Source organism: Tenacibaculum profundi (genome assembly GCF_052050075.1).
Classification (GTDB): Bacteria; Bacteroidota; Bacteroidia; order Flavobacteriales; family Flavobacteriaceae; genus Polaribacter.
On sequence record NZ_CP197225.1, the window covers coordinates 692,058 to 1,614,803 of the forward strand.

Here is a 922,746-nt window from a genome sequence, read left to right on the forward strand (position 1 = left end):
CAGATTTAGAGGCTGATGACTATAAAAACTTCTATAGAGAGCTTTATCCGATGCAATTTGAGGAGTCTTTATTTCATATTCATTTAAACGTTGATTATCCTTTTAATCTTACAGGTATTCTATTCTTTCCTAAACTAAGTCAGAACTTAGATATGCAAAAGGATAAAATTCAACTATATCAAAATCAGGTTTTTGTAACTGATAATGTTGAAGGAATTGTTCCTGATTTTTTACAAATGCTTAAAGGAGTTATTGACTCTCCTGATATTCCTTTAAATGTTTCGCGTTCTTATTTACAAGCTGATGGAGCCGTTAAAAAAATATCAGGTTATATAACCAAAAAAGTAGCAGATAAACTAAGTTCTTTATTCAAAAATGACCGAGAAGACTTTGAAAAGAAATGGAATGATATTAAAGTCATAATTGAATACGGAATGCTTTCAGAAGATAAATTCTTTGACAAAGCGAAAAAGTTCACCCTTTATCCAACAGTAAATGACACATATTTTACGTTTGATGAACTTATAGAAAAAACAAAAGATACTCAAGTTGATAAAGACGGTAATCATATTATTCTTTATGCAGCGAATAAAGATGCTCAACATGCTTACATAGAGTCAGCAAAGGCAAAAGGTTATCAAGTATTATTACTTGACTCGCCTATCGTTTCTCACCTAATGCAAAAGCTTGAAACATCTAGCGGTGATGCAAAAATTCAATTTACACGTGTGGACGCTGATCACATCGATAATCTAATCAAGAAGGATGAAACTTCAATATCAAAATTATCAGATGAGGAAAAAGATAAATTAAAACCTATTATTGAGAATGCTGTTCCAAAAGAGTCTTACACTGTTCAACTAGAATCAATGGACTCTGAAGCTACTCCTTTCTTAATTACGGTACCTGAATTTATGAGACGAATGAAGGAAATGAGTGCTACTGGTGGAGGTATGATGGGTATGGGTAATTTACCTGAAATGTATAACCTCGTAGTTAATACAAATCATAAATTAGTGAGTGATATTTTAAATTCTGATGAAACTAAGCAAAAGGAACTTATTTCTCAAGCATTTGATTTGGCCAAATTATCACAGAATTTATTACACGGAGAAGACTTAACCAACTTCATTAAAAGAAGTTATGAGTTAATTAAGTAAAATTTAATTTTAATATTTCTATAAAAAGCTTACCTTTAAGGGTGAGCTTTTTTTATATAACTTATCCGAAAAACCTTTTTTTCTAATAAAAAAATATTTTTTTATTTTTAATGAACTTAATGATCCCTTATTCATGAAAAATTTCGTTAAAGCTTTTCTCTTTTTTCTTTGTTGGGCTTCTGCCGCTCTTGTAATTCAGGGACCTGATTTTAAAAAAGACGTATCGAAAAGAAACACAAAAAACACTTCCATCAAAGAAAATAAAGAAACAACCCAAACTTTAAAAAGTATTTTAAAGAAAAATAATAAAAACACAGCTCATCTCAAGATAAAGCAAGAAATACATCCCTTAAAATTCAAGCATAAATTTGTTACAAATGCCTCTCATACAAGGGTTCTATTCCCTGAGCAGTTCTTTTATTTCAAAGACTCTATTTTTAACTTTTTAAATAACAATCCAAAAAAAGAAATTTTAATAGTTGGTCACTGTTTACCTGACGAACTACTGTCCAATAATACTAATTTTGGTCAAAAAAGAGCAGATTACATTAAAAACAAATTGATAAAACATGGAATAAATCCTGAAAAGCTTAACACTAAAGACTCAATTATCAGTTACAACTACGATCATGATGGGTTTTACGCGGAAGGAATTGATCTTTTTTACGTTGAACTCTCCAAAGAAAAAATGACTTCTTTATATAGTAAACTATCACCAAAGACTATACAAAATAGTTTTGTAAGAAATAATAAATTAATCCTCAACAATCAGTTACGAACATATGCTTTCGAATTAAAAGATTTTTTAACTTCAAATCCTAATAAAGTGGTTAATATTATTGGTCATTCAAATAAAAATAGTGACTCAGAAATAAGTAACTCAATTGGATTGGAACTCGCCCAACAATTTGCCTCGTTTCTTAAAGAAATAGGTATTGTGAAATCCAAACTAAAAATAATATCCAAAGGTGATATAGAAGCTTTTAAAAATAAAACAACAACAAATAAAAGAATTGAAATTATTATAAATTAATACTATAATCCCTTAAATATGACGCTTTTTTTAACAGAGAAATATCTACATTTATTCGGTTTTTTTTTCTGGATGTTTGGTTCTTTTATAATAGGATACATTTTTGCTTGGCTTCATTACAAAAACAATAAAGAAAGTAAAACAGAAGACACTATATACAATGCAATTCATATAGAAACAGAAACAGAAGCACCAACTACTATACGCGCCAAAAAAACTATTGAACGAGGAGGTATTGAAGTAAAGTATCCAAAAGAATTAAAATTTGACATTATTGGAATGGGAGATGAAAAGAACAAAGATGATCTTACTCAAATTAATGGTATTGGAGATTTTATTGAAAAAAAATTAAACAGTATTGGTGTTTATAATTACGAACAATTAAGTAAAATTTCAAAAGACGAAATTGAGGCTATTACAGAATTAATCGAATTTTTCCCTGGAAGAATTTTAAGAGATAACTGGAAAGATCAAGCTAAAGAACTTCTTAAAGATATCAAACAATAAAAACTGGACTTAACCAATTTCTATTTATTGTTCATATTGTTTCATTTCATCATCGTAGAATTTTCCTGCTAATTCTATTAAGCTTTCCAATTCGTTAGCCAAATCTTGCTCATTTTCACTTGATACATCTTCAAACCATTCAACATCATCGTCTTTTAAATTGATTAAAAATCTTGGATATTCAGTATGTAATACAAAAATATCTTCTGGTTGCTTACTATTATCAGCAAGTAAAAATTTAGGTAAATTCATGATGTTTTGTTTTAATCAATTTTAATGTTAAGTAATTAAAGCGCAAATATAATAGAATTGAAGCTGAAGTTAAACCTGCGAGCAATCCTAACCATATCCCAAAGCTTCCGTACATTTCTTTACTTCCAAAATAATAACTAACAGGAAACCCTATAAACCAATAAGAAATTAAAGTAATTATTGTAGGAATCACTACGTCTTGTAGCCCTCTTAAAGCACCTAGAACCATTACTTGTATACTATCACTAATTTGAAAAAATGCAGCTGCTATTAATAGTTGCGAGGCTATCTTTAAAACCTCCATGTTATCTTCATAGTTTTGCACGTCATTAAAATCTATATATAAATGTGGTAATGACTTATGAAATCCAAAAAATATAAGACAAAAGAAAACCGCTAAAATAGTACCCATTAAAAAAATAGATAATGCAATTCTTCTTAGTTCTTGGTAGTTATTTAACCCTTTTTGATTTCCTACGCGTATCATTGAAGCCACATTTAGCCCATTGAAAACCATGAAAGTCATTGATGATAAGTTTAATGCTATCTGATTGGCTGCTTGAGGATTTTTTCCTAGCAAACCACTCAACCAAATTGCGGAAGTAAATATAGCTACTTCAAAAAGCATTTGCATTGCACTTGGCGCTCCAAGACTAATTATTTTTTTAATAATTTTAAACTCTAAAATAAAGAATTTAATATTCGTAACTAGTTTTTTAGTACGCTCTTTTTTTGTTAGCACCCACCATAAAAATATAACCATTATTGTTCTTGAAATTAATGTACCATAGGCAGCTCCAACAATTCCTAAATTAGGAAAACCAAATTTACCAAAAATCAGTAAGTAATTAAAAACAACATTTAAAATATTAGCGATTAAAGCAGCATACATTGGGTACTTGGTAATAGACATTCCATCACTGAACTGTTTTAATCCTTGAAAAGTAATCATTGGGATTAATGAAAAAGCAACTAAATCTAAGTAAGGTAAAGATAATTTAACAACCTCTGGTGGTTGATCCATGTAATACATCATTGGTTTTGCGAAATAGACTCCTAAGAAAAGAGCCAACCCTAGACAAAAGCACAAAACAAGACCGTGTTTAAAGGTAGCTTTGGCTTGAAGAAAATTATCGGATGAACTGGCTTCTGCTATAAGCGGAGTAATCGCCGTTGAAAAGCCAATTCCTAATGACATTGCTATGAAAATAAAACTATTTCCCAAAGAAACAGCCGCTAGTTCAGCAGTGCCCAACTGTCCCACCATTATATTATCTATAAAACCAACAAACGTATGCCCTAACATTCCCAACATTACAGGAGCCGCCAACTTCCAATTGTAACGAAACTCCTTTGTATACAATCCTATCTTCAATTTTTTACTTACATAATTTAAGGCTACTAAGATACTTCTTTTGCTTCTGATTCTATTTCAGCTCATTCTTTTTTTTAAATTATTTAATTACCTTTGGTTTTTAATTTAAAAGAAAAAAAATGGCAACTATTAGCTTACAAGGAAATGCTGTCAAAACAATTGGCAACCTTCCTACTTTAAACGAAAAAGCTCCTGATTTTACACTAACAGCATCTGATCTTTCTGACAAAAAATTAAGTTCTTTTGCCGGTAATAAAATTGTACTAAACATTTTTCCAAGTGTTGATACTGGAACATGTGCAACCTCTGTAAGAGAATTCAATAAAAAAGCCGCTAGCCTTGACAATACAAAAGTTATTTGCATTTCTAAGGATTTACCTTTTGCCCAGGCAAGATTTTGCGGTGCTGAGGGAATTGAAAATGTTGTTATGCTTTCTGACTTTAAAGATGGTAATTTTGGTAAAACATACGGTCTTGAAATCATTGACGGCGCTTTAAAAGGTCTTCATTCACGATGTGTAGTTGTTATCAATGAAAATGGTAACATTGTTTACACAGAGCAGGTGGGAGAAATTGTTGATGAACCAAATTATGAAGAAGCATTAAAAGCACTTTAAAACTTATATGAATAAACATAAATTAGGATTTATAAGAGGCCGGTTACGTAGTGTTAAATTTGCTTTGAACGGAGTAAAACTACTTATTACTACAGAAGATAGTATAAAAACGCAAGTTTTCTTTGCTATTTTAATCACCATAATAGGTTTTTATTTCTCGATATCAATAAATGAGTGGATGTTTCAAATTATAGCAATTGCGCTTGTTTTAGTTGCTGAAGCCCTCAATACTGCTATCGAAAAATTAGCCGATTTTATACATCCAGATTATGACGAAAAAATAGGTTTTATTAAAGATATAGCTGCTGGAGCACCTGCTTTTGCAGCTTTATTTTCCATGATAATCGGAAGTATTATCTACTTACCTAAAATTATCACGCTTTTTTAACGTTTAAAATACTGGTTAACATTTATTTATGACTAAAAAGAAAACACCAAGCAAAAAATCAATAAAATCTTTTACTTTTCTATCAAAAATAATAGCCTTTTTTCGAAATAGACAAAATCAAACCATTTTTGGAGCTTTTTTAATATTGTTATCTATTTTTTTATCTGTAGCTTTTATTTCTTTTTTTTACACTTGGAAACAAGACCAAAGTACACTAAATCATTTTTTTGACAGAACTTTACCTACCAGTAACTTATTAGGTAAAATTGGTGCTATTCTTAGTGATCTTATTGTTTTCAAAGGCTTCGGACTTGGTGCATTTATTTTAAATGTTATTTTATTTTTTACGGGATCTAGAATTTTATTACAATCAAATCTAAAGGATATTATATCATCCTGGAATTGGGGACTTTTAGGCATGTTGTGGACTTCTATATCTCTTGGTTTTATAGATAAAAAATATGTTATTCTTTCTGGTATTATTGGCTTTGAACTAAATGAATACCTACAAACATTTATTGGTAAAACAGGTTTAATTATTCTGTTATTTTTCTTTGCAATTTCCTACCTAATTATTCGCTTTAGCATTGATCCAGACAAAATTGTTAAAAACTTAGAGGATAAGAAAAAGCTGAAGAAAAACGATCTTGAACAAAAATTAGCTGCAACGCAAAATGAAAATACTCAGAACAGTCAACAAAAAGAAGATACAACAACGGTAAAAAAATCAAATTTCGAATCATCTGTCGAAAATTTAACTCCCACTATAAAAAATCATTCAGGAGTTTCAGAAAAAGAAAAAAATGTAAAAGAAGAAATCACTCTTGAAATAACTCCAACAAAAACAATTTCAAAACCAGAGGTATCTGATGAAACTATAAAAGAAGTTGAAGTTGCCATTGAAAAAATAGCAGAGGAAAAAAGTTTAACAGAAAACTTATCAGATAAATTACTAAAAGATTTTGGAGAGTTTGATCCAAAATTAGAATTGAGTAATTACCGATTTCCAACTTTTAATCTATTAAAAGAATATAATGAAAGTATTTCAGTTGACCCAACAGAGTTAGAAGCCAACAAAAATCAAATTGTAGAAACTTTAAAAAATTATAAAATTGGTATTGAACAAATAAAGGCAACAGTAGGACCAACTATTACCTTATATGAAATTGTTCCTGAAGCGGGTGTCCGAATATCTAAAATTAAAAATTTAGAAGACGATATTGCTCTATCCCTTTCAGCTTTAGGAATTCGAATTATTGCTCCCATCCCTGGTAAAGGAACAATTGGTATTGAAGTACCCAATAAAAAAGCAACCATCGTTTCTATGCATTCTGTTATTTCTTCCAAGAAGTTTCAAGAATCGCCAATGGAACTGCCTATTGCTTTAGGAAAAACAATTTCAAATGAAACCTATGTGGTTGACTTAGCAAAAATGCCGCACTTATTAATGGCTGGTGCAACTGGTCAAGGTAAATCTGTAGGTTTAAATGCAATCTTAACTTCATTATTGTACAGAAAACACCCTGCAGAAGTTAAATTTGTTTTGGTCGATCCTAAAAAAGTAGAACTTACCTTATTTAATAAAATAGAACGTCATTACTTAGCTAAGTTACCAGACGAAGAAGAGGCTATTATAACAGATACCACTAAGGTAGTTAACACCTTAAACTCTCTGTGTATTGAAATGGATGCTCGTTATGACTTACTTAAAGATGCTATGGTAAGGAATATAAAAGAATACAATACAAAATTTAAAGCACGTAAACTAAACCCTGAAAATGGGCATCAATTTTTACCCTATATCGTTCTAGTAATCGATGAATTTGCTGATTTAATCATGACTGCAGGTAAAGAAGTGGAAACACCTATTGCCAGGTTAGCTCAACTAGCACGTGCCATAGGAATCCATTTAATTGTGGCTACACAAAGACCATCTGTGAATGTAATTACTGGTATTATAAAAGCAAACTTTCCCTCTCGTATCGCTTTTAGAGTAACTTCTAAAATAGATAGTCGCACAATACTAGATGCACCTGGAGCTGATCAATTAATTGGACGTGGAGACATGTTATATTCTGGCGGCAACGATTTAACACGAATTCAGTGTGCATTTGTCGACACTCCTGAAGTAGAAAAAATAACCGATTTTATTGGCTCACAGAGAGCCTATTCTGAAGCTCATTTACTCCCTGAGTATATAGGCGAAGAAGGTGGCACAAATGTTGATATAGATATCGCAGATCGTGATAAATTGTTTAAAGAAGCTGCTGAAGTTATTGTTACAGCACAACAAGGTTCAGCCTCTTTATTACAACGAAAACTAAAACTTGGTTACAATAGAGCAGGAAGGCTTATTGACCAGCTTGAAGCTGCTGGTATTGTTGGTCCTTTTGAAGGTAGTAAAGCAAGACAAGTTTTAGTTACTGATTTGATTGCTTTGGAACAATTATTAGAAAATGAAAAAAACAACTAGAATAAAATATATATGCGAACAGAAAATATAACAAGATTAAAATATGTAGGCTTAGTTTTCATAGCGGCTTTTTTGAGCGTTAATGTAGTAGCACAAAGTAATGATGCTAGAGCACAGACATTACTTAATGAAGTCTCTTCAAAACTTAAAAACTACAAAAATATGGTTATTAGTTTTAATTCAAACCTAACGAATAAAGAGGCGGGTATTATTAACGATCCTCCAATAAGAGGAAATATCATTATTGCTGAAGATAAATATAGTTTAGAATATCTTGGTAATAGTTTTTTGTTCGATGGTAAAGAACTCGCAGTTGTAAACCATGAAGATAAGGAAATTGTCATCTCGGTTGGAGATATTGAGGAAGAAGATGGCTTTGTTTCTCCTTCCAAATTGTTAACTTTTTACCAAAAAGGGTATACTTATAAAATGGGGAAACTAGAAAATCATAAAGGTCGAAAAATTCAATATGTCAATCTAACCCCGATTGATAGCAACTCAAATATAATTGAAGTAAAACTTGGCATTGACCCTAAAACAAAACACATTTATGAATTGATTCAAATTGGATCGAACGGTGCTGAAACTAAATTTACGATTACTAAATTTAAAAAAGACCAACCCATTTCAGAAAAATCGTTTTCACTCGATAGAAATAAATTTAAAAATTTAGGTTATATAATAGATTAATTTAATGTAAACCAGTTAATTTTGCGTCTTTGAAAACACTAGACCGATACATACTTAAAAGTTTTTTAGTTCCTTTTTTAACTACATTTTTAATTATACTATTTGTATTAATTATGCAAATGTTGTGGTTGGCTTTTGACAGTTTTGCTGGTAAAGGAATTAGTGTTATGATTATTCTTAAATTTCTGTGGTACTCTACTCTTATGGCAGCTCCGCAGGCACTTCCAATTGGTGTGCTATTATCTTCTATAATGACTCTAGGAAGTTTATCAGAGAATTATGAGTTTGCTGCCGCTAAATCGGCAGGAATTTCATTACCTAGAATGTTGAGATCCCTTTTATTTTTAGCCTTATTTCTTAGTGCTGTTAATTTCTTGTTTTTAAATTATATGTATCCTTATGCCGTACTAAAACAATTAAACCTAAGATACAATATAAAGAAAAAACAACCGGCACTGGCTTTAGTACCCGGTGGTTTTAATACCGAAATACCCGACTATCAAATTAAATTTGATGAAAAATACGGAGAAGAAGAAAACTTATTAAAAAAAGTATTGATTTATGATTTATCATCAAAAAAGGGAAATAATAAAATAATAACAGCCGAAAAAGGAAAAATTGTATCAGAATCTGGAAGCCGCTATATGACTTTAGAACTCTACAATGGCTATTATTTCGAACACCATTTTAAAAGAAGTGCAAGTTATAAAGAACGTTTAAAAATGCCAGCATCACATGCTGACTTTGATGAATATACTATTAATATTGATATCTCTGCACTCGATGGATCAGATTTAGAAAGTACCAAGTATACCAAGAATTTTAATATGCTTAGCTTGCAACAGCTTAAAGATACCATCCCCACGTTAAAGAAAAACTATGATGACTATATAACTAACCGTTCTAAAAACCTGTTTTTAACAATAGATACTGATGATTTACACCCGTATCCAGACTCCTTAAAAAATAAGGAACTTTCAAGTGATATTCTCTCAAATTTTGAGCTAAATCAGCAGAATGAAATCATGAGTACTGCACTTTCAAAATTAGAAAGAACACTCAACAACCATAAATCTTACAAAAGCAATTTAAAAGATAGAAGAAAATGGATGAACTTGCATGATATTGAATACTATAATAGAGTTGCTTTTTCCCTATCATGTTTACTGTTATTCTTTATTGGTGCTCCACTTGGATCAATCATAAGAAAAGGGGGAATGGGACTCCCTATGATTCTTGCAATTTCAATATATGTACTCTATTTCTTCACCAATACTTTTGGAAAAAACATGGCCGAAGAAAGTACTATATCTGCTTTTTCAGGTTCTTGGCTCGCCATTGTACTAATGACTCCTTTAGCCATTACTCTAACCATAAGAGCAACCAGAGATAAAGGCCTTTTTAACATAAACGGATTCTTCAATTCAAAACTAACCTTTTTTAAAAATATTTTCTCAAAAAAAAGAGATACAACAACAGACTATGACCACAACAACCTCCAGTAAAATTCATTTAAATTCAATTGAAGAAGCCATTGATGATATAAAAAACGGTAAAGTAATTATCGTTGTTGATGATGAAGATAGAGAAAATGAGGGAGATTTTCTTGCAGCTGCTGAATTAATTACACCCGAAATGGTTAATTTTATGGCAACTCATGGAAGAGGATTAATTTGTACTCCTCTGTCCGAGGATCGCTGTAAAGCTCTAGAACTAGGCATGATGGTTAGCAACAACACAGATCCGATGGAAACAGCCTTTACGGTTTCTGTTGACCTAAGGGGTAATGGTGTAACTACCGGAATTTCAGCCTCTGACAGGGCAAAAACAATAAAAGCGCTTGTAGACGAACAAACGAAACCTTTTGAACTTGCCAGACCTGGTCATATATTTCCTTTAAAAGCAAAAAATGGAGGGGTTTTAAGAAGAACAGGTCATACTGAGGCGGCTATTGATTTTGCTCGTTTAGCCGGATTAAAACCAGCTGGTGTTATTGTTGAAATTATGAATGAAGATGGTACCATGGCAAGGTTACCTGAACTTCTTGAAGTAGCCAAAAAATTCAATCTTAAAATCGTTTCTATTGAAGACTTGGTTGCTTATCGTATGGAGCACGATTCTTTGATAGAAAAAAAAGAAGATTTTAATATTAACACTCGTTTTGGAGATTTCCGTTTAAGAGCTTACAAACAAACTACTAACGATCAAATTCATATTGCTTTGACCAAAGGTAATTGGACAAAAGATGAACCTATTTTAACAAGAATAAATTCCACGCTAGTAAACAATGATATTTTAGGAACTTTAACCAACAATGCGGATAAAAAGTTGGATCAAATGTTTAAAGTAATTAATGACGAAGGGAAAGGCGCTATTTTATTTATAAATCAGCAGTCGCAATCTTTAAACTTACTTAACAGACTACGAAGTTTAAAAGAAAATCAACTCAAAGGAGAAATGAAAGCCCCAAGTGTTATATTAGATTATAAAGACTTTGGTATTGGCGCCCAAATATTACACGATTTACACATTCATAAATTACGTCTTGTTTCTAATACACAGCAGAAAAAACGTGTTGGAATGATTGGGTATGGACTAGAAATTGTCGATTACGTAACTTACTAAATCGTATGCAATATACGTTATAATATAAGAAGGGGGCATTCACCCCTTTTTCTTTTGAAAATAGCTAATCATCAATTTACTTATTACAAAAACAGTAACCATTCCTGTTACGACCAAAAATAATCTCAGAAAATTAATTTCTTGCGAAATCAATTTAGTTTGCTCCAACTCCAAAAAAGCGATACCTAAAAGCGGAACCCTAATTTTGTTCAATAACATTAGCCCTTTAGCATAACTATTAATAAAAAAACCTTTAGACTCTTTATTTATGAGATATGGATTGTTACTATTTAGTGTAAAAAAAAAGTTTTTATCCTTCTTTGTATTCCCTACCAATTCAATAAACAGTGTTTTGTTTTCTTTTTGAAACATCGTATATTTCGTTACCAAGGTGTGCCAAATTGCATTGCTTGCATCAGAAGTAGCACCTATTTGAGAATTATAGTTTAAAGTAATTATTACCCATAAAAACAGCAAAAATGACTTCATAAATAAAGCGTTTTTAATTCTTTTACTAATTTAACACTTTATTCCTTATATTGTAATATCTATTCTAGAATAAGTATTTTCAACTTATTCTCTATAAATAAACTATACTCATAGTATGTAACCAATAAAAAGGTAACCTAGCTATGTTTTGAGCGTCAACCAAAATTTATTTTAACAATTTTATGACACAGAAAACGCTGTTAATTCTTCTTTTACAGAATCAAATTCATCCATTATATCTTCGATAACCGCTTTTGCTGATTTTATTTCCTCAATTACCCCTGCTATTTGGCCAATTTCTAACTCTCCCTCTTCTAAATCTCCTTCAAACATTCCTTTTTTAGCTCTTGCTCTTCCTAAAAGGTTTTTAATCTCTTCAATACTCGGATTTTTTTGATAAAGTTCTTGAATCTGTTCATAAAACTTATTTTTAACCAACCTAACAGGTGCTAATTCCTTTAAAGTTAAATACGTTCCTCCGTCTTTTACTTCAACAATTGTTTTCTTAAAATTATCATGAGCAGAAGACTCCAAAGTAGCAGCAAACCTACTCCCTATTTGTACTCCATTAGCACCCAGCACCATCGCTGCAAGCATTCCTCTCCCAGTTCCAATACCACCTGCTGCAATAACAGGTATTTTTACCTTCTGTTTAACCATCGGTACTAACGTAAAAGTTGTTGTTTCTTCTCTACCATTATGCCCACCTGCTTCAAAACCTTCACAAACCACCGCATCAACACCAGCTGCTTCAGCTTTTAATGCAAATTTGACAGAGCTTACAACATGAACTACCTTGATTCCTTTATCTTTTAAGAATTGTGTCCATGTTTTGGGGTTTCCCGCAGAAGTAAATACTATTTTAACATTTTCTTCTACGATAATATCCATAATCTTTTCAATATCCGGATATAACATAGGTACGTTTACACCAAAAGGACGATCTGTTGCTTTTTTACACTTCTGAATATGTTCACGCAACACATCAGGGTACATTGATCCTGCTCCTATTAACCCTAAACCTCCTGCATTTGATACTGCTGAAGCTAATTTCCATCCTGAAACCCAAATCATCCCTCCTTGAATAATTGGATATTTAATATTAAAAAGTTCTGTTATTTTAGTCATTGTAATTCTTTATCAATTAGCTTTTCCGTAGGTTATCTTGTTCTGTTTTTACAAAATCTGCTACAGTTCTAACTAAATTGACACTCTAATGTTTTAGAAATTTTATTTTTTGAAAAAGTCCTTCTTTTTCTATTTGCAATATATACATTCCTCCTGATAAATCAGACATGTCAATGCTATTCGAAACAGTTTCTTTATCCTTTACAACAACGCCTATAGGATTGATAATAGATATTTTTAAATTAGGCTCATTATAATCAATAAACAACAAATCTTCAACTGGATTGGGGTATGTTTTCAATGTTGTTTTTTCGGTTAAATTAGCGGTACCTAATCCTTTAAAAGCCTGTTCAAAATCGGGTATTCCATATCCATAGTGATCCGTTGGATTTGCATATCTATGAGAAGATTTTCGTACAATTTCCATAACTTCAACAGGCTTTAAATTAGGAAATGCCTGCCAAAAACAAGCTACTGCACCTGCCATAACTGGGGATGAAAAAGAGGTTCCATTCGCGCGGCTAGGTTCGCCTGAATTATAATTGATTATATATACATTCTCTCCATGAGCTACAACATCTGGTTTTACTCTACCATCAGCAGTAGGTCCATAAGAACTAAATTGAGCCATATTTTCTGAAGCATTTACCGCTCCTACTGTAAAAACAGCGGCGGCATCTGCAGGGGCTGATAAGTATTTCCATGCACTACTACCGCTATTCCCTGCGGATGTTACGAGTAACATTCCTCTTGACGCTCCTATCTCTGCTCCTCTTGATATAAAGGTTGTTTTTCCGTCTAAATCATTATACGTATGACTATAATTTCTGTTATCAAATGTAGTATACCCTAGGGAGGTATTTATAACATCTACGCCCAAACTATCGGCTCTTTCGGCAGCTTCTACCCATAAGCTTTCTTCTAGTGGAGTTTCGTTTAAAATATCTTCTGTAATAAAAAGGTAAAATGATGCATCTGGAGCTGTTCCTACAAATTCATTCTCAATATAACCTGCGATATTTGATAATACATGAGTTCCATGACTGTGTGCGCTGTAAAAATTAGGACTTCTATTTACAAAGTCGTACCCTCCTAATATTTTGTTTTGATCTCTTAACCTTTGAAAAGCAGGAAGTGTTTCAACATTTAAAAAACCTCCGTCAATGACAGCTATATGCATGCCCTCACCTGTATATCCTTCTCGATGTAAATAATCTGCATTTAGCATTTTAATTTGCGTACTTGACACACCATAGTCAAATTCAGTTTGTAACGCCTTGAACTTATTTTGATGGTTATTGATGAGCTTATTTTTAGTACTGTTATCTATAGCAACTCTATTCAAACGTTTATCAGCATATTCAATACTTTCAATAAAGTCAAAAGCCGGTAACAAAGCAGCTATCGTTTCTTTCGTTCCTCTAATATGTAAGGCATTTAACCATTTTGAACGAGCCTTTACCGTAATACCGGTAGTAGCATTTATCTGATTGTAATAAGTTACATCAATTGGTACATCTTTTTCATCTAATGAAATTTGCAAGCGATTTCTTCTATCAATGGCACGTTGAGAAAGCATTGCTATGGGATTCGATAAATAAGTGTCTACCTCTGGTTTGTCTTTAAAAAAAATCCAGGCATCTTCTATTTGGGAATGCGTAAAATGGCTCCATAAGAAGGTTAATAAAAAAAGTACATTAGTTCTCATGTCAACTAATGTACTACTTTTTATTTAATTTTAAGGCTAACTAATTACACCAGAACCTATTAATTCTTCATTTTTATACCACGCAACAAACTGTCCTTCTTGAATTGCTGACTGAGCGTTTTTAAATTCTACATACAATCCTGTTTGTACGCTATACAAAGTTGCCTCCTCTAATGCCTGTCTGTATCTTATACGAGCTTCTACTTCCATGGTTTCTCCAGGATTTAAGGCAAGATCTTTTCGGATCCAATGCAATTCATCATTTGCTACAAACAATACATTCCTGTACAAACCTTTGTGATTTTTGCCCTCACCTGTGTAAATTATATTTTCATCTACATCCGTTTCAATCACAAATAAGGGTTCTTTAGTACCGCCTACGGCCAACCCTTTTCTTTGTCCTTTCGTAAAATAGTGTGCTCCTTGATGTTTTCCTACAACTTTTCCGTTTTCTTTTGCATAAACATATTTTTCAGCAAAAAAGGCTAGCTCTTCTTCTTTCGAATCAAAAGTAGGCACGCGTCTATTAAAAGACGCAAAACTATCAGGAATTTGAACAATTTCTCCCTCTTTAGGTTGCAGTTTTTGTTGTAAAAAATCAGGTAGCTTAACCTTTCCAATAAAACATAATCCCTGAGAATCTTTTTTGTCTGCTGTAATTAAATCCGCTTCCTTGGCAATAGCTCTCACTTCGGGCTTTGTAAGTTCACCTATAGGAAATAATGCTTTTGCTAACTGCGCTTGCGATAGCTGACATAAAAAATAAGACTGGTCTTTGTTAGCATCTTTGCCTGCTAATAATTTATACACTGGTTGCCCTTGTACTTGCGTCTCATCTTTTCTACAATAATGGCCTGTAGCTACATAATCTGCTCCTAAACTTAGGGCAATATCCATAAAAACATCAAACTTTATTTCACGGTTACAAAGCACATCTGGATTCGGCGTACGACCTCTCTCATATTCTGCAAACATATAATCTACAATACGTTTTTTATATTGCTGACTAAGATCAACCGTTTGGAAAGGAATATTTAGTTTTTCTGCTACAATCATAGCATCGTTACTATCATCTAACCAAGGACACTCATCAGAAATTGTAACAGAATCGTCATGCCAATTTTTCATAAACAATCCAATTACTTCATAGCCTTGCTCTTTTAAAAGATAAGCTGTTACACTACTATCAACGCCTCCTGAAAGACCTACTACTACTCGTTTCATGTATTTACTATAAATTTCTTTATCCTATTGCTTTGTTTTTACAACTTCAATAATTTTATTGCTGTTACTTAACAACATTTTTTAGTGGATATTTTTAGGAGGACAAATTTACAAATTTGTTTTCGTTTTTAATATTGTAAATATTGATACTCGTATAATTCAAAACAATAATTTGCATATGAATCTGAAAGCAAATACATTTGTAACCGCTAAGAGAAAAAGTACGACCATTATTGCTAATGTATTTCACCTATTTTCTTAGTAAAAAACCTTCCTAACCAAGAGGGTTATTTTAGTTAAAAATTATTGCTATACACCCAAATGCTAGGCAATATGTAGGAATGTTTGTAAATCTTACTTTGCTATGCTATCCATAGGGCTATTTGATAAGAATAAATAAAAAAATGAAAATTAAATAATTGCTAAAACTACAATTACACTTATGAAAAAAACTATTTTAAACAGCTTATTTCTGCTGTGCTTTATTTTAGGCTATGGGCAAGAATTGCCTAGCATAGTACCTCTTTCTCCAGGTGCAGCATCTCTGGCTAAATTTGTAGACACACCAATAAATTATACGAATGGAATTCCAGAAATAAAAATACCTTTTTATACGATAAAAACTAAATCTGGGCTCGAAATACCGATTGGAATAAGTTATCATGCATCTGGAATTAAGGTAAATGAACTTTCAACTCGAGTAGGGTTAGGGTGGAGATTACTTGTTGGAGGAAGTATAGCCGTAACTATTCATAACGGACAGGATGAGAATTTTAATAGAATGTATCCTAACCATAAAAATACACTTAAAGAGTCCTTATCACACTTTGACCTTCTCTCGGGAGAATCTTCACAATTATATTGTCATAGTGATGAAAATTTGAACGCTTCCTACAAGTATGCATTGGACGTAACGGGACTACTTGCTGGGACTTCTCCTAATAACAAAATGGGAGATTCAGAACCTGATATATATTATTACGAAACACCATCAAAGATGGGTAAGTTTGTTTTAGATTCTAAAGGGAAAGCGCATCCAATTCCATATGAACCTATTGCAATAAAGAGAAATGGCTTTACTAACAGGTTTAAAATCACAGATGAGTATGGTAACCAATTTGAATACCATAAAGAGGGGACCAAAACAATTACACCGAACTACTCGCAGTTTTTGAATCCTAACATAGAAGATGAGTTCAAACTTAAAAAAATAAAAACTTCATTAGGAGAGGAAATACTTTATAGTTATACTATTGAAAAATATGAATATAAAAATCTTGAAATTCCAACTGAGTATAAAAATTTAACACGTTGCGGTAATAAGAACTCCCTTAAGGGTCCTGAAAAGACCAATAAGATAGATAGACGTCTTAAAGAAATATCATTTAAAGAGGGATATATTAAGTTTTTTTACAGTGATGATAAAAATTATGAAATAGCCGGCTCTAATGAAAGAAAAGATTTAAAAGGAGCCAGCGCATTAAGAAGAGTAATTGTTTACAATAAGAATCATAATATTATTAAGGATTTTGAATTGGTATATAGTTATTTTGACTCTAATGACGGTGAGAACTCGGATCCAGATAGATATAGATTAAAACTAGATCGAGTTATTGAAAATAACAAACTACCATATGAGTTTATTTATAATAAAACGAAAGGGCCTCATCGCTTATCAAAAAGTCAAGATTATTGGGGATATTATGGTAATTCAAGTGAATTAATTCCTACCATGACTTATCAAGGAGAGTCTCTTGGAGGTGGAGACCGTAGTGTAGACGACGATAAAATTAAGGCGTATTCGTTAGAAAAGATAATTTACCCAACTGGTGGTAATAAACAATTTTATTTTAATGAAGTTTCTTATGAACATAATCAAACTGAAGAATATATTGAAAAAAAATATACTGAAGTTTTTTCAGGAAATGGTCGTCATAATTTCTTTCTTAAAGAGAGTAACGAAAACCTTTATAAAGTCATATTTAATACTGACTGCGTTGTTGAAGATGGGCGTCCGGTTTTTGAACGCTTTTGTCAAGTTGAGTTACAAGATCAATATGGTAATGTTAAATTTCGAACGAATAAGAAGGGCGCCTATCCAATAGAACTTCCAAGAAATGAAATAGGCAAAGAGTATCAATTCATAATTAGTACTTATGATTCCAATAATCCACCTTGTCTTTGCACTGTTGCTTTGGAAAGTACTGAAAAAAAGGAACGAATAGTTTTAAAAAAGACGCAGCTTCCAGGCCTTCGTTTAGATAGAGTTATTAAGGAATCAGAAGATGGTAAGCCTTTAGAAACAAAATTTGATTATCGCATTCCTGGATCAAATAGAATAAGTAATAATACAAAAATTCCAGGATTTTCATTCAGAGAAAAAAGTTTTACAACTAAAGGGAAAAATTTTGATCATATGATTTGGTGCGAATACCTTGTTAGACAAGGATCCCCCGTATGGGAGTATCGTTCAACATACGAATATATAAAAGAGTATGAGGAAGGTAACGGTTTCACGCAATACCATTTTTCTCCTTCTGTTACTACCTATAATAACAGTAATAATTTAAAATTACACACAGGGTTTTCGAGCTTGGGAGGAGGCAAACTTCTATCAAAGGAAGTTTATTCAGAAAAAGGCAAGAAAGTTTTTATAGAAGAATATGACTATTCAATCGATTACTCTGTTAATAAAAGATCCGCTGATTATCTTGAAGGAAACCCAAAGGCTGTCACCTTTGGAATCAGTTTTAACTCACCTGGAACTTGGCAAGAGACATGCTTTGGAATTATAGGTGTACCAACTTATCCAAAGGCTGCCTTCAAATATAATATTTATAATTTCATAGGAGGCTGGGTGAAAAATGATTCTATTCAAAAAACATATTTTTTTTATGATCAGCTAGGAAATCTTAAGGATAAAAAAAAGCAAACGATAAAATATACTTATAACAATAACAATCATTCACAAATAAATGAAATTGAAGCAAGTAACAGTGTGGGAGAAAAGAAAATTACTCAAATAAAATATGCTCACGAATTAAAGGATAGTGTATTAATTTCAGAACATCGAATTGCGATTCCTTTGGAAACTAAGACCTTTGTAAAAGATAAATTGGTGTCTTGGGAAAAAACAGTTTTTGATTATTATCCGAACAAAGAATATTACCTTCCTTGGAAGCTTCAAACTTCAAAAGATGGAGAAACATTGAAGGATCTTAAAGACCGAATCATATACCACAGTTACGATAAAAAAGGAAATCTAACTGAGGTAAGTAAAAAAAGCGGTACTCACATCGTTTATTTATGGGGTTACAATTACACACAACCCGTTGCCAAAATAGAAAATGCTACTTACGCTGAAGTGATGGATGTATTAGATAAAGAAACAAGCGACGATCTTTCGTATTTACAAAGTTTTACCGAAAGAGAAATACAAATTGAAATTCACAAAATAAGAGTTGGCTTAGACAAGGCTCAAGTGACCACTTATACCTACAAACCACTGGTTGGTGTAAGCACAATTACTGATTCTAGAGGAAAAACGGTTTACTATGAATACGATGATTTTAACAGGTTGCAGTTTATTAAAAATTCAGAAAATAAAATTTTAAAGGAGTACCAATACAACTATAAAAATTAACAGCTATGAAAAATATAATAATACTACTAATCACTGGGTTATTTTCGATAACATGTTTTGGTCAATTTGGAAACTCCTTTTTATTTTATGAAGATAAAGATGGTGACGGATACGGTGCTGGCACTGGTTACTTGATTCAGAAAAAGGGATACGTTTCAAACAACTTAGACTGTAATGACAATAACAGGACAGTTTACCCAAATGCCCCTGAAATAATGGATGGAAGGGATAATAACTGTGATGGAAAAAAAGATGAAGGCTTATTTGTTCCAATTCCTCCAGCTCCTACAATTATTCAAAATTGTGGTCAAACAAAGTTAATAAAAGGGGCATCTCCATCTGGAATAATATGGTACTGGCAAAAAACTTATTTAGGAACTGAAAGAGATCATTTTAAAAACCTTCCTTCTACGATTAGTTTAAATAGTGGGAATGAATATTATTTGAGAGCTTATAATACTTCTGCCAAAAAGTGGAGTTCTACTCGTATTGTTAAATATAATGTTAAATTAACGCCTAGTACACCAAGTTCTCCTAAAGTATTTGTTAATTGTGGTAATGCGAAATTAACAAGAGGAAACCCACCCAGTGGTGTTACCTGGTATTGGCAAAGTAGTGCCAATGGTACCAGTACAGCAAATGCTAGTAGTAGCATTACGCGTACTAGTGGTTCTGTATACTATTTACGAGCTAGAAACAATAGCTCTGGCTGTTGGAGTACCATACGAAAAGTAAACTACTCCATAAAGCCTTTACCAGCCATGCCTAGCACACCAACCATTGCAAATCTTTGCGGGAGCTCAAAATTAACCCGTAAAAATCCACCAAGTGGTATTACCTGGTATTGGCAAAGCAGTGCCAATGGCACCAGTACGGCCAATGCGAGCACTAGCATTACCCGTACCAGTGGCTCTGTATATTATTTACGAGCTAGAAATAACAGTACTCGCTGTTGGGGACCGGCAAGAAAAGTAAGTTACGCTATAAAAGCTGTACCCACTGTACCTACTGCCCCCAGTATTACCAGTAATTGTGGAAACACCAAATTAACCCGTAAAAATCCGCCAAGTGGCATTACATGGTATTGGCAAAGCAGTGCCAATGGCACCAGTACTTCCAATACAAGTAGTAGCATTACCCGTACCAGTGGTTCTGTATACTATTTACGAGCTAGAAACAATAGCTCTGGCTGTTGGAGTGCTATTCGTACAATAAACTATACCGTAAAAGCTGTACCTAGCATCCCCAATACACCAACCGTTGCAAATCTTTGTGGAGGCTCAAAACTAACTCGAGGCAACCCGCCTAGTGGCATTACTTGGTATTGGCAAGCTAGTACCAGTGGCACGAGCACAGCAAATGCAAGTAGCAGCATTACCTGTACCAGTGGCTCTGTATACTATTTACGAGCTAGAAATAACAGTTCTGGCTGCTGGAGTTCGGCAAAAAAGGTAAACTACAGCATCCCTCCTACGCCTACATGGTATGCTGACACAGATGGGGATGGTTTTGGAAACCCTAAGGCATCCAAAAAAGCATGCACAAAGCCTAGTGGCTATGTAGCAAATCAGCATGATTATGATGATAGCACTAAACTTATTACGAATATCATGCCTAAAAACTTTTATAGAGATACCGATGGGGATGGTTATGGTATTAGTACTAATAAAGTATACCGAAGTGTTCAACCGAGTGGTTATGTTACAAACGCTTCTGACTGTAACGATGGTAATGCGGTATACCATCCTAAAACTACATGGTATGCTGATACCGATGGTGACGGATTTGGTGATCCAAACAGTGCTAAAAAACAATGCAGTCAACCTCCGGGATACGTGCTAGATTCAAGCGATCAATGCCCTACAACATCAGGTACTCATTTTGGTTGTACAAAAGAAGCAACCTATGCATTACCAAATCTTAGTAATGAAAATTATGTGTTTACACGGGTATATCAAAAAGAAATGTCAACCCCTGTAAGCGCTTCAAATTACCAAAACGTAGCCTTGGGTGACGTGCTCGAAAGTGTTACGTATTTTGATGGTTTGGGAAGAACAAAGCAACAGATAGGAATACAACAAGGAACTGCACAAAGCGCTCCATTGGTAACCAATCTTTTAGCTACTGATTGGACCTTAGGTGCCGGAGGCACCCCTTTTTACAATCAAAACGGTAGTACTTCGGAAAATCAAAGAATCTTAGGAGCCAGTCCAAAAGGAACCAAAGAAATGTTATGGATGTGCGGAAATGATGCAGCAAGCAATGCAGATGGCGGCTGGAATACTGATTATATAAATGTAGATAAAACCAAAGTGTACCGTTATACCGTTTGGGTAAAACGTACCGGCAATCAAGAAGGAACTACCTACCATGGAACTCAAATTGTTAATAATTTAAACGGTACAGAAAATAAAAACCCATACTTCTGGCATGGTGATTTACCCCAATTAAATGAATGGTATTTGTTGGTCGGAATCATTCACCCTGCAGGTTACACTGGTGCTGACACAGGCGTAAGTGGTGTGTACGATCGTACTGGTAAAAAAGTACTAGATGGTGTTGAATTCGAATGGAGAACAAACACTACAAAATCAAGGTTTAGAAGCTATTTATACTACACTACCAATGTTGCAACCAACCAATACTTTTGGAATCCAGTAGTAGAAATTATTGATGGTTCTGAATTAAGCATTAACAGTATGGTAGGTGCACTAAATACTCCCCCTTCTGATATTGTAACACACGTAGGATATGACGAATTTGGAAGACAAGATAAAGAGTACCTTCCTTATGCAGCCGTTAGTAGCAATGGAAGCCTACATGCCAATGCTAAGGTAGCTACTCAAAAATATTATAAAGAACATTATGCTAACGATTTTTCTGGCATTACAGCACTTGATGAAATAAATGCTTTTTCGCAGAAAAACTTTGAGGCTTCCCCTTTAAACAGAGTATTACAACAAGCCGCTCCAGGAAAAGATTGGCAGTTAGGTAGCGGCCATGAAATAGCTTTTAATTATGAGACCAATACAAGTAATGAAGTAAAATTATTTAAAGTAAGCGTAACAGAACGTACAGCGCAAGGGGTAATAACCTACGTCCCTGCCCTAGCCAATGCGAACCGTAACTCATATGCAGCAGGCACTTTGTTTAAAACAATTACTAAAGATGAAAATCACGATGGAACAGCTAGTAAATTGCATACTACAGAAGAGTTTAAAAATAAGCAAGGTCAGGTAATTTTAAAGCGTACATATGCGAAGATAAATGGAGCCGAAGTAGCTCATGACACCTATTACGTATATGATGATTACGGAAATTTAACCTATGTACTGCCACCTAAGGTAACCACACAAGATGGAACGGTGTCTGCTACTGAGCTTTCAGACTTATGCTACCAGTATACCTATGACGATTCTAATAGATTGGTAGAAAAGAAACTACCAGGAAAACAAAAAGAATACATTGTTTATGACCTACTTGATCGGCCGATATTAACCCAAGACCCTAATTTGAAAAAAGCCAACAAATGGTTATTTACCAAATACGATGCTTTAGGAAGAGTTATTTATACTGGAACAAGTAATACAAATACCTCGAGAATCGACTTGCAGAAAAAGGCTAACGAAACACGTAATAGCTTATTTGAAAGTATACAGCAAGCTTCATTAACTATAGGTGCCACTGCCCTGTACTACAGTAACAATGCAGTGCCTCAAGAAGCTAGCGAAGTATACACTATTTCATATTACGATGCATATACCGATGTACCGGCAGGATTTAGACTTCCTCAAAAAACTACTTTCAATACGCCCATTACAACCAATGTAAAAGGCTTAACTACAGTAACCAAAGTAAAAGTACTGGGCACCAATCAATGGATACATACCGTAACTTGTTATGATGAAGAAGCACGACCTATTTACGTGTATAGTAAAAATGACTTTTTACAAACCATTGATATTGTTGAAAGTCAATTAGATTTTGTTGGAAAAGTAAGGCAAACAAAAACCACGCATAAAAAAGGAAGTGAAAATGCCATAGTTACCTTAGATACATTTACCTACGATCATGCAGGGCGAATGAAAAAGCAAACTCAAACTATAGGAAACCGAACAGAACAGGTAGTTGCAAACACCTATGATGCTTTAGGACAATTAACTGAAAAACAAGTAGGTGGAACCAACAGAAATCCGTTACAAAAAGTAGACTATGCTTACAATGTTAGAGGGTGGTTAAAAAATATCAATGCAGATGCTCATAATGACAATGATTTATTTAACTTTACCCTCAGGTATAATGATATTGATCAGGTGAACAAGCGTTTATATAACGGAAATATTGCACAAACAAACTGGGCTACTGCAAGTGTAAATGACACGCAGAACCCCGTTAGCAATTCTTATACCTATAGCTATGATGCGTTAAACAGAATTACCACAGCTTCAGGAAGTAACACCTCAAATTACAATGTTTCAGGAATTACGTATGATAAAAACGGAAATATTTTAACACTTAATAGAAATGGTTGGCAAAATAAAGAGAGTTTTGCTAATATGGACCGATTAAAATATACCTACAATGAAAATAATACAGGAAATAAACTTATTAAAGTAGAAGAACTTTCTGGAGGAAATAAAATTTTTGGTTTTAAAGAAGGTAGTAATTCAGGAAATGATTTTGTTTATGATGACAATGGTAACATGATTAAAGATTTAAACAAAGGGATATCTAATATTACTTACAATCACTTAAACTTACCAACAAGGGTAACTATTAACGGCAAGCACATTGATTATGTGTATGATGCCAGTGGTGTAAAGCTTAGAAAAAAAGTAGAAAATACCACCACAGATTACGCAGGTAATTATGTGTATAAAAACAATACTTTAGAGTTCTTTAACCACCCTGAAGGTTATGTAACCAAAGACAATACTGGCTTTAAGTATGTGTATCAATACAAAGATCATTTAGGAAACGTCCGATTGTCTTATACTGATAAAAATCAAAACAACAGTAATATTACTGATATAGAGATTATTGAGGAAAGTAATTACTATCCCTTTGGACTTAAACACAAAGGGTATAATAACAACATCTCATCCCTTGGAAATAGCACCGCGCAGAAGTTTGGGTATAATGGAAAAGAGCTTAATGAAGAGCTTGGTATACAATGGTACGACTTCGGTGCTAGAAATTATGATGCTGCTTTAGGTAGATGGATGAACCTTGACCCTTTAGCTAACAAATACTATAATTTGTCTCCATATAATTATACAGCAAATAACCCTATCTTATTCAAAGACCCTGATGGTAGATATATTGATATTTCAGGACTTAATGAAAACCATAAAGTAGCATTTAAGAAGTTTCTAGGAACTAAAGAAGGTCAAAGGTTTTTGATGTTATATGGAAGTGCTGGTCAGGATGTTCTTGGTTTTAAAGTTGAGAAAGATGGCAAATATTCAAGACATACTATTTGGTATCAATCTAAGAAAAGTCAATGGGGTACAAATAAAGGAGGGATGACTATTCCTTACTCTGTCTCTAAAACTGGAAGATCCACTAGGATGCCACTATCTAAAAATATGACTAGTAGATTGTCGTTCTTAGTTTTAATTGGTCCAGGAGAAAAAGACGATGAAGCTCTAGAAACCATTGCCCATGAAAGTTTTCTACATGTAGAGGAAAGAAGTAAGAAATTTGATTCTCTCATAGATAAATTTTTAAGTGGTGGTTACAAGGATACAGCCAAAAATAAAGGAACTAGTGAGGCATTCCAATTTACTTTAGATTTAACGGAGTTACTTAATAGTGATGAAGAAACTAAGGAAGAGCATAAGTTCTTTGTTAATGGAAAAAGTGTGTCTTATGAGAACTTCGTTAAAGAGTTAGGTTCATTGTTTAAGAAACATTCAGATAAAGAAAAAGAGAAAACCAAGAAAAATGAAAATAAATAAAACTTTTTTTAGTCTTTTAGTTGTATGCTTTTTATTAAAATCGTGTACTCCTAATCAAGATAATGATGAGCATAAGATTGATGTTTTAAAAAGCACTCACAAGAATGGTAAGTTGAAAGATGTATCTTGGGTGACTGCGGGAAATACCGAAGGTAAATCATATTTCTTTAAAGATAATGGAGAAATATATGCAGAATTTAATTTAAAAGGTGGTTTTAAAAATGGGAAAGCAATAACCTATGATAAAGGGTTAGTTTTAAGTGAGGAAAACTATCTTAATGATAAACTTAACGGTGATGCGAAATATTATGATAATGGAAAATTGGAGATAGATGGTTATTTTCGAGATGATTTAAAAGTTGGAATTTGGAACTATTTTTATAATACTAAATTAGTATTATCAGAACTTTACGAAAGAGGTAATTTACAACAGGTTATTTATAAAGATGTAAAACATTTTGAAAATATTAAAAATATTCCTCCTAAAGCCCCGCAAATTGAAATTTAGTGGTCAGCGTAATGGCAATTAGTTAAAGGAAATTTAAATAAAAAACGGTACTATAAAAACCATTTGCAATGGCGGGTAGTAAAGTTTAAAAATAATTAAAGATAAAGCCACAGCAGAAATGTTGTGGTTTTGTTGTTTTTTAGGAGTAGGCTTTTTTGGTTTTAGTATCTCTAATAAAGGCATCAATAATTTTAACTATTGTACTTTTATCATCGTTGTTAAGTCTTTGTATTTCTTTCATGCGATTAACCATAGTAACATCTACTACCTCTAAATTACCATCTTCTGATACCAAATAATCCAAAGAAACATTTAATACTTGTGCTATTTTTTTAGCATTTTCAACAGATGGAATTATATCATCCCTTTCATACTTAGAAATTGCATCACGAGAAACACCAACGAACTTGGCAACATCAATTTGAGATAACTTCTTCTCTTTTCTAATCTTGGTAATTTTCTGTCCTAAAGTCATAGAATAGTCTACTTATTATACTATAAACCGTATAAAACTATACGTTTTAGGCAAATATAATCAAATAAAGATAGTATTGTCTTGTTTTTATCAATAGTAATATCTAATATTGCAGAGTAAACAATACAAAAAATAGAATTATCGACATTTTGTATAAAATTATTTTCTATGACTTCGTTAGATACTTCCAACTCCAACAACTACCAGTACACCACAAAACACTTAGAAATCCACATTTTAGGAGGTATAAAAACCAATAAACTAGAGAGTTTACGAGTAACCGTATCTATACAAAAGCTGAAATCAGAAAAAATATTACGTCATAACATAGACTTATATAATGACAATCAGGTAGAAAAGTTTGTTAGAAAAGTAGCAGAACGATTAGAAATAGGAACAAGTATTGTTAGAAAAACATTACAAGAACTTACCAAAGAATTAGAGGCTTACCGTTTTTTACTACTTAAAAATGAAGAAGAACAGGCAATGCCTGTCTATAAACAATTAAACGCTAGTGAAGAGAAAGAAGCTATCGACTTTTTAAAAAAGGGAAAGTTGCTAACAAGGACAAATGAGTACATCGGCAAAAGTGGTGTTATAGGGGAAGACATTAACCGCTTGCTGATGTATCTCATTTTTACCAGTAGAAAAACTAACAATCCGTTACACTGTATTAGTTTAGGGAGTTCGGGAGCAGGAAAAACCCACTTACAAAGTAAGGTTGCAGAGCTAATACCCGAAGAAGACAAAGTAGAGATAACGGTATTATCTGCCAATGCTTTTTATTACTTCAATCGTACAGAATTACAACACAAATTAATATTAATAGAAGATTTAGACGGCGCAGAGTCTGTACTCTATCCACTTCGAGAATTACAAAGTAAAAAACGAATTACAAAAACGGTAGTTCATAAAGACAGCAAAGGAACTACCAAAACTATACACTTAACGGTTGAAGGTCCTGTATCTGTTGCAGGTTGTACCACGCAAGAAAGCATTTACGAAGATAATAGCAATCGTAGTTTTTTACTATACATTGATGAAAGCGAAGAGCAAGACAAACGTATTATGAATTACCAACGCGCCGTATCGGCGGGACAGGTAAACGAGGAAGAAGAATATTTAGCTTCGGAGCTTCTAAAAAATGTACAACGAGTATTACAACCAATACGTGTGATTAATCCTTTTGCTATGTACTTGGAATTACCACAATCCGTTTTTAAACCAAGACGTACAAACTCACATTATTTACAATTTATAGAAGCCATTACCTTTTACAAACAACACCAACGAGAAAAGCAATACGATAAAGAAACAGGCGAAGAGTTTATAGAAACTACCATCGAAGATATAGAAGAAGCTAATGAGTTGATAACAGAAGTACTACTTAGAAAAAGTGATACTATTACAGGTGCTTGCAGAAACCATTTAGAGAACTTAAAAAAGTACTTACAAGAAAAAGAGCAAACACAGTTTACTAATACAGAAATCAGAAGGAATTTAAGAGTAAAACAAACCACATTACAACGTTATCACAAACAACTATTACTAGAGGGTTATATTAAAAAAGTTAAAGGAAAGAAAGGACAAACCTATTACTATGAGATTATAGATGTAAACGAATACACATCACTTAAAGAGCAGATAAACAAAGCTTTAAAAGAGTGTTTGCAAGGCATCAACTTACCCACTTAACCACTACTTATCCACTTACAAAACGGTTAAGTTAAAGTGCTTATAATAAAACATTTATTAAGAGTTAACCGCAAAACTCCAAAAAAGGTCAAGCGATGAAAAAATTAAAACTAGAAAACGAAATCTATAGAACACTAGTTGCCAATTACAAAGAATGGTTAGATATATTGGGTTATGCAGAAAGCACGGTGTATTATTTACCCAATCATTTACAAGAGTTCTTTTATTATCTGGAGCAAAATCGAATTAAAACCATCAATCAAATTACTACTAAAACGGTAAAGGAATATTACAGACACCTACAAGAAAGAGGTAACGAGAGAAGAAACGGAGCATTAAGTAAAAGTTATTTAAACAAACATCAACAAGCCTTAAAGAAGTTTAAAGAATATTTACAAAACCACAATCACAAAGGCATTAACATACATCTAAAATCAGAACAAGAGCCTACGGAAGAAAAACTAAACATACTTACACAATCTGAAATCAAAGAATTATTTACAGCCACAAGTTATAGTCATGATACAGCGAAGATACGTATGCGGGATAAAGCCATGTTAGTAGTTTTATACAGTTGTGGACTGCGAAGAAATGAGGCTGTGTACTTAGATACTAGCGATATTTATTTTGATAAAGAACGCATTTTTGTTAGAAAAGGTAAAAACTATAAAGAACGTTTTGTTCCTATTAATCGAAAGAATGCAGAAATATTAGAAGACTATATCTACGAAGCTCGTCCGCAGTTTAAAGATAGTCATGTACATGAAGCTTTATTTATAAATAAGTTTGGTACGCGAATGCAAGGAACAAGCTTCTCTAATCGTTTACAAGCCATTATAAAAGCAAGTGAAAATAAAACCATTACAGAAAAACACATAACCCCACATAGTTTACGCCACTCTATTGCTACTCATTTACTGCAACAAAATGTAAAGCTAGAAAGTATAAAAACCTTTTTAGGACACAGTAGTCTAGAATCTACTCAATTGTACACTCACCTTTTAAAAACTATTGAAAATGAGGGATTATAAAGACTATTTAGAAAAACAAAAGTATAGCAGATCTACTATAAAAAGCTATATTACTGCCAAATCTCGATTTATCGAGTGGAGTAAACGAAACCATACAAGTCCAGAAAGTATAGACTATAAAACCTTCTTAAAATACATTAAGTATTTACAACAAAAAAAGAATACCAAGAAAACGGTAAAACATAAAATAGGAAGCTTAAAAATACACTTTAACTACCTACTATCAGAACATTACAGAACGGACAATCCAATAGAAAGCCTCACTATAAAAGGCGTAAAAAGAGTTGTTAATTACAATACTTTAGAAGCTGACGAATTAGAGGATTTATATTATAGTTACGAGACTGAAAACATAAAAGACCCTTATCATAGATTAACAGCAAAACGCAATAAAATAATCGTTGGTTTATTAGTGTATCAAGGCTTAAACACAACCGAATTAATACACTTAGAATTAGAAGATTTACAGCTTTACAAAGGAAAGATATACATAAAAAGCGGTACAAGAAGTAATGGCAGAACCTTAGAGTTAAAACCGTGGCAAGTCATAGAGTTTTTAGAATACATCAAAGAAATTAGAGAAGAAATCATTACAAGAAAAAGCATCGAAAGTAACCGAGTATTTATCCCGAATAATGCACGATTAGGAAACACTATACAAGGCATTATAAAAAAGCTAAAAAAGACGAATCACAAAGTAAAGAACATACATCAAATACGAGCCTCTGTAATAACCAATTGGTTAAAACACTATAATTTAAGGCAGGTACAAGTATTAGCAGGACATCGTTATATAAGTTCCACAGAAAGGTATGTACAAGACGATTTAGAAAGCCTACACGAAATCGTTAACAACTCCCATCCAATTAATTAACCAAGTGTCTCGCTAAGGCTCGGAATTTAATGTTTTTTATCTCCGTTCCACTCTAATAAAATACGGTTATAAGGTGTTCACTTCATCCCGCCTATTAAAAACATTTATTAAGTCAATCTTCCGTAAACTACAGTTGTCTTAAAAATCTTTTTGCCACCACTTCTATTACGTTCACTCGCAACTACTCTTATTTTTTTAAGATCATTATTTTATACAAAAATACCGCCATAAAAAAATAACCGTTGCTTCATTAGGGCTCGCCGCTGATGCCTCGGGCTACAAGTTTTTTAAAAAGAATTTATAATTGATTTTATAAGGATATTAAAAAACTTTGTGGCGGTTCTGCATGGCTCGTTCCTCACCAATCTGCATCCCCGTCACCCTCGGCGCTCGCTTAGGCTTCGCCCTTAGTTCTCGTTGCACTAAGCTTGGCTAAAGGCTTTATAACCTCTAAAACAAGCCATTCCACTAATGGTTGAAAACCCACGCACCGCCAACCTCTTTTTAAACCATTAGCGGAACGTTTTAAAGCTTGACGATTTAGAGGCTGTTGATGCGAGGAAAATCGACAAGTTTTAAAATGATTTACTTATTGATAATGTTTAATCAAAGCGTTGGAAGTTCGGGTGAAGGGAGTATTTAACATAGAATAGGTTATAACTACGGCTTTGGTGGGGCACGGATGAAATGGCAGTATTATAACCCATTTTATGTTACGTACCGAGGCAAAGGAAGCAGGTAAACCACAGAGGCTTTTTATCTGTCTTTGCAGTAAAAAACTGGGGTTTACCTGCGTGGCAGTTGTTAATTTTATATATTTACAGGGATTAATGTAGTAGGACGTTCTTTTTTAAAAAAAGTTGTGGTAAGGTGTGCGCGAAAAAAGGGCAACCGCTGAAAAAAAACGCGTAAATTACTATCCCTTTGGACTTAAACACAAAGGGTATAATAACAACATCTCATCCCTTGGAAATAGCACCGCGCAGAAGTTTGGGTATAATGGAAAAGAGCTTAATGAAGAGCTTGGTATACAATGGTACGACTTCGGTGCTAGAAATTATGATGCTGCTTTAGGTAGATGGATGAACCTTGACCCTTTAGCTAACAAATACTATAATTTGTCTCCATATAATTATACAGCAAATAACCCTATCTTATTCAAAGACCCTGATGGTAGATATATTGATATTTCAGGACTTAATGAAAACCATAAAGTAGCATTTAAGAAGTTTCTAGGAACTAAAGAAGGTCAAAGGTTTTTGATGTTATATGGAAGTGCTGGTCAGGATGTTCTTGGTTTTAAAGTTGAGAAAGATGGCAAATATTCAAGACATACTATTTGGTATCAATCTAAGAAAAGTCAATGGGGTACAAATAAAGGAGGGATGACTATTCCTTACTCTGTCTCTAAAACTGGAAGATCCACTAGGATGCCACTATCTAAAAATATGACTAGTAGATTGTCGTTCTTAGTTTTAATTGGTCCAGGAGAAAAAGACGATGAAGCTCTAGAAACCATTGCCCATGAAAGTTTTCTACATGTAGAGGAAAGAAGTAAGAAATTTGATTCTCTCATAGATAAATTTTTAAGTGGTGGTTACAAGGATACAGCCAAAAATAAAGGAACTAGTGAGGCATTCCAATTTACTTTAGATTTAACGGAGTTACTTAATAGTGATGAAGAAACTAAGGAAGAGCATAAGTTCTTTGTTAATGGAAAAAGTGTGTCTTATGAGAACTTCGTTAAAGAGTTAGGTTCATTGTTTAAGAAACATTCAGATAAAGAAAAAGAGAAAACCAAGAAAAATGAAAATAAATAAAACTTTTTTTAGTCTTTTAGTTGTATGCTTTTTATTAAAATCGTGTACTCCTAATCAAGATAATGATGAGCATAAGATTGATGTTTTAAAAAGCACTCACAAGAATGGTAAGTTGAAAGATGTATCTTGGGTGACTGCGGGAAATACCGAAGGTAAATCATATTTCTTTAAAGATAATGGAGAAATATATGCAGAATTTAATTTAAAAGGTGGTTTTAAAAATGGGAAAGCAATAACCTATGATAAAGGGTTAGTTTTAAGTGAGGAAAACTATCTTAATGATAAACTTAACGGTGATGCGAAATATTATGATAATGGAAAATTGGAGATAGATGGTTATTTTCGAGATGATTTAAAAGTTGGAATTTGGAACTATTTTTATAATACTAAATTAGTATTATCAGAACTTTACGAAAGAGGTAATTTACAACAGGTTATTTATAAAGATGTAAAACATTTTGAAAATATTAAAAATATTCCTCCTAAAGCCCCGCAAATTGAAATTTAGTGGTCAGCGTAATGGCAATTAGTTAAAGGAAATTTAAATAAAAAACGGTACTATAAAAACCATTTGCAATGGCGGGTAGTAAAGTTTAAAAATAATTAAAGATAAAGCCACAGCAGAAATGTTGTGGTTTTGTTGTTTTTTAGGAGTAGGCTTTTTTGGTTTTAGTATCTCTAATAAAGGCATCAATAATTTTAACTATTGTACTTTTATCATCGTTGTTAAGTCTTTGTATTTCTTTCATGCGATTAACCATAGTAACATCTACTACCTCTAAATTACCATCTTCTGATACCAAATAATCCAAAGAAACATTTAATACTTGTGCTATTTTTTTAGCATTTTCAACAGATGGAATTATATCATCCCTTTCATACTTAGAAATTGCATCACGAGAAACACCAACGAACTTGGCAACATCAATTTGAGATAACTTCTTCTCTTTTCTAATCTTGGTAATTTTCTGTCCTAAAGTCATAGAATAGTCTACTTATTATACTATAAACCGTATAAAACTATACGTTTTAGGCAAATATAATCAAATAAAGATAGTATTGTCTTGTTTTTATCAATAGTAATATCTAATATTGCAGAGTAAACAATACAAAAAATAGAATTATCGACATTTTGTATAAAATTATTTTCTATGACTTCGTTAGATACTTCCAACTCCAACAACTACCAGTACACCACAAAACACTTAGAAATCCACATTTTAGGAGGTATAAAAACCAATAAACTAGAGAGTTTACGAGTAACCGTATCTATACAAAAGCTGAAATCAGAAAAAATATTACGTCATAACATAGACTTATATAATGACAATCAGGTAGAAAAGTTTGTTAGAAAAGTAGCAGAACGATTAGAAATAGGAACAAGTATTGTTAGAAAAACATTACAAGAACTTACCAAAGAATTAGAGGCTTACCGTTTTTTACTACTTAAAAATGAAGAAGAACAGGCAATGCCTGTCTATAAACAATTAAACGCTAGTGAAGAGAAAGAAGCTATCGACTTTTTAAAAAAGGGAAAGTTGCTAACAAGGACAAATGAGTACATCGGCAAAAGTGGTGTTATAGGGGAAGACATTAACCGCTTGCTGATGTATCTCATTTTTACCAGTAGAAAAACTAACAATCCGTTACACTGTATTAGTTTAGGGAGTTCGGGAGCAGGAAAAACCCACTTACAAAGTAAGGTTGCAGAGCTAATACCCGAAGAAGACAAAGTAGAGATAACGGTATTATCTGCCAATGCTTTTTATTACTTCAATCGTACAGAATTACAACACAAATTAATATTAATAGAAGATTTAGACGGCGCAGAGTCTGTACTCTATCCACTTCGAGAATTACAAAGTAAAAAACGAATTACAAAAACGGTAGTTCATAAAGACAGCAAAGGAACTACCAAAACTATACACTTAACGGTTGAAGGTCCTGTATCTGTTGCAGGTTGTACCACGCAAGAAAGCATTTACGAAGATAATAGCAATCGTAGTTTTTTACTATACATTGATGAAAGCGAAGAGCAAGACAAACGTATTATGAATTACCAACGCGCCGTATCGGCGGGACAGGTAAACGAGGAAGAAGAATATTTAGCTTCGGAGCTTCTAAAAAATGTACAACGAGTATTACAACCAATACGTGTGATTAATCCTTTTGCTATGTACTTGGAATTACCACAATCCGTTTTTAAACCAAGACGTACAAACTCACATTATTTACAATTTATAGAAGCCATTACCTTTTACAAACAACACCAACGAGAAAAGCAATACGATAAAGAAACAGGCGAAGAGTTTATAGAAACTACCATCGAAGATATAGAAGAAGCTAATGAGTTGATAACAGAAGTACTACTTAGAAAAAGTGATACTATTACAGGTGCTTGCAGAAACCATTTAGAGAACTTAAAAAAGTACTTACAAGAAAAAGAGCAAACACAGTTTACTAATACAGAAATCAGAAGGAATTTAAGAGTAAAACAAACCACATTACAACGTTATCACAAACAACTATTACTAGAGGGTTATATTAAAAAAGTTAAAGGAAAGAAAGGACAAACCTATTACTATGAGATTATAGATGTAAACGAATACACATCACTTAAAGAGCAGATAAACAAAGCTTTAAAAGAGTGTTTGCAAGGCATCAACTTACCCACTTAACCACTACTTATCCACTTACAAAACGGTTAAGTTAAAGTGCTTATAATAAAACATTTATTAAGAGTTAACCGCAAAACTCCAAAAAAGGTCAAGCGATGAAAAAATTAAAACTAGAAAACGAAATCTATAGAACACTAGTTGCCAATTACAAAGAATGGTTAGATATATTGGGTTATGCAGAAAGCACGGTGTATTATTTACCCAATCATTTACAAGAGTTCTTTTATTATCTGGAGCAAAATCGAATTAAAACCATCAATCAAATTACTACTAAAACGGTAAAGGAATATTACAGACACCTACAAGAAAGAGGTAACGAGAGAAGAAACGGAGCATTAAGTAAAAGTTATTTAAACAAACATCAACAAGCCTTAAAGAAGTTTAAAGAATATTTACAAAACCACAATCACAAAGGCATTAACATACATCTAAAATCAGAACAAGAGCCTACGGAAGAAAAACTAAACATACTTACACAATCTGAAATCAAAGAATTATTTACAGCCACAAGTTATAGTCATGATACAGCGAAGATACGTATGCGGGATAAAGCCATGTTAGTAGTTTTATACAGTTGTGGACTGCGAAGAAATGAGGCTGTGTACTTAGATACTAGCGATATTTATTTTGATAAAGAACGCATTTTTGTTAGAAAAGGTAAAAACTATAAAGAACGTTTTGTTCCTATTAATCGAAAGAATGCAGAAATATTAGAAGACTATATCTACGAAGCTCGTCCGCAGTTTAAAGATAGTCATGTACATGAAGCTTTATTTATAAATAAGTTTGGTACGCGAATGCAAGGAACAAGCTTCTCTAATCGTTTACAAGCCATTATAAAAGCAAGTGAAAATAAAACCATTACAGAAAAACACATAACCCCACATAGTTTACGCCACTCTATTGCTACTCATTTACTGCAACAAAATGTAAAGCTAGAAAGTATAAAAACCTTTTTAGGACACAGTAGTCTAGAATCTACTCAATTGTACACTCACCTTTTAAAAACTATTGAAAATGAGGGATTATAAAGACTATTTAGAAAAACAAAAGTATAGCAGATCTACTATAAAAAGCTATATTACTGCCAAATCTCGATTTATCGAGTGGAGTAAACGAAACCATACAAGTCCAGAAAGTATAGACTATAAAACCTTCTTAAAATACATTAAGTATTTACAACAAAAAAAGAATACCAAGAAAACGGTAAAACATAAAATAGGAAGCTTAAAAATACACTTTAACTACCTACTATCAGAACATTACAGAACGGACAATCCAATAGAAAGCCTCACTATAAAAGGCGTAAAAAGAGTTGTTAATTACAATACTTTAGAAGCTGACGAATTAGAGGATTTATATTATAGTTACGAGACTGAAAACATAAAAGACCCTTATCATAGATTAACAGCAAAACGCAATAAAATAATCGTTGGTTTATTAGTGTATCAAGGCTTAAACACAACCGAATTAATACACTTAGAATTAGAAGATTTACAGCTTTACAAAGGAAAGATATACATAAAAAGCGGTACAAGAAGTAATGGCAGAACCTTAGAGTTAAAACCGTGGCAAGTCATAGAGTTTTTAGAATACATCAAAGAAATTAGAGAAGAAATCATTACAAGAAAAAGCATCGAAAGTAACCGAGTATTTATCCCGAATAATGCACGATTAGGAAACACTATACAAGGCATTATAAAAAAGCTAAAAAAGACGAATCACAAAGTAAAGAACATACATCAAATACGAGCCTCTGTAATAACCAATTGGTTAAAACACTATAATTTAAGGCAGGTACAAGTATTAGCAGGACATCGTTATATAAGTTCCACAGAAAGGTATGTACAAGACGATTTAGAAAGCCTACACGAAATCGTTAACAACTCCCATCCAATTAATTAACCAAGTGTCTCGCTAAGGCTCGGAATTTAATGTTTTTTATCTCCGTTCCACTCTAATAAAATACGGTTATAAGGTGTTCACTTCATCCCGCCTATTAAAAACATTTATTAAGTCAATCTTCCGTAAACTACAGTTGTCTTAAAAATCTTTTTGCCACCACTTCTATTACGTTCACTCGCAACTACTCTTATTTTTTTAAGATCATTATTTTATACAAAAATACCGCCATAAAAAAATAACCGTTGCTTCATTAGGGCTCGCCGCTGATGCCTCGGGCTACAAGTTTTTTAAAAAGAATTTATAATTGATTTTATAAGGATATTAAAAAACTTTGTGGCGGTTCTGCATGGCTCGTTCCTCACCAATCTGCATCCCCGTCACCCTCGGCGCTCGCTTAGGCTTCGCCCTTAGTTCTCGTTGCACTAAGCTTGGCTAAAGGCTTTATAACCTCTAAAACAAGCCATTCCACTAATGGTTGAAAACCCACGCACCGCCAACCTCTTTTTAAACCATTAGCGGAACGTTTTAAAGCTTGACGATTTAGAGGCTGTTGATGCGAGGAAAATCGACAAGTTTTAAAATGATTTACTTATTGATAATGTTTAATCAAAGCGTTGGAAGTTCGGGTGAAGGGAGTATTTAACATAGAATAGGTTATAACTACGGCTTTGGTGGGGCACGGATGAAATGGCAGTATTATAACCCATTTTATGTTACATACCGAGGCAAAGGAAGCAGGTAAACCACAGAGGCTTTTTATCTGTCTTTGCAGTAAAAAACTGGGGTTTACCTGCGTGGCAGTTGTTAATTTTATATATTTACAGGGATTAATGTAGTAGGACGTTCTTTTTTAAAAAAAGTTGTGGTAAGGTGTGCGCGAAAAAAGGGCAACCGCTGAAAAAAAACGCGTAAATTACTATCCCTTTGGACTTAAACATAAAGGTTACAACAACAACGTCTCATCCCTTGGAAACTCTACTGCGCAGAAGTTTGGGTATAATGGAATGGAACTTAACGAAGAGTTAGGTTTAGAGTGGATGGACTTCGGAGCTAGAAATTATGATGCTAGTTTAGGTAGATGGATGAACCTTGATCCATTAGCAGAAGAAATGAGAAGACACTCGCCTTACAATTACGCGTTTAATAATCCTTTAAGATTTATTGATCCAGATGGAATGAAACCTGAAGATATATATGCATATGATAAAGCGACTGGAAATATAACCCTACAAGAGGTTACTAATGATAAAACTGATACATTAGTAGACAAGGATAGCGGTTCAACCATTTCTTCAAATGTAGATAAAGGGCTTCTAAAAGATGGACAAAATATAAAGAAAAATGGTTTCCAAACAAGTAATGTTAGTGATGGAGGGAAATTGGTTGTAGATATTTCAATGAGCACTAATGAAGAAGTAGTTACAGTTGTTTATAAAAATGATGAAGGCGATAAATATCTAGAAGTAAGACCTTTTGACAATAATAGTGTCGATAGAAATCAAGCAGGTGAAGTCGTACAGATGAATTCGGGTACAAGTCAGGAAATTAAATCTACTTTTACGTCATCTGACGGTTCATTTACGGGAAAACCTATTTATTCAATTCATACACATCCTGGGCATCCTGGTGCACCATCATCAAGTAGTATTGGAGATCCTGATCCATCGGGGGATGATGTAAACATCGCAAAAATGAATAAAGAAATTAATAATGTAGATATTCCTTATTATATAATTGGCGCAAAGAAATCTAACGTATGGGGTAAAACTTCTAATAGAACAAAATATCGTGCTAATGGAAAGGTAACGACAGTCCCATCAAAAAAGTAAAAGTAAAATGAATATAAGATTTAATATAATTTTCACGTTTTTGTTTGTTTTAATGTGTTTTTCATGTAAAACAAGAAGTCAAGTAAGAAATATTGCAGAAAATAATTTTTCAGGTTTAGAAATAAAAAAAGTATTACAAATTGTAGAAAAAAATAATAGATTAGATTTTAGTGGTCGATATTATCATTTACGTCAAAGTAAAAAGTATAATGATAGTACGTATGCTTATAATTTGATAGTGAATTCTAAACTTCCATCCAAAGATGATTTTTTATCTGATTATATAAAATATAAGGACACATTTATTTTCATATATGATAGCAGTACGAAAATCAGTGCTGAGAAATCTGAATACTTAACAAAGAATAATTTATTTTCAAAGAGTAATGAATCACCATTATTTTTTTCTGATTCAAAGTTTATGAACTTAATGGTTGAGAAAGTAAATAATGAATTTATTGTAAACGAAATGAGGTTGTTTCTTCAAAAAGGAGAGGAAATCAAAGAGGATGAAACTACAGATTTTTAGTAATCTCCCTGCTAATTGACATTTAGCGATAGCGTAATGGCAATTATTTAAAGGAAATTTAAGTAGAAAACGGTACTATGAATGCCATTTATTCACGAGAATTCTATTTTTAAAATCGGAGTTCATCAATTCACTCTGTTCGGGTGCAATGGCGAGTAGTAAAGTTTAAAAATAATAAAGATAAAGCCACAGCAGCGATGTTGTGGTTTTGTTGTTTTTTAGGAGTATGCTTTTTTGGTTAATTAAAAGCGTTTTTGGAAAATTTTAAATTAAAGTAAAGATATCACCGCTAGCGCGGACTTGTAGTCCGTGCCGAGTATGAGTAAGCAATACAGAATTAAAATTTAAAAATAATAAAGATAAAGCCACAGCAGAGATGTTGTGGTTTTGTTGTTTTAAATTCGGTTTTAATTCGTACAAAAAACTGGGGTTTACCTGCGTGGCAGTTGTTAATTTTATATATTTACAGGGATTAATGAGGTAGGACGTTCTTTTTTAAAAAAAGTTGTGGTAAGGTGTGCGCGAAAAAAGGGCAACCGCTGAAAAAAAACGCGTAAATTACTATCCTTTTGGACTTAAACACAAAGGATATAACGGAAATTATAAACCCCTTGGAAACAGCACCGCGCAGAAGTTTGGGTATGTAGGTCAAGAATTGGAGGAGAGTTTAAATTTAAATCTATTAGAAATGGATTGGAGACAATATGCACCAGCAATAGGTAGATTTAACGGAATAGATGCTTTGGCTGATGATTATAGAAATACAACACCCTATTACTATTCTAATAATAATCCAATTTATTTTAGAGATCCAACAGGATTGTATTCACAGCTTCCCTATACTCCAGATTATGAACATAACGCATCAGTTGTTGTAAATGAAAAGGGAAAAGTTACTGATTATAGAGATGATGGAGATCCTAATATATATTTAAATCATAGAGGTGGTTTTATTGTAGGGCAGGAAGAAAAAGGAAAAGAATATAAAAAAGGCGATAAACTTTATGAGATAATAGGAGCAATTGATACATATTTTGAATTAGCTGTAGAAGCAGTTGAAAATCAAAGAAATATTGAGAATTATGCCAAGCTTAAGGGTACTTTTAATTCAAGGTTAAAAAAGATACTTGCTAAAATCAAGATGAACATCCCTCTAAGTAAGTCGGATTATGATTATATGATTAATGCAAATAACTTAGAAGAGACTTTTGGAAAAATTGCGGAGTTTTATGGTTTAAAAACCGGGGAATTAAAGAAAATGTTTAAAAAAATCAAATGGGATAAAACTATTGATGGTGCTACGAATTACGGGTTAAGAACTTTAATAAATGAGGTAACTGGGATAATACCATTTGCGGGGACCGTAGAAGACCCTAGAAATGGCGAAACTTTAGGAGATAAAGTAAAAAACAGATATACAAAAGCGAAAGTGCCAGAGTCTCAAAATCTACCTTATAACTTCCCTAATTATTTAAGAGAAAAGCATAGACACATACAGTTTAAATAGATGAATGTTTCATATAAAAAGATTTATTCTTATGAAGATAAAAGAGTTGATACCGATAAGTATCAACTCTTCTTTATATTTATTTTAAATATAATAATTGTTTTTTTTATCGGATACCTTTTAAATAAATGTTTTCCTCTGGAAAAAAGTTATATTATTGACACAAAGGTTAAAGAGCCAATTAATAAGGAAAATATTGTAGTAGTTTTATTGGTTTATTTATTGGGAGCCATAAAAGAAGAGTTAAAGTATCGATTATTTATAACGAAATTTAATTATGACTTTATATTATTTTCTTTCTCATTACTTTTAATTGATATTATATTTTTAAATCAAGATCTTTTAAAGGCTTCCTTTACAGGTAGTATTTACAGTAATTTACTATATTATTCTTTACTTTTTTTTCTGACTTACTGTATCTATTTTTTATTCAAAAAAACACTTAAGCAAACTTTTACACCTAAAATAAAATATTTTTTTAAGAAATATATTGGATTATTGATTGCTTTAAGTATAGTACTATTTGCACTATGGCATGTTTTCTTTACAAACCAAACAAGAAATTATAGTTCAGTAACTATATTTGGAATGCATTTAATTAATGCTTCATTTTTTACTTTTGTAAGAGTGAAATTTGGACTTGTATATTCTATTTTTTATCATCTATCGTATAATTTATTTTTATATTTTTTAGTGATGTGGATGGTATCAATATTGTGAAAGAATATATCTGAATATAAATACAGGCATTATGATGCTTCGATTGGGAGGTTTGTTGCAATTGATCCATTAGCGACTACTTATGTTTATAATTCTACTTATGCTTTTCAAGAGAATAAATTAGGTCTTGGTACTGAAGTTGAAGGGAAAGAAATGCAACTGCATATGTTGCGAAAGAGCTTGATAAAAAAATGGATGGAGTTGGAATGAAGAAAACAGAAAAATCTGTTGCTTCAAAGCATTTATATAAAATGTACCAGCTTCAAAAAAGTGATAATAAAGGGAAAGCCGAAAGATTTGCTAAAAAATCAGGTTTAGGAGGACTTCATAACGGTCCAGGTGATGCTTTTAGACATTCATTATTTAACGCTTTAAACACCCTCCGCTGATTGACATTTAGCTTAAGCGTAATGACAATTAGTTAAAGGAAGTTTAAATAAAAAACGACACAAAAGTATATAAGAAAAAATAATAGGTTAAAACGACTACTAAGTAGTATCATGCATATTTACTACACGTAGCGAAATTTTATTTTTTCAATCATTATGGCTTTTTTAAAAAGATTTAGACCAACATAATCTACTCATTACCTAAAATTATTAAAACCTAATCTGGTGTATTTTTAAACAAGCATTAAGCACACAAAAATAACGCGTAAATTATTTTACAATTCCATCATTTATATAAAATCAATTAAAAATAAAATATGCACGTTTGATCATTCATTTACGATGATTAAAGAAAATTATGTTTTTAAGTAATCCTTTCCAATTTAATTTTGTGCTAACGCTATAGAACATAAAAAATGGATCAAAAGTTAGAAAAAATAATTAGTGATATTTATGCTGATGCCAAAGTGTCTCCAAAAGAAGTTATAGAACTAAACAAATTTGCCAAAAGAGCTATTGAAGATCTTTTGAGTATTGAAGGCGATAACAGTGTTACCAGTGCTATGTGCAAATCATTTGAAATAACAAATCAACTTGTACAAACGACCTCAATAAAGATGCGAAAACAACAGGAAAGTCTATTAGTAAAAAATTTACTAAAAAGAGTAATCGAATCTCAAGTAGAATTGCTAGAGGCTAATATGAAGCTATTTACCTAAAACACTCCTGCGTACTTTTAAACTAACTTTTAATCAATTACACCTATTTGGTATAATTATAACAACACGTATTCGTAATTGTAAATTATTGTTTTAAAAACTTATTTTGATAGCATGTGTCATAAGCTTACGTTAGCGTGTTTTTACAAACTTTTTAGTTGCATATAACAAAGTAAATACTCGCTATTTATTTCATACCAGAACTTATTATTATCGCCTTATAGGTACAACTTTTTTTCATCTTAAAACACTTATAAAAAAGTGTATTCTTCTACCCAAAATAGAGCGTTATTAAAAGTAATTTTAACCACGTTCATTACATTTTTTATTTAGTATCTTTGGCAGCTCCTTCCACAGCTACCCAAACGCCAAACCCAATAATTAATAAAACATAAAAAATAGCAAATTATGGAATTATCAATCTTTACGGGATCTACGGAATTTATAGCAATCATAAGTATCTCTATTTTTATGGCCATTAGTCCAGGTCCTGACTTTTTTATGGTAACAAGAAATAGCATTGTGTATAATAGAACATCAGGAATCTACTCTGCAATTGGAGTAAGTCTTGCTATATGGCTCCATGTAGCCTATTCAATTGCTGGATTGGCTATTATAATATCGAAATCTATTTTTCTTTTTTCCATTATCAAGTACATTGGAGCAGCTTATTTGATATTTATTGGATTTAAAACAATTATTTCTAAATCAAATTTCAATAAAGAAGCTATTAACAAACAAAAAAACAAGGAGTTAAGCAAGTTCAATTCATTTAAAAATGGTTTTATTACCAATGCTTTAAACCCTAAAGCAACCATTTTTTTCTTAAGTATTTTTACGCAAATAGTAAATGTTGATACCCCTTTACTTATTCAAGTTATTTACGGGGCAATTATTTCTATTGTACATTTTATTTGGTTCTCGAGTGTTGCTTACTTCTTTTCGCATCCAGTAATTTTAAATAAGTTTCAACGATATCAAAAAAAGATTGAAATGTTTGTTGGAGCAGCGTTAATTCTCTTCGGAATAAAAGTAGCCTTTACAAAATCAAGTTAAATTTACAGGCAACAAACGTGATGATAAAAATTACATTTTTATAAAGGTTCTTTTTTGCACTAATGAAAACGAACTTTTAACAACGTTACAACCACTTTATATGTTTTAATAAGGTGGTTTTTTATAAAATAATGATTATTTTATAAATATAACTTCTTCTTTTTGTACTCAAGTTTATGGTTTCACGTTAAATTTAAACCTCCATTTATTTAACAACTAATGTTACTTAACAATTGGAAATCGTTAAAAACAACGGTACTCCATTTTCAATACATAGTAATTTAGCATCTTTTTTTTATGCAAAAAAAATGCCTTAGTTCATATATGAATCTAAAACATTTTTTGGGGAATAAATAATTTATACAAGGATTGTAAACATATAAAAAATAAATTTATTATCCAAATTAACTAGGTGAAAAAATCGCCACCCACCTATTTAAACCAGTGTAATACAACCCCATAAACCACTTAATAAAATACTCTCTTTATATGAATAAAAAAACACCCTGAATTCTTAATAGAGTACTCGGGGTGTTCGCTTTAAAGGACAAAAGTTTTTATGAGAAAACAACTATATTTTATAGCCGTTATTTTTTTGACACCATAATTTTAAGTAAGTCACCAAAAAAAATAAAAAATGTAAAACTATTTTAGTTCTCTTTATTTATTTAATTCTAAAAACACTTTAAAATAAAAAAACACCTTTGGAACTTATGGAAGGGAACTTTAGGTGTTTCTTTTAAGGGATTAAGGTTATTCGCGAAAACAACATATTATTATATATGCTTGTTACAGATAAGACACATAATTTTCTTGTAGGTCACAAAAAAATATAAAAAAAAAACAATATCCTAAAAAACGTTGCTAGCTACTACATAAAACCATAGCCTTAGAAAATAAAATAGTACCAATTATCGTATTCTGAGAAATATCATTTAGAGTATAATTAAGAAGAAGGAAAACAATATATTTTAAAGTATTTCATAAAAAAAACATCATAAGATCTAAAAAGAATCTAAGATGTTTTTGAAGGGAAATTTGGGAAAACAACTATTATTTATGGTTGCTATTTATTTGACACATTTTTTTGGGTTAAGTCACTTTAACTTCAAAAAATAAAAGCAATAGCCACAACTTATACTGTAAAGTGATTTTAAAAAAAGAGTAAAGCTTAGTTTTAAAACAATATGACTGATATTATGAAGTATATCACGGAAAGTGCTCCATAAACAAAAAAACATCATAAGATCTAAAAAGAATCTAAGATGTTTTTTAAGGGAAACTAATAATAACAACTACTATTTATGGTTGCTATTTATTTGACACATTTTTTTGGGTTAGGTCACTTTAAACTTCAAAAAATAAAAGCAATAGCAACAACTTATACTGTAAAGTGATTTTTAAAAAAAGAGTAAAGCTTAGTTTTAAAACAATATGACTGATATTATGAAGTATATCACGGAAAGTGCTCCATAAACAAAAAAACATCATAAGACCTAAACAGAATCTAAGATGTTTTTGAAGGGAAACTAATAATAACAACTACTATTTATGGTTGCTATTCATTTGACACATTTTTTTGGGTTAGGTCACTTTAAACTTCAAAAAATAAAAGCAATAGCCCCAACTTGTACTGTAAAGTGATTTTTAAAAAAAAGAGTAAAGCATTGTTTTAAAACAATATGACTGATATTATAAAGTGCATCACGGAAAGTGCTCCATAAACAAAAAAACATCATAAGATCTAAAAAGAATCTAAGATGTTTTTTAAGGGAAACTAATAATAACAACTACTATTTATGGTTGCTATTTATTTGACACATTTTTTTGGGTTAGGTCACTTTAAACTTCAAAAAATAAAAGCAATAGCCCCAACTTGTACTGTAAAGTGATTTTTAAAAAAAGAGTAAAGCATTGTTTTAAAACAATATGACTGATATTATAAAGTGCATCACGGAAAGTGCTCCATAAAGAAAAAAACATCATAAGATCTAAAAAGAACCTTAGATGTTTTTAAAGGGAAATTTGGGAAAACAACTATTATAATAATCGTTGCTGTTTATATGACACATTTTTTTGTATTAGGTCACCTAAACATTCCAAAGAAAATAAAAAATATTGATAGTTCACTACTATAAATTAATATTTTATTTTCATTTATTACAAAATCATAAAAAAAGCCCCTATAAATGGGGCTTTTTTTAATTTTTAAACTCTGATAGTTTTTCTTTTTTCTTTTTTGCCAATTGACCATCAATGTAAAATTCCCATTTACCAACACGCTTTCCATCTTTATACATCCCTTTTTCCTTGAGAGCTCCTTTTACATCAAAATATTTCGCTTCTCCATTAAGTTTGCCATTATCATAAATCAACGCCTCTAAAAGTGTTCCAGATTCTGTATATATTTTAGAAGTACCATGTTTCAATCCGTGCTGATAATAGGTTTCTTCCGTTAGCCTTCCGTTGGGGTAATAATTTTTTACAACACCATTGTATTCATTGTCAGTAAAATTTTCTTCGGACATCACATGGCCATCTAAAAAATAATAAAGCCACTTCCCTTCTCTTTTCTTACCTAACATTTTCCCTTCAGATTTCAGTTTTCCATGACGTGTGTAAAATTTAACATTTGCCAAACCATCTGCTCCAGAAAAATCTTTAACGATAGTAGGTTGTGATTTTGATCTTATAGAATAAAATTTAAAAACACCTACCTCTTTTCCATTTTCAAATTGTCCTTTATATCGAATATTACCATTTTTATACTTCTTTTTCCATACGCCCGTTCTTTTTCCATTTTCATCAAGCTGATTTATTTTTTGTGCAAAGGCAACGTTACTTACCAATAAACCTAAAATAATAGCTTTCAGAAATACACTATCTAACTTTATCATTCTAAATTAATCTTTAATCACCGACAAATTTACATAAACTATACCAAAATGAAATCTTAAAATAAAACTTCTCTCTTAATAATCAATTTAATATTAATAGGTTATATCGTTTAAAACCGAAAAATATTGTAACAAAAGCACAAAGTTTATAAACAAAAGAATCTCTAAAACTACTTTTAATGAACATTTGATTATAATTTATGTAAAAAAATGATGCATCTAAAGTAGATAGTTTCTTCAATTTTTAAAAAGGTAACAATGCTTTTGTAAAGGTGAAAGTTAGTACACCAAATGGGAAATGATTTTAAAAATCATTTTTAGTTTAACTTAGTAAGTGCATTTAAAAAAATTACTATTGTGGCAAGCGCTTTTTCAATTCCTCTATCATTCGATAAGTCGCTGGACAAACCTCCGTATTTTTAACAGTGATATTGGCTAATTGAATAAACTTTTTTCTATTCGTATGTGGGTATTCAGAACATGCTTTTGGACGCACATCATAAATAAAACAACTGTTATCATTTTCGTCTAAAAAAGGGCATGGCGCTGTTTTCAAAACATGAAAATCGTCTTCATCAATTTTTAAATATTGTGCTGTAAAGTCCGCTACTTTCATTTTTAAATGCTTCGCAATTCGCTCAATATCTTTATAGGTAAACATAGGACTGGTTGTTTTGCAACAATTAGCGCATGTTAAGCAATCTGTTCGTTCAAACTCATCATTGTGAATTTCTTGCATCACCAAATCCAAGCGTTTAGGCGTTCTTTTTTTTAACCTTTTAAAATACTTTATATTTTCTTGCTTAGCTTCTTTTGCTAATTGTGTTAAATTTTCTAGATCCTTATCAATCATCAAATACCGTTTTACCCATAAAAAACCTACAATCTACCTCTTTTCCTTTATGTTTGAGTATGCCTGTCTTTTAGACTACAAAAGTACCTATAAAAATGTTAGAATCAGTTTAAATATCATCCAAATAATTTACGTAATTTTGCACTTCAATTTATGATAGTTAATGAATATTCAAAACGTATTAGCAACTAAAGTAAAAGAGGTTTTTTTAGCCTTGTATGAGGTAGCAATCCCCTCGGTAGAGTTTCAAACAACTCGAAAAGATTTTGAAGGTGATATTACAGTGGTTATTTTTCCACTATTGCGATATAAAAAAGGAAATCCGGTTCAAATAGGTGAAGAAATAGGAACGTATTTGGTTGAACATGTTGAAGAGGTTACCAGTTATAACGTGGTAAAGGGGTTTCTTAACCTGGTAATTGCCGATAGCTTTTACATTAATTTTTTTAATACCATTGCTAAAAACAAAACTTATGGATATGCAAAAGCCAATAGTTTAGATGCCCGCATGGTAGAATACTCTTCTCCAAATACCAATAAGCCTTTGCATTTAGGACATGTAAGAAACGTACTACTTGGGTATGCTGTTTCGGAAATTTTAAAAGCAGCTGGGCATACGGTATATAAAACCCAAATTATCAACGATCGGGGTATCCATATTTGTAAGTCTATGTTAGCCTGGAAAGCGTTTGGTAATGGCGAAACACCTGAGTCAACTGGTTTAAAAGGAGATAAACTTGTTGGTAATTACTACGTAAAGTTTGATCAAGAGTATAAAAAAGAGGTTACTATACTTGTTGATAAAGGAACTTCCGAAGACGATGCTAAAAAACAAGCTCCACTATTTTTAGAAGCACAAGAAATGTTAAGAAAATGGGAAGCTGGTGACCAAGAAGTGGTTTCTCTTTGGGAAATGATGAATGGATGGGTATACAATGGTTTCGATGTTACTTACAAGAATATTGGTGTAGATTTTGATAAACTTTACTACGAAAGTAATACTTATCTGTTAGGTAAAGACGTTATTGAGAAAGGTCTTAAAGAGAACGTTTTCTTTAAAAAAGAAGATGGTTCTGTTTGGTGTGACTTAACAGCGGATGGACTTGATGAAAAGCTAGTACTTCGTTCTGATGGTACCGCCGTTTATATGACGCAAGATATTGGAACTGCCATTCAAAGATCAAAAGACTTTACGGATTTAAATGGTATGGTATATACCGTTGGAAATGAACAAGATTATCACTTCAAAGTATTATTTTTAATACTTAAAAAATTAGGTTATACTTGGTCTGACCAACTATATCATTTAAGTTATGGAATGGTTGATTTACCTTCTGGAAAAATGAAATCAAGAGAAGGAACCGTAGTAGATGCCGATGATTTAATGAATGAGATGGCCGATACTGCTAAAGAAATTTCTCAAGAACTTGGTAAGCTAGAAGGCTACTCTGTAGAAGAAAAAGAATCTTTATACAGAACTATTGGCTTAGGGGCTCTAAAATATTTTATTTTAAAGGTAGACCCTAAAAAAAGAATTTTATTTGACCCTAAAGCTTCTGTTGATTTTCAAGGAAACACAGGTCCTTTTGTGCAATATACCTATGCTAGAATTCAGTCTATTTTGAGAAAAGCTGAGTTTGATTACAGTAAAGAAATTGTGGGTATTAAATTACACGAAAAGGAAAAAGAATTAATTAAACATCTTGAATTTTTCCCCGATACTATTAGGCAAGCAGCAAAACAGTACTCTCCTGCTTTGATTGCTAACTATACTTATGATTTGGTAAAAGGATTCAATTCACTATATCAAAATGTATCAATTTTAGGAGAAGAAAATCAGGATAAAAAAATATTTAGAGTTCAGCTATCCGATAAAGTTGGACAAACCATAAATTTGGCATTCAAATTATTAGGAATTAAGGTTCCTGATAGAATGTAGTAAGTTCATTTAAAATTTTCGTTTTACTAATGAATTACGATGTTTCTTTATTGTTCGTGAATTATATAGATAATGCATGCATAGCAAATAATAGAAATGTCAAGAAAAGATCAACTTGGACTCAGAAATAAATTAAATTGATGAATCAAAAGTAAAGCAGCGGTTAGAAAATCTATGCTTTCCATAAAATTAAGTAAACAACTAAAACATGAAATACGACGTACTAGTAATTGGAAGTGGTCCTGGAGGTTACGTAACTGCCATTAGAGCATCACAATTAGGATTTAAAACGGCCATAGTTGAAAGAGAAAAATTAGGTGGTATCTGCCTAAACTGGGGATGTATTCCTACCAAAGCTTTATTAAAATCTGCACAAGTATATGATTATTTAAAGCATGTTGATGACTACGGCTTAAAAGCTGAGGCTATTGACAAGGATTTTGATGCGGTGGTAAAACGTAGTCGTAATGTTGCTGATGGAATGAGTAATGGGGTTAAATTCTTAATGAAAAAAAATAAAATTGATGTAATTAGTGGTGTTGCAAAACTAAAACCAGGTAAAAAAGTTGATGTTACTGCTACTGAAGATGGTAAAGTTACCGAATATTCAGCTGATCATATTGTAATTGCCACAGGTGCACGTTCTCGTGAATTGCCAAACTTACCTCAAGATGGTAAAAAAGTAATTGGTTACCGTGAAGCAATGACCTTACCTGAACAACCAAAGTCGATGATTGTTGTTGGGTCAGGTGCTATTGGTGTTGAGTTTGCTCATTTTTACAATTCTATGGGAACACAAGTAACGCTAGTTGAATTTATGCCAACTATTGTTCCTATTGAAGATAAAGATGTATCTAAACAAATGGAACGTTCTTTCAAAAAAGCTGGAATTAAAGTAATGACAAACTCTTCCGTAGAGTCTATTGATACTTCTGGCAATGGCGTAAAGGCTACTGTTAAAACGAAAAAAGGAGAGCAAGTATTAGAAGCTGATATTGTTTTATCGGCTGTAGGTATTAAAACAAATATTGAAAATGTAGGTTTAGAAGATGTTGGAATTATTACTGATAAGGATAAGATTTTAGTAAATGATTTCTACCAAACAAACATTCCTGGATATTATGCTATTGGTGATGTTACTCCTGGTCCTGCATTAGCGCACGTTGCTTCTGCTGAAGGTATTACTTGCGTTGAGAAAATTGCAGGTTTACACACAGAAACTATTGACTATGGAAACATTCCTGGATGTACTTATGCAACACCTGAAATTGCTTCTGTTGGTTTAACGGAAGACAAAGCAAAAGAGCAAGGATATGATATTAAAGTTGGTAAATTTCCATTCTCTGCTTCTGGTAAAGCGAAAGCGGCAGGTGCTTATGATGGCTTTGTAAAGGTAATTTTCGACGCTAAATATGGTGAATGGTTAGGTTGTCATATGATTGGTGCTGGTGTTACTGATATGATTGCGGAAGCAGTGGTTGCTCGTAAACTTGAAACAACGGGTCATGAAGTATTAAAGGCCATCCACCCTCACCCAACGATGAGTGAAGCGGTTATGGAAGCTGTGGCCGATGCTTATGACGAGGTAATTCACTTATAATTCTTTGTAAGATTAAAGATCACTGCTTGGTGAGTAGTGACATGATATAAAAAACCTCATCGAATTTAGATTCTATGAGGTTTTTCATTTTCTAAGGATAAAGTTTAAACGCTATTGGTTTTCTAACTTTTCTAATCTCTTATAAACTTCTAAAAGTTTTTGATTTAGCTGTTTTATTTCAATATTTTCTTTTTTCAATTGCTCAATTTCTTTTTGTTGCCCAATCGTATACAAAGTCAATTCTTCAATCTTTTGTAATAATTTCGCATCCATTGCGCCTAAATAAAATCCGTCTTTAGCTACTTCTTCTGCACTTGGGATATCTTTTAAATGCCCTTTTTCTTTAATATGGTTTTCTACTTCGGTAAGAGTTGGAAGGTTATAATTTTCATAAAAAACGAAGTCGGACCAGTTTGAAAAAGTTGCGACTTTCACCTCCTCTGCCACTATTTTACCTTTAACTCCTAGCTTAAATCCCTTGGTATTTGCAGTGCCTATACCTAAATTTCCATTTGCCAGTAATGTCATTCTCCTTTGTCCATGAGAATCCCAACCAAATAAAGGTCTATTTAAAGCGGGTTTTCCTTCAATTCTTGAATCAAAAGTCATTATAGGCTTATCCCCTTGATCATTACCTTCTTTTATCCATCCACTCAAATACAATGCCGCTCTATTATCAGATGTATGTCTACCAATAAGATTGGGTATAAATTGACCATTTGTACCTGTAGCGTTATTTATCATAAAAAAATCATCAGGAGCATCTTTTGTCTGTAGTTTAATGAATGATTCGTAACTACTTGGTCTTGTTAAAATATCTAATTTAGCTTCTGGACTTCTATTTCCAATTCCTATATTTCCATCATGTCTGAGCGTAAGTGTTTTATTACTTCCATAGCCAATATCTAAATTTGCATAGGGTCTATTATCTCTTGTTGTAAAAAACCAATCGGAACCACTGTGTGTAACAGGAGCAATAGATAGTCTTTTTTGTTCTATTTCTTTTTCTGGTCCTCCGGTGTGTTTACTATCTCCTATTTGTAAAGTTGCGTTGGGCGCTGTTGTTCCAACCCCTACATTTCCATTTTGATGTAAAACAAATTCTCCTGCTGCCGTTTTAAATAACAATCCATAATAACCTGCTAGTTGAACAGCCGCATAATTTGCATTTGGCATGGTTACATTACTTCTCCCTAAACCATACCATGGACTATTGTTATTTTTTTGTTGGTTGTATAACAAAATATTCACCTTGAGCTTTTGCTTTCATACCCATTCCTAAGAAAGCTAAAAATGTGATTTTTAATATTAATTTCATCTGAATTTATAATTTGATGTATGTTGATGTTTGGGGCAAGTAATTGCATACGGTTTTAACTTTTTAAGTTAGTACCAAACTGCATGCTCTTTGATATTATAATTGGCTTTGACTTAAATTTTTAAACTAAACCTCTTCTTCAATTTTTTTGAGATATAATTTTAATACTACATGCGCTTTACGAGTGCTGTAATTTTTCTTTTTTAGAAATGTATAGTTTTTAATTTCTGCTAATCCCTGTCGCTCCATGTAATTTAAAAAAGCGAGTAAATCATTAAAGTTTCCTTTTACCGTTAAGGGATACAACCTTACTTTTATTCCATTATCTTTTACCTTAATAGAATGCTCTACTCCAACAATATCAATAGCATTTGTTGTTTTAAAAGTATTGATTTTTTTGAGAAGTATTTGTTGGAAAGAATTCGTTATGGATATATTTTCCTTTGATAAAATAGAGTCTATATAAATTGCCTGTTTTTTTAAATTAAGTACTCTATTAGAAATCGTTTGTATTTCGTGTTTCTCTTGCTGGAGTTTACTTAACCTTTTTTTACTTTCAATAGTTTTTGAAATTGTAAAAAAATAAATACCTACCATCGCTATTATAAAAGCGACTAACAATGCCCAATTTTTCTTCTTATAATCCATTTATTTAATTTTTATTTTAAAGAAAAACTTGGCTATTTTTTTTCGTGCATCACTTTCAATCGAGAGACCATCTACTTTTTGCACCCATGATTTTTGCTCTACAATATCAATCCAATTACTTAACTCCCTGTTATTTTTAAATACACCCGAAACTTGCAGCATATTTTGCTCATTTTTTATCAACTTATTTTCTTTTATCGTCGTTATAAAAGGCTGATAGTTTACTTCCTCTAATAAAATAGAATGGGGTATTTCCTGAATAAGCTGATCTGTATATTTCGATAAGCTACTTGTTCCTGAATTTTGAATTTGTTGTAAAAGTTTCTTTTTTTTATCTACTTCCGAAGCTATTTTTTTTAAAGCTTCTTTCGTTTCACTATAAATATTTATTTCTGCTTGTAATTTTTCTATCTGACGGTAGTAGTTAGAAAAGAACATGAAGTTTACCAACAGTATTAAAAACATTAAAGCTAGTCCTGCTTTTAATCCTTTTGCAAAAATTGTTTGCTGTTTAAATGTTTCTAGCTCCTTTGTTGAATATTGAATTTGTTCATTGACATAGAAACTAACCATTGCTCCTAAACTTAATATTTCATAGTTTTTAAGTTCTAGTCCGTTTATTTGATATGATTCTTCTGAAAAAACATTATTGGTAATTGAAGTTACTTGTTGGTTTATAATGGATATTTGAGAATGTGTTGTTTGTATATGTTCAGTACCTGGTAAAACATCTAACAAGGCAAAAACTGGCAGGTTGCCTATAACGGTATCTAAAATAATAATTCCTGCTTCATTAAAAAGCGTCCATATATTTTCTGCATAACGTTTCCTAACGATTCCTATAAAAGATTTTTCATTACTATGCTTTACTTCAGTAATAAACTCTTTTTTATTGATGGTTGGAAAAGCAGCTACAACAGGATTTTTTGCATTCTTTTCTATAACTTTGAATAATACTTGTTGATTATTTATAATCAATATTGTATGCTGTTGTTTTTCCTGTTTTAAAAAGTTAATAAGATCTTCAACAGACTTGGTTATCGTTTTATTCTTAATATAAAGTTCTCCCTTTTTTTTAAGTAAGGTTAGCGCTGTAAATTGTTCCTTACCAAGTGCATCAATACCATATTCAATAGCACAATAAGTATTTCTATATAGCAGACTATCTTTTAGCATTATTTGATAATTGTCGGCTTAATTAATACTGATAATTTTGTTTTTGAATCAGTTCTAGTTTTTTTACTAAAAAACCACTTTATTATAGGAATTCTTGATAAGAAGGGAACACCTGATCCTGAATCGTTTTTTAATTTTTCTTCCAATCCACCCAAAATCACTACATCATTATTTTTAACTCGAATAATCGAATTAAACTCTCTTGAATTCATTCCAGGTGGCGCATCTTCTTCTACCCTTTTACCATTAAAGCTAGATTGAACAACATTGATACTCATGGTAATTTGATCATTTCCTGCCACCATTGGCTTTATTGCAATAGACAAATCAGCATCGATCGGCACGTAATTTTTAATTTCTGTTGTTTGAGGATTTTGAGCACCAATAATATCTCTTCTTGTAATGGCATAATACGAGCGTTCTCCGTTAGATAAAATCGCTTCATGACCATTTAATGTAGCTAATTTAGGGGTAGATCTAATTTTTATATTACCATTTGATTCCATTGCTTGTATTCGCGCGTAAAAATTTGGAACTACTTTACCTACATTTAAGGAACCAAATCCGTTAAATCCACCTATTATTTTATTAATAGTGGTTGCCCCTAGCGTTAAATCTCCTGAAGGAAAAATTTTACCTTGATCTGTTGAAGGCTTATCTCCTATTCCTAATTCAATACCCGAATTTATGGTTGCAGATTTACTTACCTCTAAAATCATTACCTCAATTAAAATAACCGGAATAGGCTTATCAATTTCTTTAATAAACTTTTTCAACCTGTTAATTTTCTGTGGATCTCCTGAAACTACAAAACTATTTCTTTCTCGATCTATTTTTATATCCAGCCCTTGACTTACGTACTCTGGAAACATCGCGTTAACTTGCCCTCCAACAGTAGTCGATTGAGTAGAGTTTCTTCTTTGCTGAAGGTTCCTTCTACTTGAATTGTCAAAACTATTTCTACTCGTATTTCTTCCAAATGATTGACTTTGTGTGAAACCATTATCATTTTGAAAATTTCCATTATTAAAACCAGCGTTTTGAAATCCCTGATTTCCTATACTTCCTTGTGTAATTGAATTAATTGCATTGGAAAAATTGGTATTTCTCGAACTAGTTAAAGTACTCATTGCTTCTATTGATCTATACATTAAAGGTATGATTTCAAATGTATTCAGCGAAACTTTATCGTTAGTACCGAAAATATATAAATTACCTTCTTTTTTAAATGTAAAGTTGGTGTCCTCTAACACTTTAAAAAGCAACCAATCATAAGTAATATTGTCACTTTTTATAGAGGCTTTCCCTATATTTTGTATGGGTGTACTTGTAAAAATATCTATTTTTAAATCATGTCCGATATCCTTAATAACCGATGCGATATCAACATTTTCAAAATCAACTTCAATAATTCTTCTCAAGGTATCTTTTACCTGATAATAAAAATTAGAATTACGATATCTCCTTGGTTTTCGACGCTCTTTTACATTATTCGTAGGCTTGTATTTATCGCTTTCAATATCTAAGCCCTGAAACAAATAATAATCATCATTAGTTTTTACAACTTCTAAATCATTAGAAAATGCCAATTTATCAAGTGCGCTTTTAAGAGATTTATTTTTTATATATCCTGATAACTTTTTATTTTCTAAACCTGAAGCGTATACCAAATTTTTACCTGTTACATCTGTAATTCTCTTGAATACTTTAGAAATAGAGTCTTTTTCTAATTCAATACTAAATTTATCCTCTTCAGGAACATATGATACTGGAATGATCTTTTCTTCTTTAAAAACAGGTGCTATTTGAGGTATATACCTTTTTAAAGTTAGAATATTCCCTACATTATCAAGCGTATAAATGTATTCTTTACATAAATGAAGGAGTACATTTTTCACTGTTGTTTTTGAAAAATTATACGATACTTTCTGGTTAAACAACTCTTGATCAACACTTATGTTTACTTGATGGGTATTTGCAATAGTATTGATGAAGATTGGCAAGTTTGCCTCTGTAATATTTATGTCAACGGTTTTTAATAGTCCTGGTATCGTGCCTGATAAGGCGTCTAACTTTACTCTAAGTTCCTCAATACGTTGCTCATTATCACCAATGTTTTGTGCTATTAAATTACTTACTAGAAACAAGGAAGTTAGCACTAATAGTATTTTCTTTTTCAATTTATTTATTTTATGTTTAACATCTCCTGTGCTTAAAATACGAATATTTCGCAAATCTCTTTTTCTTTTTTCTTTAAACTGGGCGTAAAGGTAAAAAATTATTTGGTTTTTTATACCTTTGAACTTTGATATGAACTCTTTAAATTATTTATGAAATTGAATTTTTCTAAAAAAGTAAACGCATACAACCTTCAAGAATTATTGGTTGTTCTTGTTATCATTGGAATTCTCATATTAATCGCCTTACCTACCTTAATGCCCCAAATAGCCAAGGCGAAAAGTATAGAAGCACAAAGTCAACTAAACCATATACATGGTTTACAAAAAACGTATTTTTATTTGCATTCTAAATACACTACAGATTTTAATGAACTCGATTTTATTCCACCAAAAAATTTAAATAACGGCGGTAAGGCTTATTACAGTTATGAGGTAATAGAAGCATCCAGCAATAACTACAAAGCTCGTGCTACGGCTGTAAGTGATTTTGATGGTGATGGTGTTTTTAATGTTTGGGAAATAGACCACGATAAAAACTTAAAAGAAGTTGTTAAAGACTAAATCCCTTTTTTTGAAAAATAAATCTACTAGGTAAACTTAACCAATAATAGTACTTAATTTAAACATAGGAATGTACATTGCTATTAAAATAGTAGCAACAACAATACCCAATATAAGTATAATTATAGGTTCTAAAACGGTACTTAGTGTTTTAGATTGATACTCTATATCCTTATTATATTGGTTTGTTAGGCGTTCAAAAATGATCTGGTTTTGATTTGTTTCTTCTGCCACTTTAATTAGTGATACCATCTTTGCATCAAAAATAGTGTGTTTTCGAATACTTTCTGAAAGCGTTTTACCTAACAAAACATCTTTTTCTACTGTTATTAATGCATTTTTTAAAGGATGGAAATCTATCATTTTTTGAGTCAACTGAATTCCATTTAATAACGGCACTTTTGCACTTATAAGTAAAGATATTGCTTGTGTAAACTGTGCTATTTTGATTTTTCTAATGAAATTACCCCAAAAAGGAATTTTCAAATAAAAACTTGTTATCCATTTTTGATACCATAACTTATTTTTATTCATTTTTTGAAATAAAATAACTACCAATAAAACGAGTAAATAAATCCAGTAATAGTCTTTAAAAAAGTTCGATAAACTAATTATTTTTTGGGTTATCCAGGGTAATTCTACATTGTTCTGCTTAAAAATATCTGCAAACATGGGAACCACAAAATTTAACATAAATAATACTGCCAAAAAAGCAGTACTTAAAATAATGATTGGATATGACAGCGCACTCATAATCATTCTTCGTTGTTCGTTTCTTTTTCTATAATACCCTCCTAACTCTTTTACTACATTCTCAATAGTTCCTGTTTTTTCTCCTATTTGAATAGAATAATATTCATAGGTAGTGAATTCTTTTTTTTCTTTAATTGTTTCGGAGAAATTCTTTCCTTCAATTAAATTTTTAACCAAAGAACGAATCAATTTTTTGTCTGTCTCTTTTTTTTGTTCCTTTTCAATCAAGTCTAGCGCATCTTTTAACTCTAATCCTGCTTGGAGAAGAACAAATAACTCGGTATAAAAAGCTTCCTTTTTTTTATTTGAAAAGGAATTGCCTCCAAAAGTTATTTCTTTCTTCAAAAAACTATCTAAATTTAAAGAAGCTACTTCTTTCTTTTCTTTTTTAATATGATCTACCTTAAATCCCATTGTTTAATAATTCAAATAAAAACTAGCATCTTTTTTACCAAAAACAAACAAATCGAAGGATGTATATGGATTCGAAAAATTAATTTTAATTGCATCAACACTCCCTTGTTTCTTAACTTCTTTATCTAAATAAAAAGTATAAGATAATGGTACTAAAAAAATACTATCCGCATCCCTTATAATAACATCATTATGAATACTATAAACAACGGAATCTATCGGGTTTTTGAACTGTAATCGATTTCCTTCAAGCTCCCCATACCCAAACTGATTAAAATCTTTCCAAATAACTCGCTCTAAACTTTGAATATTTTCTTTAATATCTATACTTTTTTTAATCACTTTTACCTGCTTTTGAACCATATTCAAAACTGTAAAAGCCAAAGATATAACTATCGTTGAGATAATCATCACTACAAGTATTTCTGAAAGTGTAAAAGCCTTTACTTTATTCATCTACTAGTATTTTTCGTTCTACAACTTTCTTATTTTTTTTATTTAAAATCCTTAACCGAATGGCAGGAATTTCATTGCTCTTTAATTTTATACACTGTATACTTAAATCCTCTGATTCTTCATGATAAGGTAACTTTAATTCTCCATTGCTATAACTATATATAAGTTCATTCATTTCTTTATCAATAATACCTTCTCTTTTATGGGCTATATTGATTAAAATATTGTTAAGAATAGCGACTGCAATAGCAAAAACAAGCACAATAATTACCGTTGCTATTATAACTTCGTTCAAAGAAGATGCCTTTATTTTTTTTAATATAACCATTTTGCTATACTACTTTTTGTTGCATCTACTGGTAATCCTACAAATTCCTTACTTAAAACATCGTTTAAAATCTGACCATTATAAAGGTGATTTATATAAGTACTTCCATATTGCTTGGTTATAAAGTTATTTGTAAAAACGGTTCCCCTAACAGTGCCAAGTAGCTCTGTATTGGCAGAACAATAAATATTTCCTGTAACAATCGAATTTTCAGATATCACTATCTGAGGTGTATAGAGATTTTCCATCGTATCATTATCTGAATCGTAAACAACACAACCTTTTACACTTGAGTTCCTTCCTATCGTTATGTTACTATCTTTATTCTCTTCTATGTTTAACACAATTAGAGCGGATGGATAATTCAAATTACACTCGTTTTCTACCTGTATCATTTTTCCTGCAAAACATTGAAAATTACCTGTTACTCCACTTTTTACAATAATTTCTGGAGCCATTAGTATAATATCCTTAAGTTTGGCAGACTTTTCTATAATAATTTTAGTATTTGAACGAATCATTATATTTCCTGTTAAGGATAGATTCTCTAATTTTAAAAGATTACTGTCACTATATACTAGTGTATTTTGATTAAATGAATTGACCAAATTTATCCCTTCATTTAATGATAATGCAATAGCTTCTTCTTGCCAAAAATTATGTTTAAAATAGTTACGTAATTGTACCTTATTTTTTATTGATGGTAATTGCGACTTACTACGATATTCTTTACCATAAAATAATGCTGAACCAGCAAATGAATTTCCGGCTATATTTCCTGTTTTTACTCCCTGCATTGGAATATAAACGTCTCCTTCAATCTTTGTTTTTCCAACAACTACCAAGGGTGTGTTATTTTCTTTTAAATACAGCGCTTTAGGTTTGTCCGTTACCCATCCCATTAAAGCCACCTTCATAAAAAACTCTTTTTTAACCTTAGAAGAAACAAAAGCAACATCAAAAACGCCCCAAGGTTTTCTTTTCAACACAGTTTCTTCATTAAAATTTTGAGAAAATTGACGGATTGTCTCTTTATTATGAGGTATTTCATGATGAGATTGATAGCTGAAACCGTTCATTACATTTGTAATAGACTCTTTGTATAGCTTATTTTTAAGCTTCACTTTTTGCTGTAGATTAATTAACATAATAAAGCCTAATAATACGATTGCTATGATAACAGAAATAATAAGTACATACTGTAATGCTCCAGCCTTTATTTTATTAAAAACAGCCATTTCTAGCGCATTTTTTTATATAATTTTCTTTTTCCCTTATAGCTCAATAAAACTTCACTTGCTGTTCCTTTTAATAGTTTTACCTCCTTAAATACCTGTCCAACTTTTACTATTTTTTGTTCACCATTAATAGTTAGTACAAATGTCTTTTTACGATTACTTTCTACAAGGCCATTAAATACAATAGTTGGAAAGTTTATAGGTTCCTTTTTTCTGATTACCTTCTTAATCTTTTTAGGTTGAATCAATAATTTTCCTAAAAAGGGATCTCTTCTATGCTTTTTAACAACATAAGTTTCCTTTGCTTGTTTAACAATAGGTTTAAAAGTAGCTACCGAAGGCTCTTTAAATATTTCTTCTTCTGGATTTAAGTATGAAAATATTTGAAATCCTATAATTCCCCATACAATAAGTACTGTAACAAGTAATAAAAGTATTTTTTTCTGCTTTAACATCGCCTTATGAGATTAATAATGAATACACTTCTTCAATAGAGGTAGTACCATTTCTGACTAGGTCTATAGCATTAGCTCTTAATGTTTTGATATTATTTTCTTCAAAATATTGATCTATCTCTAGCTTTTCATTTTTTATGGCTGATACGATTGCTTTCGTTACGGGAATAATTTCATAAATTGCTTTTCTACCTTTATACCCTGTGTGATAGCACTTATCACAACCAACAGCTTTATGATGTGTTGAAACAATAGATTTAAACTCTTGATACGTATCTTCTGTTTTAATTATAGTTTCTAATTTACAGTGTATGCATAATTTTCTAACCAATCGTTGTGCTACACTTACATTCAATGTGCTTGCTATTAAAAAAGAAGGAACTCCCATATCAATTAACCTGGAAATAGTACCCCAAGCTGAATTCGTATGAATTGTAGACAATACTAGATGGCCTGTTAATGCTGCTCTAATTGCCATATTTGCAGTAGCAACATCGCGTATTTCCCCCACCATTATCACATCTGGATCTTGTCTTAAAAAAGTTCGTAATGTACTTGCAAAGTCCAGCCCTATATTTTCTTTTAGTTGTACTTGATTTACTCCTTCTAAAGTATACTCAATAGGATCTTCAATAGTTAAAATATTAGTATCTTCTTTATTTAACTGTTTTAATGTAGCATACAACGTAGTAGTTTTCCCAGACCCTGTTGGTCCTGAAATTAATACAATTCCATTGGGTTTTTTTATTGCTTTATGATAGGAGTTCAATTCCTTTTCACTAAAACCTAAATGAGATAATTGTAAAGACAAATTGTTTTTAGAGAGAATTCGTAAAACAATTTTTTCTCCATGCAACGTGGGTAATGAAGATACCCTTATATCAAAATCTTCTTGTGCTGTTTGTATATTAATTCGTCCATCTTGGGGCAATCTTTTTTCAGAAATATCCATGCCTCCCATGATTTTTAAACGGTTTATAATTTTTGGATATTCTTCAAAGGAAATAACATACTTCTCTATTAATTTCCCATCAATTCTAAATCGAACTCTTTTTTGATTTTCAAAAGCTTCAAAATGGATATCACTACTGCCTATTTCTTTGGCTTCATGTATAATATTTAATAAAAAATCTTCTGAATACTGTAAAGAAGAAGTTTGTTTCTGTTTTCTTTTTCTGTAATTATTTAATAAGTAACTATTGAGTTCGTCCGTCTTTATTCCTTCTAACCTTATGCTCTTTCCCAAAAGAATACGAAGTTCGTTAGTCAAACTTTTTAAATCTTTGGTATCCGTATAAAAAAAATGCTCATCTTCAGTTATCTCAAAAGGCACCACTCTATAATTGTAGGCTAAATCTGAGGAGATAATTTGTATAACTTCTGTAGGAATATCGTATTTATTCTTTTCCATTAAACAGCATAAAGGTTTAGTAATTTGAATGTCAAATTTATAAATAATAAAATAAATAAAAATAATGCTTGAAACCCAGCTAATGGGACCGTCTGGTCTTTTAATTTTGATTTTAAAATCAAAAATAAAGCCAATGAAAAAACTAAAGAGAATGAAAATAATATTAAAAAAATAGGCATCGGAAAGCTAATTGCCATAAAAAAAAAGAAGAGTAAGTCTCCTATTCCTAATGCTTTAGTTAAGGGTAACTTCATTTTGTATTTACTGTATAACCATAGAATAGTACTTATAAAAATCAAACAACTAATATTGGTTACAATATGGAATACATACAAGCTTAATGTTGTTTGTTGATAAAATTGTAATCCTCCAAAAATAATCAACATTATAAAAATAAAAGCATAAACCTTTCTTTCTTTTAAGTCGGAATAAAATACAATGAGTAAAAGTAAAAGAGTACTATAAATCAACTTTTTTGATTACAAAATTACTACTTTTTAATTTATTGCGTAAAACAGTAATTGAAATGTCAACTATATTTATGAAACTGACTATTAAAACAGTCTTATCAAGATATAAATATGCTATTTTTTCTTACCGAAAACACTCTTAGAACCTTCATTTGTATTCTTTGATTGCTTATTATAAATCTTTGTAAAAAATTTCTTTTTCGTTTATAAGAGCCCCTAAAAAAATTAATCATCAACTCCCTCTCCTACCATTAAACTCTAAATGAACTTATAACTTCAAAAAAAGTTACTCAATACGTAACTCCCTTTTTAATATGTTTACACTTTACAATATTTTGAAATCGAATAACCTTTTTATACAAATCATTCAACGCTAAATTGAAATAATAAAGTGAAATCTATTTTTGTAAAATACTTTCGTAGGCAAACTACACGTCTAAACAATTGTAATAAAGAAACAACAAAGCAAAAAAATAACTTTATAATATGTTTTCAGTTACGAGTTATTTTTTCTGACTTATAATTTATATAATAAACAACTTATTTTAATAATAAAACACCTTAATTAAGATGCTTTGTGGTAATTGTATGTATTTATTTTAGGTTATTGGCCTTTTAAAAAACCGAAATTTTCAGTTTAAAACTTAACCTTATAAAAAACCTCACTCGATTCATCTCCTCTCCTAAACTTCTTCCTTTCGTAATTAAATTATTATTTAATGTTACTGTAGTTTTATCTAAATCTATTATTCCTCTTAGGAAATCATTTATTAGAAAACTGCCATAAAAATCAAAACCAAATTCTTTTGCTAATTACGAAGTTACTCCAGCAAATAGCATATGGTCTACAATAATAAAAAGGGAACCTTCTCTTTTTACCCATTTCTTTAAATTTTGAATTCTATTTTGAGAAAAGCGCTTCTTGTAGGTGTCATAATTGGACGAATCGTTTCGTTTGACAAAGCATTCGTAATAACTAAAATTTCAATATTTTTTAGTGTATTTATATCAAATTTAGTACTACTTTTTTAACCCTATAACCCTCAGATTTTAAAAGCCGAATACAATGAAAGGCACCTTCCATCTTTTGTATAGAAATTATTATGTTCTTCATCAATATGAATAATATTTCCATTTTTATTCGGATACATTTTTTTTCTTATTGTTACTTTGTATAGCACACCTACTATCTATTAAGAAAACAACATCCCACTACATAACACCATTATGATAGTAACTAATAAATATTTATATTTTTTTCATTTTATAATTATGCGTATTGTTTCGTTTACGAATAGTTGCATGGTTTAATACTTAACTTTGCAAGTAAAGTAAAATGAAAATTCTCGCGGGTTTGAAAAAATAAACGACAACAAACAATTACTTATAGTCATTAATTGTTATGATTTGGTTTTCATTGATTTAAATTCAATCTCATTTTAAGTAAATCTGGTTTAAAATTTCTTTTTTTATATGCATTTATAGCTATTTCATTTTTAGCGTAAACATCCAATTGTAGCTCTTCTAAATCTCTTTGTTTTGCCCAATCAGTTAGGCTGTCAATTATTTTTCCATTTATTCCTTTGCCTCTAAATTTAGGCGACACATACATAAAGCCTAAATAAGCATACTTTTCGGGTTTTTTATACGGTTCTGAGTTTTTTATAAGCGCATAACCTGATCCTATAATTTCTCCATTAGTTGTAGCAACTATTAAATGTGCATCTTTGCGCTCAATAAGATTTAATAAATCATAATATTGGATTGGGTCTTCCTTTAAATTTGGTGCAAATGGACGTTCATATTGAATAACGGATTGCTCAAATAACTCCAATGTATTTAAATCATCTATCTTTGCTTCTCTTATTTTAATTTCAGTTCTTTCCATTTTAGATTATAAAGTTTATTTAGTGCTATTTTTAAATTTTTAAAATCGATAATTCTTTCAAATATACCTCAAAAGGCTCGCATAAAAATAATTGCGGTTTTACAGGCGTTAATTTTTGGTTTAGCACTGGTATTAGTAATTCCGGTTTATTTGGACGTAGATGAATCTGTCATAAATATAATTATACCATTGTTGTCGACAGTATTTATTTTTCAATTTTATAGACTAATAATTCCTCTGCATCACTTGGAAGTTTTGTCTTTCCAGTAAATATAAATCCAAGTTTTTCTAAAAGTTTTTGGGAAGAAATATTATCTTTTGTCGTAATTGCGCTGATCTTTTTAATCTTAAATTCATTAAAAGCAATATCTCGTACTTTGCTAGACGCCTCAAAAGCATATCCTTTTTTCTCATACTTAGGAAGAAATGCAAACCCAATATCAACCCCTTCTAATCCTTCTCTATCATACAATCCACAAATTCCTATTTTTTCATTATTATCTTTTCTAATTAGAGTGTAATTAGATTAGCCAAGCCTTTCAAGTTGCGGAATCATTTTTTCCTTTATATAATCTTTGGCATGCTCTATTGTTTTAATACCTCTATCTCCAATATGCTTAATCCATTTAGGTGTATTTAAAAGCTCATAAATAAACCTAGCATCATTTTCTGTTGTTGGTATTATACACAGTCTTTCTGTTTCAAAAGTTTTAGATCTCATCTTTGTTTCAAATTGGTACAGATTTTATGGAAAAGGTAGTTTTAATACAGTTTAAGCGGTGTTATAAAAACGTTTTCTTTTACTTTCTATTCAATTGTTTCAGCCAATAAACGTATTTCTTTAGTAACTATTTCAGCATTTTCTTTTTTAGTAATGATAGAACCGTGATTTGCATCCACATAAAAATGTTTTCCATTTGTAGATAAATTTTTCAGTTCTTTTTGCATTTCGAACCACATTTCAGGATCGCCGTACTGTTTTTTTGCTGTAAAGACTAAAACAGGTAATGAATCTAATTCACTTGACTGACCTGCACGTAAAAGAATATCATTATTTATTATGTTTGCTTTTAAATACCTCCGATAGACATCTCCCGAATAAGAAATAAGTTTAAGTTTTCGGACTTGGCAATCTTTCGGTAAGTTGTCAATTTTAAGTTTTGTATTTGTTATTTCATTATAGACTCCTAATATTCCCATATCAGCAAGTATTGAAAGAGATTTTAGTAAGGTAATCTGTTTTTTTTCAAACAAACCGTTTTCTGCTAATCGTTCCCATTGTTCAGGATGACTCGAATCTAAAAACACAAGTGCTTTTACTTCATTTGGATATAGGTCTCTGAATATTCTATTATAAGCACCCCCCATAGAATGACCGACTAATATATAAGGTGGTTTTTCTCCATTGTTTTCAAGTAATTTATGTAATTGATGAGCATAATATTCTGATGTAATACTGTCTTTGCTTGATTCACTAAACCATTTACCCTCTCTGTCATACCGTATAACTCTCATATTTTTATTTAAACCTTCAGCAATCCAATGAAATGCATCTGTATCATTACCTGAACCTGCTTCAAAAATAACAGTAGGTAAATTATTTTTTATGCCTTCTGCTCTTATATGAAGTTTAATTCCGTCGACGTCCACTAATTTTCCTGACGGAATTGGTTTTGAACTAAACAATCGGAAACACAATCCAGATACTAATATTAGAATTATAATACTAGTAAATATTTTACCAATCCACTTTAGTGTTTTTAGAATGCGTTTTATTATCCTTTCTATTTCTTAACTTTATATATGGTCTTGAAATATTCACATACTATAATCATATTTTCATCAAACTTGTCTCCGTAAGGTTCCATTTCTCGTTTATAGTATGCCTCGTGAACTCTTTTCCAATACTCCAAAGATTTATCTCCTTCACCCTCCACTGCTGCAAATTCAGATGTAATTTGATTGTATGGAATCTGTTCTATTTTAATGGTTTCGATTACAGCCTTCGCATAACCGTTCCAATTTGTTACAACATACTGATCTCCAACTTTAGGAAGCGTTTCGTTATTCTTTTCAAACCACCATAAAGAAGTTGCTGTAGCCTGCTTTATTCCTTTAACAACTAATTCAGCACATTCATCAGCGTCTTTTTCATTATCGCAAAAATAGAATGATAATGGTGTGTTTTTTATTCTATTGTTTGGGTTCTCTTTTAAAAAAGCGCTCCACAAGCGTTCTACTGATTTATGATTCTTTTTTATTATTTCCATATGCTTATCATTACCTTCATAGGTGCAACCCCCAATAGTAAACGTAACAACTAAAATAATTATCTCAAAAATTCTTATTCTCACTATGATTTTGTTAATGCATTACAATTAGCGGATATTGGCAGTTGTGTGTATTTTCATTACAAATATAATGTTATTAAAAACAACCATAATATCAATAATTTATACAGTTTTAGAATATCATTTATCCGAATACAAACGTTTATTTCACTTACCTCAATTATGTCAAAAAATCTAATCTATCCCTTTTTTAACGGAATCTAAAAACCTACAATTCAAACAAATAACATAAAAGTGAAACATTCTGAATTTAAAAGAGTTTACGCTATTCATACATTCGTTTTCAATAATACTTTGACGTTCCTACACATAATCAACTGCAATTTTTTAATAAAAACACAATAATTAGTTCATTGGTTTTTACAGAGGTATTTAACTGTTTTATTACATCTACAAAAAGTCTCCAAAATACGATTGTACGCAACAAGCTCTTTTTATCCTGTATTGGCTACAGTTTATTGGGTATTATCTGATTTCAATAAAAGCTTATTTAAATTAAAACAAACCTAAGCTTATAGTAAATAATATATTGCCAAAAAATCTAAATACATAAAGTATAAAGCCAGTTATAAATAAGTGATTTAATAACTATTTAAGCCGTCTGTAAGAAAATTAAAAAACTTGAAAAAGTAAATAAAATAAAAGCATACACTTCTACCTACTATAAGTGTTTTTTTATCAATATTTTAGGTAAAATCAAAAAGTAAGAATCATTATTTATTAAAAAATATTTGTGAAATTTATGTAAAAACGTAATAAATTTATTTCAAATTGTTTAAATTCATTTTATGTCAAATAATTTTTTAGATACCTGTTATAATGTCATTAAAATGAATTTGATGAAAATAATTTTTAAAATCTACATCATAATTTAGGCTGAGCTTTTAACAAAGCTAGGTAGCTACTTTTAGATTTTTTAGTCTAAAAACCCAATAATATGTTTAATACATAAAGATTTGAAAGGATTTTAAAAATAATACAGGTCTTTGGCTTTTACGATAAACTTTTATTGCCAATTTGGTAAAGATATTAAAAGATTTAACAGAATCTAGTAAAAAAATAGATCTGGTACTATGATATCAAAACAATAAACCAAACATAAAAACTATAAAGATGAACAAACTAATTTTAAAATCATTTTTCCTTTTTCTAATAGGAATACTATCATTTAATGTAAATGCGCAAGTAGTTATATGGTCTTCCATGGTATGACAATCATCATACAAGCAAATACAAATAAATAGTATTATAATTCGGAGCTTTAATTGTAAACATATAATGAAGCATTAGCAGATTAAAAACTAACTAACGTTTAAATACCCCCAGTATATGAGACGGGCAGGATACTAACCAATACGAAGTTGTTTTCTGTTCTACTATTGATGGAGCTAGTTCCAACGTATCAGAGAGTGCGCTTTCAAATAATTTCACGAATCAAATTACTTTTAATTCAGGTGACATTTTTGTTTACATGTACAATAAGGGCACACTAACAGTATGGTATACAGTTATTCCGTTGAAAACAACTATTATCTCTGGGCTCGAAGTAACTTACTTTTCCTAGGTATCAATTATAATAAAATCATTAACTAAACATAAAAACTATAAAGATGAACAAACCAATTTTAAAATCATTTTTCCTTTTCCTAATAGGAATACTATCATTTAATTTAAATGCGCAGAAAATAAGAATAATTGATTCCGACAAGGCGATCCGCATACAAGCAGATTACGATAAAGAAGGTGACAATGAAGGGGTTCAATTGTTTTCATATGATCAAATGTTAGCTAATTTTACTCGAGAATATACAAGATTTTATAAGCCATTAGGCTGGGGGAATGTAGCTCCAAAAGAAGCAATCCATTTGGAAAGACATAATATCCGTGTAGATGGTGGACAATATATGAGTAATGGACACATACGGTTATATCCAGATGTTGATAAAACTGGTGATGATGTTATTTCTTTCAAAAACAGTGAGGATCAGGTAATGGCCTGGCTTCAAGATGGGGTTTTTAGATTAAACTCTAATGGTAGAATTGAATCTATAGGAGCGCTTAATATTTCCCCAGGTAAAGGTAGGGTTAATGAGGATGCTATTATTTTCAGAAATGGCCAATATGATGAAATGGCCAAGCTCAAAGATGGCGTATTTAGATTGAACTCCAATGGTAGAATAGAATCTATAGGAGCGCTTAATATTTCTCCGGGTAAAAGTAGGGTTAACGAGGATGCTATTATTTTCAGAAACGGCCAAAATAATGAAATGGCCAAGCTTAAAGATGGCGTATTAAGATTAAACTTCAATAGTGCTATTGAATCCTCAGGGAATCTTAGTATTTCTCCAGGTAAAGGAAATGCTAATCAAGATGCTATTTCTTTCAAAAATGGCCAAAATAAGGAAATGGCTAGGCTTCAAGATGGTGTACTATCTCTAAACCAAGTTCGGTTGAATATAACCTCTTTTCCAGATTATGTTTTTAATAGCAAATATACTTTAATGCCACTGAATGAATTAGCTTCTTTTATAAAGAAACATAAACATTTACCAAAAATACCTTCTGAAAAAGAGGTTGTTGAACAAGGGATGGATGTTGGTTTTATCAATACAATGTTAGTAGAAAAGGTAGAAGAATTAACACTGTATACGATTGCACAAGAAAAGCAAATAACCAAACAAAAAGAAGCTATCAAACTTTTAGCAGAACGTTTAACTCAAATAGAAAAGAGGTATGAAACTAACAAATAATTTTACAAATTGTTTTTGGACTACCTTAGTCTATTGCTTTTGCTGTTTTAATTCTTTTTTAGTTGCTCAAGAAACGAATCTTTACAGATTTATTTATGAAGGCCATAACGAAAAAATAAAAAAAGCTTTATGTCACAACACTAAAACAAATTTAGCTGAAATAAGTAAAGTATCTTCTAACGAGTTTAGCAGAGTAAAAGGCTATTTAGATGCCTTTATCTTGTATGGTGTACCAGATGAAAAAGGGCGCGTTTTTATAACTTCTGCAAAAGCACCGGAATTCTTTCTAAAGGCAAACTCCAAAACGAACGAAGTCACCTTTGATAAAATTACAAAGAATTCAAACCTGGAATCTTTTAAATGGGAGTTTGTTCTGAATCGAGAAACTGATGGTAGTATTATTACCCTTCAAACCATCGTCAAAAATAAATTTGCCATCAAAAAAGAGAATGAACGCGCTATTATTGCAAATAAGCTTGGTGCTAAAAATACTGAAAATCAAAAGTTTTCTTTTCGTTTAGAACAAATTGTTAATGTTTTTTAAAATAACTTATGAATATAACAAGAAATCTCACCGTAGTTTACATGGTTTATTGCTTGCTACTCATAACTGCAACTGCAGTAGCACAGTCAAGACCTCCAGTATTAGTTTTACATGGAAATAATAAGTATATAACCTATTTTAACACTCAAAATGATCTTACCGCTCACTTAATAAAACAAGGTATAGTAGATCAGGCAACCGTTGAATTCTGGGTTAAGAAACCTCTTAATAAATCTTTAGCTTCCCCAAAAAAAAGAGAAGGTAAATGGTTGTATTCAAATTTAAAAGAAGGCGAAAAGGAATTTTCGTTAGCAGGAGAAAAAGGAATACTACAGTTAAAAATGGGCAATATATTAAAATCCATTGTATTAAATCAAGATGAAAACTTTTGGGATGATCAATGGCATCATATTGCCATAAGTTTTAAAGCATCAAGTTTAAAATTATATGTTGATGGAAATAGAAAAGCTGAATTTCCTTTCTTAAATAGCTCTTTTCAATTAGGAAATATGTTTTTTACAGAAACTAATGATAACGAATTACACATAGCAGAATACAGAGGATGGAGCAAGCTTCGTACTGCTCAACAAATAAGAGAAAACAGGTTGTTGACATATTCTCAAAACCAAAATAATCTAGAGCGTTTGAATAGTAACGGTTTGGTAGTTGCTTATGCAGATAAAAATTATGTTGAAAAACAAGTGTTTATTTTACCAATTAAACAAATTACTTGGGATAATATGATTAAGTCTGCTATTAATACGAGCATACCAAAAGCTGCAAAAGTAACTAGTTCCATAAATATTGAGGGTGAAAAAAAATTGACGTTGGCTGAATTAAGAACCAATGTTGATCACCCAATCTATAGTTTAAAAGATGTATTACTTCAAGCGTCTGATGGGAGTGGGAAAAATGCTGCAGGGAAAGCAATTATAAAATTAAAATGGCCTCATATTTCAGGAGCTAAGAGTTATATTATAAGTCGTAGAAATCTATCAGATTCCTTTAGTAATTTTACTCATATAAAAACGCATAAACCAGCTTCTAACACAACCGTATCCTCTTACCTAAGTTTTGAAGATGGATCAATTTTACCAAACGAATTGTACCAGTACCAAGTTATTGCTGAAGGTGTTGAAGGTAGTAAACCAGGCTTGGATAATGGCTTTGTATTTGCAAACGGAGTGGTTAAAGGTAAAATTGGAACACCTAAAAATATTGCTTCTCAAAATGTTCTTGTAAAAGCGACCCCAGAAAAAGATTCTAAAATACCAGGAAATTCCTTACTCTTTACCAAAGAAAGTACACCGATAATATTTAATGAGGTTTCTTTATTCGAAGAATTAAATAACCAAGGAACTATCGAGTTTTGGTATAGAACTCCGAATACTAAATCGGCTACCAACACTATTTTTAAATTTAGCGAAATGGAAATTCGCATGACTGAAGAAGAAGTGCAGTTGTTTTCAAAAGATTCTAAAACAGATAATAAATCAACTCTTTTTATGTCTGCTCCTAGAACGAATGACACTAATTGGCATCATTATGCATTAACATTTGGCGCTGACGGTGGAGCTATCTTTATAGATGGAGGAAAGAAACTACCTGCTGGAGAAGAAAAGCCTTTTACTTGGCATGGGGCTTCTCAAACTTCTTTTGAAGTAAATTTAAATACAGTTTCTAGGTATTCTTTAAATAGCTTAATACAGAATCGTTATGAATTGGATGAGTTGAGAATATGGAAAGTAAAAAAGCCCGTTGAAGAAATTCATAAATATTGGAATATCATTTTAGGAGACAATGCACTTCCAAACTTAGAAGCTTATTATCGATTTGATATTGGAGATAAACATAACATCTATAACCAAGCAGCACAAACCTTAGGCAGGTATAAAGGAATTTCCTTTAAAGAAATTTCTTTTACAGAGAAACAACCTTTTACAAAGGAGATAAAAACAAATGTCTCTGTAAAAACACCTCTTACTTATGGTGTTTATACCAATACGGATGGAAGATATAGATTTAATAGTATCAATTCTGGTCGTCAAAATTCAGAACAAGCAAATAATTATTTAACCTATAGAATTACTCCCACAAAGCCTAATAATGAATTTACACCCGTATCAGATATACGAAACATACCAAGAACACTGGCATTAAAAGAGCCGGAACAGACTAATTTTACTAATATTTCTTCATACGAAATAACTGGTAAGGTACTTTACGTAATTAAAGATCCTGGAAAAACTGAAAATAAAATGTTTCCAACAGTACAGAATACAGCAATCTTATTAGACGGTAAAGAAGTTACCAGTACTGAAGTAGGATCGTTAGTTCGTACTAATAACGAAGGAATATTCGGTATTTCTGGTGACCCAGGAAGACACAGAATTTCAGTAGGCCAGCCTAAATTAGAAACGTCAAGTATAGCTATTGACCGCATAAGTTTGGATTTCAAATCGAAAGGGTATGCCGTTTCAAAAGCAAACATTGCCAATGCAGCCGATCAAGGGTTTACTTGGACTGGATTTATAAAACCAGACGTCGATATACCTACAGTTGATTCAAATGGAGAGAGTGCTATTCCAGCAAAGCAAACTATATTGCACTGGGGAGCTATTCAGCTAGAGCTCCGAAACAATAATGAGTTGGTACTGAAGTCAAAAGGTGCTGATTTACTATCGAAAACCATTGAAGGAAATTCTCAGTATAATTTCTTTGGAATCACAAAAGATGTTGAAAATAACGTAATTGGATTATGGGTTAATGACAATTATCAAACACATCCATACACAAGAGAAGCAATCGATAGTAAATTGTATTTGGGAGCAAGTTATGTAAGCCCAACAGAAATGAGTAATCACGCTATTGCAAATATTGATTTTATCGAGTATAGAAATAGCCATTATACGAGTCAAGAACTCAATGAAATCAAAAATGGTAATGTACTAGCAAAAGATAAAGAGAGCTTAAAGTTAACCTATAATTTTGAGCACACTCATGGAACGAGAGCTGTGAACTTAGCTACGGGTACCGGAACTACCAATAACTATCTAAGCTTGCACGAAGGGGCTTACTTTAACGATAAGTCAAATGCGAATTACATTCGAAAATTTGCTTTTGAATACAAAGCTTTTGAGTCAGGAGATGCGGTAGCATTGGTAAATCCGAAAAATACTAAGGAATACCTGTTTAATTTAACAGAGCCCACAGCAAATATCAATTTTGAGAACATTACACGTCGTTCTTTTGTAGGAAATATTGTAATTCCATGCAATAACAATGTAGGAAACTGGACAGGGAAAATTATTCGTACCGATGTGCAGTATCCAAAATATGAACGCACTATTAAAGCAAGTAATTTTAATGATGAGAATAACCTGTTTACAGTTCATGACTTATTACCAGGGCATTATCGTGTACATATTAAGAGAGAAGGAACTAACGACGAGGTACGTTCCTCTATTATTGACTTGCGTACAAGCAATAAAAGTTATGATTTTCAATACCGTAACGATTTAGAGATTGATTTAGCCTTGTACACCGTTACAAAAGAAGAACTGGAAACCCTTACTTCTATGGATGAGCTAGCAAATAAGCGCATAGATCCAACATGTGGTGCTGATCAGTCTATTTATAAACTAGAATCAGGAAAGAATATCCTTGCTATAGTTTCGGTATACGAAGACTACAACGGAAGTAAATGCCCTGTTGAAAATGCAACTGTACATCTTAGCGGAGATTTAATTATAGCACCGACCAATGGTAAAACTGAAGGTATTGGAAAAAAATCGTTTTTAACTTTTGTTGGAAGCCCAAATTTTGTGGGTGATTATTTACGTACTATGGCCATAGTAGTGAGTCATAACAACCGAACTAAAACAGTTACGAAAAAAGCTTATGTTACTGGTTCCCGCAGGGGTAATCAAGATTTTACCTTAAAAGATCCAACGGTAGGATTTATATTGTATGATCCGCCTGGAGATACGAGTTCAGCAACCTTGAGTCGAGGTGCAACCTATTCATTTAGTAAGTCTACAGGAGGTGGTTTAGATGTTAATACGGCCTCAGATATTAGTATAGGAACTGATGCCGAAACGTCGATGATAAGCATGGCAATTACAACGGCATTAGGAGTTGGTGCAGGACAGGGTATAATTTATACTACAGTAGATTCGGAGTCTAAATTTACCGGAAAGATAGATGCGAATTTTACCTATCGTCACACCGAGCAAAACAGTACCAGTGTTTCTCTAGAGCAATCAATAAGTACTTCTTCAGACGAGAATTATGTAGGAGCCGATGCCGATATATTTATCGGATCATCACGTGTATTAACCTTTGGTACAGGAAAGACTCTTCTCATAGATTCAAATTGTAAACCAGTAATTGATACAGATACAAAGATCATGACCGCGGATAAATTGACTCCGTTTGTATACACTCGTCAAGAAATTAATGACAATATTATCAGGGGTTTACAAGAGCAATTAATTAAAAGACACGATTTACTTATTCCGATAAAAGAAGAGGAAAAAGAAAAACGTAATTCTTTAGATCTCCAAGCTACAATTGATGGTTTCAAAATCGATACTAACAACCCAGAAACAGATAAAGCCTTAGTAGACTTTATTTTTCAAATTGAGCAATGGAAACGAATAATAAAACGTAAAACCAAAGAGGAACGATTGGCCTATATAAACGAGCAAACCAAAAAATTAGGAAATACAACGGCCGATTTAAAAGAAGTGGGTAGCGATTTAGGAAGCTCGATAACAAAGTTGGATTCAGAAATATCATTCAGTGCTCTGACTTCTACTACCTATACCTTAACTAGAGGAAGAGAATCTAGTACTCAGGATTCAGGAGGATCGACTTTTGGTGGAGGAACTAGTATTAATAATTCAACAAATCTGTTCGGAATATCTTTCAGTATTATAACGGATATCAAAACCTTAGGCGTTGTAGAATCCAGTGATACGAATACAAATACGAGTGGTCGTATTGATAGTTTTACCTTGTCAGACAATGATCCGGGAGATCACTTTAACGTACGAATTGGGCGTGATAAGATCTACGATACGCCTTTCTTTTATACAGTTGCAGGAAAAAGTATGTGTCCTTTTGAATCGGGAACAGTTCCAAGAGAAGGGGTAGAAATTACGGTAGATAGCGCTGTGAAATACGGTACAGGAGATGAAAGTATACTGTATAATTTGACATTACGGAATACCCAAATTGCGAATGATGCTACTCGTAAAAAGTACAAGGTAGGAATAAATGCAGCGTCAAACAGCAAAGGGGCCGAAGTGTTTTTAAACGCCTCTCCAATATTTGAGCCTACAACGGCTTCTGAAATTAACTTTGATTTAGATGGAAATTCACCAACAGGAGTAGTTCAAGAAATAAAGGCCGAACTGCGTATTAAAAGAGGTATGGATTCACCAGAAGAAATTTCCTATGAAAATATTGGAATTCAAATGTATTCTATATGTGAGCAAAAAGATGAAGAGTACAGAAGCTACCGTGTTGATGAGTACAACGAAGTAGGGGTAGTACCGTTCCATGAGATTTTTGTAACGGCACACTTTAAAGGAGCGTGTGTTAGTGAAATTGAACCTGAATTACCAACCAATAATTGGGTTGTCAACAATACGAATGAAAACAAATTGGAATTTCGTTTTAGAATACCTGAAGTGATAAATAAGCAAGTGGATGAGAAATTTTCTGTGGCCTTAGAATACGCTTTACCAGGGAATAATGAAGCTTTTGAATTGGAAAAAATGTCATTGACAGAACTCTATGAAAATATGGATAAAAACACCGGTTTCATTAGCTATACAGCGGATGTATCTAAATTGGCAGATGGAGAATATCGCTTTAGAATTGCTCCTGTTTGTGATGATGGGGGAGCAAATTTACCCCCCAGTAGAAAAAATCCAACACCTTACGTAGAAGGACGAATCGCGCGCTTGCCTCCTGAGATTATCAGTACCAATCCAGTAAATGGAGGAGTATTGTCTCAGGGATATATTACGGCTGAATTTAACAGAGCAATCAATTCAGCAACCGCTGTAAACACCAGTTTCTCTTTACGAGGAATCTTAGGTGGTGTTCCAGAAGATTTAATTTCTGCAGCGTTTGATAATGTAAATGACGAGGTAATCATTCCGCATAAACCTGTATTTAATTTGAAGAATAATACCCCCTTTACGATTGAAGCATGGATACAGCCGAGTTCACTACCTGATGGATTTACTACTGTTCCTATTTTAAGAAAAAGTACTAACTTTTCTATAGCCCTAAATAGCGCAGGGAAAATAGTGGTCAATGATGTGGTACAAAGTGAAAAATCTTTGTCTCCTTTTAACTGGACTCATGTAAGTATTGTATACGATGGCTTAAAAACAGTAACCATCTATTATAACGGTGATTATGTTGGTTCTGGACATCTTTCTAATTTGGTAATCAATGAGGATCCAATAGAAATAGCGAAGGCGGAAAATGGAAAATCTTTTACAGGGAAACTCGATGAGGTTCGTATTTGGACCACTCAGCGTAGTCCTTTAGAAATTGTATCTAAGATGGACAAACAATTAATAGGAAATGAATCAAATCTTGTTGCTTATTTTGTTTTTAATGATAATGCATTAGAAGGAACGAATGGTGCTCCAGATGAGGCTATTCGTGATTTCACAGGAAATGCCTCTGGAACCACTGCAAAGGGATTGAGTTTTGTTTCAGGAATTTCGGAAGCTGCCCCTCTTGATATTACTAAAATAGCAAAGGATCTGCAGTTTACGGTAATTACTTCAGCCAATAATACGAAGGTGCATTTAGTACCTGTATTTGGTGCTTCTTTTGTCGAAGGAGCACGATTAACAGCTATGGTATTGGATAAAAGATTAGAGGACCCTTCTCAAAACAAAATTGGAGGAAAGTCATGGTCTTTTGTGGTGAATCAAAATACCATTCATTGGAGCCAAAATAATTTGATTATCAATCAAGAACAAGGCAAAGAAACTAAAATTTCGTCTATCGATTTAAATAATTCTAAGGGAGGAACTGCTGTAAAATATCGATTTAAACAACTGCCATCGTGGCTTAAGGTATCTAAAAGAGGAGTTCCTATTGAGAAGGATAGTTATCAAAGTTTAGCAGCTGGATTTATAGAACGAGAGCTAGACTTTACGATAGCGCCCTATCTAAATCCTGGTATTCATAGTGCAAATGTTTATATTGAAGTTTTCCAAATAGGAGAGAATAAAGAAACGCCAATTGGTATAGAAGCTTTTCATTTAGAGGTAAATGTAACTTGCCCTGCTCCTAACTTTGCAGAAAATTTTAATATCAATGACTTTCTCGGTCAGATGACTATTACAGGAAACTTATTTTTTGATCAAAAACAATCTAAAGATACTCAAGATATTGTTGTAGCTTATTTTAATGGAGAGTATAGAGGTCAAGCTAATGTAGAGGCTAACGGTCTTGTAAATTTAAGTATTTCTGGTAACCCATCAGAATTTGGAGCACTTAGTTTTAGTGTTTGGGATGCATCAAAATGTATGGAATATAAACAGATCGAGGAAAAATATTCATATAGCTTAAGAAGTAATATAGGTTCGATAGCTAACCCTGTTCGGTTTACAGTAGGAAAACGAATTGCGAAAAGAATCGTACTGGTTAAGGGATATCAAGAGTTAAGTTTCAATGTTAGAGATAATGATTCAGGTATGAAACTATCGTTAAGCTCAATAAAAGGACTAGAGGCGGGAGATGAGATACGAGATATCGAAAATTTTAGTTTAGTTGCCCGTGTTGCACGAGATGGTTCATTTATAACTACTTCAGAAAAAATAAAATCCTTAGATATAAGAAAAGCATATATCCTAAAATCTTCTTCATCAAAATTGATGAGTGTTGAAGGGGTATTGGTACCTTTAAATACAAATATAAAAATAGAGGCCAATAAGACGGTTGGAATACCGTATTTCCCTAATAATCTCCGAACAATTCAAATAGCCTTAAATTCTTTAAATTCTACTACGGTAAGCATTGGAGATAAAATAAAAAGAAGAGGATTAAAGGCAGAATATTCAAAGAATGGATGGCAAGGGAGCCTAACTCATCTTACGCCTGGTCTAGGTTATTTGTATGAAGCAGCGAAAGAAGGAATACTAAATTATGCAGGCATTCCTAATATACCAATATTAATTACTGAAGAAGAACCATTAGATATTTCTGAAGATTATATAAAAGAAGCTTCCAAAATAAATTGGAAAGTTGATAGAAATGCTTATTTAAATTTTATGTACTTGACCGCAAAAATAGGGTCGGTTGATATTGATGTAAATAAAGAATACACCATCGGAGCTTTTGTTAATGGAGAAGTAAGAGGTATAGCAAAGCCATTGTTTATTGATGGAGAATACAAATATTTCATGGGTATTGGAGGCGATGAAGGAGAGGCTGTTAGTTTTAAATTATATGATGGTGAAAAGATAATTGATTTAGATAATCATTTATCATTCATTAAGGAAGAATCTTTAGGAAATATTGAATCACCCTATACTTTATTGTATTCAAATAAGCTTAGAGGATCTATACTTGAAGATAAAAACTACATTTTAGAACAAAATATATACAATCAAACAAAGGGCTATGGTACACTAGTTTTTCAGGTTCCAAATGATCAGTTTGTAGAGGTAAGTTTATACAATGTTGTTGGTCAAAAAATACAAACATTATTTTCTAAAAAAGTAAAAGGAAAAATAAAACATTCACTGAAGTTAAGAAAGGAAAACTTAAACCTCTCTTTGAGGTCTGGTGTTTATTTTTTCAGATTAAAAACAAAGGATAAAATTGTTACTAAACAAATGATTATTGAATAGAAAAAGGGGGAATTTCCCCCTTTTTTATTAAAACTTTTCGAAAACGCCAAGTCCAAATAATGCAAAATTAGATATTACAGGGTCATTTTTATCAAAATCTTTTAATACAGTATCTAGTTCAACTAGAGCTTTCCAGTCGTTTTGCTTACGATTTAAAATTCCTATTTTACGAACGGTATTACTAGAATACAATGGTAACAGCTAAAAAATCGGATATATTTTCACTTTCTTTTTTAGTAAATTAATTAGGTATTACATTGCTGCTCCCAAGAAAGGATGCTAACATAAGTACTGGAAAAAAATTGTTCATTAATTTATTCATTTCATTTTTAATTACTCACAATTATCGGACATACACAATTGTATATATTTCCTTTGAAAATACAGCATTAATTCAAACCTCCTATAACCATACAAAAATCAACAATAGAAATAATTTAAAGGTACTTTTTATCCAAATAAAAGCGCTTACAACAATTAAAACCAACTATATGCATTTATTTCACTTACCATAATTATGTTAGAATACCCTTCCCCTATTTTATTATAATCTGAAAACCTACAAATTAAATAATTCGCTTAAAGATAAGATCTTATATAGCTAAAAGAATTCAAATTATTAAAACATTCGTTTTCAATAACATTTTAATCATTCAACGCATAATCAGCTACAATTATTTAGTAAGAGCATAATAATTTTTATTTACACCTAAAACCTTTAATATCTAAAATTTAAGTTATAGCAATAATCCTGAATTACAAACAAAGATTATCGCCTGAAAAATTTTAGTTTGCTTTTTTGTAAATATTATAAAACCTGACTCCATCAACTTGTATTTTTAACGTTGACGGATTTAATATTGTAAGTTTAGAGTCATCGATTCTATATATAATGTTTTCTTTTCTTAACTTATATACCTGTGATGATTTATGTGACTCTTCAACGCATTCACCTTTAGAATTAGCTCCATAAGTAACTATATCAAAGCTTAAGTCTCCATAAACCGTTAGTTTATTTTTTTTCTTGCAACGATCAAAACCACTTGTAGAAATTGGGTCTACATATTTATGTAATTTCCAAACTCCAATTATTGGGTCATTTGACTGCATAGACTTTTGTTCACCATCTGAACATGCCGCTAAAATTATAATGGGGATAACTAAAAAAAAAGCTCGTTTTTTCATCTTGATTTAATATAAATTTTGGGGATAACTTATGTTTATAAAAGATTATTTTTCTTTTAATACATTTATATAAGATCTAGTTAATGAAATTTTTCTTTAACTAATTAAATTTTCAAAATTATAGCCGGCATGTCAAAATTAAAAAATAAATAGATAATTCTTTATTAATAGCGTTAAAAGTACTAATCCTTTTTGTATTCAATTCAAACACAAACCCACAAACCCACAAACCACTCAAAAATAAACATTATAACTACTATTTTAGTATGTAATTTGTCATTAAGTAAATAGTATTTAGAATACTTTTCTACAATCTTCTCTTTTTTATTATTTAAACTTTGATTTTTCTTTTGCACCTTTTAAAACTCTAAGAATAGTATGCGACTGTTGAGGTATATGATAGAACTTAAAAGTCATTATATTTAAGTTAAAATAAACTAGTAACACACTTAATATTTACAAAGACCCATACCATGTTATTTTCAAAATTTAAATTAATCTTTGCAGGAATACTTGGCCCAATTATTTACCCTCTTAATTTCAAATCTTTCATTACCTTATTAAATGTTTCAGAAGTTGGTGTCAAATACACTTCTTCATCAACAAATAATGTAGGGTATTTTATAACTCCCTCATATAACTCTTTGGTATGTTTGTTTGCATCATCATCATCATAAACATCTTTATAAGTAAATGATAATTCTGTTGATTTTAAAAAATTACGATAAGCAACTGAGTAAGCATGCCCCTTTTTTCCGTACAATGTTATCTTCATTTTATTCTTTTTGTACTTATAAAATTACAAAAACCTATTTATTTTAATTGGAGAATATTGTTTCAATAAAAAACATTTGATATTTCATAAAAATTTTGGAATTTTACTTATATTTGCATAAGTACTTATATAAATAATAATATATGGATACATTAAGAGGATTAGGAGAAATAGGAATAGCCTCAAGATTGAAGCGCGTAAGCGAATATTTAATGAGAGAAACTCAGTTTGTTTACAATACTTATAACATTAATTTCGACCCTTATTTATTTCCAACTTTTAAAATTATAAAAAACAAAGACGGTATTACGAATACAGAAATTAATAGCTGTCTTAGAACTACACAGCCTGCCACTACCCAAACCATTAATAAATTATTAAAAAAGAATTTAATAATTCTAAAACACGACAAAGTAGATAAAAGGAAAAAAAAAATTTATTTATCTGATGAAGGTAAACAATTGATTAAAAATGCAACTCCAATATGGGAAAGTATCGAATCTATTGTTAAAAAATACACCTCTTTTAATTCAAATTCACTTCTTGAGCATTTAAATATTTTAGAATCACAATTTGAAAGTAAGAGCTTTAGTAAAGCGATTATTGAACATATAAATATGAAAAATTTAGGAAATACCGTAAAAATAATTGATTTCAGCAGTGAATACCGAAGTAAATTCTACGAACTGAATGTTGAATGGATCAAAAAATTTTTTTATGTTGAACCTTTTGATGAGGAAGTATTGAGTAATCCCGAAAAATACATAATTGATAAAAATGGTTATATTTTTTTCGCAAAACTTAATAATACCATTGTAGGCACTGTAGCAATAATGCCTAAAAACGGCGTTTATGAGTTAACTAAAATGGGGGTATCACCAGAACATCGTGGACATAAAATTGGGCAAAAGCTGGTACAACATTGTATTGATTTTGCCAAAAAATTAGAACTTGAAAAGTTGATTCTTTATTCAAATACTATGCTAGAAAATGCTATTTATATTTACAGAAAGTATGGATTTGTCGAAATTCCAGTTGAAGAAAATTGTATTTACAAACGTAGTGATATAAAAATGGAATTACGATTAAATCCTCTTGAACAGTTTTGTAATTAAAACACTGTTTTAAAACAATTTAAAGAAAATTGTATTTACAAACGTAGTGATATAAAAATAAAATTACGGTTAACTCCTCTTGAGCAGTTTTGTAATTAAAACACTGTTTTAAAACAATCTATTACTAAAAATACATATAGAAGATTTTCATAAAAAAATTAAATTAAAAACGCAAAAAATTAATTAACAAACAAATAACGAATATTTTTTACAATACGATTTTTAATTAAATAGTTAAAATTAAAAAAAATAGTATTTTTATAATTGTTGATATTTTAATTATCACACAGTACAATTTTCTCAAAATTTACTGTTATTTTGAAAATACACTATTTTTATGAAAAGACTAATACTAGTAATTTATTTGATTTCTTCCTTAAACACTTTTAGTCAAAATTGTAATGGAGAAACATTAAATAATAGTGAAATTACTGGTACAGCTGCTTTCTGTTCAGATACAGGAATAACGTTTTGCAATTCTTTAGCAGACGGTAGTAACAGCCCTAGTAAAGAAGCTGCTCTTGGTCCAAGTTATGGTTGTCTTGAAAGTAGACCCTATCCTTCATGGTTTTTTATAAGAGTAAATAAAACAGGAATTTTAAACCTAACCATAGAACAAAAAAATTTATTGAATGACCCCATTGATGTTGACTTCATTATTTGGGGACCTTATACAGAAACTGAAATTGATAATATTAAAGGAGGTGACTATAGTCTATTAAAAGACAACAACATAAAAGACTGTAGTTATGCCATCGATTCCGTAGAATTTTTAAGTGTAGATGCTGTTCAAGATGGGGAATATTATGTAATACTAGTCACTAATTTTGAAGAGGAAGAGGGTACAATAAGTATGAATAGCACAAATCCTAATGACGTTAATAATGCTAAAACAGACTGTTCAATAATATCATCTACACTTGGACCTGATCGAAAAGTATGTGACGGGACAGAAATAACTCTAGACGGAACTCCTCCAAATAATTCAAATATAAATTATAAATGGTTTGTTAATACGGGATCAGGATACAGTGAAATTTCCGGTGAATCCAATGCAACTCTTACTATTAACAATAATATTTCTGGAACATATAAAGTTGAAATAACCGATGACTCAGGAGGTATGGGAAGTGATGAAGTAGAGATAAAATATTTTCCAAAACCAATTACCAATAATATAAATGACATATTTCATTGTGATACTGATGGTGATGGTTTTCATACTTTTAATTTACAAAATTTAATTACACCTGCCATATTAAATGGGCAGGATGCTAACCAATTCGAAGTTGTTTACTATTCCAATATTGATGACGCCAATGCCAATGTTTCAGGGAACGCACTTTCAAATAATTTCACAAATCAAATTGCCTTTAGTACAAGTAATATTTTTGCCCGAATTCACAATAAGAACGCTCCAACAGCTTGTTATGAAGTTACGCAGTTTAAAATAACTATTATTGCTGAACCTGTAGTAGCTCAACCTTCGGATTATATTGCCTGTGATGATATTTTAAGTGGTAGCGATACTGATGGAATATTTAGTAGTTTTGATTTAGCTTCAAAAGATGCTGAGATTTTAGGTTCTTTACCTTCAACTGAATTTTCAGTAACCTATCACACAACACTCTCTGGTGCTCAAACCAATGCAATTACAGATGTAATTGATAAAAATTCTCTTTTTGTAAACACCATTCCTAATAGTCAAAAAATATATGTTAGAGTTGAAAATAACGCTAATGTAAACTGCAATGTTATATCGGATCCAAATTCATCTAATTTCAAACCCTTTGACTTAATTATTAATAAACTACCGACAGTTACTCCGAATATTGATTTCAAACAGTGCGATACTGATACTGACCTAATAACAGCATTAAATTTGACAAAAATTGAAAAAATTATATCTCAAAACTGGGCCCAAGAGAATTTCAAATACTATTTGAATCAAAGTGATGCTGATAATGATACTAATCAGATTAGTACTCCAGAAAATTTTAATGCTGTAAATGGACAAACAATTTGGGTTAAAACTATTAATAGTTATCAATGTTATCGAATTTCTACAGTAAACATTATCATTAGTCATGCAAACAATGTGGTGTATAACAAACAATTCTATGAATGTGATGATTTTCTTACTGCAGATGGTGAGAATATAGCTAATAGTAATAATAATATGGATGGAATTACCAATTTCAATTTGAGTTCAGTGATCTCCGATGTAAAAGCTCTATTCCCAATTAATTTACAAACAAATCTTGATATTTTAATTTTTGAAAACATAGCTGATAGAAATATTCTTAAAAATCCTATTTTAAACTTATCTAATTATCGAAATAAGAATATTCCTGCACTATCTCCGCAACCTCTTTTTATAAAAATAATTAACTCCTCTAACAATGAATGTGTTGGTCTTGGTGAATTTTCTATTTTAACTGGTATACCAAATGTTAATGAAATAACCCCAATCATTCTTTGTGATGATCAAGATAGCGGGTCTAGCTCTGATGGTCAAAATATTGGAATTAATTTACGTTCAAAGATTAGTGAATTAGTGGGTTCTCAAAATGCCAATGATTTCGAAATTACTTTTCACATAAGTTTTAATGAAGCACTTACAGCTCAAAATCCAATAAATAACGATACTTCATTTAAAAACACAGTTTCTCCTAATTTTAGACCAGGAGAAGTAAGCGAGCAAACGGTCTATGTAGCTGTTAAAAATAAAGTTACAGGCTGCATAAATGCAAATACCAAATTAAAAATTAAAATCAATCCTGTACCTGAATTATTAACTTCAATAACTCCAATTGAGCTTTGCGATAGTGGTGTTAAAGATAATGACAAGAGAAATGGTCTTGAACAAAACATAAACTTAAGTCAAAAATATAATGAAATATTAAATGGGAGAAATAGCACTGATTTCAATATTTCTTTTCATAAAACTAAATTAGACTCTTATTCAGGAGATAATTCTCTATCCACTGTGTATGACATGGATGAAAACAACACCAATATTATTAATAACATTGGAGAAGAAATTTTATGGATTCGTATTCAAAATAAAATAACAGGATGTGCATCAGCAGGAACTCAGCTGATATTAAGAATATTTCCAGAAATCATACTCCCTACCAACATTACTGACTACATTGACTGCGATAACGACAACAATGGGACAACCAGTGATACAGATGGAGTTATTGAGAATATTAATTTAAACACAAAAATTAATGAAATATTATTGAATTATGATGTGTCTGACTTTTCTAATTTTAATGTTTCTTTTCATAACTCTCTTAATGAAGCAAATACAAATAGTAACCCTATCAATAATTCAACATATACGAACCTAAGAACACCACAAGATATATTTGTAAGGGTTGAAAACAAAAGATCTGGATGTTTTAATACCAATGTAAACTTTCAAATTATAATTAACCCACTTCCCTACTTCGAAGTTTCTTCCCCTCAAACCATTTGCATGAACAACCCGCTTCTAACTATTACTGCTGAAAGCCCATTGAATAATGATTATCAATATGAATGGATAAATGATCGAAACCCCAATATTATTCTTGGAAATAATCCTAGTATTGATATATCAAATGGCGGAAACTATATTGTCACTGCAAAAAATAGAAATACTAATTGCAAAAGATCTTTATTAATTCAAGTGAACGAATCTAATGAACCCTCAATTTTAACAAATGATATTATAGTTACTGACGATACTAATAATAATGGTAGCAATAAGTATTCAATTGCGATTAATAATAGTAATAATAATTTAGGAATAGGAGATTATGAGTTTGCTCTTGAAAACGAAGATGGTGAAACAATACCGTATCAAGATAAACCAGAATTTAAAGGGCTTCAGGGAGGTATTTACACTCTTTTTGTACAAGATAAGAATGGTTGTGGGATGGGAACTTTAGAAATTCCTTTAGTGGAATTTCCAAAATTCTTTACTCCAAATCAAGATGGTTTTAATGATAAATGGATGGTAAAAGGGGTTAACCAATCTTACTTTAGTGAAGCATTAATAACCATATATGATCGATTTGGAAAAATTATTATAAAGCAAGATATAAACAAAGATAATGGATGGGATGGAAATTACAACGGACAACTACAACCTTCAAATGACTATTGGTTTGAAGTAATATTAACAGATAACAAAAACAAAACCTATATTAATTCTGGTCATTTTTCATTAATCAGGAAGTAATAGAGAATAGAATACTTTGAATATAGAAAAAATAAAAGCAGTTATAGTTAGTTATAACTGCTTTTTTTACTTCAAAATATTACCTTTCTATCATAAAATAAATTTTATTTAAGGTATTTTTTCTTTTTCATCTATTTTAATTAATTAAGCTATTGCTGTTTCCTTTTTGGTAGTTTTCTTAATCACTTTTTTTACCTCAAACTGGTTTGAAGTGTTTTTAGATCCTCCAGCTTTTAAAGCATTATCACCAGCAAAAAAGGTTTTATGATCGTCACCTAAATCAGATCCAGCCATTCTTTGATGTTTTACACATGACACTCCTTTTCTTATTTCTTGTCTTTGTACTCCTTTTACATAAGCCAACATTCCCATTTCTCCAAAATAACCTTCTGTTAAATCATTCATATGAAGTGCTGTTGTATGATAGGTAGGTAACGTAATTAAGTGATGAAATACTCCTGCTTCTCTCGCCGCATCTAGTTGAAAAGACTTAATTTTTTCATCAGCTCTAAAACAAAGTTCTGACTCATCATATTCAGCATCCATTAAATTATTTCGATCATAAGCTGTCATATTTTCTCCTTCTGCTAACATTTCATCGTACACCTGATTTCTAAAATTTAAGGTCCAGTTAAACGACGGTGAGTTATTATATACTAATTTTGCATTGGGTATTACTTCTTTAACTCTATTTACCATACTAGCTATTTGCCCAACATGTGGAGTTGGTGTTTCAATCCATAATAAATCTGCACCATTTTGTAAACTTGTTATACAGTCTAACACTACCCTATCAATATTAGTTCCCTCTCTAAACTTATAGAGTCCATTTGCTAATCTTACTGGTCTAACCAGCTTCCCTTTTCTTTTTAAAAGTACTTCATTATCTGAAACATTTTCAATGCTTACCTCCTCACACTCTACAAAGTCTAAGTATTTTGAAGCTAAATCTCCTGGTTCTTTACTTACAGGCAATTTTTGAGTTAAACCCGCTCCTTCAGAATCCGTTCTGGCTACAATCACTCCATTATCAATGCCTAATTCCAAAAATGCATACCTAACGGCATTCAACTTTGCTATAAAATCTTCGTGAGGAACAGTTACTTTACCATCTTGATGACCGCATTGTTTAGCATCTGACACTTGATTTTCAATTTGAATAGCACAAGCCCCAGCCTGAATCATTTTTTTTGCTAATAAATATGTTGCCTCTTCATTACCAAAACCTGCATCAATATCAGCTATAATTGGTACAATATGTGTTTCGAAATTATCAATAGCAGCCTGAACATCTTCACCATTTTCAAGTCTCCTGTACAAATCATTCAATTCTATAGCGTCTGCTTGTCTTAAAAAGTTATAAATCTCTTCAATAAGCGCTGGTACAGCTATTTTTTCATGCATTGACTGGTCAGGCAGTGGCCCAAACTCAGAACGTAATGCAGCGACCATCCAACCTGATAAGTATAAATATTTCTTATTCGTTGTTTTGTAGTGCTTTTTTACTGCGATCATTTTCTGTTGAGCCACGAAACCATGCCAGCATCCTAGCGATTGTGTATAATTAGAAGGGTTTTTATCATAATCAGCCATATCTTTTCTAATAATATTAGCTGTATACTGTGCTATATCTAAACCTGTTTTAAATTGGTTTTGAGTAATCATTCTGGCTGCATTATGAGACTTAATAGCGCTCCATTTATCTCCATACTTTTCTTTTAGCTCAAGTACCGTTTCTAATGCCGATCTATAACTTGTTTTTTCTATATTTTTCATAATATTGTACTTTGAAATAAGTTTTAAATAATAATTCTTATGGCCCTGCAAATGTTGCCGCATTTGTGGGGTTTTTTTTATAAAATTTTGTATGCTGGTAAGGTTAAAAATTCAATAAAATCTTCCGTTAAAACAAGTTGATCAAACAATGCTATTGCCTCATTAAATCTACCCGAATTAAAGCTGTCTTCACTAACCAAATCTTTAATTTTCTTTATTTCTTCTTCTTTTAAGGAATGATACAAGCCTTCATCAAACAATTGACCACTGTCTAAAGAAACTTGGCTTCGAAGCCACTGCCAAATTTGAGTTCTAGATATTTCGGCGGTTGCGGCGTCTTCCATCAAATTATATAGAGCGGCCGCACCATTTCCGGTTAACCAACTTTCAATATATAAGATCCCTACATTGATATTATCTCTAATACCTTGCTCAGTTATTGTTCCTTTTGGCAATTCTACTAATGACTGCTCTGTAATTATTAAATCATCAATTCTTTTATCTATTTGATTTTTATTTGGCATATATTTATTAAATACATCCATTGCTATTTCTACCAGAGCCGGATGTGCCACCCATGTACCGTCATGCCCATTCTTCGCTTCTTGCTCTTTATCTTTTTTTACTTTTAAAAAAGCTTGATTGTTTGCTTCTTCATTATTTTTTACCGGAATTTGTGCAGCCATACCTCCCATTGCATGAACTCCACGTTTATGACACTTTTGAATTACTCGAAGTGAATATGCCTCCATAAATGGTGTTTGCATGGTTACTTGACTTCTATTCGGTACAATAAAATCTTTGTGCTTTCTAAATTTTTTAATGTAAGAGAATATATAATCCCATCGCCCACAATTCAAACCTGCCATATGATTTTTTAATTCATATATAATTTCATCAAGTTGAAAACTTGCCGTAATAGTCTCAATTAAAACTGTTGCCTTTATAGTTCCTTGAAGAATTTTTAAATAATCTTGAGCGAAAACAAACACTTCATTCCACCAACGTGCTTCCAGATAATGTTCTAATTTAGGTAAATAAAAATAGGTTGCAGAGTCCTTTTTTAATAATCTTTGAATGTTATGAAAAAAGTACAATCCAAAATCTACCAGAGAAGCACTAATCTCCTCGCCATTAATGATTATATGACGCTCATTCAAATGTAAACCTCTTGGTCTAACCAATAATACCGATGTAATTTCATTTAATTGGTAACTCTTACCTTTCCTCTCATCATACAAAGAGATTGTTCCATTTACAGCATCACGTAAATTTATCTGACCATCTAAAATATTTTCAATAGTTGGTGAATTACTATCTTCAAAATCAGCCATAAAAGTTTTAGAACCAGAATTTAAAGCATTTATAATCATTTTACGATCTACTGGACCTGTAATCTCCACCCTTCTATCTAATAAATCTTTTGGTAGCGGTGCACAAACCCAATCTGACTCTCGTATATCTTTAGTCTCTTCAGGAAAATTAGGAAAGTTACCAGCATCAAAATAAGCTTGATAGATTTTTCTATCTTCTAATAATGATAATCTTTTTTTGTTAAACTTCTCATGTAAAACGACTAAAAAATTTAACGCTTCCTCTGTTAACACCTCCTTGTAGCTATCTGTTTTAAAACCTGTTAATTTAATTTTTTCGGTAATTGCTTCTGTGTTCATGATTATCATTTTTTATTTGACACAACAATGATAGGAATTATTTTTGAACTCCACAAGCGAACGTTCGCTATTTTTTAAAAGTTTTCTAAATTTATTTATTCGCTATTTATTATTACCTTTGATTTTATGCATATAGAAGATGAATATATTCGACTCATTTTTGGGCTTAAACTCAAACAAATAAGAACAGAAAAAAAATTATCTCTTTTTGGTTTAGCAAAACTTACAGGATTATCTAAATCTTATTTAAACGAAATTGAAAAAGGTAAAAAATATCCAAAACCAGATAAAATTGCAATTTTCTCAGAACAGCTAGACGTTCCTTATGATCATTTAGTTTCTTTAAAACTAGACAAAAATTTAGCACCCATTGGTGAAATTTTAAAATCAAAAATTTTAAAAGAAATTCCACTAGAGCTATTTGGGATTCAAGAAAAAAACTTAATTGATATTGTTGCCAATGCCCCGGCTAAAGTAAATGCATTCATAAGTACGATTATTAAGATATCTCAGAATTACAACCTTACTAGAGAAAGCTTTTTTTTAGCCTCACTAAGGTCCTATCAAGAGGCTCATAATAACTATTTCGAGGAAATCGAAGAGCATGTTGAAAATTTTGCGAATTCTTATCATATCAATCTTGAAACTAAAATTTTTTCACAAGACTTGGAAGAAATTTTAATTGAAGAATTTGGTTATACCATAGACAATAAAGAACTCAACAAACACTCCAATTTACTTGAATTAAGAAATATATACATTCCCTCAAAAAAAACACTCCTTATCAGTAGCGATATCTCTGAAGCTCAAAAAACTTTTATTTACGCCAAAGAACTAGCGTACAACCATTTAAAAATAACACATAGACTAAACACATTTCCCTGGGTGAAATTTGATAACTTTGATCAAGTTTTAAATAATTTTATAGCTTCTTATTTTGCTGGCGCTTTAATTATTCCTAAAAAAACTTTGGTTGAACGATTAAATGTGTTTTTTAGTTTAAAAAACTGGGATAAAGAAGAATTTATAAAAATTATTGAGACCTATAATTGTTCAGAAGAAAGTTTTTACCAAAGGTTAACAAACATTCTTCCTAAATTTTTTCACATAAAGAATTTATTTTTCCTTCGTTTTACACACAAGTTGGGCTCACCAAAATTTAGACTTACCAAAGAACTACACATAACTCAACAGCAAACACCTCACGCAAATAGAAACAATGAGCACTATTGTAGGCGATGGGTTTCAATTCAGTCTATTAAAAAATTAGAAAAAACAAACACAAATTCTGCTTTTGGAATTCAAATATCATCCTACGAAAACCCAGAAAATAAATATTTAGTCTTGTCATCTGCAACACCTGATCCATTTCGAAAAGAATTAAATAGAAGTATCTCTATTGGCTTTCTTATTTCCTCTCATTTGAAAAAGAAACTTAAATTTATTGATAACAGTGAAATAGAAACTAAAGAAGTTGGCGTTACTTGTGAAACATGTTCGCTAAACGATTGCGATGTTCGTGTGGCAGAACCGTCCAGACTTGAAAGAGCTGTTGAATACAAAAATATTGAGAAAACGGTATCAGAAATACTTAATAATTATTCTTAAGGAATATTTTAAAACAAAAAGTCCTAATAAAATTTGATAGCTAATTGAAAGTCTACATTTTCACTTTGATGCTTATTCAGTAATTTATTATTTTAGCACTAACTTACAAACAACGATAATATCTTTATGAACCTTACCTTTAACAAAAACGAAGATCACAATAAGCTTTTATTATCAGATTTACGCAGACGCCTAGCCAAAGTAAAACTTGGCGGAGGTCAGAGTAGAATTGATAAACTCCATGAAAAAGGCAAAATGACTGCCAGAGAGCGTGTTGATTATTTATTGGATGATAACAGTAAATCTATTGAAATAGCCGCCTTTGCGGGAGAAGACATGTATAAAGAACATGGAGGCTGTCCCTCAGGAGGAGTTGTTGTTAAAATCGGATATATACAAGGAAAACAATGTATCGTTGTTGCCAATGATGCAACAGTAAAAGCCGGAGCTTGGTTCCCTATTACCGGGAAAAAAAATTTAAGAGCTCAGGAAATTGCTATTGAAAATAAATTGCCTATTATTTACTTAGTAGATTCAGCCGGGGTTTATTTACCTATGCAAGATGAAATCTTTCCAGATAAAGAACATTTCGGAAGAATTTTTAGAAACAACGCGGTAATGAGTAGTATGGGTATTACGCAAATTGCTGCAGTTATGGGTAGTTGTGTAGCGGGTGGAGCTTATCTACCAATTATGAGTGATGAAGCCCTAATTGTTGATAAAACAGGAAGTATTTTCTTAGCAGGAAGTTATTTAGTAAAAGCCGCTATTGGAGAAACTATTGATAATGAAACTTTAGGTGGAGCCTCAACACATTGTGAAATTTCAGGAGTAACCGATTATAAAGCAAAAGACGATAAAGACGCTTTAAATACTATAAAAAATATTATTGACAAAATTGGAAATTACGACAAGGCTGGGTTTAATAGAAAAGAAGCACTTCCTCCAAAAGAAAATGAAAATGAAATTTACGGGATTCTTCCAAAAGCTCGTCACGAGCAGTATGATATGCTCGAAATTATAAAACGTTTGGTGGATAATTCTGATTTTAAAGAATATAAGGAAGGCTATGGACAAAGTATCATAACGGGGTATGCCAGAATTGATGGTTGGTCAGTTGGAATCGTCGCAAATCAGCGTAAATTAGTCAAAACCAAAAAAGGAGAAATGCAATTTGGTGGTGTTATTTATAATGACTCTGCCGATAAGGCAACCCGTTTTATTGCTAATTGTAACCAGAAAAAAATACCATTGGTTTTTTTGCAAGACGTTACAGGATTTATGGTTGGAAGTAAATCGGAACATGGCGGAATTATTAAGGACGGTGCAAAAATGGTAAATGCTGTCAGCAACTCTGTGGTCCCTAAATTTACCATTATAATAGGAAACTCCTATGGAGCAGGAAATTACGCTATGTGTGGTAAAGCCTATGACCCTAGGTTAATTGCCGCTTGGCCGAGTGCTGAACTAGCTGTTATGAGTGGTGCTTCTGCAGCCAAAGTTTTATTACAAATTGAGACCGCTGCTTTAAAGAAAAAAGGAGAAGAAATCACTCCTGAAAAGGAGAAAGAATTATTTGAAAAGATCAAATCTCGTTATGATAATCAGATTTCTCCATATTACGCTGCCGCCAGAATTTGGACAGACGCAATTATTGATCCTTTGGATACTAGAAAGTGGGTTTCTATGGGAATAGAAGCCGCTAACCACGCTCCTATCCAAAAGCCATTCAACCTGGGCGTTATTCAAGTATAATATTTATGTAAAATCACAATTGAAACCCCATACAAATGAAAAAGAAGTTTATCATCAGCTGTTTTATTTTATTTGGAATCTTTATAACCTATCAAACCTATATTTTTGTTTCTCCAAATGAAGATAATATAAATCCGATTTATCTGATCCCTGACGATGCTGTATTTATTATTGATACTGAAAGACCTATTGATACTTGGGATGAAATAAGTAACAGTGTAATATGGGAACATCTCCAAAAAAATGATTACTTCAACAACATAGCAAAAAGTTTAAGCACGATAGACAAATCTTTTAAAGAACAAAAACACCTAATAGAATTTCTTGGTGAACGTGATTTCTTAATATCGCTCCATGTTTATAAACCTAAAAGTATTGGTCTATTCTATACTGTTGATATTGAAAAGCTATCGAAACTAGAGTTTTTAAAAAATTCAATTGCTAAACTTGCTGGAAATAATTTTGAAGTTACCAAACGCATATACAAAAATCAGGAAATTACAGAAATCTTCGATAAAAAAGAGAGGGAAACACTTTATGTTAGTTTTTTAAAAAATCAATTTATCGCCTCTTATACACATCTACTCGTAGAAAAATCAATTGATCAATATCAAATACCTGTAATCGGAAGAGATGTTAATTACATTGAAATTAATAAGGAAACTCCTGATGATGGTCTTTTTAAATTATTCATTCAGTATAAATACTTCAATAACTATTTAGCGTGTTTTTCTAATAAAATTGGAGCAAAAAATCAAAACGCCAAGGAAAAATCTTGGCTATATTCAGGATTTAATATTGGTCTTAAAGAGGGTACTACTATTCAAGCTGACGGGTTTACCAATTTTGATTTAACATCTCAAAGCTATTTAAAAGCTCTTCAAAAATCAGGAAAAGGAAAAAGGACTATAGCTAAGATTGCCCCTAAAAATACAGCTTTATACGTAAGCTTTGCTTTTGACAGTTTTAATGTTTTTTATGAAAATTTTGAAGCTCTCAAAGAAGAAAATCAAACACTATTTGATAATTACAATAAGCAATTAAGTGATGTTGAAAGTATGCTTGATATTGATGTAAAAGATGCAATATTTAGTTGGATTGGAAATGAAATTGCTTTATTACATATCAATGATGAAATTTCAAAAAAGAAGCAAAATATTGCCGTTGTTTTGGCTACGAAAGATATTGAACAAGCTAGAGAAAAACTAGAATTTATCCTGTCTAGAATAAAAGAAAAAACCCCTTTAAAATTCAAACATATCAACTACAAAGGCTATGATATTAATTTTTTAGATTTAAAAGGCTTTTTTAAAATGCTTGCGGGTAATTTATTTTCAAAAATGGAAAAACCCTACTTTACCATTATTGACAATTATATTGTTTTTAGTAACAGTCCGAATACTTTGAAAGAAATTATAAATACACAACTCATTGGATACACATTAGCTTCTAATCAAAACTATTTAGATTTTAACGATCAATTTGATGAAAAATCAAGCGTTTTCGCTTATGTAAATACTCCTTATATTTATGATGAACTATATTCTCTTGCTGATTCAAAAACAAAAAATAGTATTCGTAAAAATAAAGAATATATTATTTCTTTTTCTCAAATAGGATTACAATTGATATCTGAAGGAGATTTTTTTGAAAATTATCTAGTGATTGGCTACGAAAATCCACAAACTGTTTTACAACATCAAAAAGAAGATCAAAAATTACGAGATATACTTGTTCAAAAAATATCAAAAAATTTGGACACCATTATCACGCAAGAAACAATTTTCAAATTACCAGAAATATATCCTAACGATTTAAGCGCTTCAGAATATATAAAAAAATATGAAAATGGAAAAATTCATATTGAAGTTGAACTTAAAAATGGTTTAAAACATGGTTATTATAAAGAATATTACAGGAATGGTAACATAAAAATTTCTGGTAAATTTAAAAAAGGGGTTCAAGTTGGCACTTGGAAAAGCTATGACAAAAAAAATAAAGATATTTTATTCAAAAAAAGATTTTAATTGTAAATTTTTACTGCAATAATTACATTTGCATATACTAAACAATTTTTTAGAAATGGGAAGAGCATTTGAATTTAGGAAAGCAAGAAAAATGAAACGTTGGTCAGCTATGGCCAAGACCTTTACTCGTATTGGTAAAGACATCGTAATGGCTGTTAAAGAAGGTGGGCCTAATCCTGAATCGAATTCTCGTTTACGTGTCGTTATTCAAAATGCAAAGGCGGCAAACATGCCTAAAGATAATATTGCTCGTGCAATAAAAAAAGCGTCTGACAAAAATACAGAGAATTATAAAGAAGTTCTTTTTGAAGGGTACGCTCCACACGGTATCGCCGTATTAGTGGAAACAGCAACGAATAATAACAACAGAACTGTCGCAAATGTTCGTGCTGCTTTTAACAAATGTAATGGAAACTTAGGTACTTCTGGATCTGTTGCTTTTATGTTTGATCATACAGTAAACTTTAGAATAAATGAATCTTCTTTAGGAATGGATCTTGAAGAATTTGAACTTGAAATGATTGAGTTTGATGTGGAGGAAGTTTTTAAAGATGAAGATGGTATTCTTATATATGCTCCTTTTGAACAATTTGGGGCTATTCAAAAATATTTGGAAGAAAATAATTTAGAAATTCTCTCTTCTGAATTTGAAAGAATTCCAACGACTACAAGCGCTTTATCTGATGAACAAAAGGAAGAGGTTGAGAAACTCTTAGATAAACTTGAAGAAGACGATGATGTAAATCAGGTATATCATTCAATGGAAATTTAAATTATAAAAAAATAAAAAACCTTCTTTGTTAGTCAAAGAAGGTTTTTTATTTTAATTTTCTATCATTAAATAATTCCTTGTAATTTTCCCCTTTTTTGACTATTACAAACTAACCTTTCTGTATTACGAAAACACCCTTTTCCTACTTCAGTTAAGTATTTTTGTCTATTCTCAACATAGTTTAAATTACCCAAATTTATTTGATTTGCAATTTTTAATAAAAAGACACAAACAAATTTAATAGCTTTCTTTTTACATTTTATAACTTCAAACATTTTCAACCTACATTTAAGCATTAGCCCTGTGAAGCAAATAGGGTTATAAGGTATTGCGCAAAAATATTTTTATTTGTTGCAGTTTCAAAGATTACAAACACGAAAAAACACCATAATAGGTACTTTTCGGCACGTACATTTTAACGGTTTGGACATAGTTTACATTGGTTTTCAGTACGCTATGAAATGTATCTATTGTTGTATGATATTTTTATTCTATTCTCTTATTTCTTCTCTTAATGGCAATACGTTTTTTGGAATTTCTGTAATTGAACTTACTGTTTTAAACTCCGTTTCAAATGTTCCTTCATAGCCAAATAATTTTCCCCAAATTTTGTTACTAACCACAACAGAGATTTTAAATTTTTGCTCCTTGTCGTCATACCACTCGCAGACATTTGCTTCTCCTGAGAATAGCATTGGAAATTTAAAATTTAAAAAGCCTTCATAAAATCGTTGTTCTCCTGATCGAAGTTTTATACCACCGTTTTCAGCAACAGTCATTTCAATATCGACGGCAAGATGTTGATGTGTTCCTAAATAGTCTACAATTCTTTTTCTTTGCTCGCTGTAAATCATTGTTGCGTCAAATCGTCGAACACGTTTTGGAAATTGGTATTTACGAACCCATGTAACTGTTTCTCTTCCAAACTTGTCTTTGTAAGCGTAGTTTTCAATTGTAAAAGGAATATATTTTCCTTTCTGCGGAAACATGATATTTCTCCACGTTCCAATGTAAAGAAATGGCAATATAAATGGTTTACCATACCAAACACTTTGCATAACTCCTTTTCCAACCGAGGCAATTTTGTCAGTACTGTTAAAGCCAAATCGCTTTTGAATCTTTGGATGAAGTTTGTTAAAGTTTGAACCTAAAGCTTTTTGATATATTGATTTCATTATTTCTGTTTTGTAATACAATTAGAAGCCTTTGGCAAATAGCGGAAATTAAAAATTGCTATTACAGAAAGAGCTATCATTGATATGTTTAGGGAAAATGGATTAAATGGAAGTGTGAAAATAATCAAGTCGCTAAAAATTGCTCCTATCGAAAGAATGAGTAAGCTTAAGATGTTCAGGTATTGAAATGATTTTCTTTGAATTAAGATTAACGTAATTCCAAAAGAAATTTCTGCTATTCCGATAATGATCAAAATATTTTCTTCATACCCATTAAATAATCTCAATTGTCTTAATATTTCAATTTCTCCCGAGTCAGTAAAAAGTATTTTTGGAATTAGTCCCTGATAAATCCAAATGATTCCTAATGTTAAATTTACAAACAAAACAGATAATAGAGCATTTATAGATTGCTTTGGATGAAATCCTTTTTCAATCCAATTTTTCAAGCAGTCAAAACTCCAAGCAGTTGCCCAAATCATTAATGGTCTAAAAATTAATTTGTCAATTAATCTTCCTAGCCCTCCCCAACGTGTTTCATAGTCATAACCTGTAAAAAATTTTATTCCATCTGCTTTTGGAATATATTTCCAGTATCCTGAACCTTTTTTTATTATTGAGATTTGGCTATCTGAAGAAAATTTTAAAACTGATGTACTTTCTCCGTTTTCTTTGGTTTTGTTTGCAACACTTTCTCCAATTCCGTTTACCTTAATTCCGAGTCCAATTTTTGTTGAGTATAGAAACTCTTGTGGGGATTTTGGATCTTTTTGGGGTAAATATGAAATTTCGGAAAACCTCAAATCCCACTCTTGATGTAATGAAGGTTCTTGTGTTTTTGTCCACAGCTCGTCTAAGTCACATTTTATTTTGGTTTCAATATATAATGATTTTCTCTTCAAATGTTGGTTATTTTTTTAAATACCCTATAATTAATGCAGATACACAATTGTGTATATTTCCGCCACAAATATAAACGTTTACAGGCATTTACATAAAGTAACAAAAATTTTCAATTTTTGATCAACAGTTCTAATAAATTTAAGCAAAAAACACCTTAATAAAGGTGTTCTGTGGCAAGTATATTTTTGTGCGATTTTTTAGCAAACGTTATTCTCTTTTGTAAACTACTTTTCCTGAAATCCCAATCTCTTCATCCAATAATGCTTCAGAAAATCGTTCAATTATATTTTTATTAACAATATCAATTTCAATTGTTTCGTCAAAAGCATTTAATAATACTTTTGTTTGTGATGAATTTAGCTCCCAATTTATGAGAGTTTCTTTATATCCGACACATTCTAAAGTACCATTCTGTGCACTATGAATATTAGCTTTAAACAAGCCTGTCCCATTTGAATTTAAAGTTATATTTTGAATTAAACAAGGTAATTCTATTTTATAATCAGTACCCAAGATTCCATCATTATTAAAGTCATAAGGTTCATCAATTAAAAATTCAGTTCCTATCCATTCTCCGCTAAAATCTATTTCAGTTGAGTTAGTATTATCGTCATCGTTAGAACAATTAGTTAAGAATAAAGTAAATACTAATAAGAAAACTACATTAATTTTTGTCATTTTTATTAAAATGTTTAGTGATATTTGGGGTATCGTTTATTTCTGTATTTTTAAAATTGTTTTAATTTTTTTAGTAATTTAAAGTATAAAGTACATTTTAAAAAAGCCAAGTTTAATGAGTAAGTTCCATACCTCTTGTTATTTTATTATTACTACATTAAACCAAAGTAAATACAAATTATAGCGATGGTATTAAAAAAACCATGTACAGCAATATTAAACCACAAATCGTATTTACGAATATAAAATATCAAGGCTAAAAGCGCTCCGACTATTCCTGCAACAAGTTGCCCAGTAATTCCTTGATGACCATACATAAAGCCCAAAAAACAAGAAAGTAGAATAATATTAAACAAAATACTTACTTTGCTAGCTCCAAAAAACTTTGTGAATTGTCTCATAAAATAACCGCGAAAGATAATTTCTTCTCCAAATCCAGCAGTAGCCCAAACTAGTGCTAAAATAGTTAAACAAGCAGAAAAATTTCCTCTCAAATCTTCGAGGCTTGATAAATCAATAGGAACTCCTGTAAGTTTTGTAATTCTAGGAACTAATGCGAAAACATAGAAAATAAAGAGCCCTAAAGCAACTAATGGAGCTAGTATAAAAATATTTTTGAATGTAAATTTTTCATATCGAAACCCTAGTGCTGAAAAAGGTTTTCCTTTGTATTCTATATAATTTGCTGTAATAATAAGTATAGAAATAATAATATTCTCTACCTGATTCGAAATGAGCCAAACTAAAATGAGCATATAATGGCAAATGTGATTAATGGAATTACTATTTTTCGTAAATCTAATCTATTCATTGTTTTTTGATTTTTAAATACTAAGCGAAATAATGAACAAAATCTTTGTAAATTCCTTTTAATACTAATGTTTTTACTCAATGGTCAAAAATTATAACTGAATAGTAGGAATTTTTTTAGCATTTATCTATTGATACCAATCTATAAATGCTTTTCGTTTGTAACGACTGATATTGATTTCAGTAATTGTATCGTTTCCAATAGAAGCTTTTAACAGAATACGTAACTTACCATTTTCTACCTTTTGAATTACGTATATAGCATCTTTATGAATGATAATTTGTCGGTTGGCTCTAAAAAATAATTGATCATTTATTTTTTCTTCAAGTTCATTTAATGTAAAGTTGGTATTAAGTGTTGTACCATCATTCTGAATCGTATACACAATTTTATTTTCACTGTAAAAGACCGCAATATTCTCGTAGGTGAGTTTCGTCATTTTAGCACCACTTTCAATAGTAATTTCAGCTTTTTTTATAGATAACTGGTATAAATTATATATGTCCTGCGCATACAATAAGCATATAAAAATAGAACACGTTAATAAGCTAAGTAGTAAACCAATTAATAAATAATAGAATTCTGTTTGTCCATCTGCAATTATATCTATAATAATATTTGCAGGAATATACATGATTGCAATATATCCTAACGTAGACAGTATAAAGTTCACAATCGTGCCCATTTGTATCTTTTTATAAAAATACTTTTTCTTATAAAATTTTAAATTAAAGTCCGCTATGATCCCTACTAGAATAGTTAAAATAATGGTTGACAGAAACCCTTAAATAGGAAACCTATATGATTCACTATTAAAAAAACTATCACGATTTGCTAAATGATTAACTACTAAAGAAAAAGGGATTAATTTTAGTGCTTTTTGAATCCAACGCAATGTAAAATTACTTACAAATGTTTGCGATACTTTTTTTTTAGTCGGTTGTTTAGTAAGCATAAGTAGAAAATCTTTTTATCAAATTCAAAAGTAAAGAATACTTTCTTCAAAATTATATTTAATAATATTTATCAGATTTACTTCATAAAAATCAATTTTGTTTAATTTTTATATAATTAGTGTTTTTTTACAATGAACTTCAACGGTTTGCCTTATCTATACTTTAATGCAGTTTAGGTGGTCTTGGCATACGTTATTATTATTTAGTGAGTTTTAATTCAAAACTATAATTGTATTTTTCCAAATGTCTACTAATCGTTGATTTTTATCTGTTTTTTTATAGTGACAATTCCGATTAGTCTAAAAAAGAACATATCGATTAAGCTAAGTAAATTTCTTTTAAGAAACTCTCCAAAAGTTAGTTTCCTGTTAGCTCCGTTTTTTTGAATTGCAATAATCCTACGATTGAACTTCCTACATTGCTCCGAGACCAATTTCAATGTGAACAATCATTACGCCCCAAAAAAATATTGGAAGGCTTGTTTATAATCAGTTAACTAAATAGTCGCCTTCGTCATTTAGTAAACCAAAAGCATAGACGTAGGACAAAAAGAAGAGATAAATTATCAGATAGTCTATACACTACGTTTTAACGTATTTTAGATTTTGTTATCTACTTTTTTGTTAAATGAACTTCAATCAGAGATAAAATTAATTGTTTGTCCATTAGAGTTAAACTTAGAAATTAGTTTTTCAGTTAATTCAATTGTACCGAATAAATTTACATCAAATGTCTGTATTAAATATTTTAATTATTTTTTAAAACATTCCTGTTTTCTAATAAAACTCTTGCATTATAAATAAGAAAATCAATAAGCATTACCAATAATATTGGTAAACTAATTTATAGATTTATTTTAACACGGAGTTATGCAATGTTGCTTTTTAATTTTTTATCAAGCTTTTCTATATCGTTAAGAACCTTTTGTTTCGGTATTATAATTGCAGATATAGCTGTGTTATAGAGAAAATAATGAGTATCATTTTCTTCTAATTTTTTGATACCTTTCCATTTAATTTTTCGCTCTGATTCAGGCTCAACATGGATAATTTCTTCGTCATTCAATGTAATTTTATGCATGCCTAAAATTCCAGTATTATCACCTTCCTCAATTATTTTTTTTGTCTTAGCAAGGGCCGTTTTGTCCATTCTTTTAGGGTAAAATACAATCCACAATATGGATGCGACTCCAAATATTAGTATTCCTAAAGGATAAAACGTTCCTTTTATTAATTCAATAATTATAATCACACTAAAAATTAAAGGCATCATAGCTACCGCGATTATTTTTATTCGTCTAAATTGTTTAGAATTCTTCATGTAATTTTTATGAAATTCCATCAAATCATTCATTTCAAATTCAAATTCTATTTCCATTTTATTAGATTAATTTTGCTTAGCATTTAGTATAAGCTGTCATTTTAATATCGCTTATATTTTTTTGTTATTGCTAGATAGCTAGTTATTTTGTTTTTCCCACTCTTCTCTTAATACCCCATAGCTAACTGAATCAAAATACTTTCCATTTACAATTCTCGCTTTTCGATATTCAGCCTCTTTCTTCATACCTAGTTTTTCTGCTAACTTTATCATTCCTAAATTTCCCGACCAAGTTGAAATTCCAAGTCTCAACAGTTCTTTTTTTTCATTGAACACTTCGTTTATCCATAGTTTTAATGCTAAGTATCCAATTCCTTTACCCCAAAAATTTTCATTAAAAATTACAATTCCTATTTCTAACCAATTAGTCTCTTTTGATCTCCAATACCAGCTTACTTCTCCGATAATTTCATTTTTATTATTCGAAATGATTCTCTTGTTATCTAAAACATCTTCTCCTTTTAAAAATTCATTTTTTAAGCCTTGAATTATATTCTCAATTTCTTCTTTAGAATCTTTTTTAAAATAAGGTCCATTTAAGGAATGATAGCTATGTTCAGGTGACTTCCAGTACCCATAGGCTTTTAAATCATTAAGTTTTAACTTCCTTAATTTTATCATGATAATGGTTTGTTTTTAATTTTCTCTTTTAAAAAGCCGAATTAAAAATTTGGCAGAGTTTCTAAATATACATAAATTTTAGTTTAGCTCTTATTAGCTGTTTTATACACGTCTTAAATTAGTAAAAGTTAATTTTCGATTCCAAAGGTATTATTTTTTATATCTATCACAACAATGTTACCGTTGAATAGTTTATTTCCTGTCATATCAAATAAATTCAAGGGTTTAGTTCCAATTACATTCCAATTATTTTACACGACCTGAATATTTCATTTTCTCTCAAAGTGTAATCATTATCTTTTTTTAGGTCTGGCATAAAACTAATCAAATGATAATTGATTCCGACATTAAAGAAAATACTTATAATTTCATTCATTGAGTATTTTAATCGTCATGTTGAAGAGACATAGATATTTCCTAATGAAAAAATTATCTAGTTTAAAAGGTTTAATAACTTATTTTGTTTATAAGATTATCCAGAACTGGGTACCGTGGATAAAATACTAACTCTTTATAATTTAGAAATTGCAGTAATTTTATTGATTTTAGTCTAAATGAAAGGTTTTAAAAAAATAAAGAAATATTTTTTTAGGATTGTTAAAATAGGTTAATTGGACACGTCATGTAACTGGTAATAATAAATTAAAAAAATTCTCAGGTTCTAAAAATGTAAAATATACTGGTATATAATTTCGCATTGGTTTCAAAAAAATGCGGAGTTAGTTTTATGATAACCAAAACACGAAAAGACATGAAGTCGAACATAACGCATCTTTAGATAATTTTTGTAACCTTTCAAATGTATTTGTTAACACCAATTATTTAAACTTTATCAAAACTTTATTAAAAAAATCTATTTCCTTATACAATTTAAAGACATTATAGAAAGAAATTGCAAAAAATAACATTGTCTTTCTATTTCTAATTTTTTTTAAAAAATCATAAATGTAAATATTGTGAACCCTTTTTAAATAATCAATTGCTATTCATTGTGCATAAACTTTTGTTTTGCCAATAATTCTTCTTCTGTTTCTTCATTATCTTCATCGGGTACGCAACAATCTACAGGACAAACAGCTGCACATTGGGGTTCCTCATGGAAACCTTTACACTCCGTACATTTATCTGCTACGATATAATAAACTTCATCAGAAATTGGCTCTTGCTCTTCTTCTGCGTTGGCACTATGTCCATTTGGTAATACGATATTACCTTCTAAATCTGTACCATCAGCATAACGCCAATCATCAGCGCCTTCGTATATTGCAGTATTAGGACACTCTGGTTCGCAAGCACCACAATTTATACATTCATCTGTTATTATTATTGCCATAAAAAATCTCTTTCAGTTTTGTAACTTTGCTTTACAAAAGTAAATCCAATTTAATTTAGAAACAATATAAATGGACAAGATAAAACGTAGATTAATTGCTTTTAAAAAACTAGGTGATTTTTTAAGCCAATTTTCTTCAAAAGAAATTAAACAAGGTAAAGACATCCCTTATAATGAACTATTTTTTGATGGTTTTAAACATCAATTAAAACTAGCTCAAGAATCTAACACTTGGTTTACGCAAGAAAATTTACTGTTTGCAATTGAAAATTGGTCAAAAGCTTTAAGCAAAAAAAACCTAGAATCTTGGATTCTAAAGGAAAACTTAGGGCTAAGTGAAGAAAAAATAGTCGCCGTAATAATGGCTGGAAACATTCCTCTTGTTGGTTTTCACGACTTTTTATCTGTTCTTATTTCTGGACACTCTATTTTGATAAAACAATCTTCAAATGATCAACACTTATTACCTTTTTTGGCTAAATATCTTGAGTATGTTTTACCTGAACTAAAAGGAAAAATTACTTTCACAAAAGAAAAGCTCTCTGATTTTGATGCAGTAATAGCAACAGGAAGCAATAATACCGCCCGATATTTTGAGTATTATTTTCAAGGAAAACCAAATATTATAAGAAAAAGTAGAAATTCTATTGCTGTAATTACAGGTAATGAATCTGATAATGACCTATATAACTTAAGTGAAGATGTTTTTAGATACTTTGGTTTAGGCTGTCGTTCAGTATCAAAAGTTTTTGTTCCAAAAGGATATAATTTTGATAACTTTTTCAAAGGAATGTATCATCAAAACGAAATTATCAACAATACAAAATATGCCAACAATTATGATTATAACAAAGCCGTTTATTTGATGAGTGAATTTAATATACTAGAAAATGGTTTTTTAATGATCAAAGAAGACCAAAGCTATGCCTCTCCTATTGCTTCTGTTTTTTATGAATACTATGACGTTATTGACAATTTAAAAACAAAGTTAAATGAAGACAAAGAACAAATTCAATGTATTGTAGCTAATAATTTCACAAAAAAAGAAATTCCTTTTGGTCAAACTCAACACCCTAAACTTTGGGATTATGCTGACGGTGTAAATACTCTTAATTTTTTAGCTAACCTGTAAGATTATCGCTTTATTTATTCAGATATTTGCAACACATTAAAACAGGAATATTACATACAAAATCAAATTCAAAAAAACTCAAATTCACCTACAAAGAAATAGGCAATATTAATTAAGAGTTACAGAAAACTGTTAATAATTACTGAAGATAAAATCAAATGAAAAAACACAATTTTAGTGCCGGCCCATGTATACTGCCTGATGAGGTTTTAAAAAAAGCTTCAGATGCAATTATTAATTTTAATAACGACAATCTTTCTCTTATTGAAATTTCTCATAGGAGTAAACCTTTTGTTAATGTTATAGAAAATGCAAGAAATTTAGCTCTTGAGTTATTAGGTCTTGAAAATAAAGGTTATGATGCCCTGTTTCTTCAAGGAGGAGCTAGCTCTCAATTTCTAATGACGGCCTATAACCTACTTGATAAAAAAGCGGCTTACTTAAACACAGGTACTTGGAGTAGTAAAGCTATTAAAGAAGCTAGTTTATTTGGAGACCTTGTTGAGGTAGCGAGTTCAAAAAAAGAAAACTTCAGTTATATCCCAAAAAAATATGAAATTCCTTTAGATGCTGACTACTTTCATTGTACTAGCAATAATACAATTTATGGTACGCAAATGAAGAGCTTTCCTAAAACACAGGTACCTCTAGTTTGTGATATGAGTTCAGATATTTTTTCAAGGCAATTAAATTTTTCAGAATTTGATTTAATTTATGCTGGCGCTCAAAAAAATATGGGACCTGCTGGTACTACCTTGGTAGTCATTAAAAAAAATATACTTGGAAAAGTGAAAAGAAAAATACCTTCAATGTTAAACTATAAAACGCATATTGAAAAAGATAGTATGTTTAATACGCCTTCGGTTTTTGCTGTGTATGTTTCTATGTTAACACTTGAGTGGTTAAAAAAAATAGGCGGTATTTCATTTATAGAAAAAGTAAACCAAAAAAAATCAACGCTTTTATACAATGAAATTGATAGAAACCCTCTTTTTTCTGGAATAGTCAATGTAGAAGATAGGAGTCATATGAACGCGACATTCACTATAAAAAATGATAGTTTAGCAAAAAAGTTTGATGAACTATGGAAAGAAGCTGGCATTAATGGTCTGAATGGACATAGAAGTATCGGTGGTTATAGAGCAAGTATGTACAACGCACTCCCGTTATACAGTGTTCAGGTTTTAGTAGATGTTATGCAAGAATTAGAAAAAAAAGCTTAATAAATAAACAATAGATCAATTAAGATTTATAAAAATACAAGATGAAAATATTAGCAAATGATGGAATTTCTCAAAGTGGTATTTCTTCCCTAGAGGAAAATGGCTTTGAAGTTATGGATGTAAGAGTTTCTCAAAATCAGTTACCGAATTATATTAATGACAATGGGATTGATGTACTGCTGGTAGCAGATAAAACACAGGTAAGACAAGAACTTATTGAAGACTGCCCTAGTCTTAAATTAATAGGAAAAGCCGGAATTGATTTAGACAATATCGATGTTGATTTTGCTAGAGAGAATGGACTACATGTTATTAATACACCTTTGGCGATAGCTAGTGCCGTTGCTGAATTAATATTTGCCCATCTATTTGGTATCGCTCGGTTTTTACACCAATCGAATCGTGAAATGCCTTTAGAGGGTGAGACTAGGTTTAATAGTTTACGTAAACAGTTTGCTGACGGTATTGAACTAAAAGGAAAAACCATTGGTATTATTGGTGATAATGAAATAGCCGATGAAGTTGCTAAACTCGCCTTAGGAATTGGAATGCGTGTTATTTTTACAGGTGACTATTCTGAAGAAAAGATAATTACTTTAAGCTTTTTCAACGGACAAACTATCGATTTTACTGTTGAAAAAGAACCTTTTAAAGAAGTTTTGATGAAATCTGATTTCATTTCCATTCACGCTCCTTTACAAGATGATTATATCATCGCTTCAAAAGAGTTTGAGCATATGAAACAAGGTGTTGGAATCATAAATGCTTCTCATGGTAGACTTGTTGATGAAGTCGCTTTGGTTAATGCTATTAAAGACGGAATCGTTAAATACGCCGCCCTTGATGTTTTTGAAAATCAACCAAATCCAGAAATTCAACTTTTGATGAATCCTGAAATTTCTTTCACTCCTAATATTGGTTCTTTAACCAAGGAGTCCAAACTACGAACAGATAAAGAACTTGCTAAACAAATAAAGGAATTATTATCTGAATAATTTTATGGCAATCGTAAAACCATTTAAAGCTGTTAGAGCCACTAGAGATAAAGTTGGTCTGGTATCTACCGAATCGTATGAAGCCTATACTATTGATCAATTAAATGCGAAATTAGCATTCAATCCTTATACTTTTTTACATGTTGTAAATCCTGGATATAAATACCATAAAAAAGATGTAGCAGGTGCACAAAGATTCAAACTGGTACATAATAGATATCTTGAATTCAAAGAAGATGGTTATTTAAAAAAAGACGACATTTCAAGTTTTTATATTTATGAAAAAAAAACAGCTGCACATACTTTTTGTGGCGTTATTGCAGCTACTTCTGTTGAAGACTATGATAATGAAGTTATTAAAAAACATGAGAGTACTTTACATAAAAGAGAGTTATTATTTGAAGAATATTTAAAAAATACAGGGTTTAATGCTGAGCCTGTTTTACTAACGTACCCCGATAATAATACAATAGAAGATATTATTCAAAAATACAAATCAAACAGAGCTGAATATGAATTTTCATCTATTGATAAAAACCTTCATAAACTATGGGTTGTTACAGCCCCTGAAGACTTAAAGGCAATGATTAGTGCCTTTGAGAGTGTGAAAACTTTATATATTGCAGACGGTCACCATCGTTCTACTTCATCTTGTATTTTAGCCAAAAACTTAGCTAGCTCGAATAAAAACCATACTGGTGATGAGCCTTACAATTTTTTTATGAGTTATTTACTACCTGAGAGTCAATTATGTATTTATGAATTTAATAGATTTATAAAAGATTTAAATAATTTAACACCTGAAGAATTTCTTGTTGAATTAGATACTATTTTTAAAATTGAAAAAAAGGGAGATGAGCTTTTTCACCCGCAAGAAAAGCATACTTTTAGTATGTATTTAAATGGAAGTTTTTACTCTTTAGCACTAAGAAAATCAGCTTATGAATTTAACAGCCCTATAAGTGAATTAGATGCTCAAATTTTATTTACTAAAGTTTTAAAGCCTATTTTAGGAATCAATGATATAAGAAATAGTTCTAAAATAATTTATTCTCAAAATAAGTCAGGAGGTTTGGAGCTAAAAACGAAAGTAGATGAGGGACTCTTTAAAGTTTCTTTTGGGATGAGACCCACAACTATAGAAGAGATAAAAAACATAGTAGATTCTGATTTGATTATGCCACCTAAAACAACCTATATAGAACCTAAACTACCAAGCGCATTAACCATATACGAGATATGATACTCATTTGTTTTTTAAACATAGAAAAATGATAAAAGTTAATTTAACAGAAGTACAAAAAACAATTCCTAGTCACGTCAAACTTGTTGCTGTTTCAAAAACGAAACCTGTTTCAGATATACAAGAAGCTTATGACGCAGGACAGAAAGTTTTTGGTGAAAATAAGATACAAGAAATGGTTAGCAAATACGATGCTTTACCAAAAGATATTGAATGGCATATGATAGGACATCTTCAAAGAAATAAGGTAAAACATATGGCACATTTTGTATCGTTAATCCATGGTGTAGATAGTTTTAAAACCCTCATTGAAATTAATAAACAAGCCGAAAAACATTCAAGGGTAATCAATTGTCTTCTTCAAGCTAAAATAGCTAACGAGGATAGTAAATTTGGTTTATCATTCACTGAGATAGAAGCTATTTTAAATTCAAATGAACTAAAATCACTAAAAAATGTTCATGTCTCAGGGCTCATGGGAATGTCGACTTTTACTGACAGTAAATTACAAATCCTTAACGAATTTGAATCGCTACAATGTTTTTATTTAAAAATGCATAAAACACATCCCAACCTAAAAATACTATCAATGGGGATGAGCGGAGACTACCAATTAGCTATTGAAAAAGGTAGTAATATGGTTAGAATTGGTAGTTCTATATTTGGAGTTAGAAATTATAATGCTTAGCTTTACTTTTAGTGAGCTTATAAAGAACTAAAAAGAAGATAATTGTACGCAATTTTAGATATTGAAACAACTGGGGGTAAATTTAATGAAGAAGGGATTACAGAAATCGCGATCTATAAATACGATGGGCATGAGGTAATTGATCAATTTATCAGTCTTGTTAATCCTGAAAGAGAAATACAGGAATTTGTAGCCAAATTAACGGGTATAAATAATAAAATGTTAAAAAATGCTCCTAAGTTTTATGAAATAGCCAAAAGAATAATTGAAATTACACAAGACTGCATCTTAATCGCTCATAACGCCAGTTTCGATTATCGCATTTTAAAAACTGAATTTAATCGTTTGGGATACGATTATCTTAAAAACACAATTTGTACAGTAGCACTGAGCAAAAAATTAATAAAAGATGCTCCCTCATATAGTTTAGGTAAACTTTGTAGGCATTTAGGAATTCCTGTAACTGACAGGCATAGAGCTAATGGTGATGCCTATGCTACTGTTAAGCTATTTAAACTATTGATAGATAAAGACAATAAAAAAGAAATTATTACTCAGTCTATAAAATATTTTGACAACAGACATGAAAAGCTCAGGATTTTACGAATTATAGATAGTATTCCAGAGACACAAGGTGTTTTTTATATTCATAATCAAGAAGGTAAAATAATTTTTATCGGAAGAGGTAGAAATATGAAACTAGAGCTAAATAAGCAGTTCGTAAAAAAAACGAATAAAGCCGAGAAAGTATTAAAAAGAGTTTTTGAAGTTAGCTATGAAGAAACAGGCAATCCGTTACTCACAAGATTAAAATACCATTTAGAGCTAGACAAAATAAGGCCTAAATACAATATTATCAGAAAGCGTAAAAAAGTATCAAAAACTTTCAATAATCATAGTTTTCTTCTCTTTGACAAAGGAAGAAAGCCAGAAGAAAATGCTGTAATTCTAATTGAAAATAATGAAGTTATAGGATATGCTTTTACTAATTTAGCTTTTCAAGAAAATAAATTATCTATTTTGAGATCAATGTTAACAAAGATCGAAAATAAACAGCTTGCCAAAATCATTATTAAAAATTATTTGCTTAAAAATAAAGTTCAGAAACTAGTAAGAATCTCTGATGAAAATACAGATGTTCTTGTTTAAATCAAAAAACTCTATTTCTGAGTTCTTATAATTCTTTAATAATTTATTTTTCCTGATTTTTATGGCAAAATACAATTTGTAATAAAAAAAGGAAGCCTTTATAGGACTTCCTGTATATCTTTTTATTAATTTTAATAGATTCTAAACGATTGCTTTTGAAATCAATTGCCAAGATTTTTAATAGCTTTCCTATCCTATTAATTTCAATCCATTTTCAAGTGCTTTCAACAACATTAAAACCTGTCCTTCAGGAGGTAGACTTCGCTTTTTGTCTGCTGGTATCAAATGAGCTTTTAATAACTTTTCAGAAACATTTCCTGCATCTCTGTTTACTGATTTATGAACACCTTGACTTTTAAGTTCAGCTAAAAAACTTTCTTCCTTTAAAAATTGTGTTATTTTTTCAGTAATTGGCACTATTGCTTTATCCATTTCTTTTGAATAATTAAGTGTTGTCATACCAACTGATAATGCCGCTTCAATTCCATCAAATACAGCTGGTGGTAATCCCATTTTTTTTAATGCTACATTTAACAAAGCTCTTGCAGTACGACCATTTCCGTCTTTAAAAGGATGAATACTTATGAAACGAGAGAAAAAACATGCTGCACCTACTAATTGTTCGATAGGTTTTGTGCTGGTTATCGCTTTATTTAACTGATCGATCATATCTTTAGTTTCTATTGCTACATAGCCTATTGGAACAGTAAAACCACTTCCTATTCCCTGCATTTCATTGGCAGGAAAGTTAGCTAGTATACCAAATTTCCCATTCGGATCTTGTTTTTTTCCACTACCAAATAAGGCGTTTACAGCTAATATTTGTTCAACACTTAATGGTGCAGAGCTTTTCTCAAGATCAACTAGATATGCTTGAGTTACTTCAAAATCAGCTAACGCTTTTTTTTGTTTTTCTGATCCTTCATTTTCCTGAATACTGGATGATAATGATTTTTCTTTTTCAATAACTTCTTTATAATTTGGCGATTTTAAAAGACTATACGCCCCTTTTAATTTGTTTAGTCGATCATTAAGTTCAGCTTCTTGCCCAGGCAGGTGGTTGAAGTTTTGATAATATCTCACAAATGCTTTATTATCGATATATCTCTCGGCTAGTTCTTTGGCATCAAACATAATTTTTATTTTTTATTTTATTTTATTTATGATCAAAATCTATCACACCAATTAATGGGATACACAAAACATGTTTAATGAACTGTTTTTAATTGTTGTCAAAAACTCTTTCATTCTATATTCTGATTTTACCAAATAATCGTTTTTTTGTAAACTAACATCTATATTCTCTAAATTAATCTAAAATTAGAACCAATATATTATATCAATCTACAATTGATTATCTCAAAAAATTGGGGTATTTGCGAAATCTATGGTATACGCAAACTATTATTTTTCACTCAATAATAAAAGCTAACGATAAAGTTTTGCCTTTAGTGCCTTAGGAATTAGATTAATTTTTTATTTTTCATTTTAACATTAAAAAAGTTGGCTATTTTCACTTTACAAATTGAATATCATTCCATTCATTATTAGGAATAAATATGACAGAATGAAATTATTATTTTTAATTTTAACTGAGTTTTATTCTATTTTATTGAAGCTTTTCGTTTTTATGTTAAAAGACTAAAGTACCAAGATTAGTATTTTAATCTTGGTACTTTTGTAAGTATATTTAGTTTATTATTTATTTATGCTAACCCAATAAAGCTTTTAGAAAAAACGCATAAATTCTGATTTTTCTCGACCCAAATTAAAAGTCATAAGAATTTCGTGACTTCCAGAATTAAAATTACCTAAATTTGTAAAAGTATGGTCGTAGGCATATCCCATTCGTAATTGTTTAATTACATTTATACTAAAAATAGCTGATAAAGAATCATCATACCTATAAGAAAGTCCAAATTCAATATTTTCGTTAAACAAAATATTTGCAGAGTAATCTACTGTTATAGGGGCTCCTACTGCTGCCTTTACAAGAAAAGATGGTTTGAATTTTATATTATTCTCAAAACTAAAAACATATCCCCCGGTAAAGAAATAATGCATCTCTTCTAAGGCTTTTGATACAACCCCGTTACTTCTTTCAAAATGAACTGTTTTTAACAAATTTGGCAAAGCCAATCCCAAATAGTAATTATCAGAATAATAATAAATTCCGACACCAAAATTTGGTTTTACCTCATTCAGGTTATTTTGAAATGCTAAATCTCCTGCGTTAACAGTATTCAGAAAAGCTATAGGTGCAGATAAGAAAGTAGCTCCTGCCTTTAAACCAAAGGCAAATTTAGACTGATCATTTACTTTTAATGTATATGAAAAATCTGCATACGCATGCTCCTCTGACAAAGGTCCTATTTTGTCAGATAAAACTGAAAGCCCTAATCCAACATTTTTTCCTACAGGAGCTTGAGCATTAAAAGTAAGTGTTCTAGGAGAACCATTAATTCCTACCCATTGAGTGCGAGCTAAAAAACTTAAAGCTAAACCTCCTTGAGATCCTGCATAAGCTGGATTGATAATATTCATATTATACATATATTGTGTATAATGTGGATCTTGTTGCCCTTGAACAGAAAGGCTAACAAAAATGACTATAATTATAAATATATTTTTTCTCATTTCTTTTTTATTATCTATTTATATAAACCCAACCAGAATATTTTCTGTTATTAATATCATTTAACTCAATAACATAGAAATAAGTTCCGACAGGAACGGGATTATTTCCATAGAAAGTCAAACTCACATTAGCATATCCATTCCACCATAAAGGAAGTGCCCTATTATTATTATCATACTTATAGACCTTTCTACCGTATCTATTATAAACTTGCATTGTAAAACCTGGGTATTTTGATAATAAAGGGATAACAAATTCATCATTTACACCATCTCCATTAGGAGAAAAACCTTCTGGTATCATATTACAATCTGTAACATCTAAATAATCTAAAATTCCATCAAAATCGCAATCTCCCATACTTTCATCAATGGTCAAAACACCATCTCCATCATCATCTGGGTCTAAGTAATTTGGAATACCATCTCCATCTGTATCATCATTCTCTAATGAATCATCTCTATTTAAATCTTCCTCTGAAGTTAAAATACCATCTCCATCATCATCATCATCTCTGAAATTTGGCAAACCATCTGCATCTGAATCTATTAAACCTCGTAATTCTTGTGTATCAATTTTCCCATCATTATCAGTATCCGTTCCTCCTACTTCTTCTACATCATTAACACCATCATTATCACTATCTAGATCTCTAAAATCAGGAATACCATCATCATCAGTGTCTGGAATTCTACCTAAATCTCCTCCACTATCAGGATCTACAGAATCCATTATACCATCTCCATCACTATCCAATATGCTATCTAACATTCCATTATTATTTATATCTAGAGATAAATCATTACCTCCTTCTATTAGATCTGATATTCCATCTCCATCACTATCTAAATCTTGATAATCAGGTTTACCATCTCCATCACTATCTAGAACGTTAGTAAAAATACCTCCATCATCTAAATCAACGGCGTCAACGATACCATCTTCATCATTATCAGAATTATCGTCAATTATTCCATCATTATCCAGATCTAAACGAACATCAACTCCTGATTCAAATAAATCTGAAATTCCATCATTATCACTATCTAAATCCTGAAAATCGGGAAATAAATCATTATCGCTATTTGTTGGCACAGTGCTACTTCCAGCATTAATATCCGTATCATTAGAGTCTGCCTTATTTAAAAGGCCATCATTATCGGAATCAATTATACTATCAACAATACCATCATTATTCAAATCAACAATTGAGGCTATTTGTCCACTCTCTATTAAATCTAGAATTCCATCTCCATCACTATCTAAGTCCAAACGATCTAAAATTCCATCATTATCAGTATCTCTATTTGGATCACCTAACTCCTCAACACTATCTAAAATTCCATCATTATCATCATCTAAATCATAAATATCAGGAATCTTATCTTTATCAGTATCTAACAATGGGGCATCTTCTGAACTATTAGAAGGTGCTCCGTCTAGTACATCTGGAATACCATCTTTGTCAATATCTGTGGCATCATCTATTATCCCATCTCTGTCTAAATCTAAAACACCTGGGAGTCTTCTGTTATTAGGTTCTAGCACATCTGGAATACCATTTCCATCTTCATCAGGTAAATCTTCCTCTTGAATTAATTCATCTGTATCTATTTGACCATCGCCGCTGACATCAGTTCCTCCTGCTTCCTCAACATCGTTTAACCCATCATTATCACTATCTAAATCACGGTAATCTTCCATACCATCACCATCCGTATCTGGTGTATTTACGAATTCACCTCCCGCATCTGGATCTAGCGCATCAGAGATTCCATCTCCATCATTATCGTTAAGGTTATCTATAACTCCGTCGTTATTAGAATCCAAACTAACATCAACACCTCCTTCTAACAAATCAGAAACACCGTCACTATCACTGTCCAAATCTTGAAAATCAGGATCATCATTAAAGTCACTATCTTTTGGTTCCACAGTACCTCCCGCTGTAATATCTGAATCACTATTATCAGCTGTGTCCATTATTCCATCATTATCTGCATCTATGATGCTATCTAAAATTCCGTCACCATCAGAGTCTGCTGAAGACATACTCTGATCGCTTTCTTGTAAATCCAAAATACCATCTCCGTCACTATCCAAATCCAAGTGATCAAAAGTTCCGTCGGTATCAGTATCTCTATTTTCATTTCCTTTCTGTTCAATAACGTCTAAAACTCCATCATTATCATCATCTAGATCGTAGATATCTGGAATTAAATCTCCATCTGTATCTGAAAGAGGTGCATCTTTACTCCCATCTTCAGGGGCCCCATCCAATACATTTGGAATACCATCACCATCATTATCTGTATTATCATCTATAATTCCGTTACCATCCAAATCTAAAATTCCTGGTAATTTTGGATTATTTGGTTCCAATACATCTGGAATACCATTTCCATCACTATCCTGTAAACTTACTCCATCAACTAATTCGTTTTCATCATTTTGACCATCTCCGTCAGAATCACTTCCTCCTGACTCATCCACATCATTAAGTCCGTCATTATCACTATCTAAATCTTGATAATCAGGTAACCCATCGCTGTCACTGTCAGGAACAGTCACCGACGTTCCTCCATTATCTGGGTCGAAAGCATCTATAATTCCATCTTCATCAGTATCTGTTTGATTATCGGCCATTCCATTATTATCACTATCTAGAGTAGGTTCATTACCTCCCTCTACTAAATCAGAAATACCATCATTGTCACTATCAGTATCTTGAAAATCATAAATACCATCTCCATCACTATCTATAGGCACAGTACTTCCTCCTGCTTCTATATTAACATCATCAATATCAGCTGTATCAATTAAACCGTCATTATCTGCATCTATAATACTATCTAATACTCCATTTAGATCCTGATCAACGTCTGAGGTATTTTGTCCACTTTCTAAAAGGTCTAAAATACCATCATTATCACTATCTAAATCTAGGCGATCAAAAATTCCATCTCCATCAGTATCTCTATTAGGATTCCCTTGCTCTTCTACGCTATCTAAAATACCATCATTATCATCGTCTAAATCATAAATATCAGGTATTAAATCACCATCTGCATCTTCTAAAGGTTTATCTATTGAACCATCATCAGCAGCTCCATCTAATACATTCGGAATTCCATCTCCATCAGTATCAGAATTGTCATCTATAATTCCATTGCCATCTAAATCTAAAACTCCTGGCAATTTTCGATTATTCGGTTCTAAAACATCTACAATTCCATTTCCATCTTCATCTGGTAGGCTGGTTCCATCCACCAAATTATTCATGTCTATTTGACCATCTCCATTATTATCAGTTCCTCCTGACTCATCTACATCATTAAGTCCATCATTATCACTGTCTAAATCTTGATAATCTGGAATTCCATCTGCATCGGTGTCAGGCACTGATGCTTTTGTACCAGCATTATCAGTATCGAAAACATCTGCTATGCCATCTCCATCATTATCTGAGGTATCATCTATAGAGCCATCATTGTTACTATCAAGAGTTCCATCACTACCTCCCTCTACTAAATCTGAAATACCATCATTATCACTATCTAAATCTTGAAAATCTGAAATACCATCACTATCACTATCAATTGGCGATATAGTACCATTTGAAAATGGATCTGAATCATCATCATCTGCGGTATCCATAACACCATCATTATCTGAATCTACAGTACTATCTAGAATACCATTGCCATCCGCATCAACGGTAACGATAACTTGTCCACTCTCTTCCAAATCTAAAATACCATCGCCATCACTATCTAAATCTAAATGATCTAAAACTCCATCGCCATCTGTATCTCTATTTGCATTTCCTGACTGCTCAACTTCATCTAAAATACCATCATTATCATCATCTAAATCATGTTCATCCGGAATTCCGTCACCATCGTTATCAGGCATCTGTGAATCACCAAAATTCCCTTCGTTATCATCCATAAAATCAGGAATACCATCACCATCACTATCTGTATTATCATCTATAACTCCATCGTTATTTGTATCTAAATTTCCGGGCAGCTTAGGATTATTTGGTTCTAAGATATCTGGTACAGAATTATTATCAATATCCTTTAAATTTGAACCATCAACCAAATTATAAGAATCTATTTGGCCATCTCTATCAGCATCAGTAGCACCGACCTCATCTACATCATTTAAACCATCATTATCACTATCTAAGTCCTGGTAATCAGGCATCCCATCTCCATCAGTATCAGGAGTAGATGATGCCCCCCCTGAACTATCTATATCAAAAATATCTGCTATTCCATCATTATCACTATCGGTTTGATCATCCAATACTCCATTAGTATCTGAATCTAAGCTCGCTTCACTTCCACCTTCTACCAAGTCAGAAACTCCATCATTATCACTATCTAAATCCTGAAAATCTGTAGCTCCATCTCCGTCACTATCTGTTGGCACTGTACTTCCTGGTGATAATGGGTCAGAATCATCATTATCAGCTGTATCCATAACACCATCATTATCTGAATCTACAGTACTATCTAAAATTCCATTCTTATTAATATCTATAGAAACCATATCCTGACCACTTTCTGTAATATCTAAAATACCATCCCCATCACTGTCTAAATCTAAACGATCGGCAATTCCATCTCCATCAGTATCCCTATTTAAATCTCCAGATTCTTCAACACTGTCTAAAATCCCATCATTATCATCATCTAAATCATGTTGATCGGGTATGTAATCTCCATCGGTATCGATCATATGAGCATCTCCATACACTCCTATATTACCGTCCATTGAATCAGGAATACCATCGCTATCGCTGTCTGTATTATCATCTATAACTCCATTTAAATCACTATCTAAATTTCCTGGTAATTTTGGATTACTAGGTTGCAAGACATCGGGAACCCCGTTATTATCTGAATCTGGTAATGTAATACCGTTTATAAGGGAATTCATATCGTTTTGACCATTACCGTCATTATCTGTTCCTCCCGCTTCAACAATATCATTAATACCATCATTATCACTATCTAAGTCTAAATAATTTGGTGTACCATCTCCATCGGTATCAGGAACAGATGCTGGATTTCCTCCTGTATCACTATCTAAAATATCTGCAATACCATCCTCATCACTATCAGTTTGGTCATCTAAAATTCCGTTATTGTTCGCGTCTAAACTACTATCAGACCCTCCCTCTACTAAATCTGAAATACCATCTCTATCGCTATCTAAATCCAAATAATCTGAAATACCATCTCCGTCAGTATCAATCGGATCAACCGTTCCTATTGAATTTGGATCATTAGAATCTGCATCAACAATATCAACTATACCATCCATATCCAAATCTATCGAAGCATCTAAAACTCCATTTCCGTCGGAATCTACTGAGATAATATTTTGACCACTCTCATGAAGATCTAAAATTCCATCACCATCACTGTCTAAATCTTTTCTATCTACAATTCCATCACCATCACTATCTTTATCAGGATCTCCTGATTGCTCTATACTATCAAGAATACCATCATTATCATCATCTAAATCAGTCATATTCCATATTCCATCACCATCAGTGTCTTCGTCTGTTAGCACTAAAACTGAGGCTGTGTCACAATTAATGGGATTTGCATTATTCTCACATATTTTATATGTTACAGTGTAAAAACCAGGAGCCGCATCTGGGGTAATAGTAATGGTACCATCTCCATTTAAAATAAGTCCAAAAGGGACACTCATTGGTGTTAGACTAACCTCTCCTGGAGCTCCTCCTATTACTGCTGTAGTTTCATCTAGCATATCATTAAGGATAACCGATGGAGAATTTGAATTCATTGTTAGTGGAGTACTTATGAAATCATCATCTACTGCATCTAGAATATTAGAAACTAGTATGATAACTGTTTCTGTGTCACAATTAATTGGATTTGAATTATTTTCACATATTTTATAACTCAATGTATAGGTTCCTGATGGCGCAGGTGAATTAACAGTAACCGTTCCATCTGGATTCAATGTTAACTCATTTGGAACACTTATTGGGTCTATGCTAATCTCTCCTGGATTACTTCCTATAACTACAGTTGCTTCATCTAATGTATCATTATCAATCACAGAAATAGATGTATCTCCAACGGTTAAAGGGCTATTAGTAAAATCATCAGATACTGAATCTATAATATTAGATACAACAATAGTCACTGTTTCTGTATCGCAGTTTAAAGGACTTGAGTTATTCTCACATAATTTATAAGTTAATGTATAAGTGCCTGAAGGAGTTGCTGCGTTTACTATAACCGTACCATCTCCATTTAGTGTCAATTCATTTGGGACACTAATAGGAGATAGACTAACTTCTCCTGGATCTCCTCCTATGACAACAGGTTTATTATCTAATGTGTCATTAAGTATTACAGTTGGTGAAGAATCATTAATTGTCAGCGGTGTTCCACTAAAATCATCCCCCACTGAATCTAGCACATTAGAAACAACAATAATTACTGTCTCCGTATCGCAGTTTAAAGGACTTGAGTTATTCTCACATATTTGATAGGTTAAGGTATACGTTCCTGAAGGAGTCGCTTCATTTACGGTAATTGTACCATCTCCATTTAATGTTAATTCATTTGGAACACTTATTGGAGTCAGAGTAACTTCTCCTGGGTTTCCTCCTATTACTACAAGTTTATCATCTAATGTGTCGTTACCAATAATTGATGGAGAAGAGTCATCTATTGTTATTGGACTTCCACTAAAATCGTCAGATACAGAGTCTATAATGTTTGAGACGACAATAGTCACTGTCTCCGTATCACAATTTAAAGGACTTGAGCCATTCTCACATATTTGATAGGTTAAGGTATATGTTCCTGAAGGAGCTGATTCATTTACAGTAATTGTACCATCATTATTCAAAGTAAGCTCACTTGGTACACTTACTCCGCTAATACTCACCTCTCCTGGATTATTTCCAATAATTGCTAAAATACCGTCTAATGTATCATTAGTAATTACTGAAGGTGAACTATCCCCTATTGTTAATGGACTGCCGCTAAAATCATCGAGGACAGAATCAATAATATTTGCTACCACTAATGTAACATTAGCAGTACTGCAATTAGCTGGGCTAGCTCCATTTTCACATATTTGATATACTAGTGAATATGAATTTGAAGGAGCGCCAGGGTTAACTGTTATGGTACCGTCTGAGTTTAATGTCAATTCATTTGGCACGCTTACCCCGCTAACGCTGACTTCACCTGAATTACTTCCTACAATTACTCCAGAACCTCCTAATGTATCATTATTAGCCAAAGAAATAGAAGTATCTCCTATGGTTAATGGACTGCCAAAGAAAAAATCATCATTTGCTTGTATATTTTGTAAAACTTTGACCGACGCAGTAGCTGTTTGACAATTTGTCGATGCAGCATCATTCTCGCAGATCTGATATGTTAAATTAAATGTACCCGATGGGGCTCCTGGACTGACCGTGACAGTTCCATCAGGGTTTAGTGTTAGTTCATTTGGCACGCTGACTGCTGATAGCGTTAACTCTCCTGGATTATTTCCTAAAACAACTGGATTACCATTCATTGTATCGTTGCTTATTACAGAACCTGTTGAATCTCCAGGAGCTAAAATACTTCCCGTAAAATCATCTTGATTAGCAGCAATAACGCCTAAAGGACAGTCTGGTGCTGATACTGTTGTAGATGCTGTTTGGGGAAATGCAAACTCTGATGCGTCAAAAACACAGTCTCCCGGGTTATTAACTGTCACTGCTAAGGATACAGATGGGTTACTATTATCACAATCAATACCTAGACTTGATAATGGTGTATCCCAATACCCCCAATCATTATGTGCTCCAGATTTACTTGTGGTTACAATAATATTTACAGAAGTGCCTGACAAAACTGGGAGGGAACTTATTCCTGTATTATTAATTGGTCCCGTTGGGAGTACTCCAAAGGCTGTAACAGGTGGACCTCCATTTACAGAAACAGTTAAATCTATAGTGGCAGAAGCTGGAAAAGACCCCATATCACTATGCCAATGTTCTAAATATATTCTTAACTTTGTTCCTGTTGGATCAAAAGCCCATGCCACAGTTACTGTGTGTGCAAAAGTGTTGGTGATCCCAAAGACAAGAATAGTTAAAAAAAGTAGTAGTTTTCTTTTAAATTCTATTCTATACATACTTACAATTATTAAAAATGTTGGATAAACTTTGTTTATTATTCAAAAAATCTATGGATTTATTCGTTTTCATTAAATAAGATCAAAAAAAATAAAGCGTTGTTTTTAAGTGTTTTAATCGATTTTAACGAAACTACAGATAAAGGTCTCTTATGTTGAATTTATTTGTTAAAGTGCAGTAATATTTCTTTAAGAAGTCAATCTCTTTAGTTTATGATTTTATTCTTTTCATAATTTTAAAAATGAAATTTAGTAGACTTGATACATCAAAATAATTCAAACAAACATCATATTAGATAGTCATAAATTTATTCCTTGTACAAGAAATAAATGACAGAAAAATGAAAAGAGTTAGTTTCTTATTAAACTGGCAAGAGGTAATAATAGAGCTTGATATTTTTAGTAAAGCATCCTGTTAATAAAAAAATTTTATGTATTCCTTTAAAATATATAAGATTTATAATTCAACGTTTTTTATGGCGTAGTATTTAATAATTAATAAAAAGGATTAAAGTATACATTTCTATCTAAAAATTTAAATATTAAAAAATAATAAATCGTATTTATGTAGATATATAAACTTAATTGAAAAATATAATACAGATAATTTAACTTACTGATACAAAAAAAAAATAGCTCAAAATTATTTAAGTTAAAACCTAAATAATTTTAAGCTATTTCAAATAGTTAAATTATTGTTTTTTTAGTTTAGAAAGTACGCACAGATTTAGATTCTTTTAGTTGAAAATTAAATAACATCAAAACCTCATGGCTTCCCGAATTGTAATTTCCTAAATTGGTTAAAGTATGGTCATAAGCATATCACATTCGCAATTTTTCTGTAATATTCAAGCTAAATATAACAGAAACAGAATCATCATACCTTACTGATAATCCAAATTCAATATTATCTTGAAATAAAATATTCGCAGAATAATCAATAGAAATTGGAGCTCCTACAGCTACTTTTACTAGAAAGGAAGGTTTAAACTTTATCTCATTCTTCATATCAAAAACATAACCACCAGTAAAAAAATAGTGTATTTCTTCTACAGCCTTTGATATCACTCCACTTTTTCTTTCAAAATGAACTATTTTCAATAAATTTGGTAATGCAAAGCCTAAATAATAATTATCTGAATAATAATAAGTTTCAAACCCAAAATTTGGTGTAACTCTATTTAAATTATTTTGAAAAGCTATATCTCCAGAATTAACTGTATTCAAAAAAGCTAAAGGTGCTGATAAAAACGTCGCTCCAGCTTTTAAACCAAAAGCAAGATTCGTTTGGTCTCCTATTTTAATTGTATAAGAAAAATCTGCATAAAAATTTTCTTCTGGCACAGGTCCTACCCTATCAGCAATCACAGAAATCCCCAATCCTATTTTTTTTACAAGAGATTACGCACTAAATGTTAGTGTTCTTGGTGAATTTTTTAATCCTATTCACTGGGTTATTGCTAAAAAACTTAAAACTAAACCATCTTGTGCACCAATATAGACTAAATTAATGATGTTTATATTATACATATATTGTTATAATGCGGATCTTGTTATCCCTGAACAGAAAAACAAACAAAATTATAATTAAGTTAACTATTTTTTTTCTTTTTTTATTATCTGTTTAAATAAATCCGACCTTTGTATCCTTTTTTACTACCATCATTAAGCTTTATTATATAGTAGTAAGTTCCTACAGAAATTGGACCACTTCCGAAAACAATAAGATTAGTGTTTGCGTATCCGTTCCACCAAATAGGTTTTTTCCTACCATTGTTTATATAGTTGTATGCTCTTATTCCTAATTCATTGAAAATTTCTATTGAAAAATCAGGATATTTTGATAAAAAAGGAATTATAAACTCATCATTTACAGAATCGTTATTTGGAGAAAATTCCATAGGAACCGTATTACAATCTGTTACATTTCTTCCTGCTGAAATGCTTCTTGTATTCTTTTTTACATCTTTTCTTAGTTGTTGTGATTTATTTTTAGTTTTTACGGCTTCACCTAAAGCAGCGTCTTCCATGTTATTTGAAGAACAAGATAGTAGCAAACTTAGCATTATTATTTTAAAAAAATGATTCATGAAATGTGGTTTTAGTTTAATTTTAATAATCAAAAAAATTCTATTTATAAGTCTCTTTTTTGGTGAAACTTTGAATTATTTAAGTGATATAATTCTTGTTTTTAGCAGAAAAATATCTCGACAAATAAAGTCAAATTGTATTTGATTTATACTCAGGAATACTAATGAAATTGCTATAGGGGTTTAGCTTATGGGAGGCGGTGTATGTAAAATAAATATTAAACTTTTAACTTGTTGATAAAATTCTATCTAACTAAAAACATATTTCGCTAAATGCAATTAATTAAAAATAACACCAAAAAAAGTTAGGTTTCTATTTCTTTGAAATTTCAAAAATTTACTTTGTCGCAGACACTCCATAACTTTTGTTATCTGATACTTTCAATTCTATTAATTGTTCTCTACGGAAAAGCAGTCAATTTTAACTCACGAGAAACAAAACTAAAGAAAATTATTGTTGTTCATACTAGGAAAAAGTAAAGAGAAGCTTATCATTTAAATCTTCAATAAGCATAACGTTTTTTTCTCTTAACAAGGTTCTAAATACTTATTAAAACAAAAGAAAATTAATATATGTTTATATATTAATTTTCAAATTATTGGTATTTCTATTGAATTCAAACCTATTAATGTATTGAATTACTGTTATTGCTGTAATTTTACATGATATTCTATTTTTAAACCCTTCGAAAGATTTAGCATAATTTCTTCTAATAATAAATTGATCACAAAGTTGGGAAAACAATGTTTCTATTCGTTTTTTAGATTTTTTTAATATATAAGATTGTTCTATATAGTTATATTGGTTAACTAGCGCAATAGCCTTTCTAAGGCAAACTATAGTCTTACTCTTTACTATCTTTACTTCTAGAACTTCTCGATAGCTTGCACACCTCTAAAGGCATGCTATCAACAATATAACATTGCTTAGATTGCTTCAGATTGATAATCAAACATTAATGAAGTGACTCCCTGAAATAAGACAATCTACGTTTTTCTATATTATAGACACTCCCCTCTATTTTTGAGATAAATTAAAATTACATAAAAGTATTTTGAATACTTGATATTCACTATCAATACTCATATATTCTGAAGTTAAATCAATAGTTATTAATTCTTTATCTCTAAGTTTAGTTTTACGAATTTCATGTAAATAATACATATTAGAATCTGACTCTTTAAAAACCTTAAAATACTTTATCATAATTTGACTGAAAGTTGTGCATATAAATTAAAGTATCAAAACTTCAATTTACTGTCTTTTAGCAGTCTGCACAACTTTTTCTAAATGCACAATAGGTTAAAGTGCTTAATGTTAATAATTTTAAACTATTTCAAAAATTAAATTATTGTTTTTTTAGTTTAGAAAGTACGTACAGATTTAGATTCTTTTGGTTGAAAATTAAATAACATCAAAATCTCATGGCTTCCCGAATTGTAATTTCCTAAATTGGTTAAAGTATGGTCATAAGCATATCCCATTCGCAATTTTTCTGTAATATTCAAGCTAAATATAACAGAAACAGAATCATCATACCTTACTGATAATCCAAATTCAATATTATCTTGAAATAAAATATTCGCAGAATAATCAATAGAAATTGGAGCTCCTACAGCTGCTTTTACTAGAAAGGAAGGTTTAAACTTTATCTCATTCTTCATATCAAAAACATAACCACCAGTAAAAAAATAGTGCATTTCTTCTACAGCCTTTGATATCACTCCACTATTTCTTTCAAAATGAACTGTTTTCAATAAATTTGGTAATGCAAAGCCTAAATAATAATTATCTGAATAATAATAAGTTCCAAACCCAAAATTTGGTGTAACTCTATTTAAATTATTTTGAAAAGCTATATCTCCAGAATTAACTGTATTCAAAAAAGCTAAAGGTGCTGATAAAAACGTCGCTCCAGCTTTTAAACCAAAAGCAAGATTCGTTTGGTCTCCTATTTTAATTTTATAAGAAAAATCTGCATAAATGTTTTCTTCTGATAAAGGACCTATTCTATCAGCAATCAAAGAAACACCTAATCCTACATTTTTTCCAACAGGAGCTTGTGCACTTAGTGTTAATGTTCTTGGTGATTTTTTTAATCCAACCCATTGCGTTCTTGCCAAAAAACTCAAAACTAAACCATCTTGAGTACCAGCATAAGCCGGATTAATGATATTCATATTATACATATATTGTGTATAATGCGGATCTTGTTGCCCTTGAACATTAAGACAAACAAAAATTATAATCAATTTTAATATATTTTTTTTCATTTTTTTATTATCTATTTATATAAACCCAACCTTCATATTCTTTTTTACTACCATCATTAAGTTTTATAAGGTAATAGTAGGGCCCTACAGGTACAGGGTTACTTCCATAAAAAATAAGACTCGCATTTGCATATCCATTCCACCAAATAGGTTTCTCCCTACCATTATTTTCATATACATAAGTTTTTCTTCCAGATCTACTATAAATTTCTATTGAAAAGTCAGGATATTTTAGTAGAAAAGGGATTACAAATTCATCATTTACTTTATCATTATTTGGAGAAAAACCCTCTGGGGCTATATTACAATCGGTTATATCTAAATAATCTGGCAAACCATCAAAATCACAATCTCCTATGTTTTCATTGTTCGTCAAAACACCGTCCCCATCGTCATCTGGATCTAAATAATTGGGAATACCATCCTTATCAGTATCATCATTATTCAAAATGTTATCTCCATTTATATCTTCATCTAAAGTTAATATACCGTCTTCATCATCATCAATATCTTGAAAATTTGGTATATTATCATTATCGCTATCCAATAAGTTTTTTAATTCTTTTATGTCTATTCTTCCATCATTATCACTATCTATACCTCCAACTTCCTCAACATCATATGCTCCATCGTTATCACTATCTAAATCTTGAAAATCTGGTATATCGTCATTATCTGTATCTGGTAAAGAAACTACTATACCTCCTAGAACTGAGTCTACAAAATCTATAACACCATTATTGTTAGAATCAATCCGGTCATCAATCATACCATTATTATCTTCATCTAAATTTAGATCGATCCCCCCTTCAATAAGATCTGAAATCCCATCATTATCAGAATCTAGATCCTGAAAATCAGGAATATTATCATTATCTGATCCATCTGGTATTACAATACCCTTTGCACCAGTAAAACTATTAGTATAGTCTTCATCAACAACATCCAAAAGCCCATCAAAATCCTTATCTACAGTACTATCCAATATACCATCTCTATTACTATCTACTGATGCTGAATTTTGACCACTTTCAACAAGATCTAGAATTCCATCGCCATCACTATCAAGATCAAACCTATCTAGTATTCCATCTCTATCAGTGTCTCTATTTGAATCTTCATTATCCTCATTACTATCTAATATCCCATCATTATCGTCATCTAAGTCATAAAAATCAGGAACCCCATCCTTATCATTATCAATAATAAGTATGTTAATCATGGTTTGAACTTCCTCTGCTGTTGCAGGATTGCTAAACAAGTTAGGATTAGCATCTATATGATCTTGATAGAAAATCTCTTTAGAAGGATCAGTTCCTACGATAGTTGGTGATATTCTATTAATTTGATCTACCGTAATTACTGAGTTTATTCTATCTGGAGTATCTCCCTCTCTTCCTATCTGAGCAAGAACACTTTGTGAAGTATTTACTACATTTATCATAGACTGAACTTCGAATATCGTTGCTGGTGTACTAAATAAATTAGGATTAGTATCGATATAAGCTTGATAGTTTATTTCATAAGCTGTTTCAACTTCTGTAATTGCTGGATAAATTTTATTGATCTGACTTACTGTTACAGCTGAATTAATCCTATTTGGATTGTCCCCTTCATTTCCTATTTGCTTTAAAACACTTTGAGAGCTGTTAACAATATTTATCATAGATTGAACCTCTAATACTGTAGCTGGGCTACTAAACAAGTCAGGATTCAAATCAATATAATCTTGATAGAATTTTGAGTATTCTGAATTAGCTCCTATTACAGGTGGATTAATCTTATTTATCTGATCTACAGAAATTACGCAATTTACTATATCTGGAGAATCTCCTTCTTTCCCTATCTGAACTAAAGCACTTTGTGAAACATTAACAATATAGATCATGGACTGAACCTCAAATGCCGTGGCTGGTTCACCAAATAATTCAGGGTTTGCATCAATGTAATCTTGATAAAATTGTAAATTTTCTAAAGATGCTCCTATTATAGATGGGTTAATCATATTTATTTGAGCAACCGTTACTACTGAATTTACTGAATTTGGATTATCTCCTTCTTTTCCTATTTGTTCTAAGACACTCTGTGAGGTATTCACCACATCAATCATCGATTGGACTTCCGATACTGTAGCTGGACTACTAAATAAATCAGGATTCGAATCAACATAATCTTGGTATAAGGTTTCATAAGTAGGATTTGCTCCTGTAACTGCCGGACTGATCGTATTGATCTGAGCAACCGTTACTACTGAATTTACTGAATCTGGATTATCTCCCTCACTTCCAACCTGCTCTAAAACACTTTGTGAGGTATTCACCACATCGATCATCAATTGAACTTCCGCTACCGTAGCAGGACTACTAAATAAATCAGAATTCGCATCGATATAATTTTGGTATAAAGTTTCATAAGCAGGGTTCGCACCTATAACCACAGGACTAATCGTATTGATCTGAACAACCGTTACGACTGAATTTACTGAATTTGGACTGTCTCCCTCGTTTCCGATTTGCTCTAAAACACTTTGTGAGGTATTTACCACATCAATCATCGATTGGACTTCCGCTACCGTAGCAGGACTACTAAATAAATCAGGATTCGAATCAACATAATCTTGATATAAAGTTTCATAAGCAGAATTCGCACCTATAACCACAGGACTAATCGTATTAATCTGAGCAACCGTTACTACTGAATTTACTGAATCTGGATTATCTCCCTCATTTCCTATTTCCTCTAAAACACTTTGTGAGGTATTCACCACATCGATCATCGTCTGTACTTCGACTACCGTAGCAGGACTACTAAATAAATCAGGATTCGAATCAATATAGTCTTGGTATAAGGTTTTATATACAGTTTTCGCACCTGTAACTATTGGACTGATCGTATTGATCTGAATAACCGTTACTACTGAATTCACTGAATTTGGATTATCTCCCTCATTCCCTATTTGTTCTAAAACACTTTGTGAGGTATTCACCGAATCAATCATCCCCTGTACTTCTGATACCGTAGCAGGGCTACTAAATAAATCAGGATTCGAATCAATAAATTCTTGATATAAGGTTTCATGAGATGAATTCGTACCTGTAACTATAGGACTGATCGTTTTGATCTGAGCAACTGTTACGACTGAATTCACTGAATCTGGGTCGTCTCCCTCGTTTCCTATTTGCTCTAAAACACTTTGTGAGATATTCACCGAATCAATCATCCCCTGTACTTCTGATACCAAAGCGGAGCTACTAAATAAATCAGGATTTGCATCGATATAATCTTGATATAAGGTTTCATAAAATGGATTCGCACCTGTAACTACTGGACTAATCATATTGATCTGAGCAACTGTTACGACTGAATTCACTGAATCTGGATTATCTCCCTCGTTTCCGATTTGTTCTAAAACATTTTGTGAGGTATTCACCACATCGATCATCGATTGGACTTCCGCTACCGTAGCGGGGCTACTAAATAAATTAGGATTTACATCAATATAATCTTGGTATAAGGTTTCATAAAATGGATTCGCTCCTATAACTGCAGGATTGATCGTATTGATCTTAGCAACCGTTACTACTGAATTTACTGAATCTGGATTATCTCCCTCATTTCCTATTTCCTCTAAAACACTTTGTGAGATGTTTACGACATCAACCATCGCCTGAATTTCTCCTGCAGTTGCTGGGTCACTAAACAAATTTGGATTTAAATCGATATAATTCTGGTATAAAGTTTCATAAGCAGGGTTCGCACCTATTATAATAGGCCTGATAGTATTAATCTGAGCAACCGTTACGACTGAATTTACTATGTTTGGTTTATCAGCCTCACTTCCGATTTGCTCTAACACGCTTTGGGATGTATTAACCGAATCGATCATTGTTTGTACTTCAACTACAGTAGCAGGGTTGCTAAATAAATCAGGATTCGCATCGATATAATCCTGATATAAACCTTCATAGGATGGATTCACACCTATTACCATAGGCATGATAGTATTGATCTCAGCAACCGTTACGACTGAATTCACTATATCTGCATCGTCCCCTTCTTTTCCAATTTGCTCTAACACACTTTGGGATGTATTAACCAAATCAATCATCTTTTGTACTTCAACTACCGTAGCAGGGTTGCTAAATAAATCGGGGTTCGAATCAATAAATTCCTGGTATGAAGTTTCATAAGATGGATTCGCACCTATTACCATAGGCCTGATAGTATTGATCTGAGCAACCGTTACGACTGAATTTACTATGTTTGGTTTATCAGCCTCACTTCCTATCTGATTTAAAATATTCTGCGATTGATTAACTACATTCACCATATCTTGAACTTCAGATACTGTAGCTGGGTTGCTAAATAAATTAGGGTTCGAATCAATAAATTCTTGATACAAGTTTTCATTCGAAAATTTCACATTTGAAATAAACGGATCAATACTAGCAATTTGATTTACTGTAATATTTGACTTTATTAAATTAGGAATATCCGCTTCATTTCCTATTTGTTCTAAAATAATTTGTGTAAATGTAGAAACCTTAACAGTAACTTCAAATATTTCACTGGAGCATACTCCATCATATTGAATACCATAATACTTTTTACCATTAATTAAGATCGTTTTATCTTCTAACTCATTTAATCTACTACTTGCATCATCAGCTGATGCATACCATTCTGTTCCCCTTTGTACAGTATATAAAGACGATACCTTTGCATCTGTTAAATGGCTAACCAAAAACTCCTGTTTATCATTCCCCGTGGGTTTTGTTGGTTTTTCTTTCGTTGTGAAATTAACATTAGAAATAGGACTAAAAATATCAGATGACCCATCATTGAATTTTGTAACGGCATATACTGTATAAGGCGTATTTTCATTTAACGACCTAAAATTAAATGTATACTTTTCATTAGCTGTAGTAGCTATTTTACCCTTACTAATAATTTTAAATTCGTTATTATAATCTATTCCTTCCTCGATCTGTAATTCTGTAGGAGCAACAGCCGCACTTGGAATAACGAGATAGCTTGTTATTCCTGTCTTTTCAAATGAATAATCATAGCTGGCGCTTTCACATAATATGTTTTTTACCAATGCTGCCGCATTAGATACTTCCGATATTATATCATTAATCTTAGCTAAAGTTCCTGCGGCATAATAAAACTCTAGCTCATCACTTTGATTATTCTCTAAATCATTAAAGCGAACATAAAGAGCATAGGAACTATCTCTTCTATTTGTTACTACATTTGATGTTTTTGGATCTTGTTTTACAGCATTTAAAAAATAACAACAATTCCCAATAGATGTATGAGCTCTATCTGAATTACTATAAAACAAAACTGCCTCGTCATCAGTAGATATTTTTATCGCCTTAGCTTGATCTAAAGCACTTGTGTTTACAACAAAAGCTCCATTTACGATATTTCCCCGTTCTTTATTTGGGGAGTCAGATTTTCCTACAAAATCATCTTTCGTCCCAATCCACAAACGAATATTTGTTGCCTTCCGTCCACTTTTGTTTATTACTTTTATTTTTGCTTTAATATAAGCTGTATTTTCTTCTAGTGTGTAAGTATTTTCAATAAAAAAATTCTGATTATCAACAACTAAATATCCTGAGAATACTATTTTTCCATATCCTTGTCCTGTAGTACTATTTGTAATAACAAAATTATCATAATTGATATTATAATTCAATAATCCAGGGTTTTGTATTAATCGACCATTATAATTCCAATTATTAGTTCCATCATTTCCTACACCCCAAACAATATCTAAAGGATGTTTTCCATATGTTAATTGTCTCCAAGAACTAGTTTTTTCATTGTAATAGAAAGGCTGTTGCATATTCCCTATTGTATTAATAGAGTTCTCTGAACCTCTTCCTATTCTTATCTTTCCATTGTTTAAAACTTTATTTTGTCCTTTTACTGCTATACTTAAAAAAAAAGTAACTATCACTTTTATATAGCCTAATTTGCCAATTCCTATTGGACTCGAATCGAGAAACCCGAATACTTTTGTCCTTTTTCCCCTATCAAATTTTAACAGTGTTTTTACTATTCTTTTAACATTGTTTCCATAAGTGTTCTTTGAAAATAAAAATTTTGATATCAATAGTTTTTTAATAGCTTTTCTAATTTTAAAAAGAAAATTAGAAAATCGCTTCCAGTGTAAACTTTGACTGTGGTTTGTAATCCTCATATTTTAATTAAGTTGTATTGTGTACTGTCACAAATCTATTTTTACACTATATTAAAAACAATAGGGGTTAACACCAGTTAAAACACTAGTAAAACTACTACAAAAACAACCAAAAGTAAACTATCAAAACTATCCTTTTCTATTACTCTTAAACGAGATAATATGTTAATTAAATTTCTACAGTATTGTTTCTCTTTAACATTTTGTTAATATAACTAGTAGGTATACATTAAGTCAAAACACTTAAAAAAATAATAATCAAATAATTAGCTAAAAAAGAAAAGTATTTTAATGTATATTCACAAGATATAGCTTACATAGTTAAAAATCATTTAAATAATTTCCCCCATAAATTAGAGCAATACAATACAACGCGAGAAAATTCTTCAGATAAAAATACATTTAAAAGTTAATGCAATTACATACAAGTAAAAAAGCTTCCCGAAATATGAGAAGCTTTTTTAATTGTATAGATATATTCTTATTTACTCAAATACATTTTACGTCGAGAGTACAAATCGTAAAACTGATCATCTCTCAAACTATCAATAAATAAAATACTTTCTCCAGTACTTTTCATTTCTGGCCCTAAATTTTTATTAACATTAGGGAACTTATTAAATGAAAATACAGGCTGTTTAATAGCAAAACCGTCTAACTTTGGATTGAAATTAAAATCCGTTACTTTCTTCTCTCCTAACATAACTTTAGTTGCATAATTTACATAAGGCTCTTTATATGCCTTTGCTATGAAAGGTACTGTTCTTGATGCACGTGGATTAGCTTCAATAATATATACCTTATCGTCTTTGATAGCAAATTGAATATTTATCAATCCAACTGTGTCTAAAGCTAACGCTATAGTTTTCGTATACTCTCTAATTTGTTCAAGGACTAATTCTCCCAAATTAAAAGCTGGTAAAGTTGCATTTGAATCTCCAGAATGGATACCACATGGTTCAATATGTTCCATAATACCAATAATATAAACATTTTCACCATCACAAATTGCATCTGCCTCTGCTTCTATAGCACCTTCAAGATAATGATCGAGTAATAGTTTATTATTTGGTATTTTTCTTAATAAATCGACAACATGTTCTAATAATTCATCTTTATTAATTACAATTTTCATGCCCTGCCCCCCAAGAACATAAGAAGGACGTACTAAAATTGGGAAATCTAATTCATCAGCTAGCGCTAGTGCTTCATCTGCAGTTTCTGCAACACCAAATCTTGGATATGGAATATTATGATCCTTCAGTAGTGTTGAAAAACTACCTCTGTCTTCTGCTAAGTCTAATGCTTTAAAACTTGTCCCTATTATAGGTATTCCATAACGGTCTAGCTTTTCAGCTAGTTTAAGAGCTGTTTGTCCGCCCAATTGCACAATAACACCTTCTGGTTTTTCATGCTTGATGATGTCATAAATATGCTCCCAAAAAACGGGTTCGAAATATAATTTATCTGCAGTATCAAAATCCGTTGAAACAGTTTCAGGATTACAGTTAATCATAATTGTTTCATACCCACATTCTGCTGCTGCAAGTACACCATGAACACAGCAATAATCGAACTCGATTCCTTGACCTATTCTATTAGGTCCAGAACCTAACACAATGATTTTCTTCTTATCTGAAACAACACTTTCATTTGCATGCATTTTTATTCCTTCAGCAGTTTCAATTTCGTTTTCGAAAGTTGAATAATAATAAGGTGTTTTCGCTGTAAATTCAGCAGCACAAGTATCTACTAACTTATACACACGATTTACATTAAGTTCTTCTCGCTTTTTATAAACTTCACTTTCTAAACAACCTAACATATGCGCAATCTGACGGTCTCCATACCCTTTTTGCTTAGCTTCAAGTAATAAATCTCTTTGTAAGGTTTCAATAGTAAAAGAAGAAATTTCTTTTTCTATTTCGAAAAGCTCTTCATATTGCTTTAAAAACCACATATCGATCCTTGTGATTTCATGTATTTTACTGAGTGGCATTCCTATTTGAATAGCGTCATAAATAGCAAATACCCTATCCCATGAAGCAAACTTTAGTTTTTCTTTTATTTTATGATAATCTTTATATCCTTTTCCATCAGCCCCAATACCGTTTCTTTTAATTTCTAAAGATTGTGTGGCTTTATGTAATGCTTCTTGAAAAGAACGTCCGATCCCCATTACCTCTCCAACAGCCTTCATTTGTAGACCTAAAGTTCTATCAGAACCTTCAAACTTATCAAAATTCCAACGTGGAATTTTCACAATGACATAATCTAGTGTAGGTTCAAATAAAGCAGAAGTTGATTTTGTTATTTGGTTATCGAGTTCATCCAAAGTATATCCTGTAGCTAGTTTGGCTGCTATCTTTGCTATTGGATAACCTGTTGCCTTTGATGCCAATGCAGAAGAACGCGAAACTCTTGGATTAATTTCTATTGCAATAATATCTTCTTTTTCGTCAGGAGAAACGGCGAATTGAACATTACAACCTCCGGCAAATTCTCCTATTGATCGCATCATCTTAATAGCCATGTCTCGCATTTTCTGATATGTCTTATCAGAAAGTGTCATAGCAGGTGCTACTGTAATTGAATCTCCTGTATGAATTCCCATTGGATCCATATTTTCAATAGAACAGATAATAACAACATTATCATTGTCGTCTCTCAATAATTCCAATTCAAATTCTTTCCATCCCATCATAGCTTTATCAATCATCACCTCATGTATCGGAGATATTTCAAGACCTCTAGATAATGCTTGCTCAAATTCAGCTTCATCATAAACAATTGAGGCTCCAGCCCCTCCTAGCGTAAAAGAAGCTCTAATACATAAAGGGAAACCAAATTTCTGTGCAATTTCTTTTCCTTTCAAAAAAGATGTAGCTGTTGCCTGTGGAGCCATTGGAACTCCGATTTTTTCCATTAATAATCGAAACTTATCTCGATCTTCAGTAATATTAATAGCATCAATGTCAACACCTATGATTTCAACACCAAAATCTTCCCAAATCCCTTTTTCATCTGCTTCAATACAAAGATTCAAAGCAGTTTGCCCTCCCATGGTAGGTAATACTGCATCAATCTGTGGATGCTCTTTTAAAATTCGAATTATTGACTTTGTTGTTAATGGTAAAAGATAAACATGATCTGCCATTGACGGGTCTGTCATGATGGTAGCTGGGTTAGAATTGATTAAAATAGTCTCAATTCCATCCTCACGTAATGATCTTAATGCTTGTGATCCTGAATAATCAAATTCGCACGCTTGACCTATAACAATAGGTCCTGATCCAATAATTAAAATAGATTTAAGTTCTTGTCTTTTAGGCATTATTAGTTTGTTGTTGTTGAATGTATAAATTTGTTATGTATAAAAAAAGGTGTTACTCATAAAAAGTAACACCTCTATATAAATGATATAAATATCATTATTTCTTTGGTCTTGCTTCAGATGAAACAGACAATCTCTTTCTTCCTTTTGCTCTTCTCCTAGCTAAAACTTTACGTCCATTAGCAGAAGCCATTCTCTCTCTGAAACCGTGTTTGTTTCTTCTCTTGCGTTTTGATGGTTGATACGTTCTTTTACTCATTACAATATATCTTAAATATCTTCTTTAATTGATTTTGCTTTTGTGAAATTCCGTCTGCTAAAAGCGTTGGCAAATATACAATAGTTTTTTAGTCTAGCAAATCCTGAATTCTTTTTTTTTGAAAAAAATCACTTTCTATAAAATTACATCTTTTTACACATTTTTTTTGCCGTGTATTAGTAGAGTTCTTACTTTTGCGCAAACCTAACAATACCATGAACAACACAAAATACGTTTTTGTAACTGGAGGCGTAACTTCATCACTTGGAAAAGGAATTATAGCTGCTTCATTAGCCAAATTGTTACAAGAAAGAGGCTATTCTGTAACCATTCAAAAACTCGATCCCTACATTAATATTGATCCAGGAACTTTGAACCCTTATGAGCATGGAGAATGCTATGTAACAGATGATGGTGCTGAAACAGATTTAGATTTAGGGCATTATGAACGTTTTTTAAATATTCCTACTTCACAAGCCAATAATGTAACAACAGGTAGAATATACCAATCTGTTATAAATAAAGAACGTAAAGGTGAATTTTTAGGAAAAACAGTACAAGTAATACCTCACATTACTGATGAAATTAAAAATCGTATTCAAATATTAGGAAATACTGGTGATTATGATATTGTTATAACAGAAATCGGAGGTACTATTGGTGATATTGAGTCTTTACCATACGTTGAAGCAGTACGACAATTACAGTGGGAACTTGGAGAAGAAAATGCTATTGTTGTTCACCTAACTCTAATTCCTTATTTAGCTGCTGCTGGAGAGTTAAAAACAAAACCTACGCAACATTCGGTAAAAATGTTAATGCAAAGTGGCTTAAGTCCTAATGTACTGGTATGTCGTTCTGAACATGAAATTACAAGCACTATCAAAAGAAAGCTAGCTTTATTTTGCAATGTAAAAGAACAAGATGTTATCCAATCTCTTGATGCTGAAACGATTTATGACGTTCCTAAATTAATGTTTCATGAAGGCCTTGACTATGTAGTTTTAGACAAGTTACGTTTATCTACAAGAAAACAGCCTAAATTAAAAGCTTGGAATGCATTTTTAGAAAAACTCAAAAAACCAGTTTCTTCTGTCGAAATTGGACTAGTTGGAAAATATGTTGAATTGCACGATTCTTATAAATCCATCACAGAAGCATTTATTCATGCAGGAGCTCACAATAAAACAAAAGTAAATGTTCGTTGGATTCATTCAGAGGAATTGACTCCTGAAAATGCTGCTAGCAAACTTCAAGGACTGAATGGAGTTCTTGTAGCTCCAGGATTTGGTGACAGAGGTATCGAAGGAAAGATTGCTGCTGTTAAATTTGTTCGAGAAAATCAAATTCCTTTCTTAGGTATTTGTTTAGGAATGCAAATGGCTGTTATTGAATTTTCAAGAAATGTTCTTGGACTTAGCCAAGCTAATTCTACTGAAATGAATGAAAACACTAAAGATCCTGTAATTAATTTAATGGAAGAGCAAAAAGAAGTAACAGAAAAAGGAGGAACTATGCGCCTTGGTGCGTGGAACTGTCAATTGACGCGAGATTCTAAAGCTTTTAGTGTCTATAATGAAGAAGAATTGATTAGCGAAAGACACAGACACCGTTATGAATTCAATAACAAATATAAAGAAGATATTGAATCTAAAGGAATGAAAACTACAGGGATTAATCCTAAAACAGGACTTGTTGAAATTGTTGAAATTCCCTCCCATCCTTGGTTTATTGGTGTTCAATACCACCCTGAATATAAAAGTACTGTTTTAAACCCTCACCCTCTTTTTGTAAACTTTATAAAAGCTAGTTTAAAACAATCAAAGAAATAAATTTAAAAAGCTCCTGTCATAAATTTTATGGAAAGGAGTTTTTCAATTTTGGAATAACCTTTGCACTATTTAATGAATATAAATTAATTGTAGTAAAACCAATAATTTGAAGGTAGTTTTACTACATTTGTCGTGTTTTTTAACGAATTAAAAAACAGTAACTGACAGGTTGACACATACAAAACAGATCAATGGAACAAAAAAAATTTGATTTAAATTCCTTTATCGGAATGCTTTTATTAGGGGGAATTTTATTATGGTGGATGAACATTCAAAAACCGGAGGAAGCTACAAACCCCAACACTGAAACAAATACAGAAAAAACAGTAAGCCTTACTTCAAAAGATCAAAAAATTGTTGATAATAATTTTGAAAATGATTCTTTAAAGCAGGCTGCTTTTAAAAATAAGTTAGGTGCTTTTGCTTACAGCGGTTTAGCAGGTAAAGAAGGAGTCACTATCCTTGAAAATAATTTTCTAAAATTAACTATAAATAATAAAGGGGGACAAATTGTAGAAGCTTTATTAAAAGAGTACAAAACACATGACTCGCTTCCCCTCTATTTAATCAAAAATAATAATGCCTCTTTTAATGTTAATTTTGGAACAACAGATAATCGTATTTTAAATACTTCAGATTTATATTTCACTCCAAAACTATCTAAAAATGGAGATATAAATGTACTTTCTATGAAACTTAAAGTTTCAGAAACTAAGTTTTTAGAATATCGATATGAGATGAAACCTAATGACTATAGAGTAGGATTTTCTATTAAATCTCAAGGGTTAGGAGACATCATTAATAGTTCACAACAGATTAATCTAAACTGGAAATTAAGTTCCTTTAGTCAAGAAAAAAGCTTAAAAACTGAGAATACAATGTATTCATGGTATTATTACAAAGCTGATGGTGAAGTTGATTATTTACGACCTGGTAATTCAGAAGTTATTAACGATCTTAATTGGGTTTCATTTAAGCAACACTTTTTTTCATCAATATTGACTAGTAATAAAAAATTTAATAATGCAACACTTACCTCAACAGACTTAGCCAAAGATGATGATAAAGAACATGTTTATACGAAGTTATATGAATTAAATACTCCTTTAGCACTAACAAATGGAGAATTTAATTATGACATGCAATGGTTTTATGGCCCAACAGATTATAATTTATTAAAATCATTTAAGGGAACCGATTTAGACGAAACAGCAGATTTAGGTTGGGGGATATTTGGTACTTTAAACAGATACGTTTTTTACCCTGTATTTAATGTTCTTAAAGGCTTTGTTGGCAATTATGGGTTAATTATTATTTTAATGACTATCGTTGTTAGAATTTTATTATCTCCAGTACTATATAAATCATATCTATCAAGTGCTAAAATGAAAGTGATTCGTCCAGAAATGGAGGAAATTAACAAAAAATATCCAGGTAATGAAAATGCTATGAAACGTCAGCAGGAAATCATGGCTGTTCAACGAAAAGCAGGTGTAAGTATGATGTCAGGATGCATCCCTGCTCTACTGCAAATGCCCGTTTTCTTTGCTTTATTTAAGTTTTTCCCAACGAATATTGATTTTAGACAAAAAAGCTTTCTTTGGGCAAATGACTTATCTTCGTATGATATTATTTTCAAACTTCCCTTTAAAATTCCTTTTTATGGTGATCATGTAAGTTTATTTCCAATCTTAGCCTCTATTGCAATATTCTTTTATATGAAAATGAATCAGAGCCAACAGGCTAATATGCAAGCTCCTCCTCAGGAAGGAATGCCTGACATGAGTAAAATGATGAAGTATATGATATACTTTTCTCCAATAATGATGTTATTTTTCTTTAACAATTATGCAAGTGGTTTAAGTTTATATTATTTTATTTCAAACTTGTTAACAATAGCTATTATGTTAGTTATAAAAAACTTTGTTATTGATGAAGCTAAAATTCATGCACAAATCGAAGAGAATAAGAAAAAACCTGTTAAAAAAAGTAAATTTCGCGAGCGCTTAGATGCCGCTATGAAACAAGCTCAAGAACAACAAGCAGCTCAACAAAAAGCAAGAAGCAAGAAATAAAAATACATTTTTTAAAAAGACAAAAAAGCCATCAAAACATAATTGATGGCTTTTTTATTTTTACAGGACAATACATTTTATTCTAAAAAACTTTTGTTTACAAATTAGTATTCTGGATACTGATACGTATTGATAATACAGTGATTTTACTACTATCTGAAATTCTTATTAATTATTTCCATAAATAAAAATATCTCAAAATATTTTATAATAAAGATAACACCAAAACACTTTACTCATTGATTTAAAATACTTTACTATTTTTATAAAATCAATTTAAACTCTATAAAATGAAATTTAATTACCCTAAAAAGAATATAATAACGCTCATATACCTTATTATATTAAAATTTATAATGGTAGCTTGTACCGATAAGAAGTATATCAATTTAGACTCTAATAATTCTAGTATTTATAATAATATTACTCTTGAAAACTTTGAAACCATAATGAAAAATGATTATGGTTATGATGTTTTAAAAGATAAAGATTACCTAACCGTTAAAAAATTAATTGCAACAAAAAACGAACAGCCTACTCCGGCGAACAAGAATAATTTTACTTTAAAATCAAACTTTATAGGTACCGCTTTTAATATAAATAATCTTTCTAATAAGGCCTATTTACCTATCTTTAAAAATGAATTTTCAAGTGTTACTTTTGAAAACTCTTTAAAATTCGGCAATCTTTCTAAACATCCCGGGATATATAATTGGGAAAATACCGATAAAATGCTTTCTTTAGCCAAAACTCAAAAAAAAAGAGTTCATGGTCATGTTCTTGCTTGGGATAGAAGTGATTTCAAACCAAACCCCCAATGGTTATATAACTTTAAAGGAACTCCTATCCAATTTGATAGTATTTTAAAAAATCATATTTTCACCGTTTTATCTAAATATAAAAGAACAATAAAAAGCTGGGACGTGGTTAATGAGGCTTTTGATGAACATGGAGCTAATTATAGACCTGGTATTTGGTTTAATAATTTGGGTATTGAATGGGTAGAAAAGGCTTTTAAATATGCCGAGCAAGCTACTAATGGGGAAGTATCTCTTTTTTATAATGACTATCATTTACTAATCAACCCTATAAAACTTGAAAAGGTATTAAATTTATTAGATGATATCCGAAAAAAAGGTATCAAAGTTGACGGCATTGGACTACAAGGACACCTTTTCGCTTTCACTACTATCTCTCCTCTTATTCATCATAACTTAAGAAAAATTGTTAAACGAGGCTATAAAGTACATATTTCTGAGTTGGATATTTCTTTAAACCTTTTAAAAAACTTTAACCGTCGTTCATGGTGGTTAGATTTTTTTCAAAGAATAAAGTACTTCACTGTAGCAAATGCTTATCAGAAAATTGTTCCGAATCACCTAAAGCATGGTATTACTTTTTGGCAATTTAGTGATGCCGATAATTGGCTTACCCCTTATTTAGGAAAAGAAGATTGGCCCTGTATTTATGATAAAAACTACCATAGAAAACCCGCTCACACTGGATTTGAAGACGGATTAAATGGATTTTGGCGATGGTGGATTTTTCCATAACCTAAGAAAAATAAGTTTATTTAAATTATTTCTTTTATCCTAGAGAGTAATTAATTACATACAATAATTTCTATATTTCAAGTTAGCTCATTTATTGTTTTTTTATTACAATTTAAACTAAACTATTTTTATTTTTTGATTTAAAAACTGTTAGACGCTAAAAACAAAATTCAAGGGGAATATGAAACTTACTATCATTAAATGGACTAATAAAACTAAATCCTAAATTAACCTAATTTCTCTGTACTCTAAAATAAAATAGAAAACATATATAATTAATAAATAGTAGGTATGATATAATATCATTTTCACTGCTTTTTTTTCTTATATAATTATAATTTTTAATTATACAAATAAACTAAAAAATATAAATAATCTATTTAATTTTGATATATACGAAAATCATCTATCGTTATGATTTTTTTTGAAGGGGATAAAGACTGTCAATATTGACAGTCTTTTGTTTTTATCAAAAAAATATCTTTATTTATAATTCATTTACTTAAATTTTGATCATAAAAGCCATATTACTAAAAGAGATTAAGTAATAAGTTTATTTTTTAGTTACTTTATAAATATAACTTATCTTAGTAAAACTATATTTATAGATAAAATAAATACTTTTTTGATATTTTACTTTTTAAAAATCAATAAAACTTTTTATTTTGAAGCGTTTAAGTTTATCAAAACTATTGTTTCATAATACGGTAACGCTTACTTTGTTCAATTGAACTAGCCAGCTGTTTTTAGCTAAAAAATATTTACTTACTAAAGTTTTACCCGATTATTAAGTGTTGTTGTTGCTTCAAAAACTTACGTTATAATCAATTTTACACTTTTAATTATTAAGTGGTTTTTATAAATAAAATAATTAAAGAAATTATACAACCACTATGCACTAAACAATCTATATTTTCAATATTTTGATGAATAGATAGAAATTAAAAGTAGATTTAAAATTACACTTCGTTATAACCTAAAAATCAAATATTTAATTAATTTTGAACTCTCTTCTTGATTTCACCTTTTAATTATCCAACAAATAAATTCCTTTTTTGATCAAGTATTCCGGAACTCCAAGCAATCTCTTATTTAATAAAGCTACACTAGTTAAAATACATTTCCTTTCGATTTTTTTAAAATATGATTTCTGAAGGGCAACTGATTCGTTGGTTTTTGTTGCTATTTACCAAATTCTCTCTTTCAAAATTTATTCATAATTAACCCCAACTAATATTTAGTTAACAGTTACCTAGATCCTATACAGGAATAATTTCTTATTAAACTAACCTTTTTGTCTATATAAACTATTGAATTATGAAAAAAAAACACAAACTCTTCAGAATAACGTAAAAAACTTGTACGATTTTAAATGATCAAAGGACTTACTATTTGTACAATATTTCTCTTATTTTCGACATTTACTTTCTTTTATTAGTAAAACTAGTGTACACAAATACCTAATGCTCTTTTTATTGGAAAATCAATAATATACTTGTAATATAATTAAGAATAATAGATAAATTAAGTACGCCCTTAAATAACAGTTTTCATTATTATAATTAGTTTAATTTTAGCTGTCAGAACAAAAAACATCCCAAAAAAATAATTTCCCCTAAACATGTTCTGACAGCTTTTCATTTTTTTAGAAATGATAATTCTTTAAATAATTTTTTCACTCTATTCTTTATTTATAATTCGTCTAGTTAAATTTTGGACATAAAAAAACACCTCGTAAAAGGTGTTTTTCTTCAAAAAAGAAGTAATATATATCACTACATTTTAAAATTTTTACACAAAAAAGTAATTTTACATTAACATGTAGTTTTAAACTAAATACAAGCTCTTCTTTTAAGGCCTATCATTTGTAATGTTAACAGCTACCTTATAAACCGTGTTGTCTTTTAAGCTTTCCATTAGTCCTAATTTAACATAATTAAGTATTCCTGTTTCATTTTCTGCACCTGCTGAATAAGCATTACTATCTAAAATTATAGCGCAATAAGTGTATTGCTTATATTGAACTTGAATATTAGCATCTCCATTTTTAAGATAGCCCTGTAGATCAATCCTGAGATCACTATTCTTTCCACCAAATTTTACTTTGGTACCTTCATCGCCACTTAAATGTTGAAACTCTAGTTCATCAACAATCTCAGTTATATCATTTCTGAGACGTCTATTCTCCTGTGGTGCATTACCTTTGATTTTGTTTAATCTTTGCAATTCTACTTGAACTCCTCTTGAAGCCATACCATTACTATCAATTAGCTCCGTTTTATTTTCAATCTGAGGTAATTCAGAATCGTTATCTGAACAGCTTGTAAAAGTAAATACCCCTAGAAGGAGTAGTGATGCCAAAGCACCTTTTGTTAAATGTTTCATTTTATTTATTTTTTATTTCGGTTGCAATATTAAGTGTTTAATTTATATCACATTACCTAGCTGGGTACATTTAACATAAGTTTTTAATTTCACTTACGCTTTTTGGCTTTTATGTTAAAACCAACTTAATAAACAATATTCAAAATAATTTAAATAATACTAAAACTTAAAATGACGTATGACTTTAATCTTACCAAATAAATATTTCTCGAAGTTAATTTCTATTATTATATAAAGTATGCCCAATTATAAGTTAATAATTAAAGTACTTATTATAATTCGAGTATTTTAAACAAAAAAAATAGTTTTATAGCTATAATAATTAGATGTTTATCGATTACTTAAACTAAATAAGAAAATATCGAAAGTTTTACTTTGATTGACTTATTTTATGTCATGATAAGATTTCAACTATCTATAATATAAAAATTATGGTTTTCATAACAGTTAGTGATCTTAAATTTATTACACATCCCTTTGATCAAAAATAATGTTCAAAGGGGTGTGTAGTAATATTATCGGCCTCTCATATATAGGCCTTAATTTATTTTTGTTTTATTTGTTAGTTTTTTGTTGTATGAAACTTTTTTAACTCATAATTAAATTACTTGCATGCACTTCCTTATACTCCTCATATATTGCCTTCACAAAATCATTAAAACTAAAGTCAGAATCAGGAAAAAATTCACCAGTCTCATGTTTATTCGTATCTAACCAATCAAAATATTCATAATGAACATCACTATTTTCAGGATAGCCATAACATTGTATAGTGATACAAGCATCTACTGGATTATTATTTTTTAGTTGATGGATTTGATTAAGCCAAGGCGTTATATAAGTTACCTCATCTAACTTAAATTTACAAGTTTTAAAAAGCTCAGGTTTATAAGCTTCTTTCATTGCTTGCATTAAATTATTAGTACTCGGGGAAGCTTTTTTCAGAGTAGCGAATAAATCAACATCTATTTCGCCATGAAGCACCTTAATAACAGCCTCACTGCCACCATGATTGTGTATTGGAGAATATTTATTACTTGGCCATATTTCCATAACATATGGAATTCCTGGAGACTCCCCTTGATTTCCTCCCATAGTTATTCTTAAATAAACCATATTAGGATCTCCAAAGCCAGTCTCTACCTCTCTTTTCGCTTTTTCCTCAATGATATTATAACATATTTTACCTGGTGTATCAATACTATATTGAATGGCTTTTGCAAAATCAAAATTTTCATCCAAATTATAGTCTTTATTAACTGATTGAAGATTAAAATTTACACCACCCACATTTTCAAATAATTTTTGACAAACACTTGGTAAATTTGCAGGAACTGTTGCCATATTATTCGACACATCCCACATGGTAATTTGACTCATATCTTTAACTGCCATAGCCACATTTACAGTTATAGGATCTTTAAAAACAGCAAATAATTTTGAAGTATTCGTAAGTTGTATTTTACTCATTTCTTTTATCCATCTATATTCAGATATTGCTGGGTCATCTTCTTCAGTTGGATGTAAGTTTGGCTCCACATTTCCTTCTTTCAATTCTCCTTTAGAAAAATTAAAACTAAAGAGAACTAACTCTGCTCTTGGCTCTCCATACCCTCCTTTTAGTAATCTGTTTTCAAAATCTATACTTAACCAAAAGGGACCATTTGGATAGCTATCATAACCTTTATTTGTTGAAAAAAGTAGATCTTCAAGTTCAGGATATGTTTTTTTTGATGCAAAAAAATTACAATCAGACTCATTTATTTCAAAACAAAAATATTGATAAGTGTTGGAATACTTTTTTCTAATAGGATCTGAAAACTCTATTTTTGAAGATTTACTCTCTGGAGAAAATATAATTACCCCTTGCCCCGCCACAGGAAGCGTAACAATATCATCGTTAAATTCTGGTTTTTTAGGCTTTACGACTGAAAACCTATCATCATGATTTGACATAATATATATTAAATTTGGTTACAAATAATCTAAAACCAAACCGTACTCAGTACGATTCAGATTTATTTAGCATATTTTTTTGAATTCTTCATAACAAAGTAAGCTGTAACTATTTATTTAATTACATAGTTTTTAAACTAAAAATTATCTTTCTCTAGTTAAACATATAAAGTTATTCATGTAAAATATACTGAAATTGATATCTATCAATTTTTGATATCACCTTCTGAAGATAGCTTATTTTTATGGAGAATCAAACTGATCATCACATAATTTCAAATAGTCCATTTATTTAACACCTGCTTATTTTGTAAGCATAAATTTAAAACACAGCAACAAAAACACAATGATGATCAAAACATTAAAATAAAAAAATACTATTCAACTTTTTAAAAATACTTTTCTTGACAAGAATTTAAAGTATCTCTTTTTTAGCTGCATTATCTGTTGCATTATTTGCTTACTATCCAGGTACTATAAAACAGTCACACATTTTTAGTTATTTTTAGTTTTGAACGTAATATAATCAAAGGAAACTGATATCAGTTTTAACTTAAGTTTCATTTGAGCACAATAGACTGATTGTGTTTCCTACTCAACAATTAAACTTTGTCTCTCTACTAAAAAGTCAAACGTTAACTCAAACAAACCTTTACCATCTACCTTTGCATTCCAAGCTCCATGACCTGCAGGCTCACCATTAGGTAATAATAAAGTTACCAACTTATTATAAACTCCTAAAGAATCATAAACACTTTGTAATTCCAGTGCCTCTTCATAAGGAGTAACAGGATCTGTTGCTTCCCCGTGTCCCATAAATAGCTCAGGATCATCAACATCATATCTAGCGTATTGTTTTAAATTGTAAACTGCCTCGAATAAATCCAATTTTGCATTTGAACCCCAAAAATAAATCATACTTCTTACGCTATAGGTTTCGTTTAGGTGTGTTGTGGCAAGTGTAGGGTCATCGTTTATAGTAACTTCATCTCTAAAATCTTCCTGATTTGAAATTCCTAAAGCTATAGTCGTAATTGCACCTGCTGAGGCACCACCAACTGTTATAAAATCCTTATCAATGTTGTAGGTATCTGCCTTCGCCATAATCCAGCGAAGAGCTGCTTTAGCATCTCTTTGAGCCGCATACATTGCTATAGCTTGCTGAAATTGTTTAAGAGTTTCTGCTCCTTGTAAGGCGTGTTTTATCCATTCTTCTGGCGCAATTCCTTTGTAATAAGTAAGAACTTCGTCGGAACTCATTCCTTCCGCATCTCCTAATTCTTCCGTTGTTCTATAATCTATGGAAATAAAAACCCACCCCCTTGAAGCATAATAATTAGCCATTTCAACAATTTCAGGTTTGTGTTTTATTCCTCCAGTAAAACCTCCGCCATGAATAAACATAAAAACAGGTCTTTGGGTTTCAAAGTTGTTAGGGTAGTAAACATCCAAATATATGGGAATTGAAAAAGGAATAGAACTCAAACTATTATGACCAAGCCCATCTGCATATCTAATATTTTCATCTTTTAGAACTGTAAAAAACGATTCAGCCTTGACTACCGGTATTCCATTTTCTTCTAAACTTACCTGTTCTCTACTACAAGCAGTCAAGAATAAAACACTCAACATCAATAAATAAATTATTTTCCGCATACTACATTACTTTTTAATCTTATATAATTATAAGACTTATTTATTTTATAAAGGTTTAATTATCAGACACCTTTTTCTTTTTAATTTAAAGTTTCGCAGTTCTAATTTTTACTTTCCGAAGAGGAGAATTAGTAAAAAGATAAGAAATAATTTAATTCAAATCTGATATAAATTGATCTACAAATTCTTCCTTTGTTGCCCATGAAGTTACCAATCTAATTACCGAATTATTATCATCAATTTTTTTCCAGATATAAAAACCATATTTCTTGTCAAGTTTTTTAATTAATTTATTAGGCAGAATTGGAAAAATTTGATTTGAAACGGGTTCAGTAATAAACTCATAATCTAACTCGTTCATTGATTTTGCTAATTTCGAAGCCATTAAATTTGCATGTTTTGCCAAATCAAAATATAAATCGTCTTTAAATAATTCTAAAAATTGAACTCCAAAAATTCTTCCTTTGGCTAATAATGCTCCCTTTTGCTTCAAATGAAATCTAAAATCTTTTTTCATTTTTTCGTTATTGATAACAATAACCTCACCTATTAGTGCTCCATTTTTTGTTCCTCCAATGTAAAACACATCTACAAAACTTGCGAGCTCTGATAAAGTTAAATCATTTTTTTCTGACATTAAAGCTGAACCCAAACGTGCACCATCAACATATAAATACAAATTATTTTTTTTACAAAAATCTGAAAGCGCTTTGATTTCGTTTTTTGAATAAATACTTCCAATTTCAGTTGTATTTGAAATATAAACTAAACGGGGTTTTACCATATGCTCATCTTGGTGAGCATCAAGTACTAGTTGAATATCATGAACTCTTAATTTTCCATCTTTTGTTTCAACTGTATTTATTTTATGACCTGTTGCTTCTATTGCCCCTGTCTCATGTACTGAAATATGACCCGTTAATGGAGCGATAACAGATTCATATGGCTTTAATATTGAAGAAACTACAATTAAATTCGCTTGTGTTCCTGTAGATAAAAAGTGAATTTCTGATTTTCTATTACCTAGTTTTTCAAGAATTGCTTGTTTTGCCTCTTCACAAAAGCTATCTTCTCCATATCCTTCTTTTTGAATGTAATTTGTTTTATTTAATGCTGTCAAAATTCTTTCGTGCGTCCCCTCCCCATAATCATTTTTAAAACTGTATTTATTCATACTATTTGTTTTTTGATTTAAATTAATAAGATTACATTCCAGAATATCCATGAAGAATCATCTTTTACTTCTTAAAAAGCAAATAAAAGTCTATTTTTCCTATTACTAAAAGCAATTCTTAAAATAAGATTTTAATATATCTTATTTTTACAAACTAATATTTCAATAGGCTACCATTGACAAACCTCATATCGAATTTAATTAAGTGTATCACCCTTTTTTAAAAATATTTATGAGTATTTTTATATAATTAAAATGGTAATTTATCCAAATCAACATTGCCACCCGAAATAATAATCCCTATATTTTTATTTTTAAATTTCTCTTTTTCTCTTATTATAGCTGCTAAAGCAACCGCTGAAGATGGCTCACAAACTATTTTTAATCGCTCCCAAACTAAACGCATTGCACTAATTATTTCTTTTTCTGATACACGAATTATTTTCTCAATACCTCTTCGAATTATCGGAAAATTTATGCTTCCTAATTGTGTTTTTAAACCTTCGGCTACTGTATTTATTGATTTGTTAGACTCGATTTTCCCGCTTTGTAAAGAACGAAATGCATCATCCGCCTCAAAGGGCTCACCTCCAATTACTTTACAATCTTTAGCAAAGCATGTTGTTGCGATAATAGTTCCGGCTACTAAACCACCACCTCCTACTGGAGTAACAATATATTCTAAATTGACTTGATTTGCTAATAGTTCTCTTGTCGCTGTTCCATGACCTAAGACAACATTTAAATCATTTGATGGATGAATAAAAGTAGCGCCCTCTTTTTCTTGGATTTTCTTTACACTATTTTCTCTTGCTAGTAGGGTCGGTTCACATTCTATAATATTCCCATTGTATTCTCTTACAGCATTTTTCTTTACTTCAGATGTTGTTTTAGGCATCACAATATAAGCCTTGACTCCAAGAATTTTAGCTGCTAATGATAATGCTTGAGCAAAATTTCCAGACGAATGCGTTACTACTCCCCTGGCTTTCTCCTCTTTGGTTAATTGTATAATTGCATTGGCTGCACCTCGCATTTTAAATGCACCTGTTTTTTGAAAGTTTTCACACTTAAAATACAGCTTTGCCCCAACAATTTTATTAATCAGATTTGAACTTAAAACTGGTGTATTATGAATATAGGGTTTTATTCGTTGGTGTGCTTTTATTATATCCTCTTTATACATTTTTTACTGTTTTACAATTATCATAAACTTAACATCTACTAGTAAATCATGACAAAACGCTTATCATAGTAATACACCTTCAAAACTAGTGTATTTGAAAAAAACGAGCTTATTTTTTATATGCTTTATCATTAAAATTGAAATTCCTTAATTTTATAATGAATCTTGGCATTAAGAATAGCTTTTATTTTATAAAAATCTAAAATACTTTAAAAATTGAACTTATAAACGTTAAAAGATATATGGGCCATGCCTAGAGTAATAAAAAAAGCCTTAGTGTATACTAAGGCTTAAATTTTGGGTGGAAGATCGGTCTCGAACCGACGACCTCCGGAACCACAATCCGGCGCTCTAACCAACTGAGCTACAACCACCATTTGATTTGCGAGTGCAAATATATAAGGTTTATACTATCTAACCAAACATTTTATCAAATTAATTTACTCAAATTTTCAACTGCTATATAACGATCTGATATAAAACCCTCTGCAAATTCAACACCAATTAACCTTCCTAAATCATTGGCTCTATATTTTATGCTATCCGCGAAATTTTTACTTGTTATTGGCGTTTCAGGCTCTTTACTTTTCGGATCATAAAATTGAGATTGATAAGCCTTTACTGATGCTAACTTATGATCCATGTACCCCGTAACATCTACCACAAAATCTGGTTCTATATTTTTCCATTGTATATAATGAAATACTTGTTTTGGTCTCCATTTTTCTTGAGGAACCCCATTTATGTCTGTTTCTATTTTCAATAATCCGCTCAAAAAACAAGCATCAGCTACTAATTTACTTCCTTTTGGATGATCAATATGTCTATCATCTATGGCATTGCATAAAACAATTTCTGGTTTATACTTTCTAATCATCCTAATCACCGCTAATTGATGTGCCTTATCATTACTAAAAAAACCGTCAGCAAATTTTAAATTCTCTCGAACGGTGATATTTAAAATTTTTGCTGCGTTTGATGCTTCTTCATCTCGTAATTGAGCAGAGCCCCTTGTACCTAATTCTCCTCTGGTTAAATCTATAATGCCTACTTTTTTTCCTAAAGCAACTTCTTTAGCAATAGTTGCACCACAACCTAATTCAACATCATCAGGATGTGCACCAAACGCTAGTATATCTAATTTCATCAATTGATTTGTTTTTTATTCATTTTTATTTTAATCTGTAACCTAATTGATAAGCTAGTATTTGTTAGTATTTAAAACTAGACAATGTATTTCATAGGTTACTATATAGAATTATAAGTCAAAAATAAATAATTATATCAGTCGTTTCAATAAATCATGAAATAAATGACTGGTTATGTAATAATTCTCCATTCAAATAAAATCAAATTTGAGTTTAGCTGCTTTTAACCGATACAAATAAACCATCATTATTCATAATAGTACTTGGTAACAAATAATTAACATCATTGTTTTAATTACACTACTTTGTACATACATAATACAGGATAATTAAAAAGTAGTTTTCAATAAATTTATATAAATTCGCTACATGATTAGAGTTTCAATTATCGGAGGAGGAAAAGTTGCTAATCACCTAATTAATGCATTTTTAGGTGCCAGTAATATTCAATTAATTGAGGTTTTTGTCAGAAATACGAATAAACTGAAAGAACATAAAAGCCAAATTAATATTACTAGTAACCTCCAGAAATTAAAAGATGCTGATTTATATATTATCGCTGTATCTGATGACGCTATAGAAGAAGTTTCTTCAAAAATTTCAGTAGAAGGACTTATTGTACATACTTCCGGAACCGTATCGTTGAAAGCAATTAGAAATACAAATCGAAGAGGTGTTTTCTATTTATTACAAAGTTTTTCCAATAATAAAAAGGTTGATTTTAAAGAAGTTCCTTTTTGCTTAGAAACCGAAAAAAGCAAGGATTTAAAACTTCTAGAAGAAGTAGCTTTAGCCATTGGTCAAAAGATATATCATATTGATTCCAAACAAAGAAGTTATCTTCATGTCGCCGCTGTATTTGTAAATAATTTTACCAATCACTTGTATTCAGTAGGAAACGAAATTTGTAAAAAAAACAATATTCCCTTCGAAATTCTTTTCCCTTTAATAGAAGAAACTGCTGCAAAAGTTGCAATATTGTCTCCCGAAAAAGCTCAAACAGGTCCTGCTTTACGAAACGATATTAACACCATAAAAAAACATTTAAATGTTCTTGATGATAAACATCGAGAACTCTATAAAACAATAACAGAATCAATTATAAATGGAAAAAAGTTATAAAGAAATACTTCCTCAAATTGACACTTTAATATTTGATGTAGACGGAGTTTTAACCAATGGAATGATTACAATAATGCCAAATGGAGAGCTTGTTAGAAACATGAATGTAAAAGACGGATTTGCACTAAAAGTTGCTATTGATAACGGCTATAGAATATGTATTATTTCTGGAGGAACTAATGAAGGTGTAAGAATAAGACTTGCTAAATTAGGAATCAAAGATATTTATCTTGGTGCTCATCATAAAGTCGATCAATACAATGAATTGGTTAAAAAATACAATTTAAATCATGAAAATGTCCTTTACATGGGAGATGATTTACCAGACTTACCAGTAATGAAGTTAGTTGGTATGCCTTGTAGCCCAAACAATGGTGCCCGTGAAATAAAAAATGTTTCTAAATATATCTCTGATAAAAAAGGAGGAGAAGGTTGTGTTAGAGATGTTATTGAACAAGTAATGAGAGTTCAAGAAAAATGGGATGAAAATTTCGACGCAAAATATGATTAGTAATTTATAAAAAATAGGATTAGCCTCGCTTTATAGAATATGGAAATGAATAGTTCTTTTAAGTTTTCATAATTAATTACTCCCAAGCAAATGAAGCTCAAAGTTTTTTTTTCAAATTTTTACAAAATATTAATTTTTATTTATGTGTGCTAAAATAAATAATACCTCTAAAAAATTAATTCGTTTTGTTTAGATAAAATTGATTACTTGAGCTTTATTTTTAATAAGTGATAAAACTTAAAAAGCTATATTTAATTCAAATATTTTATCTCAAAGAAATAAGGAGGATTTGTTTATTCTACTAAACAAAAAATACTACGCGAAGATTGGAATAAAGAAACTCAAATGACATTACTCAAAAACGAATATTCAGACTTAAACTTAATTAAGAGAAGTTTGAATAAATATTCTGATTTATTTGACAAGACTATATCTAATTTTGACTTAAACAACGCTTCTATTCCTATTGCCAAAAAAATAAAAAAAAGATTTCGCTAAAGAATTTAATAAAGAAAAAACTGGTAAGGCTTTCATCTACTTTTTTGATTATCCTACTGACTTCGTTGAGAAAACACCTAATTATCATCAACAGAAAAACTAAAACCAAGTTTAGCAAAAAAACTATATCTAATTATTCTGTTACCTCACAAAAAATAATTGAATTTGAAAAATACAGGAATAAAAGAATTAGATTAGATTAGATTATATCAAATATAAAGAGACCTTTTTATTATTGGTGTATGAACAGAACTTCGCATAAGGGATTTTTTAAACTTACCAGAAATTAATTTAGCTGATAGATTTATTGAGAGATAGCCATAGAAGACAAAAAGTAGTGCAGGAAAAACAATAATGCCCCCAATTGATCCTCATATTAACAAATTATTAAAAAAGAGCTATCCCTATAAAAATAAACCAAAGTTTTTTCAATGAGAAAATTAAAATAATTTGTAATAGGGTTGGATTGACCGAAGTATTAAACGGAAAAGTATTTAAAAGTTTTACAGATGAACTAACGGGCAAAAAGTCTGTAAAAAAAGTTGACGGTAGTTATCCTAAATATCTTTTATTAGTTCACATACGTGTCTCAGGTCTTTTACTACAAAAAAAAATGAAATTCCTTCATATTTTTGTATTGTTAAATACATAAAGGTTACTCCTTCTGAACATAATGAAATAATTAAAAGCTTATGGAACATTTGCTATCAAAAAAATTAAGTTTAGTACCTATTATCACTTTCACTATGTTAATCATTCTATGATTGTTTTTTTAGAGACAACAACCGAGGCTTTACTGCTTCAAAAATTATCGTAAACCGCAAATGTAATTTTTAAAAAAATTCTGAGAGTTTACTTATTTAAATTTATCAGGGGTAATCAGTAAAACATATTTATCTATTTCAATATCCTTGTTTCTAAACAAGGCGTAAATTGTTGCTACTCTTACAAAGGAATGACTTATCAACTTCCTGCAATCATTTTCTTTTATCATTTTTCCAATGAAATCACTAAATTCGTACAAACTTGTTTTTCCTATACTGCTAAATCTATGAAAAGGTCCATCAAATGAAATGACATAATAATTATTTTTCAAAAGCTTCTTTATTATGTCTGTGAAATTACCTGCTTGACCTTCTCAACCGTAAATAAGAAAAATTTTCATCTTTTGAATTACCCCGTTTATATGTTTGAATATCGAATTCACCAAACTTAATCTTTCCCTTTTGTGTTTTATCCATAAACTCTAATTCATGCTCTCTTAATTTTTTTATTTGAGGATTAAAATTCTATATGTCAATTCAGTTAACACTGATGATGAAATAATGGATAATATTTTTACTATTTGTTTTTTCATGAATCGCCTTTTTTTACCTGCAACTAACCTTTGATATAAGAATATAAGTTAACTGTAGGGCTCAAAATTTGCTATGAAATTGAATCAGGCTACATTCCTTGATTTCACTAATATCTCGACTATTATAATTTATTACCTTTTGTTTTTACAAAAAATTATAACTTGATGTAATTATCCATTATATATTGCAATTCTGGGTCTTGCTCTTTCCTTAGGTACTCTTGATATTTTTTTATTGGAATAGTAATATCAGGTATAATTCCATGATTAGATTCTTTACCTTCTCCAAAATATAACTCCGTAATTGGAATTCTTACCGTAAGCTTTGTTTTTGGTAGTTTATAATTTAGGAAATACCCAGCGAAGGTATTGTTTTCATTACCTCCTGTTTCAATCCCAATAATTTTTCCTCTTTTATGATCTTTAAAAAGTTTGGCAAAAAATACTGAGGCAGAGAACGTTTTCCCCCCTACCATTAAATAAACATCACCATTAAAGCTATCCTTGTCTGGGGGAAAGTTCTCTAAAACTCCTTCTTTAAGTCTTTCATTTCCTATATAACGACCTTTTTCGTTTTTATTAAATCGTTGATATAAAAAATTTTCAAATCCTTCTATCTCATCATCACTTGCTGGATTACCATTATCACTTAATAAATTTTCCCTTGTTATCTTTATATTTTTCATTTTATAATTAAAACTGTTTTTGAAGTTAGAGTCAATTATAAAAGAGAAAAGAAGTGCCGCCATATTTGGATTTCCTCCTCCATTTATTCTTAGATCTATGATAACCGATTTATATTTTTCGCTATTAATTTTTTTGAAAAATGCACTCATTTCTTTGTAAGCACTAGATTCGTTAAAATAAAAAGTATTCACGGTAATTACTCCTGTTTTTCTACTCTTGTAATATCTAGAAACAATTGCTTTCTCTTGTTCTAAACGATTGGTTGGTTGTATTGCCAAAAGCTGTCTTCTATAAATTTCATAATAATCTACAGGATCTACTGTCAAATTGCCTGTTTTATTGCTTTCATAGGATAGGTATTCAATTTTGAATTTATTTACATTTGATTCAATGAAGTTTGCGTAATTAGCTGGGAAAAAATCTGAAAGGTTTGACTCTGTGGAGGTAATTGAATATCCATCTCCATGAATATGTTTGTTAAATATCCTTAATAAATCCTTTACAGACTTGTTTTGTATAGACAGAATCTCTGTTTGGTATTTTAATTCATACCCCTTTATGTTTACAAACATTCGTCCATCTCTTATTATAACAGGAAAAGGGAAATAGGTATATTTATCTATCATGTAATCCTTAAATTCATCCTTTGGAGTATATATGAGGTGTCCATCCCCAAAACGGTTTGTACATTTTATAAAATTTGAAAATGTTGGACTCTTTTTTAAGTTTTTAATAGCTTGGTTCCTAAAAATCAGTTGTTCATCTTTAGAAATAAATTTATAAGGATTGGGATGTTGCTTTTCTATTAAGCTGTCCAATATAGATAAGTCAAACAAATAATCATCAAATGTTAGTTCTTCGATTTTTATGTCTTGGGAAAAACATAGATTAGTAAACAATAATGTAAAAAGAAAAGAAATTGATTTTGTCATGTTTTTAATGTTTAATAAAGGTCAACATTTTGGCTAAAACCAGTTTTAATTGGTTTTAGTTTTTGTTAGCTAGTTTAATTTTAATCCTCTTTGATTTTCTATTGAATTGTGTTGTGAAGTTTTCTTTTTTCAAAAAATTATTTCCAAAAGAGTTGCTTAAATACACATTTAAGTTAATGCGTCCAATACTATTTGATTTAAACCATTCAATCATATTATCATACGATTTACTTCCATAGCCTTTTTTCTGTTACTACTCTTAACGTAAAAGTCATCAATCAAAGCATCTTTTACTAGATCAAAAATTGGATGATTTTTGTTAATGAAACCAACAATATACCCGACTGTTTCGCTATTATCATAGGTAATGAAAACCTCACAATCTCTGTCAGTAAGGCATTCTGTGGTATGGTTCTTAAAAAAATCCATTTTTAATGGCTTTTGTACTACCGATTCTGAACGATATTTTGCATTCTCCAACCTTAGTTTTAGTAAATAATCTAAATCTTGATCTGTGGCTTTTCTTTCACCCATTGTAACTACATCTAACCATCAAGTATTCAGATCCGTGTATATTTCCACTACAAATATAATATTAATTTAAATTGCCTTAAAAAAACAAAAGTTAATAATTTAAATACTTAAGGAACATTATTTATCCGAATGAAAACGTTTATTTAACTCACCACAATTATTTAAAAGAACTTTTCCGTTTTTAAGTCATTGGAGAACCTACTATTTATAAACTGGCTCAAAAGATACGATAGTATCAGATACTTTAACAGCTTCCTCTGGTGTTTGACAATTTAACCAAATAAAATGTTCCCCTGTATAAATGCAAAAACCTGAATTAATACCTGTATTACCATAAAGTAAACAAGGTACCTCATCCTCATGAATACTGTGCTCCTCAATAGTTTCGAGATCAATTAAATCCTTTTTAAAAATAAAAACAGCATCATTATTTTCCACAAACCCTTGACTTTTAAAACCCTATACTAAAACTTGTTTTTCCATTATATAAATTGTTTTTGCGTAGCGAAATAACTACAGGTTTAATATAGTTTAAATATTGTTATCATTACAAATAAATTTAGTTCTTTACAGTCACTTAAATCAACTATATCTTCAATTATTTTTAACAATCTCTTTTTAAACATTTTACACTACTGCTATTTGTAATTCGTTTATTAGACCTTGACCATAAAAAAACCATCTGTAAAAGAGGTTATGCGGTAAGTGTGTTTTTAAGTCCTAAAGTGCTTAGTTTTTATCTTTTAGTTAGTTCTGCACTAAAGCTTTTAGTTCAACAATTTCTTTCTGTTACTTTTCTTAAAGTAACATCTTTAAATATAGTTGATTAATTTAAAAACAGGTATAATAAGTAGATTTAAATGATCCTATTCACTGTTAACCACTTATAGAAACTACGTTGTTTTTCTTTTTAATTGTATTTAACTTTAATGGAAATTACAAGTATAAGAAAATAGAATTTTAAAATTTAATCTCTGTTAATTACAGGTATTTTACATAAAAATTAAACGAAAATCATTAAAAATGTCTATTTATCAAGTTCAAAACAAATGGGGAAGCTTTCCATCAAAACAATGTGGAATCTTTTTTTAGGTTCAAGAAATAATCAAGAATTAATGGATATAAATATCAATTCAACTGATGGTAGTAAAACTCTTACTGAAAATAAAACTAACAATTTATAAAGTTTTAAAATACCGTTTACATATAAAGAGATAAAGAAAATTTCTAATATCTCTTATACTAAAAAAATATTCGAGACTTTTTTAAACTCCAAAGCTTTTATTAAATCCAAAAATGCAAATAATTAATTTAAGGAATGTTTATCATTTACTTTTTTTGATAGCTTGTTTAATGAATTAGAAAGACTCTAAAAAATAAAAATTGACACCTATTGCGATACCCAAAAATAAAACACCTTACTAAATAATACACTTAGAATAAATTAAGGCCTATAGAAATAGAGTATATTACTTTCTATTTAGCTAAATGAATAAAAAAATAGTTGGCTTTACTTCCACTTTTTGTTTTTATTGTATTTAACCACTTTAAATTGTTAAAAACATCAAAAAAAATTCATTTTACTACAAAAAAACAATAATCGGCATATTTATTGATACTTATTTAGAATAAATAATTTTATTAAATTGCATCAGTTACTTAATTTCATGCCTTTTTACTAAAAGCGTTGATAAATATTTCGCTCTATTATCTGGGTAGTAAATTAAAATATTAGAAACTAAAAATAATTAATTTTTAAATACATATGAAACGACTAATTACCGTCTTACTCCTTTTAATTACCACACACATAAATTCGCAATCAATATTTGGTAAATGGGAAAACCGTGATGAAGAAACCAATGAAGTAGACAGTGTTATTGAAGTTTACGAGAAAAATGGTAAAGCATTTGCTAAAATTATAGAAATTAAGGATAAAAATAGACAAAACGCTTTATGTGAAAAATGTAGTGGAAAAAGAAAAAATAAGCCTATACTAGGAATGAATATTCTGTCTGGTCTTAAAAAAGAAGGAGATGAATGGAATGGCGGTAAAATACTAGATCCTAAAAATGGTAAAGAATATAAATGTTACATAAAACTTGAAAAAAATAATAAACTTAAGATAAGAGGTTATATTGGCTTTTCATTACTTGGTAGAACTGCCTATTGGCACAGAAAAACTAACTAACAAAATATATAATAACAGGTCGTCTATTTCTTTAAAGAATCGCTTCAAATCAAATTTTATTATACATTTATTGATTTTGAATTATTACACTTATTCTTTCGTCTGGTAAATTTTCAACTATATATTCACTTATTTTTGTACAAGCTCATAGAACCATTTTTTGATTACACCTCTCTCAATTCATTTAACCGTAAAATATAATAAAAGAATAACTAATATCTAAGCTAGTAACTAAACAACTAATTCTATTGAGTCAATGATTGTGTCCGTTTGATAAATTAAGTACTGAAAATAAATATTAAATTTTCATTTCAAAGTTTTCTGGCAGAAATAACTAGTAATTGTACCTATACTAAAACAATTAATACGGGTATAATTATTAGTAATAACACTTATTTTAAAATTCACTTTATTTCATTTTCTTTAAGGTCTCTTTTTAAAATTTCTGCGTGTTAACCAAACATTACAACTTCATACATTTCACTCTATAAAAGTTAATACGCAGTTTTAGTAAAATACAAGGGTAAGTTCTAGATGGAATTACTAATATATTTTAAAGAATATTAAAGTAACAAATACTTTGATTCTAAAATCTAATTTTTTGAATTTCGGTATTCCAATGGTGTTAACTTTGTTTTCCTTTTAAAAAGTTTACCGAAATATTGTGGGTATTCAAAACCAAGATTATAAGCTATTTCACTAATTGAATCATCAGAACTCAGTAGTAAGTTCTTAGCCTCCTCTATTAAATAGTAATGAATGTAACCTTGTGCATTCATACCTGTTTCTTTTTTGATTAAATCACTCATGTAATTTGGAGACATCGAAACCTGCTCTGATAATTCTTTAACAGTAAGTAATCCCTTTTCTCTAAACTTTTTTTCCTTATAATATGAATCTAAAAAATTCTCAATTTTTATTAGAGTATTATTATTAATTGACTTTCTAGTTATGAATTGTCTTCCATAATACCTAAGACAGTAATTAAGAAAAACTTCAAGTGATGAAATTATAATATTTTGACTGTATGAATCAATATTTTCTAAAAGTTCATTCTTTATATTTTTTGCACTTTCATTCAATATATTCTTTTCTTTTTCAGATAAATGAAGCGTTTCTGATACCTCATACAAGAAAAAACTATACTTCTTAAACTTATCCCATAAAGAAGTACCTTTAATAAGATCTGGATGAAAAAATAAAGCCCACCCAACATTATCTTGGTCAAAGTTTTGCTGTTCTTGAACAGTAAGCACCTGATTAGGGGCCAAACACATTAAATTCCCTTCTTGAAAATCTAACTTTTTCCTACCGTAAATAACTCCGTTAACACAATAATTTTTTAAGTAAACTTGATAAAAATCAGTCATAACCCTTGTTCCTGACTTAAAATCAAAATTAACTTTCGACAAATCAACAATTGATATAAGCGGATGATGCATTTCAAAACCTATATTTTTAGCTAGGTCGCCTATAGATGATATTTGTAAAATTGACTTCATTTTATATATTATTTTAGTTGTAAAAATATACCTGTTTATTTTTTTAAAAAAAAAGCTAAAAAATAATTTAGAAGAAGTTCTAAATTATTTTTTCTTTCTTAAGTTATTCTGATTCTTGTTATTATTCACAAAGATATACCTTATAATTTTATTATAGTAAATGGGCGATGAATAAAAAAATAGTTAAGAATTAATTAAAATATTCACTAATATTTATTCTGTTTTACTTATAGTCCATACTGAGATAACATATTTTTAGCAAAGGTTTCATCATCAAACTGCTTTCTATTTAACTCATGTAATTTAGCATCTTCACCTACAACATATCTTAATTTACCTGATTCATCTGTTACTGCTTCATAAATAGTCTCAGAAGCCAAATTAACAGGTGATGAATTACTTAGCATTTTTGGAAATAAATCAAGAGCAGACGTAACTAAGTTATTGTATTGGGTTAATTCTTCATTATGGGAAAAATCAAAGGATCTTGTTCCGAAATCTGTTGCAATAGAACCCGGTTCAATTATTTTAACTTTTCCTCCAAATTGTCCAACTTCATAATTTAATGACTCAGAAATACCTTCTACAGCAAACTTAGTTCCATGATATAAAGAACCTAAAGGAAATGTTATCCTTCCTCCTATCGAAGAAACATTAACAATTGTACCTGCCTCATTCTCTCTAAAGTGTGGTAATAAAGCTTTAGTAACATCTAAAAGACCTATAACATTTGTATGGAATTGCCTTATAATTTGTTCTTTTGAAAATGACTCTAATGTTCCGTATGCTCCATAACCTGCATTATTCACTAAAACATCAATTTTTCCAAATTTTGAAATAGCCTTTTTAACAGCATCTTGTATAGACTCCAAGTTCAAAACGTCTAATTTTGTTACGAATACGTTATCTAATTTTGTAAGCTCCTCCTCTTCTTCCGGTCTTCGCATCGTAGCAACTACATTCCAATTTTTAGATTGAAATAATTTGGCAGTCTCTTTGCCTATCCCACTACTTGAACCTGTAATAAATATTGTTTTCATATTTATATTTTTTAATAATTAGAATACAAATATCTGAATTACAACAAAATCAAAATAATACTAATTAAATGTTTTACAACACTTTTTACTGTTTTATACATGAACTAAGGACAACCTCCTAAAAAATATTTATTTAACTGATAAACTACTACTTATAGTTAGGTTACTAAATCTTTAGGCACATAAAACACCTTTTATTAGGTGTTTTATGACAAGTGTATCTCTAAAATTTAATATATAGTTAGTGGAGGCTTTAGAAACGTTTAACTTTCAATTCATAACACTTAATTATTACATGCTAAACCTTTTAATATCTGTACTAAATCGAAATTAATTTTATACCTTGTTTATGCCTCATTTGTATTTAATACAAATCTAAATCAGTGAGATTGATACCTAATGCTTTTGCAACTCCTTTTCCATATTTCGGATCTGCTTTAAAACAATTTTTAATATGTCTTTCTTGAATAAATTTTTCAGCTCCTCCAATTTGTCGTGCGGTATTGTCAAACAATATTTGTTGTTGTTCGGAAGACATTACATTAAATAAATTTCTAGGCTGCGTATAATAATCATCATCATCTCTGTGGTCATAATGAAAGGCATTACCTGCTAAAGATAATTCAGGCTCTACATGTTCTTTACTTTCAGCCCATTGCCCATAACTATTAGGCTCGTAATGAATGGTTGAGCCTTCATTTCCATCTACTCGCATTGCGCCATCTCTATGTGGATTATGAAAAGGACATTTTGGTTTGTTAACAGGAATTTGATAATGATTTACTCCAAGTCTATAACGTTGAGCATCTCCATATGAGAATAAACGAGCCTGTAACATTTTATCAGGTGAAAATCCAATTCCTGGAACTACATTGGCTGGGTTAAATGCTGCTTGCTCTACATCCGCAAAATAATTTTCTGGATTCTGGTTTAGCTCCATTATTCCAACATCTATCAATGGGTAATCAGAATGAGGCCATACTTTAGTTAAATCAAACGGATTGAAACGGTAATCTTTTGCTTTGGATTCTGGCATAATTTGTATTTTTAAATTCCACTTTGGAAAATCTCCATTTTCAATAGAATCGAATAAATCGCGTTGGTGACTTTCTCGATCTTTCCCTACTATTTTTTCTGCTTCAGCATCCGATAGATTCTGTATTCCCTGTACTGTTTTGAAATGGAATTTCACCCAAAATCGCTCATTATCTGAATTTAAAAAACTAAATGTATGACTACCGTAACCATTCATATGTCTATATGATTTTGGAATACCTCTTTCACTCATCGTCATCGTAATTTGATGTAAAGCTTCTGGTAAAAGCGTCCAAAAATCCCAATTATGATTGGCACTTCTGAGATTTGTTTTTGGATCGCGCTTTACAGCTTTGTTTAGATCGGGGAATTTATAAGGATCTTTCAAGAAAAAAATTGGTGTATTATTTCCTACCAAATCCCAATTGCCTTCTTCGGTATAAAATTTAATAGCAAAGCCTCTTATATCTCTTTCAGCATCTGCAGCACCTCTTTCTCCTGCTACTGTTGAAAAGCGGACAAAAAGTTTTGTTTTTTTTCCAATTTCAGAAAATATTTTAGCTTTAGTATATTTGGTAATATCATGGGTTACCGTAAATGTACCAAAGGCTCCCGAGCCTTTTGCGTGCATTCTTCTTTCAGGAATTACTTCTCTGTCAAAATGAGCAAGTTTTTCTAAAAACCAAAAGTCTTCTAAAAGCATAGGTCCTCTTTTACCTGCTGTTTTTACATTTTGATTCTCCGCAATCGGCCTACCTGATACTGATGTAAGTTTTTTCTTTTGTTCTTTCATTTTATTAAGTTTAAATATATTTTAAAAACCCTATTAGTTTTTTAATGAGATTCAATTAACAGACATATATAATTATATATGTCTACTGTAAATATATCTTAAATAACAATTTTCTGAAAAGCGCCAGAAAATCAATAATTTATATAGCTATCAATTATTTATATAGTTTAAGAATATATCTTATCTAAACACAATGTTTACAACTATTTACAAAAACTTAAAATATTTATTTTACTTATAATAAAAGTATATCAAAAATATCTCACCCTTTTTTTAAGTATCGGAGAGCCTAACCTTTAGGCTATAAATTCATTTGCTAAATATTAAACATAAAAAACATCTTAATTCATATTTTCTTTAGTAAGTGTATTTCTTACATTATTTATAATAAGATCGTTTTAATGCCTTTTATACTTTTTTAGCAATTGCGTTTGAGATCAAAATACTAAAGTAATTATACACAAAAATTAACTTCTGTAAAATGTAAGTTTTTACTACCTTAAAATAATTTTTTTTCGCTGTTCTTTTTATTTATAACAATGTCACTCGTAACAGTAATTTTGATTCTCGTATCATTTTTATATTTTTAAATTAACCGTACTAGATCTTCTAAATTTTGTTGAACAATAAAATTTATTCTCTTTTTTCAATTCTTTACCAATTACGAAATAATAATCAAATAAAGTTACATCAGTAAGTTTTAGTTAAACCGTTTTTTGCTTTTAGATAATAATAAAATTGAGTAATAAATCATCTTCTCAATGATTTTATTGTTGAATAAATGTTTACCAATTTACTTTTTCTAATAACACTCTTAATAAATTAACAAAACTCCAAAAAATAAAAGCTGACACCTCTGATGACACCTACAATAAAATACTTTTGTAAATCAAATACTTAAATCAAAATATTTACTATTAATTATATATATAGTAGCTTTAATTGATATCGTAATAAATAATTATTTTATTTCCCTGATAGTTCATGTATAAAAAAGAATTAAACTGATAAAAAATCTACAAAGTAGATAAATTAATATTTTAGAAATTAAAGAGGTATAAACCCTTTCTTTTAAAAATAATAAAACCAATATTAAATAAGAGGCTGTAGACATACATTGTAGTGAAATACTATTTAAGAAAAGTAGGTATGTAGAATACCAACAATTAACATCTCTCTCATATTGAATATGAAGTAAGTGATGCTATTGAATTAATATATCCGTACAAAAAAATATTCTGTAACTTTTGTCACCAACTTTATCTTTCTATTAACTCTACCTTTGTCAATAGTAAAACAAATATAAAATGAAAATATTAAACAAAACATTATTAATCACAACCCTAGTGTTATTTGTGATAGGTGCACATGCACAAAAACACAAACATGGTAAAAACACACATGAACATAAAGGAACTAACACTAATCCCTACATTCATAAAGGCTCACCAACGGTAGATATTTTATATGATGGTTATGTAAAACCAATTGAAGGAAAAACATTTTTACCAGGTGCTCAACCTGATGGAGCAAGAAAAGCAGCAAGCACAATTGCTTTAGTAAGAACAAAAGATATGATTATGGTAACCGATCCGGGTATGACAGCTAAAGGTGATTGGGATAATGTAATTCATACTATGAAAAACTTAGGGGTAAAAAAAGAGGATGTAACTCACATTTTTATAAGTCATCATCATCCCGATCATAATACTAGATTAGGAGTATTTCCTAATGCTACGATTGTTGACTTTTGGGCAACTTATAAAAATGATGATTGGAAAGATCATCCTGATAAATTTGAAATTAGTAAAGGGGTTAAAGTCATTAAAACTCCTGGACATACTCATGAAGATGCTAGCTTATTAGTTAACACAAAAGAAGGACTTTATTTACTAACTCACATGTGGTGGAATGATCAATTTGGTCCGAAAGTAGATCCTTTAGCTCAAGATCAAGCTGCTTTAGATAAAAATAGAGCGGAATGGATACACGAAGTAGATTGGATCGTACCTGGTCATGGAAAGATGTTTAAAAATCCAAAAAAAATCCAAAAAACAAAAGCCGAAAGAGAGGTGTTAAAAGCTAGCAATACATGGATTAAAAGATTTAATCAAGGTGATGTTGATTACTGCGTTAGCGCATATACTAAAAATGCTTCGATGACTGCAAAACCATTTGGAACTTTTATAGGAAGAGCTAAAATAGATAAATTCTGGAGACCTTTCGTAAAAAAAGGCGCTAGTTTCTTAGTTTATAGAAACACTATCGTTAAACAAATTAATCCCACAACTGTGCATTTATCATCAGATTGGAGCATGAATGTTGGTGAAGGAATTATTACAAAAGAAGAATGGGTAAAAGAAAAAGATGGCATATGGAGATTAAACGATGATCATTTTGAGGTTTTAAAACAGTATAAGCAATAAAAAAACAAAAATGAACTTAAAAGAACAACTTAATCGATGCGAAGAGGTTTTTGGGGAAATGGCTAAAAATGTTTTTAAATCAATTAAAGATATTAGTCCACGTACTATAAATAATATTCATGATTATTTGGCTAATAATTTATATGAAGATGACACCTTAGACCTTAAGGTACGAGAGCTTTGTGTAATTTCAATGATTGCTGCTCAAGGAGGGTTAGACAAAGCGTTAAAAGTTCATATCAAGACAGCTTTAAAGCACGGAGCTTCTGAAAATGAAATCATAGCAGTAATAGAAACTGTAGGAGCTTATGCTGGAATGCCGAAATCGATGCTTGCATTACTTGTTGCTAAAAGTGTATTTGAAGAAAAATAACTTTAATTTATTATCAAATAATTTTTTCACAAACATGTAAAATAATCAAAAAAGTGAAAAGGCGATATTATTCGCAAAATGTTGTTATATATTATTTTAAGGTGGTTTTAAAAAACCACCTTATTTTTTAATAAATATAAGGTTTGCAATACGTTGTTTAACTACTATAAATTTGAACACGTACGGACAAAAAATTTTATTAGCTCAAATTTCAATACTATTTTATAATTGATTTTAAGTATGTTTGCCAACTATGAAATCAATTTATAAATTTCTTAGTGTACTACTACTTTTTAAAACTCACAACTTTACTGCGCAAGAAAATGTACTTTTTAATATTAATGAAGCCCCTTCTTATAACTCTTACATAAATTACAAAGAAAAAGATGGAATTTTAAGTAATCAAATAACATGCATTACTCAAGATGAATTAGGTTATATTTGGTTTGGGTCAAATAAAGGACTAACTAGATTTGACGGAACAAATTTTGAGAACTTCACTAACGAAAACGGAAATTTAACTCAAAGAATTAATGTCTTGGTTAGTAATAAAAAAAATCTTTACATTGGAGGATTCAATTTTTTCGCATTAAGAAATAAGAATACTTTTAAACTTATTGAAAATAAAACTGTACGTTGCATAATTCCTACAGAAAATTCTTTAGTAATTGGTACAGAAAGAGGGATATACAAACTAACTAAAGATTTTTTAATCCCAATAAAAACAAATCTTGAAATAGACTTAAGTGAGGTTAACGATATTCAATATGATGGAGAAAACTATTATATAGCAACGAATAAAGCTCTTTGGAAATTAAAAAACTTAAGTACACCCAAATCAATTAAAAAAATTGAGATGGGTAATTTTACTTCTATTTTAATTCTCAAAAATAAAGTAATCTCAAGTACTTTAAATTCTGGACTCAGAATTATAAATAATTCCAAAATATCTGCTATTAATATATTTACGAAAAATGTTAAAGGAATTAGAAAGATCGGAACAAACTATTGGGTATTTTCATTAAGTAATGGTATTGAGATACTCAATAACGATTTTTCTTTTAAAAGAAAAATTAATAAATATAATTCATTTGAATCTAATGAGATTACAGATGTATTCGAAGATGCTCAAGCTAATATTTGGTTAACAACACTAAATCATGGAGTTTTCAGATTTAAAAGTCTATCCTATAATAGACTTTTTGTCCCTTCAATTTCTTTTGAAAATATTGAGGTTTTACATCAACCCATTGATTTTTTTATGCATGGTAAAGATAAAACAAAACTTAAATTAACTTCTCAAAAAAATCATCTTGCATTTTACTATAAATCAATTGACTTGAATAATCCTAAAAATGTTCTTTATCGATATAAAATTAATGGCAAATATAGTCCTTGGACTCACAAAACATCTGTTAATTTAGCAAATCTTCAATCAGGTGATTATACTTTTAGTGTGCAATCAAAATTAAAAAATGATCAAAAAAGTCTTCCTATAGACTTTAACTTCTATATAGATAAACCTTTTTATCATAAAATATGGTTTAAACTATCTATTATGAGTTTCATTTTCACCATTATTGGACTTATGATAAACCAATCAATAAGAAAAACTCAAACAAAAAATAAACTGAAGATAAATCAATTAGAATTAAAAAATCATTTATTGAATTTGGAACAAAAAGCTTTACAACTTCAAATGAATCCACATTTCATTTTCAATGTCCTTAATGGGGTTAAAGCACTGGGTAATAACGGTAAGCTAAATGATTTAAATAGTACTATTTCGAAATTTTCTAATCTTCTGAGGTCAATTCTTGAGGCTTCTCGAAAAGATTTTATAAGCTTAGCTGACGAAATAAAAACCTTAGAAAATTATATTGACCTTGAGCAACAAATGAGTATTTGTAAATTTACGTACAGAATTAATTATCAATTATCATTTGAAATAGAAGAAATTATGATTCCCCCAATGCTAATTCAACCTTTTATTGAAAATAGCATTAAGCATGGAATAAAATCAATTGAAAATGGAGAAATAATTATATACTTTTCCAATGATGCAAATTATATTCACTGCGAAATAATTGATAATGGAGTTGGATTTTTCACTACTCAAAAGAAAAAAAGAAATAAAAATCATGTTTCTATTGCTTTAAATGTAACAAAAGAAAGAATTAAAAGCATAGACTCAAAAACGTATGTTAAATTTATCGAGTTAAAAAAAAATGGTGAGGTTATAGGTACAAAAGCCTGTTTTAAAATTCCGCTAAAAACAGATTTTTAAAATTAAAATCTTAATATCAATTATCTGTTTTCAAAACTTACTACATTCGAAACCTAAATTATAACTATCAAAATGAAGAATTTAACGGCATTAATTGTGGATGACTATGAACCTGCTTTAAAAATGTTAGAAAATGATTTAAAAATAAATCATCCTGAGATTAGTAATATTTCTAAAGCTAAAAGCGTTGTAGAAGCTTCAAAATTGCTAAGACAAAAAGAACCTGATATTCTATTACTAGATGTCATGCTAGGAGATGGAACAGGATTTGATATTCTAGAAATTCATCCTGAATTGTGTTCTAAAATAATTTTTGTAACAGCAAGCGATGAGTTTGCTATTAAAGCTTTTAAATTTGCAGCCATAGATTATATTTTAAAACCGTATTCTTTAGATAGCTTATGTGGTGCTATTGAACGGGCTAAATCTCAAATATCACCTAATAAAGAGCAATTATCAGTGCTAAAAAACTCTATTTTTTATCCTGATCAACGACCAAAAAAAATATCATTAAACTCTTCTAACAAAATCATCGTTGTAAATTTAGATGATATTATGCATTGTAAATCGGATAATAATTATACCGAATTTTATTTAGTAGATGGACAGAAAATCCTTGTAGGAAAGACCTTAAAATATTTTTCAGATATTTTAAAAGAATATCATTTTCTTCGAGTGCATCAAAGTCATTTAATTAATATACAATTCATTAAAGAATTTATAAAGTCAGATGGAGGCTATATTATACTTCAAAACAAACAGACAATTCCTGTTTCTGTAAGAAAGAAGAATGAAGTGATTGAAATAATAAAAAATATATAAAAACACATATTGTTCTTTTTATGTTAAATTTTTATTAATTTTTACTTATATTGGTAACATAATTAAAACTCTTATGCCAGTTAGTATTCTTAAACCAGAAAAAGGAAGATTACTCATCGCAGAACCTTCTATTTTAAATGATCGCTCTTTTAAAAGAGCTATTGTATTACTGACAGAACACACACAGAATAGCTCTGTCGGTTTTATAATGAACAGACCTTTACATTATACTCTTAAAGATTTAGTTCCAGACATCGATTGTGATTTTACTGTTTATCAAGGTGGTCCTGTTGAGTCAGATAATCTCTATTTTATTCACAAAGTTCCTGAGCTTTTACCTAATAGCGTAGAAGTAAATAATGGTATTTATTGGGGAGGTAACTTTGAATCTTTAAAGAAGCATTTAAATAATAATGCTGTAAAGCCAAGTGATGTTCGATTTTTTCTAGGTTATTCGGGATGGGACACCAATCAATTAAATGATGAATTGAAAACAAATTCATGGTTTGTTTCACATAATATATACAGTAATATTTTTACTATTAATAATGAAACGATTTGGAAAAATCAATTATTGAAAAAAGGGGGAGAATACAAAATTTGGGCAAATGCACCAAGTGACATTCAAATGAACTAAATTTTTATACCCCTATAACACTCAACATCTGTAAACTATTTTTAAGTTTACATGTAATTTCAGTTGAAAATTTTTTCTTTCTGTAGTTAGTCACAGATTGTATTCCAGTAATTGCGTTGGTAATAAAAACCTCATTTGCCTTTTGTATTTCAAAAGGTGATATTGAGGTTTCCTCAATATCATAATCAGGGTTTTTGCTTACAATTTCTATTATTTTTTTTCTTATTACACCTTTAATACATCCCTCAGTCAAAGGAGGTGTTTTTATAGTGGTTCCCGTGACTATAAAAATATTTCCATTTGTTGCTTCAACAACCCTTTTGTTTTCGTTTAGAATAATACAACTATCTAAATCATTTTCATCAGCAAAAACAGATGCTAGAGTATTAATCATCCTATTTGTAGTTTTAACTGTAGATAAAAGCCCCGAGTAATTATAAAAATCTTTGTATAAATCTACTTTATATGTATTTTTTGATACGGAATTTACAGGAATTACATCAATTAAATAATCTACCTCATTAGTATTAGGTAAATATAAGCCACCATCTTTCCTGTATACCGTTAATCTGACTCTATAAATGGCACTTTCTTTAGTAATTTGTTTTACTGTTTTCAATATTTCTTCTTGAAGAAATTCTAAAGTAAAGCGCATTGGTATTTTCATCCTAAGCATCCTCATTGAAGCCATTAGTCTAAAATAATGGTCTTCGAAAAATATGATTTTATTATTTTGTATTTTAATAGTTTCAAAAATACCATCACCATACTTAAAAGCTCTATTTTCACTACCAAGTTTTACCTCTTTTGAAGGAATTATTGAACCATTTAAATTTACCATTATAAGATATTTTCTATCAACAAAATTACTAATTTTATAATATCTGAAAGAAAATTTAATGATTTGTTTTCTCTTAAAATTATACAGTCTATTGATTAATATTCCTAAAAAATACCCAGCAAATTTGCTGGGTATTTTTTATATTTTTTTTGTTTTTCCTGTTTATGCTCCAATAGTATGCTTTAATTCTTCTATTTGATTTTCCCAAAGCCGCTTTGCTTCTTCCGCATCTTCTTCATTATCAGCAAAATCAGTTACTATAACTACAACATCCTTAGTAAGAGGATCTACTTGTATTCTGAACTCAAAATAGCTTTCATCTCCATCACTTTCTACCCATTTAAATTTTATTCGTTCATCAGCCTTACTCGCTACAATTTTTGCTTCTTCTTCTGAATCATCCCACATAAAAATAATTTGCTTTCCTCTTGAATTTACTCTATCTGCAAACCATTCTTCCAAACCAGCAGGTGTTGCAAGATAAGTATATAACATACTTGGAGAGGCGTGAATTGGGAATTCTAATTCAAATTTAACTTTACTCATTTATATATACGTTTGAGAGCCAATATATAGATTTTTTCTTTAAAAAAAAATGATTTTTTTTTGTTCATAAGTCAAAAAAACATATATATTTGCACCCGCAATCAGGCGAGGTAGCTCAGGTGGTTAGAGCGCAGGATTCATAACCCTGAGGTCGGGGGTTCAACTCCCCCCTTCGCTACAAGTGTAAAAACATTGCATGTCAATAAAGATACGGTTTAAGTGTACCTTAAACCGTATTTTTTTTATGACAAAATTATCCTTACTTTTAACAAAAGTACACGATTCGGTACACTATTTAGAAAACATGAAGCCTAAGAAAAAATATTCCGAACCTAAACTTTACACGGGCGGTGTAGATGTAAAAAAATGGAATAAACTTTCTCAAAAAGAAAAACAGAAAGCATTAAGCAAACAATGGTATATAAGATGGTCTTATAGAAATCCAAATAATGGAAAGTTGGAAAGACAAAAAAATGTCAAAGCCGGAAATAGATATAAAACCAAAGATGAAAGATTAGAAATACTTGAGACAATGAGGAGAAACTTATCTCGACTTTTAAAAGAAGGTCAAATTAACCCCTATAACATTGAAATATCAAGTAATATTTATACAGTCGAAGATGCTTTCAACTTTGGTCTAAAGATGAAAGAAAAGACATTAGCTAAAACCTCTTACAATAATTTTGAAAACCGAATAAACCGTTTCAAGGATTATTTACTGGAAAACGGATTTAAAAATAGATTCATGACATCCGTTTCTAAAAAAGTAGTTAATGATTATCTAAATATGGTTTTGCAGAAAACAAGTGCAGGTAATAGAAATAATGATAGAGCGGATATTTCCTCGTTATTTACAGTTTTATCCGATCAAGAGATAATCCCAGTAAATTTTATAACTAAAATCCCAGTTTTAACCTCTAAACCTCAAAAAAATGTTGCTTTTACTGAAAAAGAAGTTCAAGACATATTTGAATACCTAAGAGACGATAAAGCCGATATTTGGTTATATTATTTTTGCGCTCATGTTTATTATGCTCTTTTTAGAAATGTAGAAGTTTGCAGAATAAAAGTTAAAGATGTAAAAATTGAGGAGAAATTGATTTACTCTAACACCAAAACAAACATCTATTTTAAACAAATACCTCAAGTACTTATTGATGAATTCTACAATAAAATAGATTTATCAGAATATGACAATAATTTCTTTGTTTTCACTAAGGATAATAAACCAAGTAAATGGTTAACACGTTTAAATAAAAAAACAGGGAATAGAACCGTAACTGAAGAGAAAAATAGACGTAGTTATTGGGGTAAAAGATTTAATCGTGTAGTAAAAAAGAAATTTAACTTTTCGGAATTACATACTATTTACTCTTTGCGACATGCCGCTATTGGTAAAATGTTTTTAGTAAAAGTAAAAGAGTATAGAAAAACAAAAGTGGCAAATTATGAAGAGAAAGCCCTTGATTATATTAGAACTATAACTAATCACCAAGACAATAATACCGTTAGAAACTACCTTCGTGAAATAGGTTATTATAAAATTGAAGATTGGTCTAGTCTTTTGAAATAACTACATCATAAGCATAGTATTTAGTTTTCATATAGTTATGTGATTTTTTTCTATTTAGACAGGTAAATTCTTCTATTTTTTCAGGACAAAAACCTAACATTTTTATTATTTGGTCATTTGTTAACTCATTTTCACTAATAATTATGCCTTTTTTATTTAGATTTTGGTGTTCTATAAATAATTCAGTCTCAAACACTTTTAATAGTTCACATTTAATTTTGGTTATGTCATCCTGTTGCAAAATAGGTTTTAATACTTTTTCTATGTATTTTAATCTAGCCTTTTTTAGCTTGATCTTTTTTACCATGATGTTTTTAGTTGTCTTCATTCTTTTGTAGTTTTTTTAGTAATACATCACTCTTTAAATACATTTCATTTACTGAATCCTGTAGCACACTTTTCCAAATATTAATATCATCAGACAAGTCGCTTTCAACACCATAAGCTTCAATATTTTCAATCTCATCAATAAGATTATAAACCTCTATCGTACACTCCTTAATACTGGTTTTAATCTTGTGTATTTTAGTTTTTAATGATTCTTTAGATAGGAGTGTTTTTGTTTTGAAAACCAATATCACAAGTATGCAGAAAATAACAATTAAAATAGCATAATATTCTACAAGTGATACTGGAAGTTGAGAAGGAGATAGATCCCAACTCGTTAATAAAAATGAAGTTGCTAGTGGTGATAATAAGCATATATAATAAATCTGTTTTCTATTCTTACTTGATAAATTATTAACTATAAAAAAAGTACCTATTACAAATAATGCTATACTTATATGATTCCCGGAAGCAAACCAAAAACCATACATGGTTTTAAAACCAAAATAACGCTCATTCAATTCACTCTGATCTGCAAACAAATAGATCAAAGGAAAAACTCCACTTAAAAAAGTAAGAGCTATACCGATAATAAAATTTTTCATATTTAACAATTAAGTGCTAAAACAACAAATTAAGATTTAAATTTCAAAAAATAAGTACTTTAATTTCTTAAGTTTTAAACTTAGACTTCTGGATGCTTAAACTAAAAAGCATATTTTCAACTATTTATAAAACCTAGAAATAAATTCTTTTTTAGACTTAACATTTGCTTTTTTGAAGATATTTGATGTGTGTGAGGTAACACCATTGTACGAAATGAAAAGTATTTCTGATATTTTCTTATAATCTTCTATGCCTGAAATAAGCATCTCTCCGATTTGTTTTTCTCGATTAGTAAATCCTAATTCATTAAATTGTTCAATAAGTTCTGACCTTTGAAATATGTCATTTTTATAAGCGTATAGTAAAGAATTATAATATGAAAGCATGATTACGAAATATCCAAAATTACAAACGGATTGTTCAACTACTTGAAAATCTCCGATCATAACAATTATCATCATAATAAATACCGAAAACAAACCAACATAAGCGGAATACATCCTATAAATGAAATGCTTTTCTTTATTTCGTCTTATAGAGATTGATATAAGTTCTTTAAACGCTCTAAAAACAAATAAAGCCATTAGAAATAGAGGTACAATTAAAAAAAGTGTCTTAGCTAATCTCAAATTACCCGTTAATAAATATGTAGTTAAAAACCCTAGTATAAAAGAAGTGCTTACAATTGGTATCATAAACCTAAGATTAAAGAATAATATAGGTGTAATACCAAATTCGTGATAGATATAAATAACAAAGTATACAGACATAATGGCTCCAATAGTGTAGGCAAGAACAAGTTGTATAGCAATTGGTATTGATAAAGTAGGATCAGGAAATAGTCCTGAAAACAAATTATATAGGATGAATATTACAGTAAGATATACAATATTACGCCTAGATTGATCTCTTTTTTTTAAGGTCAAATGAAGTATACAAGCAGGAAGGATTAAAACTTGTAAAAATGTAATAATAAATGTTACCCTATGAATCTCTGTACCAAACATATCGTAAATTAAGTACTATAAATATGTAAATCATACCCTTTTAGTGGTATAATACCTTTTTTTTCAAAACCGTTTCTTTCATAAAAATTAAAATTTCTTACAGTAGAAGTTTCTAGTAATATATGTTTGCCTTTATAGTGGCTTTTTATCCTATCTAGGAAACTTGACCCAATTCCTTTACCAGTTTTAGAATTTTCAACACCGATATACCATAAGTGTACATATCTTTCGTTTTTAGGATGGTAGGCTTTTATTTTTTTTTCTCTATTTAGGACTTTAAAAATATTTTGAAAACCAATTACATTAATAATTAACCCTATATCTCTTATAATTGATTTTAAAGTTGTTTTCTTTTTAAGAGGGTCAATAATTATTGCTGCTGCTGTATTTCCTTTATTTAAAAAAACATCTCCAAAATCTAAGCCTTCATAGAATGAATATTCTATTAGATATTTTAGTTTTTTGTTGAAATTTCCTTTTTCTCCGATTACAAAGCGAATACTTTTATTATCCTTAAAAGCTTCGGATATAATATTTACTATTTTCTCTTTACGTGAAATCTTTACTTTCTGCATTATTACTTTATTTTATCAAGCAGTATAAGAAAAAACTCAGAATTAACCAATTATAATTCCGAGTTAAAATTTTAGATTTAATTACAAGCTAATTGTTTCCTTGAGGCGGTTTAGTAGGTTCAACTTTATCCTTGTCAATTGCCACAGGATTAATTTCTGAATCTTCTGAAAGTTCTGGAGGAGTACATGAAACTCCTAAAAATAATAACATTAATAATGTAAAAAAAAATACTTTTTTCATAATGGAAATATTTAAAAAATTATACTTAATTTAAAGTAGTTAAAATATCTTTTTGTGGATTTTAACTCCATAACTAACATCTTTAGTTAGGAGGTCGTATTGAACTCCAAGTCCAAAACCAAAATCACCTTTATTTATGTAGTTTATTGAAGTCTCTATGCTTTGAATACCATTGATAGGATTTAAGTTTACTCCCGGAGATAAATAAAATCCAGAGCCATATTTTACCACTTTTTTCTCAATAGTATTAGTAATTGTTTTAACATCAACTTCAGCAGTTACTTTATTTTGATATACAGTTCCATCCGATAAAATTTCACTATAAATCTTTGCATTTTCTAATTGAGTCGTGTCTCTATATTTATTGAGGTTTTTTACTAAATCCTCATCGCCTTTAGGAATAGGAGTATCTTTATAAACAGGAACGACACGATCTTGATAAATTATAGTAGGCTGCTGCGTAGGCTGTTGCAGTTGTAATCTATTATTTATAGCCTCTTCAATTTCTTTTTTGATGTCAATAGTGGTGGTCTCTTTTTCAGTTACAACCTCACGCTCAGGCTTTAAAAAAAACTTATAGATTCCAAATAGTAAAAGAGCTATAATAAGAATATCTTTTATGTCGATACTAAATTTTCTGTTTATGTTTTTCATCATAATGATTTTAGCATTTTAATTAATTCCTCTTGAGGATGTATATCCGATTTATCAGGTCTAAAAGATACATGAGCCCATATCCCTTCCTCTCCACTTAAAGCTCTTTTATTATACTTAAACATAACCTCTCCTTTATAATTAAGGGGGATGTTGTAGTATTTACCCCAATACAATAAAAGTTCATATAGAGCCTTTATTTGGGCATCAGTGTACTTTTCAAAATAGTGGTATCCTCTAAACTCGTTTTTGTAATACACTACATTATCCTTATCGATTTCTCTTCCTGTGTATGAGTAGTATTTTCCGTTTCTTTTCACGAGACCGCCCCAACTATCTAACTCAACACCGATAAACTCTTTGTTCCTCTTCTTGTTTAAAGAGGGCAATCCAAAATATTTAAAATGAAACCTTTTAATACCTAAATGATGCGCCCAGTATTTAGATGAAAATAAGCGATGTATTTTACCATCTCTACCAATGATTACACAAGTAGCAACGTGTTGAGGATTGGATTTCCACCAATTAATATCCCCAGCCACAGAGTTTCCGGATACAGTATGATGGAGGACAATTCCCTTTTTTTTAGTTTCCTCCTTGTAATATTGGTTTGATGGAAAATAATGGTTAATCGTTTTCATCTAATTCACCGTATTTATCAACATATTTAACAAGTTTCTTTTTTACATCCTTTACGACCCCTTCTAAATAGTCATTGTACTTAATAAGTTTATTTACTTGATCTTCCATGTCAGCTAATAGTTTTTTCTCTATTTCTCTGACCTTTTCAATATTTTCTAACTCTGTTGTTTTTTCATTTAATCGTTTACTTTTTCGACCTCCGAAAAAAGCAACAATAGAGCCTATTATTCCTGTGATTAACTCCCAATTCTCTTTTAATAAAGTCAGCATTTTAATTTGGTATTTTTAATTGTTTGCTATACATAAAACCACCAATAAGGCGAATCACATAATGCGTTAAATAGTTTTTGATTTTCTTTTTTGGGGCTAATACTTTGCGCCACCTTAAACGTTCCTCATCAGCAAATTTTCTTGCATCATAAAAACTGTTATTGAAATGATTTACTTGACCAGCTTTATCAACCCAAAGAGCATCATGGATTAGATCACCTATAAATGCTTTGTCAATTGGTTTGAAAATTGACCATGCCCAACTGGGTACTGAAGATAAATCAGTTTTAAATCCTTTAGGTATATGAAGCTCGTATCCATCAGATAATATTACCGAAATATCTTGAGTAGTTTCAAATGTTCTTTCTCCTTTTCCTGTAGGTAAATATGCTAAAGAAATTGATACTGGGTTTTCTAAATATTTGATTTTTATTGCTTCCATTTTACACCGCTTATTTGTTCTACAATACCATCTAAAACTCTTTTTCCTGTTTCTGAATCTACAATAGCCTGAAGCATATAGTAAATTTGATTAGGTTGACCGTCTTTAACTTGTGGCTCATTATTCATTGCATCTAAAAACACTTGAGGATTTCCATTTTGCCAAATATTAATCTGATTATTATAATAAGCTAACAATGTAGAAGTGACAGCTCTTACTTGTGAACTAGGATGTTCCTCTGCTGTTTTTTGTAAGTGTACAAAAGCATTACGGTATCTACTCAACCGAAGTTTAATTCTATTTTTTATAGGCTCTAACCATGTTTTTTTATAAAACACTTCTCCATTATCGTATAATATTTTTAGTGTCTTTTCAATATCAGTTTCAATACCATTTTCATCTAATATATCTTCATTTTCAATAGTTACTGCTAATAATCCATCTTTTTCACTATAAAAATTATCACTAATTTTTCTACCTCCATAAGTATATTTAGGTATTGCTCCATAGCAACCTCTTTTTTTAAAATCACAACTTAACAACTCTTGTTCGTTTGCAAATTCAAAACCTTCAAATCCTTTTATTTTTTGTAATACAATTTCCATATTAATATACTTTTGAGTTAATGTTTGATAGTTTCGCAACCCTATATCCAGTAAAAGTCATATAGACATTTGTAAGATTTACAGTTCCATTATAGACACCTATTGAAACACCATTTTTAAAAACCTCATACTTATTAGGTTCTAAAACAATATCAATAACATCATCAACTGAAATTTGGGTGGTTCCTATATTTCCTCCATTTGGAGCATACACATAAAAAGTATTTCCGTTTTGAATGTAAACTCTTGGATTTCCTCCAGTAGAAACATTGTTTTGATTATTTGTTCTGATATAACAATATGCATTTGAAGCACCTTGTAGTCTTTCTACTTTAAATGAAAACTCTAACCTTGAAGAGCTAGTTAACCCTCCAAAATATGCATGCTCATTCCATCCGTTACCTCCTGAATTCTCAGCTTCATACCCCCCAGTAGTTAATATAGTATTGTTATTACTTCCTAATTTTACCCATAATTCAGGAGTTACTCCTGTTAAGGTTGGGATATAAATACTAATATTTTTAGCATCTACACTAATAGTATGTTGTTGATTACTTGGGCTTTTTAAGTTTATTATATAAGTCTGTAAATCCTCATTGGTTGTAAGTTCCAATATCAACTCATCAAAGGTTTTGGAAATAATGTTAACAGAAACTCCTGTTTGATTTGCAGTCGTTACATTAACACTGTTTATAAAATCTAAAAATGACCCTTTTATGATTACTTGAGATGTTTTGTTTATCTCTACTATTGAAGGTAAAAAGGTATCTATTACAAATTTTGGGTTATATGATGCGCCGCTTCCGCTCTCCGCCCCTCCTTTTTTAAAAGATCCTATAAATTCACATAGATAGTCATCAGGGTTAGAGACAGTTTTATCATTTTCATCTACTAATTCAGATTCAGCAAATGATTTTGATGTATTGTCAATTAAATTATGAATATGAATGTAACCCCTTTGTATTTCATAGTTTAAATAGCCTGAAGGAATTCTTTTTACAGTATTCCCATCATCAACAAATACTGTTACCCCTTTTAAATATACTTTAACTGCCATTATATCTGATTTAATTAATAATCAAATATATTTTCATAACTGAACATTGCAGTTTAAAAAGAACACTTAAAACACATTAAATCCTATGTATCTTATTTACTATCTTATCTGTGAATGTTAAATTTACTTGAGCTTTGCGAGTGTGACTACCATAAACAGGTTCTTGAATTTCTCCTATCGATACAGGAAAGTACTTATAACTATAACTGTGATTATTGAGGTTGTAATCATTAATCTTAATGTCATCTGCTAATAATAAGAAGTCAAATATTTCATTAGTTAAACAATCAGGAATCATATTAGTTTGGAACTTATACTCATTAGTTTGTTTAATAGATATTTGTCTTTTGACATAATTTCTATTTACAATATTATCTTCCTCTAATTTAGGATTACGTCTACCAAAAAAGCCAGGTATTCTTAATGTGGTTTCAAACCCTGATCCCTCAAATGTAATACCTAGATTTTCTAAATATCCATTCATAGCAACATCAATACGAGTTGTACCATTTGCAACTGAAGTAGAGTAATTTTGAAGATTATAAACTAAATATTCAATATCAATTGAAATGCCAACTAAATTACATCTCTTTACAATCTTGTATGACCCAGTACCTAAATCTTCTAATACTTTTTTCCATTCTATCTTGAATATTTTCAAATCAGGAATATCAGTTATTGTATTAAAGTTTTTTAATTCTCCATAGGTGTTATCATCTAAAGGATATTCTGTATCATCAGACATATCTATCATTATAAAATCACATGTTTCACTTGGTATTTGTCTTTTGTGATAAAAACTAGAGTAATCATTTTTGTAGCTTTCATTGTCAGTTAATGAAGCTAATACTTTATGATAATAACAACACTCTTTAAATATTTCGTCAGGTGTCTCTAACTGTTCAGGAATATCTACATACAATGCATAAGACAATGTGCGTTCTTTATGACCACAAGGATCATATCCATTAGCACAAGCAAAATCACTTGTGTCTACGTAAACTATATCTAATAAATTTTCTGTCATTATTGTGGGTTATTATTACATTGACTTGTACCTCTAACATTTACTGATTGATTAGACAGTGTAGTCAAATCATTTTCAAATAAAGTTAATGAAACTTGAACCTCATTAACTGAGCCTGTTTCATTTAAACAAGGTCTAGCACATAATTCTAACTGAACATTAGCTATCCCATTGCTACCTAAAACCATTACATCTTCTTGAACAAATCCTGAAGATATTGCCGAGAAGTTATTAGAATGACCTGTATCGCTTGTTACATGCCCCAATGCTCCATGTGAATTATTGACCATAAAAACAGTTTTTAATTGATACCTCACATTTTGATTTGGTTGCCCCGTTATCTTAAATTTTCTTAACTCACCCTCATTGCCACATGAAGCTATTCCTAGAGACAATGAGCCAATACTTGGCGATGTACTTTGAGTTATACATAGTGTTGCGTTAGAGACAATACCATTAACATCAATTTTAAAACTATAATTTAATATCGTTTGAAATGGATGAGATGTTACTCTCATTCTAAATGTATCATTACCACCATTAAAAGGAGTTGTTAAATCAATATCACTATAAACAATGTCGCCATTTGAAGGAACATAACTGTTAGGATTAGTATCATTAATAAAAACTGTATCCCATGAGCTAGGTGTTGTATTACAACCACCTTCACCAACTTCTACTTCTGAACCTTGAGTTGGCTGTGGACAAATACCAGTAACATTCCATGCTGTTCCTCCTAATGGTGCTAACACTGTAATTGTTGCTTGTGTTGGGAATGCTTGACTTTTATTAAATGTTAGCATTCCTGAACCTGTAGATGGACTTCCTGTGTTTATATCAGAAGGGCTTACTCCAGCTGCTATAAGTTGTGCATCGTATGAACTAGAACCTACAAATCCAGTATCAAAAGTTTGACCATTCCACTCAATAATAAATCTATCAGGCACACTATAGGCGTTATAATTTATGCCTGCTGTACCAATATTATCACCAAAATCTAATACATAACTAAAGTTTCCTACATTTCCTGAAGGACTAAATGTCTCATCACACGAAACTATAGTTTCATTGATCTCTACTCCAGTTAATCCTGATAAGAAGCCATTGACTAGCTGATCTACTTCTGATTGATCTTTTTGGTCAATATAATAATACTTCTTTTCACAAGTCAATGCATTCCATTCTATAAAGTACTTTCTAAAGTATGTAGGTCTAGTAAACACATTAGAATTATTTTGATTTACAATTACATTAAAAACAATTTTTAAAGATTTAGTATAATCAATATCAATAAAGAATGCACCTTTTTTAATATTTAGGTTTCCATTTAGTATTGCAGGTTTTAATAATCCAATTGATAGTATTCCTTGACCGTAATCACTGCCTGATGTAACCCCTGTTGATTTACCCCCATAAAAAGATGTTGCTGTATCAAAATCTAATCCGAACTCATCTACAAACGGATTAAAACTATTGGGTTGTGTGTTTTCTGAAATTCTATTATTACCATCTAAATCTGCTTTTGCAAATTTCCATTCAGTTAATGGATTACCTCCTACAGAATTATTTTCATTAAAAAACTCTGTGGTTAGCGTTTCATTATTATCAACCTTCCATTCTTCTAGTTGTATTCCTGATGATTGTGATGTTAGGCTATCTTCTAATAATTCATCAATAACAAAATATGATCGGACATTATCCTCACAAAAATTAAAATCAATAATGTTTAAGTCTTTTAAAAACACCTTATGCTGCCATCCTTCAGGAATTACAATTTTTAATGATATTGGTGTAGTTGGGGGATTTTCTAACTTGTAAGTTCGATCTAAAAAATACACATAATTGATACCATCATTTAACTCATCAAAAGTCACACAACTATCAAACAACATTTGACCACCACTCCATAATTGGAATAACACCTCCATATCTTCAGGACTTGATGTATCTGTTTTCTCAACTTCAAAATTACAGTTGATTCTAACTCTATTGTTAGAAGTGTCGATATTACCTATTTGTCTGATAAAACTTGTGGAATTGGAATCAGAATCAAGGGTTAGTTTATTATCAATAGTTTGTAATACATTTGAGGAATCGTGAAGCCAATTACCCTCATCATTTACAGAACTAAAGTCTAAACTTAATATCGTATTTAGGTTTTCGTTACACATCTATTACTCAAAATTGAAATTTTCAACAATTGGTTTTCCATCAAAATTAACAGTATTTAGCAACCATATTTTTGCTAATTCATTAGATGGTTGTATTTCAGGATTTTCAAATGTACCTCCATTAAAAAATGTTTTAGCTAATTCAACAGACGGTACACCATAATCTAAAATAATAACATCATCTAAATTACCATGTTCAAGAAAATATTCCTCTATAGGCATATTAGTATCTCCTGTATTTTCTGTGTCAGGAAGAACAACATACCCTGTACGTTGATTTTCTTCATTGATAATCAATTCAATATTCTCAACTTTTATTAATTCATCATCAATATTTTGAAAAACACCAAATAATAGAACTAGAGAATTGTTGAATCTATTATAATAAGTATTGATGTCATGTATTTCTAAATTGAGATATACACCATCCGTAATAGTGCTTTTTTTGTATACAGAATTTTTTGATATAATTTTCATTTTTTTAAAATTTAAAATGTGCCTTTAACGACACCAGTTATACTTGATTGTATTGATATAGGAAAAACACTTAATGCTCCAATTGAACTTGATCCTCCTGAAATTCCTGATAGTATTGCTTGAGTAATAAATAAAGTTGTTATATTTCTTCCTGTACTGCCATTATCTCCAATATAAATTCTAAAATCACTAGCACTTCCGTTATCCGTTAGAGTAATTGTTTCAGTAGCGTTTCCGCTTTGACTTATTTTTTTTACGTGTGTTTGTACCCAACCATTAGGATTATTTAGATAACCTGATACATGATATTCATCCAAACCATTCCCATGACGATATACAGCAAATTTTATTGAGAAGTTTGTACCACCATAAGGTATTTTGATTTCATAATACCCACTCCCATTTTGCTTAAAAGCATAAGGGCCGCCTAAATCAGGAACTACTTTTCTAACATTCCCACTAGTATCAATGCTTAAATATTGATCTGATGTTGAACCAGTTGGTACATTTAAAAGCTTTAAGGGTTTAAATATCTCTACAAGATTTGCAGTCATTCTTAATAATTGTTGACTTAAATAGTTCCAAAAAACCCACGCAAAATTTCCTTGCTGAAAAAAATTAAAACCTGGATTTTTTACATCATTACCACGAGCCTCAAGATTTATTGCACCATTTTGAGAAGGGTCAGATTTAATTGTAACACCCCATGAAGAATGCCTATTTCCTGCAAAAAACTTATCTTTTACAGTTGCTACTCCATCAACTTGTAAATTTCCTGTATTAGATACTCCATCTTTTTCAGGGTCAAAGTCACCTACATATACATCTGATAAACTATAAATAGAATCTTTGATGTCATTGGGGATTTCATCTGTCTTGATTTTCAACCAATCTTTATCACCCTCTTTTACTTCAGTCTTGTTGTAAAATTCAATTACACACACTTCTTTTTCATCTGTCTGATAAGTATAGTTAGTATTATCCACCTTCCCTTTTACAGTAATATTATAAATATCTCCATCTATAGTATCCTTACCTGATTTATGAGACAAATATTCTAAATAAACACTACGACCTACATAATCTTTAAAGTGAATTATTGATCCCTCAATCATAGTATCTAAAAGAATACCTATATCGTTTAAATCTGCTGTTTTTTTTGCTACTGTGATTTCAAATGAATTAGTATTGTTCATTGCATTGTTATTCCAAACTAGAACACCTACAGGAATAACACCATTATTTGATTCAGCTTGAGATAAATATGGCGCTCCAGTGTATTTACCTACTTTTTTAAGTAACTCTTTAAGAACATCATTATGATCTTGTGCTAGAATACCACCAAAGCCTGCATTTGGGTCAATAGCAGTATCAATATTTTGCTCTGTTATTTTTAAATTATCTGCCATATCGTATTTTTTTATTCGTATTTAGCTTCGTATTTAGTTTCATATTTGCCATCTTTAGGGTTGTTACCTCCTGTACCTTCAGCCCAGCAACCAATTCTTCCTGTTATTTTATATCGTAATGCATTTTCAAGTCTGTCAGGATTTACCAAACAAGTAGCCTTTACAATATTTGATGCTAATTGCTCAAATCTTAAATGTGTTTCTCCTGATAAAGGAATTAATGGATTATCAGGTTCACTCCCCCAAACACTTGATAGTTGTCTATGTTCAAACTCACCAGCACCTTTATCAATTTCTAAAGTGGTAACTGCATACATTTTATTTATATCAAAATCTTCAAATAAGTGTGTGTAAGTGATTTCAATTCTAGTAGGTTCATTATCTAGTAAAACACCTAAAGGCTTTCCAGTTTCAGGATCAGTACCGACATTAAGAAGTGTATCATCAGAATCTCTATAATAATGATGATCGGTTTCAATATTTAGATTTTCATCATAATCATTAAAGGTTAATTCAAAAGTGTTTTTATGTCTTTTAAATTCACCATCCTCAATAATTTCTGTAAAAACAAAAAAGTTGATTTTATAATCATCAATATTCCCTGATCTTAAATAATCTAACCAGTCATTATGATAACCGTCATTTAATAATGTGTTATCGTAATACTCTGTAGGAACAGCATCTCTTTGTAACCAATCCTCCCAACGTATCTTTGTTGCAAAAAAGACTTTATATCCTTTTTCTATTCCTGTATCATTATCTTCATCCCTGAAAATTTTCACCCAATTTTTATTGTTTCCTGATTCTAATTTAAAACCACGTATGTTATCATAATCTATTTGCTGAATATCATTAGAATCTTTTGGAAAAACTGATAAATTAACTGGTATCTCCTCTAGGATAAATGATGCTCCAGTATTTTGATTTACCACCTCATAACCAAAAATCATATTTCGTAATAAAATATCCTCAGTAGTATTAACCTTAAAAAATAATCTTGACAATATATCATCTTCGATAAAACCGAAATACTTTTCAACCCCTGCCACATTTTCACTTTGAGGGTGCTCAATAAATTGATTTGTCATATTTGGATAAGGGCCGGCTGGAGGAATCACCTTAACCATATCATTATAATCTGTCAATAATGATACTCGATCAGAAAAGTTTATTTGTAAATTATGATCTGCAACTGATACCCATAAAATATATTTACGGTCATTCTCGTTTTTACTTTCAAAGAGCTCTGTAAAAAAGGCATTAGGTATAAACTTCGCTTTTAAGATAATTTTATTAGACCCTGCCGAATTAAAAAGTATGTTTTCACTTGCTTGTAAATCAATCTTTGGCTCACCATAACTATAACCTGAATAATTGGTTGTTCCTGTATTTTCGCTTAAATTAAATGACCCTCCATCATTGAGAGTATAAGTTCTTTCCTTTCCTGTATTTACTAAAAGATTTTGATGGAAAGGTGTCATTTTGTTATGATAATCATCCTCATCTTGTGGTATCCAAGCAAAACCAATATTAAATTCAGAATTTAAAGACAGATTATTTATTCCTGAAACCTCAATCTCAACATTAACTGGGTTTGCATAATCCAATTGTGATAATGGATTCCCTGATTCATCATAATATGCAATACTATCAATAATAAAATTATTATCTAAACCGTTAAAATTCTCATTAAACCATCCTGTATTCCCAAGTCGTTCTGTATGATCTAAATTGTTTCTTATTACAGTGTTTGGATTATTCCATTCAGGATATACAACAAGTTCAAAATTATCAGTCAATGAGCCTGCATTAAATAAAATGCTTGGAGCAATCATTTCTTCTAAATTTGATACTTGTTCAAAGAAACTAGCAATCATAAAATTGCACACTACTGTGTAACTATAAACACCACTATTAGGAACATGTTTAATTACCCAACATTTATCTATTGCCATACCTGATTGAATACCGTCAGGATTCATTTCAATAGGAACATTAGTTATTAAATTATTTAATCCTGCAAATGAGAATTCAGCGACACTACCATCAATAAATGAGTTTAGATTATCAGATTGATAATTGTCATTTGTAAGGTGCGAGTATCTGAATTTTAACCCTTCAGGCTCTTTAGTGGATTCAAATTTGACATTGTAAATCTTTTCGTTTCCTCTATCTGTTGGTATTACACCTATGGATTGCAAGTGGTCAACTGTAAACAATGTATCATGTTCCATTGTATCTCCATAGAGATTTGTAATTGTTAAATTAGCGATATAAGATGTGGTGTCCGTATTTCCATTACCGTCTAATACATCTCTTTTGTATGTAAACTTTACTACATCTCCAATATCAAAACCATAGAAACTCCATGTTTTGCCATTGTTTAGTTTAATGGTTTTTTCAGGTACATAAATTGAAACCGTTTCCTGTGTTGATGCTTTAAAATCAATAGTAACTTCAAAAGTTACTCTTAATTGCTGCCAATCACCAACATTACCCAATAGCCAATCTGTCTCTTGAGAAGTAGGGTAGAATTGATTTCTATATGCTCTATTTATTACTTTTACGCCCATTTTGGTAATTTCTTATAATCTCTTGTGCTTCTTCGGCTTTACCTTGTTTTGCTAGACTTATAGCTTTTTGTGTTAATGCTTTTAATTTATCGATCTCATTTGCTTCATCTTGTGGTAAATTTTTAAGCAACTCACTAAAAGTTGTATCTAATATTTGAACTTGTAAGTTTATTTGAGAACTTGCTTTTTTTGACAAATTCAATAATTGCTGTATGTTTAAATCTTTATAACTCATTATTCCACATATTCAATTTTTAAATTGTTGGTGTATTTCTTTTTTACTCTATAATCGATAACTGCTGTTTGATCTTCAGGTCGCCAAACAAACTTTTCTATTTCAAATCGATTACCGTTAGTGTCAGTACCAATGTTATTAGATAACAAGTCATTAAAATCTTTTAATTTCATTGGTATCCTTTGCCCTTCAAATCTTTGATATTGATTGTGATAACCGTTTACCTCAGCGAAACTATTTATGTAATGGTATTTATCCCATAATGAACGTGCTGATAGTAAGGTGCGCTGGTCATTGGCTAGTTTACTTCCTGACATCATTACGATTTTAGGCACTGTTAAAAAATGTGAACTCAATAATAGTGACCCTAATCTATTTTGTATTTGGGAAGCAAAGTTTGTTCCTCCTCCAAAAATGCCAGTTATATTATCTACTATTCTACCTAAATCTTTTGCAATTTCTTCTACTCTTGTAAGCTCTGTTTTTGTTTTACCAATTGAAAAAGGAATTGATATTTGAGCCAAGTTTTTTATATTAACTAAATTTTGATTTTGAATTGTTACTGGAGTAGTAATTGCTTGAAATACTCTTCCTGTTTGGTCATCTAATGTATTTTGATCTTGAGTGTCGTATTGCCAAAAAATATTGTAATTAGATATGATCTCATTTGTATTAAATGAAATTCTATCCAAAAGACGTTCTTGGTCGCTAAAGAAGTTGGGTATTTGATAACTCGATACCACTTCAAAAGAATCTTTTCTTTCAAAATAAAAGACACCATTTTTTATTCTGTAATCAGCATTAAATTTTTCTTTAAACACTCTGATGCAATCCCCAAATGTGTAAATAGGATCAGAATTGATAGGATGACCTTTATCTCCTGATTCTCCCTTTCTGTCTTTAGAGGGAATATAAATCCAGTCACCAATTTCATTTAATAAATTACTTTGCAATTGTAGATTTAGATACTGACAAGCTCTCTCAAATAATGTTTTTACACGAATTCCTGAATGGTATCTTTTCTTTGGTAATAATTGCTCGAAAACCTCTTCAACTAGTTTTATTATGGCTATTGTAATTGCAATGATGTAGGCTATACGTGCAATAGTTTTTAAAACTACCAGTATAAAGTTACCTAAATCCCATGCAGTTACAGCTACAGCACCAAATCCTACACCTACACCTATGACTGGAGTAGCTGCATCAGTAACATCACCTATTGTATCTGCTAATCGCTGAACATTCTCAATCAGTTCCTTTGTCATCATATAGATTGACATAGACAATACAATAATTTGCATTCCATCAGGAACGTAATTAATTACATAAGGTACTTTTACATAGTCACCATTTGTAATAAATCCTTTATCTGCCAGGTATGCAAAACTAAACCCATCAGCAACATCATTTAACCAATCGTTACCCTGAACCTTTTTTAGAGAACAAACAACTTCTTCATTACCTATAAATGTGCTTTCATCTGCAAAATCTAAATAGCCATCAAAAGTAAATTCAGGTAATGAATTATCATTAACTTTTATTGTATATGGTTCACCCTCAAAAATACCAACACCTCCTGATGTACCGTTTAAAATTCTTTCTAATAGGTAATCTTTAGCCTCAAGAACAAACTCTAAATCAGTAATATTAATATTAGCTTCATCTTTTTTATTCAGCCAATCAACTGTGATTTCTAAATCCTGCCAGTTACGAGGTTCGCCATAATCCTGACCATTTATGTAGTGTCTAATACGTGTCATAGCTTTCTCTTTTTGATTTTAAACCTATTATAAACAGTCTTATTTGGAGTGCTCGTAGTAGATATAAGTTCTACAGCATTAGCTAATTTTACGACATCAAAATCTGTTACTGGTTTATTTACAATAGCCCTCTTAACCTCTTTTAATTCATACTCTAAATTTTTATTACTTGGAAATATTGGAACTGTTTTAGTGAAATCAGACCTCTGCTGTGCAAAGAAATTTGTGTTTAGCTTTCCTCGATTAGCTAATTCTTTAAGAGCATAGAAATTATCACGCCCCATATTATTCATTTCATTTACAGAAAAAATACCTTCTCGGCCCTCAACCATAATAGGAATACCTCCTTTATTGCCTTGATGAGATTGACCTCGAAAAACACCATTACTAGGTAATTTATCTTCCACGATACCACCATCACCGAAACTTTGTAAACTAGCTGTAATACCCTCAATAATTGCTATATCCCTTAAAGTTTTTACTATTGCTGTACCCGAATCTTGCCCCTCTTTTAAAGAACCTAAATTCGCATTATAAGTTCTCCAATAAGACTGTAGTTTTTGAATTCGATCTAATCGCTCTTGCTGTTTTAATACTCTAGCTTCTCGTTTTGCAAGTTCTTTTTGTTCAAATGCCAATGTATTGGTAAGCCCATTTTGTGCCCTTGATCTTTGGTCATCAACTGCATCTTGTTGTTTATCTAAATTATTTTCAGATGATTGTACAGCTTTTCTTTGTACCTCTTCCAGTCTTGTTAAAACCTCTGTAAACAACGCTTTTAATTCATTAGAAAATTCCTCCCATTTATTCCTTGTATCTTTGAGATTATCCTCAAGCCCCTTTTGTAACCTGTTAAACTGTTTGTCTGCTAATTCTTTTTCAATTTCTAATCGGTTAATACTTAGTTCTATTTGTCGTTCTGAAGACTCTTCTAGTAGTGTTATTCTTAAATCTTCTCTTTTTCTTATTAACTCTAATTGCTTTTCAGAACCCTCTTTTTCATTGGCAATTCTGTTATCTAAAACTCTGATTTCTAATTTTTTATTTTCCTTTATTGCTTCATTTTCAGCATCGATAGATTTTAATTTGTTTTTTAGTCTTTTTATTTCTGCTGTTTCTTGAATTTTCGTTTTTCTGTCTTCAAATTCTTTTAACTTTTTTAAAAAACTCTCCCTTTGTTTTTTAGTTAAATCAGAGGTATTAATGTTTTCAAGCTCTTTAAACTCATTATTCAATTTTTTTATAGCATTTAGCTCTTCTTTACTTACAATTCTTTCTCCTTTTAAGTCGTTTATTTTAGCGGCTATTCCTACTAATGATTTATCTATATCTCTAAAATCTCTTTTTGCAGTTTGAATCTCTTGAAGCCACTCTCTAAATCTATTGATTGTGATTTCATTTAACCCTGAACTTTGTAATTGCTCATTTAGTTCTATTATATTATCAATAGCAAGTTTTTGATTTCCTAAAAAAACATCAAAACTACCGTCTTCCTTAAAGTCGACATTAAACTCAACGTCTAATTCACTCGATTTTGCAAATTTGTTAAACTCATCCAACTCTTTTTGAGCATTAATTCTGAACTTGGTCAAAAATCTTTGAAATTCATTTAGCCTTGATTCGAAGCTCTTTGTAACATCGTTAACAAATTGCTCTGATAAATCCTTTTCTTTATCTATTAAATCTATCAACAAGTCAAGATTCTGCTCAAATATATCTCTTTCAATTTCACGTCTTTTTTTAGCGTTTTCAAGAATAACCAAACCTCTTTCTTTTTCTCCCTCAATCAGAGCCTGTAGAGCTTTCTGTTGTTCCTCTAATAAATTATCATCTAATGGATTTTTACCATCACGCTCACTTAAATCAATATTTAATTGCAATAATGCTTTAGCAAATTTTATTTCATCTTTTATTCCTGCTATTGCATTTGCTCTAGCGCCTATTGTAGTAGCATTTGCTTGTAGATCAGCTTTTGCCTTTGCATTGGTTATTGATAAGTTCAATTTTAGTATCTGATTCTCTTTTTCTAAAACCTCTAAATTCTTGACGAGTGCTAATCTAGTAGCTTCTAATTGAGTTCGTAAACTCAAAGTACTGTCATCACTTGTGATCTCTAATTCTCGTAATTCGGCTCTTAAATCGATTAGCTCCAGTGTAACTTTTCTTATTTGATCGCCTATCTCAAAAGCCCTAACAATTCCTTCAAAACTTGTATTAACACTATCTTTAGCATCTTTATATCTCTGTGAAAAGCCACCTATAGCATCCGATATTAAATCCCAACTTTCAGCATATTTTTCTCCATTTTCAATACCATTCTTTTCAATTTCTTTATTCAATTCTCTTATCTGATTTTCAACAGCTTCTATTTCAGGTTTCAGACTTTTTCCTATAGGATTAATATTTGCTATTTCTAAAAATACTTTCTTTATTTCGAGACCAAAGGATTTTATCCTTTTACCAAAATTTGAAAAACTACTAAATAGTGCAGAAAAGAATTTTAAAAACCCTTTGCCTAAATCAGCCAATGTTCCAATTAAAACTTTGACAGTAGCATTAAATACAGCCATAGCTTTTTGAGTTCTTATCACTCCTGATCTACCTTGTTTAAATATGCTAAATAAACTCGCTAGTAGTGTCAATAGTAATATTATACCAGTAGTTTTTAAAGCTGTTCCTAACGCTCTAAATCCTTTTCGTAAGCCACTTATTGATTTAGTATTCTTTTTGTTTGCTTCGGTATTTTTATCAGTAGATTTAGTTAATTTAGATATTCTACTTACTATTTTTTCGATAGCGGTATCCAAGAAAACAATATTTGTTTTAAATAAATCTGTTTCTTTTAGTGCCTCAACGATACTCTCTGTATAGCCACCAACATTTATTTTGTTTTGAATAAATTTATCTGAATTCTGTTTTAAAACCTCTGTTAACTCATCAATTTCTTTGTTATAATCTGCTATTTTTTGCCTTCCTTCTTCAGTTGTAATATTTGAGTTTTGTACTGCAATTCTTAAAGCAGAGATACGTTCTCTAACCTCCTTTAAGGTTTCTACACGCTCATTTTGAATTTTAATTAATGCTTCTTGTAACTTTATCTCATCTTTAGATAATTTATTAGACTGTATTACTTCTTTTTGCTCTTTATTTATGGCTTGAGTAACATCTTTAATTTGAACTTTTAACTCAGCTCTTTTCTTTGCAGCTTCTTTAGTATTGATGATACCTTGTTTTTCAAAGGCATTAGTTTTTTTTAGTTCAAGTCTATATTCGGTTAATTTTAATTCTAAATCTGTTAGACTTTTCCCCTGAAGATTATTCAGCTTTATTAATTGCTCATTAGTTTTCTTATAATCTTTTTGAGCATTATGAACGACTTTTAGTGTAGATTCGACACTCTTATAAGAACTTTTAAGAACATCAACAGCTTCTGCAAAATTATTTAATGCATCAATATCTTTAGGATTGAGTAATGATATTTGACCTTTTAAAGATTCTGCTTCTTTTTTTATAAATCGGCCAGTCTCTTTTAGATCAGATTTTAATTTCTCAAATCCGCCATCATCATCAATTAATTGACTATATTTTACTATTGCCTCTGCCATCAGGGTACTTTTCTTTTATATGGTCTATCAGTGCATAAAAATCAAATACACTTAAACATTCAACATCTTTATTAGTATGTTCAGAAACTGAAAACAAAAATTTCCTGAAATCTACTTCCATAAATACCTCCATATTATTTTCAATATTTATGTTCCATATATTTGTTGGAAATATTTCTAAGATTCTTTTTTCTATACTATTTAACTTTTCATCATTCTTTAATTTATTATCAATAATTCCATCCAGTTCAAGTGTTAGCTTACTTTTCAACTCAATTGAATACTGGATTAAATCTGAATTTCTAAAATGATGGGGATAATATTTCTCAAGTGTTAACTCGATTTTTTTTTTACTTGTGACAGTACATCATCCATCATTTCTTTTGTAAAACCAATTTCATCTAGTCTATTTTCAATTTCAGTTAATGTGTTTGAGTTTATGTTTGTAAACACCTTTTTATCAATGCTTTTAACTAAAATTGCTAACGCTTTGTTTCTTGGAGTATATTCATTCAGACAGTTAAATACATTTTGTCTGTTATTTTTAAGCTCTTTGATTGCTTCTGATTTCATATCACTTTCCAAAAAACGAATAGCCTTCTGCATTCTTCTGTCATAATCAGTAATTGAGCTACCTACCTCATTATCTATCATCAAATATTTATTAAATGATTGATACCTTTTTATAGATAAGTTTTCAGGGCTATCATAAAATTTTACAGTATGTTTTCCTACCTTAATTTCCATAGCTGAAAAGTAGAGTTATTAGTTTTTTTTGCTCTCTAAAAAGAACACACAAAACACATTTTGTATATTTGGAATAATTCTTAAACAAGAAACTTATGTATATTAGATATTTACTTTTTTTTATTTTACTTTTTTCAACAATAAGCTCCTATTCTCAAAAAAAAGAAAGAGTTAAATTAAAAGGAGTTGAAATGCAGAATGATTACCATAATAAAATATCATGGGTTTTATCAAAGAAGGTAGCGTTAAACAGCAGAGATTTCATCTATTTTGGAAGCCCTATTCAAAGTTATTTAAGGCTTTATTATGGGATCAAAGAAGTAGATGGAAAACCATACATCACGTCGCTTAAATTAGGAAATTCATTTTTTAGTGATGAGTGGGTGTTTTTTGATGAAATCAGCTATTTAATTGGGACTAGAAAAGAAATTAAAGAATGGAAAGGAGTTAATTTTAAAGTTACTGCATCAGGGGAAAAAGATTCAGGTGTTAGAATTTCCGAAGTATCAACCGTCAATGTTTATGGTGAAGCAGAAAAATTTATTAAGTATATTCTTGAAAATGAAGCTAAACCAATGTCTATCAGATATGATGATCTTGATAGTAATAAAAACGCACAAATAGATGTTCCCAAAAAAGTAGTTGGGAAATTAAAAAAACATTTTAAGGCTTTAATTGATAGTTACAATAAAATGAATGAAGTTTACAAATTAGATAATTCTTTTTAAAATGGCTGAATTCTGCAAGGACTGTGCAAATAGATTAGGTATGAGACCTGATAGTAAACCATTACTTTGTGAAGGATGTGGTAAATACTTTGAAAAAAAGTCTTTTTGGTCATTCCTTTTTAACAATAAAAAAGCCCTCAATGAAGAGGGCTCTAATCAAGTTATTCATTAGTGTATTAATCAAACGAACTGTACTTGATTTAATTCTTTAGCAAATTCATGCAATTTGCTTTCTATTTTTTTTGCTGTTTTTTCACTTGGTTTTCTATATCCTTGCACATATTGACTTAACTGACTTTGATTTACTCCAGTAATACGTTCCAATGCTGCATAACTAAACATTTTTGAATAATATTCTAAAAAAGAAGGTAAATCATATTTATACTGAAATTCTAAATCAGGAAACTCCTTTTTTTCGTCTTTAAACAACTCTTCCATATCCTCTTTAGAAACCATCATATCCTCTATAGCCTCATTTACTGTATCACCAGTTCCTAATAACATAAAATCTAATTTATCACTCGATACACGAGCATCGTAAGTTCCATCAACTCCTTTTTCTAATATAACTGTTACTTTCATAATTTAGTTTTTAAGGGGGTTATAATTTAACCCCCGATTGTTTGCTAATGTCTTTTAACGTGCCTTTTTTAACTTCTTGGCTTTCATGCCTACCAGTTGGAAATGTATTTCCTGTAATAGGACTAAACCATAAAGGGTGACGTTTACCCTCTCGTTTAACATAACAGCCAGCTTTTTTCAGCTTTCTGTGTAACTCCGAATATTTCATAATGAACGTTTGATTAATACACTACAAATATAATGCTATTAATATTAATAGCAAAATAAATTGATATGTATTTTTAAAAAAGACTATTTTTTAAGAATATTACTCATTGCAGCTACCATTATAGGAGTGAAAATATCAATCCAGGTTATCTGAAAAAATAGTATTGAAATTAGTACAGGGATTATCGCTAAATGATGTTCAAAACAAAATGCACATTCTGAAACCTCGTGTAAAAATCTTGATCGCCACTTCATAGACAAAACACCTATTTTTTCCTGAAGAGAGTATTTTATAGCAATAACTTTAAAGCCCCAAAAAACTAAAAATATAAAGATGTATTTTTCCATTAGTGATATACTTTAGAATTTGATATTTCTGATTCAATATGCCAACTGGTATCAATACCTTGACTTAACTCATAAGTGATATACCCTCCTGATTTAACTGTAATTGCTGTAACCACTCTTTTTAATTGATCCTCATCAGTTAATAAGAAAACTACTTCGCCTATCCTGTATTTATTATCAACTACCATCATTGTAATTTATTTAAGAGGTCAGTTTTTTGTTGATCGGACAATGCATTAAATATTGTGTCATTTGAAAAATCAAGAGTAGGAAGTAACAATTGCAGCACTTCATTTTGACTAATATTATTGACAATCGCATTATTTCTGTCAAGGTTGATAGGGCAATCTTCTTGTAACATTATTTTACAGTTAAATCGAAAACCACTATAGGGCGCCATTAAATAATTTTCAGTTTCCTCAAGACTAAATTCTCTGTAAATTTCCTGAAACTCTCTAACTACAGTATCTATCTTTAACTGATACCATACACCATTCATTTTTCTAGTTAGTACTTCTCTAACATCACGGATTAAGTGTTGGGTGAATTTTTCAGTCTCTAATAGTTTATCATTAATTTTTTGAAGATTTACCCAAAAGACAATTCCTAAATCATAACTCAAGTAGTTAAAATCATTTTGTGTAAAGTCATTATCTTCTTTACCTATTACAAAAAAGCACATCCCTTTTTTGTCATTGTCAGGAGTAACACGGTGATAGTCATATTTTTTAGCACCCTTTTTACCAATATACACTTCAGGGAAATATAAATACTTACCATCTTTACGCTCGATATGCCTGTATGATCTCGCATAGGCGTGTGATAACCAAGATAAATTGGTATCTAATTTGGCTTGAATGTCTTGAACAACAGCATCAATTTCTATTGGCTGTGTTTCAACTGGTATATTAGGATTTTGTAAAGTGACCATTTACTGCATTTTTTAGTTCCTCTATTAAATATTTATCTACGAAATCTTGTAAGTACTGTTTTTGAATCCCAAGCATTTCTTTACCATACCTTCTAATAACGTGTTCCCCATAATCAATATCTGAAGTGATTTTAAATTGACCATCCTCAGCTACAATTTGAATACTAGCGTGAAATTTACCAGTAAAGTGAGTATCTACATATTGTACTTGTAAACCCGCTTTTATACGTACTCTCTTGTACGGATTTGAATATCCTTTTTTTGGTAATTTATAATCTAGTTTTTTGCCTAAACTATTTTCACCTTTCTCATCTAACTGATTAACAATGTTGTAATTCTTGATAACGAAACCATATTTTGTAACAGCATTTTTTACTGTCTCATCAATTACTTTTGGTAATCGATCAATAATTTTTATTTCATCATCAAATACTCCCATTATGCTACTCCATATTTTACACGATTCTTTTTAGTGCATGGTAAACAAGTCTTTGATAGATTATCTGTGTCAATATTAACTGCTTTTACAGCTCTACTCAATTGAGTTACAATATTGACATAGTTGGTATCTTTATCACCCTCTAAATCTCTTATAATTAAGTGCTTTAAATTCTCCTCAATATGATTTATTTGCTGTGAGAACTTAATGTCACGTAGTATCAAATGTGTTACTTTTAATCCCAGTGCATTTTTTAAAAGCATTTTATTGTCGCATAAAAAACTAGTTAAATCACACTTTGCAGAAATATTGAGATTGATACCGAAATTATTGTCATAAACAGAAAAACTACTTTCTAAATCAAACATTTTTCTATCAGTGTCTAATGATGCGCTTGGAACATAAATAGGTTGTACACTTACATATTTTTTAATAGCATTCCATCTATGTAAATCAATACCACCATTACAAGAACCACAAAAACCAGTTCTCCAGTTTAATTTTTTATACTGGAGTGCTTGACCTGAAATATCATCTTGATAATACCCAACTATCCAATGACCTTCTGACATGTCATCATTCTCAAAACTCAAATCAATACTGTCATTAATCCAAGCCCACTGCATACCTTGAGTAGAGTTGAGTGTAATTGTTTTAACAGGATCTACTTTTGTGCTGTGATAGATATAGATTTTTAAATCATTTTGGACCTGTGTGAATTGAAAGCCTAAACGGTTTATTATTGCTTTAAACCCAATATCACTATTTGTTTTGATTTTTAAACCTACAAACCTACTTTCATTTAATATTACGTCATTAGCCCATCCGTGACCATTTATAATTGTACCATTTGCTAATAACTCTTTTGAGAATTCAGTTATTTTTTTTTCTGTAAAGATTTGATTACCTAATTGTGTAATACCTACTTTTATTTTTTCATTTAGATATTCATTGAGTTCTCTATTTTCAGGAAGTGATGTAGAAATTAAATCTAATCGTAATGCTGGATGATAATCTTGATAGAACTCACCACTTTCAGATTCATTTAATCCTGCATTTAGGGCCGGTATTTCATTTTCATCATAATGATTTTTCCAACCAAGAATATTTTTTAGGCAATTTTGAAGTTTAGTTGTATCAAACATAGTATAAAGGTTTAAAAAAAGCCCACGCTCGAACTACGATAGTGGACTTTTTAAGAATTAGCAATAAGGTAATTATGACAAGAACTCAAACTTTTTAATTCCTCCAGCTACATTAGCAGGGTCACTATTGTAAGGTGTCAATAAGCAAACATCTAATGATAATTGCCATCTCTCAACTTTTGTAGCTTGTAAATGCTCTAATCCTTGAACATTTGATACATCCTCACAAGTAGACTTGTATTGTACACCAACATCTAAACCTAAACGATTTAAACGCTCTACACTCCATTCAGTACCATCAGTAGTTGTATTTCCTGATCTTGCATCTGCATTAATTCTAGTTAATAGACCTAATGAACCGTGAGGCATAGCAAATCCAGTTGCTAAAACACCACCACCATCTACAACTCTGTTAGAGAATGTAAATGTTTTGTCATTAAACTGATAATTCAATGTCTCATCATTAGAATTACCTTGATTAATGTAGTGACGTACTGAAGGCATTAAATTTGTAGACCCTACAATTACATGCTCCATTAAATCAAAATCATCTGCAATTTGTACTGCATCTAAATCATTAAAAAATAATTCTTGTTGTGCAGCAGCTACTTGAACTGCATCACCAACTAAAGGATACTTTGATCCTATTAATGTTGAATTATAGATTGTAGATTTTTCAGTATCTAACTTTGAAAAGATGTTATTTTCAATAGATTTACCAAAAGAACGTTCAATACGTCTCAATTTTCTATCAAAATCCTCAAAATATGAGATTTCATTTTTTCTGTGCTGTTCTTTAATCATGTGTAAGTTAGCCACCATAGTAAGCCAAGTTACATCTACTAATTCAGATTCATTATCTAAATCTCCAATAGTACATGATCTAACTGCCGTAATGTTTACATCTCCTGTATCTTTCATTACAGGGATTTTAAATACTCTTCCTTCTGAATCGTTTGCTTTTGTCTCAACATCCTGAGAAACAATAGATTCAGGGTGATTGGTCATTGCTTGGATAGCTCTTAATAATCCAAGTTGTGTACCTCGCCACTCTTGATTGTCTAGGCGATTAGGGTACATTGCTCTTAATTCTTGCTTGTAAGTTGCAAATAAACTCATGTGTTTCGTTTTTTAAAAGTTATTGTAATGGTAATTTTGAAACATCATACTCAGCATAAGCACCATCTACAAGTTGATTCCAATCAGCAGAATTTCTTTCAATTCCTTGAGCTGTTAAAGCCTTTGCGGCTGTTTTATTGAACTCTAATTTTGTACTGAAGGCACTACTGTCTAGTACTAACTTCTTTTTGGCTTTGTCCCCTTCGCCAACAGTGACTATATTCCCCTTTTTTTCAGCAGGCGCACCACCACCACCTTGTTCAGGTTTTTTGATGACACTTGCTAATTTTGTTTCCCAGTATTCTTTTGCAGTCATGGGTTTATATTGAGAGTTAAGCATTGGATTTCCATCCTCATTATGCAAAACGACTTTTCCGTCTACTATTTTAGCATTCTTTATTACAGAATTGCTGTGTAATTGCTTCATAGCATCAACAGCCTCTTGTGGTATGCTAAATTCTAACCCTGTTAAACCTGAATTTAAAAAACCACTAACCTGGCTCTGTAATTGTTCAGTTTTTAACGTGTTAATTTGATTTTCAAACTCTGATCTTTCAGTATCCCATTTAGACACCGCTTCATTATGTGTCTTTTTCCAGTACTCATTTTGACCTCCTTCAGCTTTTAATGTCTCAATTTGCTTTTCAAGCTCCTTGATTTTGCCTTCTTTATCACCGCCTTTTGATTCTTTTAGCTTTTTCAACTCACTCATTTTTTGTTTAATGAACTCGTAAGTTTTAACATCATTAGGTCTACTTTCTCCTAACGAACCTAAAATATCATTATCTAAATCAGAATAGACTTTTGCTATTCTTGGCTTAATTTCTTGCTCAAAATGAGCGTTTGCATGATTCGTCAGTAACTCTTTACCTTCATCAGTTGTTTGAATGTGCGCTATAACCCCTGTTAACGCTCCTTTGTCTTTAGATATAAAATCTAGTACTTCTTGTAATATCATAATTCCCCTTTATGAGTTTTTAAATTATTTTTTATCAGCTTCGTTTGGCTTTTCTGTTGTTTTTGGAGGTTTAGCATCCTCTGTTTTTTTTGCATCAGTTTTTACAGGCTCTTTAGCTTTTAATTCAGCTTCTTTTTTAGCAATTTCAGCTTCACGTTTTTTTAGATCAGCTTCTTTTTGTGCTAATGTTTTTTCCTTTTTAGACAAATCATCATCTTTTTTAGGTGCTTTCTCTAAATCCTCAATTGTAGGATCGTGAATAATGTGAACATCTGTATATCCTAATTTTGCAAACTGAGCTTTACTAACCTCAAAACTTTTTTGATTGAATTTTTTATGCTGCACCTTGAATTCAAACTTCTTTTTTACATTGTCAGCTATTGATTTAACAATAACGACATGATAAAGATGTCTTTCAGATTCATTAATTTGTTTAGGAAATAAACTATTCGGTACTTCCTTCAGTTGCTTTTGAACTATCTCCAGTTTGTTTGGTTTTAATGTACTCATCGCTGTATTTATTTAAAATTTCTTTTATTTTTTGAAGTCTTTTATGTAACTCTAAATCTTTACCAAATTCTACTAATGGTGTGTTTTCAATCTCAAACCGATTAAGAAAACTAATTAACCTACCTTTTAAGAAAAACTCTTGTTCGGTAATTAATCCTAAATTCATTTTCTCTAATGCTTCAGATACTGATTCGTGTGGTAACGGATCAAGTAATTTTATCAGTTCAAGTTTGGTTATCTTACTAGGATTACCCTTGTATTTAGTGGCTATGAGTTGTTCATAAATCATATCTACTTCCTCTATTGGTAAACCTATTTTTTTAGCATTTTCATACTTTTCCTGTAATTCTAATTCTGATAACAAATAAAATTCTGTTCCAAAATTTGCGTTTACTTTAACATCAGTTTTTGCTCCTGATTGTAATTTTGCTACAGTTTGAACAATCCATTTATACAACTCATCAAAGTTTGATTTGATTTTTAAAAGCACATTTTCTCTACTTTCAAAACTCCCTTTAACTTGCATTTCATTGATTGCTTCCTTATTTAGAACACTATCAATACCAACTGTTTTTAATTTGATATTTTTCTCAAGATCATTCAAGTCAGTTTTGGTAAATTCTAAACTGGTAGTATCAGGTGAGATCATTCTAAATACACCAGCACTATCAGGATCATCTTTGGTTTGTTTAGCAGGAATGTCTATTACAACACCTGGCCCTAAAAGTTCTTTTTTAGAACATGCAGGACAATCAATGTATTTAGTTCCGTGTTTTTCTACATCACCCTCATAATAGGTGTGACTTTCTTCAATAACACCACTATGACACCCCTCTACATCACAAATATCTTCTACACGTTCAATTATTGGGAATGCGCCATAATGTTTTACATAGAAATTGTAAACATCAAATAATTGCCACTCTTTAATTTTACTTAAAGTACTAGTAAATGGAATCTTTCTATTAAACTCATCTTTAGAGTTGAATTTATCACTGATAAACATTCTAGCAGGACAAACACCTGCATTATGAGGTATGTTAATCTCCTCTTTATACTTACCATCATCAACAATAAAAACTCTGTAGGCCTGTTCATCATAAAAAGCCACTCGTTTTATTGTTTTTCCATCATCTAATATTTCTATAGAGTGAGTAAAAGCAATATAATTTAGCGTAGAATCAGTATTAATACTGCAATCAATAATTCTATCATTTTCAATAGATAATAAATATGGATTACCATCTTTATCTTTATCGATTACAACTACAGTATTTGGTTTATTCTTTAAAACTTCCTTTCCTTTTTCCTCAATCCATTTAACAGGATTAATTCTAGCAATAGAGGTTTTAAGTTTATCACCACCATTTGATTTAGTTAATTCAAAGTCAAAGAACGTATTTCGAGCATCAAAAACTTTATACAAGTCTGTTAGTATGCTCTCTGTTATATCTACTGATGAAAGTGGATAAGAAATATATTGCTTAATCCTTTTACTTCTTTCAGCAGAAAATATGTTGTCTAAAAAACTTGTTACCTCTTTCCAGCCAGCCTCATTCTTGAGGTCATCAAGATATTTTGGTTCTGTAAATACTCTTAAACGGCTTTCATATTTTTTACCTTCATTTATCTCCTTCTTGAGTTTCGGATTTTCGAGTATTTGTTTTATTTGTCTTTCTGATAATTTCATTGTCTTTTAGCTCATATTTGCCATCTGCGATTATCCAATCTTTACTGTTTCTGCGTAATAGAGCAAGTGCATGATCTTGTTTAAAATCAAACACTTTTTTATCTCTTACTCTTTTTAATTTTATAGTTTCCATTTTAATCAGCTAAAGAGAATGGATTGAAATCTTCAGGAGATACCAATACAATATCTTCACTCCATCTAGGGGCTAATGCAAATTGAATATCATTTGAATCCTTTGTGCCAAACCCTTCATTTCTTCTGTCTTTAATACCAAATGAATATGGTTGAATGTCTATTGGAAAATGATCGTCACCAATCTTTCTACACAATATTTTACCTTCATTAGTGATTCCGTAAAAACCTAAATTTGATTTACAAGTAATCTTCCTGATCGCTTTTTCTTGTTCAGGAGTTCCGCTTTTTAAAAGTGCTGTTACTGTAGAAGGATTTTGACCAGTAATTTCTTCAACTCCATTTAAAGTTGTGTTATCACCACCACCTTCAGTTATAAAATCTCCTGGCTCTATTTTAACATCTCGAAGATTTGGTGTTACTATTACTTTTGTTTTATCAGTAGCTGCAATCAAAACATCCCAATCTGCTTTTTTTGTTATATCTACTGTGCCATTTTTCCATTTGTAGGGAGTTTCCTGAAGAATAAGTCTTTGAAGTTGCTTTATATCCCAAGGGCAATTACTATTTGGGATAGCTCCTAAAATACCTACATCAGGACAATTACATAAATCCATATTTCTAAAGTTTTTAAATTCTACTTTTATTGAATTCAAACTTATAGAGATAATTGAACAGCTTATTTTAAAAAGAACATTTAAAACACATTTAGTATTGAGAGTATTTTGTTTTACGTTTTTTGGTAGTTAGTTTCTTAAAAGCGTATCTACCAGCATCAATTGTATGGTTGTAATCATCAATAGGAATTTTAGCTTTTTTATCTGACCAAACATAATTGTTAAACTCCTCTTTGATATTAGAACTTTCAGTAGTAACGATATGTTCATAATCTTGCATTGAGATTAATCCCTCTCTAACACCATTAGGAGGTGTTGAGTACGGTATCAGATTTAAACCTTTCTTTCTCAATTCAACACAAAGTCTATCTTCGTGACCATCAGCCATAATTAGATTCTTTCTGCCAGCTACTTCTAAATCGTGTTCGTATATTTTGTCTGTTGTGAGGTGTGGTTTGTATAAATACTCCTCCCAATACACTTTTTTACGTTTTGTGTCTACTGCAATTTTAACTAGAGTAGTAGGGTCATTGCTAAATCCGAAGTCCTGACCATAGCAATATGGTAAACTTGTATCGAAATCTCCTTCAGTATAGGTTAAAATAACACCTTCTGCCTGACTAGCCCATCTACCAATGATTTTATAAGCGTATTTTGATGAGTTAAATAGTTTTTTTCTTAATAGCTCTCTTTTTTTCGGATCTTTCTCATCTTTTGAACCATCATTAGCCCTTTTGATTGCTTTTTGTTTAAGTTCAGCGAGATCATTTAAAAAATCCCCATCAACATTATCTAAATTATCTAAATATGTAGTGTGAATATGCTCAACTTGTGGGTGTGTGCTAATCTGAACATCGACACCATCAACTTTTACAATTTTATGAGTGTCTTTTATGTATTTTTGATAAACCCAGTGATTAGCATCAGTTGGATTCATTATGATAACAATACGGTTTTTTACACCTTTGGTACGTATTGACAATCGGAGTTTGTCATAATCATCCTCATTTACCCATTCTTCGGCTTCATCAACTACAAATGTCGTAAGCCCTTGTATAGATTTTAGTTTTGCAGTTTGATTTCCTTGAGATGTTTTGATTCCTCTAAACATCAATTTACTACCTGAAGCACTATTGATAATGTCTTTTTTAGTAGATTTAAAATATTTTGATGTGCCTTCTAAATCAATTTTTTCCTGAAATTCAGGAATAATTGATAATTCAGCAGAATTCATTGTAAACCTTGTAAACAAGATTTTATGACCTTTCTCAAAAGTTAACCGTTGTAAAAATGTAGATGCATTAAATGATTTTGCACCACCGCGTCCTCCAGTAAGTAATATTATTCTCTTATCTGTAGTATAGAGTTTATCATAAACAGATTGTGTTTGTATCATACCACATACTCTAATTCAAATTTTTTACCCTTTTTAGTTAATTGGAATACGTGTACACCTACCTGATCTAATCCAAAACAATTTAAAAAATGATCTACTAAATCAACACTGGAGAACCTTAACAATTTGCAAGTAGACATTCTGTTAAGTTTGAAACTATCAATCTCATTATCTTTAACTACAAATGCCTTTCTAGTTTTATAGTTGAACGAAAACATTATACCGTCACCAGCCTGCACATCTAATAAATCACAAGTCATATAAGACAATGTGAAATTATTGTTTATTGTGTACATCTTGATTGTCGGCTTTTCTTTAACCCTATTTTTTCTATTCCGTCTCACTATTACTATTGACATCAGTTTTATTGTTATTGCTTATCCATTGTTCTATTGGTATGTTTACACTTCCCTCAAGTTCTACAGATTTCTTATCTGCTAAACCTAAATCACGCGCTATTATGTTAGGGTTTAAAAACCCTGATGCTGCACCCTCGAACTTTTGATTGTAAATTATTTGCCTTATACGTGTTGTGACTTGTAAAAAATCTTTATCCTTTGAGTAGTTATCAAAGGTTTTTACGCATATTTCTAAAAAATTACATAGTCCATGAATTGTAAAAGGTCTCATCTTACTTAAATGTGCAATTGAGTATGGATGAGTGATTTTCTTTTCAACTTTTTTAGGGTTTCCTTCTTCGTCTTTAATTTCAACCTCAATATATTCAGTCCAAGCCTTATTTACAATTTGCTCCTCTTTTAAAGGATTATTTTGACACCAGTTGAAATATCTATTAGCACCTCTCAACAAAGTTTCAGGCGTGTATTTTTTATCTCTACCGTCTTTACCTCTAATTTTCCAATGTTGATTTCCTTTTGATGCTCCCATGTCTATAGTATTATAATTAGTAGAAATATTAAAAATATTGCTGCTCCGATTAAACATGCTAGATTATCTCCTATTTCTATATAATGTTTGTGTTTTATCTTTTGCTTGTTTTTTGCCATTTTACTAATTATCAACCTCTAATTCTAATGGGTAATTTCTTGATGTTATTGTTACTACACTCATTGTTTAATTTCTTTAGCCCTACTATCTGATTAATTACTTTAGAAATACTGTTTCCAATATTTCTTGTGGATATGTTTTTACTCTTCCAAAACGAGGGACAGGAATCGATGATAACTCAATATTCCTTTCCCTACATATCTTGGAAGCCTCTTTACCTAATTTTTTAGCAAACTCTAAATTAATCTGCTTTCCTAATAATGATGCATAACCTACTATTGTAAAGAAGTTAGGATCTGTCTCGTTTTTCTCCTTAAGCACCTTTATTTCTTCTTTAATCTCTGATACATCTTGTTCAATTACTTCCTGCTTTTTCTTTAAATCAATACTGTTTTGAGCAATTTGGATTACTAATTCCATTGGGTCGGCAATTCTATTTGTAGAATTATATTTCTGTTCAACCTCTAAAAAATAATTCCTTGCTCTTTCTCCCTGTTCTGTTCTAGCTAACATTGATAGCTTCTTTGCAAAGTCAATAGATAGCGCAAAGTTTCTTGTTCTCCCACTTAGGGGGAGTTCTGTATAATCTTCTTTTTCAAAAGCAAAAGGATTTTTTAGAATATTCTTTTTATACCATTTCGACCAATGTTGTATTGCAAACCCTAAAAACTCGTAAAGTTCCCTTGCAGAAACAACTTGCTTTCCATTCTCGTTTTTTATTTCAATTAAGTTTTTCATTCTGAAAGTTTAAATATTGTTAATTGAAGGCTGTTTTATATACAGCAGTAAATCATTAACAGTCATCTTTTTAATAAATGCTGTTTTGTGTTCTGATGTTTTACCATTGAACTCAATTATTGATTTTCTACCTTGTATTTCTATTTTTAGATTACTCATATCTTGCAATCTGATTAAGCATATACTCTTTATCAAATTTTACATTGTTCCTCTCTAAAAAATGCATGTGCTTTCTAAAAAGCATTGATTTGAAGTGTTGTTTTTCGCCTAAATAATCGTGATCCTTACGGTTTAAAGCCATTAGATTTTCTATTCGATCTAATTTCTTACTTCCGCCCATACCACGCCTTTGAATATGGTGTATATCAACCACGCCTACAAAACCTGTAAGTTCACATTCTTGACGGTTTTCATAAGGGTCTAACCCTAGAGCATCAAAATAAATTTTAATATGTTGCTTCAAATCTCTCTACATTAGAGAAGGCTGTTGAAATCTGTTGAAGGCTGAAAAATTGTGATAGAATTATCACTGAAGTCTGAAGTGTAAATATACTAAAATTATTTACTTTTATACCTTTAATGTTATTGGTAATTGTATTGGTTTTTGAGTAGGATGTATTCTGTCAGGTTCATTTCTTTCCTTTACATTTGATCCGACCCAAGACTTGAAAAACTTCCTAACTGGTTTTTTAAATGAAGTCCATGCTAACTCAGCATCTGCAAAATCATTTTCTCCAGTACCTTTATCCCATATTAACCAACAACTAGTGTCGTATGGCATCCTGCTTATAAAATGATTAGCTCCCCAAACAACTTGATTTTTTGATACTCTGAACAATTCTGTGAAATATTCTATTCCAGGTGCTGAATTATCCCAATCATCTTTTCCTCTATAAACTTTACGTTTACCATTTCCTAACTGCATTTTATTAACTCCAATTCCATAAGGAGGATCAACTATTGCTAAATCGAAATATTTGTCAGGGTAATGTTTCAGGCTCTGAACACAATCCATATTGTAAACTTCACTTATTAGTGTACTCATTATATTGCTTTCTTTAAAGTTGAATTATTTTGGTTGAATGGTAGATATTTAAAAATGTGTTCAATTATGGGTAAAGTCCAGCCATCTCCTAATAAACTTGCTGCCTTGTTTCTTGATAATATATTTAAATAATCATCTGGAAACCCTTGTAATCGACATAACTCAATTTTTGTAAATGACCTTATCTCTTCTCCATTGAAAAGCCAATTATCTTTATCAACTAAAGTTATTGTGTTGCTTTTTTGTGTTTTATTAACTTCATACTGTTGAACATAATTTCCTCTACCATTCCCTCTTCCTCTTTGTGCAACACAGTAAACCACATTTCCAAAACCAGTAGTTTTATATCTTCTTAATAATTTTTTCATGTCAGTATTTAATCTACTTTCACTTTCTAAAATTGCCCTTGCTTTGTCTCTATCAACAAATCCGTTTTCAATAATATCTTTAAGAAAAATACCTCTATCTTTAGGTTGTGGTATATCTGTAACCAAATCAAACATTGTTTGTCTTGTTCGCATATTTGACCAATAATATCTATCTCTTTGTTGAGCTGTAACTAATTCAGAATTGATCCTACACGGATAAATACCCATTGCTCTACTCATTATTCCAATATCTTTTTTGGATGCACTCCCAACATTTTCCTGGAAGAAAATAATATTAGAATTAACCTTTTTAATGTGCTCAAGGATTTCGATAAACCTCCAAAATAAGCCACTATTATCTCCGTAAATTCCTTTTCGCTTTCCGGCACCACTTAAATCCTTACAAGGAGACCCACTTAAAAGTAAATCAATACTACTCCAATCTATATCCCATTCTTTCCAGTTATTTACATCTCCTAGTTGAATAGTTTTAGGGAAATGGTATTGTGTTAATTCAATAGCAAAAGATTTTATCTCACTTGAGTAATAATTACCTACAGGAATACCAATATTTACAAGTGCCTGATGCCCGGTACTCATTCCATTAAAAAGCGATAATACATTTATTGGCTTCATATTTCTTTTTTAAATCCGTTTGAGTAAAAACCAACTTGATATGCTTGAATCTTCCAACCTTTTGATTTGGCTTGTTTCATCATCTTTTTGTATTCTGCATAAGTGGTTTCTTTTCTCATTACTACTTCAATTATTGTTTGATCTGATAACATTACTTTTTCTTGCTAGCCTTTTCTTTTTTTAACAATTCCTTAAAATGGTCTATCAATGCCAACCTTTTGCATTCGTTTTCTATCTGAATTTTAGTAGGCTTTCTCATGCTTTTTCCTTTTAAGACATCAAGAGCACGGATAACATTATTCTGCTTTGGTTTTAAATTTTTAAGTGCTAACTCTTTTATTTTTGCTCTGTACTGATCTGTAGGCTTGATAATCCCTTTTTTAAATAAATAATCATACAAGTAGCTTACAGCTATAGGAATGGTTTTAGATTCTTTATACTCCTCATACATTCTTTGTACACCCTGTTCTAAAATTGTTTTCTTTTCCTCTTCAGTAAACTTTTTCTCTTCCAGTTTTTTTGCTGTAATTGGAATATTATTGTTGAATCTTGTTTTTTGTAACCAGTCTCTGTATTTATTTAAAATTGTACTGACATAATCTGCATCAAACAATTGAAAATGTTGAGTTTTATCATCATAAACACCATATCTCTCAAGTTTAAAAGCATAATCTATTTCCTCCAGTGATAACCCTTTAAATCTCATTAATATCATTTCGCCTATATCACTTTTGTTTATTTGGCTTATTGGCTCTTTTATACCTGCTAGATTTGAAATCTTTGTAAATAACATTGAAAACCCCTCACCAATAGATTTTTTATCTAAATCTCTAATCTTTACTAACTCAACAGATTTTCTAGCAAAGGCAACCTCACTCAACTTCCCAACCTTGGCTATTGCTAATGATAGTTTCTCTTGTTTGACGGTTAATTTTTGGTTCTCGCTCTGTTGACTGTGTGTTATTGCTTGATTGTTTTCCATTGCTTATAATTTCATCTTTCCAAGATTGGTTGTTTAAAAATGTTTCAGGGTTCTTTCTGTATTGTTTGTCAGGTTGTGCTTGTTTGTATTTTGGGATGTAGTCTAAAATCTCTTCTTTTGTTTTTTGAGAAAGTTTATTCCACTTCTTTTTTATTTTTTCTTTACTACCGACTTTTTTATCATACTCATTCCAAAAATCATCAAATGTTGGGTAGACATTTTCTTCGATTTTTGATTTTTCGATTTTACCTTTTTCTTTTTCCTCTACATCTTCTTCTACTTCTACTATTACTTTTACTTCTACTATGGGGCTAGTTAGCCCCTGATTTTCTTTTAGATATTTAATGAGGTTTGTGTCAATGTTTTTTATAATTTCTTTGTCTTTAGTTTTAGTTCCTTTGACAATTAAATTTTGTAAAAAAGGGTGTTTTTCAACAAATCTAAAATTCGTCTCAAACACTCTTAAAGCGTTTATATGATAGGAGTTGAAGGGATTTAAAGGGAGCATTTTTTGGTGCTTCAAAAAATTCTTTAAGTAAATTTTATCCCCATTTTGAATGTCTGAATCAGCCCCTAACAAGCCCCTACGTAGCCCCTTGATAGCCCCTAAAATTTCATCCTTACTAACACCTAAATGAAACTGAATGTGTCGTAGTGAAACTTCATAAAATCCTGCATTATCTACATGGTCAATCAGGTAATAAAAAAGTAATTTCTCTACTGCTTCTAAATCAACAAACCAAGAATCATTATATTTTTCAGTATTAGTTAATCTTTTAGCCATTGGTATTTTTAGTCTTTAATAAGTTATTATTGATGTATTCTAACTCTAGTTCTGTTAATTTGTGTGATCTAAAAAGTGTATTATCAACTATCTTTATTTCTACCTGAATACCATCCTCTCTAAAAATGAAAAAGGTATTAGGCTTCATAAAACTTGGCGATATGACAATACTTTGATCCATTTAAACGACCTTTTTTATATTTTCAAGTATGTTATTGTCAAATCTTTTTTTCTCACCATTACGCTCAATTTCATTCAATTCCATGATGTAATAAACCTCTACCTTGTCTTTAGGTTCTATACCCTCTAGGAGTGAATAAAACTCTCTACGTACTTGAAATCGACATGGTTTTTCACGATTTTCAGGTAATAAGATCAAGTCCATTCGTTCCGTATCAGGAAGCCCTTTCTTTTTTCTTGATACCTTAACTTTTTCTATTAGTAATACTGTTCCTTCTGTTGATGTCATTGCTAATTCTATGCTTTTTAAAGGGGGTTTTCTCCCCCTGATGATTATTGTATTATACCTCCAGTATTGCTATGTCAGGAGCTATTTCACGTATCTTATCTATTTGTTCATTTAATAATTGGCTCTTTACCTCATTTATTAAATCTTTAGCATCAGGAGATATAAGCGCACAAGCAAAGCTGTTACCGTTTATATTTATCTCTACTTTAAATGTTTGAGCTGGCTGTCCTTTGAAAATTGGAACAGTAATATCAAATGATTCAGGGATATTACTTTGTACTACTTGATCTTTTAAAAGGCGTGTATTTCCTCTATCATTATCTGATGCTTCAATCTGTTTATTAACCTTTGCTTTAAAGTTTTTTAATTCAGATACTAGTTTCATTGCAGTGTTTTTGTCACTGAAGAAAAAGCGATTCATCTTTATAAAGTCAGCTAACTCAAAAGTGTCTCTAGTAGAACCGTCATTAATACCAAAATTGATAAAGTCAGGGTTTGGTTTTAATTCTCCAGTAATAACATCTTGATAAGCATTCTTTTCATCGACAACTAGATTTAAAGCACCACTTGAATGATTTACAATAACATGACATTTCTTTTGCTCTACAACATCAATACGCTTTGTTAAATACTCATAAGGAGCATTAATAAGTCCTGCAATTTGTACTTTTTCAGGCTCTAATCTAGGTAATGCATCACCTTGAAGAATTTCTAGGGTTTCAGTACCCTCTTTTATGTGTACGTTTACTTCTTTCATAATTAATCGCTTGTTCCAGTTTGTGAATTATTACCTATTATTCTTAATTGCCTTTCATCTTGCATTAGCAATCTTTCATAGACAAGTACTCCTTGTGAATTGTAGTACCCCATTTTGCCCTCATCTTGTTCATCTAATAAGAATACTGTTTCGGTTACCTCCTCAATTCCTGATCTAATTTTAGAAATTTGAGTTTTCATTTCTTCTTTTACAGGCTTGGTTTCAGACTTGTGTATCTCTTTAGCCTCCTGTAATTTTTTGTCTGCTATTTCAACTGTAATAGCATGTTGTGTAAAATTGTGCTTTTCCAATTCTAACTCCTCATTTGAAAGCTGTTTTGGATAAGTAAAAGTTTCAGTTTTTACACATGTATCCTTGAGAATCTGAATTCGTTCTTTTGGATTATCTGTTTGTAAAATTTGTTGTTCCATTACTTTTGGATTATGTTATTAAATAGAAGGCTGTTTGTATTTTTATGCTAACTGAATTTTATCAAGAATTTTAGTTAATGAGTTTATTTGCTTATTAATTTTATCAAGTTGCTTTTTGATTAATTCTTTAGTTAAAATGCTTAAACCAGTGTTGTAATCATTAACTAGATTGTCTTTTTGCTCTCTTAACTGAACAAAATGAGCGTTGATTAAATCAATGCGTTCATCTATATTTTTGACAGCTCGATACAAGGTGTTATTCTTGTTAGTCCATCGGTTTTTTTTACTTCCTTGCTCCACGATCAGGAAACTTTTTTTAAGTCCTGTTACTCTACCAGTTATCTCATTAATAGGGATCAAATATTTTTCAGATATTTCACAAGAAGTACACGGTGCATTCTCCTTTATTAACTGGAATATTAATTGCTCTTTTTTTGAAAGGCTCTCAATGATTGATACATAAGCATCATTTCTGTTTTTTATTGATGTTTCCATTTTTACTCGTGTTTTACTTCTACGTCTATTTCAGGTACTGGTATAGTGTAATTAAACATGCTATAAGCTAATTGACGGCATGCCTCTTGGTAATTCTCTTGATCTACTGTTGTGTTTTCTGTTGTGCTTTTAGGTCTCGTTATAGGTCTACCAGTTTGCTTGTTAAAAAATATTTCTCCAGTTTCAGTATCTACATACTCTTCATAATTAAGGTTCGTTTTCAAAAACTCGTGCATTGTATCACTTGACCATATTTCACCCCATTCTGTTTTAATAATATTCATCCAATGTTCTATAATCACACCCCAGTAATACCTATTCTGTTTGTTAGTACGCTTCTTGTAAAACCTCTCAACTGTTACTTTAATTTGTTTTCCCTCAAATGATTGTATAGCATCATTTACAATTTGCCTGTGTTCAGATATTTTACCATTCAAAACAGATGTCTTTACTGATATTTTGCGTGGATTAGACATTGGTAATAGATTTTAATTGTTTGTCTCTATACTTAATAGCTTGTATTAAACGACCTTTTAATTTTTGAATATCTTCATCATTACGACTGATTTTAAGGACTTTTAATTGTTTATTGTCATCCTTATATCTTGGATCGTAACTAATGAAATACCAATATTTTCTATTAGTTACATACATTGAACCTTGAATTTGCCAGTAGTAGTTTTTACATTCTTTTTTAAACTGATCTTGATTTTTTAACTTTAAATATGAAAAGTGTGTTTTTGAATTCGGACATTTTGTTTCAATACCTCCATCTGTACTGATTAAACCATCAGGTGTACATCCTATGTTATCTCCTAATGTTTGAAATTCTTGATTTTCACCGTAATTATAGACTTCAACACCTATATCTTCCATGAATTTCTCAACAGCATCTTTTTCATTTAAGTTTCCCCAGTCCATAGAAGCATTAGTGTATGATTCCTCATCTCTTACTGTGAGTATTTCAATGGCTTTATCTATTGCGTAAGTTTCTGCACCTTTAGGAAATGTGTCTTTATCTTCATACCCCATTAATCTATGAAACTCTGAAGCTGTAAACTTTCCTCTACGACTTTCTAACCAAGCATTTATTTTCTCCTGGCTTTCTGATTTAAGATTGCTAAGGGATTCAAAATCCAACCCCTTAGCATCCTTTTCTATTTCTGCTAGAAAATCCATTACCCTAGAATTTCTGTGTCAAAAATCATTGTACTTCCTTCAGAACTTTTATTGTTCTTTTTACCTCTGTAGGTTATTTGTACTGGAGTTTTTATTGGTCTACTTTGAACAGCTTCAACTAAAGTCATTGAGCCATTTATAAAGCATTCTTTTTCAGTTACAAATACACCACATTTAACAAGCTCCCCTTTATCGTTAGGAATATCTTTTAACCCCATATAAAATGCTCTGATAGGTTTGTCTTTTAAAACCGCCCAATCATCAGCAGTTTTGTATTTTAAATTCAAACTGAATTTAGGTTCTAAACTTTTTAACTTTCCAAGACTTTCTGTGTCAGGAATCATAAAAGTCACTTCAGTACCACTTACTTCTTTAATGTCATTACTCATAATAATTGTATTTAATGTTTAACTTAATTTTGATAATTCTAATTCCATACTCTCTTTAAATAACCTTTGTGCTATAAGAGTTTGATTTAGCCAATCTTTTAGCTTTTCATCTTTTATATCAGGAGTTTCTAAAGTGAATTGTAATGATTCAATGAACTTTGATATTTTCTCTTTATCAGGCTTTATAGCTTCCAATCGTAATTGTTCTGCTTTTTCACGAGCCTTTTTTTCTTTCTCTAACTTTGCTTGGCGTTCTGCATCCTCTTTTGCATTTTTATCAGCTTGCTCTTTAGCAATTCTATCAGCCTCAATTTTAGCCAGTCTGTCTTTTTCGGCCTGTATTTCAGCTTTTTCTTTTGCTAATTTTTGCTCCTCCTCAAGTATTTTTTGTTTAGCCTCCTCATCACGTTTTTTTTGTAATTCCTCTTGACGTTTGCGTTCAGCTTCTAATCCCTCCCTTTCTTTACGTGCTTTTTCTTCAGCTGCTTTTTTCTCTTCCTCTAATTTTTTTCGCTCGGCATCTAATCGCTCACGCTCTTTGCGTTGTTCCTCTTTTTCATTTAAGTAGTTGATTTTTTCAGTTAGTTTACCTTTAAGCAACTGTACTTTTTCTTGGAAGTCTAACTCGTATTCGCCATACTTGTCAGTCTCTAGTGTAGACTTTTCAAATACATCTTTGACTAAATCAATTTGATTCAATTCAAGATTATCTATTTTGCTTTTCCAGTCAGAATAATAAGATGAGATACTTTGCTTTATTTTTTCAACACGTTCTTGCTCCAGTCGTTCCTTTTCAGCCTTTTCTTTTGCTTTGATCTCCTCAAATCTTTTAACCTCATTTTGTTGTTTTTCCTCATAAGGAAGGCTAATTGCAATAAGCTCTTTTGATAAATCACTAACCTTTGATCTGAAGTCTTTTATTTTAGATCCTATAAACTGATCTTGCTTTTGAATAGTAGTTCTACCAGTCACTAATGCAGTTCTACGCTTTTTAGCTTCATCATAAGATTTGTTGTCTGTGATTTTGATAAAAGGATTATCGGTAACAAGTTTTTGTTGTTTTTCCTTCCATCCTTGAAATTCAGGTAAGTTTCTAGGGTTAAGTTCTTCTAATTGTAACACTTGAACTTGTAAGGCTTCTGTATTTTCCATATTTTTGAATTATTAAATTTTAATCTTCGGTTTATTTGATTACCACTATTCGCAGTAGTGGTTTTCTTTTTTATCTTTTAGGATTTAATAGTCCTAATAAATATTCTGTTGCTTCAGCATCTGTAATAAGTGTTTTTTTTTTAGGTGTAATTTTTTCCTTTTTTGGAGTTTCAATACCTAACATTTTGTAAAGACGAGGAATCTCTTTTTTTGGTAGAGCCTGGATTACATGATATGCTGTTTCCGCAGTCATTTATTAGCTAGTGATTTTTGGTAGCATTGCTTCTAATTCTGACTTTGCTTTAGTGAAGTAAACTATTGCATCCTCTGATTTTTCAAATGCCTTGTTTATCATCTTGTAAATAGCTTCTTTGTTATCCTCTGTAATAGTTTGAGTTCTGTAATAGATACTTCTCACTGTAGAGTAACTAACATCAACTGTAGCAGAGATGTCAACTAAATCTTTAGTATCTAAAAGCCTATGCAATAATGACTTTTGTTCTTCTGTAATTGGTTTTCCTATTTCTACCATTTCAAATAGTTTTTAATAAATTCTGTAAAAGTTTGCGTTTATAAATGATTTTGTTTCTTCCAATGCTTTAGCATCTAATTCAGTTATTCGATCTTCCTGTTCTTTTTGCTCCTTTAATTTATATAGATTGTCAGCTTCTTTATTGATTATATTTTGTAGTGTTATAATCTGCGTTTCTGTAGGTTCTAATTGATACCACTTTTGATTTTTCATACATCCAAAATCCTCTACAATCACTTTATAATCATCCTCCTCACTTCCGTAGAAACTCATCTCATATATTCCGTTTTTAGATCGAAATCCGATAGTTTCTAAATCACTGCCAGTATCACACTCTACTTTCTGTTTAAGCCTGCTGAATACTCTTGTTTGCATAATTTCTACTATCTTTACTGTTATAAAAGTTTTACAGTTCAAATATAAGTGAAATAATTTCACTTTAAAAAATAAAAGTGTATTAATTTCATTTTTTCATTAAACGAAACTTTATACAACTAATTATGAATGCATCAGAAATTAAAAAAAGACGTAAAGAACTGGGTTTAACTCAAGAACAACTAGCTAAAAAGATTGGAATAACTAAAAGAACAATAATAAATTATGAAAAAGGTGAATTTATTCCAGAATCAAAAGTGAAATTATTACACTCTATATTGTCTAATAAAAATGAAGAGGCAATTCCATTAGACTTCTCAGAATTAAACGTGATGTTTGTCCCTTTGGTTAATCAATATGCCTACGCTGGTTATTTGTCAGGATATGGTGACGATGAATTTATAGAAGGCCTGTCTAAAATTCCTTTTATAGCTGATCAAGAACATAAAGATCAATACTTATGTTTTGAAGTAAAAGGTGATAGTATGGATGATGGTAGTTATGAAAGTTACTTAGAGGGGGATGTCCTATTATGCCTTAATATCCGGCAAGATTACTGGATGAGCAAGTTACACATTAACAAATGGGATTTTGTTGTCGTTCATAAAGAAAAAGGAGTATTAGTTAAAAGGATTACTGAGCATGATGTTGAAAACGGAATACTAACATTACACTCATTAAACGAGTATTATGATGACTTTCAAGTTCATTTGAAAGATGTAGCAAAAATATTTAATATAGTCGATGACAGACGTAAAAGAAACAGAAGATAAACAATAATAAAAGTACACTAAACGGTACACTTTTTTGACAAAAAACAGGGGTTTAAGATAAAAACAGCAAGGTATTTATTGGATTTACAAGCCATTTTTACTAGACTCCAAACTTCATAACCCTGAGGTCGGGGGTTCAAGTCCCCCCTTCGCTACAAGTGTAAAAACATTGCAAAAATGCGGTTTTAGTGTACCTAAAACCGCATTTTTTTATGAATAAAAAACACTTATTTTTGTCCAAAGTATACGATTCTGTATACGATTTTGAAAAAATGAAGTATAAAAAGAAATATTCTGAACCTAAAATTTACACTGGTGGTGTAGATGTAAAAAAATGGAGTAAGCTATCCGAAAGACAAAAAAAAATTGCTTTAAGCAAACAATGGTATGTTTATTTCTCCTTTAGAAACCCCGAAACAGGTTTACTGGAAAGACAAACCCCAATAAAAGGTAACGCAAATAGTCTTAAAACAAAAGAAGGAAGACTTGAAATATTAACAATTTTACGCAACAATTTATCTTTAGCATTGAAAGAAGGACTCTTCCCTACTACCAACGATAATAATCTATCTGACGAAGAAAACCTAACAATAGAAGAAGCCTTTAACTATGTTTTAAAAATTAAAAAAAATACACTTGCTGAAAGTTCTTTTAACAATTTTGAAAATAGGATAATTCGCTTCAAAAAATTCTTAATAGAAAAGGGCTTTCAAAATAAAAATATATCAGCAGTAACAAAAAAAGATGTTTCAAACTATTTGAATATAATTCTAGAAAAAACAAGCCCAAGCAATCGAAATAATAACAGGACAGACTTATCTTCTTTTTTCTCTGTACTTGTTAACGAGGATGTAATTACTCAAAACATTGTTTCTAAAATACCTGTATTAAAATCTAGTCCACAAAAAAATAAAGCTTTTACAGAAGATGAAGTTCAAAATATTTTTGAATATTTAAAAGAGAATGACCTATGGCTTTATTATTTCTGCGCACATATATATTACGGACTATTTAGAAATATTGAAGTCGTTAGAATACAAATCAAAGATGTTAAAATTAATGAGCAGTTAATTCATTCAAAAACAAAAACAGGAATCTATTATAAACAGATACCTAAGATTCTAATAAACGAATTTTACAACAAAATTGATCTTTCAGAATACAATAAGGATTATTTTTTATTTACTAAAGACAATGAACCCAGCCAATGGTTAACACCCGTCAACACAAAATCAGGTAAAAAAACTACAACAACAGAAACAAACAGAAGATCATACTGGGGAAAACGATTCAGCAAAATAGTTAAGAAAAAATTTAATTTTTCAAGCGACCATACAATCTATTCATTAAGACATTCGGCCATAGGTAAAATGTTTTTAGTTAAGCTAAATGACTATAAAAAAGATGATATACCTAACTTTGAAGAAAAAGCACTTGATTTTATTAGAACAATAACAAATCACAAAGACAATAAAACAGTAAAGAACTATTTACGCGAAATAGGTTACTATAAAATTGAAGATTGGTCAGATACATTGAAATAAGTAAATTAAGTTACTTTTTCCTATATATATAATAAGGTAGTCGATTTTCAAAATTATACCCCTTTACAATTATAATATCTAATGTTTTAAAATATTTTTTAAGAACTTCTTTAGTAATCTTAATCTTTGACACTATTATTTCAACATCATTTGTATTAGAGTAAATTATTTTTATTTTTTCAATAGGGGTATCGTAATGATTTAACTCAATCACTTTATCTTTTTGCATAATGAAGACTTAGTTTGGTTTTTTAGGGGGATTATTTTTTGACACTTAATTATTAAGTATCGCATTTTCAGTTTTTTAAAATTCAGAAATCTAGAATAGTTTTTTTGAATTAATCATTTGCTATTTCTTTAATTCTATTATAAACTTCATCTTGTTTTTCTGGTTTCGCATTCCTCAATGCTATTTTAGAGATTTCATACATTTGTTGCCTTGTTTTATTTATTCTCTCTTTATAATACTTCGTAGTTAATAAAACAGCATACGTAACTAAACAAGCAGAAGTTATTGTCATAAAATAATAGACTACATCATTAAAATCCTGAAATCGTTGGAAGATCCAAAAGAATGAGAAAAAACAAATTGAGAGTATATAAGTATGAAAAATTTTACTTCCTATGTTACCCCTTTCTCTCAAATATGACTTTATAAGGTTGTATAAAGCATAAATAAATATACATAACACAAAACCAAATCTTTCTAAAAAATGTCGTAAAGAAATAAAACCATAAACCCTTTTACTTTTATAAATTTTAAGGCATTCTTTATACGCTTTATTCTTTTTTTTATTTATCGCTAAATATTTATCGTATACAGGTGTGCCTTTAACTGAATTTTTAATTTCAGTTAAGGCATTTGTATTCTCTTTTTTTAAATCTTCAAACTTTTTCTTCGCTACAGAGTATTCTAAGTCATCTTTTAATCCAGGTACAAACTGGTGAGAATAAAATAAAATAGCACATAAAACTACTATAAAAATAGTTAATACCTCTCTAGTTTTCTTCGTTATTAGGCCAAGCGTCACCATCATCTTCTCTATGTATAGCATCTTCTTTTTCAATTGATTGTTGGGCTTTGAGTAATTCTTCATGTTCGCTTTGATTATCTGTACATGAAACTAAAAATAAACTGATTGCTAGTAATAATAAAAGTCTTTTTTTCATTTTTAATAAGTCTTATTGTGACCTGTAAAAATATGAAAACCCTTATAATAACTAGGTTTAGTTAGTTATAGTTTCACATTAAAAAATAGTTTGATTAATCCGATGTTGTTGTTTACATTATACTTTTCCTTCGCTCTAGCAATAGTTGTTTTTACAGTACTTAGACTCACTCCTTTTCTTTCAGCAATTTGATTAAAAGAATATTCTTCTAGAAGCGGTATGAACTCCTTCTCTCTTTCGGAAAGTATTATATCATTTTTACGTTCAACTAAATAAGAATCCTCATATTTCATAGGCTCAAAACGATTAACAAAATAAGTTTCTCCATTATTAATAAAATTCATAGCCTCTTGAAAATGAACATCACTAAAATAACATTTTGGTATAAATCCATTTAAACCTAATTTTTTCTGACACAATTCATAAAAAGACTCATCATAATGCTCTGACACCATAATGATATTGAAATTCAACTTATTTTCTTTGAAATACTTTAAAACATCAACACCATCACAATTTGGCATTCGAACATCAAGAAGAATAAAATCAATTTTACTTTTATTCTTTCTCGAATAGTCTATTAGTTCTTGACCGTCTTTAAATATCTTGGTAACCTGAACGTTCGGTATTAGGTTTAAAACCGCTAGATATCCTTCTACATAGCATTGAAAATCCTCCGCTATAACCACTTTAATTTTCTTCATGCAACAAAGCTAAAAAGTATATTTAAAAAAAAATGTAGACCTTTTAGGTATATTTTTATTGAAAATGTTAAAATATAACAATTTACATAGAACACTTGGTTAGATTACTAAAATCTAACCAGTACTACTAATAGCAGCTATAAAATTTTATAGAGGCTACTTTATACCTGAAAATAATAAACAAATTTAGCTAACACATATCTCAGTAAATAAAAAATTTTTATTTACATTGGCAATAAAAGTTATGGCTGAATTTTGTAAAAATTGCGCTCCTAAATATGGAATGAAACCAGACGAAGCTCCTTTATTATGCGAAGAATGCGGTAAAGACATTGAAAAAACATCTTTTTGGAATAAGATTATTAATAGAATAAATGGAAAAAATTTATTATTTCATCTTTAATTTTCTTTTACAGAATATAACCAAACAAACAATTTGGTAGACTTTCTAATAATACACAAACCTTTCGGTTTATCACTCATTAGCTATATTTTTATAGACCGCATTGCACAAAGTTAGTTTTGATTAGTAAATATATTTTTTCCAAACAGGATATTAAATTCAGAAACACTATCTTCTATTATACCTTTCAATTCAATTAACAAATCTTGAAAATTCTCAGATTTTAATCTGATTTTCAACGAATCAAAAACGATAACTTTAATTTCCTCAATACTAAAAAAAGTATTTTTTTCTTTTGAAAATCTCCTCTCAAAAGAGTTTGAGCCTATACAAATTAACATCGTGGCAAAATCAGAATATTTATCTAGTAGATGATTAAATTTTTCGGCTTTAATATTAGTAAGTTTTTCTTGACATTTAAATCTTCTAGAATTTATTGGTTCTGTATATGAAATCAAATCAGAGCTAATTTCATAAATTCTTTTTGCAAAACTTTTTTTATACCAAAGCATTAAATAGTGTTCTTGAAATTCAATGTAAGAAAACAATCTAATATTAGTATAATTTACACTTTCTAGAGCTCCTTTTTGAAATCCCTTTTTTGAAATTATATAACCTATATCTCCTCCAGTTGCATTCATAGTAGTAATGAAACTATGAATTACATGCTGAGGGATATTTTTATTCCAATTTTTGCATTCAATTATATATTTTATTTTATCAACGCTTTTTGGGTCAATTGCATATACATCAACTTCAAATTTTGAAGTTGGGGTTTTTAATTTAACCTCTGTATTAGAGTCTAAACCTATATCATTTAGAATTAAATTAACTTTGTTTTGTAAGTCTTTCCAATTTTTTGGTTCTTTAGTTATCATTAATGGATGAGATTGTCATATGGGAATTTATCAATCGATTCTTTTCGTTTTTTGAAAAACTGTTTACAACAGCTACGTGTAAAAATAGTTAATAAAAGCTACCGTTGGAAAATTCCGTAAGATTTTTCGAAGTAAGCACTTACCGAGCAATTGTTTTTAAACATTGTTACCCAACGTTTTTCTTTCTTGTATTAATTCCGAAGCTACCTTTCTTGCATTAGCCATATAGAGTTTTTCGTTTTCAACAATATATTCCAATTCCGATATGGATTTTTGCTTGTAAATTTCCCTTAATCGTTCTTTCCTTGTTTTGGTAACATACTGTCCCTTAATTCTTTTTAATTCAACAGCTTCTTTAGAATCCGATTTGTTAACATAGGTAAACATTCTAAAACGATATTTGGTGTTTTTAAAAAATGGTTGGTCATGAATAAAATCGTGTAATATACTCGTTAAGTAATATTTGTCTCCATTTTTAAATTCCAATTCCCAATATCCAAAATCAGAAATCATTATTGGAAGTCTTCCTGCTCTATCTATTGCATTTTTGTAATAAATTCCAAGATGATAAGTTGATTTTTCAATGTCTTCTTTTTCATAACTCTTTGTAATTCCGTTTTGATTTATTGAAACTTGCTTTGTCTTCCAGTCTAATGAAAAAGATATATTTCTATTCTCAAAGTAATAGTTTAAAAAAATAGCTATTGTTGGAACAGACATTACTAAAATAACACAACAAAATAATAGCACTGACTGTTGCTTAAAAACGAAATTCATTTCATGCTTTATTCTCCAATAGATTGGTAAAACAGCAATCATTAGAACAACCATAATCAAAAATTCGATTATGATTTTTTTCAAAAGCTTGTTAGATATTTCGTAGGTTTTTCTCAAATGTTGGATAACGTTCCGAGTAAAGTGCGTTGCCGTCCCGCAGGGCGGTTATGCAATTTACTCATTGTTGACAGCCGTATTTTCTATGTTTCTTTAAATATCTCTTTTATATCAATCTCTTTTTGATATTCAGGTTTAAGGACTTCCTTTAGATAATTCTCGAAAATTTCTTTTTTATTGGCCCATTTACCAAATAAAACTCCTTTGAAACTCCAAGCGTAAAATAATTTCTCACTACTTGGATTGAAGTCAAGGTATAGAAAGGTATCTTTAGTTTTAGCAATTTCTTTAACCCAAGACCATGCACGTTTCCATTTTATTTCAAATCGTTTATCTTTTTCTCCAATAACTAATTCAGTCAAAATTCTTTTTTCTTTCCAAGGTTTTGCAATGTTCACAATCCAAACTAATCGATTTCCGCTTAAGTTTTTGTAGAAAACATTTCGCTCGATTACATCATATCCATCCATTGAACTTTTTTGAATTTCTATGACATATTTATCTGTTTTTATATCTGCTCGATGTTCTCTATTCTCACCGCAAATGACTTCACAATTTGCGTCAAGGATAGGTTTTTTCCAAGATGCGTGCCATTCAGATTCAGGCTCATAACCTCTAGGGAACGGTGGTTTTTCACCAGAGTATTTCCAAAATTGTCTATACTTACCTACACATGCCTTTACTTCATATTCGGGAAACCAAATATCTCTTGCGATAGTTCCAGATTTCACCTCTTTTGCATGAGTTTTATTTCCGTTAAGTAATGCGTATTTCATATTTTATGGTTGCCAACGGTCTCGTGTATGATTTCGTTGCGTGTTTAAGCACCTAATTTAGCAAATACAAACCGAATAGAAAATCCGCGAGAATTTTCGTAAGCAAGCATTTACTAGCAATGAATTATACACATTGTTATATGCTGGCTTTTAAATTGTCAATTTTTTTATAGAATTCCTTTTTCAAATCAGTTAAATCTTTTTCTCTTTCGAGATAACCATTTAACCATTTAAGTTGTCTTATAATTTCATTTTTAACATATTCCTCGGACTTTGTATCCTCAAAAATCTCAAATCCATATTCAATAATGAATTTTATAACATCTTGTTTGACTTTTTTATCAATTTTTTTAGTCGATAAACTTCTTGCAATCATAAAAAATTCATCAATTTGCACTCCATTTAAGTTTTTCGAGTTATTCAATTTTTTTAAAAAGAATGAGATATCATACAGAGAGGAAAAAGCATATTTTTTATTGTTAATAATCCAATCTTCTAATTGAATATGTGAGTAGAATTCTATATTTCGATAAATATTATTCTCAATAGCAAAATCTATAATTCTTCTAGTTTTATAAGAATATTCTTGAAATATGTCATTTTCTTGTGATTCAGTTAAATGTTTTGAATTTGAAATTTCACTCAATAGTGTCTGTGTTTCCAAAAAGAAATAATCATATACATTTTTATTATTCTTCTCAATTGAATGTTCTAATGATTTAAAAAATAAATCAGGCAATTCGTTCTTCAAGTAAAACCAATAATTTAAAATTATCTTGTCTCTAGAATCAAAATCTTTTTGTTTAAAAAGATAGTCAGAAGTTGAAAGAATCTCATCTGAATAGTTTACTGAATCTATATGTGCTTTTATAACATGAGTTAATTTATTTAAGAGATAAGGCTGAAGATTGTAGTATGAGTTGTTTTCAATTAGTAATCTAATTAAATCTTGAATTGTTCCATCAATTGGATTATTTCGAATATCTCTAATCTCTTTCTTAGCTAGATGTATATGAGTTCTTAAAAGATTATTTAAAAGTACACCTGTTGTAATTTCATCAGATTCCTCAATCGCTACTTTTTTAAAGTGTCTCGCTAAAAAATTAAAGGCTGATAAATTAATTATTAAATCTTCTTTTTCCGAATCTTTGTCTAACGGTAGAACTAGTTTGTCATATAATCTGTTTATTATAGTTTGTGGTAAACCCCAATCATTTTCTTTAATCGCAGTTATACCAATGTCTTTAAGTTGAGTTAATTTATTCTTTTCTAAAATATCAATTATATTTTTCTCATTAATACTTTGAGGATTATGTAGATTTTTTAAATCCTCTTTATCAATGTTATCTATTAATTTTTTTATAATCTCATAAGAGTTAGAATGTTTAATACTTAATATTAATAGAGGAAATTGAATCAATAAGTTACTGAAAGCTAAAAAACTAGAAAGATACACTAGAGTAATTATTGTATTCTTATCAGAAATTTTTAAAGTTAGCAACACTAAAAAGATAAAAACCAAAGAACTACTAAAAAGGGAAAAAGTTATTTTAATCCAAGGATTATTTAATACAAAATCAAAAGAGTTTCTTTTTATTTTTTTTGAAAATGTATTGTAAGCTAAAAGTAGAATTGTTAATATAAAACTTGAAAACCCAATGACTATAGAAAGTAATCTTAAGATATAAGATTGAGGAGACTCAATTTCTCCAAGTTTTAAAAAATCAGGAATTACTTGTATTAATGGGATTCTGATGATTAAAAATATTGCTAAAAAAACTAATATTAACTTTCCACTATATAAGTTGGAAATTATTTTGAAAAAGTTCTTCATATTCTCATTTGTTCAGCTTGCATATAACGGTCTCGGCTATGAACAGTTGGGGATTTTACGCCCTAACTTTTCAGTTTAACACCGACCTTTATTTTTTGTTTATAGTTTCGTTTTATCACTTTCGCTCCAATTGTTTATAGCCATTGTTGTAGCCAGTGCTTTTTTCATTTTCCAAGTTTTAATATTCTTATCGCTCCTTGAATTACCAAAGCAAAAACGATTGTTCCGATTATCAAGTCAGGTTTGTTCGAGTTTAACCAATTGACTAAAACTCCTGCTGTTATCACTCCCAAATTTATTATCACGTCATTTGAAGTGAAAATCATACTTGCTTTCATATGAGCTTCTTCTTTGCTCTTTGATTTTTGTAGCAAATACAAACAAATTCCGTTAGCAATAAGTGCAAAAATAGAAACGATTATCATTGTCGAGAATTCGGGCAATTTTTCTGCTCCGAAAAATCTTCTCAAAACTTCAATAAATCCAATTACTGCAAGAGTTATTTGAAAATATCCAGCGAGTTTTGCAATTCGTTTTTTTCTTGTCAAAGTTCCGCCAACAGCAAACAAACTAATTCCATAAACAAAACTGTCGGCAAGCATATCCAAACTGTCCGCAACAAGTCCCATTGATTTTGAGATTATTCCTGTTGTCATTTCGATTAGAAAAAAAACAAAATTTATACCGAGTACAGTCCAAAGTAGTTTTCTTTGGTTTGTATTTTCTTTAAAATTGGTCTGGTCAGTTAGTTCGGTCGAGATTCTCTTTCCGCCCAAATTCAGTTCGATAAGTGACTTTTCGATTTGGTCAATTTGTCCGCTGTGAAAAATGGTCAATTTTCGGTTTGGAATGTCAAAGTCCAAATTCGCAATACTTGAAATTCCGTCCAGTTTCATTCGGATTAAATTTTCTTCCGAAGGACAGTCCATTTTTGTAATCTCAAATATCGTTTTGTTCATTCACAGTTTCTTTTTTCGCATTGGCTACAACGGTTTGTATAAACCCCGTTTTAATGGGGTTTATACGCTGTTATAAGCCGTTACGCTTAGTTTTTATCTCTTATTAATTTCTGAACTAAAGCTTTTAATTCTTTTATTTCAGAATTTTGTTTTTTCAGTTCTTCAATTTCTTCTTCTTGTTTTCTATTTTTAGCCTTTTCCTTTTTCAATTCTTTAATTTCTTTTTCTTGTGCAATAGTGTATAATGTCAGTTCTTCAATTTTTTGCAATAATTTAGCATCCATTTCTCCAAGATAAAATCCGTTCTTTTCTACTTCTTCAGCACTTGGAATATCCTTTAAATGTCCTTTTTCTTTGATATGGTTTTCAACTTCAGTTAAGGTTGGTAATTGGTAATCATCATAAAAAACAAAATCAGACCAGTCTGGAAATGCTTCTACCTTAATTTCTCTTGCTCCTATTGAGCCTTCAACTGCTAATTTGTGATTTCCAGTTGTAACTGTGCCTATCCCAACATTACCATCCTTCAAAATTGAAAAATAAATGTTTTGTCTTGCAGCAATATCCTCCGACTCTGTCGAAACTCTGTAGCCAATATCGAATCTATTACCCAATGACGCAGTTTTTTGATGTAAAGTCCAAGAAGAACTTTCATTTGTTAGAGAAATAGAAGAACCATTGCTACCTGCGTTACTTGACATTAATTGAAGTCTCGCATCCATACCTTCAATTATCGAAGTGACATAAAGGTCTTTAATACCGTTTGAATTACCAGTAAATAAATGTTGCTTAGCTTTAGGACTTGTTGTTCCAATTCCTACATTTCCATTTTGTTGAACCCAAAGACTATAAGTATTGTCATCTGTTCCAATATAAACACCTCCTTGATTCGCTGTTCCATAACCAATATGCCCCTTTTTAGACAATCCTTCTCTATGAAACTTTAAGAACTTGGTTTGTTTAGATTTTATTTCTAATTGAGAACTAGGATTTGTTGTTCCAATTCCCACATTACCATTAGGTTTTATTAAAAACCTTACACCTTTTGACCCTGATACACCTGTGTGATCCTCGTAAATAAATAAAGATCTGGTATAAGAAGGGTTACTAGCTTCATACATCCCAATACTCCAACGGTCTGTTTGATTTATTCCTAGTGTTACAAATGGTTGATTAGTCAAATCAGAGAAAATATTCAAGTTTCCTCTTGAATCAAATTGGGCGTTTACTTGCCATGATAATAAAACTACTGCAATTTTAATTGTTGTTTTAATCTGTTTCATTTTTATTGTTTTTTAATTGTCAGATTGAATCGCTTGGATAAGCATTCTATTTCCGAAGAAAAATTTCTCATAGCGATTTCATAATAATTTAAATTTATAATTGTTTTTAAGTTGTTTTCTTTTATGGCTTATAACGGTCTCGTATAACCGTCAGTTACGGGTTTTAAATTACTATTTTTCGATTAATTACTGACGCTCGCAATTCCGAGTGGATTCGGACATAGTCGAATCCGCCGTAATTGCGGTTATACATTGTTGTGCATAGTGTTTTATTCAATCTCTTCAGTTTTTTTAGGTTTCATTTTCCAAATAATCCAAGATACTAAAAAAGAAACTACAATAAGCAAAACTGAAATTCCGATATCTTTTAAGATACATTTTGGATTAGTAATATAATCTCTATGGAAATACCAGAAATAATTGAATACAATTTTATATGTTGTCCAAATTCCGTGAAAAATTGACAATCCGAAAGCTAACAGCCAAAATATTTTTCTATTTATAATAATTGGTAAAGTTAGAATAGCAGTAGGAATAATTATTGCGTAAAAAATATCGAAATAGAATGGGCTAGAGTCATATTTATATTTTACAAAATTCAGTCCGACAAATATCCATAAGAGTAAAATTCCGCCGTAAATCAAACGTTGAATTTTATCATTTTTTAAATATTCAATTATGGAAATTCCTTTTTTCAATTAAGTCGTTTTTTAAATTTTCGAGAATGTTGATCTACATTATGCACAACTAGCGTATATACACAATTGTGTATATTTCCGCTGCAAATATAACATTAATTCAGACCAATCAAAAACACTTAAAAATCAATAGATTAAATAGTTTAAAGACACTTATTATCCGAATACAAACGTTTACAACCGTTTACAAACGACTATAAACGTTTATTTCACCTACCATAATTCCCTCCGAGACCTTTTTCTTTTTAGACACATTACCCCCTATAAAAACTGTGATTCAATCATATAAAATAAAGCTTTTTAAATATTGCTAAAATCTGTAGCAAGGTTTGCAATAATTACAAGCTAAATTTGTAGTATGGGAAGTCCTTATAAATATATCGAGAGAATAAACGGAATAATCAGTGAGAAAGGTGTACCTAAACTCTCACCTAAAGAGTTGAAAAGGTTATTGAAAATCGTAGCACTAGAATATCACGAAAGAGCTTTAAGAGCTAAATACAAAGAAAATGTAAATCAGCACGAAATTTTTTTAATAGGAATGAAAATAACAGATTTAACAGGGAATATAAGCCCCGATAAACTCATTGAAGAAATGGTACGTTTATCAAGGCATCATCTTTAAATTAATTTTCCAACCAACGGTATACTCTTTTTTTCCTGCTATCAGATAATGAAGATATATCGACGCAATCATTTTCATTTATTGGCTTTGGTATGCACTCCGGAGAAAGAACAACGCTCAAATCTTGTGGCTTTTTTATTTTACGTATTGCTATTTCATTTTTTGTCGTTTCTTTATCAATCGCCTTGTGAATCGTTGACTTTACCAAAAGAAAACACACGATAAAACCACCAATAAAACCGACTAAAACCTTTATTACGGTTAATTTCCAAAATCTCATATTCTTTGTATTTCTAGTTCAAATTCTTTCGGCATAATAGCTAGTATTTTTTTCATTACTTTTTTACTTGAAGTAACATCCCGATAACCATCTCCATTGATATCCTTGTGAGCATTACCCGCCAGAAGAAATACTATAGAATAAGTCGATATAAACCAATATTGATATTTTTAAAATAGGAATAAAAAAGGTTCATCAGTTTTTTTAAACCTTAAAAAAAAGGAGTTTGAATATAATGCTTATAAAAAGCTACAGACTTACCCATTCTCTCTTTTTAGATAAAAACAGCTATTTTATTTTATTCTTCTCAAGGAAGTAGGCTACTAAAGATTTTCAATTGTTATCATTGTCTCGCTGAACTTGATTTTCTTTATCACTACCAATGAATATGTCGATATCTGCTGTAATGAGCCTTTGCTTAGTACGCAATCCCATTTCCTCTGATTGATCTTTTTACCAACCACCAGCTTCATGATTGATCCAAAACCTAAGTAATTTAGCATTTTCTTTGCCTACTAATTTAATATATTTCGGGATTACCAGTTCTTCTTTTGTTTTCATTCCTCCATACACGTACTGAGCTGTAATAGCTCCTTCTTGAAGCTTTTCTCTTAGTACTAATACTTTCCCTAATCTTATTAGAAAATGGTTTTCTGGAAGTGTTTTAATAAAAGTATTGACAGCGTCTTTTGTTTTTTGACTTAACGATGGTAACTTACTCACTCTCTTCGATCCTTTTTCTTTTGTCAAAAAGGACTTATATTCTTCTATATCATCATCTTTCAATTTTCTTACTATTTCTTTCTCTTCATCTGTTCATTTGAATTTTCCATACTCTCTAACTTTTTTATCGATCCAAGGATTATCTTTTATAAAATTCTCATTGAACTGTAAATAGAACTCTTTTACAAGCCTATAAATCCTTTTCTCAACCCATTCTCGTTCTTTTTATCCTAAATAATTAACCGTTGAACCATCTGATTATAATTCTAACTGTCTAGTTATTTGCAAAACAATGATCATTACTAATTTATAAATGATTTCTAGATTTTTACGATCTGTCGTATAAAAAAGTTCTATATCTCCTTTTCTTCAATACTTTTTTAATACTAAATTAAACGTAATTTAAACTTTACGTTAATTTCGAAACATTTAAACAATACAGCTTTTTGAATTTCAGAAAATATTTATCTTTCAATATTAGAATTATGGTACTAAAAACTTTTGATAATTAATAATATTAACTAAAATACGCTTTCTAATACTTTTTTTCTACCTAACTTTTCGGGTTTAACTTTACAAATCAACTCTTTACTAAATATTTTTTAAATACATATAACTTTTATTTTCACATATTAATAGCTATTTTTTTACCTCTTTGGCTTTTTTCCTAAAAAATAATTAGCTATTTCTGATTTAGAGTTATTTCTCAATAATCCAGTATCAGCTCTGCTAAATAACGATTGTATGATAAAATTTTTATCCTTTTCATCTACTAATTTATCTTTTATTAGAGCTAAATAAACATATGTCAATTGTTCTTTCTCCTCCGCATCACGTGCCAAATGAAATGAACTAAATGCTACTTTACTTAACACTCCAACTCCATATGCAGCAAAAGAAATAAAAATAACGAATATAATAGACCATTTGATTGCTTGGGCATTACCTTTAACAAAACTCAACAGCATTCCTTCTGATGTTAACCAAAGTAAGCCATAAAGATTAATGCAAGTAAATACAACCACAGCCACTAGCCAATCGATTGCCCTCCATCCTTCATTTTTTAATGTTCTAGCTCTAGATTTCCAATATTCAGCTGGTTTCTTGAGTTTTAATAATTCTTCGTATGTTTTTTCTAATAAACTAATTTTTGCTTTTGAATTTGAATCAAAATCAGAAAAATCTTTTTTTAATCCTTCAAACCATTCATCAAATGATGATTCCTCAGGCTCTTTTGGTTTTTCAGTTTTATTTACAAGATTTTCGAATTTAGTAATATCTTCTATTATTTCTATTTCATTTTTATCTATATATTTTTCTAGCTTCTTTATCAGCTTATTTTCGAATCCCATTTCTTTAGCCTCTTTATTAGGTGATTTTAAAAAATCTTTTACTTCAAAATCATACGCTAAAAATGCGCCTATGAGGCTACTTTTATTATTGATATTAATCGAATCTGAACCTATCATAAATTGATAAGCTCCTTCAAAAAAGTCGGGTCTTTCTTTATTGATTTTCAATAAAAACTTCACTTGTGGGCTATCATAACAAAAAAAGCTTTTACCTTTAAATTTATGAGCTATTGAACTAGTCCAATAACTACTAAGACTTTTTTCGTTACTTTCGTACTGGCACTCTTTAAAAAAATGTTCTGTTCCAGACTTAAGAGATTTAAATTCATTTTTGAGATCTAATAATTTCTTAGGAAGTGATTCATATTTTTCCCAGCCACTAATTTGCTGACTTAAAAATAAATGAATTGCATTTAGTCCTTTAAGCTCAATATTAAAATGAGGGACATTTATATTTACTTTAACTAAACTAAACCATTTTGGTAGTTTTGTTTCATTAATATTAATTTCTAACTCTTTTGTTATCATTTCTCAATTATTTTTTTAAAAAAACACTATAAACACATATAATCACACTTCCCAATATCCAATTATTTTTCATGTCTAAAATGAAGTTTACCACAATTAAAATGACGGAAAACAGCACCTGTCTTTTTTAAAAAATTTAGATAAATTAATGCTAAAAAACATTTCGAAAAATTACAGTAAATGATATTTAAATACACTTATGATACCGTTTGAAGAGATCTCTAGAATATAAAGTCATATTACATCTTCAGTTTTAGCATTACTTGCGTAAGGATGTTGATTTTAATCAATAAACTTGTTAAAAAAACAAATCAGTTTATATTCTCAAGAAATACATATAACTTAACCAAAGTAAGTTAGTTTCCTTTTAATCGTTTATAATATATCTACTTCAAACTTATGTTCTATTTTAAAATACTATTTCCAATATAATTAAAATGAGTAATAATAGTTCGATCAAAAAGTATGTGTTGTTTAATTTCAAAGTCTGATTCAATCGATACAAAGCTGCTCCTTTAAATATTACTCCCCTATCTAACAGTTGCTGTCTTTATGAATAGTACTATTATTCTCTATTTCGTAATCATTACGCTATGTTTGTATCTATTGTACTAATAAATTCTCTAAACCATCAATAACTCACCAAAGTTTAAAAACATTGTTTTTTAGGCTTCTATTTTTTTACACCTATCATAATTCGTAAAGTTCAATTGGTAAATTATCAGGATCAAAAAAGAATGTGAATTTCTTATTCGTATATTCGTCTATGCGAATGGGTTCAGTTATGACATTTCTTGATTGTAAAAATTGAATTTCATTTTCAATATTTTTTACACCAAAAGCGATATGCCTTAATCCTGTTGCTTCAGGTCTTGTTAATCTTTGAGGTGGATTTGGAAAAGAAAAAAGTTCAATCAAATAATGTCCATTAAAAGAAAGATCTAGTTTGTATGACTGTTTTTCTTGCCTATAAACTTCGTTTTCAATATTGAAACTCAAAATTTCTGTATAAAATTGTTTTGATTTTTGATAATCAGAACAGATTATGGCAATATGATGAATTTTTTCTATTTGCATTTGATTAATGTAATCATTTTATAAATGATTATACCAAACGTTTATGTTAAATACGTTTTTACACAGATTTTTTGTAGTTTTTAACCTTTTCACTTGTATTAATTCAATCATTTTCTCTTCAGCTAAAACAAGCAATTCCATAATACTAGAAAATATAAATTAAAATTTCGCACTGTACTAGAAATAACTTTTCTTATGACTTCTATTATTTAGATGTAATTTATTGCGTAAAAGGTGCGCGAGTTCTTTTAAGCTGAAATAAAAAAATTAGTAGGATTGAATTTTTATTGTTGCTTTAATCTGTCTCATATATACTGTTTTTTTAAGTATCAGATTCAATCGCCTAAACAAGAACTCTCTTCCCAAAGAAAATTTTTAATAGTGATTTTATCTTTATTAAATTTATAATTGTTTTTAACTTATTTACAAACGTTTAGTCATGACGTAAATTTAGTGTGCAAATATATTCTATTTTGAAACTATCGCTACCTTTATTTTAAGTTGATATTCTATAAGAGAAGTGTTTACCTATTTTCTTTATGTTAGCGATGTTTTTTAGTTTTTTTAGACACTAGTAATCCAATTTTTTTTTATAACTAAAACCCCTTTTTTAATAACTAAATCTCCACTTAATATCTTGATATTGCCTGAAATTACAAGTACGTATTAATAAAATTTCCCCTATATCTAATCCTTCTAGTTATTAATACGTATTTTTTTTACTGATCCCATTTTATATTTTAAATTACCACAATAAAAATTTCTTTACTCTATTTATTTCAGCATAATAAAAGGCATCAGTTTCAGTTGTAACTTACTTTTTTTCTTTATCTAAATAAAATTCTTTCTTTTTCTTTACTGTAATTTCAAATATTAAGTATAATTGTATGCTTAAACATTTAAAAAACACCTTAAAAGGTGTTTTTTAAAAAGAATTATTGCGTTTAAATCTTCTGCGAATAATAACTAACTTTCAATTTCTTGCAAAGTATTTCTACGAATTTGAGACCGAATTTCTTTCAAAGTTATGTCTTTCAATAATTTTCCATTTTTAAAAACTTCTTTCAATTCACCCTTTTTTTCTTCCTCCCAGCTTACCTGATCATGCAACTTGTACGCTCCATCTTCAAATGTTATTTTAAGAAGTCCTTTTGCTGATTTTTTTGTACCATCATCAGTTATTGGATCTTTAAATATTTCACGACCATTGCCATTTACCTCTCCATAAGTAGCTTTCATGGCAAACCCAAAAGTATCTCTTGTATTATATTGATAGGTAAAAGAACCTATTCCAAGAACTACATTAGTCGAAGCAAATCCTTTCTCTTTTAAGCGCTCGCAAATCTGTTTCGCTCTATCCAACGTAATACTATCGCCATAAATCGCTCCAATATGAGAAGTAAGTTCTTTATACCCCTTTTTATTAATGCTACCGCCAAAAGTTTCCCAAAGAAGCTCTACTACTCCTTTCGTTTCTTCTGAAGTTTTACCATGGGTATTTCCACAAATAATATCAACCGGATCTCCGCTATCGGGTCTAATAACCAATTTACCATCACGTGCCAAAACTTCTTCTTTCAAATTTGGTAAATATTCTGTGAGAACTTTCCATAAGTCCCAAGTATCTGAAACTACAGAAACCACTCCCTTTGGATACACTTCTGTAATTAAACGCTTAAATGTTTCTTCTTCTCCGCTATTGGTTCCCATACACATCACCGAATGTTCCGTAGCAGCTACAGACCCTCCGATAAGTTCTTTATCTGAATTCGCATTATAATACTCTTCAAAAAAATCTATTGATGGAATGGTATCTGTCCCTGTAAAGCTTAATAAGTGCCCTGCCGAACTCATCATAGCTGCCTCTAAACCAGCCATCCCTCTCATTGAGAAATCATGACCTTGCCAATCTACAAATTCAGGCATTGATGATGTTTCTTTTGCATATTGATCTAATATTTTTCGATATTCTTTAGCTACGGTTGCGGAATTACAAGGCATCCAAACGGTTGTAGACAATAATGTTTCAAAATAATTGGTTAACCAAAAAAAATCAGGTAACGTATTATACATCGTAAACATAGGCACTCTTATAGGTACTGAAGCCCCCTCTGGTAAAGCTTTTATAACCATAGGTATGTATCCTAAATCATGTAAAGCTTCTATATGCTTTACCCCAACAGCATTTTCGCCTAAATAATTATTTATTCTTCTACTATATTTTTTACAAACTTGCTCTTTTGGTTGATTGAAGAAATTGTTTTGAAAATCTTGAATAATATATTTTTTAATAAAGTATTGTAAGCCAAAAAATACAACTTTATCAATTCCACTAATTCTACTTTTTCTTGGTGTCCAATTTGAATATACTAAAGTAGTACCTTCAGGATACTGTCTTCTGTGATCTACTTTATAACCGTCGGTATATAATAAAGGGTTCATCGTTTATTGTTTTAATTCGTTTATTAATTTAGATAATTGATTATACACTTGTTTTAAACCAGCTCTATCATCTAGGTATGCATTGGCATATATTTTTCTACTATTTGATTTATAATAAGGAGGATTATCGTTAATGGTATCAAAAGGGATTTTATATTCGTTTAAATAATTTTCAACAAATGCTAAATTTTGTTGGCCTGTCCAACAGATCAAATAACAACCAATCGCTTTTAGTTCTCTTAAGAGTAAAATTACATGGTTATATTCCCTTCCTTTTTTATGAAAATCATAAACAGTATCATCAAAATCAAAAGCAATAGTTAAACTTTTATATTTAAAATATTCTTCTTTAAGTCGATTATAAGAGTGAGTATTATTAAGATAATAGTCCATTAGATAATTTTATTTGTGTGACCCTTGTTTCTCCATTGATCGTTTTAAAAGAATCTGTGGTATAAATACGGTCAAAATATTTTTCTAAAGAATCAAAACCTTTGCTGAAAATACCGTGACTTACAGCTAAATATAATTTTCCTGCGTTTTTTGCTTTTAACTCTTTAGCTAGCCCTAAAAATGTACCACCACCATCACAAATGTCATCTACAATTAAGCAATCTTTCCCTTCTAAATCATCAGAATACACTTTAAAACCGTCTAATTTTCCTGTTTTAACATCTCTAGATTTAGAACATTCAACAACCGCATACGATTTTAAATATGACGCTACTTTGTATATTTTCTTTAGTGCTCCTCCATCTGGTGAAATTAGTAATAAGTCATTTGAAAGCTCCTTTGTAATTTGCTCTATAAATTTGTGGTTGTCTATAACTTTGCAATTATTTAATAAAGCCGGAGTTACTTCCGAATGTGGGTCGTATATTTTTACTGTATTAAAATTTTGACTATTTAATAATGCTGCATACACCTTTACCGACAATGCTTCCCCTTCAACCATCAATCGATCTTGCCTAGCTCCTGGAAAATACGGTAAAAACAGGTTCATTTTCTCAATACCCATATTTTTTAAAGCATTTACCGCTAAAAATAACACTCCTAAGTCATTAAAGGATTGAATGCGATGGTTAATATTAACTTCTTTAACAGAAGAAAGGTTGGATGTAATTTTAATATGGGGCTCCCCTCCTGAAAATATAAAAAAGTCAAATTCAATTTCTTGCTGATGGGGATAAGGCTTAAAACCTGTATCTAAATTTAAAACCATATTGTGTATATTTTACACAAAGTTAGTTTTTTTTGTAATAACTAAAAAATGTTTTTAAGCAAATCTAATCTCAAAATGAAATCCTTTACTCTCAAACTCTTTATATTTTGCGTGATTGAATCTAAACATTTTAGCTGGACGTCCATTAGAAGGTTTATATATTTTTCCAGTATCTTCTAAAATTCCGAAACTCATTATTTTTTTTCTAAAATTTCTTCTATCTATTTTCTTATTTAACAAAGTTTGGTATAAATTTTCTATTTCCGAAAAAGGAAACTCTTTATTTAGCAACTCGAAACCAATAGGTTGGTAATTTATTTTATTCTGAAGTCGTGTCATCCCTGTTTTCACTATTTCATTATGATCAAATGCTAAATCTGGTATTGTATGTACATCAAACCACTTTGCATCTTTCGCATCTGTAGCAGCCTTTAAAATAACATTTTCTGGATTTATCAATGCTAAATAAGCTATTGAAATAACTCGTTCTCTTTTATCTCTATCAATTTCACCAAAGCTATATAATTGTTCAAGATAATTAACCTCTACTCCCGTTTCTTCTTTTAATTCTCTTATTACAGCTTGATCTAGCGTTTCATTATCTTTAACAAACCCTCCAGGAAGTGCCCATTTATTCTTTTCAATGCCAAACTTCTGCTGAATTAGTAGTATTTGTAGCTTATTATTAGAGTAACCGTACACTACAGCATCAACAGCTACTTTAATATTTTGAGTAAACTGCATATTCGTTTTATTCACAAATTTAACAATATTTAACCTCTTAGTAATACCCATCAATACTACTTTCTACGTAATGTATGATATGTATTCATATGCTATTTTACAACAGTAATTGATGTATCCGAATATTCTTCAAAAATTTTTGTGAGTATTTAACTAGCATTTATCTTTTTCTAAATAGGTAGTAAATACCTCCAATGCTTCAGAAAGTCCAGCTCTCCCAAACCCTATTCTAATATATTTCCCTTGGTACTCAAATGTTTCTGCTGGCAGTGTCATAATCCCAGTTTTCTTTACTAGTTGGTCACTAAATTCTAAAGCCGAGCAGGCAATATTTAAACGAACAAATGCTGTTGAACCAGCCTTTGGAGGTATAAAATTTGAAATTATACCTTGCTTTTTAGAAAACTCTTTAAAAATTGAAATATTATTTTTTATTTTTTTGATATTTTGATCTAAAAATAAATTGATGTTATTCAAAGCAATTATCGATAAAATTTCACTTGGTGCACTGCTGCAAATACTCAAGTAATCTTTAAACGCTAAAACCTTTTTAAGAAACTCATGGTCTTTACTGACCAACCAACCCGTTCTCAAACCTGCCAGTCCAAAAGTTTTAGAGGTACCCCAAAGGCTTATTCCTTTTTCATAACCATCACAAATCGGTGGTAGCTCCTCTGTAGCATCAATTATTAATTTATGATACATTTCGTCAGAAAAAATATATAAATCGTGCTTTCTAGCGATGGCTATAATAGTATCTAATTGCTTTTTTGTCAAATAACTCCCCGTAGGATTGTGTGGAAAGTTTAAAATAATAAGTTTGGTATTTTTACGAACTAATTTTTCTAATTCATTGGTGTCAAATATCCAGTCATCCTCGCTAGGTTTCCAAAAAGAAAGTTCACATCCAATTGAATTCGCAACTTCATACAATGATTGATAACAAGGATAAACAGTTATGGCATGATCTTTTGCATCCAACAATACATTCATACTCATAAAACTTAATTCACCCGGAGTTGCTACCACTACATTATTAATATTGTTCGTTTTATAGTGAGTAAGTATTACTTCCCTTAATATGGGGTTTCCTTGACTTTCGGTATAGCCTAGTTTTAAATTATTCCACATAGTTAAATCTTCTTCAGAAGCATTTTCTAGAAGATAGTTTAATTCATAGGCATCACAGTCAGAACTAGACAGCAAATACTTAGCTGTAAACTCATGTTGGGCAAAATAACGCTCTAAACCGAAATCTTTAATCTTCATAATATAAAACTTTTACTTGTTGCAAAATAAAAAAATTAATTTGAGTGTAAGATGCATTTTATTTTACGACCAAATAGTTTCTAGAACGAGTAATACATAGTTCTAGTTGAACCCACAAATGAAAAGACTGTCTTTATTGACAGTCTTTTCTATACCATTTTGTTTCTCCTATTTTCATAGACTCAAACGATGTAGTTTTACCTACTAGGTAGGCTATTTTAAATTTTCTAATCCAAATTGAGCCAACTTGTCAATAATTGGTAACGTTTTCAAACCTATTTTTGTTAAACTATACTCAACTTTTGGAGGGATTTCAGGATACGATTTTTTAGATACAAGTTTATTTTCTACCAACGATTTTAATGATTGAATTAACATTTTTTCGCTAATTCCTGGTATGCTTCTTTTTAATTCACCATACCGTATGTTTCGCTCGTTAATTTGAAACAATATTAGCAATGTCCATTTGCCATTGAGTATGCCTAAAGACTTTCTTACAGGACAATTTTCATCTGATTGCATAATTTTTTTTTGACTCATTTCCCTTTATAATCAACATTTTAAACAAAAAAGTAAGTACTACACAAAAAAGTAAGTACTTGTACAAAAGTAAGTAAAAACTTATCTTTGTACAAGATTTTAGAATAATAAATAAATTACATGCAAATAAAATCATTAATTGTTGGAGTCTTGTGCGTATTTACTGGACTAGCAGTTACACAAGCTCAACACAAAAATAATTTAAAAATTAAAAAAACAAATAGTAAAATGACACCAAAAGAAGTAGTTATAGCATACGCAGAAGCCCTTGGAAAAGGAGATATACCAACAGCTTTTTCATATTTTAGTAATGAAATTAAATGGCACCAACCAGGAAGCAATAAATTCTCAGGAACCAAAAATGGTCCCAATGGAGTTGGTGAAATGTTTTCTCAAATGATGGATATCTCCAAGGGTACATTTGCCTTAAAACCCAATGGTAATATAATGGAAAATAATGACTTAGTTGTTATGCCTGTTCGTTTTAGTGGAGAAATTGAAAACAGAAAAATTGATATGGCTGGTATTGACTTATTCAAAGTTGTTGATGGGAAAGTTACCGAAGTATGGCTATTCTCTGATGATCAAGTTGTTGAAGATAATTTCTGGGGTAAATAAACCCTATACGTTTCACAATTATTACATAAACAAAGGACACTTAGTATTAGGTTGTTCTTTGTTTTTTTATATTGCTAATTTTATATCACTCGTAACTTGCTTTCCATAGACAATAATGGGTAGTACTATCATGTAACGAGTTTATTTTTGATGAAAATACTTGTGAAAAGAAAAACCTGAAACTACCCAACTTTATTACTAAAAACGACCTTACAACCTAATGTAAAATAGCTTTTTTTAATTTATTGTTTTGCTTGCTCTTATTCACCACACGAAAGGATCTTCTATATAACGGAACTGGCAGTACGGTAGCCTCGTGCGAAGGGCTTTATTGCTAAACTTAAAATACAATCTATCTTATAAAGACAAAGAACTATTCTAAAAACCCAACTTCATCTATTTCTATAATAGTAATGTCATCTTGAAAATTTCTTGCACTGGAATATTTCCAATCTACTGCATTGGTTACAAAACCGCTTTCTATTGGATTATTATGAATATAATCTATTTTCTGTTTGATTACTTTTTCGCTCCATAACTCTATTGATTTGTTATGATGTTGCCAAAATTGATGTTTTGTAATATTTCCTTGTTTCTTTCCTGCTCGCTCAAACATCCATAACAACCATTCTTTTCTACTTTCTTGTGGGTTATTCTCAATAGCTTCTATAACTTTTTTTGATGTATGTCGTTTAAAACTTCTTAATAACTCCATAGGTTGTTCATTAACACTTCTGAATATAAAATGAACGTGACTAGGCATAAAGCAATAACAATACAATTCTAGTCCTTTTTCTTTTCTGCAATAACTAACGCTTTCTGTTAAAACATCAAAATACACCTGTCTTGTAAATACATCTATCCAATTTATCGTAGCAAAACTTACAAAATATAAACCTGCTTTGTTATGAAATTTATACTTTCTACTCATAAATCTAAAATACAAAAAACTACACTTTTATAGTATAGTTTCTTGTTATTATCGTTGACGGCACTCGTTACAAACGAGCGCTAGCAGGATGTAATTACATAAATATCTAAACCAATAATAAAAGAAATAATAAGGAGAGGTAAGTAAAACCAATCTTCGTTTTTACCTGATCTTTTTATATAAAGTTTTGAAATTGCTATAAAAATAACTTCTAAAATATTCATTATTCTATTTTAATATTTAGATTTTTATGATTTATTAAATGAACTCTAATACTATCTACCCAACTTTTAAGAAACACAACAATAATCTAATTATTTACTAAAGTTATAGGTAGTAAACCTCTTTCTCCTGAATAATCTACAGCACTACTATATACGTAATCTTCAGCTTTAAAAACCAATCCTGATACTACTGGATTTTGATGTATATAATACACCTTTTGTTTAATAACAGCATTCGAATATAAAATAATAGGATGGTTATCATTACGCCATAACTGATAGTTTTGCTGTTTACTGTTTTGTGCTGCTGCATTTTTCATAACTAGCAACAACCAGTCTCTTCTACTTTCCGAACTTTCTTTTATTTCTTTTACTATTCTTTTACTTGTAAACTTTTTCATATCTCTTAGTATAGCTGTCATTTTGTAACCTTCTTTTGCCCTTGCTACCAAATGAATATGATTACTCATTATTACCCAACTACATAATTCTAGTCCTTTTTCTTTTCTGCAATAACTTACGCTTTCTGCTAAAACATCAAAATACACCTGTCTTATAAATACATCTATCCAATTTATCGTGGCAAAACTTACAAAATATAAACCTTCTTTGTTATGAACTCGCTACAAACGAGCACTAGCGCGGGGACAAGTCCGTACTATCGAGTGCTTGGAGAGTCTTCAAAAAACTCATATAATCTTTTACCCCTTTTATATTTATTATATTTTCCTAAATTAATATCTGAATTTTTTGGATTTTTCTCGGAGTAAAAAACCTTCACCTTTTTACCTATACAAGATGTACTTCCATCGTCACATTTGAAAACCGCAACTCTCCTCTCACTTTCAAACCTCTTTTCTCCAACAAAAAAAATATACTTAATATAAAATTTACCTCCAGAATAATAACCATCAACAATTTCCCCCTCAGTAACAACACCGTTCTCTAATAAGTCTTTACTTTTTGTTACAGAATGATAGCCTATAAACCCAAACATAGCGATAACAAAAAATACTGCTGATATTCTCTCTATTTTCGATGATTCCATTTACACGTATTTTAATATTCAAAAAAACTATTTTTTAAAACTCCTGTAACTTGTTGTTCCTTTACTCATAACAAAACTAAAATACAAAAAAGTTCCATTATTGTACCTATTGATGCTTTTTGTTAACCATTGCAAATGGCTTTTATCTTTTCGTTTTTAATTATTTTTCTTAAAAAAACTTGCTATTAGGCTAACGCTAAATGTTAATGTATTGAGCTACCTTATAAATTAACAAAATTAAAATAGCTAAAACAATAGAAGTTATTACTCCTAAATTATGATTTGATGTTTTAATATATCTTAAATTCTTTCCATACTTTGTTTTTTTATATAACTCTTTATAATTTACAGTTCTTTTTAAAAAATACTTTATATATAGATATCTAATTGTTAAGCCGACATAATTAATTCCAAAGTCATCCATTTTTTTCTAATTCATTTTATCCATTGCTTGTTGCAGGTTACCATTTGAATTGGTAGCCATTTTTATTTTATTCTTATTTTTTTATTAACCAAAAAACTACCTCACAAAATAATGTAAAGTAGCTTTTTTATTTATGGTTTGCTTACTCTTACTCGGCACTCGTTACAAACGAGCGCTAACAGGGGATAATACCTTGCAGGATAAGTTGGCTTAATCTACAATAGTTTAAAAGTTGTAAAAAAGAAGTTAGCCGACTTTAAATATTTCGCAAAGTCTTTAGATTTTGCTGTGTATGTAATTAAATATGCTTTACTATTTTTTATTAAATATACCTGCTTTAATTTAAGTTCTAAAAAATTTCCCTTACTTATATCTTTTGGGATTGTGTAAATAAGCTCTTTGGCGTTAACACCTCCTATTGTAACATCTTTATCACTTGTAACTGTATTTTCTCCAAGAGCCTGTTGCATTTGCTGTAATGTAAGATTGTGGTAATCCTCTAAACTCATTAGGTTTTGAGATAAATCTTGAACAATTACATTTAAATTATTCCTAAAATTAGTCCCATCTTTTTCATCTCCTTTAGTTAAAAAAACAGAACGACTTCGTATTATTTTTTTCTCCCATGAGTCATCATATGAAAAAGAAAAGCCATCTTGAGTACTTTTATAATCTATTAACTTTTCCTGTGAACAACCTGTTAAATGTATTAACAAAAAAAACAGCACACTAAACTTATACATATTATTCCTATTTAAAAATATTCTCTTTTTTTTCAAAGCTATTAAAATACTCTTCATCTGTTTTTATAATCTTAAATTTATCATTTAGTAATATATCTGTTACAGCAGAATTATCTACTAAAAAAAACAATTCCCTATTTTGTTTAAAAGCTGAAACATTGATATAATCGTTTTCTATATTAAACTCTTTAGATTCTTTTATGTTAAAAGGAGCTCTTTTCTGTAAAATTTCACAAACTTTATCAAACCCATCTTCAGTATATGGTATCATAGCAATATCATAAAATTCTCTAATGCCAAAAATCGAAAAACCATTTTTTGCTAAATTTTGAAATAAAAAAACAAAGCCTTTTTTAAAAGGTAAAAATTTTGATTTCAACCTCTCTTTTAAAAAAACATGTATTTTTCTTCTTATTATTAAATTTTTAAACCACATAATCAATTAATAACCTGAATAACCTTGTTTTCTAGCAAAATTACTTCCTGCTTGCCCTCCATAATAACTTCCATAAGCACCCCCTACTATTCCTCCAACTACACTTCCTATTGCACTACCAACAACTGGACCAAAAAACGAACCTATAACAGCTCCCATTTTTACTCCTGCCAAAGCACCTGCATAACCACCTCCTAATGAACCTGCCCAACTAGAAGCTTCATGTACAGCTGCATGAGTTTTATTATTAGCATTATTTATATATTCATAAGATTGATATCCTCCATAGGCTAATCCAGCAACACCTAAAGCTCCTCCGACTCTAGCTGTTCTCATTACTCCCTTATTGGGTTTCCAAAAAGAACCATCAGGATTAACTTTGAAGTTTCCTTTTTTAACTTTAGAAAATGCTTTTAATTCTGGTGTAAGTTTATTTCTAGCAGCTTCAGTATAGGCATTTCTTTGCCTACTTGCAGCTGTTCGAGTTGCTCTATCTGCATAACGATACTGCTCTAATGCTCTTACATTTGGTCTATATTCAAAATCTCTAACAGCCCAAGCCCAAGTTAAAGACGCTGAAAAGTAATTTAAAGTTCCAAAATCAGCAATTCCACTAGGTTGTAACCCTCCTCCGCCTTTTCCTGTAATAACAACTTCATCTAACTCATAACATGGATCACCTTTCGTACAACCTCCATCAGGATCAACTTTATTATTCCAACTATTCCCCATTGACATATACGGAGAAGGATACTGTCCATAAGGGTCGACCGTTAACCATCTATTAATACGTTGGTCGTATAAACGTAATTGGAACGCAGGTTTTCCAGTCTCTGGATCAGTTTCTGCATATTCACCCTGATAACCATATCTGTATGGCTCACCATTTACGATTTTCCTGTTAGGCATCGCCATCCCGCCAGGATAGTAATCTGTTGTTGTTGTAGCAATTGCTTGATTTCCATTTTTTGCAATTACTGCTCGTACATTTCCTAAATGGTCGGTTAATTGATAAACACTGGTTCCTGATGCTTTGTTATACATTCCCAAACGTGAGGCTCCATAAATAGGTAGCTCTTTTAGTTGCTGATCTTCATATATTGCCATTACAGATCCTGAAGCATCTAAAACATAATCGGTTGTTTTATCCTTAGTCCCGTCATTTTTATAACTTAGTTTTTTGGTTCTAAAACCTTTGTCGTTATAATAAAAATGCACGCGTAATTTGTTGTTATAAAAAACTTTGGTAACCAAACCACTGGCATTGTATTCATACCTTACATGCTCATCAATATTATCAGTTAACTGTCCAATACTGTTATATTTATAGTTATCAGTTGTAGTTTGTGTTTTGATATCGTTCGCATGGGTATCCGTTACTACCCTATCTTCAACTCTTTTTAATTGATTGGGTTTGTCTGCCTTATAATGATAAATTAAGTTATCCATTAAATTGGAGTCTTGTTCGGTATTTTTATTCCTTTTTAAAGACTCGATATTTCCATTAGCATCATACCTCAAATTACTCACATCATAATCTTCTGATTGGTATTGCCCGTTTGCATTGTCAGCAACAATTTTTGCAGAAAAAGTAACTGATTTTGTACCTAATACATGAAAACCAGGTTTGAGTGTTATGGCGTTTGTAGCTTTTGCATGCTTTGTTACAAAAAGATCTTCAGCCAAAACGATAGTTGACGGATAACTTCTTTGCTCTGCATTAAGTCCATTAAAATTTGCTTTCTTTAAAAAATTACGCTCATCATACTCATATTCATACAATACAGGATCATGTTGCTCAGCTTTATTTTGCTTGCTATTCCATGTCATGGCTTTGATATTTCCTGAATATTGATTTTCCACAGTTAACTGATCATTGAACGTAAAGTTACTATTTCTTTTGTAATCTTGGTTGTAATAATCTAAAGTTAATCCAAACAAATCTCTTCCATGCGGATTAATATTGGGATCCTTTGCTAAACTCGGATGATTGATTGATTTTAGCTGTCCTGCCAAATTGTATACATAGTCTATCTCTTGAATGCCTCCTGCAATAGTCGTTCTTTTTAAAGCCCCTGTAGTATTGTAATAACTATACTCAGCATGTGTTGTATAATTTGAGTCGTTGGTAGAAGTTGCTACTTTTACCAAACTTTGATCGTCCGAATCATAAGTATATTGATGGATAAACTGGTCAGCTTTTCCTTTCTGGTAATATACTTTAGCTACCTGACTTGTTATAGGGTCGTACTCATAATCAATGGTTTTAACGCCTAAATCTTTTAAATTTTGAACAATCCACGTAACACGACCATGAACATCATAACTATAATACGTTTCTGATATATTGGTTCCAGAAGTATCTTTATTGTACGTTTTGGCTACATTCCCTGAAAGGAATGTTGGCGTTCTGTAAGCTGTACTGACTAAACCATTTAATTTATTTTGACTTACTGTACTTAAATAATCATATTCTGTAAAGTGTTGCTCTTCTCGTCTTGTCGTCGGAATATCGCCATCTTTTACCTCTAATACATTTTTAATCGTTGGTTTAAAAGGGTCTGTTTGCATATTTAGATTGTCCATACCTACAAACGATTTTAAATAAGCTAAAGCATTGTCTTTGTATACGCCACTTTCTTTCGGGCGTGCAAGATCATCGTATTGGGTAAATGACAATTCTTTTGCTTTCCATTGTTTGCTATTTACTGAAAAACGTATTTGCCCATCATTTCGATATACAAACCATGCATGGCCTTCATCAGGACTACTGGTATGTATTAACTGCCCAAGACTGTTGTATTTGAAATAACTTTTTAATTTTGAATTGTGATTTACAGTAGCATTTAATTGGTTAAAACTACTATTGTTAAAGCCTAGCGGTTGTAAAGTAGTCACTAGTTGTCCCGCATCATTATACTCGTTTAAACTAAAGCTATGATAATTTACTTGATAACGAATACCTGCAGCGGCATTTTTTACGGGTTGAATTTTTTTATCTCTAATGTCTATAAAAGTTAACTGATGCTCTTTTGAAAGTTTGGTTCTCCCAACATATTCTATACGGTAAAAACCACTTGATAAGGTATTTGGTGTAGGAGTTATTAATTTTTCCTCTTTTAAATCATACACTTCATAATTTACTGCCCCCCCTAAAAAGCGAGCTGTATTTTCGCAACCTACTGGTATATGAATGTCAATAAACTTCTGTTCTCCAATTAGTGATAGCACATTGTATGGTGTACCTCCTGATCGGGCTGCTCCTAAAGTTTTACCATCAGCATCGGTAAATACCACAGATTCTCTTGTTCCAGAAACATCTTGAACCACAGTTTTTGAAGCCTTTAACCAAGCAATTTTTTTGGAAGAATCATTAAGCGTAGCGCTGATTCCTGAATAAGTTGTTGCCACGGCTGGTTTTGAAGGAAAAGCATTATACCCAAGGGCATAATACATTTCTTGTGCTGCTGGCATTGTAAAACTATAACCTTGCTTCCATGTACCATTCATTTTATTCCCTCCTACAGTCTGCTTCACAGCTCCTGGGTTTAAAGTACTATATACTGATCTGGTATATGGGCGTTCAGTGTTATCTTGCAAAGTCTCTTCCGCATTGTTATAATAGTACTTTCCTAAACGAGAAGAACGTTGTATTTTAGGAGAATTTTCAATACTTAAACGTTCAAGATCGTTACTTGTTAAAACGGTTCCGTTTTCTTTTTTAATTAGTTTCTCAACAAACTTAAAACCCTCTGTTTGGTTTTTATCAGTTAAAGGCGCTCCCATAGTTTGTAAAGCTGGTCTTCCTTGCGAATCGTAAATTACATGAGAAGCAAAAATTCTTTTTTCTTTGGTATCATAATTTTGTGACTGCTCAAGCTTTCCTAAATCGTTAAAATATTTTTTAGAGCTTCCTATCAATTTACCCTTAATATCATACCCCTTTTCAGTTGTATAATTGCGTACTTCCTTCGTTTCCAAACAACCATTATTTCCTTTGCTAAATTCAGAAGGACATTTGTCTAAATTATTGGTTACTTTGCCTCGCACAGGACGATTGCTTATTTGTGGTTCTTCTTCACAGTCTCCAAAACCATCTCCATCACTGTCTTTAAAATAATACTGATAATTAGGACTTCCTTTTTGCTTAATAATAAAGGAATCAAACAATACGTAGGCTTCTGGTTTAGCATGATAATTTGATATTGAAAGACCATTTGCTCCTGATATAAAAACCTGAAAGGATCTTTCGGGTTTATTGACATTGTTTTCTAAAGTTAAAACTACTGTAGTTTTATAAATAACTTCTGAATTGCCTGGAAACGGGTTTGTTGAAAAAATATTAGGTTGATGAGGATCTTTTACATATTTATTAGTAGTAGAAGTATACGTGATACCCGCTACCCTCATTTCTTCATCAGTAAGTATTCCTGTCAATAGGTCTTCGTTATTAATATAGGCTTCTGTTGGGTCAGAAATAATTTCTGACCCGTTACAGTTTATTGTTACATGCCTTATTGTTATAGGCCTTAGAAATGGTTCACAATAACTTTCAATAGTAAACCTATATTCACTTTTCTCTTTCGGTAACTCTATGATTTCATTTTTTTCAACACTTGCCATAGTATTACACATCTTAATCCCTGGAGAAAAATTATGTTTGTTATTTACACGATTCGAAGGATCAAGCAAATTATTTATTTTAGATGATTCCGGTGATATTAACAAGCTATTTTCAAACTGTTGCTTTTTGATAGGAGTTACTTGAGCAACTCCCAACTTTACGATAAACAACAACAATACAATTAAAAGTTTTCCTAAAAAATTCATTTTTATCATAGCTTAGTTATTTCTTTTATAATTATACCCATGGGTAGTTACTCTTTTAAAACCTCCTTTAATGCCTGCTGCTGGATTATCAACAACCTCAACCCAGGTTTCTTTTAAACGGCCCGCATCATCATAAATATATTTGGTAGCCAACCCATTGGCTCCTATAATGTAACTAACTTCATCCCATTTATTATATACATAACTGGTCATGCTTGATACTGCCGGGTGCAACCTAAAATCATCCAATTGAACGATTCCATTCGTACTGGTTATAGCAACTGTATTGTTTACATTAGAAGTAGAAGGTAAAGTAATGTAACCTGTTAACATAACCCAGTTCCCCGCAATAACTTTTTCAGCCATCGTAAAGTTATGAGTGTCTGCATTGAGTTTAATTTTTACTCTATTTTCTTGACCTTTCTTTACCCAAACAGATACTTTAAAACGATTTTCAATCGGTTTACGCGTTGCTCTTGATGGAACTACCACCTCAAAAGCATGCTGCCCTCTATCTATTTGTACTATTCTGTCACCTGTATGCGCATCTGTTGTTGGCTTATGCCCTAATGATTTTATGCCTCCATCAAAATAATTTCCTTCAACATACTCTGCCCCACTGTAGTGCATTTCATTATAATTGGCGTTAGCAGTAGCGATGACCTTGCTATAATTATCTCCCATTTTACTAGACACATAACTTCCGTTCACATCCTTTGTTTCTAGGGGTTGTGAAAATTGATTGTACTTTGTTACTTCACTCGTTTTTTTCCATTTTGTATTGGATGCTTCTTTAGCAAAATTAAAGTCGGTAAAATTGGTGTACATTCCCTCGTCATCAACGCCTCCATTCCAAACATAGGTTTTGTGCTTACGCCAAACATCATTAGTACTAACAGGTTTTCTATCATTTAATTGGTACGCCCAGTCACTTTTCCATGTCGTGATACCTGCTCCAACTTCCTTCCATGTGTTATTTTTAAGTATATAAGAATACTCTCCAGCAGTTTGACTTAGCATATTCTTATTATTAATATTATCTACTTTGGAACCCATTTGAGAATATTTCATGTAGGCTTTTAATACTATTTTTCTCAATTTAACACCAGTACTTGAATATGAATATACTTCTCTAGCACTTCCCGTAATCGGATCTAAATCTTTAAATTCTGTAATAGTGCTTTGACCTTTTTTTTCTTCAGAAGAAGATTTTATTATACTTGGATATGTTATTCTTGTTGTTGTTATTCCCAACTTCTTAACATTATGCCCACTGGATATTTTCTTATATGTTTGAAAAGATTCTTGAGTTACCCCTATTTGATCTGGTATTGAATTTTTATCAAAATAAGTATTCTTTAAAATATTAAGTGTTTCATTTTTAAAACCAAATGTTTTAACTCCTAACAATTGACCTATGGAATTTAGGTTATCTTTAATTTTAAAACTATGTAATTGATTTAAAGAACTTGTATTACCATACTCTTGATTTGATATTAATTCATAAAAATTACCAAATTTTATTTTTCCCTCTTCCTTTTCTTTTAATACATTAAAAGAATATTCATTTTCTATACCAATATTCTTATAATTCTTACCATTAGAACTTATTTCTGTACTCGTTCTCACAAAGTCATACATAATTTGTGGAGGTGGTAACTCGGAACTATATGGCAATTCTTTAGCTAATTCTGGAGCATATGGCAGGTAAGTTATAAAACCAATACCATTTCCTTTCTCACCATAAGTGTATTTCATAGAATTATAACGTCCTGTTTCACTTACGGTAGAAATTCTTTTAACCCTAATGCCTCCTAAGGTTAGTGGATTTTTAACTATGTAATATAGATTAATTGTAGATATTGGTGTTGTCCCTGAAAATGCAGCTTTACACTTTATATCATCCTTTGCGCTTACTATTATCTCACGAGGATTGACCACTTGATCAACAACAACTTTTGTTTTTTTAGTGCACGTATTAAGCCTACCTACTCCATTTAGGGTTTCCCATTGTTTTTCCTCAATAGTTAATTCATCGCCCTTTCGAAAAGAAATATTGATTTCATCTAATTTAAAGTCTTCTTTCCTAGATGTAATTTTATACCTATTTCCTGTCAAATTTTGAATATCATAAAAAGAACTAGAATAAATCATAAACTCTGATTTTAACACCGGTTTAAATTTATGCGATTCATATTCAATTTTAATTTTTGATCCTTCAGGTGTTTCTATTTCATTCAAAGACCAAATTTTATTATTTTTTTTCTTGTAACCAAAATCGTCTTTATCATTAATATCAAAATTATCTTCTGAATTATAATACTTAAAATTGTAGCTAGGAAGAACTGTTTTTTCTTTTTTTCCTTTAAAACTAACTCCTCGAAGCGTAAGTCTTCCATTAACACTGCTATTTGGTGTTCCTTTTACTAAATCGTAATGATTGTTGTTTAATTCTATTGACTTAATTATTCTACTATTTGATAACGATATTTTATCATCTTTGTCAATAATATTTTTTAACAAATCAAATTTAGCTTTATCTCTTTTATATCCTCCATTTTTATAAAATAAACTAACTTCTTTTTCTGAATTATTTCCTGAGCTTTTATCCAAACGTAAATCTCCTTTAAATAGGACTATTTTATCAAGTTTTAATGGAGATTGTTCAGGTATTGTAAATGCATTTTCAACATATGTATTTTTATCATCTGCATATCCATAACTAAATACTTTTGACAGACCATCTTTTCTTTTAGACTTTATAAAAATTGCTGTATGCGTTCTTGTTTTGACTTTATCGAGATAGTACAGTTCTTTACGACCTTTTACCCATGACTTAACGCTTTTATCTTTTGGATTTTCAAAAAAATCTTTTCCGTAAGCTCCATTCCAAATAAAAGCTTCTGAATATTTTCCATATTCAAAATCGACCCAATAGCCAAAATCATTTTTATCTGGTATACCATTATTATTTACATCAATAAAATCATGACCTGTTATCGCAGTCAATAACCAATGCGTAGCATAAGGTGCCATTTGGTTTTTCTCGAAATATGCCTCTTTTTCTGGGCGAACTTGATTACTTTTAAAATACTTACTAATTCCATAAGTTCTATGAATAACTTCATGATTATAGACCGGTAATGAATAATGATACGTTTTTCCATCTATTGCAGTTATTTTAAAACCTCCAATACCACTAGCAATAGCTTTACTTCTATCAAATCCTGTAGCTTTTGTATTTATAAAGCCCTCGGACTTTAATCGAGCACTATCTTTTAATATTTCGTTATTCGTATAGTATTCAATATAACTAGCCATTTTTCTTCTTGGGAGACTTGTTGTATTAGATTTAACGTTATGACCTTTTAATATATTTACATCTAACTTAGGAACAGGAACTCTCAAATAACTAGAAATTTGACTTTCAAAATAAAAATTTGGTCTGCTTTTAAATTTAAACTTATTTGCAGATCCATTATCATCATTTACATGATAATCTAAAATTCTATTTTCAGTATCTTTATTTCCCGAAAAACCATAAAGTGCTCCATTTTCTAATATTCTTGGAGCTATAGCCCCAGAAAGTCCCTGTGCTTGAACACTATACTTATCATAATTAGGTAAATTTGGATTGGCTACAGTTAAATTTTCTTTTTCAGAAAAGTCTCCTTCAACAATAGGTAGTTCATAAATATCATGTACTGAATTATCCTTTACTCTTGATACTTTGCAGTCAGTTGAACATTTTTTGCAAAGCTCATTCGCTTCTGCTTGAGTATCTACTATCTTTGTCCATTCTTCTCTAATTTCTGAATTATTGATAACTAATCGAGGACAATGTGCTTTCCATTTATTTTGTGCTAACTTGTAAAAATTCAATGGACCGCTAACAAAATTATAATTATTTTCATCTCTATAGAACTTAAACTCTTGTTTTCCAAAAGAAAAACTCAAAAAACCAGCACCAAATGGGATCATAATTGGTATTCTCCAAGACTTCGACCTCATAGAATAATTGCCTATTTTACTTGATCTTTCAGATGAAAAGAAAGCTGCTCCTACAGATTTTCTTCCTGTAGAATTAGGAATATTTAGGTTTAAACCTACACCTGACGAAGACAATGTGACCCTAGGAGAATAAGAAGATTGTTTCATAAGTATTGAAACTCTTTGAGATGAAACTTTTAATCCTAAACTATTAGTATTATACTTTAGATTAAACTCCGGTTTTTCACCTGTCTCAAAACTAGCTCCTAATGTTAAACTACTAGATAGGTTACTCAAACCAAGTAAATCAAGATTCAGACCAACAGAAACTCCTTTCTCTCCCCCTAATTTAAAATCTAAAAGTTCAGTTATTCCTATATTTATATGTCCACCTAAACTTTTATGGCTACCCCATGAAAGATTTAAACCTATTGTAGAACCATCAAAAGATGACATCCCAATTGAAGCTTGATAAGATCTAATGGTTTGTTCCTTATCCCAATAATACTCGTTAAAAAGATCTGAGTCATAATCATCAGGAAAGCCATTTACATTTCTATTTATAGCTCCTGGATTTAAATTCCAGCCTAGTCCTATCCAAGATGCTTCTTGGTCCATTGCAATTCCAGCATGATAGCTTAAAGCTAACGGATAACCTCCTTCTGGACTGGGAACATTGAGTAGTGGCAAAACATAGCTAAAACTACCTGTCGATAAATTTACCATATCCGTAGCATCTACAGGCTCAAAAGATGCTGCTTCAGGAGCATTCGGCGTATTTGATTGTCCGAATATCGCATTATAAGGTACTACGCTACTCAAAAAATTGAGTAAAAAGAAAACAGCAATTGTTTTTCGGGTACGTTTGTTCTTTATCATAATGATTATCTTATACTTGTATGTTTTTGAGAAACTTCTCACAAACGTTCGAAATAACTCTTATTTATTTTATTTATTTTTCTTTTTTACCACTATACCGCTGTTGTGGTGTTTTAACTCTTATACGGTTATAAGTAAATTTTCTTTACTAAAACTGTATGGTTGGTTCATTTTTTATCAACTGGGTGGGTACTTTAAATTTTACCTCACCTGTATAAGTTCCTAAATCTCCAATGACAACCGTTAAGTAATCTTCTTTTAAAAACTTCTCATCCCTAGGATATACAAAAAGCATAGAAGTGCTATTGGTCATGCCATACATTCTTGGGTATACATAATCCAACAATTCCAATGTATCTTTCTGAGGCGATAATAAATGTACTTTTTCGCCCATTCCAAATGCCAATTGGTTGACCATAGCGCCAAACTCTTGCCTGTTTTTAGGTGTAACACTTAAAAGTTCTTTATTATTTTTCCCCATCGATAAGTTAAAGTACAAGTACTTTTGATACTTAGCCCGTAAAGTTGCTACTTGTTTTTTATCCTCAGTGTCTTGTAATTCTTGTGCTACCAATACATCTGTTGGCTTATAAATCAAAGTAAAATCATAACCATTAATATTTTTACTTTGCACATAGCCTTGATCTTCATCTTTAAGGAACTGCCACAGGGCTTCCTTTGAAGAAAATGATTTTGAATTACAACTAAGAAAAAATAGTATGGTTATGCCCCATAAAAAACGACTCATACAATAATATTTACTATTTTCATAGTATTAAGAAGCCTTTGTTCACACTCCTAATAATTAACATAGGTTTGTTCAACAGAATTTTTTAGTTTATAAAAACATTGCTTTTTTAAACCAGCTTTTTACAATGAAAATATATCCGACTTTATTATTTTTTTCCTTGATATTCGGCATTCAAGCCTTCTAAAACTTGCTCCGTTAAGTCAGCAGTTTTATCTGCATACATAATATTACCTCCCCCACTGGCACCAAAAATAATTTTATACCCTTGTTTCTTTCCAAATTCTTTTACATAATCATTGATATCATTCACAACGGTTTGAGTTGCCTTTTGATCTTCCGACTGAATTTGCTTTTGAATCGCCTGCTGGTAATTGTTTATTTGTTGTTGTTTATTACTAAGTAGTTCTTGTTTTAATTCTAATTCTTTTTTTGAAAATTTAGAACGCTCTTTTTCATATAATTTTAATTCCTTTTGCCAGTCCGTAACCAAACTATCTACATTTGATTTTAATACGTTGGCTTTTTTTTCAAATTCTCCACGAACTACTTTTGTTCGTTTGTATCCTTCAATTAGTTTATTAACATCTACGTAAACCAAATCTGAAGTGTTTTGAGAAAGAAATAAAGTTACTAAGGACAGTACAAAAGCTAAAATAGCTAACGGTGCTACAATTTTTTTCATTATTTATTTTTATAATTATCTTTTGATTCAATTTTTATCGGCGCGAATATATAATTTTTTAGATAAAAATTAAGCTTACTTTTTAAGTTTTTATTAACAGCTTTAAAAAAAACAATTCTCTTTCTGAAATTCCTTATTTTAGTACCTTTTCTCTTATTTTGGCATAGCATAAAATATAAGCATAACAAAAAACAACCAATGTAAAAGCGAACTTAAAGCCAATCATATCAGCCAATAAGCCATATAAAGGAGGAATAATTGCGCCACCTACAATCATGGTACACAAAATACCAGAAGCTTGTGGTTTTAAGTCTTCTAAACCATCAATTGCCAAGGTAAAAATGGTTGGAAACATGATAGAATTAAACAACCCTACCGCTAGAATAGACCACATTGCAACAAAACCATTGGTAGTTATTGATGTTATGATTAGTACCAAAGCGGCAATAGCAAATCGCATCAACACCTTATTAGGAGCCATAACTTTGGTTAAATACGCACCTGCAAATCGTCCTATCATAGACCCTGACCAATAAAACATCACAAATGCACCAACAATCGCTTTATTATCTACCTCAGCTAGATTTGTATTCAAAATAGCCTCTGCAATACTTCTCATGAAAGTATTGTTTTTTATGATACTAAAAAGTTCCATATCCATAAAATAACTTACTAGGTAACTACCAATAGCTACTTCTGCTCCTACATACAAAAACATACCTAAAGCACCTAGCATTAAAGGCTTATTAGTTAATAATTTTCTATGACCTCTTTTGGGCGCATTTTCAATTAAATGGGGTAGTTTTACAAAAACAAATAACATAGCTAACACTATAATTAATGCGGCAATACTTATAAAAGGAATTTGCACCGCTTCTGCTTCTGCTAAAAAATATTCTGTTTTTCCAATTTCAGATAAGTTAGCAATTTCTTCTTTTGACTTTACTTTGTCACTTAAAATTAACATTGCTCCAATTGCTGGTGCAATGGCTGCGCCCAATGCATTGAATGCTTGTGATAAATTTAAGCGGCTACTAGCCCCTTCTTCTGAACCCAAAGCGGCTACATATGGATTGGCTGCCACCTGAAGAATAGTCATTCCTCCGGCTAAAACAAAGTAAGCAAACATAAATACACCAAAAATACGATACGATGCTGCTGGAAAAAATAATAAACACCCTACCGCCATTGTATACAATCCTAAAATAATTCCTTTTTTGTATCCTATTTTTGCAAGAATGTGGCCCGCTGGAATGGATAGTAAAAAGTAGGCTCCAAAAAAAGCAAACTGTACAAGCCCCGCTTGAAAATAAGTAAGTTCAAAAAGATCACGAATTCTTGGAATTAAAGAGTCTACCAATACAGTTATAAACCCCCAAAGAAAAAATAAAGAAATAAGAAAAATAAATGCCCTTTTTTGGGACTTGTTATTTGATGTAATCATATAGTAGCTTATCTGAGTATTCGATAGTAGGAATACAGCTTAATTTGTAACTTTTTGAAACTGTCTATTAAGAATAATAATTGATTTTTTATCTAAAACGCTATATTTCCCGAGTGGTTACAGGTTTGGCTTGATCTTTTAATATTTTCATGTTATTCATTTATTGTCCTATTTTCAAATATAAAGGAAAAAGGAAAGGTCGAAAGCATATTTTTGTTTTTTTATGCCATTTTTACTGGGGAAAACCACTTTTTTATGCTAAAAGTAATACTTAAACCGATTAAAAAGTTTAGTAAACTTTTTTAAACGCCACTTTTGTCTTTGCTCTTCTCTGAAAGAATCATACTATTTAGTAAGTTTGTTTGTATTCAGCTAAGTTAACAAAGCTTTAACAGAAAGTAATTAAACTTGTAAAGATATACGAAGTCAAATGTACTTTAAAAATCAGTTTTCATGAAAAAAAAAACGCTGCTACTACTTCTTTTTAGTGTCACTTTATTTTCACAAAAGAGAAATGTAAACTTGGATTCCTCTACCGTTACTATTTCAGGAGTTATACTAGAAGCGACTCAAAAAATCCCTTTAGAATATGCTACGGTCCTACTTGAAGATGTTAACAATAAAATGATTTCTGGAGGAGTTACTAATAGTAAAGGAAAATTTACGATTCAGATTCCTAAAGGTTCTTATAAAATTAGTATTGAATATATTGGTTTTAAAATCAAACAATTTCCTAGCTCATCATACACTAAAAATTATAACCTTGGAACTATTTTACTTCGTGAAGATGCTGAACAACTTGATGAAGTTGAAATTATAGCAGAAAAATCAACTGTTGAAATTCGTTTGGATAAAAAAATATATAACGTTGGAAAAGACATGACCCTAAAAGGAGGTAATGCCTCTGATGTATTAGATAATGTTCCTTCTGTTACTGTTGATGTGGAAGGAAGCGTAAGTTTACGAGGTAATGATAATGTAAGAATTTTTATAGATGGAAAACCATCTTCCATAATCGGACTTAATGGAACAGATGCCTTAAGAAATCTTCCTGCAGATGCTATTGAAAAAGTAGAAGTAATTACCTCCCCCTCTGCACGATATGATGCTGAGGGAACAGCAGGAATTTTAAATATTATTTTAAGAAAAGGTAAAGTATTGGGTGTGAATGGTGCTATCAATGTAACAACAGGGTATCCTTCTTTGCTTCAAATTGGACCGAATATTAATTACAGAACCAAAAAAATAAATCTATTTTCTAATATGGGTTATTCGTACCGAAAAGGGCCTGGAAATTCATTTTCAGAATTTTTATATTATAATAAAGATGCCATTTTGGATAGTATTCGAACAGAGGATCGTCTTTTTGATAGAAAGAGTAATAACTTAAATGGAACTTTAGGACTGGAATATTACCTTAGCAAATATAGTACTATTACAGGATCTTTTTTTTACCGTAAATCAAAGGGAAACGATACCGCGAGTAACATAACAGAGCTATTAATTCCAGAACAACTATTAAAAAATAGAATTAAAAGAATCGAAAATGAGAATGAAAACAAAATAGATAAACAGTTTTCTTTGAATTACACCGAAAATTTTGATAAAAATGGCAAAAAATTAGTAGTGGATTTGCAATATAGCAATAGTAATGAAACAGAGTTAGCTCCCATCACAGAAAACGATGTTTTAATTGAACAAAATTCTCAAACTACCCAGTCTACAGATCAACTTGTACAAGTAGATTATATTCATTCTCTTAAAAAAAACAGTCAGTTTGAAACAGGTTACAAATCAACCTTTCAAGATTTACATTCTGATTTTAGGGTACGGAATGCAAATAATCTTCCTTTTTACTATGATCCATCTAACGCTATTAATTTTAAACAAAATATTCATGCACTTTACGCTCAATTCGGAAGTAAGATTTACTCATTTTCTTATTTGCTTGGCCTTAGAACTGAAATAACAGATATTGATTTAAGAGTACTGACAACCAATCAGTTTTCAAATAAAAATTACACTGAGTGGTTTCCCACTATTAATTTAGGATACGAGTTAAATGACACCAATAACCTAACAATAGGTTACAGTAGAAGGATACGAAGGCCTAGATTCTGGTTTTTAAATCCTTTTGAATCTAGAAGTTCTGCTACTAATATTTTTAAAGGTAACCCAGCTATTGACCCTATGTTTACAAATTCTTTAGATATAGGATTTACAACTAAAGTTAAAAAACTAAGTTTAAGCACTTCTATTTACTACCAATATTCTACAGATATTATTCAAATGGTTTCCGTAATTGAAAATCGAAATAATACGAGAGTTTTTATCAGGCAACCCACCAACTTAAATAGTGAAAAACGGTATGGTTTTGAAATTACTTCAAATTACAATGCTGCTAAATGGGCTAAGCTATCTACTTCCTTCAACTATTTTAAATTTAAAAGAGTAGCGTTTGATCATGTTTTTACTGGATCAAATGGTAATGAAATTATAACTCATCTTCTAGGTGTTTCAAGTGACAGTTGGCTTATGAGAATTAATTCACAAATTACACTGCCAACAAATGTTCAATGGCAAACAAAAATGGTGTACAGAGGAGCTCAGGAAGAGGCTCAATCAAATAGAAAAGGGATGTTTTCTGCGGACATGTCGTTTAGTAAAGACCTATTTAAAGAAAAAGCGTCCCTCGTTTTTAATATACGAGATCTCCTGAATAGTAGAAGAAGAGAGAATATAACCTACAATGGAGATAGAATGAGTCCATCGAGTATTGTAAATGGTGATTTTCAATGGAGAGAAAGACAAATATCTTTAAGTTTAACCTATAGATTTAATCAAAAAAAGAAACGAGAGCGACCTTCACGAAGCTATCAAGAAGACGGAGAAAAATATGGTGGTTGATTTTTAAATAAATATAGCTAAACTATAGTCAAATACATTTCATCTATTAAAAACAAACCACTTGTCGTTTGTAACTAGTACTTAAACTAAGAAAATAAAATAGTAATGTACTTGCCATTATTTTTAAACTATAGTTTTATTTTTAAATTATTGTTTAGTTAGTTTCAGAAAGAAGCATTTTTAATAAAAATGCTTCTTTTTTAATTTAATAGAATCGGTATATCATTTCAACAACTATTTTCGTTAACTCATATTATAAAATTCCTAAAAAATACTATTGGTATTTTTTTCAATACTTTAAAATTTCAATAGTAACTTTTAAAAATAGTTTACTAAAAAAACAATTCCTCTTTAGTTCTATTCACTTACATAAGTTACTCAATGTCATCCGTCTACATTTTATAGTATTTCGACTAACTTTATGGTATTATGCCATTAAATAAATTTATCTTTAATATGAAAAATAAGTTTTCCTTTATTTTTCTATGTTTAGTTTGTTTTAAAAAATAAGAAGTGTTTTAGGTAAAATGCTTCTTATCTTTTTTGATGCTTATCCCAAGTCATTACTTCTCAATAAGCATTCTAATCGACTGAAAAAAAGATAATTTTAAAGACCTGTTCTATTCCTTTTATTTTTTTTCTTCTAATACCATATCGTATTCGAAACTATTTTAGCGCTATTTTTTAACAAAAACCCTAGTGAGTTTACCATATCTATAATGGTTTACACCAATTTCCTTTTAGGGTTTTCCTCTATTTGTCTATTTATTTTTATTCTTCATTTTTGCCATCTCGTTTAAACATTCTACGTGTTAACCGATCAATATAACTTCATATATCATTCTATAAAGTTAGTGCGTAGTAGTTTAAATGAATTAAAAACATTATTATGAGTAATTTAAAAGCGATTAAATTTTAGAAGGGTTTTTTATTCGTTTTTTAAATCGAAAGGAGTTTTTAACTCCTTTCTCTTTTTCGTAATAGTGTTTTCTTTTTTGGACAATACAATAATTTTCATCTATTTTTCCTTTTTTTTACTACGTCATAATTACTACATATGTATACCCCTAACCTTTAACCCTCTATATTTGAGTCTATAAAACCCTTCTTTGGATAGCTCAAATAGCTTTCTATAACAGCTATCAAAACATAATTGTCAATAAACAATTTCCCCTTAATAATGTTTTGATAGCTTTTTTATGGGTATAAATTAAATACATATGAGACCCCTTTATTATTTTATTCTTTCACTCTTATTTACTGTAGCAGTAAATGGACAAAAAAAATCAAATTTTCAAAAATCTTCAAATCAAAAAAAACAATTAAGATCAAGGAATAATGACCTTAACAATGAATGGTCAGAATTAAAAATGGAAATTGATAGACATGATTGTTATTACACAGGTGAAAATGGAGTTATAAGTGCCATCGATGTTGACCCTAACAATCACAATATTGTATTCGCTGCAAGTTTGGCTGGAAACTTATGGAAATCAACAGACAAGGGGCTTTCATGGTCTGAAAGCTTAGTAAAAAACTTACCTTTAATTAATGTTTTTAATGACATTGAAATTGCCAAATCCGACAGTAACATTATATATGCTGCTACCGATGTTGGCGTTATAAAAAGTATTGATGGTGGAAATAATTTTTCTATGACCACTATTAACTATAGCGCTAATTTTCCAAATTTATCATTTGCTGGAGACGGCTATAAAAACGAATACCTTTTTTTAGATGTTGCTAATGATAATCCTAATAAAATTGTTGCTACAGACATAAATCCTAACGATTTGATTGGAAAAATCGCTGTTTCTCAAGATGGCGGGCAAAACTGGATTAAAACCTCATTTGGAAAGTACCATTTCCCTACCGATATTCTTTTTCATCCTACTCAATCCAACATCATTTATGCATTGGTGAGAAATTATACCACCAAGCATTATGAATTTTATAAATCTACTAATACAGGTAAAACTTTTTCATTAATCACCAATGGGTTGCCTGTAGAAAACAATCCAAAAGACTACGAAAATAAAGCTCGGCTAGCTGTATCATCAGCGCAGCCAGATCTTGTTGCAATATACTATCACGTTCAAGGACTTGGTTACGGTTTTTATAGATCAACAGACAAAGGATCTTCTTTTTCAAAAGTTTGCTGTGGTGGTTCTGGTATTAATAAATCTTCTAATACTCGAGATTTTTTTGGTGAAGGTATGGAGGCTGTACAAATTAGATGGGCTACAAAATTTGAAATTTCTGATACGGATGCTAACTTTGTAGTTGCAGCTACAAATTACTCTCCTAGATCTTCATACAACCAAATGCAAAGTTGGTATTGGTTTCCTGATAAATCAAATAATTACGGTGCCCCCAGAAATATAAAAAGTCCAGTATCTCGTTGTTCTACAACAATGCATGGCGATATTAAAGATATAGTAATCAGAGGTAATGATGTATGGGTTGCAAATGATGGTGGTTTGGTTTATTCAAGTAATAAAGGAAAAACCTATGTGGAAAGAGCTGATGGCTTACCACTTACAATGGTGCTAGGGTTTGATATGACCCAAGGTAAAAAAGATGTTATAGTTTCAGCTATGGATCACAATGGAGTTGTAGTAAAAGATGACGCGATATACAAAGGCAAATGGAAACCTTTAGGAGGCGGTGATGCTAGTAACGCATCTATAAATCCAATAGATGATTTTTGGCTATATACAAGACCTGCAACGAGGAGTATAATTCAAAAAAGACCTAATTACGGACCATCGCATAAACATCCAACAGAAAAAGGTTTAGAAGTTAATTTAGGTAATGGCTATTTAAAACAGTTCAATAATGTTCAATTTCACCCAAATGAATATTATAAATTATTTGCCATCGACTATATTGGTAAAAGAGTTGTTAAAAGTAATGATAACGGTACATCTTTTGAAACACTCCTTAAGCTAGACTTAAGTGATCATTATTCTTCTTATGCTGAAGTTAAAGTGAGTTTATCTAATCCAGATATACTGTATGTAGCAGAATCTTCTCCCAAAGTAAATAATGTGTTTTACTCTTCTGATAGAGGGACTACATGGAATAATATTTCTCCTAATATCCCTGGCAAATTTAGAAATATAGAGATTGACTCAAAAAACCCTAATATTGCATGGCTTTCACTAAATAACGGGAACACCCCAGAGGTATACAAAACAACAAATGGAGGAAAATCATGGAAGAAATATTCCTCAGGAATAAAAGGCTTTTACATTTATAGTATGATCCACCAAAAAGGTTCAAACGGTGGTGTTTACATAGGGACAAAGAATGGGGTTTATTATAGAGACGCTAATTTAAATAGCTGGCAAAAATATGGTAGTCTTCTTAGGTCTGGCGCTATTAGATTTCTAAAAATTAACTATGCCCATAATAAATTAAGAGCAGGAACTCATGCAGGTATATGGGAAAATCACTTGTATAACACCTATTCCCCTCTTGCTAATATTGCTGTAAATAAAAAGTCAGGCTTATGTGGAGAAACCATCTCATTTGCAGATCATTCAGCAGCAGGACTAGACGCTACCTATCAATGGTCATTTCCTGGAGGAACACCTTCTTCATCAACACTTGAAAGACCTTCTGTAACCTACAATAAGAGTGGTTTATATAATGTTACACTTACCGTAACAGATTCAAAAGGTGCTAATTCAATGACACTAAATGACATAAAAATTAATGGCAATAATTGTACAACGCAGATCTCTTGTAATGATGGTATATTGAATGGAACAGAGACTGAGATTGATTGTGGAAATTCTAAACAGTACATAAAAGCTTATTTAAGAGGTAAAACAATTGATGTAGCTATGCAAGGTAGCTATATTGGAGGTACTCCAATCATATCAAAAAAACTTTCTAATACTATATCTAGTGGAAATGAATTTTGGGTAGCAACCTATAATCAAGGATATACAAAGGCCGTAAAAATAAAAATCGAAAATGAAGCAGATGGTATTAAATTTACCCAAACTGAAGCGAAATATGTACTAGGTAACAAACCTAATTTTAACTTCGATAAAAAAGGAAGTACAACAAATATTGCCGTAAATGACTCGGATACTGGTTACGGTGTTAAAAGTATTAAAATTGATAATCAAATAATTATTTCAGAATATTTAGGTAACAATGGGAAAAAATGGAATCTAAAAAATACTATTTGCAGCAAATGCGATGTAGTTTCATCTAATACTTGTTCTGATGGTATATTGAATGGAACAGAGACTGAAATCGATTGTGGAAACTCTAAACAGTACATAAAAGCTTATTTAAGAGGTAAAACAATTGATGTAGCTATACAAGGTAGCTATATTGGAGGTACTCCAATTATATCAAAAAAACTTTCTAATACTATATCTAGTGGAAATGAATTTTGGGTAGCAACCTATAATCAAGGATATACAAAGGCCGTAAAAATAAAAATCGAAAATGAAGCAGATGGTATTAAATTTACCCAAACTGAAGCGAAATATGTACTAGGTAACAAACCTAATTTTAACTTCGATAAAAAAGGAAGTACAACAAATATTGCCGTAAATGACTCGGATACTGGTTACGGTGTTAAAAGTATTAAAATTGATAATCAAATAATTATTTCAGAATATTTAGGTAACAATGGGAAAAAATGGAATCTAAAAAATACTATTTGCAGCAAATGCGATGTAGTTTCATCTAATACTTGTTCTGATGGTATATTGAATGGAACAGAGACTGAAATCGATTGTGGAAACTCTAAACAGTACATAAAAGCTTATTTAAGAGGTAAAACAATTGATGTAGCTATACAAGGTAGCTATATTGGAGGTACTCCAATTATATCAAAAAAACTTTCTAATACTATATCTAGTGGAAATGAATTTTGGGTAGCAACCTATAATCAAGGATATACAAAAGCCGTAAAAATAAAAATCGAAAATGAAGCAGATGGTATTAAATTTACCCAAACTGAAGCGAAATATGTACTAGGTAACAAACCTAATTTTAATTTTGATACGGGAGGAAATCAAAATGCTGTTGCTACAAGTGATGCTTCTGGTGGCTATGGTGTTAAAAGTATTAAAATAAAAAATCAAATTATAACGTCTGATTATTTAGGTATCAAAGGACAAAAATGGAATCTAAAAAATACTATTTGCAACAAATGCGATGTAGTTTCATCTAATACTTGTTCTGATGGTATATTGAATGGAACAGAGACTGAAATCGATTGTGGAAACTCTAAACAGTACATAAAAGCTTATTTAAGAGGTAAAACAATTGATGTAGCTATGCAAGGTAGCTATATTGGAGGTACTCCAATCATATCAAAAAAACTTTCTAATACTATATCTAGTGGAAATGAATTTTGGGTAGCAACCTATAATCAAGGATATACAAAGGCCGTAAAAATAAAAATCGAAAATGAGGCTGATGGTATTAAATTTACCCAAACTGAAGCGAAATATATACTAGGTAACAAACCTAATTTTAATTTTGATACGGGAGGAAATCAAAATGCTATTGCTACAAGTGATGCTTCTGGTGGCTATGGTGTTAAAAGTATTAAAATAAAAAATCAAATCATAACGTCTGATTATTTAGGTATCAAAGGACAAAAATGGAATCTAAAAAATACTATTTGCAACAAATGCGATGTAGTTTCATCTAATACTTGTTCTGATGGTATATTGAATGGAACAGAGACTGAAATCGATTGTGGAAACTCTAAACAGTACATAAAAGCTTATTTAAGAGGTAAAACAATTGATGTAGCTATGCAAGGTAGCTATATTGGAGGTACTCCAATCATATCAAAAAAACTTTCTAATACTATATCTAGTGGAAATGAATTTTGGGTAGCAACCTATAATCAAGGATATACAAAAGCCGTAAAAATAAAAATCGAAAATGAGGCTGATGGTATTAAATTTACCCAAACTGAAGCGAAATATGTATTAGGTAACAAGCCTAATTTTAATTTTGATACGGGAGGAAATCAAAACGCTATCGCTACAAGTGATGCTTCTGTTGGCTATGGTGTTAAAAATATTAAATTAAAAAATCAAGTTATAAGCTCTAATTACATAGGAAACAAAGGAAAAATTTGGGATTTACAAAATATATCTTGTCATAAATGTAATACAAATAAACCTATAGTCTTTAGAAACGCTAGCACTAAAATTATAAATAATTCTATTAAAAATGATGATTATAGTTTAGTATTAAATGAATTTAATATATATCCAAATCCAACAAAAGACATATTATATATCACATCGCTAAATCCAATTTTAACTTACTCCATTGAAGATGAAAATAATGAAAAAATAGTTCCAAATACTAAAGTAACAAACAATAGCATTAACATAAGCCATTTATCAACAGGTTTATATATCCTCAAATTAATCGACAGTAAAAAGAATATAATAGTAACTAAAGTTATTAAAGAAGAGTAACTTGTTTAATTCATTCTTTTTCCCATTTTAACAAAAAAATGAAAACTATCGAAAGATAGTGTTACTTTATCTAAAGAAAGAAAAAGAAACACTTATAAATATTAATTTTAAATAAATTATTTAATGTTTCGTTTTTTGTTATTTTAATAGTCTGAAAAGAAGAAGCAATTTTAAAAAGTTGCTTCTTCTTTTATTTTTTGAAGCATTTGTTTTTAAACTTCCCTTTTTCATTTTTTTATTCTCTTTTTTAGGGCTTAATTTAATGTTAGTAATAAAACTAAAGTCAAACTGTAACACCAAATGCTGTGTACGTTAAATTACCCAATAATAAATATCCAAAATTCATGAATTTTACTTCTGAGAAAGTTAATATAAGCCTAATTAAACTCGTCTTAATAAAATTTATAGCATGAATTGAAGGGTAAAAGAATAAAAGAGGAAGACCAACATAAAAAAGAAAAATGGTTAAAGTTATTTCTACTAATATAAAGCCCTATACTCCCTGTTATTTCAATAACTCAATGAGATAAAATCAAAAATATTTAACCTAATAAAAACTATTATTCTTATGCAGAACAATAAAAAACTATTTTTCAAAGCTCATTTTTGGGAAATACTTTATTAAAATTTAAAAGTAACGCTAGCCAAACGAAACCAATGAGCAAAACCTATATTTTAATTATACACAAACTAGTTACCTGTAGTAAATATTCAATTACTTATTATAACGAATAAAGTAGTTTCAATAATAAAGGTAGGTTTTGATTTCAATGGTTCTTATTTTTAATATTGTAAAATACTGACAAACAATTGCAATCGTTTACACCAAAAATATAACTTTATTATTTACTTTTTTAAAGTAGTTCTTTTTGAACTTGTCACTGACAAAGTATATGAAGATAAAATTTTTCAAAAAATTAAATATTTATAAAGATTATTTTAACGAAAAAGCTTTCAATATACTATATTTTGATAAGGCACAATACTTGTGTTAACAAAACAAAATATATAAAGAGTAATATAATTATCAAGTCTTGTTAATCATAATGGCAGAGTGCTTTTTACACTGATGAAAATAAATTAATTATACCACACTCCACCATTATTCATACAAAGTATTTAAAATTTCAATTTACATCCTCAAAATTTATTTAATGGGTTATGCTAATAAAATAGCCAAACCTGTATCTTCATAAAATGCCCCCTCTTTATTCAATGCTTTAATACAATGATTTAAATCGGGAAAGTTTTGCCCCACGCTTGGATCCATAATAGTTTTATCCGATCGCTCCAAAACATAATGTAGGCTTTTTGCTGGAACCCATGTATCTGCAGCACCAACTCTTAAAATCTTTAGTAGAAATTGACCTTCTTTTAAAACTGGAGCTTGTTCTCTTTTTAACAACATTCCTTCTTTTTGCGCATCTAATTTCTCTGTATTATAAAAGTATAATAACAGGTTTCCTTTTAAAGTAGTTGGCACAAATGCGATAGAATGTATCCCCAACAATGCAGCAACCTTCCCTATTCTACTGGGCAAAGAATAACCACTTTTATCACTCGGTGCTCCTTCAGCTCCAGAAGTTATTGCATAAATCATTGCTTCTGATTGCTTATCACCATTAGGTTCTTTAATATCATGCGGAGTAATCCATAAAGGATGGATAGGATTCTCTGTATTACCTGGTATTTTTGTTTTTTTTAATTCAATGGCAGCACACATTAATGATGCTGCTCCACATGAGTTGTTAAATGTTTGTTTGTATTTAGCCATAATTTCAAATTATTTATTTTATATGATTTAATATTGTCTATTATTCAATAATTATTGTATTTCTTCTAAAGATCAGAATTGTTCAAACTACTTTATAATCTACAGCTAGCATTTCACACAAGGACTAACAGTATTTTCATAGATTTATTATTCGTTAATAACACTTTATAAACCTATTTTTACTTCTAAAAAACATTCAATGCTCTCTATACCCCCTCTATTTCATTAATTTTAACTCAAAAAATCTTATTCAAAAATCCAGTACTATAAAAATTAAACTGAACTCAATCTATATTTATTTGGAGTAACTTTTGTTTTCTTTTTAAACATTCTATTAAAATACTGAGGATATTCAAAACCTAATTCATATGCTATTGTATTTACGCTTTTGTCTGAATGCAAAAGTCTATTTTTAGCTATTTTAAGCACATAATTATGAATATGATCTTGAGCTCCTTGTCCAGTTTCTTTTCGTAATATATGGCTCAAATATTTAGAAGACACATTCATCAACTCTGCTAAATATTGAACTGTTGGCACTCCCTGATCTAACTGCCTATCCGTTTTATAATAATCTTCTAACAACTCTCTAAATTTATTAGCTTTACTATTTTTTCTATTGGTAAGTGTATAAAATTGTCGGTCGTAACAACGTAGACAATAATTAAGCAATAACTCTATATTTAATACTACTAAAACTTGAGTGTGTACATCCGTAAGTTTCCCGATTTCATTTTTTATATTTTCTACGATAGTTGAAATTGTTTGTCTCTCCTCTTTATAAATCATAAGATTTCCTTCAAAAGTACAAGAGAAAAAAGGATAACTATCAATCTTGTAGCTTAACTCTACTTTTCTTATTAAATCTGGATGAAAAAACAAGTACCATCCTTCATCTTGGTCTAATTTTTTTATTTCTTTTATCTTTCTGTTTACCATTTGAAAAGACATTATTCCTCCCTCTAAATCATCAAAAAAATCTCCGTATTTAGCAATGGTATTTAAATCAATATCCGTTAAGCTGATTTGATATAAATTTAAAGTATGAGGAATCTTTATTTTATCAAGGGCAGATTGAATAGCGCTCGATTTAACTAATGATATATAAGGATGTAAAGGTTTACCTAATTTTAAAAAATTATGTAGTTCTAAAATACTATTTATCTTAACTGATTCACTCATACTTTCTAATATAAAATCTAAAAATTATTATAACTTCTATGTAAAATTCTGATAATTAAGATTCTTTAGAAACTAGATTATACTGAACTATCGTAATCAGTATTTGAATTGTAAAATGATTCAATAAAAGCCATGGCTATTGTTAAAAACAAACTGTTGGCCTTATTTTGAAACTTTAATTAAAATTGTCAAAAAATTTATTTTGATAAATTTTTTTTTTAAGTATTTAATTTTCAGATAAGAACTATTAAAGAGTTTTACTAACGATTATTCTTTCCCTGTTTCCCTTGATCACTGACTAATATTATTAGTATATTTGCCTGATTTAATTTGTTACTGCGTGTTAACCAAACCTTCTACTATCTATACCCATAACTTCATGTAAGGAGTTAATGCGCAGTTTTACTCTTTTTCATAACTTTTACACATAAATTAATAATTGATTTTTCTCCAAAAAAAATAAATTTGAATATTATTTAATTTATGAATCGTTTTTTAACTAATCGTATTAATTATATGTAGTACTTAAAACGATTTTTTTACCTTCATTATTCACTTTCTCTTTAGAAATACGCTCCTTAGGGAGCTTTTCTAAAGTTATTAAACCATAAGAGAAATAAAATATATGTAATTTAAACATCATTTTATTTTGTATATCTTTTCTAAAAGCACTTGTATTTATAAAAATTAAAAACACCTATATATAATTTAAAAGCTCATAACATTTAGAATATTCAAATACTAATGAAAAGTTCGTTAAATTCAATTTATCCGTATAATATGAAATGCTTTGATCTTAGTGGTATGTTATAACGAATTTATTCTCTCATAAAGTTGATAGGAACACACCTAAAATTACAGAAAACTAAAATAGTTATTAAAGCTAGCTTAAAGTGAAGCTTTATGTCACTTTAAAATGGAGTTCAGACAAAATATAGTAGTCTACTTTTTAGGTTAAAAAAGTAGATCGTTTATTATTAGAATAAATAATGTTACAAATCAAAAGTTTATTAATCTTCTCCTTAACACTAGTTTATCTGAATCAATAACTTAAATAAAAAAGTCACCAGTTTAAAACTGATGACTTTTTTATATTTATAATTTTTTCTATTTGTTATGGCGTTTCTTTATTCAGTATATATGTATCGAATTTTATAGTACAAACATAGTTATCATCATCTTTCTGTACATAACCAAGTTTATTTGTATTTCTATTATTACGACCCTTTCCGATAGCGTTATTAGAATTATGTTCTAACCATTTATCTTGCTTAGCAACATATTCATACACTATATTTTTTGTTTCGTCTATACAAAAATCATCACACTCACCAAGCGTAGAAACAATTCTAAATCTTTTTCCTTCCTCCTTTGTTATATTAAAAACTAGGTCATTACCATTCGCATATTCATGATCTATACCATATGTAAAATGATCTCTTTTTATATTTAAATCATTATTAAATCCCCACCTAAGTCTATTACTAATAGGATTCCAATCTCCGGTTTCCACGTCTAATTCTTCTACTATAAAATCTCCATAAAATTCAGATCCACCAGTACCATGATCACCTCCATTATAATACAGTGTCGTTGGATCAATAACAATTTCTTGACACCTTCCTTTTTCTACAGAATTATATGTCGTGTTAATTGAATACACTGAATTATTACTAATCCTTTTTGTATGATAACCAATTATTTCACCTGGATTATTCTTACCTGGGTCTGAATGATTAGATAAAGCGTTTATAATTTTATCAATTTCTTTTGTATGAGCAAATAAAACTGTTTTGAATGCGTCTGAACTATTTCCTCCTATTTGCTTTACTGTAACCTCTGTATTATTAAGTGTACGTTGATACTTTGCTTTAAGAGATGCATCAGCTCCAGCGACCGCACCTTTATACGCATAATTTAAAGCTGCTTTTAAATCTGCTGCAGAACTACTTGATTGATATACTAATGAATAAAGACGTCCATAAGTTACTTTATTTACATAAACAGGATCTTTAGTGCCAGCATATTTCTTCATTAACCTCACCACTTCTTTTTTACCTAATTTATTTGAATACCAACCATCTTCTCCTATTAATCCTAACTTTGGAGTAACCGATACACTATAAAACTTTTGTTTTAATTTTACTGCTACAGCGGTTTTATCGCTTTTTAAATCAACACCTAGACTTGATGAAAACTTATTAACTGGACCAGAATAACCAATATCTAATGCTGCTTGTAATTGTTCTGTTCCATGTACTTCTTCGATTGAAACTTCAAATTCACCAGGTAAAGCTGAACCATCTTCATAAAATTTATGTAAAACTTCATTTACAGCATCACCTATTTTTGCTGGACCTGGGGCCGGGACTACACGTTCTGTTTTAAAGGGAACCCCACTTTGTCCATCTATCCTAACAGTAATTGAATTTCTTTTATTATCAAAAATTGGCACATCAGTTGGGTTACCTTCTTTAATAGATTCAGGATTAAGAATAGCACCTACATATATAGAATTCGGAGTGTCCTCAATTGAGAAAAAAGTATCGTAGTCTTTATCTTTTAGTACCGGTTTACCATCACAACCATTAATTTTATTTCTATTAGCACTTAACTCATTTAAAGCTGTCGCTTTTTCATTTTCAAATGAATTTTCTGATAAATCATTGCTACAAGAAGTAGCTACAAGTGATAGTACTACCAACGATTTTGTTGATAGCTCTCTAAATTTACTAATCATTTATTTTTTATTTTATTTTATGATGCAAAACTAGTACTTAATTTATTTTTTGTAGGCTCTAATCATCCATTTAACAAAGCTTTATGTATTTGTTAACTATTTTCAACTTCATTTTTAAATATTTATTTTTTAAAAAACCTAGTAAATATCACTACAGCCTACCGTTTTTATGGTTTAATAGTCAAAATGAGCATATCTTATATTTTTCATAAAAAAAATAGTATTATCAGTACTAAAATTTAAGAATTTGAACTATAATAACCATTTTTAAGCTCAAGAGTAAGATTGAAATTCATGTTAAACTTCTTTCTAACGAAACTAAAAACCATGAACTTTTTATCTAAAAATTATTTTTTATAAACTATTTTTATTTCACTGCCTTACTAATCTTTTTTTATTTAATTGGATAGAATATTTACTATTGCTTATCTCCTTTGAAAATTTTTAAAACATAATTTAAAGAGTTGTATAGGTATAAGGTTTAAACTATCCGGAATAACACAATTTTTCACTTAATCACAGCAAAAATTTTATTCTAGAAAGCTGCTCGGATAATCCTTATTGCAAGTAATCTCGAAAAGACAGTTGAAATAAAAGTGAAATCTGACTTATAAAATGATTTACCTACGATAATAAAAGATAAGTATCCTAAAGATTCACCTAATTTCATAGATAAAACTATTTATCACAACTTGAAATTAAAACTTATTTATTTAGAATAAAATATTTCTGCCTTTGAAATTATAATCTAATAATAAAAAGACTGTTTAATCAAAAACTAATATGACAAATCAGAGTAATTGAATCATCATCAATATTGTTGCAAAACCTAACTATACCATATATAATTCGAAGTAACTTTATTAATAAAATACACTATTAATTTCATGTAATTATTTATAGTATACTTAAAACAGTGTTTTTTCTTATTTTAAAATCAATTTTAATTATGTAAAATTTAATAAAAACATATTCCCTCCATGTATCTTTAGATCAAATAAATAATAAATATCTTTAGATTTTTTTAAGAAAATAAAGACTGTCTGTTTAGGCAGTCTTTAATTTCTTGGAGCCATATTTAATCGTTGTAAAATATAATTTATCTAAATTTTAGTTTAAAAAAATGTAGTTTATTAAACCTCTCCCGAATTTACTCTCCTTGTCTTAGTTCTTTTTAATAATCTAGATAAGTAGAAAAATACTATATGTTTTTTCTATTTAATTTAACAAAAATGCTGTTTTCTATAGTTAATAAGTTCGATAAGTCTTTTTCAAAACTTCATATTTTGATTATCTTTAATCTATATCCTATGGTAAATTACTTTATACTTACAACAAACCTATACATGCCTAATATTTTCCTTTATTATTATTTTTATATTCAAAATAATTGTTTTAATTTTACGTATATCATGTTATTTAACTGCGTGTTAACCAAACTTTCTACTATCTATAGCCCACAACTTCATGAAAGAAGTTAATGCGCAGTATTAACATAATTCAAAGATATTTACCCAATTCAATAAATATTTCTGTAATTAAAACCACTAAAAAAATATTACTATAAACTTATAGTTAATCGAAGTTTAATTCATTGTTTTTCAATTAACCTCATATTCAACACCTGTAAAGTTTTTTTCTTAACACAAAATATTAATATTTTATGTATGGCTTTCTGTAATTTTTCAAAGTATGAAATAAATATGTTTGAAAGTATAGATTAAAAGGTTAATATGTGTTCTAAAATACTTCATTTTAAAACTTTATTTTAGATATTATGAAAAATAACATTGAAAACTCATTTGTTTTATACCATAAAATTATAACTAAATTACTTGATTCAAAAACATATAATATGTAAAGTAAATTCTTTATATATTATTATTGTAACTAATTAGTTTAATGATTAAAATGCTGTTAAAGTCTGCCATGGAAATATAAGATTACAAACAATAAAGGTAATTTAATGTTTATTATTTATTGTATAAAATTATATAAAGCAATTAATAAAATAATAGGAAATTTAGATATTATCAGAATAAGTTGTAGGGTACAGATCATTTACAAAAGTAAATCTAATATGTACAATAAAATTATTGAAAACTTAAAAAATCATTTCCACCGAAGGTTCTTTTAAAAAACTTATCATTCAATAGTTTAATTTTTCAAATTTCATACAGAAACGGTCCATATCATAATATATACGAAGGAGAAATATTGGGATCCAATAAATTACTAATTATTATTCGTTAAAAGCACCAAATAATAATTTAAATAGTGTGTATTATAAGAATTAAAGGTCTCGTAAAAATCTCTTTAGCTGTCTAAAAGTCATAATTTGAGTAATTTCAAAGAATTATGAAAAAGAATCAACTAATTTAGCAAAGTGAAAAAATTCGAGTAAAATAGTTCAAAAGGCTTTTTTTCTTACAACTACTATCCTTTACGTCATAGAAAACAAGTCTCTAATGTAAGAAACTTGTTTTTATTTATCTATTCACAGTGCTGGTTTAAAATAATCGGAGTTAATTTTGTTTTTTAAATATCATAAACCAAGCTGGTGAAGGTTGTATTTTTAAAGTTGAATTATCTAACAAAATCATTTCTGCTCTTCTTCCTTCATATAGATTTGCATCTTTTTTATTTATATCACCTTTATTACTAGCTTTCTCAACACAATTACCCTGAGAGTCGGTTTCGTATGTTGTAAGATCAAATGTTAAATCATCGTGAACGATAAAAGTATTATTCTTAACACAATCAGGGGTAACATCAAAAGAAAAATCTCCTAGATACTTATCTAATTTCCAAACCCCTATAATAGGATCTTTAAAAGAGCGTAATTCATTATTATTTTTAGAACATGATATTAGCAGTGTATACAATATAACTATCAAGCCTTTTTTTATCATTTTGGCATAATTAAAATTAAAATATTTAGTGAAAAAGTCATTTTTTTCGAGTTTTAGTAGACCAGTTTAAAATACTTATTTAAGCAAACTGATCAATAAATTTGAATATAGCCGATATACCAAATTTAAAAAAATAAAAAGTTAATTGACCTATTTAAACCTTTTAAAATTGGGCTATTTTAATTGACATAGATCTGATAAAAAAATCTCTTAGACCAATATAGCTCTAAGAGATTTTCATAAAAATAAGTTTGGTTAGCTTTGTTTTTTAATGTCTTAATGCGTAACTCGCTCCTTTGCCAAATTCGGCTAAAATAAATGTTAAGCGACCCAAAAATAATTTTGTTTTTTTTATTAAAAATTTCCCCATAATAATAAACTTTATTTTTTGATTTGCATGTTAAAAAACAACATTGTAAAGATATCTGTTAAAAACGCCAAACAGTTAGGGATTACCGATAAGCACTCTGTATTTTTCCGCTTTTTTAAATTAAGTCATTATTTCTCAATAAGAACATCTTTAATGTTTTTTTAAAACTGAAATTAAAAATTGTATACACTCTATTTTTTTAGATTAGTTTTAGATTTTCTATCATTCCAAAAAGCAATTGTTAAAACCATAAAGAAAAAAACTAGCATAAAATTTAAATATTCTCAACTTATAACAATCTTTAAACTTCCTTATGCTTTTTACACATAAAATATTGCATTAAGAACTATATAGAAATAAAAAAGAATCAACCATATGGAAAATAAAATTTTTCTTTTCAAAATATGGTAAGAGCATAACATTGATTATAAAAAAAAGGAAAGATAGCTTACTTCCAAAGCTAAATATAATGCCTTATAGATATCTAAATTATCTTGAGTAATCAACTATCATTATATTACAATGGTTATTTTTTCATCATAAATAACTCTAGGAGTACAATTTACGACTTCTTTTTATTTTAATTCAACATCTTTAACGTCTAAAGACTTTGAAAATTATACCCACCACATAACGACTTTATCTAAACTAATATTAAAATTCAAGTAAAATATTTGATTAAACATTTATTACCCAATTCACACTAATTATCAGAAGATTACTCCCTTTTAAAATCAATTCACAATTTAAATATTGATTCATTTTTTTTATTTTTTATCATTTTATTTTTTTAGACAAGTCTAAAAAATTATTTTTGTAAATCTAAAAAACAAACATTACTAAATTGATCAAATATGTAATAATAGTATTCTGATAAAACATCACTTACTTAAATAGATAAACTAAAAAGACAAATAAAATTGTTAAAAACAAAAACATAAAATGAAAATTACACATACACTTCCAGAACTTCCATATGACAAAAAAGCACTAAATCCAATTATAACAGAGCAAACATTTGACTATCACTATAGTAAGCATCATGCCGCTTACGTAAACAACCTTCACAACCTAGTAAAAGATACTGAAATAGAAGAATTTAGCATTGAAAAAATTATACAAAAAGGATATATTGAAAAAAACGATAGTCTTTTTAATAATGCTGCGCAACATTGGAATCATTCTTTTTTCTGGCATTGTCTCTCGCCAAATGGTGGTAAAGAACCATCGGGAAAGATTAAAGAATTAATAATTCGTGATTTTGGTAATTTTCAGCAATTCAAAGAGCAATTTTCATCGACAGCCATTAAGTTATTTGGTGCAGGTTGGACTTGGTTGGCTCAAAATGAAAAAGGTAAACTTGAAATACTTGCTATGAAAGACGCCCATACTCCATTGACTGAACTCAAAAAACCAATTCTCACATTAGATGTCTGGGAACATGCTTATTACATAGATTATAAAAATGTAAGACCAAAATTCGTAGAAGGTTTTTGGGAAATTGTCAACTGGGATTTTGCTAATAAAAATATAGTATTGTAATGAGTGATACTTGTGTGAATCATATAGAAGAACACTGGAAGGCCTTAACTACTGAAAGTAATAACTTCTTTAAAAAAGGAAATTACAAAAAAGCGATATCAGGTTACAAAGATGCTCTTTACAGAGCTGAAGTATTGAATAATAATATTTCAGACTGTATTCGTTTAAAAACCGCCTTTGTACAAATTTATATTATTTCTTGCAACAACTTAGCTAACACTTTTGAAAAACTTAATAATAAAAAAGAAACTGAAAAACTTTTAAAAAGAGTCATTTACTATCTTTTACATTTAAAAACAAATAAGGATCTTAATATAGACAGCTTACAATCAGAGCTTAAAAGAGCTACACTGGCATATATTTACTTTAGAAAAAAGAATAATTTAGTTAAAAAAGAGGATGAAAAATTATTTACTGAAATAAAAAAACAACTCATAGAGAATAACGTCATAAATATTCCATAAAATTATTTATACAATTAAACTCTTTTTTTAAGAGTATTTTACTCATTTTAAAATAATCAAACATAATTTATTTTATAATGTTTAAACGTTTTATTTTATCTGTACAGCCTTAAATATATCCACCCTCCATATATGATTCTCTTTTTCCTGGATATATATCCCCCAACTGGACAGATAATTATAAAGCCTTACTTAAATAAGTAAGGCTTTTTTAATTTAGTAATAAATTTAAATACGTGATTTCACACTAAAATGAAACTATAAACATTAATCAATATTCATTCTATTAAACTAAGCATCACGTGTTTTTACAATAACATTATCAAGTTTTATACCCAGTTCAGCAAATTGATCTAAAACATACCTAAAACAAACATTTCCATCTGGTTTATAATGTCCCGAGCTATCATTAATTTCAATATAAAGTGTATTTAAAAAAATAAATGACGTTTTTCGTGTTAAATAAAATTCGCCTGCACATGTAACTGGAAGCCCTGCATTTAAATCGCTATGCCTCGTATAATCTCTTGAATCAAGAGCTAACTGAGAATTCCATTTATACAAAATTTTTCCACCAGGAACTAACACCCAAGAATAATGTCCTTCACTTTGAGCATACAACTTCAATTCCTCTGTTATTTGTCGTTTCAACTGATTTCCATATAATTTTCCATTAACCATGGGTAATAATACTCCTACTCCTTCAATACTTTCAGGATCATGGTATTTAAAAATTGGCCCTCCTTCTTTAACATAACGTTTCCAATCTGCAAGATAAGGCAACCATCCTACAGGGTAAGATGACTTAAAATTATCAGAAGGCCTTTGATTAGCTGCTAATGAAGGTAAGTTGAGTCTTGGTAAATTTTTAATTGTATATTCTGTGCTTGAAAGTAATTCTTGAATAAACCAATAATTAGTACTCTGATTTTGTGCAAAGAAATAAGATATATCACCTATTTCAAAAGAAAACTGTACACTGTAAGCATTATCCCAATGCCCTTGCATAACTTCTTCTCCCATTTTCCCTTCTTCCAATAGTTCTCTAACAAACCATCGTTTACTACTTTGGTCTTGACCATAGAAATATTGATGACCAAAAAGTTTTGTTGGATATAAAAATTGAACTCCATAAGCACTGTCCAAGTACCCATTTGAAGTCTCCTCTCCCATCAATCCTCCTGGTAGTAATTCTTGAATAAACCAATAATTAGTGCTCTGATTTTGGGCGTAAATATAATGACATTCATTGATACTAAATGGAAATTGTACTCCATAAGCGTTGTTCATAAAACCATTAGCAGTCTCCTCCCCCATCAATCCTCCTGGTAGCAACTCTTGAATAAACCAATAGTTGGTACTTTGATTTTGACCATAAAAAAAATGACGACCATCAATAGAAAATGGAAATTGTACTCCATAAGCGTTGTTCATAAAACCATTAGCAGTCTCCTCTCCCATCAATCCTCCTGGTAGTAACTCTTGAATAAACCAATAATTGGTACTTTGGTTTTGACCATAAAAAAAATGACGACCATCAATAGAAAATGGAAATTGTACGTCATAAGCATTGTTAAAAACACCTTCTGCTGTCTTTTCCCCCATCTTTCCTCCTGGCAAAATTTCTTGTATAAACCAGCCATAAGTACTTTGACTTTGACCATAAAAATATTGACGATCTTCAATAGAAAATGGAAATTGAACTTTATATGCATTATTTAAGTGTCCATTTGCCACTTCCGCTCCTAATTGAATATTAAGATTATCTAACATATTCGATAATTGTTTTTATATTTAATTTAAATCCTTTATTTAAAAGTCAAAAAAACTTTTAAAATCAAAAAATAATATTTATTCACAGCAAATAATTGAATTGTAAATACCGATAATTACGAGTATACATGCATTAGACTAAAAGCATGAAAACACCCATTAACAACTTATGTGTATTTTTAAAATAAGTTCATTTCTGAACAAAAAAATAATAATTAAGAGATCCCTGTATAACTGTTAATACGGGGCAAAACTAGCAATAATCAGCTTTAGACAACTACTAAATCTTAGTTAAAAAAAACTATTATCTTACTAATTTCTCTCAATAATCTTAGTACTAAAAACTTAAATAAATAAAATAAAAGCTTGCTTTTTTATTTTAATATGGTCTCGACAAAGATTTAGATAAGCTTAAAATTATAGGTGACTACAATTCATTAAATAAAAGAATTTTTAAGTTCAAAATTTAATCATAAATGCACTTTTATATACGTAACAAAGAATTTCATGAAAACAAAATCTATAAGAGCGGAAATAGTATTATGTATCTAAACGATAAAATCTTTTTTATTCAAATGATTAATGAAGCTGACATAAAAAAATATAGAGTACAAGAATACGATATACAACCTATTCGTACTAAAAGGATCTAGGACACTTTAGGCGTAAATAAATGTCCTCTTGTAGAGTTTGAAAGAACAAAAAAGGTATTTAAAAAGGTTTATTACACTTGTAGATACAATATAAACAGAAGAATCTATTAAGTTAAACCAATAAAAGTAATGTTTTTTATCTCCAAAAAAAGGAGCTAAAGAAAAATACTACCGTAGCATACACAGATACAAGCGGAGATTTTTCAAAAATCAGAACCATATCTAAAATTATAGAGGATGAAAACGGATTTACATTATACATCATTGAAAATTCGACAGGAACTAGGACAGTGGGTCAATTTAGATTTTAAAAAAAGAACTGACAATCAATAAAAAAGAAAGAACGCACTTAAAATTTCTATTAATCATATCTATTTTACTTTTTAAACTAGATAATACTATTTTTAAATCTATCCATATCTATAAACTGCTAATATTAATATAAAAAGAACAAGTGATTGTTAACTAGTTCTTAGCTCCTGTAAAAAGTATTATAGTTAATTGAATTTGTTTTATTTAAAACAGAGAGATGTTTTTGAACTTTGTATGGTAACTTTAAATGTATAAATTATGAAAAAAAAAGTCATGATAACTGGCAGTAGTAACGGTTTTGGTTTAAAAGCTGCAAAAGATTTTGCAGATAACGGATATAAAGTATTTGCTACTATGCGAAATACGGAGGGTAAAAATGCAGAAAAAAAAACTGAATTAGAAAACCATTCTTCCGATATTACAGTTGTAGAAATGGATGTAACTAGCGATACTTCTGTTAAAAATGCAGCAAATTTAATACTCAAGGATGCTATTAATATTGATATACTTATCAATAATGCAGGGATTATGTATGTTGGTATTACGGAAGCTTTCAGTGTTGAACAGGCGCACCAACAAATGAATACAAATTATTATGGTATTATAAGAGTTAGTCAAGCAATTTTACCATCTATGCGTAAAGCTGGTAAAGGACTAATTATTAACACTACTTCTGTAGCTGGACGTGTTGCGTGGCCTTTCTGTGGTACTTATAATGCTTCTAAATTTGCTGTGGAAGGTTATTCTCAAGCTTTAAAATATGAAGTTGCTGGGCAAGGTGTTGAAATAGTTTTAGTAGAACCTGGCCCTTTTGGTACTGGATTGTTTGGTTCTATTCAAGAGGAGGATCGCAAAGAAATACTTACTGATTATCCTCAATTGGATTCCATTAAGAACGGAATGATAGATCAGTTTGATCAATTTTTAAAATCACCTGAAGCACCTCAATCACAAGAAGTGGTAGATACTTATTTAAGTTTAGCTAGCATGCCTCATGGAAAAAGACCTACAAGAACCGTAGTTGGCATGGATTATGGAGCCCTAGAAATGAACAAAACTTACCAACCGCTTCAAGATGAAGTCTTGAAAACATTACAAGTAGAATTTATGAAAGAAACAAAAGTTTCCTGAGAAAAAATATACCAAAATCAATTTTGTTCATAAATAATAGAAGCACTAAAGCTTCTTTTATTTCTCAAATAAAAGAATCAAAAAAGCTATCCCCTTTATTAATAGTATATTTTGATTCTTTTTTTGATAAAAATATCGCAAATGATTTTTTTAACTAATACATAAATTATGTTTTTAAATCAATAGCGTCCAAAACGTTTTAAAGAAAGAGGAAAAAGTTAAGTATCTGAAAGTTATCTTTGATTTGCACAACTCCAACCGAATCCTTTTGTGGTAAAAAAATGAACGTTATTTTCTCTGATTATATCAAAATTACAAATGTTTCTGATACAAGTACAACTTTAAAAACAACTCTTTAAAAAACTATAAAAAACAAAACTTAAATAGTTTTAATATGTCATTTACATGAGAGTCATAAATAAAAAATACTAAAATTATTTTATTAATACTAAAGAAAATTCGATCTTATTTATACTTTTAAATTTATCTTATAAAAACATAATTAAAGAAATGTATTCACATTTACTTGTTTTACAACTTTTTTAAAGAATTAAAAGAGTTCTAAAAACAAAAGTTGATATATAGTGAATTCTAAAAAAAGAAATAAATAAAGAATTCAAGCAAAAAACACCTAATGATATAAGTTGACATACAAAAACAGTTCTTCATTTATAAATTAATTCAATATCTATTTATTATTATCTGTGAATTTTAAAAATTGCTTGCACTTAATTATTTTATAAAAAAGACCTGATCCAATAAAATCAGATCTTTTATCTTTTATGCTAGTCCAAAAATATTAATTAGAACAGCTGATACTAAAAGAAGCGTATTTGTCTTTTCTCCATTTACTACTCTTTGCTAATGCTACATCAGGAACCTTTATACAGGTTAAATTAGAATTCATATAACAATATACAGTTTGAATATTTAAATTTTTGGAAATATCTAAACTGGTTAGCTGGTTATTAAAGCAATACAATACTCTAAGGTTCAGATTCTTTGAAACATCTAAACTCAATAATTCATTACCTCCACAGTATAAAATATTGAGTTTTATATTTTTTGAAACATCCAAATTCAATAATTCATTATACGTTAAGTCTAACCATTTAAGCTCTGTACTTTTTGAAACATCCAAGCTTGAAAGTTGATTTCTACTACAATCTAAAGATATAAGATTAATATTTTTAGATACATCCAAACTAATTATTTGATTATCATAACAACTTAACTTGTGAAGTTTAATATTTTTGGAAATACCTAAACTAGTTAATCGATTATTACTACAGGCTAATATTTGCAGGTTATTATTTTTTGAAACATCTATATTCGTTAATTGATTATCACTGCAGGTTAAAACTTCAAGATTAGCATTTTTTGAAATATTTAAATTCGTTAATTGATTTCGATTACATCTTAAATCTAAAAGCTTTAGATTTTTAGAAACATCTAAAATAGCCAATTGATTGTTAAAACAATACAACTTCTCAAGGTTTACAAAGAATTCTACTTCTGTTATGGATTTCAAACCTTTATTCTCCACATACAAACGTTTTATCACTTTTGCTTCACCTTTTTGAATTTCTCCATCCTGATTTTTATCTACTCCATCAGAAACAAGAGCTTTTTTAAAATTAATATCTTCAAATTGAATAATTTCATCATCATCATTACAATTTGTATTCCAATAAGCACTCCTGTCCTTTCTCCACTTCCTATCTACTTTATTCATATCAGCTACCTGAATGCAAGTTAATTTATTACCTTGACATTTTACTCTAGAAAGAAATCTGTTTTCCGAAAGATCCAATGCTATTAGTTGATTTCGTTTACATAATAACTGTTCTAATTTTATATTTTTAGAAATATCTAAATTTACTAACTCATTCTCAGAACAATCTAGTTTTAAAAGGTTTGTAAAAAACTCTATTCCTTTTAAAGATTTAATTTTATAATCATCTACATATAATTCCGTAATAGCTTCTGCTTCGTTTTTTTGAATTTCTCCATCATCATTTTTATCTACGCTTTCATCAATTAAAGCTTTTTTAAACTCAGAATCTTCAAATCGTATAATATTAGATTCTCTTCTGCTCCTTAAGAATGTTGTTTTTTGCTCAGTTGCTATATCATATTTCATAAAAGAAGCCTCTTTTTCAGTTACTAAATCATCTTCTGAACAAGAAAATAAAGAGCAACTAATTAAAACTCCTAAAAGCAAATTACATTGTTTCATATTTTAGTTTTTATGAATTTCCAAGCCCGCAAAACTACTCTTATTTTCTAAGTTAACTACTTAAATATTGACAATAAAAAAAGTTATTAACTAAGATGCTATGTAATAATTTTTTACCTGTTCGAGTAAGTTTATTAGGAGGCTTGAATACTAGCTTAATCAATAATATTAAATTTTTAAGTAAGGATTTTTTTCTAAAAAAATCAATAAACAAAGTAAGCTATGAACTAATATAGCTTGTCATTTTTATTTCATTTTATATAGCTTATAAGTATATTTTATACATTGGAATTAACTATGAATCTGGTTTTTTTTCTTCAGTGTAAAGCAACTTTGTTTTTATCAAACAAGAATTGTGTTTCTCTAGATCGTTTAATTTATTGCAGGTTACAAGCTGAATAATAGTAATTTTCAAACCAGTTATTATTTTTTAATTATTCCATAAATATCTGAAAGACTTTTTATTTTTTTTTTAATTTACAAATAAAAAACTCCAAGGTGTAAAATAATCATTTACCTAAATTTTCTATAATTTAAAAAGCTTTCACACCTTTCTTACAGTATTATAAAACAAGTTTTTGTACATATTTAAATGGTATACTCCATTTTGAGAATACCCAATATTCTAATCTACTAAACTATCTAACTTCTCTATATTATCTTTGATTGCTCCTTTATAATCTCTAAAGAATTGGTAGCGATACTGATCTCTGAATCCTAATTTTTTTATTGAATTTTAAAGAACCGTTCTATCGATTAACTTTTTCCAAGTCATGAAATCTCCACTTTTTAGGTAAGCTATAGATTTTGACCAATAAGCATACTGAAAAGTTGGATCGATCTCAATTGATTCATCTAAAATATTTTGATATTCTTCACTAAACTAGTAATAAGGCTTAATTTCCATTGTCTTTAAACAAACTTTGTATTTTAGAGTATCTCTATAATATTTATGCGTTTTGCAATTTGGTTGTGCAAATGTGCTTAGAGATGGAAATTTGAATATTAAATACGTATAACAATCAACTACTAATTCATTTCTTTTAAGAACTCACCAGCTTTTTAATTCGTTTAATTATCTAATAAGTTGAGAAATTTTTAATTTATAAATCTCTCTTTTTTAGTAGTTCTGGTTTGATTGCAAAATTCAAAGCCTTCCTGCTTTTCCCTAGTAGTTTACAATAAACCGTATTCAATAAGTCCATTTTCTTTTTTGGAAGTAATTGGTTGGAAATTTGATTGAAAAGTGTTTAAAATTTTTAACTTTTTTTCGCTGTAAACTGATCCTAAATTAAAATATTGAAAGGCTTTATCATCTCCTTTACAAACTTTGAAATCTAATTCTTAAATCTGATCGTTTTTTCAATATTCCCTATATGCCTCAGATTTTTTTGTTTTTCACTTATTTTTTGTGAAGTTGGCAACTCTATAGAAAAGAAGAGACTAAAATAAGAGTTAAAAACGAGTTTTTATATCGCTTCATTCGTGTGTTATGAATCTAGATTGTAGTTTTTTGGGATATTTTATCTTTTCGTATTGACAATTAAAAAATACACAATGCTATGTATTTTACTTAAAAAAGCAATCTTTCTAAAATAATGCCTTGAGGTAATAAACACTAAATATTTATTAAAATTACAGGTATTTCAATACTTTTCTTATCTTTCTTGTCTCTATAATTATTAGAAATTACAATTTTTCCTTTTGTTGGTTCTTTTACATCAAATTGTAAAAAACAAGAATACATATCAGGCCCATTTTTTATCCACTTTTCGTCAGCCCATAATACTTCAACAGATAATAAATTTCCTTTATCATCAAATACTTCAACAGTTCCTAATTTTTCGTCAAATGAAGGCCAAACGCCTCTTGAATTAACTCGTACAACTGTTGAAGGTATTACCTGATAACCTTCTTTAATATTTATTGTGGGTAGTTTATATTTTTTATTAGAATATACATCTTCATCTATTTCTAGTAGTTTAAATTCTTTGCTACCATCATTAAATTCAGCTTTATATTGTCCCTCATGCCTTTTCCAGTACCAAACATAATTATCTTTTTTATATTCACCTGATTTAGCACCAGCACTAATAAGAGGAAGATTTAATTCATCAATTCCTTTTAGTTTCAATTTAACATATCTATCATTATTTTTTTTATAATATGTAACGCCGATTAATTCATTTTCTTCAGATAGATAGGCATGATCATAAACATCTAATATATTGGCTATCTTTTTATCTAAATTAAAATTATTTTTATTCTTCGACTTATTTTCTGTTTTACAAGAGGTAAAACAAAAAATATATAATATACTTAAGAGAACTATTTTAAGCTTTTGAGAATTTGTTAAAAAAATATGCAATGATTTTAGGTTTTTATTCTTCATCAATTTTTTAATTTAATTGAGATTTTACTTTGTCACTTTGCTGAAAGCCACAATTAAAAATATTTCAAAATAAAACTAATTTAATTTTTAACACTTCTTTGTTTTTTTAACCAAACTTTAACACAAAAATAAAAAGTATTAGATGTCTCTTGTAATTCCGATTGCTAAAATTATTTATTCCATAATATTACCGAAAACTAATTATTTTTGACTTTATACAAATATTCATTATAACAAGGACTTAAGTTTGAAATAACACCTTTATACCTAGTAACAAAAAAGTTAACCGTATCAAAAAAATTTATACTTCTGATATCGATAATTCTTTCTTCTTAATTTCAAGCAAAAAATAATTCACAATAGATCTAATAACCAATTTTAGAGGAAATAAGAAAAACAAAAATTAATGTTCTATATACCTTATCTATAAATTTCCATCAATATTACTCTTAAATGAACTCGTTAATTAACAAGTACAATATTCAATAATCATCTCAGAATAAACATATCTAATCATGAATACATCTGCCCTTAATTTCATAAAAATAATTAGTATTGTAATAAATACGTATCTTTTAATCTTTATTATTTATCATTTCTCCTTAAATATTTATTTATAATCTCACTTACCTTTCGTGAAGGTAAACCTGTTTTCTCCGCAATACTATCAACACAATTATTATCAGTAGTAAGATAGAGGTCTAGCACAATTGCTTTTTTTTCATTTTCTAATTCGATCATAACTTTACATATTTCTTTTTTTTTAAAAAATCTAAAATCACTATTACTACCCCAATGAGTAATATCAGACATTTTTAACTTTATACTTTCGTCATACTTCTGCTGTAACCTTAAATAATCTATGTTATCATGTTTTTTAACTTTAGGTTTAAAAACACATGATAATAATTAAGACGTAAGAAGAATTACTTTTCAATATTCTATTATCAACAAGAAAAGGTTGTTTAACCCTAAAAATTATTTTTTCAATTACATTAATATATTTGTTCATATTTATAATACATATACTAAAACATAGGTATAAAAAAACACCTTAAATTAAGGTGTTTTTTATACTATTCGAAACTAAAAAATAACTTACTTAAGCCTTAAGAGTATCTAAATATTCTAACGTCGTTGTTTTTTCTGTTTCATTAATTTTATATGTAAAAATCTGAATTTCTTTTAATGTTGAAGGAGTAAATCCAGGTAAATCATTTGTTGTGGTAATCTTTTTTACTACTTCTTGAAATTTAGGTTTAGCTTCGGCCCAATCTTTAAAACCTCCTGGTTTAAATAAAAGAGCTTTAACTGCATCTGTATTAAAACCAACAGTTTGTATTTCACTATTATCCAATCTTCCTTTGTAATCTTTTTGTTTTTGCAACAACGTATTACGTAACCCTTCCATTTGAGACTTAAATTGATCCGGTGAAAAAGTTTTTTCTTGCCCAGTCATAGTAGAGCTACTTGAGGCATCTGCTTCACTGAATTTCAAAAACCTATCATTTCCAATTGCATCTGGAGCAGCTAATAAACCTATACTTCTAAACTTTTTATCAAGCATCGCTTTTCCAGCAGGACCTTTAGCCTGAAGATCTTTTAGTTCCTCTTCTTCTTCAGCCGTGCTTACCATTTTATATGGGGCAGCAATAAGTCTATTATGAATCAAAGACCAATTTCGTTTTGGACCGTATCTTTTTTCTTTTACTCCTGAAAATTCAGAAGCCGGTGCTCCTGCATCTTGAAATTCTAAATGTGCATTGTTAAGTTGAGCGGTTCTAACTAATAAACCGCTATCATTAAATTTATTAATAATAGCTTGTGCTTCATTTGGTGTATTTGCCATAATATTTGTTTTACTTGTTATATTTGTTTTTTTGTAATTAAGACCTTTGTAGACTTATATTAAAATAGCAACTAGTATTTTACTTTGACAAAGTCTTTAACACAGATCTAAAAATTATTTGTTCAACAAAATTAAGCTTAAAGAAACTCAATAAAATTATTATTCTTCTCTACAATCGTATCAGACAATTCAATTATGCATATCTAACTTTAAATTGATTTTTATTGTATAATGACACAACGGAAATTAGTGTAATTTACATAAAAAATAAAATGATTATTGGCTTATTCAACTCTAAAGCTTAAATTTTGAAGCTTCAAAATTATATAAAAAACTCAATACTAAACAAATAAAAAACTAAGTAAATTAACTAAACATTAAAATCATTGTGAAATCACTGTGCTATCTCATTAGAAACATTTATCTGTTAAATGTATAATAAAGTTGTTTTTTATTTTTCTTAACCTTCTTTGGGATCTTTTTTTACATAAACTACTTAGTATATATATTTAAATTTCAACAACATAAGCAGTTTTGTAATCAAAATATTTTAAAGCTACTTTTAATATTCTTAGTAATTAACAAGATTATACACGCCTAATTTCATCTTAACGAATTTTTATAATTCCTTCCCCTCTCCTCTAATACTAAACAAATACCAATAAAACGATTCAAAAAATAAATTATCAATACGAAAAAAATAAAATAATACAATTATCAACAATTTGTTTTTTTTATTACAACATAACATATAACTATGATTAAATCTATGAAAATATTTAAAATCTATATAATTTTGTGTCAAGGGAATTAAAAGGGATGATTGTTTCAAAACAATCAGGGAATAAAGACTGTCATTAAGATAGTCTTTTTTTCGTTATGGGTATATTCTTTCAAAAAACTAATTTCTTTTTTATCAAAAAAATTACTACATTTGCTAAGTACTAGTTAACCGTCTTAATGGATAATTAGAGTTTTATATTGATTTAAATACTCTGCGTATTAACCAAACTTATAACTACAAAAGAATAGATTAATGCGCAGTTTTTAAATTAATTTTCTTGCCTTTACTATATCAATTACTTATTTAGAATAAATTTTATAATTAGTTACACAACAATTAATTAGAAAAGAATAGAATAGGTTTATTGTTATTTATATTTAATATAATTGTATTCAAGTTTCTCAATAAAGCCATCTTCTTTTAAAATTAGTATTTATATAAAAATTAATCTAACCTTTATAAAAGCATTAAATAAGTCAACATAACACTATTTTGTATTTAAAATCATAATTAAATAATATCTATGGTTACGTTTTTTTATATTCTCAAATAAAAAGAACCGCTTAATTTGGGTTATTTCAAACTTAAAATAGTGTTATTTAATTTAATTTTACAACAAACAATTAATTCATTAACTATGTTCTACCAATTTCTTTTCTAATAGTTCATTGAAAATATTATTGCGTTCATAAACTGTTTCTGAAATTAAAATACGCTGATAATATTTTTTTTCTAATTGGTTAAAATTTATATTACTAGACTTTTTAAAAGAATCTAGTAATGAATATATTTTTTTAAGAATTTCTACTTTTTGTTTAGTTATATCAGCTTTAATGCCACCAATCTTATTAGGCATTCCTAATTTATGTCTTTTATCTTGACCTGTTAATGTTCTTTTAGAAATTCCTCCAAAAATTTTTTTATTGATCGTTGCAAATACCTTGTGCGACCCTCCAAAAATATTATCCATGTTAGGAGCACTGGCTTCAAATGAAATTAGAATTTGAGCTCTTAATCCATCCTTACTCGATGCAAATCGATGAAAAACATGTCCTGTTTGATATTTTTTCTGTTTATCACCTAGTGTATTACTTCTTCGGTCGGCAAAAGAAACTCCTTGATATCCAGTAACAACAGGTCTTCCCTTAATATCGAATAAACTTTGACCGATACCTCCAATAGGAATATCAATTCCTGTAGCATCTACTCCTCCTAAAGCTCTATCTAACTCTATAATTTCTCCTCCATCAAAAGATTCAGAATGCGTCCCTATTCGTTTATAAGCTCCCATATAAGTTGTAGGTAAATTACCCCCAAATGTATTTTCATAACTTCTTAGTGTATCTAAATCATCGGTTCCCATTAAAAAAGTATTAAATTCATTAGCTGACCCATCTTTTGAACGATAATTAAATCGTCCCCCTATGGAAGCCAAAGTAGCGAGATTTGCTGAAACACCTTCTTGTTTAAAATTTTCAATAGGTTGATAATTTTCTTTTTTCTTTATTTTATTAAACTGTTCCCCACCTTGAACTCCCAAAACAGCCATTGCTAAAAAGTGCTTCTTTAACATTGCTTGCTGCTCAAGAAGAACTCTTTCTTGGTCAAAATTATAATTTTCATCACCTGGATTTAAACCTTTAGAAAACAAAGTATTATACCAAATTGATGCATTTGCTATATTTTGATTTAACAAATTAGCTTGTTTAGTCATCATAAAAAATTTAGCTTTTTCTTTGGACCATTGCTCATTCATCGAGTAAATATTATTAATCATTAATCTTACTATTTTGAAATTCCTTCTCTAAAAAGTTTTTTTAGAAATAACTTGCCTTTTTTTAAACAATCAATATTATTCAATTAGTAAAAAAATTTTAAAGAGGAATTGATGATTAACGAGGTTCCTTTAGCTTTTATTGCTAATAAATATTTACTTTATTATTTTTTTATGATTTAAAATTAATCACTACTTTTCCTTTAGTATGTCCTTTTTTAACATAAAGAAGTGCTTTTAAACTATCTTTTAATTCAAATACCCTATCGATTATTACTTTTATTTTTTCTGATTCAACTAAATCTTTAATTTCATTTAGTTCCGCCACTTTAGCTCTCATAAGCACTAAGCTGTAATAAGCTGATTTAATTTTAATTTGTTTAGTTATCTTTCTTCTTTTCCATGCTAAATATAATCGAATCAACATACCAAGTTTCATGTTTTTTGCTGTTTCTTTATCAACAGGACCAACAAGTGTTATTACTTTGCCTCCCACTTTGACCACATCAAAGGCTTCTTCTGTATATCTATTTCCAAGTGTATCTAAAACTACGTCAACGTCTTTCACTTTTTCTCTATAATTCTCTTTACGATAATCAATAACTATATCCGCTCCTAGTTCTTTTACCCATTTTATATTTTTTGTACTTGTAGTTGTATATACATAAGCTCCAAGCAATTTGGCATACTGAATTGCAAAAGATCCTACTCCTCCAGAACCAGCATGAATTAAAATCTTTTCTCCCTTTTTTAACTTTCCTTTTTTCAAAGACTGTATGGCTGTTAAACCAACCAAAGGTAAGCTCGCAGCTTCTTCAAATGTTATATTTTTAGGTTTCAACCCTACAATAGACTGTTTTACAGCAACAAATTCTGAAAAAGTCCCTTGTTTAATTACTTTTGAGTATACCTCGTCACCTACTTTAAAATCAATAACATTTTTTCCTTTCTCTATAATAACACCACTAACGTCATATCCTAAAGTTGAAGGTAATTTAAGCTTAATTAGGTCTTTCATAGTACCTTCCAAGACCTTTAAATCTAATGGATTTACACTTGAAGCATAAACTTCAATTAATACTTCATCTTCTTTAATAATAGGCTTATCTACTTCGTTAATAACAACACTTTTTGTTACTTCTCCATAAGTTTTAAATTGCACTGCTTTCATTATTAATTAATTTTATTTAATCCTTTCCAGGTTAACATTGCTAAAATTGCTCCTAATGTTGGTGCTGTAATATAAATCCAAATAGCACTCATATTTCCAGAAAAAAAGGCTGGCGCTAAACTTCTCGCTGGATTAAATGCCCCTCCTGAAATTGGCCCTGCCATTAGGATTATACCCGTAACTACTAAACCTATTATAAGCCCTGCAACACTAGAATATTCTTTTTTCGATGTTACTCCTAATATTGTTAACATCAAGAAAAATGTTAAAATAAACTCTAAAACAAATGATAAAAGTAAATCCCCTGATGGAATTGTAGCTCCTAATGTTGTATTCTTAGAGAATATACATGTTAACACACCGCTAGCTAAAAAGGCTCCTGTTAACTGGGCAATAATATAAAATAATGCTTTCTTTTTTGAAATTAATTTTCCTACGGCCAAAGCTATCGTTACAGAGGGATTTATATGTGCTCCCGAAAAACTTCCAAAAATATAAATCATAGCACAAACAATTAATCCAAAAGCTGAGGCAATCCCAAACAAACCTAAATTAGCTCCGTATTGCTCATTAACAATTATTGTTCCTGTACCACAAAAAACAAGCGCGAATGTTCCTATACATTCTGAAATATATTTATTCATTTTAATTTTCAATTTTTATATTACTACTACCACAATTAATCCTGTTCCTGCACTAGATGGTAAACTATTTCCAAATCTTAAATCTAGAGGTAAACCAATGACAATATCAAAACCGTTTCCTTTAAAAATATTTCTTAATAAAGAAAAACTTGCCCCATAACGTCCATTAATTTCAAATGCAGCTCTTATACCATAAGTAAAATACTCTGTATGAAATAAAATTCCAGGTAAGATTGCTAAATTGGTTAGTGAAGAGCCTTCTTTTTTGAAAGTAATGATAGGATCTAATTCAACTGAATAAGAAAATTTTTTAGACTTGTTTAAGTTAAGTCCAAAAGGAAACGCTAATGTAGTTGATTTATCAAAATTTGATAACAAACCATCGTTTGATAAGGATAGAATAGGAATTGCAGTACCTATAAAACCATTAATATTTGGATATTTTTTCTGATTTTTATCTTGAGAAAACAATGAAAACGTTATACTCAATGAAAATAATGTAATAAATATTGACTTCATTTTAATTACAAGAGAATAAAAGGTAACCTGAATTACCTTTTATTTTTTATCTTTTATTTTATTTTATTTTTTATCTTTTATTTTATTAAATCTTTGAAGCACCTGCTTCCGCAACAATATGATCATTTTCTACTGTACTTCCACTAACTCCAATGGCTCCAATTACCTCCCCTGACTCATTTTTTATCGGTAAACCTCCTGGGAATGTAATCAACCCATTGTTTGAATGCTCTATATTGAATAAAGGTCTACCTGGCTGAGATAACTCTCCTATTGTGCCTGTACTCATATCAAAAAACCGAGCTGTTTTAGCCTTTTTTATAGAAATATCTAGAGAACCTAACCAAGCTCCATCCATACGGCTAAAAGCTACAAGGTTTGCTCCAGAATCAACAATTGCTATATTCATTTTAGTGTTAATTTCTAGAGACTTTTCTTTTGCTGCTAAAATAATCTTCTCTGCATCTGCTAACGTAATATTCATAATTTCTGTTTTAAAATTGTTTTTTATTCACTACAAAAGTAAAACAGAGAAGCTCTTTTACAATTACTAAAACAGTTCAACAGCTTATGAAAAAAGGTCAAATAAAATAAGTCAAAAGACAGTGAATTTGACACTTAAATGAATTTTCTAATTATTAACTAGCTATTTTCATTTTTATTAATTATATTACATCGTGTATGTTTGTAGTCACTGCGTATTAACCAAATTTCTAACTACACTATGAAGTGAATTAATGCGCAGTTTTTGTCTCGCTACTTCTTAAATTAAAATGTCTAAATAAATTTCAAATTTACACTATCACTAAATTTAATATTCTATTATCAGTAAAAAAATAAAAGTCACTTTTGTATCGTGACTTCTAAAAATGATTTTTAATTTGAAATAATAGAATGAGTGCTCTTTTTGGCTTTCCAATTCAGAAAAAAGAAAATTTAACCACAGTAATACTTCAGTTTTAATCTATATCTTTATAAAAACATATCTGGTTTTACAATAATCTTGAATATTAAAATACTGAAATTATTTTATTTTTTTGTTCAAAACATTCTACATCAATTATTTTATTTACTTTTTTGGAACACTTACAAAAGTTTTTTTTATATTTTTTTCGTTAAGTTGCTCTGCCTTTTTTCCTTGAAGTTTTCGAGTCCAAAATTTACTTGAATCAATATTCTTTTCAACACCTACTCCATTTTTATATGCGTAACTGATGATTGCTTTTGCTTGAGGAACCTCATGCTCTGCTAAAACTTTCCATGTCTTGAATGTTGAAACAGAATCTCTTTGCACCCCTTCTAAATACATGCTTTTTAATTCAGTTAACTTTTCAGGAGCAAAATCATTACTAGATGCCATTTTAGGCGCTGGACTTCCCAAAATAATTCCATCTTTGTTTCTTTTATAATCGGGAAAAATTTGCATTCCTAAAAAACCCCAGGCTACTGAAGTTAACATTACAACAGAGCCTACCGTTTTCATCTGTGCTTTTACTCCCTTAACTTCGATTGAGCTTCCTTCTTCAGAAATACCTGCTCCGCTCATGTATAAATCTTTTCCTATTTTTAAAGCAAAAAAACCAGCTATAATACACAATAAGGCACCTATTCCGTATTCAATTATTATTAAAGTGTCATTTCCCATAATTAAATTATTAAATTATAATATTATTTATTTAATTACCCATAACATTCAAATATAAATACTTTATATAAACTTACCTTCAAAATTTAACTTTAAACGAAAAAAAATAACTATAAAACTACATGGTTTATTTAAAGAAAAATAAACATTACCCTATAGGATAGTAATTTATATTTCGTTAATATTATAGGTACTGAGTAAGTTCTGAATGATTATTTATCAATCTAAAAAATTATACTTTTATTAGGTTAAGTTAGTTTTTGAAAATTTTATCTTAGACAAATTAAAATTATTCAAAATGCCAAAATTAATTTTAGTATTAATTCTATTCTTATTGGTTAGCTGTACTAAAGATGAAGATCTTTGTAATTGTACTAATGTTCATACCAATCCGGAAAACTTATCAATTACTGATATTCAAACAACGACTTATCCATGTAATGAAGATCCTCCTTGCAATCAATAAATAGAAATTTTAATTGCTCTTTATTACATTTAAAAATATATTATAAAAGTTATTTTATCTAAACCTTTTAAAATTAAGAAACACCTTATTTAATGAAGGTGTTTCTTAATAACTATATATTTTAATGTTACTTATAAACATCAAAGAGGTATGGGCATTAATTTTTGTTTGAAAATTATCAGTGATAATTTATTAAATAATATAACGAACTAAAGAGTTCTAATTTTACCATTACTTTATTTGATCAAGTACTGGAGAAAAAGTGGTGCCAGATAATTCATACTCGACGGACTCAGGCTTTTCTAACTGAATTGTTTTAACTGTAGACCATATTTCAGGCAAAGGAAGAGTCATAATTTCAATACTTATCTTTATGTCTGATGCAAATGCTGGAACTGAAATTTCTTTATTTGCTAGCACAGGAAAATTTCCAGAAATTCCCTTTTCTAAGACGCCATTTACATTCCAAGTAACAGTAAATCTTGACACATATGCTCCTTTATTATTTACCTTAATTGATGTTTCTACTGGTTTAGAAATTTTTGGTGAAAACGGAATAACCTCACTGATCCAACCAATAATTTTAAGTGTATCATCAATTGTTTCTGAAATTTGAAAAGGTCCAAGATATAAAGGCTTTCCTAATTCTTTATAACCGTTAATAATCTCTTGATCCTCCTCTGCCCATGTTGCATTTACATTAATTCTTTTGGCAATAATCATACTAGTAGGGATCAAGGGAAAGACCCCTTTGTTATCTTGTAGCTCACCAGAAGAGCAGTACCCTTTTGATTCGTTTGAAAGATACCATCCATCCAATTGAAAAAGTAGTGGATTATACCAAGGCCTATCTAGTTCAACTTGCATATATTTCATCTCCACAGAGTTGATTTTTGAATCAGGGTGCATTTTTTTTCTTTGACCACCCTCTAGTATAAAATCTAAATCATGGGTACCAGGAACTGATTGAAATATAGTATTTGCGATGCTACTGGATGGGTCAATTATTAAACTTTTAAAACGATTATCATTAGCTGAGTGCCAATCTTCTGGAATAGCATATACAGGCCTCCATTGCCCTGGTGTTCCATCTCTATCAGAAAAAGCTTTTAGATTATAGTCTTCGCGAGACTCACTAATAACAGACCTCGCAAAATCGTTATTAGAAATTATTGTCGCACTTTTTAAAATATGACCGTATAATTTTTCTGATGAAGAAGTACTTGCTGCATAAGATTTACCTATTCTAGGAACCGGGTCAACTAATTGACTAAAATTAAATAAAGCACCTATATCACCCAAAGGTTTCGTATTGCTTCTGGCATTTTTATACAAATTTGCGTCAATTGTAACAGGAACAGAATTCAATTGAACAATTTGTTTCTCTGTATCAGCGTTCACTTTTAAGTCACTTCTGGAACCTATACTACTCCTTGATTTCAAATCACTTTTACCCAAAGCACTCGCAAAAGCCTCATGTATATTCATAATTTATTGTTTTGTAAAGTCATAAAAAATACTGTAGAAAATGTTTTTCTACAGTATTTAAATTTTACGTTTAACTAGCCTTCTTGCGGTGAAGCAGGAATAACCCTACTAACCCATCCAATAATCTGTAAACCAGGCACTCGTATTTCACCGTTTTGATAATCTGATGAAAAATTATCTTCTGTTGAACCAAATCCATAATTTCCTCCAACTGAAAAAGGTCCATATCCAACTGAAACACTTCCATTTACAGACTGTGAAATATGCTCTTCTTCCTCGTGTGAAAAATCTGCTTTTATAGAGATATCCTTGGCAACTATAAAGGATACTGGGTACATCGGTAAATAATTCCCTTTATTACTTGAATCAATTTGTCCATTAGAAATACCATGCTTTTCAACTAATTTCGTAGACCAGCTTCCAAGTCTAAACAATGACTCAGAGAACCATGGCCTTTTGATATCTACTTTAGCAAACTTAGCTGTAATCTCTAAACTGTCCTTATCTGTTGAACTATTTGAATTCTTAAACTCTCCTCCTACGCCTGTTTTTACATTCCACAATCCATAATTTACATTGACATCAAGACCAAATTTATGTTCTGTAGATTTAGAACGTATATTCGTATTACCGCCACTCAACTTAAACTCTGTAAAATTTAGCGCTCCTTCTTCATTCCAATTTGAAGGCGAAGGATAACTCAACAACCATTTATTATCAAACCCTAAAGAAGAACTAAATTTACGATCCTCTTGAATAGACTCCTTAGCAACACTTATAGCGGCACGAATACCATCATTTATAGTTGTGTTTAGAATATCTAGGGCTTGTTTAACAAACTTTGCGTTCCCTGATGACAATTTTCTAAAAGCTTTTTTTATTTCATTTTCAAGCATTGGTGCTTTTGCTTGCCAATCTCGATCTGCTTTTGAGCTAACTTCTTGGTCTTTTGACTCTAAGTCATCTAAATATAGATTATAGGCTCCACGATACATAGATATTGCAGAAACGTACTCTTCCATATTAGCCTCATAATCAACATAATCCTTAGAATCACTTCTTGATGTTATTTCTTCATCTGTAAAAGGGTTTTTTTCTGTTTTCTCTGGTCGTAAATAATCGTATGCTTTGTTATACATAGCTACTTGTTTCTCATCTTGCTCCGTTGTCACATTTGCTGAATTCACAATATTTGAGTAATTTTCAGAAAGTCTATCTCCTGAATTTTGCCACTCCAATGATAAAGGTGAAACTACGTCAACCATACGAGAAAACTCTTCGGAAGCTTTTAAGTCTCCTGTTGGATTTGAAGGAGTTCTTGGATTTAAAAAAGATTTTGGATTAACCGCTGAGTTTTTTGAAAAATGAATAAAAGTTTCAGTTTCTGTAAAAGGGTTTTCTCCTCCTGCGGGTTGATAAGTAATAACATCAAATATCCTATCGTAAAGTGCTTTAAGTACTTCCTTTTCTTCATCTTGTGTCATAAATATTTAGTTTTGAATTAATCCTTACTCGTTTGGTTTTTCAGGAATACACCCTGTTATTATAGTAGTTTATCAGCTCTACCTTTATTTATACTTTACCAGAGTCTATTAAGTCAAATAAGCAAGTATTATTAATACTTAGAATTTGATAAAAAAAATTATCTGATAAAATTATTTTTATATGATCCTAAAAAGAATACTCTCATTCAAACTTTTTATAACAAAAGCCTAAGAGAATGAAAAGTATATCCTTTAGAGTAACAAAATTTTGAAACTCGGAATTAATCATTAAAAAACTGTAAATAATTATATATACCCGACAAAATGGAATATAAGTATTTTCGTAGAAGCCAAATGTAATGTTTTTTTATTAAGAAAACACGTTAGGTTCTTTTTTTACCATTATTTATTAATATTTAATCATTAGTAAAAACCAAACATTGATAAAAAGTTCAAGCAGTTCAACAACATACAATATTATGAATATTTTCGGTTCAACTTCCAAAATTTTTAATACAGAAATCTCTTAACTATTTGAGAAAAAACTAGTATTTTAAAGTTAAATAGTCTACAACAAAAAAACTCTAATACAAAGTATTATCTAACAAAAGTATTTTAATTTTATATGCTATTTTTCCTAAAATGATTTGTTAATAGGTCAGAATAATTTTTGATATTCGTGAAAAGTAGTTGCGCCTTTTGGAAACTAAAAAAAGTTTTAACACTAGTAGACAACTAAGAATAATAATTGAAAAACTCGTTCCTTTTAGAGCTATATTTATTTGAATAAGTAATTACACGAGTGTATTAAGAATCTTAATGCAAACCTTTAGAAAAGAAATAACATAAATATTTAGAAAGGATTTGGTCTTCGATAATAAAAATAGAAAAACATATTATCAAAAGAAGTTTAAACTTCACTTAAAACCTGCTAAAATTATGTATTACGCTTATAATTATCAGTATAAAATACACTTTATACTAACGAATATTCACACTAACATAGATTAAGTAATACGACGCTAAATTTCATTTTTTGACATTAATTCAAAACCATTCTTTTTTTTCTATCAAAACTTTAACTAGTAAAAACACCGATATAACATTCAGTATTTCCCCTAAGTTATTTTTAAATTATTTTTATTTAAATTTATACTTTATTTAGATTCTGCGTATTGACCAAACTTTCTACTATCTATAGCCCACAACTTCATGAAAGAAGTTAATGCGCAGTTTTAATAATAGCCTCCTCTTTATTAATAAATTAAATCCATTAAAAAACATTTATTGTAATATTTAATTGAATAATTTTTACAACATTTCTTCCTTTTAAACTTATTCAAAAACTAAAAAAGCATCTTTCTTTCGAGAAGATACTTTTCTATTTTAGTTTAACTTATTGCTCTAAATTTGTTTCTACTACTTTCTTAAATAACTTAATACTGATTTATAATATGAATCAGCCACTTTTTTCAAATACTTAGAGGTTCTTTTTTTATTTTTTCTGTCAGGATTATGTAAATTTAAAGATCTTGAAACCTTTTTATTATCTTGATAAAGCGGTTCTCCATAAAGTATAGGAGAATTTACCAATCGTGTCATGGCTAAATTTCTTGAAAAAACACCTTTTTCTTCAGTTACAACACAAAATTTACTTAAGTAATCAGCATCATTAGCAGTTGCTATTGGAATACACGACATCTTGCGAAAAAAAGTGATAAACTCTTTTGATAATTGAATTGATTTTTTAATGTTATCTGTTGCCAATAGTTTCAAAAAATTGAGTTGATCTATCGGTTTTTTTAACTCGTTTGTCAAAAAAGAACCAGGGACAAAAGTCATCATAAAATTTTTATTAGTACTCTTTTTCCAGTCTTTATTCTTTTCATCTACATTGTAGTGTATTGCAATTGTCAAATCTGGATCAAATTCATTAATCATTTCTGCTCTCTTACGCAATTCGAATTTAGCATATAAGTATTTAAAAATTTGCTGATCTGTAGCCTCATTTTTAAACCATTCTGCTTGATTATCGTTAAGCTCACCTAGCTCAAGTTGCTCTTTTAAAGTTAGTTCAAACTTTTCTTTTTTCCATTTATCAAAACCTAAATTCCAAATATCAGGCTTTTTGTCTGATCTTGTTAAAAAAACATCAAACCCTTCTTTCAATAATTTATCTTTAAGAATTAGTGCTGTCCTCAAAGCTAAATCAGACTCATAAAACTTTATTTTACCGTTATCAAATTCAATATACTTTTCTTCATATTTAGCCTCCATAAAATTGGTCGCTAAATGTCCGGGGCTAATTGCTATTTTAATTCGTTTTCTTGAAATACTTTTATTAATGTTATTTTTTCCTAAGGAAACATATTTCTTATTTCTTATGAATGCGTTATAGACCGAATCATAAGGTTGATTTTCAATATCTTTTTTTAAATTCTTTAAATCTTTCCAAGAAATAAAATAATCAAAATTATTTTCTTGTTTATTTACAGAATCTTTAAAAAAGAATACCCCTTCTACTTTAAATTCAAGCTGATGATAATGATCTAAAGAATCTTTTAAAAGATATTTCTTCGCTTTTTTTAAATAAAATTCCCTAGATAATATTTCATCACTTGTGTTTTGCGCGTAAGCTTGTATTCCTATCAAACAAAAAATAATAATTTGTTTAATCCAATTTAGGTGTGTATTCATAATTCTTAGTCCAATATAATTTTCTTTGTTAACGGACAAAAGTAAGTAAACACCTTTCTATTTTTACTAATAAAAATAGAATACTTTTAGTTTAACGAATAGTCTTATTTCGATGCATAAATATTCTTAAATATTAAAGGATGCTATTACAATAATACCTCTTTACAAGTAAGAAGATTTAGACATTTTTTATTATTCTGAGAATTTTCTCTGGATCTAATCTTTCTGTGTAATCTTCAGGTATAAAACTATATACAACTTCTTTTTGTTTATTTATTATATAAGTAGCTGGCATTGGTAATTCATAGTCTTTATTTCCATTATGCATATCAACATATATATCGAACGAATGGTATAATTTTCTTAAATCTTCGGGCATTTGAAAAACCAACCCTAATAATTTAGCATATTTATTATCTACATCGCTTAAAACAGTAAATGACAATTCATTTTTTTCTGTCGTCGTTAAAGAGTTATCTGGTTTTTCAGGAGAAATAGCAATCAACTCAGTATTGTGCTTTTTTAATTCAGGTAGTATACTTTGGAGAGCTTTTAATTCCATATTACAGTATGGGCACCACCCTCCCCTATAAAAAGAAATCACTAAATACTCATATTTGAAATCACTAATTTTAACACATTTATTATTTATGTTAACAAGATTAAAGTCTGGAAATAAATCCCCTTTTTTGACAGCATTTTCACTTAGTTTAGCTTCTTTCAAAGAATTGGTGCTTTTTTCCATAATCTCCCATTTTTCATTGGAAATATTTTGTATTGTAGCCTGTTTTTTTTGTGCTAGTTTATCTGATAATTTCATATTATGAATAAATTAAATTATGAATACAAATATGAAATACTATTCATTTATAAAAAATGAAATAAAAAATGAAAAGATGGAATATATTCTTTTTTTAAAACTATTTATTTTGTGCGTTTTCTATATTGAGTCGGTGTCAAATCTGTACTTTTTTTAAAATATTTAATAAAATAATAAGGATCATTAAACCCCAAATAATAAGCAATCATTTTACTTGAGTCGTCTGTATTTAACAGTTTATATTTTGCTTTTTCAATTACTTTTTCTGTAATAAAATGACAGGGGGTTTTATTTTCACTTTTTCTCACCTCTTTGATCAATACTTTTAATGGAATTCCTAATATTTTTGAATAAGCCCCTGCACATAAATTTTGCTGGATATGCTGATCTATTAATTCAGAAAACTGTACTACAATTGATTTTTTTTCATTTCTAGAAAAAAAATCATCAAACAATTCATTCCATAAAATGTGTAAAAAGCTTTTCTTAAGTTTTGTGTTGTCTGATATTTTTAAGATTGAATGAAATAATCTTCTCTTGTTTTCAATATTTTTAATTTTTATAAAATCATGAATATACTCTATCTTCTTTGCTTGCTCTTTTAAATCCGAAAAATCCATTAAAAAATCGCTATCTATTTTTAATATAAAACCATCTACAAAAGGAGAACTTGCTATAATTTCAAAGCCTCTATTAAAAAAAAAGAAACTATTTGAACACATAACTATATTTTCTTTATGATTCTTAATGGTTATACTTCCACTTAAAAGAACACAAACATTTAAAATATCAGGGGTAATAATTGTATTATTTATAATAGGAAAAATCATTTAAATAAATTATTTGGAGTAAAAAAGATTAAGTAGTTTAAAACAGAATAACTATTTATAGACAATTTAATTTCATAAAAACTAATTTTTAATACGCCTATAGAAATATTCTTTTTTAATAATTACTAACTGTCTATATATTTTAGTTGCGAAATATAATTGATAAATACAGATTCTTAGCTTTTTAATTTAAACTTGAAATAGTCATATTCTGTTCTAATTTTCATAACAACGATTATTTATCAAAATATTTATACTTAGATTAAACATAAATATACTGCTGGTAATAAATTTGATCATTAATATTAACTTTAAATTTATTTTTTTACTAATCTAAAACAAAATTGAATATAATTTAAAGTTCTTAATGTTAAAATATGAAACACTTAATTTTTTAATAATTAAATACTGTATTTTTTTTTAAAGAAAAGAATAGTTTTTACAATTGTTTTAAGGAAATAATCTTGCTTAAGATATTATTAAATTAGTCTACTTAGTTTGGCTTTAAATAATACAGTTTTGATACTGAAAATAGATTAATATTTTTTTCTTGCTATAAGTTTAGGAGATTATTTAAATATTAATTTTTAACTATTTTATTTATTTTTTATTTCATTTTTTATAGCTTTGAAAAAGCTAATAGCTTGTCTCAGGGGACTATGCAGACAAGTTAAAGTTGGTATAAATATCACTGCGTGTTAACCAAACTTCTAACTACATTTTGAACAAGTTTAATGCGCAGTTTTTATTTACTCGTTATTCTGATACCGTTTAATAGTCTAGGTAAACTTCCCTTTGCATCATAAAGCATTTTTCTCCCGTTAACTATTCTAGTTAAATAAAAAAAATATATTTTAATTTAAAATTGACTAAAATTAAACACTCAATACTCCCTATTCATGATGTTTTTTATACAATCCGATTTAGGGATATTACCTATTTCATACTTAAATAAATTTTAAGAATTTTGAATAACTTAGAGAACGAACTAAGTTTTTTCTTATTAAATGCATTTTTTCTCGCTCATATTTTGAGCGGGATTTTTTTGAATACATTTTTTAACTATTATAACTAATTTAAGACTGGTTTATTAGTAGTAAAGCATCTAGTTATTTGATTTTTTCACCTACCTACCAACTACACATAACCATCTATTATTAAACAAAATAACAAATTAAAGTTAACTTATATTACTCCAGATTCCCATGTTTTTTCGAAGCCCTGAAATCACTTTATTTAAAATCTCATTTCTTGATTTTGCTAAAGCTGGATCATCATTAATTGTTTCAATAGCCATATGTCTAGCTTTATGAAGTATTTGAGAATCTTTTACAACATCCGCTATTTTTAAATTAAGAACACCACTTTGTTGTGTTCCCATAATATTACCAGGTCCACGCAGCTTTAAATCTACCTCAGCTATTTTAAATCCGTCAGATGTATCCACCATTGTTTTTAGCCTAGTTTTACCATCAGAAGATAATTTGTAGCTTGATAATAAAATACAATAGCTTTGCTCGGCACCTCGTCCCACTCTACCTCGCAACTGATGTAACTGACTTAAACCAAAACGCTCAGAACTTTCTATTACCATTACAGAAGCATTAGGAACATTAACTCCTACCTCAATAACAGTAGTTGCCACCATAATTTGAGTTTCTCCGTTTACGAAACGTTCCATTTCAAAATCTTTATCAACCGCTTTCATTTGTCCATGAACGATACTTATCTGATAATCAGGACTAGGAAATTCTCTTGCTATACTTTCATAGCCATCCATTAAGTCTTTATAGTCCATTGCTTCTGATTCTTGAATTAATGGATATACTACATATACTTGTCTTCCCTTTTTTATTTCATCTTTTAAAAATTTAAATACGCCTAGTCTATGGCTATCATACCTATGAACTGTTTTTATTTCTTTTCTTCCTGGAGGCAATTCATCTATTACTGAAACATCCAAGTCACCGTACACAGACATTGCTAAAGTTCTTGGAATTGGAGTTGCTGTCATCACTAATATGTGTGGAGGTACCAATGCTTTTCCGTCATCTTGTCTACCTTTTTTCCACAAACGAGATCGTTGTTCTACGCCAAATCGATGCTGTTCATCAATAATAGCTATTCCTAAATTATTAAATCGTACTTTATCCTCTAAAATAGCATGAGTACCAATAAGAATATGCAAACTTCCTTCCTCTAAACCTTTATGAATTTCTCTTCTCTTTTTTGTTTTAGTTGATCCTGTTAATAAGTCAACTTTAATACTTGTATTTTCGAGAAGTGTTGCTATTCCATTATAATGTTGTATGGCTAAAATTTCAGTAGGAGCCATTATTGTTGCTTGATATCCGTTATCAATTGCCAGCAGCATTGTAAGTAAAGCGACAATAGTTTTTCCTGAACCTACGTCTCCCTGTAATAATCTATTCATATGTGTTCCAGAGCCAATATCTTTTCTAATTTCCTTTAATACTCTCTTCTGAGCATTGGTTAAACTAAATGGTAAATGATTCTCGTAAAAATCCTTAAACTCATTACCAACTTCACCAAAAACAAACCCTTTTAATTTTGATTTCCGAATAAGCTTTTTTTGAAGTAATTGCAATTGAATAAAAAATAATTCCTCAAACTTCAAACGATATTGAGCTTTAGCTAGTAATTCTTGACTTTTAGGAAAGTGAATATTGAGAAGAGATTCCTTTTTTGCAATTAACTGATGTTCCTCTATTAAGTATTGAGGTAAACTCTCTTCAATAGTATTAAAAAACTGCTGAAAAAGATTCATTATTATTCCTCTAACAACTTTATTCGTAATCCCTTTATTAGTTAACTTTTCAGTTGAAGGATATACCGGTTGCATAGCCATTTGCACCTTATTTTTATATGCCTGTACTGTTTCCATCTCTGGATGAGGCATGCTCGCTTTTCCATTATACCAATTTAACTTTCCATAAATAACATACGGAACATTTACTTTTAAATTATCTTGAATCCACTTGGCTCCTTTAAACCAAATTAGCTCTATTGTTCCTGTTGCATCTGAAAAAACAGCTACCAACCTACTTCCTCGTTTTTGCTTAACCGTTTTAATTCCTGTAATTTTCCCTACTACCTGAACTTCTGAAGTGTTCTGCTGCAATTGATTAATTGTATAAAACTGCGTTTTATCTACGTAACGAAATGGAAAAAAATGTAATAAATCTCTGCACGATTTTATGCCCAATTCCGAATATAGTAATTCAGCTCTGGCCACACTTACTCCCTTTATGTAGGTAACTGGACTATTTAAGTTCATTTTAAGTTATATTCTATACTACTGTTTGTTAATTTATGGACTTCTTATCTAGCAAACATCCTTTTCAAATATAAATGTTTGTTTCATTATAATTTAAATTAAGATAAATAATCAACTCATCTCGCTAAAAAAATATTGGTCTGGGTAGGAGGTTTAGCTTTTTTGAAGAATTCAAAGTTAAGAGTATTAAAAAAATCTTGTTTATTTAAATCTTCAACATAAAATTATTAAAATTACTTATTAGTTAGTGATAAGTACTTTACTCTACTTTTTCTACTTCAATGAAGTCAGGTCCTCCATCAATTGGATATCCGTCAATCTTATACCCTACAACAGTTACATTTTGATTGATATAGTTATCTAAATTTACAGCATTGCTTCTTAAAGCATATCCGGATATAACATGCGTTCCATATTGATAAGTAGTTATAACCTGCTTTTGAATTATTCCTTTAATTTCAAAACTATCTGACTTACTGTTTTCTTTGTCGCATGAAACTGCAAAAAAACAAATAATTATAACAACAAATAGAGATTTGAATAATTTCATAGTTTTCTGTTTTTGCACCCCAATCATTATCATTGTACCTAATACTCTGTTTATGATTAGTCTTGCAGATTAAACAATAAAGTTAGTAAATAAATCATAGATCGGAAATATGGTCTAATTTCAGCAAATAAGAGTAGTTTTATTTGAAAGTTTATTTAGTAATTATGTAAAGAAAGAATATAAGAATTCTCAATAAAGCTTGAGCACGCCAGTGGATTATGTCTCAAAATGAATATGGTATTTATTGAAAGTAGACTTACAATTAGCCCCCTAACAAAAAATAAATTAGCAATCTTTTTAAAATTAAATATGGTTTTTTATATCTTACATAGATTCAAGCATATCAAATTACGCTGTAATTGAATTATAAATTATTGCCAATTGTGTTATTGATAATTAACTTTGACTTCCTTTGATTCTTCATAAAACTGTAAAAAAATTCTAGTTCTTAGAAGTATTTTAGTTCCTAAAATATATGTTTTCTCCCATAAATTCAATTTTTGAATAATAGGTAAAACATCTTTTTCAAAATCTATTTTAAATTTTCTGCTTTTAATATTTTTATACTTAGCTAAATTAAAAATAGAATCAATCATCTATGTATCTTAAACCATCATGAGCTACTGAGAAGTTAAGATTGAAATTGGAACGCTACTGCTTTTGAATTGTAACTTTTTTTGTAGTACTGTGTAATATCAAAAGTACAGTATAGGTCAAAATTACATTTTCTTCAAAAACTATAATCAACTAATTTTAATTCAATTACTGGTTTCGGTATATCGCAAGAACAAACATTTACTTTAAAAAGTGAGTGCGTTAAAACCATAAAAATATGTTTTTTTTCATACTGCTAGCAATATTTTATTTATGGTATATTGCAAATTTTCATCAGATGTAATTAAAGATTATTAGGTTGATTTTTAAAAATTCACTTTCCAAAGTAATTATTAATTACACTTGGTTTTAGACAACGGTTAAAATTATTAAACACAGCTCTTTTTTCTTTTTTATAAATACCATTTCTACCCAAAAAACAAAAACGCACTTATAAAAAGACTATAAATATTTGAAAAATTGAATTATCGGTAAGCAGATTAATCGCATATTTTCCTTTTTTTTCACTTTGGGTCGGATCATAGATCCTTTAAAAGTAAGACATGATAAACGGCTAAAATCAACTATCTTTGCAAATTAAATTAACTCGATGAGATTACATAGAAACTTAGTTTTCGCGGTTATTGACAGTTTACGCGATATTTTTAATGAACATGTTTATGCTGATAAAGCGGTAGAGTTGGCTTTAAAAAGAGATAAACGATGGGGAGCTAGAGATAGAAAGTTTGTAGCAGAAACGATCTATGATATTGTTCGTTGGAAACGTTTATATGCTGAAATAGCTAATGTAAAAGAGCCGTTTTCTAGGCCTGATTTATGGCGTATGTTTGCTGTTTGGTGTGTGTTGCGAGGTATACAGTTGCCAGATTGGAATCAAATAGAACCTACCCCTAATAGAAGAATCAAAGGTCGATTTGATGAGCTATCTAAAATTAGGAAATATCGTGAATCAATTCCTGATTGGATTGACGAAATCGGATTACAGGAATTAGGAGAAGATGTTTGGACGAAAGAGATTTCCGCTCTAAACAAACAAGCAGAAGTTATTTTAAGAACCAATACTCTTAATATTACCAAAGATAAACTTCAAAAGGTTCTAGCAACTGAAAATATCAATGCCGTTTCTATTAAAGGGTATGATGATGCTTTAAAATTAAAAGAACGTGCCAATGTTTTTAAAACGGAGGCTTTCAAAAAAGGATATTTCGAAGTTCAAGATGCTTCGTCTCAGCTAGTAGCAACCTACCTAGATGTTCAACCAGGTATGAAAGTTATTGATACTTGTGCTGGTGCTGGTGGAAAAACATTACATCTAGCTTCTTTAATGCAAAACAAGGGGCAAATTATAGCTATGGATATTTATGAGAGTAAGCTGAAAAAACTAAAAGTGCGTGCAAGAAGAAACGGTGTACATAATATAGATACAAAAGTCATTGATTCAACTAAGGTAATTAAGAAACTTTATGGCAAGGCTGACAGGGTGTTAATTGATGCTCCATGTTCAGGATTAGGTGTTATCCGAAGAAATCCTGATAGTAAATGGAAACTTGAACCTTCTTTTTTAGATCGTATTAGAGGTATACAACAAGAGGTATTAGTTAGCTATTCAAAAATGGTAAAGCAAGGAGGTAAACTTGTATATGCTACATGCTCTGTATTACCATCAGAAAACCAGCAACAAATTGAATTATTTTTAGCTTCAGATGAAGGAAAAGACTTTTCTTTTATTAGTGATAAAAAGGTTTTATCACACTTATCTGGATATGATGGATTTTATATGGCTTTACTTGAAAAAAACTAATGTTATATAGTTCTGTTTTTTTAAAGACACATCGTTATACAGTACAGTCTTAACTTTAAAATATCAAAAAGGCTTAAAAGAGTATTACTTTTAAGCCTTTTTTATCAACTACTAAAAACTATATAATTACTAACCTTTCATGTTAAGTAATCAATTTGTAAACGATTTAATTCTAATCTTGTTACAGTTTTTAATTTGTTTTTCACATCTATAACAACTATTTAAGTTTTTTTTATTGCTTATGTTAAAATAAAAATATTCTATTTAACATATGCTAAATAGAATATTTTTATAATATAAACTCAGGTTATTATTTAGTTTTTACAAATTTACCTGTATATTTCTGTTTATTGTAGTAAACAACACACACGTATGGTCCCTTTTTTAAAGAGCTAACATTACAGTTTATATTGTTATTATCAGCTTCAAAATTGAATTCAACAGGATTTCCTGCAGGATCATAAATATAAACCTCAGCATCTTGAACTTCAAGTCTAGACCTAGTACTAACATTCAAAACATTTAATAACGTTAATTGATTGGTTACAGGATTCTCCAAAATTGTCAATTTCTTCCCTGACACTAAAGATGATGAACATTGCTCTACTTTTGTCCAAGCATGCTGCCAATGCATTCCAACTCCTGGTTCATAAGCCCATGCAGATGATGACGAACACCACCCTGCTATTTTACAGTTATACTTTGTTCCTTTATTCTGAACTTCTTCTTTATTTCTATAAGTAGTACCTGCTACGTATTTAGTAATTCCAATACAATCATTTACTGTTGAATTAGATTTTACTACTACTTTCACATTCTTAGAAACCGTTGAAGCTCCTTTATTATCAGTAGCTTTAACTGTTAAAGAATACTCCCCTTCTAAAACGTTTACAAGATCATATGTGTAAGGCTCAGAGGCATCTTCTCCCAATTTATTTGTCCCGTTAAAAAATTCTACATTTACAACATTCCCATCAGTATCTGAGGCACTAGCTTTTATAGATATTGTTACTCCTTTAATTAAGTCTGTTCCTGCAATTGGTGAGTCTATTTGTACTTTTGGAGGCTTGTTTGTAGTATTAGCTCCACCTCCATCACATGGTCCTATTTTTTCCCAAACTTGCCACTGTCCAGAATTATTCGCTGGATTTTGATTTCTTGACCACCATTTACTTCTATAATGGATGTTATTATGCTTGACATCTGATTTTGCGGAGTATGGAACTTGAGATGACCACTCTGGATATTGGCTACATGAATCTGTTATATCTTTAACAACCTCTACTTCAACTGTTTTTGATGTAGTTGTTGCCCCTTCATTATCGGTTGCTTTTACTGTTAAAGTATAGTTTCCTACATTCAAATCGCTAACTGTAAATTTGTAAGGTAATTGCGTTACTTCACCTAATTTCTTACCATCCCGAAAAAACTCTACTTTTTCAATACTTCCATCAACATCTGATGCTTTGGCTTCAATTACCATTGTTGATCCTTCAACAAATGAATCTCCGCCATTTGGAGTTATTATTGATACCTCAGGTGCTGTATTTTGCCCCTCATCTTTAACTGTTACTTTTACTACCTTAGAAACAGTTGATAATCCTTTATTATCTGTCGCCTTTGCTGTTAAATTATAGTTTCCTGACTTTGCATTTGAAATAGTATATGAATATGGCTTACTAGTGTCTTCGCCCAACTTATTTTGACCGTTAAAAAACTCTACCTTTGCTATGGTTCCATCTCTATCGGATGCATTTACTTTAATTTCAATTTTCTTACCTGTTTCAAAAGTTGTATTATTTATGGGCTCTGTAATATTTACAGTTGGAGCCATATTACCTCCTCCGTTACCGTTTGCAAAAACCTCGTTTATTTTATTAACTAATGGAGATTTTACATTGGACCATTTTTTCAGTTTACTTCCGTATGATGTAACAGAACCTCCAAATTCTAGATCTCCGTATACTGTCCAGACAATTGTTCCTCCTAATGAATTATCATTAATGAATTGAGCTTTAATACCGATTGATTCTTCATCATCATAACTTAAAAAGAAATTGCCTTTTACTAAATAAGGTACTTTTGCTTCATCATCCCACTTTCTTGTCCATCCACTATTGGGCGTTAACGCTTTTTGTTTGATAAAAAAGTAATTCGGAGTTCCATCATACACCTCTTTCTTCCAATTTGTATAATCTGCTGATGTTGATATAGGCCCGTCTGGTTGAACTGTTTCTGAGCGTTTTACTGTTTTAGAATTTAACATTGCAGTTCCTTCCGTCACCACTCCTCTTCCGTAGAAAGGAGCTCCAAAACAAATTTTACTATTTGGAACCCCTAACTCGTTTAACTTTTTTAAGGTTGATTGCCAATTAAAAAATGGAACTTCTGCATCGGTATAACTATAAACAGGTGCATTGTGACCCGCTTTATTTGACCATCCTCCATTAAAATCGTAAGTCATCATGTTGAAATAGTCCATTGATTTTGATAGGCGATTCCAATTGAACCCTTCTAACTTTCTTGGATCAGCTGACATTGCCGAAGTTATTAGTTTATCTGGACCTATTGCGCTTCTAATATCATCAACAAGATTAACAAAATTCTGAAAATCAGCTTCTGTACCAGTAAAATTCATTCCAGAATAAGGTCCTGGGTATTCCCAATCAAGATCGATACCGTCAAAACCAGTCGCTATTAATTTTTTACAATCTTCAATGAATTTTTCTTTTTTAACAGGATCAGCAGCCATTTCTGGAAAATGTTTACACATACTCCATCCACCTATTGAAGCCATTACTTTAACTCCATTTTTATGTGCTAATTCCAGTAAACCTGGTGCACCAGTTTCTTTATGAAGAGGCAAAGGTAAGTTTCCAGATAATCCCCAAGTAGGTTGTTTCCATGATCTCCCATTAACCTCTACTTCAAACCCCTGTGCTTCGGCTCTTTTTTTAGCATCTTCGTTTATGTATTGCAAGGGCTCAATTTCTCCAAATAAAATATGAAGATCCCAACTACTATAAATATCTGTAAAAAAGATATCATTTGGTTCTTGAGAAACTCCTTTTTTATGGATGTTTTTGTTTCTATGATCTCCACTATGTAAGGATCCATCTTTTGCTACTCCAAAAAAAGAATAATTTAAAATTGTGTATTTCGAATAATCAATATTCAAATGAGTAAGAGCACCAGCTCCAGGCACACCTGCTTTATTATTTTTCCAAGCATCCCAATTTGTAATGTAACCAATAATTTGTTTCTGATGGTTAGCTTTAGTAGCATTTCCACCAGTATTCACCTGCGCATATGAACAGGTTATTAAGAAAAGAAGTGCAAAAAACACTTTTTTTCGTGTTTGTGATAAGGGTTTCATAATATATAATTAAATTTCTTGAAAATTCTTAATTATAAAATAACCTTTAAAAAAAAATCGACAAACAACACTATATAAACAACTTAAAACAAATTGAAAAGAATAAAATATCTACAAAAATAAATAAATCACTTTCTAAAGTAAGAGAATAAATCATCTTTAATCTTTGGTAATTCATACTTTTTGATGACTGCTACAGTTCGGATTATCATAATAACAAGGGCAGATATAATAAACTGAATATCATCATTTATATGAATTGTATCAAGCAAAAGATATATCAGCCCTCCTGATAAGCAAGCCGAAGCATAAATTTCCTTTTTAAAAATTAATGGAATTTTTCTTGTAAGCACATCTCTTATAACACCTCCAAAAACAGCTGAAACCATTCCCATCACAAGTGCTAAAAATGGATGTAAATTATGAGCTAATCCTTTTTCTAATCCTAATAAAGTAAAAACGCTAATTCCAATTGTATCAAATAAAAACATTGTTTTACGTAACGGTGAAATCTTTGATTTAAATAAAAACGTAAATATAACTGCTGAAAAGATAATCCAAATGTAATTTATATCTCCAATCCAATTTATAGGATGAGCATTTATCAGAACATCTCTTAACATACCACCTCCCACTGCAGTTACAAAAGCTATAATAATTACTCCAAAGACGTCAAACTCCTTTTTTATTGCAACCAGAGCTCCACTAATAGCAAAAGCGAATGTTCCACAAATGTCAAGGATGTAAATTACATTCATCTTAAATAGAAATTTCAGTAATTTTTATTTTTAGAGACCTTTCTAATTCTAGCAACCGTTCTTTTTCATTTTTAAGAACTAAAACCAAAGAAACCCCTATTTCTCCTGCTCTTGCTGTTCTTCCACTTCTGTGCGTGTAATACTCATTCTTCTCTGGCAACTGATGATGGATAACATAGCTTAAGTTTTTCACATCAATTCCCCTTGCTGCAACGTCTGTTGAAACCAAAACTTGTAGATTTTTATTCTTAAAGGATCTCATCACTTTATCCCTTTCTTTTTGTTGCATATTTCCTTCCAATGCTTCTACTGAAAATCCTTCTTCCCTCAATTCTTTGGCTAACTTTTGTGCGCCTGCTTTGGTTCTAGAAAATATTATCCCTCTACTAAAAGATTTTTTCTCTAAAAATCTCACTATTAATTTAACCTTTTCAGGAATCGTGGTTTCAATAAATTGATGTGTTATATTTTTATTCACATATAAATTCTTATTCACTTCAATTTGTTTAGTAGAAGCAGTCATATATTTCTTAACTATATTTCTAATCTCTGGAGGCATTGTAGCCGAAAATAACCATGTCTTTCTTTTTCCTGAAGTATACTTTAAAACACGATTTAATTCTTCTTTAAAGCCCATGCTTAACATTTCATCTGCTTCATCTAAAATTAAAGTCCCTATATCTTTTAAATTGACACTACCCCTTTCTATTAGATCGATAAGCCTACCTGGAGTGGCTACGACAATATGTGTAGTTCGCTTTAGATTTTTTATCTGACGTTCAATCTTTTCTCCACCATAAACAGCCTCTAAAAATATTTTATCATCTGCATATTTAGTAAACTTAAACAATTGTTTTTTTATTTGTTGAACTAATTCTCGTGTTGGAGACAAAATCAAAGCTTGAATAGTATCCTTTGAAGTATCTATCTTATGTAGCACAGGGATCCCATAAGCAGCTGTTTTTCCTGTCCCTGTTTCTGCCAAACCTATAAAATCAGAGTTATTGCCTAACAAATAAGGTATCGATTCTTTTTGAACCTGAGTTGGCTTTTTAATACCCAATTCATGTAATCCTTTTATGTAATCTTTTCTTACTCCTAGTTCTCTGAATGTCATCATCCCTTTTTATTTAAGTAAACAAAGATATTGCTTATTTTTCTCTCAAAAGTAATTTTGTCACTTCTTCAGTAATTCTTTTCGGTCTTCCTGTTTTGTTATCAACCAAACAGAAAATTGTTTGTGACCTCACAATCAACTTAGAGTTTATACTAATTTCAACATGGCGTACAGACTTCACCCCTTCTGTTTTACCTATCCAAGTTTTAATAATTACAACATCATTTAAAAGTGCCTGTGCTATATAATCTATTTCATGACGAACCACAAACCAAGCATAATCTAGCTCCTCTATTTCTTTTGTAAGCTCTTGCCAATGCTCATTAGCTATATCCTGAATCCATTGAACATATACTACATTATTAACGTGGTTATATTGATCTATCTCACTTTTTTGAACTACTTGAGTTTTTTCATAAACATTCATTTAACAAACTTAAAGAAACGATGTTAATTTATCCTTAAAAACCTTTCACAAAATATGACATATACCTGAATAAGTTGATATTAGCTATTTAATTGATAAAAATTAAATAGTGATCAGTAAATTCGGTGTAGATAAAATTAGCTTGCTAATACTAAGGCAAGCAATCCCTTCCTCTATTGGAATTTTAGCTATGTCACTAAATTTAATTATTGATACTATCTTTGTTGGACGTTGGGTTGATTTATTGGCTATTGGTGCACTTACTACAACATTGCCTATTGTTTTTTTCATCTCTTCTGCAGGGATGGGTATCGGTATTGGTGGAAGTTCTATAATTTCTCGTGCTCTTGGTAATAAAGACAAGTACAAAGTTAATAAAGTTTTTGAGAATCAATTATTTTTAACTTTTTGTATAGCTTTTCTATCTCTTTTCATTGGTGTTTTATTCCCTACTCCTTTACTCAAATTATTTGGGGCTAAAGAAGCTATAGAGGTTTTAGCCAAAGAATACTTCGGCATCGTTATTTATGGGGTGCCTTTCTTTACTTTTGCTATGATGGGAAACCCTATAATTAGGGCACTTGGTAAACCTAAATATGCTATGGCAGTAATCATTTTCCCGGTATTTATAAATATTATTTTAGACATTTTGTTCATTAAAATAGGAAACTTAGGTATGTTCGGTGCTGGATTGGCTACAACATGCTCCTTTTTAGTAAGTGGAATTCTTGTTTTTTACTTCTTTTTATCAAAAAAGCAACAAACAACTATTTATCTGAAAAAAATATCTATCGTTCCTTCCTTAATAAAAGAAATAATGTCCCTTGGTAGTGTTACATTTGTTAGACAAGGTACTATAAGTCTTCTTATTATAATTTTAAACTATAACTTACTAAAATATGGCTCCGCTATTTCAATATCCATATACGGTATAATTAATAGAGTAATGATGTTTGCTTTATTTCCTGTATTAGGTATAACACAAGGTTTTTTACCAGTTGCTGGCTATAATTACGGAGCTAAAGATTTAAAAAGAGTTAAAGAAACTATTCGAATATCATTAATATTTGGAACAGGTATTGCTTTAATTATTTTCATTTTGATTATGTTTTTCAATAATACTTTAATTGGAATATTTACGAACAATAAATGTATGATTAAAGTGACTTCAAAAGCGCTAACAACAACTTTTTTAGCAACACCTCTAATAACAATTCAGTTAATTGGATCAGCTTATTTTCAGGTAATAGGAGAAACCTTAAAAGCGCTATTATTAGCTCTTTTAAAACAAGGCTTCTTCCTTATACCGTTAATTTATATTTTACCAAAATTTTATGGAATCAACGGAATATGGGTCTCTTTTCCAATTGCAGATATTTTATCAACTATAATAACCTTGTTTGTCCTTAAACATGAGATTAAGACTAATCTTTAAAAGCAGTTTAAATAAATTGAATCCTATTTTTAGGATAATCAAATTTTTATATTATAGACTCTCCATTTAAATCGGTAGTTAAAACATCACTCATAAAATCAAAAAAAGGTCTCAATATTCTAAAAGTTTTATCAACTTCTGCAACAAAGTTATCCGATATTACCTCTTCATCTGAGAAATTTCTTATTGCAATAAAAGCCTTTTTTCTTATTAAATCTATTGAAGGATGTTTTTTATCAAATCCTTTTGGAGCTGTTTTCAATTCATCTCCTTCTAATTTCCCTCCAAAATAATTTTTAAACTTTTTATTGTTTAAAATATCTCTAATTTCGGAATCATCTAATTCAAATTCTTTCCTTATTCTTAATAAATCTTCTTTTTCAGGCTTAAAAAAACCACCTGCTGCAAAGCTTTCTCCCGGCCTAATTCTTAAATAATACCCTCCCCTTAAACGAGCTCCTTCTCGTGAAAAAGAGCCCGCAAAATGATGCTTGTATGGTGTTTTGTCCTTACTAAATCTTACATCTCTATAAATACGAAATAGTTTATCTTTTCCAATCTCATCATGTTCTTCTAGCTTTTCTTTAATAGACTCAAATAATTCTTTGGCATTACTTTGAGCTTCAATAAATATTGATTTATTTTCTGAAAACCAATCTCGGTTATTATTCTGTTTTAAGTCTTTCAAAAAAAACAAACTTTCTTTTTTAAATTTCATCAAAAATAAATTTAGATTAAATAAAAAACCCTATTGAAAAATTTCAATAGAGCTTAACATTTTCATTTTGTAACATCATCCTAAACATTAAATCTGAAATGCATTACATCTCCATCAGAAACAACGTATTCCTTACCTTCTACTCTCATTTTCCCTGCCTCTTTCACCTTAGATTCAGAACCAAAAGTAACATAATCATCATAACCAATCACCTCTGCTCTAATAAAACCTTTCTCAAAATCAGTATGGATAACGCCTGCTGCCTGAGGTGCTGTTGCTCCAATATCTATTGTCCAAGCTCTAACCTCTTTCACTCCAGCCGTAAAATAAGTTTGTAAATTAAGTAAATTGTATGCAGATCGTATTAATCTTGAAACTCCTGGCTCTTCAAGTCCTATATCTGACAAAAACATTTGACGTTCTTCGTAATCTTCTAATTCAGTAATATCAGCTTCAGTAGCCACTGCTAAAACAATAATCTCTGCCTCTTCATCATGAATATTTTCTCTAACCTTACTTACGTAATCATTCCCATCTTTCGCTGAACTCTCATCTACATTGCAAACATATAGAACTGGTTTAGATGTAATAAACTGCATTGATTTCACTAGCTCCTCTTCACTTTCTGAAAATTCAAGTGTCCTTACAGATTTTCCCTCTAAAAGTGTTTTTTGAATAGTTTCTAATATTTCTAGTTCCTTCTTAGCTTCTTTGTTACCCGTTTTAGCTGCCCTTTTAACTTTATCTAATCTTTTTTCAACGGTTTCAAGATCCTTTAACTGTAGCTCTATGTCAATAGTCTCTTTATCTCTTATTGGGTCTACTGATCCATCTACATGAACTATATTATCGTTATCAAAGCATCTTAGAACATGTATTATTGCATCTGTCTCTCTGATATTAGCTAAAAATTGATTTCCCAACCCTTCTCCCTTACTTGCACCTCTTACAAGCCCTGCAATATCAACTATTTCAACAGTCGCAGGAATAACTTTTTCCGGAGCTACTAACTCTTCTAATTTTTCTAAACGATTATCCGGTACATTTACAACTCCTAAATTCGGTTCTATTGTACAAAAAGGGAAATTTGCACTTTGTGCTTTAGCATTTGACAGGCAATTAAACAAAGTTGACTTTCCGACATTAGGCAATCCTACAATTCCAGCTTTCATTATATATTGTATTAGTTTAGCGCAACAAATATAGTACAATACTTTTTTTTAAAAGACATACAATTTTAAAACTATTTCACGGTGAGTTTTGCATAGGTTTAAAAAGTTATTTTTTTTTATTACATTTACAAGATACAACCGACCTAGAGAATGAGTGAATTAAGTGATGAAACTTTATGGAGATCCTTAAAAGAGGGAGATTTAAAATCTTTTTCAGTACTATTTAAGAAGTTCTATCCAATGCTTTTTAGTTACGGACTAAAAATATCCAACGATTCTGTTTTAACTGAAGACGCGCTTCAAGATTTTTTCGTTTACATATACGAGCACAAGGAAAATTTAAGTAACTTGGAAACAATAGCTCCTTATCTCTTTTCTTCATTTAGACGATTTATCATTAAACGTTTGAATAAAAATAAAAAATACTCAGTTGTTAGAAACATTGACGCCGACATTGTCGATATTAATTTCACCCAAGAGGAGTTCATGGCCAATCAAGAATCTGTAACTTTTCGTAATAAAAATCTTGCCAATCTTGTTAATAAACTTCCCAAAAGACAAAAAGAAGTTGTCTATCTAAAATTTCACTGTAATCTCAAACCTCAAGAAATATCTGATACTATGGGTATTAACTACCAGAGTGTCGTTAACACATTACATAAAGCTATTAAGAACCTAAGAGAAGAAGTCGCTATCTCTGAATTATTAAATTTATAAGAATGCGAATTTATATATTATTTAAGAGTATATTTGTCAAAATAATATCTTACTTAAGATGGCACCCCCTCATAAGTTTTCGTATGACACAAAAAGAGTACACCAACATTAACGATTTTATAAACGACTGTTCATTCAAAAATTGGGCACTCAATAATCAGCTTTCAGATGTATATTTTTGGGATTTCTGGCTAAAATGCAATCCTAGTAAGAAAGATATAGTCTATGAAGCAAGAGATATAATTATTGGAATCAATTTTAAAAAAGATGTAATTCCAGAAGAAAAAATCGATTTTGAATGGAGTAAACTTGAAAATAGATTAAAGAAAGTGAAGTCTCCAATAAAGAAAAAAAGACCTTTTCTAAATAAAAGGGATAAGTATCTTATATCTGGTATAGCTGCTAGTTTTCTTCTTTTAATCTCCGTAAGTTCATGGTATTTTTATAGTGACTTTATGAAGGTAACACATAAAACATCTTTTGGAGAAGTTTTAGAGTTAAAATTAAGTGATGGAACGTTAGTCACTTTGAATTCAAATTCAACTATTTCTTATAAAAAAAATAATGCTAGGGAAGTTTGGCTAAAGGGAGAAGCTTTCTTTAATGTTAGTAAAAAAAGAGCTTCAAATGCTAAATTTTGGGTAAACACCAAAGATTTAACTGTGGAAGTTTTTGGAACGCAATTCAATGTAAATACACAAAAAAATAAAACAAAAGTTTTTCTTGAAGAAGGTTCTGTTAAACTTAGTCTTAACAATGGTTTATCTAAAAATATGGTTCCTGGTAACTATATAGAATATTCATCTCACTCAAAAAAAATTATAGTTGATGATCATTTAAATTCAGGCTATGATCAAGTAGCCTGGAAGAACGGAAAACTTATTTTTATAAATTCTACTCTGTCGGATGCACTTGAAAAAGTTTCAGAGACCTATGGGGTTAACTTTGATTTTATTGATGAGAAAACTAAAAAAATTCTTATCACAGGAACTGTTCCTACAACAAATCTTGAAATTTGTTTAAACGCAGTAAAAAAAGCTGCAAATATTACCATTAAAGAGGATAATAAAAAACTAATTGTTTACAAAAATTATTAACTTCAAAGTACTTTAATGACACAAAAAAACATCATTTTATTTGTTATAATAATATGCTTTTTTAACGTGTCCTTATGCAGTCTTAATGCTCAAAATTCGAATTATATATCAGTCTCAGATCTACTTGTTTTTTTAAATGAAAACCATAATGTTTTTTTTACTTATAACCCAGAGGTCATAAAAAACAGGAATTTAAAAAAAATAGATTTTACAAAGCTATCTTTGAGAGAATCTATAGACATATTAAAAAATAATACTTCTTTAAAGGTTGAATCTCTTGGTAATAATTATTATGTAATCTTTGAAAAGGATTATCAAATTGAACAAATACTAGAAAAAGATAAAAACAATCCTATTAATAAAAAAATTATTGATTCTTTAAGAAACGAAAAAACATCTGAAAAGAAATTAATTTTGGTAAAAGGAACAGTTCTTGACCAATTTGATTACCCTGTTGAAAAAGCTAGTATTATCGAGAAGAAAACGCAACGAGGCACTGTAACTGATAAGAATGGGAATTTTGAATTAAAAATCATTCAGGGGGCTTCTATTGAAATATCTCATATTAGTCATAGTACAAAAATAGTGTATCCTTCCAAAAAAAAAATAACAATTCGTTTGCAATCTGGAGTTAAACTCGATGAAGTACTAGTTGTAGGCTCTAGAAATAATACTAGACAAAAAATTGACGCACCTGTTTCAACAGATGTGATTGATATAAAAAACGCTGAAAGTAAAAGTGAATTTATTCAAATAAATCAACTAATTCAAAATGAAATTCCTTCATTTAACGCCACTAAACAATCTGGGTCAGATGGATCAGATCATATAATTCCTGCTACATACAGAGGACTTGGCCCTGATCAAACTTTAGTTTTAATTAATGGTAAACGAAGACATCAAGCTTCCCTTATCAATCTCTATGGAACTAGGGGGAGAGGAAACTCTGGAACTGACTTAAATGCAATTCCAACATCTGCTATCAAAAGAATTGAAATATTAAAAGATGGTGCTTCGGCCCAATACGGTTCAGATGCCATTGCTGGCGTAATAAATATAGTCCTAAAAGATCAACCTGACAAAACATTAGTAAATACTACTTTTGGTTTCAATAATGCATCTAATAATACAAATAAAAATCGAAGAGGAATTGATGGGGTATTTTATAAAGCCGATATAAATTACAGTAAAAAAATAGGTAAACAAGGATTTTTTAATTTATCAACAGAGTTATTAAGTAAAAATCATACTTTTAGAAGAGGAACTGATATTAGAGAAAATTATGGAGACCCAGCGACTAAAACCAGTAGTCTTTTTTTTAATTCTGAAATTCCGTTAACAAAGAATGCAAAATTTTATACCAATGGGGGGTATAATTTTAAAGACACCCGTGCGTATGCATTTACAAGACCTGCGGAAAGCGAACGTAATATTACTGAAATTTATCCTACAGGATTCAATCCGATCATAACATCCAATATTTCAGACAAATCTCTTACCATAGGCTCAAAAGGCAATTTTTATAATTGGAATATCGATCTTAGCAATACAATTGGAATTAACCATTTTCAATACTTTATCAAAGAAACGCTTAATGCCTCACTATTAGATAAGTCTCCAAAGAAATTTAATGCTGGCGGACATAACTTGCTTCAAAATACTACTAATTTAGATATATCTAGACACTATAAGAACTTTTTAAATGGTTTAAATATTGCTGCTGGATTTGAAAATAGATTTGAAAATTATCAAATATTTTCTGGAGAAGAAGCTTCTTATGCACTATATGATATAAATGGAAATATTGCTACAGCTTCAACTCCCAATAACCTATTACATACACACAATGGAAAAATAAGACCTGGCGGGTCTCAAGGATTTCCAGGATATTCAATAGAAAATGAAGTAGATAAAATGCGAACAAGTGTTAGCTTATACTTCGATAGTGAAATTGACTTTACAAAAAGATGGTTGTTAGCAACTGCTATGCGTTATGAGAATTACAGTGATTTTGGAAGTTCTATAAACACCAAAATAGCTACTCGTTATAAAATTTCTCCAAAAGCAAAGCTACGCTTCTCATATAGTACTGGCTTTAGAGCTCCATCTTTAGCACAAATATATTACAACCTAAAATTCACTAATTTTATTGATAGTAAAGCCACAGAATCATTTTTAATCGCAAATGATAATCCTATAACTAAAAGATTTGGCATAAGTAGACTAACAGAAGAAAAAGCAGTCAATTACAGTCTTGGTTTTAATTATAACCTTTTTAAAAACTTTAATTTTTCTCTTGATTCTTATCATATACTCATAAAAGATAGAATCATTTTAAGTGGGAATTTTGATGCCTCACAAATAGACCCTAAAGTAACTAACGTACAATTTTTTGCTAACGGTGTAAATACATCAACAATAGGACTCGATTTTCGATTAGGATGGAAAAAATATTTCAACAATTCAAAATTGAATATCGATATCGTAGGTAACGTCAATAAAATGAAAATAACGAAAATAAACAATAAAACTCTTAGCGAAGATGCCTTTTTTGGACCTAGAGAACAATATTTTCTATTAGCTTCTGCCCCGAACCATAAACTAATATTTAACGCTATTTATTCACTGAAAAATTTTACCATAAGTACTACGCTTACGAGATTCAGCAGTGTTGAATTAATTGATTGGCAAATTTTTAAAGAGAACATTCCTTTTGAATCTTCTATTGACTATTATCAGGGTAAATATACTTCAGATATTCATTTAACCTTTAAATTATATAATAACTTCTCTATACATTCAGGAGTTAATAATCTTTTCAATACCTATCCTACTGAACAAGCTAGAAATACCGATAGTGGAGGACTATGGGACGCAATTCAAATGGGAACAAATGGAGCCTTTTACTACACTAAATTTTTAATAAAACTTTAACTATTTTGTATTTTTTTTAATAAAAAAGGGTATAATAATATAAACACCATCTTTATATTATTGTAGCGAATATGACAAAATTGAATCAACAACCTTTACATATTCTTAATTTTTTTAACTAAAATATTATTTATGAAAAAAATACTGACTTTTCTTTTTTCCATTTTTATCAGTTTTAGTGCATTAGCACAAACACGAATATCAGGAGTGGTAAAAGATGCAAATAATGAAACACTTCCAGGAGCTAACGTTTTAGAAAAAGGAACTCAAAACGGTACGACCACAGATTTTGATGGGAAATTTCAATTGAATGTAAATCAAGGAGCCGTTTTAGTTGTTAGTTATTCTGGTTTTGAAACACAAGAAATTGCTGTTAGTGGTAAAACCTCCTTCTCAATTACATTACAAGAAGGTCTTCAATTAGAGGAGGTTGTTATTACAGGTAGTAGGACACCAGCAAGGAGTAATACATCAAGTCCTCTTCCTGTAGATATTGTAGGAGTTAAAGAGCTTCAAGCTACAGGTCAACCTACTTTTGACAAGGCCTTACAATATAAAATACCATCATTTAATACAGTAAACACACCTGTAAATGATGCGACCTCTTTATTGGATCCTTATGAAATCAGAAATATGGGGCCCAGTAGGACTCTTATTCTTATCAATGGTAAACGTAAAAACCTAAGTGCTTTATTATACACGCAAACCTCTCCTGGAAGAGGAGAAACAGGAGCTGATATTTCTGGTATACCAACAGATGCAATAAAAACGATACAAATCTTACGTGACGGAGCTTCTGCTCAATATGGTTCTGATGCCATTGCTGGAGTAATGAACATTATTTTAAAAGATGATTATAAAAATGGTTCTGCTACTTTCAGGTCTGGAATTACAGGTGAAGGTGATGGTGAAATGTTAGGAATAAGTGTTAATAATGGTAGTAAAATAGGTGACGGAAAAGGCTTTATTAACTATACTGTAGACTTTTCTAAAACTGCTTTGGCTAATAGACCTGGAACAGTTGATGCTGATGGAGAATTTGCAGACTTTGTCGAAGTTAACCCAAATAGTTACAAAAGTTATGTTAACGATGACGGAACTTTAGGCGGTGTTGATATTTCAACTTTCGCTAATGAGCAAGACAAAGAAAATTATTTCAACAATACCTATATAGGTTCAGCTGACTACAACACAAAATTATCCGCAATTAATCAAGGTAACATAAATGGTCGAAACGCTGTAGACGATTTTCTTTCAAGAAACCCTGATGCAAACAATATCAACGGATCTCCTGGCACAACTGCCGCGAAGTTTTTGATAAACGGACTAGTAGATTTAAAAGAAGATAACGAGCTGTACTTTAATGCTGCATATGTTTATAAAAAAGTAAATAGTTTCGCTAACTATAGAACACCTTATTGGAGGCAACAAAATGACTTTTTTAATCCAAGAAATAGTAGTGGAACTCGAGCTATTTCAGGATGGAGAGAAAATGGAGATATGCCGTACCTAACAAACTTTTTCCCAGGAGCTAATGGATATGACGGTTACGTGCCAACATTTGAGGGTAATTTAAATGATTATAATGCTACACTTGGCTTTAAATCGAAAGTTAATGATTGGAACATTGATTCAAGTATAACATTTGGTGGAAACCAACAAACATATACTGTTAATAATTCTCATAATAGAAATGTTGTTCTCTCACCCTCGACTTGGATTGACTCTAATGGTAACGGAACTGTAGATTCAGGAGAAATCTCTCAAGGGACTCAATTATACAGAGAAAGTAGTCCTGTAAGCTTTGATCCAGGAGGTACAGCATTCAGCCATATTGTTGGTAACCTCGATATATCTAGAATATTGTCTGATAAAGTAGCTATTGCGTTTGGTGCTGAATTCAGAACTGAAAACTTTGAAATTATTGAAGGTGATTTAGCTTCTTATGACGGTGGTGGTGCAGACTCATTTGCGGGAAATAGACCAGAAGATTCTGGAAGCTTTAATCGTTATAATCTTGGTGCCTATGCGAGTCTTGATTGGGATATCAATAAAGACTTTTTGATAAGTGGTACTGCAAGAATAGAAAACTATTCTGACTTTGGAAGTACTTTCATCTGGAAAGCTAGTTCTAGATATAAATTTATTGATGACAAATATACATTGAGGGGTTCTGTTTCTACTGGATTTAGAGCGCCGACCTTACATCAAATCTATACTCAAAAAGCACAATATAGCTTTGTTCCAGGCCAAGGGATACAAGTGGGTGGATTAGTTAACAATGTTTCTCCACAGGCACGACTTTTAGGCATTCCAAAACTAACAGCAGAAGAATCTACGAACTTCACAGTAGGTATTGGTGGTAAGCCTTTTAAAAACTTTTCTTTCACTGTTGACTACTATAGTATAGCAGTGGATGATAGAATTGTACTAAGTACAGAATTAACACCACCAAGCACTTCTGTTTTCGAAGGTTTAAATGATGTTAGCTTTTTTGTAAATGCAATCGATACTAAAACATCAGGAATCGATTTTGTGGTAAGCTATAACAAATTACCAGTAGGTAAAGGTACGTTGGGCTTTAATTTATCAGGTAACTATACAATTCAAAATGAACGAGATGGTGCTGTAAAAAACCCTGAATTTGCTGCTAATTCTGGACAATCGGTTGTGAATGCTACACAAGAAGCATTATTTTTCACTTCAAGGCCTAGAACTAAATGGATATTAGGAAATACCTATAATATAGGGAAATTCGGATTTACCTTGAATAACACTTATTTTGGTAAAACCATATTTAAACAGCAAGGTCTTGACAACAACTTAAGAACAGAATTTACACCTAAAATAGTAACAGATCTGGGAATTAACTTCAATGTTAATAAAAACTGGACAGTTTCTTTTAATGCGAACAATATTTTAAATGTTTTACCTGAATGGAATTTTAAAGCAGAAAACGTAGCAGGTGTTAATGTATTAAATAATCCAGCGTTGTTAAAAGAACAATCTAACTTAATCACGTTTAATCAAAGATACTCTCAAATGACTTATGATGGTTATCATTTTAGTCAATTAGGTTCTATGTTTAACCTATCTGTAAATTACAAATTTTAAGAATTTAATTGTTTTCATTATATAATAGTAATTATACGTTTGAACCCCAGAGTAAAGAATTAAACTTTGGGGTTTTATTTTTTTTGTTAAAAAATATTAGCTTTTTAAACTATATTAAAATCATTACCTAAAACACCATTCAACCTCTATCTATTTTTATCAAATAATTCATTAAGAATAGTTCAGATATATAAAGCTTTCTTGTTTTATTTGTTTTCTTGTACTTTGTTATTTTAAAATAAAAATCTAAATGAGCTATTGAAGCTTACTAAACTCCTTATAAAAAAAAGAGTTTTCTGAGAAGAGTATAATATTTTTCTCTATTTTTTCAACTCATAAATAGTCGTAAGAAACAACAATTATCAAAACTTATAATTGAAATACACAATTTTTTAGAATTGACTAGGATTTGCTCCTTTTACGTCCTTATAAAAATCATGAAAAACTTTAAAGTCTTTTTCAATATCATCGGTAGGATAATATGGAGGTGATACTGCTACCTGCTTTTTACCGAAATCAAGAGTAAACATAACAATAGGAACACTTGCTCCTTTTGCTATATAATAAAATCCTGTTTTCCACTTATCTACTTTTTTTCTTGTTCCTTCAGGAGCTAAACCAAGCCTAAACTCTTCTTTTGAATCAAACAAATCAATAACAGATTCAACTAAATTATTATTTTTTGATCTATCTACTGGTGTACCGCCTAACCATTTAAATATAAATCCAAGTGGTGGTTTAAAAAGTGATTTCTTTCCGATAAAATTCACTTTTATTCCGAATGAATTCCTTGCTAAAATAGAAATTGGAAAGTCTTTCCAACTGGTATGGGGGGCTCCGATAATTACATATTTTTGAATATCAGAAGGAAAAGCTCCTACTAACTTCCACCCTAAAATTTTTGTATATATGAATTTAGATATCATTTCTCCGTAAATAATTTTCAATGATACGGTTTTCAACATTAAGAACAAATATTTTTCGAATAACTTACCATATATTTGTTTTGATTTTAATTTCAATAGATAAATGAACGCTACTTTACTTGTTATAATTGTTGCTTTAATTTGTATTACTTTGGGAACCATAATAGGAAACCTATTAGGAAAAATAAAAGCAAATAAATTTATTCACGATTTAGAAAAAAATAAAAATATATTACAAAGTAAATTAGACAACTTGGTAGTACAAAAAACTGAAATCGATAAATTTATAAGTAAACAAAAAGAAGAATTCACAAATCATTTGGATCAAAAAAACAATGAAATAAACGCACTTCGTCGCGAAAAAGATTTTTCATCTATAGAACTTGTAAAAAAAAATGAAGAGCTAAAAAATTTACATTTAAAATTAAAAGAAAATAAAGAGGAAATAGGACAATTACAGGAAAAATTCACGAAAGAGTTTGAGAATTTAGCAAATAAAATTCTTGATGAAAAATCAAATAAATTTACGATTCAAAACAAAGAAAATCTTCAAAATATATTAAACCCACTTCAAGAGAAAATTAAAACTTTTGAAAAAAAGGTAGAAGACACTCAAAAAGAAAGTATTTCAATGCATTCTGCTTTAAAAGAACAACTTTCTAATTTAAAAGAATTAAACTCTCAAATGAGTAAAGAAACCTTAAACTTAACGAAAGCATTAAAAGGAGATAGCAAAATCCAAGGTAATTGGGGGGAACTAGTCCTAGAAAGGGTGCTTGAAAAATCTGGCTTGGAAAAAAATCGTGAATACTTTGTTCAACAATCTTTCAGCAATGAAGAAGGCAAACGTATTATGCCTGATGTTGTTATTCACTTGCCTGATAATAAAAAAATGATCGTTGATTCGAAAGTATCTTTAAAAGCTTATGAACAATATACGAATACTGAAAATGAACAAGAAAAAGAACGTTGCCTTAAAGAACATCTTAATTCTCTAAAAAGACATATTGAGCAACTTTCTGAAAAAAAATACGAAGATATTTATAGAATTGAATCTCCTGACTTTGTGCTATTATTTATTCCAATAGAGCCTGCTTTTGCCGTTGCTTTAAATGAAGACAATACACTATACAATAAAGCTTTTGAAAAAAATATCGTTATTGTAACTCCCACTACTCTATTGGCAACATTACGAACTATAGATACTATGTGGAATAATGAAAAACAACAAAGAAATGCTCTTGAAATAGCACGTCAAGCTGGTGCTTTATATGATAAGTTTGACGGTTTATTAAAAGACCTTATTAATATTGGTAAAAAAATAGATGCGACAAAAACAGATTACAGTGCTGCGATGAATAAACTTGTTGAAGGTAGAGGAAACTTAATAACTAGTGTAGAAAAACTAAAAAAGATGGGCGCTAAGGCTAAAAAGGCCTTACCTGAAAAGATTATTGAAAGAGCTCAAGATAGCAACTAAACGTAACTTTTATAAAAAACAACCTAATATTAAATAAATAAAAGTAGAAATTTTGTGCTTTACTAACCTATTTCTCTTGTTTTAAACATAACTTGTCAATAAAAACTTTTGTGATGTTTTAATAATGAAAATTATTTCAATACTTTGAATTAATAAAAAAACCGAAGATTTTTTATCTCCGGTTTCAAAAATACTATTAAATTTAAAATTTATTACATTACAAATAATCTTTTGTGATGCATTAAGTCATAAACTTTGTCAGCTATTGTTTCTAATACTTCATCATTTTCAATATTCATTATGACTTCATCAATTAAATCTACAATCTTTGTCATGTCCTCCTCTATCAATCCTCTTGTTGTAATTGCTGATGTTCCTATTCGAATACCTGATGTTACAAACGGTGATTGAGTATCAAAAGGTACCATATTTTTATTTACTGTAATTTCTGCTTTCCCGAGAGCTAGCTCTGCATCTTTACCTGTTACCCCTTTATTCCTTAAATCTATTAACATCATATGATTATCCGTACCCCCAGAAATAATATGATACCCTTTAGTTATAAATGCTGTAGCCATAGCTCGTGCATTTTCTCTTACCTGAATTTGGTATTCTAAAAACTCATCTGTTAAAGCTTCTCCAAAGGCTACTGCTTTTGCTGCAATTACATGCTCTAATGGCCCTCCTTGATTTCCAGGAAATACAGAAGCATTTAAAAGTGTAGACATCTTTTTAAGTTTCCCGCTTTTAAGAGTCAAACCAAATGGATTTTCAAAATCTTTCCCCATCATGATCATTCCTCCTCTTGGCCCCCTTAGAGTTTTATGAGTAGTAGTTGTTACAATATGACAATAAGGTAAAGGATCTGACAATATTCCTTTAGCTATTAATCCCGCAGGGTGAGATATATCAGCTAATAAAAGAGCCCCTACGTTATCCGCTATTTTTCGAAATCTTTTAAAGTCTATATCTCTAGAATAAGCTGAGGCTCCCGCTATTATTAATTTCGGTTTATGCTTATTTGCTTGTTTTTCTAGGTCATCATAATCTATAAGCCCCGTTTCCTTAACAACACCATAAAATACTGGGTTGTATAATTTCCCTGAAAAATTTACAGGAGATCCATGAGTTAAATGCCCTCCATGAGATAAGTCAAAACCTAAGATAGTATCTCCTGGTTTCAAACACGTGGCAAAAACAGCTGTATTTGCCTGACTACCTGAGTGTGGCTGTACATTTACATACTCAGCTCCAAACAATTCTTTCGCTCTATCTATTGCTATTTGTTCCACAACATCAACTACTTCACACCCACCATAATATCGCTTTCCTGGGTAGCCTTCAGCGTATTTATTAGTTAAAACTGAACCCTGTGCCTCCATTACTTGTTCACTCACAAAGTTTTCAGAAGCAATTAACTCTAGACCATGTAACTGTCGATTATTTTCTTCGATGATTAGGTCAAAAATTTGATGATCTCTTTGCATTTTTATACTTTGTTAAATTCTAAAATCAAATGTAATCAATTTAAAGGTAATTAATACTTGTTAAATCGGAATTTCATCTATTTAAATCTATTCATCAAGCAACGAAATTACCATCTGTTATATTTTCTATATTTTACTATACATCACTGGTGTAAAATAAAAAAAATATGTAGGTTTGATGTCAAATAAAACAATTAATTTAATGGAAATAACTGCAAATAATCCAAACAGAAAATCATGGTTAACTGTTGATGTAGACTCAGATTTTCCAATTCAAAATATACCATTCGGTGTTTTCTTAACAAAAGACGATATAATTACAATTGGTACTAGAATCGGTAATTATGCTATTGATCTAGGAGCTTTACACCAATTAGGATACTTTGAAGGAATTCCTTTAACAGATGATATATTTTTACAAGATACACTAAACGATTTTATTGCAGATGGAAGAAAAACATGGCGTTTAGTTCGTAATAGAATTGCTGATATTTTTGATAGCAAAAATCACCAATTACGCGATAATGAAGGACATCGGGATAAAGTAATTTTCACTATGGAGGAAGTTGAAATGCAACTGCCTGTAAGTGTTGGAGATTATACTGACTTTTATGCAAGTAAAGAACATGCGACAAATGTTGGAAGTTTATTTAGAGATCCAGAAAATGCTTTGTTGCCAAACTGGTTACATATTCCTATTGGATACCATGGAAGAAGCTCTTCAATAATTCCTTCAGGAACACCAGTTCGTCGTCCTTTTGGACAATCAAAGCCTGCAGAGGGAACTAATAAGCCTGGTTTTGGTCCTTCAAAATTACTAGATTTTGAACTAGAAATGGCTTTCATTACAACGGTGGCTAATGATTTAGGTGAAAGAATTCCTATTGAAGAAGCAGAAGACTATATCTTTGGATTAGTACTTTTTAATGATTGGTCCGCAAGAGATATTCAAGCATGGGAATATGTTCCATTAGGTCCTTTTTTAGGTAAAAACTTTGCATCAACAATTTCTCCTTGGATTGTTACTTTAGATGCTTTAGAACCATTTAGAGTAGATAATCCAAAACAAGTTCATGAGCCATTACCTTATTTGAGAAAGGAAGGTAAAGACAGCTATGACATAAATTTACAAGTAGCCATTAAACCTGAAGATTCAGAAGAAACTGTAGTATGTAATTCGAACTTTAAATATATGTACTGGACAATGGTTCAACAATTAGCTCATCACACTATAAATGGTTGTCCTGTAAATGCAGGAGATATGATGGGGAGCGGCACCATCTCAGGCCCTACCAAAGACAGTTATGGTTCTATGTTAGAATTAAGTTGGAGAGGTCAAAATCCATTAAAAATGAACGATGGTTCTGAACGTAAATTTATTAATGATAATGATACTGTTATTCTAAGAGGGTATGCTAAAAATAATGATGTTCGAATAGGTTTTGGAGAATGTTCCGGTAAAGTACTCCCAGCTCAAGATTAACCATATACAGTTGGTCATGAGCTTAACTTCTTACAGAAAACTTGATGTAATTCATTTCTAAAAAAAGCTATCTATTTAAATTAATAGATAGCTTTTTTCATTCGACTTTTCTCTACTCTTCTTCTGGAGGAGGGTGTCCATGGATTTGTTCATATACCTCATCAAAATTATTTCTTATGTAGGTATTCAGTTTTTTTCTATAATCATCTTGTAACCAATCAATAAAATTATGAGTGCTTTTACAAATACATTTTGAATATCTAAAAATTCTATCGTCAATATCTCCTCCTAGTTTTTTAGCCAAGATGAGGGCATCAAATACATCTTCACTGTTTTCAACACACAATTTTGCATGATGCTCTATGCTTTTCTCTAAAACTTTTTTTGATGATTGACCTGATTGAATAGTTTGAACATAAACTTTCTTAACGTCAAAATAAAGATTTTTTGAATTGGCAAATTCTTTTTTTACATCTTCAGGAAGCTCATACCTAAAATCACTCTCAATTTCTTCATCACTTAATAAATTATCTAAATAGAAATTAGGAGCTCTAAACATTTTTTGCCAATCTAAGTCTGCTCCCCAAGGTCCAAATCTGTGAAAATTATTTCCTAGATCTATAACATTGAATCCAGACTTTCCTGGTAAAATACGAGACCCTCTACCAATCATTTGGTAATATAATGTAAGTGATTTTGTAGCTCTATTTAAAATAATTGAGCTAACTGAAGGTTCATCAAAACCAGTTGTCAATATACTTACAGAAGTAATAATAGCATTTGGTGTTTTGTTAAACCATTTCAATATAAAGTCACGTTCTTTTTTGGTATTTGTATTATCTAAATGAGCAATTGGATAACCTGCTCTTTTAAACGTGTCATAAACATGTAAAGAAGTGTTAATTCCGTTGTTAAATATTAATGTTTTTGTTCCTTTTGCTCTTTCTTCATATGCTTGTAAAAGTTTTGATAGCATGTCCGTATTTGTATACAGATCTTCCGATGACTTTACGGTATAATCACCATTGGCTCCAACCTCTAACGAAGTTAATCCAACGTTGTAAGAGTAAACACTAGCTTTAGCCAAGTATTCATTTTCTATTAGAGTTGCAATACTCTCTCCAACGATCAATTCGTCATAGTTGTTTTTCATTGGAAGTTTAATATTTGAGCTCAAAGGAGTTGCTGTGACCCCTAAAATGAATGATTTATCAAAAAATTTAAAAAGTTTTGTAAAAGAATTATAGTGTGCTTCATCAATAATAACCAATCCAACATCTGAAATATCAAGCATATCATCGTTCAATCGATTATTAAGCGTTTCTACCATCGCAACAAAACAATCATAATTACCTTGATCATCTAAACTAGCCTTACTATCAATTATTTTGTTATCAACACCAAATTCTCTTAACATTCTAGCTGTCTGCTTACAAAGCTCTATTCGATGCGTCATAATAAGTACCTTCTTCTTATAATGCTTTAAATACTGTCTTGTAATTTCAGAAAAAATAACTGTTTTTCCTCCTCCTGTTGGTAATTGGAAAAGTAAATGATAATTCTCAGGAGCATTTTCGTAACTCTTAAAGATATTGTGTATCGATTGCTTTTGATAATCGTATAAGTTCTTACCTACAATTTTCTTGGTAGTCGTTGCTTCTTTACTCAATTTTGTCCTATTTTGAAGACAACAAAAATACGATGAATTTGAAGAAATCTTCAAAAATTAAAAAGGAAATTTAAAAACTTTTTAAATCAATTTTTGTGATCTCATAATGAGACGCATGAGTTAGAACTTCTTTATTTTTAATTATAATCAACTGCGGTGATTGATGTATAACTTGAAATTTATACCCTACTTCATCAGAAACTTGTCTGTATTTTAAAAGATCTAAATAGTAAACTTTAAAGTCTTTTAGAGAACTATCAAATTTTTCAACAAAACTTTTTATAACCATACTACTTATTCCGCATCTGGTTGAATGCTTGAAAATAGCCACAGTTTCGTTCTCTGACAAAGCTTCAATTTCACTTAATTGATCGACACTATTTAAGTCAATCCAATTTACAAACGTTACTTTTTTGTTTTTATTTTCTTTAGATGAACCGAAAAAATTATTTAGTATCCCCATTATTATATTTTTTTATTTACCAATCAACCACAACAGACAAAAAGTCATTAAAAACCACTAAACACAAGACAAAATGTCAATATTAACTTTCTACAGTTTATTGGTACTGATTTTGAGTTATGGATCATAAAATAAAATGATTATGAATTTCAACAATTATACGATAAAATCACAAGAAACAATACAACAAGCTCAATTACTTGCTAATAAATACTCTCATAATCAAATTGAAAATGAGCATTTATTCAAGGCACTTCTTGTTGTTGATGAAAATATATTGCCTTTTATACTAAAAAAACTAAATGTTAATTTACAAGTTATCAAACAAGTTATCGACAAGCAACTTGAAAGTTTTAACAAGGTATCTGGTAGTGAAATAGTGTTATCAAGAGAGGCTAATAAAACGCTTACAGAAGCTACTAGTATTTCAAAAAAAATGAATGATGAATTTGTTTCAATTGAGCATTTAATTATTTCAATATTTAAATCCAAAAGTCAAATTGCCCAAATACTAAAAGACCAAGGTGTAACTGAAAAAAATTTAAACTCAGCCATTCAAGAGCTAAGAAAAGGTAATAATGTGACTTCTCAGAGTGCAGAAGAAAGCTATAACTCTTTAAACAAATATGCCAAAAATTTAAACCTTTTTGCACAAGACGGAAAACTTGACCCTGTTATCGGTAGAGATGAGGAAATTAGACGTTTGCTTCAAATATTATCACGAAGAACAAAGAATAACCCCATTTTAGTTGGAGAACCAGGAACAGGAAAAACGGCTATTGCTGAAGGATTGGCACATAGAATAATACGAGGCGATGTTCCTGAAAATTTAAAGAATAAAGAGATCTATTCTTTGGATATGGGAGCTTTAATCGCTGGGGCTAAATACAAAGGTGAATTTGAAGAGAGGTTAAAAAGCGTCGTAAAAGAAGTGACTAACTCTGATGGAGATATTCTTCTTTTTATAGATGAAATTCATACTTTAGTTGGTGCAGGTGGTGGTCAAGGAGCAATGGATGCAGCTAATATTTTAAAACCCGCACTAGCGCGAGGAGAGCTGAGAGCTATTGGAGCTACGACACTTGATGAATATCAAAAATATTTTGAAAAAGACAAAGCGCTTGAAAGAAGATTTCAAAAAGTTATCGTTGACGAACCTGATACTGAAAGCGCTATTTCAATTTTAAGAGGTATTAAAGACAAGTATGAAGCACACCATAAAGTAAGAATAAAAGATGAGTCTATTATAGGTGCTGTTGAACTTTCGCAAAGATATATAACCAATCGATTTTTACCAGATAAAGCTATTGACTTAATGGATGAAGCTGCATCTAAACTAAGGATGGAAATTAATTCCAAACCTGAAGAACTTGATGTACTAGATAGAAAAATAATGCAGATTGAGATTGAGATTGAAGCTATAAAACGTGAAAATGACGATATGAAGTTAAAGTCTCTAAATGCAGATATAGCTAACTTAAAGGAGGAACGAAATGAAATAAATGCAAAGTGGAAATCCGAGAAAAACGTTATTGATCAAATTCAACAATTAAAATCATCAATTGAAGAATTTAAACTAGAAGCTGATAAAGCTGAGAGAAATGGTGACTATGGTAAAGTTGCTGAATTAAGATATGGTAAAATTAAAGAAGCTCAAGAACAACTAGACAAACAGCAAATAATATTAGCAAATCAAAAGGAAAACTCGTTAATAAAAGAAGAAGTAACATACGATGATATTGCTGAAGTTATAGCTAAATGGACAGGAATTCCTGTTACTAAAATGTTGCAATCTGAACGCGAAAAACTATTAAGTCTTGAATTTGAATTACATAAACGTGTTGTAGGGCAAGAAGAAGCTATAGAAGCAGTTTCTGATGCTGTTAGACGTTCAAGAGCAGGACTACAAAATCCAAGTAAACCAATTGGTTCATTTTTATTTTTAGGAACAACAGGAGTGGGAAAAACAGAGCTTGCAAAAGCGTTAGCTGACTATCTTTTTGACAATGAAAACGCAATGACTCGTATCGATATGAGTGAATATCAAGAACGACATTCAGTTAGTAGATTGGTTGGCGCACCTCCAGGGTATGTTGGATATGATGAAGGAGGACAGTTAACAGAGGCTGTAAGAAGGAAGCCGTATTCAGTAGTATTGCTCGATGAAATCGAAAAAGCGCACCCTGATACATTTAATATCTTATTACAGGTACTTGATGAAGGTAGACTCACAGACAACAAAGGCAGAATTGCTGATTTCAAAAATACAATTATCATCATGACCTCAAACATGGGTAGTCATATTATTCAAGAAAAGTTTGAAAACATGAAACAAGATATATACTCTACTATGGAAATAGCAAAAACCGAAGTCTTAGGACTACTTAAACAAAGTGTACGTCCAGAATTTCTAAATAGAATCGATGATATTGTAATGTTTACGCCTTTATCTGAAAGAAATATTAAAAATATTGTAGAGCTTCAATTAAATGGAGTTAAAAAAATGATCGCCAAGAAAAACATTACTATCGATGCTACAGAAGAAGCCATTTTATACCTTGCTAAAAAAGGATATCAACCAGAATTCGGAGCACGCCCTGTTAAAAGAGTAATTCAAAAAGAAATATTAAACGCACTATCAAAAGAAATATTAGCAGGAAAAGTAGTTACAGATAGTATTGTTTTACTTGACGCATTTGATGATCAATTAGTTTTTAGAAATCAATCTAATTTAATTGAAAATAATTAACCTGCTAAAAGTTAAATTTATGTATAAAATATTGAGGGACTAATCCTTCAATATTTTATATACACACAATTATTATTTTAAATTTTAAAATGTTATTCTTTGTTTTATTTTAGCCCATCGATAGTCTCTTACAAACGCCCCTTCTTTCTTGTTGACTACCTTTGGAGTTTTATTAATATAAGCTTTTGTAAAAGCTTTCATAGTTTGAAAAAAAGTAGAAAGGCTTTTCTTTTTAAAAGAAGTTTTAGCTGTAGCAATAATCGCGAGCATAAATCCATAATTCATCTTATACATTGCCAAACCATGTTTGGAAGCGTGTGACTTACGATATCGAAAACCAGTTGGTTTAGCTAAAACTACTTTTAAATCCTTAATTATTTTAACTTTATAACCATAATACTGAGCTAAAATTTCATCAATGGTATCCCAACCAATAGTTTCTCTCATACCCCCTATAGCTTCAAAACAATTCTTTTGATATGATTTTATAGGTCCCCTAAGATGTTCCTTCGAAGAAATGGATTCGTAAACTAACTTTTCTTTTTTTTTAATATAAGCCAATCCTCCTACCATACCAATCATATTATCACTTTCATACAAGCTAATTACTTCTTGAAAATAATTCGATGGTAACCGGACATCTGCATCAATTTTAAAGACAACATCCCATTCATTCAATGTTGATAAACCTGCCTTAAAAGCTTGAACAATTTTAGCTCCAGGCTCAAAAGATGCCTGTTTATCTGTGTGAATAATCTTAAGAAGATTAGAATTCTCTTTTATTTCTTCAACTATAGCTACAGTTTTATCTATAGAACCATCATTTACAATAATTAAATTTGAAGGTAATAATGTTTGATTTAGAATTGATTGAATACAATCTCTAATATATTTTTCCTCATTGAAACAAGGAATAACTACAGAAAAATTAGATATACTACTCATTAAACTTTTAAAAAACCTACATAAATCCTTGATCTGCCATCCATTGATCTGAATAAATTTTATTCATATAGCGAGAACCGTGGTCAGGTAAAATTACAACAATAACACTATTTTTATCAAAATAGTTTTGATCTGCATACTGCTGTAAACCTTGTAAAACTGCTCCTGAGGTGTAACCCGCAAATATTCCTTCCGTTTTTACCAGTTCTCTTGCTTTTAATGCTGAATCTTTATCTGAAACTTTTTCATAAACATCTACTATATCAAAATCGGTAGATGTTGGGATTAAGTTTTTTCCTAATCCTTCAATTTTATATGGACTTATTTCATTTGAATCAAAAGCTCCTGTTTCATGGAATTTTTTAATAACCGATCCGATAGCATCTATTCCCAAAATCTTTATATTTGGATTTTGTTCCTTTAAAAAGCGTCCAGTTCCAGATATAGTCCCACCAGTACCACTAGCTACCACAACATGTGTTACCTTACCCTCCGTTTGCTCCCATATTTCAGGGCCTGTGCTTAAATAATGGGCTTCAATATTTAATTCATTAAAATACTGATTGATATAGATTGATCCGGGATTTTCTTTGTGTAATCTTTTAGCGACTTCATAATAAGATCGAGCGTCATCTGCAGGAACATTAGCTGGACAAATATGTACCTCTGCTCCCATTGCCTTTAACATATCAATTTTATCTTGTGAAGATTTATCACTCACAGCCAAAATACACCTATATCCTTTTACAATACTAATCATTGCTAAAGAAAAACCTGTATTACCAGATGTTGTCTCAACAATAATATCTCCTCTTTTCACTATTCCCTTTCTTTCAGCTGTTTCAATAATATGTAAAGCTATTCTATCTTTAGCTGAGTGACCAGGGTTAAAAGCCTCCAATTTGGCAAAACAGTTTCCTGGAACGTTTTTACTAATATTGTGCAATTTAACTAAAGGTGTTTCCCCTACTAAATCTAAAACTGAATTTGTAACTCCAGCATGTCTCATTCTCTCTAAAATCATAAAAAGGTATCATTATGAAAAGTAGAGTGCGTATTTTTCTGTTTTCATAATAACACCCTCTTACTCTTTCCTTGGGCAAAAATATAATTATTTTTCTAACTTATTCTCTAACATTAAAAAGAACGTATATTCTTCGGCTACTTCTTTAATGGCATCAAACCTGCCTGAAGCTCCACCATGGCCTGCCTCCATATTTGTATGTAAAAACAGGTAATTGTCATCTGTTTTCAATTCTCTTATTTTTGCTACCCATTTAGCTGGTTCCCAGTATTGAACCTGGCTATCATGTAAACCTGTTGTTACCAGCATATGTGGATAAGCTTTGGGCTCTACTTGATCATATGGAGAATAAGACTTAATATAATTATAATACTCTTTATCATTTGGATTTCCCCATTCATCATACTCTCCTGTAGTCAAAGGTATGCTATCATCCAACATTGTAGAAATAACATCTACAAATGGTACTTGTGCAATTATTCCATTATAAATTTCTGGATTCATGTTTATAACTGCTCCCATTAACAATCCCCCAGCTGATCCACCCATAGCATATAAATGTTTGGGAGAAGTATACCCTTTTTCAATTAAAAACTTTGAACAATCTATAAAATCTGTAAACGTATTCTTCTTTTTTAACATTTTACCTTCCTCATACCAGTCTCTTCCTAAATACTGCCCTCCTCTTATGTGGGCTAAAGCGAATATAAAACCTCTATCTAAAAGACTTAATCTGGTTGTAGAAAAACCATCAGATACAGTATGTCCATATGATCCATAAGCATACTGCAAAACAGGGGTATTTTCATCTAGCTTTGTATCTTTATGATAAACTATTGATAAAGCTATTTTCTTACCATCGCGCGAAGGAACCCACAAGCGCTTACTTATATAATTTGCTTTGTCAAACTTGCCTCCTAGTACTTCCTGTTCTTTTTTAACATCTTTAGTTTTTTCTTTCATATTGAAATCAATGACAGAACTTGGTGTTGTCATAGAGTTATATGAATACCGAATTATATCTGTATCAAAATCTGGATTTGAATAAACACCCGAAGAATAGGTTTCTTCTTCAAAAGGTAAATAATAATCTTCTTGACCATCCCAGCGCTTAATTCTAATTTTATTGAGCCCTTCACTTCTTTCCTCTAAAACCAAATAATCTTTAAATATTGAAAAATCTTCCATAAAAACATCTTCTCTATGAGGTATAACATCTACCCAATTTTCTTTAGATGTTTTGTCTAAAGAGGTTTTCATTAATTTAAAGTTCGTTGCTCCATCTTTATTAGTTCTTATGTAAAAAAAATCACCATAATGAGCAATATCGTACTCCAAATCCCTTTCCCGCTGTTGTATTATCTTAAATTCACCTGCTGGATTATCCGCGTCCAAAACTCTATACTCGTTAGATACAGTACTATAAGAACCTATAACAATATATCTTTTTGATTTTGATTTTGTAACGAATACACCAAATGTTTCATCTGTTTCCTCATATACTAACTCATCATCAGATGTATTTGATCCTAAAATATGTCTGTATACCTGAGAGCTTCTCAATGTAACTGGATCTTTTTTAGTGTAGTAAAAAGTTTTATTGTCATTAGACCAAACTGATCCTCCAGTTGTATTTTCAATTTTATCTTTAAGTATTTCTCCTGTTATAAGATTCTTGACCTGTAACGTATATTGTCTCCTGCTAATAGTGTCTACAGCAAAAGATGCTAATTTATTATTTGGACTTATACTTAATCCTCCAAGTTGGAAATAGTCATGTCCTTTTGCTTCTTCGTTAACATTAAAAATAATCTCCTCTTTGGCGTCTAATGTTTCTTTTTTTCTACTATAGATAGGATATTGATCTCCAACTTCAAATCTTGTGATATAAAAATATCCATTTTCTTTATAAGGAACGGATTCGTCATCTTCTTTTATCCTCCCTTTCATTTCTTCAAACAAGTCATTTTGAAATGCCTTTGTATGTGCTGTTTCTTTCTCAAAATACTCGTTCTCAGAATCCAGATAAGCATACACCTTTTTAGTCTGTTCATCCTTAACTTTGGCATTTTTTTGCTCATCAGTCAAGCGCATCCAAAAATAATTATCTATTCTTACATCTCCGTGCTTTTCTAACCTTGTTACTTGCTTTTCAGCTACTGGAATTTGTATATCTGTATTCATTCTTTCTTTTTTGCAGGAAACAAAAATAATGTTTAATGTTATTATTGTAACTATAATTTTTCTCATTTTTATTTTAGTTTTTTTTTCGAAGTTAAAATATTATTTTTGCAAAAGTTAAATATTAAATATAAAAAATGTTTGGAGACCTTTCTAACATGATGGGTAAATTAAAAGAAGCCCAAAATAAAGTTGAAGAAACAAAAAACAGACTAAATACTGTTCTTATAGATGAGTCATCTGCTAACGGAAATATCAAAGTTACAGTTACGGCAAATCGTGAAATCAAATCCATTTTTGTAGATGAATCCCTACTGCAGGACAAAGAAGAACTGGAAGACTATTTAATATTGACTCTTAATAAAGCGTTGAAAAAAGCTGGCGATATTAATGAACAAGAATTAGCTACTGCTGCCAAAAATGGTATTCCTAACATTCCTGGAATGGATATATTTAAATAAAAAACTTGGAACTTGAAAATTATTTGATACCTTGTTTAAATAAAAAACTATTTGGTATTGATTGTCCAGGTTGTGGATTTCAAAGGTCTTTAATATTACTTTTAGAAGGAAATTTTTTGGATGCGTTCAATATGTTCCCTGCGATTTACACAACTATTTTGTTTGTTGTATACTCAATTATTCATTTTTTCCTTAAAAAAAAAATCAGCTTAAATATTTTATTAATTTTGGGTATCATTAATGTAAGCATCATAATTTTGGCTTATATCATAAAAATAAACAAATTATTTAATTAACTTAACTAAAACAAAACACTGTCTTGAACGAACTTGAACAAAAACAATTACCAAATGCTACAGCAGTTTTAGTCTTAGGTATTATTTCAATAATCAGTTGCTGCTGTTATGGAATACCTGGAATTATACTGGGAATTACTGCTCTTATTTTATATAGACAAGATAAAGTAAAATATGATTTAAATCCAAGAGTATACTCAAACTTTCAAACTTTGAATACGGGTAAAATTCTAGCCATAATTGGAATTATCCTGAGCTTTTCTTACATGATCTTTATTATTAATCTTTTTACAACAATAGGGTGGGAAGCCTTACAAGATCCTGAAATTCTTCAAGACAGACTGAATGGCTGGTAAATAAAAATAATTTAAAATTAAAATAAGAAGCCCAAAGTATATACTTTGGGCTTCTTATTTTAATTTTAAAACACTACAATAAAATCTTTTCTAAAGAAAATAAATTACAGTATTTTCGCTCGCCATTCTATAAAATAATATTACTAAATTACAGAACTTTAATTGAAATGAATTCAGAAAAGAATTGGCTACTTTATTATAAACATAGTCTGTTTGATAGCGAAAATTTAGCTATTGATATTTCTAGAATAAAACATCTTTATCATCAAAATTCTTCTAATATTATCAATGCTTTAATAAGCACAAAAAATGCCTTTGAAATACTAGAACTAGAAGAAAAAAGAATAAACCGGTTAAAAGGAATTTCAAAAAAAGATAGTACTCGATGGCAAAAAATTAATGAAACTCAAATATTGATCTCTCCATTTCATCTAAAATATGAAACAGAAAACTCTCGTTTAAAACAGAAAACTATTCATCCCTTCTGGATTGCCGCTACTTTGGATAGATCTGGAAAACTATCAGCTCCAAAAGATTTATTTCCTCTAATAGTAAGAAACTACCTAACTCCAATAGCTGATATAAAAAATGATTTTATTTTCTCTAGTATTGAAAATGTGACTAATGCTCGTAATTTAGAACAACCGAAGGGAGATGAAAATGATAACCCCATAAACTGGAATGTTTATTGGGATTATATTAACCATATTTTCAACGAAGTTACATTTAACTCAATTTCTCATTACAGAGCTGAAAAATATACAACTCATCACAGCCTTACATATTTTGCGATTAGTTCAAAAATCTCTACTGCTAAAAGTATTTTATTTCTTTATGAAAATCTACTTGATCACTTAGATGAACTCCCCTTATTAAGTAAAATTGTAACTCCTGCAGACCGGTATAGAACCTCTCCGATTACCGATGAAGGTTATTTGCATTATAATCATTTGCACCTAGGACAGATGTCAAATGAGTTCCCTCTATCAATAAGTCAAAGAAAAACACTACTATCGTATCTTACTGCAGAGGAAAATCCTATAATAGCTGTAAACGGCCCTCCAGGAACAGGTAAAACAACGCTACTTCAAAGTATTGTTGCTACTGAGTTTGTAAAGGCTGCAATAGAAGGAGAAGAGGCTCCCTTAATCTTAGCTTGCTCAAATAATAACCAAGCAGTAACAAACATTATTGACAGTTTTATCAATTCAAGAAGTACAACAGAAGGGCTTTCAAAAAGATGGATACCTAATTTTCATGGATATGCAACCTACCTTCCTTCCAATTCAAAGAGCGAAAAAAAATTGAGTGAAATTAATTATCTTAAAGGTAATTTATTCGGTTACGAAGGAAGTCTATGTGAGCTTGAAAATAAAGAATATCTAATCAATGCAGAATATTATTTTCTCGAAAAATATAATACGTATTTTGGCTATAAAGAAACATCTCTAGAAGAGGCATGCTATCAATTACAGCAAGAATTAATAAATATTGAAACCAATCTAATTAATGCTACCCGGTTCTCAAATGATTATATATCATCAATGGAATTTATAAATAATGTATTATTAGATAGTAGTAATCATATATCTAATGAAAATATTAATATCACAAAACTTCATCAATGGCGCTCATTGTTAAATGAACTTAAAACGGAGTATAAAAAAGAGGAGTTTATAAATAAAATTAAGGTACATTTTACTTTTGAGAAAAATTCTAACAATTCAAAACATATTTTCAAAATACCCCAAAATAAACTTGTCAATAAAGACACTGTATTATCTTATGTTAAACAATTACTTGCTAATATAAATTTGCTATTACAAGCAAATCTAAAACTAAGCAACTGGAAAAAAGAAAATAGTATTGAAGGCCTACCTTTAATTTCTGAAGATAGAATGTGGCATTATGAATTACAAAAAAAGACAAAAGATAATCAACTAAAGGGATATTTTTATAATGAAATTGACCTCACTCTTCGCCATAAAGCATTCTTATTAGCAACGCATTATTGGGAAGCACGTTGGATTCTTGAAACAATTGACACAATTGAAAATAATACTGAAAAAGGAACTGGTGAAATTGCAATAAAGAAGCAATGGAAAAGACGTTCAATGCTTACGCCTTGTTTTGTTGCTACTTTTTATATGGCTCCTTCTCATTTTGTAAGAAGTCAATTTCAAGGGGAAAGTGAAGAAGGTAAAGCCATTTTTGAATACTTTCCTTTAACTAACTTTATAGATTTACTAATAATTGACGAAGCTGGACAAGTAACTCCCGAAGTTAGCATACCTCTTTTTGCTCTTGCCAAAAAAGCTTTTGTAATAGGAGATTTAAAACAAATTGAACCAATCTGGTCTATTCCTCCAAAAATTGATACTGGAAATTTATCTTCTCTAAACATTATAGAAAGTAGTCAAGAAAACGAACTACTTGACAAATTAGGCTTTTTAGCATCAAGTGGTAGTATAATGAAAATGGCACAGAATGCATGCGAATACGAAACCATTATTAATGATAAAAAAGAAAATGGCTTAATTCTTCTTGAACACAGAAGATGTAATGATGAAATTATTAACTTCTGTAACGAATTAGCATACAATGGAATTTTAAAACCAATGAAAGGGAAGGCTAAAGCAGATCAGATTTTTCCATCAATGCTAGCCTATCATGTAGAAGGGGTTAGTGAAAAAAAATACAATAGCCGTTTTAACATCAAAGAAGTTAATACTATAATTTTATGGTTGCAACAAAATAAAGAAAGTATCCAAAAAGCTTATAATGTAAATTCAATAGAAAATATATTAGGAATTATTACTCCTTTTGCTAGTCAAAAATCCGAATTATCTAAAGCACTTGTTAATGCTGGATATAATATTAACGATGTTAAAATTGGCACTGTTCATGCTTTACAAGGAGCAGAAAGAAGTATAATTTTGTTCAGCTCAGTTTATTCAAGTAAAGATGAAGGTACTATGTTTTTTGACAGAGACAATAAACCTAATATGCTAAATGTTGCCGTCTCTCGAGCAAAAGACAGTTTTATCTTATTTGGTGATACTCAAATTTTTAATGAAATGAACAAGACTCCTTCAGGATTACTAAAAAAGCATTTAAATATAAGAGAAATAGAATATTAAAAAATAATTAACAAACTTTATTATTAAAACTATTAAAAAAAGGCATTGACTTATAATCAATGCCTTTTTTATACTATGAAAATTCTTTAATCGTATTTTTTATTATACTAATACAATCTCTTAACTGGGTCTCATTCATAACCAACGGAGGTGCAAAACGTATTATATTACCGTGTGTTGGTTTGGCTAGCAATCCATTATCGCGTAATTTCATGCAAATATTCCATGCTGTATCACTATCTTCAGTATCATTAATTACTACGGCATTCAACAAACCTTTTCCGCGAACAAGAGTTACTAATTCATTTTCACGAGCAAACTGCCCTAGCTCCTCTCTAAAGATTGTACCTAAGTACTCAGCATTTTCTGCAAGCCCCTCATCTACAGCTACTTCTAATGCAGCCATTGCTACCTTGCAAGCAAGCGGATTTCCGCCAAAAGTAGAACCATGCTCTCCTGGCTTTATGGTTAGCATAACTTCATCATCTGCTAGTATTGCTGAAACAGGGAACACCCCACCACTTAAAGCTTTTCCTAAGATAAGTATGTCCGGTCTAAATCCCTCGTGTTGGCAACAATACAACTTACCTGTTCTTGATATCCCTGTTTGAACCTCATCTGCAATAAAAAGTACATTCTTCTTTTTACAAAGCTCAAAAGCTTTTTTTAGATATCCTTCATCAGGGACCATTACTCCTGCCTCACCTTGTATAGGCTCAACCATAAAACCAGCGACATTAGGATCTTCGAGAGCTTTTTCTAAAGCTTCTAAATCATTGTATTTAACTATTTCGAAACCTGGCAAATAAGGCCCATAATCTTTATACGCACTTGGATCTGTCGATGAAGAAACAGCTGCTAAGGTCCTACCCCAAAAATTATTCTCTGCGAATAATATTTTCGCTTTATTTTCTTCAATCCCCTTAACTTTGTAAGCCCATTTTCTACATAATTTTATAGCAGTTTCTCCTCCTTCAACTCCGGTGTTCATAGGTAAAACTTTATCGAAACCGAATAAATCTGTTATATATTTCTCATATTGTCCGAGAACATTATTATGAAATGCTCTGGAAGTTAATGTTAAAATGCTAGATTGCTCTACAAGTGCATTTGTAATCCTTGGGTGACAATGCCCTTGATTTACAGCAGAATAAGCAGATAAAAAATCATAGTATTTTTTACCCTCAACATCCCAAACATAAACCCCTTCACCTTTGCTCAATACCACTGGTAATGGGTGATAGTTATGTGCTCCGTACTTGTTTTCTAAATCAATTGCTTGCTGTGAAGTTAAATGTTCTAAAACAGCCATTTTCGTAATTTTTAAAAATTGATAAAATAACCATTCCTACTGTACCTTTATTTTTTCGATTGTACCGAAAAAGCAGCGTGGGAGAGAAATCATCCCTATGATATCGCAAAATAGCAAATATCTTCATTTATTAAAAATAATAATCTCATTTTAATTAATCAAAATGAGATCAATTTTTAAAGTTTTTCAAAAAAAAGATGATTATTATTTTTTAACTCAAACCTAAAAATAACTTTTCCTAATTTTGCTATCATAAATCAAACAGAATAAATGCCAAGACGAGAACGAAATAAATTCGTAAAAAGAGGAGAAGTTTTAGAAATATTAATTGAAGATTATGCTTTTGGAGGTAAAGGTATAGGGCGAATTAGAAATGAGTTAGGAGAATTTGTAGTATTTGTTCCCAATACACTTCCTGGTCAATTTGTAAAAGCTAGAGTGGACAAATCGAAAAAAAAGTACGCAGAATGTAAACTTTTAGAAGTTCTTAAGATATCTAATAACGAAATTGAATCTTCTTATCAACAAATACCAGGAGCTCCTTATATAAACCTTCCAATTGAAAAACAACATGAGTACAAATACACTAGTACTATGGATCTCTTTAAAAAAATTGGAAAAATTGAGCATATCGAGGATTTTTTTGATGAATTTATTGCTTCTCCAAATTCGTTTCATTACCGAAATAAAATGGAATATAGTTTTTCCGCAATTGGCTATGATACTAAAAATAAAACAGATATTGATGAATTTACTTTAGGCTTTAAAAGACGTGGTACGTGGTGGATTGGTGAAAACCTTAATAAGGATAGTGGTTTATTTGATGATGAATTTGAAAACAATCTTTATAAGATACGTAATTACTGTAAAAATACAGATTTAACTCCATGGCATGCTCCTAAAAAAGAGGGATTTTTCAGATATTTTGTGGTTAGAAAATCGTTTGATACCAATCAACTTCTTTTTAATTTAGTAACCACCTCAAAAGACCTTTCAAGGTTTAATCTTAATAAATTTTCTCAATTTTTAATTGATTTATTTGGAAGTAGAGTTGCAGGGCTTTTACACACCATTAACGATGAAACTGGAGACAGAACTATTGCCACTACCGGTAGTATAAAGCTCATTTACGGTGATGAAAAAATTGTTGAGAAACTGCTAAACTTAAAATTTGAAATAAGTATGAAAAGCTTTTTTCAAACAAATCCAAAATCTGCTGAAAAACTATACTCTAAAGTTGTTGATTATGCTCTTGAAAATAAAGATGCTATTGATAATACAGTCGTAATGGATTTATTTTGTGGAACAGGAACTATTGGTCAAATTATTGCTTCAAAGGCAACAAATACAAAAATTGTAGGCGTTGATATCGTCGCTTCTGCCATAAGAGATGCAAAAAAAAATGCAAAGCGCAACAACATTAAAGGAGTTGATTTTTTTGCTGCTGACGTAGGAAAATTCTTAATGGAGCACCCGAAATTCAGAAATAAAATAAGAACAATTATTTTAGACCCCGCAAGAGCTGGTATCGCACCAAAAACACTTAAAAAAATAATAAATTTAGGCGCGGATAGAATGGTTTATGTATCTTGTAACCCAGCAACTCAGGCTCGTGATACGGAAGAGTTAGTGAATTCAGGCTATCAAATTAAAAAAATAAGTTTGGTAGATCAGTTTCCACATACATCCCATATAGAAACTGTTGTGCTATTTGAAAAATAGCTTAATAACTAAGTTTACTTATCAATATTTTGAAAGATACACAAATGAAAAAATGTTTTAGTGTTTTATTACTATGCTTATTCGCCTTTAATTCATGTGAAAAAGATGATTTTTGCACAGAAAATCCTGTAACGCCTAACTTAATAATTAGGTTTTATGATAAAAATGATATCACCTCTCTAAAAAGTGTAAATCAATTTTCAGCAATAGCAGAGAGCAAAACAGACAGTCTATTCACAAACCAATCATTAGACTCTATCGCCATTCCTATTAATGGAAACACCTCGGAAACAGTTTATACTCTAAAAATAAATGATAAAGAAGGTACTTTAGCTAATAATAAGTATGTAACTCTAAGAATAAATTACAATTCTGTTGAAGATTATGTTTCAAGGTCTTGTGGGTTTAGATATATTTTTAAAAATATTGAATTATCAACAACTAATAACGAATGGATTGATAGTATTTCCAATAAAAGTATTCCTGAAATTAACAACCAAATCCGATCACATGTACAAGTATTTCATTAGTCCTATTCTATTTTTTCTAGTTTCTTTTAGTTGCTATACACAAGAAGAGTCTCTAAAAAATTCATCAAACGACAGTATCAAATATAAAACAGGCTATGGTTTAAGAATTGGTATGGACATCAGTAGACCTATTCTAGGAATTTTTGATAAAAGTTACAATGGTATTGAATTTATTGGAGATTATAGAATAGCAAAAAATTGGTACTTAGCATCAGAGTTGGGCTATGAAAAAGAAACTACTTTTGAAGATTTTACCACCTCTTCTTCAAAAGGTAATTTCGTTAGGGTTGGGGTTAACTATAATGCTTATGAGAACTGGCTGGATATGAATAATGAAATCTTTGTCGGTGGACGATATGGTTTCGCTTTGTTTGATCATTCCCTAGACAGTTATACTCCAAACGTCACTCAAGGACCTGGTTCATCGATCTACTTTCCAGTAAATACAATTAATTCTGAACGAGAACAAACAGGACTAACCGCTCATTGGATAGAAATACAACTTGGAATTAAGGTTGAAACCTTTAAAAACTTATTCATTGGCGGTGGTTTTTCCTATAAAATACTATTAAGCATTAAAGATCAAACAGGATTTAAAACCCTATATACCCCAGGTTTTAATAGAATTTTAGAAAGTAACACAGGCTTTGGTTTTTTCTACACAATTTCCTATTTAATTCCTTTTGTTAATAAGTAATTTTTCTTATTATTCCTTGTTTCACTAACTTTACCGAGAATTACATAAAAACTTATTAACAATGAATAAAATTCCAAGTGTAAATTTAGAAGACTTTCTATCAGAAGATGAAACACGCAAACAAAGGTTCATTAATGAAATTGGAAATGCTTATGAAACCATTGGTTTTGTCGCTCTAAAAGGTCATTTTTTAGGTAAGCAATTGGTAGATGATTTATATGACGAAATTAAAAAGTTTTTTGATTTACCAGTTGATACCAAGCAGAAATATGAAATTCCTGGTATTGGAGGACAAAGAGGCTATGTGTCTTTTGGAAAAGAATCTGCAAAAGGTAAAAAAGAGGGAGATTTAAAAGAATTCTGGCATTTTGGTCAATATGTTGAAAACAATCCAAAATTAGAGGCTGAATATCCAAAAAATGTCGAAGTTAAAGAACTATCTAAATTTAATGAAGTTGGTAAAAAAACATATAAAATGCTCGAGAAAACGGCTAAATATGTATTGCGTTCTTTAGCCTTATATTTAGACTTAGAAGAAACTTATTTTGATGAATACATTAAAAATGGAAATAGTATTTTAAGACCCATACATTACCCTCCCATAAACAAAGAACCAAAAGGAGCTGTTAGAGCAGCGGCTCATGGTGATATTAATTTAATTACATTACTCATGGGAGCTCACGGGAAAGGACTACAAGTTCAAAACCATGAAGGACAATGGATAGATGCTATCGCGCAACAAGATGAGTTAATGATTAATGTAGGAGATATGCTATCAAGACATAGTAATAATAAATTAAAATCAACTATTCATCGCGTTGTAAATCCACCAAAAGAACTTTGGGGAACTTCAAGATATTCAATACCTTTCTTCATGCACCCAATTTCTGATATGAAATTAAATGTTTTAGAAAATTGTATTTCAGAAAACAACCCTAAACAATTTGAAGATATTACAGCTGGAGATTTTTTAAATGAACGTTTAAGGGAACTTGGACTTATAAAATAAGAATGGATTTACAAGACCAACTTAAAAATCTTTTTCCAGATCATCAATTTGAAGAAAAAAAAGAGGAAAAAAAGTCTAATATCTGGCTACAAGAAAAGCCACTATTATGTAAGTACGAAAAACGAAAAGGAAAACCAATAACCATAATTGACGGTTATGATGGCGCTACTGAAGACTTTAAAAAATTAGCCAAAGAAATAAAAACTAAATTAAGCGTTGGAGGTAGCTATAAAAACGATTGTATTATAATTCAAGGAGATTACAGAGACAAAATAATGAAACTACTTAAAGAAAAAGGGTTTAATGTCAAAAGAGTTGGAGGCTAAAAAGTTAAAATGCTAGGAAATAAACCCTAGCATTTTATTTTTAATAAATTTTATCTTAATATTACACCATACAAATAATTAACAACAAACAATACAAATAAAAAAGTATCGTTTTAATTATACTATTAAGAAATCTTCAATCATTCCCAAAATTATGACAGCTTCAACATTACACATCGCAAACGGAGACAACATTACCCAAGCTTTAAAACACATAAGAATTAACGGTGAAATCATTACATGGCGGGAAATATTATGTGAAGGAAAAACAACTATTAATGTTGGAAGCGAAGTTTTTTGGAAAACAAGGTTTGATTTCTTTAAAGACTCCTATAAAACCAGTAAAAAAGCCTTCATAGATTATACATTAAGAGAATACAGGAATCTTTGTAAGCAAAAAACACAAGATGAAATTGTTTTATGGTTCGATAGTGATCTATCTTCCCAAATAAATATGATTGCTGTTATTAGCTGGCTTAAAAGATTTCGTAAAGGAAGAAAAATTTCAATCGTTCTGAACAAAAACTCAAACAACGACATTCAAGTCAATTTTTTGCAAAGCAAAAAAAACGACTTGTTAACATATTATAAGAGTAGAATTGAACTTAACAAAGATGATATAGAATATGCTGATTACATTTGGCAACTATACTGTTCTGATAGTCCTTTGAGATTAGAAAATATTCATACTTTTAATACAACATCGGCTTTCACCCATATAGAAAAAACAATAAAAACGCATTTAAAAAGATTCCCTTCATTTAAAAATGGCTTAAATAGTTTAGAAAATCAAATATTGAGCTTAGTTAGTGATTCAAAAATAGTAGACAAACAGGATCTAATAGCAAAAATAACAGAGAATCAAAAAATCTATGGTTTTAATGAGCTTCAATATATACATAAGCTGGATAAAATGAAAAAGCTATTTTCATCTCTAAACCCAGTAAAGCTTAGTAAAAAGGGTAAAATGGTCTTAGAAAATCAACTAAATTTCTATGGTCAAATACGTTCAGATTTTTCTTATCTTGGCGGATCTAAAAAATACAGCTATTTATATGTAAATGATACTAAAAAGCTGCTTAAAATAACATCATAAATGACTATACAAGACTCTGAACTTATTTTAAATTCGGACGGGAGTATTTATCACTTAAACTTGAAACCAGAACACATTTCTAAAGATATTATATTTGTGGGAGATCAATACAGGGTAGATATTGTCGCAAATTATTTTGAACATATTGAGTTTAGTACTCAAAAACGAGAGTTTAGAACAATTACAGGAACGTATAAAGGTAAACGCATTACTGTTATATCAACAGGCATAGGTCCGGATAATATAGATATCGTTCTAAATGAACTTGATGCTCTTGTTAATATAAACCTAGACACCAGAACACTAAAAGAAAAGCACACATCACTAAACATTATCCGTATTGGTACTTCTGGGTCCCTTCAGTCAGATATACCTGTAGATAGCTTTTTACTTAGCTCTCATGCTCTAGATATTAATGGCATGCTTCGTTCATATCAGGTAGAAAATATTGGTAATCCAGATATTGAAAAAGCTTTTATGAAACATACTTCTTGGAGTATTCATAAGGCAACCCCATTAGTCATTAAAAATAGCTCTAAACTTGGAAAAAAATTATTTTCAGATAAAATTTTTACTGGTATCACTGCAACTGCTGGTGGATTTTATGGTCCTCAAGGAAGAGTACTTAGGTTGCCACTTCAAGACATCGAGCTAAATAAAAAAATAGACAGTTTTAAATACCATGAGCATAAGGTCACCAACCTAGAGATGGAAACGTCTGCTATCTATGGTCTATCAAAGCTACTTGGTCATAATGCTGTCTCCATGAATGCTATAATTGCAAATAGAGCTAATGGAACTTTTAGTAACGAACCTAAAAAAATAGTAGAGAATTTAATTGTCTACACTTTAAATAAATTGGTTGAATAATGCTGAATTTAAAAGTAGGAGGTGTGCCAGAACACTTCAACTATCCTTGGTACATAACCCTTAAAAATAAAGAATACACAAAAAATAGAATTAATTTACGCTGGCAAGATTTTCCTGGTGGTACAGGTGATATGTGTAAGGCATTAAGAAGTGGTGAAATTGATATAGCTATAGTTCTCACTGAAGGAATTATTAAAGATATTATTGAAGGCAACCCCTCTAAAATAACTCAATTTTATGTAGAATCTCCGCTAATTTGGGGAATTCATGTAAACGCTAAGTCAAAATACCAAGATATTTCTGAACTTCAAAATGCTACGATCGCCATCAGTAGATATGGTTCTGGTTCACATTTAATGGCTATTGTAAACGCACACAATAATGGTTGGGATATAGACAAATTAAAGTTTAAAGTTGTTAATAATCTTGAAGGAGGTATCGATGCTCTTAATAAAGGCGAAGCAGACTACTTCATGTGGGAACATTTCACTACTAAACCTTTTGTTGACGAGGGTACATTCAAAAGTTTAGGAAATTGCCCTACCCCATGGCCTTGCTTTGTTGTAGCGGTTAGAGAAGAAATTATTAAAAATTACTCTAAAGACCTAAAAAAAGTATTAGATATAATTAATAATTGTACTAAACACTTTAAAAAAATAGATAAAATTGATCAAACCTTATCTTTAAGATACCAACAACAGCTTAATGATGTAAGAGAATGGTTATCAATAACTGAATGGGGTGACGCAACACCCGTCTCGGAAGATTTTATTACTGACATACAAAATAAAATGAAAGCATATAACGTTATTGATAAAACAGTAGACTCTCGAAGTTTAATCAAAAATATGTATATTTGAGTCCTTAGTCCTTAATAATATCAAAAATGAAGAAAGTAGTATTTATTGCAATTTGTATGATTAGTTTATTGAGTTTTACTTCTTGCGGTAGCACAAGTCCTTGTGGTTTAGCAGAAAACAATAAACAAATTAAACAAGATACTCATCAACAAGAAGTACTCGTTGCTGACGTAAATGTAGAATAGTTGATTTGATGTTTGTTCAAATTCAATAGATCCGCTAATAAGCGGATTTTTTATTAATTTTCACACTAACCTAAATAAAAAAGAAGACCATTAAAAAATATCTGATTCTTTGAAAAAGATTGAATACATTTTATTTAATAGCTACTTTCGACAAATACTTATTTATTTGTGGAAATTTAAAGATCTACTAATTTATAACTTCTAAGTTAAAATAAACAATTTTAATTTCAACAACCAATAAAGTTTACTTTTCAAAAGCAACTTAAAAAAACTTTATATTCACAATTGAGCTAAGAGTAGTCTAATATTTATATGATGAGCTGGTTAAAATTAAAATATTCTTTTGTTTAAAAAAATATTAATTCTTCTCCTTCAACATTGGCACAAAACGAAAGTCACCTAACTCATGTTTTTCAAATTCTTTAAGAGATTTTCTGATAAACAGTGTCATAACCTGTTCTCCTTCACCTACAGGAATTAAAAGCTTACCTCCTACCCTCAATTGAGCTAATAATGCTTTCGGAACAAATGGAGCACCTGCTGTAACAATAATTTTATCATAAGGAGACTGTTGCGGAAAACCTTTATAACCATCACCAAAAATAAAACGTTTGGGTCTGTAACCTATTTTAGGCAAGAAAACAGATGTCTTCTTAAATAATTCATGTTGCCTTTCTATTGTATACACCATTGTTTTTAATTCTAACAAAACAGCAGTTTGATATCCTGAACCTGTACCTATTTCTAGTATCTTTTCTCCTTTTTTTATATCTAAAACTTGTGATTGAAAAGCGACTGTATAAGGATGTGAAATTGTTTGATTTGCTGCAATTGGAAAGGCCTTATCTTGATAAGCGTGTTCTTCAAAACTACTATCAATAAATAAGTGCCTTGGAATATTTCTTACAGCATTTAATATACTTTTATCCGTTATTCCTTTTGCTTCTAAAATAGAGGCCAATTGATTCCTAAGGCCTTGATGTTTGGTTGTGTCTCTCACTAATTTGCCAATTTCAGTCGGTCAAAAATAGGAATAAATATGTTTAAAAGTGTATCTTTGTTAGCGTTGATTTTTATAAAATCACTAACTAAAAAATAATACTTTCATTTTGAGGATCCTCTCTTTAATTCTTTAAAAGAATAATTTTTTTAGGACTCTTTAAATAAAACAAAAAATAAACATGTTAAAAGCCGGAGTATTGGGAGCAGGGCATTTAGGTAAAATTCACCTGCGTTTATTGCAACAGTCAGAAAAATATGAACTCGTCGGATTTTATGATCCTTTTACTGAAAATGCAGAAAAAGTAGCTAATGAATTCGGCTACACTTTGTTTAACTCTATTGAAGACCTAATCGATGCTGTTGATATTGTTGATATCGTAACTCCTACACTTTCTCATTTCGAATGTGCCAAACAAGCTATCGAAAAAGGGAAACACGTATTCATTGAAAAACCAATTACGAATACACTCCAAGAAGCTGAAGCCATTAGAACTTTAGCAAGTCAAAATCATGTTCGTGGTCAAGTAGGTCACGTTGAAAGATTTAATCCTGCATTTACAGCTGTAAAGGATATGATTAAATCACCTATGTTTATCGAAACACATCGATTAGCTGAATTTAACCCTCGCGGGACAGATGTTCCTGTTGTACTGGACTTAATGATTCATGATATAGACATTATTCTATCTGTAGTTAAGTCCAAAGTCAAAAATATAAATGCTAGTGGTGTTTCAGTCATTTCAGAAACTCCAGATATTGCTAATGCTAGAATAGAGTTTGAAAATGGATGTGTAGCTAATTTAACAGCTAGTAGAATATCGATGAAAAATATGCGAAAATCAAGATTCTTCCAGAAAGATGCTTATGTATCAGTTAATTTTCTTGAAGAAAAATCTGAAGTAGTTAAGATGAAAGATGTACCCGAAAATCCTGAAGAGTATGCTATGATTTTACAGAATGCGGAAGGTATAAAAAAACAAATCTATTTTGATAATCCTAAAATTATTCAGAACAATGCTATTTTAGATGAACTTGAATCTTTCGCCGATGCTATACGAAACAAAACAACCCCCATTGTGTCACTAAAACAAGGAACTGAAGCCTTGAGAGTTGCACAACAAGTCATTGATTGTTTTAATTAATTAATTTAAGTAGATAAAAGAAAAACTACATTTACTAGATTCTTTTTTTTAACAAAAAACAAATCTGACATTAAACATATATAATATTGTTTTACCTGGTCATTGATGTTAAAAAATGAACTAAATATTTAACATAAATAAATAATAAAAGTATGGAAAATATAGCTGTTATTGGAGCTGGAACTATGGGAAATGGAATTGCTCACACTTTTGCTCAATTTGGATACAATGTAAACTTAATCGATATTTCTCAAACAGCATTGGAAAAAGGCTTAAAAACTATTTCTAAAAACTTAGATAGAATGGTTTCTAAGGAGCGAATAACAGAGGAAAAGAAGAATGAAACGTTAAACAAAATCAAGCTATTTACTGACTTAAAAGAGGGAGTTAGAAATGTAGAATTAATCGTTGAAGCCGCTACAGAAAATATAGATTTAAAACTGAAAATATTTAAAGATATTGACGAATTTTCAAATAAAAACACCGTTTTAGCAACAAATACATCTTCAATATCTATTACTCAAATTGCAGCAGCTACTAGCAAACCTGATAAAGTAATCGGCATGCACTTTATGAACCCTGTGCCAATTATGAAGTTAGTAGAAATTATTAGAGGTTATAATACTACTGACGAAGTAATGGAAACTATTGTTGATTTAACTAAGAAAATTAACAAAGTACCTGTTGAAGTAAATGACTATCCTGGTTTTGTTGCAAACCGTATTTTAATGCCAATGATCAATGAATCTATTGAAACATTATACAATGGTGTTGCTGGTGTTGCAGAAATAGATACCGTTATGAAATTAGGAATGGCGCACCCAATGGGACCTTTGCAATTAGCAGACTTCATTGGATTGGATGTATGTTTATCCATCTTAAATGTAATGTATGACGGATTTAAAAATCCTAAATACGCTCCATGTCCGTTGTTAGTAAATATGGTAATGGCTGGAAAGTTAGGAGTTAAATCTGGTGAAGGCTTTTACGACTACAGTGAAAGCAGAAAAGCAGAGAAAGTAGCCAAAATGTTTTCTTAACACATATTACGACTACATGATTGCTGAAAGATTACAAGCACTAAGAAATTACATGGCATCTAAAAATTTAGATGCCTTTATTATACCTTCTACCGACCCTCATCAGTCGGAATATGTAGCAGATCATTGGAAATTAAGAGCCTATTTTTCTGGTTTCACAGGATCAGCTGGAATTTTAGTAGTAACGCAAGACGTTACTGCTTTATGGACGGATTCGCGTTATTTTTTACAGTTTGAAGATGAATGTAAAAATTCGGAAGTTTCACTTTACAAACAATCCATTCCGCATGCTCCAGAACATGTAGCTTGGCTATGCGATTCATTGGAAAAAGATGCAACTATTGGGGTAGATTATAGACAATTTTCAAAATCACAAATCGATTATATTCTAAGTTTTACAACTCCTAAGAGTATAAAACTACAAAATGAACCTTATTTCGCTAAAGAAATATGGACTGACAGACCGAGCTTACCAAACTTTGAAATCTCGGTTCATCCTTTAGAGTTTTCCGGAGCAACTACAGCTTCCAAGATAGCTACAATCGAAACTGAAATAGAAATACAAAAAGCTGATTTCTATTTATTCTCTTCTTTGGATGAAATAGCTTGGTTATTTAATATTCGCTCTCGTGATGTTGATTTTACACCTTTGGTTACGGCATATGCTCTTGTAGGTATTGAGCAAACTATTTTATTCTGTAATACCAATCGTTTCTCTGAGAATGTAATTGCCGTTTTTGAAAAACTAAATATTAGCATTAAAGATTACGATTCAATTGCAACCATACTCCCTGAAATAACATCTGGTAAAAGAATTGTAACTGATTCTTCAAGTTTAAACTACGCCTGCTTTGAAGCCGTTAATGGCGAGTTTATTTATCAAAACTCTTTGGTAAAACGATTAAAAGCAATTAAAAATGAAACAGAAATAGCTGGTTCTAAAAATTGTATGATCAAAGATGGAATTGCACTAACAAAGTTCTTCATATGGTTAGAAAAAGAATTAGCTACCAAAACAATTTCAGAATATAAAATAGGAAAAAAATTAGATAGCTTCAGACAACAACAGGAATATTATACAGGAGAATCTTTCCCTGCAATCGTGGGGTATAAAGGAAATGGTGCAATCATCCATTATACTGCGCCTGAAGAAAACTCAGCTGAAGTTTCAAATGAAGGGATTTTATTAGTTGATAGTGGCGCTCAATACAAAGATGGGACTACCGATATTACTAGAACTATTTGGTTAGGAGGAACGCCAAGTGAAAAAGTAAAAACTGCTTATACTGGTGTTTTGAAAGGGTATATTGAATTAGATCAATTACAATTTCCAGAAGGGACTACAGGAGCTCAAATTGATGCTTTTGCAAGAGTTCATTTATGGAAAAAAGGACTAAACTATCCTCATGGTACTGGTCATGGAATTGGTAGTTTTGGAATGGTTCATGAGCCTGCACAAGGATTTACCACAGGACCAACTACAGAACGTGGCACAACTCCACACCTAGCAAATCAGTTAACCACTATTGAACCCGGTTGTTATGTTGCAAATGAGTTTGGTATAAGAACCGAAAACATAGTATTGTCAAAAAAGGTACATACAACAGATTTCGGAACGTTTTTAGGATTTGAAACCTTAACGCTTTGCTATATCGATACACAATTGATCAATATTGACGAACTAACGAATATCGAAAAGAAATGGTTAAATAACTATCATAAGCTGGTATTTGATAAACTTTCTAACTTATTAACCGAAGATGAAAAAAAATGGTTAAAAAATAAATGTAAGAACATTTAAAAAAAGTAATTTTCACTGTAGTATATATGAAAGTATTAAGTGGCCTACTTTCTTTTTGAATAAAAATAAATTAAATAATCATGTTTTTAAATTTCTAGTTAAAAATTAGCTTTTGAAACTTATAGCAACTCATATTGCAAAAAAACAAAATACTTCAATTCGTATTCAAGAATATGCTGTAGGTATTTTTAAAACGATTCCTACAAAATCAGCATTAAAAAAAGCAATAAAAAAAGGCTTAGTCTTTGTTAATGGAGAAAAAACATCCACGGCCTCATTAATAAAAGGAGGTGAGAAAATTGAACTGTATGAAGTAGCAATTGATATTCACTCTTCAAAGAAGAAATTTGATATTCCATTAGAGGTTCTTTTTCAAGATGAGTATTTGGCTATTATAAACAAACCTGCAGGTGTATTAGTTAGTGGAAATTCTTTTGCCACGATTAACAACGCCTTACCTCTAGTCCTAAAAAAAAGCAATCTACCTGACGCTACAACTCCAAGGCCTGTACACCGCTTAGATTACCCAACTAGTGGCCTACTTTTAATTGGTAAAACAACATCAAGTATTATCAAATTGAACAGGCTTTTCGAAATGAAATTGATTCAAAAGAAATACCATGCTATTTCAATTGGTAAGCTACCTAAAAATGGAGAAATTAATACTCCTATTGACACCAAAGTTGCTTTTACAAAATTTTCAGTATTAAACACTGTACCTTCTGACCGATTTGGCTGTCTAAATTTAATTGAACTTCAACCGTGTACCGGAAGAAGACATCAGCTTCGTAAACATTTATTTAGCTTGAACTCCCCTATTCTGGGTGATAAAGACTATTATTTAGATGATTTAATTTTAAAAGGAAATGGGCTTTATCTTCATGCTTCTTCGCTAGAATTTATTCATCCTTTTACTTCACAAACAATAAATACCTCAAGTAATCTACCTAAAAAGTTTAAAAGAATTTTCCCTTAATATATTATTAGTTTTATTACTTATTTACGAATCAACAGAAGACTTCATTAGGAAAATTCTTTCTATTTATTTTAATTTTCAATGTTGCAAGTATTTTTAACATATCATAATACTAAAAAAACTTATGCTAGCATATCTTCTGAACCCAATACTAATCTTAAACCCCATAACACTAGGAAGTTTACTTATAAACATAGTCTTATGATGTGTATTGACGATGAAAAAATAAATAGAATGAGAATAATTTCATCCAACATAACGAAAGAGTAGCTTAATGAAGAGCTATTATTAAATTCATTGATCGCCATTTTCATAACTTTTTGGGAGTATTATTCAAATACAAATTTAACATTCCCTCTCTCTTTCAAAGAAAAGCCTCATCTATAAAGAAATCCTTATTGGGCTTATAAAATTTATAAAAAATCAAATCAAAAATTAAGAAAACCTCTGATTTGAATATACTTCTAAAAATCTTTTATAACTGATAAAGCTTTATCTTTTTCATCTCCCTAGAAATACCTAAGAAAATGGATTATCATTCTTTTTTTTGTTTCAGAACCACCCTAACCCCCTTTTAAAAAAATAAGTTAATCTCCACAAAACAACTCACTATTTCAAATTAGACAATATAACTATTACTAATAAAAGTAATTTTATTTACAGATTTTTAAAAACAAGAATTATTGTTTGTTAAATTACATAAACAGTATCCTACATCTAAAAATGAATTTTTACTCCCATCAAAATTTTATTTTGATGCTAAATCAAATATCACGCTATTCTATGAAAGATAATTTGCCATGTAAAGAATGTAAGCCTTACCTTTGCCGAATGCGAATAGATATCATTACTGTAGAACCAGATTTATTAAGAAGTCCGTTTGAAAATTCAATGATGAAAAGGGCTATTGAGAAAAACCTTGCTGAAGTTCATCTTCATAATTTAAGAGAATACGGATTTGGAAATTATCGTCAAATTGATGATTATCAATTTGGCGGAGGTGCTGGAATGGTCTTAATGATTGAACCTATCGCAAAGTGCATCGATGAACTAAAATCTAAGAGAAAATATGACGAGGTCATTTACATGACTCCAGATGCTCCTACACTGAACCAACCAACAGCCAATACATTATCATTAAAAGAAAACATACTAATCTTAACTGGTCATTACAAAGGAGTTGATCAGAGAGTTCGAGATCAGTATATAACCAAAGAAATATCAATTGGGGATTATGTTTTAACTGGTGGAGAATTAGCAGCCGCTGTACTATGCGATGCTGTAATTAGGTTAATACCAGGAGTTCTTGGTGATGAAACTTCGGCCTTGACAGATTCTTTTCAAGACAATTTATTATCCCCCCCTGTTTACACAAGACCTTCTGATTATCAAGGAATGAAGGTTCCTGAAGTTCTATTATCAGGAAACTTTCATAAGATAGAAAAATGGAGAAATGAAAAAGCAATAGAACGCACTCAGCAAATAAGACCAGATTTATTAGATGAAAACTAATTTCATATATGATTTAGTAATTGTTATTCCCTGTTATAATGAACAAGATAGGTTACCGGTAAAGAAATTTCAGAGTTTTACCAAACTAAATTCTGAGATACTCATTTGTTTTGTTAATGACGGATCAAAAGATGATACAGAAGTAATACTATCTAAATTACAAAAAGAGCATCCAAACACAATAACACAACTCTCCCTTAAAGATAATATTGGAAAAGCTGAAGCCATAAGAAAAGGTTTTTTATATTGTAATACTACTTACAACTATAAAAAAATAGCCTATTTAGATGCCGATTTAGCTACCTCGCTTGAAGAATGTATTAGCATAAGTAATTACATAAAAAATGATGTAATTCTTGCTTTTGGCTCTCGAATATCAAAAATAGACAATAATATAGATCGTAAATTTTATCGTTTTGCTATCGGTAGATTTATCGCTACTCTTATTTCAAGGCAATTAAAAGTAACCGTTTACGATACTCAATGTGGATGTAAAGCATTTGAACAAAACGTTGCTTCAGAAATATTTAAAGACCATTTCATTTCAAAATGGCTCTTTGATGTTGAAATATTTCATCGAATAATTACTACTTACCAAAAACAAAACGTACATAAAATTGTTAGAGAAATTCCCTTAAAATCATGGGTAGACACTGATGATTCCCGTGTAAAATTTAGTTATTTCTTCAAACTTTGGTTCGACCTATTAGCTATTAGAAAAAAATATAAAAAATAATATTTTACATGAGTACTAGTTTTATCAAAAAACACTTTTTCACCCTTGGGGTGTTCTTATTAATCTTATTGAGAGTAATTTTAAACATATTTATTCCTCTGATGGACAAAACAGAAGCTCGTTATGCTGAAATTGCTCGAATAATGGCTGAAACTAATGATTATATAACACCTCAAATAGATTACGGAATTCCTTTTTGGGCAAAACCTCCTCTTTCTACCTGGCTATCTGCAGTTAGTATTGAATTTTTTGGTTCAAATGAATTTGCAACACGATTACCGTACTTATTATTATCTATCTTAGTGGTATTTTTAATAGGTAAATATGCTAGTAGAGAAAAATTACCTTTTTATTTACCTGGATTTATAATTTTAACCATTCCTCAATTTTTAATCCATGCAGGAGTAGTATCAACAGATACAGCTTTAATGTTTTGCACATCATTGGTTATGCTATCTTTTTGGGAGGGAATGAAAGAAAATGGAAATACAATTTGGAAATACTTAATTTTTATAGGTTTTGGTTTGGGGCTTTTAGCTAAAGGCCCTATAATATTTATTTTAACACTACCTCCTATTTTCTTTTGGTCACTATACACAAAGTCATTCTTTGAAATCTTCAAAAAATTTAACCTTTTAATAGGCATCCCCATTATATTCATTGTCGCTTTACCGTGGTATTATTACGCTGAACAAAAAACCCCAGGATTTATAGATTACTTTATTGTTGGTGAACATTTTAAACGTTTTTTTGATAGTTCTTGGAGTGGAGATAAGTATGGTTTTCCAAAACAACAACCTTTAGGTATTGTATGGTTATTCCTTCTTGGTTTTGCTCTCCCTTGGATTCAGGTTATTATAGGTAAAATATGGAAACATCAAAAAAACGTAAAAACAAGTCCTTGGCTAATTTTCTTACTACTTTGGTTACTATGGACTCCTCTATTTTTCACTGTATCAAAAAGTTTAATACACCCATATATAATGCCCATAATGGTACCCATTGCATTATTATCAACATATTTCTGGAGAAACTTAAAAAGAAAAAAACTTATTATGGGAATTGCATTAGTAACTCCTATAGCATCATTCCTAGCGTTAATTATTGGGTTATCAACAAATAAAATCGAATATTTATCAAAAACAGATAAGTACTTAATCAAGAAAAATTATGACGAAAAACTCCCCTTGTATTACTATGATACGAAGAGTTACTCAAGTCAATTTTATTCGAAAGGAAAATCCAAAAGTATATCTGAAGAAAAAATAAATTCACTCATAAGCGATAAGGTTAGTTTCTTCATCATAATACCTAAAAAAACTAAATTAAAAAGTATCAGAGACGCATTCATTTTGGAAGATGAAAATAAAACAAATAGAATATTTAAAGTTAATTAAGCTTTAATTACATAATAATTTACTTTTTTATCTAAAAACAAATAACTTTTTTTTAAATTTGCACACACAAAATCAACCTCTGACGAAAATCGTGAATGTTGCTTTTTTTAAACAAAAAATAATATATTAAAATGGAATCTTTAGTAAAATTTGTACAGAACGAATTTGTATCAAGAAATGATTTACCTGAATTTGCAGCTGGTGATACTATAACTGTTTATTATGAAATTAAAGAAGGTAGTAAAACTCGTACACAGTTCTTTAAGGGGGTTGTAATTCAAAGAAGAGGTAATGGAAGTTCAGAAACATTTACTATTAGAAAGATGTCAGGAACTGTTGGGGTAGAGCGTATTTTCCCTGTAAATTTACCTTCAATTCAAAAAATTGAAGTTAATAAAAGAGGAAAAGTTCGTAGAGCTCGTATCTATTACTTTAGAGGTCTTACTGGTAAAAAAGCAAGAATTAAAGAGAGAAGAATCTAATAAAGATGAAAATATTTATGAAGCACAGTGTTTATGCACTGTGCTTTTTTATTTTAAAAAATTATCTTATTTAGAAAAAAAACTTGTCACCTTTAACATGAAAACTATTAAATAATGTAACACAGCTACTTAAAAAAACATATATTTAAGAAATATCAAAATCGTCACTTCATCCCTTAAAGCTCTTAAAAAAATATTGAAATCGAACAAAATTATCATATAGTCAGCAAAACAAGTTAATTTATAATAATTTTGCAACAAAAATTCCGTAGGTTATTTATAAATTTGCAAGACTTCAAAATAATATAATTTAATTCTTAATTATGAGCAATTCGGCTAAAATTATGTATACTAAAACGGATGAAGCTCCTGCGCTTGCTACACGTTCGTTTTTACCCATCGTAAAAGCTTTTACAAAATCATCAAACATAGAAATTGAAATTAAAGATATTTCATTAGCAGCACGCATACTAGCTAACTTCTCAGATTTATTACCTGAAAAGCAAAAAGTTGAAGACGCCTTAACTTTTCTTGGTAATTTAGCAACTAAACCAGAAGCAAATATTATTAAGCTACCAAATATTTCAGCGTCTGTTCCTCAGTTGAAAGCTGCCATTAAAGAATTACAAGCTCGTGGCTTTGCGCTTCCTGATTATCCTGAAGAAATCAATTCAGATCAAGATAAAACTATTCTTGAACGCTACAATAAAGCAAAGGGCTCTGCTGTCAATCCTGTATTAAGAGAAGGAAATTCAGATAGAAGAGCTCCAAAAGCAGTTAAAAATTATGCTAAGAAAAATCCTCATTCGATGGGAGCTTGGAACTCCGAGTCTAAAACCCATGTTGCCACTATGAGTGAAGGAGATTTTGCACATAATGAAAAATCAGTAACTGTAAATAAAAGCACTAATGTTAAAATAGTACATACAAATACCATTGGAAATAGTTCTGTTTTAAAAGAAAAAATTTCTTTACTTGAAGGAGAAATCATTGATGCCTCTTTAATGAGTAAGAAAAAGCTAATACATTTCTTGGAAGAACAAGTTATTGATGCTAAAAATAAAGATATTTTATTCTCATTACACATGAAAGCTACGATGATGAAGGTTTCGGACCCTATCATTTTCGGTCATGCTGTAAAAGTTTTTTTCAAAGATTTATTTGACAAACATCAAGATACTTTTCAAAAAATTGGCGTAGATGTTAATAATGGTTTTGGCAACTTACTAAAGAATTTAGATGAAGTTTCAGAAGAAAAAAAATCAGAAATACTAAAAGACATACAAAATATTTACAGAAGTAATCCTGACCTTGCAATGGTTAACTCTGACAAAGGAATCACAAACTTACATGTCCCGTCAGACGTTATTATTGATGCCTCCATGCCTGCTATGATTCGTACATCGGGTCAAATGTGGAATAAAAACGGGGAAACTCAAGATACAAAAGCTGTAATACCCGACAGTTCTTATGCTGGTTTATACCAAGAAACGATTAACTTTTGTAAGAAAAATGGAGCTTTTGATCCTACAACTATGGGAACTGTACCTAATGTAGGCTTAATGGCTAAGAAAGCAGAGGAATATGGATCTCATGATAAAACATTTGAAATATCTTCAGATGGTAAAGTTCAAGTTATTGATAGTAACAATAATGTTCTAATTGAGCATACTGTAGAGAAAGGAGATATATGGAGAATGTGTCAAACAAAAGACGCTCCTATTCAAGACTGGATTAAGTTAGCTGTAACCAGAGCAAGAGCTACAGAAACACCTGCTGTATTTTGGTTAGGTAAAAATAGAGCCCATGATACTGAAATTATTAAGAAAGTAGAAAAATACTTACCAAATCATGATACTTCAGAGCTAGAAATTAAAATACTATCACCCGTAGAAGCGACCAAGTATACTTTAGAAAGGGTTAAGGCTGGTAAAGACACAATTTCTGTTACAGGTAATGTTTTACGTGATTATTTAACAGACCTCTTCCCTATTCTAGAACTAGGAACATCTGCTAAAATGTTATCTATTGTTCCATTAATGAATGGTGGTGGTTTATTCGAAACCGGCGCTGGAGGATCTGCCCCAAAACATGTTGAGCAATTAACAAAAGAAAACCACCTACGTTGGGACTCTCTTGGAGAATTTCTAGCATTAGCTGTTTCTTTAGAACACCTTTCTGAATCAACAAATAATAAAAAAGCTGGAATTCTTGCAGAATCATTAGATATTGCTACTGGGCAACTTTTAGACAACAGAAAAAGTCCTTCAAGAAAAACTGGCGAGCTTGACAATAGAGGTTCTCATTTCTATTTAGCTCTTTATTGGGCGCAAGCATTAGCTGAACAAAATCTAGATAATGAGTTAAAATCTGAATTTACTCTTATCGCGAAAAGTTTGTTAGAGAATGAATCTAAAATTGTTGAAGAATTAAACAATGTTCAAGGAGTTAATGTAAATATTGGTGGTTACTATGAACCTGATGATAATCTTGCCAACGCTATTATGAGGCCAAGTAAAACGTTAAATACAATCATTGATAATATTAATGTTAGTATTTCTTAAATAGGTAAAATAAAAAAAATGGAATCAATAATTGATTCCATTTTTTTTATTTTAACATTGTTACTATTCTTTGAGGTAGAGGTGCTTCGTAGCCTTCATTTCCTAAGGCCTCTACAATTTTTTGTCTTGTATCCCAATAAACATCCCAATAATTTTCACTCTTAACATAAGGTAACGCAAGTAACTCAATACTATTTTCTCCAAGATTATTAACAGCAACCCTTGGTTTCATTTTCTCCGTTTTTAAAACATTTTTATCTTGAACTAAAACATCCAAAACAATATTTTTAGCTTTTGATATATCTGCACCATATCGAATTGCAAAAGGCATGTCTATCCTTAAATAACCAACAGTTGATAAATTAGTTATTTTCCCAGAGGTTATTGCTGAATTAGGAATAATTTCTGTTTCTTTTTGAAAAGTTTCAATAACTGTAACAAATACCGATATTTCTTTAACAAAACCAAAAGCCCCATTTACTTTTATTAAATCTCCAACTTTAAATGGACGAAACACCAATAACATAATACCTGAAGCCAAGTGACCTAATGATCCATTAAAAGCAGCCCCTATAGCAACTCCAATACCTGCAACTAATGCTGCAAAAGTTGCTGTAGGTACTCCTACAATACCTGCTATTGAGATAATTAATAATGCTTTTAAAACAAAGCCTAGAAGCGTTATTAAGAAAGGTCTTAATGTCTCATCAATATGTTTTGATTCAAAAACCCTTGAAACGCCTTTCATAATAAACCTTATTACCCATAATCCAATAATTAAGGCTGCTAAAGCTCCAAAAAGCTTAAGTCCCCAATCACCAATACCTGTAGCAATAGAATTATAAAAATTAGTTAATGAGTTTTGGATGGTTTCCATAATATTCTGTTTTTTGATTTCACATAAAATATGACACCTCATTCATTTCTAGGTCACTTTCATAACTTTTGAACTAATTAAAAAATCAATATTTGTAAATTTGTTTTATGAAATTTACAAAAACAACAGAACAAGATTCTAATTATACTGATCTAGAAAAAAAAGATATTTCTGAAATTCTAAAGAATATTAATAAAGAAGATAAAACAGTCCCTAACGCGGTAGAAAAATCAATTCCTCAAATAGAAGCACTAATAAAAGAAGTCGTGAAAAAACTCAAAAATGGCGGAAGATTATTTTACATTGGAGCTGGCACAAGTGGACGTCTAGGTATAGTAGATGCAAGCGAATGTCCTCCTACTTTTGGAGTCCCTCATGGAATGGTAATTGGGTTAATTGCCGGTGGTGATAATGCTATTCGTAAATCAGTTGAGTTTGCTGAAGACTCTAAATCACAAGGCTGGAAAGATCTATGTGATCATAACATTAATACAAATGATTTTGTAATTGGAATTGCAGCCTCTGGAACAACCCCCTATGTTATTGAAGCTCTTAAAAAATGCAATGAACATAATATTCTAACGGGGTGTATAACATGTAATCATAATAGTCCCCTATCACTTACAGCACAACTACCCATTGTTGTTATCGTAGGACCTGAATTTTTAACTGGTAGCTCACGAATGAAAGCTGGAACTGCTCAAAAGTTAGTACTTAACATGATTTCAACATCGATTATGATTCAATTGGGAAAGGTTAAAGGCAACAAAATGGTTGATATGCAATTATCAAATAAAAAACTTGTAAGAAGAGGCATTGCCATTTTAAAGTCAGAACTAAAGATAGAAGAAGATCAAGCAAAAAAACTTCTAATGAAATACGGAAACGTTAGAGAAGCAATAAGGAATTTTAATCAACTATAAAAAGATGGAAAAAAGCTTTAAAAATGTCTTACTACTTATGACATTACTCATAATATCTCCCTTAATTTTAACTATTTCTTATAAAGCTTTAAAGGCTTTTGATACATATCCTAAAAACATTTTTGCTTATTTTTTATTTATTTTTAGTATTTTAACAGTTCTTTATACATTATACTTTGGATTCAAGACAATAAAAGTGTTTTTAGATGAACTATTCAAAAAATAAAAAAAATAAATTTGAAATATAAAAATACATCTTTTAGAATATTTGATTGGGAATACTGGCCTTCCTTTTTCTTCTATATCCCAAATATTCCATATGCTTTGTATTTAGCTTGTAAAGCAAAAAAACTAACATTCTTTACTGCTGCCAACCCAAGTATAAAAAGTTCGGGTAATGGAACAGAAAGCAAATTCAAAACGCTTCAATTAATACCTAAAAAAATAAGACCCAAATCAATATTGGTAAAACCAAATACGGGTTTTAATAATATTACTAAGCAATTAGAAAATGCATGTATCTCATTTCCGGTTATTGTAAAGCCAGATGTAGGTTTCAGAGGTCTTTTAGTAAAAAAAATAAATAACCGTAAAGAATTAAAAATATATCTGGAAAAATATAGAATTAAAATAATCATTCAAGAATTCATAAATCTAAATCATGAATGTGGTATCTTTTACATAAGAAATCCAGAAAAGAACAAAGGAACCATCACTTCAATCACCCTAAAAAAATTTTTATCTGTAAAAGGAGATGGTAATACAAAATTGAAAAATCTTATAATCCAACACAAAAGAGCCAAACATTATATTAAGGAGATACACCAATCATACTTTTCTGAATTTGAAAAAATTCCTCAGAAAGGGGAACTAGTCATTTTATCGGCAATAGGAAACCATTCTAGAGGAGCAAGGTTTATTAATGGTAATCATTTAATCAACAAACCCCTAAATGATAGGCTTGATAAAATAAGTGCATCAATCAATGGATGGTATTATGGTAGATTAGATATTAAATATAATTCTCTTGAAGAACTTGAAAGAGGTGAAAATTTCAAGATTTTAGAGATTAATGGCATTATAGCAGAACCAACCCATATTTACGATAGCGAAAACTCTAGCTACTTAAAAGCGCTAAAAGAAATACGATATCATTGGAAAAAATTATACACCATTTCAATTATAAATCATAGAATTTTAAAAATCCCATATAAAAATACCAAAGAGTTTTTTTCAGAAATACTTGTCCTAAAAAACTACATATCAACTATCAAAAATACAATTTAAATCCTATATTTGTGATTATTAAGAGAGAAAAGCACCTAAAAACTATAAAAAAAACCCCTATATTAAAAGAAGTTATTTTAAACTTCTTAAATTAATAACTTGATATTATGAAGAGAATAATTATCCTTTCTATTCTGATTTTCGCCCCTTTGATTACAATTCTGAGTCAGGTAAAAATCGGAGACAATCCTAATGTAATTGACGGAAGTTCTATTTTAGAACTTGAAAGTAGCAATAAAGTTCTAGTTGTTACTAGAGTAACTGATGCTGAAATGAATTTAATTTTCCCTCTTGAGGGTGCGATTGTCTACAATACAGATCAAAATTGTATTTTCCAATATGGAAATATGATTTGGAAGAGCTTGTGCGATCAAACAGGTAGCAGAGAACTCCTTTTCAATGCAACAACCAACGAACTAACCTTAGGAGACTGGGGAACAGTTAATTTAACTTCATTAATAGATGATGCTGATAATGACCCAACAAACGAAGTCAATACATTGATGGTTCTTAACGGCACTACCTTGTCTATTACAGATGGAGCTGGGACTCTATTTACTGACTTATCATCTCTTTTGGCTGATGGGGATGAAACACAAATTATTGCAGCTGGAATAAATACAATTTCCGGTACAGGGACAACTGCTGATCCATACATAATTACAGCTACGGAGGTTGATGGTTCTGTAACTAACGAAATTAATACCAGATTCGAAGTTAACTCTGGTAATCTAGAAATTACAGATGGTAATGGAACATTATCTGTTCCTTTAACAGCCTTAGGTTCTGATGATCAAACAATAGATGATTTCTCTTTTAATACAAGCAATAATCAACTTTCAATATCAATCGAGGACGATGGTGTTGCGCCAATTATCGTAGACCTTTCCTCTTTAGCCTCTGATGGTTCTGAAACAATTATAAATGTGACAGGAATTGCCACTATATCAGGTACTGGTTCTTCAACAGACCCATATATAATAGGTGCTTCTGAAGTAGATGGCATCATCGGAAATGAAATAACAGATGCTACTGATGGTACTTTAATTAGAAGTGGATCGGGTACAAATGGGGATCCATTTACTTTAGATGTGGCTACCGATGGTATTACTGCTACTGAAATCGCTGCTGATGCGGTAGGAACTAATGAATTAGCCGACGATGCTGTTACAACTGTTAAAATTGCTGATGATGCTGTCGACAGAACTAAAATAAATGCCAATGTTGCCGGAACGGGACTTACACAAAATGCAAACGGTTCTTTAGAAATAGATCCTACAACAATTACTGGTGATGGTGATATTACTTCTTCTGATCTTACCGTTACAGGGGGAACTGATGCTACTTTTAATGATGTTACGCTTGAAATTACAGCTGGTGCTGTAGGAACTAATGAATTAACTGACAATGCTGTTACAACCATTAAAATTGCTGACGATGCCGTCGACAGAACTAAAATAAATGCCGATGTTGCCGGAACGGGACTTACACAAAATGCAAACGGTTCCTTAGAAATAGATCCTACAACAATTACTGGCGATGGTGATATTACTTCTTCTGATCTTACCGTTACAGGGGGAACTGATGCTGCTTTTAATGATGTTACGCTTGAAATTACAGCTGGTGCTGTAGGAACTAATGAATTAGCTGACAATGCTGTTACAACCATTAAAATTGCTGATGATGCCGTCGACAGAACTAAAATAAATGCCGATGTTGCCGGAACGGGACTTACACAAAATGCAAACGGTTCCTTAGAAATAGATCCTACTACAATTACTGGTGATGGTGATATTACTTCTTCTGATCTTACCGTTACAGGGGGAACTGATGCTGCTTTTAATGATGTTACGCTTGAAATTACAGCTGGTGCTGTAGGAACTAATGAATTAGCTGGCAATGCTGTTACAACCATTAAAATTGCTGATGATGCCGTCGACAGAACTAAAATAAATGCCGATGTTGCTGGAACGGGACTTACACAAAATGCAAACGGTTCCTTAGAAATAGATCCTACAACAATTACTGGCGATGGTGATATTACTTCTTCTGATCTTACCGTTACAGGGGGAACTGATGCTGCTTTTAACGATGTTACGCTTGAAATTACAGCTGGCGCTGTAGGAACTAATGAATTAGCTGACAATGCTGTTACAACCATTAAAATTGCTGATGATGCTGTTACTTCTGCCAAAATTGTAGATGGTACAATTACTACTGCGGATGTAACTGATGATGCTATTGACAGAACTAAAATAAATGCCGATGTTGCTGGAACGGGACTTACACAAAATGCAAACGGTTCCTTAGAAATAGATCCTACTACAATTACTGGTGATGGTGATATTACTTCTTCTGATCTTACCGTTACAGGGGGAACTGATGCTGCTTTTAATGATGTTACGCTTGAAATTACAGCTGGTGCTGTAGGAACTAATGAATTAGCTGACAATGCTGTTACAACCATTAAAATTGCTGACGATGCCGTCGACAGAACTAAAATAAATGCCGATGTTGCCGGAACGGGACTTACACAAAATGCAAACGGTTCCTTAGAAATAGATCCTACTACAATTACTGGTGATGGTGATATTACTTCTTCTGATCTTACCGTTACAGGGGGAACTGATGCTACTTTTAATGATGTTACGCTTGAAATTACAGCTGGTGCTGTAGGAACTAATGAATTAGCTGACAATGCTGTTACAACCATTAAAATTGCTGATGATGCTGTTACTTCTGCCAAAATTGTAGATGGTACAATTACTACTGCGGATGTAACTGATGATGCTATTGACAGAACTAAAATAAATGCCGATGTTGCTGGAACGGGACTTACACAAAATGCAAACGGTTCCTTAGAAATAGATCCTACAACAATTACTGGCGATGGTGATATTACTTCTTCTGATCTTACCGTTACAGGGGGAACTGATGCTGCTTTTAACGATGTTACGCTTGAAATTACAGCTGGTGCTGTAGGAACTAATGAATTAGCTGACAATGCTGTTACAACCATTAAAATTGCTGATGATGCTGTTACTTCTGCCAAAATTGTAGATGGTACAATTGCTACTGCGGATGTAACTGATGATGCTATTGACAGAACTAAAATAAATGCCGATGTTGCCGGAACGGGACTTACACAAAATGCAAACGGTTCCTTAGAAATAGATCCTACTACAATTACTGGTGATGGTGATATTACTTCTTCTGATCTTACCGTTACAGGGGGAACTGATGCTGCTTTTAATGATGTTACGCTTGAAATCACAGCTGGCGCTGTAGGAACTAATGAATTAGCTGACAATGCTGTTACAACCATTAAAATTGCTGATGATGCTATTGACAGAACTAAAATAAATGCCGATGTTGCCGGAACGGGACTTACGCAAAATGCAAACGGTTCCTTAGAAATAGATCCTACAACAATTACTGGTGATGGTGATATTACTTCTTCTGATCTTACCGTTACAGGAGGAACTGATGCTGCTTTTAATGATGTTACGCTTGAAATTACAGCTGGTGCTGTAGGAACTAATGAATTAGCTGACAATGCTGTTACAACCATTAAAATTGCTGATGATGCTGTTACTTCTGCCAAAATTGTAGATGGTACAATTGCTACTGCGGATGTAACTGATGATGCTATTGACAGAACTAAAATAAATGCCGATGTTGCCGGAACGGGACTTACACAAAATGCAAACGGTTCCTTAGAAATAGATCCTACTACAATTACTGGTGATGGTGATATTACTTCTTCTGATCTTACCGTTACAGGGGGAACTGATGCTGCTTTTAATGATGTTACACTTGAAATTACAGCTGGCGCTGTAGGAACTAATGAATTAGCTGACAATGCTGTTACAACCATTAAAATTGCTGATGATGCTATTGACAGAACTAAAATAAATGCCGATGTTGCCGGAACGGGACTTACACAAAATGCAAACGGTTCCTTAGAAATAGATCCTACTACAATTACTGGTGATGGTGATATTACTTCTTCTGATCTTACCGTTACAGGGGGAACTGGTGCTGCTTTTAATGATGTTACACTTGAAATTACAGCTGGTGCTGTAGGAACTAATGAATTAGCTGACAATGCTGTTACTTCTGCCAAAATTGTAGATGGTACAATTGCTACTGTGGATGTAACTGATGATGCTATTGACAGAACTAAAATAAATGCCGATGTTGCTGGAACGGGACTTACACAAAATGCAAACGGTTCTTTAGAAATAGATCCTACAACAATTACTGGTGATGGTGATATTACTTCTTCTGATCTTACCGTTACAGGAGGAACTGATGCTGCTTTTAATGATGTTACGCTTGAAATCACAGCTGGTGCTGTAGGAACTAATGAATTAGCTGACAATGCTGTTACAACCATTAAAATTGCTGATGATGCCGTCGACAGAACTAAAATAAATGCCGATGTTGCCGGAACGGGACTTACGCAAAATGCAAACGGTTCCTTAGAAATAGATCCTACAACAATTACTGGTGATGGTGATATTACTTCTTCTGATCTTACCGTTACAGGAGGAACTGATGCTGCTTTTAATGATGTTACGCTTGAAATTACAGCTGGTGCTGTAGGAACTAATGAATTAGCTGACAATGCTGTTACAACCATTAAAATTGCTGATGATGCTGTTACTTCTGCCAAAATTGTAGATGGTACAATTGCTACTGCGGATGTAACTGATGATGCTATTGACAGAACTAAAATAAATGCCGATGTTGCCGGAACGGGACTTACACAAAATGCAAACGGTTCCTTAGAAATAGATCCTACTACAATTACTGGTGATGGTGATATTACTTCTTCTGATCTTACCGTTACAGGGGGAACTGATGCTGCTTTTAATGATGTTACACTTGAAATTACAGCTGGCGCTGTAGGAACTAATGAATTAGCTGACAATGCTGTTACAACCATTAAAATTGCTGATGATGCCGTCGACAGAACTAAAATAAATGCCGATGTTGCCGGAACGGGACTTACACAAAATGCAAACGGTTCCTTAGAAATAGATCCTACAACAATTACTGGTGATGGTGATATTACTTCTTCTGATCTTACCGTTACAGGGGGAACTGGTGCTGCTTTTAATGATGTTACACTTGAAATTACAGCTGGTGCTGTAGGAACTAATGAATTAGCTGACAATGCTGTTACTTCTGCCAAAATTGTAGATGGTACAATTGCTACTGTGGATGTAACTGATGATGCTATTGACAGAACTAAAATAAATGCCGATGTTGCTGGAACGGGACTTACACAAAATGCAAACGGTTCTTTAGAAATAGATCCTACAACAATTACTGGTGATGGTGATATTACTTCTTCTGATCTTACCGTTACAGGGGGAACTGATGCTGCTTTTAATGATGTTACGCTTGAAATCACAGCTGGTGCTGTAGGAACTAATGAATTAGCTGACAATGCTGTTACAACCATTAAAATTGCTGATGATGCTATTGACAGAACTAAAATAAATGCCGATGTTGCCGGAACGGGACTTACACAAAATGCAAACGGTTCCTTAGAAATAGATCCTACAACAATTACTGGTGATGGTGATATTACTTCTTCTGATCTTACCGTTACAGGGGGAACTGGTGCTGCTTTTAATGATGTTACACTTGAAATTACAGCTGGTGCTGTAGGAACTAATGAATTAGCTGACAATGCTGTTACTTCTGCCAAAATTGTAGATGGTACAATTGCTACTGTGGATGTAACTGATGATGCTATTGACAGAACTAAAATAAATGCCGATGTTGCTGGAACGGGACTTACACAAAATGCAAACGGTTCTTTAGAAATAGATCCTACAACAATTACTGGTGATGGTGATATTACTTCTTCTGATCTTACCGTTACAGGGGGAACTGATGCTGCTTTTAATGATGTTACGCTTGAAATTACAGCTGGTGCTGTAGGAACTAATGAATTAGCTGACGATGCTGTTACAACTGTTAAAATTGCTGATGATGCTGTCGACAGAACTAAAATAAATGCCGATGTTGCCGGAACGGGACTTACACAAAATGCAAACGGTTCCTTAGAAATAGATCCTACTACAATTACTGGTGATGGTGATATTACTTCTTCTGATCTTACCGTTACAGGGGGAACTGATGCTGCTTTTAATGATGTTACGCTTGAAATTACAGCTGGTGCTGTAGGAACTAATGAATTAGCTGACAATGCTGTTACAACCATTAAAATTGCTGACGATGCCGTCGACAGAACTAAAATAAATGCCGATGTTGCTGGAACGGGACTTACACAAAATGCAAACGGTTCCTTAGAAATAGATCCTACTACAATTACTGGTGATGGTGATATTACTTCTTCTGATCTTACCGTTACAGGGGGAACTGATGCTGCTTTTAATGATGTTACGCTTGAAATTACAGCTGGTGCTGTAGGAACTAATGAATTAGCTGACAATGCTGTTACAACCATTAAAATTGCTGATGATGCTGTTACTTCTGCCAAAATTGTAGATGGTACAATTACTACTGCGGATGTAACTGATGATGCTATTGACAGAACTAAAATAAATGCCGATGTTGCTGGAACGGGACTTACACAAAATGCAAACGGTTCCTTAGAAATAGATCCTACTACAATTACTGGCGATGGTGATATTACTTCTTCTGATCTTACCGTTACAGGGGGAACTGATGCTGCTTTTAATGATGTTACGCTTGAAATTACAGCTGGTGCTGTAGGAACTAATGAATTAGCTGACAATGCTGTTACAACCATTAAAATTGCTGATGATGCTGTTACTTCTGCCAAAATTGTAGATGGTACAATTACTACTGCGGATGTAACTGATGATGCTATTGACAGAACTAAAATAAATGCCGATGTTGCTGGAACGGGACTTACACAAAATGCAAACGGTTCCTTAGAAATAGATCCTACTACAATTACTGGTGATGGTGATATTACTTCTTCTGATCTTACCGTTACAGGGGGAACTGATGCTGCTTTTAACGATGTTACGCTTGAAATTACAGCTGGTGCTGTAGGAACTAATGAATTAGCTGACAATGCTGTTACAACCATTAAAATTGCTGATGATGCTGTTACTTCTGCCAAAATTGTAGATGGTACAATTACTACTGCGGATATTAATCCAGGTGGTAATAATAACGTTTTAGTTACAGATAATGCAGGTGCTGTACAATGGATTGATAGAAGTTCATTAGAAACAATTTACACAACAGATGGAACCTTAACTAATAATAGAGTTGTGAACGGGGGATCTAATAATTTAAGTTTTACTGATATTGGCGATTTAGTTTTAACGTCCACTAATACTTCGATTCTAAATTCTTCAGGAGATGTAGGAGTGACTTCACAAACAGGTGCAATTCTTATTCAATCAGGAACTGGTGAAAATGTAGTTATTTCACCTAACTCAGGAGTATTAGCTATTGACGGTTCAACGGTCAATTCTGGAAACTTCAGACTCACAGGTCAGTTTATTGACGGTTCTGGAAATTCAGGTACATCTGGACAAGTGTTAACCTCAACCGGTGCATCCACAGAATGGAATAATATAGTATCATCAGATGCTAACAATAAATTAACAACAGGTACAGACGGAGGAGCTTTTTTTGCAGGACCTGTTAGTATAGCCGCAGGAAAGGTTAATGGCAGTGGTGCTGCTTTAAAAATATTCGGTGCTACAGTTAGAAGAATTGATGAAGGAGACTATGAAGTTACTTTTAATACTCCTAGAACTGATGATAATTATATTATTCAATTAACCGTATTCGATTGTAACGGTGATTGCCCAGGAAATACAGCTGCTAATTTTGACGATCCTGGTATTACATACTATCAACAAGCAACAACTGGATTTAGAATAAATATAGGAGACTCTGATAATGGAGCAAATGAAAAAGATGATATTGATTTAGAGTTCATGTTTAATGTGATTGATTTTTAGATATGAAAACTCATCTTTTAATCGCTTTACTGTTTACTTTTTCTACTGCTTTTAGCCAAGTCGATGGCTTTTCAGTTATGGGAATTCCTACAGTAACAAATATTACAGCAATGAATGCAATAAATGGAGCCCTCTAGGGCTCCATTGTATATAATATAGATCAAAAAGGTATCTATATTTTCAATGGAACAAACTGGGTTTCACCAAGTGGAAATAATTGGTTAATTTCGGGTAACAATAGCACATCTACTTCTAATTTCCTAGGTACTATTAATGATGTAAAAATGGAAATTCGCTCTAATAATTTACCTATGTTGGAATTTGGCAGAAGACAAACACTCAATTTGGTCCAGAGCTATCCTGACTACACAGATACAGATCAGCCTTTAATTCATTTAAAGAGAAATGGTAGTATTGCTGCATTACAATTCACTGCGGTTGGTGCCGACTTTTATAAACCAATGTTTTTTACCACAGCAAATGGTAGTTTTAGACTAAAAGAAAGTGGAGGAAGAACTGATTTATTCGAAATCGGATCTGCTGGTCCTTCAAATGACGGCAGATTGGAATTTATAATTGGTGATGACGGGAGTGAACCAATTGTTTTTAAACGATATGACTATCGAAATGGTGGTTTTCATACGGAGCTTTTTAGGGTGCAAGGTAGCAACGGAACTGCAAATGCAAAACCAAGATTTGGCATTAATATAAACCCTCAAGAAGTTCCTTTAGATCCCACATACAATAACTCTTCTTCTTCCGGATATAATATTGCTAATTCTACACTTCAAGTAGGCGGCTCTATTTCTACTGCAATATTAAGGACAACAGGAAGTATAACCTTAGGTGAAGATCATCATACAGTAATTATTACAGGCTTACATAATATTGTATTACCTAATGCTAACACCTGTTCCGGTAGGTTGTATGTTTTAAAAAATATATCTGGATCAAATAGATCTATATCTTCTTATAGAACTTTAAGTAACGTTCCTTCAAACACAATACCTACTAACTCTGCTATTTGGATTCAAAGTGATGGTATCGATTGGCACCGTATTAACTAAAATATACTTAAAGGCTCATTTATTTTTTTGCAAATTTGTCATTTTAATTTTATTACAGCAAAATACTGACTTTAGCATTTTGGATATGCTATTTTACTAATATAAACTTTAAATAATACTTACTTAGTATACTTCAAACTTTTAACAATCAAACAACTTTCAAACCTCTCAAAACTCGATTTAAACAACTATTTTACAAGTTATTATATTGATTTTTTAACTTTAACCGCCTATCTTTAGATTTTTGAAATAGTTTAGTAATTCTTTAATTTATTTTAAATCATGGTTAAAAACTCAATTAAATTAACGGTAATCTTAGTACTCATGTTAGAGTATTGCTTCTCTCAGATAGACTCGCAATCCATACTAGGATTACCTAATGTGGCTGACACCATAGAAATGAACAATATAATCAATCCAAAGGAAGGTTCTTTAGTTTACAATATAGCTCAGAAAAACATATTTTATTTTGACGGTACAAACTGGTTATCAAGCAGTAATGGTAGTCCTAATTTATATAGTACTAATGGAACCTTATCTAATGACAGAACTTTGGATGGGAATAATAATTCTTTAACATTTTCTGATTTAACTGCTTTTTCATTATCAAGTAGCTTATCGTCAGATATGTTTTCTACTGGTCCTATTAGAGTGCAATCAACAGGTAATAGTACATCTATATCTGGAACTGAAATAATCATTTCAGCAACAGCTAGCGGTATAAATCTAAACGGTAATACTTTTATCACAAACGATCTTAGCTTATCGGGCGCTTTTGAAGACAGTACTACTTCTTCTGGAACTGACGGTCAAATTTTAACATCCACTTCGAATGGCACAAGATGGGTTGATTCAGTACTTCCTAAGGTGGTTAATAAAACATCAAATTACACATTAGCAATTGATGATAATGGTAAAATATTTACTTTTAATAGCACCTCAAATATTACACTAACAGTTCCTCAAGGACTTCCTATAGGTTTTAATATAAGCTTATATCAAACAAATACCGGAAGAGTTACTATCCAAGGAGCTCTTGGTGTGACTGTTTCAAATCGACTATCAAGATTTAATACTGCTGGTCAACATGCTGGAGCAGGACTTGTATCAACTGGAACAAATAGTTTTCATTTAACTGGAGATTTAAGATTATAAAAAATGAAAAAAATTAAAATATTGGCTGTATTTATCATTTTTATAAATGAAATACAAGCTCAGATATCAAATTATAACCACTACCCCAGCCTAAAACCATTTCATATTCTAGATGATAAATTAACCGATATAAGTTTTGCTTTTTCTATGAGAGTACTAGAAAGTGATTATAATGGACCGTTAATAAGGCTCAGAAGAAGCAGTGACAACGCAGAAGAAGATTTTTCTTGGTCTGACACTGATATAGTTGATATCAACGCTATTAATACTTGGCGAAATGGCAGTAATGTATTTGTCCGTACTTGGTATGATCAAAGTGGTCAAGGCAGGAACGCTACTCAAACAGACATTAATAGTCAACCCGAGTTTTTTCCAGAAATACTTACTCCACACTTTCAAGGAGATGGTGTCGATGATTTTCTTATTATAGAAACTCCTAATGGCGTTCAAGATGTTACAAATTCAGGAAATCAAGGAACTGTGATAACTGTTTTAAGAGCCACTATTAAAAACCAACATTCATTCGGTGTTTTAAATAATAACAATAGGTGGTCTACGCATGTGAACTGGGGTGACAGCAGACTATACTTTGACCCTGGTATCTGTTGCAATGCTACTCGTTCATTCAACAATAGCAGTAATAACAATGCATGGATGCTGTATACTTTCATAAAAACAGATACAAATGTTTTAGCAAGGTCTGATGGAGTTCAAAGGTTTAACGGTTCTCATACAACCGGAAGATGTACAAGAACAGATAATTTCACTATTGGTTGGGCTAATGGAAATCAAACAAATAATAGGTCTACAACTGCTTTTTTAGAATTCATTATGTACCGAAATGATATAATACCAACAATTTATGAGGAAATTGAAAATAATGGTATTGCTTTCTGGAACTTATAGGTAATTTTATGTGACGCTTTTTTATTAAATGTGTCAAAGAAATAAGAATTAACATTGAAAATTAAAATGTTGTTTTTAATTTGGTTAAATTAAAAATAGTATTCAATATTTTTAATTGATAGTTTAATTTTATCAATTCATCGATCTAAAAAAGAAAAAAAACACCATAAGTCGCTAATTTTTAACCATTCAACCAATAAAAACTTGCATATATCGAAAATAATGTTATCTTTGTAGACTCAAAACTAATCACAGTGCACTATAAAGAACACTAAACTTCAGGTGCAAAAAGAATAAACGTTTTTAATAAAATAAAAATAACTGTATAAAAAATACGGGGGTATTATGAAGAATTTTTTATCTATGATAGCTGTTATTATGCCTTTATTCTTAAGTGCTCAGTCAGCTTTCCACAACTTCGGAGAAGTTAAATTACATAACAATTCAAGTGTTGGTTTCCACACAGATTTCATTAATGATGGCAATATGTCTAATGATAATGAGGGCTTAGCTGGTTTTTATAGTGATAGTGAAATTAGAAGTATATCAGGAAATAATGTAGCTGTTTTTAACGATATTGAAATCGATGCTGTTAATGATATTGAACTATATTCCTCTATAGGTGTTACTAATGATTTCAGTTTTATAAACGGCAAGGTGTTTACCCCAAGAAATGACGCTAATATTTCATTAGAATTCATGAATCATAACTTGTATGCAGGTGAAGATAATCAAAGGCACGTTGACGGTTACGTTTCTGTTTCAGAAAAAAGTAATTTTACTTTTCCTATTGGAGACGACAATAATTTAAGACCAATGATTCTATCTGCGACAGGCACTGTTACTAAATTTACAGGAGCATACTTTTCAATTAATCCTAATAATGCTCCATATAATTATGACACTTCTCAAAAACAAGCTTTTATAGAAAACATAAGTACTAAAGAATTTTGGGATTTAGATGGCTCAGCTGAAACAAGAATAACACTTACTTGGGATAACAATAGTGAAATCAATAATATAACTTCTGATATAAACTTACTGAGAGTAGTTGGTTGGAACGAAACAGAGGGTAAATGGATAGATTTAGGAATGTCTAATATTAACGGTACTATTAATGCTGGTTTAATTACTTCATCTACTTTTGTACCTAATAATTATTCTGTAATTACTATTGGCTCTAACTTCTCCGATTCAGCACTAAGTAATGTAAATTTGATATTTACGCCTAATGGTGATATAAAAAATGAAACCTTAGTTTTTAAAGGATTAGAGCGATATAAAGGAAATAGTCTTACTGTTTTTAATAGATGGGGTAATATTGTACACCAAACAATTGACTATAAAAACGATTGGAGAGGTCAATCAAATGGTAGAGCGACAATTAATCAAAAAGAAAACCTTCCTGATGGTACATATTTCTATACTTTAGATATAAATACAGATGAAGGAGAAAAAACCCAAAGAGGATGGGTTTATATCACGAGGTAACTTAGTATTAAATAGTATATTCTAAAAATCAAAAAATTACTTACTACTTTTTACTTATCATAGTGCCCTTATCAATTCATTTTTTAGGTGTTGTTGGATTATACCCAAAGTTTTCACTAGTTAAATCAACTCCAAGCTGGAACATAATATAGCCTATACTTGCATAATGGTGAATAACATGATTATGTGCCTGTAACAATACACTTCCCAATGTGTGTTGAACAACAACCTTTTCTATTCCCAAATCATCATTTACAAATACTATTTGATTAAGATCTTTTCCCTTTATTTTTTGTAAATTCCTCCGAACATCTCCAAAGTACCTTAGGCCTTTCTTAATATCTTCCTCTACTTGAATATTTCTATCCCTGAGGGAAAAATCAATATTTCTATCTTCAACACCTTTAAAAATACACGTAAACACATCTAACGAATGACGAATATGTGTTCCTATACTAGCATAATATGGTGCTATAGTTTTATTACAATAAACCTGATTATTAATCGTACGCAACAGTTTTATGCCTTTTTGTAAATTTGCATCTATAGCTATAATCATTATTCCTCTTATCTTATATATTCTTAAATATAAATTATTTCAATGATAATCAACAATATTGAAATAGTATTTTATTAAAGATTATTAATTACAGAAAAACAACCTTTAATCTATGGTATTTTTTGGCATGTCTTTTGAAAAGTAAAAGATAATAGCGGAAGCTGAAAAGCATAAAGAGTAAGCATAACCCTAAATTTAGTAATTATGAGAACAGGGATTTTTTTAATAACAACATTAATACTGACAGTAACAATAAAGGCCAATACCCTTAATATACTGAATAGTGGTTTTAGTGCCGATAGAAAACATGCTTTTAACAACAAGATAACCTTTATTGAAAAAGGTATAGAATTTCATGTGTTCCTTAATGGTGATTTCGATTTTAATACTCACTTTAGAGACAATTCTTATGAAGATTACAGAAGTAGAAGGACAAGAATCAATAGAAGAGTTAGAATAGAAAGAGATTATAGTGGAAAGATACGAAGAATTGGAAATGTTTTTGTTAATTATAACATTAGAGGTAATGTTACCAGAATAGGAGGTATATTTATGAGGTATAGCGCTGGAAATTTAGTTAAAATTGGAGGTTTACGCATTCACTATAATAGATGGGGAGATCCTTTTTATGAAGGACGTGTAAGAACTAGAGCTATGTTTGACGACAGAAGAAACTGTGACAATTCGATTAATATCGATATAAATATTGGAGACATTTATAATTATGATGATCTTTATTTTTATAAGAAAAGTTTTAGAAATAACTATAGTCGATTTAGAGAGGATAACAACTTTTTCTATTACAGAGCTATGCCAAATGCAAACATAGGTAACAGAAGTAGAATTATAAGACGAAGAAAATCTAATAACAGTTTTAAAAATACAATTCCTGAACAAGAAGGAAGATCGAGAAGAAATAGATAGTAAAATAGAAAAACTCCAACCTTATATTAAGGTTGGAGTTTTATTTTATATAAGTGTAAGCTTTTTACTTTGCCACATTAACGACTCTTGTTTCTCTAATAACAGTAACTTTAACTTGACCAGGATAAGTCATATCTGTTTGTATTTTCTGCGAAATATTAAAAGATAGCTCTGCTGCTTTTGTATCACTAACTTTTGTACTCTCAACCATTACCCTTAACTCTCTACCGGCCTGAATAGCATATGCCTTCTGAACTCCTGCAAACCCAAAGGCAATATCTTCTAGATCTTTCAAACGTTGTATGTAGCTATCTAAAACCTGTCTTCTGGCACCTGGTCTTGCTCCTGAAATAGCATCACAAACTTGAACTATTGGTGACAGCATACTTTTCATTTCTATTTCATCATGATGCGCTCCAATAGCATTACAAACATCAGGTTTTTCTCCATATTTTTCAGCCCATTGCATTCCTAGTAGTGCATGCGGTAATTCACTCTCAGTATCAGGCACCTTACCTATATCATGTAATAAACCAGCTCTTTTAGCTGCCTTTGCATTAAGCCCCATTTCAGCAGCCATGATACCACAAAGATTAGCGACCTCTCTCGAATGTTGTAATAAATTTTGACCATAAGAAGACCTGTACTTCATTCTACCTACAGTTTTAATAAGCTCTGGATGCAAGCCGTGTATCCCTAAATCAATAACTGTTCTCTTTCCAACCTCTATAATTTCTTGACTTATTTGTTTTTCTGTCTTACGAACAATTTCTTCAATTCTTGCCGGGTGTATTCTTCCATCTGTAACCAATTTATGCATTGATAACCTAGCGATTTCTCGTCTAACAGGATCAAAACAAGATAGTATGATTGCTTCTGGTGTATCATCTACGATAATTTCAACACCCGTTGCAGATTCTAAAGCTCTTATATTTCGACCTTCTCTACCGATTATCCTACCTTTGACGTCATCCGATTCTAAATTAAAAACAGAAACACAATTTTCAACAGCTTGCTCTACACCAACTCTCTGTATTGTGTTCAACACTACTTTTTTTGCTTCTTGCTGAGCTGTCATTTTAGCTTCTTCAACCGTATCTTGAATAAACGCCATTGCATCTGCCTTAGCCTCCTCTTTCAAAGATGCTACTAATTCAGTTTTAGCTTCATCGGCTGACAAACCTGATATTTGCTCTAGCATATCGACGTGTCGCTTATGTAATTTTTCAATTTCATTCTCACGCTTTTCTATAATTCCAATTTTAAAATCATAATCTGATTCTTTTTTTTGCAATTCCTTATTACGCTTTTTGTTTTTATCTAACTCATTTGAAACTTGACTTTCTTTATCTCTTATTCTTTTTTCTATGTCAGAAACCTTTTTTTCTCTTGATAAAATTACTTTTTCATGCTCTGCCTTTAACTCTATAAATTTTTCTTTTGCCTGTAAAATTTTATCTTTTTTTATTGCTTCTGCCTCAACCTTCGCATCTTTTATAATATTTTTTGCTTTATCCTTAGTTTCAACTATTAACATATTTGCTTTGGTCTTCTCTAGCATTTTAGTAATAACAAACCCTACCACTAAACCTATAATTCCTGCCAAGACAGGAAATAATACTCCTTCCATAATTTTGAATTGATTGTATAAAAAAGCCCGCATTAATAAGGTTTTATAAACTCCATATAAACAGGTTTAGGACTAACTGATTGATCAAGAATCCAAAACGAAGTTGGCATACTTTACTAACCATGACTTATCCTTTTTAATTTAATAGTGTTGAGTTTATTAAACTATAATACTAATGCGGGCAGTATATTAATATTTTTAAGAACTTTATTTATAGTCTGACATTAATTAAACTTATTAATGACTGTATATTTTTTAATGTATCTCTATCTCTTTTTAATTTAATTATTGATTCTATTTCTAACTTAGAAGCAAATTGTAAAGCACACATCGCTAATACATCTTGCTTATCTGCAACTGCATAATTTTCTTCAAATTTAGCAATTAAATCGTTAATCTGATTTGCAGCTTTTCTCATTCCTTCTTCCTCCTCCACAGAATTTACATTTAACGGATAAGTTCTGCCTGCTATCACAACATTAACTTTTAGTTTCGTCATAAAAAGAACTTTAAGTACTTAACAATTCGATACATTTATCGATTTCTCGTACTAATGTATTTATTTTGAGTTTTGTTTCTCTTGTATTTTTCTTACTGCCCTCAATAGTTTTTGCAACCCTAAGCAAGTCGTATTTATCTTGCTTATCGTTTAATTGTTGTTGCTTTTCTCTTAATAAACGTTGTAACCTTGCATTATCTTCTAACAGAATACTATTTTCTTCCTTTAAAAACTCATACTTAGAAAGTAGTTCTTTTATTTTAACTTCCAGTAAATGAATCGCCTCGTGGGTATTTAACATTAATTTTCTGAGAATAAAACTATTTTTACAAAGTTATTAATATTGATTAATTTAACAAATTTTTTACAGCTTTTTAGTAAACTAATTGATTAACAAATTATTAATGCTTTACAATTATTTTATTAATTTTGTTTAAAACCCCTTATGATTTTGAAGCTTTATCTTTTACTTTTTTTCACACTTTTTACAAAGACTTTATTTTGTCAAGATAAATACCCTAAGGATTATTTCGCTCCCCCATTAAAAATACCAATCATTCTTGCTGGAACATTCGGAGAATTAAGAAGTAATCATTTTCATGCTGGCGTAGATATTAAAACCCAAGGCAAAGAAGGTGTACCTATCTTCGCTCCTGCTGACGGCTATGTTTCTAGAATTAAAATTGGTCAATATGGTTATGGAAAAGCCTTGTATATTAACCATTCGAATGGCTATACTACTGTATACGCTCATCTAAAAAGATTTGCCAAAAACATTCAGAGCTTTGTTAAAATAAATCAGTATAAGAAGCAAAAATATGCTATTGGTAACCTTTTTCCTAAACAGAATAAATTCATCTTTAAGAAAGGTGACATCATTGGCTACACTGGGGATACAGGAAGTTCTGGAGGTCCTCACTTGCATTATGAAATAAGAGATACCAAAACAGAAAAAATAATCAATCCATTACTCTTTAATCTAGATGTTTTTGATAGCATAAAACCAACAATAAAACAACTAATGGTTTACCCTCTTGATGGTGCAACAGTAAACAACTCAAATAGCAAAGCAATTATTGATTTTAAAAAAATTGAAGAAGGAAAATACATTACCGACAGAATTACAGCGGCTGGAAAAATTGGTTTCGGTGTTCATTTATTTGACAGATTAAATAACGCTCTAAACAAAAATGGTATTTATAGTCTAGAAATGAAAGTTAATGGAAATACGGTGTATTATCATGATGTAGAAACATTTTCTTTTTCAGAAAGTAAATTCATAAACTTACATATCGATTACTCTCATTACAAAAAATATAGAAAAAGATTTCAAAAAACGTATATAGATACAGTAAATAAGTTAAGTACTTACGAAAATCTAATAAATAATGGAATTATCAACATTGAAAAAAACAATAATTATATAGTTGAGATAATTGGTAGCGACTTTAAAAAGAATACTACAACTATTAGAATCCCTGTAAAAGGTGTAAAAAACAACTATACAAAACAAGAACTAGATACTACTGGTTATAAAATAAACTGTAATCATTTTAATAAATTTAAATTACAAAATGTAACAGTGGCCTTTCCTTCAAAATCTTTTTATAACAACTGTTTTATTAATTTTAAAATAGATAACGGCATAGCTCATATACACAAACCTACGATACCTCTAAATAAAAAATATACTTTAACTTTTGGCACATCACATCTTTCCGAGGCTCAACAACAACAAGTTTACATTGCCAACGTAACTAATCCTAAATACCCAAGATACGTTTCTACTAAAAAAAAAACAGATAAGGTTTATACATCAACTAAGTCATTAGGAAGTTACACTTTAAATTTTGATACTAAAAAGCCAATAATAAAATTATTAAACTTTCAAAACGGTAAATGGATTTCTAAAAATAAAACCCTAAAGGTAAGGATAAGAGATAAAGAGACTGGAATAAAAAATTACAAGGCGACAATCGATAATAAATGGATATTGATGGAATATAATCATAAAAGAGGGGTTTTAACTTATGATTTTAGTGATAAAAAATTGGTTGGCAGCAAACATATTTTTAAAATTGTAGTTTCCGATAACGTTGGAAATACCAAAACCCTAAAAGCTACGTTTTTTAAAAAATAAACACCAGACACATTGAAACAGCTTATTATCATACTTTTTTTCCCAGTATTTATCTTTGCTCAAAAAACAGCTATTATAAAAGGTAAAATAACTGATAGAAATAATAATCCAATTGAAAATGTTGCTATTACCTATTCCGATAAAGGTACTACCTCAGATAAAAATGGAAATTATAAACTTTCCATCCCAATACATAAAACAACTGTAGTTACTTTTAGCCATATTTCATTTGAAAAGAAAACCAAAAAGTTTACTGCACGTGGTACTAGAACCTTTAATTACTTTCCTAAATTGGTTGCATTAGACAAAAACCTAAAAGAAGTCGTAGTAAAAAACAGAAAGAAGGAAGCCCAAGGAATGTTGAAAATTGACTCAAAAAAAATGAATGACCTTGTAGGGGCTAATGCTGGTGTCGAAAATATACTAATGACACTACCTGGAGTTAATAATAATAATGAACTGAGCACACAATATAACGTTAGAGGAGGTAATTTTGATGAGAACTTAGTATATGTAAATGGTATCGAAGTATATCGCCCATTTTTAATCAGATCGGGTCAACAAGAAGGGCTTAGCTTTATAAACTCACAAATGATTCAAAATATCAATTTTTCAGCAGGTGGTTTTCAAGCACGATACGGAGACAGACTTTCTTCTGTTTTAGACATTACTTATCGTAAACCTCAAAGTTTTAAAGCCCAAATAGACTTAAGTTTGTTGGGCGCTAATGTTTCTGTAGAAGATTCTTATTTAAATAATCAACTTAGTGCAATTGTTGGAGTGCGTTATCGAGATAATAGTTTATTTGTAAATAATAAACAAACAGAGGTAAACTTCAGACCTCAGTTTACCGATTTTCAAACTTATTTATCTTATAAATATTCTAACAAACTTACATTAAATTTCCTTAGTAATTTTTCCTTGAACAAATATAACTATAAGCCTTTAACACGTAAAACAAGATTTGGTGGTTTTGTAAACCCTATTGAACTGATTGTATTTTACCAAGGTCAAGAAAAAGATGAATTTAAAACATTATTTGGTGCTTTTTCTACTGATTACAAGATAAATGAAAACCTAAAACTAACCGGAACGATATCATCTTTTAATACACAAGAAGAAGAATATTTTGATATTGCTGCGGCATATAATTTAGGAGAAATTAATACTAATGCTGGATCTGAGAATTTTGGTGAAGTTGATTTTTCTCAGGGCATAGGAAGTCAAATAAATCACGCTAGAAATGATTTAGATGCCTTAATAAATGCTATTCAAATTAGAGCCTCGTTAAAAAAAGGAAAAAATGAATGGCAAGCCGGAATTAAATATCAAAACGAAAATATTAGAGATAAAATTAATGAGTGGGAAATTATAGATTCTGTTGGCTTTTCTGTTCGTCCCCCTAACAGCTTAATTAATAACCAACCTTATGAGCCATATTCTGGTCCAATTGAACCTTATCAAAATGTAAAAGCAAAAAATACTATTGATACAAAAAGAATTACAGGCTTTGTTCAATTAAGTAGAAAAACCTTTATTGAAAATCACGAGTTATGGATGAATTTTGGAGTTAGAGTACATCATTGGAACATCAAGGCTAACGCTTTGAATCAAAAAAGTAATACTGTGATAAGCCCAAGAATTCAGCTGGCTATTAAACCGAATTGGAGCGCTGATATGCTTTTTAGATTATCTGGAGGATGGTATTCGCAACCTCCTTTCTACAAAGAATTCCGTGGTTACGATGGTCTAGTTAACCCTGAAGTTAAAGCACAGAAATCTATTCATATTGTAACGGGTAATGATTATAGTTTTAAACTATGGAATAGACCATTTAAATTGACTACAGAGATGTACTACAAAAACTTGACTGAAATAAACGCATATTCAATTGACAATGTAAGAATTAGATACAGAGCAGATAATCTCACTGATGCTTATGCCTATGGTATTGATATGAGACTAAATGGTGAATTTGTCCCTGGGAATGAAAGCTGGGTAAGCTTTGGTTACTTAAAAACTGAAGAAAACATAAATGATAGAGGATACATTGCTAGACCTACTGATCAAAGAATAAAATTTGGAGTCCTTTTTCAAGATTATATTCCGAATTTACCTAGTTTAAAAGCATATCTAAATATAGTTTATAATACAGGTTTACCTGGAGGAGCTCCTGCATACTCTGATGTGTACAAATTTCAAAACAAACTAAATGATTATAAGAGAGCTGACCTAGGGATCTCTTATGTTTTGACTGATATTAATAAACCAATTTTAAATGGTTTTCTTAGTAAATTCAAAGAATTGACTATTGGACTTGAACTCTTTAATATTTTCGATATTAGAAATGCAATAACCAATACATGGGTAAGAGACGCCTATAGCAAACAACAATATGGAATCCCTAACTATATGACTGGAAGAGTTTTAAACATGAAGTTAGGGATGAAATTTTAATATAAAAAAATTAAATAATTTTTTTATACATTTAATCTGTTTTTCCTGAACATCAGCCATAATCCAATTAATACTAATGGAATACTTAGTACTTGTCCCGTATTTAATGAATTTAAAACCCAATCCTCTCTTCCTTCGACTTGAGCTTCTTTTAAGAATTCAATAAAAAATCGTAGTGACCATAATGCTACCATAAACAACCCAAAAAGAAATCCTGATTTATTCTTTTTATCTGTTTTCCAATAAAAATACCATAAAATAAAAAATAATCCTAAGTAACTGAAGGCTTCAAATAACTGTGTTGGGTACCTTGGAACTGTTTCCCCAGCCCTTTTAAAAATAACGCCAAAATTACTTTCTGTTGGCTTTCCATAAATTTCAGAATTAAAAAAATTCCCAAACCTAATAAAGAATCCTGCCAAGGCAACCATAATACCTAACCTATCCAAAATAAACAACCATGGCTTATATAGGTGTTTTTTTGAATAAAAATACAGTGCTATTGGTATTGCAATAGCTGCACCATGGCTTGCAAAGCCAGTAAAACCAGTAAATTTCCACCCATTTACCATTCCAAAAAGAGCGCTTGCTCCTTCTTGTTTTTTAAAAGGAAGTATAATTTCAAGAAGATGATTTTGATAGTAATCCCAGCTATAAAAGAAAACATCTCCTAAACGCATTCCTATCAACATTGATATAAATACATACATAAAAAGAGGATCTAACTTTTCTTCAGAAATATTATCATTGACAAAAATTTTCTTCATTAAGTGAAGACCTAGAATAAAGGCTAAAACAAACATTAGACTGTACCATCTAACTCCAAAGCCTCCTATTTTAAAAATTTCGGGATCTATATCCCAAACTACTGATAAAAAATTCATTGTATTTTTAATTATTTTTTTTGTTTTTTACTAGGAACTGGGTCATAACCACTTCCTCCCCAAGGGTGGCAGCTAAAAATACGTTTAATAGCTAACCAGGAACCATATATAAGACCATGCTCCTTCAAAGCTTCAATGGTATATTGAGAACACGTCGGTATATATCTACAACTTGATGGAGTATAAGGTGATATAACGGTTTGATAAAAACGGACTAATAAAATAAATGGATATGTAAGTATTCTTTTCAACTAGTTTATTGTAAAAGTTGTTCCATCTCTTCCATCTTTCAATTGCACTCCAAGAATTATCAATTCATCTCTGATTTGATCAGATAATATCCAATTCTTATTTTCTCTTGCCTCCTTGCGTAATTTTATTAATAACTCTACAGCCCCTTCTAATGCTTTACTCTCTTCTTGGCTATTTTCTCTCAATAGCCCTAAAATGTCAAAAGTAAAAATATTTAATGTGTTTTTTAATTTTTCCAAGTCTTCTACAGAAATTGTTGCTTTTTTATCATTAAGAAGATTCACATACTTAACAGCATCGAATAAATGAGCTATTAGTATTGGAGTATTAAAATCGTCATTCATTGCATCGTAGCATTTCTGTTCCCATTTGTCTAAATCAAAATACGATGTTTTGTTCTCTCCTTTTATTAATTTTAAAGTCCTAATAGCTTCCATCAATCTATTAAAACCTTTTTCTGAAGCTAGTAACGCATCGCCCGAAAAATCTAGAATACTTCTGTAATGGGCTTGCATTATAAAGAATCTAACAACTCCTACACTAAAAGCCTTCGGTAGAATATCATTTTTCCCGTTTAAAATTTCTTCAGGTAAAATAAAGTTTCCGGTCGACTTAGCCATTTTTTGACCATTAAGCAATAACATATTAGCATGCATCCAATAATTAACTGGTTGTACTCCTGAGCATGTATGAGACTGTGCTATCTCGCATTCATGATGCGGAAATTTTAAGTCCATCCCTCCTCCATGAATATCTATTTGCTCGCCCAAATACTTCGAGCTCATCACTGAACACTCAAGGTGCCAACCAGGAAAACCATCGCTCCAAGGAGAAGGCCATCTCATGATGTGACGATCATCTGCTTTCTTCCATAAGGCAAAATCTTGGGGGTTTTTTTTATCTGTCTGACCGTCAAGAACTCTAGTGTTGTGTATGGCATTTTCTATTGTTCTACCAGACAAAATTCCATAATTATGATTTTCATTATATTTTAACACATCGAAATATACAGAACCATTTACTTCATAAGCAAACCCTTTTTGAATAATTTCTTTAATCATTTCAATTTGTTCAACAATGTGACCTGTTGCTGTTGGTTCAATACTTGGAGGTAAAAAATTATACATCTTTGTTACATCATGAAAGTCAACAGTATATCTTTGAACTACTTCCATTGGCTCTATTTCCTCTAAACGGGCTTTTTTAGCAATCCGATCTTCTCCCTCATCTGCATCATTTTCTAAATGACCTGCATCAGTTATATTTCTAACATAACGAACTTTGTATCCTAAATGTAAAAGATATCTATACACCATATCAAAAGACATGAATGTTCTGACATTTCCCAGATGAACATTACTATAAACCGTTGGCCCACAAACATACATCCCTACTCTACCAGCAGTTACAGGTTTAAAAAATTCTTTTTTTTTCGATAGCGAGTTATAAATTTTAAGTTGTTTTTCCTTAAATAATTCCATAGAAAAAGTCGTGTTTAACAAGTGCTAAGATAGTTACTTTAAAAAGAATATAGAAATGGATTTCAATGCAAGTTTTTGTAAAGTTTATAACTTTCTATTAAAAATAAAAAAACACTAAAAACTTAAAGAAAATTCTTAAAACATCTATTAAGAATTAACATTTACCTTTTAAAAATAATTTAATTTATAATTATTTCAGTTGAAATATAACATTAACCATTAAGCAACAGAAACAAGCAGTTCAACTTTCCAAAAAAGAAAAGTCAACAAAAAAAAAATACACGAAAGAGAAATCAATTAGTTTTGTATATAATTAAAGTAAAATCTCATCATAAATTGTTGTTGAAATAGTTAAAAAAGAGTCCTGAAATTTGGACTCTTTTTTAAATAGTATATAAAATATTTGATATTAACAACTTCAATTATCTTTTATTAAACGAAAAACACTACTTTTGTAGTGTTCATTTGGTTACATTTATTAATTTTAAGGTATTATTTAGTAATTAGTTTTTTGAGTTTATTCTCTTCTTGCCTTTTTTTATTTCATCGTCCCTTTATTATTTTTAGTGTTTAAATAACTTTAAATTAATTCATTTTTCTCAGGAATTTTGTTAATTAACTGTGTAGTCAAATGATCAAAAATTAATAATAACATAAAATTAAGTACCAATGCAAGAAGGTATAGTAAAATTTTTTAATGACTCCAAAGGATATGGATTCATTACATCATCAGAAACAGGAAAAGATATTTTTGTTCACGACTCAGGTTTAATTGATAACATAACCAAAAACAACAAGGTTAGATTTGAAACTCAAAGAGGAAAAAAAGGGCTAAATGCTATTAATGTTGAAGTTATCGAAAAATCTTTTGACGAAGCTCGTGATACATTTCGTTAAATCGCAAACTGATTATTATCAATAGTCGAATAAAAAGATTGCCTAAAGGCAATCTTTTTATTGTTTTATACAGTTAGTATATAAAAATAAAAGAAATATATTCTGAATTAAAGTTATAATCTAACTTCATTCAAATTATATATAAAGTATTATATAATTTATTACCAATAGCGTCCAAAACATTTTTAATTAGCAACTCTTATTATTGATTATCTTTTTTTGTGTTTTAATAACTCGCTTTTCTAAAATAAACTCCTTATAATTTTTTAAGATCGCTTTTAGTTCTCCTGAACATTTAGAAGATAAAAATTTGTCAATTTTATAGGCTAAAACTTGTTTTATAATCTATAACCTATTATTCTAATAATACTTTTGCTACCCAAAACGATTTCAAAAATTATTTATTTGGGACGGGATTAATTTATTACCTACTTTGAAACTATAAATTATCAAAAAACAAACATCGGACAGCTTAAAAACGGTGCTTATATTTTCATCAAAAAAAGAATACGTTTTCTATTTATTGATTTTCCTTGGATTTTATTTTAAATTTACAAAATACAAATTTTATAATCGTAAACTCATATTATAAACTCTAAAACGTTTAAAGAGTTTTTCTAAAAAAGAAAAATAGTTCAATACTTTTAATGAAAAAAAAACATAAATCTACTTTTACTGAAAAGGATGGTATATCAGCACCTAAAACAACAAATAAATTTTCTGTTGAAAAAATTAAACAAAACAGAAGAAAACAGCCTTCAGTAGAAATTTTTATTGACAAGATATTAAATGGAGATATTAGTTATTTAAGTAGGGCTATTACTTTGATAGAAAGCACGAATCCCAATCATCAAAAAAAAGCAAATAAAATATTAGAAGCCTGTCTTCCTCATTCAGATAAATCAATAAGAATTGGTATAACTGGAGTACCAGGAGTAGGAAAAAGTACTTTTATAGAGTCGTTTGGTAAACACTTAACCAGTTGTGGAAAAAAAGTAGCTGTTTTAGCAGTTGATCCTAGTAGCTCTGTAAATAGAGGAAGTATTCTTGGCGATAAAACAAGAATGGAGCAATTAGTTACAGATAAAAATGCTTTTATTCGTCCCTCCCCTTCTGGAAGCTCTTTGGGAGGAGTAGCGCAAAAAACACGAGAAAGTATTATTTTATGTGAAGCTGCTGGCTACGATACTATTATAATTGAAACTGTAGGGGTAGGGCAATCAGAAACTACTGTTCATTCAATGGTAGATTTCTTTTTATTATTAAAAATTGCTGGAGCTGGTGATGAGCTTCAAGGTATAAAAAGAGGAATTATAGAAATGGCAGATGCAATTATTATTAATAAGGCTGACGGAGATAACATTAAAAATGCTAAAATAGCTCAAATTGAATTTAACAGAGCTTTACACTTATATCCTCCAAAAGAGAATGGTTGGATTCCAAAAGTTTTAATTGCGAGTGCCTTAAAAAATGAAGGTATTGATCAGATATATAATATGATAAAAGAGTTTATTTCCAAAAATAAAAAAAGTCTATTTTTTAGTAAAAAAAGAAACTTACAAAATAAGTTTTGGCTGCTCGAAACCATTAATGCAAAACTCAAAAGTGAATTTTATAATGATTTAAAAATTAAAACACTGTTAACCAAAGAAATATCATTGCTTGAAAATAAGAAAACAACACCATTTAATGCCGCCAATAGATTATTAAATAGTAAAAAAAATTAAAGCTGACTTAATCATGATTTGCTCAAGCCAGCTTTTTTGGTATTTCCCTTACCTTTGTAATAACGGACTAATTACTTACAGTACGAAATTACCAAAAAAACACATAATACACTGAATACAAAACCCTTAAAGCTAAAAACAAGATCCTAAACGTTGATCAATCTGACATAAAAGTGTTTTTCCTTTTTTAAATAATAATTTGATTTCAATTTTGTAGTTTTACTGCAAATGGATATTAATATTAAAAATATAATTTCGTGGGATGACTTTGTAAAAGTAGATATGAGAATCGGTACTATTATAAATGTCGAAAATCTAAAAAATGCTAAAAAGCCTGCTTATAAAATGTTTATTGATTTTGGTGAATTAGGCATAAGAAAAACCTCTGCACAAATAACTAAATTATATCAACCACAAGATTTAATTGGTAAGCAGGTAGTGGCTGTCGTTAATTTTCCAAAAAAACAAATATCAAACTTTATGAGTGAATGTCTTATTCTAGGTGGATTAGGAAATAAAAAAGAGGTAACAATAATAAGTCCTGAGAGAAAAGTAAAGAATGGAACCAAAATTGCCTAGATTAAAAGCCAAATAACATTTTCATTACAATCCCTATTTACCCATTATAGTTATTACTTACCATACTATTTATTTAAATTATAATTGAGATAGTAATATATTCTCATGTAAATAGTAAAGTTAATGTAGCACTGAAAATACAGCTACTTTTTAGTTTTTCATAGATAATAACTAAATAAAAAGACCTCTTTTACGGATAGCCACAGAGAAAACGCTTTTATTCAACATTAATTTACTAGTACAATAAATTTAAACTTAAAATTTAGTATGCTTTAAAATGTATACATTTTTTTCTTATCCCACGATAACACTCAATCACCGATTTTTCGGTGATTGTTCTTTAACAAAAAACATTAATTCTAAAAAAAACCTACTACGGAAACCCGTAACCCAATACAATCAAAACCTAGTAGATTTGCTGAGGCAATGATAATAAAACTAACCAAACTTTTAGTATTGTCCCCCCGTAAGCAAGTAAATACACCTATTTTCTGAGTTTTTACTTGCTTCTTTATTTTTGCTCATTCTAATAATTTAGCAAAATGCAGGCATTAAATAAAAAACTCTTTAGAATTTCCAACAAACAATTCGAGTAACTTTATTTCCATGAAACATTGGTATATTTATGAAATCCTTCACACCAATTTTTTTACTAGACAGCTCCATACTTTTAACATTTTCTTTTCTAGAAACCAAGCTTGTAAACCAAAAACTTGAATTCGAAAACAATGAACTTTGATATAAATAATTATGCAAAAAAGCTTTCTCTCCCCCCTTATAACACAATTCTTCTTTAATTCCTGAAAAGTTTCTTGCTAAATTAACACCTAAATTTTTATTCTTTTTCTTATTTACTAATATTGCCTCACTCATTGAGCTATAAAAAGGAGGGTTACACATCGTTAAAGTAAACTTTTCTCCATTTTTTATAACACCTGTTAAAATTTTTGAAGCATCCTCTTGATATCTTAATTTAATTTTATTATCTAAATTATTTTTATAAATATTGTCTTGTGCTATTTTAAGTGAATCTTTATTTATATCTGAAGCTACAAAATTCCAATTATATATTGCTGCACCCAAAATAGGATATATGCAAGTAGCTCCTGTACCAATATCCAAAACGGAAATATTATTTTTTCCTTTTATTAAATCTGCTAAATAATGAATATAATCTACCCTACCAGGTATTGGAGGACATAAATTTTTATCAGAAAAATTCCAATTAGTTATATTATAATAGCTACTTAGTAGTGCTTTATTTAGATGTTTAACTGCTTTTGGATTTGAAAAATCAATAGTTAACTTTTCAAACTTTTCAATTACAAATGGAATTAAATCTCGATTATTCTTCATTAAAAGCTCAAAGTCATAGCCGCTTTTATGAATATTCTTAGGGTGGAGTGATTTCATTTTATTTAAATCTTGATTTATTTAAAGTTATTATGCTTTTTACCAATTAATAAGTACACTTACTGTTTATTAAAATTGAAAAAATAATAGTTCAAATTCTAAAAAATTATTTACAACTCATTAATCCATAACTATAACTGTAAACTTTTGATCTAAAGGATTTAAACTTTTTTTCAAAACCTCTATAAAACGTGCTCCATATTCTAGATAATACTCTGAAAAATTCCTCTGTCGTTCTTCCAAAGACTGATTTGGTAATATTTCATTTTGTATTGTAGTAATACGTTCTACCAAATCATATTGCTTTCTTTTTTCTGCTCTAAGTAACCTCTTTTCTAAATTATTAAGTCCTTTCAATTGCTTTTTTTCCTGAGCGTTCACAGCACCTATAAATGAAGCATCTGTTTTTGAAGCAATTAATTTAAGTTTTTTAAATTGGTTTTCTAGATATTTTTTCTGTTCTATAAAGTCAATACTATGCTCAGCTTCTATGTTAACTTTATTTTTTAACAACTCGTTTTGATTCAGGAATAATTCTTCTAAACTAATATTTAATCTAATTAGTTTTTTTTCTTGTTTCTCACTAATTATTTGAACAGAATTCCTTAATAATAAAATTGGAAATGGTACTGATACTTTATTAAAATAGTTCTTTAACTGCAACCAATAAGCTAACTCCCCTCCTCCTCCAATATAACAAAGGTTTGGTAAAATTACCTCTTGATATAATGGACGTGTAATAACGTTTGGTGAAAATCTTTCTGGGTTATTTTCTAATACCTGAATAATTTCTTCTTCTGAAAAAACCAAATCGGTATTGTTTACTTTAAATAAATTATTTTCATAAATTAGTCTTTCACGTGTACCTTGAATCAAATAAAATAAATTTATTTTCCTTGGATTAACTTGAGTTTTATATTTTTTTTCAAGCATTTTAGATGTTTTCGATACGCTTTTATAAGAAGTCTGATCGAAAAGCTCTTTTTTTACATAAGGTGTTAATTCTCTTTTTAAAACTTTATCATCTGCATTTAAGATAACCAGTCCATATTCTCCAAATAATTTATCGACGATATACCTAGTCCCTTCTGCTAAATTTTGATGTTTTAAATACCCTTCTTTAAAAATTTTTTTTAATTCTTCTGCATTTCTAGACATCCCTAAATGATCTGATAAAACAGAAAAAACCTTATCAAGTCCACTTGTATTAAAGCGTCCTACTCCTCCTTTTTGATCAGAACTCCACTTAACCTTTTTTTGTCTGAAAGAAAAGTGATTAATTTCCTCAAAATCATGATCCTCTGTAGCCATCCAATATACAGGAATAAAATTCTCTTCGGGAAATTGCTTTGACAATATCTCGCAAAGATTAATTGTTGAAATAATCTTATACAAAAAATAAAGTGGACCAGTAAATAAATTCAGTTGGTGTCCTGTTGTAATAGTAAAAGAATTAGACAACTTTAATTTTAATAAATTATCATGAACCTTTTTATGTGATTTTATATTTTTATATTGAGCATCTAGAACTGAAAATAATTTATTCCTTGTACTTTCATTATAAGATAGTTTTTTCTGTACAATTTGACTTTGAAAACCTTCAATAGAAGGGAAATTATTATAAAAGTCGTTTATTGATTCGTCTTTTTCTAGATAATCGAGCATTATTTGAGAAAAAAAACCGGTATTTTTAAATGGAATTTGATACGTTTTCATTTTTGATCATTTTCTTAGAGATCTTTACTTTAGTTAAAAGACGTGGTAAAGAATTATGTTTTAGAAACAATACTTTATATTTTCTCTTTAATATCGAAAATTAAAAATCGAATCTACACTAAATGTTGTCATTAAAAGCTCTGATTTCTTACCATAATGAAAACTTTTTTTTCAAAAGACAATTGCCTCTCTTGAAAATTATATTAATATATCGATTTTTTTACCGAGCTTTATTATTCTTTATACAAGACCCCTCTTTTGTAGTCATGAATCAAAAGTAGTAAAATTTCACGATAGGCAAAAACTAAAAATACTTCTAACATATTTTTAACTAGTTTGTTGAATAACCTTGTTTTTGACTATTTTTACTTCCTGAGTCATTTTCACCAACAATAAAAGGTAATAAGTGATTCGTATAAACATTTGTTAGAACCTAAATATGCAACTCAAATATCCTGAAATCTTATACTTACTTGGACTTCTTATAATACCAATAATAGTTCATCTTTTTCAATTACAACGGTTTGTAAAAACACCATTTACCAATGTAGCATTTTTAAAAAAAATCGCTTTACAAACTCGTAAGAGTTCTCAAATAAAAAAATGGTTAATTTTAATTACACGATTATGTATACTTTCTTTTCTCATAATTGCTTTTGCTCAACCCTATTTAAGTAACAGAGAGGCTAACAAAAGATTACATTATTCAATTTACCTCGACAATACCCTGAGCATGCAAGCTAAAGGAAAAAAAGGAGATCTTCTTCAAATAGCAATTCAAGATTTAGTAGAGAATTTATCAGTAGAAAACACATATACACTTCAAACCAATACGGGATATTACCCTCGAAAAAATGCTAGTGAAATGAAACGTATTCTACTTAAAATAAAATATTCCGCATCAAAAAAAAATGTTAACGACGTATTATTGAAAATGAGCTCGCAAAAAGACAATAATTCTATTTCATTTAAAAGAATTCTTATTTCTGATTTTCAAAACACGAATACAAATAAATTTAAAAACATAAAACACAATACATCTTTAGTTCAACTAACCCCTCAATTGAAAGAAAATCTATCTATCGATAGTCTTTTTATTAAAGGGAATAAAGAAAATGCTTTAGAATTAAATATTATCATAAAAAATCAAGGTAGTGATAAAAAAAATATTCCAATTGCAATTTACGACAACAACTCCTTACTCAATAAGCAAACTTTTGACATTCAAAAAAACACAACTAAAAACATCTCTTTTTCACTACAAAAAGAATCTTTATTGTTGGGTAAGCTAAACATCAACTTCAATGATACTTACTCATTTGATAATACTTTTTATTTTACATTAGCAACAAATGAAAAAATTAATGTACTATCAATCGGAAAATTAAACGATGCATTTCAAAAGATATACACTCCAGATAAATTTAATTTCAAGCAAACTTCACTTCAAGAAATAAATTATAATGATTTAAATCAACAGCAACTAATTATTCTGAATGAACTTGATGAAATTCCTAATTCAATACAAGAAATTTTAAAAAATTTTTCCCAAAAGGGTGGCAGCATGATTGTTATACCAAGTAGCGCTATTGATACATTATCTTACTATGATTTATTTAGAAAAATGAATATTAACGCTTCAGAATTTAAAAAAAATAATGATACTCTAAAAATAACCAACATTAATTTTAATCATCCCATTTTCGCAAATGTATTTAAAAAAGATGTTCATAATTTTCAATATCCTTCGACAAACACTTCGTACACAACAAAGTTCATTAATTCGAGTAGTATTTTATCTTTTGAAAACAAAAAAGACTTTGTTTCTAAAATTAAATTAAAGGAGGCTTCCATTTTTTGGTTCTCAAGCCCTTTAGATAAGAAAAATAGTAACTTTAAAAATTCTCCATTAATAGTTCCATTATTATATAACATTGGCAGGCAAAGTATAAAAATAGCTGAGCTTTATTACACGGTAGGTAAAAATAATATTTTAGATTTAAATATACCTGTTAGCAAAAAGAGTATTTTAACCATATCAAATAGTAATAATTCTTTTATTCCGTTGCAACAAGTACTTCAAAATAAAACAAGAATTACGATGAAAGAAAAACCTTTATTTGCTGGCTTTAATTATATCATACAACAGAAGGACACTATTAGAAGTACTGCATTTAACTACGATTCGAGTGAAAGCTTACTCTCGTTCTTAAACCTTAAAGAAATTGTAAGTCAGAACGAAAATCTCAATGTTTCATCATCTGTTAAAAGTACCCTAAAAGAAATTAAGAAAAAAAATGAAGTTCACTGGCTTTGGAAATGGTTTTTACTACTTTCCATTGTATCTTTGCTTTTTGAAATTTTGATCTTAAAATTCTTTAAATCATGACGACGCTCCTCAAATCCGCTAAGATAGTAGACATCTCTAGTCCGTTTCATAATCAAACAAAAGATATTTTAATTGTTAATGGAGTTATTTCAAAAATTGAAAACCAAATAGTATCTAATGAAAATTATCAAATTATAAAATTTGATGATTTACATGTATCAACTGGGTGGTTTGATACAAGTACTTCTATAGGAGAACCTGGTTATGAAGAAAGGGAAACTTTAAACCATGGACTGAATGTCGCTGCAAAAAGTGGTTTCACTTCTATTGCGGTAAATCCCAATTCAAACCCCATAGCAGATAATAAAACATTTGTAGAATTTTTAATCAACAAAGCGAATGGTTCTACTACTGATGTTTTTCCTATTGGCGCACTTACTCAGAAGAGTGAAGGACTTGAAATAGCGGAATTATTTGACATGCAACAATCAGGTGCCATAGCATTTGGAGACTACAAAAAACCCATATCTAATGATAATCTTTTAAAGATAGCTTTACTATATGCTCAAAATTTTAATGGTTTGATTTTAAGTTTTCCTAAAAATAATGCTATTGCTGGAGAAGGTGTAGCTAATGAAGGTATGAATAGTACAATTCTCGGGTTAAAAGGAATTCCTTCACTTGCTGAAGAATTACAAATTGCTAGAGATATTTTTTTATTAGAGTATACTGGGGGGAAGTTACACATTCCTACTATTTCAACGGCTAAGTCTGTTCAATTAATCAAAAAAGCAAAGGAACAGGGCTTAGACATAACTTGCAGTACAAGTGTACATAACCTATCTTTGACTGATAATGAATTACATGAATTTGATGCTCTTAAAAAAGTAAATCCACCACTAAGAACAAAAGAAGATTGTTCTGCACTCATTCAGGGAGTTAAAAGTGGAGTAATAGATATAATCACAACCGATCATGACCCTATAGATATTGAGCATAAAAAAGTTGAATTTTCAGTAGCTAAGGATGGAACCATCGGCTTTGAGAGTGCTTTTAGTTCACTAAATACTATCATTGATCTAGAAACAATTCAAAAATGTCTATCGATTAACCCCAGAAAACGTTTTGGAGTTCAATTTGATTCAATAAAAGAAAACAACAAAGCTAATTTTTCGTTATTCTCTCCTAAGGATGAATATATTTTCTCTGAAAAAAATATTTTATCAACTTCAAAAAACAGTATTTTTTTAGGAGTTAAATTAAAAGGAAAAGTATATGGATCATATAATAATAACAAGTTAACTTTAGCACAAAATGAATAAACTATCAGCAACTGAGGAAGGAAAAACAAATGCTATTATAAGTCATTTTACAATAATAGGTACTATAATCGCTATTTTACTAAATAATAGTAAAAAAAATCAATTTACGAGTTTCTACATAAGACAAATGATTGGATTACACTTATTATCATTTCTTAACGGATGGTTGACAAAACAATATCTTAGCGGATGGATAAGCTCTGCTATTGGGATCACTATTTTTTTGTTTTGGTTAATTAGCTTCATTGGTGCTATTAACAATAACGAAAAGTTAATTCCTTATATAGGGGATAAATTTCAAGAATGGTTTAAAGTAATTCAATAATGAGTTTAAAGTATATTACAAGACCTCCAAAAACAAATACAGACAACCCTCCTTTGTTAATTTTATTACATGGCTATGGAAGCAATGAACAAGATTTATTTTCATTTGCAGAAGAACTGCCTGAAGAATTATTAATCATAAGTGTTCAAGCTCCTTATGAAATGGGCTATGGAGGCTACGCTTGGTATACCATTAATTTTGATTCAGTAAATGGAAAATTCTCTGATATAACTCAGGCAAAGGAATCTTTAAACAAGATTGCTAAATTTATAGATGAGATCAAAAAAAAGTATCGTACTTCGAAAAATAAAACGTTTTTATTAGGCTTTAGTCAAGGAGCTATTTTAAGCTATGCTCTAAGTTTAAATTTCCCAAACAAAGTAGAGCATGTTATTGCGCTTAGTGGATATATAAATGATGAGCTATTACCTCAATTTATTGACAACGAAATAAGAACAGATTATTATATTTCTCATGGGTCTGTTGATCAAGTACTTCCAGTTGAATGGGCAAGAAAAGCTCCTTTATTCCTTTCCAATTATAAATTAAATAATATATATTCAGAATACCCCGTAGGTCATGGAGTTGCTCCTCAAAACTTTTACAGTTTTAAAATGTGGATAATAGAGAGACTTAAAATGTTATAAAAAATATAATTGTAAGTTTAATTTAAAAATAAAAAAATATCTTTGTTTACACCTAATCATAAACTATGTTTGATATACTAAATCAAGATACTCTTTACTTTTGGAGTGCCCCTTTCTTCCTATTAGTTATTTTAATAGAAATGTATTTTAGCTATAAAGCTAAAGTAAAAAACTATAACTTTAAAGACACTAGTACTAATGTATATTTTGCATTAGTTAACTTTAGTCTAGATTTAATAATGAAGGCTTTTTCATTTTTGGTTATGGGATTTTGTTATCAATACAGAGTTATCACATGGGAATCTCCTGTTATTTATTGGTTAGTTGCCTTCATAGGCCAAGATTTTCTTTATTATATTCATCATTATGTTGATCATCACTCAAGATTCTTCTGGGCTGTTCATGTAACTCATCATAATTCTGAATACTATAACATTACTACAGGTTTTAGATCTCCTGTACTTCAACCTTTATTTAGGTATATGTTTTTCTTACCACTTGCTTTTTTAGGAATTGCACCTTTACACATAATGTTTGCTTACGCAATGAATCAAAATTATGGGACTCTTTGTCATACTAATTTTATTAAAAGTAAATTAGGCTGGTGGGGATTCTTTTTTGTTACACCTTCACATCATAGAGTACATCATGCATCTAATACTAAATATTTAGATAAAAATATGGGTATGGTTTTGATTATTTGGGATAGAATATTTGGAACATTTCAAGCTGAAGAAAACGAAATGGAATATGAAAAACTTAAATTCGGGTTAACTAAAAACATTGAAAATAGAGGTCCTGTAAATATCATATTTCATGAATGGAAAGAGATTTTTAAAGATTTTTTCGTTAATAAAAAAGGGCTTCCTCTTCCTATAAGACTGAAATATGTGTTTATGCCTCCTGGATGGAGTCATGATGGAAGTAGTAAAACAAGTAAAGAATTACAAAAAGAGCTACTAGCTGGAGGAAAACAGAGTAATTCCAATTAAAAAACGCTTAATAACAATAAAATTAGGACATCTAGTAGTTAACTTAGATGTCCTAATTTATTTAGTTTAAAATTTGACTAGTATGGTCTTTTGTTTTAACTTTTGTTATTATATTCTCAATAAATCCCGCTTCATCAATAATAAAAGTAGCTCTATGAATTCCATCGTACTCTCTACCCATAAATTTTTTTGGTCCCCATACACCAAATGCATTGATAACTTTTTTATCTTCGTCGGCTAGTAACGAAAAAGGTAAATCATGCTTATTTCTCCAATTTTGCTGTCTCTTAGGACTATCTGCACTAACACCAAGAACTCTATAGCCTTTAGCCAAAAAACTTTGATAATTATCTCTTAAATTACATGCTTCAGCGGTACATCCTGGCGTACTTGCTTTTGGATAAAAGAATAAAACTAGTTTTTTTCCCTCGTAATCTGATAATTTTATAGTTTCTCCATTTTCATCTTTTGCTTCAAAAGATGGAGCCTTATCTCCTATTTGTAGTTTAGTCATTTTCTAAATATTTTTGATTTTTTAAAAATCAAATTTACAAATAACAAAAGAAATGATAAAACATCGTTATTTAAGTTTGTAAATTTGTTGTAGGTTTTTAGTTAAAACTCTCTTTTAAAGACCTTTTTTATATAAAACTAAGTAAACTAATGACAAAAAAAGAAAAAGTTCAGTATGTAATAAATACATTAGAAGAATTATATCCTGAAACACCAATTCCTTTAAATCATAAAGACCCTTATACTTTGCTTATTGCGGTTTTATTGTCTGCTCAAAGTACAGACGCTAGAGTAAACACAATCACTCCACTGCTCTTTGAAAAAGCAGATACACCATACAGTATGGTTAAACTTTCTGTGGATGAAATTAGAGAAATTATAAAACCCGTTGGACTTTCACCAATGAAATCTAAAGGTATTTTTGGGCTTTCTAAAATACTAATAGAAAAACATAATGGAAAAGTTCCTGCTGATTTTGAAGCTTTAGAAGAATTACCAGCAGTTGGACATAAAACGGCTAGTGTTGTTATGGCGCAAGCTTTTAATATTCCTGCCTTTCCAGTTGACACACATATTCATAGACTAATGTATCGTTGGAACTTGTCTAATGGTAAGAGTGTAAATCAAACAGAAAAAGACGCAAAAAGATTGTTTCCTATGAATCTTTGGAATAAATTACACTTACAAATAATTTACTATGGTAGAGAGTACTCTCCTGCAAGAGGCTGGGATAGAGAGAAAGACATTATTACAAAAACTGTTGGAAGGAGATCATTATTAAAATAATAAACATTAAAAAATCCTCAACTGCTAACAGTTGAGGATTTTTTACTCTTAATTCAAATGTAATTCGATTAAACAATTCGATTTCATTTTTTTTACTTGAAAACTTTTTGAAAAATTAAGTATAAATTGAATTGTTTCTTCCTTGGGGTTATTTTTTGAGTCGTTTGACTTTTCTCTAGAGTAAAGCTGCGTCATGTATTCTTAATATTAACATATAATTCGTGAATATAACGCATAATACTCAAGAATATTGTTTAATTAACTAAAATTACATTATTTTTTTCCACGATTTTTCTAAGATTTATTAAAGCATAGCGCATTCTTCCTAAAGCTGTATTTATGCTAACTCCTGTATTTTCTGATATCTCATTAAAGCTTAAATCATTATAAATACGCATGATTAATACCTCTTTTTGTTCTTCGGGTAACTCATCTACTAAATTTTTAACATCATTTAATATTTGACTTTTAATGATTTTTGCTTCTGCGTTTAATTCTCCATCACCTATTACAGAAAAAATATCAAAATCATCCGAACCACTAAACATTGGCATTCGATTATTTTTTCTAAAATAATCTATAACTAGATTGTGAGCTATTCTCATAACCCATGGCAGAAACTTACCTTCTTCATTATAATGACCTTTTTTCAATGTTCTTATCACTTTGATAAAAGTATCTTGAAATATATCCTCTGTTGAATCTCTGTCCTGAATTTTACTGTATATAAAGCTATACAATTTTTGTTGGTGTCTTTTAATTAGTATTGCAAGGGCATTTTCGTTTCCTTTAATATAGTCTTTGACCAAAGAACTATCTTGTAGTACATTTTTGTCCATAAAATTACTTTTTGAAAGATAGTTGGAACTATCTTTCTGATTAGGGGTAAAACTTTTTTTTAGAGTAATTTTATGCTATAGGCGTTAAATATTGATTTATAAACTGTTACAAATATTATTTTTTTTATTGTTAAATGCAAATATTTTTTTATTTTTTTGGTTATTATTAACGTTGAATAGAAAGTATCTGCATGCAAATAATCGATGTTTTAATCTATTATTTTTTATTAAAATTAAAAGATTAAAACAAAAAAAACAAAGCTTTCCCTCAGTGTTTATAGATGGTTTCGTCCAGATAAACAAAAAATATCTTTTAATTTTCTTAAATAAATTCATCAAATAATTTTCAGTATTAAAAGGCTTTATCGGTGTATGAAAAGAAAAAAAATATTGTTAAAAATTATTATGAAGACATACTTATTTTAACATTTTAAACATTGCGTTTTCTAAAAAACAATTCTTTTTAATTTTCCTAGAAAGAGCTTCCATAGTGGTTAGCTAATAAATACATGAAAAGACAAATAGACTTCTTCTCATCAAAATTTCTTTCTATTAATCTTATAGATTATTGTTTATCTTTCCCATTAAAATCTGATAATATACAGCTTTTATATACCGCTTAGATGTTATGACAAGCTCAGTTTATTGAAATAAATCAAATTTTTAATTTCTTAACTTTTATTTTTAAAGATATTACAAAAAATTAAGGAGTAATTAAAAGTCCCTTTTTAATCTTGCCTGATAAATCATTACCTAAAAAATTAAAAAGTTAAAGTTTCACCAGATATTTTAATCAATCAAGAACTTTATTTTTAAAAACCAAAACCAACTTTAGTACTTCCTTAAAAAGCTTTATTTTTACAACATATATTCTAAAGTATTAAATGAAAAAAGATATTTCTAGTGTAAACTCTAAGGAAAACATTGTTATAAAAGGTGCTAAACTTCACAATTTAAAAAATATAGACGTTATTATACCCAGAAATAAACTTGTAGTAATCACAGGTCTTTCTGGCTCAGGAAAGTCATCACTTGCTTTCGACACATTATATGCTGAAGGTCAAAGACGTTATGTAGAAAGTTTATCCTCATATGCAAGACAATTCCTAGGCAAACTTCATAAACCCAAAGTTGAATATATAAAAGGAATTTCTCCTGCAATAGCTATTGAACAAAAAGTAAACTCGACCAATCCAAGGTCAACCGTTGGCACTTCTACTGAAATCTATGATTACATCAAGCTCTTGTATGCAAGAATAGGAAAAACCTACTCACCTATTTCGGGTGCTGAAGTAAAAAAACACACAGTAGCAGATGTAATAGACTTTGTAAAGGGATTTAAAGATCAAACAAAACTACTTCTACTAGCGCCGATTATTTTCAACGAGGATAAAAAACTGGAAACCGTTATAAAAATTTTAAAACAGCAAGGATATGCAAGGTTAAGATATAAGGATGAAGTTTATAAAATAGATAATTTTTCCGTTGATAAATATAACGGAGGTGATCTCTTCTTAGTTATTGATAGAATTGTAGTTAAAAATGAAGACGACTTTTACAATAGATTAGGCGATGCTATTCAAACTGCTTTTTTTGAAGGTAAAGGCTCTTGCTTAATTTATGATTTGACTACTAAAAAAACAAAAGAATTTAATAATAAATTTGAACTTGATGGCATAACCTTTCTTGAACCAAATACGCACTTTTTCAGTTTTAATAACCCCTATGGCGCATGTCCTTCATGCGAAGGGTATGGTAATGTGGTTGGTATTGATCAAGAACTTGTAATACCTAATACAGGTTTATCTATTTATGAAGACGCCATATTTCCCTTCAAAACAGATAGCTATAAGAAATACAAAAACGATCTTATACTTCATGCCGAAGAATTTCAAATTCCAATTCATAAGCCTTGGTTTGAGCTTTCAGAGGAACAACAACAATTAGTTTGGAATGGAACTAAAAAATTTAAGGGAATCAATAAATTATTTAAAACTCTCGAAGAAAAAAGTTATAAAATTCAAAATAGAGTAATGCTCTCACGCTACAGGGGAAAAACTACTTGCACTGAATGCCATGGAACACGCCTAAGAAGTGAAACTAAATACGTTAAGATTAACGGAAAAACAATAACAGAACTAGTAGAACTACCTCTAGATGAATTAGTTAACTTCTTTACTAAACTTAATCTCTCTTCTTACGAAGAAAAAGTTGGAAAAAGATTACTTACTGAAATCAATAGTCGGTTACAGTTCCTGCAAGATGTAGGTTTAAACTATTTAACACTTAATAGGACTTCGAACACTTTGTCTGGCGGAGAAAGTCAGCGAATAAATTTAGCAACTTCACTAGGAAGTAGTCTCGTAGGTTCAATGTATATTTTAGATGAGCCAAGTATTGGATTACACCCAAAAGATACAGAACGCTTGATCATAGTTTTAAAAAAATTAAGAGATTTAGGTAATACGGTAATTGTAGTTGAACATGATGAAGAAATTATGAAAGAAGCTGACTATATAATTGATATAGGCCCTGAAGCAGGTACTTACGGTGGAAAAATTGTTGCTGAAGGATCGTTTAAAGAAATCATGAAATCCAACTCTTTAACATCACAGTACCTTTCAGAAAAATTAAATATTGAGGCACCCAAAAAAAGACGAGTATCAAAAAATGCAATAAACATTATTGGGGCTAGAGAAAATAATTTAAAAAATATTGATGTTTCATTTCCTTTAAATAACCTAACTGTTATTACGGGTGTTTCAGGAAGTGGAAAAAGTACTTTGGTCAAAAAAATTCTTTTCCCTGCTATGCAAAAAAAATTAATCGGTTATGGTGATAAATTAGGACAGCATTCAGAGATTAATGGTAGTTTTGATTTTTTAAAGCACGTTGAATTTATTGATCAGAATCCTATTGGAAGATCCTCAAGATCAAATCCAGTAACTTATATTAAGGCTTATGATGATATTAGGAAACTGTTATCCTCTCAAAAGCTATCAAAAATCAGAAATTATCTGCCAAAACATTTTTCATTCAATGTTGAAGGAGGACGATGTGAAATTTGTAAAGGAGAAGGTGAAGTTACTATCGAAATGCAATTTATGGCTGATGTTCATTTAGAATGCGAAGTTTGCAGAGGTAAACGCTTTAAAAAAGAAATTTTAGAAGTTAATTTCGAAGGTAAAAATATTGATGATATTCTCAATTTAACCATTGATGACGCTGTTGTTTTCTTTACGCTTCATGAAGAATTTAAAGTTGCCAAAAAACTTAAACCTCTACAAGATGTAGGTCTTGGGTATATAAAATTAGGTCAGTCCTCATCTACCCTTTCAGGAGGAGAAGCTCAAAGAATCAAACTAGCCTCATTCTTAGTCAAAGGTAACACAAAAGATAAAGCTTTATTCATTTTTGATGAACCCACTACTGGACTACATTTTCACGATATTAAAAAGCTTTTAAACTCTTTTAACGCTCTAATTGAAAAAGGACATTCAATAATTGTCATTGAACATAATATTGAGCTTATAAAATGTGCTGATTATATTATTGATTTAGGAGTCGAAGGAGGTAAAAAAGGAGGGAATTTAATTTTTTGTGGTACCCCTGAAGAACTTGTTAAAAATAAAATTTCTCACACCTCAAAATACCTTAAAGAAAAACTATAAACACACCACATTATTAAATACACCAACTTTTTAAGTCAACATAATCATTACAACCTAAAAAATAATCATTAGGCCCCTATCTACCTATTATTATGAAAACATGAATTTTAAGCATTTTTTAACGTAAAATATTTTTATATTTGACCTTTATCCACTCATTTTTAATGAGATAACCCTTAACATAAAAAAATGAATAAATTTAAATTTTTTAGTTTTCTTGTATTTTGTATTATTTCAAGTTGTTCTAATGACGAAAATACGGCTAAAACTCCCGACATTATGGGAGAGTTAAACCTAACTAAACTAACGGTTGATGGTAATATACCTATCAAAACAAAAATACTAAATATTGAAAATGAATATAAAAAATATACCTTAGAAGGAACCGGTAAAAACTTCAATGCTTCTGCTATTTTTCAAAAATCTCCGAATAAATTAAATTTTAATGGCTCTTTTGATACAGAAATAAAAATTAATGATGGTACTGATAACATTAATGAAGTAGTCCCTATTACAAATATTTCAAATGAATCAGATTATTATTTTAATACATCTGGCGATAAACTTGTAGTTAGTAATGGTATTTTTCTTGAAAATATTGTGATTTCTTTACTCCCTGACGAAATCCCTGATTCAATTAAAAATCAAATTGAGCTAGGCGAAATTATAATGGATGTAATTAGTTTAACCGATGATAGTATATTCCTTGAGACAAATATTAAACAAAAAATTGAAGAACCTCTATCTTCTTTTTCTGAAATATTAGACAATTTAACTGATCTAAATATACCACAGACTGTTATTGATAATAGCACCTTAATCATTGACATAGACACAAAGTTTTATTTTGAATTAACAAGATAAAGATTAAAAACTATTTTAAAACTTACACTCTATTTTTATCTATAACAGAATTAAAATAGCGTTTTTTATTATAAAAAAGTCTACTGTTACTATTAATGATCTCAAGCAGATTCTTTTATTATAATAGCTTTTGAAATTTATAAAATTGTTTTAATAAAACTTATATAACAAACTAAAAGAAAAGAAGCAAATACTAGAAATGCTTCTTTTCTTCAAACTAACAAACTAACTAAAAACGAAATATTAAATCTTTTATTAAAGATACTTCAACTTGTTAGCTTAAAAAGTAAGTTTTAGACAAAGTATTTATATCCTTCGGTGAGTCATTGTAAATATAGTGTTGAAATACTAAAAAGTGACGAACTAAAAGATTTATATGTTAGTTTTTATATCTCTTTGAAGTAACTTTATTAATTCAAACTTATATGATAAACTCTAATCTATCTTTACTTAATAAATAAAACTCTAAAAGTTTTATAAAAACTAAAATCATCAAAACCGTGTGTAAGTAGTACTATATAGCTCTCTTATAATTAACTAAAATCAGCAGAATAAATCTTAAAAAAACAGTTCTTCTAAACAAAAAACAATATTTCACTTTTTGATTAAATTCATCCTTAGATCTAAAAAACTTATTTTTTTTGAATGACATCCCAATGTTCAGCGATCTTTCCATTTTTTAACCTAAACAAGTCTGCGAAAAAATGTTTTTCTTCCCCTATAAATCCTTTTGAATAGGTCATAACCATATCACCTTTAGCAAAAATAGCTAATACCTCATCATAATGTAAACTTATTCCTTGACTAGAAAGACTCTTCATAAATTCGAATAATCCTTCCACATTGTCTTCAACCATTGGATTATGTTGAATTACCTTACCTTCCTCAAAAAAATCTTGGATAATACTTACCTTACCTTCGATCCATACATCTTTTAAAAATCTTTCTATAATATTCTTATTCTCTTCTGTATTATCAGGAGTCGATGTGCTAGCCCCATCAAACATCGTATGGCCTCCCAACTGATTATCAGGAACCTTTTGAACTACCGTATGTATTTTATTTTCCATACTGTTTTCAAAAAGAAGCATATGTGCATAAGACTCATTTCCTTCCATTGATTCAAAATGAGCCAATAGCTGATCTTCATTTGAAAACAGTCTATGAAATTTAATGTTATTGTAAACTTTCAGATGGCTTTGAATTAAGTTTATTTTTTTCTGCTCTTCTGCTACATCCAATAAAGCCTCTACTACCTTTTGTGGACTAGAAAAATTTGGTGTATGACTACTTTTAATAGAGTAGACTTTTAGAACTTTTCCTTTATACATACTTCTTTGAATATCTATTGGAATCGCTTTATCTTCTGTTGTCTCAATGTAATACTTTGGTATTTTTTCGAAATTTTTATCTGTAATTTCTAGTTCATACATAAGAGGAGCCAATGGTTCTCTAACAATATGAGGTTTAGCACCTTCAAAAATTTCTGCAGAAATATCATGAGCAAATGCATTTTGTAACTCTTCCTCTTTAACTACAGCATACGTCCTATCGTTTGATACCTCAAAATTATCTACAGCTATTGAATTCCCTACTTCTTTAACAGCCTCATAAAACGAACCTCCATTAGGAAGAAGGAAAGCCGTTAAATAAACAAGACTCTTAATTTTAGAAGGTCTTAATTCTGCTACCCTACTTATTGTAATACCATTAAAACTGTGTCCTACTAAAATTACTGAGCATTTTTGCTTATCTAAGATACCTATCAATTTATCTACATAATCATCCATTGTTATATCTTTTGGTAGAGTATCATCAATTCCATGTCCTGGCAAATCAGGAGCTATTACCTCATGGCCTTTTAAACGAAGAGATTCGGCTATATTATCCCATTGCCACCCCCCTAACCAAGCTGAGTGAACTAATACATAAACTTCTTTATTATCCATTTTGTTTTTTTAATATTAATTATTATTTAAAATTTAACTACATTTTTTTAATCATTTATAACCTGAAAAACTGTAAAATGAAAAGCTATATTTTTTGTTTTTACCAATATAAATGTTAATAAATATAGCTATACAACAAAGATAAATTGAAGTTTAATATAAAAGTTGTGTCTTTTGTTACAAGTACTTAAAATAGTTCATAGCTTTATTTTCGTAAAGTAATCTTATCAATAAAAATAATGATGTTACCTCCCTTAAACTATTTCAAAAAATGAAATAGTTTTTAATCTTCAGACAACAAAAAAAACAAGAATTAATTCTTGTTCTTTTAAAATCCCAATAGGAAGAGTTCTTATAAATAAAAACTTTTCCTATTGAGGGTTATGAAAAATATATCATAAACGATTCTATTATTATTTTGATAAAACAAGACTTATAATTTATTTAAAACTAAAGTGATCTATTTATTTGTAAAGAATTTATTATAAGTCGTTGTTTACATTATTTTTAAAACAAAACTAGAATCGTTTAGTATGACAATATTTTTTATTTTTTACTTTTTATTTTTTTAATTTTATATACTTCAGCTTAATACTTTTTAAGCGCCTCAAACTCATCATATGTAAGAACCCATTTACCATCTTTCTTTTCCCACTTTTCTTGATAAATTTTACCTTCACCTATATTCATACTCCATTGAGAAGTTAATATAGCAGAGTTACCTGTAATATCTTTAAATGCAGGCTTATGATAGGTTAAATTCTTTGCTCCATCTGATATGAGTTTTGACCAAAATCCTTTAATATCTTTTTTATTATGAAGAAATGCAAAAGGGGTTGCATTCATTGTAGCATCTTCAGAATAACCATTTGCACAAATTTCTACTTTCCCTAAATTAAATCCTTTAATCCAATTCATCGAAGTCGTAATAACCTCTTCAAGCACAATATGGCTCCCTATTGGGTTTGTTTTATTCTCTTTGGGCTCCTTAAATTGCTCTAATATTTGAAAATTATCATAGGTAAGTAACCATTTTCCTTCCTTCTTTTCCCATTTTTCTTGGAATATAACTCCTCGTCCTACGTTCATACTCCAATTTGCTGATAAAAAAGCGGTAGTCTCATTGGATACTTCAACACTTACATTCGTATAAATTAAATTTGTTGCCCCTGACTTTATAAATGGAGTCCAAAACTCTGAAATTTCTTTTGTTCCTCTCTTTATACCAATAGGAATAACACTCATCACAGCATTCTTTTCATAGCCTCTAACAGCTGCTTCATCATTTCCTCTATTAAATTCTTTTATCCAATCCTTACTTGCTTGTAAAACTTCCAGAGCTACTTCATGATGCTTAATTGGAGAATGCTCCTGGTAAGATTGTTTAACAATTTTTTTTTCTGTTGTTTTTTTCTCTTGTGTACATGCTATTGAGGACACTAAAATGAGTCCAGCTAATAATACTTTGTTAATATGTTTCATTTCCGACTGATTTTTATAATTTGATACAAAGAAACGATACTTCAAAAGTATATACCTGTGACTTTTGTTACACCGACAAATTTATTTTAAAATTTTTATTTCTTTTTGGCCTAGTAGTAATCGACCATCCTTTTCAAGCGTTTTTAACAGCCTAGAAATTACTTCTCTTTTAGTTCCTAGTTCTCTGGCTAATTCTTGATGTGATTTATTTACTGTTGAGTTTTCTGCTTTAAAAACAAGGTAGTCAAATAGTCTTTCCTTTAGTGGTTGAAATGCCAATCTTGCATATTGATTTATCAAATGACCATAACTCTTTCTAAAGATATTTATTGTAAATTTATTCCATGACTTATATTTGTAAGTCCAATCTCTGACAAATCGAACAGGGATGTTCAATATAGTACAATCCTCTTCAGTAACAGCATTTACTGTACTTTTACAATCCTCAAAACATGCTGATAGTGAAAGGGTACAAGTTTCCATATTCCCCAAATAATAGATCAATATTTCTCTATCTTCATTTGTCTGATATACTCTCACTCGTCCATGCAATACAATCTTTAAAACCTTTATGTACTGGTTCTTTTTTATAATAAAATCACCAACTTTATGGGTTGTTAAAGTTGAATGTTCTTTAATTTCATCAATAAGGTTTTCTTCAGTGATGAATAGTTTATTTAAAAATATATTTAAATTCATTCTTTTCTAGCAAAAACAAATAGCTTTTGCCTATTTTACAAATAGTTTTCAATTAGATTCACTTACATAGCGAAAATATGAAAAATATCTGTTTTATTTAAAGATATTGAACTGTTCTGATTGTAAATAAGTAGAGGAATAAAGATACCAAATAAAAAATCATAAATCTTGATCTAAAAAAATAAATAACTGATACCTTAAATCAAGGTATACTTGTTAGAAATTAAATAATGATTGTATTAATCATCTTTCTCCTATGAGCTAACTTTGAAAACAATTGAACTATATTGGTCTTTCGTTATGATACATTTCTATTCCTGTTAAGATTGAATAAAGAAACATCATAGTCTTTAACGAATACTATTTTAGCTTAAAGTTCAAAATGAAATTTTATACTCTTACCTAAAAAAAATAGCCTAATTAAATAATTAGGCTATTTTACGTAACAAAAACTAACAAAATTCAATAAATGTATTTACTGAAGTGCTTTATCTCCTTTATTAGGATTATATATATAATTAAAGGTGAAATATTGTGAATCAGATGACATATCCTGTGGAATTTTATAATAACTAAGTATTTCAATTTTAGCATAATGCCCATTATGGGTCTTTACAACTAATATTTTTCCAGCAATTGGGCTAATTATATGAGTAGTAAAGCTGTAATTATACCACCCGTTACCATTTCCTGTTGGTAATGCATACACACCGTCGGCATCTTGTTTAAAGTGCTCATCTACAGGAGCTTCCAGTACCTCTGAAAATGTATTAGAAACTATACTTAAACTAGCATTTCCTGTTCTATTTGGCTCATCTGCTATTCCTATTTTTGCACCTCCATTTACAATAATCTGAGTTGCTCTAAAAGCAATATCCCAATTATCGTCTTCTACCTGCTTTCCTTCAGAAAAACTAAACTTAGTAAAAGGACCTGTATATTCCCCTCTTCCTTCACCAGGGGCATGTAAACTTTCTATCTTTTTGGTCTCAAGTGGGAGCAATTGATTCAATGCTTCTTCTTGATCACTACTCCCGCAAGATGTTAATACCAAAGCTATAATTACACTACTAATAATTGTTTTAAATTTTTTCATGATTCAGTGCTTGTTTCTATTTAAATATTTATTTGAGTTCTAACATAATAACTCCTTCCCAATTGCAAAAAACTTTCGTTAGGTACCACCCCTCCACCATTTGGATTAGAAAAATTAAAAAGTTCTTTATTATTTAATCCATCATAATTAAAGAGGTTATCTATACCAAATTGTAGATTGACCAAACCAAATAATTCTTTGTTTACAGCAAAATTGATTTGTGTATTTGGCTTTACAAAATTGTCATAAGTATCTATTAAATCATTATTATTAGAATCCATAGGTACAAATTCACTACGGTAGATACCACGAAGATTGACAGCAAATTTGTGCTGAAAATTTTCATAAAATATTTTTGCATTCAGCATATGTCTGGAACGATTTGCCAAACCAAAATATGCTGAGGGATCGAGTTTTTGAGATATTCCATTCTCATCTTTATAGTAAACTCCCTTTTTTATTTCGTCTATCTCTACTTTATTACCAGTGTCTAAAAATTGGTAACCTGCTAAAAAGCGTAAATTCTTGTTAATTTTATAATTGATATCAACTTCTATTCCCTGAGTGAACGTTTCTTTGAAATTTCTATAAGTAAAAACTCTTATGTGGCGATCTTCTGAAATACCTATCCTTCTCCTAAGCTCTTTTTGAACTTCAACCACCTCAGGGCTTAAGTCTTCTAAAGACCTAGATAAAAGTTTAGTATCATAAGAATCTATAAGATCATTAATATCGTTTCTAAAAGCATTAATATTTATTCTTAATCCTTCTACAGGCTTAATTTGAAAACCAAAATTATAACCAATAGAACTTTCAGGCTTTAAATTCCTCTCTACTTGTACCACAGTATCTAATCCATTCGTAATTTCGTCATTTATAGTATGTGTTCCTAAAACAATATAACCGTTATTGACATTTCGGAAGTTGAAAAACAACTGTCTGAAATCTGGAATCTTAAATCCATACCCAACAGATCCTCTTACCGAAATAATATCATTTAATTCATAGTTTGCCGAAATTTTTGGTGTAAATGCAGACTGATAACTATCACTTCCCTCGTACCTGGCACCATAGACGATATTTATCTTTTCTGTAGGATTAAAATCTAACTGCACAAAACCATACCAAGCTTTAAATTTTTTACCCTTATCAATAAAGGTCCTGTCTAAAGCATCAATATTAACTCCTCCTCCAAAAATCAAAGTTGCTGTATTCAAAAAGCTATAATCTGATCTTATTTCCGGCCTAAATAGACTTCGATCAAATAGGGATGTATTTCCATAAAAATCACTAATTGTTTTAAATCGAGTGGCGTAAAACGTATAATCGATGTTCCATCGATCCGATAGCTTATGGATTAACTTAGTATTACTATTAAAATCAGTCTGAGAATTGGTAATGCCACTACTTATGAACTGATCTTGGTTATAATAACGAAAACTGGTATCAAAATTTAAACTGTTGGAAATATCGTAGAGGACCTGTGCGTTCAAGGTATAATTTTGATGTGGATAAACTGTTTTTGGGCTCGTTTGTGGTGTTAAATCGAATCCACCGCTCGAGTTTAAATTCACTCCTCCAATAATACCTAATTTCGATTTTCGATACGAAATGTTTGAATTGATATCCAATTCATTCCTTGAACCTCCTCTTGTTAATACATGGTATTGTCCTTTAAAAGTATCATTTTTGGGTCTTTCTGTGATAATATTAATTACACCACCCATAGCCTCCGAACCATATAAAGAAGAAGAAGGACCTTTTACAATCTCTATTTGTTTGATATTATTGACCGTTATCCTATTTAAATCAATATTCCCAGCTGTTCTTCCTACTACAGGAACACCGTCAATCATAATAAGTGTATAGTCTGCTGCTATGCCTTGTAATTGAATGCCTTCTGAATTGCCTGCATTTTCACGAACAAGGGTTACTCCTGTTTGTTCCAATAATATATCACGTAATCTTACTGATCCTATTTCCTTGATTTGTTTTTTGGTAATCAGAGTAACAGGCATTGGTAAAGAAGACAACTGTCTTTTCGTTCTTGTCGCTGTTACAATAACCTCATCAAGTTGATTATTACTATTAATATTTGTAGTGTCCTGTTTTTTTTCTAAATCAACTTGAGAAAAAATAGCTCCACAAAATAACAAAAAGAATAAGTAAAGTTTATTTAGAAACATTCTTAATAATTTTGATGCAAATATATCAGTTATTTTAAATCAATCTAAATTAATTTTATATTTTTGTAAAAATTTTTTAAATTAATAAGTTACAATGAATAAAAGTGTATTGATTATTTTTGCTTTTATATTCTATTCCACAGGAGTTCAATCGCAAAAAAGCGAAGATCAGGAAGCCATCAAAAAAATGTGTGGATGTTTTGAGGTTACTTTCAATTTTGCTGAAACATTTAACTATAGTAAAGATTCTCTTTACAAACCTTCAAAAACAAAAACTGAAAAAGCACTAGAATGGGCCCAACTGGTTAAAGAAAATAAAAATTTAATCTCTATTCAGCATTTACTGCAAGTCGGCAATCCTTCCTCTCCTCATATTATAAAACACTGGCGTCAAGATTGGGTTTATCAGAATCAAAACTTTTACACATACAATGGAGATAATACCTGGATTTATGAAAATAAGTCTAAAAATGATGTTAAAAAAGAGTGGAGTCAAAAGGTATATCAAGTTGATGATAGTCCGAGATACGAAGGTACTGGAAGGTGGATTCATTTAAACGGTAAAAGTTATTGGGAAAGTACTACAGATGCTCCATTGCCTAGACGAGAATATACTAAAAGAAGTGATTACAATGTTACTGTTAGAGGAAATCGACATGAAATTACTGACTACGGATGGGTTCATGATCAAGACAATAAAAAAGTAATTAGAGAAGCTGATAAGCAAGATTATATTTTAGCTCATGAAAAAGGGTATAATACATACGTTCGTGTACCCGATAGCAAATGTAAGGCGGCAAAAGAGTGGTGGCTTTCAAATACTTCAAAATGGAAAACTGTAAGATCTAAATGGGCAAAAGTTTATGCTAGAAGAAAAACATTATCATTAAAGAAAAAAGTTAAAAATAAACCTCTTTATAAGCATCTTTTTTCTGATAAAGTATCTCAAGAAGAAGAAATAGGAGAAATAATTGAATCATTTATAAAAAATTAAAGATTTGAAATCTGTTTAATAAGGTACTTTATAAGTTTAAAGTACCTTGTAGTGTAATATCTAGCTAATTTCTTTAACTATGTAATTAATAATTTTAGGAAACAATCATTTTTTCCTTTGAATCCTTTTGTCAAATGATAACCAAAACAAAATTTATGAAATAAAACACTTCCCCCTAATTCCCTAATTTTAGGCTAATCCCCTCTCTCAATAATTTATATTTTCTTTAAGTCAATTTATGATTCCCCTAAATTATAATGACTTTAGAAACCGTATTTTTAAAATTCTATTATTAACAACTAATAAAATGATGATAAAAAAACTTACTCTAATTTTAGTTTTTACATTAGGAACTATTTTTGGTCAAAAACAAGACCAGAATGAATTTTTAGATCGTAAATTTTGGAAAGCCAGCCCTACATTGGAAACAATTGATCAAAAAGTTGCCGAAGGAAATAGCCCCTCTGAATTAAATAAATATGGCTTTGATCCTGTTGTCTATGCCATACTTGAAAAAGTAGACAATAAAATAATTAAACATTTACTCTCTTTTAAAGGAAATGATGTTAATAAAATTACACATGATAAGAGAACGTATGTATTTTGGGCTGCATATGCTAATAATATAGAGTTAATGAAACATTTAATAATCAATAATGCAAGAATGGATTTAAAGGATTCACATGGTTTTACTGTAGCTAACTTTGCTGCTGCAACAGGCATAACGAATACAGAAATTTATGATTTATGCATAGAAAATGGCATTGACATTGCAAATGATATTGATAAAAATGGTGCCAATGCGCTATTGTTAGTTTCAGGCTACCTTAATGACTTTGAAGTCATTAATTATTTCGTATCCAAAGGGTTAAAATTACAAAGTGAGGATAAATACAATAATGGCATTTTTAATTATGTAGCAAAGAAAGGTAACATCAATCTTTTAAAAAAATTAGTAGCTAAAAAGTTTAAAGTAAAAGGACTAAATAAGAAAAAGGAAAATGCTCTTTTTTTGGCTACTAAAGGTTCACGAAAAGGATACAACTCTCTTGAATATTTTAAATATTTAGAAAATATTGGTTTAAAAATTAATATTGTTAATAAGGATGGAAACACTCCTTTACATAATTTAGCTTTTAAAAATAAAGACCTAAATACTTTTAAATATTTTATAAGAAAAGAGGTTAATCCTAATCACATTAATAAAGAAGGAAATTCTGCTCTTATTATAGCTGCAAATAAAAATTCTGCAACGATAATCTCTTTTTTAACTGATTGTGGAAATTTAATAAATCACAAGAATAATAATGGAAATTCAGCATTATCGGCTGCTGTAAAGAATAATTCTCCTGAAGTTGTTAAGTTATTACTTGACAAAGGTGCAGATATAAATGTTATTGATAAAAAAAACAATACACTTGCTTATTATTTGATTGAAGGTTTTGATCAAAATCGTATAAACAACTTTAAATCAAAAAAAGATCTATTATTAAAGAAAGGACTAAAATTAACTACTTTACAAAATGGAAATAATAGTCTTTTCCATTTAGCAGTTAAAAAGAATAATATTGAATTACTAAAAGAACTAAATGAATTAGGATTAGATCCTAATACTATAAATAAAGAAGGGTTAACTGCTCTTCATGTAGCAGCAATGTCTGCTAAAGACACTAAAATTATTGAATATTTAATCAAAATTGGTGCAAAAAAATCAATCTTTACTAACTTTGGCGAAAGTGTTTTTGACTTAGCAAAAGAAAATGAGCTATTAAGCTCAAAGAATATTGATATTAACTTTTTAAAATAATATAATAATGGTTGTAAAAAAAACTTTAATTATTGCTTTATTTAGCACCTTATTTCTTTCCAGTTTTAATAAGATTATTGATAAAACATCCTACAAGTGTATGATTCAAATGAAAAATTATACTGGAGAAGGTGCTTATGTTGTTATCTCTCTATTAGATAATCAAAATAAATACTTGGAAACCTTATATGTCCAAGGAGATGATGATGAATGGTATTCTGATATAACTGAGTGGTGGAATTTTCATGGTAAAACTAGAACTAATATTGATGCGATAACTGGAGCAACTATAAGCGGAGGACAACGGGCTATTAGTGTAATACAAATAGATAATAATAAAATAGACAATGGATACAAATTACGTTTTGAATCTGCTGTTGAAGATCAAGAATATTACACAGATGATGTTCTAATTGAATTAACCTCTGAAAACTTAAAAAATAAGTTAGAAGGAAAGGGTTTTATAAGATACATACGCATGATGCCTCAATAATACTATCCACAATATGACAACGTCTATTTGGAGATATAGTCATTTAATATTGGCTATATTTTCTTGTATTTTTATAATTATCGCTTCTGTAACAGGAGGTATTTTGGCATATGAGCCAATTGAAATACAAAATTCCCCTTCAAGCATCTCAAATTTAAATGATTACACACTAGCTAAAACTATTGAGAAGCTTCAAGAAAATTATTCAGAAATAATTGCTATTGAAATTGATGAAAACAACAGAATAAAAACTTCTTTAGTTACGAATGAAGGAACTAAAGAGACTTTCTATATAGATCCAAAAACTGGAAAAAAAATAGATAGTTTCATCAGACGAAAATCTATTTATAAATTTGCAACAACGCTACACAGGTCGCTTTTTTTAAAATCAACTGGAAGATTGATTGTAACATTATTCTCTGCTTTTTTACTGCTTATTACCATTACAGGAACTATCTTAATTATTAAAAGACAAGGGGGAATTAAACAATTCTTCTCCAAGATAGTTAAAGAACAATTTGAACAATATTACCACATAGTTATAGGTAGAATGGTACTCATCCCAATCTTGATAATATGTGCTACAGGAATTTACTTATCGCTAGACAAGTTCAATATTTTATCTAAAAAAAAAACAAAACACGCTACTTCTTTTGTGGAAAAAGATTATAGTAAAATAAATATCATCAACTTCAATATATTTAATGAGACCTTACTTTCATCAGTAAAAAGTTTAGAGTTTCCCTTCTCAAAGGACGCAGAAGATTACTTCAAACTAACGAAAAAGAATGAAGAGCTTTATATCCATCAATATTCTGGTGAAATTCTAAGTACTTATTTTATCAGCAGAACTGAAAGCATGGTAAACTGGAGTTATATTTTACACACTGGAAATGGAAGCTTTTTTTGGTCTATAATTTTATTAATCTCAACTGGCGGTATCATTTTTTTAATATACTCAGGATTCTTCATTTTTTTTAAAAATAGAAATACCTTTACCAAACTATTAAAAAATAAATATGGGAAAGACGAAGCTGAATATGTAATTTTGGTAGGATCTGAGACAAATAGTACAAATTACTATGCTAATATTTTAAAAGTAGCGCTTGAAAAAAATAACAAAAAAGTTTATACTACAAATTTAAATAATTACGACGCCTTTAAGAGTTGTCAAAATTTATTAATACTTACAGCTACTTACGGAGATGGTGAAGCACCTTCGAATGCTAAAAAATTTGAATCTCTTTTTGAGAAGATTCCAACTAATAAACGTCTAAAGTACGCTGTAGTTGGATTTGGATCGATGGCTTATCCAAAATATTGTGAATTTGCAGTAAAAATTGATAATTTAATGAGGACTAAGGCTACTTTTAGACCTCTTTTACCAATAACTAAAATTCATAATCAGTCAATACATTCTTTTAAAAATTGGGTTTTTAAACTGAGTGAGGTAACTGATCAAAAACTAAAGGTTGAGATAAACAAAAAAAATCCTAAAAGTCAGAACTATTTTAAAGTTATTTCCAAAACATATACTAATGAAGATCAGACTTTTTTAATAAAATTCAAACCTCATAAAAATATAAAGTTTAAATCAGGAGATTTACTTTGTATCTACCCTGAAAACGATATTGTTGAAAGACTCTATTCGATTGCACGGATAGATAATATTATTCTTTTAGCTGTTAAAAAACACTATTTCGGTGTATGTTCCAACTACCTAAACAGTCTTCGAAATAATGAATCGATAAAAGCAATAATCAAAAAAAACTCAAACTTTCATTTTCCCAAAAAAACTAATGAAATTTTACTTATATCCAATGGTACTGGTATTGCCCCTTTCATTGGTATGATAAATGAAAATACTTCAAAGATAAATACTCATTTATTTTGGGGGGGAAGAACGAAAAACTCATTTGAGCTATACAAAAAATTTGTAGATAAACATATTCAAAGCGGACAACTATCTACATTTCATCATGCCTATTCAAGAGAAGGCAAAGATCGTAGATATATTCAAAGTACTTTGAAAAATCAAGAAAAACTAGTTTGTTCAGTAATAAAAAATGAAGGCTTAATATATATTTGTGGATCTATTACAATGATGAATGAGGTTTTAAAGGTTATTGAATTTATATCTCTAAAACACTTTAGAATATCTATTGAAACTCTTAAAAAGAAAAACAAAATAAAAACGGATTGTTATTGAGACTTCTAAACATCATCTAAAATTTAACCATCTTTGACCTTTATAAAATCTCTTAACAAATAAGTAAATAGTAATTGTATTTTATTTCAATAAAAATATTTCAATTTTTGTTTTTTTTAGATTCTATAATACATTTAATCTATAATTATTATTTTTCTATAGCTTTAACATTATAATTCAAACTGTATTAATCACCACATAACATCTTATCATCGAATAATTTAACACTAAAAGTTTTATTAATTTATATTTCAAATATCATAATATTTTTATTTGATATTTGTTATTTAACTTAGGAGAATAGAATCTCTTAAAAGAGTTTCTCATTCTCCTTTTTAATTCTTCTAATAAAAAATTGAAATTATTTTTATCCTTTAAAAAAAGAATAGTTACAGTTTTCTTGGGGAATAATTTTGAGTTTCTTTAAATCATACCCTTGCAGAATTAAGTTTCTAAAAATTTTAAGAAGTTCATTTTTTTGCCTAACTGTGGTTATTCTTGGCGTTCTACTTAATATAAATAAGGAATTACGAGTAGGATCACTAACCACTGAAAAACTATATGGTTTATGAAAACCATTATTCACTAAATCAATTATCCAATAATCTCCGTATATTGGACTAGGTGGGAAATTAACTTTTAATTTAGCGTTAGAAAGTGTGTCAACCACAATAGCTTTACCGGCAGCACCCCCTGTATCATTCCCATCATTTCGAATGCATTTATTTACAACACTTAACCCTACATCAATAATACCGTAATTCGCTACAGTACAAGAACACCCCTTATTAAAAGGTCGTGGAAAGTTAGCTATACCATACCAGCGACCTGTGTATCTCGAAATATCTACGTAATCTACGGTGTGGACAGGAGCTAACGGAGTTGTTTTTTTTTCTTCTTCAAAAACTATAGTTTCATTGCTCGTTATGGTATTCAACCATAAATTTATGTCATCACTTGTTGCTACTCTTGATAGTTTTTCAATAACTACCGAACTACCTGAATTATCACTCTGTTCAAAAGAGTTGTCATTTTCGCAAGCGATTAAACACAGTAGACAGCTTAGTATTGTAATCAATAAAATTTTAGGAAAGGTTTTCATTAATTTTTGAGTTTAGTTAATTATTTTTTATGAAACACTATTTTAAGCTTACGAAACTAAACTTAAAAGTTGTGGTCTTTGTTTACTTAAAGTTAGCAAACTATAAGTACATTTAAAATAAGGAATCCCCCTATTGTAAAACCTCAAAAACCCTATAAAAGACAAAACAGATATTAAAATACTAGTTTATTTCCACTATAATTTTTTGAGTCCCTTATATTCAATAAAAATAATAACCCATCTAATTATTCCTTTATAAATAGGAATGTTACCAAAAATTAACATTAAAATTTGCTTAGCTAGATTTTTTTTCAACTAACCCATATGAGATTATTTAATAATTATTTCTTTTCTTACTACTGATCATAAATAAACATACTTAAACAAACAAAATATAATTTGAAAATTTGCCTTACATATCTATTGTAAGAATTTATAAATTTTACATTAGAAAGAATAATGTCAACGATCTTTATGTAAAAGAAAAAAACTATTCTAAATAAAGACTCAGTGATAAATAGGCACTTTTTTCCTTTATTCTATAATTCAAAATTAACTTTATATTTTATGATTACACTTATCTGAAAAATTTTAAATTTATTTTGAAAATAACAATCATGTTACTTTTAAAGAAAACTTATTTGATTCCTTTCGTATCGCTTTTTTTGAAGCTATAAAATCCATAACAAGAATAAACTGTATTATTATTACTAAGGCATTTCTAAACTCCAAACTGACACATTTTAAAAAAGATTAAATTTATTTCTTTTAAAACCTATTTTTCGTTAGCTATTAATAAAAAAAATAATCTGATAAGGTTTTAATATCCACCACATGCTGTGACAGTTACATCCTCATTTATGAATTTTAACTCATAATTATATCCTTTCTCTATAAATCTTATTTCAAAAGTAGCAGAATAAGCTTTATCTCCAGTTGGAAACCAACTTTTAACTTTTTTATTAATGCTAATAAACAATCCGTTTTCATCGCCTATAGCACAAAACTTTTCAAAGTCGCCATCAAATTTTTTCATCCCTGTAGTTCTATGAATTTTTCTGAAAATTTTTTCAATACTGTTAACAGGTATTCCTATTTCTGAAATTTCTAGCAATGAATCAGCACTAAATTTTGTTTTGCTTTTATTTTTTATATTTTTTCTAGCTATAAATTCAATAATATTATTATCTAAATCATAAAAATAAATAGCCTTAGCATTCCAAGATCTAAAATCTTGAATTTCATTAAGTCCTACTTTAAGAATTTCTACTCGCTCTTTTAGCCACTTCAGAGCTTCGTGCTCTCTATTACAAGGTATATTTATTGCTAGGTGATAAGGATGAGAAATATCACTCTTAACCATTTGAATTCTTGAATTTCCAATCTGAAAAGTAGTATAATTTTCAGAGTAATCAATAACCTTTAGTCCAATTATTTTTGAATAAAATTTAAATTGACCTTCTAGATTCTTAGTGTATATTTTTAATTCTCTTATTTGCACCTTACCTTTCACTTAATTCCATTTTCAAATAGACATTTTAACCTTCCCACAAGACCACCAACACCACCAAAAAATGAATTACAACACATTAAACATCTAATCTCACAAATTCACTATATTGGATTTAATAATATAATTATTTTAACTAAGTAATCTGTTTCCATAACAAACTTAACTTTACTATGAGATAGTTCATTATTTCAATAAATTCATACTATTTAAACTAATACTGAATATGTAATTTAAATTAGACTTTTTTTAAGAATGCGCTATTTTAACCTATAAATTTTCTATTCTGCCCAAACAAAATAAATTCGTAATAAGTTTAATTATTTTTTCATTAATTTATTTTTCTTGAACTTAGAATTGTTTTTTTTATTCTTAAATAACTTATGTGTTCTATTTAAATTCTTAATTTACTAAAAATCTATATATTTTTGAATCAAACGAAAATTATAATTCGTTTTAATTTTTTTAGGGGATAAAGACTGCCGCACTAGGCAGTCTTTTATTTTGTCTCTATTTAATATTATATATTGTTATTAGAACAATTTTATTTTAATCCTCTTATCGATTTAAAATTAAAGCTAATTTCTCTAGTGGGTTTCAATTAATGAGATAAAAAACAAATTATTCAATTATAAAATTCTTTTTTATATAGGTAATCAGAATAAATGAAAAATATAATATGAAGAAGTCAAAACTTTGTAGTTTTAAACATAAAAAATTAACTCAAAAAATATTTTAAGTTAATAATAACAAACTCTTTTTATTTAATTTCTTCAATTATTTTTTTTAAAGTTTCACGATTTAAACTACTCGTATATTTAGTAATCAATTCTCCTTTAGCATTATAAAAATAAGTTATTGGCCTTGCATTAATACCATATTCAGATAAATTTTCAGTGCTTCTCAAATAGTTAAAACTATAAGAAGTCGATTTTGAAAAATTATTGATTTTTGTAGAAGACTCATCTGAAATCATTACAAAATTTACATCATCATCTAACTCTTTCTTTACCTCTTCAAAGTGTTGAAATTCTTTAACACATGGAATGCACCAAGTAGCCCAATAATTTACTACTAGAGGTTTTCCAAGATACTCATATAATTCAACCTTAGTTCCACTTAAATCTGTAACTTTAACTTTGTTTAAAGCAATATCTGGTTGAACACCAAACTTTAAATAAATAACTACAACTGTAAGCGCAAAGAGCAATCCACCCAATATAAATCCTATCCAAAATGATTTTTTATTCATAATTTATTTTATTGAAAAGTTACCAAAAATTACGAATATCAAAACCGTAAACATAAAGAAGCACATAAAACCAGCTAGTAGTCCAATCGTAAAACTTATTTTTTTATTCATTTTATTATTGTTTTTATTTTTTTAGTTTCTATATAGACGATTCGTTAAATTAAATGTAACAATGTTAATTGAAATTTTATTAAAAAATTACCTAGAAAATTTTATCAATGGATTCTATTTACAAGATTTTATAATATAAAGCATTTTTTAAATTAATTTATCTTAGTTGAAAATACATTTTTGCTTCATACTAATATTCTGATAAAAATTAATGTAGCGAACAATTTGATATTATAAACTTATAAAACTCTTTCAAATTATAATTTTTATGCTAGTACATTTCACAAAAACTTTTCTTTAACTACAAAAAACAATATTATGTAAAAAGAAACCCGCTCTAAAATAGAGCGGGAAAATTGCTATGAAAAAGAACTCAAGACGTCTCTTGAGTATTACTAAATTATAATATTTTTTTGATAAAAAATAAATTTAAAACAAAAAAAGATATCATCGTCTTTAAAAAGACAGAATATTTAAAATCAGTATTTTAAAAATATTTTTTGCAAATTTCACGTTAACTTATAGGCGATAACTATACTAAATTATTAGTGTAATTATTTAATTTTGTCTTTTAGTCTTATTTAGAATCAAAGTTATTTCTTTCCTCTGTAATTTTCAATCCTTTTAGAAAATTCTTAAATAAATTATTCTTGTCGGGAAAATATACTTTTAAATAAAACTTAAGTAGACAACAGTGTCTAACAAACAGTCATAAAAAAATAAAAAAGTTAACTGTTTTTAAAATATCAAATAAACTTTTCTACTCATAACCTTAATTTTGATAATTCTAGCGTTACTTTATCGTCTATTCATCGATTGATATCAACAACTTATCAAATATTATGAATCTCATATAATAATTAAAGTAATTTTAAATAGTTTCATGTTTAGTTAGTTATTTAATAAAAAGAGAAGAAGTACTCTAAAAAGGTTACTTCTTCTTTTTTATTCCTCCTATTTATAATTAATTTTCTTTGTGTAGGTTACATTAAACACAATCTTTTAAAATTTTCAAATAAAAACCTCAGCTATTATTTTCATCACCTATCAATCTAAAACATTCTTTAACACATTATAGTACCTCGAAGCAATAAATTCTGCTCCTAATAAATTGTAATGAACATCATCAGCCAAGAGGCTATCGTCAAAACCTGTAAACATATCAACTGCTATTACTTTTGATGTAAGTGTAGTTTGATTAATAGCCATATTTAAAACCTCTTGCCGCATATTATTAATAAAACTTGTTAGTTCTGGTGTCATTATATCTGAACTACCCGGTGACATTTGCTCAATAATAATTATAACATTTGTATTATTTTCTTGAAGAATGTCAATAATAGCGTTAATATTTAAAACTGCTTTTTCAAAAGATAATCCATTCAGTCCATCATTCCCTCCTGGCGAGCTAAAAAGAACAATATCTGGAGATCCTGTTTGATTTAACCAATCATTTAATCCCTCCAATATTTGACCTGAAGTCCATCCTCCTCTTCCTTCATGGTCTTTATCAAAACTATCTGAATTAAATAATGGGTATGACGCTTCATCAGATTGTGTTCCAATAAAATCGAAAAACCAACCATTTTCTTTCAAATCTTTCCAAAGTTCATAACGATAACTTTCATATTGAGGCCTTGCTCCCTCAACTCTTGAGGCTCCTAAATTAAGAATTTTATAATTTGAATTATTTTCTAACTTGGGCACTATTTCGTCATCGCTACTACACGTATTTAAAGTGAGTAATGCTGTTGCTAGTATTAAAGTTCTTAAGGCTGATTTTATCATAATTTTGATTTTCAATTATAGATAGTATTATCACTATCTAGATCTTCTTTTAAAGAATAACAAAAATTACAATCTAATTTTAAAAAAAACAAACAGCTGAAAGATAATTACTTAACACAAATATAAAATATTTATTTTACTATTATTTCAATAATAGATTTAGACCACCTCTTTAGTGATTAGAAATTTATGTTTCAACATCAAAATTTCAGTATAAATGAAGAATTATTTTTTGAAAACTTCTATTATCTTTTTATCTACTATCAACCATAAATATTTAAAAAACACCAACCATCCATTTAATTCCGGATTCGTTTTATTTCCGTTCCCTATTCGTTTTAGTTGCTCCTCATACCATATTATATTCATCATTCCATCAATTGCTTTTACCCCTGTTCTTTTTATTCTTGTTTGAAACTCGTTACGCTTTCCTTTTAATATATCATTTGCCATATTAGGAAAAACAGCAAAGGGCCTAGCAACCCCTATAACATCTAACTTATTTGACCCAACGGCATCTTGCATTACTAAAGCAGTACGGAACCCTCCCGTTAGCATTAAAGGGGTATCTGTTATTTTCCTTACTTTCTCTATATATTTCATAAAATACGCTTCTCGCTCTTTTGTGCTCGTTTTCTGTTTTCCCATCATCATTGGTGACTCATAGGTTCCTCCTGATACTTCTATTAAATCAATTCCCTCATTTGAAAGGATTTTCACAACTTCCATTGACTCTTCTTCTGAAAAACCACCTTTTTGAAAATCTGAAGAATTTAATTTTATTCCAATTGGAAATTTATCTCCTACATAAGCTCTTATTTTGCGATAAACTTCAACAACAAATCGTGTTCTATTTGCTAAACTCCCCCCCCATTTATCTTTTCTTATATTTGTTTTGGGTGATAAAAATTGACTAATTAAATATCCGTGTGCTCCATGAATCTGAACACCTGAAAATCCTGCTTCTTTTAATATTAACGATGTATTTGCAAAGGCATCAATTACAGTTAAAATTTCACTTTCTGTTAATGCTTCAGGTATTTTTGAGGACACATTTTTTCTTCCGCTCATTTTTAGCGGTACTGCAGATGGCGCTTTCAATTTTTTATTAATTTCTTTCATAGCTTGGCGACCTGGATGGTTTATCTGAGCCCATAAATGTGTTTCAGTGCCTTTTACCGAATTCGCCCATTGGGTAAGGATTTTCATATTTTTTCTATCCTGTACAACTACATTCCTAGGCTCTCCAATAGCATCTGAAGTAATCATAATATTTCCTGTAATAAGTAATCCGGCTCCTCCTTGTGCCCATTTTTTATATAAGTTTATTAAGACAGGAGTCGGCTCATGATATCTATTGGATAAATTTTCACTCATAGCAGATTTCGCTATTCTGTTATGTAAAACTACTCCATTTGGCAACATCAAATTCTCTTCTAATTCATTCATAAAATATTTATTAAAAATTTAAAATGAAACGAAGTTTATGAAATTATATTTAAAATATATAAGCTTTTTTTGTTTCGTGTTGCTTAGTTTTTCTTTAATTTATTTATTGAATTCTATCACAAATAGATAGTTGAAGATATTTTTTTATAGGCAAATTATATCTGAATATAAAAAAGCTCTCATAAACTTGACTTTTGAGAGCTTTTTTTATAAAATAATTAGTTTGGTTAGTTACATTGTTTAATTTCTTAAAGCATAACTTGCTCCTTTTCCAAATTCACCTAAAATTAGTAGTAAGCGTCCCAAAAATAACTTCACTTTTTTTATTAATAATTTCCCCATAATAATAAAATTTAATTTTTTTTACTTTTTTTGCTTGATTAAACAACATTATAAAACTACTCTATAAAAATCATTTTCTTTAAGGGATAACCGACAACTATGTAGTGTTTTTCCGCGTTTTAATAAAACATACGCTCCTCAACACAAATGACAATATATTATTTGCCACGACTTAAACTCTGAGCTATTTTTCTTATTTTAAAGATGATTTTTATAACCAAATTTTAATAAAAATGGAACTAAAAAACAAGTTAGAATAACTCTATGAAAGAGTTGAAAAATTAAAAGTGAGTATAACCACTGAAGAAGCTACCAAAAATGCTTTTATCATGCCCTTTCTTCAAATATTAGGCTATGATGTTTTTAATCCCACAGAAGTACTTCCTTAGTATACAACAGATATTGGAACTAAAAAAGGAGAAAAAGTTGATTATGCTATTTTAAAAAATGAAACACCTGTAATCATTATTGAATGTAAACACTGGAAAGAAAATCTAAACTCGCACAACTCACAACTTCATAGGTATTTTAATGTTTCCAAAGCCCGTTTTGGTATCCTTACAAATGGTATTACCTATAACTTCTTTACTGATTTGGAATCGCAAAATATAATGGATGAAAAACCTTTTTTAACTTTAAACTTAGAAAACATAAAAGAGTCCACTGCAAAAGAATTAGAGAAGTTTTCAAAATCAGCATTTGATATTTCTAGTATTGTTGATTCCGCAGAAGCATTAAAATACATAAGGGCAATAAGAACAGAATTTGAAAATGAAATCAGATGAACTTATAAAACTCTTAGTAAATAGGTTCTATAATAAGCCCATTACAGCTAGTAGACTTGAAATGTTTAAAGATTATGGTAAAAAAGCAATATCATCGTCAATAAACGATGTGGTAAATGCTAAACTAAAATCAGCTTTAAATATTAATGAAGAGAAAGCCAAAGAAGAAGAAATTATAGATAATGATCTTCCTAAAATAATTACGACAGAGGAAGAAATTGAAGGTTTTCAAATAATAAAGGCGATATTAAGGGAAAAAATAGATGGCCAAAGAATATCCTATAGAGATACCCAATCATATTTTGGAATTCTTTTAGATAACAATAATAGGAAACCAATATGTAGACTTTACTTAAACAATAGTAAAAAATATTTAGAACTTTTCAATAATGGAAAAAATAACAGTAAGAAATACAGCATAGAGACTCTTGATGATATTTTCCATTATAGAAATGAACTATTCTCTACATTAAAAAAATATCTAGATAAATTAGAGACCGTGTAAACCTCTATTATAACATTCAAAAGCCCTTCTTACTTTACATAAAACGATAAAACTAAAGTATTTTATAAAATCAAATTACTTTAAATTTTCACATTTTTTTAAAATTAAATTTCAAAGTGTTGGTTAAAATAATGATTAATTAAAAAAGTTCTCAAAATGTTGGACTTCGAGAACTTTTTTATAAAATAATAGTTTGGTTAGTTTACTTTTTTAGTGTCTTAAAGCATAACTCGCTCCTTTACCAAATTCGCCTAGAATTAATAGTAAGCGCCCCAAAAATAACTTCGTTTTTTTTATTAATAATTTCCCCATAATAATAAAATTAAAATTTCTTTTATTTTTTGTGCTTAAAAAAACAACAATATAAAAGTACTTCTTAAAAACAATTAATTTAAAGGGATAACCGACAAGATTTTAGTGTTTTTCCGCTTTTGAAAAACGGGTTAGAATATTTTTTTCAAGCCATCTAATTTTTTAACAGAGACACATCCGATTTAAAAGCTTTTAACCTTTCATTGGTTACTAACTAAAAAGTTGTTTTCAAATTGAAAACTATTTTATTCTTTTCGTTTAGTTTACTCTTTTTAGACATATTCTTTTGTTTTTAAACACATAATCTAATCAAAAATACGACATGTACTCTTTTCGACTAATATAAGATATACATTTGCTATATGATTAATCCAATTTAGAATATTAATGATTGATTTTAAATAATTAATACTTTTTGTCTAAGGCTATCAGAGCTAAACAATCCCCAAAACAATTCCTTTCCCTAAACATGTTCTGGTAGCTTTTATCAATTTTAAAAAACTAAAAAACAACACTTTAATTAATACGTCACTAATACTACACAATATATTTTTTAACTATAAGATTATACATTTGCTACATAAAGTTGTTAAAAGCTATCAGATTTATCATCGAAATACTAATACACCCCTTGCGATGCTCTGATGGCTTTTTTCTATTGTGAATTGATTGTAATTGACTTATGATGATTTTAAGCTCTAAGAACTTTAATAAATATGCTATATTGTTATAGTTTTATTGATTTAAAAAATATTCTTACCTGAACGCTATTTATCAAATCTTTTCACTACTCTCTCTTATTTTGTTCGTTATCGATTTGAAAGATTCAATGGACTATCTTTTATTTATCCTTGCATAAAAAAATATTTTGAAATATCTCCCGAAGAACTCTCAAAATATTTTTCAATACATTTTTTTAAGTTTTTTTTATTCAAACACTACTTTAAAAATGATAACAAAACACAAATGAATTATTATCATGTAATGATCAACTTTTTTTCCGACTAATAAACACGTGTTAGAACAACTTCATATTAATTCTAACCATATTAAGGGGGTAAAGACTGTCTAATTAGACAGTCTTTTTTAATTCCTTACAATAATTTACAAACAAAAAAATGTGTCAATTTCATATTTTAATGAAATTGCTATTATTATTTCATTTGATATTAGATAAAACGTTTGCTATTTTAAATCGTTATCTAAAACAATAAAACCTTTAATTATTTTCAAACAAGCCAAATCAATTTTTGTAGATTGTCGGAATCACCAAAGACAATTGCGTTCTGATTAAATTGAATTCCTATTTTTTTAGCATTACTTAACGTAATATTATGAATAAAAAAACTTTCCTCAGCACTCCAATTATCATTAGCCGGAACCCCTTTTCCTAAATTAAAATTATAGCCTTCTTTAAGAATTATTTTTTGAAGTTGGGAGTTTAATAATTCGTTTTCAAATTTAGAAAGCTCATTCGAAAAAGGATTAAAAGCAGTTATAAAAGCCCAAGATTTAATGTTACACTTCTTACACCAAATATTAAATTCGTGATTTAGGGTATCCAATCGTAATTTATATGTATCCTTTTTTCCTACTATCTGATAGGTAGTTTCCATATAGGCTTTTTGTAAAAACTCATTCATACTTTATGAATTAAAACACTTTCTACTGGGTCCCAAACCTTTATATAATTAGCTAAAACTTTATCTTCTTTTTTGAAAACCTCAATTCCCGAAATATAACTTGGAAGAAGATTCATTTTTTGCTCTGCAAAGGGTCGCTCAGGCGGAGGAATATAATTTGAATCTCTTTTTGTAAACAACTGATTATTTTTGTCTCTTAAATGTTTTCCAAAATTCACCCAACAATTTTGTCCGCGAGTTTCCATTGATAAAGCTGCTGCGGCAAGAGGCGAAAACATCTTCAAATGGCTAAACCAAGCCTTATCTTCTCCAACAGGACCAAAACCATATCCGTCCATGGCGTGTCCAAAAATATCATGTACTATCCTAAAAACATCATTAATAACCAACTCATAACCATTTATTGTTAAACCGGTCTTATTTAACATTACATTATCTTTTATTTCAACCTCTCCTCCAAAACCTGCTTTTGTTTTAAAAAAATATATATGATGATTATGAATATCAAGTAACATATCAAAACTACTTGCATAAGGCTCTCCCTCTCCCTCATATGGCTCAAATTCTATTTTTTCATTTTTTATAAGATAATTAAACTGATTCATAACTTCTTTTGCTAATTGTTTATATGCAGCTTTTACTAAATGACTATTTGGTTTATGCTCTAAAACATCGTAAACATCAGCAATCATAATACCTAATGTACCTGTCATTTTATCTCTATACCTGAAAGGATAAGAGCCAACACCAAAATTATTTTTATAATTTGAAGCTATCTTAGTTAAGATTGGACAACTACCTCCGTACAAAACTTTTAGTGTACATTTTTTAATTAACTTTTGTAATTTTTCCATTCTTAAATATCTAAACTTTCATTAAACAAGAATTCCCAATCGATAACAACTTCTTCAGAAATAAAACTAGGAAAAGGGTGGAGTCCTGCTTTCAGATTTGAATACATAAGTAAATCAACCCCCTGATTGTGAGCATAAAAAACAGGGTCTAAATACCTCATTAGCGTAGGTTTTTCAACAAAGAAATTAATTGGTCTTTTTTCACACATAACCTCTTTTGAATCAAACTTATATCCAAACTCATCTTCACCTCCCATATTCGCAAGGTATTTTGATTGAAAAGCTTTTTTATCGTAATTATCACTTATTGAATTTTTAACTCCTGTAGCTGTCACCACGGCAAACATAGTTTTTGCTAATGCCTCAATTTTAACTTTATCATTAAATAGATAAGCTTCAAAACCAGCTAATTTAGCCTTTTGTACATTTATTAAGCTCTTATCAATAACAACTATTTTTTTTGTCTTTTTTTCTAAATAGTGAACTATCCCTTTTCCTACTTTTCCATATCCAAAAACCATGAAACTTTTATCAGATATATCTTCATGGGTTAATTTTTCGAAAGCTCTTACAAAGGCTTCTCCTGTTCCTAAAACACCTTCTAAGCTCTTAATTTTGCTTTTGTCTACCGATATAATTGGATATTCATTTTTACTTGAACCATATTTGTTTGAACCTGTACCTGTAATTTCAACAGCTCCTATTCTAGGAGGACAGCGAAAGATTAACTCTGCCGCGCAATCTAAATGGACATCAAAAATCTCTTCACTATTAATATCATGTAATTGTTTCCATGTTCCTCCTGCATCAACAAACTGATTGATTAAATTTTTATCTACCTCCATGAAACTGGGAGAAGTTATTGTTAGGTCTGCCCCTCCCTCGTATAATATACCTAATTTTACAATTGTTTCTTTTGTGAAGGGAATATTATGTAAGATTTTCAACCCTTTATAAGGCTTTGCTACTTTTACTCTTTTTAGCTGTCGATTTAGAAATGGCATATCAGTAACTTTATAATTACTTTTGATACTCTCTATAAATTTAAGGATACTATTCATTACATATTTTTATTTTTGTTATTCTAATTATCTTTGTCTATATTTTGTTTCTAGCTTACTTTCTTAGTATGTATTTAACACTTTCAAAACTTTTTTAACACTTCAAAAGCATACTATACTTCAGTAAACCTCGATAATAAAAGTTAGTTTCTTCTTTATTTTCAAACATTATAATCTATACAACAATAACAAATAACTATCGAAAACACACAATACATCATAAAATCTTATATAAATTTGTAGTGGGATTTAATTAATAAATATTATGGGGAAAAAAACAATCGAAGGGATTCAAAGACTTTTTAGACATTTCTTACTTACGTTAGCAGAATTTGGTAAGGCAGCCAGTTATGCAATAAATAAGTAGTATGTTTGAAATAATTTTGAAGAAGCCTCCAGTTTTAAAGTAAAATTGGAGGCTTTATTTTCTTATTTAATACGCTTTAAAAATTATCAGAAACTCAGTATTTTTTTGTATTATTAAAAGTTCTACTAAAGTTAAATTATAAACATTTCATATATCAAAACTGCCCAGAAATTTCTTTCCGAGCAGAATCAGTAAGTTTGCAAAATGAATTTATGTAACCTGTTATTTAATTGCCTAATATAAACTTACCTTCTTAAATTATTTCTTTTTTAGTTATAGTTTTTAGCAGATACCTATCTAGTTTTTTAGTCTTTGCAAACTCCACATTTCATGCTACGATTTAATTAGATTTTCTATAAAACTAGTCTAATATTTCAATTAGATTTTTAAATTGTTTTTCAACTACCTACTCAAATTAAGTTATAACCAATAACAAACATAGTTTTTAGTTCATAGTATTTTAAATAAGTTACCTAATAACAAATTTATAATAGTAATATTTAATAAAAGTATACTTATTACATATTACACAAACTCAACATCAAAACACTCAATAATGGACACTTAAAAAAACTAAATAAATTCAGTTTTTGAAAAATTGATTTTCAACTATTTAATAAAAATAGTATACTAATTTCAGCACCCTTAAAAACTACTTTTAATTTTGTCTAATAAAAATTGGAACCTAGCAATAATAAATTCTTTAAATAAGTCATTCTTTCTGAACTTAAAACAAATGCTAGTGCTCTACAGAAAATACGCTATTATAATTTTTACTAAAATAAGAATCTAATACAAGGTATAACTAAGTAATTATACTATTTGACATACACAGTATAACAAGGGCTTTTCTATTATCTTACTAATGGTTGATCTATATTCTTTTCAGTATAATCCCCTATTTTACTATTCATTTTATTTATTAATCTTTACCATGTCGTTTTGAGGTACTAATGTATTAACTAAACATCACAACTTCATACTTTTCAATCTTCGAAAGTTATTACGAAGCTGTCTCCTAGCGACTTTAGTTACATAGCTAACAATTATTCTAAATTAATTAAAAAGGCGATTAAATTTTAGAAGGGTTTTTATTCGTATTTTAAACTGAAAGGAGTTTTTTAACTCCTTTCTTTTTTATTAATCGTTATTCAAATCATATTACTTAAGTTTAAACTCTTATAATGAGGTAACAGCTTAAGCTTACTTACTACTAGTTAAATATAAATATGTAAATTAAAAAATAAGTTTAATCGATATTATTAATATTCAGTTTCGAATAAAAGTAGATATTATTCATGAGACCGTCCTTAAATTCAACTGTCTCATTTTTAAAAATCACTGTTGAATCGTTAACCCACTTGGCAACGCTAGGTCCCCAACCTACGGGTTCATAAAAACCTATTTCCTTTAAATTTCCATTATTATTTTTAAAAAGTTGGAAACCATTTCTACTATAGCCAGCTTCAATGTCCACGCTTACAGATATTAGATAATTTCCCTTATTAGAAAAATAAGGTCTACCAAATAAATTCAGCTCTTTCCCGTCATTTTCATTTATTAATTTATAACCATTACCTTCTCCCCATTGTGTACGAATAGCATAAAATCCATATTTCTCAAAGTAATATTCGAATATATTTAATTGATAGACGTCAACGTTTGAAGAAATTAACTTCCATCCTCCATTTTTTATTTTTAAATGCAACCCTAAAGAATCCCTTTTGGCATAATCTTCATTCAGTTTTAAAAGATATTTTTCTATCTCTAATTCTTTTTCATAATCATTATCATTAATAGCAATTAATGAGTCCAAGAACTTTGATTCAAAATAGTGATCGGGTATATAAAGTGAATCTGTATTTTTCAAACTAACTAATAGAGAATCTTTAAAATACAAAAGTGTATCTAAACTTTTTGGATCAAATAATTTTTCATTTTTAACTATTTCTTCTTCTTTTACTTTTTCAACCTGCCTACTTTTTTTATGGACTACTTCTTGTTTTGAGGAAGAATCAATTTCAATTTTAAAAGTATTTTTTCTGGTTTCCTGTTTACATCCTAGATTGATTAGACATGATAAAATCAATAATGCGTTTTTCATTTTTTGGTAACTAAATAACAATTAACCCTTCTACCTTCAAAGGTAGTATTTATTTAACCACGCAGGCCTAATGAGTTAGTTAATTTTATAAACAATTTGATTGACCTAGCACGCTCTGATCCTACTTAAATTTATGATTTGTAAAAAATCTAAAATTTAATTTTAAAATTTTAAGGCAATCGCACAAATTTCTTAGTATTTATTTAACAAACGAAACTCCATATTTAGCTACTAAAGTAGCTTTTTTGTTTCTTTAAATTATTTTTTTTGATGCTATTGAAATTTCATTAAAAAAATTTTCAAATCCTCCTGGAGTAATAGTACTAATGGTAATATCAGGCAGCGTATCAGTGTTAGTAAAATTATATGTAATTCCTTTAGGTAATTTGATAAAGTCCCCTTGCTTCACATCTATTTTTTTACTCCCAAAATTAAAAGTATAGTTACCTTTTAATATATAAAAAGTTCATCTTCGTTTTTATGGACATATAAAGGAGGTACTTGATTTGGAGGTTTTTCAGAAATAATTACTTAAAAATTTTTCAACAATTTTCATCCTAAAATATTCCATTTTTTTCTTCATCAGCTTTTATATGTAATAACTTATCAGAAGCTGACTTATTTTTTATAAGTTTCTGTTTTTACTTTATGTTGACAACAAAAATATAATGTAATTAATACTAAAAAATTATCTGTTATTAATTTAATAATCAAGCTTTCATAATACTTAAGATTCTGTTTTATTCATTAAGTATCTTGTGGGTATTTTCTATTCCTTACTTGAAAATATTTTTATTTTTTTAAGGTTTTTACTTTTTTAAGTTGTACCACTTCCTTCTTATAGCAAAGAATAAGTAATGTCAAATACTAGATCTTATAATGGTTAAACCTCACAGTTTTTTAAGTAGTATCCTCTATTTTTTATTGTGTTTTTTTTATATAATTTTGATTAAATAATTTAGGGATACTGCGTATTAACCAAACTTTCTTAACTATTTATCTCTAATAAGATCTGGTGAGAAAATAATACGCAGTTTTATTATTAAACTACTTTTTATCAAAAACTTAAATTAAAAACTCAAAAATATCATCCTAATGTATTCTATAGCAAAAACCTAAAACAACCGCTATTATTATCACTCAATATTATCATTCCAAACCTATTTTTTGTATTCTTGATCCAATAGTAAATTCTTTCATTTCTTTTTGTAACCCTTCAAAATCTTTTCGGTTTACCTTCTTTACTACCTGTCCTTTTTTTAGTAAAAAAATTTCATCACAAGTTTCTGATAATGTTGAAAATATATGAGATGAAATTATTACTATCTTATTTAAATTCTTTAGCTCATTAATCAACTCAATTATTATAATATTACTTTGAATATCAACACCATTAAATGGTTCGTCAAGAATAAATACTTTATTTTTCTGTAAAAGAATTGCAGTTAATGCTAATTTCTTTTTCATCCCTGTCGAATAATTTGAAGCATATTCATTTAATGGTAAGTCAAAAATATTCTTATCTTCAATTTTTTCAATTTTAATATTTCTAGCGTTGGTAAGTAATCGAATATATTCTTCCCCTGTTATTTTAGAAAAAAAGAACGGATCTGTTAATAAAAACCCTACATGATCCTTTAATTTTTTTATATCCGATGAAATACTTCCTTTATAACTTTCTAAACCAGCAATACAATTAAAAAGCGTAGTTTTACCTGCACCATTTTCTCCAACAACTCCATAGACTTTTCCTTTTTTAAATTTCATATTAACGGAATCGATAACTACTTTATTACCATATTTTTTAGATAATTTATGTATTTGTATCATTTAAAATTAAATTTAATTTTTTAATTGATTGAAAGTAAAAGTAAGGTATTATGACTAGTAACGTTGGAGGAAACTTAAGACTAAGTAATATCAAAAATAATTGTGGTAAATGCATTTTATTGGGGTAAACCGAGTATTTTGCTAAAACTACTGTTATCAAATAGACGAAAGAGAGACACCAAAAACCTATTATAATTAAAATATTTTCAAAAAAAAACAAAACTATAATCAAAACAACAGGCATGCTTAGTAAGGCAAAAAATAAAATACTTGTTTTAATTTTGTAGACTAGAAATTCTTTCGGGTCTAGATTAAAACTCCAGACGAAATAATCTTTTTCGGGATTAAAATAATAGGTTAAACAAACACATGCTACTGAAATAATTGAAAATATTCCAAGATTGAAATTTTCCACTGAAACCGACATATAAGTTAAAAAATAAGTACCCAATAAAATGAGGAATGTTTTCCTAAAACCTATTGTAAATTCAAAAGGCTTATTTCCAAAAGGTGTTGGCATTATAAAATTAGTATTGATAGCAAAACTATAAAAAGCTAAAAATACAGCTATAGCAATTAAAACTAAGCCATGAATAAAAAAACCTTTGTAAATTAAAAAAACTAAAAAAGGAAAGCTTAAAATAAAATTTTCTAAAACTCTGATTCTATAGTAATTATATGAATTGAAAATCAGTTTTAAAAAATCATTTCGCTTACCTTCTCCCTGCGCGAATACATAAATAGTTGCTAAAAAAAGATACAAATAGCTCCCCCCCCTATCTAAAGCAATAATATATTGTGATAAATAATAAAAGCCTATCAATAAAATTGAGTATGCCATTATAACTGACATACCAAATTCAGTTATTTTTCTATTAAGCATTTTGTATTGCAAAACAAAATAATCTTTCATTTTCAATATATTTAAAACATATAATATTTTAAAATTCAATACTACAGTTTATTAAAAAAAATAAAGCATGCAATTTAAGTTGCTATACATTTCTCTTATTTGTCGTTATTTTATCATAAATGTAACTTAGATTTAGCTAAAATTTAAAAAGAAGTATATTTAGAATAGAATAAAATCTTAAAGTAGTTGATAAAAAATCATATGAGAGCTCTAAAGAATAATCTATTTCTTACTTAGAAATGAAATTTATATCAGAGATACTTGTACTTAAGAGCCTTTTTCTATTTTACACAAACCTATTTCAAAAAAAGAAGCTTAGATAAGCTTCTTCAGTTATTTTTTAACCTATATAACTATATTAGGCAAACTTTCATTATTTTTCATGACGAAATTACCACTATTAAATTGTAAATCTCATAAGCTTTTTAATCTTATCAACGTTTTTATTAGACGTCAATATTTCCAATAATTTAAATGCAACATCCAATCCTGTAGCTGGACCAGTAGATGTAATAATATTTCTATCAACTACAATTTGTTTGTCCTGAATGATTACTCCAAAACTGACAAGCTGCTTTCTTCTTACTCCATTACTTAAATCATATGTAGTTGCTTTTCTTCCTTTTAACACCCCCGATTTACCAATCGGCAAGGCTCCAACACAAATACTTGCGATAACTTTTTTTTCTCTATCAAATTCTCTAATCAAATTAAGAAATCTTTCATCATAAGCATCATCATAGAACCCTGCATCTTCAAAACCACCAGGTATAGCTATCGCATCAAAATCTTTAACATCAACATTATCAAAATCTAATTCTGGCCTAACCTTTAAGTTCCAAGTACACTTAATTTCAGATTTTAATGCTGTTGTAACCATTTCAACAGGCTCATTTCCTAATACTCTACTCCAACCAATTACATCTGTAAAAACTGCTGCTTCATACTCTTCAAAGCCTTGGGCAAGCAATAGTAACACTTTTTTATTTTTCATGTCATGTTATTTAATTATTGACACCAAAGATATTTTGGTTATACATAAGTAAAAAGGACAATCAATAATCGTTTTAGGACATTCTTTTTTTAATTTTAGAAGGCAAAGAATCGTAATACTTTTCAACAATAACTCTAAGCTGCTTGGATGTTTTATAACCACATAAATTAGCTATATAGTCAATTTTATAGTCGGAGTTACTTAACAAACTTTTCGCTTTTTCAACTCTCAACTTTGTCCTATATTCAGCTATCGTTACACCTGTTTGTTTCTTAAAGGTGCGAGTTAAGTTACGGGGACTAATATGCACTAATTCTGATAAAGATTGAATTGTTGATGATTTCTCTAAATTATGGATAATCCAATCTTGAACAATATGGATTTTTTCATCTTGATGGCTTCTATTCTGTAAATATACACTATCCTGTTCATCTTTAGAATGCCGTCTTTTATAAACTACCAAATCTTTTGCTATCTTATTTGCAATCATTTTACCATGCCTTTCTTCAATTAAAAATAATGCTAAATCAATACCTGTAATTACTCCTGCACTGGTGTAAATATTATCTGATTTGTTAAATAATATACCGTTTTGCAATTTTAAAAGCGGAAAGTAAGTTTGTAGCTTTTCGATAAAATTCCAATGAGTAGTGCACTCCTTTTCATTTAGTAGTCCCGCCTTTGCTAAAAGATAAGCTCCATTACAAATACTACAAATAGTTGTTTTTTTACAATTGGCTTTATTTATCCATTCAAAAAAAGCTTGATCTTCAAAACTATCAAACATTTGAAATGTGTTTGAACCTGATATAAAAATAATATCATTTTCTGATGGATTAGTTTCTCTAAAATCTTTTAATGAAGAGATTGTTAACCCAGAAGAACTTTCCACAACTAACTGGCTACCGACAAAATTAAAATGATAACCAAAGCCCAGTCTTTTCGCTTCTTCAAATACTTGTAAAACACCACTAACATCAAGAATTGTTACTTTTTGGGGAATATAAAAATAAACTGTTACTCCTGTTTGCTCCATATTTCATTTTGCTTTTAATCATTTACTACAAGTAGATATTAACAATATCTCTATCGTTTAAAATAAAGATAACTTAGTTATGTAACTAACTTTATTTTTATTTAAAGTATCAAAAACAAAAAAAAGTAATTTCTATTTTAGAAACACGAAATTCAATTTTTATTTTTTTTTTCTTGTTCTTCTTTATATTCAGTAAGAGACCTATAAAAACTAAAACACATGACAATAATTATTATGGCAAAAGGAACACCTGTAAGTATTGAAGCTGTCTGTAAAGCTGTTAATCCTCCCCCTATTAACAAAATCGAAGCTATCAGTCCTTCAATCGTAGCCCAAAATATTTTTTGCCCCTTTGGAGCATCGTGTCTTCCTCCTGAAGTTAACATATCAACTACAAATGATCCAGAATCCGATGAAGTTACAAAAAAACTCGCTACAAGAATAACCGTTACTACAGAAGCAAATTTGGTATAAGGATATTGCTCTAACAAATAATATATTGCAGTTGCTACGTTGTTATTGACCGCTTCTGTTATGGTTGAGTTTCCAATTAATTCTTGATATATAGCACTTCCTCCAAATACAGAAAGCCATAAAAAAGTCAATAATGTTGGTACTAAAAGAACTCCTAAAATAAATTCTTTAATAGTTCTTCCTTTAGAAATTCTTGCTATAAATATGCCTACAAATGGAGACCATGAAATCCACCAAGCCCAATAAAATACTGTCCATGAATTTTGCCAATTTTTTTCTTTACCAACGCCATTGTAGGAATTTGTCCAAAAACTTAACTCAAAAAACTCATAAATATAATGACCTATGTTCTGAACAAATGTTTTTAATAGAAATAATGTTGGCCCAACAAATAGAACGAGTAGTAGTAAAAATATTGCAAGACGCATATTCCATTCACTTAATAACCGAATTCCTTTATCGATTCCCAAAATTAGAGACAATGTTGCAAAAAGAGTTATTACTACGATTAAAATTACCTGTACTGTGACACTATTTTCAATACTAAATAGATATTCCAAACCTGCATTAATCTGTTGTACACCTAATCCAAGTGATGTCGCTAAACCAAATAAAGTAGCTATGACTGATATGATATCGATTATATCTCCTATTGGTCCATGAATTTTTTCGCCAAATAAAGGGTAAAAAATAGACCTTATAGTTAATGGTAATTTTTTGTTAAACGTAAAAAAAGCTAATGCAACACCTACAACTGCATAAAGCGCCCAAGCATGAACTCCCCAATGCAAAAAAGTAACCCCCATTGCTTGTTTGGCTGCTGCTACCTTATTCCCTGAATCATCAAGAAAAGGATTACTTTTAAAGTGAAAAATTGGTTCAGCTACACTCCAGAATAATAAGCCTATTCCCATTCCTGCACTAAACAACATGGAAAACCATCCCATTTTACTAAATTCTGGTTTGGCTTGATCTCCTCCAATTCGAATGTTTCCAAACCTCCCAAAACCTAAAAAAAGAGAAAAGATTAACAACCCATTTACTAATAAGATAAAGAACCACCCTACGTTATTTGCTACAAAATTTTGAGTATCAGAAAACCATTTTTCCATAGGTTTACCAACAATTAGCGTAGTTATCACCAGAGTTAAAACAATAAGTAATGAAACTATAAAAACAGGTCCATTTGCTTTAATTCCAAAGAATGTTTTTTCATCACTTCTTATTTGTTGATTCATAATTTATATTTTTTAAAAATAGTATCCAATATTAATATTAAAACGTGTTTCCCATTTAGCATTTATTGACCCGTCAGCTAGTGCATTTGTCCATACTGGTCCTAGCCATGGTTGATTTTTTCCAGAGGCAACATCTATATATGTATATACATTTCCTGAATTAATTAGTACCCCTAAAACATTCATCATAGAATCATTAAAATTTTTCACAGCTTTATCAATATATCCAAAATCATTATAAATTTGAATACTAGAAATCATTTTTCTCTTAATTGGTATTACATAACCTACTCCAAAAGTATATGTAGTAGCCTTCGAGGCTACTAAATAAGGGGCTCCGTAAGCAGTCATAGCAATAATATTATCTGGCTCTTTTTTAAGATTTTCTGTATTATATTCATAGAATGAAACCTGCGCTTTAGCATCAAATTGAGCTATATTCAATTCGTAATGTGCAGCCATGGCTAAATGATTCCCATTTTTCTCTGTATCTAAATTATAAAGCCCTCCATATTGTGCTGAGACTCCTAGTTTATGTTTTGCTTTAGATGCTTCTATTAAATAATTTATTTTAACGTTAAATTGATTAATTTCTTTATTTCTAATATCTAAAGAACCATTCCCGTCTAAATCAATGGAAGCTACATCATAAGAGTACCTACTATTCGAAATATCAGAATTGTTACCAAACCTTAACTCCTCCGAATTTTTAAAAAAAGCCAAAGCATATTCCCAATTACCATTTTTATGAGTGTATTTGATTCCCATATCATGATCATCTTCCAATCCTACATAATAATTGATTCCGAAAAACCAGTTATGTGAATTATATTGTGTTATACCAAATGGAACCTGTGTTAAACCTATTTGTAAATTAGTGTTTTTACTAAAATCATAACCTATCCAACCTTGTTTAAGCATCCCTCCTCCAAAATCTTCAGAATAAAAACGATACTCAACATTTAATTTTAAATCTTTATAATCTGCTTTAGTATTAATTCTAAACATATCGAAACCAAAATCACCTCCTCTTTTTTTTTGCCCTGCTTTCCAAGAGGAAAAATTATAATTGAACCGAAGTGCCCCCCCTATGGAAATTTTTGGTTTTTCTGGTTTTTTGCTTTGTGAATGCATATTAGACGTGACCCCAATTGCCAATAAGTAAAGTGCTTTTTGATAAAATTTCATGTTTATTTATTTTATAGTAGATCTAATACCCTCTTTAGAACAAAGAGCGAAAGCATAATCAAAAATTACAAGCAAATGCCTATATTTTTGTTAATTAAAGTTCAAAAATTATGCCTCTATCTGGATTTCTTAACTATGACGCAGGGGGAATAAATTTGTCCGACTGATTTCGGAAAACGAGGAAGTTAAAACTAAATATTCGTTTATTTTTTTTGTCTTTAAGTTTTTTGATCATATTCTCTGTAAAGTTAATCATTTATATTAACCCTAAAAAATTTTCAGTTATTTTTTGTTATGTACGATTGAATAACTTTGTTCTCAATAATCATTAAAACCATAGCCTTAACACTTGTATATTTTTATTTTAAATAACCTAAAATATACAAAGAAACATTTATCTTCTACGAACTAAACTAATTGTATTCAAAATAAAAATATTAAACCATAGCTTGTACTTCACTAAATACATATGGAATATCAATACTCAAACTTGTTCCTTCCTTCACTTTTGAAATAATTTCAATAAAACCATTTAAACGCTTAGCCCTAGATTTAATACTATCAATTCCTTTTGAAATTTCTAATTTAGATATATCAAAACCAACGCCATCATCTTTTATTTCAATCCTTACACTTTTATTATTTTTCTTTATCGTAATAAGAACCTTTTTAGCCAAAGCGTGTTTTATAATATTTTGTATAGCTTCTTGTATAATTCTATACACATTAACTAAATCAACTTCTCTATAATTTTTCCAACTAATACTTTTATCGATATCAAGTTTGTAATCGAATGTTATTGAGAAATTTTCCTCTATAAATAAACGATCAATTATTCTTTCAAAATCAATTTCGTCTTCTTCTAAGTTTAAGCTTAATTTATCTGGCAATTCTCTAATCTCTTTTTCTACTTGATGTAACTTATTAAGAAAATCTTGATATCGCTCTCTTCTCTGATTTACAGTAAAACCTCTTAAATTAGGCGTCATACAATTACAAAATAGTTCGCTTAAAATACCATTCTGTAGCTCATTTGAAATTCGTTTACGTTCTTTAGCTCCCTCTTCTTTTTGTTTAATCAATAGTTCTTTCTCTAATTTTTTTATTGTATTTTTTTCTTCTTTTGAAGGCTTCTCTAATTCCTTTTTGGCTATCATCTTTTTAAATGTCCAGCAGTAAGTATAGTGAAGAGCTACAAGTAATAGAGGAAATCCTATAATTATGAAAATTACACTGATTGTGGTTACTTTTGTTAAAAGACTAATAAAAATTGAAATATAAAATAATGACATTAAAATAATTAAACTATGAATAAACTGCTCTTTGTTCTTATTCGTTTTTTTTTTTCTTGCTATTATTAAATTATAAACTCCATAAATAAAAAAAAATATAACATAGCAAATTGTCATATAAGTTAATTTATGATTTGATTCTAATCCAGATAGGTCTTGCTTTTTATTATCTTCTTTAGAGATCATAGGAGTCGATTCTATTCTTAGATTGAAATTTAACTGCTCTGATAAGCCTTTATAAAGTTTTACTAAAATTGATGAATTAAGTATATATTCCAAATTCATCATATGACTCTTATCATATGCTTCTGATAATATAATTCTTGAGGTATCTTTTTTTGCTCCGTGCAATGATAAGTTATAAACTTGACTAGTAAACAAAATAATTATGGTTAAAGAGAATAATAAAAATAAATTACGTTTTTGTATTTCTATATTTACTCTCTTCGTTACTAAATTATAAGGTAATTCTATTTTTAATTTGTTAAGTTTTTTGTCTTTTTCTTCAATGTAGTTTTCCATTTTTTAGAATATTGTTTGGTTTAGTAGGAGTCATAATACATGAGCTAAGCTTAATCTTTAAAAAAATAAAAGATTTTTTTTCTGAAGAAGTTCATTCATGCTTTCTAATATAATACTTTTACAAGTATTATTTATACTAAATAAGCTTGTTCTATTGTGATATTTTTATATTATTTAGTTTTTTCAGATCTTCTTAACAAGACAACGCTAAATTAACTTCACCTTTTTACAACCTTCTTTTATATCCTATATGCTAAAAGAAGACTACAATAATACAACTCATAAAATTTTCAATTAAGATTAAAAAAAAGAAAGTTTTAATCTAATTATCAGACTATTTAACTATATTTGTTTAGAAGCTACGATCCTATTTTTAAGGATAATTAGTGTTTTATATTGTTTTAAATTCTCTGCGTATTAACCGAACTTCTAACTACATCAAGAATTAAATTAATGCGCAGTTTTTAATAAAATCAACCTCTGAAATTCTTTGATTATTTTTTTCGAATATCTTTCTCAAAATTTATAATTAATACCATCATTTTATAATATCATAAAAATTAGGTTTTCTTGAAGAATACTAATTGAATTCATAAAAAAAGTAATCAAAAATAATTATTTATTAATATACAAACATCACCCAAAAAAAAACAACGCATTAACAATCAATACATTATACTCATCTTTAAAAATAATACATCCATCAAAAAAATAATATTTTAATTAAATCTTGGTGTATATTTAAAAAGTTTTCATTGTTAAATTAATTTAATTAGTTTTAGAGAGGAGAAATAATCGTTAATTATTTCTCCTCTTGAATTTTAAACATTATCTGTTTATTATTAGAAAAAGAAATATACTTATTTCTTTACTTTGATGTGCCACTTCAAACATATATATCATTAAATAAATACATGAATTCTAAAAAAATATATTTTTTAAAAAATAAAGCACTGATTTTCAAAACTTTTTGTATATTTAAATAACTTTTAGTGTTCTACTGCGTATTAACCAAACTTATAACTATACCCCCCCAAAGTGTTGATGCGCAGTTTTTACCCAATTTATCTTTTATTTATATTTTTTATATTTTTTTAAAAAAAATATTCTTTGATTATATTGAGTTTCATTGTAATTATTATATGTTTCTGGATCTTATTTCAAGATTTAATAAATTCATTAGTTTTTGTATTTCGTCACACAAGTCATATCTGTAATTAATAATTTTATTTGTTAACTCTAATTTAGCAGCTAAAACATTTCTTATTTTTTGATCTGAAAGTATTGTCTGATAGTTATTTTTAATTTCATTGCTTATATTAAATTGAGGATCTTGTGAATGTAATAACCTAACAAAATTAACATTGTTTATAGCTATCTTATCTACACGAAGCTGTTGTACCGTTAAACGGTCTTCAATAAAAAATTTTAAACTATTTATATTTAACTCAAGAGCTGTAAAACTTCTACGAATTCCCCCATTCTTAATAATTCCTAATTTCCCTGTATTTTTAACATCTGAATAAGAATTAATTACAGGTACACGTGCTTCAAAATTCCATAATAGTTCATAAAATATTGAATCGTTAATAAACTTATTAAAATCTGTTTGAAATCCATATTCTGTTTTTCCCAAAGCTAAAAACAATGACCTTTTTAGCTTTTCTTCTTGCAATGCAAAATTTTCCGACTGCTTTTTGGCACTTTTCAAATCCTCAAAAAGATTTTTTAAAATATTAATTTCTTCTATATCAACTTTTCTATCTTCATTCCAATTATTAATTTGAAGAGCAATTAAAATCCCTATGACTACCATTACAACTTCTTTTACTAAGTATTGAAGTAACTTAAAAAAATTAAACCCCATAATTAAATAATCTTGTTAAATTTATAGGTCGAAACTTTTTGATATTATTATTAACACGCATCACAAAGATAATGGCGACTTTTGTACCCATGATTTTAATTTATAATTGATTTAATTTGTTCCGTTTAAGTTATTAAAGATTAACGTACGAATAATTTAACACCAAATGTATTGTTTATTTCTTTAACTGTTTAATCTTACCTATTTTTTATCCTTCTTTATTAATTGTTATGCTTTTTACTATTAATTTCAATCCCACTAAATTATGTCCGCACTAGAAGTTATTTAAGAAATATTATAGTAATGATAGATGTGAAGATAAGCCTTTAACATTATTATTGTTTGAACAATTTATTAAGCTTTTTTTAATATAAGAGAACAATCGTTCATTACTTCTTATAGCAACATCCTACCTAATAAATGTTTACTCTTTTTTTCATTTACATTGCTTAATTATTTCGTTTATATTTTTTATATTTGATACTCTATTTTGTTTTACTGCGTATTAACCAAACTTTTCATAATACTGTTTTCTTTTAAAAACGTTAGTGCGCAGTTTTACCCCAATTAGGAATTGAAAAAAATTAATACATTCAACACTATCCAAACGTAGTAGATTTCTTCAGATATACCAATAATTCATATAAAATAGGCTTACAACTTAATTTGTGCGCTATTCTCTTTATGGGTATTATAAAATCAAAAAAAAGATACTAAAGAAATAATTTAATACATATAAAGTTTTAGTTGTTAAAAAGGTAAATTTATACCTGGAATAGGATACTTTTTCATCAATTTGGTTTTATGTATGGTATTTAGAGTTTTAAATATGTAACGAAATCATATTTTAATAACTGTATTTTTTTCAACTTTTTCTTTTGAGTATACAATTAAGTACTTGTGTAAAAGTGGTAATAAACAACTATTTCTTTATTATCATAAAAGAAAAATGTCCTCTATATAAAATAAAGGACATTTAAACATTTTTTATTGATTTTTTGTTAAATAGATTTTCTATTCTCTTTTTTCTGTGTTTCTGCTTCTTTTTGTGCTCTATCCATTTCAAAGTTGTATATCATTCGGATTAACTTATCTGTATGATAAATATGATCCTTAACATTGTCCATATCTTCTGATAAATCATCTACAATTGCAGCCATGGGTTTCTTTTGCGAATTATCATAACTATTAAGCCTATCAAGTTTCCTGTTTAACAGTTTTGAGCTATTGAGCTCTATTCCCTCAATTCTTTCAGCAATATCTATATAAGGTTTTATAAATTTATGACGAATCTGTTCTGCTCTATCCAAACTGATTATAGTACTACCTCTTCCTGCAAGCGTACCTTTCGGAACTGCTAAATAATCAGTTCCAAAAACTTCTGAAATAGCTAAATTATCAGCCCATCTGCTTACATCCTTATCCTTTAATAAGGCCCATTTATATCCACTTCTATCTTCGTCATGTTTTATAACTTTACCTATAACACGATCTTGTTGATGTAGCTTAAGCTTATTTATTATAACATTTTTATTATTGTATTGCTTCTGTAATTCTTTGAACTTTTTTGCTTGAGTCGTACTCAATCCTTTTATAATTTCATCACGCCCTTTTTCTGGATATAATCCTTCTCTTTTCAATAATGCCGCTAGTGGTTTTGAAAATTTTTTTCCTTCATTCCAACGGTTTGATCTCTCAAAGATAGGCTCTTTAGAAGTGGCTATCATATCTGCTAAAAGTATTTTTGTAAGTGGCTTTTCATTAACAGGACTTACTCCTTCGAGTAGTTTAGCAACTTGATCTACCGCGTCCAATATTTTAGATTCCGCAATTCTGTCTTTTATCTGTTTTATGTAATGCGCTTCATTTGCTCTTTTAGCATACGCTTTTATTGAGTCCGATTGTTCTTCAATAAAACTTTTAAAAAGATCTTCTGTTTGAATTATACTCTCAGGCTCTATTATTTTAGGCGTTGGACTTGAAATAGGATTCCCTTTAACGTCCTTTAACAGTTCTTCTCTGATAATTTCCATCATTATCGCCCTACTCTCGTTTAACTTATCAAAAGCTGCCTCATAAGGACTCAAAACTGCATCAAAAACAGTCTTTTCTTTCGTGTTTTTTTTAATTGCTGGTTGACTCCAAAATCTCATAACAGAAGCCATCATCCCCATTAGAGCGCTTTTTACATTGGTCTTTTCTTTATCTAATTCTATTGAAGTCATTTTATCATATTTAACCTTTCCTACAGAAGCCAATATATTCTCTTCAACCATGTTATCATCTACAATTTCAATAAGAAAATCACTTATACCTTGGTCAGCCCATTTCGGTGTATTCTGCAAGTTATTTCCGAGTTTCACAAAAATATCTCCAAAATCCTTAACCTCTTTTCGTGTTTGAACGTCATGTAATTCAAGTTCTTCATCAATAACTAAATTAGCCGTTCCTTCTTCTTCTTCATCAACTACTAAATCTGATAAATCAGGTATTTTAATCATTTGTTGTGAAATTTCATGTAAAGAACTACCATGTGTTTCTGTTGTTGTCATGATAAGATCCTTCAACCCATCTCCAATAGCATTGGAAGCTCCAATTGTAAAAGAATTAAGTAATTTAGCCAACATCTTACCCAGCAATGGGGCTAAATATTTTTTTAGTATTCCTTTATCTGTCAAAGTAATTTTCTCATGATAAATAATTTCATTTATAAACTTATGAGCTGTTTTAAAAGTCAACTCTTGGATATTTTTACTAAGCTTTATATAACCTTCTTTGGCTTCAATTTTTAAATCTTCCTGAATACCTTTAACATAGCTATCTAAAACCAATGATTTATACAGATTAACTCTTAGGTCGAAAGGTACAATTTGTGGATTTAAGTTCGGATGTGTAAGTACATCTTCAAATTGTTGTTTAGACACATGACCTGTTTTATTGTGTTGGTAAGATAAATGCCATATTGTAGCACTTTTGTTATTAATATCCTTTACGATTTGTTCAACACTTACCTTGATTGTTGGTTTGTCTTCACTTTTAATAGGGGATGTTTGTTTTGTCATTTTTATATTGTTTATTTTTCTGATCACAAAAATACCTCACTGCACCTACAACTGACTTACCTTTACAGTCCAAGTATTTATGAAAATAGCTCTATTTATACTTCAAAATATTATGATACAACACCTCAACAAAAAATACTCATAAATCACTTGATATATCAATTGTTTAAATAAAGTTTAAATTCAAAAAACACTTAAATTAAGAGGTTGATAAATAGTAAGTATCGTATTGTTGGTTATAAATTTATATTAATAACGCTACCTAGAATTTATATACCTACCTCATGAATAATACCTATATCTTTTCAGTAATGAACCTATTTCGTAGAATGAATAATTTAAATACTTTAGCGATATAAGAGAAGGGGCCTGCGTATTAACCAATACTTAAAAACAAGTACGGTATTCAGATTAATACGCAGCTTTTGTTTTAAATAAATTCCGCCAATAAGATGATATTAAAAAATTAGTTATATAAATTCCACATGATATTTTTTTAATATAAAAACTTATGAAATCATTTAAAAGTGAAAGTATGCCAAGCTTTGAAAAAGAATTACCCAATAATAAAAACTAAGCCTTATTTGCTAAATATAAAATAAAAAGATTATTTTTTGTGAAGAAAAGACGAACATACTAAAGGCTTCAAAAAAGCTGAGTATAAATATCATTTTTATAACTATAGTCTTATAGAAATTATCACTACTAATGCGTTTTATATTATCTTCAAAATATAAATAAACAGTACATGTTTAAAAGTATTAACAAACTAATTCTTTATGCAAAAAATCGAAAAAATTATGAAAAAAATTGAACAGAAATATCCATTATATAAACGAGTTTATAATAAATGAAAAATACCAAGTCAAACTTGAATGTATAAAAACTATTGAAGACTATTGACCATTGTACCAAGTTATCAACTCCTATTTAGATTAACATCTAGGTAATACAACAACATTAGTTATAAATCGGCAGACAAAATACAAACAATTAATAAACAATGCTTTAACCAATACGTGAAATTGATATTTTCATTTAGATCAATGCGTAGCTTTTATTTTAGACAACTAATTACCAACAATATAAATTCATATTAAATTTGTTTCTGGACTGCACTCTTAATAATAGATTTCAGTACCACTTTCTTTTTTATTATAACCGTTTAATGCGTTATATAAGACGCTAGTATTTTTATTTTTTTATAAACACTAATCTAACATATTCAGATATCATTGTTTTTTAGAATTATTTTCAAAACAGAAAAAATATTTATTACATACAAAAGCAATCGATAGTACAATAATTTCACACACTTAAATTAGTAGTTATTGATTATAAAAAGCCCCTTTATTTAGATTATAAAGGGGCTATAATTAAACTATTTCAGTTTAAAGACTAAAAGTTATTTTTTCCTTATAGAGATTTTCTTCTATCTGAATTTGCACCTACTTTTGATTTCAATAATTCAACTTGATCTTCCAAATTATTACTTTTTATTGTCAAGTCTAAAACAACTCTATTAACCGTATCAACTGCATGGCTAGCTGTCGCTTGAGATTTTTTCACTTCATTTTGCAATTTTTTCATAATTTGATCGTAGGTTAATAAAGTTACTTGTTCTTCAAGATCGCTCAAGCTAATTGTTCCATTATTTAATTCTTCTTCTATTTCTTGCTCTAATTTTCCTCTTGTATCATATTGAATATTCAGAATATCAGCAGCTATTTTCTTATTTTTTTGCACATAATTCTCTCTAAACTCATCTGCTCTATCTAAGCCAATAACAGTACTACCTACTCCTGCTTTCCCTGATGTTTTAGGAACAGCTAAAAACTCTTTTTTAACTTCTGATATTGCTATATTTTCAGCCCAATCTTCTATAACCTCTTTATTAGGTTGTCCTCCTTTATGTTCTAATTTCCATAAATACCCACTTCTATCCATATCATGTTTTACTACTTTACCTATGACATATTTTTGTGGATGTAATTTGAGTTTATTGACCAACACTGAGTAATCATTATAATTCTTTTTCAATTCGTCAAACCTTTTTTGATCACCCTGACCTAATCCTTTAATGATCTCCTTACGGTCAGATGATGGAATCAATTCATTATCTCGTAATAATAAAGACACCTTATGTGACATTCTTTTTCCTTCATTCCATCTATTTGATTTACTAAAAACAACTTCTTTAGAACTCGCTATCATATCAACTAACAGCATTTTTTGATATGTACTAATAGCGGTATCGATTTCGGGTATTTGCTTTATTTTTTGTTTTACCTCCGCTAATTTATTTATTACACCTGAATTGGTTATTCTTGTTTGTATTTTTACTTTATATCCAGGGTCATGAACTAAATTAACACGCTCTTGTATTTTTTTATAATGCTTTAATAAAGCCGCGCGCGGATTTTCATTTTCTAAAACCTTTAATTCAATTACAGGAAGTGGCTTACCATCTGGAGATTTTGATATTTCCTCTTGTACAATAGATCTTATTTGAACCTCAAACTCCTCTATTTTTTTTACTGCAGCATCATATGGACTCAAAATACTGTCTAAAATATGCTTTTTATTTTTAGCCTGTCCCATGGCTGGCTGGTTGTAAAATCTTACAACACTTACTAGAGCTCCAATAATTTTACTCTTCGCTTCAGCTCTCCTACTAATGGCATCATTTCCTTTTAAACCTTTAAAGGCAGCCTCCCCCATGGTAGCCATTAAATTTTCATTAACCATCTCATCATCTACAATTCCTATTAAAAAATCACTTATACCTTGATTTGCCCAGGCAGTTGAATTTTGCAAATTTTCTCCAAGTTTCTTAAAAATCTCCTCAGGATTCTCAATTCCTGCTCTAGTTTGAACATCTGAAAGATCACTGCTCTCTAAATCGCCTAAAGGATTAACTCCATCTGCTACATTTGTAAACATTTCATCGTTGAAATCAGGTACTCCAATCATTTGCTGTGAAATTTCATGGAGAGAATTACCATGTGTATTTGTAAGGGTCATTACTAAATCCTTAATTCCATCAGCAACAGATTGTGAAGCTCCAATTGTAAAAGCACTTGCTAATTTTGCCAACATAATTCCTACTAACGGAGCAATATACTTTTTTATTAAACCTGGATCCGTTATTTTTATTTTTCCATTTTTTATGGTTTCTTTAATAAATTTATCTGCGGCCTTAAAAGCTAATGTCTGAATATCTTTTTTTATTTCTGCATAAGATTTTAAATTATCTGACGTACTAAAAATACCACTAACATATAAAGCTTGATCCAATGTGCTTGCTCCAAAAACTATGTCTTTATAGGTTTGTACAACATTTATTAGCTTATCGCTCTTTATAATATCTACATAATCATCCAGAGTAATATAGCCTTGTTCATATTGATTGACCAAATCTTTTATAGTTGCCTTTTTATTATTTATATCATCTATTATTTGACTATTACTTGTATTATCCATTATTTGTTATTTATTTTTTTTATGTAATTAATGTAAACGTTTTATTTTCTATATATTTTATTTTAGATTCATAATATTATTTCTTTCAGCATTTTAATTATTGATCAGAAGAACTAAATGTGCAATGAATACTCCTCTATTTAATATTTATTTTGATTTTTAACACATACACCTAATTTTAAGGATCAATAATTGTTATCATTTTTTTACAAGGAAAAATAACATAAAATAAATCTAATCAGTAAGAATTTTACTTTATTGCCTATAATGGATGTGCTGTTCTAGCTATAAACGATTTACTCTTTAAACACTAAAAAATTGAGTAAAAAAAACACAAAGAAGTAATAATTATTTTCAAATTAAAGACTGCGTACTAATCAAATTCATCCTATTTTTTTGATTAATACGCAGAGTAGTTAACTATTAATCATATTTGTTGAATTTAATTAAATAATAAAGAAAATGAAATCAGCAAGAACACTGAAAACAAAACAGGAGTAACCATTAAAAAGTTATCTATAAGGTCAAAAACAATACAATTAATAAATTGCATAATACAAATCAATTTTACGATATTTCAAAAAATAAAACTATTAAAACAGAATAATAATTAGAAATTTGAAATTGTATTATAGCTATCATTCATCGAATGAAAAATTGTAATATGATATCTTTCCTAATAAGATTAGGTTGGGTTGTATCAATATAAGATATCCTTTTTGTTATTAATGGTAGGTTAAAGAAAATTCCCATTCTGAAAAATTTAGCCTGCCATTTTTTATTTTTTTGAAAGTCATTTGAAAAATAATAACTAAAATTTCATTTATTATCAATAACCCTAAAAAGAGTAAAACAAAATAAATTACTACCTGATAAAAAAAATCTCTTAAAGTATTTTTAAATAATTTTTATTTTCCTATTCTAAAATATTAAACACAAACAACAATTCAACATTCAAAGGAGGTAATGACTCTCTTGTCATTTTTTTATTAAGTCCAAAACAATATATAAAATAATAAAAAAAGAATATTCATATTCAAAATACTAAAAAAAGTAAACTGCTAGATTCAAATTATAAAAACACTTTTTTTTAGGGTTTAAAGTAATATAACTGTTCTATTCTTGTATAATATATCCCACTAAATATTATACTTTTTCAAATCGCAAAAAGCTCCTTCCTTAGGGAGCTTTTTACATTTGTTTCCAAGAATATAAGAACTCTAAAAACAGCTATGAAACTCCCTTAACAAAAAAAGCTTCTGTTTTGTTCTCTGCATCTAACTTCTTATTAAAATTATACTCTTCGCCCATTTCAAGACTTTTGAAAGCGCTTACTGTATTCATAAAACAACCTCCTGCATCTAAAATTAATTGCCTTAGCTCTAACAATCTTGAAATACTGTAAGCTTTAAAAGAAATTTTTTTGTTTTCAAATACATCACTAATTGAAATTTTTTTGTTTTTTTCTTCTATTTTTTGATCAATAACAAGAGCTCCATCCTTATTTTTATGCGCTTTGTTGTACTCTAAAAAAATGGCATTCTTGAAAAGAGAATTTTCTAAGTAGACTTGAGTTTCTTCTTCTGACGGTATTAAAGTTACTATTAATAAATATGCTTCCACTTTTTTTTCTTTGAAAATTCCATCTTTTTCAATTTCTATACATTTTTCTACGTTAAGCTTAATTTTCATATTTTACTCATTTGGTTATCTACAATTTATAATAAAATATTATTTTAATATAAATTCCAGCAATATATTTCACGTTTATTAAAGAAAACGATAATTAAAATCGATTAATAAAACTATCTACAAAATCAAAAATTAACTACTAATTATGTTTTAAGTATTATAATTTTACTAATTAAACCTACTTACTAAATTTATTAAAGTTATTGAATAAAATGTTACATTGAAAATATAGATCTTATTTTAAGAATTTACATTTTTTAAATTTTACGAGTGAAATTCCCCTTTATAAATTATTTCTTTATTGATCCAACATTAACAAAATCTTACGATAGCAAACCACATGAATCTAAAAACGTTTTAGTGTGTTTTAGTCTTCTGAAATTTCTTCTACCTATTAATTTTTTTGGTCTAAAACCCTTAAAATAAATGATTACCAACAACTTGGTTTATAGAAAAGCTATACAATTAATAATTTTATAATGTACTATGAATCTCATATAAAAATGAAAACAACTTTTAATTTTTGTCACCACATTTTTTAACCGCATACACATAATGCCTTAGTAATAGCTTTGATTAAAATTACATTCCTTAAACTTTGTTTGTCCTCTTTAGCATAATCATTTAAATATATACAAAGCCAATAATTAACAGGAAAACACTTAAAAAAAAATAGTACTTTCCTCTTTTTTTTAATGGTTGATCCTATTTTTATTTAGTAACTCTATCTATTTTTAGCCTCATTTTATTACCGCATCTTTGAGCATGCGTTTTGAGGTTTATTCATATTAACAAAACATCATAACTTCATACTTTTCACTCTAAATGTTAATGTGTTGTTTTCCTCTAATGTATTTGTTTAAGAAACTAATTAAAAGTTTTGAATTAATTAAAAAGGCGATTAAATTTTAGAAGGGTTTTTATTCGTATTTTAATAAAGAAAGGAGTAAAACTCCTTTCTTTTTTGTTTTGAATTATTTATTAAGTGTAGTATTTTTTTTAGTTTTCTATTTTAATCTCTAGCCTCTCTTATAATAATCTTTTGATTGTCGGGACTTCGTAAAAAAAGAATTTTTTCTTGTGAAATTTCCTCTTCTTGTTTAGTTGTCGAAATATTTGAACGTCTTAATTTTAAAATGACGTCATTCAAATCACTTGTTTCAAAAACAATCCCTTTTAAACCTACTGCTTTATCAGATCTATCCGTATATTCCAAGTTAAAATCTTGTTCTGACCCCCAATAATACTGTAACTCAATAAAAGATTCTTTTTGCTGGTACATCCACTCTCTATTTTCAATTGCATCTAGATCTAGTTCATTAGGAGGCTGAAGATGCTTAGACCCTAAAAAATAGAGTGTAAACCCTCTTCCGTTTCCATGATCTACGTACATCCTTACTAAAAGTTTTAACTCAAAAAGATGTTCATAAAATTTAATTGATTTTAAAGGATCTTTTGTTCTCAATGTTATAAGCCCAAATACTGGTATTTCTTTAAGTGGCAGAGATTCTATAGTCGTAGTTGGTGTACTGTTATTTTTAAAAAATTTTTGAATGTACTCAATACTATAATTCTCTGTATCTCTTGTATGCATCAAGTAACCAATATCTTTAAACTGAAAAGGCACTCCCTTTACAAATTTAGGATTTAAAGATCTATAAACCTCTTCAATATTATCTACAAACAAGCTATATTTCCAATAATTATCATATCCTGTTTCTTCATAAACCTCATCTTCTTCATTATTTAGTATATCGTGATGAAGTTCTAAGGAAACGGTATTAACATTATCAGGAAAACTAAGAACATATCTTGATTTCCCTTCAAACGTTTTAGTCTCTAACAACCTCATTCCAAGCTGTCTTATATAATAATCTAAAGTCTTCTCTGGTGACTTTATCCCTAATAGCAACCTTGATAATTTCATTTTTTTAATTTTATTTTTAGTAGAAAAATACATCTATTATCCTTACAAAGAAATGAAATTAAAAAAGTAAAGCCTGTGACTAAAGTCACAGGCTTTACTTTTTTAAGTATTAAGTATAATTTTCTTTTTTTGTTAATTAAACAAAGAAAACAAGCAAAATTATTTAAAATAAAAGCTCTAGAAATAGGCCATAAACTAACCATTTATGAATCTCTTTTTTCTCTTAGGTACAAAACTTGTAAAAACTTTTCCTTCAGGAGATATTGCAAGTTGCTTAGACTTAAAAACATTGAATTCTTTTTTAGCTTCGATAATCATTTTAATTATTTCTATAACATTTCCATTCTTAACTGCTTTTTCACCACCTTTAAAAAAAACTTCAGAAGCCAAATAAATAATAGGCGCCTTATTAATTATCCTTTTTGCAAGTAACGTGCTAGTTCTATCAGCATGAACGAGCATTACTTTTTCTTCTGAAAATCCGCCAACCGCTACACAGTCTGATGCTCCACCTGTCCAAGCTCCTGATTTTGAAACATGAATATCTGCCATTTCTATTAAATTACTTTCAAAGTCGTCTAGAGATCCAGGTATGTTATCAATAATACGGTCATCTATTAATTTCGCTATATCCCGTTCCTGTTGAGTTATTGATTCTGAATCTTCCTCATGAATTGACCAATTAGGGTCATTTCCCTTTATCCATTTTTTCGTAAGCCCTGCAAACTCAATCTGATATTCTACTCCTAACTCTCCTTCCCTACAACCAACAATAGTCCAAGGTATTTTTTTTATTCCTTCAACTACTTTTAAACCCAATAAATCTTTATTTACTGTGGCGATTCCTTCAAATTCTTTCTTTTTACTTTCCATTATTTACAAATTTAATTTCTCGAAATCTCGTGATTAATACTGAGATTGACTCTTTAATTTCATTACTATATTTTTTAAATTTGTTTTAATCTAAAATTGGTTTTTTATAAAAACTTTTATACAGTAAGAGATTAACTTTTAAAAAAGATCATCATTACCAAATCATATTTATTTTAACTCTCATTACAATTTAGCATATTCATAGTTTTTGAAGAAACTGATACCATATCATAGAATTACAAAAACAAATCTTCTAACTATAAAAACTATTAAAACCTGTCTAAAAAACCCAAAACTAAGTAAAAACCCTATTTTTTTTCAGTAGAAATACGTATTGCTTATTTACCTCCTTTTTTATTTTTTTGTGTTACTATTAGACTTATAAATTTGTAAGAAGGGTTTTTTAAGTGATTAGTGAAGGGAGCTTCTTTTTGATGCTCCCTCTTAACTTTACGACAAAACATAATATTTAATAACCACCACAACTTACCATTCATTTTATTTAATCCTATATTTTTATGGCACAATATTTGAATCATAACAATATATTAATTAAAATATTAATTAGATGGAAATATTTTACTATTTAAGCCAAATTTGTGGGAATAATTGCTTTTAAGAAGATCGTAAAAAAAACTAATAAAAAATTATTAGTTTTTTTTTATTTTTATGATTGATTTTTAGTATATTATGCAAAAAACACAATAATATCTTTTAAATGATTTTTAGATGTTTTTTACATAATGTCTAATACTCTATAAATTGAAATTTTTTGGTAATTTCTTTGAAAAAAAAACTAAATAAAGTAATTTCGATTTTTTAAACACTAAATTTCCTAAATAATTAAGAATGAAAAAAATAGTACTTTTAGCCCTCACAGGAGGTATTATAATTTCAGCCCTCGTAGGCGGTATTATGCTTTCATATACGAAAGAAGAACCTATAAAGGATTATCTGGTTTTATCTGGCACGATTGATAATTTTAAAAGAAGAGATATAAAATTAGAGGGTTTTGACTTTGAAAAAAAGATACTTTTTGATAAAAAAGCGAAAACATTTCTCGATACAATACGTCTGAACAGAGATGGTTACTATAAAATAGTAGTAAATAAAAGAAGATTCGATATTTTCTTGACTAAAACAGAAGATCTAAAAATTACATTAGATTATAAGAATCCAGATGCAATAACTTTTGAAGGAGTTAATGGCGTTACGGGTAAATATTTTTTAGATAAAAAGGAAATATTTGCCGAAGAAGTAATAACCTTACGAGAATTACTCACCAAAGAAGAAACTGATTTTTTAACGATACTCAATGGCTATAAAGAATCTCTCTCAAAACTTTTAACAAATAGTCAACTACCAGAAGCGTTTATTAAAAAAGAAACTAAAAATATAGAGTATGAATACCTAAGAAACTTATATTATTACCCTAGCTATTACCCTGCTTTAAGTGGAGATGAAGAATACAGTCCTTCAGGTAATTTCCCCTCTGTATCAGATAAAATAAATTTTAACGAAGGAGAAGATTATCAAGATTTTACCTTTTATCAAAATATTGTTAAGGATGAAATCCAAAGGTTAGCTGACGAAAAGTCAACAGAAGATACAGACATAGCACTCAACTATTTAGAAACAGTACATACAGAAGTTTCCGATAGTATTGTAAAAAACAATCTTTTATTTGATCAGGCACAAAAAGGAATTACCTATACAGATAACTTAGAAGGATACTACAGAAAGTATATGGCTTTCTCTAGCAATAAAGCACAAAAAGATAGGATGACTGAAATATATAATTCATTAAAATTGACAGCAAAAGGTATGCCTTGTCCTAAATTTGAAAATTATGAAAATATAGAAGGAGGAACAACTTCTATGGATGATCTTCTAAGTTCTGGAAAATATTTATATATTGATGTATGGGCTACTTGGTGTAGTTTCTGCAAAAGAGAAACCCCTCTCTTAAAAAGATTAGAATTACAATACCATGATGAAAATATTGAATTTGTAAGTATTAGTGTAGATAATATTAATGCAAAAAGCAAGTGGAAGGAGACAATTGAACAAAAAGAGATGGGCGGAGTTCAATTATTTGCAGATAAATCTTTCGGTTCTGACTTCATTAAAAAGTTTGCTATTAAAGGGCTTCCAAGGTTTATTTTAGTTGATCCTGAAGGAAATATAATTAGCCCCAATGCTCCAAGGCCTTCAGACGGTCCAAAACTAACTAAAATGTTTGAAGAAATTGGAATAAGTATATAAAAAACATCTATCTAAAATATTAAAACCGCTACCTAGCGGTTTTTTTTTTGGCAAAAAAATCATATATTGAAAATTTTACGCTCTTAGTAGCGTTAAAATACTTTAAGTAATATTTAATTTAAAACTCCCCTAAACCTAATTTAAAAATGAATTTTTTTTCAAAACTATTATTATTAACTCTTATTATTTCTTGCTCTAAACCGATAGAAAAAGACTATCTAATCATTAGTGGAAATGTTAAAAACACTAAAAGAAAAAGAATGAGATTAACAGGTTTCAATTTTGAAAAAGAAATTGAAATTGACTCAAAAAACGGTAACTTCATTGACACATTAAGAATACCAAGAACAGGATATTACAATATAGTATTTAACAGTTCAAAAACTATTAAACTTTATCTAACAAAAACAGATGACATTAAAATTCAAACAAATTTTAAAAATGTAAAAAATACAACTTTTGAAGGAACTAATGCTCCAATTAACAAATACTTTATTGATAAAAGCAAACTTCATTCATCAGTTATTATATCTGCATATACATTATTCAAATATGATGAAGAATTATTTACTCAGACCATGGAGCGTTATAAAAATAGTCTTACTGAATTATGTATTTCAAATAATTTTCCTGAAAATTTTCAGAAAAAAGAATTAAGAGGTATTGATTATGAAATCATTAGAAATATTAATAATTACCAAGACAACCACAGAACTTTGATTGACTCTGATGAATTTACCGTTTCTAATACCTTTTATGACAACTACCCTCCTATTGGTTTTAATAATACGGAAGACTACAAGGATTTTTTCTCATATAGAAAAATTATAGAAGAATCTTTAACAAGAAAATCAAACAGAAAAGAATCTCTGTACCTAGGCTATTTAGAAACAATCACGAAAAACGTTAAAGACAGCCTAATAATAAATGATCTATTTTTTAAAAAAGGAGAAACAGCTATAACATACACTGATAAGCTTGAAGAATACTTCAACTTCTATATACAAAATTCATCTAACGAACATTACAATTCTAAAATCACAGACAAATACAATATATTAAAGCTTACAGCTAAAGGAAAAACTTCTCCTAAATTTTACGATTATCAAAATTTTGATGGAGGCACAAGCTCTTTAGACGACTTTTTAAACAATGGAAAATATTTATTTATTGATATATGGGCAACATGGTGTGGATATTGTGCAAGAGAAATCCCGCTACTCAAAAGATATGAAGTTTTATATCATGACAAAAACATTGAATTCATTGGTATCAGTGCCGATAATCAAAATGATTTTGAAAAATGGAAAAGAACCATCATAAAGAATGAACAGTCAGGACATCAGTTGTTTTCCGATAATGCAATGGAATCAGAATTTTTCCAAAAATATGCAATAGAAGGACTCCCTAGATTTATAATATTAGACCCAGAGGGAAAAATTGTAACTCCCAATGCCCCGAGACCTTCTGAAGGCGATAAGCTAGAAAACTTAATCAACAGCCTAGATATTTAATTATAACACTTATAGACTAAGGAAGGTATTTGATTGAATACAAAATATTCTCTCCAATACCTTTCTTTTTTAAAAACTATTATCTCCATCAATAATATTACCGAATTCTTTTACCTGAATAAGGAAATAAAAAGATACTCACCTTTTAACGAAATCTTTATTTAAAATAAAACCATAAATGAACTGTCTTCTGTTAAAATTCTTTTTCTTTATTAAGAACCATACTTAAAATTAATATTCATTTTAATATCTAAACCCATCATCATAAAACTCCTACTTGCTGAAACAACTCTTGTATCTGGATATAGCTCAATCTCTATAAACTACATTTCTTATGCGTAAATTCAATAATTAATCTAAGGTGCATTGTAATAAAATAGTTTTATTTATTTCACTGTAATTGAATTTTAAGATTTCAATTTCAAGCTCCATTCATATTCAAAGCTAGAAACCAAATCACCTTTCTCATTTACCCCTTCTGATTTTACTGTTATAGTCTGTCCTTCTCCTGTTTCAATAGCTTTTCTTATTGCATTTTTAATTAACTCACCTTCAACACATTTGAAATACACTTTACCGGTTGCTTTTTTTGTAAAGATTGCATTCATTTTAGTCACCAACATGGATATATTTTTTCCTGAATCTTTAATAGCCTTCATTACTAAAATCCCTGTTGTAAGTTCAGAAGCCATCCCCTGAACAGCCCAAAAGATCGATTTAAAAGGATTCTGATTAATCCATCGATGCCGCACTACTACAACCGAACATTTAGCAGTTATGCTCTTTACTCTGATACCGGTAAAATAAGCAGCAGGCAACTTAAAAAGTAAAAAAATATTTATTTTTTTTGATGTAAAGCTCATTTAAAGTGTATTTTTAATAATTCGAAGACTTTTTTATTTTTTAATATTGAAAGACTTTATTCTAAAACAAACACTCAAATATATAAAACAAAATAAAGTCAATTTTAGAAGTCATCGTATAATTTATAGAAACAAGTATTCCTAATCGACTTTAATAATACCCCCATTATTTTGATAATCTATTTTAAACAATTTTCTTACACTAACACCTTCAATATAGAAAACAGCAATATAAATACCAGGATCTAATGCATTACAAATCCTAACCTGTTGTTTATTCAATAAAGTCTTTCCTAAAATAACCGTACCATTTAAACCATATATCTCAATATGAATACTATTAATATCTCTAACCGAATTAAAACATATTCGATAATTAGTGATAGAGCAAACTATTTTATACGGAGTCCTATTAAATGAATCTACTTCATAGATTGTTTCATCATTACCATGCTTTATAAATCTTACTTGAGGGTCTATTAAAAAGAATCGTCGACTTTCAGCTATCTTAGCTTGTTCAGGTATATTAGTATATATAAAATAAAGTGCTCTATTAGAGGAAGCGTCCATTGTTTGCAAATCCATACCAATACTTCCTAGATAGTTAATTTTTAGAGACTCTAAGTTATTATTATTACAACTTAAAACTTTAAGAGCTTTGTGAGCTCTGATATCTAAGTTTAAAATACTATTGTAACTACAATCGAGTTTCTTTAAATTTAAATTATTACGAATATCTAAATTATCCAGCTGATTATTATCACACAAAACTTCATTTAGATTTGTATTGTTATTGATATTTAAATGAACTAAATTGTTGTGAGATATATGCAACTTAGTTAAACCTACCAAAGCTGAAATATCAAGCTGAAAAAGGTCATTATCACTCAATTTCAAATATTCCAAATCATCAGAGTCAGGCAAGTTTATAAAAGTTAACTTATTTCCTCTACAAGATATATGTCTTAATTTACTGTTGTGCCTTATTTCTAAATATACAAGTAAATTATTGTCCCCCACCAATAACTCTAGATTCTGATTACGGCTTAAATCTAATACTTTTACGTTATTACCTGAAAAATCTAAATGCTTTAAGTTTGAGAACGCTTCAATACCAAGAAGGGATGAAATATTTTGGTTACTAATATCCAAATTAACAAAATTCATTGCCTCCGACACATCAATTTCCTGATCTTTATTTCTGTTTACTGACGATTGCAATAATATGTTTTTAAAATTAGGGTCATAAATTTCAACTACCTCTTTATCTTGGGTAAAGCCAGTACTTATTATCGTAATTAATAAAATTATGGTTAGTTTTTTTTTATTCATATTTGGTTAAATTTATATTGTTAGATACCGATCAAAAATTATTCATATTAATCGGGACATATCGAATGTAAGAAGGCAATATTACTTCTAAAGCAATAATTAAAAATGAATAAACTCGTAAGAAGGAGTTTTCAATATAGGCATTATAAATGAAAAGTTCAGAACTAAAAGAAAATTTCAAGCCTAATACATCTAATAAATCATAATTATTATTCTAAATAAAGAAACTATCCGAGATGTTATGAGAATTTAGCTAAGAATAGCTGAATTCTCATAACACTATAAAAGACAGACATATATTCAATAATTTTTAAATTTTAATTTATTTTTTGGGCACCAAATATTAACCTAATAGATCAAAAAACAAACTGCATACATAAAAAACAAAAAAACTATAAATAAGTAATTTAATTACTAATCATAACGAATAAAGAAGCTTGAAAAAGGAAATAAGTCTATACTTCTTGTTTGAGAAACACACTATAAAAAAAACACCTAAAGAATCATTTAACAAAAAAAACAGTACTATGTATTGCATAATACCATTTATTATACATATATTTGCATTGTAAAGTAGTATATAAAATATCTTACAATGCAAAATAATAAGGAAAACACAAATGCTTTTTTAATACATATCTCATCATTTACTGGATATTTATTTCCATTGGGTAGTGTTATTACACCACTGATTATATGGCAAACTATGAAGGATAAAAGTTCCAACTTGAATGAACATGGTAAAGAAGTTCTTAATTTTAATATCAGCTTTAGTTTGTATATGCTTATCCTTGGAACCTCTATTTTTTCTTTTATTATTAAAAATATATGGACTACTTTAGAGAATATTAGTATTGGGTTTAATGATTTTTATTTTTTTAATAATTTTTTTAATGTTTTAGGAATAGCCTCATTAATCAGTATTATAACATTTTCTAAAGTAGCTTTAATCATTTTAGGAGCCATAAAAGCCAATAACGGTGAATTTTATAAATACCCACTTACCATTAAGTTTATTAAGTAATTATTTTTAAACTAGTCGTAATGAAAATAGAAAACACAAAAGCACAAATGCGAAAAGGGGTTTTAGAGTATTGCATCTTATCTATTTTAAAAAATGGAGATGCCTATACTTCGGAAATTCTTTCTACGCTAAAAAATGCTCAAATGATTGTCGTTGAAGGAACTATTTATCCTCTATTGACAAGACTAAAAAATGCTGGATTATTAAGTTATCGATGGGAAGAATCAACTTCTGGACCTCCAAGAAAGTATTATGTTTTAACAGAAAATGGACTACTCTTTCTAAGAGAGTTAGACAAAACATGGAATAATCTAGAGAATGCTGTAAGCCAAATAACAAGTACAAAATCAACTGAAAATGAATAAAACTATTAACATAAATCTAGGGGGGCTTTTCTTTCACATAGATGAATCCGCTTATAAAAAATTAAAATACTATTTAGACGCCATTGCTAGTTCTCTTAGTGATGACCCACAAGGGAAAGACGAAATTATTACGGATATTGAGGCCAGAATAAGTGAATTGTTATCTGACAGAATAACAGATATTCGTCAAGTAGTAAATGACAACGATATAGAGGTCATCATTACCATCATGGGACAGCCAGAAGATTATTCAGACTTTGAGCAAGAATATGATAATAATTCATCTTCTAAAAACAGTAATAGACGAACCTCTAAAAAGCTTTTTAGAGATGGTAATGACAAATTTCTAGGAGGTGTTTGCTCTGGATTAGGTCATTACATAGGTATTGACACTATATGGATTCGATTGGCCTTTATCATTTTAATCGCGAGTGGTTTTTCTCCTCTTGTTTATATACTTTTATGGGTTTTACTCCCAGAGGCCAAGACAACTTCTGAAAAATTACAAATGGAAGGCGAACCTGTCAATATTGATAATATTGAAAAAAAAATTCGTAACGAATTTGAAAATATTTCCAGTAAACTCAAGGATGGAGCTAATGAATTTTCTGATAAAATTTCAAGCGCAGATTATGAGAAATTAAAATATAAAACTAAATCAGGAATTCAGGATTTTTTAGATACGTTAGGTAAAATACTTCAGTCTTTGTTTAATGTATTTGGAAAGTTAATAGGATTCTTCCTAATACTTTTTTCAGGTGCTATGCTGATAGCTTTTCTATTTGCTATTTTCTCCATTGGCAGTTTAGAAATTTTAAACTTAGACAGTGACTATGTTCACTATCCCCCTTTTTTTTATGATTCATTAATACCTGAATGGTTATTAACTATATTCTTATTCATTTTAGTCGGTGTGCCTTTTATTGCTCTATTCATGCTGGGTTTACGAATTTTATCTCCTAATATTAAAAAGTTTAGTACCTCATTAAGATTGACCTTATTGGGAATTTGGCTAATCGCATTATTTTGTATTGGATTTTCAGCCATTGAATTTCAAGCTTCAAAAGCATATAATGGAATAAATATCAAAAAACATAATATTAGCTATAATGCTGAAAACCCATTAATAATCAGAGTTAAAAACAATGACGACATCTACTATAACGAAAATCTGTGCCATAAAAACAAAGCTATTTATATAAACTTTAATAATGTTGATTCTAAATATTCTAATAACGTAATTATTGATGTAAAAAAAAGTGAAATTAATAAGGCTTACATCAAAGTTAAAAAAATATCAAAGGGGCGAAAACGAGAACATGCCAATAAAAACGCGTCGAGTATAAAATACAGTTTTAATTCTAACAACAACATAATCACTTTTAATTCATTTTTCTTAAATGAATATAAGAATATGTATAAGGATGAAAAGGTTAAAATAACAATTTATCTTCCTCTTAGATCAACTATATATTTTGAAAAATCATCTGAAGCCTTTCTTAAAGAAATAAAGAATATGTGGCCTGATGATATGATTAATCATCTTTTTATCATGACACCAAACGGTCTTCAATGCAATGATTGTAATGATTTAGAAAAATACTAATAACACACAAAATTAATCTAACAAACATACTTAAGTAAACTACTTACTATCGCTACATTTTAAAAATCAGATATCAAACACTTATAAAATATAGCACTCTAATGAAGTTTGAATATTAATTAATAAAAATTAAATTCTTATTCAAAGAATAAAATATCAACTCTAAAAAACAAATAAATATTTCAAATTATGGACGCATTTTTCGACTTCTTTTTCAAAGGTGAATTTCTAATGAATTTAATTAAATTGCTTTATAAACTGTTTTTTTCATGGTTATCTAACTTTTAAAAAAACTAACTATTAGCAAATTAATTCTTTAAAAATAAATTAATATGAACAAAATATTAAATTTCCCTTTTTACCAAACTAATTTCAAACGATTAGGTAAATAAAAAAAGTTATCAGTTAGATTAAATTGAAGTTCAAAGAAAAAAAATGTAGGTTTTATAAACCTTAAATACACATGTCTATTTCAAAAAGTGAAGTAGAAATAAAGCCTCTTTTTAATTTAAATAACACTAAGATTATTTATAGTAACAAAGATTGTACATCTTATTTTAATCTTTTACAACCCATGTAAACGAAAAAAATAAGCTAGCCTTACAAAAGGTAGTGATTATACTATAATTACAGATAAAAGCTCCTATGTAAAATAAGAATTTTCATTCTTATAAATATTAACAGCATGTTTATTGAAATACAATTATTTTTGATTACAAAAGTTTAATAATTATAAATCTGTATTTAACCATAAATAAATCATATTTTTTATAATTTTGATTAAATATTCTGCATGAAAAACACATAAGTTTAAGTTTTATAAAGAAAAAAATAAATTTAATTCATATACGCAAAACATACCGCCCCTAATATAAATTTAAGATGAAGATCAGAATTCTAACAATAATATTACTTTTAACTTCTTTATTTAAACTGTGGTCACAATTACCAAAAGGTTTTTCCTACATAAAAGATATTGCCCCAAGCATACAAAAAGAACTTCGCTATTGTCATCATAATAACTTTGTAGGTATTCCAATTGAGGGGTACGAATTTGATGTTTTAATAACTTCTACAGCTACGGCAAAAGCTCTTAAAAAAGTTCAAAAAGAGTTAATCCAAAAAGGATACTCACTCAAAATATTTGATGCTTATCGCCCTCAAAGAGCCGTAGATCATTTTGTTCGTTGGGCTCGTTCAATAAATGACACACTAATGAAGTCAAAGTTTTATCCAGAAATAAAAAAAACAAGCCTTTTTAAATTAGGATATATTGCCTCAAAATCTGGCCATTCAAGAGGTAGCTCTGTAGATCTAACAATAATCGAAATAAAAACTGAAAAAGAATTGGATATGGGAAGTACCTATGATTTTTTTGGTACTTCTTCTCACATCAGTCATCAAAAACTAACCAAAAAACAGAAAAAAAACAGAGCTTTACTACAAAAAGTAATGGCTAAATACAACTTTAGACCCTACAAAAATGAATGGTGGCATTTTACTTTGAGAAACGAACCTTTTCCTAAAACATATTTTAATTTTCCAATTAAATAATAAATAGTTTATCATTTAATTTCATTTTTTATTTTTCCAATAAATAAAATTCGGTACTATATTTGTTGTAATACACTATGTTGTAACATACTATTATGAATATACTTTTAAAATATTTAATATTTAATGTAGCTTTATTTTTTTCTTCAATTACCTATGGGCAAGTGGACGGTTCCAATGGTAGCAGAAAAAAAGAGATATCTGGTGCCAGCTTTAATCTTTCAAATGAAAAAATAGAGAAACCAAAATCTTTAGACTTTAAAGACGATATTGGTTTTAAAACAGCACACAAAAAACAGCAAGAACAATTTAGAAAAAAAAATGAAGAAGAAAAATCTCTTAAAAAAGGAATATTAACCCCTGAAATAAGGAGAAAAATTGTAACTCAAAAGAAAATGGAACAATACAACATTAAAATACCTCAATCAGATCTAGATTTAGGTAGTTTCCATACTACTTCGAGTAAAATAAATATAAATGCTTTAGATTTTGGCGCTATTGATGGAGACAAGGTTTCTGTTTATCGAAATGGAGAACTCATCATAAAAAGTTATACGCTTCAACAATATACTCACACCCTTAAAGTCCCACTTGTAATAGGAATCAACAGAATTGAAATTGTTGCTATAAACGAAGGTCGTTTAGTACCTAATACTGGTGCTTTTACTTTATTTGACGATAGTAATGAAATTGCACTCTCAAATATGTGGAATTTAGCGAAAGGAGCAAAGGTTATAGCAGTAATTATTCGAGATGAAAAAAAATAATATTCCTGTGCTTTAAATTTTAATAATATTCACGAATTTCTTTTAGTTAGATGTTTTTTTAAATTATTAAAAACTACTACTTTTGTTGTTGCGTTTTTTTAAGCGAAACAAACAAACTAATAAACAACTAATATATAATGAAAGAAATCACCAAAGAAACCTATATCAATTGGTATAGAAACATGTTATTTTGGAGAAAGTTTGAAGATAAGCTAGCAGCTGTTTACATTCAACAAAAAGTAAGAGGTTTTTTACACTTATATAATGGTCAAGAAGCAGTCTTAGCAGGATCATTACATGCAATGGATTTAACCAAAGATAAAATGATTACTGCATATCGTAACCATGTCCAACCTATAGGAATGGGAGAAGATCCTAAAAGAGTAATGGCTGAACTTTACGGTAAAGCTACTGGAACATCACAAGGATTAGGTGGTTCTATGCATATTTTTTCAAAAGAGCATCGTTTTTATGGTGGTCACGGAATCGTCGGAGGACAAATTCCTTTAGGTGCTGGAATTGCTTTTGGAGATAAATATAAAGGTAGTGATGCTGTTACATTATGTTATTTTGGTGATGGTGCTGCTCGTCAAGGATCCTTGCACGAAACCTTTAACATGGCTATGAATTGGAAATTACCTGTTATTTTTATTGTAGAAAATAATGGATATGCTATGGGTACTTCTGTAGAAAGAACCGCAAATCATACCGATATATGGAAGCTTGGTCTGGGTTACGAAATGCCTTGTGGACCTGTAGATGGCATGAATCCCATAAAAGTAGCAGAAGCTGTTGATGAAGCTATTCAAAGAGCTCGAAGGGGTGATGGACCTACTTTTCTTGAAATGAAAACTTATCGATATAGAGGTCATTCAATGTCTGATGCACAACATTATCGTACAAAAGACGAAGTAGAAGAATATAAAAAAATAGATCCTATTACCCAAGTACTCGATATAATAAAAGAAAAAAAATATGCCAATGAAGATGAAATTAAAGCAATTGACAAGGAAGTAAAAGACATGGTAAAAGACTGTGAAAAATTCGCAGAAGAATCACCTTTTCCTGATGTAAGCCTCTTACATGAAGCTGTTTACGAACAAAAAGATTATCCATTTATAAAATAATAAATCCAACAAACTCTTAGATTATGGCTACAGTAATTAATATGCCTCGATTGAGCGACACCATGGAAGAAGGTGTTGTGGCACAATGGTTAAAAAATGTTGGAGATAAGGTGGAAGAAGGTGATATTTTAGCTGAAATTGAAACCGATAAGGCAACAATGGAATTTGAATCCTTTCACGAAGGTACTTTACTTCATATTGGTGTAAAAGAAGGTGAGACGGCTCCTGTAGATACTCTTTTAGCAATCATCGGAGAGCAAGGAGAGGACTTTTCTGCCCTGCTTTCAGAAGATCAAATTTCTACTAACGAACAAAAACAAGAAAAAACTTCTTCAAAAAAAGAAGTAAATACAAATCCTACTTCGACAATTGAGATACCACAAGATGTTCAAGTTGTTATGATGCCACGCTTAAGTGATACCATGACAGAGGGAACCGTTGCTTCTTGGTTAAAAAATGTTGGGGATAAAGTGGAAGAAGGTGATATTCTAGCTGAAATCGAAACTGATAAGGCAACAATGGAATTCGAATCTTTTTATGAAGGAACATTATTGCATATCGGAGTTAATGAAGGAGATAGTGCCCCTGTGGATAGTTTATTAGCGATCATTGGTGCTAAAGGAACTGATGTTTCCACCTTAGTAACCGCTCACAAAGACGGTAACTTATCAGCTACAACTGAAACTTCTAAAAAAGAAACACTAAAGACAGAAAGTACTATTGCTACTAATCAAGAGACAACTATTGTTGAAGCTTCTGTAAGCAATTCTTCTAACGGTCGCATTTTTGCATCTCCTTTAGCGAAGAAAATCGCTAAAGATAAAGGAATCAGTTTAGCAGATGTTCAAGGATCTGGTGAAAATGGTCGTATTATCAAAAAAGATATTGAAAACTACACCCCAGTATCTCGAATAGTTACACCTCAAAAATCAGTTACTTCTGCTCCTTCTGTAACTAACTTTGCTATTGCGGGTCAAGAAGGTACAAAGGACATGAAAAATTCTCAAATGCGTAAAGCCATTGCTAAATCTTTGGCAGCATCTAAATTTAGTGCCCCTCACTTCTATCTAAACATCGAAATAGACATGGCTAACGCTATCGCTTCTCGTAAAGAGATAAATAGCATTCCCGATACCAAAGTATCTTTTAACGATATGATTGTAAAAGCTTGTGCCATGGCTTTAAAAAAACACCCACAAGTAAATACTTCGTGGACGGAGAATGCTACTCAATTCCATAGTCATATTCATATAGGTGTTGCCGTAGCTGTTGATGAAGGTTTGGTAGTTCCTGTTGTAAAGCATACAGATGCGTTAAGTTTAACTCAAATAGGAAGCTCTGTTAAAGATTTAGCAGGAAAAGCAAGAAATAAGAAAATAAAACTAGAGGAAATGCAAGGAAGTACTTTCACTGTATCCAACCTAGGTATGTTTGGAATTGAAAGTTTCACCTCTATTATAAATCAACCGAATTCAGCTATTCTATCAGTGGGAGCTATTATTGAAAAGCCCGTTGTTAAGAATGGGCAGATCGTTGTGGGTAATACAATGAAATTAACTTTAGCTTGTGATCACAGAACTGTAGATGGTGCTATCGGGGCTCAATTTTTACAAACATTAAAAACTTATTTAGAGAACCCAGTTACAATGCTAGCTTAACTCTAAAATAAATTTATCATTATATTAAAACTCGAAGAATTCATCTTCGAGTTTTTTATTTCTGTAATGTTTTTAAATACCCACGACTAAACCCTAAATAATATTCTATTTGTATGAGATATATCAATTACCTATTGACTGTATTAATATTATTTGGCTGTATATCAAATGATATTATTGATGATCGTGTGGATGAACAACTAAGCTATAACTTTCCTATTGAAAATTTAGCCATCACAAAAACATATCAACTAACAACTAAATATACCAATAACGTAGGAGTGGTTTCAACACCAAAAATAACATGGACAAGCTCTGATAATTCTATTTTGAATGTTTCCGAAAATGGTTTAATCACTGCGGTTAGTCTTGGTAAAGCAATTATAACAGCAAAAGTTATAAACTCAGAAGGAAAGAACGTAAGTACTTCTTTAACCATTGTTGTTATCCCTTTTAAAAAAACATTAACCATCAATAATATTATTGAAGATATTATTGTAAATACTGAACATCAATATCAAACTACTTTTATAAATACCCTTGGTGTTGAAGAAGATACAAATATTATATGGTCCAGTTCAAATTCAAATATTGCAAGTATATCTTCAACAGGACTGATGAAGGCTAATCGATTAGGTAAAGTTACAATAACTGCGAAAACAATTAGCAATGGAGAGGAAATAAGCTCTTCAGATGAATTTACAGTAAACACAATTGGTGAAATGATGAGTATTAACAACCCACTAAATAAATTAATGGTCGGCGAAACACATCAATACACTACTACTTATACCGATAATACAGGACAAAATAAGGATGTATCTGTCAGTTGGAGCAGTTCTAATGAGGCTATTGCGTCTATTAATCAAGAAGGTTTTTTAACAGCTACAAATATAGGTAAGGTTACCATTAAAGCTTCTTACACAAACGCTAACGGAGAAGAAGTCTTAGATACAAACACTTTCAATATTCAAGGAAAAGCAGTAAATACAAAATCAGGAACAATTCGTTCTACCAGTAGTTATGAATTAACTGGTACTTTTATGTTAAGTGAAATACCTGGAACGAATAATTTAGAATTAAAAATCGAAAATAACTATAAAGCCTCTACCTCACTTCCTGGATTGTATTTATACTTAACAAATAACCCTAATACAATTGCTAATGCAAAAAAAATACAAAAAGTAGCTGTTTTCAATGGAGCACACAGTTATATTATTGAAAACACAAGCATAAACGAATTTAGTCACTTATTATACTGGTGTAAGCCATTCAGTGTAAAAGTTGGAGATGGAGAAATTATAGAATAACATTTATTATGATCAAAAAACAATTAATTATAGTCACTTTTCTTTTTCTTGGAATGCAAAGCTTTGCGCAATGGTCAAAAGGAAAAGGTAAAGGATATTTCAAATTATCAGCTTGGTACCTACAATCTGATCAACACTTTACAAGTACTGGAAAATTAGACCCTAACGTTACCAGAACTCAATTTAATACTAACTTATATGCAGAATACGGGCTTTCTGATAAACTAGATATAATTACCTATATTCCTTTCTTTGCTAGAGTAGCACAAAACAATCAAATTTCTGGAACCAATAGTAGTACTATCCTATCTGGTGAATCTTTTAATTCTTTCGGGGATATAGATTTAGGAATTCGATATGCGTTTCTAAAAAAAGGATACTGGGCCTTAGATGCAAAATTGATTCTAGGGTTGCCTTCAGGAAGTTCGGTAGGCGGATCTGACGGGAGTTATCAAACTGGAGATGGAGAATTTAATCAATATTTATCTACTTCTGTTGGATATAGTACCAATTTATTCAAAAAACCAACTTATTTAAAGTCCTATTTAGGTTATAATAATAGATCCGAAGGTTTCTCTGATGAACTAAGAGCTGGTTTTGAAGTTGGTGTAAACGTACTAGAAAAAAAATTATGGTTAAGCTCAAGAATCAATATTTTACAATCATTACAAAACGGAACACTCAATGCAGCCAATAGTAATGGTAGTATTTTTGCAAATAATGTAGAGTTTAGTAGTTATGGATTTGAGGCAGCCTACTATTTCACAAAAAATATTGGAGCTTCTATTTCTTTTGACTCTGCCTTTTCAGGAAAAATTATAGCAGCAAACCCTTCCTATTCTTTTGGAATTTTTTATGATCTAAAATAAAAACAATCTAGTTGTTAATTCCATATATTTTTTTAGCTTGGACAATATGCCTTTCGTTGTGGTAAATCACAAAACGAAGGGTATCTCCCAAGCGAAACTTTAGCAATGGTAATGTAATAGATGTTTTAATTTTTGTTAAATTTTTTGTTCTTGCTTTTTCTATTAGTACTTTTAACTCATCTTGAAGGTCTAAAAACTCTAAAAGAACTTTTTCATTATTCAGTTTTGAATATATTGGATTTTTACTTTTAAAGGTATTCATTTTCTTCATTTTATCATTGGGTAACATATCCATAGCAAATTTACCTCCGATAATACCAGATTTGAAAATATCTGAACTTGGAAAATTAGATGTTTCTATTCCCTTTCTAATTTCTTTATTATAAAATCGTGCATATAAATTTAAATGCTCAATACATTCTATGACTGACCAAGATTTTTCATTTACCTTATATTGGATTCTTTCACTATTTTCTTGTAGCAAAAACTTCACATAATCTATATGAGAGTAAGTAAGCTCCGAAAGCACATGAAGCAATTCGTTTTTGTTAAAAGTCATCTGTTTTTATTTTTTCTCAAAATTGAATATATTTATTTTAATAAATATTGATTAGGATCAATACTTTTCAAATAAATTACTTTGAATTGACAAAATATAATACATATGACAAAAATTAATATCGAAAATTTACCTTTTTCTAGAAATTATTAATCTATTAAAATTCCAGATGCCTTTTCAAGAATATAATTGCAATGTTCCACATCTTCATTATTTAGCTTAAGTATTCCTTCAACCTCTATAACTTCATCTGTTTTAAAACTTGGTGGCTTTTGAAACGCAATTTCAATAATACTTTCAGGGCCTGATCCCCCACAAAAATAACATGCAGCCATTGGGTTTTTAGAGAGTATAAGCATTTCTCCATCTCCAGAAATATCTATAAAATATCCTTTAATTTTAATCTTTTTTCCTTCGTACGACTTTATTACTTTACCAAAAGTAGGTACCAAATAGCTTGCTTTATAAAGTGTATTATACTCCGATTTAAAAGTTACATCAGAAAATTCTTTCCATGTTAATTTTTCTTGCGCAAGAATGTAATTACACATGAATATTAAAAAGATAATTATGTTTTTCCTATTCATTAGATAATGTTTTTACCAAATTTAGTTTAAAAATAGAAAGAGAGGCTAACAAACAAGCTATTAAAGCTATTAAAATTACAATACCAAATAAAAAAAATTCATATGCTTCGGGTGGATTGAGCTGTAAGCCATAATCATAAGATCTTTCTATACATTTAGATGTAATCCAAACCCCCATTCTTCCAAGTAGCCAGCCTGTAATGTAGCCAAGTACACTTAAAAACATGCCTTCAAGAAGTGCTACATAAAGTAACTGTACTCTCCGAAACCCATAAATTCGCAAAAGAGCTAACTCATTTTTTCTTTCATTTATTGTTTTTAATAGGCTTACAAAAATACTTAATCCAGAGACTATCAAAATTGCAAAAGCTATTCCATTTATAATAGTTATTCCTGAGCCAAAAATACTTGTCAATCTCTGTACTTCATAGCCTGGTATAGCTGATTGCAGGTTTGTGCTTTCATTAATGTACCTAGGCATCTGAATCAAACCTATGGGGCTTCTAAATTTTACCAATAAAGATGTAATCTCCAGATCATCCTTATAACTACTTAAATCAACTTTTCTCCTTTTTCCTTCTGAAATATTATGATAATAAGCACTCTTCTCTTTTTCTTTATGCATATGATCATCAGCATGTTGTTCATGCGCATGGTCCTTTTCATTAACCTCTTCATCCACACCATGAAAACTACTACTTTTTTTATCTTTATAATCCTTCTTATGGTGATAAGAATCATAATTATGAGCTTTCCATACACTTTCAATATCACTAATAATCAGGTTATCTACTACAGTCCCTGTAGATTTCAAAACACCCTTCACCTCATATTTATCATTCTCGTGAATTTCTATTGAAGATTTTAACAAACCATGAGAACCCGCAAATTTATCTCCAATTTTTAGCTGTAGTTTTTTCGAAATCTTACTTCCTAAAACTACCTCGAAGGGCTCGTCAAACAGTCTCCCTTTTTCTAAAGTAACACCATAACTATCCAAATAATCTGTGGTCGTTCCTAAAATTCTAATCCCTTTATAATTATCTCCATATGACAAAGGAATTACCTGTTTAACTAAAGGATTTTTTTGTAATTGCTTAACTTCTTTAATCTTAATATTACCTGTTGGAGCATCTATATGAAGTACAGATGATAAAATTATTTGCAAAGGGCTTCCCTTTGCCCCTATTACCATGTCAAAAGGACTTATGTTCTTATTTAACTGCCCTTTTACTTGATTACTTAATTGTAAAACAAAAGTAACTAAAGATACACTTAACACCAGAAGTACCAAGCTTAAAACTAAGTTAAATGGTTTTGATATTAAATTCCTGTAGGACAAATACCATAATTTCATAATACTATATGATTTTTAAAGTGAGATTTTATTCTAAAATCATGTGTAATAATAATCAAACTACTCTTACTTATTTTTGCTTCTTCTTTTAATAGCTCTATTACCTTTAAACAATTATAATCGTCTAAATTAGAAGTTGGCTCATCTGCAAAAACAATTTTTGGTTTATGTACTATTCCCAATGCAATAGCTAATCTTTGTTGTTGTCCTTGGCTTAAATCAACTACTTTTCTATGTGAAAATTGATCTAAACCAAGCCTTCTCATCAAGTCTAATCTTCTTTCTTTATCATCAGACGTTTTGGGGTAGTTTTGCCTCAATTGTAAATTCTCTAATAAACTTAAAGATTTAATAAAATGATATTGCTGAAAGATAAAACCTAGTTTTTCACCTCGAAACTCATTAAGCTTTTGTCTTGATAACGAATTTATATCTATTGCGTCGATAAAGACATTACCATTTAAAGGTTTTAAGAGTCCTGACATTAAATATAAAAGCGTTGTTTTACCTACTCCCGAAGCCCCTAAGATGAGTAAATGTTCACCTTCGTCAATTTTAATATCGGGAAAACTAAAATTTGCCAAATTATCGTATGAAAACGATAAGTTTTTTGTTTTTACCATAGGTTAGATATAGAATAATAAAGATGCTAACTAATGCATATCTGTTGCAAGATGGTAATAATTTTATAAATTAAGGTTAAAAAATACTTTAAATCTATTGAAATAACAACTTACGTATAACTTAATCGCTAGTTTACAAAACAAATTCATAAATTTGATTATCTATTTAAATCGTCTTTGAAAATTCTAGATAAAGTTTCAGGAGTCATTCGTAGATAAGAAGCAATATATTTTTGAGGAATTTCTTGGAAAACTTGAGGACTTCGATTTTTTAATCGTTCTAATCGCTTAATAGGGGAAAAAGTTATTAAATCAATTTCTCGTTCTACCTGTTGTAATATAACATGTTCTAGTAAATCGCTCCATAATACCTTATTTTTTTTATCGTTACTTATACACTTGAGTAACTTATTTTTTGAAATAACGTATAAATTAGTTTCTTTTAATGCCTGTACATAAAAAGTAGTTGGTTCATTACTTAAAAAACTATCTATTGCAGTAATAAATGAATTCTGATAGCCAAATCTTATTGTATGTTCTTCTTTTCCGTCTTCAATATATATTCGAATACTTCCACTTTTAACAAAATAGAACTTTGTATTTATATCATTTTTCCTTATCAAAAATTCATTTCGTTTTAAAATAATTTCTCGTTCCCATTCGTTTCTTAGAACCTGTATTATATTATTATGAATCAACACCGCATTATTTAAATTAACAAGCAAAAATTTATAATATATCAAAAATAGTTATTATAAATTTAAACAAACAAGCCAAATAACTATTATCTTGACTAGTTATTAATTTTAATTAAAAAGGTGATAAACAAATATTCATCACCTTTTTAATTAAATCATTTAATTTTCAAATTATCTTGTCTGAAACTTTATTTATTCAAAATCATTTTTTTGGTAATCACCTTATTATTTAAAAAGATTTTATATATGTATACTCCATTCTTTAGATCTGAAATATTTTTTGTGATACGCTCTCTTCCATTAAGAATCCTAGAAGGCATAATTGTTTTAACAGGTCTTTCAGATAAATCGTATAATTGAATTTTTCCTGTTGATTTATGAGATGTAAAAATTTCAATATTAGTATAATCTTTAACTAAGGTTTGACATTGTATCTCAGATAAGATATTATTCTCTTTTACTTTAGAGCAATCGGAATCAAATTTCCAATCATTTGAAGTATTAGGTGTGCTTCCCTTTGTCCACCATTTTGCTAAATATATTTTACCTTTATAATAAATTTTACTTCCTCCTAAATAAACTAAATCAGATCTCCATGCCTGACTACCGCAATAAGTTACAATGCCACCACATGGTCTTAAATATTCCCAAACATTACTTTTGCCTGGCTTTTCTCCTGCTGATGCATACCATTTATTTTTATAAACTTCACCATTATATGACACCTCTGTGCCTGACTTCGCATATGTAATAGCTTTCCAAAGAGGAATATTATCACATCCCCCATCTGTATTTTTTTCTTCTACTTTAAATGATATCATCTTTACTGACACCATTCCATTATTATCAGTAGCTTCAATTTTAAAGTCAAAATTACCAAAAGCTTTTGGTATCCAATTAAAAATATACTGATCTTTTTCTTTAACTGCTATAAGCCCTAATGACAAATTATTTATAAAAAACTCAACTGAGCTCACTGATTTATCATCTGTAATAAGAGCTTGTAAATTTATTTCAGATAAAGTTTCTTGTTCAATAATACTACCGTTTTTTGGTTTTATATCAGATATACTCGGTGCTGAATTTGACGTCCCTTTCTTTTTGAGAATAATTTTAATTGATTTTATAGAAGTATTTCCTTTATTATCAGTAGCTTCAGCTATTAAAGTATATTCACCAAAATTATCAGGTATAAAAATTGCTGTATATTCATTACCGTTTTTAGTTGCTTTGATCGTACTACCTTCTACCTTAAATTTAAATAAACTTATTTCTCCATCAAGATCCGAAGCCTCTGCTTTCAAGGTGATTTCTTCAATTACATCCTGCTCTATTATTAAATTATCTGTTGGTGTCTGCCAAGTAATTATTGGTGCTGAATTTGGCTCTTCCTTCTTTCTAATAATAATTTTAATCGATTTTTCAGCAATACCACCTTTATCATCAGTTGCTTCGGCAATTAAAGTGTATTCACCAAAATCATCGGGTAAAAAACTTGCTGTATATGTGTTTCCCTTTTTAATTGACTTAATCGTATTGTTTCCTTCTTTAAAATTCAGTATCCTAATTTTTCCATCAAGATCTGTAGCCTCTACCTTTAATGAAATCGCACCAAGTATATCCTGCTCTATTGTCAGATTATCTGTAGGTGTTTGCCAAGTAATTACAGGTACTTGATTAATAGGAGTTGTATTTCCTGCTGCCTCATTGATAGCTTTTAAAATACTTGAAGAAGAATTATAATCAACATCCTGAGTTAGCTCCCAAATAATGACCCCTTGATGACCAAAATTTTTCGTGTACTTTATTTTTTCTGCGGCTTGTTTCGGTGTATCAAAGTATATATTTTTTCCTTTTTGAGAAATATGACCATTCAACTTTTTTGGATCTTTTTGATCGTAACTTGTTGCCGCATTTGGAAACTCAGAAACAATTTCTCTATAAGGTACAAACTTAGCTCCATTTCCTCCGCTAGGCTTTTTTTGAGAAAAATCATATCCATACATTGGTACACCAATTACTAATTTTCCCTTTTGTACACCGAATCCCCCAGAATGATTCCATGTAGCAGGAGCAATTCCTAACCAATATTCTAAGGCATCTTGAGCTGAATAAATTGGATTGTCAGCACTTTGATTTTGGTAAGTATTCAATGGTGTTTTATGTAACGAAGCATGTGGACCAATAGGTGATTTATCCCAAGACCCTGTAAAATCATAAGTCATTAAGCCTATCCAATCTAAATACTCTGCTACATCACCATCATAATTATTACCATACCAAGAAGTACCAAAAACTGCAGCTGTAATTAACTTATTAGGCATTTTTTTTCTAAGCTTTTTACTTAAATTTGTCATACCTATCGCTGCTTTATGAGGGCCTTCATCACGGTCTCCCCACTTACTTCCTCTTACTCTACCTCCTTGATCTGTTGTTCCTGAAATAGAAGGATCAGCCCACCAACATTCTAAATCTAAATCAATACCATCTAATTTTCTAGAATTAATAAAATTAGCTAATAAATCAGCTATTTCTTCTAATTTTTGATCATTGTTATGATACTTTGTCATGAGCCATAAAAAAGCATAATCTGTAGCACCTCCTAGAGCAACAGAAACCTTTACATTCTTTGCTTTTGCTTTTGCTAAAACTTTACAATCTGTTAAAACTGAATCTACTTTTTTTAACTGAAAGTTATCAAAAGCTATAGAAGCAAAGTCATTACTTTTATAATCTTTATTATTCTGCTTAAACATTAAAAATGATACATTAACATTAGTAACAACTTCTGGATTAAATTTGTTTTTAATATCATAATCTGGAATCCATGTTGGTAAATACCCAATTATACGTTGCTTTCCAGAGTAGTCAGAACCTAAACCTCCATCACCGCAAGCTCCATCATTTTTCCATGAAGCATCACCAGGCTTTGCTGTTGTATACCATTTTGCCGTATAATTAATACCTTTTAATGAGGCTTTATCTCCCTGACGATATGTTTCCCCATCCTTATATTGAGGATAACAATCAGGGAATTGATATTGAGCATTGATAAGAGTGCTCAAAAATAAACATAGTATGAATATTGTTTTTTTCATAAAATTAAGATTTGAAGGGTTATTTAATTCTTGATCAAGAATTGAATTATTTGTTTATTGATAAGTTGCTCAGGTAATAATGTATATTTTGTTTAATACAAATTAATTTTCTTTAAGTTAAACAACAAGAAATTATTGCCCAAGAGTAGTCTATCGATTTTATTTAAATTAATTATACTACCTCACAAGGAAATATGAGGTAGTAATACTCACTTATATTAAAAACATTAACACCGTGAATTATAATCAAGAATAATAAAATTTATTTTTTTATAATTTTCTTAGTTTGAATATTTCCGTCAATTTCAACACTATATATGTAAACACCTTTCTTTAAACTCGAAAGATTTTTTGTAAATACATTTCTTCCTTTTTTAACAACTGAATTTAATAAGGTTTTATACAAATTACCAGCAGTATCTTTTACCTCTACCTTGACTTTTTTATCTAATTGAGGAGTTATTGTTAAATGAATTTCATCAGAAACGATTGATGGATAAATATTAATTTTAACAGACTCGTTTGCATCAGTACATTCTGACACGTACTTCCATTCATTACTTCTTTTTGGATTACTTTTGGTCCACCATTTCGCTTTGTATATTTTCTTATCAAAATACACTTCGTCACCTGCAAAATAAATTTCGTTCGCTAACCATTTTGGGGAATTACAATGTAATATAGTTCCTCCACATGGTTGTACATACTTCCAAACACTACTTTTTCCTGGAATTTCACTACTTGAAGCATACCATTTATTCTTATATATTACTCCATTATAGCTAACTCTCATTCCTGGTTTTGAATAAACTTTTGACTCCCAAACAGGAGTTCCATTACAAGAATTACTATTAACCTTCTCTTTTATTGTAAAAGAAACTGTTTTACTTGATATTACTCCCTCATCATCTTCTGCTTTTATTGTTAATGTGTATTCTTTAAAACTTTTTGGTTCCCAATTAATAACATATAAATCTAGAAGACTTTTGGTAACTGCTAACTTTTCATCATCAATTGAAAACAATACGTCTACAACCTCTGAATCATCTGTAATTAAAGCTTTTAATTCTATTTTCATTAATTTATCTTGCTCTATAACTAATCCATTAGAGGGGCTTATTTTTGAAATAATTGGTGATGCATTTGACGAATACTTTTTCACTGTAAAATTAACTTCTTTACTAGTGACTTTTCCATCATCATCCGTGGCTATTGCTTCTAAAGTAAAAGATCCAAAATTAGAAGGAATGAATTTTGCTGTGTAAGTGTCCTCAGATTTAGTAGCAGCAATATTTGCTCCATTATGAACAAAATAAAATGAGACAACCTCACCATCAGAATCAGTGGCTTTAGCTTTCAATGATATTGGCGATAACTCCTTTGTTTCAAAAATTTTTCCATTTAGTGGTGCTTGCCAATTTACTACTGGTGGTGTTTTTTCTATGGTTCCACAATCTTTAATCTTTTCCCAAACTCCATTAACACCTGGTGTATTACCTATTCCTGCATACCATTTATTTCTATACACAACATCATTAAAAGTTACATAGTTATTCGGCTTATCGTAAATTTTAGTAGACTTCCATACCGGTATATCAGAACAATCTAAATTAACGCCATCCCAAATGATTACTTTAATTGTATTGGTTGCTGAAAGTCCATTTTCAAAGGTTGCATTTGCTATTAAATCTACAGCTCCATAAGAACTTGGAGTCCAAGAGAAAGATTTTCCTGAAAATGTTTTATCCCCGATAGTCGTAGTAATTGTTTTTAAAACAGATTTTTTTTGATCAACATTAATATTAACCTCTATTGAAGAGAATTTTTCTTGCTTTATTAATTGATCATTTATTGGCTTTACAAAAGTTATAGCTGGCTTTTGAGCACATGGCTCTGCAGTAAAGTCTGCTGAATCTCCACCATACTTTGACATGTCTTTACAGCCACAGTCAGATAGATCATCAACACCATCCATATCAGTTCCTATTTTGTAAATACTAGTATATCTTTTATAATATCCAATTCTACTTAAAACCTGTGGCTTTTCTTTTCCTTGTCCACACTCAACTCCTCCATTTATTATGTTTACAGTCATTCCTAAACCTGGCACTCTATTTTTAGTTTTATCCAAATCATTTGGCACCCATTTTTTAACCATCACATTATGTGCTGATGGTTTAGGATATTGAGGTGTCATCCAAAACCATATAGCTGTCTGGAAAGCTAAAGCTGCATCTTGAATTACCAAATCTGGATTATCTAATAAAACTTTCTTATCTCCAAAAATAAATTCACTAGCTGGCCCATAATTATAATTATAAGAAAGTTGGATGGGACCTCTTCCTTTATATGATTTACCAGGAGTAGGTGGATAATTAGTATCTGGATATGCATACGATGCATTGGTTGGTTCTTCTCTAAAATGAAGTCCCCAAGAATATTTTCCGCCTGGAGCAGCATCCCACCCCCCTGTTGTTTCATGAGAAATATTTGCAAAAAAAGCTACTAGTTCTCTTTTTCTAGTCTCTAAATCTCCTTCGTTTAAAAAAGATCCATAGTCTACCTCTTCAGTAATGATTTCTTTGTCAGAGTTTCTAGGAGCATCGAAATCTACATCTGTTCGAAAAGTATTTGACTCTCCGGTTACTTTATCAATTCTTGTAATTTTGTATGCGTTAGTTCCACATCTTCTTTCAAAAATCACTTTAATTTTATCCATTCTGTTAATGGCTTCAATAAATGACTCATAAGTGTAGAAATCCTTCTTTGGATCTAGAACCCATACTCCACCCCCTGTATCTTTTGATCCAAATCTATATGGAAATAAAATATTCCATTGCTCTTTAGAAACAAGAGGATGATCTGTTTTGGTTGCTCTTTTGTTTAACTGTTTAGTTTTTTCCTTTGCGTAGTTTAGAAACAAATTCCTTTCTTTGAAATTGTTTGATTTAGCGTTCATGGTAAAAGTTGAAAACAACAAAACCATGACGAACTGCACATAAATTGTTCGTTTCATTTTTGAGATTTTAAAGGGTTTTTGTTTATTAGCCTCTTATTTAACTTACTGATATATAAACACTAAAGAAACTAATCAGCATACAAAATTAGATGTCCCCTTACTGCTAGCAAACTTTTTAGATAAAAAGCATAAAATTCTCTATGGAATGCAACTCATATGGAATGAAATAATTACTTAGGTCATTTTCAATTTATTAAAAAACATAATCGTTTATAGATTTTCATTTTTTTATTAGTAACATATGTTTCATGCAAAACGATTCTCTTTTTCAAATCAACATCTCTAAAAAACAACTACCTTTTTTCTATTTTAACCAAATAAAAAATATGATTTGAAAAAAACAGATCCGCTTATTTTATGGAATATTAAGTGTTTTTTGTGATCTTTTTAAACTTTTATTCTTTTCGTGATTTATCTAGTAGATAAAAATCTGCTAATACTAAAGCGGTTAAAGCCTCCACAATAGGTACAGCTCTTGGAACTACACATGGATCGTGCCTTCCTTTTCCTTGAATTTCGGTTAACTCTCCCGTCGAATTTATAGTCTGTTGATTTTGCATAATTGTGGCCACAGGTTTGAAAGCGACCCTAAAATAAACATCCATACCATTAGATATACCACCTTGTACTCCTCCTGACAAGTTACTTTTAGTAGAGCCATCAGAGTTAAAAAGATCATTATGATCTGATCCTTTCATTTCTGCTCCAGCAAAACCACTTCCAAACTCAAAACCTTTTACTGCATTTATCGACAACATTGCCTTACCTAACTGAGCATGGAGTTTATTAAATATAGGCTCACCAAAGCCAACAGGAATATTTTTTGCAACACAAGTAACTGTTCCACCAATGGTATTCCCCTCTTTTCTAATTTCTTTTATTTTTGAAATCATTTTTTTCGCAACTTCTTCGTCTGGACATCTTACATCATTAGATTCTATTCGTGATAAATCCAACTTTGCATAAGATTTTTTTGTATATATTTTACCTACAGACGAAGTATATGCGTTTATACTAATATGACTAATTAGTTGCTTTGCTAATGCACCTGCAACAACCCAATTAGCTGTTTCTCGCGCAGAAGTTCTCCCTCCTCCTCTGTAGTCACGCGTACCATATTTCTTATCATAGGTATAATCAGCATGTGAAGGACGATAAACATTCGTATTATGACTGTAATCTTTACTTTTCTGATTGGTATTCTTTATTATAAAACCAATAGATGTTCCTGTTGTGACGCCTTCAAATATACCTGATAAAAATTCTACTTGATCTGGCTCTTTTCTTTGGGTAACAATATTAGATTGGCCTGGTTTCCTTCTGTTAAGCTCATTTTGTATTTCCTCAAAATTAACCTCAATTCCTGAGGGAAATCCATCAATGATACCGCCTATAGCTGTTCCATGAGATTCTCCAAAAGTTGTTAGTTTAAGAATGTTTCCGAATGAATTAAACATGTTATCATAATTTAAAAGCGAATGTAGAATTATTTCTTAAGATATAACAACTAAATTACTATAATTACGCTTAATATTACTCCCTAGTTATATACATCGAATAACCTTTACTTCTTAAAACAATAGTTTACTTCGAATAACCAGCATACCAGTATTAATTTTTGTTAAAAAAAATTAAAAATACACTGATTTACAAGTACTTAAAAACAAACAATAAATTCATTAAAAAAAACTTATAAAAACTTTTTTTATAATTAAAAAAAGGTTCTATATTTGCATCCGCAATCAGGAAACACCTGATTAGACTCAAGGAGAAATGGCAGAGTGGTCGAATGCGGCGGTCTTGAAAACCGTTGACTGTAACAGGTCCGGGGGTTCGAATCCCTCTTTCTCCGCAAATCCGAAGTGAAAACTTCGGATTTTTTTTAGGGGATTAAAGAGAAAAAGCTTGTTCTAAGACGACAAGCTTTTTCCGTATATACTCTTTTTAAAAAGTCAATATCATGCAGTTAATACTATATTAATATAATAGATTTATATACTAAGGACTTTAAATAAAAATTAGGATCATTCTCAAAAGTTGTGGTTAGGCAAAAATTTGCGTTAATCTAAAAAGGAAGAATTCTGTGTTTTTCACTCCTCTAAATTGTGCTCCAAAAGCTTTTATTTTTGTATTAAAAGATTCCGCGAAAGCATTTGTACTTCGATTATTAAAATAATTGAGTTTTGATTTGTAATTTACAACTTATAGAGTTTGCTACAATATTAAACGCTTTAAAGTCTGAGTACTATATTTCTTTAAACCACTTCGCCAATTTTGTGCAAGCAATTCCTTTAGTTATGGTTTTGTTATTAAAAAACTTCTAAGTTTTTGACATATTCCATATGCTTTTTAATATCTAGATATTATTCAAATAATATTTCTTCTCTTTGTTGTTATTTTTGTGCCCAGCCTACTTTTGTTTTATAATGTAAATATCTACTTCTGATCAATATTTTTTTTACAGTATCTATGTTTTCAAAAGTTAATAATAATATATTTTGTTATTATTCTTAGCTTATTTGATTTGATTATTTTTTATATCATTAGCACCCCAATGATGTTTTATTCGAATATCTTGTAAAGCGTCAAAAGCTAGTTTTTGCAAATGAAACCTATTTGTTACTCTTTTAGCTTGTAAAAAACACTTTTTAGTTATTAACTTCATTGAGTTAGCCATATCTAAAGTTATTTCTTTTACTTTGTTTCGTTTTGAACTTAGAATTTTAAGTAGTCTATCTATCGTATATTCAGCTTTAGTCCCTGCAATGATAGCTAAAATACCCTCTACTTTTCCTTTAGCTTTTTTATTAGTAACAATGGTATATAACTCCCATTAAGATATAGAAACCTCATCAATAGAAAGTTACCTCCCTATATTTTCAGGAAACAGTAAGTAATCGTATGTGATTTTTCTTTCCATTGTTTAAAATCACTTAAATAGCCTTTAGATTGACGTTGTAGCTTTTAACCATTTAAACCATAAAAACTAGCTATGGTATAACAAACAGGCTTTAGTACCGATTAAGCACTTTTAAAAAAACAGCAAACTCAACAGTCACGATAGTTCCCTTCCCTATGCTACTAAATCCCAATTTCTTTAAACTACTTTTTGAGTTGCTTTATTCAACCATCTCCTACTTTTGATATGGAGTATAATACTATTTTTCATCTTAAAGGAAAATCTTATACTATAATTTCTTTATAAAAATCATGAGAAACAACTATATCCATAGTAAACTCATCATTAATAGGCTTCTTTTTCTCAAAATACAAATGAAGAGTTTCTTTAATGGTTTAATACTTTATAATATCAAAATATGTAATCAGTAATTCTGGTGGTAAAACTTTTAGTAAGTCGATATAAAAATCCAAGTAGTCCCTTTTTTTATAAAATCGATATTCTATTTCAATTCGCCCACAACTTTTGTTATCGATCCGATTTCGTCCTCAAGCACTAAATCAAACCAAATAATCTAACAAATGCATCCAAGAGATGAAATACTACAAAAGATAAAAGAATTCTTATGACTGATAATACTTTCAATAATAAAAGATAAAATGAGAAGTACTTCGACTATAATTTAAAAAATCAAAATTATATAAGCTACAAAGTATATTTATAAAACATCAAATTACAAAACTTATTAATCCCAATAAATCAATTTATATATCTAGCTAGCGTAATATCATTTCCTAAAAAGAATCCTTTTTTTCAAATTAATGTAGCTAATCAAAAAACTCGATTTACAAAAATGGAACATAAACCTCTTACAAAATCTTCCTACAGAACATCATTTAGAAACTGGTCAGTAAAGAAAAAGCTATAAAATAATTTAAAAGTATACTACCTTAAGTACTAACATATAGAGAACTCTTAAACAATTAATTATATAAATAAATATTTTCTTTACAAAAAAGAAAAATCAACCTAAAAAAACTACGAGCATAATTAAAATAGACAAAAACAGGGAATACTTTCCTATTGTGGGGTTTTAAATTTGCAGCTAATCATTAGTTAGCCCAATACTTTAAAAAGAAATATTATTTATAAATTTATTTTTAATAAAAAAGAGAGGGACCCCCTCTCTTTAATCGCTTATCTTATTAGTTTTTTATATTTAATACGTTTCGGCATGACATCTCCTCCCAAGCGTTTTTTCTTGTTTTCTTCATAATCAGAGAAAGACCCTTCAAAAAAATAAACCTGGCTATCCCCCTCAAAAGCTAAAATATGTGTACATATTCTATCTAAAAACCATCTATCATGAGAAATAACAACCGCACACCCTGCAAAATTTTCTAAGCCTTCCTCTAGAGCTCTTAAAGTATTTACATCTAAATCATTTGTTGGCTCATCCAGCAATAAAACATTTCCTTCCTCCTTCAGAGTCATTGCAAGATGCAATCTATTCCTTTCACCTCCTGATAAAGTTTCTACTTTCTTATTTTGTTCATTTCCTGAAAAATTAAAGCGACTTAAGTAAGCTCGAGAATTCACCTGCTTACCTCCCATCATTACTAGATCTTGACCATCAGAGAAATTCTCCCATATAGTTTTACTAGGATCAATATTAGAATGATTTTGATCAACATAGGCAATTTTAGCTGTTTCACCAACATTGAAGGTACCTGCATCGGGAGTATCTTCGCCCATTATCATTCTAAAGATTGTTGTTTTACCAGCACCATTAGGGCCTATAATTCCAACAATACCAGCTTGAGGAAGATTAAACTCCAAGTTTTCATACAATAATTTATCTCCGTAAGCTTTTGATACACTTTTTGCATCAATAACATTGGTTCCTAGTCGTGGTCCGTTAGGTATATAAATTTCTAACTTTTCCTCAACTTGTTTTTGATCTTGATTGAGGAGTTTATCGTAGTTCTTAAGACGAGCCTTTGACTTTGCCTGACGTCCTTTTGCTCCCTGTCTAACCCATTCTAATTCTCTTTCAAGTGTTTTTTGCCTTTTAGAAGCTGCTTTGCTCTCTTGTGCTAACCTATTTGACTTTTGATCTAACCAAGAAGAATAGTTTCCTTTCCACGGAATTCCTTCACCTCTATCTAATTCCAATATCCATCCTGCAACATTATCTAAAAAATAACGATCATGTGTAACCGCAATAACAGTTCCTTTATATTGCGCTAAATGATGCTCTAACCAATGTACTGATTCAGCATCTAAATGGTTAGTAGGCTCGTCTAATAATAGGATCTCAGGCTCTTGTAGTAACAAACGACACAGAGCTACCCTTCTTCGTTCTCCACCTGATAATAAGCCAATCTTTTTATCTCCCTCTGGGGTTCGCAATGCATCCATTGCTATCTCAAGCTTAGTATCTAATTCCCAGGCATTTGAAGCGTCTATTTTATCTTGAAGCTCTGCCTGTTTAGCCATTAATTTTTCCATTTTATCTGGATTAGAATACACTTCTTCTAATCCAAACATATCATTTATCTTATTATATTCATCTAAAACAGCAACTACATCCGCTACCCCCTCTTTAACTATTTCTAAAACTGTTTTATTCTCATCTAAGATAGGTTCTTGTTCAAGATACCCTACTTTATATCCTTGCGAGAATACTACATCACCTTGATAGTTTTTTTCTTGCCCTGCAATAATTCTTAATAAAGTAGATTTACCCGAACCATTAAGACCAAGAATACCGATTTTGGCTCCATAAAAAAAGCTTAAATAGATATCCTTTAATACTTGTTTTCCCGTGCTCTGATAGGTTTTAGAAACCTTATTCATTGAGAAGATAATCTTTTTATCGTCACTCATTATTTTATAATATTTTTAGAGTTAATTTAAGAATGATTTTACACCCTACCCTTTAGTGCATTAAATACCCAAGCATTTGCAAAAAAACCTAATCCCACAGCACCAAAACCATAACCAGCTATCTCATCATACTTAAATATTGCCAGTACAATAAGCAGAACTCCCATGAAAATCATAATTAGTGTTGCCCAACCAAGAACAGTGTTTTTATTCATTGCCATAATTAAAATTTTATATTGAATAAAGAAACTTTATGCTATTTCTCTAAACCAAAGTAAGTAACAAATATCGCAAATATTTAGCCAAGAAAACAACAAAGACATTTAGAGTTTTTACATTTATTTATAAAAAAATTAAACCTCCTAGTCCGAATTAAATAATTCACTTGGACTTACCCCAAATCTTTGTTTAAATTTTACTGAAAAATAGGAAGCACTTTTTATTCCTACAGAGTATCTTACGTTATTTATATCTGCTTCTTCTTTATTTTTGATTTTTTTATAGGCTTCTTGAAGTCTTATTTCCAAAATAAATTTAACAGGAGTTAGCCCCGTTAGTTTTTTCATAATTCTTTCGAGTTGCCTCTGGCTTAAATTTACCTCTTCAGCTAAAAAAGCAACAGAAAAACCATCTTTATCAAGGTTATCAATAACAATTTTTTGAAGTCTCTTAAGGTTCTTTTCTTGAAACGATTCTACATCTTTATCTTTTTCTGTAATTTGTTGTTTAATATTATCTCTTTTATTTTTATTATCAAGTAAACAATTTATTCTTGCTATTAGTTCATTTTTACCAAAAGGCTTTACAATGTAATCATCAATACCAATATTAAACGCTTCAACTTTATTTTCTTCATAACCCAACGCTGTAACTAAAATAAAAGGAACATCATCATTTAGAGTACTCTTTTTCATATGCTTTCTAAATTCTAGTCCATTCATTTTGGGCATCATCACATCGGAAATAACAAGATCATATGACTTCTTATTTAATTTTTCTAACCCCTCTTCACCATTAAAAGCAAAATCACATTCATATAGTTTAGATAAAATTTTTTCATAATAATCTACCATATACGGGTTATCCTCAACAACAAGTATTGTACTAAATTCCCTTCCAATGTTATTTATAAATATTGAAGATGCATTACTAGGCTTAGGCTGATTTATAACTTTTTTTGAGACAACCTCAGTGTTTCCAATTATTTGTTTCGAGTTCGAAACTGGTAACTGAACTCTAAAAGTTGTACCTTTATTGGGCTGGCTCTCTACAGAAATAACACCTTTTAAGGTATCTACAATATCTTTAACAATTGCTAAACCAATTCCAAATCCCTCTGATTTCCCTTTTTTCTCTTCTTGATAAAATTTCTTATAAATATTTAATTGATTTTCTTCACTTATTCCACTTCCCTGATCTATTACTTCAATATTAAACAAATCTTTTTCAAGAAAAACGTTAAAAAAGACAATGGTATTTTTATTAGAAAACTTAATAGCATTGCTTACCAAATTATTAACTAAACTCTCAACTTTATTTAAGTTTGTTAATAAATTAAAATTCTCTGGTAAATTGGAGCTGTAGTCAAGTTCTATATTTTTAATTTTAGCAATACTATCAAAAGAAAAAAATAGTTGTTGTAAAAAAGGCTCTATTATAACATTTTCTAATCGTAATTCCTCTTGTTTTTTATCTTCCTTTAAAAGGTTTATTATATCAGAAATATTACTAATAACTTTATTACTCTTCCTTCTAATCTCCCCGAGATATTTTCTTAATTGATCTTCGCTGATACTTTTGTCTGTAGACAAATCGATATATCCCAAAATTAAAGAAATTGGAGTTCTAATTTCATGAGCTATGTTAATAAATAATGACGCTCTAAACTTTTTAAAATCTTGTTCATTTTCTAACTCTAATTTTATTTTTTTTCTGTCAAAATGAATCTTAAAGAAATATCTCTGAAAAATAACAATCAACAAAAGTCCTACTCCTAAAAAAGCTATGATTAATTGTTTTCTTTTATTCCCTTCATTCACCACCAAAGCTTCTTTTTCCTTTGTAGTTAAATTTAAATTCGTTTCCGCCATATCTTTTAGATCAGAAACTAAGGAGTCTTTATATCTTTCAGTGAACTCTATATATTTTTTTTTATATAGTTTGACCTTATTTAGGTCTTTCTTTTTTAAATAAAAATCAATAAAATTATTATAAACTCTTCCTATTTTTTCAACATCATCAATGGCCACAAATCCTTTTTCTGCTTGTTGCAAACAATCATACGCTTTATCCAACTGATTAACATTTATATATGATTTTGAAAGGGTTAAATTAATTACATCTAAATTCTGTTTTTTTATAGAGTCTAAAACTTTCAACTTGTCATATGATACAATCGTATCATATCCTTTAAGTTTTTCAAAAAACAAATCTCCATATTTAACAGCCTCTTGGTGTTTCGACACGTCATAACTATAAAAAACTGATAATTCATGAATTGGAAGTAAATCATAAGGATATACACTTTTACTTTTTGAAATTTCTAGTGCTTCTTTCAGTACTTTTTCTATCTCATTATATTTTTTTCTTCCTCTGTAAGAAATTGCTCTAATTTTACTTATACTCACATAATCTGACCATCTACTAAAATCCCTATAATATTTTTGTAATTTATCAAGAATTATATCGCTCTTTTCATAATCAGCTCCCATCAAATAGTACCAAACCATCAAACGATATCTTTTAGCCAATTCATGATCATCTTGAATGTACTGAACCTCTTTAGATAACTTAAACATAGCTTTAGCCGCTATTTCTGGTTCCAGACTAAAGAAAACTATTTTCCTTAATGAATCATATTCTTTCTTTGTTAAAACAGATACTGACTTAATTTCTGAAGAACTATCCTTATCAAAATCACAACCTAAAAATACAAGTATAAAGGAAGTGACTACAACTTTTAAATAATTTATTTTGCCCATTATTACCCTAAGACCATAAATCAATTTTTAAGTTTATTTTATTAAAAATTGAATACAGCTTGATTTACAACTTCATATTAATGCAACAAAGTAACAAAAAAGACAAGAAATATCATTTGATATATTTATTTTTTAAATAAAAAAGTTAAAAACACGAAAATTCAATCAATTACGTTTTACTCAAGATCGTGATTCTACTTCTAAAATCACTATTTTGAACACGAAATCATACCCATAACTAATTCATTAAAATCAAAATTCACAAAAATAGTCAATTCAAAAAGTAAAACTAAACTGTGTTCTTTGATTGAACAGTAATTATAAATACAATTTTTTTTTTTGCAAAAAAGAAAAAACTACTATAATTCAAAGATAAATTAAAGGACAGCTGCTAACCTGGCTCCCTGATTAATAGCTTCTTTAGCATCCAATTCAGCAGCAATATGAGCTCCACCAATAACATGTACAGTCATTCCTTTTGACGTAAGAGGTTCATAAAGCTCTTTAAATGGTAATTGCCCTGCGCAAAGAATAATATTATCAACCTCAAGCACCTTATTTTCATTATTTTGAACATAATGCAATCCTAAATCATCAATTTTTGTGTATTGTACCTCTTTTATAAATTGTACGTTTTTCTTTTTTAAGTTTGTTCTATGAATCCAACCTGTTGTTTTACCCAAGTTTCCTCCAAATTTACCTTCACTCCTTTTAAACATAAAAACTTCTCTTGGTGACGGTGCTATTTTTGGAGTTGTATTTTCAATACCGCTTCTAGCTTCAAGTGTTTTATCAATACCCCACTCTTGAAGCCATGCGTCAATATTAACGCTAGTACTTTCACCGTCATGAGTAAGATATTCTGAAACATCAAAACCTATTCCCCCTGCTCCAATAACAGCTACTTTTTTACCTACTTCTTTTTTATATTTTAAAACATCTATATAACTAAGAACTTTCTGATGTTCTATACCTTCAATTCTGGGTTTTCTTGGTGTGATCCCTGTCGCTAAAATTATTTCATCGAAGCCTCCTTTAATTAAATCTTCTGAATTCACCCTAGTGTTTAAGCGTAAATTCACCCCGTTTAATTCTATTTGCTTTTTAAAATATCGGATTGTTTCATAAAACTCTTCTTTACCTGGTATTTGCTTCGCTATATTAAACTGGCCTCCAATATCATTTTCAGAATCAAATAACGTTATATCATGTCCTCTTTTAGCTGCTATTGTAGAAACAGAAAGACCTGCTGGTCCAGCGCCCACAACAGCTATTTTTTTCTTTTTATCAGTTTTATTGTAATTTAATTCTGTTTCATGACATGCCCTAGGGTTTACTAGGCAACTTGCTATTTTTTTCTGAAAAACATGATCTAAGCAAGCTTGATTACATGCAATGCAGGTATTTATTTCATCCTCTCTCTCTTCTCTTGCTTTATTAACCCATTCAGGGTCTGCAAGAAAAGGACGTGCCATAGAAATCATATCTGCATGCCCTTCAGACAAAACCTTTTCGGCTGTATCTGGCATGTTAATTCTGTTTGAAGTTATTAATGGAATTGAAACTTCTTTTTTCATTTTTTCAGTCACCCATGTAAACGCTGCTCTTGGCACCGAAGTTGCTATCGTGGGAATTCTTGACTCATGCCACCCAATACCTGTATTTATAATAGTAGCACCTGCTTTTTCTATTTCTTTACCTAAATGCACAACTTCCTTCCAAGAACTTCCGTTATTTACAAGATCAAGCATTGAAAGTCTATATATAATTATAAAGTTTTCTCCTACAGCTTCTCTTGTCTTTTTAACCAAGCTTATCGGAAGTTTTATTCTATTTTCGTAATCTCCCCCCCAACCATCTTTTCTTTTATTTGTTCTTTCTACAATAAACTGATTGATAAGGTATCCTTCTGAGCCCATTATTTCTACTCCATCATACCCTGCTTCTTTTGCCAATTTTGCCGAGTTAACAAAATCTCTGATGGTTCTTTTGATTCCAGACGAATGTAACTTAAATGGCTTAAATGGATTTATGGGAGCCTTAAGTGCTGAAGGGGCTACATTTAACGGGTGATAAGCATAACGACCAGCATGTAAAATTTGCATACATATTTTCCCTCCTTCATCATGAACCGCTTTTGTAATAACTCTGTGCTTTCTCGCGTGTTTTTTTGTGCTCATTCTCGCGGAAAACGGAGCTGTCCAACCTTGTATGTTTGGTGCTATTCCTCCAGTAACTATAAGTCCTACTCCTCCTCTTGCTCTTTCTGCGTAGTAGGCTGCAATTTTATCAAAACCATTTTTTTCCTCTTCCAGTCCAGTATGCATTGACCCCATTAAAATTCTATTTTTAATAGTAGTAAATCCTAAATCTAGTGGTTCAAAAATATGTTTGTACTTGGTCATAATTAGCTTTGTTTATACATTTATTATGCGCGCATAATAAATGCAAGTTACTATAAATTTTAATAACTAACAAAAAAGAAATCCCCTTCCAATTCAAAGCTTTTCGATGCAAAACATACTCAACTACTAAACAAGCTATTAATCACATTAAAAGCATAAAAACTTATACTAGGATCGATATAAATAATTAAAAATAAAGCCGTTAAAATATCACTATTTTAACATTTAAGATATAATATGGTTTTTTAAAACTATAGTATATTTGTTTTTTAAAAAATTATATTTATTCATGTTTAAAAAAGTTCCAAATTATGTGAGGTATATAATGACTAATTTTCTAGCATTTTTTATTTATGCTGGCTTATTTCGTTTAATATTTTATATTTCTTACGCTAATTTAGAACAAGCAAGTTTTAATGAAATTAAAACAGCTTTGTCATTTGGTGTTAGATTTGACATAAAACTTAGTGCAATATTAATAGTTCCATTAACAATACTAGTTCTAATATTTAATGATCGCTTTTTCACTAAGAAGGCCTGCAAATATGTTGCTAATATCTATCTCTCACTTTCTTTCTTATGCATCACATTATTTTATTTCTTTGATTTTGGACACTATGATTACTTAAATACTCGATTAAATGCCTCCTCTCTCCGTTTTTTAAGTAACTTAAAAATATCTTTACAAGTTCTAATTCAAAGTTACCCGATATTTAAAATTACATTTGCGTTAATTCTACTTTCAATAATTTCGAGTAAAGTAGTAAGTCTATTTTATAAAAGATTTAATTCTGCAAATAATAAAACCGCGACAAAGGTAAAGGTGTATTATGTTTTCTTTTTATTACTAACTCTAAGTTTTAGCATTTACAATAGCTTTACACATTATCCCTTAAGATGGAGTCAAGCTTTTTTTTCTAAAAATAATAATGTCAATCAGTTTGCTCTTAATCCCGTACTTTATTTTTTCGATAGTTTTAAATTCAGAAATGAGGGAGTGGACATAGTAAAAACAAAGCGTTTTTATCCTGCTGTTGCAAAAGAATTAAATCTTTCAATAGACTCTTTAAATTTTAAAAGAACATTTTCGTTTTCTAAAGACACGTTAAAAAATCAACCTAATATAGTAATTGTTATGCTTGAGTCAGTTGGAGTTGTACCAATGAGTTATTTTGGTAATCCAATTAAGACAACACCGAAAATGGATAGTATCATTAAAAAGAGTACGCTATTTTCAAAATTTTACGTTCATAAAGCAGGAACAGCTGCTAGTGTATTCTCTAGTGTTACTGGTCTTCCTGATGTTGATGGAGTTCGTACTGCTTCAAGAAACCCTATGGTAATAGACCAACGAATAATTTTTGACCAATTTAAAGATTATCGAAAACTATACTTCTTGGGTGGAAGTGCTAACTGGGCAAATATTCGAGGAATATTTCAATCAAACATAAAAAATCTAGAAATTTATGAAGAAGGAAGCTATAATTCAGAAGAAAGAGTTGATGTTTGGGGTATAGATGACTATGATTTATTTAGAGAAGCTGATTTAAAACTAGCCAAAGTCAACAAAACAAATACTCCATTCGTTGCCTATATCCAAACTGCTAGTAATCATATGCCCTTCACTTATCCCAAACAAAAAGATTCATTTAAACCTTTTACTGATAATGATATTAGTAAAAAAGAACTTGAGAAAGCAGGGTTCGATGGTATAAAAAGATTAAACGCACTTAAATATTTGGATTTTAATGTTGGTAAATTTTTAGAAAGGACCAAGAAGTCGGGTTATTATGATAATACCATATTTCTCTTCTTTGGTGATCATAATACCTCTATGCACGCAACTACTAACTTTAAAAAAGAATTTGATTTAGGTATTCAAGCCAATCATGTTCCCTTTTTTATTCATGCTCCTAAATATATCCAACCCAAAGTAATATCAAAGTTCACTAAGCTTGTTGATATATTTCCTACAGCTGCTAGTATTGCTAAAACTCCTTACACAAACTACACGTTAGGGGCGAATGCTTTAGATAGCACAAAAACAAATAATTTTGCCTTTATTTTTAATATTTCAAATGGTGAGCCTAGCTTAGCTTTATTAAAAAACGATTTCCTATATTCAAAGAAAATCATAACCAATGAAGTGCATCTGCATAAGCTTTCCGGAGAGAGTCTAGAGGATTATAAAAATGAACTACCTGAAATAACAAAGTCTATGGATAGCTTGGCTCTAGGTTATTATCATGCTACTAAATATCTTTACCTCAATAATAAAAAGTAGTGTTTTTTACTAAATATAAAAGCTAAATAAAAAAGAAGTCGTTAAATGACTTCCTTTTTTATTTCTAAACCATTATTTCTCTTTTTTCTAAGTAAGATTCAATTATTGAATAGAGCTTAAAAAAAAGGTAACCAAAAGTACCTCCAACTGTTCCTCCAACCAAAATATCTATCGGAAAATGTACTCCTAAATAAATTCTACTGTAGGCAAAAAATAAAGGAAATAAGAAAAGTAATTTTATGGGCTTAAATAAATCCTTTAACAAAAGAACAACAAAAACAGTAAGAAAAGTTGATGTAGTAGCATGCCCAGATATAAAACTAAAACTTTGCGGATTAATTAAACTAGGTCTTAGAAACTTAGAGACAGAGATATCATTATTGGGCCTCAATCGCTCAAAAATCCCACGAATCATATTCGTAAATTGATCTGAAAAAACCACCAAGAAAATAATAAACAAACAAGTAAATAATCCTTTTTTTAATCCTAGCTTTTTAAAAATAACATATAATATAAAAATAAATAAGGGAGTCCAATTGAATTGATTAGTTATAGTCAACCAAAAATTATCAAAGAGCTCATTCCCTAAATTATTTAAGAAAATAAGTAATTCTTTATCTATTTGTATAATTCTATCTACCAAACTACTTCCCTACTTTTAAAACTTCAACTTCAAATACTAAATCTGATTTAGGAGGAATTGGCCCCATACCTTTTTCCCCGTATCCTAAGTAATAAGGAATAAAAAATCTAGACTTATCACCTTCTCGCATTGTTTTGACACCTTCTTTCCATCCTGCTATTAAACTTTGCTCATTTATAGTAAAAACAAAAGGTTTGTTCCCATCGATACTAGAATCTATTTTTTTTCCATCTGTTAAATAAAGTGTGTAATGAACCGTTGTAGCAATCGCAGGATTTACTTTTTTACCACTTCCTTTAGCTAAGGATAAAATTTTTAATCCTGAGCTCGTTAAAGTAGCATTCTCGATTCCCTTTTCTTTTTGAAATCTCGCTTTTGCTTCCTCAAGTTTTTTCTTTCTCTCTTCTTCTTTTTTAACTACATTGTTTAGCTCAAATTCGAAAACTTCATTTGCTCTAAATTTTTTAGCTTCTTTTCCTACCCTAATAATCTCAATGCGGTTTATATAATCGTCTTTTTTAATCGTATCTACTATATTTTGACCTATTTTAACTTGACCAAAAACAGTATGCTTGCCATTTAACCAAGGTGTTTCTTTATGTGTAATAAAAAACTGACTCGAATTAGTATTTTTTCCTGAATTAGCCATAGATAAAACTCCTGCTTTATCATGCTTGTATATCAACTCTCCTTTGTCATTTAAGGGAAATTCATCAGCAAATCGATATCCTGCATTTCCTCTACCTGTCCCAGTGATATCCCCTCCTTGAATCATAAAATCATTGATAACTCTATGAAATTTGGTACCATCAAAATATGGCTTTCCTTTCAAAGAATCTGTCATTTTAGGGTTATCTCCTTCTGCTAAGGACACAAAATTAGCAACTGTCATAGGAACATCTTTATCATAAAGCTTTACCAAAACATCACCTTTATTTGTTTGTATATCAGCATACAAGCCATTATCCAAATTAGGGTACTTTGCAGACTTACAAGCTGAAAAAACAATAATAATAGCAAAAAATAATTTAAATAATTTCATTTTAATTGACTTTAAAAAAATAAGGTTAGTAAATCTACTAACCTTATTACATATTTATTTTAATTCTTCTAGAAGCTCTACTTCAAAAATTAGTGTGGCAAAAGGCTTTATTTTACCTCCTGGTCGTGGTGTTGCTCCATAACCTAAATCACTCGGTATAAAAAACTTATACTTTGCTCCAGGCTTCATTAACTGTATACCTTCTGTCCATCCTTTTATCACTCTATTTAATAAAAATTCTGCAGGCTCTTTTCTATCTACTGAACTATCGAATACAGTTCCGTCAATTAAAGTACCATGATAATGTACTTTAACCTTAGAAGTAGCTTTAGGACTTTCTCCCTTTCCTTCTTTTAACACAACGTATTGCAATCCACTTTCAGTAGTTACAACTCCTTCTTTTGCTTTATTTTTCTCTAAAAACTCTTCGTTTTCTTTCTTCAAGTCTCCAAATTCTGCCTCGGCTTTTTTAACCTGTTCTTCTTGCATTTTTTTCATTCTTTCCTCATTCTTTTTCTGAAAATACTTTCTAAGAATATCTTGAACGTCTTTTGACTCTAAAAGCAAATTAGTTGAATCAATCCCATTCTTGAAACCTTGCAAAAGTAAGTCTGCGTTTGCATCTTCAAAGTTACTCTTAATTTGAGTTGCCATGTTTAAACCAACAGCATAACTTACGGTATCTATTTGGTTTTCTAATGATTTTTTAGTTTTAAATTGACCATTATCACATGATACTACTGAGATTCCAACTGCAGTAGCGATTAAAAATTTAGTCATTCTCATTATTGTTGATTTGTTTTTATATCTATTAATTTTATTGTACTTTTTATTGATTGATTGGTACCTATTTTATGCCCGTCACCAGAAACCCCAAAAGCTCTGTATGATGGAATAATAAAGGTCACTATATCTCCTTTTTTCATTTGCTTTATTCCTTCTTGTAATGCAGGAATAAAATCCTCTTTATCTACTTTATATGTCTTTCTTACCTTGTTATAAATAATTGCTCCATCTATATCTTGAATATCGTATTCTATATTTACAATATCATTAAGCTTGGGCACATATGAATTTAAACTGTCTTTATTTACATAATAATACCAGTAACCAGTATTGCTTTGTTTATAATCATGAATAGTATCTTTGTGTATCCATGATTCAATTCTATTTCTTTCAAGTCTGTTCAATTTTTTATTTCTTTCGAGAACTTCTTTGTAAAAATTAGTAACTCCTTTTTTCTTTGGTCTTCTTGCCAAAGGTTCGCCGCAAGAAATAAGTATCGCAAAAAAAACTATAAAAAAGACATTAAATTTCATAAGAATTTATTAAATCATTTTTGTATTTAGGCAATAACGTCTTAAAAAACTTTAGAGTATCTTCCATATTCATTTCACTTCTGCCTCCTGCCGCATTATCATGGCCACCGCCATCAAAATAATTTCGAGCAAATTGATTAACAGAAAATTTACCTTTTGATCTAAATGAAATTTTGATAATACCCTGTTCTTCATCCTCAATAAAAATAACACCGAAAACAACTCCTTTTATTGAAAGAGCATAATTAACTATTCCTTCCGTATCTCCTTTTTCGTGAGAAAATTTTTTCTTTTCTTGCTCTGATAAAGTAATAAATGCTGTTTTATAATCTGGTAATATTTCTAAATTACTGAGAGATTGCCCTAAGAGTAATAATCGACTGTGTGTATTGGAGTCGTTCACGTTACTATGGATTTTATCGTTCTCTGCTCCTTTATCAATTAAATCGGCTATAATTCTATGCGTTCTACTAGTTGTTGACCTGAAACGAAATGACCCTGTATCTGTCATTATTCCAGTATACAAACATGTAGCTATGTTCTTATCTATCAAATCCAAATCTCCCATCATATCAATAAAATTATAAACCATCTGACAAGTGGAAGACATTGCCGTATCTGAGTACATGTACTTAAAATCATCAGGTTGTTGATGATGATCAATTAAAACAAAATCATGTTCATATTTACTAAGTGTATTCTGCATATCACTTCCTACTCTGTGTAAGGTGTTAAAATCTAATAAAAAGGCTAAAGTCGACTTTTTGAGAGATTTAACACACTGATTATTTTGACGATCAAAACGATATACAGTTCTAGACCCTGGAATCCAATGCAGAAAATCAGGGTATTCATTAGGCATCAAAACCTGTGCTCTATGTCCTTTCTTATCTAGGTAATGTTTTAATGCGAGGGACGACCCTACAGCATCACCGTCAGGATTTTTATGCCCAATAATCACGATCTGCTGTTGTTTTATTAAAAAACTTTTTAATTCGTCAAATTGTTTCAAAATCATAAGTCGCGAATATACAAATTAAACTTTTATTTGCCTTTGAGTCATTTTGTTTTTTGTTCTAAAAAAAAACTCAAAAAAGATCTTTTAATTTCAGGTTTATAAATCATTTTAAACATACTTAATAAGTATATAAACAATTAATTATCAAAAAACCATAAGAAATATATCAAAATTATATACCCTTTATTTAAAAAATCATAAATCTCGAATTACTTGATTAGGAATTAACAGCTTCAAAAAACAGTATTGCTAGATTATTAACACCAACTTTAATAAATAAATTAAAAATTCATTTTATTCTAATTCGAACTTATTTAATTCGTGCTTGTTTGAGTGATTGAATTCTTAACTTGTGGATAACATATAAAAATGTATTTTTGCGCCGACTAAAAATTAGAAGACATTTAAAGATGGCAACAAATAGAACTTTTACAATGATTAAACCAGATGCAGTTGAAAACGGACACACTGGTGCTATTTTGGGAAAAATTAATGCTGCAGGTTTTAGAATAGTGGCAATGAAGAAAACTCAAATGACAAAACGTGATGCTGAGACTTTCTATGGAGTTCATAGCGAACGCCCTTTTTTCGGCGAGTTAGTAGAATTTATGACTCGTGGACCAATTATCGCCGCTATTTTAGAAAAAGAAAATGCTGTAGAAGACTTTAGAACATTAATAGGTGCAACAAATCCAGCAGAAGCGGCAGAAGGAACTATACGAAAGTTGTATGCTACTTCAATTGGTGAAAACGCAGTACATGGATCTGACTCAGATGAGAATGCAGCTATTGAAGGTGCTTTTCATTTTTCTGGAAGAGAGTTATTCTAGTCCTAAATAGCAATACAATTGTTTATTTATCATTTCTAGATTATTTGAAGTGAATTACAAAAATATATACAAACTCGTTACTTACTAACGAGTTTTTTTATACTAGCATAAGTCGTTTTATAACTTCATCCTCCATTTCCTCATTCAGCATTTTAATAATTTTTTCTTTACCATAATTAAGTTCTTCTCTCAATACAGACGAACTGAGTCTGACAAATAACGTTCCATTCTGTAGTTTAACTTCGTCTGTATAAGACTTCACACCTATCCCCATTAGCTTATCCCACGCTTCTTCAATATGAATTTTTTGAAACCCTTTTTTTAAATTTCCTTTTTGAATATAAGATTCCATAAGCTCTTTAATTGAATAACTATCATTTTCTCTTTTCATTGTTTAGTTTATAGGTTAAAAATTTGATATTCTTCATTACTCTTTTCGATAACCATTTTTGTTCTATTAGCATGGGTATCTGTTATAAATATTTGCCCAAATTCGTCCTTATTAACTAAATGAATAATTTGAGCAACTCTATTTTCGTCTAATTTATCGAAAATATCATCTAATAACAAAATTGGAGTGATATTGATCTGTTGCTTTATGAACTCAAATTGAGCTAGCTTTAAAGCTATTAGGAACGACTTTTGTTGCCCTTGAGAACCAAATTTTTTAATTGGAAACTCTCCTATCTCAAAGCTAAGATCGTCTTTATGAATTCCTGACGAAGTAAATTGTAGTATTTTATCTTTTTCTAAACTTTTAGCTAATAACTGTTCAAAACTGTCTGAGGAAAGCTGACTTTTGTACTTCAGACCAACTTCTTCTTGGTTGTTAGAAATTGCCTGATATTTTTCCAAAAAGATAGGGCAAAATTGTTTTAAAAAAGCCTCTCTTTTTTTGTGAATGATATTTCCATGCTCAACTAATTGTTGGTCATATACTTTTAAATTTAATGCATCAAAGATTTTATTGGCTGCGAAATACTTTAGTAAAGCATTTCTCTGTTTCAATATCTTCCCATAAGCTAAAAGATTATTCAAATAATTCTTGTCTTGCTGTGAAATTACTCCATCAATAAACTTCCTTCTAGTATCGCTTCCTTCCACAATTAAATCCCTATCTACGGGAGAAATAATAACCAAGGGTATTTGTCCTATATGATCTGAAAATTTTTCATATAATTTCCCGTTTCTTTTCAATACTTTTTTTTGTCCTTTTTTCAACGAACACACTATTTTTTCATTCCTCTCTGCCAAAATATAATCTCCCTCAATGATAAAAAACTCTTCCCCATGTCTTATATTCTGAACCGCTACAGAATTAAAATAACTCTTTGCAAATGACAGATAATAAATGGCATCTAATACGTTTGTTTTACCTACACCGTTCTTCCCTATAAAACAATTAATTTTCTTCTTAAAATCAAATGTTTTGCTAGTTACATTTTTATAATTTACTAATGAAATTTTGCGCAAATACATGATAAAATTTAGGACCTTTTAGAGAGTTGCAAATTATTGAAAATTTACGAAAAATCAGTTTTTAAAATCCAATTAAAAAAACTATTTTTGTTGGCACTAATTATAAAGCGATTATGGCTACATATAAGAAAAGAGGATATAAACCCAAGAAAGAGAAGGCTGTTAATGAAGTTGAAGAAACTTATGATGAAACTCAAAGTACAACGGCTGAAGTATTTAACAATTTGGATGAAGCTGCTAATAAATCAGAACAGTGGATTGAAAATAATAGCAAGCCACTTTTTTATAGTTTAATTGCAGTTGCCACTGTAATCCTTGGATTCCTTGCCTATAACAAGTATGTATCAGAACCAACAGAAAGAGAAGCTTCAAATGAGCTTGCATATCCAAGAAGTTTTTTTGATGAAGCATCAACATCGACTGGTGTTGCAGCGGACTCACTATATACTTTAGGTTTAGAAGGTGGCGATGGAAAATATGGTTTCGTAGATATTGCAGCATCTTTTAGTGGAACAAAGGCTGGAAATTTAGCAAACTATTATGCTGGTATTTCTTATTTAAAAATGAAGAAATATTCTGAAGCTATTGAGTATTTGAGTAATTTTGAATCTGATGATGAAATACTTGGACCAACTGCTTTAGGTGCTATTGGTGATGCTTTTGCCGATATTAATCAACCAAAAGAAGCTTTGGAATTTTACGAAAAAGCTGCCACTAAAAAAAATAACGAATTTACAAGTCCTTTATTTTTATTCAAAGCTGGGCAAACAGCCATGGAATTAAAAGATTTTAATAAGGCAGAAGGATTCTTTAACACCATCAAAGAAAAATATTCTAAAACCGATCAAGGAAGAGATATTGAAAAGTATATTAATAGTGCAAAATATGCTCAGTAAAACAAAATCTCTTCGTTTGATTAAAATATAAATATGGCAACAACAAATTTATCTTATTATGATAAAGCAACAATCCCAAATGCGAAGCCTTTTCGATTTGGGATTGTTGTTTCTGAATGGAATCCAGAAATTACGAAAAAACTTCATAAAGGTGCAATCAACACTTTAATAGATTGTGGAGCCTCAAATGAAAACATTGTTTCATGGGATGTACCTGGTAGTTTTGAATTGATTTTTGGGTGTAAAAAAATGATTCAAACACAAAAAGTTGATGCAATAATTGCCATAGGTAATGTTATTCAAGGAGAAACAAAACATTTTGATTTTGTTTGTGATGGCGTTACACAAGGAATAGTAGATTTAAATATAAAATATGATGTGCCTATTATTTTTTGTGTACTTACAGATAATACTAAGCAGCAATCAATAGATAGATCTGGCGGAAAATTAGGAAATAAAGGCATTGAATGTGCTGTTGCCGCTGTCAAAATGGCTTTCATAAATACCAAAAATTCTCAATCAAATAGTGTTGGGTTTTAAAAAAATAATTCATAAAACAAAAAAGCTGTAACGTTGTTACAGCTTTTTTGTTTTATGAATTTACTATGTAACATTTGTTACACTTTAAACTAACTAAATGCAATATATTGTTTTACAAATATTAAACGCGAAAATATGTTAGGTAAAACAACCAAATTATTATTGTTTCTGATGACTTTGTTCAGTTTGGAAACATTTGCTCAAGGCACAATTACTGGTATTGTTAAAGATTCATACGGGGAGGGACTCCCTGGTGTTAACGTAATACTAAAAAACACTGCTAACGGTACATCAACAGATTTTAATGGAAACTATACGCTTAACATCCCCTCTTTTCCTGCTACTATTGTATTTTCCTCTGTAGGTTTCGTTACTAAAGAAGTTAACATTAAAAGTGCTGGTACAACCAATGTAATACTTCAAGAAGGTGAAGTACTTGATGAAGTATTATTGATCGGTTCAAGAAATAAAAATCGTATCGCTATAGACACCCCTGTTCCTATAGATGTATTAGACATTGGAGAACTAACAACCTCTGCACCTCAAGTATCAGTTAACCAGCTACTTAATTACGCAGCACCTTCCTTCAGTTCTAATACACAAACAATCTCAGATGGTACTGATCATATTGACCCTGCATCTTTAAGGGGTTTAGGGCCAGACCAAGTATTAGTTTTAATTAATGGAAAGCGAAGACACAAAACATCTTTGGTAAATGTAAATGGTACATTTGGTAGAGGATCTGTGGGTACAGATTTAAACTCCATTCCGTCTGATGCTATTGAAAGAATTGAAATTTTAAGAGACGGTGCTGCAGCTCAGTACGGTTCTGATGCTATTGCAGGAGTTATAAACATTGTTCTTAAGAAAAAGGTAAACGAACTTGGTGTATCAATTGATACTGGTGTCAACATGACAAATGTAAAGGATGATGTAACTGGATTGAGTGATACTAAAAACGATGGAGAGCAATATAACCTTGGTTTAAACTACGGCCTTCCTTTAGGAGATAATGGAGGTTATATCAATTTTACGGGTTCTTTTAACTTTAGAGGGGCTACTAATAGAATGCTTGAATGGGAAGGTAATATTTTTAATCAATATAACGCAATTGAATGGTCTGCTTATAATGACGGATATAACCTTTCCAATTTATTAGATGACGATTTATCCGACATTTTCAACTATGCAGGACAAACTGGAATAAATTTAACTGGAACTGAGACATTAGAACAGTTACAAAATATTTTAAGTGCTGATGCAACAGATTCTCAGCTAACAGCGAGAGGCTTACAACGAAGTGATTTTAACATGAGAGTTGGGCAATCAGAATTACGTAATGCTCAATTTTTTGCTAATATGGCCATTCCTGTAGGAGACGATTTAGAAATTTATACCTTTGGTGGTTTAGGAAATAGAAATGGTGAGGCTCGCGGATTTTATAGACTCCCTAATCAATCGCGTACCTACACTCCTGCTTATATTAATGGATTCTTACCTCAAATACACTCAACAATTAGCGACATATCAATAGCCACAGGAATTAGGGGTGTTGTAGGAGAATGGAATATAGACTTTTCAAATAACTGGGGAAGAAACTCCTTTCTGTATAACATTAGAAATTCTTCTAATGCTTCTATGCTACAATCAACTCCTTTTGAAGCCAATGCAGGGGGGTATAGTTATGCTGAAAATACAACTAACTTTGATATGAGTCGTTTTTACGAAGACACTATGGCTGGGCTAAATATTGCTTTTGGTCTTGAATACAGAACTGAAAATTATAATATTGAAGCTGGTGATGAAGATTCATATGCTCAATTCAATACTAACGGTAATGTTCACAACCCTACCGATCCTACTTCAATTGTTGATGCAGATTTTTTTGGTAATAACCGCCCTGGTGGCATTCAGGTATTTCCAGGATTTAAACCTGAAAATGAAGTAGACGAAAACAGGAATTCTATTGCTGCTTACTTTGATGTTGAGGCAGACTTTACTGAAAATTTTATGGCGAGTGCTGCCGTTCGTTTTGAAAACTATTCTGATTTTGGCAACACTACAAACTTTAAATTAGCTTCTAGATATAAAATAAATGAGAATTTGAGTATGCGAGGTGGTATCCAATCTGGTTTTAGAGCTCCTTCTCTACATCAAATTCACTATAACTCAACATCTACAATATTCGTTGACAGTACTCCAAATGAAGTAGGAACTTTCTCAAATACCTCACGTGTTGCACGTATTTTGGGTATTGATCCCCTAAAAGAGGAAACTTCTTTGGGAGGTAGTGTAGGTATCACTGCTAAAATACCAAACTTAAATACTAAAATAACTATTGATGGATATATGATTAAAATAGATGATCGAGTAGTATATACGGGTTCTTTTGGGGATAATGGAAATCCCGAGCTAGCCAATTTATTTGCACAGGCAAATGCTACATCAGCAGCTTTCTTTGCAAATGCTGTAGATACTAAAACCAGTGGTATTGATATTGTTGTTGATAATAAAATAAATATAAACGATGATATTTCATTAACAAATACTTTAGCTTTTACTTTTTCAAAAACTGATATTGAATCGATCAACATCCCTTCGGCGATTTCAAATGCTGGCTTATCTGAGACTTATTTTGATAAAACAAGTAGAACTTACATTGAGTCAGCTGTTCCAAGAACAAAAGGAAATTTATCTCATAATTTAAAAATAGGTGATAAATGGAACTTTTATTTAAGAAACTCGTATTTTGGTGAAGTTACAGAGGCTACTAACTTGAATGTCGGCGATTCTGGATTAACTGAAAATGATTTTGACTTTGGAGCTAAAATTGTTACCGATTTAAGCGCTGGTTATAATATAAGTGAAGTTGCAAAACTTACCATTGGTACAAACAATTTGTTTGACATCTACCCTGACCAAGCAGCAGTGGCTTTTAGGTCATCAGGAAGATTTATTTGGTCAAGAAGATCTCAGCAATTTGGAACTAATGGTCGTTATGTATTTGCCAGATTAAACTTTACTCTCAAATAGACTTCATATCACACTTGTTACAAAAAAAGAGCTTATTTAAAGCTCTTTTTTTGTAACAAGTGTTTATTCTTTTTAGCGAGCATTATAACTTATTATTTTACTATAAATTTAAAAGTGCAGATACTATCTCCTACTTAAGAAATATATAATTCAGCAACCCTATTTTCCCAATTTCAATAATAAAGTCTCTTTACTTAAAGTGAAAATACGCAGATTCTTTTGATGCCCCATTTTTATTTCAGTAACTTTGATCCCTTCCTCATATTGGAGCTATATTTATTGTTATTTACCTTTAAAACTTAAATTTTATGGGATTTATTAAAAGAGAAAATAAAAAGTTTGATTATCAACCTCGTTATTATAAAGGAGAAAGCAACCCCTATGAGTTTAAACATAAGTTCGATGAATTTAGAACTACTGTAGGAAAACGAAAAGGCTTAAAAGGAAAATTCAGTACAGCTATTAACGAGTTCAAATCCTCAGAATATGGAGGAATTAACAAAACTATTGTGATAATATTCATTATTCTAGTTTTTATTTTTCTTTTTGTAATTGATTTCGACCTATCTATTTTTATACCCAAGAATAATTAATCAATGTCTGATATAATACAGCTATTACCAGATCATGTAGCGAACCAAATTGCTGCAGGAGAAGTCGTACAACGTCCCGCATCTGTTGTAAAAGAACTACTTGAAAATGCTATTGATGCCGGAGCAACCTCCATAAAACTATTATTAAAAGACGCTGGAAAAACATTAATTCAAGTAATCGATAACGGAAAAGGCATGAGCGCTACCGATGCTCGACTTTGCTTTGAAAGACATGCTACTTCAAAAATTAAAAAAGCTGAAGATCTTTTTAATATTAATACCAAAGGCTTTCGTGGCGAAGCTTTGGCTTCAATTGCTGCTATTGCCCATGTTGAATTGAAAACAAAAGAAAAAGACGAAGAACTTGGCAATCAGATTAAAATAGAAGGTAGTAAAGTTAGTTCTCAAGAAATCATTTCTACGGCTAAAGGAACGAGTATTGCCGTAAAAAATCTTTTTTTCAATATTCCTGCAAGAAGAAATTTTTTAAAATCTGACGCAATTGAAACTAGGCATGTTATTGATGAATTTCAAAGAGTAGCACTCACGCATCCAGGTATCGAGTTTCTATTACACCACAACAATAATGAAGTATACAATTTAAAAAACAGTAATTTACGTAAGCGAATTGTTGCTATTTTTGGAAATAAAATGAATGAACGGTTAGTTCCTATAAATGAGCAAACAGATATTCTAAAAATAGAAGGATTTGTTGTTAAACCCGAATTTGCAAAAAAGAAACGTGGAGAACAGTTCTTTTTTGTAAATGACCGTTTTATAAAAAGTTCCTATTTAAATCACGCTGTTATTAATGCTTTTGAAGGATTACTAGATCAAGCATCACACCCTTCATATTTTTTATACTTAGAAGTACCTCCTAATAGTATTGACATTAATATTCATCCAACAAAAACTGAAATTAAATTTGATAATGAAAAAGCTCTCTACGCTATTTTAAGAGCTACTGTAAAGCATAGCCTAGGCCAATATAATGTAACCCCTGTATTAGATTTTGAAAGAGATGCCAATTTGGACACTCCTTATAATTATACTAAAAAAGGAACGCCTTCAATACCGCCAATTAGTGTAGATCCTAATTTTAATCCATTTAAAACAGATTCTAATGCTCAGTCTGTAATACCATCCAATGAGTCTTTATCTAATAATTCGAGATCAAATAACAACTATAGTTCTCAATACAAAACAGACTACAAAAAAGATAATAGTAGCTGGGAAGCTCTCTACACTGATACTAAATTTAATATTGACTTAAATAATATTACTTCGGATCCTATGGAGCAAGAGGAATTATTTGAATCTAATAAAGAAACAGAAACCGGAAAAACATTTCAAATTCAAAAAAAATACTTATTGAGCACTATAAAATCGGGTGTCGTACTGATTCATCAATCTTTGGCTCATCAAAGAGTTCTTTATGAAGAATTCTTAGAAAATATAACGGTAAAAGAAGCAAGTAGTCAACAACTTCTTTTTCCCGTAACAATATCCTTCTCGTCAAGTGATATTGAAATTATATACAGCATAAAAACAGATTTAGAAAGTGCTGGTTTTATGTTCGAAGAATTTAAAAAAGATAGTGTTATTATCAGAGGTATTCCAACTTCAATTACGGAAAGTCAAATTACATTGATTTTGGAGCAACTTTTGGACGATATAAAAATGGAAGTTCCTGATACGAGTTTTAGTCACTTTGATGTAATGGCTAAATCTTTTGCTAAATCATTAGCAATAAAAACAGGAACAATATTATCGCTAAAAGAGCAAGAAAATTTAGTAAATTCTCTTTTTTCTTGCAAAGAGCCATCATCATCTCCATTTGGTAAACCAACATTTAAGACACTTTCTTTACAAGAAATTGATACTATTTTTAACAAATAAATAATTTAAATCATCGAAAAGATTAAGTAATTTTAATACTATTATTTGATGAATTCAAAACAATAACAAATGATTAGACTAACTGGTGCCATAAAACATTTAATCATCATTAATGCTATTATGTTTTTTACTCCATTATTTCTTAAAATGGACCTAACTAACATATTTGCGCTTCATTTACCGGAAAATAATCATTTTGGTATCTGGCAATATTTAACCCATATCTTTATGCACGGAAGTGCCACTCATATTTTATTTAATATGTATGGATTGTGGGCATTTGGAAGTCCTCTAGAGCAGATGTGGGGTAAAAATAAATTTCTATTTTTTTATTTTTCGGCAGGTATTGGAGCTGGTTTGATTTATACATTTGTCAATTACTATCAATTCAATGGTATTTACGAGATTTTTGTGAATGCTGGCTTAGATCAAAATGAGATAATCTCTATTTTAGAATCTGGGCGGACAACAGACACAAGACTTACGGGAGCTATAACACAAGAACAATTTAGTGAAATAGTTAATTTATATCATACCCCTGCCGTTGGTGCGTCAGGTGCCATATATGGAGTGTTAGTGGCTTTTGGTCTTGCCTTTCCTAACGCTAAACTTGCTATGATATTCTTTCCTGTTCCTATTGCTGCTAAATTTTTTATACCAGGTATGATTTTATTAGATTTATTCTTCGGAGTAACTAAATATTCTGTTGGTAATATTGCTCATTTTGCACATATTGGTGGTGCACTAATAGGTTTTATAATTGCTTGGTACTGGAAAAGAAATCAATTTAAATTTTAACTCCTCTAATTAAAATGGATATAATAAATACGTTAAGACAAAGGTTTAAATATGCAGGAATTGTTGAAAAACTAATATATGTAAATTTAACTGTATTCTTTATTGTTTTTATCTTAAATACTTTTGGATTTTTATTTCAAACTAAAAGTAATTTTTTTGTAGAGTGGTTTTCTTTACCTGCTAATTTTAGTGAGTTTTTATATAAACCTTGGTCTATTGTTACTTATGGGTTTATCCATTCTGGATTTATTCATATTCTGTTTAATCTTATAGCATTATTTTTTATTGGTAATTTATTTAATCAATATTTTACTTCAAAACAGTTATTAAACTTTTACATATTCGGTACTGCACTAGGCGGTTTCATTTTTATGATTAGTTATAATTTTTTTCCAGCTCTAAGAAGCAATGCAGATAGAAGCATATTAATTGGTGCTTCAGCAGGTATATCTGCTATTTTTATTGGAATTGCAACCTATATGCCCAACTACGAAATAAGACTACCTTTAGTTGGTTTTATAAAACTATGGACACTAGCTGCTATATGGGTTGCTTTAGATGTTATTCAAATTCCTGCTGGTAACGCCGGAGGTAGATTAGCACATATTGGAGGAGCTCTTTTTGGTTTTATTTATGTTAAATATGCTAGTAATAAAGAAATCGTGATAATTAACCCTTTCTCTGAAATATTTAAAAAGAAAGAAAAAAAATCCAATTTAAAAACAGTATACAAGTCAGGAAAAAAAGATGCAACCTCTACTAGCGCTCTTAAAAAAACAGAAATTCAAAAAAAAACAGATTTGATACTTGATAAAATTAGCAAGTCTGGATACGAAACACTGTCCAAAGAAGAGAAAGATTTTCTTTTCAAACAAGGAAGAAAATAGTAGTAATTTATTGCTGTGAATAATAACATGGAAGCTTTATAATAATTAGCAAAAGAAATTTTAGTTTGAAAAAAAAATCTCCTTTTAAAATATTTTTATTTTTCATTAATTCAACACTAGCTACAGCATTATTGCTTTCTTTTTTTCTACCTTATGTTTCTCCAATAAAACTTCCGTCACTTACTATATTTAGCCTCTTTGTTCCTTTTTTAGTGTTAACAAATCTGTGCTTTTTACTTTACTGGACTGTAAAACTACACAAAAACGTATTGCTTCCGATACTCGTATTATTACTTGGATGGTTTCTAACACCTCCATTAGTTAAATTTACAAACAAAGAAGTTGTCTTGACCAGCGATTTAAAAGTAATGAGTTATAATGTAAGAATGTTTAACTACTACAAATGGAATAATGACGTTACGACTGAAAGTAAAATATATGAATTTATTAATAATGAGTCTCCAGATCTAATTGCCTTTCAAGAATTTTATCAATCTAATACGATTGATATTAAACTACCTTATAAATTCATTAAAACAAAATCGATAAAAGATAAGTTTGGCCTTGCTATTTATTCTAAATTCCCAATCATAAATTCAGGTTCTTTAAACTTTGAAAATAGTGCTAACAATACAATCTTTGTTGATATTGTTAGGAAAAATGACACTATTCGGATTTATAACGTGCACTTAGAATCTTTGAAAATAAATCCTAATAAAGAGAATTTTGGAGAAAAAGACTCAGAACGCTTATTTAAAAGGTTAGCTAGTGGTTTTGAAAAACAAGCCATCCAGACCGAGTATATTATTAAGCACGAATACAACTGGAAAGGAAAAAAAATAATTTGTGGCGATTTTAATAATTCTGCGTATTCATGGGTTTACAAAGAACTCGTGAAAAATAAAAAAGACTCCTTCATTGAATCTGGTATAGGTTTAGGTAAAACTTTTAGATACATCTATCCCATGAGAATTGATTTTATACTTTCCGACAAAAAGGCAACTATAAATCAATTTAAAACTTACAATGACATAAAACTATCTGATCATTTCCCAATTATGAGTAGGCTAAATTGGACTACCCATTAACTGAAAAAATATGTATTTCTTTTTCTCAGTAATGTATTATTTTTTTGGGACTTCTTCTTTTTTTAGTTAAAAATCAAATTAACTTCAATAAAAAACATAAACTACTAAAAAACAGATAATTAATTTTTATTTATTAAATTAAGGATTAATTAAGAATCTGTTTAAATTACTAAAATTATATAACCATGGAGGTACAAAAAACAAAAATTGTTAAAGGGTTTGAACATATAAATTATACCCCATTGACTTATAAAGAAAATGAAATGCTAAAAAGAAGCTTGGATTATTTTAATTGGCTAAATAAAAGAAGAACTGTAAGGGAATTTTCTCAAAAAACTGTTTCCAAAAAAATAATTGAAAATATTATTCTATCTGCTTCCACTGCCCCCTCTGGAGCACACAAACAGCCATGGACATTCTGTGCTATTTCTAATTCTAAATTAAAATCAAAAATACGTAAAGCTGCTGAATTAGAAGAAAAACTAGCATACGAGGTTAAAATGAGTCGTCAGTGGAAAGAAGATTTAGCACCTATTGGGACAGATATGTTTAAACCCTTTATAGAGCAGGCTCCATGGATTATTGTTGCTTTTAAGAGAATTTATGAAATAGATGATAAAGGAAAAAGATATAACAACTATTATGTAAATGAGTCTTTAGGGATTGCTTGTGGGATGATGATTTCAGCAATTCACAATGCTGGCTTGGTTACCTTAACCCACACGCCTAACCCAATGAATTTTTTAACAGAAATACTGAATAGACCCGCAAATGAAAGAGCTTTTATTTTATTTCCTGTTGGCTATGCCAATGAAGATGTTTACGTCCCCAACTTAAAAAGAAAAGAATTAGAGGATGTAAGCTGTTTTTTTGAATAACAGATAAAAGTTAATTTCCCCTTTTTGATAAAACCATTGAGAATAATCTCATCAAATTGCACAGACAAAAAAACATAACAAAAACAAAATAAAGTAATTATAAGCTACATCTATGATTAGATTTGAAAAAAAAATGAATCTTATTTTTTTTAGTTAGGATTACTAACTATATTTGTAATAAAATATAACAAAAACAATACCTATGAGTAAATCAATCTTTTATAATTCAGGCTGTTCTCTTTGTATATCAGTAGAGAATGATGTTTATAGAATTACTAGACAAAGAAAACCTTGAGGTTTTAAATATTGAAACCATTAAAAATAATATTCAAGAAAGAGAAAAGGCTATTTTAAAACATGTTTATCAATCATTTAACTCAAATAGAAATGTACTCCAAACTAATTAAAGTGCTTCCATTGAGGAATTAAAATCTTAACTCATTTTTAATAAATACTATTAATATTCATAATAAATTAAATTCAAAAAATATGATTTCTTTAAAAAACACTTTTTTAGCACTGACACTTACAATACCATTTATCTCCTGTTCAGCGCAAATTAAAACTAATGAAGATACAAATTTTAAACAATCAGATGACTTAAAAATTAAGAGTACTTCTGTTACATATGATTCAGATTTGGAACATTTCATCTTCGATATACGTGTGAAAGGCATTGCTGGAAAAAGTGTTCCTAAAGCTGTTGGAAGTTTAAATGGAGCACCTGTATTAGGTTATGTCTTTCCAACAAATTTAAAATCAACAGATGTTGGATTCTCTAAAACAGAAGGTATTGTAGCTTTAGCGCTAACATCTCATCCTGATTTTGATGACACACCATTATGGGATGAAGACGTAGATGGTAACCCTTCAAATGCATCAGAAGGTGTAGTGTGGCATCCACATTGGGTAGTTTTAAATAGTGACAAACGTGTAGCTGGAGGTTTAAGTGTTAAAATGTTTGACAAAAACGATAAAACCGTCAAACTTCCTACTACTAATCCAGGCATGCCAATGTACATGGACTCTCCTGGTTATAATACCATTACTAAAGGGAATTCCATAAAAGTTGTAGTTCCTAGGTTTAGAGTTAACAATGTAACTAATTTTTCTTTTGATGGTGTTGCCGCATACATGCAAGTTAATACAAATGCAATGAAAGAAAATCTTCCAATGTTAGGTGTATATGCAGTGTATAGCGTTGCTTCAGGAGATTTATCTCTTCCTTACAAAGTAGTACGCAAATAATAATAGAAATACCGAGTGTACTTCTTCCAAAGCTAGAGTACACTCAGTATTTTGATTAAAAATATATTATGAGATTCTTAATCTTTCTCTTATCACTGTTTATAACTGTAAGCTGTTCTTTAAAAAAAGAAATACATAAGTTCGATAATATAAAAGTATATCCGAAACAAACTTTAACATCCTATTCCGGAGCTAAGCTTAGCCTTGTAACAAAAGATGATATGATAAAAAAAGGGGAGAATACTTTCCTTTTTGATATAAAATCTTATTCTTTAAAACAAAATACTAACTCAGCAATTACCTACCACTTAGCAAATTCTCATGAAGGTCAACATATCCATTTTATAGTAAATAATGGTCCTTATCAAGCTAAATATGACTCTTCGTTTCAAGCTAAACTAAATAAAAATTCAAACATTGTACTCGCTTTTTTATCACGATCATTTCACGAAAGTGTAAAACATAAAAATGCTTTTGTCCTGAAGCAATACCTTTTCGAAAACGAGCAACCAAAAATAGATATAAAAAAAGATCCGTTATTATTCTTTAGCAGACCAAAAGGCGTTTACAAAGAGAATACTAATAAAGTATTATTGGACTTTTATTTGGTAAATACCAAGCTATCTAAAAATGGAAATAAAGTAAAGATATCACTAGATAATCATGAGTTCACAGTGCACAAATGGCAACCCTATATAATAGAAGGTTTACAAAAAGGAGAGCATGAGATTAAAATTGAACTAATTGATAGTTCTAATAAACCAATCCTAAGTAGATTTAATAATTCGGGTAAAAGAAAATTCAATATTAAATGATGGTTTAACTCTATTTTTAAGACTTCAAAAAACAATAAAAGCTCTTAAAGTAAATGTTACTAAAAATAAAGAGTGTTTATTATAAGAAATTCTTGATTTAATAATTACGGTACACGACTCATTTTAAGAGTAAGAGTTTAAAAAAAACAGATATAATAGTCATTTATTTTTTTTATTTAATTACAAATGGTTTGTAAGAACAATTATTCAACTTAAAAAAATAAATTTTACAATAGGTATACTAAGGCACTAACCAAAAATTCGTTGATTTGTGCTAGTTGTGAGTTTAAAAAATATTTTTACTAAAAAATTAATGGCTAAGTTATTTACAAATAATTTTCCAATGTTGAGAATAAAAAATATCCTAAAAGATACTACATAACAAATATGGCTTGTCACATATGCTTTTAATTCCAATGATTAATTAGCTCTTGTAATTCACCAACATAAATATTTCCCCAGTATATTTTGTTATTTACTTTAACAAAAAATTTGATAGTACCCAGATTCTAAATCTCTAAAATCTATTGTAATTTTTGATAAATTCGTATTCGTAAATTTTAATTCTGCGCCTGATTCAATTTCGTTTTCAGAATACAACTCTGGATTCAATATTGATTTAAAGTCAATTTTCAGATAATTTTTGTTTGGTTTTGCCAGTCTAATCCAAACTTTAGTTATGTTCTTCATTGAATATAAACTCAAAACATGAAGCGATGGACTAGGAAAGAATACGAAATTATTATTATTTAAGACATTTGAATTTCCAAATTCCTCAATCATGTCTCCTAAATTATCTAACAAATTTAGACCTGAAACTAAATTAATATCTATTTGATTTTCATACTTATTCAAATCATCATTGCTGCACCTTATTAAAAACAGTAAAATTAAAAATAATATTATTCTTTTCATTTTTTATGCTTACCAAATAGCAGATATATAAATGTTTGCAAATATAATTTCATTATTGAAGCTATACATACATTTGATTTAAGTTAAAATACTCGAAACTAACCAACTATTTTTACCTTAATAATATAAAAAAGGGCTTTTTCATTTTTTGAATCATCGAACAAATTGTTATTTCTATAAACTTTAGATATGAAAAACCATAAAAAGTACTTTCTTGGTAGGTGCATCATTAACGATCATTTTAGTGGCTATTATACCTTGCTATAACACGTTTTAATTATACACTAAAGTAAGTACTAAAGCTACGATAGCGGGTAATGCTTGAACAAAAAATATTCTCTTTTCGGTAGTTATTGCCCCGAAAGTTCCCGCAATGGAAATACAAATCAAGAAAAAAACAGAAACATTTATTCTCCATTCATAATTATTAATGAAAAAAGTCCAAATTAAACCAGCTGCTAAAATACCATTATAAATTCCCTGGTTAGCAGCCATTTTTTTTGTTGGTCCGAATAGGTCTTCCGGAAAGGTTTTAAAAACTTTTTTTCCTCGAGTGTCCCATGCAAACATTTCAAACCATAAAATATAGCAGTGAATAAAAGCCACCAATCCGATAAATATTTTAATAATTATTTCCATAAATTCATTTTAATATAGTAACATTAGCGAATGTAGGTAATTTAATATAGATCAACTATTTAATACAACATTAATAATAATGCTTCAAAAAGATGTAAAAAACAATAACTTACATGATTCTCAGATATCATTTACATGAAAGTCATGAATAAGCAAGAAAAACTCCAAAAAATAAATTCCCCATAATACGTTTAAATATACCTGAAGAAAATCCCTTTGTCAAAACGTACAAGAAATATAGATAAAGACATGGAATACTTATGTTATCATTATTCTAGTTTGATTCGTTTTTTATTAACCAACAAATATTTTTTCGAAAATGGATTTCAAATATCTTTTTTTTTTATCTTTAATAAAAACAATCAAACTTTATAAAAATGAAATTAGTATCATTACAAGCAAGAGGTGGCGAAAAAGGTAAATACCTAAGTCACGCCCATGGAAGTTCGTTTCTACAAGACGGATTCCTTGGAGAAGGTGAAGAGTTCATGATAGAAGAACTCGGTAACAATAGAGTTAAGTTAGCATGTAAAGGTAAAGAAAACGGTAAATACCTAAGTCATGGTAATGGTCAAGTTTTTCTTCAAAATGGCTATCAAGGAGAAGGTGAAGAGTGGATTCTACGCGAAATGGAAGGTGGTGTTGCCTTTGAAGCTACAGGAGGTGAATCGCTTTATTACTTGACTCATGCCTTTGGTAGTACCAACCTTCAAAAAGGTTACCAAGGTGAAGGAGAGCTATGGGATCAAAAAGTCATTGCTGCTAATTAGCATAATTAATTTCAAAAGCTGCTCTAAATAGCAGCTTTTTTCTTTTATAAAAATGCTCATCACGGATATTCCTCACAAAAACACTAGTTTTTATATACTTTTTTTAAGTTTAATAAATCAATAGGATTCATTTCTAGCCCTCTAATATCATTTTGCATAAAACGAATAACCTCATCATAGTACAAAGGTACAACAGGAGCATGAGCAATAATTAAACTATCCATTTTTTGATATAATTCGTATCTCCTTTTGATATTTACTTCTTCAATTGCAGATTCATACAATTTATCAAACTCTACATTTTTAAAATGTGTATAATTAGGACCATTAGGTATAAAATTTTTACTATAAAATAAAGATAAATAATTCTCTGCATCAGGATAATCTGCTATCCAACTTGCTCGAAAAATAGGAAATTTTCCTGAAGCTTTCCCTTGACGTAAAGTTGACGGGGGAACAACATTAATTTTTACATTAATAGCCACTTTTTGTAGTTCTCTTTGAATAAATTCACACAGGTCTAAATAATTACTATTTGTTGTAATATTTATCTTCACATCCCTCTCCCCTGTTTCCTCTTTATATTGAGCAACTAACTCTCTAGCTTTTTCAGGATTGTATGAATAACCTTTCTGATTATTAAACGAAGGTAAACCATTAGGAATAAAACCATTGACAGCAGGCTTACCAATACCATTTCTTAAAAACCGTATCATTTTATTACGATCAAAACCATAGTTTATAGCTTTTCTTATACCTATTGAATTTAAAGGTGATGTATTGTCCTCATCAAAGTAAATCCCTAAATACTCAGTATTCAAATACGGTCCGGTAAGCATTTTTATTTTATGCTTATATTTCCCCTTTAAACTACCGTCTGTATTTAAAATATCGTCTTTATATGAGGCATCTATACTTTTCATAAAGTCTATATTACCTTGAATAAATTGTAAAAATTCACTTTGTTTATCAGGTAAAAATGTAATAGCAACGGCTTCTAAATAAGGTAATTTAGCTCCTGAAGAATCTGTTTCAAAATAATTGTCATTTCTTCTAAAAATTAATTTTGTATTCTCAACCCATAATTTAAAATAAAATGGTCCAGTTCCTATCGGATTTGATCTAAATTCATTTCCATAGTGATTAACTGCTTCTCTTGGTACAACGGAACAATATTTCATTGCTAATAAACCTAAAAAAGGCGGGAAAACTTTTTTTAAATGTATCGTAAAAATAGAATCATTTTTTGCCTCGAATTTAGCTACATTTTGAAGAACCCAACCGCCAGGAGAAGATACTTTTTTATCCAGTAGACGATTAAATGAATATTCAAAATCTGAAGCATTAACAACTCTGGTCTTTTTTGAACCAAACACATTACTCTCATGAAAAAATACATCTTTCCTTAGAATAAACTCATAAACTTTACCATCATCAGAAATATGCCAACGCTTAGCTATATCAGGTTCAACTTGCAAGCTATCGTTTAATTGAACCAAACCGTTAAACAGTTGATTAACGGCCCAAATATTTCTTTGATCTTTTGCAAAAGCAGGATCTAATGAGGTTATATTAGCATATTCATTATACCGAAAAACAGTACTCAAAGACTCTTTTTTTCTGTCTTTACAGGATAGGAAAATAACTATCAAAAAGAAAGATAAATTGATTATTAACTTACCAAAATTTCTTTTGTTACTAAAAATAATATCTTGACTTTTTATATTTCCAATATTCTTTTTTAAAGAACCTTTATTGTTGTCCTCTCTTTTTTTTGTAATATTCCTTGTCTGCAACATAAATTGTTTTTAAAACTTCGGTAAACACTTCAGAAGCTTTTTCATTAGTTATTTTTATCTCTTTTATTACATCTATTTCTTTTTCTTTAATCACCCTTTCTTTAATTTTCTCTATTTCATCTGGAGTGAATACAAAATCAACAAAAGCATCTGAAAATGCTGGTCGTTTAAACTTTATTGTAGATTTTTTATCCCAGACAACATATTTATTCCCTAAAGTAAAGATTAATTGTGTCATAAAAATAGGATCTGTTGCAGAAAATAAACTCCCACCAAATATAGATCCCACAATATTTTTATTTTTCGGACCAATCGGTATTTTAACTTTCACAGTCAATAAATTATCTGATACAAATAATATTCTTCCTGTTGTTCTTCGATACATGGGAGAAATATTAAATCCATATTTAAAAATTGTACTCTCCTTAAAATACCTTTTTAAAACATTATTTAACCAAGCATACATATGTATTATTTTTTAGAATAGAAATAAAACCTGCATTTATATCAAAATAGAGCAATATTATAATTCATTAACCATTTCAATGTCGAAAAAGTTATTTTTTATTAAGAACCTAAAAAAACATAGGTACAAAATACTGATAACAATTTTCTTTAATAAGTAGGACTTAATATCTTTCGATAGCTATATTAAAATTAAATTTTAGGCTTTATTGCATACAAAAATAAAAAAACATTCTTTGCACTTCAACATTTAGGATATCTCTATAAAAATGATCATAAATTGACTACTTTTGCATTTTCAAAGTTTAATGTGTCAATTCTTTTTGATTTTCAATTAAATGTTTGTACTAATTGGGCAGTTATTTACTAGTCCTTTAGTGTTTTAATCATTGGATATAAAAATGAATAATGTAGATAAAAAAGTAGCTTTTTATACGCTAGGATGTAAACTTAACTTTTCAGAAACTTCAACAATTGCAAGAAATTTTGTAAATGAAGGGTTTGAGCGCGTTGACTTCAATAATAAAGCGGACGTATATGTTATCAATACTTGTTCTGTTACAGATAATGCTGATAAAAGATTTAAAACTATTGTTAAATCAGCTCTAAAACAAAATAACCAAGCTTTTATAATAGGAGTAGGATGTTATGCGCAATTGAAACCAGAAGAGCTGGCTGCTGTTGATGGTGTTGATTTAGTTTTAGGCGCTACTGAAAAATTTAATGTAACAAGTTACATAAACGATCTTACAAAAAATGATTTAGGAGAAATACATTCATGCGAAATAGAGCAAGCAGATTTTTATGTTGGTTCTTATTCAATTGGAGATCGAACTCGTGCCTTTTTAAAAGTACAAGATGGTTGTGATTATAAATGTACATATTGTACAATTCCTTTGGCTAGGGGTATTTCCAGAAGTGATACTTTAGCAAATGTATTGAAAAATGCAAAAGAAATTTCAGAGAAAGGTATAAAAGAAATAGTACTAACTGGAGTTAATATAGGTGATTATGGCAAGGGTGAACATGGAAATAAAAGGCATGAACATACTTTTTTTGAACTTGTACAAGCTTTAGATAATGTTAAAGGGATTAATAGATTGAGAATTTCATCAATTGAACCGAATCTTTTAAAGGATGAAACAATCGATTTTATTTCTCAATCAAAAATATTTGTTCCTCATTTTCATATTCCTCTCCAATCAGGAAGTGATGTTTTATTAAAAAAAATGAAACGTCGATATTTAAAAAGAATATATACCGATCGAGTTTCAAGAATTAAAAAAGTAATGCCAAACGCTTGTATTGGCGTTGATGTTATAGTTGGCTTTCCTGGAGAAACAGATGAATTATTTCTTGAAACATATAACTACCTTAGTGAATTAGATATTTCATATCTCCATGTATTTACATATTCAGAACGCCAAAATACAGAAGCGGCAGAAATGGAAGGTAGTGTGCCAAAAAATATTCGAGCTAAAAGAAGTAAAATGCTTCGTGGATTATCTGTAAAAAAAAGAAGGGCATTTTACGAAAGTCAATTAGGAAACTCATCTACTGTTTTATTTGAAAGTGAAAATAAGGAAGGTTATATTTTTGGATTTACAGAAAACTATGTTAAAGTTAAAACCCCTTGGAACCCTGAATTGGTAAATACCTTACACAATATTACTTTGAAAAAAATAGGTGAAGATGGAGCCGTTAGATTTGAATTCTGTTAAAAAGATATTAGGATCTTATTATAATTTTTTATTTCTTTTTATTGTTCTAAATTTAAGTTTTGATTGCTAGTCATTTTAAATAATATTTATGCATAAATATTTAAAAAAAGCTCTATTTTTAAAGTCTTGATATTTAAAAAATTCAAAGACTATGAAGTACATTCTTTTTTCTCTGCTTGTATTCTTACTATCTTGTAAAACATCTAAAAAAGTAAAAGAGGGAGTTTCCTCCACATCAAACCAAAATAAAGAGATTATAAAAGAAAAATCAGATATTAAAAAGGATTACTCTAGAGAATTAGTTGTTGTCTTAAAACACGAACATAACAACAAAGAAGCTCTAGAACTTTTAAAAAATAGTAGTATTGGATGGAAAGATGTAGATTATAATTCCAAAGTAACTAAAATTGGGGTTATATCACTTCCTGATAATCAACGTGAAGTTTGGATCAAGCGACTAGAAAAACAAAACGTATTTAAAAAAGTAATAAAGAACGGAACAGGTGTCGTTGATAAAGTGATTAAAAAAGAAGAAAATATATTAATTTCACTTAGTAAAACTGCATGCTTTGGTGATTGCCCTGTATATGAAGTTAGTATTGAAAAAGACGGAAAACTGATTTTCAATGGAAAAAAGTATGTCAAAGAAAAAGGTACTCATATTTTTAGCTTAGAAGCTAATCAGTTAAAAAACTTAAAAAATCTCCTTAATAAAAATGACTTTAATAGCTTTAAAAGAACATATGACAATCCCAAAATTCAGGATTTAAGTAGCACGTTTATTACCTATGATAATGAACAAATAAAAATACGGTTATGGAAAAACTTACCTGAAAAACTCATTGAAATTCACGAGTTTATAGTTGACATCCTATATAAAAAAATGCTTCTTGAATAATGACCAAAACCCCTATTTATTTTGTACCAGGACTTGCAGCGAGTTCAAAAATTTTTCAATACATATCTCTTCCAAAAGAACATTTTCAACTGTTTTTTATAGAATGGATTTTACCCCATAGCATAGATGAATCTATTCAGGATTATGCAAAAAGAATGAGCAAAGAAATTAAGCATAAAAATGCTATTTTAGTAGGAGTGTCGTTTGGTGGCGTTATGGCACAAGAGATAAGTAAACATGTATCTTTAGGTAAATTAATCATTATTTCCAGTATTAAGAATAATAATGAATTACCTAAAAAACTACAACTTGCCAGAAAAACAAAGGCCTATAAATTATTTCCTTCAAATATTATTTCAAATATTGAGAAATATGAGCGTTACTTTTTTAGCGATATTTTAAAAAAGCGAATGGCTCTATACAAAACGTATTTATGCGTAAGAGACAAAATCTATTTACAATGGGCAATTTTTAACCTTTTACATTGGAAACAAAATGAAACACTTCCAGGTATTTTGCATATACACGGTGATCATGACGAAATTTTTCCTATAAAAAACATTCAAAAAGCAAAAATTATCAAAAATGGTACCCATATAATGATATTAGATAAAGCAAAAAGTATCTCAAATATTTTACAAAAGGAATGTTTTTTACTAAATTAAAGAACAACGATATAAAAAAGAAGTAGTATGAAGATAAAATTACGATTATTCCCCGCATTAGTGATTTCGTGTGTCGCAACACTGCTTGTTAATACAATTAGCAAACAAAACGAACCAACTATTAAAAATGTAGCTGAGAACTATGAAATTATGGCCGTTAAAATCCCTTCTAATTTAAACTTAGCTGGTGAAAGAATTCCTATTGAAAGGCAAGACATAAGAGAACGAATGGATAGAGAGCTTTTGGTAAATACATACTGGCAATCTAACAGTCTTCTGTTAATAAAAAGAGCTCATAAATACTTTCCCATCATTGAACCTTTACTAGATAAATATGGTTTACCTGATGACTTTAAGTATTTAGCGTTAGCCGAAAGTGGCTTTATGAATGTGAGGTCATATGCAGGCGCCGCAGGATTTTGGCAGTTCCTAAAAGGTACCGCTAGGCAATATGGTCTTGAGGTAAACAACAATGTAGATGAACGTTATCATCTTGAAAAAGCTACTGAGGTAGCTGCAAAATATTTAAAAAACTCTAAAAAGAAATTTGGAACTTGGACACTTGCTGCTGCAGCTTATAATGCAGGTGGAGGTAGAATATCAAGACGATTGAAAGAGCAACATGCCTCAAGCTATTTTGATTTATTTTTAAATGAAGAAACTTCAAGATATGTGTTTCGGATTTTAGCACTTAAAGAAATTGTTACAAATCCAAAGAAATACGGATTTATTTTCAAAGACGAAGATTTGTATAATCCGATTAAATATTATGAAGTCCCTGTTGATACAGCAATCACAAATATTGCAAACTTTGCAGATCACTTTGGTGTTACTTATAAAAAGTTAAAATTGGTTAACCCATGGTTACGAGAAACAAAACTTAATAATAAATCGAAGAAGCTATATACGATAAAGATACCTTCAAAATAAATAGTTCATATGATAAAAAAGCCTTTACGGTTTTCTTATTACAATACATTCAAAAGCAAACTAGTACTTTTGAATGTATTTTTTTTACTAGCTGTTCTATAAAACACCTCTAAGAACTATGGAAGTACTAACTTTAACTTTCAGATACGATTCCAAACATTACTAAAAAAACCACTGATTATTATTTCAACGTAAATAATCTTCTTATAAACCTATAATTTCATACTTTTTCTTAAAGTTAGCATTGAAAAACGTTTTGTCATCATTTTTTAAAGAAAAATTAAAAAGATAAACACTAGTAAAACTCTAATGAAACTGTTTATTTTTTGCAAATAATACAAAACATAAAGGTTAAAATTTTAATATATATATATTTGCATTGTCGTAATCGACTTTAAACCCTTCAAAAATTATGAGACATATTTTTAGAATAGTAATACTTTCTGTATTACTAGTAATGCAAAGCTGTGAAAAAAATGAACTAAAGAACGCAGCAGATCTGACCGGTAACTTTCCGAAAAATATTGAATCTCCAAGTGAATTAAATGCAAAAGCTTCTGAACATCATTGTGCTACAGTTAGTCAATTTGGTCCTAATTCATATTGGGCAAATACAATTGTAAATCAAACCGAGACGAATTTTTTGAAAACGCATCATAATGGATCGGCTGACTTTTTCGGGTTAGGCAATGTTCCGTTATATTTTGCTGCTGGAGACGGAACTTTTAATGCATTATCATACCGTAATGGTTATGTAATATGGGGTGAGCAAATACTAGAGCATGCTTTAGGTTTTGGTAGAGCTGCTGTTGCTTATGTAGCTGCCCATGAAATTGCACATCAAGTGCAATTCAGATATAGATTCCCTTCAGTTTCCGGAGCTTCCAATACGGAATTAGAAGCTGATGGTTTTGCTGGATATTATCTTAGAAAAAAGTATTCGACGAACTGGTCTAACGTTTCTAGTGCATATAACATGGCACAATCTATCGGTGGTTCAAATGGTTCTTCGCACGGAACCCCTGCTCAAAGAAGATCTGCTCTTAGACTAGGTTGGTTATTATCAGAATATAATTTATCGAATAATGATTTCGACCGTTATTTCTTTTATTACTATCAAAGATACGTTATACCTGGTGCTTGGAGATTAGGAAATCAACCACAAAAGCCTAAAGACTTCAATAAAGAAATCCATGATTTCATTTTAACTAAGGTAGAGGAATTAAATGATATTAATACTGGAAAACTATCTGCGGAAGATTTCACAAATCTTAAGTAATTAAATAACAAAAACAATAGAGTAAAAATAAATATTAATTTTCGATTATGACATAGGGTATCCAGCTGGATACCCTAATTTATTGAATTAAAATTTAGTTCAAAGATTTAATAAAAAGGAGAACATATTTGATCTAAGTTAATAAGTGTAAAACAAATACTATTTTACTTTAAATCCAATCCTACTAAAATAAAACAGCTTGTCTTTAATACTGCTAAAATAGCTACCTGATATTTCAATAAACTAAACACATTATCTTCAAAAGTAATAATCACTAATTTTTTTAGGTTATTATTAACCTATATAAATAACAGAATTGAAAAAGTCCTTTTCAAAATTTATTTAAAAGTTATATCAATAAATTTAACATCGTTTTCTATAAAACTTATATTAATAAAATGTAGTTTCACAAACTTTAATATTAAACACTTCACAAAATAAAAAACATACTTTTATGGAGCTAATTTTCAAACCAATACCAAATGAAAAAAAATTAACTATAATTCCATTACTTAGTATACTCAATAAAAAAGCACTTTCAAGTGAATTAGAAGACAGAGTTCACAAAATGTTTGCTCTCGAGCACTACGAGTGTATTGGAGCGTACTATAATAATACTTTAGTAGGCATATGTGGTTTATGGTACTCTGTAAGGCACTATGTTGGAGAAAGTGTTGAACCCGATCATGTCATTATTAACCCAGCGTATAGGGGAAGAAATATTGGAAAACGCTTTTTCAATTGGATTTATGACTATACTAAATCTAAAGGGTGTGAAGCAATAGAGTTGAATACATATACGGCAAATAGAAAATCACACAAATTCTACTATAATGAAGGCTTTGAAATTTTTGGATTTCATTTTGTTAAAGTATATGACGCAAATAATTCATTTGTAAAAAAGGATGATGTTTAGAACTAAAGCACTACTAATTTTAGTGTTTTAAAAAACATAAAAAAAACTTGTAGATTTTAGAAAAGGTTTTATATTTGCAATCGCTTTACTGCGGGAGTAGCTCAGTTGGTAGAGCGTCAGCCTTCCAAGCTGAATGTCGCCGGTTCGAACCCGGTCTCCCGCTCAAAATATAATAATAAAAACAAATAATATATTTGTTGAAAGCTTTATCGCGGGAGTAGCTCAGTTGGTAGAGCGTCAGCCTTCCAAGCTGAATGTCGCCGGTTCGAACCCGGTCTCCCGCTCAAAGTCGAAAGAAACATTCTTTCGACTTTTTAGTTTGTATATAATTTAGAATGTAAATATCATCCAATTACGTGAATTTCTTTGAAATCATTTGGGATAATTAAAATAGAGCTTTCAGGCTTCTTTTGAACACTCTCTAGATTAACAATTACATTATCTACTTCAACTTCTTTTATCACAAACGGTAACTCAATAAATTCAAACTCTATCTTTTTGTAATCTGTAACATAGGTACCGTCTTTATGTTGTTGAATGATTAATTCATTACTTTTTCCTGTAACCGTAAAAGTTCTCAAGCTATATCTACCTTTCGTGTAATCGTAACCATCAAAAGCATCCTCATAAACTTTAGATATCTCTTTTTCTCCTAATTTAAAATACGCTTCAAGTCTGAGTACTCCTATTTTTTTCTCACCTACATATTGTTGAATTGGATATTTAGGAATTAAAGCACCTTCTTTAATAAACATTGGTATAATGTCTATATCTGCATCGACCCACCGCTCCAATCCACCTTGAATATGTTCTTTCGTCCAATAATTATACCAGTTACCCCTTGGAATATACATTCTTCTACCTTTTGAATTAGGTTCCTGAATAGGACAAATTAAAATTTGATTTCCAAAAATAAACTCATCTGTACGGTAATGTGTTTGTAAATCATATTGATCAAATAGTACTAATGGTTTTAGCATTGGAATGCCATGTTCAGCATACTCCCAAAACATTGTATATAAGTAAGGTAGTAATTGATAGCGTAGCTCAACATATTTTTTAGTTACCGCTATTACTTCATCTCCAAAAGCCCATGGTTCCTGATTACCATGATCTCCTGAAGAATGTGTTCTACAAAAAGGGTGAAAAACACCTAGTTGAATCCATCTTATATAAAGTTCTCCTGTTGGATGCTCTGCAAAACCGCCTATATCACTTCCCGTGAATGACATACCACTCATACTCATTCTTTGAGCTTGGATATTCGCAATCCATAAATGCTCCCATGAAGCAATATTATCACCCGTCCAAGAAGATGTATATCGTTGTGCTCCTGAATAAGCTGATCGTGTAATAATAAATGGTCTTTTAGGATATACATATTTTTTCACTCCCTCATAAGTAGCTCTAGCCATTTGGGTACCGTAAATATTATGTGCTTTTCTATGACTACAAAAATTACCATCGTAATTATGTCTTACATCATTGGGAAATGTTTTCGTTGGAACTTCCATAACGGCGGGTTCATTCATATCATTCCAAACACCTTTTACTCCAATTTCGTCTATTATTTCCTTGAACAGACCAGCCCACCACTTTCTGACCTTCGGATTCGTAAAATCAGGAAAGTAACATTCTCCTGGCCATACCTTCCCTCTCATATATGGTCCATCTGCTCTTTTACAAAAGTAGTCTTTATCAAGTGCTTCTTTATACACCCAGTAATCATCATCTATTTTAATTCCAGGGTCTATGATGACTACAGTTTTAAAACCATCTTCTTCAAGCTCGGAAATCATTCGTCTGGGATTAGGAAAATACTCCTTATTCCATGTAAAACACCTAAAACCATCCATATAATCAATATCAAGATAAATTGCATCACAAGGAATTTTAAACTGTCTAAATTTAGTCGCTATTTCCTTTACTTTTGACTCTGGGTAGTAACTCCATTTACATTGATGGTAACCTAAAGCCCATAATGGAGGTAATTCAGGCTTTCCTGTTAAATCAGTATACCTTGTTATTACATCTTGCATATCGGGTCCATAAATAAAATAATAATTCATTTCCCCTCCATGAGCCCAAAAACTAGTAACATTTCTTCTCTCATTACAAAAATCAAAAAATGTTTTAAATGTATTATCAAAAAAAATACCGTAAGCTCTCTCTTCATACATTCCTATATAAAATGGGATGGACTTATATAAAGGATCTTGATCTTTCCCAAAAGCATACTGATCAGTAGCCCAATTTTCAACGCGCTTACCTTTTAAATTTAAGTGCATCGCTTTATCTCCTAATCCATAATAACACTCTCCTTGAGGGGCATTTTTACTCATTTTAACAATATTACCACCATACTCGTAACTCTGTTCCCAATGAAAACCCAATTCATCTTCACAGATTATCTTTCCGGATATATCATAAATTGAAGTTCTTAAATCTACTTTATTAATTTCTACTCTGTTTTTTAGAGTGATTATTCTGTACATTTTATCATCCTCTTCTATTTCTAATTTACCATAGCCTCTAACACTATCGCTGCTAATAGCATAAGAAAAATCTTTCTCAAAATTATTATCAGTGGTATATCTAAACCTAATTATACTTCCACGAATTATTGTAACTTGAAGTATAACCCCGTTTTCAGTTGTGAAATAAATTTTATCAACATCTTGATAAAAAGAACAAATTTTATCAGGAAATATATTTCCTTTATTTTCAAATTGTGTATTAATAATCATACTAGCAGTTCTTAATTGATTTTTTAAATAATTAAATGGAGTTTTATTTTATTTTTATCTCTCCTAAATTCTTTTCTATTTTAAATACCATTATGCTTAAAGGAGCTAATATTATTTCACATGAATTAGGTCTATTATTCCATTTTTTCTTTTCTGTTTTAACTTTTGTATTCATAAAATCTCCTGATCCTCCATATATTTTTTGATTGCTATTTAATACCTGAATTAATTCCCCTTCATAAGGTACTCCTATTCTATATGTCTTTCTTGGAACTGGAGTCATATTGCATACAATTATTAATATGTCTTCTTTTAATTTTCCTTTTCTCATATAGCTTATTACAGAATTTTCAAAATCATCATAAGCTATCCACTCAAAACCTTCTTTTTCGAATTGTTTCTCGTGAAGAGCGCTTTGAGTCCTATACAAATCATTAAGATCAATTATTAATTTCTGAATCCCTTTATGAAAATCATACTCCAAAACATACCAATCTAAACTAGAATTATAATTCCACTCTGCATGTTGCCCAAATTCTCCTCCCATAAAAAGTAACTTACTTCCCGGATGGGTAAACATATAGCCATATAATAATCTAAGGTTAGCAAACTTTTGCCACTCATCACCTGGCATTCTTCCTATGATACTATTCTTCCCATGCACAACTTCATCATGTGACAAGGGTAACATAAAGTTTTCTGAAAAAGCATACGTCATACTAAATGTCAAATCATTTTGATGACTTTTTCGGTAAATCGGTTGTTTTCTGAAGTACTGTAAAGAATCATGCATCCAACCCATCATCCATTTCTTACCAAACCCAAGACCTCCATCATAAGTTGGTTTAGATACTTTTGGAAAAGCAGTTGATTCTTCAGCGATTGTTTGAACATCAGGAAATGATAAATAGACTTCTTCATTTAATTCTTTTAAAAAATTAATAGCTTCCAAATATTCATTTCCTCCGTAAATATTGGGCTCCCATTCTCCATTATCTCTAGAATAATCAAGGAAAATCATTGATGCTACAGCATCTACCCTGAGTGCATCAATGTGATATTGCTCTAACCAAAAAATAGCATTACTTATTAAAAAACCTTTGACTTCATTCCTCTCATAATTAAATATTAAACTCTCCCAATCAGGATGATATCCTTTTCTTTTATCTGGATGTTCATATAGATGTGAGCCATCAAAAAAACCTAATCCATGACTATCATTAGGGAAATGAGAAGGAACCCAATCGAGGATAACTCCAATATCATTTTGGTGAAATTTATCAATTAAATATTTAAACTCTTCAGGGCATCCATAACGAGAAGTGGGAGCAAAATATCCTGTAATCTGATATCCCCATGAAGGATCAAAAGGATACTCCATAACTGGCATAATTTCAACATGTGTAAATTTCATATATTTCACGTAAGAGACTAATTCTTCCGCTAGCTCAATGTAAGATAAAGTCGAAAGCCTGTTAGCGCTATCAATTTTTCTTCTCCATGAACCTAGATGAACTTCATAAACTGAAAAAGGAGCTTCATAAGAATTCCTTTTTTTACGGATCTTCATCCATTTATCATCATTCCATTTATACGAGTCGTTCCACACCAGAGATGCCGTTTTAGGTGGGTGTTCAAATCTCTTTGCATAAGGATCGGCTTTTTCTGTAATGATATTATTATGATTTGAATATATTTTATATTTATATAAACATCCTTTTTGAACTTTAGGTATAAATCCTTCCCATATACCTGATTTATCCCATCTAACATTCAAAAGATACTCTTTATCTGTCCAATTATTAAAATCACCGACCACATAAACAGCTTTAGCTGAGGGGGCCCATACCGAGAAATAAGTCCCTATTATCCCATTAAGACTCGTTATATGAGAACCGAACTTTTTATATAACCGATAATGTTTACCTCGTTTAAATAAATCTACATCTAAATCTGAAAACAGACTATAAGGCATAACTTCACTCATAAAAAGACCCTTATTACTTGTTTTTCAAACATTTAATACTTGTAAAAACTATTGTAAAATAAAACCATCTTCGATAATTGCCTCCCTCTTAATAACAACAATTCCTTCTTTAACTACATAGGATTGCTCATCCTTATCTTCAAGATGTTTTCCTCCTTTAATCACTACATTGTTCCCTATTCTTGCATCTTTATCAATAATAACATTTTCTACAATACAATTATCTCCTACTCCAATTTTAGGAGGTTCTATCTCTAAATTACACGATGATTCTCTGTCTTGATACTGATTTGCTCCGATCATGTAAGTATTTTTAATTTTACATCCTTTTCCTATTCTTGATCGAATTCCTATTACAGAAGTTTCAATCGTTTTAGCATTGATAATACACCCATCCGCTATTACAGATTTATTAAGCATTGTTCCATAAATTTTTGAGGGAGGTAATATTCTTGGACGAGTTAAGATACTTTTAGTTTGGTTAAATAAGTTAAACTTAGGAGCTTCTTCTGTTAAACCAATATTCGCTTCAAAAAAAGAGCCTATGGTCCCAATATCTGTCCAATATCCTTTATACTGATAGGCTAAGACTCTATTTTTTTCAATAGAATTTGGAATTATTTCTTTTCCAAAATCAGTTGCTTTAGTATTGTTCATTATATCAACTAATAAGTCCCTATTAAAAATATAAATTCCCATTGAAGCTAAATAATTTCTTCTCTCACTTTGCATATGACAATCCACTTCTGATTCCCAACCAATAAGCTCTTCTTTTGATGGTTTTTCTATAAAAGAAGAAATAAAACTCTCTTTATCTGTTTTTAGAATTCCAAACTCAGTAGCCTCTTTGAACGTAACGGGAAGTGTTGCAACGCTTATTTCAGCTTTTTTATCAATATGTTGTTCTAACATTTTATTAAAATCCATCTGATACAACTGATCTCCAGAAAGTATTAACACATATTCAAACTCGTGATTTAAAATATGATGCATTGATTGCCTTACAGCATCTGCCGTACCTTGAAACCATGTTTTATTTTCTGGTGTTTGTTCTGCTGCCATTATATCAACAAAAGCCTCACTAAAATTACTAAATGAATAGGTGTTTTTTATATGTCTATTAAGTGATGCAGAATTGAACTGTGTTAAAACAAACATTCTTTTAATATCACAATGAATACAATTTGAAATAGGAATATCTACAAGACGATACTTCCCTGCCATTGATACAGAAGGCTTTGAACGTTTATCTGTTAACGGAGATAATCTGGAACCTTGCCCACCTCCCAATATAATAGCGAGTACTTTTTTATTAATCATAATAGTTTGGTTAGATTGATTTGATTAGTTTAAATTGATTTATAAAGATCTATGTACTTCTTAGCTGATTTTGACCAGGAATTATCAATCTTCATAATTTGTTTCTGTATTTTTCTAAATATTTTTTGATTTTTATATAAATCTATTGCTCTATATATTGAATAAGTAATGTCCCAAACAGAAGCTCTTTCATGGCATATTCCAAATCCGCCATCACCAATATCTATTACTGTATCTTTAAGTCCTCCTGTTCTTCTTACAATTGGTATTGTTCCATATCTTAGAGAATACATCTGATTTAAACCACATGGTTCTATACGAGATGGCATTAATAAAAAGTCTACTCCTGCATAAATCAAGTGGGAAAGTTCCTCATCAAAACCAATATATGAATGGAAATTACCTTTAAATTCTTTTTTTAACTTTGTTATTTCTTTTTCAATTTCCTCGTAACCTGAGCCTAAAATCAAAATATTACAATTTTTATTTTTTAAAAGAACTTCCTTTACAACATCAGTTAACAAATCTGCTGATTTTTCATATACTAACCTTCCAATAAAACCAAATAGTGGTAAATCTTTATTAAAACCATATTTTTTACATAAAGCTAATTTGTTGGCTCTCTTACCCGAAGTTACATTACTTATCTTATAGTTCCTTAACAATAATCTATCTGTTTCTGGATTCCAAATACACGTATCAATACCATTCAAAATACCAGAAAATTTATTACTCTCCGACTGAAGCAGACCTTCTAAACCACATGCATTTTCTTTTAATTCCTCCATGTATGTAGGTGAAACAGTATTAATACGTGTAGCACATTTGATTCCAGCTGCTAATGGGTTTACAAAACCATCCCAGTCTAAGAGCCCTATATTTTCAATACTAAAATCTGGTAATAAATTTATATAATCGTGTGAAAATTGACCTTGATATTGCGCATTATGAATTGTTAAAACTGTAGCCATATCTTTAAGTTTTATATACTCATTACAATAATTAATAAAAAAAGGAATTAAAGAAGTATGGTGATCATGACAATGTATCACGTCAAATGTTAAATTACATTTTAGGAGCCAATCTAATAGAGCTTTTTGAAAAGCTATATACCTCTCTTTTTCATCTTCATACCCGTATATATGTTCAGTATCTATTAAATTGTCTATTCTAACCAAACAAACGCTATATGGTATTTCTTCTGAGTTTATTTTTTCAATAAAGTATTTAAATTCGACACCATTTAAATTAATAGTGCCATTTCCCATATTCTTTAACTTATTCTTATCTGTAAATAAATTTTTATAGAATGGCATTACAACTAATGATTCTACATCTAGAGCTAATTGATATTTGGGCAATGCACTTACAACATCAGCTAAGCCTCCGGCCTTAGCTATTGGATGGCATTCGAAACTTGTATGAAGTATTTTCATATTGGGGGATAATGTTTACTATAAATTTAACAAATTGATTATTAATAACCTTAAAGTAAATATTAAATAATCCCACCCTTCTTGTAACTTTTAATTTATTATATCACTTTACGCTTTTTAATAGATAAAAAATCAAGATAAAATAACATCCAAATATCTATAAATAGTAAAATAACAGTATTCTTTAAAAGAGATTCAAAAACTCGAAGAAGAGGGTAATTCAAATTCAAAAACACAAGAAATTTTCGAAAAAATAGTGACACGATCATTATTTGGAAATATCAATGCAAGTAGAAATTCTGCATAAAATATCTATTGATAAATCTTTACATGAAGTCCAAGGTAACTTGGGCTTTTTTAATAATTAGATTTTTCTTTACATGACAGTGTGTAAATATTGGTAAGTTCTATAATAAGGCTATTGTATTTCGTGAAGTAAAAAGTAACGTATAAAAAAACTCCTCATTACAAAATGTAATGAGGAGTTTTAAAAGAAAGGCAACGACCTACTCTCCCACCTGTGGCAGTACCATCGGCGCTAATGGGCTTAACTTCTCTGTTCGGAATGGTAAGAGGTGAGCCCCATTGCTATAATCACCTTAAATTGTTTCAGTATATTTCAACTGTATAAGTTAACATATTGCTAAAATCATATCGCTTATTCAAATATTTATAAAACTATTTGAACATAAAGAGTATCCTTCCCGAACTCCTAAAAGTTCGGGAGGAACGTACATAAGCCTATGGGTTATTAGTACTACTCGGCTACATACATTACTGCACTTACACCTATAGCCTATCAACGTGGTCATCTCCCACGACCCTTTAAAGAAATCTCATCTTGTGGTGGGTTTCGCGCTTATATGCTTTCAGCGCTTATCCCTTCCGAACGTAGCTACTCAGCAGTGCCCCTGGCGAGACAACTGATACACTAGAGGTTCGTCCAACTCGGTCCTCTCGTACTAAAGTCAGATCCACTCAAATTTCTAACGCCCACAGCAGATAGAGACCGAACTGTCTCACGACGTTCTGAACCCAGCTCGCGTGCCACTTTAATGGGCGAACAGCCCAACCCTTGGGACCTTCTCCAGCCCCAGGATGTGACGAGCCGACATCGAGGTGCCAAACCCCCCCGTCGATGTGAGCTCTTGGGGGAGATCAGCCTGTTATCCCCGGAGTACCTTTTATCCTTTGAGCGATGGCCCTTCCATTCGGAACCACCGGATCACTATGCTCTACTTTCGTACCTGATCGACCTGTATGTCTCTCAGTCAAGCTCCCTTATGCCATTGCACTCTACGCACGGTTACCAAGCGTGCTGAGGGAACCTTTAGAAGCCTCCGTTACTCTTTTGGAGGCGACCACCCCAGTCAAACTACCCACCACGCACTGTTCTCATCACTGAGTTAGGCTCTAGATAAGCAAAGGGTGGTATTTCAAGGTTGACTCCACAACCCCTAGCGAGGCCGCTTCAATGTCTCCCACCTATCCTACACATTACTTATCCAAAGTCAATACGAAGCTATAGTAAAGGTTCACGGGGTCTTTTCGTCCCGCTGCGGGTAATCGGCATCTTCACCGATACTACAATTTCACCGAGCTCATGGCTGAGACAGTATCCAGATCGTTGCACCATTCGTGCAGGTCGGAACTTACCCGACAAGGAATTTCGCTACCTTAGGACCGTTATAGTTACGGCCGCCGTTTACTGGGGCTTCATTTGAGATCTTCGCCGAAGCTAAACCCTCCACTTAACCTTCCAGCACCGGGCAGGTGTCAGGCCTTATACATCATCTTTCAATTTAGCAAAGCCCTGTGTTTTTGATAAACAGTCGCCTGGATCTTTTCACTGCGGCCAGCATTACTGCTGGCGACCTTTCTCCCGAAGTTACAGGTCTATTTTGCCTAGTTCCTTAGCCATGAATCTCTCGAGCACCTTAGAATTCTCATCCCAACTACCTGTGTCGGTTTACGGTACGGGTTCTTATAAACTGAAGCTTAGAGGTTTTTCTTGGAAGTTCTTAACCGCACTATCCACGCTTCCGAAGAGTTGTGGTACTATCACACTTCAGCTAAGTCTGCGGATTTGCCTACAGTCCTAATACCTACATGTTTCAACGAGCTATTCCGTCAGCTCGCGGCGGGTTCATTACTCCGTCACCCCATCGCATTTATAAGAAGTACAGGAATATTAACCTGTTGTCCATCGACTACTCCTTTCGGATTCGCCTTAGGTCCCGACTAACCCTCAGCTGATTAGCATCGCTGAGGAAACCTTAGTCTTTCGGTGTGCGGGTTTCTCACCCGCATTATCGTTACTTATGCCTACATTTTCTTTTCTATACGTTCCAGAAAACCTTACAGTTCGCCTTCAACACATATAGAATGCTCCCCTACCACTTTTAAAAGTCCATAGCTTCGGTAATATGTTTATGCCCGATTATTATCCATGCAAAACCGCTCGACTAGTGAGCTGTTACGCACTCTTTAAATGAATGGCTGCTTCCAAGCCAACATCCTAGCTGTCTAAGCAGTTTCACCTCGTTTTTTCAACTTAACATATATTTGGGGACCTTAGCTGATGGTCTGGGTTCTTTCCCTCTCGGACATGGACCTTAGCACCCATGCCCTCACTGCTGATAAACATTTTATAGCATTCGGAGTTTGTCAGGAATTGGTAGGCGGTGAAGCCCCCGCATCCAATCAGTAGCTCTACCTCTATAAAACTTTTAATCAACGCTGCACCTAAATGCATTTCGGGGAGTACGAGCTATTTCCGAGTTTGATTGGCCTTTCACCCCTACCCACAGGTCATCCAAAGACTTTTCAACGTCAACTGGTTCGGTCCTCCACTGTGTGTTACCACAGCTTCAACCTGCCCATGGGTAGATCACTCGGTTTCGCGTCTACTACTACTAACTTAACCGCCCTATTCAGACTCGCTTTCGCTTCGGCTCCGAACCTTAAATTCTTAACCTTGCTAGTAACAGTAACTCGTAGGCTCATTATGCAAAAGGCACGCCGTCACCACGAATGGCTCCGACCGCTTGTAGGCGTACGGTTTCAGGTTCTATTTCACTCCCTTACTTAGGGTTCTTTTCACCTTTCCCTCACGGTACTAGTTCACTATCGGTCTTTCAGGAGTATTTAGCCTTAGCGGATGGTCCCGCCAGATTCATACAGGATTACACGTGTCCCGCACTACTCAGGATACTACTATCTCTTCTTCGATTACCTATACGAGACTATCACTCTCTTTGGTTAGTCTTTCCAAACTATTCTAGTTCTCTTAAATTCGAATATTGTAGTCCTACAACCCCAATACTGCCGTAACAATATTGGTTTGGGCTATTCCGCGTTCGCTCGCCACTACTAGCGGAATCACTTTTGTTTTCTTCTCCTCCGGGTACTTAGATGTTTCAGTTCTCCGGGTTTGCTCACCTTGCGGTGTGATATATCTTCAATATACCGGGTTGCCCCATTCGGAAATTTACGGATCATAATGTATGTGCCACTCCCCGTAACTTATCGCAGCTTATCGCGTCCTTCTTCGCCTCTGAAAGCCTAGGCATCCTCCATACGCCCTTATTTAGCTTATTGTACTTTTTGCTTCCGATATTAATCGGAAACGAGCTCTTTATAATTCTTAATTATATTTTTATAAAAATATATCGTTAGATACTTAAATCTAACGCTCTATCTTGATTCTTTACGATATCATTTTACCAATATGTCAATGAACTTGTGCCGAGTCAGAACTGATAAATATTTCAGTTACCAACCTGGTATAATACCTTGTGATAATAATTATCTATAGGTATTATCTAGTGGAGAATATCGGAGTCGAACCGATGACCTCTTGCGTGCAAGGCAAGCGCTCTAGCCAGCTGAGCTAATCCCCCATGTACTTCTAGTATGAGGCTTAACTATTGAGTTATGAGTCGTTAAACATTCTCAACATAACCCGCTTCTAGAATTTCCTTTAACTAAATACCAAACAAAAAAAAGTAGTCTTGGGCAGGCTCGAACTGCCGACCTCTACATTATCAGTGTAGCGCTCTAACCAGCTGAGCTACAAGACTATTTAAGATCTGATCTTAGTCTTTTTTATTTTAAAATTAACAGCAGAGTAAAATTACACTTCCTTCTGTAACTTAACACCATCTTCTCTAGAAAGGAGGTGTTCCAGCCGCACCTTCCGGTACGGCTACCTTGTTACGACTTAGCCCTAGTTACTAGTTTTACCCTAGGCAGCTCCTTGCGGTAACCGACTTCAGGCACCCCCAGCTTCCATGGCTTGACGGGCGGTGTGTACAAGGCCCGGGAACGTATTCACCGGATCATGGCTGATATCCGATTACTAGCGATTCCAGCTTCACGGAGTCGAGTTGCAGACTCCGATCCGAACTGTGATATGGTTTATAGATTCGCTCCTATTCGCATAGTGGCTGCTCATTGTCCATACCATTGTAGCACGTGTGTGGCCCAGGACGTAAGGGCCGTGATGATTTGACGTCATCCCCACCTTCCTCACGGTTTGCACCGGCAGTCTCGCTAGAGTCCTCAGCTTTACCTGCTAGCAACTAACGATAGGGGTTGCGCTCGTTATAGGACTTAACCTGACACCTCACGGCACGAGCTGACGACAACCATGCAGCACCTTGTGAAATGTCCGAAGAAAAAGCTATCTCTAGCCCTGTCATTCCACATTTAAGCCCTGGTAAGGTTCCTCGCGTATCATCGAATTAAACCACATGCTCCACCGCTTGTGCGGGCCCCCGTCAATTCCTTTGAGTTTCAATCTTGCGATCGTACTCCCCAGGTGGGACACTTATCACTTTCGCTTAGTCACTGAATCTAAATCCAACAACTAGTGTCCATCGTTTACGGCGTGGACTACCAGGGTATCTAATCCTGTTCGCTCCCCACGCTTTCGTCCATGAGCGTCAGTATATACGTAGTAGACTGCCTTCGCAATCGGTATTCTGTGTAATATCTATGCATTTCACCGCTACACTACACATTCTATCTACTTCCGTATAACTCAAGTCAACCAGTATCAAAGGCAGTTCTACAGTTAAGCTGTAGGATTTCACCTCTGACTTAATTGACCGCCTGCGGACCCTTTAAACCCAATGATTCCGGATAACGCTTGCACCCTCCGTATTACCGCGGCTGCTGGCACGGAGTTAGCCGGTGCTTATTCTTACGGTACCGTCAAGGTCGTACACGTACGACTGTTTCTTCCCGTATAAAAGCAGTTTACAACCCATAGGGCAGTCTTCCTGCACGCGGCATGGCTGGTTCAGGCTTGCGCCCATTGACCAATATTCCTCACTGCTGCCTCCCGTAGGAGTCTGGTCCGTGTCTCAGTACCAGTGTGGGGGATAATCCTCTCAGACCCCCTACCTATCGTTGCCATGGTAAGCCGTTACCTCACCATCTAGCTAATAGGACGCATAGTCATCTTGTACCAATAAATCTTTAATATACAACCGATGCCAATCATATATATTATGGAGTATTAATCTTCATTTCTAAAGGCTATCCTCCTGTACAAGGCAGATTCTATACGCGTTACGCACCCGTGCGCCGGTCGTCAGCAAGTAGCAAGCTACTCCTGTTACCCCTCGACTTGCATGTGTTAAGCCTGCCGCTAGCGTTCATCCTGAGCCAGGATCAAACTCTTCATTGTATAATCTTTAATATTATTTAATGTCAAGTCTTCAAAAGAATTTTCAAGTGGTAAACCCTAAAGCTTACCGTGGTAATTCTACTCTAATTACGCTGTCAATTTCAATATTTTCAATGAACTTGTTAACCCAAAATAATCAATATAATCTCAATCAATATCTCAAATTAAACTCTTGTAGAAATGCTAGAATCGAACTAACTGATAAACTAATTATCATTCCAAAATTTCTGTGATCGTGTCGCTCTCCGTAAGCGGATGCAAAACTAAAAACTTTTTTAAAAATAACAAACATTTTTGAAAGTTTTTTTTAGTTTTTTTTCAGAACAGCCGAAGTCAAATTAAAACCTCAAACAAACTAAAAAAAAGTAAATAATTACTAATTATCCTACCCTCTTTATAACTCTAAAACAACACGCTAAATCAATGAACTTGCTAACTCTTTTACTATGCGTTTTCACGTTAGCGGTTGCAAACATACAACCATTTTTTATTCTAACAAGACTTTTTTTAACCTTTTTTTAAACCAAACAAAAAAACAGCTTAACACCAATTACTTAAACTATAAAAATCAATAGCTAATTATTTATTTTAGGAATTAGGGATAGATGTATAAAATCATTATTTATTTAACAAACCGCAATTTGATTTAGTTTTTCTATTTCAAAAAAGAAAGTTGTTCCTTTTCCTTTTTTACTATCTAACCAAATTCCCCCTCCATTTCTCTCTATTATTTTTTTTACTAGAGCCAGTCCTATACCTACAGAGTCCATGTGAAGTTTTAATTCTAGTTTTTGGAATAACTTAAAAATTTTTTTGTGATACTTTTTATCTATACCTGGTCCATTATCAGATATTGAAAACACATATTTTTTATAATTCTCTTTAACATCAATAACAATAGAAATATGATTCTTATCATTATGCTTAATTGCATTTTGAATAAGATTTTGGAAAACTTGTAATAATTGAGACTCGTTAAAATAAACGTCAGGAAGTTTATTTTTTATTTTAATTGTACATTTATCAGAGCTATTTACCATTATTATTCTCTTCACAAGAGCTTCGAGGTTTACTTTTTTTCTCTCTCGTTCCCTCTCCATTTGTAATGAATAATTTAATATACCATTAATAAGCATATCCATTTGTACTACCTGTTCTTTAATGATAAATAAATTTTTATACATTTCAGAACCTTCTTTTACAGAATTTTCTTCCAGTAATTCCTTGGATGTAACCCATTCTGCCATTGTATGAATATTACGTAAAGGTCGTTTCAAATCATGAGATACAACATACGCAAACTCTTCCAAATCTTTATTTCGTTGAGATAGCTCTTTTGCTCTTTTCTCTAAATCAATAGTTCTTTGTTTTATTTTATATTCTAACTGCGAATTCATTTGTTCAAGACTTTTTCTATGATGCATAGCTCCATTAAGAATAATAAATGAAAAGATAAAAATAGTTGTAATTGAAACTAAGACAGCCCCTTCCATAACAACATCGATATCATTACTTATTACTTGATAAGTCATATGAAATAACTGAAAAGAACTGAATAAAATAATTAACCACCTATTACTTAACATTAAAATACCTCCAAACATAACAATGTAAGAACCTAAAAGATAATCTAAAGAAAACTGATTAAGAGCAACTGTGTAAGTTAAATAATGTTGGAAAGAAAATATTGATATGAAAACTAATAGTCCGTATGATTCAAATATTCTCTTATTTTTAATTTTTGGCAGTATCCCTAATATGAGGAAAAGTAAAGAAAAAAATTCTCTTCCATATTCTACTTCTATCGCATTAGGATTAAAATAAGATATTAGTAGCGAATATAAATACAATCCAGGAGCTATTAAACATAGCACCGTGCTAGTATTTTTAATTTCAAACGCCTCTAGCTTTCCAATTTTCTTTAAAAAACTTTGGTTCATAAAATTTTAGGGCAAAATATTGTGTTTAAATTTAGACAATTTAAACGTAATATGCACCCTACATAACTTTAACGCGATTTGAATCTGTAGATAAAGTACTCCAATAAGTAGATTATAAGTCCTTTTTGAGTGGTGCTTCTAAAACTTATTATACATTATTTATTATTTGGCTAAAAAAAGAAAAGAAGTTAAAAACTTCTCTCCTTAATGTTGTTACTCTTCAAAATTAAACTTTAAAATATTAAAGTATTGAACAACTAATCTTCTTACTTAAATCTTTAGATCAAGTAAGAGTTTATAACGACTAAAAGCATTAGTTTTAAGTTAGATAACATCTTTAAAAAATCTTGAAGTTATTTGCACCACAGTATCTTTTTTTAAAGCTAATATTTTAACATTTAGGTAATAGCGAAGTATAAATTATCTTAAATACCCCTTCTTTCGATCCTAAAAAAATAACTATTAATCGTTTGATACATACTATCTAACTATTTTAATACATCACATTCGTTTTCAGTATTAATTTTAGATAAAGAATGATCTTTGTAAGATTAAATTCCACGTCGTTTTAGACTTGATTTTTAGTAATTTATATTTTTTTTAAAAATAAAGAGTATCATTTAATTTATTTTGGCTTATATTATTGAATATCATATTTATGGTGTTTCTAAGTTTGGTTAGTAAAAGAATCTATAAATCTATAGATTCTTTTTTTATTAATAATTCTCAGCTACTAACTAAGTATCTTTATTCTACCTTATTTCTCAATATTACTGTTGTTATTAACTTTACTTGTCTAAAATAAAATAGCGTCATGAAATAATTCTTCACCTCATTAACTCCCCACAAAAAACCTAAAACAATATAAGTCAATATTTTAACAAAAAAAACACATTGTTTAATGGTAAATATCTCAGTAATTAACCCCTATAAAAAACACCTAAACATAAGGGTTAACCATTAGTTGTTATTCAGGGTTTACACTTATTGTCTAACAATAAGAACTACTATATATTTGGTGAGTTATTTGGTTGTAAAACTATCAAGTAATTCGAAAAACCCTTCTAAGTAAAACCTCAAGGTACGTTTCTTTGAGGTTTTGTTTTATTAATTTATTGAGCATCTAACGCAATAAGTTATCTCTTCATCTATTTTTAGGACCATTCTATCTAAAATACTTATAAGTAGCCTTTTGATAAGATAAATTTAGGCTGGCTGATCGGTTTTTAATATAAAGTAATATTTCAAGCTAGGTTATCTCTTAATATTTAAAAATATTATTACATCCCTTGGTATGAAAAAACAAAACTTAGTACTTGTAAAACAATCTATCAGAAAACCAAACTCTAATATATATAAGTGGGTAACTAAAAAAATAGCTAAAATTATAATCAAAAAAAATAATCAAGAAGACATAAGCTATACGTATGCTCCTTGGTACATGTCTTTAATATTCAGAATGAAATACTATTTCTCTCTTCACAAAAACAAGTAGTCCCTTCGTCTAAAAAACGCCTATATTGATTTAATCTTATCGATAAATCAGTAAAACAATGAACTACAAGCCTATTCAGATAAAAAATATATAAAATTGTACATTAATCGTTAAGAACAAATACACTAATCGTAAAAATAACACTTCTTAACTAAGAACTAAAAATTGGACTTCTATTAATTGTAAATTTAAATAGATTTTTAAATATTGTTTATTCATTTTTAGAAGTTTGGTTAGTTTTTTAGCAGAAGTATTTCATAAAAAGAAATACTTCTGTTTATTTTATATTTATTTAAAAAATAAACTCCAATTTAAAAAGTGAATCATAAATAATTTATTTTTTTACACTCATGTCCATATCATGATCATATTGGCAACAACTAGGTAAATCTTGATAAGAATCAGTACTTCCTGCTACTTTGTCCGTATCATATCCTGATGCAGCAATTGCTTTGTGAACCTCATCAATATTAGTTTTCTTATCATTAAAAGTTACACGAATCTCCTTTTTATGTTTATCCCAATTCGCATTAGAAACACCTTCAACACCGTTAGCTGCTTTTTCAATAGTACTTTTACACATATCACAATTACCTCTAACTCCAAATGATGCTTCACTCATTGCTATTTCTTGTTGATCGACTACTGTTGTTTCTTTTTTTCCTTGGTTTTTACAACTTACCAATCCTATGACAGCCACTAAGGCAATACTAATTACTATATTTCGCATTATTTATTAATTTGTATGATGATTTATTACTTGTTTTACTTCTCCACATTTCAGCATTTTATCGCCAAAATATGGATTCGATATTTTTTCTTCTTTACTTAACCAATACGCTCCTTTATCACTATTTGCCATAGGACAATATTGCTTATAAGCTGTTTCTTCTATACCAAAAAGTTCAACTACCATAATTAAATGATTCGATAATACTCTAAATTGATTCCTTTGTTCTTCTATCGTTTCCAATGTTTCCATCTTTAAACTACTCAACTCCAAAATCTTCTCCAGTGTCATCCATTCTTCAAGAGCTCGATCATTTTTCAATAGCTCCATATCTACTTCATTCAATCTCAAATTAAACATAGTCGATTCTTTCTTTGTTTTCACTTTATCTGTTTCAACTAAATGGTCTTTAATTCTTATATAAGAATTATAAACTTCCTGTAATTGTTTTTTAAAATCAATGGACACTTCAAATGATTCTTTAATTGATTTTTCATGATTCATCATTGATTTCTTTCCTTGTAACTGTGCTGATGCATCAACAGTAAACACTCCGTTTGTCACGATTTCATCTCCCGAAGAAACCCCTTTTAAAATTATGTATTTATCACCATTCTTAGCTCCAAGAATCACTTCCTTCATTTCGAAAACTGGATCGCCATTTTTTAATTTTATATAAATAACTGATCTTTTTCCAGTCCACAAAACAGCTGAGGCAGGAATCAAAATGTTTGTATCTTTATTAGGTTTTAAGTTTTCAACTTCTCCAGTAACGAACATTCCTGGCTTAAACTTTTGTTCTCTATTAGCAATAGTTGCTCGCAATTTTACAACCCTAGTTGTTGGATTGACCATCGGATCTATAAAAATAACCTTAGCTTTAAAGATTTCTCCTAGATATGCATTGGACTTTATCTTTATTGTTTGTCCAACTTTGAACATTCTTATCTGATTTTCGTACACATCAAAACTGGCCCAAACAGAATTTAAATTTGCCATTTTTAATAATCCTTGCCCTTGCTTGACATAATCACCTACATTCACCATTTTTTCCAACACTGTTCCTGAAACTGTCGCATAAATGGGGAAATTCTCTCTCACCTTTTTAGAAATTTCAATTTGATTGATTTGATTCTCCGAAAGCTTCCAAAGTTTCAATTTATTTCTTACCGCTTTATACAAAGCTGGTTGTGTTTCTTTCAATGAAGCCGCAGTCAATAACTCTTGTTGTGCCTTAATCAAATCAGGGGCATAAATTGTTGCCAGCAACTGTCCTTTAGAAACTCTTTCTCCTGTAAAACTTACTTTTAGACTTTCTATTCTTCCAGAGAAAAAACTCGCCTGAACAGTATTCAACTCTTCATTCTCTACTATTTTTCCAGAAAGTGTTAGTCCTGTATTTTCACTTTTATCAGTTCCAACTACTGTTGTTTGAACGTTGGCTAAAGCCAATGCATTTTTCGTCATTTTAAACTGATTCGCCGACAAACCATCATCTCCAACTTCAGCAGGAATTAAATCCATACCACAAATTGGGCAGTCACCTAGCTCTGTCTGTCTAACCTGAGGGTGCATCGAGCAAGTCCAAAACTCGGATGTACTCATCACTTCTTCGTTATGATTGTGAGTATCTGTATTATCGAACGATCCAGAAAAAAAGAACTTTCCAAGAACCAATCCTAACATTACGAGGCCTACATATATTAAATATTTTTTCATCTGTCTATTTTTTATTATTATCAATCGCCACATGTAAACATGTTGATCTCATCCTTTTTACTTAATTAAATAATTAATTAAACTTCTTTCTTCGTAATAATTGACGACTGAGGTTATCCTATCCATTTGAAACCTTAATTGTAACTCTTGAATATCTAGTATATCATTAAAATCTATTGTTCCTGTTTCATAACTTTTCAATAAGATTTGTTCAGCATTTTTTGCTTGATTTAAATTTCTTGTATTGGTTCGATATGAAATAACTGCTACTTTCTGTTTTGCTACTGCTCTTTTCAGTGAAGCTTCCAAAACATTATATCGTTCTTGTTTCTGAAAACTGATTTCTTCTTGTTTTAATTTGTTCTGCTTACTTACTGATTTGTTCTTTTTATTAAACAAAGAAATGGACAATGACACCATTGGCATTATGATATCCTTTCCGTTATCGGGAAAATCCATATCGGGACGCTCTTCTACATTTATATAATCTATACCAAAACCTATGGATGGCTTTTCTTCTTTTTGATTCAGCAACTCCGATTGAATTACCGATTGATACAACTTATCATATTTGACTAATTCTGGGTGAATCTTTAAATTTTCGATATTAATAACCTCCGCTTCATCTAATAGTTGAATTTTCTCAGGTAGCTCTATAGCTATATCTACACTTTTATTCAACATTTTATTGAAAGAAGCTTGTTGTCCTTTGAACTCCTCTTGTAATATTTCTATCTGTTGTACTATTTCATTCTGACGAATTTGTAATTTCAATACATCTACTGCAGAAGCCTTATCCACTTCCAATGAGTTTAGTGCCAACTGCTCATAAGTTTTGAATAATTTCTTATTCTCCTCAAGTACTCTTTGTTTTGCTTGATTGCCAAATAGCTTGTAATATAATTTTGTAACCGAATTCACTAGCTTTCGTTTAGCTACAGCCAACTCTTGATAATTTGTATCTGATAAACTTTCGATATAATTCTCTCTGGCTGTAATTGTTCCAAACCAAGGCAACATTTGTTTTGCAGATACTTTGAACAGCTGCGCTCCAGTTCTGGTTTCAGGAGTACTCACAAATACACCAGCACCAATTTCAGTATTTGGTAATGTATTTACCTCTTCTTTTCGTTCAATAATACGCTCATATTGCTTTTCGAACTGTTTTATCTTTGGATTGTTTTCTAAGGCTTCTTTTATAAATACGTGCAACTCCTGCCCTTGTATTTTTACTGTTACCACTAAACACAGACTAAACAGTATCCATTTAATCATTCCTATCTTCATAATCTTGTGCTTTTGTTTTTCTCTTTATTTCTAAAAATCCACTCTTCCTTCCAACTATATAATACTGGAACAATAAAATAAGAAGTAATATCTATAATCATTCCACCAAAACTAGGAATCGCCATCGGAATCATAATGTCACTTCCCCTACCAGTTGATGTTAATACAGGTAATAAGGCCAAAACCGTAGTTGCCGTTGTCATAAGGCAAGCACGAATTCTCTTGTTCCCAGCATCTAAAGCCGCTCTTCTGATTGCTTGAATATTTTGAGGTTGCTTTTTCTCAAAAGATTGTTTCAAATATGTGGCCATTACAACTCCATCATCGGTGGCTATTCCAAACAGCGCAATAAATCCAACCCAAACAGCGACACTCAAATTAATAGGATGCATTTGAAAGAGTACTCTTAAGTTCTTTCCAAAGATGCTAAAGTTTAAGAACCAATCTTGTCCATATAACCATATCATGATAAAACCTCCCGCAAAAGCAACCGCTATTCCAGTAAATACCATTAACGAAGTACTTACCGACCTAAACTGAAAATACAAAATCAAAAAGATGATTATTAAAGCCAACGGAACCACGAACGACAATGTTTTCTCCGCTCTAAGTTGATTTTCATAAGTTCCTGTAAACTGATAAGATACACCCTTAGGAACTATTAGTTCACCAGAATTAATCTTGGATTGGATAACTTTTTGAGCTTCTTCAACAACATTAACTTCCGCATAGTTTTCTTTTTTATCGAAAAGTACATATCCGATTAAGAAAGTATCCTCACTTTTTATTACTTGCGGACCTTGCTCATAGCGAATCTCTGCAACTTCGCTAAGTGGTATCGAACTCTCTTTAGAAATTGGAATGTAAATATTTTGCAGATCCGTTGGACTCGAACGAAGTTCTCTTGGATATCGCACTCTTATTCCATAACGCTCTCTTCCTTCTACAGTTTGAGTTAACTGGATTCCTCCAACTGCTACTTTTAAAACTTCTTGAACCGACTGAATAGAAATTCCATATCGTGCAATTTTCTCGCGGTCAATATCAATCAATAAATAGGGCTTTCCAACAATTCTATCTGCAAAAACAGCTTCTTTCTTAACACCTTCAACTTCCTTTAATACAGATTCCAAAGCGATCCCTAAAGACTCAATTTGCTTTAAATCTTGTCCCTTTACTTTAATTCCCATTGGTGCTCTCATACCAGTTTGAAGCATTACCAAGCGTGTTTCAATGGGCTGTAATTTAGGAGCGGATGTTACTCCTGGAAGCTTGGTTACCTTTACAATTTCATTCCAAATATCATCAGGTGATTTTATGTTAGGTCGCCAATTTCTATAAAACTCACCACCTTCATCTTTAATTAGGTCTCCAGAATTAATTTCAGAGAATAAAACATCTTGAATTTTTCCTTTCTTAACATTAGGATTTACAACCACACTACCAATTTTCGTAAGATAATTCCCTTCCTCATCTATCTTAAAACGTTGACGTTTTCCATCTTCATTTAAAATATATTCAGGCTTATAAAGAATAACATTCTCATACATAGACATTGGAGCAGGATCTAAAGCAGATTCTGTTCTTCCTGCTTTTCCTACCACCGTTTTTATTTCAGGAATGCTCGCAACCGCCATATCCAATTGCTGTAATACTCTTTTATTTTCCTCAACACCTGAATGAGGCATCGATGTAGGCATTAGTAAAAAGGATCCTTCATTTAAGGAAGGCATAAATTCTTTTCCTGTATTTCTAAAAATTAAGATTCCACATATTAATACCGTTAATGGAATTGATAAAAACAATACTTTATTTTCTAAAGCCCAATTTAGAATAGTGGCGTAATACTTTTGGAATAAACTAAAAACTCCTAATATCCCAAAACAAATACCACCAACAAAAAGAACGTTTAAAAACATACTTCTTTCAACTCCAAGTGGTTGCCAATGCTCAGCAAGCAAACCAACAATAACTAAAATCGTTAATACGATATTTACTCTCTCTCCAAGTACTGAACCAATTTTATTTTGCGACACAAGTATCGAGCTTACTCCGAATCCAATTAATATAAAAGCAAACCAATTTCCATAAAACAATCCGAAGATTCCTACTAAAATTAATAATACATTTAAGGTATACTTTATTTTATTTGTTGTTTTACGCGTTTTGAAAATCGATGCTGCAAATGGAGGTATTAAAAACAAAGCAACAATTATTGCTGCTATTAGCGCAAATGTTTTTGTAAAGGCCAACGGACGAAACAATTTACCTTCTGCTCCAATCATTGTAAAAACAGGTATAAAACTAATCACAGTTGTCATTACAGCCGTGATAATTGCTCCTGAAACCTCAGTTGTTGCATTATAAACTATCGTATTTGTTGATAGTTTGTTGGAATATTGCTCTAAATGACGAATAATATTTTCACATAATATAACACCAACGTCTACCATTGTACCAATAGCAATAGCTATTCCCGATAGTGCTACAATATTTGCTTCTACTCCAAAGGCTTTCATTCCTATAAAAACCATCAATACAGAAACTGGTAGTAACCCCGAAATTAAGATGGAAGCACGCAAATTGAATACCATAACAATAATTACCAAAATAGTGATCAACACTTCCAACGTTAGTGCTTCGTTTAAGGTAGACAAGGTCTCCTCTATTAATTCAGTTCTATCATAGAAAGGGACAATGGTTAATTGAGAAGTCCTTCCATCTTTTAGTTTCTTAGTTGGTAACCCATGAGCAATCTCATTGATTTTATCTTTTACTTTTGAAATTACCTCTAGAGGGTTCGCTCCATATCTAGCCACAACTACTCCACCCACAACTTCTGCTCCTTCCTTATCTAAAATTCCTCGTCGAGTCTTTGCTCCCAGAGTTACTTTCGCAATATCTTTAATGCGAATGGAAGTAAAACTTTCTGAAGTAACGACAGCACTTTCTATATCAGCTATGGATTTTATATATCCTAATCCTCTTACTAGATATTCAGCATTGTTAATTTCCGTAGTTTGAGCTCCGATATCTTCGTTACTTTCTTTAACCGCTTTTACAACTTGTTGTAAACTGATATTATATTGACGCATCAACTCAGGATTAACGTCTATTTGATATTCTTGAACATATCCTCCAATTGAAGCCACTTCCGAGACTCCACTAGAAGACGATAAGGCATATTTTACATAATAATCTTGAATACTTCTTAACTCATGTAAATCCCAACCTCCTGTTACATTCCCTTCTTCATCCCTCCCTTCTAAGGTATACCAGAATATCTGTCCTAATCCAGTGGCATCTGGCCCTAAAGTCGGATTCATTCCATCTGGTAACAATCCCGAGGGCAAAGAATTTAGCTTTTCCAAAATTCGAGATCGACTCCAATAAAATTCAATATTCTCTTCAAAAATGATATAGATACTAGAAAATCCAAACATTGACGAGCTACGAATCGTTTTTACTCCTGGAATCCCAAGTAAGGATGTGGTTAATGGATACGTAACTTGATCTTCGATGTCTTGAGGTGAATGTCCTTCCCATTTCGTAAAGACAATCTGTTGATTTTCTCCTATGTCTGGAATAGCATCAACTGCCACTGGATTTGTTGGTAAAAATCCAGTATCCCATTTGAATGGCGCATTTATTACTCCCCAACCTATTAATAAAAGGAGTAGTAATAGAGCTACCAATTTATTTTCTATTAAAAATTTAATGCTTTTCTTTAGCATACTTATATGATTTAAACAATAAACAATTCGTGTAAATACACGTATAAGAACTTCATAGTAACAATACTAGAAACCAATTGACTATTATTTAAGAAATCATATTAGAAAAACCTCATCAAGTAATTGAATGTCTTGTATGACATTCGGAGGAGAATAATTTTTAAAAGGAATTACTTTATCATGTAAATCCTGAAATAAGTTTAGATAAGAATAAATATATGAAGCTATAAAAGCTTGTTCCTCAAAAGATAAATAATCAAAAGACTGCTTTAATTCATTTTGTCCTTCAACAATTACTTTTTTATCCGAACAACATCCTTTTTTTTGTATAGAACAGTTATCAGAACTCTTAACTTCCGAAATTTTATCCATTCCACAAGAATCTGCCTTTGCAAATAATGCTACATCTACCAAAACATCTCCACAAAAATGAAGATCATATGTAAGCCATACCGTTGAAAAAAGCACTATCAACGCCATGGATACAGAAGTTATTTTAGTAAATATATATCTCATAAACAATACAAAGATACAAATATATATTATTCTTTTAATCTGTAAATTCCACAATGACCTTATTATCAATCAACAATACTACCCATAGTCTACAAATTAACTATCTACATTTTAATGTATTAAAAGTAGGTTTTTAACACATTTAAACCAAAAAGCCTCATTTGTAAATGAGGCTTTTCTAAACTGCTAAAATAGACTAATTCTGGTATAGCCTTGTAAGGTACTCTACTGTATGAGGGAGAATCTGAAATTCTTGTCCTTTTTTTCCAGCATGGAAAATAAATTTATCTGGTCTCAAAATAACAAAATCAATTTTATTTTTATCCATCCATATTTCGAGATCTTCAGATACGATTTGATCGCTAAATGGGCGACTCCTGACTATTTCTATTTTTTTCAAAAAGACAGAAAAATTTTCAGGAATTTCAATATTTCTATAAACTACAACCCAGCTTTTTGCTATCAAACAATCAAAAAAACAGGTTTTGTTATTTGTATGAACTAAAGGCTGGGGAAATCTTCGACCGGTAAGATATTTATGATTAAACGATTTAGTTTTAGCTAAAGAGTAAAGGTACTTTTCTATCAATCTATCTATTGGGCTACTTGGTAAAACATTAATAATTTTTAATAAAATATTTCGTAAGTGGTAAAGAATAGGATTTCCGTACTGTATTACCCCTCCCATTATAGCAGCTATTTTTATAATCATATTCACCTGAGGTACTCTTTCATTATAATAACTGTCTAACAATTCATTTGTCTCTTGTGATCTATTTTGGCAAGCTAACGCTAATTTCCAGGAAAGATTTTTAGCATCTTTAATTCCTGAGCACATCCCTTGACCTAGAAAAGGAGGCATTTGATGTGCTGCGTCTCCTGCTAAGAAAATGTTTTTTACTCTCCATCTATTTGCTACCAGCGTATGAAACGTATATATTTTCTTCCTAATTATTTTAAAATCTTCTAGAGGATAGTCTTTGTTTAAATATGGTAAAACATTTTGAAAAACTTTACTTTCATCAGATACATTATGCTTTGGATTTATCATGAATTCCCATCTGAAATGGTTTCCGACTCCATTTACATAAGTTACAGGTTGCTTGGGATTACAAAACTGTTTATGATCTTCAGAAAATTTTTCATTTCCATGATACTCTGTATCCAAGACCATCCAACTTTTCTTAAATCCAAAGTCATGATTTGAAACACCTATTTTCTTTCGAATAAAGCTTTTTCCTCCATCACAACCAATAAGAAACTTACTTGTAATGCAAATCTTCTCTTCAGAATTCTTTCTTATCAATATCTTAACGGAATCAGCTGTTTGAGAAACATCTATCAACTCTGTATTTTCAAAAAAACTAACGTTTTTATATTTTGCAAATCCCTTGCGCAGGTATTTTTCGATTTCCGGTTGAAGTATCCAATTACAACTAGGAATTTCATGCGAGATACTACTATTAGGACTAAATTTAAAAAGTGTCTTTCCTTGTTCATCCGCAAGCACATAATTTTGAAACGGTTTTATCGCATCTTTTTTCATTTCCTCGTACAATCCTAACTCTTGAAAAACTCTTATTACATCTTCATCAATATGAACAGCTCTGGGATAGTCGATTATATCTTTCTCTTTATCAAAAACTAAAACCTTGAGTCCAAAATTCCCAAAGTAGTTAGCAAACGTGGCCCCAGTAGGGCCACATCCTGCAATTACGATATCAAAATTCATTATTACTTCTAGTTTTTCTTCTTTTAAACTTTCTCTACCAACATAGAAGTTGCCGTTAAACCTGGTCCGAAGGCCATTGAAACTATCTTTGTTCCTTTTTTAATACTGTCATCATTAAGCATATCATTGAAAACGTGAGGTATGGTAGCTGAAGACATATTTCCTTGCCTTCTAAGAACATTTATTGACCATTTAGCCTGATCTTCAAAAAGCTCCATTTCTTTAATTATATAATCAATTATTTTAGGGCCTCCAGGATGGATTGCAAAAAGTAAGTTATACTTCTCTTTTTCTAAATCAACTCCTACTTTGCTACATAAATCTGAGAGAAACTGCTTTATATTATTTCTTATAAAAACCGGCACCTTCCTTGACAAGGTCATAAGGAAATTATGTGCTCCCAAATCCCATGACATATCTTCTAAAGAACTCTCTATCATGACTTCATGAAAAGCTAATATTTTTAAAGCGGAAGCATTGGGTTTTATTTTTCTAAATTTATTTTCTTCATATAAAGAATAGCCTATAAAACCATCTGCAAAAAGCGAACTAATCAAACTATTTGAGGATGAAAACTCTGTTAAATTTATATGTGCTGACAAAAGTTCTGTATGTATAATATCAATTCTTCCATTGTCTTCACTTGTTGTTAACAAAGCATTCGCTGTTCGAATTGCGGGGAAAGCTCCATAACACCCCATTTGATAACTATGTGTTACTGTACTATTGAGCCAATTTCTTTGACTCATTGCGATTTGAGCAACACTTGGTGATGAATATCCTGAACATGTTACATGTATTAGATTTTCGGGAGCTTCTTGTTCGTTATTATAAAAAATATCAAAAACATGTTGCATTTCATTTTTAAACCATTCCATACGGTCATCTAACTTTGCTCCTTTGTTTTCATGAGAAATATTTTTAAACATCTCAGGAAATTGATACTCTTCTAAAGTAGACACCTCCATTTCGTTACTAATGAAGTTTTTAATTTGTTCATGCATCAAAAGTTGCCTTTTATTTATCATGTCTTTTCCGATGGAGTATCTATCTATCTGATTACTCACGTAATCGTAATGACTTTTTGCTTCCCCTTCAGCTTCCTGAGTTACAAGAGTACCAACAGGCTTTTTAGTTACTTTATAAAAAAGAGATTTGTGATATTGATTTAAAAGATTTTGGTCATGTAAAGTACCTAATTGGATTGGTTTAAAATCAGTTAAGAGTAATTTTTTTTTCATTTGGTTAGTTTTTTTTTTAACTGTTTGGTTTGTTGTTACTCAAAGGAAATAATATTTTTTTAAAATACTTACGGACACCCACAACAAAACAATAAAAACGTAATATCAAGTGATTTTTTTAGACATAAAAACACTACAAAAACCTAAAATAAAGAAACTTATAAGCAAAATAAAAATACTACTATAAATCAACACCCCATTAACACCTATACACTAAGGTCTATTGGGTAATAAATAAAATTAAAACACTAAAAAACAAAAAATTAAAACATTCATTATACCTATTCAACCCTTTTATTTTAAAACGAAAGAATGAATTTCAAAGTATTATTTATTATTGAAATCACAATTTAAAAAACAAATAGGTCTCTTTATAGAAATTTCGTTTTTTAAAAAAGAATACTATTTACAATTTATCTATTTGTTATATTCGCCGTAATAGTATTTAATAAACTATTCGTTTACTTTTCTAAATTTATTCAAAATTGTAAACATCATGATGGATCTTACTATTTAAATAAAACTTTGATATTTATGCAAAATCAGCAAATTAGTGTTTTAGGTTGTGGATGGCTTGGACTACCTTTGGCTAAACGTTTAATTTCAAAAAAATTTATTGTAAAGGGCTCAAGCACCACACAAACTAAAAAACCTATTTTAATTGAGGCGGGTATCAAACCCTATTTATTTAAACTTGGTGATAATAAAAGAGAGCAATACCAAAAATTTCTTTCGGGAAGTCAAATTATTATTATCAATTTCCCTCCTAAAAGAATTCCCAATATTAAAAGCATCTATCAGGAACAAATTAAAGACATCTTACCGCACATTACCCCCTCTCAGAAAGTTATTTTTATCAGTTCGACTTCTGTTTACCAAGATACAAACGACTGGGTAACTGAATCTATTGAAACTAAGCCTGAAAAAGATTCTGGAAAAGCTATTTTAGCTGTTGAAGAACTTTTAAAATCAAAACTAAAACAAAACTTAACAATCTTAAGGCTATCAGGGCTTGTTGGTTATGATAGGATTCCAGGGAAATTCTTGGCAAACAAAAAAGAAGTTTCTAACGGAAAAGCTCCTGTTAATATTATTCATCAAGATGACTGTATAGGTTTAATCTGTGCAATCATTCAAAAAAAATGTTGGGGTGAAATTATTAATGGTTGTGCTGACGAACATCCTTCTAAAGAAATTTTCTATACGAAAGCAGCTAAGCATGCAAATCTAACTCCTCCTGAATTCAAAATATCAGAGCTATCAAAGTTCAAAAAAATCTCTAATACTAAAAGTAAATCTATTTTAAACTATTCATATAAATATCCGAATCCCTTGGCACTTTTTGATTAATTAAATGTATTTAGAACAAAAAGACTGTTATCTTTTGACTTTACATCAAAATTCAAGAAACTTAATTTATACTTCTTATCTTTCTCGGAAACTTCTACAGTATATTTAATATTACACCGTTTCTTTTGCTTTAACTCATTTAAAAGAGTACCATCAAACAATATGTAGATAGGACGCGATAACAAATAGGATTATAATCGCACCTACTGTAAATTTCAAACTATTTTTTACTCCCCCCATCACCAGAGATTTCGAGACCATCTTTGCCGATGAACTGTTGTTTATATTTCATTACTGTTCTCTATTTCTTCTATGTTATCTGTGCATGAGTTAAAAAATAAAACTCCAAAACCTATATTTCATTTCCCGTTAAGTTTAAAATGTTAATTCATTTTTCAACAAAACTAAACCCAAACACACTAATTTTCAAAGAGTTTAAACTATTAATCTAATATTTTTTAACATGGGTTAAATGACTCAAATTTCTTTGAGTTGCAATTTTTTAATAAGAACACACGAACAATTTTAACAGATTTATTTTTACATTTCATAGCTTTTAACATCTTCAAATTAGACTTCAGTGTTATCCCTATGCGACAAATAGGGTTAAAAGGTTTTGTGTACAAGTATTTTTATTTGTTGTTAGTTTTAAGAATTGTAAACACAAAAAAAACAAAAGCCCCAAAAAGGGCTTGTTTTTTATATCTATTTTTATAAAATTGTAAGCGTTTGTAACTGTTACAATTGTTAGCGGTAGTTATTTTTTTTCTATTTTTTTAATCAATTCTTCTGTTTCTTCAGATATTTTCTGTTTTCCTCAAAAACGAACTGATTTATAATCCTCTTTTTGTTCGTCATATTTCATTTCTATTCGAGTAACGTTACACTTCCCCACTTTTTTAAACAATTTTCGGATTGTTCCAATTTGCATTTCAAAAAGGGAATCATATTTATTATTGTCCGAGTTGAAAAATACTCCTAACAACTCTTTATCTGCATTATCATAAATTTCAATAATCTCATCTTCCATTAAACTACCATCGTCTATTTTTGTCTCGATATCTTTATCCACAACTGATATTATTGGGGAAAATATATAACTATGTACAAACTGATTAATGAAAAATCTTAATTCACGTTTTTCTATTGTTGGGTTTTCTAAATCGTAGTTTTCGTTAAATCGATGATTATTCATTAGAGTTATTGGTTTTCCTTTACTTGGGTAAACTTTGCATTCTAATTTCAAAGAGCTAAAATCGCTAGTCAGTTTATTTGCTTCTAAAAGTTTTCGGACTATATAAAATCCAAACATAATTTCTTTCTAAAATTTCGCATACTTTGAATCATTCCATTCTTTTTTATACTGGATTCGCTTTTTTAAACTTTTTGAAATCTTTATTAATTCCTTTCTCCAATAATAACTATCGTGAACCATTTATACGATTGGGTTTTAATTACAGCTAACCAACGTATGTACAAAATTGCGCATATTCCCTACTCTAAATCTATTAATAAACAAATAAAAACTCAAACCAAAAAAGGAATTATTTGTAGCTTTTATAGGCTTTAGAAGAACTTTTTTATTAAACTAAACGTTTACAAATATTTACATCTAGTAATATTTTGATCACCAATTTCGCTAAATTTTAGGTATAAAAAAACACCTTAAAAGGTGCTTTTTGGCGCGTGTACTTTTAACGATTTAATTAACAATGCTTTAACGAAAGTTAATTGATATTGTGTGAAGTTTTTATCCTTTTAACGTTTCTATATTCTATTAATTTTCCTCCAATAAAAACAAAAAAAGCAATAACACTAGAGAATATAATACCAATTATAAATGAACAATTTCTTCCAGCATCTGAAATCACTTTTCGTATTGCTTCTTTCTGTTCAGGTGTAATTTCTTTTCCGCTAAAAAATCCGTCTTCATTCAAGTCAAATTTTTGTAAAATAAACTTTGATGAAATATCAAAATAAGTTGCTCCCCCAACAATTAGAAGATAAATTACGAAAAAAACTGTTATTCCTATCCAAAGCCATTTCCGTTTTCCATTCACGAATAACTTTCCTCTTTTCAGAATAGTTATTCCTAAAACTAGAATTGAAATCAGACTTGGTATTATTAAATGGTAAGGTAAACTTATTTTATTCATTTAATTCGCATCAGGTTGAGTAAATTAAAGGCAACGTTTAGTATATAGCAAGTAGAGAACAAGATACAGATAAAGTATCAAGTTTACACTGAGGCAAAACGTTGTATTTTGTTTTTAATTTATTCATTCTTAAAAGCCAAATTTTTAATTACTTCTCTTACGGGTAATCTAACAATTTGGAGGTGTTGGTAAATAGTACCAACTTTTCACGAATCATCGAATGCCCTATTTATTATATCGTGTTATCTGTTGACATATTTATATTAGAAAGTTGTTAAATTACTCATATCCCTTTCCAAACATGAGTATATCAGATATATCACTCCATGAATATACAGTTTCACTATCAATTTCAGTAGCAATTTCTGCGACATCATAATAAAAAGAATACCAGCCATTAAAAATTGTAGAGATATCGTAATTATACCATCTGCGACCAGATGAAGATGTTACACCCAATCCTCTATGTGGGTCTTTTAACACTTTATCTCCAAGTCTTCTTAAGTCAGCAATAAAAAACCGTATTGTTTCTTTTGTAAACTCTAAATTCTCTTTGGTAGACATACTTTTGAAATCTGGAAAAAGTTCAGGCTCGTTAAGATTATTCCAATCGTTATTAAAATTAATAACTTTCGAAGAAGTAAGAGATTCTTTAAAAATATTCAATAAAAGGAGAGATGTGACTTTTTTGTTACTATTTATCTCAACTTGAAACAATAATCTTCTAAAATATTCTTCTTCAGAAGTATAATTATATTCTCCTGAAAGTATAGAATCTAGTTTGTTTAAAAAAGTATTATAATCCATTTTTTTGAATTCAATTTTTCAATATTAATGTTAGCATTTAACTGAGTATTTTGTCTTTTACTATTCTTAGAACAAAAGATTAATAGAAGTGTTAAAGCCATTAAAATATATTTTTTCATTTTTGGCTTGCAAGTAACGGTCTTGTGTATGAAACGTAGCGTATAAAAGATACTAACTTTTCGGATAAATACAGAGCCGAATTTTTATGTTTTGTTTTTAATTTTTCTATTTTAAAAGCCAAATTTAAAAATTTGGCGGTCTTCGAAAATAAGCACAAACTTTTTGGTTAGGTACTTATTAGCTATGTTTTATACACTGTGTTGTACACTGGCTTTTTTTCGGTTTTTAAATATCATTATCAGACTCGGAATTATAGATAATAGAGCGCTTGTTGCTAAAATTACTCCATAATTTATTTCGTTATATCCTAATCTTCTAATTCCGTTATCACAAGCAGTACATTCAATTATTTTAAGATTTGCGTTCAGTGCACTAATTCCAATTAATAGTATTCCAAATATTATAATCAGTACTATTCCATTCAACACTACTTTTTGGATTTTCTCTTTCTTATTGGCGATACTAAATATCAGAAACACTAATCCGGAACTTGTGAAATAAATAGGATTCCCAAAAAGATAAAAGTCCTTTCCTCCAAATTGAATACCATTATTTGTTGTCCATTGAAATAAACCTTGAATTAGTTGACGGAAAAATGAATCAGCATAAACCGCGATTCCAAATCCGATAACAAAATATGCAATTCTAATTAATATTCTTTTTATCACTTCAGTTTTTTTACTTGTGTACAACGTCTATTGTATGGTGCGTTTGCTTCCCAAAGGGAGCAAATGAACTATACAAATTGTTGTAGTGCGTTTTCTTTTAGGTTTTCGTAAAACTCGTTTCTATTAGCATTATCAGGCAATCCTGCGACTTGTCCGTCTCCAAGTTCCATAATAATCCAATCTCCATCTTTCTTTTTAGCCACGTCCATTGTGAAAAAATTGCTATCAATATGTTGTGCTATCTCGATAAAATCATCAAGTTCAGGTTTTGTTTCTCCATATTCACCTTCATCCCAATAGTCAAATACTTTAACTATTTTCTTATTTGCAAAGAAGATTCTAAACTCTTTGGTTAAGGGCATTCCACTTTTTGAATGTTCGGTTAAATACTCGAGTTCTTCGAATTGTCTAAATACTAATCCTTCATTTAAGGAATTTCCTCTCAATTCTATGAATTTGTCAACAACAGATTTTACTTTATCAGAATTGGATGCGTTTGGAATGAAACAAGCTTCTTCCCAATTATGTTTTTCAGATTTCACAAAGTCTTTCACGATTATTGAACTGTCTCCAAATTCTCCTGTAAGTTTAAATATAGAATCATCATTCAATTCTTTTGTCCAATTGGATTTTGGTGTTTTCGATTCTATTTTGTTGTATGAGTTAGGCAAGTAGTGACAATGCTTATACTCAGTTGGAGAATTGATTAATTCGATATTCTTTTTTAGAAGACCATCGTATAAGTTTTGATATTGAGTTGGAGTAAGCATCCATCCTCTATATATTCCAAATTCTTTGCTTTCAGTTTCTTTTACGAACCTCAGAGCTGTTGCAATATTACCATCCGTTAATTCTTCGAAACTGATTAGAGAAAAGTCAAATCCAGCTCTAATAGCAGATTTCTTTTCTTCTTCATAATCAGGCTCGATTATTTTATTATCGAATACACTATCGCAATATATTATTCTCATGTGTTTAGGTTTCATCAATGCACTACAACTAGCGGATATACACAATTGTGTATATTTCCGCTACAAATATAACATTAATGAGAATTATCAAAATAACTAAGAGGCTAACAGTTTATAAGTTCTATAAATATCATTTACATATGAAGAGGTAAAGAAAATATTCAAGATCATTTTAAACTCCAAAGCTTTTATTAAATCAAAAAGCCTACATAATTAATTGAAGAAAAGTTTATCCCTTTATTTTTTCTGATAACTTGCCCAATGAATTTGAAAATCTCGAAAAAACAAAAATTGACACATTTGGTTGACACCTAACAAAAAAACACCTACATAAATTAAACACTTAAATAAAAGTATTTACTACTAATTAAAGGAGAGAGATCATAATGCTATCAGATAAAAACTTCGTCAAACAAAAAATTAAAGCCATCTTTATAAAAGGTAGTTTTAATTTTTTATAATGCTACTCATTTTATCAAAACATTATAAGTTACTATAAGTATACTTATATTTACTTTGTATATGTGAATAACACTATCCAATTCTAATGTAGAAAAACATATTAATTAATAGAGTTAATTAATCGACTAATACCAGTCCAATAGTTTTTGAATACACTCGTACATAAACAATTTAAAATATCATCTTTTTAATATTTTAGTTTTATTTGAGCAATCACAAAGGGTAAAAACCTCAGAAAACCTTAAAATTTAACTTAAAAAAAAGCTAAAATATTCATAAACAAAAGTTAAAAGCAACCTTGTTGCAACACCAGATTTCACTGCTAAAAAGAGCAAATCAAATAAAACATAAAATACTAGTTATCTGAAAACTAACTAAAATTATTTTTATAAAAAATCAAACAGAAAATTATTAAAACAAAAATACTACTAATAAGTCAAGATCTCAATTCATGTTTTTAGTCTCAAAAAATTTATAATCTTTGTAAGGAATTAAAAATCCTTCTAAAAATGAAAAATGTATTAAGACCCATTTTTTGCGCTTCAATAATGGCGCTATTTATGACTTCTTGTCAAAATGAAAGTTCAAATGAAAACATCCAAGAAACTGAACCTGTTGCTGTAATTAACGACAGCAATATTATTTCCGGTCAGTATATTGTTGTTTTTAAAGAAACGAAAATTACCCCTGCATTAAAATTAAAAAGTAAATCAAATTTTTCAAGCAGAAATGCAAAAGCCGAAGCTATTGAAAAAGTTTCAAAAAATGTTATTAAAAAAATCAACGCTATTCTTGATAAAAGTAACGTTGATAAATCTAATGTTTTAAATTATTACACCACAGAAATCTCTGGTGTAGCTATTAAACTTAATGACAAGGAGTACAAACAACTCTCTAAAAATGAAAATGTTGACTATATTGAATTTGATAGAAAGATAGAACTTCCTAAAGTTGATATAGAAAACATTACCAAAGCTAATGTTAGCCAAAGAGCGAGACAAACAACGCCTTGTGGAATTAATAATGCTGGAGGCTCTACTGACGGATCTTCAAAAAGATCATTAATATGGATCATTGATACAGGTATTGATCTAGACCATCCTGATTTAAACGTAGCTGTAAACCTAGGTAGATCTTTTATTGACAGAAGCCCTGACGATTGTAATGGTCATGGTACTCATGTTGCTGGAACAGCTGCTGCAAAGAATAATGGATTTGGTGTAGTAGGTGTTTCTGCTGGTGCTCGTGTTGTTCCAATCAAAGTTTTAAACTGTAATGGAATAGGAAGCGTTTCTTCAATATTAGCAGGAATTAATTATGTTGGAAGATATGCCAGACCAGGAGATGTTGTTAATTTGAGCCTAGGAGGTTATACTGGATCTAACTGTTCAACAAGAACTCCTTACAAGAGCGCAGTGACAACCTTAGCAAACAGTGGAGCTTATGTAGCTATAGCAGCTGGAAACTCCTCTGATGACGCTTCTAAATATGGGCCTGCCTGTATAAACGGTAATAGAATATATACTGTTGCTTCAATGACCTGTAATCGTAGTTTTTCTTGGTTCTCAAACTATAACATGAACCCTGTTGACCTTATAGCAACAGGTAGTGATGTATACAGTACATACTTAAATGGCGGATATGCTACATTAGGTGGTACTTCTATGGCTGCTCCTCATGTTGCAGGTATCATGCATGCCAGAGGCGGTGCTCCAAGAACTTCTGGCTATGTGTACAGTAGAGGCGAAAGATACCCTATTGCAGTTAGGTAAAAAATCATTCGCAGATAATAATTTTAAAACCACTTCACTTTTTTCGAAGTGGTTTTTTAGTTTATTTATTTAAAAAATATTGCTAGTACTCTATACACAAGCTTTGAAATCAAAGAATCTACTTTTCCTGATATTAGAGATTACTTCCATCAAATAAATGGCTATTATTATTAAATGGAAAACATAAATTTCTAGCTCTTTTTATTACCGACAAAAACTACCTTATTCTAAGAAGATAGACTAAAAAAACATCTTAGAAAATCACTAAATTTTTATCTGAATTATCGATTCTGGTTTTGACTTAGCCACACAAGATCTCAATATTGAAAAAGATATAGGACAATCTTTTTGTTAAAATTCTACTGTCATCCAAAATGTATACAATAAATATTTATATACAGCCATGATACATGATATGATATTTCAATGGCATCATCTCATGTTTCTGAAATCATGCACACCAGAGGAGAAGTAAAAAAACATCAAGTTCTTTGACTCTTTAAAGGGAATGTTATCCCATTACTATTAGACAAGCAGCTAGCTTAACCTAAAAAAAGTGTATAATGCTTAGGCTTAGTAATTACTTTTAAAAAAGGAAGTTTTTAATACTTTAGAAATATCCCTACACTAAATAAAAAAATCATATTCAAGTATTTAAACACTATTCGAATTTTAAAATAATCGAAAATTCAATTATTCTAACAACCTAGTTTTGGTCAATTGCTTCAAAATAGACTAGTACTTTTGTGCACTAACCTAATGGTTAGTACTGTTATCGAAATGGTACTTTTATCTATTTTCTCAACTATTTTATTTTATCATCTTTGTAAAGTCGTTAAAGAAGTTTTACTTGTTAGCCGAAATTATAACTTCATACTTTTCACTCTTTAAAAAGGCTACAGTAAACTCTTATTACGACATTAGCTAGAATTAGCTAATTAATAATTCTGAATTAATTAAAAAGCGATTAAATTTTAGAAGGGTTTTTATTCGTATTTTAAAGTGAAAGGAGCTTAAAGCTCCTTTCTTTTTAACATAAAAAATTCAGAAGTGAATTCTTTTAAAGTATTAAATATAATTCAATTAATTATCAGTACTTAAATCATAAACTATTTTTACACATACAAAAAAATTAGTTTTCATAGTATCTCAAGTCACCCATACGCTGCATATTATTCGTCGTCAGATAACACTACCTCAACTAAATAAACAATAAGAAACACCTTATATATTTTACATTTAATCAAAAGTTGATAATTCATCTTTAGTTAATTTATGTTATTCAAGAGAAGAAATATTTTAGAAGGTGTATTTCTTCTCTTTTTAATTTTTAAAGCAAATTATCAACACTTTTTTTACAAACAATAAGTGAGAAAAGTTTTGATGCAAATGTAATTTTATTCCAATAGAAAGATGATTTAAAAATATTTTACCTCTTTTTCAAATTTTCTTAAAACTTCATTTAAACCAAAATTGTATCGCTCTTCACAATTGTATTTACAGCTTCTTTATTTAAAATAATTCTTGGTAATTTCTTATGAATTGGATCACTATTTTTTCTTTTAAACCAATTATTTATACCTCTACTCGAAATAATATGAATTGTACTTGCTTCCATTGTTTGAACTTCATTTAAAAAATAGTCATAAAGAGGGTTTGCCTCGCAAAGCGACTTATCAAGAGCTTTGCATATTTCTATTTTAGATGACTCATCAAGATTCATAAAAAAATCAGTTTCTTCAAAATACCAACAATATGAAGGCTTATTACTTTCATAGTTTTTTGCCAAGAAAAATTCCTTAATAATCACTCCTTTCTGCTCACTGAATTGTGTAATAGCGTTTTCCACTTGTGTAATTGAAGTTTTTTCGGCAACAAGATTTAGTGTCAATAAAGTACGTCCTGCAATTGTGAATCGAAGTGGTTTTTTTGAACACACCTTTATAACATCTCCTAAAATATAACTAAAGGTTCCATTTCCAGTCGTAACAGCTATAGCATACTTTTGATCAACCTCAATCTCACTTAAAAGAAGTCTTGTATTATAATCACTACTCCAGTAATTCTCAATCGGAATAAATTCAAAAAAGACTGATTTTGGAAAGAATTGAAATACATCTGGATTCTCTTGCGCCTCACCTCCATAGAACCCTTCACTACTGACATAAGAATCTATAAAAGAAAAGTTTTTTCCCAATAATTCCTCCAGTTTATTCTTATATGGACGATAATTAACACCTGATGTTAATAAAATTTTCACTTCATCAAAACAATAAGCATATTCTTCTTCTGAAAGATTGTCTTTTAAATAAGTTAGTAAATCTACTACGGAAGCAGGTATACCAGCAATTGTACCAAACTTGTGACCTACAACCTCTTCTTTATATCTTAAAAACTTTTCTTTCAAGCTAATACAATTTATTGTTTCCTCAGAAGGAATTAAAAGAGATTGAACAAATTTTGGTGTTTTTTTTCTAGCTATCAAACCTGAAATCATCCCTACAGGAATACCGCCTGATGTTTTTCCCGTTTCAATTCGAGAACAAATAATTAAATGTTTTTTTGATAAAAAATTATAGCTTTTATCTTTTTTCATAGCTACACTTAACATTCTATTTTTGCATGCCTGAATAGACTTCAACATATATTTAGTCACAGGTATAAGCTTTTTGATTCCTGTGGTTCCAGACGACTCAACAAAATATTCTGGAGAACTATTAAAAATAACTTTTTTTTCACCAGAAGCCTCTAAATTCCAGAAAGGAGCAATGTCTTCATAATGCATTATCGGAATACGTTTTTGATACTCTTTAATTGAATCAATAGATCCCAAATCATATTTTTTTCCAAATTCTGTTTTATCTGATAATGATAAAATTCTATTTAATACTTTCCATTGACACTTCAGAATTTCTGCTGTTTCGTAGTTTATTTCTTTATGTCTAAAAATGACATTAAGTATACCTATCATAGTTTATATACGTTTTTTGAAAGTTGGTTAGTAATAAAAACCACTCTATTTAAGCAGTTTCTTTTTTTATGTGACAAACATTATATGATGAATATCACAATACAAAATAAGACTTTTAACATTAAATTAAGAGATATATCATAATTAATTTAGTCGACATCTAAATTAACTCAATAAAAATTTATAGCTAATGATAACTATAAGTTAATTTATTGTTAATTTATTGTTAAAATTTAAGTTGTTTATCACTCGTTAAAAAATAGTTAAAATGTTGATGAGCAGTTGTTTTAAATTTCTTAAATAAGTTTCAATTATATTTTTTGTTCCTCTAATCTTTTAAACAAATTGAATTAAAATCAAAAAACATATATATTTATTAGTAATATAAACCAAACTAAATTAGTGATGTATAAAAACCTCTATGTTAACTCAACATAAATATTTCCCTTTGCCCTCTTAATAGATTGTCACAACAACATACAAAAAGTAAGTTCTTATGACTAAGTTACCACATAAGTTACAGTTAGAATATCAATTAAAATACTTTCAATAGTATTCATTATAAATCAACTATATGTTATCAAAACTAACTAAACAAAAGACAGATTACGATGATAAGTCTCATGTTGCTATTTTCGGAGCAGGAATTTCTGGACTAAAGGCAGCTCATGAATGCATTAAAAAGGGATTAAGAGTTTCTTTATTTGAAGCAAGGAGTCAACCTGGAGGTAAATGTATAGGCTTTATGAACTCTGGCCTTCCTTACGAATTGACGCATAGACAAATGTTCTCTTCAAACCCAATATTCCTTAACACCCTAAAAGAAATTTCTACATACAAAGGGAGTAATTTAATTTATCAAATAGAACCGCTTCCAAAAGCTCAATTTGTTTGGGCACAAAGCGGCAGAACAGTAAACTTTTCACAAAAACACTTTAATTTTCTAACCGAATCAGTGTACAATCTAAAATCTGCTTGGTCAATGTTTATAGACGGTGTACCTGTTAGCGACATCTATTGGTTCAGAAATAGACTGACTCAAAAGAAAATAAAAAAAAGAGATTTGGACTCTCCAATATCACGCTATTTAGAATATGATTATCGCCCCTTACTTGCTTCTTTCTTGAGAAGGGTTCTCTCCTCTTGGATTGCTGCAACTGACAACACAAGAACAGGAGATATTATACAATTATTGATGAATAAAAAAATAACCCCTACCCCTTTATCTCCTAATTCATATAGCATAACTCTCAATGGTCCAATAAACGAATCTTTGATTAATCCTTGGTATCGATATCTAAAAAGTAAAGGAGTTAACTTTCATTTTAATTCTTCTTTAAAAGATATTGACTATCAAAATTCCGAATGCAAATATGCAGTTCTAGAAAATCAAGATGTTATTAATGCCGACTTTTTTATTATTGCAACCCCTCCAAATCAAACATTAGATATTCTCCCTGAATTAAAACCCTTAGTAAAAGTTGAAAGTATAAAAAGTCACGGTTTTCAACTACATTTAAAAGAAATCCCACCAAAACTTAAAAATAAATCAATCGGAATCATAATTGACTCTCCATGGGGACTTAGTTATAAAATATATTATAGTGGAAAATACAATAACACTATTTTTTCAAAAAATATAAAGGCAACCGTTTCTATAACTGCTACCAAAATGGAAAAGTCAAAAGGTATTTTATTTAATAAACCGTTATTAGAATGTAATGAACAAGAAATTCATAAAGAAATACTTGCACAAATGGGATTATCTTCACCTGAATTACAACCCTTTTTCTTAACTTCAATAAAATCTGGACCTGGAGCCTTAATAATGAATAAAGAAAAAATAAATAATCACAAATATAAAAATTGGTTCAAAGGACCTGAAATCATAAATTCAAAAGGAGTACCTGCTCATTGGTTAATTCAAAATCAGTTAGAAAACCCAACCTATTCCAATAAAATTTTCACAAACTCGTGCTCAGCCTCTAATATTTTTATTACTGGGGAATGGCTAAATCACCGCCAACAAAAATGGACCGTTCCATCAACCATGGAGAGGAGTATGGAAAATGCAGAATTATGTGTAAATGATATTTTAACAGAAATAGAAAAGACCAAAAAATCGTGTTTATGCCATATTTAAGAACAAACGTAAATAAGAATAAAAATGTTTATTATCAGATAATAACATCAATTTTATTTTTCTCTTTGGCTTTAATATATTGTCAAGGAATTGTTTCATTGGCACAAAGAAGTATATGGTTTGAGCTATCAATATCAGTATTGATATTGATAGTTAGTATTCCTTTATTTAAAAAGACAGAGAACTTTTCAGAAATAATGAGATTAATAGTTTTAGAAACCTACTTCAATATCTTATGCTTGATTACAAAGCTATCTCCCATTGAAATCCCAATTTGGTCTAAAACTATCGATTATTGTTTTTGTTTTTTTTTCTTCTTACAAATAACAGGATTTATAACCTCTCAAATTAAAAAAAAAGCTTGGTTTAGCATACCTATTTCACTGGCATTATCGATTGCAATTATTCTATGGAGATTAAATGGTAGTGGTGTAAGAATAACTAACAATAATGAAATACAATTCTGGGGCGGAAATGCTCCAGAATTTTTACAAATTATATACTTACTTTGGCTATTAAACATTTTATTTGTAGAACACAGGTCTTTATTACCCAAATTAACAGTGGCTATTGTACATATAGCTTCTTTCATTATCGCATACAATTCTAACGAATTTTTCCATGCAAGAATATTAACTGCAAGCCATTTATTTATTATTAACTGTGTAATTATCTATAAAAAACAAGACTGGGGTGGCATATACTTCTCGAGTATATCTCACTTCGAAAATTTTAAAAAAAAGCGCATCTATTATCTAACCTTAACTGTTTCATTAAATGTTTTAGCTATTCTTACACTTATCTCATACATGGTATAATAATTCTTTAATTTAAGAAAATGTGATCATAAGTTTGCTTTATTAAAATTTACTTCCAAGTTACCAAGCTAATGGTTAACACTCATCTACTTTTAAGGATAATTACCTATTTAGAAAAACTGATTATTTGTTGATATTTGTTGTTGCGTTTAAATTTCTGTGCATTAATTAACTAAATTTAATAGTTATAGTCTTCCATAATAAGATTAATGCACAGTTCCTTTTCATAAAGATAACAATTTCTGTCAACTATATCGGCTTAAATTCTAATCTATAGACCGTTATAATTAACTGCCAAATACCATTAAACCCTTTACTTTATAAGCAATACTATTCTCATTTTCGACATATTTTTTCTTTTTTTAAGCTAAAATCACACCAAATATACTACATGTAGCAGAATTCATTCAACTAAACCATAGATTTAAAAAATAAATAAAACTCCCCATAGTTTTATTTACAACCCCTTTAAATAATTAGCATTCATTAAAGTTAAATAGAACAGTTTTTTTCGCTACAAAATTTCCCCTTTTTGAAATGTTCTATTGGCTTGTTACCATTTATTGGGATGATTGCTCCTTCGGGAGCATTCTTTTTTTATTACAAAATATAGTATTATTACTAATAAAACTTCAGTATTTTCTCTTACCTATTTTTTAAATCAAAATATTTAAATTGCATTTAGTATATTATGTGGTCTGCGTATTAATCAATTATAAGGTTACAAGATAATTTTGTTTAATACGCAGTTTTTAATTCTATTTTAATATTATCAACCAAAAAAAATAAATAAAAACATTTTTTAATCTAATCAATCTCAACTCGATCAGATAATATATTACAAAATTACCACTACACAAACATTAACTTTTTTTAACACTGAAAACCAGACACCTATAGCAATTTATATATATATTTGTCTGATATTAAACTAACTAAGGGTTTAATTTAGAAGGGGATAAAGGCTGTCAATATTGACAGCCTTTATTAATTTAAGACAAAGCAACCTTTTAAAGTTAAAAACCTGACTATAGATTATTGGAATTCCTACATCTCATTTCAAGGATTGCTTTTTAATACATCTAGGTATTATTTTGAAAATAAGATTATGGATAATACATAGAACCATGCTAAATATTTCCTTTATTAGTCAGTAATACTTCCTTTTATCTAAAGAAGAATTTTCTGAAAGTTGATCAAAAAATCAACTAAGTCAGTTATTTTTTATGAAGTGAAATCTATTTATTCTTTTTTAATATTTTATTTTAATTCTATTTTGGAGTTTGAATAATACCCTATCTCTATTTCCTCTGTTGATTTTATTGAATTTAATAACCCGGCTGAATTCATTATCGCATTTATATCCATACTCCAAAAATGATGATCTTTAAAAGATTCATCATAGTTAACCGCTGAAACACCTGTTAAATATGCTTTGTACTTTACTCTGACCTTCATTACTCCACGGCTTGCAGAAAGCTCCGCAATAACAGACTCTCCTGGAGCCAAATCAACACTAACTCCTGATGTTGATCCTACTGTAATTGATTTCGATTCCTGTGAACCAACTCCCCATGACTGGCTATATGATATAGAAGTTTCTCCCTTCGCACCTGTTCCTGCAAACTCAACACCATAACTGAGACTTTGCCCCACAGATAGATTCCCTCCTGTATTCCAATTAGATGATGTTGTGTTGTTAACAGTCTCTGTAATAGACGCATTAAAAGAACCTTTTTGATTACTACTATTTTTAAATTCTTGTGTTTTAACTACAACTGGCTCTGATGTAACTCCTATTATTTCAGCACTTTCTACAACTAAAACCACTTGAACTTCAGGCCAACTATACCTTTTATAAAGATCTTCCCAAGGAGTAGGACTATGTAAAAATGCATCGTCTGGTGCTTTACCAAAGTATTTATTAATAGCATCTTTTAAGTGCTGATCTCCTAGCTTAAAAGATGTTCTCTCTTCATCTGTAATTATATGTTGAACTGTTCCACTCGCTTGCACAGAGGATGAAGATACGTCTGCTCCAGCTATAATTTTAATATTAATACCCAAAATATTTTAAATTTAATTTGTTATTACTTACTCTTTTCAAGGGATTTTCAGCAACCTCCTGTATTGTAATTATTTAAATACCTCATTCACACTCAAATAAAAATATATAATACCTTAAATATATATTCAACTTTAACTAAAACGTAATTTAAGAAACGAGAGTACTGAGACATTTATAAATAGCAAAGTATATTAATTAATACCTTATTCAAATTTACTTTTGCATCAGAAAAATTACAACATTTCAAATTTAGATAAACTAAGAGTTAACTTAATAATTTATTTTTACTTAGAAATACAAAGAAACAAAAGCGTGAGTTTTCAAAATTACACTAATTTCTTTTAGATGATAATCATATTACTTGTTGCAATACTCTTCGAACCAAAAACATTTAACCCTCCATAAAACTATCAAATATAACTTATTTAAAAATAAAATAACCTAACCTAATAATGGTTAATACTAGTATTATTTTAGTAAAAATACTTATTTCTAATTAATTTTTATCTTTTTAAATTTGTACTAATAATTTAAGGGTACTGCGTATTAACCAAACTTTCTAACTTACATATCCGACAAACTTCATAGAAGGAATTAATGCGCAGTTTTAACTAATAGTATTTGGCACTTAATCATAAAAACAAACTTCACAATATAATAATTGCATCAGAAATTTATCATACAAAGAATTTAATATTAAAAGCTACTAATTCAATAAAATGACTAATAATTAGTTACTAAATACCTTTTTCAGTGATATCAACAAAATATTCTTTTGTGCTCTATATTTCTTAAAGTAAACCCAATGTGTATTTTTCTTAATATAAACCTTGTTTAAAAGCAATTTTTTCATTTGATCTGTTTCAATAAGTTTTTGCTATTAAGTTAAAAACTTACATAAATTAATCTTATTTTTAAGATATATATATATTAAAAATTGAAAAATAATCCTTTAACCTATTTTTTAAAAAAACTTAATTCTCTTTCTTAGTTAGAATGATATCAATTAGTATTCTTTAATTTTTTGAATCACGATTTTCTAAAAATATCATTTACCTCCTCATTTCACTTAAATCATCAATAAAAATAATCATACTATATTCTATAAGTTCTATAATAAATCCCTACTGTTTCTAATTTTGATATCTTTTCTACTTTATTAATAAGTCGCAGTAGGCGTAAATTTAATAACGACAAGAAAGGGTCCAGTTAGAATTACAATTTTTAAATTAAAATTTTATTAAATAAAATATCCTTAATCACTTCATTAAGTTGTTATTAATTCAATTGTTAAATTAAACAAACAATCTCTTATCAGTAATACTCGTATTTTTTATAATGGTATTCCCGAGTGTGAAATCAGTTATGGTATCTATTTCAGATTATAATAAATAGTAATTTCTTTGACCATGCTTAGATAAGATCTAAGATATTTATTTTTTATTTTATTTTTTTTTATGTAAACGATCCCGTTCATCTCTTGAACGGGATCTTCATTTTAATTTAATCGCGGGTATTTACAATAATACTTATTTATAAGTATACCGTACTAATATATTAACAGGAGTGAATTATATCAATCTATTTTTTTCTTACTAAATTTTTTCATTTACTAGACATTTATTTTTCTTAATAAGAAAAATTATAACAATAAGAATTTCTTTTATTCACAACAATTCTTGAACTTGACTTTTATTAAAAATAAACAGCTTTAGCTCAGAAACAGAACCTACTTCTTAAATCCCCCCATATTAAAGCACCTTATTTTCCCTAGTATATTTCGAGGGAAACTCTCTATTTTTATTTGCTTTTAATATCAATACTTTTGCTTTCTAATAGATTGTCAACTGCGCACTAATCAAACATTACGTTACTAAAATATAGTGTGCAGTTCTTTCTAATCATATGAGTTTTTCCCGTTCTTAACTTGAACGGGATTTTTTAGTTAAAGCTCTATCTTAACTTAAGCGTTATCTCCTTTAAACTCTTTAATCTTTCATTAATTTTATCAACTCCATAAATTAGAATTATACTCTTCAAATTCAGATACAAACCTACTAATACCTGATATTTGATAAAACAAACCTGTTTTAAATAATGTTAATTAATTATCTTGCGCCTGTATGCTTGTAGTTACTGCGTATTAACCAAACTTTAAACTATGCTATTGAGTAAATTAATACGCAGTTTATTATCAGAAATACTAAAGAACTTAACTATTCTCTCTAGCTAATTTCTTATTATTTCATACTTTCAATATTACAGCTTTCTCTTCTCCCAACTTGTTATAATCAACTATTCAAAACATAAAATTCATCACTAATATTTCTTTTTTAATTCAATTATTTATGTATTTTTGCTGTAGCAACTTTTTCTTGTTATAAGGGGCAAGTTATAAGTTGTTATCCATAAATACTCTGCGTATTAACCAAACTTTCTAACTATCTATATCCGACACTCCACGAAAGGAGTTAATGCGCAGTTTTAAATTCATTTTACACTTAGTTTAATTAACCTATATCTAGCTATTTTTTAGTATTATACAATTAAAATAAAAACATTTTTTATTTATTTAATTTATTTAGGGTATATTTTTCGAAAAACAGTCTTATATATATATTACCCTTCCCCTATTTGTTTTTTAAATAGATATTAACTTTAAAATATCATATGCAACAATTAATAAAATAATCTTATTAGAAATAAATATTAAATAATAATGCTAAAAAAAAGCGATTGAATTTTTAGAAGGGTTTTATCGTTATATTGAAAGGAGCTTTTGCTCCTTTCTTTTTTGAACAGGAATTTTAATAAATTAAAATTCTAAATGTCGCCCTTGCTCCGTCTAAATTAAACAAACACAATATAAGTAATCAACGAAGCCACTAGAATAAAATCGTTTTTGAATTTAAAATTTAGCTGTGACTCTTCAACTCTTCTTAAACATTTTATATGTCAAGCCCTAAGTCGTCCATGCCTAACCATTTGAATATATGCTTTTTTTCGGCCTTTAAACTATCCTTTTCAATAGAAATGATTTGGAAAGCCATTAACAATGCTTGATAGGAATCGATACCAAATGCTAATACCACCCTTCCATTTAACTCAACTGGACATTCCCAATTTTTCTCTGAATCTTGACAAGGTCTTGGCTTTCCCAACCTGATAACAAAATATTCTTCTCCAATCGCAGAAGACAACTCCAACTTTCTCTCCGCTATTATTTCTCCTAGTTTAGATTTAACCATTCTTAAATTTTATTAGTAAAACCTTATGAATCAACTCTTTTTTAAGCTTCATCAAAGTAAAAATTATGTAATACCTAAAAAACATTTTGGTGCTCAGAATTAAAAAATCACTAAATAAGACTTATTTACTTTTTAAAAGTTTAACAACAATTTAAACACCTATTATATAGGTGTTTAAAATTATTAAAAGTATAAGGAGTGACATTGCTGAACCCCGTAGACTAGGACTTATATTTTTACTTTTTCCCCCTATGGCTAAAGTAAATGCCGTAACACCTATTAAGTAAGATACGTAATTTAAAACACTTACATATTGTTTAAAAGAAAATTCTTTTAAACACCAAAATATTTTTTTTTCTGTATGTAAAAGATCAATCCGATAATTATTTTCAAAAATTAAAAACGAAAACTTAAAATATTCAAAAAAAGCCAAAGTAAATAAAAAGACTGTTATCCCGAATAAAAATTCGCTTTTAGTAAGCAAATCGTTTCCAATAGCTAAATTAAAATTAACTAAACTAAACGTAATTATTAAAAAAAATAGGGCCAGTAAAGGTACTAAAAAACTAATATCACAAAATATAATTCGAAAAAAACCTCTTCCATTTAGGTCTATTAAATTTTGGTAGATAGCATCAAAATTAAAATAACCAGAAACACATATAACAACTAACAAATAAGAAGTCATACCACATAACACGTCTATATAAGAGTATTTGTTTGACATAATTGCATATTTATGAATTACTCATAATTGTTTGTACAAAATAAATAACACCTAAGCACGCAAGTTCTATTTTAAAGTAAAGCTATTAACTAATTAGAATAACTACTTGTAAAAGTGATTAAAAAAAACTTATTAATTTATTGTTTAAATAAATTAAAATCTTTATCAGAAAATTAGAGCTTTCTATCTAAAAATAGGAATCCTATTAAACGAACTTCTAAGTTCTCTAGGTTTAATCCAATTTTTTTATTTTAAATCATTTTATAATGAAGTTTTCTATTTATTTTTTATGTTATTCTGATAGGAAAATTGCCTTTTTTAAATCGTAATAATACTGTAAACTAAAAACAACTCCACCTAGACTATAAATACAACTCTTAAAATTATAATAATAGATGTTTTAAATATAATTAAGTAAAAGTACCAATTTACCAACTTTACACACCTTATTTAACAAATATTAACAATCTATTTTTAATTAGCATTTATCCTTCGAATGAAACATTGATCTCAAGTTATCTAAATCATTGTATATTTCATTACTTTAAATTAATGGTTACCCCTATAAACATTTAGTAGAATTACTTATTTACCATTAAATTTAATTTAGTCAATTTTGTGGCATCGTTTTTGGTTTTAGTAGGTAGAAACTGAACAGTTTTTGTAGAAACCTAATAATGATTTGAATTAATTAAGGAAGCGATTAAATTTAAGAAGGGGTTTACTCGTATTTTAAAATGAAAGGAGAACTTTTACTCCTTTCATTTTTTGTTATTTTAAAGGAACTGCATTTAAATAATTTTCCTTAGAACAACGTCCTTTATCATACTTAATAGACTTATAATCAATAAGATTTAATTCTTTTTTTACTTGATTTAACACACTTTCATAATTTATTTTATTTGGATGTTTGTCCGTATTTTTATAAATTTTGTCAAGATCCTTTCGTTTTAGGTAGTCAGGATGATATATTTCAGAGATTAATGCATAATTATATATTTCACCATACTTTTCTAAGTTAAACCCATATACATAAATGGCTAAATCACAAGGTTCAATCCCTCCCATTATTTTATAAATATCATCATTTTCAAATGATTGATTAATCGTTCCTATAAAATAACTTTCCTTTTTAATATTCCAGCCTGCGTCTTTGAAAACTTTACCCATTGATCCTCCTTCAATAATTTTTGTATGCTCTTTAACAAGAATACTATCAATTTCTTCCGGATAGCTAACAATCGCTAATGTTCTTGTTATTTTCTTATTTCCGTTTATTGTATATAAATCAGATACTCGCAGAGTACTACTTTTATTAAATGCTTTTATCTGATAATTTCCAAATTTTAATTTTATTCTCTCACTATTTAATAACTTAGAAGACCAAAAAGACTCATCAGAAAACGAACTTTCAATTTTTGCTTTTTTATTTATACAGCTAACAAAAATGGATAAAAAACTTATGTATGCTATAAAAATATAAATGTGCTGTTTTTTTTTCATTAATTATAATTATTTAGAATGGTAAATCTAAACCGTTTAATTTATTTAGAATAATACTTTATGCATATCGGTAATCAATTAATAGGTAAATAAGGAATATTCGAACAGATTACAGTTAATTTGATCAAAAATTATAATTCATTTTTTCTCTTATTCGAAAGATAAGATCATTTTAATATAACCTCATAAGCTATCTTAATAGTTAATAAACAGATTTAAATTACAACTACCTATACCTGTATAAGGTTAAATTATTAGAAATAAATTCATGGTATATGAAATAAATATACTTTTGTACCGGACAAAATACAAAGACAATTGATTTGAATTTAAAATACTATTAATCAATTTGGTTAATTAACTTTTTTTTCAAAACAAACAACGGAATATCAGTAAATAAAAAATGTTTTTTTAGTTTCAAAAAACATTTTGTAGTATTAAAGCAGTGTCAAAAATGTTAAAATTTAGGATAATAAGCTATATTTTTGCGAGCTGTTATTAATATCTAAGGGGCATTAATCTATACATCATAGCGTTAGAATTTTTAGAAGGGTTTTATTCGTATTTTAATAGTTTTTCTGCTCCTTTTTCTTTACAAATTGTAATTTATTTATATATTTCATCAAATAACTAAAACAGATAAATTTAAAATAATTTATTCACGTAAAACCTAATTTAACTCTCCTCTACTCCTATTTTAACCAATGTTGAGTATTTTTTTTTAGTTTATATTATACAATTTAAAATTTTCAACAAACAAAACAAAAACATAAAAAACTAATAATCAAAACAATAAACTAATAAAATAGTTAAGGAGATTAATTTTATAATTTTACTACAATAAAGCATTAAAAGTTATCAATTAAATCACTAAATTCGCAAAAAATTTAGACTAGATTTTATCTATAAAATAGTAAGGGGGAGCATTAATCTAATATACTATAGCGTTGGAATTTTTAGAAGGGTTTTATTCGCCTTTTAGTAGATTTTGCTCCTTTTCTCTTTTTAATCTAATAACAACAATTTTTCTAAAATAACTTTATAAAATTATAGTGTCATAATGATTAAATCATTTAATCAACCAACACCTATTTATTTTTTTATTTCAAATATTTTAAAAAATAATTTTTTACTCTTTTTAAAATTACCTTCATTTGATAAAGTAATTCCATCAATAGTTAAGAACTAAGCCCCTCCAATTCCTCTTTTCGAAATCTAAACTTTTAAAAAAAGCCTTAACTCACATATTTTCAACTGGATTAACTTGTATTTAATAGTATTTATCGTACTTAGAATAAGAAAATAATAATTTAAAAAAAATTATAGTTTTTAAATTTTGTAGTGTTTTTGTCGTAGTAAAACCAAGGTATTTAAATCTCCTAAACCTCTTTGGCTGTAACCGCTTTTACTTTGGTTTATTAAATATTAATAAAACGCTTTTTATCCAAAAAACAACTATCCCGAAAAAACACAAAACACTAAAAACCAACACCTTGTAGTGTTTTTGCCGTAGCTAAAATGTTAAAATTGATAAAACTGAAAATTATATTTGAAGAAATTTTTTAACCCTAAACAAAATGAGAAAAATCATTTACCTCTTAAATTTCTTTTTATTTTTGTCTTGGTCTGCAAGCTCACAGGACAAAAGTGAAGCAAAAGGTGATAAAATTTACCTTAAAAATAGAGTAATAAGTACTTCAAAACATGCATCAAAAGCTCAATCTAGAAAAAGTAGCTACCTATTATTAAATTTCAAGGAAACCATTCCATCATTGAATTCCTTAAAAAAACTTTCTATTACATCTTTAAATAGCGTCGATCAACATACAATTTACGCACACGTACCATTAGAAATAGATTTAAAAAAAATACCTAATTTAAAATGGTTTGGTACACTTAAGCCTGAAGACAAGTTCTCGAAAAATCTTAATTTATCAAAAGGACTTAAATCAAATAATGAAAAGTTAAAGGTTCTTATCTATTTATCTAAAAATATTTCTTCTAAAGAAATTGAAAATATTTACAGGAAATTCAATTCAAAACATAAAAATAGAGATATCTCTAAAATAAAAGGATTACCAAAAAATATTTTATTAATGAATATGTCAAAAAAAGACATTATAGAAATATCTAAAAAACAATCAGTTAACTGGATACGTAATGTAAGCAGTATTGACTTTACTAATAGAAATCACATATTCTGTTCTGGTCATGGAACTCCTTATGGACCCGCTGCAGAATTTTCAAATGGTAATCATGAGAAAACTCATAATAAAGAAAGCAGAAATAGCAATACAGGATTTGTTTTACAAGGAAGTAGATGGACGAATAAGGACTCATGCGGTAATACAAAAGTAAAATACTACTTCGATGGCTTTAGCAAAAACACCTCACTTAGTGAAGCTGATCAGAAAAAAATCATGATCAAAGAAATGCTAGAGTGGGCTAAAGTTAGCGGACTAATTTTTATCGAATCTGAAAATTTTTTAGTTGGTACCAATGGTATAAATATTTCTTTTGAGAAAGGAGAGCACGGCGACGGAGATCCTTTTGACGGTCCTGGTGACACATTAGCTCATGCTTTCTTCCCTATATATGGAGGAGATATGCATTATGACGATGATGAATTCTGGGTAGGCCCTAATGAAACAAACGGTATAAAATTAAACATTACCACATTGCATGAATTTGGACATAGCTTAGGTTTACACCATTCAAATAATAATAGTGCTATTATGGCGCCATTTTACAGCGAATTTAAAAGCAAACTACATGAAGACGACATCAATGGAATTCAAAGACTTTATGGTAAACCAAACTCTTGTAATGTAGATACAACTCCTCCTGTAATTAAGTTAAAAGGTGCACCTTCAATTACAATAGAAATGGGAACATCATATCTAGATGCAGGTGCAACAGCTCACGACAATGTTGATGGTGATATAACTAGTGAAATCATAACAACAAATGCTAACATTAATACATTTATATTAGGAACACATCAAATTAATTATGATGTTAGCGATAGTAGCGGCAACAGAGCTAATCGAGTTACAAGAGAGATAAACGTAGTAGAAGCAACTTATTGTAATTCTAAAGGGAATAAATCTAATGAAGAATTTATTAGTAATGTGCAGCTTAAAAGCATTAATAACAAAACCGAATCTGAAAATGGAGGATATGGGGACTATACAGATAAGCATGCTTCTAATTTAGTAAAAGGTGAAAAGGCTACAATTACAATAACACCTTCATGGCTAGGAAAAACATATAACGAAGGTTATGCTGTTTGGATTGATTATAATCAAAATGGTAATTTTGAAAATAATGAAAAAGTATTTGAAAAAGCTCCATCAAAATCAACGTCTATTGTTGGAACATTTACGATTCCATCAAGTGCTAAGAAAGGAACAACAAGAATGCGTGTCTCTATGAAGTATAAAGGAATACCAAGACCATGTGAGACTTTCAATTATGGTGAAGTTGAGGATTATACAATAATAATTAAAGTAGATACAATTCGCCCTGAAATTAAACTGATAGGTAAACCCGAAATTATTTTAAATGCTGGTGAAGCATATATTGAGCAAAAAGCTACAGCGCACGACAATGCAGATGGAGACTTAAGTTCATCAATTAATATTAGTGGCGATGTAAACATAAACTTACCTGGTACCTACAATATAAGATATAATGTAAGTGATAGTAGTGGTAATAAAGCAACAGAAGTTATTCGAAAAGTCATTGTAAGAGATACAACTCCTCCTGTTATAACTTTATTCGGTAGTTCAGAAATTATTTTAGATGCCGGTCAAACATATGTAGAGCAAGGTGCTACGGCTTTAGACAATGTTGATGGTGACCTGACTGAAATTATAAATATTAATGATAATAATGTCAATACAGATATTGCTGGAATTTATACAATAACTTATAATGTGAGCGATAGTAGCGGAAACCCTGCTAAGGAAGTTGTTAGAAAAATTATTGTAAACAAAGACACTACCCCCCCCATTATAACATTAACTGGAAACGATATAATTAATCTTAGCATCGGTAATAAATATACTGAACTAGGAGCAACAGCATTTGATAATATGGATGGAGAGCTAACAACCTCTATTAAAATCAAAAATAATATAAATACCAGTATCGAAGGAACATACCTAGTAACATATAATGTAAGCGATAGTAGTGGAAATTCTGCAAAAGAAGTTCTTAGAACCGTAATAGTGAAATCAAATGGATTTGATTATTGTGACTCCAATGGTCAAATAACTGAAGATGAATATATAGGTAAAATTGTAATTACCGATGTAGAAAATAAATTTGACCTTATAACAAATTCCTCTATTGAAGGAATTACAAGTACAGGGTATTCTGATTTTACATCAAGTATTAAATCTGTAGATATCAAAAAAAGTAGAAATTATGCACTTACGATATCCCCTACTTGGACAACAGCCTCTTTTAAAGAGGGATACACTGTTTGGATCGACTTTAATCAAAATGGTATTTTCGAAGTAGAAGAAACTATATTAAGGAAAGCTCCTTCCAAATCTTCATCAATTATTGGTACATTTACAATTCCTGAAAATGCCAAAAATGGAACTACGAGAATGCGAGTATCTATGAAATATAATGGAATACCTAAAGCATGTGAAACATTTAAATATGGAGAAGTAGAAGACTATCTTGTCAACATTGTTAAACAAACCGGAAATGATAGCGTTAACTTTGGATCTAGTTTGACGTTAGCAAACGAATTTAGTGTTTTTCCAAATCCTGTACAGGATAAACTACAAGTAAAAACGGCAAAATCAATTGTTTCTTATTCAGTTTCAAATGCATTAGGCCAAATAATTAAAGTAGCTAACTTAGAAGGTTCCTTTTCTGTGGAAGAAAGAAAGGAAAAGTCTAATTTAGAAAACACAAAAAATAGTGACTTCCTTATAGATTTAAGCAATTTAGCACGCGGTATATATTTTATTAAATTTATTGACAGTGAAAATAAAGTAACTTCAGAAAGAATTATTAAAGAATAATTTCTTTCTGTTAATAAGCAAAAAGCCTCGATTTTATCGAGGCTTTTCATTTTTCAATTATACACATTAATTTAATATACTTCTTAAGGTAATGTATATCATAACCTATAAACTACGTACTATGTAATAAGTCTAATCCATTATATTAAAATTCATTTAACAATCATTAAAAACAACCACTCTTATAAAAACTACTCCTTAATACTTTTATAACCTCTTGCATTTTTAATTATGTTAATCGTACTATCATACATCTGTTAATTACCGATTTTCAACTAAAAGATACTGTAATACTACCTTAATTTATAGTGTAGCTTATTTACCTATACCTTGGATATAAAAAATATATTAATAGTCTTGGTATATAAAGCATTGTTTATACATCTATTTTCATTGTACATGTGTAAAAAATGGAATGGTACATAGAAACTCAAAAACTATAAATATTACCTCCCAGTCAATAAAAAAACATTATTAAAAACACAAAAGTTTTTAAAAAAATATATTAACTCATAAATAATTTTACTTTTTCCAACTAAAAAAAGTATTCTACACTATGTGTATCTGACCTACTTAATTGTTTAGATAATTTTTCATTTAAATGAGTTTTAAAAAGTTAATTCCCAAAAACACCGAGCGTAAATTTTATTATTTTGCTAAACCCGCCGGCACGATATAACTAATTATATTACTTTTCTACGTAAAAGAGATAGTCAACAAGCGATTCTTTTGATTTTTTTCGTTAATTAGGCTAACCCAATAGTATTCTGAGTTATAAAAGTAGAAATCATCAAAGTCGAGATCTCTTTTTTTTAGGTTTACAACAGTTATCTTAAAACTTATAATCGCCTTCAAAAGCAAAAAAATTCAATTATTTTTAACTAACCCCAATGTATTTCTTTCTCAATTTCATAATAAAAACATACGACTTATTTCAATAAAAAACCCGCTCATAAAAAGAGCGGGAAAATTGTTATAAATAAGATAACTAAAAGCTACTCTTATTTTACATTTTATAACTCAAGAGATATATTAAGATAGTGCACTATCAATACTACTCTTTTGAAACTAAAAAAACTAGTTTACAGTATATGTAAATTTAGAAGAAACCTCTTCGCCTGCTTCACCTAAATAATTAATAGTTCCTTCTTTTGTTTTAGCATTTTTTAAAATATTAAATTCCTCATCAGAAAGGATATAAATTAATCCATCGTCTTCAAAATGTTTTGAATCTTCATAAAGTTTACCATTAAGAACTATATTATATACTGAATACCTATCTGTACAACGAATGATTAACCTAGCAGAACTTGCTGTTATTCTAGGATATAATTCAGCAGAAGTTACTTTAAAATGTGGTAATAATTTAGTAGTAAATGAAACTTCTTTTTCTAAAGTTGTTCCATATTCTAAACTTCTTGCTACTACTTTAACATTATAGAATACTTTCGGATTTAAATCAGTAAACAACCATCCAGAAGATGTAACTCCAGTCGCTTCTTTTTCACCGTTGATATAGATATCTGCAAGAACGCTTCCCTGGCCATTTATGGTTAAAGGTGTCCAAGAAATTATTGCTGATTTCTGACCAATATCATCTATTGTTATTTTGAAATCATTCGGATTAGGACCTTTGAGCGTTGTAACTTCTATCATTTGAGAAGAAGAAGTTCCAAACTCACTAGATTTCGATTCAACTTTTACACTATATGTTATTTCAGATTTTAAACCTGAAAAAGTGTGCGTCAATGCTTTTAAATCAGAAGCTACTTTAATACCATCTAAGTAAACATTATATACTACACCTTGATCACCTGCTACAGTAGAAGCATTCCAATCAATCGTAAATTTTGTAATCTTAATATCTCTAGAGTTGACAGTTATATCAGAAGGGATAGGTTTTAGTGTTTTAACATCTATCATTTGAGAAGAAGAAGTTCCAAACTCACTAGATTTCGATTCAACTTTTATACTGTATGTTGCTCCAAAATTTAAACCTGAAAAAGTGTACGTTAATGCTTTTAAATCAGAAGTTACTATAGTACCGTCTAAGTAAATATTATATACTATACCTTGATCACCCGCTACGGTAGAAGCTGTCCAATTAATCGTAAAACCAGAAAACGTTATATCTTTAGAAGTAATAGTAATGTCAGAAGGGGTCGGCTTATTTAGCGTTGTAACTTCTATCATTTGAGAAGAAGAAGTTCCTAACTTATTAGATTTTGACTTAACTTTTACGGTGTATGTTGTTTCAACATCTAAACCTGAAAAAGTATAACTCAATGCTTTTAAGTCAGAAATTACCTGAACATCATCTAAATAAATATCATATACTACATCTTCATCACCCTCTACAGTAGAAGCAGTCCAATCAATCGTAAAACCAGAAAGCATTATATCTTTAGAGGTGATGATAATATCAGAAGGAATATGTACGCCTAATGTTGAAACATCTATCATTTTAGAAGAAGTAGTTCCTAACTCATTAAGCTTTGATTCAACTTTTACACTATATGTTGTTTCAGCATCTAAATCTGAAAAAGTATATGTCAATGCTTTTAAATCAGAAGCTACTTTAATATCATCTAAATATATATCATATACTATATCTTGATTACCCTTTACAGTAGAAGCAGTCCAATCAATCGTAAAACCAGAAAACGTTATATCTTTAGATCTGATAGTAATGTCAGAAGGAATAAGCTTGACTAATGTTTTAATATCAACTACTTTAGTAGAAGTAGTTCCATATCTATTGGACTTTGATTTAACTTTTACGCTATACGTTGTTTCAGCATCTAAATCTGAAAAAGTGTACGTTAATACTTTTAAGTCAGAAACTACTTGAACATCGTCTAAATAAATATCATATACTACGTCTTTATCACCATTTACAATAGAAGCTGTCCAATTAATCGTAAAACTAGAAAACTTTATATCTTTAGGGGTGATAGTAATATCAGAAGGATAAGGGGTAGGAATTTCTTCGGGTTCACTACATCCAAAAAGTAAAAAGAATGCTGAAAGCAAAAGTAATGGGGTAACTAATTTAATATTTTTCATAATTTTCAATCTGTTTTAGATTTTTATTTTTTATTTGGGTTTATCTCGAATTATTAAGTAATTCAATTTTTTATTATATAAAACGAAAAAATAAAGAAGCAAACTCTATGTTAGTGAGTTAAATAATCTTAAAAATTCATTTATTTAATATATTTTTTGTCTACTTACCATAACCATGCCAAAAAATATTTTCCGTTTTTAATTTTCAGAGAACCTGCTCTTGTTTTCTAAATTTTTGACACCAAAAGGTACTTATAAAAGTTTTTTTTGTGGAAAGTTTATTTATTTATTTTGTAAGCTATTTTAAATTCAATATATTTTTCTAATTTCACTGAAAAAGCAAACTTTTTTATTGAGTATTTTTTTTTAACGAAAGTATATTTTTTATTTTAAATAGCATTATGGATACCAATTTTTTAACATTCTTCACAAACTCATATCTCAATTATGTCAAAAATCCTTTTCTATACTTAAAGAACTATAAGGCCTAATCATTATTCATAATTTAACTAATTGCAAAAATCAACAAAGGAACAAACCCCTAAAATCTTCTAAAAACACGAATTCTGGCATCTGATTTTTGGAAAGCTTATTACCTGGTTTTAATAAATCCATTTTACACTCACAAACTCTACATAGTTAATTGGATGTTTAGATTTCATGTAGTCAAACATCACCAGCTTATCTTATTTTATTTTTTTAAAAATTCAATATTTTATGATGCTTGTAATAGTTTGACAACTACTATGTTCTTTACTTTACTAAAGCAGTTAAGCTACATTTAATTGATATACAAAATATTAAAACACATATTTATGTTATTTTTTTCTTAATACTATCTTTAATAGTTTGTGATTTTATTTCTAGTTTTTAATTTTAAGAATTAATTATTTGTAATATAGAAAAATGTATAATTTTAATTCTTTTCTTTGTTTTTTCCAGTGGTAATGAAGATAATGATTGTATGACTCCCTCCTTTGATTCGGAAACAAGTCAACTAGAATTCATTTTGGCACCTTGTAATACTATAGAGGTAGCATCTGGTTTGCAAGAATGATCACCTCAACGTTGTTTAAAAACAATCTACATTCTTTTATTACCCTTTGATTGTAATTCGTTTACTATATCTTGAAAATAAAAAACACTTAAAAAAGTTTTTTTGAATTGGTAGGCTATAAAAGATAAAAAAAAGAGGAGTCCCTCGTTTTGTCAAATTTGATCTAAAGAGGATCTATCTTTATTAATAGCAAAACAAATTATTTCATAAATAATGAATTATAAAAGTATTTTTTAAAATTAGTTACTTTGAATACTTTATGTTGCCGTGAATTTTTTAAAAAGATTCTCAACTAACAGTTTCGGCAATGGATAATTTTGAAATTAAGACAACTGAATTTTATAACTGATACTTAATCAAATTTTTTATTTTGTTTTATTGTTAAATCAAAAAATTTGGCGGACTTTGTTTAGCACTCAACAGTAACGCTTTTAAAACATCTTTAAAAACTATTTCTGCCGTTAACTTTCTTTACAGCTTAATTATAAATAGCTCTAAGCATTTTTTGGATACATATATTTGTTTCTTATTATTACTTACGAGTATTTAAAGCCTAAAAAGAAGATATAATCAATGTCATTAATGACTACACTTCCTATCAAGTACTAGTTATTTGATTACTGTTTGATAAACTTTAGCGTTTCTTAACTTTTCAAATCCCTTTTGAGTTTTTTAATGTTTAATTTCATCAATCCACGATTTTATTAAGTATATGAAACTTATGATTAAAATAAATGAGCACCTAATAAAGGTTTTTTTTGTGATTTTAATGATAATTTTAAGGTCATCAAATGCTAAGAAAATCCCCTCCAGGTATTCCCTTTTTTCTAATAAAAGCAATTTGACGCTTATGTTGAGAGGACTCTTGTTTTTCTAGATCTCATTCATTTTCAAAAAACGAAATCCAAAGTAAATGGTTCTTCTTTTACTTTATGGTAATTTTAACAACAACAGTAAAACCATCTTTATAAAGTTAAGTTTTTCTTATATCTAAAACTATTATTCTTCTTATAGAATTTCACAATTTCCATTCAAAAAACACCTAAAAGAAAAACTTCCGTAAGTATAAAGAAAGTTATTAAAAATAATAAAGCCTCAGTAATACTGAGGCTTATTCTTGTGATCGCGACAGGATTCGAACCTGTGACCGTCTGCTTAGAAGGCAGATGCTCTATCCAGCTGAGCTACGCGACCATTTGTCGGGGTGGCAGGATTCGAACCTGCGACCTCCTGCTCCCAAAGCAGGCGCGATGACCGGGCTACGCTACACCCCGATAATTGTCATCTACAATTTTTTTGCGGAGAGACCGGGATTCGAACCCGGGCATCGAAAAACGATGACAGCTTAGCAGGCTGCTGCATTACCACTCTGCCACCTCTCCTTAATTTTTACTTTTCATGCAAAGCATAAATTAAAAATTGCGAGTGCAAATATATACTTGATAAAGTATTCCTGCAAATTTTTTCACAAAAAAAATAAATTAATCTGGATACTCGATACGTAAGTGATAGATATTCATTAACTTACTCTTTATTATTTTTTTTATTTTCTCTATTTCTCTAAAAGTAATATCCGAATTTATAAACTGATTATCGTTTTTTTGTTTCTCAATTATTCTATCAATAAGCTTATCTATCTTATCTGCTGATGGCTCTTTAATGCTTTTTGAAGCAGCTTCTGCTGCATCACAAATCATTAAAATAGCGGTTTCTCTTGAAAAAGGAATAGGGCCTTGGTACTGAAACTTCTTTTTATCGACTTCTCTATTCGGATTATTATCAAGCTCCATCTTATAAAAATAGTATGTTATACTTGTTCCATGGTGAGTTCTAATAAAATCAATAATTCTGTCTGGTAAATTATTCTTTTTTGCAATTTCAATTCCGTTTATGACATGGTCTAAAATAATACGTGCACTATCTTTTGGAGATAATTCATTGTGAGGACTTACTTCTGTTACTTGATTTTCTGTAAAGTAAGTTGGATTTACCATTTTTCCAATATCATGATACAATGCGCCTGTTCTTACTAACATCGAATTCGCTCCAATTTCATTAGCTGCTGCTTCTGCTAAGTTAGCTACTTGCATTGAGTGTTGAAAAGTTCCTGGGGCTTTCTCATTCAATTCTCTCAACAGCTTTGAATTAGTATTCGAAAGCTCTAATAAGGTAACATCGGAAACCAATCCAAACAATTTCTCATAAAAATAAATAAAGAATACAGATAAAAATGAAAGTAATCCATTGGCTGCAAATAACCCAAAATATAGCCAATTAATCTCACTGAAACTCCCTTCTTTAATTATTGAAAACGCCAAATATGTAATCATATAAATTAAAGTAATCTGCCCAATACTTATGAATAAGTTAGCTCTTTTGTAAAGTTCTGAAACCGTTAAAATAGTAACAATTCCTGCTATGATATGCAAGTAAATAAATTCAAAACTGTTAGGAACTATAAAACCCAAGAGAAGAACAGTAAGTACATGCGTAAACAAACCTAAGCGAGCATCAAAAAAAGCTTTTAAAACAATTGGTAAAATACTCAAAGGAACCACATATACATAATCTGCATTTGCTTTAACCACCAATGTTTGAACCAAAATCATAATAAAAACATTAAAGAATATAAATGTTACCTTGTTGTTATTGTTAAAGATATCAGGTCGATACCTAATTAAAAACAGTAAAAGCATCAATAAAGCCAAAGAGACTAAAACTGCATAACCTGATAAAATCCAACTATAATTGGATTTTGACCATGTTGTTGATTGTGATGCTTGTTGATATGATTGTAATATTTGATAACGTTTTCCTTCAATAATCCCTCCTTTTTCTATGATCAGTTCTCCCTTTGACACCATTCCTTTCGTATAGGATAAATTTTTAATTTCTTCTTCTAACTCCTTCCTAGTAAACTTTTCATCAAACCTTATGTTAGGCTTAATTACATTGGCTAAATTTGAAATAAGTAACTGTTGATTATACTCTACGAAATCTTTTGTCTTTTCATCTATAAAGGGTAATATATCTTTAGACTGGATAAGTTTAGAAAATAAAATTGATTCAACAGAGTTTCCTTTTCGTAGTATAATCATCTCATTTTTGTCATTTACCCTTGCTTCAGCACTATTTTCGTTTATAAAGCCATATTCATATATTAGATTAATAATCAGGATTCCTCTTTTATAAAGTCTTTGTATTTGCTTTTTATTAAGTGAATCTGAAATGGCAATTTTATTTATTTGTTCTTTAAACCGAGATAAAACAGCATTTGGAACCGAATTATCATAAGCAAAATATTTCTTGCTTTCAAGTGCTAGCTCTTCTTTTTCTTTTTCAATTTCAATATCCCCTTTATAAATTGCAAAATCAAAAGGTGCATAAAGATTCCCATACTGCCATGGTTTTCCTAAAGCGAAATCATATTTAAATTGCCCTCCTCTAGGAAAGAGATAAACAATAGCACCTGCGGTAAGAAAAAAGAGTAAAACTTTATAAATAATGGCATTGTGTTTATAAAGTCTATCAATTATTTGACCCATTTTTTTAATTTAAAACGTAAATATAACCTTTCTGTTTTATTTGAGTAGTTAGCATAAAATAGTTATTTTCGCATAACTAATTTAACGCAAACAAATTCTAAAAATGAAAGAAGTAGTTATAGCATCAGTTGCCAGAACACCTATAGGAAGCTTTTTAGGTACTTTATCAAAAATTCCTGCTCCAAAACTTGGCGCAACAGCCATTAAAGGAGCACTAGATAAGATTAATTTAAAGCCAGAGTTAGTTGATGAAGTATATATGGGTAACGTTGTCTCTGCCGGATTGGGTCAAGCCCCAGCTAGACAGGCTGCTATGTTTGCAGGAATTCCAGACACAACACCCTGCACAACAATCAACAAAGTTTGCTCTTCTGGAATGAAGTCAGTGATGTTAGGAGCTCAAGCAATTGCTTTAGGAGATGCTGATGTTGTAGTAGCTGGAGGTATGGAAAATATGAGTATGATCCCACACTATCAACATGCTAGAAGTGGTAGTAAATTCGGACCGGTTACACTTGAGGATGGTATGCAAAAAGATGGATTAGTTGATGCCTATGGTAAAGTAGCTATGGGAGTTTGTGCAGATGAATGCGCAACGGAATATAAATTTTCCAGAGAGGATCAAGATAGCTTCGCTGTTGAGTCGTATAATAGATCTGCTAAAGCATGGAAGGAAGGTAAATTCAATGATGAAGTAATTCCTGTAGAAATACCACAAAGAAAAGGAGAGCCAATTATTTTTAATGAAGATGAAGAGTATAAAAATGTAAAGATGGAAAAAATTTCAACTTTACGACCTGCTTTTACCAAAGAAGGTACAGTTACTGCTGCTAATGCTTCAACAATTAATGACGGTGGTGCCGCAATTATTTTAATGTCCGTAGACAAAGCAAAAGAACTAGGAATAAAACCATTAGCAAAAATAAAAAGTTATGCTGATGCTGCTCATGACCCAAAGTGGTTTACAACAGCACCAGCTAAAGCGCTACCAAAAGCTCTTGATAAAGCTGGTATATCTTTAGATGATGTTGATTTTTTTGAACTAAACGAAGCCTTTTCAGTAGTTGGTTTAGCTAACATGAAGATTCTAAACCTAGAATCTAATAAAGTAAATGTAAATGGTGGTGCAGTTTCTTTAGGACACCCATTAGGTGTTTCTGGAACAAGAATTATCATTGCTTTAACTTCTATATTGAAACAAAATAATGCCAAAATTGGAGCAGCAGGAATATGTAACGGTGGTGGTGGTGCCAGTGCAATGGTTATAGAAAGAATTTAATTTTTATTAGCAACAATTTAATGTTCGGAATTTGTAATCTAAGTGTTGTTCCTTTACGTTTATCTCCATCTGATACATCTGAGATGGTTAATCAAGTCGTTTTTGGTGAGCATTTTATCATTTTAGAAAAAGACAAAAAATGGAGTAAAATCAAACTTTATTTTGATGGTTATGAAGGCTATATAGATAACAAACAATACCAAGACCTTTTAGAGGATGACTACCAATCTCTTTGCAATGCTGAAAAATATTATGCTGGCGAATTGATTGATTTTATTACTGACAATTCCAGTAACCTCACCACAATACCTTTAGGAGCACACCTACCGTTTTTTAAAGATAATCAACTAAAAATTCATAAAAACACCTACACCTATGAAGGAAAAGTTAACGGTGAGCAACTACCGAAAAATAGTATTATTGAAAAAGCATTTTTATTTCTGAATGTACCCTATTTATGGGGTGGAAAATCACCCTTTGGAATTGATTGTTCCGGTTTTACACAAACAGTATACAAGCTTTGTGGATACCACCTTTTAAGAGATGCAAAAGAGCAAGCTACACAAGGGGAAGTATTAAGTTTTATTGAAGAAAGTGAACCTGGTGATTTAGCTTTTTTTGATAATGAAGACGGTGTTATAACCCATGTAGGAATCATTATGAATGATTATAATATTATTCATGCCCATGGCAAAGTTAGAATCGATAAACTAGACCATAGTGGAATTTATAATACAGATACTCACCTGCATACTCATAAACTAAGGGTAATAAAAAGATTTATTTAAACCTAATTATAAAAAAAGCTCGAATCAATATCGAGCTTTTTTTTATTTTTAATCTTCATCTATCTCCGTTCGAGTTTCTTCAGACTTTTTTCCTTTTTCTATTTTTATGCTAAGTCTTTTCGTTTTTTCGTCTAGGTCCATAAAAATAGCATCCCCTTCATCAACTTTCGAATTCACTATTTCTTCTGCCAACGCATCTTCAATGTATTTTTGAATAGCTCTTTTTAAAGGTCTAGCCCCATATTGCTTGTCATAACCTTTGTCAGAAATATAATCTTTTGCTTTTTCACTTAAAGTTAAATTATACCCTAGATCTGCAATACGAGCTAATAACTTTTCTAACTCAATATCAATAATGTTATGGATATCATTTCGCTCCAAGGTATTAAATATCATCACATCGTCAACCCTGTTCAAAAATTCAGGAGCAAAGGTTTTCTTTAATGCTCCCTCAATAATGCTTTTAGCATGAGCATCTTCCTGATCTTTCTTTGAAGCTGTACCAAAACCAACTCCCCCTCCGAAATCTTTCAATTTACGAACACCAATATTTGATGTCATAATAATAATAGTATTTCTGAAATCTATTTTTCTACCTAAACTATCTGTGATATGTCCATCATCTAATATTTGCAGTAGCATATTAAACACATCAGGGTGCGCCTTCTCTATTTCATCCAAGAGGACAACAGAATAAGGCTTTCTTCTTACTTTTTCAGTTAACTGCCCTCCTTCTTCATATCCTACATACCCCGGAGGTGCTCCGATAAGTCTTGATATTGCAAATTTTTCCATGTATTCACTCATATCAATTCTTATAAGAGAATCTTCAGAATCAAATAACTCCCTTGCCAATACTTTTGCTAATTGTGTTTTACCAACTCCCGTAGAACCTAAGAAAATAAAAGACCCTATTGGTTTGTTTGGATCTTTTAAGCCTACCCTATTACGTTGTATTGCCTTCACAACTTTAGAGACTGCTTCATCCTGACCAATCACCTTACCTTTAATCATATTTGGTAATTCTGCTAGTCGGTTACTCTCTGCTTCCGCTACCCTATTCACAGGAATCCCTGTCATCATCGAAACAACCTCTGCAACATTATCTTCTGTAACAGTTTCTCTATGAAGTTTAGAATCTTCTTCCCATTGATTTTGAGCTGATTCAAGTGCTATTTCTAAATTTTTCTCATCATCCCGTAACTTTGCAGCTTCTTCATACTTTTGACCGCTAACTGCTTTAGTCTTTCGATCTCTGATCTCCTCCAGCTTTTCTTCTAATTCTAAAATCTGCTGTGGTACAACAATATTTGTTATATGGATACGAGAACCTGCCTCATCTAACGCGTCAATGGCTTTGTCCGGGAGATATCTATCTGTCATGTACCTATTAGTCAACTTAACACAGGCTTCAATTGCTTGATCCGTATAATTTACATGGTGGTGAGCTTCATATTTACCTTTAATATTGTGCAAAATCTGAACGGTTTCCTCAACTGTTGTTGGGTCAACAATTACTTTTTGAAAACGACGTTCAAGCGCACCGTCTTTTTCTATATTAGTTCTGTACTCATCAAGAGTTGTGGCTCCAATACATTGAATTTCACCTCTAGCTAAAGCTGGCTTTAACATATTAGAAGCATCTAATGAACCAGTAGCTCCCCCAGCTCCAACTATCGTATGTATTTCATCAATAAAAAGAATGATATCACTGTTCTTTTCTAATTCATTCATCAGTGCTTTCATCCTTTCTTCGAATTGTCCTCTATATTTTGTTCCAGCTACCAAACTTGCTAGATCTAAAGAGACTATTCGTTTATCAAAAAGGATTCTTGAAACTTTTCTATTAACAATACGCAATGCCAATCCCTCTGCAATAGCAGATTTACCAACTCCAGGCTCACCTATTAACATAGGATTATTCTTTTTTCGGCGACTTAAAATTTGAGAAACTCGTTCAATTTCTTTCAATCTACCAACAACAGGGTCTAGCCTTCCTTCCTCTGCTAGCGCTGTCAAATCTCTACCAAAATTATCAAGAACAGGCGTTTTTGTTTTCTTATTTTGTTTACTTCTTGATGATTGTTGTCCAAATGGATTTGATTTATCTTCTGAAAACTCATCATCAGAAGGGGTTTCTGCTATCGGACTTGAGTAATCTTCTACATGAAGCTCTTTGTACAATGCCTTAGCTTGCTCATAATCTATATCGTACTTCTGCAACAATTTTGTTGTAGGGTCATTTTCATTACGTAAAATACAAAGTAATAAATGCGCCGTATCAATTGCGTTACTTTGGTATAGCTTTGCTTCTAGAAAAGTTGTTTTTATTGCTTTCTCAGCCTGTCTTGTCAAATGAAGGCTTTTCTTCTGATCATTTCCGAAAGATGGAGTTGAAGGGTTCAGTTTTTCTAACTTATTACGAACCAAATCTAAATCCACATCGAATGTTGTCAAAATTTCAATAGCCTTTCCATTCCCTTTTTTAATTAACCCAAGGAGCAAATGCTCCGTACCAATAAAGTCGTGACCCAATCGTAGGGCCTCTTCCTTACTAAATGTTATCACGTCTCTAACTTGTGGTGAAAAATTATCGTCCATAAAATTAATTTGTATCTATTTTATACTAGAGTTCGTTAGATTTTTTTTTAAAGATACAAAAAAGATGCCATATACACATGACATGACGTTATGTCTTTATAACCTATAATATTATTCAAATTCAAACTTCAACGACAAAAATTGTTGATAACTAAGCCAAAACAAAATGGGCAAACTTTGCGTAAAACAGGTTATAATTGTATCTTGCCACGATTTAGAAATCAGCATTTTTTATTGAATGTAATTTTTGAAAGAATTTTTATATTGTATAATGATTTCATTGTACAATAAAAGAATACTAAAAATCTTAAAGAAAAAAATATGGCAGATGGTGAAAAGTTGATTCCTATCAACATTGAAGAACAAATGAAATCCGCTTACATAGATTATTCTATGTCTGTAATTGTATCAAGAGCTTTACCTGATGTAAGAGATGGTTTAAAGCCTGTACACAGAAGGGTTTTATTTGGAATGCATGAGCTAGGAATTAAAGCAACAGGAGCCTATAAAAAGTCGGCAAGAATTGTAGGAGAAGTTTTGGGTAAATACCACCCTCATGGAGATACTTCAGTTTACGATTCAATGGTTCGCATGGCTCAAGACTGGAATGTTCGTTATTTGATGGTCGACGGACAAGGTAACTTTGGTTCTGTTGACGGAGACAGTCCTGCAGCAATGCGTTATACAGAGGTTAGAATGCAAAAAATATCAGAAGAGATGCTCTCTGATATAGAAAAAGATACTGTAGATCACAAACTAAATTTTGACGATACTTTACAAGAGCCAACAGTGCTTCCCACAAGGATACCGAACCTGCTCGTTAATGGAGCTTCTGGTATTGCAGTAGGGATGGCTACTAATATGGCCCCTCATAATCTTACAGAAGTTATTAATGGTACTGTTGCATACATCGATAATAGGAATATTGAAATCGATGAATTAATGCAGCATATTAGTGCTCCTGACTTCCCTACAGGTGGTATAATTTATGGTTATGATGGTGTTCGTGATGCTTTTCATACAGGTCGTGGGCGTATTGTTATGCGTGCTAAAGCTACAATCGAAGAAGTCAAAGGAAGAGAGTGTATTGTTGTAACGGAAATACCCTATCAAGTAAACAAAGCCGAAATGATTAAAAAAACGGCTGACTTAGTGAACGATAAAAAGATTGATGGAATTTCAAGTATTCGTGATGAATCCGATAGAAAAGGTATGCGGATTGTTTACGTTTTAAAACGTGATGCCGTTCCTAACATCGTACTTAATAAATTATTTAAATTTACTCCTCTACAAACTTCATTCAGTGTAAACAACATTGCACTCGTTAAAGGACGCCCTGAGCAACTTAATCTAAAGCAACTAATTCACTATTTTGTAGAACACCGCCATGAAGTAGTTGTTCGTAGAACAGAATATGAATTAAAGAAAGCAGAAGCTAGGGCCCATATTCTTGAAGGGCTTATAATTGCATCAGATAATATAGACGAAGTTATTGAAATTATAAGAGGATCTTCAAATGCCGATGAAGCTCGCGAAAAACTTATCCAACGTTTTGATTTAACTGAAATTCAAGCTAGAGCCATCGTTGAAATGCGTCTAAGACAATTGACTGGTCTTGAACAGGACAAACTAAGAGCTGAATATGATGAAATTATCAAAACAATTGCTGATTTGAAAGATATTCTATCGAACGAACCAAGACGTTATGATATCATAAAGGAGGAACTACTTCACATCAAAGAGAAATATGGCGATGAAAGACGCTCCACTATTGAATATGCTGGTGGAGATATGCGAATTGAAGATATGATTCCTAACACTCAGGTAGTCGTTACGATTTCTAATGCTGGCTATTTAAAGCGTACAAATCTCGATGAATATAAAGTTCAAAATAGAGGGGGGAGAGGACAAAAAGGAGCAACTACACGACATGAAGACTTTTTAGAACATTTATTTGTGGCTACTAATCATCAATATATGATGTTCTTTACTCAAAAAGGGAAAGTTTTTTGGATGCGTGTTTTTGAAGTACCTGAAGGTGGTAAAAACACCAAGGGACGCGCTATTCAAAATCTTATCAATATTGAACAAGATGATAAAGTTAAAGCTTTCTTGGTTACGGGCGATTTAAAGGATGAAGATTACATCAACAATCAATTTGTGATCATGGCAACTAAAAAAGGACGTGTTAAAAAGACCCCTTTAGAACAATATTCACGCCCAAGAGCAAACGGTATTAATGCGATTACAATAAAAGATAATGACGAACTTCTAGAGGCTAAACTAACTTCAGGAGATAGTCAGGTAATGCTTGCACTTAAGTCGGGTAAAACAATTCGTTTTGAAGAAGAGAAAACTAGACCCATGGGTAGAACAGCGTCAGGTGTAAGAGGTATCACCCTACAACATAAAGATGATGAAGTTATTGGAATGGTTTCCGTGAATGATATGGAAAGTAATATTTTAGTGGTTTCAGAAAAAGGATATGGAAAGCGATCAAAATTAGAAGATTACAGAATAACAAATCGTGGTGGTAAAGGAGTAAAAACGTTAAATATTTCAGAAAAAACTGGAAATTTAGTTGCCATTAAAAATGTTGATGATTCAAACGATCTTATGATTATTAACAAATCAGGTTTAACAATAAGATTGGCTGTAGAAAACCTTCGTGTTATGGGAAGAGCTACGCAAGGGGTTCGACTCATCAACATAAAAAATAATGATAGTATTGCTGCTGTTGCCAAAGTTATGCATGAAGAAGATGAAGAAGAAACAGAAATCGAAAATGGCATAGAAATTGAAAATACTGATAGTAATAGTAACAATAATCAAGAATAACAATAAAACAAGAACTATAATGAAAAAACAGATTTTGGCCCTTTCATTTGGAGTAGTGTCTTTAGGTGCGTTTGCACAAAAAGCAGAGCTTAAGGCTGCTGAAAAAGCAATAAAAAAACAAAGTTATAACGAAGCGATGTCTTCCATATCGGCCGCCGAAAAGTTAATTGCTAATGCAGACGATAAATATAAATGTAAATTTTACTTTCTTAAGGGGTCAGTAAATGCCTCGAAAAAAAATTACAAGGTTGCTGCAGATGCTTTCAATACACTAATTGATTTTGAAAAGAAAATTGGTAAAAATAAATATTCGAATGAAGCAGCTCCAATCCTCAATAAAATAATCCAGGATGTTTCAAACAAGGCGATTAAAATATACAATGACGGTAAAGACTACAAAGCTGCCTCTGAAAACTTTTATCTTACTTACCAATTAAGTCCAAAAGATACTTCTTTTGCTTATAATGCTGCTGTTGCCGCAACGCAAAGTAAAGATTACGATACTGCCTTAAAGTATTATAATGAATTAAAACAAATTGGTTACACAGGGATAGAAACACAGTATCTAGCGACCAATATAACCACAGGTAAAGTAGAAAACTTGGGATCTAAGTCTCAACGAGACTTAATGGTTAAATCAAAACAGTATAAAAACCCTACTGATAAGACTACGGAGTCTAAATCAGCTACCATTGTAAAAAATATAGCCCTAATCTTAAAAGAACAAGGTAAAAATGAAGAGGCTATCGCTGCAATGGCTGAGGCTCGTAAATCAAACCCAAAAGACCTGAACCTTATTTTAAATGAAGCTCAGCTATATATTGAGATGAAAAGAATGGATAAATTTGGAGAGTTAATGAACGAAGCTGTTTCTTTAGATCCAAACAATCCAACCTTATATTATAACTTAGGGGTTGTAAATTACAATCAAGGTAGAGTTAAAGATGCAAAAAAACACTACGAAAAAGCAATTGAATTAAAACCAGACTATGCAGATGCATATATGAATTTAGCTGTAGTGATATTAGACGAGGATAAGAATATTGTGGAGGAAATGAATAAAAACTTATCCAATTTCAAAAAATATGATGAATTAGCTCTAAAGCAAAAGGATATTTATAAAGAAGCATTACCTTTTTTAGAAAAAGCCGACAACATTAATAGAAGTATAGATACTGTTAAGACTTTAATGAATTTATATGAAGTTTTAGAGATTACTGAAAAAGCAGATGAATACAGAAAATTGTATAAATCTTTAAAATAAAATTTAAAAAAGCTATATTCTTATAGTTATTTTAAATAAAAAACTCGATAAGCTTTATATCGAGTTTTTTTATTTTTTCTAAATTAATTTGTCAAATCGTTAATTATTTAGTTTTTTATTCTAACATTTAAAATAAAAAATCAGGCTAGAATGATAATACATGTAACCTGATTTTACCTTTCATTCTTTTGAAAACTAGTTAAAATTAGTTTCCATCTGTAAGTATCCGAGAAATTCCTTTTTAGTTTCTTTCTCTTTGAACTTACCCCCAAATTCAGCAGTAACAGTACTGCTTTCAATATCTTTAATTCCTCTTGAGTTCACACATAAGTGCTTTGCATCAATAACACATGCAACATCTTTAGTTCCCAAAGCTTCTTGCATTGCTTGGACGATTTGCATCGTTAAACGCTCTTGTACCTGTGGTCTTTTTGCAAAGTAATCAACAAGCCTATTCATCTTGGACAAACCTATTACTTTACCATTTGAAATGTAAGCTACATGAGCTCTGCCGACTATTGGTAACAAATGATGTTCACACGTAGAATAAACTACTATGTTTTTCTCCACAAGCATTTCTCCATAATTATATTTATTTTCAAAAGTAGAAGCACTTGGTTTATTTTCTGGGTTTAACCCCATAAACAATTCATTAACAAAAGCCTTAGCTACTCTCTTTGGAGTCCCACTTAAACTATCATCAGTTAAATCCATACCTAATGTCAAAAGAATATCTTTAACACTTTCTTGAATTCTGTTTATTTTTTCTTTATCCGAAATATCAAAAGCATCTAATCTTAATGGTGTTTCTGCAGAAGTTCCCACATGATTTTCGCCTATTTCGTCAATTTTTTCTTCGTTCATCTTGTTATTGAATTCGAACATAATATCCAACCTTAGTTTTGCAAAGATACGACATTCTCCTATTATTTAACCAAATCAATTAATTGATGTATTGCAAGGAAACTTTGTTCGCCGGTTTGCATGTTTTTAATTGTAAGTTTATTATCTTTTATACTAGTTACAACAAAATGGATTTCTCTGGTTGTTGCATATTTCCATTGTTTTTTTTGCTGTTTATTACTACTGGCAATATCAGGATATATTTCAGACTTGATATCGTTTTCTCTAAGAGTTTTAACAGCCTTTACTTTCTCTAGGGACTCTGACTCATCAAAATTTAAAAATAAAATCTTGGGCTTTGGCAATTCAACTTTTTTAAACAACCCCAATTCTTCCATTACTAAATAAATCCTATCCAATCCGAAAGAAATTCCAACCCCAGAAACATTTTGTAAGCCAAAGATTCCTGTCAAATCATCATATCGGCCACCCCCACCTATAGACCCGATTTTTACTTCTTTAGGAGCTACAACTTCATAAATTGCGCCTGTATAATAATTTAATCCTCTAGCTAACGTAACATCGATTTCTAGACTAGCAGAAAACAACCCTAACTCTTTGATTGATTTTACAATAAATTTTAACTCTTCGACTCCTTTTAATCCTTCCTCAGAATCTATCAACATTTGCTCTAATGATGTTAATTTATCTTCATTAGTTCCTTTAAAATTAAATAGCGGAGCCACCTTATCAATTGCTATTTGAGAGATTCCTTTTTCTAACATTTCGGCGACAACACCTTCCTTACCTATTTTGTCTAGCTTATCTAAAGCAACCGTAAAATCAACTAATTTACTTTTTGCTCCGATTACCTCAACAATTCCTGATAAAATTTTTCTATTATTTAACTTGATCGTAGTACCCTTCAATCCAAGTCTATCGAAAACAGCATCATATAATTGTACAAACTCGACCTCTTGTAATAAAGATGAACTTCCAACAACATCTGCATCACATTGATAGAACTCTCTGAATCGTCCTTTTTGCGGTCTATCAGCTCTCCAAACAGGTTGTATTTGATATCGTTTAAACGGAAAAGTAATTTCATTTTGATGTTGAACAACATATCTTGCAAAAGGCACTGTTAAATCATACCTCAACGCTTTATCACAAATCTGTGAAGTTATTTTTTTACTATTCTTTTCAACTAATAACTTACTTTCTACTTTATTTAGAAAATCACCTGAATTCAATATTTTAAATATAAGACGATCTCCTTCATCACCATACTTTCCCATTAGTGTTGAAGAATTTTCAAAACTTGGAGTTTCTATTGGCTGGAAACCAAAATTTTCAAATGACTTCTTAACAACAGAAAAAATATAGTTTCTTTTTGCTACCTCGGTTGATGAAAAATCTCTGGTTCCTTTTGGTATACTTTGTTTCATATTTACTTTTATTGCCTGTCTTGATTTTTTTAATTCTATAATTTATAAAATGCTAATTCATATAACTCCCCATACTAGATCTATTTCTAAAATCAAGAATTTTATAATTAAAAGAGCATAATCTGATTAAACTACTTTTAATTTAAATCAAGATAACATTTACGTAAAAATTGTTTTATGAATCTAAATCCAGACAAAATGTTTTTAAACATGCAAATATGAGAATTAATTAGGAATATCTGAAGCTTTATTTTGTCGTTTTAACTGATAAATCGTTGCATTTAGCTCAAATCCCAACAGTAATATTATAGCATTTAACCAAACGAAAAGCATTAAAATCAATAAAGTCCCTATGGATCCGTATAATTGATTATACTTTGCGAATTTAATTACATAAATACCAAATAAATAAAATGAAAAAGCAGAAACAACAGTAGTCAAAATAGCTCCTGCAGAAAAAAACTTAACTTCTTTACCTTGTTTAGTACCATATCGAAATAAAAGTGAAATAGTAGTAAAAATCATAATCAAAAATAAAATACCCCTACCAATATAAAACAGATCTAGATCTTTTGTATTAAACCAACCTTTTTCATTTATTTTTGCTAGTGCAAATTGGTAAAGAATTACCATTACAACAGTTGTAATCAGAAAAAAAGACATTAATAGTGATACTCCTAGAGATATTATATAAGCTTTAATAATGCTTCTATATTCCTGTACATGGTATGAATGTTCAAAGCCTCCAAAGATGGCATTTACTCCATTGGTCATTAAAAAAACAGAAACAAGAAAACCGAAAGATAATAAGCCTCCGTATTGATTATTCAGAATATCATGTAAAACGTTATCCACAGCATCAAAGGTTTTTGGAGGTAATACCTCTTTTATTAAAGAAAACAATCCTTCCTGAAAACCTTCAATTGGTATGTAGGGTATTAGTGTAAGAATAAATAATAAAAAAGGAAAAATAGCCATAAAAAAACTAAAAGCAATACCACCAGCTCTTGTAGTTAGTGCCCCTTTAACAATTCCTAATCCATACATTTCAAGAACATCATATAGAGACATTCCTTCTAACCCAGGAATTCTAATTTTTTTTATAAAATTATAAACAACATTAATTACGGGTATCTTACTTAAACTATTTTCTATTTTTTTTGACATTGTTTGGTTCATCTAAAGCTTCTTATTTTATTTTTTTAGAATTTGAATAAACACGTTTATAAAAATAAGAATTATTGACATGCTAGTTCACTTTATTTGAAATAATCTTTAATCCATTAAAACCATATTATAACCAAAAAAGATACCAAAAAACAAAAATTAGGTAGGAATTAGAATAAATAAATAATTTTTTTTTATGTTAGTGAATTCTACTAACCAAACAAATACAAATGATAAAATCTATCAAAATTGCACTACTTTTAGTGTGCTTTCCAGTTGTTTTATACGCTCAAAAAAATCAAGGCTACTGCGCTACAATGGAAATGCTTGAATACCAACAATCAAAAGATCCTTTCTTAAAGAAAAGAATGGAAATAATAGAGACATTCACTCGAAAAAATATCAAAAAGCAACAAAAAAACGAAAAGCAACAAAAAATTGCTGGAGATGTTTACAGAATTCCTGTTGTGGTTCATATACTATATAATGAAGAATCAGAAAACATAAGTGACGCCCAAATAAAATCTCAGATAACAACTACAAATAGAGACTTTGCCTATCTAAGAACAATAAACAAATGGCCTCAAGCAGCAAATACTGAAATTGAATTTTATCTAGCCAAAGTAGATCCCAACGGCAAAGAAACAAACGGAATAACAAGAAAAAAAACAGATAAGACTAATTGGTTTTATTATTTTAATCCTGATAAAACCAATGATATTAAAAGAACATCAAAAGGTGGTGTTTCTCCATGGAATCCAGAAGAATATTTAAACATTTGGGTAGTTAACTTAGGTAAGAATTTATATGGTTATGCTCAGTTTCCCGGAGGAGATATTAGTACCGACGGTGTTGTTGTAAATGTAAAATGCTTTGGAAATAAACGTTGGAATTCATCTTTTGATTTAAAACCTACAAGAGAATTCGGTAAAACCTTAACCCATGAGATTGGTCATTATTTGAACTTACGTCATATCTGGGGCGATGGTGATTGTAGAGAAGATGATTTTGTCGCAGATACTCCGAATTCAGACGCTCCCAATTATGGTATCCAAAAAAGCCATATGTCATGCGGTTCTTTAGATATGATAGAAAACTTCATGGACTACTCTGATGACGAAGTGATGAGTATTTTTACAGAAGGACAAAAACAAAGAATGAGAACTGTTTTTGATGACGGTGGTGCAAGAAGAAAGTTGGCTGAATCTGATAAAGAACTAGTATGTGGAACTGTTGAAAACTACAGAAAAATTGTCGAAATAAACAACAAAGTTTGGATTGAATGGGATGCACCTTTTAACAGTTATGAATATATTATAAAATATAAATCGGAAAATGGAAATGAACATACAAAAACTGTTAAAGATGGAAAAACAAAGGCTGTTTTAGATCAATTGGAGCCTGGTGCCATACACGAAATACAAATTGGAGCAGTATGCCGTAATAAAAATGAAGTTAATTATAATTCTTTTATATATATCCCAGACAACCTTCATTATACACCATGTGAAACTGGTATTTCCGAATTAAATGATACTGAAAACCAATATGATAATAACGATTACGATGATGACATCGAATACAAAGCTGGCCACATTTCAGAAATAATGGTTAATGATGATGTCAATATGATGAATTATTCGAATTACAACGACCAATTTTACTCTAATTTTCTGTGGAATACACTCCTTACATTTAAAGCTGATGCAGAAAATTCATTGTACATTGGAGCTGAGAATTACTCAATGGACTATAGCTTTGCTGTATTTATTGACTATAATTGGGATGGTTCATTTACACAAGATGAAAGAGTTCATTTCACACCCCCAACTATTTTTCATGATCAATATAACACAAATTACATTCGTAAAGAAATAACTATAAAGCTTTCAAAAGACCTTCCTTTTGGAGAAATTTACCCTATGCGAATAGCTTATCGAACAGACTCAAAAGCTGCCACTGGATGTGGAGAGTTTGACGCTGGTGAAATTGAAGATTATTTTGTTATTATTTCGTCTGAGTCAGACTATTCACCTAGGGAAAGTCAAAACATTCTAAATGACAACTATTTATCTTTGGTAAAATCGAATAAATTACTCAACAAAAAGGATAAAATCACATTATTTCCTAGTCAAGCAACCAATTCTATTAATATTAAAACAAATTTTTCCCCTATGAATTCTGTTTTTGAAATTATTAACACATTGGGGCAAGTAAAAATGAAAGGTAAATTAAAATACTCTCCGATTATTGATATATCTGGATTAAAGCCAGGAATATACCATTTCATCTTAAATAACAATAAGAAAAATGCTAAATCCTTTGTAAAACTATAACGAGCAAGTAATTAAAAAAGCGTTTTAAAATTATTTAATGATAATTTTAAAACGCTTTTTTATTAGATCAATATTTTTTTATTGTAATCGCCAAATTTACTTCAATCCTCTTGCTTTCAACATTGGTTCAGACTTTGGATCTCTTCCCGCGAATATTTTATACATTTCTGCATAATCCATTGTATTTCCTTTTGATAAAACATCTTCTCGAAATTTTTGTCCATTTTGACGGTTTAACAATCCATTATTTTTAAACCAATCGAAAGCATCATGACTTAACATTTCTGTCCATAAATAAGAATAATATCCTGCAGCATAACCGCCACTAAATATATGCGCAAAATAAGTCGATCTATATCTAGGAGGAACCTCTTTGACTTCCAAATTCATCTTAGCTAGAGCATGTTCCTCAAACTTCGCTACACTTTCAATGTTTGTATCTTCAGTGATGGTGTGCCATTGCATATCTATATTAGAGGAACATAAGTTTTCAATCATAGAATACCCTTGGTTAAACGTTCCGGCATCTTTTATCTTTTTAAGTAACGCATCTGAAATCACCTTTCCAGACTGGTAATGGATTGCGTAGTTATTTAATACTTGAGGATGCGTTGCCCAATTTTCATTAAACTGAGATGGGAATTCTACAAAATCTCTGGCAACGCTTGTTCCTGAGATTGATTCGTATTTTTGATTTGCAAAAAAACCATGTAAAGCATGTCCAAATTCATGGAAAGTTGTTTCTACATTATCGAAACTAATTAGAGCTGGTTCACCTTCTGCCGGTTTTGGAAAATTACAAACGTTATAAATAACTGGTTTTTGATTTCTTAATTTAGATTGTTTAACAAACGAACTCATCCAAGCACCTCCTCTTTTACTATCGCGTGCAAAAAAATCCCCATAAAATAACCCTAACTTGGAACCATCTTCCTCGAAAATCTCGTAAACTAATACATCTGGATGATAGACTGGAATATCCGTACGTCTTTTGAAAGAAAGACCGTATAGCTTTGTCGCTGCATAAAAAACACCTTTTTCTAGGACATTATTTAGTTCAAAATATTGTTTTACTTCATTTTCATTTAAACTATACTTTGACTTACGTACTTTTTCTGCATAGTGACTCCAATCATAAGGAGCTAATTTAAAACCTTTTCCTTCTTTATCAATTTCTTTTTGAATCTCCTTTACCTCTGATTTAACCTTTTCTAAAGAACCTGAAATCAACCCATCAAACATCTTAAAAACCCTCTCTGGACTTGAAGCCATTGTACCCTGTAAACTCCAACTCGCATAATTTTCAAATCCTAAAATATTTGCTTTTTTTGCGCGAAGCTTAACCATCTTTTTTACTAATTCATTTGTTTGAAAGTTTCCAATGTCCGATCTATGTATTGACTTTTCAAATAAAGCTTTTCTTGTATCTCTATTTTCTAAAGATTGTAGTAATGGCTGTTGAGTGGTATTAATTAGTTGAATTGAATAAACTCCTTCTTTCTCCAAAGAAGCAATTTTATCTTCAGATAAGCCTACCAAATCTTCTTTTTTAGTTACTTCGAGTCCTCCCTTTTTGCTTGAATTCAATAGTTTTTTTCCAAAGTCATTTGATAAACTAGCTAACTCTGCATTAATTTTTTTTAATTCCTTTTTTTTATATTCGGCAAGGTTCGCTCCTGCTTTAACAAAGTTCTTGTAATATTCTTTTACTAAATGTTTTGATTCTTCGTCTAATTTTACATTCTCTATATTTTGGTACACTACTTTTACCTTATCAAATAATTTAGTGTTAAGTAATATCTCATCTTGATGATTTGATAGCTTCGGAGCTAATTCTTTCTGAATCTGCTTAATTGTATCATTTGTATGCGCACCCGCTAAAGCATAAAAAACTGAAATAGCTCTATCTAGAACTGAATCACTCTCTTCTATGGCTAAAATTGTGTTTTCAAAATTCGGTTTCTCTTTATTCTTTACTATTTCACTTATTTTGTTATTCTGTAACTCCATTCCCTTTATAATGGCCGGCATAAAATGCTTATTTTTTATTTTCCTAAAATCAGGTGCCTCATAATCTAAATTACTTTTTACCAATAATGGATTTTCAATCTTTTCCATGACTACGGACTCTTTTGAATTGTTATTTGTTTTGCAACTTAATATAAAGGTTAAAGTTGTAAAAAGAATGTATTTTTTCATCTTTCCTTAAGGATTAATGGATACTTTTATTCATAACGGTATTAAGTATCCTTTCATTAGTTATTCAATAAAATTTGGGGAAAACTTCTAATTTCACAACAATAATACTATTTTTATTATATAAACTAAAAAACAAACATCAAGAATTTGTTAACATCTTAACGCCTATCTTAAGGAACACTATTTAAGAAATCATTTTTACTATTTGCTACCCACTGTCACATGGATTTTTTCTAAGCTTAAAAACTATATAATTTTATTTTAATTACTCTTCTACTGCTTTTAAACTTAAATCTAGATTAGATACAGAATGAGTGATTGCTCCTGATGAAATAAAATTAACACCACATTCTGCATACTTCCTGATTGTTTCTTCATTAATACCTCCAGATGATTCCGTTAGACAAGAATCGCCGATTAACTTAACTGCTTTTCGAGTATCTTCGAAATTAAAATTATCAATCAACACCCTATAAACCCCTTTATTATCAAGTATTTCTCTAATTTCATCAAGGTTTCTTGCTTCAACTATAATTTTAAGATCTAATTTTTTTTCTGCTAAATACGCTTTTGTTTTTGTTATAGCTTGTGTTATTCCTCCTGCAAAATCAATATGATTATCTTTTATCATTATCATATCGTATAGAGCAAATCGATGGTTTTCTCCTCCTCCTATTTTTACCGCCCATTTTTCTAGGGCTCTTATACCTGGCGTAGTTTTTCTAGTATCTAAAACTTTTGTATTTGTTCCTTTTAGTAAATCTGTATAAAAACGTGTTTTTGTTGCAATTGCACTCATCCTTTGCATAGCATTTAAAACTAAACGTTCTCCTTTTAGTATCGACTGAGAGTTTCCAGAAACATACAAAACTACATCCCCCCTTTTAACTCTGTCCCCATCTTGCTTAAGGATTTCTATTTTTATTGATTTGTCAACATAATCAAATACTTTTTTAGCAAATTCTACCCCTGCTATAATCCCTTCATCTTTTACTAAAAGTTGTGCTTTTCCTTTTGCCTCTTTTGGTATGCACGATAATGATGTATGATCTCCTTCACCCACATCCTCTCTAATTGCATTTGCAATAATTAAATCTAATTCTTTATTAAATTGTTCTCTAGATATCATAGTGTTAAATTGTTCGGGTAAAAGTAAACTTTTTAATAGAAAATTTTAAAGAATTTAATCCCCATATACCTTTACAAAAGCAAAAAAAATAATTTTTCAAACAAAAAAGACCTTTATTGTTATTTTTATTTAAAAAAACAGATAAAAGCTTTTATTCACTAGCTTCGCGCCCCTAAAATTAAATACAACACAAAATGAATTTCAAGCTAAACAATGTATTTATTTACATTACACTTTTTCTATTAAATGGATGTCAAAATGATATAAACACCGATTATTTAGCAGAAAATGACATTGAACTCAATATTGATTTCAAAGCAGTAAAAAATGAAATACACACACTCGCAAATAAAATACAAAATCTTTCTTTTCACAAAAAGAAAAGCCTTTCAAATCACTCTTTTTCAAACGCTCAAAGAGATAAAGAAAAGACAAGTGTTAAAAATCCAATATTCATAAGTCTTGATAGAATGCAAGAAAACTTAAAAAAATTATTAGAAGAATCAGAAAAAGGAATTCCAACACCAGAAATAGATGAAATGCCCACCCCTTTTTTACCTCCAAATGGCAATAGCAAAGACGACTTATTCTTTAAAAACATGTTTTTTAATATTCTTGAAATGCAAGAAACTTTAAGAGAATTAATAGAAGGATATAACAAATTAGTTATAAGACTCAATTTAACCATCTTGAAAAACCCAAATACCTTACCACAAACCGATGATATTATATTAGTTACTAAATTTAGGCAAATTGCAATAGACGAAATAACTTTTGTCAAAGAGCATGTAAATTATTACAACCAGAGAATTAATTTATACTTTCCTGATGTGAACCATCAACGAAAAATGTCCGGATATTATTCTTTTGACAACTCTCATATTAGCTATAATGAATCTGAATTTTCTATTGAAGACATTTCCAATTTCTCTTACTCTTACCATAAAAAATTCATCACCAAAGATGTTCTAAAAGAAAAAAATGCTAAACTTCATCTTCATCGACCAGAAGTAGGCAAAAGAAGAGGCACTATTTTTTTAAATTCCAGAAAACCAAATGTTATAAGAGGATCACTAGGAAATGATTTTGGAAGTTATTCTCTTGGCGTAGCTATCGGAATGGCCATTGAGTACGCAATAACTGGTAGAATATATCACTATAGAAACGTGTATAGATGCGACTAATAAAAATCATATTTATTTTACTATTCTTTTAAAAAATTAAATCTAGAAATAACGCTCTCTTGTATTAAGATACAACGTTAACATAACATATGAAATCAAAACTACACTCCTCATTATTAAATAATATTAATAAAAAATCATATAAAATAAATAAAACGATCAACCACCTTATAATCGTAGATATAACAGCGAAAATAACACATATACTCATTACACTGTCCTTATTTTACTCCTGCCAAAATGACTTGATGCTAAAAAAGCAAGAAAACACTGATACTCTTTTTTATGAAGCTCAAAAAAAAACGAGCATGTTTTCAAAAAAAATAAAACAATTATCCACCTTACAAGACCTACATAATATTCTTATTAAACAAGGAAGCTCATGTCGTAATTCAAAAGATTTTAGAAATAAACTCCCTGTATTCAAAATAGAACAAATGCCCTCTCCTTTTTTACATCCAAACGGGAGTAGTGGTATTGATCTATATTTTAAAAATATTTTCTTTCGAATTCTTGAAATGCAAGAAACCCTAAGAGACTTAATTGAGTACTATAATAAGTTTACAATCAAGACTAATCTAAACTTTTTATCCCATCCAGCACAAATACACAATTCTACTGAAATTAAGAACCTAATCAAGTTGAGAAACGTTGTTTCTGAGGAAATTGATTTTGTAAAAAATGAAATAAGTAACTATAATTCTAGAATTAATACTTACTTCCCAAACGTAAGTATTAATCATAAAAAAGCAGGATATTATTCCTATGATAACTCTCACTTTCTGTATAATCAGTTTGAATTTTCAATCGAAGACATAGACAACTTCTCTTATTGTTTTCACCAAAAAATAGTTAACGAAGATCTTTTGAAATTAAAAAATCCAAAACTAAAACTTAAAAAACCTGAAGTTGGCTCGAGAAGAGGAACTGTCTTTGTAAATGCAGGGAAACCAAATATTATAAGAGGAACACTAGGAAATGATTTTGGAGGGTATGCTTTGGGAGCTACTATCGGCATGACCATTGAATATGCTATTTCGGGCAAGATCTATTATTATAAAAATTCAATATAGAATTAGATTTTATAGTCTAAAAAATATTTTGGAAAATTCAATAAAGTTTCCAGACTGTTATAAAAATTATCACAATTCTATCTTTATTTTATATATTAAGAAAACTAAATTCGACTTAATAAAATTCCCTTCCTCTTTTCAACTATTTTTAAAACTTATCAAATATGAATAAAACAACAGTAATTATTTTGATGATTGTAAGTATTTACAGATGTCAAGACGATACACAAATACTCTTCTCCCCTGAAGAGCGTGAAACTTTTAAAATAAATAAACGGCTCGATAAGACAGAAAACAAATTAAAGCAACGTGAAAAAATTATTTTTTCAAAAGTAAAAGGGACGAAAAAGGGATTTCAACTCCCTGAAGTAGAACAAATGCCAACCCCTTATTTACACCCCAATGGAAATAGTGAAGCCGATTTGTTCTACAAAAATCGTTTTTTTTACATACTAGATATAAAAGAATCTTTAAGGAACTTACTAGAACATTATAATAAATTTACAATCCACACCAACCTGAATGTCTTATCGCATCCCGCACAGATACACATTTCAGAAGAGCTTCCAAAATTATTAGCTTATCGGCGTCTAATGATAAAAGAGATTAAATTTGTAAAAAATGAAATATTAAAATACAATAGTTTAATTGAAATAGACTTTCCTAATATAAGTTATCAATGTAAAATGGCCGGATATTACTCCTTTGATAATAAACACATTAAATTTAATAGAAATGAGTTCTCTATAGAAGATGTCGATAATTTTTCATATAGCTACCATCGAAAACTAGTTACTAAAAACCTATTAAAAGCAAAAAACGCAAAACTAAAACTTCAAAAACCTCAAGTTGGTTCCAGGCGTGGAACTGTTTTTATTTCTCCTGGAAAACCCAATATTATTAGAGGAGTATTTGGCAACGATTTTGGTAGTTATTCTCTCGGAGTTGCTATTGGAATGACCATTGAATATGCTATTACAGGTGAAATATACTATTACAAAAATGCTTTATAAGCAGCTAAATTATTTCCTATGACACACTGAAATCGTTGATGATTCTACGATAGGAAATCATTTCCTTTTATTCGCTTATTATCCCTCACTTGCACTTAACTCGACACAACAGAAGAAAAATTAATTTAAAAAAAATGAATATAAATAGTACTCACTGATAAACAAAAAACTAAATTAAAATATGAATTTTTTTTAATCTGAGTTCTTTATTAGATTTCCCCAAAATATTTTAATAAACAAAACATGAAAATTAAATTGAAAACACAATTACTTACCATTACACTAAGTTTATTTTTTGCATGCCAAAAAGACCTAGAATTAAAAACCTCGATGGACGAGTGTAACTTTGAGTTCGATGCAATTCAAAAAGCGGAGCTACTTTCTGAGAAAAAACAAGATTTATTATCCTTCCCCGGTAAAAGTAAACCTCCTACAAGCATTCATTTGAACAGAACTTACAATTCTAAAAAGACAAAACAAAAATTTCCTACATATGATTTGGAGATAATGCCTACTCCATACTTACCTCCCAGTGGCAAAAGTGAATTAGATATTCGCTACAAAGACGCTTTCTTCTATATTCTTGATAGAAAAGAAGATCTAAGAGATTATTTAGAAAAGTATAACACTTTTATGATAAACAATAACTTATTAAAACTATCTCACCCAGCTCAATTACATGATATCGATGATTCTGATTCCTTCGTTAAATTAAGACGTTTTGTTAAAGAAGCAAAACGTGAAATACAAATTGTAAGAGAAAAAATAAATTTATATAACAATGAAATTAGTTATTTTTTTCCTAATGTAAGTCATGGCCATAAAATGGCTGGTTACTATTCCTTTGATAATTCTCATATTATCGTTAGTAATCTAGAAGAATTTTCAATAGAAGACGTTGATTATTTCAGCTTTAGTTATGGAAAAAGACTTATATCTAATAAATTTTTCACCACAGGTCAGCATAAATCAAAAATTCATAAACCACAAGTAGGTACTAGACGAGGAACTGTATTTGTAAACTCTTCTAAACCTAGTGTTATAAGGGGTACTTTTGGTAATGACTTTGGAGCCTGTGAACTTGGTAAACTTGTAGGAATGTGCATAGAATATGCCATTACTGGTGAATTATATTATTACAAATAGTTTTTATTAATATCTTTATTTGATTTAAAAATTATTACGAACCATGAAGTTGTTTTACATCTAACAGTGGTTTATTAACAACCGAATTATAAATTCTTAGAGTTTTTATTTAAAAACATTAAATAATTACAATTTTGAAATAAAAATAACACGGAATAACAAAGGTAATCTTTTCGTTAAAGCTTTTTCTCGACTAGCTTACCTTTTTTTAAAACAACTAGATTGTCATAATTTTTTGTATCTCCATATAACATGTTATCTTTTTTATATGTCTTATTTAAATCAATGATTAGAAATCATTATTATTTTAATTTTTTTCATAAAACTTATCTTGTTTTGTTGAAACAAATGTAGTAATTAAAACACATATAACCTCAATTAAGTTTAACTTTTAACAAATATTTTAAAACAAAATATTTTACAATCTGTAATTCAATACGGTATGTAAAAAACCAATAAACAAACCTAAAAAACAAACACATATAACACAAAATATAATTTAATTATATTTTTTTAATCAACAGATACAGTTTAATCAAGGGGTTATTGTTTATCTAAAACACATCTTATATAAACAAAAACAGCAAAAAACATTAATTAAAAATTAAACACTCTTTCTATAAATAATCTAGTTAACTAAAAAATGAACAATTCTATTTAACAAAAATTTCTTTTATGAGTAAACTCAATGAAAAATATAACAAAAATCGTTACCATCTAAAAACCTTAGTTAGATTCAGTCTCAGAACCATTAAACTAATAAAAATGAACACTAAATTAATATTACACCTTGCAAGCTCCCTTATTTTACTTGGATGTCAGGATACGGAACAGTTCGATAACCCAAACAATAAAAAAAGGATTTTTAACAATAATAATTTTTATCAAAAATCAGAAAAAAACATAAAGACTCATCTTTCAAAAGGAATAAACAATAATTTTCCTGTACCAAAAATAGGACATATGCCCATCCCTTATTTATACCCAAATGGAGAAAGTGAAGATGATCTTTTTTTTAGAGATACTTTTTTTAAAATTCTTGAGAACGAAGAATTATTAAGAAACATGTTAGAAAATTACAATACGTTTACTATAAAAACTAATTTAAATATGTTGTCACACCCAGCCTATATACATTTATTTTCTGATGACCTTTCAAGACTATTCAATTTTCGAAGAATTATTATAAACGAAATTGAGTCTCTGAAGAATAAAATCAACAATTACAATCGTAAAATAAATCTTTATTTTCCTAAAATAAGTCATTACCATAAAATGTCTGGTTATTACTCTTTTGACAATACACATTTAAATTACAACCGTGAGGAATTTTCAATTGAGGATGTGGATAATTTTTCCTATAGCTATCATAAAAAATTAATTACTAAAAATATTTTAAAATCTGAAAGCCCAAAATTAAAACTTCACAAACCAGAAGTTGGGAATAGAAGAGGAACTGTTTTTGTTACTGCTGGTAAACCAAATATTGTTAGAGGAACTTTTGGAGAAGACCTGGGAGCATACGCACTTGGTGCTGCTGTTGGTATGACAATAGAATATGCTATAACTGGCAAAATATACTACTATAAAAACGCGATTTAATATTTACAACTTCAATGAACATAAAAAAAGAAATCATGGTTAACTTAAAAATAGGTTTTATATTAATTATCATTTATTCGCTTAATGGATGTCAAAGTGAGCTAGATCTTCAAAAACAATCTAAAAACAACATTTCTTTCTCAAATTTAAAACACACCATAACTTCAATCTCTAAAAAAATTCATGAATTGTCTTATTTAAATTCTGTAAAGATTGATTTAGATAATTTAAAACCAAATTACTCAAAGAAAAAACTAATTGTACATTCAACTGAAAAAATAGATCTAATGCCTACTCCCTATTTACCTCCAAACGGTAACAGTAGAGAAGATGTTCTCTTTATAGATCGATTTTTTAATTTTCTTGAAATGACAGAAGCGCTAAGAGACCTATTAGAACATTACAACAGATTTACAATCCATACCAATTTAAATTTTTTAACACATCCTGCGCAAATATACAGCTCCGATGATTTTATAAGATTAATAAAATTTCGTAAAATAATTCTAAAAGAAATTGCATTCGTTAGAAATGAAATACTTAATTACAACAATACAATTGATAATCATTTCCCTCAAATAAGTTATCATCATAAAATGGCAGGATACTATTCTTTTGACAACACTCATAAAGTATTTAATCAAGACGAATTTTCTATTACAGAAGTTAGTAACATGGCTTTTAGTTATCATTTTAAACTAATAGATAAAAATATTTTAAAATTGAAAACTCCAAAGCTAAGGCTTCACAAACCAGAAGTTGGAAAAAGAAGAGGAACGGTTTTTATTACTCCTGGTAAACCCAATACTATTAGGGGTGTATTTGGTAATGATTTTGGAGCATACAATCTTGGTTTGGCCGTTGGCATGACAATAGAATATGCCATAACAGGGAAAATATACTATTACCAAGGTAATTAGATTACTTACTCTAACTATTGAAAATTTCAACAGATAAAAAAGCTCTAAATATATTTAGAGTTTTTTTTCCTGAAAAACAAAACAATACACAAAAGAGTTAAAAAAAACAACAATAAAAACAAATTAGTTAAAAAAACTTCATTAGCTTAAGCCCTCAGAAATCTTTTAAAGGCTAAAAAATGAAAACTAGATTAAAATTATGTTTTACCCTTATATTTCTAATCATAGCTTATAATTGTCAAGATAACTTGGATGAAAGTAATTTGAAGGAGGAAAGTTTTTCTTTTCTAAAAACGAAGCAAGTTATTTTTTCACTTTCTGAAAAAATTCACCATTTAACAATTAGAAAAGCAAATTCATCTATTGTTTTAGAGAATGAACAACTAATAAAAATCATAGGAAATTTTAAAAATAGACTTCCAATATTAGAGTTAAAACAGATTGCAACTCCATTTTTACCCCCAAATGGCAAAAGCGAAAAAGATATATTCTTTAGAAATACATTTTTTGATATTTTAAATATACAAGAAATATTGAGAGAAATATTAGAGTGCTATAATAAGTTTATCATCCAGTATAATTTAAAAGTATTATCGAAATCATCGCTTCTTTATGAATCCGAAAATTTATTAAACTTATTAAAGTTAAGACATGCTGTCATACAAAAAATAAACATTGTTAACAATGAAATAATTGAGTACAACAATAAAATTAACACTTATTTTGAAAAGGTTTGCGTTAGGCATAAAATGGCTGGTTATTACTCTTTTGATAATTCTCATTTTCGATTCGTAAGGGATCAATTTACACCCGAAGACATCAATATTTTGTCTTTTAATTATAGACATCAAATAATTTCCAAAGATATTCTTAGATCAAAAAACATTAGATCCAAATTATACAAAACTAAACGTGGAGCAATAAAAGGCACAATTTTCGTTTCTAGAAAAAACAAACAAATGAGGGAATTTATTAAAAAACAAAATATTAAATACCCACTTAAGTCAGTTTTAAATATGACTATCGATTATTGCACTAATGGAAAAGTATACTACTATAAAGGTTTGAACTATTAATAAAAAGTACTCTTTAATTAATTTAAAACAATAACCGTTTGTCGAAGTGAGCATTACAACAAGTTATTACCTGTTTGTTAACTCTAAGATTCTTAAAAATTAAATCGCACTTTGAGTCGAAGACATAAACGACAAGTATTTTTCTTATAACAACAAGACTTAAATATACTGGGGATTTATTGATAAAAGCAATAAATAATAGTTGAATTGTGAAAGATCGGTTAAATAGGTTAACCTAACCCTTAACAATTAATTAAATTTAAATAACCCTTTATCTTTTCATTTTTAAACTATTGAATTTTAAACATATAACCAAATTAAGTGTTAAAAAAATATCTGAAAAATGAAAACTTCAGGAAAGACGCAAAACACTTAAAAAAAACTTATTTAGATTTCAATTCTAAAATATTTAAACTTAAAAAAATGAAACTTAAAAAAAGTATAATAATAAATCTATTAACGATAATTACTTTATCTGGATGTCAAGATAATTTGGAATTAGACAAAACAATTGATCAAGCAGAATATTTTGAGAACAAAAAGGAAGTCTCCCCCATACTTTCAGAAAAATTTTACAAGTTAACTACCTTTCAATCCTCAAATAAAACACCACCCTTTATTTCAAATAATAACAAAAGATTAAATATTAAAAAAATTAAAGAAAGAAGAAGTTCTAGAGAACAATCAACCGAATTTAATGAAATAGCTACTATAAAGACAGAACAAATGCCTACTCCATTTTTACCACCAAGCGGTAAAAATCAAGTAGATCTTTTTTTTAACAATGCTTTTTTTTATATTCTTGAAATGCAAGAGATTCTTCGAGCTTCATTGGATACCTATAATAAATTTACTATTAATTTTAATTTACACACCTTATCACACCCGGCATTATTACATGGTTCTGAGGGCATAGGGAAACTTATGAGGTTAAGACACGAAATTAGACAACAAATTACTTTCTTGAAAAATGAAATAAAGAAATATAATCAAGAAATAAATAATTTTTTCCCAAACACAAATAGAAGTCATAAAATGTCAGGATACTATTCCTCTGACAACACTCATTTACCATATAGCCAATCTGAATTTTCTATCGAAGACATACATAATGCTTCATATTGTTATGCCGAAAAACTAGTAACCAAAAACTTTTTAAAATCTCAAAACCCAAAAATAAAAATACGCCCACCTGAAGTTGGCACAAGAAGAGGTACTGTTTTTGTCTCTGCTGGACATCCCAATATGCTAAGGGGAACTTTTGGTAATAACTTTGGAGCTTATTCATTAGGGATAGCAGTAGGCATGACTATAGAGTGGGCAATTACTGGAAAGATATATTATTACAAGGGATACATATAACAAATAAAACACTGTAAACCAACCGATTAAACCTTTAAGATTATAAAGTTTCACAATTTTAAAGGTTTAATCAACCCAGCTACCTTCACCCCACTTACACTGTTTCAATTTACCATCAATTCATATTACATGATTATTAAAAATAATTAAAATTTAGCTTGATTTGAAGGTATATCAAATAAACTAAAAAAATGAAAACTAAATTAAAAACCTTACTTATTTACATATTCGTTATATTCTTTTCAGGTTGTGAAGACAACATAGAAAGATACAGTACAGAAAATAAAAAAAATTCTATTCAAGAAACGAAAAATAATATTTCAATGCTATTAAAAAAAAATCAAGCTATCTCATTACTTGCTTATAAAAAGTATTCAGAAAATAAAATTGAGAACAACGTGTTAATTCATCAAAAAAATAAAGAACAAAAATTTAAAAAATTTTTTAAAAAGAAAACTCTCAACAGAGAGAGTAGTCTTTTCCCAACATCAGAAATAGATCAAATGCCTATTCCTTTTTTACCACCCAAAGGATATACAGAAAAAGACACCTTTTTTATAGATATTTTCTTTTACATTCTTGAAATACAAGAAACATTAAGAGATATAATAGAACACTATAATAAATTCACGATTAATACGAATCTAAATATTTTGTCTCATCCAGCACAAATAGATGACCACTCAGAAGAACTTTTACAATTAATTAAATTCAGACGAATTGTTATAGAAGAAATTGAATTTGTAAAAAACGAAATAAAAAGATATAACGATAAAATAAGCTCCCTTTTTACAAATGTATCACATCACGATAAAATGAATGGTTATTACTCTTTTGACAACTCTCACGTAATATATAAACAAACAGAATTTTCTATTGAGGATGTTGACAATATTTCATATAGTTACAAAGAAAAGTTAATTACAAAAGATGTTTTGAAATCAAACAATGTTAAAGTTAAAATTCACAAACCTGAAGTTGGAAAAAGAAGAGGAACAGTTTTTGTTTCTGCTGGCAGGCCTAATGTTTTAAGAGGTGCTCTTGGTAATGGCTTTGGAGGATATGAACTTGGTGCTCTCATAGGAATGGCTATTGAATATGCTATTACAGGCAAAATATACTATTATAAAGGAGCTATTTAATACTACTGTAATGGATAATTAATTTCCATAGAATTAAATATCTATCCAACCTAATATTATAGTATTTTTTAATTTGTAAACAATATAACTTTCTTAATTAACGCTATAAAAATCGTATAATTCAATACAAGTGAATTATTCATAAATAGCTACATAATAATTTTGACAGTGAGCTTTTTTCATAAAAAAAATGAGCCTTTTTAGTAATATGTTCAAACAACTTAAGATATATCTTTGCAACATAACTATTGACATTTGAAATAAATAATAATGAGTATAACAATAGAACAGGCAGAAAAAGCTATTACTAAAGCCAAGCAAAACTCAATACTAATTAATACTAAAATGAATATTACTATTGTAGGTACTGAAGCAAACTTGGATACACTTAAAACTTGGATACACTTAAAAAGATGGACAGTGCTTGGCTAGGCTCACTTGGTATTTCTATAAAAAAAGTAAAGGCAACATGTTATTTTAATACAGATTCTGGTTTATTTAGAAAACTATCTCAGCCAGGTCAAACTTTACACAACATAGAACATTCGAATAATAGTTTGATTACATTTCTAGGTGGTGTTCCAATTAAGAATGAATTAGGAAAAATCATTAACGCAATGTGTTAGTAGAAGTTCTATTGAAAATGATCATATTATTGCTCAAACAAGAGCATCAGCTATATAATTTCCCCTAATTTAAGCTGACAAAGAGGAGTAACTTTTTATAGTACCCTCTTTGTCTTTTTAGTTTATTAAAACATTTGTAGTTTTACTGTATGAAGATAAAACTACTTGTAATCGGCAAAACTGACAGCAAACAATTACTACAACTTATTAATGAATATCAGAAGCGATTGAAACGCTACATAAAATTTGATATAGAAATAATTCCAGATTTAAAAAATATAAAAAACATTAATGAAGAACAGCAAAAAGAAAGAGAAGGAGAGTTAATTATTAATAGACTTCAATCAACTGACCAACTTATTTTACTAGATGACAAAGGACAACAATATACTTCTATAGAATTTTCTCAATATCTTCAGAAAAAAATGAATTCCAGTGTCAAACAATTGGTATTTACTATTGGGGGACCTTATGGATTCTCGGAAAAAGTTTACCAAAAAGCAAATGGAAAATTATCTCTATCAAAAATGACTTTTTCTCATCAAATGATTCGTCTTTTTATTATAGAACAAATATATAGAGGATATACTATTCTCAAAAACGAGCCGTATCATCATGAATAAATTCTTATTATTAATTCTAAAATTCTGAAGGCATAGAAAACAATTTTCTAATGTTGCTATGAGAATAAAATAGCTTATTCAGAGCATTAAGTATTTATGATATTTTTTTAAGATATAAATTAACTTTTAAAAATTCTTATTAAATAGAATTTAAAATGTACTTAATTTTCCCAGAAAACATTTTTTTTCTTCACCGATTTAAGTCTAATGTTTTTTATTTAAAGATTAATATAAAGGCAAAAAAGTTTACCTTTGCTGAAAGGTAACAAATACACTTTTTTTAAAAACAATCAGAATTAATATAAAATGAAACTTGTTTTTGCTACAAATAATTTAAATAAATTAGCTGAAGTGCAGAAGATGCTACCCAAAACTATTGAATTATTATCTCTTAAAGATATTAATTGTTTTGAAGAAATTCCAGAAACTGCAACTACTTTAGAAGGAAATGCAAAAATAAAAGCAAATCATATTTCAGAAAATTATCAATATAATTGTTTCGCTGATGACACAGGTCTTGAAGTAAACGCTTTAAACGGAAACCCTGGAGTATATTCAGCTCGCTATGCTGGTGAGCCTGTAAATATTGAAAATAATATCTCAAAATTATTAAATGAGTTAAAGACTACTGATAACAGAAAGGCTCATTTTAAAACTTCAATTTGTTTAAATTTAAATGGTAGTCAATTTCTATTTGATGGAATATGTAAAGGTGAAATTTTACATAGCAAACAAGGAGAAAAAGGTTTTGGCTATGATCCTATTTTTAAGCCCGATGGTTCTAAGTTGTCTTTTGCTGAAATGTCCTCAGAGGAAAAAAATAAAATTAGTCATCGTGGATTGGCCATTACCAAGTTAATTACTTTCCTCTCGAAATTATCATAAATACTTGAATATTTCTAAAACATACACAAAGCATTTTGCCCTACTATTACTATCGTTATTTCTCTTCTTACTGCTAAATATAAGTTTAGGCTCTGTTCATATACCTGTTTCTAAAATCATCTCGATTCTTATGGAAATTGGTGAACCTCCTAAAAATAGCTGGGATATAATAGTAATCGACTACAGGCTTCCAAAAGCCATTACAGCTATTATGGTTGGATCAGGCTTGTCAATAAGTGGGCTTTTAATGCAAACCTTGTTTAGAAATCCGTTAGCTGGGCCATTTGTTCTTGGTATCTCATCAGGAGCTAGCCTTGGTGTAGCTCTTTTTATTTTAGGTTCTGCTCTGTTTGGAAGTTTTTGGGAAACTTTTGTAGTTTCTAACTGGTCAATCACAATAGCGGCTAGTATTGGCGCATTTGTCGTTCTTTCTTTGGTTATAATTGCTGCTAACAAAGTTAGAAACACCATGTCTATTTTGATTATTGGATTAATGTTTGGCTCTTTAACTTCTTCAGTTATAAATGTCCTTTCTTATTTGAGTGAAGCTAATAAAATTCAACAATATCAATATTGGAGTTTAGGGAGCTTAGGTAATTTAACATGGAATGAAATTCTAGTTTTTTTTGTTTTTTATATCATTAGTATTGTTGGCATACTCTTAATTATCAAACCATTAAACAGCTTGTTACTAGGTGAAAATTATGCAAAAAGCTTAGGCTTAAATGTTAAACTATATAGAAATATTATTTTATTAATAACTAGTCTTATGACCGGAGTAATAACAGCGTTTTCAGGTCCAATTGGATTTGTCGGAATAGCAACACCTCACCTAGCTAAAATTTATTTTGTAAGCTCAAATCATAAAATTTTAATACCTGCTTCAGCAATTTTAGGTGCTATATTACTATTAATCTGCGATTGTATTGCACAAATACCAAACAGCTCATTTACTCTTCCTATTAATGCCATAACTTCATTATTTGGAGCTCCTGTGGTTATTTGGTTGTTGATTAGAAAAAAGAAAGTTTATGCATAATAGAGAAAATAATATCATACTTGAAAGTAAAAATTTATCTATTGGCTTTGGGTCAAAAAAAAACAAGAAGATTGTTGCATCAGACATAAACTTGCGATTGGAAAAAGGAAAGTTTTTTGCTATACTTGGACGAAATGGCATTGGGAAATCAACTTTACTACGTTCATTTTCAAAAATACAAAAGCATTTGAATGGAGATATCCTGCTCGACGGTAAGAATATTGAGCAATACACTAATAAACAATTAGCTACTAAATTAAGCGTTGTATTAACAGAACGACTTCCCTTAAGTCAATTAACGGTATTTGAGTTAGTCGCTTTGGGAAGACAACCATATACCAACTGGATTGATAAATTATCACCTGAGCAATTAAAAAAAATATCCTGGTCAATTGATATAACCGAAATTTCACATTTAAAAAATAAGTATTTTTACGAGTTAAGTGATGGTCAATTACAAAGGGTTATGATTGCACGTGCTTTAGCACAAGATACTGAAATTATTATCCTAGATGAGCCTACTGCTCATTTAGATATTCATCATACATTTAAAGTTTTTTCTCTTTTAAAAAAACTTGTTAAAACCGCAAAAAAAACAATTATTATATCAACACATGAAGTTAACCTAGCAATACAACTAGCAGATAATTTAATCTTGTTATCTGAAAACAAAACTCACCAAGGAACTGTAAAGGAGTTAATTAATAAAAATGCTTTTAGCTCTTTATTTCCCATTGAACTGATAAGTTTTAACAAAAAATTAGAACAGTTCGTAATAAAGAAAAGTTAATTTTATATGTTAACCAAATTATAAAACTATAACTAACTAAACCTTAAACATTATTAACAATTGATAAAAAATTTACTCCCTTTCGCTATTTTCTTTGCATGTATTTCATGTAGTACAAGTAAAGAAACTATAAGTACTGATAAAGAAATAACCGTTGATTATTCAACTAAATATGCTGAAACAATAACAGCTAAAGATCTTGGAAAGCATTTATTCGTCTATGCCTCTGATGAATTTGAAGGAAGAGATACAGGCGAACCTGGTCAAAAAAAAGCCAGTGAGTATCTAAAGAATTTTTATTTAAAAAACGGCATTAAATCTCCAAAAAATGACAATAACTATTATCAAAAAGTTCCTTCACAATACTTTACTAAAAATGTTTTTGGAAAAAAACCTCTAAAAAACTCAGAAAATGTAGTGGCCCTAATCAAGGGGACTGAAAAACCTGAGGAAATAATTGTCATATCCGCTCATCTAGATCACATTGGTTCTAAAGATGGTAAAATTTATAACGGAGCTGATGATGATGGCTCAGGTACCGTAGCTGTTTTAGAAATTGCAGAAGCTTTTAAAAAAGCATCTGATGAAGGAAAAGGACCAAAACGGTCTATCTTACTTTTGCACGTTACAGGTGAAGAGAAAGGTTTATTAGGTTCTAAGTATTACACGGAAAATCCTATTTTTCCATTATCCAATACTATTACAAACCTTAACATTGATATGATTGGTAGAGTCGATGATATTCATAAAGGAAAACCTAACTATATTTATCTAATTGGCTCTGATAAATTAAGCTCTCAACTTCATAATATTTCTGAGTCTATTAATAGAAAATACCTCAACATAGATCTTGATTATAGATATAATGATGAAAATGACCCAAATCGTTTTTATTACAGGTCTGATCATTACAATTTTGCTAAACATAATATTCCAATCATATTTTATTTCAATGGGATCCATGATGATTATCACAAACCAACTGACACTCCTGATAAAATCAACTATAAATTACTTGAATCAAGAACTCGTTTAATATTTCACACTGCGTGGGAAATAGCAAATAGAAATGAACGAATTAAATTGAATAAAAAAAATTAAGAATTGATTGGTCATTAATTTTATCGAACTATCGTTATTCGGTGGTCAGTTATAATTAATAACAAAAAATCTTTATCTGAGTAACCAATCATCAATCTATAATTAGCTCAAATTAAATCCACATATTTGGATAACCATAGGTCTATTACTGAATTCTATCGATTTTTTTCAATTACCTCATTTTAATTAACTATATTAAAAAGTGTATTTAACATAGGAATTTCTTCTCGAGTCCCCTATCTTACAACAATATATATAGCATAGACTAATGGTAATAAAATCATTTGAAATGAATTATTTAAAATTAAAAAATTTGATCATTTTAGTCTATTTTTTATCTAATTACACGTTTTCACAGAATATTAAAAATAGTAATTCTGATAAAAAAGAAATTAGTATCTTATTTATAGGTAATAGTCTAACCTATTTTAATAATCTTCCAAAGTTAATTAAACGATCTATGAATCAAAAAAAGATAAAACTCAATATTGAAATGGTCGCTTACCCGAAATATACAATAACAGATCATTGGAATGGAGGGAGAGTTCAAAAAATAATTTCAAATAAAAAACCCTCTTTTGTTATTCTTCAACAGGGGCCTTCAGCCTCAATAGCTGAAAAACGTACCCTTATTGAAGTTGGAAAAAAATTCAAACAACTTTGTAGTATAAATAATACTAAGCTATGTTATTTTATGGTATGGCCATCTCGCAAAAACTACAATGACTTTAATAAAGTTATAGTAAATTATTCTGAGGCAGCAAAAGTTAATAATGCTATTTTACTACCAGTTGGAAAAAAATGGAAAAATCATTTTGATCTTAACAATAAATTTGACTATTACTCAAAAGATGGTTATAACCCTTCTCTAAAAGGGTCTAAAGTAGCAGCTAATATAATTTCTAACAAACTTTTAACAGAAATTGAAAAAAAGTAAAATACAGCGATCAATTAAGACCTAAAAAAGTAAGTAATATTTTAAAAAGACAATTAGTAAATATTAACTAATATTTACAATCATAAAATATTCAAATTCGTGACTTTAGTTTATATTTGCGTATTATTTTAAAGGGGAATTTTAAAAGACTAAAATATTGTTCTTTCAAGAACATATATATCCCTTCCTTTTAAGCATATATATTCCTCTCATATATTAAGCGACAATTAGATGACAGAAAGGATTATGAAAAACTTAAACGCGATAATATTAATCTCAGGTACAATAATACTTTTGAGTTCTTGCATCCATAAAAGAAATTCAAAAGAAATTCAAAAGAAAACAAACTTAGAGCAGAATAAAAGTATTTTTAACTATTCTTTTAAAAGTATAAACTATTCAAAAAAAATCGATTTTTTTAAGGATAATAAATTTATCGTTACGGAAAATATTTTCAGAGTAAATGGAGACAGGACTACAAAAAAATATTTTGGTAGCTATCAAAAAGACGAAAACAATATCATCTTGACCCCTAAAGAATTAGAAATTGCCCATTATAAATTAAACTCTGATTTTAAGGAAAAATCAAATAGATTCCCTTACAAGCAAGTTAGCTCTAAAATTAACACGAAATATTATATAATTAAATGGAATGATTATGAGTACCTACTATCTGATCAATTCAATTCATTAGCAAGTTATGATGAAAAAAATGATTTTCAACATTTTGCTTCTTTTTTCAATTCAGGAATTGAACCTAGTGAAGGAGATTATTATTTTAAAAGAAAAAACAAGAAAAAAAATAATACTAAACCAGGTTTAAACATAGATCAAATTCCAAAACAATGGAGAACTTATTTTTTGAATGAGCCTATATCTGCAAAAATAATAAAAACTGAAAAAAGAGTTGAAAAAAGTAAGTACCAGAATGAATTCACCTTTTTAAGGATTTATTTAAATAAAGGAGCTAATGATGGCATAAAAAAGGGGTTTGCTTTTTCTACAAAATATGACGATTTTCAAATAAAGATAGATTCTATTACACCAAATGCCTCCTCTGGCAATTTTAGAGTTATTGAAGACGATTTCATTAAAATAGGAACAGAAATGAGAACTCGCTGGAGTAAAATTCTATAGAGAATAACAGTTAAGTAATTTTTAAATCATATCTTATATGAATATTATTTGGCGTAACTATAGCATTCCTGGCTAAACTTAAATATTAATTTTCATTGAATCTTTAGAGTATTTATAAATATAATTTCAAGAAGGTCAGTACACTATTTTTCCAAAAATTAATGCAAAATCTTAAATAATAACTCTTTTAAAATATCAATTTGTGTCAAAGTATTATTGCCAACCCCTTTACTATTCATATCAGCATCTCTCAAAAGAGTAATTATTTTTGATACTTTACGCATTGGATAATTACGTGCAGCTACGACATAGTCTTCTACAAAATAAGGATTCACTCCTAAATTTTTAGCAACAGATGCTTTAGATTTATCATTTAAGCCGTGATACATCAAAAGCTGTGTAAAAAAACTATTTAATAGAGATATGGTCATTACTAAAGGATTATTTTTCAGATTCTCTCCAAAATATTTTATAATTTGATTTGCCTTCAAAACATTCTTACTCCCTATAGCTTTTCGTAATTCAAAATTATTAAAGTCTTTCGAAATACCAATATTTTCTTCAATGTGAACAGGATTAATTATAGTTTCCTTCGACAAAACAGAAATTAGCTTTTCTAACTCATTACTTATTTTACTTAAATCAGTCCCAAGAAACTCCACAAGCATTTGAGCTGCTTTTGGTTCTATTTGATATTTTTTCCCTCCTAGAATCTTTCTTATCCAATCTGAAACTTGGTTATCATATAATTTTTTACTTTCAAAGAACAAGCCATTTTTTTCAATAACTTTATATACTTTTTTACGTTTGTCTAGCTTTTTGTATTTATAGTTAAAAACCAATATAGTTGATGGTTGTGGTTGACTGGCGTAAGATTCTATTTTATCAATTGTTCTACTTAAATCCTGTGCTTCTTTGACGATAATAACCTGATGACTCGACATCATAGGAAAACGCTTAGCCGCAGATACTATTTCTTCAATAGAAACATCTCGCCCGTACATAACTAATTGATTAAATTCTTTTTCAGACTCATCCAACACGGAATTTTCAATATATTCAGATATTTTATCAATATAGTATGGCTCCTCACCCATTAAAAAATAAATAGGCTTATAATTACCATTTTTTATATCGTTTATAAGATGTGTTACTTCATTCATATACTTTTGTATCTCTTTTAATCAAATAATCGAAAGACCTTATTGTAGAAAAAAACATGTACTTTTGAATCATGCAAAAATTAAACTTGCCTGCTTTCAATTTCAAGCTCAAAAGTAACGAAAATAAAAAGCTAATATTCGATTGCTTAAGAAAAAAATATTTTGTCTTGACCCCAGAGGAATGGGTTAGGCAACACTTTGTAATGTACTTAATGGCAATGAAGAATTACCCCGCTTCTTTAATCGCTATTGAAAAGCAACTGATTGTAAACAACTTAAAAAAAAGAACGGATATTCTTATTTTTAATAAACAGGGGAAACCTGACATAATAGTGGAATGCAAAGCCCCTAACGTGAAGATAACACAATCTACCTTTGATCAAATTGCTAGATATAACTTAAGACTTAACGCTAATTTTTTAATTATTACAAATGGGTTAAAGCACTTTTATTGTAAACTTGATTCTAAAAATGAAAGCTATGTATTTTTGAAAGATATACCAAAATATGAAAATAATTAATCAAAAGTCACGTTAAAAATGTATTTTTAGCCTCTTGAAAATAGCCATTGTCATATTAAACTGGAACGGAAAAAAATTACTAGAACAATTTTTACCAAGTGTAATCAATTTTAGTTCTAACCAAGCTACTGTTTATTTAGCTGATAATGCGTCTTCGGATAATTCTATAGCATATGTCAAAAAGTATTTTCCAACTATTAAAATTGTTCAAAATAAACTTAACGGTGGTTATGCAAAAGGATATAATGAAGCCCTAAAGTATATAAAGGCAGATGTTTATTGTCTAATGAACTCTGATATAGAAGTTACTAAAAACTGGCTTATCCCCATAATTAAACTTTTCAAAAACGAATACGACACAGCAATTATTCAACCGAAACTATTAGATTATAAAAATAAAAAAAAGTTTGAATATGCTGGTGCTGCTGGTGGTTTCATTGATTTATTTGGTTATCCATACTGTAGAGGTAGAATTTTCAATTTTCTAGAAACAGATAATGGTCAGTTCAATGATACTTCAGAAATATTTTGGGCTTCTGGAGCCTGTTTTTTTATAAGATCAAAAATTTTTCATGAATTAGGAGGATTTGATGAAGACTATTTTGCCCATCAAGAAGAAATAGATTTCTGTTGGAGATCTATAAATGAAGGATATAAAATTAAGTATGTTGGTGCCTCTACCGTATATCATGTTGGAGGTGCTACTTTGCAGGAAACTAACCCCCATAAAACATTTTTAAATTTCAGAAACAGTCTCCTGAATATAGTTAAAAATGTACCTAATCGCTGGTTTCTATTTGTTATTATTTCTAGACTTATACTAGATGGAATTTCTGGGATTAAATTTATAATAGAAATGAAACCAATGCACTCCTTAGCTATTATAAAAGCCCACGTAAGCTTTTATAGAAATTTCATGAGATTTTTTAAAAAAAGGAGAAATTTAAAAAAGAAATTAAACTATTATTCTCACATATCTATTGTTTGGCAATATTTTATTTTGAGACGAAAAAAATACAATACACTAAAATAGAGTTTACAAAAAAAGTACCTTTACACAGTATGTTACAAAGATAAAACCATCTGTCCAATAAAATTTAAAATATGGTTTTATGATACTCAGAATGATTAATTTTTTTTATTTAATTATTAAAGGAAGAAAATGATATATACAACTAAAGAATAATTAAACTTCCTTTTCCTTTTCTAATAACTTCAGGTTCACTTTTTGTTAAATCGATTACTGTAGAAGGAAGGTTACCTCCATACCCACCATCGACAACAACATCAACGATATTTTTCCATTTCTCAAAAATTAACTCAGGATCAGTCGTATACTCTAGAATTTCATCCTCATCATGAATTGAAGTTGAAACTATCGGATTCCCTAGTGATTTTACAATGGATCTTGCTATATTATTGTCAGGAACCCTTATACCTACAGTTTTTCTTTTTTTAAATACTTTTGGGAGAGAACTACTTCCTGGTAAAATAAAAGTATATGCTCCTGGTAAAGATCTCTTTAAAATTTTATATGTTGCTGTATCAATTTGTTTTATGTAATCCGATAAATGACTAAGATCATTACAAACGAATGAAAAGTTAGCTTTTTCAAGCTTTACACCTTTTATCTTAGCTATTCTTTCTAAAGCTTTTGTATTTGTAATGTCACATCCCAAACCATATACAGTGTCTGTTGGGTATATAATAATACCGCCCGATCGTAAACACTTAACGAGCTTATCTATTTCCTTTTCATTAGGATTTTCATCATATACTTTTATAAAATCGGCCATTAAAACTTATCTAAGTCAATATCATCTATATTTGTAAAATTTTCAAAATCATCAAATTGACCTCCGAAGTCCTCCTCTGATTTGCTCGAAAGATCTTGAATATCGAATTTATTATTGCTATTTTCTTCAGGCACCTCTCCAACAGATAATATCACTTTAACTTCTTCTACCAAGATATCTTTAAAATCTATCAATTCAATATAAAAAGTCCACATATTAAAAAAATCATAAACATAAATAAGTTTGCTATTTTGCTCTTTTAATACATCAGTAATAACATAATTTGACATAGACACTCCTTCACCTATTTCGGACATGTTAAAAAGAGGTATCTCATCATTCTGGCTCCATTTATCATCAGAAAGATAAAATGATGCCATTTCATGACCATCAAAACCAAAAGCTTTTGCTATAGAAAAATGCAAATCTTCTAAAGAAGATTTCTCATTAATATGAAACGTTCTAATCACATCTTCTTCCGAATCTAATATCGCTCTAATTTTATACATGTTGGTAATTTTATTTGGTTACAAAAATACGTATTTTTGATCTATAATTATGATAGTATTATGGATAAAGAAAAAATTCTTCAACGACTAAATCAATTAAATAAAAATACGCTAATGGAGACCCTCGACATTAAATTTATTGATATAGGAGAGAATTTTCTAACAGCAAAAATGCCTGTTAATTCTAAGGTTCACCAACCATTTGGTTTACTTCATGGAGGCGCTACAGCTGCCTTAGCAGAAACGGTTGGAAGCGCTGCTTCACAATGTTCTTTAATTGATGTAAAAACAAAAATTACTGTAGGCCTAGAATTAAATATAAATCATATAAAAAGTAAAAAAAAAGGAATTTTATATGCTAAAGCCACTGTTATACATAAAGGAAAAACAACTCATTTGTGGGAAATTAAAATTATAGATGAAAAAAATGATTTAATATCTGTTTGTAAATTAACCAATATTGTACTTGACAAACAATGAGTTTAAAAATTTATATATAGTACTTGTATAAAAAAATATTGTCCCGGTAAGATTTTACTAAATTTAACTTCAATTAGTTATGAATATTCATCAGAAATCGTGTTGGATAATCTACTTAAATAATTCAAAACGTTTTTTAACAAGATTCTTCGATCGGAAACAAATCAAACTTGTTAAATTAAAGAAAATAACATATAATCTTATTTTAGATTTGCTCTTACATAAATTAAATAGAAACTTTTAAACCCTAAATAATATTGACTATTTTTAAAAATATTGAAAGCTCTTTAAATAACAATTTACCATTTGTTTGCTACCGAAAACCAAATGAAGATATGATTTCATGTTTTTTTCAACATGATGATATTCTCCACTCAGACAAAAACCTAAATACTTCTGGGTTTATTTTTGCTCCATTTGATGATAGTGATGTCCCAATTATTATACCAAAAGAAAATTCCCGTTTCATACAGGAAATTTATTCCGAAACAAAAAGCAAGAATAATATTAACCTAAATTTAAACAGCCTTACCTTCAAAGAAAAGCATGTTAATTTAATAAAAAAAGGCATCGAAGCAATTTATAATAAGGAACTTGAAAAAGTAGTGTTAACCAGAAAAGAAATTGTTAGTTTAGAAAAAAACAAACCCGTAGAATTTTTTAAAAATTTACTAAATAGTTATGAAAGTGCCTTTGTTTATATTTGGTTTCACCCCAAAATAGGTTTGTGGCTAGGAGCCACACCAGAAACTCTTATTAAAACTAATAACAAAAATTTCGAAACAATGTCTTTGGCAGGCACTCTTCCTTTCCAAAAAAATATTCTTCCTAACTGGACAACAAAAGAAATAGAAGAACAACAACTTGTTACGGATTATATAATTAAAAAATTATCTCCTTTATGTAAGGTAATAAAATCAGAAAAAGTAGAAACTGTTAGAGCAGGTAAATTATTACATTTAAAAACAAAGATAAACGGCACGCTCGAAGCTCCTATTTCAAAACTAATAAATACACTTCACCCTACTCCGGCTGTTTGTGGACTTCCTAAAGAAATGTCTAGGAAATTTATTCTAGAAAACGAATGTTATAAAAGAACTTTCTATACGGGATACCTAGGAGAACTAAATTTCTTAAAAAAAACAGAGCTTTACGTGAATTTAAGATGTATGGAAATAAAAGATTCCAAGGCTCTAATTTACGTTGGTGGCGGTATTACAAAAGATAGTTTATCTGAAAATGAATGGATTGAAACTGTTGAGAAATCAAAAACAATGAAAAGGGTGTTATAAAACCATCCTTGCAGCTTCACAAGCTACAAGGTGATTTTTACTGTGTAAATTGAATTGAATTTTCAGTTAAGTTTTTTTTGATATGCTATATATCGTCAAAAGAAACGTCTGTAAAGCTTTCAGTTGTCGCCGTTTCAACAGCTTCTTCTTTCCTATAATCTTTTTGATGTCGTTCGCTAATAACTTCTTGTCCTTTTTCTTTAACAATATAACCAGTTGCTTTTTCAAGCATTTCTTTAAAATCAGTAAAATCTTCTTTATACAAGTAAATTTTATGTTTCTGATAATGGAAGGATCCATCATCATGAGTAAACTTTTTACTTTCTGTTATTGTTAAATAATAATCATCTGCTTTTGTAGCCCTTACATCAAAAAAATAAGTTCTTCTTCCTGCTCTTAAAACCTGTGAAAAAATTTCGTCTTGTTCTACTCTCTCGCTCATAATTCTTTATCTTAAGTAATAAATATAGTTGTTATGTTTAGAATCACTCAACAAATCTAACAAAATATTTGACTTAACAATGCTTTTAACTATATTTCTTTTTCTAAAAGTTGTTGATGAAATAAATCCTTGTAGTACCCATCTTCCATTACCAGCTGATTATGAACACCTTCCTGTTGTACAGTACCATTATTAAGAACCAAAATTTTATCAGCATTTTTGACTGAAGAAATTCTATGACTTATAATAAAAGTTGTTTTATTTTTGGAAACTTTTTCCAAATTCAAAAGTATTTTCTCTTCTGTTTCTGTATCAACTGCAGACAAGCAGTCATCAAAAATTAATATTTTTGGTTTTTTAATAATAGCACGTGCTATCGAAGTTCTTTGTTTTTGTCCTCCTGATAAAGTTACACCTCTTTCTCCTAAAACTGTGCTGTAATTATTTTTAAAACTCATAATATTGTCATGAATTACAGCATTTTTTGCGGCCTCTATAATTTCTTCTTTCGATGCATCTTCTTTTCCAAATTTAATATTGTTCTCAATTGTATCTGAAAAAAGAAAAGGGTCTTGCGCTACAAAACCTATTTGGCTTCTAACATCAAATAAGTTACATTTTCTTATATCTTCACCGTCAACTAATACACTACCATCTGAAACATCGTATAACCTTGCAATCAAATTTACTAAGGAAGATTTCCCACACCCCGTACTTCCAAGAATTGCAACAGTTTCTCCTTTTTTTACTTTGAAACTTAGATTATTCAACGCCTTGATATTTGTATCTTCATAAACTAAAGAAACATTTCTAAATTCAATATCTCCTTCTATATTTGTAGATTCTTCAACATTATTTTTAATTTCAGGAACTTGTTCCAAAAATTCATTAATTCTTTGTTGAGAAGCCTCTGCTTGTTGAACAATTGACGTTACCCATCCAACAATTGCTACTGGCCATGTTAAAATATTAACGTACAAAAAAAACTCTGCCACAACACCTATTTGTATTTGTTCATTTATATAGAGTTTTCCCCCTATGTATAAAACGATAATATTGCTAATGCCAATTAATAAAATCATCAAAGGAAAAAATAAAGCTTGTACTTTATATAAATCAATGTTTTTTGACTTACTATCGTCAGCCAGAGCATCAAATTTTTCTGTTATGTCATTTTCAATCGAAAATGACTTGACAATATGAATACCTGAAAAAAACTCTTGATTATAAGTAGTCAACTTTGATAAATATTGCTGAACTATTGTACTCCTTTTATTAATTTGCTTGCTTAAAATAAAAATTGAAACTGATAAAACAGGAAAAGGTATCATAGTATATAAAGCAAGCTTAGGAGAAATACTATACATTTGAGTAAAACCCACAATGAATGACAAAATCATATTTAAACTATACATTATTGCTGGACCAAAATACATTCGAACCTTAGAAACATCTTCACTTATTCGGTTCATCAAATCCCCTGTTCTATTATTCTTATAAAAATTTAAGGATAACTTCTGATATTGTGCATATATTTCATTTTTTAAATCGAACTCGATTAACCTGGACATAACAATAATAGTTTGTCTCATTAGAAAAGTAAAAAAACCTGCAACTAGGGTTAGCCCAATAATGAAAAAAATATTTCGCAACAAATCATATTTAACAACCTCTATATCAACAGAATAACCTTTTATGTAATTTTCAACAGAATTCAATGAATTTCTAATAATTACTGGAATTCTTAATGCTAAAAACTTTGATAAAATGGTTATAATTATCCCTGCTAGCAATCTCCACTTGTACTTTCTAAAATATTTATTTAAATATTGTAATGCTTTCAAACTTCACTTTTTTATCTAAAAAAAACCTACCCAATTAGAAATTCAATAAATACATAATCTTTTTTTGATTATCTTTTAGTGATTTCTTATTTTTGAGTCAATTTTTTTTAAGATTATCAAAATAAACTCAATACTAAACTAATAATAAATGACGTCAGAAATCTTAGATCAAAAAGATCTTAAAAACTCTAAAGTCTTTGGTCAATTATCCTTCGATAATCATGAACAAATCGTATTTTGTAATGACGAAGATACAGGTTTAAAAGCAATTATTGGTATTCATAATACAACTTTAGGTCCTGCTCTGGGTGGTACAAGAATGTGGCAATACAAAAATGAATGGGAAGCTTTAAATGATGTACTTCGTTTATCTCGCGGAATGACCTATAAATCTGCAATTAGTGGACTTAACCTTGGTGGTGGAAAAGCTGTAATTATTGGCGATGCTAAAACTCAAAAAAATGATAACTTGATGAGGCGTTTTGCTGAGTTTGTTCATTCTTTAAGCGGTAAATACATTACTGCGGAAGATGTCGGAATGGAAACTCGTGATATGGATATTATGAGAAAAATCACTCCTCATGTGACTGGTGTATCTGAATCAATCGGAGGATCTGGAAATCCATCTCCTGTCACAGCTTATGGTGTATATATGGGGATGAAAGCTGCTTCAAAACATAAACTAGGGACTGACAAACTAGAAGGGAAGAAAATTTTAGTACAAGGCATTGGTCATGTTGGAGAGGCTTTGGTTAAATACATAACTGATGAGGGAGCTGAAGTAATATTAAACGACATAAATGAATCTCGCCTGGAAGAACTTAGCAAAAAATATAATGCAAAAGTAGCCTTAGGTAATGATGTCTACGAATTAGATATCGATATTTATGCTCCGTGTGCTTTGGGAGCAACTTTAAATGATAAAACGATCAATCAATTAAATGCTAAAGTTATAGCAGGTGCTGCTAATAATCAACTAGAAAATGAAATAAGACATGGAAAGCTACTAAAGGACAAAGGAATAGCCTATGCTCCAGATTTTTTAATAAATGCTGGTGGAATTATAAATGTTTATGCTGAAGTTTCTGGTTATGGTAAAGAAGAAATTATGAAAAGAACAGAAAATATTTATGATACTACTCTAGACATTTTCTACCTTGCTCAAAAAGAAAACATTACTCCTCATAGAGCTGCATTTGATATTGCACAATCAAGAATAAATAAGCGCAAAAAGGAACTTAACAAATAAATTAAGTTTTTTTTTATACTTTTGCAGAGCGTTAGAAAAAAATCTAACGCTCTTTTTTTTAAAGTTCTTTAAAATGATAAATAGGAGACATATTCGAGTTAAAGTGATGCAATCTGTTTATGCAATGCAGCAATCAAACAATCAAGATCTAATCAGAGAGGAAAAGTTTTTGAAACATAGTATCCAAAAAATGTTTGATCTATATGTTCTTAACTTGCAGTTGCTGGTTGAAGTTCAGAAATTGGCTCGTAAAAGACTAGAACTTTCAAGAAAGAAAATTCTAGCCACAAAAGAAGATTTAAATCCGAACACCAAATTTGTGGACAATCGTTTGTTAAATCTTCTATCAAGTAGTATTAGTCTAGAGGGGTACATTGAGTTAAACAAACTAAAATACTGGGAGTTAGACGAAAAATATGTTAAAATCATACTAGAACAGCTTCTCGAAAGTAACCTTTACTCTAAGTACATGGACACAGTAGAAGACTCATATAATGTTGATCGAAGCTTTGTTATCAGCTTTTTTAGAGAAATCGTTGCTCCTAACGAAAAAATAGCAGATTATTTTGAAGATAAGATGATTTCTTGGGTGGATGATATGCCTTTTGTTAATACATGGATTTTAAAAACATTAAACAAGCAATCTCCAAAAAATCCTTTTGTCTTAGGAAACCTTTATAAAGATGATGATGATAAATCATTTGTATCTGAGTTATTTAGAAAAACAATTTTAAATCACCACAAATACGAGAATGATATTCGAGAAAAAACTCCTAACTGGGAATCTGATAGGATCGCTGACGTCGATATGATTTTAATTAAAATGGCTATCACTGAGTTTTTACATTTTGCGTCTATTCCTAGTAGAGTGACTATCAATGAGTATATCGAATTGGCAAAAGATTATTCAACAAACAAAAGTGGTCATTTTGTGAATGGTGTTTTAGATAAATTAGCTAAAGAATATTTAGCCAATAGTACGATGATAAAAATTGGAAGAGGATTATTATAATAATATTATTACTTTTACAACTATAAAATTTTTAATTATGAGAAAACTTCTAATATCACTAACTATTTTATTATCTACCACAATAATTACTTCTTGCTCCAAAGGTAATGCCAAATCAAAAATAAATAAAGAAAATGTTGCAAATGCATCAGAAAGAGATAATGAGATTAGCAAAGGAGCACCTATCGCTTTATTTGATAAGGAAAACTTTGATTTCGGAACTGTAACAGAAGGAGAAATCGTAAAAACAACTTTTGTTGTTACAAATAAAGGAAAATCAGATTTAGTCATAACAGACGCTAAGGCAACTTGTGGATGTACAGTACCTGTTTGGCCAAAGGAACCTATTTCTCCTGGTGCAACTGGTAATATTGAAGTAAGCTTCAATACTAACGGAAAAACCAATAAGCAATCTAAATCTGTTACACTTTATACAAATACAGAAAAAGGTACTGAAATTGTAAAGATTTCTGGAATGGTTACACCAAAACAACAAAATAACTCTTGATGTTAGCAAACGTATTCTTTTTACAAACTGGTAGTAATAGTATTATGAATATGCTACCGTTTATCTTAATGATTGTAGTTTTATACTTTTTTATGATTCGTCCTCAAATGGCAAGGCAGAAAAAAGAAAAAAAGTTCCATTCATCTGTTAAAAAAGGTATCAAAGTTGTTACCTCTAGTGGAATCCATGGAAAAATAGTTGATATAAATGACAATGATAACACTGTATCTATTGAAACTAGTGCAGGAAAAATAAAGTTTGAAAGATCTGCAATTTCGATGGAATTAACCCAAAAGCACGACACTGCATCTAAATAACAATAATAAAGTGAGCTAAAAGCTCACTTTTTCTTTTAATAAACTCTGTTTTGTATAAAACATTAAAAATACCTAAAGCATTTTTAAGTTTCCTTATAGCTTCTATCCTCTTTTGGCTATTAATGAATCTCTCCAAAGAATATATAACGGAAATTAATTTAGATATCTCTTTTAAAAACATAGAACAAGGCAAGTTAATTTTGAACAATCCCCCTGATGAAATCAACTTATCAATAAGCGCGGTTGGATTCAAACTCTTAGGCACAAACCTTTTTCATAAACCTTTAGTAATAGATTTAAAAAACTTAATTAAAAAAACAGATTCCACCTATTTTCTTTTGAGTAAAAATCTTATTCCTGAAATTCAAAATCAATTAAAATCTGGACTGATTCTCAAAAATATAAATCAAGATTCTATTTTCTTCAAAATAAATAAGCTCAATTCAAAAAAAGTTAAAATAGTAACTGATATCAATGTAAATTTTAAAAAAGGATTTGACTTGTCATCTAAACAAACTTTAACTCCAAATACAATTACTATTTACGGACCAAAATCAATACTTGATACAATTAACTCTCTAAAAACAGAAAAAATAAAACTCTTAAATATTTCTGATGATGTAGCAATGCAAACAAATATTTTGATCCCTGACAAAGTAACAACAAGGTATAAAACGACTACGCTTAAATTTAAAGTAGATAAATTTACTGAAGGAAAAATAGAGATTCCTATTACAGTTATCAACCTACCTCCCAAAAAAACAATTAACATTTACCCCAAAACAGTTTCTTTAATCTACAAAATTGGACTCAAAGATTTTAGTAAAGTCGATTCGAGTTTTTTTAGTATTTATTGCGACTACAAAGAATGTCAAAAAAACAAGCTCCCATATCTCATTCCTAAATTAAAATCTAAAGCTAAAATTGTTTCTTCTGTCAGAATTATTCCTAATAAAATAGATTTTTTAATAAGTAAATAACTCCTTATGATTATAGGCTTAACAGGTGGAATAGGCAGCGGTAAAACAACAGTTGCCAAAATATTTTCAAAATTTCAAAATACAACGGTTTATTATGCTGATATAGAAGCTAAAAAACTAATGATAACTTCAAATGTAATTAAAGAAAACATGATTAATGAGTTCGGAGAAAATACATATATAAATGGTCAACTAAACACAACTCACATAGCAGACATTGTATTTAATGACAAAGAAAAACTAAAAACCTTAAATGAAATCGTTCATCCTGAAGTTTATAAACACCTGACACAGTTTGTAGAAAAAAATAAAAACAAAGATTATATTTTATATGAAAATGCTATTCTTTTTGAAAATAAAAGTGATAGTTTTTGTGATAAAATTATTACCGTCACTGCGCCAATAGATATTAGAATCAATCGTGTTATCGAAAGAGATAAAGTCTCTTCAAAATCTGTTAAAACGAGAATTCAAAATCAATGGAATAATGACTTAAAAATCATGCAATCCAACTATGTTATCAAAAACAAAAAACTGAAAGACACTGAAAAACAAGTATTTAAAATACATAATATTTTAACAAACCAACTCTAGCGAATTAACTAACGTTTATCTTTTTTCTTAAATTTTTCTTAAATTTATAAAAAATCTGTTAATCTAAGTTAAAACAAAATAAAACTTAGGTTTATTGATTTATTTTTGAACGATGGGTAAAAAAATCTTCATTTTAATTGTTGTTTTAATGAGCGTCTCGTTGGTAGGAATAATATCTGTCCAAATTTATTGGATAAAAGATGCTATAAGAAACAAACAAAAACAATTCGACAATGACGTTACAATTGCCCTAAATAGCGCCTCTGAGCGAATAAAAGAAAATGAACTTGAGAAGTTTAGCTTTTATTCAGCCGAGTTTAGAAGAAGTAATAAATTCCGAAAAAGTGCAGAGTTTAAAAATTATCTTTTTCGACAATATGATACCGTTTCAAAAAGACAGTTCACATTTGCGTCAAGCATTGTAGAAGAAAACTTTAAAATTCCTTCAAAATTTATCGATAATGATACAATATTGCTAAAACGAATTTCTGGAAAAAATGATGTTTTCTCCCTACAGGTAATGACATCAAGTGATAAAGATTACGCTTCCAAAACCTTAAAAGAAAGAAAATATTCTTTTTTAGATGATTATGATGCTTTAAATAAACATGAACTTGAAAAAGCATATAGAGAAGCCTTGAAGGAAACCCCAATACATAAAAGAATAACTAACAATAAATTAAAATCAATTCTAAAAAAAGAATTGATAATGAGAAACATAACAGAAGAATTCACATATGGTGTTTACGATGGTGGATTTGCCACACCTTTAAAATCTGGTTACTTTAATATTGAACCTATAAATGACTTTTACTATCCTTTATTTGCTGATGAAAATGGGAACAGTAAATATAGGCTTTATATTAAATTTCCCCATAGAAGTGAAAATCTAATTTCAGGTATAATAAAAATATTATTGGTCTCACTTCTTTTTATTGGTATAATTATTGCAGCATTCTCCACATCCCTTTATCAATTAATAAGACAAAAAAAAATATCTGAAATTAAAACTGATTTCATAAATAATATGACTCATGAATTTAAAACTCCTATCGCTACGATTAATTTGGCCTTAGATGCTATTAAAAACCCTAAAATAATTTCAGATAAGGAAAAAATAAAACGTTATGTGCAAGTCATACGTGATGAAAATAAACGAATGCATGGTCAAGTGGAAAATGTTCTAAGAATATCGAAATTAGAAAAAAATCAAATTGAGATGAGTAAAGATTCATTAGACATGCATGATGTTATTACAGAGGCTAACGAACATATTAAACTTTTAATATCCAGTAAAAATGGATTGCTTTCTACCTATTTTAAAGCCATATCTTCTAAAGTCCTAGGTAATAAGTTTCACTTAACAAATGTTATTGTTAACATGCTTGAAAACGCAGTTAAATATTCGGAAGAAAAACCATTAATAGACATCTTTACCGAAAATACAAATAAGTACTTCATACTTAAAATAAAAGACGACGGCATTGGAATGAGTAAAAATGCTCAAAAATATGTTTTTGATAAATTTTATAGAGAACATAACGGAAATATTCATAATGTAAAAGGTCATGGTTTAGGATTAGCATATGTAAAAGAAATTATAGACAGCCATCAGGGTACGGTTTATGTTGAAAGTGAAAAAGGTAAAGGAAGTACGTTCACAATTAAATTACCACTAATATAAAATGAAAGGATACAATATGGGAAGTAAAAAAATTCTATTAGTAGAAGACGATCCAAACTTTGGAACCGTCCTAAAAGATTATTTAGCTCTTAATGATTACAATGTAACACATGCAAAAGATGGAATCGACGGGTTAATCATGTTTAAAAATACAGAATATGACTTATGTATTCTGGATGTAATGATGCCAAGGAAAGATGGCTTTTCTTTAGCCGAAGATATTCGAACAACAAATAAAGAAATCCCTATTATTTTCTTAACGGCCAAAACACTCAAAGAAGATGTACTCAGAGGGTATCAAGTTGGAGCTGATGACTACTTAAACAAACCTTTTGATTCGGAAGTTTTACTTCACAAAATAAAAGCTATTCTTCAGCGTAAAGAAACTGAAAAGTCAACAGATAATGAAGAATTTGAATTTAAAATCGGTAATTTTGATTTTAACTCAAAACTACGTCATCTGAGTTTCAATAATAACGAGCCTCAAAAACTTTCTCCTAAAGAAAGTAAGTTACTAAGAATGTTGGCTGTTCATAAAAATGACCTAATGCCTCGTGAGTTAGCTCTAACCAAAATTTGGAGGGATGATAACTATTTTACATCTAGAAGTATGGATGTTTATATAGCAAAGTTAAGAAAATACCTTAAAAATGATGAAAATGTTGAAATACTGAACATTCATGGAGAAGGATTTAGGCTAATAGATAAGTCTTAATTTACAATATTACTCGCACCACTTTAAAGCTTCCTTAAACCAGGAGGCTTTTTTTTGTAACAAATAATAATAATAATCGTCATATTTATATATTAAAACTGCAAAAGCTTGGAAACTATTTTATCGATTAAAAACCTAACTAAAAATTACGGAAAAATTAAAGCTGTAAAAGACTTATCATTTGAAATAAAAAAAGGAAATATATACGGTATCCTAGGACCTAATGGAAGTGGTAAATCTACAACTTTAGGAATTATTTTAAATGTTGTAAATAAAACTTCTGGGGCTTTTAATTGGTTTAATGGCAATACCACAACACATGAGGCATTGAAAAAAGTAGGCGCTATAATAGAACGCCCCAACTTTTATCCCTTCATGACAGCTTTTCAAAATTTAGAATTAATCTGCAAAATAAAGGGAGTATCCAACAATAAAATTAATGAAAAATTAAAAGAAGTTAATTTATTTGAAAGAAAAGATGATAAGTTCAAAACCTATTCTTTAGGAATGAAGCAGCGGTTAGCTATAGCTTCTGCCCTTTTAAATGACCCTGAAATATTAATACTTGATGAACCTACTAATGGCCTAGATCCTCAAGGAATACACGAAATTCGTCAAATAATTAAAAAAATTGCCAAAACTGGTACAACTATCTTATTAGCATCACATTTATTAGATGAAGTAGAAAAAATATGTACCCATGTAATTGTGTTGAGGAAAGGAGAAAAATTATATAGTGGCAGGGTTGAAACAATGATCGCTTCAAATGGAATTGTTGAGATAAAAACGGAACACAGTATAGAAAAAACTGTCAATGTTCTAAAAAATTACCATGAAACAGCAAGCGTTAATATCGATAATGAATTAATCATTGTTCAATTAGAAAACGATATTTCCGCAGCTACCCTTAATAAATATCTTTTTGAAAATAATGTAATTGTATCACATTTGGTAAAAAGAAAACCCTCTTTAGAAGAACAATTTCTTGATTTAACAAATAATAACTAAACTATTAAACTTACAATTATGTTTCGCCTTTTAGCCATAGAATTTCATAAATTAAAATACAACAGAGCCAGTAAAATTCTGTCAATAATATACTTTGCACTCCTGACATCAATAGCTCTAATCGCATCTATAAAATTTGATATAGGTCCTATTAAATTTCACCTAGCAGAACAAGGCATCTTTAACTTTCCTTATATATGGCATTTTAATACTTATGTAGCATCTATATTTAAATTCTTTTTTTTATTGGTCATTGTGTCAATGATGGCAAATGAGTACAGTCATAAAACCTTAAAACAAAATTTAATTGACGGATTAAGTAAAAAAGAGTTCATCCTTTCTAAGTTTTATACTGTTATTGCCTTTGCTTTTCTATCAACAGTTTTCGTTTTCATTACATCACTAGTGCTTGGAATTATATACTCTGACTTTAATGAGCTCTCTATTATTTTTTCTGATCTGGATTACTTATTAGCTTTTTTCATAAAACTTACTGGTTTCTTTTCTTTTGGTTTATTTCTTGGTATTTTAATAAAACGTTCTGCTTTTGCCGTTGCGGGAATGATTATCTGGTATTTTTCAGAATGGATAATATACGGGATATTGAAATGGAAAAGTTTGGCTAATTCTGAAATAGCTCAAAATGTAAAAAATTTGCTTCCTCTAGAGTCAATGCAGAACTTAATTGTAGAACCAGGAACAAGATTAAAATCTGTTAAATCAATAGCAAATCAAATAGGAGAAGAAATAACAAAAGATTATTCCGTTAGCTATTTTAACATAATAATTGTTTTAATATGGACCGTAATATTTATATATTCATCATACTTTATGTTAAAAAAAAGAGATCTATAACTTGTTTTAAGTAGCTTTGTTGATTAATACTCAATCCTAAATTGATATATGATCAGAAAATTACTGTTATTATTTTCATTTGTCCCATTTTTAACTCATGGACAAAAAGAAGCGAATATTTGGTATTTCGGTGAAAATGCTGGGATTAATTTCGAAACAAATCCTCCAAGTAGTATAACGAACGGTGCATTGAATACTCTGGAGGGATGCTCTTCATTTTCAGATACAAACGGAAAAATACTATTTTATTCTGATGGGATAACTGTATGGGATAAAAATCACTCAATAATGCGTTATTCAAATGGAAATCTTGCCAATGATCTAAAAGGAAATCCATCAAGTAGTCAGTCCGGAATGATTATTCCAAAACCTAAGTCAAACAGTATTTATTATTTGTTCACTGTAGATGATGGTCCTGCTTATGACCTTAATGGAAATATTATTGAGCCTGGACAAGGTTTTAATGTTTACACCATTGATATGTCTTTAAATTCTGGACTTGGTGAATTAGTAGATGAAAATGGCTCAGGAACATACTTTAAAAGTCTTTCAAATGGACATCAGGTAAATTGGACAGAAAAAGTTGCCGCAGTAAGAGGAACAGAATGCAATACTTTTTGGATAGTCTCATCTACAAACACTCAGTTTTACGCTTATAAAATTACCGAAACAGGAATTGACCTATCACCTGTAATATCAAATGTTAGTATCCCTTTATACAGACGAGGCTACTTAAAACTATCTCCTGACGGTAAAAAATTAGCTATTGCAAATCAAGGCAATAATCAGTCTGTGTTATTTTCCTTTGATAATGCTACTGGGAAAGTTAGTAATGACGGACAGCTATTAAATAGTTTCAATGACGGTGAACCCTACGGAGTTGAATTTTCTAGAAATTCGCAAAAACTTTATATTTCATCAACGTCCTCTTTTACAAATGATATTAATTTTCCAAGTATTTATAAACTATTTCAATACGACCTATCCAATAGCAATATTCCTGCATCAAAGAGACTAATCCATGAGCAAAATGGTTTTAGGGGCGCTCTTCAGTTAGGACCCGACGGAAAGATATATGCTACTATACCTCAAACTTACAGTACTCCTGCTGGTTTTGCTACACATCTTGATGTTATTGAAAATCCAGACTCAAATGCCGATGATATTATATTTACAATTGATGCTGTTGATTTAAATGGTAAAAAATCAACTCAAGGCCTCCCCCCTTTCATCTCATCACTACTACTTCCTATAGAAATTAAAGATAAAGAAACTGGTTTAACAATTAACGACGAAAATCTCAAGCTCTGCATTGGTGATTCTAAAATAATCTCACCAGACCCTGTTATCGGCAAAAACGTTTTTTACAAATGGACTTTTGATAATGGTACTACAACATCTATTCTCTCCAATAGCCTGCAACTTAGTTTAAATTCTTTAACTCAAAATGATGCCGGCAAATACAGACTAACTGTTAGTCATACAGATAATTGTGGTAATTTTATAGAAAAAGAAGGTGTATTTAATATTGAAATTTATCAAGCGACAATTGCTTCACAACCTTACGATATTAATTTTTGTGATCTTGATAACGATGGGTTTAATACTTTTGATTTACAAGCAGAAATAACTCCTCAGGTTTTAAATGGGCAAAGTAATGCAATTTTTGAAGTTGTTTATTTTTTAAACCCAACTGATGCGAATAATAATACGAACGCTTTAGCAAATGAATACACAAACCAGACAGCTTTTAGTAACCAAACAATATATGCAAGAATTCATAATATTAGCGCACCAAATGCCTGTTATGATATTAGGACATTTAATCTTAGTGTAACCAGAAGACCTATAATAAAAAACCCTAAAAACTATGAAGTTTGTGACGATTTGAATAATGGTGGAGATACAGATGGTTTTTATAACAATTTCCTACTAAGTACGAAAGACTCAGAAATTTTAGGTTTGTTAGATCCAAACCTGTATACGGTAACTTATCACAAGTCACTCATTGGTGCTCAAACAGACCAATTTACCGATGTAATTGACAAAACTATCCCTTATAGAAACGAGACAGCTGACTCGCAAACTATTTATGTTAGAGTTGAAAATAATGCAAATGCACTATGTAATGAATCTTCGATATCTTTTAATTTAACCATATTAAAACTTCCTATTATTAATGCTGTGGTCGAATTAAAACAGTGTGATAATGATACTGATGCTTTTGCCGATTTTAATCTAGAAGAAGCCAGAACAGATATCTCTGCAGACTACCTAAACGAAACTTTTGTCTATTATGGATCGTTAGCAGATGCGCAAAATAATACATCTCCTATTGTAAACCCTTTGGTATTTCAGAATAGAACAGTAACTAAAGATACGGTTTGGGCAACAGTAACAAATACCAATGGATGTGAAAGAATAGCTCAAATTAATTTGACCGTTTCTACAACAGGAATTCCAGCTAGCTTTTTAAGAACTTTTAATAACTGTGATGACTTATTAGATAGCGATGGAAATAACAATGTTAATAATGATAATACCGATGGTATTAGTTCGTTTGATTTTAGTTCTGTTGACAGTGAAATCCGAAATCTATTTACGGCGGTAGGACAACAAATAGATGTTACCTATTATCGTAATGAAGCGGATGCAGCTGCTGAGATAAATGCTATTAATGATATTACCAACTATAGAAATATTGGCTATCCTAATACCCAAACTATCTATGTCCGCGTAGATAATACTTTAGATAATGATTGCCTTGGTTTTGGACCACACATCTCTTTAAATATAGACCCTGTTCCAGATATTAATCCAACTAATAATCTAGAATTTTGTGACGATTTTGATAGCGGAAATTTTGACGATGGAATCAATATTAATATTAATCTCAACACCCAAATAAGTACAATACTTGGCTCACTATCTCCAATGAATTATGATGTTTCTTTCCATCGAAATGAAGCAGATGCCAATTCCGGTAGCGCTCCTATCGCTAATCCTAGTAACTTCACAAACACAATAAGAGACTTACAAACTATATATGTACGAGTGGTAAATAAAACTACGGGGTGTTTCAATGCAAAAGTAAAATTTGATATTATCATACATCCATTGCCTACTATTGCTAACCCTATTCCTGACTTAGAAGTATGCGATGTTCATAACAGCATAGATAGTGACCCTAGAAATAGACTCGCTCAAAATATTTCTTTAGGCGATAAAGATGCTGACGTACTAGATGGAAGAGATCCTAATATATTCCTAGTGAGCTATCATAAAACACTGCAAGATGCTATTGATAATGTAAGTCCGTTATCTAAAACCAATTATGCTAACGATCCATTAACAACAAACTTTCCAGCTAACATGGTCGGCGATGATCCTGCTAATGAAATTATATATATTGGGATCGAAAACACAAATACAGGCTGTAGATATGGTATAGCTACACTGCAACTTGTAATTCATCCTGAACCAAACATACCTATAAACATCAACAATTATGTAGATTGTGATAACACTAGCGATAGTAACAATGATGACACAAATGGCATAAACGGCGATATTAGTTTAATTAATAAAATTCCAGAGATACTAATAAACTACTCGACTACGGATCACAATAGGTTTACGGTTACTTTTCATGAAACATTAGCAGATGCCCAAGCAAATAGTAATCCTATAAACACGAACACCTATCAGAATACAGCGAATAATCAAACTATCTTTGTACGGGTTCAAAATAACCAAACCAATTGTGTAAATGATAATTTGACCTTCAATATCATTATCAATCCATTACCAGAATTTGATATCGAAACACCAACCATTGTTTGTCTTAACAATCCACAAACCCGTTTAGAAGCCTTAAACCCTAATGCGGTTTACGATTATAACTGGACGCGCAAAGGAAATAATACATCCTTAAGCACCACTTCTTTTCTCGATGTATTACAAGGTGGAACTTATGTAGTAACTGCTACCACTAAAGACGGAACAAATTGTCAGAGAGTAAAAGAAATTACCGTAAATGAATCAATAAATCCTATTCTAGAAAAAGATGATGTAATCGTCATTGATGACACAAATAACAATGGGTTAAACACCTATGCTGTTAAAGTAATTACTAAAAACAATAACTTAGGTGTAGGTATCTATCAATTCTCTTTAATAGATGAAAATGGAAACCAAACACCTTTTCAAGAAGAACCTTTATTTCGCGATATTTCAGGTGGAATCTACACCTTAATTGCTAATGATAAAAATGGTTGTATTCCAGATGCAAAATTATCCATACCCGTTATTGAGTACCAAAAATTTCTAACTCCAAATAATGATGGATTCAATGACACATGGAAAATTAAGGGAATTAGTTATGAATTTTATTCGTCAGTAACCGTTTATATTTTTGATAGATACGGAAAATTTATTGCATCAACCAACCTGAAAAACAGTGGATGGGACGGAACTTCGAATGGAAAAGAACTTCCCTCAGACGATTATTGGTTTAAAATTAATTTAATAGATAAGAGTGGAAAGAATTATTTTCATAATGGTCATTTTTCTTTATTAAGGAAATAAGGTAGTTTCCCAGGAAAACTATCCTTATTTTTGTTGTATGAATTTCGATTTACAATCAGATTTTAATCCTACAGGAGATCAACCACAAGCAATAAAGCAATTAGTTGGTGGAATCGTTAACAATGAAAAATATCAAACTCTACTAGGAGTTACAGGATCAGGAAAAACTTTTTCTATTGCTAATGTTGTTGCAGAAGTAAATAGACCTACCTTGGTTCTAGCTCATAATAAAACCCTAGCTGCCCAATTATATTCTGAGTTTAAGCAATTTTTTCCTGAAAATGCTGTTGAGTATTTTGTCTCTTATTACGATTATTATCAACCTGAAGCATATATTCCAGTTACAGGAACCTATATAGAAAAAGATCTTTCCATTAATGACGAAATAGAACGGCTTAGAATTAGCACGTCTTCTTCTCTATTATCAGGTCGAAGAGATGTCTTAGTAGTTGCTTCCGTCTCTTGTCTGTATGGTATTGGAAATCCTATTGAATTCAAAAAAAATGTTATTACTATTGAAACTGATCAACAGATTTCGAGAACAAAATTTCTTCATCAGTTAGTTACTAGTCTATATGCTAGAACAGAAGTTGAAATAAAAAGTGGAACTTTTAAGGTAAAAGGAGATGTAATAACAATTTACCCATCCTATGGAGATAATGGATATAGAATTCATTTTTTCGGAGACGAAATAGAAGAAATAGAAACTTTTGATATCGAAACTAATGAGACAAATGCAAGACTTGATCAATTAAATATCTATCCAGCTAATTTATTTGTAACCTCACCCGATGTATTACAAAATGCAATTCATCAGATTCAAGATGATTTGGTGAAACAGTACGAATACTTTAATGAAATAGGAAAACATCTCGAAGCAAAACGCTTAAAAGAACGTACTGAATTTGATTTAGAAATGATTCGTGAATTGGGCTATTGTTCTGGAATCGAAAACTATTCGCGTTATTTAGATGGCAGGAAAGCAGGAACAAGGCCATTCTGTTTGTTGGACTACTTTCCAGAGGACTATTTAATGGTTATTGACGAAAGTCATGTTACAGTACCGCAAGTTCATGCCATGTATGGTGGTGATAGAAGCAGGAAAGAAAACTTAGTAGATTATGGCTTTAGACTGCCTGCTGCAATGGATAATAGACCTTTAAAATTTGAAGAATTTGAAGTACTACAAAATCAAGTAATTTATGTTTCTGCAACACCTGCCGATTATGAATTACAAAAAACCGAAGGGCTATTCGTGGAACAGGTCATACGTCCAACTGGACTTTTAGATCCTGAAATTGAAATACGCCCTAGTCAAAACCAAATTGATGATTTAATTGAGGAAATTCAAATTCGAGTCGAAAAAGACGAACGTACTTTAGTTACTACTCTAACAAAAAGAATGGCCGAAGAATTGGCTAAATATCTGACTAGAATTCAAATACGCTGTCGCTATATTCATTCAGATGTAGACACCTTAGAAAGAGTTGAAATTATGCAAGACCTAAGAAAAGGGCTCTTCGACGTCCTTATTGGTGTAAACCTTCTTCGTGAAGGACTCGATTTACCAGAAGTTTCATTAGTGGCTATCTTAGATGCAGATAAAGAAGGCTTTTTGAGAAGCCATCGATCGTTAACTCAAACTGTAGGCAGGGCCGCTAGAAATGTTAATGGAAAAGCCATTATGTATGCTGATAAAATAACCAATAGTATGCAAATGACAATTGATGAAACGACTAGAAGAAGGGAAAAACAAATTCGATTTAACGAAAAAAATAACATTACACCAAAACAAATAAATAAAAAGATAGACAATACTTTATCAAAAAAAACAACAACCTCTTATCATTACGAAAATGCAACTCAGAAAGTTGCTGAGCAAGACTTAGATTATCTGCCTAAAGAAGAAATCGAAAAACGCATTCGCTCTACTCGTAAGCTAATGGAAGAAGCTGCTAAAACATTAGATTTTATTAATGCAGCCAAATTACGAGATGAAATAAATATTTTAAAAGAAAAACTAAAATAAAAAATCCCTTTTTTATTAAAGGGATTTTTTTATATTTAACTAAGAATCATCAACTAAAACCTTTAAGCCTTTACTTGAAGTACCTCCTGAACTTTATCTGCAGCTTCTTGAAATTCTGTTGCTGAGATAATTTCCATTCCACTTCCGTCAATTAATTCCTTTGCTTCCTTAGCATTCGTTCCTTGTAAACGGCAAATGATTGGTACATTGATTTTATCTCCCATATTTTTATATGCATCAACAACACCTTGAGCAACACGATCACAACGAACAATACCTCCAAATATATTCACCAATATTGCCTTTACATTTGGATCTTTTAAAATAATACCAAAAGCCGTTTCAACACGTTGAGCATCAGCTGTACCACCTACATCTAAAAAATTCGCTGGTTCTCCACCTGCTTGTTTAATTAAATCCATAGTTCCCATTGCTAAACCAGCACCATTCACCATACACCCCACATTACCATCAAGATCGACATAATTTAATCCTGCTGCATTTGCTTCAACTTCAATCGGGTTTTCTTCACGTAAATCACGCATCTCAGCATAATCTTTATGACGATATAACGAATTATCATCTAATGCAACTTTAGCATCAACTGCTAATATCTTATTATCAGACGTTTTTAAAACAGGGTTAATTTCAAACAAAGACGAATCCGACTTTACGTATGCAGTATATAATGCTGTTACAAATTTAGTCATATCTTTAAATGCAACACCTGAAAGACCTAAATTAAAAGCTATTTTACGAGCTTGAAAAGGTAACAATCCTGTAGCTGGATCTATTTCTTCAGTAAATATAAGATGAGGAGTTTCTTCGGCCACTGCTTCAATATCCATTCCTCCCTCGGTAGAATACATGATCATATTCTTTCCTGTTGCTCGATTCAATAATACCGACACATAGAACTCACTTGGCTCACTTTCTCCCGGATAATAAACATCTTCAGCAACTAATACCTGATTTACTAATTTTCCTTCAGCTGGTGTTTGAGGGGTAATTAACATCATTCCTAAAATATCATTTGAAATATTTTTTACATCATCTAAACTTTTAGCTAACTTGACTCCCCCTCCTTTTCCACGGCCTCCTGCGTGAATTTGAGCCTTTATTACGTGCCAGCTTGTTCCTGTTTCTTCCGTCAATTTTTTTGCCGCTTCAACAGCCTCTTCTGGAGTATTTGCTACAATTCCGCGCTGCGTGCGAACGCCAAAACTGCTTAAAATTTCTTTACCTTGATATTCGTGTAAGTTCATTGGATAAGAATGTTTTTTAAAGTCGAACAAAAATACAAATTCAATTTGTATTTTATAAAAAATAATTATTTAATTTAAATAACGTAACAAAATCTCAATCTGACCGCCTCACTCGAACTTGCATAAAGTTATTACTAAATTGTAACATTTGGAAATTTAACATGTCTTTAGCTTAATTAACAACATTTTGTGAACCCATGGAAAATTGCATTAATACCTTAGCTGCCCATTATACTCTTTCGAAAATGCATAAAAATATTTTCTTTTTCTTTCCTGTACTTTTAATACTCCCCCAAATAATAGTATCGCAATCCCCAAATACAAATCGTAAAAAAATTTCAGCCACAAGAATAGTCAAAGCTCCCAAAATAGATGGTATAATTAATGACGATGCATGGAAAAACACTAAAGAAGTAGGTGATTTTTTCATGATGCGTCCTAACAATGGACAGCCCGAACCAAAAACTCACAGAACAAAAGTAAAATTAGTTTATGACGATGCAGCCATTTATATTAGGGCCGTAATGGAAGATCCAAATCCATCCAAAATTCCCGCAGAATTTACAAATAGAGATGATAATGGAAATGCAGATTTTTTTATGGTTACAATAAATCCTAATGATGATGGTCAAAATCCTTTTCAATTTTCAGTAAGTAGCTCTGGTGTTCAATCTGATGCCAAAATATCCAATGGAAATGAAGACTTAAATTGGAATGCCGTTTGGGAAAGTAGTATACGATTTACCAAAAATGCTTGGATTCTTGAGATGAAAATTCCATATCGAGCCTTAAGATTTGCGAATGAAAAAGTACAGACATGGGGTGTCAATTTTCACAGGAGGGTACAAAACTTAAATGCCCAGTTTACATGGAATTTCATCAATAATAAAATAGGTACTTGGACACAGTACGATGGTTTACTTGAAAATTTAAAAAACCTGAAACCTCCCAAACGCTTATTATTTTACCCATATGCATCATCAAATGTTGTGGTTGATAAAAAAGATACTAATTTTGATTGGAGTGTAGGAATGGATATTAAATATGGTATTACAGAAAACTTTACACTTGACGCAACTCTAATTCCTGACTTTAGTCAAGCTGCATTTGATAACGTTATCTTAAACCTTAGTCCCTTTGAACAAGAATTTGTTGAACAAAGACAATTTTTTAGCGAGGGTACTGAGCTTTTCACTAAAGGAGATCTCTTTTACTCAAGACGCATTGGTTCTAAACCAATCGATCAGTTTAGGGTAAAAGACCAGATAAATACTAACGAGGAAGTTGTCGAAATTCCTGAAAAAGTAGATATGCTAAATGCTATTAAAATTTCAGGACGGACAAAAAATGGACTCGGTATCGGTTTTTTTAATGCGATTACAGATAAAACCGAAGCCATTATAAAAGATACAATAACAAATAAAACAAGAAAAGTAACCGTAAATCCTCTTGCAAACTACAACATAGTTGTTTTAGATCAACAGTTTAACCAAAATTCATCAATTACACTAATTAATACAAATGTTACCAGACTTGGTGAATTTAGAGACGCTAATACATCGGGAGTTTTATGGCATATAGAAGATAAAAAAAGTACTTACAATATTGATGGCTCATTTAAAATGAGTCATATTTCAGACGATGAAACAAAATCTAGTTCTGGATATACTTTTGATACTAGTATTGGCAAACATGCAGGGAATTGGAGAGCTGAATTAGGTTACAACTTCAAAAACAAAGATTTTGACTCTAATGATCTTGGCATTCTCTTTAATAATAATGAGCAAACTATCTATAGCTCGTTATCATATAGGCTTTTGCAACCTAAGGGTATTTTTAATGATTATCAGGTTTCTTTTTATCACAGATTAAATTTCTTGCACAATCCAGGAACTTATACCCATTCAAACTTAGGATTAAATTTTTGGTCAGAAACAAGAAAAAGATTCTATTTCGGAGGAGGCTTTAATTTTCGGTCAGAAAGGAAAGATTTTTTTGAGCCAAGGCAAGGTACTAGTAGTGGTATTTATTTTAACTCTCCTCAAAGGATTAAGTTTTTTCATTGGGGATCTACTGACTATCGCAAAAAAATGGCCATTGATTACAGATGGTTTTATGATTTTTATGATAACAATCCAAAAGAGCGTTATGGCTTTAGATTTACACCACGGTATCGTTTTAACAATCGTTTCTCTTTAAGGTATGGATTGCGTTTTAGGCATGTAAACAACGACCAAGGGTATGTTAAAAAAATTAAAGAAGAGTACATAAAAAATAATCCACAATATACTTCTCTTAAAGATAAAATTATTTTTGGAGAAAGAAACTGGACAACATACAACAACACTATAACAGGTAAATATAGTTTCAACTCACTTGCCTCTCTTTCTTTGAGTTTTAGACACAATTGGAGTAAAGTTCCATACTCTAAATTTTACTCTTTAGATACAAATAATGGAAGTTTACATAGAAATATTTATAATGAAAATCACGATCGGAATTTTAATAGCTGGAACATTGATTTAAATTTTGTTTGGCAATTTGCTCCAGGAAGTCAATTAATTGCATTTTATAGAAATTCAATTAATCCTGATGATGATTTTGCTCCGGCAAGTATTAGTTTTATGGATAATCTAAGTAGACTTTTTAAAGAAAACATTCAACATACCTTTTCTTTAAGGTTTGTTTATTTCTTAGATTATAATAATCTAAGAAATGTGTTCTAGTAACTTTTAATGTAGATATTCTAACTTATTAAAGTATATTTCTTTTCTTTTTTATACATTCGTCCAATAAGATTTTATCATGATTAGTGCAGAAAATATTCATAAAAGTTACGATAGTGTTGAAATCCTAAAGGGAGTTAATCTACAAATAAATAAAAGTGAGGTCATTGCTATTGTTGGTCCATCTGGAGCAGGAAAAACAACACTCCTCCAAATCCTTGGCACGCTAGATTCACCTGATAAAAAGAAAGATTTTTCACTAATTATTAATGGAAAATCAGTTAAAAATTTAAACGATAAAGAAATTTCACTTTTTAGAAACAAACATATTGGATTTATATTTCAATTTCACCAATTACTTCCAGAATTTACAGCCTTAGAAAATATTTGTATTCCTGCTTTTATTGCCAAAAAAGGAAAAGTAGAAACAGAAAAAAAAGCAAAAGAATTGCTCAGCTTTTTGGGCTTATCGCATCGAGAAAACCATAAACCGAGTGAGCTGTCAGGAGGCGAACAACAAAGAGTTGCTGTTGCCAGAGCTCTAATAAATGATCCTGCTGTAATTTTAGCTGATGAGCCTAGTGGAAATCTAGACTCAAACTCGGCTAAAAATCTGCACGAACTTTTTTTTAAACTCAGAGATTCTTTTGGCCAAACATTTGTTATTGTTACCCATAATAATGAGTTGGCTACTATGGCTGATAGAAAATTAGTTATGAAAGATGGTATTATTGTTTAATACCAATTCCTAATAAAAGCTTTTTATTGTCTAATATTTTTGCTATCAAACTAACAAATTTATTAGTTGCATGTAAAAATTTAAAAGTACATGTGGCGTTGAAAAGCTTACTAATTTACTAATATCAAAAAACACTTATTCTTAACTATTAATATTATCTCAACAATTATTTTTTAATGAAAAAAGAAGACCTTAAAAATTTTTTAGATGATAAAGTAAATACCTACAATAATGTTAGCTTTATTGAAAGTGATCCAATACAAATACCTCATCAATTCACTAAAAAAGAAGATCAAGAAATATCAGGTTTTTTAGCTGCTACCATTGCTTGGGGAAATAGAAAAATGATTATAAAAAATGCTAAAAAAATAATCGATCATATGGGGAATTCTCCATATGACTTTATAATGCACCATAACTCAAAAGATTTAGACCGCTTCGAGGGCTTTGTTCATAGAACATTTAACAGTATAGACATAACTTTTTTCATACAATCCCTAAAAAATATATATAACAATCACAAAAGTTTAGAATTTGTATTGCAACCAAAAAATGGAAGTGATAATTACAAATTAGCTATTCATAACTTTAAAAAAATTTTTTTTGAAATTCCACATCAAAAAAGAACTCAAAAACATGTTTCAGATCCTTTAAAAAATTCAGCATCAAAACGTATTAACATGTTTCTACGTTGGATGGTAAGAAATGATAAAACTGGAGTAGATTTAGGAATTTGGAAATCCCACTCCTCTGCAAATTTGCATTGCCCTTTGGACGTTCACTCAGGTAATATCGCTCGTAAAATAGGAATTTTAAAACGTAAGCAAAATGATTGGAAAGCTTTAATTGAACTAGATGCTGTATTAAGAGACTTTGATAAAAATGATCCTGTAAAATATGATTTTGCACTTTTTGGACTCGGTGTTTTCGAAAAGTTTTAATAAAAAGGGGGAAATCCCCCTTTTCCTATTCAATAATCATTTTTCTAGTAACCATTTTATTCTTTGTTTCTAATCTAAAAAAGTAAACACCAGACCTAAACGAAAGGTTCAAGTTATCCATTCTTAACTTCAGTGAATGTTTAATTTTTCCTTTTGCTCTTTTAGAAAATAATGTTTGTATTTTTTGACCAACAACATTGTATATACTAACCTCTACAAACTGATCTATTGGAACCTGAAAAACTAGTGTACCATAGCCCTTTGTCTGATTATCTATATTTTGTTCTAAAATATAGTCTTTATCTTCAAGTACAGACCCTGTAAGCTTTTTTGAATACAATAGAGTATAGGGTGATTCAACATTTCCTAAAGATTCTTTCTTAATGAATGGCAGATGGTTATCTAAATCAACTATCTTTTTGCCATCATATAGTTTAAAACTTACAGCCTCTCCTTCATTTCCTCCAATACCCATGAAATATTTATATTCCCCATCAATAAGCAAAGGCTTTGCTATGCCTCGAACTTCTCCATTAACAAAAGCTCCGATAGTGTAATCCTTATTTACATCAATATCAACTGACTCAATTTTTGCGGTCAAATACATGAAATTCAAATAGATACTTCTATCAACTTCCCAATTTATCTTGGTTGCTTCTCTTATATAATCTTCAGAAATATCTAGAGGTTCTTCTCCAATACTTAGAATTGCTCTATTAGAAATACCTGCGTAATTTAGTATTCCTTCTTTCGCTGCTTTATACAGATAACCTAAACCAGGTGTAAGATGAGTCAAATTGCCTTGCCATCCTTCCTTTGTATACTCTGCATAATAACCTCTTCTTTTTATTCTATCTCCAATACTGACCATTTTTGCATTTAAAGAACGTAACGCAACGGGTATCGTTCGTAGATCATTAGGAAAATATGGTATCCCTACTTCCTTATGATTGCCCTCTATTTTTATATTCGTTTCTAAGGGTACCAATACTCCTTCAACACTCACCAATTTTGACGAAGAAGAATTTATAAGATATGCTTTTCTTACATCTAAGAATTTTATTCTTTCTGAAGTAGTTATAAATGAACCATCTCGCGCAACACGGGCTATTAGACTAGCACTTTCTATATTCCGTATCTCATCTCCCATCTCTAGTCCTTTTATTGAGCTTAGTGATAGTTTCATACCTGAATCATTATCTCTAACATTAAAACTCAACTCTTGATACCCCTTAACTAGCACAATTCTTCTAGCGATTCGTTTTCCTACTGTAAATCGAACTGGTCTAGTAATTGTACCAATACTACTTCTATAGCTATATGAATATTTTTCCTTAATCTGCTTATACTCCATGCATTCTGACGCATCCCAAACACTAAAACTAAGTGCTCCAAATTCTGATGGATTACCAGAAATGCTTAAATTTACAAGACCGTTAGCCCCTACATTAGCTTGACCTCTATACTCTCCATTAATGTAGGCTATAATAATATCTCGAGTATCTGCAGATTTTTCTTGATCAAAAAATAAGTTTCCTGTAATAGTCATCTCACCATAATAATCATTAACATTAAAACTATCTTCAAAATTAGGAGCAGGGCAAGTTACATTTACCTCTAAATGAAAAGCCTCTATACCAATTGGACTTTCTTTGTTCTCCTCTATTTGGAAAACTTCAATATAAATATCTGTACTATGAATACCAGGATTTAAATGTGGCGCTATCATAAAGTCTAGCTCTCGTTCTACAAATCCAGCTGCTAAACTTTGATAATTATTCTCCTCAACAGCAACTCCTCTTTTAGCAACTGTAAGCCACGATGGCAATTGTTTAAATCGATATTTTACAGCAGTTCCTCCCTTAGAATTATTTAAATCTACAAATGAAATTTTAGTTCCTTTACCTTGTTCTTGATAAATACTCAAATTATTTTGACTCCAATGGATGGTGTTTTTATTCACTACAAATGACCACGATTTCCCTGCTATTTTATTTTCATAAGGGTCTTCTAATCTTTTATTTAATACCATAGCTGTAATCTGAGCTCCCTCTACAAAATTAGCTTCAAATGTGGGTAATAAGTGAACCTTCGTATCATTATCTGATACAATAACTTTAAATTGTATATCCTTTACAATTTTACCAATATCTAGAGGAGCTGCTCTATTAATCCCTCTAACAAAACGTAAACCTTTTTGAGTTGTTCCATGAGCATTACCAGTAAAGTCACGAATAGCCTCATCTGGAGCACCATTCGTTCCTTCTAATGCATTATCATTAAAAACAAAATAAGCAACAAGATTTGATTCATTACCTATTAACTGTTTGTCCATCTTAGATACAATTTCAGATGGTGAACGGGCTACCTTCCAGATACGTAATTCATCTAGTATTCCTATAAATGAATTTCCTCGGACTGCTTTTGCTATTTCAATAGGTTCTTCATTTAATTTCAAATTCGTGATGGATCCAGAACCAACAGAAACCCCATTATAGTATATTGTTATTGTTTTTTTTCCATCATAAACGATCGCTAAATGAGTCCAATTAAATGGTTGTAATATTTCCGTACTCAACACAGTACCATTCACTGCCACTTTACCTTCACCGGTTAATGATACATTATAATTGCTCCCTTTTTTTAAAATAGGTACTGTATGAAATCTCTTAGGTAATGAACTTGGGTTAATCCATGTTTCTATGGTAAACTCAGCATTATCCTCTAAATTAAAATCTGGCTGATGAGGAATTATGACTTCATCATTTACTTCTCCAAACTCTGCTGATATTAAATCTTGCGTTGTTCCTGCAAAAATCCCTCTCAAAGAAAAACTACTATTTACTGCTGTATGTGGATTAATAGGCTCATTAAATTCAGCCATAATATCTCCTTGTGACAATACCCCTCCATTTTGAGGATTTGTATTTATAACTAATGGTGGTTCCGTAGATACTACTCCTTCAATAAATCTTGTTGGATTCTTTTTACTACCTGGCAAGCCATCATTAAATTTACCACAAACAGGAACTATTCTGAAACTATATTCTCCATCTGGTAAACCCGAAAAGTCGGCATTATAAGATATATTGCCTTGAGTATCCATATGATCTTTTAAATCTTTTAAAGATAGTTCTATTAACTGATGCGGTTTATTATTTCCTAACATCGCGTATTCTAGCACAATCGAAAATGTATCATCAACCTGGTTATTAAACACCTCTGAAATTCGAAATTTTAATTCTAACTTGTTATCACTTTTATTATTAACAACCCAGTTATCAAGAGGCTTATCTAGCTCTATTTCATCAACACAGTTACCTGTAAAATGAGCGGTTAAAGAAACTTTATCAAATTGTTTTACCGCTACTTCTTCATATTCATCATCATTATATAATGAATAGCATGAAGCCAACACCATAATATCAATATTTTCGTAAGAGATTTCTTCTGGTGCATCAATTCCTCTTGTAATCTGTAGTATTAACTTTTCTTCTTGTTTAACTCCTACTGGTGAGTGTTCATCATTAGGAAATCTTACAGGATAACTTAAACCATTTAACAATTGTTGCCCATTAACATATATCTGTGCACCTTTTTGATTGGTAGTCCCATTAATATTTAAATTGTAACTTTTAAAAGTATTATCCCTAGCTACCTGAGTATTACGAACTGTTAAATGATATAAAATAGACTCCTCTCCTGCACCATATTTAACAGCATTGTCAACTACGATTTCAACACCTTCTCTTGGTACCGTCCCTGACTCAAAAGGACATTTACTCTTTCCTCCTACCGTGAAAAATATAGGAGTATCATACACCTTATCTCTTCTAATACGTACACTAAAATGGTCTCCAACATCACTATCTGTTAAGGTAAAACTATCAACCCTAGAGTTTCCTTTTTGTGTATCATCACTACCTTGAATAATTGCCATTGCTTTGATATCTGTTTTAAAACCGAAAGATAATCCTGCAATATTAGCTGTAGTGTTAATGGTTGTTCCTCCTCCAATATGAGAACCTCCTGAATTTTGTGTACTTGACTCATTACTTCTCGTTAACGTATAAGTGGTTGAAGTTCCCCCGCTAAAAGAAACTTGAGAATCTAACTGAGTGATAGAAGTTCCCATACCCTCTCCTACTGTCTCTAAATCAGACGTTGTATCTGTGAATGAAATTGTGTTATTTTGGAAATGATCTAGTTTCTCTTCTCTTGTTTTTCTTTTAATTATTTCTTGCCACCTTTTGACTTGATGCATATAATCGGCAATACTTTTATCCGTATTCTTCGATTTAACATCAATATCAAGCCTATCTATGGTGGATCTAAGATCAAGTAATTTTCTTATATTAACTTCTTCTTGACTTGGAGGAAACAACTCTTCATGTCTTTTTAATATCTGAACCTGAAGACCCGGAATAATATTCTCCTCTATACCATGACGAGTATAAACAAAAGGGGTTAGCTCATCTGCCGTCACCACCGTTTTTTCGTAATCAATTCTTGGTTGGCAATTGTCATCTATAATCAATGTTTTTCCAGTACCAAATGTTAAAACTTTAGATAGCCCAATAAAAATATCAGCATCTTCTCCTGTAATGCTTGATGAAGAAGATGTTTTTATAGCTTGTTCTAGAGAAACACTCGTTCCATTTCGACCAGTATGCCTATAGTTGAAATCTGCATTTATATTCCCTCTAAACTTTGATTTTTGTAATGCTACTGTGTTTATAATCCCAGTCCCCACTCCAACTCCCATAGGTGCTGCAAGTGCTAAAGTAAGCATCTGAACTTCAACATCAGACCCTGTAGTCACTGATGTTGAAGTAACTACATCGGTTCCTGTAATAACAGACTTACCAAAAGAAAATGTTGCCCCTCTTGCCAGCGTAGAAGAACTACCATCTCCTGGAGGATCATAAAGAATAAAACCGACGGTAGGATCTTTTAATGTAAAATCTTTATTTCCTCTTTGACTTCCGGTTATATAAGCTGTTTTTGACAGTGTTGTATTTCGATTTTCATGACTTACTGAAACAGATAAATTTCTTGTAAAATCATCTATAAAATTTGGATTTCCTACAAGGGTTAAAAAAGATTTTTTTCCGTTTACCTCCGTTTTTCCATTTGCTGAAGCAAAAATCATGTCACCACTTAAGTCAATTTTGGCTCCCTCCACAGGGCATACGCTTCCTTCATACTCTTCGAAAACAAATACTGAGGCTAAAATACTTTGCCCCGCTTCTAATTGATAAATATTTTTATCGTTACCACATATTGGGTTTATTTTTTTGGTTTTTAATTCTGAAAAAGATTCCATTGCTTTTAATTCCTCTGGTTTTACATCATAAAGGACTAATTCAACTTTTAAATCATTTCGATAAGGAAAATCATAACTTTTATTTCCAGTTTGTAAATCAATTATTGAAGACTGTATGGCAACACCTTTACTCACATTATTTATTTCAACTCGATATTTACCAGGTAATAAATCATGAATTGTAAAAAGATTCTTTTCTTGATTAAAATCGTTGATTGTTATCGATCTTTCGTATTTAGGATATAAAACATCTGTTCTTTGAATTATACCTGTCCAATCTCCTAAACTATTATCACATGGAATGGTAATATTCCCTACAAATGAACGTCTGGTAGTATTTTCAAAATTTATATTAGCAACTGGTTCAAGTAAATTAAATAAATATTCTTGTTGATTTATTGGATTGATTAGACCAGAACTTTCCTTACTTGGGAATGCTACATAGTCAAAATCAAATTTTCTTATGTACTGTGAACTTGATTCCTGATTAAAAAATGCTCCTTCATGTAAAAAAATATAATTATTTTCTTGATTTTTAAGACTTGCCAAATTTACAGCTCTTGCGCCTATGTTATGTTCAAAACTATAAGAAAGCTTTAAGTGACTTATATCTTTACTTAAAATATCTCCATTTTTTATTTTTTTAATTTCTTTAGGTGTGTATTGGGCATTTCGAAACTCTAAGATATCCAAATTGGCTAAAGAGTAGTTTATCATTTCTTTAGCCGGACTATAACTAGCTCCTAAATAGACCTTACTATCTATCTTTTTATCAGAATAAGGTACTGTCTGGTAATCATCATTTACCCAGAAACCTAAAACATGGTTATAAGAATCTCTTGTTATTGCGAAAAATGTATATACTGAATTCCCCTCTATCTTTTTAGACAAGAGCTTTTTTTCTCCAGAAATCAATCGTAATTGCTGATTATTGTGTAATTCTAATTTTAAATCTCCCCATTGTAATACCGTTTGGATTTCTGGTATTTGTGATTTTCCTTCAGTGCTAGGAATATCAACATCTGGTTTAATAAAACCTGACCATGTAAATCCTTTATTAGCTTCAATAGATACGTTTTCTTTGATTTCTGCGTAACCATCATTTTTAAAATCTAAACTTACTCGATCAATCGCAATATTTAAATCCTCAAACTTTGGTTGCCCTACAGAGATCACATGTTTTTCTGGTGAAGCTGAAATTGTAAAAATTCCTTCATTATTTGTTCTTACAAGAGAACTTTCTTGTGTACTAGTTACCTCTGAACCATCTAATTTTATTCCTGTATTTTTAATGGTAGGAAATTCAACATCCCCTTCGGGACCTTTTACTACATAGACAATTTTTCCAGAAATATCATATGATGAATTGTTCGTAAAATCAGTAGAGAGTGGTTCTTTGAAAATCAACTCCCTTGGAATATTTTTCACTCTAGAGGTTGGAACAAATTCATTATTCGGTTTCGATGGAATGATTCGATACTCAAAATAGGTACTTGAGTGTTTGATACTTTGACGACCAGAATTTAAGCTTGTAAACCTATACCTTCCCTCTTGATTGGTATATACCCCATAAACAATAGGAATATCAATTGAACCAGTTCCCTCTTCTTTCTTTACTATCGGCTGTGGACGTAATAATATTTCATTTGTTGAAACCCCTTTATACCTGCCTAAGGTTTGTGCTGCTTGGTTATAGATGTTATGTTTATCTCCAATATCAAATCGATAATAAGCTTCTAAGTTTGGAAGCGCATTATCGCCTAAAATGATGTTCCAATATTTATGAATTTCTTCAACGGACTTTTTTACTTTCCATATTCTCAACTCATCCAATTCATAAGGGTTCTGTAATGAGCTATTTAAAAAATACCTAGAAACTGTATTTAAACTTACTTCGAAAGAGGTTTGAGAAGCCCCATTCGAAGTAAGAGGATTTTCTTTATTAGTAGGTTGTTTTTTCCCTCCATCTATAAAGATAGCTCCACCGTCAGGACCAAATGTTAATGCATAATGATGCCAGTTGGTGTCATTCGGCTTAGAAGCCGACATGTAAATAGTTGATTTATTATCTGTTTTAGAATCTTTTGAAAACAACTGAATTTCCTTTTCGGTCATACGAATCTCCATTTCGCTAAACTTAAAAATAGTGTTAGTAGTTGATTTAGTATTCGGAGTTCTATACCAAAACTCGATAGTTCCCTGGTTATTTAATTCTTCGAATAAAGAAACCTCATTGAACATTATAGGTGTGCTTTTCTTGGAAAAGAGTAAGGAGTTTCCTGGTATTTTACGATCTTTTTGAAATGAGGTCGCTGTTACAAGAACATTTTGAGAAGCAACATGTTTAGGTGTTTCAATTTTACCGTTAACCACTCCGTTTGCAAATACAAAACCGTTATCTAACCCTGGTTTACTATCAGTAACTCCCTCAGCGACAACTTGGTATTCATACAATTCGTTTGGCAAAATTGCTCCATCTTCAAAACTTAGGTAAGAGGATACGGTTGTGTTAGAAGCTGGTTTATGCGTTTTTAAATAAGTAAAATTACTAAAGGAATCTGATAGATTCCTCCGACTTATAATGTAACTCTTAGCTCCTAAAATATGGGGCCATCTTAATTTTATGATTGCTTTCCCTGCAGCATTTTCTCCATCCCCATCAGATGCTTGAAGTAATACATCTTTTAAACTATAGATTGGATGATCAATATTGGTTCTTAATTCAGCCAATATCAAGTTTTTTTCTCCTTTAACTTTTATTGAGCTAGTTACTTTTGCAGCTTTTGGTATGCTCGTATTAATAGCAGACGTAATTATATTATACCAATTAATTTGTTTCATTGGTAAAATGGATGCTTGTTTCTCAACAAAATTTCCATCTGCATAAGCAACTACCAAACCGTTACTGTTCAAACGCTCTAGATTATTTTGATTTTCATTAAAATACGTCAACAACCTGCTTTCTCTTATTTGTTGAGCAGTACGAAGCTTGCTCCATCCTCTGTATTCTGCAATATTCAATTGATTATCATGAGTTTCTGTAAAAAGCATGTTTCCTAATTGAAAAGAGCTATTTAAGAAAGGAAGTTCAGCTTTTCTATTTCCATCAACATACAATTTTAAACTTGAAGCTTTAAAACTTATGGCAATATGATGCCATTGATCATACCAAAAGCTTTCATCTTTACTTAACACAATGGCTTTTGATGTATTGCCTATTTTTAACTGTAGTATTCCTTTTTCTCCTGCTAACGAAAACTCCTTTTCACCTTCTTTTAAATTAGAATACAACCATTTACCTTCTCTTTTTTTATAGGAAGCTAAAGATTTATTATGAACTTTCATAACCCAGAATTCAACGGTTGCCTGATCTTCTACACCTTGATTTATCAAATGAGTAGTAAGATCATTTTGAGTATCAAAATAAGTTATATATTGGTTATTTCCATATAAAACTAGTACTGGGGGTCTAGACTGTGCTACTCCAGTTACAGTTATGAGTAGCAAGCAATAAACCATGTAAACTACGGTGAGATTTCTTTTTATATTCATAAGTTATTTTAAAAAACATTAACAATTTGTTCTAAACGAAAAGAAAACTTTTGATTATCTGCACCTTTAGCACCAAGCCTATTTGCAATAATAGCACGTTCATTCTCTTTTTTGATGGCAAATTTATTTTTGACGATGGTTTGAAGGGTAATAATACTACCATCAGTTTCTCGATTCAGTACAAATTCCCATTTAAAAGATTCCAGGTTTGAATTCTTTGTAATTTTATCAAAGGTGACTTCGTTCGTTTTGGAGTTTGCCTTTAGAAAGAATTCTGGTGCTTTTGCAGAAGTTATAAAAACGTGCCCTTTTTCATTTGGTACACCATACAAGATAAAAGCGTCTAAATAGCCTTTTACTCTGCTAAACTCGTTAGAAGATACTTTACTTATTTCAGCTAAATTTGTTTTAGTGTTGTGACATAAAGCTTTTTTTATTTTTTCGTTATGGCCTTCATAAATAAATCTGTAAAGATTCGTTTCTTGAGCAACTAAAAAAGAATTAAAACAGCAAAAGCAATAGACTAAGGTAGTCCAAAAACAATTTGTAAAATTATTTGTTAGTTTCATACCTCTTTTCTATTTGAGTTAAACGTTCTGCTAAAAGTTTGATAGCTTCTTTTTGTTTGGTTATTTGCCTTTGTTGTGCAATCGTATGCTCTTTTTGTTTGGTTATTTGCTTTTCTTGTGCAATTGTATACAGTGTTAATTCTTCTACCTTTTCTACTAACATTGTATTGATAAAACCAACATCCATCCCTTGCTCAACAACCTCTTTTTCAGAAGGTATTTTTGGTAAATGTTTATGTTTCTTTATAAAAGAAGCTAATTCATTCAGTGGCATTAAAGTATATTTGCTATTAAAAACATAATCTGGAAAAGAGGTTATATTCAACCGAACTTGGTTTAGAGATAGTACACCATCTTGAAGCCTAGCCATTTCCTTATTTTGGCCATTTTTGAAAGAAATAGCATCTTGATTAGCATTTCCTTTACCTGGAGAAATACTAAGATTCCCTGAGGATTCAATAGCACTATCGAAGTTTAATCTTAATACGCCATCTTTAAGCTTGGCCATTTCATTATTTTGACCGTTTCTGAAAATAATAGCATCCTCGTTAACCCTACTTTTACCCGGAGAAATATTAAGCGCTCCTATAGATTCGATTCTACCATTGGAGTTCAATCTAAATACGCCATCTTTGAGCTTGGCCATTTCATCATTTTGGCCATTTCTGAAAATAATAGCATCTTGATTAGTATTTCCTTTACCTGGAGAAATACTAAGGTTCCCTGAAGATTCAACTGCACTATCGAAGTTTAATCTTAATACGCCATCTTGAAGCCAGGCCATTACCTGATCCTCACTGTTTTTGAAAGAAATAACATCATCACCAGTTTTATCAACATCTGGATATAACCGTATGTGTCCATTACTCATATATTGTCCACCATCTACACGGATATTATGTCTTTCCAAATGGATTGCTTCTTGTGGCTCTACATTCCCCCAGCCTAGTGGCTTATAAAACCTTGTATATTTTCGATTAAAATTAGCTAACATTTGATTATATGAAAACAGTTGAACCCCCTTATAGTCACTACCTTCTCCTCTTACATCTGCTTGTATTACAATCGTCTTACGGGAATGCCATATTTGTTGGTCTTGCGCATTTAAATTAAATGATAGTATTCCTATTAGTAAAAGGAAAAATGATTTTAAAATTGGTTTGTTCATCTTTATAGTTTTTATTGGTATTACTTTTTGGGTTCATTACCTCCCTCTAATTCGTTTAATCGTTCTTCTAATAATTTGAGCTTTCTGTTTTGAGCTATTGTATAAAGGGTTAGCTCCTCTACTTTTTCTACCAAAATTTTATTGATAAAACCAACATCCATCCCTTGCTCAACAACCTCTTTTTCAGAAGGTATTTTTGGCAAATGTTTATGTTTCTCTATAAAAGAAGCTAATTCATTCAGTGGCATTAAAGTATATTTGCTATTAAACACATAATCAGGAAAGGTTGTTATGTTTAATCGGATTTGATCTAAGGTCAACGTTCCATCTTGGAGTTTTGCCATTTCCTCATTGTCTCCATTTTTAAATAAAACTATATCATTTTGAGAATTTTCTTTTCCTGGACAAATACTTAGAATACCTTTAGACTCAATAGCACTATTAAAATTTAGTGTTAACACTCCATCTTGGAGTTTTGCCATTTCCTCATTTATACTGTTTCTAAAAGAAATAGTATCATCACCAGAATTATCAGTATCAGGGTGAAGCTCTATAGGACCCCAGCTCTGATATTGTCCCTCATCCACACGAATATTTCTGTTACTCAAATGAAGTCCTTCTTGCGGTTCTATTCCAATACCTATTTCAGAGTTAAAGATCCCTTTACCTGTAACTTTGATATCTCCATAGGCACTAATTTTCTTAAAAAAATAAGATTCATCCTTAAAATAACTTTTGTCTTGAGTAATTACTTCTTTTAAAAAAAAGTTTTTTACCTTGAAGATTGTATTTTTTGGGTTAAAATCAGCCAGTTGCTTATTTTCTGCAAAAAACCTAATTCCTTCTAATCCTCCTTTTCCATCTGTATCAGCTTTTATATCAATACCCCTTACTGTTTTGATTTCGTGTTGTGCTTTTAAAGAAAATGATAGTAATCCTATTCCTAATAAGTATACTAATTTTGAAAGTGTTTTGTTCATTTTCGGATTGTTTTTATGTTTAGTTAATAACTTCTAAAGACCATCAAAATATGGCATAAAAAATCAAGCCCATATTGTTATAAAAACATATAGGTATTGACAGTTTTTGACTAGATTTGCTATAGCCTAAGAAAATTTTAAATAACGATTGTAAGGGCTAATCGAGTCTTGTAAATTAATTATCCACATTAAATATATTGTCCGAGATACAATATGACTTTATAAAGTTTGTTAGACTCAAATAAAATGTTGCCCTTTAATATTTATTTTTTAGATAACCGATTTTTATCTCTTTGATAAAACATACGTTATCTTTTGTTAATTGAAGTTTTTGAAAGATCAGACATCAACTATGTAACTCGCAAGTAGAAAATTTAGTGCTTTTTTGAAATTATTTTCTAACATCTTTTCAAGGCCTGCAATAATGCTATTTATTTTATTTATTTCAAAAAAAGTTAGGTGTATTCTTCTTATATGGAACCCTGATGACTTTAAAATTAATTCGTTCATTTGTAGATAGTTTTTATGTTTAGTTAATTGTTTTTACATTAAAGTACTAGGTCATTTTTTTGACAGTTTTGCGAAAAACCATAAAACTTTCTAATTAACCTCTATTTAATTGGTATAAAAGTTTATCACAAAAGTAAAAGACCTATAATATTTTTAAAATCCCTTCAAATCTTTATATTTCAATATGCTATTACATTTTTAGGCTAAAAAAATTAGAATTTGCTAGCTAGATTTATTGAAAGCTAAACCTAAATTATATAGTAGATTTTAAAAATCATTTCTATTAAATTCATTTTAACCACACTACAACAAACTCCTTAAAAATCCTTTAATATCAAAATAAAGTTACACATTTATTAATAAATTTATAGCCCTTTTAAATAAATATCATGAATATTTTTTTACTAAATAAAAACACTTTCTTTTAAATCCTAGTTAACAAACTAGTAATCATCAATTAAAATCTATCAATTTAGTATTTTGTAGTTTCAAATAAATAATATACCGGATAAAACAGAAATGAATTCTTTACAACCAAAATATTGACTGGCTTAAAAGATCTTTTTCTCTTCTTCCTAGTAGATAAAAAAAGTTTTAGTACTTTTAAAACCAAAAGCAAAAAACATGAAGAAAAGCATACTGAATATGAAATCTTTGGATATTTATTTATCTTCTCTTTCAAAAGAAAAAGTTAATCAAATTATCAACTTCCAAGAAAGCGATGATAGTCCCAATTTGAATTTACTATCCTTTGATGTTTACCTTCAAAATTTTCATCAAATCAGAAATCAAATTTCACGAAATAATGACATTCTTACCGTCAAGAACATGTCTAAGAAATATAATTGGTCAAATGATTTGGATAGTATTTTTAAAAATAACAGTTTCGAAGCTCTTGTTCTTACAGATTTATCAAAAAGAATAGTTTGGGTTAACACTGGCTTTTCTGAAATGACAGGGTACTCTAAAAAATTTGCTATTAACAAAACGCCGAGGTTTCTGCAAGGTAGCCATACCTCTCAAGAAACCAAAAAAAGGATTCAGCAAAAATTACTTCTTGGTACTCCTTTCAAAGAGGTTATTATAAATCATAAAAAAGATAAATCTACTTACAAGTGTGAAATTAGTATCTTCCCTCTAAAAAATAATTTTACTACACACTTTTTAGCACTAGAAAAAATAGCTTTATAAAAGTCAACGTACTGTTTTACAAATATTAATTTATATTTTAGTATATTTCATAGAAGAAATATTCTTTTATGCTAATCAATTCTGAAGATCCGTTTAAAATTACACGGCTGATAAAAAATTATGTAGGTGAAGACACTGCGCTTATAACAGTTGGAGAAAAAACAAATGTTGATATCCATAAACTTATATATTTTTTAAACAAGCAATCTATTAATTTTATTGGTGGAATTTTTCCAATGGTTGTATATCAGAATGATGTTAACGAAAGAGGCATTGTTATTCACCGTTTAACTAGTGTAATTAATATTTCCACGATAAAAAACATTAGTCTAAAAAAATATACAATACCGCCTATAGATTTTGAACCAAATAACAATTATAGTTTAATTACTTTTGTTGATGGCTTGACATCAAATATTTCAACTTTTCTAAGCAACTTATATGAAAACTATGGAATGCAAACAACTTACTTTGGAGGAGGCGCTGGTAGTTTGAGTTTAAAACAAAAACCATGCGTTTTTTCAAAAAATGGATTTTTTGAAGATGCGGCAGTCGTTTGTGTGAATAAAATGAAATCAAATATTGGTGTTAAACACGGTTGGAAAAAACTAGACGGTCCCTTTATTGTAACAAAAGCTCATCAGAATACCATAGAAGAAATTAACTGGGAAAATCCTTTTTCTACATATAAAAAAGTAGTTGAAAAGAATGCTAATAGAAATTTCGACGATCAAAATTTCTTTGAATTAGCTAGTGGTTATCCACTAGGTATTATCAAAGAAGGAGCAGAACATATTATTAGGGATCCTCTATCTGTTAAAGATGATCGTTTTCTAATCTGTGTAGGTCAAGTTGAAGAAAACACAATGGTCAATATTATGAAAGGAGAAAATAAATCCTTAATTAATGCTGCAAAAATTGCTACAGAAGAGGTTGTTAATCAAACAAAAAAAGCAAAAAATGCCATCATAATTGACTGTATATCTAGAATTTTATACTTGAAAGATGACTTCAAGTATGAATTAGAGTCTGTTTCTAAAACCATAAAAAATAAATTTCCAGATATTCAAGTATGTGGTGCATTAACATTAGGAGAAATCTCATCTTATGGAAATGGATATATAGAATTCTATAATAAAACCATAGTGGTAGGCTTGTTTGAATAATGGAAGAAAATAATCAAATACTTGATATACTACGCTTATATGAATATTCTATGAGTATTGGTAAATCACTTGATTATTCTGAAAACTGTGAACGTTTCTTGCAACTACTTTTAAAAAGAAAAAACTTAAACGCTTGTTGGATATTAAAACTAATAGATAAAAACTTACGAACAGAATACTCTATTCCCTTTGGTGAAATTAACCAAAAACAAGAAATTTCAAAATGGGCTAATGATTACTTAGAAAATATAGATCAATACACTCTTGAAGAATATCATTTTTTATTCAATGAATTATCTACAATACCTATTGAAAATGGAACTATCGCTGTTATAAGATTAGATACAGACACTTACCTTTTTCTCTATTCAATTAAAAATAACCTTTACCGAAAAGATTTGAATCAGTTAATTCCTGTAATTAATAAATTTTCTATTACGATAAAAGCGTGTGAGGCTCATGATAACCAAAAGATATTACTAAAAAAATTAGAAGAACGTAACGAAGAGCTAAATAACTATGCACACATTGTTTCTCATGATTTAAAATCTCCTCTAAGAAATATGGACGCCTTAGTCTCTTGGTTAAAAGAAGATCATATCAAAGATTTTTCTGAAGATTCTTTGAAATACATTGAATTAATAAGTGAAAATATAAGTAGAATGGAGTCTCTTGTTAGTGGCATATTGGAATACTCTACAATAGGAATCAAGAATTTTAAAATGTCAAAAATAGATTTAAATACTATTTTAAAAGACGTTATTAATCATATTTACATACCAAAAAACATCAATATTACTGTATTAGATGACTTTCCGTCTGTAATTGGAGACACCCATAGGCTACAACAGTTATTTCAAAACTTAATAAGTAATTCTATTAAATATAACGATAAGGAAGCTGGTGAAATTGAGGTTGGCTTTATGAAAACTGATGAAACATATGTTTATTACGTTAAAGATAATGGTAAAGGAATTGAAGAAAAATATCATTTAAAAATATTTAATGTTTTTCAGAAATTGGAAAGTGACAAAAATTCAACAGGCATCGGGCTTTCAATTGTTGAAAAAATTATTGATAGATACGGTGGAAAAATATGGTTAACCTCCAAATTAAAAAAGGGAACTACTTTCTTCTTTACACTAACTAATTAACCGCACCCCATCTTTAAATCACAATACCAAAACTTTGAGCTATGCGTTTTTTTATCTTTTTGATTTGGTTTTTTAAAACAATTATCATTATCATCAAGAAGTGGATAGGATTTTAATACTTTTTCTCCTATCTCAAAGTCTATCGCTTTTGAAAAAATTGGACCGTCAAAACAGAATGTATGAAATTCTCCATTTTCGCCACATATATCTACATTTTCAGGCAACTCTTTTATAAACTCTTCATCAATGATTCTTCCCACAAATTCTTTCCCTAATAAATCCGCATTTACACAAACTGTAATTGCTTTAAATCCTAAACTTAAAAACTCATTTAATAATGTTTTTGTGTTTTGCTTCCACAAAGGATACACCCCAAGGAGTCCAGCCTCTTTTAATTTTAAATCTCTGTAGTTTCTTAGATCTTCTAAAAAAATATCGCCAAAAACGGCTTTATAAAATCCCTTTTCTCTTAAGCAAGTCATTTCTTTATCCATTACACCTTCATAAGTTTTCATGGTTACATTTGATGAAAAATAAATTTTATGTAATGCTATTCCAATGCTTTTTGCTTGTACCTCCAATAAACTTTCGTGTAAACCATGCATAGAGACTCTCTTATAATCTCTATTCATGCTTGTTACTAATTTATCTACCTTTATTTTTTTTTCTTTTAAAACTTTATATAACGCTAATGCTGAATCTTTACCTGAGCTCCAATTAAAATATGCTTTCTTCATGTAATTAAAAAATTTCAATCAATAATAAATGAGAACAAACTCTTATAATTGATGATTATTAAATCGCTTTATCTGCATCAGCTGTAAAATATTGTAGCTATTATTATGAAGTTACTGGTTTTCCATGTAAATCAAAATCACCGGCTTCGAATATTTTAATATCTATAAATTCTCCTAACTTGATGTAATGATCTTTGGCGTTTACAAGTACATCATTGTCAACATCAGGAGAGTCAAACTCAGTTCTTCCATAATAATATTCACCATCTTTCCTATCAAACAAGCATTTATAAGTGTTTCCTATTTTTTCTTGATTTAACTCCCATGATATTTGTGATTGTACCTCCATAATTTCATTCACTCTTCGAAATTTAATATCTGCAGGTACATCATCTTCAAGAGCATAGGCTCCTGTATTCTCTTCATGTGAATATTCAAAAGCTCCTAACCTTTCAAAACGCATTTCTTCTACCCAGTCTTTAAGTTCTTTAAACTGTTCTTCAGTTTCTCCAGGGTATCCAACAATTAAGGTGGTTCTAATAGCCATATTAGGCACATATTCTCTGAACTTCCTAATTAGTTGAGTTGTTTTCTCATGGGTTGTTCCTCGCTTCATAGATTTTAAAATCTCTGAATTAATATGTTGGAGCGGTATATCTAAATAATTACAAACTTTAGGTTCATTTTTCATCACTTCTAATACATCCATTGGAAAACCAGTTGGAAAAGCATAGTGTAAACGAATCCATTCAATTCCTTCAACTTTTACCAATTCCTTTAGTAAGTCTGCTAGGGCTCTCTTTTTATATAAATCTAATCCATAATATGTTAAATCCTGAGCTATCAGCATTATTTCTTTGATACCATCAGCCGCAAGTTTTTTAGTTTCAACAACTAGATCTTCAATAGGTGTGGATTTATGCTTTCCTCTCATTAGGGGTATTGCACAAAATGAACAAGGCCTATCGCAACCTTCAGCTATTTTTAAATAAGCATAATGCTTTGGAGTTGTTGTTAATCGTTCTCCTACAAGTTCATGCTTATAGTTAGCTTCGAGGACCTTCAATAGATTTGGCAAGTCATGTGTTCCGAAAAACTGATCAACATTCGTAATTTCTTTTTCTAAATCAGGTTTATATCGCTCACTCAAGCAACCTGTAACAAAAACTTTATCTACATCGCCAGCTTCTTTTTTCTGAGCATAATGTAAAATTGTATCAACACTTTCCTCTTTAGCTTTACCTATAAAACCGCAAGTATTGATAACTACAATATTACCTTCATCATTTTCGTCTTCATGTACAACATTTTTACCATTTGCTTTTAATTGTCCCATAAGAACTTCGCTATCATAAATGTTCTTTGAGCACCCCAAGGTAACCACATTGATCTTATTTTGCTTTATTGTTTTTGTACGCATCTTCAAAAAATTCTGAATACAAAAGTAGGACTTTTTAACGATTTAATTCTCGGATGTCTACTGATAGTTTTTTGGCATCTTTCTTACCTTCGTTAATTGTTCAAATGCAAATGCAAATGCAAGCATTTCTTTTTCTGTATTTGGCCGTCCGATGAATGTCAAACTAACTGGCTCTCCATGTTCTTTATATTGCATTGGTACTGTAATTGTTGGGAATTTTGCTACGGCAGCAACAGCAGAATGTGTATTATTTATAGAAAGTATTACATCTACTTCGTTAGCTTCTAAAGCTTTAAAATACTTCCTCCCTCTCTTTATTAAATTTTCTCTTACAGTAACCAGTTGTATATCTGATGTCGTATCATTGACAATTTTCTCGAATAACTGTTGTCCATATGGAGCACGCTTTAAAATATTCTCATTATTGAAATTCACAACGTTCCCTAGAGTAATAATATCATTTTTATTTAAATCTAGCCTCTTAAAATAGTTAGGAAAGTCACGTTTCATATCAGCAGCGAGCAAGGTCAAGAAACCATCGTAATTCATCTCTTCTGGCGCAAGTTTAATTATATTGGCTCCTACTTTTGCAATTTTCTGAGCTGATTTATTATAAATAGAATCTTGGAGCAAATCCGCAATTACTCCTACTCTTTTCTCTTTCAAAAAATCATATTTTTTTTCGAAATCAATGTATTGATCATTTGAAAAGTTAGCTAGCACTTGCGTTTCATCATTTGTATCTAACCCTATTAAGGCTTCTAATAGAATAGCATTATCTATGACGCTTTTTGTCATTGGTCCCGGAGTATCTAAAGTATTTGAAATAGGAATAATGCCAGACCTACTTAACAATCCTATTGTTGGTTTTAATCCCACTACAGAATTCATACTTGATGGCGATGTTATAGAACCGGCAGTTTCTGTGCCTATCGCTGCAACAGCATAATTTGCTGCAACTGAAACGCCACTTCCTGAACTTGAGCCTCCAGTTTCAAACTCTTTCCTTCCATAGGGGTTGAGTGTTTGTCCACCCAAAGCACTATAACCTAATGGACACCCCTCACAAAAGAAATATGCCCACTCACTTAAATTTGCCTTCCCTAAAATTAGAGCTCCTGAATTTTTTAAACGTTCAACTATAAATGCATCCTTTTTGGGAAGATGATCTTTCATAGCAACAGCTCCGGCTGTTGTGTTCATATATTTGGTATCAATATTATCTTTAAGGATAATAGGCATTCCATTAAGTGAAAACTTAGATATCCCTGAAGCCTTGTTCTGATCCTTTTCTCGCGCTTGATTTAAAACGTTAGGATTCAAACTTATCACTGCATTTAAATACTTAGTACTATCCCTCTCGAACTTCAGAATTCTATACAAATAAAATAATGTTAACTTTTCATACGTTAACTTTCCCTTCATAACGCTTTCTTGTATTGATGGAATATCTTTTTCTAGTATCAAGGGTTTTAAAATATTATATTCTTCTTCAGAAAAACCTTCCAAATCCTTCATAAACGGTCTAAATTCCCTATTCAAATCAAGGTAATTTGATTGTATAAGTTTGAATTTCATCCTTGGGTTTTCATGACGCTGCTGCTCTAAAATTTCAGTATCTTCATTATACCTTTTAAAATAATCAATTTTACGAACTTCATTTTTACAACTTATAAAAAATACGATTGCCAAAAAATAGTATATGTTTTTCATGAAAAATTTCTTAATAAATATTAAACTTATAGTTTTGAACTAAATGACTCGATACTTTTTTAAAAATACATTTTTTAAACGAAAAACTCCTTGAAGATCAATTAAGTCGCGTAATTTAGCTCTATCCACTTATTTTCAACAATTTATCTTCCAATTTAATCGATGCGTTTGTCCATCCGAATCCACCTTATTTATATACTTAAAATGAGTTTCTAAATCTCTATGCTCAGCAGAAACTTTATGGGGCACTACAATGTTGATTATTTTTGGAATTAAACCATTACAATCAGCTACAGTTCTCATGCATAACTACATCCATCTGTAAATTAATTCTTAAACTACATTTCCGAAGTAATAACTGAGCTAACATCAACAAGGCAATATTATGTGAAGCGACCAACCAAAAGGGCAATCCTATTATGGTTCTGGTTCCTTGTCAAACGTACTTACTTTCAACATGAATGCTAATCCACTCTTACAAATAAACCTCAACAAACACCTTATTATCATTAAATTAGTTTGTTATTGATTACAAATACCTGTCCATAACGGATAAAAGTTAGTAATAAGGATATACTTTCTTTTCTTATTAAGGCGAAAATCATAATCGTATAATTTGTTTTCATCATCGCTCTAGATTAAATCGTTCTTTCTTTCTCGAACCTTTACACACCAATCTTCAGAAGTTAATACCTTAACTTCAAATTGAAATCTATAATCAAAATATTGTTTTGTAAGGAAACATAAATCCATTTCATATTTGTATGATAAACTGTTTAAATCTAACGTATTTAAGTTAGAAGATATATTATCAAGTCTTGTCATTGTGTCATTACCACTTTCCCTCATACTTCTATCATGTTCAAAATACTCTTCTATTTGGCTATCTTTTTTTGATTTAGTTTTTTATCAGTTCTGCTAAAGAGTCACCATATTTTTCAGCAAGATGTTAATATAATCTTGAATTGATGTATTAAATTTTTGATAAAATATCAAAATCTATTCATTGATCTAAAGAAGTTATAAACGATAAGCAAGTAGCATATAATGGTGTTTCATACTTAATAAATAAAGGTTACAAAAAAATAGCACATTTTAGAGCAAGACTGATACCTCAGAATTGAATTGATAGATTTTTAAGTTACCAGAAAACGTTAATTAACAATGAATAAAAGGTTTATATAAATTGTATTAATAATTCAGGTTTTAAAGATGGCTATATGGCAACGAAAGCTCTATTAGAACAACATTAAGATACTATTTTATTTTTACGATTAGGGGTATTGGAGCAATTAGTGCTATGAAGTGTTTTGAAGACAAAGAAATTGATGTCTCAAAAGACATTGCCGTTTTTGATTTTAGTAATTAATTTATGCCGTCAATTATAACACCTGAACTATCAGCTGTAATCATTCAGAAAAAAAGTGGATAAAAAAAGCTGTCAACTTTTACTTAGAGAGATTAAATCTAAAACAGAAATACCTCCTAGCATTGTAACACTGAACAAATTTAATTATTAGAAAATCTACCTGAATCTATTATTTAAAAAAACTATCTATAAACTCGAACTTATTAAATACCTGTAAATCATCAATCCCTTCTCCTACTCCAATATACTTAACAGGGATTTGAAACTGGTCAGAAATACCAATCACAACGCCTCCCTTAGCCGTTCCATCTAATTTTGTTACAGCCAAAGAAGTCACTTCTGTTGCTTTCGTAAACTGTTTTGCCTGTTCAAAAGCATTTTGTCCTGTTGAGCCATCCAAAACCAATAAGACATCATGCGGTGCATCAGGAACTACTTTCTGCATAACCCTTTTTATTTTAGATAACTCATTCATTAAGTTCACCTTATTATGCAAGCGCCCTGCCGTATCAATTATAATAACATCTGCTTCTTGATTTATTCCTGAAGTTACTGTATCAAAAGCTACAGAAGCAGGGTCGGATCCCATCTCTTGACGTATAATCGGAACCTCTGTTCTATCAGCCCATACTTGTAACTGATCAATTGCAGCCGCTCTAAATGTATCTGCTGCTCCAAGAACAACTTTTAGCCCTCTTTTTTTAAATTGAGAAGCAAGCTTTCCAATAGTTGTAGTTTTTCCTACACCATTTACCCCTACAACCATTAAAACATAAGGCTTGGTATTTTTAGGTACAGTAAACTCGGTATCATCTTCAGAATTTGTCTCAGAAAGTAGTCCTGCTATTTCATCTCGTAATATTTTATTAAGCTCTTCTGTACCTAGATATTTGTCGCGAGAAACACGTTTTTCGATTCTTTCAATAATTTTCAACGTAGTATCTACTCCAACATCAGAAGATACTAATACTTCTTCTAAGTTATCAAGCACATCATCGTCCACTTTAGATTTACCTGCAACAGCCTTAGTTAATTTCGAAAAAAAGCTTGATTTCGTTTTTTCTAAGCCTTTATCCAATGTTTCCTTTTTCTCTTTCGAGAATATTTTCTTAAAAAAACTCATAATAAAACATATCGGTTTCACATTTAAACTATAACTCCTGAAAAGATTTTTTATCGTTTCTGTAGTTACATTATATGTAAAATATTATAATCAAAAATACTGATTTTTTACATACAAAAAGCTACTTTCAATAATTGAAAGTAGCTTTTTCTAAACTGTATACAAGAATTACTTTTTTGCTAAAAAGTTGTTAACTTGTGTAGGATCCATTATTGCTTCAACAAACGTATAAGCTCCTGTTTTCGGAGATTTTACCATTTTTATTGCCTTTGTTAATCTTTTTGACCCTGTTTGTAACGTTGCTACTGATTTCTTTGCCATTTTATATAAAATTTATGCCGTAGCTTTTATTTAATTTCTTTGTGAACTGTCATTCTTTTCAAAACTGGATTAAATTTCTTTAATTCCATTCTGTCCGGAGTATTTTTTTTATTCTTAGTAGTTATATAACGAGAAGTTCCTGGTTCACCAGTTCCTTTATGTTCAGTACACTCTAATATTACCTGAACTCTGTTTCCTTTTTTTGCCATCTGTTTATATTTTTATCTGGTTTTAAGGAATTACTTCGTTAAGAAACCTTTTTCTCTAGCTTCTTTAAGAACAGCAGAGATTCCTTTTTTGTTAATATTTTTTAATGCAGAAGCTGAAACTTTTAATGTTATCCATTTATCTTCTTCTGGTATATAGAAACGCTTAGTCATTAAATTAGCGTTAAACTTTCTTTTAGTTCTATTTAGGGCATGAGATACGTTGTTACCTACCATCGCTTTTTTCCCTGTTAATTCACAAACTCTAGACATCTTCTTGACAGTTTTATAGTGTTATTTCTAAACGAGGTGCAAATATACTAATTTTTGAAAGAATTAAACAACATATTACATATTAATTTTCTAGAATATTTCTTTGCAAAAGCTCCAAAGCCTTTGTAACCGTTCTATTTATTACCTTTTCTCTAGGTTGTCCAAAATCAAATTTTTTCACATCAACCTTGTCTCCATTTGCAATGGCAATATAAACTACTCCTATATCTATATCATTATTGTCAGTAGTTGGCCCTGCATTCCCTGTAACAGCGATAGAATAATCTGTTTTTAGTTTTTTTCGTGCATTAACGGCCATTGCTTTTGCTACATCAAAACTCACTGAACTATTATTAATAATTACCTCTTTAGGAACATCCAATAACTTTTCTTTTAAGCTAACATTATATGTTATATAGCTCCCTTGATAATATGCTGAAGAGCCTGGGACGGAAACAATAGTTGATGCTATTTTTCCTCCGGTCATGCTCTCTGCTGTACACAATGTTTTGTTATTTATTGTCAACAACCTACCTACACTCTTTTCTATTGAATCACCTTCTTCTAGTCCTAAGGTTATGTCTGTTATGTATTCATTTAATTCTATTATTTTTTGTTCGATCTCTTGTTCTAAAACCTCTCTATTATTTCCTTTAGCCGAAAGCCTTAACCTTACTCTTCCAAAAGACGGTAAATATGCTAGCTTTATATGAGTTGGTAAGGCTTCCTCCCAATCTACTATTCTTTCAGCAATTACGCTTTCTCCTGTCCCATAGGTCATTATTGTTTTGTGAATAATAACAGGAAGCTTAAATTCTTTTTCTAACCTTGGTAAAACTTCATTTGTAATTAATCCCTTCATTTCGTACGGAACTCCAGGCAATGAGATAAAAACTGTATTATTTTCATAAAACCACATACCTGGGGCTGTCCCAAAACGGTTCATGAGCATAGTTGCTTTTGATGGAAGTTGTGCTTGATATTTTTGGACTTTATTAAAAGGATGATTTACCTTTTTAAGAATACGTTCAATATTTTGAATAACTTCAGGATACTCAACTATTGCTGAATCTTTAAAGTATTCTGCAAGTGTCTTTTTTGTTATATCATCTTTTGTTGGCCCTAACCCTCCAGTTAAGATTACTATATCTGCTCTATTTTGTGCCTCTGATAACGCATTTAATATATGCTGTCTTTCATCTTGTATGGACGAAATTTGATAAACGGCAACCCCTATTTTATTTAATTCTTGTCCAATCCATTGCGAATTTGTATCAACAATCTGACCTATCAAAATTTCATCTCCTATGGTAATAATTTCTGCTTTCAAAAGTATCTTTTTACAGTATTAAACAAATATAAAACTAATATCTCTTAATAAAGCGTCACAGAACATATAGTTTTTAGTCTTTATTGAAAAGAATAGAATGAATACTAATTTTGCTTTGATTACCGGTGCAAGTACCGGTTTAGGTTTGGCACTTTCAAAAGAACTAGCCCATAGAGGATATAGTTTACTATTAGCCTCTTTACCCGGTGAAAATCTGAAAGAAGTAACCACTACTATTCGAAAAAAGTCGAATGTGGAAGTAATTTATTTTGAAACAGATTTAACAGAGCAAAAAAATATAATTGATTTGTGCAATTGGGCAAACCAATATCCCATTACTGCACTTATCAATAATGCAGGCTGCGGTGGCTCAAAAAAAATCTCTGAGGCCTCAATACAATACATACATACTATTATTGAATTAAATACAGTTGCAACCTCTTTAATAACGAGATTACTCCTACCAAACCTAGAGCAACAAGAAAAGAGTTATATTTTAAATGTATCCAGCATGGCGGCTTTTAGCCCGATTGGCTATAAAACAGTATACCCTGCCTCTAAGAAGTTTATTGAACATTTCTCTTTAGGCCTAGCGGAAGAGCTTAAAAATCAAAACATCTCCATTACCATATTATATCCTGGACCTATGAAAACAAATAATAAAGTATCTTCTAGAATTGAAAAACAAAGTGCTTTTGTAAAATTTGGAGTAGTTGACACAAAAGTTATAGCCTTTCAGAGTATTGAAAGTATGCTACACGGAAAAATGCGCGTAATACCTGGGAAGATAAATAAATTGAGTAAATGGATTTTATATTTCCTCCCTTTAAAAACGAAAATAAGACTACTTAGCAAAGCCATAAAAAAAGAAATAGAAGCGTAATGAAAGTTTTGGTTACTGGAGCTAATGGATTGTTGGCTACAAATATTATAAATTTACTCCTTAAAGTGGATCAAAAGGTAATTGGTTTCTTGCGGAATAAAAAAAGTTTTGCTTTATTCGGTCACAAGAATTTGATTTTAGCCACAGGAGATATTACCAAACCATTATCGTACCTGCATCTTCTTGAAAAAGTGGATTGTATTATCCATGTTGCTGCACTAACTAGCCAAAATATCGTTGATTATGACGTTTACGATAAAGTAAACAACCTTGCTACAACACAACTGTATAAAAGTGCCATAAAAAACAAAATAAAACAGTTTATATACGTAAGTACGGCAAATTGCTTTGGATACGGTTCTTTAGAGTCGCCCGGGAAGGAAACCATAAGCATAAAAACACCTTTTGACAAGTCTTTGTATGCAAAAAGTAAATTGGCGGGACAAGATAATCTTTTAGAAATAGCTAAAAACCACTCTGCAACCAAACTGGTAATTGTAAACCCAACATTTATGATTGGAGCTTACGATACCAAACCTAGCTCTGGAAGACTAGTATTGAGTGCCTATAGGAAACGAGTAATTTTTTATCCACCGGGAGGAAAAAGTTTTATTAATGTTACAGACGTAGCTGCTGCGGTTATAAACTCTATTGCCTTCGGAAAACACGAGGAGTCTTATATTTTGTCTGGAGAAAACTTAACATATCTAGAATTCTATAAAAAAGTAACTTCGGAATTAAAACAAAAATCTATTTTTATTAGAATTCCAAAATACTTGCTATATACCATCGGTTGTTTTGGTAATCTACTGCGTTTTTTTAAAATACAAACAGATATATCGTTAACGAATATTCAAACATTGTGTACTCATAACTATTATTCTAATCAAAAGGCATTACAAGAATTGAAACTACAGCAAAATCCTATTGAAAAGGGAATTTCCGAAGCTTCAAAATGGTTTAAACTAAAATAGCGTTTCCTTACAAAATCTTGTCTTTATTTAATTTTAATTCGAAGCGCCTCTTTATCCTCAATTGTTCCTACGAGAACATCATTTTCTCTAACGCTTCCCACACCAGCTGGAGTTCCTGTAAAAATAACATCCCCTTTTTTTAAAGTAAAATACTCAGATACATAGCTGATTAATTCATCCACTTTCCATAACATTGATTTTGTATTGCCTTCTTGAACTACTTTTCCATTTTTTATCAACTGAAAAGTAAGATTATTTAAATCTAATTCTTCTTTTGGATAAAACATTCCAATCACAGCACTACCATCAAAAGATTTGGCTTTTTCCCATGGCAATCCTTTTTCTTTACATTTTGCTTGAACATCACGAGCTGTAAAATCAATTCCTAAACCAACCTCGTCGTAATACTTGTTTGCAAACTTTGGCGAGATATATTTTCCTACCTTATTTATCTTAACTAAAACTTCAATTTCATAATGGATATCGTTTGAAAAAGGAGGAATAAAAAAAGGGTGATTTTTAGGTAAAATGGCTGAATCAGGCTTTAAAAAAATAACAGGACTCGTAGGTTTTTCATTAGCAAGCTCTTCAATGTGGCTTGCGTAATTGCGGCCAATACAAATTATTTTCATTAATTCTTTTGTTATGTTTATAATCTTCTTTGAAACAAAAATATCATAAAAAAAATATTGATAGTCTAAAAAGACTATCAATATTCTGAAAGGATATTTAAATTATTTTTCTAAACCCAATACCATCGTCCGTTAACGTTCTTAACTTGTCTCCAGCCTGATCTGGTCCAATACCACCACACATCATGGTATCTATAAACTCTCAAGCCGTCTATTCGATAGTACTGACCATTAACATATTTGACACCGCCTCCACCAGAGCCTGAACCTGAACCAGGATACATCTTATTTATACCTTCAATATCTCCTGAAGACAGACCTTTTCTATTAGTCCTGTAGGTACTTCCATTCTTCTTAGTAATTGTCGGCCTACCATTTCTACTAAATGCATAAGAACTATAAAGCATAACTGAATTAAAATCTAATGCCCTTGTGTACTCATCTCCATCTCTACGCCTTTGTGAATACGTTTGGAAATTATGTGCCATTCCATTCGTTATATTATTAAAATTAACTGTTAAGTACCTATCGCGATCCTTTCTACTTTGTTCGTGATATAAGCCTACAGCATGCCCAATTTCATGTATTGTAGTACCTGTATTACATCCAGAGGCTAAATTTATATCTTGTCTACCTCCAATCATTCCAACGTATGAAGAACATCCTCTACCTGGTCTGAAATAAACATAATTTCTTTGATTAGTTCTTTTAACAAACTTAACATTAGTATTTGCTTCCCAATGTCTTATTGCATCTGTTACCCTGTATTTGTATGGTAAATTTGATGCAATACTATAGTAAACAGTATTGTTAGGCCACCTTGCTCTAGTACGTCCAACGCTTCTAGATGTATTAACATCGTCTCCTTCGTTGTGGATTAAATCTTCAACGTGATCAGTTACAAATTTTTTATCTAAAATTATATCTCCTTCGTAAACATAATTACCATCGATATTTTCATAGATTACTTCTGATCCTTCATAATAGCCTTCTTTAATTTGTCCACTTAAATCAGGAAAAGCTTGTTCAACTGTCTCTAAAGAGGCTGCATCAGGACCGTCAAACTTATTCTCACTATTACACGACATCATGAGAACTGTAAGAACAGATAATTTTAAAAAGTTAAAGTTTCTGAATTTTTTCAGTTTTTTCATTTATAAGGGTTTTTTTGTTATTAATTCAGCAAATATTATCTAAAAATATTAAATAATAATCATTTAGTTTTATTTCATACAGATTTACAATAATTGTTATATTTAACTTTTATTGTTTCAAATAAGAAATAAATAACAAAAAGTAAATCTATCGCCTTTATTTTCTATTAAAAAAGACAATCTAAAACCAACTTAATTTTAAAAATTTAGTAAAAAATTATGATTTTTTTTACAGATTCCACTTTCACTTTTAACTGTAATACTTATCCAAAATATAGTAGGTTAGAGCATGAGTGATTATCAGAATGTGTTAAAGGGTTTCAATAAGTAAAATTTCAAAATAGCCTTTGCATAAGCTTGACATATTTTTTTAAATAAACTAAAGGTAGGTAAAGAGTGAATTTAGCAAACAACTCAATATAGTTTTCATTTCAAGATAAAGCACTAATTTATATCAAAAAATAACTCTAATTAGTTCTGGAAAACATTTTATAACTATTAAGAACATTTCATTCAGAGTATAGTAAAAATCCTTTACCCTGAATAAAATCAAGTCTAAATAATTTTATCTTTTAGTGATTTTTATAACAAAAAAAAAATTCAACTACTCTAACTAAGTAAAATAGTTGAAATTCAGAAAAAACTACATTTCAAATTAACGTGTTATGGAATCCATTTCTTTTCAAAATTAGGTCTGCGCTTTTCCAAAAAAGCATCCCTACCTTCTTTCGCTTCATCTGTCATGTAGGCAAGTCTTGTAACTTCTCCAGCAAAAACTTGCTGTCCTACCATTCCATCATCAGTTAAATTCATAGCAAACTTTAACATTTTTATTGATGTTGGGGATTTTTCCAATATCTCTTGAGCCCACTTGTAAGCTGTTAACTCCAAATCAGCATGTGGAATTACAGCGTTAACCATCCCCATTTCATAAGCCTCTTGAGCAGAATAATTTCTCCCTAGAAAAAAAATTTCACGTGCTTTTTTCTGACCTACCATTTTAGCTAAATAAGCTGAACCATAACCTGCATCAAAGGAGGTTACGTCTGCGTCAGTTTGTTTAAAAATAGCGTGTTCCTTACTAGCTAGGGTTAAATCACAAACTACATGTAAACTATGACCTCCCCCGACAGCCCAACCTGGGACAACACAAATCACTGCTTTTGGCATAAATCTAATTAAACGCTGAACCTCTAAAATATTTAATCGATGGTAACCATCTTCCCCGACATATCCTTGATTTCCTCTAGCGTTTTGATCTCCTCCAGAACAAAAACTCCATACTCCATCTTTAGTCGAAGGCCCCTCTCCAGATAATAGAACAACACCGATTGTTGTATCTTCATGCGCATCTTTAAACGCATCTAGTAATTCGCTTGTTGTTTTTGGTCTAAATGCATTTCTGACATTTGGCCTATTAAATGCAATTCTTGCAACTCCATTATATTTTTTATAAGTAATATCTTCATATTCTTTTACAGTTTCCCAAACAGGTTGTACCATAATTTTAATCTAAAATCATTAATAAAAACAAAAATAACATAATAATTTATTTTCTTTTTATATTTGTCTACTATAAATCATTCCCTATGAAACTTCTATCATTTTTACTTTTATTTTTCATATTTTCAAACTCTTTCTCTCAAAAAATAATTACAAAGTCGATAAACTCCAAAGAGCTAAAGAAAGAACGAAGTATTAAAATTTACTTACCTAAAAATTATGAAAAAGATCTGACAACAAGCTACCCTGTTACAATTGTACTTGGTGACGGATATCTGTTTGATTTGTGTGTTGGTAATGCAAAACTTTTTGCTAATGCTGATAAAGCACCAAGACAGATTGTTGTAGGAATTGATATGAAATCGACTTTCTCAAAAGACATATCAATTGTTTCTACAACCAATTTATTATCAACAAGTGGTATCCATTTTTATAATTTCATTAAACATGAGTTAACTTCTTTTTTAGAAGTTAATTTTAAAACTTCTCCTTTTATGACAATTGTTGGAGAAGGCAAAGGAGCTAATTTTGTAACTCACTTTTTAAAAGAACCTCAACCAATTTTTAACGCATACATCTGTGCAACACCAGAATTTGCAGGATTTTCTTCTGAAATAATTAAATCATATACTCTTAAAAGACTTGAAAATATTGATAACACTTACTTTATATACGGAAGTAATTGTGAAAAACAAACAACTAGAGAACTCTTTGAAAGATTCAGCGAAATTGGCACTTATTTAAGTTCTTTTGATTCAAAGAATTTACATGTATCCTTTGATAAATTTGAAAATTCACCTAGTTTCTTATCCACTATTGCTGAAACTATACCAAGAGCTATGACTGATATTTTTTCTATCTATTCAAAAATATCGAAGTCTGAATTTGAAGAACACATAAAAGATCTAGACCCGCTAGAAGCTATTAAATATCTGGAGCAAAAATACTTGGATATTCAGTTTTTATATGGCTCTAATTTAAACGTTCGGTTAGAGGATATTTATGCCATTGAAGGAATAGTAATTGATAAAAAAGATGGAGATTATCTGAGAGTTTTGGGTGATTTTGTAGCGATTAAATATCCTGAGCTTCACTTGGGCGATTTTTATGTTGGAAAATACTACGAATTAGGAAAAGACTATGAAAAAGCTGACTTTTATTACAAAGCTGCTTATGGAAAAATGAACCTTTCTGACCCCAACACCAATGATTTTTACGAAAACATTAAACGAGTTAATGATTTAATGAAAAAACAAAAAGAGGAAAAAGAAGCTCCCATAGAAAAGAATGAAGATGAAGATGAAGATGAACAAAATGACAATTAATTACGATTAAAAAGAATAGATTATTTAAAATACTTATCAATAAGTCGTTTTACATTTGTTTGTAAACGACTTTTTTTTATTTAAAATAAATACGTCAATCTATTTTTTGAAAAATTAACATGCTTATTTTCAGTATATTGTATTCTTTTTTTTAAAATCAAGAAAATAATTAATTAAATGTGTATGCCCTTTAAAAATAAACAGGATTGATTTTGATCTCTTATATTTATCTACTTTTTCATTTTTCACAATTTTAACTCCTGATTTAAATTTTTTACTTTTTTGAGAAAAAATGCTTAAAATTATAAGTAATAAAATTCTTTTCATTTCTGCTTTTTATTTGGCATCAAAAGAATAATACCATTCCCACCCCAAATTCACCCAAAAACTAAGTGTATTGAGTACTCCTAAAGAAAACTTTTTGCCGCCCAAAAGCACATCTATTCTACAACTTTGTCAATTCAGAGTATTTATACACATCTTGATGTTCAAAAATTACAAAATAGATGTACTTCTGAACTTTTAAGCAAGCCCTAAGTAACAAATTAAGTTTCCCAAAGTTAGCAACTAAGGTTATGGGGTGGGTAAGTATATTTAATATAAAATTAAATTAAAACTTTGATAATTTACTGATATTAAAAGTTTTATTTTTTTTTCTAAAAAAGAGTTTCATAAATATGGCATTAAATTTGACATTCCAATTAGCATGAAACATATTTTAAATTTTATTATTAGCATATTATTAACTGGAAATACATTAGCCCAGTTAAAGAAAGTAAATATTGATATTCATGGCGATTTTGAAGTTGTTGTTCAAGTTGGTGATGGATATCTGATAGTTAATGACTTGGGTGAAATCATTGATATAGATATCGATGGTCCTATCACCTACTATATGTCTGGTAGTAGGAAAGGAAAAGTTGAAGAAAAAGGAAATATTTCTTTTGACTATTATATAGCCGGCACTAGAAAAGGAAAACTTAAATCAGTAGGCAGCATTGATTTTGACTACTGGACGTATAGCCATAAAGTAGGAAAACTTAAATCAATAGACCATACAGATTTTGACTACCATTTCTCTGGAATTAAAAAAAGGAAACTCTTATCTATAGATAGTGGTATTTATATTGATTACTATAACTATGGTGCTGGAAAAGGAAAAGCTAGCTACATTGGAAGTACTAATCCTAATAGGTGGTATGTTAGAGATGGTATTACTTACTATATTGGTGGAATTAAAAAAGGTAAGTTTAAATCAGGCAATAGATCAGTTATATACAATGGAATTCAACTCAGACTAAGAGGTGGTTATTAAATAATTAAATCATATACTCTTAAAAGACTTGAAAATATTGATAACACTTACTTTATATACGGAAGTAATTGTGAAAAACAAACAACTGGAAAACTCTTTGAAAAATTCAGCGAAATTAGCACTTATTTAAACTCTTTTGATTCAAAGAATTTACTTGTAACCTTTGATAAATTTGAAAATTCACCTAGTTTCTTATCAACTATTTCTGAAACCATACCAAGAGCTATGACTGATATTTTTTCTATCTATTCAAAAATATCGAAGTCTGAATTTGAAGAACACATAAAAGATCTAGACCCGCTAGAAGCTATTAAATATCTGGAGCAAAAATACTTGGATATTCAGTTTTTATATGACTCTAATTTAAACGTTCGGTTAGAGGATATTTATGCCATTGAAGGAATAGTAATTGATAAAAAAGATGGAGATTATCTGAGAGTTTTGGGTGATTTTGTAGCGATTAAATATCCTGAGCTTCACTTGGGCGATTTTTATGTTGGAAAATACTACGAATTAGGAAAAGACTATGAAAAAGCTGACTTTTATTACAAAGCTGCTTATGGAAAAATGAATCTTTCTGACCCAAATACCAACGAATTTTACGAAAACATTAAACGAGTCAATGATTTAATGAAAAAGCAGAAAGAAGAAAAAGAAACTCCAATAGAAAAGAATGAAGATAAAGATGAAAATAAACAAAATGACAATTAACTGCGATTAAAAAGAATAAATTTCCTAGAGGACATTAAACAATAAGTCGTTTTACATTCGTTTGTAAACGACTTTTTTGTTTAAAAAAAATAATATACTATTCTATTTTAATGAAAATTAACATATTTACTTTCAATATATTGTAAATTCGCTTTTCAAAATAAAAAATATGAGCAAAAAACAATATATCCTTAAATTATTTTTATTCAGTCTTACAACTATCTCCATCCTAGGCATTCAAGATATAAGTGCACAAAGAAAAAAGAAACGAAGAAGTAAAAATAAAACTGAAGTTAAACAAAAAAAGAAAAAAGCAGAAAAAACAATTACAGAACTGACCAAAAGTAGCAAAAAATTTGATGGCTTATTTCCTATTTATCAAGATACTATTTCAGGCGATATTAAATTAATTGTTAAAGAGAAGCAATTAAACAAAGATTATATTTATTTTTCTCAAATAGCCGATGGAATCACTGAAATCCAAACATTCAGAGGTTCTTATCGAGGTTCAACTATTCTCAATATTAAAAAACATTTTAATAAAATAGAATTTATTTCTCCAAACACAGCATTTTACTTTGATAAAACTAATCCGATCTCTAAATCTTCAAGGGCAAACATAAGTGATGCTATTATAGCAAGTACAAAAATTTTATCATCGAATACAAAAACGGGAGAGTATTTAATTGATGCAAATGCTCTTTTTATTTCTGAATTACTAACAAGAATAAAGCCTCCTAATTTTCCTGGAAGACCTCCTTTTGCTTTTAAACTGGGAAATTTCGATAAGAAAAAATCGAAAATTAGTGAAATCAAGAATTACCCAGAAAACACTAACATTAAAACGGAATATGTTTACAACAACCCTTCTGTTTTAAATGGAGGTTCACAAGCGATAAAAGATGGTAGATTTATTTCTATTAAAGTTTTTCATACTTTCATGAATATGCCTGAAAGCGATTATGAATCAAGAATGGATGATCCTAGAGTTGGTTATTTTTTGACTACTACCAACGACATGACCTCTACCAAAGCAGTAAACTACAGAGATTTTATTCATAGATGGAAACTAATTAAAAAGAATCCTGAATTAGCGATATCTGAGCCTGTAAAACCGATAACATGGTGGATTGAGAATTCAACTCCTGTTGAATTTATTGAAACCATCAAAGAAGGTGTTTTAGCTTGGAACGAAGCTTTTGAAAAGGCTGGATTTAAAAATGCGATGGAAGTAAAAATTCAGCCAGAGGATGCTGATTGGGATGCTGGTGATGTTCGATACAATGTATTAAGATGGACTTCGTCTCCAAATCCTCCTTTTGGTGGTTACGGACCTAGTTTTGTAAATCCAAGAACTGGTGAGATTTTAGGTGCTGATATTATGTTAGAATATGTTCATTTTACAAACAGAGTTAAATATGACAAAATCTTTAGCAGCGTATCCAACACTTCAACACAAGAAGAAGCGCAAAATATTTTTGCTCACAAAGACAATTACATGTTCTGCTCTGCTGGGCATTTAATGCATGAAAACACCATGTTCGGTAAAGCTGTGTTAGCTGCTTCAGGCGCTTCTGATTTGGAAATGGAAGGAATGAAAAGAGAAGCTATGAAAGCCTTAATTATGCACGAAGTGGGACATACTCTTGGTTTGAATCATAACATGAAGGCTAGTCAATTATTTTCTCCTGAACAATTAGCAGATGCTGATTTTATTGAAGGAAAATGCCTAACGGGTTCTGTTATGGATTATGCTGCCATCAATTTAACTCTAGATAGATCAAAACAAGGACAGTATTACGATACTGCCGTTGGTCCTTACGATGTTTGGGCTATTCAATATGGATATACTCCTTTCAATAACGATTCAGAAAGAAAAGCTCTTTTAGCGCAATCAACTAAACCAGAATTAATTTTTGGTAATGACGCAGATGACATGCGCGCTCCTGGAAAAGCAATTGACCCAAGAGTAATGATCGGTGATTTATCGAATGATCAAATCGCTTATTCAATTGACAGAATAAAATTAGCGAATAATATCATGAAAAATATTAAGTCGCGTTTTTCTAATGAAGGAGAAACTTACGAAGAACTTAGAAATGCATATTACATTTTGAGTAGTCAAGCTGCAACGGCTGGAGGCGTTATTTCTCGCTTTATTGGTGGAGTTTATGTAGACAGATCTATTATTGGCCAAGAAGGAGGAACACAACCTTATACACCTGTAAGTTTAGCAGATCAAAAAAGAGCCATGGACGCTTTAAAAACTTATGTTTTTGCACCAAATGCCTTCAAAGCTCCTGCTGATTTATACAACTATTTAGCAAGACAGAGACGTGGGTACAACTTCTTTAGTGGCCCTGAAGATCCAAAAATTCATGCACAAGTTTTAAGATACCAAAAAAATGTACTAAACCATATCTTACACAGAAATACTTTACAAAGGATTACTGATTCAGAACTGTATGGAAACCAATATACTTTATCTGCTTTTATGACAGATTTAAACAACGCTATTTTTAAAGCTGATTTATATAAAAATGTAAACTCTTTCCGTCAGAATTTGCAAACAGAGTATACAAAAATGCTTTTAAACATAGTTGTTGGTAAAAAGAGTAAAGGATATACAAATGCAGCCAAAGCAATGGCTCTTTATAACTTAAACAAAATTAAATCTTGGGTAAGTAGTGCAACTGGTAACATTTCGACGAAAGCGCATAAAAACCAACTAAAATTATTAATTAATAACTCTTTAAAAGAAGTTAAATAACATCTAAAAAGGAGCTACGAAAAAGCCTCTATAGTTTTTGATAGAGGCTTTTTTATTTTTTTTTTCAATAAAATTAAACTAGTGTTTCAATTCAATTCTATCTTCCTTAAGATCTATCATTTGTTGTTTATACAAATTACCAATAGCACGCTTAAATGCTTTTTTACTCATTTGTAAATGAAACTTTATAGATTCAGGAGAGCTTTTATCAGTTAATCTTAAACTTCCTTTTTCTTTAATTTTATTATAAACTCTTTCAACGTCTTTATCAATCACATTCTTAAATCCTTGAGGTTGTAATGACACATCAATTCGTTCATCTTCTCTGATTTTTTTTATATATCCAATCATTTTCATTCCTTCCTCTAATTCAGTGAATACTTCATTTTTATAAAGTAACCCTTCATATTTCTCATTGATTAATACAGTAAAGCCTAAATGCGACTGTAACCCTATAATTAAATCAACCTTATCTCCTACTTTTAATTCCATTATAAATTTTTAAAATATTCCTTTAATATTACATCATTTATATCAGAAGGTGTAAAAACCTCCAAAATTTCTGGTTGACCAGATTCTTGATAAAAATCAGCCAAGCTACTATTCAATTCTTTTTTATTAAAAACTGAGCGATATCCAAATCCATATGTCTTTGCTAAATATTCAGCAGTTAAATCGTGAGGAGTTTCAAAATAGTTCAATACGTTCGTTGATTGCGGTCCTGGAATAATTTTAAATATACCTCCTCCTGAATTATTCAAAATAATAATCCTAAAACTTTTCGGAATATACGAATTCCATAGAGCATTACTATCATAATAAAAACTGATATCCCCTGTAACAAAAACTGTTTGCTCCTTTGATTCAACAGCAGCTCCAACTGCAGTACTCGTACTACCATCAATTCCGCTAGTTCCTCGGTTACAAAAAACTTTTAAGGTAGGATTCAAATCAAATAATTGCGTATAACGAATAACCGAACTGTTACTAATTTGTAATTGACAATGATCAGGTATCGATGATAATATAATCTCACAGGCCCCAAGATCAGAGTAAGCAACATTCTTTAAAAACTGTATATGCCTCTCCTTTCTTTCTGCTTTTACCTCCAACCAACTTCTTTGGTAGGTCGACTTGGTTTCTTTCTTCTTTACCAACTCATAAAACTCAGAAAAAAAACGTTCTGGCTTCAAGGTAATGTGAGCTGTCAAGCAGAAATAAGTGTTCATCGCTCTTGATTCATCAATGTGCCAATGGTGCTTTGGAGAATACTTACGTAAAAATTGCTTGATTCTCTTTGAAACTACCATTCCTCCAAACGTAATTAATAATTCCGGTTTAAAAACCTCAAAATCTTTTTCTGTAAACGGAGTAATTACCTGATCAATAGAATTGATAATATTCGGATGATAAATATTTGAGATTGTTTCAGTAAGTATTATTACTTTTTCATCACTGAAATATTCTTCCAAACATTTATTGACTTCTTCAGACGGGAAATTCTCCCCTACCAAAATCATAATTTTCATTGATTCGTTCCAAACATTCACCGCCGTATCGTACTGAAAATTCAGTATTTCTTGACCTTGTATTAATTTTGGAAAATCAAAATCACCAATTATATCAACCGTTTCATACAGTGGCTCATCAAAGGGTATATTAATATGAACTGGCCCTTTCCCCTCTATAGCCTTTTTAACGGCTACACTTAATAACTGAATATTCTCACTCTTTTTTTCCTTATCCTCCTTTAAGTTTGCTGAAAAAAGAATATGATTATTAAAAACATATTCCTGACGAATAGTTTGTCCATCTCCTATATCTATTAAATGCTTAGGCCTGTCGGCAGAGATAATAAGTAGCGGTATTCTGCTGTAAAAAGCTTCTGCAATTGCAGGATAGTAGTTCAGTAAGGCGGAACCCGATGTACAAACTATAGCTGCAGGCTTTTTGGTTTGTTGAGCTATCCCTAATGCAAAAAAAGCTGCACAACGCTCATCTACTAAGCTATAAGTCTTTATTCCTGGGTAATTTGAAAAACCAACAGTGAGAGGAGCATTTCTTGAACCAGGTGATATAATTACGGAATCAACATGATAATGACCACACGCAGAAACCACAAGTTGTGCTAGTTCTTTTTTTGGATACATTGGTTACTTTAAGACAGTTTTTATAAAGTTTAGTTTTGATTGAAGTCAGTAGTTCTAAATTGCATATTTCACTACTGACTTGTATCTAATTTTTGATTACCCTAATTTCCTTTTTTATAGTCAGCTAAAAACTTTTCTAAACCAATATCAGTTAATGGATGCTTTAACAATCCAGAAATTGCGCTTAATGGCCCCGTCATAACATCAGCACCAAGCTTTGCACAATCAATGATATGCATAGTATGCCTAACAGAAGCAGCTAAAATTTCCGTATCAAACATATAATTATCAAATATCAACCGAATCTCAGAAATTAAATTTAACCCATCTGTTGAAATATCATCCAAACGACCTATGAAAGGTGATACATATGTGGCACCTGCCTTTGCAGCTAGTAAAGCTTGTCCTGCAGAGAAAACCAAAGTTACATTTGTTTTAATTCCTTTATCAGCAAAATACTTACATGCTTTGATACCATCTGCTATCATAGGTAATTTTACAACTATCTGAGGGTTTAAAGCTGCTAAAGCCTCTCCTTCTTTTACCATTCCCTCAAAATCAGTAGCAATAACCTCTGCTGAAACATCTCCTTCAACGACATCACAGATTGCCTTATAATGATTTAAAATATTTTCCGTCCCTGTAATTCCTTCTTTAGCCATAAGAGATGGGTTTGTTGTAACTCCATCAAGAATACCAAGAGATTGCGCTTCTTTAATTTGATCAAGATTAGCTGTATCAATAAAAAATTTCATTTGTTTTTATTTATTTTTGTTGTGTTTAGTTTTATAATACACTGCGAATTTACAACTTATAATGATTCATCAAGAGCTTTTCATAAACTTTATCTGGTAAAATTCTCTTTAATACAATTGAAAACTTCTCCATAAAAGCCCCTACTTTGTAATGTGTTTTTGGATTTTTAGTTTCAATGATAGCTTGTACTTTTTTAGCCATTTGAATCGGGTCTGCACCAGAATCAACGTGGCTATCCATCAAAGCTAAATTCTCCTCATATTTTTCTTTGTAAGCTGAGTTCTCAAAAACTGGCGTATGATACCTTCCTGCTGCAATGTTCGTTGCAAAATCACCAGGCGCTACATTTACCACTTTAACTCCAAAAGCTTTAACCTCCATACTCAGACTCTCTGTAATTAACTCTAAAGCGCCTTTACTTGCAGAGTAAATCCCTCTAAATGGCAATCCCATATAAGCTGCAATGGAAGTCGTATTTATTATAAGTCCTTGCTTTCGCTCTCGCATAAACGGTAGTACTTCTTTTATGACATTGATCACACCAAAGAAATTCGTTTCAAAATTATCACGCATTTCTTCCGTTGGTGTATCTTCAATTGGTCCAGTAATTCCTTTTCCTGCATTATTAATTAAAACATCAATCTTCCCTTCTTTCTGAACAACTTCTTCTATGGCTATTTTTATTGTGTCTTCTTTTGTTACATCTAGTGCAACCATACTAAAAGCGAAGTCTACATTCTTAGGATTTCTACTTGTTCCATATACTTTGTAATTTTTTCCATGCAAATAATTAGCTATGGATTTCCCTATCCCTGACGATGCTCCTGTAATAAATACAACCTTTGACATTCTATATAATTTTAAGCAAATATCCAAAAGCTCAACCCAAATAAAAAAATATTTTTAGTACAATTATTATAATGTCTAATTAAGCTCTAACTTTTTATAAATTACAAGTATGATTTAAAAGCAAGTAATAGATGTTTTGATATGCTTTTCTACCTTTTTTCTATGATAAGAAGCGATACTTTTTCAAATTATTTTTATTATGAATTACCTACTAAACTTAATCAATTTTACTCCGATACTAAAAATTATAATTTTAATAAAAAAGCTTTTAATTATTGCATTTCAAAAATTTAATCGATTATAAATTATCATTTAAAAACTTATATTAGCTATCAGATATATTTGAGGTTATGCTAAAAAAAATCATACTTAGTTACTTTACATCCTTGGTTGGAATCACTTGTTTTTCACAAAAATCACTTTTTCATCATACAAAAACGTTTACACGACAAGACTCTCTGAGAGGAACAATTACTCCTGAAAGATCATGGTGGGATTTAACTTACTACCATTTAAACATCTCTGTTAATCCTGATAAAAAATTCATTCATGGTAAAAATACCATTCAATATAAAGTTTTAAAACCCGCTTCAAGACTGCAAGTAGATTTACAACCTCCTTTAAGAATTCTTAAAGTGATTCAAAATGGAAAAGAATTGAACGTTTATTCAGAAAGAAATGCTCACTTCGTTGAATTGCAAGAACAACAGAAAATTGGAACGATACATTCTATTGACGTATACTATGAAGGAAATCCTAAAGAAGCAATTAGGGCTCCATGGGACGGAGGTTTCTCTTGGAAAAAAGATAAAAATGGAAAACATTTTGTAGCTACTTCTTGCCAAGGACTAGGTGCAAGTGTTTGGTGGCCAAATAAAGATCATATGTATGATGAAGTTGATAGTATGGCTATTAGCGTTCGCGTTCCGAGTAACTTAATGGATATTTCAAATGGAAGACTTAGAAAAGTTGAAAAACACTCTGATGACACCACTACATATCATTGGTTCGTAAATAATCCAATCAATAACTATGGAGTCAATGTAAACATTGGTGACTATGTAAACTTTTCTGAAAAGTATCAAGGTGAAGGTGGTAAATTAGATTTAGACTATTATGTATTAAGATATAATCTTGAAAAGGCTAAAGTCCATTTTAAAGATGCTCCAAAAATGCTAAAAGCATTTGAGCATTGGTTCGGAAAATATCCGTTTTACGAAGACAGTTTTAAATTAGTCGAAGTTCCTTATTTAGGTATGGAACACCAGAGTTCGGTTACTTACGGAAATCAATATAGAAAAGGATATTTAGGAAGTGATCTTTCAGGAACTGGCTGGGGATTGAAATTTGACTTTATCATTATTCATGAAGCAGGGCATGAATGGTTCGCTAATAATATTACAAACAAAGACATTGCTGACATGTGGATCCATGAAAGCTTTACTGCGTATTCGGAAAATCTGTTTCTGGATTATTATTACGGTAAAAAAGCGGCTGCTGAATATGTAATCGGAACAAGAAGATCTATACAAAATGACATCCCAATAATAGGACAATACAATGTAAATAGTGAAGGTTCGGGCGATATGTACTATAAGGGATCGAATATGCTTCATATCATTCGCCAATTGATTAATGACGATGAAAAATGGCGGCAGATTTTAAGAGGCTTGAATAAAACTTTTTATCATCAAACAGTTACTACAGAACAAGTAGAGAATTATTTAATTCAAGAATCAGGAATTGACCTAACTAAATTATTTGATCAATATTTAAGAACAATTAAAATTCCAAACTTTGAGTACAAACTAAAAAAAGGGCAGTTAAAATACAGATGGACGAATGTGGTTGAGAATTTTAATATGCCTTTAAAAGTATATCTTGGAAAAGAGGTTACTCTGCTGAAGCCTACTCAAGAATGGCAAACTTTGAAAACAAACACTAATAACATAACTGTTGATCCTAATTTTTATATTGATGTTAACAAGTTATAAATAACTACACCTATTTATGAATAGAAAAAACTTTATACAATCCTTACTTGGAGCTTCGGCATTTATTTCGCTTCCATTTTCTTCTTACGCGAACGATCATGATGCCTTATCTGAAGCTATCAAGTCTACATCAAAAACCACCAAAGGAAACTTATTTGGTTTTAAAGCTTCGCCAATAAAAAAGGTAAAAGTTGGAATTATTGGTTTAGGTAATAGAGGAACTACCCTTCTCCAAATGTTTGAATGGCTCGTTGCTCAAGGGCATTGTGAAATTATTGGACTTTCTGATTTACAAGAAAATAAAGTTCAAAAAGCTGCAGAACGCTTAAAACAATGGCAAAAGAAGAAACCTAAGACCTATTTTGGAAATGACACGGAATGGAAAAAACTGGCTCAAGAAGATGACATCGATTTATTATTAATTGCAACTCCTTGGGAATATCACGCTCCAATGTGTATTTATGGTATGAACCAAGGAAAACATGTTGCTTGTGAAGTTCCTTTAGCTTATACTTTGAGTGAATGTTGGGAGCTCATTGAAACCGCAGAAAAAAATCAGAAGCACTGTATTATGATCGAAAACTGCTGTTATAATGAAGAAGAGCTTTTTGTATTAAATATGATTGAAAACGGTGTTTTTGGAGATATTACTCATACAGAAGGGGCATATCTTCATGATTTAAGGGCACACATGTTGAGTAATGATTATTACGAAGATCAATGGAGGTTAAAGCATCATATTGAAAGAGATGGAAACTTTTATACAACCCATGGTTTAGGGCCAATTAGTTTTTATCTAAATATTGGTAGAGGTGATACTTTTGATCATTTAACCTCAATGAGTTCTAGAGAACTTAATTTGAGTGAAACAGCAAAAAGACTCGGATCTCCTTACACAGACTTTAAATGTGGAGACATGAACTCAACCATGATTAAAACTGCTAAAGGAAAAACTATTTTATTGCAGTTCGATGTACACACTGGGCGTCCATATTCAAGAATCAACAAGGTTGTGGGAACAAAAGCTACTCACGATGGATATCCAAGTCGCTTGTATATTGACAAAGAAGAATTAGCTTACTGGGGACACCAATGGCTTTCTGAAGACGATTATAAGAAATATCAAAGTAAATACACACATCCAATCATTAAAAAACTGAAAAAAGTCAGTCAAGGTTTTAAGCAAGGCCATGGTGGTATGGATTTTGTAATGATATACCGATTGATTAGGTGTATAAACTTAGGGTTACCTCTTGATATTAATGCTTATGACAGTGTAATGTGGAGTGCTGTTACCCCATTATCAGAAATTTCCGTTGCTAGTAAAAGTATGTCAGTTCCAATTCCTGATTTTACCAATGGGCAATGGAAAAAGGAAAACCCTCTTGAAATTATGAGAGACTTTTAATTAAAAATAAATGGGATTAACACTTTTAGTAATGGCTGCAGGTATGGGCAGTCGCTTTGGGGGCTTAAAACAATTAAGCCCAATTAATAATTTTAATGAAACTATAATCGACTACTCTGTTTTTGATGCTAAAAGAGCGGGGTTTACCAAAGTTGTGTTTGTAATTCGTAAAGAATTTGAAAGTGACTTTAAAAATCAAATTACCCATAAATACAAAAACCATATTGAAGTAGATTTTGTATATCAAGATACTAACGACCTACCTCAAAATTTTAATACAAACCCTAATAGAGAAAAACCTTGGGGAACAGGTCATGCTATTTGGTGCTGTAGAAAATATATTACACAGAATTTTGCGGTTATCAATGCTGATGACTTCTACGGCAGTGAATCTTTTAAAGTAATTGCCAAATATTTAAATATCTTAACTCCTTCAGAGTTAAAAAATCAGAGTATGGTTGGTTACAAATTGATCAATACGCTATCTGATAATGGAAGTGTTTCAAGAGGTATCTGTACAGTAAACTCAGAACAACAAGTAACCTCTATTACAGAACGTACTCAAATTGAAAAAAAAGGTGATACTATTGTTTTTACAGAGGATGATAAAGAGACTATTTTAGGTGCAGAGGATATTACTTCTATGAATATGTTCGGATTAACTCCGGCTACTTTTGAGGCATTTGAAAATGACTTTAAATCGTTCTTAACGGAGCGTGGATCTGAATTGAAATCTGAATTTTACCTACCGACTGTTATTAATAACTTAATAGCAAGAAATCAAAGTGGAGTTACCGTACTCCCCACCAATTCGAAATGGTTTGGAATGACGTATAAAGAAGATAAAGCTATTGTTGAAAACAACATAAAAAAATTAACTAAATCAGGAGAGTACCCTGAAAAACTCTGGAATAATTAGTCTTTTTTTAGCAAAAGACGAACCAAAAACCGTGAATCTCAATAGTTGAGGTTTATGGTTAAGTAATTTCACAAGATAATTTATATTTTTTCGAATGACATTAAGTACGATTATTAATTCTTTTGAAGTGGAAGGAAACTATATTTCTTCGGAAATTATTGTTACTGGTTATATTAATACTACTTATAAAATAACAACAAGCAAATCATGCTATATCCTTCAAAAGATTAACCATGCTATTTTTAAAAATGTAGAAGAACTTTCTCGAAACATCTTTCGAATTACAGAACATATTAAAAAGAAAGTTTATGATAAAAATAAATTTGTTTTAAAAGTTATACCTTCCAAAAGTAACAATGGATTCCATGAGGATTCAGAGGGAAACTATTGGAGAATGTTTAATTACCTCGAAAACTCAACAACCTTTGAAGTTTTAGAAAGTAAAGAACAAGCTTTTTCTTTGGGTAGTGCTTTTGCTACGTATCAAAAACTTTTGATTGACCTTCCTGAACCGAATTTGTTTGAAGTTCTTCCTGATTTTCATAATACTCCTTTGCGAATAGAGCATTTTAAAAAAGCAATCATGGTCAATTTTGAAAACAGGAAACAAAACACTCAAGAAGAAATAGACTTTTTACTTAACCTTGCTTCTGAAATGGGAGAAGTCGTTACTCTGGGAAATAAAGGAAAGATACCTTTAAGGAGTATTCATCAGGATGCAAAACTGAGTAATATACTTTTCAATACTACAAACGATGACTTTTGTATTATCGACCTTGACACAACCATGCCCGGGTATTTATGTTATGATTTTGGTGATGCTGTAAGAACTGGAATGAACACTGCCGCTGAAGAGGAAAAGGATATTTCTAAAGCTAGCTTGAATATGAATTTGTTTAAACCTTTTGCAGAAGGTTATGCTAGAGCATCAAGAGAGTTTATTACAAAAGAAGAAATTAAGACCTTAGTCTTAGGAGCGAAAACAATTACATACGAACAAGCAATTCGTTTCTTAGCAGACTATTTAAACGGTGATATTTATTATCAAACGTCCTATTCTAAAAACAATTTAACACGTGCTAAAATTCAAATAGCTCTTTTAAAAGATATCATTGAAAAGTATGATGAAATGGTTGACTTTGTGCAAAAACAATATGAATAATTAAGTTCTACAGTTTATTAAAAAAAATAAAATTTTAAAAAGACTAATTTCACTTTTGTTTGTTATTCAAATTTTCAAAAACAAAAAGTAACCAATTATATAACTTAATTACTCTTCTGTTAGAAAAACTTTTGAGGTATAAAACCACATCGCTAGAAGATATTTTCATTTTCTAACATCAACACAACGGTATTTCATTATTTTAAATACACGTTGTATGCTTTAAAATAAGTAATTTTACAAGGATTAAAAAATGATGTAATGACTCAAGATTTAAGTAATTATAGGAAATCATATGAAAAAAATGAATTACTCGAGGAAAATTGTCCTGAAACTCCGATAGAACTTTTCAGAGACTGGTTTTTGAATGCGGATAATTCTGATATGATTGAAGAAACTAACGCGATGAATATTTCAACCATTGGTCTAGATGGTTTCCCAAAAAGCCGGATTGTCCTTTTAAAAAATTATACTTGGGAAGGTTTTATTTTTTACACAAATTACGAATCAGAAAAAGGAAAAGCCATTATTAAAAACAATAACGTATGTCTATCATTTTTCTGGCCAGCCTTAGAGCAACAAATCATAATTAAAGGTAAAGCAAATAAAATTGCGAATAATTTATCAGATGGTTACTTTGATTCTAGACCGAATGGGAGTAAACTAGGTGCTTGGGCTTCGAATCAAAGTAACGTAATTTCCTCACGTGAGGAAATTGAAAAAAGCCTTGAAAACTATGAGAAAAAATTTAAAAACTCTGAAATACCTAGACCTATTCATTGGGGAGGGTTTATAGTAAAACCAATTTCAATTGAATTCTGGCAAGGACGTCCCAATCGCTTACACGATAGAATTAGATATACTTTAAAAAAAGATTTCTCTTGGAAACTTGAACGTTTAGCTCCATAGTTTTATATTTACACACACTCTAAAACGTAAATGAAAACAATATATATTGTTAGGCACGCAAAGTCATCATGGGAATATGACGGCGTAAAAGATATTGATAGGCCCTTAAAAAAAAGAGGCATTAAAGATGCCCATTTAATTTCAAAAATTTTGGCAAAAAAAATTAAAAAGCCAGATGTTTTTGTTTCTAGTAGTGCAAACAGAGCTTTACATACAGCTGTTATTTTCTGTGAAAATCTAGATTACCCCCTATCAAACTTACAAATAAAGCGTCAACTTTACAGCTTCAGTGATGGATACTTAGTTAAAACGGTAAAAGCTCTTGACGATGGTTTTAATAGTGCTATTATTTTTAGTCATGATCACGGTATTAACACCTTTGTCAATAAGTTTGGAAATAAACCCATAGCACATGTACCAACTTGTGGACTAATCGGAATTCAGTTTAATGAAAAACATTGGAAAAATATCAAAAAAGGTACTACTATTTTAGTCGATTTTCCAAAATATCATAGATAAAACAAATATACTTTGAAAATAATAAAATACGGTGCTATCGATATTGGATCTAACGCTATAAGGTTGTTAGTTGCTAATATTATAGAAAGTGAAAACGATGATAGAGATCCTCAATTTAAAAAATCTTCTCTAGTAAGAGTGCCAATTAGACTTGGAGCAGATGCTTTTGTTACTGGAACAATTTCAGATGAAAATATAGATAGGATGATTGATACCATGAAAGCCTTTAAATTAATTATGAAAGTTAATGGTGTATCAAAATACAAAGCTTGCGCTACTTCTGCAATGAGAGAAGCCTCCAACGGAAAATATATTGTTGACACAATTTTAAAAGAGACTGACGTAAAAATAGATATTATTGATGGGAAAAAAGAAGCTGCTATAATTTCATCAACAGACTTAAGCTCATTAATTAAATCTGATTCAACCTATTTATATGTAGATGTAGGAGGTGGTAGTACAGAATTTACTTTATTTTCCAAAGGAAAAATCATAAACTCTAAGTCCTTTAAGATAGGAACTGTAAGACTGATTAATAATACTAAATCAGAAAATAAGTTAATTTTTAAGAAAGTCCAAAAATGGATTGAAGACAACACTGAAGATTACAAAAGGATTTCATTAATAGGATCAGGTGGAAATATTAATAAATTATTTAAAATGTCAGGTCGTGAATTAGGAAAACCTATTTCCTACATATATTTGAATGCTCAATACCAATTTTTAAAGAAAATGACCTTTCAAGAACGGATTTCTGAACTAGGATTAAATCCTGATAGAGCTGATGTAATTATACCTGCCACAAAAATTTATCTATCTGCTATGAAATGGAGTGGTGCCAGAAAAATTTTTGTACCCAAGATAGGATTATCAGATGGAATTATTAAAAGTTTATACTTCAATAACCTATAATTAACGTTAACATTTTTTTAACAATTGTTTGATTTTTATATATTTGTGCATGTGTGACTTACCCCCCTGTTGCGGTGTCATAAGAAATGAAATCATTTAATCATAAATATAATATCTTATGAAAAATCAATTATTGTTTGCTGGAATTCTTGCATTAGCGTCAACTACTATGAGTTTTGCGCAAGACTTACCAAGTAATCCTGAACCTGGAAAATGCTATGTGAGATGTAAAACTCCAGAAGTATGGAAAAATGAAGAAGTTAAACTTGAAGTTTCTCCAGCTTATAAAAAAATTGTGACTTATCCTGCAACTTTTAAAACTGTTACAGAAAAAGTATTAGTCAAAGAAGCTAGTAAAAGACTAGAAATTGTTCCTGCCGTATGGAAAAACGAAACAGTATCATATACTTCAAAAGAAGATACTTATAACTTAAAAGCATCGCCTGCTTCTTTTGCTCCTGATTCTGAAACTATAGAAACAAGGCCTGCATCGGCTCGTTGGGAAATGAGCGAAAAAGCCCCTGATTGCGAATCTAGCGATCCAAATGATTGTAGATATTGGTGTTATAAACCCGTTCCAGCATCTTATCAAACCATTAAAATAACTAAACTATCCAATGACGCAAGTACCAGAAAAATTCCTGTTTCAGGCGCAAAAAAAACTTACAATAAAAGAGTAATGGTAAGCCCTCCAACAGTAAAAGAAATAGCCATTCCTGCTGAATACAAAACAATAACGAAAACAGTAGTGGATACAGAAGCGAGACAAGAAGAAGTAACTGTTCCTGCTAAATATAAAACGATATCTAAAGAGGTTCTAGTATCTAAAGGAGGATTAACTTCTTGGAAAGAGGTTGAGTGTAAATTAGTAGAGAACACACCCCTTCCTATAAACTGGAATGTAGGAAGTGCAGTTTTAACAAGCGGTGCAAAGAAAATTATCAACGCAAGACTTCTACCTGTTTTAAAAGGCGGAGTAGCTGTGGCCATTGAATCTCACACAGATTCTAGAGGATCAAAAACTAGCAATCAATCTTTATCTGAAAGAAGAGCTCGTGCTGTTGTAAATTATCTAATTTCAAAAGGGATTAACCCTAGTAGATTAACCGCTAATGGTTATGGAGAAAATAGGTTAACTAATAGATGTGCTGATGGAGTTTCTTGTACTGAAAGAGAACACTCAGCAAATCGTAGGACAACATTTAGAGTTATTAATCAATAACTAACAACAACACAACCTACGATATTTCTAACAAAAATCAAGGAAACCGAGCATAGCTCGGTTTTTTTTGCTCTTATTTCTAACATACTTGATATAGACAAAATATTTTTTTGGCGCAAAACTATTTAGGGATAACCCTTATTACCATATAGTATTAATAGGTATTGCAACCATTAAATAAACATAATAAATTTGCAAAAGGTTAGGTAGTAATACTGATTTTTCGTCAGAAATAAGCTAGTAGTATTTATTTATTATTAATTTACTTCAATTTTTAATATAAATTTTGAAGTAATTATGAAAAAATTAAAGACACTTATCACGCTTTTTTTTGCCATGGTATTATTTGTAAATTGTACAGATAACTCGTTGAAAGACATAGAACAAAATGAGCAAACCGCAAAACAACATACCAAGATCAATAAAATCTTTCTTGTCGATCCAGACGATGATGGGGAAGATGACGATGACCCGAGGGAAACTCGTTAAAACTTCATTAGCAGGCATGGTCACTTTTTTATTAGTGACTATGTCTATGTTTCATATATTTTTTCCGGCGCGATCAGTTACTCTTAAGCCAAATGATTTAGAATACCACAAGACAATAAACGAAAGAAATGCGTTACTAAATAGACATTTGGAAGATCTAAAAAATGAGGTAATAACACCCAAAAATTATTATGAAAAAACCACATTACTCCTATCTGATTATAGTCAGAAAATTAAAACATTAAATGATAAAAGAGACCTTTTAAAAAAAAATCTTTCTTTTCGAGGTAGAACGAGCTTACGATTTTGGATTTTTATTTTCGGACTTGTGTCTGCACTAATGTTTTTTAGTTGTAAATCTTTATACGATGACATCATAAATGGCAGTAATTATGGCTTTCAATTTGTATCACTAACAGGTATAACTGTAGCCTTTTTTTGGTTAATCCATTTAATATTCTTAACTCAAAAAGACTTTTCAGAAAATAGTTACGTTCTCATAATTTCATTATGTGCTTGGTTAGCTACTTTTTTCACTTATTTTCTAGTTAAAAATTACACATACAAAGATGATATAATTTTAAAACAATTGTCTTTAATTGATAAAATAAAAACAATTCATTATCCTAGAGTAGCTTTGAAAGCATTATACGCTGAAAGAAATGATAAAGCTATGTTAGCGACAGATACAGTAAAAGAAAATGCAGATGCCTTTGACAAAGATATTGTTAGCACTTTAAAAGATGTTTAATTTATGGGGAAAGTTATTATATCTAAAATATTAAAAAGAATATTCAGAAAAAAAAGATATTCCACAAAAGAGCAGAGAAAAAATAGAGAGAAGAAAACAATTATAGAAATTGCGGAAAAAGTTATTGAAGAAGAAAATAAAACAGCCAGCCTTGAAAACAGGCTTGACCAAAAAATGAGTGAGTTTTTAAATAAAACTCATCAATTGCTTTTTTAGAAGGAATTAAAAGTAAGATAAATAAAATTCTATCTTTTCTTATCCTCCAATAATTCTTCATAACTTTCTATTTTATCATACATTTTTTGTAAAATTTTCTGTTGCTTAAAATTTGAAAATATGTTTACGACAGCTTCTATTTTAGGTTCCTCTCTAAATTTATTGCAATACGTGAGAACATAATCTAAAATATCCTCTGGAGATAATTCATCTAGATTTTTTACATATTTAACATTTGTAGTAGATAAAAGCATTTCACCTTTACCTAAAAGCAACCATTCGAAATTAATCTCAGGACATGATTCTAAAATAGATTTTAAAAATTTTTCACTAATTAATCCTCTATCATGTTTCAATAAACTATTTAATTCAACAGTATCCAAACCAATCTTTTTTGAAAACTCTTCTATACTATACCCTTTATAGGTCATTAACTCTTTTATTCTTTTTATTATCATATATATAAAATTAATATATCGTTTTAGGATAACTGCTGATGCACAAGTTACTATTTTTTCAACTCTAAATTACTTAAAGATAATTCTTTTTTAAGCCATTTTTTAAGCTCTTTTTCTTTTTTCAATATAATAGAATCTGGCAACTTCTTATTCCAAGTTATGGTAATTTCAGGTAAAGTATCAACCTTTATAAAATCTTTAGAAATTAATCTGTTTGTAAAACTCATAGAAGTAATGTTACTGTATCTTATTTTTACTTCTTTCATTATCGAATTAAATGGAACAGAGTTTTTGTTTTTTTCCAAAGCACTTTGCTCAATTCTTGAATTCAAACCTGAAATAGTTAACTTTAAGTCATCAATTTCTTTTTGAAGGCCATTTATTATATTGTCTTTTTTATCTAAATCTGCATAGGCTCTTTTTAGTGACGTTGATAAATCATCTAAACTTTTTGCACTGTTTTCATTAAAATGAAGTGAAAAGTCTTTGATTTTATCATACCCCTTTAGTTCATTTTTTAAACTCGATCTAATCGCTGGAGACAACTCTCCGTTAAAGTATAACTTAATTTCTCTGCTATCTTTATCAATATTTTGTCTTTGTAACCAAAGGTTGTCATTTGCTTCTACTTTTTCCTTAATAAATAATTTATAATTAGCCATAATTACGGTTTCTTTATACACCCTAATAAAGGTAAAAATAGCTGGAACCATTACCAATACAGCTATAAAAGATGCTAATCTAGCTATCCTCTTTCTTTTTGCTGAATTAACATAACGAATCATCGTAAAACCCAATAATTTCAAAACAATAAAGGTTGCCATGGCAATAAAAATAGCATTAATCGTAAATAGGTACATGGCCCCAAAAAAGTAATCAAATTTCCCTATTGCTAAACCATATCCAGCAGTACACAAAGGTGGCATCAATGCTGTTGCGATTGCTACACCAAATATTACAGAAGCAATTGTACCTTTTTTAGTTTTTGCAATAATTAGTGCCAAACCTCCAAAAAAAGCAATTAAAACATCACGAATATCTGGCTGAACACGTCCTAATAATTCTGAAGTTTCTTCTTTCAATGGAAATAAAAAAAAGAAGAAAAAAGCAGTTAATAAACTGAGTACAATCATTGTAGTCAAATTTATTAAGGACTTTTTTAAGATATCTATATCATTAATAGCAATAGACATTCCTATTCCTAAAATTGGCCCCATCAACGGAGAAATTAGCATCGCTCCAATAACAACTGCCGTTGAGTTAGCGTTTAACCCAATTGAAGCAACAAAAATTGAACATATTAATATCCAAGCAGTAGCTCCTTTGAAAGCTATATCTCCTTTAATAGACTCAATTGTGGCTTCTTGGTCTGTATCATCTCTAAAATCTAAGAGTTCAATCAAGAATTTTTTAGAGTTCTCTAATAACCCTTTCGCATCTTTCTTTATTGCTCTCTTTGATTCCTCAGTTACTGCTTTTTTTGTTGATTTTTCTTCCATTATCAAAACATTTTACAACCGATAAATATACAAAATACGTGTACAATGATCACAAATACCTTTGGTAAAAATAGACTAAAACAGCTCTAAAAATTATTATTCTCAACTACGTTTTCAAGTTTAAGCTTCTTTTTTAAAACTTTTGAAATAGCATTTTTATGGAGTAAAACAGATATAGCTTTTAATTGAAAATATGAAATCGACATATACACATAACCATTATTCCCTTGGTCTACTCCCCATGAATTTTTGACCTTAAAATAAGTATTATCTTCTTGATCTTTAACAATACCTACAATGTGCATTAAGTGATCATCTGTTGTATTAAAGTTTTCAAATTCCTCCTGCCGATAAGCAGGTGTCACTTTTTTTTCTTCAACTATCGTAGTTAATGATTTTTCTTGATCTTTGACAAATTTAGGAATTACAGCGAGTCCGTGTTTTGATGAAAAAGTTTTTTCAGAAATATCACAATCTAAAGCAATCGTATACCCTTGTTTTAACGCATTTATTGTTGTATTAACCAACTCATCTAATGAAACATTATAAAAAGATCCGTTTGAAAAATTATCAGGTATACTCAATATAAAAGAACTGTATTTTTTAACATGTTCAAAAGAACTCAGTGTTATATAATTACTCGGATTAATTTCAAGATACTTTGTAAATGATTTTGGTGTATATAAGTTTCCCTCGAAATAAAATTCTTTTTTCTTTTTTCCTAAATATACATCAAGAATACTTTCAATAGTTAGTTTCCATTTTGAACTTAATTTTTTGGCTGGTTTTTTTATATAAACGTCTAATGTGCTTTTCAATACTTCCACCAACTCTGCATGATTGTGCTTTTCTACATCAATAGTCAAACCAGTAAAAGTCTCTTCAGGTACCAGACCGTACTCTTTAACAGCATTTATGACATCATGCGCTAATCCACCCTCACTAAACTGTGCTTTCCCTTGCCTATATAAATAATTAACAGATTTATTAAAATAGGTATTTCTTACAGTATACATGTCAGATAAATCAATTATTTTTCCTTTAATCCTAATGATCTCAGATTCTAAAAACGAAGTTGTTGAAAAACTCCAACATGTTCCTGTTCTATCTTGATTTTTAATATTAGTACTTTCCACATCAATTAAGGTTTCAAACTGATATGTCTGTGCGTTTATTATGTTTAATCCACAAAAAAAGATTAAAGTTAGTTGTAGTAGGTAGTTCACAATAGATTTTTAATGTTTATAAGCCTACAATTTACCTTTTTAATTTAACAAATAAGGTGAATTATTTTTTTAAAAATCTAAAATTACACCAATTCTAGGAATCGCTCTTCCAGAAGAATTCTCTACCTCTTCTAGCAGATATCTTGAGGAATCATTTGGATCTTTATATCTTACCCCACTAGAATCTTCCTTTGGTAATAAAAAAGGCTGCCTATCGGCTGTCTTCGCATATATGTTTTGAATATCTAAAAAAAGATTTATTGACATTTTTTTCAAATACCATGTTTTATCAACCCTTATATCCAACTGTGTGTAAGTTCCAAATCGTTCAGAATTTAAGCGCGAAAAATCTAAAATTCCTCCATTACTAATATTATAGTTTGTAATAACGGAAGAAGCACCATAATTATAAGGAGTATAAGGCCTCCCTCCTACTAATCTAAATTTAGCACCTACCTCCCAACTTCTATTAAACTTTTTTCCTGTAGTAATTGTTAGTAAATGCTTATTATCCCAAGTTGATGGAACATAATTTCCTAAATTATCTTCGAACTCACTTCTAACGAAAGTATATGCAATTATTCCATACAGCCCCTTAAAGGTCTTTTTTTGTGCTAAAATTTCAAACCCATAAGCCCTTCCTTCAGAGCTTGAAACAACTTCTTCATTGCCTACAACACCAAAATCTGCTCCCAAATTTGCTAAACTAATCTGATCTCTTACTGAAAAAGGGTAATCACTATATTTTTTATAAAAACCCTCTAAGGTCAATTTCGTTTCTTCATTTGGTCTAAACTCTACTCCTGAAACTGCATGTTGCGATTCAATATACGCTAGCCCTTTTTTATTAATTAACTCACCCTTATTATCTCTAAACCCTAAAATTGTAAAAGAAGGAAGTTGCTTATAAATAGCTAACGAACTATTCCATGACCATTGATTACCAAAATTATAAGTAGTGGCTATTCGAGGAGAAAACTGATTGAATAAGTTTTTCATGTTTTTATTATAATCTATTCCGTCAAACCTTACCCCCAGTGAAAGCCCAAAACTATTGTTGAAAAATGAAGTTGAAAACTGTCCAAATATACCATATTTAAAAAATTTCGCTTCCGAATTAAAATTTCTTTCTATTGCATTTTGTGTGTTAACAATTTTCTGAAAAGTATTATTTGAATAATTTGATAACTCTAAGTTTGCTCCAAAATTAAACCTCTGTTTACCTTTAGTTATAGTATTTTCAAATCGGAATTTATTATCTACCTCTATAGACTCATAATCTAACAATAGGTTATCTGGATTCGAATTATCATTTAAAAAATACTTTGTAGCAAAATTCTTCCATTTACTTCTACTAAAAACTAACTGCTGCATTGAATTTTCTCCAAAATGCTTATAGTTTAACCCAAAAGTATAACTCCATTGCCCATTCACAGGAACTGTGTTTAGGATATATTGATTGGCTTTTCGCTGTTGTTCGTCTTCGACTCCATTATTAACCTCCGTATTTATTTCGAAATCATCAATCGCTCCTAAACCTATAATTGATAGTTCGTTTTTTTCATTTAGATTAGTTTTAATATTAAATTGAAAATCATTGTAGGTAGGCAAAAAAGGCAACTTAATCAATTTAAATAAAAACTTTAAATACGATTGCCTCACGGAGGCAACAAAGCTAGTTTTTTTCCCCATTGGCCCATCTAATGTAATTCCTGCATCTGATGTACCTAATGTTGCTCTAGCATTTAATTTTTCAGGATTGCCTATTTTTTGTGTAAATGCGATTATAGAGCTTAATGTATTGCCTCGATTTGATGGAAAAGCACTTGAGTAAAAATCAACTTTTCGAATTAAATCTGTATTCATTATACCTACAGGTCCACCTGTCGCCCCCTGAGTTTGAAAATGATTAATAACTGGCACTTCTATTCCATCAACATAAAACTTATTTTCCGAAGTAGCTCCACCTCTAATTATAATATCATTTCTAAATCCAGGGTTTGAAGCTACCCCTGGAAAAGATTGAATTACCCTTAAAACATCTCTATTTCCTCCTGGATTGCGCTCTATCTCTGCTACCCCTAGGGAATTCAGCGACAAAGGACTCTCCAACGTTTTTGTAAAAAGTTTTGCTTTCACCTCAACTTCTGTCAATTGATTTTCATCCTCAATCATTTCAATTGTAATAAAAGGTATTTTTTCTTTTGTTATTAAATAATCAGACGAAATTACAATCTTATAACCCAAAAAAGAAGCACTAACTTTCCGATAACCTAACGGTAAATTAGTAATTCTAAATTCTCCTAAGTCATTTGTTATTGTTCCTCTTTGTGTTCCTAAAGCCAGAACATTAACAAATGGTAGCGGTTCTCGGGTTTTAAAATCAATGACCCTTCCTTTTAAAACCCCTACATCTTGTGCTTGAATATGTATTGTTTTTAGAATAAGTAATAGTATCAAAAATAATTCTTTCATTTTTTACATAATTTTTAAGCTGTTAATTTTTAGCACACAATTAATGATTTACAATATAGCATCAATCCTCTCTTTATTCGTTTTAAATAGAAAAACTTGACATATAACTTATAAAGTTAGCAAACATCATCAAAACAAAATAAAAAAACTCAAAATCAAAATATTATGTAACAATCATGGACTATAAATTACACCTCATTGAGATATAACCTCAAAAGAATTATTTTGTTTAAAAAACAACGAAAAAGATAATTTTGTTGTTTTTAAACAACTCCTTACCCTTAAAAAAACACAAAAAAACCCGGTAAAAGCTAGTAAAAACACCCAGCAAAAGCATAGTAAAACTACTTATTTCATCGCTTCTTTTCAAAAGATAGCTTTGTCTACTCAAATTATAAACAATTTAAAATGAAACAAAAAACTACTATTTTAACCTTTCTTTCACTTCTACTTTGCATTGGTCTATTTGCGACCCCTGTCAGTAAAAAAATGGCTATACAAGTTGCAAAAAAGTGGGTGAAAAATATGCGTAATTCCCCTAAAAATTTGAAAAAAGAAATAGCTACTATTGACGAAACCTACCATCAATCAAAACTCGTTTATTTTGTCATAAAATTTAAAGAAGGTGGTTTCATTATAGTTTCTGCCGATAATACTACCAAACCTATTTTAGCATATTCAGACTCTTCTGATTTTGATACTCAATTGCAAAATGAAACTGTTGAAGACCTTATGACAGCTTATAAAAATTTTGTTTATGAGAATTCCAATAATAGTCTTAGTGGAAGAAATTCAAATATAGCTCACCCAGGATGGGATAAACTATTAAGCGATAAAAAATCTTTGAGAAGAAAAACTATTATCGCTCCTTTAATGGATGATATTTTTTACACTCAATCAAGAGGTTTTCAAAAATTTTGTCCAAAAAACGAAAAAGGGCAGTCAATTGTTGGTTGTGTTGCCACCGCGATGGCACAAGTCATGCGTTATTGGGAATTTCCTAAAAGGGGAAAAGGTTCAAACTCATACAACCATAAAGAATATGGAGAAATATCTGCAGATTTTGAAAATCAAATATACGACTGGGATAACATGTCAAAAATGAGAGCAGATGATGAAAATGCCTTGTTATCTTTTCATTGTGGTGTAGCTGTCTCAATGAACTATGGTACTTCAGCTGATGGTGGCTCAAGCGCTTATTCTGCGAATGCACTATCTGCCTTAAAAAGATATTTTAAATATAACAGAAGTGCACGCATGGTTTACAGATATAGTTATTCTGATGAAAATTGGAATAAAATGATTAAAAAGCAACTAGATAAAAAAAGGCCTGTATTATATACTGGAAGAAGTGAAAACCTTCAAGATCCAGAGGCTGGAAGTGCTGGACACTTATTTGTTTTAGATGGCTATGACACCAACGATCAAGGTGACTATTTTCACATTAATTGGGGATGGGGTGGCAGTAACAATGGCTATTTTTATTTAACAGAGATGATTTCTCACGGCGGAAAATATAACTGGATTGATAACAATGCTATTATGCTTAATCTATATCCTACAAATATGGCTCCTGAATTTACATCGAAACCAAAAAACTGGATTCGTATTGGAAATAAATACGAATATACAGTTAGTGCAGAAGATGAAAACCGTCAGGATACTGTAAATATTACTTTTAAAAGTTTACCAGAATGGATGACTGTTTCAGAAAAAAATGGTGATTATACGATATCTGGCACACCAACAGAAAGCTCTAATGGGGTTCACAAAGTGAGTATCATAGCAACAGATGGAACTAAAAGTACAAAACAAGAATTTTCAATTATAGTTCTTGGAAATGACGAAATAATTGAAACAAATACTATAGACTTCGAAACAGCAGACTTTAGTCAAGCGAACTTTTCAAATAATGCGCAAAACACATTCTCTATATCAAAGGAAAATAATCATTTTGCAAATTCTGGAAAAATAAAAGATAATCAAAATTCAACACTTACCCTCCTAGAAAATTTTTCTGTTGAAACAAATATAAAGTTCGATTACATGGTTTCATCGGAGAAGAGATATGATTTTTTAATCTTTAAAATAGACGGAAAAGAACAAAAACGTTGGAGCGGTGAAATACCTTGGTCATCAGCTTCATTTAGAATACCCGCTGGAAAACATTCATTGCAATGGATTTACAAAAAAGATCGTTCAGCAAAAAAAGGAAAAGATTTAGCTGGGATAGATAACATATCTTATCAAACCATAAAGAAAGACAATGTATCACCAGAGGCTCCGTTAAACTTGGAAGCTACTGGTATAACTAATATCTCTATTTCTTTAAACTGGGATGCATCAAAGGATAACATAAAAGTAAAGCATTATGAAGTTTTTCGAAATAACGTGAAGATAGCCACTACAAAAGAGACAAATTTCATAGATAAAAACATACATTCAGATAAAGTGTATTCTTTCTTTGTGAAAGCTGTCGATTTTGCAGGTAATGTTTCTAAAAAAAGCTCAAGTGTAGAAATAAAAACAACCTCAAAAACTTATTGTAAATCAGAAGCCAGAAATTCAGAATACGAGTGGATCGATTTTGTTTCCTACGGCGAAATGAATAATCAATCAGGTTCAAGTTCAGGTTATTCTGATTTTACAAATAAAAAAGCAACTATTCTAGCTGGTACGACCAATGATCTAATTATTAGAGGTGGTTTTAGTGGTGATCATTACACAGAATACTACAATGTCTGGATAGATTATAATCAAAATAATGAATTTGAAGCAGAAGAAAAAGTTGCTTCAACATCCAGCTCTTCTAATAAAAATTTAGTTTTTAATATCACAACACCGAGAGATGTTTTCTTAGGAGAAACAAGAATGAGAATTTCATTAAAATATTATCAACCTGCTACAGCATGTGCCTTCTTCAATGACGGAGAAGTAGAAGACTATACCGTTAATATTATTGAAAACTCATCAAGAAATACCGACGAAATAGTTAAAGATAAAATTATTTCAAATAACATCACATCACACAAAAAAGCAGAATTATCGATTTACCCAAATCCAACATATAATGCTAGTAGCATTAGTATAAACTTCGATAATTACCTTAAAAATGCAACATACATAATCTCTAATCCTTCTGGAAATGTTATTAAACAAAATAACTTATCAAAAACCATAAATATAGAGGAATTATCATCTGGTTGGTATTTTTTACATGTATTTACAAATAAAAGTCAATTCACCAAATCATTTTTTGTACCAAATTAAGAAAGAATTCATTAATTATTTTAACACCAAGTACTCGGTTTCCCGAGTACTTTTTTAATGTCTTAAAGCAGGGTAAGTAAATAATAAAATATGAGTTAAGTTAAACAGGAAGTGTAAAAATATAGAACTTTTAATTGTTCCCGATCTATAGTAGATATAACCATAAAAAACTCCAGCTATTGATGATAAGACCACGTAATTTACCCCTCCTTTATAATGGGCTAACCCAAAAAAAATAGCTGCAATAGAAACACTAATTAACCCTATACCTTTCTTATTGTTAAAAAAAAGAAACACTTCTTTTTGTATAAATCCACGAAACAACAACTCTTCTGAGATACACGTAAAAAATAAATTACTCAACATCCAAATCAGAATAAAAGCAGGCATTTTTGGATCTATTTCAGAGTACCTTATAAAGAAAGTTAGGGCAAAAAAAACGATTACCATTAAGAAAAAACTATAGAAAAATATTTTCAGGTAAGAAAAAAAATTAATGCAATTTTTCTCCGAACCTAAACCTAAAATGAACACACCTATTAAAGTTTTATCCAAATTTAAATACAAACTGTATGGTACTGATTTTTTTGATAACACAATCCCTTCTACATATTTATAATTATCAAATCCAATTACCAGAAAATGAAAGAACAAAGGAATCGTGAATAGTAAAACAACAAAAAAACTGAAAATACTTTTTCTTTGATAGAAACAATAAACTAAAAAACCATAAAATAACGCATACAAAAATGACTTTATTTCAGCAACACCTCCTATCATTCCAAACACAAGCGAAAAAAACAGAAATACCCCCCATATTGGTATTGCTTTAAATAATTTTATATCTATTACCCAAATTGAAACAATTGACAGTACGAGAAAGAGATATGTAAGAATAATATCACCTCCCATAAAAGTTTATTTTTTTAAGTTTACCCATTACCTATTTTGAATCATGTTAATAATTAATTTTCACAACTCTTTTCTTTAACCAACATATTAAACGAGTTAAGAAAAGCCATATAAAACAAAAAATCCTGATCTAAATGATCAGGATTTTTTGTGGGGAGAGCAGGATTCGAACCTGCGAAGTCGTAAGACAACGGAGTTACAGTCCGTCCCATTTGGCCGCTCTGGAATCTCCCCTATGAGCGTTTTGCTTTTTATAAAAGCTTTTGTGACCGGGCTGGGGCTCGAACCCAGGACCCTCTCCTTAAAAGGGAGATGCTCTACCAACTGAGCTACCCGGTCATTTTTGCTTTTGCATATCTGCGTTTGCGGGTGCAAATATAGAAGCTTTTATTGATTGAACAAACTTTTTTTTAGAATATTTTATCTTTTTAAAAACTCAAATCCACACATCACTAATAAACAACATTTTACATCACAAATTATTTAAGTATGCTTTTCTTACTTTTTTAAAAAGATCTGATGAGTATACAAAATCTACGACTGCGGCATTATCTGTTTTAAAAATTTCTTTATTCGTTCCTTCCCATGCTTTTTTACCATTTTTAAGAAAAACAATTTTTTCCCCTATTTCCATAACCGAGTTCATATCATGTGTATTGATAACTGTAGTAATTTTATATTCATCTGTGATTTCCTGTATCAAGTTATCTATTACTATGGCTGTTTGGGGGTCTAAACCTGAATTAGGTTCATCACAAAACAAATATCTTGGATTCATCACAATGGCTCTGGCTATAGCGACTCTTTTTTGCATTCCTCCTGATAATTCTGCAGGAAACTTGGCATTAGAATTTTCAAGATTTACTCTTTTCAGCACCAAATTTACCCTATCTAACATCTCTTCATTTGGCTTTTTTGTAAACATTTTAAGTGGAAACATTACATTTTCTTCTACTGTTTGAGAATCAAATAATGCACTTCCTTGAAAAACCATTCCTAACTCTTGTCTAAATTCTCTTTTTTCATCAATAGTCATTTCTGTATTGATACGCCCATTATAAACAATTGTTCCGGATTCTGGTGAATGCAATCCTATCAACGATTTCAAAAATACCGTTTTCCCTGATCCACTTTGACCGATTATTAAACTAGTTTCGCCAGGGTTAAAAGTAGTTGTTATTCCCTTTAATACCTCAACTCCATTAAATCCTTTATGTATTTTTTTTATTTCAATCATATTTTAGGTCAATAACATTTGAGTTAAAAAATAATTAGATATTACTATAACCACTGTTGTCCAAACAACTGATTGTGTACTAGCTTTTCCTACTTCGAGTGAGCCTCCTTTAACAAAATATCCATGATATGAAGGAACTGTTGCAATAAGAAAAGCGAATACTACAGTTTTTATCAAAGCATACGTTATTAAAAAAGGGTTAAACTCCATTTGAACACCCGAAATAAAATCTGTTCCAGAAAAAAGTCCTGAAATAACACCTGCAATCCAACCTCCAAAAATACCTAGAAACATTCCTAGAACAATCAAAAAGGGATAAAATAAAACAGTCGCTATAATTTTGGGTAAAACAAGATAATTTAAAGAATTAATACCCATTACTTCAAGTGCGTCTATCTGCTCTGTAACACGCATAGTTCCTATACTTGATGTTATATAAGACCCTACTTTTCCTGCTAAAATAATTGAACAAAATGTCGGAGCAAACTCCAAGATTACCGAACGTTTTGCGGCAAAACCAATTAAACTTTTGGGTATGAAAGGACTTTCTAAATTCAATGCTGTTTGGAGGGCTATTACTCCACCAATAAAGAAAGATATAAAAGCAATTATTCCAATGGATTTATGACCTAACTCTTCAACTTCTCTCATTAAGGCCTCTTTAAACACTCTGGCCCTTTGAGGTTTTGTAAATACTTGTTTTAACATCAGAAAATATTTACCGATGTGTTCAATATAATTCATTAATTAAAATTGATTTATTTATCTGCTAAAGTATAAAAAACCATTAACTATTTCTATTGATATTCATTTTAAGAAATGTTTTAATTACTTTTGACAAAACAATTTAAATCAAAGATGAAGAAAAGTAATTTAATATTTTTTGTAATTATTTTCCTTGTTAATACAAAATTAATTAGCCAAGAACATTACCCCAAAAAACCTAAACTTGTCATTGGAATTATCATAGATCAAATGCGTTATGATTATTTAACTCGGTTTGATAAGAAATATGGAGATGGAGGATTTAAAAGACTTTTAAATAATGGATTCTCTTTAGAAAATGCTCACTATAACTACATACCAACATACACTGCTGTAGGCCATGCTTCAGTATTCACAGGAACCACCCCATCAAATCATGGTATAATAGGTAATAATTGGTTCGATAAATATCAAAAAAAATCAATCTATTGTGTTGATGATGAAAACCAAAAAACTATTGGTAATGATGGAAATGGGGGAAAAAAATCTCCGCATAGGCTAGTTACGACATCTGTTGCGGATCAACTTCGTTTATCTCAAAATATGCAAGGAAAATCAATTGGTATTGCCATTAAAGATCGTTCAGCAATTTTACCTGTGGGACATACGGCTAATGCTGCCTACTGGTTTGATGGGGGTAAAAGAGGAGAATGGATAACCTCTTCATATTATATGAAAGCCTTACCAAAGTGGGTTAGTACTTTTAATAAACTAAAAAAGGTCGATGAGTACCTGCGTACTCCGTGGAATACTCTATACGACATTAAAAGCTACACAGAAAGTATTGAAGATGAAAATAATTACGAAGCAACTTTTAAAGGTCAAGATAAGCCTACTTTTCCTCATAATATTCCAGAATTAAGAAAAAGTAATAACAACTATAGTATTATAAAAGCAATACCTGCAGGTAATTCTTTTACTACTGATTTTGTTAAAGCTGCGATCATTGGAGAAAATTTGGGACAATCTGAACATACTGACTTTCTAAGTATTAGTTACTCATCTACTGATTATGTAGGTCATCAATTTGGAGTAGCCTCAAAAGAAATAGAGGATACCTATTTACGTTTAGATAAAGACTTGACTAGCCTTTTTAATTTTTTAGACAAAAAAATTGGTAAGGACAACTATACTTTATTTTTAACTGCAGATCACGCAGCAACGCAAGTTCCCTCTTACCTTGAATCAATAAAAATTCCTGGAAATTATTTAAAACCTAAAAAATTCACAAACTATTTAAATAATATAACAAAAGTACACTTTGGTACTGAAAGTTTGATTTCAAATTTTTCAAATTTTCAAATTTTCTTAGACACCAAAAAAATAAAGGAATTAAAACTAAATTTTGAGGATGTTTGTAATACTATCTCCAATGCAGCTATAGACTATCCTGGAATATATAAAGTCGCAACATCTAAAACAATGTTAAATAACACTTTTACAAGAGGAATTATGAAGTCTCTTCAAAATGGTTATAATCAAAAATTTTCAGGGGACATATTGCTTGTTCCTAATCCGTCAACTATTATTTACCCTAAAAAAGGAACAACACACGGATCTGGTTATTCCTACGACACCCATGTTCCTATTATTTTTTATGGGAAAGGAATAAAACAAGGAGCATCTAAGAAAAAATACGAAATAATCGATATCGCTCCTACTATTTCAAATTTATTAAGTATTGAATTCCCAAATGGAAATACTGGAAAAATTATAGAAGAAATATTCAGATAAATAAAACGCTCAAGTGAGTGTTTTATTTATCTGAATTAATTATAACTAATGCTCCAATAACGCCTGGGACCCATCCACAAAGAGTTAATAGAAAAACAATAATTAAAGATCCACATCCTTTACCTATAACAGCTAATGGAGGAAAAATAATGGCTAACAAAACTCTGAACACACTCAATGTTATTTCTTTTTTTATATTTATATTATAGACTAGATAACTTATATTTTGTTACAAAAAAATCATAATTACATTATATTGTTAAAAAATATAGCATTCATCAAAAGCTTATTTGTACCAAACCAAAATCCTCTAAAATTGGTGTTGTCTGTAAAACCTATTACCTTTCCCTTTCCTAAAGGTTGAATTTTTAACGGTATTGTATTCTTTAATATATTTAAATTTTTTACAGAAACATATCCACTTACCAAAGGTTCGTTTGTGTATTGTATTGGATTATTATAACTCTTTTTATCTGGTTTCATAAAAATAGTTGAATTTCTAAATAAATTTATTTCATTATTCTTATATCCAAAATTTATGGGATGAGATCGATCTATTCTAGCTTTAAAAATTGCTCCTCCTATTAATTGAGCTCCTTCCAATAGTTTTCTTTGTTCGAAAATTACATTCTTCACTTCATTAAGTTCAGGATATTTAAAGTCTACCATAAAATAATTTGCTTTTTTTAACCAGTTTAATGTATTTTTATATGCTATTAATACACCTCCTTTATTGATCCATGCACCTATACTTTTTTTTATATCTATACTGATTCCAGTACTATTGGGAATAATGATAACAGAATACTTATCTAAGTTAACGTCTTTTATATAATCGGTATCCAGTTTTGTCAACTTCATATCAAAACGCTGATCTAACATATGCCATATTTCTCCAGCATCATAACTTTTAATACCTTTTCCTACCAACATAGCTACTTTAGGCTTTTTTATCGCTTTAAAATTTCTACTTCCTAAATCTATACCTATATTTTGTCCAGTATTTACTCCAGCAATCGATAGATTATTCTCTTGTGCAACCCTATCTAATACCATAAATAATTCTCTTTGACTCAAATTTTGATTTTGAACTGGAATAAAAATTGTTCCATAATCATATGATTTTCCGTTATTTTTAAAGTTTCTCATAGATACTTTAGCTCTTAAACCCTTTTCTAAAATTTTATGTAATGCCCTAGGAGTATAATACTCATTCCAAGGCATTAAATACCCAATAATACTGTTCGAGGTAACTCTTCCTTTTTTCTTGTAAAGCTCTTTAACTTCTTTACCAATTTTATTCAAAGGAACATTACGAGCTAAATCTACACCAAAAGCAGCATCAAATGTCCATGCTGAAACATCGTAAAACAAACTATCTTTAAATGTTTTCTTTACATCAAACATAGCCTTTACCAATCGGTTATTTTTTTGATTTAAAGGAATTGCATAGCTATAATTTTTTTTAAATTTTTTCCCATTTATTTCAAAATCATTTTTAATTTCATGTAATTCTATTTTATGTTTTTTTAGCACTTTTGCAAGCTCATTTGTTTTACCTAAATCTTTTGCATCCCCAAAAACAATTGCTTTATCTTCATATAAGCTCCTTGATTTTTTATAAAATTCTTGCTGGTAATTTAAAATCTCTATTCTCATGTCAAGGGCAGCATCCAATGTAGATAATGATGTTATAAATTGATTTCTTATCGTATAGGGAAAAGTAAGTACTCCATTTTCACTTTCCTGTGAATGCCCTCTTGAGCTTGCTTGTTCAAATAAAATCCCAATACTTCCATTTATATCAGGAAATGTTGATCCTTTTCCATAATAAAAATCATCAAAATCTTCTTCAGAATAATATAAAGATCCTATTTTATCCAAAGCTTGTGCATGATATTCACCTATTTTTTTTGTTAATTCTTGATTTATCAATGGAGTCAAAGAATTCGTTCTTTGAGGAATTCCTGGCTGAAAAAAGAACGTTGAATTTGTACTCATTTCATGATGGTCTGTCAAGATATTTGGTAACCAATCGTGAAAAGTATTAACTCTAGCAATACTTTCAGGTAATTGTACTGGTAACCAATCACGATTCATATCAAACCAGTAGTGATTTGTTCGACCACCTGGCCATACTTCATGAAATTCTCTATCGTTAGAATCTGAATTTATAATATTCGATTTATTTGTATTTGCCCAGTGTGCAAAACGCTGCAAACCGTCTGGGTTCATTACTGGATCTAACAAGATAACAACATTATCTAATAAATTATCTATATTTTCCCCTTTAGCAGCTGCTAAATAATACGCTAAAACTAAAGCAGCATTTGCTCCACTAGATTCATTTCCATGTATTGAAAAGCCTTGATAAACAATAATTGGTTCTTTTGACACATCGAAACTTTCATTGTCTGTAATCTTTATATGATTCTTCCTTATTTGCTCTATTCTCGACTGATTTTTTTTGGAAGTTATTTTAAGTAATAATAAAGGTCTTCCCTCAAAAGTTTTTCCTCTCTCTTCAATAGATATCCTATCAGACACCTTTGCCAATTCCTTCATATAACTTACAAGCTTATCATGGGTTATATGCCATTCACCCACTTCATGACCTACTACAGCTAATGGAACTGGTATAGTTTTATTAAAAGATATGTTTTTAGGAAGATAGTAATCTAAATTAACTTGTGCCTTGGAACAAATACTTGAAGCAAGCATAATAAAAAAAAATATTCTTTTCACTTTATTAATTTATTATAGTTTTTCTGAAAATAATGAAATTTATTGTTTTAACCTTTTAGAGTCTAAAAAAAAGATCCAAATAAAGTATTCTTGATTAAAAAAATACTTTCGTCTTCTCCATTTCTAGGGTCTAATTTATATCGTAAAACAAAACAGTTATATTCTATCAAAATTTAACCATAAAAAAAAATTAAATAAAATTGCGTTATTCCGATATAATAACTTCGGAAAATAACTGTTATATCAAAAAAATATTGAATGCTAAATAAAACTTTACTCCGTTTAAAACTTATTTTACTCTTCCCTACAGTACTTTTCGCTCAGGATTATAGCTGGAAAAATACTTCTCCTGAACAGAGTAATTATTTCGATCTTATCCGAAAAAATAAAAAAAGGCTACAAGGAATACGTTCTAAAAATACAAGAAAAAGTAAAAAACAAATAAAACAATTTGAACGTTGGACCAATTTTTGGGGAGATAGAATTTCTCCAAATGGAAAATTTGTATCTCCAAAACACACCTATAACGAATGGGTTAAAGAAAATAATAAAAAAAATAAATCAACCTCATCAAGAAATGGAAAAACGGATTCATGGTCTCTTTTAGGTCCTACTTCACCTCCTCAATCAAACATTGGATTTTACCCAGGAATGGGAAGAGTTAATACCTTAGCACTTCAAAAAGACAATGCTGAAATTATATATGTTGGAACCCCCGCTGGGGGTATTTGGAAAACTTCCAATGGAGGGTTAACATGGGCTCCAAAGTCAGATAATTTACCGAATATCGGTATTTCTCACATTATAATATCTCCAACAAATAGCAATCTTTTATACGCCGCTACAGGAGACTGGGATGGTATTAATAATTACTCTATTGGAGTTATAAAATCTACCGACGCTGGAGAAAGTTGGAATTTAACTGGATTAGAATTTAACATTACCGATTTCAATTCTATCAGTAAATTATTAATTGATCCAAATAACACAAATATAATTTTTGCTACAACAAGAAATAGTATAAAAAAATCAACTGACGGAGGTGATACTTGGACTGATATTTATACAGAAACCAACGCTTACTTCAATGATATACAATACAAAACTAACAGTAATTCTATAATATATGCTACTTCAATGAATAATGGCTTTTACAGATCAACAGATAATGGAGTTAACTGGAAAAAGATACCTTTTCCTAGTTTTGGCAGGCTAGATATCGCACAAACTCCTGATGATCCTGAATTACTCCTTAGTATTGATATTGATGGCGTTATCAGAAAATCTACTAACCAAGGGACTTCTTGGGTAGATATCAACAGCATTTATGAATACGACTCTCAAGGTGGATATAATATGACTTTAGCAATTTCTCCCTTAAATAAAAATTTAATTATTGCTGGAGGTGTTGATGGATGGAGATCAACGGATGGAGGAGCTAACTGGCATAAATATTTAGATGGTTACTGGCAATCTGGAAATCCTTATTTCTACGTTCATTCTGATCATCATGATATGATGTTTTTACCGAACTCTAACGAAGTATTTTCAGTTAATGATGGAGGTGTTTTTAAAGGTGATGCATCAACTGATATTCCTTGGGCTGATTTATCTTCTGGGTTAGCCATTACGCAATATTATAATGTTTCAGGTACACCTAAAAACCCTGGAAAGTTGATTTTAGGAGCTCAAGATAATGATATTGCCATATACGACAACAACAAATTCAAAGGAGAAAACCCTGGCTCTGATGGTGTTGAAGGTTTATGGGACTATTCTGATTCAAATATCGCTTGGTCGTGCAGTCAAAACGGAAGTCTTAACAGAACACTAAACGGATTTAGAACCCCATCTGAAGAATTAGATACTCCGTCGGGAGCTCCATTCATATGGGAATTAGAAATACACCCAACAAATCCCAACATTATTTATGGGGGATTTGGAGATGTTTATATATCAACTGACAGAGGTGATAATTGGACTAACTTAAATTCAGATATTGGTTCTGTAGAATTTATTTCAATAGCTCCTTCTAACCCTAATGTTATTTATGTTTCAGGAAAGAATGGAATCGTAAAAAAAACGATCAATGGAGGTAAAACTTGGACTAATATTGACTTACCTATTTTGGGTTTCGTAAAAAGTATTGAAGTACACCCAACAAATCCATCTGAAGTTTATATTGCTTATTCGGGTTACCTTAATGGTCGTGTATTTAAATCAAAAGACGGAGGAGATACTTGGACTAATATGTCTGGTTCATTACCAAACGTTCCTGCTCATAAAATTATTTACAAAACAGGTACCAGTGATGGTGAGCTATATCTTGCTACTGATCTAGGAGTTTATTATTGGAGAAACTCAATAAACGACTGGGTAAAACTAGGTAAAAACCTTCCTAATGTCATCGTTCATGATATAGAAATTCATTATGATAGTAATAAACTAAGGGCTGCTACTTTTGGAAGAGGAGTTTGGGAGATTTATGTTGATGTAGAACCTTCAGGAACAGGAGGTGAAGGATTAAAAGATGATTCTATTACTATTATTTCTAGTCCAGAAAATAGTAAGTTTTTCACAATTAAATGGAACCCATTAAGTGACGATAAAAGTATTATCATTTACAATATTATTGGAACCGTTGTCAAAGATATTACAACCAGAAAAAATGAAGATTTTATGGATTTATCAAACCATGCGACTGGTGTCTACATAGTAAGGTTAAGTAACAAACAAAAAGTAATTACTAAAAAATTTTTTGTGAAATAAGTAACTTGGTTGATAAAATATTATCCATACGCGAACATCAAAAGAGAAGTCTTCAGGGCTTCTCTTTTATTGTTTGTGCCAAATTATAAATAGACCTACTCAATGGATTTTTATTCAATTCAAGTTATCTTGAAAAAATCAAAAAAGCTCTTTAACATTTCTTTTCTAATTTTAACAAATTATTAAGCAGGTTATTCGTGTATCAAATCATATTTTTGCTTCCTTAATTTTCAATAAAAGCTCTTCTTGAAATTTTATCTTCTTAAGATTTAGAAAACAAATAATAACAATAAAGCTCTTTTATGAAAATTTCACAATTCTTAACCTTTAATTTTTACATAGTTTTCATTTTAAATTGTTCAAATATTGAACAAAACATCGATTTGTCACAACTCATAAACGAAACCTCAATAATTAATGAAGATGATACCTACTTTAAAACAACAACAAATGTTTACGAGCTAGACCAGAAAAGCATTATTGAAACTACTAAAGCTAATTCTTCTTCAAAATGCGAGATTTTACATTTTAAAAATGCAGAAAATTATAGATCAAAATTCTTAGAATCTAAAAATAATTTAATTCTTATATCAAGTATCAAAGAAACTGTTATTCCTGGCCGATCTAATGTAGCATCTTATGATAACTATATTATTAATTTTAAAACATTAACAGACGCTTCCATCAATATAAATAGAATTGAAATAAATACTGGAGGAAACAACTATAAATGTAAATATTTACTAAAAAAGCAAAATAATTATTATGATGTTAAACAACCATCAAAACAAGGCGATTACATCCTTAAAGTTTCTTTAAAAAAGAATTATATTATTTCTTATGGTAATTGTAACCATACAAAAGAACAGTTTATCATATTTTATAATGATAACGGAACAAAAAAACACTTAGTTATTTCAGACTTTATTAAAAAAATCAAGAGAATGAGATAAAAAAAGGTTGTTTTATTACAACCTCTTTTTACTTTTAAAAAACTCAAAAAGAATATTATTATTTCTGAAGTTTCATGTCAGTACTTTCAAAAATCTTATCTGCTGATCTGGCTATAAAACCTGAATACAATTCTCCATTACCCATAGTATAACGAAAAGCAAATTCATAATAACAAGAAGTTATCTCTTTAGTTAACTCCTGAAAATCAACAGGTATCTTATCTGCTAAAACACTAGACTGTTCTAAAAATTGTTCTGGTGTACCTTTAATTTCTCCTCCTGAAGTGTTCATTTCGTATCCATTTTTCTTCAAAAAGTCATTTACTTCTTGTAAGGTATCAAAACCATCTAACCTATTAACATCAACGGTAAAATGGTTAGAACAAAACCCGTTGACATATAACCAAGAAGCATATTCACTTTCCTTTTGTAACTTTTCGTATATATCAAAACTTGGTTGCTCCCATAGACGACCTTTAAAAATTAAATTTTCAGGTGCAAGTTCTGAAGAAGGTACACTATCTATTAATCTAGAAACTTGTTTTTGTAAAAAAGAAGAAAATTCCTTGGTTTTTAATTGACTGATAAAAACCCTTGGAGCGTCTTTATCCGTTTTGTGTTCATAATGCTTTGCATATAATTTTTTAGTTTCAAAGGTATAATCTCCTCTCTCCACATAACCAACCTCTAAAAAAGGAGTTGCCAATACATCTATGTTTACCCTTTCATCATCAAATGTTCTAAAAGCGACATGGTCATTATAAACCTTACTTCCTTTGCTCGTAAATAAATCATTTATCTTCTGCGCAGACGGAGTTCTATCCGCATATTCGTTCCATAATCTATCAAAGATTGTTTCTACATCCATTATTAATAATTTTACTCACAATAAATGTGATCGTTTTATGAAAAATATTGTTTCTGGGCTGTCAAATTTAGAATTCCTCCACGATAAATTCAATATAGCCCAGCATCAAAAATAAGTCATTTTACTTTTTTAAAAAGCAATAAATAGGTAATTTTACTGATCAAAATTGTATTTTATGTTAAATTAACTTAAAATATAATCTAAAATATATAAATGTGTTTTTCCCCTAATAATTTTACACAATGAACAATCAATTTGATTTTATCGATCAACAAATACTAATTAAGCTTCGATTAGATGCAAGAAAACCGTACTCTCAAATTGCTGAGGAGCTCAAAGTATCCAACTCATTAATACATCAGAGAATCAAAAAACTAACTAATGAAAAAGTTATTAAAAATGCTGAATTCATACTTGATGAAAAAAAGCTAGGCTATCAAACAAAATCCTATACAGGGATAAGATTAAGAGAAGCCAGATTTGCCAAAAGTGTTATGAAAGAGCTAGAAAAAATAGAAGAAATTGTTGAATGCAATTTTGTCTCTGGTAATTATGCTATTTTTATCCTCATTTTTGCAAAAGACAATGAACATTTACAAAAAATATTATACGATAAAGTTCACTTAATCAATGGTGTTGCTGGTACTGATACATTTATTTCATTTGATACCTGCTTTAAGAGAAATTTACCAATAAAGTAACAATGGACAATAAACTTAACTTTTTAGATAAATCATTAGACGGAGAAGTTTTATTTGATGAATTACACAAAAAAATTTATGCTACAGACGCTTCTGTATACAGAAAAATACCACTAGCGGTTGCATATCCTAAAAATATAAACGATCTAAAAAAAATAATTTCGTTTGCTAACGAAAATGGTATTACTTTAATTCCTAGAACTGCAGGAACGTCACTTGCAGGTCAGTGTGTTGGCGATGGTATGATTGTAGATGTTTCAAAACACTTTACAAGTATTTTAGCTTTTGACGAAATATCTAAAACTATAAAGGTTCAACCTGGAATTATTCGCGATGACTTAAATAGATTTTTAAAACCTTACGGATTATTTTTTGGACCAAACACCTCTACATCAAACCGTTGTATGATTGGTGGCATGGTAGGCAATAATTCTTCAGGAAGTACTTCAATTCAATATGGAGTAACACGTGATAAAGTTGTTGCCATTGACGGCTTACTAAGTAATGGCAATGAAGTTTCCTTCAAAGAAGTCAACTCTCAAGAATTTAAGCAGAAAAGGCTTGAACAGACTTTAGAAGGAAAAATCTATAACGTAATCTATAACGAACTATCTCAACCAAGTATTCAAAAAGAAATAATTAAAGAATTTCCAAAAGAAAGTATCCATAGAAGAAATACTGGTTATGCAGTAGACGAATTTTTACGTTCTGATCTGTTCGGTGGCTCAGAAACAAAAATAAATATTGCTAAATTTTTATCTGGAAGCGAAGGGACACTTGTCTTTTCTACCGCCATTACTATTCAACTAGATGATCTTCCTCCAAGCCATAGCATTATGGTTTGTCCTCATTTTAAAAGTGTAAATGATAGTTTAAAAGCAACCGTTACTGCTATGAAACACAATCTATACACTTGTGAACTAATGGATAAGGTAATTCTTGATTGCACAAAAAATAATCGTGAACAAGCTAAAAATAGGTTCTTTTTACAAGGCGATCCAGAAGCTGTTTTGATGTTAGAAGTTAGTGCAAGCTCAATAGAAAGTGCAGAAGCTTTAGCTGATAAGTTAATTGAAGATTTAAAAACAAATAATTTTGGTTATTATCACCCAAAGATATATGGAAACGATATTAATAAAGTACATTACTTACGTAAAGCAGGTTTAGGGTTACTTGGAAATATGATTGGCGACATGAAGGCTGTTGCTTGTATTGAAGATACTGCTGTTGCTTTAGAAGACTTACCTGAATACATTGAGGAGTTTACGCAGATTATGACAAAATATAAACAAGAAGCTGTTTATTATGCTCATGCAGGAGCCGGTGAGTTACACCTGCGCCCAATTCTAAATCTGAAAAAACAAGAAGATGTTGTTTTATTCAGAAAAATTACAACTGAGACCGCAAAATTAGTTAAGAAATATAAAGGTTCTTTTAGTGGTGAACATGGAGATGGTATAGTGCGTGCTGAATTTATTCCTTTAATGATTGGTCAAAATAATTATGAGTTATTACAGCGAATTAAAAAAGTTTTCGATCCAAATAGTATTTTTAATAAAGGTAAAATAACAGATGCTTATGCTATGGATGAAAATCTACGCTACAAAGTTGATCGTATTGAGCCAAATATTCCCACTATTCAGGACTTTTCTGATAGTGAAGGTATTCTGAAGTTAGCTGAAAAATGTAATGGCTCTGGTGATTGTAGAAAGTCTCCTGAGGCAGGAGGTACTTTATGCCCAAGTTATCGTGCCACAAAAAACGAAAAGGAAACTACAAGAGCTAGAGCAAATGCTTTAAGAGAAGTACTTACTAATAATAAAGCGAAAAATAAATTTAATTCAGAGGAATTAAAACAAATTTTAGATCTGTGCTTAAGCTGCAAAGCTTGTTCTAGTGAATGTCCAAGCAATGTTGACATTGCCTCAATGAAAGCTGAATTCTTATACCAATATCAAGAAACCAATGGGTATTCTTTTAGAAGCAAACTATTTGCTAATAATGCTAAATATAATAAATTAGGAATTGTTTTTCCTCGGGTAACAAACTTTTTCACCAATACCATTGTCGCAAAAAAAGTGCTGGGAATAGCTCTTAAAAGAACCGTTCCTAAACTGGCAGATCAATCTTTAAAAGCCTGGCTTAAAAATCATAAAACAAATTCTTCAACTAAAAGTATCTATCTTTTTAATGATGAATTTACCAACTACTATGACACTGAAATAGGTAAAGATGCTGTATTCGTTTTAGAAAAACTTGGTTATCAAATTAAATTCAGTAATCATGAAGAAAGTGGAAGGAGTTATATCTCCAAAGGTTTTTTAAAAGAAGCTAAAAAAATAGCTAATAAAAATGTTGCTTTTTTTAAAGATATTATCAGTGAAAAATCACCGCTAATAGGTATTGAGCCTTCAGCTATTTTAACTTTTAGAGATGAATACATTAGATTGGCTGACGATCAAGAATCTGCAAAAAAAATAGCCAAAAACACCTATACGATTGAGGAATTTCTCGCACAAGAATATGAAAATAAATATTTTAGCAGCTCTTTGTTCACAAATGAAACTAAACATTTGAAAATTCATGGACATTGTCATCAAAAAGCCCTTTCAAGCACATATTCTTCTTTTAAGATTCTAAATATCCCTAAAAACTTCAAAGTTACTATTATGAACACGGGATGTTGCGGTATGGCTGGATCTTTTGGGTATGAACAAGAGCATTACAAGGTAAGCATGCAAGTTGGTGAAGACACTTTATTTCCGAAAGTCAGAAACTTAAATAAAAACACAGAAATTGTTGCTGCTGGAACAAGCTGTAGACATCAAATTTTTGATGGAACATCTCGCGTTGCTAAACATCCAATTAGTATCTTAAAAGAAGCTTTGACATAAAGTATACATGTGTTGATTTAAAATCCAATAAAATTATATTTTTATTAAATAACTTTTCTTTTACTAATTAGGTAAAAGAAAAGTTTACCCTCTTTAGTTTATCGAAATTTTAATCAAAAATATATCACTTTTTACCTCCCCAAAAGCACAACACCTAAAACCCAATAAATAAACAACATATAAATTAAACTTTAAGAGTTTTCCGTGTAAAATTAAATAGTCTAGATCAATTTCAAATGCAGATTTTATCAAAAAAAAACATATTTTACCCTAAATCTGTTATATTTGATTTTACTATAACCAGACTAAACATGAAAACTAACCAAATTAATCTTCATCAATGGACGGGTACAAATAGACCTATGCAACCAATGATTCGCTATCGTCAAGACTTTAACAATCAACTACAACAAGCGCAACCAATGATTCGTTATCGTCAAGACTTTAACAATCAACAACAACAAGCGCAACCAATGATTCGCTATCGTCAAGACTTTAACAATCAACTACAACAAGCGCAACCAATGATTCGTTATCGTCAAGATTTTAACAATGAACTACAACAAGCGCAACCAATGATCCGTTATCGTCAAGACTTTAACAATCAACAACAACAAGCGCAACCAATGATTCGTTATCGTCAAGATTTTAACAATGAACTACAACAAGCGCAACCAATGATTCGTTATCGTCAAGACTTTAACAATCAACAACAGCAAGCGCAACCAATGATTCGTTATCGTCAAGACTTTAATAATCAACAACAGCAAGCGCAACCAATGATTCGTTATCGTCAAGATTTTAACAACCAACAACAAGCACAACCTATAATAAGATATCAGCAAAAGAATTATCTTGTTAATGAAACTAGCTTTTCTGAATCTGATCAATTAGAAGTTCAATTTGAACTAAAAGCAAAACGTCTTATTGATATAGAAGGGAAAGAAAAAGCTATAGAAATCTTAAATAGTGTAATTGAAAGTCTGTAAACTTAAAAAATAAATACTTTTTTAATATTTACTAATTTATGGAAAAAGCTATAATAACTTCAACTAATGAAGGAATGAAGGTATTGGGTATTACTGTTATTGGAGATATAAAGAGCGCTGTGCATGACGCTCTCTACAGCAGAATTCAACTGATGCCTGAGTATACTGACCACACAACCTTAGAAGAATGTTTAACAGCCCTTATCTTTTGGGAGAATCAATTAAAAATTGAGGAAAACTATAAATACATTGGTCCTGAAATGTTCAGATGGTTAGCATTTTTTTCAAAAAATCTAAAAAATGGAAAAATTAAAGAAATTACTCATCAACTTCTTGAATTACCAGAGCTTCTTTTTTTTCGATTAATTCCTTATCAAAAAAACATAAAAAATAAGTTATCATTTTCTATTCGTTTAGCATATTCTGGGAAAGGAATTCGTTTTATTCAGTTAGATAATATTATCAAAAAAGACCTTAACCATAATGGGTTGGTTAGAATTGACATGAATAAAGACGAGTGTTTTTTGAGCTGTTCTGGAGGTGTTTTTCCTTTAGAAACAAAAGAAATTTTAAATCAGCTTGATGGATACCGGAAAGACAAAAAATTTTGGATCGTTGATAAAAAAGTTTTTTTGCATCAAAGTGGAAACATTCTATTTAATATGGTAAATGAACTAAATCTCATAGCTTCGGAACCTTTATCAAGTAACGAAGAATTAAGAATTATACAATATAATGAATTGTTTTCAGTAAAATATGCCTCCATTATTTCAACAATAAAAAAGGGATATAAATACATAAAAAAATACGCTCCATCGGTTTATAAAGAGACCATTGACTCACTAAAAGGTATAACTCTATTAAATGGGAAAAGATTTGTTGGTTCCTCAGATATTTGGTATCATGGAATAGCCTTATTAAACCCTGATAATTCTTGGTCAAAAATAACGTTTGCAGATCATTTAATTCATGAATCTGCACACACAATTCTTCATAAAATAAATGAATTAACTCCGTTGCTATTAAACCCATTTGACTTATTAAATGTATCTCCTATTAGAAAGGATCCAAGGCCTCTCTATGGTACATTTCACGCTACTTTTGTTTTTATGAAACTTGCCCAATTTTTTGAAAATGTGGAAGAAAAAATTCCTTTAGATAAAAAGCAAGAAAATATACCAAAAACTGATACTGAAGAAGTGTTATTTCGATTAAATAGACACATTAAAGGTTTTTACGACGGTATGCAAATTTTAGCTGAGCATGCTTTATTTACTAGTTCTGGATATCGCTTATTTGAAGAAATGAACACGTACAGAATTGCTCTGTTAAAACGACATCCTAATCCAAATTACACAAAATATCAAAATGCCTTTAGCGACTATGTCATTTGATTTATTTGTAAAAAGACTAATCCCATTAGATTTAATAAATAGTCATCGTATTGAGAATATACCTGTAAGAGAATTAGAATGGAAAAATAAGAAAATTTCTCATATTTCTTACAGATACCTATTCACTGATTTTTTTGGCAATCAAAATTATGAAAGTATTGATGGAGCCGGAATTGGAGAAACTGATAATGAAGCTCGTTTTTTATCTACTATGGAACTAATTGAAAGATATTCAGCATTAAGTGACTTAACTATTCGGTATATTCTTAAAAGCTATATTCCTTCAAGAAATAGAATTCATCTTAAATTTTTACTTCCTTATACTTTAGAAGAAATAAAAAATATCGAAAGTAACAGTTCTAATATTTTTAAATTAAGGGCAAACGCAACTGGTATGATTTCTAATTATACCTATGATATTCCTGCGGCTCTAGTATTTCCAAGGTGGAAAAGCTTTATAAATCTACATACTGAATTTCCAGAAACAGAAGGGTCAGGAATCGCTGCTGGTTTAATCTGGGAAAAAGAGAATCTATTATTCAGAGCATTATGTGAAGTTATTGAGAGAGAAAGTGTAATGCTCTCATGGCGTTTACCCCTACGACCTAAGAATCTTTTAAATATTAGTGCAAGTATATTAGAAAATCACCAGTATTATATCAGCAAGAACAACCTAGATTTATCAATTCTTGAGGTAGGAGATACTGATTTATTACCTGTAATTATCGTACTACTTTATGATAAAAATGGTAATCATCTTACTTTAGGCTCAAGCTGTGGTAAAGGAATCATAAAGGATATCCATAAAGCTTTAGAAGAAGCTATTATGCTCAGAAGCTCTGCAAAAAATCTAAATATGCACTATCCTAATTTTAAGGATATTGATATTGACTCTAGTGAAAAACATTTGATTTATGGATGGAGAAATGGTAAAAAAGTATTAGATATATTTCTAAAAGGATCAAAAAAAATAAACAATATTCCCAAATCATACAACCGTAAATATCAACTTAGCCTTTTAGCTAAAAAATGTAAAAAAAAGTATGACTTAGAACCTTTAATAATTGACATTACACATCCAGATCTTCAAAACACTCCCTATCGTATATACAGAGTAATTCAACCAAATACTCTAAAAAAAGAATATCGCCATAAACAAATTTATCTTGGAGGAAAAATTTTTTCTCTATGGAAAAAGAAGAAATCGACTCTGAACCTTCTGCCGCACCCTATTGCTTAAACAGTTAACCAATGATATTTACGTGTTTTATTTAACTCACTTTTAGACAACAACATAGACCCACTCACTCTTGCATTTTCCCAAACATGTTTTACTGATCTCATACCTAATATTACTGTTGTGATTGAAGGATGGGATAAAGCAAAACAAATTGCGTATGACGCTATATTGTCTGGAGATATTCCATCAGAATATATCATTTTTAACCTTTCTAAGCATGCTTCAAAATGAATTCCTGTAAAATATTTTTTTCTCCAATCACCCTCGTTGAATTCGTAATTCAAATCTATTTTTCCTGAAAAAAAACCTTCATATAAAACTGACCTTGCTATAACAGAAACTGAATTTTTAAAACACACATCCAATAATTTATCTTTTGCAGACTGATCAAATAGATTATACATTACCTGTATAAAATCAATACATCCAGATTTTATAATTTCTATACCTGAATTTGCCATATGATCTACTAAAGATAAACCAATAGCCCCAATCTTACCTTGTTTTTTTAGATCTAATAGGGTATGAATCCATTCTTCCTCTTCAAACCAATCAGAATTCCAAGTATGCAGTTGCAGTAACGGGATTTGCTCTAATCCTAAACAAATTAATGATCTTTCTATCTGAGAAATAATATATTCAGCAGGATACGCTTGTGAGGCTTTTAGTAAATTATTGGAGTATATTTTCGGTGGAATTTTAGTAGCTACTATAGCGTCATGCCAGCTAAGGTCTTTTATTATTTTTCCTACCAATCTTTCAACACCTTTATAAGCCTGAGCTGTATCAATAAAATTAATTCCTAAAATACGAGCTGCTTCAAATGTTTTGTATATTTCTTTTTCATCAAACTTACCCCACATATACTTATCTAAACCCCAAGTTCCTAATGAAATCTCTGAGATATTTCTTTTTAGTGAATTACAATACCTATACTGCATCAATATTCTTTTAATTAAACTTTAAATTATTAATTCTCTTAAAATAAATTTCTTAAAACTCTAAACCTAAAATAATCATCCAAATAACAATAAATTAAATACATTTAAGTAAAATCTTTTCAAGTATGGCTAATTACGATACCTTATTTCCCTACTTTAAAAAACAACAACCATTTTTTACTTTATACCTAGCTACTACCCTTTTAAACCATTTGAGTTATCTATTTCAAGAATCATAATTTTAAAAACACCTATATATTTCAATTTTTTATTGATTTTACAACGAATTAATTAATGACCAAGTTTTCGTAGCAATCCACCAATTTTGTCTTGGATGATGGTAATTAAATTGTTTAGCATACAGCCCGGCTTCATTAAATATTTTTTTTATATCACTTATTGAATAAGAAATACATTTTGGATAGCTCCATCCTGGAGCTATATTTTCGCAAGACTTATAATTTTCTATGAAAGAAGCTACTAATATCGTATCCTCCTTCATCACTTTTTTAAGTTGTTTTAAAGCATAAACTGCTAATTCATAAGAAGTGTGAGTAAATATACTTTGGGCTATTATATAAGAAAAATAAACACCAAATTTATCTACTGAAAAATCAGAAGCATAAGAAAAATTTGGTTTTTTAATATTCTGTATATCGAAGCCTAACTCATGTTTAAAACCTTCCAAAATGAGATTTTTGTTAGGGTCAATTCCGTAATAATTTCCAGTTAGCAAAAGAGGTATAAGAAGTCTTCCTAGCCTAAGAGAGCCACAACCAACATCCAATACCTTATGATACTCACGCAATCCTAAATGAGCGAGTATTCCGATCTGATTTAATGCATGTAAATCAAACTCATATGGAAACCCAATAAAAGATCTGTAATTACTTTCATAATAATTCATCAATAAATTTAATTATTCTAACAAAGACTATTTTATGGATTACCGTAAGTTTTAATTAAGCATCTTTCTTTAATATAAATTATCAACAATAAAAACCCCTAAAAACAATTAAAAACACAAAAAACAAACCCTAATACTGTTTTTATTTTGTATTTTTAAGTATTGTGTAATATAAATCTCATTTGATTATGTCTAAAAATAAGATAATTTTGAATAACGCATTTTTAATTTTTGCTGGTATTGTTGGTTTCTTTTTCATGATGAAATTTTCTGGTTTAGAGGATATTTCTGAGTTACGTCTTTTAAACTTTATTTTTGTGTTATGGGGTATAAATAAAGCTATAAAAACAAATATAATAGCTAATAAAGAAACCTTATATTTCGAAAATTTAATTATTGGAGCGGGTACTTCCATATTAGCTGTTGGCATGACAATTCTAGGTTTAATTATTTACGTTTCCTTTATTGATTCTGCGTTTATGACTATTCTTGAAAACTCTTCTTTTTGGGGAAAAAATTTAAGTTTACCTTTAGTTGTTTTCGCTTTGGCAATAGAAGGGATCGCTTCTTCCGTAACCTGCTCTTTTATATTAATGCAGTACTATAAGAATTACAAATCTTCAAGTACAGCTCTCATATAGAATAAGTCAAATAAAAAAAGCCGTTTTTTTAAAAAACGGCTTTTTTTATTTGACTTATTCTCTTTCTATGGCTCTAAAACTTCTTCCCTCGCCATTAAACCAAAAAATTTATCTAAATTCGGTAAAATCATGATTTTAGTACGTCTGTTTCTAGCTCTATTCTTACTTGTATTATTTTCTACTAAAGGAATAGAAGAACCCCTACCTGCTGCAATTAATCTATTCGACTCAATTCCATACTTCTTTTCAAGTACTCTTACTATTGATGTTGCTCTTTTTACACTTAAATCCCAGTTATCAACCAATACTTCATTTCTAATTGGTCTTGAATCAGTATGTCCTTCAATCATCACTTCCATACTTGGCTCAGACTTAATAATATCTGCTAATTTTTTTAGTATTTTATGAGCTTTTTTATTAACTCTATAACTGGCTGTATTGAACAACATTTTATCTGATACTGATATCATTACAACTGTATTATCTATATTAACAGCTACATCATCAGAATTCTCTAGATCAGAAGTATCTATCGATTTTTTCAAGCTATAAGATACTGCTAAACTCATTGAATCTTGTAATGTTTTAGCTTTTGATAATTCTGCCGCATCTACATTTTTCAATGTTTCTCTCATTTTCTTTTTCATCGAGCTTGATATAACTGTATTACCTGTAATATCAAGTTTATTATCATTTTCCTTTTTTAAATTTGAGTTGATATCTCGTAAAGAAGAAATCTTATTGTTATAATTTTCAACTCTTTTTTCTATTTTGGCAAACTTTTGCTCTAACTGCTCCTTTTCTAATTCAGTTTTATGTAAAGTTCCTTTCGTCGTATTATACTTTTCCTCTAAGGCTACATACTTTTTCTTAGGCACACAAGAAGTCATTAATAATGCTGCCGACATGAATAACACTAGTTTGTTCATCTGTTTGTTTTTAATTTTAATTGTCAGGTTAAATCATTTTTTTATTTATTTTTAATACTTAAAATCAAGTATTTATTATAAAAATGATTTTACTATTTATCAGTTTTAGTATTAAACAACTAAAATCTAATTTCCCCTACTCAAAAAAATTAACATTTAAAAAAATATTACAAAATAGCTTTAAACTTGACGAAAAACAATGCACTAACCCCTTAAAGATCTTTTGAGTAAAGTAATTGAGAACAAATAAACTTTGAGAAGCTTTCTTTTTTATATATCATATGGCTTCCTTCTAGGATCATTTTATTCAAAACCAGCCCATCAAACCAATTATTATCAAGAACATAAGAATCTCTACTTCCAAAATAAAGATCCATTTTACAACTTGGTTTTACTTTTTCATACCTTAATCTGGTTAAGGAAATACAAACAAGACTTGATACCAATCATGTTTCAACAGCCCTTTTTATCCCTACATTTACAAATTCGTTATGAATTAATTCCTCGTCTTCTTTCAAAGGACTAATATCGGATAGCTCCCGAACATCGTAGAAAATTATTTCAAACCTGCTTTTAAGTTCTAAAACATAGTTATAAACCCAATCGATATGCTTACTACCACATAGATCAAAAGCATAATTAGTTTTTTATTTTCTACGCTCTTTATAATTATTTTTTTGGCAAAAAAACTTCTGCCATCATGCAACGAGCACTTCCTCCACCACAAGTCTCAATTGTTTCGAGAGGACTATGAAGAATCTCGCAAAATTTAAGAATACTATCTCGTTGATTTATATTCAAGGAATTAAAAGCAGAAGAACTCATAACTAAATACCGTTTATTATCGTGTCCCTTTACTTGCAACATATTTCCGGCAAATTGAGTTACTTGTTTTTCTGATATCGAAATTATCTCTTTTCCATCTGACTTTAAATGTTTTACCAGATTTTTCCTTTCTTTTTTATCATCAATTGCTTCTAAACAAACAACAGCAAACTTCTCCGTAATACACATCATAACATTCGTATGATAAATAGCTTCTCTTCTATTATTTACCGTTTGATTCGCAACGAATATAATTGGAAAATATTCAAAATCTTCACAAAACTCAATAAATAATTCTTCATCTGCACGAGGTGAAAGAGCACAATAAGCTTTTCTATTTTGTCTGTCTAAAATCATACTACCTGTCCCTTCCAAAAAATAACCTTCTTCCTCCGCCTTTGAATAATCTATAACATTCTCTATAAAAAAACCTTGTTCTTCCATGGTTCCTAGTATATCTTCTCTTCTTTCTTTTCTTCTATTTTCGGCAAACATTGGGTATATGCCTACATCTCCATTCTCATGAAAAGAAATCCAATTATTTGGAAATAAAGCATCTGGTGTACTAGGAATTTCTGTATCATTAATGACAATTACATTTACCCCAACTAACCTTAATTTTTTTACAAAATCATCAAATTCTTGTTGTGCCTTAGCATTAACTGCTGCTGGTAATAAAATAGTATTTTGTTGATAATAATTGTTCACTGCTGTCTGTTCATTCATTCGAAAACTTGCAGGACGAACCATAACCAGAGTATTTGTAATCTGTTCCATAAAACGAAAATAAACAATTTAAGCACTAAGAAAAACTGTTTTAATAATAATGATTAATAAAAATAATTTTCAATCATGTATGAATAGCTTTTTATGAGTTTACTTTTTCATGTAACCCTTAAAAAGTGACAACTTAACTTCCTTTTTTTTGGGTTTAAACGAAAATAATTCAGTCTCTTAAGTATTAAAAGTAATTTTATTAGCCTAATCCCTATGTATTATGAAAACATTAAAATATTTAATCTCATGCTCACTATTAATTGGCGGGCTTAACCTTGTTCAAGCTCAAGACGGTGCGACAGACTCACATTCTTTGGCGGTTACAATTCCCGAAGTGGCTTTAATAGATCTTGAATCTTCTACAAGTACTTCTATAACACTTGAAGTGACTGCACCTACGGAAGCTGGTGAAGCTGCTACATTCCCTGATCCTGACACTAGCATTTGGATGAATTATTCTTCAATAGTAAATGGTACAGAAGATTCGTCTAGGAATGTAACTGTAGTCGTTAGTAATGGTACAATTCCACCAGGAACTAAAATCTCTTTAGTAGCTGCATCTGATGCAGGAGGAGGAGCTGGTACAATGGGAACACCTACTGCTTCAATTGATTTAAGCACCTCTGCTCAAAATTTAGTAACTGATATTGGTAGTGCCTATACTGGAAGTGGTGTTTCTGCAGGACACAATCTAACGTATACACTTGCTTTGTCTGATGATGCTGATGCTTATTCTAATTTAGATGCAAATGATTCAACGACTCTTACCGTCTTATATACATTATCAGATAATTAAAAAAAAGGAGAATCTTCTCCTTTTTTTAATTATAAAAAACATGTACCTTATATTCTTATTAAAGTTAAGCTACTTCTTAATAACTAACCATTTAACTTAAATTTTTATGAATATTCAAAAATCTTTTATCAACTTCTTTTTTATTCTATTTAGCGCTACCTTTTATGCTAATGTAACCATACTTAATGGCTTAACTCATATCTATAATATTGAAGTAGGTAGCATTATCAATGGAGAAATTATCCTCAAAAACACCTCGTCTGAAAAAGAAGAAAGAGTAATCATATATCTAAAAGACTTTTATCAGCTATGTGATGAAAAGACCAATTATTTAGATGTTGGAGAGAGTAAATATTCATTGGGAAAATGGGTTACTTTTAACACAACGGAAAAAGTTCTATTACCCAACGAGCGCTTTGTTATTTCTTATCAATTAAAAATACCTGAAACATTAAACCTAGAAGGGAAAAAACAAGGTTCTTTCTGGAGTATGATCATGGTAGAAGTTGAGGACCCAATTAGCGAGGAGGAAAAAAGAGGTGTGAAAATAAATTCAAAAATCCGATATGGTATTCAACTAGTGACAAATATTGGACAAAAAATAGATCCCGAAATAGAATTTAATGATGTTAAGCTAATCAAACTAGATGATAAACGATATCAAGTAAAGGTTAAACTCCAAAATAAAGGTCGTTTTATGGTAAAGCCTTCTCTTATTCTTGAGTTATTAGATGAAAATGGTGAAAGTGTTCTAAAAACTGAAGCTCAGTTTAAAAAAGTATACCCTAATGGCTGTAAAGATTTCATTATTGAATTAACCAATGTCCCGTCCGGGATGTACGAAGGTGTACTCGTAGCAGACTATGGGGGAGATATATATGGAATAAATTTAACCGTTGATATTACAGATAATTAAATGGTGGATTAAATCTTATGATATTCAGGCTAATTATTCTTGCTTTCCCCATATTAAGTCTTTGGAAGAATGATCCCGATTTAAGAGTTATAAAAATTCCTAGCATCTTCACACCAGGTAAACATCATGTCGTTGTTATGGAACTAACCAATTCATTATCTAAAAATTTATCTATTCAAGCCGAATGGATATTACCAGAGAATTGGAGATTAATTACCAAACCTTCAATAAATAAAAAAAAAGAAAGTAAGAACATCAGGATTTTTTCTATTATATCCGTTCCTATTAATTATCGGAGTGGTATTACTAAATTAACAGTAAAAATAAAAAATAACAATAAAACAATTAAAACAAAAGAGATAAATGTCAAAATTAAAGAGCTCCATAAAATTGAAGTAAACCTAGTTGAAAAACCGAACTTTGTGAGAGCTGGAAAAAAATTCTTTTATAAATACCTGATTGAGAACAAAGGTAATACCGAAGAAAATATAAATGTTGAGTCTAGATTTTCTGAGGGAAGAACAGAGAGTCTTAATATTCCTATTAGTAGTTCCAAAATGGTTTCTTTAGAGCAGTATATAGAAGGTGACTTTACAAAACCAACTACGAAACTAACAGACATTATGGTAACTGGTAAAAATATTGATACGATATCTAAAATAAGCTCCTTTACAGTCTACCCTAATACCTCTAGTAGAAGTGACCTTTATTTTTATTATCCTATAACGACAATTGTCAACTATACTTTTTTAAAAAATGAGGCGGAAAAAAGCCAATTTCTTATTTACAATGTGAACGGTAATGGGTTTTTAGACATAAAAAAAAAACATCACCTCAACATTGGTACGATAAGAGCAGGTGGAGATAAATCTACTCGTTATGAAAATTTAGAAAGAAATTGGATAAAGTATAAGTACAAAAAAAACGAACTATATTTAGGCGATTTCTCTTTTAATTTCACAAGGCTATTAGAGCAAAATAGGTTAGGTAGAGGCGGTTATTCAAAATTATATTTTAAAAAAATCCATTTTGCTTTTTTTTACAATACTCCACTTTTCTTCAAAGAAGTTAAAGATCAATTAGGAGGGTACATAAAATTAAATCCATTTAACAACTACAATACTTCATTAGGCGTATTAAACAGAACCTACGATAACTCAAAAACAACAACTTTGAATATTACTCAAAGTTTTAAAAACACCTTCTCTTCCCTTTATCTTGAAACAGCAATGACTATGCTAGGAAAAAAAAAACGAATTGGTTTACAGTTTACCGGAAAAGCAAAAATAAACGATTACGAAATTCTCAGTGATATATTATATACAAGTCCTGAATTTGATGGATATTTTTATAATAGCAGTAATATTTTTACCTCAATTAAAAAGATTTTTTCAAAACGTTTTACTCTCGTTAATGAAATAAATTACAACCTTTTAAATCCCCGATTAGATGAAATCATAGAGCAAATAGCTCCATTTAATCAAAGGTATTTTTCTAGACTTTACTTTGTTCCAAACAGAGGTCACAGACATAGTATTGAACTTGGCTACCTATCAGTTAAAGATAGGAGTGAAAGAATAAAATTTGATTTTCATGAATATTTATTAAATTACCAGTACAAAATAAAAAAGAATAACTTTTCTCTAGCTCTTGATAATGCAATCAGACTTTCAACCAATAACCTTGTATCATCCGATGAAAAAAGGAAAACATCTTTACATTCATCAGTTATAGGTGTTTATTTTATAACTAATAATTTAATTTTAAACACAAACGTACAGTACTCAAACACAAATAGATACTCACAAAGCAAAAGAAACCTATTATTTTATGGAGGAAGTCTAAATTATAAAATTAAAAACTCATGGGATTTAGGAGTTGGTTTTAGAAATGATTATGAGTTGTCTGAACAATACAAAAGAAGAAGCCTATTCAACCTAACAGGAAAGTTTAAATTTAATAAAAATCATCATCTAAATTTCGCCGGAAATATTGGTTATTCATCGCTAAACACTAATTCAAAAGATTTCTTTTTATCAATAGGTTATCGTTTAAATTTAAATATTCCTATTTCAAAAAATAAAAATATTGGTGATGTTGTAGGATTTATAAATTCAAACTCTATTAGTGATAGAAGTGGTATTATCTTTAATCTAGATGGATATTCCTCAATAACAGATGACGAAGGAAATTTTAAGTTTAAAGACATAGCTACAGGAAAACATTATTTATCTGTTGATCAATCTAGTTTAAAATTCAATAGTATAATAAATGAAGATATTCCTCTTGAGGTTACAGTTAATAAAAAAGAAGAGAAGCAAGTTAAGCTATCACTTATTAAGCCTTCTAAAATAGGCGGTAAAATAACTTTTAAAAAAAACAATCAAACACAAGCATCTCTTTTCAAAAATAAATTACCTCAATTGATCATAAAATTAGTACAAGGCGATAAAATAAAATACACACTAACAAATAATAAAAACGAATTCTTATTCAGTCAGATAAAACCTGGAAAATATAAAATAGGAATCGTTAGTAAGAACTACGAAAAAAAATTTACTTTTAATGATAATCATCGTCTAATAACAGTTAATGAAGGCGAGATAAAAGAAATTATTTTTTCGGTCTCAGAAAAATTAAGACGCATAAAAATGCAAAACAAAAAATTTAAACTAAAGTCAAGTAATTAAAATGATAACTAATTGTAAAACTTTTATGTTTATATTGTTGTTTTCTATGGTAATCAAAGCTCAGACTTCACAGATTAACACGGTTCCTTTATCTTTTGAAATTCCTGAAATTGCAATTTTAAAAATTCAACCAAGTATAGAGCCTGTAATTATAAGTCTTGAAACAATTACCGAAGCAGGAAATCCTATTACTTCCAAATCTGAAAACAATAATGATAAATGGCTAAATTACTCCTCATCAATAGCAGAAGATGGCGTAACAAGAAATGTTTCTGTAGAAATATTATCTGGCACAGCACCCCCTGGAACAGAAATTACATTAAATACAGGAAGTTATGTTGGTAGCGGATCTGGTCAATTTGGGATTCCTTCTGAACAGATCACTTTAAAAAAATCTCCTCAAAAAATTTTAACTGGTATTGGTGGTGCTTTTACAAATGTCGGTCCCCAAAATGGACACTCTTTGTCATATAGTATACAAATTAAAAACTATGACTTATTAAGTTTTCAAGAAAATCATGTCTTATTTATCTCCTACACTATTTCTGATGACTGAAAATTATTTTATTTATGAAAAGAATTAGTTTATTATTATTTTGGGGCTTATTTTTTACTAGTAGACTATCAATGATCGCTCAACTTAATGTTGAATATGGAATAATAGAACTTTTCAATGAAACAAATAATATTTCGATAATTCCAGGAGAGGATATAATTTCTGAATTCGAATCTTCTCACGAAATTATTAAAATTAGTGTGAACTTCCTCCCTGAAAATATGCAAAATGATGTACATAGAAGCTGGCACATTAATGTTAAAAAATCAGATATAGAATGGGACTCTAGTCTAGAAATAAATATTAGGCGCACCAATAATGGCGAACATATCTATAATAATTACTTAAGTGGTGGAGAAGATTACTTATTAATCAATAACTACGACAATCAATTTATTGAGGGTAATGGAAAAATATTAAATATAAATTGTCAAATTAAACTAGTTGGTAGATCGCTTATTATTCCAGCTAAGCAATACCAAACTAATATAGTATTTACTCTTATTGATGATTAGTCATCTATAATTTGATCAATATAAACTATGCTATCCATAAATACTTTTTTATCAATTCTTTTCAATAGAAAAATTACTTCTTTTAAAAATATTGCAACATCTTCAAGGTGTCCTAAGAATCAGAGATATTATGGTAAACTCTTTCCTTAATTCTATTTTTTAGCAAAAAAATTAATTTGTTTTTTATAAATTATGATTAATTAAACTAAAAACTAATCAAATGAAAGAAAGTAAATCCATTCTAATATATGGGCTTTTTGTAACGCTTTTTATATCTTCATGTGCTACTAATGATAAAATAGAGAATAATAACCAAAATTCAGACATTCCCCAAAAAGTAATTGATGCTGCTACCAAATTAAATTTTAATACATCAACAATTCGGTATGAATTTATTCGAACAGTAAATAATAAACTCGAAAAAAAAATAGTCATCGAAAACGATATAATGACAACTGAAAACCAATTAATTGAACTTACGCATCTAAAAAATAATCGAACTGACCAATATTATACCAATAATTTAGTAACCCAAGGAAAAATAATTAAAATTACTGGATATAATGGCGGTAGATCTAGTTTTAAACTTTCTGAGAAAGGATTAAAGGCTCTAAAAAATGCTGTAGCAAAATTTAACGATTTAAATTTATCTTTAACTTTTATTTTTGAAGAAACCAAATTATGGGGTGCAGGTGATATTTTTGTTTACGACATGTCTAGATTTAATAGTTCAAAAGGAGGACGAGCAGGTTTTCCTTATAAAGGAAAACCTTACAACGAAATACAAATTTTTAATTTAGATCAACATACACAAATAGAGAATCAACATGTTTTGATGCATGAGATTAGTCATTCAATAGGAATGAGACATACAGATTGGTTTGGCAGAAATAGTTGTAAGGGTGATTTTGAAGATGAAGGTGATGCTGGTGTCGGTATTAATCATATTGACGGTACTCCAAATGAATCCTACTATGACAATACCTCTATTATGCTAGCCTGTCCTTTTAATGAAGAAATGACAGGGGAATTCAATAACAATGATGTTAAATCTTTAAAAACATTATATCCAAAAGAATAGTAAAAAAGGTCGAGAAAACTAGTTTCTCGATTTTTTTATCATTTACGTTTACGATAAGAAAGAATCATAAAAAGAAAAAATATTTTAATTGCACCTTATGTTTTTCTTAATGAATAAAGATTACGAAGGTAAACTATCAAATTTTAGTTATAGCAAATTAACTTATTCCACTTTTTAAGTTCACCAAAATTATACCATTAGACAGCTTCTCTTTCAATAAAGAAATTGCAGCTTTACTCCTTATTCCAGATTGACAATAAACAACTAAAGGTTTCTCAGAAATTACTTCCTGATAACGATTGGATAGTTCCCTAAGAGGAATATGTAAACCTCCAATATTTTTTTCTTCTCGCTCCCAATGTTCTCTAACATCTAAAAGATTGTATTTTTCCTTATGAGATTCTAAATCGGTTAAACTAATTTCTTCTCCAATCGGTTTTATCCCGCAAAAAAACTCATAATCTTCTTCCAATTTGTTAAGCTTAGCATTCTTCGTTCTTTCAAACTTTAATGTAATTTGACGCATACTTAATGTATCAAATATTAATAATTTGTTTGCTAAAACTCCTTCTAAATCACAAATAATTTTTATGGTTTCATTAGCTTGTAAACTACCTATGATTCCAGGCAAAACACCAATAACTCCAATTTCTGAACAATTTGGTGATTCATCTGGTTTGGGAGGAGTTGGATATAGACATCGATAGGTTGCGCTTCCTTTAAAGTTAAATACACTTACTTGTCCTTCAAACTTAAAAATAGCTCCATAAACTAATGGCTTATTTGTTAAAACGGCCGTATCATTTGCAAGATATCTCGTTGCAAAATTATCACTACCATCAATGATTACATCGTACATCTGAAAAAGATAAAATGCGTTTTCGTTCGTTAATCGTTCTTTGTAAACATTGAACTCTATAAACGGATTTAACCTTAAAAGTCGATTCTTGGCAGTTTCTGCTTTTGACTTTCCTATATCATCGATAGTGTAAAGTATTTGCCTCTGCAAATTGCTCTGATCAACGATATCATGATCAATAATACCAATTGTACCAACACCTGCTGCTGTTAAGTATTGCAAAATTGAACAACCTAAACCTCCAGCTCCAATTACTAAAACTTTTGATCTTTTAAGTTTTAGCTGTCCTTCTTCTCCTATTTTATCTAAAATTAGATGTCGGTTGTATTGTTTAAGTTCTTCCGAATTTAACATTGCTCTTAACTTTTGGCTTATGACAAATTTAACTAAAATGCTCCCAGTCTTTCCAAACAACTTCCAAACCTTGCTCTTTCAACATCAATACAATCTCTTCTGTACTTCTTTCATCCGAAATTTCGAATTGCTCTAGTGATTGTGGCTCTACACTATAACCTCCTGGATTTGTTTTCGACTCAGCACTCATCGAGGTAGCTCCTAAATTAACAATATTATTTCTAAAGATTTCACTTTCTCTTGTCGACATGGACAATTCCAAATCTTCATCTAATAAACGAAAAGCACAAATCAACTGAACTAAATCATTATCTGTCATTTCAACTTTCGGCTCAATACCGCCAGAATGAGGACGAAGTCTCGGGAAGGAAATAGAATACTTTGTTTTCCAATAGTTTTTCTGCAAGTATTTCAAGTGTAACGCTGTGTAAAAACTATCGACTCTCCAATCTTCCAATCCAAATAAAGCTCCCAATCCAATTTTATGAATCCCCGCTTTTCCTAGCCTATCAGGTGTGTCTAACCGATAATAGAAATTCGACTTTTTACCCTTTGGATGATGTTTTTTATACTCCTGTTCGTGATACGTTTCTTGGTAAACTAAAACTGCATATAAACCACTTTCAATAAGAGACTCATACTCATGTTGGTCTAAGGGTTGTACTTCGATAGTAATATTGGAAAAATTCGTTCGAATAAGTTCAATTGCATTCTTAATATAATCTACTCCAACAGTCCTATTAGCCTCACCTGTGACGAGTAGAATATGGTCATATCCCTTTTGCTTTAAAAAGCTCACCTCCTCAAGAATTTCATTATCTGTTAAGGTTCGTCTTGGAATTTTATTGGTAAAACTAAATCCACAATAGGTACAAATATTCTGACATTCATTACTTAAATACATGGGAGCATACATTTGAATTGTATTCCCAAATCGTTTTTTGGTAAGCATTCTACTCATTTGAGCTAGTTGCTCCAAGTAAGGTTTTGCAGCTGGTGATATTAATGCTTTAAAATCTTCTAAATCTCTTTTTTCTTTCGCCAAAGCATACTCAACATCTGTTGAAGTTTTGTTGATTATGTTTGAAAGCGTATCATCCCAGTTATAGCTTTCGAATATATCTCTAAAAGTAGTATTCATACTTAAAAGAATCGTTTAATCTAACTCAAAAAACTCGTTAATGGACTACTAGCTTCTGCATATTTTTTTATTGGGGCTAGCTTAGCTTCATAAGCCATTCTTCCAGCTTTTACTGCCATTTTAAAAGCTTTTGCCATTTCTATTGGATTCTGGGATACAGCTATTGCCGTATTTACTAATACAGCATCAGCTCCCAATTCCATTGCATGAGCAGCATGTGAAGGAGATCCAATACCTGCATCTACAACCACAGGAACATTAGATTGTTCTACAATAATTTCTAAGAACTCTAATGTTTTTAAACCTTTATTACTACCAATTGGAGCTCCTAAAGGCATTACACATTGTACTCCAACTTCCTCCAAACGCTTACATAATACAGGATCGGCATGGATATAAGGCATTACAACGAAACCTTTTTTAACCAATTCTTCTGCGGCGGTTAACGTTTCAATTGGGTCTGGTAGTAAATATCTCGGATCTGGGTGAATTTCCAACTTTATCCAATTTGTTTCAAGTGCTTCTCGCGATAACTCCGCAGCGAAAACTGCTTCTTTTGCTGTTCTTACTCCTGAAGTATTAGGTAACAAATTAATGCGTGAATGTCCTAAATGAGTCAATATATCGTCCTCTTCATTTTGAACATCTACTCGCTTTAATGCTACTGTGATCAACTCACTTTCTGAAGCTAATAAAGCTTCTCGCATTAATTCAGAAGAACTAAACTTTCCAGTTCCAGTGAACAATCGAGAGTTAAATATTTTATCTGCTATTTTTAATGTTGTCATGGTATTATAATAAATTTTATCTAACTGATCTTATACACTTGTTCTAATGTACTGCCAGCATTTAACAAGGTATGGAACGCAGGAATGGCACTGAAACTTTGAGTAATTTCAGAAGATACTGCAATTCCATGAATTCCAGTTTTTAACAAGACTGAAACATCTTTTAATGTAATTCCTCCAATAGCTATAATGGGAACTTCTCTTGCTAATTCTTCAATAATTGCTTGGTATCCTTCCAATCCTAGAACTGGACTCAAGTTTTTCTTAGTTTCAGTAAATCTAAAAGGTCCAAGTCCAATATAATGAACACCTTTATCTACCAGTGTTCTGCAATCTTCCAACGTATTGGCTGTACCTCCAACAGTATACATATCTCCTAAGTATTTTTTAGCTACTAAAGGACATGTATCACTCTTTCCTAAATGCACTCCATCTGCCTTTACTTCCCTTGCAACTTTATAAAAGTCGTTTACAATTAATCTTGTTTGAAAATGACTTGTAATCGCTCTTGCTTCTTTCGCTACTTTCAAAATAGTGTCTTCATCGAAATTCTTTAATCGAAGTTGAACCCACTCAGCGCCATAAGAACATGCCTTCTGAATGTTTTCTATATGTTCATCCGGAGTGCTTCCTTGCGTTATGTACTGTAATTTACTTATCATTTCGTTTTATGTAATTTAGTATAGTTGTTTTTGTATTTGTTTTTTAAATTTCTTTTTTTATTGAAGAATAATTAACTTCATCTGCCATAATAATGTTTTCCTAAAAGGGAAACGTCTGAATTAAGATATTCTTCTACATATCGTTTTACACTCTTCCCTTTATCTTCTATTGTCAAGTTATTATAAAAGTTCGCTGCAAGGGCTGCAGATAATACGCAACCACTTCCATGTTTATCAAATACTTTTTCTGAAATCGGGGGAATATTTAATTTAACAATTTTGCCATAGTAAATCTCATCCCAGCCCTTCTTATCTTTTCTATGACCTCCTTTCAAATAAATATTTGTTCTTTCGGCAATACTTTCAATAGTTTCCTCTATATCTTTTTCAGGAAACAACGCCTTTATTTCATCATAATTTGGAGTAATAAAATCACATAAAGACAACATTTTATTAAATGTTTCGTAGTTTTTCTTGGTATGAAAATCATAACCTGCACTTGCTTTGAGTACAGGATCTAATACAATAACTATCTCAGGATTTAGCTTTCTAAGCTTTTGCTGAACTTTTAATAGAATTTCCCATGACTCAATGATACCAATTTTAACGATTGGTATTTTAAACCTTTCAAATAAAGTTTCAATTTGTTCAAGTATTATCGTATCTTTTACCCAAGTACAACTTTTAAATTCAATGTCATTTTGAACAGTAATTGCAGTACAAACTGATAGTCCGTACAATCCAAAAGATTCAAATGTTTTGATATCTGACGTAATTCCTGCTCCACTGGAAGGGTCAAAACCTGCTATTGTTAATATGTATCGTTTTTCACCCATATGTTAGCCATGAATAATTGTACTAAAAACGCTTTTTATGTTATTAAAACTCTCTACTGGACTTTCAGCATTCCAAACACCTCCTAAAACACCAATCCCACTAAATCCCAATTTCAAAGTATCCGCTATTGTCGATTCATTTATTCCTCCCATTCCTATAATTATTCTATTCATATGATTTACGTCAAATCCTCTTCCTTCGTATCCTGCTTTAGATATAGAGGAAAACACAGGGCTTAATAGATAATAATCAAAAAATTCCAAACATGAATCAAGTACTTCAGGATCATGAAAAGAACTACTCACTGTTTTTCCCTTACTTCTAAAATTTTCAACATACTCTCGTAAACGATTTTTTAAATCAATTCTGGGTTGTTCCTGTAAATGAACTCCTTTTAAATTGAATTCATTTAGCAATTCATGAAAATAATGTACAACAATTCTATTATGATATTGTTCACCAATAGCATTCAAATATGCAAAATGCTCCTCATATCCTTTAAATGGTTTTCTTAAATGATAATGGGTTAAGCCTGCCTCAAAGAGTTGATGTAAAATTTTGATTTCATTTTCTACATCTTTTTCTGGGGCGATTAAAATAATCATATGTTTCACTTTAAATTATGAATTACGAATTTAAAAATAGTAACATTCGTAATTCATAATTATAATCTTATATTCTATAGATAAACTTCCGAACCTTTTGTTTTAAATTCTTCAGACTTTTCCTTCATTCCTTCTGAAATAGCATCTTCTGCCACCAATTCTTTCTGGGCTGCATAATCACGAACTTCTTGACTTATTTTCATTGAACAGAATTTCGGTCCACACATTGAACAGAAGTGCGCTATTTTAGCTCCCTCAGCTGGTAGTGTTTCATCATGATATTCTCTTGCCAATTCTGGATCTAAACTCAAGTTAAATTGATCTTCCCAACGGAATTCAAAACGAGCTTTACTTAAGGCATCATCTCTATGCTGTGCTCCTGGATGGCCTTTTGCCAAATCAGCTGCATGTGCTGCTAATTTATAGGTAACAACCCCAGTACGCACATCATCTCTGTTTGGTAACCCTAAGTGCTCTTTCGGTGTAACATAACATAACATAGCTGTTCCGTACCATCCAATTATTGCTGCACCAATTCCTGAAGTGATATGATCATATCCTGGAGCAATATCAGTAGTTAAAGGCCCCAAAGTATAGAAAGGAGCTTCACCACAAGCTTCTAATTGCTTGTCCATATTTGCTTTGATCATATGCATAGGTACATGACCAGGTCCTTCAATAAAGCACTGAACTTCATGTTTCCATGCTATTTTCGTTAACTCTCCTAATGTTTCTAATTCTGCAAATTGAGCTTCATCATTCGCATCTGCAATACAACCGGGACGTAAACCATCTCCTAAAGAGAAAGCGACGTCGTATGATTTAAGAATTTCACAAATTTCCTCAAAATGAGTATATAGGAAACTTTCTTTGTGATGTGCCAAACACCATTTAGCCATAATAGATCCTCCACGAGAAACAATTCCTGTAATACGTTTCGCTGTCATTGGAACGTAAGCCAATCTTACTCCGGCGTGGATAGTAAAATAATCAACGCCTTGCTCAGCTTGTTCAATTAAGGTATCTCTAAAAATCTCCCATGTTAAGTCTTCTGCTACTCCGTTTACTTTTTCTAAAGCCTGGTAGATTGGGACCGTACCGATTGGTACTGGCGAATTACGAACAATCCATTCTCTAGTTTCATGAATATTTTTACCTGTAGATAAATCCATTATATTATCCGCTCCCCAACGACAAGCCCAAACAGCTTTCTCTACTTCTTCCTCAATAGATGAAGTTGTAGCCGAGTTACCAATATTCGCATTGATTTTCACCAAGAAATTTCTTCCTAAAATCATAGGCTCTGCTTCAGGGTGATTTATGTTAGAAGGTATTACTGCTCTTCCTCTTGCCACTTCTTCTCTTACAAATTCAGGTGTTATTTTTTCTGGAATGCTTGCTCCAAAATCTTGCCCTGGATGTTGTTTTGAAAGACGTGTCATTTCATCTATTCGTTGATTCTCACGAATAGCAACATATTCCATTTCGGGAGTAATAATTCCTTGTTTTGCATAATGTAACTGCGTTACATTTTTCCCTTCCTTCGCTCTTTTAGCTTTATGCTTCAGGTTAAATCGTAAGTGATCTAACTTCTTATCATTTAATCGCTCGTTACAATATTGAGAAGTAAATTCATCCAATTCTTCAACATCACCTCTATCTAAAATCCATTTTTCCCTAATCCGTTCTAATCCGTTGTGAATGTTTATCTCTTTATTCGGATCTGTATATGGCCCTGAAGTATCATAAACAGTTACAGGTTCATTTGGCATTCTTTTTTTAGTCATTGAATCCACTGTATCGTGTAATTCAATCTCTCTCATCGCCACATTAATATGCGGGTGAATTTCTCCGGGAACATAAATTTTTTTTGAATTCGGAAACGGATTTCTAGTTACACCGTCTTGCTTTGGTGCTGTATCTTTTTTCTTCATTATAAGGTTATTAGTTTTTGTCGAATTTATTTTAATAAAAAATTATCCTCCTTGCGTAGATCGGATGATTAAAATATTGTCGTTATTCTGAAGTTTATGATTACTCCAGTCATCTTTTTTAACAATATTGTTATTAATGGCAACTGCAATTCCATTATCGGAGATTTCCAATTCTCTAACCAGTCCTCTTACAGTTAAGTCTTCTGAGATTTTTTTTGTCGTTTCGTTTACTTTGATAATCATTGAATGAATATTTAAGCAAACTATAGAAGTCGAATAGGCTAAATTTGACCTATTTTCTGAGTGTAGCATCTCAACTTTTCCCTACGCTGGTATTAACCATATCAGGTTCTAAGGATATTTCTCAAACTAGCGAACTAGCTACTCCTAAAGTTTACAATTACAAATATAAATTTTTATTCAAAAAAACACATTATATTCTACTTCATTTTTCCGAATTTCGGATACAATAAAATTAATACAACCATTTGAAAAATATTCTTGAGTGGAAAATTAGTAAAATCCTTACTTACTTTTATTCTAATTTAATGGCCTCTCACACCTTAAAAAATAACAAAAACACCTTTTTTTAAAAAAAACATCCATTTTTTTTCGACTTTGGTTTGATACTTAAAAAATTGTTAATAGAGAAAATTTTCCATTCGAAATAATGTGAAATATTAAACTTAAAAACGCCAAAAATAGATAAACTATAAACCTTATTTAATATGAGTCATCAAAAAAACACTAATTTTATTATAGGAGATTGGTCTCCTTTCAAACAATTGACAGAAGAAGACAATATTGTTTGGAATGAAGTCAAAAAATCTTTTGATCATTTTGACAAACCTTATGAAGTTTCAAAAAAAATATTAGATGGAATGAAATATCGTTTTAGGTGTACTTCTAAAATCTATGGATACATCATTGTTGAAGTTAATGGTAGATTTAATAGAAACAAGATATTTGATGTTATGAATATCTCAATAAGCCAAGTCATGATATTATTAATCAACATAATTTCTATGATCTAAACGTAACTGAAATTAGCTAAGGGAATTTTAATTATACTAACATTCTAGCCAGATCCAACGTCACTTATTAAGTTTTAAATACCATTAGAAGAGGGTAAAACAAGAAAAACTTATAAAAAAATTATAACTGTTATCGTGATTTAACTAAAACTAATTTTAATTGTTTTCTGTACTAAATGTTTAAATCCTATGACTATATGGATCTAATTAAAAATAAATTGTTTGAATGGAAAATAAAATAAAAAAGACACAAGTACTTTATAGATACTTGTGCTTTTTTAATTTATAATTTTTCTATGTCTTCTGTAATAGAATTTAGAATTTGAAAAGCTGTTTTAGCCATCTTATTTCCTTTCATGTCAAGTAATGGGTTCACTTCTACAAACTCTACACAAACCACTTTTTTACTTGCTAAAAGTAATTTTATGATCTCTATTACTTCAAACTGATCAAATCCTTTTGGAACTGGAGTTCCTGTACCGTATGAAACCATGTCACAATCCATAGCATCTACATCAAAAGAAACATATAAAATATCGCATTCATTTAGTTTTTCTATCGTTTCATTCACACAAACTTCTACTCCTCTATGACGTACTTCGGCAACCATATAATTTTTTATTCCATATTTCTCAATTTGGTTGTCCTCTGGTTGCTCAGTGTCACGTACTCCAAAAAATACAATATCTTCTCCTAATACTTTTTGACCAGGAGTCGCTATGTTTTTCATTCGCTCCCAAAATTCAGCCGTTTCTCTATCAACATCATTAATTTGGCTATCGATATTATCGTCACTTATTGCGGCTGCTAATGGCATCCCGTGTATATTACCTGACGGTGAAGTATATGGTGAATGTAGATCTCCGTGAGCATCTATCCATACGACTCCAACTCTTTTAGTTGGATTCGCAGCCTTTACTCCACTAATAGTTCCCAAAGCAGAAGAATGATCTCCAGATATAACCACGGGAAATTTCCCTTCCTGCAGATTCACCTTTACATGATTTGAAAGTCGTTTACATTGATTGAAAACATTTTCTATTCGCTTAGCAAATGAGTTATTTTCTTTATTATAAATGGATTCATTTTCAGTAATTACATCTTCAAACGGATATCTATCAAAATAATTACTCTCTTCATTTATTGCAGCTATTTCGATCGCATCGATACCCATGTCAGAACCTCGAGTACCCGCACCAATATCAGATCGATTTTTAATTATCTTAATTTCCTTCATTTTTAAAATTTTAAGTTTGTAAAACTAATGAAGACAATATAATTGATTTTAATAAACAATACTTGAGTATTTAAATAACTTTTATCTTTTTTCTAAATCTACAAATGCTCTTTCGTTAGCTCCTGTATAGACTTGACGAGGTCTTCCAATAGGCTCTTTACGCAACCTCATTTCTCTCCATTGCGCTATCCAACCTGGTAAACGCCCAAGTGCAAACATTACAGTAAACATCTCCACAGGTATTCCCATCGCTCTATAAATTATACCTGAATAGAAGTCAACATTTGGGTATAATTTTCTATTCACAAAATAATCATCACTCAATGCTTCCTTTTCTAAACCTTTAGCTATGTCTAGAACAGGATCATTAACACCTAAGTCTCCAAGTACTTCATCTGCTGCCTTTTTTATAATTCTGGCTCTCGGATCGAAATTTTTATAAACACGATGTCCGAATCCCATCAAACGAAATGGATCTTCTTTATCCTTCGCTTTTGCCATGTATTTTTTAGTATCTCCTCCATCTGTTCTAATCCCCTCTAGCATCTCTAAAACAGCCTGATTAGCTCCTCCATGAAGTGGCCCCCATAAAGCAGAAATCCCTGCTGATAAAGAAGCAAATAATCCAGCATGTGAAGAACCAACTATTCTAACTGTTGATGTAGAACAATTTTGTTCATGATCAGCATGTAATATCAAAAGTTTGTCTAATGCATTTAATAATATTGGGTTTATATCATACTCATCATTTGGCTTTTGGAACATCATGGTTAGAATATTTTCAACATATCCTAATTTACGTGAACCATAGTGTAATGGCATACCGGTTTTTTTACGCATAGTCCATGCTACTAAAACAGGAAATTTACCCATTATTTTCACAATTGCATTGTACATTGCTTCTTCTGAATCCACATTTACTGAGGAAGGGTTAAATGCAGTTAATGCTGATGTTAAAGAAGATAATATACCCATAGGATGGGCATTTTTAGGAAATGCATCTATAATTTTTTTAATATCATCATCAACAATGGCATTATCTAAAATATCATTATAAAATTTGTCAAGTTGTAATTTGGTAGGTAATTCTCCAAAAATTAATAAATAAGCAACTTCTAAGAAATCTGCCTTTTCAGCTAATTCTTCGATAGAATACCCTCTATATCTTAAAATACCTTTTTCACCATCTAAAAATGTTATAGCACTTTGGCAAGAACCCGTATTCTTGAAACCTGGATCAATAGTTACTAAACCACCAGTATTACCTCTTAGGTTTTTTAAATCTATTGCAGTTTCATTTTCTGTACCTTTTACTAAAGGAAATTCATATGTGCTTTCGCCAATTTGTAATTTTGCTATATCTGACATTTTGTATCTTAGTTTTTTTATAATTGTAGTCACAGGCGAAGATACCATTTTTTATAAAATTCTGAAAGCCGTAAGAAAGAGTTTTTTACTCTAAAAAATTAGAATATTTACCAAAAAAAACAGAATGGCTCAGCAATAAAATAATTGCTATTAAAAAGTTCTATCAAAATTAAATTTTCTAGAATCACAAAAATAAAAAAACCTAGAAAAATTTTTCCTAGGTTTTAATAATATGGTTAAACTTACTAAATATTTTATTTAACAAGCTCTTCTTCGTTTTTATTGTTAATTTTAAAGGCTTTTTCTTGAGGGTAGTAAGCTACATCACCTAATTGCTCTTCAATTCGAAGTAATTGATTATACTTTGCCATCCTGTCAGAACGAGATGCAGAACCTGTCTTAATTTGTCCTGTATTTAAAGCTACAGCTAGGTCTGCAATAGTATTATCCTCTGTTTCACCAGATCTATGGCTCATTACAGATGTATATCCAGCATTATGTGCCATATTTACGGCGGCAATGGTCTCTGTTAATGTTCCTATTTGATTAACTTTTATAAGAATCGAATTAGCTATTCCATTTGAAATTCCTCTATATAACCTTTCTACATTAGTTACAAACAAATCATCACCAACTAGCTGAGCTTTTTTCCCAACTTTCTGAGTTAATAATTTCCATCCATCCCAGTCATTCTCATCCATTCCGTCCTCAATAGAAATAATTGGATATTTCTCTACCAATTCAGCTAAATAAGAAGCTTGCTCTTCTGAGGTTCTTATAGCTCCCTTATCTCCTTCAAACTTCGTGTAGTCATACTTACCATTTATGTAAAATTCAGCAGATGCACAATCTAAAGCGATCATTACTTCGTCTCCAAACTTGTATCCAGCATTTTTAGTTGCTAAAGCTATCGTTTCAATGGCATCTTCAGTACCCTCTAACGACGGAGCAAAACCTCCCTCATCGCCTACCGCTGTTGATAAATTTCTATCATGAAGAACCTTTTTTAAATTATGAAATATTTCAGAACCTATTTGCATTGCCTCAGTAAAATTCTTAGCCTTAACAGGCATTATCATAAATTCTTGAAAAGCAATTGGCGCATCCGAGTGAGAGCCACCATTAATAATATTCATCATAGGCACTGGTAAAGTATTTGCAGATACTCCACCTATATAACGATACAAAGGAAGCCCTAACTCATTAGCTGCTGCCTTCGCGGCTGCAAGCGATACTCCTAAAATCGCATTTGCTCCTAAATTAGACTTATTTTCGGTACCGTCTAAGTCGATCATGATTTTATCAATCATATTTTGTTCGAAAACAGAAACACCTAAAAGTTCTTGAGCAATTAGTGTATTTACATTTTCAACTGCTTTTAATACACCCTTCCCCATATACAAACCTCCTCCATCACGTAATTCAACAGCTTCATGTTCTCCAGTTGATGCTCCTGATGGAACTGCTGCTCTGCCAATAATTCCATTTTCTGTAGTCACATCTACCTCTACTGTAGGATTTCCTCTCGAATCAAAAATTTGACGTGCTTGAATGTTAATTATAATACTCATCCTGTTTATGTGTTAGTAATTTCAGATAGCCAATTTACAAAATACTACCCTTAATTGTTTTAATTAATAATGATTTTGCGAAAACGTTATCAAATTGAAATTCCCACTTTTTAGTGGGAACTCTTCTTATTTTGTTTTTTTAATATTTTCGATAAATTGATCGAATAAGTAATCTGCATCGTTAGGTCCAGGACTAGCCTCTGGATGATATTGGACAGAAAAAGTATTCTTATTTTTTATCTTTATTCCTGCAACTGTATTATCATTCAAATGTATATGTGTAATTTCAATATCAGTATGGGTTTCTGCTTCTTCTTTATTAACAGCAAAACCATGATTTTGAGAAGTTATTTCACCTTTACCTGTTACCAGGTTTTTCACTGGATGATTAATTCCTCTATGCCCATTATGCATTTTATAAGTTGAAATACCATTAGCCAATGCAATAACTTGGTGACCTAAGCAAATACCAAATAAAGGTAAATCCTTTTCCATAATCTTTTTGGCTGTGTTTTGTGCTTCTAACAACGGTTTTGGATCTCCAGGTCCATTAGATATGAAGTACCCATCAGGATTAAATGAACTTAAATCATCAAAACTTGAATTGTATGGATACACTTTGATATAAGCCCCTCTTTTTGCAAGATTTCTCAATATATTTTTCTTAATACCTATATCAAGTGCAGAAATTTTAATTGGTGCATCTTCTTCTCCAACAAAATAAGGTTCCTTTGTTGAAACCTTAGAAGCCAATTCTAGACCTTCCATACTTGGAACTTGTGCTAATTGTTTTTTAAGTTTTTCAATATTTTCAATTTCTGTAGAAATAATTGCATTCATAGCGCCATTATCTCTTATATAGGCTACTAGTGCTCTTGTATCAACATTTGAGATAGCAACTAAATTGTGCTTTTCAAACCAGTCTTTTAAGTTACCATCTGAATCGGGTCTAGAATGAGTAAAACTGAAATTTCTACAAATTAATCCTGCAATTTTAATACCTTCTGACTCTACTTCATGATCATTAACTCCATAATTTCCAATATGAGCGTTGGTCGTAACCATTAGTTGTCCAAAGTAAGACGGATCTGTGAAAATCTCTTGATAACCGGTCATCCCAGTATTGAAACAAATTTCACCTGTAGCAGTTCCTTCAATTCCTATAGAATTCCCATAAAAGATTGTTCCGTCAGCTAATAAAATTAGGGCTTTTTTTCTAGATTGATATTTCATTTAGTGTGTTGTAATAAATTCGCTGTAAAATTATTTAAAAAAAGGGACAAACATTAAATGTTTATCCCTTTCTTTTAATATGATATAAAAATTTTCATTTTTATTCTTCTTCTTGTGAAGGTGTTGCTTCCGTTACATCTGGTGCAGTATCTGAAACTTTCTTTCCACCTCTTCGACTTCGACGCGTAGTCTTTTTAGCCTTAGTTCCTTTTGGATTATACAATTCGTTATAATCAACTAACTCAACCATAGCCATTGGAGCATTATCTCCTTGTCTATTTCCTAATTTAATAATACGAACATAACCTCCCGGTCTATCAGCTACTTTTACTGAAACCTCCTTAAAAAGTTCTGTAACAGCGAACTTATTTCTCAAATAACTAAAAACAACACGACGATTATGAGTCGTATCTGCTTTTGATTTAGTTATTAATGGCTCAACAAATTTTCTTAACGCTTTGGCCTTGGCTTCAGTCGTATTTATTCGTTTATGCTCAATTAAAGAACATGCCATATTCGCTAACATAGACTTTCTATGCGCAGTTTTTCTTCCTAAATGGTTTATTTTTTTTCCGTGTCTCATGACATTTGGGTTTGTCTTTCATCTTGCTACAACCCTTTATGGGGAGCAAACTATGAAAGGTTAATCTCTATCTAACTTATATTTACTTAAATCCATTCCAAAATTTAATCCTTTGTTATGCACCAACTCTTCTAATTCAGTTAATGATTTTTTCCCAAAGTTTCTAAACTTCATTAAGTCACTTTTATTAAATGATACTAAATCTCCTAAAGTATCAACTTCAGCAGCTTTTAAACAATTTAAGGCACGAACCGATAAATCCATATCAACAAGCTTTGTCTTTAATAGCTGTCTCATATGTAAAGATTCCTCATCGTATGTTTCTGTTTGAGCAATTTCATCGGCTTCCAATGTAATACGCTCATCAGAGAATAACATAAAATGGTGAATCAAAATCTTTGCAGCTTCAGTTAAAGCATCTTTAGGATTAATTGATCCATCAGTATCTATGTCAAATATTAGTTTCTCATAATCTGTCTTTTGCTCTACACGAAAGTTTTCTACAGCATACTTTACATTTTTAATAGGTGTAAATATTGCATCTGTAAATATAGTGCCCAATGGAGCACCAGCTCGCTTGTTTTCTTCTGCAGGAACGAATCCACGTCCTTTTTCTATAGCCAATTCTGCATTTAACGTTACAGACTTGTCCATATTACAAATAACCAAATCAGGATTTAACACTTGAAATCCAGATATAAATTTCTGTAAATCACCAGCTTTTAACTGATCTTGTCCAGAAATAGCGATAGAAACAGTTTCTCTATCTGAGTCTTCAATTTGTTTCTTAAATCTAACTTGTTTTAGATTTAATATGATCTCTGTTACATCTTCTACAACTCCTTCAATTGTAGAAAATTCATGATCCACTCCATCTACACGTAATGAAGTAATTGCAAAACCTTCTAAAGAAGATAATAAAACTCTTCTTAAAGCATTACCAACAGTTAATCCGAAACCTGGTTCAAGTGGTCTAAATTCAAATCTACCAGTAAAATCAGTAGATTCAATCATTATTACCTTATCTGGTTTCTGAAAGTTTAAAATTGCCATATTTTTCTTCGTTTTAATTGTTATAAAGTTGCGCGATTAATAAGGTTGAAGAAATTCGAACTAATCCTTTGGCTTTATCCCAATATGTTTAATTTATTACTTAGAATATAATTCTACGATTAATTGCTCTTTAATATTTTCAGGAATTTGTAGTCTTTCTGGAACTTTGACAAAAGTACCTGCCTTTTGATCTGCATTCCAAGACAACCATTCGTAAACATTACTGTTCGATGCTAAAGCATTTTCGATTGTATCTAAGGACTTTGATTTTTCTCTTACAGCAACCACATCACCGGCGCGTAATCTGTATGATGGAATATTTACGATATTACCGTTAACAGTAATATGTCTATGAGAAACTAATTGCCTAGCACCTCTTCTAGAATTAGACATTCCTAATCTATACACAACGTTATCTAGACGCGATTCACATAACTGTAATAATACCTCACCAGTAATACCTTTAGATGAAGATGCCTTCTTAAATAAATTACTAAATTGGCGCTCCAAAATACCGTAAGTATATTTTGCTTTTTGCTTTTCGCTTAACTGAATAGCATATTCAGATTTTTTACCTCTTCTTTTTCCAGAACCGTGTTGCCCTGGAGGGTAATTTCTTTTTTCAAAACTTTTATCTTCACCAAAAATTGCTTCTCCAAATTTACGAGCAATTTTAGTTTTTGGTCCTGTATATCTTGCCATTTCTTATAAAATTAAGCAGGTACCATGAATTAAGGCTAACTCCTTCGATAGTACTATTCCTGCTAGGTTAAATTTAAATACCAGTATAAATAAAATAAACGATTTTATTATACTCTTCTCCTTTTTGGAGGACGACATCCATTATGTGGGATAGGAGTTACATCTATAATTTCTGTTACTTCTATACCAGAGTTGTGAATAGATCGTATAGCTGATTCTCTTCCATTACCTGGACCTTTAACATATACTTTAACTTTACGTAAACCAGCTTCTTTTGCGACAGATGCGCAATCTTCTGCAGCTAATTGCGCTGCATAAGGTGTGTTCTTTTTTGATCCTCTGAACCCCATTTTACCGGCAGATGACCAAGAGATTACATCTCCCTTTTTATTTGTTAAAGATATAATGATATTGTTAAATGATGCAGTTACGTGAGCTTCTCCAACTGATTCTATAACAACTTTACGTTTTTTTGTTACTTTAGACTTTGCCATAATTCATTACTATTAGTAAAAATAATTAGAAATTATTTTTTCTTGTTAGCTACAGTTTTTCTCTTACCTTTTCTTGTACGAGAGTTATTTTTAGTTCTCTGGCCTCTTAAAGGTAAACCTAATCTGTGGCGTATACCCCTTTGACAACCTATGTCCATTAAACGTTTAATGCTTAATTGAACCTCTGAGCGTAATTCCCCCTCAATTGTGTAAGTTCCAACTTGTTCACGAATTGCTGCAATTTGGTCGTCTGTCCAGTCTTGAACTTTGATACCTTCGTCTATTTTTGCATTTGCTAATACTTCTTTAGCTCTGCTTCTTCCTATACCAAAGATGTATGTTAAAGCGATAACGCCTCTCTTATTCTTTGGAATATCAATACCTGCGATTCTTGCCATAACTACCCTTGTCTTTGTTTAAATCTAGGATTCTTTTTATTTATTACGTATAATCTGCCTTTTCTGCGAACAATTTTGCAGTCGGCGCTTCTTTTCTTTAGTGATGCTCTTACTTTCATCAGTTTTGTTTTTTAATATCTGAATGTAATTCTTGCCTTAGATAAATCATAAGGACTCATTTCAAGCTTAACCTTATCTCCTGGTAATATTTTAATATAATGCATTCTCATTTTACCTGAAATGTGTGCCGTTACAATATGACCATTTTCTAATTCTACCCTGAACATAGCATTAGATAAAGCCTCTGTTATAGTTCCATCCTGTTGGATTGCTGCTTGTTTAGCCATATTTACTTTAATGATTTTCTATTACTACTATTTCCTGACTTCATTAAACCGTCATAACGACTGTTCAATAAATATGAATTGATTTGTTGAATTGTATCAATAGCAACTCCTACCATAATGATTAAGGATGTTCCTCCATAGAACATTGCCCAGTTTTGAGTCACCCCAAACTTAACAATAATTGCAGGCAATATAGATAAGGCTGCTAAAAACAGAGATCCTGGGAATGTTATTTTTGATAACACTGAATCTAAATAATTAGCAGTTTCCTCTCCTGGTTTATATCCAGGAACAAAACCATTACTTCTTTTTAAATCTTCGGCCATCTTATTAGTAGGTATAGTTATCGCCGTATAGAAATAACTAAAAACAATAATTAAAACAGCGAATATAATATTGTACCATAAACCAAAGTTATCTGCTAAACTATTTAATGCAGGATATTTTTGTCCAAGAGCTACAGGTAAAAACATAATAGCTTGAGCAAATATAATAGGCATAACCCCTGCTGCATTTAGTTTTAAAGGTATATATTGTCTTGCTGAATCAACATCCTTTACACTTGCTACTGCTGAACGACGTGCGTATTGCACTGCTACCTTTCTTACTGCTGTAACTAATAACACGGTTAATAAAATTACCACAAACCATATAATTAATTCAATAAGTATCATCATGATACCACCTCCTCCGGGGTTTCCTGTTTTAGAAACAACTTCTTGTAAAAATGCAACTGGAAAATTTGCAATAATACCAACAGTAATTAATAACGATATTCCGTTACCAACTCCCTTATCAGTAATACGCTCTCCCAACCACATAGCAAAAATAGTTCCCGCTGTAAGTAAAATCATAGATGATATCCAAAATGTAGCACCAGAGACTAAAAAAGCTGAATCAGGTAATCCAAATTGGGTCTTAATAGCTGTAATGTATGTTGGACCTTGTACTAAAGTGATTAAAATTGTTAACCACCTTGTAATTTGTGTAATTTTTTTTCTACCACTCTCCCCATCTTTTTGAAGTTTCTGTAAATATGGTACCGCAATACCCATTAATTGAACTACAATAGAAGCGGAAATATAAGGCATAATACCAAGAGCCATAACTGATGCTCTTGCAAATGCACCTCCTGTAAATGCGTTTAATAAACCTAAAAGACCACCTCCTGCTTGATCTTTTAACGCTGCTAACTGAGTAGGGTCTATTCCGGGTAAAGGAACAGCAGCCATAAATCGGTATACAGCAATTAAACCAATGGTTAAAAGAATTTTTTCCTTTAACTCTTCAATCTTGAAAATGTCTCTTAAAGTATTTATAAAATTCATCATTTACAGTTTTCTTATAAGGTAACCGCTTCACCACCTGCTGCTTCAATAGCAGCCTTTGCAGATGCAGTAAATTTATGTACGGTAATATTTAATTTAGCTTTTAACTCTCCATTCCCTAATATTTTAATTAAGTCATTTTTACGCGCTAAACGATTCTCTACTAATACTTCTAGATTTACTGTATCAGTTACTCTTCCTTTGTCGACTAAACTTTGTAATTTATCTAAATTAACACCAACATATTCTACACGATTTCTGTTAGTGAATCCAAATTTTGGCACACGTCTTTGAAGGGGCATTTGTCCGCCTTCGAAACCTACCTTACGAGAATATCCTGAACGAGATTTAGCCCCTTTGTGACCTCTTGTAGAAGTACCTCCATGACCAGAGCCTTCTCCACGAGCAATTCTTTTACCGCTTTTAGTAGATCCTGATGCTGGTTTTAAGTTATGTAAACTCATCTTATAATATCTTATTTAATTTCTTCAACAGAAATTAAGTGTTTAACTTTATTTACCATTCCCAAAATTGTAGCTGATGCTTCATGTTCTACAGTTTGGTTAATTTTACGTAAACCTAATGCCTCTAAAGTTCTTTTTTGATTTTTAAGGCGACCGATTTGACTTTTTACTTGTGTAACTCTAATTTTACTCATCGTCTTAAATTTTAACCATTAAAAACTTTTTCTAAAGAAATTCCACGCTGTTTGGCGATTGTTTCAGCACTACGTAGTTGCAAAAGTGCATCGAATGTAGCTTTTACAACATTGTGAGGATTTGAAGATCCTTGAGACTTTGACAATACGTCTTTCACACCTACTGATTCTAAAACAGAACGGACAGCTCCACCAGCAATAACCCCGGTACCGTGTGATGCAGGCTTAATGAATACCCTTGCTCCACCATACTTTCCTTTTTGTTCATGAGGTAAAGTACCATCTAAAAGAGGGATACGAACTAAATTTTTCTTAGCTTCTTCTACTGCCTTAGCTATAGCAGATGAAACATCTTTTGACTTTCCTAATCCGTGACCTACAACTCCATTTCCATCACCTACAACAACAATAGCAGAAAAACCAAATGCACGTCCCCCCTTGGTTACCTTAGTAACACGTTGAACGCCTACTAATCTATCAACAAGCTCTAATCCGCTTGGTTTTACTCTTTCTACGTTTTTATATCCTAACATAATATAATTTCTTAAAATTTTAAACCAGCTTCTCTTGCAGCGTCAGCTAATACTTTTACTCTACCGTGGTATAAATAACCGTTACGATCAAAAGCAACAGAATCTACTCCAGCTTTTACAGCTTTTTCTGCGATACTTTTTCCAACCGCAGTAGCAGAATCTGCTTTAGAGCTAGATGATACTTCTTTATCTCTTGATGATGCAGAAACTAATGTTACACCAGTAACATCATCAATTAATTGAGCATAAATTTCTTTATTACTTCTAAACACAGACAGTCTAGGTTTCTCAGCAGTCCCTTTAACTATTTTTCTAATTCTGTGCTTAATACGTTGTCTTCTTTCAAGCTTTGATAATGCCATAATAATATTTATCTTAATTTATTATGCAGATTTACCTGCTTTTCTTCTTAATACCTCTCCTACAAACTTAATCCCTTTTCCTTTGTAAGGTTCTGGCTTACGGAAAGATCTAATTTTAGCAGCTACTTGACCTACTAACTGCTTATCATGAGATGTTAGTTTAACTATAGGATTTTTCCCCTTTTCAGATACTGTTTCTATTTTCACTTCTGGAGCTAACTCTAACAAAATATTGTGAGAGAAACCCAAAGCTAAATCTAGTTTTTGTCCCTGATTCGAGGCCCTGTAACCTACTCCGACTAATTCTAATTCTTTAGTAAATCCAGTACTAACACCTTCAATCATATTTTTCAGTAACGAACGATATAGGCCGTGTTTAGCTTTATGCTCCTTACTATCGGATGGTCTATCAAGTACAATTGAGCCATCTTCAATTTTCAATGTAATACCAGAGGTTAATTCTTGTGTTAATTCCCCTAATTTACCTTTAACGGTAACCACGTTGTCGCTTACTTTAACTTCAACACCTTGTGGTAATGCGATTGGATTTTTTCCTATTCTACTCATTTTACAATAGTGTTAATTTAATAAACGTAACATAATACCTCTCCTCCTACGTTTTCTTGACGAGCTTTCTTATTTGTCATAACACCTTTAGATGTAGAGACAATAGCAATACCTAGGCCATTTAAAACTCTTGGCATTTCTTTAGAAGCAACGTATTTACGTAACCCTGGAGTTGACACTCTTTGAATCTTTCTGATTACTGATTCTTTTGTTCCTCTGTCGTACTTTAAAGCTATCTTAATTGATCCCTGAACAGAATCATCATTAAATTGATAACTCAAAATGTACCCTTGATCAAACAAAATTTTTGTCATCTCCTTCTTCAGCTTTGAAGCTGGAACTTCAACTACTCGATGACCTGCAGCAATTGCATTTCTCACTCGAGTTAGAAAATCCGCGATTGGATCTGTGTACATAATTAATTAATTTGTGGTTTTGGTTTTCAGTAATTTCTGTGGTTCCTACGAAATATCGTAATTACTAAACCTGAAACCAGTTAATATTCATTCTTTGTTCTCATTTAAAGCCTTTACGACTTTAGTTTTAGTTGCATTCACAACAGGGCGTAATTACCCCATGAAAACAGTGTGCAAATATACATAAACTTTTTTAAAAAAAAACCTTTTTAATAATTATCGTTTTGACACTTAATTTATTGTCTTTTTATGTTGTTTTTTTGAATAAGTACATATTGAACTAATACAAATTCCTGTGCATAAACTGGAATTAACGAATAAATATCGCAAAAAAAAAGACCTAAAGTTAATACTTTAAGTCCTTATAATTATTTCTAATCTGTTATTTTACCAGCTAGCTTTTTTAACACCAGGAATTAATCCCTGATTTGCCATTTCACGGAAAGTAACACGTGAAATACCAAATTGACGCATATATCCTTTTGGACGACCTGTTAACTTACAACGATTATGCATTCTAACAGGAGATGCATTCTTAGGTAATTTTTGTAAACCTTCATAATCTCCAGCTTCCTTTAAAGCTTTTCTTTTTTCAGCATACTTTTCAACCGCTTTAGCTCTTTTGCGCTCACGCGCTTTCATTGATTCTTTAGCCATCTTCTTAATTTTTTTTAAATGGTAAACCTAATTCTGCCAATAATGATTTTGCTTCTTTATCAGTTTGAGCTGATGTTACAAAAGTAATATCCATTCCACTGATTTTTTTTACTTGATCAATATTTATTTCTGGGAAGATGATTTGTTCAGTAACTCCTAAATTGTAATTACCTCTACCATCAAAGCCATTTGCTATACCACTAAAATCTCTTACACGAGGTAATGAAGCAGTAATTAAACGATCTAAAAATTCATACATTACATCCCCTCTTAACGTAACCTTAGCTCCTATCGGCATTCCTTTACGTAATTTAAAGTTTGCAACATCTTTTTTAGAAATAGTTGGTACTGCTTTTTGTCCAGTAATTGTAGTTAACTCGTCAATAGCATATTCAATTAATTTCTTATCAGCTATAGCAGCACCTACACCTTTACTAACTACAATTTTCTGTAATTTAGGAACTTGCATAACGTTGTTATAACCGAATTCTTCAGTAAGAGCTTTTACAACTTTGCTCTTGTACTCCTCTTTTAATCTTGGTACGTAACTCATGGTTATATTGCTTTATCTGATTTCTTTGAAAATCTAATTTTCTTATCTCCTTCAACTTTATAGCCAACTCTAACTGCTTCACCATTTTCAATTAACGAAACATTAGATATGTGCAATGGAGCCTCTTTTTTTACTATACCTCCTTGAGGATTGGTAGCGCTAGGTTTTGTGTGCTTTGACACCATATTAACTCCTTCAACTAAAACCCTATCCTTATCTTTTAGTATGGTTAAAACTTTACCTTCCGATCCTTTATGATCACCTGCGATAACTTTAACAGTATCACCAGATTTGATTTTAAATTTCTTCATCTTATCTATGATTTTAAAGCACCTCAGGCGCTAATGATACTATCTTCATAAACTGTTTCTCACGTAATTCACGGGCTACAGGACCAAATACACGAGTACCTCTCATTTCCTCTGTTGGATTTAAAAGTACACAAGCATTATCATCAAATCTAATATATGACCCATCTTTACGTCTAACCTCTTTCTTGGTACGAACAACTACTGCGCGTGACACTTGACCTTTTTTAACAGTACCGTTTGGAGTGGCTGACTTTACAGTTACAACAATTTTATCTCCAACACTAGCATAACGCTTCTTTGTTCCTCCTAAAACTCTAATTACTAAAACTTCTTTAGCTCCAGTATTATCAGCTACTTTTAATCTTGATTCTGTTTGTAACATAATTATTTAGCTCTTTCTAGGATTTCTACTAATCTCCAACGTTTAGATTTGCTTAACGGACGTGTTTCCATGATTTTTACAGTATCACCTTCGTTGCAATCGTTATTCTCGTCATGTGCAACATACTTTTTCGTTTTCAAAACGAATTTTCCGTACATTGGGTGTTTTACTCTTTTTACCTCGCTTACGACGATAGATTTCTCCATCTTATTGCTAGATACAACACCTATTCTCTCTTTTCTAAGATTTCTTTTTTCCATCTTTAAAACTGACTAGAATTATTGTAATTCTCTTTTTGTTAACTCTGTAGCAATTCTTGCTACAGTTTTTCTTAAGCTACGTAACTCTAATGGGTTCTCCAAAGGAGTTATGGCGTGAGCCATCTTAAGATCAGTATAATTTTTCTTCAACGCTCCAAGCTTATCTTGTAAATCAGCTGTTGATAATTCTTTAATTTCAGATTGTTTCATTGTTTCTAGAATTAAGCGTTATGATCAAAATCTCTTGCGACGATAAACTTCGTTTTCACAGGTAGCTTTTGAGCTGCTAAACGTAAAGCTTCTTTCGCTACTTCCATTGGAACACCTCCAACTTCAAACAATATTCTACCTGGTTTTACAACTGCAACGAAATGATCAGGAGCACCTTTACCTTTACCCATACGAACCTCTAAAGGCTTCTTTGTTATAGGTTTGTCTGGAAAAATTTTAATCCATAATTGTCCTTCCCTTTTCATATAACGAGTTGCCGCGATACGAGCTGCTTCAATTTGACGAGATGTAAGTAAGTTTTGGTCGAGTGACTTTATTCCAAACATTCCATTTGAAAGTTGTGTCCCTCTTCCAGAGTTCCCACTCATATTACCCTTGCCTTTCTGAACTCTACGGAATTTTACTCTTTTTGGCTGTAACATGTCTAATTTCTTTTAAAAATTATTTTCTTCTGCGAGGTTGACGTTTTCCTCCTCCTTTATTAGAACTATTACCCTTTTGCTTAGATAATCCAACTAATGGAGATAACTCACGTTTTCCATAAACCTCACCTTTCATAATCCATACTTTCACACCGATTCTTCCGTATGTAGTATGCGCTTCATTAAGTGCGTAATCGATATCTGCTCTGAAAGTAGAAAGTGGAATTCTCCCTTCTTTATAATGCTCTGAACGCGCCATTTCAGCACCGTTTAAACGACCAGATATTTGAATTTTAATACCTTCTGCATTCATTCTGATTGCAGCTGCGATAGCCATTTTTATGGCTCTCTTATAAGAAATTCTGTTTTCGATTTGACGTGCTACACTAGCAGCTACAAGATTGGCATCTAATTCAGGTCGTTTTATCTCAAATATATTGATTTGAACTTCCTTTCCTGTAATTTTCTTAAGTTCCTCCTTTAACTTGTCTACTTCTTGACCACCTTTACCAATAATGATACCTGGTCTAGCCGTAGTGATAGTAACGGTTACAAGCTTTAAAGTACGCTCAATAATAATACGCGAAACACTAGCTTTAGATAATCTAGCATCAATATACTTTCTTATCTTATTATCTTCAGCAATTTTATCTCCGTAGTCATTACCACCATACCAGTTAGACTCCCAACCTCTGATGATTCCTAGACGATTTCCTATCGGATTTGTTTTTTGTCCCATTTCTACTTTGATTAATTACTTTTATTTTTACTTCCTAACTCTAAGGTAACGTGATTAGAACGTTTTCTAATTCTATGAGCACGCCCTTGTGGAGCAGGTCTTAATCTTTTTAACATTCCTGCACTATCAACGAAAATAGTCTTTACGAATAAACCAGCATCCTCAATACTAGCATCTTCATTCTTAGCTTGCCAGTTAGCAATTGCTGATAGTAATAACTTTTCTAGGTTACGAGATGCTTCCTTAGGACTAAACTTTAAAATTTGTAAAGCTTTTTCAACCTCAACTCCTCTTACTAAATCCGCCACTAAACGCATTTTTCTTGGTGATGTAGGACAGTTAGTAAGCTTAGCAAAAGCTCTTTGCTTTTTAGCTTCTTTTAACTGCGTTGCCATGTTTTTTTTACGACTTCCCATAATTTCCTACTTATTTTTTACCTTTATTTTTTGCACCGGCATGTCCTCTAAATGAACGTGTTGGTGAAAATTCTCCTAATTTATGACCTACCATGTTTTCAGTAACGTATACTGGAACAAATTGACGACCGTTATGAACGGCAATTGTTTGCCCAACGAAGTCAGGAGTAATCATACTTGCTCTAGACCAAGTTTTTATAACTGATTTGCTTCCAGCTTCAACGTTAGCTAAAACTTTTTTCTCTAATTTATAGTGAACGTAAGGTCCTTTTTTTAATGATCTTGCCATGACTTATTATTTCTTTCTACGTTCTATGATATACTTATTACTAGCTTTAGTTTTAGATCTAGTCTTAAATCCTTTAGCTGGAATACCGTTTCTAGATCTTGGATGTCCTCCCGAAGAACGTCCTTCACCACCACCCATTGGATGATCAACAGGGTTCATTCTTACTGCATTGGTTCTTGGTCTTCTTCCTAACCATCTGCTTCTACCAGCCTTACCTGATACAATTAATTGATGATCAGAATTAGATACTACCCCAATGGTAGCTTTACAAGTTAATAGAATTAATCTTGTTTCACCTGAAGGCAACTTAACCGTTGCATATTTCCCATCTCTTGCCATTAATTGAGCAAAAGATCCTGCAGAACGAGCCATAACAGCGCCTTGCCCTGGACGTAATTCAATACATGAAATAGTAGTTCCTAAAGGAATATCACTCAAATACATTGCATTACCTAGGTCTGGGGATGCTTCTTTACCAGAAACAATAGTTTGCCCCACTTTTAATCCATTTTGAGCAATTACATATCGTTTTTCTCCATCAGCATAAACTACCAAAGCAATAAAAGCAGTACGATTTGGATCGTATTCGATAGTTTTTACTGTAGCAGGCACACCGTCTTTATCTCTCTTAAAATCGATAATACGATATTTCTTTTTATGACCACCTCCAATGTTACGGGTTGTCATTCTTCCCTGATTGTTTCGACCTCCAGATCGTTTTTTCGAAGCTATTAAAGATTTCTCCGGCTTATCAGTAGTAATGGTGTCGAACCCATTTACAACTCTAAAACGCTGACCTGGTGTTATTGGTTTTAATTTTCTAACTGACATTCTAAATTGTCTTAAATATTGTTATAAAAATCAATTACTTCACCATCTGCTAATTGCACAATGGCCTTTTTATATCCACTTGTTAATCCTGTAACTAAACCTTTTTTGGTATATTTAGTTTTCCTTTCAGCTGGTTGAATTAAAGTTCTAACAGATTTCACTGCTACACCGTAAGTAGATTCTACAGCACCTTTGATTTCTAACTTGTTAGCTTGCTTATTTACAACGAAAGCATAACGATTAAATATTTCGCTATCTTTTGTCGCTTTTTCCGTAATAATAGGTTTTATTAAAATACTCATTTCTTTCCCTATTTACTTAAATTAGATTCAATTCCTTCTAAAGAGCTTTCAGAGATTACAATTTTATTAGCGTTAAGAACACTATATGTATTAATCCCTGTAGCATCAACAACTTTAGAATTTTTCAAATTACGAGACGATAAGTATACATTTTTGTTTTCATTTCCTAAAACAAATAAAGATTTCTTAGCATCCAATTCTAAAGCCTTTAACACATTAATAAATTCCTTTGTTTTTGGAGCTTCAAAATTGAAATCTTCAACAACAACTAAATTATTATCGTTTGCTTGAATACTTAAAGCTGATTTGCGAGCTAAACGCTTTAAGTTTTTATTTAATTTGAAAGAATAGTTTCTTGGTCTTGGACCGAAAATACGACCTCCACCTCTAAAAACAGGAGACTTAATACTTCCCGCACGTGCCGTACCTGTTCCTTTTTGTTTTTTAATCTTTCTTGTACTACCAGTAATCTCACCTCTTTCCTTAGCCTTATGAGTACCTTGTCTTTGGTTTGCCAAATATTGCTTTACATCTAAATAGATAGCGTGATCGTTTGGCTCTATTCCGAATACTTCGCTAGAAAGTTCAACTTTTCTACCAGTATCTTTACCTGTAATATCTAATACTGCTACTTTCATTATTTTTCGATAGTTACATAAGAGTTCTTATGACCTGGAACAGCTCCTTTTACAACTAAAAGATTCTTTTCTGGCACTACTTTTAACACTCTTAAATTTTGAACTTTAACTTTATCATTCCCCATACGGCCTGCCATACGCATTCCTTTGAATACTCTTGCAGGATATGAAGCTGCACCAATAGAACCAGGCGCTCTTAAACGGTTATGCTGACCATGTGTAGCCTGCCCAACCCCTGCAAATCCATGGCGCTTAACAACTCCTTGGAATCCTTTACCTTTAGAAGTACCCGAAACATCAACGAATTCTCCCTCAGTAAACAACTCAACAGTAAGTAAGTCACCTAGTTTATGCTCACTCTCAAAATCCTGAAACTCAACAACTCTTCGCTTGGCTGTTGTTCCTGCTTTTTTAAAGTGACCATCTAAAGCCTTGTTAGAACTTTTTTCTTTTTTGTCATCGAAACCTAATTGTAGTGCATTATAGCCATCCACTTCTTCAGTTCTGACTTGGGTAACAACGCAAGGACCTGCTTCGATTACAGTACATGGTATATTTTTACCATTTTCATCGAATAAGCTGGTCATTCCTATTTTTCTTCCAATTAACCCAGACATATTTGTTTGATTTCTGACGATAGATAAATTTAAAATCCAGCGCGTCAATTAATAATTAATTATTTGAAACTAAAGTTTCATATACTCCCTTGGAATACACTAAAAAAAAAAGAGCATAACACCTTGCTCTTTGTAAGTGTTAATCCGTTTTTCCTTTGCGAAACCCTCAGGACATGTTAACTGAATTAATAACTCAGTGTCTATTTTTTGTGCACAGAACATCAATTCAGTGCGCAAAAGTAAAAAAAACTTTCGATTTAACAAAATTAAACCGAAAGTTATAAATTAGTTATACTTTTATTTCAACTTCAACTCCACTTGGTAATTCAAGTTTCATTAAGGCATCAATAGTTTTTGAAGAGGAACTATAAATATCTAACAAACGCTTGTAAGCAGATAATTGAAATTGTTCTCTTGATTTTTTGTTTACGTGTGGCGAACGTAATACAGTAAAAATCTTTTTATGTGTTGGTAAAGGTATTGGTCCGTTTACTACTGCCCCGGTACTCTTTACAGTCTTTACGATTTTCTCAGCAGACTTATCTACTAAGTTGTAATCGTAAGATTTTAATTTTATTCTTATTTTTTGACTCATTTTGATTAACCTTTAGCATTAGCGATTACTTCCTCCGCGATATTAGATGGTGTTTCTGCATAGTGAGAAAACTCCATGGTAGAAGTTGCTCTACCAGAAGACATTGTTCTTAAAGCTGTTACATATCCAAACATTTCAGATAACGGAACAATCGCTTTAACCACCTTAGAACCAGCACGATCACTCATATCGTTAACCTGTCCTCTTCTTCTGTTTAAGTCACCTACTATATCTCCCATATTTTCTTCAGGGGTTAGTACCTCTAACTTCATTAATGGCTCCATGATTACCGCTCTTGCAGCTTTTGCAGCGGCTTTATATCCCATCTTAGCAGCTAGCTCAAATGATAATTGATCAGAATCTACTGGGTGAAAAGAACCATCCTTTAAAGTAACCTTCATAGAATCCATTTCATACCCCGCTAAAGGACCATTTTTCATTGCCTCTTTGAATCCTTTTTCTACTGAAGGAACGAATTCTTTAGGTACATTACCTCCCTTAATTATTGATTCAAATTGTAAGCCTTGAGTACCTTCATCAGCAGGTTCCATAGTAAATACAATGTCAGCAAATTTACCACGACCACCAGATTGTTTTTTGTAAACTTCTCTATGGTCTGCAGAAGCTGTGATAGCTTCTTTATACTCAACTTGCGGTTGCCCTTCGTTAACTTCAACTTTAAACTCACGCTTTAAACGATCAACGATGATATCAAGGTGTAATTCACCCATACCTGAAATAATAGTTTGACCTGAAGCCTCGTCTGTTCTAACTGTAAAGGTAGGATCCTCCTCAGCTAATTTTGCTAATGACATTCCTAATTTATCAACATCTGCCTTTGTTTTAGGCTCCACAGCAATACCAATTACAGGATCTGGGAAATCCATAGATTCTAGAACAATTGGGTTCTTTTCATCAGACAAAGTATCACCTGTCTTAATGTCTTTAAAACCTACACCTGCTCCAATATCACCTGCTTCAATATATTCAATAGCGTTTTGTTTATTAGAATGCATTTGATAAATACGTGATATACGTTCTTTTTTACCAGAGCGATTATTTAACACATAAGAACCAGCATCTAAACGCCCCGAATAGGCACGGAAGAATGCTAAACGACCTACAAAAGGGTCTGTAGCAATTTTGAACGCTAAAGCAGAAAATGGTGCTTTTGCATCTGGCTTACGAGTTTCCTCGTCACCAGTATTAGGGTTCGTTCCGATGATATTATCTCTATCTACTGGTGAAGGTAAATAACGACATACAGCATCTAATAAGAACTGAACTCCCTTATTTTTGAATGAAGATCCACATACCATAGGAATGATAGACATGTCCATTACCGCAGCTCTAAGTGCAGCATGCACTTCTTCTTCAGTAATAGAATCTTCATCTTCCATATATTTCTCTAACAAGTTTTCGTCATAAGCAGCAACCTCTTCGATTAACTTACCACGTAACTCTCTTGCTTCCTCTTTTAATTCTTCAGGAATATCAACGATATCAAACGTTGATCCATAGTTATCATCATGCCATACAATAGCACGGTTCTTTACTAAATCAACAATACCCTTAAAGTCAGCTTCATCACCAATATTTAAAACGATTGGCACCGCGTTTGACTTTAACATATCCTTTACTTGTTGACAAACAGCCAAAAAGTTAGCTCCTTGACGATCCATTTTATTAACAAAACCGATACGAGGAACCTTATAATTATCCGCTAAGCGCCAGTTAGTTTCTGATTGAGGCTCAACACCATCAACTGCAGAAAACAAAAACACTAAACCGTCTAATACACGTAAAGAACGATTTACCTCAACTGTAAAATCAACGTGCCCCGGAGTATCAATAATATTGAAATGATATCCTTTAGCATCAGCAGTTGGTTTTCCGTTTTCCGTAGGAAACTGCCATGTACAAGTTGTAGCTGCAGAAGTAATTGTTATACCTCTCTCCGCCTCTTGCTCCATCCAATCCATTGTTGAAGCACCATCATGAACCTCTCCAATTTTATGCGAAACTCCTGTATAGAAAAGGATACGCTCAGTGGTAGTAGTCTTCCCTGCATCAATGTGCGCAGCAATACCAATATTTCTTGTGTATTTTAAATTTCTACTCATGATAATTAAAATCTAAAGTGTGAAAATGCTTTATTTGCTTCAGCCATCTTGTGAGTATCCACTCTTTTCTTAACTGCTGCACCTTCTTCTTTAGCGGCCGCTAAAATCTCTGATGCTAATCTTTGCGCCATGGTTTTTTCATTACGCTTTCTTGCGTAAGATATCATCCATTTTATCGCCATAGACACTTTACGATCTGGACGAATTTGCATTGGAATCTGAAATGTAGCCCCTCCTACACGACGAGAACGAACCTCTACGTGTGGCATGACATTTGACAAACCATCTTTCCATATTTCTAAAGCCGACTTTTCCTCGTCAGTTTTCTTTTCGTTTACGATATCAATGGCATCGTAAAAAACTTTGAATGCTACAGATTTTTTACCGTCCCACATTAAGTTATTCACAAAACGTGTTACTAACTGATCATTAAATCTTGGATCCGGTAACAAAACTCTTTTTTTAGCTCTTCTTTTCCTCATGTCTTTACATTAAAAAAGTTACTAATTATATTTTACTTTTTGTCTTTTGGGCGTTTTGCACCATACTTAGACCTACGCTGAGTTCTTCCATCAACTCCTGCAGTATCTAATGCTCCACGTACAATATGATATTTTACACCTGGTAAATCTTTTACCCTTCCACCTCTAACTAATACTATCGAGTGCTCTTGAAGATTATGTCCTTCACCTGGGATATACGCGTTGATTTCATTACCATTAGTTAATCTAACACGCGCTACTTTACGCATCGCTGAGTTAGGTTTTTTTGGTGTGGTAGTGTAAACACGCGTACAAACTCCACGTCTCTGAGGACATGACATCAAGGCAGCCGATTTACTCTTCTTAGTTATTTTGGCTCTTCCTTTACGAACTAATTGTTGAATAGTTGGCATACTAATTAATTACTATTTTTCGTTTGTACTTAATAATTCTCTTTTCTTAAAGAGTCCGCAAATGTACAATAATTTTCTTATTATTCAAATGCGAATAAGTTATTTTTGATCAAGCTATTAATTCATTAAATTAATTGTATTTTAACTTCTAATTCTAATACAAAAAACAATTAAACAAATAACCATTCTTTTCCTTTCGATGCATTGTATTTTGTTTTCTCAAAAATTCACTTTACAAGTTACGAGCAATATTCAACCAGACTTAAATATCATTAATACTTATAGTTACAAAAAAAGACATTCAACGAAAGAAAATGTGTTTTCTGAAGTAAAAAAAATAAAAAAAAGCTTAAATAAGAAAGGTTACTTGAAGGTTACATATAAATTAAGCAAGCAAGACTCTACCTTTACCTATTACTTCCAATTGGGAAAGAAGATAAATGTCGCAAAAATAAAAAGAGATAATGCGTATATACAAATAAAATTTTGTCAACTTAAAAAGTACCTTGAACACAAAAAAAAAGAATTAGATTCGAAAGGCGAATCTTTTACTGAAATTAAACTAACAGACATTAATATTACACAAGACACTTTAAATGCAACGTTAATAACGCATAGAAAAAACGTTCGGTCAATTAACAAAGTAGTTGTTAAAGGATACCAACAATTCCCTAAATCCTACTTCAAAAACTATCTTTTTCTTAAGAAAAAGAAGGTCGTCAATAAAAGGAAGCTAAATTTAATTTCTGAACAATTACAAACTTTAAATTTTGTAAGAGAAGTCAAAAAACCTGAATTTCTATTCAGCAACGATTCTACTTTTCTTTTTCTATACCTCAGTAAAAAAAAACAAAGTAGCTTTGATGGTTTTTTATCTGCTATCCCTTCAAAAAACAAATTGAAGGTCAGCGGTAACCTGATATTAAAATTATTAAATACAATGGACAAAGGGGAAGACTTCGTAATCAACTGGATATCCAATCAGAACAATACTTCTTTAAATATCAATCTTAATTATCCTTTTATGTTCAATACTCCCATAACACCCAAAATTAATTTTAACATTTTCAAGCAAGACTCAACTTTTATTACCTCGAAAGTCTATTCAGAACTTTCATATCAATCATCCTACAAATCCTCTTACTCCTTTTGTTATAGTTCAACAAAATCTTCCTATCTCCTAAATCAGAATTCCAAAAACATATCTTCTTTCTCAAGCCACTTTCTTGGTGTTTCTTTTGAAACCTTATTAAAACCTAAAAAATCCATTTTTACAAACAATTCCTATTTCAAAAGCTCTTTATTTTTTGGCTCAAGGAATTCTGCCAATCAGAAAGATTATCAAATGAAACTACTCTCTAAATTAAAATACACTCATGATTTTTCAAAAAAAAAGAGTGTATCTGTAGGACTTGAAGCTGGTTTCCTTATATCCGACTCCTACGTAGAAAACGAACTTTTTAGAATTGGAGGTTCTAATTCAATTCATGGATTTCTACTAAACAGTATTGAAGCATCTAAATACGGAATAGTAAATACACAGTACAATCACTTAATTAATAAAAATAAATTGCTTTACACCATTTTTGATACTGCTACATATAAGCATAACAGAAAAAACACAATTTTTTCTATGGGAATAGGCTATTCACAATTTTTGAATAATACATTAACAAGTATCGAATACGTATTAGGAAGTAATAAAAATCAAAAGTTTTTTAATGGAAACTCACTGCTATCAATAAGAACAACAATATACCTATAATCACAAAAAAACAACCTTAAAATAATAAAAAAAACAATAAAAATATCTTTTTTTTAAATTTTATCTTGTTTTTTTAGCGTTTATTTATGAATTTTAACCCTAACTAATTTAAATAATTTTATAGAATGAAAACAAAGTACAATCGATTTCTATTGCTACTCTTTGCATTAATCATGCAAATATCGTATGCACAAGAAAAAACAATTTCAGGTACAGTTTCAGACGATAGTGGCCCTCTTCCAGGGGTTACAGTTTTAAAAAAAGGAACAACACAAGGTACTGAAACTGATTTTGACGGAAACTATTCAATTGAAGCTAAAGCAGGTGATATTCTTGTTTTTAGTTTTGTAGGAATGAAAAGTACAGAGAAAGCTGTTGGAACATCAAGCACTATCAATGTAAGTATGAAAGGAGATAATATTCTTGATGAAGTAGTTGTTACAGCCTTTGGTATAAAGAAAGAAAAACGTTCTGTAGGATACGCAACGCAAGAAGTTAAGGCTGAAACTATTACTAGATCAGGAGCTTCAAACGTTTTAGATGCTTTATCTGGTAAATCATCTGGTGTACAAATTACTAGAGCTTCTGGCTCTGCAGGAGGTGGATCAAGAATTGTAATAAGAGGTGCAACCTCAATGGTTGGTAACAACCAAGCACTCATCGTTATTGATGGAGTAAGGGTAAACAACGAAACTTTGAACGCCCAAGCGAACACGGCTGGTACAGCTACTTCGAACAGACTTATGGATTTAAATTCAGAAGATATTGAAAATATTAGTGTATTAAAAGGAGCTGCAGCAACAGCCGTTTATGGAACTGCTGGTTCTGCAGGTGTTGTTCTTATTACTACTAAAAAGGGTACTAAAGGTCAAAGCTTTAAGTTAAATGTAAGTACACAAATAGCTTTCGATAGAGTGTCTAGATTAACAAAATTACAAGATACCTACGCTCAAGGAGGGGTTCTGAACGGAAATCCAATTTATATAGGTCCCGAAACTGGACAATCTGGTTCTTGGGGACCAAAACTTTCTGAATTGGAATACTCTAACGACATCAATTACTATAATGCTGTTGTAAACCCTCAATACAATCAATTTTACGATAATACTCGAAATTATGCCCTATCGGCTTTTGATTCAAATGGCGTATACAAGTGGGATAGAAATGGTTTTTTAGTACCTAAGGGATCAGGAAATGGAATACCAGCCAATAACTACAATAAACTCAATAGTGAGGACTTTTTTACTACTGGTGTTTCTATTACAAACAATATAGGAATATCAGGCAGTAATCAAAACCTTACTTATAGATTCTCTGCTTCTGACTTAGAACAAAAAGGAATTGTTCCGAATGAGATGTACAAAAGGCAAACATTTAGTCTTGGTGGTACTTTGAAAGCTAATGATAAATTATCTTTTGAATCTGCCATGAACTTTACTAGATCAAACTTCAACAGAATACAACAAGGCTCAAATGTTTCAGGTTTATTATTGGGCCTTTATAGAACTCCTGCTTCTTTTGACAACACAAATGGTTTAGGAACTACCGATGCTGTAAATAACACTGCTGCTTATGAATTTGCAGACAGATCTCAAAGAAGCTACCGTGGTGGAGGTGGTTATGATAATCCTTACTGGATTGCTAATAATATTCCTGGCACCGAAGGTGTAAGTAGGTTTTTCGGTAATTTCAAAACAACTTACAATTATAGTCAATGGTTAAATTTTGGATTTAATGCTGGTATTGATGTTACAAGCGATAAAAGAAAGCAATCATTTGAAATTGGTTCCAACGCAAATAGAAACGGTAGAATACTATTAGATGATTATTTCACCAGACAATTTGATGTGAATGCTTTTATTACTGGTGACATTGATTTTTCTAGTGATTTCTCATTCAACTATATGCTAGGGACTAACTTCTTTAGCTATACTAGAGAAACTAACAGTATTGATGGAAACAACTTGGCTTTTCCAGGATTCTTAGATATTAGCAATGCGTCAACTATTTTAGCATCTGAAGATTTGGTAAAATATAAAACAACTGGTATTTTTATAAATTCCCAAATTGGATGGAAAAAAATGGCTTATCTTAACTTTTCAGCAAGACAAGATTATGATTCTAGATTACGTGTACCTGTGAAAGATTATAATCCTTCTGACATTAGCTTCTTCTATCCTTCTGTATCGGGTTCTTTTATCTTCACAGAAGTATTACCTAAAAACGATGTTTTATCGTTTGGTAAAGTAAGAGCTTCTTGGGCACAGGTTGGATCACCACCTCCTTTCGAATATTTAACTTCTACTACAAATACACAAAATGGCGGAGGTGATGGAGATAATATTAATGGTGGTTGGGGTAATGGACTAAATTTCCCTATTAACGGACTTACTTCATTCGAACAAAATAATATTCTTGGTAATGGTAACTTAAAATCAGAATTAACAACTACGAAAGAGTATGGAGTTGATTTGAGGTTCTTTGGAAATAAACTAACCCTGGACGTTGCTTATTTTCAGAATAAAACAGAGGATGCCATCTTAAACGCATCACTTGCCCCTTCATCAGGATTTACAAATATTTGGGTTAATGCTGGTACAATGACAGGTGATGGATGGGAAGTTACATTAGGCGCAAAACCTATTTCTACAGAAAATTTCAGTTGGGATACAACGATTAACTGGAGTAAAAACGAAACTATTGTAGAAACACTTGCCCCTGGAATAGAAAGATTATTCTTAGCTGGTTTTGGTACTGCTGGTAGTTATTTAGTTGAAGGTTTACCTTATGGAGCCATTGTTGGAGGAGCCTACCTAAGAGAAGAAGCTGGTACAGCTTCAGACACAAGCTTGTCTATTCCAGGTGGAGCTGTTATGATAGACCCAAATACAGGTTATCAACGTATAGATAATAAGCAACGTGTTATAGGTAATCCTACCCCAGATTTTATAATGGGTTGGAATAACACATTTAGCTACAAAAACTTTTCCCTTAGCTTCTTATTAGACTGGAAAGAGGGGGGAGATGTTTGGAATGGTACGGCATGGGCATTATCTTTCTTCGGAAGGTCTCAATTAACGGCTGATACCAGGGAAGAAACTCCAATAGTTTTAGATGGACTATTACCTGATGGTTCACCAAACAATATAGCCATTGTAAGAGATCGCAACTATTGGACTTCTAATGTTGGAGGCTTTGGATCAGTAGGAGAACAATTTGTAGATGATGGCGGTTGGATTAGATTAAGAGAACTTTCTTTTTCTTACAGATTACCAAAGAAATTATTTGAAAATATATTAATCGAAAGTGCATACTTTACTTTTACAGGAAGAAATCTATGGATCGATACTGATTACAATGGTGTTGATCCTGAGACTAGTTTAACTGGTAATGGTAATGGACAGGGATTTGACTACTTCAACAACCCTGGAACTAGATCATATATGTTTAAAATGGGTTTAACCTTTTAAAAAACTGAGAAAATGAAACTTAAAGATATTAACTTAAAAAATATATTCATTCTTTTTGTATCTACTTTTATTATAACTTCTTGTGAAAGTTATTTTGAAGATACAGACAATTCAGATCCTAATGCACCTCTAAGCATTCCTATTAATGTTGCCTTACCGTCAATTGAATTAGCTCTTATTGACTCTAAAGGTGGATTATTTTCAAACTTTAATACAATGTTTATTCAGCATGTAGAAGGTGTTGAAAGACAATGGGAATCTTTTAACAAATATGATATTCAACCTGTAAGATTCAATCAACCTTGGACACAACTTTATGAAAAAGTTTTTATCGAACTAAAAGCTGTAAAAAACGAAGCATCAACTAATGGGCTAAATCACTATTTGGGAATATCAAAAACCCTCGAAGCCTATACCTTAATGATGGTTACTGATGTTTTTGGAGATATTCCATACACTGAAGCTGGTCTAGGACAGGAGAATTCTAGCCCTATTTACGATAGCCAAAGTAGTGTCGTATACCCTGCTATCAAAACATTATTGACAGACGCTTTTACACTTTTTGATAGTCCAGCGGGAACTATAGCTCCTGGAAATGATGATGTAATCTACGGTGGAAATATTACTAAATGGAAATTAGCTGCTCATAGTATCTTAGCAAGATATTACTTGCATTTAGGTGATAATGCCAATGCTCTTTCAGAAGCAAAAATGGGTTTTACTAGCAGAAGCGATAATATGGGGTTCACTTATCCTGGTAGTGGCAATGATGCTCCTTGGTATGGATTTAATACTGAAAGAGAAGGAGATATTGAGTTCCACCCTACATTAAGAAGTATTATGCAAGGTCTAAATGACACCGATAGATTAGGAGTTTTAGGTGTTACTTTCAATGCTAGTCATCCATATTTCACCAATAATCAGAGAGAAGATTTGATTTCATATAGAGAAATACAATTTATAATTGCAGAAACCTCGACTAATCCAGCTGAACAACATACAGCTTACCTAAATGGAATTAGAGCCTCGTTTGAAGAGATAGGTTTATCTACTACAGAATATGATGCTTATGTAGCTCAAACTTCCGTTAATCCAGGTATCGGAAGCCTTACCATGAACCATATAATGACTCAAAAATATATAGGAATGTTTGTTCAACCAGAAGCCTTCAGCGATTGGAGAAGGACTGGTATTCCCTCTTTAACACCTGTAACAGGTACTTCTATACCAAGAAGATGGTATTATCCAGAAAATGAATATTTATTCAACAATAATGCTCCCGGCAGAGATGACGACTTGTTATTTAAAAGAGTTGGATGGGATAACTAAATATTTAATCAACTAATTTTATTTAAATAACGTTATTGTTATAAATAAAAATATAGAGATCGTCTAAAAGATAATTTTAGACGATTTTCTTTTTTTAATATATTTTATATCGCTTTTGAAGTCGTTTTATTGAGTAATAATTATAAAATCGGATAATTAAATTTAAGAGTTAAACTGAAATTTTTAAGATTATAAACCATTGCAACAAGTCTAATTTATCTAAATTTATTTTTTTATGGTATGAGTACCTAAACAATTAGAAATAACTATTTTTTGCCTAGTAAAGCATAATATTTAACTTTTTTCAAAGCAATCAGCATTGCTGTTTCCTGTCTAATAAATTGGTAAAAAGTATCTGACTCCTCATTCTTAATTTAGACCAAAAAGACCGTATTTTTTTTATTTTGGTTTTTATAGAAGTAATTATGCTTCAAAAAGTACCAATGTATATAATTTTTAAATCGAGATAATTTTCATTACCATAATAAACTGCACCTAGGGTAATACTTTACAACCTTTCAGAATAGTCTTTTTGTATAACTGTTTATACAAGATTTTAAACATGTAGCTTCTATTATGATTTTTAAAAATATTTAATTTATTAGTTATTAGCTATTTTAGAAGATTTAAATAATAGTACGATTAAGTTATCCATTCTAAATATAGTCATCTTACGAAAGTATCTAGATAACAAATAAATAAGCTTACCATAGCTACTTCTTCTTATTATTTGTAGTTGGTCACCATATTTTTTAAGTAACTGACATTTTTTTTAATACACTTCCGCTTATCTTTTTTTCAACAACCCCTTTTTAAAACTTTATTAGCTTGATTAATAACAACATTTATTTACCCAACTCCTTCCACCTCAATATCTGACATTTTTAGAATATGTTGTTTAATTTTATAGAACTTCACTAAAAAAGATCGAAAAGATATTTTACTTATTTTTATATCCCTATTTTGCCATTAACTAGCTGTATAACCAACATAGCCTGCCAAAAATAAAAACACAACACAAAATATTGATTATAAAATAAGTAATTCAATAAAACCTATTCTCTCCTCTTTTTTGGAAAAAACAGCTATAATTATGACAACTGTGTTTAAAGAAAATAATTAACTCTTACGTTAAACACGAAACTTACTCACACCATATAAACAATTAAATATCAATTAATAATAATTAACAAAAAGCTTTTATTTAAAAAAATAAATTCTTTCTGGTACAACAGTTGAATGCTAATTAAATAATTGATAAAGAAATATTCCACATACTAAACAACAATTTATCTAACAAAAAGTAAAAAAAAAACAACATTCAAATAAAACACTCAATTACAACAAACTAGCATTTTACATAAATAATTGGAGCGTTAAAATTCTCAATTCTCAACTTATTTCTTTGCTTATTAAAGTTTAATTTAAGAATTTTGAAAGAATTAATTCAATCAATTACGCAATGAAAACAAAGTTTATTGGAACACTAATACTGCTCCTAGTATTAGGTGTGCAAGTAATTTTTGCACAAGAAAAAACGATTTCAGGAACTGTATCAGATGATTCAGGACCACTTCCCGGGGTTTCTATATTGAAAAAAGGATCTACTCAAGGAACAGAAACTGATTTTGATGGTAATTATACCATAAAAGCAAATTCAGGAGATATTTTAGTATTCAGTTTCATTGGAATGAAAACTATTGAAAAAACTGTTGGAAACTCCAATAAAATGAATGTAATAATGGCCAATGACAATGTATTAGATGAAGTTGTTGTTACAGCCTTTGGTCAAAACAGACAAGAAAGATCTTTAGCCTACTCGGCGCCTAAGGTAAAATCTTCTGACTTAACAGCTGCGCAAAACGATAATGCTATCAGCGCCCTTTCTGGAAAAGTAGCTGGTTTAAAAATTAATTCTCCATCAGGAAATCTAGGTGGCTCGCAACGCATCCTTATCCGAGGAACTAATTCTGTCACAGGTGAAAATCAACCACTTTTTATTATTGATGGAATTCCTATGGATAATTCAAATTTTAATACGAATGATACGCAAAGAGGTTCAGGAGGTGTTGATTTTGGTAGTACCATAAATGACATAGACCCAAGTAACATTGAGTCTTTAACAGTTTTAAAAGGTCCGGCTGCTGCACTTTATGGATCAAGAGCATCAAACGGTGTTATTTTAATAACTACCAAAAAGGGAAAGAACTCTAAAAAACTGGGGATCAACATAAATTCTACAATTACTTTATCCGATGTAGCCATCTTACCTAAACTTCAAAGAGAATATGGTGGTGGTGGTATAGTATCAACGTCTAATGGAGGTAAAAATGGTTTTGCTACAGAAACTATAAATGGTACGGAATACATGCTCGTGGACTATGCTACAGATGAAAGTTGGGGACCTAAGTATGATCCTAACTTAAATGTTTTACATTGGGATGCATTTGATCAAAAAAGTTTTCCTAATGACTATTTAAAAACTAGACCATGGGTAGCTCCTGAAAACGATGTCGATAGCTTTTTTCAAACGGGTATTGCTACCAATAATGTGATAAGCTTAACTACCGCTACTGACAAAGGAAACTTTTTATTCTCTTTAGGGCATCAAAAACAAACTGGTATTATACCTAATACAAAAATTAGCAAACATTTTGCCAAATTAAGCTTAACGCAAAGACTTGCTAGTAATTTAACAGCTACTTCTTCCTTAAATTATGTTGAAACGAAAGGACAACGTCCTGTTATAGGCTACACTGACAATAGCGTTACTCAAAAACTATTTCAATGGGGACACAGACAGTTAGACTATGAGAGACTCAAAAATTACAAAAATCTAGATGGTACTCAAAGAACTTGGAATAGGAAAGCTTGGAACGAAGCCGAACCTAATTACTCGGACAACCTATACTGGACAATTTACGAGAATACACCTGAAGACAAAAGAACTCGTATATATGGAGCTGGAAGTTTAGCTTATAGTGTTACGGACAATTTAACTTTAAAAGGTAGTATTTATGCTGACACCTATAATTTTAGAAATTCAGAAAGAACAGCTATTGGTTCTCAATCACAGTCTTCTTATTTAGAAAGAACCTATGACTTTAAAGAATACAATTATGAATTTACAGCCGCATACAACAAAGAACTATCTGACAAATTTAAGTTTTCTACTTTACTTGGAGGTAATATAAGAGACAACCGTTTAAGTTCTAGAGCAATTTCTACAACAGGAGGTTTAGGCATACCAAATATTTACAATATCAATAATGGAAGAGGCCCGCTTGCCAGAACTTCTAACGAAAGTGTTAAAAAAGTAAACAGTATTTTTGGAAGTTTAAATTTATCTTTTGACAACCAGCTATTTATAGATTTAACTGCGAGAAACGATTGGTCATCAACGCTTCCTGAAGATAATAATTCGTACTTCTACCCTTCTGCTTCTCTTGCATGGGTATTTAACAATCTTTTATTCGAAGATTCCTCTTGGTTTAATTATGGTAAATTGAGAGCTGGTTGGGCACAAGTGGGTAACGATACTGCTCCTTACAGAGTTATTAATACTTTTTTAATACGAGATCCTTTTAATTCAGTAGGTAGGGTTTCTGCGGCTAATAGATTGTTAAATCCTAATCTTAAAAATGAAACTACCACTACATGGGAAGTAGGTACTGAATTAAGTTTTTGGAATAGACGTTTAAATATAGATTTCACGTATTACAACAATGAAACTACTGATCAAATTATACCACTTGACCTTTCTTATTCCACTGGTTATGGTTCTCAGCTAATCAATGCTGGTAAAATGACGAATAAAGGTATAGAGGTACAATTAGGTATTAAACCTGTAACCAATAATAACTTTACGTGGGACGTCGATCTGAATTTTGCAAAAAATGAAAATGAATTAGTAGAACTTAAAGAAGGTTTAAATTCTATTTTACTATCAAGTGCTCCCTTTAGAACTCAAATCACAGCTGTAGTTGGCGAGCAGTATGGTACAATAATGGGTACTAATTTTATCTACGATAATAACGGTAATAAGGTAATCAATGATTCAGGAAAATATGCAGCTACAAGAGATTTAGTTCCTTTAGGATCTGTTAACCCAGATTTTACAGCAGGACTAAAAAACACGTTTAAATACAAAAATTTTGATTTGGGTATCTTGCTTGAAACTAGTCAAGGGGGTAAATACTTTTCTACAACTCATCAATGGGGAATGTTTTCAGGAATGTTATATGAAACTGCTGCGAATAATATTCGTGAAACAGGCGTAACCTTACCTGGCGTAACTGGTACCGTTACATTTGATAATAATGGTAAATATACAGTTACCAATACAGCGCCTAACACAAAAACCATAGGAGCGCAAGCCTGGGCGACAAATCATTATGGCGGCCCAGATGCTCAAAATGTTTTCGATGCCAGTTTCTATAAGCTAAGAGAAGTTTCTTTAGGATATACTTTCAAAGGCGATTTCTTAAAAATTTTCGAAAAAGCAAGAATTAGCTTCTTCGGTAGAAATTTATATACATGGGGACTTGATTATGATGGTATTGATCCTGAAACTGTATCAACTGGTTCAGGCAACATTCAAGGTCTAGAAGGAGGATTACAACCTTCTGTTAGATCATACGGAATGAACTTAAACTTATCTTTCTAAAAATTAAAATGATGAAAAAAATAAAATATACTCTGTTAGGTTTTGCTTTTATGACTTTGTTTCATGCTTGTGACACCGATTATATAGACAATCCTGATCAACCTGTTGTTGCAACTTCTAACTCATTACTAACCAACGCTCAATTTGACTTAGCTTATGAATTGAATGACCAATGGACTGGAGGAAGAGGTTTTTTAGGTTTCTCTCAATATTGGGCACAAACATTCTATACCGATGAAAATAGATATGCACTAAGAACAAGTCAAATAGAATCCTTTTGGGAGTGGCCATATAGAATATTAACTGATTTGAAAGAAATCATTAATTTAAATAGTAATCCAGAAACTGCTCCAAACATGGCTATTCTTGGAAATAATAACAATCAGATACAGGTTGCAAGAATTATGATGGCTTTTACCTTTACCAAACTAGTCGATACGTTTGGAGATGTTCCATATTGGAGTTTTGGGCAAAAAGACAACCCTTCTTTTCAAGCTTTAAGACTAAAAGAAGGTATAACAAGCCCTGTTTATACAGATGCTAAAATTATATACCAAGATATACTAGCAGAACTACTTGATGCCGCTAATAAGATGGATTTAAGTAAAAGAGTCTTTTTTGAAGACTACGAAAAAAGTGATAATATTTATAAGGGAGATCCTACTCTTTGGTCAAAATTTGCACACTCTTTAAGACTTCGACTAGCATCACATATAATTAAATCTGATCAAGCTTTAGCTAACTCCGTGTTTAACGAATCTGATAACAAAGCATTTACCAGTAATATGGATAATGCTACTTTTAAATTTGGTGGGAACGACTTAACAGGAGGGCCATGGCATGTTGCTTTTAATGTTAATAAAAGAGAAGATTTTGCACCTGCTTTACCTTTTACTGAATTATTATACAATAATGTTGGACCTTTTGCTACACTAACAGATAAAGATCCTAGAGTTGATCATTATTTTGATAAAGCAAAAGAAACCACAGAAGTTATAGGTGTGCCTTATGGATTTGGTAATAGCGCAGCACGCGCGGTTAAAAATGAAGGAAGACCTCATGAGCAAATAATAAAAGCTGATTATAATCAACCACTTCTTACCTATTCTGAAATTGAATTTATCAGGTCAGAATTTAAGTCATGGGATCAAAATCACTATGTGAATGGTATAAAAGCTTCTATGGAATTTTGGGGAATCGCTTCATCGGATGCAACTACATATATCAGTTCACTACCTTCTTCATCTGAAGAAAATGTGCTAACACAAAAGTATATTGCACTTTACATGGACGGTTTAGAAGCTTGGACAGAATACAGAAAATCAGCATTCCCTAAGACTTTAGTCGTTCCAGGAGATACCTTTAATGGTGATACTTTTGAACCTATTGTTCCAGGATTAAATAAAATTCCTAGTAGGATAACATATCCTCAAAAAGAACAATTAATAAATAGAACTAACTGGGATGAAGCAAGAAAAAAGCTTTCGGACGGAGATACGATGAACTCAAATATATTTTGGGACATTAATTAATTTATATCTAATTTTAGTAAATAAAAAAACCGTCTAAAATAGACGGTTTTTTTATTTACTAAAATTTAAAACAAGATTCTGAAAAATAATTTCAGTAATTTTACTGACTAGATTAAATTTACTTCTAATAAAAATGAATTTAAGAGATAACACAAATAAAAAAACCATGAAATACTATAGTAATACATCTCAATTTATATTACTTTATTTTAAAAGTATTTTACTAACAATAGTTACGTTTGGTTTATATTATCCTTGGGCAAAAGTAGCGTTATTAAAATTCCATTGTCGTTCAACGATCCTCCAAGAAAATAGCTTTAATTTTGTTGGAACGGCTAAGGATGTTTTCAAAAGTTACTTGATATTACTCGTTATAATAGCTATTACTTTTCTCTTTTTGTTCACTTCTTTTATTGCCCCCAATAATAGGTTATATCCTTTTCTTTTTGCTATCTCTTATTTTATTTTTATTTCAATAATTCCTATGGTAATTCATGGAACATTAAAGTACAGAGCAAAAAATACACTTTGGAAAGGAATACAATTTCATTATTTAGGATCAAAATCTGAGCTTTATTGGAAATTTCTTTCAGGTCTTTTAACTACCTTCTTAACTCTGGGAATATACACTCCTTGGTTTTTTACTGAATTAAGAAAATATATTATCAGTCATTTAAGATTTGGCAATCTTTCGTTTGAATTCAAAGGTGAAGGAGCTCAATTATTCTGGATACAAATTAAGTTTATTTTCTTATTCCCTTCAACATTTGGCATTTACAGTTTTTGGTTTATCAAGGAGTTATTACAGTTTTATATAAACAATATTGAAGTAAACCAAAATGAAATAAAAACTAGGTTCCAACTTGATGTTCGGACAGGAGATATTTTTAGGTTAACCATTATTAATTTTGCTTTGATCATTTTTTCTTTTGGTTTAGCCATGCCTTTTGTTATTCTAAGAACCTACAAGGCGTTAGCTTCATTTATACAAATAGAAGATTCAATTCAAATTAATAAAATTCAGCAAGCAAATTATAAAACAACGTCTAAAGACGATTTTCTTGATCTTAAACTTGTTTAATCAAATAATTTTTTTGTTCTAAACATAGAAGGATCCTACAAAGGGGTCTTAAAAATTAAAACTTAACAGATGAAAAAAAATATCGTTGTCACTGGCACGAGTAGAGGCGTCGGATTTGAACTGGTAAAAAAACTTGCTAAGCAAGGTCACAAAGTTCTGGCACTCTCAAGAAATATAGAACCTACAGAAACACTTAACTTCAAAAACATAACCTCTATTTCAACAGATTTATCTGATTTAAAAAGTATCCATAAGGCTGTAGACTACATTAGTTCCAATTTGAAAATGGTTGATATTTTGATTAATAATGCTGGTAAATTAATCAATAAACCTTTTTCTGAACTTTCTTCAGATGATTTTCTAGGTGTCTACAAAATAAATGTTTTTGCAGTTGCTGAATTAACTAAAAATATTCTTCCTTTTATGCCCGATAAAAGTCACGTTGTAACAATTAGTAGTATGGGAGGAGTACAAGGTAGCGTCAAATTCCCTGGTTTAGCTGCTTACAGCTCCGCAAAAGGAGCGGTAATCACACTTTCAGAGCTACTTGCTGAAGAATATAAAGAACAACAAATTGCTTTTAATGTACTTGCTTTAGGAGCTGTACAAACTGAAATGTTAGAAGAAGCTTTTCCTGGATATAAAGCCCCAATGTCTGCAGAAGAAATGGCTGACTACATAATGGAATTCTCTATCAATGGGAATAGATACTATAACGGCAAAGTCCTACAAGTATCAAATTCAACCCCTTAAATAAAAATCTTTTGTCTATAGAAAAATATATACCAAAAAAGGCTTTACCACTCGTACAATTTCTTATTGAAGAGCATAAAGTTACTCTTAAAATTGTGAATCAGCGCCAAACAAAACATGGTGACTTCAGAGCTCTTGGTAATGGAAAAATGCAAATTACAGTAAACAATAACTTAAATCCTCATCAGTTTTTACTAACACTTATTCATGAAATTGCACATCATGTAACGCATGTCAAATTTGGAAAAGTTCAAGCTCATGGAAAAGAATGGAAAATTATATTTCAGCATTTAATGCTTCCTTTTCTACGACCTGACATTTATCCTTTATCTATACTACCACATCTTGCTAAATATTTAAAAAATCCTAAAGCAAGTACGGACACAGATGTAAATTTATCATTAGCTTTGCGCTATGGTATTGCTGGTAAAGGCAAAACTTTTGTTTTTAGACTTTCAGAAGGTAGTCTGTTTAACTTTAAAGATGTTACATATCAAAAGGGCTCAAAAAGGAGAACTCGTTATGAGTGTATTAACCTTAACAACAATAAAGTATATCTTTTCAATCAAAATACCGAAGTAATACCAAAAAAGATTAAATCAATTTAAATTATCTTATGGAAAGTAATTGTTATGCAGTTATTATGGCAGGTGGGATTGGCTCAAGATTTTGGCCAGTAAGTACAAAAAAATACCCCAAACAATTTCATGATATGTTAGGTACTGGAGAGTCTCTAATTCAAAATACTTTCGACAGAATTAATAAATTAATTCCCTCTCAAAATATTTTAGTGGCTACTAATACAAATTACGAAAGTTTAGTACTAGAACATTTACCTAAAATAAAAAAAGATCAAGTTCTTTTAGAACCTGTTATGAGGAATACTGCTCCATGCATTTTATATGCAGCCCTTAAAATATATAATGAAAATCCAGATGCCTTAATGCTTGTTGCTCCTTCCGATCACTGGATTGAAAATGAGGCTGATTTTTTAGATAATATCCAAATGTCTTTTGATGAATGTACAGAAAAAGATATTTTAATGACACTCGGTATTCAACCTGAATCTCCAAATACAGGCTATGGATATATTCAATTCGAAAATGATACTTTAACCGTTAAGAAAGTTAAAAACTTTACGGAGAAGCCAGATATAAAAAAGGCGAGACAATTTTTAAAAAGTGGAGATTTTCTATGGAATGCAGGAATATTTGTCTGGTCTGTAAAAAGTATTATTAAAGCATTTAATGAACACCTCCCTGAAATAGTCAAAGTTCTTGATGTTCCCAACATTTACAATACTGAATTAGAAAAAACTTTCATAAAGGATAATTACGAAAAATGTCAAAATATATCAATAGACTTTGGTGTAATGGAACACGCTCAGAATGTGTTTGTTCTTCCTGCTAATTTTGGTTGGAATGATATTGGTACTTGGGGATCTCTTTATCATAAACTTGACAAAGATGACAACAATAATGCTGTAGTTGGCGCAAAAACAATATTAAACAGTTCTCATGGCAATATGATTAGAACAGAGAACAATAAGAAAGTAATTATTAAAGGACTAGACAATTTTATAATTATCGAAAAAGATGATATTCTTTTAATTTGCCCGAGAGAAAATGAACAAGAAATTAAAGAAATAGCGGCAAACTCAATTAAAGAGTTTAAAAGCTAATGTAAAACTGATTCAAAAAATGAATAATACGAACTTGACAAATAGCTTCCTTTTCTTTCACCTAGCACCTTTCCTTTCCTATTAATTATTACGACCGATGGAAAAGAGTTTTTATACTTTCTAGCTAGTTTTGCATTTATTTTTCTAGTTTCTTCTGAAACTAAATCTTTATTTCTCGGAAAATCAGCCAAATACAAAATAAATTTGTTTTTCGAAAAATCGACAAACTCTTTGGTGTGAAATAATTCTTTATCTAACTTAATACAAGGTCCGCACCAATCGGAGCCAGAAAAATAGATGAGTATTGGTTTATTTTCTTTTTTAGCTTTGTTTTTAGCAATTTGAAATGTCTGTTCCCATTTTGGCAGTTCATGAAGTTTCATGACTACATCTTCATTTTGTGAAAAAAGTGTTAATGAAACAGAAGCAAAGAAAACAAATAAAACGGATTTCATAATCTTAAAATTAAAAAGAGTTAGCACAAAAACGATACCAAATTAATTGATTTTATTTTTAATGTGATTTATGATAGAATCATTAAACTGCTTTTCCTTCTCTAAAAAAACTGTTTGAATTGGCAAGTAGAAGAGATTGTTTAACGAGGCTCCAAATCTAACAAAATCCTTCTCAGTTGTCAATACAATTTTTGTTTCTGTGTTTAAACTACTTTGCATTTTTTTTATTTTGTTAAAATCTTGTTCCGAAAAATTATGATGATCTGGAAATTTTATATGATTATATTTTATATTATTCTGACTTAAATAATCCAGTAGTGGCAATGGATTAGCTATGCCTGTTACAACTATAATCTCTGTATTTTTAAGATTACTTAAACACAATTTATTATTATTTGAATAAATGAATTTATCATATTTAATACTTGAAAAATAGATCTGTTGTTTATCTAGTAATTTAAGCCTATTAACTATGGAAGATCGTTTTTCCTTTGTCATATTTTGAGGGCATTTGGTAATAATAATAATATCTGCTCTCTTAGCACCTCTCTTACTTTCTCTTAAATTACCTGTCGGTAAAACAAAATCATCGGAATACAAATCATTATATTTTGTTAATAGAATATAAAGACTCCCCTTCACTTTTCTATGCTGAAATGCATCATCTAGTAGAATAAGCTGTGGTTTAACTTTTTTTATAAGTTGGTTGATGCCATTGACTCTATTAAAATCAACAGCTACATCAACTTCTTCAAATTTTTTATAAAATTGCAAAGGTTCATCTCCAACATCTTCAGAAGAATGATTGATGTCTATTATTTGAAAATCTTTTGTTTTTCTTTTATAGCCCCTACTTAAAATTGCAATCTTATACTCATCTTTTAAAAGACGAATTAAATACTCTACTTGCGGAGATTTCCCTGTTCCCCCAACATTTAAATTTCCCACAACTATTACTGGTAATTTAAATCTATGCTGCTTAAAAAACTCCCAATCAAAAAATAAGTTCCTGATTGATGTAATTAAATCAAATAAGACGGCTATCGGAAAAAGTAAAAATCGAATTAATTTCATTTCAACGAAAATAATTAAAAATCTTAACTTTGGTGATCTATAAATCATTAAAACCATTATGAAAATAAAGGATATCACTGACCATATAGAGAAACTTGCTCCTCTATCCTATGCAGAAGATTTTGATAATGTTGGACTACTTGTTGGGAACTCTAATACAATAGTCACAGGTATATTAATTACCCTTGATACTTTAGAAAAAACAGTAAATGAAGCAATTGAAAAAAAATGCAACTTAATTATTAGCTTTCATCCTATCATTTTCTCTGGATTAAAACGATTAAATGGAAATAATTATGTAGAAAAAGTTGTACTGAGTGCAGTTAAAAACGATATAGCTATTTATGCTATCCATACCGCATTAGATAATGTAAAATATGGAGTTTCTGGGAAAATGTGTGAAATGCTTGGATTAAAAAATCTAAAAACATTAATTCCCAAAAAGGGATTAATTAAAAAGCTTACAACGTACGTACCTAGAGAAAATGCAGCTGCTTTACGGAGTAAATTATTTAAAGCCGGGGCTGGAAATATTGGAAACTATGATCATTGTTCATTCAATATTGAAGGTACTGGCAGTTTCAAAGGAGGAAATCTTTCAAACCCTGTAGTTGGTAAAAAAGGTGAACTAACTTTTAGTCCAGAAACATGTATTTCGGTTACATACAACGACTATCAAGAGAATACTATTTTAGAATCTTTATTCAGACATCACCCTTATGAGGAAGTTGCCTACGAATTAGTTACCCTTGACAATAAAAATCAAAATATAGGAATGGGCATGTCAGGTGAGCTTCAAAATGCACTAGATGAAGGTAGTTTTCTTAATTTTGTAAAGAAAACTTTTAAGTCTAAGTGTGTAAGGCATACAAAACCACTTGGGAAGTCTATTAAAAACATTGCAGTACTTGGTGGATCAGGTAGTTTTGCCATCAACAATGCTATAAAAGCAAAAGCAGACGCTTATATTAGTGCTGACTTCAAATACCATGATTTTTTTAAATCAGAAGAAAAAATTTTGCTAATTGATGTTGGTCATTACGAAAGTGAACGTTTTACAAAAAATTTATTGGTTGATTATCTTAGCAAAAAATTTAGTACTTTTGCGATTATTTTAAGTGAAGAAAGTACAAATCCAATATACTATTTATAAAAGATGGCAAAAAAAGACATAACGGTAGAAGAAAAATTAAGAGCGTTATATGATTTACAGCTAATTGACTCAAGAATTGATGAAATTAGAAACGTTCGAGGTGAATTACCTTTAGAAGTTGAAGATTTAGAAGATGAAGTTGCCGGATTAAACACAAGACTTTCTAATCTTGCCAATGATGTAACGAGTTTAGAAAGTGATATTTCTGCAAAAAAACAAGCAATTACTGAAGCAAAAGCATTGATTTCTAAATACGAAGAACAGCAAAAAAATGTAAGAAACAACCGTGAATTTGACTCTTTAACAAAGGAAGTCGAATATCAGGAACTTGAAATTCAATTATCTGAGAAACGCATCAAAGAATTTAAAGTTAAAATCACTCAAAAGAATGAGGTTATTAACAATACAAAGTCAAAGTTAACTCAGCAAGAAAACCATTTGTCTCATAAGAAAAATGAATTAGATGCTATTTTAAAAGAAACAGAAAAAGAAGAAGAATTATTAAAGCAAAAATCTGAGGAGTTTTCTGAGTCAATAGATGATCATTTATTAAAAGCATACTCAAGAATCCGAAAAAAAGTTAAAAATGGTTTAGCTGTAGTTTCTATAGAAAGAGGTGCTGCAGGCGGTTCATTTTTTACGATACCTCCTCAAGTTCAATTAGAAATTGCCAATCGAAAAAAAATAACAATAGATGAGCATAGTGGTAGAATACTGGTAGACGCAGCTCTTGCAGCTGAAGAGCGAGAAAAAATAGACAACTTATTTACCGCCTAATCTAAAAAGATTAATAAATAAAAAAAACTCAATCAAAATTTGATTGAGTTTTTTTTATTTATTAATCTTCTTTAAAAAGTTGTTCCTTATAGGCTGCCTTTTTAACCTCTGCTCTTCTCAAAACAGAAGGTTTAACATACTGCTTTCTTTCTCTTAATTGTTGCAGAACTTTTACATCTCTGAATTTTTTCTTGTAACGTTTTAAGGCTCTATCAATATTTTCACCTTCTTTTACTAATATTTTTAACATATGTCTATAATTTTATTATACAATAATTATTTATTTGAGTTCTAAAAACATTCAACAGTATAATAAATCATATAGCCAGAAAGTCCGTCTCTTTTGATTATCCTTAAATAGGTAAAATCAAAAGATTTTATTCTAAATAAAAAAGAAATTAAAATGTACTTCGAAAAATTTGTTTGTTCTCCAGAAGAATATATAACTCTAAAATATTTTTTAATTTGAGATAGAACACAAATAGTTTCGCAATTTATGAAATTTTATTGACATCTAAAATTAAATAACATATAAAAAGGAACAAAACTCAATTCCTTTTTATATTGTTTCGCCAAGTTCTTTTAATTTTGATGTATTTTCAGCCAGCATTAATTCTTCGATAATCTTCTGAATATCCCCATTTATAATATTTTGTAAATCATATAAAGTCAAGCCTATTCTATGATCTGTTACTCTGCCCTGAGGATAATTATATGTCCTAATTTTTGCGGAACGATCTCCAGAAGTTACCATTGAACCTCTTTTAGCCGCGTCTTCCGCTTGCTTTTTAGCTAATTCTAGATCATATAACCGTGAGCGTAATACTCTAAATGCCTTTTCTTTATTCTTATGTTGTGATTTTTGATCTTGACACTGAGCTACCAATCCGGTTGGTATATGAGTTAACCTAACAGCCGAGTAAGTTGTATTGACAGATTGTCCTCCAGGACCTGAAGAACAGAAATAGTCAATTCTTACGTCTTTAGGGTTAATCTCTACATCAAACTCTTCTGCCTCTGGGAAAACCATACATGTAGCCGCTGATGTATGTACTCGTCCTTGCGTCTCTGTCTGAGGAACTCTTTGAACACGGTGTACACCAGCTTCAAATTTTAACGTCCCGTAAACATCTTCACCAGTAACTTCAAATTGTATTTCTTTAAATCCTCCATTTGTACCCTCACTGAAATCAACTATTGAAACGCTCCACCCTCTACTTTCACAATACTTTGAATACATTCTATATAAATCTCCTGCAAAGATACTCGCCTCATCTCCGCCTGTTCCTGCTCTTAATTCAACTACAGCATTTTTAGCATCTTCTGGATCTTTAGGAATTAATAAAAACTTAATTTCATCCTCTAATTGAGGAATACGAGTCTTCGCCTCATCCATTTCTGCTTTAGCCATTTCTACCATTTCAACATCACTTCCTTCAGCAATAATTTCTTTAGCTTCGTCTATATTTGCCAACAAACCTTCGTATTCATTTGCTTTCTCAACAACCTTACCTAGGTCTTTATATTCCTTATTTAATTGAACATAACGTTTTTGATCTGAAATAATATCAGGCTGAATAATCAAATCAGACACTTCATCATAACGTTGCTTAACAATTTGTAATTTATCTAACATTGCATCATATCTTGATTCGCGAATTTACAATTTTTCTTTAAATAGAGGTCTATTCGAAATAACTTATAATACAACGTAATCGTTACCTTTTTCTTTCCTATTAAAAAGTGTAAATCAAATTCAATTTTATAAAATTTTTAATTATGACCATGTAGATTTTAGAAGTTATGGTTTTATAACAATCAAACCAATATTAATAAACGTCTAATAAAGAGAGATTTTGTATAAATTTTACTTTATTTTAACACAATATACGATTAAAATCAAAAGTAATACTATTAATTTTGCAGGAAATAATCTTAAAAATGAAGGGTTTACTTTCTAATATAAAAATTTTCATTCCAGAAGGAACCTATATTAAAGATCCTGAGTCATCTAATTTGGGCAAAAGAATTATAGAAAACAGCATCGTTATAATTGAGAAAATAGGTTTTGAAAACTTTAACTTCAAAAAGCTTGGAAAAGAAATAGGTTCCAATGAAAGTTCTATATACCGATATTTTGAAAGTAAGCATGAGCTTTTAATTTATCTAACTTCTTGGTATTGGGGATGGATAGAATATCAATTAGTGTTAGAAACATATAGCATCAATGACTCAAAAAATAAATTAATTCGAGCTATAGATGTTGTAACTAGAAAAACGAAGCAGGATAATAATTATGGTCATATTAACGAGGTTATTCTAAATAAGATAATAATCCATGAAAACTCAAAATGCTACCTAACAAAAGAGGTAGACAACGAAAATAAAGTTGGTTATTTCAAAGCATATAAACGTGTAATAAAAAGACTAGCAGAAATAATCTCTCTATATGACAAATCCTATAAATATGCACTGAGTTTAGCAGGAACTATTACCGAGAGTGCACTTCATCAGCACTACATGAAATTACATTTCCCTTCAGTAACTAGTTGTAGTGAGTTATTAAGTCCTACAGAGTTTTTAACAAATTTAACCCTTAACACTTTACGAAATGGCAAATAATGTACTTACTCCTTGGAAACGGTTTCTTGGATTAATTAAATTGGAAAGGAAAGATATTTTACAGATTGCCTATTTTGCTATCTTTGAGGGTTTAGTTGCCCTATCTTTACCATTAGGAATACAAGCTATTATAAATTTAATTCAAGGAGCACAAGTTTCAGCTTCGTGGATAATCTTAATTATACTTGTTACTGGTGGCGTCGCTTTTTCTGGCATCTTAAAACTGATGCAGATCCGAATAATAGAAACAATTCAACAACGGATTTTCACAAGAGCTTCTATTGAGTTAAGCTATCGTTTTCCCAAAATTAAAATGAGTGAGTTACGCAACTATTACCTGCCTGAATTAGCCAATCGTTTTTTTGACACTCTCACGATACAGAAAAGTCTTGCTAAATTGTTAATAGATGTTCCTTCTGCATTTTTACAAATCATATTTGCACTTGTTCTTTTGTCTTTTTACCACCCTTTCTTTATAATCTTTGGTCTTCTATTGGTTTTGTTAATTTTTGCCGTTTTCAAGTACACAGCTCAAAAAGGATTAGATACAAGTCTAGAAGAATCAAAAAACAAATATAAAGTTGCACATTGGCTTCAAGAAGTAGCTAGAGCTGTTGTTAGCTTTAAAGTTTCTGGTAAAACTAATTTAGCACTTCAAAAATGTGACGACCTTGTTGCAGATTATTTAAACGCAAGGGAAAATCATTTTAAAATATTAGTACTACAATATAAAAAAATGATTGGATTCAAGGTAGTAGTAACTTTTGGTTTACTCTTTATGGGGGGGTTTCTTGTGTTAAATCAAAAAATGAACATTGGTCAATTTGTAGCAGCTGAAATTATAATTTTATTAATTATTAACTCTGTTGAAAAATTAATCTTAGGACTAGAATCTTATTATGATGTTTTAACATCAATAGAAAAAATTGGTCAAGTTAACGATAAGCCTCTTGAACCACAAGAGGGAGAGGTAATAGAAAATGAAAATAATCTTACCATAGAACTACATGAAGCAAGCTATGTAGTAAAAGAACTCAATAGGCCTATTCTTAATAAAATTTCATTAACTATAAATCCTAATGATAGAATTCTTATTGAAGGTGAAAGTGGAAGTGGTAAATCTAGCTTATTACAATTAATTTCTGGAGTTAACTTACCAACATCGGGAAGTATCTTCATCAATAATTTATCCATTGAAAGTCTTTTTATTAAAAAATACAGAGGTAAACTAGGGCTTTCTCTATCAGAAGAAACTCCTTTTAAAGGAACTATTAGAGAAAATATTTCTTTTGGAAATACAGAAATTACCGATGAAATTATTTTTTCGATACTTGACAAAGTAGGACTAACAGACTACATAAAAACACAACCAAAAGGGCTCAATACAATACTTAAACCAGAGGGACAACAAATAGCTTTCACAATTTCAAAAAAAATTGTTTTAGCTAGAGCAATAGCTAAAAAACCAAAAGTTTTAATATTGGAAGACCCACTTGATCAATTTAAAGGAGATGAAACAAAAAAAATAATAGACTTTCTAACAAGCCCTAAACAACCTTGGAGTTTAGTTGTTGTTAGTAGTAACCCTAACTGGAAAGACAAATGCAATAAAAATATTGTATTAGAAAAAGGAAACATAAAAAATTAAAGCACGTCTTTATGCTAAACATTTCAAAAAATAATATCTCTAAAAATATAGATTTGACCTCTCTTAAATCGGGCCAAGAGATTTTTACAAGAGAGTATCATAAAAAGTTTAAAAATTTTTTACTTATTTTCATTTTAATTCTTTTTGTAATATTATTTCTTCCTTGGACTCAAAATATTTCAGGGAAAGGTAATGTAACTACATTAAAACCAAGTCAAAGACCCCAAACATTACAGTCTCAAATACCTGGAAGAATTGAAGAATGGTTTGTTCAAGAGGGAGATTTAGTAAAAAAAGGTGACACTATACTTAGAATTTCAGAAATAAAAAGTGATTATTTTGATAAGAAATTAACGGAAAGAACGGGGTCTCAGCTTAGTGCTAAATCCTTATCCGTTACAGCATATAAAAACAAAATTTTTGCTCTTCAAAATCAAATAAAAGCCTTAAATCAAGAACGAATTTTAAAATTAGATCAAGTTAAAAATAAACTTACCCAGGCTCTTCTGACTGTTAAAAGCGATAGTATCGATTTAGAAGCTATAAAAACAAAAAATGATATTGCTAAAATTCAATTTGAAAGAACAGTATCTCTTCAAAAAGAAGGGCTCAAAGCTGTAAAAGATGTTGAAGAGAAAAAAGCTAAGCAATTAGAAGCGAATGCTAAATTAATTTCTCAACAAAACAAGCTTCTATCCTCAAAAAATAAAGTTATAAATGCCGAGCTGGCAATTTCAACTTTAATGACAACTTATGCAGATAAAATTGCTAAAGCTAAAAGTAGTCTTTTCACTGCACAATCAAATAGTTTTGATGCAGAAGTTCAAGTATCTAAATTAGAAACCAACTTTGCTAATTATAAAAAAAGAGGTAGCTTAATGTTTATAACTGCACCTCAGGATGGCTTCATTAATAAAGCTATTAAATCTGGCTTAGGTGAAACTTTTAAAGCAGGAGAAGAACTTGTAAGTATTATGCCTGCCAATTATGACTTAGCAGTAGAAATGTTTGTTAGACCTATTGACCTTCCTCTTATTCATCTTGAAGAAAAAGTAAGAGTTCAATTTGACGGATGGCCAGCGATTGTGTTTAGTGGGTGGCCAAATCTATCCTATGGTACCTATGGAGCTAAAGTTGTAGCTATTGAAAACTTTATAAGCAGTAATGGGATGTTTCGAGTACTATTGATTCCTGATGACAATACTGCGTCTTGGCCAACTGCTATAAGGATTGGCTCTGGTGCTAGGACAATAGCCTTATTAGAAAATGTTCCTATTTGGTATGAATTATGGCGTCAGATAAACAGTTTTCCACCTAATTTTTACCAACCACAAAAAAAGCCAATAACTACGAATAAAAAATAAATTAAGCAACCCCTCTAGAACATAAACTTGTAAATTAATGAAAAAGCTTTTATTCTTTTTTTACCTTATAAGTCTCTCTCTTTTTTCCCAAAAAAATTCAGACATGCTATCCTTAGAAGAATACTTAGGATATGTAAAAAAATTTCATCCAATTGTAAAGCAAGCTAAATTAATCTCCTCTGAAGGTGAAGTCAAATTAATGAAAGCTCGTGGCGGTTTTGACCCTAAAATTGAAATTGATTTTGATAAAAAATTATTCAAACAAACTAGATACTATAATAAACTAAGTAATACTTTTAAAATTCCTACATGGTATGGAGTCGAAATTAAGGCTAATTATGAAACAAATGATGGAATATACTTAAATCCAGAACTAAAAACGCCTAAAGAAGGACTTTTAAGTGCTGGTGTGTCCATGTCTCTTATGAGAGGGCTTCTCATAAATGATAGAATGGCCGCTTTGAAAAAAGCAAAATTATTTAATTTACAAACTAAACAAGAGCAAAAAATTTTAATAAATAAAATTATTTACGAAGCTACAAAAACGTATTTTAAATGGTTAAAATCTTATCGTTCGAAAGAAATCTATCTAAACTATCTATCAAATGCTCAAACAAGATTACTAAATATCAAAAAAAGCTTTGAATCTGGAGATAAACCAGCCATTGACACACTAGAGGCTAGTATTAATTTAAAAAACAGAAAATTAGACCTTGAAAAAGCAAAAATTAATTACATTAAAATAAAATTAGAAACGAGTAATTTTTTATGGACTGTCGGGAATACACCTCTTGAACTAAAAGAAGAAATATACCCCGACAACAAAACTATTAAAATTATCGATCAAGTATTAAACTCATCAATTAAAAATGCTAATCAATTTAATATAGAATATCACCCCAAACTAATTAAACTCGAACTAAAAAAGAAAAGTATGATCGTTGAAAAAAAATTAAGATTAAACAATTTGCTTCCTAAACTTGATATTCAATACAACTTTCTTTCATCTAAATACAGAAGTATAAACTCATTTAACACGTCTAATTATAAAGGTGGCATTAAAATGAATTTCCCCTTGTTTTTAAGAAAAGAGCGAGGAGAATTAAAATTAATAAAACTTAAAATCAAGGAACTAAATTTTGATATTGCTACGAATAAAGTCAATTTAAAAAACAAAATAAATGCTACAGTAAAACAAATAGAGTCATATGAGCAACAGTATATTATACTAAATGAACTTATTACTGACTACGAAAGTTTAGTAAAAAGTGAAGAGCGTAAATTTAGCCTAGGAGAAGGTTCTCTCTTTTTAGTTAACTACAGAGAAGTAAAACTAATAGAAAATCAATTAAAATTTATTGATACAGAGTATAAATATCTTCTTTCAAAATCAGAATTATTAAGAACTCTAAATAAATACTCAATATAGAATTTATATCATTTCACGATTTAAAATTATTGCAAAATAAATGATCGTTCAAGCATCTTTCTAAATTAAATATAAGGTGTTTTCTTGTTATAATATTGCTTATTAGCAATATTGTGTAATACACACAAAAACTAATTTTAGTTTTTAATTATTCTATAAAGTAAAATTTACAAGTTTCTAAATAAAAAAGGCTTCTTTTGACTACTTTACTTTCTGAACTAATTAAAAAGACCTTGAATAAACATTCAAGGCCTTTTCGTCTAACCAAACTTAGTATAAAAACTAACTACTACTATTGTATATATTTTTAAAAAAATTGCTTTTATTCTAACATGAGTATCATTTGATGATTCGTTTTTAAATCGAATCCTTTGGTAATGAAATCCATAACGCTAAAATAGGAATTTCTTATTTAGTGAAAACAAACTATTACTAATTATTTCTGTTTTTTTTTTAATTTATAGTTTTCACTATGTTTTTTTATTAATTATTACATTTATTTGACACAAAATTATTTATTTAGTCACAAAAAAAAATATTTTTTTTCTTAATACATATATTTTTTTATAATTATTCTATGCTCTGGTATAGATTTATCATAATTTTCAACTAATAATTCTAATATTTCAGGCTTCTCAGCTCCTATACTTTTCTTTGATTTATATTTTGAAACATATAAATTATATACTTCCCTTTCTACTATTTTTTTTTTCTCAAAAATTAAGAAATATTGTTCGTTTAATTCAGTATAGCTTATTGAAGATTCTAAAAATGTTTCTGATTTATCCTCAAAAAAACTGGAAAACTCATAATATTTAAAAACATTCTCCATTTTAAACTATTTCAGCAGAAAGCCCTAAGTCTAATAACTTAGAACACTTTGACTTCAACTCTTTATATTCTCCTGTTTTAACAGTACATTTTCCTTTATAATGAACAAGTATTGTACATTGTTCCGCCTGTTCAAGTGTATGATCACAAACACTAATCAAACTATCAATTACAAAATCAAATGTGTTAATATCGTCATTATATAAAATAATTTCATATTTATTATCCTCCTGCATAAGAAGATCTAATTCTTCTTGAATTTTTTCAACTGTACTCATCTTATACTATTTTTTATAATGTAAGGCAACCCAATTATTTCTTTCTATTTGTTTGATCAAAGATAAATTTCTTTTTGTAAGTTCACCATCTAGGATTGATACATCTTCTTTGTAAAACCCACTCAATAATATATTTCCTTCATCATTCAAACACTGTAAGTAAATACCTATATCATTTAATAAAATATTTCTATTAATGTTAGCTATAATTAGATCGTATTTTTTTTCTTTAATTAGATTTGAATCTCCTTCAAAAACTGAAATATTTTTACAGTTATTTCGTTCAACGTTTTCTAAAGAATTTAAGTAACACCAAGAATCTATATCAATAGCGTCAATTGGTTTTGCCCCTCTCATTTCAGCAAATATCGCTAAAATTCCTGTACCACACCCCATATCTAACACTTTTTTATTGGTAACATCCTGTTTTAACAGGTGTTGAAGCATCATATATGTTGTTTCATGATGACCTGTTCCAAAGCTCATTTTAGGCTCTATAACTATATCAAATTCGCAATTTAAACTATCATGAAAAGGAGCTCTTATGCTTATTTTGTCTTCTACAATAATAGGACTAAAGTTTTTCTCCCACTCTTCATTCCAATTCGTTTGCTTTATTTTCTGGAAAGAATACTCTATTTTGAATTCTCCTGAGTTTAAAATATAGATATCATTAAGTATATTTTCTTGCCAATGATTCTGTTGGATGTAAGCAATACATCCATTTTCATTCTCAACAAAGCTCTCAAAACCAACAGCACCTAGTTCTGCTATTAAAATTTCAGTACCAGGATCTTTGGGCACTATTTTAAAGTTATATTCTGTATAAACGTTGTCCATTTTAGTTTAAATAGATTCAATTATTTTTAAAAAATCACTTGAATTCAATGACGCTCCTCCAATTAATCCCCCATCAACATCAGGTTTTGAAAAAATTTCTTTTGCATTTGAGGGTTTAACACTACCTCCATACAATATCGAAATATTATCAGACAGTTTTTCGTTGTAATTTTTCTTTAATAGATTCCTTATATACAAATGCATTTCTTGAGCTTGTTCTGGCGTTGCTGTTTCTCCTGTACCAATTGCCCAAACAGGTTCGTACGCTAAAATAATACTAGCAAAAACCTCTTCTGGTAAGTGAAACAGACTGCTTTTTAACTGTTCCTCTATTACTTGAAATTGTTTTCCTAACGTTCTATCTTCTAGTGACTCTCCAAAACAAAATATGACTTCCATTTTATTAGCTAACGCTCCATCAATCTTCTTAGCTAGTAACTCATTCGACTCTGCATAGATACTTCTTCGTTCAGAATGTCCAACTATAACAGATTTAACACCTATTCCCGATAACATGTTTGCTGATACCTCTCCTGTAAAAGCCCCACTATTTAATTCATGCACGTTCTGAGCGGCCACTTCGATAATCGACTCTTCTGTAACTTTTACAACAGAAAGTAGATTCACAAAACTCGGTGCAACAATAATCCTTGTATTGTTTATCTTTTCTAACAATACTCCTTCCTTAATTCCCTTGATTAATTCCTTAGCCTCACTAAGATTTTTATTCATTTTCCAGTTACCTGCAATAATGTTTTTTCTCACTATTATAAGTTTTATTGTTATTGAAGTTTGTTATTAAGCAAAAGTACATCATTTTTTTTAGGTATTTTCTAAAACGTTTTCTCTATAAATAATGAAAGAAATGTATAAGTAAAGTATCATATAAAATCAATATTATTTTAATTTCCGTTTTAACCTTGAAAGATTTGAAGATTTAAAGATTAAAATATCATCCTCTTCATCTAAAATCAAAAATCTGGGAACTTTTTTAAGCTTTAAGAAATTTCCTAAAGCTCCCTTATCTTTACTTGACAGATAATAATGCTTTCCTTTAATAGGTATATTTTTTAATTCTCTTTTCCAGTCATGATAAGAATGATCAACAGACAATGAAATATAATTAAAATTGTTGCTTTCTGATTGTAATTTAACCACGTCTTCCCGGCTTTTTTGACTAAAAGGACAGTAGCTTGCATATATATGAATTAATGTTTTCTTTTGATTTTCAGCTTCCTTTAAGACTTCAGAGAATTGGATTGATTCACGTTTCACATCTACTAATTTCTCATTTAATGAGAGATTATTGAATTTAATGGGGTGAAATACACCACAACTAGTTAGTAATAGAAATAAAAATAATAAACTTTTCATTTTTAAAAATTAACATCAATAAATAAACGTAAAAAAATAAATATATTATCTAAAATTAACTCTTGGGTCTAGCCATTTATAAATAACATCAACAAATATGTTAATAATTACAAAAAATAAGGCTATTGTAAGCACGCTTCCCATTATAACGGGAAGATCTAAAGTATTTAAAGAATTTACAATTTCCTTTCCTAAGCCGTTCCAATTAAAAATATATTCTACAAATACAGCTCCTGCTAGCATTGAAGCAAACCATCCAGAAATTGCAGTTATTACAGGATTTAAAGAATTTTTTAAAGCGTGACTCTTAATTATTTTAAATTCAGAAAGTCCTTTTGCTCTCGCTGTTCTTATGTAATCTTCGTTTAGAACCTCTAATAATGAATTTCTCATCAGTTGAATGATAACAGCCAAAGGTCTTATTCCCAACACAAAAGACGGTAATATTAAATTACGCCAATTAATGTAAACATTTTCTCCAAAATCATCAACTTCATAAAGACTTCCAGTCATTTTTAAACCAGTTAAGTCATGTAAAACAAAGCCAAAAACCCAAGCAACTAAAATTGCTGAGAAAAAAGATGGAACACTCATACCAAGAGTACTTAAAACTGCGACTAATTTATCATAAATTGAATCTTTAAAAATTGCACATAGAATCCCCAAAAATATTCCGATAATTATTGCTATGGTTATTGCTGAAAAAGCCAGCACAAAAGTATTAGGTAGTGTTTCCTCAAGAACCTCTGAGACATTTTTACCATTTTTTTGAAAAGATTGTCTCAAGTACGGTGCTTTCAAAACAACTTTTATCTCTCCAAAATTTATAACAAAAAAAGAATTATACTTTTTTGGATCTAAAAAAAAATAGCTACTATCTGAAGCACTATGAACAGATAAAGGAGAAATATCATTTATGTAATAAACATATTGTTTAAGAAAAGGCTGATCAAACCCATACTTTTTTCGAATATTTTTCAATTGCTCAGTATTCTCACGTTGATCTAACATCATTCGTGCAGGATCTCCTGGAAGGATATGAAAAAGAAAAAAAATAACAGTAGCTACTCCAAAAAGAGTAAGAATACCATAAAATAACTTACTAATTATATATTGAAACATTAAAAACAAATATAAAATAAACTCTCAAATTTGATTATTTTTGTCTAACTTTTATTAAAACTTATGACAACGCAACAACTTGTAGCTGAAATTAAAAGAAAAAAAACTTTTTTGTGTATAGGGCTGGATGTAGATTTAAGTAGAATCCCACCACACCTTCTTAATGAAGAAGATCCAATATTTGCTTTTAATAAAGAAATTATAGATGCAACTAATGAATTGTGTGTAGCTTACAAACCTAATACTGCATTCTATGAAGCCTATGGATTGAAAGGGTGGAACGCTCTTGAAAAGACAATAAAATATCTTAACGATAAATATCCTACTATTTTCACTATTGCCGATGCTAAAAGAGGTGATATTGGTAATACCTCAGCAATGTATGCCAAAGCTTTTTTTGAAGACCTCGCATTTGATAGTATTACTGTAGCTCCCTATATGGGTAAAGACTCGATAGAACCATTTCTTAATTTTAAGAAGAAACATACGATACTATTAGCCTTGACCTCAAATGAGGGTGCTTTTGATTTTCAAACGAAAAAAATTGATACTAAAGAATTATACAAACAAGTATTAGAAACATCAAAAAGCTGGGAAAATTCTCAAAATCTTATGTATGTAGTTGGCGCTACAAAAACTGAATATATAAAAGAAATAAGAAAGATAATACCTGATAATTTTTTATTAGTTCCTGGTGTTGGAGCTCAAGGAGGAAACTTAAAAGAAGTTTGTAAGTTTGGACTCAATGAACAAATTGGATTATTAATCAACTCTTCAAGAGATGTTATATATGCTGGTCATAATATTGATTTTGCAAAAAAAGCCAGAGACAAAGCCAAACTTCTGCAACAACAAATGGAACTCTTTTTATCGATATAGTATTAGTTTACTTTTTTACTAATTTTTACTCATGGCACCTATCTCGCTTACAGATATTTGAAATATGACACACTTCCTAAAAGCATCTCGGGTTTATTCTATTTAGAAAAGAAAATATTAAACTTAATCTTTAAATAACTTAATAAAAAAGATAAAAGTGATAAAAATAATAGATCAAATTGGTCAAAATATTACTATTTCAAAGCCCATAAGAAGAATAATTTCATTAGTCCCAAGTCAAACAGAGTTACTTATTGATCTTGGCTTAGAGAATTTTTTAGTTGGAGTGACTAAATTTTGTGTACATCCAGAACATATAAAAAAAACAGTCGCTGTCGTTGGGGGTACAAAAAATATAAAGTTAGAGAAAATCAAATCATTAAACCCAGATATAATTATCTGTAATAAAGAAGAAAACACTGAAGAAATTGTTAAATTATGCAATTATATTACCACCACACATGTTTCAAACATCTATTCATTAAATGACCTCAAAAACTTAATTAATCAATATGGTAAAATATTTGCTTGCGACATAGCTAGCCGTAAAATAATTAACAGACTAAATACTAAAATAGAAACGTTTAAAAAGTTTATATCAGGGGTACCTCAAAAAAAAGTAATTTACTTCATATGGCGGGATCCATGGATGGTTGCTGGAAATGACAACTTCATTAATCATTTATTAGACCTAAATAATTTTCAAAATATATTTGCACACATATCAAGATATCCCCAAATAAATTTGAAAGAAATAAGTGAACAACAAGAGTCTCCTGATCTTATTTTACTGTCTTCAGAGCCCTATCCGTTTAGAAACAAACATATATTTGAAATAAGAGAACATTTTAAAAATGTAAGAGTCGTTTTTGTTGACGGAGAAATGTTTTCTTGGTATGGCAGTAGAGTTCTTAAAGCTTTCGATTATTTTAAAGAACTACATAGCCGAATTTGAAAGTTCCTTGTTAAGGTATTTGATTTTATTCAATTTATCTAAAATTTTCATTGCTTTAAATGCAGAACGATCACTCTTGCATTCATCAACATACCGATAATCATTTGATCTCTCAATAAGCCTATCATAACGCTCTTCGAGATACTCTTTGTAACATTGTATTTGGTTTATTCGTAACATTTTTATACTATCATTTACTCAAATATAAGCAATGATTTAATTAATGAAATATTATTTCTAAGTTATTTTAATTTGAAATAATGTTCAAGATTACTTTTTAGTTACTCAAAATAATTGTTAATCTTGCAAAGCAAATACTTTTTTTAAAAGTGTTGTATTTCTTAAACCGACTTTTTCTCGTATGCCTTTCTCTTCAACGGCAATCATAGTATAAACTCCATTCAATGCCTGTTTTGTTACATAATCTGTTAAATCAGGATTTACCTTATCTACAAAAGGGATGCTATTATATTTTAAAATTAAATTTTTCCATATCTTATCAGCACCAACGTTTATAAATGATTTTTTTATCACTGGATGAAACTCAACATATAGCTTTTCATTTGTCTTGCCCTCTAAATACCTAGTTGCTGCATTTTGATTACCTAAGAGTATGTTTTTTGCATCCATAAAAGTTATATTTTTGATAGCATCAACAAAAATAGGTGTTGCTTTTTTCACTGCCTCTTCAGCTGTTCTATTCATGGCTCTTATCCCTTTATCTGCCAAGTTCCCAAGTCCTATCTTTCTTAAACCTCTGTCTACATCATTTAATTCTTTAGGTAACAATATTTTAACCAAACTATTCCCATAAAAACCATCAATAGCAGTTAATTTACTCACTTGATTTCTTATCCCATTATCTAAAGCCTGACGCAACCCTTCACCTATTTGTTCCTGAGACAACAACTCCTTAACCGGGATCTGATTGACAACTTTTTGTAACTCATGACATCCTAAAAATTGAAACATAACAAGTAATACAATTATTTTTTTCATGTGCATCCTATTTGATAATCTTTTATTTATTATTATTTTCTTAAAAAAGAATCTGTTTTTTTATCATAACCATACGGACAGTGCTTACAACCACTTTTGCAACAATATCCTCTTTTCAAATGAAATTTCTTCGTAAAAACCCTATAACCCTGACTGTTAAAATAATAATCTTCTTCCTCTAGTGTTATTCTTTTATTATACATAAAACAAAAATAATATCTATTTTATAAAAATATTAAATAACGTATACATTTTTATACCAATCAATAAGTTACATGATTTGATTATAAATATTTTCACTTCTCTAAAAATTATATATTAAGCCATCATAGTCAAAAAACTAAATTAAAAAAAGAAATAACGAATACTATATTATGAAGTCTAAACTAAAACTTTAAGCTCTTCTAGATTTAGTCCTCCATAGTTTCCTGAGCTCATTAACAATAAAACCCTATCTTCCAGCGATGTACTAAACAAGAAGCTTTTAAACTCTTTAGGATTGGTAAAAACTCTAAGATTTTTGATATTAAAAGATTTTTTTATTTGCTCTACAGAAACTTCTTCCAACCTTTTAATTTTAACGGCTTCTGGAGAATAAAATACAACCGCTTCATCTACTTCATCTAAGGCTCCTTGATACTCTTTTAAAAATTCTTTGTTTAAACTACTGTAAGTATGAAGTTCCAGACATGCAAGTATTGACTTTGACTTGTATTGATTTTTCACAGCCAACGTTGTTGCTTTTACCTTACTCGGACTATGAGCAAAATCTTTAAAAATCAAAGTTTTTCTGCTTTCTGCTAACTTTTCCAATCTTTTATTAGCTCCCTTAAAACTTTCTATAGCTTCATAAAAATCATCTTCATCAATTCCCATATGCTGACAAATCCATTTTGCTCCTGCTAAATTTTGCAGATTATGTTCTCCAAAAACTTGCAACGGCATAGGACCATCAGAAGTATCAATATAAGTTACTCCATCAACGATTGAATAATCTGGCGTACTGTAGGGGTATCTTTTAATCGAATTCTGGGAAGTTTCTACTACTTTAACCACATTATCATCTTCTTCATTATAAACCATTATACCTCCATTAGTTAAAGACTCTGTAAAAATAGCAAACTGTTCTCTATAATTTTCAAAGGTTGGAAATACATTTATATGATCCCATGCAATACCGCTTAGTAAAGCTATGTTCGGTTTATAGAGATGAAATTTGGGCCTCATATCAATTGGAGAACTTAAATATTCATCTCCTTCTAAAACTATAAAATCGTTAGAATCTGTTAAATGAACCATGTTTTCAAAGCCTTCTATTTGAGCTCCTACCATATAATCTGTGTCTACCTCATGGTACTTCAAAACATGCAGTATCATGGACGTTATCGTTGTTTTTCCGTGAGAACCTCCAATAACTACGCGAGTTTTCATTCGTGAATGCTCATAAAGGAACTCTGGATAAGAATATATTTTAAGTCCCAAGTCTTTAGCCCTTAATAGTTCTGGATTGTCACTTTTTGCATGCATTCCCAATATTACGATATCTAAATCTGTAGTAACATTACCTTCAAACCAACCAAACTTTTTAGGTAAAAGGCCAAATGTTTTCAATCGAGAACTTGACGGCTCATGAATAATATCATCACTTCCTGTGATCTCGTACCCTTTTTTATGCAATGCTATTGCTAGATTATGCATTGCGCTTCCTCCAATGGCTATAAAATGTATTCTCATTCCACTTTATTTTGGGTAAATATACTGAAGAAAAAGGCGACAAGATGATTTATTTAAATTCTTTGCTTAAAAAAAAACCATAAAAAAACAATTAAATAACTGCAAAACAACCACTTAAATACAATAAAAAATTGTATTTTAGTTACAATTTTTAAATGTTTTTTTTGTTATTTGTAAAGGATTTAATTAAAATCCACTCATCTTTAAGATTATTAAGACATGATATACCCGGTTAAGAAAAACGAATATGTCTCTTTCATTTTTCTAATCTTTTTTCATCTCCCTTTGCTTGTTCAATCTCAATGTACAGGAAGCGATGGATTTATAACTATTTGTGAGAAAGATAATGATCCCAACAATCAAACATTCAATCTTTTTGATCACCTCAATGGATCACCTGAACTAGGCGGTACTTGGATATCTGTAAATCCAGTTATAAAGAATGCCCTTTCAAGCGATACTGGTATTTTAAATCTCTGGTCAATAAATCAATTTGGTACTTATGAATTCACTTATTCACATCCAAACTGTATCGAAAAGGCGAGTGTTACTGTGTCATTAGGCGGATATCCTGGCGAAGATAATGTAGCTGGTGGAGCTAACGCTTGTAGTGATGATAGCGCTGTCGATTTATTTATTTTTCTTGACAACAAACTAACAAGCTTAACTGCTGACATTAATGGTACTTGGGGAGCTAGAGACTCAAGTGTTGCTATGTTTGTTAACGAAAAATTCTTTAATGCTTCTGCTGCAGGACCTGGAACTTATACACTCACATACACTGTGGGTTCTGTCGATACATGTTCGGAAAGATCCGCCGATGTAATACTTGAAGTTCATAGAGCACCTAACCCTGGTAATCCGGAGAATTTAACCATATGTTCAACCGAAGACTTTTCCGCTTATCGAGAGGTTGATTTACTAGATTATTTAAGTGGAGAGGACTCAAATGGAATTTGGGAAGATGTTAGCTCAGTAGGGCAAATTACTTCTTTCGATGACTCCATTATTAACATAGAAGAAATTTTCAATAGTTTTGGCTCCGGTGAATATATTTTTGAATATACAGTATTTCCTACTCACGGTAATTGTTCCGAAAGAAAAAGTTCAGTTGTTGTTCAAATCCCTGATATATCTGCCAATTTTTTTGTAGATAATCAATGCCTTGATGAATCTTTAAATTTTGAAATTCAACATCAAAGACCTGGTTCTATTTTTATCACTTATAACTTAGAATATGAAATTCTCGACTCAAATAACTCTGTCGTATTTTCAGATATTATCAATAATATAGAAATGGCTGACTCAAAAGGTGTTACAATTAACCATGAAGTATCACTTCCTAACAACACCCTAGCTCCTGGAAATTACACCATAAGAACAAAAGAAATTACAAATATCAGAGGTATAAGCTGCGATAATCTGATAGCCACAGAAGATATTTTTACAATCTTTCATCCAAGTATTGAAATTCCAGACATCTGTTATATGAATAATATAATAGAAGCGAAAATAACTAATCTGACAGATAACAATGGATTCTTATCAAATGATACGCTGTTAGTAAATTATATCATTACTGACATGACAACCAATCAAGAGTCTGTTGTTTCAAATCAAAGTGTAAATTTTAATAACGGTGAGGGTATTCTTGATCTTGATATGTCTAGCTTTCCAAAAACAAGCAATAATTATAAGATTGAATTTACTGCTACTCCCGAAAATGGTACTGGTTGTATAGATCAAAACTTCATCGTTAGAAGAGTTCCTGACGATATTGTACTTGATCTTAATATCGATAATTCTTGTGACGCTTCTGATATCGGAGTTTCAATTGATGCTCCACTTCTTAGCAATGGTAATTATAAAATATCCTATAATATTAGAAACTTAACAACAAATCAAATTGTATTTGATAATACAAATGACATTGCAGGGGGATTATCTGAATTTAACCTAAGTTTAGGACACTTAGAAGATGGCTCTTACGAAATCATTTTGCAAAGTACTCAAAATGACGTGACCCCTTGTAGAGAAAAAACAGAATTTGAAACAAGAAAAAACTTTTCAATAGGCGGAAATCCTGAAAAACCTGTACTCGAAGTAAATCAGTCTTTCTGTTTACCTGATTATGCTCCTAATTTACCTACCATTGCAGATTTAGTAGTTACCCAGGGAACGAATTTAGAATGGTATGAAAGCGAAACTTCTGACGTACCTTTAGGCAGTGGAATAAATTTAGAAGACGGAGTAACCTATTATGTAAGCTCAAAGAATACTGATAATAATTGCAGGAGTTCAGAACGATCAAAGGTAACTGTTGCTCTTATAAATCCTCAGGAAGTTAGAAGTGATAATACACGACCTATTTTCTGTGATAAAGACATACCAACCATAGCTGATTTAGAGGTTATTTCAGTTAATCCGGAAAATGTAGTTTGGTATGATAGCATTCAAGGAGGCAACCAACTAGCTGATACTACAGTTTTGGTGAACGAAGCCTCTTACTTCGCTGTTGAAAATATTAATGGTTGTGAAAACGCTAATCGACTAGAAGTTACTCCAACTGTATTAACCCCTCCCACACCTAATTATACTGGTGAAACAGCGCTTTGTGCTCTTGACAATATTACATTAATGGATATTGAAAATAATATTACTGGCAATACAGATCATGAACTTGTATGGTATACTTCACCCGATGAGGAAACTACTTTGGATAATTCAGTTTTAATTAAAGAAAGCATTACTTATTACGTTGCTAATGTTAACATTACTTATAACTGTGAAAGCAATAGAATTCCGCTCACTTTTTCATTAGAAAACTGTTCTGCAGAGGAGCACTACTTTTTTATCCCCGATGGCTTTTCTCCAAATAATGATGGCGTTAATGAAAATTATTTCATACCTAATATTAATTACTTCTACCCAAATTATACATTTGAAATTTATAACAGGTATGGTCAAATTTTATTTCAAGGAAACAAAAGTTCACCAAAATGGGATGGTAAAAACTCAACAACACAACAAAACGCTACTAGTGGAGTATATTACTATATTTTAAGATATAACAAAGATAATAAACCGGAGAAGCAAGGAAAAATATATTTAAGTAAGTAGTATGAAAAAGTTTATATTTTTGATCACTGTAATTTTAAGTGCCATTGGTACAATAAGAGCACAGCAAGACCCACAATACACGCAATATACATTAAATCAGAGTGTGTTTAACCCTGCCTACGCTACTAATGAATTAGGCGTTATTAATTTAGGCTTCATGCATAGATCGCAGTGGGTTAATGTTATTGGAGCTCCCAAAACCTATACCTTTTTTGCTCATAGTCCTTTATCAAAAAAAATAGAAATCGGCTTCTCTTTAATAAGTGATAACATAGGTGATGGAACTTTAAAAGAAACCAATTTTTATACTGATTTTGCCTATGTTTTAAAAATAAATGATAAACATCAACTCTCATTAGGGCTAAAAGCAGGTTTCACAAGTTTAGCTACTAACTTTAATGATTTTAAGTTTCCTGATGACGACTTTGTTAATGGTTTTCTCTCGAACGATATTGCTTTTATTAATCAAAATTCGATTCTTCCTAGCTTTGGTCTCGGAGCCTTTTATTTCACCAATAAATATTTCATTGGCTTAGCTATACCCAATTTAATAAATGCAAAACACATACAGGAAAAAAATGGTCTAAGAAGCATCGGTGGTGAAGAAATTCATATTTTCTTAAACGCTGGATACGTCTATCAGTTAACTGACAAAATAAAACTAAAACCCTCTTTCTTAATAAAAAGTGTAAAGGGATCTCCGTTTGTTATCGACACTTCTTTGAACGCCCTTTTTAATAATCGTTTTGAAGGTGGGTTATCTTATAGAGCTAATGATTCTTTTAGTATTATGTTAAATCTTCGAGCTACTAATAACTTGTCTTTTGGATATGCTTATGATTTTACAACATCAAACTTAAGTAACTTTAATTCAGGAAGCCATGAGGTATTTATTCTTTTTGATTTAGACACTTTTGGATTTAAAAAAGGATTTGATAAATCCCCAAGATTTTTCTAAAAAAATTTATCATGAACAAGATTTTATTCATTTCAACCATATTTTACATGACTTGTATCAATGCGCAGATTGATAGAGACCTTGTAAGGGCAAACAAATACTTCAGTAGATCTCACTTTAGCGAGGCCATACCTCTTTATGAAAAGTCATTAAACAATAATTACAATTTCAACGCTTTAAAAAACATCGCAGACGCTTATTTTTATGTTGCTCAATATGGTAGTGCTTCAAAGTACTACAAGTATTTAGTAAATAATTATGCTAGTTTATTAGATGAAGTTACCTATTTTAGGTATGCTGAAACACTCAAATCTCAAAATGAATATTTAAAATCCTATAACATTCTAAAAAGATACTATAGAGACAACGATACAACTAAACTTGCAACATTAGAAAAATCAATAAAATATTTAGAAAATGTAAAAGCAATAGGTAATCGATTTTCTATAAAAAACTTAGAAATTAACACCAAACAATCAGAATTTGGTGCTTTTCGAAAAGGAGATACCTTGCTATTTGCTTCTCCAAGGAAACCCCAAGATGGTGTGCAAAAAAAATATGGTTGGACAGGAGATCAGTATCTAGATATATATAAAACTTCATTAAAAAACTTATCGGAAATATATTCTTTCTCTACTGAAGTGAATAGTAAGCTGCATGAATCAAATATTATTATTACCCGTGATGGAAAAACAGCATATTTTACTAGAAATAATTATTCAAACGGTAAACGTAAAAAAGACAAGAATAAAATAACGCATGTTCAAATATTTAAAGCTAAATTTATAAACGGAAAATGGAGTGAAATAACTTCTTTACCTATAAACAGTGTTAACTATTCTACAGAACATCCAACTTTGAGTCCTGATGAAAAAACATTGTATTTTGCGTCCGATATGCCTGGAGGTTATGGATCTTTTGACATTTATAAAGTAGCTTTATTAACTAATGAACGACTTGGTACTCCTAAAAATTTAGGACCTCAAATAAATACGAACAAAAAAGAACAATTCCCATATGTTGATAGTAATAATAACCTATATTTCTCTTCTAATGGACATCCTAGCTTTGGAGGAATGGACGTATTTACAGTAAAATTAAATAATTATACCGCATCAAAACCTGACAATATAGGCTTACCCATTAATTCAGGGTACGATGATTTTTCATTTTTTATTGATCCAATCTCTAAAATAGGATATTTTTCATCAAATCGTCCAACAGGTAAAGGAAATGATGATATTTACGAAATAAAAGAGGAAAAGCCTCTTATTATTGAAGATTGTGCTCAATATATATCAGGTGTAATTACTGATATTGATACTAAAAAACCTCTTTCCAATGCAACGGTGACACTCAGTAGTAACAATAAAATTATTGTTCAATCTACTAGTAATAATCTGGGACGCTTTAAATTTAATGCTAAATGTAACACCTCTTATTTAATAACTGCATCTAAAGAAAAATACATAAAGAAAACAGCAAAACTTTCATTAAAAAACGAACGTAAAAAAAACAACGATGCCTCTTTAGCTTTAAAATCAATTCTTATACAAGAAAAAGAAAAAAAAGCTGCTCTTGCGTTACAATTGCAGAAAGAGCACGATTTAAGATTAAAGAAAGCGTTACAACTTGAAATCGATAAGAAAGAAAAAATTGAAACGACAATAACAAAAGAAGATAATATAAAAAAACAAGATAGCATACTACTCATTAAAACACCTGAGGTAAATTTCGATTATAAACTTTGGTATATGAGAAGAGACTCTAAAAAAGCTTCAAAAGTAGTTATTGATTTAATGAAAAAATATCCTGCAATGATTGTGGAAATAGGTACACATTCTGATATGCGTGGAAATTCAAAATATAATAAAGATTTATCTCAAAAAAGAGCGAATTCAGTAAGACTTTATCTTATTGATCAAGGAATTGATCCAGAGAGAATAATTGCTATTGGTTACGGTGAAGAAAAACCTGTTATACAATGTAAAACGGAAGAAGCTTGTTCTGAAGAAGAACATGAATTAAACAGGAGGTGTGAATTCGTAATTAAGAGAATATACTAACTTATAGATTCTTAATAAAATATTGTTTTGCTTTATAAAAACTATTCATTTTAACTAATTAACTATATCTAGTGAGCCTCTTTGGCTCACTTATTGTTTTGTATACCAAATAAGAATACATATTTATTATACAGAAACTGATTTTTACTCGTTTATAAAATAACTATCCAGAAATAATTACTTACTTTGTTTAATATCATTTGTATAGTTCGCATTGATATTCAAATGTATAAAAATGTAAAGAAATGAAACAGCTAAGAAGACTAATCTATATTTTAACAATGATTTTTTTATTCTCAACCTCTATAAATGCTCAAAAAGATTTTAAAAAGTCTTGGGATGATATTTATAGATTAGAAGCCGAAAATCTTCCTAAATCCGCACTAAAATTAGTAGATCAAATTTACAAAGAAGCACAGAAACAAAACAATACCTCTCAATTAATTAAAAGCTTACTCTACAAAAGTAAATTTTCGTTAACTCTAGAAGAGAATGCGCAACTTAAAATCATAAATCAATTTAAAGAAAATATAAAATCAAGTAGCTTTCCTACAAAAAACATACTTGAAAATATTTTAGCTAATTTATACTGGCAATATTTTAATCAAAACAGGTGGAAGTTTTACAATAGAACTCAAACAAAAATAAAAGTAAATAAAAATGACTTTAGGACTTGGGATTTAACTACCTTATTTAGTCAAATACGCTGGTATTTCCAATCTTCTTTAAAGAACTCAAATAAACTACAAAACATTAATATTAATGATTTTTCAGACATCCTACAAATGACTAAGGATACTAAATCTTTACAACCAACCTTATTTGATTTCCTTGCATACAATTCATTAGACTTTTACAAAACTTCTGAGACTACAATTTCAAAACCTACTTATGAGTTTAAGATAAACAGCAAGCAATATCTTGACAATTATCTTGATTTCTCTAAAATGACTCTTAAATCAGTTGACAGTTTATCTCTTCAATTTAATAGTTTAAAAATTTATCAAAAACTAATTCAACTACACTTAAAAAGAAATAATCTATTAGCATTAGCTAACTATGATATAGAGCGGTTATCTTTCGTTAATAAACATGCTATATATAACAATAAGCAAGAATTACTTATTAAAATACTGAAGTCTTCAAAAGAACTATTTAAAGACAAAAAAGTCATGGGCTTATATGCGTATGAAATTGCGAAAATATATAATGAATTAGCTAAAACATATAAGCCTACAAAAAATACGGCTAATCAATTCAAAAACAAAAAAGCATTAAATATCTGTAGTGAAGTTATTGAAAAATTCCCTGAAAGTTTAGGTGCAAAAAAATGCGGTTTTTTGAAATCAAATATTGAAAATAAAAAGCTAAATATTACCTCAGAAAAACATATTCCTGTTTTAAAATATTCAAAAATTCTAGTTAAATATAAAAATATCTCAGACCTAAGCTTTTCAATTCATAAAATTACTTCAAAAGAAAACGATCAACTAAAAAAGATCTATAACTCTCAGAAGCAATATAGCTTTATTAAAAAACTTTCAAAGGTTAAAGAGTGGAAATCTACACTCAAATCAGTAAATGATTATCAAGAACATACAATTGAAATTGGAGTTCCAAAATTGAAATCTGGTAGCTATATAATTTTAGCAATCCCTGAGCAGAGTTTTAATAAAAATGTAACATTTGCTTACACTAATATTCAAGTAACAGATATTGCTATTATCTTAAATCAGCTAAAGGAACACAACTATCAAATTGTTGATAGAAATAACGGGGCTGCTATCGTAAACGCTAAAGTCAATCTTTCAAATCAAACAAGAAAACATTACAATGCTTCCATCGATAAAAATTTTGTAACTGATAAAAACGGCGAATTTACTTTTAATGCAATCGATCAATATTACCCTAATGTTACCGCTACTATCAACTATAAAAATGATCAAGCTATTTTTTCTGGGTTTAATATCAATCCAAAATATGAAAATTACAACAATACAAATCGTCCAAATATTAAAACTTTTTTATTCACTGACAGAAGTATTTATAAACCAAGCCAAACAATTTATTTTAAAGGAATTTTATTGGAAAGCAACAAAAAAAACGCGAAAATTAAAAGTAATGAGATTGTTTCAATACACCTAAAAGATCCTAATTACCAAACGCTAAAAGAACTTAAAATTAAAACAAATGAGTTTGGGTCATTTTCTTCAAACTTTATTATTCCTAGCTCAGGATTGACTGGTCAATTTATAATTGAATCTTCTTTTGAAGATAGAAAAACAAGTACTTATGTTACTGTAGAAGAATACAAGCGTCCAAAATTTAAGGCAGAATTCAAACCTGTAACAGAAACCATCAAAGTAAATGATAATATTACCATCAAAGGGTTTGCAGAGTCTTTTTCAGGTCCTCCTATTTCAGGTGCAAAAGTAGTTTACAGGGTACATAGAAAAATTATCTATCCTAGGTGGTGGTATTCATACAATCCATTTTTAAATTCAAGTCCAAAAGAAATTACTCAAGGAAAAACTGTTACAGATGAATCAGGAAATTTTAGTATTAACTTTAATGCTAGCCCTGATGATAGTGTAAGTAAAGAAACACTTCCGATTTTTACGTATGAAGTCACAGCAGATGTTACCGATATTAATGGTGAAACAAGAAGCGCTATATACGAGGTAAAAGCAGGATATCACGCTTTAGTAGCCGATATTGAAATCCCCAGTAACATTAATAAACTAGATAATGAAATAAAATTAATTATTTCAACTAAAAACCTCAACGACGAAAATGTTGAAAATACTGGTCTAATAGAAATTTATAAACTAAAATCACCAAATAGAATTTTACGAAAACGACCTTGGAAAGCACCAGATTTTCAAGAAATTCCTGAAGCCGAATTCAAATCTAAATACCCAAATGAGGCTTATACCAATGAAGATAATTTTTTAAACTGGAAAAAAAGCACCAAAGTTTTCTCTTCTGACTTTAACACAGCAATAAAAAGCGAATTAATTGTAAAAGGAATAAAAAGATGGACTTCAGGCAAGTATTTAGTAACGTTAAATACAAAAGATAAATTTGGCCAAACAGTTAAAGCTAAACAGTATTTTACAGTTTTCTCTACTAAAGATAAACTACCTTTTGATCAACAATTAATTTCAGTTTCTACAGATAAAAAAGAGTATAAAATTGGTGATACTGCTGTTATTAATGTAAGTAGTAATGCTTCGGATATTAGCTTAGTTCTTCTTATAGAAAAAAAACATAAAGTCTTCTCAAAACATCGTATTCACTTGAATAAGGGACAAAAAAAAATATTGATTCCTGTAAATAAAAGTGACCTCGGTGGCTTTGGTGTAAAATGGTATTTTGTCAACCACAATACCTTTGAAAAGGGAAATATTAATATTCTAGTACCTTACCCTAAAACTGACTTAGAAATTATAACGAATACCTTTAGAAATAAATTACAGCCTGGAAAAAAGGAAACATGGAGTTTCACTATTCAAGGTAATAAAAAAGAAAAAGTGGCAGCAGAATTATTAGCTGGAATGTATGATGCTTCTTTAGATGCTTTTAAACCTCATCAATGGAATTTTTCTCCAATACAAAAACCAATTTATCGGTCATTTAATGATGTAAGTGCGGGGATTAGTTTTGGTAATACAAACTTTAATGTTGTAAATCAAAATAGAGAAATACCAATTAACTATAAACCTCTCTATACCAAATACAATTGGTTTGGGTTAAGCTTAAATAGTCAACAATGGGCTCAAAAAGAATATGTAAGAAACATAAAATTTCAGAAAAGCAACTTTGAAAAACAACTATCAGGAGTTGTAAAAGATGAATCAGGACCTTTATCAGGTGTATCAGTAATTATCAAAGGGACTAACTATGGAACAAAAACAGACTCTCAAGGAAAATTCACACTAAACGTAAATAAAAATGACTTGTTGCTTTTCGATTTTATAGGCATGGAACCTTTTAAAAAACAAGTGACAGATTTCAGTGAAATGATTGTAACATTGAAAGCTAGTGAAAACCCAATAGAAACGAATCCTTCAAATTATGGAATAAACAGAAATGCTCCCGTAAGAAGAATGGCGAGAATGAGCGAAAGTATGGCCATTCAAGATAATATAGAGACTGAACCTGAAACAGTATTAAATGTTGAGTCCGATTCTAAACAAGAAAATACTATTAAATTTAAAAACAATTTCAGCACGATAGAAACAAGAACTAACTTGAAGGAAACAGCTTTCTTCTATCCGCACTTAATTACTGATCCCAAAGGAAATGTTTCATTTAGTTTTACTGTACCAGAAGCATTGACCAATTGGAAACTGCAATTATTAACGCATAACAAAGAACTAAACTCTTCTGTTGAAACCCTTGAAGCAATAACGCAAAAGGAATTAATGATTACCCCAAATGCTCCAAGATTTTTGCGCCATGGAGATAAAATTAAAATTAGCGCTAAAATTTCTAATTTATCAGAGAAAAATTTAGATGGTGTAGCAAAACTCATTTTAATTGATCCTATTTCTGGAAAAGAAATTGATATAATTAAAGATTCAGCACAAGAAAAATCTTTTTTAGTTAATAAAAATGAAAACACAGAAGTCTCTTGGAATTTATACGTTCCTGAGACAGTCAACGCAATACAATATAAAATATTAGCTAAAGCAGATAATTTCTCTGATGGTGAACAAAATATCCTACCCGTACTATCAAACAGAATTTTGGTAACAGAAAGTCTACCTATGTGGGTTAGATCAAAAGAAAGCAAAACGTTTCATTTAAGTAAACTTAAAAACTACACATCTGCAAGTTTAAAAAATCATCAACTAACACTTGAAGTTACCTCAAATCCAGCTTGGTATGCAGTTCAAGCGCTTCCGTATCTTATGGAATCTTCAAATGAATCTAGCGAACAGCTATTTTCTAGATACTATGCTAATATATTGGCTAATTACATTGCTAATTCTAATCCCAGAATTCAACAAGTTTTTAATCAATGGAAATCATCGGATGCACTAATAAGTAATCTTGAAAAAAATCAAGAACTAAAATCATTAATCATTCAAGAAACTCCTTGGTTACGTGATGCCTTATCTGAAACCGAGCAGAAAAAACGAATTGCATTATTATTTGACATGAACAAGCAACATAGCGAACAAAAATCAGCACTTCGTAAATTGAACGACATGCAGTTTAGCAATGGCGGTTTCCCTTGGTTTAAAGGAAGTTACTCTCCTAACATAAATATAACTCTTCATATTGCTAGCGGATTTGGACACTTGAAAAAACTAGGTATTTCAAATTTTGACAATATGGCTAATGATATTATTCAAAAATCGATTGTCTTTCTTGACAAAGAAATAGTTTCTATACATAACGAGTTAATTGAGAAAGCCTTAAAAATAAAAGAAAAAGATGGCGAAAAAGAGTACAAGAAATACTTACTAAAAAACCATCTCAATAATTTTATTTTACATTATATATACATGCGCAGCTTTTATAACGATTTAGATATTAATTCAGAAACAAAAAAAGCAATTTCATTTTACACGAAACAAGCATCAGAGTTTTGGAAAAAAACTGACCTATATAGCCAAGGGCTGATGGCCATAATAAATTATCGTTACGATAAAAAAGAAATAGCTAATAAAATACTTAAATCGTTAAAAGAACAAAGTATTAGCTCTGATGAAATGGGAATGTATTGGAAGTCCAATAAATCTGGCTGGGGTTGGTATCAGGCACCTATTGAAACTCAAGCATTATTAATTGAAGCTTTTTCTGAAATAGAAAACGATACAAAAACAATTGACAATCTTAAAATTTGGCTTCTGAAAAACAAACAGATAAATAGATGGGAAACTACAAAAGCAACTACAGAAGCTATTTATTCTCTATTATTACAAGGTAGCCAGTGGCTTCCATCAATGGAAATGGTTAATGTAAAAATTGGAAACAAAATAATAGACCCCAAAGAAAAACCTGAAATTAAGCTTGAAGCAGGATCAGGTTATTATAAAACATCTTGGAAAGCGAAAGCTATTAAAAAAAATATGGGAAGTGTTACACTTAGCTCAAAAGGTAGCACTGTTGCATGGGGGGGCTTGTATTGGCAGTATTTCGAAGACTTAAATAAAATTACAAAGGCTAAAACCCCATTAGAATTGACAAAGAAAGTATTTAAAAAAATAAATACCAATGAAGGAAAGCAGTTAATTGAGATTACTAAAAACACAATCATTAAAGTTGGTGATTTATTAACAGTTAGAATAGAACTTTATTCAGATAGAGATATGCAGTTTATTCACATGAAAGATATGCGAGCTAGTGGTGTTGAACCGGTTTCAGTACTTTCAGAGTATAAATGGCAAGATGGTTTAGGATACTATCAGAGTACCAAAAACGCTTCCACTGATTTCTTTTTTAGCAACTTACCCAAAGGGTCTTACGTTTTTGAATATGATATTAGAGCAAATAATGCTGGTGAATTTAGTAACGGTATAACGAGTATACAAAATATGTACGCTCCTGAATATACGAGCCATTCTAATGGTAGTACTATTTCAATAAAAAAGTAAATAGAGTTTAAGTAGTATTTGATCGAAAGATAAAAAAAGATGTTATTTCTTATTGAATGCAATTTACTTGTAGTTCCTTCGTTGAATTGTATATAAAATAATATCTATTTTATATTATTTACATCTAAAAACCTATAAATAAAACTATTAAACTTTAAAAACATGAAAAAACTGCTATTATTCTTTAGTTTTACAATGCTACTAGTACCCAATATTAACGCCCAAGAAATGTCTAAAAATGCAATAGGTATTCGATTTGGAGAAAATAATGGATTTGGAGGTGAATTATCTTATCAAAGAAAACTAAGCCATAATAATCGTCTTGAAATCGATCTTGGCATTAGAGGTAATGATTCATACAGTGCTTTCAAAGTCGCTGGCTTATATCAATGGATATGGCAACTTGAAAATCGTTTCAATTGGTTTGCTGGTGTTGGTGGCGGATTAGGTAACTGGAAAACAAAAGTCACCAATAATTCAGATACTTTTATTTTTGGTGCAGGCGTTTTGGGTATTGAATATAATTTTGATATTCCTCTGTTAATTTCATTAGATTTTAGACCAGAATTAGGTTTTAGCAATAGCTATGATGGTTTCGAATCCGATTTTGGACTATCAATACGTTATCAATTTTAACATAAAAAAATCTTTTTTATTCGAAAACCTTTAAGCATACTTAAAGGTTTTTTATGTTTATATAAACACAAAAAACCACTCATCTACAGATAATTATATTTCAAAGCCTTATTAATACGAGTCGACTAAAATCAAGATTCAAAAGAGATTATTAAAGTACCTTTGTTAGAGTAAAACAACAATTAATAAAATTTGTTCCCCCTTCCAATATTTATTTCCCCTTAATATTAAAAGAGTCCATTTATAAGGGCTCTTTTTTATAATACCTTCTTTAAATAATGCAACTAATTATAAAATCATACTATCCTTTAAATAAAATTAATCATAACTCCTTCTGAAAAGTCTTATTTATAAAATTCAAAAACCACTCATCGATAGATAATAGGGTTTCAAAGAAGAAAATTAGTCAAATACCTAAAAACAAGACACAACAGTAAGTAACTTTTTAAATTTACTTTAAATACGAATGTAAACCCTAGAAAATTAATTCCCTCTAAACCCAAGTTGTCATAGAAAGAGTTCTGTAAAAGAGCTCTTTTTTATTTTAAAAATAATATCAAATGAAATATAAATAAGTTTTATAAAAGTCTGTTTTTTTAGGCAAAACATACCCTAGAGGTATAAAAAACACCTCTTAAAAAAATAAAGAGAAGGGTTTATTTTTTAAATAATTGCTTAATAAATTCAAGCATTTCACTGCGCTTCTCTGGTCTCGAATTGACAAGTGCTTTCTCTCCCAATATCATGAGATTCCTATTCATTTTATCAACGTAAAGTTCTTTTCGTTTTGTTAATAAATAGATCCCCATCACAATAAAAAATGCTGTTATAACGGAAACAAAAACATAAGCTATAGGACTTAAATCTTGAAACTTTTGAAACAACCAATATAATTTAAAAACGGCAATTGAAATCACACTTCCGCAAACAACCTTAACACCAACATTTTCATAATCAAAATAAAATGATCGAACTAAGAAATAGACAGCAAAAATTAGAACTATTACGCTATACCAGAAAATTTCAATAAAGACTCTAAAACTTTTAAACCCAAAAACTCTCTCTTCTTTTTGAGCTTTTAAGAAAATATTCCAAGCCTTATCTGTGATTTTCTTTTGTTTTAAGTACTCTTCATAAAGAGGAGTCCCTTTTGATAGCTCTACAACTTCTGATCTTATTTTAGCGCGTTTAGCCATTTCTTTTTTATGACTATTTAAAGCTGATAAATACGCCTCGCTGCGGTGAGGTAAAAAAGCGTGTACAAAATATATTAATGAAAATATTATTGCAATAAAATAAATTAATACATTTTTAATCTTGGTTCGTTGGGGAATACCCTCCATCTCCATCTCTGTCGTAGTCGTCTTTAGTGATCGACTGTTGGTCTTCGATGATTTTGACATTTTCTTCAGTATTATCAGTACAAGATGTTAATACAAAAACAAAGATTAATAATGCTAATAAATTTAAATATTTCATGATTTTATAGATTAAATTAACCTATAAAATTACGAATTAAACAATTTCAGTATTTATTATCTATTATTCTGTATTAATAAAGCAAACTTTGCCAGGCCCGCATTCGTTTTTAAGTTTAGTTTTCTTCTAATATTTAACAAATGAACCCTTAAAGTACTGGTTTTAATCGTTTTGTTTTTAACGTAACATCCTTCATAACCTAAATTAGCGAGCACTTCTACTTCAGTTGGGGTTAATCCATCTAACAAAGCCAATTCATCTTGTGCCTCCAATAAAAGATTTTGATTAACCCCTTCAGAATAAAATGTTTCTCCATTATTTATGATTCTAATAACTTCAGACAAATCATAGCTCAAATCATCTTTCAATATATAGCCTAAAGCTCCATGTTTAAAAGATTCTTTTATAAAAATATCTTCTGAATGACAAGATAAAATCAAAGTCTTAACATCTATATTTCTTTCTTTAAGCTTTTTTAAAACACCAACTCCATCCAATTCAGGCATATCAATATCTAGTATCAATACATCTGCTACATTCGTTTGAAACCACTCGATACAGTCAACACCATTTTTAGTACAACCTACAGTATCTATATTGACATTTTTCAAAAGTGATAGGATTCCGTCTTTGACAACATCATGGTCTTCTGCAATATGAACTCTAATTCTTTTCATAAATTCAGTTACTTAACAAAATTATAAGATAAAAAATAAGCCATCTAAACGTTTTAGGTATAAAAACAGCTAAATTTTATACGGGTTTCCGTATTTTTTGTTCAGTAAAATTACTTATAATTATTTTAAACAAATAACCTTCTTAGAAGAATTACTTATATGTATTTAGTAGTGATTAAGAAAATAAAAAGATTTTAATATTAGATATTGCAATGCAAAATTCTTTATTATAAATTTTAGGATAAACTTTTAAAAAAGCTTATTACTTTCAAATAATTATCTCTTTTCTGTAGTCATAGAATACGGCTAAACAAAAAAATTATTCCATTAAAAACAAAACATAAAATGTTTTTCTATTGTAGAAAAATAAAACAATACTATTTTACATATTTATTGTAGAAATTTTAATCTGTCATCTTAAGCCCTTCACTTACTACCCTATTTTTCTCTTCTTTATTTTTTTTAAATGAATTATGAAAAGATTTATCGTTAATAATCATATATGGAATAGATTTGTACAAATAAGATGAAATTTGATTTAAAGTATATTTTGTTGACGAAAGATTCTGGTATCCAATAACCCTTGGAGTAATCATTACCTTCAAAAAATCTTCTTTATTTTTTTCGATAGTGTAAATTTTTTCTCTAACTGCTGCTACATTTGACAACAAATTTTGAATAGATCCTTTGTTGATCTCTGTAGGTAGTGGTATCAAGGAGGTTACAGACTCTCCAGTTATACCAAGAGTATTTATTTCTATACTTCCTTCTATTTGGTTATTTGAAGCCGCGATACCTAATCCAAAAACATCTGTTATCTTTACGTTTTTCTTTTTTGTTTTTATTTTCGCAATCATCCTAACACCAACCCCCATAATAACCTTAATAATATCTCCATCATAAGGTATTTTTTTAGATATTGAATTAATTAGAGAATCATTCTTATGCAGCCAAACATCTCCGTTTAAATCTTGAAGAGAATGTGTTTTAAAAAAATCTTCTGGCTGAACTATTAACTCAGCTTTTCCCTCTTTAATAACCAAAGCATTCACTGCACTATATTTAATCCAATCAAAAATAACTTCATACCTGTTATCTTTGCTTGAGGTTGCAATAAAGCTTATATACCCACCATCAATACTTTTGCTTAAATCTCTTGAAGCAAATTTTGCTGTTTCATCTGGAAGCTGCTCAAGGACATCTTTATTTGTATATTCATAATTCTTATCAACAATTAGTCTTACTGGCAAAGGATCTATAGGCACATAGGTACTGTGTTCTATTTGGCAAAATAAAGTTAAAGGGAAAATTAGTAGTAGTAAAAAGTGTAATTTATTCATTTGTTCGATTTATGATTTTATTGATTATGTTTTTAAAGAACATGTTCCTCCATTCATGAATAAAACAAAAAGTAATTAGTGTGTATTTTGATTTAAAAAGACACAAAATACAGCTTCATCTTACGTAAAAAAGCAAGAATATAATTACTTGAAACAATAACCGAAATTATGATGTTTAAAGTTTTCAAAAACTAATCGATCTAACAAATTAAATATAAGATTTTTTTAAATAAAAAAGAAAGAATTAAAATTTTAGTAAGCAAAAAATAAATAAAAAATAGTTATCAGCCACTTACAATTATTGTAGATAACAATTAATAAAAGTATCTAAAAAAAACTTGAAGCTTATTGAGATGATCTTAGAAAATAAGATCAGTACATAAAATAAACTTTTAATCAAGTTTATTTTATGTACCATTAAATTAAGCAAAGACTATTTCATTTTGATCTACTTTCTCGAAGTATATGTCAAAATTATTTTTATTATGCTCAAAAAATTGTTCATTGGTTGCTAAAGTTACAGCATAAGTTTCTGCTTCGTGTGCAATATGATGAGCAGGTAATTCAGATAACCATTTCAACTCTTGTTTACTTGTATACAGATGAGGATTCCATTTTCTTAAAGGATTATAATACTTTATAAGTGCATCGGTTTTTTCCCCTTTATACAATAACTTACAAGCAGTTTCAAGTAGCTCTAAAGAATCCATAACACTGCATCTACATACCTCAGCAGGCGTCATTCCAAAACAAGGAAACTCTTTTGTTATGTATATTTGACCGCTATCTAATTTACTATCCACTTCGTGGACAGTAGTTCCATGGAACATTCTATTTTCAGGGAAAGCAAATATGTGCGAAAACATACCTAAACCTGGATGCTCAGGAGGTGCAGGATGAACATTTATCGCTCCTTTTTTAGCTGCTTCTATTTGTGCTGGAAGAATAATGTATTCACTCCAAAACGAAATAATGTAATCGTACTCCATATTTGCTAACTCTTCATCTGCTTCCTGCTTGTTGTCTCTATAAGCATCCCAAGTCAACAAATGAATATTATCAAAATACTTAGAAACTATTTTGAAAGCATCCCAATTCCACAATAAATCTTTCTTACATATGAATACAAGCTTATCTGTACTTTTAATCATTTTTTTCTCTTTTGTAACTTTAAATAAGTTGGTTTTATAGCTCAAAAATAGAATCCAAAAAAGTAAAAATATCTTTATAAATAGTTAAAAAAACATACTCCATATTAAGTTATATCTTTATGTTTTGTTACAGAAATACTTAAAACCTAGTGTAAGTATGATTTTTAATTTTAACTCTTCAAAACACTAAAAGGACAAATATATCTAGGGGTTTTATTTTTTGTAAAATAACGGGATTAAGTTATTTTTTATCAGAATAGAAAAAAAATAAACCCTGTAAGAATAACACTAACAGGGTTAGGATGTGGAGACGCCGAGAATCGAACTCGGGTCCAAACAAGCAGCTCAAAGGTTTTCTACATGCTTAGTTTTGAACTAATTTTCGACCAAAAGCTGATTCAAAACAACCTACTAATGGCTTATCTTCTTAAATTTCAAAAACCTATCGAAGTGCTACGTTTTCTATGTTTACTTTTACGATGCCCATAAATAAAACGCCGTAAACCAAGGCTTTTCGTGGACATTTAGCTTTCCCGCCTAGCGGGACGTGGCTTGAAATCTTACTATAATTCAGATTAAGCAGCTAAAGCGTAATTATTTTCGCCGTTTAAAAAGTTGAAATAAGTTTTACGAGTCATCATTTCACTCCTCGACATGCTTACATTTTCACTGATCTTGCTGTCAAAACCAGTCGTCCCCAATTATGTCAAAGATGCTTTTGTTTTTAGAAATAAACAAAAACCTAATCGAATATCTCTTTTTAACTTTCATTGAAAGCAGAAATAAGCGGATGCAAAGATAAAAAAATACTATTTGTAAAATACTTTTAAAAAAAGTATTTTCGCCAAGCTTGTTATAAAAAACAACATTAATACCTTATTTGTTTAATTTTAATACAGTAACATGAGATTTGGAATTATAAGAGAACGTAAAAACCCACCCGATAGAAGAGTCGTTTTTTCTCCACAGAAACTACAAGAATTTAAACAAAAATACCCAGACGCGTCAATAATTGTTGAAAGTTCTGATATCAGAGTTTTCTCAGACAAGGAATATGAAGACGCAGGGTTTAAGGTTACTAATGATCTTTCAGATTGCGATGTTCTTTTAGGTGTGAAAGAAGTTCCTGTTGATTATTTAATTCCTAATAAAAAATATTTTTTCTTTTCCCATACTATTAAAAAACAACCTTATAATCGTAAGTTATTACAAGCTATTCTTGAAAAAAAAATCGATTTACTAGACCATGAAACAATCATCAAAGAAAATGGTGCTAGACTCATCGGTTTTGGCAGGTATGCTGGTTTAGTAGGTGCTTATAACGGTTTTAGAGCTATCGGTTTAAAAGAAGATCTGTATGAATTACCTAAGGTAGAAACGCTGGCTGATTTAGATGAAATGAAAAATGAATTGGATAAAATTACACTTCCTAATATAAAAATAACGCTTTCTGGCTCGGGTAAAGTGGCTTATGGTGCTAAGGAGGTTTTAGATCATTTAGGTGTTAAACAAGTAAGTGATGCCCTCTATTTAACTTCCAAATTCACAGAACCTGTATATTGCCTTATTGATGTAATGGAATATAATAAACGGTCAGATGGCAAAGTTGGTGATAAATTTGCATTTTATAAAGACCCTTCATCATATATAAGTAATTTTATGCCTTACGCTAAAGAAACAGATTTCTTTATTGCAGGTCACTTTTATGGAGATGGCGCTCCTTATTTGTTTACCCGTGAAGATGCAAAGAAAAAGGAATTTAATATTAAATATGTAGCTGATATTTCGTGTGATGTAAATGGTCCAGTTGCTTCAACAATTCGCCCTTCAACCATTGCTGATCCTATCTATGGGTATGATCCTATAACTGAAAACGAAGTAGACTTCAAAAATGAAAATTCTATTACTGTAATGGCTGTTGATAACCTACCCTGTGAACTACCCAAAGATGCTAGTGAAGGTTTTGGTGACATGTTTTTAGAACATGTCATTCCTGCTTTTTATAACAACGATACTAATGGTATTTTAGACCGCGCTCAAATGACCTCCAACGGAAAACTTACTGAACGCTACAGTTATCTTCAAGATTATGTTGATGGCAAAGAATAAAGTATTTCTATTTTTTTAATTTCTATGGATTCAAGCAATAATAGGAAATTCTTGTTAGATACTGCTAACATGAGAATGCCCTTTGGAAAATACAAAAACACGTATTTAAGTGAAATACCCGAATACTATTTAGTTTGGTATAAGAATAAGGGTTTTCCTAAAGGAAAATTAGGAAAAATGATGGAGCTTGTTTACGAATTGAAACTAAATGGTCTAGAAAATATTTTGAGAAAATTAAAAGAGTGACGCAATACATTAGTACTATTTAACAATAATAACCAAATGAGACATAAAGACATATTCATGTAACATGTCAAATTAGTATATTATAATAAATTACTTTTTAAATAAGTAATTTGAACTGCATGTGAATTTCACCATTAATAACTATAAAAAGTCGATTACTTTCTCTCAAAGATTTTATTTTAACATAGCCAATTCCTTCATTAAAATTAACCTCTGGTTTTTGAGCATACCTACTAGTACTTGTAACATATAAAATTTTATGAACTGTACCTAAATTCTTTATTTTTAAAGTTAACTCTTTACTTTCTTTTTTGGTTATTACCCCTTTTAAAGGAGTAATTAATTCAAGATTCGTTTGTAAAAACTCTGTTGAATAAATAGGCTGATCATAAAACTCTTCTTTTGAAAGCTTATTTCCAAACTTCCACTTTCTATTTTTTGGAAAATGAGTTTTCAAATAATGTTTCTTCGGAATATCATAATAATAGGCATTATAATTTTGCTGCCATCGTCCATTAATAACAGAACCTGCCGCCCATGTAGCATCTACAATTTTCCATTCATCATCTATTTTTACCATATTCCAGGCATGATTTACTTCCTTTTTTATATTTCCTATGTCTATTATAGAATTTCTTACGAATCCATTTATGACTATATTTTCAAATCCTAAATGTGTATAAATAGCAGATAAAGTTTGCGAATATCCTTCACAAACAGCTGTTTTAGTTTGTAGAGTATGATTTATAATGCTGTCCTTGATTGCTAATATTTTTCTTCTTTTATCCTCTTCATCACTATATCTAAAACCAATTTTAGGGCTCAAATTATGATAAACATTCAAATTATATTTAATATTGTTCGCAACCCAATAAAAAGCAGCCTCTGACCTTTCTCTATCAGTTGAAAAATCTTTCAAAATTTTTGCCGCTAAACTTTTAGCAGAAAGACTTTTAGGGTAACCTGCCATTATGGTTCTATAATCCTTATTTACCTGTCCTTTCGCTGACAGAAAGCATAACATAATGGCAATTAAAAATTGTTTTATCATTTTAAAGAAGGGTATTTATAAAACAAATTCAAAAACCGTGCCTATAATGAATTAACTACCTTTCTAATAGCTACTAAATTAGTAAGTAATTTTTCAAGATACTTTAAATCCAACATATTTGCACCATCACTTTTTGCTTTTGAAGGATCAAAATGTGTTTCTATAAACAAACCATCAACATTATTTACAACTCCCGCTCTTGCAATCGTCTCTATCATATCAGGCCTTCCACCTGTTACACCACTTATCTGGTTAGGTTGTTGCAAAGAATGTGTTACATCAAGTACTGTTGGTGCAATCTTCCTCATTGTAGGAATTCCTCTGAAATCAACAATCATATCTTGGTAACCAAACATTGTACCTCTATCAGTAATCCATGCTTTACGATTTCCTGAGTCATGTACTTTTTTCACCGCATGCTCCATTGATTCTGGACTCATGAACTGTCCTTTTTTAAGATTTACAACTTTTCCAGTTTTAGCTGCCGCTACAACAAGATCCGTCTGTCTAACCAAAAAAGCAGGTATTTGTAACACGTCAACATACTCTGCAGCAATCGAAGCGTCTGAAACCTCATGAATATCAGTAATCGTAGGAACTTTAAATGTTTCAGATACTTTTCTTAAAATTTTCAAAGCTTTTTCATCTCCTATTCCTGTAAAGCTATCAACCCTACTTCTGTTTGCCTTTTTAAAACTTCCTTTAAAAACAAAAGGTATTTCTAGCTTATCTGTAATTTTAATAATTTTTTCTGCTATCTCCAAAGCCATTTCTTCCCCTTCAATTGCACAGGGTCCTGCTAAAAGAAAAAAATTATCTGAATTATTATTTTTTACGTTTGGTATTTCTGATAGGTGCATATTTTTTGGTTTATCGCAAAAATAAGAAATAATTTTAGCTTATTTCAATGTCAAAATATTCAAATAAAATCATGTATCTAAATATTATTACTTGAAATTTTATTTCAAATAACTTTACTCTAAAAGTTCAAAAATGATAAAAAAACAGCACTACTTTATCAGCTTTTAATAACAGTAATCTACTTCCCAAATTTTTCATTTTTTAAACTGAACAACTAGACAGTTTGATGTTAAAACATGTTTTATTCATTTAATATAAATCATTTTTACATATATTGCTAAAAACCAATAATATAAAACCCTTCTCATTATGAAAAAACGAATACTTATCGTTGCATTTATCTTTTCGTTGATTTCTTGCTCTCAAAAAGAATCTATTAAAGAATCAGTAATTCAACAGAAAGAAATACTATCCAAAAAAGAAATTAATAGTATTATTAAAAAAGAAATTGAAAATACAGGTGATTTTCAATGGTCGAAGCAAGACACACATGTAATTCTAAGCGCACTGAGTCACGGTAACAATATTTTAACAATTGGATACGGTTCGGCAAAAAATGACTTTACAAGAAGTTCTTCTTCTGAAAATATCAAGAAACATATAATTTCTTTGGTAAATAAAAATGAAGAAAAACTTTCGAAATCTACAAATAAAGTTTACTCCAACGATCATATAAATATTATTGACATAAAGGTAAACAAAGAAGAAACTTTATTAGCACTAATGAATGATCCGAGCGTCAGATATATAGAACCTGCCGACTACAATTTCAATGAAAACAATCAAATACGATCATCAAAAGGTTGTGATCGCTCACAAAAAGACATTAAAGAGGCCGACTATAGAATAATCACTCCAAATGCAAAAGTTCCATGGTCTTTCGACAAACATAAAATACCAGAAGCTTGGGAATATAGTACTGGAAAAAACATTACAATCGCCATAATTGACACTGGGCTTTCACCTGAGCAAAAGTTGATGAATGAATCTTTCAATAGTGGCGACTCTAGTGAAAGAACTGTTCAAAAATACGGGACATTTGTAGACTCATGGCTACCTTGGTCAAACAATTATGATGGTGTAAATGACAAATGTGGACATGGAACAAGTATGGCCTCTGTTGCTACTGCCCCGAGAAACAATAGCAATTTACCAATGGGGGTTGCCTATAATGCTAATCTTATATCATATAGAGCTGTTGAAGATGTAGTTATCGATGATTATCACGAAAAAAGAGGGATTTCAGAGGCCCTTACGGCATTAGCAAATCGAAACGATGTAAAAATTATCTCTATGTCTTTAGGATACCCTTTTAGTATTGGTCGTGTAAAGGACGCTATTAGATATGCATATGGAAAAGGAAAAATGATTCTGGCTGCTGGAGGTACTTCTACAGCTTATACTACTTGGTATGGAGTAATATTTCCGGCTTCTATGGAGGAAACTGTTGCTGTGACTGGAGTAAAAGAAAATATTTATGAAAAATGTGATGATTGTCATACTGGATCAAAAATTGATTTCACTATTCAAATGCAGCGTACTAATGGAACAAGTAATAACATTCCTATATTGAGCTATTATAATGATAATTCAGACTATGAAGGAGGTTCATCGGTAGCAACAGCTACAACAGCTGGAATTGCAGCACTTGTTTGGTCTAAAAACCCAAATTGGACAAGAGAGCAAGTACTAGAGAAGATAAAGAAATCTTCTGACTTTTATCCAGCAAAACATCCCGAATTTGGTTATGGCAATATTAATGTTCTAAAAGCAGTCCAATAAAATTTACGTTATCAACAAAAGCCTTGAAAAAACAAGGCTTTTCTTTTTTATATACAAATAGAAAATGCTTATAAACAATAAAAAAGCGTTGCAATTTGTAGCTTCATTAGCTTGTTAATAAGATCAATCATTATCAATACATAGATCTTAACTTTTTTGCGAAAAAAAATAATATTTTATCATAATGATATTAAAACTTAAGCATCAACAACTTTAACAACTCACTTTCAAAAACATACGGTTAATTTAATTTAGTAAAAAACTCTCAGTAACGATGTTCTGCTAAATTTTACAAATTTAGTACTTGATTTTAGGCGTTTACCTTCAATTGAGTTTTTTTATCTTCGCATAAAACCAACTAACATAAATTTTCTAATTATGAAAAATTATTTATTTAATATTGGAATAATTCTTATTCTATTTTCATGTTCGCATGAGGAAACAATTGAGGAATCAGTACTTCACCATACAGAACTATTATCTAAAAAAGAAATAAATTCTATTATCAAAAAATCTTTAAGAGAAACTGGAAACTTTAACTGGTCTGATCAAAATATTAAAACATTATTTAGTGCACTTAGGCATGGTAATAACATTTTAACTGTCGGCTACCACTCAAATCAAAGTCGCTCTAAAAATCCCTCTTCAAAAAAAATAAAAGACGGTCTTTTAAATTTAATTCGCTCTAAAGAAAAAATATCTTCAAAAGCCATTAATAATTTTTACTCTAACGACAATCTAAATTTAATAGACGTAAAAGTAAAAAATGAAGAGACCGTAGAGGCTCTTTTAAATGACAATAGAGTTCGATACATAGAACCAGCTGATTATTGTTTTTTTGAAAATAACTTAGCAAACCCAAGAAACACTTCTCACTCTCATGGTTTTATGGAAGATGAACGTTACATAAACAGAAACAATAATTATAATATTTTTAAAAATGTCCCTGACCCCATTTCTGAAAAAGCATATTACAGAAGAAAAAACTCAAACCATTTAAAACGTATTATAGAATCTCATGAGGAGTCTTTGTATTTAAATAGTTCAAAAAGCTCCTCTCAACAAGTATGTTGTTCTGAAAGAATGAAAATCAGTACTAATGATTACAGAACAATTGTCCCAGGAGCAAGAGTACCTTGGGCTTTTGATTTGCATAAAATTCCAGAAGCATGGGATTATAGTACAGGTAGTGGTGTGACTATTGCTTTGATAGATACAGGTATTTCCAGTGAACAAACATTAATGAATCAAAATTTTAATGATGGACATTCAAAAGGAAGAAGCCTTCAAAAATTTGGAACTTTTGTTGATTCTTCTTCAATGCTATCCAACTATTATGATGGTGTAAATGACAAATGCGGTCATGGAACTCATATGGCCTCAGTGGCCACTGCTCCAAGAAATGACAATAATTTACCTGTAGGTGTTGCATATAATGCTAATTTAGTCTCTTACAGGGCCGTTAGAGATGTTATAATCAACGAATACAATGAAAAGAAAGGTGTTTCAGAAGCTTTAATTGCTCTTGGTAATAGAAGTGATGTAAAAATTATATCAATGTCCATTGGCTCCCCTTTTAGCATTCAAAGAGTTGAAGACGCTATTAAATACGCTTATAGTAAAGGTAAAATGATCATTGCTGCTGGAGGAACTTCAACACCATTTACAACCTGGTTTGGAGTTGTTTTTCCTGCATCAATGAGAGAAACTGTTGCTGTCACTGGAGTAAAGGAAGGTGTCTATGAGAGCTGTGATGAATGTCACGCTGGTGAAGAAATAGATTTTACTATTCAAATGCAACGTACAAATGGCACCAAAAACACAATACCAGTATTAAATTATTATGATGGAGCGTCACATTACGAAGGAGGTGCTTCAATTGCAACGGCAACAACTGCAGGAATTGCAGCTTTAATTTGGTCAAAGAATCCTGATTGGTCTAGAGAACAGGTATTAGAAAGAATGAAACAATCATCACACTATTATCCTTCGAAAGATCCACAATTTGGATATGGTAATATCAATGCCTTAAAAGCTGTTCAATAAAATATTTTAAAACATTGAATTTAAACTCTGTTTATAAATATTAAAAAAGGTTGGGATTTAAATCCCAACCTTTTTTAATATTTCATTTTTTTTAGATAATCAAGCTTCAGCTGCCAGATATCAAGCTCATCTTTAAATCCTTTTATTCCTTTTCTTACACTCATGACCAAAGGATTATCTTCCGTAGCATTAGAAATAAAACTCAAATTATTTTCAAGTTGCTGCATCTCTCGCACATTTTCATCAATTTTTCTTCTAATGAATAATTGTTCATTATCTAACTTTCTATAGTCTTCTTGGGCAAAATATCCATTTATAATATTTTTAAACTTCATTAATTCAATATCCGCTCTTCCCATATTTAAACTACCTAAATGAGTATCGATGGCTTTATTAAATTTCTCATTTAAATGTCGCGCATTTCTTGGAAGAACGCCTAAGTCTCTCCATTTGGAGATTACTTCTTGAATCTGTTCCAAAGATACTGCTTCTAATATTTTGACTTCTTCTATAAATTTCTTTTTAAGCTCGACAACAACTAACTGTTCTTTATTTAACTCATTCTTTCGTTCGTGTAATTTATCAAAATAATGATTACATGCCTTCTTAAAACGTTTCCATATTTCATCAGAATACTTTCTTGGTACATGACCTATTTTTTTCCAATCTGCTTGAATTCGCTTCATTATATTAGTTGTAACGTCCCAGTCATCACTATCCTGTAAGCTTTCAGCCAGTTCTACAAGCTCCATTTTTTTCTTTAAATTATCACTTTGAGCACTCTTCTCAGATTTATAGAAAAGATTTTTCTTTGTATTAAAGAGCTTTGTTGCTTCTTTAAATTGTTGCCAAATTACCTCACTTTTACTGTAAGGAAGTTTACCGATTTCAAAATATTTTTTTCGCAGCACTTCAATTTCAACAATACTTTTTTGCCAATCATTATGAGTTTTATTTACCGAAGTATCATAGTTGTTTATTTTTTCAATAACATTAAGCTTTGCATCGATCATTTCTTGATACTTTAACTTAAGCTCTTTATAATGTATGTGACGTCTATCATGAATTTTTTTAGTAGCCTCACTAAACCTATTCCAAACTTCTTCTCTATGCTCCTTACCCACAGGGCCTATTTCTTCCTTCCAAAGACGATGTAATTCTTGTAATTCTTTAAATGCTGTATTTACATCTTGAATATTATCGAGAGCTTCTGCTTTTTCAATTAACTTTAATTTTTCTTCTAAATTATGTTTAAAATCAAGCTCCCTAAAATCTTTATTTAAATGAAGAAGATCGTAAAAACGTTCAACATGATGATGATATGTTTTCCATGTATCATTGTACCTTGTCTTTGGTACAGGGCCGATTTCTTTCCATTTCTTTTGAATTTCCTGAAAATCATTATACATATTTTTTACATCTCCTTGTTCTATAAGTACTTTAAGGCTTTCAATTACAGCATTTCTTGCTTCGAGGTTTTCATTTAACTGTTTTTCTAACTGCAAGTAGTAAGCATCTCTTTTTTTCTTATACTCTGCTAGAAGTTTATTATACTCAGTTTTAATAGGACTAGAAAACTGAAAATCTATAGAATTACCACCATCTGCAAGAAAAGTCTCTTTCTTTTCTGCTAAAAGCTTTCCAAATTTAGAATTGAATGAATTTTTAACGGCATCAACGTTGTTTTTAAGATGTTGAATAGGGTGTTGTTTTAAAAGCTTTTTTAGTTCATTAACTAATTTATCTAACTCCATTGCTTCGTAATCTAGCATTGGAATTTCATATTTTTCAACAGACTTCTCAGACTCATTAGCTACTTCATTTTCAACTTCATTTACAGCTTTTTCAGCATCTGTTATTGTTTCGTTTTTTGTTGGCTCTTCAATTTTTTCTTCCTTGTTTTCTAACATATCTACAATGTTTAAGTTCCTTTTTATGAGGGATTAAATATAAGCATTCTTGCACAAATGTGCACACTCTTTTGATTTTCAATAAATTATTTATTCCATATTTCCCAAGCTTTTTCAGCCTGTTTTTCAAGCATTTCTAATCCATTTTTTATTGTTGCACCTTGTAATTTTCCTTGATTTAAAAAACTAGTCAATGGTGGGTTATAGATTAAGTCATATAAGAGGTGATTTCTTCCTAATTGAGTGTAAGGTATTTTAGGTGCATTTTCAGTATTTGGATAAGTACCTAAAGGGGTACAATTTATAATTAACGTGTACTTATCAAGCAAATCTCCATTTAAATCTTCATAGGTAAGGCTATTTGCTTTATTTACTTTACTTCTAGAAACAAAAACAAATGAAATATTCAGTTTTTCTAAAACATAAGCTACCGCTTTCGAAGCGCCTCCTGTCCCTAAAATAAGTGCATGTTTATGATGCCTTTTTAATAATGGCTCGAGTGATCTTTTAAACCCATAAACATCTGTATTATAACCAATTAACTTTCCGTCTTTTTGAATTTTTATGGTATTTACAGCGCCTATCTCTTTTGCTTCTATTTCTAGCTCATCCAAAAAATCAAATATTTCTAATTTATAAGGAATAGTTACATTCATTCCTTTTAACTCCCTTTTATTATCTTTCAATTTTTGCTTCAACTCAGTTAAAGTTTTCAGATCAAAATTTACATAATCGTGATCATGAAGTTTCAAAGTTTCAAATTTTTTTGAAAAATATTTCTTTGAAAAAGAATACGAAATATTCTTACCTATTAGTGCAAAAAGCTTTTTATTTTCTTTTTCTTCCATAAAAATCAATGATTAAGATGATTGTAATTCCCAAAAAAACAAACCCTATTGAAACTAAGGTTTCAGCTTCTTCAATATTAGGAATATAACGTTCGTAATACTCAACTATTTTATTTCCTTTTTTATCTAGTAAATATAAAATGTCTTCTTTTTTATAGATTATCCTTTTCCATGGCCATAAATTACCAAGTGACCCCGCTATAAAACCAATAATTAGTGCTGTAACTATCTGACGCCATTTTTTTAACACATATCCCAAAATATGAGATATTGAAATTAAACCAAATAACGAACCTGCTGAAAAAACACCAATAATTTTCAAATATCTAATTTTTATTGTGTCATTTATAAAGTCATAATTCCCTAAAAAAATACTTGAAACGACATTCCCTAAAACATTTACACTATCAACTAACAGTAGTACATAATTACCTAATAAGATAAGAATAAAAGACCCTGAAAGCCCTGGTAAAGTCATACCTGATACACCTATAATCCCACAAAGAAAAACAAACCATAAATTATCATTTTCTTTAGCAGGAGTCATAAAACTAATAATAAGACCAATGGAAATTCCTATAAGAAGAGCCAAAACATTCACTGGTTTCCAATTTCCAAAATCTTTTGAAATATAATAAATAGAACCTATTACCATTCCAAAAAAACATGCCCAAACGTAAATTTCGAAATTATGTAAAAAATAATCAAGAATTAGAGAAATACTGAAGTAACTAAACATACTTCCAGTCATAACTAAAACAAGAAATTCTAAATTTGTATATCTAGAGAAACTTCTAAAACGACCATTAACAAGAAGTTTAAGAGCCTTTAAATTTAATCTTTGAAACGTATAAATGAGTTCTTCATAAAAACCCAATACAAAAGCAACCATGCCACCAGATACTCCAGGTATTTTATTAGCTCCACCCATGGTCAAACCTTTAAGGAATAGATTTACTTTTTCTATAAATGTTCGTTCTTGATACATCAATTAAAAATTAGAATAACGAATTTAAGTATTTCTAACTCTTATCTCTTGCTATTTTCTCTAATAAAATTATTAAACTGAAACCTAATATACTTAAAATTATTGCGTAAAATAATTGAGGGTCTTCTCCGAAACTAAAAGGAGATACTGATAATTCATTGAAAGGCACTTTTTCTCCATGAGAATTTATTCTATAAGTTAGAACTTTTTTCCAGGGCCAAATCTTATTTAAAGACCCAAAAATAAATCCCGTCAAAATAGCAAGAGTATAATCTTTATAATTTTCAAATAACCATTTTAATAATTTTGAAAAAATCAGAATCCCTACTAGGGCTCCCACCAAAATAGTTGAAATTATAGAGATATCTCTTTCATTTACTGCATTCAAAACAGGTTTATAAGCACCTAAAAGAACCAAGATAAAGGACCCTGAAATTCCAGGTAAAATCATGGCACAAATAGCAATTGCTCCAGCAAAAAACATAAAAATTAAAGAAGGATTTTCAGACACTATTGGAGTTAACATTGTTATAAAATAGGCTAAACACGAACCAAAAATGAAAAGAAAAATTGATACTATATTCCATTGTCTTACTTGTTTTCCAACATAAATAATACTTGCTAATACTAGCCCAAAGAAAAAAGACCATAATAGTATTGAATGATTATTTAACAACCATGTAATTAATTTTGCTAAAGATATAACACTCAAAAAAACACCTAAGAAAAGAGAGATTAAAAAATTACCATTTAGCAAAGTCCATGCTTTTTTTACCCCCTGACTTCTTAGAGTTTGAAGAAGATTTAAATTTATATTACTAATTGACATCAACAACTCTTCATAAATTCCAGAAATAAAGGCAATTGTCCCACCAGAAACCCCAGGCACAACATCTGCTGCTCCCATAGCTACTCCCTTTATACCAATTATTATATAGTCTTTTAACGATCTTTTCATAAGTTTAGTTAGTTTTTTTTGATTTAAAATGTATTTGATTCTCTTGTTTTTTTATTATTGTGTCTTTTTTTCTTTTAATTTTCTTTTTTAATCCTAATTTTTGACTCAATTCATTTAAATTATTAAAATTCACTTGATATGATATCCCTGCTCCCTGAGTGTATCCTTCCTCATAAATGGAATATTGTAAATCATTAGGCCTATTAAAAATAGTCCATCTTAAATTACCTTCATCATTTATTAAACCTTCTACTTCTACTTCACCAATGATGTTTGTTTGATTATTAGCTCCAACTGGCAAACCTACTTTTCCATTTATCAGAACCCGATCACTTAATTGTGTACTTATAGAAACATCAAGTTGATCATTACTCGTATTTTGATTTTCAATATTACCTCTATCCCCTTGAACATACCCAACTCCTAAACGAACTTTATCATCTTCACCATTTAACATATTTGAAAGTATACCCGAAGCAATTTCTGAAGCTGTTCCTGTTAAACCTGTTGTTGCGCTATTGGCTATGTTTTCTTCATTGTAAAAAGTTCCAAAAGCTAATAAAAATGAAAAATGCTGCATTTTTGTATTTAAATCATTTTCATTCAATATAAACTCCAGTTCAGAACTAGTTGTAGAATTCGCAGATGGTATTTTTATATCAAACTCTTGCTTAGAGCTAAATAATCCGCCAGTAATTTTTGTATATAGATCAATAGGAATCTTTCGACTAGAACTAATATTATCGAGTATTTGTGCCGGATTTGCTTTAGTACTATAAACAGCCGTAATATCAAGCTCTGCATCAAAAGGATTACCGCTCCAAGAGATTGTACCTCCTTTTTGCACAACAAATGGTTTCGTTATTCCTGCATATCTAAAATTATACAATCCATTATCCACTTTAAAATCTCCGACCATATTAAATTTACCACGAGTATTTATATCAATAGATAAATTACCTTGACCACTTCCTTTTAATTCACTTCCTGACACCTTATCTATAACAACCTGAGCTACTGCATCTTTAGTTACATCTAATTTGATTCTTAGATCTAATCCTTTAATATCTTCTATTAATCTTTCTTTTTCTTCCTTCTCGTTTACTCTTTTTTCAAAATGTATTAATTTATAATTGTCTACGGTTTTTATATCACTTAATGGTATTACGAAAATAGTTCCTGGTTGTGTTTTTCCTGTAACTTCAATGTCTAAATTACTTGTTAATCCTGTAATTTCAGCATCTCCTTTCAAAAAGCCAGTCCCATAGTAAGATATCTCTTCACTTTCTTTTGTATCTAAAATCAATAAATTTTCTGTAGTAATATCTAAATCTAAAAACCACATTTCAAAATTTTGATGTGCAATATAACCTTTAAGGTCTCCTTTTGTTTTATACTTAGTATCTTCTAAAACAACACCATTTAACTTAAATTGCTGTCCCTCAAGAGCTATTTCTGTATTTCCTTTTAAATCAAAATCTACATTCAGATAAGGAAATTTTAAACCTGCTTCATCTAATCTTAAAACACCATTAAAATCAGGGTTACTAATGATACCTCTTGCATTAAATTCTCCTGAAACTTTTCCTCTTAAATGTGATAATACCTCTTTACCTAATGGACTAAAAGCATTCAGTTCATATTCTTTTAGTAAAACTTGAAGATCTATTTCAGGACGCTTTGGAGAAAAATCAAGACTTCCTTCAGCAAATATGCTTTCAGCTTTCTCGTTACTGAGTGACATATTCAAATCGAATTTATCGTAAGAATTATCTCCAGTAATTTGTAAAGTAAGATCTCCTTGCTTAAAACCATTTATTTTAAAATCATTTACCGTAACATTTGCCTTTGGGTTTATTTTTTCCTTAGACTGTTTATAGGTTAGCCTTCCATTAATATTTCCATTTAACTTTAAGCTATCTATTGAAGGCAACATACTCTCTAATTTTACATTTTGAAAACGTACTTTAAAATCTTTATCAAATGCACCAAGCACACTTCCTTGAAATTCTATTTTTTGATCTCCTGACACCAAAAGAAAAGGGCTTATTATAAATTTTTTATTCTGAACATTAAAAGTTACTTTATTTTCTTTATTCTCATTAGGATTTACAACCCAATCAAAGCCTTGATAACTTAACTTAGATTTTTGAATTCCTAAAACCCCCTTTTTATCTTTATTAATTGTATAATATAAATTGAGTTCGAGGTTTTCTCTTTTACTTTTACCCGCTTTAAATTCAGATTTAAAAAATAATGTATCTCTCTCTGTTCTATTTAATAAATTTAATTTTTCAATTTCATAGTTACCCAAACTTATTTTATCTGCTGTTAGGTGTGTATTAAATATCGGATTTTTATTATCTAGCTTTAAAACTATTTTTTCAATTTCGTTCTCGTTTGCTTTTATTTTAGGGGATAAAAAACTCATTTTAATTGAGTTATTACTAGAATTAACCCGACCTTTTATGTGGGTATTTTCTTCAATAAATATTTCTGGAAAAAAAACATCAATAATTTTATTATGCAACTTAAAATCAAATTTCAAAAATTGATCACCCAATACCTTATGCGGTTCATAATTGGTATAGATACTTCCAAGAGCGTTTTGAGTTATTGGTAATAAATCTTTAAATAAAAACTTTCCTTCCAAGCTTCCTTCTACAATATCTTTAGAATTAACTTCAATACTTTTAATACTATCCTTAATTGAAGAATTAACAATAAATTTTTGAAAATCATAATTATCTCTTTGGTTTTGATATTTAAAATTTTCGAAAGTAGCCTTACCTACTATATCATCTAAAGTATTTCCAGAAATATCAAGAACTAATTTTCCTTTTATTTCGGATACTGAATCCTTTGTAAATAGATTAATTTTATTTAAATCTACTTTAGTCATATTAGCCTCAAAATCAAACTTATTAATTTCGGATGAAAAATCTGCTAAGCCTTTAAAGCTCATTATAAAATTATCATCTCTTGAATCGAGTTCCCCTTCAAATTTCCTTTTTTTAAAAAGTCCATTAACATTTAAATCATTAAAATCGTAATGATTAAATTCCAAACTACTTATTGTTCCTAAAATTGAAGTGTTTATATTATCTATATTAAAGCCGCTTCCTTTCACATCTGCACTTAAAGATATTTTTCCTAATAACGGATCATTTGCAAAAACACCGATATCAAAATCATCTAAAACTACTTCTCCTTCATAATTTGCATTGTCTATATTATCTATATTCGTTAATTGTAAATCTGAAACTGTTGTACCTATATCTGAATTAACTGTAAGTGTTGCATCCATTTGGTCTGGTGTAACCTTGACCAAACCAGCCATGGTAAAGTTACCTAGTCTTTGAAATTCAGTAGGTAATGTTCTTCCAAGTAAATTTGGTAAAACTCTTTTTAACTGATAATAATTAGAGGTAATATTTTTAATTTCTCCATCAAAAATAAATCCTCGTTCAATATTTAATGCATTTACAAAGCCAAAATCCCCATCAATTCTCAGACCTTTTTTAGATCTCATTCTTACATTATTTGTGCTAAAATTATTAAGAACACCATTAACCTTTCCAGAGAATTTAATCATATCATTACCCTGAAGCTCTTCATATAACTTATTCAAGTCTACAACTGACAAATCACTTTTATGAAACTTTGCTTTTATTTTTACTTTATCATTAAAATCAACTAATTCTTCTCTTTTGTATGATAATTTAATATCTGTATTTATTCTAGTATGATTATTGGTCTCTATAACAGTCTTGTAAAATTGCATGTGCGTTTTAGTATACAAAAAATCGGTATTAAGCTTTTGTATATCGAGTCCTCTATTATCAATAAATTTCATGTTTCGAATTTTCATTGAAACATCTGAACCTTTTATTAAAAAGTCGTTAAAATCGGCGGAAGTATTAATAGTCGCAAACTGTAGCGCTTTTTTTTGATTTTGGTCTAAAAATCTAAACGCTAAATTACTTAAAACAACCCCCTTACATTTCATGACAAAGGGACTTGATAGACTATCTTTCTGAGATTTCGTATTGAAGCTATTAATGAAAATTGAAAGGTTATCATTTTTTTCACCTTTATATGTTTTTAAGTAGAATTGAACATCCGACAACGATGCTTTTTCAAGATCAACCTTATTATCAAGAACATTTTTTACATTTAATAGCGAAGTTTTAAAATTATCGACAAAAATCAAAGTGTCTTTATGATGATCTCTTATTTCAATTCCTTTGAATTGAATGTTAGATAGCAAGGATAAATCAATTTTTTTGACAACTATATTGGTGCCAAAGTTCTTATTGATATAATTCGTAGCATACCTCCCCATTCTGGTTTGAATGAATGGTATTGAGAGCAAAAGCACCAATAACAACAAGAAAATTGTTAGATATTTTACAACCTTTAAAACCCTAACTATAAACCTTCTAATACTATATTTTTTATTCATTGTGAATTAACAAAAGTAACTACCTACTTCCAAAAAACCTGCCTAGCTACAAAGAAAATGAGTTTTTAACGAATTTCTAACACATTATGAATATTTTTGCTAGAAATATTTAAGATTTTGAGTAATAATAAAATTTACATACTTGGGATTGAAAGCTCATGTGATGATACTAGTGCAGCTATTACTTGTAATGGAGAAGTCCTAAGTAATGTTATTGCCAATCAAGAGGTTCATGCAAAATATGGTGGTGTCGTTCCCGAATTAGCTTCGAGGGCTCATCAGCAAAATATTGTTCCAGTAGTACAACAAGCTATCGAACAAGCCAATATAACAAAAGAAGATTTAAACGCTATAGCCTTTACAAAAGGACCTGGGTTGATGGGATCATTATTGGTAGGCACATCTTTTGCTAAATCATTATCAATTGGTTTAGGTATTCCTTTGTTAGGTATTAATCATATGCAAGCGCATATCTTGGCTCATTTTATCAAGGAAGAAAATGGAAGAACACCTCCTTTCCCTTTTATTTGTCTAACTATTAGTGGTGGGCATACTCAAATTGTTAAGGTCTCTGATCATTTTAATATGGAAATACTAGGAGAAACAATTGATGATGCAGTTGGAGAAGCTTTTGACAAATCTGCAAAAATTCTTGGCTTACCCTACCCTGGTGGACCTTTAATAGATAAGTATGCGCAAAAAGGAAACCCAAAAGCCTATAAATTTAGTAAACCTAAAGTTGAAGATTTAGAATTTAGTTTTAGTGGTTTAAAGACAGGAATTTTATACTTTCTTCAAAAAAACTTAAGAGACAACCCTAATTTTATAAAAGAAAATCTTTTTGATATTTGTGCTTCCATCCAGCACACAATTATAGAAATATTAATGGAAAAGATAAAAAATGCTGTTCAAAAAACACAAATTAAACACATTGCCATAGCAGGAGGTGTGTCAGCAAATTCTGAGATAAGAAAACGTCTAAAATTAGCCGAAAAACAATTGGGCTGGTCCACATATATTCCTAAATTCGAATACACAACAGATAATGCTGCTATGATTGCTATAAGTGGACATTTAAAATTTCTAAATAAAGAATATTCAGATATCTCCGTAACTGCCAAAGCTCGTTTAAAGGTTAATGAAACTTAAATACGAATAAAAAAATAAGTTAATAAAATTAATATTCTTTTACGAAGTGTAACCTATAGTAAAACTACTACTACAAAAAAACAACTAAGTTTTCATATAGCCTAAAGCATATTATGGTCATTCAATAAAGTACCTTACACGCAATTCTACATCCATGGGCTTTTGTAGTTGTTTTTTTTAATTTTTCTCCTTTTATAAGAGCTATCACAGCATCTTCTACAAAATGTTCTTTTACTTTTTCTTCGTATAGAACATTATCATCAATACCGCCCCTATATCTTAGTATTAATTTATTATTTTCCTTTTTCAAGATAAAAACCTCAGGTGTTTTCAAAGCACCGTATTTTGCACAAATTTTTTGTTTACCATCATCTAAATATGGATAATTAAACGATTCTTTTTCGGCTCTTAATTTCATTTTTTCAAAACTATCTTTTGGTGAAACTTCTGGATCATTAGAATTGATAGCTATAACATAATAACCAGAACCACTAAACTTTTCATTTAACTTATTAAGTCTATTCTCATTAGCTTGAGAACAAGGACACGTATTACATGTGAATACGAGTATAAAGCCTTCGGCATCCTTATAATCTGACATGGATACTTTTTTTCCATTAACATTCATTAATGAAAAATCAGATACTACCCCTCCTATTTCATATCCCTTTTTATCAGGAGTTTGAAAAGAATAAATATAAAGTAGCGGTATTAAAAAGAGCAATGAGGGGGATAAAAGTTTCATAATAAAATTTTATAAATAATTAAGGTCATACTATTTTTTCTGTTCTTATATGTTTGATTTACAACAACAAAAACATCTAATTTTCAACTGTTATTACACAAAATAAATAACACTATATCAATCCTTATACTAAACAATTAAAGTTATTTTATTTAAGCTTTGTCTTGACAGTGCAACCATCAGCTTGAACTTCCGTGTTTGATATTATTGGCTTTTTACCATTCAAAATAGATACAATCGCTTCTTCTACAAAAGATCTTTTTACTTTATTTAGACCTAAAAAACTATCATCAATAACTCCAATATATTGTATGATCATCCTATCATTTCTTTTCTCTAAAACATAGGCATACGGTGTTTTGTTTACACCAAACTTTAATAAGACATTTTGATCTTCATCAAATAAATAAGGAAATGTAAAACTTTTTTCCTTTGCTCGTTCTTGCATTTTTTCATGGCTATCTCCCGGTGAAGCAACTGGATCATTTGAATTTATTGCTATTACAGGAAAACCTTTATTTTTATATTTCTTATCGAGATTGATAATCTTATCTTCGTACGCTACTGAATAAGAGCAAGTATTAGATGTAAAAATTATTATAAAACCTCTTGAGTTTTTATAATCTTTCAAAGACACCATTTTACCATCAACATTTTTTAAAGAAAAATCCGTGACAACATCTCCTACATTATATCCTTTGAGCTTAACACTTTTTGATGTGTAAGACATACACGTTAGATAAATTAAAATTATTGAGATTTTTTTGATAATTTTCATGACTTTTAATTTACAAAAGCTTGTAATACTTCATTTAATTTTTTGTAACTGAATGTTCTCTCATAAAATATTCTTTGCTTTTTATTATATATTAAAGTACTTGGTATTGACCCTGTCCAGTCTTTGGATATATCCTCAATCCAAATTTGTTCGTTAGAATCATTAAAAATAAAAACGGGAGATTTAATTCTCTTTCTCTTTAAAAAAGGAATAACTACATTATCCTTTTGACTTGATAAGTCAAGGCTTACTAAAATAACTTCAACATTTCTATCATTATACTCCTCCCTTAATCTTTCAAAAGCTGGAAGCTCTTTAACACACGGTATACACCAAGTCGCCCAAAAATTAATTACATAAATTTTATCATCTTGTCTATTCAAAATAGGTTTTAACTCTTCATAATTCAGCGTTTTTATATTTAAACCATATTCCTGAGATTTAAGCTCCCAAACAAAGACAAATAGTAAACAAAAACAAATATATTTTTTTTTCATGCTAAACTCTTGCTCAACCTAAAATAACTAATTAAAAGATAGTTAACAAAAAAAACATCCTTAAATTTAAGTTTAAGGATGTTTTTATTAAGTTGACTAGATAAACCTCATTAACCAAAAATTTTATTCAGAATCATGGCCAACCTGATTCCTCCTTTATGCAATTGCTGTCTAACTACAGGCATATATTCATAAGAGTATTTATATTTTAGGTTATCTCCTGTATCTGCTGAACTGTATATTCTCTTTGTCAGCTCATGCGTTTCATGAACCCAATCTTTAACCGTTCCTTTCTGTATTTCATTTAGTTGGTTTTTATTTAATCTTTTCGTATTATCGGCTATTTCTGAGTAACTCATACCCCATTTATCAAGTAAATTTTCATCCCAAACTTTGTGCAAATTAGTTTCTTCACCATGCCATTTTAACCGAATAGAGTTCCCTCCTTTGTCTATTTTTCTACCTATGTGTAACGGTTGGTGTAAATCTCCTAATAAATGAACTAACATTTTTAGATAAAAAGCTTTTTCTTTAACCGAGTTGTTTTTAGATTTAAGAACATCTATACAACTCTGTATCCCTGTTACTAAATCTCCTTTTTTATTCTTCACACTTATACCATAAGTCTTATCAATTGACATATTTATATAATGCCATGCATAAAACTCATTATATTTTTTATCTGATTTTATTTCATCTGCGAATGTTGATACAAAAGCTAAGCTTTGCCCCTTTAACAATTTATTAATATTTCTTTTAGCTTTCCTTGTTAAATATTTTTCAGCTATTTCACCTGTTGCTCTATGCCCTGTTGGCCCCCAAACTTCGAATGAATAGGCTTTAAATATTGCAAAAAAACTTATTACCCCAACTAAAAACTGTTTCCTCATTAAATTTATTTTTAGCAAATTTATAAAATCCCAAACTATAAAAAATTATATTAAACAAAAAATAATAATATATTTGTAATATTAATTTGATATCATAATAAATCAACTACTAAATGAAAACAGAAAAAATTATCAAACCCGCAAACGGTTATTTATTATTCTTAATAGCCATTATTTTATTTACAACTGGTATATTCATGACCATAAAAGCAGGTAATCCAATATATTTACTAGCTACAATTATTGGCTTCATACTCTTCTTTGGATTTATTCTTGTAAACCCAAACTCGTCAAAAGTGATTCTTTTTTTTGGAAAATATGTAGGCACAATCAAACAAAATGGTTTATTCTGGGCAAACCCGCTTTATCGAAAAAAAACAATTTCACTTAGAGCGAGTAATTTTGACAGCGAAAGATTAAAAGTTAATGACAAACTTGGTAACCCTGTTATGATTAGCACTATTTTAGTATGGAAAGTAACCGAAACCTATAAAGCTGCTTTTGATGTTGACAATTATGAAAACTTTGTACGTGTTCAAACAGACGCTGCAGTAAGGAAATTAGCTAGCATGTACCCTTATGACAACTTTGCAGATGAAAATCACGAGGAAGATATTACATTAAGGTCCAGTTTAAATGAGGTTAGTGATACCCTTGAAAAAGAACTAGAAGAACGTCTAGCAATAGCAGGTATTGAAGTTTTAGAAGCTCGGATTGGCTATTTGGCTTACGCGCAGGAAATTGCTAGTGCTATGTTAAAAAGACAACAAGCAACCGCTATAGTAGCTGCAAGACATAAAATTGTTGAAGGGGCTGTAAGTATGGTAGAAATGGCATTAGAGGAGCTTAGTAAAAAAGAAATTGTAGAATTGGATGAAGAACGTAAAGCTGCTATGGTTAGTAATTTAATGGTAGTACTGTGCGGTGACAAAGAAGCCTCTCCTGTAGTAAACACAGGTACTTTAAACCATTAATAAATAATCATGAAGGAATATAAAGTAATTAGTTGGAAAATAGGATTAAGTGGTAATAATCAAAAACTTGAAGACACCCTAAACTCATTTGCAAAAAAAGGATGGAAAGTTATTAATATTGCTGAGCAATCCACTAGAATAATTTTAGAGAGAGATAAGAATCGTTAGACCTACTTTTTAAAAGTCTAGTTTCAAATAATTATTTCATTACTTTTTTGTTAAGAAATTTCATATTGAAACAAGTCACTATACATTCAATCATCTGCTCTAACAAGAATTAAAAAATGATCATAAGCTTGCTTATTTCAAAAGAATTAGAAAATAACATCTTAGAACAATAATCATGGCAAAGAAAAAGGCATTTGCGTTAAGGATAAATGAAGAAATGCTCAAAGCAATTGAAAAGTGGGCTTCTGACGAATTTCGCTCTACGAATGGACAAATTGAATGGATGTTAATGAAAACGTTGAAAGATGCAAAAAGAGAACCTAAAAAAGAACAGGACTAGTTTTATTAAAAAAAGTTCATCTATCAAAAATAAGCACTAGTAATTAGTTTTGTCTAATAACGTATGTTTCTTTTAAGAAGTTTTATTTGTACTTTTAATGGATTTTTTGCTATCAATCATTTTTGAATTCAAACCAATAAAAATCAACATTATGAAAAAACTTCTCTTTATTGCTCTCTTAATAACAAGCTATATATCAAAATCTCAGGAACTAAACTTGGAATTATTTAAAAATATGAAACCAAGAAACATTGGGCCTGGGGGTATGAGCGGAAGAATCACAGCCATTGATGTTGTCTTGAAAAACCCAGATATAATTTATGTTGGTACCGCATCTGGAGGGGTATGGAAGTCTACCTCAAAAGGTATTGACTGGAATCCTATTTTTGAAAAAGAAGTGACTGCTTCTATTGGAGCTTTAGCAATTCAACAATCGAATCCAAGCATTATTTGGGTTGGAACTGGAGAAGGAAACCCAAGAAATAGTTTGAACGGAGGGTTTGGTATATTCAAATCATTAGATGCAGGAAAAACTTGGAAGTCCATGGGGCTTGAAAAAACAAGACATATTCACAGAATTATAATTGACCCTAATGACCCCGATATCATTTACGTAGCTGCAATAGGCTCTCCTTGGGGAGTACATTCTGAAAGAGGTGTTTACAAAACGACAAATGGAGGTAGAACGTGGAAACAAATCTTATTTGAAAACAATAAAACTGGGGCAGCTGACCTAGTAATGGATCCCTCAAACCCAAACAAACTAATCGCTGCAATGTGGGAGCATAAACGAGACCCTTGGTTTTTTAAATCAGGAGGTAAAGGAAGTGGATTATATATAACACACGATGGAGGAGATTCATGGAAAAAAATAACTTCCGAAGAAGGAATTCCTGAAGGAGCTCTAGGAAGAATCGGCATAGCTATATCCCCTTCAAATCCAAATGTTATTTACGCTTTAATAGAATCAAAAAAAAATGCACTATTCAAAAGTACAGATGGTGGATTTAAATGGAAAAAAATAAATGATAAAAAAGGCATTGGAAATCGTCCTTTTTATTATTCAGACATTTATGTAGATCCACAAAATGAAAACAGACTATATACAATATTTACATATGTAAATGTATCAGAGGATGGAGGAAAAAACTTTGAACAATTAATGCCTGCGTATGGAGTTTCAAATGGAATACATCCTGATCATCACGCCTGGTGGATTCATCCAAAAGATGGTTCTTTTATGATTGACGGTAATGATGGAGGCCTTAATATAACTCACGATTATGGTAAATCATGGAGATTCATAGGTAATTTACCTGTAGCTCAATTTTATCATATAAATTTTGATAATGATTTCCCTTACAATATCTATGGTGGCATGCAAGATAACGGTTCATGGAGAGGACCTGCCTACGTATGGAAATATCAAGGAATTAGGAATTCTTACTGGCAAGAAATAGCTTTTGGAGATGGTTTTGATGTTGTGCCTGACAAAGATAATTCACGTTATGGTTGGGCCATGAGTCAGCAAGGTTTTGTTTCAAGGTATGATTATATTACTGGTAATAATTTCACTGTTCGCCCTACTCATCCAGATCCAAATACCAAGCTTCGCTTTAACTGGAATGCTGCCATTAATATTGATCCTTTTAACAATTCCACTATCTATTTTGGAAGTCAATTTGTTCACAAATCTATTGATAAAGGCTTGACTTGGGAAATTATTTCTCCTGATCTAACAACTAATGATAAAAACAAATTAAAACAATCGGAAAGTGGAGGATTAACTATGGATGCTACTGGTGCAGAAAATCATTGTACAATTTTAGTGATTGAACCCTCTCCTCTAGAAAAAGATATGTTATGGGTAGCAACAGATGATGGTCAAATAAGTTATACAAAAGATGGAGGAACTAACTGGACTAACATCTCGGACAATATTAAAGAACTTCCGAAAAACAGCTGGATTACACAAATAAAAGCTTCTAATAAAAATAGCGGTGAAGCTTTACTAGTAGCAAATGATTATAGGCGTTTTAATTACAAACCTTATGTGTTTAGAACAAAAAATTACGGTAAAACATGGGAGCGCATAGTTGAACAAGGAGATGTAGAAAGCTACGCTCTTTGTATTATTGAAGACCCAATCACAGCTAACCTTTTATTCTTAGGTACTGATGATGGACTTTATGTTTCCATAAACGCAGGAAAAAAATGGACAAAATGGACAAATGATTTCCCTACAGTTCCTGTAAAAGATTTAGCTATTCAACCACGTGAAAATGACTTGATAATAGGAACTTTCGGAAGAGCAGCATGGATTCTAGACGATATAACCCCCCTTAGAGAAATAGCTAAAAACAAAGAGCTCTTAAAAAGTAATATAACTTTGTTTAAACCTCAAACAGCTTATAACTCTTTTTTTCAACAGCCAACAGGAAGTCGTTTTGGTGGTGATGCTGAATTTAATGGAGAAAATAAACAATACGGAGCTATTATTTCTTACTTTTTAAATGTTCCTAAAGAAGATGTTTCTAAAAAGATTAAAGGCAAAAATCTAGAGAAAAAGGAAATCAAAGTTAAATTCGATAGCATAAAATTTGAGATTTATGCTGAGAATCATCTTATCAGGACTCTCAAAAATAAAACTCCAAAAGAAAATGGTGTTCATAAAATTAATTGGTTTCTAGACGAAAAAGGAGTTGAAAGTCCTTCAAGAGAAATAAAAAATTCTAAAATAGAACCTTCTGGTGTTACAGTAAAGCCAGGTACCTATAAGATTAAGATGTTTTATGGTGATAACATATCTATTCAAGATATAGATGTCAAATACGATCCACGATTATCTTTTTCAAAACAAGCAATAGAAGATAAATATACTTCTTTAAAAAAAATAGAAAAGTATAAAAAGAAGATCTCTGAAATTGTAAATCAATTAAACGAAAGTAGAAAAATAACAGTTGATTACGAAAATAAGTTAGCTAAGGAAAAAGATAAAAAGTATGAGAATCTTATTAGTGATTCAAAATCCATATTAAAAAAAATAGATACTCTTCTTATTTTTTATATTGGAAAAGTTGATAAAAGACAAGGGATAACAAGGAATCAAAATATTTCTATTTATCAAAGGTTAAATATGGCTAATAGGTATATTGAAAGTAGACCGGGAAATCAAACGAAAACTGAAAGCCAATTAATTGATCAACTTGAAGATAGCCTTGACAAAGCAATACAAAAAACAAATAATTTTTTCTCTAAAGAATGGAATAAATACAAGTTAAAAATAGAAAAGATAACAATTTCTCCATTTAAAAAAACTAAATCTTTCTCATTAAATTAACTTATATTAATACTTGTTATTACTAGCCTATAACAAACGACGTTCAAATTATTGATCATCTTATAGAAGTCAATAATTAGATTAATGATAAAAGGTTAATATAAATTGAGTACAATGAAAAATTTAATGTTTTTGTGTCTTTTATTTAGTTCATACAATTTACTAAGTCAAAAGAATCCTGAAAATTCCTTAGGTGTGTGGTATATGTACGGTGGTAATTTTCAACTCTCGCAAAATTGGAAGTTAAAATCGCTAGCCCACTTTAGAATGTTTGACTTTACTAATGATTTACAACAGTATCTTTTTCGTGTTGGAGCTAACTTAATACTTAATAAAGAAATAAGTTTTACTGGTGGTTACGCTTATCTGAATACTGACCATACTTTTCAAGAAAATGGTGGTAATATAGATGAACACAGGATATATGAGGACTTTAACATCAACCATAAAATCTCAAAATTAAAATTAGCTCATCGGTTACGTATAGAACATCGATTTTTCACAGGTGACATATTACATTGGATTCGATACCAAATAGGACTTAGTTATCCTTTGACAAAAAATATTAATGCTTTTATATTTGACGAAATATTTTTTCATTTCCCAAATGAAACTTATGCCCAAAATTGGGTTGGTGGGGGATTGACTTACAAACTATCAAATTCTATAAATTTAAAAGCTGGTTATATGCATATATCAGATAAAACAATAAAACTAAATAGAATTCAAATAGGAGTAATTTTCAATACCCAAATAACTAAATAATTTATATAAATTAGCCTAAATTTTTTATTGATGAGTATTTCTGAAATTAATAATGATATTCCCTTCTTTGCAAACGACACCATGATATTTGGCATATTATGCATTATTTTAGCCACAATTTTCTATACATCAAACCTTAATGGTTTTACTAAATTTTATAGAATTGTTCCAGCATTACTTTTATGTTATTTTATTCCATCTATTTTTAGTTCTTTAAATATTATAGCAGACAAATGGATTGATGTAAGTGAGACTATTGCTCATTTAAAGAAAACATACAACAATATGAATGGAATTTATGATTTAAAAGGATTAAAGAATTTTATTTTATCAAATAATATACCTTTTGAACAGTATAGTTCATTTATTGGTAGTAGTAAAATTTATTATATATCGTCACGATTTTTACTTCCCGCTTCTTTAGTATTACTTACACTTAGCATAGACTTAAGAGGTGTTTTTAAACTAGGACCGAAAGCTTTAATTATGTTTTTAACTGCCACGATTGGTGTAATTATAGGTGGTCCCATAGCAATATTATTATTAAGTAGTATTGCTCCTGATATTTTAACTAATGTTGAAGGGACTGAATTATGGAAAGGTCTTTCAACAGTGGCTGGTAGCTGGATCGGCGGCGGCGCTAATCAACTAGCCATGAAAGAGCAATGGGAAGTCGGAGACAGTTTATTTAGTATTATGGCTGTAGTTGATGTATTAGTAGCTGAAGTATGGATGGCTTTCTTGCTTCTGGGAGTTGCTAATTCAGATGCTATTGATAAATGGTTTAAAGCTGATAATTCTTCTATCACTAATCTTAAAAATAAAATGGAAAAGTTCACTACTGAATCTTCAAAAATACCAACGTTCAATGATCTGATCATTTTACTAGGAATTGCATTTGGGGTAACCTCTGTAGGACATTTTATAGGAGATAATTTTGGTGGGTGGATTAAAAATAATCTATCTTTTTTAGTAGACTTCGGTCTAGGGAGCTCTTTTTTCTGGCTAATTATTATGTCCACTACCATAGGCGTTCTTCTTTCTTTTACTAAAATAAGAAAATACGAAGGTGCTGGTGCTAGTAAAATAGGTTCTGTTTTTATTTATATTTTAGTAGCCTCTATAGGTATGAAAATGAATTTGAATGCCATTGTCGAAAATATTAGTTTATTTGCTATAGGCTTTGTCTGGATGATTATTCATGTTGTTTTACTATTTGTGGTTGCTAAGATTATTAAAGCTCCATACTTCTTTTTAGCAGTTGGTTCAAAAGCAAATATCGGTGGAGCAGCGTCAGCTCCAGTTGTTGCTGGTGCTTTTCACCCTTCACTAGCGCCGGTTGGTGTCCTTCTTGCAGTACTAGGATATGCTCTGGGGACCTACGGAGCTTTTGCCTGTGCTTTGATGATGAAATGGGTAAGTTAATTCTTCTAAACATTACTCATTTTTATCTAAATAAATAAAACAACTTACTTCGATGCTACAATTGATTTATCATAAAATCCGTAAATTTTATGCATATTTGTAGCCAAACTATTTAATAAAAAGTCAACTCAAAATACAAAAAACTACCAACAAAACATGAAAAAATTAATTTTAACGTTTGTAACATCATTATTAATTATTAGTTGCTCTTCTAAAGAAAAAGGAAATATGATTGTTAAGGGACAAATTAAAGGATTAAAAAAAGGAACGCTATACTTACAAAAAATGAAAGACACCCTACTTGTAACTGTAGATTCTATCTCTCTTTTAGGTAAGGATACCTTTACTTTAACTGATAATATCGATAATCCTGAAATGTACTACTTGACATTTGATGGAAATACAAACGATAAGCGACTTTTGTTTTTCGGTGAAAAAGGAGAAATTTCGATAATAGACAAGGTAAATGAATTTGGTTTTAGACCTATTATAAAAGGATCTAAAAATCAAATCATAATGGACAAGTTTAGAAAAATTGATCAAAAATTTAATGATAAAAAATTACAATTAATTAAAAAAGAATTTGAAGCTAAGAAAAATAATGATGAACTATTACTTAATGAAGTAGATAAAGAAAGAAAAAAAATAATCCGAAGAAGATTTTTATTTGCTACAAATTTTGCAATTGCAAATTCTAACAGTGAAGCCGCTCCTTATATTGCACTTACTGAATTATATGATGCAAATATTAAGTTACTAGATACTATAAACAATAGTTTATCAAATAGAGTAAAATCTTCTGACTATGGAAAAAAATTACAGAATTTTATTGATAAAGTAAAGAGTAATGAAAAATAAATGGATTTTCCAAATAACATAAACTTTCGTTATTCCCAATAATTAATATAAAAACAGCCCATCAGGTTGTTTTTTAGTTACTCATTTAATTATATGCTTTTAATTCTTTCAATACAAAAGATAAACATGAGTAAGAAAAAGAAATAATAAAAAAGTTATAGCCTTATAATTTTCATGGTTTTAAATACAGGTTAATTACTTCATGAAACTTCTTTTTTATATAAGCATAAAAAAGCCTATACAATTTAAATTATTGTAATAAAGTTCCCCTCATTTTTAGATATGTATTGAATTAAAAAAAGGTTTTATTACATTTACAAAATCAAGGAGTTGGATATCTGGTACATAGATCTATTCTTCTGTAAGAGTTGTAATTACTAGTTAAAATATTAAATCTATTAAATTAAATAGAAATGGAACATAAAAAATGGGTATGTGAAGCAATAAATAAAATAAAAGCGGACTATAATAGATCAGCAGACACGCATCTGATTAAATTAGATTTACCTTACTTTAAAGACGTACATATCTATTTAAAAGATGAATCAACACATCCTAGTGGAAGCTTAAAGCACCGCTTAGCAAGATCATTATTTTTATATGGATTATGTAATGGTAAAATTAACTCTAATACAACGATCGTTGAAGCATCATCGGGAAGTACGGCAATATCAGAAGCCTACTTTGCAAAATTACTAGGACTACCATTTATTGCAGTGTTACCAGAATCTACTTCTGAAGAAAAAATAAAACTTATAGAGTTTAATGGTGGAAAATGCATCAAAGTACCTTCAACTAATATATATACTGAAGCTGAATCTTTGACTCGTAAAATTAACGGGCATTATATGGACCAATTTACCTATGCAGAACGAGCTACTGATTGGAGAGGTAATAACAACATAGCGGAAAGTATATTCGAACAAATGAGTAAAGAAGAATATAAAATTCCATCTTGGATTGTTGTTGGGGCTGGTACTGGTGGAACTTCAGCAACAATTGGTCGTTATATAAAATATAATCCTACATACAATTTAAATACAAAATTAGCAGTAACTGACCCTGAAAACTCGGTTTTCTTTGAATACTACCAAACTCGAAATAAACATTTAACCTCTAAAATAGGATCAAGAATTGAGGGTATTGGTAGACCAAGAGTTGAGCCCTCTTTTCAACCCGATGTTATTGATAAAATGATCAAAGTAAAAGATGCTGAATCAATTGCTACATTAAGGTGGTTATCGTTAATTTTAGGTCGTAAATGTGGCGGTTCTACAGGTACAAATGTATATGCTACACTTAATTTAGCGGAAGAATTAGTCGCAAATAAACAAAAAGGAAGCATTGTTACCATGATATGTGACAATGGTGATCGCTACCTTAATACTTATTATAATGATAATTGGTTAAAAGATCAAAATATAGTTATAGAACCATATGTTAAAAAATTGAAAAAATATACCTAAGTATATTTTTATAAATCAAAAAACACTTTTTAAAAAGTTTTGAACTTATCTTATGGATTAAAACTACTTAGAAGTTTAATTACACTTTTGCATAGTTACCAAAACGATAATAACCTTAGTAGATTCGTGCGTTTACTCAAAATAGGCTAAAGTCCTCTTGCTAATTTATGGAGTCCTTTTCTATTAATGACAAATATTTTTCTACCTCTTAGCTCAATTAACCTTTTCTTTTTAAAATCAGATAATAATCGAATCGCTGATTCGGTAGCTGTTCCCACAATACTAGCTATATCCTCACGTGAGAGGTTTATTTCTATATCTTCTCCCTCTTCATCTTTTGTAAATTGGTCTTCTAAGAATAATAATATAGACGCAAGACGTTGCTTTACAGTTTTCTGAGCCATATCAACAATGATATCATCTGATTTTTTTAATGATAATGCCATTTTCTTTAAAACTGACATTGAAAAATTAGTGTTTTTTTCTAGATCTCTTATAATTTCCTCTTTAGGTATAAAACAAACTTCCATGTTACTGACAGCAATAGCTTTAAGATTGGAGACCTCGTTACTTATTAAACTTCTTTCACCAATCAGATCACCTTGTTTGGCAAAATTTAATATCTGATCTCTTCCATTATCGCCCATTTTTGAAACCTTACATACTCCTTTTTGAATGCAGTATATTCCATTTATATGGACTCCTTGATCAAATAGTATTCCTCCTTTCTTTAAAAACTTTGTTTTTTTACAATTTGATATTCTGAATAGCTCTTCTTTTGACAATGATTTTAAAGAATTTAGTTTACTAGCGATACATTGTTCGCATTTACGACTCATACTTTAATTTTTGGAGATGCATAAAAATATAAAAGTTGATAAATATCATATTTTGTTATGGTATTTTTTTATAGCTTTAGTTGAGCGTTACTGATAAAACAGACAATAAAGACTAAAATAATTATTAACTAAAGTAGTATTAACACTATCACAGTAATACTTATGTGAAAGGTTTAGCTTTAAAAGCTAAATTTCAATTTAGAATATTTATTTTATATTCATATGGGTTTTTATGCAATAAAAAGTGTGGATAATCTTGAATATTTAATTTGGAAAAAACTATAATTTCTATGCCTAAGATTAATTTATATAATAAATAAATCCCGTTTTAACACGGTATAAAAAGGATAAGTATTGGTATTTAGAATCTATATAAGTCAAATAGATTTTTTTTATAGCAAAAAGAATTTTTGTTTTTAATTAAATATTTGATACTTAATTCCAATAGACATCTTAAAAAGATAAAAAAATTTTAAGATTTTTTTATCTTTTTCACTACTCTAATTTAGTAGGGAAAGATTCATAATATTTGTTTTATAAACACTACAATGATATTTCCCCTTTGTATTATCGGCTCCTTCGGGAGCTTTTTTTATTCAGGGAACTTTATAGATTGATATTTTTAATTGAACTATGAAACTATACTTATTAACTAATATATTTAATTTCATACTACTTTTATCGCTAATTTAGAGGGCTTTTAAAACTTTTTAATTTAAAAGTTCGTTTTAATAGGTAGTATAGAGAAGAAATATTTAAAATATTTCTTCTCTTCTTTATTTCGTTAATAATAAATTAAGCTTCTCCTGTAGTCCCACCAAAATTCATTGGGATGGGTGGTTGTTCATAATCTTTTATTTCCCCGTGTACTTGCTCAAATTTTCTGACATTATCAGCAAGAGCTTTCGCCAACCTTTTTGCATGCTGGGGTGTCAAAATTATTCTAGACTTTACTTTTGCTTTAGGAACTCCTGGCATTATATTAACAAAATCTACTATAAACTCAGCAGTTGAATGATTAATAATAGCTAAATTACTGTATGTACCTTCAGCTACATCTTGATCTAACTCTATATTTAATTGAGGCTCCTTATTATTATTATTATTACTATCTTCCATAAGTTATTTATTATTACAAAATAAAGACCTCTACTACAAAGTAGAGGTCTTTTTATTATTTCCTTGTTTATTAAAAAAACAAAAATTATAAACTTCTCTCTATTTCATCTTTAGGTCCAACTACTAGAGAGTCATAGGTTCTCATACCTGTTCCTGCAGGAATTCTTTTTCCTACAATTACATTTTCCTTTAATCCCTCTAAACTATCTACTTTACCACTTACAGCAGCCTCATTTAATACTTTAGTTGTTTCCTGGAACGATGCAGCAGATATAAAAGATCTGGTTTGTAAAGATGCTCTTGTAATACCTTGCAATACCTGTTCTGCTGTAGCTGGCTCAGCATCTCTAGCAACAACTAGATCCTTGTCTGCGCGTCTTAAAGCTGAATTCTCATCCCTAAGTTGACGAGCTGTTATCATCTGTCCTGATCTTAGTTTTTGAGAATCTCCTGCATCCTCAACCACTTTTTTACCGTAAATATCATCATTTTGTTGGACAAAATCATTCTTATGAATTAACTGATTCTCTAAAAATAAAGTATCTCCTGAATCTATAATTCTGACTTTACGCATCATTTGTCTAACAACAACTTCGAAGTGTTTATCATTAATTTTTACTCCTTGTAAACGATATACATCTTGTATCTCATTTACCAAATACTCTTGAACTGCAGAAGGCCCTTTGATATTTAAAATATCTACAGGAGTAATAGCTCCATCGGATAAAGGCATACCTGCTTTTATAAAATCATTCTCTTGAACTAATATTTGATTTGATAATTTTATTAGATATTTTCTTATATCACCTGTTTTAGATTCAATTGAAATCTCACGATTACCTCTTTTAATCTTACCAAAAGAAACTACTCCGTCTATCTCAGCTACAACAGCTGGGTTAGAAGGGTTTCGTGCTTCAAATAGCTCGGTTACACGAGGAAGACCTCCAGTAATATCACCTGCTTTACCTGCCTTTCTTGGTATCTTTACTAAAGTTTTACCTTCTTCAACCTTATCCCCATTATTAACCATTAAATGTGCACCAACAGGTAAACTGTATGATCTTAACGCATTACCATCAGCATCTTCTATAATCAATGAAGGGATAATCTTTTTATTTTTAGAATCTGTAATTACTTTTTCTTGCTTACCTGTTTGTTCATCAATTTCGACTGTATAGTTAATTCCTTGTTCTAAGTTATCAAACTTTACTCTACCACCAAATTCTGAAACGATAACACCATTAAATGGATCCCACTCACAAATTTCATCACCCTTTTTTATTTCTGTACGATCTTTATCAAAAATAATAGAACCATATGGAATGTTAATAGTACTCAACGTTACTCCCGTCTTTTTGTCAATGATTTTAATTTCTGTTGTACGGGATATTACGATATCTACTGTATTTCCAGCATTATCTTTGCTTGTAACAGTTCTTAAATCATCAATTGTTACATTACCATCAAAATTAGCTATTAGTTTATTGTCAGAGGATGTATTACTAGCAACACCTCCTACGTGGAAAGTACGTAATGTTAACTGAGTACCTGGCTCTCCAATTGATTGCGCTGCAATAACACCTACAGCTTCACCAATTTGAACTTTTTTGCCTGTCGATAAACTTTGCCCGTAACATTTTGCACAAATACCTCTTTGAGATTCACATGTTAAAGGTGAACGAACTTCTACTTTATCTATACCAGCGCCTTCGATAACATCAGCAATCTTAGGAGTTATTAATTCTCCAGAAGCAATGATCAGTTCATCAGAATTAGGGTAATATACATCGTATAATGTAGTACGCCCTGAAACTCTATCGCTAATTGATTCAACAATTTCATCATTCTTCTTAAGTGGCGTAATTTCTAACCCTCTCAATGTGCCACAATTATCCTCATTTACAATAACATCCTGAGATACGTCTACTAAACGACGAGTCAAGTATCCAGCATCTGCGGTTTTTAATGCGGTATCTGCTAAACCTTTACGAGCACCGTGGGTTGAAATAAAATATTCTAAAATTGAAAGCCCTTCCTTAAAATTCGATAAAATCGGATTTTCAATAATTTCTCCACCACCTGCTGTCGATTTCTTTGGTTTCGCCATTAGACCACGCATACCAGTTAACTGACGAATCTGTTCTTTCGATCCACGGGCTCCAGAATCAAGCATCATAAACACCGAATTAAATCCTTGCTGATCTTCACGTAAACGTTTCATAGATAGCTCGGTTAATTGATTATTAGTTCTACCCCAAATATCAATTACCTGATTATAACGCTCTTTTTGGGTTAACATACCCATATTATAGTTCATTATGATCCCATCAACCTCTTCGTTGGCTTTTGCAATCATATTATATTTTTCTTCAGGAATAATAATATCACCTAACGAGAACGATAATCCTCCTTGGAAGGCGAATTTATATCCCATATTCTTGATATTATCTAAGAACTTACCTACCGCTGGAATGTCTGTAACTTTCAAAATTCCACCGATAATGTCACGTAACGATTTTTTAGTAAGTACTGCATTAATATATCCTGCTTGCTTAGGTACAACTTCATTAAATAATACCCTACCTACAGTGGTTTTTATTAACTTAGTTACTAATTCTTTATTTTCATTTAAATCCTTAGTTCTTACAGTAATACCAGCATTTAAGTCTACTCTTTCTTCATTATATGCGATTGTTACCTCTTCTGGAGAATAGAAAGTTAACCCTTCCCCTTTTATCGGCACTTCCTTAGTCGACTTGCGCTCTTTAGTCATATAATAAAGACCTAATACCATATCCTGAGATGGTACCGTTATTGGTGCACCATTTGCTGGATTTAAGATATTGTGAGAAGCTAACATTAATAATTGAGCCTCTAAGATTGCCTCAGGCCCTAATGGTAAGTGAACCGCCATCTGATCACCATCGAAATCGGCGTTAAAAGCCGTACATACTAATGGATGTAAACGAATCGCTTTTCCTTCTATCAACTTTGGCTGGAATGCTTGAATACCTAAACGGTGTAAGGTAGGGGCACGGTTTAATAAAACTGGATGTCCTTTAATTACATTCTCTAAGATATCCCAAACAACAGGATCTTTTCTATCTATAATTTTTTTAGCAGATTTTACTGTTTTAACAATACCTCTTTCTATCAACTTTCTAATTACAAAAGGCTTATATAATTCAGCCGCCATATCTTTTGGCAATCCACATTCATATAATTTTAATTCAGGTCCAACAACAATTACTGAACGAGCAGAATAATCAACACGTTTACCTAATAAATTTTGACGGAAACGACCTTGCTTACCTTTTAAACTATCAGATAAAGATTTTAATGCTCTGTTAGATTCAGTTTTTACTGCTGAAGCTTTACGTGTGTTATCAAATAAGGAATCTACAGATTCTTGTAACATACGTTTTTCGTTACGTAGAATTACCTCTGGAGCTTTTATCTCCATCAAACGCTTTAAACGGTTATTACGAATAATAACACGACGATATAAATCATTCAGATCAGAGGTAGCAAAACGACCTCCATCTAGTGGTACTAACGGACGTAATTCTGGTGGAATAACTGGAACAACCTTCATGATCATCCATTCCGGTTTATTCTCACGATTCTTTTGAGAATCTCTAAACGCCTCTACAACATTTAAACGCTTTAAAGCCTCGTTCTTTCGTTGCTTAGAGGTTTCGTTATTAGCTTTGTGACGTAATTGGAAAGAAAGCTCATCTAAATCGATTCTTTCTAATAAATCGATTAAACACTCCGCTCCCATTTTTGCAATAAACTTGTTAGGATCACTATCTTCTAGATATTGATTATCCTGAGGAAGTTCATCGAATATATCTAAATACTCTTCTTCAGTTAAAAAATCCATTTTTTGTAGTGGTTCTCCTTCTGAATTTTTTGCTATACCAGGTTGTATTACAACATACCTTTCATAGTAAATAATCATATCTAACTTCTTAGAAGGTAACCCTAATAAGTACCCCATTTTGTTAGGTAATGATCTAAAATACCATATATGTGCTACAGGAACCACTAAATTAATATGACCTACTCTATCTCTTCTAACCTTTTTCTCAGTTACTTCAACACCACAACGGTCACAAACAATTCCTTTATATCTGATTCTTTTATACTTACCACACGCACACTCATAATCTTTTACAGGACCAAAAATACGTTCACAAAACAATCCATCTCTTTCTGGTTTGTGGGTACGGTAATTAATTGTTTCGGGCTTTAAAACCTCTCCTTTTGAAGCCTCTAAAATAGACTCGGGAGAAGCTAACCCTATTGAAATTTTGTTAAACTTCTTAACAGTGTATTTTTCGTTTTTTCTTGCCATAATAATGGATTCGAATTAAAAATAAGTGTCTTTACAAGACTGATTTTGAAAAAATGATTTGCCCTAAAGAAAACCTTTAAGGCAATTCACTGTGATTATTCTTCTAATTTAACGTCTAAACCTAAACCTTTAAGTTCATGTAATAATACGTTAAACGATTCAGGTAAACCAGGTTCAGGCATTGCCTCTCCTTTAACTATACTTTCATATGTTTTCGCTCTTCCTAATACATCATCCGATTTAACTGTTAAGATCTCTCTCAGAATACTTGAAGCTCCATATGCTTCAAGTGCCCAAACTTCCATCTCTCCAAAACGTTGACCACCAAACTGAGCTTTACCACCTAATGGTTGCTGCGTGATTAAAGAATATGGACCAATCGAACGTGCATGCATCTTATCTTCAATCATGTGCCCTAGCTTAATCATATAAATTACTCCAACGGTAGCTGGCTGATCAAAACGTTTTCCTGTTCCTCCATCATATAAGTATGTATGTCCAAAGCGAGGAATACTTGCTTCATCAGTATAACCATTTATTTCATCTAAGGACGCCCCATCAAAAATTGGAGTTGCGAACTTTTGATTTAATTTAAGTCCTGCCCATCCAAGAACAGTTTCATAAATCTGACCAATATTCATACGAGACGGTACTCCTAAAGGATTAAGTACGATATCAACAGGTGTCCCGTCTTCTAAGAAAGGCATATCCTCTTGTCTAACTATACGAGCCACAATACCTTTGTTTCCATGACGTCCTGCCATTTTATCTCCAACTTTTAATTTACGTTTCTTAGCAACATAAATTTTAGCTAGCTTTAGGATACCTGCTGGCAATTCATCTCCTACAGAAATAGTAAATTTCTTACGGCGTAAAACACCTTGCAGGTCATTTAACTTGATCTTATAGTTATGAACCAATTCAACAACTAATCTATTTATTTCTTTATCAGTTGTCCAAGTACCACTTAAATGCGTAAAATCTTCAACCGAATTCAACATTTTTTGAGTAAACTTCTTACCCTTTGGTAATACCTCTTCACCTAAGTCATTAAATACTCCTTGTGAAGTTTTTCCATTAATTAATTCGAATAATTTATTTACTAATCTCTCTTTTAAGCTATCAAATTTAGAAACAAAGGAAGCTTCTAAAGTAGCGATTGCTTCTTTATCCCTAGCTCTTTTATTTTTATCTTTTACAGCTCTCTTAAATAATTTTTTATCTATTACAACTCCTCTTAGTGACGGAGAGGCTTTAAGTGATGCATCTTTTACATCACCTGCTTTATCACCAAAAATAGCTCTCAATAACTTTTCTTCTGGTGTTGGATCCGACTCTCCTTTTGGTGTAATCTTACCGATCAATATATCACCAGGATTAACCTCAGCTCCAATTCTAATCATACCATTCTCATCGAGATCTTTTGTTGCCTCTTCTGATACGTTAGGTATGTCATTTGTTAATTCTTCTGCTCCTAATTTTGTGTCTCTAACATCTAATGAATATTCATCTATATGTATAGAGGTAAAAATATCTTCTCTTACAACTCTTTCAGAAATTACAATAGCATCCTCAAAGTTGTATCCTTTCCAAGGCATGAAAGCAACTTTCATGTTTCTTCCTAATGCTAGTTCACCCTGTTGTGTTGCGTACCCTTCACAAAGTACTTGTCCTTCATCAACTCTATCCCCTCTTTTTACAATTGGCTTTAGGTTTATACATGTACCTTGATTTGTTTTTCTAAATTTTATAAGATCATAGGATTTCTCATCTGGATCAAAGCTTACCATTCGTTCCTCATCAGTTCTGTCGTACTTAATTATTACCTTATTAGCATCAACATACTCAACTTCTCCTGCCCCTTCAGCATTGATTAAAATACGAGAATCTTTAGCAACTCTTCTTTCTAATCCAGTCCCTACAATAGGGGATTCTGGACGCAATAATGGAACCGCCTGACGCATCATATTTGATCCCATTAAAGCACGGTTCGCATCATCGTGCTCTAAAAAAGGAATTAGTGAAGCGGAAATAGAAGCGATTTGGTTTGGAGCGACGTCCATATAATTAATAGCCTCTGGTGTTTCTACAGGGAAATCGCCTTCTTCTCTGGCAATAACTCTATCAGTACCAAATGTACCATCTTCATTGATAGGTAAGTTCGATTGGGCAATTTTCATTCCTTCTTCCTCTTCTGCAGAAAGATATCTTGGATCCTCAGGAGAAACAACTCCATTTTCAACCTTTTTATAAGGAGTTTCAATGAACCCAAGATTATTCACCTTTGCAAATACTGCTAAAGATGAAATAAGACCAATATTGGGTCCTTCGGGTGTTTCAATCGGACATAAACGTCCATAATGAGTATAATGCACATCACGAACCTCAAAACCTGCTCTCTCGCGTGATAAACCTCCCGGTCCTAAAGCTGATAAACGTCTTTTGTGTGTTATTTCTGCTAATGGATTTGTCTGATCCATAAACTGAGACAACTGATTGGTTCCAAAAAATGAATTAATTACAGAAGATAATGTTTTTGCATTAATTAAATCAATCGGAGTAAAAACCTCATTATCACGAACATTCATTCGTTCACGAATAGTACGAGCCATACGGGCTAAACCTACTCCAAATTGGCCAGCTAACTGTTCACCAACTGTTCTAACACGACGATTAGATAAGTGATCGATATCATCAACTTCAGCCTTTGAATTTATTAATTCGATTAAATACTTAATAATCGTGATAATATCGTTCTTTGTTAATACCTTTTGATCTAAATCTTCATTCAGATTAAGTTTTGTATTCATTCTAAAACGCCCTACCTCACCTAAACTATAACGTTGTTCCGAAAAGAATAATTTTTCAATAATACCTCTTGCAGTTTCTTCGTCAGGTGGTTCAGCGTTACGTAGTTGTCTATAAATATGCTCTACTGCTTCCTTTTCAGAATTCGTAGGATCTTTTTGTAATGTATTATGTATAATGGCGTAATCAGCCTGCTGATTATCTTCTTTATGAAGTAGTATTGTTTTAGTGCCTGATTCAATAATCTCTTCTATGTGCTCTTTGTCTAATATAGTGTCTCTATCAAAAACAATCTCATTACGCTCTATAGAAACAACTTCACCTGTATCTTCATCAACAAAATCCTCATGCCAAGTTTTTAAAACTCTGGCAGCTAACTTCCTTCCAAGTACTTTTTTTAATCCAGCCCTTGTTACTTTTACTTCTTCAGCTAAATCAAAAATTTCTAATATATCCTTATCTCTTTCGAAACCAATAGCTCTAAATAATGTTGTTACTGGTAGTTTCTTCTTTCTATCAATATACGCATACATTACCTGATTGATATCTGTTGCGAATTCAATCCATGATCCTTTGAAAGGAATAACTCTTGCGGAATAAAGCTTTGTTCCATTAGCGTGGAAAGATTGACCGAAGAATACACCAGGAGAACGATGTAACTGGGACACTACAACACGCTCAGCCCCATTAATTATGAATGTTCCAGAGTTGGTCATATAGGGTATAGTCCCTAAATAAACGTCTTGCACGATTGTCTCAAAATCTTCATGCTCAGGATCTGTACAATAAAGTTTTAAGCGTGCTTTTAAAGGTACACTATAAGTCAACCCTCTTTCAATACATTCTTCAATACTATACCTTGGTGGATCTACAAAATAATCTAAAAATTCTAAAACAAATTGATTACGGGTATCCGTAATCGGGAAGTTATCCAAGAAAGTTTTATACAAACCTTCATTCCCACGCTCTTCCGCTTTTGTTTGCAATTGGAAAAAATCCTGGAAAGACTTCACTTGTATATCCAAAAAATCAGGGTAATCAGTTCCCAGCTGCGATGATGCGAAATTAATTCTTTCAGTGGTGTTTATCGTTGCCAAAAGAGATACTATTTTTTAATTAAAAATATTTTTTTTGAAACTTTTGAGTTTCAACAAGCAAACTTGTTGCTATAATTCACTGTAAATTAAAATTTTACAGAAAAGTTATCACACCTAAAAATAAATGTGATGAAATAAAGAACGAATATATACACAAAATGGTTTAGGTCTAGAAAGTTAAATCCCTAGTACCTAAACCTTTATTGTTTTTCCCGGTTATATAATCACGGGAAGAAGTAATTACTTAAGCTCTACTTCAGCTCCTGCTTCTTCTAAAGACTTTTTAAGACCTTCAGCTTCATCTTTAGAAACTCCTTCTTTAATAGCTTTTGGAGCCTCATCTACGATTGCTTTAGCATCTTTTAATCCTAATCCAGTTAATTCTTTAACTAACTTAACAACTGCTAATTTAGATCCTCCTGGAGCTTTTAAGATAACGTCAAATTCAGTTTTTTCTTCAGCTGCTTCACCTCCTCCAGCTGCTGGACCTGCAACAGCAACAGCTGCTGCTGCTGGCTCAATACCATATTCATCTTTTAAAATATCAGCTAATTCATTAACCTCTTTTACTGTTAAATTAACTAATTGCTCTGCGAAATCTTTTAAATCTGCCATTTTAATTGTTTTTTGAAATTTTTATTATTTAGTTTATTAGTGCGCTTAATTATTTTTCTGATAATGTTTTCAATATACCAGTTAACTTACTTCCACCTGATTGAAGTGCTGAAACAACATTCTTAGCAGGCGATTGTAATAATCCGATAATATCTCCAATAAGTTCTTCTCTAGATTTGATGTTAACAAGTGCATCTAATTGGTCATCTCCAACATAAACTGCCTCCTCAACATAAGCACCTTTCAACAAAGGTTTCTCTGACTTTTTTCTAAACTCTTTAATAACTTTCGCAGGAGCATTTGAAGCCTCTGCTATTAGCATTGAAGTATTACCCTTTAAAGTTTCTGGTAATTCACCAAAATCTTTCTCTGAAGCATCCATTGCTTTTGCTAACAATGTATTCTTCACGACAGCTAATTTTACATTAGCTTTGAAACAAGCTCTACGTAAGTTAGATGTAGATATTGCGTCCAAACCAGATATATCTGCTAAATAGACGGTATTTGTATCTGCTAACTGTGCCGTTAAATCTTGAATTACTTTTGATTTTTCCTCTCTAGTCATGATTAAAAGGTTTTAACAGCCTTAAGATACTGATTTTACATCTACAGCGACACTAGGACTCATAGTTGAAGACATAAAAATACTTTTTATATAAGTACCTTTTGCTGCTGTTGGCTTTAATTTAATAAGTGTTTGAACTAATTCATTTGCATTCTCAGCAATCTTTTGTGCATCAAAAGAAGCCTTTCCAATTGCTGCATGAACGATACCAGTTTTATCAACCTTGAAATCGATTTTACCAGCTTTAACCTCTTGAACTGCTTTTGCAACATCCATAGTTACTGTACCTGTTTTAGGATTGGGCATTAAACCTCTAGGTCCTAAAATACGTCCTAATGGTCCTAATTTACCCATTACACTAGGCATTGTAATAATTACGTCAACATCAGTCCATCCACCTTTTATCTTTTGTAAATATTCATCCAACCCAACATAATCAGCACCAGCTGCTTGAGCCTCTGCTTCTTTGTCAGGAGTCACTAATGCTAAAACTTTAACATCTTTACCTGTACCATGAGGTAACGTTACCACACCTCTTACCATTTGATTAGCTTTTCGTGGATCAACACCTAAACGAATTGCTAAATCAACAGAAGCATCGAATTTTACTTTGGTAATATCTTTTATTAAAGCTGATGCTTCGTTTAAATCATAAACTTTAGAGCTATCAATTTTAGCACGAGCTTCTTTTTGTTTTTTAGTCAATCTTGCCATTTCTAAATCTCTTTTAGTTTATGCAGGAGCATCACCTGTTACTGTTAATCCCATAGATCGAGCTGTACCTGCAATCATTTTCATTGCAGACTCAACTTTAAATGCATTTAAATCAGCCATTTTATCCTCTGCTATTACTTTAATTTGATCCCAAGTAACACTTGCTACTTTCTTTCTATTAGGTTCACCCGAACCTTTCTTAATTTTGGCCGCTTCTAATAATTGTACTGCAGCTGGTGGGGTTTTTACAACAAATTCGAACGATTTGTCTTTATAAACCGTTATCACAACAGGTAATACTTTACCTTGTTTATCTTGAGTACGAGCATTAAACTGCTTACAGAACTCCATGATATTAACACCGGCAGCACCTAAAGCGGGTCCAACTGGTGGCGATGGATTCGCAGCACCTCCCCTAACTTGTAGTTTTACTAATTTACTTACTTCTTTTGCCATTGTTTAAGATTTAAAGACATGTTTTAAATGGAAGCCTAAAACACATCAATATATAGGTGTAACAATTATATTTTTTCAACTTGCATATAGTTAAGTTCTAATGGTGTTTTTCTACCAAAGATTTTCACCATTACTTCTAACTTACGCTTTTCTTCATTTACATTTTCAACGGTCCCATCAAATCCATTAAACGGTCCGTCAATTACTTTGACAGTCTCTCCCACAGAATAAGGAATCGCCACATTTTCATCTTTAACAGATAGTTCATCTACCTTCCCTAACATTCTATTGACTTCTGCCTTTCTCATAGGTACAGGATCTCCTCCCTTAGTCTCCCCTAAAAAACCAATAACACCTGTTACTGCTTTTATAACGTGTGGTACCTCACCAGCTAAATTAGCTTCAACCATTACATAACCAGGAAAATAAACTCGTTCTCTGTTTATTTTCTTTCCATTTCGAACTTGTATAACTTTTTCAGTTGGTACTATAACTTGGTTAACAAAGTCTGAAAGTCCATGACGAGCTATATCAGTCTCTATATAAGTTTTAACCTTATTTTCTTGACCTCCTATAGCCCTAACAACATACCATTTCATCATTGATTCTGCCATCATTAAAACATTTGAAAGAAATTGTCTAATCCTAAATGAAAGACTTTATCAATGCCTGCAACAACTAATGCAAAAACAATTGTAAAAGCAGCTACAATAGCAGTAGACTTCTGAGCCTCTTCTCTTGTAACCCATGTCATATTTGTATTTAATTCTTCGAAAGAATCTTTGATGTATTGTATAAAGTTAGTCATATCTTATTATCCTTTTAACGAGTTACAGTAAAAACCATAACTCGTTTGAGAGTTGCACGGGTTGAGAGACTCGAACTCCCGACACCTGGTTTTGGAGACCAGTGCTCTACCAACTGAGCTAAACCCGTATTTTATAAGGAGCCTTCGTTAAAAGATAGACTCCTTAAATTTATTTATATAGTAAAACTATATTATTAGTCTAATAATTCAGTTACCTGACCAGCACCTACTGTTCTACCTCCTTCACGGATAGCAAACTGTAAACCTACATTTAAAGCAATAGGTTGAATCAAATCAACAGTAATTGTTAAGTTATCACCAGGCATAACCATTTCTACACCATCAGGAAGAGCAATATTCCCTGTTACATCAGTTGTACGTACATAAAACTGTGGACGATAGTTATTATGGAAAGGAGTGTGACGACCACCTTCTTCTTTCTTAAGGATATATACCTCAGCTTTAAACTTAGCGTGTGGAGTTACAGAACCTGGCTTACAGATTACCATTCCTCTCTTGATATCTTTTTTATCAATACCTCTTAACAAGATACCAGCATTATCACCAGCTTCTCCTCTATCTAGTATTTGACGGAACATCTCAATACCTGTTACAGTAGAAGATAATTTTTCTTCACCCATACCAATGATATCAACCGCGTCTCCTGTGTTTATAATTCCAGTTTCGATACGTCCTGTTGCCACAGTACCACGACCAGTGATAGAGAATACATCTTCAATTGGCATTAAGAAATCTTTTTCAGTATCTCTAGGTGGCTCTTCAATCCATGTATCAACTTTCTCCATCAACTCAAGAACAGTATTAACCCATTTCTCCTCACCGTTTAAAGCTCCTAATGCAGAACCTGAAACTACTGGACCATTATCTCCATCATACTCGTAAAAAGACAACAAATCTCTAACTTCCATTTCAACCAATTCTAACAGCTCCTCATCATCAACCATATCAACCTTGTTTAAGAAAACAACGATGCGTGGAATACCAACCTGACGTCCTAATAGTATGTGCTCACGAGTTTGAGGCATAGGACCGTCAGTAGCAGCAACTACTAAAATAGCTCCATCCATTTGAGCCGCACCCGTTACCATGTTCTTTACGTAATCCGCGTGACCTGGACAGTCAACGTGTGCATAATGACGATTTTGAGTTGCATATTCTACGTGAGAAGAGTTTATTGTAATACCTCTCTCTTTCTCTTCAGGAGCATTATCTATTTGATCAAAAGCTCTTGCTTCAGAATATCCTGCGTCAGCTAAAACTTTAGTGATTGCAGCAGTTAAAGTTGTCTTACCGTGATCTACGTGACCGATAGTACCGACGTTTAAATGCGGTTTCGAACGATCATAAGTTCCTTTTGCCATGATTATTAATTTTAATTCTTAGTTAAATATATTTAGTGTTACTTTAAAACCTCTGTTTTTACAACTCTAAAAGAGCCAATGACGGGATTTGAACCCGTGACCTCATCCCTACCAAGGATGCGCTCTACCAACTGAGCTACACCGGCCTAAAAGACTTTGAGCGGGAGACCGGGTTCGAACCGGCGACATTCAGCTTGGAAGGCTGACGCTCTACCAACTGAGCTACTCCCGCTTTAAAAAATTGTGGGGAGAGCAGGATTCGAACCTGCGAAGTCGTAAGACAACGGAGTTACAGTCCGTCCCATTTGGCCGCTCTGGAATCTCCCCATTCACATTTTTATTTTAAAGATCTTTTAGAGCCGATAGAGGGACTCGAACCCACGACCTGCTGATTACAAATCAGCTGCTCTAGCCAGCTGAGCTATATCGGCTTGTTACTGTATAAAAACAGTCCGCTATTTCTAACGGACTGCAAATGTAAAAGTATTTTTCAATTTTTGAAAACTTTTTTTAATTATTTTTTACAAAGCAAGGCTTGCTCTTGATTTTTCTTTAGCTTTCTGAAGTTGTCTTTTTAACGACTCTACTCCAATACTAACACCTTCTTCGAAAGTTTTACATTGTTTTTTCACCATTAATTCATTACCTGGAATATTTATTTTTAATTCCGTAATCTTATTTTCCTTTTCACTTGTTTTTTGAACTTTTAAATATACCTCGACATCAACAATCTTATCATGAAACTTCTCTAACCCTTCTACTTTTTTTTCAATATAATCTAACAACTTCTTATCAGCTGTAAAGTTAACCGATTGCGTGAATACCTTCATAATTTTCCAATTTTTAATCAAACTCTCTAGGGTGAGTTTTATTATACACTTGTTTTAATTCTTCTAAGCTACTATTTGTGTAGACTTGAGTTGAGGCTAAACTTGAATGCCCTAGCAATTCCTTAACCGAAAACAAAGACGCTCCTCTATTTATTAAGTGAGTAGCGAATGCATGTCTGAGGACATGGGGACTTTTTTTAACCTTCGTGGAAACTCTTCTAAAGTACGAATTAATTATCCTATAAACAAGTGTTTCATACATTTTAACACCCTTTTTTGTAAGCAATAGATAGTCTTTATCTTTTATTTCTTTAAGCATTTTCCGCTCCAATTGGTATACCTTTATTGTTTCAATAACGAAAGGTAGTAAAACAACGAATCGTTCTTTATTCCCCTTGCCTATTATTTTCAATACACCTTCTTCGAAATACAAGTCTTTTGTTTTTATATTGATGAGCTCTGCCCGTCTAATCCCAGTTGAATACAACAACTCTAAAATTAATCTATCTCTAACCCCTTCAAAACCAACTTTTGTTTTTATTATATCAATTACCTCATTTATTTCTTTTTCGTTGAAAGGTATACTTATTTTCTTTTGCTCCTTTAAAGACCTGTGCTTCATCATAGGGCTTTTAGTTACCTCTCCTATCTTTACTAAATAATTAAAGAACGTTTTTAAAGAGCTTAGTTTTCTATTTATACTTCTATTTGTCAATTTACCACTAGTCAATTGTACAATCCAACTCCTTATTTGGCTATAACTCACATCTTCATAACATTGATTAAATTCTTCTTTACAAAAACAAATGAAATCCATAATATCTTTTCTATAAGCCAAAATCGTATGAGGAGAATATTTTTTTTCATATTCTAAATACTCTAAAAATTTTTTCACCATTATTTGATCCATACACAAAAGTAACAATTGTTAATATACACAATAAAAAAATAGCCCACATTTAAAATGTGGGCTATTTTTATGAAGTTTAACCTACTTCTTCGGCTGTTCTTATGCCTTGTACATAGGTTGCTTTTATTTTTTGAGCTCTTTTCGCTACTGAAGGTTTCGTAAATTGCTTTCTATCGCGCAACTGTCTCATTGTTTTCGTTCGATCGAACTTTCTCTTATAACGCTTTAAAGCTCTATCAATATTTTCACCTTCTTTTACAGGTATTATTAACATTTTTCGGCACCTCCTTTCATGTAAAATTTTTATTTTTTGTAAATTTATTTAACAAGGTTGCAAATATATTCAGTTTTTTTTAAAAAGCAATACTTTATTAAAATTAAATAAACAAGAGAATTAGAAAAAAAGCCATCATTCTATTCGATGTTTATCAAAAAAATAATTTCAAAGATATTAAACCTAAATCATTGTTTTATATTGTTTTTTATCGATAATCATTTTAGCTATAATCTCTTTCAATATCTCAGAAGTCCCGCCTCCTATAGGGCCTAAACGACTATCCCTTAAAAGTCTTGCCATTGGGTATTCTTCCATATAGCCATATCCACCTAACAACTGAAGTGCATCATAAATAACTTCATCTGCAATTTTTGTTGAAAGCAACTTACTCATACTTGCCTCTTTTACGATATAAGTGCCTTCGTCAAGTCTTTTAGCTATTGAATAATTATATTCTCGACACATATCAACCTTACTAGCCATCTCAGCTACTTTATGACGTAATGCTTGAAATTCATTTAATTGTTTTCCAAATGCCTTTCTTTCTCTCATATAATCCAATGCATAATTAACTGCATACTCCGCTCTTGCATGTGCATTGATTCCCATAATCAGTCTTTCCAAAGCAAAATGCTGCATTATATAGGAGAAACCGAGACCTTCTTGTCCCAAAAGATTTTCCTTTGGAATAATTACATTATCAAAAGCTATTTCACCTGTATCTGAAGCTTTCCACCCTAGTTTATCTAACTTTGTAGCAGAAACTCCTTTAGTTGATCGATCTATAAGTAAAATACTTATTCCTTTATGTTTCTCCTCCAGATTAGTTTTGGCAGCCACAATTAAATAATCCGAATAAACCCCGTTTGTTATAAAAGTCTTTGAACCATTGACAACATAGTTGTCTCCATCTAATATAGCTGTTGTTCTCATTCCTGCAACGTCACTTCCTCCAAACGGCTCTGAAATACATAAACATCCTATTTTATCACCCTCTATACTTGGTGTTAAATATTCTCTTTTAATTCTTTCATCTGCTTCTTCTTTTAAATGTGTCATTGCTAAATATGCATGTGCCCACATGTTTGCCGCAAAACCACTTGAATTTATTTTTTGAAGTTCTTCCAAAAAAATCACTGTATAAAAGAGATCTAGATTTAACCCTCCATATTTTTCTGGTTGATTTAATCCAAAATATCCCATTTCTCCAAACTTCTTCCAAATAAACCTTTCTACCTTGCCTTCCTTTTCCCATTTATTTATATACGGAACGACTTCCTTTTGCAAAAAGTCTTTAAAACTTTGACGAAAAGAGCTGTGTTCTTCAGTAAAGTACATATTATTCATTAGATCTTAAATTAGTTGTTGTTTATTTTACAGACAAATATAACACTATTCTATCGTATTTTTTAATAGGAAAATTTGTTATCTTTTTTAATTCTTCAATCTTTTGTATTTCTGCAAACTCGTCTTTATAATCAAAAATTTTTTTACACAGATTGTAATCAATATATGGTAAACTCAAAATTTCTTTAAAACTAGCTGTATTCACATTTATCTTTTTAATATAAGGTTTTTTTAGTACTCGATAAGATTTCTGAATTAAATTTAACTCATTATCGCTAAGCCCCCAAACCTCTTGTAATTGAGCATCATAAGTATACCCTTTTAGCTTAGTACGATACTTAACGATTCTATTAGCTAATATTTCATTTCCTCCTAGTAATTCAGTTAATTCTGACCTAGAAACATCATTAATGTCTTTTAAATCAGCATTATTCGTATCATTTTTAAAGTTATTCAAATCAATAAGATTTAAACCTTTACTTTTCGATTCTCTGTTATTATAAGTCCACTTTGGAAATCTGAAATAAGGTGAAATTACTTTTAACAAACTATCAGAAACACCTGTAACAATCTGAAAATCTCTTGCTGAATTCACAAATTTATTTTTCTTTCGATAGTCAAAAAGTTTATCTATTTCCTCAACAGACATCCCCAATATATAACCTTTATAATCAGATATATAGTTAGGGTTAAATTTGTAGAGTTTTTTCCCTTCCCCCACACTCTTAAGTTCTTTTAAACTATCAATTTTATGGATCAATATTGATGCATCTTCTTGATTGTAAATATTGGGGTCTGATTTTAATAAATCGAAATAGAAATACGCAAACTGAAGTATTACTATGAGTAAAGACAAAACAAAAGCCCCATTTCTAAATTGTTTATCAATTATGAAATAGAGCTTATAATTTTTCATTTTATAATCCTGTGGTTAATCCTTTATGACACCAATTGCTTTTAAGTATTTCGATAGTTCTTCTTTAACTTTTGGGAATAAAAAGCATAAACCTATTACATTAGGCACAGCCATAGCAAAAATCATGGCATCTGAAAAATCTGTTACTGCTCCTAGACTAGCTGCTGAACCTATTATTATAAACATACAAAACAATATCTTATAAGCGTAATCAGACATTTTTGAACGACCAAATAAAAACATCCACCCCTGTAACCCATAGTAAGACCAAGATAACATTGTAGAAAAAGCAAAAAGAACAACTGCTACGGTGAGAATGTATGGAAACCATGGTAATACTGAAGCAAATGCCTTAGAGGTTGCTAAAACTCCATCTGGAGATTTCACGCCATAAGTCATTATACTTCCGTCTCCATTAGTAATAATAATAACTAGCGCTGTCATTGTACAAACAACTACCGTATCTATAAATGGCTCCAGTAAGGCAACTAATCCTTCCGAAGCGGCATATTTTGTTTTAACTGCAGAATGTGCTATAGCAGCCGAACCAACTCCAGCTTCGTTTGAAAAAGCTGCTCTTTGAAAACCAATGATTAAAACACCCAATAAACCTCCCGAAATGCCTTTCGCATTAAAAGCTCCATCTATAATCTGACCGAAAGCATTTCCTATTTGAGAAAAATTAGCTACCAGAATTATTACAGCTGCTAAAAAATAAATCCCAACCATGAATGGCACAATTTTCTCAGTTATGTTCCCTATCCTCTTTATTCCTCCAATAATTACAACCGCCACTAAAGAGGACATTATAACACCAAAAATCAAAGCAGTTGACAAACTGGTTGAACCAATCATACTTCCAAATTGTTGAGCTGCCTGGTTAGCTTGAAACATATTTCCTCCTCCAAAAGATCCTCCAACAACCATAATCGCAAAAATTGCAGCTAACACCTTCCCTAAAGTGCTCTTACCTACATCTGTCAAACCTTTTTTAAGATAGTACATGGGACCACCATAAATTGTTCCATCTTCACCAACATCTCGATATTTAACCCCCAACGTACACTCAACAAATTTTGATGACATTCCTAATAAACCAGCAACTATCATCCAAAATGTTGCCCCTGGACCTCCTAAAGAAAGAGCTACAGCAACACCAGCAATATTTCCTAACCCCACTGTCCCAGATAAGGCTGCTGTCAACGCTTGAAAATGGGTAACCTCTCCCTGATTCCCTTCAATTCTGATGGTCTCAATAGCATCTCCGCCGGGTGTTGAATCTCCTTTCATACTGTCTGAAGAAGCATGATCAACGCTGTCATATTTACCTCTCACAATATTAATCGAAGTTGGAAATAATCTAACATTTACAAATTTAAAAATTATAGTAAACACCAACCCTGCTAAAAGTAACATTATAATAACCAAAGGCATTTCAACCCTTTCTCCAAGTTTTACCGGATAAAACACAAAGCTTCCCCAGACATCTGCTACTGGTTTAAAACCTTCATTTATTTTTTCTGCAAGTCCTTTCTCCTGCGCGAATGTTAACATTGGTAATATAAAAGTAATTAGGAATAGTAATTTTTTCCTCATAATGTAAGTGTATAAAAAAGTATTATTTTTTTAAATTAGTGGGATGCAATATCTTAAAAAATAAAACCTCCCCCAAGTTTTCTTAGTTAAAAGTATTTTTTAAGTTATTTTTTGTTTAAATCTTTTTAAATCATAACTAAACTCTTTAAAATTTAATTGGAATTCTTTTTCTGTTTTACTGAGATCGAATCCAGTTATTTTTGGTCTTTTAGCAAACTGACTTAGTTTTTCTGTTGAAATTGGAAAAATTAACTCTTTATTTAGATTAAATACCTCTGCTATTTCCATTGCTATATCATAAACACTCAACAGCTTTTTAGAGGAAACATTAAAGATTCCTTTTTTTCTTTTCTTTATTACTGCTTGACATACCTCAGCGAGAGAATCAACAAGTGTAGGCATTCTATATTGATCATCTACAACATTAATTTTCACACCAGACTCAAGTGATTCTTTCACCCATAAAACAATATTACTACATGACACTCTAACATCTGTTCCATAAACTAAAATCGTACGTAAAATTGCATAGTTTACATTAGATTCTATTAACTTTTTCTCGGCTTTCCATTTTGAAACTCCATAATAGTTTAAAGGACTTGGAATATCATTTTCTTTATAAAAACCTTTATCCCCATCAAAAATAAAATCTGTTGAAAGATGGACAATATAGACGTTGTTTTTTTCTGAAAATTGAATTAGGTTATCGACAAGTTGTACATTAATTTCTTCACATAGATATTTCTCTTTTTCACATTGATCGACTTGCTTCATAGCAGCTGTGTTAACAATAACATCAGGTTTTACTCTTTCTAACTCTTCAAACAAACGACTTTCGTTCGTTAGATCAATTGATACATATTGGAAATCGTGTCTACCGCTTTTATTTATTCCTCTTGAAAAACCAACAACCTCATATTTATCTTTTCTCCCTAACAACAATGCTAACAAGCTTTGACCTAGCAGGCCATTACTCCCTGTTATAATTATTTTAATCATTTGAATTATGAAATAAAATCAATCTTTAAAATAGTTCTCTCAATCTATGAATTTGTTCTGGCCTACCTAAAACGATAAGATTGGAGTCTTTAATTAACTTTACAGAGACATCAGGATTGATAATATACTCTTTTTCAGGAGATTTATAACCAATAACGGTACAACCTGTTTTTTTTCTCATATCTAAATCTAAAATTGTTTTATTAAGGTATTCAATTGGAAGTTCATTTACCGACACTTCTTCCAAATTTGCAGAAGTATCGCCCTCAATGGTTAGTCGATCTACAAACTCGATAACATCAGGTGTTACTACCAATAAAGCCATGTGCGCTCCTCCTAACTTATCAGGCATTATTACATTATCTGCACCTGCTATTTTTAATTTACTGTAGGTACTCTCTTTAGATGCTCTACTAATAATCTTACTTTTTTTATTCAATTGTCTAGCAGATAAAACTACAAATAAGTTATCTGAATCAGAAGGTAATACCGTTACTAGGTTATTTGCTTTTAGAATACCAGCTTTGATTAGTGTCTCATCAGTTGTAGCATTCCCTTCTACATTTAAAACACCAGCTTCATCTAACTCTCTGATTAAATTTTTATCCTTTTCTATTACAACAATTTTCTTTTTATAGCTCATTAATTTCGATACTGCTTGTCTGCCATTTCTTCCAAAGCCACAGACAATAGTATGACCTTTTAACTCTTCTATTTTTTTTTGCACTCGTTTTACTTTTAATTGATAAAAAAATTGACCACTAATTAGATATTCAGAAAACAAAGACACTGCATAACCGAATATAAACAGACCTAGTAATATTAAAATAACTGTAAAAATCTTTTCTTCTACCCCAAAAGGATGAACTTCTCCAAACCCAATAGTTGTAATGGTAATCACAGTCATATACAAGGCATCAATAAAAGAATAGTCAAAAAATATTTGATACCCTCCTATTCCAAAACTCAAAATCAGCAAGGAAAAAAAGATCGCTTTATATAAGCGTGACTTAAAAACAACATTTATCATAGATCGAAGACTGAAGACCTCTTAGTGTATATTATATCCTTGAGGCGTAGCAAAAAAGCCAAAGTTAGATACACCCCAAAAGAAAGACCTACGGTAACGAAGGATATATAAATAAAAAACAATCTAACATTAACCGCTCTAATACCAAATCTGTCAGCTAATCTAGAGGATACATAAAAACCGTTACGTTCGAAAAAATATCGTACTGAATGAATAAATGTCATCTTTTCGTTTTAAACAATACCAAAGATAAAGATATCATAATTATAGAAATAAAAAGAGTTTAAATGTTAAAATCTGCACGTATTACAAATTTTATTTTTCTCGTAAAAAAACATTTACTTAATTGAATATTTTTCATTAATCAGAATAATACAGTAGTTGAACTAATTAAAATCGAATAGATATAAACTGTATTGACTCTAAAAAGGTCTTTATTCAGTTTTATACTTTGACTTTAGAGTAAAAAATAAACTCATTTTATAAACAATTCCTAATATTGAAATACATAAGTATTCATTAAATTTGCTTTTTTTTTAGAAAACAAACGATTTTGAAAGAGCAAGAATATATTGAAATTTACGGGGCTAGAGCTCATAATTTGAAAAACATTGATCTCAAAATACCTCGTGAAAAGTTAGTGGTCATAACTGGTTTGAGCGGAAGCGGAAAATCATCTTTAGCTTTTGATACTATTTACGCTGAAGGACAAAGACGATATATTGAAACTTTTTCAGCGTACGCTCGTCAATTTCTTGGAGGATTAGAACGTCCTGATGTTGACAAAATAGATGGATTATCTCCTGTTATCTCAATAGAGCAAAAAACAACTAATAAAAGCCCTAGATCAACGGTCGGAACTATTACAGAGATATACGACTTTCTTCGTTTACTTTATTCTCGTGCTGCTGATGCGTATTCCTATAATACTGGTGAAAAAATGGTTAGCTATTCAGACAACCAAATCAAAGAACTAATTCTGAAAGATTTTGATGAAAAGCGTATTGCTGTTCTTGCACCATTAATTAAATCCAGAAAAGGACATTATCGGGAATTATTCGAGCAAATTGCTAAACAAGGATTTGTAAGAGTTCGAGTTGATGGAAAAATTAGAGAAATCGAAAAAGGAATGAAACTAGATCGTTACAAAACTCATGATATTGAAGTTGTAATTGATCGATTGATTGTCAATAAAGATTTTGAAAAACGATTAGAAGAAACGATTAAAACTGCATTATATACTGGTAATAACATTTTAATGATTATTGATGTTGACAATGTAAAACCAAGATATTTTAGTAGAGAATTAATGTGCCCTACTACTGGAATTGCTTATCCAAATCCAGAACCTAACACTTTTTCTTTCAACTCGCCCAAAGGGGCTTGTTATCATTGTAACGGACTTGGCACTACTAACGAAATAAATTTAAAAAAAGTTATTCCCGATGATAGTATTTCTATAAAAAATGGAGGCATCATCCCTCTTGGAGAACAAAAGAATAGTTGGATTTTTAAACAACTGCAAACTATAGCTGAACGCTATAAATTCAAATTATCTGACCCCATTTCAAGTATTTCTCAAGAGGCCTTAAACGTGATTCTTAATGGAGGAAAAGAAACATTTTCAATTCAATCTAAAACTGCTGGTGTTACCCGAAAGTACGCAATAGATTTCGAAGGAATTATTGCTTTTATTCAAAGTCAATATAAAAACTCAGATAGTTCATCTATAAAAAGATGGGCCAAGGGCTTCATGGATGAAGTTTCTTGTTCTACTTGTGAAGGTAAGCGCTTAAAAAAGGAGGCACTTCACTTCAAAATTAATAGCAAAAACATTAGTCAACTAGCTCAAATGGATGTTACCGAGCTTTTTGGTTGGTTTGAAAATATAGAGAGCAAACTTTCAGAAAAGCAACTTAAAATAGCTTCTGAAATATTAAAAGAAATACGTACCAGAATTCAATTCCTGTTAGATGTTGGCCTTGATTATTTAACGTTAGACAGAACTTCTAAATCACTTTCTGGGGGAGAAGCCCAACGAATTAGATTAGCAACTCAAATTGGCTCTCAACTTGTTGGCGTATTGTATATATTAGATGAACCAAGTATTGGATTGCATCAACGTGATAATGAAAAATTAATTAACTCATTAGTTAAACTAAGAGATATTGGAAATTCTGTTTTGGTTGTTGAACATGATGAAGATATGATAAAGCATGCAGATTTTGTTATAGATATTGGACCTGGAGCAGGAAGGCATGGAGGGGAAATTGTTAGTAAAGGTACTTTTGACGATTTGAAATCGCAAGATACCTTAACTGCTGATTACCTATCCAAAAGAAAGCTAATAGAAGTCCCTCAAAAGAGACGTGAAGGAAATGGTAATTTTATTAAGTTAATTGGAGCAAGCGGCAATAACTTAAAAAATATTTCCGTTAAATTTCCTCTTGGTAAAATGATTTGTATTACGGGTGTTTCAGGTAGTGGTAAATCTACTTTAATAAATGAAACACTTTACCCTATACTTAACGCACATATTTATAGAGGTGTAAAAAAACCTATGCCCTTCAAAGATGTTGAAGGACTAGAGTATATTGATAAAGTTATTGATATTGATCAATCACCCATTGGAAGAACTCCTAGGTCTAACCCTGCAACTTATACTGGAGTCTTTAGTGAAATTAGAAGTCTATTTGCAAAAACACCGGAAGCTTCAATACGCGGATATAAACCTGGAAGATTTAGCTTTAATGTTAAGGGCGGACGTTGTGAAACTTGCCAAGGCGGAGGTCTTAAAGTGATTGAGATGAATTTTTTACCAGATGTTCATGTTGAATGTGAGGCGTGTCAGGGAAAACGCTTTAATAGAGAGACTTTAGAAATTAGATACAAAGGAAAATCTATTTCCGATGTGTTAGAAATGACCATTAATGATGCTGTAGATTTCTTTGAGCATATTCCTAAAATATATAGAAAATTAAAAACAATTAAAGATGTTGGTTTAGGATATATAACACTTGGACAACAATCGACAACTTTATCTGGAGGAGAAGCGCAACGCATTAAATTAGCTAGTGAACTTTCAAAAAAGGATACAGGGAATACTTTCTATATACTTGATGAACCTACTACAGGACTTCATTTTGAAGATATCAGAGTTCTAATGGATGTATTAAATAAACTAACAGACAAAGGAAATACAGTACTAATCATAGAACACAATCTTGATGTCATCAAACTTGCGGATCATATCATTGATGTAGGACTCGAAGGAGGTAAGGGGGGGGGAGAAATATTAATCTACGGGACTCCTGAAGAAATTATAAAGCATAAAAAGAGCTATACTGCTAAATTTTTAAAAAAAGAACTAAAAAAGAAAGGATAAGATAAAAACATCTTATCCTCCTCAAAGCTTACTAACTCATAAGCAACATTGTTTTTATAAGCTTTAAACTAATATACATCTGGGAAAATCATTTTTTGTTGCTATATTTTAAAATATCTTGATCGTTGTCATTTCCTCTATTTTCTTGGCCACCTGAATCAGCCTTTATTGTAACCTTAAGAGGAACTTCTCCTTTTGAATTTTCAGGAGAAATAAAAATGGCATTTACCCCAATTTTCTCAACACTTTTTCCAATGAATATATCTTTATGAGTAAATTTGTGTAATCCATTCTCTAACTTATATATCCAATTAAAATTATTTAGTTCATGCCCATTAAGGCTCGTTAATTGATCATTAAAAGAAAAACGAAAACGCTTGCTATCTGGTATTCTTACTTCTACAGGATTAACTCCGTTTGAATTCTCCCCATTGGACTCGGCTACAAGAATTACAAAATCAATAACTCCTTTACTACCATTTATCTGCGTTTTATTGGTTAAAAGTGTCGGAGAATAGTCTGGTAATACTGTTTTTAATAAGGCAAAAGTGAAAACTCCATCTCCTGATGGTTTTATTTTTATAGAAGAACTTGCCACATCAATATTTACTATTTCTTCCTGTATCCATTTTCCCCCGTCCCATCTAGCAACAATAATCCTATCAAGGAAATCTGAAGTTAGAATTGACGATGGTGTAGTAGCTAAATTCCAATAAAATGTTAAATTAGGTAAAGTATTTCCATTAAAATCATCAACAACCCAATACTCCTCATTATCAATAACCTCAATTCTATCCTCCTTTAAACTAGCACTATAAACTCTTCCTGGGTTTTCCCATAAATATTGAGCATCTACTACTGAAGAAGTACTTGATGGTGCTTCCATTTTAAGTTTTCGATACACATAATTTGTAGCTCTGTTATCTCCAATAGGAAATACAAATTCTTGATTTCCTTTTTTACGAACTCTATCTTCAACAAAACTTTCCCCTGAAACATTTTGCACTGTAGATGATTCATCAAAAATCATAAGTCCATCATTTGAATAAGATATAATTCCATCGGAAAAATCTACATTTCCTTTAAGGACAATGTTCTTCTCAATTGAAAAAGGAGCTTTCTCACTTGCATTATCAAAAAGTACATTGCTAAATAAAGAATTACCTGTTCCCGCAACTTTTTGCGACACTTGACCTTTAAAATTGAATACCGAAGATTGGGTTTCAAAAGATATTTCACCTTCATTACTCAAATCATTATAAATAAACATTTCTCCATTATTAATCAAGTTACCTGTTGAACTTACTAATAACTCATCATAGGAAGCAGAGACCCCCTCATTTCTACTCTTGTTTGATACCACATTTTGTTGAGCACTCCCCTCTTCACAAATTAAAGCAAGCACAACAAAGAATAAAAAAATAATACCTCTTACCTTCTTCCTTGACATCTTTAATTTTATTGTTAATCGATCTTCCATATAGAAATTAATTTAAAAATTATTACTATTACTTTGAAGATTTCTTAACCAATTTAGAAAGTTGGTCAATACGGTCGTTCATTTGAGTCATTTCAGAATTAAGTTTATTGCTTAACTCCTCATTTTCTTCTTTTAATGAATTTATGGTCTTATTTAATTCTATAATATGAAGATATAGCTCCTCTATTTTTTCCAGGTTTTGAACACCTAATCTAGAAATATCTATACCACCTTCACGTTTTATATCTCTAATTGAAGAAACTCCAGGTAAATGACCATTTTGTCTAGTATACTCCTCTACCTCCTCTAAACTTAGGAAAGTATATTTTTCATTTAGTTCTGACGAGCCATCATAATAGTGATCAAAAACATAATCAGGATAACTTTTTGTATCTGAAACAAACCTTGTTCCTCTGATCGAACCAAGTGCCCTAATTTTATGCCCTTGAGTGTTTTCAACACCAAAACCAACATTACCTGACTTGTCATTAATTACCATATATGGATTACCAGACACACCTCTTTTCCTAATAATAAAATCATTTTGATCAATATTCCCCTCTCCATTTGTTACATACATATGCCAAGTAGACCCTCCTTGTCTATCAAAAAATAAACTAGGTCGATTCGAAATAAACCTCACGTTACCTGCAACAGTTAACTTAGATGAAGGATTAGACGTTCCAATTCCTACATTTCCATTTGGTTTAAAGGTAACTCTATCACCATTATTATAAATTCTTAAGTCTGAACTATTACGACCTAAAAACCAATCGTTCGCTCCAGCTTCAATCCATGTTCCTGCAGCTACCCCATCCATTTTCATTCTATCTGAAACGTGAAGTTTAAAGGATGGGCTAATTCCGACACCAACATTACCTCCTCCAAACACATGAGAACCTTGTTCTGCAACATATTGCATATTATTGTTATCATTTCCAATATACCCCTCTCTCGCCCCGCTTCCGGAAGCAAACTCTATATGGCCAACATTCGCTATTTTTTGCTTTGACATTTGCAAAGTTGTTATTGCTGTATGATTTCCTAAGTTGTCTTTTAAAGAATTTAAGTTTACTGCATTTCCACGATTAATAGACAAAGTTGTGCCTGATAAACTTAACGATTGGTTATCTGTGTTTCCTTGCCCTCCAACTGTTGACATTGCTACTTTTTTAACATTTCCATTAGCATCAACAGTAACTACCTGGTCTGATGTTGTACCACCTGCGATTGATCTGATTCTCACATTTCCATTTACATCTAATTTTGCAGATGGAGAAATTACTCCAACACCAAAATTACCATTAGAAGTCATTGTCATTTTCTCAGTATTCGCCACTCTAAAGCCTATTTTTTGACCACTCTGAGTATTTAGCAATGTTTGTCCTACATTATTTTGGATTAACGCATATCCCGATTTAGTCGCTTGATTTTTATTTGCTAAACCAAGCCAAGAACCTCCATGACCTACTTGACCTACTTCCACTCCATTTATCAAAGTATTGCTTCCTGCTCCTTGAATTTCATTCCCACTCATCCATAATCTTGTTGTCGCATTGTGATTCCCTAAATTATCTGCCGATGATGGCACCTCACCCACTATCCAATCCTTAACACTCTGCCAAGATTGTTTCCTTAGAGTTCCATCATTTTCTGTTACTGTTGCATAAGTAGATCCCGAGACAGCAGCTAAATTACCTATAGTAGTAGTTCCAGCAGTCCACAAATTCCCTGAGGGCGTTAAATTAAATTTATTACCATTATTCCACAAACGAAAACTAGCATTCTCTCTCCCTAAGAACCAATCATTTGCACCTGCTTCAATCCAAGTCCCTGCATCAGCACCATCGAGCTTTGTTCTTCCATTTACATGTAATTTAAACGATGGAGCAATCCCAACTCCTACGTTTCCTCCTTGAAACAAGTGAGCTCCTTGCTCCGCAACATATTGCATATTGTTATTATCGTTTCCGATATACCCTTCTCTCGCACCTCCTCCTGCTGCAAATTCAATATGACCTACATTTGCTATTTTCTGCTTTGACATTTGTAAGGTAGTTGTTGCAGTATGATTCCCTAAGTTGTCTTTTAAAGGATTTAGGTTAACTGTATTTCCACCTTGAATAGCAAGATTTGTTCCCGAAAGTGAAAGTATCTGATTATCGGTATCTAAAGAAGAAAGTGAAACAGAATTTCCTCCTACAATACTTAAATTATTTCCTGACAATGTTAAATTCTGATTATCTGTTCCAATTAACGGAATCCACTTGTTTTTATCCCAGTAATAATACCCTGGAATAACATCGTTCGCCGTAGCCGTATTATAAACCAATAAACTCTCTTTTGAGCCTATTGACACATTATTAACTGTTGTTACATCATTTGTCCCTGTTAATTGAACCCTAGGCAACAACACCCCTTTGTTTGTTGATACCACTTCAAACTGTGCCGCATTGTCTATGCGTGATGCACCTACAACAAACTGACCTAAAATGCTTTGAAAATTGAATACCCCAATAAAAATAAAAAATGAAATTTTCTTTACCATACCCCCCATAATTAATATTTAGTTCAAAAGAGATTTTATTACTTTTTTGATGAAAGGCCTGTAAACCAACTTTAAAACACCTATCTATCAACAACATAAACTCTCTTACATTTATACAATGCTACTTTAATAAAATAACTCTATTTTAAAGATTTTTTTGGGGGACTTCTAAAGAACAGGTTGGCAAATTTAACATTTTTTTTTAAAATTTTAACATTTTTTTTAACAAATAAAGCGCAATATTTTGAAACACTCTTCAGAAAGACTAATTTACTTTTGATATTTATCTATTTTATTTAGAAGGTTTTTTTTAAAAAGTCCTTAGTTATTATCATACTATTTTAGTGTTGCTAATTTACTAAACCTTTCAAATCAGCTAAGAATAAGTAAGATCTACCCCTTTTAACATTTTCGTTTCGAACTCATTAATTTAAAAAGTTTTTAACCTCTTTTTTTAATTTAAAACAATAAAAACAGTTAAATTAGCAAGCTTCCTTTTTGGGAAGACTTAACAATAAAAAGATTTGAATATGATTCCAAATGATGACAGAAAAATAAGAGAAAAGTTACAGCAAAAAACTTGGAATGAAATAAAAACAAATGATTCATGGGCTATTTTCAAGATCATGGCTGAATTTGTTGATGGTTATGAAAAATTAAGCAAAATAGGTCCTTGTGTTTCAATTTTTGGATCAGCAAGAACCAAACCCGAACACCCCTATTATGCACTTGCAGAAGAAGTAGCATATAAATTAACACAAAATGGTTTTGGTGTTATTACTGGAGGGGGACCAGGAATAATGGAAGCAGGAAATAAAGGTGCCAATAGGGGAAAAGGAATCTCTGTTGGACTTAATATAGAACTTCCATTTGAACAACACGACAACCCATGGATAGATCCTGGAAAAAGTTTAGACTTCGATTATTTCTTTGTCAGAAAAGTGATGTTTGTAAAATACTCGCAAGGTTTTGTTGTAATGCCAGGAGGTTTTGGAACTTTAGACGAATTATTTGAAGCCATAACATTAATCCAAACAAAAAAAATAGGAAGGTTTCCTATTGTTCTTGTCGGCAAAAAATTTTGGGGAGGGTTAATTGATTGGATTAAAAACATGTTAATTGAAGAAGGTAATGTAAGTCCTGAAGATTTAAATTTATTTAGACTCGTCGATTCTGCTGATGAAGCTGTTGAGCATTTCAATAAGTTTTACGACAAATACCAATTAAAACCAAATTTTTAGAAAAATATTCTATATTTAAACTCATTCTCATCTCAAATGAGAATGAGCTTTTTACCCTTAAAACATGACGAATAGGCTTCTTACATTTTTAATTTTTTCTCTATTAACAAAGAGTCTATTCTCTCAAGCAAATGAGATTTTCACCAACATCGTCTTAATAGATAGCACCCATACTTTTGAAATACAACAAAAAATTATTTATAAAAATAATTCAAAAGACATTCTTAATAAAGTATATCTCCATAATTGGGGGAACAGCTTTTCAAATAATAGCACTCCCTTAGGTAAAAGATTTGTTGAAGACTATAAAAAAAACTTTTATTTTTCCAAAAAAAAAGAAAGAGGTTATTCTAAAATTAAAAACCTAACGATTAATTACCAGCCCATAAATTTCAGAGAACTTCCGAAACAACAGGATATTCTTGAACTTACACTTAATAAACCTTTACATCCAAAAGACAGCATTACTATTTCGTTATTTTATTCTTTAAAAGTTCCTGACTCAAAATTCACTGGTTATGGAAAAACAAAAACAGGCTATCATCTTCGCTTTTGGCAAATTGTCCCTGCTGTTTATAATGAAAAATGGCATTTAATGAGTAACCTAAATATGGATGATTTGTATGAAGATATCGCTAATTACAATATAAAAATTAAGATTCCAAAAAAATACCACATTGAAAGTAATCTATATCAATACAAAACCAATCAAGAAAATTCAATAATGTATCAACTTGTTGGTAAAGAAAAAAAAGACATTATCTTAAGTATCGATTCTCGAAATAGATTTAAATCACTAAAAACCAAAACCCAAGAAGTAAAAACCGATGCTTTTGATAAAAAAATAACAATTGAAGATTCAGAAAAAATAATTACTAAACAAATTGAGTTTATAGAAAAATATTTAGGAAAACATCCTCACAACGAAATATTTGTCGATAGAATATCCATTAACAAAAACACCCTTCGAGAATTATACGGACTACCTAGTTGGCTTAAGCCTTTTCCCTTAAATTTCAGATGGGACATCAACTTTTTTCACTCCTTAAGCTCTAAATATGTCAATGATATTCTGATTCATAATAAAAGAGAAGATTACTGGTTTATAGATGGATTAGAAACATTTTTAATGATGGAATATTTAAAAGAATACTACCCTAACGTAACTATATTAGGTAAATATTCTAATTACTGGCCCATAAAAAATTACAATTTAAGTAAACTCAAACAGAATGATAAATTTCCTTTCATCTATCAATTTAGTGCTCGAAAATTTTATGATCAGCCTCTGAAAACCCCTGCCGATTCTCTATCTAACTTCAACAGAAAAGTGGTTAGCAAATACAAATCTGGACTAGGTTTTAGATATTTAAAGGATTATTTGGATGATAATATTCTTCAAAAGTCCATAAGAACTTTTTTATATAGAAATCATTTAAAACTGAGCTCTTCTTCCGATTTTTTAACTATACTTAAAAAAAACACCCAAAAAGATCTTAATTGGTTTACCGGAGATTATTTAACAACGGCTAAAAAAATTGATTATAAAATTACATCTGTTAAAGAATCTAAAGACTCTTTAAAAGTAACCATCAAAAATAAAAGAAATTTTCCAGCTCCAGTTGCACTTTACGGGATCAACAAAAAACAAATAAAATTCAAACAATGGATTCCGAGTATAAAAAAAAGCAAAACAATATCGATAAAAAAAGGCAACTACAACAAACTTGCACTTAACTATGAAAACACCTATCCTGAGCATAATTCTCTGGATAATTTCAGAAAAACAAATAATAAATTAATAAACAAACCTCTTCAATTTCGCTTTTTTCAAGACGCTGAAGACCCTTATTACAACCAAATTTTCTATTATCCTGATGTAAAATATAACTTATATGATGGAATAATATTGGGTGTAAGATTAAAAAATCAACCAATTATACCTCATAATTTGGACTTTACGCTTACACCTAATTACAGTACTCGTAGTAAAAATTTCACAGGTGCATTTTCCATTGCATACAACCATTTTCTTGAAACCTCTTCAATATATAGAATCAGATATGGTATAAATGGAAGTAATTTTCATTATGCTCCTGAACTAAGTTATAATACTTTCACACCATATATAAGTGTGTCATTCAGAAGAAAAACATTACGTGATGTTGGGTCAAAAACGTTAACCTCTCGTCTTTTTTACATCAAAAAAGCAATTCCGGTAGAAAACCCTATTACAGAACAGGATCGGTATAAAGTTTTAAATTTTAGATATATTTACAATAACCCAAACATAATTGAACGGCTTCAATATGCTGTTAACTTTGAACTTGCTAATAATTTTACAAAATTTTCAACTGATATTCGTTATTTAAAATTTTTCGATGATGAAAGAAGTTTTGACTTAAGACTTTTTGGAGGTTTTTTCCTGTCTAATAAGTCTGTTGGTGATTATTTTAGTTTCGGACTAAATAGAAGCTCTGACTACTTATTTGAACAAAATCTTTTTGGTCGTTCAGAGAGTTCTGGTCTTTTTAGCCAGCAATTTATAATATCAGATGCTGGCTTCAAATCTACTTATCTTGAGCCACAAACGGCAAATCAATTTATACTCGCTGCAAATACGAGCGTAAGTTTATGGAAATGGTTTGAAGTATATAATGATTTTGCTGTGTTAAAAAATAAAACTAGCAATCCAAAATTTTATTACGAAAACGGTATTAGGCTTAATTTTATTCCCAATATATTTGAATTCTATTTTCCTATATATTCAAATCAAGGTTGGGAAATTAGTAAATCTGCTTACCCTACTAAAGTAAAATTTGTCATTACAACTAATCTTGATCGAATCTATAACTTCATTAGAAGGGGTATTCTGTAGACTATTAACCCTTTAAAACTAACTTAATACTAGAATCTTTCATATTACGACTTGCTCACAACCCCCTTAAAATTGAAAATTACTCAATAAAACACTAAATATCCTCTTATTTTTGAATTATCCTTAATAAAAAGATGTATTTTTAAAATTCAATTAAAAAAGCTATCTTTGTATTCTCACCCATAATTTTGACTTATCATGACAGAAAACACTGAACTAGCTAATAACCAAAAACTTTCTTTTGTCGATTTTAAAAACGAGGTTTTAAATGACTATCGAATTGCTCGTATAAGCAGAGAATGTAGCCTATTAGGCAGAAGAGAAGTTTTAACTGGTAAAGCTAAATTCGGGATTTTTGGTGACGGTAAGGAAGTTCCTCAAATAGCGATGGCAAAAGCTTTCAAAAATGGAGACTTTCGTTCAGGTTATTATCGAGACCAAACCTTTATGATGGCAATCGGAGAGCTCACGCCTCAACAGTTTTTTGCTGGATTGTATGCACATACTGATATTAAAGCTGATCCAATGTCTGCAGGACGTCAAATGGGGGGACATTTTGCTACACATTCACTGGACGAAAACGGAAATTGGAAAAACCTAACTAAGCAAAAAAACTCTTCTTCGGATATTTCTCCTACTGCTGGGCAAATGCCTCGCTTACTTGGCTTAGCTCAGGCCTCAAAAATATACAGAAACGTTAAGGAACTAAAAAACAATACTTTATTTTCGAACAAAGGAAATGAAATTGCTTGGGGAACTATCGGGAATGCTAGTACAAGTGAAGGACTTTTTTTTGAAACTATAAATGCCGCAGGTGTATTGCAAGTTCCAATAGTAATGAGTGTATGGGATGATGAATACGGCATTTCAGTACATGCAAAGCATCAAACAACAAAAGAGAGCATCTCAGAGATACTCAAAGGGTTTCAACGTGACAAGAAACAAAAAGGATATGAAATTTTTGTTATCAATGGCTGGGATTATGTAAAATTAATAGATACTTATAACACAGCAGCAAAAATAGCTAGAGAAGAGCATTGCCCCGTTCTAATTCATGTTAAAGAATTAACCCAACCACAAGGGCACTCTACCTCTGGATCTCACGAAAGATACAAAACAAAAGAAAGACTAAAATGGGAACAAGAATATGACTGCATTACTAAAATGCGTAAATGGATTCTTGAATTCGAACTACAAGATGAAAATGGTAATGTCTTGAGACTAGTTGATTCTGAGGAAGAATTAATCAATATAGATAAGAATGCAAAAAAAGATGTTTCAAAAGCCAAAAGAGATGCTTGGACTGCTTTTACAGAAGAAATTAAAAAAGAAGCTAAAACTGCTATTTCTATTCTTAAAAAAGCCTCAGAAAAAAGTAGTAATGGAACTTTTATTACTAAACTAAAAGATGATCTTGAAACAATAAACGAACCAATTCGTAAAGATGTCTTAAGTACTACCAGAAAAGCATTAAGATACTTAAGAGATGAAAGTATAAGTGAAAAATCAGAACTTCAAAAATTCATTAAATCTTCCTTAGAAACAGCTCATTACAAATATTCTTCTTTACTTTTAAGTGAAACAGAAAACTCTCCAATTAAATTTCCTGAAATTAAACCAAAATTCACGGTAGAAGAAAAACTAGTAGATGCTAGAATAATCATGCGTGATAATTTTGAAGCTGCTCTAAAAAAACATCCTGAACTCCTAATCTTTGGTGAAGATGCTGGATATATTGGTGATGTTAATCAAGGTCTAGAAGGCTTACAGGAAAAATTTGGTGAAATGCGTGTATCGGATACGGGTATAAGGGAAGCTACTATTTTAGGCCAAGGTATTGGAATGGCTATGCGTGGACTAAGACCTATTGCGGAAATTCAATATCTAGACTACTTATTGTATGCCCTTCAAATAATTAGTGATGATCTTGCAACGCTACATTATAGAAGTTTCGGAAAACAAAAAGCTCCTCTAATAATAAGAACAAGAGGACACAGGTTAGAAGGAATTTGGCACGCTGGCTCGCCTATGGGAGGAATTATAAATAATGTTAGAGGAATACATGTACTAGTACCAAGAAACATGACAAAAGCTGCTGGTTTTTACAATACGCTGTTAAAAGGGGACGACCCTGCTTTAGTTATTGAGTGCCTAAATGGATACCGTTTAAAAGAAAACCTCCCAAGTAACCTAGGAGAGTTTACTACACCTATTGGTGTGGTTGAAGTAACTAAAAAAGGAACAGATATAACTATTATTTCTTATGGATCGACATTAAGAATTGTTGACGAAGCAGTTAAAGATCTTGCACAAGTTGGAATTAATGCAGAAGTAATAGATGCTCAAAGTTTATTGCCTTTTGATATTCATCATGATACTGTTAAATCTATAGCAAAAACAAATAGGCTACTAATTGTTGATGAAGATGTTCCTGGTGGAGCTTCTGCATATTTATTGCAAGAAATTTTAGAAAAACAGAATGCTTATCAATATTTGGATAGTAAACCAGTCACTCTGACTGCAAAAGAGCACCGACCTGCATACGGGACCGATGGAGACTATTTTTCAAAACCTTCAGCTGAAGATGTTTTTGAAAAAGTTTATGAGATCATGCATGAAGCAAATCCAAATAAATTTAGAGCAATTTACTAAACAAAAAGAAGTGATTATAGTTTTATAAATTAAAATTTTTATTTAACCTTTATGCTTCTTTTTTAAGTATATGGTTACCAATAGCACATTTGAGACATTTGGAATGATCACAATAGTTTGTTTTTAACTCAATTAAGGCTTGAGAACTTAATGCCCTTTTTTCGAAAGTACGAATTTCAGAAAACTTCGAAACAATGACATTTTTTTCTATTTCTATTTGATTTAAAACATAAAGTAATTGCTCTATATCCGAACATCCTTTTTCTTCCATAAAAACAAACCTTATAGGCACAATAGCATTGATAATCAATGAATTTACTAAAGATTTTGAAATCGACCTATCCCTTTTTTTTCTTGAGGTATCAAATGTATAGTGTTCTTTCCAAAAGTCGTCTAACTCCACAGAAAAAAAACGATAAATACTGTCAACATCATCCATTTTAATGAGTTTGGAAAACATATTGGAATGCTTATGAGCTAAAGCTACTAACTGAGCTATTCGAATTGTAGGAAAATTAAGTGGCCGAACTCTAAAAAACTCAAAATATTCACATTTCATTGGCTTTAAACCATACTTTATTTTAATATAACTATATTCCTTTTTTAACCTATTGTAATAAACTTCATCTTTATTAGCTTCAAGAAAACCTGCCTGACCAAAAAACAATGCTGAGAGTTGCAAATTACTATATCTTACTTTTTTTAAAACTTTGAATGGAAAAGACATCACTAATTTTAAAAAAGCTTCGCTATTTACCTTTAAACCAAAACCTTTTGCAATTAAATAAAATAATACAGCTTCATAATCATTATTAGTTTGTAAAAGCAGCCTACGTATGGCTATAGTTTTTCTTTCTAGTCTTTCAAAATAGAGTCTTTCGAGCCAATTATTAAAAATAAAATCTCCAACTTCATAAAGAGAATTCTGACAATGAATCCATTTATTTTCTTTACGCATCAGTTTTTCGTAAATCCTCAAAATTCTAGGCTCTATAACTGTTTTTAACTCTAAGATTGGAAGTAGCTTCTGGTTTTTCATAAAGACATCGACATCATACTCCCAAACAACATGGAGAATTACAGCATCATAGTTAGTATCCAATTCATGTTGATGAGTATACCAATCAGAAGATTTTACATGTATTTCAATATTTCCTACCCATAATTGGTTATCTAAATAGATTTGGGCATTTAAAAAGTCAGGGCCACTATTATTATTCCATGATCCTGTATTAATAATTTCTAAATTTTCATTAGAATTAATTTTTAATTTTCTGGTACAAAAAAATTTATTGTTCCACAAAAAATGTAGTAATTCTTCCCTCATAGTTTTTTACGAGTCAAATTACTAAAAAACAACAATTTAAAAACAAAAAAAACAAAAAAAAATAATTTCCCTTGCAAAAACTAGAAAATCACTATTATTTGCAATACTTTTATGGTAGCATTTAAAAAATCTGAATTCTTTTTAAGAAACCAAATACTATGTAAATGAGTAATATTATTGAAAATTTAAAATGGCGTTATGCCGTAAAAAAATTCGATGACAGTAAAATTCTTCCAGAAGAAAAAATCAATATCTTAAAAGATGCTTTTAACCTAACTGCAACCTCTTATGGTTTGCAACCTTATAAACTAGTTGTCCTTAGTAATAAAAAAATACAAGCTCAACTAGTTAAACATTCGTGGAATCAACAACAAATTGGTCAAGCTTCTCATTTATTTATTATAACGGTACCTAAACAAATATCAACTAAAGAAGTTGATGAATACTTTAAATTAGTCAAAGAGATAAGAAATACTCCAGATAATATAATTGAGCCCTTTAAAAAAATGTTATCAAATAGTATTTCAAGCAAAACAGCTGATGAACTTTTTCATTGGATGAAAAACCAGGCTTATTTAGCATTAGGAAACCTAATGACTGTTGCTGCTAATGAAAAAATAGACTCTTGTCCTATGGAAGGTTTTTCTCCAGAGAAATACGACGAGGTTCTTGGTCTGGATAGTTTAAATTTAAAATCTGTATTAATACTTGCTGTTGGCATTAGAGCTGAGGATTGCTTTATGAAAGATTTACAAAAAGTTAGAAAAAAACCAGAAGATATTATTATTGATTTATAATATGATTATAAATGAATTACAAATTTAGTAAATTCGTTATTCATAACTTGTAATTCTGCTATATGCAATCAATTCATATAATTTTATTAATACTTGGATATTTTGGCGTACTAATCGGAATTTCCTTTTTTACTGGAAAGTCTGCAAATAATTCAACTTTTTTTAAAGCTAACAATTCATCACCGTGGTATTTAGTAGCTTTTGGAATGATTGGTGCGTCGCTCTCTGGAGTTACCTTTATTTCAGTTCCTGGTTGGGTCGAAGGACAACAAATGAGCTACATGCAGATGGTTTTTGGCTATGTTATTGGTTATACCGTTATTGGTCTCATTCTTCTTCCTCTTTATTATCGTTTAAACCTAACCTCTATATACACTTATTTAGGAGATCGCTTTGGTACATTTTCTTATAAAACTGGTGCTTCTTTTTTCCTACTATCAAGAGTAATTGGAGCTTCTTTTCGGTTGTTTCTAGTTGCAAATGTGTTACAATTGATTTTGTTTGACACCTATGAAATTCCTTTTTGGATTACCGTGATCATTACCATTTTGTTGATATGGCTTTATACTTTTAAAGGAGGTATAAAAACCATTGTATGGACAGATACTTTGCAAACACTATTCATGTTAATTTCTGTAGGAGTTTGTATTGCAATGATTTCAAGAGAGTTACAAATAGATGATTTATTCGCATATGTATCCGAAAACAAACTATCTAAAATATTCTTTTTTGACGACATTAAAGCTGGTAATTACTTTTGGAAACAATTCTTTTCAGGTGCTTTTATAGCTATTGTTATGACAGGATTAGATCAAGATATGATGCAAAAAAACCTGACTTGTCGAAACTTAAAAGATGCTCAGAAAAATATGTTTTGGTTCACCATAGTTCTTGTCATCGTGAATTTCTTTTTCCTTTCTTTAGGTGTTTTACTGACCGACTATGCGCAAGCCATCAAAATAGATGCTCACAAAGATCAATTGTTCCCGCTTGTGGCCATGAGTGGTAAACTTGGTGTTACAACGTCTTTATTTTTTCTACTAGGTCTTATTGCTGCCGCCTATTCAAGTGCTGATAGTGCGTTAACCTCATTAACGACCTCTTTCAGTATCGATATTTTAGAAATTGATAAAAAAGAGGACGAGAAAGAACAAATAAGAATTCGAAAAAGAATTCATATCATCTTTTCTTTTATTCTAGCTGCTACCATTCTTATTTTTAAATACTTTATTGCAGATGAAAGCGTAATTGCTAAAATATTTCAGTTTGCTGGCTACACCTACGGTCCTTTACTAGGACTATATGCTTTCGGTTTATTTACTAAGTTAAAAATTAAAGATAATTTAGTTCCTTTCATTTGCTTGATTTCTCCATTTCTCACCTATCTTATTAGTGATTATAGTAAAATATATTTAAATTTTGATTTTGGCTTTTTTATTTTAATTCTCAATGGAACACTAACATTTTTAGGTTTATTAAGTATTCAAAAACAGTATTCAAATGAGTAAAAAAGGAAAAGAAAAAAATACTGCAAACAAAGCAAAACATAGTAGGTTAATGAAACAAAAAGCAAATAAGCTAAAATCAGAAAAGCTACAAAGAAAAGAAAGACTCAAAGCCATTATAAAAAAAGCTAACGAACCAAACAATACTATAAATGACAACTGAACAACTAATATCTAAATTTGATTTAACTGAACATCCAGAAGGAGGCTATTTTAGAGAGACCTACAGAAGTGAAGGAATAATTGAAAACAAAAATTTACCTAATAAATTCCAAGGAAACAGGAACTTCAGCACCTCAATTTATTTCTTATTGACTTCTGAAAAATTTTCTGCTTTTCATAAAATAAACCAAGATGAAATATGGCACTTTTACAGAGGGAGTTCATTAAAACTGCATATGATTTCTCCCCAAGGAGCCTATTCGTTCATTATAATAGGTAATAATATAGAAGCTAATGAAACACCGCAGTTTGTTGTTCCTGCTGGTTATTGGTTTGCTGCAGAAGTAATCAATAGCGACTCCTATTCATTTACTGGTTGTACTGTTGCCCCTGGATTCGATTTTAATGATTTCATTTTGCCGAAAAGAAAAGAACTGATTGAATTATTCCCAAAGCACAAGGATATTATTACTAGACTTACACATCATTAAAAAATAAAATAAGCCTTTAAAAATAGAGACTCATTTTATTTTTAGATAGGTACACTAAATTACTTTACAACAAACACAACGTTTATCAAAGCATTTAAATCAGTGGGTTGTCCTATGATTGTATAAGTCAACACACCATTTCCATCAATAGACATGGTTCCTGTGTCAAATACACTTGAATCAGCAAGAGTTACGTAGTAATATAAATCTGTTGCTGCATAGGTAGGTATTGCGTTTGGAGCTCCTGTACTTCTAGCAACTGGAGAAGCAAATTGAGCCGTATATTCATTGTATAAGTCCAACGCAAAGGTTCCATTCGTACTAGCATCTATGGCAATTGATGGTGGATAAAAGACTCGAGCAGCTCTCGAAGTAATAGGAGCAATTGCTTGTACCACTTCTTCTATTGTTGATTCACTGCCTGCTCCGGGATCACCTGTAACATTATCCATATCTACTGGAGTGATAACACTAACTTCTGAAGCATTCTGATCATCTGCATTTACTTGCCAACCTGTACTCGTATATCTATACAACTTCTGATCGGTTGTATTATATAAAATTGATCCTATACTAACCCCTGTTGTTGAATTCATTTCACTCATAGTAGCAGTGGGTAAAACCGTTAGAGCCCTAGCGTCTATTTGAGCAAAGGACATATGTAAACCTAGCAATAAAATTGCAAACAATAATTTTAATCTCATAATTTTATTTAAAACATAAAACACTGTAAAACAGAATATAAAATTACATTTTTTCTTTTTTTAAACAAAAAAAAGTATATTTTTAAAACTTAATTTTTGAATTTTGTCTATTAAATGAAAAAAAAACACCTTCTTTCCCTTTCATTGTTTCTTTTACAATTCACATTCGCTCAAACTGGACCTGGTGGGGTTGGGCTTAGAAATGGCACATCTTCACTAGATATTTGGCTTAGAGGAAACGACATAAATGCAGACAACGATTTAACCAATAATCCACCAAACGGTAGTAGCGTATCGACTTGGGCGGACTTTAGTGGAAACTCAAATCATTTCACACAATCAGGAAACAATAGACCTACATTTAGTGATATCGGTGCATTTGATGCTGTAAATTTTAATGCTAGCCTAAGTACAGCACAATTTATGAATAGTTCTTTATCAGGCATTTTCAGAAATGCAAGCGTATTTTTTGTAGTTAATACTGTAAATGATGGAAATGCAAATTCTTTATTTGACCACTCATCAGCATCTTTAAGAGTCGAACAACACTTTAATAGAAACCGAATAGGATTTACGAGGTATGGAATTGCAGATTATGTTACTAATATACCTAGTCCTTTTGGTATAAACGCTATTATTTCTTTCCATAAATCCTCAACATCTTCAAATTTAGAAGTTCGCTCTAACAATAACTCACATACGATCAATATCGGCTCTGCCACAACAGGGATTCCAGTAGCTCGAATTGGACGAAATTCTAATGGCACAGATGAAGCAAGTGGTAATTTCTACGAAATCATTTTTTTTAATTCACAAATAAATACTGCTCAAAAAATTATTATTGAAAATTACTTATCTGCAAAATATGGAAGTATTGGCATTTCAATGGATATTTATAATGAAGATGAACCAGGGGCTGGTAATTATGATCATGAAGTTGCTGGAATTGGAAGAATAAACTCATCAAATCAACATAATGACTCTCAAGGAACTGGGATTGTTAGAATCTTAAATCCAACGAATCTAGATGATAATGAATTTCTTTTTTGGGGACACGATAATCAGCCACTTCAAATGAATACAAATATAGATACTCCTAGCTCAATTAAAAATAGACTCACTAGAGTATGGAGAGTAAGTGAGTCAAATACTTCAGGGGGAGACGTAGATGTTGGAAATATTGAAATGAGATTTGACTTAACCGGATTATCAAATATTTCTACCAATAATTTACGCCTTTTAATAGACACTAATAATAATGGAAACTTTAATGATGATCCACCAATTTCTGGTGCAGTTAATTTGGGAAATAATATTTATGCATTTAACAATATTTCCTCAATATCTAATAATACACGATTTACTTTAGGATTGGCTTTAATCACTATTATAACAAATAAAAGAATTACACATAGGGTGATAAATTAAAACGCCTTCATATTTTAATAAAGAAACTTCCCCTTTTATGATTGCTTCGAAGAAGTATATTAAAATCGAATAAAATGAATACAACAAAATATTTAATTCTTTTTTTAACATTTTTTTCTCCATCCTTAATTGCTCAGACTGGGCCTGGTGGTATTGGAAATAACATTGGAAACTCTAATTTGGTTTTATGGTTAGACGCCAATAACGTAAACTTAACTAATGGAACAACCACAAATAATTGGAATGATGCTTCTGGCTATGGACATAATTTTAATACTGGTAATGGTGCTGTCTTTAATACAAACTCAGTTAACAACTACCCTTCTTTTAGCTTTAACAATTCGAGTAATTATTTTGAACTTGCCTATCAAAGTCGTTTAAGTCCCAACTCTTTTACTATTTTTTCGGTTGTAAGAGTAGCAAGTTCTGGAACTTACAAAGCTGTTCTTTCAAATAGAGACGACCCTTCAGGAACAGCGACAAGAGGGTTTATACTGTATTCTCGACCAAATACTAATAATTGGTCTTTCTGGACAGGAAGAGATACTTTTCCTTGGCAAACTGTCGAAGGAAATATTAATACCGCTGGAAATTGGTCTTCACAAATGCTTAGATATAATGGAAATACAAGTGAAAAAAACTTATCGATTAACAATAACAATTATACTACGTCCTCCCAAACAATGACTATAAACAACTCGCGCCCTTTTAGAATTGGTGCAGGGCGAAATGAATCAAATACTCCCAACTATTACTTTAATGGGAATATTGCTGAAATCATAATGTTTGACCAACTAATAAATGATGCACAAATTATAATTATTCAAAACTATTTAGCTGCTAAATACGATTTCATTTTATCACAAAACGACCTCTATAACGAAGACAATACAGGCAACGGAAACTATGACCATGATGTTGCTGGTATAGGAAGAGTAAATTCCTCAAATCTACACAACGATTCTCAAGGAACTGGAATCATAAGGGTATTAAATCCAACAAACTTAGATGACAATGAATTTTTTATTTGGGGGCATGACAACGGAGCCTTACAAATGAATACTGGGTTAAATGCTCCAAGCATTATAAAAAACAGACTCTTAAGAACGTGGAGGGTTAGTGAAACAAATACTTCTGGTGGCCCCATAGATGTAGGAAATATCGATATGAGATTCGACTTAACCGGAATAACAGCTGTTTCTAATGAAAACCTCCGTCTTATAGTAGATACGGATAATGATGGTAATTTTAATGATGAAATACCTATTTCAGGAGCTGTAAACCTGGGAAGTAATATATACAGTTTTAATGGAGTTTCTTCAATATCTAATAACAAAAGATTTACTTTAGGTCTTGCCTTAACTACAATTATTACCAATAGAAAAATTACACACCGGATAGATAATTAAAAAACAACCGATTTTGGTCGGTTGTTTATTTATCTATAGAACCTAAAACTCGTTGCATAAAGTTATTAAGAGCTTCCTTCTTAGATGTTCCATCCTTGATCATTTTTGAAACCTCAACAGCCCCATACATATTTGATATTAACTCACCAATTACATCTAGCTCTTCATCTTTTAAAGAAGGAACTTCTGTTAAGGCTTCAAGTGTATCAATAGCTTCAAGAACATAATCTTGATCATTCTCTTCAATAAAAGAGGTTAAATGTTTAATTACAGGTAATTTCATCTTTTAACTTAAATTACTTCATTTACGAAATCTTTTAAAACATCGAATTTATTAGTTTGAACTTGATTCACTAGCTCTCCACCTATAAAAGTTGCAAAAGTTGGTAAATTATCAACGTTAGCCAACTTTCTGCTTTCGGGAAATTTCTCTGCATCTGCAACTACAAAAGCCACACCTTCATTTTCTGAAGAAAGTTTTTTGAATTTTGGTTTCATTATTCTGCAATTTCCACACCATCCTGCAGAAAATTGAACCACTACTTTTTCATTATCAGAAACAATCTGATCCAAATTGTCTTGATTTAATTCTTGTACCATAATTTTATTATTATTTTTTATTAGAGTAGAACTCTTTACAAATACTTGGAAAAGCACCTGCTAGAAAAGAAAGTTCGTGCCAACAGTTTGTTTAGCCAACACGAACTATTTTTTTTAATTTACAGCTAAGTATTCTGCTGTAGATTTTGCGTTAGGTTGCATCGCTTGCTTTCCTTCTTCCCAATTTGCTGGACATACCTCTCCTTTTTCTTGAACATGAGTATATGCATCAATTAAGCGTAAATATTCGTTTACGTTTCTACCAATTGGCATATGATTAACTCCCTCATGAACAACAGTTCCTTCTTCATCTATAATATAAGTAGCTCTGTAAGTAACATTATCTCCTTCTACTTGCACTGTTCCAGTTTCTTCATCATAAGTTTCTTTAGCTATATCTAAAATCCCTAGAATAGAAGATAAATTACGATTACTATCTGCTAATAACGGATATGTTACACCTTCGATCCCTCCATTATCCTTAGACTGATTCAACCATGCAAAGTGTACCTCAGGAGTATCACAAGAGGCTCCAATTACAATGGTATTCCTTTTTTCAAATTCTGGTAAAGCAGCTTGAAAAGCATGTAGTTCTGTTGGACACACGAAAGTAAAATCTTTTGGATACCAAAATAACACAACTTTTTTCTTATTCTTTACAGCCTCTTCTAAAACATTTAATTTGAACGTGTCTCCCATCTCGTTCATTGCATCAACGTTTAAATTTGGAAATTTTTTACCTACTAATGTTGCCATCTATTTATTTTTTTTAAATTAATATTAATACAATTTGTCTAACAGTTCACAAATTTATTCTGTTTATTAGTTCTAGCTATGTAAAATCAAAAATATTTTCCTATTGCACTATAGAATTTATTGATAAAATAACATGTATTTAATTGTTATTTTTTATGAAATTTATTAAGTCACTGTTTAACAATTATTTAAATTTAAAAACCAAAACTAATTCCAAGTACGAAAAAATATAAAGCTATTTACTTTAAATAATTCTAACCTTATTAAATATTACATATAAATGGAAAATTCTACTTCGCATTCAGTTAATGGAAAAGGAAAATGTCCCTTTTCACTTGGACCATTTAATCATGGAGCTGGTCATGGAACATCGAATAGAGACTGGTGGCCGAACCAATTGAAACTAAATATTTTAAGACAGCATAGCTATTTATCAAGCCCTATGGACATTGATTTCAATTATGCCAAAGAATTTCAAAAGCTAAATCTAAAAGAACTTGCTAAAGATATTGATTTATTAATGACCAACTCTCAAAGTTGGTGGCCAGCCGATTATGGTCATTATGGGCCTTTTTTTATAAGGATGGCATGGCATAGTGCTGGTACCTATAGAATTCATGATGGAAGGGGAGGTGCAAGCTCTGGAACACTTCGATTCGCTCCTTTAAATAGTTGGCCTGACAACGGTAATCTTGATAAAGCAAGAAGACTACTGTGGCCGATAAAACAGAAATATGGTAGAAAGCTCTCTTGGGCAGACTTAATGATTTATACTGGTAATAGGGCACTTGAAACTATGGGATTTAAAACGTTTGGATTTGCCGGAGGTCGAGAAGATATTTGGGAACCTGAAGAGGATATTTACTGGGGAAAAGAAACAAAATGGCTTGATGATCAAAGATATACTGGAAACAGAGAGCTTGAAAACCCACTTGGAGCAGTTCAAATGGGGTTAATTTATGTAAACCCTGAAGGGCCTAATGGAAAACCCGACCCAATTGCCTCGGGAAAGGATATACGGGAGACCTTTGGAAGAATGGCTATGAACGATGAAGAAACCGTTGCACTGGTAGCTGGAGGGCACACGTTTGGAAAAGCCCACGGAGCAGCTGATCCAGATAAGTATGTTGGTAGAGAGCCAGAGGGTGCACCTATTGAAGAACTTGGCCTAGGTTGGCAAAATAACTTCGGTACTGGTAAAGGTAATGATACAATAACAAGCGGTATTGAAGGCGCTTGGACTCCAAACCCCGTTCAATGGGATAATGATTACTTTAATGTTTTATTTGGTTATGAATGGGAGTTAACGAAAAGTCCTGCGGGAGCTTATCAATGGAAACCAGCTAAAAACTCTAAAGCCCCAAAAGCGCCGCAAGCTCATAATGCATCTGAAAGTCAAGACCTCATGATGACAACTGCAGATATGGCATTAAAATTCGATCCAATATATGCTCCTATTTCTAGAATGTTTTATGAAAATCCTAATAAATTCGCTGATGCATTTGCTAAAGCTTGGTTTAAATTAACACATAGAGACCTTGGTCCAAAACCTTTTTATCTAGGTTCTGAAGTACCAGCCGAAGATTTAATCTGGCAAGACCCAATACCTAGGATTGATTTCAAATTAATTAACAACAAAGACATTGAAACACTTAAAACTCAAATTCTAGAGAGTGACCTATCTATCTCTGAGCTAGTATCAACTGCATGGGCCAGCGCTTCTACTTTTAGAGGTTCTGATAAAAGAGGTGGGGCTAATGGAGCTCGAATTCGATTAACTCCACAGAAATATTGGGAAGTAAATAATCCCCCTCAATTATCTAAAGTCCTCAATACTTTAGAAAAAATTCAACAAAAGTTTAACGAAAAACAATCAGAAGGCAAGAAAGTTTCAATTGCTGACTTAATTGTTCTTGCTGGATCCATTGCAATCGAGAAGGCTGCAAAAAATGCGGGACACACTATTTCTATTTCATTTAAACCTGGAAGAAATGATGCCCTTCAGAAACAAACAGATATTGAATCAATAGCTGTTTTAGAACCATCTGCAGATGGTTTCAGAAATTACAAAAAATTAAACCGCAATATTTCTGCTGAAGAATTATTAATAGATAAAGCACAACAATTAAAATTAACCATACCAGAAATGACTGCTTTAATTGGGGGAATGCGTGTTTTGAATACAAACTTTGATCAATCAAAACATGGTGTATTTACAGAACTAAATGAATTTTTAACTAATGATTTTTTTAAAAATCTTTTAGATCCTAATATTGACTGGAAACCAATTACAGATGATCGCGATATTTTTGAAGGAAAAGACATTGAATCAGGCTCTATAAAATGGACTGCTACTAGAGTGGATTTAATTTTTGGATCAAATTCAGAGCTACGTGCCATATCAGAAGTATATGGATCAAATGATGGTGAAGAACAATTTCTTGACAACTTTTCTAAAGCATGGGAAAAAGTAATGAATTTAGATCGTTTTGATTTATAATATTTTTTATTAAAAAAGTTAGAGGTTATGTAACCTCTAACTTTTTTTATTTACTAGCGAATAATTTGACATCATTTTCTGACACAGATTTCTCTCCAAGAATAATCAATCTTTCAATTACATTTCTTAGCTCTCGAATATTACCTGTCCAATCATACTCTTTCAGTAACTTTATAGCATCTTCTGAAAATTCTTTTACAGGAACTCCTTGTTCTTTACTTATTTTGTCAGCAAAAAATTTAATTAACAAAGGTATATCAGTTCGACGATCGTTTAAGGCAGGCACTTTAATCAAAATCACGGCCAATCTGTGGTAAAGATCTTCTCTAAAATTCCCCTCTGATATTTCTTTTTTAAGATCTTTATTGGTAGCTGCTACCACTCTAACATTAACTTTTATATCTTTATCTGATCCTACTCTCGATATCTTATTTTCTTGAAGTGCACGCAATACCTTTGCTTGAGCAGAAAGGCTCATATCACCAATTTCATCTAGAAATATTGTTCCTCCATTGGCTGCTTCAAACCTTCCTGCTCTATCCTTATTAGCTCCTGTAAAACTTCCTTTTACATGACCAAACAATTCACTTTCTATTAACTCAGATGGAATTGCAGCACAATTTACCTCTATCAAGGGAGCTTTTGATCTATTCGATTTCTCATGTAACCAATGAGCTACGAGTTCTTTTCCTGACCCATTGGGTCCTGTAATTAAAACCCTAGCATCCGTAGCTGCAACTTTTTCTATTATTTCTTTAATATGAGTTATCTCATTACTTTCACCGATCATTTCATAACTCTTACTTACCTTTTTCTTCAACCGCTTATTTTCTACTACTAACTCTTTTTTGTCAAGGGCATTTCTAACCGTATTTAATAGTCTATTTAAATCGGGAGGTTTCGAAATATAATCAAAAGCTCCTAGCCTCATTGTATTTACAGCTGTATCCAAATCACCATGCCCAGAAATCATAACTATAGGTATTTCTGGTTTTATTTTTTTTACTTTTTCCAAAACCTCTACACCATCTAGCTTTGGCATTTTAATATCGCATAATATCAAATCATAATCCTTACTTTTTATCTTTTCTATTCCTTGTAAACCGTCCTCTGCTTCCTCAACATTATAGCTATCATTTTCTTCCGATATAATTTTTTTTAAAACCCTCCTAATGGCAGATTCATCCTCTATTATTAGAATTTTACTCATATTATAATCAATATATTTTTAATTTATGTATTTAAATTGAAACATCTAAATTATTTAATCATAGTCCATGCCAAAATCAAAAATTAGACAAACTCTTTTTATATAAGTTAACCTTCAAAAGATTAACTTATTTTTTTATAAAAATACACAAGTATTTGTTTAATTTGGAAATTCCGTGAATTATCTAATTATAAACTTTTTATTATTTTATTTCAAGCCTATTAATAAAGTAGCTTTCAGTTAAATTAAGTTATTTTTTAATTTATAACACGTATATCTCTTTGTGGAAAAGGTATTGAAATCTTGTGTTCTTTAAAAAGTTTATTAATTTTAAAACGTATCTCACTTTTTGGAATTACAGCTTGAAAACTATCATTAATAGAAAATACAAGCCTAAACAGCAAAGCACTATCCCCAAAATCTTCAAAAATGACAGAAGGCTCTGGCTTTTTAAGTACTTTTGGGTGCTCAATAGCTGCTTGTAATAAAAGTTTCTTCACTAAACTTACATCACTTTCATATGCCACCCCTATAGTAATACTCTCTCTCGTTATGGTTCCATTTTGCGTCCAATTAAAAAGACTATTAGTTAAGTATTTATGATTCGGTATAATAAGAACTCTATTATCAATCGTAACCGCTCTTGTCGTTCTTAATTTTATCTCCTCTACTCTGCCTACCTTTCCATCTAATTCAATGACATCACCTACATGAACACTTTGATCAATAATAATGAAAATTCCAGATATAATATCCTGGAAAAATGTTTGTAAAGCCAAACCAACACCAATTAACAATGCCGCAGATGCTGCAAATATTGCTGTTACATTTACTCCTGAAGAACTTAATGTTATCAAAAAAATAATGATATACATTAACCAACTTGCAAAAGAAAAAACTGTATCGAACTTATTTACATCATCACTCTGTAATCTTTTTGTTACTATTTTTTTAAAAAAATTGAATAATATTGAAGCAATTATTAAAACAATTATTAAAATTAATATTGCTCTAATGTTTATACTAATGTCATTACTAATGTTAAAAGTATAATCCAGTATTTTATTGAGTTTCTCCACGACAAAATTATTTAAGCATCAAAAATAAAGCAGTTCTATGAAAAACAGAACTGCTTTATATATTTATTTATATTTCGGAGTTAAAATTATCCGCTATACCGAATCCATTTCCATAAATCTTTATACGAAGGTTTCTTTCCGTAAGATAAGATACCTACCCTATATATTTTAGCAGCTAACCAAACAACAAATAAAAAAGTTAGCACTAGTAATAACATGGACAATACGATTTCCCACCAAGCTACACCAAAAGGTACACGCATTAACATAACAATTGGTGAAGTTAAAGGTATATAAGAAAATATTATTGAAATTGGTCCATGCGGATTCTCTATTACTGTAGCGAAACCAACATATACTGCTAAAATTAATGGAAGCATAATTGGCATCATAAATTGCTGCGTATCCGTTTCATTATCAACTGCTGCTCCAACTGCCGCAAACAACGAACTATACAAAGCATATCCTCCTAAGAAATAGAATATGAATAATAAAAATAACTTTAATAGAGGTAACCTAAAAAATTCTTGAAGGATTATTTCTCCCTTACCTACAGTAGCTTCTGTCATCACTTTTATTTGCTCGGGTGATACTTTAGTCGATTGCATTTCTATAAAATTCATTCCAAACACAACAGAAAGAACCGTACTCAATATCAAAAACAGTATTCCCCAAATGATAAATTGAAGTAATCCTGCCGAAGCATTTCCTATGATTTTTCCCATCATCAACTGAAAAGGTTTTACAGAAGAAACAATTACCTCGATAATCCTACTTGTTTTTTCCTCAATAACACTTCTCATTACAGAGGTTCCATAAATCATTACAAACATCATTAAAAGATACCCTGCAACTGCCCCTATTCCTATTTTAAGTCCATTCTTTAGCTTTGATGATTTCTCTCCTGAAAAGTCAAACATTTTGATATCCGAAGAAATTCTAGATGCCTTAATTTTTTCAAGATCAATTCCAAATTTCGTTAATTTTTCATTTCTAATTTTACGTTCTATTTTTCCTTCTAGTGAAGAGATAATAGTCATACTTGGTGTGTCTTTTGAAAAAAACTCAACGGAATTAGCTAATACTTCCAAACTATCTAATTTTGGAATGTGTAATACTCCGTAAAAATCACCATTCTTCACCTTTTCTTTAGAATCGCTCAAACCTAACTTAGTAAAGTCTTGGTATTTTATGGTTTCTGTATTGATAAAAACATTCTCTTTAAAAAGACCTGACTCATCTACAAAAACAATTTTTTTTACTTTTTCATCATTCTTTTTCATTAAAAAGAATATTAAAAAGCCCATACCTATCATAATTAAGGGACTTAAAAAAGTCATGACAATAAAAGATCTATTTCGCACTTTAGCGATAAACTCGCGTTTAATTATTAATCTTAATTTTTTCATTTAACTAGCTATTTTTGTTTACGGCCTCAATAAATATGTCGTTGGCACTTGGAATTAATTCTACAAAATGATGTACCTCTCCTCTATTAATTAAAAATGATAGTAGATCATTAGGAGAATCTCCTTTCTTAAGTTTTACATTTAGCTTTAACCCTTCATTTACAGTAGTAAAATCAGCAGGACTTACTTTGAATTTTTCTCTTAATAAGCTTTCCAATTCAACGGAGCTATTTGTGTTAACCCCTACTTGAAATGTATTTGTTCTAAATTGTTTTTTTATATCAACTAGCTTACCATCAAGCACTTTATTTGATTTATTAATTAATGCTATATGATCACACATTTCCTCTACGCTCTCCATTCTATGCGTTGAAAAAATAATGGTGGCGCCTTCATCTCTTAATTGCAAAATCTCTTTTGCTATTATTTGGGCATTAATCGGATCAAAACCTGAAAAAGGTTCGTCAAATATCAATAGTTTTGGACGATGCAAAACAGTAACAATAAATTGCACTTTTTGTGCCATTCCTTTAGATAGTTCTTCTATTTTCTTTCCCCACCAAGCTCCAATATCAAATTTATCAAACCAATATTTTAATCTACTCTTAGCTTCAGACTTAGACAACCCCTTTAACTGTGCCAAATATAAAGCTTGTTCCCCGACCTTCATACTTTTATACAGGCCTCTTTCCTCTGGTAAATAACCTATTTTCTCAACGTGATGTGGAGCTAGAGGTTCTCCGTCTAGTATAACTGAACCACTATCTGGCATTGTTATTTGGTTTATGATCCTAATTAAAGAAGTTTTCCCTGCACCATTTGGTCCCAATAACCCAAAAACACTCCCCCTAGGGATATTAATGGAAATATTATTTAATGCAGTATAACCATCATAATACTTAAATAAATTACTAATTTCTAAAAAATTACTCATCAACTTATATATTTTTACCTAAAACTCAAAATAGCTATTAAGCCATTTAATAGGTAGTCTTTTTATTCGAAATGTTACAATATCGACAAAATTTAAAAATGTTAGACAGCAATTTTATGTATCCATTTTCCAGGAGTCCTTTTTAAGTTTTAAAAATAGCTATCTACTAAATTCAACCATCATTTATAATTTTTATTATTTAAAATACTATGCGTGCATAATTTTTTTCAATATACTATGCGTGCATAGTATATTTTTTATATCTTTGAATTTGTATGAATAAAAACAAATCGATAGATCATCAATTAAGGGCAACTTGGCAAGCAGTTGCTAAGATGTATAATGAGCAAGCCGCGAAACATAATACCACTATGGCTACCGCCTTTGCTTTACTTAATATTGATTTTACTGAAGGAACTCCCTCGACTTCTTTAGGCCCTTTAATGGGAATGGAACCAACAAGTCTTTCTAGACTACTTAAAACAATGGAAGACAAAGGCTTGGTGTGCAGAATAAAAAACCCTAACGATGGTAGAAGCGTGATTATTAAGCTTACTGATTTTGGTAAGGAAATGCGTAAAGTTTCTAAAGGGCATGTATATCAATTTAATAATAAAGTACGAGAATTTATAACAGAAAAAGAACTGGACAGTTTTTTCAAAGTAACAAAAACTATAAACAAACTCATAACAGAAAAGTTAGTGTATAATAATGTAAATAACGAAGCTGTATAAAATGACAAACCAAATGACAAAAAGAATTAAGAAAGTTGCAATTATTGGGTCTGGAATTATGGGATCTGGAATTGCTTGTCATTTTGCCAATATTGGCGTAGAAGTTTTATTACTCGATATAGTACCGAGAGAACTAAACGACAAAGAAAAGGCAAAAGGATTAACTCTAGAAGACAAAATAGTTAGAAATCGAATTGTAAACGATGCTTTATCTACTTCCTTAAAATCAAAGCCATCTCCTATATACAGTAAAAAATTTGCTGACCGTATAGTAACGGGTAACCTAGAAGATGATCTCCATAAAATCAAAGATGTTGATTGGATTATGGAAGTCGTTGTAGAAAGGTTAGATATTAAACAAAGTGTATTTGAAAAAGTTGAAAAATATCGTACACCTGGCACTATTGTCTCAACGAATACTTCGGGAATACCTATTAAATTTATGAACGAAGGAAGAAGTGAAGATTTTCGCAAACATTTTGCTGTAACCCACTTCTTTAACCCTCCTAGGTATTTGAAGCTATTTGAGGTTGTACCTGGACCAGATTGTAAACAAGAAGTAGTAGATTTCTTGATGGATTATGGTTCTAAATTTTTAGGCAAAACATCTGTTCTTGCGAAAGATACACCTGCCTTCATAGGAAATAGAATTGGAATTTTCGGAATTCAATCTTTATTTCATCAAGTAAAAGAACTCGGGTTAACAATTGAAGAAGTAGATAAATTGACAGGCCCAGTTATTGGCCGTCCAAAATCCGCTACTTTTAGAACTGTTGATGTTGTTGGGTTAGACACTCTGGTTCATGTAGCAAATGGCATTCATGAAAATTGTCCTGAAGATGAAGCCCATGATCTTTTTAAACTTCCTGAGTTTATAAAAATCATGATGAAAAATAAATGGTTGGGGAGTAAAACTAAACAAGGTTTTTATAAAAAATCAGTTAACGCAGAAGGTAAAAAAGAAATTTTATCTCTTGACTTAGAAACGATGGAATATCGTTCGAAAAAAAGAGCCAAATTTGCGACTTTAGAATTGACAAAAAATATTGACAAGCCTATAGATCGTTTCAAGGTTTTAGTTGGAGGTAAAGATAAGGCAGGTGAATTCTATCGTAAAAATTTTGCAGCAATGTTTGCTTATGTGCAAAATAGAATTCCAGAAATTTCGGATGAATTATACCGTATTGATGACGCTATGAAAGCAGGATTTGGATGGGAAAATGGACCTTTCGAAATTTGGGATGCTGTAGGAGTTGAAAAAGGTATTGAGCTAATGAAAGCTGAAGGAAAAGAGCCTGCTTCTTGGGTATCTGACATGGTTAGTAAAGGAGAAACTTCTTTTTATTCAGTTAAAAACGGTGCTACATACTATTATGATGTCACCAAAAAAGAACAAGTAAAAAAACCTGGTCAAGATTCATTCATTATCCTTGATAACATTAGAAAGACTAAAGAAGTTTTCAAAAATTCTGGTGTTGTAATAGAAGATTTAGGTAATGGAATTTTAAACTGTGAATTCCAATCCAAAATGAATACTATTGGTGCTGATGTTTTAGCTGGATTAAATAAAGCTATTGATTTAGCTGAAAAAGATTTTCAAGGACTCGTTGTAGGTAATCAAGATGCTAATTTCTCTGTTGGAGCAAATATTGGAATGATTTTCATGATGGCTGTAGAGCAAGAATACGATGAATTAAATATGGCTATCAAGTATTTCCAAGATACCATGATGCGTATGCGTTATTCTTCTATTCCTACTATTGCAGCTCCACACGGTATGACATTAGGAGGGGGTTGTGAGTTATCCCTTCATGCTGATAAAGTAGTAGCTGCTGCTGAAACTTATATCGGACTTGTTGAATTTGGTGTTGGTGTTATTCCTGGTGGAGGTGGATCAAAAGAAATGGCTTTAAGAGCTCAAGATTTATTCCATCAAGGTGATGTTCAGTTGAACGTGTTACAAGAGCACTTCTTAACTATAGGAATGGCAAAGGTAGCTACCTCTGCTTATGAAGCATATGATTTTAATTTACTTCAAAAAGGAAAGGATGTTGTTGTAGTTAACAAAGACCGACAAATTGCTGAAGCAAAGAAGCACGCGTTATTATTAGCCGAATCAGGATATACACAACCTGTAAAGCGAAAAGATGTTTTAGTACTTGGAAAACAAGCTCTTGGAATGTTCCTTGTGGGTACAGACTCAATGAATGCCTCAAAATACATTTCTGAGCACGATCAAAAAATTGCCAATAAACTAGCCTATGTAATGGCTGGAGGAGATTTATCAGAACCTGCGAAAGTTTCTGAACAATACTTATTAGATCTCGAAAGAGAAGCTTTCTTAAGTTTAACTACAGAGCGTAAAACGTTAGAGCGCATTCAACACATGTTAAAAACAGGTAAACCATTAAGAAACTAAGAAAATGAAAACAGCATATATAGTAAAAGGATATAGAACCGCAGTAGGTAAGTCGAAAAAAGGTGTATTTAGATTTAAAAGAGCTGATGAGTTGGCTGCTGAAACCATCAAATACATGATGGATAAATTACCTGATTTTGATGTTAAACGAATTGATGATGTTATTGTTGGAAACGCTATGCCTGAAGGCTCTCAAGGATTAAATATGGCCCGAATCATTTCTTTAATTGGCCTAGATTCTGTTGACGTGCCTGGTGTAACTGTTAATCGATTTTGTTCTTCTGGTTTAGAAACCATAAGTATGGCTGTAGCAAAAATACAATCTGGTATGGCTGACTGTATTATTGCTGGAGGTACAGAAAGTATGAGCTCTGTTCCTATGACAGGTTTTAAGCCTGAATTAAATTACGACATTGTTAATTCAGGACATGAAGATTATTATTGGGGAATGGGTAATACAGCTGAAGCTGTAGCTCAAAAATATAATGTATCGCGAGAAGATCAAGATAAATTTGCATACGAATCTCATGTTAAAGCTCTAAAAGCGCTAGAAGAAAATCGATTCCAAGACCAAATAGTTCCTATCAAAGTTAACGAAACTTATATCGATAACAATGGAAAAAAAGCTACAAGAGATTATACAGTTACTAAAGACGAAGGGCCTCGTAAAGGAACAAATGTCGAAGCATTAGGAAGATTACGTCCGGTTTTTGCTGCAAACGGCTCAGTAACAGCAGGAAACTCTTCTCAAACTAGTGATGGTGCTGCATTCGTTATGGTTATGAGTGAAGAGATGGTCAAAGAGTTAAATATTGAACCAGAAGCACGTATGGTTAGCTATGCAGCCGCTGGAGTACCCCCGAGAATTATGGGAATAGGGCCTGTTGCTGCTATCCCTAAAGCATTAAAGCAAGCAGGACTTAAAAAGGAAGATATTGAATTAATAGAACTAAATGAAGCCTTTGCCTCTCAATCTTTAGCAGTAATAAGAGAATTGGATTTAAATGCAGAACTTATTAATGTTAATGGAGGTGCAATCGCATTAGGTCACCCTTTAGGATGTACAGGAGGTAAGCTTTCGGTACAACTACTTGACGAAATGCGTAAACGTAACATGAATAATAAATATGGAATGGTAACTATGTGTGTTGGTACTGGACAAGGTGCCGCAGGGATTTTCGAATTCTTAACATAATAGTAATGATAAATGAGTGTTATTTTCAGCACGGTACTTTTAATTTAATTAATAAAAAATAGTAACAGAGATACACATTAGCATATGATTAACATAACAAATTCATGTTTTATTGATTCGTTAGTTATCTGCTAAGTACTCATTACGAGAAAAAAGCATAAAAAATTATGTCAGAAATAAAAACAGATATACTACGAGGAGGAGAATTCCTAGTAAAAGAAACCAAATGTGAAGATGTATTTACCCCTGAAGATTTCTCGGAAGAGCAAACCATGATGAGGGATGCAGTAAAAGAATTTAATGATAGAGAAATTATACCTCATAAAAATCGTTTTGAAGCTAAAGATTATGCTTTAACTGAAGAAACAATGCGCAAAGCAGGTGAGTTAGGTTTCTTAGGGGTAGCAGTTCCAGAATCTTACGGTGGACTTGGTATGGGATTTGTTTCTACTATGTTAACTTGTGATTATATTTCAAGTGGAACAGGTTCTTTTAGTACTGCTTTTGGTGCTCATACAGGAATTGGTACAATGCCTATTACTCTTTACGGTACGGAGGAACAAAAGCAAAAATATGTTCCTGCATTAGCCGCTGGTGAAAAATTTGGAGCGTACTGTTTAACTGAGCCAGGAGCAGGTTCTGATGCCAATTCTGGAAAAACTACCGCTGAACTTACCGAAGATGGTAAGCACTACAAAATCAATGGTCAAAAAATGTGGATATCAAATGCAGGATTTGCAGAGATTTTCATTGTTTTTGCTCGCATAGAGAATGATAAGAATATTACTGGATTTATCCTTGAATACGATAAAGACAACCCTAATGGCGTAACTATGGGTGAAGAAGAACATAAGCTTGGTATTAGAGCCTCTTCTACTCGTCAGGTATTTTTTAATGATACACTAATTCCAGTTGAAAACATGTTATCAGAACGTGGTGGTGGATTTAAAATTGCCATGAACGCACTAAATGTTGGTCGAATTAAACTGGCGGCTGCATGTATAGATTCACAAAGAAGAATAACAAGTGATGCAGTAAATTACGCTAACGAACGTAAACAGTTTAAAACATCGATTTCTGAATTTGGTGCGATTAAATCAAAATTAGCAGAAATGGCAACTAGCGCCTATGTTGGTGAATCAGCATCTTATAGAGCTGCAAAAGATATTGAAGATAGAATTGCAATCAGAGAGTCTGAAGGAAATTCTCATCAAGAAGCTGAATTGAAAGGTGTCGAAGAGTATGCTATTGAGTGTTCTATCTTGAAAGTAGCAGTTTCTGAGGATGTCCAAAATTGTTCAGATGAAGGTATTCAAATCTATGGTGGAATGGGATTCTCTGAAGAGACTCCAATGGAAGCTGCCTGGAGAGACTCTAGAATTGCAAGAATCTATGAAGGTACTAACGAAATCAATAGAATGCTTTCAGTAGGTATGTTAGTAAAAAAAGCCATGAAAGGACACGTAGATCTTCTTAATCCTGCAATGAAAGTTGCTGATGAATTAATGGGAATTCCTTCATTCGATACTCCTGATTATTCTGAATTGTTTGCTGAAGAAAAGGAAATCGTATCAAAACTTAAAAAAGTATTTTTAATGGTTGCTGGTTCTGCAATCCAAAAGTTTGGACCAGATCTAGAAAAAAATCAGCAACTATTAATGTGTGCTTCTAATATACTTATTGAAATATATATGGCCGAGTCAGGAATTTTGAGAACAGAAAAAAATGCAAAGCGTTTTGGAGAAGAATCTCAAAAAGAACAGATTGCCATGGCTCAATTATATTTATATAACGCTGTAGATATCATAAATAAAAACGCCAAAGAAGGGATTGTTTCATTTGCTGAAGGAGACGAACAACGTATGATGCTAATGGGCTTAAAACGCTTTACAAAATATACGAATTATCCTAATGTAGTTGAATTACGTAATGTAATTGCAGAAAAACTGAAAGCAGAAAATAAATATTGCTTCTAAAATATTAGTTCAGAGATGAACTATAAAATCTTCTTCAACTTTTTATAGGTTTTAGAATTTAGTTGTTTGTTTAAAAGACCGTTATTACTTAACGGTCTTTTATTATTTAATAACCTTACATTGTTAAAACAATTTTCTACTCCGAACTGTTTTCAATTTTATCGATATTTCTTATATTTTCAACAATTCTATAAAACATTTACCCCTCTAGTTTCAAGGAAGAGTACACAACACTAGTCTCCACAATAACTCCAGTATTTATAATAATTTGCTTGAATTACAGCTACCTATTGATAGCTCTATGAATAAATAGTATTGCCCTCCTAATTAGGTCATAGTATTTTTTAACCTAATTAAATACAGCTATCCAGCACCATACTAACATAATCTCCAAAAATAATTGGCTGAAATACTATTCTATTATTTATTGAATCTTCAACTATTTAGTTATTTAAACCATCTCAAGTTTAAAATAGGTTCATCTTGAAGAATAACAAACAACTATAATTTAGATTACCTTATTGAGTTCTTTTATTTTGTATACTGTTTTTTCATCAAAGTATAGACTGACTACCTGTTTACAAGTGTATTTATTTGTATAAAAAGTTATTTTGATTATATGGGTTCATAAATCAAAATAAAAGCTGCATGCTAAAGTTACTTGTTGAACTAATTCAACAAGTAAAATTAAATATGTTAAACTCTCTTCTAAGGTATGTTTTACAATGATCTTGGTTTATTAAATCACCAAATAGTCTTATAGACAAAATGACGTTATATTTCGACCAATCAACATTATATTTCGACCAATCAACATTATATTTCGACAATTGAAACAATAAAATTAAAACAGGGCAGTTAATATATTATCTTTGACGTGTAATCCAAAGCGACTATTACTTAATTAAAAAGAGATACTATTAATAATCAAAAAGTTAAGACATAAAACGGTTTGCTTTGAGATAATACGATTATAGATATGGGTATAAGAAAAATACAATTTATATTAAGTCTATTATTTTTAATAGGGTATTTGGTCCTTATAGTAATAGTACTTACTGTGGAAGTAAGTGACACTTTTAATATGCAAAAAGGAGAAAACTCTCTTATAGGTGAAATTAATATTTTACTGGGTGTTTTAACTGGAGCTATTGCACAAATATTAAACTTTTGGTTTAACGAATCTGATAAGTAAAATAATAACTAGCACTAATTTCCAATCAATTGTTTTTTCTTAAAAAGAGGTTACACTGTTCATTTCTTCACACAACCAAACTTAAATGAAGTAGCCAAGTTAAAACGAATATGCAAAACATGATTTTTTTAAAATCTATGTATTAGTAAGGTTATGGAAACAACAATAAGGTTAATCAAACTACTATTCCATCTCTGTACAATGATTAATGAGATAATAAAGTTTATTCTCATCCATTGGGGTATACAGTTTTAAATAAAAAATTTAGTCTGGATAATATACGATATAAATTCATTTGATTTAAAACTCTCCTTTATCTAAAGAATAATAAAAATTAAGCTATAATATATCGCATTGGTTAATGGCTTAAAGGAGTAGATCATCTTGAATTTGACAATTATAAATGCGAAAATAAAAATTTACATGAACTAATAAAGTAGTGAAAATACTTCTTTATTGTTAATAAATATGAAACATAAACTATAAATTATATAATCAATGAGTGTAAGAAAAGTACAATTTATTTTTAGCTTGCTATTTTTAGTAGGATATTTATTTCTTTTGGTAATTATACTATATGTGGAGGTTAGTGACTCTTTAAATATGCAAAAAGGAGAAAACTCTCTTATAGGTGAAGTGAAAATTTTATTAGGTGTTTTAACTGGAGCCGTTGCACAAATACTAAATTTTTGGTTTAATGCTAATGAGCCAATAGCTGCAAATAACACATTATCTGAAACAAATAATTAGTCACTCTTCAATAATGAAAAAAACATTTATACCAGCCTTAACATTAGCTCTTTTTGTTATTTCTTCATGTACTTCTATTCCTAAATCTTCAGTTAAATTATCGGAAGAAATTATGAAAGAATCAAAAGAAATGCACAAACTGAATATAGCATTAATTAAGCAACTTTTTGAGGAACGAAGAAATGCTGTAAATTCATTTATCAATAATAAATATCTTCCGAAAGTAGTTTCAAACTATAAAAAATTACTCCCTGAAGATTTGGACTATAAGGAACAATTACCCAAAATAATAGAAAATATTGTACCTGTTTTACTAAGAAAAAAGGACTCCTTACAAAGCTTGTTAGAAAAACAGGAAAATGAATTCATCTCAGTATTAAGTGATAATTATACTGAATATAGCAGGGCTACATACGTATTACACGATCTAATTACATCTGGAGCAAAATTACAAGAAGAACAAAGACAAACCCTTAATTCTATAAAAAACTTAACAGGTCAGGAAATAAATGTTGATAAAATACAACAATCTATTGAAGGATTTTACAAAAATATCAATACTAAACTAAATCAAATGGTTAGCCCTAAAAGTAATAAATAAACTATGGATGAAATAAACTGGAATGACCTAGCTAATAAAGCTTCTTCTCAAACCGAAAAAGATCTTCAAAAAGATTTTGAAAGTTTGACAAAACTAAATATTAAAGATATTGATGCTTTGTTAAAGCAAAGTGCTATTAGTAAGCAAAATGCAGCACTTGTTTTAGAAGAGATTAAAGACGCCACCATATCAAATAACGAAAAAGTTAAAACTATTTCTAAAATAAATAATGGGGTAAATTTTTTGGTAAGTCTTGTTGGAAAACTTACCAATAGATAAAAAACTTTTGAATAAATTAAATAATAAAATTATGAGTAATATTACAATAAACTACGTTTGGTTGGGTAGTAATCCGCTAGGACCACTTGAAAAATTCAATATTGCATCTTGGAGAGCATTTGGGCACGAAGTGAACCTATACACTACACCTTTTTTTGGAGATCCTAAAAGAACTTATGAAAGTTTAGGTATAACAGCTGAAGACGCAACTATTTTCGATCTTGCAACTATTTTAAAAGAAGACGATGCTGTTACAGACGTTAATGACCCTAAAAAAGCCCTGAGTGATACTAGAAAAACATTAACCAAATGGCTTTCAGAAGTGCCAAATATTGTTCGTCCAGCATCCAATCATATGGATCAAATATACAATACGGTAGATGTAACAAAATCATACATAGGAGGCACAAGAAAAGGTATTGTTATTGACATAAAAGTTGGACCAAGTCCACATTTAAATAATTATATAGAAAGTTTCAACAAAAACTTTATTAGCTATACAAGGGCTGGAAAAACAGCTGGAAACCTTCCAGAAAATCAGTGTATGGGAACTATGCAAGGCACTAATGAATTACGTCTAGCATATGCAAATAGCTTCAATGAGAAAATGAAAGCTTTAGCAGAAGTAGACGTCAAAACCAAATGGTTTGATAAAATTACTGGATACCACGGAAATGCTTGCATTGCTATTTATAATAGTACAAAACAATTTATTGATGTAGCTACACAAAAAGAAGATGGTACCCCTGTAGGTAATAATTACCCAGTAGGAGAACCTGGAGGATCTAGCCATGGACCATTTCGTGTTTTCAAAAGAGCTAATATTCAATCAAATCAAGGAGGGGCAGGATCTAACAATGATGATAATATAATAAAAGACCTTGCTGGAGATGTATTAAAAAAAGAACTTCCAAAAGGGAATAATTTTACTGATAAAGCTAAGCTTGCGCAAGAAGCACTTCCAAAGAGAGCACTTTGGTAAAATCTTCTTAAGTGAATGATATTTGCTAGTTTTAAATTATTTTAAAAGATCGTTAGATATACTAACGATCTTTTTTTACTATTGCACAAATAAAAAAGAATATTTCATTTATGAATGATATAGGCCCTATAAGTTTACTTATAATTATTGCTAATTTTTCTGCTTCTTATAAAGGATTTAACGATTGGCAATTTTTCAATCAATACAAATTCAATATTGGTAAAATTTTAGTTGGAAAAGATTACAAACGACTCCTAACCTCAGGCTTCTTTCATGTGGATTGGACGCATCTCTTATTCAACATGTTCAGTTTTTTCTCTTTTGGAACTATTTTAGAAAGACAATTAGGAGGAATATCGTTTCTTTTATTATATTTCGCAAGCTTACTTGCTGGAAATGTCTTTGCTATTATTATGCATAAAAATAACCAACACTATAGCGCAGTCGGTGCCTCAGGCGCGGTAAGTGGTATTATTTTCGCCGCCATTGCCCTATTCCCAGAAATACGAATAGGTTTACTATTTTTACCTATAGGCATTCCAAGTTGGCTATTTGGTTTACTCTATATAGGCTACTCTATTTACGGTATCAAAGCAAATAATGACAATATTGGTCATGAAGCACATCTCGGAGGTGCTTTTTCAGGAATGCTTGTGGCTATACTATTTTACCCACATGCACTTTTTGAAAATTATATCCCAATTTTACTCACCATAATACCATCTTCTAT

General features: G+C 30.4%; 734 protein-coding genes, 17 tRNA genes, 3 rRNA genes, 2 other RNA genes, 6 pseudogenes and 1 riboswitch (2 of these 763 running past the window's edge). Of the genes and pseudogenes, 307 read left to right on the plus strand and 455 right to left on the minus strand.

Features of this window, described 5'->3' with window-relative positions; genetic code table 11:
• The 3 genes from htpG to ACSIGE_RS02780 form a co-directional block, all read left to right on the plus strand.
• Nucleotides 1-1,160, plus strand: the 3' portion of a protein-coding gene (gene htpG, locus ACSIGE_RS02770) for a molecular chaperone HtpG (protein WP_440881274.1). It extends 751 nt beyond the left edge of the window; only the last 1,160 of its 1,911 coding nucleotides appear in the window; the start codon falls outside the window, past its left edge; the stop codon is at nt 1,158-1,160.
• 133 nt (nt 1,161-1,293) lie between these two features.
• Nucleotides 1,294-2,193, plus strand: a complete 900-nt coding sequence (locus tag ACSIGE_RS02775; RefSeq protein WP_440881275.1) for a hypothetical protein — start codon at nt 1,294-1,296, stop codon at nt 2,191-2,193.
• An 18-nt stretch (nt 2,194-2,211) separates the two neighbouring features.
• A complete protein-coding gene (locus tag ACSIGE_RS02780; RefSeq protein ID WP_440881276.1) occupies nt 2,212-2,700 on the plus strand; it encodes a hypothetical protein in 489 nt (162 codons plus the stop codon).
• A 24-nt stretch (nt 2,701-2,724) separates the two neighbouring features.
• Here the strand turns inward: ACSIGE_RS02780 and ACSIGE_RS02785 are convergent, their stop codons facing one another.
• Both ACSIGE_RS02785 and ACSIGE_RS02790 read right to left on the minus strand, forming a co-directional pair.
• Complete coding sequence (locus tag ACSIGE_RS02785; protein ID WP_440881277.1) at nt 2,725-2,952, minus strand: hypothetical protein; 228 nt, start codon at nt 2,950-2,952, stop codon at nt 2,725-2,727.
• On the minus strand, nt 2,939-4,267 hold the full coding sequence (locus tag ACSIGE_RS02790; RefSeq protein WP_440882175.1) for an MATE family efflux transporter: 1,329 nt from the start codon (nt 4,265-4,267) through the stop codon (nt 2,939-2,941). Before ACSIGE_RS02790 ends, ACSIGE_RS02785 begins: the two co-directional genes overlap by 14 nt.
• 179 nt (nt 4,268-4,446) lie before the next feature.
• On the opposite strand from ACSIGE_RS02790, the gene tpx reads away from it, so the two are divergent.
• From tpx to ribB, 6 genes are read left to right on the plus strand one after another with little or no spacing between them, the layout of a single operon-like run.
• Nucleotides 4,447-4,944 (plus strand): thiol peroxidase, encoded by a 498-nt coding sequence (gene tpx, locus ACSIGE_RS02795; protein ID WP_440881278.1) that lies wholly within the window; start codon nt 4,447-4,449, stop codon nt 4,942-4,944.
• A 7-nt stretch (nt 4,945-4,951) separates the two neighbouring features.
• The gene (locus tag ACSIGE_RS02800) at nt 4,952-5,332 is read left to right on the plus strand and encodes a diacylglycerol kinase (RefSeq protein WP_440881279.1); all 381 of its coding nucleotides are present in this window, start codon (nt 4,952-4,954) and stop codon (nt 5,330-5,332) included.
• Nucleotides 5,333-5,360: 28 nt separating this feature from the next.
• The gene (locus ACSIGE_RS02805) at nt 5,361-7,805 is read left to right on the plus strand and encodes a DNA translocase FtsK (protein ID WP_440881280.1); all 2,445 of its coding nucleotides are present in this window, start codon (nt 5,361-5,363) and stop codon (nt 7,803-7,805) included.
• Nucleotides 7,806-7,817: 12 nt separating this feature from the next.
• Nucleotides 7,818-8,495 carry a LolA family protein gene (locus ACSIGE_RS02810; protein WP_440881281.1) on the plus strand — a complete coding sequence of 226 codons (678 nt, stop codon included), beginning with the start codon at nt 7,818-7,820 and terminating at the stop codon, nt 8,493-8,495.
• A 29-nt stretch (nt 8,496-8,524) separates the two neighbouring features.
• Nucleotides 8,525-10,000: an LptF/LptG family permease gene (locus tag ACSIGE_RS02815; protein WP_440881282.1), complete on the plus strand. Its 1,476-nt coding sequence runs from the start codon at nt 8,525-8,527 to the stop codon at nt 9,998-10,000.
• A complete protein-coding gene (gene ribB / locus ACSIGE_RS02820; protein ID WP_440881283.1) occupies nt 9,978-11,120 on the plus strand; it encodes a 3,4-dihydroxy-2-butanone-4-phosphate synthase in 1,143 nt (380 codons plus the stop codon). Before ACSIGE_RS02815 ends, ribB begins: the two co-directional genes overlap by 23 nt.
• A gap of 39 nt (nt 11,121-11,159) precedes the next feature.
• On the opposite strand, the gene ACSIGE_RS02825 is transcribed toward ribB, so the two are convergent.
• From ACSIGE_RS02825 to mnmA, 4 genes are all read right to left on the minus strand, one after another.
• A complete protein-coding gene (locus ACSIGE_RS02825; RefSeq protein ID WP_440881284.1) occupies nt 11,160-11,609 on the minus strand; it encodes a hypothetical protein in 450 nt (149 codons plus the stop codon).
• Between the two features lie 180 nt (nt 11,610-11,789).
• Complete coding sequence (locus ACSIGE_RS02830) at nt 11,790-12,737, minus strand: NAD(P)H-dependent flavin oxidoreductase (RefSeq protein WP_440881285.1); 948 nt, start codon at nt 12,735-12,737, stop codon at nt 11,790-11,792.
• Between the two features lie 85 nt (nt 12,738-12,822).
• Nucleotides 12,823-14,445 (minus strand): S8 family serine peptidase, encoded by a 1,623-nt coding sequence (locus ACSIGE_RS02835; protein ID WP_440881286.1) that lies wholly within the window; start codon nt 14,443-14,445, stop codon nt 12,823-12,825.
• 36 nt (nt 14,446-14,481) lie between these two features.
• Nucleotides 14,482-15,684, minus strand: a complete 1,203-nt coding sequence (gene mnmA, locus ACSIGE_RS02840; protein ID WP_440882176.1) for a tRNA 2-thiouridine(34) synthase MnmA — start codon at nt 15,682-15,684, stop codon at nt 14,482-14,484.
• A 427-nt stretch (nt 15,685-16,111) separates the two neighbouring features.
• On the opposite strand from mnmA, the gene ACSIGE_RS02845 reads away from it, so the two are divergent.
• Genes ACSIGE_RS02845 through ACSIGE_RS02855 form a run of 3 tightly spaced genes read left to right on the plus strand, consistent with a single transcriptional unit; the run spans nt 16,112 to nt 25,780 of the window.
• A complete protein-coding gene (locus ACSIGE_RS02845; protein WP_440881287.1) occupies nt 16,112-19,312 on the plus strand; it encodes a hypothetical protein in 3,201 nt (1,066 codons plus the stop codon).
• A gap of 5 nt (nt 19,313-19,317) precedes the next feature.
• On the plus strand, nt 19,318-25,272 hold the full coding sequence (locus ACSIGE_RS02850; protein WP_440881288.1) for a DUF6443 domain-containing protein: 5,955 nt from the start codon (nt 19,318-19,320) through the stop codon (nt 25,270-25,272).
• On the plus strand, nt 25,259-25,780 hold the full coding sequence (locus ACSIGE_RS02855) for a toxin-antitoxin system YwqK family antitoxin (protein WP_440881289.1): 522 nt from the start codon (nt 25,259-25,261) through the stop codon (nt 25,778-25,780). Before ACSIGE_RS02850 ends, ACSIGE_RS02855 begins: the two co-directional genes overlap by 14 nt.
• 139 nt (nt 25,781-25,919) lie before the next feature.
• Here the strand turns inward: ACSIGE_RS02855 and ACSIGE_RS02860 are convergent, their stop codons facing one another.
• On the minus strand, nt 25,920-26,255 hold the full coding sequence (locus ACSIGE_RS02860) for a helix-turn-helix domain-containing protein (RefSeq protein ID WP_440881290.1): 336 nt from the start codon (nt 26,253-26,255) through the stop codon (nt 25,920-25,922).
• Nucleotides 26,256-26,423: 168 nt separating this feature from the next.
• Here ACSIGE_RS02860 and ACSIGE_RS02865 point away from each other — a divergent pair, with 168 nt between their 5' ends.
• The 5 genes from ACSIGE_RS02865 to ACSIGE_RS02885 all read left to right on the plus strand — a co-directional run bounded on the left by ACSIGE_RS02865 (nt 26,424) and on the right by ACSIGE_RS02885 (nt 32,183).
• On the plus strand, nt 26,424-27,950 hold the full coding sequence (locus tag ACSIGE_RS02865) for a hypothetical protein (protein WP_440881291.1): 1,527 nt from the start codon (nt 26,424-26,426) through the stop codon (nt 27,948-27,950).
• A gap of 95 nt (nt 27,951-28,045) precedes the next feature.
• Nucleotides 28,046-28,981, plus strand: coding sequence for a tyrosine-type recombinase/integrase (locus ACSIGE_RS02870; RefSeq protein ID WP_440881292.1), 936 nt, complete (start codon nt 28,046-28,048; stop codon nt 28,979-28,981).
• A complete protein-coding gene (locus ACSIGE_RS02875; RefSeq protein ID WP_440881293.1) occupies nt 28,968-29,855 on the plus strand; it encodes a tyrosine-type recombinase/integrase in 888 nt (295 codons plus the stop codon). The genes ACSIGE_RS02870 and ACSIGE_RS02875 overlap by 14 nt, the downstream gene beginning before the upstream one ends.
• Before the next feature lie 872 nt (nt 29,856-30,727).
• The gene (locus tag ACSIGE_RS02880; RefSeq protein ID WP_440881294.1) at nt 30,728-31,675 is read left to right on the plus strand and encodes an RHS repeat domain-containing protein; all 948 of its coding nucleotides are present in this window, start codon (nt 30,728-30,730) and stop codon (nt 31,673-31,675) included.
• Nucleotides 31,662-32,183, plus strand: coding sequence for a toxin-antitoxin system YwqK family antitoxin (locus ACSIGE_RS02885; protein ID WP_440881289.1), 522 nt, complete (start codon nt 31,662-31,664; stop codon nt 32,181-32,183). The genes ACSIGE_RS02880 and ACSIGE_RS02885 overlap by 14 nt, the downstream gene beginning before the upstream one ends.
• A gap of 139 nt (nt 32,184-32,322) precedes the next feature.
• On the opposite strand, the gene ACSIGE_RS02890 is transcribed toward ACSIGE_RS02885, so the two are convergent.
• The gene (locus ACSIGE_RS02890; RefSeq protein WP_440881290.1) at nt 32,323-32,658 is read right to left on the minus strand and encodes a helix-turn-helix domain-containing protein; all 336 of its coding nucleotides are present in this window, start codon (nt 32,656-32,658) and stop codon (nt 32,323-32,325) included.
• 168 nt (nt 32,659-32,826) lie between these two features.
• On the opposite strand from ACSIGE_RS02890, the gene ACSIGE_RS02895 reads away from it, so the two are divergent.
• The 9 genes from ACSIGE_RS02895 (at nt 32,827) to ACSIGE_RS02935 (ending at nt 43,007) form a co-directional block, all read left to right on the plus strand.
• Nucleotides 32,827-34,353, plus strand: coding sequence for a hypothetical protein (locus tag ACSIGE_RS02895; protein WP_440881291.1), 1,527 nt, complete (start codon nt 32,827-32,829; stop codon nt 34,351-34,353).
• A 95-nt stretch (nt 34,354-34,448) separates the two neighbouring features.
• Nucleotides 34,449-35,384 carry a tyrosine-type recombinase/integrase gene (locus ACSIGE_RS02900; RefSeq protein WP_440881292.1) on the plus strand — a complete coding sequence of 312 codons (936 nt, stop codon included), beginning with the start codon at nt 34,449-34,451 and terminating at the stop codon, nt 35,382-35,384.
• The gene (locus ACSIGE_RS02905; protein WP_440881293.1) at nt 35,371-36,258 is read left to right on the plus strand and encodes a tyrosine-type recombinase/integrase; all 888 of its coding nucleotides are present in this window, start codon (nt 35,371-35,373) and stop codon (nt 36,256-36,258) included. The genes ACSIGE_RS02900 and ACSIGE_RS02905 overlap by 14 nt, the downstream gene beginning before the upstream one ends.
• Nucleotides 36,259-37,130: 872 nt before the next feature.
• Nucleotides 37,131-38,087, plus strand: coding sequence for an RHS repeat-associated core domain-containing protein (locus ACSIGE_RS02910; RefSeq protein ID WP_440881295.1), 957 nt, complete (start codon nt 37,131-37,133; stop codon nt 38,085-38,087).
• Nucleotides 38,088-38,094: 7 nt separating this feature from the next.
• A complete protein-coding gene (locus tag ACSIGE_RS02915) occupies nt 38,095-38,616 on the plus strand; it encodes a hypothetical protein (protein WP_440881296.1) in 522 nt (173 codons plus the stop codon).
• Nucleotides 38,617-39,133: 517 nt separating this feature from the next.
• Nucleotides 39,134-40,123: an RHS repeat-associated core domain-containing protein gene (locus ACSIGE_RS02920; RefSeq protein ID WP_440881297.1), complete on the plus strand. Its 990-nt coding sequence runs from the start codon at nt 39,134-39,136 to the stop codon at nt 40,121-40,123.
• 911 nt (nt 40,124-41,034) lie between these two features.
• A complete protein-coding gene (locus tag ACSIGE_RS02925) occupies nt 41,035-41,232 on the plus strand; it encodes a hypothetical protein (protein ID WP_440881298.1) in 198 nt (65 codons plus the stop codon).
• Nucleotides 41,233-41,648: 416 nt separating this feature from the next.
• On the plus strand, nt 41,649-41,951 hold the full coding sequence (locus tag ACSIGE_RS02930; protein WP_440881299.1) for a hypothetical protein: 303 nt from the start codon (nt 41,649-41,651) through the stop codon (nt 41,949-41,951).
• Nucleotides 41,952-42,359: 408 nt separating this feature from the next.
• Nucleotides 42,360-43,007 carry a LysE family translocator gene (locus ACSIGE_RS02935; protein WP_440881300.1) on the plus strand — a complete coding sequence of 216 codons (648 nt, stop codon included), beginning with the start codon at nt 42,360-42,362 and terminating at the stop codon, nt 43,005-43,007.
• Between the two features lie 2,201 nt (nt 43,008-45,208).
• Here ACSIGE_RS02935 and ACSIGE_RS02940 read toward each other — a convergent pair.
• Both ACSIGE_RS02940 and ACSIGE_RS02945 read right to left on the minus strand, forming a co-directional pair.
• Nucleotides 45,209-45,904, minus strand: coding sequence for a toxin-antitoxin system YwqK family antitoxin (locus ACSIGE_RS02940; protein WP_440881301.1), 696 nt, complete (start codon nt 45,902-45,904; stop codon nt 45,209-45,211).
• Nucleotides 45,905-46,256: 352 nt separating this feature from the next.
• Nucleotides 46,257-46,754: a YkgJ family cysteine cluster protein gene (locus ACSIGE_RS02945; RefSeq protein WP_440882177.1), complete on the minus strand. Its 498-nt coding sequence runs from the start codon at nt 46,752-46,754 to the stop codon at nt 46,257-46,259.
• A 166-nt stretch (nt 46,755-46,920) separates the two neighbouring features.
• Here ACSIGE_RS02945 and argS point away from each other — a divergent pair, with 166 nt between their 5' ends.
• Both argS and lpdA read left to right on the plus strand, forming a co-directional pair.
• The gene (argS, locus tag ACSIGE_RS02950) at nt 46,921-48,696 is read left to right on the plus strand and encodes an arginine--tRNA ligase (protein ID WP_440881302.1); all 1,776 of its coding nucleotides are present in this window, start codon (nt 46,921-46,923) and stop codon (nt 48,694-48,696) included.
• A 208-nt stretch (nt 48,697-48,904) separates the two neighbouring features.
• Nucleotides 48,905-50,296, plus strand: a complete 1,392-nt coding sequence (gene lpdA, locus ACSIGE_RS02955; protein ID WP_440881303.1) for a dihydrolipoyl dehydrogenase — start codon at nt 48,905-48,907, stop codon at nt 50,294-50,296.
• A gap of 111 nt (nt 50,297-50,407) precedes the next feature.
• Here the strand turns inward: lpdA and ACSIGE_RS02960 are convergent, their stop codons facing one another.
• The 4 genes from ACSIGE_RS02960 to ACSIGE_RS02975 form a co-directional block, all read right to left on the minus strand.
• A complete protein-coding gene (locus tag ACSIGE_RS02960) occupies nt 50,408-51,547 on the minus strand; it encodes a hypothetical protein (protein ID WP_440881304.1) in 1,140 nt (379 codons plus the stop codon).
• 193 nt (nt 51,548-51,740) lie between these two features.
• On the minus strand, nt 51,741-52,262 hold the full coding sequence (locus tag ACSIGE_RS02965; protein WP_440881305.1) for a hypothetical protein: 522 nt from the start codon (nt 52,260-52,262) through the stop codon (nt 51,741-51,743).
• Nucleotides 52,263-53,438 (minus strand): hypothetical protein, encoded by a 1,176-nt coding sequence (locus ACSIGE_RS02970; RefSeq protein WP_440881306.1) that lies wholly within the window; start codon nt 53,436-53,438, stop codon nt 52,263-52,265.
• Nucleotides 53,438-55,618 (minus strand): type II secretion system protein GspD, encoded by a 2,181-nt coding sequence (locus ACSIGE_RS02975; RefSeq protein WP_440881307.1) that lies wholly within the window; start codon nt 55,616-55,618, stop codon nt 53,438-53,440. The genes ACSIGE_RS02970 and ACSIGE_RS02975 overlap by 1 nt, the downstream gene beginning before the upstream one ends.
• A 150-nt stretch (nt 55,619-55,768) precedes the next feature.
• Here ACSIGE_RS02975 and ACSIGE_RS02980 point away from each other — a divergent pair, with 150 nt between their 5' ends.
• Nucleotides 55,769-56,179, plus strand: a complete 411-nt coding sequence (locus ACSIGE_RS02980; RefSeq protein WP_440881308.1) for a type IV pilin protein — start codon at nt 55,769-55,771, stop codon at nt 56,177-56,179.
• 36 nt (nt 56,180-56,215) lie between these two features.
• On the opposite strand, the gene ACSIGE_RS02985 is transcribed toward ACSIGE_RS02980, so the two are convergent.
• From ACSIGE_RS02985 to ACSIGE_RS03035, 11 genes are all read right to left on the minus strand, one after another.
• Nucleotides 56,216-57,346 (minus strand): type II secretion system F family protein, encoded by a 1,131-nt coding sequence (locus tag ACSIGE_RS02985; protein ID WP_440881309.1) that lies wholly within the window; start codon nt 57,344-57,346, stop codon nt 56,216-56,218.
• A 3-nt stretch (nt 57,347-57,349) separates the two neighbouring features.
• Nucleotides 57,350-57,802 (minus strand): PulJ/GspJ family protein, encoded by a 453-nt coding sequence (locus ACSIGE_RS02990; RefSeq protein ID WP_440881310.1) that lies wholly within the window; start codon nt 57,800-57,802, stop codon nt 57,350-57,352.
• A complete protein-coding gene (locus ACSIGE_RS02995; RefSeq protein WP_440881311.1) occupies nt 57,795-58,130 on the minus strand; it encodes a hypothetical protein in 336 nt (111 codons plus the stop codon). Before ACSIGE_RS02995 ends, ACSIGE_RS02990 begins: the two co-directional genes overlap by 8 nt.
• A complete protein-coding gene (locus ACSIGE_RS03000; protein WP_440881312.1) occupies nt 58,118-59,368 on the minus strand; it encodes a hypothetical protein in 1,251 nt (416 codons plus the stop codon). The genes ACSIGE_RS02995 and ACSIGE_RS03000 overlap by 13 nt, the downstream gene beginning before the upstream one ends.
• A 2-nt stretch (nt 59,369-59,370) precedes the next feature.
• Nucleotides 59,371-59,823, minus strand: coding sequence for a hypothetical protein (locus ACSIGE_RS03005; protein ID WP_440881313.1), 453 nt, complete (start codon nt 59,821-59,823; stop codon nt 59,371-59,373).
• Nucleotides 59,824-59,827: 4 nt separating this feature from the next.
• Nucleotides 59,828-61,234 carry a GspE/PulE family protein gene (locus ACSIGE_RS03010; protein WP_440881314.1) on the minus strand — a complete coding sequence of 469 codons (1,407 nt, stop codon included), beginning with the start codon at nt 61,232-61,234 and terminating at the stop codon, nt 59,828-59,830.
• 1,884 nt (nt 61,235-63,118) lie between these two features.
• Nucleotides 63,119-63,592 (minus strand): GNAT family N-acetyltransferase, encoded by a 474-nt coding sequence (locus ACSIGE_RS03015; protein ID WP_440881315.1) that lies wholly within the window; start codon nt 63,590-63,592, stop codon nt 63,119-63,121.
• Between the two features lie 205 nt (nt 63,593-63,797).
• Entirely contained in the window at nt 63,798-64,103 is a 306-nt protein-coding gene (locus ACSIGE_RS03020) for a GNAT family N-acetyltransferase (protein ID WP_440882178.1), read from the minus strand.
• Between the two features lie 15 nt (nt 64,104-64,118).
• Nucleotides 64,119-64,313 (minus strand): hypothetical protein, encoded by a 195-nt coding sequence (locus ACSIGE_RS03025; protein WP_440881316.1) that lies wholly within the window; start codon nt 64,311-64,313, stop codon nt 64,119-64,121.
• Nucleotides 64,314-64,399: 86 nt separating this feature from the next.
• Nucleotides 64,400-65,278, minus strand: coding sequence for an alpha/beta fold hydrolase (locus ACSIGE_RS03030; RefSeq protein ID WP_440881317.1), 879 nt, complete (start codon nt 65,276-65,278; stop codon nt 64,400-64,402).
• Between the two features lie 98 nt (nt 65,279-65,376).
• Nucleotides 65,377-65,946, minus strand: a complete 570-nt coding sequence (locus ACSIGE_RS03035; RefSeq protein ID WP_440881318.1) for an ASCH domain-containing protein — start codon at nt 65,944-65,946, stop codon at nt 65,377-65,379.
• A gap of 1,607 nt (nt 65,947-67,553) precedes the next feature.
• Here ACSIGE_RS03035 and ACSIGE_RS03040 point away from each other — a divergent pair.
• The 3 genes from ACSIGE_RS03040 to ACSIGE_RS03050 are packed head-to-tail and all read left to right on the plus strand — an operon-like array spanning nt 67,554 to nt 78,128.
• On the plus strand, nt 67,554-68,693 hold the full coding sequence (locus ACSIGE_RS03040; protein WP_440881319.1) for a hypothetical protein: 1,140 nt from the start codon (nt 67,554-67,556) through the stop codon (nt 68,691-68,693).
• Nucleotides 68,677-69,237, plus strand: coding sequence for a hypothetical protein (locus ACSIGE_RS03045; protein ID WP_440881320.1), 561 nt, complete (start codon nt 68,677-68,679; stop codon nt 69,235-69,237). The genes ACSIGE_RS03040 and ACSIGE_RS03045 overlap by 17 nt, the downstream gene beginning before the upstream one ends.
• A gap of 8 nt (nt 69,238-69,245) precedes the next feature.
• Nucleotides 69,246-78,128 carry a LamG-like jellyroll fold domain-containing protein gene (locus ACSIGE_RS03050; RefSeq protein WP_440881321.1) on the plus strand — a complete coding sequence of 2,961 codons (8,883 nt, stop codon included), beginning with the start codon at nt 69,246-69,248 and terminating at the stop codon, nt 78,126-78,128.
• 27 nt (nt 78,129-78,155) lie between these two features.
• On the opposite strand, the pseudogene ACSIGE_RS03055 reads toward ACSIGE_RS03050, so the two are convergent.
• The 3 genes and pseudogenes from ACSIGE_RS03055 to ACSIGE_RS03065 all read right to left on the minus strand — a co-directional run.
• A pseudogene (locus ACSIGE_RS03055) lies at nt 78,156-78,326 on the minus strand (DUF2400 family protein); the annotation flags it as partial.
• Nucleotides 78,327-78,914: 588 nt separating this feature from the next.
• Nucleotides 78,915-79,313: a hypothetical protein gene (locus tag ACSIGE_RS03060; protein WP_440881322.1), complete on the minus strand. Its 399-nt coding sequence runs from the start codon at nt 79,311-79,313 to the stop codon at nt 78,915-78,917.
• 526 nt (nt 79,314-79,839) lie between these two features.
• Entirely contained in the window at nt 79,840-80,088 is a 249-nt protein-coding gene (locus ACSIGE_RS03065; protein WP_440881323.1) for a glutaredoxin family protein, read from the minus strand.
• Nucleotides 80,089-80,231: 143 nt separating this feature from the next.
• On the opposite strand from ACSIGE_RS03065, the gene ACSIGE_RS03070 reads away from it, so the two are divergent.
• Nucleotides 80,232-81,203 (plus strand): bifunctional helix-turn-helix transcriptional regulator/GNAT family N-acetyltransferase, encoded by a 972-nt coding sequence (locus ACSIGE_RS03070; RefSeq protein WP_440881324.1) that lies wholly within the window; start codon nt 80,232-80,234, stop codon nt 81,201-81,203.
• A 337-nt stretch (nt 81,204-81,540) separates the two neighbouring features.
• Nucleotides 81,541-85,437: a T9SS type B sorting domain-containing protein gene (locus ACSIGE_RS03075; RefSeq protein ID WP_440881325.1), complete on the plus strand. Its 3,897-nt coding sequence runs from the start codon at nt 81,541-81,543 to the stop codon at nt 85,435-85,437.
• A gap of 144 nt (nt 85,438-85,581) precedes the next feature.
• Here the strand turns inward: ACSIGE_RS03075 and ACSIGE_RS03080 are convergent, their stop codons facing one another.
• Both ACSIGE_RS03080 and aceB read right to left on the minus strand, forming a co-directional pair.
• The gene (locus ACSIGE_RS03080) at nt 85,582-87,213 is read right to left on the minus strand and encodes an isocitrate lyase (RefSeq protein WP_440881326.1); all 1,632 of its coding nucleotides are present in this window, start codon (nt 87,211-87,213) and stop codon (nt 85,582-85,584) included.
• A gap of 77 nt (nt 87,214-87,290) precedes the next feature.
• Complete coding sequence (gene aceB, locus ACSIGE_RS03085; protein WP_440881327.1) at nt 87,291-88,886, minus strand: malate synthase A; 1,596 nt, start codon at nt 88,884-88,886, stop codon at nt 87,291-87,293.
• A gap of 126 nt (nt 88,887-89,012) precedes the next feature.
• Between aceB and ACSIGE_RS03090 the strand changes: the two genes are divergently transcribed.
• The 4 genes from ACSIGE_RS03090 to ACSIGE_RS03105 all read left to right on the plus strand — a co-directional run bounded on the left by ACSIGE_RS03090 (nt 89,013) and on the right by ACSIGE_RS03105 (nt 95,048).
• Nucleotides 89,013-90,494: a helix-turn-helix domain-containing protein gene (locus ACSIGE_RS03090; RefSeq protein ID WP_440881328.1), complete on the plus strand. Its 1,482-nt coding sequence runs from the start codon at nt 89,013-89,015 to the stop codon at nt 90,492-90,494.
• A gap of 126 nt (nt 90,495-90,620) precedes the next feature.
• Nucleotides 90,621-92,249 (plus strand): acyl-CoA carboxylase subunit beta, encoded by a 1,629-nt coding sequence (locus tag ACSIGE_RS03095; protein ID WP_440881329.1) that lies wholly within the window; start codon nt 90,621-90,623, stop codon nt 92,247-92,249.
• 35 nt (nt 92,250-92,284) lie between these two features.
• Nucleotides 92,285-94,276, plus strand: a complete 1,992-nt coding sequence (locus tag ACSIGE_RS03100) for a DUF3352 domain-containing protein (protein WP_440881330.1) — start codon at nt 92,285-92,287, stop codon at nt 94,274-94,276.
• Between the two features lie 55 nt (nt 94,277-94,331).
• On the plus strand, nt 94,332-95,048 hold the full coding sequence (locus ACSIGE_RS03105; protein WP_440881331.1) for a YebC/PmpR family DNA-binding transcriptional regulator: 717 nt from the start codon (nt 94,332-94,334) through the stop codon (nt 95,046-95,048).
• 491 nt (nt 95,049-95,539) lie between these two features.
• Here the strand turns inward: ACSIGE_RS03105 and ACSIGE_RS03110 are convergent, their stop codons facing one another.
• From ACSIGE_RS03110 to ACSIGE_RS03155, 10 genes are all read right to left on the minus strand, one after another.
• Nucleotides 95,540-96,223, minus strand: coding sequence for a DUF4166 domain-containing protein (locus ACSIGE_RS03110; protein WP_440881332.1), 684 nt, complete (start codon nt 96,221-96,223; stop codon nt 95,540-95,542).
• Complete coding sequence (locus tag ACSIGE_RS03115; protein WP_440881333.1) at nt 96,223-97,125, minus strand: DoxX-like family protein; 903 nt, start codon at nt 97,123-97,125, stop codon at nt 96,223-96,225. The genes ACSIGE_RS03110 and ACSIGE_RS03115 overlap by 1 nt, the downstream gene beginning before the upstream one ends.
• Nucleotides 97,126-97,333: 208 nt before the next feature.
• On the minus strand, nt 97,334-97,804 hold the full coding sequence (locus tag ACSIGE_RS03120) for a hypothetical protein (protein ID WP_440881334.1): 471 nt from the start codon (nt 97,802-97,804) through the stop codon (nt 97,334-97,336).
• A gap of 152 nt (nt 97,805-97,956) precedes the next feature.
• Complete coding sequence (locus ACSIGE_RS03125; RefSeq protein WP_440881335.1) at nt 97,957-98,559, minus strand: lysostaphin resistance A-like protein; 603 nt, start codon at nt 98,557-98,559, stop codon at nt 97,957-97,959.
• A 183-nt stretch (nt 98,560-98,742) separates the two neighbouring features.
• Nucleotides 98,743-99,300 (minus strand): LytR/AlgR family response regulator transcription factor, encoded by a 558-nt coding sequence (locus tag ACSIGE_RS03130; protein WP_440881336.1) that lies wholly within the window; start codon nt 99,298-99,300, stop codon nt 98,743-98,745.
• A gap of 99 nt (nt 99,301-99,399) precedes the next feature.
• Nucleotides 99,400-99,570 carry a hypothetical protein gene (locus ACSIGE_RS03135; RefSeq protein WP_440881337.1) on the minus strand — a complete coding sequence of 57 codons (171 nt, stop codon included), beginning with the start codon at nt 99,568-99,570 and terminating at the stop codon, nt 99,400-99,402.
• Between the two features lie 868 nt (nt 99,571-100,438).
• Entirely contained in the window at nt 100,439-100,948 is a 510-nt protein-coding gene (locus ACSIGE_RS03140) for a YcxB family protein (RefSeq protein WP_440881338.1), read from the minus strand.
• A gap of 81 nt (nt 100,949-101,029) precedes the next feature.
• Nucleotides 101,030-101,572, minus strand: coding sequence for a GNAT family N-acetyltransferase (locus ACSIGE_RS03145; protein ID WP_440881339.1), 543 nt, complete (start codon nt 101,570-101,572; stop codon nt 101,030-101,032).
• Between the two features lie 235 nt (nt 101,573-101,807).
• Entirely contained in the window at nt 101,808-101,948 is a 141-nt protein-coding gene (locus ACSIGE_RS03150) for a hypothetical protein (protein ID WP_440881340.1), read from the minus strand.
• A 606-nt stretch (nt 101,949-102,554) separates the two neighbouring features.
• Entirely contained in the window at nt 102,555-102,905 is a 351-nt protein-coding gene (locus ACSIGE_RS03155) for a 4Fe-4S dicluster domain-containing protein (RefSeq protein ID WP_440881341.1), read from the minus strand.
• A gap of 70 nt (nt 102,906-102,975) precedes the next feature.
• Here ACSIGE_RS03155 and ACSIGE_RS03160 point away from each other — a divergent pair, with 70 nt between their 5' ends.
• From ACSIGE_RS03160 to ACSIGE_RS03185, 6 genes are all read left to right on the plus strand, one after another.
• Complete coding sequence (locus tag ACSIGE_RS03160; protein ID WP_440881342.1) at nt 102,976-104,037, plus strand: acyl-CoA reductase; 1,062 nt, start codon at nt 102,976-102,978, stop codon at nt 104,035-104,037.
• 158 nt (nt 104,038-104,195) lie between these two features.
• Nucleotides 104,196-105,260, plus strand: a complete 1,065-nt coding sequence (gene serC / locus ACSIGE_RS03165; RefSeq protein WP_440881343.1) for a 3-phosphoserine/phosphohydroxythreonine transaminase — start codon at nt 104,196-104,198, stop codon at nt 105,258-105,260.
• A 41-nt stretch (nt 105,261-105,301) separates the two neighbouring features.
• Nucleotides 105,302-106,255, plus strand: coding sequence for an NAD(P)-dependent oxidoreductase (locus tag ACSIGE_RS03170; RefSeq protein WP_440881344.1), 954 nt, complete (start codon nt 105,302-105,304; stop codon nt 106,253-106,255).
• A 4-nt stretch (nt 106,256-106,259) separates the two neighbouring features.
• Entirely contained in the window at nt 106,260-107,498 is a 1,239-nt protein-coding gene (locus ACSIGE_RS03175) for a DUF1015 domain-containing protein (RefSeq protein ID WP_440881345.1), read from the plus strand.
• A gap of 28 nt (nt 107,499-107,526) precedes the next feature.
• The gene (locus ACSIGE_RS03180; protein ID WP_440881346.1) at nt 107,527-108,186 is read left to right on the plus strand and encodes a YggS family pyridoxal phosphate-dependent enzyme; all 660 of its coding nucleotides are present in this window, start codon (nt 107,527-107,529) and stop codon (nt 108,184-108,186) included.
• Nucleotides 108,187-108,228: 42 nt separating this feature from the next.
• On the plus strand, nt 108,229-109,335 hold the full coding sequence (locus tag ACSIGE_RS03185; protein WP_440881347.1) for an exonuclease domain-containing protein: 1,107 nt from the start codon (nt 108,229-108,231) through the stop codon (nt 109,333-109,335).
• A gap of 189 nt (nt 109,336-109,524) precedes the next feature.
• Here ACSIGE_RS03185 and ACSIGE_RS03190 read toward each other — a convergent pair whose 3' ends face one another.
• The 11 genes and pseudogenes from ACSIGE_RS03190 to rpmH all read right to left on the minus strand — a co-directional run bounded on the left by ACSIGE_RS03190 (nt 109,525) and on the right by rpmH (nt 134,343).
• A complete protein-coding gene (locus ACSIGE_RS03190; RefSeq protein ID WP_440881348.1) occupies nt 109,525-110,469 on the minus strand; it encodes a Fic family protein in 945 nt (314 codons plus the stop codon).
• Between the two features lie 594 nt (nt 110,470-111,063).
• Complete coding sequence (locus tag ACSIGE_RS03195; protein WP_440881349.1) at nt 111,064-111,972, minus strand: PorP/SprF family type IX secretion system membrane protein; 909 nt, start codon at nt 111,970-111,972, stop codon at nt 111,064-111,066.
• A 10-nt stretch (nt 111,973-111,982) separates the two neighbouring features.
• Nucleotides 111,983-120,172 carry a gliding motility-associated C-terminal domain-containing protein gene (locus tag ACSIGE_RS03200; protein WP_440881350.1) on the minus strand — a complete coding sequence of 2,730 codons (8,190 nt, stop codon included), beginning with the start codon at nt 120,170-120,172 and terminating at the stop codon, nt 111,983-111,985.
• A gap of 822 nt (nt 120,173-120,994) precedes the next feature.
• On the minus strand, nt 120,995-121,552 hold the full coding sequence (locus ACSIGE_RS03205; protein ID WP_440881351.1) for a PorP/SprF family type IX secretion system membrane protein: 558 nt from the start codon (nt 121,550-121,552) through the stop codon (nt 120,995-120,997).
• 236 nt (nt 121,553-121,788) lie between these two features.
• Nucleotides 121,789-122,262 carry a gliding motility-associated C-terminal domain-containing protein gene (locus ACSIGE_RS03210; RefSeq protein WP_440881352.1) on the minus strand — a complete coding sequence of 158 codons (474 nt, stop codon included), beginning with the start codon at nt 122,260-122,262 and terminating at the stop codon, nt 121,789-121,791.
• 577 nt (nt 122,263-122,839) lie between these two features.
• Nucleotides 122,840-123,070 (minus strand): annotated as a pseudogene (locus ACSIGE_RS03215) (IS982 family transposase); the annotation flags it as partial.
• Nucleotides 123,071-123,280: 210 nt separating this feature from the next.
• Entirely contained in the window at nt 123,281-123,469 is a 189-nt protein-coding gene (locus tag ACSIGE_RS03220) for a hypothetical protein (RefSeq protein ID WP_440881353.1), read from the minus strand.
• Between the two features lie 158 nt (nt 123,470-123,627).
• Entirely contained in the window at nt 123,628-124,536 is a 909-nt protein-coding gene (locus tag ACSIGE_RS03225; protein WP_440881354.1) for a PorP/SprF family type IX secretion system membrane protein, read from the minus strand.
• 7 nt (nt 124,537-124,543) lie between these two features.
• Nucleotides 124,544-130,750 (minus strand): gliding motility-associated C-terminal domain-containing protein, encoded by a 6,207-nt coding sequence (locus ACSIGE_RS03230; RefSeq protein WP_440881355.1) that lies wholly within the window; start codon nt 130,748-130,750, stop codon nt 124,544-124,546.
• Nucleotides 130,751-131,231: 481 nt separating this feature from the next.
• Entirely contained in the window at nt 131,232-134,084 is a 2,853-nt protein-coding gene (gene carB, locus ACSIGE_RS03235) for a carbamoyl-phosphate synthase large subunit (protein ID WP_440881356.1), read from the minus strand.
• A 97-nt stretch (nt 134,085-134,181) separates the two neighbouring features.
• Nucleotides 134,182-134,343 (minus strand): 50S ribosomal protein L34, encoded by a 162-nt coding sequence (gene rpmH, locus ACSIGE_RS03240; RefSeq protein ID WP_440881357.1) that lies wholly within the window; start codon nt 134,341-134,343, stop codon nt 134,182-134,184.
• A gap of 215 nt (nt 134,344-134,558) precedes the next feature.
• Here rpmH and ACSIGE_RS03245 point away from each other — a divergent pair, with 215 nt between their 5' ends.
• The 3 genes from ACSIGE_RS03245 to ACSIGE_RS03255 all read left to right on the plus strand — a co-directional run bounded on the left by ACSIGE_RS03245 (nt 134,559) and on the right by ACSIGE_RS03255 (nt 139,803).
• Nucleotides 134,559-136,175, plus strand: coding sequence for a CTP synthase (locus ACSIGE_RS03245; protein WP_440881358.1), 1,617 nt, complete (start codon nt 134,559-134,561; stop codon nt 136,173-136,175).
• A 191-nt stretch (nt 136,176-136,366) separates the two neighbouring features.
• A complete protein-coding gene (gene yidC, locus ACSIGE_RS03250) occupies nt 136,367-138,250 on the plus strand; it encodes a membrane protein insertase YidC (protein WP_440881359.1) in 1,884 nt (627 codons plus the stop codon).
• A 290-nt stretch (nt 138,251-138,540) separates the two neighbouring features.
• The gene (locus ACSIGE_RS03255) at nt 138,541-139,803 is read left to right on the plus strand and encodes an endo-1,4-beta-xylanase (RefSeq protein WP_440881360.1); all 1,263 of its coding nucleotides are present in this window, start codon (nt 138,541-138,543) and stop codon (nt 139,801-139,803) included.
• Between the two features lie 1,851 nt (nt 139,804-141,654).
• On the opposite strand, the gene ACSIGE_RS03260 is transcribed toward ACSIGE_RS03255, so the two are convergent.
• From ACSIGE_RS03260 to bshB1, 7 genes are all read right to left on the minus strand, one after another.
• Nucleotides 141,655-142,188: a hypothetical protein gene (locus ACSIGE_RS03260; RefSeq protein WP_440881361.1), complete on the minus strand. Its 534-nt coding sequence runs from the start codon at nt 142,186-142,188 to the stop codon at nt 141,655-141,657.
• A gap of 588 nt (nt 142,189-142,776) precedes the next feature.
• Complete coding sequence (locus ACSIGE_RS03265) at nt 142,777-144,144, minus strand: cysteine dioxygenase (RefSeq protein WP_440881362.1); 1,368 nt, start codon at nt 144,142-144,144, stop codon at nt 142,777-142,779.
• A 591-nt stretch (nt 144,145-144,735) separates the two neighbouring features.
• The gene (locus ACSIGE_RS03270; protein ID WP_440881363.1) at nt 144,736-145,800 is read right to left on the minus strand and encodes a prolyl oligopeptidase family serine peptidase; all 1,065 of its coding nucleotides are present in this window, start codon (nt 145,798-145,800) and stop codon (nt 144,736-144,738) included.
• Nucleotides 145,801-145,951: 151 nt separating this feature from the next.
• On the minus strand, nt 145,952-146,974 hold the full coding sequence (locus ACSIGE_RS03275) for a threonine aldolase family protein (RefSeq protein ID WP_440881364.1): 1,023 nt from the start codon (nt 146,972-146,974) through the stop codon (nt 145,952-145,954).
• A gap of 250 nt (nt 146,975-147,224) precedes the next feature.
• Nucleotides 147,225-148,160, minus strand: a complete 936-nt coding sequence (locus ACSIGE_RS03280; RefSeq protein WP_440881365.1) for a threonine ammonia-lyase — start codon at nt 148,158-148,160, stop codon at nt 147,225-147,227.
• Between the two features lie 299 nt (nt 148,161-148,459).
• Nucleotides 148,460-148,535, minus strand: a tRNA-His gene (locus tag ACSIGE_RS03285).
• 55 nt (nt 148,536-148,590) lie between these two features.
• Nucleotides 148,591-149,307: a bacillithiol biosynthesis deacetylase BshB1 gene (bshB1, locus tag ACSIGE_RS03290; RefSeq protein ID WP_440881366.1), complete on the minus strand. Its 717-nt coding sequence runs from the start codon at nt 149,305-149,307 to the stop codon at nt 148,591-148,593.
• 370 nt (nt 149,308-149,677) lie between these two features.
• Here bshB1 and ACSIGE_RS03295 point away from each other — a divergent pair, with 370 nt between their 5' ends.
• On the plus strand, nt 149,678-150,430 hold the full coding sequence (locus tag ACSIGE_RS03295) for a Rossmann-like and DUF2520 domain-containing protein (RefSeq protein ID WP_440881367.1): 753 nt from the start codon (nt 149,678-149,680) through the stop codon (nt 150,428-150,430).
• The gene (locus ACSIGE_RS03300) at nt 150,414-150,941 is read left to right on the plus strand and encodes a KdsC family phosphatase (RefSeq protein ID WP_440881368.1); all 528 of its coding nucleotides are present in this window, start codon (nt 150,414-150,416) and stop codon (nt 150,939-150,941) included. The genes ACSIGE_RS03295 and ACSIGE_RS03300 overlap by 17 nt, the downstream gene beginning before the upstream one ends.
• 1,354 nt (nt 150,942-152,295) lie before the next feature.
• Here the strand turns inward: ACSIGE_RS03300 and ACSIGE_RS03305 are convergent.
• The 4 genes from ACSIGE_RS03305 to ACSIGE_RS03320 form a co-directional block, all read right to left on the minus strand.
• Nucleotides 152,296-152,535, minus strand: a complete 240-nt coding sequence (locus tag ACSIGE_RS03305; RefSeq protein ID WP_440881369.1) for a hypothetical protein — start codon at nt 152,533-152,535, stop codon at nt 152,296-152,298.
• Nucleotides 152,536-152,951: 416 nt separating this feature from the next.
• A complete protein-coding gene (locus ACSIGE_RS03310) occupies nt 152,952-154,415 on the minus strand; it encodes a S41 family peptidase (protein ID WP_440881370.1) in 1,464 nt (487 codons plus the stop codon).
• A 210-nt stretch (nt 154,416-154,625) separates the two neighbouring features.
• Complete coding sequence (locus ACSIGE_RS03315) at nt 154,626-154,949, minus strand: hypothetical protein (protein ID WP_440881371.1); 324 nt, start codon at nt 154,947-154,949, stop codon at nt 154,626-154,628.
• A gap of 201 nt (nt 154,950-155,150) precedes the next feature.
• Nucleotides 155,151-155,387 (minus strand): hypothetical protein, encoded by a 237-nt coding sequence (locus tag ACSIGE_RS03320; protein ID WP_440881372.1) that lies wholly within the window; start codon nt 155,385-155,387, stop codon nt 155,151-155,153.
• A 611-nt stretch (nt 155,388-155,998) separates the two neighbouring features.
• Between ACSIGE_RS03320 and ACSIGE_RS03325 the strand changes: the two genes are divergently transcribed.
• Together ACSIGE_RS03325 and ACSIGE_RS03330 are read left to right on the plus strand one after the other, a co-directional pair.
• Complete coding sequence (locus tag ACSIGE_RS03325) at nt 155,999-156,133, plus strand: hypothetical protein (RefSeq protein ID WP_440881373.1); 135 nt, start codon at nt 155,999-156,001, stop codon at nt 156,131-156,133.
• Between the two features lie 581 nt (nt 156,134-156,714).
• Nucleotides 156,715-157,140, plus strand: a complete 426-nt coding sequence (locus ACSIGE_RS03330; RefSeq protein ID WP_440881374.1) for a DUF2147 domain-containing protein — start codon at nt 156,715-156,717, stop codon at nt 157,138-157,140.
• A 593-nt stretch (nt 157,141-157,733) separates the two neighbouring features.
• Here ACSIGE_RS03330 and ACSIGE_RS03335 read toward each other — a convergent pair.
• The 3 genes from ACSIGE_RS03335 to ACSIGE_RS03345 all read right to left on the minus strand — a co-directional run bounded on the left by ACSIGE_RS03335 (nt 157,734) and on the right by ACSIGE_RS03345 (nt 161,510).
• Entirely contained in the window at nt 157,734-158,642 is a 909-nt protein-coding gene (locus ACSIGE_RS03335) for a helix-turn-helix domain-containing protein (protein ID WP_440881375.1), read from the minus strand.
• A gap of 227 nt (nt 158,643-158,869) precedes the next feature.
• On the minus strand, nt 158,870-159,682 hold the full coding sequence (locus ACSIGE_RS03340) for an SDR family oxidoreductase (protein ID WP_440881376.1): 813 nt from the start codon (nt 159,680-159,682) through the stop codon (nt 158,870-158,872).
• Between the two features lie 364 nt (nt 159,683-160,046).
• Nucleotides 160,047-161,510 (minus strand): catalase, encoded by a 1,464-nt coding sequence (locus ACSIGE_RS03345; protein ID WP_440881377.1) that lies wholly within the window; start codon nt 161,508-161,510, stop codon nt 160,047-160,049.
• A gap of 1,307 nt (nt 161,511-162,817) precedes the next feature.
• Here ACSIGE_RS03345 and ACSIGE_RS03350 point away from each other — a divergent pair.
• From ACSIGE_RS03350 to ACSIGE_RS03370, 5 genes are all read left to right on the plus strand, one after another.
• On the plus strand, nt 162,818-163,936 hold the full coding sequence (locus ACSIGE_RS03350; RefSeq protein WP_440881378.1) for an MBL fold metallo-hydrolase: 1,119 nt from the start codon (nt 162,818-162,820) through the stop codon (nt 163,934-163,936).
• A 10-nt stretch (nt 163,937-163,946) separates the two neighbouring features.
• Complete coding sequence (locus ACSIGE_RS03355) at nt 163,947-164,309, plus strand: carboxymuconolactone decarboxylase family protein (RefSeq protein ID WP_440881379.1); 363 nt, start codon at nt 163,947-163,949, stop codon at nt 164,307-164,309.
• A gap of 253 nt (nt 164,310-164,562) precedes the next feature.
• Nucleotides 164,563-166,596, plus strand: a complete 2,034-nt coding sequence (locus ACSIGE_RS03360; RefSeq protein WP_440881380.1) for a histidine kinase — start codon at nt 164,563-164,565, stop codon at nt 166,594-166,596.
• A gap of 72 nt (nt 166,597-166,668) precedes the next feature.
• Nucleotides 166,669-167,418, plus strand: coding sequence for a LytR/AlgR family response regulator transcription factor (locus ACSIGE_RS03365; protein ID WP_440881381.1), 750 nt, complete (start codon nt 166,669-166,671; stop codon nt 167,416-167,418).
• Between the two features lie 73 nt (nt 167,419-167,491).
• Nucleotides 167,492-168,055: a YqgE/AlgH family protein gene (locus tag ACSIGE_RS03370; RefSeq protein ID WP_440881382.1), complete on the plus strand. Its 564-nt coding sequence runs from the start codon at nt 167,492-167,494 to the stop codon at nt 168,053-168,055.
• A gap of 4 nt (nt 168,056-168,059) precedes the next feature.
• Here ACSIGE_RS03370 and ACSIGE_RS03375 read toward each other — a convergent pair whose 3' ends face one another.
• Together ACSIGE_RS03375 and ACSIGE_RS03380 are read right to left on the minus strand one after the other, a co-directional pair.
• Nucleotides 168,060-168,896 (minus strand): aminotransferase class IV, encoded by an 837-nt coding sequence (locus ACSIGE_RS03375; RefSeq protein WP_440881383.1) that lies wholly within the window; start codon nt 168,894-168,896, stop codon nt 168,060-168,062.
• 162 nt (nt 168,897-169,058) lie between these two features.
• On the minus strand, nt 169,059-169,442 hold the full coding sequence (locus ACSIGE_RS03380) for an START-like domain-containing protein (protein WP_440881384.1): 384 nt from the start codon (nt 169,440-169,442) through the stop codon (nt 169,059-169,061).
• Between the two features lie 104 nt (nt 169,443-169,546).
• Here ACSIGE_RS03380 and ACSIGE_RS03385 point away from each other — a divergent pair.
• Together ACSIGE_RS03385 and ACSIGE_RS03390 are read left to right on the plus strand one after the other, a co-directional pair.
• A tRNA-Met gene (locus ACSIGE_RS03385) sits at nt 169,547-169,620 on the plus strand.
• 66 nt (nt 169,621-169,686) lie between these two features.
• Nucleotides 169,687-171,015 carry a site-specific integrase gene (locus ACSIGE_RS03390; protein WP_440881385.1) on the plus strand — a complete coding sequence of 443 codons (1,329 nt, stop codon included), beginning with the start codon at nt 169,687-169,689 and terminating at the stop codon, nt 171,013-171,015.
• Here the strand turns inward: ACSIGE_RS03390 and ACSIGE_RS03395 are convergent.
• The 21 genes from ACSIGE_RS03395 to ACSIGE_RS03495 all read right to left on the minus strand — a co-directional run bounded on the left by ACSIGE_RS03395 (nt 170,999) and on the right by ACSIGE_RS03495 (nt 191,445).
• Nucleotides 170,999-171,343, minus strand: a complete 345-nt coding sequence (locus tag ACSIGE_RS03395) for a hypothetical protein (RefSeq protein ID WP_440881386.1) — start codon at nt 171,341-171,343, stop codon at nt 170,999-171,001. The two genes, ACSIGE_RS03390 and ACSIGE_RS03395, sit on opposite strands and share 17 nt — an antisense overlap.
• Nucleotides 171,330-171,947, minus strand: coding sequence for a hypothetical protein (locus ACSIGE_RS03400; protein ID WP_440881387.1), 618 nt, complete (start codon nt 171,945-171,947; stop codon nt 171,330-171,332). The genes ACSIGE_RS03395 and ACSIGE_RS03400 overlap by 14 nt, the downstream gene beginning before the upstream one ends.
• A 120-nt stretch (nt 171,948-172,067) precedes the next feature.
• Entirely contained in the window at nt 172,068-172,955 is an 888-nt protein-coding gene (locus tag ACSIGE_RS03405) for a LuxR C-terminal-related transcriptional regulator (RefSeq protein ID WP_440881388.1), read from the minus strand.
• A gap of 8 nt (nt 172,956-172,963) precedes the next feature.
• A complete protein-coding gene (locus ACSIGE_RS03410) occupies nt 172,964-173,530 on the minus strand; it encodes a GNAT family N-acetyltransferase (protein ID WP_440881389.1) in 567 nt (188 codons plus the stop codon).
• Between the two features lie 88 nt (nt 173,531-173,618).
• The gene (locus tag ACSIGE_RS03415; RefSeq protein WP_440881390.1) at nt 173,619-173,771 is read right to left on the minus strand and encodes a hypothetical protein; all 153 of its coding nucleotides are present in this window, start codon (nt 173,769-173,771) and stop codon (nt 173,619-173,621) included.
• Nucleotides 173,772-173,810: 39 nt separating this feature from the next.
• Nucleotides 173,811-174,425 carry a hypothetical protein gene (locus ACSIGE_RS03420; RefSeq protein ID WP_440881391.1) on the minus strand — a complete coding sequence of 205 codons (615 nt, stop codon included), beginning with the start codon at nt 174,423-174,425 and terminating at the stop codon, nt 173,811-173,813.
• Complete coding sequence (locus ACSIGE_RS03425) at nt 174,425-175,066, minus strand: N-acetylmuramoyl-L-alanine amidase (protein ID WP_440881392.1); 642 nt, start codon at nt 175,064-175,066, stop codon at nt 174,425-174,427. Before ACSIGE_RS03425 ends, ACSIGE_RS03420 begins: the two co-directional genes overlap by 1 nt.
• Complete coding sequence (locus ACSIGE_RS03430; RefSeq protein WP_440881393.1) at nt 175,053-175,337, minus strand: hypothetical protein; 285 nt, start codon at nt 175,335-175,337, stop codon at nt 175,053-175,055. Before ACSIGE_RS03430 ends, ACSIGE_RS03425 begins: the two co-directional genes overlap by 14 nt.
• Before the next feature lies 1 nt (nt 175,338).
• The gene (locus ACSIGE_RS03435) at nt 175,339-175,779 is read right to left on the minus strand and encodes a DUF1353 domain-containing protein (RefSeq protein WP_440881394.1); all 441 of its coding nucleotides are present in this window, start codon (nt 175,777-175,779) and stop codon (nt 175,339-175,341) included.
• Complete coding sequence (locus tag ACSIGE_RS03440; RefSeq protein WP_440881395.1) at nt 175,767-176,384, minus strand: hypothetical protein; 618 nt, start codon at nt 176,382-176,384, stop codon at nt 175,767-175,769. The genes ACSIGE_RS03435 and ACSIGE_RS03440 overlap by 13 nt, the downstream gene beginning before the upstream one ends.
• Before the next feature lies 1 nt (nt 176,385).
• A complete protein-coding gene (locus ACSIGE_RS03445) occupies nt 176,386-177,441 on the minus strand; it encodes a hypothetical protein (RefSeq protein WP_440881396.1) in 1,056 nt (351 codons plus the stop codon).
• Between the two features lie 76 nt (nt 177,442-177,517).
• The gene (locus ACSIGE_RS03450; protein WP_440881397.1) at nt 177,518-178,468 is read right to left on the minus strand and encodes a hypothetical protein; all 951 of its coding nucleotides are present in this window, start codon (nt 178,466-178,468) and stop codon (nt 177,518-177,520) included.
• Nucleotides 178,468-180,639, minus strand: a complete 2,172-nt coding sequence (locus ACSIGE_RS03455; protein WP_440881398.1) for a hypothetical protein — start codon at nt 180,637-180,639, stop codon at nt 178,468-178,470. Before ACSIGE_RS03455 ends, ACSIGE_RS03450 begins: the two co-directional genes overlap by 1 nt.
• 3 nt (nt 180,640-180,642) lie before the next feature.
• Nucleotides 180,643-181,116, minus strand: a complete 474-nt coding sequence (locus ACSIGE_RS03460; RefSeq protein ID WP_271677589.1) for a hypothetical protein — start codon at nt 181,114-181,116, stop codon at nt 180,643-180,645.
• Nucleotides 181,117-181,127: 11 nt separating this feature from the next.
• Nucleotides 181,128-182,525, minus strand: a complete 1,398-nt coding sequence (locus ACSIGE_RS03465) for a hypothetical protein (RefSeq protein WP_440881399.1) — start codon at nt 182,523-182,525, stop codon at nt 181,128-181,130.
• Nucleotides 182,526-182,536: 11 nt separating this feature from the next.
• Entirely contained in the window at nt 182,537-185,098 is a 2,562-nt protein-coding gene (locus ACSIGE_RS03470; protein WP_440881400.1) for a hypothetical protein, read from the minus strand.
• On the minus strand, nt 185,076-185,333 hold the full coding sequence (locus ACSIGE_RS03475; RefSeq protein WP_440881401.1) for a hypothetical protein: 258 nt from the start codon (nt 185,331-185,333) through the stop codon (nt 185,076-185,078). Before ACSIGE_RS03475 ends, ACSIGE_RS03470 begins: the two co-directional genes overlap by 23 nt.
• Nucleotides 185,333-187,093, minus strand: a complete 1,761-nt coding sequence (locus ACSIGE_RS03480) for a hypothetical protein (protein WP_440881402.1) — start codon at nt 187,091-187,093, stop codon at nt 185,333-185,335. Before ACSIGE_RS03480 ends, ACSIGE_RS03475 begins: the two co-directional genes overlap by 1 nt.
• The gene (locus tag ACSIGE_RS03485; protein ID WP_440881403.1) at nt 187,090-190,698 is read right to left on the minus strand and encodes a hypothetical protein; all 3,609 of its coding nucleotides are present in this window, start codon (nt 190,696-190,698) and stop codon (nt 187,090-187,092) included. Before ACSIGE_RS03485 ends, ACSIGE_RS03480 begins: the two co-directional genes overlap by 4 nt.
• On the minus strand, nt 190,673-190,969 hold the full coding sequence (locus ACSIGE_RS03490) for a hypothetical protein (protein ID WP_440881404.1): 297 nt from the start codon (nt 190,967-190,969) through the stop codon (nt 190,673-190,675). The genes ACSIGE_RS03485 and ACSIGE_RS03490 overlap by 26 nt, the downstream gene beginning before the upstream one ends.
• Before the next feature lie 62 nt (nt 190,970-191,031).
• On the minus strand, nt 191,032-191,445 hold the full coding sequence (locus ACSIGE_RS03495) for a hypothetical protein (protein WP_440881405.1): 414 nt from the start codon (nt 191,443-191,445) through the stop codon (nt 191,032-191,034).
• Nucleotides 191,446-191,540: 95 nt separating this feature from the next.
• Here ACSIGE_RS03495 and ACSIGE_RS03500 point away from each other — a divergent pair, with 95 nt between their 5' ends.
• Nucleotides 191,541-192,173, plus strand: coding sequence for a hypothetical protein (locus tag ACSIGE_RS03500; protein ID WP_440881406.1), 633 nt, complete (start codon nt 191,541-191,543; stop codon nt 192,171-192,173).
• Nucleotide 192,174: 1 nt separating this feature from the next.
• Nucleotides 192,175-192,345 carry a hypothetical protein gene (locus ACSIGE_RS03505; protein ID WP_440881407.1) on the plus strand — a complete coding sequence of 57 codons (171 nt, stop codon included), beginning with the start codon at nt 192,175-192,177 and terminating at the stop codon, nt 192,343-192,345.
• An 8-nt stretch (nt 192,346-192,353) separates the two neighbouring features.
• On the opposite strand, the gene ACSIGE_RS03510 is transcribed toward ACSIGE_RS03505, so the two are convergent.
• The 36 genes from ACSIGE_RS03510 to ACSIGE_RS03685 form a co-directional block, all read right to left on the minus strand.
• Nucleotides 192,354-192,755, minus strand: coding sequence for a helix-turn-helix domain-containing protein (locus tag ACSIGE_RS03510; protein WP_440881408.1), 402 nt, complete (start codon nt 192,753-192,755; stop codon nt 192,354-192,356).
• A gap of 19 nt (nt 192,756-192,774) precedes the next feature.
• Nucleotides 192,775-192,963, minus strand: a complete 189-nt coding sequence (locus ACSIGE_RS03515; RefSeq protein WP_440881409.1) for a type II toxin-antitoxin system HicA family toxin — start codon at nt 192,961-192,963, stop codon at nt 192,775-192,777.
• Nucleotides 192,964-193,046: 83 nt separating this feature from the next.
• Nucleotides 193,047-193,310, minus strand: coding sequence for a hypothetical protein (locus tag ACSIGE_RS03520; RefSeq protein WP_440881410.1), 264 nt, complete (start codon nt 193,308-193,310; stop codon nt 193,047-193,049).
• On the minus strand, nt 193,310-193,501 hold the full coding sequence (locus ACSIGE_RS03525; protein WP_440881411.1) for a hypothetical protein: 192 nt from the start codon (nt 193,499-193,501) through the stop codon (nt 193,310-193,312). The genes ACSIGE_RS03520 and ACSIGE_RS03525 overlap by 1 nt, the downstream gene beginning before the upstream one ends.
• Nucleotides 193,498-194,241, minus strand: coding sequence for a hypothetical protein (locus ACSIGE_RS03530; RefSeq protein ID WP_440881412.1), 744 nt, complete (start codon nt 194,239-194,241; stop codon nt 193,498-193,500). Before ACSIGE_RS03530 ends, ACSIGE_RS03525 begins: the two co-directional genes overlap by 4 nt.
• The gene (locus ACSIGE_RS03535; protein WP_440881413.1) at nt 194,219-194,680 is read right to left on the minus strand and encodes a hypothetical protein; all 462 of its coding nucleotides are present in this window, start codon (nt 194,678-194,680) and stop codon (nt 194,219-194,221) included. The genes ACSIGE_RS03530 and ACSIGE_RS03535 overlap by 23 nt, the downstream gene beginning before the upstream one ends.
• Complete coding sequence (locus ACSIGE_RS03540) at nt 194,680-195,825, minus strand: hypothetical protein (protein ID WP_440881414.1); 1,146 nt, start codon at nt 195,823-195,825, stop codon at nt 194,680-194,682. Before ACSIGE_RS03540 ends, ACSIGE_RS03535 begins: the two co-directional genes overlap by 1 nt.
• Nucleotides 195,826-195,897: 72 nt before the next feature.
• Nucleotides 195,898-196,944, minus strand: a complete 1,047-nt coding sequence (locus tag ACSIGE_RS03545; RefSeq protein ID WP_440881415.1) for a hypothetical protein — start codon at nt 196,942-196,944, stop codon at nt 195,898-195,900.
• A 19-nt stretch (nt 196,945-196,963) separates the two neighbouring features.
• The gene (locus ACSIGE_RS03550; RefSeq protein WP_440881416.1) at nt 196,964-197,902 is read right to left on the minus strand and encodes a hypothetical protein; all 939 of its coding nucleotides are present in this window, start codon (nt 197,900-197,902) and stop codon (nt 196,964-196,966) included.
• A gap of 24 nt (nt 197,903-197,926) precedes the next feature.
• A complete protein-coding gene (locus ACSIGE_RS03555) occupies nt 197,927-198,412 on the minus strand; it encodes a hypothetical protein (protein WP_440881417.1) in 486 nt (161 codons plus the stop codon).
• The gene (locus ACSIGE_RS03560; RefSeq protein WP_440881418.1) at nt 198,348-200,102 is read right to left on the minus strand and encodes a hypothetical protein; all 1,755 of its coding nucleotides are present in this window, start codon (nt 200,100-200,102) and stop codon (nt 198,348-198,350) included. The genes ACSIGE_RS03555 and ACSIGE_RS03560 overlap by 65 nt, the downstream gene beginning before the upstream one ends.
• Complete coding sequence (locus tag ACSIGE_RS03565; protein WP_440881419.1) at nt 200,035-200,235, minus strand: hypothetical protein; 201 nt, start codon at nt 200,233-200,235, stop codon at nt 200,035-200,037. Before ACSIGE_RS03565 ends, ACSIGE_RS03560 begins: the two co-directional genes overlap by 68 nt.
• Before the next feature lies 1 nt (nt 200,236).
• Nucleotides 200,237-200,851, minus strand: a complete 615-nt coding sequence (locus tag ACSIGE_RS03570; RefSeq protein WP_440881420.1) for a hypothetical protein — start codon at nt 200,849-200,851, stop codon at nt 200,237-200,239.
• A gap of 91 nt (nt 200,852-200,942) precedes the next feature.
• Nucleotides 200,943-202,247 carry a PBSX family phage terminase large subunit gene (locus ACSIGE_RS03575; RefSeq protein ID WP_440881421.1) on the minus strand — a complete coding sequence of 435 codons (1,305 nt, stop codon included), beginning with the start codon at nt 202,245-202,247 and terminating at the stop codon, nt 200,943-200,945.
• Complete coding sequence (locus ACSIGE_RS03580; RefSeq protein WP_271677568.1) at nt 202,244-202,543, minus strand: hypothetical protein; 300 nt, start codon at nt 202,541-202,543, stop codon at nt 202,244-202,246. Before ACSIGE_RS03580 ends, ACSIGE_RS03575 begins: the two co-directional genes overlap by 4 nt.
• A 34-nt stretch (nt 202,544-202,577) precedes the next feature.
• On the minus strand, nt 202,578-203,135 hold the full coding sequence (locus ACSIGE_RS03585; protein ID WP_440881422.1) for a terminase small subunit: 558 nt from the start codon (nt 203,133-203,135) through the stop codon (nt 202,578-202,580).
• Nucleotides 203,136-203,351: 216 nt separating this feature from the next.
• Nucleotides 203,352-203,993 (minus strand): antA/AntB antirepressor family protein, encoded by a 642-nt coding sequence (locus ACSIGE_RS03590; RefSeq protein WP_440881423.1) that lies wholly within the window; start codon nt 203,991-203,993, stop codon nt 203,352-203,354.
• A 9-nt stretch (nt 203,994-204,002) separates the two neighbouring features.
• The gene (locus ACSIGE_RS03595) at nt 204,003-204,152 is read right to left on the minus strand and encodes a hypothetical protein (protein WP_440881424.1); all 150 of its coding nucleotides are present in this window, start codon (nt 204,150-204,152) and stop codon (nt 204,003-204,005) included.
• On the minus strand, nt 204,145-204,456 hold the full coding sequence (locus ACSIGE_RS03600; protein WP_440881425.1) for a hypothetical protein: 312 nt from the start codon (nt 204,454-204,456) through the stop codon (nt 204,145-204,147). Before ACSIGE_RS03600 ends, ACSIGE_RS03595 begins: the two co-directional genes overlap by 8 nt.
• A gap of 105 nt (nt 204,457-204,561) precedes the next feature.
• On the minus strand, nt 204,562-205,038 hold the full coding sequence (locus ACSIGE_RS03605; protein WP_440881426.1) for a hypothetical protein: 477 nt from the start codon (nt 205,036-205,038) through the stop codon (nt 204,562-204,564).
• Nucleotides 205,038-206,042, minus strand: coding sequence for a DNA cytosine methyltransferase (locus ACSIGE_RS03610; RefSeq protein ID WP_440881427.1), 1,005 nt, complete (start codon nt 206,040-206,042; stop codon nt 205,038-205,040). Before ACSIGE_RS03610 ends, ACSIGE_RS03605 begins: the two co-directional genes overlap by 1 nt.
• Nucleotides 206,039-206,194: a hypothetical protein gene (locus tag ACSIGE_RS03615; protein ID WP_440881428.1), complete on the minus strand. Its 156-nt coding sequence runs from the start codon at nt 206,192-206,194 to the stop codon at nt 206,039-206,041. The genes ACSIGE_RS03610 and ACSIGE_RS03615 overlap by 4 nt, the downstream gene beginning before the upstream one ends.
• On the minus strand, nt 206,194-206,922 hold the full coding sequence (locus ACSIGE_RS03620) for a hypothetical protein (protein WP_271677552.1): 729 nt from the start codon (nt 206,920-206,922) through the stop codon (nt 206,194-206,196). Before ACSIGE_RS03620 ends, ACSIGE_RS03615 begins: the two co-directional genes overlap by 1 nt.
• On the minus strand, nt 206,915-207,808 hold the full coding sequence (locus tag ACSIGE_RS03625) for a hypothetical protein (protein ID WP_271677551.1): 894 nt from the start codon (nt 207,806-207,808) through the stop codon (nt 206,915-206,917). The genes ACSIGE_RS03620 and ACSIGE_RS03625 overlap by 8 nt, the downstream gene beginning before the upstream one ends.
• Complete coding sequence (locus ACSIGE_RS03630) at nt 207,801-207,989, minus strand: hypothetical protein (RefSeq protein ID WP_440881429.1); 189 nt, start codon at nt 207,987-207,989, stop codon at nt 207,801-207,803. Before ACSIGE_RS03630 ends, ACSIGE_RS03625 begins: the two co-directional genes overlap by 8 nt.
• A complete protein-coding gene (locus ACSIGE_RS03635) occupies nt 207,990-208,277 on the minus strand; it encodes a hypothetical protein (protein WP_440881430.1) in 288 nt (95 codons plus the stop codon).
• Nucleotides 208,278-208,329: 52 nt separating this feature from the next.
• Nucleotides 208,330-209,034, minus strand: a complete 705-nt coding sequence (locus ACSIGE_RS03640) for a hypothetical protein (RefSeq protein ID WP_440881431.1) — start codon at nt 209,032-209,034, stop codon at nt 208,330-208,332.
• Between the two features lie 2 nt (nt 209,035-209,036).
• Nucleotides 209,037-209,465 carry a hypothetical protein gene (locus ACSIGE_RS03645; RefSeq protein ID WP_440881432.1) on the minus strand — a complete coding sequence of 143 codons (429 nt, stop codon included), beginning with the start codon at nt 209,463-209,465 and terminating at the stop codon, nt 209,037-209,039.
• 42 nt (nt 209,466-209,507) lie between these two features.
• Nucleotides 209,508-209,960 carry a hypothetical protein gene (locus tag ACSIGE_RS03650; RefSeq protein ID WP_440881433.1) on the minus strand — a complete coding sequence of 151 codons (453 nt, stop codon included), beginning with the start codon at nt 209,958-209,960 and terminating at the stop codon, nt 209,508-209,510.
• Between the two features lie 2 nt (nt 209,961-209,962).
• Complete coding sequence (locus ACSIGE_RS03655; protein WP_440881434.1) at nt 209,963-210,436, minus strand: hypothetical protein; 474 nt, start codon at nt 210,434-210,436, stop codon at nt 209,963-209,965.
• Entirely contained in the window at nt 210,429-211,139 is a 711-nt protein-coding gene (locus tag ACSIGE_RS03660) for a lambda exonuclease family protein (protein WP_440881435.1), read from the minus strand. The genes ACSIGE_RS03655 and ACSIGE_RS03660 overlap by 8 nt, the downstream gene beginning before the upstream one ends.
• Nucleotides 211,139-211,528 (minus strand): hypothetical protein, encoded by a 390-nt coding sequence (locus tag ACSIGE_RS03665; RefSeq protein ID WP_440881436.1) that lies wholly within the window; start codon nt 211,526-211,528, stop codon nt 211,139-211,141. Before ACSIGE_RS03665 ends, ACSIGE_RS03660 begins: the two co-directional genes overlap by 1 nt.
• 18 nt (nt 211,529-211,546) lie before the next feature.
• Nucleotides 211,547-212,680, minus strand: coding sequence for a hypothetical protein (locus ACSIGE_RS03670; protein ID WP_440881437.1), 1,134 nt, complete (start codon nt 212,678-212,680; stop codon nt 211,547-211,549).
• 70 nt (nt 212,681-212,750) lie between these two features.
• On the minus strand, nt 212,751-212,933 hold the full coding sequence (locus ACSIGE_RS03675; protein WP_440881438.1) for a hypothetical protein: 183 nt from the start codon (nt 212,931-212,933) through the stop codon (nt 212,751-212,753).
• A 3-nt stretch (nt 212,934-212,936) separates the two neighbouring features.
• A complete protein-coding gene (locus ACSIGE_RS03680) occupies nt 212,937-213,212 on the minus strand; it encodes a hypothetical protein (RefSeq protein ID WP_440881439.1) in 276 nt (91 codons plus the stop codon).
• 12 nt (nt 213,213-213,224) lie between these two features.
• The gene (locus ACSIGE_RS03685) at nt 213,225-213,587 is read right to left on the minus strand and encodes a hypothetical protein (protein WP_440881440.1); all 363 of its coding nucleotides are present in this window, start codon (nt 213,585-213,587) and stop codon (nt 213,225-213,227) included.
• A 125-nt stretch (nt 213,588-213,712) separates the two neighbouring features.
• Between ACSIGE_RS03685 and ACSIGE_RS03690 the strand changes: the two genes are divergently transcribed.
• Both ACSIGE_RS03690 and ACSIGE_RS03695 read left to right on the plus strand, forming a co-directional pair.
• Complete coding sequence (locus ACSIGE_RS03690) at nt 213,713-214,360, plus strand: helix-turn-helix domain-containing protein (RefSeq protein ID WP_440881441.1); 648 nt, start codon at nt 213,713-213,715, stop codon at nt 214,358-214,360.
• 212 nt (nt 214,361-214,572) lie between these two features.
• Nucleotides 214,573-215,904 carry a tyrosine-type recombinase/integrase gene (locus tag ACSIGE_RS03695; protein WP_440881442.1) on the plus strand — a complete coding sequence of 444 codons (1,332 nt, stop codon included), beginning with the start codon at nt 214,573-214,575 and terminating at the stop codon, nt 215,902-215,904.
• 10 nt (nt 215,905-215,914) lie between these two features.
• Here ACSIGE_RS03695 and ACSIGE_RS03700 read toward each other — a convergent pair whose 3' ends face one another.
• The 4 genes from ACSIGE_RS03700 to ACSIGE_RS03715 form a co-directional block, all read right to left on the minus strand.
• A complete protein-coding gene (locus ACSIGE_RS03700; RefSeq protein WP_440881443.1) occupies nt 215,915-216,133 on the minus strand; it encodes a hypothetical protein in 219 nt (72 codons plus the stop codon).
• Nucleotides 216,134-216,242: 109 nt separating this feature from the next.
• A complete protein-coding gene (locus tag ACSIGE_RS03705) occupies nt 216,243-216,941 on the minus strand; it encodes a hypothetical protein (protein WP_440881444.1) in 699 nt (232 codons plus the stop codon).
• Complete coding sequence (locus ACSIGE_RS03710; RefSeq protein ID WP_440881445.1) at nt 216,904-217,074, minus strand: hypothetical protein; 171 nt, start codon at nt 217,072-217,074, stop codon at nt 216,904-216,906. Before ACSIGE_RS03710 ends, ACSIGE_RS03705 begins: the two co-directional genes overlap by 38 nt.
• A gap of 65 nt (nt 217,075-217,139) precedes the next feature.
• Entirely contained in the window at nt 217,140-217,778 is a 639-nt protein-coding gene (locus ACSIGE_RS03715) for a response regulator (protein WP_440881446.1), read from the minus strand.
• Nucleotides 217,779-218,007: 229 nt separating this feature from the next.
• Here ACSIGE_RS03715 and ACSIGE_RS03720 point away from each other — a divergent pair, with 229 nt between their 5' ends.
• Nucleotides 218,008-218,181: a hypothetical protein gene (locus ACSIGE_RS03720; protein WP_440881447.1), complete on the plus strand. Its 174-nt coding sequence runs from the start codon at nt 218,008-218,010 to the stop codon at nt 218,179-218,181.
• A gap of 113 nt (nt 218,182-218,294) precedes the next feature.
• Here the strand turns inward: ACSIGE_RS03720 and ACSIGE_RS03725 are convergent, their stop codons facing one another.
• The 7 genes from ACSIGE_RS03725 to ACSIGE_RS03755 all read right to left on the minus strand — a co-directional run bounded on the left by ACSIGE_RS03725 (nt 218,295) and on the right by ACSIGE_RS03755 (nt 225,503).
• Nucleotides 218,295-219,059, minus strand: coding sequence for a restriction endonuclease (locus ACSIGE_RS03725; RefSeq protein ID WP_440881448.1), 765 nt, complete (start codon nt 219,057-219,059; stop codon nt 218,295-218,297).
• A gap of 156 nt (nt 219,060-219,215) precedes the next feature.
• The gene (locus ACSIGE_RS03730; RefSeq protein ID WP_440881449.1) at nt 219,216-219,920 is read right to left on the minus strand and encodes a hypothetical protein; all 705 of its coding nucleotides are present in this window, start codon (nt 219,918-219,920) and stop codon (nt 219,216-219,218) included.
• Between the two features lie 116 nt (nt 219,921-220,036).
• Nucleotides 220,037-220,729 (minus strand): hypothetical protein, encoded by a 693-nt coding sequence (locus ACSIGE_RS03735; protein ID WP_440881450.1) that lies wholly within the window; start codon nt 220,727-220,729, stop codon nt 220,037-220,039.
• Between the two features lie 136 nt (nt 220,730-220,865).
• Nucleotides 220,866-222,563, minus strand: coding sequence for a DUF2254 family protein (locus ACSIGE_RS03740; RefSeq protein ID WP_440881451.1), 1,698 nt, complete (start codon nt 222,561-222,563; stop codon nt 220,866-220,868).
• Between the two features lie 164 nt (nt 222,564-222,727).
• Entirely contained in the window at nt 222,728-223,522 is a 795-nt protein-coding gene (locus tag ACSIGE_RS03745) for a cation transporter (RefSeq protein ID WP_440881452.1), read from the minus strand.
• Between the two features lie 86 nt (nt 223,523-223,608).
• Nucleotides 223,609-224,805, minus strand: a complete 1,197-nt coding sequence (locus ACSIGE_RS03750) for a hypothetical protein (RefSeq protein WP_440881453.1) — start codon at nt 224,803-224,805, stop codon at nt 223,609-223,611.
• A 269-nt stretch (nt 224,806-225,074) separates the two neighbouring features.
• A complete protein-coding gene (locus ACSIGE_RS03755; RefSeq protein ID WP_440881454.1) occupies nt 225,075-225,503 on the minus strand; it encodes a hypothetical protein in 429 nt (142 codons plus the stop codon).
• A gap of 358 nt (nt 225,504-225,861) precedes the next feature.
• Between ACSIGE_RS03755 and ACSIGE_RS03760 the strand changes: the two genes are divergently transcribed.
• Nucleotides 225,862-226,128 (plus strand): hypothetical protein, encoded by a 267-nt coding sequence (locus ACSIGE_RS03760; RefSeq protein ID WP_440881455.1) that lies wholly within the window; start codon nt 225,862-225,864, stop codon nt 226,126-226,128.
• Nucleotide 226,129: 1 nt separating this feature from the next.
• Here the strand turns inward: ACSIGE_RS03760 and ACSIGE_RS03765 are convergent, their stop codons facing one another.
• From ACSIGE_RS03765 to ACSIGE_RS03810, 10 genes are all read right to left on the minus strand, one after another.
• On the minus strand, nt 226,130-226,408 hold the full coding sequence (locus ACSIGE_RS03765) for a hypothetical protein (RefSeq protein ID WP_440881456.1): 279 nt from the start codon (nt 226,406-226,408) through the stop codon (nt 226,130-226,132).
• A gap of 453 nt (nt 226,409-226,861) precedes the next feature.
• Nucleotides 226,862-227,194 (minus strand): hypothetical protein, encoded by a 333-nt coding sequence (locus ACSIGE_RS03770; RefSeq protein ID WP_440881457.1) that lies wholly within the window; start codon nt 227,192-227,194, stop codon nt 226,862-226,864.
• Nucleotides 227,195-227,778: 584 nt separating this feature from the next.
• Complete coding sequence (locus tag ACSIGE_RS03775) at nt 227,779-229,011, minus strand: DUF6161 domain-containing protein (RefSeq protein ID WP_440881458.1); 1,233 nt, start codon at nt 229,009-229,011, stop codon at nt 227,779-227,781.
• A 690-nt stretch (nt 229,012-229,701) separates the two neighbouring features.
• Nucleotides 229,702-230,088, minus strand: coding sequence for an SMU1112c/YaeR family gloxylase I-like metalloprotein (gene gloA2, locus ACSIGE_RS03780; protein ID WP_440881459.1), 387 nt, complete (start codon nt 230,086-230,088; stop codon nt 229,702-229,704).
• Nucleotides 230,089-231,054: 966 nt separating this feature from the next.
• On the minus strand, nt 231,055-232,530 hold the full coding sequence (locus tag ACSIGE_RS03785; RefSeq protein ID WP_440881460.1) for a nicotinate phosphoribosyltransferase: 1,476 nt from the start codon (nt 232,528-232,530) through the stop codon (nt 231,055-231,057).
• A gap of 3 nt (nt 232,531-232,533) precedes the next feature.
• Nucleotides 232,534-232,923, minus strand: coding sequence for a hypothetical protein (locus ACSIGE_RS03790; protein ID WP_440881461.1), 390 nt, complete (start codon nt 232,921-232,923; stop codon nt 232,534-232,536).
• The gene (prs, locus tag ACSIGE_RS03795; RefSeq protein WP_440881462.1) at nt 232,907-233,752 is read right to left on the minus strand and encodes a ribose-phosphate diphosphokinase; all 846 of its coding nucleotides are present in this window, start codon (nt 233,750-233,752) and stop codon (nt 232,907-232,909) included. Before prs ends, ACSIGE_RS03790 begins: the two co-directional genes overlap by 17 nt.
• A 54-nt stretch (nt 233,753-233,806) precedes the next feature.
• On the minus strand, nt 233,807-234,496 hold the full coding sequence (locus ACSIGE_RS03800; protein ID WP_440882179.1) for an NUDIX hydrolase: 690 nt from the start codon (nt 234,494-234,496) through the stop codon (nt 233,807-233,809).
• 153 nt (nt 234,497-234,649) lie between these two features.
• Nucleotides 234,650-235,765 (minus strand): aminotransferase class I/II-fold pyridoxal phosphate-dependent enzyme, encoded by a 1,116-nt coding sequence (locus ACSIGE_RS03805; protein ID WP_440881463.1) that lies wholly within the window; start codon nt 235,763-235,765, stop codon nt 234,650-234,652.
• A 213-nt stretch (nt 235,766-235,978) separates the two neighbouring features.
• Entirely contained in the window at nt 235,979-236,305 is a 327-nt protein-coding gene (locus ACSIGE_RS03810) for a winged helix-turn-helix transcriptional regulator (RefSeq protein ID WP_440881464.1), read from the minus strand.
• Nucleotides 236,306-236,425: 120 nt separating this feature from the next.
• Between ACSIGE_RS03810 and ACSIGE_RS03815 the strand changes: the two genes are divergently transcribed.
• A complete protein-coding gene (locus ACSIGE_RS03815; RefSeq protein WP_440881465.1) occupies nt 236,426-236,923 on the plus strand; it encodes a nuclear transport factor 2 family protein in 498 nt (165 codons plus the stop codon).
• 373 nt (nt 236,924-237,296) lie between these two features.
• Here the strand turns inward: ACSIGE_RS03815 and ACSIGE_RS03820 are convergent, their stop codons facing one another.
• The 11 genes and pseudogenes from ACSIGE_RS03820 to ACSIGE_RS03870 all read right to left on the minus strand — a co-directional run bounded on the left by ACSIGE_RS03820 (nt 237,297) and on the right by ACSIGE_RS03870 (nt 253,305).
• On the minus strand, nt 237,297-237,854 hold the full coding sequence (locus ACSIGE_RS03820; protein WP_440881466.1) for an REP-associated tyrosine transposase: 558 nt from the start codon (nt 237,852-237,854) through the stop codon (nt 237,297-237,299).
• Nucleotides 237,855-237,934: 80 nt separating this feature from the next.
• Nucleotides 237,935-238,078 carry a hypothetical protein gene (locus ACSIGE_RS03825; protein WP_440881467.1) on the minus strand — a complete coding sequence of 48 codons (144 nt, stop codon included), beginning with the start codon at nt 238,076-238,078 and terminating at the stop codon, nt 237,935-237,937.
• Nucleotides 238,079-238,164: 86 nt separating this feature from the next.
• Nucleotides 238,165-238,689: pseudogene (locus tag ACSIGE_RS03830) on the minus strand (REP-associated tyrosine transposase); the annotation flags it as partial.
• 47 nt (nt 238,690-238,736) lie between these two features.
• On the minus strand, nt 238,737-239,126 hold the full coding sequence (locus ACSIGE_RS03835) for a hypothetical protein (RefSeq protein ID WP_440881468.1): 390 nt from the start codon (nt 239,124-239,126) through the stop codon (nt 238,737-238,739).
• A 639-nt stretch (nt 239,127-239,765) separates the two neighbouring features.
• The gene (locus ACSIGE_RS03840) at nt 239,766-240,293 is read right to left on the minus strand and encodes a PsbP-related protein (RefSeq protein ID WP_440881469.1); all 528 of its coding nucleotides are present in this window, start codon (nt 240,291-240,293) and stop codon (nt 239,766-239,768) included.
• Between the two features lie 7 nt (nt 240,294-240,300).
• Nucleotides 240,301-240,672 (minus strand): hypothetical protein, encoded by a 372-nt coding sequence (locus ACSIGE_RS03845; RefSeq protein WP_440881470.1) that lies wholly within the window; start codon nt 240,670-240,672, stop codon nt 240,301-240,303.
• Nucleotides 240,673-240,735: 63 nt separating this feature from the next.
• A complete protein-coding gene (locus ACSIGE_RS03850) occupies nt 240,736-245,559 on the minus strand; it encodes an RHS repeat domain-containing protein (RefSeq protein ID WP_440881471.1) in 4,824 nt (1,607 codons plus the stop codon).
• Nucleotides 245,560-245,571: 12 nt separating this feature from the next.
• Complete coding sequence (locus ACSIGE_RS03855; protein ID WP_440881472.1) at nt 245,572-250,428, minus strand: hypothetical protein; 4,857 nt, start codon at nt 250,426-250,428, stop codon at nt 245,572-245,574.
• Nucleotides 250,429-250,576: 148 nt separating this feature from the next.
• Nucleotides 250,577-251,176, minus strand: a complete 600-nt coding sequence (locus tag ACSIGE_RS03860; RefSeq protein WP_440881473.1) for a hypothetical protein — start codon at nt 251,174-251,176, stop codon at nt 250,577-250,579.
• Between the two features lie 148 nt (nt 251,177-251,324).
• On the minus strand, nt 251,325-251,861 hold the full coding sequence (locus tag ACSIGE_RS03865; RefSeq protein WP_440881474.1) for an OmpH family outer membrane protein: 537 nt from the start codon (nt 251,859-251,861) through the stop codon (nt 251,325-251,327).
• 133 nt (nt 251,862-251,994) lie between these two features.
• Nucleotides 251,995-253,305: a sugar MFS transporter gene (locus ACSIGE_RS03870; protein WP_440881475.1), complete on the minus strand. Its 1,311-nt coding sequence runs from the start codon at nt 253,303-253,305 to the stop codon at nt 251,995-251,997.
• Nucleotides 253,306-253,758: 453 nt separating this feature from the next.
• Between ACSIGE_RS03870 and ACSIGE_RS03875 the strand changes: the two genes are divergently transcribed.
• Nucleotides 253,759-256,212 (plus strand): TonB-dependent receptor domain-containing protein, encoded by a 2,454-nt coding sequence (locus ACSIGE_RS03875; protein WP_440881476.1) that lies wholly within the window; start codon nt 253,759-253,761, stop codon nt 256,210-256,212.
• Nucleotides 256,213-257,432: 1,220 nt separating this feature from the next.
• Nucleotides 257,433-262,688, plus strand: coding sequence for a PKD domain-containing protein (locus ACSIGE_RS03880; protein ID WP_440881477.1), 5,256 nt, complete (start codon nt 257,433-257,435; stop codon nt 262,686-262,688).
• A 1,159-nt stretch (nt 262,689-263,847) separates the two neighbouring features.
• Here the strand turns inward: ACSIGE_RS03880 and ACSIGE_RS03885 are convergent.
• The 4 genes from ACSIGE_RS03885 to ACSIGE_RS03900 all read right to left on the minus strand — a co-directional run bounded on the left by ACSIGE_RS03885 (nt 263,848) and on the right by ACSIGE_RS03900 (nt 271,296).
• Entirely contained in the window at nt 263,848-264,462 is a 615-nt protein-coding gene (locus tag ACSIGE_RS03885) for a hypothetical protein (protein ID WP_440881478.1), read from the minus strand.
• 273 nt (nt 264,463-264,735) lie between these two features.
• On the minus strand, nt 264,736-265,644 hold the full coding sequence (locus tag ACSIGE_RS03890) for a helix-turn-helix domain-containing protein (RefSeq protein ID WP_440881479.1): 909 nt from the start codon (nt 265,642-265,644) through the stop codon (nt 264,736-264,738).
• Nucleotides 265,645-266,758: 1,114 nt separating this feature from the next.
• Complete coding sequence (locus tag ACSIGE_RS03895) at nt 266,759-268,384, minus strand: thiol-activated cytolysin family protein (protein WP_440881480.1); 1,626 nt, start codon at nt 268,382-268,384, stop codon at nt 266,759-266,761.
• 2,525 nt (nt 268,385-270,909) lie between these two features.
• The gene (locus ACSIGE_RS03900) at nt 270,910-271,296 is read right to left on the minus strand and encodes a hypothetical protein (RefSeq protein WP_440881481.1); all 387 of its coding nucleotides are present in this window, start codon (nt 271,294-271,296) and stop codon (nt 270,910-270,912) included.
• Nucleotides 271,297-272,608: 1,312 nt separating this feature from the next.
• Here ACSIGE_RS03900 and ACSIGE_RS03905 point away from each other — a divergent pair.
• Together ACSIGE_RS03905 and ACSIGE_RS03910 are read left to right on the plus strand one after the other, a co-directional pair.
• Nucleotides 272,609-273,208 carry a superoxide dismutase gene (locus tag ACSIGE_RS03905; RefSeq protein ID WP_440881482.1) on the plus strand — a complete coding sequence of 200 codons (600 nt, stop codon included), beginning with the start codon at nt 272,609-272,611 and terminating at the stop codon, nt 273,206-273,208.
• Complete coding sequence (locus tag ACSIGE_RS03910; RefSeq protein WP_440881483.1) at nt 273,208-273,672, plus strand: tetratricopeptide repeat protein; 465 nt, start codon at nt 273,208-273,210, stop codon at nt 273,670-273,672. The genes ACSIGE_RS03905 and ACSIGE_RS03910 overlap by 1 nt, the downstream gene beginning before the upstream one ends.
• Nucleotides 273,673-273,963: 291 nt before the next feature.
• On the opposite strand, the gene ACSIGE_RS03915 is transcribed toward ACSIGE_RS03910, so the two are convergent.
• A complete protein-coding gene (locus ACSIGE_RS03915) occupies nt 273,964-275,445 on the minus strand; it encodes a hypothetical protein (protein WP_440881484.1) in 1,482 nt (493 codons plus the stop codon).
• Nucleotides 275,446-276,668: 1,223 nt separating this feature from the next.
• Between ACSIGE_RS03915 and ACSIGE_RS03920 the strand changes: the two genes are divergently transcribed.
• Nucleotides 276,669-277,541 (plus strand): SDR family oxidoreductase, encoded by an 873-nt coding sequence (locus tag ACSIGE_RS03920; protein ID WP_440881485.1) that lies wholly within the window; start codon nt 276,669-276,671, stop codon nt 277,539-277,541.
• A 799-nt stretch (nt 277,542-278,340) separates the two neighbouring features.
• Here ACSIGE_RS03920 and ACSIGE_RS03925 read toward each other — a convergent pair.
• The 10 genes from ACSIGE_RS03925 to ACSIGE_RS03970 all read right to left on the minus strand — a co-directional run bounded on the left by ACSIGE_RS03925 (nt 278,341) and on the right by ACSIGE_RS03970 (nt 290,558).
• Entirely contained in the window at nt 278,341-279,780 is a 1,440-nt protein-coding gene (locus ACSIGE_RS03925; RefSeq protein ID WP_440881486.1) for a leucine-rich repeat domain-containing protein, read from the minus strand.
• A 1,618-nt stretch (nt 279,781-281,398) separates the two neighbouring features.
• The gene (locus ACSIGE_RS03930) at nt 281,399-282,172 is read right to left on the minus strand and encodes a hypothetical protein (protein ID WP_440881487.1); all 774 of its coding nucleotides are present in this window, start codon (nt 282,170-282,172) and stop codon (nt 281,399-281,401) included.
• Between the two features lie 585 nt (nt 282,173-282,757).
• Nucleotides 282,758-282,985, minus strand: a complete 228-nt coding sequence (locus ACSIGE_RS03935; protein WP_440881488.1) for a hypothetical protein — start codon at nt 282,983-282,985, stop codon at nt 282,758-282,760.
• A gap of 289 nt (nt 282,986-283,274) precedes the next feature.
• Nucleotides 283,275-284,021 carry a hypothetical protein gene (locus ACSIGE_RS03940; RefSeq protein ID WP_440881489.1) on the minus strand — a complete coding sequence of 249 codons (747 nt, stop codon included), beginning with the start codon at nt 284,019-284,021 and terminating at the stop codon, nt 283,275-283,277.
• 1,415 nt (nt 284,022-285,436) lie between these two features.
• A complete protein-coding gene (locus tag ACSIGE_RS03945) occupies nt 285,437-286,582 on the minus strand; it encodes a hypothetical protein (protein WP_440881490.1) in 1,146 nt (381 codons plus the stop codon).
• A 169-nt stretch (nt 286,583-286,751) separates the two neighbouring features.
• Complete coding sequence (locus ACSIGE_RS03950; protein ID WP_440881491.1) at nt 286,752-287,750, minus strand: NADP-dependent oxidoreductase; 999 nt, start codon at nt 287,748-287,750, stop codon at nt 286,752-286,754.
• Nucleotides 287,751-287,752: 2 nt separating this feature from the next.
• On the minus strand, nt 287,753-288,394 hold the full coding sequence (locus tag ACSIGE_RS03955) for an MIP/aquaporin family protein (protein WP_440881492.1): 642 nt from the start codon (nt 288,392-288,394) through the stop codon (nt 287,753-287,755).
• A gap of 15 nt (nt 288,395-288,409) precedes the next feature.
• Entirely contained in the window at nt 288,410-288,913 is a 504-nt protein-coding gene (locus ACSIGE_RS03960) for a hypothetical protein (RefSeq protein WP_440881493.1), read from the minus strand.
• A gap of 85 nt (nt 288,914-288,998) precedes the next feature.
• On the minus strand, nt 288,999-289,397 hold the full coding sequence (locus tag ACSIGE_RS03965; RefSeq protein ID WP_440881494.1) for a GlcG/HbpS family heme-binding protein: 399 nt from the start codon (nt 289,395-289,397) through the stop codon (nt 288,999-289,001).
• Between the two features lie 585 nt (nt 289,398-289,982).
• On the minus strand, nt 289,983-290,558 hold the full coding sequence (locus ACSIGE_RS03970; RefSeq protein ID WP_440881495.1) for a hypothetical protein: 576 nt from the start codon (nt 290,556-290,558) through the stop codon (nt 289,983-289,985).
• 298 nt (nt 290,559-290,856) lie between these two features.
• On the opposite strand from ACSIGE_RS03970, the gene ACSIGE_RS03975 reads away from it, so the two are divergent.
• Nucleotides 290,857-291,024 carry a hypothetical protein gene (locus ACSIGE_RS03975; RefSeq protein ID WP_440881496.1) on the plus strand — a complete coding sequence of 56 codons (168 nt, stop codon included), beginning with the start codon at nt 290,857-290,859 and terminating at the stop codon, nt 291,022-291,024.
• 231 nt (nt 291,025-291,255) lie between these two features.
• On the opposite strand, the gene ACSIGE_RS03980 is transcribed toward ACSIGE_RS03975, so the two are convergent.
• The 8 genes from ACSIGE_RS03980 to ACSIGE_RS04015 form a co-directional block, all read right to left on the minus strand.
• Nucleotides 291,256-292,512, minus strand: coding sequence for a hypothetical protein (locus tag ACSIGE_RS03980; protein ID WP_440881497.1), 1,257 nt, complete (start codon nt 292,510-292,512; stop codon nt 291,256-291,258).
• A 74-nt stretch (nt 292,513-292,586) separates the two neighbouring features.
• Nucleotides 292,587-293,996: a hypothetical protein gene (locus ACSIGE_RS03985; protein WP_440881498.1), complete on the minus strand. Its 1,410-nt coding sequence runs from the start codon at nt 293,994-293,996 to the stop codon at nt 292,587-292,589.
• A gap of 1,419 nt (nt 293,997-295,415) precedes the next feature.
• Nucleotides 295,416-296,693, minus strand: coding sequence for an N-acetylmuramoyl-L-alanine amidase (locus ACSIGE_RS03990; protein ID WP_440881499.1), 1,278 nt, complete (start codon nt 296,691-296,693; stop codon nt 295,416-295,418).
• Between the two features lie 178 nt (nt 296,694-296,871).
• Nucleotides 296,872-297,513 carry a peroxiredoxin family protein gene (locus ACSIGE_RS03995; protein ID WP_440881500.1) on the minus strand — a complete coding sequence of 214 codons (642 nt, stop codon included), beginning with the start codon at nt 297,511-297,513 and terminating at the stop codon, nt 296,872-296,874.
• A 104-nt stretch (nt 297,514-297,617) separates the two neighbouring features.
• Complete coding sequence (locus ACSIGE_RS04000) at nt 297,618-298,343, minus strand: helix-turn-helix domain-containing protein (RefSeq protein ID WP_440881501.1); 726 nt, start codon at nt 298,341-298,343, stop codon at nt 297,618-297,620.
• A 1,180-nt stretch (nt 298,344-299,523) separates the two neighbouring features.
• Nucleotides 299,524-301,641, minus strand: coding sequence for an ATP-dependent DNA helicase RecG (recG, locus tag ACSIGE_RS04005; RefSeq protein WP_440881502.1), 2,118 nt, complete (start codon nt 301,639-301,641; stop codon nt 299,524-299,526).
• Between the two features lie 259 nt (nt 301,642-301,900).
• Entirely contained in the window at nt 301,901-302,191 is a 291-nt protein-coding gene (locus ACSIGE_RS04010) for a hypothetical protein (RefSeq protein ID WP_440881503.1), read from the minus strand.
• Between the two features lie 386 nt (nt 302,192-302,577).
• A complete protein-coding gene (locus tag ACSIGE_RS04015) occupies nt 302,578-302,787 on the minus strand; it encodes a hypothetical protein (protein WP_440881504.1) in 210 nt (69 codons plus the stop codon).
• Between the two features lie 608 nt (nt 302,788-303,395).
• Here ACSIGE_RS04015 and ACSIGE_RS04020 point away from each other — a divergent pair.
• Nucleotides 303,396-304,607 (plus strand): RsmB/NOP family class I SAM-dependent RNA methyltransferase, encoded by a 1,212-nt coding sequence (locus ACSIGE_RS04020; protein WP_440881505.1) that lies wholly within the window; start codon nt 303,396-303,398, stop codon nt 304,605-304,607.
• Nucleotides 304,608-304,917: 310 nt separating this feature from the next.
• Here the strand turns inward: ACSIGE_RS04020 and ACSIGE_RS04025 are convergent, their stop codons facing one another.
• The 4 genes from ACSIGE_RS04025 to ACSIGE_RS04040 form a co-directional block, all read right to left on the minus strand.
• Complete coding sequence (locus ACSIGE_RS04025) at nt 304,918-307,983, minus strand: glycosyl hydrolase family 18 protein (RefSeq protein WP_440881506.1); 3,066 nt, start codon at nt 307,981-307,983, stop codon at nt 304,918-304,920.
• Between the two features lie 128 nt (nt 307,984-308,111).
• On the minus strand, nt 308,112-308,741 hold the full coding sequence (locus ACSIGE_RS04030; protein WP_440881507.1) for a trimeric intracellular cation channel family protein: 630 nt from the start codon (nt 308,739-308,741) through the stop codon (nt 308,112-308,114).
• A 1-nt stretch (nt 308,742) separates the two neighbouring features.
• Nucleotides 308,743-309,861 (minus strand): DEAD/DEAH box helicase, encoded by a 1,119-nt coding sequence (locus tag ACSIGE_RS04035; RefSeq protein WP_440881508.1) that lies wholly within the window; start codon nt 309,859-309,861, stop codon nt 308,743-308,745.
• A 31-nt stretch (nt 309,862-309,892) separates the two neighbouring features.
• Nucleotides 309,893-310,285, minus strand: a complete 393-nt coding sequence (locus ACSIGE_RS04040) for an acyl-CoA thioesterase (RefSeq protein WP_440881509.1) — start codon at nt 310,283-310,285, stop codon at nt 309,893-309,895.
• A gap of 109 nt (nt 310,286-310,394) precedes the next feature.
• Here ACSIGE_RS04040 and ACSIGE_RS04045 point away from each other — a divergent pair, with 109 nt between their 5' ends.
• The gene (locus tag ACSIGE_RS04045; protein ID WP_440881510.1) at nt 310,395-311,720 is read left to right on the plus strand and encodes an MATE family efflux transporter; all 1,326 of its coding nucleotides are present in this window, start codon (nt 310,395-310,397) and stop codon (nt 311,718-311,720) included.
• Between the two features lie 46 nt (nt 311,721-311,766).
• On the opposite strand, the gene ACSIGE_RS04050 is transcribed toward ACSIGE_RS04045, so the two are convergent.
• On the minus strand, nt 311,767-312,438 hold the full coding sequence (locus tag ACSIGE_RS04050) for a DUF2461 domain-containing protein (protein ID WP_440881511.1): 672 nt from the start codon (nt 312,436-312,438) through the stop codon (nt 311,767-311,769).
• Nucleotides 312,439-312,518: 80 nt separating this feature from the next.
• Nucleotides 312,519-313,610, minus strand: a complete 1,092-nt coding sequence (gene ychF / locus ACSIGE_RS04055) for a redox-regulated ATPase YchF (RefSeq protein WP_440881512.1) — start codon at nt 313,608-313,610, stop codon at nt 312,519-312,521.
• Between the two features lie 150 nt (nt 313,611-313,760).
• Here ychF and ACSIGE_RS04060 point away from each other — a divergent pair, with 150 nt between their 5' ends.
• From ACSIGE_RS04060 to ACSIGE_RS04075, 4 genes are all read left to right on the plus strand, one after another.
• A complete protein-coding gene (locus ACSIGE_RS04060; protein WP_440881513.1) occupies nt 313,761-314,327 on the plus strand; it encodes an RNA polymerase sigma factor in 567 nt (188 codons plus the stop codon).
• Between the two features lie 83 nt (nt 314,328-314,410).
• Nucleotides 314,411-315,424: a FecR family protein gene (locus ACSIGE_RS04065; RefSeq protein WP_440881514.1), complete on the plus strand. Its 1,014-nt coding sequence runs from the start codon at nt 314,411-314,413 to the stop codon at nt 315,422-315,424.
• Nucleotides 315,425-315,646: 222 nt separating this feature from the next.
• Entirely contained in the window at nt 315,647-318,358 is a 2,712-nt protein-coding gene (locus ACSIGE_RS04070; RefSeq protein ID WP_440881515.1) for a TonB-dependent receptor, read from the plus strand.
• A 132-nt stretch (nt 318,359-318,490) separates the two neighbouring features.
• A complete protein-coding gene (locus tag ACSIGE_RS04075; RefSeq protein ID WP_440881516.1) occupies nt 318,491-321,472 on the plus strand; it encodes a TonB-dependent receptor in 2,982 nt (993 codons plus the stop codon).
• 392 nt (nt 321,473-321,864) lie between these two features.
• Here the strand turns inward: ACSIGE_RS04075 and ACSIGE_RS04080 are convergent, their stop codons facing one another.
• Nucleotides 321,865-322,398 (minus strand): lysophospholipid acyltransferase family protein, encoded by a 534-nt coding sequence (locus ACSIGE_RS04080; protein ID WP_440882180.1) that lies wholly within the window; start codon nt 322,396-322,398, stop codon nt 321,865-321,867.
• A gap of 103 nt (nt 322,399-322,501) precedes the next feature.
• On the opposite strand from ACSIGE_RS04080, the gene rmuC reads away from it, so the two are divergent.
• Nucleotides 322,502-323,878: a DNA recombination protein RmuC gene (gene rmuC, locus ACSIGE_RS04085; protein ID WP_440881517.1), complete on the plus strand. Its 1,377-nt coding sequence runs from the start codon at nt 322,502-322,504 to the stop codon at nt 323,876-323,878.
• Nucleotides 323,879-324,090: 212 nt separating this feature from the next.
• On the opposite strand, the gene glyA is transcribed toward rmuC, so the two are convergent.
• A complete protein-coding gene (gene glyA, locus ACSIGE_RS04090) occupies nt 324,091-325,365 on the minus strand; it encodes a serine hydroxymethyltransferase (RefSeq protein ID WP_440881518.1) in 1,275 nt (424 codons plus the stop codon).
• A gap of 202 nt (nt 325,366-325,567) precedes the next feature.
• Here glyA and fahA point away from each other — a divergent pair, with 202 nt between their 5' ends.
• Complete coding sequence (gene fahA / locus ACSIGE_RS04095; protein WP_440882181.1) at nt 325,568-326,848, plus strand: fumarylacetoacetase; 1,281 nt, start codon at nt 325,568-325,570, stop codon at nt 326,846-326,848.
• A 112-nt stretch (nt 326,849-326,960) separates the two neighbouring features.
• Here the strand turns inward: fahA and ACSIGE_RS04100 are convergent, their stop codons facing one another.
• Nucleotides 326,961-328,517: a DEAD/DEAH box helicase gene (locus tag ACSIGE_RS04100; RefSeq protein WP_440881519.1), complete on the minus strand. Its 1,557-nt coding sequence runs from the start codon at nt 328,515-328,517 to the stop codon at nt 326,961-326,963.
• Nucleotides 328,518-328,587: 70 nt separating this feature from the next.
• Nucleotides 328,588-328,980, minus strand: coding sequence for a bacillithiol system redox-active protein YtxJ (gene ytxJ, locus ACSIGE_RS04105; protein WP_440881520.1), 393 nt, complete (start codon nt 328,978-328,980; stop codon nt 328,588-328,590).
• A gap of 142 nt (nt 328,981-329,122) precedes the next feature.
• On the opposite strand from ytxJ, the gene clpB reads away from it, so the two are divergent.
• Entirely contained in the window at nt 329,123-331,729 is a 2,607-nt protein-coding gene (gene clpB, locus ACSIGE_RS04110; protein WP_440881521.1) for an ATP-dependent chaperone ClpB, read from the plus strand.
• Nucleotides 331,730-331,813: 84 nt separating this feature from the next.
• Here the strand turns inward: clpB and ACSIGE_RS04115 are convergent, their stop codons facing one another.
• From ACSIGE_RS04115 to ACSIGE_RS04125, 3 genes are all read right to left on the minus strand, one after another.
• A complete protein-coding gene (locus tag ACSIGE_RS04115) occupies nt 331,814-332,674 on the minus strand; it encodes a glycosyltransferase family 2 protein (RefSeq protein WP_440881522.1) in 861 nt (286 codons plus the stop codon).
• Between the two features lie 16 nt (nt 332,675-332,690).
• On the minus strand, nt 332,691-333,698 hold the full coding sequence (locus ACSIGE_RS04120; protein WP_440881523.1) for a PLP-dependent cysteine synthase family protein: 1,008 nt from the start codon (nt 333,696-333,698) through the stop codon (nt 332,691-332,693).
• Nucleotides 333,699-333,785: 87 nt separating this feature from the next.
• A complete protein-coding gene (locus tag ACSIGE_RS04125) occupies nt 333,786-335,948 on the minus strand; it encodes a S9 family peptidase (RefSeq protein WP_440881524.1) in 2,163 nt (720 codons plus the stop codon).
• A gap of 68 nt (nt 335,949-336,016) precedes the next feature.
• Here ACSIGE_RS04125 and ACSIGE_RS04130 point away from each other — a divergent pair, with 68 nt between their 5' ends.
• The 4 genes from ACSIGE_RS04130 to ACSIGE_RS04145 all read left to right on the plus strand — a co-directional run bounded on the left by ACSIGE_RS04130 (nt 336,017) and on the right by ACSIGE_RS04145 (nt 340,132).
• The gene (locus tag ACSIGE_RS04130; protein WP_440881525.1) at nt 336,017-336,340 is read left to right on the plus strand and encodes a YbaB/EbfC family nucleoid-associated protein; all 324 of its coding nucleotides are present in this window, start codon (nt 336,017-336,019) and stop codon (nt 336,338-336,340) included.
• A gap of 23 nt (nt 336,341-336,363) precedes the next feature.
• Entirely contained in the window at nt 336,364-336,636 is a 273-nt protein-coding gene (locus ACSIGE_RS04135) for a DUF2752 domain-containing protein (RefSeq protein ID WP_440882182.1), read from the plus strand.
• Nucleotides 336,637-336,659: 23 nt separating this feature from the next.
• On the plus strand, nt 336,660-336,992 hold the full coding sequence (locus ACSIGE_RS04140; protein ID WP_440881526.1) for a CCC motif membrane protein: 333 nt from the start codon (nt 336,660-336,662) through the stop codon (nt 336,990-336,992).
• Nucleotides 336,993-337,159: 167 nt separating this feature from the next.
• Nucleotides 337,160-340,132 (plus strand): AAA domain-containing protein, encoded by a 2,973-nt coding sequence (locus tag ACSIGE_RS04145; RefSeq protein ID WP_440881527.1) that lies wholly within the window; start codon nt 337,160-337,162, stop codon nt 340,130-340,132.
• A gap of 73 nt (nt 340,133-340,205) precedes the next feature.
• Here the strand turns inward: ACSIGE_RS04145 and rocD are convergent, their stop codons facing one another.
• On the minus strand, nt 340,206-341,444 hold the full coding sequence (gene rocD / locus ACSIGE_RS04150; RefSeq protein WP_440881528.1) for an ornithine--oxo-acid transaminase: 1,239 nt from the start codon (nt 341,442-341,444) through the stop codon (nt 340,206-340,208).
• A 270-nt stretch (nt 341,445-341,714) separates the two neighbouring features.
• Between rocD and rlmD the strand changes: the two genes are divergently transcribed.
• The 9 genes from rlmD to ACSIGE_RS04195 all read left to right on the plus strand — a co-directional run bounded on the left by rlmD (nt 341,715) and on the right by ACSIGE_RS04195 (nt 348,739).
• The gene (gene rlmD, locus ACSIGE_RS04155) at nt 341,715-343,166 is read left to right on the plus strand and encodes a 23S rRNA (uracil(1939)-C(5))-methyltransferase RlmD (RefSeq protein WP_440881529.1); all 1,452 of its coding nucleotides are present in this window, start codon (nt 341,715-341,717) and stop codon (nt 343,164-343,166) included.
• 44 nt (nt 343,167-343,210) lie between these two features.
• On the plus strand, nt 343,211-343,696 hold the full coding sequence (locus ACSIGE_RS04160; RefSeq protein WP_440881530.1) for a DUF6452 family protein: 486 nt from the start codon (nt 343,211-343,213) through the stop codon (nt 343,694-343,696).
• Complete coding sequence (locus ACSIGE_RS04165) at nt 343,677-344,393, plus strand: DUF6048 family protein (RefSeq protein ID WP_440881531.1); 717 nt, start codon at nt 343,677-343,679, stop codon at nt 344,391-344,393. Before ACSIGE_RS04160 ends, ACSIGE_RS04165 begins: the two co-directional genes overlap by 20 nt.
• Nucleotides 344,394-344,454: 61 nt before the next feature.
• Nucleotides 344,455-345,402 carry an isopenicillin N synthase family dioxygenase gene (locus tag ACSIGE_RS04170; protein WP_440881532.1) on the plus strand — a complete coding sequence of 316 codons (948 nt, stop codon included), beginning with the start codon at nt 344,455-344,457 and terminating at the stop codon, nt 345,400-345,402.
• Nucleotides 345,403-345,404: 2 nt separating this feature from the next.
• Nucleotides 345,405-345,728 carry a translation initiation factor gene (locus ACSIGE_RS04175; RefSeq protein ID WP_440881533.1) on the plus strand — a complete coding sequence of 108 codons (324 nt, stop codon included), beginning with the start codon at nt 345,405-345,407 and terminating at the stop codon, nt 345,726-345,728.
• 154 nt (nt 345,729-345,882) lie between these two features.
• A complete protein-coding gene (locus ACSIGE_RS04180; protein WP_440881534.1) occupies nt 345,883-346,824 on the plus strand; it encodes a DUF1835 domain-containing protein in 942 nt (313 codons plus the stop codon).
• Complete coding sequence (locus ACSIGE_RS04185; protein ID WP_440881535.1) at nt 346,825-347,694, plus strand: nucleoside phosphorylase; 870 nt, start codon at nt 346,825-346,827, stop codon at nt 347,692-347,694. It begins immediately after the preceding gene.
• Nucleotides 347,694-348,554 carry a substrate-binding domain-containing protein gene (locus tag ACSIGE_RS04190; RefSeq protein WP_440881536.1) on the plus strand — a complete coding sequence of 287 codons (861 nt, stop codon included), beginning with the start codon at nt 347,694-347,696 and terminating at the stop codon, nt 348,552-348,554. Before ACSIGE_RS04185 ends, ACSIGE_RS04190 begins: the two co-directional genes overlap by 1 nt.
• 26 nt (nt 348,555-348,580) lie before the next feature.
• Complete coding sequence (locus ACSIGE_RS04195; protein WP_440881537.1) at nt 348,581-348,739, plus strand: hypothetical protein; 159 nt, start codon at nt 348,581-348,583, stop codon at nt 348,737-348,739.
• Nucleotides 348,740-349,097: 358 nt separating this feature from the next.
• Here the strand turns inward: ACSIGE_RS04195 and ACSIGE_RS04200 are convergent, their stop codons facing one another.
• On the minus strand, nt 349,098-349,739 hold the full coding sequence (locus ACSIGE_RS04200; RefSeq protein ID WP_440881538.1) for a protein-L-isoaspartate(D-aspartate) O-methyltransferase: 642 nt from the start codon (nt 349,737-349,739) through the stop codon (nt 349,098-349,100).
• Nucleotides 349,740-349,920: 181 nt separating this feature from the next.
• Here ACSIGE_RS04200 and ACSIGE_RS04205 point away from each other — a divergent pair, with 181 nt between their 5' ends.
• The 9 genes from ACSIGE_RS04205 (at nt 349,921) to ACSIGE_RS04245 (ending at nt 361,391) form a co-directional block, all read left to right on the plus strand.
• Complete coding sequence (locus ACSIGE_RS04205; protein ID WP_440881539.1) at nt 349,921-350,883, plus strand: Gfo/Idh/MocA family protein; 963 nt, start codon at nt 349,921-349,923, stop codon at nt 350,881-350,883.
• 152 nt (nt 350,884-351,035) lie between these two features.
• Complete coding sequence (locus tag ACSIGE_RS04210; protein ID WP_440881540.1) at nt 351,036-351,923, plus strand: 3-hydroxyacyl-CoA dehydrogenase family protein; 888 nt, start codon at nt 351,036-351,038, stop codon at nt 351,921-351,923.
• A 16-nt stretch (nt 351,924-351,939) separates the two neighbouring features.
• A complete protein-coding gene (locus ACSIGE_RS04215; RefSeq protein ID WP_440881541.1) occupies nt 351,940-353,724 on the plus strand; it encodes an aminopeptidase P family protein in 1,785 nt (594 codons plus the stop codon).
• Between the two features lie 112 nt (nt 353,725-353,836).
• Nucleotides 353,837-354,700, plus strand: coding sequence for an RluA family pseudouridine synthase (locus ACSIGE_RS04220; protein ID WP_440881542.1), 864 nt, complete (start codon nt 353,837-353,839; stop codon nt 354,698-354,700).
• Nucleotides 354,701-355,531: 831 nt separating this feature from the next.
• Complete coding sequence (gene trmD, locus ACSIGE_RS04225; RefSeq protein WP_440881543.1) at nt 355,532-356,212, plus strand: tRNA (guanosine(37)-N1)-methyltransferase TrmD; 681 nt, start codon at nt 355,532-355,534, stop codon at nt 356,210-356,212.
• Complete coding sequence (locus ACSIGE_RS04230) at nt 356,202-356,948, plus strand: glycosyltransferase (protein ID WP_440881544.1); 747 nt, start codon at nt 356,202-356,204, stop codon at nt 356,946-356,948. The genes trmD and ACSIGE_RS04230 overlap by 11 nt, the downstream gene beginning before the upstream one ends.
• Before the next feature lie 101 nt (nt 356,949-357,049).
• Nucleotides 357,050-358,345, plus strand: a complete 1,296-nt coding sequence (locus tag ACSIGE_RS04235; RefSeq protein ID WP_440881545.1) for an ArnT family glycosyltransferase — start codon at nt 357,050-357,052, stop codon at nt 358,343-358,345.
• Nucleotides 358,346-358,476: 131 nt separating this feature from the next.
• The gene (rplS, locus tag ACSIGE_RS04240) at nt 358,477-358,827 is read left to right on the plus strand and encodes a 50S ribosomal protein L19 (RefSeq protein WP_440881546.1); all 351 of its coding nucleotides are present in this window, start codon (nt 358,477-358,479) and stop codon (nt 358,825-358,827) included.
• Nucleotides 358,828-359,150: 323 nt separating this feature from the next.
• Complete coding sequence (locus ACSIGE_RS04245; RefSeq protein ID WP_440881547.1) at nt 359,151-361,391, plus strand: NADP-dependent isocitrate dehydrogenase; 2,241 nt, start codon at nt 359,151-359,153, stop codon at nt 361,389-361,391.
• Between the two features lie 46 nt (nt 361,392-361,437).
• Here the strand turns inward: ACSIGE_RS04245 and ACSIGE_RS04250 are convergent, their stop codons facing one another.
• Nucleotides 361,438-362,268, minus strand: a complete 831-nt coding sequence (locus ACSIGE_RS04250) for a mechanosensitive ion channel family protein (protein WP_440881548.1) — start codon at nt 362,266-362,268, stop codon at nt 361,438-361,440.
• A gap of 107 nt (nt 362,269-362,375) precedes the next feature.
• On the opposite strand from ACSIGE_RS04250, the gene murQ reads away from it, so the two are divergent.
• From murQ to ACSIGE_RS04295, 9 genes are all read left to right on the plus strand, one after another.
• Nucleotides 362,376-363,191, plus strand: a complete 816-nt coding sequence (murQ, locus tag ACSIGE_RS04255; RefSeq protein WP_440881549.1) for an N-acetylmuramic acid 6-phosphate etherase — start codon at nt 362,376-362,378, stop codon at nt 363,189-363,191.
• Between the two features lie 37 nt (nt 363,192-363,228).
• Complete coding sequence (locus ACSIGE_RS04260) at nt 363,229-363,417, plus strand: hypothetical protein (protein ID WP_440881550.1); 189 nt, start codon at nt 363,229-363,231, stop codon at nt 363,415-363,417.
• Nucleotides 363,418-363,428: 11 nt separating this feature from the next.
• Nucleotides 363,429-364,478 carry a D-alanine--D-alanine ligase gene (locus ACSIGE_RS04265; RefSeq protein ID WP_440881551.1) on the plus strand — a complete coding sequence of 350 codons (1,050 nt, stop codon included), beginning with the start codon at nt 363,429-363,431 and terminating at the stop codon, nt 364,476-364,478.
• A 107-nt stretch (nt 364,479-364,585) separates the two neighbouring features.
• On the plus strand, nt 364,586-372,466 hold the full coding sequence (locus ACSIGE_RS04270) for a beta strand repeat-containing protein (RefSeq protein ID WP_440881552.1): 7,881 nt from the start codon (nt 364,586-364,588) through the stop codon (nt 372,464-372,466).
• 2 nt (nt 372,467-372,468) lie between these two features.
• Complete coding sequence (locus tag ACSIGE_RS04275; protein WP_440881553.1) at nt 372,469-372,603, plus strand: hypothetical protein; 135 nt, start codon at nt 372,469-372,471, stop codon at nt 372,601-372,603.
• Between the two features lie 147 nt (nt 372,604-372,750).
• Entirely contained in the window at nt 372,751-373,533 is a 783-nt protein-coding gene (locus ACSIGE_RS04280) for a hypothetical protein (RefSeq protein ID WP_440881554.1), read from the plus strand.
• A gap of 282 nt (nt 373,534-373,815) precedes the next feature.
• Nucleotides 373,816-374,688: a hypothetical protein gene (locus ACSIGE_RS04285; protein ID WP_440881555.1), complete on the plus strand. Its 873-nt coding sequence runs from the start codon at nt 373,816-373,818 to the stop codon at nt 374,686-374,688.
• 3 nt (nt 374,689-374,691) lie between these two features.
• The gene (locus tag ACSIGE_RS04290; protein ID WP_440881556.1) at nt 374,692-375,594 is read left to right on the plus strand and encodes an arabinofuranosidase catalytic domain-containing protein; all 903 of its coding nucleotides are present in this window, start codon (nt 374,692-374,694) and stop codon (nt 375,592-375,594) included.
• A 345-nt stretch (nt 375,595-375,939) separates the two neighbouring features.
• Nucleotides 375,940-377,085, plus strand: a complete 1,146-nt coding sequence (locus tag ACSIGE_RS04295; RefSeq protein ID WP_440881557.1) for a gliding motility-associated C-terminal domain-containing protein — start codon at nt 375,940-375,942, stop codon at nt 377,083-377,085.
• A gap of 76 nt (nt 377,086-377,161) precedes the next feature.
• Here ACSIGE_RS04295 and ACSIGE_RS04300 read toward each other — a convergent pair whose 3' ends face one another.
• Entirely contained in the window at nt 377,162-377,644 is a 483-nt protein-coding gene (locus ACSIGE_RS04300) for a DinB family protein (protein ID WP_440881558.1), read from the minus strand.
• A gap of 204 nt (nt 377,645-377,848) precedes the next feature.
• Here ACSIGE_RS04300 and ACSIGE_RS04305 point away from each other — a divergent pair, with 204 nt between their 5' ends.
• On the plus strand, nt 377,849-378,568 hold the full coding sequence (locus ACSIGE_RS04305; protein ID WP_440881559.1) for a hypothetical protein: 720 nt from the start codon (nt 377,849-377,851) through the stop codon (nt 378,566-378,568).
• A 64-nt stretch (nt 378,569-378,632) separates the two neighbouring features.
• On the opposite strand, the gene rny is transcribed toward ACSIGE_RS04305, so the two are convergent.
• The 4 genes from rny to ACSIGE_RS04325 all read right to left on the minus strand — a co-directional run bounded on the left by rny (nt 378,633) and on the right by ACSIGE_RS04325 (nt 380,998).
• The gene (gene rny / locus ACSIGE_RS04310) at nt 378,633-380,198 is read right to left on the minus strand and encodes a ribonuclease Y (protein WP_440881560.1); all 1,566 of its coding nucleotides are present in this window, start codon (nt 380,196-380,198) and stop codon (nt 378,633-378,635) included.
• A gap of 47 nt (nt 380,199-380,245) precedes the next feature.
• Nucleotides 380,246-380,354: non-coding RNA, 6S RNA (ssrS, locus tag ACSIGE_RS04315), on the minus strand.
• A gap of 55 nt (nt 380,355-380,409) precedes the next feature.
• Nucleotides 380,410-380,697 carry a cell division protein ZapA gene (locus ACSIGE_RS04320; RefSeq protein ID WP_440881561.1) on the minus strand — a complete coding sequence of 96 codons (288 nt, stop codon included), beginning with the start codon at nt 380,695-380,697 and terminating at the stop codon, nt 380,410-380,412.
• 10 nt (nt 380,698-380,707) lie between these two features.
• Nucleotides 380,708-380,998: a hypothetical protein gene (locus ACSIGE_RS04325; RefSeq protein ID WP_440881562.1), complete on the minus strand. Its 291-nt coding sequence runs from the start codon at nt 380,996-380,998 to the stop codon at nt 380,708-380,710.
• A gap of 144 nt (nt 380,999-381,142) precedes the next feature.
• Here ACSIGE_RS04325 and ACSIGE_RS04330 point away from each other — a divergent pair, with 144 nt between their 5' ends.
• Complete coding sequence (locus ACSIGE_RS04330) at nt 381,143-382,837, plus strand: M23 family metallopeptidase (RefSeq protein WP_440881563.1); 1,695 nt, start codon at nt 381,143-381,145, stop codon at nt 382,835-382,837.
• 12 nt (nt 382,838-382,849) lie between these two features.
• The gene (locus ACSIGE_RS04335; RefSeq protein ID WP_440881564.1) at nt 382,850-385,294 is read left to right on the plus strand and encodes a TonB-dependent receptor; all 2,445 of its coding nucleotides are present in this window, start codon (nt 382,850-382,852) and stop codon (nt 385,292-385,294) included.
• A gap of 23 nt (nt 385,295-385,317) precedes the next feature.
• On the opposite strand, the gene lgt is transcribed toward ACSIGE_RS04335, so the two are convergent.
• From lgt to cysS, 3 genes are read right to left on the minus strand one after another with little or no spacing between them, the layout of a single operon-like run.
• The gene (gene lgt / locus ACSIGE_RS04340) at nt 385,318-386,178 is read right to left on the minus strand and encodes a prolipoprotein diacylglyceryl transferase (RefSeq protein ID WP_440881565.1); all 861 of its coding nucleotides are present in this window, start codon (nt 386,176-386,178) and stop codon (nt 385,318-385,320) included.
• An 11-nt stretch (nt 386,179-386,189) separates the two neighbouring features.
• The gene (gene yidD / locus ACSIGE_RS04345) at nt 386,190-386,429 is read right to left on the minus strand and encodes a membrane protein insertion efficiency factor YidD (RefSeq protein WP_440881566.1); all 240 of its coding nucleotides are present in this window, start codon (nt 386,427-386,429) and stop codon (nt 386,190-386,192) included.
• Nucleotides 386,430-387,911: a cysteine--tRNA ligase gene (gene cysS, locus ACSIGE_RS04350; RefSeq protein ID WP_440881567.1), complete on the minus strand. Its 1,482-nt coding sequence runs from the start codon at nt 387,909-387,911 to the stop codon at nt 386,430-386,432.
• A 669-nt stretch (nt 387,912-388,580) separates the two neighbouring features.
• Between cysS and ACSIGE_RS04355 the strand changes: the two genes are divergently transcribed.
• From ACSIGE_RS04355 to ACSIGE_RS04365, 3 genes are all read left to right on the plus strand, one after another.
• Complete coding sequence (locus tag ACSIGE_RS04355) at nt 388,581-388,808, plus strand: cold-shock protein (protein WP_440881568.1); 228 nt, start codon at nt 388,581-388,583, stop codon at nt 388,806-388,808.
• Nucleotides 388,809-389,455: 647 nt separating this feature from the next.
• Nucleotides 389,456-390,535 (plus strand): methylmalonyl Co-A mutase-associated GTPase MeaB, encoded by a 1,080-nt coding sequence (meaB, locus tag ACSIGE_RS04360; protein WP_440881569.1) that lies wholly within the window; start codon nt 389,456-389,458, stop codon nt 390,533-390,535.
• A 228-nt stretch (nt 390,536-390,763) separates the two neighbouring features.
• Entirely contained in the window at nt 390,764-391,114 is a 351-nt protein-coding gene (locus ACSIGE_RS04365; protein ID WP_440881570.1) for a tRNA-binding protein, read from the plus strand.
• Between the two features lie 567 nt (nt 391,115-391,681).
• On the opposite strand, the gene rlmF is transcribed toward ACSIGE_RS04365, so the two are convergent.
• Together rlmF and bshC are read right to left on the minus strand one after the other, a co-directional pair.
• Entirely contained in the window at nt 391,682-392,527 is an 846-nt protein-coding gene (gene rlmF, locus ACSIGE_RS04370) for a 23S rRNA (adenine(1618)-N(6))-methyltransferase RlmF (RefSeq protein WP_440881571.1), read from the minus strand.
• 120 nt (nt 392,528-392,647) lie between these two features.
• Complete coding sequence (bshC, locus tag ACSIGE_RS04375; protein WP_440881572.1) at nt 392,648-394,243, minus strand: bacillithiol biosynthesis cysteine-adding enzyme BshC; 1,596 nt, start codon at nt 394,241-394,243, stop codon at nt 392,648-392,650.
• A gap of 439 nt (nt 394,244-394,682) precedes the next feature.
• Here bshC and ACSIGE_RS04380 point away from each other — a divergent pair, with 439 nt between their 5' ends.
• The 5 genes from ACSIGE_RS04380 (at nt 394,683) to ACSIGE_RS04400 (ending at nt 399,858) form a co-directional block, all read left to right on the plus strand.
• Nucleotides 394,683-396,632: a BatA domain-containing protein gene (locus ACSIGE_RS04380; RefSeq protein WP_440881573.1), complete on the plus strand. Its 1,950-nt coding sequence runs from the start codon at nt 394,683-394,685 to the stop codon at nt 396,630-396,632.
• Nucleotides 396,629-397,894 (plus strand): dihydroorotase, encoded by a 1,266-nt coding sequence (locus tag ACSIGE_RS04385; RefSeq protein WP_440881574.1) that lies wholly within the window; start codon nt 396,629-396,631, stop codon nt 397,892-397,894. Before ACSIGE_RS04380 ends, ACSIGE_RS04385 begins: the two co-directional genes overlap by 4 nt.
• Nucleotides 397,887-398,219, plus strand: a complete 333-nt coding sequence (locus ACSIGE_RS04390; RefSeq protein ID WP_440881575.1) for a hypothetical protein — start codon at nt 397,887-397,889, stop codon at nt 398,217-398,219. The genes ACSIGE_RS04385 and ACSIGE_RS04390 overlap by 8 nt, the downstream gene beginning before the upstream one ends.
• The gene (locus ACSIGE_RS04395) at nt 398,219-398,866 is read left to right on the plus strand and encodes an alpha/beta hydrolase (RefSeq protein WP_440881576.1); all 648 of its coding nucleotides are present in this window, start codon (nt 398,219-398,221) and stop codon (nt 398,864-398,866) included. Before ACSIGE_RS04390 ends, ACSIGE_RS04395 begins: the two co-directional genes overlap by 1 nt.
• A gap of 65 nt (nt 398,867-398,931) precedes the next feature.
• The gene (locus ACSIGE_RS04400) at nt 398,932-399,858 is read left to right on the plus strand and encodes a sterol desaturase family protein (protein WP_440881577.1); all 927 of its coding nucleotides are present in this window, start codon (nt 398,932-398,934) and stop codon (nt 399,856-399,858) included.
• Nucleotides 399,859-399,919: 61 nt separating this feature from the next.
• Here ACSIGE_RS04400 and bcp read toward each other — a convergent pair whose 3' ends face one another.
• Entirely contained in the window at nt 399,920-400,372 is a 453-nt protein-coding gene (gene bcp / locus ACSIGE_RS04405) for a thioredoxin-dependent thiol peroxidase (protein ID WP_440881578.1), read from the minus strand.
• A gap of 149 nt (nt 400,373-400,521) precedes the next feature.
• Between bcp and ACSIGE_RS04410 the strand changes: the two genes are divergently transcribed.
• Nucleotides 400,522-401,157: an endonuclease III domain-containing protein gene (locus ACSIGE_RS04410; RefSeq protein ID WP_440881579.1), complete on the plus strand. Its 636-nt coding sequence runs from the start codon at nt 400,522-400,524 to the stop codon at nt 401,155-401,157.
• 254 nt (nt 401,158-401,411) lie between these two features.
• On the opposite strand, the gene ACSIGE_RS04415 is transcribed toward ACSIGE_RS04410, so the two are convergent.
• The gene (locus ACSIGE_RS04415) at nt 401,412-401,996 is read right to left on the minus strand and encodes an RNA polymerase sigma factor (protein WP_440881580.1); all 585 of its coding nucleotides are present in this window, start codon (nt 401,994-401,996) and stop codon (nt 401,412-401,414) included.
• An 884-nt stretch (nt 401,997-402,880) separates the two neighbouring features.
• Here ACSIGE_RS04415 and uvrA (ACSIGE_RS04420) point away from each other — a divergent pair.
• Together uvrA (ACSIGE_RS04420) and ACSIGE_RS04425 are read left to right on the plus strand one after the other, a co-directional pair.
• A complete protein-coding gene (gene uvrA, locus ACSIGE_RS04420) occupies nt 402,881-405,667 on the plus strand; it encodes an excinuclease ABC subunit UvrA (RefSeq protein ID WP_440881581.1) in 2,787 nt (928 codons plus the stop codon).
• Nucleotides 405,668-405,856: 189 nt separating this feature from the next.
• Entirely contained in the window at nt 405,857-406,531 is a 675-nt protein-coding gene (locus ACSIGE_RS04425; protein WP_440881582.1) for a hypothetical protein, read from the plus strand.
• 632 nt (nt 406,532-407,163) lie between these two features.
• Here the strand turns inward: ACSIGE_RS04425 and ACSIGE_RS04430 are convergent.
• The 5 genes from ACSIGE_RS04430 to ACSIGE_RS04450 all read right to left on the minus strand — a co-directional run bounded on the left by ACSIGE_RS04430 (nt 407,164) and on the right by ACSIGE_RS04450 (nt 413,943).
• On the minus strand, nt 407,164-408,480 hold the full coding sequence (locus ACSIGE_RS04430) for an alpha/beta fold hydrolase (RefSeq protein WP_440881583.1): 1,317 nt from the start codon (nt 408,478-408,480) through the stop codon (nt 407,164-407,166).
• Nucleotides 408,481-409,068: 588 nt separating this feature from the next.
• Nucleotides 409,069-409,962: a hypothetical protein gene (locus tag ACSIGE_RS04435; protein ID WP_440881584.1), complete on the minus strand. Its 894-nt coding sequence runs from the start codon at nt 409,960-409,962 to the stop codon at nt 409,069-409,071.
• An 81-nt stretch (nt 409,963-410,043) separates the two neighbouring features.
• Entirely contained in the window at nt 410,044-410,661 is a 618-nt protein-coding gene (locus tag ACSIGE_RS04440) for a Crp/Fnr family transcriptional regulator (protein ID WP_440881585.1), read from the minus strand.
• Nucleotides 410,662-411,136: 475 nt separating this feature from the next.
• Nucleotides 411,137-411,757, minus strand: coding sequence for an HmuY family protein (locus tag ACSIGE_RS04445; protein WP_440881586.1), 621 nt, complete (start codon nt 411,755-411,757; stop codon nt 411,137-411,139).
• 20 nt (nt 411,758-411,777) lie between these two features.
• Nucleotides 411,778-413,943 (minus strand): TonB-dependent receptor plug domain-containing protein, encoded by a 2,166-nt coding sequence (locus tag ACSIGE_RS04450; RefSeq protein ID WP_440881587.1) that lies wholly within the window; start codon nt 413,941-413,943, stop codon nt 411,778-411,780.
• A 94-nt stretch (nt 413,944-414,037) separates the two neighbouring features.
• Between ACSIGE_RS04450 and ACSIGE_RS04455 the strand changes: the two genes are divergently transcribed.
• The 4 genes from ACSIGE_RS04455 (at nt 414,038) to ACSIGE_RS04470 (ending at nt 419,446) form a co-directional block, all read left to right on the plus strand.
• On the plus strand, nt 414,038-414,937 hold the full coding sequence (locus ACSIGE_RS04455) for a DUF6607 family protein (protein ID WP_440881588.1): 900 nt from the start codon (nt 414,038-414,040) through the stop codon (nt 414,935-414,937).
• 307 nt (nt 414,938-415,244) lie between these two features.
• Entirely contained in the window at nt 415,245-416,744 is a 1,500-nt protein-coding gene (locus tag ACSIGE_RS04460; RefSeq protein ID WP_440881589.1) for an ankyrin repeat domain-containing protein, read from the plus strand.
• A gap of 7 nt (nt 416,745-416,751) precedes the next feature.
• Nucleotides 416,752-417,237 (plus strand): DUF2271 domain-containing protein, encoded by a 486-nt coding sequence (locus ACSIGE_RS04465; RefSeq protein WP_440881590.1) that lies wholly within the window; start codon nt 416,752-416,754, stop codon nt 417,235-417,237.
• Between the two features lie 13 nt (nt 417,238-417,250).
• A complete protein-coding gene (locus ACSIGE_RS04470) occupies nt 417,251-419,446 on the plus strand; it encodes a PepSY domain-containing protein (RefSeq protein WP_440881591.1) in 2,196 nt (731 codons plus the stop codon).
• Between the two features lie 367 nt (nt 419,447-419,813).
• Here the strand turns inward: ACSIGE_RS04470 and ACSIGE_RS04475 are convergent, their stop codons facing one another.
• The 5 genes from ACSIGE_RS04475 to ACSIGE_RS04495 all read right to left on the minus strand — a co-directional run bounded on the left by ACSIGE_RS04475 (nt 419,814) and on the right by ACSIGE_RS04495 (nt 426,658).
• On the minus strand, nt 419,814-420,548 hold the full coding sequence (locus ACSIGE_RS04475; protein WP_440881592.1) for a lipocalin family protein: 735 nt from the start codon (nt 420,546-420,548) through the stop codon (nt 419,814-419,816).
• A gap of 820 nt (nt 420,549-421,368) precedes the next feature.
• Nucleotides 421,369-422,061 carry a VOC family protein gene (locus ACSIGE_RS04480; protein ID WP_440881593.1) on the minus strand — a complete coding sequence of 231 codons (693 nt, stop codon included), beginning with the start codon at nt 422,059-422,061 and terminating at the stop codon, nt 421,369-421,371.
• Between the two features lie 757 nt (nt 422,062-422,818).
• Nucleotides 422,819-423,310, minus strand: a complete 492-nt coding sequence (locus ACSIGE_RS04485; protein WP_440881594.1) for a TlpA family protein disulfide reductase — start codon at nt 423,308-423,310, stop codon at nt 422,819-422,821.
• A gap of 1,158 nt (nt 423,311-424,468) precedes the next feature.
• On the minus strand, nt 424,469-425,209 hold the full coding sequence (locus ACSIGE_RS04490; protein ID WP_440881595.1) for a GDSL-type esterase/lipase family protein: 741 nt from the start codon (nt 425,207-425,209) through the stop codon (nt 424,469-424,471).
• A 225-nt stretch (nt 425,210-425,434) separates the two neighbouring features.
• Nucleotides 425,435-426,658: an NADH:flavin oxidoreductase/NADH oxidase family protein gene (locus ACSIGE_RS04495; RefSeq protein ID WP_440881596.1), complete on the minus strand. Its 1,224-nt coding sequence runs from the start codon at nt 426,656-426,658 to the stop codon at nt 425,435-425,437.
• A gap of 809 nt (nt 426,659-427,467) precedes the next feature.
• Between ACSIGE_RS04495 and ACSIGE_RS04500 the strand changes: the two are divergent.
• From ACSIGE_RS04500 to ACSIGE_RS04510, 3 genes and pseudogenes are all read left to right on the plus strand, one after another.
• Nucleotides 427,468-427,548: pseudogene (locus ACSIGE_RS04500) on the plus strand (hypothetical protein); the annotation flags it as partial.
• A gap of 45 nt (nt 427,549-427,593) precedes the next feature.
• The gene (locus ACSIGE_RS04505; RefSeq protein WP_440881597.1) at nt 427,594-427,785 is read left to right on the plus strand and encodes a hypothetical protein; all 192 of its coding nucleotides are present in this window, start codon (nt 427,594-427,596) and stop codon (nt 427,783-427,785) included.
• Nucleotides 427,772-428,290: a hypothetical protein gene (locus ACSIGE_RS04510; RefSeq protein ID WP_440881598.1), complete on the plus strand. Its 519-nt coding sequence runs from the start codon at nt 427,772-427,774 to the stop codon at nt 428,288-428,290. Before ACSIGE_RS04505 ends, ACSIGE_RS04510 begins: the two co-directional genes overlap by 14 nt.
• A 1,541-nt stretch (nt 428,291-429,831) precedes the next feature.
• On the opposite strand, the gene ACSIGE_RS04515 is transcribed toward ACSIGE_RS04510, so the two are convergent.
• From ACSIGE_RS04515 to ACSIGE_RS04600, 18 genes are all read right to left on the minus strand, one after another.
• On the minus strand, nt 429,832-430,245 hold the full coding sequence (locus tag ACSIGE_RS04515) for a DUF3293 domain-containing protein (RefSeq protein WP_440881599.1): 414 nt from the start codon (nt 430,243-430,245) through the stop codon (nt 429,832-429,834).
• Nucleotides 430,242-431,099 (minus strand): hypothetical protein, encoded by an 858-nt coding sequence (locus ACSIGE_RS04520; RefSeq protein ID WP_440881600.1) that lies wholly within the window; start codon nt 431,097-431,099, stop codon nt 430,242-430,244. The genes ACSIGE_RS04515 and ACSIGE_RS04520 overlap by 4 nt, the downstream gene beginning before the upstream one ends.
• 2 nt (nt 431,100-431,101) lie before the next feature.
• Entirely contained in the window at nt 431,102-432,160 is a 1,059-nt protein-coding gene (locus ACSIGE_RS04525; protein WP_440881601.1) for an NAD-binding protein, read from the minus strand.
• 1,616 nt (nt 432,161-433,776) lie between these two features.
• Nucleotides 433,777-434,631 (minus strand): hypothetical protein, encoded by an 855-nt coding sequence (locus tag ACSIGE_RS04530; protein ID WP_440881602.1) that lies wholly within the window; start codon nt 434,629-434,631, stop codon nt 433,777-433,779.
• Nucleotides 434,632-434,884: 253 nt separating this feature from the next.
• Nucleotides 434,885-435,088, minus strand: a complete 204-nt coding sequence (locus tag ACSIGE_RS04535; RefSeq protein ID WP_440882183.1) for a hypothetical protein — start codon at nt 435,086-435,088, stop codon at nt 434,885-434,887.
• Between the two features lie 692 nt (nt 435,089-435,780).
• Nucleotides 435,781-436,461 (minus strand): ABC transporter ATP-binding protein, encoded by a 681-nt coding sequence (locus ACSIGE_RS04540; protein ID WP_440881603.1) that lies wholly within the window; start codon nt 436,459-436,461, stop codon nt 435,781-435,783.
• The gene (locus ACSIGE_RS04545) at nt 436,445-437,374 is read right to left on the minus strand and encodes an ABC transporter permease (protein ID WP_440881604.1); all 930 of its coding nucleotides are present in this window, start codon (nt 437,372-437,374) and stop codon (nt 436,445-436,447) included. Before ACSIGE_RS04545 ends, ACSIGE_RS04540 begins: the two co-directional genes overlap by 17 nt.
• A 400-nt stretch (nt 437,375-437,774) precedes the next feature.
• Nucleotides 437,775-438,353, minus strand: a complete 579-nt coding sequence (locus ACSIGE_RS04550; protein WP_440881605.1) for a DJ-1/PfpI family protein — start codon at nt 438,351-438,353, stop codon at nt 437,775-437,777.
• Nucleotides 438,354-438,441: 88 nt separating this feature from the next.
• Nucleotides 438,442-439,404: a GlxA family transcriptional regulator gene (locus tag ACSIGE_RS04555; RefSeq protein WP_440881606.1), complete on the minus strand. Its 963-nt coding sequence runs from the start codon at nt 439,402-439,404 to the stop codon at nt 438,442-438,444.
• Between the two features lie 152 nt (nt 439,405-439,556).
• Nucleotides 439,557-441,116 carry a BCCT family transporter gene (locus ACSIGE_RS04560; RefSeq protein ID WP_440881607.1) on the minus strand — a complete coding sequence of 520 codons (1,560 nt, stop codon included), beginning with the start codon at nt 441,114-441,116 and terminating at the stop codon, nt 439,557-439,559.
• A gap of 12 nt (nt 441,117-441,128) precedes the next feature.
• Entirely contained in the window at nt 441,129-442,304 is a 1,176-nt protein-coding gene (locus ACSIGE_RS04565; protein WP_440881608.1) for a hypothetical protein, read from the minus strand.
• 437 nt (nt 442,305-442,741) lie between these two features.
• Nucleotides 442,742-444,118: a sensor histidine kinase gene (locus ACSIGE_RS04570; RefSeq protein ID WP_440881609.1), complete on the minus strand. Its 1,377-nt coding sequence runs from the start codon at nt 444,116-444,118 to the stop codon at nt 442,742-442,744.
• A gap of 1,138 nt (nt 444,119-445,256) precedes the next feature.
• Entirely contained in the window at nt 445,257-445,985 is a 729-nt protein-coding gene (locus ACSIGE_RS04575; RefSeq protein WP_440881610.1) for a DUF6090 family protein, read from the minus strand.
• Nucleotides 445,986-446,986: 1,001 nt separating this feature from the next.
• Entirely contained in the window at nt 446,987-449,047 is a 2,061-nt protein-coding gene (locus ACSIGE_RS04580; RefSeq protein ID WP_440881611.1) for a hypothetical protein, read from the minus strand.
• 1,416 nt (nt 449,048-450,463) lie between these two features.
• Nucleotides 450,464-452,530 (minus strand): hypothetical protein, encoded by a 2,067-nt coding sequence (locus ACSIGE_RS04585; RefSeq protein WP_440881612.1) that lies wholly within the window; start codon nt 452,528-452,530, stop codon nt 450,464-450,466.
• A gap of 1,230 nt (nt 452,531-453,760) precedes the next feature.
• Entirely contained in the window at nt 453,761-454,222 is a 462-nt protein-coding gene (locus ACSIGE_RS04590) for a hypothetical protein (RefSeq protein ID WP_440881613.1), read from the minus strand.
• A gap of 1,012 nt (nt 454,223-455,234) precedes the next feature.
• On the minus strand, nt 455,235-456,149 hold the full coding sequence (locus ACSIGE_RS04595) for a hypothetical protein (protein WP_440881614.1): 915 nt from the start codon (nt 456,147-456,149) through the stop codon (nt 455,235-455,237).
• A 195-nt stretch (nt 456,150-456,344) separates the two neighbouring features.
• Entirely contained in the window at nt 456,345-457,022 is a 678-nt protein-coding gene (locus ACSIGE_RS04600; protein WP_440881615.1) for a hypothetical protein, read from the minus strand.
• Between the two features lie 849 nt (nt 457,023-457,871).
• Here ACSIGE_RS04600 and ACSIGE_RS04605 point away from each other — a divergent pair.
• Together ACSIGE_RS04605 and ACSIGE_RS04610 are read left to right on the plus strand one after the other, a co-directional pair.
• Nucleotides 457,872-459,287, plus strand: coding sequence for a TlpA family protein disulfide reductase (locus ACSIGE_RS04605; protein WP_440881616.1), 1,416 nt, complete (start codon nt 457,872-457,874; stop codon nt 459,285-459,287).
• A 146-nt stretch (nt 459,288-459,433) separates the two neighbouring features.
• On the plus strand, nt 459,434-460,801 hold the full coding sequence (locus tag ACSIGE_RS04610) for a TlpA family protein disulfide reductase (protein ID WP_440881617.1): 1,368 nt from the start codon (nt 459,434-459,436) through the stop codon (nt 460,799-460,801).
• A 407-nt stretch (nt 460,802-461,208) separates the two neighbouring features.
• On the opposite strand, the gene ACSIGE_RS04615 is transcribed toward ACSIGE_RS04610, so the two are convergent.
• Nucleotides 461,209-461,664 (minus strand): DUF4442 domain-containing protein, encoded by a 456-nt coding sequence (locus tag ACSIGE_RS04615; RefSeq protein ID WP_440881618.1) that lies wholly within the window; start codon nt 461,662-461,664, stop codon nt 461,209-461,211.
• Between the two features lie 141 nt (nt 461,665-461,805).
• Nucleotides 461,806-462,996 carry a leucine-rich repeat domain-containing protein gene (locus ACSIGE_RS04620; protein ID WP_440881619.1) on the minus strand — a complete coding sequence of 397 codons (1,191 nt, stop codon included), beginning with the start codon at nt 462,994-462,996 and terminating at the stop codon, nt 461,806-461,808.
• A gap of 595 nt (nt 462,997-463,591) precedes the next feature.
• Here ACSIGE_RS04620 and ACSIGE_RS04625 point away from each other — a divergent pair.
• The 9 genes from ACSIGE_RS04625 to ACSIGE_RS04665 all read left to right on the plus strand — a co-directional run bounded on the left by ACSIGE_RS04625 (nt 463,592) and on the right by ACSIGE_RS04665 (nt 473,276).
• The gene (locus ACSIGE_RS04625; protein WP_440881620.1) at nt 463,592-464,020 is read left to right on the plus strand and encodes a DUF4870 domain-containing protein; all 429 of its coding nucleotides are present in this window, start codon (nt 463,592-463,594) and stop codon (nt 464,018-464,020) included.
• Nucleotides 464,021-464,040: 20 nt separating this feature from the next.
• Complete coding sequence (locus tag ACSIGE_RS04630; protein ID WP_440881621.1) at nt 464,041-464,385, plus strand: PadR family transcriptional regulator; 345 nt, start codon at nt 464,041-464,043, stop codon at nt 464,383-464,385.
• The gene (locus ACSIGE_RS04635; RefSeq protein WP_440881622.1) at nt 464,378-465,991 is read left to right on the plus strand and encodes a PspC domain-containing protein; all 1,614 of its coding nucleotides are present in this window, start codon (nt 464,378-464,380) and stop codon (nt 465,989-465,991) included. Before ACSIGE_RS04630 ends, ACSIGE_RS04635 begins: the two co-directional genes overlap by 8 nt.
• A gap of 882 nt (nt 465,992-466,873) precedes the next feature.
• Nucleotides 466,874-467,545 (plus strand): M15 family metallopeptidase, encoded by a 672-nt coding sequence (locus tag ACSIGE_RS04640; RefSeq protein WP_440881623.1) that lies wholly within the window; start codon nt 466,874-466,876, stop codon nt 467,543-467,545.
• 95 nt (nt 467,546-467,640) lie between these two features.
• Nucleotides 467,641-468,312: a hypothetical protein gene (locus ACSIGE_RS04645; RefSeq protein ID WP_440881624.1), complete on the plus strand. Its 672-nt coding sequence runs from the start codon at nt 467,641-467,643 to the stop codon at nt 468,310-468,312.
• Between the two features lie 137 nt (nt 468,313-468,449).
• Nucleotides 468,450-469,439 (plus strand): pyruvate dehydrogenase (acetyl-transferring) E1 component subunit alpha, encoded by a 990-nt coding sequence (pdhA, locus tag ACSIGE_RS04650; protein WP_440881625.1) that lies wholly within the window; start codon nt 468,450-468,452, stop codon nt 469,437-469,439.
• A 23-nt stretch (nt 469,440-469,462) separates the two neighbouring features.
• A complete protein-coding gene (locus ACSIGE_RS04655; protein WP_440881626.1) occupies nt 469,463-471,097 on the plus strand; it encodes a 2-oxo acid dehydrogenase subunit E2 in 1,635 nt (544 codons plus the stop codon).
• A gap of 113 nt (nt 471,098-471,210) precedes the next feature.
• Nucleotides 471,211-472,407, plus strand: coding sequence for an Ig-like domain-containing protein (locus ACSIGE_RS04660; protein ID WP_440881627.1), 1,197 nt, complete (start codon nt 471,211-471,213; stop codon nt 472,405-472,407).
• An 8-nt stretch (nt 472,408-472,415) separates the two neighbouring features.
• Entirely contained in the window at nt 472,416-473,276 is an 861-nt protein-coding gene (locus tag ACSIGE_RS04665) for a hypothetical protein (RefSeq protein ID WP_440881628.1), read from the plus strand.
• 7 nt (nt 473,277-473,283) lie between these two features.
• Here the strand turns inward: ACSIGE_RS04665 and ACSIGE_RS04670 are convergent, their stop codons facing one another.
• From ACSIGE_RS04670 to aroC, 8 genes are all read right to left on the minus strand, one after another.
• On the minus strand, nt 473,284-473,835 hold the full coding sequence (locus tag ACSIGE_RS04670; protein WP_440881629.1) for a DinB family protein: 552 nt from the start codon (nt 473,833-473,835) through the stop codon (nt 473,284-473,286).
• A gap of 149 nt (nt 473,836-473,984) precedes the next feature.
• Nucleotides 473,985-474,422 carry a hypothetical protein gene (locus ACSIGE_RS04675; RefSeq protein WP_440881630.1) on the minus strand — a complete coding sequence of 146 codons (438 nt, stop codon included), beginning with the start codon at nt 474,420-474,422 and terminating at the stop codon, nt 473,985-473,987.
• A complete protein-coding gene (locus ACSIGE_RS04680) occupies nt 474,415-475,779 on the minus strand; it encodes an ABC transporter permease (RefSeq protein ID WP_440881631.1) in 1,365 nt (454 codons plus the stop codon). Before ACSIGE_RS04680 ends, ACSIGE_RS04675 begins: the two co-directional genes overlap by 8 nt.
• The gene (locus ACSIGE_RS04685; protein WP_440881632.1) at nt 475,776-476,402 is read right to left on the minus strand and encodes an ABC transporter ATP-binding protein; all 627 of its coding nucleotides are present in this window, start codon (nt 476,400-476,402) and stop codon (nt 475,776-475,778) included. The genes ACSIGE_RS04680 and ACSIGE_RS04685 overlap by 4 nt, the downstream gene beginning before the upstream one ends.
• 158 nt (nt 476,403-476,560) lie before the next feature.
• On the minus strand, nt 476,561-477,100 hold the full coding sequence (locus ACSIGE_RS04690) for a Crp/Fnr family transcriptional regulator (RefSeq protein ID WP_440881633.1): 540 nt from the start codon (nt 477,098-477,100) through the stop codon (nt 476,561-476,563).
• A 188-nt stretch (nt 477,101-477,288) separates the two neighbouring features.
• Nucleotides 477,289-480,198 (minus strand): glycosyl hydrolase family 18 protein, encoded by a 2,910-nt coding sequence (locus tag ACSIGE_RS04695; RefSeq protein ID WP_440881634.1) that lies wholly within the window; start codon nt 480,196-480,198, stop codon nt 477,289-477,291.
• 262 nt (nt 480,199-480,460) lie between these two features.
• Nucleotides 480,461-483,214, minus strand: coding sequence for a glycoside hydrolase family 19 protein (locus ACSIGE_RS04700; protein ID WP_440881635.1), 2,754 nt, complete (start codon nt 483,212-483,214; stop codon nt 480,461-480,463).
• A gap of 398 nt (nt 483,215-483,612) precedes the next feature.
• Complete coding sequence (aroC, locus tag ACSIGE_RS04705) at nt 483,613-484,674, minus strand: chorismate synthase (protein WP_440881636.1); 1,062 nt, start codon at nt 484,672-484,674, stop codon at nt 483,613-483,615.
• A 310-nt stretch (nt 484,675-484,984) separates the two neighbouring features.
• Here aroC and ACSIGE_RS04710 point away from each other — a divergent pair.
• Nucleotides 484,985-485,069: transfer RNA gene (locus ACSIGE_RS04710), tRNA-Ser, on the plus strand.
• 191 nt (nt 485,070-485,260) lie between these two features.
• Here the strand turns inward: ACSIGE_RS04710 and ACSIGE_RS04715 are convergent.
• The 6 genes and pseudogenes from ACSIGE_RS04715 to ACSIGE_RS04740 form a co-directional block, all read right to left on the minus strand.
• Nucleotides 485,261-485,344, minus strand: a pseudogene (locus ACSIGE_RS04715) (transposase); the annotation flags it as partial.
• A 388-nt stretch (nt 485,345-485,732) separates the two neighbouring features.
• Nucleotides 485,733-486,035 carry a transposase gene (locus tag ACSIGE_RS04720; protein WP_440882184.1) on the minus strand — a complete coding sequence of 101 codons (303 nt, stop codon included), beginning with the start codon at nt 486,033-486,035 and terminating at the stop codon, nt 485,733-485,735.
• Between the two features lie 1,278 nt (nt 486,036-487,313).
• Nucleotides 487,314-489,005: an energy-dependent translational throttle protein EttA gene (ettA, locus tag ACSIGE_RS04725; RefSeq protein ID WP_440881637.1), complete on the minus strand. Its 1,692-nt coding sequence runs from the start codon at nt 489,003-489,005 to the stop codon at nt 487,314-487,316.
• A gap of 38 nt (nt 489,006-489,043) precedes the next feature.
• On the minus strand, nt 489,044-489,226 hold the full coding sequence (locus ACSIGE_RS04730; RefSeq protein WP_440881638.1) for a CAL67264 family membrane protein: 183 nt from the start codon (nt 489,224-489,226) through the stop codon (nt 489,044-489,046).
• A gap of 141 nt (nt 489,227-489,367) precedes the next feature.
• Complete coding sequence (locus ACSIGE_RS04735; protein WP_440881639.1) at nt 489,368-491,986, minus strand: hybrid sensor histidine kinase/response regulator transcription factor; 2,619 nt, start codon at nt 491,984-491,986, stop codon at nt 489,368-489,370.
• Nucleotides 491,987-492,363: 377 nt separating this feature from the next.
• Complete coding sequence (locus ACSIGE_RS04740; protein WP_440881640.1) at nt 492,364-494,391, minus strand: oxidoreductase; 2,028 nt, start codon at nt 494,389-494,391, stop codon at nt 492,364-492,366.
• Between the two features lie 289 nt (nt 494,392-494,680).
• Between ACSIGE_RS04740 and ACSIGE_RS04745 the strand changes: the two genes are divergently transcribed.
• Nucleotides 494,681-496,675, plus strand: coding sequence for an LTA synthase family protein (locus tag ACSIGE_RS04745; protein ID WP_440881641.1), 1,995 nt, complete (start codon nt 494,681-494,683; stop codon nt 496,673-496,675).
• Nucleotides 496,676-496,739: 64 nt separating this feature from the next.
• On the opposite strand, the gene ACSIGE_RS04750 is transcribed toward ACSIGE_RS04745, so the two are convergent.
• Genes ACSIGE_RS04750 through ACSIGE_RS04770 form a run of 5 tightly spaced genes read right to left on the minus strand, consistent with a single transcriptional unit; the run spans nt 496,740 to nt 500,697 of the window.
• Complete coding sequence (locus tag ACSIGE_RS04750; protein ID WP_440881642.1) at nt 496,740-497,318, minus strand: phosphatase PAP2 family protein; 579 nt, start codon at nt 497,316-497,318, stop codon at nt 496,740-496,742.
• 1 nt (nt 497,319) lies between these two features.
• Nucleotides 497,320-498,360, minus strand: coding sequence for a peptidylprolyl isomerase (locus ACSIGE_RS04755; protein WP_440881643.1), 1,041 nt, complete (start codon nt 498,358-498,360; stop codon nt 497,320-497,322).
• Nucleotides 498,361-498,414: 54 nt separating this feature from the next.
• Nucleotides 498,415-499,140, minus strand: a complete 726-nt coding sequence (locus ACSIGE_RS04760; protein ID WP_440881644.1) for an FKBP-type peptidyl-prolyl cis-trans isomerase — start codon at nt 499,138-499,140, stop codon at nt 498,415-498,417.
• Between the two features lie 5 nt (nt 499,141-499,145).
• The gene (gene gldI, locus ACSIGE_RS04765; RefSeq protein WP_440881645.1) at nt 499,146-499,679 is read right to left on the minus strand and encodes a gliding motility-associated peptidyl-prolyl isomerase GldI; all 534 of its coding nucleotides are present in this window, start codon (nt 499,677-499,679) and stop codon (nt 499,146-499,148) included.
• Nucleotides 499,669-500,697 (minus strand): DHH family phosphoesterase, encoded by a 1,029-nt coding sequence (locus ACSIGE_RS04770; protein ID WP_440881646.1) that lies wholly within the window; start codon nt 500,695-500,697, stop codon nt 499,669-499,671. Before ACSIGE_RS04770 ends, gldI begins: the two co-directional genes overlap by 11 nt.
• 410 nt (nt 500,698-501,107) lie before the next feature.
• On the opposite strand from ACSIGE_RS04770, the gene ACSIGE_RS04775 reads away from it, so the two are divergent.
• Nucleotides 501,108-501,527 (plus strand): nucleoside-diphosphate kinase, encoded by a 420-nt coding sequence (locus ACSIGE_RS04775; protein WP_440881647.1) that lies wholly within the window; start codon nt 501,108-501,110, stop codon nt 501,525-501,527.
• A gap of 97 nt (nt 501,528-501,624) precedes the next feature.
• Here ACSIGE_RS04775 and ACSIGE_RS04780 read toward each other — a convergent pair whose 3' ends face one another.
• The gene (locus tag ACSIGE_RS04780) at nt 501,625-501,918 is read right to left on the minus strand and encodes a DUF721 domain-containing protein (protein WP_440881648.1); all 294 of its coding nucleotides are present in this window, start codon (nt 501,916-501,918) and stop codon (nt 501,625-501,627) included.
• Between the two features lie 8 nt (nt 501,919-501,926).
• The gene (recF, locus tag ACSIGE_RS04785; RefSeq protein ID WP_440881649.1) at nt 501,927-503,006 is read right to left on the minus strand and encodes a DNA replication/repair protein RecF; all 1,080 of its coding nucleotides are present in this window, start codon (nt 503,004-503,006) and stop codon (nt 501,927-501,929) included.
• Nucleotides 503,007-503,119: 113 nt separating this feature from the next.
• Here recF and ACSIGE_RS04790 point away from each other — a divergent pair, with 113 nt between their 5' ends.
• The 12 genes from ACSIGE_RS04790 (at nt 503,120) to ACSIGE_RS04845 (ending at nt 515,681) form a co-directional block, all read left to right on the plus strand.
• Nucleotides 503,120-503,902 (plus strand): tetratricopeptide repeat protein, encoded by a 783-nt coding sequence (locus ACSIGE_RS04790; protein ID WP_440881650.1) that lies wholly within the window; start codon nt 503,120-503,122, stop codon nt 503,900-503,902.
• Between the two features lie 33 nt (nt 503,903-503,935).
• Nucleotides 503,936-504,442 (plus strand): 6,7-dimethyl-8-ribityllumazine synthase, encoded by a 507-nt coding sequence (gene ribH / locus ACSIGE_RS04795; protein WP_440881651.1) that lies wholly within the window; start codon nt 503,936-503,938, stop codon nt 504,440-504,442.
• Nucleotides 504,443-504,613: 171 nt separating this feature from the next.
• On the plus strand, nt 504,614-507,475 hold the full coding sequence (locus tag ACSIGE_RS04800) for a TonB-dependent receptor (RefSeq protein WP_440881652.1): 2,862 nt from the start codon (nt 504,614-504,616) through the stop codon (nt 507,473-507,475).
• Nucleotides 507,476-507,783: 308 nt separating this feature from the next.
• Nucleotides 507,784-508,068 carry a riboflavin synthase subunit beta gene (locus ACSIGE_RS04805; protein WP_440881653.1) on the plus strand — a complete coding sequence of 95 codons (285 nt, stop codon included), beginning with the start codon at nt 507,784-507,786 and terminating at the stop codon, nt 508,066-508,068.
• Between the two features lie 3 nt (nt 508,069-508,071).
• Complete coding sequence (mutL, locus tag ACSIGE_RS04810; protein WP_440881654.1) at nt 508,072-509,967, plus strand: DNA mismatch repair endonuclease MutL; 1,896 nt, start codon at nt 508,072-508,074, stop codon at nt 509,965-509,967.
• Nucleotides 509,968-510,036: 69 nt separating this feature from the next.
• Entirely contained in the window at nt 510,037-510,765 is a 729-nt protein-coding gene (locus ACSIGE_RS04815) for a rhomboid family intramembrane serine protease (protein WP_440881655.1), read from the plus strand.
• A gap of 14 nt (nt 510,766-510,779) precedes the next feature.
• Complete coding sequence (locus tag ACSIGE_RS04820; protein ID WP_440881656.1) at nt 510,780-511,652, plus strand: rhomboid family intramembrane serine protease; 873 nt, start codon at nt 510,780-510,782, stop codon at nt 511,650-511,652.
• 65 nt (nt 511,653-511,717) lie between these two features.
• A complete protein-coding gene (locus ACSIGE_RS04825) occupies nt 511,718-512,740 on the plus strand; it encodes an endonuclease/exonuclease/phosphatase family protein (RefSeq protein ID WP_440881657.1) in 1,023 nt (340 codons plus the stop codon).
• 185 nt (nt 512,741-512,925) lie between these two features.
• Entirely contained in the window at nt 512,926-513,618 is a 693-nt protein-coding gene (locus tag ACSIGE_RS04830) for a nitroreductase family protein (RefSeq protein WP_440881658.1), read from the plus strand.
• Nucleotides 513,619-513,875: 257 nt separating this feature from the next.
• On the plus strand, nt 513,876-514,025 hold the full coding sequence (locus tag ACSIGE_RS04835; protein ID WP_440881659.1) for a hypothetical protein: 150 nt from the start codon (nt 513,876-513,878) through the stop codon (nt 514,023-514,025).
• A gap of 82 nt (nt 514,026-514,107) precedes the next feature.
• A complete protein-coding gene (locus ACSIGE_RS04840; RefSeq protein ID WP_440881660.1) occupies nt 514,108-514,866 on the plus strand; it encodes a hypothetical protein in 759 nt (252 codons plus the stop codon).
• Between the two features lie 68 nt (nt 514,867-514,934).
• The gene (locus ACSIGE_RS04845; RefSeq protein WP_440881661.1) at nt 514,935-515,681 is read left to right on the plus strand and encodes a hypothetical protein; all 747 of its coding nucleotides are present in this window, start codon (nt 514,935-514,937) and stop codon (nt 515,679-515,681) included.
• 480 nt (nt 515,682-516,161) lie between these two features.
• On the opposite strand, the gene ACSIGE_RS04850 is transcribed toward ACSIGE_RS04845, so the two are convergent.
• Entirely contained in the window at nt 516,162-516,596 is a 435-nt protein-coding gene (locus ACSIGE_RS04850; RefSeq protein WP_440881662.1) for a hypothetical protein, read from the minus strand.
• Between the two features lie 273 nt (nt 516,597-516,869).
• Entirely contained in the window at nt 516,870-517,235 is a 366-nt protein-coding gene (locus ACSIGE_RS04855) for a DUF1304 domain-containing protein (RefSeq protein WP_440881663.1), read from the minus strand.
• Nucleotides 517,236-517,612: 377 nt separating this feature from the next.
• Between ACSIGE_RS04855 and ACSIGE_RS04860 the strand changes: the two genes are divergently transcribed.
• Nucleotides 517,613-518,005 carry a hypothetical protein gene (locus ACSIGE_RS04860; RefSeq protein ID WP_440881664.1) on the plus strand — a complete coding sequence of 131 codons (393 nt, stop codon included), beginning with the start codon at nt 517,613-517,615 and terminating at the stop codon, nt 518,003-518,005.
• Nucleotides 518,006-518,088: 83 nt separating this feature from the next.
• Here the strand turns inward: ACSIGE_RS04860 and ACSIGE_RS04865 are convergent, their stop codons facing one another.
• Both ACSIGE_RS04865 and ACSIGE_RS04870 read right to left on the minus strand, forming a co-directional pair.
• A complete protein-coding gene (locus ACSIGE_RS04865) occupies nt 518,089-519,675 on the minus strand; it encodes an ABC transporter substrate-binding protein (protein ID WP_440882185.1) in 1,587 nt (528 codons plus the stop codon).
• A gap of 82 nt (nt 519,676-519,757) precedes the next feature.
• The gene (locus ACSIGE_RS04870) at nt 519,758-520,270 is read right to left on the minus strand and encodes a PaaI family thioesterase (protein WP_440881665.1); all 513 of its coding nucleotides are present in this window, start codon (nt 520,268-520,270) and stop codon (nt 519,758-519,760) included.
• Nucleotides 520,271-520,670: 400 nt separating this feature from the next.
• Here ACSIGE_RS04870 and mtaB point away from each other — a divergent pair, with 400 nt between their 5' ends.
• The 8 genes from mtaB (at nt 520,671) to ACSIGE_RS04910 (ending at nt 526,962) form a co-directional block, all read left to right on the plus strand.
• A complete protein-coding gene (gene mtaB / locus ACSIGE_RS04875; RefSeq protein ID WP_440881666.1) occupies nt 520,671-521,990 on the plus strand; it encodes a tRNA (N(6)-L-threonylcarbamoyladenosine(37)-C(2))-methylthiotransferase MtaB in 1,320 nt (439 codons plus the stop codon).
• A gap of 151 nt (nt 521,991-522,141) precedes the next feature.
• Nucleotides 522,142-522,888, plus strand: coding sequence for a DUF6438 domain-containing protein (locus tag ACSIGE_RS04880; protein WP_440881667.1), 747 nt, complete (start codon nt 522,142-522,144; stop codon nt 522,886-522,888).
• Nucleotides 522,888-523,553 (plus strand): alpha/beta hydrolase, encoded by a 666-nt coding sequence (locus tag ACSIGE_RS04885; protein WP_440881668.1) that lies wholly within the window; start codon nt 522,888-522,890, stop codon nt 523,551-523,553. The genes ACSIGE_RS04880 and ACSIGE_RS04885 overlap by 1 nt, the downstream gene beginning before the upstream one ends.
• A 27-nt stretch (nt 523,554-523,580) precedes the next feature.
• Nucleotides 523,581-524,483 (plus strand): lytic transglycosylase domain-containing protein, encoded by a 903-nt coding sequence (locus tag ACSIGE_RS04890; protein ID WP_440881669.1) that lies wholly within the window; start codon nt 523,581-523,583, stop codon nt 524,481-524,483.
• A 412-nt stretch (nt 524,484-524,895) separates the two neighbouring features.
• Entirely contained in the window at nt 524,896-525,762 is an 867-nt protein-coding gene (locus tag ACSIGE_RS04895) for a hypothetical protein (protein ID WP_440881670.1), read from the plus strand.
• A 454-nt stretch (nt 525,763-526,216) separates the two neighbouring features.
• The gene (locus ACSIGE_RS04900) at nt 526,217-526,678 is read left to right on the plus strand and encodes a GNAT family N-acetyltransferase (RefSeq protein WP_440881671.1); all 462 of its coding nucleotides are present in this window, start codon (nt 526,217-526,219) and stop codon (nt 526,676-526,678) included.
• A 90-nt stretch (nt 526,679-526,768) separates the two neighbouring features.
• Nucleotides 526,769-526,841 (plus strand) — tRNA-Gly (locus ACSIGE_RS04905).
• A gap of 48 nt (nt 526,842-526,889) precedes the next feature.
• Nucleotides 526,890-526,962: transfer RNA gene (locus ACSIGE_RS04910), tRNA-Gly, on the plus strand.
• Nucleotides 526,963-527,022: 60 nt separating this feature from the next.
• Here ACSIGE_RS04910 and ACSIGE_RS04915 read toward each other — a convergent pair.
• The 10 genes from ACSIGE_RS04915 to ACSIGE_RS04960 all read right to left on the minus strand — a co-directional run bounded on the left by ACSIGE_RS04915 (nt 527,023) and on the right by ACSIGE_RS04960 (nt 541,803).
• Nucleotides 527,023-529,425: a glycoside hydrolase family 31 protein gene (locus ACSIGE_RS04915; RefSeq protein ID WP_440881672.1), complete on the minus strand. Its 2,403-nt coding sequence runs from the start codon at nt 529,423-529,425 to the stop codon at nt 527,023-527,025.
• 43 nt (nt 529,426-529,468) lie between these two features.
• Nucleotides 529,469-531,412, minus strand: a complete 1,944-nt coding sequence (gene glgB, locus ACSIGE_RS04920; RefSeq protein WP_440881673.1) for a 1,4-alpha-glucan branching protein GlgB — start codon at nt 531,410-531,412, stop codon at nt 529,469-529,471.
• 48 nt (nt 531,413-531,460) lie between these two features.
• Nucleotides 531,461-532,732: a glucose-1-phosphate adenylyltransferase gene (locus tag ACSIGE_RS04925; protein WP_440881674.1), complete on the minus strand. Its 1,272-nt coding sequence runs from the start codon at nt 532,730-532,732 to the stop codon at nt 531,461-531,463.
• A gap of 29 nt (nt 532,733-532,761) precedes the next feature.
• The gene (locus tag ACSIGE_RS04930) at nt 532,762-534,168 is read right to left on the minus strand and encodes a glycogen synthase (protein ID WP_440881675.1); all 1,407 of its coding nucleotides are present in this window, start codon (nt 534,166-534,168) and stop codon (nt 532,762-532,764) included.
• A gap of 493 nt (nt 534,169-534,661) precedes the next feature.
• Nucleotides 534,662-534,770 (minus strand): 5S ribosomal RNA (gene rrf, locus ACSIGE_RS04935).
• A gap of 129 nt (nt 534,771-534,899) precedes the next feature.
• Nucleotides 534,900-537,768, minus strand: a 23S ribosomal RNA gene (locus tag ACSIGE_RS04940).
• A 228-nt stretch (nt 537,769-537,996) separates the two neighbouring features.
• A tRNA-Ala gene (locus ACSIGE_RS04945) sits at nt 537,997-538,070 on the minus strand.
• 106 nt (nt 538,071-538,176) lie between these two features.
• Nucleotides 538,177-538,250: transfer RNA gene (locus ACSIGE_RS04950), tRNA-Ile, on the minus strand.
• Between the two features lie 91 nt (nt 538,251-538,341).
• Nucleotides 538,342-539,863: ribosomal RNA gene (locus tag ACSIGE_RS04955) — 16S ribosomal RNA — on the minus strand.
• Together the 16S, 23S and 5S rRNA genes with 2 tRNA genes alongside form the textbook arrangement of a ribosomal RNA operon.
• Before the next feature lie 626 nt (nt 539,864-540,489).
• Nucleotides 540,490-541,803 (minus strand): sensor histidine kinase, encoded by a 1,314-nt coding sequence (locus ACSIGE_RS04960; RefSeq protein WP_440881676.1) that lies wholly within the window; start codon nt 541,801-541,803, stop codon nt 540,490-540,492.
• A gap of 1,294 nt (nt 541,804-543,097) precedes the next feature.
• Here ACSIGE_RS04960 and ACSIGE_RS04965 point away from each other — a divergent pair.
• Complete coding sequence (locus ACSIGE_RS04965; RefSeq protein WP_440881677.1) at nt 543,098-543,298, plus strand: hypothetical protein; 201 nt, start codon at nt 543,098-543,100, stop codon at nt 543,296-543,298.
• Between the two features lie 334 nt (nt 543,299-543,632).
• Here ACSIGE_RS04965 and ACSIGE_RS04970 read toward each other — a convergent pair whose 3' ends face one another.
• The 7 genes from ACSIGE_RS04970 to ACSIGE_RS05000 form a co-directional block, all read right to left on the minus strand.
• On the minus strand, nt 543,633-544,028 hold the full coding sequence (locus ACSIGE_RS04970; RefSeq protein WP_440881678.1) for a heavy-metal-associated domain-containing protein: 396 nt from the start codon (nt 544,026-544,028) through the stop codon (nt 543,633-543,635).
• Between the two features lie 6 nt (nt 544,029-544,034).
• The gene (locus ACSIGE_RS04975; protein WP_440881679.1) at nt 544,035-545,747 is read right to left on the minus strand and encodes an efflux RND transporter periplasmic adaptor subunit; all 1,713 of its coding nucleotides are present in this window, start codon (nt 545,745-545,747) and stop codon (nt 544,035-544,037) included.
• Nucleotides 545,748-545,804: 57 nt separating this feature from the next.
• On the minus strand, nt 545,805-547,034 hold the full coding sequence (locus tag ACSIGE_RS04980) for a TolC family protein (RefSeq protein ID WP_440881680.1): 1,230 nt from the start codon (nt 547,032-547,034) through the stop codon (nt 545,805-545,807).
• A complete protein-coding gene (locus ACSIGE_RS04985) occupies nt 547,031-550,768 on the minus strand; it encodes an efflux RND transporter permease subunit (RefSeq protein ID WP_440881681.1) in 3,738 nt (1,245 codons plus the stop codon). Before ACSIGE_RS04985 ends, ACSIGE_RS04980 begins: the two co-directional genes overlap by 4 nt.
• 96 nt (nt 550,769-550,864) lie before the next feature.
• The gene (locus ACSIGE_RS04990; protein ID WP_440881682.1) at nt 550,865-551,284 is read right to left on the minus strand and encodes an HYC_CC_PP family protein; all 420 of its coding nucleotides are present in this window, start codon (nt 551,282-551,284) and stop codon (nt 550,865-550,867) included.
• 196 nt (nt 551,285-551,480) lie between these two features.
• Entirely contained in the window at nt 551,481-553,016 is a 1,536-nt protein-coding gene (locus ACSIGE_RS04995) for a bifunctional 3-(3-hydroxy-phenyl)propionate/3-hydroxycinnamic acid hydroxylase (RefSeq protein ID WP_440881683.1), read from the minus strand.
• Between the two features lie 23 nt (nt 553,017-553,039).
• Nucleotides 553,040-554,257, minus strand: a complete 1,218-nt coding sequence (locus ACSIGE_RS05000) for a 3-oxoacyl-[acyl-carrier-protein] synthase III C-terminal domain-containing protein (RefSeq protein ID WP_440881684.1) — start codon at nt 554,255-554,257, stop codon at nt 553,040-553,042.
• A 534-nt stretch (nt 554,258-554,791) separates the two neighbouring features.
• On the opposite strand from ACSIGE_RS05000, the gene ACSIGE_RS05005 reads away from it, so the two are divergent.
• Nucleotides 554,792-555,607, plus strand: a complete 816-nt coding sequence (locus tag ACSIGE_RS05005) for an NAD(P)-binding domain-containing protein (RefSeq protein ID WP_440881685.1) — start codon at nt 554,792-554,794, stop codon at nt 555,605-555,607.
• Nucleotides 555,608-556,424: 817 nt separating this feature from the next.
• Here ACSIGE_RS05005 and ACSIGE_RS05010 read toward each other — a convergent pair.
• The 5 genes from ACSIGE_RS05010 to ACSIGE_RS05030 all read right to left on the minus strand — a co-directional run bounded on the left by ACSIGE_RS05010 (nt 556,425) and on the right by ACSIGE_RS05030 (nt 560,329).
• Nucleotides 556,425-556,919 carry a hypothetical protein gene (locus tag ACSIGE_RS05010; protein ID WP_440881686.1) on the minus strand — a complete coding sequence of 165 codons (495 nt, stop codon included), beginning with the start codon at nt 556,917-556,919 and terminating at the stop codon, nt 556,425-556,427.
• 415 nt (nt 556,920-557,334) lie between these two features.
• Complete coding sequence (locus ACSIGE_RS05015) at nt 557,335-557,763, minus strand: hypothetical protein (RefSeq protein ID WP_440881687.1); 429 nt, start codon at nt 557,761-557,763, stop codon at nt 557,335-557,337.
• Nucleotides 557,764-558,042: 279 nt separating this feature from the next.
• Complete coding sequence (locus ACSIGE_RS05020) at nt 558,043-558,570, minus strand: hypothetical protein (RefSeq protein WP_440881688.1); 528 nt, start codon at nt 558,568-558,570, stop codon at nt 558,043-558,045.
• A gap of 308 nt (nt 558,571-558,878) precedes the next feature.
• Nucleotides 558,879-559,358: a hypothetical protein gene (locus ACSIGE_RS05025; protein WP_440881689.1), complete on the minus strand. Its 480-nt coding sequence runs from the start codon at nt 559,356-559,358 to the stop codon at nt 558,879-558,881.
• A gap of 68 nt (nt 559,359-559,426) precedes the next feature.
• The gene (locus tag ACSIGE_RS05030) at nt 559,427-560,329 is read right to left on the minus strand and encodes an ATP-grasp domain-containing protein (protein ID WP_440881690.1); all 903 of its coding nucleotides are present in this window, start codon (nt 560,327-560,329) and stop codon (nt 559,427-559,429) included.
• A 971-nt stretch (nt 560,330-561,300) separates the two neighbouring features.
• Between ACSIGE_RS05030 and ACSIGE_RS05035 the strand changes: the two genes are divergently transcribed.
• Nucleotides 561,301-562,563, plus strand: a complete 1,263-nt coding sequence (locus ACSIGE_RS05035) for a S8 family serine peptidase (protein WP_440881691.1) — start codon at nt 561,301-561,303, stop codon at nt 562,561-562,563.
• 1,462 nt (nt 562,564-564,025) lie between these two features.
• On the opposite strand, the gene ACSIGE_RS05040 is transcribed toward ACSIGE_RS05035, so the two are convergent.
• A complete protein-coding gene (locus tag ACSIGE_RS05040; protein WP_440881692.1) occupies nt 564,026-565,534 on the minus strand; it encodes a GH3 family domain-containing protein in 1,509 nt (502 codons plus the stop codon).
• A 574-nt stretch (nt 565,535-566,108) separates the two neighbouring features.
• Between ACSIGE_RS05040 and ACSIGE_RS05045 the strand changes: the two genes are divergently transcribed.
• Complete coding sequence (locus tag ACSIGE_RS05045; RefSeq protein ID WP_440881693.1) at nt 566,109-567,677, plus strand: FAD-dependent oxidoreductase; 1,569 nt, start codon at nt 566,109-566,111, stop codon at nt 567,675-567,677.
• Nucleotides 567,665-568,495 carry a hypothetical protein gene (locus tag ACSIGE_RS05050; RefSeq protein WP_440881694.1) on the plus strand — a complete coding sequence of 277 codons (831 nt, stop codon included), beginning with the start codon at nt 567,665-567,667 and terminating at the stop codon, nt 568,493-568,495. Before ACSIGE_RS05045 ends, ACSIGE_RS05050 begins: the two co-directional genes overlap by 13 nt.
• Before the next feature lie 1,260 nt (nt 568,496-569,755).
• Here the strand turns inward: ACSIGE_RS05050 and ACSIGE_RS05055 are convergent.
• From ACSIGE_RS05055 to ACSIGE_RS05070, 4 genes are all read right to left on the minus strand, one after another.
• Entirely contained in the window at nt 569,756-570,562 is an 807-nt protein-coding gene (locus ACSIGE_RS05055) for a hypothetical protein (RefSeq protein ID WP_440881695.1), read from the minus strand.
• 2,949 nt (nt 570,563-573,511) lie between these two features.
• Nucleotides 573,512-573,811 (minus strand): DUF6968 family protein, encoded by a 300-nt coding sequence (locus ACSIGE_RS05060; protein ID WP_440881696.1) that lies wholly within the window; start codon nt 573,809-573,811, stop codon nt 573,512-573,514.
• A 151-nt stretch (nt 573,812-573,962) separates the two neighbouring features.
• Nucleotides 573,963-574,538, minus strand: coding sequence for a hypothetical protein (locus ACSIGE_RS05065; RefSeq protein WP_440881697.1), 576 nt, complete (start codon nt 574,536-574,538; stop codon nt 573,963-573,965).
• A 771-nt stretch (nt 574,539-575,309) separates the two neighbouring features.
• Nucleotides 575,310-576,041: a hypothetical protein gene (locus ACSIGE_RS05070; protein WP_440881698.1), complete on the minus strand. Its 732-nt coding sequence runs from the start codon at nt 576,039-576,041 to the stop codon at nt 575,310-575,312.
• Nucleotides 576,042-577,618: 1,577 nt separating this feature from the next.
• On the opposite strand from ACSIGE_RS05070, the gene ACSIGE_RS05075 reads away from it, so the two are divergent.
• Nucleotides 577,619-581,086: an immunoglobulin-like domain-containing protein gene (locus tag ACSIGE_RS05075; RefSeq protein ID WP_440881699.1), complete on the plus strand. Its 3,468-nt coding sequence runs from the start codon at nt 577,619-577,621 to the stop codon at nt 581,084-581,086.
• A 1,077-nt stretch (nt 581,087-582,163) separates the two neighbouring features.
• Here ACSIGE_RS05075 and ACSIGE_RS05080 read toward each other — a convergent pair.
• From ACSIGE_RS05080 to ACSIGE_RS05100, 5 genes are all read right to left on the minus strand, one after another.
• On the minus strand, nt 582,164-584,152 hold the full coding sequence (locus tag ACSIGE_RS05080) for a fibronectin type III domain-containing protein (RefSeq protein WP_440881700.1): 1,989 nt from the start codon (nt 584,150-584,152) through the stop codon (nt 582,164-582,166).
• Nucleotides 584,153-586,329: 2,177 nt separating this feature from the next.
• Nucleotides 586,330-586,403: transfer RNA gene (locus ACSIGE_RS05085), tRNA-Arg, on the minus strand.
• A gap of 5 nt (nt 586,404-586,408) precedes the next feature.
• A tRNA-Pro gene (locus ACSIGE_RS05090) sits at nt 586,409-586,483 on the minus strand.
• 25 nt (nt 586,484-586,508) lie between these two features.
• Nucleotides 586,509-586,591: transfer RNA gene (locus ACSIGE_RS05095), tRNA-Ser, on the minus strand.
• A gap of 99 nt (nt 586,592-586,690) precedes the next feature.
• Nucleotides 586,691-588,754 carry an HD family phosphohydrolase gene (locus tag ACSIGE_RS05100; protein WP_440881701.1) on the minus strand — a complete coding sequence of 688 codons (2,064 nt, stop codon included), beginning with the start codon at nt 588,752-588,754 and terminating at the stop codon, nt 586,691-586,693.
• Nucleotides 588,755-588,857: 103 nt separating this feature from the next.
• On the opposite strand from ACSIGE_RS05100, the gene ACSIGE_RS05105 reads away from it, so the two are divergent.
• Nucleotides 588,858-590,033: an acetyl-CoA C-acyltransferase gene (locus tag ACSIGE_RS05105; RefSeq protein WP_440881702.1), complete on the plus strand. Its 1,176-nt coding sequence runs from the start codon at nt 588,858-588,860 to the stop codon at nt 590,031-590,033.
• Between the two features lie 20 nt (nt 590,034-590,053).
• Entirely contained in the window at nt 590,054-590,821 is a 768-nt protein-coding gene (locus ACSIGE_RS05110) for a C40 family peptidase (protein ID WP_440881703.1), read from the plus strand.
• A gap of 48 nt (nt 590,822-590,869) precedes the next feature.
• Here the strand turns inward: ACSIGE_RS05110 and ACSIGE_RS05115 are convergent, their stop codons facing one another.
• Nucleotides 590,870-593,422, minus strand: coding sequence for an ATP-dependent Clp protease ATP-binding subunit (locus ACSIGE_RS05115; protein WP_440881704.1), 2,553 nt, complete (start codon nt 593,420-593,422; stop codon nt 590,870-590,872).
• Between the two features lie 321 nt (nt 593,423-593,743).
• Between ACSIGE_RS05115 and gyrA the strand changes: the two genes are divergently transcribed.
• Nucleotides 593,744-596,260 (plus strand): DNA gyrase subunit A, encoded by a 2,517-nt coding sequence (gene gyrA / locus ACSIGE_RS05120; RefSeq protein WP_440881705.1) that lies wholly within the window; start codon nt 593,744-593,746, stop codon nt 596,258-596,260.
• A gap of 19 nt (nt 596,261-596,279) precedes the next feature.
• Complete coding sequence (locus tag ACSIGE_RS05125) at nt 596,280-597,524, plus strand: tetratricopeptide repeat protein (RefSeq protein WP_440881706.1); 1,245 nt, start codon at nt 596,280-596,282, stop codon at nt 597,522-597,524.
• Between the two features lie 195 nt (nt 597,525-597,719).
• Here ACSIGE_RS05125 and folE read toward each other — a convergent pair whose 3' ends face one another.
• The 3 genes from folE to ACSIGE_RS05140 form a co-directional block, all read right to left on the minus strand.
• Complete coding sequence (folE, locus tag ACSIGE_RS05130; protein ID WP_440881707.1) at nt 597,720-598,409, minus strand: GTP cyclohydrolase I FolE; 690 nt, start codon at nt 598,407-598,409, stop codon at nt 597,720-597,722.
• A gap of 41 nt (nt 598,410-598,450) precedes the next feature.
• The gene (hisS, locus tag ACSIGE_RS05135) at nt 598,451-599,815 is read right to left on the minus strand and encodes a histidine--tRNA ligase (RefSeq protein WP_440881708.1); all 1,365 of its coding nucleotides are present in this window, start codon (nt 599,813-599,815) and stop codon (nt 598,451-598,453) included.
• A 225-nt stretch (nt 599,816-600,040) separates the two neighbouring features.
• The gene (locus ACSIGE_RS05140) at nt 600,041-600,982 is read right to left on the minus strand and encodes a YihY/virulence factor BrkB family protein (RefSeq protein WP_440881709.1); all 942 of its coding nucleotides are present in this window, start codon (nt 600,980-600,982) and stop codon (nt 600,041-600,043) included.
• Nucleotides 600,983-601,212: 230 nt separating this feature from the next.
• Between ACSIGE_RS05140 and ACSIGE_RS05145 the strand changes: the two genes are divergently transcribed.
• Nucleotides 601,213-603,318, plus strand: coding sequence for a M43 family zinc metalloprotease (locus ACSIGE_RS05145; protein ID WP_440881710.1), 2,106 nt, complete (start codon nt 601,213-601,215; stop codon nt 603,316-603,318).
• Between the two features lie 96 nt (nt 603,319-603,414).
• On the opposite strand, the gene ACSIGE_RS05150 is transcribed toward ACSIGE_RS05145, so the two are convergent.
• Together ACSIGE_RS05150 and nadC are read right to left on the minus strand one after the other, a co-directional pair.
• A complete protein-coding gene (locus ACSIGE_RS05150; RefSeq protein WP_440881711.1) occupies nt 603,415-605,517 on the minus strand; it encodes a M3 family metallopeptidase in 2,103 nt (700 codons plus the stop codon).
• Between the two features lie 265 nt (nt 605,518-605,782).
• Nucleotides 605,783-606,646: a carboxylating nicotinate-nucleotide diphosphorylase gene (gene nadC, locus ACSIGE_RS05155; protein ID WP_440881712.1), complete on the minus strand. Its 864-nt coding sequence runs from the start codon at nt 606,644-606,646 to the stop codon at nt 605,783-605,785.
• A 194-nt stretch (nt 606,647-606,840) separates the two neighbouring features.
• Between nadC and ACSIGE_RS05160 the strand changes: the two genes are divergently transcribed.
• The 18 genes from ACSIGE_RS05160 (at nt 606,841) to ACSIGE_RS05245 (ending at nt 624,302) form a co-directional block, all read left to right on the plus strand.
• Nucleotides 606,841-607,830, plus strand: coding sequence for a hypothetical protein (locus ACSIGE_RS05160; protein ID WP_440881713.1), 990 nt, complete (start codon nt 606,841-606,843; stop codon nt 607,828-607,830).
• Nucleotides 607,831-607,919: 89 nt separating this feature from the next.
• Nucleotides 607,920-608,903, plus strand: coding sequence for a hypothetical protein (locus ACSIGE_RS05165; RefSeq protein WP_440881714.1), 984 nt, complete (start codon nt 607,920-607,922; stop codon nt 608,901-608,903).
• 164 nt (nt 608,904-609,067) lie between these two features.
• Entirely contained in the window at nt 609,068-609,916 is an 849-nt protein-coding gene (locus tag ACSIGE_RS05170; protein ID WP_440881715.1) for a hypothetical protein, read from the plus strand.
• Nucleotides 609,917-610,159: 243 nt separating this feature from the next.
• The gene (locus ACSIGE_RS05175; protein WP_440881716.1) at nt 610,160-611,062 is read left to right on the plus strand and encodes a hypothetical protein; all 903 of its coding nucleotides are present in this window, start codon (nt 610,160-610,162) and stop codon (nt 611,060-611,062) included.
• 765 nt (nt 611,063-611,827) lie between these two features.
• The gene (locus ACSIGE_RS05180) at nt 611,828-612,664 is read left to right on the plus strand and encodes a hypothetical protein (protein ID WP_440881717.1); all 837 of its coding nucleotides are present in this window, start codon (nt 611,828-611,830) and stop codon (nt 612,662-612,664) included.
• Nucleotides 612,665-612,678: 14 nt separating this feature from the next.
• Nucleotides 612,679-613,584: a hypothetical protein gene (locus ACSIGE_RS05185; RefSeq protein ID WP_440881718.1), complete on the plus strand. Its 906-nt coding sequence runs from the start codon at nt 612,679-612,681 to the stop codon at nt 613,582-613,584.
• A gap of 179 nt (nt 613,585-613,763) precedes the next feature.
• Nucleotides 613,764-614,660, plus strand: coding sequence for a hypothetical protein (locus tag ACSIGE_RS05190; protein WP_440881719.1), 897 nt, complete (start codon nt 613,764-613,766; stop codon nt 614,658-614,660).
• A gap of 423 nt (nt 614,661-615,083) precedes the next feature.
• The gene (locus tag ACSIGE_RS05195) at nt 615,084-616,022 is read left to right on the plus strand and encodes a hypothetical protein (protein WP_440881720.1); all 939 of its coding nucleotides are present in this window, start codon (nt 615,084-615,086) and stop codon (nt 616,020-616,022) included.
• A gap of 191 nt (nt 616,023-616,213) precedes the next feature.
• The gene (locus tag ACSIGE_RS05200; RefSeq protein ID WP_440881721.1) at nt 616,214-617,164 is read left to right on the plus strand and encodes a hypothetical protein; all 951 of its coding nucleotides are present in this window, start codon (nt 616,214-616,216) and stop codon (nt 617,162-617,164) included.
• A gap of 270 nt (nt 617,165-617,434) precedes the next feature.
• On the plus strand, nt 617,435-617,596 hold the full coding sequence (locus tag ACSIGE_RS05205; RefSeq protein ID WP_440881722.1) for a hypothetical protein: 162 nt from the start codon (nt 617,435-617,437) through the stop codon (nt 617,594-617,596).
• Nucleotides 617,578-617,790 (plus strand): heme-binding protein, encoded by a 213-nt coding sequence (locus tag ACSIGE_RS05210; protein WP_440881723.1) that lies wholly within the window; start codon nt 617,578-617,580, stop codon nt 617,788-617,790. The genes ACSIGE_RS05205 and ACSIGE_RS05210 overlap by 19 nt, the downstream gene beginning before the upstream one ends.
• 149 nt (nt 617,791-617,939) lie before the next feature.
• A complete protein-coding gene (gene rlmH, locus ACSIGE_RS05215; protein ID WP_440881724.1) occupies nt 617,940-618,413 on the plus strand; it encodes a 23S rRNA (pseudouridine(1915)-N(3))-methyltransferase RlmH in 474 nt (157 codons plus the stop codon).
• Nucleotides 618,414-618,719: 306 nt separating this feature from the next.
• Nucleotides 618,720-619,298, plus strand: a complete 579-nt coding sequence (locus tag ACSIGE_RS05220) for a non-canonical purine NTP diphosphatase (protein WP_440881725.1) — start codon at nt 618,720-618,722, stop codon at nt 619,296-619,298.
• Nucleotides 619,299-619,302: 4 nt separating this feature from the next.
• Nucleotides 619,303-620,337, plus strand: coding sequence for a FecCD family ABC transporter permease (locus ACSIGE_RS05225; RefSeq protein WP_440881726.1), 1,035 nt, complete (start codon nt 619,303-619,305; stop codon nt 620,335-620,337).
• Nucleotides 620,330-621,127 (plus strand): ABC transporter ATP-binding protein, encoded by a 798-nt coding sequence (locus tag ACSIGE_RS05230; protein WP_440881727.1) that lies wholly within the window; start codon nt 620,330-620,332, stop codon nt 621,125-621,127. Before ACSIGE_RS05225 ends, ACSIGE_RS05230 begins: the two co-directional genes overlap by 8 nt.
• A gap of 63 nt (nt 621,128-621,190) precedes the next feature.
• A complete protein-coding gene (locus tag ACSIGE_RS05235) occupies nt 621,191-622,228 on the plus strand; it encodes a M28 family metallopeptidase (protein WP_440882186.1) in 1,038 nt (345 codons plus the stop codon).
• 289 nt (nt 622,229-622,517) lie between these two features.
• Nucleotides 622,518-623,165 (plus strand): SGNH/GDSL hydrolase family protein, encoded by a 648-nt coding sequence (locus ACSIGE_RS05240; RefSeq protein WP_440881728.1) that lies wholly within the window; start codon nt 622,518-622,520, stop codon nt 623,163-623,165.
• Nucleotides 623,166-623,396: 231 nt separating this feature from the next.
• On the plus strand, nt 623,397-624,302 hold the full coding sequence (locus tag ACSIGE_RS05245) for a hypothetical protein (protein WP_440881729.1): 906 nt from the start codon (nt 623,397-623,399) through the stop codon (nt 624,300-624,302).
• 158 nt (nt 624,303-624,460) lie between these two features.
• On the opposite strand, the gene holA is transcribed toward ACSIGE_RS05245, so the two are convergent.
• Nucleotides 624,461-625,465: a DNA polymerase III subunit delta gene (gene holA, locus ACSIGE_RS05250; protein WP_440881730.1), complete on the minus strand. Its 1,005-nt coding sequence runs from the start codon at nt 625,463-625,465 to the stop codon at nt 624,461-624,463.
• A gap of 71 nt (nt 625,466-625,536) precedes the next feature.
• On the opposite strand from holA, the gene ACSIGE_RS05255 reads away from it, so the two are divergent.
• Nucleotides 625,537-625,986 (plus strand): type I restriction enzyme HsdR N-terminal domain-containing protein, encoded by a 450-nt coding sequence (locus ACSIGE_RS05255; protein WP_440881731.1) that lies wholly within the window; start codon nt 625,537-625,539, stop codon nt 625,984-625,986.
• A 34-nt stretch (nt 625,987-626,020) separates the two neighbouring features.
• Complete coding sequence (locus ACSIGE_RS05260; RefSeq protein ID WP_440881732.1) at nt 626,021-627,019, plus strand: glycosyltransferase family 2 protein; 999 nt, start codon at nt 626,021-626,023, stop codon at nt 627,017-627,019.
• 142 nt (nt 627,020-627,161) lie between these two features.
• Here ACSIGE_RS05260 and ACSIGE_RS05265 read toward each other — a convergent pair whose 3' ends face one another.
• Both ACSIGE_RS05265 and ACSIGE_RS05270 read right to left on the minus strand, forming a co-directional pair.
• On the minus strand, nt 627,162-627,782 hold the full coding sequence (locus ACSIGE_RS05265) for an L-threonylcarbamoyladenylate synthase (protein WP_440881733.1): 621 nt from the start codon (nt 627,780-627,782) through the stop codon (nt 627,162-627,164).
• Nucleotides 627,782-628,291, minus strand: coding sequence for an IS1096 element passenger TnpR family protein (locus ACSIGE_RS05270; protein WP_440881734.1), 510 nt, complete (start codon nt 628,289-628,291; stop codon nt 627,782-627,784). Before ACSIGE_RS05270 ends, ACSIGE_RS05265 begins: the two co-directional genes overlap by 1 nt.
• A gap of 60 nt (nt 628,292-628,351) precedes the next feature.
• Here ACSIGE_RS05270 and ACSIGE_RS05275 point away from each other — a divergent pair, with 60 nt between their 5' ends.
• Complete coding sequence (locus tag ACSIGE_RS05275) at nt 628,352-628,771, plus strand: PaaI family thioesterase (RefSeq protein ID WP_440881735.1); 420 nt, start codon at nt 628,352-628,354, stop codon at nt 628,769-628,771.
• A gap of 257 nt (nt 628,772-629,028) precedes the next feature.
• Nucleotides 629,029-630,063: a chorismate-binding protein gene (locus ACSIGE_RS05280; RefSeq protein WP_440881736.1), complete on the plus strand. Its 1,035-nt coding sequence runs from the start codon at nt 629,029-629,031 to the stop codon at nt 630,061-630,063.
• A gap of 85 nt (nt 630,064-630,148) precedes the next feature.
• Here the strand turns inward: ACSIGE_RS05280 and ACSIGE_RS05285 are convergent, their stop codons facing one another.
• Together ACSIGE_RS05285 and ACSIGE_RS05290 are read right to left on the minus strand one after the other, a co-directional pair.
• A complete protein-coding gene (locus tag ACSIGE_RS05285; protein ID WP_440881737.1) occupies nt 630,149-630,505 on the minus strand; it encodes a PUR family DNA/RNA-binding protein in 357 nt (118 codons plus the stop codon).
• A gap of 89 nt (nt 630,506-630,594) precedes the next feature.
• Nucleotides 630,595-632,349, minus strand: a complete 1,755-nt coding sequence (locus ACSIGE_RS05290) for an ABC transporter ATP-binding protein (RefSeq protein ID WP_440881738.1) — start codon at nt 632,347-632,349, stop codon at nt 630,595-630,597.
• A 148-nt stretch (nt 632,350-632,497) separates the two neighbouring features.
• On the opposite strand from ACSIGE_RS05290, the gene ACSIGE_RS05295 reads away from it, so the two are divergent.
• From ACSIGE_RS05295 to uvrB, 12 genes are all read left to right on the plus strand, one after another.
• Nucleotides 632,498-633,598 carry a Glu/Leu/Phe/Val family dehydrogenase gene (locus ACSIGE_RS05295; RefSeq protein ID WP_440881739.1) on the plus strand — a complete coding sequence of 367 codons (1,101 nt, stop codon included), beginning with the start codon at nt 632,498-632,500 and terminating at the stop codon, nt 633,596-633,598.
• Between the two features lie 73 nt (nt 633,599-633,671).
• Complete coding sequence (nusB, locus tag ACSIGE_RS05300; protein WP_440881740.1) at nt 633,672-634,610, plus strand: transcription antitermination factor NusB; 939 nt, start codon at nt 633,672-633,674, stop codon at nt 634,608-634,610.
• 37 nt (nt 634,611-634,647) lie between these two features.
• Entirely contained in the window at nt 634,648-635,118 is a 471-nt protein-coding gene (locus ACSIGE_RS05305) for a DUF1573 domain-containing protein (protein ID WP_440881741.1), read from the plus strand.
• A complete protein-coding gene (yajC, locus tag ACSIGE_RS05310; protein ID WP_440881742.1) occupies nt 635,118-635,435 on the plus strand; it encodes a preprotein translocase subunit YajC in 318 nt (105 codons plus the stop codon). Before ACSIGE_RS05305 ends, yajC begins: the two co-directional genes overlap by 1 nt.
• 50 nt (nt 635,436-635,485) lie before the next feature.
• The gene (locus ACSIGE_RS05315) at nt 635,486-636,415 is read left to right on the plus strand and encodes a CdaR family protein (RefSeq protein WP_440881743.1); all 930 of its coding nucleotides are present in this window, start codon (nt 635,486-635,488) and stop codon (nt 636,413-636,415) included.
• A gap of 6 nt (nt 636,416-636,421) precedes the next feature.
• Nucleotides 636,422-637,009, plus strand: a complete 588-nt coding sequence (gene coaE / locus ACSIGE_RS05320; RefSeq protein ID WP_440881744.1) for a dephospho-CoA kinase — start codon at nt 636,422-636,424, stop codon at nt 637,007-637,009.
• Nucleotides 637,010-637,157: 148 nt separating this feature from the next.
• Entirely contained in the window at nt 637,158-638,693 is a 1,536-nt protein-coding gene (locus ACSIGE_RS05325) for a sensor histidine kinase (protein WP_440881745.1), read from the plus strand.
• Between the two features lie 16 nt (nt 638,694-638,709).
• A complete protein-coding gene (locus ACSIGE_RS05330) occupies nt 638,710-639,408 on the plus strand; it encodes a response regulator transcription factor (RefSeq protein ID WP_440882187.1) in 699 nt (232 codons plus the stop codon).
• Between the two features lie 108 nt (nt 639,409-639,516).
• Nucleotides 639,517-640,416 (plus strand): ABC transporter ATP-binding protein, encoded by a 900-nt coding sequence (locus ACSIGE_RS05335; RefSeq protein WP_440881746.1) that lies wholly within the window; start codon nt 639,517-639,519, stop codon nt 640,414-640,416.
• 18 nt (nt 640,417-640,434) lie between these two features.
• A complete protein-coding gene (locus tag ACSIGE_RS05340) occupies nt 640,435-641,271 on the plus strand; it encodes an ABC transporter permease (RefSeq protein WP_440881747.1) in 837 nt (278 codons plus the stop codon).
• Nucleotides 641,272-641,319: 48 nt separating this feature from the next.
• Entirely contained in the window at nt 641,320-645,858 is a 4,539-nt protein-coding gene (locus ACSIGE_RS05345; RefSeq protein WP_440881748.1) for a T9SS type B sorting domain-containing protein, read from the plus strand.
• Between the two features lie 37 nt (nt 645,859-645,895).
• Nucleotides 645,896-647,887, plus strand: a complete 1,992-nt coding sequence (uvrB, locus tag ACSIGE_RS05350; RefSeq protein ID WP_440881749.1) for an excinuclease ABC subunit UvrB — start codon at nt 645,896-645,898, stop codon at nt 647,885-647,887.
• 62 nt (nt 647,888-647,949) lie between these two features.
• Here the strand turns inward: uvrB and sucC are convergent, their stop codons facing one another.
• Entirely contained in the window at nt 647,950-649,152 is a 1,203-nt protein-coding gene (sucC, locus tag ACSIGE_RS05355; protein ID WP_440881750.1) for an ADP-forming succinate--CoA ligase subunit beta, read from the minus strand.
• A 245-nt stretch (nt 649,153-649,397) separates the two neighbouring features.
• Between sucC and ACSIGE_RS05360 the strand changes: the two genes are divergently transcribed.
• The 3 genes from ACSIGE_RS05360 (at nt 649,398) to ACSIGE_RS05370 (ending at nt 653,558) form a co-directional block, all read left to right on the plus strand.
• A complete protein-coding gene (locus ACSIGE_RS05360; protein WP_440881751.1) occupies nt 649,398-651,878 on the plus strand; it encodes a DUF5916 domain-containing protein in 2,481 nt (826 codons plus the stop codon).
• A gap of 79 nt (nt 651,879-651,957) precedes the next feature.
• Nucleotides 651,958-652,617 carry an ABC transporter ATP-binding protein gene (locus tag ACSIGE_RS05365; protein WP_440881752.1) on the plus strand — a complete coding sequence of 220 codons (660 nt, stop codon included), beginning with the start codon at nt 651,958-651,960 and terminating at the stop codon, nt 652,615-652,617.
• A gap of 176 nt (nt 652,618-652,793) precedes the next feature.
• Nucleotides 652,794-653,558, plus strand: coding sequence for a TIGR02757 family protein (locus ACSIGE_RS05370; RefSeq protein WP_440881753.1), 765 nt, complete (start codon nt 652,794-652,796; stop codon nt 653,556-653,558).
• A 25-nt stretch (nt 653,559-653,583) separates the two neighbouring features.
• Here ACSIGE_RS05370 and ACSIGE_RS05375 read toward each other — a convergent pair whose 3' ends face one another.
• From ACSIGE_RS05375 to ACSIGE_RS05390, 4 genes are read right to left on the minus strand one after another with little or no spacing between them, the layout of a single operon-like run.
• On the minus strand, nt 653,584-662,436 hold the full coding sequence (locus ACSIGE_RS05375) for a LamG-like jellyroll fold domain-containing protein (protein WP_440881754.1): 8,853 nt from the start codon (nt 662,434-662,436) through the stop codon (nt 653,584-653,586).
• An 8-nt stretch (nt 662,437-662,444) separates the two neighbouring features.
• On the minus strand, nt 662,445-663,005 hold the full coding sequence (locus ACSIGE_RS05380) for a hypothetical protein (RefSeq protein WP_440881755.1): 561 nt from the start codon (nt 663,003-663,005) through the stop codon (nt 662,445-662,447).
• Entirely contained in the window at nt 662,989-664,173 is a 1,185-nt protein-coding gene (locus ACSIGE_RS05385; RefSeq protein WP_440881756.1) for a hypothetical protein, read from the minus strand. Before ACSIGE_RS05385 ends, ACSIGE_RS05380 begins: the two co-directional genes overlap by 17 nt.
• Nucleotides 664,174-664,193: 20 nt before the next feature.
• Nucleotides 664,194-665,153, minus strand: a complete 960-nt coding sequence (locus ACSIGE_RS05390; protein ID WP_440881757.1) for a hypothetical protein — start codon at nt 665,151-665,153, stop codon at nt 664,194-664,196.
• 1,134 nt (nt 665,154-666,287) lie between these two features.
• Here ACSIGE_RS05390 and ACSIGE_RS05395 point away from each other — a divergent pair.
• The 3 genes from ACSIGE_RS05395 to ACSIGE_RS05405 all read left to right on the plus strand — a co-directional run bounded on the left by ACSIGE_RS05395 (nt 666,288) and on the right by ACSIGE_RS05405 (nt 669,174).
• Nucleotides 666,288-666,854: a PAS domain-containing protein gene (locus ACSIGE_RS05395; protein ID WP_440881758.1), complete on the plus strand. Its 567-nt coding sequence runs from the start codon at nt 666,288-666,290 to the stop codon at nt 666,852-666,854.
• A 68-nt stretch (nt 666,855-666,922) separates the two neighbouring features.
• Nucleotides 666,923-668,020, plus strand: a complete 1,098-nt coding sequence (locus tag ACSIGE_RS05400; RefSeq protein WP_440881759.1) for an FIST signal transduction protein — start codon at nt 666,923-666,925, stop codon at nt 668,018-668,020.
• Nucleotides 668,020-669,174, plus strand: a complete 1,155-nt coding sequence (locus tag ACSIGE_RS05405; RefSeq protein ID WP_440881760.1) for a sensor histidine kinase — start codon at nt 668,020-668,022, stop codon at nt 669,172-669,174. Before ACSIGE_RS05400 ends, ACSIGE_RS05405 begins: the two co-directional genes overlap by 1 nt.
• On the opposite strand, the gene ACSIGE_RS05410 is transcribed toward ACSIGE_RS05405, so the two are convergent.
• The 10 genes and pseudogenes from ACSIGE_RS05410 to ACSIGE_RS05455 form a co-directional block, all read right to left on the minus strand.
• Nucleotides 669,171-669,911: a diphthine--ammonia ligase gene (locus tag ACSIGE_RS05410; protein WP_440881761.1), complete on the minus strand. Its 741-nt coding sequence runs from the start codon at nt 669,909-669,911 to the stop codon at nt 669,171-669,173. The two genes, ACSIGE_RS05405 and ACSIGE_RS05410, sit on opposite strands and share 4 nt — an antisense overlap.
• A gap of 103 nt (nt 669,912-670,014) precedes the next feature.
• Entirely contained in the window at nt 670,015-671,331 is a 1,317-nt protein-coding gene (gene rimO, locus ACSIGE_RS05415) for a 30S ribosomal protein S12 methylthiotransferase RimO (protein ID WP_440881762.1), read from the minus strand.
• 57 nt (nt 671,332-671,388) lie between these two features.
• The gene (locus ACSIGE_RS05420) at nt 671,389-673,044 is read right to left on the minus strand and encodes an amidase family protein (RefSeq protein ID WP_440881763.1); all 1,656 of its coding nucleotides are present in this window, start codon (nt 673,042-673,044) and stop codon (nt 671,389-671,391) included.
• Between the two features lie 135 nt (nt 673,045-673,179).
• Entirely contained in the window at nt 673,180-673,347 is a 168-nt protein-coding gene (locus tag ACSIGE_RS05425) for a hypothetical protein (RefSeq protein WP_440881764.1), read from the minus strand.
• Between the two features lie 219 nt (nt 673,348-673,566).
• Nucleotides 673,567-673,893, minus strand: a pseudogene (locus ACSIGE_RS05430) (trehalase family glycosidase).
• A 689-nt stretch (nt 673,894-674,582) separates the two neighbouring features.
• On the minus strand, nt 674,583-675,536 hold the full coding sequence (gene ftsY, locus ACSIGE_RS05435; RefSeq protein WP_440881765.1) for a signal recognition particle-docking protein FtsY: 954 nt from the start codon (nt 675,534-675,536) through the stop codon (nt 674,583-674,585).
• A gap of 168 nt (nt 675,537-675,704) precedes the next feature.
• Nucleotides 675,705-675,857, minus strand: a complete 153-nt coding sequence (locus ACSIGE_RS05440) for a DUF4295 domain-containing protein (RefSeq protein WP_440881766.1) — start codon at nt 675,855-675,857, stop codon at nt 675,705-675,707.
• 26 nt (nt 675,858-675,883) lie between these two features.
• Nucleotides 675,884-676,066, minus strand: coding sequence for a 50S ribosomal protein L33 (gene rpmG / locus ACSIGE_RS05445; RefSeq protein ID WP_440881767.1), 183 nt, complete (start codon nt 676,064-676,066; stop codon nt 675,884-675,886).
• Nucleotides 676,067-676,096: 30 nt separating this feature from the next.
• A complete protein-coding gene (rpmB, locus tag ACSIGE_RS05450; RefSeq protein WP_093669052.1) occupies nt 676,097-676,336 on the minus strand; it encodes a 50S ribosomal protein L28 in 240 nt (79 codons plus the stop codon).
• A gap of 82 nt (nt 676,337-676,418) precedes the next feature.
• Nucleotides 676,419-677,666, minus strand: coding sequence for a CinA family nicotinamide mononucleotide deamidase-related protein (locus ACSIGE_RS05455; protein WP_440881768.1), 1,248 nt, complete (start codon nt 677,664-677,666; stop codon nt 676,419-676,421).
• A gap of 97 nt (nt 677,667-677,763) precedes the next feature.
• Between ACSIGE_RS05455 and ACSIGE_RS05460 the strand changes: the two genes are divergently transcribed.
• Together ACSIGE_RS05460 and ACSIGE_RS05465 are read left to right on the plus strand one after the other, a co-directional pair.
• Entirely contained in the window at nt 677,764-678,549 is a 786-nt protein-coding gene (locus ACSIGE_RS05460; protein ID WP_440881769.1) for an SDR family NAD(P)-dependent oxidoreductase, read from the plus strand.
• The gene (locus tag ACSIGE_RS05465; RefSeq protein ID WP_440881770.1) at nt 678,549-679,523 is read left to right on the plus strand and encodes an NAD-dependent epimerase/dehydratase family protein; all 975 of its coding nucleotides are present in this window, start codon (nt 678,549-678,551) and stop codon (nt 679,521-679,523) included. The genes ACSIGE_RS05460 and ACSIGE_RS05465 overlap by 1 nt, the downstream gene beginning before the upstream one ends.
• Before the next feature lie 23 nt (nt 679,524-679,546).
• Here ACSIGE_RS05465 and ACSIGE_RS05470 read toward each other — a convergent pair whose 3' ends face one another.
• The 3 genes from ACSIGE_RS05470 to ACSIGE_RS05480 all read right to left on the minus strand — a co-directional run bounded on the left by ACSIGE_RS05470 (nt 679,547) and on the right by ACSIGE_RS05480 (nt 682,812).
• Nucleotides 679,547-680,155: a fumarylacetoacetate hydrolase family protein gene (locus tag ACSIGE_RS05470; protein WP_440881771.1), complete on the minus strand. Its 609-nt coding sequence runs from the start codon at nt 680,153-680,155 to the stop codon at nt 679,547-679,549.
• Between the two features lie 110 nt (nt 680,156-680,265).
• Nucleotides 680,266-681,309, minus strand: coding sequence for a M12 family metallopeptidase (locus ACSIGE_RS05475; protein WP_440881772.1), 1,044 nt, complete (start codon nt 681,307-681,309; stop codon nt 680,266-680,268).
• A 663-nt stretch (nt 681,310-681,972) separates the two neighbouring features.
• Nucleotides 681,973-682,812 (minus strand): 1,4-dihydroxy-2-naphthoyl-CoA synthase, encoded by an 840-nt coding sequence (locus ACSIGE_RS05480; RefSeq protein ID WP_440881773.1) that lies wholly within the window; start codon nt 682,810-682,812, stop codon nt 681,973-681,975.
• 86 nt (nt 682,813-682,898) lie between these two features.
• Between ACSIGE_RS05480 and ACSIGE_RS05485 the strand changes: the two genes are divergently transcribed.
• The 4 genes from ACSIGE_RS05485 to ACSIGE_RS05500 all read left to right on the plus strand — a co-directional run bounded on the left by ACSIGE_RS05485 (nt 682,899) and on the right by ACSIGE_RS05500 (nt 688,933).
• Nucleotides 682,899-684,137 (plus strand): alpha/beta hydrolase-fold protein, encoded by a 1,239-nt coding sequence (locus tag ACSIGE_RS05485; RefSeq protein ID WP_440881774.1) that lies wholly within the window; start codon nt 682,899-682,901, stop codon nt 684,135-684,137.
• Nucleotides 684,138-684,843: 706 nt separating this feature from the next.
• Nucleotides 684,844-685,452 (plus strand): hypothetical protein, encoded by a 609-nt coding sequence (locus tag ACSIGE_RS05490; protein ID WP_440881775.1) that lies wholly within the window; start codon nt 684,844-684,846, stop codon nt 685,450-685,452.
• 225 nt (nt 685,453-685,677) lie between these two features.
• The gene (locus ACSIGE_RS05495) at nt 685,678-686,163 is read left to right on the plus strand and encodes a hypothetical protein (RefSeq protein ID WP_440881776.1); all 486 of its coding nucleotides are present in this window, start codon (nt 685,678-685,680) and stop codon (nt 686,161-686,163) included.
• Between the two features lie 169 nt (nt 686,164-686,332).
• Complete coding sequence (locus ACSIGE_RS05500; protein WP_440881777.1) at nt 686,333-688,933, plus strand: zinc-dependent metalloprotease; 2,601 nt, start codon at nt 686,333-686,335, stop codon at nt 688,931-688,933.
• Nucleotides 688,934-689,011: 78 nt separating this feature from the next.
• Here the strand turns inward: ACSIGE_RS05500 and ACSIGE_RS05505 are convergent, their stop codons facing one another.
• The 4 genes from ACSIGE_RS05505 to ACSIGE_RS05520 all read right to left on the minus strand — a co-directional run bounded on the left by ACSIGE_RS05505 (nt 689,012) and on the right by ACSIGE_RS05520 (nt 692,688).
• A complete protein-coding gene (locus ACSIGE_RS05505) occupies nt 689,012-689,425 on the minus strand; it encodes a DNA-binding protein (RefSeq protein ID WP_440881778.1) in 414 nt (137 codons plus the stop codon).
• Nucleotides 689,425-691,083, minus strand: coding sequence for a 2-succinyl-5-enolpyruvyl-6-hydroxy-3-cyclohexene-1-carboxylic-acid synthase (gene menD, locus ACSIGE_RS05510; protein ID WP_440881779.1), 1,659 nt, complete (start codon nt 691,081-691,083; stop codon nt 689,425-689,427). Before menD ends, ACSIGE_RS05505 begins: the two co-directional genes overlap by 1 nt.
• Before the next feature lie 101 nt (nt 691,084-691,184).
• On the minus strand, nt 691,185-691,838 hold the full coding sequence (gene fsa, locus ACSIGE_RS05515; protein ID WP_440881780.1) for a fructose-6-phosphate aldolase: 654 nt from the start codon (nt 691,836-691,838) through the stop codon (nt 691,185-691,187).
• 49 nt (nt 691,839-691,887) lie between these two features.
• Complete coding sequence (locus ACSIGE_RS05520) at nt 691,888-692,688, minus strand: SDR family oxidoreductase (RefSeq protein ID WP_440881781.1); 801 nt, start codon at nt 692,686-692,688, stop codon at nt 691,888-691,890.
• A gap of 350 nt (nt 692,689-693,038) precedes the next feature.
• Between ACSIGE_RS05520 and ACSIGE_RS05525 the strand changes: the two genes are divergently transcribed.
• From ACSIGE_RS05525 to ACSIGE_RS05570, 10 genes are all read left to right on the plus strand, one after another.
• Complete coding sequence (locus ACSIGE_RS05525; RefSeq protein ID WP_440881782.1) at nt 693,039-694,682, plus strand: M1 family metallopeptidase; 1,644 nt, start codon at nt 693,039-693,041, stop codon at nt 694,680-694,682.
• 16 nt (nt 694,683-694,698) lie between these two features.
• Nucleotides 694,699-696,090 (plus strand): Gfo/Idh/MocA family protein, encoded by a 1,392-nt coding sequence (locus tag ACSIGE_RS05530; protein WP_440881783.1) that lies wholly within the window; start codon nt 694,699-694,701, stop codon nt 696,088-696,090.
• A gap of 10 nt (nt 696,091-696,100) precedes the next feature.
• Nucleotides 696,101-697,009, plus strand: coding sequence for a nucleotidyltransferase family protein (locus ACSIGE_RS05535; protein ID WP_440881784.1), 909 nt, complete (start codon nt 696,101-696,103; stop codon nt 697,007-697,009).
• 94 nt (nt 697,010-697,103) lie between these two features.
• Entirely contained in the window at nt 697,104-698,171 is a 1,068-nt protein-coding gene (locus ACSIGE_RS05540) for a phosphotransferase enzyme family protein (protein WP_440881785.1), read from the plus strand.
• A gap of 261 nt (nt 698,172-698,432) precedes the next feature.
• Complete coding sequence (pdxH, locus tag ACSIGE_RS05545) at nt 698,433-699,080, plus strand: pyridoxamine 5'-phosphate oxidase (protein ID WP_440881786.1); 648 nt, start codon at nt 698,433-698,435, stop codon at nt 699,078-699,080.
• Nucleotides 699,081-699,110: 30 nt separating this feature from the next.
• Nucleotides 699,111-699,599 carry a SixA phosphatase family protein gene (locus ACSIGE_RS05550; protein ID WP_440881787.1) on the plus strand — a complete coding sequence of 163 codons (489 nt, stop codon included), beginning with the start codon at nt 699,111-699,113 and terminating at the stop codon, nt 699,597-699,599.
• 12 nt (nt 699,600-699,611) lie between these two features.
• Nucleotides 699,612-700,511 (plus strand): Ppx/GppA phosphatase family protein, encoded by a 900-nt coding sequence (locus ACSIGE_RS05555; RefSeq protein ID WP_440881788.1) that lies wholly within the window; start codon nt 699,612-699,614, stop codon nt 700,509-700,511.
• A 118-nt stretch (nt 700,512-700,629) separates the two neighbouring features.
• Nucleotides 700,630-701,733 carry an OmpA family protein gene (locus tag ACSIGE_RS05560; protein ID WP_440881789.1) on the plus strand — a complete coding sequence of 368 codons (1,104 nt, stop codon included), beginning with the start codon at nt 700,630-700,632 and terminating at the stop codon, nt 701,731-701,733.
• Between the two features lie 388 nt (nt 701,734-702,121).
• Nucleotides 702,122-702,973 carry a hypothetical protein gene (locus tag ACSIGE_RS05565; protein WP_440881790.1) on the plus strand — a complete coding sequence of 284 codons (852 nt, stop codon included), beginning with the start codon at nt 702,122-702,124 and terminating at the stop codon, nt 702,971-702,973.
• A gap of 3 nt (nt 702,974-702,976) precedes the next feature.
• Nucleotides 702,977-703,189, plus strand: a complete 213-nt coding sequence (locus tag ACSIGE_RS05570) for a hypothetical protein (protein ID WP_440881791.1) — start codon at nt 702,977-702,979, stop codon at nt 703,187-703,189.
• A gap of 29 nt (nt 703,190-703,218) precedes the next feature.
• Here ACSIGE_RS05570 and ACSIGE_RS05575 read toward each other — a convergent pair whose 3' ends face one another.
• From ACSIGE_RS05575 to ACSIGE_RS05590, 4 genes are all read right to left on the minus strand, one after another.
• Entirely contained in the window at nt 703,219-703,647 is a 429-nt protein-coding gene (locus ACSIGE_RS05575; protein WP_440881792.1) for a hypothetical protein, read from the minus strand.
• Nucleotides 703,648-703,697: 50 nt separating this feature from the next.
• Nucleotides 703,698-705,146, minus strand: a complete 1,449-nt coding sequence (locus tag ACSIGE_RS05580) for a DUF389 domain-containing protein (RefSeq protein WP_440881793.1) — start codon at nt 705,144-705,146, stop codon at nt 703,698-703,700.
• A gap of 86 nt (nt 705,147-705,232) precedes the next feature.
• Nucleotides 705,233-706,375 (minus strand): C1 family peptidase, encoded by a 1,143-nt coding sequence (locus ACSIGE_RS05585; RefSeq protein ID WP_440882188.1) that lies wholly within the window; start codon nt 706,373-706,375, stop codon nt 705,233-705,235.
• Nucleotides 706,376-706,441: 66 nt separating this feature from the next.
• Complete coding sequence (locus ACSIGE_RS05590; protein ID WP_440881794.1) at nt 706,442-708,847, minus strand: TonB-dependent receptor; 2,406 nt, start codon at nt 708,845-708,847, stop codon at nt 706,442-706,444.
• 408 nt (nt 708,848-709,255) lie between these two features.
• Between ACSIGE_RS05590 and ACSIGE_RS05595 the strand changes: the two genes are divergently transcribed.
• Nucleotides 709,256-712,117 (plus strand): C10 family peptidase, encoded by a 2,862-nt coding sequence (locus ACSIGE_RS05595; RefSeq protein WP_440881795.1) that lies wholly within the window; start codon nt 709,256-709,258, stop codon nt 712,115-712,117.
• 54 nt (nt 712,118-712,171) lie between these two features.
• Here ACSIGE_RS05595 and ACSIGE_RS05600 read toward each other — a convergent pair whose 3' ends face one another.
• The 5 genes from ACSIGE_RS05600 to ACSIGE_RS05620 form a co-directional block, all read right to left on the minus strand.
• Nucleotides 712,172-712,507 carry a CPBP family intramembrane glutamic endopeptidase gene (locus tag ACSIGE_RS05600; RefSeq protein ID WP_440881796.1) on the minus strand — a complete coding sequence of 112 codons (336 nt, stop codon included), beginning with the start codon at nt 712,505-712,507 and terminating at the stop codon, nt 712,172-712,174.
• Nucleotides 712,508-713,180: 673 nt separating this feature from the next.
• Nucleotides 713,181-713,263 (minus strand) — tRNA-Tyr (locus tag ACSIGE_RS05605).
• Nucleotides 713,264-713,295: 32 nt separating this feature from the next.
• Nucleotides 713,296-713,368 (minus strand) — tRNA-Lys (locus ACSIGE_RS05610).
• A gap of 133 nt (nt 713,369-713,501) precedes the next feature.
• Entirely contained in the window at nt 713,502-714,266 is a 765-nt protein-coding gene (locus tag ACSIGE_RS05615) for an ABC transporter ATP-binding protein (RefSeq protein ID WP_440881797.1), read from the minus strand.
• 3 nt (nt 714,267-714,269) lie between these two features.
• Nucleotides 714,270-715,010, minus strand: coding sequence for an MlaE family ABC transporter permease (locus ACSIGE_RS05620; protein ID WP_440881798.1), 741 nt, complete (start codon nt 715,008-715,010; stop codon nt 714,270-714,272).
• A 114-nt stretch (nt 715,011-715,124) separates the two neighbouring features.
• Between ACSIGE_RS05620 and pafA the strand changes: the two genes are divergently transcribed.
• Nucleotides 715,125-716,765: an alkaline phosphatase PafA gene (gene pafA, locus ACSIGE_RS05625; RefSeq protein ID WP_440881799.1), complete on the plus strand. Its 1,641-nt coding sequence runs from the start codon at nt 715,125-715,127 to the stop codon at nt 716,763-716,765.
• A gap of 22 nt (nt 716,766-716,787) precedes the next feature.
• Here the strand turns inward: pafA and ACSIGE_RS05630 are convergent, their stop codons facing one another.
• Nucleotides 716,788-716,943, minus strand: coding sequence for a YqaE/Pmp3 family membrane protein (locus ACSIGE_RS05630; RefSeq protein WP_440881800.1), 156 nt, complete (start codon nt 716,941-716,943; stop codon nt 716,788-716,790).
• A 68-nt stretch (nt 716,944-717,011) separates the two neighbouring features.
• Nucleotides 717,012-719,486, minus strand: a complete 2,475-nt coding sequence (locus tag ACSIGE_RS05635; RefSeq protein WP_440882189.1) for a M14 family metallopeptidase — start codon at nt 719,484-719,486, stop codon at nt 717,012-717,014.
• Nucleotides 719,487-719,768: 282 nt separating this feature from the next.
• Between ACSIGE_RS05635 and ACSIGE_RS05640 the strand changes: the two genes are divergently transcribed.
• Together ACSIGE_RS05640 and ACSIGE_RS05645 are read left to right on the plus strand one after the other, a co-directional pair.
• Nucleotides 719,769-722,279 (plus strand): VPS10 domain-containing protein, encoded by a 2,511-nt coding sequence (locus ACSIGE_RS05640; protein ID WP_440881801.1) that lies wholly within the window; start codon nt 719,769-719,771, stop codon nt 722,277-722,279.
• Between the two features lie 302 nt (nt 722,280-722,581).
• Nucleotides 722,582-723,232 carry a hypothetical protein gene (locus ACSIGE_RS05645; RefSeq protein WP_440881802.1) on the plus strand — a complete coding sequence of 217 codons (651 nt, stop codon included), beginning with the start codon at nt 722,582-722,584 and terminating at the stop codon, nt 723,230-723,232.
• 58 nt (nt 723,233-723,290) lie between these two features.
• Here ACSIGE_RS05645 and ACSIGE_RS05650 read toward each other — a convergent pair whose 3' ends face one another.
• A complete protein-coding gene (locus ACSIGE_RS05650) occupies nt 723,291-724,100 on the minus strand; it encodes a DUF1338 domain-containing protein (protein ID WP_440881803.1) in 810 nt (269 codons plus the stop codon).
• A 242-nt stretch (nt 724,101-724,342) separates the two neighbouring features.
• Here ACSIGE_RS05650 and ACSIGE_RS05655 point away from each other — a divergent pair, with 242 nt between their 5' ends.
• The 5 genes from ACSIGE_RS05655 to ACSIGE_RS05675 all read left to right on the plus strand — a co-directional run bounded on the left by ACSIGE_RS05655 (nt 724,343) and on the right by ACSIGE_RS05675 (nt 731,318).
• Nucleotides 724,343-724,801 (plus strand): Lrp/AsnC ligand binding domain-containing protein, encoded by a 459-nt coding sequence (locus tag ACSIGE_RS05655; protein WP_440881804.1) that lies wholly within the window; start codon nt 724,343-724,345, stop codon nt 724,799-724,801.
• Between the two features lie 2 nt (nt 724,802-724,803).
• Complete coding sequence (locus tag ACSIGE_RS05660) at nt 724,804-727,695, plus strand: FAD-binding and (Fe-S)-binding domain-containing protein (protein WP_440881805.1); 2,892 nt, start codon at nt 724,804-724,806, stop codon at nt 727,693-727,695.
• 311 nt (nt 727,696-728,006) lie between these two features.
• Nucleotides 728,007-728,684: a hypothetical protein gene (locus tag ACSIGE_RS05665; protein WP_440881806.1), complete on the plus strand. Its 678-nt coding sequence runs from the start codon at nt 728,007-728,009 to the stop codon at nt 728,682-728,684.
• Nucleotides 728,685-728,722: 38 nt separating this feature from the next.
• Complete coding sequence (locus ACSIGE_RS05670) at nt 728,723-730,078, plus strand: aKG-HExxH-type peptide beta-hydroxylase (protein ID WP_440881807.1); 1,356 nt, start codon at nt 728,723-728,725, stop codon at nt 730,076-730,078.
• Nucleotides 730,068-731,318, plus strand: a complete 1,251-nt coding sequence (locus ACSIGE_RS05675) for a YcaO-like family protein (protein ID WP_440881808.1) — start codon at nt 730,068-730,070, stop codon at nt 731,316-731,318. Before ACSIGE_RS05670 ends, ACSIGE_RS05675 begins: the two co-directional genes overlap by 11 nt.
• Here the strand turns inward: ACSIGE_RS05675 and ACSIGE_RS05680 are convergent.
• Both ACSIGE_RS05680 and ACSIGE_RS05685 read right to left on the minus strand, forming a co-directional pair.
• Nucleotides 731,315-732,259 (minus strand): aldo/keto reductase, encoded by a 945-nt coding sequence (locus tag ACSIGE_RS05680; protein ID WP_440881809.1) that lies wholly within the window; start codon nt 732,257-732,259, stop codon nt 731,315-731,317. The genes ACSIGE_RS05675 and ACSIGE_RS05680 overlap by 4 nt on opposite strands.
• 277 nt (nt 732,260-732,536) lie before the next feature.
• On the minus strand, nt 732,537-733,166 hold the full coding sequence (locus ACSIGE_RS05685) for a methyltransferase (RefSeq protein ID WP_440881810.1): 630 nt from the start codon (nt 733,164-733,166) through the stop codon (nt 732,537-732,539).
• A 209-nt stretch (nt 733,167-733,375) separates the two neighbouring features.
• Between ACSIGE_RS05685 and ACSIGE_RS05690 the strand changes: the two genes are divergently transcribed.
• Nucleotides 733,376-733,807: a hypothetical protein gene (locus ACSIGE_RS05690; protein ID WP_440881811.1), complete on the plus strand. Its 432-nt coding sequence runs from the start codon at nt 733,376-733,378 to the stop codon at nt 733,805-733,807.
• Nucleotides 733,808-733,872: 65 nt separating this feature from the next.
• Here the strand turns inward: ACSIGE_RS05690 and ACSIGE_RS05695 are convergent, their stop codons facing one another.
• From ACSIGE_RS05695 to ctlX, 3 genes are all read right to left on the minus strand, one after another.
• Nucleotides 733,873-734,736, minus strand: a complete 864-nt coding sequence (locus ACSIGE_RS05695) for an OmpA/MotB family protein (RefSeq protein ID WP_440881812.1) — start codon at nt 734,734-734,736, stop codon at nt 733,873-733,875.
• Between the two features lie 212 nt (nt 734,737-734,948).
• Nucleotides 734,949-735,113, minus strand: coding sequence for a hypothetical protein (locus tag ACSIGE_RS05700; protein ID WP_440881813.1), 165 nt, complete (start codon nt 735,111-735,113; stop codon nt 734,949-734,951).
• A 292-nt stretch (nt 735,114-735,405) separates the two neighbouring features.
• Nucleotides 735,406-736,338, minus strand: a complete 933-nt coding sequence (gene ctlX, locus ACSIGE_RS05705; protein WP_440881814.1) for a citrulline utilization hydrolase CtlX — start codon at nt 736,336-736,338, stop codon at nt 735,406-735,408.
• 220 nt (nt 736,339-736,558) lie between these two features.
• Here ctlX and ACSIGE_RS05710 point away from each other — a divergent pair, with 220 nt between their 5' ends.
• The 6 genes from ACSIGE_RS05710 to ACSIGE_RS05735 all read left to right on the plus strand — a co-directional run bounded on the left by ACSIGE_RS05710 (nt 736,559) and on the right by ACSIGE_RS05735 (nt 742,892).
• Nucleotides 736,559-737,134, plus strand: coding sequence for a hypothetical protein (locus tag ACSIGE_RS05710; protein WP_440881815.1), 576 nt, complete (start codon nt 736,559-736,561; stop codon nt 737,132-737,134).
• A 106-nt stretch (nt 737,135-737,240) separates the two neighbouring features.
• Nucleotides 737,241-738,050 (plus strand): hypothetical protein, encoded by an 810-nt coding sequence (locus ACSIGE_RS05715; RefSeq protein ID WP_440881816.1) that lies wholly within the window; start codon nt 737,241-737,243, stop codon nt 738,048-738,050.
• Between the two features lie 17 nt (nt 738,051-738,067).
• A complete protein-coding gene (locus tag ACSIGE_RS05720) occupies nt 738,068-740,740 on the plus strand; it encodes a hypothetical protein (protein WP_440881817.1) in 2,673 nt (890 codons plus the stop codon).
• 1 nt (nt 740,741) lies between these two features.
• A complete protein-coding gene (locus ACSIGE_RS05725) occupies nt 740,742-741,296 on the plus strand; it encodes a hypothetical protein (RefSeq protein WP_440881818.1) in 555 nt (184 codons plus the stop codon).
• Nucleotides 741,297-741,310: 14 nt separating this feature from the next.
• On the plus strand, nt 741,311-741,811 hold the full coding sequence (locus ACSIGE_RS05730; protein ID WP_440881819.1) for a hypothetical protein: 501 nt from the start codon (nt 741,311-741,313) through the stop codon (nt 741,809-741,811).
• 220 nt (nt 741,812-742,031) lie between these two features.
• Complete coding sequence (locus ACSIGE_RS05735) at nt 742,032-742,892, plus strand: M57 family metalloprotease (RefSeq protein WP_440881820.1); 861 nt, start codon at nt 742,032-742,034, stop codon at nt 742,890-742,892.
• Between the two features lie 157 nt (nt 742,893-743,049).
• Here ACSIGE_RS05735 and ACSIGE_RS05740 read toward each other — a convergent pair whose 3' ends face one another.
• The 8 genes from ACSIGE_RS05740 to thiS all read right to left on the minus strand — a co-directional run bounded on the left by ACSIGE_RS05740 (nt 743,050) and on the right by thiS (nt 750,315).
• Entirely contained in the window at nt 743,050-744,105 is a 1,056-nt protein-coding gene (locus ACSIGE_RS05740) for a ThiF family adenylyltransferase (protein WP_440881821.1), read from the minus strand.
• A 28-nt stretch (nt 744,106-744,133) separates the two neighbouring features.
• Complete coding sequence (thiH, locus tag ACSIGE_RS05745) at nt 744,134-745,246, minus strand: 2-iminoacetate synthase ThiH (RefSeq protein ID WP_440881822.1); 1,113 nt, start codon at nt 745,244-745,246, stop codon at nt 744,134-744,136.
• A 20-nt stretch (nt 745,247-745,266) separates the two neighbouring features.
• On the minus strand, nt 745,267-746,034 hold the full coding sequence (locus ACSIGE_RS05750) for a thiazole synthase (RefSeq protein ID WP_440881823.1): 768 nt from the start codon (nt 746,032-746,034) through the stop codon (nt 745,267-745,269).
• 20 nt (nt 746,035-746,054) lie between these two features.
• Entirely contained in the window at nt 746,055-746,696 is a 642-nt protein-coding gene (gene thiE, locus ACSIGE_RS05755; RefSeq protein ID WP_440881824.1) for a thiamine phosphate synthase, read from the minus strand.
• 77 nt (nt 746,697-746,773) lie between these two features.
• Entirely contained in the window at nt 746,774-747,532 is a 759-nt protein-coding gene (locus ACSIGE_RS05760) for a hydroxymethylpyrimidine/phosphomethylpyrimidine kinase (protein WP_440881825.1), read from the minus strand.
• A 3-nt stretch (nt 747,533-747,535) separates the two neighbouring features.
• On the minus strand, nt 747,536-748,138 hold the full coding sequence (locus ACSIGE_RS05765) for a thiamine phosphate synthase (RefSeq protein WP_440881826.1): 603 nt from the start codon (nt 748,136-748,138) through the stop codon (nt 747,536-747,538).
• Nucleotides 748,139-748,212: 74 nt separating this feature from the next.
• Complete coding sequence (gene thiC, locus ACSIGE_RS05770; protein WP_440881827.1) at nt 748,213-750,072, minus strand: phosphomethylpyrimidine synthase ThiC; 1,860 nt, start codon at nt 750,070-750,072, stop codon at nt 748,213-748,215.
• Nucleotides 750,073-750,114: 42 nt separating this feature from the next.
• Complete coding sequence (thiS, locus tag ACSIGE_RS05775) at nt 750,115-750,315, minus strand: sulfur carrier protein ThiS (RefSeq protein WP_440881828.1); 201 nt, start codon at nt 750,313-750,315, stop codon at nt 750,115-750,117.
• A 61-nt stretch (nt 750,316-750,376) separates the two neighbouring features.
• Nucleotides 750,377-750,471: riboswitch (TPP riboswitch) on the minus strand.
• 329 nt (nt 750,472-750,800) lie between these two features.
• Here thiS and ACSIGE_RS05780 point away from each other — a divergent pair.
• Nucleotides 750,801-751,106, plus strand: a complete 306-nt coding sequence (locus ACSIGE_RS05780; protein ID WP_440881829.1) for a hypothetical protein — start codon at nt 750,801-750,803, stop codon at nt 751,104-751,106.
• Between the two features lie 283 nt (nt 751,107-751,389).
• Here ACSIGE_RS05780 and ACSIGE_RS05785 read toward each other — a convergent pair whose 3' ends face one another.
• The 36 genes from ACSIGE_RS05785 to rpsL all read right to left on the minus strand — a co-directional run bounded on the left by ACSIGE_RS05785 (nt 751,390) and on the right by rpsL (nt 774,217).
• Nucleotides 751,390-752,343, minus strand: a complete 954-nt coding sequence (locus ACSIGE_RS05785; RefSeq protein ID WP_440881830.1) for an arginase — start codon at nt 752,341-752,343, stop codon at nt 751,390-751,392.
• A gap of 81 nt (nt 752,344-752,424) precedes the next feature.
• Entirely contained in the window at nt 752,425-753,711 is a 1,287-nt protein-coding gene (locus ACSIGE_RS05790; RefSeq protein ID WP_440881831.1) for a citrate synthase, read from the minus strand.
• 254 nt (nt 753,712-753,965) lie between these two features.
• A complete protein-coding gene (gene eno, locus ACSIGE_RS05795; protein ID WP_440881832.1) occupies nt 753,966-755,282 on the minus strand; it encodes a phosphopyruvate hydratase in 1,317 nt (438 codons plus the stop codon).
• Nucleotides 755,283-755,408: 126 nt separating this feature from the next.
• The gene (carA, locus tag ACSIGE_RS05800; RefSeq protein ID WP_440881833.1) at nt 755,409-756,515 is read right to left on the minus strand and encodes a glutamine-hydrolyzing carbamoyl-phosphate synthase small subunit; all 1,107 of its coding nucleotides are present in this window, start codon (nt 756,513-756,515) and stop codon (nt 755,409-755,411) included.
• 100 nt (nt 756,516-756,615) lie between these two features.
• Nucleotides 756,616-757,098, minus strand: coding sequence for a 50S ribosomal protein L17 (rplQ, locus tag ACSIGE_RS05805; protein WP_440881834.1), 483 nt, complete (start codon nt 757,096-757,098; stop codon nt 756,616-756,618).
• Nucleotides 757,099-757,158: 60 nt separating this feature from the next.
• Nucleotides 757,159-758,151: a DNA-directed RNA polymerase subunit alpha gene (locus tag ACSIGE_RS05810; RefSeq protein WP_440881835.1), complete on the minus strand. Its 993-nt coding sequence runs from the start codon at nt 758,149-758,151 to the stop codon at nt 757,159-757,161.
• Between the two features lie 96 nt (nt 758,152-758,247).
• Nucleotides 758,248-758,853 carry a 30S ribosomal protein S4 gene (gene rpsD / locus ACSIGE_RS05815; RefSeq protein WP_440881836.1) on the minus strand — a complete coding sequence of 202 codons (606 nt, stop codon included), beginning with the start codon at nt 758,851-758,853 and terminating at the stop codon, nt 758,248-758,250.
• A 107-nt stretch (nt 758,854-758,960) separates the two neighbouring features.
• Nucleotides 758,961-759,347, minus strand: coding sequence for a 30S ribosomal protein S11 (gene rpsK, locus ACSIGE_RS05820; RefSeq protein WP_348704368.1), 387 nt, complete (start codon nt 759,345-759,347; stop codon nt 758,961-758,963).
• Between the two features lie 32 nt (nt 759,348-759,379).
• Nucleotides 759,380-759,745, minus strand: a complete 366-nt coding sequence (rpsM, locus tag ACSIGE_RS05825; RefSeq protein ID WP_440881837.1) for a 30S ribosomal protein S13 — start codon at nt 759,743-759,745, stop codon at nt 759,380-759,382.
• Between the two features lie 2 nt (nt 759,746-759,747).
• The gene (ykgO, locus tag ACSIGE_RS05830) at nt 759,748-759,864 is read right to left on the minus strand and encodes a type B 50S ribosomal protein L36 (RefSeq protein ID WP_010181906.1); all 117 of its coding nucleotides are present in this window, start codon (nt 759,862-759,864) and stop codon (nt 759,748-759,750) included.
• Between the two features lie 12 nt (nt 759,865-759,876).
• Entirely contained in the window at nt 759,877-760,092 is a 216-nt protein-coding gene (gene infA, locus ACSIGE_RS05835) for a translation initiation factor IF-1 (RefSeq protein ID WP_440881838.1), read from the minus strand.
• A 2-nt stretch (nt 760,093-760,094) separates the two neighbouring features.
• On the minus strand, nt 760,095-761,420 hold the full coding sequence (secY, locus tag ACSIGE_RS05840) for a preprotein translocase subunit SecY (RefSeq protein ID WP_440881839.1): 1,326 nt from the start codon (nt 761,418-761,420) through the stop codon (nt 760,095-760,097).
• Nucleotides 761,421-761,434: 14 nt separating this feature from the next.
• A complete protein-coding gene (gene rplO, locus ACSIGE_RS05845) occupies nt 761,435-761,884 on the minus strand; it encodes a 50S ribosomal protein L15 (protein ID WP_440881840.1) in 450 nt (149 codons plus the stop codon).
• An 11-nt stretch (nt 761,885-761,895) separates the two neighbouring features.
• The gene (gene rpmD / locus ACSIGE_RS05850; protein ID WP_440881841.1) at nt 761,896-762,078 is read right to left on the minus strand and encodes a 50S ribosomal protein L30; all 183 of its coding nucleotides are present in this window, start codon (nt 762,076-762,078) and stop codon (nt 761,896-761,898) included.
• Nucleotides 762,079-762,089: 11 nt separating this feature from the next.
• Nucleotides 762,090-762,611: a 30S ribosomal protein S5 gene (gene rpsE, locus ACSIGE_RS05855; RefSeq protein ID WP_440881842.1), complete on the minus strand. Its 522-nt coding sequence runs from the start codon at nt 762,609-762,611 to the stop codon at nt 762,090-762,092.
• A gap of 11 nt (nt 762,612-762,622) precedes the next feature.
• Nucleotides 762,623-762,973, minus strand: a complete 351-nt coding sequence (gene rplR / locus ACSIGE_RS05860) for a 50S ribosomal protein L18 (RefSeq protein ID WP_440881843.1) — start codon at nt 762,971-762,973, stop codon at nt 762,623-762,625.
• Nucleotides 762,974-762,994: 21 nt separating this feature from the next.
• Nucleotides 762,995-763,540, minus strand: a complete 546-nt coding sequence (gene rplF, locus ACSIGE_RS05865) for a 50S ribosomal protein L6 (RefSeq protein WP_440881844.1) — start codon at nt 763,538-763,540, stop codon at nt 762,995-762,997.
• 17 nt (nt 763,541-763,557) lie between these two features.
• Entirely contained in the window at nt 763,558-763,956 is a 399-nt protein-coding gene (gene rpsH, locus ACSIGE_RS05870) for a 30S ribosomal protein S8 (protein WP_440881845.1), read from the minus strand.
• Nucleotides 763,957-764,343: 387 nt separating this feature from the next.
• The gene (gene rpsN, locus ACSIGE_RS05875; RefSeq protein ID WP_440881846.1) at nt 764,344-764,613 is read right to left on the minus strand and encodes a 30S ribosomal protein S14; all 270 of its coding nucleotides are present in this window, start codon (nt 764,611-764,613) and stop codon (nt 764,344-764,346) included.
• 4 nt (nt 764,614-764,617) lie between these two features.
• Nucleotides 764,618-765,166, minus strand: a complete 549-nt coding sequence (gene rplE / locus ACSIGE_RS05880) for a 50S ribosomal protein L5 (protein ID WP_440881847.1) — start codon at nt 765,164-765,166, stop codon at nt 764,618-764,620.
• A 2-nt stretch (nt 765,167-765,168) separates the two neighbouring features.
• Nucleotides 765,169-765,477: a 50S ribosomal protein L24 gene (gene rplX / locus ACSIGE_RS05885; RefSeq protein ID WP_440881848.1), complete on the minus strand. Its 309-nt coding sequence runs from the start codon at nt 765,475-765,477 to the stop codon at nt 765,169-765,171.
• A 13-nt stretch (nt 765,478-765,490) separates the two neighbouring features.
• Nucleotides 765,491-765,859, minus strand: coding sequence for a 50S ribosomal protein L14 (rplN, locus tag ACSIGE_RS05890; RefSeq protein WP_093868908.1), 369 nt, complete (start codon nt 765,857-765,859; stop codon nt 765,491-765,493).
• Between the two features lie 2 nt (nt 765,860-765,861).
• Nucleotides 765,862-766,119, minus strand: coding sequence for a 30S ribosomal protein S17 (gene rpsQ, locus ACSIGE_RS05895; protein WP_093668855.1), 258 nt, complete (start codon nt 766,117-766,119; stop codon nt 765,862-765,864).
• 18 nt (nt 766,120-766,137) lie between these two features.
• The gene (rpmC, locus tag ACSIGE_RS05900; protein WP_320417884.1) at nt 766,138-766,329 is read right to left on the minus strand and encodes a 50S ribosomal protein L29; all 192 of its coding nucleotides are present in this window, start codon (nt 766,327-766,329) and stop codon (nt 766,138-766,140) included.
• A gap of 11 nt (nt 766,330-766,340) precedes the next feature.
• Nucleotides 766,341-766,772, minus strand: a complete 432-nt coding sequence (rplP, locus tag ACSIGE_RS05905; RefSeq protein ID WP_440881849.1) for a 50S ribosomal protein L16 — start codon at nt 766,770-766,772, stop codon at nt 766,341-766,343.
• A gap of 19 nt (nt 766,773-766,791) precedes the next feature.
• Nucleotides 766,792-767,511: a 30S ribosomal protein S3 gene (rpsC, locus tag ACSIGE_RS05910; protein WP_440881850.1), complete on the minus strand. Its 720-nt coding sequence runs from the start codon at nt 767,509-767,511 to the stop codon at nt 766,792-766,794.
• Between the two features lie 11 nt (nt 767,512-767,522).
• Entirely contained in the window at nt 767,523-767,927 is a 405-nt protein-coding gene (gene rplV, locus ACSIGE_RS05915; protein WP_440881851.1) for a 50S ribosomal protein L22, read from the minus strand.
• Between the two features lie 10 nt (nt 767,928-767,937).
• Nucleotides 767,938-768,216, minus strand: a complete 279-nt coding sequence (gene rpsS / locus ACSIGE_RS05920) for a 30S ribosomal protein S19 (RefSeq protein WP_028890729.1) — start codon at nt 768,214-768,216, stop codon at nt 767,938-767,940.
• Between the two features lie 6 nt (nt 768,217-768,222).
• Nucleotides 768,223-769,047 carry a 50S ribosomal protein L2 gene (gene rplB, locus ACSIGE_RS05925; protein WP_440881852.1) on the minus strand — a complete coding sequence of 275 codons (825 nt, stop codon included), beginning with the start codon at nt 769,045-769,047 and terminating at the stop codon, nt 768,223-768,225.
• 11 nt (nt 769,048-769,058) lie between these two features.
• The gene (gene rplW, locus ACSIGE_RS05930; protein ID WP_440881853.1) at nt 769,059-769,349 is read right to left on the minus strand and encodes a 50S ribosomal protein L23; all 291 of its coding nucleotides are present in this window, start codon (nt 769,347-769,349) and stop codon (nt 769,059-769,061) included.
• Nucleotides 769,350-769,357: 8 nt separating this feature from the next.
• Nucleotides 769,358-769,987, minus strand: coding sequence for a 50S ribosomal protein L4 (gene rplD, locus ACSIGE_RS05935; protein ID WP_440881854.1), 630 nt, complete (start codon nt 769,985-769,987; stop codon nt 769,358-769,360).
• Complete coding sequence (rplC, locus tag ACSIGE_RS05940; RefSeq protein WP_440881855.1) at nt 769,987-770,604, minus strand: 50S ribosomal protein L3; 618 nt, start codon at nt 770,602-770,604, stop codon at nt 769,987-769,989. The genes rplD and rplC overlap by 1 nt, the downstream gene beginning before the upstream one ends.
• A 289-nt stretch (nt 770,605-770,893) precedes the next feature.
• Entirely contained in the window at nt 770,894-771,199 is a 306-nt protein-coding gene (gene rpsJ / locus ACSIGE_RS05945; protein ID WP_075342599.1) for a 30S ribosomal protein S10, read from the minus strand.
• A gap of 5 nt (nt 771,200-771,204) precedes the next feature.
• Nucleotides 771,205-773,322 carry an elongation factor G gene (fusA, locus tag ACSIGE_RS05950; RefSeq protein ID WP_440881856.1) on the minus strand — a complete coding sequence of 706 codons (2,118 nt, stop codon included), beginning with the start codon at nt 773,320-773,322 and terminating at the stop codon, nt 771,205-771,207.
• A 5-nt stretch (nt 773,323-773,327) separates the two neighbouring features.
• Complete coding sequence (gene rpsG, locus ACSIGE_RS05955; RefSeq protein ID WP_348704348.1) at nt 773,328-773,804, minus strand: 30S ribosomal protein S7; 477 nt, start codon at nt 773,802-773,804, stop codon at nt 773,328-773,330.
• A gap of 32 nt (nt 773,805-773,836) precedes the next feature.
• A complete protein-coding gene (gene rpsL / locus ACSIGE_RS05960) occupies nt 773,837-774,217 on the minus strand; it encodes a 30S ribosomal protein S12 (RefSeq protein WP_408032894.1) in 381 nt (126 codons plus the stop codon).
• Between the two features lie 199 nt (nt 774,218-774,416).
• On the opposite strand from rpsL, the gene ACSIGE_RS05965 reads away from it, so the two are divergent.
• From ACSIGE_RS05965 to ACSIGE_RS06005, 9 genes are all read left to right on the plus strand, one after another.
• Nucleotides 774,417-775,982 carry a hypothetical protein gene (locus tag ACSIGE_RS05965; RefSeq protein ID WP_440881857.1) on the plus strand — a complete coding sequence of 522 codons (1,566 nt, stop codon included), beginning with the start codon at nt 774,417-774,419 and terminating at the stop codon, nt 775,980-775,982.
• Nucleotides 775,983-776,107: 125 nt separating this feature from the next.
• Nucleotides 776,108-779,452, plus strand: a complete 3,345-nt coding sequence (locus ACSIGE_RS05970) for a SusC/RagA family TonB-linked outer membrane protein (RefSeq protein ID WP_440881858.1) — start codon at nt 776,108-776,110, stop codon at nt 779,450-779,452.
• Between the two features lie 12 nt (nt 779,453-779,464).
• Entirely contained in the window at nt 779,465-780,781 is a 1,317-nt protein-coding gene (locus ACSIGE_RS05975) for a SusD/RagB family nutrient-binding outer membrane lipoprotein (RefSeq protein WP_440881859.1), read from the plus strand.
• A 1,462-nt stretch (nt 780,782-782,243) separates the two neighbouring features.
• Nucleotides 782,244-785,447: a SusC/RagA family TonB-linked outer membrane protein gene (locus tag ACSIGE_RS05980; protein ID WP_440881860.1), complete on the plus strand. Its 3,204-nt coding sequence runs from the start codon at nt 782,244-782,246 to the stop codon at nt 785,445-785,447.
• Between the two features lie 11 nt (nt 785,448-785,458).
• Entirely contained in the window at nt 785,459-786,979 is a 1,521-nt protein-coding gene (locus ACSIGE_RS05985) for a SusD/RagB family nutrient-binding outer membrane lipoprotein (RefSeq protein WP_440881861.1), read from the plus strand.
• Nucleotides 786,980-787,112: 133 nt separating this feature from the next.
• On the plus strand, nt 787,113-788,060 hold the full coding sequence (locus tag ACSIGE_RS05990) for a DUF898 family protein (RefSeq protein ID WP_440881862.1): 948 nt from the start codon (nt 787,113-787,115) through the stop codon (nt 788,058-788,060).
• A gap of 69 nt (nt 788,061-788,129) precedes the next feature.
• The gene (locus tag ACSIGE_RS05995) at nt 788,130-788,813 is read left to right on the plus strand and encodes an SDR family NAD(P)-dependent oxidoreductase (protein WP_440881863.1); all 684 of its coding nucleotides are present in this window, start codon (nt 788,130-788,132) and stop codon (nt 788,811-788,813) included.
• Nucleotides 788,814-788,824: 11 nt separating this feature from the next.
• Nucleotides 788,825-789,421 (plus strand): SprT-like domain-containing protein, encoded by a 597-nt coding sequence (locus tag ACSIGE_RS06000; protein ID WP_440881864.1) that lies wholly within the window; start codon nt 788,825-788,827, stop codon nt 789,419-789,421.
• Nucleotides 789,422-789,429: 8 nt separating this feature from the next.
• Nucleotides 789,430-790,494 carry a mannose-1-phosphate guanylyltransferase gene (locus ACSIGE_RS06005; RefSeq protein ID WP_440881865.1) on the plus strand — a complete coding sequence of 355 codons (1,065 nt, stop codon included), beginning with the start codon at nt 789,430-789,432 and terminating at the stop codon, nt 790,492-790,494.
• Here the strand turns inward: ACSIGE_RS06005 and ACSIGE_RS06010 are convergent.
• Both ACSIGE_RS06010 and lpxK read right to left on the minus strand, forming a co-directional pair.
• The gene (locus ACSIGE_RS06010) at nt 790,491-790,949 is read right to left on the minus strand and encodes a thioredoxin family protein (protein ID WP_440881866.1); all 459 of its coding nucleotides are present in this window, start codon (nt 790,947-790,949) and stop codon (nt 790,491-790,493) included. The genes ACSIGE_RS06005 and ACSIGE_RS06010 overlap by 4 nt on opposite strands.
• 42 nt (nt 790,950-790,991) lie before the next feature.
• Nucleotides 790,992-792,023: a tetraacyldisaccharide 4'-kinase gene (lpxK, locus tag ACSIGE_RS06015; protein ID WP_440881867.1), complete on the minus strand. Its 1,032-nt coding sequence runs from the start codon at nt 792,021-792,023 to the stop codon at nt 790,992-790,994.
• Between the two features lie 58 nt (nt 792,024-792,081).
• On the opposite strand from lpxK, the gene ACSIGE_RS06020 reads away from it, so the two are divergent.
• Together ACSIGE_RS06020 and ACSIGE_RS06025 are read left to right on the plus strand one after the other, a co-directional pair.
• Nucleotides 792,082-793,176, plus strand: a complete 1,095-nt coding sequence (locus tag ACSIGE_RS06020; protein ID WP_440881868.1) for a Nif3-like dinuclear metal center hexameric protein — start codon at nt 792,082-792,084, stop codon at nt 793,174-793,176.
• Nucleotides 793,177-793,179: 3 nt separating this feature from the next.
• On the plus strand, nt 793,180-793,953 hold the full coding sequence (locus ACSIGE_RS06025) for a zinc ribbon domain-containing protein (protein WP_440881869.1): 774 nt from the start codon (nt 793,180-793,182) through the stop codon (nt 793,951-793,953).
• Nucleotides 793,954-794,014: 61 nt separating this feature from the next.
• On the opposite strand, the gene rpsU (ACSIGE_RS06030) is transcribed toward ACSIGE_RS06025, so the two are convergent.
• Together rpsU (ACSIGE_RS06030) and prfA are read right to left on the minus strand one after the other, a co-directional pair.
• On the minus strand, nt 794,015-794,203 hold the full coding sequence (gene rpsU / locus ACSIGE_RS06030) for a 30S ribosomal protein S21 (protein ID WP_440881870.1): 189 nt from the start codon (nt 794,201-794,203) through the stop codon (nt 794,015-794,017).
• A gap of 309 nt (nt 794,204-794,512) precedes the next feature.
• Complete coding sequence (gene prfA, locus ACSIGE_RS06035) at nt 794,513-795,589, minus strand: peptide chain release factor 1 (RefSeq protein ID WP_440881871.1); 1,077 nt, start codon at nt 795,587-795,589, stop codon at nt 794,513-794,515.
• Between the two features lie 305 nt (nt 795,590-795,894).
• Here prfA and ACSIGE_RS06040 point away from each other — a divergent pair, with 305 nt between their 5' ends.
• The 4 genes from ACSIGE_RS06040 to ACSIGE_RS06055 are packed head-to-tail and all read left to right on the plus strand — an operon-like array spanning nt 795,895 to nt 801,016.
• Nucleotides 795,895-796,575, plus strand: coding sequence for a TetR/AcrR family transcriptional regulator (locus ACSIGE_RS06040; protein ID WP_440881872.1), 681 nt, complete (start codon nt 795,895-795,897; stop codon nt 796,573-796,575).
• The gene (locus ACSIGE_RS06045) at nt 796,565-798,223 is read left to right on the plus strand and encodes a peptidase domain-containing ABC transporter (RefSeq protein WP_440881873.1); all 1,659 of its coding nucleotides are present in this window, start codon (nt 796,565-796,567) and stop codon (nt 798,221-798,223) included. The genes ACSIGE_RS06040 and ACSIGE_RS06045 overlap by 11 nt, the downstream gene beginning before the upstream one ends.
• 11 nt (nt 798,224-798,234) lie before the next feature.
• Nucleotides 798,235-799,587, plus strand: coding sequence for an HlyD family secretion protein (locus tag ACSIGE_RS06050; protein WP_440881874.1), 1,353 nt, complete (start codon nt 798,235-798,237; stop codon nt 799,585-799,587).
• Nucleotides 799,588-799,624: 37 nt separating this feature from the next.
• Nucleotides 799,625-801,016: a TolC family protein gene (locus ACSIGE_RS06055; protein ID WP_440881875.1), complete on the plus strand. Its 1,392-nt coding sequence runs from the start codon at nt 799,625-799,627 to the stop codon at nt 801,014-801,016.
• A gap of 547 nt (nt 801,017-801,563) precedes the next feature.
• On the opposite strand, the gene ACSIGE_RS06060 is transcribed toward ACSIGE_RS06055, so the two are convergent.
• The 6 genes from ACSIGE_RS06060 to ACSIGE_RS06085 all read right to left on the minus strand — a co-directional run bounded on the left by ACSIGE_RS06060 (nt 801,564) and on the right by ACSIGE_RS06085 (nt 805,461).
• Entirely contained in the window at nt 801,564-801,848 is a 285-nt protein-coding gene (locus tag ACSIGE_RS06060) for a hypothetical protein (protein ID WP_440881876.1), read from the minus strand.
• Between the two features lies 1 nt (nt 801,849).
• Nucleotides 801,850-802,125 carry an ATP-dependent Clp protease adaptor ClpS gene (locus tag ACSIGE_RS06065; protein ID WP_440881877.1) on the minus strand — a complete coding sequence of 92 codons (276 nt, stop codon included), beginning with the start codon at nt 802,123-802,125 and terminating at the stop codon, nt 801,850-801,852.
• Between the two features lie 6 nt (nt 802,126-802,131).
• Nucleotides 802,132-802,965, minus strand: a complete 834-nt coding sequence (gene prmA / locus ACSIGE_RS06070) for a 50S ribosomal protein L11 methyltransferase (protein ID WP_440881878.1) — start codon at nt 802,963-802,965, stop codon at nt 802,132-802,134.
• A 6-nt stretch (nt 802,966-802,971) separates the two neighbouring features.
• The gene (gene tpiA, locus ACSIGE_RS06075) at nt 802,972-803,730 is read right to left on the minus strand and encodes a triose-phosphate isomerase (protein ID WP_440881879.1); all 759 of its coding nucleotides are present in this window, start codon (nt 803,728-803,730) and stop codon (nt 802,972-802,974) included.
• A 132-nt stretch (nt 803,731-803,862) separates the two neighbouring features.
• Nucleotides 803,863-804,339, minus strand: coding sequence for a thioredoxin family protein (locus tag ACSIGE_RS06080; protein ID WP_440881880.1), 477 nt, complete (start codon nt 804,337-804,339; stop codon nt 803,863-803,865).
• A 45-nt stretch (nt 804,340-804,384) separates the two neighbouring features.
• The gene (locus tag ACSIGE_RS06085) at nt 804,385-805,461 is read right to left on the minus strand and encodes an ABC transporter permease (protein ID WP_440881881.1); all 1,077 of its coding nucleotides are present in this window, start codon (nt 805,459-805,461) and stop codon (nt 804,385-804,387) included.
• Nucleotides 805,462-805,524: 63 nt separating this feature from the next.
• Here ACSIGE_RS06085 and pyrF point away from each other — a divergent pair, with 63 nt between their 5' ends.
• Together pyrF and ACSIGE_RS06095 are read left to right on the plus strand one after the other, a co-directional pair.
• Complete coding sequence (gene pyrF, locus ACSIGE_RS06090; protein ID WP_440881882.1) at nt 805,525-806,340, plus strand: orotidine-5'-phosphate decarboxylase; 816 nt, start codon at nt 805,525-805,527, stop codon at nt 806,338-806,340.
• Nucleotides 806,341-806,497: 157 nt separating this feature from the next.
• Entirely contained in the window at nt 806,498-807,295 is a 798-nt protein-coding gene (locus ACSIGE_RS06095) for an ABC transporter substrate-binding protein (RefSeq protein ID WP_440881883.1), read from the plus strand.
• Here ACSIGE_RS06095 and ACSIGE_RS06100 read toward each other — a convergent pair.
• The 4 genes from ACSIGE_RS06100 to ACSIGE_RS06115 form a co-directional block, all read right to left on the minus strand.
• Nucleotides 807,278-807,475: a Lacal_2735 family protein gene (locus tag ACSIGE_RS06100; RefSeq protein WP_440881884.1), complete on the minus strand. Its 198-nt coding sequence runs from the start codon at nt 807,473-807,475 to the stop codon at nt 807,278-807,280. The two genes, ACSIGE_RS06095 and ACSIGE_RS06100, sit on opposite strands and share 18 nt — an antisense overlap.
• Before the next feature lie 117 nt (nt 807,476-807,592).
• Nucleotides 807,593-808,294, minus strand: a complete 702-nt coding sequence (locus ACSIGE_RS06105) for a DUF4197 domain-containing protein (RefSeq protein WP_440881885.1) — start codon at nt 808,292-808,294, stop codon at nt 807,593-807,595.
• A gap of 32 nt (nt 808,295-808,326) precedes the next feature.
• Entirely contained in the window at nt 808,327-808,497 is a 171-nt protein-coding gene (locus tag ACSIGE_RS06110; RefSeq protein WP_440881886.1) for a DUF5522 domain-containing protein, read from the minus strand.
• 178 nt (nt 808,498-808,675) lie between these two features.
• Nucleotides 808,676-810,028: a UDP-N-acetylmuramate--L-alanine ligase gene (locus ACSIGE_RS06115; protein ID WP_440881887.1), complete on the minus strand. Its 1,353-nt coding sequence runs from the start codon at nt 810,026-810,028 to the stop codon at nt 808,676-808,678.
• 285 nt (nt 810,029-810,313) lie between these two features.
• Between ACSIGE_RS06115 and ACSIGE_RS06120 the strand changes: the two genes are divergently transcribed.
• The 5 genes from ACSIGE_RS06120 (at nt 810,314) to ACSIGE_RS06140 (ending at nt 823,416) form a co-directional block, all read left to right on the plus strand.
• Nucleotides 810,314-813,148 (plus strand): gliding motility-associated C-terminal domain-containing protein, encoded by a 2,835-nt coding sequence (locus tag ACSIGE_RS06120; protein ID WP_440881888.1) that lies wholly within the window; start codon nt 810,314-810,316, stop codon nt 813,146-813,148.
• Nucleotide 813,149: 1 nt separating this feature from the next.
• Nucleotides 813,150-814,106, plus strand: a complete 957-nt coding sequence (locus ACSIGE_RS06125; protein ID WP_440881889.1) for a PorP/SprF family type IX secretion system membrane protein — start codon at nt 813,150-813,152, stop codon at nt 814,104-814,106.
• A gap of 11 nt (nt 814,107-814,117) precedes the next feature.
• On the plus strand, nt 814,118-816,172 hold the full coding sequence (locus ACSIGE_RS06130; protein WP_440881890.1) for an OmpA family protein: 2,055 nt from the start codon (nt 814,118-814,120) through the stop codon (nt 816,170-816,172).
• A 245-nt stretch (nt 816,173-816,417) separates the two neighbouring features.
• Nucleotides 816,418-822,780 (plus strand): alpha-2-macroglobulin family protein, encoded by a 6,363-nt coding sequence (locus ACSIGE_RS06135; RefSeq protein ID WP_440881891.1) that lies wholly within the window; start codon nt 816,418-816,420, stop codon nt 822,778-822,780.
• Between the two features lie 162 nt (nt 822,781-822,942).
• Complete coding sequence (locus ACSIGE_RS06140) at nt 822,943-823,416, plus strand: hypothetical protein (RefSeq protein WP_440881892.1); 474 nt, start codon at nt 822,943-822,945, stop codon at nt 823,414-823,416.
• Between the two features lie 656 nt (nt 823,417-824,072).
• Here ACSIGE_RS06140 and ACSIGE_RS06145 read toward each other — a convergent pair.
• From ACSIGE_RS06145 to ssrA, 6 genes are all read right to left on the minus strand, one after another.
• On the minus strand, nt 824,073-824,612 hold the full coding sequence (locus ACSIGE_RS06145; RefSeq protein WP_440881893.1) for a hypothetical protein: 540 nt from the start codon (nt 824,610-824,612) through the stop codon (nt 824,073-824,075).
• A 115-nt stretch (nt 824,613-824,727) separates the two neighbouring features.
• The gene (locus ACSIGE_RS06150; protein WP_440881894.1) at nt 824,728-824,895 is read right to left on the minus strand and encodes a hypothetical protein; all 168 of its coding nucleotides are present in this window, start codon (nt 824,893-824,895) and stop codon (nt 824,728-824,730) included.
• Nucleotides 824,896-824,951: 56 nt separating this feature from the next.
• The gene (locus ACSIGE_RS06155) at nt 824,952-825,572 is read right to left on the minus strand and encodes a response regulator (RefSeq protein ID WP_440881895.1); all 621 of its coding nucleotides are present in this window, start codon (nt 825,570-825,572) and stop codon (nt 824,952-824,954) included.
• Between the two features lie 404 nt (nt 825,573-825,976).
• Complete coding sequence (locus tag ACSIGE_RS06160; RefSeq protein ID WP_440881896.1) at nt 825,977-826,912, minus strand: hypothetical protein; 936 nt, start codon at nt 826,910-826,912, stop codon at nt 825,977-825,979.
• A gap of 422 nt (nt 826,913-827,334) precedes the next feature.
• Complete coding sequence (locus ACSIGE_RS06165; RefSeq protein ID WP_440881897.1) at nt 827,335-828,063, minus strand: formyltransferase family protein; 729 nt, start codon at nt 828,061-828,063, stop codon at nt 827,335-827,337.
• Between the two features lie 302 nt (nt 828,064-828,365).
• Nucleotides 828,366-828,762: a transfer-messenger RNA gene (gene ssrA / locus ACSIGE_RS06170) on the minus strand.
• 204 nt (nt 828,763-828,966) lie between these two features.
• On the opposite strand from ssrA, the gene ACSIGE_RS06175 reads away from it, so the two are divergent.
• Entirely contained in the window at nt 828,967-830,172 is a 1,206-nt protein-coding gene (locus tag ACSIGE_RS06175) for an NAD(P)-dependent oxidoreductase (protein ID WP_440881898.1), read from the plus strand.
• A gap of 24 nt (nt 830,173-830,196) precedes the next feature.
• Entirely contained in the window at nt 830,197-830,418 is a 222-nt protein-coding gene (locus tag ACSIGE_RS06180) for a DUF3820 family protein (RefSeq protein WP_440881899.1), read from the plus strand.
• 97 nt (nt 830,419-830,515) lie between these two features.
• On the opposite strand, the gene ACSIGE_RS06185 is transcribed toward ACSIGE_RS06180, so the two are convergent.
• Together ACSIGE_RS06185 and kdsA are read right to left on the minus strand one after the other, a co-directional pair.
• On the minus strand, nt 830,516-831,469 hold the full coding sequence (locus tag ACSIGE_RS06185) for a transglutaminase domain-containing protein (RefSeq protein ID WP_440881900.1): 954 nt from the start codon (nt 831,467-831,469) through the stop codon (nt 830,516-830,518).
• Between the two features lie 41 nt (nt 831,470-831,510).
• A complete protein-coding gene (gene kdsA / locus ACSIGE_RS06190) occupies nt 831,511-832,329 on the minus strand; it encodes a 3-deoxy-8-phosphooctulonate synthase (protein ID WP_440881901.1) in 819 nt (272 codons plus the stop codon).
• Between the two features lie 310 nt (nt 832,330-832,639).
• On the opposite strand from kdsA, the gene ACSIGE_RS06195 reads away from it, so the two are divergent.
• Nucleotides 832,640-834,112, plus strand: coding sequence for a S8 family peptidase (locus ACSIGE_RS06195; RefSeq protein WP_440881902.1), 1,473 nt, complete (start codon nt 832,640-832,642; stop codon nt 834,110-834,112).
• Nucleotides 834,113-834,490: 378 nt separating this feature from the next.
• Complete coding sequence (locus ACSIGE_RS06200; RefSeq protein WP_440881903.1) at nt 834,491-836,158, plus strand: S8 family peptidase; 1,668 nt, start codon at nt 834,491-834,493, stop codon at nt 836,156-836,158.
• 74 nt (nt 836,159-836,232) lie between these two features.
• On the opposite strand, the gene ACSIGE_RS06205 is transcribed toward ACSIGE_RS06200, so the two are convergent.
• From ACSIGE_RS06205 to ACSIGE_RS06225, 5 genes are all read right to left on the minus strand, one after another.
• Nucleotides 836,233-838,068 (minus strand): DUF349 domain-containing protein, encoded by a 1,836-nt coding sequence (locus ACSIGE_RS06205; RefSeq protein WP_440881904.1) that lies wholly within the window; start codon nt 838,066-838,068, stop codon nt 836,233-836,235.
• A gap of 86 nt (nt 838,069-838,154) precedes the next feature.
• Complete coding sequence (locus ACSIGE_RS06210) at nt 838,155-838,916, minus strand: shikimate dehydrogenase family protein (protein WP_440881905.1); 762 nt, start codon at nt 838,914-838,916, stop codon at nt 838,155-838,157.
• Complete coding sequence (locus tag ACSIGE_RS06215) at nt 838,897-839,904, minus strand: DUF368 domain-containing protein (protein WP_440881906.1); 1,008 nt, start codon at nt 839,902-839,904, stop codon at nt 838,897-838,899. Before ACSIGE_RS06215 ends, ACSIGE_RS06210 begins: the two co-directional genes overlap by 20 nt.
• Before the next feature lie 34 nt (nt 839,905-839,938).
• The gene (locus tag ACSIGE_RS06220) at nt 839,939-840,862 is read right to left on the minus strand and encodes a DUF368 domain-containing protein (protein ID WP_440881907.1); all 924 of its coding nucleotides are present in this window, start codon (nt 840,860-840,862) and stop codon (nt 839,939-839,941) included.
• Between the two features lie 4 nt (nt 840,863-840,866).
• Nucleotides 840,867-845,327, minus strand: a complete 4,461-nt coding sequence (locus ACSIGE_RS06225) for a translocation/assembly module TamB domain-containing protein (protein WP_440881908.1) — start codon at nt 845,325-845,327, stop codon at nt 840,867-840,869.
• 117 nt (nt 845,328-845,444) lie between these two features.
• Here ACSIGE_RS06225 and tsaD point away from each other — a divergent pair, with 117 nt between their 5' ends.
• On the plus strand, nt 845,445-846,476 hold the full coding sequence (tsaD, locus tag ACSIGE_RS06230) for a tRNA (adenosine(37)-N6)-threonylcarbamoyltransferase complex transferase subunit TsaD (RefSeq protein ID WP_440881909.1): 1,032 nt from the start codon (nt 845,445-845,447) through the stop codon (nt 846,474-846,476).
• A 121-nt stretch (nt 846,477-846,597) separates the two neighbouring features.
• Here the strand turns inward: tsaD and ACSIGE_RS06235 are convergent, their stop codons facing one another.
• The 4 genes from ACSIGE_RS06235 to ACSIGE_RS06250 all read right to left on the minus strand — a co-directional run bounded on the left by ACSIGE_RS06235 (nt 846,598) and on the right by ACSIGE_RS06250 (nt 849,386).
• Nucleotides 846,598-847,221, minus strand: a complete 624-nt coding sequence (locus ACSIGE_RS06235; protein WP_440881910.1) for a thioredoxin family protein — start codon at nt 847,219-847,221, stop codon at nt 846,598-846,600.
• A gap of 148 nt (nt 847,222-847,369) precedes the next feature.
• The gene (locus ACSIGE_RS06240; RefSeq protein WP_440881911.1) at nt 847,370-847,999 is read right to left on the minus strand and encodes a thioredoxin family protein; all 630 of its coding nucleotides are present in this window, start codon (nt 847,997-847,999) and stop codon (nt 847,370-847,372) included.
• A 5-nt stretch (nt 848,000-848,004) separates the two neighbouring features.
• Nucleotides 848,005-848,496, minus strand: a complete 492-nt coding sequence (locus ACSIGE_RS06245) for a TlpA disulfide reductase family protein (protein WP_440881912.1) — start codon at nt 848,494-848,496, stop codon at nt 848,005-848,007.
• A 110-nt stretch (nt 848,497-848,606) separates the two neighbouring features.
• Nucleotides 848,607-849,386: a S1/P1 nuclease gene (locus ACSIGE_RS06250; protein ID WP_440881913.1), complete on the minus strand. Its 780-nt coding sequence runs from the start codon at nt 849,384-849,386 to the stop codon at nt 848,607-848,609.
• A 113-nt stretch (nt 849,387-849,499) separates the two neighbouring features.
• On the opposite strand from ACSIGE_RS06250, the gene ACSIGE_RS06255 reads away from it, so the two are divergent.
• The 8 genes from ACSIGE_RS06255 (at nt 849,500) to ACSIGE_RS06290 (ending at nt 858,722) form a co-directional block, all read left to right on the plus strand.
• The gene (locus ACSIGE_RS06255; protein WP_440881914.1) at nt 849,500-850,360 is read left to right on the plus strand and encodes an SPFH domain-containing protein; all 861 of its coding nucleotides are present in this window, start codon (nt 849,500-849,502) and stop codon (nt 850,358-850,360) included.
• A 9-nt stretch (nt 850,361-850,369) separates the two neighbouring features.
• A complete protein-coding gene (locus ACSIGE_RS06260) occupies nt 850,370-850,528 on the plus strand; it encodes a DUF4177 domain-containing protein (protein WP_440881915.1) in 159 nt (52 codons plus the stop codon).
• Between the two features lie 175 nt (nt 850,529-850,703).
• On the plus strand, nt 850,704-850,868 hold the full coding sequence (locus tag ACSIGE_RS06265) for an Arc family DNA binding domain-containing protein (protein WP_440881916.1): 165 nt from the start codon (nt 850,704-850,706) through the stop codon (nt 850,866-850,868).
• Between the two features lie 151 nt (nt 850,869-851,019).
• Entirely contained in the window at nt 851,020-854,208 is a 3,189-nt protein-coding gene (locus ACSIGE_RS06270; protein WP_440881917.1) for a WD40/YVTN/BNR-like repeat-containing protein, read from the plus strand.
• Between the two features lie 114 nt (nt 854,209-854,322).
• Nucleotides 854,323-854,973 carry a DUF2490 domain-containing protein gene (locus ACSIGE_RS06275; RefSeq protein ID WP_440881918.1) on the plus strand — a complete coding sequence of 217 codons (651 nt, stop codon included), beginning with the start codon at nt 854,323-854,325 and terminating at the stop codon, nt 854,971-854,973.
• Between the two features lie 30 nt (nt 854,974-855,003).
• Nucleotides 855,004-856,398 carry a DUF819 family protein gene (locus ACSIGE_RS06280; RefSeq protein ID WP_440881919.1) on the plus strand — a complete coding sequence of 465 codons (1,395 nt, stop codon included), beginning with the start codon at nt 855,004-855,006 and terminating at the stop codon, nt 856,396-856,398.
• Between the two features lie 156 nt (nt 856,399-856,554).
• On the plus strand, nt 856,555-857,256 hold the full coding sequence (locus tag ACSIGE_RS06285; protein ID WP_440881920.1) for a DUF4369 domain-containing protein: 702 nt from the start codon (nt 856,555-856,557) through the stop codon (nt 857,254-857,256).
• 413 nt (nt 857,257-857,669) lie between these two features.
• On the plus strand, nt 857,670-858,722 hold the full coding sequence (locus tag ACSIGE_RS06290) for a PLP-dependent cysteine synthase family protein (protein WP_440881921.1): 1,053 nt from the start codon (nt 857,670-857,672) through the stop codon (nt 858,720-858,722).
• A gap of 146 nt (nt 858,723-858,868) precedes the next feature.
• Here ACSIGE_RS06290 and ACSIGE_RS06295 read toward each other — a convergent pair whose 3' ends face one another.
• The 25 genes from ACSIGE_RS06295 to ACSIGE_RS06415 all read right to left on the minus strand — a co-directional run bounded on the left by ACSIGE_RS06295 (nt 858,869) and on the right by ACSIGE_RS06415 (nt 881,614).
• Entirely contained in the window at nt 858,869-859,561 is a 693-nt protein-coding gene (locus ACSIGE_RS06295) for a Crp/Fnr family transcriptional regulator (RefSeq protein WP_440881922.1), read from the minus strand.
• Nucleotides 859,562-860,356: 795 nt separating this feature from the next.
• Nucleotides 860,357-860,680 carry a DUF3467 domain-containing protein gene (locus tag ACSIGE_RS06300; RefSeq protein ID WP_440881923.1) on the minus strand — a complete coding sequence of 108 codons (324 nt, stop codon included), beginning with the start codon at nt 860,678-860,680 and terminating at the stop codon, nt 860,357-860,359.
• 85 nt (nt 860,681-860,765) lie between these two features.
• Nucleotides 860,766-865,040, minus strand: a complete 4,275-nt coding sequence (rpoC, locus tag ACSIGE_RS06305) for a DNA-directed RNA polymerase subunit beta' (RefSeq protein WP_440881924.1) — start codon at nt 865,038-865,040, stop codon at nt 860,766-860,768.
• 95 nt (nt 865,041-865,135) lie between these two features.
• Nucleotides 865,136-868,945, minus strand: a complete 3,810-nt coding sequence (rpoB, locus tag ACSIGE_RS06310; protein WP_440881925.1) for a DNA-directed RNA polymerase subunit beta — start codon at nt 868,943-868,945, stop codon at nt 865,136-865,138.
• 240 nt (nt 868,946-869,185) lie between these two features.
• On the minus strand, nt 869,186-869,560 hold the full coding sequence (gene rplL / locus ACSIGE_RS06315) for a 50S ribosomal protein L7/L12 (RefSeq protein ID WP_408032775.1): 375 nt from the start codon (nt 869,558-869,560) through the stop codon (nt 869,186-869,188).
• A gap of 49 nt (nt 869,561-869,609) precedes the next feature.
• Nucleotides 869,610-870,125: a 50S ribosomal protein L10 gene (gene rplJ, locus ACSIGE_RS06320; RefSeq protein ID WP_440881926.1), complete on the minus strand. Its 516-nt coding sequence runs from the start codon at nt 870,123-870,125 to the stop codon at nt 869,610-869,612.
• Nucleotides 870,126-870,146: 21 nt separating this feature from the next.
• Nucleotides 870,147-870,839 (minus strand): 50S ribosomal protein L1, encoded by a 693-nt coding sequence (rplA, locus tag ACSIGE_RS06325; protein WP_440881927.1) that lies wholly within the window; start codon nt 870,837-870,839, stop codon nt 870,147-870,149.
• Between the two features lie 18 nt (nt 870,840-870,857).
• On the minus strand, nt 870,858-871,295 hold the full coding sequence (rplK, locus tag ACSIGE_RS06330; protein ID WP_440881928.1) for a 50S ribosomal protein L11: 438 nt from the start codon (nt 871,293-871,295) through the stop codon (nt 870,858-870,860).
• Nucleotides 871,296-871,360: 65 nt separating this feature from the next.
• Nucleotides 871,361-871,909 (minus strand): transcription termination/antitermination protein NusG, encoded by a 549-nt coding sequence (gene nusG, locus ACSIGE_RS06335; protein ID WP_440881929.1) that lies wholly within the window; start codon nt 871,907-871,909, stop codon nt 871,361-871,363.
• A 2-nt stretch (nt 871,910-871,911) separates the two neighbouring features.
• Nucleotides 871,912-872,103, minus strand: a complete 192-nt coding sequence (secE, locus tag ACSIGE_RS06340) for a preprotein translocase subunit SecE (RefSeq protein ID WP_440881930.1) — start codon at nt 872,101-872,103, stop codon at nt 871,912-871,914.
• Nucleotides 872,104-872,158: 55 nt separating this feature from the next.
• A tRNA-Trp gene (locus ACSIGE_RS06345) sits at nt 872,159-872,231 on the minus strand.
• A 66-nt stretch (nt 872,232-872,297) separates the two neighbouring features.
• Nucleotides 872,298-873,485 carry an elongation factor Tu gene (gene tuf, locus ACSIGE_RS06350; protein WP_440881931.1) on the minus strand — a complete coding sequence of 396 codons (1,188 nt, stop codon included), beginning with the start codon at nt 873,483-873,485 and terminating at the stop codon, nt 872,298-872,300.
• A gap of 73 nt (nt 873,486-873,558) precedes the next feature.
• Nucleotides 873,559-873,631: transfer RNA gene (locus ACSIGE_RS06355), tRNA-Thr, on the minus strand.
• A 13-nt stretch (nt 873,632-873,644) separates the two neighbouring features.
• Nucleotides 873,645-873,717, minus strand: a tRNA-Gly gene (locus ACSIGE_RS06360).
• A 12-nt stretch (nt 873,718-873,729) separates the two neighbouring features.
• Nucleotides 873,730-873,812: transfer RNA gene (locus ACSIGE_RS06365), tRNA-Tyr, on the minus strand.
• Between the two features lie 30 nt (nt 873,813-873,842).
• Nucleotides 873,843-873,916: transfer RNA gene (locus ACSIGE_RS06370), tRNA-Thr, on the minus strand.
• A 90-nt stretch (nt 873,917-874,006) separates the two neighbouring features.
• On the minus strand, nt 874,007-874,315 hold the full coding sequence (hpf, locus tag ACSIGE_RS06375; protein ID WP_440881932.1) for a ribosome hibernation-promoting factor, HPF/YfiA family: 309 nt from the start codon (nt 874,313-874,315) through the stop codon (nt 874,007-874,009).
• Nucleotides 874,316-874,328: 13 nt separating this feature from the next.
• Nucleotides 874,329-875,213: a tyrosine-type recombinase/integrase gene (locus ACSIGE_RS06380; RefSeq protein WP_440881933.1), complete on the minus strand. Its 885-nt coding sequence runs from the start codon at nt 875,211-875,213 to the stop codon at nt 874,329-874,331.
• Nucleotides 875,214-875,301: 88 nt separating this feature from the next.
• A complete protein-coding gene (rpsU, locus tag ACSIGE_RS06385) occupies nt 875,302-875,499 on the minus strand; it encodes a 30S ribosomal protein S21 (RefSeq protein WP_440881934.1) in 198 nt (65 codons plus the stop codon).
• A gap of 183 nt (nt 875,500-875,682) precedes the next feature.
• On the minus strand, nt 875,683-876,849 hold the full coding sequence (locus tag ACSIGE_RS06390; RefSeq protein ID WP_440881935.1) for an acyl-CoA dehydrogenase family protein: 1,167 nt from the start codon (nt 876,847-876,849) through the stop codon (nt 875,683-875,685).
• A gap of 22 nt (nt 876,850-876,871) precedes the next feature.
• Nucleotides 876,872-877,765, minus strand: coding sequence for a ComEA family DNA-binding protein (locus ACSIGE_RS06395; protein ID WP_440881936.1), 894 nt, complete (start codon nt 877,763-877,765; stop codon nt 876,872-876,874).
• A gap of 15 nt (nt 877,766-877,780) precedes the next feature.
• A complete protein-coding gene (locus ACSIGE_RS06400; RefSeq protein WP_440881937.1) occupies nt 877,781-879,361 on the minus strand; it encodes an alanine/glycine:cation symporter family protein in 1,581 nt (526 codons plus the stop codon).
• 99 nt (nt 879,362-879,460) lie between these two features.
• Nucleotides 879,461-880,360, minus strand: a complete 900-nt coding sequence (locus ACSIGE_RS06405) for an SDR family oxidoreductase (RefSeq protein ID WP_440881938.1) — start codon at nt 880,358-880,360, stop codon at nt 879,461-879,463.
• Between the two features lie 25 nt (nt 880,361-880,385).
• Nucleotides 880,386-881,390, minus strand: a complete 1,005-nt coding sequence (locus ACSIGE_RS06410) for a potassium channel family protein (protein ID WP_440881939.1) — start codon at nt 881,388-881,390, stop codon at nt 880,386-880,388.
• Nucleotides 881,387-881,614 carry a PspC domain-containing protein gene (locus ACSIGE_RS06415; protein ID WP_440881940.1) on the minus strand — a complete coding sequence of 76 codons (228 nt, stop codon included), beginning with the start codon at nt 881,612-881,614 and terminating at the stop codon, nt 881,387-881,389. The genes ACSIGE_RS06410 and ACSIGE_RS06415 overlap by 4 nt, the downstream gene beginning before the upstream one ends.
• Before the next feature lie 329 nt (nt 881,615-881,943).
• Here ACSIGE_RS06415 and uvrA (ACSIGE_RS06420) point away from each other — a divergent pair, with 329 nt between their 5' ends.
• The gene (uvrA, locus tag ACSIGE_RS06420; protein ID WP_440881941.1) at nt 881,944-884,775 is read left to right on the plus strand and encodes an excinuclease ABC subunit UvrA; all 2,832 of its coding nucleotides are present in this window, start codon (nt 881,944-881,946) and stop codon (nt 884,773-884,775) included.
• 88 nt (nt 884,776-884,863) lie between these two features.
• Here the strand turns inward: uvrA (ACSIGE_RS06420) and ACSIGE_RS06425 are convergent, their stop codons facing one another.
• A complete protein-coding gene (locus ACSIGE_RS06425) occupies nt 884,864-886,255 on the minus strand; it encodes a hypothetical protein (protein WP_440881942.1) in 1,392 nt (463 codons plus the stop codon).
• A 28-nt stretch (nt 886,256-886,283) separates the two neighbouring features.
• Nucleotides 886,284-888,803 (minus strand): hypothetical protein, encoded by a 2,520-nt coding sequence (locus ACSIGE_RS06430; RefSeq protein ID WP_440881943.1) that lies wholly within the window; start codon nt 888,801-888,803, stop codon nt 886,284-886,286.
• Between the two features lie 530 nt (nt 888,804-889,333).
• Between ACSIGE_RS06430 and ACSIGE_RS06435 the strand changes: the two genes are divergently transcribed.
• The 3 genes from ACSIGE_RS06435 (at nt 889,334) to ACSIGE_RS06445 (ending at nt 895,574) form a co-directional block, all read left to right on the plus strand.
• Entirely contained in the window at nt 889,334-890,044 is a 711-nt protein-coding gene (locus ACSIGE_RS06435) for a TIGR00730 family Rossman fold protein (protein WP_440881944.1), read from the plus strand.
• A 64-nt stretch (nt 890,045-890,108) separates the two neighbouring features.
• Entirely contained in the window at nt 890,109-892,922 is a 2,814-nt protein-coding gene (locus ACSIGE_RS06440) for an aminopeptidase (RefSeq protein ID WP_440881945.1), read from the plus strand.
• Nucleotides 892,923-893,120: 198 nt separating this feature from the next.
• Nucleotides 893,121-895,574: an alpha-ketoacid dehydrogenase subunit alpha/beta gene (locus ACSIGE_RS06445; RefSeq protein WP_440881946.1), complete on the plus strand. Its 2,454-nt coding sequence runs from the start codon at nt 893,121-893,123 to the stop codon at nt 895,572-895,574.
• A 49-nt stretch (nt 895,575-895,623) separates the two neighbouring features.
• On the opposite strand, the gene ACSIGE_RS06450 is transcribed toward ACSIGE_RS06445, so the two are convergent.
• On the minus strand, nt 895,624-896,901 hold the full coding sequence (locus ACSIGE_RS06450; RefSeq protein ID WP_440881947.1) for a DUF2851 family protein: 1,278 nt from the start codon (nt 896,899-896,901) through the stop codon (nt 895,624-895,626).
• Nucleotides 896,902-897,065: 164 nt separating this feature from the next.
• Between ACSIGE_RS06450 and ACSIGE_RS06455 the strand changes: the two genes are divergently transcribed.
• The 4 genes from ACSIGE_RS06455 (at nt 897,066) to ACSIGE_RS06470 (ending at nt 899,856) form a co-directional block, all read left to right on the plus strand.
• On the plus strand, nt 897,066-897,698 hold the full coding sequence (locus tag ACSIGE_RS06455) for an NAD(P)H-dependent oxidoreductase (protein ID WP_440881948.1): 633 nt from the start codon (nt 897,066-897,068) through the stop codon (nt 897,696-897,698).
• Nucleotides 897,699-897,760: 62 nt separating this feature from the next.
• Complete coding sequence (locus ACSIGE_RS06460; RefSeq protein ID WP_440881949.1) at nt 897,761-899,206, plus strand: sodium:solute symporter; 1,446 nt, start codon at nt 897,761-897,763, stop codon at nt 899,204-899,206.
• Nucleotides 899,199-899,366, plus strand: coding sequence for a hypothetical protein (locus ACSIGE_RS06465; protein WP_440881950.1), 168 nt, complete (start codon nt 899,199-899,201; stop codon nt 899,364-899,366). The genes ACSIGE_RS06460 and ACSIGE_RS06465 overlap by 8 nt, the downstream gene beginning before the upstream one ends.
• Nucleotides 899,356-899,856 carry a cupin domain-containing protein gene (locus ACSIGE_RS06470; RefSeq protein ID WP_440881951.1) on the plus strand — a complete coding sequence of 167 codons (501 nt, stop codon included), beginning with the start codon at nt 899,356-899,358 and terminating at the stop codon, nt 899,854-899,856. Before ACSIGE_RS06465 ends, ACSIGE_RS06470 begins: the two co-directional genes overlap by 11 nt.
• Nucleotides 899,857-899,915: 59 nt before the next feature.
• Here the strand turns inward: ACSIGE_RS06470 and ACSIGE_RS06475 are convergent, their stop codons facing one another.
• The gene (locus ACSIGE_RS06475) at nt 899,916-900,560 is read right to left on the minus strand and encodes a hypothetical protein (RefSeq protein WP_440881952.1); all 645 of its coding nucleotides are present in this window, start codon (nt 900,558-900,560) and stop codon (nt 899,916-899,918) included.
• 114 nt (nt 900,561-900,674) lie between these two features.
• Here ACSIGE_RS06475 and ACSIGE_RS06480 point away from each other — a divergent pair, with 114 nt between their 5' ends.
• Nucleotides 900,675-901,988 (plus strand): hypothetical protein, encoded by a 1,314-nt coding sequence (locus ACSIGE_RS06480; protein WP_440881953.1) that lies wholly within the window; start codon nt 900,675-900,677, stop codon nt 901,986-901,988.
• Between the two features lie 74 nt (nt 901,989-902,062).
• Nucleotides 902,063-903,397, plus strand: coding sequence for a hypothetical protein (locus ACSIGE_RS06485; RefSeq protein WP_440881954.1), 1,335 nt, complete (start codon nt 902,063-902,065; stop codon nt 903,395-903,397).
• Between the two features lie 25 nt (nt 903,398-903,422).
• Here the strand turns inward: ACSIGE_RS06485 and ACSIGE_RS06490 are convergent, their stop codons facing one another.
• The 3 genes from ACSIGE_RS06490 to ACSIGE_RS06500 all read right to left on the minus strand — a co-directional run bounded on the left by ACSIGE_RS06490 (nt 903,423) and on the right by ACSIGE_RS06500 (nt 904,753).
• A complete protein-coding gene (locus ACSIGE_RS06490; RefSeq protein WP_440881955.1) occupies nt 903,423-903,680 on the minus strand; it encodes a DUF6952 family protein in 258 nt (85 codons plus the stop codon).
• Nucleotides 903,681-903,688: 8 nt separating this feature from the next.
• The gene (locus ACSIGE_RS06495) at nt 903,689-903,997 is read right to left on the minus strand and encodes a thioredoxin family protein (protein WP_440881956.1); all 309 of its coding nucleotides are present in this window, start codon (nt 903,995-903,997) and stop codon (nt 903,689-903,691) included.
• A 114-nt stretch (nt 903,998-904,111) separates the two neighbouring features.
• Entirely contained in the window at nt 904,112-904,753 is a 642-nt protein-coding gene (locus tag ACSIGE_RS06500; RefSeq protein WP_440881957.1) for a peroxiredoxin, read from the minus strand.
• Nucleotides 904,754-905,033: 280 nt separating this feature from the next.
• Between ACSIGE_RS06500 and katG the strand changes: the two genes are divergently transcribed.
• Nucleotides 905,034-907,253, plus strand: coding sequence for a catalase/peroxidase HPI (katG, locus tag ACSIGE_RS06505; RefSeq protein WP_440881958.1), 2,220 nt, complete (start codon nt 905,034-905,036; stop codon nt 907,251-907,253).
• A gap of 46 nt (nt 907,254-907,299) precedes the next feature.
• Here katG and ACSIGE_RS06510 read toward each other — a convergent pair whose 3' ends face one another.
• The 4 genes from ACSIGE_RS06510 to ACSIGE_RS06525 form a co-directional block, all read right to left on the minus strand.
• Nucleotides 907,300-908,463, minus strand: a complete 1,164-nt coding sequence (locus tag ACSIGE_RS06510; protein ID WP_440881959.1) for a sigma-54-dependent transcriptional regulator — start codon at nt 908,461-908,463, stop codon at nt 907,300-907,302.
• 257 nt (nt 908,464-908,720) lie between these two features.
• The gene (locus ACSIGE_RS06515; RefSeq protein WP_440881960.1) at nt 908,721-909,542 is read right to left on the minus strand and encodes a mechanosensitive ion channel family protein; all 822 of its coding nucleotides are present in this window, start codon (nt 909,540-909,542) and stop codon (nt 908,721-908,723) included.
• A gap of 86 nt (nt 909,543-909,628) precedes the next feature.
• Nucleotides 909,629-910,951, minus strand: coding sequence for an ABC transporter permease (locus ACSIGE_RS06520; protein WP_440881961.1), 1,323 nt, complete (start codon nt 910,949-910,951; stop codon nt 909,629-909,631).
• Nucleotides 910,952-910,955: 4 nt separating this feature from the next.
• A complete protein-coding gene (locus ACSIGE_RS06525) occupies nt 910,956-911,885 on the minus strand; it encodes an ABC transporter ATP-binding protein (RefSeq protein WP_440881962.1) in 930 nt (309 codons plus the stop codon).
• A 275-nt stretch (nt 911,886-912,160) separates the two neighbouring features.
• Between ACSIGE_RS06525 and ACSIGE_RS06530 the strand changes: the two genes are divergently transcribed.
• From ACSIGE_RS06530 to ACSIGE_RS06575, 10 genes are all read left to right on the plus strand, one after another.
• A complete protein-coding gene (locus tag ACSIGE_RS06530; protein ID WP_440881963.1) occupies nt 912,161-912,619 on the plus strand; it encodes a MarR family winged helix-turn-helix transcriptional regulator in 459 nt (152 codons plus the stop codon).
• 13 nt (nt 912,620-912,632) lie between these two features.
• Nucleotides 912,633-915,038 carry a 3-hydroxyacyl-CoA dehydrogenase NAD-binding domain-containing protein gene (locus ACSIGE_RS06535; RefSeq protein ID WP_440881964.1) on the plus strand — a complete coding sequence of 802 codons (2,406 nt, stop codon included), beginning with the start codon at nt 912,633-912,635 and terminating at the stop codon, nt 915,036-915,038.
• A 4-nt stretch (nt 915,039-915,042) separates the two neighbouring features.
• A complete protein-coding gene (locus ACSIGE_RS06540) occupies nt 915,043-916,233 on the plus strand; it encodes an acetyl-CoA C-acyltransferase (protein WP_440881965.1) in 1,191 nt (396 codons plus the stop codon).
• Between the two features lie 167 nt (nt 916,234-916,400).
• A complete protein-coding gene (locus ACSIGE_RS06545; RefSeq protein ID WP_440881966.1) occupies nt 916,401-918,209 on the plus strand; it encodes an acyl-CoA dehydrogenase family protein in 1,809 nt (602 codons plus the stop codon).
• A gap of 979 nt (nt 918,210-919,188) precedes the next feature.
• Entirely contained in the window at nt 919,189-919,404 is a 216-nt protein-coding gene (locus ACSIGE_RS06550; RefSeq protein WP_440881967.1) for a hypothetical protein, read from the plus strand.
• Nucleotides 919,405-919,902: 498 nt separating this feature from the next.
• On the plus strand, nt 919,903-920,154 hold the full coding sequence (locus ACSIGE_RS06555) for a hypothetical protein (RefSeq protein ID WP_440881968.1): 252 nt from the start codon (nt 919,903-919,905) through the stop codon (nt 920,152-920,154).
• 13 nt (nt 920,155-920,167) lie between these two features.
• Nucleotides 920,168-920,755 carry a hypothetical protein gene (locus ACSIGE_RS06560; protein WP_440881969.1) on the plus strand — a complete coding sequence of 196 codons (588 nt, stop codon included), beginning with the start codon at nt 920,168-920,170 and terminating at the stop codon, nt 920,753-920,755.
• A gap of 3 nt (nt 920,756-920,758) precedes the next feature.
• Nucleotides 920,759-921,034, plus strand: a complete 276-nt coding sequence (locus ACSIGE_RS06565) for a hypothetical protein (RefSeq protein ID WP_440881970.1) — start codon at nt 920,759-920,761, stop codon at nt 921,032-921,034.
• 31 nt (nt 921,035-921,065) lie between these two features.
• The gene (locus ACSIGE_RS06570) at nt 921,066-922,016 is read left to right on the plus strand and encodes a hypothetical protein (protein ID WP_440881971.1); all 951 of its coding nucleotides are present in this window, start codon (nt 921,066-921,068) and stop codon (nt 922,014-922,016) included.
• Between the two features lie 110 nt (nt 922,017-922,126).
• A protein-coding gene (locus tag ACSIGE_RS06575; protein WP_440881972.1) for a rhomboid family intramembrane serine protease crosses the window boundary here: on the plus strand, nt 922,127-922,746 show its 5' portion. The gene runs 40 nt beyond the window's last position; 620 of the gene's 660 nt are visible here — the first part of the coding sequence; its start codon is at nt 922,127-922,129; its stop codon lies off the right edge, out of view.

Bases quoted from the DNA above. Each gene is read 5' to 3' on its own strand.
- ACSIGE_RS02775 (WP_440881275.1), top strand. From the start codon at position 1,294: ATGAAAAATTTCGTTAAAGCTTTTCTCTTTTTTCTTTGTTGGGCTTCT.
- ACSIGE_RS02780 (WP_440881276.1), top strand. From the start codon at position 2,212: ATGACGCTTTTTTTAACAGAGAAATATCTACATTTATTCGGTTTTTTT.
- ACSIGE_RS02785 (WP_440881277.1), bottom strand. From the start codon at position 2,952: ATGAATTTACCTAAATTTTTACTTGCTGATAATAGTAAGCAACCAGAA.
- ACSIGE_RS02790 (WP_440882175.1), bottom strand. From the start codon at position 4,267: ATGTTGGGAATGTTAGGGCATACGTTTGTTGGTTTTATAGATAATATA.
- tpx (WP_440881278.1), top strand. From the start codon at position 4,447: ATGGCAACTATTAGCTTACAAGGAAATGCTGTCAAAACAATTGGCAAC.
- ACSIGE_RS02800 (WP_440881279.1), top strand. From the start codon at position 4,952: ATGAATAAACATAAATTAGGATTTATAAGAGGCCGGTTACGTAGTGTT.
- ACSIGE_RS02805 (WP_440881280.1), top strand. From the start codon at position 5,361: ATGACTAAAAAGAAAACACCAAGCAAAAAATCAATAAAATCTTTTACT.
- ACSIGE_RS02810 (WP_440881281.1), top strand. From the start codon at position 7,818: ATGCGAACAGAAAATATAACAAGATTAAAATATGTAGGCTTAGTTTTC.
- ribB (WP_440881283.1), top strand. From the start codon at position 9,978: ATGACCACAACAACCTCCAGTAAAATTCATTTAAATTCAATTGAAGAA.
- ACSIGE_RS02825 (WP_440881284.1), bottom strand. From the start codon at position 11,609: ATGAAGTCATTTTTGCTGTTTTTATGGGTAATAATTACTTTAAACTAT.
- ACSIGE_RS02830 (WP_440881285.1), bottom strand. From the start codon at position 12,737: ATGACTAAAATAACAGAACTTTTTAATATTAAATATCCAATTATTCAA.
- ACSIGE_RS02835 (WP_440881286.1), bottom strand. From the start codon at position 14,445: ATGAGAACTAATGTACTTTTTTTATTAACCTTCTTATGGAGCCATTTT.
- ACSIGE_RS02845 (WP_440881287.1), top strand. From the start codon at position 16,112: ATGAAAAAAACTATTTTAAACAGCTTATTTCTGCTGTGCTTTATTTTA.
- ACSIGE_RS02850 (WP_440881288.1), top strand. From the start codon at position 19,318: ATGAAAAATATAATAATACTACTAATCACTGGGTTATTTTCGATAACA.
- ACSIGE_RS02855 (WP_440881289.1), top strand. From the start codon at position 25,259: ATGAAAATAAATAAAACTTTTTTTAGTCTTTTAGTTGTATGCTTTTTA.
- ACSIGE_RS02860 (WP_440881290.1), bottom strand. From the start codon at position 26,255: ATGACTTTAGGACAGAAAATTACCAAGATTAGAAAAGAGAAGAAGTTA.
- ACSIGE_RS02865 (WP_440881291.1), top strand. From the start codon at position 26,424: ATGACTTCGTTAGATACTTCCAACTCCAACAACTACCAGTACACCACA.
- ACSIGE_RS02870 (WP_440881292.1), top strand. From the start codon at position 28,046: ATGAAAAAATTAAAACTAGAAAACGAAATCTATAGAACACTAGTTGCC.
- ACSIGE_RS02875 (WP_440881293.1), top strand. From the start codon at position 28,968: ATGAGGGATTATAAAGACTATTTAGAAAAACAAAAGTATAGCAGATCT.
- ACSIGE_RS02885 (WP_440881289.1), top strand. From the start codon at position 31,662: ATGAAAATAAATAAAACTTTTTTTAGTCTTTTAGTTGTATGCTTTTTA.
- ACSIGE_RS02890 (WP_440881290.1), bottom strand. From the start codon at position 32,658: ATGACTTTAGGACAGAAAATTACCAAGATTAGAAAAGAGAAGAAGTTA.
- ACSIGE_RS02895 (WP_440881291.1), top strand. From the start codon at position 32,827: ATGACTTCGTTAGATACTTCCAACTCCAACAACTACCAGTACACCACA.
- ACSIGE_RS02900 (WP_440881292.1), top strand. From the start codon at position 34,449: ATGAAAAAATTAAAACTAGAAAACGAAATCTATAGAACACTAGTTGCC.
- ACSIGE_RS02905 (WP_440881293.1), top strand. From the start codon at position 35,371: ATGAGGGATTATAAAGACTATTTAGAAAAACAAAAGTATAGCAGATCT.
- ACSIGE_RS02915 (WP_440881296.1), top strand. From the start codon at position 38,095: ATGAATATAAGATTTAATATAATTTTCACGTTTTTGTTTGTTTTAATG.
- ACSIGE_RS02925 (WP_440881298.1), top strand. From the start codon at position 41,035: ATGGATGGAGTTGGAATGAAGAAAACAGAAAAATCTGTTGCTTCAAAG.
- ACSIGE_RS02930 (WP_440881299.1), top strand. From the start codon at position 41,649: ATGGATCAAAAGTTAGAAAAAATAATTAGTGATATTTATGCTGATGCC.
- ACSIGE_RS02935 (WP_440881300.1), top strand. From the start codon at position 42,360: ATGGAATTATCAATCTTTACGGGATCTACGGAATTTATAGCAATCATA.
- ACSIGE_RS02940 (WP_440881301.1), bottom strand. From the start codon at position 45,904: ATGATAAAGTTAGATAGTGTATTTCTGAAAGCTATTATTTTAGGTTTA.
- argS (WP_440881302.1), top strand. From the start codon at position 46,921: ATGAATATTCAAAACGTATTAGCAACTAAAGTAAAAGAGGTTTTTTTA.
- lpdA (WP_440881303.1), top strand. From the start codon at position 48,905: ATGAAATACGACGTACTAGTAATTGGAAGTGGTCCTGGAGGTTACGTA.
- ACSIGE_RS02965 (WP_440881305.1), bottom strand. From the start codon at position 52,262: ATGGATTATAAGAAGAAAAATTGGGCATTGTTAGTCGCTTTTATAATA.
- ACSIGE_RS02970 (WP_440881306.1), bottom strand. From the start codon at position 53,438: ATGCTAAAAGATAGTCTGCTATATAGAAATACTTATTGTGCTATTGAA.
- ACSIGE_RS02980 (WP_440881308.1), top strand. From the start codon at position 55,769: ATGAAATTGAATTTTTCTAAAAAAGTAAACGCATACAACCTTCAAGAA.
- ACSIGE_RS02985 (WP_440881309.1), bottom strand. From the start codon at position 57,346: ATGGGATTTAAGGTAGATCATATTAAAAAAGAAAAGAAAGAAGTAGCT.
- ACSIGE_RS02990 (WP_440881310.1), bottom strand. From the start codon at position 57,802: ATGAATAAAGTAAAGGCTTTTACACTTTCAGAAATACTTGTAGTGATG.
- ACSIGE_RS02995 (WP_440881311.1), bottom strand. From the start codon at position 58,130: ATGGTTATATTAAAAAAAATAAAGGCATCTTCTTTGAACGAAGTTATA.
- ACSIGE_RS03000 (WP_440881312.1), bottom strand. From the start codon at position 59,368: ATGGCTGTTTTTAATAAAATAAAGGCTGGAGCATTACAGTATGTACTT.
- ACSIGE_RS03005 (WP_440881313.1), bottom strand. From the start codon at position 59,823: ATGTTAAAGCAGAAAAAAATACTTTTATTACTTGTTACAGTACTTATT.
- ACSIGE_RS03010 (WP_440881314.1), bottom strand. From the start codon at position 61,234: ATGGAAAAGAATAAATACGATATTCCTACAGAAGTTATACAAATTATC.
- ACSIGE_RS03015 (WP_440881315.1), bottom strand. From the start codon at position 63,592: ATGGAAAGAACTGAAATTAAAATAAGAGAAGCAAAGATAGATGATTTA.
- ACSIGE_RS03025 (WP_440881316.1), bottom strand. From the start codon at position 64,313: ATGAGATCTAAAACTTTTGAAACAGAAAGACTGTGTATAATACCAACA.
- ACSIGE_RS03040 (WP_440881319.1), top strand. From the start codon at position 67,554: ATGAACAAACCAATTTTAAAATCATTTTTCCTTTTCCTAATAGGAATA.
- ACSIGE_RS03045 (WP_440881320.1), top strand. From the start codon at position 68,677: ATGAAACTAACAAATAATTTTACAAATTGTTTTTGGACTACCTTAGTC.
- ACSIGE_RS03050 (WP_440881321.1), top strand. From the start codon at position 69,246: ATGAATATAACAAGAAATCTCACCGTAGTTTACATGGTTTATTGCTTG.
- ACSIGE_RS03060 (WP_440881322.1), bottom strand. From the start codon at position 79,313: ATGAAAAAACGAGCTTTTTTTTTAGTTATCCCCATTATAATTTTAGCG.
- ACSIGE_RS03065 (WP_440881323.1), bottom strand. From the start codon at position 80,088: ATGAAGATAACATTGTACGGAAAAAAGGGGCATGCTTACTCAGTTGCT.
- ACSIGE_RS03070 (WP_440881324.1), top strand. From the start codon at position 80,232: ATGGATACATTAAGAGGATTAGGAGAAATAGGAATAGCCTCAAGATTG.
- ACSIGE_RS03075 (WP_440881325.1), top strand. From the start codon at position 81,541: ATGAAAAGACTAATACTAGTAATTTATTTGATTTCTTCCTTAAACACT.
- ACSIGE_RS03080 (WP_440881326.1), bottom strand. From the start codon at position 87,213: ATGAAAAATATAGAAAAAACAAGTTATAGATCGGCATTAGAAACGGTA.
- aceB (WP_440881327.1), bottom strand. From the start codon at position 88,886: ATGAACACAGAAGCAATTACCGAAAAAATTAAATTAACAGGTTTTAAA.
- ACSIGE_RS03090 (WP_440881328.1), top strand. From the start codon at position 89,013: ATGCATATAGAAGATGAATATATTCGACTCATTTTTGGGCTTAAACTC.
- ACSIGE_RS03095 (WP_440881329.1), top strand. From the start codon at position 90,621: ATGAACCTTACCTTTAACAAAAACGAAGATCACAATAAGCTTTTATTA.
- ACSIGE_RS03100 (WP_440881330.1), top strand. From the start codon at position 92,285: ATGAAAAAGAAGTTTATCATCAGCTGTTTTATTTTATTTGGAATCTTT.
- ACSIGE_RS03105 (WP_440881331.1), top strand. From the start codon at position 94,332: ATGGGAAGAGCATTTGAATTTAGGAAAGCAAGAAAAATGAAACGTTGG.
- ACSIGE_RS03110 (WP_440881332.1), bottom strand. From the start codon at position 96,223: ATGAAATCAATATATCAAAAAGCTTTAGGTTCAAACTTTAACAAACTT.
- ACSIGE_RS03120 (WP_440881334.1), bottom strand. From the start codon at position 97,804: ATGACAAAAATTAATGTAGTTTTCTTATTAGTATTTACTTTATTCTTA.
- ACSIGE_RS03125 (WP_440881335.1), bottom strand. From the start codon at position 98,559: ATGCTCATTTTAGTTTGGCTCATTTCGAATCAGGTAGAGAATATTATT.
- ACSIGE_RS03130 (WP_440881336.1), bottom strand. From the start codon at position 99,300: ATGGGCACGATTGTGAACTTTATACTGTCTACGTTAGGATATATTGCA.
- ACSIGE_RS03135 (WP_440881337.1), bottom strand. From the start codon at position 99,570: ATGCTTACTAAACAACCGACTAAAAAAAAAGTATCGCAAACATTTGTA.
- ACSIGE_RS03140 (WP_440881338.1), bottom strand. From the start codon at position 100,948: ATGGAAATAGAATTTGAATTTGAAATGAATGATTTGATGGAATTTCAT.
- ACSIGE_RS03145 (WP_440881339.1), bottom strand. From the start codon at position 101,572: ATGATAAAATTAAGGAAGTTAAAACTTAATGATTTAAAAGCCTATGGG.
- ACSIGE_RS03150 (WP_440881340.1), bottom strand. From the start codon at position 101,948: ATGAATGAAATTATAAGTATTTTCTTTAATGTCGGAATCAATTATCAT.
- ACSIGE_RS03155 (WP_440881341.1), bottom strand. From the start codon at position 102,905: ATGGCAATAATAATAACAGATGAATGTATAAATTGTGGTGCTTGCGAA.
- ACSIGE_RS03160 (WP_440881342.1), top strand. From the start codon at position 102,976: ATGGACAAGATAAAACGTAGATTAATTGCTTTTAAAAAACTAGGTGAT.
- serC (WP_440881343.1), top strand. From the start codon at position 104,196: ATGAAAAAACACAATTTTAGTGCCGGCCCATGTATACTGCCTGATGAG.
- ACSIGE_RS03170 (WP_440881344.1), top strand. From the start codon at position 105,302: ATGAAAATATTAGCAAATGATGGAATTTCTCAAAGTGGTATTTCTTCC.
- ACSIGE_RS03175 (WP_440881345.1), top strand. From the start codon at position 106,260: ATGGCAATCGTAAAACCATTTAAAGCTGTTAGAGCCACTAGAGATAAA.
- ACSIGE_RS03180 (WP_440881346.1), top strand. From the start codon at position 107,527: ATGATAAAAGTTAATTTAACAGAAGTACAAAAAACAATTCCTAGTCAC.
- ACSIGE_RS03190 (WP_440881348.1), bottom strand. From the start codon at position 110,469: ATGTTTGATGCCAAAGAACTAGCCGAGAGATATATCGATAATAAAGCA.
- ACSIGE_RS03195 (WP_440881349.1), bottom strand. From the start codon at position 111,972: ATGAGAAAAAATATATTTATAATTATAGTCATTTTTGTTAGCCTTTCT.
- ACSIGE_RS03200 (WP_440881350.1), bottom strand. From the start codon at position 120,172: ATGTATAGAATAGAATTTAAAAGAAAACTACTACTTTTTTTAACTATT.
- ACSIGE_RS03210 (WP_440881352.1), bottom strand. From the start codon at position 122,262: ATGAATCATTTTTTTAAAATAATAATGCTAAGTTTGCTACTATCTTGT.
- ACSIGE_RS03220 (WP_440881353.1), bottom strand. From the start codon at position 123,469: ATGATAAAGTATTTTAAGGTTTTTAAAGAGTCAGATTCTAATATGTAT.
- ACSIGE_RS03225 (WP_440881354.1), bottom strand. From the start codon at position 124,536: ATGAAAAAAAATATATTAAAATTGATTATAATTTTTGTTTGTCTTAAT.
- ACSIGE_RS03230 (WP_440881355.1), bottom strand. From the start codon at position 130,750: ATGAGGATTACAAACCACAGTCAAAGTTTACACTGGAAGCGATTTTCT.
- carB (WP_440881356.1), bottom strand. From the start codon at position 134,084: ATGCCTAAAAGACAAGAACTTAAATCTATTTTAATTATTGGATCAGGA.
- rpmH (WP_440881357.1), bottom strand. From the start codon at position 134,343: ATGAGTAAAAGAACGTATCAACCATCAAAACGCAAGAGAAGAAACAAA.
- ACSIGE_RS03245 (WP_440881358.1), top strand. From the start codon at position 134,559: ATGAACAACACAAAATACGTTTTTGTAACTGGAGGCGTAACTTCATCA.
- yidC (WP_440881359.1), top strand. From the start codon at position 136,367: ATGGAACAAAAAAAATTTGATTTAAATTCCTTTATCGGAATGCTTTTA.
- ACSIGE_RS03255 (WP_440881360.1), top strand. From the start codon at position 138,541: ATGAAATTTAATTACCCTAAAAAGAATATAATAACGCTCATATACCTT.
- ACSIGE_RS03260 (WP_440881361.1), bottom strand. From the start codon at position 142,188: ATGAAACATTTAACAAAAGGTGCTTTGGCATCACTACTCCTTCTAGGG.
- ACSIGE_RS03265 (WP_440881362.1), bottom strand. From the start codon at position 144,144: ATGTCAAATCATGATGATAGGTTTTCAGTCGTAAAGCCTAAAAAACCA.
- ACSIGE_RS03270 (WP_440881363.1), bottom strand. From the start codon at position 145,800: ATGCGGAAAATAATTTATTTATTGATGTTGAGTGTTTTATTCTTGACT.
- ACSIGE_RS03275 (WP_440881364.1), bottom strand. From the start codon at position 146,974: ATGAATAAATACAGTTTTAAAAATGATTATGGGGAGGGGACGCACGAA.
- ACSIGE_RS03280 (WP_440881365.1), bottom strand. From the start codon at position 148,160: ATGTATAAAGAGGATATAATAAAAGCACACCAACGAATAAAACCCTAT.
- bshB1 (WP_440881366.1), bottom strand. From the start codon at position 149,307: ATGAAATTAGATATACTAGCGTTTGGTGCACATCCTGATGATGTTGAA.
- ACSIGE_RS03295 (WP_440881367.1), top strand. From the start codon at position 149,678: ATGATTAGAGTTTCAATTATCGGAGGAGGAAAAGTTGCTAATCACCTA.
- ACSIGE_RS03300 (WP_440881368.1), top strand. From the start codon at position 150,414: ATGGAAAAAAGTTATAAAGAAATACTTCCTCAAATTGACACTTTAATA.
- ACSIGE_RS03310 (WP_440881370.1), bottom strand. From the start codon at position 154,415: ATGACAAAATCAATTTCTTTTCTTTTTACATTATTGTTTACTAATCTA.
- ACSIGE_RS03315 (WP_440881371.1), bottom strand. From the start codon at position 154,949: ATGGGTGAAAGAAAAGCCACAGATCAAGATTTAGATTATTTACTAAAA.
- ACSIGE_RS03325 (WP_440881373.1), top strand. From the start codon at position 155,999: ATGGGGAAGCTTTCCATCAAAACAATGTGGAATCTTTTTTTAGGTTCA.
- ACSIGE_RS03330 (WP_440881374.1), top strand. From the start codon at position 156,715: ATGAAACGACTAATTACCGTCTTACTCCTTTTAATTACCACACACATA.
- ACSIGE_RS03335 (WP_440881375.1), bottom strand. From the start codon at position 158,642: ATGAAGTCAATTTTACAAATATCATCTATAGGCGACCTAGCTAAAAAT.
- ACSIGE_RS03340 (WP_440881376.1), bottom strand. From the start codon at position 159,682: ATGAAAACAATATTTATTACAGGTTCAAGTAGTGGGATAGGCAAAGAG.
- ACSIGE_RS03345 (WP_440881377.1), bottom strand. From the start codon at position 161,510: ATGAAAGAACAAAAGAAAAAACTTACATCAGTATCAGGTAGGCCGATT.
- ACSIGE_RS03350 (WP_440881378.1), top strand. From the start codon at position 162,818: ATGAAAATATTAAACAAAACATTATTAATCACAACCCTAGTGTTATTT.
- ACSIGE_RS03355 (WP_440881379.1), top strand. From the start codon at position 163,947: ATGAACTTAAAAGAACAACTTAATCGATGCGAAGAGGTTTTTGGGGAA.
- ACSIGE_RS03360 (WP_440881380.1), top strand. From the start codon at position 164,563: ATGAAATCAATTTATAAATTTCTTAGTGTACTACTACTTTTTAAAACT.
- ACSIGE_RS03365 (WP_440881381.1), top strand. From the start codon at position 166,669: ATGAAGAATTTAACGGCATTAATTGTGGATGACTATGAACCTGCTTTA.
- ACSIGE_RS03370 (WP_440881382.1), top strand. From the start codon at position 167,492: ATGCCAGTTAGTATTCTTAAACCAGAAAAAGGAAGATTACTCATCGCA.
- ACSIGE_RS03375 (WP_440881383.1), bottom strand. From the start codon at position 168,896: ATGGTAAATTTAAATGGTTCAATAATTCCTTCAAAAGAGGTAAAACTT.
- ACSIGE_RS03380 (WP_440881384.1), bottom strand. From the start codon at position 169,442: ATGAGTAAAGTTAAATTTGAATTAGAATTCCCAATTCACGCCTCTCCA.
- ACSIGE_RS03390 (WP_440881385.1), top strand. From the start codon at position 169,687: ATGACAAAATTATCCTTACTTTTAACAAAAGTACACGATTCGGTACAC.
- ACSIGE_RS03395 (WP_440881386.1), bottom strand. From the start codon at position 171,343: ATGAAGACAACTAAAAACATCATGGTAAAAAAGATCAAGCTAAAAAAG.
- ACSIGE_RS03400 (WP_440881387.1), bottom strand. From the start codon at position 171,947: ATGAAAAATTTTATTATCGGTATAGCTCTTACTTTTTTAAGTGGAGTT.
- ACSIGE_RS03405 (WP_440881388.1), bottom strand. From the start codon at position 172,955: ATGTTTGGTACAGAGATTCATAGGGTAACATTTATTATTACATTTTTA.
- ACSIGE_RS03410 (WP_440881389.1), bottom strand. From the start codon at position 173,530: ATGCAGAAAGTAAAGATTTCACGTAAAGAGAAAATAGTAAATATTATA.
- ACSIGE_RS03415 (WP_440881390.1), bottom strand. From the start codon at position 173,771: ATGAAAAAAGTATTTTTTTTTACATTATTAATGTTATTATTTTTAGGA.
- ACSIGE_RS03420 (WP_440881391.1), bottom strand. From the start codon at position 174,425: ATGAAAAACATAAACAGAAAATTTAGTATCGACATAAAAGATATTCTT.
- ACSIGE_RS03425 (WP_440881392.1), bottom strand. From the start codon at position 175,066: ATGAAAACGATTAACCATTATTTTCCATCAAACCAATATTACAAGGAG.
- ACSIGE_RS03430 (WP_440881393.1), bottom strand. From the start codon at position 175,337: ATGCTGACTTTATTAAAAGAGAATTGGGAGTTAATCACAGGAATAATA.
- ACSIGE_RS03435 (WP_440881394.1), bottom strand. From the start codon at position 175,779: ATGGAAGCAATAAAAATCAAATATTTAGAAAACCCAGTATCAATTTCT.
- ACSIGE_RS03440 (WP_440881395.1), bottom strand. From the start codon at position 176,384: ATGGAAATTGTATTACAAAAAATAAAAGGATTTGAAGGTTTTGAATTT.
- ACSIGE_RS03445 (WP_440881396.1), bottom strand. From the start codon at position 177,441: ATGGCAGTTAAAGTATATTTAAAAGGGGTAACAGTATTTGTTGATGAT.
- ACSIGE_RS03450 (WP_440881397.1), bottom strand. From the start codon at position 178,468: ATGACAGAAAATTTATTAGATATAGTTTACGTAGACACAAGTGATTTT.
- ACSIGE_RS03455 (WP_440881398.1), bottom strand. From the start codon at position 180,639: ATGTGTAACGAAAACCTAAATACGATATTAAGTTTAGACTTTAGTTCT.
- ACSIGE_RS03460 (WP_271677589.1), bottom strand. From the start codon at position 181,116: ATGAAAATTATATCAAAAAATTCTGTATACAAAAAAAGCACTATTACG.
- ACSIGE_RS03465 (WP_440881399.1), bottom strand. From the start codon at position 182,525: ATGGCAGATAATTTAAAAATAACAGAGCAAAATATTGATACTGCTATT.
- ACSIGE_RS03470 (WP_440881400.1), bottom strand. From the start codon at position 185,098: ATGGGCGTAAAAGTAATAAATAGAGCATATAGAAATCAATTCTACCCT.
- ACSIGE_RS03475 (WP_440881401.1), bottom strand. From the start codon at position 185,333: ATGAGTTATAAAGATTTAAACATACAGCAATTATTGAATTTGTCAAAA.
- ACSIGE_RS03480 (WP_440881402.1), bottom strand. From the start codon at position 187,093: ATGACACGTATTAGACACTACATAAATGGTCAGGATTATGGCGAACCT.
- ACSIGE_RS03485 (WP_440881403.1), bottom strand. From the start codon at position 190,698: ATGGCAGAGGCAATAGTAAAATATAGTCAATTAATTGATGATGATGGC.
- ACSIGE_RS03495 (WP_440881405.1), bottom strand. From the start codon at position 191,445: ATGGAAATTAAGGTAGGAAAACATACTGTAAAATTTTATGATAGCCCT.
- ACSIGE_RS03500 (WP_440881406.1), top strand. From the start codon at position 191,541: ATGTATATTAGATATTTACTTTTTTTTATTTTACTTTTTTCAACAATA.
- ACSIGE_RS03505 (WP_440881407.1), top strand. From the start codon at position 192,175: ATGGCTGAATTCTGCAAGGACTGTGCAAATAGATTAGGTATGAGACCT.
- ACSIGE_RS03510 (WP_440881408.1), bottom strand. From the start codon at position 192,755: ATGAAAGTAACAGTTATATTAGAAAAAGGAGTTGATGGAACTTACGAT.
- ACSIGE_RS03515 (WP_440881409.1), bottom strand. From the start codon at position 192,963: ATGAAATATTCGGAGTTACACAGAAAGCTGAAAAAAGCTGGCTGTTAT.
- ACSIGE_RS03520 (WP_440881410.1), bottom strand. From the start codon at position 193,310: ATGGAAAAATACATCTTTATATTTTTAGTTTTTTGGGGCTTTAAAGTT.
- ACSIGE_RS03525 (WP_440881411.1), bottom strand. From the start codon at position 193,501: ATGATGGTAGTTGATAATAAATACAGGATAGGCGAAGTAGTTTTCTTA.
- ACSIGE_RS03530 (WP_440881412.1), bottom strand. From the start codon at position 194,241: ATGGTCACTTTACAAAATCCTAATATACCAGTTGAAACACAGCCAATA.
- ACSIGE_RS03535 (WP_440881413.1), bottom strand. From the start codon at position 194,680: ATGGGAGTATTTGATGATGAAATAAAAATTATTGATCGATTACCAAAA.
- ACSIGE_RS03540 (WP_440881414.1), bottom strand. From the start codon at position 195,825: ATGTTTGATACAACTAAACTTCAAAATTGCCTAAAAAATATTCTTGGT.
- ACSIGE_RS03545 (WP_440881415.1), bottom strand. From the start codon at position 196,944: ATGAGTTTATTTGCAACTTACAAGCAAGAATTAAGAGCAATGTACCCT.
- ACSIGE_RS03550 (WP_440881416.1), bottom strand. From the start codon at position 197,902: ATGATATTACAAGAAGTACTAGATTTTATATCTAAAGACAAAGGAGCG.
- ACSIGE_RS03555 (WP_440881417.1), bottom strand. From the start codon at position 198,412: ATGAGTACATTAAAACCAAACAAACTGGAGATAGTTCAAAAGCAACTG.
- ACSIGE_RS03560 (WP_440881418.1), bottom strand. From the start codon at position 200,102: ATGAAATTATCAGAAAGACAAATAAAACAAATACTCGAAAATCCGAAA.
- ACSIGE_RS03565 (WP_440881419.1), bottom strand. From the start codon at position 200,235: ATGGAAACTATAAAATTAAAAAGAGTAAGAGATAAAAAAGTGTTTGAT.
- ACSIGE_RS03570 (WP_440881420.1), bottom strand. From the start codon at position 200,851: ATGGATTTATGTAATTGTCCTGATGTAGGTATTTTAGGAGCTATCCCA.
- ACSIGE_RS03575 (WP_440881421.1), bottom strand. From the start codon at position 202,247: ATGATACAAACACAATCTGTTTATGATAAACTCTATACTACAGATAAG.
- ACSIGE_RS03580 (WP_271677568.1), bottom strand. From the start codon at position 202,543: ATGTACACAATAAACAATAATTTCACATTGTCTTATATGACTTGTGAT.
- ACSIGE_RS03585 (WP_440881422.1), bottom strand. From the start codon at position 203,135: ATGGGAGCATCAAAAGGAAATCAACATTGGAAAATTAGAGGTAAAGAC.
- ACSIGE_RS03590 (WP_440881423.1), bottom strand. From the start codon at position 203,993: ATGAAAAACTTAATTGAAATAAAAAACGAGAATGGAAAGCAAGTTGTT.
- ACSIGE_RS03595 (WP_440881424.1), bottom strand. From the start codon at position 204,152: ATGAGTAATCTAAAAATAGAAATACAAGGTAGAAAATCAATAATTGAG.
- ACSIGE_RS03605 (WP_440881426.1), bottom strand. From the start codon at position 205,038: ATGAGTACACTAATAAGTGAAGTTTACAATATGGATTGTGTTCAGAGC.
- ACSIGE_RS03610 (WP_440881427.1), bottom strand. From the start codon at position 206,042: ATGAAGCCAATAAATGTATTATCGCTTTTTAATGGAATGAGTACCGGG.
- ACSIGE_RS03615 (WP_440881428.1), bottom strand. From the start codon at position 206,194: ATGTTATCAGATCAAACAATAATTGAAGTAGTAATGAGAAAAGAAACC.
- ACSIGE_RS03625 (WP_271677551.1), bottom strand. From the start codon at position 207,808: ATGGCTAAAAGATTAACTAATACTGAAAAATATAATGATTCTTGGTTT.
- ACSIGE_RS03630 (WP_440881429.1), bottom strand. From the start codon at position 207,989: ATGGATCAAAGTATTGTCATATCGCCAAGTTTTATGAAGCCTAATACC.
- ACSIGE_RS03635 (WP_440881430.1), bottom strand. From the start codon at position 208,277: ATGACATCAACAGAAGGAACAGTATTACTAATAGAAAAAGTTAAGGTA.
- ACSIGE_RS03640 (WP_440881431.1), bottom strand. From the start codon at position 209,034: ATGAAAGAAGTAAACGTACACATAAAAGAGGGTACTGAAACCCTAGAA.
- ACSIGE_RS03645 (WP_440881432.1), bottom strand. From the start codon at position 209,465: ATGGAACAACAAATTTTACAAACAGATAATCCAAAAGAACGAATTCAG.
- ACSIGE_RS03650 (WP_440881433.1), bottom strand. From the start codon at position 209,960: ATGGAAACATCAATAAAAAACAGAAATGATGCTTATGTATCAATCATT.
- ACSIGE_RS03655 (WP_440881434.1), bottom strand. From the start codon at position 210,436: ATGTCTAATCCACGCAAAATATCAGTAAAGACATCTGTTTTGAATGGT.
- ACSIGE_RS03660 (WP_440881435.1), bottom strand. From the start codon at position 211,139: ATGGATTTTCTAGCAGAAATAGAAAAGGATGCTAAGGGGTTGGATTTT.
- ACSIGE_RS03665 (WP_440881436.1), bottom strand. From the start codon at position 211,528: ATGAGTAATGACATTAAAGAAGTAAGTGGTACTGAAGTGACTTTTATG.
- ACSIGE_RS03670 (WP_440881437.1), bottom strand. From the start codon at position 212,680: ATGGAAAATACAGAAGCCTTACAAGTTCAAGTGTTACAATTAGAAGAA.
- ACSIGE_RS03675 (WP_440881438.1), bottom strand. From the start codon at position 212,933: ATGACTGCGGAAACAGCATATCATGTAATCCAGGCTCTACCAAAAAAA.
- ACSIGE_RS03680 (WP_440881439.1), bottom strand. From the start codon at position 213,212: ATGGTAGAAATAGGAAAACCAATTACAGAAGAACAAAAGTCATTATTG.
- ACSIGE_RS03685 (WP_440881440.1), bottom strand. From the start codon at position 213,587: ATGCAAACAAGAGTATTCAGCAGGCTTAAACAGAAAGTAGAGTGTGAT.
- ACSIGE_RS03690 (WP_440881441.1), top strand. From the start codon at position 213,713: ATGAATGCATCAGAAATTAAAAAAAGACGTAAAGAACTGGGTTTAACT.
- ACSIGE_RS03695 (WP_440881442.1), top strand. From the start codon at position 214,573: ATGAATAAAAAACACTTATTTTTGTCCAAAGTATACGATTCTGTATAC.
- ACSIGE_RS03700 (WP_440881443.1), bottom strand. From the start codon at position 216,133: ATGCAAAAAGATAAAGTGATTGAGTTAAATCATTACGATACCCCTATT.
- ACSIGE_RS03705 (WP_440881444.1), bottom strand. From the start codon at position 216,941: ATGATGGTGACGCTTGGCCTAATAACGAAGAAAACTAGAGAGGTATTA.
- ACSIGE_RS03710 (WP_440881445.1), bottom strand. From the start codon at position 217,074: ATGAAAAAAAGACTTTTATTATTACTAGCAATCAGTTTATTTTTAGTT.
- ACSIGE_RS03715 (WP_440881446.1), bottom strand. From the start codon at position 217,778: ATGAAGAAAATTAAAGTGGTTATAGCGGAGGATTTTCAATGCTATGTA.
- ACSIGE_RS03725 (WP_440881448.1), bottom strand. From the start codon at position 219,059: ATGATAACTAAAGAACCAAAAAATTGGAAAGACTTACAAAACAAAGTT.
- ACSIGE_RS03735 (WP_440881450.1), bottom strand. From the start codon at position 220,729: ATGAAATACGCATTACTTAACGGAAATAAAACTCATGCAAAAGAGGTG.
- ACSIGE_RS03740 (WP_440881451.1), bottom strand. From the start codon at position 222,563: ATGAAGAACTTTTTCAAAATAATTTCCAACTTATATAGTGGAAAGTTA.
- ACSIGE_RS03745 (WP_440881452.1), bottom strand. From the start codon at position 223,522: ATGAACAAAACGATATTTGAGATTACAAAAATGGACTGTCCTTCGGAA.
- ACSIGE_RS03750 (WP_440881453.1), bottom strand. From the start codon at position 224,805: ATGAAACAGATTAAAACAACAATTAAAATTGCAGTAGTTTTATTATCA.
- ACSIGE_RS03760 (WP_440881455.1), top strand. From the start codon at position 225,862: ATGGGAAGTCCTTATAAATATATCGAGAGAATAAACGGAATAATCAGT.
- ACSIGE_RS03765 (WP_440881456.1), bottom strand. From the start codon at position 226,408: ATGAGATTTTGGAAATTAACCGTAATAAAGGTTTTAGTCGGTTTTATT.
- ACSIGE_RS03775 (WP_440881458.1), bottom strand. From the start codon at position 229,011: ATGATAACAAAAGAGTTAGAAATTAATATTAATGAAACAAAACTACCA.
- gloA2 (WP_440881459.1), bottom strand. From the start codon at position 230,088: ATGCAAATAGAAAAAATTCATCATATTGCCATAATCTGTTCTGATTAT.
- ACSIGE_RS03785 (WP_440881460.1), bottom strand. From the start codon at position 232,530: ATGAACCCTTTATTATATACCGACGGTTATAAAGTAGATCACAGAAGA.
- ACSIGE_RS03790 (WP_440881461.1), bottom strand. From the start codon at position 232,923: ATGGACTATTATCTTAATAATACTCACTCTTATAATCGACTTAAAGAA.
- prs (WP_440881462.1), bottom strand. From the start codon at position 233,752: ATGGTTTTAAATTTAGATACAGGTTTTAAGCCTTATCCCCATCAGCAA.
- ACSIGE_RS03800 (WP_440882179.1), bottom strand. From the start codon at position 234,496: ATGCAGTTTACTCAAAATATTAAAGTAGCTGTTGATGCTGTAGTGTAC.
- ACSIGE_RS03805 (WP_440881463.1), bottom strand. From the start codon at position 235,765: ATGAAGATTAAAGATTTCGGTTTAGAGCGTTATTTTGCCCAACATGAG.
- ACSIGE_RS03810 (WP_440881464.1), bottom strand. From the start codon at position 236,305: ATGAGTCAAAAAAAAATTATGCAATCAGATGAAAATTGTCCTGTAAGA.
- ACSIGE_RS03815 (WP_440881465.1), top strand. From the start codon at position 236,426: ATGCAAATAAAATCATTAATTGTTGGAGTCTTGTGCGTATTTACTGGA.
- ACSIGE_RS03820 (WP_440881466.1), bottom strand. From the start codon at position 237,854: ATGAGTAGAAAGTATAAATTTCATAACAAAGCAGGTTTATATTTTGTA.
- ACSIGE_RS03825 (WP_440881467.1), bottom strand. From the start codon at position 238,078: ATGAATATTTTAGAAGTTATTTTTATAGCAATTTCAAAACTTTATATA.
- ACSIGE_RS03835 (WP_440881468.1), bottom strand. From the start codon at position 239,126: ATGGAATCATCGAAAATAGAGAGAATATCAGCAGTATTTTTTGTTATC.
- ACSIGE_RS03840 (WP_440881469.1), bottom strand. From the start codon at position 240,293: ATGTATAAGTTTAGTGTGCTGTTTTTTTTGTTAATACATTTAACAGGT.
- ACSIGE_RS03850 (WP_440881471.1), bottom strand. From the start codon at position 245,559: ATGAATTTTTTAGGAAAACTTTTAATTGTATTGTTGTTGTTTATCGTA.
- ACSIGE_RS03855 (WP_440881472.1), bottom strand. From the start codon at position 250,428: ATGATAAAGAACAAACGTACCCGAAAAACAATTGCTGTTTTCTTTTTA.
- ACSIGE_RS03860 (WP_440881473.1), bottom strand. From the start codon at position 251,176: ATGAGTCGTTTTTTATGGGGCATAACCATACTATTTTTTCTTAGTTGT.
- ACSIGE_RS03865 (WP_440881474.1), bottom strand. From the start codon at position 251,861: ATGAAAAAAATTGTAGCACCGTTAGCTATTTTAGCTTTTGTACTGTCC.
- ACSIGE_RS03870 (WP_440881475.1), bottom strand. From the start codon at position 253,305: ATGATTACATCAAATAACAAGTCCCAAAAAAGGGCATTTATTTTTCTT.
- ACSIGE_RS03875 (WP_440881476.1), top strand. From the start codon at position 253,759: ATGAAAAAAAAAACGCTGCTACTACTTCTTTTTAGTGTCACTTTATTT.
- ACSIGE_RS03880 (WP_440881477.1), top strand. From the start codon at position 257,433: ATGAGACCCCTTTATTATTTTATTCTTTCACTCTTATTTACTGTAGCA.
- ACSIGE_RS03885 (WP_440881478.1), bottom strand. From the start codon at position 264,462: ATGGCTAAATACAAACAAACATTTAACAACTCATGTGGAGCAGCATCA.
- ACSIGE_RS03890 (WP_440881479.1), bottom strand. From the start codon at position 265,644: ATGAGTGAATCAGTTAAGATAAATAGTATTTTAGAACTACATAATTTT.
- ACSIGE_RS03895 (WP_440881480.1), bottom strand. From the start codon at position 268,384: ATGATTAGTAAATTTAGAGAGCTATCAACAAAATCGTTGGTAGTACTA.
- ACSIGE_RS03900 (WP_440881481.1), bottom strand. From the start codon at position 271,296: ATGATAAAAAAAGGCTTGATAGTTATATTGTATACACTGCTAATATCA.
- ACSIGE_RS03905 (WP_440881482.1), top strand. From the start codon at position 272,609: ATGAAAATTACACATACACTTCCAGAACTTCCATATGACAAAAAAGCA.
- ACSIGE_RS03910 (WP_440881483.1), top strand. From the start codon at position 273,208: ATGAGTGATACTTGTGTGAATCATATAGAAGAACACTGGAAGGCCTTA.
- ACSIGE_RS03915 (WP_440881484.1), bottom strand. From the start codon at position 275,445: ATGTTAGATAATCTTAATATTCAATTAGGAGCGGAAGTGGCAAATGGA.
- ACSIGE_RS03920 (WP_440881485.1), top strand. From the start codon at position 276,669: ATGAAAAAAAAAGTCATGATAACTGGCAGTAGTAACGGTTTTGGTTTA.
- ACSIGE_RS03925 (WP_440881486.1), bottom strand. From the start codon at position 279,780: ATGAAACAATGTAATTTGCTTTTAGGAGTTTTAATTAGTTGCTCTTTA.
- ACSIGE_RS03930 (WP_440881487.1), bottom strand. From the start codon at position 282,172: ATGAAGAATAAAAACCTAAAATCATTGCATATTTTTTTAACAAATTCT.
- ACSIGE_RS03935 (WP_440881488.1), bottom strand. From the start codon at position 282,985: ATGTCTGATATTACTCATTGGGGTAGTAATAGTGATTTTAGATTTTTT.
- ACSIGE_RS03940 (WP_440881489.1), bottom strand. From the start codon at position 284,021: ATGGCAAATACACCAAATGAAGCACAAGCTATTATTAATAAATTTAAT.
- ACSIGE_RS03945 (WP_440881490.1), bottom strand. From the start codon at position 286,582: ATGATTAATAATATTTACTCGATGAATGAGCAATGGTCCAAAGAAAAA.
- ACSIGE_RS03950 (WP_440881491.1), bottom strand. From the start codon at position 287,750: ATGAAAGCAGTGCAATTTAAAACTTATGGAGAAGTAACAAAAAGTGTT.
- ACSIGE_RS03955 (WP_440881492.1), bottom strand. From the start codon at position 288,394: ATGAATAAATATATTTCAGAATGTATAGGAACATTCGCGCTTGTTTTT.
- ACSIGE_RS03960 (WP_440881493.1), bottom strand. From the start codon at position 288,913: ATGAAGTCAATATTTATTACATTATTTTCATTGAGTATAACGTTTTCA.
- ACSIGE_RS03965 (WP_440881494.1), bottom strand. From the start codon at position 289,397: ATGAATATTACGTTAGCAGATGCAGAGAAGATTATTTTAGCAGCAAAA.
- ACSIGE_RS03970 (WP_440881495.1), bottom strand. From the start codon at position 290,558: ATGGGAAATGACACTTTAATAATAATTGAATACGGAATAGGTGCCTTA.
- ACSIGE_RS03975 (WP_440881496.1), top strand. From the start codon at position 290,857: ATGCCAAAATTAATTTTAGTATTAATTCTATTCTTATTGGTTAGCTGT.
- ACSIGE_RS03980 (WP_440881497.1), bottom strand. From the start codon at position 292,512: ATGAATATACATGAGGCTTTTGCGAGTGCTTTGGGTAAAAGTGATTTG.
- ACSIGE_RS03985 (WP_440881498.1), bottom strand. From the start codon at position 293,996: ATGACACAAGATGAAGAAAAGGAAGTACTTAAAGCACTTTACGATAGG.
- ACSIGE_RS03990 (WP_440881499.1), bottom strand. From the start codon at position 296,693: ATGAATACACACCTAAATTGGATTAAACAAATTATTATTTTTTGTTTG.
- ACSIGE_RS03995 (WP_440881500.1), bottom strand. From the start codon at position 297,513: ATGAAATTATCAGATAAACTAGCACAAAAAAAACAGGCTACAATACAA.
- ACSIGE_RS04000 (WP_440881501.1), bottom strand. From the start codon at position 298,343: ATGATTTTTCCTATTATAAATAATACAATTATTACCCCTGATATTTTA.
- recG (WP_440881502.1), bottom strand. From the start codon at position 301,641: ATGAACTTAAATAGTCCAGTTACCTACATAAAGGGAGTAAGTGTGGCC.
- ACSIGE_RS04010 (WP_440881503.1), bottom strand. From the start codon at position 302,191: ATGAAATTATTCAAATCTCTATTTGTTGTTATAATTATTTGTTTTTTT.
- ACSIGE_RS04015 (WP_440881504.1), bottom strand. From the start codon at position 302,787: ATGATTGATTCTATTTTTAATTTAGCTAAGTATAAAAATATTAAAAGC.
- ACSIGE_RS04020 (WP_440881505.1), top strand. From the start codon at position 303,396: ATGAGATTACATAGAAACTTAGTTTTCGCGGTTATTGACAGTTTACGC.
- ACSIGE_RS04025 (WP_440881506.1), bottom strand. From the start codon at position 307,983: ATGAAACCCTTATCACAAACACGAAAAAAAGTGTTTTTTGCACTTCTT.
- ACSIGE_RS04030 (WP_440881507.1), bottom strand. From the start codon at position 308,741: ATGAATGTAATTTACATCCTTGACATTTGTGGAACATTCGCTTTTGCT.
- ACSIGE_RS04035 (WP_440881508.1), bottom strand. From the start codon at position 309,861: ATGATGACATTCAGAGAACTAGGAGTAAGAAAAGATTACATAAAAGGA.
- ACSIGE_RS04040 (WP_440881509.1), bottom strand. From the start codon at position 310,285: ATGAATGTTTATGAAAAAACTCAAGTAGTTCAAAAAAGTGAGATAGAT.
- ACSIGE_RS04050 (WP_440881511.1), bottom strand. From the start codon at position 312,438: ATGAAATTTAAAAAAGAAAGTTTGTTTTTTTTGAAAGACTTAAAACAG.
- ychF (WP_440881512.1), bottom strand. From the start codon at position 313,610: ATGAAAGCTGGAATTGTAGGATTGCCTAATGTCGGAAAGTCAACTTTG.
- ACSIGE_RS04060 (WP_440881513.1), top strand. From the start codon at position 313,761: ATGAGTGAATTAAGTGATGAAACTTTATGGAGATCCTTAAAAGAGGGA.
- ACSIGE_RS04065 (WP_440881514.1), top strand. From the start codon at position 314,411: ATGACACAAAAAGAGTACACCAACATTAACGATTTTATAAACGACTGT.
- ACSIGE_RS04075 (WP_440881516.1), top strand. From the start codon at position 318,491: ATGAAAAAAATACTGACTTTTCTTTTTTCCATTTTTATCAGTTTTAGT.
- ACSIGE_RS04080 (WP_440882180.1), bottom strand. From the start codon at position 322,398: ATGATATCTAAATTCATATATACAAAAATTTTAGGGTGGAAGTTAGTA.
- rmuC (WP_440881517.1), top strand. From the start codon at position 322,502: ATGAACGCTACTTTACTTGTTATAATTGTTGCTTTAATTTGTATTACT.
- glyA (WP_440881518.1), bottom strand. From the start codon at position 325,365: ATGCAAAGAGATCATCAAATTTTTGACCTAATCATCGAAGAAAATAAT.
- fahA (WP_440882181.1), top strand. From the start codon at position 325,568: ATGGAAATAACTGCAAATAATCCAAACAGAAAATCATGGTTAACTGTT.
- ytxJ (WP_440881520.1), bottom strand. From the start codon at position 328,980: ATGGGGATACTAAATAATTTTTTCGGTTCATCTAAAGAAAATAAAAAC.
- clpB (WP_440881521.1), top strand. From the start codon at position 329,123: ATGAATTTCAACAATTATACGATAAAATCACAAGAAACAATACAACAA.
- ACSIGE_RS04115 (WP_440881522.1), bottom strand. From the start codon at position 332,674: ATGAGTAGTATATCTAATTTTTCTGTAGTTATTCCTTGTTTCAATGAG.
- ACSIGE_RS04120 (WP_440881523.1), bottom strand. From the start codon at position 333,698: ATGATTTTAGAGAGAATGAGACATGCTGGAGTTACAAATTCAGTTTTA.
- ACSIGE_RS04125 (WP_440881524.1), bottom strand. From the start codon at position 335,948: ATGAGAAAAATTATAGTTACAATAATAACATTAAACATTATTTTTGTT.
- ACSIGE_RS04130 (WP_440881525.1), top strand. From the start codon at position 336,017: ATGTTTGGAGACCTTTCTAACATGATGGGTAAATTAAAAGAAGCCCAA.
- ACSIGE_RS04145 (WP_440881527.1), top strand. From the start codon at position 337,160: ATGAATTCAGAAAAGAATTGGCTACTTTATTATAAACATAGTCTGTTT.
- rocD (WP_440881528.1), bottom strand. From the start codon at position 341,444: ATGGCTGTTTTAGAACATTTAACTTCACAGCAAGCAATTGATTTAGAA.
- rlmD (WP_440881529.1), top strand. From the start codon at position 341,715: ATGCCAAGACGAGAACGAAATAAATTCGTAAAAAGAGGAGAAGTTTTA.
- ACSIGE_RS04160 (WP_440881530.1), top strand. From the start codon at position 343,211: ATGAAAAAATGTTTTAGTGTTTTATTACTATGCTTATTCGCCTTTAAT.
- ACSIGE_RS04165 (WP_440881531.1), top strand. From the start codon at position 343,677: ATGTACAAGTATTTCATTAGTCCTATTCTATTTTTTCTAGTTTCTTTT.
- ACSIGE_RS04170 (WP_440881532.1), top strand. From the start codon at position 344,455: ATGAATAAAATTCCAAGTGTAAATTTAGAAGACTTTCTATCAGAAGAT.
- ACSIGE_RS04175 (WP_440881533.1), top strand. From the start codon at position 345,405: ATGGATTTACAAGACCAACTTAAAAATCTTTTTCCAGATCATCAATTT.
- ACSIGE_RS04180 (WP_440881534.1), top strand. From the start codon at position 345,883: ATGACAGCTTCAACATTACACATCGCAAACGGAGACAACATTACCCAA.
- ACSIGE_RS04185 (WP_440881535.1), top strand. From the start codon at position 346,825: ATGACTATACAAGACTCTGAACTTATTTTAAATTCGGACGGGAGTATT.
- ACSIGE_RS04190 (WP_440881536.1), top strand. From the start codon at position 347,694: ATGCTGAATTTAAAAGTAGGAGGTGTGCCAGAACACTTCAACTATCCT.
- ACSIGE_RS04195 (WP_440881537.1), top strand. From the start codon at position 348,581: ATGAAGAAAGTAGTATTTATTGCAATTTGTATGATTAGTTTATTGAGT.
- ACSIGE_RS04205 (WP_440881539.1), top strand. From the start codon at position 349,921: ATGTTAAAAGCCGGAGTATTGGGAGCAGGGCATTTAGGTAAAATTCAC.
- ACSIGE_RS04210 (WP_440881540.1), top strand. From the start codon at position 351,036: ATGGAAAATATAGCTGTTATTGGAGCTGGAACTATGGGAAATGGAATT.
- ACSIGE_RS04215 (WP_440881541.1), top strand. From the start codon at position 351,940: ATGATTGCTGAAAGATTACAAGCACTAAGAAATTACATGGCATCTAAA.
- trmD (WP_440881543.1), top strand. From the start codon at position 355,532: ATGCGAATAGATATCATTACTGTAGAACCAGATTTATTAAGAAGTCCG.
- ACSIGE_RS04230 (WP_440881544.1), top strand. From the start codon at position 356,202: ATGAAAACTAATTTCATATATGATTTAGTAATTGTTATTCCCTGTTAT.
- ACSIGE_RS04235 (WP_440881545.1), top strand. From the start codon at position 357,050: ATGGACAAAACAGAAGCTCGTTATGCTGAAATTGCTCGAATAATGGCT.
- rplS (WP_440881546.1), top strand. From the start codon at position 358,477: ATGGAATCTTTAGTAAAATTTGTACAGAACGAATTTGTATCAAGAAAT.
- ACSIGE_RS04245 (WP_440881547.1), top strand. From the start codon at position 359,151: ATGAGCAATTCGGCTAAAATTATGTATACTAAAACGGATGAAGCTCCT.
- ACSIGE_RS04250 (WP_440881548.1), bottom strand. From the start codon at position 362,268: ATGGAAACCATCCAAAACTCATTAACTAATTTTTATAATTCTATTGCT.
- murQ (WP_440881549.1), top strand. From the start codon at position 362,376: ATGAAATTTACAAAAACAACAGAACAAGATTCTAATTATACTGATCTA.
- ACSIGE_RS04260 (WP_440881550.1), top strand. From the start codon at position 363,229: ATGACATTACTCATAATATCTCCCTTAATTTTAACTATTTCTTATAAA.
- ACSIGE_RS04270 (WP_440881552.1), top strand. From the start codon at position 364,586: ATGAAGAGAATAATTATCCTTTCTATTCTGATTTTCGCCCCTTTGATT.
- ACSIGE_RS04275 (WP_440881553.1), top strand. From the start codon at position 372,469: ATGAAAACTCATCTTTTAATCGCTTTACTGTTTACTTTTTCTACTGCT.
- ACSIGE_RS04280 (WP_440881554.1), top strand. From the start codon at position 372,751: ATGGAAATTCGCTCTAATAATTTACCTATGTTGGAATTTGGCAGAAGA.
- ACSIGE_RS04285 (WP_440881555.1), top strand. From the start codon at position 373,816: ATGGTTAAAAACTCAATTAAATTAACGGTAATCTTAGTACTCATGTTA.
- ACSIGE_RS04290 (WP_440881556.1), top strand. From the start codon at position 374,692: ATGAAAAAAATTAAAATATTGGCTGTATTTATCATTTTTATAAATGAA.
- ACSIGE_RS04295 (WP_440881557.1), top strand. From the start codon at position 375,940: ATGAAGAATTTTTTATCTATGATAGCTGTTATTATGCCTTTATTCTTA.
- ACSIGE_RS04300 (WP_440881558.1), bottom strand. From the start codon at position 377,644: ATGATTATAGCTATAGATGCAAATTTACAAAAAGGCATAAAACTGTTG.
- ACSIGE_RS04305 (WP_440881559.1), top strand. From the start codon at position 377,849: ATGAGAACAGGGATTTTTTTAATAACAACATTAATACTGACAGTAACA.
- rny (WP_440881560.1), bottom strand. From the start codon at position 380,198: ATGGAAGGAGTATTATTTCCTGTCTTGGCAGGAATTATAGGTTTAGTG.
- ACSIGE_RS04320 (WP_440881561.1), bottom strand. From the start codon at position 380,697: ATGACGAAACTAAAAGTTAATGTTGTGATAGCAGGCAGAACTTATCCG.
- ACSIGE_RS04325 (WP_440881562.1), bottom strand. From the start codon at position 380,998: ATGTTAAATACCCACGAGGCGATTCATTTACTGGAAGTTAAAATAAAA.
- ACSIGE_RS04330 (WP_440881563.1), top strand. From the start codon at position 381,143: ATGATTTTGAAGCTTTATCTTTTACTTTTTTTCACACTTTTTACAAAG.
- lgt (WP_440881565.1), bottom strand. From the start codon at position 386,178: ATGAATTTTTTATCAGTAGTTTGGGATATAGATCCCGAAATTTTTAAA.
- cysS (WP_440881567.1), bottom strand. From the start codon at position 387,911: ATGGAATTATTTAAGGAAAAACAACTTAAAATTTATAACTCGCTATCG.
- ACSIGE_RS04355 (WP_440881568.1), top strand. From the start codon at position 388,581: ATGCAAGAAGGTATAGTAAAATTTTTTAATGACTCCAAAGGATATGGA.
- meaB (WP_440881569.1), top strand. From the start codon at position 389,456: ATGAAAAAAAAACATAAATCTACTTTTACTGAAAAGGATGGTATATCA.
- ACSIGE_RS04365 (WP_440881570.1), top strand. From the start codon at position 390,764: ATGGATATTAATATTAAAAATATAATTTCGTGGGATGACTTTGTAAAA.
- rlmF (WP_440881571.1), bottom strand. From the start codon at position 392,527: ATGAAATCACTCCACCCTAAGAATATTCATAAAAGCGGCTATGACTTT.
- bshC (WP_440881572.1), bottom strand. From the start codon at position 394,243: ATGAAAACGTATCAAATTCCATTTAAAAATACCGGTTTTTTTTCTCAA.
- ACSIGE_RS04380 (WP_440881573.1), top strand. From the start codon at position 394,683: ATGCAACTCAAATATCCTGAAATCTTATACTTACTTGGACTTCTTATA.
- ACSIGE_RS04385 (WP_440881574.1), top strand. From the start codon at position 396,629: ATGACGACGCTCCTCAAATCCGCTAAGATAGTAGACATCTCTAGTCCG.
- ACSIGE_RS04390 (WP_440881575.1), top strand. From the start codon at position 397,887: ATGAATAAACTATCAGCAACTGAGGAAGGAAAAACAAATGCTATTATA.
- ACSIGE_RS04395 (WP_440881576.1), top strand. From the start codon at position 398,219: ATGAGTTTAAAGTATATTACAAGACCTCCAAAAACAAATACAGACAAC.
- ACSIGE_RS04400 (WP_440881577.1), top strand. From the start codon at position 398,932: ATGTTTGATATACTAAATCAAGATACTCTTTACTTTTGGAGTGCCCCT.
- bcp (WP_440881578.1), bottom strand. From the start codon at position 400,372: ATGACTAAACTACAAATAGGAGATAAGGCTCCATCTTTTGAAGCAAAA.
- ACSIGE_RS04410 (WP_440881579.1), top strand. From the start codon at position 400,522: ATGACAAAAAAAGAAAAAGTTCAGTATGTAATAAATACATTAGAAGAA.
- ACSIGE_RS04415 (WP_440881580.1), bottom strand. From the start codon at position 401,996: ATGGACAAAAATGTACTACAAGATAGTTCTTTGGTCAAAGACTATATT.
- uvrA (WP_440881581.1), top strand. From the start codon at position 402,881: ATGAAAAAAGATATTTCTAGTGTAAACTCTAAGGAAAACATTGTTATA.
- ACSIGE_RS04425 (WP_440881582.1), top strand. From the start codon at position 405,857: ATGAATAAATTTAAATTTTTTAGTTTTCTTGTATTTTGTATTATTTCA.
- ACSIGE_RS04430 (WP_440881583.1), bottom strand. From the start codon at position 408,480: ATGGATAATAAAGAAGTTTATGTATTAGTTCACTCAGCTTGGTTAGGG.
- ACSIGE_RS04435 (WP_440881584.1), bottom strand. From the start codon at position 409,962: ATGAAACATATTAACAAAGTATTATTAGCTGGACTCATTTTAGTGTCC.
- ACSIGE_RS04440 (WP_440881585.1), bottom strand. From the start codon at position 410,661: ATGAATTTAAATATATTTTTAAATAAACTATTCATCACTGAAGAAAAC.
- ACSIGE_RS04445 (WP_440881586.1), bottom strand. From the start codon at position 411,757: ATGAAAAAATTTAAAACAATTATTAGTAGTGTAATTATAGCTTTGGTA.
- ACSIGE_RS04450 (WP_440881587.1), bottom strand. From the start codon at position 413,943: ATGTTTCTAAATAAACTTTACTTATTCTTTTTGTTATTTTGTGGAGCT.
- ACSIGE_RS04455 (WP_440881588.1), top strand. From the start codon at position 414,038: ATGAATAAAAGTGTATTGATTATTTTTGCTTTTATATTCTATTCCACA.
- ACSIGE_RS04460 (WP_440881589.1), top strand. From the start codon at position 415,245: ATGATGATAAAAAAACTTACTCTAATTTTAGTTTTTACATTAGGAACT.
- ACSIGE_RS04465 (WP_440881590.1), top strand. From the start codon at position 416,752: ATGGTTGTAAAAAAAACTTTAATTATTGCTTTATTTAGCACCTTATTT.
- ACSIGE_RS04470 (WP_440881591.1), top strand. From the start codon at position 417,251: ATGACAACGTCTATTTGGAGATATAGTCATTTAATATTGGCTATATTT.
- ACSIGE_RS04475 (WP_440881592.1), bottom strand. From the start codon at position 420,548: ATGAAAACCTTTCCTAAAATTTTATTGATTACAATACTAAGCTGTCTA.
- ACSIGE_RS04485 (WP_440881594.1), bottom strand. From the start codon at position 423,310: ATGAATAAAAAATCATTTTGGATAGGATTTATATTGGGTGGATTGCTC.
- ACSIGE_RS04490 (WP_440881595.1), bottom strand. From the start codon at position 425,209: ATGATAAAATCAGCCTTAAGAACTTTAATACTAGCAACAGCATTACTC.
- ACSIGE_RS04495 (WP_440881596.1), bottom strand. From the start codon at position 426,658: ATGAATGAATTAGAAGAGAATTTGATGTTGCCAAATGGAGTAGTTTTA.
- ACSIGE_RS04510 (WP_440881598.1), top strand. From the start codon at position 427,772: ATGAAATCAGATGAACTTATAAAACTCTTAGTAAATAGGTTCTATAAT.
- ACSIGE_RS04515 (WP_440881599.1), bottom strand. From the start codon at position 430,245: ATGAATGAGTTTTTACAAAAAGCCTATATGGAAACTACCTATCAGATA.
- ACSIGE_RS04520 (WP_440881600.1), bottom strand. From the start codon at position 431,099: ATGGAAAAATTACAAAAGTTAATTAAAAAATGTACACTAAAAGTTTTG.
- ACSIGE_RS04525 (WP_440881601.1), bottom strand. From the start codon at position 432,160: ATGAATAGTATCCTTAAATTTATAGAGAGTATCAAAAGTAATTATAAA.
- ACSIGE_RS04530 (WP_440881602.1), bottom strand. From the start codon at position 434,631: ATGAAAAACGCATTATTGATTTTATCATGTCTAATCAATCTAGGATGT.
- ACSIGE_RS04540 (WP_440881603.1), bottom strand. From the start codon at position 436,461: ATGATACAAATACATAAATTATCTAAAAAATATGGTAATAAAGTAGTT.
- ACSIGE_RS04545 (WP_440881604.1), bottom strand. From the start codon at position 437,374: ATGAAAGATTATTTTGTTTTGCAATACAAAATGCTTAATAGAAAAATA.
- ACSIGE_RS04555 (WP_440881606.1), bottom strand. From the start codon at position 439,404: ATGGAGCAAACAGGAGTAACAGTTTATTTTTATATTCCCCAAAAAGTA.
- ACSIGE_RS04560 (WP_440881607.1), bottom strand. From the start codon at position 441,116: ATGAATCAACAAATAAGAAGTGATGAAAAAACATTCTTTGGAATTAAA.
- ACSIGE_RS04565 (WP_440881608.1), bottom strand. From the start codon at position 442,304: ATGAAATTTTATCAAAAAGCACTTTACTTATTGGCAATTGGGGTCACG.
- ACSIGE_RS04570 (WP_440881609.1), bottom strand. From the start codon at position 444,118: ATGGAAAACTACATTGAAGAAAAAGACAAAAAACTTAACAAATTAAAA.
- ACSIGE_RS04575 (WP_440881610.1), bottom strand. From the start codon at position 445,985: ATGGGGTTTAATTTTTTTAAGTTACTTCAATACTTAGTAAAAGAAGTT.
- ACSIGE_RS04580 (WP_440881611.1), bottom strand. From the start codon at position 449,047: ATGACAAAACAAACATCCCCTATTAAAAGTGAAGACAAACCAACAATC.
- ACSIGE_RS04585 (WP_440881612.1), bottom strand. From the start codon at position 452,530: ATGGATAATACAAGTAATAGTCAAATAATAGATGATATAAATAATAAA.
- ACSIGE_RS04590 (WP_440881613.1), bottom strand. From the start codon at position 454,222: ATGAAAATTAAGCTTAACGTAGAAAAATGTATAGAAATTGAAAAAGAT.
- ACSIGE_RS04595 (WP_440881614.1), bottom strand. From the start codon at position 456,149: ATGAAATTATCAAGGTTGCTATTAGGGATAAAGTCACCAGAGAAGACT.
- ACSIGE_RS04600 (WP_440881615.1), bottom strand. From the start codon at position 457,022: ATGGAAAGTAAAAAGAAAGAATTTGAAGGAATCGCCACAGTAAATAAA.
- ACSIGE_RS04605 (WP_440881616.1), top strand. From the start codon at position 457,872: ATGAAAAAAATAGTACTTTTAGCCCTCACAGGAGGTATTATAATTTCA.
- ACSIGE_RS04610 (WP_440881617.1), top strand. From the start codon at position 459,434: ATGAATTTTTTTTCAAAACTATTATTATTAACTCTTATTATTTCTTGC.
- ACSIGE_RS04615 (WP_440881618.1), bottom strand. From the start codon at position 461,664: ATGAGCTTTACATCAAAAAAAATAAATATTTTTTTACTTTTTAAGTTG.
- ACSIGE_RS04620 (WP_440881619.1), bottom strand. From the start codon at position 462,996: ATGAATAAAAAAAAACTAACCATAATTTTATTAATTACGATAATAAGT.
- ACSIGE_RS04625 (WP_440881620.1), top strand. From the start codon at position 463,592: ATGCAAAATAATAAGGAAAACACAAATGCTTTTTTAATACATATCTCA.
- ACSIGE_RS04630 (WP_440881621.1), top strand. From the start codon at position 464,041: ATGAAAATAGAAAACACAAAAGCACAAATGCGAAAAGGGGTTTTAGAG.
- ACSIGE_RS04635 (WP_440881622.1), top strand. From the start codon at position 464,378: ATGAATAAAACTATTAACATAAATCTAGGGGGGCTTTTCTTTCACATA.
- ACSIGE_RS04640 (WP_440881623.1), top strand. From the start codon at position 466,874: ATGAAGATCAGAATTCTAACAATAATATTACTTTTAACTTCTTTATTT.
- ACSIGE_RS04645 (WP_440881624.1), top strand. From the start codon at position 467,641: ATGAATATACTTTTAAAATATTTAATATTTAATGTAGCTTTATTTTTT.
- pdhA (WP_440881625.1), top strand. From the start codon at position 468,450: ATGAAAGAAATCACCAAAGAAACCTATATCAATTGGTATAGAAACATG.
- ACSIGE_RS04655 (WP_440881626.1), top strand. From the start codon at position 469,463: ATGGCTACAGTAATTAATATGCCTCGATTGAGCGACACCATGGAAGAA.
- ACSIGE_RS04660 (WP_440881627.1), top strand. From the start codon at position 471,211: ATGAGATATATCAATTACCTATTGACTGTATTAATATTATTTGGCTGT.
- ACSIGE_RS04665 (WP_440881628.1), top strand. From the start codon at position 472,416: ATGATCAAAAAACAATTAATTATAGTCACTTTTCTTTTTCTTGGAATG.
- ACSIGE_RS04670 (WP_440881629.1), bottom strand. From the start codon at position 473,835: ATGACTTTTAACAAAAACGAATTGCTTCATGTGCTTTCGGAGCTTACT.
- ACSIGE_RS04675 (WP_440881630.1), bottom strand. From the start codon at position 474,422: ATGAATAGGAAAAACATAATTATCTTTTTAATATTCATGTGTAATTAC.
- ACSIGE_RS04680 (WP_440881631.1), bottom strand. From the start codon at position 475,779: ATGAAATTATGGTATTTGTCCTACAGGAATTTAATATCAAAACCATTT.
- ACSIGE_RS04685 (WP_440881632.1), bottom strand. From the start codon at position 476,402: ATGGTAAAAACAAAAAACTTATCGTTTTCATACGATAATTTGGCAAAT.
- ACSIGE_RS04695 (WP_440881634.1), bottom strand. From the start codon at position 480,198: ATGAAAAAAACAATATTCATACTATGTTTATTTTTGAGCACTCTTATC.
- ACSIGE_RS04700 (WP_440881635.1), bottom strand. From the start codon at position 483,214: ATGAAACGAACAATTTATGTGCAGTTCGTCATGGTTTTGTTGTTTTCA.
- aroC (WP_440881636.1), bottom strand. From the start codon at position 484,674: ATGTTTAATTCATTCGGAAACATTCTTAAACTAACAACTTTTGGAGAA.
- ettA (WP_440881637.1), bottom strand. From the start codon at position 489,005: ATGAGTGACGATAAAAAGATTATCTTCTCAATGAATAAGGTTTCTAAA.
- ACSIGE_RS04730 (WP_440881638.1), bottom strand. From the start codon at position 489,226: ATGGCAATGAATAAAAACACTGTTCTTGGTTGGGCAACACTAATTATG.
- ACSIGE_RS04735 (WP_440881639.1), bottom strand. From the start codon at position 491,986: ATGGGCAAAATAAATTATTTAAAAGTTGTAGTCACTTCCTTTATACTT.
- ACSIGE_RS04740 (WP_440881640.1), bottom strand. From the start codon at position 494,391: ATGACCAAGTACAAACATATTTTTGAACCACTAGATTTAGGATTTACT.
- ACSIGE_RS04745 (WP_440881641.1), top strand. From the start codon at position 494,681: ATGTTTAAAAAAGTTCCAAATTATGTGAGGTATATAATGACTAATTTT.
- ACSIGE_RS04755 (WP_440881643.1), bottom strand. From the start codon at position 498,360: ATGAAATTATTTAAATTATTTTTTGCTATTATTATTGTTTTTTCAGCT.
- ACSIGE_RS04760 (WP_440881644.1), bottom strand. From the start codon at position 499,140: ATGACTAAATTTTTAATCGCTACTGCAGTTGGAATCTCAGTAGTATCA.
- gldI (WP_440881645.1), bottom strand. From the start codon at position 499,679: ATGAAATTTAATGTCTTTTTTATAGTTTTTTTTGCGATACTTATTTCT.
- ACSIGE_RS04770 (WP_440881646.1), bottom strand. From the start codon at position 500,697: ATGATTTTGAAACAATTTGACGAATTAAAAAGTTTTTTAATAAAACAA.
- ACSIGE_RS04775 (WP_440881647.1), top strand. From the start codon at position 501,108: ATGGCAACAAATAGAACTTTTACAATGATTAAACCAGATGCAGTTGAA.
- ACSIGE_RS04780 (WP_440881648.1), bottom strand. From the start codon at position 501,918: ATGAAAAGAGAAAATGATAGTTATTCAATTAAAGAGCTTATGGAATCT.
- recF (WP_440881649.1), bottom strand. From the start codon at position 503,006: ATGTATTTGCGCAAAATTTCATTAGTAAATTATAAAAATGTAACTAGC.
- ACSIGE_RS04790 (WP_440881650.1), top strand. From the start codon at position 503,120: ATGGCTACATATAAGAAAAGAGGATATAAACCCAAGAAAGAGAAGGCT.
- ribH (WP_440881651.1), top strand. From the start codon at position 503,936: ATGGCAACAACAAATTTATCTTATTATGATAAAGCAACAATCCCAAAT.
- ACSIGE_RS04800 (WP_440881652.1), top strand. From the start codon at position 504,614: ATGACTTTGTTCAGTTTGGAAACATTTGCTCAAGGCACAATTACTGGT.
- ACSIGE_RS04805 (WP_440881653.1), top strand. From the start codon at position 507,784: ATGGGATTTATTAAAAGAGAAAATAAAAAGTTTGATTATCAACCTCGT.
- mutL (WP_440881654.1), top strand. From the start codon at position 508,072: ATGTCTGATATAATACAGCTATTACCAGATCATGTAGCGAACCAAATT.
- ACSIGE_RS04815 (WP_440881655.1), top strand. From the start codon at position 510,037: ATGATTAGACTAACTGGTGCCATAAAACATTTAATCATCATTAATGCT.
- ACSIGE_RS04820 (WP_440881656.1), top strand. From the start codon at position 510,780: ATGGATATAATAAATACGTTAAGACAAAGGTTTAAATATGCAGGAATT.
- ACSIGE_RS04830 (WP_440881658.1), top strand. From the start codon at position 512,926: ATGGAGGTACAAAAAACAAAAATTGTTAAAGGGTTTGAACATATAAAT.
- ACSIGE_RS04835 (WP_440881659.1), top strand. From the start codon at position 513,876: ATGATGTTTATAGAATTACTAGACAAAGAAAACCTTGAGGTTTTAAAT.
- ACSIGE_RS04840 (WP_440881660.1), top strand. From the start codon at position 514,108: ATGATTTCTTTAAAAAACACTTTTTTAGCACTGACACTTACAATACCA.
- ACSIGE_RS04845 (WP_440881661.1), top strand. From the start codon at position 514,935: ATGAGATTCTTAATCTTTCTCTTATCACTGTTTATAACTGTAAGCTGT.
- ACSIGE_RS04850 (WP_440881662.1), bottom strand. From the start codon at position 516,596: ATGAAAAGAATAATATTATTTTTAATTTTACTGTTTTTAATAAGGTGC.
- ACSIGE_RS04855 (WP_440881663.1), bottom strand. From the start codon at position 517,235: ATGGAAATAATTATTAAAATATTTATCGGATTGGTGGCTTTTATTCAC.
- ACSIGE_RS04860 (WP_440881664.1), top strand. From the start codon at position 517,613: ATGAAATTAGTATCATTACAAGCAAGAGGTGGCGAAAAAGGTAAATAC.
- ACSIGE_RS04870 (WP_440881665.1), bottom strand. From the start codon at position 520,270: ATGTATGCTTGGTTAAATAATGTTTTAAAAAGGTATTTTAAGGAGAGT.
- mtaB (WP_440881666.1), top strand. From the start codon at position 520,671: ATGAATAATGTAGATAAAAAAGTAGCTTTTTATACGCTAGGATGTAAA.
- ACSIGE_RS04880 (WP_440881667.1), top strand. From the start codon at position 522,142: ATGAAGTACATTCTTTTTTCTCTGCTTGTATTCTTACTATCTTGTAAA.
- ACSIGE_RS04885 (WP_440881668.1), top strand. From the start codon at position 522,888: ATGACCAAAACCCCTATTTATTTTGTACCAGGACTTGCAGCGAGTTCA.
- ACSIGE_RS04890 (WP_440881669.1), top strand. From the start codon at position 523,581: ATGAAGATAAAATTACGATTATTCCCCGCATTAGTGATTTCGTGTGTC.
- ACSIGE_RS04895 (WP_440881670.1), top strand. From the start codon at position 524,896: ATGAGACATATTTTTAGAATAGTAATACTTTCTGTATTACTAGTAATG.
- ACSIGE_RS04900 (WP_440881671.1), top strand. From the start codon at position 526,217: ATGGAGCTAATTTTCAAACCAATACCAAATGAAAAAAAATTAACTATA.
- ACSIGE_RS04915 (WP_440881672.1), bottom strand. From the start codon at position 529,425: ATGATTATTAATACACAATTTGAAAATAAAGGAAATATATTTCCTGAT.
- glgB (WP_440881673.1), bottom strand. From the start codon at position 531,412: ATGAGTGAAGTTATGCCTTATAGTCTGTTTTCAGATTTAGATGTAGAT.
- ACSIGE_RS04925 (WP_440881674.1), bottom strand. From the start codon at position 532,732: ATGATTAATAAAAAAGTACTCGCTATTATATTGGGAGGTGGGCAAGGT.
- ACSIGE_RS04930 (WP_440881675.1), bottom strand. From the start codon at position 534,168: ATGAAAATACTTCATACAAGTTTCGAATGCCATCCAATAGCTAAGGCC.
- ACSIGE_RS04960 (WP_440881676.1), bottom strand. From the start codon at position 541,803: ATGAACCAAAGTTTTTTAAAGAAAATTGGAAAGCTAGAGGCGTTTGAA.
- ACSIGE_RS04965 (WP_440881677.1), top strand. From the start codon at position 543,098: ATGAAAAAACAAAACTTAGTACTTGTAAAACAATCTATCAGAAAACCA.
- ACSIGE_RS04970 (WP_440881678.1), bottom strand. From the start codon at position 544,028: ATGCGAAATATAGTAATTAGTATTGCCTTAGTGGCTGTCATAGGATTG.
- ACSIGE_RS04975 (WP_440881679.1), bottom strand. From the start codon at position 545,747: ATGAAAAAATATTTAATATATGTAGGCCTCGTAATGTTAGGATTGGTT.
- ACSIGE_RS04980 (WP_440881680.1), bottom strand. From the start codon at position 547,034: ATGAAGATAGGAATGATTAAATGGATACTGTTTAGTCTGTGTTTAGTG.
- ACSIGE_RS04985 (WP_440881681.1), bottom strand. From the start codon at position 550,768: ATGCTAAAGAAAAGCATTAAATTTTTAATAGAAAATAAATTGGTAGCT.
- ACSIGE_RS04990 (WP_440881682.1), bottom strand. From the start codon at position 551,284: ATGAGATATATATTTACTAAAATAACTTCTGTATCCATGGCGTTGATA.
- ACSIGE_RS04995 (WP_440881683.1), bottom strand. From the start codon at position 553,016: ATGAATTTTGATATCGTAATTGCAGGATGTGGCCCTACTGGGGCCACG.
- ACSIGE_RS05000 (WP_440881684.1), bottom strand. From the start codon at position 554,257: ATGAAAAAAAAATTACTCTTAACTGATTTTAAACCAATCCAATTAGGT.
- ACSIGE_RS05005 (WP_440881685.1), top strand. From the start codon at position 554,792: ATGCAAAATCAGCAAATTAGTGTTTTAGGTTGTGGATGGCTTGGACTA.
- ACSIGE_RS05010 (WP_440881686.1), bottom strand. From the start codon at position 556,919: ATGTTTGGATTTTATATAGTCCGAAAACTTTTAGAAGCAAATAAACTG.
- ACSIGE_RS05015 (WP_440881687.1), bottom strand. From the start codon at position 557,763: ATGAATAAAATAAGTTTACCTTACCATTTAATAATACCAAGTCTGATT.
- ACSIGE_RS05020 (WP_440881688.1), bottom strand. From the start codon at position 558,570: ATGGATTATAATACTTTTTTAAACAAACTAGATTCTATACTTTCAGGA.
- ACSIGE_RS05030 (WP_440881690.1), bottom strand. From the start codon at position 560,329: ATGAGAATAATATATTGCGATAGTGTATTCGATAATAAAATAATCGAG.
- ACSIGE_RS05035 (WP_440881691.1), top strand. From the start codon at position 561,301: ATGAAAAATGTATTAAGACCCATTTTTTGCGCTTCAATAATGGCGCTA.
- ACSIGE_RS05040 (WP_440881692.1), bottom strand. From the start codon at position 565,534: ATGATAGGTATACTTAATGTCATTTTTAGACATAAAGAAATAAACTAC.
- ACSIGE_RS05045 (WP_440881693.1), top strand. From the start codon at position 566,109: ATGTTATCAAAACTAACTAAACAAAAGACAGATTACGATGATAAGTCT.
- ACSIGE_RS05050 (WP_440881694.1), top strand. From the start codon at position 567,665: ATGCCATATTTAAGAACAAACGTAAATAAGAATAAAAATGTTTATTAT.
- ACSIGE_RS05060 (WP_440881696.1), bottom strand. From the start codon at position 573,811: ATGGTTAAATCTAAACTAGGAGAAATAATAGCGGAGAGAAAGTTGGAG.
- ACSIGE_RS05065 (WP_440881697.1), bottom strand. From the start codon at position 574,538: ATGTCAAACAAATACTCTTATATAGACGTGTTATGTGGTATGACTTCT.
- ACSIGE_RS05070 (WP_440881698.1), bottom strand. From the start codon at position 576,041: ATGAAAAAAAAACAGCACATTTATATTTTTATAGCATACATAAGTTTT.
- ACSIGE_RS05075 (WP_440881699.1), top strand. From the start codon at position 577,619: ATGAGAAAAATCATTTACCTCTTAAATTTCTTTTTATTTTTGTCTTGG.
- ACSIGE_RS05080 (WP_440881700.1), bottom strand. From the start codon at position 584,152: ATGAAAAATATTAAATTAGTTACCCCATTACTTTTGCTTTCAGCATTC.
- ACSIGE_RS05100 (WP_440881701.1), bottom strand. From the start codon at position 588,754: ATGGGTCAAATAATTGATAGACTTTATAAACACAATGCCATTATTTAT.
- ACSIGE_RS05105 (WP_440881702.1), top strand. From the start codon at position 588,858: ATGAAAGAAGTAGTTATAGCATCAGTTGCCAGAACACCTATAGGAAGC.
- ACSIGE_RS05110 (WP_440881703.1), top strand. From the start codon at position 590,054: ATGTTCGGAATTTGTAATCTAAGTGTTGTTCCTTTACGTTTATCTCCA.
- ACSIGE_RS05115 (WP_440881704.1), bottom strand. From the start codon at position 593,422: ATGGACGATAATTTTTCACCACAAGTTAGAGACGTGATAACATTTAGT.
- gyrA (WP_440881705.1), top strand. From the start codon at position 593,744: ATGGCAGATGGTGAAAAGTTGATTCCTATCAACATTGAAGAACAAATG.
- ACSIGE_RS05125 (WP_440881706.1), top strand. From the start codon at position 596,280: ATGAAAAAACAGATTTTGGCCCTTTCATTTGGAGTAGTGTCTTTAGGT.
- folE (WP_440881707.1), bottom strand. From the start codon at position 598,409: ATGTTCGAATTCAATAACAAGATGAACGAAGAAAAAATTGACGAAATA.
- hisS (WP_440881708.1), bottom strand. From the start codon at position 599,815: ATGAAACAAAGTATACCAAAAGGAACCAGAGATTTTTCATCAACCGAG.
- ACSIGE_RS05140 (WP_440881709.1), bottom strand. From the start codon at position 600,982: ATGTCAAAAAAAATAGAAAATAGTTTAAGTAAGATACCCGTAATTAAT.
- ACSIGE_RS05145 (WP_440881710.1), top strand. From the start codon at position 601,213: ATGATAAAATCTATCAAAATTGCACTACTTTTAGTGTGCTTTCCAGTT.
- ACSIGE_RS05150 (WP_440881711.1), bottom strand. From the start codon at position 605,517: ATGAAAAAATACATTCTTTTTACAACTTTAACCTTTATATTAAGTTGC.
- nadC (WP_440881712.1), bottom strand. From the start codon at position 606,646: ATGATATCTAGAGAACAATTTAATAAAGAATTAGATTTAATTATTGCA.
- ACSIGE_RS05160 (WP_440881713.1), top strand. From the start codon at position 606,841: ATGAATTTCAAGCTAAACAATGTATTTATTTACATTACACTTTTTCTA.
- ACSIGE_RS05165 (WP_440881714.1), top strand. From the start codon at position 607,920: ATGAAATCAAAACTACACTCCTCATTATTAAATAATATTAATAAAAAA.
- ACSIGE_RS05170 (WP_440881715.1), top strand. From the start codon at position 609,068: ATGAATAAAACAACAGTAATTATTTTGATGATTGTAAGTATTTACAGA.
- ACSIGE_RS05175 (WP_440881716.1), top strand. From the start codon at position 610,160: ATGAAAATTAAATTGAAAACACAATTACTTACCATTACACTAAGTTTA.
- ACSIGE_RS05180 (WP_440881717.1), top strand. From the start codon at position 611,828: ATGAACACTAAATTAATATTACACCTTGCAAGCTCCCTTATTTTACTT.
- ACSIGE_RS05185 (WP_440881718.1), top strand. From the start codon at position 612,679: ATGAACATAAAAAAAGAAATCATGGTTAACTTAAAAATAGGTTTTATA.
- ACSIGE_RS05190 (WP_440881719.1), top strand. From the start codon at position 613,764: ATGAAAACTAGATTAAAATTATGTTTTACCCTTATATTTCTAATCATA.
- ACSIGE_RS05195 (WP_440881720.1), top strand. From the start codon at position 615,084: ATGAAACTTAAAAAAAGTATAATAATAAATCTATTAACGATAATTACT.
- ACSIGE_RS05200 (WP_440881721.1), top strand. From the start codon at position 616,214: ATGAAAACTAAATTAAAAACCTTACTTATTTACATATTCGTTATATTC.
- ACSIGE_RS05205 (WP_440881722.1), top strand. From the start codon at position 617,435: ATGAGTATAACAATAGAACAGGCAGAAAAAGCTATTACTAAAGCCAAG.
- ACSIGE_RS05210 (WP_440881723.1), top strand. From the start codon at position 617,578: ATGGACAGTGCTTGGCTAGGCTCACTTGGTATTTCTATAAAAAAAGTA.
- rlmH (WP_440881724.1), top strand. From the start codon at position 617,940: ATGAAGATAAAACTACTTGTAATCGGCAAAACTGACAGCAAACAATTA.
- ACSIGE_RS05220 (WP_440881725.1), top strand. From the start codon at position 618,720: ATGAAACTTGTTTTTGCTACAAATAATTTAAATAAATTAGCTGAAGTG.
- ACSIGE_RS05230 (WP_440881727.1), top strand. From the start codon at position 620,330: ATGCATAATAGAGAAAATAATATCATACTTGAAAGTAAAAATTTATCT.
- ACSIGE_RS05240 (WP_440881728.1), top strand. From the start codon at position 622,518: ATGAATTATTTAAAATTAAAAAATTTGATCATTTTAGTCTATTTTTTA.
- ACSIGE_RS05245 (WP_440881729.1), top strand. From the start codon at position 623,397: ATGACAGAAAGGATTATGAAAAACTTAAACGCGATAATATTAATCTCA.
- holA (WP_440881730.1), bottom strand. From the start codon at position 625,465: ATGAATGAAGTAACACATCTTATAAACGATATAAAAAATGGTAATTAT.
- ACSIGE_RS05255 (WP_440881731.1), top strand. From the start codon at position 625,537: ATGCAAAAATTAAACTTGCCTGCTTTCAATTTCAAGCTCAAAAGTAAC.
- ACSIGE_RS05265 (WP_440881733.1), bottom strand. From the start codon at position 627,782: ATGGCCGATTTTATAAAAGTATATGATGAAAATCCTAATGAAAAGGAA.
- ACSIGE_RS05270 (WP_440881734.1), bottom strand. From the start codon at position 628,291: ATGTATAAAATTAGAGCGATATTAGATTCGGAAGAAGATGTGATTAGA.
- ACSIGE_RS05275 (WP_440881735.1), top strand. From the start codon at position 628,352: ATGGATAAAGAAAAAATTCTTCAACGACTAAATCAATTAAATAAAAAT.
- ACSIGE_RS05285 (WP_440881737.1), bottom strand. From the start codon at position 630,505: ATGAGCGAGAGAGTAGAACAAGACGAAATTTTTTCACAGGTTTTAAGA.
- ACSIGE_RS05295 (WP_440881739.1), top strand. From the start codon at position 632,498: ATGACGTCAGAAATCTTAGATCAAAAAGATCTTAAAAACTCTAAAGTC.
- nusB (WP_440881740.1), top strand. From the start codon at position 633,672: ATGATAAATAGGAGACATATTCGAGTTAAAGTGATGCAATCTGTTTAT.
- ACSIGE_RS05305 (WP_440881741.1), top strand. From the start codon at position 634,648: ATGAGAAAACTTCTAATATCACTAACTATTTTATTATCTACCACAATA.
- yajC (WP_440881742.1), top strand. From the start codon at position 635,118: ATGTTAGCAAACGTATTCTTTTTACAAACTGGTAGTAATAGTATTATG.
- coaE (WP_440881744.1), top strand. From the start codon at position 636,422: ATGATTATAGGCTTAACAGGTGGAATAGGCAGCGGTAAAACAACAGTT.
- ACSIGE_RS05325 (WP_440881745.1), top strand. From the start codon at position 637,158: ATGAGCGTCTCGTTGGTAGGAATAATATCTGTCCAAATTTATTGGATA.
- ACSIGE_RS05330 (WP_440882187.1), top strand. From the start codon at position 638,710: ATGGGAAGTAAAAAAATTCTATTAGTAGAAGACGATCCAAACTTTGGA.
- ACSIGE_RS05340 (WP_440881747.1), top strand. From the start codon at position 640,435: ATGTTTCGCCTTTTAGCCATAGAATTTCATAAATTAAAATACAACAGA.
- ACSIGE_RS05345 (WP_440881748.1), top strand. From the start codon at position 641,320: ATGATCAGAAAATTACTGTTATTATTTTCATTTGTCCCATTTTTAACT.
- uvrB (WP_440881749.1), top strand. From the start codon at position 645,896: ATGAATTTCGATTTACAATCAGATTTTAATCCTACAGGAGATCAACCA.
- sucC (WP_440881750.1), bottom strand. From the start codon at position 649,152: ATGAACTTACACGAATATCAAGGTAAAGAAATTTTAAGCAGTTTTGGC.
- ACSIGE_RS05360 (WP_440881751.1), top strand. From the start codon at position 649,398: ATGCATAAAAATATTTTCTTTTTCTTTCCTGTACTTTTAATACTCCCC.
- ACSIGE_RS05365 (WP_440881752.1), top strand. From the start codon at position 651,958: ATGATTAGTGCAGAAAATATTCATAAAAGTTACGATAGTGTTGAAATC.
- ACSIGE_RS05370 (WP_440881753.1), top strand. From the start codon at position 652,794: ATGAAAAAAGAAGACCTTAAAAATTTTTTAGATGATAAAGTAAATACC.
- ACSIGE_RS05375 (WP_440881754.1), bottom strand. From the start codon at position 662,436: ATGAATATAAAAAGAAATCTCACCGTAGTTTACATGGTTTATTGCTTG.
- ACSIGE_RS05380 (WP_440881755.1), bottom strand. From the start codon at position 663,005: ATGAAACTAACAAATAATTTTACAAATTGTTTTTGGACTACCTTAGTC.
- ACSIGE_RS05385 (WP_440881756.1), bottom strand. From the start codon at position 664,173: ATGAACAAACCAATTTTAAAATCATTTTTCCTTTTACTAATAGGAATA.
- ACSIGE_RS05390 (WP_440881757.1), bottom strand. From the start codon at position 665,153: ATGAACAAAACACTTTCAAAATTAGTATACTTATTAGGAATAGGATTA.
- ACSIGE_RS05395 (WP_440881758.1), top strand. From the start codon at position 666,288: ATGAAGAAAAGCATACTGAATATGAAATCTTTGGATATTTATTTATCT.
- ACSIGE_RS05400 (WP_440881759.1), top strand. From the start codon at position 666,923: ATGCTAATCAATTCTGAAGATCCGTTTAAAATTACACGGCTGATAAAA.
- ACSIGE_RS05405 (WP_440881760.1), top strand. From the start codon at position 668,020: ATGGAAGAAAATAATCAAATACTTGATATACTACGCTTATATGAATAT.
- ACSIGE_RS05410 (WP_440881761.1), bottom strand. From the start codon at position 669,911: ATGAAGAAAGCATATTTTAATTGGAGCTCAGGTAAAGATTCAGCATTA.
- rimO (WP_440881762.1), bottom strand. From the start codon at position 671,331: ATGCGTACAAAAACAATAAAGCAAAATAAGATCAATGTGGTTACCTTG.
- ACSIGE_RS05420 (WP_440881763.1), bottom strand. From the start codon at position 673,044: ATGAAAAACATATACTATTTTTTGGCAATCGTATTTTTTATAAGTTGT.
- ACSIGE_RS05425 (WP_440881764.1), bottom strand. From the start codon at position 673,347: ATGAGAACTGTAGCTGATTGTAATGGTTTAATTCCAAAAATAATCAAC.
- ftsY (WP_440881765.1), bottom strand. From the start codon at position 675,536: ATGAGTTTTTTTAAGAAAATATTCTCGAAAGAGAAAAAGGAAACATTG.
- ACSIGE_RS05440 (WP_440881766.1), bottom strand. From the start codon at position 675,857: ATGGCAAAGAAATCAGTAGCAACGTTACAAACAGGGTCAAAAAGATTA.
- rpmG (WP_440881767.1), bottom strand. From the start codon at position 676,066: ATGGCAAAAAAAGGAAACAGAGTTCAGGTAATATTAGAGTGTACTGAA.
- rpmB (WP_093669052.1), bottom strand. From the start codon at position 676,336: ATGTCTAGAGTTTGTGAATTAACAGGGAAAAAAGCGATGGTAGGTAAC.
- ACSIGE_RS05460 (WP_440881769.1), top strand. From the start codon at position 677,764: ATGAATACTAATTTTGCTTTGATTACCGGTGCAAGTACCGGTTTAGGT.
- ACSIGE_RS05465 (WP_440881770.1), top strand. From the start codon at position 678,549: ATGAAAGTTTTGGTTACTGGAGCTAATGGATTGTTGGCTACAAATATT.
- ACSIGE_RS05470 (WP_440881771.1), bottom strand. From the start codon at position 680,155: ATGAAAATAATTTGTATTGGCCGCAATTACGCAAGCCACATTGAAGAG.
- ACSIGE_RS05475 (WP_440881772.1), bottom strand. From the start codon at position 681,309: ATGAAAAAACTGAAAAAATTCAGAAACTTTAACTTTTTAAAATTATCT.
- ACSIGE_RS05480 (WP_440881773.1), bottom strand. From the start codon at position 682,812: ATGGTACAACCTGTTTGGGAAACTGTAAAAGAATATGAAGATATTACT.
- ACSIGE_RS05485 (WP_440881774.1), top strand. From the start codon at position 682,899: ATGAAACTTCTATCATTTTTACTTTTATTTTTCATATTTTCAAACTCT.
- ACSIGE_RS05490 (WP_440881775.1), top strand. From the start codon at position 684,844: ATGAAACATATTTTAAATTTTATTATTAGCATATTATTAACTGGAAAT.
- ACSIGE_RS05495 (WP_440881776.1), top strand. From the start codon at position 685,678: ATGACTGATATTTTTTCTATCTATTCAAAAATATCGAAGTCTGAATTT.
- ACSIGE_RS05500 (WP_440881777.1), top strand. From the start codon at position 686,333: ATGAGCAAAAAACAATATATCCTTAAATTATTTTTATTCAGTCTTACA.
- ACSIGE_RS05505 (WP_440881778.1), bottom strand. From the start codon at position 689,425: ATGGAATTAAAAGTAGGAGATAAGGTTGATTTAATTATAGGGTTACAG.
- menD (WP_440881779.1), bottom strand. From the start codon at position 691,083: ATGTATCCAAAAAAAGAACTAGCACAACTTGTGGTTTCTGCGTGTGGT.
- fsa (WP_440881780.1), bottom strand. From the start codon at position 691,838: ATGAAATTTTTTATTGATACAGCTAATCTTGATCAAATTAAAGAAGCG.
- ACSIGE_RS05520 (WP_440881781.1), bottom strand. From the start codon at position 692,688: ATGTCAAAGGTTGTATTTATTACAGGAGCATCGTCAGGGATAGGGAAA.
- ACSIGE_RS05525 (WP_440881782.1), top strand. From the start codon at position 693,039: ATGCTAAAAAAAATCATACTTAGTTACTTTACATCCTTGGTTGGAATC.
- ACSIGE_RS05530 (WP_440881783.1), top strand. From the start codon at position 694,699: ATGAATAGAAAAAACTTTATACAATCCTTACTTGGAGCTTCGGCATTT.
- ACSIGE_RS05535 (WP_440881784.1), top strand. From the start codon at position 696,101: ATGGGATTAACACTTTTAGTAATGGCTGCAGGTATGGGCAGTCGCTTT.
- ACSIGE_RS05540 (WP_440881785.1), top strand. From the start codon at position 697,104: ATGACATTAAGTACGATTATTAATTCTTTTGAAGTGGAAGGAAACTAT.
- pdxH (WP_440881786.1), top strand. From the start codon at position 698,433: ATGACTCAAGATTTAAGTAATTATAGGAAATCATATGAAAAAAATGAA.
- ACSIGE_RS05550 (WP_440881787.1), top strand. From the start codon at position 699,111: ATGAAAACAATATATATTGTTAGGCACGCAAAGTCATCATGGGAATAT.
- ACSIGE_RS05560 (WP_440881789.1), top strand. From the start codon at position 700,630: ATGAAAAATCAATTATTGTTTGCTGGAATTCTTGCATTAGCGTCAACT.
- ACSIGE_RS05565 (WP_440881790.1), top strand. From the start codon at position 702,122: ATGAGCAAACCGCAAAACAACATACCAAGATCAATAAAATCTTTCTTG.
- ACSIGE_RS05570 (WP_440881791.1), top strand. From the start codon at position 702,977: ATGGGGAAAGTTATTATATCTAAAATATTAAAAAGAATATTCAGAAAA.
- ACSIGE_RS05575 (WP_440881792.1), bottom strand. From the start codon at position 703,647: ATGATAATAAAAAGAATAAAAGAGTTAATGACCTATAAAGGGTATAGT.
- ACSIGE_RS05580 (WP_440881793.1), bottom strand. From the start codon at position 705,146: ATGGAAGAAAAATCAACAAAAAAAGCAGTAACTGAGGAATCAAAGAGA.
- ACSIGE_RS05590 (WP_440881794.1), bottom strand. From the start codon at position 708,847: ATGAAAGAATTATTTTTGATACTATTACTTATTCTAAAAACAATACAT.
- ACSIGE_RS05595 (WP_440881795.1), top strand. From the start codon at position 709,256: ATGAAACAAAAAACTACTATTTTAACCTTTCTTTCACTTCTACTTTGC.
- ACSIGE_RS05600 (WP_440881796.1), bottom strand. From the start codon at position 712,507: ATGCCTGCTTTTATTCTGATTTGGATGTTGAGTAATTTATTTTTTACG.
- ACSIGE_RS05615 (WP_440881797.1), bottom strand. From the start codon at position 714,266: ATGATTGAAATAAAAAAAATACATAAAGGATTTAATGGAGTTGAGGTA.
- ACSIGE_RS05620 (WP_440881798.1), bottom strand. From the start codon at position 715,010: ATGAATTATATTGAACACATCGGTAAATATTTTCTGATGTTAAAACAA.
- pafA (WP_440881799.1), top strand. From the start codon at position 715,125: ATGAAGAAAAGTAATTTAATATTTTTTGTAATTATTTTCCTTGTTAAT.
- ACSIGE_RS05635 (WP_440882189.1), bottom strand. From the start codon at position 719,486: ATGCTTGCTTCAAGTATTTGTTCCAAGGCACAAGTTAATTTAGATTAC.
- ACSIGE_RS05640 (WP_440881801.1), top strand. From the start codon at position 719,769: ATGCTAAATAAAACTTTACTCCGTTTAAAACTTATTTTACTCTTCCCT.
- ACSIGE_RS05645 (WP_440881802.1), top strand. From the start codon at position 722,582: ATGAAAATTTCACAATTCTTAACCTTTAATTTTTACATAGTTTTCATT.
- ACSIGE_RS05650 (WP_440881803.1), bottom strand. From the start codon at position 724,100: ATGGATGTAGAAACAATCTTTGATAGATTATGGAACGAATATGCGGAT.
- ACSIGE_RS05655 (WP_440881804.1), top strand. From the start codon at position 724,343: ATGAACAATCAATTTGATTTTATCGATCAACAAATACTAATTAAGCTT.
- ACSIGE_RS05660 (WP_440881805.1), top strand. From the start codon at position 724,804: ATGGACAATAAACTTAACTTTTTAGATAAATCATTAGACGGAGAAGTT.
- ACSIGE_RS05665 (WP_440881806.1), top strand. From the start codon at position 728,007: ATGAAAACTAACCAAATTAATCTTCATCAATGGACGGGTACAAATAGA.
- ACSIGE_RS05670 (WP_440881807.1), top strand. From the start codon at position 728,723: ATGGAAAAAGCTATAATAACTTCAACTAATGAAGGAATGAAGGTATTG.
- ACSIGE_RS05675 (WP_440881808.1), top strand. From the start codon at position 730,068: ATGTCATTTGATTTATTTGTAAAAAGACTAATCCCATTAGATTTAATA.
- ACSIGE_RS05680 (WP_440881809.1), bottom strand. From the start codon at position 732,259: ATGCAGTATAGGTATTGTAATTCACTAAAAAGAAATATCTCAGAGATT.
- ACSIGE_RS05685 (WP_440881810.1), bottom strand. From the start codon at position 733,166: ATGAATTATTATGAAAGTAATTACAGATCTTTTATTGGGTTTCCATAT.
- ACSIGE_RS05695 (WP_440881812.1), bottom strand. From the start codon at position 734,736: ATGAACAAACTAGTGTTATTCATGTCGGCAGCATTATTAATGACTTCT.
- ACSIGE_RS05700 (WP_440881813.1), bottom strand. From the start codon at position 735,113: ATGGATCTTTATTTTGGAAGTAGAGATTCTTATGTTCTTGATAATAAT.
- ctlX (WP_440881814.1), bottom strand. From the start codon at position 736,338: ATGGAACAGATTACAAATACTCTGGTTATGGTTCGTCCTGCAAGTTTT.
- ACSIGE_RS05710 (WP_440881815.1), top strand. From the start codon at position 736,559: ATGAAAACATTAAAATATTTAATCTCATGCTCACTATTAATTGGCGGG.
- ACSIGE_RS05715 (WP_440881816.1), top strand. From the start codon at position 737,241: ATGAATATTCAAAAATCTTTTATCAACTTCTTTTTTATTCTATTTAGC.
- ACSIGE_RS05720 (WP_440881817.1), top strand. From the start codon at position 738,068: ATGATATTCAGGCTAATTATTCTTGCTTTCCCCATATTAAGTCTTTGG.
- ACSIGE_RS05725 (WP_440881818.1), top strand. From the start codon at position 740,742: ATGATAACTAATTGTAAAACTTTTATGTTTATATTGTTGTTTTCTATG.
- ACSIGE_RS05730 (WP_440881819.1), top strand. From the start codon at position 741,311: ATGAAAAGAATTAGTTTATTATTATTTTGGGGCTTATTTTTTACTAGT.
- ACSIGE_RS05735 (WP_440881820.1), top strand. From the start codon at position 742,032: ATGAAAGAAAGTAAATCCATTCTAATATATGGGCTTTTTGTAACGCTT.
- ACSIGE_RS05740 (WP_440881821.1), bottom strand. From the start codon at position 744,105: ATGTTAAATTCGGAAGAACTTAAACAATACAACCGACATCTAATTTTA.
- thiH (WP_440881822.1), bottom strand. From the start codon at position 745,246: ATGAATACTACTTTTAGAGATATATTCGAAAGCTATAACTGGGATGAT.
- ACSIGE_RS05750 (WP_440881823.1), bottom strand. From the start codon at position 746,034: ATGACAACATTAAAAATAGCAGATAAAATATTTAACTCTCGATTGTTC.
- thiE (WP_440881824.1), bottom strand. From the start codon at position 746,696: ATGATAAGTAAATTACAGTACATAACGCAAGGAAGCACTCCGGATGAA.
- ACSIGE_RS05760 (WP_440881825.1), bottom strand. From the start codon at position 747,532: ATGGGTGAAAAACGATACATATTAACAATAGCAGGTTTTGACCCTTCC.
- ACSIGE_RS05765 (WP_440881826.1), bottom strand. From the start codon at position 748,138: ATGATTATTTTAATCGCCCCAGAAAAAGATGTAGAAAATGAAATCAAA.
- thiC (WP_440881827.1), bottom strand. From the start codon at position 750,072: ATGAAGAAAAAAGATACAGCACCAAAGCAAGACGGTGTAACTAGAAAT.
- thiS (WP_440881828.1), bottom strand. From the start codon at position 750,315: ATGATTATCAAAGTAAACGAAACGACAAAAAAAATCTCAGAAGACTTA.
- ACSIGE_RS05780 (WP_440881829.1), top strand. From the start codon at position 750,801: ATGAGTCATCAAAAAAACACTAATTTTATTATAGGAGATTGGTCTCCT.
- ACSIGE_RS05785 (WP_440881830.1), bottom strand. From the start codon at position 752,343: ATGAAGGAAATTAAGATAATTAAAAATCGATCTGATATTGGTGCGGGT.
- ACSIGE_RS05790 (WP_440881831.1), bottom strand. From the start codon at position 753,711: ATGTCAGATATAGCAAAATTACAAATTGGCGAAAGCACATATGAATTT.
- eno (WP_440881832.1), bottom strand. From the start codon at position 755,282: ATGAGTATTATAATTAACATTCAAGCACGTCAAATTTTTGATTCGAGA.
- carA (WP_440881833.1), bottom strand. From the start codon at position 756,515: ATGAAATATCAATCTAGAAAAAAAGCCCTAATTTTATTAGCTGACGGA.
- rplQ (WP_440881834.1), bottom strand. From the start codon at position 757,098: ATGAGACACGGAAAAAAAATAAACCATTTAGGAAGAAAAACTGCGCAT.
- ACSIGE_RS05810 (WP_440881835.1), bottom strand. From the start codon at position 758,151: ATGGCAATTTTAAACTTTCAGAAACCAGATAAGGTAATAATGATTGAA.
- rpsD (WP_440881836.1), bottom strand. From the start codon at position 758,853: ATGGCAAGATATACAGGACCAAAAACTAAAATTGCTCGTAAATTTGGA.
- rpsK (WP_348704368.1), bottom strand. From the start codon at position 759,347: ATGGCAAAGTCTAAAGTAACAAAAAAACGTAAAGTTGTTATAGAATCA.
- rpsM (WP_440881837.1), bottom strand. From the start codon at position 759,745: ATGGCAAGAATCGCAGGTATTGATATTCCAAAGAATAAGAGAGGCGTT.
- ykgO (WP_010181906.1), bottom strand. From the start codon at position 759,864: ATGAAAGTAAGAGCATCACTAAAGAAAAGAAGCGCCGACTGCAAAATT.
- infA (WP_440881838.1), bottom strand. From the start codon at position 760,092: ATGGCTAAACAAGCAGCAATCCAACAGGATGGAACTATAACAGAGGCT.
- secY (WP_440881839.1), bottom strand. From the start codon at position 761,420: ATGAATTTTATAAATACTTTAAGAGACATTTTCAAGATTGAAGAGTTA.
- rplO (WP_440881840.1), bottom strand. From the start codon at position 761,884: ATGAGTTTACATAACTTAAAACCAGCATCAGGATCTACTAAAAGCGGT.
- rpmD (WP_440881841.1), bottom strand. From the start codon at position 762,078: ATGAGTAAAATTAGAGTTACACAAGTAAAAAGTCAAATCGGTCGCCTT.
- rpsE (WP_440881842.1), bottom strand. From the start codon at position 762,611: ATGTTAGGATATAAAAACGTAGAAAGAGTAAAACCAAGCGGATTAGAG.
- rplR (WP_440881843.1), bottom strand. From the start codon at position 762,973: ATGGCATTATCAAAGCTTGAAAGAAGACAACGTATTAAGCACAGAATT.
- rplF (WP_440881844.1), bottom strand. From the start codon at position 763,540: ATGAGTAGAATAGGAAAAAATCCAATCGCATTACCACAAGGTGTTGAA.
- rpsH (WP_440881845.1), bottom strand. From the start codon at position 763,956: ATGTACACAGATCCAATCGCGGATTTTCTAACTCGAGTGAGAAATGCA.
- rpsN (WP_440881846.1), bottom strand. From the start codon at position 764,613: ATGGCTAAAGAATCAATGAAAGCGCGTGAGCGCAAAAGAGCTAAAGCG.
- rplE (WP_440881847.1), bottom strand. From the start codon at position 765,166: ATGAGTTACGTACCAAGATTAAAAGAGGAGTACAAGAGCAAAGTTGTA.
- rplX (WP_440881848.1), bottom strand. From the start codon at position 765,477: ATGAAGAAATTTAAAATCAAATCTGGTGATACTGTTAAAGTTATCGCA.
- rplN (WP_093868908.1), bottom strand. From the start codon at position 765,859: ATGTTACAAACAGAATCAAGATTAAAAGTAGCTGATAATACTGGAGCT.
- rpsQ (WP_093668855.1), bottom strand. From the start codon at position 766,119: ATGGAAAAAAGAAATCTTAGAAAAGAGAGAATAGGTGTTGTATCTAGC.
- rpmC (WP_320417884.1), bottom strand. From the start codon at position 766,329: ATGAAACAATCTGAAATTAAAGAATTATCAACAGCTGATTTACAAGAT.
- rplP (WP_440881849.1), bottom strand. From the start codon at position 766,772: ATGTTACAGCCAAAAAGAGTAAAATTCCGTAGAGTTCAGAAAGGCAAG.
- rpsC (WP_440881850.1), bottom strand. From the start codon at position 767,511: ATGGGACAAAAAACAAATCCGATAGGAAATCGTCTAGGAATCATCAGA.
- rplV (WP_440881851.1), bottom strand. From the start codon at position 767,927: ATGGGAAGTCGTAAAAAAAACATGGCAACGCAGTTAAAAGAAGCTAAA.
- rpsS (WP_028890729.1), bottom strand. From the start codon at position 768,216: ATGGCAAGATCATTAAAAAAAGGACCTTACGTTCACTATAAATTAGAG.
- rplB (WP_440881852.1), bottom strand. From the start codon at position 769,047: ATGTCAGTTAGAAAATTAAAACCAATAACACCAGGTCAGCGTTTTAGA.
- rplW (WP_440881853.1), bottom strand. From the start codon at position 769,349: ATGAGTATTTTAATAAAACCTATTATTACGGAAAAAGCGACAAAAGAT.
- rplD (WP_440881854.1), bottom strand. From the start codon at position 769,987: ATGAAAGTAGCAGTATTAGATATTACAGGTAAAGATACTGGTAGAAAA.
- rplC (WP_440881855.1), bottom strand. From the start codon at position 770,604: ATGTCTGGGTTAATTGGAAGAAAAATAGGAATGACCAGCTTATTCGAT.
- rpsJ (WP_075342599.1), bottom strand. From the start codon at position 771,199: ATGAGTCAAAAAATAAGAATAAAATTAAAATCTTACGATTACAACTTA.
- fusA (WP_440881856.1), bottom strand. From the start codon at position 773,322: ATGAGTAGAAATTTAAAATACACAAGAAATATTGGTATTGCTGCGCAC.
- rpsG (WP_348704348.1), bottom strand. From the start codon at position 773,804: ATGAGGAAAAGAAGAGCTAAAAAAAGAGTTTTGTTACCGGATCCAAGA.
- rpsL (WP_408032894.1), bottom strand. From the start codon at position 774,217: ATGCCAACTATTCAACAATTAGTTCGTAAAGGAAGAGCCAAAATAACT.
- ACSIGE_RS05965 (WP_440881857.1), top strand. From the start codon at position 774,417: ATGCATTGTATTTTGTTTTCTCAAAAATTCACTTTACAAGTTACGAGC.
- ACSIGE_RS05970 (WP_440881858.1), top strand. From the start codon at position 776,108: ATGAAAACAAAGTACAATCGATTTCTATTGCTACTCTTTGCATTAATC.
- ACSIGE_RS05975 (WP_440881859.1), top strand. From the start codon at position 779,465: ATGAAACTTAAAGATATTAACTTAAAAAATATATTCATTCTTTTTGTA.
- ACSIGE_RS05980 (WP_440881860.1), top strand. From the start codon at position 782,244: ATGAAAACAAAGTTTATTGGAACACTAATACTGCTCCTAGTATTAGGT.
- ACSIGE_RS05985 (WP_440881861.1), top strand. From the start codon at position 785,459: ATGAAAAAAATAAAATATACTCTGTTAGGTTTTGCTTTTATGACTTTG.
- ACSIGE_RS05990 (WP_440881862.1), top strand. From the start codon at position 787,113: ATGAATTTAAGAGATAACACAAATAAAAAAACCATGAAATACTATAGT.
- ACSIGE_RS05995 (WP_440881863.1), top strand. From the start codon at position 788,130: ATGAAAAAAAATATCGTTGTCACTGGCACGAGTAGAGGCGTCGGATTT.
- ACSIGE_RS06005 (WP_440881865.1), top strand. From the start codon at position 789,430: ATGGAAAGTAATTGTTATGCAGTTATTATGGCAGGTGGGATTGGCTCA.
- ACSIGE_RS06010 (WP_440881866.1), bottom strand. From the start codon at position 790,949: ATGAAATCCGTTTTATTTGTTTTCTTTGCTTCTGTTTCATTAACACTT.
- lpxK (WP_440881867.1), bottom strand. From the start codon at position 792,023: ATGAAATTAATTCGATTTTTACTTTTTCCGATAGCCGTCTTATTTGAT.
- ACSIGE_RS06020 (WP_440881868.1), top strand. From the start codon at position 792,082: ATGAAAATAAAGGATATCACTGACCATATAGAGAAACTTGCTCCTCTA.
- ACSIGE_RS06025 (WP_440881869.1), top strand. From the start codon at position 793,180: ATGGCAAAAAAAGACATAACGGTAGAAGAAAAATTAAGAGCGTTATAT.
- rpsU (WP_440881870.1), bottom strand. From the start codon at position 794,203: ATGTTAAAAATATTAGTAAAAGAAGGTGAAAATATTGATAGAGCCTTA.
- prfA (WP_440881871.1), bottom strand. From the start codon at position 795,589: ATGTTAGATAAATTACAAATTGTTAAGCAACGTTATGATGAAGTGTCT.
- ACSIGE_RS06040 (WP_440881872.1), top strand. From the start codon at position 795,895: ATGAAGGGTTTACTTTCTAATATAAAAATTTTCATTCCAGAAGGAACC.
- ACSIGE_RS06045 (WP_440881873.1), top strand. From the start codon at position 796,565: ATGGCAAATAATGTACTTACTCCTTGGAAACGGTTTCTTGGATTAATT.
- ACSIGE_RS06050 (WP_440881874.1), top strand. From the start codon at position 798,235: ATGCTAAACATTTCAAAAAATAATATCTCTAAAAATATAGATTTGACC.
- ACSIGE_RS06055 (WP_440881875.1), top strand. From the start codon at position 799,625: ATGAAAAAGCTTTTATTCTTTTTTTACCTTATAAGTCTCTCTCTTTTT.
- ACSIGE_RS06060 (WP_440881876.1), bottom strand. From the start codon at position 801,848: ATGGAGAATGTTTTTAAATATTATGAGTTTTCCAGTTTTTTTGAGGAT.
- ACSIGE_RS06065 (WP_440881877.1), bottom strand. From the start codon at position 802,125: ATGAGTACAGTTGAAAAAATTCAAGAAGAATTAGATCTTCTTATGCAG.
- prmA (WP_440881878.1), bottom strand. From the start codon at position 802,965: ATGGACAACGTTTATACAGAATATAACTTTAAAATAGTGCCCAAAGAT.
- ACSIGE_RS06080 (WP_440881880.1), bottom strand. From the start codon at position 804,339: ATGAAAAGTTTATTATTTTTATTTCTATTACTAACTAGTTGTGGTGTA.
- ACSIGE_RS06085 (WP_440881881.1), bottom strand. From the start codon at position 805,461: ATGTTTCAATATATAATTAGTAAGTTATTTTATGGTATTCTTACTCTT.
- pyrF (WP_440881882.1), top strand. From the start codon at position 805,525: ATGACAACGCAACAACTTGTAGCTGAAATTAAAAGAAAAAAAACTTTT.
- ACSIGE_RS06100 (WP_440881884.1), bottom strand. From the start codon at position 807,475: ATGTTACGAATAAACCAAATACAATGTTACAAAGAGTATCTCGAAGAG.
- ACSIGE_RS06105 (WP_440881885.1), bottom strand. From the start codon at position 808,294: ATGAAAAAAATAATTGTATTACTTGTTATGTTTCAATTTTTAGGATGT.
- ACSIGE_RS06110 (WP_440881886.1), bottom strand. From the start codon at position 808,497: ATGTATAATAAAAGAATAACACTAGAGGAAGAAGATTATTATTTTAAC.
- ACSIGE_RS06115 (WP_440881887.1), bottom strand. From the start codon at position 810,028: ATGAGAATACATTTTATAGCCATTGGAGGAAGCGCAATGCATAATCTA.
- ACSIGE_RS06125 (WP_440881889.1), top strand. From the start codon at position 813,150: ATGAAAAAGTTTATATTTTTGATCACTGTAATTTTAAGTGCCATTGGT.
- ACSIGE_RS06130 (WP_440881890.1), top strand. From the start codon at position 814,118: ATGAACAAGATTTTATTCATTTCAACCATATTTTACATGACTTGTATC.
- ACSIGE_RS06135 (WP_440881891.1), top strand. From the start codon at position 816,418: ATGAAACAGCTAAGAAGACTAATCTATATTTTAACAATGATTTTTTTA.
- ACSIGE_RS06140 (WP_440881892.1), top strand. From the start codon at position 822,943: ATGAAAAAACTGCTATTATTCTTTAGTTTTACAATGCTACTAGTACCC.
- ACSIGE_RS06145 (WP_440881893.1), bottom strand. From the start codon at position 824,612: ATGGCTAAACGCGCTAAAATAAGATCAGAAGTTGTAGAGCTATCAAAA.
- ACSIGE_RS06150 (WP_440881894.1), bottom strand. From the start codon at position 824,895: ATGAAATATTTAAATTTATTAGCATTATTAATCTTTGTTTTTGTATTA.
- ACSIGE_RS06155 (WP_440881895.1), bottom strand. From the start codon at position 825,572: ATGAAAAGAATTAGAGTTCATATTGCAGAAGACCATGATGTTGTCAAA.
- ACSIGE_RS06160 (WP_440881896.1), bottom strand. From the start codon at position 826,912: ATGAATAAATTACACTTTTTACTACTACTAATTTTCCCTTTAACTTTA.
- ACSIGE_RS06165 (WP_440881897.1), bottom strand. From the start codon at position 828,063: ATGATTAAAAGTACAGATAAGCTTGTATTCATATGTAAGAAAGATTTA.
- ACSIGE_RS06175 (WP_440881898.1), top strand. From the start codon at position 828,967: ATGAGATTTGGAATTATAAGAGAACGTAAAAACCCACCCGATAGAAGA.
- ACSIGE_RS06180 (WP_440881899.1), top strand. From the start codon at position 830,197: ATGGATTCAAGCAATAATAGGAAATTCTTGTTAGATACTGCTAACATG.
- ACSIGE_RS06185 (WP_440881900.1), bottom strand. From the start codon at position 831,469: ATGATAAAACAATTTTTAATTGCCATTATGTTATGCTTTCTGTCAGCG.
- kdsA (WP_440881901.1), bottom strand. From the start codon at position 832,329: ATGCACCTATCAGAAATACCAAACGTAAAAAATAATAATTCAGATAAT.
- ACSIGE_RS06195 (WP_440881902.1), top strand. From the start codon at position 832,640: ATGAAAAAACGAATACTTATCGTTGCATTTATCTTTTCGTTGATTTCT.
- ACSIGE_RS06200 (WP_440881903.1), top strand. From the start codon at position 834,491: ATGAAAAATTATTTATTTAATATTGGAATAATTCTTATTCTATTTTCA.
- ACSIGE_RS06205 (WP_440881904.1), bottom strand. From the start codon at position 838,068: ATGTTAGAAAACAAGGAAGAAAAAATTGAAGAGCCAACAAAAAACGAA.
- ACSIGE_RS06210 (WP_440881905.1), bottom strand. From the start codon at position 838,916: ATGGAAGAAAAAGAAAATAAAAAGCTTTTTGCACTAATAGGTAAGAAT.
- ACSIGE_RS06215 (WP_440881906.1), bottom strand. From the start codon at position 839,904: ATGTATCAAGAACGAACATTTATAGAAAAAGTAAATCTATTCCTTAAA.
- ACSIGE_RS06220 (WP_440881907.1), bottom strand. From the start codon at position 840,862: ATGAAAAGATCGTTAAAAGACTATATAATAATTGGTATAAAGGGAGTA.
- ACSIGE_RS06225 (WP_440881908.1), bottom strand. From the start codon at position 845,327: ATGAATAAAAAATATAGTATTAGAAGGTTTATAGTTAGGGTTTTAAAG.
- ACSIGE_RS06235 (WP_440881910.1), bottom strand. From the start codon at position 847,221: ATGAAACTTTTATCCCCCTCATTGCTCTTTTTAATACCGCTACTTTAT.
- ACSIGE_RS06240 (WP_440881911.1), bottom strand. From the start codon at position 847,999: ATGAAAATTATCAAAAAAATCTCAATAATTTTAATTTATCTAACGTGT.
- ACSIGE_RS06245 (WP_440881912.1), bottom strand. From the start codon at position 848,496: ATGAAAAAAAAATATATTTGTTTTTGTTTACTATTTGTCTTTGTTTGG.
- ACSIGE_RS06250 (WP_440881913.1), bottom strand. From the start codon at position 849,386: ATGAGGAAACAGTTTTTAGTTGGGGTAATAAGTTTTTTTGCAATATTT.
- ACSIGE_RS06255 (WP_440881914.1), top strand. From the start codon at position 849,500: ATGAAAACAGAAAAAATTATCAAACCCGCAAACGGTTATTTATTATTC.
- ACSIGE_RS06260 (WP_440881915.1), top strand. From the start codon at position 850,370: ATGAAGGAATATAAAGTAATTAGTTGGAAAATAGGATTAAGTGGTAAT.
- ACSIGE_RS06265 (WP_440881916.1), top strand. From the start codon at position 850,704: ATGGCAAAGAAAAAGGCATTTGCGTTAAGGATAAATGAAGAAATGCTC.
- ACSIGE_RS06270 (WP_440881917.1), top strand. From the start codon at position 851,020: ATGAAAAAACTTCTCTTTATTGCTCTCTTAATAACAAGCTATATATCA.
- ACSIGE_RS06275 (WP_440881918.1), top strand. From the start codon at position 854,323: ATGAAAAATTTAATGTTTTTGTGTCTTTTATTTAGTTCATACAATTTA.
- ACSIGE_RS06280 (WP_440881919.1), top strand. From the start codon at position 855,004: ATGAGTATTTCTGAAATTAATAATGATATTCCCTTCTTTGCAAACGAC.
- ACSIGE_RS06285 (WP_440881920.1), top strand. From the start codon at position 856,555: ATGAAAAAATTAATTTTAACGTTTGTAACATCATTATTAATTATTAGT.
- ACSIGE_RS06290 (WP_440881921.1), top strand. From the start codon at position 857,670: ATGGAACATAAAAAATGGGTATGTGAAGCAATAAATAAAATAAAAGCG.
- ACSIGE_RS06295 (WP_440881922.1), bottom strand. From the start codon at position 859,561: ATGAGTCGTAAATGCGAACAATGTATCGCTAGTAAACTAAATTCTTTA.
- ACSIGE_RS06300 (WP_440881923.1), bottom strand. From the start codon at position 860,680: ATGGAAGATAGTAATAATAATAATAATAAGGAGCCTCAATTAAATATA.
- rpoC (WP_440881924.1), bottom strand. From the start codon at position 865,040: ATGGCAAGAAAAAACGAAAAATACACTGTTAAGAAGTTTAACAAAATT.
- rplL (WP_408032775.1), bottom strand. From the start codon at position 869,560: ATGGCAGATTTAAAAGATTTCGCAGAGCAATTAGTTAATTTAACAGTA.
- rplJ (WP_440881926.1), bottom strand. From the start codon at position 870,125: ATGACTAGAGAGGAAAAATCAAAAGTAATTCAAGATTTAACGGCACAG.
- rplA (WP_440881927.1), bottom strand. From the start codon at position 870,839: ATGGCAAGATTGACTAAAAAACAAAAAGAAGCTCGTGCTAAAATTGAT.
- rplK (WP_440881928.1), bottom strand. From the start codon at position 871,295: ATGGCAAAAGAAGTAAGTAAATTAGTAAAACTACAAGTTAGGGGAGGT.
- nusG (WP_440881929.1), bottom strand. From the start codon at position 871,909: ATGGCAGAATCAATGATGAAATGGTATGTTGTTAGGGCTATAGGAGGT.
- secE (WP_440881930.1), bottom strand. From the start codon at position 872,103: ATGACTAACTTTATACAATACATCAAAGATTCTTTCGAAGAATTAAAT.
- tuf (WP_440881931.1), bottom strand. From the start codon at position 873,485: ATGGCAAAAGGAACTTATGATCGTTCGAAACCGCATTTAAACGTCGGT.
- hpf (WP_440881932.1), bottom strand. From the start codon at position 874,315: ATGAAGGTATTCACGCAATCGGTTAACTTTACAGCTGATAAGAAGTTG.
- ACSIGE_RS06380 (WP_440881933.1), bottom strand. From the start codon at position 875,213: ATGGTGAAAAAATTTTTAGAGTATTTAGAATATGAAAAAAAATATTCT.
- rpsU (WP_440881934.1), bottom strand. From the start codon at position 875,499: ATGTTAATAATACCTGTAAAAGAAGGTGAAAATATTGATAGAGCTTTA.
- ACSIGE_RS06390 (WP_440881935.1), bottom strand. From the start codon at position 876,849: ATGAATAATATGTACTTTACTGAAGAACACAGCTCTTTTCGTCAAAGT.
- ACSIGE_RS06395 (WP_440881936.1), bottom strand. From the start codon at position 877,765: ATGAAAAATTATAAGCTCTATTTCATAATTGATAAACAATTTAGAAAT.
- ACSIGE_RS06400 (WP_440881937.1), bottom strand. From the start codon at position 879,361: ATGAGGAAAAAATTACTATTCCTAATTACTTTTATATTACCAATGTTA.
- ACSIGE_RS06405 (WP_440881938.1), bottom strand. From the start codon at position 880,360: ATGATTAAAATAATTATAACAGGGAGTAATGGCCTGCTAGGTCAAAGC.
- ACSIGE_RS06410 (WP_440881939.1), bottom strand. From the start codon at position 881,390: ATGATAAATGTTGTTTTTAAGTCACGCTTATATAAAGCGATCTTTTTT.
- ACSIGE_RS06415 (WP_440881940.1), bottom strand. From the start codon at position 881,614: ATGACATTTATTCATTCAGTACGATATTTTTTCGAACGTAACGGTTTT.
- ACSIGE_RS06425 (WP_440881942.1), bottom strand. From the start codon at position 886,255: ATGGAAGATCGATTAACAATAAAATTAAAGATGTCAAGGAAGAAGGTA.
- ACSIGE_RS06430 (WP_440881943.1), bottom strand. From the start codon at position 888,803: ATGGTAAAGAAAATTTCATTTTTTATTTTTATTGGGGTATTCAATTTT.
- ACSIGE_RS06435 (WP_440881944.1), top strand. From the start codon at position 889,334: ATGATTCCAAATGATGACAGAAAAATAAGAGAAAAGTTACAGCAAAAA.
- ACSIGE_RS06440 (WP_440881945.1), top strand. From the start codon at position 890,109: ATGACGAATAGGCTTCTTACATTTTTAATTTTTTCTCTATTAACAAAG.
- ACSIGE_RS06445 (WP_440881946.1), top strand. From the start codon at position 893,121: ATGACAGAAAACACTGAACTAGCTAATAACCAAAAACTTTCTTTTGTC.
- ACSIGE_RS06450 (WP_440881947.1), bottom strand. From the start codon at position 896,901: ATGAGGGAAGAATTACTACATTTTTTGTGGAACAATAAATTTTTTTGT.
- ACSIGE_RS06455 (WP_440881948.1), top strand. From the start codon at position 897,066: ATGAGTAATATTATTGAAAATTTAAAATGGCGTTATGCCGTAAAAAAA.
- ACSIGE_RS06460 (WP_440881949.1), top strand. From the start codon at position 897,761: ATGCAATCAATTCATATAATTTTATTAATACTTGGATATTTTGGCGTA.
- ACSIGE_RS06465 (WP_440881950.1), top strand. From the start codon at position 899,199: ATGAGTAAAAAAGGAAAAGAAAAAAATACTGCAAACAAAGCAAAACAT.
- ACSIGE_RS06470 (WP_440881951.1), top strand. From the start codon at position 899,356: ATGACAACTGAACAACTAATATCTAAATTTGATTTAACTGAACATCCA.
- ACSIGE_RS06475 (WP_440881952.1), bottom strand. From the start codon at position 900,560: ATGAGATTAAAATTATTGTTTGCAATTTTATTGCTAGGTTTACATATG.
- ACSIGE_RS06480 (WP_440881953.1), top strand. From the start codon at position 900,675: ATGAAAAAAAAACACCTTCTTTCCCTTTCATTGTTTCTTTTACAATTC.
- ACSIGE_RS06485 (WP_440881954.1), top strand. From the start codon at position 902,063: ATGAATACAACAAAATATTTAATTCTTTTTTTAACATTTTTTTCTCCA.
- ACSIGE_RS06490 (WP_440881955.1), bottom strand. From the start codon at position 903,680: ATGAAATTACCTGTAATTAAACATTTAACCTCTTTTATTGAAGAGAAT.
- ACSIGE_RS06495 (WP_440881956.1), bottom strand. From the start codon at position 903,997: ATGGTACAAGAATTAAATCAAGACAATTTGGATCAGATTGTTTCTGAT.
- ACSIGE_RS06500 (WP_440881957.1), bottom strand. From the start codon at position 904,753: ATGGCAACATTAGTAGGTAAAAAATTTCCAAATTTAAACGTTGATGCA.
- katG (WP_440881958.1), top strand. From the start codon at position 905,034: ATGGAAAATTCTACTTCGCATTCAGTTAATGGAAAAGGAAAATGTCCC.
- ACSIGE_RS06510 (WP_440881959.1), bottom strand. From the start codon at position 908,463: ATGAGTAAAATTCTAATAATAGAGGATGAATCTGCCATTAGGAGGGTT.
- ACSIGE_RS06520 (WP_440881961.1), bottom strand. From the start codon at position 910,951: ATGAAAAAATTAAGATTAATAATTAAACGCGAGTTTATCGCTAAAGTG.
- ACSIGE_RS06525 (WP_440881962.1), bottom strand. From the start codon at position 911,885: ATGAGTAATTTTTTAGAAATTAGTAATTTATTTAAGTATTATGATGGT.
- ACSIGE_RS06530 (WP_440881963.1), top strand. From the start codon at position 912,161: ATGAATAAAAACAAATCGATAGATCATCAATTAAGGGCAACTTGGCAA.
- ACSIGE_RS06535 (WP_440881964.1), top strand. From the start codon at position 912,633: ATGACAAAAAGAATTAAGAAAGTTGCAATTATTGGGTCTGGAATTATG.
- ACSIGE_RS06540 (WP_440881965.1), top strand. From the start codon at position 915,043: ATGAAAACAGCATATATAGTAAAAGGATATAGAACCGCAGTAGGTAAG.
- ACSIGE_RS06545 (WP_440881966.1), top strand. From the start codon at position 916,401: ATGTCAGAAATAAAAACAGATATACTACGAGGAGGAGAATTCCTAGTA.
- ACSIGE_RS06550 (WP_440881967.1), top strand. From the start codon at position 919,189: ATGGGTATAAGAAAAATACAATTTATATTAAGTCTATTATTTTTAATA.
- ACSIGE_RS06555 (WP_440881968.1), top strand. From the start codon at position 919,903: ATGAGTGTAAGAAAAGTACAATTTATTTTTAGCTTGCTATTTTTAGTA.
- ACSIGE_RS06560 (WP_440881969.1), top strand. From the start codon at position 920,168: ATGAAAAAAACATTTATACCAGCCTTAACATTAGCTCTTTTTGTTATT.
- ACSIGE_RS06565 (WP_440881970.1), top strand. From the start codon at position 920,759: ATGGATGAAATAAACTGGAATGACCTAGCTAATAAAGCTTCTTCTCAA.
- ACSIGE_RS06570 (WP_440881971.1), top strand. From the start codon at position 921,066: ATGAGTAATATTACAATAAACTACGTTTGGTTGGGTAGTAATCCGCTA.